The organism is Janthinobacterium lividum (genome assembly GCF_034424625.1).
GTDB classification, from domain to species: domain Bacteria; phylum Pseudomonadota; class Gammaproteobacteria; order Burkholderiales; family Burkholderiaceae_D; genus Janthinobacterium; species Janthinobacterium lividum.
In genome coordinates this window covers 3,594,379-4,517,124 of the sequence record NZ_CP139976.1, presented here as the reverse complement: position 1 = coordinate 4,517,124, position 922,746 = coordinate 3,594,379, and the positions used below count along the sequence as shown (strand labels likewise).

Here is a 922,746-nt window from a genome sequence, read left to right as displayed (position 1 = left end):
TGCAAAACCAACGGTGATATCGCTACACTGTGCAGCAAGGAATAACAATGGGGCAGGAAGATGGACCGATTTGATGCGATGCGCATTTTTACCCGCATCGTCGAACTGCGCAGTTTCACCCAGGCGGCGCATGACCTTGGCTACCCGAAGGCGACCGTCACGCATGCGATCAAGCAGCTTGAAGCGCGGCTGCGCGTGCGCCTGCTGCAGCGGACCACGCGGCAAGTGACGCCCACGCCCGATGGCGAGGCGTATTACCAGCGCTGCGTGCGCCTGCTGGCGGACCTGGAAGAAACGGAAGCCGTGTTCAGTTCGGCGGCCCAGCAGCCGGCCGGCAAGCTGCGCATCGACCTGCACGCGACCCTGGCCATGCATTTCGTCATGCCCGTGCTGGACCAGTTCTGCGCCCGCTATCCGCTGATCGAACTGGAAATCGGCATGGGCGACCGCCTCGTCGACCTGGTGCGCGAAGGCGTCGATTGCGTGCTGCGCGTGGGCGAGCTGGGCGATTCGTCCATGGTGGCGCGCCGCGTGGCGCTGCTGGAGCAGGTGACGTGCGCCAGCCCCGCCTACCTGGCCGCGCATGGCACGCCGGAGACTCTGGCGCAACTGGATGGCCACCGCGCCGTCAATTTCTTTTCCGCCCAGACGGGCAAGGTCTGGCCCTTCGATTTCAAGGCGGACGGCCAGCGGCACAGCGTGGCCTTGCCGGGCACGGTGTCCGTCAACAGTGCGGACGCATACCACGCCTGTTGCCGCGCGGGCATGGGCTTGATCCAGGCGCCCCGCTACCATCTGGAGCGGGCGCTGGCGGACGGCGACCTGGTGGAAGTGCTGCGGGACTTGCGTCCCGACCCGCTGCCCGTGTCCGTGCTGTATCCCCACCACCGGCAATTGTCGCCCCGTGTGCGTGTGTTTGCCGACTGGGTCGCCAGCCTGTTTGACGGCGTGCATTGATACGTATGCGTGCGCTGCGCTGCCGCATTTTCTTGACCTGGGCAAAGGAAAAAATCCCTCTGATGATGCCATCTAGCACTATTTGATGTGGATCAAAGTTTTTGTTGCACTGCACTCTTAGACTTCGCAGCGTTACTTAACGACATTAACGACAGAGGGAAATAAAATGAAAAAGTCCGCAACTGCAGCAGCAATCGTCCTGGCCGCCATCGGCGCATTCGCCGGCAACGCAATGGCACAGGAAAGCCCATGGCTGGTCCGTGCGCGCGCCGTGCATATCGATCCGGCCAACAAATCTGCTCCCGTTGGTGGCGTCGGCGCATCCGACCTGATTCACGTCAGCAGCAAGACGATTCCTGAAATCGATATTTCCTACTTCTTCACGCCAAATATCGCTGCCGAGCTGATCCTGACGTATCCGCAAAAGCATGACGTCACCTTGTCCGGCACGAAGATCGGCAGCTTCAAGCATTTGCCGCCGACCCTGTCGCTGCAATACCACTTCATGCCTGAAAAACAGTTCAGCCCATACGTGGGTGCGGGCGTGAACTACACGAATATCTCGGACGTGAAATTGCTGAACGGCGCCGGCCGCCTGGAACATGACAGCTGGGGCTTCTCGCTGCAAGCCGGTGTCGATTACAAACTGGACAAAAACTGGTCCTTGAACTTCGACATCAAGAAAGTGCAGATCCGCAGCGACGTATTGGCCGGTGGCGCCAAGATCAGCGAAGTCAAGGTGGATCCACTCCTGATCGGCGTCGGTGTGGGTTACCGTTTCTAAGCATGGCATGACGGCGTCCACGCGGCGCGCACAATAAAAAAACGGCCAGGTGTGAACCTGGCCGTTTTTTTGCGTGCAGCGCTTTGCTTTATTTTTTCAGCGTCTTTTCCAGCGCCAGCTGGTAGTCCGTCTTTTCGTAGCCGGCCAGGTATTTGTTCGTCGCGTCGAGGAAGGCGCGCGAGCGGTAGGCCGCTTCCAGGTCCTTGACCCATGGCTTGGCCTTGTCGGCCGTGCGGATGGCGACCAGGTTGATGTAGCTGTCCGAGATCTTTTCCACGGCGAGGGCCGACGTCAGCTTCATGCCGGCGGCCAGGGCGAAGTTACCGTTGACAAAAGCGTAGTCGGCGTCGGCCAGCGAACGTGGCAGCTGCGCCGCTTCCAGCGGCACCAGTTTCAGCTTCTTCGGGTTTTCCAGCACGTCGCGCTCGGAAGCGCGCAGCGGATCGACGTTCGGTTTGAGCTTGATCCAGCCCATCTTGGCCAGCATCACCAGCGCGCGCGCCTGGTTGGTCGGATCGTTCGGCATGGTGATGGTGGCGCCGTTCTTCACGTCGGCCAAGGACTTTTGCTTGCCGCCGTACAGGCCGATCGGCATGGTCGGCACGGTGATCAATGAGCTCAGGGGCAGCTTGTTATCGGTGGCGAACTTGGTCAGATAGACGATGTGCTGGAATACGTTGGCGTCCAGCGAACCTTCGGCCAGCGCGTAGTTCGGCTGCACGTAGTCGTTGAATTCCACGATCTTGACCTTGTAGCCCTGTTTTTCCAGGATAGGCTTGATGCCCAGCTTCAGCTGGTCCGAATACGGGCCGGAGCTGGTGCCGATGACGAGTTCTTTCGGATCCTTGGCGTGGGCGGCGGTGGCGAAGGCCAGGCTGGCGGCGGCCAGGAGCAGGTTGCGGCGAATGTGGTTCATGCTTTTCCTTGTACTGAAATACTGAATATGAATTAACGTTTGTCGAGGCGCTTGGCGATGCGCGTGCCGGCGAACTGGATGGTTTGCACCAGCACGATCAGGATGGCCACGGTGGCGACCATGATGTCCGTCTCGAAGCGGTAGTAGCCGTAGCGGATGGCCAGGTCGCCGATACCGCCGCCGCCCACCACGCCGGCCACGGCCGAATACGACAGGAAGCTGATCGACAGCACGGTCAGGGCCAGCACCAGGCCGGAGCGCGCTTCCACCAGCAGCACGCGGAAGATGATCTGCATTTCCGATGCGCCCATGGCGTGCGCCGCTTCGATCACGCCGCGCGGCACTTCGCGCAGGTTCTGTTCCACCAGGCGCGCCAGGTAGGGAATGGCGGCAAACGACAGCGGTACGCTGGCTGCCAGCGGGCCGATCGAGGTGCCGGCGATGATGCGCGTAAACGGCGTCAGGGCGACCAGCAGGATGATGAACGGGAAGCTGCGCACGGTGTTCACCAGCCAGCCGAGGATCGTCGACAGCGGACGGTTTTCCAGCGACTGGCCTTCCGAGACGAGAAACAGCAGGATGCCCAGCGGGCCGCCGATCAGGATGGCGGCGGTCAGTCCAATGCCCAGCATCGTCATGGTCTGGCCCAGCGCCACCCAGATTTCCGGCAGCAGGTTGATGACGTTATTGATCGATTCTTCAAACATGTGTTGCATCCTTCCATGCGGTGGCTTCAAACGCCTCGGTGCCGTAATAAGCCAGCTCGCGTCCCAGCGCCGTCTTGCGCGGGGTGGCCGTGTCGCTCAAATCGAATTGTTCGGCGATGGCGCCGTTTTCCACGACGGCCACGCGGTTGCAGATGGCGCCCAGCACCGATAGCTCATGGCTGACGATGACGATGGTCACTCCCAGGCGCGCATTGATGTCGCGCAGGGTGTCGAGCAGGGCGCGCGTGGTTTCCGCGTCCAGCGCGGACGTCGGCTCGTCGCACAGCAGCACGTCCGGGTGGCTGGCCAGGGCGCGGGCAATGGCCACGCGCTGCTTCTGCCCGCCGGACAATTGTGCCGGATAGCTGTGCAGCTTGTCAGACAGGCCCACCAGCGCCAGACATTCCTCGACGCGGGCGGCGATCTGCTCGCCCTTGGTCGTGCCATGGATTTTCAGTGGGAAGGCGACGTTGTCGAACACGCTGGCGTTTTGCAGCAGGTTGAATTGCTGGAAAATCATGCCGATGTTCTGGCGCGCGTCGCGCAATTCGCTCTTGCCCAGGCGTGTCAATTCGCGCCCGGCCACGGTAATGGTGCCGCTGTCGGGGCGCTCGAGCAAGTTAATCAGGCGCAGCAAGGTCGATTTGCCGGCGCCGCTCTTGCCGATCAGGCCGAAAATATCACCGGGATAGACTTCCAGCGTGACCGATTTGACCGCGTGGAATTGTTCGCCTTTGGGCAGCGCGAAGGTCTTGTTTGCGCCATCGATGCGAATCACCGGCGTACGGTGTGGTGTGGTCATGCAGTGTTTCCTTTTTTATTGGACCGTGACAGGCTTGCTTGCAGGGGCCAAATCGCCCAGCCTGCCACGTCGGTTGCGTAGTATACCTCCGATCGTGTTATTACTCCTACGACAGAATCTTGCTTTGAATATGCAAATAATGTCTATATGGGTGTTTGGCGAGAGTAAAAGCGGTTTTTGTGCGATCAGCCAATGGAAAATTCGACGGGAATCGATAATTCCAGCGGGTCCGGCCGTTCCTTGGGGATGCGCGGCAGTGGCGCGGCCCGTTGCAAAGTATCGAGCGCGGCCTGATCCAGCGCTGCGGAACCGGAGCTGCGCTCGATGGCGGCGGTCAGCACCTGGCCATCGCGGTCGATGCGGCAGCGCAGATACACCACGCCCTGTTCCTGCTTGGCGCGCGACGCCGTCGGGTAGCGGCGGAAGCGCTCCATGCGCGCCAAAACCTTGCCTTCCCAGCTCGATACGCCGCTGCGCAGCTCCTGCGGCGCGGGCGGCAGGGCGGGCGAGGGCGGCGCCGCCGCGATGGACGGCGCCGCCGCCGGTGCCGGTGTCACGGGCGCATGCCGCACCTCGGCAACGGCCGCGATGCTCTCGGCTTGCGGCGGCATGGGTGCGGCATCCGGCTGCGGCAGTACCAATTGTTGGATTGCCGGCGCTGCCTTTTTGGCAATGGCGGCGGATGGCGCGGCGGCGGCGCTGACCCGTTCAGCAAGATTCTGCTCCAAAGGGCGGGGCGGGGCGGCGGCCGGCAGGAACAGCAGCATGGCCGGTTGCGCGGCGTCGGGCACGATGGCCAGCACGGGCGCTGCCGGCGCGCGGTGGTACAGCGCCCATCCCAGCAGGGCGCCATGCATGGCGAAGACGGCGGCTATCGTCAGCGGACGGCGCCAGTCGGTCGGCGGCGTCTTGTCGGCGGCGGCCGCCGGCGCCGGCCCTTCCGGGCGGCGCAGCAGATAGATAAGGACGGCGATTTCCATCGCGCCCACCATGGCGATCACCCACCAGGGCGGATGGCCGAGGCACATGGCGACAAAGCCGATGGCCATGCCCAGGCAGGCCATGGCCTTGCCGCGCCGCGACACGGCGCGGTGTTCGCGCCACTGCCGCAGGGGCGCGCCAAAACGGGGGTGATGCAGCAGCCAGTGCTCCAGGCGCGGCGAGGCGCGGCTGAAGCAGGCCAGCGCCAGGATCAGGAAGATCGTCGTCGGCATGACGGGCAGCAGGGCGCCGATCACGCCCAGCGCCACCATCAGCATGCCGGCGGCCGTCCACGCCCAGCGGCGCAGGCGTGCCGTGTGCGCTTCCGCGCCGGCCTGGATGACTGGCTCTTCCATCAGGCGCAGGCCTCCACGTGGCCGTGCATGCGCAGGAAGGCGGCGCGCGCGCCGTCGATCATGCGCGCTTCACCCGCCTCATCGAGGATGGCCGTATCGAGCACGGAGGTAAATTCGCGCCAGTGCCGCGCGCGTCCGTCAGGATGGCCGGCCAGGTGGCGCGCGCCGTGATGCTCGTCCAGGCCGATCTTGCCGGCCAGTTTATACAGGATGGCCGCGCCCAGCTTCGAGCCTTCGCTCACATACAGCCAGCCCAGCGCCGTGGCCAGGTCCAGCTGCGCGTCGAACGGCGGCGTGGCCGCATCGGACGGCAGCGCGGTGTCCAGGTCGCGCAGGTCGGCGGCGATGCTGGCGTAGCGGCGGCGCTGTTGCAGGTCCGGCAGCAGGGCCGCCAGCTGCGCGTTGTCGTACAGCGCGTCGACGTCGCGCAGGAACGCGTATTGCGCCTGCAAAAAGCGCGCATAGTTCTCGCGGCTGGAAAACGGTGCGCTGGCCATGATGCGCTGGTCCAGCAATTCGTGGGTGGCCATGGTGTCGGCTTTCAGGCGCTGGCTGCGGGTTGGGGCCGCGTTAATCGGAACGGCGTTCAAGGTGCTGCTGGTGTCGCTTGCTGCATGCATGGAATATCTACTCTCTATTATAAGGATGAATCAAATCAGAAACGAAGGCCAAGCGTGACGCGCGCCGTACGGCCCGGTCCCGGCATCAGGCTCAGGGTCAGCGGATCGAGGTAGTAGCGGTCCGTCAGGTTGTCCACCGCCACGTCCAGGGTGGCGTTGGGCGTGATCTTGTAGCTGGCAAACAGGTCAGCCAGGGTGTAGGCCTGCGTCAGCACTTGCGGCGAGGTGCCTGTCCACGACTGCCAGACGGCCTTGTCGTCCTGGCGCGCCAGCGGATGGCCGACATGGGTCAGGCGCGTACCCACGGTGAGCTTTTCCTGCAGCCAGCGCGTACCCAGGGTCAGGTTGGCGCTCAGCTTGGGCTGGATATGGTTGCTGACATACGAGCTGGAAAAACCGATGGGCGAGCAGTCTGGCGTGTTCCAGATATCCGATTGCCACTTGCTGGCCTTGCGCAGATAGGCTGCGGTTGCCGCGTCGCAGATCAGGGTCTTGCGGTTCCAGGTGCCGGAAAAATCGGCAAACACGCTACCCCGGTCATATGACGATTGCAGTTCGATCCCCGAGACGCTGTATCTGTCCGTGTTCGCCATCGAGAAATTCTGCGCGTAGGCCGGCAGGTCCGGTATCGGGCGGCGCGTGATGTAGCCATGCGTGACGTTGTCGAAATACGCGACGCGCAGGCGCAGCTTGTCGGCGGCGCTCCATACGCCGTCCTTGACCAGGCTGACGCCAACTTCGCGGTTATGGCTGCGCTCCGGCTTGAGCGGCGACGAATACGTGGCGGAAAAGCCCATCGTCGATTCGTACAGGCTGGGCATGCGCAGGCCGCGCGCGTCGCGCAGGAACAGGCTGACGCTGTCGGACAGGCGCGCCGTCAGGGCGAAGGTGGGCGCGAAACCGTGGTCCTTGCGGCGGATCGGCGTGCTGTACTTGAACAGGCCGGGGATGGCGTCGCGGAAGACATAATCGTTGCCGCTCCACTGGTCCACCTGCGAGATGTCCAGCGGCGCCGGTTCCTCGCCATAGCGTTCCACCATGCCGCCCACCAGCGCGGGATTGGTGGCCGCCGTGAACTGGCCCTGCGCATCCTGGTACCATTTCGCGGCGCCGAGCTGGTCGCCGTCCTTGTCCCACATGGTGACCCATTGCCAGCCCTGCGGCTGGTACTGCTGTTCCGCGCGGCGGTTGCGGTCGCGTGTATCGAAGCGCTGGAAGCGTCCGCCCGCGTCAACGGTCAGCCAGTCGCGTGCCTGCCACTGCAGCGAGGCGAATACGCTTTGCTCGTGGCGCTTGCCGTTGCGCAGGGTGTGATTGGCGTTCAAGTCTTCATCGAGGATGCGCACGCTGTCGGCCGGTCCGATATCCTCGTTCTGCAGGGACAAGCCGTAATCGAGCTTGAGCGCGCCCATGCCGGTGGTGAAGCGGGAGGTGTTCGTCAGGTCGGCGCCGACGCGGCGCGCCTGGTTCTTCGCCAGGTACAGCACTTCCACGCACTCCTTGCATTCATGGTCGCCCGGATTGGCCTTGCCTTCCAGCGGATTGCTGAAGATGTCGCCGTTGCGCGACTTGCTCTGCATGTCCGTCAGCCACAGGTTGGCCTTCAGGTCGATGAGGTTCTGGCCTTCCGGCTTCCACTCGTAGCGCGCCGTCAGCGCGTTGGTGCGCACCTGGCTGGGGTCCCACTGGGGGATGCTGCCGGTGCTGTTGCGGTAGATTTGCGAGGGCATGATTTCGCCATAGCTGCTGTCGAAATAGCGGTAGCCCAGCTCCAGCTTCTGTTCGTGCGGCAGGCGCAGGTTGGCCTTCAGCAGGGCCGAGGTGGTGCGGTTGGCCGTGTTCAGCACCTCATCGCCGCGCTTGAAGAACTGCGTCACGCCATTGTCGTCGCCCCATTCGTTGAGCAGCTGATAGCGTTCGAAACCGCGCGTGCCGGAAAAATAATTGCCGATGCTGCGGTGGCTGATGGCCGCCACCAGGTCGTAGTCGTCCTGGCGCGTCGCCACGGCGATGCTGCCAAAGCCGCTGCGCGGGTCGCCCAGCTTGTTGCGGTGCGTGCGCGGCGCGCTGCCGAAATCGCCGGGTGCCGTGACGCTGTTGTCCTGGATGCCGCCGCGCAGGCGCACGCCCGTGCGCTGGCCTGCCAGCAGAATGTCTTCCGGGCGCAGGGTCTGCATGCTGACCATGCCGCCGATGGCGCCCGCGCCCTGCGCCGACAGGTTCGGGCCCTTGTCGATGCGGATGGCGCTGATCAGGTCCGGGTCGATGTAGCTGCGGTCGGCGATGCCCGCGTAGCCGCGGTAGACGGTCGACGATTGCAGGCTGCCGTCGATCAGCACGGGCACGCGGCCCTGGCCCTGCATGCCGCGCACATTGACGTCGACGGCGCCGCTGTTGCGGCTGTCGCCCACCTGCACGCCGGCCACGCCCTTGAAGATATCGGCCGGCGAAGTGCCGCGGAAGCGCTCGATCTGTTCGCGTCCGATGTACACGGAGGCGGCCGGCGTCAGGTAGGGCAGGTCGGCCGGATCCGTGTCGTCCGCCTCGAACGTGCCGCTGCCGCCCTGGCCATTCACGCGCAGGGTGCCGATCTGCACCGCGCCGGCGGCGACAGGCGCGGGTGCGCTGATGATGATGGTCGTGCCGCCCTGCAGCTGTGCTTGCAGGCCGCTGCCGGCCAGCAGCTGGCGCAGCGCCTCGGGCAGCGAATGCCGGCCTTGCAGCGGGGCGCTGTGCCGGCCTTCGGTCAGGCGCGCATCGGCCAGCAGCACCATGCCTGCCTGGCGCGCCAGTTCGTTCAGCGCGCGGTTCAACGGTTGCGCGGGAATCTGCCATTCCACCTGCGCTACCGGCGCGGTGGCGGCATGCGTGGCGGGTGTGGCGAAGGCCAGTCCGATGGCCAGGAACAGGGGAGACAGGCGGGCGTGCAAGGGATGGCGCGGTGGAGTCGTGTGCATGTTTTTCCTATGGTGATGTGGTGATCATTCATAGTTAAAACGAATGAGTATCATTTACCCTGACGTGCGGATTGATTTTATTTTGCTGCATGTTCCGGCAATCAGCGGGCGACGATATGCAGCTTGCCGTCCTGGCGCAGCAGGCGCACGGGTAGCGCCAACGGCAGGGCGGCGGCAAATTGCGCGGGCAGCCTGGCGTCGAAGCTGCCGTTCAGGCGCAGGCCGGCCAGGGCCGGATCGCCGAGCACGAGGTTTGTGTCGCCATAGCGCTCGAATTCGGCCAGCGCTTCGGCCAGGGTGGCGTCCTCGAAATCGAGGCGCCCGGCACGCCAGTTGCCCACCGCTTGCGCGCTGACCCGGGCCAGCGTTTTCACGCCCTGCCGCGTGACGGTGACAGCGTCGCCCGCCTGCAGCACTTCAGCGCGCGCGTCGCCTTTCCCTTCCACGCGCACCGTGCCTTGCGCCACGCTGACTTGCGTGGCGACCCCTACATGGCGCACGGAAAAATGCGTGCCCAGCACCGTGGCCGTGGCCGGCCCCGCCAGCACCTGGAATGGACGCGCCGGGTCGGCCTGCACATGGAACATGGCCTGGCCGCGCAGCAGGCGCACGGTGCGCCTGTCGCGGTACAGGGCCACGTCGACGGCGCTGCCGCTATCGAGTTCGATGCGGCTGCCGTCGGGCAGGACTTGCGTGGCGAACTGGCCGCGCAGCGTGCTGTAATCGTGCTGGAAGCCGGGCTGCTGCAGATGGCTGGCCAGCGGCCAGGCCAGCAGGCCGCACAGCAGCAGGCAGCCGCCGGCCAGCGCGCCGCGCGGCAGCCGGCTCGCCGCCAGCGGTAAATGCGCCAATCGCTGTAGCAGCGAAACAGGGGCCGCGGCGGATGAGGGCAGGGCGGGCTGGCTGAAGGCGGCCACGCGCTGGGCGGGCAGGCTGGCCAGCAGCGCGTCGGTGCGCGCCAGCGCATCCCAGGCATGCTGGTGGCGCGCGTCCGCTTCCAGCCATTGCCGCAGCGCCGCCAGTTCAGGCGCGGCCAGGCCGGCGTCGTGGCGCAGCAGCCACTGCGCGGCCTGGAAATCGATGTCGTCTGCCGGAGTCGGGTTGGGTGTCATGCGCGGTCTTTTCCAGTATCGCGTTCGGGCATGCCTTTTTTACAGGCGAGCATGCCATTGATGATATGTTTTTCCACCATGTTGACGGAGATGTCCATCTGGGCGGCGATCTCGATCTGGCTCATACCTTCGAATTTGTACAGCGCGAAAGCCTGTCGGCAGCGCGGCGGCAAGGCTTCGATGATGGCCAGCAGGCGTTCCATGGTTTGCCGGTCGTGCAGCCGTTGTTCGGGTTCGTCGGCGCGTGGCGCGCGCAGCTGGAAATGCGGTGTGTCGATGTCGTCGTGGGGGCGGCGCTGGCGCAAGCGCTGTTCGTCGATGGCGATGTTCTTTGCCGTCACGTAGAGCAGTGCGCGCTGGCCGCTATCGGGTGCCATGCCCCCTTGCAGGGGAGCTGCGCCGCCGAGCGGCTTGCGCGCCAGGATGCGGGCGTAGGCTTCCTGCACCACGTCCTGCGCCTTGTCGCGGCAGCCGGTGGAGCGCGAAATCAAGCGCAGCAATTCCTGGTAATAGCGTTCAAGCACCGCGCGTTTCCTCGTTATCAAAGCCGGCAATGATAGCAAGCCCATCAAATAATAACAAGAATCATTCTCATCTGTGTTGCTGGATAACGCTGGATATTTTTGGCAATGCAGACAATAATCGGCAACAGAAGGCGCTGTGGCGGACCTTATTGGCGGGTATTATCGATTTTATCGATGCTAACTAGGTATATTTTCCGTTTTACATCGATCTTCATGCCATGCATAATCTGTTGCAACTGAAGCCAGACAATCAGCCGCATGCGCCATTCGCCTGCAGCTGCTTGCGGTTTTGACATCCTCCACTTTCTATCAGGAACCTACAATGAAAAAACTGCTCGCTTTTATCGCCGCCGCCGGCTTCTCGCTGTCCGCGTTTGCCGCTCCTGAAGTCTATGTCATCGATGGCAGCCACACCTTCCCCCGTTTCGAGTACACCCACATGGGCTTCTCGACGCAGCAAAGCCGTTTCAATAACACCACCGGCAAGGTCACCCTGGACCGCGCCGCCAAGACGGGCGCCGTCGAAGTGCTGATCGACACCAAGTCCGTCGATACGGGTTCGACCCTGTTCAACTCGCACATCCAGGGCGAAGATTTCCTCGACACGGCCAAGTATCCGGTCGCCACCTACAAATCGACCAAGTTCAATTTTGACGGCGACAAGCTGGCGTCCGTCGACGGCAACCTGACCCTGAAAGGCGTGACCAAGCCAGTTACCCTGACCGTCACCTCGTTCACCTGCGCACCGCACCCGATGCTGAAAAAAGACGCTTGCGGCGCCAACGCCACGGCCAAGATCAAGCGCTCGGAATTCAACGCCGGTAAATATGCGCCAGCTGTCAGCGATGATGTGACCCTGACGTTTGCCATCGAAGCGATCAAACAGTAATTGTTGGCTGCATGATGCAAAATGGCGGCGGACTTCGGTCCGTCGCCATTTTTTTGTCATTGGTGGGTCGGATTACGCGCTTGCCGCGCTAATCCGACCTGCACGGGTTGCTGGTTACGATCACGCCAGGTGATGCACCTCCTGCTGCCCATACACGGGGGTAGTTAATCCTTCCATGCGCGCCTTCAGTTGCAGCGACAGGTATTGCGAGTAGTGGCGCGACTGGTGCAGGTTACCGCCGTGGAACCACAGGGCTTGCTGCTGCGTGGGTTTCCACATATTGCGCTGCTCGCCTTCCCACGGCCCCGGGTCCTTCGTCGTGGCGGAACCGAGGCCCCACACCTTGCCCACCTTGTTGGCCACTTCCGGCGAGATCAGGTCCGCCGCCCAGCCATTCATGGAACCGTAGCCGGTGGCGTACACCACCAGGTCGGCCGGCAGTTCCGTGCCGTCGGACAGCACGATGGAACGGGCTTTCAATTCCTGCACGCCGACGCCGCTTTTCAGCTTGATCTTGCCCTCGGCGACCAGCTCGGAGGCGCCCACGTCGATGTAGTAGCCGGAGCCACGGCGCAGGTATTTCATGAACAGGCCGGAATCGTCGTCGCCGAAATCGAGCATGAAGCCCCGTTCTTCCAGGCGCGCATAAAAGTCCGCGTCGCGCTCGCGGATGGCCTTGAAGACGGGCTTCTGGAAGTCGGCCAGTATCTTGTACGGGATTGAGGCGAACGTCAGGTCGGCCTTGGCCGTCGTCATGCCGGCGGCCAGTGCCCGTTCCGAATACAGGTCGCCCAGCGCCAGGTCCATCAGGGAATCGGACTTGACGATGTGCGTCGACGAGCGCTGCACCATGGTCACGTCCACCCCCGCTTCCCACAGGGCGGCGCAGATATCGTGCGCGGAATTGTTGGCGCCCACCACCACGACTTTCTTGCCCACGTACGCATCGGGTCCCGGATGCTGCGACGAGTGCTGCTGCTCGCCCTGGAACACGTCCATGCCCTTGAACTTCGGCATGTTCGCCTTGCCCGACATGCCGGTGGCCAGCACCAGCTGTTTGGGCTTGAGGGTAACGGGCTGGCCGTCGCGCAGGACCTGCACCGTCCACTCGCCGGCGGCTTCGTCGAAGCTGGCCGATTCGCATGAAGTCGAACCCCAGTAATTGAGCTCCATTACCTTGGTGTACATCTCGAGCCAGTCGCCAACCTTGTCCTTGGGCGTGAAGACGGGCCAGTTGTCGGGGAAGGGGATATACGGCATGTGGTCGTACCAGACGGGGTCGTGCAGGCACAGCGATTTGTAGCGCTTGCGCCAGCTGTCGCCGGGGCGCGCATTTTTCTCGATGATGATGGTGGGGACGTTCAGCTGGCGCAGCCGCGCGCCGAGCGCGATGCCCCCCTGGCCGCCGCCGATGATGACGCAATAGGGCTGGCGCGCGTAGCCCAGTTCCGCCGCTTCCTGCTCGCGGTGTTCCAGCCAGCTGCTGCGGTTCGTGCGCGCGCCGTGTTCCGCGCCCATGGGCCGCCGGCCGCCCTTGGCTTCCTCAAAACCCTTCAATTCGCTCATGGTGGTAAGCAGGGTCCAGATCTTGCCGTCGCGGATGCGGATGAAGCCCACGCCGCGCGCCACGTTCGTTTCCACCGTAATCCAGCTTTGCAGCACGCCGCCGGCTTGCACCGCATGTTCGCCGTCGGCGATGCGGATGGACACCGGCTGCACGGCGCCCAGCTGGGCGGCCAGCATGGCGGCGATCTGCTCGCGGCCTTCCAGGGTTTTCAGGTTCCAGGTAAACAGCACCAGGTCGCGCCAGTAGCCGTCCTGTTCGAACAGCTGTGCGGCGCCCGTGCCGTCGCTGGCGCGAAGGCTGCCTTCGAGCTGTTCCAGGATGCCGGCCACGGCCAGGTCGTGCGGGTTGATATCGGTTTGCATCGTGTCTCCTCCAAGTCTGCTGACTTTATGATGGGATGCGGCTGTGTTGCCGCTGACGATGTTGTAACACTGGCGTTCCGGCCCCGCATCCCGCAGCGCAGCATGGCTGAAGTTGAGACGGAAATCTCAGCTTTTCGATGGGTTACTGCCGGTGCGGCGGCACGATGTGCAGCTGCTTGAGGCGGCGGTACAGGGTGGCGCGCGAGATGCCCAGCATGGCGGCAGCCTGCAGCGGACGCCATTTGGCGGCGTTCATGGCGTGGGCGATGCGCGTGCGCTCGGCCAGCTCCGGCGGAGTGTAGGCCAGCACGCCCTCCGTCACAGGGGCCGTGTACTTGACGCGTGTTCGCGCGCTGGCCTGGCGCAGCGGCGCGCGCACGCGGGCGTGCAGCCAGGTGCTGCCGCCGGCCAGGCGCAGGGACAGCAGATTGTGTCCCGCGCGCGCATCGAACAGCCGCTCGGCGCGCACTTCGAGCACCTCGCCGACGGGACGCGGCAGGACGTCCAGGCCCCCGATGACATCGCGCGCGCAGCGGTTGGCGGCGACGATGTCGCCGTGCTCGTCGATGGCGAGCAGCATCTCCGGCTGCACTTCCACGAAGTGGCGGTTGCGGTGCGCCAGCAGGATGCAGCAATGGCTGTAGGACTTGAGAAAAAATCCGTCTTCGATCAGCGTCGCGCCTTGCCGCACCAGTTGTTTTACCAGGCGCTGGCTGTCGCGCGCGTCGGGCGAACTCAGGGCCGACGCATCGAGCACGCCGATCAAGTCGCCGTGCGGCGAAAAAATCGGCGCGGCGCTGCAGGTCAGGCCAGTGAACGCGGCGCGGAAATGGTCGGTCTTGTGCACGGTGATGGCTTCGTGGTCGAGCAGCACGGAGGCGATGCCGCACGTGCCTTCCTCTTCTTCCGACCAGCACGAACCGGGATACAGGCCCGCCTTCTTGAAATCCTTGCGCTGGTCCGTGTCGACCACGTAGTCGATGGTCACGCCGCGCGCATTGGCGAGGATGACGCAGTAGCCCGCTTCGCGCACCATGGCGTGCAGGCGCGGCAGGCACTGGCCCGTGGAGCGCAGAAAATTTTCCTCGGACTGCTGGATGGCGCGCAGTTCGGCGCTTGTCAGGATGCGCGGCCCTGTCGTCGAGGCGGGGTCGAGCCGGTAATCGTCCAGCGAGCGCCGGTACGACGAGGCCAGCCTGGCCGTATCGGCTCCCGGATTGACGATACGGCCGGCGATCAGGTCGCGCACGCGGTCGATATGGCTGGTCTGGCGGACGTAGGGCATGGCGCTCTCCAGTGTCTCGGTATCTGGTGTTTTGATGGTCTTTCCGTTTGTAGCACGAAGCGCCGGCACATGCATGCCGCATTGCAGCATGGGACTGCCGTGAGACGTTTGTCTCACCTCGGCCGCACCGCACGATAGGATACCTTACAACAAGAGCATCTCTGATAACATTCGCTCAAATATACAGTCAGCCAGCGCAAGGGATATCTATGGCAATGCAAACGATGTTCCTGGTACGCAGAACGATGGTGCTGGCGATGCTGGGCTGGAGCACCGCCTGCGCCGCCGCCGGCCAGCTCGATCCCGATGGCCAGAGCAGCATGGAAAAGGAAGTGGCCCGGCGCGCCGCCGTCGAGCCGGCCATCGGCGCGGACTGGCAAGTGACGCGTTCCGTCGAAGCGGGCGTGCAAGTGGCAGGCGAGAGCAATCTGTTCTGGAAGCTGTCGAATACGCCGGCGCGCAATCCCGGCTTCGATTTCCATCCCTACTGGTACGAGTTCTATGTCAAGCCGGCGCTCGGCTTCAAGCGCAATCTGGGCGACGGCAAGCAGCTGTATGCGCGCGTTTCCGCCGTCGGCTCGGGCACCTTGCGCCACGACCCTTTTGGCGCGGGCGATACGGGCCGCATCTCGATCGAGGAATTCGTCGCCGGCATCCGCATGCCGATCGGCGGTACGCGCGCCATGCTCGACCTGTCGGCCGGCGCGCAAAATTTCACGCTGGGCACGGGCATGCTGATTGCCAATGGCGGCTCGAACGGCTTTGACCGTGGCGCGCTGAAACTGGGGCCGCGCAAGGCATTCCAGAATTCCGTAGTGGCCAAAATAAGCCAGGATGCGCTCAGCGCCCAGGCGTTCTATCTCGACCCGAATGAAAACCCCGACAACGATTCGGGCACGCGCGTCGTCGGCGTTGACGTCAGCTACGCGCCCGCGAACGACCGCAAGGCGGGCATCGCGTATGGCAAGGCGCCCCGTTCGCATGCCGCGTATCCGCAGGCGGCGCCGGGCGGCATCGGCGCGCCGCTGGCGGTGTCTGACGGCCGCAAGGACCTGCAGTTCGTGTATGGCTATGCGCGCGTTCCCGTATTGCCCTCCGTGCTGCCGAAAGGCTGGTTCGGTGTCGACGCGGCGCGCGAATGGAATACGCGCGAGCCGATGCGGGCCTGGGGCTGGCGCACGGAAGGGGGCTTTTCCCTGCCCGACGTGGCGTGGACGCCGAAGTTCACGCTCGGCTACCAGAGCTTTTCCGGCGACGATCCCCGCACGTCGCGCAACGAGCGCTTCGATCCGCTGTTTTTCGAAGGCACGCCGGGCGCCTGGGCTTCTGGCAGCAAGGCGACCTGGGTCTTTGTCAATGCCAACGTGAATGCGCTGCAGGCCACCATCGAGCTTCACCCGACGCCGAAAGACACCGTGACCGCTTACCTGGCCCAGGTACGCGCCAACCGGATGGGCAGCCCGTTACAGTTCGGCCAGGCGACGCGCCTCGACGTGCCGGGCGACGCACCCGTGGTGATCTCCGGCGTGCTGCGCCCGATGCTGGCGAACGATGTCTTCGTCAAGTATGTGCGCGTCGTCAACCCGAATACCTACCTGACCCTGGGCTTCAGCGCCTCGTTCGCGCAGTCCGGCGTGAACCAGTTGGTGAACGGGCAGGCCCGGACCTGGACGGGCTGGCTGGCCAACGTCGTGTGGGTGTATTAAGTATTTTGTTTATCAAGGAGAGCATCGCATGAACGATTTCCCCAGCATGAAACGCCTGGCCCTGGCTGCCACCTGCCTGGCGCTGGCCGCCAGCGCCCATGCGGCAGAAGCGACGGCGCCGCTGTCGGCCGCCGCCAGCGACCCGGCTACACTGCAATGGATGGTGGGCGCGCCGCCGCCGGCCGATAAGATCATCCGCTTCGACGATGGCAGCTATTTCAATTTCCCCCAGCTGCGCTGGAGCGTGTCGCACTTCCGCCAGCTGATGCCGACGGTGGAAGTGGCGCGCGGCCTGAAAGCGCCCGTGCCTTTGCCGCGCGCGCTGCGCAGCGATATCGACAGCCTGCGCTTCACGCCCCTGGGCGCGCAGGACGCGATGACCTGGGAGCAGTCGCTGGGCGCCAACTACACGGACGGCATCGTCGTGCTGCACCGGGGTCGCATCGTGTATGAACGCTATTTCGGCGTATTGAAGGAGAGCGGCCAGCACGGTGCCATGTCCGTGACGAAGTCCGTCATGGGCACCATCGGCGCGGCCCTGGTAGCCGAAGGCAAGCTCGATCCAGGCAGGAAAGTGGCCGAGTATGTGCCGGAACTGGCGAAGTCCGCGTTTGGCGACGCCACCGTGCGCCAGGTGCTTGACATGACCACGGGCCTGAAATTCAGCGAAGATTACGCGGACCCGAAAGCGGAAGTCTGGCAGCACGCGGCGGCCGGCAGCCCGCTGCCCAAGCCGAAGGATTACACGGGGCCGCGCAGTTATTTCGAGTACCTGCAGACGGTGCAGCACGAGGGCAGGCATGGCGAGGGTTTCGGCTACCGCACGGTCAACTCCGACGTGCTGGGCTGGATCATCGCCCGCGTCACGGGGCAGAACGTCAACGAATACCTGTCCGAGCATATCTGGCAAAAGCTGGGGGCCGAGCAGGATGCCTACATGACGGTCGATTCGACGGGCACGCCGTTTGCCGGCGGCGGCTTGAATGCGGGCTTGCGCGACCTGGCCCGCTTCGGCGAGATGCTGCGCAACGATGGCCGCTACAACGGCCAGCAGATTTTGCCCAAGGCGGCCGTCGACGATATCCGCCGCGGCGGCGACAGGCAGCTGTTCGCCAAGGGCGGCTATGATTTGCTCAAGGGCTGGAGCTACCGCGACATGTGGTGGGTCACGCATAACGACCATGGCGCCTACATGGCGCGCGGCGTGTACGGCCAGCGTATCTACATCGACCCGAAGGCGGAAATGGTGATCGTGCGTTTCGCCTCCACGCCGACGGCGGCCAACGCGGCCAACGACCCGACCACCACGCCGGCCTTCGAGGCGCTGGGCAAGTTGTTGCTGGCCAAGCCGAAGTAATCTGCGGGCGGGCCCGTGCCAGCCGTGCGGCGGAACGGGCGCAACTGCAATACACTATCCTTTCGTCATTATTTGTTGCTTGAATGGTATTCATGCAGCGCACGCAAGGGGAAGCACCGTGGAAACCAGCCAGCAGGATCAACCGCGCCCGCCGCTCTGGCGGCGCCTGCTGTGGCCGGTCGCCCAGCTGGGCTCGGCCTTCAAGCTGACGGGCACGCATCTGCTGCACCACGTGATCGGCGCCAGCCTGATCGCCGCGCTGATGCTGGCGCTGGAAGGTTTTCACGTGCTCGAATGGCTCGATGCGGCCATGCTGCGCGCCAGCGCGGAACAGAAGCAACTGCTAAACCGGGGCAAGGACCCGGGCGCCGCCTACCGCCCCGGCATCATCGAAATCGACCAGCCCGCATTCGAGCAGGTCTTCGACGAGCGCGAACCACTGGAACGCACGCGCCTGGAACAATTGATCGCCAGCGCCGCCGCGCGCGGCAGCAAGGTGCTGGCCATCGACCTGGACCTGGCGCCAGCCGTGTACGAGCTGCACAAGGCGGGCGAGCGGCCGCTGGACCGCCTGCTCGACCGGCTGGCCGCCGATGGCCGGCAACTGGTGCTGATCCTGCCCGAGCAATCGGACCGCAATGCGAACCTGCCGTGGATACGTGCGCGCTGCGCGGCCGGCATCCACTTTGCCAGCCCGCGGATCCGCGAACGCATGGGCGCTGTCACGCGCATCGAGCTGAAAAGCCCCGTGCTGGCGGCCGTGGCCTTCGAGCTGGCGCATGGCGCCGACGAGCAGGAGCAGAAGCAACCCATGCCGGCCGCCCTGTCCGAGCAAAAGGAAGTGCTGGCGCTGGCTGGCCGCGTGTGCCAACTGGCGCGGCGTACGGGCAGCGAAAAGGAGTTGGCGCGCTGGGCGTTCGAGCCCGTCATCCGCGGCGACGCCAAGGCAGCGGCCGAACAGAACGCCGTCACCGCACCGTTTCACCCGGCCGCCGTGGCGCCGGCATTCCTGAATCCCACGCGCACGCGCGTCAAACTGATCGATGGCCAGGCCGGCGTGGAGGCCGTGGCATTGCGCAAGAACGTCGTGTATCTCGGCAGCACGTATGACGTGCGCGACCGCTACACGACGGCCGAAGGCGAGCAGGCCAGCCTGCACCTGCATGCGGCCGCCCATACGTCGCTGGGCATCGGCACGGCCGACGTCAATAAATATGCGGTGTTCGCGGCCGACATCGTCATCGGCGTGCTGCTGGGCTGCCTGTTCGGCGGCCTGTGGACCCTGTACGGCCGCGCCGAGCTGGCCATCGACCGGCGCATGGAAGACCACGATTTCAGCCGCCTGCACCGCATGGGCACTCTGGCGGAATTCTATGGCATCCGCCTGATGCTGGTGCTGGTGTGGGCCTCGCCGTTTGCCATCGGCGCACTGGCCATTTACCTGTCGCGCGGCTTGCTGGAGCAGGGTTGGTGGGTCAACCCCGGCCCCCTGATCGCCGGCATGTTCCTGCACGCGATGTCGCTGCGCGACGAAGCCCACCATCCGCACGAGGAAGTGCCGGGCCTGTCCGTATGGGCCCAGCTGCGCCGCACGCATCCGGGCATCGTGCTGGTGCAGGCGCCGCTGGCGGTGGTGCTGTTGGTGGTGGCGCTGGTGTAGCGAGATGGCAGTTGATTAATTGATCAGCTTCAAGCCCGGTGGCAGCGCCTCGCCCAGCATGCGCTTGGTATTCGCTTCATCCAGCTGCGTCACTTCGCTGACCATCGCCTGCCACAGGGGTGGCGCGCCCACGGCTTTCAGGCGGGCGAGGATGGTGGCCCGCAGTTCGTCGCCGATGTCGCGCGAGCGGTCGCCCGTCATGCGCGCCAGGTGGGTGGCGGCGAAGGCGGCCGGTTCCACTTTTTTCCAGTCCAGCGCCAGCAGCACGTGCAGCCAGTCGGCCACGCTGGCGCTGTCGACCACTTCGTGCGCGCTGCCGTGGAAGGGCTGGCGCGCGCCGACCCTGGCCAGCGCCCACAGGGTATTCGTATCGGCCGCTTCACCCTTCTTGCTGGCTTTCTCCAGCCGCTTGATCAGCCAGGCGCCCACTTCGGCCTTGTAGGCGCCGGGGATGCGCTCGAGCGACGCGCCCAGGCGCAGCATGTCGTCGTCGCTGCCGTTGACCAGGGTGACGGGGCGGCTGCCGCGCTGGGCCGCATCGGCTTGCAGGTTGAAGGCGAAGTCGTCCAGCAGGCGCAGTTGCTGCTCGGGATTCAAGCCGCCGGCCACCCGGCGCCACAGGGTCCACCATTCGGCGCACACCTGGTTGTCCTTGTGATGCTGCACGCCCGCGTCGAACAGGGCCCACAACTGCTCGATGCGCCACGGGTCCAGCGCGTCGCCATAGCCGGGCCGCAAACAGTAGCCCGCCAGGTTCAGCCAGACCCGCTCATGCTCGGCGGAGCGGCGCCGGCCACGGGCGCGCAGCAGCAGGGCGTCGAACAGCTGGCGCAGCAGGGCAGTCTCCCAGCTTTCGCGTCCGCCCAGCCCCCGTTCCAGGTGCTGGCGCAGCTGCCGCACTTCCTTGGCTTCGACCTTTTGCGCCTTGCCGCCGAAGATGCGCTCGATCTTCTCGACCGCTTCTTTCACGCGCGGCGGAACGGCTTGAGCCTCGCCATCTCCTTGCTCTTCCTTCCCAGCGCGCAACTGGAATTCCAGCAGCCAGCGCTGGCCGGCATCCGCAGCGGCCACGCAATGCACTTCCAAAGTCCCTACCTCGGTCATGACTGTCGCCAGCTGCACGGTGATTTCGCGCTTGTCACTGGCATCCTGTTTGTCGTGCAGCACGCTGGCCAGCGGCGGCAGGCGCAAGTATTCTCCGGCGTCCAGGTCGACGATCTCGCCCAGTTGCGGCGGCGTGCCCGCCTCAAAGAGGGACGTGGCCAGGTGGAAGCGCACGGGCCGGCCCAGGCGCAGCGCGAACAGCCGTTCGGTCAGGCGGATTTCCTCGCCGCTGGCGCTGCCACGGGGCAGGATGCAGACGGCGCGCTTGTCCTTGCCCGCTTCGCCCAGCACGAGGAAATAGCTGCGCGGCGAGCCGCCGCCGATGCGCGGCGCCTGGCCGCGCCGGGCCAGCGCGTAGGCGACGGCGCCACGGGCCACGGCCACGTCTGGATTGTCATTGTGCAGGATGGTCAAGGGCTGACCACGCCAGTGCGCCAGGGTCTCGGCCAGGCGGCGCGCCAGCGCGTCGGCGCGGAACACCCCGCCATTGAGCAGCAGGGTATCGGGCAGTGCGCCCTGATGTTGTTGTAAAAAGCCGGCCAGGTGACGCGTGATGGCCGCGTCCTGCGCATACGGCAGGCCGAATTCGACGATGCCGGCGCGGCCCTTTCTCGCCACCTCGCTCAGTTCCACCTTCGGGAAGAAGCCATCGACCACCATGGCCGCCACTTCCTCGCGCGTGACGTCGGCGGAACGGCTGCCGCCGATCAGACGAGATCCTGCGCCCAGCAGGGTGACGGTGGCGCTTTCCGGCGCATCGTTCGACAGCAGCAATTCCTTGGCGGCGCGGCAGCGTTCCATCAGCTGCGACAAGCGCGCGGCGGACAGCTTCATGCCGCCTTCGCTGCCTGCCGCCATGCGCGTTTCCACCAGGTGGGCCAGCGCCAGGTCCATATTGTCGCCGCCGAGGATCAAATGATTGCCCACGCTGCTGCGCGTGAGCTGCGGTTCGCCGTCGTCATCGAAGGCCACGTCGATCAGGCTGAAATCCGTGGTGCCGCCGCCCACGTCGCACACCAGAATGCGGCGCGTATCGGCCAGGTCCTCGCGCAGGGTGGCGCGCTGGCGCTGCAGGAAGTCATAAAAGGCCGCCTGCGGTTCTTCTACCAATCGTAGCGCAGGCAAGCCCGCCATGCGGGCCGCTTCCAGGGTGAGTGCGCGCGCACCCTCGTCGAACGAGGCGGGGATGGTCAGCACCAGTTCCTGTTCTTCCAGCGGAGAATCCGGGAAGCGGTGATTCCACGCGGCGCGTACATACGCGAGATAGCTGGCGCTGGCCGCCACGGGCGACACCTTGGCCACGTCGGCCTCGGCGCCCCACGGCAGGATGGGCGCCTGGCGGTCCACGTTCGCGTGCGACAGCCAGCTCTTCGCGCTGGAAACGAGGCGGCCCGGCACCTGGGCGCCGAGCTGGCGCGCCAGAGCGCCCAGCACGGCATGCTCCAGGTCTTGCTGCGGCCAGGGCAGCTGCAAGTCGCCCGCCGCCAGTTCGCCGGCGGCAGGGTGGTAGCGCAAGGACGGCAGCAGGGGGCGTGCGCCCACTTCGCCGGGAGCGACCAGCTGCTCGATGGCGAACAGCTGGATGCCCGCCTGCGCATCGGCGGCATTGGCATAGGCGACCACCGTGTTGGTGGTGCCCAGGTCGATGCCGACCAGGAAGGCCTGCTTGCCCACTGCGCTGCGCATGCCTATTGCTGCGGCGTGCCGCGCACGTCGAATTCCACCTTCCAGCGCTCGGCGCCATCAGGGGAGACGGCCAGCAGTTCCAGCGTGCCCGCTTCCGTCACGCGCGCGTGCAGCTTGACTTGCACCACGTCGCCGGCCTGACGGCCTTCGGCGGACAAGGTCGCCTGGATTTCGCTCAGCTCCTGCAATTCATCGGGGTCCCAGAAATCGAGCAAGTCGCCGATCTGGTCGTTGCGGCGCGTGGACGATGCAAAGAAGCGGAAGTGCACAGGCTCGCCCACGACCAGGCCGAATTGCTGGCCTGGCAGTTCCAGTTCGCTGCCTTCTTCCATGCCGAACGGCGCCACGCACAGGGCCTGGATAGGCGGCTCCATGCCGGGGATGGCCGGCATGGCCGACTCGATGGCGACATAAAAGGCGCTGGCCGTGCCGCCGCGGATGCGCACGCCATGGCCGCGCCGCACGTAGCTGTAGTAGGCCGCGCCGCGCGCCACGGCCAGGTCCAGGTCGGCCCCGGCCAGCATGCGCGCCGGTTCCGCGCCTTCCATGTACAGCCAGTCGTTGACGGTGGCCATGATGCGCTGCACCAGCAGGTCCGACTTGAAGACGCCGCCGTTGAACAGCACGGCCGTCGGGTGCAAAAAGCTGGCGCCGTCCGCCTGGCGGCCTGCAAAGCCTTCCAGTTCGGCCGTTGCCGCTACCTGGCGGCCCAGGAACGCGGCCAGGTGGCGCGTGATGGCCGCATCCTGCGCATACGGCAAGCCCAGTTGCGTCAGGCCGGCGCGCGTGCGTACGGCAGGACGGCTCGATGCTTCCACTTGCGGGAAGAAGCCGTCGAGGATGAAGGTGGACACTTCCGCGCGCGTCAGTTCAGTGCGGATGGAGCCGCCGATCAGTTTCGAACCGCGGCTCGGCACGACGATGGGCGACACATCGAGGCCGCTGTCGGCCAGCAGGCTTTCCTTGGCGCTGCGGCAGCCATAGGTCAGCGCGCGCATCTGCCAGGCGTCGAGCTGGGTGCCGTTGGCGGCCAGCTTGCGGGCCACCAGGTGGGCCAGCGCCAGGTCCATATTGTCGCCACCCAGCAGGATGTGTTCGCCGACGGCCACGCGGTGCGGTTCCAGCACGCCATCGCGCTCGAGCACGGCGATCAGCGAAAAGTCGCTGGTACCGCCGCCTACGTCGACCACCAGGATGATGTCGCCCGGCTTGACTTCCTTGCGCCAGCGGCCTTCGCTGGTCTGGATCCAGCTGTACAGGGCCGCTTGCGGCTCTTCCAGCAAGGTCAATGAGGAATAACCGGCCGCCTGCGCCGCTTCCATCGTCAACTCGCGCGCTGCCGGGTCGAACGAGGCGGGAATGGTGACGGTGATTTCCTGCTCGGCGAACGGCGCTTGCGGGTGGGCGTTGTCCCAGGCCTGGCGCAAGTGCGTCAGGTAGCGCGTGGCGGCCGTGATGGGCGAAATGCGCGCGACTTCGGCCGGCGCGTCGTTAGGCAAGATCGCCGCGCGGCGGTCCACGCCCGGGTGGCACAGCCAGCTTTTCGCGCTCGACACCAAGCGGATCGGCGTGGTGGCGCCACGGCTGCGGGCCATTTCGCCAACGACGAACGGCGCTTCGGCTTCCTCGGTGACCCAGGGCAGGGCCAGGTCGCCCGCCGCCACTTCATCGGCGTGCGGCAGGTAGACGAACGATGGCAGCAGCGACAGCTCTTCGACGGTGCCCGGCGCCGACAGTTGCGGCACTTTCAGCACGCCATGGCTGGACTTTTCGCCGTCGCTCTCGACCAGGTTGACATATGACAGGGCGCTGTGGGTGGTGCCCAGGTCGATGCCGATGGCGTAGCGCGGGGTAGGGTTGATCGTGTCGCTCACAGTTCCACCTCGGCCGGTGCCAGGATGGCGGCGTCGTGCTGCTCGCTCAGTTTCGGCAGGCGCACGCTGGAGGCGCGCCAACCGCGGTGGCTGAGGGTGCCCGTGAACGGCGCGGAGCCGACCACATTGCCTGTCAGGCGTACCTGGGCGGAGTCAAAACCTTCCTGCAGGACGATGCGGCTGCCCTCGGCTTCCTGGCGCACGGCTTCGATGGTGAAATACTCGCGCATGACCTTGGCGCAGCCTTCATGCACCACGCGGGCGGCCGCGCCGATATCGGCATCGGCATGGCTGCCCAGGTTTTCCTGGGTGAAGTCGATCAATCGCGCTTCGCGTTGCAGCAGGGCCAGCAATTGCAGGGCCGCGTCCGGCGTCGCTTCCTTCAAAATGACGGGCGCGGCGGCTGGCGCCGGGGCAGGGGCCACTGGCGCGACGGGAGCGGCGGGCGCCGCCTCGGGCAAGGCCAGCTTTTCCACGCGGGCCGCATAGGCGGCGTCCGACAGGGTGCTGAAGAAGGCGCCGAAAGCCAGCGGGACACGGCGCCAGAACGATGGGTGCGACGATGATGTGCTCATAGGGAACTCGTTTCTCTGATCTGTAGGGAGGCGTCGGCGGCGCGCCGGAGGGCAGGTCCGCTTCGCAGGGTAGTGCATGTGCCGCGCCAATATGGCCGGCTGCGTTTGCCCGCATGATACCAGCTACCGGGCCGCCGCCAAAGTCGCCGCCCCCCGCGCAGTAAGCCTGAGGCGTGGTTTTTCTTTGTTCCTGCGCAAGGAAACGCTCGATTTCGTGCCGTTTCGACTAGAATCGCGCATTATCTTTTTGCATGACCTTGACGCCATGTCTACCGACTTTTCCCCGTATCTAGCCAGCAGCACTTACATCGACAGCGACCATCCTGCCGTGCGCGCCAAGGCGGCTGCACTGGCGGCAGGCGCGGTGGGCGACGCCGCCATCGCGGCCCGCTGCTTTGCCTTCGTGCGCGACGAGATCGCGCATAGCTGGGACTACCAGCGCAATCCCGTCACCTGCCGCGCTTCCGATGTCTTGCAGCACGGCACTGGCTATTGCTATGCGAAGAGCCATTTGCTGGCCGCGCTGCTGCGCGCCAACGGCATTCCTGCCGGCCTGTGTTACCAGCGCCTGGCCGTGGGCGAGGTGGGGCCGCCGTTCTGCCTGCATGGTTTGAATGCCGTGCATCTGCAGGCGTTCGGCTGGTACCGCATCGATGCGCGCGGCAACAAGCCCGGCGTCGCTGCCGCCTTCACGCCGCCACGGGAACAGCTGGCCTTTCCCGTGCTGGCGCCCGAAGAGCGCGACTTGCCGGAAATCTGGCCGGAACCGTTGCCGCAGGTGGTGGCGTCCTTGACCTGCCATGCGACCGTGCAGGATGTGGCGGCGCACTTGCCCGATATCGAATTGTTGCCGCTGCAAAAATAATCCAAAGAAAGAAATCATGAAAAAAATATCCATATGCCTGTTTGGACTGTTGCTGCTGGCCGGCTGCGGCAGCAAGGGCGAGAGCGGCGGGCAGTCGAGCGCCGCGCGTCTCGAAGGCAAGGAAAAGGGCAGCGAGTTCCTTGCCTATGAACATAATGTCAGCGTCGATACGCGCGAGGCGCAAGTGCGGCCCCTGTATGAAAAAGTGGTCGCAGCCTGCAAGGCCGATACGGAAAACGGCTGCCTGCTGCTCGATTCCAGCGTCGACAGCGGCCGCTACGTGCATGCGCGCATCAGCATGCGCGCCAAGCCGGCCGGCATCAAGAAGCTCGTCGCGCTGGTCGCGGCCGAAGGCGACGTCACCAGCCAGGGCACCAAGGTGGAAGACCTGGGCCGTCCTGTGCTCGACAGCAAGAAACGCCTGGAAATGCTCAAGCAATACCAGGCGCAATTGCAAGACCTGGAAAAACGTTCGGGCACTAACGTCGATGCCCTCATCAAGGTGACCAAGGAACTGGCCACCGTGCAAGTGGAACTGGAGCAGGCGACGGCCGCCAATGCGCTGTTGATGCAGCGTATCGATACGGACTTGTTGAACGTGGCCATCAGCGCCGAAGGCAGGCAATCGTTCTGGCGGCCCGTCAAGCGCGCGCTGGGCAATTTCACGGAAAACCTGTCGGAAGGCGTGGCCAACGCCATCACTGCCATGGCCTACATCCTGCCGTGGCTGATCGCTTTCGTGCTGCTGTTCCCGCTGGGCCGCAAGGGCTGGCGCCGCCTGCGTGGAGCTCCGCGCAAGGATTGATGCCGGGATTGCTGCGTCCTGCGCACCGTTTTACGGCAATTTGAAACCTGGCTGCACAGTCCTTGTGCAGCCAGGTTTTTTTTCGTGCGGCGAGCGCCGCTTGCACCATGGCGGACGCCTCTTGGCGCTGGCATGCATTCTGCTTTAACAACATGGCAGACCCAGCTCGACCCCCACGAACCCATCACAGGAGTCCCCCATGACACGACGCATCATCCTGAAAGCGGCCGCCGCCGGCGCACTGGCCCTGGCCATGTCCACCACCATGCAGGCAGCCTTGGCCGCCGACACGATCAAGGTGGGCATCTTGCACTCCCTGTCGGGCACCATGGCCATTTCCGAAACGTCGCTCAAGGATGTGGCGCTGATGACGATCGCCGAGATCAATGCCAAGGGCGGCGTGCTGGGCAAGAAGCTGGAAGCCGTCGTCGTCGATCCCGCGTCGAACTGGCCCTTGTTCGCGGAAAAAGCGCGCCAGCTGGTGGCGCAGGATAAAGTGGCTGTCGTGTTTGGCTGCTGGACATCCGTGTCACGCAAATCCGTCTTGCCGGTGTTCAAGGAACTCAACAGCCTGCTGTTTTACCCGGTCCAGTACGAGGGCGAGGAGCTGGAAAAGAATGTGTTTTATACGGGCGCCGCGCCGAACCAGCAGGCGATTCCTGCCGTGGAATACCTGATGAGCAAGGATGGCGGTGGCGCCAAACGCTTCGTGCTGCTGGGCACGGATTATGTGTATCCGCGCACCACCAACAAGATCCTGCGCGCCTTCCTGAAAAGCAAAGGCGTCAAGGATAGCGATATCAGCGAGGTCTACACGCCGTTCGGCCATGCCGACTATCAAACCATCGTCGCCAACATCAAGAAATTTTCCACGGGCGGCAAGACGGCCGTCATTTCCACCATCAATGGCGATTCCAACGTGCCGTTCTACAAGGAACTGGGCAATGCGGGCTTGAAAGCCACGGACGTGCCCGTCGTCGCGTTTTCCGTGGGCGAGGAAGAATTGCGCGGCATCGATACCAAGCCCCTGCTGGGGCACTTGGCGGCGTGGAATTACTTTGAATCCGTCAAGAACCCCGTCAATACGCCCTTCATCAAGCAGTGGAAGGCGTATGCCGTGGCGCAAAAGCTGCCGAACGCGGGTTCGGTCGTGACGAACGACCCGATGGAAGCGACCTATGTGGGCATCCACATGTGGGCGCAAGCCGTGGAAAAAGCGAAATCGACGGACACGGACAAGGTGATCGCCGCCATGGCGGGCCAGAGCGTCAAGTCGCCGTCCGGTTTTACCCTGACCATGGACCCGACCAACCACCACCTGCACAAGCCCGTGATGATCGGCGAGATCAAGGCCGACGGGCAATTCAATGTCGTGTGGAAAACCAAGGAACCGATACGCGCCCAGCCGTGGAGCCCGTTCATCAAGGGGAATGAGGGCAAGCAGAAGTTGTAGGCGCTATCACCCACCAGCAAATGCCGGGGTCGGACCCTGAGGGTCCGACCCCAGTCCTCGCCTTTGGGGTAAGTGCTCGCCCCGTGCAGTTTTTCCATGGAACTTACAATGAGGTTCATCCCCAAACTGCTGGTCCTCGCCTGCCTGTTGCTATCCTCGCTGGCGCAGGCCGCCATCCCCCCCGACTTGCTCAAAGCGCTGTCCGGCGACGATCCCGACACCAGGATCGCGGCCGTCGCCCAGATCGCCGCCCTGGCTACGCCCGAGGCCGCCCGGGTGCTGCAAGCCTTGCAGGACGATCAGTTATATGCGGCCCCCGACGGCAAGGTGTATATCGTCGACGGCGAGCAGGCGCTTGACCCTGCGCTCGGCAAGAATGTGCCGCTGCCCGATGGCATCGACGGCGTGATGGTCAACAACCGCTTGCGCGCGGCCGTGGCGGGCGCCTTGTCGGGGTTGAAACTGCTGTCGCCCGAGCGGGCCACGCGCCTGGCCGCCGCGCAGGCGCTGCAGCAATCCGTCGATCCCGCGCAGGTTCCCCTGATACGCAAGGCGCTGGAGCAGGAAAACGATGCTGACATCAAACAGATATTGCAGGTGCTGATCGCCAGCGCCAACCTGCATGCGCCCGACGCCGCCACGCGCAAGGCCGCCGTGCAGGCGCTGGCGGGCAGCAGCGATGCGCGTCTGCTGCCCGTGCTGCAAGCCATGCTGGAGAAAGGACCAGATGGCAAGGCCGGCGAGCCGGACGAGGCCGTGCAGCTGGCCGCCATCGAGACCATGCGCCAGATCAAGGGACGGGTGGCGCGCATGGAGTTCGCCGGCAATGTGTTCTACGGCATTTCGCTGGGCAGCGTGCTGCTGCTGGCCGCGCTGGGGCTGGCCATCACGTTTGGCTTGATGGGCATCATCAACATGGCGCATGGCGAATTGCTGATGATAGGCGCTTACACGACCTACCTGTGCCAGCTGTTCTTCCGCAGCTACCTGCCTGGCTTGCAGGATGCGTATCTGCTGGCCGCCTTGCCGGCCGCCTTTTTTGTCGCGGGACTGGTGGGCGTGATGCTGGAGCGCACGGTGATCCGCTGGCTGTATGGCCGGCCGCTGGAAACCCTGCTGGCCACCTGGGGCATCAGCCTGATCCTCATGCAGGCCGTGCGCACGGTCTTCGGCGCGCAAAACGTGGAAGTGGCCAATCCCGCCTGGATGTCGGGCGGCGTCACCGTGCTGGGCGGCCTCGTGCTGCCGTACAACCGCCTGGCCATCATCGGCTTTGCCATCGTCGTCGTGGCGGCCGTGTGGCTGATCCTGAACAAGACGCGCCTGGGCCTGTTCGTGCGGGCCGTGACGCAGAACCGACGCATGGCCGATTGCGTGGGCGTGGCCACGGGCAAGGTCGACATGCTGACCTTTGGCCTCGGTTCCGGCATTGCGGGGCTCGGTGGCGTGGCCCTGTCGCAGCTGGGCAATGTGGGGCCGGACCTGGGCCAAAGCTACATCGTCGATTCCTTCATGGTGGTGGTGCTGGGCGGCGTGGGCCAGCTGGCCGGCACCGTGATCGCCGCGCTGGGGCTGGGTGAAGTCAACAAATTCCTCGAACCGGTGGCGGGCGCCGTGCTGGCGAAGATCGCCATTCTGGTGTTCATCATCATTTTCATCCAGCGCCGGCCGCAGGGCCTGTTTGCCATGAAGGGACGCAGCGTCGAATGACTACCTCCTATCAATCCAAGCCTGGCCTGTTCACGCGGCCCGTCTGGCTGGCCATCGCCGCATGCACGGTGCTGGCGGCGTTGTTGCCGGTTTTTAACCTGGCGTTTGCCGAAGGGCATGCGTTGCACGTGTCCGCCTACACGGTGGCGCTGGTGGGCAAGTTCATGTGCTACGCGCTGGCCGCGCTGGCGCTGGATCTCGTCTGGGGCTACACGGGCATATTGTCCCTGGGCCACGGCGTGTTCTTCGCCCTGGGGGCGTATGCGCACGGCATGTATCTGATGCGCGCCATCGGCGACCAGGGCCAGTACCACAGCAGCCTGCCCGACTTCATGGTCTTTCTCGACTGGAAAACCTACCCCTGGTACTGGGCGTTTACGGAACATTTCTGGTACTGCATGGCGCTCGTCGTGCTGGTGCCGGGCGTGCTCGCCTTTGTGTTTGGCTACTTTGCCTTTCGCTCGCGCATCAAGGGCGTGTATTTTTCTATTATCACGCAGGCGATGACATATGCCTTCATGCTGCTGTTCTTCCGCAATGACACTGGCTTTGGCGGCAACAACGGTTTCACGGATTTCAAGACTATTCTCGGCCATAGCATCACGGCGCCCGCCACGCGGGCCGTGCTGTTCCTGCTGACCCTGGCCTTCCTGCTGGCGGCCTTGATCGGCGCGCGCGCCATCGTCCGCTCGAAACTGGGCCGGGTGCTGCAGGGCGTGCGCGACAGCGAGGCGCGCTTGATGTTCCTCGGCTACAACCCGCTGTGGTTCAAGCTGTTTGTGTGGACCTTGTCGGCCGTGCTGTGCGGCATCGCCGGCGCCCTGTACGTGCCGCAGGTGGGCATCATCAACCCGTCCGAAATGTCGCCGGCGAACTCCATCGAGATGGTCGTGTGGGTAGCCGTGGGCGGACGTGGCACGCTGATCGGTCCCATCCTGGGCGCCTTCACCGTCAACGGCTTGAAAAGCTGGTTCACGGCTGCCTTGCCGGAACTGTGGCTGTTCGCGCTGGGCTTGCTGTTCATCGTCGTCACGCTGTTCATGCAGCAGGGCATGCTGGGCGTGCTGAACAAGCTCAAACGTAAAAAACCCGCCGCCATGGCAGAGGAGGCCGCATGAGTATCCGCATGTTGCCCGGCATGGCCAGCGCGGAAGCGGGGCCGACGTACTCGCGCGTGAAAGGCGAGGGCGTCGATACGACGCATGGCGCCATTTTGTACCTGGAAGACATCAGCGTGTCCTTCGACGGTTTCAAGGCCATCAACAAGCTCAGCCTCGATATTTCCGTGGGCGAATTGCGCTGCATCATCGGCCCGAACGGGGCGGGCAAGACGACGATGATGGATGTGATCACGGGCAAGACGCGGCCCACGTCCGGCACGGCCTGGTTTGGCCAGACCATGAACCTGGCCACCATGACGGAAGCGCAGATCGCCCACGCGGGTATAGGCCGCAAGTTTCAGCGCCCCACCGTGTTCGAGCAGCACACGGTGTTCGACAACCTGGAACTGGCGATGAAGATGGACAAGCGCGTGGCGCCCACCCTGTTTGCGCGCCTCACGTCCGAGCAGGAAGGCAGGATCGAAGCGATATTGCGCCTGATCCGCCTCAATGGCCAGGAGGCGCGGCCGGCGGGTTTGCTGTCGCACGGGCAAAAGCAGTGGCTGGAAATCGGCATGCTGCTGATGCAGGAGCCGCAGCTGATTTTGCTGGACGAACCCGTGGCCGGCATGTCGGATGCGGAAACGGCGCGCACGGCCGAGTTGCTCAATGAATTGCGCGGCAAGCATTCGATCATGGTGGTCGAACACGACATGGGTTTTGTGACGGAAATCGCCCGGCAAGGCATCGTCACCGTGCTGCATGAAGGCGCCGTGCTGGCGCAGGGGCGCATGGACGAGGTGCAAGCCGACGAGCGCGTGATCGAAGTCTATCTGGGAAGGTAAGCATGCTGGAAGTCGAACAATTGAATCAATACTATGGCTCCTCGCACACCTTGCGCGGCATCAATCTGTCGGCGCGCAAGGGCGAATGCCTGGCCTTGCTGGGCAGGAATGGCGTGGGCAAGACGACCTTGTTGAAATGCCTGATGGGCGTGCTGCCCGTGGCACAGGGCACGGTGGTGTTCCAGGGACGCGACATCACCAGGCTGGCGCCGCATGCGAGGGCAAAGCTGGGCATCGCTTACGTGCCGCAGGGCCGCGACATCTTTGCGCGCCTGACGGTCGAGGAAAACTTGCTGATGGGGATGGCGAGCAAGGGCGGCCGGCAAGCTGCGCGCATCGATCCCCACGTATATGAGCTGTTTCCGGTGCTCAAGGAGATGCTGCAGCGGCGCGGCGGAGATTTATCGGGCGGGCAACAGCAGCAACTGGCCATCGCCCGCGCCCTGCTGGCCGAGCCGCAGCTGATTATCTTCGACGAGCCGACGGAAGGTATCCAGCCCTCCGTCATCAAGGATATCGGCCGCGTGATCAGCCTGTTGAAACAGCGGGGCGACATGGCCATCGTGCTGTGCGAACAGTATTTCGATTTTGCCCGCGAACTGGCCGACGAATTCATCGTCCTGTCGCGCGGCAGTGTCGTCGCCAGCGGCAAGGCGGAACAGATGGATGGCGAGGACGTGAAGCGGCACCTGGCCGTGTAAGGTCAGACGAGCTGGAACCAGCCCAGCACGGCGCCGGCCGCCAGCAGCCACAATAAATGGATCTTCGTGCGCCAGATGATCAGGCCAGCCACGATGGACAGGCTCCACAGGGGCCAGTCCGTACGGATGTCATGGTTGGCGCCGCCCAGTATCATGCCCGTGGAAATCAGCAGGGCGACGACGATGGGCGCCATGCCTTGCTTGAAGGCGCGCACGGGGCGCAGGTCGCGGTTGCGGTAGCCCCACTGGGCCGCCACGTAGGTGAGAGTGGTGCTGGGCAGCATGATGCCCACCATGGTCACCAGCACGCCGAGGTAGGCCGCCGCGTAGCTGCCCGCGTTCATGCCCACGTTCCAGCCCATCAGGGCGACGAACAGCACGTTGGGGCCGGGCGCGGCCTGGGCGATGGCGATCGATTCGTTGAATTGCGCCTGTGTCAGCCAGCCATGCTGTTCGACGAGGAAGCGGTGCATTTCGGACGTGGTGGAAATGGCGCCGCCGATCGACATCAGCGATAGCATCAGGTAGTGGCCGAACAGGTTCAGCCAGTCGCCCGCGCTCAACACCAGTTGCAGGGGCGGATTCATGCGGACAGCTTTCGGTAGGTCAGCAGGCAGCCGATGCCGCCCAGGCCCAGCAGGATGTACAGCAGGGGCCAGCGGAAGATCGCCACCATCAGCACGCCGAGCACGGTGATGGACAAGGTCAGCCACAAGGGCAGCGGATGCTTGCCCAGCGCGGCAGCCAGTTTCACGCCCGTGGCGGCGATCATGCCGGCCGAGACGGCCGCCATGCCGCGCAAGGCGCCCGCCATCTGCGCATTGTCGCCAAAGCGCGTGTACAGCACGCCCAGCACGAGCACGATGAGGAGGGGCACGGCCAGCATGCCGGCCAGCGCCGTCAGCGCGCCTTTCAAACCGAAATAGCGCCCGCCCACCATCAGCGACAGGTTGACGACATTTGGCCCGGGCATGATTTGCGCCACGGCCCAGTCTTCCAGGAATTCTTCCTGTGTCAGCCAGCGCTTGCGCTCGACCATCTCGCGCTGGATCACGGCCAGCACGCCGCCGAACCCCTGCAGGGCCAGCCAGGTGAACGAGAAGAACAGGTCGGCAAGCGAGGCGGGTTGCGGGCGGGGCAGGTCGGGCTGGATGGAGGAGGGGGAGGGCATGGCTGATTATCGCCGTGGCCGATCGCGCTTGTCCATCGCTTTCGGCTGCGCTTGTGCCTGCAAGAAAAAAACCGTGGCTCATGTTTCCCTGCCATTGACATCGAGAGTTTATCGGCAATACTTTTAGCGGCAACATGACCGCTGTCCCTGTCCGCGCTGTCGCGGTTCGCACTGCTATGCCGTCTCCAGCCCTCCGTCCCCCTTCGCAGGAGTTGTTCATCATGCCTCATTCCACAGAAACGCTGCATATGCCCGTCAAAACCGCGGTGCTGCATGCCCGGGTCGACCAGAAGATGTGCGATATCGTCAATCTGGGCATCGCCGTGCAGGCGGCCTTCAGTACCTTGTGCGCACTGGAATACCTGAAGTCATACAATGTCGCCCCGGAACTGATCGAGCGCGTGCTGCTGCATCCTGAGCAGCGCCGCCAGACCGTGCATTGAGTATCCCCACGGCAACTGTGTTGCCGGCGGCCGCGATCCGCTGTTGTCGGATTGATCATTACGGCTCAGTTATGCACAAATGATGGGTTAGCGAAATTGGCGAAATAATTTTCTTGTGATTATGTGTGATTTTCTAAGTGCTTGATTTTAATGTGTTTTATTTTTGCTGTTTGATTGAGCAGTTTATTGAAAGCCGCACGGGCTGTGGCTTTGAGGCCTGTCAATAGGCCCTTATCCACAAAGATATCCACAGTCCGTGTGGATATCTGAAAAAGCGCTTAACAATCCGCCACTTAGGAAATGGAAGCCGGCCAGCCCATGCAATCGGCGGGAAAAAAGGGCCAAAACGGGGCATGCCACAAGCCTGTATGCCCATCCAGTGCTCTGGTTTTTATGACTGAAAGTAGCGGCCGATGGTCAGGGTGTGCCGCTGGCCGGCGCCGCCGGCGTGTCGCCGCACTGGGCCAGGGCGGCAGCCAGTTCGGTCACCTGTTGCTGCGCTTCGCGCAAGGTGGCATAGGTGCGCAGCGAGGCGATCACGGTGGTAAACAACTTGCGCGTGGTGAGGTCGGTCTTGCACCAGAAATCGTTGATGTCGTAATCGATGATGATGCGGTGTTCCAGGGCCTGGCCGGGCTGGCCCGTGCGCAGGATGATGCGCACGGCGCTGTTGTGCAGTTCTTCGCGGACCTGGCGCGCCACTTGCAGCCCGGCATCCTGGGTTTCCATGATGACATCGAGCAGCACCACGGCGATATCGGGAGTGCTGCGCAACAAGGCCAGCGCCTCGGCGCCCGAATACGCGTGTAAAAAGCTCAGCCTGCGTCCCTGGAAGCTGGCCTGGCTGAGGGCGAACTTGGTCACCACATGCACGTCGACATCGTCATCGACAATCAGCACGCGCCAAGGCACCGCAGTGGACGGTTCTGCCGCCGCGTCTGTCCGTCCCAGCGGTTCGTCGACCAGCCAGTCGGGTTCGTCCGCCTCCTTGGCGGCGCTATCGCTATCTATATTCATGCGTTTATCCACCGTTGATCGTACTCGCTACTCCACACTATGCCAGTCTGCGGGGTTTGTCAAAACAATGCTGTTCAAGCAAGACGGCCTCGCGCCACATCGGCTTATGCACAGCAAAAATATATTTTCATGGTGGCAGATTAAGTTTGCGCTAGCGCAAATTCATGATTGCAAGTCATTGATTTCATTGGGGTAAAAAATTGCCTGTGAAATCAGCAAATTATTGAAACCCGCATCAATACTGGCGTTGCGGCTTGTCAAGAGGGGCTTATCAACAACTTTATCCACAGTTGCTGTGGATATCTAAAAAAGCCGTGAAAAAACCGGGGCTTAGCGCCGATTCGTACGGCGGGGTGGAAGCATTCATGCGGCCAGCCCAAGCCCGCCCAGTTGGGCAAAGGCATGCAGGAAGCGCTGCTTGGCTTCGGCCGGACCCATGGCCTCGATTATACCGGGCAAGGGGGCGATGCCGTCAAGGTAAGCCCAGCGTTCGGCCGAGTGCGGCATCAGGTCGCGCTTTTCCGTGGCCAGCGCGATCAGGTCGGCCCGCTTGATGGGCGCGTAATCGGAAAAATCCAGCCCATACGTGGCGGCGATGATGGCGCTGACCTTGTCTTCCAGTACGGCAAATTCCGGCAGCAACACTTTCAAGGGTTTCACCATGTCGCCCAGGTAGGCTTCGGCCGCGTCGTGCAGCAGGGCGGCCAGGCGCAAATGGGGTGGCGCCAGTTCGGCGACGATCAGGCTGTGCTGGGCGACCGAGTAAAACACTTGCGTCTGTCCATTGAAGCGGCACTGGTAGGCGAGGCCGTGGGCGATGTCCTCGATGGCTACCTTGTCGATATGCGGGCGCAAGGGATAAAAACGGTTGCCTGAATAGGTGGAAACGTAGTCGGTGGTAATCATTGCCATGGCATGGTGCTCGGAATGCTCAAGATGCTTCATCGTACACCCGATGGCATGGGCTTGCCCCGGCTGCCGTGCGCAAGCGGCTTTCTGCCGGGATCGCCTCCAAGCCTATGCATCTTGGCAAATCCTTTAATTTATTTCATATCATTCATTGATATTTCTCAAATACACTGTAGAAATCTTGTTTGACTGAAACTTAAAGGGGACAGGGCAATGACGGCGACACCTTCGGCAAGACCTTCGTATATCTATCAGGGCGGTTCGGTGATGATGCACTCGCCGCTGCAATTGAAACAGTCGGAAATGTACGGTTATTTCGTCAGGGGCGACCTGGCGAAACTGCAAGCGACCGTGAATACCACCCTGAACCAGGTGGCGGGCAGCAAGATGACCCTGAAAGCCCTGTCGCCGTATGTCATGCTGACGTTTACGCGCGTTAACCATGCGGACTCCGCCAACCCCGTCGACCAGGCCAAGGGCTGGATCACGGAAGTCGACATCGTCACCTGGATCATGGTCGGCCAGATGGACGCCGCCGGCAAGCTCGCGCATATCTATTGGTACCCGTGCCATATCTTCGTCGATGACGCGATGGCCCTGATCAACGGGCGCGAGCTGTTCGGCTATCCGAAATACCTGTGCGACTACGAGATTCCCGCCGCCGGCAGCGAGCCGCTGCGCTGTTCCGTGGCTGCCAAGGGCTTCCAGCATTTTTCGCCGGAAACGAAACTGGCCCTGCATCCGTTGCTGGAAGTCAACGCCACCGTGCAGACAGGGCAGCACAAGAGCGTCAACAGTTTCCTGGAACTCATCGAGCAGGCGTTCCAGATTTTCCTCTCCATCCCCGATTTCTTCGACATGGACCAGGCCGGCTGGGCCGATATTTTGTCCTTGCTGCGCAACCCCCGCATCGACCAGATATTCCTCAAGCAATTCCCCGACAGCGCCGGCGTGAAAGCCGTGTACCAGGCCCTGGTGGCCGCTCCCGCCGAGATCAACCGCCTGCACAGCGCGCGCCTGCTCGGCTATGAGTATGAATGCACGCTGCACGCGTTCGACAGCTTCCCGCTGGACCAGACCCTGGGTCTCAAACTGGGGCCGCAGGCGGCGATATTGCCGTTCCAGGTGAATTTCGACTTCACGGCCATGCCGGGCGAGGAGCTGGTCGACAATTCCCGCATCGCGCCGGAAAAGATCGCCATCCTTGGTGGCGGCGTGGCGGCCATGACCACGGCGTATTATCTGACGAACCAGCCGGGCTGGCAAAACCGGCATGCCATCACCGTCTACCAGCTGGGCTGGCGCCTGGGCGGCAAGGGGGCCAGCGGGCGCAATGCACAGGTGGGCCAGCGCATCGAGGAGCACGGCCTGCACATCTGGTTCGGCTTCTACGCGAACGCCTTCAAGATGATCAAGGAAGCGTACGCGAGCCTGGAGCGTCCGCCTGGCGCGCCGCTGGCCACCTGGCGCGACGCTTTCAAACAGCACGATTACGTGGCCCTGTCGGAAGACGTCAAGGGCAAGTGGCGCAACTGGTCCATCGTCTTTCCCACCTTGCCGGGCGAACCGGGCGAGGGGGGCGAAGACATCACCCTGTGGCAGATGGCCATCGCCATGGTGGGCTGGATCGAGCAGTGGATCCGTCAGATCCGGCAAGTGGCGGACGCCGACGCGCGCATCGTGCGCGCCAGCGCGTCGCAAGGCGAAGGCGTGTGGCCGGGCTGGCTGCGCCGGCTGGCCGACGAAGTGGTGGGGCAGGCCGATGAACTGGGCCTGGACGTGGGCCTGTCCGTGGGCGCGCTGGTGGCGCTGGTAGCCGACCTGGCGCCCGATTCCACGCGCCACGACCAGGCGCGCCACCAGCTGCTGGCCAGTACCCTGAACGGCATCCGCGCGTGGCTGCGCCTGCGCTACCGCGCCCTGATCGACGGCGACGATGAATTGCGCCGCCTGTTCATTTGCCTGGACCTGGGCATCACGGTCATGAAGGGCATGTTCGAGGATGGCGTGTTCAAGAACGGCTTCGACGTCATCAACGATATCGACTTCCGCGCCTGGCTGAAAAAACATGGCGGCGACGAGCAGTTCAGCGTCAATTCGGCGCCCGTGCGCGGCTTCTATGACCTGGTGTTCGCCTACGAGGGCGGCGATTTTGCGAAGCCGAACATCGAGGCGGGAACGCTCTTGCGGGCGATGGCGCGCATCGGCCTGGCCTACAAGGGCGGCATCATGTTCAAGATGCAAGCCGGCATGGGCGACACGATTTTCACGCCGCTGTACGAAGTGCTGCGCAAGCGCGGCGTGGAATTCAAATTCTTCCAGCGCGTGGAAGAACTGGTGCCGGGCGCGGGCGACATCGACAGCATCCGCATCACGCAGCAGGTGCAATTGAAGGACCCCGCCGCCGGCTACGCGCCGCTGGTGGACGTCAAGGGACTGGCTTGCTGGCCCAGCGCGCCCGATTATGCGCAGCTTGAGCCAGCGCAAGCGGCCCTGCTGCAGGAGCAGGAAGTCAACCTGGAGTCGTACTGGAGCGACTGGCCGCAGCAGTACCAGCAAGCGTTCGGCCGGCAGTTGCCCGCCACGGTATTGAAGAAGGGCGTCGACTTCGACAAGGTGGTGTTCGGCATTTCCATCGGTTCGCTGCAGGCCCTGTGCCCGCAACTGCTGGCGCAAAGCCCGGCCCTGCAACTGGCGGCCGACAAGGTACAAACCGTGGCCACGCAGGCCTATCAGGTATGGCTCAACAAGAATCTGGGGCAGATGGGCTGGACCACGCAGCCGAAAGGCCAGCAGCCGGTGCTGTCGGCCTTCACGGAGCCGTACGACACATGGGCGCCGATGGATCAACTATTGGCGCACGAAGACTGGCCGGCGGGGCATGAACCGAAAAATGTCTCGTATTTTTGCAGCGCCTTCCCCGTCGACAGCTACCCGCCCGTCACCGACACGGATTTCCCGGCCCGCTGCGCGGCCAGGGCGAAGCAGGGCGCGCTGCACCAGCTGGAGCGGGAAATTGGCGCGCTGTGGCCCGAGGCGGGCGGGCCGGGCGCGTTTCCGTGGCAATGGCTGGTCGATGCGAAGGAGGGTGCGGGGCCGGCGCGCTTCGACAGCCAGTACTGGCGCGCGAATGTCGACCCGTCCGAACGCTACGTGATGTCGGTGGTGGGCAGCACGCAGTACCGGCTGGCCACCGACCAGTCGGGCTTCAGCAACCTGTTCCTCACGGGCGACTGGATCAAGACGGGCATCAATGCGGGCTGCGTGGAGGCGGCCGTGATGGCCGGCATGCAGACCTCGCGTGCCATGACGGGCTATCCGGCCGTGATCCAGGGGGAGACGGATTTTTAGTTATTTCGCTATGATGGCGTTTCATTGTTCCCTGCGCGAGCGAGCGATGCAACGCCTGATGCTGTTGTTTCTGATCTGTATCAATCTGCACGCTGTCGCCGCGCCGGCCGGCGCGATTGTGCTGTGGCCCGGCGCGCCGCCCGGCGGCGCGGCGCCGGGCCCGCAGCGCGACAGCGCCAAGGGCTCCATCACGCAGGTTGATCAGCCCTACCTGATCGCCCACCGCCCGGCGCAGCCGAACGGCATGGCCATCCTGCTGGTCAGCGGCGGCGGCTATGCGCATATCGAGGCGGGCAAGGAGAGCGGCCCGGCCGCCAACTGGCTGCAGGCGCAGGGCATCACGGCGTTTGAGCTTGTGTACCGCTTGCCACGCGAAGGCGGCGGGGGGGCCGCGCCATTCCAGGATGGCCAGCGCGCCATGCGCGTGATCCGCGCGCGGGCGGCCGAGTGGGGCATCGATCCGGCGCGCATCGGCATGCTCGGTTTTTCCGCCGGCGGGCACCTGGCCGGCATGACGGCCGTGCAGCCTGACGCTTCCCGCTATGCGCCCGTCGACGCCATGGATGGCGTCTCCGCGCGGCCCGACTTTGCCGTGCTGCTGTACCCCGTGCTGACCATGCAAGCGCCATTCGACACGACGCACGCGAAGAAGCAGTTGCTGGGCGCCCACCCCACGCAGGCGGCGCGCGACGCCTTGTCGGTGGAGCTGCACGTTGATGCGCGCACGCCGCCCGCTTTCATCGCACAGGCGCTGGACGATCCCATTTCCCCGCCCGAGAACAGCCGGCTGATGGCAGCAGCCCTGCGCCGCGCAGGCGTGCCCGTCGAGCTGCATTTGTTCCAGCACGGCGGCCATGGCTGGGGCCTGGGCAAGCCGGGCAGCGAGCCGGCCGCCTGGCCGCAGCTGCTGCTGGCATGGCTGCGGGCGCATGGCTGGATGGCTCAGCCGGCAGGCTGAGCTTCCAGGTCGCGCCGCGCCGCATCCAGCGCCGCCTGGAGCTGCGGCAGGAACTGCTCCACGTTATCGAGCTGGCCGTTCGATGCCAGGGTTTCCATCTGGTGGCACAGGCCGTGCAGGGTGGGGCGGCTCAGGTAGCCGGCGCTGCCCTTCAAGGCGTGGAAGGCGGCAGCGGCAGCGCTGGCGTTGCCGTCGCGCACGGCGTGGCAGGCCAGGTCCAGGCGCCGCGGCGCCTCCGTCAGGAACGCTTGCGCGATGCGCTGCAAGTGCTGCGGCGACAGGCCTGCCAGCGGCAGGATGTGCACGGGCGCCGTCATGGGATCGGCCGGCGCCGGTGGCTCGTCGGCGGCGCCTTCCAGACCGAACTGGCGCGCCAGGGCGTCGTCTTCGGTGGGCGTGGCAGGCGGCAACGCGTGGCCGCGCGCCAGCAGCAGGTCAATGATGGCGTCGATTTTCTCGAACAGCAGCGCTTCGTCGACCGGCTTGCTGAGGAAGTCGTCCATGCCGGCGGCCAGGTAGCGTTGCCGGTCATGTTCGCTGGCGTTGGCCGTCAGCGCGAGGATGGGGATGTGCGCGTCGGGAATGGGGAATTGGGCGTTGCCGCCGTCGCGGATCAGGCGCGCGGCCTGTTCGCCATCCATCAGTGGCATGCGGCCATCCATCAGCACGCAATCGTAGGCGCCGGATCCCAGCGCGCGCAGCGCCTGCTCGCCGTTTTCCACGATGGTCACGTCATGTCCCATGCCTTCCAGAAGGGTGCCGATGATGATCTGGTTGGTACGCACGTCTTCGGCGCACAGGATGCGCAGGCGGCAGGCGTGGCGCGCGTGGCGTGCGGGCCGGCGCGCGTCGGCCGCCGGCGCGCTGCCGTCTTGCAGCGGCAAGGTGAAATGGAAGCGCGAGCCGATGCCGACGCGGCTCTCCACGCCGATCGTGCCACCCATCAGTTCGACCAGTTCCTTGCAGATGGCCAGGCCCAGGCCCGTGCCGCCGTAGCGGCGCGTGGTGGAATGATCGGCCTGCTCGAATTTCTGGAACAAACGGGGCAAGGTGTCGGCGTCGATGCCGGGACCCGTATCGCTGATGATGAATTCGATGGCGCTGCGGCCATCGTGGCGCGGCGGCGTGCGGGCGCGCCGCACTTCCAGCAGCACTTCGCCATTGGCCGTGAATTTCAGCGCGTTCCCCAGCAGGTTGATGAGGATTTGCCGCAGGCGCGTGGGGTCCGCGCGCACGTAGCGCGGCAGGTCCAGCGCCAGTTCGCGGCGCAGCAGCAGGCTTTTCGCATCGGCCTGGCCCTGCACGATGCCGGCCGCGTCGCCGATCAGCGCCAGCAGGTCGAAGTCCACGGTTTCCAGGGTCAGCTTGCCCGCGTCGATCTTCGAGAAATCGAGGATGTCGTTGAGGATGGTCAGCAGCGACACGCCATTGTGCAGGCCGATGCGCAGATATTCCTGCGTACGGCCACGTACAGACTGGTCGCGCAGGGCGAATTTCAGCATGCCGATGACCCCGGCCAGCGGCGTGCGGATGTCGTGGCTCATGGCGGACAGAAAATCGATGCGGTGGCGGCTGACCACTTCCGCGTGTTCCTTGGCCTTCAGCAGGGCGTCGTTGCTGAGGGTGAGCGCCAGGGTGCGCTCCTGCACGCGCTGTTCCAGGTTGTTGCGCAGCAGGCGGATCTGGTCGGCCAGGGCAAAGGCCAGCAGCAAGCCGTCGAAGGTGCCGCCGAGCAGGGTCACCAGCTGGGCGTTGGCCACCATGGCGGGCATCAGGCCCAGGTTGGCCGGCAGGATCAGAAAGCCGGGCAGCATCAGGGCGACGAAGGCCAGCACGAAGAAGCGCGCCGGCTGGTAGCCGCGGCACCAGACGACGATGCCGCAGATGAGCGCCAGCAGCATCCAGATGCTGATGACGATGGTGGCCAGGGTATGGGCATACGACAGGGCGAAGAAGCAGCTGGGCAAGAGCAGCAAGGGCAGCACCAGGTTGACCTGGCTGATCCCGTAGAGCCGGGGCGAGTAGTCGCGCAGGCGCAGGAAATGCGTGTAGAACAGGGTGCTGAAGACGGGCAGCAGGAAAAACGGCACGTAATGCAGCTGCAGCATGTGCCAGTCGAACAGGTCGGCAAAGACGTGGAAGGTCATGGCCCAGGCCAGGCCATAGGTCAGCACGTACAGCGCGTAATAGGCCGAGGCTTTTTCCAGGGTGATGGAAAAGATGAAGAAATTGAACAGGCCCAGCGCCAGCAGGGCGCCGATCGATGCCACCATCAGGAAGTTTTCCTTGCCCACCAGCTTGCGGTAATCCTGCTGCGTCTTCACGCCGAACATGGGCGCGCGCGCATAGTAGGGGCTGGAAAAGCGGATCAGGATGTCATATGTGGCGCCCGGCGCCAGCTGCACGTTCCTGCCGTAGTGCAACAAATATTCGTGCGGCCGCTGGTAGCCCGTCAGCAGGGTCTGCGGCGCCGTGTGTGGCCCGGGGCCATATACGTGCAGATCGACCAGGTCGATCAGGGTATCGTTCGGGTCGATGACCCAGGCCGCTACGCCGCTGTCGTTGCGCACTTGCGCATGCAGCCAGTAGGCGCCGCCGAACAGGTCGACCTGTTCGGCCGGGCGCTGGCGCGCCAGCCAGGCGGGCAGGGCGGCCGCATCGGCAGGGGCGGCCTCACTTCCGGCGAGAAACAGTTGCCCACCGTTGCCCAGGTGCTGGATGCCTTGTTTGTTCAGGGGCAAAGGTGTCGCCTGCGCCGCACCCGCCAGGCCCAGCAGGCTGATCAGCAAGCTGAACAGAAGCGGCCAGCCGCATAGCCAGGCGCTGACGCGGGAGCTGGAAGCGCGGTGGCTGGATGGGGGCGGGTGGGCTGGCATCGATGGGTTTGGTGATGGTCGCGCGGGAAATGGCGGCAACGCCGTTTGCTGTGGAGTACCCATTTTAATCGACTCTCGGTGGCTCACGGGCAATTTCATGTCCTGCCGGCATGGCGAGCGCTCCGGTATCATGGCGCCTTTTGCTTGCGAGATATTCATGCTCAGTCCTGACCAGTTCCTGGCCTTCCTGGCCGCCGCCGTCGTTATTACCGCCAGTCCCGGCCCCGACAACCTGATGGTGCTGGGCGTGGGGATGTCGCGCGGGCGCCGCCAGGGCATGGCGTTCGGTCTCGGCTGCGCCCTTGGCTGCCTCACGCACACCGTGCTGGCGACCATCGGCGTGTCGGCCCTGCTGGCCGCTTCGCCCACGGCATTTACCCTGCTGAAAGTGGCTGGCGGCCTGTACCTGGTGTGGCTGGGCATTGGCGCCTTGCGCAGCCGTGGCGGCGCCAGGGTCGATGGTGCGGCGGCCTTGCCCGACGAGTCCTTGCTGCGCCTGTTCGGCAAGGGCTTGTTTGCCAACAGTATCAATCCGAAAGTCGTGCTGTTTTTCCTTTCGTTCTTGCCGCAGTTCATCGTTGCTGGCCAGGGCAATGCCAGTTGGCAGACGGCGCAGCTGGGCCTGGTCTTCACGGCGCAGGCTTGCGTGCTGTTCGGCCTGCTCGGCTATTTTTCCGGCGCCGTCGGCAAGTGGCTCAACCGCCGCCCGCGTGCCGGCCTGTGGCTGGACCGCGTGGCCGGCACCATCTTCATCGGTCTGGGCTTGCGCCTGATCCTGGCGCGCTGACGTCTTGCCGGGCGGTGATGCGGAACGCCAGTTCCATCTGATCCTGCACGGCCATGGCGCCGCCCAGGACGGCGAAGGGCACGATGCCGAAGTCGCTCTGTTTCAGCAGCAGGCTGCCGCTGGCCTGCAGGCCGCGTCCATCGGCCGCTTGTTCGATCCGCACCGGCAGCTGCACCGTGCGCGTCACGCCATGCAGGGTGATGTCGGCCTCGAGCACTTCCTTGTCGCCCGTGCGCCGGGCATCGATGCGCACCCACGGATAGCGTTCCGCCTCGAGCACGCGCACCAGCATGTTGTGGCGCGTGCCGGCGATGGCGTCGGCCGACGGCGTCGTCGTCAAGCCGGCCGCCTGGCGCAGGCTCTCTTCATCCACACTCATCTCGTCGAGCCGGAAGCGAAATTGTGCGCGTCCCGGCGCGGGCGCCACTATCCCCTGCAGGCTGCGGCTGGCGATCACGTGGTCATGTCCGAGCCGCGCCAGCGCGCCGCCGCGGCGCACGGTGATGGTCAGCAGGGATTCTTGCGGGACGATGTGCAGCACCTGCACGCCCTGCTGTTGCCACGCTGGCGCTTGCATGGCTGGTGCCGGAACTGGCGCGGCTGGCAGCGAGGCGGCGGGCGGCGGCGCGAACGGGGTGCAGGCCGCGAGCAAGGCGCAGGCGCAGGCCAGCAGCGTGCGGCGGTGGGCGTGTGGCGTCAATGAGGACTCCTGGCAGTGGATGGCAACGGTGTGGCGCAGGGCGCAATGGGGCGATAGTAAGCGATCCGGGCATCGGCGGGATAGTCGGTTCGCAAGCGCGTCCGTTTTTTGCAAGACCAATTCGGCCTGCCGGATGTCCTGTTTCGCAGGGCGGCATGCGTGAATAAAATGAAATTGGTATTAACGCAGGTGTTTGAGAATGAATGGGAGTCAGCGCAGGATCGAATTATGGGCGCTTGGCCGCGGAAGGAAAATACGCATTGAAATAATTGGTGATATTTGGCATTAATAATTTCTTTTGAAAAACAAACTATGCCTTTGATAGTTTCGCATGATTATGTAAATGATAATTTAAATATTATGTCGAGCTAATCAGTATGCGGTAGAAAATAAAATCCCAGTATCACTACATGATTAATTTTATGATTGTGTTGTGAAATATCAACGAGATAATTTAATTTCTTTGTTGGAAACAAAAAAGTCACTGTTGTCGTACGCTTGAACTGTTACTTGTTCATATAATCATGACAATTAAATGTCATTTTTATATGTATCTGTGCTTGCCGCAGTACACTTCTTAGCGAACAACATGATCAAAACACCACAGGAAACGGCAGGCCGTTCCGGCCGCCATGCAGCTTTTTCGTCCTCCGGGCGCTACACGGGGATGCTGGCCGCGATAGTCCGCCGCACCCGCTTGCCCCAGTTTTCCAAGTGTCATGTCGTTCCGCTGGCCCTGGCTTCCCTGCTGCTGGGCGCCGCCGCGCCCGCCAGTGCGCAAGTGCTGTGGGAGGATTACCGGGGCGTCGAGCGGGTGCCGGCCAATCCGCTCGCGCCCAATTACAACAATGGCTTCAACGCGGGCAGCGCTGGCCGGCTCGCCAGTTTGGCGGCGCTGGCCACCAATCCTCCCGCCAACGCGGCGCGCATGGGTACCTCGCCGCAGCTGGACTGGGCCAATGGCACGGCCGGCAATCCTGCGCAGTTATGCAACCTCGACACGCAGCAGACGTCGGCTGCCTGCCGGGCCTGGATCATGGGCCGGGTGATGTACACGCTGGTGGTCTTTCCACAGGCGGGAAATTACAAATTCAGCGTTGCGCATGATGATGACGTGAAAGTCGATTTCTCGACCCAGTATTCGACGAATTACCGCAATACCGTGTACAACGTGCCCGTGGGCAGCGTGGCCGAATATTCGAATAATGAAACGGATTTTCAGAATCTGGCCGGCAATTTCAATAGCGCCACGCCGGGCGGCTGTTATCTGGCTCGCGTCCTGTGGAATAACGTGGGCGGCATCAATTATTTGCACATGCGTTGGACGCGTCCTGACAATGTGACGGAAATTATTCCCGCAGCGCAATTGCGCGATCCCAGCCTGGCCAGTTCCTATGCCAATTGCACCAATAGCAAGACCGACCTGGCCGTCGGCAAGGTGGGCCCGGCGCAGTTCTCTGTCGGCAAGCCCTTGAGCTATACCGTGAAAATCTGGAACCGCGGCCCGGCCCTCAGCACGGGCGCTGCCTTCAACGATATATTGCCAGCCAGCTTGAGCAATGTCAGCTGGACTTGCGCCGCCAGCGGCAGCGCTTCCTGCGGCACGAAAACCTCGGGTTCGGGCAGCAACAGCGTCGGTATTACCTTGGGTAATTTGCCCGTGAACGCGGCCGTCAGCGACCCCACCACGGGTTCTTATCTGACCGTGACGATCACGGCCACGCCGGGTGACGCCGCCAGCATCGTGAATACGGCCAATGTGATCGTCTCGCCCAATGAAACGGATAGCGATCTCAGCAACAACAGCAGCAGCACCACGGCCACGGTCAGGACGAATACCTTGACGGTGCTGAAGGTGCTGGCGCCCGCCAGCGACAGCGGCCTGTTCATCATGAATGCCAACGGCACGGCTGGCGCGCAGGGCGGCAACGGCGCCACGACCAGCGCCGTAGTGCGAGTTGGCAACCTCGCGACGTTCGCGGAAAGCGCGGGCACGGCCACCATCCTGGCCCAGTACCAGAGCAGCTACAGCTGCGCGCGCACGGATACGGCCGCCGTCATTTCCAGCGGCGCGGCCAGCGCGGGCAACCTCACCATGCCGGAAGCCCCCGTCACGTGTACCATCAGCAATCGCCGCCTGCAGGCGGACATGCAGGCGGTCACCACCGTGCCGCCCGGCCCCTACAATGCGGGCAGCGCCATCACCGTCACGGGCGTGTGCACGAATAACGGCCCCGACAACGCGGCCGCGCCCACTTGCGTGATGAGCGGCTTGCCGGCCGGCGCCACGTCCAGCTGCAGCGCGCCCGTGTCGCCCTTCATTCCCGGCTCGCGCATCAATTGCAGTTCGACCTTCAACCTGCCCGCCAGCGGCAGCCTGACGATCACCACGACGGCCGGCTCGACTACGCTGGACCCGATCCCCGCGAATAACGTCGACAGCGAGCCGCTGGGCATCGTCAGCCCGCTCGTGCGCGTGCAGAAAACCGTCGACAAGGCGGCCGCCACGGTGGGCGACACCGTGCAGTGGACCTTGAGCGCCGCTAACACCGGCACGGGTGCCACCACGGCGGCCCTGACCCTCGCCGATACCCTGCCGGCCAACCTGGCCAGCATCGTTGTCACGCCCACGGCGCCCACCACCTGCGCGGCGCTGGCCGGCAACACGCTCACCTGCACGGTGCCGGCCGGCCTGGCGCCGGGCGCCAGCGCCCAGGTGATCGTCAGCACCAGCCCCACGGCGGCAGGCAATTTCATCAACAGCGTGCTGCCGTCGGGAGGCAACGGCGCCAGCTGCGTCACGCCGGCCGCCTGCCAGACGACGACCGTCGTCAGCAAGCCGCTGGTCGACGTGACCACGACACTGAACGGTTTCCCCGGCACCTCGAACGCGGGCGATGTCATCGCTGGCGTCGTGACCTATGCCAACCTGGGACCGGGCGCGGCCGAAGGCGTGACGTACAGGCTGCAACTGGCCACAGGCCTGGCCGGCGTGTCGGTCACTGGCGTGAGCGGAACGTATGACGCGGGCACCGGCCTGATCACGTTCACGGGCTTGCCCGCGACCCTGGCGCCGGGACAGAGCGTCAGTTTCAACCTGTCGTACACCCAGCCGGGCAGCAATATTTCCTCGGTGACCAGCATCATCGCCACCACTTCCACCGAGGTGGCGAACGATTATCCGAACACGGCCACGGTGACGGTGCCGGGACCGAACGTGCGCGTCACCAAGACGGCCGACAAGGCCACGGCCAACGTGGGTGAGAATATCGTCTGGACGATCACGGCCAGCAATACGGGCAATGTCGCCAACCAGGGCGTCGTCAGCCTCGCCGATTTGCTGCCGCCGAACCTGGTGGTGACCAGCGTGGTGGCCGCACCGGGCGTGACGTGCCCGCCGCTGGCCAGCTGGGTGGCGTCGAGCACGCAGACGTGTACGGTCGCTGCCGGCCAGCTGGCCGCCCTGAACGGCAGCCGCACGGTCATCATCACCGCACACGCCACGGCCGCTGGCAGCCTGTCGAACCGCATCATGCCCAGCGGTCCGGACAACCCGGCTTGCAGCTCGGCCAGCGTATGCCAGACGACGAGCACCATCACCAGCCCGAAAGTGGCGGTGAAGAAAACCGTCGACCATGCCAGCGTGAATATCGGCGCGTCCCTGAGCTGGAGCGTCGTGGTGACGAACAGCGGCGATGGGGTGAGTACCGCGCCCATCACCCTGACCGATACCTTGCCGGCCAATCTGGCGAGCCTGAACGTGGCGCTGGTCGGCAGCGCCACCTGCGCCGTGCCAGCGGGGAATATACTCACCTGCACGGTGCCAGCCGGCCTGGCCGCGAACGGCGGCATTGGCGGCTTTACCGTCACGGCCCAGCCCACGGCTGCCGGCACCTATGCCAATAGCGTCGTGCCGTCCGGTCCCGACAACCCGACGTGCGCCACGGCCGGCGATTGCGCCACCACCAGCACGGTGACCAGCCCCAGCGTGGCCGTGACGAAAAGCGTCGACAAGACCACCGTCAACCTGGGCGACACCATCACCTGGACCTTGAAAGCGCGCAATAACGGCAGCGGTCCGACGAACGCGGTCATTACCTTGACGGACAGCTTGCCCGCCAATGTGGGCGCGCTGCAAATATTGCCCGTTGCGCCAGCATCATGCGGCGTGCCGGTCGGCACCACGCTCACGTGCAGCGTGCCGGCTGGCCTGGCCGCCAATACGGAAGCGAGCGTCGTCGTGAAAGCCGTGGCCAATGCGCCGGGCACGGTGGCCAACAGCCTCGCGCCTTCCGGCCCCGACAATCCGGCCTGCGCCACGCCGGGTGTGTGCCAGACAACGACGACCGTCACCAGCCCGAACGTGAGCGTGAAGAAAACCGTCGACAAGGCCACGGTCAACGTGGGCGAAACGATCACCTGGACCTTGGCTGTCAGCAATAGCGGCACGGGCGCCAGCACGGGCGCGGTGACCTTGAACGATACCTTGCCGGCCGGCTTGACGAATGTCGTCGTCAGCCCGCAGTCGCCCGCCACCTGCACCCCGCTGGCCGGCGCTACCCTGGCGTGCAGCGTGCCGGCCGGCCTGGCCGCCGGCGCTTCCGCCAAGGTGTTCGTGAGCGCCACGGCCACCCTGGCCGGCGCCGCCGTCAACGGCGTGGTGCCGGGCGGTCCCGATAACCCGGCCTGCGTGCAGCCCGGCGATTGCGGCACCACCACCACGGTGGTCAAGCTGCTGGTCGACGTCACCACCACCCTGAATAATTTCCCGCCGAATACGCTGGCGGGCGACACGATTTCCGGCACCGTCACCTACGCCAACGTGGGGCCGGGCCCGGCCGAAGGCGTGACGTACCTCCTGCAGCTGACGCCGGGCCTGGCCAACGTCACCTTGACGGGCGCCGTGGGCAGCTACAATCCCGCCACGGGCGTCGTGACCCTCAGCGGCTTGCCTGCGATCCTGGCGAATGGCCAGAGCACTAGCTTCAATGTCGGCTATACGCAGCCGGCCGACAACCTGTCGACGGTGACGTCGACGATCGCCACCACCTCGGTGGAAGTGGCGAACGACTTGCCGAACACGGCCATGGCGACCGTGCCCGGTCCCATCATCCGCGTGACGAAACTGGCCGACAAGACGACGGCCAACGTGGGCGAGACGGTGACGTGGACCATCACGGCGACGAACACGGGCAGCCTGGGCAACCTGGGCGTGGTGACCCTGACGGATATCCTGCCGGCCAACGTGACGGTACTGGCCGTGACGCCGGGCGCTGGCGTGACGTGTCCGCCGCTGGCCAGCTGGCTGGCCAACAGCGCGCAAGCGTGCACCATCGCCCCCGGCCAATTGGCCGCCGTGAATGGCAGCCGCAGCATCACCATCAGCGCCACGGGAACGGCAGGCGGCAGCCTGGGCAATAAAGTGCTGCCGAGCGGACCGGACAATCCCGCCTGCGCGCAGGCCGCCTCGTGCCAGACCACGACTACCATCCTCAGTCCGCAAGTGGCCGTGCGCAAGACCGTCGACAAGAGCAGCATCAATGTCGGCGACGCGCTGACGTGGACCATTGCCGTGGCGAACACGGGCACGGGTGCGACGCGCGGCGTCATCACCCTGACCGATACCTTGCCCGCCAACCTGACCTTATGGCAGGTCTTGCCATCGGCGCCGGCCACCTGCGCCGTGCCGAATGGCAACCAGCTGGTGTGCGCGATTCCCGCCGGCATGGCCGCAGGTTCCACCTTGAATATCATCGTCAAGGGCCTGGCCACGGCGGCTGGGGCCTTCGTCAATACGGTGGTGCCGAGCGGCCCGGACAACCCGGCCTGTCTGCAGCCCGGCGATTGCAGCACCACCAGCACGGCCGTGAAACTGCTGGTCGACGTGACCACCACCCTGAACGGCTTCCCCGGCAGCACGCACGCCGGCGACACGATTGCCGGCACGGTGACCTTCAGCAATATCGGTCCCGGCGCGGCCGAAGGCGTGAGCTACAGCCTGCAGCTGGCGCCCGGCCTTGCCGGCGTCACCTTGAATGGCGTGACGGGCAACTATAATGCAGGATCGGGCCTGGTGACGTTCACCGGCGTACCCGCGACCCTGGCGCTGGGGCAGGGCTTCAGCTTCCAGCTTGGCTACACCCAGCCGGCCAGCAATCTGTCGACCGTGGTCAGCCGCATCGCCACGACATCGACGGAAGTGGCGAACGACCAGCCGAACGTGGCGACCGTCACCATGCCTGGTTCCATCATCCGCGTCAGCAAGACGGCCAACAAGGCCGTGGCGAACGTGAACGAGGAAATCATCTGGACGATTACGGCCAGCAACACGGGCAGCCTGGCCAACCAGGGCGCCGTGGTGCTGACGGACTTGCTGCCGCCAAATATTGTCATCACGGCAGTGACGCCTGACAGCGGCGTGACGTGTCCGCCGCTGGCCAGCTGGGTCGCCAACAGCAGCCAGAGTTGCAGCGTGGCTATCGGCCAGCTGGCGGCGGGCAATGGCCAACGCCAGATCGTGCTGACCGGCAAGGCCAGCGCGGGCGGCAGCCTGGCCAACCAGCTGATGCCGAGCGGTCCGGACAATCCGGCCTGCTTCCAGGCCAGCAGTTGCCAGACCAATACCACCATCACCAGCCCGGCTCTGGCGCTGAAGAAGACCGTCGACAAGATTGCGCTGAATGTCGGCGATAGCCTGAGCTGGAGCATCACCCTGGCCAACACGGGCACGGGCGCCAGCACGGCCGTTGCCACCGTAACGGACACCTTGCCGGCCGGCCTGGCGGATATCGTCGTCACGCCCGCCGCGCCCGTCACCTGCGCGCCGCTGGCCGGCAATATCCTGACGTGCAGCGTGCCGGCCGGCCTCGCCGCAGGCAGTGCCGCCACGCTGCAAGTGACGGCGCGCGCCGTCGCCGCCGGCAGTCTGGCCAATAGCGTCAGCGTCAGCGGTCCGGATACCCCCGTTTGCCTGCAGGCGGGCGATTGCGGCACCACCAGCACGGTCAGTTCGCCCCTGTTAACGGCGAGCAAAACCGTCGACAAGACGGTCGCCAACGTGGGCGACACCCTGATATGGAGCCTGAGCTTGCGCAATACCGGCACGGGCCCCAGCACGGCCATCGCTACCCTCAGCGATACCTTGCCTGCAGGCCTGGCGAACGTGCTGGTCACGCCGGTGGCGCCCGTCACTTGCGCCGTACCGGTGGGTAATGTCGTCACGTGCAGCGTGCCGGCCGGCCTGGCCGCAGGCAGCGCCGCCAGCGTCAAGCTGAGCGCTACGGCCACCGCATCGGGCAGCCTTGTCAACGCGCTGGTGCCCGGCGGGCCGGACAATCCCGCCTGCGCCGTTCCCGGCGATTGCCAGACCACCACGGTGGTGTCGAAACTGCTGGTCGACGTGACCACGACCTTGAACGGCTTCCCCGCCAGCAGCAATGCGGGCGACGCCATCCGTGGCGTGGTGACGTTTGCCAATACGGGGCCGGGCGTGGCGGAAAATGTCACTTACAGCCTGCAGCTGGAAACGGGCCTGGCCGGCGTGTCGCTCAGCGCCATCAGCGGCGCGCCCGGCATCAGCGGCGCCTACAACAGCAGCACGGGCCTGTTCGTGCTGAGCGGCTTGCCGGCCACCCTGATCGCGGGGCAGAGCGCCAGTTTCAACCTGTTCTACACCCAGCCGGCCAGCAACAGTTCGCGCATCAGCAGCGTGGTGGGCACCAGTTCCACGGAAATCGTCAATGACTTGCCGAACACGGCGACGACGAACTTGCCAGGCCCCGTGATCCGCGCCAGCAAGACGGTCGATAAAGCGAACGCAGCCGTGGGCGATATCCTGACCTGGACCATCACGGTGGTCAACACGGGCAACTTGCCGAATCAAAATCCGGTCGTCGTCAGCGACGTGCTGCCCGCCAACATCGTCATCGTCAGCGTGACGCCCGATGCGGGCGTCGCGTGTCCGCCGGCGGCCAGCTGGACGCCAGGCAGCGTGCAGGCATGCACGGTGGCGGCAGGTCAATTGGCCGCCAGCAATGGCAGCCGCAAGATCGTCGTCACGGGCCGGGGATCGGTGGGCGGCAACCTGTCGAACCGCGTCGTGCCCTCCGGCGGCGACAATCCCGCCTGCGACACTGCCAGCGCCTGCCAAGCCACGAGCACCCTGGTGGCGCCGCAAGTCGCGGTGCGCAAGAGCGTCGACAAGAGCAGCGCCAACGTGGGCGACTTGCTGACCTGGACCATTACCGCCAGCAATGGCGGTACGGGCGCGACCAAGTCCGCCATCGTGCTGACCGACAACTTGCCAGCCGGCGTCAGCGGCGTACAGGTGTTGTCGACGCAACTGGCCACCTGCGCGCCAGTGGCCGGCAATATCGTCACCTGCAACGTGACGGCTGGGCTGGCGCCCGGCGGACAGGCGCAAGTCGTGCTGCGCGCCACGGTAAGCGCCGCCGGCGTGCTGCAAAACACGGTGTTGCCTGCCGGTCCCGACAACCCCGTGTGTATCCAGGCAGCCGATTGCACTACCAGCACCACGGCCATCAAACTGCTGGTCGACGTGACGACCACCTTGAACGGTTTCCCCGGCACCACCAATGCGGGCGACCAGATCAACGGCATCGTGACCTTCAGCAATGCTGGCCCTGGCACCGCCGAGAACGTGACGTACAACCTGAAGCTGGCGCAGGGCCTGATGGGGGTGACCTTGAGCGGCGCCGTGGGGAACTATGACGCCGTCAGCGGCATGCTGACGGTACAGGGTTTGCCGTCCAGCCTGGCGCTGAACGACGTGCACAGCTTTGGCCTGTCCTATATCCAGCCGGCCAGCAATGTGTCGACCATCGTCAGCATCATCGCCACCAGTTCCACGGAAGTGGCGAACGACTTGCCGAATACGGCAACGGTGACCATGCCGGGTCCCGTGATCCGCGTCACGAAGAGCACCAGCACGGTCAACGCCAACGTGGGCGACAGCATCGTCTGGACCATCACGGCCGTCAACAGCGGCGGCGTGGCCAACGCGGGCATCGTGACCCTGGCCGATATCCTGCCGGCGAATATCTCCGTGCTGGCCGTCAATGCCGACGCCGGTGTGACGTGTCCGCCGCTGGCCAGCTGGGTCGCGAACAGCGTGCAAAGCTGCCGCATTGCGGCAGGTCAATTGGCAGCCGTGAATGGCGCGCGCAGCGTGCGCGTGACTGCCACTGGCACCCTGGAAGGCAATCTGTCGAACCGTGTCATGCCGAGCGGTCCGGACAATCCGGCCTGCGCGCAGGCCAGCAGCTGCGAATCGAGCGTGGTGCTGACGGGGCCGAAAGTGGCCGTCAAGAAAATCGCCAACCGCGCGGCCGTCAACGTGGGCGAGACCGTGGTGTGGACGATCAGCGCCACCAACTCGGGCAGTGGTCCCACGCGCGCCGCCATGATCCTGGTCGATACCTTGCCGGCCGGCTTGACGAATGTGGTGGTGACGCCGCTGCGCGCCACCTGTGCGCCCGTGGCCGGCAATGTGCTCACCTGCAGCGTGCCTGCCGGCCTGATCGGCAATGGCGGCGAAGCCAGCGTGGAAGTGTCGGCCACCGTCACCCAGGCAGGCAGCGCGCGCAACAGCGTCGTGCCATCGGGGCCCGATGCGCCGCTGTGCCTGACCCCAAGCGATTGCCAGACCAGCACCAATGTCACCAGCCCCAGCGTGATGGTGAAGAAAGTGGCGGACAAGGCCAACGCCAGCATCGGCGACACCGTCAGCTGGACGATCACGGCCGCCAACGGTGGCAGCGGCGCCACCACGGCGGCCATCGTCCTGACGGATGACCTGGCTACCAGCCTGACGGACATCGCCGTCACGCCGGCCGCCCCCACCGTGTGCGCACCGCTGGCGGCAAATAAACTGGTCTGCACGGTGCCGGCCGGCCTGGCGCCCAATGCCGTGGCCGCCGTCACCGTCAGCGCGAAAGTGGCCGCCAGCGGCAGCTTGAGCAATACCATCGTGCCGACCGGCACGGACTTGCCGCGTTGCGCGCAAGCATCCGATTGCACGGCCGTCACGGAAGTGGCGAATCCGGCCATCGGCGCGGCGCTGGGAGTGGGCAAGGTGACCCAGCTGTCGGCCAAGGTCTTCAATGTGCCGTACACGGTGGTCGTCAAGAATGTGGGCAAGGGCACGGCATCGAACGTGCAGGCGCTCGACAGCCTGCGAGCCGCCTTCCCCGAGCCGGTGGCGTGCCGCATCGTCACGCCGCCTGCCGCTCCGGCCATCGGCGGCAGCAGGCAGCTGGCCGTCAACCCGGGCTTCACGGGCGGTTGCGGCGGCAGCGATCTGCGTTTGCTCAGCGGTGATGCGTCCCTGGCCGAAGGCGAACTGAGCGTCATTACTTTCACTGTGGAAATCACCGTGCAAGACAGCAGTGCGCCGCAGTACAACAACAGCGTGTTTGCCAGCGCCCTGGGCGGCAACATCGCCAACGGCGGCGGCAGCATCAGCGTGCCGCCGGCGCCGGCGGCGGGCACCATCGCCGCCAACCCGGGCTACACGCCGCCGGCGGGCAGCCTGGTGTTTGACGCTTCCAACAATGGCGGCGGCCATGCGGGCGCCGTGGCCACGGCCGCCGAGGTGGCCGCACTGGCGGAAAAGGTCGACCCGAACCGCAACGGCAATGCGTCGGAAACCGTGGGCGGCGTGCCGTTCACGGGTGAAGACACGCCCACGCCCGTGGTCTTGCTGCGCCAGGTGGTCGATGTCATCAAGGCGGTTTCGGCCCAGCAGCAAGTCGATGCCAGCAAGTTCGAGATCAGCTACACGGTGCAGGCGGCCAACCGCTATCCTGCCGGTTATCCGACCTCGACCATGGTGCAGGTGGCGGAAAACCTGAGGGCCGTCTTCCCCACGGCCACCAGCGTCACCCTCAAGCCGGGCAGCCTGGCCGTCACGGCGCGGCCCGCCAGCGCCACGGCCTGCGTCGCCAATCCCGACTTCAACGGTGCCACCGTGTTTGGCTTGTTGAAGGGCAAGGGGGACTTGCAGCCGCAGGAAAGCTGCAGCATCGGCTTCACGGTGCTGGTCGACTTCGGCAGCGTGGCGGCGATTCCCACGGTGCCGCAATTGAACCAGGTGTATGCGAGCACCATGTTCGGCACGGACGGCGGTGGCATGAATATCGGCCACAGCTACAGCGGCACGGGTACGTCGACGACGCCGGTGGCCCCCGCCAGCGTGCTGGCCCTGGCCAGTTCGGCAGATACCTTGCTGCTGCCGGCCACGCCCGGCGCGACGCCGCCGAGCTTCACGCCCGTGGTGTTCAACACGACGGACAAGCCGATGTTGTTGATCAGCAAGAGCGTCAACAAGACGCAAGCCGAGATCGGCGACAGCCTGCAATACACGATCGAGGTGAAGAACACGGGCGTGGCGACGGCATTCGGCGTCAGCGTGCTCGATAAACTGCCGGCCGGTTTCCGCTACATCGATGGCACCACCACGCGCAACAACGTGGTGCAACCGGATCCGTCCGGCAAGCCGGGGCCGCAGCTGAGCTTCAAGCTGGAATCCCTGGCGCCGAACGCCAGCTCCAGCTTCCGCTACCGCCTGCGCGTGGGCGTCGGTTCGCTGCAGGGCGACGGCGTCAACCGCGCCCAGGCAACGACCACCAACGGCCCGCCGTCGAACGAAGCGCGCGCGAAAGTGAAAGTCACGGGCGGCGTGTTCACCACGGATGCCTGCCTCGCCGGCAAGGTGTTTGTGGACTGCAACAACAACCACGTGCAGGACGGCGAGGAACTGGGCATTCCGGGCGTGCGTCTGTACATGGAAGATGGCACGAACTTCACCACGGACGTGGAAGGCAAGTACAGCTATTGCGGCATCACGCCGAATAGCCATGTGATCAAGGTCGATGGCGCGACCCTGCCACGTCTGAGCCGCATGATGGAAGCGTCGAACCGCAACCTCGGCGACCCGCACAGCCTGTTCCTCGATACCAAGAACGGCGAACTGCTGCGCGCTGACTTCATCGAGGGCTCGTGCTCGAATCCCGTGCTCGAGCAAGTCAAGGCGCGCCGTGCCCAGGGCGAAGTGCGCAGCGTGGAAAGGGAGGGCAGGGGACCGGGGCTGAGTTTCAGCAGCCAGCCGGCCGCCGCACCGGCCCAGGCGACGGACAGCGCCAACCAGCCTGTCGTCGCGCCCCGCCTGGTCACGCCAGCCGATGGAGGCAGCCATGCGCAATAAGCCTCTTTTACCCTACTTGCCGCCTGCCAATGCCGCCAAAGAGAAACAAGCCATGAAGAGAACGCTCCCCGCGCCCCGGCGCATGGCCGCCGCGCTGGCCCTGCTGGCATTTCCGGCCGCCAGTCTGGCGCAACTGCCCTTGCCGGAGCATGCGGCAGGCTCCGTCGTGGCGGCGCCGTCCTTCCTCGCCGGCAAGGTCGGCGGCACCGATTACGCCATCAACCGGGGCGTGGCGCGCATCGCCGTCGAGACGGATCACGGCGAGGCACCGGCCGATGGCCAGAGCCCCGTCAAGGTGACGGTCAGGCTGTATGACGCGCAGGGCAAGCCCTTGATGGGCACGGCCTTGCTGACCATCGAGGCCAGCGGCGGGCGTATCCTGCTGCCCGGCGCGCGGACCGATGAACTGGGCCCGGAGCGGCGCGACGCCGACAAGGTCACGCCCGGCACCCAATTGACGGTGGAGGATGGTGTAGCGAGCTTCAGCCTGCTGGCTCCGGCCACGCCGCAGGATGTGCTGCTGCGCGTGTCGGCCGGTGCCGTGGCGGCGCAGGGCACGATCAGTTTCTTGCCGGAATTGCGCGACATGCTGGCCGTGGGCTTGATCGACGGCATCATCAGCAAGCGCAGCCTGTCGAGCAGCGACATTTCGCCGTCGCGCTTCAACGATGGTTTCGAACGCGACATCCAGCGCTGGAGCCGCGCCTTCAACAATGGCAAGGCCAACGTGGCGGGCCGCGCGGCGATGTTTTTAAAAGGGACGATCCGTGGCGACGCCTTGCTGACGGCCGCCTACGACTCGGACAAGGATACGCGCGCGCGTCTCATGCGCGACGTCAATCCGGAAGAGTTTTATCCCGTCTACGGCGACAGTTCCGTGCGCAATTTCGACGCCCGCTCCAGCGACCGCCTGTATGTGCGCATCGACCAGCAGAAAAGCTACGTGCTGTACGGCGACTTTGCCACCGGCGACGGCTTCAGCCAGATGACGGGCGGCGGCGCCGTGGCCAACTTGCAGCAGAGAAAACTGGGCCAGTACAACCGCACGGCCACGGGCGGGCGCGGCCATTACGAGCGGGATGGCATCGTCGCGAATGCCTTCGCCATCAACGATAGCCTCAAGCAGGTGGTCGAGGAATACCGTGCGAACGGCACGTCGGGACCATTTGCCGTGCGCAACAACAACGCCATCGAAAACTCGGAAAAGATCGAGATCGTGGTGCGCGACAAGAACCAGAACGGCAATATCGTGCAAGTGACGCAGCTGCGCCGTTTCGAGGATTACAGCTTCGAGCCGTTCAGCGGGCGCATCCTGTTCAAGCAGGCGATCCCCGCGCTGACGCCGAATGGCGACCCGCAGTCGATCCGCATCAGCTATGAGGTGGACCAGGGCGGCGAGAAATTCTGGACCCTGGGCGTGGATGGGCAAGTGCAACTGGGCAAGATGGTGTCGCTCGGCGGCTCGGCCGTGGAAGATAAAAATCCCTTGTCGCCGTATAAATTGCACAGCGTCAATGCGGGCTTGCGCTTCGGCGAGCACAGCCTGCTGGTGCTCGAAGTGGCGCGCACCACGTCCACCAGCTACAGCGCGGGCGGCAGTATCTACACGACGCCATCCGGCCAGGCGGGCGAGCTGCGCGATGAAGTCAGTGGCAATGCGGCCCGGGTCGAGTTGCAGCACAAGGATGACAAGCTGGAAGCGAAAGCCTACTGGCACCGTTCCGACAGGGATTTCAACAATACGGCGGCCGGCATCACGGGCGGACGGGGCGAGGCGGGCGTGAAGGCGGGCTACAAGCTCAGTCCCGCCGTCACCGTGTATGGCGAGGCCATCCGCAGCGACGAGCGCAGCACGGATGCGCGCCGCGATGCGCAGCGCCTGGGCGTGGCGTGGAACGCCAGCGAACGCTGGCTGCTCGACGTGTCCGTCCAGCACATGAAGGAGAGCGGCGGCATGCCGTCGACGGCCGGCATCGCGCCGAATACCTCGCCGCTGGGCACGGGCCTCAATCCCACGGGCGGCTTCTTCGGCAACGGCACGGCCAATACGGCCATCGATCCTGTCACGGGCGGCAGCATCACCACGTTTGCGCCGATCAATCCCGGCGCTGGCACGGGCACGACGGCGCCGCTGGACGCCACCACCGTGCGCCTGGGGGCGCAATACAAGGCCACGGAGCGCTGGACGCTGAATGGCGACGTGGAAAAAAGCGTCTCCGATGCGGACCAGCACCGCTATGGCCTGGGCGCGCAATACCAGCTGGCCGAACGCAGCCGCCTGTACGCGCGCTATGAAAACCAGACGGGGCTGGCATCCGCCTACTCGCTCAATCCGGCCGACCGCAGCACCAGTTTCATCGCCGGCGCGGATACGGGCTACATGCCGGGCGGCACCGTGTTTGGCGAGTACCGCATGCGCGACGCCATGGATTACAGCCTCAGCAACCAGCGCGACCTGCAGCTGGCGTCCGGCTTGCGCAACACGTGGAACCTGGGCGAGGGGCTGGCGGCGAACACGAATATCGAATACCTGAAAGTCATGAACGGCCAGCAACAGCAAGCCGTGGCCGTGGCGGCGGGATTCGACTATGCCGTCAATCCCCTGTGGCGCGGCTCCGTCAAGCTCGAGTACCGGCGATTGTTCGACAGCGAGATCGCGCCGGGCAACCAGCGCCAGGATCAATGGCTCAATACCATCGCCTGGGCGCGCAAGCTGAGCCGCGATTGGACCTTGCTTGCGCGTAATTACCTGCTGTACACGCGCAACAACGACGACGCCAGCGGCGCGCCCGTGGGCAACGTGCTGCAGGATAGGGCGCAGCTGGGCTTTGCCTGGCGCCCCGTGGACGACAACCGTTTCAACGGCCTGGCCCGCTACGAGTACAAGACCGTGCGCGACCAGTCGCAGATCGATGGCGACAATTACCGCGCGCACATCGTTTCCACGCACCTCGATTACCACCCCAGCCGTCCATGGTGGTTCACGGGCAGGGTCGCCGCCAAGCACAACAACGACAAGAACCTGCCTGCCGGGCAAGAGAAATACACGGCATGGCTGTTTTCCGGGCGCACCGTGTACGACATCAGCAAGCACTGGGATATCGGCGTGCTGGCGGCCGTGATGGGCAGCCCGCAAGGGGGCAGCCGCCAGTGGGCCAATGGCGTCGAAGTGGGCTATCTGCTGGCGCAAAACCTGTGGCTGTCGGCCGGACACAACTGGTCGGGCTTTTCCGACCGCGACCTGACGGGCGCCGACTACACGGCGCGCGGCCCCTACCTGCGCCTGCGCTTCAAGTTCGATGAAAACCTGTTCAAAGGCAAAGACGCCACCATCAACCGTACCCTGGCCCGGCCATGAAAACTACCATGACTCCGAAAATGACACCGACGATGACACCGACGAAGATACCAATGAACGCACTGATACCGCTCGCCAGCCTGCTGGCCATGGGACTGGCCCAGGCGGCCACGCCCGCCCTGCCGACGGCGCCGCTGGCCATGCCCCAGCTGCGCATCAGCGACCAGGCCGTCTCTGCGGACCAGCAGGCTTACCGCCTGCTGCAGGAACGCATCAAGAAGCTCAACGACGGCGGCGTGCGCGTGGGCGATTATTACCTGTCCAAGGCGCAATGCTGGCTCGACGTGTCCTTCCATGAGTACACGCGCAACGATCGCTCGGCCTTTCCCCTGCAAGCCTTGCAGGAATCGGCAAAGATCGTCGCCGCGCTGGAAGACGGCAGCACGCCCAATCCCGGCGACGCCACGCCGCTGGTGAACGATGCCACGCGCCTGCGCGACGATCTGTGGTCCGGCTTTGGAACGTTGCGCGAGTCGCCCGGCTTCGCCTGTGCGGCGCAAAAGGTGGCGTGCGGCGAAGTGGAACTGGTGCATGCGGGCAATGAGTACAAGCAGCAGGGCTGGCGCCACGCGAACCCTTACGTGCAGCTGGCCGAGGATGCGCAGGCGGCCGCCCAGTCCGCCGCCGCGGCTTGCCCTGCCGACAAGCCGAAGCCGCCGGAAATCCTGCCGCCGCGCATCGAGCATGAACGCATCACCCTGGACATGGATGCTTTGTTCCGTTTCGACAAGGCCGGTGCGGCCGACGTGCTGCCGCAGGGCGTCGAGAAAATCCGGGAACTGGCGGCGCGCCTGAAGCAGGGCTATGTGCAGATCGATACGCTTTCCGTAACGGGCCACACGGACCGCCTGGGTTCGGACAGCTACAACCAGGCCCTGTCCGAACGGCGCGCGCTGACGGTGAAACAGTTGCTGCGCGAGCAAGGCATCGCCAATGTCATCAGCGCGTACGGCAAGGGCAAGGCGGAACCCGTCGCCGCCTGCGACAAGGTGGCGCCGCGCGCCGCCCTGATCGCCTGTCTGCAGCCGAACCGCCGCGTGGAAATTGAGTTGACGGGTATCAAAAGTTCCGCGAAGGAAGGCGGCGCACCATAGCGCTACGTCATAAGGCGGTCATATGGCGCTGTTATGATGCTTTTGTTGGCACACAGCATGCAATGCGCAAATCACTACGCTCCGGGAGCGATAGGATGCAGGCATGACTCAACAGCTTAGCCGGTGAGCTCAACCATCGGCACCAGATATGTAAAACTTGTTTTATAGTAATGATTGCAGGGTGGGACAGGGGAAATGCGGGGATCGGGCGGGGATTTAATGAAGTCCTAAGCCTGTTTCCGGCAAGGGCTGGCATAGTGGATACATGGCGCACGGAAACCCCGGGCGCAAGGTTGCCGGACACCTCAATGACCGGCACGATTTCCACTTTTTCATGTGTTTTCCTGCTTTATCCCTGCGCTCTGAAACAGCGTTTCAACCGGCTACCGCACTTTGCGAAGCCGGTTTTTTTTGCCCGGATTTTCGTACAGGGCTGAAAAATGCCCGGCGCCGCCGTACTGCGGCGCCGGGCGCGGGCGCTTAGCCCGTTTGCTTGGCCAGCCACGCATCGACGGCCGGCAGGCGTTCGGCACGCACCTTGATGCGGTACTTGATGCCGGCCACGGAACTGTCGGCGTCGCCGCGCGCGCTGGCCGGCAGGTTGGCCTGCGCATACGCTTCCAGCTTGGCGATCATTTCCGGCTGCGCCGAACCGGCCGCCAGGCGCGGGAAGTAGCGGCTGCGCGAACTGGCGTCGATGCGCGCATTGACTTGCTCCAGGTGCGCCAGCGCGAAGTCGAAGGCCAGTTCAGGATGCCTGCGCGAAACGCGCGAGATCATGGCCGGGCTGTTGGTCACGCCAGGTTCATCCGTGAGCGCCAGCGCCAGCGCCCGCTGCGCCAGGGCCGCATCGTCGGTCGAGGCCAGCAAGTCGTACAGCTGGTTCTTGACCAGCGGCGTCTTTTCCTGCTGCGCCTTGGCGTGCAGCTGCTCCCAGGTGGCGGCGTCCGCATGCTGCGCCACCACGCCCAGGATGGTGCGGCGCAGCGGCGCAGGCATGGCGGCCGGATCCTGTTCGCTGGCCGCGTAGCGGCGGCGCGCTTCTGCGATCACCCCCGGCTCGCCCATGTCGCCGAGGATGGAAATCAGGCGTCCGCGCAGGGTCGCCACGCTCGACGCTTCGCCCGCGCGCGCTTCCCAGCCCGTCTGCGCCATCATCGGCGCCAGGCGCGCCATGGCAAAGCGGCCGAAAGCCTGCTGGCGCGCCTTGCTTTCCGCGCTATCGCCCGCATACTGCTCATACAGGCCGTTCAGCGAGCCGGCCACGCGGCCCAGCACTTGCGGATCGGCCGACAGCGGCGTGGCCTTCACCAGTTCCAGGAAAGCCGCCGGGTCTTGCAAGCCCGCCATGCCCAGCGACTGGCTGTCCGCCAGCAAGCCCAATTGATCGATCGGCGCCAGGCGTGCGAAGCTGCCCGCCAGCGCGTGCGTGCCGGCTGGCGCGTACAGGGTGCGGTAGTAGCCGCTCTGGCCCGCGTTCACCAGCAGGGCGCCGCAACCGGGCACGTTCAGGGTCGCCTTGCCATTCTTGATCACTACCTTGGCCAGCTTGCCGTTGCCGACCGTCGAAGCGATCACCGGCACTTTCCACGACAGCGGCTTCTTGTCCGGCTGATCCTTGGAAAATTCCGTCTGCGTCAAGGTCACGCGCGTACTGCCCTTCCTGCACACGGCTGCGCCGACGGTGATCATCGGCACGCCCGGCTGCAGGGTGAAGTCATGGGCGATGGCGCTGACGGGCTTGCCCGCGGCCGCATCGACTTCGCGCCACAGGTCGTCCGACACAGTATTGCCATACGCATGCTTGCGCATGTAGCTGCGCACGGCCGTGCGCCACGTGTCGGCGCCCACGTACGCTTCGAGCATGCGGATCACCGCTTCGCCCTTCTGGTAGGTGATGCCGTCGAAGGCCTGGCTGGCCTGTTCCACGGTGGCGATGCGCTGCACCACCGGGTGCGTGGTGCGCAGCGCATCCTGGCTCATCGCCGATTCGCGTCCGCCCACGTTGGACAGGGCCGTGTTCCATTCCGGGTGCAGACGCTCCGTGGTGCGGCTTTCCATCCACGATGCAAAACCTTCGTTGAGCCACAGGTCGTCCCACCAGCGCATGGTGACCAGGTCGCCGAACCACTGGTGCGCCATTTCATGCGACAGGGTGGTGTAGATGTTTTCCTTGTCGGTCTGCGTCGAGATGGTCGGGTCGAGCAGCAGGCCGTATTCGAAGGTGAAGACGGCGCCCCAGTTTTCCATGGCGCCGAAGAACTGGCTGCGGCCCGGCGCGGCGATGTTGTCGAGCTTGGGCAGCGGGTAGCGCACGCCGAAATAATCGTTGTATTCGCGCAGCAGGGCGCTTGACTCGTCGAGCGCGAAGCGGCTTTGCGCCAGCGCGCCCTTCTTCGTGATGACGCCTATTTCCGTGCCGTCGCTCATGGCCGTGGCGCGCTCGAAGTCGCCCAGGCCGAAGAACAGCAGATAGGTCGACATGCGCGGCGTGGTGGCGAAATACACGTGCTTCTTGCCATTGCCCAGCTCTTCGCTGCGGGCGATCGGCATGTTGCCGACGGCCATTTGGTTGCTCGGCACGACCACGTCCAGCGCGAAGGTGGCCTTGTAGTCCGGTTCATCCCACGATGGCAGCATGCTGCGCGCATCCGAATTCTCGAACTGCGTGTACAGGGCGCGCTGGCGTCCTTGCGGCGTATCGTAGTCGAGCGAGAACAGGCCCGTCGCCTGCGTGCCGATCTTGCCGGTGTAGTCGATGCGCAACAGGTACTCGCCCTTGGCCAGCGGCTCGGCAAAATGCACGGTGGCCGTCTGCTTGTCCGCATCGATATCGATCTTGCGCGTCACCTGCTTGCTGCCGCCCGCGCCTTCGATGGCGGCGGCGGCAAACGCCAGGTTCAGGGCATTGAAGGTGATGCTGGATGTTGGCGTGTCGACGGCCACCTTGATGGCGGCTTCGCCCTTGAAGGTCGAGGCGGCGGCATCCGGCGTGATCGACAGGATGTAGTGCAAAGGCGTGACGCCGCGCGGCAGCTGCGTGGTGGTGCCAAGGGCGTGGCTGGCCGACGCGTATTTGGCGGCGGGCGCGGCGTGGCCCGGGGTGAAGCCGGTGACGGCGGTCAGCGCCAGGACGGCGGCGGCCAGATGGCTGCGGCGGAAACGCGGAGTCGGTGTGCGATGCATGGTATGCCCTTCGTTCATGGGTAAAACGCCCGCCGGCCGGGTAGGCTGCGAGCGTTGATGGCGGTTGGGGGACATCGCTGGAACTGGAAGCCAGCGTTCCCGTACAGCAATCTAAGTGGAAACGGGGGCAAAGTCAACGCGCCAGGAGCGCCGCACCACGACGGTGCGCTGGTATGATGGGCGCCTGACTGCATTGCCACAGGCTGGTGCCGCACCTGATTGTCAACCACCATCCACCACTACAACGAGACGAGACCTGCACATGAAACTGACTATCAGCCCCCGCACGCCCAATCCACGCCGCGTCACCATGTTCATCGCCGAGAAGGGCATCACCGGCATCGAGGAAGTGGCGCTCGACCTGATGGCGGGGCAGCACCGCGATCCCGCCTTCCTGGCGAAAAACCCGCTGGGCCGCGTGCCCGTGCTGGAATTGGCGGACGGGCGTGTGCTGACCGAGACGCGCGCCATCTGCACCTACCTGGAAGGCTTGCAGCCGCAGCCGAACCTGATGGGCGAAGGCTTCGAGGAACGCGCCTTCATCGAAATGGCCGACCGCCGCGTGGAACTGCATTTGTTCAGCGCCACCGCCAACTGGGTGCGCCACGGCCATCCGGCCCTGGTGGCGCTGGAAAACCCGCAGTTTCCCGATTTCGCCGCGGCGCAGGCGGGCAAGCTGCGCGAAACGGCGCAATGGCTGGACCAGGTGCTGGGCAGCCAGCCGTACATCGCCGGCGAACGGTTCACGATTGCCGACATCACGGCCTTCTGCGCGCTGGAATTTGCGCGCGGCCTGATGAAGTACCGTCCCGGCGCGGAAGGCTTGTCCAACCTGCAGGCTTACCGCGACCGCATCGCCGAACGCCCCAGCGCGCAGGCGAAGTAGGCAATCCTGCAGCTGGGCAGGGTCGGGCAGGTCGGATTAGCGGGATGCGTAATCCGACACCACCCCATTACTTCAGCTGCTCCCGCAGGAAGGTGTAGGTCAGCGCCCACATCAGCGCCTGCTGGTCGTTGTTGGCGGCACCCGCGTGGCCGCCTTCCGTATTTTCCCAGTACAGCACGTCGTGGCCTTGCTCTTCCATCTTCGCCACCATCTTGCGCGCATGGCCAGGGTGGACCCGGTCGTCGCGCGTCGAAGTGGTAAACAGCACGCGCGGATATTTCTTGTCCTTGAAGACGTTCTGGTACGGCGAGTATTTGCTGATATAAGCCCATTGTTCCGGCACGTCCGGGTCGCCGTACTCTCCTATCCACGAGGCGCCCGCCAGCATCTTGTTATAGCGGCGCATGTCGAGCAGCGGCACCTGGCTGACGACGGCGTTGAACAGGTCGGGACGCTGCACCAGCACGGCGCCCGTCAGCAGGCCGCCATTGCTGCCGCCCATGATGCCCAGGTGGCGCGGGCTGGTGACCTTGCGCTTGATCAGATCCTGCGCCACCGAGATGAAGTCGTCATACGCGCGCTGGCGGTTTTCCTTCAATGCCGCCTGATGCCAGCGGGGGCCGAATTCGCCGCCGCCGCGGATATTCGCCAGCACGTACACGCCGCCCTTTTCCAGCCACGCTACGCCCGTGGTGCCGCTGTAGCTGGGTTTCAGCGACACTTCGAAGCCGCCATAGCCATACAGCACGGTGGGGTTGCTGCCGTCGAACTTCGTCTTCTTGGCCATGATGGCGAAATACGGCACCCTGGTGCCATCCTTCGACGTCGATTCGAACTGCTCCACCTTGTACGGCGCCGCGTCGTAGTAGGCGGGCAGCGACTTGATTTTCGTGCGCTTGTCGCTCTGCGCCGTGGCCAGGTACAGGGTGGTCGGATTGAGGAAGTCGGTCACCGTCAGGAAGTACTGGTCCGAGTCGACGGAATCGAGCGCGCTGACGGCCAGGGTGCCCAGTTTCGGCGCATCGACGGCGCGGCGCTGCCACTTGCCGTTCACATGGCGCAGTTCCGTCAGGCGGTTCTTGACCTTGTCCAGGGTCGTCACGAGGATGGCCGATTTCGTCGCCGTGACATTGTCCAGCGAAGACGTGGCCGTTGGCGCGTACAGCACTTCCAGTTCCTGCTTGCCCTGCATGAAGGCCTTGAAATCCGTCGCCAGCAATGAGCCTTGCGCATAGGTCTTGCCGTTGACTTTCCAGTCGGAGCGCAGGGTGATGACCAGCTGGTCGCGCACGGTGAATGCCGTCGCATCGTCCGGTTTCGGCACTTTCTTCAACTCGGCGCCGTCGCGCAGGAACATTTCGCCGCTGTAGAAATCGATTTGCCGCTCGATGAACTGGTGTTCGTGGCCGGGCGTGAAATCCTTGTAGGCGCCCGCACTCAGGTCGTCGGGCCTGGCTTCGTACAGCGTTTGCGCCTGCGCCAGCGGCGTGCCGCGCTGCCACTGCTTGATGATGCGCGGGTAGCCGGAGCTGGTCATCGAGCCGGGGCCGAAATCCGTGGAGACGAACAGGGTATCCTGGTCGATCCAGCTGGCGCTGCCTTTCGCTTCGGGCAGGGTAAAGCCGCCGTCGACAAAGGCGCGCCTGGCCACGTCGTATTCGCGCACCACCTTGGCGTCGCCGCCGCCGCGCGACAGGGAAATGAGGCAGCGTTCGCCCTTCGGATACAGGCAGGTGGCGCCGCCCCAGACCCAGTTTTCACTCTCGCCGGCGGCCAGCTGGTCGAGGTCGATCACGGTTTCCCAATTTGGCTCGGCCAGCTGGTATTGCGCCAGGGTGGTGCGGCGCCAGATGCCGCGCACGTGCTGGGCGTCGCGCCAGAAGTTGTAGTAATACTCGCCTTCCTTGCTGACGTAGGGAATGCGTTCCTTGGAATTGAGGATGGTTTTCAGGCGCGCCTGCAGGGCGGCGAAACCGGGCTGGCTTTCCAGTTCCTTGGTGCTCACGGCATTGTGCTGCCTGACCCAGGCCAGCGGCTTGTCGCCGAGGACTTCTTCCAGCCAAAGGTGGGGATCGGTAGGGGTGGAGGCGGGCGCCGGGGCTTGGGCATGGGCGACGCCCGCTGTGGCCAGGCCCAGCAGCATGCTGCCGGCAAACTTGCGATAAAAAGACATGGACAGGGTTCCTTGACGATGGTCGGTTGTGCCGTGTTGCTGTCAAAACGGCGCACCCATGGTGCCATGGATTGCTGCGGGGAACCAGTGTCTATAAACGACTATTTAAAAAATAACATGCTTTTCCAATATTGTTTGCTGGAATGGAAGCAGGCCGCAGAATCTGCGGCGTGATGCGCCCTTCAGAGGGCGCCAGGCCCGATCAGGGAGGTCACGGTGAGCCGTGTCTTGTCGACATCGCCGCCGTCGGGGTGATAAATCCACAATGCCTCGTTGTCGCGGCTGTCGATGAACAGGATGCGCGTATTTTCCTCGCCGATGGCCAGGCAAGCCGCCAGCTCCGCAGGACTGAACGGTGCTGCCTGCTTCGAGCCGGCTCCCGCCGCTTGCGCCAGGGCCTGGGCAAAGCCTGCCAGTTGCCTGACTGCCAGATAGCTTGTTCCATCCACATCGACCTTTTTGCACAGCTCGTCCAGGCTGTACAGCGTGAAAGGATCTTCATCGCTGCAAATCGCCACCTCGCGACGCGATTTTCCACTGTGGAGGTGATCGAGATAGGCCGGGGGCAGGGCCACTTTTTCCCTGGCCAGCAATTTGTCCAGCTGCTTGCCGCTTTTCTTCGCGACCCTGGCAGCCTTGGGCGCGGCAGCTTCGCAAGCCTGCGCTGTCCAGGCGACCGGATTGAACTGGAACATCCTTGTACATGCGGGGCAGTGCAGGAACATGAACGTCATCTTTTTGGCAACGGCCGTCGTTAAGAACGCGCCATCCGACGCTGCCATTGCGCTGGGGGCGAATGAGTGCCCGCAGTCGCCATCGTAGGGGCAAGTGATCGCTGTCATGGTTCAGATTGGTGTCGCATTGAAGTAGTGTTCCATACGCAAAACGATCTCCTCTTTTTCTTGCGGATAAGATGCCTTGGGGTTTCTTTCCCAGTAGGCAATGCCTTCGTGCAAGGCCCACAAGGCTTTTTCCTGCTTGCCGGCCATCAGATAAAAATCGCAGGCCCTGGCATGCGAGCCTTGCGCTTCGACCAGGGCCAGGGCCGCATTTTCCCAGTTGGACCGTTGGTCGAGCCAGGGAATGGCGAACTCCAGCAGATTGTCCCGCAGGCAGGCCATGACTGTTGTCCGATGGGAGGGATCGACGAGCTGGTGTTCCTTGTCCTCCTTGCCATCGATGACAGGGAATTGCCAGTTTCTGATATTCCAGTCGGCCACATCGCCAACGATATTGTTGGCAGGTTCGTGAGCGTAACGCGCCTTGTGCCACGATGTATAGGATCTGGACGAAACCTGATAGTGGCTCCAGAATGCCACGCAGAGATGCTCTTCGTTATGGCGGTTGGCCTGGAAATGGATGGCCTGGACGAATTCGTTCTGCGTGCGCTTGAAGGTCAGCTGGCTTGGCGAGAACTTGAAGCCTGCTGCGCTCAGCGGCTCCAGCAAGAACGCTTCGATATGGGCGATGATCAGCGCTTTTGGCTTCATTGCGTTTCCTGGCATGGGTTGCTTGCGCCGCCTTGCTGTCAACATGCTGTCCAAACGGCGCTGCCATGTTGCCACAGATCAGTGCCAGCGCACCTTGCGGCGGGCAATCGTGCGAGGGACAACCTGCCGCTATTTTTCCTGCACGCTTCCGGGGGCTGCGTGCTGGCCAGGCAGCCTGGCCACCACCTTGATCTCGAACTGGAAACCATACAGCCACGTCACGCCCACGGCCGTCACCGTCGGGTGCGGCGCCTGGCCCCAGTACCCGGCCTGCACGATATCCCAGATGCGCTGGAAGTTGGCCTGCGGGTCGACGATGAAGATGGTCACGTCCTGTACATCGTCGAAGGTACAGCCGGCCGCTTGCAAGATGGCGTTCAGGTTGTCGAACGCACGCCGGACCTGGGCGTCGAGTCCGGGTTCGGGCGTGCCGTCTTCGCGGCTGCCGACCTGGCCGGAGACGAACAGCAGGCCGTTGGCGCGCACGGCCGGGGAATAGCGGTTCTGTTCATACAGGGCTTGGCGGCCCGGAGGGAATACGACGTCGCGTTTCATCAGCTTTCCTTTGTTGATGCAGCGAAGTTGCTGCCTGGAGAACACTTTATCTGCTGCCAGTCAGCTGATAAAGCGGCCAGAATCGCCTGCACTGTTTGTATAATCCAAACAATCGAATGGCGGAGGTGTAGATGGACAGGTTTGATGCGATGAAGGCTTTCGTGCGGGTGGTCGAGACGGGCAGTTTTACGCGGGCGGCCGCGACCTTGCACATGAGCCGCACCACGGTGACGCAGCTGGTGCAGCAGCTCGAGGCGCGGCTGCGCCTGAAGCTGCTGAACCGCACCACGCGCAAGGTCAATGTAACGGCCGATGGCGCCGCCTATTACGAGCGCATCGTGCAGGTGCTCGACACCCTGGAAGAAATCGAAACGAGCTTGCCGCACGCCGCCGCCTTGCCGCGGGGCCAGTTGCGGGTGGACGTGCCCAGTCCGTTCGCCGCTTTGCTGCTGGTGCCGGCGCTGCCCGGGTTCCATGCGCGGTATCCCGATATCGTGCTCGACATGGGCGCCAGCGACCGCATGGTCGACGTGATCGGCGAGAATGTCGATTGCGTGATACGCGGCGGTGATATCACCGACCAGTCGCTGATGGCGCGCAAGCTCGCCGACTTGCCGCTGGGCGTGTATGCGGCGCCCGCCTATCTGCAGCGGGTGGGCACGCCCTTGCATCCGCTGGACTTGCAGGACGGCGCGCACCGCATCGTGCGCTTTCGCTGGGCCAGCAGCGGCAACGGCTTTCCGTACGTGATGCACCGCGAGGGCCAGAGCGTCAAGATCCATGGCCAGTACGTGCTGTCGATCGACGACGGCAACGCCTACCTGGCGGCCGGGGTGGCGGGGCTGGGCGTGCTGTGGCTGCCCGACTACATGGCGCGGCCGCACGTGGCCAGGGGCGAGCTGCTGCCGCTGTTCCCCGCATGGACGGTCGATGCCATGCCGCTCCATCTGGCCTATCCACCGAACCGCCATGTCAGCAAGAAACTGCGCGTCTTTATCGACTGGGTGGCCGAACTGATGGCCCGGCATCCCGCCCCCGCTGTCACTGTCACCGTCACGGCAACTGATTGACCCACACGGGCGCCGACCAGACGATGTTGCCATCGTGCTGCACCAGCCGCGCGTAATAGAAATGGGGGCCGGGCGCGGGCGTGAGGGTGAGCTCGGCCTGGTCAGACACTTGTGTGACGGACCCGTTGCCGCCCGGCACACCGTGGAAGATGGCGACAGCGGCCGCTTGCCGCCCCGCGCTGTTGCTGAAATGGGTGGCCAGGTGCAAGGGGCCATGGTTGTCGAAACGCTCGCCCATCAGCTTGCCGTTGGCCGTGAACAGCAGCTGCGCATGCTTGTCCATGGTGGCAAACACGCGGCGCGCGCGCAGCGCTTCGAGGAAGCTGTCGCGTGAAACAGGCATGCCGGCGGCCGGGCTGCTCACCAGCACGGCCGTGCGGTTGCCATACGACGCGCCCCAATTGGCGCAGTGGTTGTCCTGGTTGCTGCTGAAGGCCAGGTGGTAGCCGGCCGACAGGGCACGGTTGCAGGCGGCCTCGTAATTGCTGCGCCGCGTCTCCGTTTCCTGGTCGTTGGTGGAAAACGCGGACGTGTTCATGACTTCGCACAGCACCATGGCCGCGTCGCCATCCGGCGTGTAGCCCAGCGGCTGGCCATTGACGAGAAACTGGCCCGTTTGGGCCGGGTGGTTGAACTGGCCGACCCAGCCCCGTTCGCGCATCAGCGCGTACAGGCCAGCGTAATCGCCCTTCGGCGTTTCCACGTCGGCCAGCAGCTCGCCCAGGGCATTCCGTTCCCAGCCCAGCAGCTGCTCGCTATTGAGGATATTCACATGGCCGCCCTTGTTGATGACGCCCCATTCCATGCCGTACAGGGCCAGGAAGCCGGGGTGGGCGGCGGTATACGCGGCCGCTTCGGCCAGCCCCGTCTGGTACAAGGCTGTCGCTTCGGCAGCGGTGGCGGCTGGGTTGGTGCCGTCGGAACCGTCATACATATGGTTGTGCTCGGATGTCAGCAGGGCGTCGAGCCCATGTTGCTGCGCATACTTGTAGGCATCGATGGGGCCGAAGGGCGCCGTTTGCGGATCCTGCGCGCCATGGCAGGCGTCGAGCGCCGCGCCGCCGTCGCTGTGGCGCGTCTGGCTGTGCAGGTTGGCGTAGACGATGCGGTAGCCGGGCTGGCCTTCCAGGCTGGGCAGTTGTTGCAAGCCGGCCTGGAAGGCGGGCACCGTGGGCGCGGTGCCGCTGCGCCGCAGCACCTGGATCGGCCATTGCTGCTCCACCTTCGTTTCCTGCGGCGTGCCCGCATCGGCCACGGCAAGCAGGCGCAACTGATACAAGCCGTCTGGCGCCAGCCCCCGCCGTTTGGGCGCTTCGGCGTCGGCGCGGCCATCCCAGGGCAAGGTGACACTCTTGCCGCCGGCACCTACCTGTTGCGTGCCCGACCAGCGCCGCAGCACGGCGCCTTGCGGCCCCGGGCCGGACAAGGTCAATGTCCAGCGCACCGCATGGGTGCGGCCTTCGCCCGGATAGGCGAGGTGCACGACAAATGCACGCGCCTGCGTTGCCCGCTCGCCGCGCGCGGCGTGGAAGGGCGCGGCGACGGTGGCATCGAGTTCGCTGTGTTCCTTCGGCTCTTGCGCGGCGGCAGTGTTACTCCACGTAATGAGCAGCAGCCCTGCACCCACGCCAGCCAGCCATGGCGGCCGTAGCCAGCGCAATGTCTTGACCATCGTGGCCTCCCGTACTGCTTCAGATGGCAGTTAGACAAGATATGCCATCGCTGGTTCCCGCATGCACCAGCAAGTGGCATGCTTGCACCGTGATTGGCCATGATCTGGCGCAAAGCCGGTGTGAATGATGCTGCGTGCCCGTCAGGCAAGCTGGCACGGCACTTGCTAAACAGAAGGTACGGATCAACGGCGATCCCCTGAATAAACGCACAACGGTCCAACGACGGACCACATGGACAACGGCGTCCGCCCAGGCTGATTTTTCTCATCGGCGGGGGCGGACGCCGTTTTGTTTTATCAACGGGATATTTCGGGAACCTATCATGGCCAGCCAAAAAGCAACGAGCATCGCGCTCTTCTCCCTCGCCACGCCGCCCATGCGCGCATTCCACCTGACGTGGATGGCATTTTTCGTGTGTTTCTTCGCCTGGTTCGCCTGCGCCCCCTTGATGCCGGTCATCAAGGGCGAGTTCGGCCTTTCCTTGGCACAAGTGGCGAACATCAATATCGCGGCCGTCGCCATCACCATCCTCGTACGCCTGATCGTGGGACCCTTGTGCGACCGCTACGGCCCGCGCAAGACCTACACGGGCTTGCTGCTGCTGGGTGCCATTCCCGTGCTGGGCGTGGCCGCCTCGCAAAGCTATGAAAGCTTTCTGTTCTTCCGCCTGGGCATCGGCGCCGTCGGCGCCAGCTTTGTCATCACGCAATATCACACCTCCGTGATGTTTGCGCCCCGCGTGGTGGGCACGGCGAATGCGGCGGCAGCCGGCTGGGGCAATGCGGGCGGCGGCGCGGCGCAGGCGCTGATGCCCTTGCTGCTCGGTGCCGTGCTGATGCTGGGCGTGTCCGAATCGATGGGCTGGCGCGTGGCCCTGCTGGTGCCGGGCGTGCTGATGCTGGTGATGGCTGCCCTCTACTGGCGCTATACGCAGGATTGCCCGGAAGGTAATTACGCGGACTTGCGTAAGGCTGGCGTGGCTATTGAGGGTGGAAAGAAAGGTGGCTGGGACAGCTTCAAGGCCGCCAGCAGCAATTATCGCGTGTGGCTGCTGTTCGTCACCTACGGCGCCTGCTTCGGCATCGAAATCTTCATCCACAACATCGCCGCCGTGTACTACGTCGACCATTTCGGCCTGTCGCTGAAATCGGCCGGCCTGGCCGCCGGCAGCTTCGGCTTGCTGGCCCTGTTCGCCCGCGCCTTGGGCGGCTGGATGTCGGATAAATTGGCCCTGCGCGGCAACCTGAACAGCCGCGTCACCCTGCTGTTCATGCTGATGATCGGCGAAGGCGTGGGCCTGCTGTGGTTTGCCAAGGTCGACAGCGTCACGTACGCCGTCATCGCCATGCTGGTCTTCGGCCTGTTCACCCACATGGCGTGCGGCGCGACCTATGCGCTGGTGCCTTTCATCGACAGCCGTGCCCTGGGTGGCGTGGCCGGCATCATCGGCGCCGGCGGCAATGTGGGCGCCGTGGCGGCCGGTTTCCTGATGAAGGGCACGGGCGACATCCGCCAGACCCTGATCATCCTCAGCGCGCTGGTGGTGATCTCGGCCCTGTGCGCCATCGCCGTGCGCTTTACCCGCGAAGCGGCTGAACCAAACATGGCCGCGGCCTGAGGAGAGAACAATGAACCACCCCCTGAACATCGTCGTCCTTGGCCATGGCATGGTCGGACACAAATTCCTCGAACGCCTGGCGCTGGAGAACAACACGCGCCTGTCCGTGACGGTCTTGTGCGAAGAGCCGCGCCCCGCCTACGACAGGGTGCACCTGTCCGAATTTTTCAGCGGAAAATCGGCCGAGGACCTGTCGCTGGTGGCGCCCGGCTTCTTCGACAAGGGCAACGTCGTCCTGAAGCTCAATGCGCGCGCCGTGTCCATCGACCGCGCGGCGAAAACCGTCACCGCCAGCACGGGTGAAGTGCTGGGCTACGACAAGCTGGTGTTCGCCACCGGCTCCACGCCGTTCGTGCCGCCGCTGCCGGGCAAGGAGCGCGATGGCTGCTTCGTCTACCGCACCATCGAAGACCTGGAAGCCATGCTGGCCTGGGGCGGAAAGTCAAAAACGGGCGTGGTGATCGGCGGGGGATTGCTGGGTCTCGAATGCGCGAAGGCATTGAGGGATTTGAAGCTGGACACCCACGTGGTGGAATTCGCGCCGCGCCTGATGGCCGTGCAGGTCGATGAAGGCGGCGCGCGCGTCCTGCGCCGCAAGATCGAGGAACTGGGCGTGACCGTGCACACGCAAAAGAACACCCTGGCCATCGTCGACGGCGAAGCGGCCACGCACCGCATGCAGTTCGCCGACGGCAGCCACCTGGAAGCGGACATGATCGTCTTCTCGGCCGGCATCCGCCCGCGCGACGAACTGGCGCGCGCCTGCGGCCTGGACGTGGGACCACGGGGCGGCATCGCCATCGACGACAGCTGCGTCACGTCCGACCCGGACATCTACGCGATCGGCGAATGCGCGCTGTGGGGCGGCCTGGTGTTCGGCCTGGTGGCGCCCGGCTATGAAATGGCGCGCATCGCGGCGCGCCACGTGCTGCAGGAAGAGGGCGAAGCCTCGTTCAAGGGCGCCGACATGAGCACCAAGCTCAAACTGATGGGCGTGGACGTGGCCAGCCTGGGCGACCCGCACGGCAATGCGCCGGGCAGCCGCTCCTACCAGTTCATGGATGAACGCAAGCAGATCTACAAGAAGATCGTCGTTTCCGATTGCGGCAAATACCTGCTGGGCGGCGTGATGGTGGGCGACGCCAGCGAGTACGGCACCTTGCTGCAGATGATGCTCAATAAAATCGAGCTGCCGGCATCTCCCGAGTTCCTGATCCTGCCGCAGGCCGACGGCCAGCAAAAGGCGGGCCTGGGCGTGGATGCCTTGCCCGAGTCGGCGCAAATCTGCTCGTGCAATGACGTGTCGAAAGGCGCGCTGTGCACGGCCGTCGCCGATGGCGCCACCACCATCGGCGCCTTAAAATCCTGCACGAAAGCGGGCACCGCGTGCGGCGGCTGCGTGCCGCTGGTGACGCAGATCATGAAGGCGGAAATGCAGAAGCAGGGCCTGGCCGTCAACAACCACGTGTGCGAACACTTTGCGTACTCGCGCCAGGAATTGCACCACCTGGTGCGCGTGGGGAAAATCCGCAGCTTCGGCGCGCTGCTGTCCGCGCATGGCCAGGGTTTGGGTTGCGACGTGTGCAAGCCCGTGGCGGCGAACATCCTGGCATCGTGCTGGAACGATTTCGTGCTGTCTCCCGTGCACGCCAGCCTGCAGGACAGCAACGATTATTTTCTCGGCAATATCCAGAAGGATGGCACGTATTCCGTCGTGCCGCGCATGCCGGGCGGCGAAGTGACGGCCGACGGCCTGATCGCCGTGGGCATGGTGGCGAAAAAATACGGTCTCTACACGAAAATCACGGGCGGCCAGCGGGTCGACCTGTTCGGCGCGCGCGTCGACCAGTTGCCGGCCATCTGGGAAGAACTGATCGCGGCCGGCTTCGAGTCGGGCCACGCCTACGGCAAGTCGCTGCGCACGGTGAAATCGTGCGTCGGCTCCACCTGGTGCCGCTATGGCGTGGCCGACAGCTTGGGGTTTGCGATCCAGCTGGAAAACCGCTACAAGGGCCTGCGCACGCCGCACAAGATCAAGTTCGGCGTCTCCGGTTGCACGCGCGAATGCGCCGAGGCGCAGGGCAAGGACATCGGCCTGATCGCCACGGAAAAGGGCTGGAACCTGTACGTGTGCGGCAATGGCGGCATGAAGCCGCGCCATGCGGAGTTGCTGGCGTCCGACCTCGATGAAGCCACCCTGGTGCGCTATGTCGACCGCTTCCTGATGTTTTACGTGCGCACCGCCGACCGCCTGCAGCGCACCAGCGTGTGGCGCGACAATCTCGAAGGGGGCCTCGATTACCTGAAAGCCGTCGTCGTGGCCGACCGCCTGGGCATCGCCCACGAGCTGGAAGCGGACATGCAGCACGTGGTCGATACGTATGCCTGCGAGTGGAAGGAAGCCGTTTCCAACCCCGCCGTGCGCCAGCGCTTCCGCCATTTCGTCAACAGCGACAAAGGCGATGAAAACGTGGTGTTCGTCGAAGAGCGGGGCCAGATCCGGCCCGCTACCGAGATGGAACGCCGCAGCACCGTGATCCCCATCCTTGCCGTGGAGGCTTGAGCCATGAACGCGATGAATGAACTTTCCGGCGCCACCGCCGATAACTGGGTAGCCATCTGTCCCTTGACCGACATCGTGCCCGACACGGGCGTGTGCGCGCTGCTCGGTGGCCGCCACGTGGCCGTGTTCCGCGTCGGCGATGCCGCGCCGCGCGTGTACGCCATCGACAATGTCGACCCGAATGCGGGCGCCTCGGTGCTGTCGCGGGGCCTGGTGGGCAGCATCGGCGAGCGCGTCGTGGTGGCGTCGCCCATCTACAAGCAGCACTTCGACCTGGCCAGCGGCGAGTGCATCGAAGCGCCCGAGCATTCGGTGGCCACCTGGCCGGCGCGCGTGTTCGCGGACATGGTGTGGGTGGCTCTGTGAACCCGCCCCGGCGTCCCGCGCTGGTGGTGGTCGGTAACGGCATGGCCGGCATGCGCACGGTAGAGGAACTCTTGAAACTCGCGCCGGACCTGTACGACATCACCGTGTTCGGCGCCGAGCCGCACGGCAATTACAACCGCATCCTGCTGTCTCCCGTGCTGGCCGGCGAAAAAAGCGTGGACGACATCATGCTGCATACGCGCGACTGGTATGCGCAAAACGGCATCACCCTGCACGCGGGAGACCCCGTCGTGCGCATCGACCGCAAGGCGCGCACCGTGCAGTCGCTGTCCGGCATCACGGTTGCCTATGACCGCCTGCTGCTGGCCACCGGTTCCACGCCCTTCATCGTGCCCGTGCCGGGCCATGCGCTGCCCGGCGTGATCGGCTTTCGCGACATCAGCGACGTCGATACCATGCTGCAGGCGGCGCGCACGCACCGCCACGCGGTGGTCATCGGCGGCGGTTTGCTGGGGCTGGAAGCGGCCAACGGCTTGCAGCGCCAGGGCATGGACGTCACGGTCGTGCACATGAGCGGCGCCCTGATGAACCAGCAGCTCGATGCGCCCGCATCGATGCTGCTGAAATCGGCGCTGGAAGCGCGCGGCCTGCGTTTTCTGATGCACGCGCAAACGTCCGCCATCATGGGCAGCGCCCGCGTGGAAGGCGTGCAGTTTGCGGACGGCAGCAGCATCCCCGCCGACCTGGTGGTGATGACGGCCGGCGTGCGCCCCAACATCGCCCTGGCGCAAGCGGCCGGCCTGCACTGCGAACGGGCCATCGTCGTCGACGACTGCCTGCAAAGCTACGACCCGCGCGTGTACGCCGTGGGCGAATGCGTGCAGCACCGGCGCGCCACCTTCGGCCTGGTCGCGCCCATCTGGGAACAGGCGCGCGTGTGCGGCGCGCACCTGGCCGGCGCGGGACACCGCCGCTACGTGCAGCAGGCCAGCGCCACCAAACTGAAAGTGACGGGCATCGACCTGTACTCGGCCGGCGACATTATCGGCGGCGAGGGCAGCGAAGACCTGGTGCTGCGCGACCCGCGCCGCGGCGTCTACAAGCGGCTGGTGGTGCAGGGCAGCCGCCTGGCCGGCGCCGTGCTGTATGGCGACGTGCAGGACGGTCCCTGGTATTTCGACCTGATCCAGCAGCGCCGCGACATCAGCAAACTGCGCACCCATTTATTGTTTGGCCAGGCGCTGTGCGCCCAGGCCGCCTGACAGCGACCAACAGGATACTTTCATGACTAGCTGCATGCCCGTGAAAACCACTTGCCCGTATTGCGGCGTCGGCTGCGGCGTGGAAGCGACACGCCTTCCCGACGGCGCCATCCGCATCGCCGGCGATAGCGGCCACCCGGCCAACCTGGGCAAGCTGTGCGTGAAAGGCTCGGCCCTGGGCGACACCCTGGACCTCGACAAGCGCCTGCTGCATCCGCAGGTGCGTGTCGATGGCGTGCTGCAGCGCGCATCCTGGGATGCCGCGCTGGACCAGGTGGCCGGCGGCTTGCGCGCCATCATCGCCGAGCACGGCCCCGACGCCGTCGCCCTGTATGTCTCGGGCCAGCTGCTGACGGAAGACTATTACATCGCCAACAAATTCATGAAGGGCTATGTGGGCAGCGCGAATATCGACACCAATTCGCGCCTGTGCATGTCGTCGGCCGTGGCGGGCCACAAGCGCGCGTTCGGCGAGGATATCGTGCCGGGCTGCTATGAAGACCTGGAACTGGCCGACATGGTGGTGCTGGTGGGCTCGAACACGGCCTGGTGCCACCCGATCCTGTTCCAGCGCATCACACGTATCAAGGAAAGCCGGCCGCACATGAAACTGGTGGTGATCGACCCGCGCCGCACGGCCACCTGCGAGCTGGCCGATTTGCACCTGCCCGTGAAGCCGGGCACCGACGTGTGGCTGTTCAACGGCTTGCTGTGTTACCTGGCACGCGAAGGCGCGATCGATGACGCTTTCGTCACGCGGCACAGTGCGGGACTGGACGACGCGCTGGCGGCCGCCCACGTGGATTGCGGCGACCCCTTGCAGGTGGCGGCCATCTGCAAGGTCGACCCGCACGCCTTGCTGGCGTTTTACCAGGCATTTGCCGCCACGCGCAAGGTCGTCACGGCGTTTTCGCAGGGCGTGAACCAGTCGTCCTCCGGCACGGACAAGGTCAACAGCATCATCAACTGCCATCTGGCGACGGGGCGCATCGGCCAGCCCGGCATGGGGCCGTTCTCCCTCACGGGCCAGCCAAACGCCATGGGCGGGCGCGAAGTGGGCGGCCTGGCCAACATGCTGGCGGCGCACCTGGAGCTGGACAAGCCGCTGCACCGCGAAGCCGTGCAAACCTTCTGGGGCTCCCCGCGCATGGCAAGCAAGCCTGGCCTGAAGGCGGTGGAACTGTTCCACGCGATCGAATCCGGGAAGGTCAAGGCCGTGTGGGTCATCGCCACCAATCCGCTGGTCAGCATGCCGGACGCCGACCAGGTGCGCCGCGCGCTGGCCAAATGCGAACTGGTGGTGGTGTCGGACATCAGCGCCGGGTCGGACACGAATGCCCATGCCGACGTGCTGCTGCCGGCCCTGGGCTGGGGAGAGAAGGATGGCACGGTGACCAATTCCGAGCGCCGCATCTCGCGCCAGCGGGCGTTTTTGCCGGCGCCCGGCGAGGCGCGCGCCGACTGGGACGTGCTGTGCGACGTGGCACGGCGCATGGGCCATGCCGGCTTCGATTTCACGTCGCCGCAGGCCATCTTCGACGAACACGCGCGCCTGTCCGCCTTCCGCAACGCGGGAGACACGGCGCGCCTGTTCAACCTGGGCCACCTGGCTGGCCTGGATGCGGCGCGCTATGACGCCCTGGCGCCGCAGCAGTGGCCGCAGGGCCAGGCGAGGTTGTTCGGCGACGGCCGTTTCGCGCATGCGGACGGGCGCGCGCGCTTCATTCCCACGGCGCCGCGCGCGCCGCGCAACATGCCCGACGAGGACTATCCGCTGATCCTCAACACGGGCCGGGTGCGCGACCAGTGGCACACGATGACGCGCACGGGCAAGGCGGCGAAACTGTCGGGCCACATCGCCGAAGCCTTCATCGACATCCACCCGCAGGATGCGCTGCTGTACAGCGTGCGCGAAGGCGAGCTGGCGCGCATTTCCAGCGCCTGGGGCGCGATGGTGGCGCGGGTGGTGCATGGCGGCGGCATCGCGCGCGGCCAGGTCTTCGTGCCGATACACTGGAGCGACGCCAATGCGTCCGATGCGCGCGTGGGCGCCGTCGTCAACCCCGTCGTCGATCCTGTCTCGGGCGAGCCGGAATTCAAGCACACGCCCGTGCGCATCGAGCAGTTCCGCGTGCACTGGCATGCGTTTGTCCTGAGCCGCACGCCCTTGAACCTCGACGGCGTGGCGCACTGGACGCGCATCCAGGGCGAGCAGTTCCTGCGCTACGAACTGGCCGGCCGCCAGCGCATCGAAGACCTGGGCGCCTGGGCGCGCGCGCTGCTGGGCGTCACGGACGACAATGCCGACTGGCTCGATTATGCGGACGCCAGTGCCGGCGTGTACCGCGCCGTGCACCTGGACGAGGGGCGTATCGCGCAATGCGTGTATGTCTCGCCGCGTCCCGACCTGCCGTCGCGCAGCTGGCTGGCGGGCCTGTTTGCGCACGCGCAAATGGATGCGGCCGACCGCGCTGGCGTGCTGCTGGGGCAGCCCATCGGCAAGGGCGTGGACGCGGGGCCCACCGTGTGTTCGTGCTTTGGCGTGGGACGCAATACCATTTGCGCGGCCATCGTGGAACAGCAGTTGACGACGACGGCGCAGGTGACGGCCTGCGTCAAGGCGGGCGGCAATTGCGGCTCCTGCGTGCCGGAGATACGACAATTGCTGCTTGAGACGCGCAGCGCTGCCTGATAATCTGTCCTTTCCTGCGCGGCTTTGTTATATTGCCAGCTCTACAAGAGGAGAGGCAGTGTGATGACAGCAGGACAACACGACACGGTCTGGCTGACGGGCTTGAGCGGCGCCGGCAAGTCCAGCATCGCCGATGCGCTGGCGCGCCGGCTCAAGGCGCAGGGCCGCGCCGTGGCGCTGCTCGACGGCGACCAGCTGCGCCATGGCTTGAACCGCGACCTGGGGTTTACGCCCGAAGACCGGCATGAAAACATCCGCCGCACGGCCGAAGTGGCGCGCCTGATGAACGGAGGGGGGCTGACCGTCATCGCCGCCCTTATTTCGCCGTATCGCGCCGACCGGGCCATGGCCGCCGCCATCATCGGCACGGCGCATTTCATCGAAGTCCACGTCAGCACGCCGCTGGCCGTGTGCGAGGCGCGCGATCCGAAAGGCCTGTATGAAAAGGCGCGCGCGGGGCAGCTGGTGCAATTCACGGGCATTTCCGCCCCTTACGAAGCGCCGCTGGCGGCCGCGCTGACCCTGGATACGGGCACCCTGGCGCTGGACGAGTCGGTCGAGCGCCTGTACCGGTATTTGCAGCGGCGGACGTGACGGCATGACGGCGACAAGAGGGACATTGCGTCAGTGGCTGCGCCGGCGCCTGCCCGCCAGCCTGAAGGCGCGCATGAGCGTGGTCGTCTTCCTGCTCGTGCTGGGCGCGGTGGCTTCGCTGGCGCTGGCCACCCTGGCCGTGGCCGAACGCGGCATGCGCGACGTGATGGGACGCCAGCAGTACGTATCGCTGGCCAGCGCCGCCGTCTTCATCGACGAGGAACTCGACGCGAAGCGCAATGTGCTGCGCGCGATGGCAGACAGCCTGGCGGCCGGCGGCGCGCACGACGGCGCCAGCCTGCAGCGTTTCCTGACTGCGCAAACGGTGCTGGGCAAGGAGTTTTATTCGGCCGGCGTGGTCGGCATCGACGGCGTTGTCCTGGCCAGCGTGAGTCCCTTCAAGCCGCAGGCGGGGCTGAACGTGAAGGGCCGTCCGTACTTTGAACAGACGCTGGCGACGCGGCGCTCGGTGATTTCCGCGCCGCTGAACGGCAGTATTTCCGGCATGCCCATCGTGGTGGTGACGCAGCCCGTGTTCGACGCGCAGGGCGGCGTGCGCTATGTGCTGGCGGCCAGCGTCAACCTGCGCCAGCCCGATTTCCTGGGCCGTCTGGGCGCCCTCAAGCCGGGGCAGGGCGGCTATCTGTACATCATGACCAGCGAAGGCGTCATCGTCGAGCATCCCGACAAGTCGCGCATCATGCAGCATATCGAAGCCCATGGCCCCGTCAGCGTGCCCACGCGGCGCGCCATGCAGGGCTACGAGGGCTGGCTGACGGGCACCACCACGCAAGGCGTCGATGCCCTGTTCGCCTACCACCGCATCGCCTCGACGGGCTGGATACTGGCGTCCGTGTATCCCATGCGCGACGCGTTCGCGCCGCTGCATGCCATCCGCAGCAAGATCCTGCTGGCCGCCGTGCTGCTGGCGGCGCTGGCGGGCCTGGCCGGCTGGCGCGTGGTGCTGCGCCTGCTGCTGCCGCTTGAGCGCTTGCGCCGCCAGGTGCACCAGATCCGCCGCCAGCGCCTGGGCATCGAGGCGCTGCAAATCGAGCGGCGCGACGAGATCGGCGACTTGAGCCGCGACTTTTACTCGCTGGTGGCCGAGCGCGAAATCGCCGAGGCGCAGACGCGCGACAGCGAGCGGCGCCTGAAGCTGCTGACGGACCACGTGCCCGTGGTGATCGTCTATATCGACCGCGAGCACCGCTACCAGTTCATCAACGCGACGTTTGAAAAATGGTTCGGCAGGTCGCAGCAGGAAAGCCTGATGCAGTCGATCCGCGACGTGCTGGGCGAGGAAGCGTACCAGCTGCGCGAGCAATACCTGCGGCGCGCCTTCGCGGGCGAGGAGGTGGAATATGAATTCACCATCGGCGGCGAGGGGGACGCCGGCCGGCGCGCCTTCCAGACCAGCTACGTGCCCGACGTGGGCGAGAGCGGCACGGTGGAAGGCGTGTATGGCCTGATTCATGAAATCACCAAGACCAAGGCGATGCACACGGCGCTGCAGTTTGCCGCCGCCACCGACACCCTGACGGGCATCGCCAACCGCCGCCGCTTCGACGAGCAGCTAGCGCAAAGCATGCAGCGCACGCGGGCTGCGCGCGCGCCGATGGCGCTGGCCTATCTCGATATCGACCGTTTCAAGGCCATCAACGACAGCCTGGGCCACAAGGCGGGCGACGAGGTGCTGAAGGAATTCGCTTCGCGCCTGATGCGCAGCGTGCGCGCCAGCGACCTGGTGGCGCGCCTGGCCGGCGATGAATTCGTGATCATTCTCGAAGGCGTGAACGGCGCTGCCGAAGTGCGCCACGTGGGCGCCAAGATCATCGACGCCATCCGCCAGCCCTTCGAACTGGCCAGCGGCCCGCTGCCGGTGACGACCAGCATCGGCATCGCCATCTTCCGCGAGGGCGCGCTGACGGCGGCGCAGTTGCTGGACCTGGCCGACCAGGCCCTGTATGCCGCCAAGGGGCAGGGCCGCGATGGCGTGGCGCTGCTCGAGGCAGCGCCCTGAGTATTACAGGGAGGCAGTCCAGTGGTCGAGCTGCTGCGTGGTAGCCGTCACGCCGCCGCACACGATGACCAGCACATTGCGGTAGGGCGCCAGTTCCGGCGCCTTGCCGTAGACGGCCGCCAGCGCCGCGCCGCAGGCCGGCTCCACCACGAGGCGCTGGTCGGTGATGAAGCGCTGGCAGGCATCGACGGCGGCCTGGTCCGACACCACCACGCTGTGCAGCAGGCGCGTCTGGCTGATGGCGAATGCCTGCGCGCAGACCTGGCGCGCGGCCAGCGACGTGGCGATGCTGGTCACGGCCGGCAGGGTCACGTGTTCGCGCGCGGCCACGGCCGCCGCCAGCGAGGCCGCGCCTTGCGTTTCCACGGCCACCAGGGCCACGTCATCCCAGCCGTTGCGCTGCAAGCCTTCGGCCACGCCGGCCAGCAGGCCGCCGCCGCCCACCGACAGCACCACCGCGTCCGGCTTCAGGCCCGCGCGCGCCACTTCATCGACCATGCCGGCGTGGCCCTGCCACAGCAGCGGGTCGTCGAACGGATGCAAGAAGGCGTCCTGCGGCGTGAGCATCGACTGCGCCAGCGCGTTCGCTTCCTGCCATGCGGCGCCGTGCACGATGACTTCGGCGCCTTCCTGCGCGATCAGGGCCCTGGCCCGTTGGCTGGTCGTTTCCGGCACGACGACGATGACGGGAATGCCCAGCTGGCGTCCCGCATAGGCGACGGCGATGCCGGCATTGCCGCCGGAAGAGGAGATGAAACGGCTGGCGCCGCGCCGCGCGTATTCTTCGCAGGCGAGGCCGATGCCGCGGATCTTGAAGGAGCCTGGCGGCTGCAGGGCTTCGAGCTTGAGCCAGATGGCGCGTTCGCTGTGCAGGCTCAGGGCGCGTGAGTTGAGCAAGGGAGTTTCGATGTGCAGGGCCATGCGTGTTCCTGGTAGACAGTCAGGCCAGCATCATAGCCGAAGCGCCCGCGCCACCGTGTCACCCTTGCAGGGAGTGTTACTGCTGTTAATTCAGCGGGGCGCTCTTGAGCTGATGCGTGCGCGCCACTTCCTTCATCGCTTCGAGCAGGTCGTCGCGCAGCTGGCGCGGCAGCTTGCCGAAGAATTCCTCGTCGTTCTGGTCGGCCATCTCGGCCAGCACGGGCACCAGTGCCTCGCCTTCCGTGGTCAGTTCGATCGAGTGCTGGCGGCGGTCGGCCAGCAGGATGGACTTGCTGACCATGCCCTTGCTTTCCAGGCGGTCGATCAGTTTCGATACGGCGCCCTTGCTCATGCCGGACACTTGCGCCAGCACCGTGGGCGAGGTGCAGCCCAGGCGGAACATTTCGCGCAGCACCACCCATTCGGAGACCGTCACGCCATTGGCTTCGGCTTTTTTCTGGAAGCTGTGGGAAACGTGGTTGGAAACGAAACGCAGCCAGTAACCGAGGTGGGCTTCCAGCTCGCTGACGGGGACGCTGTTGGGATGGGCGGATTGCGGCATGGCGGCCGCTTCAAAATTATGGCTCATTTCTTTTCCTTCACTGGGCGGCGTTGCCGGCATGGTTAAGGCCTTCACGCTTGCTGTCGAGTGGTTTGTTTGGGAACAATCATCGTGCTTGAGATAGTTTTAACACTGTTTTCACAGGAAATCACTTACCGGCAAAGAGTTTTTCCTTTTTTCTTGCTCTGGAGAGATAAAAAAACAATATCAAGCAAATAATCGTATTGCCAGAGAGGAAGATTAAAAAAATAACTCATGTTGCATCAATGGTAACAGCATTTTTGCCGAATTGATAAATATTTCATATCATTCGGTGCGCTTGCCCACACACGGCGTATTGCCCACGCGACAGTGCGGGGTTTTCTTGCAGAAATGCGGCCCGCTCAGGCCAGCACCACCTTCACGCCCGCGTCGCGCAATACTTCGGCAAAGCGGGGCGGTGGCGGCGCATCTGTAAACAAGATGTCGATTTGCGCCAGGTCGGCCAGGCGCACCAGCGCCTTGCGGCCGAATTTATGCTGGTCGGCCACCAGCCACACTTCGCGCGACTGCTCGATGATGGCTTGCGCCACCTTCACTTCGCGCGCGTCGAAGTCGCGCAGGCTGCCGTCTTCGTCGATGCTGGAAATGCCGATGATGCCGATGTCGACCTTGAACTGGCGGATGAAGTCGATGGTGGCTTCGCCGACGATGCCGCGGTCGCGCCCGCGCACCACGCCGCCGGCCACGATGACTTCGCAGGCGGCGTTGTCGGCCAGGATGGCGGCCACGTTCAGGTTGTTCGTCACCACGTGCAAGCCCGTGTGCCGGCCCAGCGCGCGCGCCACTTCCTCGGTCGTCGTGCCGATATTGATCAGCAGCGAACAGCCGTGCGGCACCTGCGCGGCGACGGCGGTGGCGATGCGCCGCTTGGCGTCGCTGTTGAACACCTGCCGCTGGCTGTAATCGATATTTTCCACGGACGAGGGCAAGCCGACGCCGCCGTGGTAGCGGGCCAGCAGGCGCGCTTCTTCCATCTGCTTGACGTCGCGGCGCACGGTTTGCGGCGTCACGCCCAGCTGCTGGGCCAGCTCTTCGACGGACATGGTGACCTTCTGGCGCACCACTTCGAGCAGGCGGCGCTGGCGGGGATTCAAAATCATGGATTTGTCTCTTTAAAAATCATAAACGAACAGAAACGAACAAATAGTGATGAAAATATGTTGCTATGAGTTCGCATTCTGGCGTATCTTATTCATATTGCATGCGTATTACCAGATGGTGATCTTAACGACAGTCGCCGGCGATGCCTAGTCTTTCCTCGCCAGCGTGTCCCCGACATACACGGAGTCCCGATGACCGCAGCACAGCAAGGTGTGGAGACAGCGATGGCATGCGACGTGCTGGTGGTGGGCGGCGGCATCAATGGCGCCGGCATCGCGCGCGATGCGGCCGGGCGGGGCTTGTCCGTGGTGCTGTGCGAAAAGGACGACCTGGCCGCGCACACCTCATCCGCATCGACCAAGCTGATACACGGCGGCCTGCGCTACCTCGAATACTATGAATTCGGCCTCGTGCGCAAGGCGCTGATCGAGCGCGAAGTGCTGCTGCGCTCGGCGCCGCACATCATGTGGCCGCTGCGCTTCGTCATGCCGCATGCGCAGGGCCAGCGTCCCGCCTGGCTGATACGCGCCGGCCTGTTCCTCTACGACATGCTGGCGAAGCGGGAAATCCTGCCGGGCTCCAGCGGCATCGACCTGACGCGCCACGCGGCCGGCAAACCGTTAAAACCCGAGTTCAAGCGCGGCTTCGTGTATTCCGACGGCTGGGTCGACGATGCGCGCCTGGTGGTGCTGAACGCCATCGATGCGGCTGACAATGGTGCGCATGTGCTGACGCAGACGCGCTGCACGGCCCTGTGGCGCGACGGCGCGGGTGCGGACGCTTCTTGGCAGGCGACTCTGTTGCGGGGCGACGGGCGTGAGTTGTCCGTGTGCGCGCGCAGCGTCGTCAATGCGGCCGGGCCGTGGACGGCCGAATTCCTGCAGCAGGCGGCGCCCGGCGGACAGGGCCGGCATTTGCGCCTGATCAAGGGCAGCCATATCGTCGTCAAGCGCCTGTTTGAGCATGATCACGCGTATATCTTCCAGCATCCGGACGGGCGCATCGTGTTTGCCATTCCGTATGAACACGATTTCACCCTGATCGGCACCACCGACCTCGACTATCACGGCGACAGCGGCAAGGTGGAAATCAACGACGAGGAAATTCGTTACTTGTGCGAGCTTTCCAGTTACTATTTCAGCAAGCCCATTGTGCCTGCCGATGTGGTGTGGACGTATGCGGGCGTGCGCCCGCTGGTGGAAGACGCGGCGGCCGATGCCAAGGCCGTCACGCGCGATTACCGCTTCGAACTGGACCAGGAAGGTGCGCCGCTGCTCAGTGTTTTCGGCGGCAAGATCACCACCTTCCGCAAGCTGGCCGAGGAAGCGCTCGATGTGCTGGAGCCGTTACTGGTGCCCGAGCCGGGCAAGCGGCGGCGGGCCTGGACGGAGCAGGCTTGCCTGCCCGGCGGCGATGTGTTCGGCAGCACGCCGCAGAACCGCTCCGTGCGCGAGTTCGGCCAGTTCGTGCAAGGCTTGCAGCGCGAGTATGCGTGGCTGCCGGCGGCGCTGGTGGCGCGCTATGCGCGCGCCTACGGCACGCGCATCCACGTGCTGCTCGAGGGCAGGGCGGACGTGGCGGCCATGGGCGAGGAAATCGCCGCCGGCCTGTACGCGGCGGAAGTCGACTATTTGCGGCGCCATGAATGGGCCGTCAGCGCGGCCGACATCCTGTGGCGGCGCTCCAAGCTGGGTCTGCACCTGCCGCGCGAGACGGCGGACAGGCTCGATGCCTGGCTGTTGCAGCATCCGCTTTTGCCGTAAGCACAACACGTTGGCGACCGCGCCCCGCAGAGGGTGCGGCGAAGAATAAGAAACCATCACTGGAGGAGAAGCGCGTGCAACTGGTACTGGACAAGATCAGCAGGAAGCAGGGGGCTGACGACTTTTTATATCCGATGTCGCTGGCCTTGGTGCCGGGCGCCATCAACGTCTTGCTGGGCACCACGCGTGCCGGCAAGACGACCCTGATGCGCGTGATGGCGGGCCTGGACAAGCCCAGCGGGGGCACCGTGACGGCCGATGGCGTCGACGTGACGGGCGTGCCCGTCAGCCGCCGCAACCTGGCCATGGTGTACCAGCAATTCATCAATTATCCGGCCTTCACCGTCTACGACAATATCGCCTCGCCCTTGCGCCTGCGCAAGGTGCCCGAGGAGCAGATACGCACGAAAGTGCTGGCGCTGGCCGAGCGCCTGCATATCACGCCGTACCTGCAGCGCACGCCCGGGGAACTGTCGGGCGGGCAGCAGCAGCGCACGGCGCTGGGGCGCGCGCTGATCAAGGATGCATCCCTGCTGCTGCTCGACGAGCCATTGGTGAACCTTGACTACAAGCTGCGCGAGGAATTGCGCCGCGAATTGACGGAACTGTTTTCCAGCGGTAGCACGACGGTCGTGTACGCGACCACGGAGCCGCTGGAAGCGCTGCAGCTGGGCGGCCACGTTGCCGTGCTGCATGAGGGACGCCTGCTGCAGCAGGGGCCGACCCTGGACGTTTTCAATGCCCCCAATTCCATCGATGTAGCGCGCACCTTCAGCGACCCGCCCATCAACCTGATCCCCGCGCGCGTGGATGCGCACGGCGTGGCGCAGGCGGCGGATGGCCTGTCGATACACTTGAGCGGTGCGCAGCGCGCCCGCCTGGGCGACAGTACGGAGGTGATCCTCGGGGTGCGCGCGCACAGCCTGCATCTGTCTCCCCAGTCCGATGGCGACGTGCCCATTGCGGCGCAGGTGGACCTGGCGGAAATCAGCGGCTCGGAAACCTATGTGCATGCGCGCCGCGGCGAGCTGGCCCTGGTGGCGCAGCTGGGCGGCGTGCACAACCTGGAGATCGGCAGCGCCTGCACCGTGTATTGCCAGCCGCATGCCTTGCTGATCTTCGCGCAAGACGGCGGGTTGCTGTTTGCACCGGGAGGAGCTTGACATGGCGCGCATCGAACTGGTCGACCTGGCCCACGCCTACAAACCGAACCCGACGGCGCCAAGCGACTACGCGCTGCGGCCCATGAGCATGGAATGGCATGACGGCGGCGCGTACGCCTTGCTGGGACCGTCCGGCTGCGGCAAGACGACCTTGCTCAATATCATTTCCGGCCTGGTGAAACCGTCGCATGGCAAGGTGCTGTTCGACGGCAAGGACGTGACGCAGCTGCCCACTGAGGCGCGGAATATCGCGCAAGTGTTCCAGTTTCCCGTCATCTACGACACCATGACCGTGCACGACAACCTGGCGTTTCCGTTGCGCAATCGCGGCTGGAAAGAGATCGAAGTCAAAAAGCGCGTGCAGCAGGTGGCGCAGATGCTGGAATTGACGGGCGACCTGAAATTGCGCGCCAGCGGCTTGTCCGTGGACGCCAAGCAAAAGATTTCGCTGGGGCGGGGCCTCGTGCGTCCCGACGTGGCGGCCGTGCTGTTCGACGAACCGCTGACGGTGATCGACCCGCATTTGAAATGGCTGTTGCGTAGGAAACTCAAGGAAATCCACCACGAACTGAAATTGTCCTTGATCTACGTCACGCACGACCAGGTGGAAGCGCTGACCTTTGCCGACCAGGTGGTCGTCATGACGCAGGGCGAAGTGGTGCAGACGGGCAGCGCGCAAGCCCTGTTCGAGGAACCCGAGCACACCTTTGTCGGCTATTTCATCGGCAATCCGGGCATGAACTTGCTCGATTGCACCCTGGACGATGGCGGCGTGCGCGTGGCGGGGCAGCTACTGGCCGTGTCCGCCGCCGCGCGCGCGGCGCTGTCGGGTGCGCAAGGAAAAATCACGCTGGGCGTGCGGCCCGAATTCGTCGAGTGCGTCAAGGCGTACCCGGGAGAAGAGGGGGGCGACCACTGCCTGGACGCCACGGTCACGGCCGTGCGCAACATGGGTACGCATTACCTGGCGGAATTCCAGCTGGGTGGCGCGACGGTGGCGGCCAAGCTGCGGGCCATCGATGCCGTCGCGGGAGATGCCGTGCGGCTGCGCTTTCCGCCGCAACGCACCTTGTTCTATGTCAACGATAAGCGGGTGGCCTGATGATACATAACGGTAAAACCGATAACAACCGCCGCGCCTGGCTATTGATCCTGCCCGTGCTGCTGTGCGTGGCCTTTTCCGCCATCCTGCCGCTGATGACGGTGGTGAACTATTCCGTGCAGGATATTCTGAGCCCCACGCAAAAGGTCTTCGTGGGCACCGAGTGGTTCCGCATGGTCATGCTGGACGGCGACTTGCACAGCGCCTTGCTGCGCCAGCTGCTGTTTTCCGGCTCCGTGCTGGCGATCCAGATTCCGCTGGGCATTCTGATTGCCCTGTGCATGCCGGCCGATGGCTGGAAGGCGTCGCTGGCGCTGGTGCTGATCGCGCTGCCCTTGCTGATTCCCTGGAACGTGGTGGGCACCATCTGGCAAATCTTTGGCCGCGGCGACATCGGCCTGATGGGCTACACCCTGAACCAGCTGGGCTTAGCCTACAATTACAACGGCAATTCGCTCGACGCGTGGCTGACGGTGATGGTGATGGATATCTGGCACTGGACGCCCCTGGTCGTACTGCTGTGCTATGCGGGCTTGCGCGCCATTCCCGACGCGTATTACCAGGCCGCGCGCATCGACGGCGCCTCGCGCCTGGCCGTGTTCCGCTACATCCAGCTACCGAAACTGCGCAATGTGCTGATGATCGCCGTGTTGCTGCGCTTCATGGACAGTTTCATGATCTATACGGAACCGTTCGTGCTGACGGGCGGCGGGCCGGGCAATGCCACCACGTTCCTGTCGCAATACCTGACGCAAAAGGCCGTCGGCCAGTTCGACCTGGGGCCGGCCTCGGCCTTCTCACTGATCTATTTCCTCATCATCCTGCTGTTCTGCTTTGTGCTGTACACGTGGATGCAGAGAGTCGGCACGGGAGACCAGAAATGATGCACAAGAAAATGAGCAGCACCATCCTCGTGGTCTTTTTGCTGGGCTCCTTGCTGCCCATCTACTGGATGCTCAATATGTCGCTCAAGACCAACGAGGAAATCGTCGGCGTGTTGAGCCTGTGGCCCCAGCAATTGACGTTCGCCAACTACCACACGATTTTCACGGACCGATCCTGGTACAGCGGCTATATCAATTCCATGATTTACGTGGCCTTGAACATGGTGATGTCCGTCACGGTCGCCTTGCCGGCCGCGTATGCTTTTTCGCGTTATAACTTCGTGGGTGACAAGCATTTGTTCTTCTGGCTGCTGACCAACCGCATGACGCCGCCCGCTGTCTTCCTCGTGCCTTTCTTCCAGCTGTATTCGACGGTGGGCCTGATGGATACGCACCTGGCCGTGGCGCTCGCGCACATGGTCTTCAACGTGCCGCTGGCCGTGTGGATACTGGAAGGCTTCATGTCCGGCGTGCCGAAGGAAATCGACGAGACGGCGTATATCGACGGCTACAGCTTCCCGCGCTTCTTCATCCGCATTTTCTTGCCAATGATCAAGTCGGGCGTGGGCGTGACGGCCTTCTTCTGCTTCATGTTCAGCTGGGTGGAACTGTTATTGGCCCGCACCTTGACGTCTGTCAATGCCAAGCCGATTGCCGCCACCATGACGCGCACCGTCTCGGCGGCCGGCATGGACTGGGGCGTGCTGGCGGCGGCCGGCGTGCTGACCATCGTGCCCGGCGCGCTGGTGATCTGGTTCGTGCGGCATTACATTGCCAAGGGTTTCGCGATGGGGAGGGTGTGACATGGAAAATACCGATAGCACAGCCAGCCTGTTCGGCTGGATGGCGTGGACGCCGGAAGTGGCCATCTTCTTCATTTGCATCGGCTTTATGCTGGCCGGCATGACGGTGTGGCAAATCCGTTCGCCCAGCATCGAACGAAAAGGTTTCCTGCCCATGCCGACGACGCGCGGCGACCGCCTGTTCATCGGCTTGCTCACGGCGGCCTACGTGAACCTGGCGTGGGCGGGATTTACGGAAATGCAGCAGGCGATAGGTGCCGCCATCAGTTTTGTACTTTTATTAGTGGTAATGCGTTGGGGGTGAGCCGGCTTGCCGGTGTTGATGGAGGCCGGACCGTCAGCAGGCGGCCGGCAATAAAATAAAAGGAGATTCACGATGAAATTGAAGTTCACGGTCTTCGCGGCTGCGGCCATGCTCGTGTCGAATGCGGCCCTGGCAGACGCCAAGCAGGCGCAAACCTGGATCGACAAGGAATTCCAGCCATCCAGCCTGAGCAAGCAGCAACAGCTTGCTGAAATGAAATGGTTCATCGATGCGGCGGCCAAGCTGAAAGCCAAGGGCATCAAGGAAATTTCCGTGGTCTCGGAAACCATCGACACCCACGTCTACGAATCGAAGACCCTGGCCAAGGCCTTCGAGGAAATCACGGGCATCAAGGTGCGCCATGACATCATCCAGGAAGGCGACGTGGTGGAAAAGCTGCAAACGTCGATGCAGTCCGGCAAGAGCATCTATGACGGCTGGATTTCCGATTCCGACCTGATCGGCACGCACTACCGCTATGGCGCCGTCGAACCGCTGTCCGACTACATGGCTGCCAAGGGCAAGGAATTCACGAACCCGGGCCTGGACCTGAAGGATTTCATCGGCATCAGCTTTACGACGGCGCCCGATGGCAAGGTGTACCAGTTGCCCGACCAGCAGTTTGCCAACCTGTACTGGTTCCGCGCCGACTGGTTCGCGCGCAAGGATTTGCAAGCCAAGTTCAAAGCCAAGTATGGCTACGAGCTGGGCGTGCCGCAAAACTGGTCCGCGTATGAAGACATCGCCGACTTTTTTACCAATGACGTGAAGGAACTGGACGGCAAGAAAGTCTATGGCCACATGGATTACGGCAAGAAAGATCCATCCTTGGGATGGCGCTTCACGGATGCGTGGCTGTCGATGGCTGGCGCGGCCGACAAGGGCATTCCGAACGGCATGCCGGTCGACGAATGGGGCATCAAGGTGGCGGCCGACAAATGCACGCCCGTGGGCGCATCGATGTCGCGCGGCGGCGCCACCAATTCGCCGGCGGCCGTCTTTGCGCTGACGAAATACATCGACTGGATGAAGAAGTACGCGCCGCCGCAGGCGAACGGCATGAATTTCTCGGAATCGGGCCCCGTGCCGGCGCAGGGTGAAATCGCCCAGCAAATCTTCTGGTACACGGCGTTTACGGCCGGCATGACGAAACCGGGCTTGCCGGTGGTGAACAAGGACGGCACGCCGAAATGGCGCATGGCGCCGTCGCCGCACGGCCCGTACTGGAAAGAGGGCATGCAGAACGGCTACCAGGACGTCGGTTCCTGGTTCCTGTTCAAGTCCACGCCGGATGACCGCAAGGCCGCCGCCTGGCTGTATGCGCAATTCGTCACGTCGAAAACCGTGTCGCTGAAGAAATCCATCGTTGGCCTGACCTTCATCCGCGATTCCGACATCCGCCACGATTATTTTACAAAGCACGCGAACGAGTATGGCGGCTTGATCGAGTTCTACCGCAGCCCCGCCCGCGTGGCGTGGACGCCGACAGGCAACAACGTGCCCGACTATCCGAAGCTGGCGCAGCTGTGGTGGAAGAACGTGGCCACGGCCATCACGGCGGAAAAAACGCCGCAAGCCGCCATGGATAACCTGGCCGAGGAAATGGACCAGGTCATGGCGCGCCTGCAACGTGCCGGCATGAAGGCGTGCGCGCCCAAGCTCAATCCCAAGGTCGATCCGAACCAGTATCTGTCGGACCAGCACGCCCCATGGAAAAAGCTGGCGAATGAAAAGCCGAAGGGTGAAACGATTGCCTACGACAAGCTGCTGCAAGCCTGGAAAGAAGGCAAGGTAAGGTAAACTGCCTGCGCTGTCCTGAGGGCACGGAGTGAACACCCTCCGTGCCTGTTTTTACCCGTTTTTCGCACCACCAGACAATGACCAAATACATACTTGCTTTAGATCAGGGCACCACCAGTTCGCGCGCCATCCTGTTTGACCATGCGGGCCGGCCGCACGCCAGCGCGCAGCGCGAGTTTCGCCAGATTTTCCCCCAGCCGGGCTGGGTCGAGCATGATGCGGGCGAAATCTGGGCGTCGCAAGAGGGCGTGCTGCAGCAGGTCTTGCGCGACAGCGGCGTGGCCGCTTCCGACGTGGCCGCCATCGGCGTGACCAACCAGCGCGAAACGACGGTGCTGTGGGAGCGCACCACGGGCGAACCCGTCGCCAATGCCATCGTCTGGCAAGACCGCAGAAATGCGGCTTACTGCGAGCAACTGGTCGAGCAGGGCAAGGCGGACTTGATCCAGCAAAAAACGGGTCTCGTGCTGGACGCCTATTTTTCCGCCACCAAACTCAAATGGCTGCTCGACAACGTTCCCGGCGCCCGCGCGCGCGCCGAGCGGGGAGAGCTGGCTTTCGGCACCGTCGACAGCTGGCTGATCTACAAAATGAGCGGCGCCCATTTGACGGACACGAGCAACGCGGCGCGCACCATGCTGTTCAATATCCACACCCTGCAATGGGACACGGACCTGCTGGCGCTGCTGGACATTCCCGCCTCCCTGCTGCCCGATGTCGTGCCGTCGAGCGGCGTGGCGGCGCACACCTATACCGACTTGCTGGGCGTGCCCGTGCCGATCGCCGGCATCGCGGGCGACCAGCAGGCGGCGACTTTCGGCCAGGCCTGTCTGAAACCGGGCATGGCAAAGAATACCTACGGCACGGGCTGCTTCATGCTGATGAACGTGGGCAAGCGCCCCTTGCCATCGAAAAACCGGCTGCTGACGACGGTGGGCTGGAGCCTGGGCGCGGGCAGCGACAAGACCGATTATTTGCTGGAAGGCAGCGCCTTCATCGCCGGTGCGGCCGTGCAATGGATGCGCGATGGCATCGGTATCATCCGCGACTCGTCCGAAGTGGAAGCCTTGGCCACCAGCGTGCCCGATTCGGGCGGCCTGGTCTTCGTGCCCGCGTTCGCCGGCCTCGGCGCGCCGTACTGGGACCCGTATGCGCGCGGCACCCTGATCGGCATCACGCGCGGCACGGGCAAGGCGCACATCGCGCGCGCGGCGCTCGAGGGCGTGGCTTACCAGAACGTGGACGTGCTGTCGGCCATGCAGGATGACGCGGGCATCGCCTTGAGCGAGCTGCGCGTTGACGGCGGCGCGGCCCGCAACGACATGCTGATGCAGTTTCAGGCCGACATCCTGAATGTGCCCGTGGTGCGTCCCGTGGTGACGGAAACGACGGCCCTGGGCGCCGCCTACCTGGCGGGCCTGGCCGTGGGTTTCTGGGAATCGCAGGAAGAAATCGCCGCCCAGTGGCAGGTGGGACGCCGCTTCGAACCGGCCATGGCGGCCGACGAGCGCTTGAGCCGGCTGCACAAGTGGCAGCGCGCGGTGGAGCGCTCGCGCGACTGGAGCGAGTGACTGCTTACTGGCCTGGCCTTGCCATCAGCCTTGCCACCCGCTTCAGCAGGCCCGGCAGTAACAGGGCCGCGCTGGCGGCGCACAGGGCGCTGGCGGCATAGGCAAGGCTCGCCGTGATCGATTGCGTTGCAAATGCCAGCGCGAAACTGCCATATAGCACCGCGCCGCACAGCGCGCCCGCGCAGGCCGACAGCCAGTGTCCATGCGCCACGTCCACACGCCGCGCCAGCGCGCCAAAGGCGGCGATGCACAGCCCCAGCATCAGCACGCCAAACAGAGACAGGCTTGCAGCAGCGCCAATCGGCTCCGCATCGGCGGCGGCCATCGATGGCACTGCGCATACGGCCACCAGGCCAAAACCGGCGGCAAAGGCAAGTATCTTCATGTTCAGGATTTCACGTAATACACAAGGTAGCCCACGGTTTCCCTGGGTACGGAATACAGGTCGCGCAACTCGAAATAGGGCGCATGCACGTTGCCACTGACGGTGATGCCGGCCCGTTCCAAAGCCAGCCGGAAGCGGGGCACGTGAAAGTATTGCGTGGCGACCATGGCTGTCTTCCAGCCGTGTGCGCGCATCAATACCGCCGCATTGCGGGCCGTGGCGTCCGTGGTCCAGCCTTGATTATCCTCAAGGATGGCGCTGGCCGGCACCCCGCGCGATTGCAGGTAGCGGGCCATGGAAGCGGCCTCGTCAAAACCTTCCTTGCCCGTGGCCCCGCTGACGAGGATGCGCGGCGCCCGGTGTTCCTGGAATTGCTTGAGCGCCACGTCGAGTCGTGCCTGCAGGCGGGGGCTGGGCGTGCCGTCGGGCAGGATCGTGTTGCCCGGCACGACGATCACGTCGGCCGGGACCAGTTTGTCGTTGAGTCCTGCCAGCACCAGGGCGGCGGTGGCCAGCAGGAACAGACCGGCAACGCTTGAACCGAGCAGTATTATTTTTCGCATTGCGCATCATCAAGTAAGGAATGGACGCATGATACCCGTCCATTCCCGCCGGCGTCAGTTCGCCTGCGCCTTGCGCGCGCGCTGGTTCGACAGGTAAATATTGTCCTTTTCCAGCGGCTTGCCCTCGCGCACGGCAGCGAGCCAGTCCTGCGTGCTGGCGACGGCGGCGAAATTCGAGTGGAACACGGCGCTGAAGACGCGGTGGATTTCCTCGGCGCTGGCCGTGCCGCCCGCGTTGGCGTAGGGCAGGGTGCCAGTGGCGTCCTGCAGGAATTCGACTTGCAGGCCGTCGTGCGCGGCGTGGTAGATGGTGGCCGCGTCGCAATTGTGCGTCATGTAGCCGACCACCGTCAGGGTATCGATGCCGTGGCCCTCCAGCCAGGCGCGCAGGTCCGTGCCCGCAAACGCGCTGCCCATGCTCTTGTTGATGCGATGGTCGGCGGCAAACGCGGCCACTTGCGGGTGCAGCTGCCAGCCGTCGCTGCCTTTTGCAAAGATGGGAGAAGCTTCCGGCGCATCGTGCTGGACGACGATGACGGGCACGCCGGCGGCGCGGGCGGCGGCCATGGCGGTGACGATGTTGGGCAGAGAAATATCGACGGACGGATATTCGATGGGCATGTCGCCCGTGAAGTATTCATTTTGTACATCGATGACGAGCAGGGCGCGGCGCGGGGTGGTGGATGTTGTGGCAGACATGGATAACTCCTGGCATGGTTGAACGGGGAAGGGCTTCCCCGATACCGTCATTGTCTGCCCGCATGCTGTCAATAAAAAGTGGCCCGAAGGCCTGTATGCGATAAAATCGGGCCATGACTACTATTCCCGCTTCTGCCTCTCCCTTGAGCGTGGCCGTGATCGCCTTCGACGGCATGACGCCATTTCACTTGTCCGTGCCTTGCCTCGTGTTTGGCGCCCAGACGGACGAGGCCGATCTGCCGCCTTTCCACGTGCGCGTGTGCGCCGCCGATCCCGCGCCCTTGCGCACGGCGGCCGGTTTTGCCATTACACCCGAGTTCGGCCTGGAAGGATTGGACGGGGCCGATATCGTCATCATGCCGGCCTGGCACGACGATTGCCGCGCTGCGACGGCACCCCTGGTCGATGCGCTGCAGGCCGCCAGCCGGCGCGGGGCGCGCATGGTGGGCCTGTGCCTGGGCGCGTTTCCCCTGGCGCAGGCGGGCTTGTTGGATGGCAAGAGCGCAGCCACGCACTGGGGCATGGCGGACCGGCTGGCGGCCCGCTATCCCAGGGTCAGGGTGGACCGGGAAGTGCTGTACGTGGATGATGGCGGCGTGCTCACGTCGGCGGGCGTGGCGGCCGGCCTCGATTGCTGTTTGTACCTGCTGCGCCAGCTGGCCGGCGCCGAGGTGGCCAACCGCGTGGCGCGCCGGCTGCTGGTGGCACCGCACCGCCAGGGCGGGCAGGCGCAATTCATCGCACGTCCGTTGCCCGTGTCCGGCAGCGAAGGGCGCTTTGCCGACGTGCTCGCCTGCGTGACGGCCAGCCTGGGCCAGGCGCACAGCATCGACGCGCTGGCCGAACGGGCCGCCATGAGCCGGCGCAATTTCACGCGCCACTTCCGCCAGGCGACAGGAACGTCGTTCAAGCAGTGGTTGTTGAACCAGCGCCTGGCGCATGCGCAAGGCATGCTGGAGAAAAGCGCCGCCTCGATCGATGTCGTGGCGCAAGAGGCCGGCTTCGGCACGGCCCTGTCGCTGCGCCAGCATTTCCAGGCGAATTTGAAGACGTCGCCCTCGGCGTATCGCAAGTTGTTCCGGCAGCAGCTAGGCCAGCTCGCTTGACCATAGCGCCACCGGGTCGCGGCTGCCCTGCGGCAGCATCGCGCTGACGCCGATTTGCCGCGCAATGAAGGCGGCCGGCTCGAAGGCGTAGCGCTCCTGGAAGGACACGGTTTCCGCGCTCATCAGTTCGGCGTAGGTCTGCATCAGGGTCGAAGCGCAACGGTAGTTTTCCTGCTCCAGATAGGTGGCGATGGCGGCCAGCAGCACGGGGTAATCGGCATTTTCCTTGCTGCCGCCAAAGTTGAACGACAGCTGCCCGCAGGCGCGCCAGATGGGATCAAATTCCCCCTCCGGCACCGCCTGCGTGCGCAGCCATTGCAAAGCCTTGAATGGCGGGCCGCCAAACGATGGCGGCGAAATGATGGCCTGGATGGCCACCTTGACGGCTTCCCCGATTCTTCCCGCGCGCACGTACTGGCCATGCAGCAGCACCAGGGCGTCCGTGTATTCGGGCACGATGGCGAGCGCCGCTTCCAGCAGCGCGATGGCCGCGTTCGGGTTGCGCTGAGTAATCAATTCCTTGGCTGCCAGGAAGGCGGCGCGCGGCGAAGCGGGGTCGTCGGTCAGCGATGGCGTGCCGACATACTCGTCCTCCGCTGCTGCATGGGCTTGCAGAAACGCCGTCAGGCTGGAAAAATGCGGCTGGATGCGCCATTCGTCGTGCCACGTTTCGACCACGATCGGTTCGCACGCTTCGCGGCCGATGGGCCAGTACAGGCCGAAAGTGTCGCCGTTGCCCAGCGCCCCTTCGGCGAACGGGGTGAAGCCGAGCGGTGGATACGCAGTCGTGTGTTGCCAGTCTTGTTCGACGGAGATGTGGGCGAGGTTTGCGGGTCGTTGCATGGAGGTAGGGAAGGATAAAACGCCAGTGTAGGGCAAGCGGGCAGCGTCAGGCGCGCGTATCGCACGGCCTGCAAGCAATAACTGAACTGATAAAATAGGGGATTCTTTGCCCAGGCGGCCTCGCCATGTCCAGCACACTCCACTCTGCCATCGACCTCAGCTTTCGCAGCTACGCGGAAATTGGCGCGCCGAACCGGCATGATTTCGTGCAATTGGTGTTGCCCGTGCACGGCCAGCTGCTGCTGGAAATCGACGGCAGGGAGGGAAAAGTCGATACGCAGCTCGGCGTGGTGATACCGGCTTACACCTGGCATGCCCAGCATAGCAAGGTGGCCAACCATTCCATCATCCTCGACGTGGATGCGGCTGCCGTGGCCAGCGGTAGCTGGCAGCGCCTGCTGGAACGTCCCTATACGGCGATCGGACTAGGCGCCCGCAAGCTGATTGACTATCTGGGCGTCATGGCGCAGCAGCAGGCGCTGACGCCGGCCATCGTCACGGGCTGGACGCCGCTATTGCTCGATACCTTGCTGCTGGGAGAGCCGCAACCGCGCTCGCGCCTGGGCGCGCTGATTGCCCGCGTGCAAGCCGAGCCGGGATTGCCGTGGTCGACGGCGTCGATGGCGCGCTTTGCCAGCCTGAGCGTCAGCCGCCTGCACGCGCTGTTCCGCGAAGAGCAGGGCAGCAGTCCGCATGCCTGGTTGTTGCAGCAGCGCATAGTACGGGCTTGCGAATTGCTTGCCGCCAGCGACGCCAGCCTCGCCGAGATCGCGCTGGCGGCCGGATTTTCCGAGCAGAGCGCGCTGACGCGTGCCATGCGTGCCAGCATGGATGTCACGCCAGCGGCCTACCGGCGCGCATGTCGCGAGAAACGGTCAATAAGGCAGTAGCTGGCGCCAAGAATAGACGCGGCAGAGTTGCCACAATCTCCTTTTCAGGAGATTGACCATGCATCAAGAGAACAAGAGCGGGCTGGGCATGCTGGCCGGCATAGCCGCGGGCGCACTGTGGGGGCTGGTATTCCTGGCGCCGGCGCTGATCCCCGCCTTCCAGCCGCTGGAACTGTCCGTGGGCCGCTACCTGGCGTATGGGTTGATCGCGGCCGTGCTGGTCGCGCCGTCGTGGCGGCGCCTGCTGCACACCTTGACCTGGCGCGAATGGCGCGGGCTGATCTGGCTCAGCCTGACAGGCAATATCGTGTATTACGTGCTGCTGGCCAGCGCCGTGCAGACGGGCGGCGTGGCCATGACGTCGATGGTGATCGGCTTGCTGCCGCTGGTCGTCACGCTCGTGGGCAGCCGCGACCGGCATGCCGTGCCCCTGCGGCGCCTGATTCCTTCGCTGGTGCTGAGCGCGGGCGGGCTGGCCTGCATCAGCTGGCAGTCGCTGGCGCATCCGGGCCACTCGTCCCTGCTGGGGTTGCTATGTGCGCTGGCGGCGCTGCTGTCGTGGACGGTGTATGCGGTCGGCAACAGCCGCTGGCTGGGGCGGCTGCGCTCGGTCTCGGCGCAGGAATGGAATTCGCTGACGGGCGTGGTCACGGGCGCTGCCGCGCTGCTGCTGGCTATTCCCGTCGCGCTTGCCGCACCGGCCCAGCTTGGCACCACGGCCTGGCTGCAGTTTGCCGGCGTCGTCACGGGTGTCGCGCTGCTGTGTTCCGTCGTCGGCAATGGCTTGTGGAACCATGCCAGCCGCGTCCTGCCGCTGACCTTGATGGGACAGATGATCGTCTTTGAATTCCTGTTTGCCATGCTGTACGGCTACTTGTGGGAGCAGCGCTGGCCCACGCTGGCCGAGGCCGTGGCCACCATGCTGTTGCTGGCAGGCGTGGCGGCGTGCGCCGCGGCGCACCGGCCGCCTACTTGCGCGGCTCGTGTATCCTGAATTTCCGCACGATGCCTGCCTGGTCGAACATGACGGCCACCTCGCGCGTGCCCTTTTCGCCCAGCAGGGGGATCAGGCGCGTCATCTTGGGTGCTTGCAGCTGGTTCTTGTAGACCCAGACCTCATAGCCGGGATCGAAGCTGACGACGGTGGCGTTGCCCAGGGCAGCGTCGAGGTCGAGGCGGGTGGTCTTGCCCACCTTGATGTTTTGATAGATGGCGCCATTGTCCGGCGCGCGGTTGACCTTGTATTCACTGGCGGTGCACATGGCCACGGCCAGGCCCGCGAGGCAGGAAGCTGCCAGTTTTATCAATGTGTTCATATGGACTCCCAGTGTGCATCACTGCTTCCAATCTCAGAGGGGACGGGCGTGATGTCAGGACAGGAGTGTGCTTGTGTCGCCGCGAATGTGCTACAAGATTATACAAAGGTGCAAAATTTTATGCTGTCGGTACCGGTAGGCGGTACCTTCACCGATTTTGCAGCACGTCGGTCGACAGCGCCAGGGTTTCCTTGATTTCTTCCATCACCACATAGCTTTTCGATTGCGCGGCGCCGGGCAGCTGCAGCAGCATGTCGCCCAGTAGCTTGCGGTACTCGGCCATTTCATGGATGCGCGCCTTGATCAGGTAATCGAAGTCGCCCGACACCAGGTGGCATTCCTGTACCTCGGGAATTTGCAGCACTTCGCGGCGGAATTGCTCGAAGGCGGACGCGGATTTTTGATTCAGCGTAATCTCCACAAAGACGAGCAGCTTGGCGCCCAGCGCGGCCGGGTTCACCCTGGCATGGTAGCCCGTGATTACGCCGTCGCGCTCCATGCGCTTGACCCGCTCGATGCAGGGCGTGATGGACAATCCCACCTGTTCGCCCAGGTCTTTCATCGAGATGCGGCCATCCTGTTGCAGGATGCGCAGGATGTGGCGATCCAGCTTGTCGAGGCCACGTGCCGATTCTTTAAGGATTCTCATGATTTATTGCTGAATATCTCGATTTATACGTGAACAAATACTGGCTCTTTCCCAATATGATAGCGGTTAATCTGGCGTCAGCCTAAAAAATATAATGAGGAAACTATGCGTATCGTGATTCTGGGTAGCGGCGTCATCGGCGTCACCAGTGCTTACTATCTGGCCAAGGCTGGACATGAGGTGACCGTCATCGACCGCCAGCCGGGCCCGGCACTGGAAACCAGCTTCGCGAATGCGGGGCAAATCTCGCCCGGCTACGCTTCGCCATGGGCTGCGCCCGGCATTCCCCTGAAAGCCGTGAAGTGGATGATGCAGCGCCACGCACCGCTGGCCATCTCGCTCGACGGCAGCGTCGCCCAGCTCAAGTGGATGTGGCAGATGTTGCGTAATTGCACACCGGAAGCGTATGCGGTGAACAAGGAACGCATGGTGCGCCTGGCCGAATACAGCCGCGATTGCTTCAAGGTGCTGCGCGCCGAGGCCGGCATCACGTATGAAGGCCGCCAGCAAGGCACGATGCAATTGTTCCGCACCGAAAAGCAATACAACGACGCTGCCAAGGATATCGAAGTGTTGAAAGACGCGGGCGTGCCGTATGAAGTGCTGCAGCGCAACGAGCTGTCGCGCGCCGAACCGGCCCTGGAAGCGGTCAAGGATAAACTGTTCGGCGGCTTGCGCCTGCCCAACGATGAAACGGGCGATTGCCAGCTGTTTACCACGCGCCTGTCCGAAATGGCCGTGGCGCTGGGCGTGAAGTTCCGCTATGGCGTCGCCATCGATGCATTGCTGACGCAGGGCGATGAAATCGCTGGCGTGCAATGTGGCGCGGAAATCGTCAAGGCCGACTCCTACGTCGTGGCGCTCGGTTCCTATTCGACGGGCTTCATGAAGCCGCTGCTGGACATTCCCGTGTATCCGCTGAAGGGCTATTCGATCACCGTGCCTATCGTCAACGCGGCCAAAGCGCCCGTGTCGACCATCCTCGATGAAACCTACAAGATCGCCGTGACGCGTTTCGACGACCGCATCCGCGTGGGCGGCATGGCGGAAATCGCTGGCTACAACCTGAACCTGAACCCGCGCCGCCGCGAAACCCTGGAAATGGTCGTCAACGACCTGTTCCCCGGCGGCGGCAACACGGCCGAAGCCACCTTCTGGACGGGTTTGCGCCCGATGACGCCGGACGGCACGCCGATCGTCGGCCGCACGCCGCTGCGCAACCTGTTCCTCAATACGGGCCACGGCACCCTGGGCTGGACCATGTCCTGCGGCTCGGCGCAATTGCTGGCCGACCTGATGTCGTCGAAAAAGCCGGCCATCCTGGCCGACGACCTGTCCGTCAGCCGCTACAGCGGCGCACAGGGCAATGGCAAACTGCAACACGCGGTGGCTTGAGATGGGGGCCAGCATGCCTCCAAAGGAACGTAGCGGCGCCATCCTGACGGTGGACCTCGATGCCGTGCGCGCCAACTACCGCTTGTTGCGCGACAAGGCGCATCCTGCCGCCTGCTCGGCCGTCGTGAAGTCCGACGCGTATGGCCTCGGCGCCGCGCAAGTGGGCGCGGCCCTGTATGAAGAAGGTTGCCGCCATTTCTTCGTGGCCCACCTGGAAGAGGGGATCAGCCTGCGCCCGCACGTGGCGCCGGACGCCGCCATCTTCGTGCTGCACGGCCCGCCCGTCGGCACGGAAGGCGAATTCACGGCCCATGGCTTGACGCCAGTGCTCAACAGCGAGCCCCAGGTGGCGGGCTGGCGCGCGCATGCGAAGGCGCTGGGCAGCACACTGGACGCCATCGTGCAGGTCGATACGGGCATGTCGCGCATGGGCCTGTCGCCGCAGGAAATCGACGCCTGGCTGCTGGACCCGCACTTTCTTGACGGCATCAAGGTGCGCTACATCATGAGCCACCTGGCCTGCGCCGACGAGCGCAGCAACCCCATGAATGGCGAGCAGCTGGCCCGTTTCACCGCCATCCGCGCCCGTCTGCCGCAGTACCGCGCCAGCCTGGCCAATTCCTCGGGCACCTTTTTATCCCCCGATTTCCACTTTGACCTGGTGCGTCCCGGTGCGGCCCTGTATGGCATCGGGCCGCAGGGCGGCGAACCGAATCCCCTGCGCTCCGTGGTGCGCCTGCAAGGCAAGGTCATGCAGACGCGCACGATTGCCGCCGGCGACCACGTGGGCTACAGCCGCCGCTACACGGCCAGCGAGCCGCGCCAGGTGGCCACTGTTTCCGTCGGCTACGCCGATGGCTGGCTGCGCAGCATGAGCAACCAGGGCCTGGCCATCGTCGACGGCGTGAAAGTGCCGCAGATCGGCGCCATCTCGATGGATTCCATCACGCTCGACGTGAGTGCCATCGCCGGCGACCGCGTCGCGCCGGGCAGCCTGGTCGACCTGATCTGCGCCGAACATCCGGTCGACGCGGTGGCGGCCATGGCCAATACCATCGGCTATGAGGTGCTGACCAACCTGGGCGGACGCTATTACCGCGAGTATCGAGGCTTGGCGCAGTCTGCACGCTAGAAGCGCAAAACCGATGATTGTGTGGCAAGATAGCCCCGGTGTGAACTCCACTCCGGGGCTTCTTTTTAATCATCATCGGGGATTTATATGAGTCAATATAACGTTGCTATCATCGTCGGCAGCCTGCGCAAGGATTCCCTCAACCGCAAACTGGCTGATGCGCTCGTCAAGCTGGCGCCGCCCGAGTTTTCCTTCAAGCACATCGAAATTGGCGACTTGCCGTTGTACAACCAGGATGACGATGGCGCGCAGTCCGAGCAGGTGCTGCGTCTGAAGTCGGATATTTCTGCTTCGCAAGCTTTGCTCTTCCTCACCCCCGAATACAACCGCTCGATCCCCGGCGTGCTGAAAAACGCCCTCGACCAGGGCTCGCGTCCGTATGGCCAGAGCGTGTGGGGCGGCAAGCCGGGCGCAGTGCTCGGCGTTTCCGTGGGCGCCACGGGCACGGCGCTGGCGCAGCAGCATTTGCGCAATGTGCTCGCTTACCTGGACGTGCCGCTGCTGGGACAACCGGAAATGTTCATCCAGGCCAAGGAAGGCTTGTTCGACGAGCATGGCGGCATCGGCCCTGCCAGCCTCGGTTTCTTCCAGGGCTGGATGCAGCGCTACACGGACTGGGTCCGCAAGCACGCCATCCACGCTTGATGCATATCAAGGCGGCAGCGCTCTGCGTTGCCGCTTGTACACATTCTTTGACCATGGATGCCAACATTTCAATATTGGCACGGGTGTCTCGGTATAATGCGCCCTTTCTTTAGCGCAATACTTTCTCTTGTCGACCCCATGTGGACTAAACCTGTTCTGCGCATGAATTTGCGCCGTTTGATCGTGCTCGTGGCCTTCGCCAGCGCCCTGGTGTCCCTGGCCAATACCTTCTATGCCAGCTACAGCGTGCAGCGCCAGTTGCTGATCGATACCACGCTGGAAGCGAACCACGCTTACGCGAGCAAACTGGCCAGCACGGCCGAGGACTTCCTGCAGTCGGCGCGCCAGCAGCTGGCCTACAGCGCTGGCAGCCTGCCATCGCGCATGGGCGACGAGCACTGGCTGACGGACGAGGCGCAGCGCCTGCGCCTGCAAACGAACAGCTTCAATTCCGTACTCATCGTCGATGCCCAGGGCAAGGTGCTGGGCGTGTCGCCGGAAACCCTGGCCTTGAAGAACCGCACGCTCGATTCGGCCGGTGCCGTGCAGGCGCTGCGCGAACGGCGCCCGCTGGTGACGCAGCCGTACGTCTCCTCGGCCGGCAACCTGGTGGTCTTCATTTCGCATCCCATCCTGGGCAAGGATGGCCGCTACCTCGGTTATGTGGGCGGCAGCATCTACCTGAAACAGAAAAACATCCTGTACACCATGCTGGGCCAGCATTACTACCGCGACGGTTCCTACCTGTACGTGGTCGACCAGAGCCGGCGCCTGCTGTACCACCCGGACCCCGAGCGCCTGGGCGACGTGGCCGGCAGCAATGAAGTCATCGACGCCATCATCGCGCAGCAGGGCGGCGGCAACCGGCGCATGCACAACAGCCTGGGCGTGGACATGCTGGCCGGCTACGCCATCATGCCGTCGACGGGCTGGGGCATCGTGGCGCAGCGCCCCACGGCCATGACCCTGGCCCCGCTGAACCAGCTGATGGCCAACACGGTATGGCATTCCCTGCCGATTGCCTTGCTGAGCCTGCCATTCATCTGGTGGCTGGCCAGCCTGATTTCGCGGCCCCTGGTGCAGCTGGCCGAGGGCGCGCGGCGCATGGATGCGCCCGGCACTGCCGAGCACATCGCCGCCATCCGCTCCTGGTACGTGGAGGCGGCGCAGATCAAGAAAGCCCTGCTGAAGGGCCTGGCGCTGTTGCAGAACAAGATCGGCAAGTTGAAGACGGACGTGCAGACGGACCCGCTGACGGGGCTGTCGAACCGGCGCGGCATGGCGGCGGCGCTGGATGCGTGGCAGGCACAGGCGCGGCCGTTTTCCGTCATCGCCATCGATATCGACCATTTCAAGCAAGTCAACGACCAGTGGGGCCATGCCGTGGGCGACGACGTCATCCTGCGCCTGGCGCAGCTGATGCGCGCCTGTTCGCGCGATGCCGACGTGCTGTGCCGCAATGGCGGCGATGAATTCATCATGCTGCTGCCTGATGCCGACCTCGACGTGGCCATGCAGGTGGCCGAGCGCTTGCGCGCCAAGGTGGCCGCCGCCGTGATTCCCGGCGCGGGCTTTGTCACGGTATCGCTGGGCGTCGTATCGTCGGAACAGGAGGCGGGCAATACGGACGCCGTGCTGCGCGCCGCCGATGCGGCCCTGTACGTGGCCAAGGAAAATGGGCGCAATTGCGTGGGCATCACGGAGCCCGCCTGACAGGCGGGCCGTGCGGCATGAACTGATACGCTGTTTTCTGTTGCATCTGAGCCTGTTTCGTTTGCCTGCCAGCGCTTACCATATAGCCCTGATGAGGTACAACGAGGATAACGGACATGGCAGGGTTGGATGTTGATGACGTTTGAGCAAGAACTTGGTATCCGCTGCGACGTCAATGGGCGGCCACACCCGCTGGCCTTCCTCGGATGCCGCGGACTCAACTATGGCCAGCACAGCGTGCTGCCGCTGCACCCGTTTCGCCTGAGCGTGCCGGAAACGGCGCTGGCGGGCCTGCTCGACGAACCCTTCAACAGTTTCGTGCAGGATTGCCGCGCAGACGACCTGCAATATGAGGAAAGCGACTTGCCCGCGCTCAGGGACGCTGGCTACCCCGACATCACGGCCATGCTGGCGGGTCACCGGCCGCTGCTGGCTGAAATGCTGTACGACTTCATGATCAGCGATTTGATGGACGCGATCGGGCGAGCCAGCGGCTACCGGAGCCAGGTTCCACGCTACTGGGGCGATGTGGAGGCGGCGGACAACCGCGCGTATTTCATCGTCAATGAAGTGGAGACAGTCTCCTTCGCCGATGGCCAGGTCATCTTCGAAGGGCAGGGCTACTACGGCGTCTATGTCATCTGGCTGACGCACGGCTGCCGGCGCAAATAGGGGCTTGACCTTCCTCATGTGGGAAGGTTTATAGTGGCGCCATGAACCGTGCCTTTTTCCGCTTTCTCGCCCGCTCGCTGCTCTGGCTGCTGGCCGTCACGCTGCCCATGCAGGGCTTTGCGTCGGCCATGCGCAGCTGCTGCGTGGACGAGCTGGCGGTCGCCGTCACGGTTGCCGTCGAGGTCATGCAGGCACCCCAGTGCCATGACATGGGCGACATGGCCGGCATGCACATGCAGGACCAGCCGATGAAAATGGCCATGGACGATGGCGGCGCCACGCACCATGGCCACGATTGCAGCAACCATGGCGCGTGTACCGTGGGCGCCACGGCGCCGCCCGGCATGCCAGCCTTGCACGCCTTGACCCTGCGCGCGCCGCCTCCCGCGCTGGCGCCCGATTCCCTGTTCGCCGGGCATATCCCGCCTGGTCCCGAACGTCCCCCGAGAAGCACGCGCTCCGCCTGACCGCCCGTTGAACCTGGCGGTGCCGCCGTCGCACGTCCCTGCACGTTGCACCGGCCGCGCCAGCGTTCCAGTCGCGCGCCCGCCGCGCCACACCCTGTCATTCAAGGAATACCATGAAACACCTGTTCAGCCTCGCGCTGGCTGTACTGCCGCTGGCCGCCGCAGCGCAATCCCCGTCCGCCCCGCAAGAGGCGCAAGCATCCGTGCCGGCCACCACTTACCGCTCCGCCTTCGCCGGCTACCGTCCCGCCGCCGAGGACGACGCCACGTCCGACCAGGCCTGGCGCGCCCTCAACGAGAAAGTCGGCAAGGCCGGCGGCCACATGGGCATGATGAAGATGGAAGGCCACAAGATGGATGGCCACAAGATGGAAGGACACAAGATGCCGATGCAGCATGCCATGCCCAAGCCGGGTCCCAAGCCGGATGCCCAGCCGGCCCCGCAACACCAGCATGAAGGACACTGACATGGCCCGCTTCACAAAATCAACTTGCCTGACGCCGCTGGCGCTGGCGGCAATCTTGCTGCTGAGCGGCTGCGCCAGCTTCAGCCAGGATGGCGGCATGCAGGCGGTGTCCGCGCTGGCCGACGCCCGCACGGGCGCTCCCGCAGCGTTGGCCGACAAGGGCGGCGAGGAAAAATTGGCTGCCCTGCTGGCCCAGCCTCTGGATGCCGACAGCGCCGTGCGCATCGCCCTGATGAACAACCATGGCATGAAGGTGGCGCTGGCCGAACTGGGCGCGTCCGAAGCGGATCTGGTGCAGGCGGGGCGCTTGCGCAATCCCGGCCTGTCGTTCGGCCGCTCGCATGGCAGCCATGGCAATGAAATCGACCGCGGCGTCAGCTTCGACCTGGCCGGCCTGCTGACCATGCCGCTGCGCGTCAACATCGAGCGGGGCCGCTTCGAGCAAGCCAAGCTGCAGGCCGCCAATAGCGCCGTGCAACTGGCGTCGGACACGCGCCGCGCGTATTTTACTGCCGTGGCCGCCGTGCAGACGGAAGCTTTCATGCAGCGCGCGCTGCTGTCGGCCGAGGCGGGCGCTGAACTGGCCACGCGCTTGCAGCAGGCGGGCAACTGGAGCCGCCTCGACCAGGCGCGCCAGCAAGTGTTTTACGCGGACGCCGTCGGCGACCTGGCCCGCGCGCGCCACCAGGCCACGGCCACGCGCGAACACCTGACGCGCTTGCTGGGCCTGTGGGGCAAGCAAACGGCCTTCACCTTGCCGTCGCGCTTGCCCGATTTGCCAGCCAAGCCAGCCGAGGCGGGCAATATCGAGGCGCAGGCGATGGAGCAGCGCCTCGACGTGCAAAGAGCGAAACTCGACGCGCATGCGACGGCCGACGCGCTGGGCCTGTCCAAGGTGACGGGATTCGTCAACGTGCTCGACGTGGGCTATAGCAACAAGAGCAGCAGCGAGGCGCCGCGCGAAAATGGCTATGAAGTCTCGCTGGAATTGCCCCTGTTCGATTGGGGCTCGGCGCGCAATGCGAAGGCGCAAGCGTTGTACGAGCAGTCGCTGCAGCGCACGGCAGGCACGGCCGTACGGGCCCGCTCGGAAGTGCGCGAAGCTTATTCGAGCTACCGCACGGCCTATGACCTGGCGCGCCACTACCGCGATGAAGTTGTGCCGCTGCGCAAGACGATCTCGCATGAAGTATTGCTGCGTTACAACGGCATGCTGGCCAGCGTGTTCGAACTGCTGGCCGATGCGCGCGAACAGGTTGCCAGCGTCAACAGTGCCATCGAGACCCAGCGCGATTTCTGGATTGCGCAAACCGAACTGCAAGGCGCCATCAATGGCAGCGGCCCAGCCAACAAGGAATAATGATGATTACACGTAGAAACTTTTTCATGAACGCGGGCGCTGTCGCCCTGAGTGCCGCCGCTGTCAGCAGAGTCGGTGCGGCATCGTTGCCGGAAGCCGTCAGCATGGCTGGCGCCGACACCAAGGCGCCGCCACCGCCGCCGAACGGGCGTCCATACAACCCCGTCGTCACCCTGAATGGCTGGTCCTTGCCTTGGCGCATGAACAACAACGTCAAGGAATTCCATTTGGTGGCCGAACCCGTCGTGCGCGAACTGGCGCCCGGCATGATGGCCAACCTGTGGGGCTATAACGGCCAGTCGCCAGGGCCCACCATCGAAGTGGTGGAGGGCGACCGGGTGCGTATCTTTGTCACCAATAAATTGCCGGAGCACACCAGTGTGCACTGGCATGGCCAGCGCTTGCCCAACGGCATGGATGGCGTCACGGGCCTGACCCAGCCCGGCATTGCCCCGGGCAAGACCTTCGTCTATGAATTCGTCGCCAAGCGGCCCGGCACCTTCATGTACCACCCGCATGCCGATGAAATGACGCAGATGGCCATGGGCATGATGGGTTTTTGGGTGACGCACCCGAAAGACCCGAACTTCATGAAGGTGGACCGCGATTTCGTCTTCTTGCTCAGCAACTACGACATCGATCCTGGCAGCTACACGCCGAAGATCATGACCATGACGGATTTCAACCTGTTCACGTTCAACAGCCGCGTCTTCCCCGGCATCGACCCCATGGTCGTGCGCCAGGGCGACAAGGTGCGCGTGCGCGTGGGCAATCTGACCATGACGAACCACCCGATCCACATGCATGGCCATGAATTCGAGGTGACGGGCACGGATGGCGGCTGGACGCGCCCCGAATCGCGCTGGCCCGAAGTGACGACGGACGTGGCCGTGGGCCAGATGCGCGCCGTGGAATTCACGGCCACGGACCTGGGCGACTGGGCTTTCCACTGCCACAAGTCGCACCACACGATGAATGCCATGGGGCATGACGTGCCCACCATGATCGGCGTCGACCACCAGGGCGTGGCCGCGAAGATCAACCAGCTCGTGCCCGGCTACATGGTGATGGGCGAGCGGGGCATGGCCGACATGGGCGAGATGCAGATGCCGATCCCCGACAATACCTTGCCGATGATGGCCGGCGACGGCCCCTTCGGCGCCATCGGCATGGGCGGCATGTTTACCACGGTCAAGGTGCGTAAGGACCAGAAACCGGGCGACTATCGCGACCCGGGCTGGTACAAGCATCCGGCCGGCAGCGTGGCCTATGAATGGACGGGCGCCTTGCCGGAACCCGTGCGCGGCCAGGGTGCGGGCAAGCAAGTGGTGAAAGGTGGCGTCGAGATGACGGTGCGTAAACCTGGCGCTCACACGGGCCATTAACGCGGGCAAGCAGGTACAGTCCTGAACGGCTTGCCTAGCATGGCAAGCCGTTTTGTGTGTTGCTATAAATCAATGAATTGTTGTTTGGTGACAATCCGAGCATTTTTTTCCGTGTTTTTTCTTTATATTCAAGCCAGTACGCTCCAGTTACATCGAGTATCGGCCAGTCTTATGGGAGAAATCATGTTGAACCGGATGAAGGTGGGAACGCGCTTGCTGGCGGCTTTTTTTTGCGTTGCGCTGATGGGGGCCATCGTGGCCGGCATCGGTATCTTCAACATGGGCAAGATCGATACCATGGCGGGGCAGATGTACAACCATGAATTGTTGGGCTTGTCGTACATCAAGGAAGCCAATATCGCCTTGATCAAGGTGGGCCGCGCGCGCAGCAATTTCCTGCTGGCCACGACCGCCGAGGAGCGCGCCACGCGGCAGGCCGACATCGCCAAATTCCTCGAGTTAAATAAAAGCTACCTGGCCAAGGCGGAACCGCTGTTCGTCACGCCGGCCGCCAAGGAACTGTTTGCCCGCTTCGCCGCTGTCGAGGCGGAGTACATTGCCACCATGCAACAAGCGCTGACCCTGGCGGCGGCTGAACCGCTGGCTCAGCGCAGCGCGCAACTGGTCGAACTGCTCAACAAGACGCGCCTGCATGCCGATGAGCTCGACGGTGTGCTCGACAAATTATCATTGCAGAAAGAAGAGCGCGCCAAGGCTGCTTCCGAGCAAGCCTCGGGCGTGTACCAGGCCAGCCGCAGTTTCATGATCGCGCTGGTGCTGGGCAGTGTGGCCGCCGGCCTGGCGCTGGGTGCGCTGATCACGCGCGGACTGACGCGCCAGCTGGGCGGCGAACCGGCGTATGCCGTCAAGATCGCCGGCGCCATCGCCGAGGGCGACCTCACCGTCGATATCCGCACGGCCAGCCACGACAGCGCCAGCCTGTTGTTTGCCATGAAAACCATGCGCGACAAGCTGGTGGGCATCGTCAGCCAGGTGCGCTCGGGAACGGACACCATCAACACGGCCTCGGGCGAAATCGCCCAGGGCAACCTCGACCTGTCGTCGCGCACGGAAGAGCAGGCCAGTTCGCTGGAAGAAACGGCGTCATCGATGGAGCAGTTGACGTCGGCCGTGCGGCAGAACGCGGACAATGCGCGCCAGGCGAATGCTCTGGCCGGTGCCGCCTCGGAGGTGGCCGGCAAGGGCGGCGCCGTGGTGGGGCAGGTGGTGCAGACGATGGAATCGATCAATGCGTCCTCGCGCAAGATCGTCGACATCATCAGCGTCATCGACAGCATCGCCTTCCAGACGAATATCCTGGCCTTGAACGCGGCCGTGGAAGCGGCCAGGGCGGGCGAGGAGGGGCGCGGATTTGCCGTCGTGGCATCCGAAGTGCGCAACCTGGCGCAGCGCTCGGCCAGTGCCGCCAAGGAAATCAAGACCCTGATCGGCGACTCCGTCGAGCAGGTGGAGATCGGTTCCAAACTCGTGCATGACGCGGGCAAGACGATGGATGAAGTGGTCGCCAGCGTGCGCCAGGTGGCCGACATCATGCAGGAAATCACGGCCGCCAGCGCCGAGCAAAGTGCCGGCATCGAGCAAGTCAACGAGGCCGTGCTGCAGATGGACCAGGTGACGCAGCAAAACGCGGCCCTGGTGGAGGAGGCGGCGGCTGCCGCCGAATCGCTGCAAGACCAGGCGCAAACCCTGACGGAACTGGTGGGCGTGTTCCGCCTGCATGCCCAGGCGCAACAGATGGCCGTGCCTGCGTCCAGCAACGTCACGCCGCTGCGCCGGCCGGCGCCACCCGCCAGGCAGGGCGTGCGGCGCCTGGCCTGACGGCGGCGGGCTGGGCGCAATCGGCGCGGTGGTGGTAGGCTGTCGCTATTGCGCGTTTGCCACTTCCGGGTTTTCCATGCCGTCACCTTTCCTGCCGCAGTTATGTTTCTCCCTGCGTTTCTCTTTGCTGTTGCTCTCCCTGGCGCCGCTGGCGCAGGCGCAGCAGGGTGATCCCGTCCTGCCTTACCGTCCTTCGGTGGCCAGTCCCGCCCAGCTGCCCGTGCCGGGCCAGCTGGAATTCGAGGCTGGCGGCCTGCTGTCGAAAACGGACGACACGCGCCGCGCCAGCCTGCCGTACACGTTCAAACTGGCGTTTACGCCCGAATGGGGCGTGCTGCTGGAAGGCGAGGGCTTCGTGCGCGCGCGCGACGCAAGGGGCCGGCGCGAAACGGGCGTGGGCGACACGACGGTCGTGCTCAAGCGGGCCTTTTTGCTCGACAGCGCCACGGCACTGGGTCTGGAGCTGGGCTGGAAGTTGCCGACAGCCAAGGACAGCATCGGCAGCGGCAAGAGCGACGTGTCGCTGAACGGCATTCTCAGCCGCGACCTGGGCGCCGTGCACGTGGATGCCAACCTGAACGCCACGCGCCTGGGGGCATCCGACCCTGGCGCGGGCAGGGTGCAAACGGGCTGGGCGACCTCCTTTTCCACGCCCGTCAGCGACCGCTGGGGCGCCACGGCGGAAGTGTCGGGCACGCGCTTGCGCGGCGCGCCGGCCACGGCGCAGCTCTTGTTGGCCGCCACCTACAGTCCCACGCCGCGGCTGGCCATCGATATCGGCTTGGCGCGCGGTGTGACGGCGGCGTCGCCGGACTGGTCGCTGTTCAGCGGCCTGGTCGTGCCTTTGGGTAAGCTGTGGTGAGATTGCCACGGCTTTCCTTATGTGTCCTTGCGAACAAACAGTTGGTTGTACAAGGTCTACAATTGCGGCATAACTGATAAAAGGAGTGTCCCCATGAAAACCCTGATTCTCGCCGCCGTCTTGCTGTCGGCCGCTACCGCTGCCGTCGCCCAGGTTGGCGTCTCCGTCACCGTCGGCCAGCCGGGCTTTTACGGACGCATTGACATAGGCGACTATCCAGCGCCGCAATTGATCTATGCCCAGCCCGTCATCGTGCAGCGCCCGCAATACTATTCGGCGCGCCCCATTTATCTGCGCGTGCCGCCCGGCCATGCGAAAAACTGGTCGAAGCACTGCCGCAAGTATAATGCCTGTAACCAAGAGGTATATTTCGTCCAGGATAGTTGGTATAACAACCAATATGTGCCCCGTTACCGCCAGATGCATGGCGACCATGGCCGTCCCGATTACGGCGACCGCGGCCGTCATGACAACAAGCATGACAAGCACTTTGACAAGCATGATGACAAGCGCGACAAGCATGACAACAAGCCGGGCAAGGGCCATGGCAATGGTCACGGCAATGGCAACGGGCACAGGGATTAACACGCAGGAGGATCTTTGCACAGTAAAATCGTTATCGTAGGGGGAGGAGCAGGCGGCCTGGAGCTGGCCTGCAAACTCAGCCGCAAGCTCGGCGCCGGCCAGGTCACCCTGGTCGACAGCCGGCTGTACCATATCTGGAAGCCTTCGCTGCATGAAGTGGCGGCCGGCACCCTGGACATTCATCAAGAGGGCCTGTCGTACCAGATGCTGGCGCATGACAATGGTTTTACCTATGTCTATGGTCCTTTGATCGGGCTCGACGCCGCGTCGAACAGCCTCACCGTGGGCGCCATCGCCACCGACAAGGATGAGCAGCTGCTGCCGCAGCGCACTGTCAGCTACGACCAGCTGGTGCTGGCCGTGGGCAGCACGTCGAATTACTTCGGCGTGCCCGGCGCCCAGGAAAACACGATTTCCCTGAATGCCACGGAAGATGCCGAACGTTTCCGGTTGACCCTGCTGAAACTGCTGGCCATGGCCGAGCAGCGCCAGGGCGACGCGGGCCATCCCGGTGTCGACATCGTCATCATCGGCGGCGGCGCCACGGGCGTGGAACTGGCGGCCGAATTGCGCGAAGCGAGCGGCGTGTATGCCGCGTATGGCTTCCAGAATCTCAATGCCATCAAGGATGTGCGCATCACCCTGCTCGAAGGGGCGCCGCGCATCTTGGCGCCGCTGCCCGAGCGCGTGTCCATCGCCGCCTCGAAACTGCTGCATAAACATGGCATCACGGTGGTGACCGACACGCGCGTCACCACGATCGAAGCCGACAAGGTGACGGTGGCCAGCGGCACCAGCTATGCGGCCGACATCTGCGTGTGGGCCGCCGGCATCCGCGCGCCGGAATTCCTGTCCACCCTGGGACTGCCGACCAACCGCGCCGGCCAGCTGGAAGTGACGGGCATGCTCAATGTGCAGGGCCACGCGAATATTTTCGCGCTCGGCGACTGCGCCGCCTGCACGGGGCCCGATGGCAAGCTGGTTCCCCCGCGCGCCCAGGCGGCCCACCAGCAAGCCGATTACCTGCTGAAAACGTTCCTGCTGCAAGCCAAGGGCAAGCCGCCGCAAACGAAGCCGTACGAATACCTGGACTACGGTTCGCTCGTGTCGTTTGGCCGCACCACCTCGGTCGGCACCCTGATGGGTTCCCTGAAGGGCCTGAGCTGGTTCGTCGAGGGGTTTGTCGCGCGCATGATGTATGTCAGCCTGCACCTGATGCACCACAATGCCGTGCTGGGCAGCGTGCGCACGGCCGTCATGGCCATGGGCCGTTTCCTGATCAAGCGTAGCACGCCGCAGGTCAAGCTGCACTAAGCCGTTGCCATCCCATCAAAAAGGGGCCTTGCGGCCCCTTTTTATTTGCCGCGCGCGATGGGCGCCGCTTCGCAGCGGCCCCGCGTCATGGGAAAATCGATGGTGGTGAGCTTGCCCTTCAAGGTGCCGGTGATGCTGGCATGCAGGATGCGCTCGCTGTCGTGGCGGTAGATGATGCGGCTCGGGAAGTCATTGTCCAGGTTGGCGAAGATGAATTCATTCGGCTTGTCCTGGCGCAGCAGATTGAAGATCACGGGCGGCTGGCCCGACGGCTGCACGATGTAGGCCAGCTGGCCCGGCTCCGTGAGGCGGATCTGCACGAATTCAAAGGCTGTCGTCTTGCCGCCCTTGACGGTGCGGCTGGTGCCGAGGATGGTGCCGCCGGCGGCCGTGCTCCATTGTTCGCCGGAACCGGGCTCGGCGCCATCGACGTTCCAGCAGCCAGCCAGCCAGGCCAGCTTGTCCACGGTTTCCGGCGGCGGCACGGTGTTGTCGGCGGCCTGGGCGGCGCCCATGGCCAGCAGCGCTGCCAGCAAGGTCGTTGCGAGTCGTTGCATGCCATCTCCTGTCGTTGCGATGTTAGCGGTCACTAGGGCACGCCGGCGGCGCGCCTGACCAGTGTAGCCGATGCTGGGCTGCACACGGCAAACACTTTATACTCGGGAAAGATGTCGACCGTCACTATCATCACGCCAAGGACAATCATGCACGATACTTCCACGCAGCCGCGCGGCGCCGCAAGGCCGGGCCAGTTCGACGACCGCTACATCAGCCTGAAAAGCCTGGGCCTGGACCCGGAGCAGCTCGATTTTTACCAGCTGCTGCTGGCCTGCAGGGCGAAGGGGGAAGCCGGGGAAAGCCTGCGGCAGGTCGCGCGTTTCCGCACGGATGGCTATGGCAAGTCCCGCTTCATCAGCAGCCTGGATGCGTTGCCGGCGCCGTTGGCCACGTTTCCCCTGTGGCGCGCCGAGCTTGACGGCTGGCCCGGCGAACTGGCGCGCGAGGACTTGCTGGCGCGGGCCTGTGTAGCGCTGGAACAGCCGGCCGGTGTCTTCCTCGCCTCGACCGGCTGGCGCACGGCATTGCCCGACATTTGGCAAACCTTGCTGGCGCTGGGATGGCGGCAGGCGGGTTCTCCTGCCGATGCCGCCCTGGCGGCGCAATTGACGGATGTGTTGCGTGTTGGACATTTCTTGCAGGTGCTGGCAGGCGATCGCACCAGCCTGGCCGGGCATGGCGCGCGCCGCGATGTGCTGGGGGCGCAACTGCTGTTGCCGGAAGAGGGGATGCCGCTGCCCCGTTGAGGCGGGCAGGGCGCCCGCTGCGGGAAATTATTCTTTTGGCGTAATGCGCGGCAAGACGACGGTCAGGGCCGTGCCGCCTTGCGGATTGGCCGCCAGGCTCAGGCTGCCGCCCAGGTAATGCACGCGCTCGCGCACGGAGCGCAGGCCGTGCTTGCTCATTTCGACGGGCTCGCTCTTCGGCAGCCCCACGCCGTCATCCTTGACGGTCATCATCAGCGCGTCCTCATTGTCGTCGATGATGATATCCACTTGCGTGGCGTGGGCGTGCGCGGAGATGTTGCCGAGCGCTTCTTCCAGGGTGCGCAGCAGGGCCACGCCCACGTTGCGCGGGCAAATCAGTTCATCTTCGGGCAAGCTGCAGCGCACGGTGATCTTGTGCTGTTCGGCAAATTGCGCGGCCAGCTCGCCCAGCGCCACATTCACGCCGAGAAACTCGAGCTTGTCGTTCCACAACTTCATCTGCATCTGGCGGTTGGTTTCAATCACATTCAGCAGCAATTGCTTCATGGTCGCCGCGCGGTCGAGCAAGGCGGCTTCCTGCGGCATCTTTTGCGTCAGCAGCGACAGGTGCATGGTCAGCGCCGTCAGCGAGGAGCCGAGGCTGTCGTGCAACTGGCGCGACAGGGCGCGCCGTTCATTGTCCCAGCTTGTGTTGACATGACCCAGCAACTCGCTGAGATCGGCGGCGCGTTCCGCATCGGCCTGGGCCGCTTCCTTGTTCGGATCTGTTTGTGCGGACATAGCGCCCCGTGAATGGTGAAAGGTGAGGACCAAATTCAAGTTGTGGATCATACATGAGGATTTCATCGCGGGGCGCATGGATGGAAAATTTCTGTCTTTTCGGCAATTTTGATCTCCTTCCATCATTTTTGTATGATAGGCAATATTATCGCTTTCGCCAGTGGACAAAGTTCCCGTCGTTACGTACGGCTGCGCACATACCAAGACGCTGCGCGCTGCCATAGTGGGGCTGTCACTACCCCATGCAGCCTGGCGCCACCGCGGCGCGGGGGGCAGCACTGGCCCGCTTACCGAAACGAAAGGACATGCCATGAATATCGAAACCATCGTCGACAAGGAATATCTCGACAAAAGCTTCCGCGACATCGTCAATGCGCCCATCAGTGCCCTGCGCGGCGTCAGCGCGAAGGATGCCAAGGCCTTGCAGCAAGCGTTTGGCGTGAACACCGTGCGCGAACTGTCCAACCTCAATTTTGTCAAATGGGCCAGCGCGCTGGCCATCCTGGCCGATGAAGAGGGCATGAGCGGCGAAGAACGGGCCAAGGAAGAATTGCTCGATGACGCCGTGGAAATGACCTTCCCTGCCAGCGACCCGATCTCCGTCGATGCCGGCATCACGCGCATCGAAGTGTCGCCGGACACCGTCAATGCGCAAACGGATCACCAGCATGCGGGCCAGCATGAAGTGACGGCTGGCAAGAAATAAAGCCTCCCGGCCATAAAAAACCGGCAAGCCATCAACGTGGCTTGCCGGTTTTTTTCATGTGTCGTGCGGAAAGTAAATTCAAGCGATCGACGGAATGCTGCTTTTCTGCATGTTGACCTGCGAGGCGATCACTTCGTGCGGCGTGCAGCAAAAGCGGTTCTTGCCGGCGCGCTTGGCTTCATACAGGGCCGTGTCGGCCGCGCCCAGCAGGGATTCGACGGTGCTGGCATCGTCCGGGTAGATGGCGATGCCGATGCTGGTCGACAGGCGCAGGGTCAGGTCGTTGATGAAATACGGCTCGGAAATGACTTCGATCAGCTTGGCGGCCGGTTCGCGCGCGTCGCCCTTGCCGGCCAGGTTGCCCAGCACGATGACGAATTCATCGCCGCCGATGCGCGCCACCGTGTCTTCTTTGCGCGATGCGCCCACCAGGCGGCCCGCCACCATTTTCAGGATATCGTCGCCATAGCCGTGGCCGTAGCTGTCGTTGATGGCCTTGAAGCCGTCCAGGTCCAGGTACAGGATGGCGGACTTGCCGCGGTTGCGGGCCGATTGCTGCAAGGTATGCTCGATGCGGTCTTCCAGCAGGCGCCGGTTCGGCAAGCCCGTCAGCGGATCGTGCAGCGCCAGTTCCTGCTGCTGCTTGCTGTATTGCGCCAGTTCCTTGTACAGCAGGCGCACTTCCAGCATGTTGTGGATGCGTTTGTGCACTTCCATCAGGTCGAAGGGCTTGCTGATGAAGTCGCGCGCGCCCGCTTCCAGGGCGGCGATCTTGAAACTCGGCTGCGCCGTCAGGGCCAGCACGGGCAGGTAGCCGCCATGTTCGATTTCCTTCAAGCCTTTCATGACCTGGAAACCATTGAGTTCCGGCATTTGCAGATCCAGCAAGATCAGGTCGTAGCAATGCTCCTGGTGCAGGGGGCAGACCTGCGCCGGACGCATGGTGGCCGTGACATTGGTGTAGCCGGCATCGCGCAGGATTTCCAGCATCAGGTCGACATTGTCGGGTGAATCGTCAACGACCAAAATTTTGGCTTTCAAAATCTCATCTTGGCTGGGCATGTAGGGTCTCGGTTATACGGTCTATGCAACACTGGCTTCTACCGCAGCGAATAGGCTGGCGGCGCGGCTGACGGCGGTCGGATGATAGTAGCGCCTTGCAACAAGATAGGGCGCACAACAGCGCTTGAACTCGCTTCTGCCAATGACGGCAGCCAAGGTCGGCGGTCTCCAGCCTGCCATGCAGGTGTGCTTCTGCATTTCAGTGTAGCAAACTTCAGCTTAGTTGCTTGTAGGACAGTGCCGCGTCTGAAAGTAGGAAGGCTAAACCACAAAATAGTTATTTTGTTCTGCACTATGTATTTCTTTGCATCATCTTTTTGCCGACTATCTTGCCGCCCTGGCGGCGCTGTTCAAGGCGGCGAGCCGGCCACGCGCGCGGCGGCCAGTTGCGCCACTGCCGCCACCAGTTCGGCCGGGTCGAGCGGTTTCGACACCCAGTCCTGGAAGCCGCTGGCCAGCGCCCGCTGGCGATCCTGCGGTTGCGCAAACGCCGTCAGGGCCAGCGCGGGCAGCCGGGCCGCCTCAGGGGAGGCGTGCGCGCGGACTTGCGCCAGCAAGTCGAAACCGTCGGCATCGGGCATGCCGATGTCGCTGACCAGCACATCCGGGCGCACCTGGTCCAGCAGTTGCAGCGCTTGCGCCACGCTGCCGGCGCTGTGCACTTCGGCGTTGTTGTCGCGCAAGATACGCTCCGTCAGCTCGCGCGCATCGGCTTCGTCATCGACCAGCAGCACCGTGACGCCGCGCAAGTCATGGCTGGCGGACGGGGCGCTGCCCGCCAGGCGCGCGGCAACGGCCGGCGTCCCCAGGGGCAGGCGCACGGTAAAGCTGGCGCCCTGCATGTCGCCGGCGCTGCTGACGGTGACCGTGCCGCCGTGCTGCTCCACCAGGTGCTTGACGATGGCCAGCCCCAGCCCCAGTCCGCCATGCCGGCGCGTGGTCGAGGCGTCAGCCTGGCGGAAGCGGTCGAATACGTGGGGCAGGAAATCTTTCTTGATGCCGACGCCGTTGTCGGCCACCGTGATGGCCAGGCGGGTCGCTTCGCGGTGCACGCCGATATCGACCCGCCCTCCTTGTGGCGTGAACTTCAAGGCATTCGACAGCAGGTTCCAGATCACTTGCTGGATGCGGCTGGGGTCACCCGTGATGCGGCCCGCATCGCTGGCGATGTTGCTGTGGATGGCGATGTGCTTGGCGTCGGCCGCCGGGCGCAGGGTTTCGATGGCCGAGGCGATGATGCTGGCGGGCACGATGGTTTGCAGGTCGAGCAGCACCTTGTCGGAGGTGATGCGGCTCATGTCGAGCAAGTCTTCGATCAGCTGCGCCTGCGCGCGCGCATTGCGTTCGATGCTTTGCAAGCCGCGGTGCAGGTCGGCCTCGTCGCGCGTGCCGCGCCGCAGCACCTGGGCCCAGCCCAGGATGGCCGACAAGGGCGTGCGCAGTTCATGCGACAGGGTGGTGAGAAAATCGTCTTTCAGCTGGTTCGTGCGCTCGGCCTCGGCACGCGCCTCGCGTTCGCTGTCGAGCAGCACCTTGCGCTCTTCCGCGGCGCGCGTGGCGGCCGCGTACAAGCGCGTATTGTCGAGCGCGACGGCGGCCTGGGCTGCGATGGCCGAAACGATGCGTTCGCTGCGCGCACTGAACATGCCCGCCTGCGGATGACCGAGCAGCAAACGCCCCAGCAACAGGCCCGAGCGCGAGCTGACGGGCAGGCTGAGGCAGCTGCGCAGCGGCGGCGCGCCGCCGGCGCTGGCGTCGGGCGCGGCCAGCAAGTCGTTCTGGCGCATGGCTGGTCCCTGGCGCAGTTCCGTGGCAATGGCATCGGCCTCGCACAGGCTGATGCCGTTGACGGCGCGCGCCGCGGGCAGCGGGGCGGCGCTGTCGTGGAGCTCGCCCGCATCGTCATAATACAAGGCGCCGAAGTGCGCGCCGCTGATGCGCGTGGCCGCATCGACGGTTTCCTGCAGCAGGGCCGGCAAGTCCAGGGTGCCGGCCAGGGCCGCGCCCGTATTGTTGAGCAACTCCAGCACGCGCGTTTCATCGCGCAGGGCTTCCTGCGCGCGCTTGACCTGGTCGACATCGGTGCTCGTGCCAAACCAGCGCAGCAGCTGGCCGCCCCGGTCGCGCACGGGATTGGCGCGCGTCAGGAACCAGCGGAACTGGCCGTCGGCGCCGCGGATGGGGAACTCCATTTCGAAGGGCGTGCCATCGCGCAAGGCGGCCTTCCAGGCATGCAGCATGGGCGGCAGGTGCTGCGCGTGATAGGCGATGCTCCAGCCATCGCCCGCCATCTGTTCGGCGCTGGTGCCCGTATAGTCGTGCCAGCGCTGGTTGTACCACGCAATGGTGCCATCGAAGCCGGCGATCCAGGCCAGTTGCGGGATGGAATTGGCCAGCGCGCGCAAGTCTTCCTCGCTGTGGCGCAAGCTTTCTTCGCTGGCCTTGCGCTGGCTGATGTCCTGGATATACGTGGTCAAGCCATCGCTGGAAGGGAAGATGCGCACTTCCAGCCAGCGCCCCAGCGGCGTGTACAGCAGTTCGAAGCTGCCGCCGTGCTGTTGCGCCATGGCGCGCCGATACTGCGTTTCCAGTTCCGTGCCCAGCAGTTCCGGGCAGGCTTGCCACAGGCTGCTGCCGGCCAGGCTGGCGCCAGGCGGACGCTGCGGCGCCAGCATGTCGGTGCCGCGCGTATTGATGTAGCGGATGCGCCAGTCGCGGTCGAGCAGGCAAAAGCCATCGGTGATGCCCTCCAGCAGGTTGGCCAGGCGCTCGTCGGATAGGCTCAGCGGCGCTGATGGGGGAAGCAGATCTTGCTCGCGGTCATGCTTGGCCATCGGAAATCCTGCAACAGTGAGTCTGCCGCACGGGCGCTTGCCCCGCCGGGCCGCCGCCGCTAAGCTCAGTTAAATGGAGCATGATGGAATTACCCGCCGTCATGAATTAGGGGAGGCACAAGCGCCCCTGTCTGACTGGTATTGTAGCCCCAAGCGCCGCGCCGCCACCGCACGCTTGCGCGCCGCCTGCAGATAGCACTGGACAGGCTGGAAAGCAGTCCCTATAATCCCGCTTCTTTCGAGACAGCAACTTCTCGATTCGCTGGAAGCTCCTGTGAAAGCAGAAGTGTCCATCGATAAAAAGGCGTGAGCTTTTTGGCAGTGAAAAGGTAGTCGATCATGCGGGGCGGTATTCTGCAAAATCAGCTAAGCGATTGAAAAATCGAACTTTTCAAAGCGAAATGAATACGCTATAATGTTTGCCTGCGCGGCTGTAGCTCAGCTGGATAGAGTACTTGGCTACGAACCAAGGGGTCGTGGGTTCAATTCCTGCCAGCCGCACCAGAATACTGAAAATCAGACTTTGCCTGGTTTTGTTGTAACAAGTTTCACCTCCATGCTGTTGATGGAATGTTGTAGAAGTTTTGCGGCTGTAGCTCAGCTGGATAGAGTACTTGGCTACGAACCAAGGGGTCGTGGGTTCAATTCCTGCCAGCCGCACCAGTATTGCCAAGATGGAGTTCGCTTCATGTTGATGAAAGTTTCAAGCTTCGCGCCGTCAGGCGAAGTGTGTCAGAGTTTGCGGCTGTAGCTCAGCTGGATAGAGTACTTGGCTACGAACCAAGGGGTCGTGGGTTCAATTCCTGCCAGCCGCACCAGTATTTGCAGTAGTGAAAAAACCCGGAAAGTTCGCTTTCCGGGTTTTTTTTCGTCCTGGCGGGACGCGGGCAGGGTGCATGTTGGCGGCCTGGGCAATTGTGAAATATCCGCACGGCGCCCTTTGCCATTCTGCAAAGCCCTGCTATAATCTTGTCTTAGGCGGCTGTAGCTCAGCTGGATAGAGTACTTGGCTACGAACCAAGGGGTCGTGGGTTCAATTCCTGCCAGCCGCACCAGAATATTGGGGATCAGATTGTAAAATCTGATCCCCTTTTTCGTTTCTGAATGGATTTACGCTGCGCCAGTGGCGCCACGCCGGTATTGCAGGCGAAACGCGCGCGGCGTGACTTGCCTGGCGGCGCGGAACTGGCGGTTGAAATGCGCGAGGTTGCGGTAGCCAGCCTCTTGCGCGATGACGGCGATGGCAAGATTGCTTTCGATCAGCTGTTGGCAGGCGCGGCCGATACGCAGCCGCGCCAGGTATTCGCCCGGCGTGCAATGCGCGTGGCGCTTGAAACAGCGGTGAAAGGCGCCCAGCGACAGGGCCGCCCGCTGCGCCAGCGTTTCCAGTGCAATCTCTTCCCGGAAATGCGCGTGCATGAAGTCAAACACGATTTCCATGCGCTTTTGCTGCCCATCGGGCATCGGCGCCTGCGCCGTTGACGCCAGCGGCTGCGCACTGCCATCGCCCGCCAGATCCAGCAGCACGTCGAGCAGCAGCGGCAAGCGCTGCGGTACGGGCAGCGCATTCAATTGCAGCAGTCTGGATGCGTTGCGCGCGCTCGTTGCCGGCGAAAAATGCAGGGCAGGGCCGGCGCGGCGCGCCAGTTGCCGGACGCTGTGCAACTCCGGAAAACAGGCCGCCAGCTGCTCCACCCATTCGAGGGAAAACCACACGACGACGGCCAGCATGGGCTGCGTGCCGTCGATGCGCTCGCTGGCCGACCACGTGTGCGGCAAATTCGGCCCCAGCAGCACCAGGTCGCCCGGCTCGAAATCGCCCAGGTGGTCGCCGATGTAGCGTTGCCCCCGCGCATTGACCGTCAAGGTCAGCTCGAACTGCGGGTGGTAGTGCCAAATGAAGGGAATGGCATCGAGTTCGCGCCACAGCAAGCCCCAGGAGTGGCCTGTCGGGATCGTGACTTGTTCGAATAAAGGCGTCATCGTGACGTTTTGAGGTGGTCGATAGTCAGGATAGTATCAGTATTGGTTGCTGCGCACCCATTTTACGCGGCACTGCCGAAGCACAATCTGTCTCACACCAACACAGGAGACAGCGATGCAAGAAGACCGATATCAATACGGCGAAGACCGTCCCGGCAACCCGTCCGTGGCCTACACGGAACAAACCCAGTTGCGCGACATCCGGAAACAGCTGCCCCTGCGCGTGCTGTCCGACAGCGACTTTTTGCACTGGCAAACCTACGGTTACGTCATCGTCAAGGATGCCGTGCCGCCGGAACAGGTGCGCCGCACAACCGATTTCCTGTGGGAATTCCAGGGACTGGACCAGCATGACCCCGCCACCTGGAACCGGGACCAGTTGCGCGACCACGCCATGAAAGAGCTCAACGGTTCCGGCATGGTCGAGGCCTACCACAACCAGACCCTGTGGGATAACCGCCAGACCCAGCGCGTGTACGACGCCTTTGTCGACATCTGGGACCGCCAGGATTTGTGGGTGACCATCGACCGCGCCAACCTGAACACGCCGAACAACGGCAAGCGCAAGTTTGGCGGCTTCATCCATTGGGATGCCGACACCACGCTCGACCCGCTGCCCGTCAATGTGCAGGGTGTGCTGGCCCTGTCCGACACCTCGCCCGAAAGCGGCGGTTTCCAGTGTTATCCAGAATTGTTCAACAACTTGCTCGCGTGGCGCAAGACGGTGCCGCTTGATCGCAACCCGTGGCAGCCAGACCTGGCGACGGTGCCGTACCCGATGGAATTCATCGCCATGAAGAAAGGAGAGCTGCTGATCTTCAACAGCTTGCTGGCGCATGGCATCCGCCCGAACACGTCGGCGGACCAGGTGCGCCTGGCGCAATATATTTCCTTCACGCCAGCGCAGGAAGACAATCAAGCCTTGCGCGACTGGCGCGTGCAAAGCTGGCGCGAGCGCAGCGCGCCGCAGGGCTATGCGTTTCCCGGCGACCCCGAGGAAAAGGAAAAGCTGCGCTATCCGCAGGCGTGGTTGACGGCGCTGGGAGAGCAGATCCTCGGCGCGCGCGATTGGTAAGTGTGGCGCCACGTCCGATGGCATTGCCTGCCGGATAGACAATTGCAGGCAAATGCACGATCATGGTTCGACTTGCCATCGACCGAGGAAACGCATGAGTATCATCACCTGCATCGAAGACTTGCGCGTGCTGGCCCAGAAACGGGTGCCGCGCATGTTTTACGACTACGCCGATTCCGGCTCCTGGACGGAGTCGACGTACCGCGCCAACAACAGCGATTTCGCGAAGATCAAATTCCGCCAGCGCGTGGCCGTCAACCTGGAAAACCGCAGCCTGGCTTCGACCATGGTGGGGCAGCACGTATCGATGCCGGTAGCCCTGTCGCCCACGGGCTTGACGGGCATGCAGCATGCGGATGGCGAAATCCTCGCGGCCCAGGCGGCCGAGCGTTTCGGCGTGCCGTTCACGCTGTCGACCATGAGCATCTGCTCGATCGAAGACGTGGCGGCGAACACGACGAAACCGTTCTGGTTCCAGCTGTATGTGATGAAGGACCGCGAATTCATCAACCGCCTGATCGACCGCGCCAAGGCGGCCAAATGCGGCGCGCTGGTGCTGACCCTGGACTTGCAGGTGCTGGGGCAGCGCCACAAGGACTTGCGCAACGGCCTGTCGGCACCGCCGAAATTGACAATTCCCAACATCATCAACATGGCCACCAAGCCGCGCTGGGTGGCGGGCATGCTGGGCACGAAGCGGCGCGGCTTCGGCAATATCGTCGGCCATGCCACATCCGTGTCGGACATGTCGTCCCTGTCGGCCTGGACGCAGCAGCAGTTCGACCTGAGCCTGTCGTGGGCGGACGTGGAATGGATCAAGCAGCGCTGGGGCGGGAAATTGATCATCAAGGGCATTATGGACCCGGAAGACGCGCGCCTGGCCGTGGCAAGCGGCGCCGACGCGCTGATCGTCTCGAACCACGGCGGGCGCCAGCTCGATGGCGCGCAATCGTCGATCGAAGCCATGCCCGCCATCGTCGACGCCGTCGGCAGCCGGATCGAAGTGCACATGGATGGCGGCATCCGCTCGGGCCAGGACGTGCTCAAGGCCGTGGCCCTGGGCGCGAAAGGCGTGTACATCGGCCGCCCCTTCCTGTATGGCCTGGGCGCCATGGGCGGCCCGGGCGTCACCAAATGCCTGGACATCATCCGCAACGAACTCGATTTGACGATGGCCTTTTGCGGCTTGCGCGACCTGCAGCAGGTGGACAAGAAAATCCTGCTGCCTGGGACGTTTTAAGCGGCAATCCGCACGATTTCAAAGCCTTCCGACGCCTGTGGCGCCACGAAGTGGCGCGTGATGGCGTCAAACTCGGCGTCGCTGGTGGAGAACGGGTGCAGCCCGCTGGCATTGCGCTGGCGCAAGCGCGCCTTGCATTCCTCGTCCGGCACGTCCAGGTAATGCAGCATGTGCGGCGTGCCCGCCTGCTGGAACAGTTCGCGCATCCAGGCACGGCTGGCGGGCGTATTCGCGGGGAAATCGAGCACGACGGACACGCCCGCCTGCAGCATCTGCAGGGCCAAAGGGGCGATGGCCGCGCGCAGCCGCGTAGCGCAAGCCGCGTAGTCGGTCAGGCTGGCGATCTGGCCCGGATACAGCTGCGCCAGCAAGCTGTCTTCGCTGATGCGCACGGTGTGTGGCGCGCTGGCCAGCCGGGTGGTCAGGGTGGATTTGCCCGAGGCAATTTTGCCGCACACGAGGTGCAGAGTGGGGGCAGCGGTAGTGCTGGAGGTAGGGGACATGGTCGCTCGCTAAAAAGAAATAATGCCTGCGAGACGTCTTGATCTATTGCTGCAAATCAAAGCCGCCTCTCAGGCGGCTTTGGCAATCTCAGTCCTGCCAAGCCACCATCGGTCGAATGGCGGCAATAATCGATGGCAGGGGCGGGAATGGCGATTGCATGACTGAACGATGCCATGGAATGGCTGGCGCTGTCAATTGCCGATGCGCGTCCATGGCTCGCGGAACGTGGCCGCATCGAGCGGCCGCGCATGCGGGTCGTCGGGCTGGAACAGGCCGCCGATCAGCATATCCTGGATGGCGCCCGTGAAACCGCCGTACGCGGCGCGGCCCCACTGGCGTTGCGTGCAGGCGAAGAGGACGGGGTCTTGCTGCGCGGCCAGCTGCGTCAAGGAGTGCCGCAAGGTGGCGCTCGCTTCCGGCCCCATGTCCGTGGCGATGGCGCACACCAGGCGCTGGCTGAACTGCAAGGGCTTGCCTGCTCGTCCCAGCAGCGATTCGTTGGCCAGGGCGAGGAACACATCGGGCGCCTGGTCGTCCTTTTCGCAAATGGTCCAGGTGGGCGCCCATGCTTCCAGGCTCATGAAGCGGGCTTCCGTCGTGGCCGTCGTGTGCGTCCACTTGGCGTGTGACTTGTCGTCCCAGCCCAGGCGGCCATAGGGAATCGACTTGCCCTTGGGATTGTATTGATGACTGCGCACGCCGGGCTTGCCCCTCGCGCTTGCCTGCGCCATGAGTCCATCGAGGCTGGCGGCAAACGGCATCCATTGCGCCGCATCCCACAGCGGCGGCGCAGCGGGCGCGGCCAGCAGCAGGAATACTTCGTAATCACGTGAAAAAAACGCCATGCAGCTTCCTCGGCAAGTGGATGGAAAAATGTGTCGCAATATTATAGTTGCGCTTGCGACAGGACGGCGCGCTGGCTGGGACGCAGCAGGTAGACGCCGTACAGGCACAGGGGCAGCACGGCCAGCAGGGCGATATACGGCAGGATCGATGCGCCGTCTTCGGCCGGGTTGGGCAAGGTGGCCGTCACCAGCGCGTAATCCCACAAGCCATGCACGAGCACCATGGGCCAGATGGAGCGGGTGCGCAGGCGGATGGCCGCGTAGCCGACGCCCTGCAGGGTGGCGGCCACGGCTTGCCACAGGGCGCCGCTGACGTCGCCCGTGGCCAGGCCGTTAGCCGTGTGGGCCAGGCCGAACAGTGCCGATGACATCAGGACGGCCGGCCAGACGGCGTAGCGCTCCAGCATGCCTTGCAGCAAGATGGCGCGGAACATCAGTTCTTCCGAGACGGCCACCAGCGCCGCATTGCACGCCACGATCAGCAGCACGCGCGGCTGCGGCCAGCCGCCGGCCCAGGCCAGCAACAGCATCAGTAGCGCATACAGCAGGGGCGGGCAGACGAGCCACAGCGTTTTGAATGGCTGCGGCGCGCACAGGCCCGCCGCGCGGCGCCGGCTGGATGCCAGCAGCAGCGCCAGCGCGAACAGGGCGGCCAGCGCCCACGACAGGCCGATACGGCCGGTGACGGCGGCGCCCGGCAAGGCGTAGCCGGCCGCTTCCAGCCAGCGGCCGCCCAGGCTCAAGCCCAGCCAGATGGCCAGTGCGATGAGGGTGACGGGCATGGTGAGGGCGATTCTAGGTAAGGGCATGGTTGGCTTCGGTGTTGGCCGCGTCGGTTACTGCGTGCATAGGCGGCTCATGAAGTTGTATCAATGATATGGTGAAAAATATTGCCATAGTACATTAAAAGCAGGCGTACAAAATTGCCACATCGTTATAGTTGCATGGAATAATAAGCATTCGTCCGTTTGCCGCCAGACTGGAGCGCCATGACCTACAGCAAGACCATCACCACTGAACGATTGATCCTGCGCAAGCCGCAACCATCGGATGAGGCGGCGCAATTCGCCATGCATTCCGACCCCGAAGTGATGCGCTATTTCAGCGAACCACCATGGACCGATGCCAGCCGCGCCGCGCGCCAGATTGCTGAGGACATCGCCGCTTTCGAGAAAGAGGAATTCTTCCGCTTCGCCGTTGAGCTGAAGGCGACGGGCGAATACCTGGGCAGCTGCAGCCTGTTTTCCGAGCACCGCCAGAACCGCCGCGCCGAGATCGGCTACGCGCTGGGCCGTCCGTACTGGGGCAAGGGCTATATGCACGAAGCGCTGTCGGCGCTGCTGGAATTTGCCTTCATCGAGCGCGACCTGAACCGCCTGGAAGCCGATATCGACCCGCACAACGCCGGTTCGGCCAGCGCCCTGGAACGCCAGGGTTTCAACAAGGAAGGTTTTCTGCCCGAACGCTGGATCGTAGCCGGCCAGGTCAGCGATTCGGCCCTGTACGGCTTGCTGCGCCGCGAGTGGGAAGCGCGGCGCAAGGGCGCCGCGTGAGCGGGCAAGCTATCGACGCGTTCCAGCACTGGCTGGGCCACGCCTTGCCGGCGCACTACCTGCGCTTTCTGCAGGACGGGCAAGAAGGCTTGCGCGGCGAGCAGGTATTGCTGTACGGCGTGGAAAGCTTGCGAGAACGCAACGAAACTTATGACACGCAGCAATCCTGTCCTGGCTATATGACCATCGGCGACGACAGCGGCGGACGCGCCGTCATGCTGGCGCTCGATGGCGCTGAGCGCGCCGTCTACCTGGTGGGGCATGGCTCGATGCAGCGCGATGATTTCGAGCTGGCCGCCGATGATTTCGTGTCCTGGCTGGCCGCCGATTGCCCGCTTGACTAAAAAGGATGCAAGGCGATGAAAGCTGCTGATTTACCCGCTTCAGAGCATCCGCTGGTGACTTTGCGCCAACTGGAACGTAACGACGCGCCCGCCTGGTATGCCTACCTGGCCGACCCTGCCGTCGTTGAGCACACGAGCTGGAACTTGCATTGCGTCGACGATCTGCAGGCCAATTTCGATGACTACGCATCGGCAGAGGCGTCTTCGTCCATACGGCTGGCTGTCGTGCTGCGCGAGGGTGGCCAGCTGGTGGGCACGATTGGCTTCAACGCCATTTCTCCGCAGCATCGCACGGCGGAGATCGCCTACGACCTGGCCCCAGCTGTATGGGGGCAGGGCGTGGCCACGTCCATCGCCGCGTCGGTCGTGGACTGGGGCTTCCAGCGCCTTGGCTTTCTGCGCATCCAGGCCACTGTGCTGGAAAGCAATGAACGTTCGATCAGCGTGCTCGAACGCTGCGCTTTCGAGCGGGAGGGCTATCTGCGCTGTTACCGGCAAGTTCGCGGAAGATCCGGCAATTTCTGGCTGTATGCGCGCATTGCCGGCGTGCGATGAACAAGCTACCCTTGAGTATCTTGCTGGTGGAAGACCACCTGGCCATCGCGCGCCAGGTGCTCGACTTCCTCGACGGCTTGCGCTGGCAGACGGACCATGCGGGCACGGGCGCGCTGGCGGTGCAATTGGCCACGTGCAACAGCTATGACGTGGTGCTGCTGGACCTGAACTTGCCCGACATGGATGGCTTGCAAGTGTGCCGCGCCATCAAGGCAGCCGCTCCCAGCAATGTGCCGATTTTGATGCTGACGGCGCGCGACGCGTATGAAGACAAGGCGCGCGGTTTTCGCGACGGCGCCGACGATTACCTGACCAAGCCCTTCGACCTGCGCGAGGTGGCTTTGCGCTGCGAAGCGCTGGCGCGCCGGCAGCAACTGCACATGCATCAGGAGATGCGCGTGGGGCCATTCACCTTGCAGACGCGCGCAGGGCGCGCCCTGTATGGCGACGCACCCCTGCCGCTGACGCAGACGGGTTTCAAGATATTGCTGCTGCTGTGCCGCGAACATCCGCATGCCGTCTCGCGCTCGGCCTTGCTGCAGCAACTGTGGGGCAGCCAGCCGCCCGACAGCGACGCCCTCAAATCGCATATCTATGCGCTGCGCAAGCAGCTGGAGTTGCTTGGCGGGGCTGGCGTGCTGGTGACCATACCGCAACTGGGCTACCGCCTGGCCTTCGATGCTGCGGCGTCTGCATGAGCAAGTCGATCCGGCAGCGCCTGTTCGCCGCCCTGGCCGGCTTCGCCGTCCTGCTGTGCCTGTGCTACACGGGCCTGGCGCTGGTGATCGCCTACGTGACGGAAGACATGCTGGTGCAGCGCCTGCTCGAGCGCGAAGCGGCGGCCGTCAGCATGCGCTGGCAGCAGCACGGCAAGCTTACGCTTTCCGGCAGCGACCTCATCACGGTTTATGGCAGTTACCTTGACTTGCCTCAAGCGGTGCGCGCGCAAGTGCCGCCGTCCGCCCCGCGCGGGGAAGTGTTTACGAAGACGGGCCAGCATTATCATGTGCTGGCGCTTGATGTCGTTGCCGCCGGCAAGCCGGCCCGCTGCTATCTGCTGGCCGACGTGGCACCCGTGCTGGTGGTGTCGCGCCTGGCGCGGGAAGTGGGTGGTGTCGTGGCTGGCGTGGCGCTGGCGCTGATCGCGCTGGCCTTGCTGCTGGCATATTGGCTTGCGCGGCGCCTCGTGCTGCCCTTGCAGCGCCTGGCCCAGGAAGCGCGCCAGCTGGCGCCCGGCAGCACCGTCCATTTCAGCGAGCGCGACCGCCCCGACGAGATCGGTTTCCTGGCGCGCCGCCTGGAAACCACCTTTACCGAACTGCAGGCGGTCTTGCGGCGCGAACAGGCATTCACCCGCGACGTCAGCCATGAATTGCGCACGCCGCTCACCCTGATGCATAACACCCTGGCGCTGGCGAATGCGCAGCCGCTGGGCGGGCAGGAGCAGGCGCAGCTGCGGCAATCCACGGACGAGATGCGCGCCACCATCGACGTGCTGTTCGCGCTGGCGCGGGCGGAACAGCTATCGGGCGTAGTGGTGGAGTTGCGCGCCTGCATCGAGCAATGCCTGCTGCGCCTGCTCGACGAACATCGCTGGGATGCCAGCCTGCTGACCCTGGATTTGCCCGAGCGGCTGGAGGTGGTCGGCAACCCGCAACTGCTCATGTTGCTCATCAATAATTGCCTGGCGAATGCCCTGTTCCATGGCGGCCCCGACTGCCGCATCAGCATTGCGTTTGCGCAAGGCCGCCTGAACATCGTCAATACCGTGCAGGCGGGGCATCCACGGCGCATCCACGGTTTCGCGCATGGCCAGAACCTGCTGCTGCGCCTGGCACAAGCCATGCAATGGGACATTGTTTTCCACCCCGGCGCGACGCAGTACCGTGTCGCCATCCTTCCCGTCCAGGCGCCATAAAAGAAGTCGCCGGATTTCACCGCGATTTCACCTCGCCTTGCTTATGCTGGCTGCTCTTTTACTTGAAGGGAAGCCCATGAAAATCGCCATCAGCCTGTTCGTCCTGTCCTGCCTGTGTACGCCAGTGCTGGCGCAGGTGCAATCACTGCAGCACAAGGAAGACAAGCGCCGCTACATCGTCTATACGCCCCCCGCCTACGACAGTGCACCGCAGCAAGCCTTTCCCGTCGTCTTCAATTTCCATGGCGGCGGCATGAGCATGGCCGAGCAGATGCTGTACACGCAGATGAACAAGACGGCCGAACGGCACCAGTTCATCGTTGTGTACCCGCAAGGTATCAAGCAAGACTGGAACGTGGGATTCGGCATGGATTACCTGGCGGGCACGGATGATATCGGCTTTACGCAAGCCATGCTGGCCAAGCTCAAGCAGACTCACCGCATCGATGACAAGCGCGTGTATGCCACGGGCTTGTCGCGTGGCGGTTTCTTTGCCCTGCGCCTGGCGGCCGAGCTGCCGCAGCAGTTCGCCGCCGTCGCCTCGGTGGGGGCGCCGATGCCGGAACCGGTGCTGCAGCATCATAAAAAGACGGACAAGGTCGGCATGCTGTTGATACAGGGGACGGCCGACAAGGTCGTGCTGCATGAAGGCAAGGCTGCCAGCTACCTGTCGGCAGCAGGCACGTTCGATTACTGGCGCAGGCACAATGGCATCGTAGGCGCCACGCCACCGGCGCGCCTGCTACCCACCGTGGCAGGTGACGATACGCAAGTGACGCATGTGGTGCAGGGCAATGGCGCGCAGCAGGTGGCCTTGCTCACCATCAAGGACGGCGGCCACACCTGGCCGGGTGCCGATGCCTTCAATATCGGCCTGCCCATCGGCAAGACCACGCGCGCCATCGATGCGAATGAATTCATGTGGGACTTTTTCAGCCGCCATCACCGCTGACGCCATGCTAGGATGGCGGCCATCGCTGCAGTGCTATGCGGCAACTTGAGGGGAGCATGGTGGTAATGTCAGGAGCAGGTATCGCGGCCATGGCCGAGGCGATCTTCGCCAAGCCCGGCGCGGCCGTGGCGCAGGCGTATTCGGAGGCGGAACAGGAAACGTTGCACTTTCACTCGCCTGCCGAGCTGTGCGCGTATGCGGCCAGGCTGGAGGTCGAAGGCGCCAGCGAGGTGCTCCTGGCCGTGCATTACCCGGACATGGGCGGGCAGTTTGCCCCGCGCCGTATCGCGCTCGACCCGGCCAAGTGCGCTGGCCTCACCTACCGCTACGTGTGCGAAGGCTGGGGCCTCATCCGCGTGTACCTGCGCCTGTCCAGCGGCAAGGGACTGGCGTCGCATGTGGGCGCCAATTCGCAGAAGCGGGCGGAAAAATGGCAGCCGCATTACCCGGAATTCGGTCCGACCGATGCCTGGCACTGGGATGCCGTGGGCCGCCATGAACGCCGGCTGATCCGCGTGCTGAAGAAGGTCGCCGCGCAGGAGGGCGTGTCATGACGGGCGCGCTGCACATCAATCCCGCCACCATCTTTTGCCGCTCGCTGGTGCAGCTCTCCGCCATGCTCGGCAAGACCGGCACCGAGCCGCACATGCTGGCGGCGCGTTTGCACCCGGACATGCTGCCGTTCGCCCAGCAAGTACGCGCGGCCGTGAGCTTTTCCCTGCGCGGCTGTTGCCCGCTGGCGGGGCTGGAGGTGGCCGATTTCAGCGCCGCCGCCAGTCTGCAGGAGCAGATCGCGCACACCATGCGCTACCTCAAGGACATTCCCGTGGAGCGCTTTGACGGGCCGCCCGGGCGCATCTGCCGCGACCGCGCCGGCTTTGCCGATATCGCCTTGCCCGCCGACGAATATTTGAATTTGTACATCCTGCCGAATTTCTATTTTCACTTCAGCATGGCGTATGCGATCGCGCGCAGCGGCGGCGCGGCCATCGGCAAGGGCGATTTCGACGGTTATCACGCGTATGCGCCGGGTTTCAGTTTTGAGCGGCCTGCCGCGCCGTAGTTCCTACAAGCCCGCATCTTTCCACGATGCCAGTCCCAGTCGCTTCAGCAGCCGGCCCGACAGCCCGCAGCTCCAGCAGCTGATCTGGATTTGCCGGTGCCGGGCCGGCCCCTGCGCATGCCAGGCTTGCTCGGCGTAATCGAGCAGCGCTTCGCTGAGCGCAGAGGCGTCGGCCACGGGCGGCAGGCGCGTCATCAGTTCAAACACGCCGTGGGGCGTCTCCTTGATCTGCAGCAAACCTGCCAGCAGGGCGCGCAGCACGGCGGCGTCGATGCTGGTGCTCGCTTGCGTGTAGCGCTGCTGCCAGCACAGGCTGCGCTGCGGCCACAAGGTCAGCAGTGCCGGCACGTCGGCCGACCGCAGTTGCCCGATCAGCTCAGCCGCCTCCTGAAACAGGTCGAGGCGGTCATACTCGCCGCTGTCCAGGCCCAGCAGCTCATCGAGTTCGTGCAATACGCTCATGCCACCACGTTCGTGGGCGCGCCGCGCTCGAACGCTTCCACGTTGCCGATCAATATGTCGGCCAGCTTCTGCATGGCTTCCCCGCTGGCCCAGGCCGTGTGCGGCGTGAGGATGAAGTTGGGCAGGCGCAAATTGAGCAGCGGGTTGTCGGGCAGCGGCGGCTCCTTGGATAACACGTCGAAACCGGCGCCGGCGATCACGCCACGGGTCAACGCTTCGGCCAGTGCCGCCTCGTCGACGAGGCCGCCCCGCGCCGTGTTGATCAGGAGGGATGTGGGCTGCATGCGCGCCAGCTCTGCCGCACCGATGATGTTGCGCGTCTTGTCCGTCAACGGCAGGTGCAGACTCAGCACGTCGGAAGTAGCCAGCAATTCGTCGAACGTCACTTGCGTCACGCCGTCCTCATCGATAGGGGAGCGGTTGTGTACCTGCACCTGCATGCCGAAGGCGCGTCCCAGCTGCGCCACGGACTTGCCCAGCGCGCCATAACCGAGCAAACCCAGGCGGCTGCCGGCCAGGTCGCGGATCGGGTGGCCGAACAGGCAGAAGCGGTCCGATGCCTGCCACAGGCCCGCTTCCACATCGGCGCGGTAGGCAAACAACTGGCGGCGCAGGGCCAGCATCAGGGCCAGGGTATGCTCGGGCACGGTTGCGCGCGCATAGTCGCGGATATTCGCCACGACGATGCCCCGCTCGCGGCAGGCGGCCAGGTCGAGGATGTCCGTGCCGGTGGCGGCCACGGCGATCATCTTCAGGTCCGGCAGCTGCGCCAGCTCGGCCGCGCGCAGCGGCACCTTGTTCGTGATGGCGATGCTGGCGCCTTGCAGGCGAGACACCGTCTGTTCGCTGCCCTTGGTGTGCGGATACTCTTCCCAGCCGTGCGCAAAGGCGGGCGGGCGCACGGTGGCGATCAGGCTGTCGCGGTCGAGAAAGACGATGCGGTGCGGCTGCGGCGATGTGCTTGCTGTTGTCATGGCTGGACCTCGGTCAGGTTGGCGCGCGCGCTCGCAGGACTGCTCTTGCCCTTGAGCTGCGTGGCCGGGTGGTTGGTAAACATGTCGGCGACCCATTCGACAAACACGCGCACCTTGGCGGACAGATGGCGGTTGGGCGGATAGATCACGTGGATGGGCAACGGGTCGGATTCCCATTCGCCGAGCAATTCCACCATTTTGCCCTGTTCTATCAGCGGCGCAAGCATGAAATGCGTCATTTGCACGATGCCCAGGCCCGCCAGGCCGGCGGCCGTATAGGCGTTCGAATCGTTCAGGGCGATATGGCTGGGCATGGCGATCTGGATGCGTTCGCCGGCGCGCGTGAAATCCCAATCAAACGTTTTGCCCGTCTTGGCGGAGAAAAAATTTACGCCCCGGTGGCGGGGCAGGTCGTCAGGATGCAGCGGCGTGCCGTGCTGCGCCAGGTAGCCGGGAGAGGCGCAGGTCATGAAGTGCAGCACGCCGACCCGGCGCGCGATCAGGTTCAGGTCGCCCAATTCGCCGCCGCGCACGGCGCAATCGACGCCTTCCTCGATCAGGTCGACAGGACGGTCGCTGCAGCCCAGCTCCAGCGAGATGTCCGGGTAGCGGGCAAAGAAGTCGGGCAGGGCGGGAATGATCAGTTCGCTGGCCAGGGCCGTGGGCGCATCCACGCGCAGGCGTCCGCTGGGACTCAGGCGCGTGCGCGACAGCGATTCCTCGGCCTCGCGCACGTCCGACAGGATGCGCACGCAGCGTTCGTAATAGGCGGCGCCGTCGGACGTGATGCTGACATGGCGCGTAGTGCGGTTGAGCAACTTAACCGACAGGCTTGCTTCCAGCGACTGGATCAGGGTCGACACGGTGGCTTTCGGCAGCTGCATGTTTTCCGCCGCGCGCGTAAAGCCGCCCGCATCGACGACTTGGATGAAAACTTCCATGGCTTGCAGCTTGTTCACTTGAATTCCTATCACTTTATGCGTGATTATTCAGAATCCTGAACAATCAATTCGTCATTGCACTCTTTATCAGATTGTAGATCAAGTCTATAGTTGTTGTACTGCAGCATAAGATGATTGCCGCAGGAAGTTCACAGGAGAAAAATTATGGGTCATCGGAATGGAATCTTTGCAGTGCTTGCTCTCGCTATGAGCTCGCTCGCTCTGGCCGCGATGGTATCGACGGATGCATATTCGATGGCGGCGCAAAGCGAAGCCAGCGGTTATAGCGCCCTGACCCATGAAGTGGGCGGCGTTGCCCTGTTGTGCCTGAACGACACGGTGCTCGATGTTGCGGTGCAGCCGGTGGTGGCGCAATGAGCTTTGCCGACACCGCGGCCGAACTGGCGCCTGGCCAGGCGCTGAAGATACGCGATATCCAGGTGCAGGGCGCGCAGGATGCGCTCGGCGCGCGCGTCTACACGGCCGGCGTGCCGGGCGCCAGGCAGCCGAACCTGATGGTTTTCTTCCATGGCGGCGGCTTTGTCGACGGCGACCTGGACGATGCGGACGACTTCCTGCGCTGCCTCGTGCTGAGCAACCCCGACCACGTGGTGCTGGCCGCGAACTACACCCTGGCCCGTGTGCGGCCATTTCCCGCCGCCGTGGAAGACGCGCATGCCGTGCTGCTGTGGGCAAAAAAGAACAAGTCCAAGCTGGGCTGGACGGGCAAGCAGATGGTGGTGTCGGGCATCGAAGCGGGCGCCAACCTGGCTGCCGTATGCGCCATGATGTCGCGCGACCGGGGCGGACCGCCCCTCGCGGGCCAGGTGCTGATCATGCCCATGCTCGACCCCGGCCTGTCGACCTGCTCGATGCGCAACTTGCCGACCTGTCCTGACCTGGCGGAAGTGGCCGATCAATGCGCCGCCGCCTACCGCGGCTACTTGCCGAATGCCGCTGACCGTACCCATCCGTATGCGTCGCCGTTGCAGTCGAGCCGCCTGAAGAACCTGCCGCCGGCGCTCATCCTGTCCAGCGAAGACGACCCATTGCGCGACGAGGCTGAACAATACGGCAGCAAACTGATCGCCTGCGGCATCAAGACCACCGTGCGGCGCATGGCCGCCGCGCCGCTGCAGGACGCCACCGCCCGCAATGAGTGCGCCTGCAAGGTGCAGGTATTGAGCGAAATTAGCAGTTTCGTCGCCGGACTGGGGCAGGAGCCCGAGTCATGAAGCCGCCATCCGCGGCACCGCAAAAAAACTTACACTAATCAGTTTACTTTTTGAGTTTTGGTTGCTACACTACGCAGTGTAGTTCCCTTCATGCCTGAGTTGTGCGTTCGCACAGCCAGCTTCGTCGTCCCCGTCCGCTTTTAAGCAGCTGGCGGCCTGTTTACCTTTGATCGAGCGCCGTCGGGCGCCATGGCACCACCATTCACTTTTTCAGTTGGGTTGCTTCCTGCCGCCCATACCATTAGAAATTTTCATAAAACAGGGAAATAAAATGAAAAACGTTCAACAATTTTCCACTCTGCTCAAGCCCCTGGCTGCCTCGCTCGCGCTGGCAGGACTGGTGGCCGTGAGCCTGGCTGGCTGCGATTCGGCCAATAGCAAGGTGCCCGACGCGCCAGCGGCCGGCGGCCCGCCCATCTCGGCCGCCGCCGTCGTTGAAAAACAGATCACGGAAACACAGGAATTCTCGGGCCGCCTGGAAGCGATCGAGCGCGTGGAAATCCGCTCGCGAGTCGGCGGCTTCATCACGGCCGTCAATTTCAAGCCGGGCAGCGAAGTGAAAAAGGGCGACGTACTGTTCGTCATCGATCCGCGCCCATTCCAGGCTGAAGTCTCGCGCGCCGAAGGCACGGCCGCTTCGGCCCGCGCCAAGGCGGAACTGGCCAAGCTGGAACTGTCGCGCGCTGAAAAGCTGCTGGCCGAAAAAGCTATCGCCCAGCGCGAATTCGACGAAAAGGCGTCGGGCCTGAAAGAGCTGGACGCGAACGCCCGCTCGGCGCAAGCCGCGTATGAAGCGGCCAGGCTGAACCTGTCGTACACGCAGGTGCAGGCGCCGATCAGCGGCCGCGTCAGCAAGGCGGAAATCACCGTCGGCAACCTGATCGACGCTTCCGCCATCCTCACTTCCGTGGTGTCGACGGACCGCATCTACGCCAGCTTCGACGGCGATGAAGATACGTATCTGCGCGTGGCCGGCACGGCGCAAAAAGGCACGCCCGTCACCGTCAAGGTGGGCCTGGCCAACGAGACGGGCTTCCCGCACGAAGGCAAGCTGGAATTCGTCGACAACCAGCTCGATCCGGCCACGGGCAGCGTGCGCATGCGCGCCACCTTCGCCAACGCCGAGCGCCAGCTGGTGCCGGGCCTGTTCGCGCGCATCCAGCTCGACGGCGGCAACGGCCCGCAGGCGCAAAGCACGGCGCTGTTGATCTCCGACCGCGCCGTCGGCACGGACCAGAGCCGCAAATACGTGTACGTGGTGGGCGCCGACAACAAGGCCGAATACCGCGCCGTCAAGCTGGGCCCGGCCTCGGACGGCTTGCGCGTGGTGCGCGAAGGCTTGAAGGCGGGCGAAAAGATCGTCGTCAACGGCTTGCAGCGCGTGCGCCCCGGCGCCCCGGTGACGCCGCAGATGGTGGCGATGGATTTCGATCCGACCGCGCCTGTCGCTCCTGCAAAACCTGAAGTAAAAGACGCCAAGATCGCCGCGAAAGCAGCATCGACCTCCAAGGAATAAACATGAATTTTTCCCGCTTTTTCATCGACAAGCCGATTTTCGCGGCGGTGCTGTCGATCGTCATATTCGTGGCCGGGCTGCTGTCGATTTTCGGCCTGCCCATCTCCGAATATCCCGACGTCGTGCCGCCATCCGTGGTGGTGCGCGCGCAATACCCGGGCGCCAACCCGAAAGTGATCGCCGAAACCGTGGCCGCGCCGCTCGAAGAGCAGATCAACGGCGTCGAGAACATGCTCTACATGTCCTCGCAAAACACGTCCGATGGCGCGATGATGCTGACCGTGACCTTCAAGATCGGCACCAACGTCGAGCAGGCCGAGACGCAGGTGCAGAACCGCGTGCAGCGCGCCTTGCCGCGCCTGCCCGAGGAAGTGCGCCAGATCGGCGTGACGACCGTCAAATCGTCGCCCAATCTGACCATGGTGGTGCACCTGGTTTCGCCGAACAAGCGCTATGACGACATGTATCTGCGTAACTACGCGGTGCTGAACGTCAAGGACCAGCTGGCCCGCTTGCCCGGCATGGGCGACATCCAGATCTTCGGCGCCGGCGACTACGCCATGCGCATCTGGCTCGACCCGCAAAAGGTAGCGGCGCGCGGCATGACGGCGAACGATGTCGTCGACGCGATCCGCGAGCAGAACGTGCAGGTGGCTGCAGGTGTCATCGGCGCTTCGCCGGCGAAGAACTCGGACTTCCAGCTGACCGTCAATACCCAGGGCCGTCTGCAGACGCCCGAGGAATTCGGCGCCATCATCGTGCGCACCAATGCCGACGGCGCCGTGACGCACCTGAAGGACGTGGCGCGCGTGGAAATGGGCGCCAACAGCTACTCGCTGCGTTCGCTGCTGAACAATAATCCGGCCGTCGGCATGGGTATTTTCGAAGCGCCGAATGCCAACGCGCTGCAACTGTCTTCCGACGTGCGGGCCAAGATGGACGAACTGAAAAAAGACTTCCCGCAAGGCGTGGAATACCGTATCGAGTACGACCCGACGCAGTTCGTGCGCTCGTCCATCGAAGCCGTGATCCATACCCTGTTGGAAGCCATCGCCCTGGTGGTGCTGGTGGTGATCATCTTCCTGCAAACCTGGCGCGCATCGATCATTCCGCTGCTGGCCGTACCCGTCTCCATCGTCGGCACCTTTGCCGTGATGCTGGGCTTTGGCTTCTCGATCAACACGCTGTCGCTGTTCGGCCTCGTGCTGGCCATCGGTATCGTCGTCGATGATGCCATCGTGGTGGTGGAAAACGTCGAGCGCAACATCGAGGAAGGCTTGTCGCCGCGCGACGCCACCATCCAGGCCATGAAAGAGGTTAGCGGTCCTATCGTCGCCATCGCCCTGGTGCTGTGCGCCGTGTTCGTGCCGATCGCCTTCGTGCCTGGCCTGTCGGGTGAGTTCTATCGCCAGTTCGCGCTGACCATCGCCATTTCGACCGTGATCTCCGCTTTCAGCTCGCTGACCCTGGCGCCAGCCCTGTCTGCCGCGCTGCTGAAACCGCACGATGCGCCGAAAGACGCGCTGACGCGCGGCATGGACATGGTCTTCGGCCGTTTCTTCGCCTGGTTCAACCGCTTCTTCGGCCGCGCTTCGCACCGCTATGAGGCGGGCGTGAAAGGCGTGTTGGGCCGCAAGAGCGCGTCGCTGGGCGTGTATGCGCTGCTGGTCGTTGCCGCCATCTTCACCTTCAAGTCCGTGCCGGCAGGCTTCGTGCCAGCGCAGGACAAGCAATACCTGGTGGGCTTTGCACAATTGCCTGACGCCGCTTCGCTGGACCGCACGGAAGATGTCGTGCGCCGCATGTCCGACGTCATCAAGTCGGTACCTGGCGTCGAATCGACCATTGCCTTCCCCGGCCTGTCGATCAACGACTTCACCAATGCGCCGAACGCCGGTATCGTCTTCGCCACCCTGAAACCGTTCGACGAACGCAGCAGCAAGGAATTGTCGGGCGGCGCCATCGCGGCCGAGATCAACAAGCGCCTGGGCGGCATCCAGGACGCTTTCATCATGGTCTTCCCGCCACCGCCGGTCAACGGCCTTGGTACCATCGGCGGCTTCAAGATGATGATCGAAGACCGCGGCAACCTCGGTTACGACGCGCTGTACAACGCCACCCAGGCATTGGCCGCCAAGGCGTACCAGACGCCGGAACTGGCGGGCGTGTTCTCGGGCTACCAGATCAACGTGCCGCAGCTGTTCGCCGACGTCGACCGCGTGAAAGCCAAGCAGATGGGCGTGCAGCTGCAAACGATTTACCAGACCTTGCAGATCAACCTCGGTTCGCTGTACGTAAACGACTTCAACCAGTTTGGCCGCACCTACCAGGTGCGCGTGCAGGCCGATGCGGCGTTCCGTTCGCATGCGCAGGATATCGCGCAGCTGAAGGTACGCAATGACAAGGGCGAAATGATCCCGCTGTCGTCGTTGATGCGCGTGAAGGACAGCTATGGTCCGGACCGCGTGCAGCGCTACAACGCGTATGCCGCAGCCGACTTCAATGGCGGCGCAGCCCCTGGCGTATCGAGCGGCCAGGCGCAAGCCGCGCTGGAACGCATCGCCAAGGAAGTGCTGCCGCAGGGGATCGCGTATGAATGGACGGAGCTGACCTACCAGGACATCTTGTCCGGCAATACGATGATCTATGTCTTCCCGCTGTGCGTGCTGCTGGTATTCCTGGTGCTGGCCGCCCAGTACGAAAGCTGGACCTTGCCGCTGGCCGTGATTCTGATCGTGCCAATGTCGATCCTGTGTGCCTTGCTGGGCGTCAAACTGACCGGCGGCGACAACAATGTGTTCACCCAGATCGCGCTGTTCGTGCTGGTGGGGCTGGCGTCGAAGAATGCGATTCTGATCGTGGAATTTGCCCGCGAACTGGAAGAGCATGGCCGCACCGTCGTGCAAGCGGCGCTGGAAGCGTGCCGCCTGCGTCTGCGTCCGATCCTGATGACGTCGATCGCCTTCATCATGGGCGTGGTGCCCCTGGTGTTCTCGCACGGCGCCGGTTCGGAAATGCGCCATGCCATGGGCGTGGCGGTGTTCGCCGGCATGCTGGGCGTGACCTTCTTCGGCCTGTTCCTGACGCCCGTGTTCTATGTACTGCTGCGCACCCTGGCGCAGCGTTTTGAGAAAAAACCAGCCGATGCTGCCGCCAAGCCTGCCGCCGCGCCAGCATTGAACCTGGAAGGAGATATATATTGAAAACCAAGGAAATCATCTGGCGCGTCAAGCCCGTGCTGACCGCCATGGCAGCAGCCGTGTTGCTGGCGGCCTGCGCGGCGCCGGAGTTCAAGCAGCCGCAGATCGAGACGCCGACGGCGTTCAAGGAAGCGCAAACGCCTGCCGTGCAGACGGCGGCGGACGGCACGCGCTGGAAGCAGGGCGTGCCAGCCGAGCGCCAGGCGCGCGGCGAGTGGTGGCTGGCCTTCAATGATCCGGCCCTCACAAGCCTGATCAACGAAGCCACGCAGGCCAATGCCAACCTGGCCGTCGCCGCCGCCCGCGTCAAGCAGGCGAGGGCGATTGCCGGCATCGCCGAAGCGGACCGCATCCCGCAAGTGGGCGTGAACGTGGGCGGCCAGCGCAACCGCGCTTCCGCCGTGTCGCTCGGCTTGCCGAACGGCGCGCCGGTGGCTGCCACGAATGTCTACCAGGCGAATCTGACGGCCAGCTACGAAGTCGATCTGTTCGGCAGGGTCGCCTCGAACGTCAGCGCCTCGCGCAGCGATGCGCTGGCCGTGGAAGCGACATACCGTTCTGTGCTGCTGTCCTTGCAGGCCGACGTGGCGCAGACCTATTTCCAGCTGCGCGCCACGGATGCCGAACTGGCGACCCTGGAACAGACGGTGCGCCTGCGCGAGGAAAGCGTGCATGTGAACCAGCGCCGCTACGACCTGGGCGACATCGGCGAATTCGACCTGTCCCGTGCCCGCACGGAGCTGTCGACGACGCGCGCCGAAGCCATCGGCCTGCAGCGCCAGCGCGCCACCAGCGAACATGCGCTGGCCGTCCTGCTGGGTAAACCTGCCGCCAGTTTCACGGCGACCGTCAACCCGCTGCAGGACAGCGGCTTCCTGCCCGTGATCCCGGCCGGCATGCCGTCGTCCCTGCTGGAGCGCCGTCCCGACATCGCGTCGGCGCAGCGCACCATGGAAGCGTCGAATGCGCGCATCGGCGTGGCGAAATCGGCCATGTTCCCCGCCTTGACCCTGAACGCCTCCGGCGGCGGCGCGTCCGATACCTTCTCGGACATCTTCAAGTGGAGCAGCCGCTCCTGGCTGCTGGGCGCCCTGATGTCGATGCCGATCATCGACGGTGGCCGCAACAAGGCAGCCGTGAGCCGCAGCGAAGCGCAGCTGGAAGAGTCGGTGGCGACGTATCGCCAGAGCGTGCTGGTGGCGTTCGCCGAGGTGGAAGACAACCTGGCCGGCCTGCGCATCCTGTCGGGCCAGACGCAGCAGATCGACGAAGCCGTCGTTTCGGCACGCCGCTCGGCCGACCTGGCGCAAAAGCTGTACGACGCGGGCCGTTCCAGCTACCTCGATCTGCTGGACGCGCAGCGCAACCTTGCCACCATCGAGCGCAATGCCGTGCAGCTGCGCGGCAACCGCGCCGTCACCACGGTGGCGCTGATCCGCGCCCTGGGCGGCGGCTGGGGCGAAACGGAGCCGCAGGTCGCGGCCAACTAGTTTCCCGGCACCGCGGGCTGGATCAATCCGGCCCGCGACGCGGGAGCCTGCCAGGAACGGCGTCGTGCACTGCACGGCGCCGTTTTTCTGTTTTCAGCGAGTTGAATCCGTTTGCGGAACGGCGCCGTAAGTACTCCTGCAATCACGCAAACGCAGTCATCCAGGAGATACCATCATGCGCACCTTCGTTCCCGCAGCACTACTTGTCACTTCCCTCGCATCCATGCTGGCCGCCAGCGCCCCGTTTGCCGCCGACATGACGACCATGGTGGGTGGCCAGAGCATGTATCCGTCCAAGGACATCGTCGATAACGCCGTCAATTCGGCCGACCACACGACCCTGGTCGCTGCCGTCAAGGCGGCCGGCCTGGTCGACACGCTGAAAGGCAAGGGTCCATTTACCGTGTTCGCGCCGACGAATGCGGCCTTCGGCAAGCTGCCCGCAGGCACCGTCGAGACCCTGGTGAAGCCGGAAAACAAGGCGACCCTGACGAAGATCCTTACCTACCACGTGGTGCCCGGCAAATACGACTTCAAGGCGCTGGCGAAGGAAATCAAGATGCACGACGGTAAAGCCACCTTGCCCACGGCCAGCGGCGGCAAGCTGATGTTCGCCAAGAACGGCATGCACAACATCGTGGTGATGGACGAGGGCGGCAACAGCGCCAATATCAGCACCTATGACGTGTACCAGTCGAATGGCGTGATCAATGTGATCGACACGGTGCTGATGCCGAAATAAATACACGAAAAAGCGGACGAAAAAAAAGACAGGGAAACCCCTGTCTTTTTTGATGGCGCAGCCGCGATTACTTGGCTGGCGCTGCTGGCGTTGCCGGTACTGCTGGTTCCGCAGGCGCTGCCTTGTCGGCTGGCGCGGCTTTCTTTGCCTTGTGATGCTTGGCTTTCTTGTGCGCCGCTGGTTTGGCGGCGGCTGCCGGCGCTTCGGCCTTGACGACAGGGGCGACGACAGGAATCGGTGCCACTGGAGCGACTGGCGCGACGGCTGGCGTCTGGGCGAAAGCGGCGGTGGCGAACAGGCTGGCGATCAGGGTGGCGATAACTTTTTTCATTTTAAGATCCTTGGTAAGCGTGGTCAGTAAAGTGTGTCGGAATTACTTGGCTGGCGCCGCTTCGGCGGTAGCCGATGCCAGCTTTTCGTCAGCCTTGGCCTTGGTTTTCTTGGCTTTGTGGTGTGCCTTGGCTTTGGTGGTGGCCGCTTCCGCTTTGGCGCTGGCGACGTCCGTTTTTGCGGCGACAACGGCTTTCGCTTCCTTGGCATCCGCCTTCACGACGGCTTGCGCTTCCTTGGCGTCCGCTTTCACGACGGCCTTGGTGTGGGCCGCTTCCACTTTGGCGGGCGCTGCCGGAGCGGCCGCAGGTGCTGCCGGGGTTTGGGCGAAGGCTGCAGTTGCGAACAGGCCGGCGATCAGGGTAGCGATTACTTTTTTCATGGTGCAGTCCTCAGTGGTGGTTTGTCTGGTATGTCTGTTGGTGTCGGGATGATTCCCGTGTCACTGAGCATAAAACGCGCCCCCGGACGCTTGCGTTGACGGTCATTACAAACGCTTACATCTGCGTTGCATCCGCTTTCAGGATGGCCTTCAGGATGTCTTCCGAACGGCGCTGTCCATACCCCTTGCCATACGCGCTCGATGCGATGCTGACCACCATGCGACGGGCGGGTATCACATAGATCTTGTTGCCGCCATTGCCCGAGGCGAAATGCACGGCAATCTTCTGTCCTCCGACGTCCTGCGTCTTCGCGTACCAGAAATAGCCGTAGCTGTCGGCGTAGCGGTCCACGGCGCCGATGGCCACGCGCGGCGCCAGCGCCGCTTGCAGCCAGGCGGCATCGATTACCCTCTTGCCGTCAAATACGCCTTCGTCGAGCACCATCTGGCCGATCCTTGCCGTGTCGCGCGCGCGCAGCGACAGATTGCCCTGGCCTTTCGGGTGGCGTGCCACGTCGCGGCCCCAGCTCCAGCGGGTGATGCCCAGTGGCGCGAACAGCACCTTGGCGGCGTAGTCTTCCAGGTCGGCGCCGCTGGCGTTTTCCACCACTCTGCCCGCGACATATGACCCCAGCGAATTGTAGCGATACATGCTGCCCGGCGCCGTGGCAGCCGGTATCGCACGCACGAAGGCGGCCGGGTCGGGCGACGCATCGAGCTTGTCTTCATTGCCAGGCGACTGTTCGTCGTCATCGAAGGCGGCCAGGCCCGAACGCATGGTCAGCAAATCGTCGAGGGCGACCTTGCCCGCCCGGCTGCCAGCGACTTCGGGCCAGTAGTCTCCCACCGTTTTTGTTGTCGCCAGCTGGCCGCGCGCCACGGCCGCGCCCACCAGCAGGGCGGTGATGCTCTTGCCGGCCGAGCGGATGTCGTGCAGGGTATCGGCCGTCTCGCCGTTGTAATAGCGTTCGGCCACGACGGCGCCATCGCGCAGCACGACGACGGCGCGCAAATCGCCATGGCTGTCGCGGTCCTGGGCTTGCAGGACTTGCGCCAGGGTGGCGGGTGTCCTGTCCTGCGCCAGGACAGGGCCGGACAGGAAGAGGGCACTCAATAGTGAAAAGGACAGGTGGCGCATGGACAGCTTTCGTGGCGATGGGCGGATTGCCAGTGTCGCCCAATTACGCGGTCTTGTGGCATTTTCCCCTGCCTGTTTGATGAAGTTTGCATACAACGGGCACGCTGGTGTTTCCTCACAGCGCCTGCAAATCCTTGCCGCGCAAATTCACGAGAATGATTTTTCCGTTAGGCATGACGCGGAATTCACCGTAACGGGCTTGCCACCAGCGTTCGCCGTTGCCCTCCTTGAAAAACCATGCGTTGCTGGCCATGACCAAGCGTGAATTTTTGCGATGTATTTCGATCAGAAATTCATTGGATGCCAAAGTCTCGTCCTGGTGCAAGCGCAGCATCGTGCCGATGTTGCGGGCATCGCGTGTGGCGACTATTCTAAGGGGTGTCTGATAGGCGTAGTTAATGTCACTGGATGTGTCGTTGAAAAAATTCAAGCTCATGTAATCGCCTTGCATCAACGAGCGTGGATCGAGGATCCTCAATTCAAAGAAGACTGGCTGTCCATTTTTGATCAGCTGCTCGCGGTTCCAGATGGCTGCATTGCCGATAATCAGCACAGAGAGCAACGTTGCGGCAACAGCCATGCCGGACCGTGCCGGGTGTGTGGCAAGCGTTTGGCTTCCAATTACTGTCTTTGCCATGCTGCGCGCCGCCAGCAACGCGCATGCGCCCAGCAAGACGCCGATGGCGGCCAGCATTGCGGCTTTTTCCATCAGCAGCCAGTTCGGGTTGTAATAAACGCTGCCAAGGATCCAGGCAGCGGCAAGCCCGGCTACCATGGACAGCGAGCGCCTTCCGGTAGCCAGGCTGACGGCGAGTATCAGCAAGACCGGTCCCAATGCCGGCAAGTACCAGGCCAGGATGGCCAGCACCAGTGCCAGGATGGCGCTCAGAGTTCGGCGCAAGCCTGGCCAGGCGCACAGCAGCAACGCGGCAGCTACGAGGGCCAGGAGGCTTGACTCTCTGCCCCAGTAGTTACCCGGGAGGCCATTGTCACGAGCCTTGAACAGGTCTTGTGCGAGCACGCCTATCCAGCCCGTATTATCCATGATGGCACTTATCAGGAAGGCCATTCCTGACCACAGGCAGAAGCCAGCCAGCATGCACAGTGCCCAGCCCGACGATATGGCCGCGAGCGCGTCCGCGCTTCCCTGGTCGTCTGGTTTGTTAAACACGGCGTACTGTACATACGTTAGAAACAGCCAGATTGCCAGTACCGTGAGGCCGGCTTCGAACAACATGTCCGAGGTAAGACTGTGCTCATGCAGCCAGTCCACGCCATGCGGTAACTGTGCGAGCACCAGCAGGGCGCAGGTTGGTGCGGCAAGCAGGGTGCGCAGCCACGCGATCGGTAGCAGGATGGCCATGGCAAGCACGAACAGCGCCAAAAGGGCAGCGGCCACGTTCGTGTTCAGGTCGCGGAATAAGGAAAATCCCAGCAGTAGCAGGCCAGCAATGATCGCTGGCGCTGCGAATTGCTGGATGAAGAAGTAGCGTTTAAGGCTGCGAACCCCCAGCACGGTACAAGCAAGGAGCAGGGTGCCGGCGATATAGCCGGCCTGCCCTTCGATCAGTCGATCTTGCGCATACAAGGCGAACGCGAATGTCAGGGGGATTGCCGCCAGCCAGGCGCCGATAGCGATGAGCATCTGCAGCGGCCATGGCATGCCTGTTGAAGCTGAACGTGCCATGCCTGGAGTCGCCTGGTGCACGTCGAGGCGGGCGTTCATGCACTTACCTCGGTGTGATGCAGTTGATGCCGCCATAGCAGCCAGTAGCCCGTCGTTGCCAGCATGCCGGCCGCAGTGAGCCCCACAAAGATCAGTACTGCTGGCAGATCACCATCGGATAAAAGAACGGCCAACCATGTCGTCAGGATGGTATTGGCACCCAGGGCGATGATGCTGTGGCAGATCACATCATGAAAGCGTGGCAGGAGCAGGACGAGTATTGCTGTCAGCACGAGCAGCAGCGGCAGACCGTATGTCGGTTTCGAATCGAGCAGCAAGCCCAGGGCGATGGTGCCTGCCATCAGCGTGGTCAACGCGATGGCCATGCGTAGTGGCCAGGCGCCCGCGCCCGTCCAGCGTGCCATGAAGGGTGTCATCGCTCCGCATAGCGTTACCGAGATTAGTAAGCTGGCCGCATAGTGACCCATGTACATTGCATCGATGTCCCAGCGATAGGTTGCCATGTCGGACAGCCATAAGGTGGAGGCGCTGAAGCTGACCAGTATCCAGGGTATCCACAGCACATCGCTGCGCGTCGCCAGACACAAGGGCATGGCAGCGATGGCCCAGGCGGCGAATAATTGCCAGGGATCGCTACTCGTCTGGTAGGTCTGGCTGAAATACCCGAATAGGGCGCCCATGAACAGCATGGCCGTCAAGAGCATGGGTGTCCTGGCTGTCGTCGAACGAAAGCCGATTAGACCGCTGCCTGCAAACAGGGTTTGTAACAGCAGGAAATGGCTGGCGCGGCCAAAAAGATCCCAGTTGGCCGCTACCCACAAAATCAGACTCAAACCCAGCATGGCGGCGGCCAGCAGCGCTGTAATCCGCAGTAGCCAGTGGGCGACGTGTGGTGGTTCCCCAGCCAATCCATTTGGCCCCGGCGGAGATGCTCGCTGCCCTTTTTCGACTCTTGGATGGGATGAGAATCGGGATACGGCGCAGCGTAGGTTCATCGGCAGCTTTCAAGTTGGTACGGCGTCGCGGATGCACGCATTCGCGTGCCGCCTCAGCGGGGTGGGGCAGCGAATAAGCGGAGTTTGGAATAACAGTTCTGATGAAGGATAGCCTGAATGTGCATGATGCCGAACTTGGCCAGGCGATGAAGTTTTGCTGCCGCGCAAGAATTGTGTCAATAACATGCGCAGCAAAAAATATGGACAAAAAAAGGACAGCCGAAGCTGTCCCTGGATTTCGAAGTGGCAACGCTGGCGCAGACCTGGCGGACGCGCTTGCGTGACTACACCATCGCGCTTATTTTGCCGGCGTGGCAGCAACTGCTGCGTCTGCTTTGGCCGCATCCGCTTTCACTTTGGCTTTGCTGGCCTTGTGATGGGCCTTGGCCTTGGTGGCTTTTGCGTCGGCCTTGGCGCTGGCCACATCGGCTTTCGCATCGGCGGCGACGACCGCTTCCTTGGCATCGGCTTTCACGACGGCCTTGGTTTCCTTGGCTTCAGCCTTGGCCACGGCTTTCGTGTGGGCCGCTTCCGCCTTGGCGGGAACCGATGCTGCGGGAGCGGCAGGGGTTTGGGCGAAGGCTGCGGTAGCGAACAGGCCGGCGATCAGGGTAACAATTGCTTTTTTCATGGTGCAGTCCTCGGTGGTGGTTTGTCTGGTGTGCCGGGATGATTCCCGTGTCACTGAGCAGAAAACGCGGCCCGGAAGGTAATGGTTGACCTGGTTTACACTTTCTTACAATCAGGTGATTTGAGCGACGTTAATTGAAGAAGAAGGAGTGAAAATGCAAAAAGACAGCCGAAGCTGTCTTTTTGCATGGTGCCTCCCGCCATGGCGGGATGGCGATTACTTCGCTGCTGCGGTCGCTTCAGCCTTGTCTTCGGCGGCTTTTGCCTTGGCCTTGGTGGCTTTGTGATGGGCTTTGGCCTTGGTGGCTTTGGCGTCGGCCTTGGCGCTAGCCACATCGGCTTTCGCATCGGCGGCGACGGCGGCTTCTTTCGCATCGGCTTTCACGACGGCCTTGGTTTCCTTGGCTTCTGCTTTTGCCACTTCCTTGGTGTGCTTGGCTTCGGCCTTGGCAGGCACGGCTGGCGTTTGAGCAAAGGCTGCGGTAGCGAACAAGCCGGCGATCAGAGTAGCGATTACTTTTTTCATGGTGCAGTTCCTCGAGAAGTGGGGTTGTAGTTCAGGAGATGCATTTCCCCTGTCACTGAGGCAAAAACGCGCCGTACGGCAATAGCGTTGACAGCGATTCGGGCTAATTACAAACACTTACATTTGCCGGGGCAGGTACTCTGTTAGCTGGCGTACCGCGCCAGGGACGGCAGCGGCCTAGACTCGATGCCATCGTCACCGCATGGGTCCGCCATGAAAGCCGCCTTGAAAACCTATCAAGCCAAGCGCAATTTCGCCGCCACGCCCGAGCCTGCGGATGGCGGCGAGGAAGCGGGCGAGGCGCTCACCTTCGTTATCCAGAAGCACTGGGCCAGTCGTTTGCACTATGACTTTCGCCTGGAACTGGACGGCACGATGAAAAGCTGGGCCGTGCCGAAAGGGCCCAGCTACGACCCGCGCGACAAGCGCATGGCGGTGCAGGTGGAAGACCATCCGATTGCGTATGCCGGTTTTGAAGGCACGATCCCCGAAAAGCAGTATGGCGCGGGCAAGGTCATCATCTGGGACAAGGGGACGTGGCAAGCCCAGCCGGCCACGCCTGATGCGCGCAAGGCGCTGGCGGCCGGCGAGCTGAAATTGACCCTGCATGGCCACAAGATGCATGGCAACTGGGTGCTGGTGCGCATGAAAGGCAAGGGCGATAAACGCAGCGCGAAGCAGCCTGCCTGGCTGCTGATCAAGGAAAAGGACGCATTTGCCCGGCCGGCACTGGAATTTTCCGTCGTGGACGAGTTTCCCGACAGCGTCAAGAACAAGGCCATGCCCAAGCGCAAGAAGAGCGCGGACGGCTCCGCAGCGCCGGATGCCGATTTGCCCGCCACCCTGTCGCCGCAGCTGGCTACCCTGGTCGATGCGCCGCCGCCAGACGCGCAGCAGTGGCTTTTCGAAGTGAAATTCGACGGTTACCGCATCCTTGCGCGTTGCGATGGCGAACGGATCAATTTGATCACGCGCAATGGCAATGACTGGACGGAAAAACTGCCGAAGCTGCGGCAGGCGCTGGAACAGTTGAGTTTGCCGCCAGGCTGGTATGACGGTGAAATAGTCGTCAACGACGCCAGCGGCCACCCGGATTTTGGCGCCTTGCAGCGCGCGTTCGATGCGGAAACGACCAGCGAGATCGTGTATCACCTGTTCGACGTGGCGTTTTTCGATGGCCACGATCTGCGGGGCCAGCCTGTCGAGGCGCGCAGGGCGTTGCTGGAACAGTTACTGCAGAGCTTGCCAGCGTCGCCCCTGGTGCGCTTCAGCGCCGCGCTAGAGGCGACGCCGCAGCAGATACTGGCCCACGCCTGCCGGCTGGGGCTGGAAGGCGTGATCGGCAAGCGGCGCGGTTCGCCCTACGTCTCGCGGCGCTCGGGCGACTGGATCAAGCTCAAATGCGGGCTGCGCCAGGAATTCGTCATCGGCGGCTATACGGCGCCGCAGGGCGCGCGCGAAGGCATCGGTTCTTTGTTGCTGGGCGTGCATGATGACCAGGGCAGGCTGCTCTATGCGGGCAATGTGGGTAGCGGCTTCGACGATGCCAGCCTGCGCGAATTGCGGCGCCGGCTTGACGCCCTGGCAGCCGGGACGAGTCCGTTCGCAGGCAAGGCGGGCGGCGTGCGCCAGCCCATCTGGGTCAAGCCGCAACTGGTGGCCGAAGTGAGCTTTGCGCAATGGACCAGCGGTGGCGCCGTGCGCCATGCCGTGTTTCACGGCTTGCGCGAGGATAAACGGCCAGCCGCCATCGTGCGCGAGCGGGCGCAGCGAATCGACAGGGAGAAGACGATGCAGAGCAAATTCACGCCGGACGGCGCCTTGCCGGCCAGTTTCAAGGTCAGCCATGCGGACCGGGTGATCGACCGGGACAGTGGCGCGACGAAGATCGACCTGGTGCGCTACTACGCGCTGGTGGGCAAGCTGATGCTCGTGCACTTGCGCGGGCGGCCCGTGTCGCTGGTACGCGCGCCGGCCGGCGTGGGCGGCGAGCTGTTTTTCCAGAAGCATGCGGACACGTCCAGCATGCCCGGCGTCAAACAGCTCGATCCCGGCCTCGACCCGGAGCATGCCTGCATGCTGGAAGTGGCCAGCGCACAGGGCTTATTGTCTGCGGCGCAGTGGAATGTGGTGGAATTTCACACGCAAAACGCCCTGGCCAGCGCCTATGACACGCCGAACCGCCTGGTGTTCGACCTGGACCCGGGCAAGGGCGTGGCCTGGCCCGCCATCCGCGAGGCGGCCGTATTGCTGCGTGCCTTCCTGACGGAGCTGGGACTGCCCGCCTGGCTGAAAACCAGCGGCGGCAAGGGCTTGCATGTGGTCGTGCCGATCCGCCCGAAACACGATTGGGATACGGTCAAAGCGTTTTCGCAAGCCATCGTGGCGCACATGGCGCAGCTCATTCCGCAGCGCTTCGTCCTGAAAAGCGGCCCCGCCAACCGCGTCGGCAAGATTTTCATCGATTATTTGCGCAATGGCCGGGGCGCCACCACCGTATGCGCGTGGTCTGCCCGCACGCGGTCGGGGCTGGGCATTTCCGTGCCGCTGGCCTGGGACGAGCTCGACAAACTGAAGGCGGGCGATCAGTGGAACGTGGGCAATGTCCACAGCCGTCTCGACGTGGGCAACGCGCCATGGGACGGCTACGCGCGCAGCGCGAAGGGCATCGATGCGGCGATGAAAAAGCTGGCCTTTACTCCTCCGGCTTGAACGGCAGGACGGCGCGCGCCAGCTGCAGCGCTTCCTCGATGGCCGCGTTAAGCAGGGTGATCTCGACGGGCTTGGTCAGGTAGCGAAAAAAACCCGCGGCCAGGCCATGCCGGATATCGCCCTTCATGGCGTTGGCCGTCAAGGCGATGACGGGGATGTGCGCCGTGCGCGTATCGTTGCGCAGGATGCGCTGCGCCTGGTTGCCATTCATGCCGGGCAAGTTGATATCCATCAGGATCACGTCGGGGCGGCGTTCCAGCGCCAGCGCGATACCCTGGCGGGCGTCGGTGGCCGAGATCATGCGCAGATGGGGCAGGAAGCTGACGATATCTTCCACCAGCCGCAGGCTGGCCGGATTGTCTTCCACATACAGCAGCAGGGCCTGGCCGCCGGCATCGTCCCGGACGTCGCAGGCGGGTTCGGGCAGGTATTCCGGCTGCCGGTTGGCGGGCGGGGCGGTCATGGTGTCGAGTTCGATCCAGAACACGCTGCCCACGCCGATGCAGCTGTGCACGCCCATGCTGCCGCCCATCAGCTCAACCAGGCGCTTGGTGACGACCAGGCCGATGCCGGTGCCTTCCTCGCTGCCTGCCTCCTGTCCCAGGCGGTTGAATGGCTGGAACAGTTCCGCCATCTGCGTCTCATCCAGTCCCTTGCCCGTGTCGCGGATGGCGATGCGCACGCGCTGCGCCCCGGGCTGCGACACTTCCAGCTCTACCTTGCCGGCCGGACGGTTGTACTTGATGGCGTTTGACAGCAGGTTCAGCAGCACTTGCTTGAGGCGCGTATGGTCGGCCCTGAGCGTCAGCGCCTCGCAGGCTGGAAACACCAGGTGAATCTGGCGCTGCTGCGCCTGTTCTTCCACCATGACGCGCACTTCCTCGAGCAGCACGGGCAGCGCCACCGCTTCCATCGACAGGCTCAGGCTGCCTGATTCGATCTTCGCCAGGTCGAGGATTTCATTGATCAGGGTGAGCAGATGGCGGCCCGAGGTGACGATGTTTTGCACGAAAGCGCGTTTTTGCAGCACGGTCGCGGGCAGGGCTTCATTGGCCAGCAGCTGGGCGAAGCCGAGGATGGCGTTCAGCGGCGTGCGCAATTCATGCGACATGCTGGTAAGAAAGCGGTCCTTCGCCTGGCTGGCCCGTTCCAGTTCGATTTTCTGTTCGTTCAGCGTGCGCTCGATGCGCTTGCGCTCCGTGATGTCGCGGATAGCCGACGAGACCAGCACGCCTTCCTCCGTTTCCAGCGGCGACAGGCTGATTTCGACGGGAAATTCGGTGCCATCGCGGCGCAAGCCATACAGTTCCAGGCCCGCGCCCATGGAGCGGGCGCGCGGCGCCGCGGAAAAGGACTGGCGGTGATGCGGATGATCGTGTGCATAGCGGGCCGGGATCAGCACTTCCACATTGCGCCCGAGCAACTCCGCGCGCGAATAGCCGAACAGGCGTTCCGTTTGCGAGTTGACGAGCACGATCTCGCCATCGCCGTTGACGATGACGATGGCGTCCGGCGCCGATTCAAGCAAGCCGCGGAACTTTTGCTCGGCCCGGCGGCGGTCGCTGACGTCGCGGATGGCGCTGATGACGAAGGTGCCGATCTCCGTCTGGATCGGCGACAGGCTGATTTCCACAGGGAATTCGACGTTGTCCTTGCGCAAGCCCAGCAATTCCAGGTCGGCGCCCATGGTGCGCGTGCGCGGCTGGTCGAAATAGCGCGCGCGGTGCCCCACGTGCGCATGGCGCAGGCGTTGCGGCAGCAGGCTATCGATTTGCCTGCCGCTCAATTCGCCTTCCGCATAGCCGAACAGGCGCTGCGCCTGCTGGTTGGCCAGCACGATGGCGCCCGTGGCATTGACCATGATGACGCTGTCCGGCGTGGACTCGAACAGCACGCGGTAGCGCACGTCGACGAACTGGGCGTCGCGCGCGGCCTTCAGCAAGGTCGTGTCCTTCATGGTGGAAATCAGGTAGCGGTGGCCGTCCGGCGCCGCGTGGGCGGCCTGGCATGCCACGTCGACGTAGATGAGCTCATCGTCCTTGCGCCGCCGCAGCGATTCGCGGTCGTAGCTGCCGTGCAAGGCCAGCTGCTCGTCGATCAGGGCGGGCGCTTCTGCCTGTCCCGGCAAGGAGATCAGTTCCCACAGCGTGCGGCCCAGCGCTTCGTCGCTGGCATAGCCGAAGATGCGCTGCGCCCCGGCTGTCCAGCGCACGACGGCATGCTCTTCGTTCGTGATGACAACGCCGCCAGGGGCGTTGCTGAGGATAAGCTGATCGAACTCGGCATCCATTTTTTCCGCACGCATGACAGGGCTTGCCGGGTGGCAGGCCTGTGCATAACGTAGCGAGAAGCTGGATCAAAGTCAATGCATTTATATGATGGCAGAGTCTCGCTAAGCGGGTGGGGTGGTTCAGGCCGCCTTGCGCCTGGCGGGCGGCTTGCGGGCGGCGGACGAGGTCGCGCGCTTGCGGGCCGGCGCGGCGGACGCTTTCTTGCCCAGGCTTTGCTGCAGCAGGGCGACCAGGTCGATCACGTTGTTGCCGTGCTCTTCTGCTGGCTCGGGCGCGGGCGGCGTGATGGTCTTGGTCTGCCTGGCCTTGATTTTCTTCTTGACCAGCGCCAGCACGTCTTCGCGGTAGCTGTCGTGGTATTGCCCAGGTTCCCACGCTTCGCTCATGCCTTCCACCAGCGACAGGGCCATCTTGAGTTCCTTGTCGGAAATGCCGGCCGATTTCAGGGTGCTGCCGGGCAAGTCCAGGTCGTCTGTGGGGCGGATTTCATCGGCGTAGCGCAGGGTGTTGAGCACGATGGCGTCGCCCACGCACACGAGTGCGCACAAATGCTGCTTGGTGCGCATGACCACGCTGGCGATGCCCACTTTGTTCGCCTTGCGCAAGGTTTCGCGCAGCAGCGCATAGACTTTTTCGCCGCCCTTGGCGGGCAGCAAATAATACGGGTGCTCGTAAAAGGTCAGCGGCACCTCAAGCGCATCGACAAAGGTCAGTATGTCGATGGTTTGCGTGGCCTTGACGTTGGCCTGCCTTAAATCTTCCTCGGACAGCACCACATACTCGTCCGTCTTGTATTCATAGCCCTTGATGATGTCGTCCCACTCGACTTCCTTGCCCGTCTTCTTGTTGTAGCGCTTGTAGCCGATGGGTGAAAAGTCGCGCCGGTCCAGCATGGACAAGTCCAGTTCATGGTCGAGACTGGCTGAAATCAGCTCGACGGGGATGTGCACAAGGCCGAAGCTGATGGCGCCTTTCCACAGTGCGCGCGCCATCGTCTAGTCCCCCACCGTGCCGGTGATGGGCAGGACGATGCCCGTGATGTAGCTGGAACAGGCGGGCGAGGCCAGGAAGACGTAGGCGGGCGACAGTTCTTCCGGCTGGGCCGGGCGGCGCATGTCCGTGCCCTGGCCGAATTTCTGGATGTCCTCTGGCGACTTGTCGGCCGGGTTGAGGGGCGTCCAGACGGGCCCGGGCGCGATGGCGTTCACGCGTATGCCCTTGTCCAGCAGGTTGCCGGCCAGCGCCATGGTAAACGCATGGATGGCACCCTTGGTGGTGGAATAGTCGAGCAAGTGCTTCGAGCCTTGCAAACCCGTCACGGAGCCCGTGTTGATGATGGACGCGCCCCGCTGCAAGTGGGGCAGGACGGCCTTGGCCATATGAAAGTAGCCGTAGACATTGGTTTTCATGGTGAGGTCGAAGCGTTCCTCGCTCAGGTCCAGCAAGGATTCCGCATGTTCCTGGAAGGCTGCGTTGTTGACCAGCACGTCGATGTGCGTGAATTTGTCCAGCACCTGGCTGACGGCTTGCTGGCAAAAGCCCTGGTCGCGCACGTCGCCGGCAATCAGGAGGCAGCTCTGTCCTTCCGCTTCCACGTAGCGCTTGGTTTCGTGGGCGTCCGCGTGTTCGTTCAGGTAAATGATGGCGACATCCGCCCCTTCGCGCGCGTACAGCACGGCCACGGCGCGGCCGATGCCGGAATCGCCGCCCGTGATGATGGCGACCATGCCGGCCAGCTTGCCGCTGCCGCAGTAGTCGGGCGCCAGGAAGCGGGGTTTCAATGCCATCTGTGCTTCAAGGCCGGGCTTGTCCAGGTGCTGGGCGGGCAGGGGAGGCGTCGGCTGGTTGCGGTGGCCTGTCTGCACGGGAGGCTTGCTTGCCTTGCCTTGCTTGGCGGCATCGCGCTGCTTGTCTTCCTGATCCTGCTCCTGCTGTATGCTGCGCTGCAAGTTACCGGCGGACTGGTCCTTGTTCTCGTTCATGCTGGCCTCCCTGGAAACGAAGATCCAGTATCGGCGCGGCAACCGCATCCAACGGTGCGCTTGCTAACAGAGTGGCGCAAACAGGCGTAAAGTTATATGATGGTTGACATAAATGTGGGAGGGCAGCATGAAGGTAAGCAGGGAACAGGCGGCGCTGAACCGCGAGCGCATCGTGGACGTGGCGGCCAGGTTGTTCCGCGAAAAGGGCTATGACGGCATCGGCGTGGCCGATTTGATGAAGAACGCGGGCCTGACGCATGGCGGCTTCTATGGCCATTTCGCGTCCAAGGAAGACTTGATGATCGAGGCGTGCCAGCATGCCCTGGAGAAATCGCTGGCAGGCTGGCAGGCAAAGGTCGCCAGCGACCCGCAGCGGGCGTTGCCGGCCATTATCGACAATTATTTGACCACCCGGCACCGCGACCAGCCCGGCGGTGGTTGCCCTGCGGCGGCCATGGGCGTCGACGTGGCGCGCATGTCGCCCGGCGCGCGTCCCGCGTTTACGGCGGCCACGCAGCAGCAGTTCGCCTTGCTGCAGGGTTTGCTGCCCGACGGCGCCCCGGAAGAGCGGCGCCAGCAGGCGATCGCCACGTTTGCCGCCATGGTGGGGGCCATGGTGCTGGCCCGTTCCGTCGATGACGAAGCCCTGTCGGCGGAAATCCTCGATGCCGTGAAGGCGCAATTGCTGCAAGAGTGAACGCGTTCCCCCTGTCAGCCGGCCGCGTCGCATGATAGGCTTCGGTTTTCAGATTTCGGGATCATCCATGCTGCTCTGGCTCAGGCAATACCGGCGTCCTCTGTTGGCCGGAGACATCACTGCCGGTATCGTTGTCGCCATGATGATGGTGCCGCAAGGCATGGCTTATGCGCTGGTGGCCGGCTTGCCGCCCGTGGTGGGCATCTACGCCAGCATCTTGCCGCCCGTGCTGTACGCCGTGTTCGGCAGCAGCATGACGCAATCGGTGGGCCCCATGGCCATCGTATCCCTGATGACGGCCGCCGCCCTGGCGCCGCTGGCCGACCCCGGCTCCTCCCTGTATATCGTCCTGGCCGCCCAGCTGGCCTTCATCAGCGGCCTCGTCCTGTTGCTGTGCGGCGTGCTGCGCCTGGGCTTCATGGCCAGCTTTTTGTCGCGCCCCGTGATCAGCGGTTTCAGCAATGGCGCCGCGATCCTGATCATCTGGGGCCAGATCACGCCCTTGCTGGGTGCCACCTGGCCCCACTGGCATACGCCCAGCCTCGTGCTTGGACTGTCCGGCCTGTTGTTCCTGTGGCTGGCCAAGCGTTATCTGTCGCGCCTGTTGCAGCGTTGCGGCCTGAACAAGGTGGCGGCCGACGTGGGCGCGCGCCTGGCGCCGATGGCGCTGGTGCTGGCCGGCATCGCGCTGGTCGCCTATGGCGGCCTGGAAGCGATGGGCGTGCAGACGACCGGTCACGTGCCCAGCGGCTTGCCGGGCCTGAACCTGGCTACCTCGAGCGCCCATTGGCGCACCCTGCTGTCGCCGGCGCTCCTGATCGCCTTCATCATCTTTTTGATGAGCATGTCCGCCGCCCAGACCCTGGCGCAAAAACGCGGTGAAAAGCTGCAGACCAACCGCGAACTGCTGGGGCTGGGCGCGGCCAACGTGGCCAGCGCGCTGTCGGGCGGCTTCCCCGTCACGGGCTCGATTTCCCGCTCGGCCGTCAATTTCCAGGCGGGCGCCAACACGCCCCTGGCCAGCATCATCACGGCCGGCCTGCTGGCGCTGGCGCTGGTGGCGCCCACGGGCTGGCTGGCCCTGCTGCCGCTGCCCGTTCTGGCGGCCACCATCATCTTTGCCGTCAGCAGCCTGCTGGATTGGGACACCTTGAAACTGTCGTGGCGCTACGACCGCAGCGATGCGCTGGCCCTGCTGGCGACGACGGCCGGCGTGCTGGTGCTGGGCGTGGAAGCGGGCGTGGTGATCGGCGTGCTGTTGTCGATGGGCACCCTGATCTGGCGCGCCAGCCGCCCGCACATCGCCGTGCTGGGCCGCATCCCGAATAGCGAGCACTTCCGCAACGTGGAGCGCTATGAGGCGCAGACCTTGCCGGACGTTTTGCTGTTGCGCATCGATGCGGGCCTGTTCTTCGGCAACGTCGAAGCCGTGACGGAGCGCGTGGAAGACGAGTTGCGCGGCCACCCGACGGCGCGCCACCTGGTGTTGGTGTTGTCGGCAGTCAACCAGATCGACAGCACGGCCTTGCTGGGCTTGATCGAACTCAACAGCGCGCTGATCAAGCGCGGCATCAGCCTGAACCTGGCCGAAGTGAAAGGGCCCGTGATGGACCGCCTGCGCCAGAGCAGTTTATTGCAAGACCTGAGCGGCAAGCTGTACCTGAGCACGGCCCTGGCGACGGCCGATCTAAGTGGGGAAAAAGCATGACGATGGAACTGAATCTGCACGGCGAGCCGCGCGTGGTGGATAGCATCCTTGCGCTGGAGCAAGCGCTGCAAGAGGCGCGCGCGCAGGCGCAGTGCGAGCTGTGGCTGACCTTGGCCACGGACGCGGAGCAGGGCCCGGCCCTGTGCATGTTGCGCAATGGCGGCAATGCCTGGCTGATGTATCTGTCGGGCCAGGACGACCTGAGTTTTCACTCGCTGGGCGACGAGGAGGCAGACGGTGCCTGCAGCTATCTGCTGTCGAATGGCCAGGTGGACGAGTATCCCGAGGCATGGTGCGTGGAGGTGGAACAATGCCAGCGGGCATTTGCCGAGTTTTTCAGGACGGGCGGCGCGCGGCCGGCCGCCATCGCGTGGGAGGCGGATTGAGATGCCGCAAACCATCATCGCCGATATCGACCGGGACTTGCTGGCCGCGCTGGACGCGAGGGCAGGGTTGCTCACGCTGCGCGCCATCCTGCTGCGTTACAAGGCCAGCGGCGTGACGGCCGCGCAAGTGGCGGCCTTGCTGCAGGAACTGCGCCCGCCTATGGAGGACGGGCCGCTGGAAGACGTGATACTGGACGCCCTCGACATGGTGACGGGCTGGTGCACGCCGCAGCTGCGGGTATGGGACGGGGCAGGAGACGAGCATGCATCCTGAAAAGTTCAAGCAGGTGGCGGGGCTGCCGTCCGCCGAACGCCATGCCTACTTTGTGCGCAAGGCAGCCGATACGCAAGAAGTGTGGGGCTTGTACCGCGATGGCTGGGCCACGGCGCAAGTCGACGGCAAGGTTGCCATCCCGTTCTGGCCGGAAGCCGCGTTTGCGCAGGCGTGCGCCAGCGGCGAATGGGAACATTTTCAGCCGCGCGCCATCGCGCTCGGCGATTTCCTGGCCAAGTGGCTGCCCGGTATGAACCAGAATGGCCAGCTGGCTTTCGTCTTCCCTGTACCGCAAGGCAGCGCCAGCATCGCGGCGTCGGCTGATTTACTGAGGGATTTGCAACATGAATCAGAGCAATATGAATGAGGGCAAGGAACGCCTGGACGCCTGGTACGACGGCTCGGCGATTTGTCTGATCGCCGTCGGCGCGCAAGGCGACCCGCTGGACCTGGGCGGCGATGAAGTGCGCGCCCTGATCGCGAAGCTGCAGCACTGCCTGGCCGAGTCCGAGGCGGGCGCGGTGCCCGACTGACGGTTCAGGCGGGCGTTAACGCCTTTTCCATCGCCACGCTGGACAGGCTGATGCCGCTCGGGTGCGCATATGCTTGCTCGCGCAAGGCTGTAAAGCCGGCAGCCGCGTAAAACGGCACGGCATTGAGCGACGCGGACAGGTGCAGACGCGCAATGCCGCGCCCGCGCGCCAGTTGCTCCAGCGCCGCCAGCAGGCGCTTGCCGATGCCCAGGCCCGCAAGGGCCGGATCGACAAAGACGGCATCGACTTCCTGCTTGTCCGCATCGAGCATGGCGTAGCCGGCAATGATATCTCCCTGCATCGCCACGATGCCGCCGCCTGCTGCCAGCATGGCGGCATACGCAGGCGGCACGGGCGAGGCCGTCCACGCGGCGATTTGCTCCGGCGCATAGTGCGTGGCGCAACTGACGCGCACGGCCACCGTGCGCAGCGCCCACAGGGCGTCGATGTCAAAGGGCAGGGCGGGGCGCAGGGTGATGGTCATGGCGGCTTTCCAGGAAAAAGATCATGCTAGCGCAATGGCTTGCACGGCGCCAGCATGCCTTCTTGTCACTGCGTTGGCTTATCCGGATCGATATAGTAAGAACCGGGAGGCGCGCCCGGCACTTTCACCCTGAACTTCAAGCCGGACAGCAGTTTGTCCCACAAGGCGATGGCCTCTTCGTCGGTCAGCGACGCGGCTTCGGCGGCGCCGACCATGTTGTGGGCGACTTTGGTGTACATGGATGCTTCCAATACCGCTGGATAGGCGATATCTCCTGGCGTGCCCACCAGTGTCCATTCGAAATCGTGCACGCCATCGGTGCGCCGTATCAACGATTCCTCGCCATGCCAGTGCTGCACGTCACGCTTGCCCTCGCGTAGCAGTGTGCGAGCGGGATAATTCTTGCCTTGCTGGTCTTTCGCCTGCTGGATACGAGCAAGTAATGATAATTCTCCACGTACTTTTGCATCATATTCGGCAGGAGGATAGTCACCGTAGGCATCTTTATTCGCGGTGATGGAAAAAGTCACGTCTGGAAAGCTGGGGAAATACAAGCCTGCATCCGCCATTTCCTGACTATCATATTTGTTGTCGCTCATGAAGCCATTTTTGACGCAATAACCAGGTTCCTTGGGAACTTCATTTTCATCGCGCAGACGTAAATTATTAGCGCGGACCATTTGATTTCGTTTGGAATCTGCTATTGTTTCACCTTTTCGTGTTGATCCGTCAAGAATAAATATATGGCTTCCTTTTATAACGTAGGTCTTGAAGATTAAACGTCCACCTTCTTTGGAGAATTCTCCGTCATAGTATTGAAGTTGCCAGCTATTTTCTATTGGACCTTTTTCATTGTATATAATTTCAGAGGTTGGATCATTTTTTTTTATTTTTTCAATTTCTTCTGCTATGCGTTCGTTTTTTTCTGTTATTCCGCCTGGTATGCTCTTGATTTCCGAAAGAATTGTTGTTCCTCCTGATATGAGTTGTGCTTCTTGTGGAACCTCTAGGGCATAGCGCCCGAAGCATACAATTTTTGTTTTTAAAAATAGCGCATCCAGGCGTTTGCTGAGTTTGAAATTTTCAGGCATTATGGTCTCCTTGTCTGAATTTTGTTTCGCGTGGGCGGATAGGAAAGTCATCGCAATAACTGTGATCGTGAGGAAAATTGTTTTCTTTATTTTATTATTCATGGCTTAATCCCATTTTGCCGTCTTGGCAATTTGTACGATGGAATACAGCATGGATGCCATTACATTTGTATCGGCATAGCTGTTCTGGTGGTCATAACCGTTCGCTTCCGCCCTGCCATGTATGAACAGTGTGCCTGTGATGTGCCGTGCAGAACGGTCTGACGGTACCGTTCCATCACCGCGTGCACTGGCTGGCTGTAGCTTTAATTTTAAGTTTTTCCCTCCGGCTTGAACCAGGAGTTGCCCCTTGCTATCATCTTCAAGTAATTTCCATTTTTCAGGTAGCGGCTCAAATTTATTCCATGGATCATTTGAACCACCGTGAAGACCGTCAATTAATTTAAATACGACGTCGCCGTAACTTAAAAAATTTCGGGAAGCGCAATAGCTTGCATAAGTGTTTGGGTGGAAATTTTTCTCTATGGACGATAGAAATTTTGAGGCGTATGTTATTCTCTCCATTGTTCTTTCTATACCCCCACCTTTTTCATAAGGGAGGTCTGCGGGGTTTACCCATTTTGGGTTGATTAGCCTCCACCACGCATTGGCGGGTTGAAGGTAAATGCTTTCCAGTGCAGTGGCTTTATCGCGAGGCCAGCTCCATAAAACTTTATCCTGTGCATCTACAATTTTCAGCCAATCTTGGCCATATGCTGCACCTGGCAACATTTCCAGTGGCGCCGGTGCGTTTGCCAGAATGGCGGTAGCATGTACACCGTTGATGCCTAAAATGCTGGCTTCTATTTCTGCTATAGAACCTTCTCTTTCTTGAAAACCAAAACGCATGCGTTTATATGCCCCTGCGGCGCCAATGGTTGGCATCACGTTGTGATAAATGCCCAGAATTTTCACATCTTTATCATCAAGCATCTTTCCATAGCTGGGATGTATCAATGCACGGGCCAGCAAGCCCCCCATGCTATGTGTGACGATGATGACTTCGTTACATTTGAATCCGCGTTGCTGGTAGCCTTTGACAAGGCCGCGTAGTCGCTCTGCAATAGTGACGGCGGATACCCCATTGCTCTTGATAAAGTTATAACCCATCGCATGCACTGGATACCAGCAAGGAGAAATTTTCTTTAAATCGCTGACGGTAATGGCTTTCCCAGATGACGCGCCAAAATTTTCTGGATCTTGCAAAAGCAGTGCGCCAAGGCCATTTGTTTGACGCCAGACAGGATGTGGCTTACCGTCGGAAATCATGTTATTGAGATGCAATTCGGCAGCCCGCAACATTGTTCCGTACGCACCAGCAAATAACACTTCACTCCATCCTCGCCAACGGGCTATTTGTGCTGGGCTTTGATATGAGCAGGCTTTACCTTGATTCGGGCGTGATGTTGTCGCTATCCTGTTCGTTCCCATCAGAGGAGGAATGGGGGTAAAGCTGTCAGGCACATTTTGATGCCGCGCATCCGCGGCTTTGGTTTCCGCACCATCTGGATCGAAGCGGCTGTTGCTTTCGGTGTAATGGTAGTACTCGACTTCGGTTTCAGTGGGATCAAATACCAATTGACGCTGCCGTGGCGACGCATCTTTGAACCAGCCACCCAAGCCGTTGCCTGTGAGGACAGCTGTCTTGCCTCCAGCCCCCATCATATCGTCCGGCCGCCAAGCCCGATTGTCTGGACGGCGCAATTCTTCTTGGCGAACCTTGCTCATCCTTAGATTGCTGCCCATCACGCCTGGTAGGAAGATGACAGGAATGACTTTGCCTGGCGGGACGGTGACGTCATGTCGGGCGGTATCTTTTGTTTCAGTCATCGAAACAGCGAGTTCTGCCCACCCTCCCACGCCTTGACTAAACTTTGCAGGATGATTGCCGCGGTTATTCAGGTCATCACATTTGCTCATGGCAGTTCTCCCTTATAGCGAATGATGTAGCTGTCCATGCCCGTGGATTTTTGTAGTTGCGTGGAACCGTCTTCCGCGCTTTTGCCGGCCATGTTGCCGTCATCGCGCAGGATTTCAAAAGCAAGGCCAACGGCCGGCGTATCGTCGGCATTCACCAGCAAGACCTCCTGATCAAATCCGCTGTGTGGCCGTTCATTGAATTCCTGCGACACGCTTTTCGGCGCCAGGGTTTCCAGGTTGCCGTTGAAGAGCACAGGGGAGGAGGTGAAGAACTGCACCTTGTCGCTGATTTCCAGCATGTGGTTGGCGCCGTGCAGGCGTACGCCTTTTTTGCCCTTGATGTTGACCCAGTCCGCTTCGCTGATCAGAGACAAGACTTTCTGGGCGAGGATTTCCACCTCGTCGCTGTGGGCCTGGATGGACACTTTGCCGCTGGCGGCGATCAGTTTCATGCCGGCCTTGTGCACGAACAGGCTGAAGGTCCTGGCAATGCTGGCAAACATGCTGTCGCCGCTGGCGAGTGAAATATGCTTGCTGCTGGTGAGCGCCACATGCTCGCTGGCGGCGAGGTGGATGGACTGGGCCGTGCTCAGCTCGATGCCGGCCGGGCTGGCCAGCAGCAAATGCGGTTCGGACAGTTCCGGGAAATCGCCGCCGGCGCCCTTGATTGCGGCGTTTTGCCGCTGGATGGACTCGGCGACGGCGCCTTGTTGTGCTGCGCTGTCTTGCGCGCCCGCGTCGACCGCCATGCCGGCCAAGCCTTGCTGCAGTTGACGTGCTTGCGCCAGACGGGCCTGTGTTTCGTCGAGTTGCTTGACGGAGCCGCCACCTGCCGGTGTTTCGGTGGTAATCAGCATGCCTTTGGCCGCGCGCAGGGCGCCCCAGGCGCTGCTGGCCAGTTCAAAGCCCACACCGCGCGCTTCCTTGCGGCCGGCATTGTCGTCGATGCGGGTGATGTTGCCCAGTGAAAGCCGGCTGTCCTGGTGTTCGCTGCGCAGCTGCGCCTGGATCGCACCCTTGGTATCGTCGAGCACGAGATGGTTGGCGCTGCGGGCGCCCAGTTCACGGCTGCGCAAGCCGGACAGGGCACGCTGCTGCGGCAGTTGCCACGGCGGCGGATTGGCGCTGTTGTAGACCACGCCGATGACGATAGGGTGGTCGATATTGCCGTCCTGGAATTGCACAACGACTTCCTGGCCCACGCGCGGCAAGGCGATGTGTCCCATTTGCGGACCCGCCATCGGCATCATGACGCGTATCCATGGCGAGCTGCGCTCATCGAATTCACCCAGACGATCCCAGTGAAACTGCAGGCGGATGCGTCCCAGTGCATCGGTATGGATTTCCTCTCCGGCCGGTCCGACCACCAGCGCCGTCTGCACACCGGCAACCACGCACGGTGTGCTGTTGTAGCCACGACCCGGCCGCCAGCGGATGTCCCGACGCACGCACACCAACTTGTTGACATAGTGGGAAGGTGTGCCAGGGCCAAGCTGATAATTATTGCTGGCGCTATGCACGACTGACAGGATCAGGTACTCGCGTTCGGCGATATTGTCCGGGCGCTCCTGGCCAGGCTGGCAGCGTTTTTCCTCGGCGCTGAAATGTCCATCGAGCCGGAAGCAAAGGCCAGGCTGTGCGCCACGGTGATTGCCGGCCGCCTCGAAATACTGGCGCAGATGGTCGCTTTCTTCCATGCGGCGTTGCGCCAGGGATTCTCCCTCGTCGATATTCTTATAGCCATAGGCGCCCGTGTTTTCATATAGCTCATGGGCAAATACATCACCCTGGCGATTCAGGGAGTAGCCGCTGGCAAGGCGCGGCTGGGGATTTTTATAGTCGAAACTGGCCAGTGTCATCTGCCCGGAGCCGATGCGGCGCACGGCTTGCCACTGTTGCAGGCCATCGTCTTCCATGGCACCCGATTCGGCGTGAAAACGCATGGCTCCGTCTCCGGACGCCGTGGCGACCATGTCCGCCAGGGTGCTGTTGTCCGCGAGCCACAGCGTATGGCCATCGGCGCGGTGTTCGTACCAGTAATGCCAGCCCAGCGCCTCCCAGCGCCGGTGCAGGTGGTTATAGTCGGTCTCATTGTGCTGGTTGGCGCAGGTGATCTGCGGATCGTCCCCATGGATGCTGGTTTTCCAGTCGCGCTGCTCGTAGTGTGCGAACGTTGTTTCGGTCAGCTGCATCACGCTTTGGCCATGAAAGGACACATTGTCCTGGCGCAGGCGGGCGAAGGCCAGCCATGGTTGCAGCACCATGCGGTACCACGCAAAGCCGCCATCGGCGCGCAGCAGGCAAAACTCGCCCACATAACCATTGAAGTGGCGCAGCGTGCCATCGTCGCGCACCATGGAAATGCTCACCATGCGGCCCATCATGGCCTTGAGCGCAATATGCGCGTCATCGGACAGCAGTTCGGCCTCGAAACGGAAGTCGCGCGACACCTCCTCCCTGGCAGTCAGCGAATTGACCAGCAGGATGGCGCCGGCTGGCCCATCTTCATGGGGGAAATCGATCTTCAGCAGGCGCCGTTCTTGCGCGGCGAGGTCGAAGGCCGATAGTGCCGCCTGGATGCTTGCATGCATGGCCTGCCTCCGTTACAGGGATGTGATCAGGTGGGCGCCGCAGGCGGTGGCATCGCCGTCATAGGCGTACGGCTTGCCCATGTGTTTTGCGCCGGCGCCATCCGGCGTGATCGGAAAATTGCCCTTGCACTTGGGGCAGAACGTTGTGTCGTCGGCCAGCGCCGCAGTCTTCCCCATCACGGTGCTGCCGGACGATGCGCTGGTGACCTTGCCGCCGTGATCGGTTGCGTCTCCGAGCCGGATGACGCCGCGTCCCGCATGTTTCATGCTTGCCTCGCTTTCCAAGAGTGAAGTACTCAAGCCAGTTGCAGCAAATAACGCACTTCGGCGCCGCGTACTTTGCCTTGTGCTGTCTGCAAGAACGTCGTCCAGCCCAAGCGCCGTCTTTCTGAAGGGTTGGAGCTCAGGAGCAGGGGAGTAATGCATGACGGACTCAATATCAGCCGCACTTCATATTGCAAGTCTGGTACGCCGAACAGCGCCAGCATCTTTGCCAAAGCCGCCGCGCCTGTGCTGCGCGGCAGAAAGCGTTGCAGGCCAGCAGCATCCAGCGGACCGATATGCAGGCACACGCGCATATCCTGGCGCCACAGCCGCAGGCCAAGCGTTGCGCCGCGCGCCAGCGTAAAGTTGACACTGCCCAGCAGGCTGCGCCTATCTTTTTCAAGATAGTCCCAGCCGCCGACAAATTGTTGCAGGGTGACGGGTACGGCGCAGTACTCGGCCAGCACGGGGCCGATTGTTTGCGCGGAGACGGGGCGGCAGCGCAGCAGACCCGCGTACCAGGCCGCGACATCCTGCGTCACAGCATCAGTATCTCCGTTCGACGGCAGTGCAGTGCGCTGCACGCCGGCCAGTGCCATCAGCAAAGGTAGTTGCGCATCCGTTGCCTGGGTCTGGAGCGTGGATTCCAGTCGATACTTTTCCCACGCCTGGTAATACAGCGTGAGCATGCGGTGCGAAAAGATATCGAGGAAGGCCGGAACGCCGGCGTCTTTGCTCGACAAGCGGTGGCCGGCGATACGTTCCGAATGGTGCAAAGGCAAGGTACCGCCGATGCCCAGAAAGCGCATGAACGTCGGTATCAAGGTCAGCTGTTCATTGTCGTCGAGTGAAAGCTGTTCGATTTCACTGGCGGGAAAACTCAATGACAAGCTGTTCTTGAAACGCAACACATGGCCAAAGGCTTGCGCATGGGACACGTTCTGCTGACGTAGCCAGCACAGCAGAATACGTATTGCCTGCACGAATTGGTAGCGGTACGGCTCGGCCAGCAAGTGGTGCATTACACCAGATTCTGCAGTCCGCTTCTTGGTTTGCATCGGATCAGCTCCTCTCCGCTTTGCAGTGACAGCACCACCAGTTCGATGAAACTGTTGATTTGCACATATAGCCCAAGGAAGTGATCGATCACCTGCACAAACAGGTGCATGCTGCTGCCGACGAACGCCCCCTCGTCAAGCGTGATGCGCACCTCCACGCCATGCGTCAGCGAGGTGCCGCGCTTGTGCCGCAGCCATGTCGTGGTCGGCGAGTGCATCAGTGCGACGATGCCGTCGATCTGGCGTTGCGAGCTTGCCGATTGGGACAGGTCATACAGTGTCAGCATTTCGCGCAGCGCCGGCAAGCCCTCCTGGACCAGCGCGTGATGATTCAGCGTCAGGTGCGAAATCAGGCGCCAGTGCAGGCCCGCGCCCGCTGAAAAGCGTCGCGGCTGGCTGGGGCGTCGCAGCATGTGCAATGCGGGTCCGCCGCCGCACGGTTGCAAGTCTCCTTGCGGCTGGCCGTATTTGAGCGATAGCGGAAGATCGCGGTTACTGCATGTCAGCGACAGCGACAAGCTGGCCTTTTCATGGATCAAGGGATTGAAGTCGCCATCGACCAGCGTGATTTTCTTTTCATGGCCAGGACTTTTGATGGCCAAAGCCATGTCGTGGCGAACGATCCAGTAATGGCCTTGTTGCGCCGCGCTTTCGCCATGGCGCAGGCTGTACAGCGGGCGAAATTCGGTCAGCGTGCTTTCCCCTCCCCGCTGGCGCAACAAACGCACCGTATCGACAGTGACGACTTCGTAACCATGGGCATGGGTAGCATGGGCCAGCACGGCGTAGTCGGCTTTCTGCCGGGTGATGGCGATCGGCACGCCTTCCTGGCGGAAAAGATTGACCGCCGGACTGCAGCCCAGCCTTAAGTTTTCGCTGGAAATGCTGGACAACATGCGTGCCGCAGCGCAATCGGGTCGCAAACCTGCCATGCACAGATGCAGGGTAAAGCGCTGGCACCCAGGCGGCAGGGCCGCACTCAGCGTCGCGATATCGATGTCGAAGAAATTGAATTTTTCCGGATACGCAAAATACTCGCTCAGGATGCGGTAGGCCGGCTGGGAACGGGCACCGAAAGGTATCAAGGCATCCGCGTCGGCGAAGCCGACGGGCGTCAAGGGCACGGCGGGTAAAGCAAACCATTGCACTGCGTCGATGGACACAAAAGCGCAGACTGCATGCATGAACAAGGCATCGCGCAATGCGGCGGAAAAAGAAGCTTCGCCATCGATGAAAACGCGCAGTGATGCAGGTGCTGCGTCGAGATGCCGGATGCCGATGTTCAGCGAGGAACTGGCTTGTGCCGGCAGGCGCACGCCTGGCGGCGGCTTGATCATCGCTTCGAAAACCACGCTTTCCAGTATCGATGCTCCTGTCGTCATGCCGTAGGCAGTCTTGAAGCGGCAACGCACGCCGCGCACAGGCGTTGCGTCCATTTCGCTGCCGGCCGGCAAGTGCGATACGCCCACTCCATCCGCCGGGGCGGACTGGTGCACGATGGAGCACGATGGAAAGGGGCGCAGATAATGGGGGAACAGGGCTTCGAACAAGGCTTCGGTAAATTGCGGATAGTCGTCATCGAGCCGTTTCGAGATGCGCGCCGCCAGCATGGCCACCGATTCGATCAAGTGTTCGACGTGCGGATCTTCGCAAGACTCGCCGGACATGTGCAGTTTGCCGGCGATTCGCGGATAGCATTCGGAGAACTCACGGCAATGTCGCCGCAGCATCACCAGCTCGCGTTCGAAATACGGCAGCAAGTCCTCCATCTCTCTTTTCCTGTGTCTTTGCGGCTGAATGGCCAGTATCCGAGCGTTTGCCCAAAGGTAAATTGCGTTTGCGCAAATAATTGAATAGGGTTACTGCGCAACATCAAAGACGTCAACGCTGGCCACCTCAGACTGGCAAGGCAGCATGATTCCAACGGTCAACATGGAGAACGCGATGACATTGCCATCCAAATTACTTTGGTCCGAAGGACTGGCCATCGGTCCCCAGCAGTTCCAGCAGCTGGACCGCTACCATGAAGCGCGGCTGCAACGTCTGGCCTCACTCATTAATCCACATTTATGGGGCGTGCACAGCGTCAGCTGGAATGCGGATGCACTGGCCAGCAACAGCCTGCGGGCGGACGCCATGTCGCTCGTCTTTCAGGATGGAGAGCTCTTTGACGCGCCGCTTGGCGATGTATTGCCCAGTGCGGTTGACCTGTCCAAGCTACCTTCCAGCGAACATAGTTTTACGTTTTATGCCGCGCTGCCCGCGCTGCAGGCACATGGCGGCAATTCGAGTTCTGCCGGCGCGCGCTATGTTCAGGTGGATATCGAAACTCCGGATCTGTACAGCGAAGCAGTCAGCATTGACGTGGCTTACCTGAAGAAACGCGTGTATCTTCTGTCGCAACTGGAGCCCCTGAATGATTACCTTGCCATTCCGCTGATCCGTTTGTACCGCGCTGGCAATGGCGGCTTTGAAGTCGATACGTCCTTCATTCCACCTGGCCTGACCATCAGCGCCGAGTCTTCTCTGCAAAAAATGCTCGAGTCGCTGATCGACCGCATGGGCGCGAAAGTTGAGGCGCTGTACAGCCGCCACCGTCAGCCCGGTAAAAATACGGTTGAATTTCATGGCGGGGATGTTTCCTCATTCTGGATGCTCAATACATTGAGTACGGCCAGCGCCACGCTCAGCCATTGCGCCAGTTACCGGCGCCACCATCCCGTATATTTGTTTGAAAAATTGATGGCATTGGCCGGTGGCTTGATGACGTTTTCGAAAAAATACACACTGAGCGACTTGCCGGCGTATTGTCACGATGACGCGGCTCCCGGTTTCGGCAAGCTCGATGGCATCATTCGCGACCTGATCGATACTGTGCTGCTGTCGCGCTATTTCCCGATTGCGCTGTCCAACGACATGCAACAAAACACCCACTATCACGGCTTGCTCGATGCCAAGCGGATTGACCGGCAGACCGAACTCTGTCTTGCGGTAAACGCCGATATGCCGGCGCTGGAACTGGTCGCCACGGTGCCATTGCAGTTCAAAGTTTCCTCTCCGGACACTATCGAACTATTACTGGGGCGGGCGCTTCCGGGTGCCGAGTTGCGTCATATGGCCCAGGTCCCTGCCGAAGTGCCAGTGCGGCCCAATACGTATTACTTTTCGATCGATAACAAGGGCAGTATTTATGACAGCATGATCAAGGCCCAGGCGATTGCGATTTATGTGCCGTCTGGCATAAAAGGGTTGAAGCTGGAATTGTTCGGTATCAGCGGCACCGCCGCGTAACGATGGTGGGCGTGGCGAGCGGATGTCTTGTCAAAAGATTGCCCTAAGGAATAGACTTGCCCCTGCAGTTGACGTTATCATGTTTTTGTAAGTGTCGGTGGCTGAGCAGTCAGCGCATAGTTGAAACATGGTGACAGGCGGGAGTGAGCATGGGCATGGCGAATGATGCGTGATGTGCCGGGCGGCTGGCGGCCTGGCGGCGGGATGGGCAGGGCAGCGGTGCGTCGCTGTGGCCGCGCATTGCTGCTGGCGTTCTGTGTCGCCGCAGCCCCGGCCGCCGCGCCGGCTGCGCCGCCGCACCAGGGCCAGCGCGTGCTGTTTCTCAACGCCTACGATTACGGCCGCGCCGGCGTGGAGTCGTACACGCGGACCTATGTGGCCGCCATGGCCGCCGCGGGCCTGGCCAGCGAAGACATCATGGTCGAGCACCTGAACCTGAATACCCAGGGCGACCCGGCGCTGCGCAACGAGATGCGTGATTTGTTGCTTTTAAGATACACCCAGATGATGGGCCGCAAGGCCGACCTGATCATCGCCATGCAGCAGCCGGCGCTCGATTTTTTATTGTCCGACCTGGCGCCGCTGGCGCGCGGCGTACCCGTGCTGGCGATTAACACCTCGGGCAAGGCTTTGCCGGCCGGCAGCCCGGCATCCATCTGGCAGCAAAAGGCGAATGTCGATTTCCCCGGCACCCTGGCGCAAGCCATGGCGCTGTTCCCGGAGACCAAAACCATCGTCATGGCCGTCGGCGCCAGCGAGGCCGACCAGGCCTTGAAGCGCAACATGCAGCAGGCGGCGCAGGCGTGGCAGGGCAAGGTGGCCATGCGCTACCTCGATGACCTGACCCTGGAGCAGATGCGCGCGGCCGTGGCGCACCTGCCCGCCGATACCTTGCTGGTGGCGGGCAACGTCAACCGCGACGTGGACGGCGCCATCGCCACGCCCGTGCAGTTTGCAGGGGAACTGGCGCGGCTGGCGAACGTGCCCGCGTTCGGCATGTACAACACGAACGTGGGCAAGGGGATCCTCGGCGGCTCCATCCTGCATATCGAAGGGGCCGCGCAGCAGGTGGCGCAGATGTCGCTGGCCGTGTTGGCCGGCAAGGCGCCTGCCGCGCCGGGCGCCTTGCTGCCGCCGGTCCGCCCGGTGCCCATGTATGACTGGGAACAGCTGCAGCGCTGGGATGCGGACTTCAGCCGGCTGCCGCCGCATACCCTGTTCTTCAACCGCCCGCCACAGCTGTGGCACGAACACCGCGTCGCCGTGCTGTCGGCCGGCGCCGTGTTTCTTGCCATGGCGTGCATGCTGAGCGCCTTGCTGCTGCAGCGCCGCCGCCTGCGCCGCGCCGAGAGCGATGCGCGCGAAAGCGAGCAGCGCTTCCGCATCCTCGTCGAGCATGCGCCCGAAGCCATCGTCGTGTATGACCTGGACCTGGACCGCTTCATCGATGCCAACAGCAGCGCGCAGCGCATGCTGGGGATGTCGCGCGAAGCGCTGCTGGCGCGTGGGCCGTTCGACCTGTATACCGGCGAGCAGCCCGATGGCCTGCCGCTGGGACTGATGATGGAAGAGCATCTGCGCCGCGCCATGCTCGGTGAACCCATCCTGGTTGAGCGCAATGTGCGGCGTGCCGACGGCAGCATCTTTCCATGCGAAGTGCGGCTGGTGCGCTTGCCTATGGAAGGGCGGCGCCTGGTGCGCAGCGGCATCGTCGACATTTCCGAGCGCAAGCAAAGCGAGCAGGAGCTGCTCGGCTACCGCGACCATCTGGAAGAATTGGTGCAGCAGCGCACGGCGGCCCTGTCGGTGGCCGTCACGGAGGCCGAATCGGCGAACCGCGCGAAAAGCGTCTTCCTGGCCAACATGAGCCACGAATTGCGCACGCCCTTGAATTCCGTGATCGGCTTTTCGCAGATGATGGCCGATTCGAGCAGCATGTTCGAGGAAGAAAAGCATAACCTGGCCATCATCAACCGCGCCGGCCATCATTTGCTGACCTTGATCAACGATATCCTGGAATTGTCGAAGATCGAGGCGGGCCGCATGCAGCTGCAAGCGGGGCCCGTGGACTTGAATGGCTTGCTCGACGAGGTACTCGAGATGGTGCGCATGCGCTCCGGCGACCAGGGCATCGCGCTGCGGCTCGAACGTGCCGGCGTGCCGCCGCTGGTGCGTCTCGATGGCGCCAAGCTGCGCCAGGTGCTGTTGAATTTGCTGTCGAACGCGCTCAAGTTCATCGAGCAGGGAAGCGTGACCCTGTCGCTGGCCTGCCAGGCGGACGGCGATGGACAGGTGGCGCTGGCGTTTGCCGTGCGCGATACGGGCAGCGGCATTGCGGAAGAGGATCTGGAGCGCATCTTTGAACCGTTCGTGCAGGCCGACAGCGCCGTGGCGCAGGCTGGCACGGGACTGGGGCTGACCATTTCGCGCGAATTCGTGCGTCTGATGGGCGGCGAGCTGCGCGTCGAATCGACCCTGGGGGCCGGGTCCCGCTTCAGTTTCGAGCTGCGCGCGCCGGTGCTGCAGCAGCCGGCCATCGCGTCGCTGGCGCCGGGTCGCGTGGCGCGCCTGCCGCCGTCCCAGCGCGGGCGCATGGTGCTGCTGGTCGACGATGACGATAACTGCCGCAAGCTGCTGGCCGGCTTGCTGGCGCCGCTGGGCTTCCAGCTGCAGGAGGCGGCGGGCGGCGTGCAGGCGCAAGCCATGCTGGCGGCGCAGCGCTACGACATCGTGCTCAGCGACTGGCGCATGCCGGACATGGATGGCCTGGCGCTGACGCGCTGGCTGCGCGCGCAGCCGGCGCTGGTACAGCCGCGCCTGGTGATCATGACCGCCTCCGCCTTCGAGGAAGAAAAGCAGGAGGCGTTGGCGGCCGGCGCCGACGGTTTCCTGCGCAAGCCGATCGAGCAGGAACACCTGTTCGCCATGCTGGAGCAGCAGCTGGGCGTGCGCTTCCAGCGTACTGCCGCCGCGCCGCCGCGCGTGCCGGTGGCTGTCTTTGACTTGCAGCAGGCGCTGGGCCAGCTGGGCGCTGCCGAGCGGCAGGCGCTGCTCGAATCCGTGCAAGCCCTCGATCTGCGCCGCAGCGCCATCGTGCTGGCCGGCGTGGCGACCAGCCTGCCGCAGTTGGCCGCGCATATCGCCGCCATGCTGGAACAGCATCAGTACCAGCCGCTGTGCGCCTTGCTGGCGCAGCTGGCGAGCGAGCCGCAGGGCGAGGACGCATGACTTTTCACTTGCCCAAAGACGCGCGCCTGGGCGGCGTGTCCATCGTGCTGGCCGTCAGCGTGGCGCTGACCTTTGTCGTCACCGCGCTGCTGCTGGTGTTTGCCGTGCTGTTTTACCAGTCCGAACGCGAGCAGCGCTGGCAGCAGCTGCATCGCAGCCTGGCCGTGAGCGCGGACCAGCTGGCCGTGGCCATCGAATTGCCATTGTGGAATCTCGATGAAAAGCAGATGCAGGCCATCATGCGCAGCATGCTGGGCAAGCGCGACCTGGTGGCCAGTTCCCTGACGCCGGGCATCGGCAAGGAGGCGCTGGTCTTGCGCCGCACTGCGAGCGGCGCCATCGACAGCTTTTCCTCGTTGTCCGCGGAGCCCGACTGGCTGGTGCAGCGGCGCCCCGTGACGATGGGCGGACAGGTCATCGGCAGCGTGGCCGTGTATGCGACGCCGGCGCTGCTGCACGCGCAGCTGCAGCAGCGCGCGCTGGGCATCGGCGCCATGATCGTGGCGCTCGACGTGATCCTGGTGGCCAGCGTCTGGCTGCTCATGTGGTGCCTGATGCTCAAGCCCCTGAAGGCGATCGGCCAGTATGCGGCCGGCATCAAGGCGGGGCAGGGCGAAGCATTCGGCACGCCGCCGAAAGCCTGGTTCCTGGGCGAACTGCGCACGCTGTACCGCTCCATCCGCGACATGGTGGCACTGCTCGACAGCCGCTACCGCGCCCTGCAGCGCAGCGAGGAGCGCGTGCAGATGGCCACCGGCGCGGCCAGCATCGGCATCTGGGACTGGAACGTCATCAACGATGCCTTGCAGTGGGATGAGCAGATGTACGCGCAGTTCAAGGCCGATGCGGACAGCAGGATGGCACCCGCGGCGATCTGGCGCGCGGCGCTGATGCCCGACGACGTGCCTGCCGCCAAGGAAGCCCTGCGCGCCGCGCTGGGAGCCGGCCAGGCGTTCACGCACGAGTACCGCATCCTGTGGCCCGATGGCGCCATCCGCTACATCAAGGCCGATGCCGTGATCTTCCGCGACGGGCAGGGCCAGCCCATGCGCCTGGTGGGCTCGAACTACGACATCACGGCGCACCGCGAGGCCGAACTGGAACTGCTGCGCCACCGCCATCACCTGGAAGAGCTGGTGGCCGAGCGCACGAGCGCCCTGTCGGTGGCCGTCAGCCAGGCGCAGGCGGCGAACCGCGCCAAGAGTACCTTCCTGGCGAACATGAGCCATGAACTGCGCACGCCCTTGAATTCCGTGATCGGCTTTTCGCGCCTGATGGCCGCCTCGCCCAACATGCAGGACGATGAAAAGCGCAACCTGGCCATCATCCACCGCTCCGGCAATCATCTGCTTACCCTGATCAATGAAATCCTCGAACTGTCGAAGGGCGAGGCGGGACGCCTTCACGCGCAGACGGCCGTGGCTGCGCTGGCGCCCCTGTTGCAGGAAGTGATGGACATGTTGGGCATGCGCGCCGAGCAGCAGGGCCTGGCCCTGCGCCTCGATTGCGCGGACCTGCCGGCGGCCGTGGTGCTCGACGCGACGCGCTTGCGCCAGGTGCTGCTGAACCTGATGTCGAACGCCGTCAAATTTGCCGGCGGCGGTGAAGTCACCTTGCGCGTGCGCGCTGAGCGGCGCGATGGCGATCAATGGATGCTGTCGTTTGCCGTCAGCGACACGGGCATCGGCATCGCCCCGGAGGACCAGCAGCGCATTTTTGAACCCTTCGTGCAGGCCGACAGCGCGGGACCGAAGGATGGCACGGGCCTGGGCCTGGCCATTTCGCGCGAATTCGTGCAATTGATGAAAGGCGAATTGACGGTGGAATCGATGCCGGGGCAGGGCGCCACCTTCCGTTTCAGCATACCCGCGCAGGCGGCGGAAGCGCCCGTGCAGGTGCCCGTGCCGCTGCCGGCGGCGCCGGTGCCCGAGGCGCCGCCGGCGCTGCGGGCGCGAGACTTGCAGTTGCTGCCAGGTGAAGAGCGCGCGGCCTTGCTGGTGGCGCTGCGCGAATTGAACCTGGCCAGGGTGGCGCTGCTGCTGGGTGACTTGCCGCCGGCGGCTGCGCCCGTGCTGGCGCCGCTGCAAGCCATGCTCGACCAGCATCAGTACCGCCAGCTGTGCGACTTGCTGGAGAGTGAGGGCGCGCTGGCGCACGCTTGAAAAGTGTGGGCTGACAACATCGGATTCGATGAAAAGACGGGCTAAGTGCCACCGATGGATGGTGCTAAATTGCAATAAAGATTATGATGATAGTACGTAGTTCATCGCAAAGAAATGTCTTGTCCAGCGCGGCAATGGATCGCCGCGCCTCATCCAAAGCTGAGAGAACTGCTACATGCACCGCGATTTTTCGGAAGTGAATTCGAAGGGCGAAGTACTGATCGTTGAAGATACGCCGGCTTCGCTGAAGCTGTTGAGCGATTTGCTGGGCGGCGCCGGCTATGCGGTGCGCCAGGCGCCGAACGGTGAACTGGCCCTGTGGACGGCCCAGGCGCGCCCGCCCGAGCTGATCCTGCTCGACGTGCGCATGCCGGGCCTCGACGGCTTTGAAGTGTGCCGCCGCCTGAAGGAAATACCATCCCTGCGCCAGGTGCCGGTGATCTTCCTGTCGGCCCAGTACGATACGGACGACAAGGTGCGCGGCTTCGCGCTGGGCGCCGTCGATTTCATCGCCAAACCCTTCCAGGCCGAGGAAATCCTGGCCCGCACCGATGCCCACGTGCGCCTGGCGCGGGCGCAGCTGCAGCTGGCGCAGGAGCGCGCCAACCTGGAACGGCGCGTGGCCGAACGCACGGCCGAACTGGAGCAGGTGGCCAGCACCCTGGCGCGCGAAGTGCAGATCCGCCGCGCCAATGAAGAATTGCTGCGCCTGTCGGGCCAGGTCTTTGAAGCGACCCAGGACGCCATCCTGATCACGGATCCTGCCGGCGTCATTGTCACGGCCAATCCCGCCTTTACGCGCATCACCGGCTACGCGGCGCAGGAAGTGGTGGGCACGGACATCCTGCGCCTGCACGCCGAACACACGGGCGAAGCGGTGCTGCTGGCCCTGCGCCAGGGCTTGCGCAGCAGCGGCTGCTGGTCGGGCGAGGTGCAGACGCGGCGCAAGAGCGGCGACACCTATCCCTGCCTGCTCAGCGCCTCCACCGTGCACGGGCCCGATGGCGCCGTCGTCAACTACATCGGCGTCTTCCTCGACATCAGCGAGCGCAAGGCCGAGCAGCATCTGATCGATTTCCTTTCCTACCACGACGCGCTGACGGGCTTGCCGAACCGCGTGCTGCTGCGCGAGCGCTTCGAACAGGCGCGCGCGAACGCCCTGCGCGACAACCAGCAAGTGGTGCTGATGTGCCTGGACCTGGACCGCTTCAAGAATATCAACGATTCGCACGGCCAGGCCGTGGGCGACAAGGCGCTGCAAGTGGTGGCGCGTTTCCTGTCCGGCTGCGTGCGCGAGGGCGACACGGTGGTGCGCCAGGGCGGCGACGAATTCCAGATCCTGCTGCAGGACGATGCCCTGCTGGGGCGCACCCTGGGGCTGGCGCAAACCATCCTGGCCGGCTTGCGCGAAGAACTCAGCGTCGATGGCGAGCGCCTGGCGCTGACCACCAGCATCGGCATCGCCATGTGCCCGGCCGACGGCGACAGCCTCGACGACGTGCTGCGCCACGCCGATACGGCCCTGGTGCGCGCCAAGGAAATGGGACGCGACCATTACGCCTTCTTCACGGAGCGCATGGGCAGCGATATCCGCGCCCGCCTGGCGATGCAGCAGCAGCTGCGCGGCGCCATCGGCCGCGATGAATTCGAAGTGCACTACCAGCCGCAGATGTGTTTGCGCACGGGCGCCTTGCTGGGCGCGGAAGCCTTGCTGCGCTGGGATAATCCGGTGCTGGGCAAGGTGCCGCCCGGCCTGTTCATCGCGCTGGCAGAGGAATACGGCTCGATCACGGCCATCGGCGAATGGGTGCTCGAAAGCGTGTGCGCGCAGATCCGCGCCTGGCACGACGCGGGCCTGGGCAGCATCAAGGTGGCCGTCAACCTGTCCGGCAAGCAGTTCGCGCAAGACCGCACGGTGCCGTTCGTCGAGGCAGCCTTGCGCAAATACGCCATCGCGCCCGCCTGCCTGGGCATCGAGATCACGGAAAGCACGGTGATGGGCGATCCGGACAAGGCCGTGGCGGCCCTCACGCGCCTGAAGGATATCGGCGTGGGCATTTCGCTCGACGACTTCGGCACCGGCTATTCCAGCCTGGGCTACCTGAAGCGCTTTCCCATCGACGTGCTGAAGATCGACAAATCGTTCGTTGACGATGTCACCACCAGCAGCAGCGACGCGGCCATCGCCCGTTCCGTCATCTCGCTGGCGCACAACCTGGACATGCGCGTCATCGCCGAAGGCGTGGAAACGCGCGCACAGGTCGACTTCCTGACGGAACACGGCTGCGACGAAATGCAGGGCTATTACTTCAGCCGCCCCCTGGCCGCGGAAGCCTTCACGGCCTTGCTGCGCGAACGGCGCACCCTGGCCGTGGCGGCGGCCTAAGCGCCGCGGTGCGGCCGATGCACCATGCCGGTGCGTTCGCTGCAGCGCGGTGCACGATTCTCACTTTTATTTCCCCTGACGCTGGCACATATCCTGCTTAGGTAATCGCTTATTTACGCGATTGCCCCGCATGCCAGACAGTACCCCTCCAGCCATGCTTTTGCAGGCCAGCGCACACGGCGCCTGGCAGGCGCACTTGCGCCTGGGCTTTGCGCTGCACGATGGCGTCAGCCGCCTCGTCGAGCGTACGCACAGCGGCCCCCTGCGCGTGCAAAAGCCCCTGTATCCGGAAGGCGATCGCGTCTGCCACGCCATCATCATCCATCCGCCCGGCGGCGTGGTGGGCGGCGACCAGCTGGCCGTCGACGCCACGGTGGGCGAGGGCGCGCACGCCTTGCTCACGTCCCCGGGCGCCGCCAAGTGGTACCGCGCCAACGGCCATGTCTCGGGCCAGCACATCATGCTGCGCGCCACCAGCGGCGCGGCCATCGAGTGGCTGCCGCAGGAGAGCATTTTCTTCGACCAGGCTTGCGTGCGCCTGCGCCAGGAAGTGGAACTGGCGGCCGACGCCAGCTACATCGGCTGCGACATCGTCTGCCTGGGCCGCAGCGCCTCGGGCGAAATGTTCAACACGGGCAGCATCAGCCAGCAGGTGCGGATCCGCCGCGGCGGCACGCTGCTGTGGTGGGAGCAGGGCGTGCTGGCCGCCGGCGGCGCGCTGATGGCCAGCCCGCTGGGCCTGGGAGGCCACACCGTGTGTGCCACCCTGATCGCCATCGGCACGCCAGTTTCTCCCGCCGTGCTGGCGGCCGTGCGCGAGATCGCCGTGCCGGACGGCGCCGCGTTTGGCGCCACGCACATGAAATCGCTGGTGGCGGTGCGCCTGCTGTGCGGCGACAGCGAGGCGGCGCGCCGCATCATGCTGGCCGCCTGGCAGCTGCTGCGTCCCGCCATGCTGGGGCGCGACGCCGTCGTGCCCCGCATCTGGAACACTTAATCAGGAAAGAAGCGCAAGGAAAAACATGGACCTGACTCCCCGCGAAAAAGACAAGCTGCTCATTTTTACGGCCGCGCTGCTGGCCGAACGGCGCCTGGCGCGCGGCTTGAAGTTGAATTATCCGGAAGCGGTGGCCCTGATCAGCGCGGCCATCATGGAAGGGGCGCGCGATGGCAAGTCGGTGGCGCAGCTGATGTCGGACGGCACGAAGATACTTTCGCGTGCCGACGTCATGGACGGCATCGCCGAGATGATCCCCGATATCCAGGTGGAGGCGACCTTCCCCGACGGCAGCAAGCTGGTCACCGTGCACCACCCGATACCTTAACCAACCAAGCGACATTACAGGAGCCGGTCATGATCCCAGGCGAATACAAATTGGAAGAAGGCGAAATCAGCTTGAATGTCGGACGCGCCACGGCCACCGTGGTAGTGGCCAACCGGGGCGACCGGCCGATCCAGGTGGGCTCGCATTTCCACTTTTTCGAAGTCAACCCTGCGCTGTCCTTCGAGCGCTGGCGCGCCTACGGCATGCGCCTCAATATCACGGCCGGCACGGCCGTGCGCTTCGAGCCGGGCCAGCAGCGCACGGTGGAACTGGTGGCGCTGGCGGGCGAGCGCAAGGTCTACGGCTTCAATGGCGCAGTGATGGGCGAACTGCAAGACACTCCACCGGGAAAGGATTGAGATGGCCAGCATTCCCCGCAGCGCGTATGCCGAAATGTTCGGCCCCACCAAAGGGGACCGCATCCGCCTGGCCGACACGGAATTGTTCATCGAGGTCGAGCATGACTACGCGATCTACGGCGAAGAGGTGAAATTCGGCGGCGGCAAGGTGATCCGCGACGGCATGGGCCAGTCGCAGCGCTGCGCGGCCGAGGTGATGGATACCGTCATCACGAATGCCGTCATCCTCGACCACTGGGGCATCGTGAAGGCGGATATCGGCTTGAAAAACGGGCTGATCTTTGGCATCGGCAAGGCGGGCAATCCGGACATCCAGCCCGGCGTGACCCTGGCTATTGGCGGCGCCACCGAGATCATCGCCGGCGAAGGCATGATCGTCACGGCCGGCGGTGTCGACACGCACATCCACTTCATCTGCCCGCAGCAGATCGAGGAAGCGCTGATGAGCGGCGTGACCACCATGCTGGGCGGCGGCACGGGACCGGCCGTGGGCACGGCCGCCACCACCTGCACGCCGGGGCCGTGGCACTTGCACGCCATGCTGGCGGCGGCCGACGCCTTCCCGATGAACCTGGGCTTCATGGGTAAAGGTAACGTCAGCCTGCCGCTGCCGCTGGAAGAGCAGGTGCGCGCGGGCGCCATCGGCTTGAAACTGCACGAAGACTGGGGCAGCACGCCGGCCGCCATCGACAACTGCCTGTCCGTCGCGGACCGCATGGATATCCAGGTGGCGCTGCACAGCGACACCCTCAACGAAGGCGGTTTTCTCGAACACACCTTGGCCGCCTTCAAGGACCGCACCATCCACACCTTCCACACGGAAGGCGCGGGCGGCGGCCATGCGCCCGACATCATCGCCGCCGTGGGGCAGGCCAACGTGCTGCCTTCGTCGACCAATCCCACGCGGCCCTTCACCGTCAACACGCTCGACGAGCACCTGGACATGCTGATGGTGTGCCACCACCTGGACCCGGCCATTGCCGAAGACGTGGCCTTTGCCGAGTCGCGCATCCGCCGCGAAACCATCGCCGCGGAAGACATCCTGCACGACATCGGTGCCATCTCGATGATGTCGTCCGACTCGCAAGCCATGGGGCGAGTCGGCGAAGTGATCATGCGCACCTGGCAGACGGCGCACAAGATGAAGGTGCAGCGGGGGCCGCTGGCGCCCGATACGGCGCGCAGCGACAATTTCCGCGCCAAGCGCTACATCGCCAAGTACACGATCAACCCGGCCATCACGCATGGGATCTCGCATGTGGTGGGGTCCATCGAGGCGGGCAAGATCGCCGACATCGTGCTGTGGAAGCCGGCCTTCTTCGGCGTCAAGCCGTCGATGATTCTAAAAGGCGGCATGATCGCGGCCGCGCAGATGGGCGACCCGAACGCTTCGATCCCCACGCCGCAGCCCGTGCACTATCGCATGATGTTCGGCGCCTTCGGCGGCGGCCTGAAAAAGTCGTTTACCTTTGTCTCGCAGGCGGCCTACGACCTCGATATCGGCCGCCAGCTGAAACTGAATAAATCCGTCATCGCCGTGAAGAACATGCGCGGCTTGCGCAAGCACGACATGATCCACAACAGCGCCACGCCGCACATGGAAGTGGACCCGGAAACCTACGCCGTGCGCGCCGACGGCCAGCTGCTCGTGTGCGAGGCGGCCGCCGTGCTGCCGATGGCGCAGCGCTATTTTCTATTTTAAGCAGGAGACAATCATGCTCACATTGCATACCAAGCTGGCACCTGGCGATGAACGCGCGCCGTTTGCGCAACTGGTGCTGCCCTACGATCAGCGCGAAAAATGCCGGCTGCGCGCCGTGCTGTCGACTGGCGACGACGTGGCCGTGTTTACCGTGCGCGGCACGGTGCTGCGCGACGGCGAGCGCATGACGGGGCCGGATGGCCAGGTGGTGCAGATCGTCGCCGCGCGCGAGCCAACCTACCTGGTGCGCTGCGCGGATGCGCATACCCTGCTGCGCTGCGCTTTTCACTTGGGGAACCGCCACACGCAGGCGCAGGTGGGCGACGGCTTTTTGCGCATCCGCAAGGATGTCGTGCTGAAGGAGATGCTGGAAGGCTTGCAGGCGAGCGTGACGGAAGAGAGCGCGCCGTTCGAGCCGGAAGCGGGCGCGTATGGCGGCGGCCATGGCCACCACGACGGCCACGGCCAGCACTTGTTGGCGCCCGTGCCGCTGCGGCAGAAAATCCACCGCCCTGGTGACATTGCATGATGCAGGCGTCCGCCCTGCTGCATTTGCTGCAGTTCGCCAGCCCGGCCTTGCCGATCGGCGCCTACAGCTATTCGCAGGGGCTGGAGGCGGCGCTCGAATCCGGCCTGGTAGTGGATGCGGCCACGGCGCGCGAGTGGATCGCCCAGCATCTGACGCACGTGGTGGCGCGTTGGGAAGCCCCGCTGTGCTGGCGCTTGATGCAAGCGTTCGAAGCGCAGGATTTGTGCGCCGTGCAGCGCTGGAGCGAGCGTTTCATCGCTTCGCGCGACACGGCGGAATTTCGCGCCGAGACCATCCAGATGGGCTATTCGCTGACCAAGTTGCTGGCCGAGCTGGGCGTGGCCGACGGCGTGCTGATTGACATGCTGCAGGGTCAGCCGGAGGTGGCCTTGCCCACGGCCTATGCCTGCGCCGTGGCGGCGCTGGCGATTCCGCGCGAAGAGGCGCTGCTGGCCATGCTGTTTGCGTGGGCGGAAAACCAGGTGCTCGTCTGCGTGAAATCCGTGCCGCTGGGGCAGGTGGCGGGCCAGCGGCTATTGCTGTCGCTGCGGCCCGAGCTGGAAGCGGCGGCCCTCACGGCGCAGACGTTAGCAGACGACGAGATGGGCAACTGGGCGCCCGGCCTGTCGCTGCTGTCGATGCGGCACGAAGTGCAGTACAGCCGGCTGTACCGTTCCTGAAAATTTTATGAGAGAGCAAAAAATGACATCGATCACCTCCAATCCCCTGCGCGTGGGTATCGGCGGCCCCGTCGGATCGGGCAAGACGGCCCTGTGCGAAATGCTGTGCAAGGGCATGCGCGAGCGCTACGACATGGCCGTCATCACGAATGACATCTACACCAAGGAAGACATGGAAATCCTGCTGCGCGCGGATGCCTTGCCGGCCGAGCGCCTGATGGGCGTGGAGACGGGCGGCTGCCCGCACACGGCCATCCGCGAAGACGCGTCCATCAACCTGGAAGCGATCGCGCGCATGCAGGCAGATTTTCCGAATCTCGATTTGATCCTGGTCGAATCGGGCGGGGACAATCTGGCCGCCACCTTCAGCCCGGAATTGTCGGACCTCACCATTTATGTGATCGACGTGGCCGGCGGCGAAAAAATTCCGCGCAAGGGCGGGCCCGGCATCACGCGTTCCGATTTGCTCATTATTAACAAGACGGACCTGGCGCCGTATGTGGGGGCCAATCTGGACATCATGGCGCAGGATGCCAAACGCATGCGCGGCGAGCGCCCCTTCGTGTTCACCAACCTGCGCAGCGGCGACGGCGTGCAGATCGTTATCGACTTTATCCGTGAGCAAGGTTTGCTCGATCAACCAGGCAAGGAGCTGCAATGAGCGCAAGACTGATGAAGAATACGGCCGCCGTGGCGGCGCTGTGCCTGCTGGCCTTGCCCGCCATGGCCCACCCCGGCCATGGCGAGAGCGCCGGTTTCCTGGCCGGTTTCGCCCATCCGTTCACGGGCATCGACCATTTGCTGGCCATGCTGGGCGTGGGCATCTGGGGCGGCCAGCAGCGCCGCGGCCTGGCCCAGCCCGCCACTTTCCTCGGCATGATGCTGCTCGGTGCGCTGGCCGGCATGGCGGGCGTGGCGGTACCCGGGCTGGAAACAGGTATCGCCGCCACGGTGGCGCTGGTGGGACTGGCCATCGCGCTGGCGCTGGCCTTGCCGAACTGGCTGGGCATGGGATTGGTGGGCCTGTTTGCGCTGGCGCATGGCAATGCGCATGGCCAGGAATTGCCTGCCGCCTCGGCCGCGTGCGGCTTCCTGCTGGCTTCGGCCACCTTGCTGGGGGCGGGACGTTTCATCGGCCAGGTACTGGCCGAGCGCATGCTGCGTGTGGCCGGCGTGGCCTTGACGGCTGCCGGCGTGGTGCTGATGGGAATGAATTAAGCGCCGGGGCGACGTTCCGACAGCACGATGGGCGCCGCCTTTTCAGGATGCAAGCCCTGGTGGCCCGCATACACGGCGGCGATGGCGGCCATGTCGGCGTCCTTGTCGCCCGTCAGATAGATATGGTCGACGACGCCCAGCACCTTGTTCGGGTAGTCGATATACACCAGCAACAGCGGCACCTTGGCGGCCAGGGCCAGGTGATAAAAGCCGCTCTTCCAGTTCGGGCGGTAGCTGCGCGTCGCTTCCGGCGTGATGGCCAGCCAGTACCAGTCGGCGGCTAGCATGCGCTCGGCCTGGCGCTGGATCGTGCCGCTGGTGGTACTGCGGTCGACGGGTTCGCCGCCGAGGTAGCGCAGCACCTTGCCCATCGGGCCGCGGAACAGGGAATCCTTGGCCAGCCAGCGGAACGGCAGGGACAGCGCCCATTTGCCGAACAGGCCCACCATGAAATCCCAGTTGGACGTGTGCGGGTAGACGACGGCGATGCCGCGCGGTCCCGGCAGGGGACGGAAGCGCATGCGCCAGCCAAACAGGTGCAGCACGCGCAGCGCGCAGCGCTGGTGCCAGGTCGGCAAGTCGCCCGCTTTTACAAATAAATCGTCCATTGATACCCTTCAGTGACACTGTTCTTAATGGGATGGCGCTGGTGGCCATTTTCCTTGAAGCAAAAATTCTGCGCAGGCATTCTATACGGGGCTGGCGATGGCGACAAGCAGCCGAGGCCGCTATTCATGCGGTGTCGAGGCGGTTGCTGCCGCTATTTTAACGATGCTTGGCCACTGTGTCGGGCACTAAATGCGCACAATGTGGTCAAAACTTGACGCAGCGTTGATCCACCCGACATGGAGCCATGGCATGAAAAACAACATCGATGATGTAAATGGGGAGCATGTGCGAACGGACAAAGTGATGGCCGAGCTCGTCGAGCGGGGCGTCGCTTTTCATCACACCCTGGGACGGACGGTGGCGACAGCCTATTTGCGCGAACACGCGGTACCGGTCGAGGTGATACGCCGGGTCTTCAGCAGCGTGCAGGCGCGTCGTCCGGCCCGGCCGGCACGGCGCCGATGGCGCTGACGATGGGGAGCGGCGGTGTCATTAAAAAAAGCGGCGAAAACGGCGGGCGCCGCGATCGTCACGCAGTGAGTTGCGTTGGTATCGTTGCGTCCGCAGCCAGTGGGGGATGAGCAGCGTAGTGCCGCTCAGGGAGCTCTCAGGGTATTCTCAGGGAGTCTCAGGGAGCCGTTCAGGCTTGTACCGCCAGTGCCGGGTAGTCCGTGTAACCGGCAGCGGCCGCTGCGTACAGGGTATCCGGGTTCAGGGGATTCAATGGCGCGTCGCTGTGCAGGCGGATGGGCAGGTCGGGGTTGGCGATGAACCACAGGCCAAAGGCCACGGCATCGGCTTCACCGTTGGCCAGCAGGGCTTCGGCCGCCGCTTTGTCCATTTTCTCATTGGCAATGTACACGCCGCCAAATTCCTGCTTCAGGTACGGGCCCAGGCGGTCGTCACCCAGCGCTTCGCGGGCGCAGATGAAGGCGATGCCGCGCTTGCCCAGCTCGCGTGCCACATAGCCGAAAGTGGCGCGCGGTTCGGAATCGCCCATGTCGTGCGCATCGCGGCGCGGTGCCAGATGCATGCCGACCCGGTCGGCGCCCCACACGTCGATGCACGCGTCCGTCACTTCCAGCATCAAACGGGCGCGGTTTTTAACCGAGCCGCCATAGTTGTCGGTACGCAAGTTGGTGCTGTCTTGCAGGAACTGGTCGAGCAAATAACCATTGGCGCCATGGATTTCCACGCCGTCGAAACCGGCTTTTTTCGCATTCTCGGCGCCCAGGCGGTAGGCTGCCACGATGCCGGGGATCTCTTCCGTGTCCAGCGCGCGTGGCGTGACGAATTCCTGTTTCGGGCGCAGCAGGCTGACGTGGCCGGCCGGCTTGACGGCGCTGGGCGCCACGGGCAAGTCGCCATCGAGGAAGACGGGGGCGGAAATGCGGCCCACATGCCACAGTTGTAATACGATCAAGCCGCCTGCGTCATGCACGGCCTGGGTGATGTGTTTCCAGCCTTCCACCTGTTCTTCGGACCAGATGCCCGGCGTGTCGGCATAGCCCACGCCTTGGGGCGTGACTGCCGTCGCTTCCGAGATGATCATGCCGGCCGAAGCGCGCTGCGTGTAGTACTCGGTCATCAGGGCGTTGGGCACGCGGCCCGGGTTGCCGGCGCGCGAACGCGTCAGCGGCGCCATGATGATGCGGTTTTTCAGTTGCAAACTGCCAATGGTGATGGGGTCGAATAAAGTTGCCATGATTGTCATTTCCTTGTTGGGGCCGCTCGGGCGGCGTTGAGACGGGGTTGTCAAGATGAACTATGTGCTTACAAACCTTGCTGCATGTGTTCGAGGAAGGCTTCGATGGTGGTTTCATTGCGGCTGAAGAAACTCCATTGGCCCACCTTGGTGGCCGAAATCAGGCCTGCCTTCTGCAAGCTGGCCAGGTGCGCCGAGACCGTCGATTGCGACAGGTTCAGGCGGCGGTCGATCAGGCCGGCGCATACGCCCAGGTGCAGCGGGTGATCCTGCTCCTGGAAATACAGCTGCGGTTCTTTCAGCCATTGCAAAATCTGCCGGCGCACCGGATTGGCCAGCGCCTTGTGGATGGCGTCGATATCCATATTGTTTCTCCTGAACATACAATTCGCTTTTAAGCGATGTATATATCGTAGTTGTTCAATTCTAATATCGCTGTTTTACGATATATCTATCTTACGATATAAATGAAAAGCGTGCTGGCGGCGCGCGTTTTTGAACGGATTCAGGCGGGTAGGGGATTGCGCTGCAGCACGGCCGGGCCCGTCAGCACGATGCGCACCAGATCCACCTGGCGCTGGGCGCCGGCCTTGGCGGTGGCGCTCTTGATCTGCGTGCGCGCCGTGTGGATGGAAATGCGCTGGCGTTCGGCGTATTCCTGCAAGGAATAGCCGTTGACGAGCGCTTCCGTCAGGCGCGCCTCGGCCACCGTCATGCCATAGAAATTGCGCAGGGTGGCGGCCAGGGAGGTGATCAGGTCGCTGCTATCGCTGAGGAAAACGGCGATGGCGCTGGCCGAGCCGAACGGACTGTGCCAGGAAGGCAGGGGCGTGACGCGCAGGCGCAGCTGTTCGCCCGTCAATCCATTCAGGTTGAGCACGCCGCCGGGACCGCCTGCCGCCGTCGTGCCCGTTTGGGCCGCCTCGTGCAGCATGCGCCGCAGCGCGCCGTTGTCCGCTTCGCGCGGGCAATACAGGGGTGCGCCTTCGCGCAGCTGCAGCAGCCGCGTCGACGCCGTCATGGCCAGTGCTCGCTCGTTGGCGTACAGCAGTTGCGACGTGGCATCGAGCAGCAGCACGCCAAACGGCAGCAATTCCAGCACCTGCGTGGAACTCTGGGACAGCACTTCCAGCCGGCGCAGCTTGCGCTGCAGGGCAAAGGCCGTTTGCAAATGCGGCATCAGGCTGCGGACCAGCGCCAGTTCGCCCGCGTCATAGGCGCCCGCCTGTTCGCGGCGCACCACGGTGACATTGGTGGAGCGCTCGGCGCGCAGTTCGACGATGGCCGCCGCCGTATAAAAGATGTCTTGCGGGCGCAGCCAGTCGTTCCAGTATTCGGTTTTCTTCAGGCAATGGTCGGGAAACAGCATGGAGCCGGTGACGACGGCACCCTCGCGGTGCAGGGTGGCGTCTTCCAGCCAGACATTGCGCGCGCCGTAATAGCTGGCAAAGCTGGCCATGGCATCCGACTCGAAGCCATACGTGGCGGACAGGCCGCTGCCGGGCAGCTGGACGTCGACCGAGCGGTTGCTGAAATCATTGGCCCAGATCAAACCGGCGTGCGATTTCAGTTGTCGCGCAAAGGCGGCGAGGAATTGCGACCAGGCGCCATGCCGCGTGGCCGCTTCGTAGATCAGGGCAGTCAGTGCCTGGCTGGCGACGGCGAGCGATGGCGTCATTGGCGATCCTCATGGCGGCAAGCGGTGGACAAGACACATCTGGGGGCGGCCCTTGCTACGGCCGCCCGGCTTCCCTAGCGCGATTCCAGCCAGCTTTTGCCGCCGGATGTGCACGTGCTGAGGCTGGCATACTGGCTGACATAGTTATAGCCGCTGCCGCAGCCGCCTTCGCCCGATTTGACGGGACCGTAGCAAGCGCCTTCATAGCTGAGCTTACCACTGACGGTGGTGCTCTTGACACAGAAATTGTAGTTGCTTGCCGTCGTGTTGTTGGGCAAGGTTGGGCCATTGTTTTGCCCGCAGCCGAGCTCCTTGCTCACGGAGCGCGCGTAGTCGACCATTTTCTGGTACGTGCCGCTGTAATAGGTATCGGCAACGGTTTTTTGCCCCTGTTTGCAGGCGGCGACCACGCTGTCGTATCCCGAGTCCGCCTGGGCGTAGTTGCCCGATACCTGGACGCCGCAGGCGCTGGCCTGCTTGCGTTCCGTATCGCTGATCAGGTTGCTGTACTGGCAGTTTGCCGAGGTGCCGCTGGTGCCGCCGGCGCTGGTGGAACCGCTGCCGGAGCCGCTGCCGTCGCTGCCGCCGCCACCGCAGGCGGACAGCATGAGGCAGCCGAGCAATGTGACGGCAAAGGTGGTTGGATGTGCTTGCATGATTTCCCCTGTGGACTGTGACTTGCCACCATGTGTCTGGTGGTATTTTTGCTACAAGGAATTGTATCGGGCATGTTTTTTGGAAACATCACCCATTTGGGGTATGCGCAGGCAGTGCTGAGCGGGCCAGGGCGGCCGGCTGGCCGCCCTGGCAGGTATCAGGCGAAGTGGAACAGCAGCAAGGCGATGACGGCAGGCACGGTTTGCAGGTAGAGGATGCGCGTCATGACGGTCGCTGCGCCCCACACGCCGGCCACGGCGATGCACGCCAGGCCGAACACGGTGAACGCATAGGCGATGGCCGCGTCCGGGTGAAAAAAGCCCAGCGCCAGGGCGGCGACGAGAAAACCGTTGTAGCAACCCTGGTTCGACATGGCGGGACGCACGATCTCTGCCTTTTCCTTGGACAGGCCAAACACCTTGCGTCCGCGCGCATCGAACAGCACGGTTTCCAGCAGCACGATGTAGACGTGCAGCAGCAGGATGAGGGCGGTAAGGATTTGGGCCAGAAGTAGCATCATTGTTCCCGAAAGTGAATGGATGCAGCAATTATGCTGCCATCAGCATGTTTTTTGGCAACTTTCGATTGGAGCGACCGTACTAGAAAAAATGTGCTGGCGGCAAGAGTTTTCACCCAATGGTATACTTTTCCCTTTGCTCCAGTGGGGACGACCCTGCTCGATGACGGGGCTATATGGCGGGGACGACCCTGCCGCCTCGGGAGAAAGTATGGCGTGGATCATTCTGGTATTGGCGGGCTTGCTGGAAATTGGCTGGGCCATCGGCCTCAAATACAGCGCCGGCTTTACCCGCCTCGTGCCATCCGTATTGACCGCCATTTCCATGCTGGGCAGCGTAGTGATGCTGGGCCTGGCCTTGCGCACCTTGCCGCTGGGCACGGCCTACGCCATCTGGACGGGCATCGGCACCGTCGGCACGGCCATCTTCGGCATCATGGTGCTGGGCGAGCCGGCCAGCGCCGCGCGCATCGCCTGCATCGCCCTGATCGTGTCGGGCATCCTGGGCTTGAAACTGCTCAGCCCACAATAAAGGATGCCAGCATGAGTCTTGCCATGACGTATTTCTACCTGGTTATCGCCATCATCGCCGAAGTCATCGCCACCAGCGCCTTGAAGGCGTCCGAGGGCTTCAGCCGCTTGTGGCCCAGTGTCATCACCGTGATTGGCTACAGCATCGCCTTCTGGTGCCTGTCCCTGACCTTGAAGGTCATTCCTACCGGCATCGTGTACGCCATCTGGTCGGGCGTGGGTATCGTGCTCATTTCCGCCGTCGGCTGGTTCTGGTTCAAGCAAAGCCTCGACACGCCAGCCTTGATCGGCCTGGGGCTGATCATTGCCGGCGTGCTTGTCATTAACTTGTTTTCCAAGTCGGTCGGCCACTAAGAGCTTATCCCAGTAGCTGAATACATCCCCTGCTGGCGCCCCTCAGAAGCGGGGAACTGCGTTGATCGTCGTCGCGTGGCTCGCCACGCGTCCTCCTCACGCCTTGTCCGCGCTCCTGATGAACTACCAGCAGATGACGCTCCCTACTGGAATAGGCTCTAATCAAAAGCTGGCGGCGACCCTTGCCAGGTAATACCACTCGGCATTCGCCGCCGCATTGACGTCCGGGAATAGGATGTAGGCGTCGAATTCGGCCGTCACGGGCGTGCCGTCCGCGCGCACGCCGATCTGCTCGCCCTGTTTGACCTTGTCAAAGCTGGACCAGGTCTTGATGAAGCGGTCGCCCGCATCGAGCTTGTCGTGCACGACGACCATGTTCAGCGCTTCCATGTCGGCGTCGGCGATCGCTTCCGGCTGCGGCGCGTCGATGAAACCCAAAAAAGCCAAGGTGTTCATGATGGCGCGGTAAGCAACATCCGGCGCGGCCGGGTCCGCGTGCTGGCCGCATTCCAGGGTCAAGGCGTAGCCGCCCGTCGAGCGCATGTATTCCGTCGTGCCCACGCCGTAGCGCAAGACCAGGCCCACCTGGTCGCTATTGCCCAGGCGGCGCTGCACGCCCTGGCCGTACGCATGCAGCCAGCCGTCGACGAAGCGGCGCACGCCCAGGCGGCGCGCCAGCGCGCGTTCCTTTTCTTCATGTTTAAACGGTTGCAGCGGGCCATCGTTGTTGCGTGGACCCACCATGACGAATGGCTGGCTGTCGGCATTGAACGAGTGCAAGTCCAGCAGCACGTCGTGCTGGCCCAGCAGCGGGCACAGCCAATTGGCGATGCGGTCTTCGAAATCCTGCGGATTGTCGTTCGGGAAAAGATTACGGTTCAGGTTGCGGTCGCCGCTGCGCACGCCCTTGGCATAGGCCAGCGGATTGGTGATGGGCACGAAGGTGACGCTGCCGGCCACGATGGAGAGGGCGCCGCTGTCGAGTTCAGCCATCACGCGGTGAATGCCCTTGGTGCCGCAGGTTTCATTGCCGTGCACGGCGCCCGTGACGATCAGGCGCGGGCCGCTGCCCTGGCCCGTGTAGTTGATGGATTTGAAGTGGAGTGCGCTGCTCATGCTGGACATATCCTATGCTGTTGCGGGAAGGGAAAGCGGGGTCGGCATATTTTAGCGGGATTCGCCGTGGACGCCTGTAAAAAGTTGGCCATGGCGGCGTGCGGCGTGGCATGATCGGCGCCACCGTTGTTTTCCCTTGCCGATTCCATGTCCAGTACGTCCCATCCTTTCCGCCTGTACGGCCTCGATACCTTGCGCGCGCTGGCCATCGTGCTTGTCTTCATGAACCATTATTTGCTGTTCGTTAGCGAGGGTGGGGCGTTTGGTTTCTGGGGCGAAATCGGCTGGACGGGCGTGGACCTGTTCTTTGCCCTCAGCGGTTATCTGATCGGCAACCAGATTTTTGCGGCCTTGCGCAGCGAACATGGATTTTCCTTGCCGCGTTTCTATGCGCGGCGCTTCCTGCGCACCTTGCCCAGTTTTTATGCCGTGCTGGCCCTGTATTACTTGTGGCCCGCGTTCCGCGGCGATAGCGCGCTGCTGCCCCTGTGGAAATTCCTGACCTTTACGCAAAACATCAATCTGACGCCGGGTACGGCGTTTTCGCATGCGTGGTCCTTGTGCGTGGAGGAGCAGTTCTATGTGCTGCTGCCGGCCGTGGCCCTGGTGATCGCCGCCTGCCGCAAGTCGCTGCTGTGGGCCTGGCTGGCCGTGGCCGCCAGCTTTATCGTCGGCATGCTGGTGCGCGCCTATTTGTGGGATGAATACGTGCAAGTGCCGCGCGGCGGCCTCGGGTATTACAAGTATATTTATTACGCGTCGTGGTGCCGCTTTGACGAGCTGGTGGCGGGCGTGGCGCTGGCGCTGCTGAAAAATCACCATCCGGTCGCCTGGGCGCGCCTGACCTCTTACGGCAACCGCAGCTTGCTGGCGGGAATCGCGGGCACGGCGCTGATGTTTTATGTGTTTCTCACCGATCACTATGGCTATTGGGTGACGGTGTTCGGCTATCCGGCCCTGGCGGCCAGTTTTACCCTGCTGCTGATCGCGGCGCTGAGTCCCGCCAGCGCACTCTATACACTGCGCGTGCCGGGCGCCGCCAGCCTGGCCTTGTGGTCGTATGCGATCTATCTGCTGCACAAGCAGCTGTGCATTTTGCTGCGCCCCTTGTTGCAAGACTTTGGCTACGGGCCGGATGGCCTCACGGCGATACTGGTCAGTATCGCTGTGAGCATCATCACGGGCTGGCTCTTATATAGATTGGTGGAAACGCCGTTCATGCGCTTGCGGGCGCGCTATGTTCCCGCGAATCATGCGTGACGACTACATGTCGATTACATCGAGTCCCCGTGGCGTGCCCACCAGCAATTCCAGGATGGCATGCACGCGCAGATTCGTGTCTTCATGCTCCGTGTTGTAGATCAGGGCGCGCAGGCCAGGCACGGCTTCCGTGATGTGGTCGCTGGCGTAGGCATTGATCAATAACAAGACCAGGTCCGTGGCGCCCGCGCCGGGCTGGCGCCGCAGCCGGTCGTGGATCACGTTCAGCAGCGCGCGCTGCATGCGCGGCGTGGGATTGGTGATGTAGGCGAAGACGCTCGGCGTGTTGGCGATGGCCGCGCAAATGCGCCGTTCGATCTCGTCAGGTTTTACGTCGGAGGCGATATCGAAATACGCGGCTTCCCAGTGCGTGCGTGCATATGGGTGGCCGGGCGGAAAGGAGTCGGCCGTTTCAAAACCGCAGATGCGGCTCAGGGTTTTCAGCCAGGCTAATATGGTGGAGTTCATGCCGCGATTCTAGCGGCATTCCGCGTGCGCAGGGCCTACTCTATATAAAGGGGGCTGACGCCCGGAGAGTGATTAAAGTTTCCTGTAAAACAGCCCTTGTCATTCTGGGAAAGCCTCTCTATAATGCTGGTCTTCGGGGCGGTTAGTTCAGCTGGTTAGAATACTTGGTCGACATCCAAGGGGTCGGGGATTCGAATTCCTCACCGCCCACCAGAATTTGGCAGTAGATGGTTTTTAAGCTGGCGCAAGCCGCAAGCGGTCATTTGAAATACAATGATCAACAAAAGTTTTACGGGCGGTTAGTTCAGCTGGTTAGAATACTTGGTCGACATCCAAGGGGTCGGGGATTCGAATTCCTCACCGCCCACCAGAATGCAGTTAGAGAGAAAGGTAAAACCGGTTATGACACCGCGAACTACTACCAAGCTTTGGGAGTGACGCTAGTCGAACGGGTTTCCTTTGTCTCAAGAAAGTGAAAAACGCGGCTAGTCCGCGTTTTTTTGCGTCTGCGTTTTCCTTTCAGTATTTTACCCATCACATTGCAGTTTTACCTGGCGCCAGCGCCGATATGGAGATCAATATGCTTACAATCCGACTTCCCGATGGTTCCGCCCGTCAATTCGACGGCCCGGTCACCGTGGCCCAGGTTGCGGCCAATATTGGTACCGGTCTGGCCAAGGCTGCGCTGGCCGGCAAGGTCGACGGCAAACTGGTCGATACTTCCTATCTGATCGAGCAGGATGCGGAACTGGCGATTGTCACGGACAAGGACGCGGACGGCCTGGAAGTGATCCGCCACTCGACGGCCCACTTGCTGGCGTATGCCGTCAAGGAATTGTTCCCTGACGCGCAAGTGACCATCGGTCCCGTGATCGACAACGGCTTTTACTATGACTTCGCCTACAAGCGTCCGTTCACGCCCGAAGATTTGACGGCGATCGAAAAGAAAATGGCGGAACTGGCCAAGAAGGATGAGCAAGTCACGCGCAAGGTTGTCGCGCGCGACGAAGCCATCGAATACTTCAAGGGTATCGGCGAGGCGTACAAGGCGGAGCTGATCGGCTCGATTCCCGCCGACCAGGAAGTGTCGCTGTATTCCGAAGGCAAGTTCACGGACTTGTGCCGCGGCCCCCACGTGCCATCGACGGGCAAGCTGAAAGTCTTCAAGCTGATGAAGCTGGCCGGCGCCTACTGGCGCGGCGACTCGAAAAACGAGATGCTGCAGCGTATCTATGGCACGGCCTGGGCCAAGAAGGAAGACCAGGAACTGTACCTGCACAATCTGGAAGAGGCGGAAAAGCGCGATCACCGCAAATTGGGCAAGCAGCTCGATTTCTTCCATTTCCAGGAAGAAGCGCCAGGCCTGATCTTCTGGCATCCGAAAGGCTGGTCGATCTGGCAGCAAGTTGAGCAATACATGCGCAATGTGTATCAGGTCAACGGCTACCAGGAAGTCAAGGCGCCGCAAATTCTGGACCGTGGCCTGTGGGAAAAAACCGGTCACTGGGACAATTACCGTGAAAACATGTTCATCACGGAATCGGAAAACCGCGCCTATGCGCTGAAGCCGATGAATTGCCCTGGCCATATCCAGATTTTCAACAATGGCATGCGCAGCTACCGCGACTTGCCATTGCGCTACGGCGAATTCGGTCAATGCCACCGCAATGAACCGTCGGGCGCCTTGCACGGCATGATGCGCGTGCGCGGCTTTACGCAGGACGATGGTCACATCTTCTGCCTGGAAGAGCAGATCGCCGGCGAAGTGACGGCGTTCCACCAGCAGGCGATGGATGTGTATACGGCTTTCGGCTTCACGAATATCGACGTGAAACTGGCCTTGCGCCCGGATAACCGCATCGGTACGGAAGAGTCGTGGGATTTCGCCGAGGAATCGCTGCGTTCGGCCTTGCGCGCCTGCGGCGTGGAATGGACGGAATTGCCGGGCGAGGGCGCGTTCTACGGTCCGAAGATCGAGTACCACCTGAAAGACAGCCTGGGCCGCGCATGGCAAGTGGGTACCGTGCAGATCGATCCGTCGATGCCGGGCCGCCTGGGTGCGGAATACGTGGCCGTGGACAATACGCGCCAGGTGCCCATCATGCTGCACCGCGCGATCGTCGGTTCGCTGGAACGTTTCATCGGCATCCTGATCGAACACTATGCGGGCGCCATGCCGCTGTGGTTGTCGCCAGTGCAAGTGTCGGTGTTGAATATTTCCGACGCTCAAGCCGACTATGTACAGGAAGTTACAACAAAACTGCGCAAAGCGGGGCTGCGCGTACAGGCTGATTTGCGTAACGAGAAGATTACCTATAAAATACGTGAACATTCCGTACAAAAATTGCCTTACATCTTAGTGATTGGCGACAAAGAGCGGGATGCGAATACAGTGGCCGTGCGGGCGCGGGGCAATGTCGATCTGGGCGTCATGTCCGTCGATGCCCTGATTGAGCGACTCAAACAGGAAGTCGACACCAAGGCCTGACGAGGAAACTCGCTGCACGACCGTCTTACAAGATTTTTAAAGGAAATTACAATAGCTACTGACAAGTCACATCGCATCAATGGCGAAATCACTGCCCCTGAAATGCGTTTAAGCGGGGTCGATAACGAGCCACTCGGTATCGTAAGTTTGGCTGAAGCCTTCCGCCTGGCGGAAGAGGCAAACGTCGACCTGGTGGAAATTGCGCCTACCGCGCAGCCACCGGTGTGCCGTTTGATGGACTACGGCAAATTTAAGTATTCGGAGCAAAAGAAAGCTCACGAAGCCAAATTGAAGCAAAAGATCATCCTCGTGAAGGAAGTCAAATTCCGTCCGGGGACTGATGATGGTGACTACAATATCAAGTTGCGTAATCTCATCAAGTTCCTCGAAGATGGCGATAAAACCAAGATCACCCTGCGTTTCCGCGGTCGTGAGATGGCGCATCAGGATATTGGCTTCCGCATGCTGGAACGTCTGAAAGCCGACCTGGAGCCGTACGGCCAGGTCGAGCAGTTCCCGAAGATGGAAGGCCGCCAAATGATCATGGTTCTTTCGCCTAAGAAGAAGAAGTAAGCTACAATAGCGTTTTACTGTGGATCGACGTGGTTTGTGCCTGCATGGGCGCGACACCAGATTCCAGGCAGAATTTGCGCGGCCCGGTCAGCAATGCCCGGGCCGCGTGAACTGTAGTGGACTCGCATCCGCTGCACAACATGTGAAAGCAGGCATCTAAGCGCAGCGTCGTGTTGCCACCTGCAATCCTGTTATAAATGGAGCTGTCCGTAAGAGGACAGATTGCTATGCCTAAAATGAAGACCAAAAGCTCCGCGAAAAAACGTTTTCGCGTGCGTCCAGGTGGAACAGTCAAGTCGGGTCACGCGTTCAAACGCCACATCCTGACCAAGAAAACCACCAAAAACAAACGTCAGTTGCGCGGTACCCGTAACATCAACGCATCGGATGTCACATCCGTCATGCGCATGATGCCGACTGCTTAATCTCACACTCAATTTAAGGAGTTACTATGCCTAGAGTAAAACGTGGGGTTACAGCTCGTGCCCGTCATAAAAAGATTCTTGTTCAAGCTAAAGGCTACCGTGGTCGCCGCAGCCGTGTATACCGTGTTGCCAAGCAAGCAGTTATGCGCGCTGGCCAATACGCTTACCGCGATCGCCGCAACAAGAAACGCGTTTTCCGCCGCCTGTGGATCGCCCGTATCAACGCCGCTTCCCGTGAGCATGGCGTAACGTACAGCGTATTCATGAACGGCTTGAAAAAAGCAAATATCGAACTGGACCGTAAAGTCCTGGCCGATATGGCTGTGATGGACAAGCCAGCATTCGCTGCGATTGTCAACGCAGTTAAAGCAAAAATCGCTGCGTAAGCATCGGTCATTGCACAACGTCATCCGTAGGGTGACGTTAGAACGGCGACCGACAAAATCGTCGCGAGCGGAAGGGAGTTGCGGTCGAGAAGCGCAACCGTACGAAGGTACGGTGAGCATCGCACACCGTAAATCACGACGCGCAGCAGATTAGGTCGGTTGTCATAAAGAGCGGGGCAGGGGTGTGAACCTTATGCCCCGTTTCCGTTTTTGATTGTTGGACTTTAGATAAGCGAGTCCAGAATTGATGTCCAAAACAGGAAATGCCGCATGAACTCCCTAGAAGAACTCGTCGTCTCGGCCCAGGCTGACTTTATCGCCGCCGCAGACGCTGCCGCACTTGAAAACGCCAAAGCCCGCTACCTGGGCAAGACTGGCCAGATTACTGAAATGATGAAGGGCCTGGGCAAGTTGGACCCGGACGCGCGCAAGGCGCAAGGCGCCCTGATCAACGCCGTCAAAGTGCAGATCGAGGACGCGCTGACGGCGCGCCGTGACGCACTGGCCGATGCACAGATGCAAGGCCGTCTGAACGCCGAAGCGATCGACGTGACCTTGCCAGGCCGTGGCCGCATGCCCGGCGGCATCCATCCCGTGATGCGCACGTGGGAGCGGGTCGAGGAAATCTTCCGCTCGATCGGCTTCGACGTGGCCGACGGCCCCGAAATCGAGAACGACTGGACCAACTTCACGGCGCTCAACAGCCCGGAAAACCACCCGGCCCGTTCCATGCAAGACACGTTCTACATCGACGGCAACGATACCGATGGCAAGCCCTTGCTGCTGCGCACGCACACGAGCCCGATGCAGGTGCGCTATGCGCGCACGCACACGCCGCCGATCAAGGTCATTGCGCCAGGCCGCACCTACCGCGTCGACAGCGACGCCACCCATTCGCCGATGTTCCACCAGGTCGAAGGCCTGTGGATCGCCGAAGACATCAGCTTTGCCGACCTGAAGGGCGTGTACCTGAATTTCGTCAAGGCCTTCTTCGAGACGGACGATTTGCAGGTGCGCTTCCGTCCATCGTACTTCCCGTTCACGGAACCGTCGGCCGAGATCGATATCGCCTTTGGCTCCGGTCCATTGAAAGGCCGTTGGCTGGAAGTGTCGGGCGCCGGCCAGGTGCATCCGACCGTGGTGAAGAACTTTGGCCTCGATCCCGAGAAATTCATCGGTTTTGCTTTCGGCTCCGGCCTGGAACGCTTGACGATGCTGCGTTACGGCATCAACGACCTGCGCCTGTTCTATGAAGGCGATTTAAGGTTCCTGAAGCAATTCAACTAAGCGTTGTTCCGTTTGATTCATGGCGCTTGAGCGCCTGTGCGCTCGCGCTGTGAGCTTTGACCCTTTGAAGGCTTGATTATGCAATTTTCCGAAAACTGGCTCCGTACCATGGTCGATCCGAAGATGACTTCGGACGAACTGGCCCATCTGCTGACCATGTCCGGTCTCGAAGTCGAGGACGTCGATCCTGTCGCCCCGCCGTTCTCGAACGTGGTGGTAGGCCTGGTCCTGGAGATGGAAAAACATCCGAATGCGGACCGCCTGAATGTGTGCCAGGTCGATGTCGGCACGGGCACCATGCTCAACATCGTCTGCGGCGCGCCGAACGTGCGCCCGGGCTTGAAAGTCGTGTGCGCGATGGCGGGCGCCGTGCTGCCGCCTGGCGCCGATGGCAAGCCGTTTGAAATCAAGGTGGGCCAGCTGCGCGGCGTCGAGTCGCAAGGCATGCTGTGCTCCGCGCGCGAATTGAAATTGTCGGAAGAAAACGCCGGCTTGATGGAATTGCCGGACGACGCGCCGATCGGCCAGAATTTCCGCGATTACTTTGCGCTCAACGATTTGAAATTCACCATCAAGTTGACGCCGAACAAGGCGGACTGCCTGTCCGTGCTGGGCGTGGCGCGCGAAGTGTCGGCCTTGACGGGCGTGCCCCTGAATGCGCCGCAGTTCCGCACCGTGCCGGTTTCCAGCGACGAAATCCTGCCCGTGAAAGTCAGCGCGCCGGACCTGTGCGGCCGTTTCACGGGCCGCGTCATCCGCGGCTTGAACGCCAAGGCAGCCACGCCGGACTGGATGAAGCAGCGCCTCGAGCGCAGCGGCCAGCGTCCGCTGTCGGCCCTGGTCGACATTTCCAACTATGTCATGCTGGAACTGGGCCGTCCCAGCCACGTGTTTGACCTGGCAAAGATCCACGGCAGCCTCGACGTACGTTGGGGCAAGAAGGGCGAGTCCGTCAAGCTGTTGAATGGCAACACCATCGCCGTCGACGAGTGGATCGGCGTCATTGCCGATGAGCAGGAAATCGAATCGCTGGCCGGCATCATGGGCGGCGACGCCAGCTCGGTGTCGGACGATACGGACAGCATCTACCTGGAAGCGGCATTCTGGTGGCCGAACGCCATTCAAGGCCGCGCGCGCCGCTTGAATTTCTCGACCGATGCGGCACACCGCTTCGAGCGCGGCGTCGATTTCGCCACCACAGTCGAGCACATCGAGCGCATCACGGCCCTGATCGTGGAAATCTGCGGCACGCCGGCCACGACCGTCGGTCCTGTCGACGACCACGTGGTGAACCTGCCGCAGCGCCAGCCCGTGTCGATGCGCACGGCGCGCGCGCAAAAAGTCATCGGCGTGCCGCTCAACGATGAGCTGATCGCCGATATCTTCACGCGCCTGGCCCTGCCATACACCCTGGCGGACGGCGTGTTTTCCGTGACGTCGCCCAGCTACCGTTTCGACATCGAGATCGAGGAAGACCTGATCGAGGAAGTGGCGCGCGTGTACGGCTTTGAAAACATCCCGACCTTGCCGCCCGTGGCCGCGAACGTGATGCAGATTGCACCGGAAAATACCCGCTCGCTGTTTGCGGTACGTCATGAGCTGGCCGACCTGGGCTTCCAGGAAGTGGTTAACATGAGCTTTGTCGATACGGCATGGGAGCGCGATTTCTCGGGCAATACGAACCCGATCAAATTGCAGAACCCGATCGCCAGCCAGATGAGCGTGATGCGTTCCTCGCTGATCGGCAGCCTGATCGCCAATGTGCGCTACAACCTGAACCGCAAGACGAACCGCGTGCGCATCTTCGAAGTGGGCGCCATCTACCAGCGCGACGACAGCGTGGAAAACGGCCCCTTGTCGGTGGCTGGCTACGCCCAGCCGAAGCGCGTGGCGGCCATGGCCTACGGCGCGGTTGCCGACGAGCAGTGGGGCCAGGCTGCGCGCACGGTCGACTTCTTCGACGTGAAGGCGGACCTGGAAGCGCTGTTTGCACCGCTGGTCTTGCGTTTCACCAAGGCGGAACATCCGGCCCTGCATCCGGGCCGTTCGGCCAATGTGGAGCTCGATGGCAAGGTCATCGGTTTCATCGGCGAATTGCACCCGCGCTGGATGCAAAAGTACGACTTGCCGCTGGCGCCCGTGCTGTTCGAAGTCGACGCCGCTGCCTTGACGCAACGAGTCGTGCCGGCATACCAGGAAATCTCGAAATTCCCTGGCGCCAGCCGCGACTTGGCCGTGGTCGTCAAGCAATCGGTAGCCGTGCAGGATCTGCTCGACAGATTCCATGCCGCCGCCAAGTCGAGCCCGGCAGCGCGTATCGTGCAAGCCATTGTTTTATTTGATGAATATCGTGGAAAAGGGCTGGAAGTGGATGAAAAAAGCCTTGCTTTCCGGATTAGCTTGCAAGATACTCAAAACACCCTGCAAGACGACGTCGTCGACGGCCTGATGGCTGTCCTGATCGATGCGGCCAAGCAGGGCCACGACGCGAAACTGCGTTCGTAATTACCGGACGGCCGTCGCCTTGCGTGACGGCCTTTCCGTCGTCAACCGTAGACGAGCTTGCCATGTGGCAGGCTCGGGCGCACAGAAAAGGCAGGGCAGGAAAATTAATAACAGCGACGTTGATTCCGCCGTACTGCAATCCGCACTGGCCGCCGATTTGCATCGGGCCATGCTGGTTGCCAAAGTGCGCCAGGAAGCGGAAAAAGATTTACCCACCTTGACCAAGGCGGAACTGGCCGAATTGTTGTTCGAGCAAGTGGGCCTGAACAAGCGCGAAGCGAAGGATATGGTCGAGACCTTTTTCGACGAGATCCGCAATGCGCTCGAGCGTGGCGAGGCCGTCAAGCTGTCCGGTTTCGGCAATTTCCAGTTGCGCGACAAGCCGCAGCGGCCCGGCCGCAATCCGAAGACGGGCGAAGAGATTCCCATCACGGCGCGCCGTGTCGTGACCTTTCATGCGAGCCAGAAGCTGAAAAGCATGGTCGAAGAGACCAGTCCGCTGGCACGTGCTGCCTGAGTGAGTGGCGATGAACGAGCGCATCAGTAAAACCGAGTTGATCGCCTTGCCGCCCATTCCGGCGAAACGCTATTTCACGATCGGCGAAGTGAGCGAATTGTGCGGCGTCAAACCGCACGTGTTGCGCTACTGGGAGCAGGAGTTTTCCCAGCTCAAGCCGGTCAAACGACGTGGCAACCGCCGTTATTATCAGCACCATGAGGTGCTGCTGATACGCCGCATCCGCGAATTGCTGTACGAGCAGGGCTTTACCATCAGCGGCGCGCGAAACAAGCTCGACAGCCGTGGCGCATCGCATGCCATCCTTGACGAGTTGCCAGTGCTGCCGGCCATGCCCGTTGTGCCGCAGGAAGCGCCGCTGGACCGCGTGTGGATACGCAATGAATTAATTGCGATTTTAAACTTGCTAAAATAAGATTTGTACCAATATAGGTGGGGTTGTCCGGTAGCAGTTGACTAAGTTGACTATACTGCATGGGCGCTCCGTCTTGGCGTTGACGCTACCGTACGGCGCGCCATATTTTGAATATAATGTTAATGTTGCGTTTTTGTTAGTGACGCTAAGCCGGGGCAGCGTTCAGGTTCCGGTAGTCTTTCCCAGGCCAGGAAAATTTAAGGGGAAACAATGATACGCGTTGCCATTTGTGATGATCACCAAATAGTACGAGCTGGATTCAAACAGATTTTTTCGTCGTCAAGCGATTTCAGTGTGGTGGCGGAAGCCGGTACGGGGCGTGAAGCCCTCGATATCGCCCGCCGCGAAATTTGCGATGTATTGTTGCTCGATATAGCCATGCCCGATCAGAGCGGCATCGATACCTTGCGCACGATCCGCCAGGGCCAGCCGGAATTGCCCGTGCTGATCCTCAGCGGCTATCCCGCGCAGCAATACGCGCTGAACCTGTTCAAGATGGGCGCGAATGGCTATCTGAACAAGGAGTGCGAAGCCGACGAGCTGATGACGGCCGTGCGCACCGTTTTCCAGGGACGCCGCTACGTCAGCTCCACCGTCGGTGAATTGCTGGCGCAATCGTTCGACCGCGACACGAATGCCGCCCTGCATACGGAATTGTCGGACCGCGAGTTCCAGGTCTTCCTGCGCCTGGCGCGCGGCGCCACCGTGTCCGATATCGGTGTTGCCTTGTCGCTGAGCATCAAGACGGTGAGTACCTACCGTACGCGCATCATGGAAAAAATGGGCTTGCAATCGAACAGTGACTTGACCTATTACGCAATGAAAAACAATTTGCTTGACTAGCGCTGCGGTGCGATCATGGAAACATGATCGCTCAGCCAGCTGGCCAGCACGACTTGTGCAGTGCAGCAGTTTGTGGCGAGGACTATAATTGGCCGGCGCCGGCGCTCTCTCCCGCGCCGAACCTTGCTAAGGATGCACATCAGGATGTATTTCACCGCTGAACCGGCCCCGAATCACCGCCTGCCCCTGTACAAGACGATCCTGTGCGTGACGTGCGCCTTGTTGCTTGTACTTAATGGTTTCAGTCTCTTTCATAACCTGCAGTCGCTGAAGGGCACGAATGCCTTGCTCAGCCAGAGCGCCCGCGTGGCGGACCGCCTGCAGTATTTGAACGTGCTCGTGCTCGATGCGGAAAGCAGCTTGCGCGGCTATTTCATTTCCGGCTCCGAAACCTATCTGGGGCCGTCGAAGACGGCTACCACCGAAATTGAAAACGAATTCAACGAGCTGCAGACTTTGCTCGCGGGCAGTCCCACCCAGCTGAAAAACCTGGGCCAGCTGAAAAGCTTGATCCGCCGCAAGATGTCGATGCTGCAAGAGTCAATCGAGGTCTACAGGCAGGGCGGGTTGGCCGAGATCGTCAACATTTCCCGCGTGACCGATGATCGCGCCACCATGGACGAGATCCGCCTGCAGGTGGTGATCATGACGCGCGAGCAGAATGAAGCGCTGTCGTCCGGCAGCGCCGCGTTTTACCATGAGTACCAGAAAGCCGTGCTGCTCGGCATCGGCATCAATGCCCTGGCCATCCTCGTGCTGATCATGTTTTACCAGCTGGTGCGGCGCAGCTTCCAGAACCGCGCGGCCGTCGAGTATGCATTGCAAAATGCCAACGACAATCTGGAATCGACGGTCAGCAAGCGCACGGAGCAGCTATCCGTGCTGTCGCGCCATTTGATCAGCGTCAACGAAGTGGAAAAGGCGCGCCTGGCGCGCGAATTGCATGATGAGCTGGGCGCCAACTTGACCTCGATCAGCATGGACCTGGGCGCCGTTACGCAGCAACTGGCGCACGCGCAGCCGGAACTGGCCGCGCAATTACGGCGCGCCAAGGCAACCTTGCTGGAAACGGTGGAGCTGAAGCGCCGCATCGTCGAGGATTTGCGCCCGAGCCTGCTGGACAACCTGGGCCTGTGCGCCGCCATCGAAAGCTATTGCGAGGATTTTACGCGCATGAGTTCCGTGCGCTGCGAAACGGACGTGGCCATCAATATCGACAACCGCGAAGCCACCCTGACGATTGCCCTGTTCCGCATCGTGCAGGAATCGCTGACGAACATCCTGAAATATGCGCGCGCCGGCATGGTCAGCGTGACATTGAAACGCAACGAGCATGGCCTGGTGCTGCGCGTCATCGACGATGGCATCGGCATCACGGAAGATGCTTTGCAAAAACCCATGTCGCACGGCTTGCTGGGCATGCGCGAACGGGCTTTGTTGCTGGGCGGCACCCTCACCGTACGCCAGGGGCCGGAAGGCAAGGGGACCTGTGTGGAAGCCGTGATTCCCCTGCCGCTGACGCTGGAGCCGGAAGACATCGATGCGGATGCCGAAGCGTAGTTGAGGTTGAGGTTGCGGCAAAAAAATGGCCGGGCATGCAAGCCCGGCCATTTTTTTATCTTGCCTGATCAGCAGCGCGATACGTCGCGCAGCAAGCGGTCATATTCTGTCTTGGCCACTTTGTAGCACTCGCCCGCATAGCATTCCAGGCCGGCGCGGTCCAGCACCGTGATATTGCCGCGGCGATAGTGGATCAAGCCTTCTTCCTGCAGCTTGCCGGCGGCTGCCGTGATGCTTTCGCGGCGCACGCCCAGCATGATGGAGATCAGCTCTTGCGTGACTTTCAATTCATTCGATGGCGAACGGTCCAGGCGGTCCAGCAGCCAGCGGCACAGCTTTTGCTCGATCGAGCTGTGGCGGCCGCCGACGGCGTTCTGCGCCATTTGCGCAAACAGGGCGTTGGTGTAGCGCATCAGCAACTGGGGCAGGGCGCCGCCTTGATTGAAGGCATCGCGCAAGCTTTGCGTTTTCAGGCGGTAGCCGTAGCCGGCGCTTTGCACGACAGCCGTGCACATGGCGCGCTCGCCTGCCAGCAGCGAGGCACCGGCCACGCCTTCATGGCCGACAACGGCGATTTCCGTCGTGGCGCCGTCTTCCATTACATACAGTAGGGAAATGATGGCGGTGGTAGGGAAGTAGCTGTATTCCAGGTTGTTACCGTAGGCATACAGTTCCTTGCCGAAAGGCAGTTCGACCAGTTCCAGGTCTTCGAACAGCGATTCAAGCGCGGCGCGCGGCAGGGCGGCCAGCAATTCATTCTGTTGGGCACTGCTGAGGCTAACCCGCGACGCAAGCTTGATTTCCCGACCGGCCGCCGGCATGGCGCGCGGCAGCAACTGGTTCTTCTGGACCGGGGCGATAAGTTGAGTATGGCTCATAGTATTCCTCACAGGCTTTTTACATCGGAGTGCGACTGCCGCGTTGCTGGTCAAAAAAAACTGCCGTACTCATGTGGTAACGGCGTTTTTGTCGACCGCGCGGTGCAGATCGCGATGTAGCTACTTTAAAAGCTTATGTAAGTGGCGAACATAAGATTAGCAGTCGCCACTTTGTAGTCTCCATTGAGGCGAAATTGTAGTCCTTGTCCTACGCGCACACTTTTGACTAGCTAGCCTTGCGCCGTTCCGCGCGATTTTGTGATATGACGCGCGGCTTGTTGGCGCTCCACAGGCCGGCCGGCCGCACGCTGGGCAAGCCCTCGCGCACGGTTGCGGCAGGTGTCTGGCGCACGTTTGGCGTCTCGTGTTCCCCCAGGCGGAAGCGGCTGACGGCTTGCGTCAGCGCTTCGCCTTCCTGGTGCAGGCGCTGCGAACCGGCGCGCGCCTCGTCGACCAGGCCCGCGTTCTGGCGCGTCATGTCGTCGATTTGCGCCAGCGCGCCGTTGATGCGGGCGATCTCGCCATTCTGCTCGGCGCCGGCGCTGCTGATGCGCCCGATGACGACAGACACCTGCTGCACGGCATCGACGACCTGGCGCATGGTGCTGCCGGCCGCATTGACCAGGTCGCCGCCCGCATCCACGGTGGCGACGGAATCGCCGATCAGGCGCTTGATCTGCTGCGCCGCCTCGCTGGAGCGCTGCGCCAGGCTGCGCACCTCGGACGCGACGACGGCAAAGCCGCGTCCCTGCTCGCCCGCGCGGGCCGCTTCGACGGCCGCGTTCAGGGCCAGGATATTCGTCTGGAAGGCGATGCCGTTGATGACGCCGATGATGTCGACGATCTTGTGCGAGCTGGCCTTGATCGAGGCCATGGTCTCGACCACGGCGCTGACGGTCTCGCCGCCGCGCAGGGCCACTTCGGCGGCCGAGGCCACCAGGGTGCGCCCCTGTCCTACGTGGGCTTCGTTGCGGCCCACGGTGGCCGTCAGCTCGCGCATCGAATCCACGGTGGCGCCCAGCGCATCCGCTTGCGTGGCCGTATGGCCGGACAGGGCGGCGTTGCCCTGCGCGATATCGGCGCCGGCCGCGGCGATGACGGCCGCACCGCCGCGGATTTCCTGCACCAGGGTGGCCAGGCCGTGCGTCATGGCGCCGAAGTCGCGCACCAGGTCGCCGATCTCATCGTGCGCCTGCGAGGTAATGCGCTGCGACAGGTCGCCCGCCGCCGCCGCGCCGACGGCCACGCGCAATTGCGTCACGTCGCGCACGAAGGCGGCATAGAAGCCTGCACACAGGTAGGCGGCGGCCAGCAGCACCAGCAGCATGGCCGCCAGGATCAGGCCGCGGCGCGCCTCGTCGCGGGCGATGCGCTGCGCCAGCAAGCCGTCCAGGGCGGTGGCCGAGGCGCCGGACAGCGCCTGCAGGGCATCGATCGCTTGCATGCCGGCCGCATGAAATTGCGCGCCCGAGGTCTGATCGTAGGAATTCGTCACTTCATTCTTCGTGCGTTCGAGGAAGGCCAGCGCGGCCGGCACGGCTTTCAGGGCTGGCTGCAGGCTGGCGCGCAGTTCCGGCTTGGCGGCGATGATTTCGTCGAAGCGGGCCGGCAGGCGTTCGAGTTCGTGGCGCGCGATCAGGGCGTTGGCGTTGACGAGCTGATCTTCATTCGCCTCGAACAGGCCCGTGTCGATATAGGCGGCGCCGCGCCCGGCGATGTCCGACAGGCTTTCGGCCAGGTCGGGCAGGGTGGCGGTGAAAACGGCGCTCAGGTGGTTGGCGCCCGCGTCCGGATCCAGGCTCAGGTGCGAACGGTCGGCTACCAGCTGGCCCAGTTTGGCCGCCTGGCGCAGCAGCGCCGTGTGCGCCGCGTAGCTGTCGCGCGCCGCAAGGCCCGCCTGGCGGCCCAACAGGGCTTGCCACTGCTTCGTCAGTTCGGCCGCCTGGGGCAGGCCTGCGCCCGCCGGCAAGCGCGCCAGGGCGGCCAGCGTGGACGTGATGCGCGCATTCAGGGCCGTGTTGTCCATCCCCGCCTTGCCGCTCAGGCGCAAATGTTCGAGGCCGCGCCGCTGCTGCAGCAGCCGCGTGCCTTCCTGCAGCTGGCGCACATAGGCCACGCCCCGCTGCGCATCCTGCGCCTGGGCCAGCGATTTGCCCAGTTCCGAGATCAGCAGGGTGGTCGCCAGCGCCAGCGGCAGCAGGAAGACCAGGCAGACAAGCATGAATTTGGGCAGCAGGCGCAAGCGCTGCATGAGTCGGATGGCGGGGGTGAGGAGCATTTTCATCGGGTTTCCAGGAAAGAGTGGCAACATTTCTGCAGTGCAATGTTGCCTGCGGATTGTGACCCCTTGATGAAGTGGGCGATTTTGCCGTTCGCCAGAGTGAAGCAGTTCACACGGAAGGCCGATCCTTCTGTAAAATCGAGGGTTTTTTGCGAGGGCCATATTATGGTCACCAATATGGCCAACGAGAACGACATCAACACTCCCGATTCCAGCGACAATGCGGACATCGCCGCAGCGCCAGCGAGCAGCAAGGCGCCGGCCGTGATCGCGCGCGAAGTGCAGCGCCGCCGCACCTTCGGCATCATTTCCCACCCGGATGCGGGTAAAACCACCCTGACGGAAAAACTGCTGCTGTTCTCGGGCGCGATCCAGATGGCCGGTACCGTCAAGGCACGCAAATCGGGCCGCCACGCGACGTCGGACTGGATGGAGATCGAGAAGCAGCGCGGCATTTCCGTCGCTTCCTCGGTGATGCAGTTCGAATTCCGCGACCACGTCGTCAACCTGCTCGACACCCCGGGCCACCAGGACTTCTCGGAAGATACCTACCGCGTGCTGACGGCGGTCGACTCGGCGCTGATGGTGATCGATGCGGCCAAGGGCGTGGAAGCGCAGACGATCAAGCTGCTGGCAGTCTGCCGCATGCGCAATACGCCGATCGTCACCTTCATGAACAAGATGGACCGCGAGACGCGCGATCCGCTGGACCTGCTCGACGAACTCGAGTCGGTGCTGAAGATCCAGTGCGCGCCCGTCACCTGGCCTATCGGCATGGGCAAGAACTTCCGCGGCGTGTACCACCTGCTGAACGACGAGATCATGCTGTTCAAGGCCGGTGAAGAAAAGGCCGATGGCGCCTTTGAAATCATCAAGGGCATCGACAACCCGCGCCTGCAGGAGATGTTCCCGCTGGAGATGGACCAGTTGCGCATGGAAGTGGAACTGGTGCACGGCGCGTCGAATCCGTTCAACCTGGAGGAATTCCTCTCCGGCGTGCAGACGCCCGTGTTCTTCGGTTCGGCCATCAACAACTTCGGCGTGCGCGAGATTCTCTCCGCGCTGGTCGACTGGGCGCCGGCGCCGCGCGAGCGCGACGCCACCGTGCGGTCGGTGGCTCCGTCCGAGCAGCCATTTACCGGTTTCGTCTTCAAGATCCAGGCGAACATGGACCCGGCCCACCGCGATCGCATCGCCTTTTTGCGCGTGTGCTCGGGACGTTTCGAGCGCGGCATGAAGGTCAAGCATTTGCGCCTGGGGCGCGAGATCAAGGTGTCGAACGTGGTGACCTTCATGGCCTCCTCGCGCGAACAGGTGGAAGAAGCGTACGCGGGCGACATCATCGGCTTGCCGAACCATGGCAACATGCAGATCGGCGACAGTTTTTCCGAAGGCGAGATGCTGACCTTTACGGGCATCCCGTACTTCGCGCCGGACTTCTTCCGCTCCGTGCGCATCCGTAATCCGCTGAAGATCAAGCAGCTGCACAAGGGCTTGCAGCAGCTGGGCGAAGAGGGCGCGGTGCAGGTCTTCAAGCCGGTGCAGGGCGGCGAACTGGTACTGGGCGCCGTCGGCGTGCTGCAGTTCGAAGTGGTGGCCAGCCGTTTGCTCAACGAGTATGGCGTGGACGCCGTGTTCGAAGGCACCAGCATCAGCAGCGCCCGCTGGGTTAGCTGCGACGACAAGCGCATCCTGCAGGATTTCGAAAACGCGCTGGGCCACAACGTGGCCTACGATGCGGCCGGCAACATGGCCTACCTGGCCACGTCGGGCGTGAACCTGCGCCTGACGGAAGAGCGCTGGCCGAAATTGACATTCCACGCCACGCGCGAGCATTCGGCCAAGCTGGCCTGATGTAGCATTGGCGGCGTCGGGTTACGCGCTTTGCGCTAACCCGACCTACGTCTTGTAGCGCCGGATGACGCGCCATGCGCTAATCCGGCCTATCCGTTTATGGCGTAGGTCGGATTAGCGCGGCAACGCCGTGCGTAATCCGACACCCTTGTTGGCAGCAACTCAAGCCGGCAGGATCGTGCGCGTACTCCAGTCGCGCCGTTCCAGCAGCAGCGCCGTCAACTGCGCCGCCGTCATCGGACGCGCGAAGAAAAAGCCCTGCACGTTGTCGCAGCCGGCTTTTCTCAGAAACTCCACCTGCCGCAAGGTTTCCACCCCTTCTGCCACCACTTTCAGGTGCAGGCTGTGCGCCATGGCGATGATGGCCGTGACGATGGCTTCTCCCTCGCCGGGCAGGTCGTGCACGAAGCTGCGGTCGATTTTCAGCTGGTCGATGGGCAGGCGCTTCAGGTACGACATCGACGAATAGCCGGTGCCGAAATCGTCGATCGACAGGTGGATGCCCGTTTCCTGCAGGCGCCGCATCAGTTCCACGTTGGCGTGGACATTGTCCATCAGGACGCCTTCCGTGATTTCCAGTTCCAGCAAGCCATGCGGCAGCTGCGTTTCATCCAGGATGGCGCGGATATCGTCCATCAGGCCCGGGTCGCGCGCCTGGCAGGCCGACAGGTTGACGGCCACGTGCTCGAGCGAATCGAGCAGGCCTGCCTTGCACCACAGGGCCGCCTGGCGGCAGGCGCTTTGCAGCACCCAGCGTCCCAGGTCGACGATGATGCCGCTTTCCTCGGCCACGGGGATGAATTCGGCGGGGCTCAGCTGGCCCATGTCGCGGCAGTTCCAGCGTATCAGCGCTTCCACGCCGACGATGCGCCCGCTGCGCAAGTCGATCTGCGGCTGGTAGTGCAGATACAGTTCCTCGTTCTGCAGAGCCTTGCGCAGGTTCGCTTCCATGCGCAGGCGGCGCTGGGCGCGCAATTCCATTTCGGCCTTGAACACGGCGTAGCGGTTCTTGCCCTGGTGCTTGGCGTGGTACATGGCGGTATCGGCATTGCGCGTCAGGGTGGCCACGTCCTGCGCGTCGAATGGATACAGGCTCACGCCGATGCTGGCGCTGACATATAGCTGGTGGCCTTCGAGGTCGAACGGCGCGGCCAGCACGGCCAGGATCTTGCGCGCCACGCTGGCCATTTCCGAGGCGTCGTCGGCCGGTTCGACGATGACGACGAATTCATCGCCGCCGATGCGGCAGATGATGTCGGTGCCGCGCAGGATGGCTACCAGACGCTCGGACACGAGCTTGAGCAGCTGGTCGCCGCAGTGGTGGCCCAGCGTATCGTTGACGATCTTGAAGTTGTCCAGGTCCAGCAGCAGCAGGCCCACGCTACTGTCCTGGCGGTCGGCGCGCGCCAGCGCGTAGGCCAGGGCATCGTTGAATTCATGGCGGTTCGGCAGTTGCGTGACCGGGTCGACATGGGCCAGGTAGTGCAAATGGCTTTCCGCATGCTGGGCGGCCGTGCGCGTGCGGCGCACCATCAGGAACGTCAGGCCGAACGCGCACAGGCAGACGAGCAGGGTGAAGGCGGCAAATTGCGCCAGGCTGGCGTACAGCGGCGCCAGGCTGGCGCGCAGGTACAGCGCGCCGCCGCCGGGCAAGGTTTTCAGGATGGCGGCGCTGCCGTCCAGGTAATCGATGTGCAGGCCGTTGCGCGGCGCCGCGGGCGCGGCATCGCTGGCGCTGCGCGCGTAGCTGGCAAACGGCGCGCCATAGGGGCTGTAGAGCAGTGCTTGCCGGACATGCGGGGCGGCGGCGAGGGAGGCGAGGAGTTGTTGCGCTGCAAGTCGATTGTCCTGGCGCACGGCCTGGGTGGCGGCAGGCGCCAGCATGTCGGCCTGGATGCGCAGCGTGCGCTGGAAGGATGTTTGGAGGGAAAACAACTGGAAGAGGATCAGCAGCAGGCTGGCCATCGCCAGCATGGCCGCCGCGGCCAGCAAGTTCAAGCGGGCAATCCGGTCGCCGCGCAATTGCGCCGACGGCAGCATCAATGGCGCCATCATGACGCGCCCGCCTGCCGGCCCCGCTTGCCGCCGCCCCGTGTGATCCCGCCTCGCCCTGCCATACTTTACGTTCCAGTCTGATGAAAACCGAAGTGAGCCGGAACTCTCAACGTGTTGTTAAGGCCGACATATTGTCATTTTGCAGCGTGAAAGTACAGGGCGCGCGGCAATTTAGTGTCCATACCGCAGGCCGGTGGCAGCAGGCAAGGCGACAAGACGGACGGAAAAGGCGGGACGTGTCTTTCTAATAATAATTCCAGATGAATTTTAATCCTTTTTTTGCCCGCCGGTTTTTTTCTTTAAAAACATGCTGATGGTAAACAAAATACCATCAAGAATAACTTCAATACCTGCGACCATCCCGGCATGGATTAATTTCTTGTCCGTATGGACGATTGCAAGTCATTGATTTTAATAAATTTTAATGAAGAATGCGCGAACGCTATGGCCTTGCTCCGCGACTTCGTCCATAATCCGCTGATGATGGACGTTCTGATGCTGTTTGTTTTGTCTGCCGCGGCCAAGCAAGCTGCCGCCAGTAAAACCGGACGTCGCCCTAATGATCAATAGTGAGGATATCTTGGAAAAAAAACCAAAAATTATTTTGTCGTCACAAGACCTGGAACGACTGGAAGCGTTGTTGTATGCCTTGGGTAATAATCTGTCGCCGGACAAGGCCGCTTTGCTCGATGAGCTGGGCCGCGCCGAGGTGCTCGAGCCGCAAGAGATTCCGCCGACCGTCGTGACGATGAATTCCACCGTGCGCTTCACGGTGGAAAACAAGGAGGAATTCTGCCTGACGCTCGTGTATCCGAAGGATGTGGAAGGCCAGGCCGACCGCATTTCCGTGCTGGCACCCGTCGGCAGCGCGCTGCTGGGCTTGTCCGTCGGCGACAGCATCGCCTGGCCCATGCCGGGCGGCGTGGTGAAGGTCAAGATCGAGGAAATCGTCTATCAGCCTGAACGGGCTGGCGAATACCACCGTTAAGCGCAGCAAGCAGTAATGGCGGACGGCGCCTGCCGTTCGCCTGCCAGGCCGTGCCGGGACGGGAATTAACTGTTTCGCTGCACGCGCACCACCAGCCATCCAGCCACGACCGTAAACGTGACGATGATGGCAACGATGATCCAGAAGCCCTGCGGGTGCTGGGCCAGCGGAATTCCCCCCACATTCATGCCCAGCATGCCGGCGATGATATTGATCGGCAAGGCCAGCACGGTGACAATGGTCAGCACGAACAGGCTGCGGCTGTTTTCCTCGTTGACGCTGGCGGCGATCTCTTCCTGCAGCAGCTTGATGCGTTCCTGTAGCGAGGACATATCGCTGAGCACCACGGAAAATTCCTCCGTCGACTGGCGCAGTTCCAGGCTGTCCAGCTCCGACACCCACGCAGGTGGGCGTTGCAGCAGGCGGAACAGGGCGGCCGGTTCCGGCGCCAGCAGGCGCTGCAGCCGCACCAGCACGCGCCGCATGGCGCCCAGGTCTTCGCGTTTCGGCACCAGGCGTCCGGCCAGCAAGTGATCCTCGATATCGTCGACCCGCGCCACGGCGTCGCGCACGATGTTGACCAGCACGTCCGCCTGGTCGCGCAGCAAATGAATCAGCAGCTCCACCGACGAGCGGATCGGCTCGTGGTTCTTGATGACGGCCTGGCGCAGGCGCTCGATCGACTGCAGCGGCGCGCGGCGCGCCGTGATGACGAGGTTTTGCGCCACGCTGGCCCACATGGTGGAAATATCGGATGCTTCGAACGAGAAATTGTGCACCACATCGTTGACCACGGCGATCAGGGTGTTTTCCGCCTGTTCGATGCGCGTCGAGCGCGACCCCTGGTGCAGGGTTTCATAGAATTCGTCGGCCAGCTGCGTATGCGTCATCAGCCATTTTTCGCTGGCCGCATGCGACAAATTGAAATGTAGCCAGACGAATTCCTGCGCCGGACGCGCCGCGCCATCGGCCAGCCAGGCCAGTGCCGCCGTCGAGTCGAGCGCCAGCGGTGGCCCGTCGCGGCCAAACAGGAAGCCCCAGACCAGGCCCGAGGTGTCCGAGCCGTAGGTAAAACCGGCAGTTTCCATCGCCATCGTGAATCTTTCTCGCGCAGTGTGATTGATCGTCGCGCGATTCTAATACACGGATATGTCGGGAAAATGACAAGGCCACCGCGAACGGTGGCCTTGGTGCCAATTACAGCCGCATATCAGCTGCGGTTCGGGTTATCCGGACGCCGGTCGTCGCGGTTCGGCACGCCATCATGGTCGCGGTCATGGCGGTTGCCATTGTCGCGGTCATAGCGGTTGGGGATGCCGTCGCGGTCGCGGTCACCGTTCGGGCCGCGTGGCGACCAGCGGCCTTGCTCCATCTGCCAGCGGCCATCGCGCTGGTTCCAGGCGGGCGGCGCATACACGTAGCCGGGGCGTTCGGCGATCCATACGCCTGGCGTCCAGGCGTAGCGCTGGCCGCGCCATTCCCAGTGGCCTGGCGCCCAGGTATAGCCGTGGCGGGCGCGCGGGATGGCTTCGCGGCGCGGCGGCGGCGGGGCGATGCGGATGTCGTCATAGCGCACGGGCTGCACTTGCGCCGCGACCCAGCCACCACGGTCCAGGCGCCAGCGGTTGTTCTCTTGTATCCAGGTGGCGCGGCGGTACTGGTTGCCGCTGCGTTCGCGCAGCCATTCACCGTTGTTCCAGACATGGCGCTGGCCATCCCAGTTCCAGTAGCCGGGCGCCCAGACATAGCCGGCGCGCGGCGCGGGTGCGCTTTCAAACCGTGGCGGAGGCGGGGCGTTGCCGACGACAATGCTGACGCCGAGCTGATTCTGTGCCATGGCCTGCACGGGCAGGAACGCCGCGGTGCTGATGGCAAGCATGGCTGCTGCGTAGAGTGTGATGGGTTTCATGGTGTACTCCATTTCGGTGATTGCGTGAAATGGACTATAGGCGCTTGCTGGCGGTTTTTCGCCTTTGATTCAACTTATTACAATTGACACAATGCTGTGTGTCCGTGTATCCGTGGCGGATACATTTGCGATGCAAATGGCGGCCTGGCGCGGCGGTGATCAAGCGGGCGCCAGGCGGCGTGGTGTCAGCATCGGTGGCTCACAGGGTGCTGGCGGTGGCGTTGCCCAGCAAGGCTTGCCTTTCCTCGATCAGCGAGATTTTCTTTTCCTGTTCCGTCATGCGCTTGGCGCTGACCACCACGACGGGGATGGCGCTCGCTTGCGCCGCATCGGCAGCCTTGGCGGCCGATGGCTGCATGAAGCTGACATAGCTGGCACCGCAGGCGATGGCGACGGCGACGGTGAAGATGGCTTCCATGTTTTTCAAGGCTTTCATGATGTTTCCTTTCGGGTGGCGGGTGGGTATGCATGCACTGTAGCCATGCGCGCTCCTCTGCGCCACGTGGATGCGACCAGCCGTGGTTTTGGCGGGATGGCCTGCAAAAAAACGGCGCTGAAATGCCTGCGCGCGGGGCTGGCAAGCCGACCGCTTGAATTGAGGCCTAAATTGCCCTGTATCCGGGCATATGAATGTAATTGCCGCGTGGCATTATTTGACGCTGCACACTGCCGCGCGCGGCAAGTGCAGGGCCAGCTGTCCTGCTAGAATCGGCATGGCGGCCCCGTCGCATGGATAAAAATATCATCAGGAGTCACATATGTTCCAATTGTTTGGTTTTGGCGGCGCCCGCTGCCCGCGCTGCGAGCACAAGAACGGCGCTGCCGCCGGCTATTGCGCGCAATGCGGCTTGTCGCTTGGGGCACCCGACAGCGACGCGGTGCTGCATGCCAATCAATGGCATCTTGCTGATGGGCAACTGGCACTGTTCTTTGGCGTGCGCGAACTGTCTTCGCTGTTCGGCAGCGCCGCGCGCCGCCTGCAGGTACCGGCCGAGTCGCGCGCCTGGATCGTGCAATCGGACGCTTTCACCTTGATACCTGCCGGCGACTATGACAGCGCCGCCTTCTTTGCGCGCCTGCCCGCGCTGCTGCCGGCGCGTCCGGCCGAAGTGCTGATCGCGCGCGCCGACGCCGTCAGCCTGGAATTCGACTTGCCCGGCATGGCCAGCACGGAGCGGCTGAACGTCGCCGCATCCCTGCGCGTGGATATCGCCCTGGGCCAGCCCGATGCGTTCGCGCGCCAGTTCATGCGCGCACCGGGCGCCGTCACGCGCGCCCACCTGCACGCCCTGTTGCTGCCATCCGTGCGCCAGATTGCGCTGGAATTCATCGGCAGCCGCGCGCTGCGCGAGATGGAGGCGAATGCCGACCTGCGCCCGGAATTGAACGAGCGCCTGCAATCGGCGCTGACGCAGCGCCTGGCGTCCAGCGGCCTGGCCGTGGCGCGCGTGGAAACCCTGACGCTACGCCACGACAAGCGCGAAGGCGACGCCGGCGCCAGCATCGGCACCCTGTGGCTGGGCGGCTTGCCGGCGCAGGACCTGGAGCAGCACAGCCTGGAACGCATGAAGCAGCTCGACCAGCTGTATGACGAGGAAGAGTGGCAGCGTATCCGCCGCGAGGAACTGGCGGCGCGCCATGCGCACCGCCGCGCCGAGCTGCAGCAGGATGCGACGGTGGAAAAGGCGGAACTGAACCACCAGGAAGCGGAGCGCCTGCAAGCGCTGCGCGGACGCCAGATCGACCTGTATGGCCGCATCCTGGAAGCGAAATCGCGGCGCCAGGCGCTCGACCATGGCGCCGCGCTGGCGCTGGGCGAACTGGAACAGGAGCTGGCGCAGAAGGGCGCGCAGCGCGCCGATGAAGCGGCCAACTGGGAACACGTGCGGGCGCTGGCCGCCATCAAGATGCGCAGCGAGCTGGAACTGTCGCAGCTGCATGGGCGCGAACAGATCCAGCTGGCGCAGCAGCGTTTTACGCATCAAGTCCACTTGCAGTCGATCGCGCAGCAAGTGGAAAGCGCGCTGCTGATCGACGACGAGACGGGCCGCCGCACCCAGCTGGCGCGCCTGCGCCAGGCGGAAGCGGATGCGGCCCAGCGCGAGGCGCAGCTGGAAGCGGAACAGCACCAGGCCGCCTGGCAGGGCCTGATGCTGGCGAACGCGGCGCGCAAGCGCGAGGCCGAGCGGGTACAGGAGTGGGAAGACCAGATGCAGCTGGCGCGCCAGCGCGAACTGCTGCGCGCCGAGGCGCACAAGGATGAAGCGGCCCAGGTGCAGGCGGCGGAAATCGCGGAAAAGGTGGCGGCGCTGCGGCGCGGCGGCGCCCGCGAAGACGCCATCGCGCAGCAGGAAAAGCTGCTGCGCACCATCGAGGCCGATGGCGTGCACGCACGCCAGCTGCAGCAGCAAACGCAACTGGCGCAGCTCGATGCGCTGGCCATCGAGGAACAGCGCCAGCAGCTGCGCCAGCTGGAACAGGAAGCGCAATGGCAGCGCGATCTGCTGGCCATGGCGCAGCAGCGCGAAAGCGATTACGCGCGCTGGAAGGGCGAGTACGAAGCCCTGCTGGCGCAGCAGGCGCATGCGGCCGAACTGGCGCGCATCGATATCGACCGCATCGAGAAAATCGGTTCGCTGAGCGACACGGGCAAGGTGGCCATGGCCGCCGGGCAGAATGCGGCCGCGCTGGCGCAAGTGCTGAAGGTGCAGCTGCAGGCGGGCATGAGCGCCGAGCAGATCCACGCGCTGGCGGCGCTGGCGGCGGCCGAGAACAGCGTCGCGCCGCTGGACGCGCTGCGCATGGCGCAGGACAGCGTGGCGCAGGAGCGCAGCTATCTGGAAGGCCAGGCGGAACGCGAACGGCGCCAGCAGCTGGACCTGATCAACCTGCAGAATGCGGCGCATGCGCATGGCCTGTCGGCGCAGGCGCAGCTGGGCGTGGCCGTGGCGCAGGCGCTGCAGCCAAGTGTCGGGCTGGGCGCCGCTGCGTCGCTGCGCTGCAAGAACGGCCATGCGCAGCGCGCGGGCCATCCGGAAGATAAATTCTGCGCCGCCTGCGGCGTTGCCTTGCAGCCTTGATGGAAGCGTTTCACCCCAGATGATGCAAAAAGCACGAGACAAACTGCGGGAACTGCGCGCCCTCCACGATGACGGGCTGCTCAGCGAGCAGGAATTTGAAAGTCGCAAGAACGCCATCCTCGACGCCGAGTACGCGCCGCCCGGCGCCGCACCTGCGCCCGCGCCGCTACCGGTGCGCCAGGGCACGGAGCTGGGCTTCATGACGGGCCAGGAAATCGGCCCGCAAAACCGCCGTTACCGGCTCGAACGGCTGATCGGCACGGGCGGCATGGGGCAGGTGTGGCAAGCCACCGACCTGGCCACGCACGCGGAGCTGGGCAGCAGCGAAATGGTGGCGCTGAAGATCTTGCCGCCGCAGCTGACGCAAAGCGCCACGCATGCAAAACTGCTGATCGAGGAAGCCACGCAGGCGCGCAAACTCGCGCATGAAAACATCGTGCGCGTCTACGAGTGGGCGCAGGACCCGGCCACGGCCAGCTATTTCATCATCATGGAATGCCTCGATGGCGAAGACCTCGAGCACTATCTGGCGCGCGAGGGCGCGCTGCCGCTGTCGACGGTGCAGCAATTGCTGCAGCCGGTGGCCGACGCCCTGTCGTATGCGTGGGAAAAGCACAAGCTGGTGCACCGCGACATCAAGCCTGGCAATGTCTTCCTGACGGCGAAGGGCGACGTCAAGCTGCTCGACTACGGCATCGCGTCGCGCGTGCGCAATGCGGACAGCAGCCTGGCGCTGGACATGCCGAATGCGGGCACGCACGGCTACCGGGCGCCCGAGGCCGGCGCCAACCAGCGCCAGCCCAGCCCGCGCCTGGACGTATATGCGGTGGCTGTGATGATTTACCAGATGCTCGAAGGGCGCATGCCGTTCGACGACATGCGCAGCGCCAGCCACTTGCCGTCGGCGCCGCAAGCGCTCAACGCGCAACAGTGGCAAGTCTTGCAGAACGGTTTTTCCTTGACGGCGGAATTGCGGCCGCAATCCGTGCAAGCCTTGCTGGAAGGGCTGGAGCGGGCCGCAGGGCCGTCGCCCGAAGAACTGGCGGAACAGGCGCGCCAGCAGCAGGCGCGTGCGGCGCAGCAGGCGCAGCAACAACGGCAGGCCGCGCTGGCCGCCGAACAGGCCCGCGAGGAAGAGATCAAGCGGGCCCGGATACGCCAGGAAGAACTGGATCAGCGCCGCAAGGCGGAAATCCAGGCGGCCGCGCTGGAAAAGCAGCGGCAAGATAAACTGCGCCGCGAGCAGGAGGCGCAGCGCCATTTCGAAGCGGAAGAGGCGCGCAAGCTGCGCAAGGAAGCGCTGCGCGGCCAGCTGCGCGCGCGCCGCGAAGCCGATGCCGCCACTGCCTTGCAGGAACACCAGGAATTGCAGCGCAAGGCCATCGTCGCCAAGGCGGAGGCGGCCTACCGCGCCGAGCAGGAGCGCGCGCGCAAGGAAGAGGCCAGCCGCGCCGCGGCGGCGCAGGCGCAGCCCGCCGCCGCAGTGAGCGAGCCGGCGCCGGCGCCCGCACACGCGGAACCGGTGGCCAATGCAGAAGGCATCTTGCGTGATGATTTTCTCGATGGCGCGGGACAGGGGCCGGAACTGGTGCTCATTCCCAGCGGCCGCTTCCAGATGGGCGCGCACGAGACGGAGCACAAGGCGGCTATCCAGGCCGGTTCGCAGCAGGCCTGGCTCGAGCGCGAGATGCCGCAGCATTGGGTCGGCATCGAGCGCCCGTTCGCGCTGGCGCGCCACCCCGTCAGCGTGGGCGAATGGCGCGCCTTCGTCAAGGCGACCGATTGGGCGGGCGGTTCGGAAACGGACTGGGACAATCCCGGCTTCGTGCAGAACGACCAGCACCCGGTGGTGGGCGTGAGCTGGAATGACGCGCAGCTGTTCCTGGCGTGGATGAGCGAGCGCACGGGCCGCCAGTACCGTTTGCCCAGCGAAGCGGAATGGGAATACGCGTGCCGCGCCGGCACGCGCACGGCCTTCAACGTGGGCGACACGATCAGTACTGAACAAGCCAACTACGACGGCCTGTATGTGTACAACGGCGGCCCGCGCGGCGTGTACCGGGGCGGCACGACGCCGCTGGGCACATTCGCGCCGAATTCCTGGGGCCTGTTCGACATGCATGGCAATGTGTGGGAATGGGTGCAGGACGTGGTGCACGATAATTACGAAGGCGCGCCCGTCGACGGCAGCGCGTGGGAAGAGGGCAGCGACAGCAGCCGGCGCATCCTGCGCGGCGGCTCGTGGCTGTACCACCCGCGCTACCTGCGCTCGGCCTTGCGCAACGGCTTTTCCACCGTGCTGTCGAACGACATCGTGGGCTTTCGGGTGGCGCGCACGCTCGATTAGGGTGAGGACAATGAGGTTGTCATATCGGCCATCTTGGCGGATACTTCATGCACCTTAACCGTGCCGGAGGATCCGTGTTCAAACACCGCCTGCTGTCCATCGTGTTTGCCTGCCTGCCCCTCGCCGCCCTGGCCGGCGATCTGCCCTCCTATCCCTTCATCCACGCGACGGGCACGGCCTACAGTTTCGTCACGCCGGACCTGGGCGAGATCGATTTCGACGTCAGTGTCTTCGACCCGGTGCCGGACGTGGCCACCGCGCAGGTAGCGGCGCGCATCGGGGAAATCAAGGCGCTGCTGGTGGAGCAGGGTTTGCCCGATGCGGCGGCCGGCATCGAGGTGCGCGACGTGCGCAAGGAAATCCGCAAGGGCGCCGAGCAGGACCCGGCCAACCCGCAGTACCAGATCAAGGCGAGCGTGCATATCAACGTGGCGGATTTGTCGAAATGGCCCGCCATCATGCGTCCGCTGCTGGCCATGCCCAACCTCGATGCGTTTGCCGTCACCTTCGGCGCCACGGAGCGCATCCGCCTGGAAGAGGAACTGATGGGCGAAGCCGTCAAGGATGCGCAGCGCAAGGCCGATGCCATGGCGCGCGGCTTCGGCAAGCGCGCGGGCGCCGTGGCCGGCATCTCGTCGGACCAGCTGAAAAACCTGGGCAATGCGGTAGGCCTGGTGCCTTCGGACCGCTACAACCGCGCGAATAGCCGCCAGCGCCAGAACCCCGAAGACATGCTGATGGTCACCAGCCTCAAAATGGCGCAGACGGTCGACGCCGTGTTCCGTATCAAATGACCAGGTAGCAGGGCAGCAGGCTGCGCAAAGCGGGCAAACGGTGTAAATTGTGGCTTTCCAAACGCACCAAGGAACGCCATGACCATCAAAGCCATCCGCGATCAGTCGCAACCCATGCGCCACATCGTGCACGTGCGCGATCACATCATTTCCGCCGACGCCTCGGTGGCCGAAGGGGGCGGCGATTCTGGCCCCTCGCCGCACGACCTGTACGACGCGGCCCTGTCGGCCTGCAAGGCGCTCACCGTCGTCTGGTACGCCAAGCACAAGGGCATCCCCCTGGAACACGTGGAAGTGTCGACCGAGCGCGATGCCAGCGAAGAGCGCAAGGGCGTCTATCGCCTGGCCGCCACCCTGCACCTGACGGGCGAGCTGACGGATACGCAGCGCGAGGAATTGCTGGCCGCGGCAGGCAAATGCCCGCTGCATAAATTGATGACGGCCGTGACGACCGAAGTGACGACGGTGCTGGCATGAGCGCGGCCATCCTGAAAAGCCACGAAAAGGACCTCGGCGGCGGCTTCGTCGTGCGGCGCCTGCTGCCCTCCGCAGTAAAACAGGCCGTCGGTCCCTTCATCTTCTTTGACCATTTCGGCCCCATCGACGTGGCGCCCGACGCCAACCATGACGTGCGTCCCCATCCGCACATCGGCCTGGCCACCGTCACCTATCTGTTCGAGGGCGCGATCGACCACCGCGACAGCATCGGTTCCTGCCAGCGCATCGAACCGGGCGCCATCAACTGGATGACGGCCGGGCGCGGCATCGTGCATTCGGAGCGCACGCCGCCCGACCTGGCCGGCCAGCCGCACCGCACGCACGGCTTGCAGTTGTGGGCCGCGTTGCCGAAGGCGCATGAAGAGGACGAACCGAGTTTCACGCACACGCCGCAAGCCGACATTCCCGTCGTGCCGCTCGATGGCGCCGTGGTGAAAGTGTTGATCGGCACGGCCTTTGGCCAGACCTCGCCCGTGCGCACCTACATGCAGACGCTGTACCTGGATGTGGCGCTGCAGGCGGGGCGCGAGTTGCGGCTGGAAGGCTTGCCGGCGGAAGCGGCGATTTATCCGATCAGCGGGGAAGTGCTGGTCGATGGCGTGGCGCTGGTGCCGCACACCATGGCCTTGCTGGAAGCGGGAGCCGCGCCCGTGGTGACGGCAGGCGGCGGCCCGGTGCAGTTCGTCGTCATCGGCGGCGAGCCGCTGGATGGCCACCGCTTCCTGTTCTGGAACTTCGTCTCGTCGAGCAAGGAGCGCCTGTCGCAGGCGGCCGACGACTGGAGCGCCCAGCGCATGGGACAAGTGCCGGGCGAGACGGAATTCATCCCGTTGCCGAAAGCGCCGCTGCGCCCGGCAAGCTAGGCTTCGTTCAGAACCGCGCGCGCAAGGTCAGTTGCGCCTTGCGCGGCTCGCCATAGAAATTGCCCCACGCAGGCGCGCCCACCGTCTGGTAGTAGCGCTTGTCGAGCAGATTCGTCACGGACAGCGACGCCGTCCAGTTACGGTCGATTTGGTAGGCGGCGCGCGCGCTCCACAAGGCATACGCGCCTTGAGCCACCGTGATGTTCTGCGTGACGCGCGAGCTCTCCGTCTGGAAGTTCACGCCGCCGCCCACGCTCCACTTCTGCAGGGCGCCGGGCAGGCGGTAGTCGCTCCACGCGCGCAGCATGTGGCGCGGCGAGTAGGTGCTGGCGAACATCACACCCGCGCTCGACGTCTGGTCCAGGTACTTGAAGTTGTTCAGGGTATAGCCGGCGAACAGCTGCCAGCCCGGCGCCACTTCGCCGCTGATTTCCGCATCGAGGCCTTCGCTGCGTACCTTGCCGGCCGAGAAATAGCACTCCGTGCCGCTGGAGCAGGTGTTGACCAGGTCGAGCTCCGCGCGGTTGCGCTGTTCGATGCGGAACAGCGCCAGCGAGGTGTTCACCTTGCCATCGAACAGTTCACCTTTCACGCCCACTTCCAGGTTGCGGCCTTGCAGCGGGTCGAGCAGGGCGCCGTCGGCCGTGCGCTGGTTCTGCGGCTGGAAGATGTCGGAGACGCTGGCGTAGCCGGACCAGCGCGGGTCGAATGCGTAAATGACGCCGCCATACGGCGTGACGACGCCATTTTCGCGGTAGGGGTCGATATACACCTCGCCCGTGTCGCGGTACACGCTGCTCCATTTGTAGTTCGACACGCGCGCGCCGGCCACCACGGTGAGCGGATCGCTGACGCTGAAGCGGGCCACGCCGTAGGCGCCCGTCTGCGTCATGGTTGTTACGCTGGGATCGCCCCGGTAGCTGTTCTCGCGGAACCAGGCATCGCTCGGTTCGGCCACGCCGTGATTGGGCCGCAGCGGATTGTTCGCTTGCTGCAGCAGGGCAAGGCTGAAATCGCTGTCGCTTTCCAGCCGGTTCGTGTTGATGCCGGCGCTGAAGCCATGACGGCGGCCGAAGGCGTTGAATTTGCCATCGAGCGACAGGTCGATGCCCTTGTTGGTGCTGCCGTAGTCGAACACGCCGCCATACATCATCATGCCGGCCAGTGTGGCGGGGTTGAGCGCGCCCTGGCTGAACATGTATTTCACGTCATGCCGTTCGCGCGTGTAGTTGGCGCTGGCCTTGAGCGACCAGTCGGCGTCGAAGCGGTGCTCGAATTCGGCGAAGACGGCCGTCTGCCTGCTATTCCAGCGGTTCCAGTCGGCGCCCAGGAAGGTCTCGCGGGGCAGTTTCGGGTCGCTGCCATCGCGGTAGCGGGGCATGCCGGAAAAGAAGGGCGTCGAGTGCAGTTTTTCGTAGCTGGCGCCTGTCGTCAGTTTGCTGCCCGGCGCCAGGTCGAATTCCAGCACGCCGTACAGCACGTCGGTGCGGCTGTCGGCCACGTCATAGAAATAATCGCGCTGCTCAATGGAGGCCACGGCGCGGCCGCGGATGCTGCCCGATTCGGTCAAAGGACCGGTGACATCGACTTCGCCGCGCACGTCGTTCCAGCGGCCTGCGTTGAGCGCCAGCTGCACCTGCTTTTCCGCCAGCGGGCGCTTGCGCACCATGTTGATGGCGGCGCCCGGCGAGCCCGTGCCCTGCAGCAGTCCCGTGGCGCCGCGCACGATTTCCACGCGATCGAGCATGGCCGTATTGCTGGTAAAGCTGTTTGCCTGCGGGTAGTACATGGCGCGGTTCACGCCATCGAACTGGTAGGTCTCGACCATGAAGCCGCGCGAATACACATAGCGCCCGCCCATGGGACTGTCGTACATGGTGATGCCGGTGGTATTGGCCAGCACGGCGTCGATGGTGTTGAGGTTCTGGTCATCCATCTTCTGGCGCGTGACGACGCTGACGGATTGCGGGATCTCGCGCAGGGTCTGCACGCCCTTGCCGACGGTGACGGCGCGCGCCGCATACGAGTTGCTGTGCTCACTGACAGGGTCGCGCTCCATGCTGGCGCTGACCGTCACGGGCGCCATGGTCTTTTCCACGCCGGCCGCCGACGCGGAGGAGGGCACCGCCTGGCGCAGCACGTAGGCGCCGTTCGGCAGTTGCACGGCTTCCAGGCCGCTGCCGGCCAGCACCTGGGCGAAACCCTGCGCCACATTATGGCTGCCGCGCACGCCGGGCGAGCGCAGGCCCCGCGTCTGCGCGGGATCGGTCGACAGGCTGACGCCGGCGGCGACGGCAAAGTCGTTGAGGGCGGTGGCCAGCGGCCCGGCTGGCACAGCATAGGCTTGCGGCGCTGCGGTGGCGGCGACCTGGCCTTGCGCCAGCGCGGGCGCGGCGACAAAGGCGGCGGGGGCGGCGCAAGCCATGGCGATGACGGCCAGGCGGATGGCGCGCGCGGCGGGATGGAGGACGGGGGTGGTCAGCTGCATGCTCGGTCTTTCTGCTCAGAGGGATAAGAAAATGGCGTATGAATCGGCTTCTTACTTGTCAAGCCGAAGCAGCGCATCGAAACACCAACCCCTGGCGCAAAAAACTGAAAATAATTATGCCGGCCGTGCCGCCACCGTGGCCCAGTAGCGCGTGAAGTACGTCACTTGCAGCCCGTGCGAGGCGCACAGGCTTTCCAGCACGGCGTCGATATCGTCGAGGCGGTAAGTGCCCGTGACGGGGTGCTGCGCCACGCCGGCGTCGCATGCCAGGCGTCCGCGCCGGTAGCGCGCCAGTTCCGTGACCAGTTGTTGCAGCGGCCAGTCGGCCGCCACCAGCATGCCGCGCAGCCAGCTGTCCTGGTGCGCCGGCATGGCCTGCACGTCATCCGCGCCGGTGTCGCCAAAGCGCAGCTGCTGTCCCGCTTCCAGACGGCGCACGGCATCCGGGCGCGCCGCGCAACGTACTTCCACGGCGTGCTCGAAGACGCTGACGGTGCTGCCATCGTCGTCGCAGCGTATGCCGAAGCGCGTGCCCAGCGCGCGGATCACGCCGTGCGGGGTGTCGACCAGGAAGGGGCGCGGGTCGGGCGCCGTCGTGATCATGATTTCGCCATGGTGCAGGCGGATGCGGCGGTGGGTGGCGCCGTAAGCGACATCCAGGGCGCTATCCGTATTCACCTCCATGCCTCCGCCATCGGCCAAGGTCACGTGGCGGCGCTGGCCCGGTGCCGTGCGCAAGGACGCCGTCAGGGCTTGCCATGGGCCGGACTGCAAGCCCGCCTGGCCCAGCGCGATGCCGCCGCCGGCCGCCACCAGCAGGGCGAGTATCCTGGCGGCCGCGCGCCGGCGCTGCTGCGCCGCCTCCAGGGCGGGCATCGCCAGCGCTGCCGGTATCGTGCCCAGCTGGCCGTGCATGCGCCGCAGCAGATTCCAGGCCCGTTCATGTTCGGCGCTGGCGTCGCGCCATGCCTGCAGGGCGGCCGGGTCGGCGCTGCCGCACTGGAGCTCCACATGCCAGTGGGCGGCGGCGGCCAGCACCTTGCGGGCAATGGGTGCGGAAGGCGAGATCGCGGGGCCGAACATCAGCCGGCCGCCAGCATCAGGCATTCCGTGTAGGCGCGCACCAGGTGTTTTTTCACGGTGGGCAGGGAGATGCCGAGGCGCCGGCTGATGTCCACATAACTGAGCTCCTCGATCTGCGCCAGCAGGAAGATGGCCCGCGTGCGCGCGCCCAGGCGGTCGAGCAGGCGGTCGATGGCGAGCAGGGTTTCGATGATGATGGCATGCGTTTCGGCGCACATCGATGCCGGCTCGGCTTGCTGCGCCAGCGCTTCCAGGTAGGCCTGCTCCAGCGCTTGGCGCCGGTAGCGGTCGATCAGCAAGCCGCGCGCAATGGTCGCCAGGTAGCCGCGCGGTTCGCGCAGGGGCGTCAGCGGTGTCACCTCGCGCTTGCCCAGCAGGCGCACGAACGTATCCTGCGCCAGGTCGGCCGCCTCGGCGCGGTTGCCCAGCTTGCCGCGCAGCCAGCCATACAGCCAGCCGTGGTGCTCGCTGTACAGAGTGCTCAGGTGGCTGGTATGGACGGTACTGACGGTGCTCACTGCGTTCTCCAGGCAAGGGAAGAGCTGGGCTGACGGAACGCGCGGTGCCGGCTGGCTAGGCTGTTTGAGAATGATACTCATTATCACATTGCCACGCCGCCGGCGTCAATTGGCGTCGTCGCCCAGGCGCCAGCGCAGCTGCCACTGTTGCAGATTCGCCCAGGCCTGTTGCAGGGCGCTGGCGGACCAGTGTAGCAGGCTGTCGAACGCCAGCAGGGTACGGCGCAGGTGGATGCCGTCAAAAAATACGTGGTCGGCCACGACGGTGGCGGCCAGCCAGGCGGCGATGATGACGATGATGTCGTGGCGGCCGCTTTTCCACCAGCGCAACGAGTGGCGGCGGAAGATCCACGGCACGCCCAGCGGATTGGGCCAGTCGGCCAGCAAATGCATGATGCCGCCGGCCGCAAAGCCGAACAGGGGCGGCGCCCACAGGTGGTGCGGCAATTGCAGGTACGTGTAGACGAGCAGGGCGATCCACGCCAGGCCCCAGTGCGTCCACGTGCGGTGCGTGATCCACAGCCGGTGCGTGCGCGCCCACCAGGCCACTTCCAGCCAGTCCGGCGCCGTGCCGCCCAGCGCACCCATGACAAAGGCGAGCATGCTCAGCACTTGATACGGGCCACCGGCGCCAGCGTGCGCGACCAGGGCAGCGGCGATCACGCCAGCAGCCCAACCGGTCGCATGATGCGCTTTATTGGAAGCCATAGGAAATGTAAAACGCCATGCGGGCGCTGTGTGAAATACAGGGGAATATTAACTGGATGAATATACAGTACGGAAGGGTAGGTAAGGGGGCTATTTGCAGAATATCTGCCGATAATTTGTTAAATTATGTGTCGGCATGGCCCTGGCAGCGAACTCGGCAACTCATGCCGGGCGGTCAAGTGTGTTATACGGCTGATAATGCAATTGGCGCAGGGCGCGCTATGCTGAAGGCAGTCCCGTGTTTTGAAGAGGTGTCGCCATGAAAATCCCGCGCGAATTGCAGATTCCCGCCATCGTGTTTACGCTGGAAGCGGTGTTTATACTGGGCCTGTCGATGATTTTCCTCGTGCTGGTGCCACGCTAGCGTCCGAAAAAAGGGCATAGCTGTGTTGCACTGCCTTGCCGTACATTCGTACTGTCTTCGGCAGCGCGCCTTGCTCTGACCATTTTTCAGACGCTAGCGGTCAGGTGGCGGGAGGCGTTGTATCAGGCAGTTTGCATGGTGCTATCGCATAGCGCAGCACCTTCGGTGCGGATGATCCAGCATTCCGGATACGGTTCGCTGGCGAAGCGGTTGTGCCGCGCGAAGCCGCTGAGCTTGTCGAGCGCGGTAGCGGGGGCCAGCGCGGTTTCCTTGCCGCTGGCCGTGTCCAGGTGCCAGAATCCGCCATTGCGGTGGAAGAGTACGGGCAGGCAGCTGGCTTGCGGCGTGGCAAGGTGGCTTGCCGGCGTGGGCTGGGTGTCGGGCAGCAAGAGGTAAAAACATTCGGCGTGGGCGCCGTGGTCGATGCGGTGCAGGATCACGCCGTGTGCGAGCAGGGCCGTGACGCTGAGTACGACGATACCCTTGATGCTGGCAGTCAATTCGATGCGCATGCCCAGGCGCAGGGGCACGGGCTTGTGCTTGCCGGGCCACACGCCGTCGAGCAGCATGCCGTAGCGCGACACATCCTCGATTTCAAAGCCTTGCTGGCTGCGCCGGATGATGGCGTGGCGGCCCGACAGGCGGCGCGTCAAGCCATTGTTGTCCTGGCCGTCGGGGCTGAAATGGCTGAGCAGCACATCGGCTTCCGGGTCCACCAGTTCGAAGCGGCCCAGCATGCATTCTTCCAGCGCGAACAGGCGGATCTGGCGCTGTTCGCCCGCTTCCGGCGCCGCATTGACGAGGCAGGCGGCCTGGCTCGGGTGCGGATGGCAGTGGCTGGCGGCGGGCAGGTCGACTTCGATCAACTCCTCGTCCCAGGCGATGGTGGTAAAACCCATGTCGATCTTGCCTTGCGGCGCAGATAAATCCACGTGGGCGATGCCGGCATTGCGCGCCGTCACGTCGAGGTTGCAGCCGTCGCCCCCCGTCACGCGGGCGATCGAGGCGTCATCGGCCATCACGCGCACGTTCTTGTGCGTGCTGAGGAAGATCTGGTGGATTTCCGTCAGGGTGGCGTCGCGGCGCGGCACGAGGATGACGAAGGTGCACACCCATTTCTGCGCCACGGCGCCATTGACGTGGCTGTGCACTTCCACTTCGATCTGGTATTGCCCGTGTTCCTTGTTGCGCGAGGAAAACTCGACAAACACGGGACGCCAGTCACCGCGCGTGGTGCGCACGAAATCATGCTGCACGTGCCCGCGGGGGATCAGGTCCGAGCGCAGGCGCAAGGTCAGCTGCGGCGCGCAGGCGGCGCTCATGCCGCGCAATTCCATCTTCAGGGTTTGCCGTCCGCCTGCCGCGCGCGGATCGAAGCCGCTGATGTGCAGGTGGGCTTGCACCGGCTGGTAGGCCTGTGGGCCCGATGGCGGCGCAACCGGCGTTGGCGCGAATGCCGGAGGCGCGGCGGAAGCCGGCACGGGGCTCGTCAGCGTTTGCATGGCAGCATCGCGAATAACAGCATCACGGGCAGGGGCGTGCGAAGGCGCCGTTGCCGATGGCTCGGAACGGGCGCTGCGCAGTGCGGTCAACAGGTCGTAGCTGCTGGGGGCAGTCGTCGTTTGCGGGTGGTTGCCCGCGCAGACTGTTTCCCCAGGCAAGACCCAGAACGTACAGTGCGGGTGCTCCGGGTTGCTGCATTTTTTCATGACATTCTGACTCGAATCGAGCGGGGACATTTTGCCCTCTGTTATACATGAGAGCTTACGCGCTTTTGCGCCGGCTTGGCAACTTTCACGGCGCCGGAACGCGCTCTTTTTGCTCAAATTCATGTCCCTGGTCACATCTTCCCATGCAAGCCATGGAAACTATTGCTCAAAAACACATTTAATGTCTTTTTTGGCATGTTATTTTGATATTCCTTATCATTGCGTTGTTTGTTGGCGGTCACTTCCAGATACTCGCCGGCAGCGCCAGCGAGAGGATGCAGGCAGATTTCATGCGTTCGAGTAAGGCGGGCAGTTCGCGCACCTGAGCCATGGTGTATTTTCATGCGGCCTATTTGATCCTATGGCATCCATGGCGGCGTTTTGCATTATGCTGGCGTAACCGTTATCCCCCACACGCTGCCTGACGCCGAAAGATGACCATGCCTGTCCAACGTCCGCTCCAGCTTGCCATTGCCTATGGCGCCACCTTGTGCGTATTTTTGGCTATCGATGCCCTGTGGCTGGCCGTGCTGATGAAACCGATGTACGCCGCGGCGCTGGGGCCGTTGCTGGCGGACACGCCCCGCTGGGCGCCGGCCACGCTGTTTTACCTGCTGTACGTGGCGGGACTGCTGGTCTTTGCCATTTTGCCCGGCTTGCGCTTGCGCCGCGGGCGCACTGCGGCTGCGCTGGGCGCGTTGCTCGGGCTGCTTGCCTACGGCACCTATGATCTGAGCAACTACGCGACATTGCGCGACTGGCCGCTGGCCTTGACGGCGATCGACATGGCCTGGGGCGCCCTGCTGTCGGCCGTGTCGGCGACGGCCGGTTACCTGGCCGCTAGCCGCCTGGGGCGCTGAACTCCGCATCGAAGCGCAGCGCCAGCAAGGTAATGTTGTCGCTATGCAAGCCTGTTGGCGGGTGGGAGAGGAAGTCGTCGAACAGGGCGCTGATGGCCTGTGCCGCAGTCTTGCCGGCACACAAGGCGGGCCAGCGGGCCGTGAGGGCCAGCGGATCGTCGCAGGCCCAGAAACCGTCGCTGGCCAGCAGATAGTGGGCGCCGGGGCGCACGCGCAGCACGCGGCGGTCGCCCAGGTGCGCGAGGAAGGGCGGCAGGGTGGCCGCATCGAGGGCGCGCAATGGCTTGTCGAGCTGCAAGCTGTCGCTGATGGCATTGCCTAAAATGAATGCCTGCGAGATTTGCGGATGATGCTCGCCGTGCACGGCGGCACGCCAGCGCGTCTCGTCGAGCGCGCCGCGCATGGCGTACACGGTGGCCGGCACGTGGTCCACGGTGAGGATGCTGGCTGCCCCGTCGGCGATTTCATACAGGCGCGAATCGCCCACGTGATACAGCAGCGGCGCTTCGCCGGGCGGTACTTCCAGCAGGGTCAGGGTGGTGCCGGGCGGACGCGCCTGGGCTGGCGCGGCCATGGCGAAACTGTGCTGCAGCCGCGTGTGCAACTCGTCGAGCCTGGCGGCCAGGCTGGCCGTGTCGAGGCAGGCGGGCATGGCCAGCAAGCCTTGCACGGCCGCTTCCGCCGCTTCTCGCCCCTGGCCGTGACCGCCCATGCCGTCGAGCACGGCGGCGCGTACATGGCCGCGCGGCCAGCCCGGCACCTGGCAGTGGAACGGCGCTTGCTGCGACAGGCAGACGGCGTGGCCGCTGGCATCGATCAGCAGGAAGTTGTCCTGGTTCTCGCGGCGCGGCAGGGGACCGGCGCCCACGCTGGTGCCGGCGGCGGCATCGAGCCAGGGGCCGAAGTCAAGTCCGTCTTTGATTAAATGCATCGGTTGGTGCGGTCCAGGCGGCCAGCAATGTTGATCATAGGACACAGCTTAGCCGAAATTGCGCAGGGACGATACCTTGCTTATCTGTTAAATACGCAAGCGGCGCTACAACAGTGCCTGCCCGATTTTTGGCCCAGGCATGTCTGTCAGCCTGTCGGATCAAAGCCGTCAGTTGCATGACTGCTACGTGTCTTTTTTGCCAGCAGCGGTGCCAGTGGTCTTCTTTTTCCGCTTAGCTGCCACGATGGAAGTTGTTCCGAATCGCCAGCAGCAGGAGGGCGCCTATGCTCAGTGAACCAATGGACTGCAGCAGAGACATGAAAATCAGGGGGCCGCTGTATACCCGCATCGCCGATGTGCTGCTTAAAATCGAGGTGGGACTGGTGGCGTTCTGTACGGCCAGCATGGCGGCGCTACAAACCCGTAGCCGCTGTACGGGGGTGGTCTTGCCGCCTTGTATGACTTTGCACGATGTGCTGGCATTCGCGCAATCGGCAGTGGTCGAGCAATCGAGAGGCAAGAGTAACAGGAATAACAGAAAAAAAAGAGCATTCCAGCCCAGCAGCGCAAGGATTGCCCGCTTTATCGAGGTGCCATAGCCTGAGACAACATCATATAAATAGGAGAGGAGAAAATCTATTTTCAAAAAATTGAGGTAAGGCTTGCTACCGGCGGAGAACGCCATTCGCCGCATGCGCAGTTCCAGACCAAAAAATATCGCTTCTTCACGCACGGCGCCAGCATTCTTCATGAGAAGCCGCAGGGCACGGTAGCGCTGATAGATGTCGATGTCATCCTGGGTGGGATAGCGCTGGAATGCGGAAAGTAGACCAATGTGGGGGCCGAATTCACTGCCATGAAACGTGGTATCGCTGGGAAATGTCGCGCCATGCGTGCTCGGTGGCTGAAAAAATTTACACTGCAAGAACGCTGCGCGCTTGCTGGCTTTCAGCCGGTCAAAAAAGGCCTCTCTGATAGTGCAATTGCTGAGCACGATTTGCGTGTCAATCGTCGTATCGATCAGGCTCAAGGTATTAAATGACTTTACAGATGCATGCAGCTCGTCGACTTTGCAGCGCGTAAGCCTGAATGACATATCCGTTCGTGCGTACCCGATACAGGTATCGCTGGCGTCAAAGTAACACCGTGAAGTGTCCAAGTGGTCGATATGCCCGCCTTCGAAACTCAGACCCATGATGTTGTACGAATACATGTCGAATCCAGCAGTGAACGTATCAAAGCGCGAGGCATTGAATTTCAGTTCCATGCCGTAGTTCCGCACCAGGTGCAAGGGCGGCTCCGTGAGCTTGAACCAGCCATGTACGTCCAGGTTGCCGAAATTAATGCAAGAGAAATTCTCGTTTGCATTAAAACCATCAGGATAGGCCAGGATGCCTTCAAAATAGAGGGAAAAGTAGGCGTGGATGAAGCGTTCCAGCTCATATGCTTCAACTCTCCTGCGGAGCTGGCTCACGCGTTTTCCTTTGACGCGCACTTTCCTGCGGTAGCTCGCAAGGCTGGCAAAAAAATCCTCTCTAAGTGCGACAAGTTGTGCGTGGATAGAGGGGAGATCGCGCACGGCTGTGCTCCAGATGGCGGTTGCGGGCATCTTCGAGATTAGGCGCACTGGGATGCTGCCGCAATAGCCGCGCGCAGTGCCGTTTGCGTTTGGTCAGCGTTACTGCGAATGCCAGTATTGTCTTTGGCAAAAAACAGGCAAACGACCTGGCAGGGCGGCGGACGCACGGCGCGGCAGTTATTTGCCAAATAAGAATGGGGCGGACACGACCGAGGCCGATTTCCCTGCCGTGACGGCCAAAATGGCGTCAAAAAAACCTGCGGCAGCAGGCTGGCGCAGGTTTTTCATGGTGCAAGTGCAGGGCGGTGCTTAACGGCGATGGCCCCAGCCGTGGCCGTGACCGTGGCCGCGGTCATAATAGTCGCGGCGGCCATGGTCGCGGTAGTAGCCGCGGCCCGGTTGCACGTAGACGACAGCTGGCGGGCCGTAGTAGCGCGGTGGCGGCGCGTAATACACCGGCTGCGGGGCAGGGGCGTAGTACACGGGCTGCGGCGCAGGCGCGTAATAGGTTTCGCGGTAACCGCCGCGATAGCCGCCACGGTCATAATAACGGTCATTCGTGCTGATGCTGTTGCCGACGGCGGCGCCAAGCACGCCACCGACGATCGCGCCATTGCGCCCGCCGGTGCTGTTGCCAATGGCCGCTCCGACAACGGCGCCTGCAACGGTATTGAAGTCGCGGTCACCGGCGACTGCGGCCGAAGACACAGCCACTGCCGCTACCATTACCGCACCCAGGAGTTTCTTGTTCAACATGGCATTTCCTTCCATTCCGGCGAGATCACAATGATCTGCATGGAGTGGACTATATCCGCTGCCGCAAGCTTGTTCCACGTCTAATACAACTTATTACAATCAGGGCGGCGTGGTAACAGTTTCAGCCTGACACGATAGGCGCAAACGCTTGCCATTCCGGACGCAGCAGGCTATACATTTTCACGTCGCGCATGACGCCATTGATGAAAAAGGCCTGGCGCTTCACGCCTTCCTCGGTAAAGCCGCACCTTTGCGCGATCCGTTCGGAAGCCGTATTTTGTGGGTCCATCAGCAATTCCAGACGGTGGTAGGGATAGGCATTGAACAGGTAGTCGACCACCAGGCGCGTCGCTTCGCCGCCATAGCCGCGTCCGCCCCACTTGGGGTCGAACAGGCGGTAGCCGATTTCGCGGCAAGCCGGGGTGCGGCCCTTGAAGTGCGTGATCGAGCCGATGATGTGCTGGTGATGGTCTTCAATCAGGAACAGTTCACTATCTTCCGTGACCAGGCCCGTCTGCATGAATTCGCGCCGGATCGCTTCGGGCGATTTGAATTGCATGGAAAAGAACTCGCTGCGCGCGGGCAGGTCGTTGATCAGCGCGATATAGGTATTGAGGTCGGCGGCGGTCAAATGCCGGACGATACAGAGTCTTCCCTTGAGCATGGCGGTATCCGGTAGCGATCACGATCTGCATGGTAATCGACTCTGGGGGAAAGAGGCAATCGATCCCGTAAAAGTTGCTGCAATGACAGAATAAATACGCTATCGTAGAAAAATTCGCGCCTTGCCCATGGCTACGGCGTACCCGCTTCGACCTTGTTGACTGGAACTGAACACATGCATAGCATCCCGACTGGCGCGCCACTGCGCCGTTCCGCCGTATCCCTTGCCCTTGGCTGCATCGTCAGCGCCGGCGCCTTTGCCGCCGCGCCAGGCAATACGCCGCAAGCGCTGGCGCAGGTGCGCGACACCGCGCTGCAAAGCGACTGGGCCTACGCCCGCCTGGCCGACATGACGGATCTGATCGGCCCGCGCCTGTCCGGCTCCGCCGGCGCCGCCGCCGCCGTGCAGCAGGTGGCCGACACCATGCGCCAGCTGGGCGCCAAGGTCACCTTGCAGCCCGTGAAAGTGCCGCACTGGGTGCGCGGCGTGGAAACGGCGGAAATCGTCGACTATGCGGGCCGTCCGCAAGGCGTGTCGCAGCGCGTGGTGCTCACGGCACTGGGCGGCTCCGGCGCCACTGCGGCCGCGGGCCTGACGGCGCCCCTGATCATCGTCAAGAGCCTGGAAGAACTCAAGGCGCGCGCGGCGGAAGTGAAGGGCGCCATCGTGCTGATCGACACGCCGTTCGACCAGGAGATGGCCGAGCGGGGGCTGGCCGGCGTCACCTACGGCCAGGGTTCGCGCTCGCGCTTCCTCGGACCGAAGGCGGCGGCCGACCTGGGCGCGGCGGCCGCGCTGGTGCGCTCGGTGGGCGGCGCCGATTTCCGCATCCCGCATGCGGGCGCCACGGGCCTGGACGACAATAAACGCATTCCCGCCGCCGCCGTCACCGTGGAAGACGCCCTGCTGATCGGCCGCCTGGCCGCGCGCGGCCCGATGAAAATGCACCTGACCCTGACGCCGCAAAACCTGCCGGAAGCCGATAGCTACAACGTCATCGCCGACTGGCCGGGCACGGACAAGGCCGACGAAGTGGTGGTGGTCTCGGGTCACCTCGACTCCTGGGACCTGGCGACGGGCGCGCACGACGACGGCGCCGGCGTGGTGGCGGCCATGGGCGTGGTGGAAACCCTGAAAAAGCTCGACTACCGTCCGCGCCGCACCATCCGCGTGATCGCCTGGATGAACGAGGAAAACGGCGGCCGCGGCGGCCAGGCTTACTTCGAGGCCCACAAGCAGGCGCTCGGCAAGCAATATGCGGCCATCGAGATGGATAGCGGCGCCGGCCGCCCGTTCGGCATCAAGGCCAGCGTGGGACCGAAGGCTGAAAAACTGTTCACGCCTTTGCTGGCCGCCCTGCAGCCGATGGGCGCACACGCGTTCACGCGCCGCGATGCGCTGGGCACGGGCGATTTGCACCGTCTGGAAACGGGAGGCGTGCCCAGCTTCGAGCCGCTGGTCGACAGCCACAGTTACTTCCACTACCACCATACGCCGGCCGACACCCTGGACAAGGTCGACCCGAATAACCTGAAACGCAACGTGGCGCTGATGTCGTCGCTGGCCTGGTTCCTGGCCAATATCGACGGCGAGATCGGCCGCGCGCCGGAGCAGGGCGAGTAAGCGGCATGGCGCCGGGACAGCGCCAGCTGTGGCGCCTTGACAGGTCCGGCGCCTGGGCGAGGGGAGCCTGCCCCCGGCCCTCAGTTTTTCAGATACCAGCCCTCCGGAAAGACAATTTGCCTGGCCAGCGCGGCAACCATAAGATATGCAGCTGTAAATAATTCTCATTTAGTTGGGAATCCATTCTACGCAGCACACTTGCCCGGCCCATGGCGGCCGGGGTTTGCCTCTCTTCTGATCGTCAGGAACGCTGGTGCCCCGTCTTCGCTTGCTTTTTCCCCTTCTCCTTGCCGGCTGGCTGGCGTGTGCCGGCGCCAGCGCCAGTACGCAGCAGCCGTCGCCGGCACCGCGCATCGAGCGCTGTACCATTGCCGATGAACAGGGCGACTTCGGCTTGCCGACTCCCTACACCCATGCCAGCGGCGGCATGGGCTATACGCTGACGAGCCTGATTTTCGACACCCTCGTGTGGCGCGATGCCAGCGGCAAGCTGGTGCCGGGGCTGGCCAGCGCGTGGCGGGAAAGCGCCGACCACCGCACCATCGATTTCACCTTGCGCCCCGATGCGCGTTGGCATGACGGCAAGAGCGTCACGGCGGCGGACGTGGTGTTTACTTTTGCGTATTTGCGCCAGCACCCGCATCCCCTGTTCGACCTGGGGGCCATCGACGGCGTGGACGACCTGGGCAAGGGGCGTGTGCGCGTGCGCCTGAAGCGCGTATATGCGCCGTTCGTGGCGCAGCTGGCCGGTTCGGTGCCCATCCTGCCGCAGCATGTGTACGCGCGCCTGGACGACCCCCAGCACGTGAAACAGGCCGACATCGTCGGTAGCGGCCCCTATCGCCTGGGTGCGTATGACAAGGCGGCGGGCCGCTATCTTTTCACCGCGAACGAAGAGTACTACCTGGGCCCGCCCAGGGTGCGCAGCCTGCTGTTCCTGCGCATGCAGCCTTCGCTTGCCGTGGGCGCGCTCAAGCGGGGCCAGGTGGACATGATCCGCAGCCTGCCGGCGCCCCTGGCTGCCGAAGTGACGCGCTTTGCCACCGTGGTCAGCGCGCCTTCCGGCCATCCGGTGCGGCTGCGCTTCAATCATGCGCTCCCGCCGTTTGCCGACAAGCGCCTGCGCCAGGCCATCGCGCGCGGCATCGACCGGCAGGAACTGCTGCGGGTGGTCGAGAACGGGCAGGGCGAGGTGTCCGCCGGACGCTTCGTGCGGGGCAGCATCTGGCAGAGCGGGGCGCCGTTCGATGCGTATGCCTACGATCCGGTGGCAGCGCGCCGCATGCTGGCGGAGCTGGGCTACCGCGCCGCGCCGGACGGTCGCCTGCGCGACAGCGGCGGCAAGCCGTGGGTGCTTGAACTGGCGGCGACGCGCAGCCTGGCGCGGCCCGCCAGCCAGCTGGCTGGCCAGCTGGAAAAGCTGGGCATGGAAGTCAATGTGCGCATCATGGATGGCGGTATCCTGGGCGCGCGCATGGTCGCGGCCGATTTCGACCTGGCTCTCGTCAGCCAGGGCAGCAATGGGGACCCGGAAAGCATGCTGCGGCAAACGGCGGGCAACGGCGCCTTCAGCGATGCCTTCCGCCGCGCCGATCTGCTCGAGCTGCTGCAGCAGCAGGTCGGCACCGTCGATGTGGCCAAACGGCGCGCGCTGCTCGACCGCGCCCAGGCCATCTATGCCGAGGAGCTGCCGGCGTTTTTCCTGTATTCGCCGCAGTGGATCACGGCGGCCAATGCGCGCCTGCGGCCGTGGTTCACGCCGGGCGGCATCGCCGTCGGCATCTCGCTGCCGCTGAACAAACTGATGTTCGTGCAGTAGACGGGAGCCGACGCTGAGCGCTTCTACGTTCCCGGGCCGGCGCGCCGCGGGCTATGCGCTGGCCTTGCTGGCGCTCGTCAGCCTCGACTTCGCGCTGCCGCTGCTCATGCCTGGCGACCCCGTCACGGCCATCCTGGGGCAGGATGCGCTGATCGAACTCGATGCGGCCGAACGCGGTGCCCTGCTGGCGCGCCATGGCCTGGGCGGCGGCCAGCCGCTGTGGCAGCTGTACCTGGAACACCTGGCGCAGCTGCTGCGCCTCGATCTCGGCTATTCGGTGCGCCACGGCATGCCGGTGGCGCACTTGCTGGCGCAGCACCTGCCATGGACCCTGCTGCTGGTGGCTTGCGCGCTGGCGCTGGCCCTGCTGCTGGGCGTGGTGCTGGGCATCGAGGCCGCGTTCGCGCAGGGCAGGGCGCCGGACCGCGTGCTGACGGCCGCCACCCTGGCACTCGACAGCATCCCGCCTTTCGCCCTGGCGATGGGCCTGGTCATGCTGTTCGCCTATGGTTTGCAATGGCTTCCCAGCAATGGCGCCATGGCGCCGTTTTCCATGCAGACGGGTGCGGCAGCATGGCTGGAGCGCGCGCAGCACCTGGTGCTGCCCGTGTGCGCCATGGCGCTGCCAGCGGCCGCCGGCGTATTCCTCAGCGCGCGCGCCACGGCCGTCAGCGTACGGCAGCGTACCTTCATGGACCTGGCCCGCGCGCAGGGCGTGGGGCCGTTCGCCTTGCGCTACCGCCACCTGGCGCCCAACGTGCTTGCCGTCGTGCTGTCGCGCCTGGGCGGCGTGGCCGCGCGCCTGGTGTCGGGCGCCGTGTACGCGGAAACCGTCTTTGCCTATCCCGGCATCAACCTGGTGCTGACGGACGCCATCGTCAAGCACGACTACCCGCTGGTGCGCGGCGCCCTGCTGGCGACGGGGCTGCTGCTGTTCGCCATGAACTTGCTGGCCGATGCACTGGCCGCCCGCCTGGCGCGGCGCGCGCAGCGCGCGCCATGAACGCGTCCGTGCGCGCGGGGACCGGGCTGCTGCTGGTGCTGGCCCTGATGCTGGCCGGCGCCAGCTGGCTGCAGCCGGCGTCCGGCGGCGCCATGGATGCCGTGCTGGCGCCGCCCGGCGCCCTGCACTGGCTGGGCACCGATGACCTGGGACGCGACGTGCTGCGCCGCCTGGCCGTCGCCGCGCTGCCGACCCTGGGCATCGGCGTGGCCGTGAGCGCCGCCAGCATCGCGCTGGCCGTGCTGCTGGCGCTGTGCGGGCTGGCCTGGCCGGCGGCCGATATGCTGGTGCTGCGGCTGGCCGACCTGTTCAGCGCCTTGCCATCGACTCTGGTTTTCATCGTCATCGCCTCGGCCATGCAGCCGGGCGTGGCGGCCCTGGTGGCGATGCTGGCGGCATTCGGCTGGGATGTCGAATTTCGCGCGCTGCGGCTGCGCCTGCGCCAGGTGTGGCGCCAGGAGAGCCTGGACGCGGCACGCCTGGCGGCGGCGTCGGGCATCTACCTGCTGCGCCGCCATGTGTGGCCGGCCATGGCGGGATTGCTGGCCGTGCAAGCCGTGGCCCTGGTGCGCCGCGCCGTGTTTCACTACGCGGGCCTGGCCTTCCTCGGGCTGGCCGATCCGCGTACCCCGACCTGGGGCGGCATGCTCAATGAAACCATGCCCTATCTTGCCCACCCGGATGCGCGCGCCTGGATACTGGCGGCCTGGCTGTGCCTGGCCATGCTGCTGATTGCGCTGGCGCTGCTGGGCCAGGGCCTCGACGAGCGCGCGCGATGCTAGCGGCGGCCGCTTTCTGCATCGAGGCGGATGGCCGCCAGCTGCTGCGCCAGCTGCATTTTCAGGCGCGCCCCGGCGTGCCGCTGGTGATCATCGGCGAATCGGGCGCCGGCAAGAGCACGCTGGCGCGCGCCTTGCTCGGCATGGCGCCGGGGCGCGGCAGCGGCAGCTTGCGCGCCGGCGGCATGCAACTGGTGGATGCGGACGAAGCGGCGCTGCGGCGCTGGCGCGGCCGCCAGGCTGGCCTGGTGCCGCAAGACGTGCACGACGCCCTCAATCCCCAGCACACCTTGCTGGCGCAGGTGGCGGCGCCTTTGCGGCGGCATCTGGGCATGCGGCGGGGGCCAGCCGAACTGGCGGCCGGTGCCCTGCTGGTTTCGCTGGGCCTGGCCGAAAACCTGCACCGGCGCTATCCGGCCCAATGCAGCGGCGGCCAGCTGCAGCGCGTCCTGCTGGCGGCGGCGCTGGCGCCTGACCCGGCACTGCTGGTGCTGGACGAGCCGACGTCCGCGCTCGATCCCGCCGCCAGCGCGCTGGTGCTCGGGCGCCTGCGCGCCGAAGCGGCGCAGCGCCAGCTGGTGGTGGTGACGCACGACCTGGAACTGGCGCGCGCGCTCGATGGCGACGTGCTGGTGCTGTACGGCGGCTGCGCCGTGGAAACGGGGCCGGCCGCAGCGGTGCTGGCGGCGCCGCGCCATCCCTACACGCGCGGCCTGCTGCGCGCCTGGCCGCGCGAGAATGGCAAGGACTTGCAGGGCATCGCCGGCACCCATGAAGAGGGCGCGCGCGGCTGCGCCTTCGCCAGCCGCTGCAGCCAGCGTATCGCCCGCTGCGGCGAGAAAGCGCCGGCGCTCGATGCCACGGGCGTGGCCTGCCTGCGCGGCGGCATCGTCACCGTGCTGTCCGCGCGCGGCGTGCACAAGCGCCTGGGCGGGCAAGCCGTACTGGCGGGCGTCGACCTGGAGGTGCAGTCGGGCGAAACGGTGGTCATCGTCGGCGCGTCCGGCGCGGGCAAGTCGACTTTGGCGCGCATCCTCGTCGGCTTGCAGCAGGCCGATGCGGGCACAGTGACCACGCCGGAGCGCGAAGAGGGGGGCGCGGCGGCGGGCATCGCCTACGTGCCGCAGCATGCGGGCGCCTCGGTGGCCAGCCACTTCAGCGTATTCGAGGCGGTGGCCGAGCCGCTCGCCATCGCGGATCGCGTCAGCGTGGACGCGATCCGTGCGGCGGCGCTGCGGGCGCTGGCCGACGTGCGCCTGCCGGCCACAGAAGCCTTCCTGAAGCGCCAGGCGCGCAGCTTGAGCGGCGGGGAATTGCAGCGCCTGGCCATCGCGCGGGCGCTGATCGCCGATCCGGCCGTGCTGGTGGCCGATGAACCGACCGCCGCGCTCGATGCCTCGGTGCAGGCGAAGGTGCTGCGGCTGCTGCTCGACGTGCAGGAGGCGCGCGGCCTGGCCCTGCTGCTCATCACGCACAATCTGCCTGTCGCCCGCCACGTGGCGGACCGCATCGTGCGGCTGGAAGATGGCCGCTGCGCGGCGTTGCCCGGGCCGCAGGACGGCACGGAGGGCGCCGCGCCGGCGGCCTGGATGCGCCTGGCCTAAGTAACCCCCAATAAATTATTGTGATTTCTGACTTCCATAACCGGCGCTCTGCGGCGTTGCCCGCTGCTAGCAGTGCTCGCACTGCGTCGCAGCGGGCGCCTTGCATAGCATCCGGTTCTGTTCGTCATAAATTCACAATAATTTCCTGAGGATTACTTAGCCCAGGAAATCGCCTACATACACCAGGTGTTCGAACGGCGGCTTTTCGTTCTCCGTGCGGGCCAGCACCGTGGCCAGCGTGGCGCGCAGCACGGCCTGTTTTGCGTCGGCGCCCGCGTGGGCGACGATGGCGAGCGGCGTGTTGCCGGGCAGGTGGCGCGCCAGGCGTTCGACCAGTGAGGGCAGGTCGGCGCGCATGGTAAAGAAGACCAGGGTGGAACCCGTGGCGGCCAGCTTGTCCAGGGTGTCGCTGCCCGTGTAGTCGTCGCGCGTGTCGGCCGAGGCGGCGAGGATCACGGAACGGCTGTGCTTGCCTCCGGTGACATCGCGGGCCAGCGCCGCATTGGCCGCATTGAAGCAGGAGATGCCAGGGATGACGACCGGGTTCAGTTCGCTGAACTCGCTCAGGTAGCCCGATTGCGGCCCGAAGATCATGGCGTCGCCATAGTCGAGTACCGCGACGGTCTTGCCGGCCGCCGCCGCCGCGTGGATGATGTCGCGCGTCTGTTTTTCCATGGCGTCGACTTCCTCTTCCGGCGTGTCGCGCCGCGCCAGGGGGCTGAACAGGCCGTGGCCCGCCTTGTGCAGTTCCTTGCCGTCAAGCAGGTCGGCAAACGCTTCCAGCAGGCGCGGGATGCCGAACACGATATCGACGCCGCGCAGGGTTTTCTGCGCCTTCACGGTGATGCTGTCAGGGTCGCCGATGCCGGCGCTGACGAGGTACAGGCCGCAGCGCGCGCCCGCTTGGGTGGTATAGGTCATGGTTCTCTTCTCTTTACGGATGGGTGAGTGGGATGGTGGAGTCGCTTAAAAGTGGTAACTGGCGCTCACGCGCACGTCGCGTCCCGGCTCCGGCAGGATATTGCCGACGCCGCCGTCGAGCGAACTGTGGCTCGTGTAGCGCTTGTCGCCCAGGTTGCGCACGGCCAGCGCCAGGCTCAGCGCGCGCAGCGCGGCCGGCTGCCATTGCAGCTGGATGTCGTGCAGCACGTAGCCGGCCCGCTGTACTGCCGCTTTCGGCACGTCGTCCAGGCGCCGCACGGCGTTCAGGGTATAGCCGGCCGTGAGGCCGGGCAGCATCTGCCAGTGGCTGTCCCACGTGAGCCGGTCGCCCAGCGCCGTGCCCACGCGGCGCGCTGGGTTCAAGGGCTTGCCGCCCACCGTGGTATCGGCCAGCACCACGCCGACGGACGTGCCGTAGCCGCCCCGCTGCCAGCGCGCCTTCCATTCCCAGCCCTTCGAGCGCAGGGTCTCGGGCATGTTGCGGATATACGCGGGATACACGACGCCCTGGCCGGCCCATTCGATCAGGTTGGCAATGCGGGTGTCGAAGTAGCCGAGGCGTACGGTCAGGCTGTCGCCGTCCAGCAGCGCATTGGCGCCCTCGTACTTCAGGCCCGCTTCGCGCGTGGTCGAGGTTTCCGGCTTGAAGGGCTTGCCGTTGTTGAAATTGCTCTTTTTGTCCAGGCTGGTGAGGAAACCGATGGGGATGATGCCGCTGGCGCGCACGGCTTCGCCATAGCTGGCAAAGGCGCCCACGCCGCGGCCCAGCTCCAGCTCGGCGCCCGCGTTCGGCGATGTCCTGCCACCCTTGACGGTACGCGGTCCGAAGGCGGTATCGTAGCGGTCGTGGCGCAAGCCCAGCGACAGCTGCAGGGCTTGCCAGCGCATGCGCTCCTGCACGAACAGGCCCAGATTGCGCGCCTGCGTGGATTTGCGGCCCGGCCCCAGGATGGCGGCGCCCAGCACGCCGTTGGTGATGCCTTCCTCGTCCATGAAGTCGGCGCCGGCCGTCAGGCGGTGCTGCGTGCCGGCCAAGCCCAGGTTTGCCGTATTGCGCACGCTGCCGCCCCGTTCCGTCGTCCTCGCGCTGCGCGCCTGGCTGACGTCTTCCAGCTCGTTCTCGTTCAGGTACAGATTGAATTTCCAGTCCAGCAGCGCATTGCCGGCCGGCTGGTAGCGGTGTTCCAGGGTATAGGTATGGCGTTCGCTGCGCTGGTAGGTGGGCACGGCGTTCGCGGGCGCATAGCCGTTGTCGCTGCCGACCCGGCTGAACAGGTAGAGCCCCGCATTGCGGTTGCGCGCCGCGCCCAGGCGCAGGCTATGCCCGGCCAGGTCCAGCAAGCTCAATTTGAGCAGGTAGTCGCGGTCATGCCCGGCCGAATTGGGCACGTCGCCACCGCCGCCGATGCGGTAGTTGTCGCGGTTGACGGCGCTGACATGGGCCAGCAAGCCCAGCTTGTTTTCCAGCGTCTCGCCCAGCATGCCATACACGCTGACGGCGCCGCGCCGCGCTTCGTCGGCGCTGGCGTACGCCGCGCGTACGCTGGCGCCGGCGCGTTTGCCAGGCGCCAGCAAGTCCTGCGCATCGACGGTGTCAAAGCGGATGCTGCCGCCCAGCGCGCCCGGCCCCGCGTCGGCGCTGGGGCCGGGCTGGATATCGACCTGTTTCAGCAGGTCGGGATCGATGCCGCCCAGGTCGCCCCGGTGCTGGTGCAGGCTGCGGCCCTGGCGCGCGCCGTCGATGCTGATGTTCAGGTTGGCGCCGTCGACGCCGCGCAGGTAGATGCGCTGCGCATTGCTGGCGCCGCCGCCCACGCTGACGGCAGCTTCGCTGGCGAAGACGTCGGCCATGTCCATGGCTTGCTGGCGCTGCAGGGTCTCGCGGGAAATGCGCGTGATGCCCGGCAGGGGCGCGTCCGGCCCGGACTGGTCGATCAGCTTGACTTCGGGCAGGGTCGCCAGCGGCGCGGCCTGTTCAGCGCGCGTGTCGGACATTTGCTGGGCGAAAGAGAAGGGGGCGATGGGCAGCGCACTGGCGCCAAGCAGGAAAAGGGGAACGGCATGTCGCATGGGAAGGTCGTCTTTGTCAGAAGGGAAGCTACGGGAAGGGAGGGCGCAGGTGCTGGCCTGCGCAGCGTCAGTCGAATCTGCTACAGCAGCGCTGTCCCGGGACTGGAAGCGGCGCGCCGCACCGCTTCCGGTCCCTGAAATACCCGGTTGGCTTCATCTCGTCAGCCGCCATTCTGAAAGACGGGGGCAACGTTGGCTATTTGTATTTCTTGAGCGGCGCCATCAGGAAAACTGAGGGCTGCCGCTTACAGCCCTGCGCGCTTGGCGACCAGGGTCAGGATGTCGTAGCTGGCCACCAGTTCATCGTTCTGGTTGGTGACCTGCACGTCCCACGACACCACGCCCTGGCCGACGCCCTTGTCGTCGCGCCGCTGGCGGTCGACCTTGCGCTTGCACGTCAGGCGCGCGCGGATGGTGTCGCCGATGCCGACCGGCGCGACGAAGCGCAGGTCGTCGAGCCCGTAGTTGGCCAGCACGGGACCCGGCGCCGGGGACACGAACAGGCCGGCGGCGGCGGCCAGCACGAAATAGCCGTGCGCGATGCGCCGGCCGAACTGCGAATCGCGCGCGGCGATCTCGTCGAAATGCATGTAGAAATAATCGCCCGAGATGCCGCCGAAGGCCACGATATCCGCTTCGCAGACGGTGCGCCGGTGCGTCAGCAGCGATTCGCCCACTTCCAGCTCGTCGAAATGCTTGCGGAACGGATGCTGCACGCTTTCGCGCACGGCGGCGCCGCGCACGTATTCGCCCGTCACGGCCGTCAGCATGGTGGGCGAGCCTTGCAGCGCCGAGCGTTGCAGGTATTGCGAGATGGCGCGCAGGCCGCCCAGCTGCTCGCCGCAGCCGGCGCGGCCAGGGCCGCCGTACTTCAGGTGCGCCGACGCCAGCACGTCCGTCCCCGCCGCCGCCACTTCGCGTTCCAGCACCAGCACGCGCCCGTGCGAGGCGGCCAGGCGCGGCACCGCATACGCGGCCAGCTTCGGATCGCGCGTGGCCAGGGTGCTGGCCAGGCTGCCCCTGCCGCGTGCGGCCAGCGCCAGCGCTTCCTCCACGTCCGCATACGGCATCAGGGCGCAGACGGGGCCGAAGGCCTCGATTTCATGCACGGCGTCGCTGCGCGCGCCGCCGCGGCACAGCAGCAGTGTGGGTGCGGCAAAGGCGCCATCGCGCACGCCTGCGCCGGAAGGCGCGTAGCCGTCCGCCTGGCCGCAGACGATGTCGCTTTCCTCGGCCAGGGCGCGCACGCGGGCGCCAAGTTCGCTGCGCTGCTCCTGCGATGCCAGCGGTCCCATTTGCACGCCTGCCTGGGCCGGGTCGCCGATCACCACCGCCGCCAGGCGTTCGCGCAGGCGCGCCGTCAGCGCTTCGATCTGCCCGTGCGGCACCATCACGCGGCGGATGGCGGCGCCGTCCTGGCCCGCCTTGACCGTCATCGAACGCACGATGGCGTCGACCAGCAGCTCGAATTCCGGCTCGCCGCTGCGCACGTCCGGTCCCAGGATGGCGCAATTGAGCGACGCCGCGCCCAGGCTGACCTGGACCGAACGCGCCAGCAGGTTGGGGTGGTTGCGCAAGGTCGTGGCGGTGGCGTCCGAACCGGTGAAGCTGACGGCATCGTTGTCCTGCAGGCGGGCCAGCAAGGCATCGGCCGGGCCGATGGCCAGCTGCAGCGCGCCTTTCGGCAGCACGCCGGACGCGTCGATCAGGCGCACCAGCGCTTCGGCCAGGTAGCTGGTACAGGTGGCGGGCTTGACGATGCAGGGCATGGCGGCCAGGAAGCTGGCGGCGAATTTTTCCAGCAGCGACCAGACGGGCAGGTTGAACGGGTTGATGTGCAGGGCCACGCCGCCGCGCGGCACCATGATGTGCGTGCCGGCCGCTCCGCCGCGCCGGCACAGCGACATGGCGGGCGCTTCGTGCAGCACATTGCCCGAAGGCAGGCCGCTGGCGGCGATGCCGGCGTAGGAATTGAGCACGCCGATGCCGGCGCAGATATCCTGCTTGCTGTCGGCGCGCGTGGCGCCGCTCAGGTAGGCGATCGTGTACAGCTCCTCGCGATGCTGCTGGATGTGCGATGCCAGCGCCCGCAGGCAGGCCGCCCGCTGCTGGAAGTCGAGGGCCATCAGCGCCGGCACGCCGGTGCGGCGCGCATAGTCGAGCGCCTGCTGCGCGTCGACCGACTCGGCATGCGTGTGATAGATCAGCGAATTGTCGATGGCGCTGTGCAGCGACAGGCCCGCTTCGCTGCCCATCCAGCGTCCGCCTATCCAGCTTTGCAGTGTGCTTACCTTGCTCATGATTGTTCCTCGTTCGTGTGCGTGAGCGATGCCGCCGTTTCCAGCGCATCGATGAACATGCCTGCCACGTCGAAACCCGTCTGCTGCATGATTTCGCGGAAGCAGGTGGGACTGGTGACATTGACTTCGGTGAGATGCGCGCCGATCACGTCCAGCCCGACCAGCAGCAGGCCGCGCGCCGCCAGCACCGGCGCCAGGGTGTCGGCGATCTCGCGGTCGCGCGCCGTCAGCACGCGCGCTTCGCCGCGCCCGCCGGCAGCCAGGTTGCCGCGCACCTCGCCCGCCTGCGGTATGCGCGCCAGCGCATGCGGCACCGGCTTGCCGCCGATGAGCAAGATGCGCTTGTCGCCCTCGCTGATGGCGGGAATGTAGCGTTGCGCCATGATGGTGACGGCGCCGTCGCGCGTCAGCATTTCCACCGTGGCGCCCAGGTTCATGCCGTCCTCGCGTACGCGGAAGATGCCGGCGCCGCCCATGCCGTCGAGCGGCTTGAAGATCACGTCGCCGTGCTCGGCGTGGAAGGCGCGCAGGCGCGACGGCTCGCGGCTGACCAGGGTCGGCGCGCAGAACGGCGCAAATTCCAGGATCGCCAGTTTCTCGTTGTGGTTGCGCACGGCCGATGGCCGGTTGAAGACGCGCGCTCCCTGGCGCTGCGCCATTTCCAGCAGGTAGGTGCTGTACAGGTATTCCATGTCGAAAGGCGGATCCTTGCGTAGCAGGACGGCGTCGAACTGCGCCAGCGGCAGCGTCGCCGCCGCCTCCCGGTGGAACCACGTGCCGGCGTCGTCGACCAGCTGCACGCGCGCGGCATGGGCGCTGACCACGCCGCCCTCGCAGTGCAGATGCTGCTGTTCGAACACGTGCAGTGCGTGGCCGCGCGCGGCCGCTTCCTGCATCATCGCGTAGGTCGAATCTTTCTTGATGTTCAACAGCTCGAGGCGGTCAGCCAGGATCGCGATTTTCATCGATGCGCCTTTCATTCAATAGGGTGGGGTAGAGGAAACCGGTGGGCCGCGCCAGTGCGCGCGGCAGCCGTGGCGCCATGCGCCGGGTCCTTGTTGCTGGAATATTTCTGCAGCGATGGTAGCGCAACGGGCGCCATTCGGCTCCTCAGATATTTGGACGTCCGCCCTCAGATATTGCGTCTTGTGAGGTACCCGCTATCGGTCTTAGCATCATTGGCGAAATGTCACTACCCAAGCCGGCCTGACCGGATATAACCGCCACATGAGGACACAATGATGCGCCGCTCTTTCAAGACCAATCTCGACATCCGTTACCGCGACACCGACTCGATGGGCCACGTCAGCAGCCCCGTGTACTACGAGTACATGCAGACGGCCTACCTCGAATACATGCACCGCATCCTGGAAATTCCGAAGAGCGAAAAGCTGCCGCACATCATGGTGAAAACCGCGTGCGAATACATCGCCCAGGCCAAGTACGGCGACAAGGTGCTGGTGCTCAGCCATGTCTCCAAGTTTGGCGGCAAGAGCTTTGAAATGGAGCACATCATGCACATCGGCGACGAGCAGGGCGTGGTGATGGCCAAGGCCATTTCCGTGCACGTCATGTACGACTACGAAAAGCAGGCCACGCAGCCCGTGCCCGAGTCGTTCAAGCAGACCGTGCTGGCCTACCAGGGCAGCCTCTAAGATGGCGCGCCTGGCATTCCTGCAAGCGCTTGGCGCGCTGGGCCTGCTCGCGGGCGCCGCGGCGCCGCTGGCCGCCAGCGCCGGTGAACCGGTGCGGCGCGTGCTGACGCCGATCGACTGGCCCGCGGCCAGCTTGGCGCGCGCCGGCGCGGCGCAGGCCGACGCAGTGCTGCGGGCGCTGCGCGCCACGGCGCCCGCCGGACTGGCGCAAGTCAGCATCCCGGTACTGCTGCTGCCGGCCGAAGGCGATTGGGGCGCGCCGCGTTTCCATGGCCAGGGCACGGCCTATGCGGCCCTGTATGCGCCGGCGGGCGCGAAGCTGGGGCTGTTCGGCAGCGCCACGCACCTCGTCGCACCAAGTGACCTGAAGCTCGAACATGCGGGCGGCGCCTTCGAATCGATAGGCGACGGCGCCGACTACAGCTTCACGCGCTTTGGCGCCGCCTACACGCTGCGCATGAGCTGCGACGAGCCGCTCAAGGACAAGCGCTGCACCGATCCGCAATATCTGACCGACACGGCGCGTGCGCTGCTGCTCGTGGCGGGAGAAAAACCATGATGAAGACTTTGCTACTGGCTGGCGTGCTCGGTGCGCTGGCGCTGCCGGCACTGGCCGGCAATGATGACCGTTTCCTGCCGCCCGGAGCACTGCTGCCCGGCAGCGGCAGCGGCGTGGCCAGCGCCGCCGTGCTGTACCCGGACATGCGCTTTCCCATCGAGAAGGGCGCGGCTTATGCCAGTTCGCATTTCTACGGCGTGGGCGGCCAGCGCGGCAAGGCAGGCGATTCCTGCGACGACGCCAACTATGCCTATCCGTGGCGCGACAATTTTTGCGAGCTGCGCAAGGACAACCTGCCGTTCTGCCTGTCCGGCGGACATCAGGGGCAAGACTTGCGCCCGGCCACCTGCCGCGCCAACTTTCACTGGGCCGTAGCGGCCGACGATGGCGTCATCGTGCAGATCGCGCGTTTCAGCGTCACCCTGCAGACGGCCGCCGGCACCTTGTACCGCTATGTGCACCTCAATACCAGCGACCTGGCCGTGCGCGAACTGCAGCCGGTGGCGCGCGGCGCGCGCATCGGCAGGATTTCGAACAACTGGATCGACAAGCTGCCGATCCACCTGCATTTCGACGTCAAGGACACCATCAAGGTGGGCCAGCAGACCCTGGTGACCTTCGTGCCGCCGTATGCCAGCCTGGTCGAGTCCTACATCCAGCGCAACAAGATACAAGGAGAGCAGCATGAGTGAAACGATGCAAGGCCGGCGCGGGCGCAAGCGGCCGATCCTGGCGATACTGCGCCAGGAGGCGTCGACGCCGGGCCGCGCCGGCAAGCTGCTGCGCGACAAGGGCTTTGAACTCGATATCCGCCGTCCCGTGTGCGGCGACCCGCTGCCCGACACCCTCGATGGGCATGCGGGCGTGATCTCGTTCGGCGGCCCGATGAGCGCGAACGACAGCGATGCGCACATCCGCCGCGAGATCGAGTGGCTGTCCGTGCCGCTGGCGGAAAACCGGCCGTATCTGGGCATCTGCCTGGGTGCGCAGATGCTGGCCAAGAATCTCGGCTGCAAGGTGACGGCGGCCGAGGGCGACGTCACGGAGATCGGCTGGTATCCGCTGAAGCCGACGGCCGAAGGCCAGCGCATCATGCCCAAGTGGCCGGACATGGTGTACCACTTCCACATGGAGGGTTTCGAGCTGCCCAAGGGCGCCATCCTGTTGGCCGAGGGCGACGCCTACCGCAACCAGGCCTTCCGCTACGGCGAGAAAGCCTGGGGCATCCAGTACCATCCCGAGCTGACCCTGGCCATGCAGCGCCGCTGGGCGGTGAAGGGCGCGCACCGCTTCCACCTGCCGAACGCGCAGCAGGGCGAACAGCACCTGCAGGGACGCGTGCTGCACGACAAGGCGCTGCGGGCATGGTTCAACGGCTTCCTGAACCGCGTGTTTACCGAAGCATGAGCCGCCAGCTCGCTACCCTGCAGGACGGCCTGGCGCTGACCCTGGACCAGCTGCTGGCGCGCCAGAGTTTCAAGTGGCGCCAGTACCAGCCCGGCGTGCTTGCCGCCTGCGTGGCCGACATGGACCTGGGCACCGCGCCCGCCGTGCAGGCGGCGCTGGCGCAGGTGCTGCAGCGCGTCGATTTCACTTATCCCTTGCGTGACGGACGCAAGGCCGACCGCGCCGTGGCACACGCGTTCGCCGCGCGCATGCGCCGCCTGTATGGCTGGCAGGCCGAGGCCGACCAGGTGCTGGTCCTGCCCGACCTGGTGCAGGCGACGTTTGCCGCGGTGATGGCGTTTTCCGACCCGGGCGACGGCGTGATCGTGCAGGTGCCGCACTATGCGCCGTTCCGCGAAGCGGTCGAGGGCACGGGCCGGCGCCTGGTCGCGCTGGAAATGCGCACGGGTGCCGACGGCTTCCAGCTCGACCTGGAGAGCCTGGAGCAAGCTGTCGATGCCCGCACGCGCGTGCTGATCCTGTGCAATCCGCACAATCCGACGGGGCGCGTGCTGAGCCGCGCGGAGCTGGACGGCGTGCTGGCCTTTGCCGAACGCCATGCACTGATCGTGGTGTCCGACGAAATCCATGCCGACCTGGTCTACCCGGGCGCGCGCCATCTGCCATTCGCCTCCCTGTCGCAGGCGGCGGCAGCGCGCACCGTCACCCTGAACTCGGCCACGAAGAGCTTCAATATCGCCGGACTGCGCTGCGCCGTCGCCCATTTCGGCTCGCCAGAGCTGCAGCAGCGCTTCCACGCGCGCCTGCCGGCGCGCCTGACGGGCGCCGTCAACAACCTGGGCATCGACGCCACCGTGGCGGCCTGGAACGACGGGCAGCCCTGGCTGGACGCCGTGCTGGCGCACCTGATGGCCATGCGCGACTACGCGGCGCAGATCCTGCGCCGCGAGCTGCCGGCCATCCGCTTCCACGTGCCGCAGGGGACGTATCTGCTGTGGCTCGATTGCGGCGCGCTGGAGCTGGGCCAGCCGGCGGCGGATTTCTTCCTCCAGCATGCGCGCGTGGCGCTCAGCCCGGGCGAAGTCTTCGACGCGCGCGCCGCGCACTGCGCGCGCCTCAATTTCGCCACCTCGCAGCCGCTGCTGGCCGAGATCCTCGACCGCATGGTCATGGCGGTGCGCGCGCACCAGCGCCGCCGTCCGCCTGCACCCCATTAACCCGGCACAGCCGTGCCACCACCTGGATACAACACCATGGAAACGCCCATCAACAAACACAAGCCGCGCATCCTCATCGGCGTCACGGGATCGCTCGATTCGACCCTGCTGCCGAACTACCTGCGCATCATCAAGGACCATCTCGATTGCGAGCTGAGCGTGCTGATGACGCCGAATGCCACCAACTTCCTCAAGCCGGAATCGATCGCGCTGTATGTCGACCGCGTCATCAGCGGCGAGCGGCCGCAGGATTGGCCGACCGACAAGCCTGGCCGCCTGGCCGCCGAGCACGACCTGCTGCTGGTGCTGCCCGCCACCGCGAATACGCTGGCGGCCGTGGCAAACGGCTTTTCCGGCAACCGCCTGACCACCGTGATCCTGGCCGCCACCTTTCCCGTGCTGCTGTTCCCCGTGATGGGCGGGCCGATGCTGGCCAAGCCGGCCGTGCAGCGCAACCTGGCGCAGCTGCGCGAGGACGGCTACATCATCATCGACCCCGTATGGCGCGACCATTTCGATCCGCTGCTCGAGCGCATGCACGGCCATCACTCGCTGCCGAGTCCCGAGCAGGTGCTGGCGCTGCTGCGCGAACGCTTCCCCGCCAGCGGCGTGCAGCGCCTGGCGCTGACGGGCGCCGCGGCCTGACCTTCACAACCAGAGAGAACCGCATGTCCATCATCCTGTACAGCCTGTGCGCCGCCGACCGGCGCCGTCATTATTCGCCCCATGTATGGAAGATCATCATGGCACTCAAGCACAAGGAGCTGCAGGCCGAGGTGCGGCCCGTCTCCTTCGCGGAAATCGCCGGCATCGAGGACGGCAGCTATAAAAGCGTGCCGGTGCTGAACGACAACGGCCACATCGAGGGCGACAGCTTTGAAATCGCCGTGCACCTGGAGCGCGCCTATCCGGACCGGCCCAGCCTGTTCGGCGGCCCGGGCGGCCAGGCCATGGCCCGTTTCGTCGAAAGCTTCAGCCAGACGGTCATCCATCCGCCCGTCTCGGCCATCGCCGCCATGGACATGCATGCGCTGATGTCGCCGGCGGACCAGGCGTATTTCCGCGCGGCACGCGAGAAACGCTTCGGCAAGACCCTGGAAGAGGCCTCGGCCACCCGCCACATCGAGCTGGCGGCCCTGCCGGAAAAATTCGCGCCGCTGCGCAGCGTGCTGGCCAAGCAGCCCTGGCTGGGCGGCGCGCAGCCCCTGTTTGCCGACTACATCCTGTTCGGCGTGCTGCAATGGGCGCGCATCACCGTGCCGTATCCCTTGCTGCCGGCCGACGATCCCGTCAGTACCTGGTTCGAGCGCTGCCTCGACCTGCACGGCGCCATCGGGCGCTCCGTCGTCCTGTCGGACTGACGGCCGGCGTACCTGCCAGGGCCGCCCGCGCGGCCCTTTTTCTTTCATTGACCAACAAGGCTAACCATGATGTTTACACCGCAACAGGGCGAGATACGCCAGCGCTACGCCGGTATCGGCAGCGACATTGCCGCCGGCGCCGCCGCGCGCGCCGAAGGTTTCGATTTTGACGGCTGGCAGCGCCTGCGCGATGCCGGTCTGTGGCGCATGATCGTGCCCGGCAGCGATCACGCGACGGGCGACTGGTGGAGTTTTACCGCCGCCCTCGACGGCCTGTCGTCCACCATCGGCGCGCCGGAGCTGCTGCTGTCGGTCATCGCCCAGGCCGGCATGGTGCGGGGCCTGGAGCGGCACGGCACGGAAGGGCAGCGCGACCGCTATTTCGGCGCCATCCTGCGCGGCGACGTCAGCGCCACCGGTATCGCCGAGCCGGGCACGGGCACGGACGTGCGCAGCATCCAGAGCACCTTGCGCGCCACGGCCGACGGCTACGTGCTCAATGGCGGCAAGTACAATATCGCGCACGCGCCCATCATGGATTTCGCCCTGATCGTCTGCCGCCTGGCGGACAAGGAAGAGCACAATATCGCGCTGGCGCTGGTCGACCGCGGCACGCCCGGCCTGCGCGCCGGCCTGGTGGACGACAAGCTGGGCAACCGCAACCTGCCCACCGGTGCCCTGCATTTCGAGGATGTGGCCGTGCGCCCGTCGCAGCTGCTGGGCGCGCCCGGTCGCGGCCTGGCCACGCTGATCGACACCATTTCGCTGGGACGCCTGTATTACGGCCTGGCGGCGGCCAACCTGATCGCGCCCTACCTGGACGAGGCGATGCGCTACGCGGCCAGCCGCAGCAGCTTCAATAGCAGCATCGACAACCACCAGTACGTGCAGCGGCGTCTGGTCGATATCCGCATCGGCATGGAACGTTCGCGATGGCTGGCGTTTGGCGCGCTGTCGCAATTGCTGGCAGGCCAGCGGGAAGGGTTGATGAGCTGTTCCATCGCCAAGCTGGTGGGATCCGAAGACCTGATCAACAGCGCTACCAGCCTGGTCAAGCTGTACGGCAGTCTTGGCTATCACAACGGCCGCGTGGCCGAGCTGATGAAAAACGCCCTGGCTTTCGCCAGCGTGGGCGGCACCGAAGAAATGCACCGCAAAAATATCTTCAATCAGATGCAGCGCCTGGCTAGCTAGGTTTCCCGCGCTGGCTGTGGCACTCGCACGGCATATTGGCGGTTCAGGCCGCCAATATGCCCGATTCGCTTAGCGCATCATTGATCGCCTCGAACATCGGCTCTCTGGCGCGCGAGGCCAGATGCGCGAACAGATTGCGCACGGACGACTGTGCCACGCACAGGATGTCGATTTCACCGAGGCGCTGCGCTTCCAGCGCCGTGTCGCCATGCAGCAGGCCGACGCCGAGGCGCTCGGCCAGCATCGAGCGGGTGACGCTTTCGCGGTCGATGCTGATGATGCGGCGCGGACGGAAATTGCGCGTCTTGAACAGGTGCTCGGCGGCCCCGCCGCAGCACAGGCTCGATGGCGCGAAGATCCACGGCAGCTCGGCCAGCGCGTTCCAGTCGAGCGGCTGGGTGGTGTCGAGCATGCCGGCAGGCGCCGCCACGTAGACGGGGAAGCACGCCACTTCGATCGTCATCAGGTCATCGTCGGGCGAGCGGGCCTCGTTGTAGAAACCCGCGTCGAGCGTGCCGCTGCGGATGCCGTTCAGGGTGCCGGTGGAGCTGCCGTGCTCCAGCGAGACCTCGACTTCCGGATGGTGTTCGGAAAAGCGCCGCACCAGCCGGCCAATGGCTTCGTTGTTGGACTGGCCGCCGACGCCGATGCGCAGCTTGCCGGCCAGACGGCCCTTGATGTGGTTGGCTTCGTCGAGCAGTTCGCGGTGGATGTTGAGCGTGCGTTCGGCCTTGGCCAGGATGCGCTGGCCGCTGCTGGTCAGGCTCATGCCGCGCGCCGTGCGTTCAAACAGGGTCAGGCCGAGATAATCCTCCATCGCCTTGACATGGGCACTGACTGCGGGCTGGCTCAGGAAGAGCCGTTCGGATGCGCGCGTAATGCTGCCCTCGCGCGCCACCGTGGCGAAGGTTTTCAGGTGATGGATTTCCATGAGGGGCGGGTCCATTAAGTTAAAAGATGGGTGAAATTTCAGATATTCTTATTTGTTTTTCAACTATGCATTATATGTGATTTCATTAAGAAAACCGCATTAACAATGCCTGCAAGATGGGTAATTATTTGTGACTTTTCCCTTCTCCCTGTCACCGCCGCGATGCGCGTCAGCCCTTGAAATAGCGTAAATTGTTACTTTTCGTGAGAAAGTTCCTGCCTGCGGGCCAGCGCTACAGCAGGCCGACCACGTGCCACCAGACGAAGTCCAGCGGCGTGAGTATCAGCAGGCTGAGGATGAACAGGCTCAGGCACAGGCGGGTGACGGCCGCCACCGGCAGGCTGGCCGCCTGCATGGCGAAAATCAGGGGCGGCGCCTGGTAGGGCAGGCAGACATTGGAAAATGCCAGCACTTGCGTCATCAGCACCGTCATCAGCGGCAGGCCCGTGACCGCCGCCAGGTCCTGCGCCAGCGGCGTCATCGTCGCCGGCACGCCCGCCAGGTTGGTCACCAGCGACACCACCGTCGAGATCACCGTCAGCACGGCGGCGTTCCACAGCGGCGTGTCGGCCGCAAAGCGCGCATGCCGGCTCAGGCCGTGCACCACGGCTTCGCCCAGGCCGCTTTCCGAAATCACCGCGCCCAGGCCCATCACGCCGGCCACGAACAGCAGCGAGCCATAGTTGATTTCCTGGTTCAGGCATTTTTTCGACGTCAGGTCGGCGGCCGGCCACAGGCAGATCAGGGCGGCGGCCAGGCCGACCCAGGCCGGCGACACATGGTGCAGGCCGTCCGTCATCCACAGGGCCAGACAGCCTCCCAGCACCACGGCCAGTCCCGTCTCCTGCGCCGACATGGGACCTTGCCGCTGCGCCGGCGCGGCCGCGCGCACGGGATCGGCGGCGGGAAACATCCACAGGATCAGCAGCACCAGCAGGACGGACTTGAGGATGCCCAGCACGGGGAAGTGCAGCAGCAGGTAGTCGACATACGCAATCTGCACGCCATATAGATTGTCCGCCATGCCGGACAGGATCATGTTCGGCGCGTTCGACGGCAGGATGGCGAAGGTCGGCAGGAAGCTGGAAAAGCTGGCCGCCATCAGCATGCCCGTGCGGCCGTTATGGCCCGCGCCATAGCCGATATGCTCGGCCACGGCCATGGTGATGGGAATGAGCAGCACCACGCGGCCCATGCCTGAAGGCATGACGAAGGCCAGCGCCACGCTGAACAGCACGATGCCGGCGATGACGCCCGCGTAGCGCCGCCCCAGCATGCGCGACAGGATGGCCGCCGCGCGCTTGCCCAGGCCCGTGTGGCCGATCGCCGCCCCCATCACGGCACCGCTGAACAGCAGCCAGAAGGTGGTCGACTGCAGGCCGGAGAACACGGTTTGCGCGGGCGCCATATTGCACAGCATCGCCACCAGGAAGAAGGCCAGGGCCGGCCAATATTCGGGTACCAGGGCCGTGGCCCACATGCTGATGCAAAAGACCAGCAGCGCTACCACGCCGGCCATGGAGGGCGGCAGGTAGAGCGCGGCCGCCAGGCCGCTGGCGAGCGTCAGCGCGGCGATGGCGGCCAGCGCGCGCAGGCGCGCAACGGGCAGGGGAAGGGCGAGGGACAAGGACTTCAAGGCTGGGCTCCTGGGCGCGCCGGCGCGGCAAGGCGCCGCGCCGTGTGGTGGTCAATGGAAAACATGTTTACTGGTAGCGCCGGATGGCGATGGTGCGGAAAGGCTGCTGGGCGTGTGGCGCGGCAGGGGCAGCGGGAGCGGCCGGCTGTTCCAGCCTGGCCAGCAGCGCCTGCGCGCGCAGTTCGGCGGCATCGATGCTGGCCAGCTTCACGTGGCCGTAGCCGCGGATGGCCTGCGGCAGTTCGGCCAGCGCCACGATGGAATCGAGGTTCCCGGCGCTCAGGCGCGGCAGCAGGGCGTCGAGGCGTGCCGTGTAGTCGGTGATCAGCTGGCGCTCGCGGCGCCGTTCGGCGCTGTAGCCAAACACGTCGAACCGCGTACCGCGCAGCCCCCTGGCCCTGGCCAGCAGCGCCAGCAGCCTGCCCATCCAGGGGCCGAAGGCGCGCTTGCGCTTGCCCAGCAGCGGCGGCGCCATGTGGAAGGTGAGCGTCACGTCGCCCTCGAACTGCTGCTGCAGCTCGCGCTGGAACTGGCCGTCCGAGAACAGCCGCGCCACCTCGTATTCATCCTTGTAGGCCAGCAGCTTGCTGTAGCCGCGCGCCACGGCCAGGGTCAGCACGGGCGGCGCATCGGCGCCGAAGACGGCGCTTTCGCGCTCGCGCACGCGCGCGACGAACGCCTGGAAGCGTTCCGCCAGCGCCGCGTTCTGGTAGCGCGCCAGCATGGCGCTGCGCTGTTCCACCAGCGCGCCCAGGCTGGCGTCTTCCGCCAGCGGACCCGCGGCCACGCCTTGCAGCAGGGGCGCACCGCAGGCGGCCAGGCGGCCGGCGGCAAAGGCCGCCTTGTTGGCGTCGACGGCCACGCCATTCAATTCGATGGCCCGTTCCAGCGCCGCCAGGCCGACGGGGATCAGGCCGCGCTGCCACGCAAAGCCCATCAGCAGTATATTGGCCATGATGGTGTCGCCCATCAGCTGGCGCGCCAGCACCTGGCCGTTGCATTCGGCGATGTGTTCCACGCCGACGGCGTGGCGCAGCTTGTCCATCAGGGCGCCCGCATGCTGCGGCGCATCCGGATCGCGCACCATGGCGGCGGTGGGGAACTGATGCGTGTTGGCGACCACGCGCGTGTGGCCGTGGCGCAGGGTCTGCAGCGCGTCGGCGCTGGCGCCGACCACCATGTCGCAGGCCAGCATCGCATCGGTCTGGCCGATGTCGATGCGCGCCTGGTGCAGATCCTGGCCGGCCAGGGCCAGGCGCACGAAGGACAGCACGGCGCCGCCCTTTTGCGCAAAGCCCATGAAGTCGAGCACCGAGGCTTGCTTGCCCTCCAGGTGCGCGGCCATGGAAACGAGCGCGCCCACCGTCACCACGCCCGTGCCGCCCACCCCCGTCACCAGCAGGTTGAACGGGCCGTGCCAGGCATGCGGCGCGGGCAGGGGCAGGGCGGCCGCGGCGCGGCGCAGGGCTTGCGGATCGATGGCGGCGTCGGCTGCCTTGCGCAAGGCGCCGCCGCGCACGGAGACGAAGCTGGGGCAAAAGCCGTTGGCGCAGGAATAATCCTTGTTGCAGGACGACTGGTCGATGGCGCGCTTGCGCCCGTAGCCCGTTTCCAGGGGCACGATGGACAGGCAATTCGACTGGACACCGCAATCGCCGCATCCCTCGCACACGGCGCTGTTGATGACCATGCGGCGCGGCGGATCGGGCAATTCCTTTTTCTTGCGGCGCCGGCGCAGCTCGGCCGCGCAGGTCTGGTCGTAAATCAGCACGGTGACGCCCTTGACCTCGCGCAGGCGGCGCTGCACCTGGTCGAGCTCTTCGCGTCCGTGGAAGGTGGCGGGCGGCGGGAAGCGGCCGTGCAAGCCCGCGTATTTTTCCGGCGCGTCGCTGACCACGGCAATCGCCTTGGCGCCCTCGGCATGCACTTGCCAGGCGATGGCGTCGACCGTCAGGCTGCCGTCGATGGGCTGGCCGCCCGTCATGGCCACGGCGTCGTTGTATAAAATCTTGTAGGTGATATTGGCGCGCCCGGCGATGGCCTGGCGGATGGCCAGGAAGCCCGAGTGGAAATACGTGCCGTCGCCCAGGTTCTGGAACACGTGCGCGGTGGTGCTGAACATCGAGTGCGCCACCCAGTCAACGCCTTCGCCGCCCATCTGTATCAGCCCGGTGGTATCGCGCTCCATCCACGAGGCCATGAAATGGCAGCCGATGCCGGCTTGCGCGCGCGAACCCTGGGGCACCTTGGTCGAGCTGTTGTGCGGGCAGCCGGAACAAAAATAAGGCTGGCGCCGCACGCCGTCGGCCGCATTGGCCAGCAGCGCGGCGGGCGCGAAGCCGGGCAGCAGGGCGCGGCGGTCGAGCGCCGGCTTGTGCCGCGCCAGCCAGGCCGCCAGCACGCCGGCGATGCGCGACGGGCGCAGTTCGCCCTGCGCCGGCAGCAGCGGCGCGCCGCCGGCATCGAGCTTGCCCAGCACCAGCGGGCGGGCGCTGTCCGGCAAGTTGTAGAACAGGGTGCGGATCTGCTGCTCCACCAGAGGCCCCTTTTCCTCGATGACGAGGATTTCCCGCAAGCCCGCCTTGAACTGCGCCAGGCGTTCGGCTTCCAGCGGAAAACTCAGGCCCACCTTGTACAGGCGCACGCCGGCGCGTTCCAGCACATCGAGACTGAGGCCCAGGCGCCGCAGCACTTCGAGCACGTCGAGATGCGCCTTGCCGCAGGTGACGATGCCGATATCGGCTTGCGGGCTGGGACACAGCAGGCGGTCGATGCTGTTGGCGCGCGCGAACGCGTGCACGGCGGCCAGCTTGTGCGCGTGGCGCGTCTCGATGGGCAGGCCGGGCAGGTCGGGCCAGCGGTAATGCAGGCCGCTGGCAGGCACGCTGTAGTCGGCCGGCTGCTCGAAGCGCGTGCACAGGCCGTCCAGGTCGACCGTGGCGCCGCTTTCCACCGTTTCGGAAATGGCCTTGAAGCCCACCCACATGCCGGAAAAGCGCGACAGCGCCCAGCCGTACAGGCCAAATTCCAGGTATTCGGCGATGCTGGCCGGATTGACGATGGGCATGCTCCACGCCTGCATGGCGAAATCGCTCTGGTGCGGCATCGATGACGAGACGCAGCCGTGGTCGTCGCCGGCCACCACCAGCACGCCGCCGTGCGGCGAGGAACCGTACACATTGCCATGCTTGAGCGCATCGCCGGCCCGGTCGACGCCCGGCCCCTTGCCGTACCAGAGGGCGAACACGCCGTCGGCCGTGCGCTGGGGATCGGTCTCGACCTGCTGGCTGCCCAGCACGGCGGTGGCTGCCAGCTCTTCGTTAATGGCGGGCAGGAAACGGATCTGCTGCGCTTCCAGCACGCCGCGCGCGCGCCACAGCGCCTGGTCGTAGCCGCCCAGCGGCGAGCCCCGGTAGCCGCTGATGAAGCCGGCCGTGTTCAGGCCCCGCTCGCGGTCGAGCCAGCGCTGCATCAGCGGCAGGCGCACCAGTGCCTGGGTGCCGGTCAGGAAGACGCTGCCGCCGCGTGCCAGCAAGTTGTCCTCCAGCGCATAAGTGCTCAGGCGTACAACGCCCGGGTCGTCCGCGACCATCTTGTCCATCACTTCCACCTGTGTTCTCCCATCGCCTTGTCGGCTTCCTTGTTGGCTTGCATGCCGCATGCACGCATGCATGTGTCTTGAACACGCTGCCGTGTCGGCGCGCCGGATACGGAAGAGGGGCGCGCCGGCGCTGCGATGCGGGCGCAACCAAACTTTTCCGTCTATTGATATTCGTTTATCAAGATAAGGGGCCGCGCGGGACGGCGCAATTCGCAAATGCTGAGTGCAGCACTCAATAACACTGATGCGAACGCCGGTGCCGGGCGCAGGCCTCGCAAATCCGGGTGCCTGGCCCCTGGCATCAGTGTTTCTGATCCCCGCACTCAGGATTTGCGAGTTGTGTGGTGCGGGGCTTGGGGCTTATCGTCGGCGTCGAGATGGAAAGCCGAACGATGTTTTTTTGTAAAGGCAGCACAGCTATGAGTTCATTATTGACGCGCCGCATGGCGCTGCTGGCAGGCGCGGACGGACATACGCTGCTGGCCCAGGGATTGCGCGGCATCGAGCGCGAAGCACTGCGCGTGGATGGCCGCGGCCACCTGGCCGCCACGGCGCATCCGCTGGCGCTGGGCGCGGCCCTGACCCATCCCACCATCACGACCGACTATGCGGAGGCGCTGATCGAGCTGATCACGCCGCCCGAGCAGGATACGGCCGCCATGCTGGACGGTTACGACGCCTTGCACCGTTTCGTCTTCAGCGGACTGGGCGACGAAATGCTGTGGAGCCACTCGATGCCGTGCCGCCTGCCCGCCGACCCCGACATCCCGATCGCCTGGTACGGCAACTCGCACATCGGCATGCTCAAGCATGTCTACCGGCGCGGCCTGGCGCTGCGCTATGGCAAAAGCATGCAGTGCATCGCCGGCATCCACTACAACTACTCGCTGCCGCCCGCATTGTGGGAGCGCCTGCGCGCGGACGAGGGCGATGGCCGCACGGCGATGCAGTTTCAGTCGGAAAGCTATGTCGGGCTGATCCGTAACTTCCGCCGCTATGGCTGGCTGCTGATGTATCTGTTCGGCGCCGCGCCAGCCCTGTCGGCGCATTTCCCGGGGCGCGGCGACTTCCCGCTGGAGCAGCTGTCGGCCGATACCTTGTACCTGCCGTACGCCACCAGCCTGCGCATGAGCGACATGGGCTACCAGAACGATGCCCAGGCCGGCCTGACCCCCGACTACAACACGCTCGACAGCTATATCACCAGCCTGGCGGCGGCGATGAACCATCCGTACCTGCCGTATGTCGAACTGGGCACGCGGCGCGAGGGGCAGTGGGTGCAGATCAATACCAACCGCCTGCAGATCGAGAACGAGTACTACTCGGCGATCCGCCCCAAGCGCGTGGCGCACAGCGGCGAGCGCCCCTTGCATGCGCTGGCCCAGCGCGGCGTGCAGTACGTGGAGGTGCGCTGCCTCGATGTCGACCCGTTCGAGCCGCTGGGCATCGGCGCGTCAGCCTGCCACTTCCTCGACGCCTTTCTGCTGTTTTGCGCGCTGCAGGACAGCCCGCTCACCGGCCATGCGGAAAGCCGCGAGAACACCGAGAATTTCGCCCGCACCGTCAAGGAAGGACGCCGTCCGGGACTGCTGCTGGAGCGCCACGGCGAACAGCTCAGCCTGCAGGCCTGGGCTGGCGAGCTGCTCGAGCGCATTGCCCCCATGGCCGCGCTGCTGGACCAGGCGCGCGGCGGCGATGATTGCGCCACGGCGCTGGCGGCGCAGCGCGCCAAGCTGGCGGACGTGGCGCTGACGCCTTCGGCGCGCGTGCTGGCGGCGATCCGCGCCGAGCAAGGCAGTTTCGACGCCTTCGCCCTGCGCCAGAGCGCGGCGCACGCGGCGCATTTTCGCGGCCGTCCCCTGGCGCCTGCGGCGCTGGCGCGCTTCACGGCGCAGGCCGATGCCTCGCTGGCCGAGCAGGAGCGCGTGGAACGCGCCGACAGCGGCGACTTCGGCCAGTTCCTCCAGCGCTACCAGGCGGGCGCCCGCTACCTGCCGGTGCCGGACGAACCGGCCATGGAAACTGTCTTGCCACAGCAGCGCGTAGCCTGAAGTCCTTGTCCAAACCTGATCCGAGCCATCACACCATGCGCATACTTCATTGCATGCTGCGCGTCGCCGACCTCGACGCCGCGCTGCATTTCTACCGCGACGCCCTGGGCATGACCCTGCAGCGGCGCCACGACTATCCGGATGCGCGCTTTACGCGCGCCATTGTCGCCTATGGCGAAGCGCCGGCGCATGCCGCCATCGAACTGACGCATAACTGGGACCGGCAAGCCTACACCCACGGCGACGCCTACGGCTACCTGGCCCTGGCGGTCGACGATGCGGCCAGCGTCTGTGCCAGGGTGCGCGCGCATGGCGGCACGGTCACGCGCGAGGCGGGGCCGATGAAACACGGCAGCAATGTCATCGCCTTCGTGCAGGACCCCGACGGTTACCGCATCGAGCTGATCGAAGCGAGCGCGCACTATGACTGATGCATCGACTTAACAACGACTGACACGGCATGGCAGGCGCGCCGCTGGCGGCGCCTGCCGGCATTTTTGAAAAGGAAGCCACCGCATGGTGCAAGTATCAACGACAAGCAAGGCCGCCACGCCGCCAGCGCCAGTGCCGCAGCCGCAGAACCGGCAGGCGCTGGTACAGGCGGCCGTGGCCGCGGCCTGCGCCCTGGCCGTGGCGCTCCCCGCGCCGGCGCAGGCGCCGGAAAAAAAGGCCGCCGCCAAGAGCGAAATCTGCTACGGCGTGGCCAAGGCCGGCCAGAATGAATGCGCCAATACCACCTGCTTCCATTTGTGTTCGGGCATGGCGACCGTCGACCGCGATCCTGGCGAATGGATGACCGTCCCGGCCGGCACGTGCACGGCGCTGGGCGGCAAGGTGGAAGCGGCGCCGCTGGCCTGCCCGGGCGCGGCGCCCGCCAGGACCGGCCCACCGGCCGATGTGGCGGCGGGCGATGCGCTGTACCACGAGGGCGACGCGGCGCGCGCGCTGCCGGCGTGCGCCGCCTGCCATGGCCCCAAGGGCAATGCCGCCGTCGCCGATTATCCGAAGCTGGCCGGGCAGAACCTGGCCTACCTGGATAGCCAGCTGCGCGCCTTCCGTTCGCATGCGCGCGTCAGCCCCCTGATGAACACGGCTGTCGCGCCCCTGACGGATGGCGATATTGCCAACCTGTCCGCCTATTTGTCCAGGCAAAAGCCGGACGCCGTCGACCCCAGCCTGACCACTCCCGTGGCCGCCGGCAAGTCGTTCCGCGATTGCGACGGCGCGTGCCCGGAGATGGTGCCGCTGCCGGCCGGGCGCTTCCTCATGGGATCGCCGCCTGGCGAGAGCGGGCGCTTCGGCAATGAAGGCCAGCATCCGGTCGAGATCCTGCAGCCGTTTGCCATCGGCCGCTTCAGCCTGACGTTCGAGCAGTTCGACGCCTGCATCCAGGATGGCGGCTGCGACGGCTACCGGCCGTCAGACGAAGGCTGGGGACGCGGCACGCGCCCGGCCGTCAACGTCAGCTGGAACGATGCGCAAAGCTATCTGCGCTGGCTGTCGAAAAAGAGCGGGGCGCGCTACCGCCTGCCCACCGAGGCCGAGTGGGAATATGCGGCGCGCGCAGGCACCGTCACGGCGCGCTGGTGGGGCGAGGACATCACGCGCGGCGACGCCAAGTACGGCCCCGACGACTGCCCGCAGCAGAAGCATTGCGGCGGCGTCGTCTCCGGTTCGGGCAACTGGCCCACCACGGCGCCCGTGGGCAGCTACGCGCCCAATCCGGCAGGGCTGTACGACGTGCTGGGCAATGTGTGGCAGTGGACGGCCGATTGCTGGCACAGCGACTACGAAGGCGCGCCGAAAGATGGCCGCGTGTGGGATGACGCGGCTTGCAAGAAGCGCGTGGCGCGCGGCGCCTCCTGGACCGACACGCCGAACTTCGTGCGCGCGGCCACCCGCCTGGGCCTGGGCGCGGAAGGGCGGCGCGGCTGGATCGGCCTGCGCGTGGTGCGCGAGATGGACGCGGCGCCCGGCACGGCGGCCAAGGGCGGCGCGGCGCCGGCGGGCACGCGCGGCTTGCCCTGATGCGCGACGTGGCGCAGGCCGCGCCCCTGGTGGGCATCGGCCTGCGCGGCGCGCATTACCGCGACATGCTGGCGCGGCGCCAGCCCGTGGACTGGCTCGAGGTCCACAGCGAGAACTACCTGGCCGAAGGCGGCTGGGACCTGCACGTGCTCGAGACGCTGCGCGCCGATTATCCCGTCTCGCTGCATGGCGTCGGCATGGGCCTCGGCTCGGTGCACGGCTTTTCGCGCGCACACGTGGAGCGCATCGCCCGCCTGGCCGCGCGCATCGAGCCGATGCTGGTGTCCGAGCACCTGTGCTGGGGTGCCACTGGCGAGGCGATGCTCAACGACTTGCTGCCGCTGCCGCTGAACGGTGCCAGCCTGGAACTGGTTTGCCGGCGCGTCGACCTGGTGCAGGAGGTGCTAGGTCGTCGCATCCTGCTGGAGAACGTCTCTACCTATCTGCGCTTTCCCGGCGACAGCTGGGGCGAGACGGAGTTCCTCGCTTGCGTGGCGCGCCGTACCGGTTGCGGCGTGCTGCTGGACATCAATAACCTGTATGTCAATCAATGCAACCACGGCGAGGATGCCGTGGCCGCGATGGCGGCGCTGGCGCCGGGCCTGGTCGGCGAATTGCATCTGGCCGGCCACTGCGAAGATGGCGGCCTGCTGGTCGACCACCACGGCGCGCCCGTGGCCGCTGCCGTGTGGGAACTATACCGGGCCGCCTTGCGCCGCTACGGTCCGCTGCCCACCCTGGTCGAATGGGATACCAACTTGCCGCCTTTTGCCACCTTGCTCGACGAAGTGGCCCGCGCGCGGGCGCTTGCCGGCGAGGCGCTCGCGCCGGCGGGCCTGGCGGCGCGCCATGACGCTTGAGGAGCTGGCGCGCCTGCAGGCCGCGTTCGGCGCGCAGATCAGCGCGCACACGCCGGATGCCTGCGCGCTGGCGCCGTGGCTGGACATCGATGTGCGCAGCGCCAGCGCACTGGCGCGCTATGCCCAGGCGCTGCGCCAGCATCACGCGCGCTCGCTGGAGCTCGTGTATCCGGTGCTGCGCGCGCTGGGCGGCGCCTCCTGGTTCCTGGCCATGGCGCATGCCTACGGCGATGCGCATCCGTCACGCAGCGCCGACCTGGCCCGTTTCGGCGTCAGGCTGCCGGTGTTTCTTGCCGCCTGGCCGCCGTCCGCCGCGCATGGCTATTTTGCCGACGTGGCGCGCCTGGAGTGGCTGCTGCATGAAGCCCATGGGGCGCCCGATGCCGCTGCGCTGACCTTGCGCGACGTGCAGGCGGCCGGGGCGTGCCAGGTCGATGCCTGGCAGCTGGCGCTGCATCCGGCGGCCGTGCCGTACCGTTCGCCCTGGCGCGCGGCGGCGATCTGGCTGGCGCACGACGTCGCGGCGCGGCATGCCATGCCGCCTGATGCACGGGGCGAGACGCTGGCACTCGTGTACCGCCACGGCTGGACGGCGCAGGTGCGCGAGATCGACGCGGTGGAGGCGGCGGCGCTGGACGTGCTGGCTGGCGGGGCCACCCTGGGCGCTGCGCTGGCGGCGGCGCAGCAGGCGCACCTGAAGGGCAACGGCTGCACGCCGTTCGCGCCGGCGCCCTTGATGCTGCGCTGGCTGGCCGATGGCTTGCTGGTGCAGGCGAGTGATGGCGGGCGCGCGCTGAAGTAGAGGCGTGCCTACAATGGCCAGCCGCAGGTACCCCAGCCGGTGGCGTCCAGAGGATAGGCATCGGCCGGCGCGGCCGCAGCCTTGCCTTCGCTGCCGTCTTGCTCCTGCTCCTGGATCGGCGCTTCGCTGGCCGGCGCAAGGAAGCGCGCGGCCCAGGACAGCAGGCGGCTCACCGGGTGCTCCCTGGCATCGATGCCAGTGCGTGGTAAATGGTGCGGAAGGCTGGGGCGGATGAAGGAGCAAGAATGGCTGGCATGTCGTTGTCGATCAAAGTGGCGATGCAGCCATCGTAGCGCCGCGCCGGGCGCGCCGGAAGGCGTGTGGCGCGCAATGTATCCATGCGTCTGGCGCCATGGCGCCAGCAAATCATGCTAAGGTAAGAAACTATGTCGATACCCGATCTGAACCTGTTAATCACCCTCGATGTCCTGCTTGCCGAAGGCAGCGTCACGCGCGCCGCGCGGCGCTTGCGCCTGAGTCCATCGGCCATGAGCCGCGCCCTGGCGCGCCTGCGCGAGACGACCGGCGATCCGCTGCTGGTGCGCGCCGGGCGTGAACTGGTGCCCACGCCGCGCGCGCTGGAGCTGCGCGAACGGGTGGGCCAGCTGGTGGGCGAGGCGCTGGCCGTGCTGGGACCGGCGCAGCGGCTCGATCCGCGCCAGCTGGAGCAGACCTTCACGCTGCGTTCGAGCGACGGTTTCGTGGAAAATTTCGGTCCTGCGCTGCTTGCGCATATCGGCGCGCAGGCGCCCGGCGTGCGCCTGCGTTTCGTGCAAAAGGTCGACCGTGAAAGCGTGCAGCTGCGCGAGGGCAGCATCGACCTGGAGACGGGCGTGATCGGCAATTTCACCAGCCCGGAAGTGCGCACGCGCAGGCTGTTCGGCGACCGTTTCGTGGGCGTGGTGCGCAGCGGCCATGCGCTGGCCCAGGGCGAGATCAGCGCCGAGCGCTATGCGGCCGGCCAGCATGTGCTGGTGGCGCGGCGCGACCAGGATACGGGGCCGATGGACGACGCGCTGGCGGCGCTGGGACTGCAGCGCACGATCGCCAGCATCGTCGGCGGCTTCACGGCGGCGCTGGCGCTGGCCGCCGGTTCCGACCTGATCGCCACCGTGCCGGAACGGCATACGGGCAATCTGCGCGCCGGCATGTTCAGCTTTGCGCTGCCGCTGCGCATGCCGGATCTGACCGTCTCCCTGATGTGGCATCCACGCATGGACGCCGACCCCGCCCACCGCTGGCTGCGCGGCTGCGTGGTCGACGCCTGCGCCGGCCAGTCAGGCGCCGCCTGACGCCGCCAGCAGCGTCATCCTAGCGCGTCACAGGCCCGTCGAAGCCGCCCGCCATGGCCGTGTAGCCACGGGCCGTGGCGATGGCCACGTCGCGGTGGGCCGTCACCAGCTGCTCCTGCGTGGCCAGCGCAATACGTTCCGCTTCGAGCACGCCGAGCAGGCTTTCCGCGCCTTCCTGGTAGCGCACCCTTGCCAGGCGCGCGCTCTCCTGCGCCAGCTGGTGCGCCTCGCGCAGTTCCGCGTGGCGGCTGCGCAGCTGTACCCATTGCGCGATGGCGCTGTCGGTTTCCTCCAGTGCCAGCGCCAGCGCCTTGTCGAAGCCGGCCTGCGCGGCCAGCACTTCGGCGCCGGCTGCGCGCGCGCGGGCGCGGCGCGTGCCGCCATCGAACAGCGGCAGGGAAAAGGCGGCGCCCGCATGCCAGCGCGCCGCATCGCCGCCATTCCAGTCGCCGGCCACGCCGGAGGCGCCGAACAGCGCGCCCAGGCTGATGCGCGGGAAGCGCTCGGCGATGGCGGCGCCTTCGCGGGCGCTGGCCGCCGCCAGCGCGCGCTCGGCCGCGCGCACGTCGGGCCGGCGCAGCAGCAAATGGGCCGGTTCGTCCGTCAGCAAGGATTGCGGCAGCGCCAGCGGCATCGGCTGGTCGAGCGCCGCCAGTTCCGGCGCATCGAGGCGCTGTCCCGTGAGGGTGGCCAGCCGGTTGCGCGCCACGCGCTCATCAAAGTTCAGGCTGGGCAGGCGGGCACTGGCCAGGCGCATCTGCGCCTCGGCGCGCATGCGTTCGGCCGGCGCGGCGCGGCCCGCGTTCTCGCGCTCGCGCACCAGCCGCAAGGTGCCGGACTGGTTCGATAATTGCTCCTGCAGGCTGGCGCGCATCTGCTGCGCGCCGCGCAGCACCAGGTAGGCATCGACCACCTGCGCCAGGATCAGGCGCCGCACGTCGTCGCGCACGGCGGCGCGCTCGTCCGCCGAAGCCTCGGCCGCGGCGATGCTGTGGCGCACGCGGCCGAACAGGTCGAGCTCCCAGCTGAAGACGGCGTTCCACTGCACCGGCGAGGCGATGTGCGGCTGGCCGTCGCTGCTCTCGATCGCCGCCAGGCGCGCGCGCCCGGCCTGGGCATCAAGATCTACCGCCGGCAGGCGGGCGCCGCGCGCCGCTTGCGCGAATTCGTTGGCGCTGGCCAGGCGCGCGGTGGCGATGCGCACGTCGTAATTGTCTTGCCAGGCGCGCTGGACCAGCTGCTCCAGCCTGGCATCGCCCAGCTCTTGCCACCACCGCGCGGGCGGCGCGCCGGCCTGCAGCTCCGGTGCGCCGGCGGCCGAGGGCAGGACCGGCAGCTGCGCCGTGTCGAGCGCCCGCGTGGCAGTGGGCGTGCCGACGCTGCAGCCGGCCAGGGCCAGCATGGCGGCCGCCAGCAGCGGTGCGGCGTGGCGCGTGTTCAAGTGAATCATGCGGCTCATGCGGCTTCTCCCAGCGCGACCGTGCGCGCGGCAGGCGCCGCGCGGCGTCTGCTCAGCAAGGTGAAAAACAAGGGTGTAAACAACAGGCCCGACAAGGTCACGCCCAGCATGCCGGCGAAGACGGCCGTGCCCATCGACTGGCGCATTTCCGCACCCGCACCGGAAGACAGCATCAGCGGTATCGCGCCCAGCAAGAAAGCCAGTGAGGTCATCAGGATGGGCCGCAGACGCGTGCGGGCGGCGGCGATGGCCGCTTCGCGCGCATCGGCGCCGGCCGCCATCGCCTGGCGCGCGAATTCGACGATCAGGATGGCATTCTTGGCAGCCAGGCCGATCAGCACCACGATGCTGATCTGCGTCAGCACGTTATTGTCCAGGCCGCGCCACGATACCCCGATCAGCGTGGCCAGCACGCAGCTGGGCACGATCAGCACGACGGACAGGGGCAGCAGCCAGCTTTCAAACAGGGCCGCCAGCAGCAAGTACACCAGCAGCACGGCCAGGCCCAGCACCATGCCGGTGCTGCCGCCCGCGTGCTTTTCCTGCAGCGCCAGTTCCGTCCACTCGTAGTCGAAGCCGGCCGGCAGGCGCGCCTTGAGGAGCTCTTCCATCGCGGCGATGGTTTGCCCCGTCGAGTAGCCAGGCTTGGTGCTGCCCTGGATTTCGGCGGCAGGATACAGGTTGTAGCGCGGCACGCGGAACGGCGCCGTGCCTTCGCTGAAGGTGGCCACGCTGCCCAGCGGCACCATGTCGCCGTTGGCGGCGCGCGTCTTCAACGCGGCCAGGTCGGCCACGCTGCGCCGATAGGGCGCGTCCGCCTGCGCGGTGACCCGCCAGACCCGGCCCATCAGATTCATGTCGTTGACGAATACGGGCGCCATGTAGCTTTGCAGGGTCTCGTTGACGCGCAGCAGCGGCACGCCCAGGTACTCGGCCTTGGTGCGGTCCAGTTCAACCTTGATCTGCGGGCTCATGGCGTTGAACGGCGTGAAGGCGCCCATCACCGAGGGCAGTTTCCCCGCTTCCTCGGCGATGCCGCGCGCGGCCGCCTGCAAGGCTTGCGGTCCCAGGCCGCCCGTGTCGCGCAGCATCAGCTTGAAGCCGCCGCCGGTGCCGATGCCGGGCACGGAAGGCGGGGGTATCACCATCACGCGCGCCGCGCTGATGGGCGCCAGCCTGGCGCGCATGGCGCCCAGCATGGCCGGGCCGTCCAGGCCATCGCTGGCGCGCGCGCCGAAGTCCTTGAACATGGTGAAGATGACGGCCGTGTTGGGCGCCGAGGTAAACGTGGCGCCGTCGGTGCCGACGAAGGCGGCCGTGTGGGCCACGCCGGGGTGGCTCATCAGGCGGGCCGTGGCGTCCTGCACCACTTCGCTGGTGCGCGCCAGGGTCGAGCCGGCCGGCAGCTGGATCGAGACGATGGCATAGCCGCGGTCCAGCTGCGGCACGAAGCCGCGCGGCGTCACGTCCAGGCGCCACAGGGTCAGGCCCGCCAGCACCAGGTACACGGGCAGCATCAGCCAGCGCCGCGAGAGTATGCGCCCGGTCAGCTGCACATAGCCGCCTGTCAGGCGGGAAAAACCGCGGTTGAAGATGGTCATCCAGCGCGCGCCCAGGCTGTTGGCATCGTGCTGCGGCTTGAGCAGCAGCGCGGCCAGGGCCGGCGACAGCGTCAGCGAGACCAGCGCCGAGATCACGGTGGAGGCGGCGATGGTGACGGCGAACTGGCGGTAGAACATGCCGGAGATGCCATCGATGAAGGCCGTCGGCACGAACACCGCCACCAGCACCAGCGCGATGGCGATCAGGGCGAAGCCCACCTCGTTCATGCTGCGCTGCGCCGCGGCGACGGGGCTCATGCCTTCCTCCATGTGGCGCTCGACGTTTTCCACCACCACGATGGCGTCATCGACGACGATGCCGATCGCCAGCACCAGGCCGAACAGCGACAGGGTATTGAGCGTATAGCCCATCGCGGCAAGCACCGTGAAGGTGCCGACCAGGGACACGGGAATGGCCAGGATGGGAATGATGGCGGCGCGCCACGAGCCGAGGAACAGCAGCATGGCAAGGCACACCAGCAGTGCCGCCTCGAAGATGGTGTCGCGCACCTTGTCGATCGAGGAGCGGATGAATTCGGTCGGGTTGTAGTAGGCGTGGTAGGCGACGTCCTGCGGGAAATCGGCTTCCATCTTCGCCAGCTGGGCCAGCACGCGGTCGCCGGTGGCCAGCGCGTTCGAGCCGGGCAGCAGGCTGATGCCCAGCGCGATGGCCGTGCGGTTGTCGACAAAGCCGCTTTCCGTGTAATCCTGCGCGCCCATCTCGACGCGCGCCACGTCGCGCAGGCGCACCACGCCGCCATCGGCATGGGCGGCCACGACGATCGCTTCGAATTCGGCCACGTCGCGCAAGCGGCTTTGCGCCTGCACCTGCACCTGGTAGGCACCATCGCTGCCGCCCGGCGGCTGGTTCAATACCCCCGCGGCGACCTGCGAATTGGCTTGCCGCACGGCGGCGATCACTTCCGGCGCCGTCAGGCCCAGCGAGGCCACGCGCGCCGGGTCGAGCCAGATGCGCATAGAGAAGTCGCGCGCGCCGCGCGTGTAGATGTCGCCGACGCCTTCAACGCGGGCCAGCTTGTCCTTGATGGCGGTGCCGATGAAGTTGGAGATGTACTGCTGGTCGCGCGTGCCTTTCGGCGAATCGAACAGCACCACCATCAGCAGGTCGGGCGAGGCCTTCTTGACGGCCAGCCCCAGCCGGCGCACGGCTTCGGGCAGGCGCGCTTCGGCTACCGCCACGCGGTTCTGCACCAGCGACTGGGCCTGCTCGACGTTGGTGCCCGGCTTGAACACCACGCTGATGGTCAGCTTGCCGTCGCCCACCGATTGCGAGGACATGTAGAGCATGCCGTCGACGCCATTGATTTCCTGTTCGATCGGCGCGGCGACGGTATCGGCGATTTCCTGCGCCGAGGCGCCCGGGTAGTTGGCCTTCACCGTGACCGTGGGCGGCACGATCTCGGGAAACTCCGAGATCGGCAGGCGCATGGCCGACACCGCACCCACCAGCGTGATCAGGATAGACAGCACGATGGCAAACACGGGACGGCGGATGAAAAATTGGGAAAAGCGCATGGTCTCTCCTTATGCGCCGTTGGCGCGGGGAGTCGCCACCAGCACCTGGTCGCCCGGCCGCACCTTGGCCGCGCCGGAGACGATGACCCTGTCCTGCGGCGTGAGGCCGGAGAGCACGATCTGCTTGTCGCCCTGCAGGCCGCCCAGTTCCAGCTTGCGCGGCGCCACCTTGCCCGCCGCGTCCACGACGAACACCATCTTTTTGTTCTGGTCGCTGAGGATGGCGGCGTCGGGCACCAGCAGGCGTTCTTGCGCCGCGCCGACGGGAATGCGCACGCGCGCAAAGCTGCCCGGCATGACGGCGCGGTCGGCGTTGGCCAGGCTGGCGCGCAGGCGCACCGTGCCCGAACGGGCGCTGATCTCGTTGTCGACAAAGTCGACGGTGGCATCCTGGGCGGGGCCGCCGCCATCGAGCGCCAGCTGCACCTTGCCCGGCAGCTTGCTTTGCTGGCGCAGGCGCTGGAAATCCGCTTCGGACAGGTCGACCATGGCGCGCACGGGGCTGTGCGCAACGATGGTGGTCAGCACGCCGCTCTGCGCCGCGCCGCCGGCCACGTAGTTGCCGACATCGACACGGCGGTCCGACACCGTGCCGGCGATGGGAGCGCGCATGGTGGTGAAGGACAGCTCCAGTTCGGCGCTGCGCAATTCCGCCTTGCTCAGCATGACGGCCGCCTGCGCGCCTTCCAGCTCGCCGCGCGCCCGTTCCAGTTCCTCGGTGCTGGCCGCGCCCGTTTGCTGCAGCCGGCTGCTGCGCTCGAACTGGGCCGTGGCCAGCTTGCTGCGCGCATTGGCCTGGGCCAGGCTGGCCTGGGCGCGGTCGCGCGCCGCCGCAAAGGGACGCGGGTCGATGACGAACAGCGCATCGCCGGCCTTGACCTGCTGGCCATCGCGAAAGGCGATCTGCTGCAGATAGCCAGACACGCGCGAGCGCACTTCCACGCGCTGCGACGGCTCGATGCGGCCCGTGTAGTCGAGGGTCGCCTGCACCATCGACGTTTCCGGCAGCGCCACGGAAACGGTGGGCTTGGGCGGCGGGCCGCCAGGCGCGGCCTGGGAACGGCCGCAGCCGGACAAGGTGGCGCTGCAGGCCAGGGCCAGCAGCAGTAACAGCGGGACGGGCAGGGACGGGATCGGACGGGGGCGCATCATGCGGGGTCTCCAGAAGGCGTAGGGGGCTTGGCCAGGGCGCGGCCGAGCGCGAAAATGGCCAGCGCGGCGAGTATCAGCGCGCTGGCGACGGCAAAGGTGGCGTGCATGCCACGGATCATGGCGGCTGGCTGGGCGCTGGCGATATCGCTGGCGCTGGCAAAAAAAGCAAAGATGGCGCCCATCACGGAGGCGCCCGTGACGAGGCCCAGATTGCGCGACAGATTGAGCATGCCGGAGATGAGGCCGCGCTGGTCGGGAACGATGTCGCCCATCACGGCGGTATTGTTGGCTGCCTGGAACAGCGCGTAGCTGGCCGTGAGCAGCATGATCGGCGCGACGTAGCCGGGGATGCCCAGGCTGGCGGGCAGCAGGGACAGCGCCAGGCAGGCAGCGGTCGCGCCGCACAGGCCAGCGCCGCCCATGCGCTGCGCGCCGTAGCGGTCCACCAGCCAGCCGGACGGCACGCCGCAGAACGCCGCCACCAGCGGTCCGGCCGCCAGCACCATGCCGGTGACGGCCGTGCCCAGGCCCAGGCCGCGCGCCAGGTAGAAGGGGCCGACCACCAGGGTGGACATCATGACCGTCGACACCAGCATGCTGGTCGCCAGGCCGGCGCTGAGCACGGGCGCGCGCAGCATGGCCAGGCGTATCAGCGGCGCCGGCGCCTTCAGTTCCACATACACGAACAGGGCGCCGCCCACGCAGGCTGCCAGCAGCAGCGCCACGTTGCGCATGCCGAAATGGCCGCGGCCCAGGGTCATGGCCAGCGCATAGGCGGCCAGGGTCAGCGCCAGCAGCAGCGTGCCGCGGTGGTCGAAGACGGGACGCCTGGCGTGCGCGCCGCGCTGGTCGGCCGGCAGGAAGCGCCATGCCATCAGCAGCGCCACGCCTGCCAGCGGCACGTTGACGAGGAAAATGGCTTGCCAGCCGAACTGCGCGATCAGCAGGCCGCCCAGTGCGGGACCGAGCGTGGTGCCGACGGCCGACATGGTGCCGAGCAGGCCCATGGCGCTGCCCGTCTGCGCCTTGGGCACGGTGCTGCCGACAAAGGCCATGGTCAGGGCCATCATGACGGAAGCGCCGAGGCCCTGCAGGGCGCGCGCGGCGACCAGCAGCCACAGGGTGGGCGCCAGGGCGCACAGGATGGAGGCGACGGCAAACAGCGCGATGCCTGCCAGCAGCAGGCGGCGCCGGCCGATCATGTCGCCGAGGCGGCCCACGCTGACGATCAGCGCGGTGATGGCCAGCAGGTAGGCCAGCACGATCCATTGCACATCCTGGAACGGCGCATGCAGGGCCTTGGCCATGTCGGGCAGGCCCACGTTGGCGATGCTGGTGCCCAGCGCGGGCAGCAGCATCGACAGGGACAGGCTGGCAAGCGCGCCGCGCACGGGCATCGTGGCGGTACCGGCCGGGGCGGCCTGCTGGCTGGGTGAGGGTGGTACGGGTTTTGACGGCGAATTCATAAGGTGGTTGATCCATCCATTAACGGTCATTACATGGTACTGAGGGATTTGGTATGGCGGAAGACGCACAATTTGCACTTTGTTATTGCGTTTGACGCCATGTCTGGTGCGCCGGGCAGCGCTACAGCATCTGGTCCATCTCGAAGGCAGGCAGGCTGTCGGCCTGGTGGTAGCGGACGATGCGCCCGGGAATGCCGGCCACGGTGCAATGCGCGGGCACGTCGCGCAGGACCACGCTGCCGGCGGCCACCTTGCTCATGGCGCCGATCTCGATGTTGCCGAGGATTTTGGCGCCCGCGCCCAGCATCACGCCCGAACGGATCTTCGGGTGGCGGTCGCCATGCTCCTTGCCGGTGCCGCCGAGGGTGACGTTCTGCAGGATGGAAACGTTGTCGTCGACCACGGCCGTTTCGCCGATGACGATGCCGCTGCCGTGATCGAGCATGATGCCCGCGCCGATGCGCGCGGCCGGATGGATGTCGATGCCGAAGACGCTGGCCGCGTGGCTGGACAGGGCAAAGGCGGCCTCGCTGCGGCCCGCCGTCCACAGATGGTGCGCCATGCGGTAGGTCTGCAGCGCATGAAAGCCCTTCAGGTTCAGCAGCGCGTGCAGGCCGTCGGGACAGGCCGGATCGCGCTGCGCGATGGCCGCAAGGTCGGCCGTGATGCTGGCCAGGATGCGCGGCTGCGTGCTTAAAATGTCCTCGAACAGGGGGCGCAGCACGGCCGGGCGCATGTCGCGCGCGCCCAGGCGGTGCGCCAGGACGGCGGCGAGCAGTCCGGCGGGGCTGTCGTGCGGCAGAATCAGCTCGTCGAGCATGGGCCGCAGCAAGGGCTCGCGCGCGGCGAGCCGCAGCGCCAGTTCGCGTACCTGCTCCCAGGCGCAGTCCACGCTGGCGGGCTGGCAGGCTGCGGCGGCGTCGATGCGGCGCAGGGGCGGCGCGGGCGGCAGGGGGCTGGCGTATGTCAAGTAAGTCATCGTGGCGCCTGTCCAGGCAAAGGAAGGAAAAGTGGAGCGCCTGGCAACAACGCCGGCGCCGGCTGGCAAGTGCCCAGGGTCCCGGAAGGCCGGGCTGCGCGGATTGCGGGTACACGATAAGCCGCCGCAGGGGGCGAAGCAAATCGTAAATACTGAGCGCGCGGCTCACGATTCCTGATGCTTGGGGAGGGTGTGGCAGGGGCGCATGCCGCGCCGGCGCTCGGGCAGGCGGCGCCAGGGGGCGGTGCGATGCGGCGGGAAGGAGGGGGCGCAGCGTGGCCCCGCGAAATTACAGCGCGTTGAGCGGAATCTTCAGGTAGCGCACGCCGTTGTCTTCCGGCTCGGGCAGCTTGCCCGCATTGATGTTGACCTGGATGGCGGGCAGGATCAGTGTCGGCATGTCGAGGGTGGCGTCGCGGCTGGTGCGCATGGCCACGAACTGCTCTTCCGTGATGCCGTCGCGCAAGTGGATGTTGCCGGCGCGCTGCTCGGCCACCGTCACTTCCCAGCGCGCCTCGCGGCCGTTGGGCGGGTAGTCGTGGCACATGAACAGCCGCGTCTGCGGCGGCAGCGCCAGCAATCGCTGCGCGGAGCGGTACAGCAGGGCAGCGGAACCGCCGGGAAAGTCGCAGCGGGCCGAGCCCACGTCCGGCATGAACAGGGTGTCGCCGACAAACACGGCGTCGCCGATCTGGTACGCCAGGTCGGCCGGCGTATGGCCGGGCACGTGCAGGGCGCGTACTTCCAGCTTGCCGATATGAAACACCTGGTCGGGCGCGAACAGCTGGTCGAACTGCGAGCCGTCGGCCCTGGCGTCATCCTGGTGGTAGACGGCCGCGAACGCCTGCTGCACCGTCTGGATGGCGGCGCCGATGGCCACGTCGCCGCCCAGCTGCTGCTGCAGGTAGGGCGCGGCGGAAAGATGATCGGCGTGCGCGTGGGTTTCCAGCAGCCAGCGGCATTGCAAGCCGTGTTCGCGCACGAAGGCGATCACCTTGTCGGCCGAGGAGGTGGACGTGCGGCCCGCCTTGGGGTCGTAGTCGAGCACGGAATCGATGATGGCGCAGTCCCGGCCATCGGCCTCGTACACAACATAGGTGACGGTGGCGGTGGCGGGGTCGAAGAAGGCTTGGATTTGTGGAGTCATCACGGCGGCAAGGGGCGGGCAAGGGAGGGACAGGGAATGGCATTATATCGCCAGAGTTCGCCCAAAAAATGTTGAAAATTGACATTTAACATGCGAAAAACAGATAAGCGGGCGCGCATGCGACTGGCACAGTCGTGCGCACCCTGGCGCTTGCAGCATGGTAACCTCATTCTTACAAGGAGGAATTCATGAACGATATCACTGCACGCAGCGAACAATACCGCGGTTTTACGATTTCGGTGACCCCGCAAAAGGATAACGACGATTTATGGGATTTCACCTACCGCCTGCAGCGCGAAGGCGAACCCGAGGCGCAGGCGATCACGCGCAGCCGCACCCTGGGCGGCTACGCGGCCCCGGAAACGGCTTGCACGGCTGGCCTGGAAGTGGCCAGGACGGAAGTGGATAATCTGCTGCGCCCTTGAGCCGGCGTAAATCGTTTAGCCCGATTGCCCGCTGGCGCGTGAAACACGTCGCTGCCAGTCGCGCTTCATGCTACGATTTCCACTATTGAGTCAGTCACGAAGGAGGCACCCCATGGATAGCAGTTCTAAAATTCACTATAAAGGCTGGGAAATCGTTCCCCTGGCCGTGCCCACCACCGACGGCAAATGGTCGGCCAGTTGCGATATCGAGCGCGCCACCGCGGAAGGCCTGGAAGTGTTCGAAGGCTCGACCATGCAATTCGTGCGCGACGACGAGGAGGGCGCCATTGCCGCCGCCTGCGAAGAAGCCGTGCGCCAGATCGACAACATCATCGCCAATCCGCTGGTGCGGCTGGCCTAGTTTGCCCTCGCAGCATCTGTTGCAGTCCCTGTATTACTCAGCCGGCGCCCGCCGGCTGTTTTTATTGCGCGTCTTGCCAGCCTTGGCTTTCATCGCCGCTGTTCTCCTGTTTGTTGCATGTTTCATGATATGTTTCAAAATGGATGGGATGAAACATAAATGAAACATCCTTGACGCCAAACGTGACATCGCTGCTCCGCTGCGTGACAGCGCACGATGCGCGGCCCATGGCCGTCTTGCCCGCATTTTCACTCTGCGGCAGATGGTGTGTCCCCTGGCCGGCAGGTCCTGGCACGGCATTTGCAATACTGATGCTCATAGCCACTCCGTGAAACATTCGGGACCATCCGAAACCCATAAGGTGAACACATGACTCAATACTCCGCAGGTGCCGCATTCCGCAAGGCCGTCCAGGAAGAATCCCCGTTGCAAGTCGTCGGCGCCATCAACGCCAACCACGCCTTGCTGGCCAAGCGCGCCGGTTACAAGGCCATTTACCTGTCTGGCGGCGGTGTCGCGGCCGGCTCGCTGGGCTTGCCAGACCTGGGCATTTCCAGCCTGGATGACGTGCTGACCGATATCCGCCGCATCACCGACGTGTGCGATCTGCCGCTGCTGGTCGACGCCGACACGGGCTTCGGTTCGTCCGCCTTCAACGTGGCGCGCACCGTGAAATCGATGATCAAGTTTGGCGCGGCGGGCCTGCACATCGAAGACCAGGTGGGCGCCAAGCGCTGCGGCCACCGTCCGGGCAAGGAAATCGTCAGCAAGGAAGAAATGGTCGACCGCATCAAGGCGGCCGTCGATGCGCGCACGGACCCGAATTTCGTCATCATGGCGCGCACCGATGCGCTGGCCGTCGATGGCCTGGAAGCGGCGCTCGAGCGCGCTGTCGCCTGCGTCGAAGCGGGCGCCGACATGATCTTCCCGGAAGCCATCACGGACCTGGACATGTACGCCACGTTCGCCAAGGCCGTCAACGTACCGATCCTGGCCAACATCACGGAATTCGGATCCACGCCGCTGTTCACGCTGGACGAATTGCGCAGCGCCCACGTGGGCCTGGCCTTGTATCCGTTGTCGGCCTTCCGCGCCATGAACAAGGCGGCGGAAAACGTCTACCAGGCGCTGCGCCGCGATGGCACGCAAAAGAACGTGGTCGACACCATGCAGACGCGCATGGAGCTGTATGAATCGATCAATTACCATGACTTCGAGCAAAAGCTCGACGCGCTGTTCGCCGCGCAAAAGAAATAAACAGAAGCAGGGGCCGCATGCCGGCCCCGCAGTGACGCAACCGAGACTAGTCAATTTTTGGAGAAATCAATGAACGCACCGCAAGCCGCCACTTTCAAGCCTAAAAAATCCGTCGCCCTGTCCGGCGTCACCGCCGGCAACACGGCGCTGTGCTCGGTCGGCAAGACCGGCAACGATTTGCATTACCGCGGCTATGACATCCTGGACGTGGCCGACAGCTGCGAGTTCGAGGAAATCGCCTACCTGCTGGTGCATGGCAAGCTGCCGACGTCCGCGGAACTGAAAGGCTACAAGGCCAAACTGAAATCCTTGCGCGGCCTGCCGTCCGCCGTCAAAGCCGCGCTGGAAGCCTTGCCCGCCGCCGCCCACCCGATGGACGTGATGCGCACGGGCGTGTCCGTGCTGGGCTGCACCTTGCCGGAAAAAGACGACCATAACGCGCCAGGCGCGCGCGACATCGCCGACCGCCTGATGGCGTCGTTCGGCTCCATGCTGCTGTACTGGTACCACTATAGCCATAACGGCAAGCGCATCGAAGTGGAAACGGACGACGACTCGATCGGCGGCCACTTCCTGCACCTGCTGCATGGCGAAAAACCGTCGGCGTCGTGGGAAAAAGCCATGCATACGTCGCTGATCCTGTACGCGGAACACGAATTCAACGCTTCGACCTTTACCAGCCGCGTGATCGCCGGCACGGGTTCGGACATCCACTCGGCCATCACGGGCGCCATCGGCGCGCTGCGCGGCCCGAAACACGGCGGCGCGAACGAAGTGGCGCTGGAGATCCAGAAACGCTACGACAACGCCGACGAAGCGGAAGCGGATATCCGCGAGCGCGTGGCCAACAAGGAAGTGGTGATCGGCTTTGGCCACCCCGTCTACACGATCTCCGACCCGCGCAACGTCGTCATCAAGGAAGTGGCGCGCAATCTGTCGCTGGAAGCCGGTTCCACGAAAATGTTCGACATCGCCGAGCGCCTGGAATCGGTCATGTGGGAAATCAAGAACATGTTCCCCAACCTGGACTGGTTCTCGGCCGTGTCGTACCACATGATGGGCGTGCCGACGGCGATGTTTACGCCGCTGTTCGTCATCTCGCGCACTTCGGGCTGGGCCGCGCACATCATCGAGCAGCGCATCGACAACAAGATCATCCGCCCGAGCGCCAACTACGTGGGCCCGGAAGACCTGGAATTCGTGCCGATCAAGGACCGCAAATAATGAGCACCAACATGAATACCTTGCACCGCAAGCCCTTGCCGGGCACCCAGCTAGACTATTTCGACACGCGCGCCGCCGTCGATGCGATCCAGCCAGGCGCCTACGCCACCTTGCCCTATACCTCGCGCGTACTGGCCGAAAACCTCGTGCGCCGCTGCGACCCGGCCACCCTGGACGCTTCGCTGAGCCAGTTCATCGAACGCCGCCGCGACCTGGACTTCCCCTGGTTCCCCGCGCGCGTCGTCTGCCATGACATCCTGGGCCAGACGGCCCTGGTCGACCTGGCCGGCCTGCGCGACGCCATCGCGGCACAGGGCGGCGACCCGGCGCTGGTCAATCCGGTGGTCCCCACGCAGCTGGTGGTCGACCATTCGCTGGCCGTCGAATGCGGCGGTTTCGACCCGGACGCCTTCGCCAAGAACCGCGCCATCGAAGACCGCCGCAACGAAGACCGTTTCGACTTCATCGACTGGACGAAAAAAGCGTTCAAGAACGTCGACGTGATCCCTCCGGGCAACGGCATCCTGCACCAGATTAACCTCGAGCGCATGTCGCCCGTGATCCAGGTGCAGGACGGCGTGGCCTATCCCGACACCCTGGTGGGCACGGATTCGCACACGCCCATGGTCGATGCGCTGGGCGTGATCGCCATCGGCGTGGGCGGCCTGGAAGCGGAAAGCGTGATGCTGGGCCGCGCCTCGTGGATGCGCCTGCCCGACATTATCGGCGTCAAGCTGACGGGCAAGCCGCAGCCGGGCATCACGGCCACGGACACGGTGCTGGCGCTGACGGAATTTCTGCGCAAGCAGAAGGTCGTCTCGTCCTACCTGGAATTCTTTGGCGAAGGCGCTTCGCACCTGACCTTGGGCGACCGCGCCACGATTTCCAACATGGCGCCGGAATTCGGCGCCACGGCCGCCATGTTCTACATCGACGCGCAAACCATCAAGTATCTGAAACTGACGGGCCGCGACGACGAACTGGTGAAACTGGTGGAACTGTATGCGAAGGAAACGGGCTTGTGGGCCGACAGCCTGGCCGACGCGCAGTACGAGCGCGTGTTGACGTTCGACCTGTCGTCCGTCGTGCGCAATATCGCCGGCCCATCGAACCCGCACAACCGCGTGCCGACGTCGGAACTGGCCGCGCGCGGGATTTCCGGCGTGGTGGAAGACGAACCGGGCAAGATGCCGGACGGCGCCGTCATCATCGCGGCCATCACCAGCTGCACCAATACGAACAATCCGCGCAACATGATCGCGGCCGGCCTGATCGCGCGCAATGCGAACCGCCTCGGCTTGACGCGCAAGCCGTGGGTGAAATCGTCGCTGGCGCCCGGTTCGAAAACCGTGGAACTGTACCTGCAGGAAGCGGGCCTGATGCCGGAACTCGAAACACTGGGCTTCGGCGTGGTGGCTTTCGCCTGCACCTCGTGTAACGGCATGTCGGGCGCGCTCGACCCCGTGATCCAGGATGAAGTGGTGTCGCGCGACCTGTACGCCACGGCCGTCTTGTCGGGCAACCGCAACTTCGACGGCCGCATCCACCCATATGCGAAGCAGGCTTTCCTCGCTTCGCCGCCGCTGGTGGTGGCCTACGCAATCGCCGGCACCATCCGCTTCGATATCGAAAAGGATGTGCTGGGCCATGATGCGGACGGCAAGGCTATACTGCTGAAGGATATCTGGCCGTCCGATGAGGAAATCGACGCCATCGTCGCTTCCAGCGTCAAGCCGGAGCAGTTCCGCAAGGTGTATATCCCCATGTTCGCCAAGCAGGCGGACGACGGCATCAAGGTCAGCCCCCTGTACGACTGGCGTCCGCAGACGACGTATATCCGCCGTCCGCCATACTGGGAAGGCGCGCTGGCTGGCGCACGTCCATTGAAAGGCATGCGTCCCCTGGCTGTTTTGGGCGACAACATCACGACCGACCACTTGTCGCCATCGAACGCCATCATGCTCGATAGCGCGGCCGGCGAGTACCTGGCGAAGATGGGCTTGCCGGAGGAAGACTTCAATTCCTACGCCACGCACCGGGGCGACCATCTGACGGCGCAGCGCGCCACGTTTGCCAACCCGACCCTGAAGAACGAGATGGTCATCGAGGACGGTAAAGTCAAGGCCGGTTCGCTCACGCGCATCGAGCCGGAAGGCACGATTTCACGCATGTGGGAAGCCATCGAGGTGTACATGGAGCGCAAGCAGCCATTGATCATCATCGCCGGCGCCGACTACGGCCAGGGTTCCTCGCGCGACTGGGCCGCCAAGGGCGTGCGCCTGGCCGGCGTGGAAGCCATCGTGGCCGAAGGCTTCGAACGCATCCACCGCACCAACCTGGTGGGCATGGGCGTGCTGCCGCTGGAATTCCTCCCTGGCGTGAACCGCAAGACACTGGGCCTGGACGGCAGTGAAACCTACGACGTCATCGGCGAGCGCACGCCGCGCTCCACCTTGACCTTGTTGATCCATCGCAAGAACGGCGACACGGTGGAAGTGCCCGTCACCTGCCGCCTCGACACGGCGGAAGAGGTGTCGATCTACGAGGCCGGCGGCGTCTTGCAGCGCTTTGCGCAGGACTTTTTGGAGTCCTCAAAAGCCGCGTAAACGGGTAGGTCGGATTAGCGAAGCGTAATCCGACAATATTTGTGAAAAACCCGCCAACAATGTGTCGGATTAGCGTGGCGACGCCACGCTAATCCGGCCTACTTTCGGACAGACCATGACTCACATCCCCCAAATCAATATCCCCGCCACCTACATGCGCGGCGGCACCAGCAAGGGCGTGTTCTTCCGCCTGCAGGATCTGCCCGCCAGCGCGCAAGTGCCGGGCGCGGCGCGCGATGCGCTGCTGCTGCGCGTCATCGGCAGCCCCGACCCGTACGGCAAGCAGATCGACGGCATGGGCGGCGCCACGTCGAGCACCAGCAAGACGGTGATCCTGGCAAAAAGTAGCAAGCCGGGGCACGACGTCGACTACCTGTTCGGCCAGGTCTCCATCGACAAGCCTTTTGTCGACTGGAGCGGCAATTGCGGCAACCTGTCGGCCGCCGTCGGCTCGTTCGCCATCGCCAGCGGACTGGTGGACGCCGCCCGCGTGCCGCAAGATGGCATTGCCACGGTGCGCATCTGGCAAGCCAATATCGGCAAGACCATCATCGCCCATGTCCCCATGACGCATGGCGAAGTACAGGAAACGGGCGACTTCGAACTCGATGGCGTGACTTTTCCGGCCGCCGAAGTAAAACTGGAATTCCTCGATCCGGCCGCGGAGGAAGAGGGGGGCGGTGGCGCCATGTTCCCTACTGGCAACCTCGTCGATGACCTCGATGTGCCCGGCATCGGCAGCCTGAAAGTCACCATGATCAACGCCGGCATCCCGACGATCTTTGTCGACGCGGACGCCATCGGCTACACGGGCACGGAACTGCAGGACGCCATCAATGGCGACCCTGCCGCGCTGGCCCGTTTCGAGACCATCCGCGCGCATGGCGCGCTGCGCATGGGCCTTATCGCGCATCTCGACGAGGCGGCGAAACGCCAGCACACGCCGAAGGTCGCGTTTGTCGCCAAGCCGGCCGGCTATGTCTCGTCCAGCGGCAAGCAGGTGGACGCGGGCGATATCGACCTGCTGGTGCGCGCCATGTCCATGGGCAAGCTGCACCACGCCATGATGGGCACGGCCGCTGTCGCCATCGGCACGGCGGCAGCCATCCCCGGTACCCTGGTCAACCTGGCGGCGGGCGGCGGCGAAAAAACCAGCGTGCGCTTCGGCCATCCGTCCGGCACCCTGATGGTGGGCGCGGAAGCGGCGCTGGCCGATGGCGCATGGAGCGTCACCAAGGCCATCATGAGCCGCAGCGCGCGCGTGCTGATGGAAGGGTTCGTGCGCATTCCCGGCGACGCGTTTTAAGGCCAAGCAGGCGGATGCGCATGCAGATCAGTTGATATTTCTGCTAGTAAAGAAATTGAGCGACAAGGAAAATGGGGGAGCGCCGGCAGCGATGCGCATGCGGCGACCTTCCATGCTTCCCGACGGGTGAATTGATGCTATTTAACTCCTACGTCTTCCTGTTTGCGTATCTGCCCATCACGGTGGCGGGATTTTTCATCCTGGGACGGCGCAGCCAGTTGTGGGCCGCCGCCTGGCTGGCTTGCGCCTCGCTGTTTTTCTATGGCTGGTGGGATTACCGCTACCTGCCGCTGCTGCTCGGCTCCATCCTCTTCAATTACGGCAGCGCCGCCCTGCTTGGGCCAGGACGCATCCGCCACCGCAAGGGCCTGTTGATCGTGGCCATTGCCGCCAACCTGGGGCTGCTCGCCTATTACAAGTATGCGGGATTCTTTGTGGCCAGCCTGGCGCAATTGCTGGCGCAGCCGCTGCCCGCCCTGCACGTGGTGCTGCCTATCGGGATCTCGTTCTTTACGTTTACCCAGATCGCCTTCCTGGTCGATACCTACCAGGGCAAGGCGCAGGAAAGCCGCTTTGTTCATTATCTGCTGTTCGTGACCTATTTCCCTCACCTGATCGCCGGCCCTGTATTGCATCACAAGGAAATGATGCCGCAGTTTGCCGACAGGCGGATATTCAGGCTCTCGGCCCGGAACATCGCTATCGGCAGCACGATCTTTTTCATCGGCCTGGCAAAAAAAGTGTTAATTGCCGACAATGTCGGCCCGTATGCGGCGCCGCTGTTCGATGCCCCAGCCGAACCTTCGCTGCTGCTCGCCTGGGGCGGGGTGCTGGCGTACACCTTCCAGCTGTACTTTGATTTTTCCGGCTATTCCGACATGGCCATCGGTTTGTCGCGCCTGTTTGGCGTGCGCCTGCCGCTCAATTTCGATTCGCCCTATAAATCGCGCAATATCGCCCAATTCTGGCGCCGCTGGCACATGACGCTGTCGCGTTTCCTGCGCGATTACCTGTATATTCCGCTGGGTGGCAAGCGCTGCGGGCCGGTGCGGCGCTACCTGAACCTCATGATCACCATGGTGTTGGGCGGTTTGTGGCATGGCGCCGGATGGAATTTTCTTGTCTGGGGTGCGCTGCACGGCGCCTACCTGGCCATCCACAAGGCCTGGAGCGCGGCTGCGCGGCGGCTGCATCTGCCGCTCGATAGTCGCGCCTGGAAAACCGTGGCCACCCTCGTCACTTTTTCCGCCGTCTGCGTTGCGTGGGTCTTTTTCCGCGCCCCGGACATGGCGACGTCATGGACGATCCTGCAGGGTATGGCGGGCAGCTATGGCGTGGCCGTGCCCGATGTGCTGGCCAGCGGCGTGCCGTCGCTGCAGCATCTGCTGGAGACGATAGGCACGACGTTTTATCTGGGCGGTGGACGTCTGTTCGTCGAGACCTGGGCGTGGATAGCCGTCGCCGCGCTGCTGGCCTTTGCCTTTCCGAACACGCAGCAAATCATGCGCCGCTGCGAACCGGCGCTGGATTTCCGGCGTGCGCGCACTGCAGGAACGGCAAGCCGGGACATGGCGCGCCTGCTGACGTGGCGCGCCTCGCCTGCGTGGGCGGCCGCCATCGCGCTGCTGGCGCTGGCGGGCATCCTGGCCCTGAACCGGCCCGCCGATTTCCTGTATTTCCAGTTCTGACGGGGATCGATGAAATGACAAGACCATCGTACGGCCGATATCTGTCCATTCTGGTGCTGGTGCTGCTGTCCTGCGCATGCCTGATATGCGCCTTTGTGTACATTGTCGACCCCTACAATCTGTATGGCGTGGTCAGGCGCGTCAATTTCAACGCCGTCAAGCCTGGCCTGCAACGCTACCAGAGCCAGATCAAGCACGAACACGCGCTGCGCCTGCAGCCGCGCTTCATCATCCTGGGCAATTCGCGCGCGGAGATTGGCTTCGATCCACGTGCCGCTGCATTTGGTGCAATGCATGGTGCCGGCTACAATATGGGGATTCCCGGCACCGGAATGGCCACGGCCATCAGCCAGTTCGCGCAACTGTCGCAGGCAGGCATCAAGCCGGGGACGGTGATCGTGGGACTTGAATTCATCGACTTTCTGAAGCCGGCCATCGCGCCGCCGGCGCGTACAGAGGCGCCGTCCGGCCATGTTGCCGGATTCTGGCGTTTCGATACCTTGTTTTCTCTGGCCTCGGTGAAGGACGCCGTGAAGACTCCGCTCATACAGCATGACAGGGCGGCGTTCACCATGGCGCCGAGCGGCCTCAATCCCGCGCTGGACTATGGCGCGCAAGTGGTCCGCGATGGCTATTACAAGGTGTTCAAGCATCGGGCACAGAAAAGTGCCGCTCGATTTGTCAAAATGTCGACGACCGATTTTGCCGACGGCGATTTTCAATCGCTGCACGACTTCTTGCTGGCGATGGCGGCCACGCAGGCCGATGTCAAACTGGTGATCTATCCGTATCACGCACAGATGCTTACCCTGTTCGAAGGGGCAGGCCTGTGGCCCCTGTTCGACGAGTGGAAACGGCAGGTTGTGCTGGAAGTGGCGGCAGTGAAAAAAATGAACCCGTCGGCCAGCATCACGGTGACCGATTTCAGTGGCTTTGGCCCGTACAACTGCGAGCCGATTCCCACACAACAGCAGCGCCACGCCAGCACGCGGTGGTACTGGGAAGCAGGACACTTCAAGAAGGCGCTGGGCGACATCGTCATGCAGCGCATCATGACGCAAAAGGATAGCGCGCCGGACGACGGCCAGTTTGGCATGCCGCTGACCGGCGCCACCTTGGCGGCGAACCGCGACAGGATTGCGGCCGAGCGTCGCGCCTGCGTGGCTGCGCAGCCGGAGATGTTCGCGTTCTCGAAAAAACTGTTTGAAAAATTTTTGGAGGATGCCCCCATCCACAGATAAAAAAGAGCTGCGCAGGCAGACGATATACAGGTGATACACAGGTGGAACACAAAAGCGCGGCGGCCAGACCAGTTCGCCCAAGCCCGATACAAGGTTGCACGACTACCGGAGGAGACATGAATTTCGCAGCATTTTATCAACGCTCGATCGACACACCTGACGCTTTTTGGCGCGAGGAAGCGGACAAGATCGACTGGAACACCCCGTTTTCGCAAGTGCTCGATTATTCCCGCCCGCCATTTGCCAAGTGGTTCGTCGGCGGTACCACGAATTTGTGCCACAACGCCGTTGACCGCTGGGTGGAAAGCCAGGGCGATGCCGCCGCGCTGATCGCCATTTCCACCGAGACCAATACCGAGCGCAGCTACAGCTTTCGCGAGCTGCAGCGCGAAGTGGAGCGCTGCGCCGCCATCCTGCTGGCGCTGGGCGTGGGCAAGGGCGACCGCGTATTGATCTACATGCCGATGATCGCCGAGGCGGCGTTCGCCATGCTCGCTTGCGCGCGTATCGGCGCCGTGCATTCCGTGGTGTTCGGCGGCTTTGCCGCCAACAGCCTGGCCAGCCGCATCGACGATGCGCAGCCTAAGCTGGTGTTCTCCGTCGATGCCGGCTCGCGCAATGGCAAGGCGATAGCCTACAAGCCGCTGCTCGACGAAGCCATCCGCATCGCCGCGCACAAGCCGCGTCAGGTGCTGCTGGTCGACCGCCATCTCGTGCCGATGGAACTGACGCCCGGCCGCGACGTCGATTACGCGGCTCTGCGCGAGCAGCACATGGACGCGCAGGTGCCCGTCGCCTGGCTCGAATCGAACGAGCCGTCGTATGTGCTGTACACCTCGGGCACGACGGGCAAACCGAAGGGGGTGCAGCGCGACGTGGGCGGCTACGCGGTGGCGCTGGCATCGTCGATGCAGTACAACTTCTGCGGCAAGCCCGGTGAAACCTTCTTTGCCACCTCGGATATCGGCTGGGTGGTGGGCCATTCCTACATCGTGTATGGTCCGCTGATCGCCGGCATGGCCACCATCCTGTACGAAGGCTTGCCCATCTGTCCCGATGCCGGCATCTGGTGGAGCATCGTTGAAAAATACAGGGTCACGCGCATGTTCTCGGCGCCGACGGCCATCCGCGTGCTGCGCAAGCACCCGGTGGAACTGATGCGCAAATATGACCTGTCTTCCCTGAAGGCGCTGTACCTGGCGGGCGAGCCGCTCGACGAAACCACCTCGCAGTGGATCGCCGATGAACTGAAAGTGGACATCATCGACAACTACTGGCAGACGGAGACGGGCTGGCCGATTCTCTCGGTGGCGAAAGGCGTGGCCGATACCCCGACGCGCCTGGGTAGCCCCGGCCTGGCCATGTACGGCTACCAGGTCAAGCTGCTCAACGAAGCGACGGGCGAGGAGTGCGCCGCCAACGAGAAGGGCGTGCTGGTACTGGAAGGCCCGCTGCCGCCGGGCTGCATGCAAACGGTGTACGGCGACGATGCGCGTTTCGTCGACACCTACTGGTCCACCTTCAGCGGCCGGCAAGTGTATTCCACCTTCGACTGGGGCCTGCGCGATGCGGATGGCTATTATTTTATTCTGGGCCGCACCGATGACGTGATCAACGTGGCCGGCCATCGCCTGGGCACGCGCGAAATCGAGGAAAGCATCACCAGCCACCCGAACGTGTCGGAAGTGGCGGTGGTGGGCGTGGAAGACAAGCTCAAAGGCCAGGTGGCGATGGCTTTCGTGATCCTGAAGGATCCGCGCGGTTTCGACAGCGTCGAAGCGAAAGCGGTGCTGGAGCGCGAAGTGATGGCCGTCGTCGACCGCCAGCTGGGCGCCGTGGCGCGGCCTGCGCGCGTGCTGTTCGTGTCGCAGCTGCCGAAGACGCGCTCGGGCAAGCTGCTGCGCCGTTCGATCCAGGCCATCTGCGAAGGGCGCAGCCCGGGCGACCTGACGTCGATGGACGACCCGGCATCGCTGCAGCAGATCCAGGCGGCGCTGGCGTAAGCGCCAGGAAGCAAGCGAAGTTTATCAATCGATAAACTTCGCGTTCAAATCCGGTCGCTTTCCTTGCGCACGACCCTGCCGACGATCAGGCATTCATTGCCGCGGCACAGCTTGCGATGGTATTTGCGCTGGTCGGGGTTGTCCGACGTCAGCCACCATTCGCCGATATCGCGCGCCATGCGCTTGACCACCGGCTCGCCTTCATAATTGATGGCAAACACAATGCCGTCGGCTGGCCGGTTGTCGGCCGTGTTGATGATCACCACGTCATCCTCGTACAGGGCCGGCTCCATGCTCTCGCCCTTGACCTTGATCGCCACCAGTTTTTCAGGATGGTAGCCATTGCGCTCGACCCAGCTGCGCGGCACGCTGATGGTGCTGCCGTCGTGCGTTTCCGGTTCGATGGCAAAACCCGTGATGCCTGCCGACAGGCGCAGTTTCACCTTGCGGATCGGGTAGAAGCGTTCATCCTCGCCATCTTCCACCACCACGGCCTGCACGCCTGCCAGCGCGCGCGCGGCCATGGTCACCTGGTCCGGTGCCGCACCCTGGTCGAAGTACATGCTGTCCAACTGCAGGTCCGCTTCCAGCTTGCGCGCGATCTTTTCGCTGAAGGCGCGGCCCTCACGGTAGGTGGGCGAGAGGATTTGCGAGATGCGTGCCTCGCTCCAGCCGCTGACGTCGGAAATTTTCTTGCGCGTGTTGTCGTAGTGCTCGCGGATCAGGGCCAGCAGGCGGTCGCGTCTGTATTGATACATATTCATCTCCACATTAAACCTGAAATTTACCGTTTGATAAATTACCAAATGCTTGACTTTAACATTAGCGATTGATAAAGTCCACTCGTTGCCTGTCGCAAACGCACTACAGCGTCTGCCGGTTGGCGACACCACGGGAGGTCAGGCAGATGTTGAACAGCAGTCAGTTGGTTGAAAGCAGGGCGGCGCCGCGGCAGGGGCGCCAGTTACAGGGACGCAGCAAGAAGTCGCAGCTGCATATCGCCCGCATCGCGCAGTACATTCGCGAGCAGGGCCAGGCCAGCGCGGCGCAATTGTCCGCCTTGCTGGGACTCGATGCGGGCACCATGAGCCGCTATTTGCGCCACATGTGCGGCATGGGACAGATCCACCTGGCGCAGCGCCATTGCACGGAACCGGGACGCCAGCGGCCTGCCCTGTACGCGCTGGGCGAGCAGGATGACGAAGTCGATGGCTGGGCCGAACTGCCGCCGCAAGTGCGCCGCACGGCCAGCTGGGCACGCGGCACGGCGCACCGCGATCCGCTGGTGGCGGCGCTGTTTGGCCCGGCACAGAATAACGATTAGTATCAACGAGGAGAAATCATGGGGTTTGCAGAAAAATTCATCGCATCGCTGTCGTCGCAGAACTTGCGCGACGATGCCGTCCACCACGACCTGGATGTTATCGCGGCGGCCGCGCTGGCCGGCGACATGGGTGCCTTGCTGTGCCGCGTCAAGTATGCGGACGGCACCGTCAGCCGCCTGTTCGAAGGCAATGCGGGCAACCTGGCGCAGTTGCTGCGCGCCTGGACGGCTGCCGTGACGCAGAAGGGCCGTGCGCGGCGCTGGGTCAAGGCGCAGACGGCCTGGGATGCGCAGGCGGCCAATACCTTGTACCGCCGCGTTGCCGAAGCGTCGCTCGCGCATTGGCTCGACAGCAAATGCAAGGTCTGCCACGGCACGGGCGTCGTCGCTGCCATGCAGGCCGGCGCGCCTGTCGTCTGCAAGGCTTGCCACGGCGCCGGCGAAGCGGCCATCAGCTGCTCCGGCGGCTTCGAGCTCGAACGCATCAAGGATATGGTCAGCGAACTGGAAGGCATCTTCCAGTCGCACGGCGCCCGCGCCATGCGCCGCCTCGGCCACTGACAAATTTTCTGCAATATGCCTGGCACTGGAAAAAACGCCCCTACAATAGAGTCTCGATCACGCAGCAACAGCAACACCGGCAGCACCGCAGTACGCCACATGCTTCTCCACTCGTAATAGACGCGCCCAAGGCGCGACACCGATAGGGGAACTCAGCGCAGCGAACGGCCTTCATGGCCCCTTCGCCCACCTTTCGTCCGGCATGGCCCCGCGCCATCCGGACGCCAGCCCGCCGCCTCACCGCGCGCGGGTTTTTGTCTTCCTGATTATTCGCAGTTCCTGCCCCAAGACCGCCTCTGGCGGTCTTTTTTTATCTCACGAAAGGTTTTACAACTATGGCATCGACAGCAAACGGCATCGACAGCTTGATCGTTATCAGCAAACAAAGCGCCGAAGGCAGCAAGGCCGCCGCCGGCGGCGGCCAGATTTATCCCCGCGTCACAGCCACTTTCGACACGGAAGCGGACAAATACGCGAGCGCCGAAATCGACGCCAGCCAGCAGCAGGGCGATACCCGCCTGGGCAATTTCCGCACCACGGGCGCCATCAAGGCCGAAGCGGCGTGCGGCACGTATGCGCCGTTGATGGCGGCGCTGCTGCGCCGCGACTTCACGGCAGGCGGCGTGGCTGCCGCACAAACCACCATCGCCGCGGCAGCCTCCGGCCTGACGCGCAGTGCCGGTTCCTGGCTGAGCGAAGGCTTCCGCGCCGGCAGCGTGGTGCGCATCACCGGCATGACGGCGCCGGCGGCCGCCAACAACGCGAAGAATTTCTTCGTCACGTCGGTGACGGCCACCAACCTGAATGGCCAGTTCATGGACGGCTCGGCCATGATCGTCAAGGCGGCCGGCGACTCGGTCGGCGTGGCGGCCGTGGGCAAGCGCAGCTTCACCCCGTTGACAGGCCATACCACCGACTGGTTCACGGCCGAAGTGCAGGACCCGAAGATCGGCGTGCACCGCAGCTTCGTCGACCAGCTGGTCAGCAAGATGGATATCGCCGTGCAGCCGAACGGCATCACCAGCCTGGACTTCACCCTGATGGGCAAGGCGGAAGGCCCGACCACGGCCGTGCCGTACTTCCCCGCGCCGCTGGCCGCACCTGGCTCCGGCAAGTTTTCGGGCGCCACGGCCATGCTGTCGGTGAACGGCATCCCGTCGCAGATCTGCACCGGCATGTCCGTTTCGCTGGATGGCCAGGTCAAGGTCGACCCGGTGATCGGCTCGAAGTACGCCACGGCCGCCTCGCGCGGCAAGGTGATGGGCTCGGGCCAGTTCACGGTGCTGCTGCAGGACGCCACCTACCTCGACTACTTCAAGTCCGAGACGGAAATCCCGCTGGCCTACGCCATGGCGTCGGGCACGGCGCCGACCGCCGACGTGCTGGCGCTGGCCATGGGCCGCATCAAGATCACCTCGGCCAAGATCGACGACGGCGAGAAAAACAAGATCGTCACCTGCGCCTTCGACGTCCTGCGCTACAAGGGCGCGGACGCGCAGCACGAAGCGACCACCCTGACCATCCAGGACAGCGCGCTGTAAGCGGCTGACGCTTGACCCGGGGCCGCCTTGATGGCGGCCTTTTTACTTTTACCTCAATCAAGAAAGAAAATACATATGAACAACGCACAAATGATCGCCTCGGCTGGTTTTGATATTTCCCTGTTGAATGATGGCAACAAATCGGTGGATCAGGTGCACCTGGTGTCAGTGTTGTTTGACGAAGACGGCGCACACAAGGCGGGCTTTGAAATCGTCAGCAAAAATTCCGACCAGTACCGTGCCGTGATTCGCGAAACGTCGGTGGTGGCGATCAAGCGCTCGGTGCAAAAAAGCAAGCAAATCGACGCGAAGACCGACGAAGGCGCCGCGGAACTGTATGACCTGGCGGAAAACCGCAACATGAAGATCGCCATCGCGGTGGTGGTGGGCATGCCTGGTTTCGTCGACAAGGGCGTCCCGGTACAGCCTTCCCCGGCTTTGCTGAAGGCGATTTTTGAAAAAATGCCGTCCTGGCAGGAAAAAGTGCTGGCCGCACTCGAGGCGGACGGCAATTTTTTGACGGTCTAGCCGCCGCCTTGCTGCTCTTTGCCGAGGAACAGTTTGAGCGTTCGGCAAAGGCGGCTGATGGCAATGCGAAAGGCGAGCACCTGGATGCCGCCAAGCGCCATCCACTCTACCGGGAGCCGCAGGCTCCCGTTCGCGCGCAACTGCCGTTTGAACTGGCGCATGTGTGGCAGTTTTTCGTGCAGATGAGCCGCAAGCGGCAAAACGGCATGGCGGTCAATCCCTTGAGCAGCCTGGATATCCTGGCATGGCAACTGCGGCATCGTATCCGTCTGGCGGTTTGGGAAGAGGAGCTGGTCGATCAGCTCGACGCAGCCTATATCTCCCATCAAAACAGTTCGCCTTAGCCCTGGTTTTGCCCTGATTTTTACAGCAGAGGTGACACGGAAAACACAACAGCCGTCGTGAAGGTGGCCTCGATTGCACGGTCACCTTTGCGGTGGCTTTTTTTATGGGTAAATTATGACCGTTGAAATTGAAACATTGCAGATACGCATCGATACGCTCAATGTGCGCATCGCGGCAGATGACCTGGAACGCATGCGCGAGGCCAGCGAGCGGGCTGCCAAGTCGACTTTCAAACTCGAAGATGTCACGAAAAAATACACGGAGATACTCTCCAACCTGGGTATTTCCAACAATATTGGCCAGATCGTCAAACTGTCTGATGAATATACGAAACTGACAGCGCAACTGCGCATGTCGACCAGTTCGACGCAGGAATATGGCGAGGCGTACGACAATGTCAAGCGCATTGCCGCCTCGGGGCAGACAGACCTTGCCGCCACGGCAGGGTTGTATGCCCAAATGAACGATGCGACCAAGAAACTGGGCATCAGCCAGGCCGAAGTGGCCGGCATCACCGAGGCGCTCAATCTTGGCGTCAAGATCAGCGGCGCCTCGGCGGCAGATTCCGCCACCGCCTTCAAGGGGCTGTCCGACGCCTTCGCCGATGGCGCCCTGAGCAGCCAGCAATTTAACGATATCAGCCAGGCTGCGCCCGAAGTCATGGCGGCCATGGCCGCCGGCCTGGGCGTGTCGAAAGAAGCGCTCGCCGGGCTTGCCGGCGCAGGATTGATCACTGCCGACGTGATGGCCGTCGCGCTGCCAAATGCGCTGGGAGAGTTGCGCAAGGAAGCTGTGCAGTTCGAAACCATCGGTGGCAGCTTTACCGTCTTGAGCAACAACGTGATGGAGTTCACGGCGAGACAGGCGGAGTCGACCGGCGCCGTGCGCCTGATGACGAGCGGCCTCGAATTTCTGTCGAATAACCTGACCCTGGTCGTTGGCGTGCTCGAAACGCTGACCACCGCGAAATTTGGTTCCTGGGCTGCCGGCGTCGTCGTGGCTACGTATAGCAAGGTCACGGCCAACCGGGCCTTGCTGGCATCCACCCTGGCGGCGGCGAATGCCGACGTGACGGCGACCGCCGCCACCTCTGCACTGGCGACCGCACGTGTTGCTGAATTACAAGCGACGATACGCGCCAGCCAGGCCGACGTGGCGCTGGCGCTGACCACGAATGGCCTGATCCCGGCCCAGGCCCGTGCTGCAGTTGCCGCCGAAGCCCATGCCGCTGCATTGGTGGCGCAAACGACCGCAACGCGCGCCGCATCGGTGGCTGCAGGAGTGCTGAAGGGCGCCTTGGCATTCATGGGCGGTTATATCGGTTTGCTGGTGACTGTCGTAGGGTTAGGTGTTACTGCCTGGAATATGTGGGGGAGTTCGTCGAAAGACAATGCGGAGAAAGCCGTAGAGCCCATGCGCAAGAGTACCAAGGAAATCGTTGCTGAACTCGACAAGCAGATGGTCCAGCTCGCAAAGCGCAATGAGCTGGCAAAGCTGGGCGTGTCGGAGAAAGGACTGAATACCCCGGCTGGCGAACGCATGCTGGAGATTTCGACGGAAATGGATGCCGTGCGCAATCGCACGGGAAAATACCAGTCCCTGGACAAGGCCGGGGTGGACAGCAACCTGGCAAGGCTGCAGGGCGAACTGGATATGGTGCACGGCAAGCTCAAGCAGCTTGAGCAGCAAGAAGCGCCCGGCAAACCGAAGAACGGGCCCGCTACAGGCATGCCGGCGCTTCCCGCTCCGCCCACGCCTTTCGAATCCATGATGAAAGAGATGCACGGCAAGGCCCTCGACCTGAAGCGCGAAGCTGCCGGTTATGCTGAGATGAACGAGGCGCAAAAGTTCGATTTTCAGTTGAAGGAACTCCGTGAGAGTCAGACGAAAAAACTGACTGCGTCGGAGCAGGCGGGATTCGAGGTTGCGCGTAAGGTGCTTCAGGCCCGCGTCGATGAGATCGAGGTGGGCAAGCAAGCCAAGGCTGTGACCGAGCAGGCGCTGGCAGACGCGAAAGCGCTGTCCGATACACGGACGCAGGCCGTCGCCGATGCCGTCAAGGAAGCCGAGGCTGGCGAAAAGCTGGTGGCGGTGTATGGCATGAGCAAGACCGCCATCGCGCAGAATGAAATGGCGCTGCTGAAGGAGCAGCGCGCCGCGCTGGCGGTGGGCAAGGAAAATGCGGCCCAGATCGAGTATTTGAATGCATTGATCGATGCCAAGCAGCGCAGCATGACGGCGACGGAAGAACTGGCCGCCAAGGAGGCGTCTGCCGCTGCGGCCAAGAAGGCCTCCGATGACTGGGCTGCCAGCGCCAAGGATATCGAAAAGTCACTGACTGACGCGTTCATGAACGGCTTTGAAGGCGGCAAGAACCTGGCGACCATGTTCAGGGACAAGTTGAAGAGCATGTTCAACAACCTCGTGCTGCAACCGATCATGTCGCCCATCGCGGCCGGCTTTGCCTCGTTCCTGAATCCGGGCGCGGCGCAAGCGCAGGGCAGTCTGGCCAACGGCGGGGGCATCCAGTCGCTCCTGAGTTCGGCGAAGGGCATCTACGATTCGCTGTCCAGCGGACTTTCCGGTATTGGCAACTCGGTGGCCGATGGCGTGCAGCGCGGTATCAACATGCTGCAAGGTAATTCTTATTCTCCGTTTGTCAGTGCCAATGGGTCTCTCGCCACCGGTGTGGGCGCGGCGGCAAGCGTCGCCGCCGGCGTCATGGGCGGCGTGTATGGCGGCAAGATGATTTCGGGCGAATATGGCCGCAATGGTGTGGTCAATGCCGGTACGGCCGTTGGCGCAGCACTGGGAACCGTCGTCTTTCCCTTGGTGGGTACGGCTATGGGCGCGCTGGTGGGCGGCCTGCTGGGCGGCGCGGCGAACCGCTTGTTCGGCATGGGCGAGAAAAAGGTCAGCAGTGCCGGTATTTCGGGCAACCTCGGTGCCGATGGCTTTACGGGTGAGAGTTATTCGAACTGGACCCAGAAGGGCGGCCTTTTCCGCAAGAATAAGAAAGGTACCGACCGCTCTGAAGTCGATGCCGAGCTGGCGGCCTCGCTTGGCGATACGTATGCGCAGATGAAGGCGGTGACGGGCGCTTTCGCCAGCACCTTGGGCGTCAACACGGATAGCCTGGCCACGCGCACGCAGTCGCTCAATATCGTCATGACCAAGGATGACGCCGCGAACCAGAAAGCCATTGCCGATTTCTTTACCGGCGTCGGCGATGCGATGGCAAAGGAACTGGTGCCATCGCTGTCGCAACTGAGCCAGAAGGGCGAATCGGCCAGCGCTGCGCTGCAGCGCCTGGCGGGCAACTACGCGGTCGTCGATGCCATGCTGGCTACCCTGGGCAGCACCTCGCAGCAGGCATTCGGCGCCGTTGGCGTGGCGTCCCTGGCGGCACGCGAACAGTTGGTCAAGGCTGCCGGTGGCGTTGAAGCACTGGGCAATCGGACTGCATTCTTTGCCGAAAACTACCTGACCGAAGCCGAGCGCCTGGCGCCCGTGCAAAAACACGTGACGCAACAGATGGCGGCCCTGGGCTATGCGAGCGTGACCACGCGCGCGCAGTTCAAGGATACGGTATTGCAACTGGTCAATTCTGGCGCATTGGCCACCAAGACGGGGGCCGACCAGTATGCGGGCCTGATGGCATTGGCCGATGCGTTTGCGAAGACGCATGCGGCGACGGAAGACTTGACCAAATCGGAGCAGGGCATTGCCGACGAGCGCAAGGGCATCCAGGAAAAGCTCGACCAGATGACGATGACTTCGGCGCAATTGCGTGCCAAGGAGCGTACTGCGGTCGATGCCACCAACCTGGCCTTGTATGACCAGTTGCAGGCGCGGCAGGACATTGCCAGTGCCTATGAAACGGAGTCTTCGGCCCTCAAGTCCACCATCGATCGCCTGAAATCGTTTGGCGACGGCATCCGCACCTTCAAGGATTCTCTGTTGCTGGGCAACCTGTCGACCTTGACGCCGATGCAGAAGATGGCAGAGGCGCAGCGTCAGTATGAAGAGACGCTGGCCAAGGCGAAGACGGGCGATGCGGCGGCCCAGTCGGCGCTGACAGGAACTGCCACGGCATATCTGACGGCCAGTCAGGTCGTGAACGCTGCAAGCGCGAGCTATGCCGCCGATGCGGCCAGGGTCCAGTCCGAGCTGGCGGCACTGGCGGCGATCACGGGCACACAGTTGAACGATGCGCAGAAGCAGCTGACGGCACTCGATACGCAAGTGGGGCAGTTGATCAACCTGAACAAGACGGCGGTTGGTATCGAGCAGGCGGTCGATGCGCTGGGTGCTGCGTTGCGGGCAGGCGGGCAGACCGATATCACGGGTGGCATGCGCTTTGCGCCTGCTGCCGGCATGTCTGTCGCCGCCTCTTTCGGAGAGTCTGCGGTGGAAGCGCCGGCCGTCTTCGACCCCGTGCGCTATTCGTCGTCGTCGAACGTCGGCTCTGACGCCCTGGTGGCCGAAATCCGCGGCCTGCGCGAAGACAACCAGGCCATGCGCGTGGAGCTGGAAGGCTTGCGCGCCGACCAGCGGGCGCAAACAGGCGCCACGATCCAGGCCACCTTTGAATCGAATGCCAACGCCGCCAGGACGGTGGTCGATGGCGTGGATAAATCGTCCCGGGCATCCGCCTGGGCCAATGCAGTGAAAGGAGAATACGCATGACCGATGCGCAATTTCAGGAATGGCTGCAAAGCCCGTCGGCCATCCGCATGGTGCTGATCGAAGCGCAGGCTAACGTGGCCGGCAGCGAGGTGACGCGGTATATCGCTTCGCGGCCCTACATCACCGGGCCGCGCGAAGTGCCGGCGAATACCGCCTACCAGCCGCTGGCCAAGGGCGGCCTGGCCTTCACGGAACAGGTCAGCCTGTCCGGCGAGGCGGGGCTGTCGGGCGGCGATATCGAACTCGATAACGCCGATGGCGCGCTTGATGGCTGGCTGAATGATGTCTGGATGAACCGGCCGATCAAGGCCTGGGCCGGTGATCCGTCCTGGCCGCGCGCCGACTTCCAGCTGGTCTTCGACGGCATCATCGCCGACATGGCCAGTGCGGGGCGCGAGTCGGTCAACCTGGTACTGCGCGACAAGCTGCAGCGCCTGAATACGCCGATCTCCGAGGCCAAGCTGGGTGGCACGACGCCGAACAAGGACGCCATCCTGCCCATACCGTTTGGCGAGTGCCACAACGTGGCGCCCATGCTGACGAATCCCTCCACGCTGGAATACGGTTTTCTCGGCGCGGTCGAATCGACGTTTGAAGTGCGCACCAACGGCAAGCCGATCGCCGTGGCCTTGAATGAGCAGGCGGGCCGCTTCAACCTGACCACCGATCCGTTTTCCACCACGATCACGGCCAGCGTACAGGGCGACAAGGGCGGCGGCTATGCGCCGCGCATCGCGCCGCTGGTGCAGCGCATCGCCACGGCCTACGGCAAGGCGGCCGACCGTTTTACCCTGGCGGACCTGGACCTGGACAACCTGGCCGCCTTCGACGCGTCCCACCCGCAGCCGGTGGGGCTGTATGTTGCGGACCGCACGAACCAGGCGCAGGCCATCCAGCAACTGGCGGCCAGCGTGGGCGCCCAGGCGATCATGTCGCGCACGGGCCAGCTGCGCCTGGTGCAGATCGCGCTGCCGGCCGCCGGCGTGCCGGTGGCGATCGGTCCGGAGCAGATGCGCGAACGCTCGCTGCGTCCCGCGCAGCGCCTGCCGGTGACGGCCGCCGTGAAGATCGGTTTTGACCGGAACTGGACGCCGCAGGCTGGCCTGACGACCAGCATACCGCCCGCGCATGCAGATTTGTATGCCACCGAATGGCTGACGGAGACGGTGGTCGACGCGGCGGTGCGCACGCGTTACCGCTTGAGCGACGACCCGGTGCAGATCGATACGTGCCTGAAGACGCGGGCCGATGCCCGCGCGGAAGCGCAGCGGCGCCTGGCCTTGAGCAAGGTACCGCGCACCATTTACGAATTCGATGGAGAACCCGAGATGATGATGCTGGAACTGGGACAGCCCGTACAACTGCGCGCTGAGCGCTTTGGCTTGCAGGATGGCGTGCCGGGCGTGCCGGGCGTGGTGGTACTGCTGTCGCGTTTCTGGCTGACGGGCAGAGTGACGGTGGGGGTGCTCGTATGAGCGCGATTGTGGGAGAACGCGATTCGCTGCTGCAGGCGACGGCGGAGCGCTTCAGCACGACGGCCGATGGCAAGACGCTCCTGATGTCCGCCAGCACGCCCGTATTTCGCGTCAATAGTGCGGGTGAGGGCGCGCCCGGCTCGATAGCCATCACCGCCAAGCCGGTCAATGTGGTGGGCGATATCGTGTTTTCCGTATCCGCCGGCACGGCGTTGCGGGTGAACGGCAACGTGGCCACGGTCGATTTTGCCAGCATGACTACCGATACTGCCCTGGTGCAGGCACGCATCCGTGAATTTGGCGTCGATTACCTCGCCAACTACATGGTCAGCAAGGTCTTCGACGGCGCCGCCGGCGAGACGGGCCTGGCGGGATTGAACACGGGCCAGGCCTTCGCCTACAAGCGCGCCGCTGCGGCACCTGGTGATTCTCCGGGCGACGTGATCTACGCCTTTTCCACGGCGGCAATCACGACACCTGCCGGCAATGACCTGGCCAATGGCTGGTCGAAGAATATCCCGGCTGGCACGGCGCCGCTGTATGTGCGCGTGGCGGCCGCCAGCTCGCGCAATGCCACGGACAATATCGCCGCCAATGAATGGTCGGCTGCGGTGCAGCTGGCCAAGGACGGCACCGACGGCTTGAACGTGGCGCCCGTGCGTATCTACCAGCGGGGCGCAACCAACATAGCGCCCGCGCTGCCGACGGCCGCATGCACGTTTACGTTTGCCACGGGCAAACTGACGGGGTTGAACAACGGCTGGTCTACCCAGGTGCCGTCGGCGGGCGGCGCCTATCTGTTCATGTCCGGCGCCACGGCTGCGTCACGCGCGGCGACCGATGACATCGCCCCAGGCGAATGGGCGGCCGCTGCGCGCCTGGCCGCTGATGGCGCCACCGGCCAGCGCGGCACGGTGACGGTGACGGCGCCTGGTTACTCGGCCTGGTCGGATGCGTCGGCCGTGTATGAGCTGGGGCGAGCTGGCTACGGTGCACCGGTCAACCGCGACGTGGTGACCTTGTATGACGCGACGTATGTGATGACGAAATTCTTTGTCGATGGTGGATGGCTGGAACTGGGAACTGTGTTAAATGGAAACCTGCTTGTACCTGGAACAGTGGCAACAAAGGCGCTGGCAGCAGACTCCGTCACGGCTGAGAAAATCGATGCGCGCGGATTGGCAATAAAGGATCGCGACGGCAAGGTTATTCTCAGCGCCGGCATGCCCTTGACGGCGAACTACCTGGATGCGGGCATAGGCGCGGGTAACCTGATCAGCAACGCTGGTCCCTATCCAGGCACGGTAGGCGGCTTCGGTTTATTGTATTCGTACTCACCAGGCACGACCATTTTCGCACCGAGTTACGCACCCTACTTGCCGGGCGGCGCAGGCGGTATTTATATCTGCTGCATGGGGACCGTTTCAGCAGGTTCCAATGCTATTGCCTCACCAATGCAAGATGGGGAATTCCGGAAATTTCCAGTGATTCCAGGCACGCGTTATGAGCTTAGTGCCTATATGACTTCACATCGCTGCAAAGGTGCCGTCAACATCGCTTTCTACAAAATGGACGGTACTTATCTCTCGGAGATACCCGGAAATGCCATAGACAACGTCGGCGTAATAGGCGCCCTTGGCAGTTGGCCCAGATCAACACTATTCGCTACGGCCCCGACCGGAGCCGCTTATGCCTCGGTGCGTTGTGTTCTTGTGGGCGATGGCGGAGTCGAACCTTATCTCTTTATCTCCCTGTGGTATTTCGGCGTGGCACTTGCCGCGCAAACGGTTCCATCGGCCTGGGCGGACGGCCCAGGAGCCGGATTCGGGGACAATCTTTACGGCCAGATCACGCCGACCAATTCTTCGACCTACATCGCGAACGCTGCTATTTTAAACGCACAGATTGGCGGTGATATTTACAGCAGCAATTGGAATGGGAGTGGCAGCACGACGGGATGGTGCCTGGATCGAAATGGAAATTTGCACGCGAATAGTGGCACTTTCCGTGGTGAACTGCTTGGTGCTTCTGGTACTTTTTCCGGGAAGTTGACGGCAGACACCATTATTGCCGGACGTGGTCAAAACAAAAATAATACGACGTTTATCGATTTTAACGCTACGGGCAGTATGCCGTTTATCTATGCTGGCTCGGGAGCAGTGAGTATCACCGCCGATGGCGAAGGTACTTTTGCCCGCAGACTCCTGTCACCACCGAATTTGGTGCGTCGTGGAAAGACGTCCATTTCCCCAGGGCTAGTTGGATGGACTGGTGAAGAATATCGCCCCTTTACCGTTTACATCGATACTGGAAAGGCATTCGAGATTGCATGGCATGAGGCTCCGTCGGACACTTTTTTGGCCACCGCGACGATTTCAGAGGGTAAATCGAGCCCGAACGGTGGCTGCAATGGTTATTGCGAAGCGTCTGTTGTTGTTGGTGATGGCCTCAAAAGTGCTAGTGCCTCCCTCCTGCCAATTGATAATCAGATATACATTCGATTTACCTGGACCCCGGTCAGTGGCAATGGCTACATTATCCCAACTGAGATCACTTGGAAGCTGGTTAAAATCTAATGAAAAATCTACGCATTATTTATGACAACGCCGCCGACCGTGCAATGTTAACGGCATCGAGCCAGGCCGGCACCTTGGGTCCGACCAATCTGCAGCGCGAGGGAAAGTCTCTGGTCTTGCGCTCAATCGGCACAGCGCTGAGCATCACGGCAACCTGGCCGTCACCGGAAATTGTCGGTGGTTTGGCCCTGCCGTTTTGCAACTTGACCCCAGGGGCGACCATCCGCGTGCGCGGCTACATCGAGCCCGGCCACACTGCGTCTGCATTCGATACTGGCGTCATGCCAGCATGCGAGTATGCGCGGCTGGGCATGTGGGACTGGGGCGCATTGCCGCTGGGCTTGAATGCCTACAGTTACGGCGGCGGTACCTACGCCCGCTGCTGGTTCCAGATGCACAGCATCAGGAAGCTGGTGATCGACCTGGCCGACCCCGACAATCCTGCCGGCTATATCGAGGCCGCGCGTCTGGTGGCTGGCCCTTACTGGAGTCCCGAGCAGAACGCGTCGTATGGCGCCGGTATCACGCCAATCGATACCAGCAGCCAGTACCGTAACGGCGCTGGCGAACAGAAGGTGGAGCGCGGCGTGATGTACCGCAAGCTGTCGCTGGCGCTCGATCACATGACGCCGCTGGACCGTGCCGAACTGTGGCGCATCGTACGCGGCAACGGCCTGTCGCGCCCGCTTTTCATCAGCCTGTATCCCGACAGCGACGATGTTGAACTGGAGCAGGCGCACCAAGTGTATGGCCGTCTGGCCAATTTGGCCGCCATCACGACACCATCTTTCCAGGCTTATGCCACCAACATTGAAATAGAGGAGTTGTAATGAGCGATTTTTTTTATTATGGACAGAAGGACACGATCCAGCGCTTGAACGAGCTGGCTGGACGGGGCGCCGTGGTGGCTTCATATGCGCCGAAGGTTGGGATGTCGCCGGTGGGTGGGCCAAATGGCTACATAAACCCGGCGTGGCTTGATCCCGATAAGTCAGTGGCGTCCAATCTGCCCTTATCTAGTGGTGGAGCAGCTAAATTCGGATATAACTACCTTCAAACTCCGGGCGTCGGGCAGCGCCTTTTCAAGTTGGCTATGCTGCCCGCAAGCAGTCCGGTCACATACGCCTCTCTGCGGATTGATGCAGTTATCGGAGGATGGGGTTCAGCAAGTCTCACTCCTATGACTATCGTAATTGGCAGCAGAGACGGATTGACAGTCGAGTGGTCCAGCACACGAATTATTCCCACCTCAGTTAGATTCTTAACTTACACCGAAGTTGATGGCAGTATTTCGGTGTATTTATTTTTTCTTTCGGAAGTATTCGCCCAAGCGGCTTTTAATCTAATGGGTAATCAAGCCACTACATACACCTCACCAGTGCCAACGAGTTCAGTTACGGGCACCCTTTCATGGGATTCTTCGGCAGCAGAGGGCACATCTGTGTATATTGCACCTCGCGTAACGTCCCTTTCTGTGGGGGGCAGGAATACGGGTACGAGTTTTAATGAGGGAATCGCTATTCGAGGCCCAGTGAACTCGAATACTAGCCCGCCTTCTTATATCTATGGAAGTCTGATGCCAGATTCGCTGCCTGCTGGACAAGCGCATGAAATGATGCGTCTTGCAGTTTCTAGTATGGTAGGAACAAGCTATTCTGGTCACTGGTCTATCATGTCGTCTGAAGGAACTGGCTCTGCTTTCAAGGATGGGTTCAAACTTATTGTCCGTGCACGTGATACTGGATCTGGTACTTACACTGATGACCTGCTTAGGGTTTCTGGTAACGGCCAAGTGTACATGCCGTTGCTGAAAGCTGGCAGTTCGGACGCGACAGCTACCCGCCATGTAATTAATCGTGTCTCAGCGCAGGCAGAGGAACTCTTATTTATCGGTAGAGAAGGTATCTCGGTTCCGTGCGTAGCTATTCGTGCTTCTGATGGAAATGGTGGATGGAACGGTGCTGCCTCTGTGATGCACATCGGAAAAAACAGTACCACAAATCGTGCTATCGCTTCACCAGGTACATTCAATGCTCAAGGCACCGACTATGCGGAGTACATGGGTAAAAGTGCTCTTTGCCCTAATATTCTCGCCGGACAGATTGTGGGCATTACCAATAGGAATGAAATCACTGATAAGTGGGCAGATGCCGTCATGTTCGCTACCAAATCCACCGATCCATCATTTGTTGGCGGTGATAGCTGGGCAACAGATGTCGGCCACCGTCCTGATGCCCAAGCCGGCATGGAACCTGCAATGCCACTTCGCCGTGAAGACGTAATTGGTCAGGTTGTGGTTCCAGAAACTAACCCATCTGAATACACTGAAGGGGTGACTGAAGCGGGAGACACGGATGAAGAATGGGATACCAAGATGGCTGCGTATCTGCAGGCGCTGGCAGATTGGAACAACGCAGTGCTGAAAGACCGTACTGCAGTGGAAGCATTTGATGCCAAACTGGAAGCAGCTCGTCAGCGTGTCGACCGCATCGCCATCGCAGGCCGCGTACCGGTCAACGTGCTGGGCGCCCAGCCGGGCGATTACATCGTGCCCGTGCAGGACGGAGCGGGCATCCAGGGCATCGCTGTGCATAAGGACGATATCACCATGAAGCAGTACCTGCACGCCGTCGGCCGCGTGATCTCGATCGAGCCGGATGGCAGGGCCTACGTGATGGTCAAGGCCGTGTAGAAAAACAGTCGTCCACCTTAAACCCGCTTCGGCGGGTTTTTTCATTTCCACCATCTGAAAGGCAACCATGGCCCTCGAAACCACCGCCGCCGGCGGCGCATTGATCAAACTGTTTGGCGTGCCCGTGCTGGCCGGCGCCGCTGCTACGTCGCTGGGCTTCATGTTCATGTGGCCCCAGTCCACCAAGGAGGCATTTATTCGTTTTTGTTCCAGCATCATCATTTCCACCTTTCTCGGTCCCGTGCTCGTGGCCGCCGTGCTGTCTTGGTGGCCCAGCCTGTTCGACAGCGCGAAGACCGTGGCGGGCTTGTATGGCGGCGATCCGGCCACGGGTTTTTTATTCATCGCCGCGCCGCTGATGGTGGCGGCCGGCTTGCCTGCCTGGTGGGTGCTGGGCGCCTGCGTGCGCTGGTTCGACAAGCGGCGCGGCAAGGATATCGGCGAACTCGCGGCTGATGCGGCCGCTGCCGTCAAGGATGTGCGGGGCATGCTGTGACAGGCGCCCAATTGATGCAGATCATGCCATTGGCCGGCCGCCGCGCTACGCTGTTCCTGGCACCTCTGAATGCGGCGATGGCCGAGTTCAGCATTGATACGCCGCAGCGCCAGGCGTCGTTCCTGGCGCAGGTGGGCCACGAATCGGGACAGTTGCGCTATGTGCGCGAACTGGCCAGCGGCGCGGCCTATGAGGGGCGGGCGGACTTGGGCAATGTGATTGCTGGTGATGGCGTGCGCTTCAAGGGACGCGGTTTGCTGCAGGTGACGGGGCGCGCCAACTATGCCGCGTGCGGCGTGGCGCTGGGCCTGGACTTGCTGGCGGCGCCGCAGTTGCTGGAGCAAACGACTGCCGCTTGCCGCTCGGCGGGCTGGTTCTGGCAATCGCGCGGCTTGAACCGGCTGACCGACGCGGGCGACCAGGAGCGCGTTACGCGCCGCATCAACGGTGGCGTGAACGGCCTGGCCGAGCGCCTGGCTTTGTATGCAGCAGCACGCAAGGTGCTGGCATGAAGCCGCCCTTGCTTGTGCTGGCCATGCTGCTGTTGCTGGGGGCCGCCGTGTTTTGCGCCCAGCGCTGGGGGCATGAGGCTGGCCGTACCGCATGCGCGGCACAGGTGCTGGAGATGCAAGCTGTGTTGCGGCGCCAGACCCAGGCCCTGAATGCGATGCGGGAGGAGGGAGTACGACGGTCGACACGGGCCCGGCAGGCGTTGGACAATGCGCAGGCCGGGCAGGCAGACGCCCAGGCGGCAGCGGCGCGCATCCTGGCGCTGCAGCCGGATGATGACGCTTGCCAGGCGGCCGAGGTGCTGATCGCCAGTGAAATGGCTGGAAGACCCGCTGGCGGGACGCCATGAGGGTGGCAATGACGAGTGCGCCAGCGCTGCTGCGTGTCCGGGGCTACTTGCAGGCTGGTTTACGGGCTGGCGCACGGGCTTGCTCATCAGCCTGCTCACTGACCTGCTCACTATCCCATTCACTGACCTGTTCATGGGCCTGTGTATTGGTCTGCGTGCTTGCTGGTCTGCTGGGTGGCTGCGCGGCAGGTGGGGCAAGGCTGGAAGCCGCAGCGGAAAGGCTGCCCATCGGCGTGCCCTGTATTGCCGTTCGTCCTGCGGCACCCGTCTTGCCAGCCGTGCCGCAGCATGGAATTTTTGCACAAGTGCAAGCCTTGCTGGCGCGCGAACATTTGCGCGCAGCCTATGTGCGGCAGCTGGAAGCGCTGATGGATGGATGTACCGGCAGCTAGCGTCGACTGCTGCGTAACCGGGGCGGCGGCTGCGCTACGGCTGGTTGCAGCTGGTTTGCAGTTGGCTTGCGGCTCGCTTGCGCCGCGCGTGATCCCCTGCGGTCGTCGCCTGGTGCCGCTCGCCGGGCCGGAGTGCCAGATCACGATGCTGTTTCACCGTGCCAGGCCCCGATGCCGCCGCCGATGCTGCGTTCTGGTGCGTCCACCTGGTGGCGCGCCAGAAAACAGTGCACGGCGGCGCGTCCAGCCGCCGATTTTTAAGGCCGCGATGCTATTTCGGCACAATTTCTGTATACAATCCACCTGGCACGATGCATGCATGGCATTCCTTGGTCGTCCCATCCAAGGAGCTTCGCATGTTTCATCCACCGCCAGTGCGTTCCTGTCGTCCCGTTTCTCTCTTGCTTTTCCCTTTCATCTGCGTCCATCCGGGCCGCGGTAACCCTGGAAATGGAGCGTAAATGGCCACTCCCCGTCTGAAATCCATCCACCGCAGCGTGCCGGGCGTCACGCCTGCCGTGCCATCGCCCGTCGATGAAATCCTGCCAGCCGGCAAGCTGTTCACCCTGGGTTTGCAGCATGTGCTCGTCATGTATGCGGGCGCCATCGCCGTGCCGCTGATCGTCGGCCGCGCCCTCAAGCTGCCGCCCGAGCAGGTGGCGGCGCTGATCAGTGCCGATCTTTTCTGCTGCGGCCTGGTGACCCTGATCCAGTCCCTGGGGATAGGCAAGTACTTCGGCATTCGCCTGCCCGTGATGATGGGCGTGACCTTTGCCGCCGTCAGTCCCATGCTGGCCATGGCGAACAATCCGGCCCTGGGCATCACCGGCATCTTTGGCGCCGTGATCGGCGCCGGCGTCGTGTCCATGCTGATCGCTCCCTTCATCAGTCGCCTGCTGGCCCTGTTTCCGCCCGTGGTCACGGGCAGCATCATTGCCGTAATTGGCGTGTCGCTGATGCGCGTGGGCGTCAACTGGGCCATGGGCGGGCCGCCGGCCATGGCCCAGATTGCCGATCCTGCCTTCGTCAAGATGGCCGCTGCCGCCACGGCGGCCGGCTTACCCGCTCCAGCCGGTCCCGTACCCATGATTGCCAACCCCGGTTATGGCGCGCTCGATAACATGGGCATTGCCTTCTTCGTGTTGGCCGTCATCTTGTTGGTGGCCAAGTATGGCCGCGGTTTCCTGTCGAATATTGCGGTATTGATCGGCATCATCGCCGGTACGGCTCTGTCGTTTGCCCTGGGCAAGGCCGATTTCGCCAAGGTGGCCAGCGCCAAGGCCTTTGCCATCGTCACGCCATTCCAGTTCGGTATGCCGACCTTCGACGTGGTTGCCATCGTCACGATGAGCCTGGTGATGATCGTCGTTATGATCGAGTCGCTGGGCATGTTTCTGGCGTTGGGAGAAATGACGGACAAGCGCATCACGCAGGCCGATATCAGCCGCGGCTTGCGCGTCGATGGCCTGGGCACCTTGATTGGCGGCATCTTCAATACCTTCCCGTACACCTCGTTCTCGCAAAACGTGGGGCTGGTGGGCGTGACGGGCGTGCGCAGCCGCTGGGTCTGCGTCGCGGCCGGCATCATCCTGCTCGTCATGGGCGTGATTCCAACGATCGCGCAGACGGCCGAAGCCGTGCCGGCGTTCGTGCTGGGTGGGGCTGGGCTGGTGATGTTTGGCATGGTCGCCGCCACCGGCATCCGCATCCTGGCTGGTGTCGACTACAAGAGCAACCGCAACAACCTGTTCATCGTGGCCCTGTCGATCGGCTTCGGCATGCTGCCGCTGGTGGCCGATCAATACGCGCAGCACATGCCCAAGGCATTGTCGCCGTTGCTGCACAGCGGCATCTTGCTGGCCGCTATCGTCGCCGTGCTGCTGAACCTGTTCTTCAACGGGCTGGCATCAGCCGATGATGCGCAGCACCGGGCGCGGGAAAGTAGCCATGGGAGCGAGTAGCACCGAGAGTACGGCAATGAGGCAATTAATGGGCAAGATGGTGTAATCGGTATCACTTGTGCTAGAATCTTGCCGCGCTGCCCGGATGGTGAAACTGGTAGACACTGGAGACTTAAAATCTCCCGCCTGTAAGGGCGTGCCGGTTCGATTCCGGCTCCGGGCACCAGGAAAAAGTTAAAAGATCAAGAATTGTAGAAGACCCGCATTTTTCGTTGAAAAGTGCGGGTTTTTTTATTGCCGGAGCTTGCTAACACCGCTCAAAATTTTGTGGCATGCCGGTGTCTGCCGCTTGTAATACTTACTGTGCTTGAGCACGGCTACGCTATCTGCTTACGACTGCCGTCCATTCGTGAAGGTTGGTCAGGGGGCGGTTCGGCCGTTGACCAACAACTTGTGCAGGCCAGGATCCGATGCACCCATTTGCCTCTCATCGTGTTTGATCTTCATCTGTAAATTGGGGACAGGACGATCAAGCCGTTTCTAAAAACAGTCATCAATGCAGTTTGGCTTGCTTGGCAATACCTGTTGTGGGAGACCATGCTTTACGCAGTTGCTGAAAATCGTGGAAAAGCTGTTACTATATGACGATGCGGAATTTAATGTTCAGTCAGTAATTTTTTCCGTAACAAGTAACTCAGGAGATATTGAAATGAATGCATTTATACAAGGCTTTATTACTGGCGCACGGGAAACTCCTCGAGGCTTTTTCATGCCGCTGATCGCACTGTGGCGTTTGCTGGGGAAGATGATCAAGTTCGCAGGCTCGCTAATATCCTCCAAGAAAATGTAATTTCTACCCATCGGTCCAGGTCGGTGGACCACATGCTTCGGCACGCGCTGAAACTCTCTACTGCCTACGTCAATGTACGGGATCTGCAGAAGGCTCAAAATACCGGGATGGTGTTGTCGCAAGACTACTTTTCGTAGCCTCTGGACGTGCAAGCTTCCCTATTTTTTCCTGCCGGAAATTAAATCTCAGTGCTAATTTGCCATGGCGTGGTTGCTTCGGTGGTGCTGCCAATCTGCATCACAATCCATTTTCCCTGAATAAAAATAAACAAAGGCCAATTCTCTGATGTCAGAGAGTGGCCTTTTTGCGTATTAGCCTAAAATATGGCTATGCGTTCTGATGACTGGGACAGATATAATTCAAATAATGGGCTTCCACCAAATGGGGAACTCGGCACTTTTTGCAAAGAGCAACCTTGACATTGTCAGAGGAAAATTTCGATGAACCTCCTTTGAGAATGCCTCGCCAGCCGATGTTAAAGCCTGTACCTACCAGTAAATTCAAACGTTCCACACTGACAATTGGCTTGTTCAAAGTCAAGCGTATGTACATCTTATAAGTGATAACGACGGCTAAGCCATGCGCATCTGGAGAAGAGTCAAGAGCTGCGCGATAGGATGCATACATCGCCAGCAATAGCGCTCCGTGCTGCCGTCTTACTTGGTTAAAAAGAAACCATTCGTGGTCAGTTGGAGTCTGGCCCGGCTGGGACTGAACTCCGCGGACCAGCTTGTATTGCGCGCGAGAATCGGCTGGTTTCGTCTTTGCGATTGATGATATGGTTACTGCACGTGCACCCAGACTCGCTAATTCGCGGGCAATAGCGAGCTTCGCTGCGTAATTCCTGCTTATGTGTGTCAAGTTCGTCTCCCGATCTTAAGCGCTCATTGCGCTGAGGGACGCGAGTCCGAACGAATTGAGAAGCATCGAAACTGGCGCGGATATTCCATCGTTCTCCGCGAAGAGCAAGGCTTGTGGCCAATCCTGACGTACAGCGAAGATGGGGACCCCAGTGAGTACCAATTGCAATGTACGGGCTCGCGGTAACTGGGACAGAGCAAGAAGAACATCCTGTTCTGCTCCAAACAAATGAGATGCTAATGGATCGTCAAAAGTTTGCAGGCTTCGCACAGCATCTAACACACTATAGTTAGCCAGTTCGATCAGACGACGTGCGCCATCCTGAACTTCCAGCATTGCTTCAGAGGAATTTGGTGGCCGTTGCACACTAAACGGTTCTCCCAGGGACAGGAGCGGTGGAGCTTGATCGAAAGTGCCAAGGAGCATCGTCATTGCCGTATCCGTGCCTTGCGGTTCGTTAAGGACGTTCATGAACCCCATGGTGGCGATGCGTAGCGAGAAAATTGGCAAGCCTATTGTTAACGCCGTGGCAAGAGCAATTTTCGTTGCTCCAGTGATAAGTGCCAGATGCTCATTGGACAATCCGAATAGATTCGCAGCAATGGGTGCATCGAAGTCCATTGTGCCATTGATGGCGCTAATGATAGCGTAATTGGCCGCAATGATTTGTTTCTGGAACTTATCTTGTGCGTTGAGCACCAATTGCGACTCAGGTAGATCTAGGTGAAGACTGTTCATTAAAATTCCTTACGGGCTTTCCGGTCAAAAATGGCCGCGGCAAGAAACTAAGCTTGCTCTGTTGCTGTACAAAGTTGATTACCAAATTGAATCATGAGCTGCCCCATTGCCTCCAGCGCGGCTTTTGTTTCAGCGCTTTTGCTTGAGATTGCTCGCAACTTAGCCAGTGGGAACTTGAGAAGAATGGACTCGACAGCAGCTTTGATTTCAACCAGTTCATCTCGTTGAGCACGGAGAAGGCCCGCATTTTTTTCAATGGCCTGATGCTTTTCTTCTAACGTCTTCGCTTGTGCCTCAGCCAACTCAGCGCGGGCAGTGATTGCAGCCAAACGGATTTCTGCAGCCACAGTGGCTTCTTCGATACTTGCCAATCCAGCGGGAAGAACCTCGCGCACGATCTCGACCGGATGGGCGACAATCGTGGCCTGGCTGCGGGATTCGTTCAGCTCTTCCACAAGTGCCACGGTCTTTTCCTTTTCCCTGCGTAGCAACTCGTCTTGATTGGCCAAACGATCCTTAAGTCGGCCATTTTCCAAAGCGCGCTGCTGCTCTTTCTTTTGCAGATCGCTCTCCTGACTACGCAGCTTGGCCTCCGCTAACGCAATTTTTTCTTCATAGTCCACATTGCGTGAATCGATGATACGTCGAACTGTTGCTTCATCGATAGTCTGTCCATTTTTTGCAAGTGCACGTACCTCTTCGATCACATCGACATCGGTCACGGGTTCGAGCAGATATAAGGCGTTGCGACGATAGTTGCGTGCCTCATTCAAATCGATCTGTCCATTGGTGGAGATATGCTTGACCAGGCATGCGTTGATGGCGAGAAGACGCCGGGCAGTATGGCGCTTGAGGCCCAATTCCCGTTCAGAGAATTCATAGAACTTGTCTTTTAAGAGATCCTGAATCGCTTTAAGGCGAGATGAAAGGATCAGATACTCTCCTTCTACCCGTGTAAATGATGCCCTGTATTCCGCTACATAAATATGCAGAGAGAGCAATTGTTCGTTGTTCAGGTTTCCCAAATCGATATTGCTTATGTCTACCGAAGAACCAGCAGTAGTCGTTACGTCAAATGTTTGAAGCATTACGAACCTCTAAAATCAGCGTTGCTATTTGTGTAAAAAGTATGCGTTATTTGCCACATGGAAATTTTCCAAATTATTGATAAATTTCAATGGGTTTCAAATTCCTTTTCATTTCCTTCGGAGACAAACCAACTCTTAGCGCAGAAGGCGACTAACAAATCCTCGTTTCCGTCCGGTCTGACCACTTCGCCAGAGACCAGTAATCATTTGGTAGTTGCGACATATACTAATTTTTGGAAAGACGAAATAGACAAACTAAAAGTAGTCTCGAAGAAATTAATAAAATACACAAACTGAGATCAAAATAACAATTTTCATTGCATTTTAGGCACAACGATTGTTTTAGGAATGTAGTGTATTCAACGTGAATTAGTGCGATATTTGGATTTTATAATTAAAAAAATACATAATAATCATGTACTTATAAAAAAAGATCGCATCACAAATTGTCCAGAAAAGATGCCGGTTTGCCACTGGGCAACATTATTAAATGGTGCGAATATTTAGTCAATTATTGGTTCCGTGCTATGTAGCCCTAATCCGATAATGTATGGATGCAAAATTTTATGTTACCAGCGAGCTCGTCTGACTTAATTGCATCAGAAGCAACTCGAATAAGCGAAATTCACACTGCAGCTGGCGTTCCGGAAAAGGTTTTTTCACGGTTCTACCTTCCTGTGCTCTTGGCGTATATGGACCACGTGCAAAAAATGCCGCTATCCAACGCCGCTTTTTCCAGGCCTGGCGGTGCGATCGATTTCGGCTTGACGTCCGCTCTGATTAGGCACAACGATTGTTTTAGGAATGTAGTGTATTCAACGTGAATTAGTGCGATATTTGGATTTTATAATTAAAAAAATACATAATAATCATGTACTTATAAAAAAAGATCGCATCACAAATTGTCCAGAAAAGATGCCGGTTTGCCACTGGGCAACATTATTAAATGGTGCGAATATTTAGTCAATTATTGGTTCCGTGCTATGTAGCCCTAATCCGATAATGTATGGATGCAAAATTTTATGTTACCAGCGAGCTCGTCTGACTTAATTGCATCAGAAGCAACTCGAATAAGCGAAATTCACACTGCAGCTGGCGTTCCGGAAAAGGTTTTTTCACGGTTCTACCTTCCTGTGCTCTTGGCGTATATGGACCACGTGCAAAAAATGCCGCTATCCAACGCCGCTTTTTCCAGGCCTGGCGGTGCGATCGATTTCGGCTTGACGTCCGCTCTGATTTCTTTGCGTTTGGCCGGAACGCAAATGTTCAATCCAACACTGGCATCGGAAGAAAGGCGTGTGCTGGAACCACAATGCCGGTTTGCAGCTTTTGCCGCGACCATGGCCACTGGGGTTGTGTTGCTCTCAGAAAATACGCTGATTACTACGCGTGACAATGATGTTGAATATCATCCACTTGTGTCCCCTGTCCCTCTCTCGGTTTGGCTAGCGCAGCATCCGGTCTCGATGTTTACATGGCGAAAAGGAGCACAGGAACTTACCCAGAGTGAGGGTGCAGCTATTGCGGCACGGTTTATGCCAAATGGAATTCTTAACAATTTCGATTTACGTGTGTCATTGATGCTATACAACGCCATCAATCCCAAACCGCTTCAGAATGGTATCGAAAGTACAATCGCGCGCGTCGTCAGGCAAACGATAAGCAAGGTAATTACACATCATGTTCAGGTAGAAGAACGCCAGTATCAGGAACGCGGATCGGACGTTCACTATGATCCTGCGGCAGATCTGTGCATAAAAGCTGATGCATTTATGCAAGACGACATGATAGGGCCGGGAAGTACAATCGAATCGATTGAGTCCCCGCTCCAAACGGCACCCGCATCCCATCATAGTTCTGCGCTGCCGGGGGGGACCGTCCGCAATATCGAGAACAACGACAAGGGTGACGCACTACTTAATATGGCCCATCCGGTTCTGCGCGAATGGTTTCAGATGCTGTCGAAACATGAAAACTTTCCCAAACTAAAAGAGCTGCTCAAGGTCTCAGAAAGAGGGATTGCTGTTCCTATCACCATGTTAGGAGCTTTCGGCGTTGCAGGGACATCCATCCGAAAGATGATGGTAGATGCAGATTTGATCGTCGACCGTACTGAAGACGGAAGAGGTATTCTACTCAAATTGCAACTTCAGCCTTGGTTCATGGGAGGTAGCTAATGGCACGGACATACAATGATATGTTTCGGCCTGCATACGAGGCCACCGCTACTCTTTCCTGGGGCGCATCGGCGGTTTCAATGCTCGTGCTACAGCCGCCGATGTGGCCACTGCTAGCAGCGGGGACATTGGCGCTCTCTGGTTTGCGTGCCAGAGAGGCATTTCAATTATATCGATTCCGTGCGTCGATATCGGCGCTCCGCGTTCAAAAGATTCCCGTACTTGCCGCCGTCGAAAAATCAAAGCGGCAGTGGGAGCGAGGTGGTTTCTGGCTCGGCAGCGGGTTCAAATGGACGCAGCAACATGCCGAAATCGCTCGACAAATCATGTTCCGCAGCCCTGGTGAGATTCAAGGTCCGCCGGCTTGGTTACCTCCCTTTATCCGGGAAGCCGTCTACCCCAGAGACTCTGTAACGCTCAATGATGCCATGAAAGAGAACGTTGTCGGCGTACCGTGGATACATGGCATAAATCCGGAGGAAACGGAACTCAGATTACCGTTTGAAGGATTGTCGGGGCACACGTTAATAGTTGGCACAACGCGGGCGGGTAAAACTCGCCTGTACGAAGTACTGGCAACACAGATCATCCATAAAGGCGATAGCTTGATTGTGATGGATCCCAAGGGTGATAAAGATCTAAAAAATCGTATTGAAATGGAATGCAAGAGGACCGGACGGAAATTCTTATATTTCCATCCGGCGCATCCATCGAAGTCCATTCGCATCAATCCCTTGGCTAACTGGAACACCGTAGGCGAGCCAGCAACGCGCATCGGCCAGTTAATCAGTGCAGAGGGAACTTTCGCAGCGTTTGCCTGGAAAACATTGTTCAGGATTATGCGTGCACAGGTTGCAAATGGCTCGATGCCATCGATAAAATCAGCGAAAGAATTTGTCCAGCAAGGAGTGGAACCACTGTTGGAATCGCTTATCCAAAAGCAGCTATTCAATCTCGAAGGAACGAAGTGGGACGCAAACCTGCATACTTTCAAGATAGAGACTCCAAAGGGTAAAATGCCGACTATCAAAACGGATCGTCTGCAGTGCATGGTCGCAAAATTCGAGCATTCTGGATTAAAAGATGAAGCCATTGAATCGTTGATCGCGATGGTAAATCACTCAAAAGAGCACTACACTAAAATGATTCAGGTACTTGAGCCGATCCTGGAAATGCTCGGTTCGGATGAACTTGGATCCATGTTATCTCCAGATCCACTGGACCTGAATGACAAGAGGCCAATTTACGACACGACAAAAATTATAGAAGAGAATGCGGTTTTATATGTCGGGTTGGATTCGCTGTCCAACAAGACTATTGGGTCGGCGATCGGATCAATTATGCTTGCTGATTTTGCATCCGTGGCCGGCTCAATTTATAACTTCAAAAATCCAAAAGACATTCACCTAATTATCGATGAAGCAGCGGAAGTGATGAACGAACAAGGCATTCAACTCTTAAATAAAGGTGGTGGGGCCGGAATCAAGGCTTACATTGCGACTCAAACAATTGCCGACTTCGATGTTGTTTTTGGCGACAGCGCTCGTACAAAACAGGCACTCGGCAACCTTAACAACGTAATTTGTCTTCGTGTCAAAGACCCGGATATGGCTGAGTGGATTGCGAAGTCATTCGGAACAACAGCGGCAAGGGCGGTGACTACTTCGCATTCAAGTGGCTCTGGCTCGTCAAAGTCGTTCACCGAATTCAGTGGATCAACCTCCAGGACAATGAGTGAAGTGGAAATACCTTTTGTTGCCCCAGAACTATTAACTAGATTGCCCGGGTTGCAATACTTTGCTTTCTTGGCAGGCAGTACACTATACAAAGGGCGACTTCCTCTTTTATATTGAATGTATACTAAATTACTATTGCTCTCTTGTCTGGATGGAAGTGATGAGCCATGTGGTAGAAGCACAATGAAGAGTTAACCAAAAAAGACATAACCATGAATGAAAAAAAGATTCTATTAGATGCGATAAAGAATGCTGGGCTCTTGACGCAGACAAAATTTATATGGCTGGTCAATCCATTGTTGGAGGATATGGCGCTTAAATTTGCCAACTACGTTGGTCCATACTCATTGACGAAAAGCGGAAAATCTCTTCTTGGTTATTGTCTTAAACAGGCTGTTAGTCAGCACAAAAAAGAGAACGACCGAAGCGGGGATGTGCAAGCGGCTGCCGGGGCTTTTGCAAGGGTGTTGATAAATCACAGCCAGGATGTATTTTCTCAGCAACTGGTGGTGGAAACCTCTAGCGGTGATATTGTATGGTCGCCGTTCGTTTGTGGTGCCGATAAATTTATTAATAAATGGGCCGAATATCCCATGAGAAATTCAAGAATTGAATCTAATATTTCAGTTTCAATAGCCTCTGCATTTTTGATGATCCAGATTATGCCTCACTCTCTTCTGGATAATGAGTCATTGGCAGAATTTTTTCCAAAAAATGAAAAAAATTTCTAGTCATGGCTATTCATCCTGTTGAAGTAAAAAATACATTCTTGAGTCACTTCATCTTGTGGGCACTGTTTTTGCCTTTATTGACTATAATATCGGTTCCATTATTCAGTCCTGACCAGGGGGTGCAGAGCGAGGAAGTTGAGATGTTGAGAAGTTTTGGCGTGAATCTGGATAAGGTAAATGCTTCAGCCAACGATACATTTACTTCGGTATTTATTGCGACTGGCGTGATGCAATCAACGGAAGGTTTGGTTAATACAAAATTCCCGAGTTCTGCAGCTACAAGGTATGCAGTAAAATGGCTACGAGGAGTATATCTGATGATATATAAAAGCATATGGCGTCTATATGCACTGACGTCCATGTTTTTTATCCCTGTGCTCGCGCTGTGTATTCCATCCGCAGTAGATGGCTTCATGATTCGAGCAAGGAAAAGCTATAAATTTGAGACATCGAATCCTGTTTTCTTTTACTCCTCGATGCATGTATTTAGTTTGGTATTTGGTCTGTTTTTCTTTCTGCCGATAGCTCCTGTTACGCTATCGGCAAATATACTCGCGGTCATGCTCTGCAGCCTTGCGATTGCCGTGTGGGTAGCTAGCTCAAATTTTCAGTCGGGGAATTAAGCAACAATTTCTGGCGGTGGTGGGCACGCATAATCGCTGTCAGATACGACTCGTGCGGATTGAGAGTGCATTCTTCCGAGATCACTCTCAACATCCTTTGGGCGTCTCCACTGCACATGGCAAGCAGCTCAAGCATCAGCTTCGAGTGTATATCCGCTGATGCCTCTGCCATGCCGGGTGCTGGCGGCTGGCTTAACCCTGCCATGGGCTCCACTTGCCCATTTTTTTCGTCCGCCACGGTCGGCACATCAGCTTCCAGGACGAATAGCCGGTTATAAAGCGTTGGCCACGCGATAAACAAAACGGCCCCGCCTAATGTCCAGACTGTTGCAAAAACTCGTACTGGATCAGGCATGCCCAGTTTTAATGTGAGTTGACTCAGCATCACACCAGGTGCGATACAAACCAGAAATCTCAGCAGAGGTCTTGTGTTGACGATCCTTAGGGCCGTAGCTAATTTATCTTGTTTCATCTTCATTTCTATTTCCTTAAAAATTTAATCTCTTTGATGAGTTCCGCTTACACTCCGCGCAAGTTCAGGCTTGACAGGAGCCTGAGCCCTCGTTTTACCTCTGAAAAATTCGGATGCTTCGAGTCACGTACGAGTTGCAATAGGTCGACCTTGCCCCGCGCAACAACGAGCAGGAAAGAATTCAGTGCAAGTGAAACGGCAAGACTTGAAGAAAGGCCGGTAGATTTCATCATTGCATCGAGGACCATCTCCTCAGTAAGCGAGCCGAACGTGATTTTCCTAAAATTGCTTTTCTTGACTATCGCGTGGAGAGCACTTTCCTCACTTTCCTCGTGCTGGATCTGAGTTTCGCTTTGGGCCATTGTTCGTTTCCCCTTTGGCGATAACCATAACTCGGAGAAAGTCTTTATATGTGAATAAATTTTTCGTGTCGTAAAGTCGGAAGGCCGTGGGTATCCATAGGCCTCGACATGTCGCGCAACCTGACCCATGGTTGGATTCGGGGGAAGGGAGGTACGTAGCAAGCTGCATATGGTCTCAAAGTAGCGACACTTCTCAAGGCTAATCAGTGCAACCACCGCTGCACAGTAAGAAAAGCTCTTGCGTTCTCCAAGGCTCAGGTAAAAGTTCTGAATTTTCTGGCGCCCTGGGGAGTCGCCGATATTTTCCTTTATCTTGGCCAGGACACTCTGTCGTTTTGCTATTGGAATGAGATGGGCTTTTAGCTCAAGCACTACATTTTCACAAAAACGCATGTCTCTGGACTGGTTGGCTTGTCTGAAAAGGTCATATACAGCCGACGCGGATGGCGAAAATCCCAGTTTTTCCGATACTTGCGCCAACATTTTTTCTTTGTCGCATTCGGTTTGATCAAAATAGCCATCAACAATATCCATACGTAAGTCCTTTGTAATTCTCATAAAATGATCGTTCTTCATCTTTTCTCAGGAAATGAGGCCCATCCAGGCAAATCGCTTCCCAGGCTTTGTCGCCCGCCGTTCGTCTTTGTGTGAAATTTCAAGACGGATTGAAATTTCCATGTTGTTTCATATTCTAAAGTAATGTTCTTTGCCAACAATTCAATATAACTCTCAATTTTTTGAAGGAATCGAAAATATTTTATTTTAGGGTTGGCAAAATATGGAAAGTGCGGTAAAGTTGCTGTGTCGCAATTGCGGCATTGCGGTTTTTAAATTAATACTCCCACCTTGGTGCCCGCTTCAATCTGGCGTCAAAAAACAAAATCTCCAGTCTTTTCATTGGTCTTTCAACGAAAAGATATTCCAATCTCCAATTTTTACTTCGCCAGTTTTTGGCATAAATTATTGGAGGCTACATGTTAAAAATCCTTGTATAAAAACATTGCGCAAAAAAATATCAAAATCCATTTTTTTGGATTTTATATATATTTAATCAATGAAAATTTTTTAAAATATTCCGTCAGATCTGATTTCTGGCGGTACACATTGCAAATATGGAGTTCCATGAAACATCACTTGAAAATTCTCGGAGAATATGTAGGGCATTTGACAATAGGCGCACTGATGTTTGCTGCACTGCTATTTTTTGGCGGGGTACTGAATGTTCTGGTTCATTGGGCAACGCCAATCGTTGGTGACAATTCTTTTGCGAATTTGATGAAGATCGTAGAAAAAATTATTTTATATACAGATGCAACATTCATTATGTATTGGGCAATTTATTCAACGTATACGGCAATTAAGGAAATGATAAAATGAACATGTTTATGCAAGGTTTTATTGCCGGTGCACGTGAAACGCCCCAAGCCTTCTTCAAGCCTCTCGTCGCAGTATGGCGGTTGCTCAGAACGTTGATCAAGGTCATCAATTTAGCACTGTCTTCCAAAGCAGCTTAATATTCACCCAGCAGTCTACCTTCGGTAGACTGCTTCCTTACATCCAGGCTAAATCAGATAGGAGTGAATGGACCCGGCCCCTTCAGCGAGGAGCAATATACAGTGAGGCCATGAAATTGGCTAACGCATTGATCTCTTCTTTAGCGTCATGCGCATTGCGAACAAAGTAAAAATTCGAGTTACTCCGTACGTGCTTCAATACTTCGCAGAGCGAAGTATCCCGATGGGAGTTGAGGCCGGGTGTCCAGTGGCGTTTGGTCGTCGCTGCCCTTGATCGTAGCCGCTCGTTCCGGCTCTGCGCCGGTGCCCATACATAGGCGATCTTGGCAGCCGCCGGTAATAGCGGCAGATGTGCAGCTAGTACAGGAAAGCCATCGATCACGCAGCGATCATAAGACAAGGCATGCGCCAATAGCTTGCGCACAACATCGTCAGACAGCGGCTTGCTTGGTCTCATTGTTCGAATTGACAACATCAGGGTGATGGGGATATCGCCAGGGTAGGTGCCGGAGATCGCCAATCTTCGGAGCAGGCCTAGGTTCAGATGCGCATACCCGATTCTGGCGAGTGCCTGGCCTAACGTCGATTTCCCCACGCCATGGCGACCAATAAGACAGATAAGGTCGGCCATCAAAACATCCTGGTACGCTTCAAGATATCGGCCTCCAGCTGCAGGACCAGTTCGCGTGCGGAGCTGACATGCGATAGCGCTTGATCAATCAAGGGCGCATCGGCCGGCGATATTTTCTTTAGCCGCCGGAAGGCCTTCATTCCTTCCGATAGACAGTCGTTGCCATCGCGAAGATTCTCCGTGACTTTCCCATCTGCTGTATTCATCGTTTTCCAATCAATGTACATTAATACTATGGCGCTTCGGCGATCTCTGTTGATACGAGAATCGGCATCAGTTGCATAAGCGCCAAATTCAGTTTTTCTGCCGCAGCCCACAGCTCACTAAGGTCGCCCAGCCATCCAAGCACTGAAATAGCGAGAATAACTTTTGCCAGAACGAACCAGCGCCGATTCCACCAAGCTTCGCTTGGCTTGCGGTATCGCGAGTTGGTGCGCAGCAGAAATGACTCGATTTTTGATCGTCGCAAGTTATTTCTCGCTGAGCAGTCTGAAGCTCTTGCTGGCTGGTCTTGGCTCTTGAGATAAAAGAACAAATTTGCCAGCTTCGGGAATATCATCAACCTTCTTCATCGGGCTCTCCGCGATGTCTTCACCTTCCCGTGCAGCCTCCTTTGAAGTCAGCTTGCCTACGCTTACGGTGGCTACCTGACGGCTACTGGATTGCATCACGATTGGTAGTGGCGGCAGTGGCAAATCGACAGATCCGAACGCTTGCATTTGCATGTTCGCCTGGTCTGGTACGGTGACGGATACTGGCTTTACTGGCTGCATTGGACGCGACGTCGTTTCAATCGTTGCCAATCTGCTTTGCAGCTCGGAGATCGTACGGGTCGCCATTGTAAAATCGCGGTATAAATTTTCTGCCCGAGCGTAGAAATGATGGGCACTACCGGCAACGATGACGACGACTGCCGTGGCCAGCACTACGCGCCATGGCAATACTATGGACTTCTGGAAAAAAGGAGCAGCGCGGTATCGAAGTTGCTCGGCAATGAGCGTACCTGCGTGATAGCAGCACTGTCGGGACAGGGATGCCGCTGAATGCAAGAACTGCTGAGAGTACCGTGGCAACAGCGTTGAGAAAATGGCTGTATCGCCAAACCATTTTCCTGCCGGATTGCCTGAAGCACCATCCTGTATCCGCATGGCAGCATGCTGTTGATCAAAAAAGGGCATATACGCTGCAGGTCTTGGATGTTGGCGCTCCTGCGCCAGTCCCACATGATGATCATTTGCTGCGCAACCAAAGCGCGCGCTGAGTGACTCGGTTGCTGCCGGCGTATTGTCGGCTGTTGTCTTCGGCAAGCTTTGAATCGCTCTTGACAGATATTGTTCTTCGGCGAGGTTGGCCCATTCTGTGGAAAAGAGACGGCTATATGGCTTTGCTTCCGACCGGCGCCACATCGCAGCGACAGGCCGGTCCTCTCCAAAATGGAGCGGGCGTGATTCTATAGTTTCACTCATCAAGAAGACCTTCGCGACAACGCGCCATAGTTAGTTGAAACTTGGACTTTAGCAACGGCGCAATATTTTCTTAGAGCAATATCAAACCCAAAACAACTGGAATTCGGCATTTCCTGGATTGTCTGCCTGGGGACGGCAATACTGCTGAAAAAATACAGTTTTTCACTGTAAGCGTTGCCGGGAAGATTGGCAGCATGATGATTCTTAACCACAAACGGAATCGTCATGACAATCGAAAGTCCAACCGCACACACAGAATTGCACACAGCGATCTCGGAAATCGCTGCCGCGGATGATCAACTCACCCATATTCTCGACGGTGGCGCAGCTGGCGGCGCATCTTCCGGAGTCAGCATTATTTCGGAGAGCGAAGTTGTCGCATTGCGCGAGCGCGCACAGCGTCAACGGGCGCGCGGTGTAAAGCAGCTGTCCAACCGGCATGACGGTGTCGCCTCCATTCTTGTGACGGTAAGCTTGAACGAACGCAGCGTCGGCTCTGCATTCGAACGTTGGTTTTCCAGCATTGAGAATGGTATCTATGTCACGTGGAAGCGCGGTGAAATGTTTGTCGGCAAGGCCGGTGCTGAAGTATTGATGCAGATGATTACCGATAAGGTCTGTGAACTGGAAGCAGACGCGAGCGCCTCCGAAAAATCAGTTCAGCAATCCATGCAAATGATGCTAACTGACTCATCGGTTCTGCCCATGTATACCAGTCCGGCAGCAAAGCATGAGGTACAGCTGCGCACTCTCTTGAGCAAGCGCGTGCTTAGCGTCATCGAAAGAAACGATCGTACGCTGACTAACTTGGTTAAATTGCAATGGAATGGCGAAGTTGGACAAGATGAGATCGAAGCCCAGGAAGGCAAGGTCAAAAAGGGCCTGCGGGAACTTGCTGGCCTGCTTAACCGCACAGTCCGTGCCTTCCGTCAACGTGGCGATGCATTGGCGGAAGCGAATACCGGTCAGGAGGCAGGGCAGGGCCTGATACAAGCGACCGCTATTGATGCATCCGCTGCAGTTGCCAAGATAGCCTGATCGCGCCGTCGATTCCTCTTAACCCCTCGTCAGCCTGCACGGTAGTGACAGGTGGGCGTTGATTGGCATTGCTCAACCACGCTATGCCAGGTCTGAACCGGCGCTAACGCCGGCAGCATATCTTGTTCCTCACATCCAGCGTTTTGACATGTTGCTGGCGGACCTGTCTGAGGGCGCAGGGGCGCGGCCATGCCGTTCTCAAAGGCTACAGGCCGCCGCCTAACGCTGGCAGCAAACGCATGTCAACGTGGTTCGCCGGTCTCCTGCAGTGTCCGCACGTCCTGCAAAAATGGCATGCGGCATGCGGCATGAGAAGCATTCGCTGTTGTTGTCGAAGCAGAGGCCAAACGCCTTCTCATACGCCGCTCAATTTCCGACCTCCAACACAAGCAAGGTCCAATTTCCGAGGTGCATGAAGAATAGTCCCAGCAGATCAACGGGTTATGTGTGCGTCGGTAGAACTTTATGTTGCTCCAGGCACGCATTCTGAAACATGGGAAATTGAGTGTCGGATTTGACGGATTGCAAGCCGGCGCTACATGGATGATTCGTCCAGCTGTTGCTCCCATGATGATCGAAACAAATCAAAAAAAACCCGATGCTGAATCCGCAAATTGTAATTGATATCCTGAATAGCCAACTCGTTCCACTGGCTGCCTGGCTGAAAGACAAAACGGTCACAGAGATCATGGTCAATCCAGGTGGCCACGTCTTTGTCGAGGCAGCGGGAACAATTACTTATGTCGGCCAACTGCTCACCGAACACATGATCTCGACTGCCATCAAGGCAGTGGCAAAACATGTCCGGAAGGATGCCCGGGCCAATACTAACTCGGCAATTGTTAATGCAAGCATTGATGATTTGCGAATCTCGGGTGCACTTTCCCCCGTGAGTCCAGGCGGTTCATTCATCACGATCCGCAAACACCAGGATGCGGGAGATCGCCCCACCATGGAGGATCTGATCAATAAGAAGCAGGCGTTGACCGCAAAACAAGCGCAGACGATTGAACAGTTAGTTCTCCATGATCGGAACAACTTGATCATCGCCGGTGGCACGGGATCTGGCAAAACAACGCTGTTGAACGCCCTCCTGAACAAGATTCCTGGTCATGAGCGCATCATCACAATCGAAGATTCGCGCGAAATCCAGATATCTGTCCCGAATTTCATTCCCTTGCTGACAAATCCGGATGAAGGCATTTCGGCCCGGGACATGGTCAAGATGGCCATGCGGTCGCGGCCAGACCGCCTGATATTGGGAGAAACCCGCGGCGACGAAACCTACGACCTGATTCGTGCCTTCAACTCTGGCCACCCGGGTTCGATTTCTACCATCCATGCTGACTCTGCAGAAGAAGCCCTTGGCGCGCTGGAGATGTTGTTTCAGATGAGCTTGCCAGCAAATGCATCGATTTCCTCGGAACTTGCCAGGGGTTATATCGCAAAGTCGGTAAAGGTCGTTGTCTTTGTAAATCGCAGTATCGAATTCTCGGATGGACAGGCCCGGGTAATTCGCAAAATCCAAGAAATCTGTCTTGTTAAAGGAGTTATAAATGGAAATTATGTCCTCGAAAACGTCGCCTAAGAAGTTCACTTTTGCATACCTTAAGGCCGCGATCATCGCCAATACACCATCTCAGAAATCCTGCCTCCAAACCTTGGCGGCTATCCTTTGTGTGGCCATTCCAGAGATCGCGCTTGCGCAGGCTCAAGCTGGCGCCGGCGCAAATTTCTTCTGCTATATCGCACAGTATTTCAAGGCGATTGTCGGCACGGCGTGTTTGGTCACGATCGTACTTTGGGCTCTTGAGCACATCTTTGGCGTAGCCAAACTGCATGACGTTGTAATCAAGGTTGGTGTTACCGCTGCAGTCGTCATTGCCGGTTCGGCATTGATTACCAATTCCGGCTTGACCACTTCCTGCGTCGTATAACACATGCGCACTTCGCCAGTGACCCGGGCAATCAGCTTGCCCAGACTAAACTACGGAGTGTCCTCCAAGGCTCTTGGGTATTGTTGGGGACCGACCGCCCTAGTGGCAGTTCTCACCGGCTCCTCCCAAGGCTGGCTTTGGGCGGGAATCCCGATCAGCGTCGGGTTCACAGCGCACCTCATATTGCAATGGCTTTTCCAAAAGGATGCCAGGATCTTTGAGATGTATGTCAACTATGCGCGGCTGGCGGATTCCTATCACCCCCATGCCCGAGAAAGTTTACCCGCCACTTTTGAACGCCCACACAAAGTCGGGCGCGGAATCAGATTCTAGCGACACCAAATCATGTTGAAAATTAAATTCCGCGAGACGGACTTGGGGCATCCCCTGCAGGCGCTTTGTCCATGGATCGACTTCATCACACCCGAACTCGTGCTGAATAAAGATGGTTCCTTATTGGCCGCTTTTGACTACCGCGGCATCGATCCTGACAATGTCAGCGACTCAAAGGTCGACGGGACAGCTACGCGTATCGAAGCATCGAATGCGCTATTGGACAGCCGTATCACTGCCTGGTGGATCGTTGACAAGCGCAAGGATACATCCTATATCAGCGGGGAATTTACCAGCCAGGCGGCGAAGGATCTGGACACTATTTATTCCAGGAGCTTTACGGACGGAGAGCACTACACCCTTGATTACAAGTTCTATATGTTGTTCACCGGTGAAACTGGGGCGAACAAGTTCTTTGACCGAGTGGAACGCATCCAAACTGAGGAGGGCGCGGCCATCGGTAGTGCGGTGATTAAAGCAATCAAAGAGTCGTTGTCAGGTAGCCGCGCATTCGCCAAAGACATGGGTGTCCTGCGTAGCAATATTGGGGCCTTTGAAAGGATTATCTCGGCCTTTACCAGCGCATCGCCGCTGAATTTCACGCGCCTTTCCAAAAGCTCGGGTTTTGACAGGACCCTCGCTACGCTTCTGAATCGCGCCAGCCCGCCGGCCACGCATGCCAAGCCTGAGCGAATGATGCTTGACTCCTGGGCACCGGCAAACTACGTCGCCAGTGGGCCTGATGTGATTCAGTTCAAGGGCAACACGCGTACGGTTTATTGCGCGGCGATGGGCGTCATCAAATGGCCAGACCATACCTCTCCGATGTTATTTGAGACATTGTTGAAGATGGACGCCGAGCTGACCGTGTGTCAAATCACGCGCTTCCTCAATTCTCCTGAAAGTACCGCTGAGATTGACAAGGCTATCGAATATTACAACCTGACGCAGTATGGTCTTATTGCGCATTCGTTTGCTGCGGCGACCGGCAACGTAGCCGAGCCAAAGGCTGGCAAACGTGAGCTGTTCGACGAGTGCAAGGCCGCGAACGCGCGAATTGGCAGCGAGGGCATTACCTACGCCTACCACAATCTTACAGTCTTCCTGTACGGCGATAGCATTCCGGAACTGGAGGCGCGCGTTTCAGAGGCGGATCAAAAAATGAGCGCAGCCCGGTTTGGAATGATACGTGAACGGCTGAACACCTTGCCGGCCTTTGCGTCGATGCTGCCTGGCCAGTGGGCAATGCAAACGCGCTATGAATTGATGTCCGGGGAAAACGTTGCCGACTGTACGCCGATGTTTACGCTTGATGAAGGGTCACGTTCGCACAAGTACTTTTCCTCGATGATTTTTCAGCGCCCCGTGTCGAGTTTCGCCGTATTCGGCAATGCATACGGTACGCGATCCTATTTCTCCCCCCATGTGGGACAAATTGGTCATCTGCTCCTGATCGCTCCCACTGGCGGCGGCAAAACCACATTCGTCAACTTCTGTCTGTCGCAATTTCAGCGTTATCCGAAGAGAAATACATATATCTTCGACCGGAATTATTCGTGCAAGGTTCTGACAGCCTTGCACGATGGGCGTCATATTGACATCCGTACTGGCGTTGGGAAGTTCAATCCGCTGTTTGCCATGATGGACGGCTCGCCGGACGGCCAGCTTTGGGTGCGCGAATTTATTCTGCGGCGATTTGCCGAGGGAGACTTTGCCGCGACTACCGAAGACCGCGCCGACCTCGACACGGCCTTGACTGGCTTGGCGCAAGAATATGAACGGACGGGCAAGCCACTTCGCTTGAGCACGCTTGCAGCAATGCTGCCGAGGCGGCTTGAGGCCGAACTAGGTGAGTGGCTTGAGGGCCGGCCGTACGGGATGTTTGATACGGACGAAGACGACTTTTCACTGGCCGACTGGACCACTATCGAAATGAAGGATCTGATGGCTGTGGAGCGTTTGTCGCGCGCCTTCATGGACTATGCATTCCGAAAAATCTATGTCTCGCTGGATGGCACGCCGACGTTTATTTATATCGAAGAGGCCACTTTTCTGATCGCGAACCCCAAGTTCAAGGACATTCTTGATGACTGGCTGAAAACTTTCCGCAAAAAGAATGCATTCATCTGGATGACGATCCAATCGCCGGAAGCGATCAGCAATTCAGATATCGCGGCATCGATTCTGGATAATATTTTCAGTTTCCTGATGCTCTACAACGAAAAGGTGGAGCCACATCGCGCGGCGTACCAGAAGTATTTCGCTTTGGCAGATCATCATATCGACATGATTGCCCAGCTGATACCAAAACGTGACTATCTTCTGATCCAGTCTTCCGAGGGGGGCGGAGCATCGACAGCCCGCGTCTTACAGACCTCATTCAGCGCGGCTGAGTTGGCCTATCTCAGATCCGAGGAAACGATCTTGGGTATTTTCGATCGGCATTACGCCAGCGGCGCTGTCGACTGGAAGGCAAGATATCTGCAAGAAGTCAGTTCGATGTGAGTGCAATTCAATTAACCCGGGAAATCATATGAAATCCAAGTTCAAATTTTTCGTCGTGATCTCATCCTTTTTGTTGGCCTTTCTGACCGCGCCAGCGAACGCCATCTTTGGCGTAGGTGATATCGTGATTGATCCAACTAACCTCATCCAAAATACATCGACTGCCATCGCGGCTGTTAAAACAGAGGTTAGCACCGCTGCCTCGTATATTAAGCAGATTCAACAAACAATTGCTTTGGCCAGATCCTTGGCGTCTGTCGATGGGCTCGCGAAATTGGCAGGCGTCGAGAATGAATTGGCGTTGTACCGGGACCTCAAAAGAGCTGGCGACCAGTTGGTGGTGGTAATGAATCAAAGTAAACAACTCTCGCAGAATGTAAAGGCTGAGTTCGGTTCTTCGGATTTCAGCTGGAAAAGATTCTTGACCTCTCGTTCGACCATTCTGGGTAATCAAGCCCAATCATTGGCTGCACAATACGAATTGCTTAATAAATCATTGACTCAAATTGCGACACGGCGTCAAGTTATCGTGAAAGAGCTCGAGAAGTCGACGGGGCAGACTGCGGCCATCCAAAGCGTTGGTGCCGCAATTGACATGATGGTAGGACAAAATCAGCTGATGGTGGCGACATTGAAGATGCAGGGAGACTCTAAGCAAATCGACGTTCATCTTGATGATGCCGCCCGAAAAGCAGGGCAAAAGGTAATGAGTGAATATCAGCAAAAACTGCTGGATGAGGCTGCAAAATACGATCGCCCGTAGTGGACGATTTAACCTGCGTATAGAAATGTACGCAGGGCGAAGATGGTCATGGGGGTACAAGATTTTCGTGGAGTAGCTTATTTATTGGCAGGTGATAACGATACATGACAACATGAAATAGTCTGCCACTCCCGTCAGATAAGCACATGCATGGCTATGCCGCGTCAAGACTCTTTTTTTGACCGCCATGTTTTGCCTCTCTGGTTTTTCAAAGATATTCTAGTAAGAATTTCACATAATTGATTCAGGCGGTTGACTGGAAAATTATGTAAATCAACCTCTAAGATTTTCAAATATGTAAATGGAAATGAAAAAATACAACAAAATAAAATCCATCTTTCTCGCAATGCTTCTTGTTATGTGTGCAGTTGTTGCATCCTCGGCGGCTGCCGCATCGAGTGCGGAGGGTAATAAGGCGCCTGGTGCATTTTTTGATAAACTCGATAATGGCGTCAAAAATATCCAGGAAAATGCCCGCCGACCTATTGCCACAACGCTGTTTGACGCAGGTCTGACAATCGCGTTCAGGACCATCCCGTGGGCATTGGCGATCGCCGGATCGCTGGCTGTTCTTTACATGATCATTGAGGCAATGGGAGTCTTGAGCGGGAAAAATGGTTCAATGCTCACCGTAATATTCGATGTTGGATTGCCTGTGGTCCTTTGCTCCTACTTGTTGCTCAAGTATCCAACGGTCATAAAGGATTTCGCTGGGGCGGATGGACCGCTTCAATTCATACGAATGATCGGCGGGGATGCCATTACATCGGTCTTCAATATGTATTCCAGTATCCTAAAAATGATCGCTTCTGCGATTTCCAACAGCACGGCTACCGTCCTGAAAACTGCAAGCTTCTTCAATCTTGACAACACCATGGTCGCGATTTTTGATGCATTGATAACAGTTATTTTTGCTTTGGCAATTATTCTTTTATGCTTCGTCGGCCTGGCAGAGATCATGGGCCTGCTGCTGATGGGCCCATTTCTTACCGCTGTTGCTGTGGCGTTTGGCCCGATCTTCATTGCGGGGATTGTCACTCCGTGGACACGGGAATATTTCTCGAAATGGCTCGGTTTCCTGGTCGCGGCAGCCGTTTTGACTGGCGTGCTGGGTGTCAGTGTTTCCATCGCCGCGACGCTGTTTGAGCAATTTGGCTTTGCCGAAGTGGTCGCAAGTCCCACGCCTACAGCAATCGGAATGTTGATTGCCACCATAACCCTGATGAGCATTAATTCGCTTATCCAGCAAACGCCTGCAATTGCCAATGCACTGGTTCCTGGCTCATTTGGCGCGACTAAAACAGCGGGAGCGGCCGTCAAGGATGGCGCAAAAACGGCCAAGGATGCAGCCAAGTCAGTCTCCGGCGGGGCAGGAAAAATTCGCAAGGCTGCCATGGCAAAGATTTTGCCTGGCAAGAAAACTTCTTAGCCGCGCTACCGGCCGGAGCGTTCATCTGCTCAGGCCTTCAGAAACCCTGGAAGATCAGTATGACAAAAAAGACGATTTCTCGATTCGCCCTGGTTGCATGCTTGTCGGCATGCAGCACGGCGAATCCAATTCAGGATGCGATTGAGTTCGGGTACGTTGTGGACGGTGACGAAGCGCATGAAATAGTGCAGGTCTTCGAATTAAAAGGGGACACCGTCATACAACTCAGAAATTTTGAGGAAAGCGCACCCGTGTTCATGGGGGCGCAAGGTGCCATTACCTATTCGCGTGTTGGTCAAAGTGCCGTAGTAAAAGGAATTCATACGACACTCAGCCTGGACCGCAGCTGGGGAAAAATCGCGATAAGGCGAAATACCGTTCCAAAGCCGGTATTACCCAAGCCCGCATTGGCGATCGGCACAGCAGGCAGTCCAGATAGTGAAGAGTTCAAAGCCACGCGGCGCCTCAAGGCAGAAATCGCGGCAATGCGGGCGGAGCTCACGCGGTTGAAGAGCCAACTGGCGTCAGATCGTATCGTGCCATCAGCACCGATTTCTGCATCGGAGACGGCATTGGCCGAGCGGTTTGCGCCGATCTCAGCCGAAATCAAGATCACATCCTACAGTGTGAACTTCAAGAATAACAGCGTGTCTTTTTCCCCCAATCGACAAACTAAATCCCTGTTTCTTGCCAAGGCAAAAGGGGCGAGCAGAGTGTTAATTACCGGATACACGGATAGCGTTCAGGCCAATGCGGCAAGCTCCAGATTGGCAAAAGGGCGGGCGGCATCCACTCAGGCATTTTTGATACAAGGCGGCATCTCCCCGGAGAAGATCCAGTTGTCGTATAGGCCCGCCGGCGGATTCATCGCCGATAACTCAACGCTGGAGGGAAAACTGGCGAATAGAAGGGTAGAGGTCCAGTTTATCTGATTTTTATCCATCTTTATTGCCCCTGCACGACGCGTATCTTGCCTTTGAAATTCCGATCAGAAAAATGCGTCGTTTTGTCGTTCTTCCTTTGCCCTTCCTCTTCACAATCAACACATGAAACCACAACAAAAAAACCTCGCGGGCAAGGTTCCCGATTTCGCTCCAGGCCAGATTGCCGACGACACTGCCCGACAACATTTTGAGTCTGGCGCCCGCGCGACTATTGAGCGAAATCGCTGGTTTCTTGTGTCATGTGGCCTGACCGTCGCATTGGTAGTGCAGGGAGCGCTCTTCAACTATCTATTCCCGATGAAGTCTGTAGAAACCATCCAGGTGACCAAGGAAGCTGGCGGGCGTTTGGTGGCGGATGGTGTGGCAGTCGGCAATTGGACGCCGGACAAGGATTCCATCGGATTCTTCCTCAACCGTTGGGCCAACTCTGTATATGACGTCAATCGCGCCACTATCGATGGCACGACCCGCGAGGCGTCCGAACTGGTCGTTGGTACCGCACAGGCCCAGCTGAAGGAGCTTCGCATCAAGGACAACCCGTTTCTGGCGCTTAAAAACAATGCAAACTACTCTCGCACCTACGAATACAAGTCGATCAATTTCATTGAAAACGATGTTGCTTTCCTGCGGTTTAAGACCATCACGCGCAGCAATGACCAGGTTACTGAAATGACATATGCCATGAGTATTACCTTTACGCGCGTAAAGCCGACCACGCGGGAACAGCTCATGCGCAATCCGGCTGGCCTGTTCATTACCAGTTTTAACATCAGCGAAGAAGCGCTCTCGAAATGAAACTTTCCTCCCACATTGTGAGCGTCGCGCTCCTTTCCGCTATTTTCATGACGCCGCACGTGCAAAGTGCATCGGTTCAAAAATCCATCACAGCCCGAAAACCAGTGCTGATCGACGCCGCGGCAGAGGCCATTCCCGTACCGATGGAAAACCGAATCGTCCGCTATACCTATTCTCCCGATATCATTTTCCGGGTGTTTACGCAGCCCAACCGGCACACCTTTATTGAGCTGGGCGAGGATGAAGGCCTGACGGAGGAGCCAAAGACGGGAGATTCCATCCAGTGGCGCGTTTCGGGTGGGCCTCGGAACATCTATGTCAAGCCGAATCGGGAAGGCATCGAAACCTCGCTCACGATCGTCACGAACAAGCGTTCGTACATATTTCAGTTGATTTCCGGAAAGCGCGAATCAAAACTTTATCAAAAAGTGAGTTTTGACTACCCCGACCGGATTGCCGAAATTCGCCTTCGCCAAGACAACGCCGCAGCGGTGCGCGTCGCGGAAGACGACCGGCTGAGGGAGCAAGTTTTGGCTGCGAATGTAAGCCCAGCTGAACTCAGCTTCGAGTTCGATATCAGCGGCGATGCCACTTTCAAGCCGACCGCTGCCTACACGGATGGAAAGGCCACCTACCTCAGGATGCCGAACAGCCAGGATAGTCCGGCAGTCTTTTTGATTGAGGACGATGGGAGTCCTTCTTTGATCAATTACAAGGTGAAGGGCGAATTGATCGTCGTCGAAAGAGTCGCGCAACATTTGCTTCTGAAATTAGGCAAGGCAGAAGTGAAAATATCCAAGCGCAAACCGAATCACAGCACATTCTGGCGGTAATCATGGCGAAAGACCCATTTAGCAATATCCCCGAACTGGATGAAGGGGATGGTTTTCCACCATCCGGGGCTCCCAATCATGTTCTGGAGAACAATAAGCTCAATCAGGGAAAACCACCGAGGAATATGCTGAGCAGTATCAGCAAGATCCTGATGCCAGTCGCCATCATTGGCATCCTGGTATGGATGTTTGCGCCAGGCGAGCATGCGACAGCAAAAAAAGTAGCCGCCCAGCCTGATGTGGTCGTCAATCAGGCGACTCAAGCCAACAATACAAATACTTTGCTCGATAGCCTGAAGGATCAGGCATCCAAGGCGCCTGGGCCACAGATGCCAGCGCAAGCTGCAGCTCAAAACAATCCGTCCGGACAAAGTCGGGGAGCGGCTCAAGCCAGCGTGAACACGCGTGTTTCCCGCGACTATGCCGAACCTGCCAATATGGCATATCCCTTGCCGGCGGCATTTAATTCGACTTCCGGAATGAGTCCACAGGAGGCGGCGCAAGCCGCTGCCCTTGGGCGTCAACAGCGGGAACAGGAGATACGCTCGGCACCAATCGAAGTGTCCGGGCAATTCAAGCTCGCCACTGATGTTGCAAACGCGGGTCAGCCTGTAAGTCAGCTACAGCAACTGGAAGCCGAAATTGCCGCGACCAATAGTAAACGCGACAGTGCTGCGCAGGCGCAAGCCGATGCGACTTTACGCGCATTAGCCGGAAACCCGGCGCCGGTTGCCAGCAGGGCCAAGGGCCGGAATGAGGAGTTTCTATCGGCCGCCGCAGGAACTGGTCCCACGCCACTGCTCCACCAGCAGTCCGCACCGACGCACACGCTGATTCAGGAAGGAACGGCCATTCGTGCCGTTTTATTGACCGGCGTGAATAGCGATTTGCCTGGCAAAATTGTCGCCCGAGTCACATCAGATGTCTACGACAGTATTCATCAACGCTTTGTCCTCATTCCGAAAGGAAGCAAGCTAATTGGCGTCTACAGCAGCGAAGTAGTGATCGGGCAAGAAAGCTTGTTATTCGCCATGACGCGATTAATCTTGCCCAATGGTAGTTACATTTCCCTTGCCGGCGCGCCGGCGACGAACATGATCGGGCAAAGTGGAATTAAGGCCGACGTGAACAATCATTTCATGAAAATGTTTTCGACCAGTTTCATTCTGGGGGCCACCTCGCTCATGCTTCCTAGTAGCCAGAATACCGTGTCGACAACCTCAAACGGCGGGGGCAATGTGACGACTGGCTCCGTAGCAGGGCTGGCTCTGAACGATGCCTTGAATACGATGATGGCGAGAAACAAGAGCCTGTCGCCAACGCTTAGCACTTCTTTTGGCAGCCCATTCATGTTCATGGTCGCGCAAGACATGGCGGTCATGCCTTATCACGATTAAAAATCGCACAGTCTGCCACAAGGCGACTTTTCCTAAGTTGCTGATCAGGCGTGCAATTTGCGCCGGTCAGCACTTCATTCGGCGCTGACTTCTGTTGTGATCACGCGCGTTCGCTTGGGCCAAAAACTGCCAATAAAGATGGGCATCTCGGCAAGGAAAATGATGCGCTCTGGCTCAAAATCGAATATAGGCATCGACTATCCACCAGGACATTACTACCCCCATGAACTCTTTTAAAACTATTTCCCTCGTTGCGTTAATGCTTGCCGCGAGCTCGGCGGCGGCCATCGACAGTCAATATTACCTGGCGGACGCGATGATGAGCCAACAAGTTCGGACATACAGTGATGGAAAGAATACGTACATCGACGCCATTCCCGGCTTGATTGTGCGTGGCGCAACGGCCGATGGCGATTCCTACGTGATGCCAGGGGTGCCGCGAGAAATCAAAATTCAGCTGAATGGACGGCAGACATCGTTGATCCATGGCCAACGCCAGGCCATGCCTGCTGGCCCGTCAGCGCGCAATGCTGCCACTGCTGACATTGTGAACAAGATCGAGCGCCTGGAATTAAAACTTAAGCAAGCTGAAGGTGCCAGAAGCAGCAATGACGGCGTCGCTTATCTCAGCGATGACGAGACGGTTCAAGGGCGAGGCGATCCCGTCCAGCAATGGGATGTTCGACCGGAAGACATTCGTTTGGCAAATACCTTCGAACGGTGGGCCAAAATCGCAGGGTGGCGCATCCAGTGGGATGCGAACAAGCATTTGCTTATCGAGAGTACGTCAACGTTCACTGGTTCTTTTGAGGATGCCGTGAAGGCGGCATTGATGACCCCAGGTATCCGCTATGGGGCGTATCCGCTCGAGGCTTGCGTGTACGCGAATTCTCCGCCACTGGTGCGCATTACGCGCCAAGGCGAGCAGTCGCAAGAGTGCCCCGACTAACTCCTTAAATTTGAAATCATGAAGAAAATTATACCGCTGGGTCTATTCCTGCTTTCCGCCTGCACGTCGCCTCAACTGCAGCGCGCCGCCAGCGATGATGTCAGCAACGCGCTTAACAAAGCCTCGATGGGAACGGGAGGCATTGCGCCCAAAGGCGGCGGCGCCACGCGAGGATCATCCGATTACGCGGACAAGCTGGCCGCAGAGCAGTCAAACATGCCCGTTCTGCGCCGCTCCAAAAAGGCTTGGCTGGGTTCCCAAATGGTTCCTGTTACAAACGATGACAAATTGCCGTCGGTTTTTAAAACCAAGTACTGGCTCGAATTCAATGACAAGAAGGAGAATCGTTTTGTATCGCTGACCACGGTGGCCACACGATTGACCGAGTTGACCGGCGTTGCCGTGCGCGTACAACCGGATGCACTGGAAGGGTGGGCCCGCAACGGCGAGGCGGGCGTGCAACGTGGCGCCGCGCCTGCGCCATTTAATCCACAAGCTCTTGGACAGCTGTCGCCAAGCCCTTTGCCGCTCATTCAAAATACCTTTGCACCTCAGTCAGCGGCACCGCAGGTGCTTGTTGATTCGCTGGAGATGAAGTGGAACGGCACCTTGGTGGGCTTTCTGAATCACTTGACTGATCGCCTTGGCCTGGCCTGGGAATTTCGCGACAACACGGTGGTGATCATGAAGTACGTCACTGAATTCCATGAGGTTGCGGCTTTTTCTGGCCAGACCAATTATTCGATGTCAACCGGGGGGGCGTCGAATGGTTCCAGTGGAACTGCTGGCGCTGGCGCATCTCAAACTGCATCGACACAGCTGGAAGTGAAGGAAAGTGAAAAAGAGGCCGATGCCGTCAATTCAATCATGGTGGCTGTCAAGCAAATGATTTCCTCGGTGCCTGGCTCAACGGTGACCCGCTCTGAAGGTTCTGGACGCATGGTCGTGAAAACGTCGCGTGAAATGCAGAGTCAGGTCCGTGATTTCCTCAAATCGGAAAATACTTCCATGCTCCGGCAGGCGCAGATCCAATTCGATATCTATTCCGTGCGAACGGCAGACAACGACGAGCGTGGCTTGAACTGGTCCGCTGTGTTTAATACCCTCTCCGGTATTTACGGTGCCAATATCACCTCGCCATCCACCCTGACTGGCGCCACAAGCGGCAGCATTGGTCTGAACATCCTGAATACTGGTGATGGAAACAACTCGAACACCAGTGCGCGTTTCGGCAATTCGTCCGTGATCGTGAACCTGCTGAAGCAATACGGCACAAGCGTGCAATATCGCCCGGTTTCTCTATTGGCCCTGAATCGGACCTGGGCGAAGAAATCCCGCTTGTCCACGGAAGGCTACTTGGCTGAGACGACTCCGGGACCGGCAAGCTCGACTGGAGTGGGCGCCCCTGGCTTGAAAACCGACAAGATCACGACAGGCGACCAGTATGTCGCTCTTCCGCAAATCCTGGACAACAACACCGTGCTGTTGAAATTCGGTGTTTCCTTGTCGGATCTGCTCGGCCTGTTTGACGTTACCGTTGGCAGCGGTTTGACTATTCAGAAGGTACAGACACCCCGGGTCAGCAGTGTCAACGACCAATACACCGTGGCATTGAAACCAGGTGAGGTGATTGCGATTTCCGGCCTGTCGCGCCTGGTTACGACCACGGATCAGCGGTCACTGGCGGAAGGTGCATCGATCGGTTGGGGTGGGAGCCGCAAGATAGAAATGCAGCGGGAGAACTTTGTCATTTTCGTTCGCCCAGTCATTCTTTAAAGTTCAAAATGATATGACTCAGCTTATCTTTAAAGAAAAGAAGCGCGTAATGATTGCTGGCCTGGACTGGAGTGTTCTTCAGCATTACCGGTCCGGCAACACGATCACAAGGGAAGTGCGAACCATTGCGGGCGATCACGGTGCTGACCGTATTATTATCCATGCGGCGAACGTCGCGGGGATGGTGTCGGCCACCATCGGCACGGCCAACCTGGCCGAAATTGAGGAGCCTACCGGGCGGGAACAGCACTCATTGGCCGCCGTGTTTGCGCGCGCGTATCCCGAGAACGCCAATATGGTTCTGGCATGGCGTCTTGACTCGGCCGTGGCAATTGTCGTGGTACAAGACGGCTTACCCGTTGTCGACATGCTCAAGGCCGACACGGACGCGCTGGCCTTTCTTGAGGCGGTCATCAATGGCAGTTTTGGTTGCCTTGGGCATACCATTTATAGCAATGAAACAGAGATACACCCATTCGCCGAGCTGATAAGCGAAAGCCAGCTTTGGACTTGTGCAAGCAAATCCACGCGCTTGGCAAAAATTCCGCTTAAAAGGTCGGTTGCCATGCTGGGTACGCTGGCCGCAGTCCTCATAGCAGCCAGCGTTTATTACTATGATCAGGAACAGTCCAGCAGGAGGCTGGCCGCGGCCCAGGCTGCATTGGATGCGGAAAACCCCATGCCTTCCTATCAAGCCGCATTGACTGACAATATCGGTGCGTTGGGCTTTGAGCGTGCCTCGATCAAGGCGACGTTAGCCCAACTGCAAAATTACCCCGTATGGTCTCAGGGCTGGATGCTTCGGAAAATTGAGTGCGACCGTTCGCGCTGCGTCTCATTCTGGGACCGCATGGGCGGAACGACTAATACGCTAATTGCTGCACGTCAGCAGGAAACCTATCTGGCAGAAAGCAACGAAGAGGTCTCGCTGTTTGCCTGGAAGTCGAAGCTCAAATCGTCTGGTCTTTCTTCATTGAGCCAATTTGAAACAGAGTCTCAAGCAACGATAGGCAACATCAATACGTTCCAGCTGTGGCGCAATGCGGGCATTGCGATCGACGAACCGGTGAAAGATTTTGTGACATGGCCCAAGCCCCCAATTGGCGATGGGAGCCGTCTTCCAAGGGGTAGCGCGGTAATCGCTCGGCCGATCTCGGTAACAGCGCCATTCCCATTTGCCGAAGACATCATTAATGGAACTCCCGCATCCGTGTGGTGGCAAAGCATTGCCATTACCTTTTCTCCTGGCGGGAAATCCGAGCAACTCAAAATTACCCTAAAAGGCACCACATATGTTCGCTAAACTGCTACCTACATTGGCGGCTGTTGCTCTGGCAACTTCCGCGATCGCACAACAGATGCCAGTACCAGAGGGCAGTGGCAAAACGAATTCGCCCCTCGTCGCCAGCCCGCCATCAACCGTACGGGCCCCCATATTGCCGGCGAAGGCCGAGCCGTCCAAAACGGATCAGGCAAAGGCCGGCCAGGCGGCGCCATCCGTTTCTGCATCCGCAAAAACTGCGCATGTTCCAGCCGCGCCGGCAATTGCGCAGGCAATACAAACGCCGCCCACTGGCGTTCTATCCATCCAGCAGGTGGCCGATGCGCAGCGCCAACAACTCACTGCCGAAGCGTTTCAAAAGTTAGGATTGATGAGCACAGCGCCATCTGCCGCTGCGCCTCCGGCTGAATTTCCTAAACTGTATCGTGCTCCAAAAATCTACCCGAAAATCGAATACGTTGCTGGTGCCGCCGGTGACGAAAAGGCTGGATTCCGCATGCCCGACGGCGAACTTCTGCAACTGGAAGCCGGTGACACCATCAAGCAATGGCAAATCAAGAATATTGCCAATGGCAAGGTATATCTTGAAATGCCGGCCAACGCTTCATCGTTGAAAGGTGCACAAAAAAAGAAAGTCAAAGCGCCTGCCTCCAGGTTGATGGCTGTTGGCCAATCGTTGAAGTAGGCGGTAGGCATGCTCACACTTTTCCGAGGAAATAACCATCCCGAGCACCCCATTGGCCCTGGCACGATGGTCACCGTGAGGCCTGCGGGACAGCGCCTTGAACATGCTTCAGGCGGCGCTGATTCAGCGGGCCAGCTGCATACTGGGCGCACCTTAAAGGTTGAGCATCTTGACCAATTGGGTGATGGCAAGATTCTGCTGGTTAGTGGTGGCGATCAACTGGGACAGTACAAGATTCCCAAAGGTCAGGAGTATGCCGTTGCAGCAATCACGCAGAGCAAGGGAAGGGCAACGATAATTGTTGATCCAGAGTATGCCGGCAACCTCAGCGCGACGTTGACCAACCTGCGTACCAAGCTGGTTAGTCATGGCTACCATGTCGAGAGTGGACAGATTCCGTGCTCGCCGGCGGTCATCAAGTCTCTGGTTGATGATTATCAACATCGCATTTCTCAATTCGGTGGCGAGGAAGCCTCGTCTTCCTCAGAGTGGAAGACGCTTTTCGAGTCGATCGGCGACATCGCTGTGCGTGCCGGCGCCTCCGACATTCATTGTGTTTGCGAGAATGAACGCGGAACGGTACAGATCCGCATCGATGGAGAGCTTGAGCCGCTTCCAGGCAAAGATAAAGGTATTTTTACTGCCACCCAATTGCGCGGCGCCGTGAGCTGGGCCTATACCAACAATGTACAAACCGGATCCAATACCGAATCGCAGTTTCAAGACGACGTCAACGCGAGCGCGATGATTAAAAGCCGAGTGATTGACGGTAAAAAAATAGCGATGCGCTATCAATCCTTTCGAAGCCCAACGGGACCGAAGATCGTTTGCCGGCTGCTTAATACGGATAGCGATGCGCCATCACGAACGTTCGAGGAGTTGGGATATGCATCCGAACACATCGATTTGTTCCAGGAGGTTCCCTATGGGCCGCCGAAAATAAATATCCTCGCGGGCATCACGGGCTCAGGAAAGACGACCACCGCGCAATCATTTTGGGAAAGCCACCCGGGCAACGGAAGGCAGGCATTTTTTTCCATTGAAGACCCGATCGAATTGCGGCTGAAGGGTGTGCATCAGATCAGCTTTCAACGCAATCTGCAAGATCGTGCCGGAAGCGAGCGGGAATTCAATGGAATCGTGATGGATCTTCTGCGTGGCGACCTGGATGCCGCATTTATTGGCGAAATACGAGACCGGTCGAGCGGGGCAGCTGCGCAAGAAATTGTCTTTACTGGCCACATGGCGATGGGAACGCTTCACGCCCAGTTTATCTCCGGTATCGTCCCGCGCCTAACCGATCAAAGCATAGGCCTGAACCGGAGCGTCCTGACAGCACCCAATGTACTCGGCCTTCTGTCCTACCAGGCGTTGGTGCCGCTGTTATGTCCGACTTGCAAGATCGCAATACAGGATGTGGGAGAAACCAGATTCGCCCATGGTATCGCGGGAACGCGTTACGGCGCCGACATGGAACTGCATCGGATTCACCATGATATGGCGATTTTCGAAACACGCTTTGATCTCCCGCGAGACAACTTCTTCTTGCGAAGAGATGGCGGCTGCAATTGCTGCCGTGGCCGTGGCATCAAGGGTCAAACGGTTGTGGCCGAAATGATGATTCCAGACGAGCGCTGGCTTCAACTGACACGGGAAGGCCGAGACATTGAAGCGTATTGGCATTTCCGCTCAGATTCGGACAAGCGATTTGATACATCGGACATGCGTGGGAAAACGGTATTTGAACATACGTTGTTCAAGGCGATATGCGGTCTCACGGATCCACGGAATGTGGCGCCGTTTGGATCATTCGCCCGCTTTGCAATACCTGGGAAATAAATATGCTGCGACGTTTAAAAACAATCAAAAATACATTCCAACTCTTTGACTTTCGTGTCGGACGAAGTGACTTCTACCGTGAGTTGGCAAAATCCGTGGAAAAGACCGAGCCGCTGCGCGACTTCGTGGAAGCGGAGTTGAAACTCGCCAGAAATCCCATAACACGCTCCCGTTCCAAGGCATATGCCATGCGGCATGTACTGCGCTTGCTCACGTCCGGCAGCAACCACTCGATCAGGGCGACCATTGGGGAAATCATGCCGACAGAGGATAGGCTGATGCTTAGTGCAGTTGACCGTTCGAAGGACCAGCCAACAACCCTGAGGGTTCTGGCAAATGCGATCGACGATCAAATGGAGGCCAAGAAAGCCATCGCCATGGCAGCGGTGAAGCCGATGCTGATACTGCCGGGTGCCGCAGCCCTGGGCTACATGATCAGTTCCAAAGCGATTCCCGCTATCGAGAAGACCGCTCCGCAAGAGGTTTGGACCCCATTTAACAATGCTGTTCGCATCACTGCAAACGTCATCAATAACCACGGGCTTTCAATCTGTCTGATCACGCTGGTCCTTGTATTGTTCTTTCTGTCCCGCCTTCCCACATGGCGCGGCCCGCTGCGGCTGAAAATGGAAAAATGCAATCCTACCCTGGCGATGTGGCTGACGCCAGTCGCACCCTGGTTAATACCGTTGTCGATGTATCGGGACTTCCAGGCTGGACTGGTTTTCTCCGCCTTGGCTGTCTGGTTAGGAACCGGACGCAACTTGAAGGAGTCGCTTGAAGCGATCCATAAAGATGCATCGCCCTGGCTGCGGCTGCACATACGGCGCATTTTGAATCATTTGAACGCCAGGCCGACCGAGTATGTCGAGGCTTTTTCCAAAGGTCTTGTTTCCCAAAAACTGCTGGCCAGACTCGGCAGCTCCATACGAAATACGCCAAGTTTTAGTGACGTCATTATTGAAGTCGGCACGAAAGGTAATACAGAGGCGAGGGAGCAGGTTACGAAAAATGCTGCGGTCCTGAACTTCACTTACATCGCAATCGTTGTCGGGCTGGTCATGTTCCTATACCTCGGACTGATGAACATAAGCAACTCCATGGAGCAGGAAATGGATCCGATCCGCCAAATACAAAGGGAGATGGAGAAGAAAGCATCTAAGCAACCAGGCAACACTCTTGCAACTCAAAACCAAAACTGAAAGGTATCTATGCAGTTCGAACATGAAAACAATCTCGTCAAGACTTCCCTCTACAAGCATCGCCAGCAGGCGGGCGACTTTATGCTCACATTGGTGATCGCATTAATCGTGGTTGCCGTCATCGTCGGCAAGGCTTTTCTGAACTATCGCGATACGTCACGCAAGGAAGAGAATAACGCTGTTGCCAGCGCGATTACCATCATCGCGGGCGACCTTCGCAAGAACTTTGGCATGAACAATGAGTATGGCTCCCTGACGACCGCGATCGCCGTCAAGTCCGGCGCGATCCCGCGCAACTTTCGTGACGGCACAGCCGATACCGCATCGAATATGTGGGGCGGGACGGTGACCGTGGCGCCAGCTACCATCACTGTCGATAATGACGTGGCGAACCTGGCCTTCACGAAGGTGCCGTCCGCTCAATGCTACGACATTGTCAGCGCGACACAATCGCTCGCGCGTCGGATTACCGTGGGCAGCTCGACCGCCAAAGCCGCCGATGCCACGTTGAACGCCGCAACTTTGGCGACCGCATGCGAATCGGCTACCGATGTCACCATCACCTGGGCAATTGGCCGTTCCGGCACCTAAACCGCTGGAGCGCAGGCTATCTGACGAACGCCTGCTCCAGTATCAAATGTTTTTCATATGACACAAACCAATCCCCATCAACGAGAATCGCAGGCTGGTTTCGCCATGATCGAAGTAACGCTTGCGTTGCTCGTATCCGCAGTCGTGGCGCTTGGCGCGATGCAGGCATCCGCGCTGGCACGCAAGCTGAATTTCGCTTCCGCGCAGGGGGGCGCATTGGCTATTGCGCGCACCGCAGGCGAGACATACGCGCAGGAAAATTATCTCGCGCTTCAGCGAGGCGCGGCGGTCACAAAAAACGGATACACGCTCAGTGCGGGTAATGCCGAAGGTCAAACCATGCGGCCGACTATTAGCAACCTGATCCAGCTGGGTTACCTGCAAAGCGGCTTCTCGGCCGTATCCTTTTTCAGCAACGGACAGGCGCCCGGCAAGTTCCGGTTCGAAGTTGAGCGGACACCTGACCGGTGCTGGGAAACTGGCGCTGGCGAGCAGTGCGATGTTAGCGGCCGGGTCTATATCGATAAGCCGATCCAGAGCGCCGGAACGAACGAAGCGGATGGGCCTGCCATATCCGCAATGGCCGAGAAAGTCGGGGTGAACGCCGGGTTTTCCATCTTGCCCGACCCATCCCGAGTGATGTATCTGGGCGGCGCCGGATCAACGCCAAATCCTGTCGCCGGCAATCCGGCCGGTGTTGTCGTGGCGCGTTTCGGCTATGGGGCTTCGGGCCTGAGCCAGTTTGTCCGCATCAACGATAACCGTGATCCGAGCTTGCGCGGAGACCTCAGCGTGGCCGGAAAAGGGGCGTTTGGCAAGGAAGTTTCTTCAAGCGAGTCGATCAGTGCCTCGGATATCGAGGCCTGCCTCAGGGCAGCGCTGTACAAGAACGGCGAGATCGTCTCCCGCGCAACCAACTGCCTGGTGCGGGCCTACCTCGATCCCAATACGGCCAGTATCGGCGTGACAGACAATGGGGGAAGCCCGAGTGCGACACTGGATGGCAACTCGGGACGCGTCTCTGGCGCACTGCTGAATGCCGCAACGCAGGCCTTTCCAGGGGGCGGCTGCGCCAAAGAAAATGACATTGCCAATACCCAGTCATCGAATGCCGCTGCCGGTATCCTGGTTTGCCGAGGCGGAAGCTGGCGGAATCCAGCGCTCGTCACGAGCAGCTCCGGTGCACCTTGTTCCGTGGAGGGGGGGATAGCCGTCAACAGCGGCAATCAAGAAACGCTGGTGTGCCAGTCCGGCGTGTTCGTACCGCTAAGAAACTTCACAAGAACGTCAATCGTCGGGTCTGCATGTAGCCCGGAAACCGCCATCTCCCAAACCTCTGGTGGCTCGTCATTGATTTGCCAGGGAGGCGTGTGGGTTGATCTGGTGGGGCGCATGGGCAAATTCGCTTTTCAAGCGGCGACGATGGTTACGGTCTCTACCACCACTCAGGGGGCATTCGTTCCTGCGCCAAGCTGTTTGGCCAATGGCGTTCCAAAAATTTATCTGGTGCCGCGCAGCGAAGAGCAAATTGGTTATATCAACCACTTTGCTACGGGATCCGGGCCTTGGAATGTTTATGTCCAGGATGGCGAAGGTAATCCGGTTAAGGGAATTATGATCGCACAGACTTATTGTTATTACTTATGATTATAAAAGGAGTATGAAATTGAAAAAAATTATTAATTTTTCCTTGATGTCTGCATTGTTGCTTTCATCGTTGGCAGCCTACGCTCAAGCGGTAGATTCCACTGGCCAAGATAAATTAACTGGGATCAGTCTACGCGTGGAGAATTTTATTCCTCCCGCGATTCCTGGCCCGGCAGGTGCTACTGGCGCTACTGGCGCAACCGGTGCTACTGGCGCTGCAGGCACATCCGGGGGCGACCGTCAGGGCGCCATGTGCGGCATTGCCACGGGTACTTATAACGCAAACTCAGTCAATGCAAAATTTGCCGTTACTTCCACTTGTCAGGGATATCGAGTGAAATATGTTGTCGGGAAGAATGTTTACGACGAATGCCCGCCCGGTTATATTGTTGGGGAGGTGTCAAATTGGTTGTCGAATAATTCTTCTGGTGAGGGTAATAGCTGGGTTAATTTCACCATTTATACTTATTCGTGTTTTAAAACATAAATTTATAAAGAAAAACACCCAAAGCAAATGCTTTGGGTGAAATTTAATGCCTAATTGAAAATCTATTTTATGTTATTTCATTTGGCGATTGTGTTTTAGTAATTTCCTGTTGTGAAGGTTAGTGAAATTGATATTGAAGCTCCGGAATTTTTTCCTGTTGAGGTGAATGCATATAATGAATTTCGCTCAAGAGGAACTAAAGGCATCAGAATTGCAACCGATGAATCCGTAATAAGTCCGTTCGCATCATTCTCCTTGTTGAGTAATTGCAGTGGAATGTCAGTATTGGTTCCATCTTTTCTTAAAACGTACCCGCTCAACACCAAGGAATTCCCATCGCGTACTTTGACATAGATTGGATGGCCAATTGGATTGTCCAGCAAATCACGGCCAGCGATCGGTGATGGAATTTCGTTGGTATATGTCTTCGAAAGAATTCCACTTGTGCCAGCACATGGAAATGTCACTACCTGATCAGCTGCAAGTTGTTGACGTGGACGTTCTGACGTGGATCCCATATTGATGACAACGCGTCTCCAATATGTATCCGTAACGCCATAGCCGACGCCTACATCACGCTCACCTTGCAGCATGCCATTGCCATGATACGGACTTGCAAGCAGATCCATTACTGCGGATTGACCATAGGAAAATCCATAAGACTGGTAATAAGTTTCTGCATATGGTGCTGTCAGCACTTCCGCGCCAGAGACTGCGGCATAACTTGCTGCAGCAAAACGATCAGCAAGTGTTTTACCAGTAAAACCATTTGGATAGGCTATTTTGTCTTGGTAGTGGCTCATCAAATGATTTGCCGACAAATAGCTTGCGTGACCTTGTGCAACAACATCAAGCTTTGCATCCTGCTGCAGTTGTCCAAATCCGCACGCCAGACGCTGCGCGTTCAGATAATTATAGGCATTTCTTTGCTCCGTATTGGCAGCATAGGTAGCGGCAAGCACTTCTTTTTGAATTGTTGATTCCAGGACAGGAGGTTTTATGGGAGGATTGACAGGTGGAAGAATAGGTGGAGTTACAGGTGGCGTTATTGGAGGCGATACTGGTGGAATTACAGGTGGCGTTACACCGATGCCGGTGTTATTACCACTGTCGCTACCACCGCCACCGCACGCAACCAACAGAGTTGCAAGGGCCGTCACGTACACGCTAGTTTTAATTGATTTCATTTTGTTTCCTATTGGTTTGAAGGTTTATTGAATTGCTGTGGATGCAACTGTTGAAAAATGTCGAAACAAGTTTTTGTGCAGAAAGTTAAGGTCGTGGCGGAAAATTAAGTCATGCGAAGTTCTTTTATGGAGTTTTTAAGGCTTCCATGAAAGATGCGATGACGTCAGAAACAGTTTTTGAAAAGCGGATTGCTGAAGGTGAAAAGAGTAAATGGATGAAGTGTGTGGAGGGAGATGTGCTATTTCCTTGCCGCGGTGCGGCTGTGAGAAATAGGAGAGACTTGAGGATGCCTCATCAATAATTGAATATTGATGAAATATGGGAGATTGGAGTATGCAAGGGTGGTGTTGCCGTGCCGCAGTTGCGACAGTGAAACTTTAACGCATTTTCTTTATTTTGCCAAGGTGGAATTGCACTAATTTGATTCAATCCATAAATAAGGGGCTTATGCCAGAAAAAGGAGCAGCCAGTGGCCATAGAATTGATGTGCCGTGGAAGCCTCCAGGCCCTTTCGGATTGGTGAGATACATGGAAAGCATTCTGATTGGCAGGCCTGGCCTGAAAAGAATTTCATGGCCGGTACGAGATCCATCGAGAACGGCCTATTTTTCTGACGATTTTGATGGCGTTGAGTTAGGCTGGCCATCTTTATTCACTGCCCGTGTGTTTTTCTGTGAAAGATTTAATTTTTTTGGAATTAACTGGAATGCTCAAAAAGTTAGCATTTGCCGTGCTGTTGGCCGGCTCCATTCAAGCTGCAAGAGCGGACTGTTTTGATGACGCGGCTCTTTTTCACCAGGTCAATCCTTGGATACTGCGTGGCATTGCGTCGGTCGAATCCGATTTCAGGCCGAGAACGATTGTGTCGAACAACAATGGATCGGTCGACCGCGGCATGACAGGCATCAATAGCGTTCACCTGCCTGAGCTTGCCAAGTACGGCATCGGCGCGACCGACATGTTTGATGCGTGCAAGTCAATTTACGTGGCTGCCTGGCTGCTGAAGAAGAAAATGAGCAAGCATGGGAACAACTACACGGCCGTTGGCGCCTATCACAGCGAAACACCGGCTAAGCGCGATCTCTATGCCGCCAAAGTCCGCAGGCGTATAGAAGAGTGGAGCGCTCGCGGCTGGATTCGGGGACAGTGAGCAAGCGAGGAGGTTTTGTATTGCACTTGCCTGTGCTTGCTCACTGGTCTGCAAAGACCGTGCGGCGGCATGCGCAGGAGGGGGGCAATTGAAGTTGTTCAACCCAGGGGCACGCGTGCGGTAATATCGTTTGTTGCGCCTTGCTTCAGCGAGCATTCAGAACGCTATCTATGTCCACGATGGTGGCCACAGGCTTGGCAGCTGGATCGGGGGATGCATCGTATCGACATGCCATCCTTGCACCCGTTCAACCCCGATCAAGGTCGCAAACGCCAGCAGTTCAGCCGTTTCCACGCATTCGGCGATGATGGCAATGCCATTCTGCTTCCATTGCGCGATCAACGCGCACAGCACCCGGGCTGCATCCGGCCGCCGGATGCTCCGCGCCAGGAATGCACCGTCGATTTTTACCGATTCGACTCGATCCAATGAGTACAGGCGTAATAAACCATCTTGTCCGCTACCGAAATCATCCACCGAAAAGCGCACACCACGTTGTGCCAGTAAATTCACCTTGTCAGCCACGAGGCCAAAATCAGTGGCGCTACCGAGGGTTTCGCTCACTTCGAAGACGACTGAATTCAATTGCGTGGCCCGGGAAAAAACCTCGGAGGATACCTCCAGCAGGGTTTCATTTGTCAGGTTGACATAGATGTCGATGGAAGTAAAACACTGGCTTGAAAGATGCAGCAGGACGGCTCTGTCCACGTCGACCCATGGCATTTTGCGGTCCCCGCGAAAGAGAAGTTCGTACGCGACGATGCGATTTTCAGCAATGCTCACAATCGGCTGAAGTTCGAAGGGGATCTGCGCACCACCGGTAAATGAAGATACTGGAGAAATTTCGAATGCTTGACGGTGGCTTGACATGAGATTGCGGCATCGGGCATGCCGCCTGGAGGCAGTTAAGGCACACACTGTATCAAGCGCCGTCTGGCTGAACGTACGGAAATGCACGAGGATTTAAAGACGATTCTTAACGGAATTGCACGCCTTTTCTGCTGTGGCCTGGAATTGATCATTGTTATCCTGAAGCAATACTTAGGGGGTGATGTGGTCGAGCTTCAAAACAGATTTGGTCATGTATTCGTGAATCAGGATTTACTTCAGCAGGCGCTGAGTCACCGCAGTTGCGGCCCCATGAACAATGAACGCCTGGAGTTTATCGGCGACGCTTTGCTTAATTGCGAAACCGCACTTTGGCTATTCGAACAATTTCCCCGTATGACTGAAGGAAATATGTCGCGCATCCGGGCTGCCCTGGTGCGTCAGGACAGCCTGGCGCAGATCGCCAAGCGCATTGACGTGGCCACCTATCTTCGTGTGGAACATAGCGACAGCCGCACGCAAACTGGCCCGTCGATGCTTGCTGACGCGGTAGAGGCGCTCATTGGCGCCGCTTATATAGACCAGGGTTTTAATGCGACAAGAAAAGTGATCCGGCACCACCTGCAGGCGCTGCTTGTCAGCGGTGCGATCAATCTAGACAAGGATCCTAAAACCGCGCTGCAGGAACACCTGCAGGGAAATGGGATCGCACTTCCAAAATACGCTATTTTGCGCGAGTCGAAGGACTCCGTTGAGCAAAGAATTGAGGTCACCTGCACAATCCAGAAACTCGGCATTACCACCTCCGGCGTCGGAGCAAGCCGTAAAATGGCTGAAGGTAAAGCCGCCGCGGAAGCGCTGCAAAAATGCCGGATACGATAATCCTTCCACCCCCGGACGGGATCGATTGCATCGTGCAGCCTGGCCGGCGCAGATTGCTGCTTGCCGCAGCCGGCGCCGTTGCATCGATAGCAACGCCGGCATTAGCCCAGCAGGCTGGCTTTTGGGACCTGCCGCGGGAATTGTGGCTGCGGCGTCCGGATTCCGGGGAAGAGGTGCGCGCTGTGTATTGGGCAGACGGAAAAATTGTGCCTGAAGGGTATATCGCAATATGCCAGCTGTTGCGGGACATCCACGTCAACAGAGCTGTGCAGTTTGATTTGGTCACGCTGGATATTGCGCGGGGCGTCTACGGATGGATTCGTAGTTTCGGTGTGGACCGGCCATTAATTATCACGTCCGGCTACCGGGACCCTCGCACCAATGCCTCGGAAGGAGGAGTACGCAATAGCCTGCATACCAGAGCGCAGGCACTCGACTTGCGGATACAGGGAGTCAGTCCCGAAGCGATCGCCCGCTTTGGGCTATATTTGGCGGGCGGAGGAGTTGGCTTTTATCCAGGAAAGCGGTTTACACATCTGGACCGCGGCCGTATAAGATATTGGCGAGGTTAGTTTGTCAGCGCAATATTCGGAACCTGGAAATGTCGGAGAGCGCATTATTCACTAGTAAAATCAACAATGTGGCGTAATTACAGTACACACACGGTGTGCCATGCATGCGGCCGTTGTCGCCATGTGCCGATCCTTTAGGAGATACCCGCCTGCTCGCCCAAGGCCTGGGCAGTCTCCTTTGAGGTATTAATGCCTAGCAAGAACATTTTCAAGTTACGATAAGCCGCCAGGAAAGGAAAGGCCATGTCATTGGCCGCTATTCTGTCAAGCTTGCCTGAACTGGCAGCCAGGTTTAGATAAGCGATTGGCTTGTCGGCATCCTGGAACGCACGTAATAACAAGCCTGCTTCAGGGCAAACGATACGTAATGGGAAGTGCATTGGCTCGGGAAGGGCGCCATCAAAAAATGGCAAGGCATCTGCTTTCAGAAACTCTCCTTCAGTGACCATCTCAAGCAGCAGTTCCCGTACCTGCGCCAGAAAGCGCTTATCCTGGCCGCGGGTAAATATTTTGCAGCTTAATAAATTAAAGTCACGCCTGATTTCACGGCTTGCCTGCCAGGAGTACAGGCTCACGGTCATGCGGCTATCCATCCGGGTTCGAATGCGTTCAATCCTGTCAACATTTTTCAAGACAAAACCATCTTCCGTGATTGAGGTGTTGACAAGCACAGATACGGATATTTCCAAGGAGTCATCAGCAAATTCAGGAGAAGTCATGTTGGTATTGGATATAAATTGAACAGTTGGCAGAATACTCACTGTGGCAGGCACAAGGATATTGTGTACACATTCCAGTCTCGGCGCAAGACGAAGGGCATAATGAATAATATTTGCACAGAGAATTTCTTTTGAGAAACGTTTTATGTCACTTTATGTTATTATCCGAATGCCGTCAAACGGCATTGATCATATTATTTCGACATCAAATCAATTCCTTGAGCTTGCTACTGGCATATTCAAGTGATCAGTTTATTTAATCGCCTACGCGGAAAAAATTTCATTCTTATCGTGACGGAAACCTGGTGCAATGGTTAGTTATCCTTGGATGCTATCTGATTGTCTGTGGCTGAAAGAATTGAAGATTGCTTGCTACGAACGTATTTTCTAAGGCGAGCATGAAATAAAATTGACCGCAAGATTTTTTTGCCGGCAATACCTGTTGTATATTCAAGAATTCTAGATTTGGACAGGGCTGTCTCCCATGCGGATGTTGATAGCGTATTCATGGGGGACAGTCTTGTCCGTTACCTTTTCAGGAGATCTAGATGACCGTAACTGCTCAACCTACAAAATTAAATTCCTTGCAATGGATGAGAAACGTGGGTATTACAGAAAAAGACATCGCATGGCTTGAAAGCGTCAGAGAGAGTGAAGAAATTTACAATCCCACCGTTTTGGAGCAATTCGAAGCCTTGTACCAAAAAGCTGTGACCGGTTTGTTGAACAGCCCATCACCGGTCCAGACCTTTTTGACCCTCTAGCCCTCAGCCACATAGAGCGGCCAAGCTAAGCCCTTGGCCGCTTTTCTTTATATGCAGAGACCAGATGGCAGCCCGCTTGTACAGGCCATCGAGGAGAGCGCCTGTGGTTCATCTCATGCGCACAGGCTTTCTACGGACGCATGCGCGTAAATGCAGGCGCACGCGAGAGCGCATAAAAAAACCGCCCGGTTTTCACCGGACGGCTGCTCCCACCGACATGCTTTGGCGTTGCCGCCAGCAATAAAAATCAGAACGTCGCCTTGAACTGCACCCCATATGTGCGTGGTTCGTTGATGATACCCGTCAGGTTGTCGAAATCGATGGCGCCCAGCGACTGGATCTGGTTGGTGATGTTGCGCCCGTACGCGGACAGTTCATAGCGATCCCATTTGTAGCCGACGCGCAAGCCGCCTTCGAGCAGTTCCTTGGCCTTGTATTCCTTCGCTTCATACAGGAAGAAATTGTAGCTGGTGCGGTAGGCCCAGTCCGTGTAGGCGTAGAACTCGCCATTGGCGAGGGGAATGCTGTATTTCAGGGTGAAGTTGGTTTGCCATTCCGGCGCGCGCGGCAGCGGGTTGCCGTCGATGTAGGCCGTGCCTTTGAACGGGCCCAGCGGGTCGGTGACGGTACAGCCGCTGGCCGGGTTGTTTTGCGCGTTGCCGCAGCTTTGCACGAACAGCTTCTTGTCCTGGATTTCGGTGTGGTTATAGCTGCCGCCCAGGGTCATGCTGAGCGAGTCGCTGAGGTTCGCCTGGAAATCGAGTTCCACGCCACTGCCCGTGGCCTTGTCGGCATTGATCAGCTGGTTCATGTTGACGGCGCCACTGCCGGCCGTCAGCTGCTTGTCTTTTACACGATACTGGAACACGGCCACGCTCAGGCGCGCGCGCTTGTCGAACAGGTCCTGCTTGATGCCGGCCTCGACGGACAGCGCTTTCTCGGCGCCGGCAAACGAGGGGCGGTCGGCCAGGCCGTTCAGGCGTCCCTGCATTGACGGCGCGCGGTAGCCGGTGGCGATGCGCGCGTAGGCATTGGTTTCCGGCGTCAGCACATAGGTGCCGCTCACGTCCCAGCTGATGTTGTGCGAGGTGTCGTTCAGGTTGAAGGGGCCGGCCGTGGTCGCTTCCACCCGCTTGGCGGAGAAATCCTTCTTGTCGGTCGTGTAGCGCAGGCCGGCGCGCAGTTTCAGGGCGTCCGAGACCGTGTAGTTGAGCGAGCCGAAGGCCGCGTACGACTTCGAACTCTGGTTTTGCGTGGCGTAGGCACTGTTTTGCGGATTGCCGGGCGCCAGGCTGTCAAAGCTGATGCTGTCGATCTGGATATCTTCCTTGAAGTAGAACAAGCCGGCTATCCATTGCAGCGGGCCGCGGGCAGACGATTCGGCGCGGAATTCCTGCGAAATCTGCTTGTGGTTGGGGATCACGTCGGCCGTTTCCACGACGAAGGGGATGAAGCCCGGGCCCATCGGCGGGGCATACACGGCGCCATAGCCGCCGTCGACGTCGGCGCGGCTGAAGAAATCGAGTTTTTCGTAGCCGGTGATCGAATGCAGGGTGACGCCGGGCAAGTCCCATTTCAGGCGCATGCTGCCGCCCTTGGTTTTCAGGTGCTGGCGGTTGATGCCGTCGGTCGGGTAGTTATCGTAATCAAAGCCGTCGACCAGGTCATTGGTGCCTTGCTTGAGGATATTGGCGCGGAACAGCGTGGCCGTGCCGTCGAGGTTGCGCGCGTGCACGTTGAACAGGGCGCTGAAGTCGCGCGTGGGCTTGACCAGTACCTGCAGGCGGCCTGCGCTGTCTTCATAGCCTTCGAAGTCGCGCGTGCCGGTCGGGCGCGGGTTGTGCACGCGATCGTCGCGGCGCTGCGTCTGGCCGGAAAAGCGCAGGGCCACCGTGTCGCTGACCGGCACGTTGAAGGCGCCTTCCAGGTTCTTCATGCCATCTTTGCCGAAGCCGCCGCTCAGGTAGCCCTCGGTCTTGAAGACGGGCTTGGCGGAATCGAACTTGATCACGCCGGCCGGCGAGTTGCGGCCGAACAAGGTGCCTTGCGGGCCGCGCAACACTTCGACCTGGTCGACGTCAAACACGGGAAAACCTTTCAGCATGGCGTTTTCCTGCACCACGTCATCCATCACCAGGCCCACGGGCTGCGAGGCATTCAGGTCGAAGTCGGTATTGCCCAGGCCGCGAATGTAGAAGCGGGGAAAGGTGCGGCCGTAATCCGATTCGACGGACACGCTGGGCGATCGGCTGTTGAGGAAGCGGATGTCGGCGCCGCCGGCTGTCAGGGTGTCGAGCTTGTCGCCTTTCAGGGTGGCGATGGACATGGGCACGTCCTTGATGTTTTCCGCGCGCCGCTGCGCCGTCACGATCACCGTTTCCAGCTGGCCAGGGCCGGCCTGTGCCGCCGGAGCCGCAGGCGCGTCGGCGGCTGGCGCCGGGATGCTGTCCTGTGCCTGCGCCATCGCCTGCAGGGGGAAGGCGGCAGTGATAGCTAGGGCAATCAGGGTGTGGCGTATTGTGCTGGCGCGTGTGCTGGCATGCGGTGTCATCATGAAACGGCTCCTGTCGGTGAAGGTTGTTGGGGCGCTGCAAGCTGGCGCTGGCCAGCTGGACGAAAAATCATGCTAGCACGGAAAGTTTTGGTATTCATGCCATTTTCCAGCGATGGCTATTCATATCCGTTTCGACTGAATACACGAATAAAATCGTATTTGTCGTCAATATCTGGCGGGTGCATAGTGGAGTGCCGCCAGGCTTGCGCGAGCGCAAAAGTGGCCTGGCATGGGGATGGGGTTTCCTGCGGGAGCGCAAAAAGAGGGATGGCTTTTGCCGTGCTGCCCATGTCCGGACAGTGGAAATACAACAACTGCCGCGGATTTTTTCGGCAAGGGCGTGTTGTTGCTGCGCGACAGGGGACGGTGCCGGTGGCGGCTATCTCCTGCGCGCGTCACGGGGGCATGCGTGGCGGCATGCCCCTATCTGTTTAACGCTTAAAACTCTTCCCAATCGCCGGCCGTCACGGTTTCCGCTTGCGCCGCACGATGTTTTGCCGGCGCTGCCTGGCGCTTGATGGTGCTGCCGGCCGGGGCCGGGACCAGGCGCAGCGGCTTGCGGCTGGCGCGCGCCGGTGCTGGCGTGGGCGCCGCCACATGGCCTTCGTGCGTCTTGAAGATGCTCACCGTCTGCACCAGGTGGCTGGCCTGGTCGCGCAGGGATTCGGCCGCCGCCGCCGCTTCTTCCACCAGCGACGCGTTTTGTTGCGTGACGTTATCCATCTGGGCCACCGCCTGATTGATCTGCTCGATGCCGTTGGACTGTTCCTGGCTGGCCATCGTGATGTCAGCGATGATGTTGCTGACGCGGGCGACACTGGCGACCACCTCGGACATCGTCGTACCCGCTTGCGCCGCCAGCCTGGCGCCCGCATCGACGCGGCTCACGGAATCGTCGATCAGCGTCTTGATTTCCTTGGCCGCGCTGGCGCTGCGCTGGGCCAGGCCCCGCACTTCGGTGGCCACGACGGCGAAGCCGCGGCCCTGTTCGCCGGCACGCGCCGCTTCCACGGCGGCATTCAGGGCCAGGATATTGGTCTGGAAGGCGATGCCGTCAATGACGCTGATGATGTCGACAATCTTGCGCGACGATTCGCTGATCAGGTCCATGGTGCCCATCACTTGCCCCACCACGGCGCCGCCCTTGCTGGCGACGTCCGATGCGGTCGTGGCCAGCACATTGGCTTCGCGGGCATTTTCTGCATTCTTGCGCACGGTGCTGGTGAGTTCTTCCATCGAGGAAGCGGTTTCTTCCAGTGAACTGGCTTGCTGTTCCGTGCGCAGCGACAGGTCGCTATTGCCAGTGGAAATTTCCGCGGCGGCAAGGGCTACCGTATCGGAATCCTGGCGCACGGACGAGACTACCGAAGTCAGCGACACCTGCATGCGCTGCAGCGCCGACAGCACGCTGACGCTATCGTTCGGAGCGACGCTGAGTTTTCCTGTCAGGTCGCCGGCGGCAAGCAGGCTGACGGCGTCGCACAGCTGTTTCGGTTCGGCGCCCAGCGCCTTGAGCAGGTGACGCGTGATGAGCCAACCCGCCAGGGCCGCCAGCACGATGGAGAGCAAGCTGGCGCCGATCAGGATATTCCTGTTGAGAATGTAGCGTTCGTTGTCTTCCTGCAGGATGACGGCGGAGCGCTGGTCCGTCAGGGCGAAATATTCATTGCTGGCGGCGACGAGGGCGGCCAGCAGCGGGCGGCATTCCTCGTTCATCTTGACGATGGCTTGTTCGGTTTTCTTTTGCAGCGCCAGGTCCACGATGCCTAGGGCCACGGGAGCATAGCGTTTTTCGATGCTGTCGATCTTGTTGATGATGGCGCGCACCTCGTCCGATACCTCCGGCTGCTGTGCCAGCTGCAGCAGCAGCTGCATGTTCTTGACGACATCGGCGTGCGCTTGCAAGACCTGTCTGCGTTCGATTTCCAGGTCTTCCGGCTTGGTGACGAGTACCAGGTTCCTGGCCGCCACGGCACGCATGTCGATCGCGTCACGCACGCGGTGCGCCGTATTGGCGCGGGCCGTGATGCCGTTGACATACTGGTCAAAGCCGGTGTTGAAGGTGGAAAAACTGCGCACGGACAAGACCGAGATGCCGATGAGGAAAAAGACCAGCAGGCCGAAAGCCAGAGTGAGCTGGGTGCGTACGGTGAATTTATCCATGATGTCTCTCCCAAAAATACGTGCTGATGATTAGAAAGGGGCTTGCGCGGGACGGGGGGCAGGCGATTGCCTGGCAACGGGTCGTGGCCTGCGCAGTGCTTCTCTATCCAGAACACGGATTCGTGGTGTGAGGATCGCGTTACTTGAAAACCGATTTAAATAATTTATTTGTTTTATTTATTAAAATCATTTTTGCATAAAAAATTCAGTAAATCAATGAGATTTTACAGGCCAAAAAACAAATTTCGACATGTGCGGCTTGTTCCCGCGCCAGTGGATGGGGCGTGGGAAAGCGTCCGAGGGGAGGCGGATCAGCCGGGAATCGGCGTGCCCTGGTGAAAGGCCATTTGCCAGCGGCCATCGCGCCACTTCCACAGCGAACTGCGCAAGCTGGCGCTGGCGGGCAGGGCGCTGCTGGCGTGCCGCTGCGAGCGGTAGGTAACGAAGGCAACATCCTCGGCCAGCAAGCGGGCCTGGAAATCGCTGATGCTGCGCAGGCAAAAATCTTCTGCCGGCAGATCTGCCAAGGTCGCCGCGCGCGTCCAGAGATTGCCCGAGCTGCCGAATTCGACGAACTCGTCGGCCAACAGAGCTGCCAGCCTGGCGCTGTCAGCCCGCACCGTCTGGCTTTGCAGCGCCGCTTCCAGCGCCTGTAACTGCGCCGCCAGGTGTGCGTTGCCTTGCGTACTATCCCGCGTGCGGTCCATAGCCAAGGTCTTCAGATGGGAAACGCGCCGGCGCCCGATACATTCAGGCAGGCGACCTTGTCGCTGGAGAAATACTTGATTTGTCCCAGGCCGATGGCGTAGCAGCCGTCACTGAGCGGGGAAATGGGGCCGGTGAGTTTCTCACCGCTGGTCAGGGTCACCACCCACGGCGTGGTGGCCGGTTTGCCCGCGTGGATCAATGCGTGTTGTACCAAGTCTGACATGTTGCCTCCGTTGGAAATCAAAACCCGATGATAGCAGTGTCGCACCGCCGCTGGTTTGCCGCTACGCGGGCCTGGTGCCTTACGCGTCGGCCAGCAAGTTTTTCGGCAGGGCCACCGACACCAGCTTCCAGTGCCACAGGCCGTCGCGCGCCAGGGTCAGCTCGCCGATATGGCTTTTGCTGTGCGCGCGCTGCACCACGACGCTGTCCCAGGAGGTGTAGCGCAGTTTGTAGTCGGGTTTGGTTGTACGCTTGCGGCCGCTGATATCGCTGACCTTGGCGATCGGGTGTTCGTAGCGGTCATTGAGCTTCATCAAGGCGACGATGCCCTCGGGCATCAGCATGGTATCGAGTAAAGGGTCGATGACGTCGGGGCTGATGTCGTCGGCCACTTCCGGCGCCGAGAACAGGGCATGCAGTTGCTGCCCCAGGCTGCCGCGCAGCTGGGGCAGGTCGATATGCGCGGCCAGGGCCTGCGTATCCTCGTCCATCGTGGCCGCGCGTATCTTGTTCATGGTGAAATACGGGCTGCCATAGAAGACGCCGGCCAGCGCGACCAGTGCCACTACAGCAAGAAGCATCATTCTTTTCATTGTGCAATCTTTTGGATGCCTGGCGACCCGGTGCGCCTGAAGTGTTGGCATTCTACATAATATTTCCCAAAATCAATATGGTGGTTTAGGTAAGTGTTGTTTTAGATCAAGTTTCGTCAGAGTAATTCCGGCGGCAAGGTGATGTCCGTCAGTTTCCAATCCCAGATGCCATGGCGGCGCAGCAAAAATTGGCTGGCGGCGGGGCCAGCGCCGCTGCGCCGCAGCACCACTTCGTTCCACGAGCGGTATGCCATGCCGAAGTCGTGGCGCTTGCCGTCCGCCCCCTGCTTGCCGTGCAGGATCAATACCGTAATGCCGGGCGGCGAGACGATGGTGTCGAGCATTTCCTTGAAATCGTCCTCGTTGGCCGTTTCGCCGGCCGCCCGCAACTGGCGTGCCACGCTGGCGCGCACGGCGGGCAGGTCGGTCTGCTGCGCCAGGGTTTCCAGGCGCACGGATTTCGCCGCGATGCTGATGCGGTACATGGCGATATAGGGGCTGACCCAGGTGAAGCCGATGGCGGCAACGGTAAAAATGATCGCGGTGGCGTACTTTCTTTTCATGGTCCGTGTTTTTGTATGAGCTGTGCCGCCGTGATTTTACCCGGCCAGGGGTGGCGGATGGTGTAGCATTCGTGCCGGCGCGGACCATCGCGCCGCAATATTGAGGACAACCATGAATATCACTATCAATCAGGTGCTGCAGTCGTATATCGATCCGCTTACCGCCAGCGAATACGCGGCGCTCGAACGCAGCCTGCTGGCCGAAGGCTGCCGCGACGCGCTGGTGCTGTGGAACGACGTGCTGATCGACGGGCATAACCGCTACGCCATCTGCCGCCAGCACGGCATCGAATTCAAGACCATCCAGAACACCAGCTTTACCTCGCTCGACGATGTCATGCTGTGGATGATCGACAATCACCTGGCGCGCCGCAGCGTGTCGGACTTCCAGCGCGGCGTGCTGGCCTTGCGCAAGAAGGAAATCGTCGCTGCGCGCAGCCCGGCGCCCGTCAGTGCCCAGGATGCGCCGGATGGCGAAAACGCGCCGAAGCCGGCCATGAGCACGCGCGAAGAAGTGGCCAAGGCGGCCCGCTTGAGCAGCAACCAGATCAGCCAGATCGAGAAGATCCAGAAGGCGGCGTCGCCGGAACTGGTGGAAGCCGTCCGCTCGGGCACGATCTCCATCAATGCGGCGGCCACCGTGGCGTCCCTGCCGCCGGAAGAGCAGGTGGCGGCCGTCGCCGGCGGCAAGAAATTATTACGCCAGGCGGCCAAGGAAATCCGCGAACAGCGCGCCGCCACGCGCACGCCGCGCGAGCCGAAGGTGCATGTATCGCAGGACACGCCGGAAACGGGCAACGAGCCGTGGGCGGAGAACGCGGCGCAGGCGCCGTCCGAAGCGGAACGCCTGCGCGGCGAGATCGCCAGCCTGAAACAGAAGGTGGCGCAGCTGCAGGCGGAAAATACCGAATTGAACCAGCGCATCGCCGCGCTGATCGATGCATCCTGATTGCCGACTTGATTCTGGAGTAGTGCATGCTGCATAGCCGTACCCTGTTCGCCGCCATCGCCTGCGGCATCGTTGCCGCTACGCCCGCGCTGGCCGCCGCCGCTACCAGTGCCGTTTCTGTCGCGGACATGGCCCGCTGGCAGGCGCAAGCCGCCAATGTCAGCATCGCGCGCGACACGTGGGGCGTGCCCCATGTGACGGGCAAGAGCGATGCGGATGCCGTCTTTGGCCTGATGTATGCGCAGGCCGAGGACGATTTCCCCCGCGTGGAACTCAATTACATCAACGCCATGGGGCGCATGGCGGAAGTGGAGGGCGAGCGGGAACTGTACCGCGACCTGCGCATGAAGCTCTTCATCGATCCGGCCGACTTGCAGGCGCAGTACCGCGCCAGCCCGCCGTGGCTGCGCAAGCTGATGGACGCCTTTGCCGATGGCCTGAATTTTTACCTGGCCACGCATCCGCAGGTGAAACCGCGGCTGATCGCGCATTTCGAGCCGTGGATGGCCTTGAGCTTCAGCGAAGGCAGCATCGGCGGCGATATCGAATCGGTCAACCTGGCGCAGCTCGAAGCGTTCTATGGCCAGCAAGCCAGGCCTGCCGCCGTGGCGCTGGCCAGCGTGGAGACGGGCTTGGACCCGGAGCCGAGCGGCTCGAACGGCTTCGCCATCGCGCCCGCCATCACGAAAAACGGCCATGCGCTGCTGATGATCAATCCGCACACCTCGTTCTACTTCCGCCCCGAAGTGCAAGTCACCAGCGGCGAAGGCTTGAACGCGTATGGCGCCGTCACCTGGGGCCAGTTCTTTGTCTACCAGGGTTTTAACGACCGTCTCGGCTGGATGCATACCTCGGGCGGCGGCGATGTCATCGACGAATACCTGGAAAGCATCGTCGACCGGGATGGCGCATGGTTCTACCGCTATGACGGCGGGCTGCGCCCCTTGAAGGCCGTGCCCATCACCTTGCCATATAGACTGGCCGATGGCGGCATGGGCTCGAAAACCATCACCGTCTACTACAGCCACCACGGCCCCATCGTGCGCGCGCTGGACGGTAAATGGGTGGCCGTGCGCCTGATGAACGAGCCATTGAAAGCGCTGACACAATCGTACACGCGCACCAAGGCGCGCGATTACGCGGCGTTCTACAAGACGATGGAATTGCGCACGAATTCGTCGAACAACACGGTGTATGCGGATGCGGATGGCAATATCGCCTACTTTCACGGCAATTTCATCCCCGTGCGCGACCCGCGCTTCAACTGGAAGCAGCCCGTCGATGGCAGCGACCCGGCCACGGAATGGAAAGGGCTGCACACGGTGGCGCAAACCATCACCTTGTTCAATCCGAAGAATGGCTGGATCCAGAACACGAACAATTGGCCGTATTCGGCGGCCGGCAGCAACAGCCCGCGCCAGCAGGACTATCCCGCCTACATGTCCGTGTATGGCGAAAACGCGCGCGGCCTGCATGCCGTCAAAGTCTTCCAGAATAAAAAAGGTTTTACCCTGGACAGCCTGATCGCTGCTTCCTACGACAGCGAGCTGACGGCGTTCGAAGCGCTGCTGCCGCCGCTGTTCGCGGCATACGATGCGTTGCCGGCTGGCGACGCGCAACAGCTGGCGCTGGCCGACAAGATCGCGCTGCTGCGGGCCTGGGACTGGCGCTATTCGCTGACGTCCACGGCCACCTCGCTGGCCGTGTTCTGGGGCCAGGAACTGGCGGAACTGACGGGTAAACAGGCGCGCGAGCAGGGCGTTCCCGTGGTCGACTTCATGGCGACGGACACGGTGCATGGGGAACAGCGGCTGGCGGCGCTGGCCAGCGCCGCCGATAAGCTGCGGCGCGATTTCGGCAACTGGCAAACGCCGTGGGGCGAGATCAACCGCTACCAGCGCCTGACGAGCGACGTGGTGCAGCCGTTTGACGATGCGCAAGCCAGCCTGCCCGTGCCTTACGCGTCGGGCAACTGGGGCGCGCTGGCCGCATATGGGCAGAGCAGCAAGAGTACGACGCGACGTATCTACGGCGAGCGCGGCAACAGCTTTGTGGCGGCCGTGGAATTCGGCCCCCGCATCAAGGCGAAAAGCATCCTCGCCGGCGGCCAGAGCGGCGACCCGAAGTCGCCCCACTTCCGGGACCAGGCGGCCATGTATGCGCGCGGCGAATTCAAGGAGGTGCTGTTTTATCCCGAGGACGTGGCCCGGCACCTGGAGCGCAGGTACCGGCCGGGGGAGTAAGGTTTGTGGTGTGTCGGATTACGCCCTTGCGGGCTAATCCGACCTACCGCCCTTGGCATACCGTAGGTCGGATTAGCGCAGCGTAATCCGACACCTCTTCCCTCAAATCGCGTCGAGCGCCGTGCGCAGGTCGTGGCGCAAATCCTCGATATCCTCGATGCCCACCGACAGCCGGATCAAGCCGTCGCCTATGCCCAGTTTTGCCCGCTGCTCGGCCGGGATGCTGGCATGCGTCATCAGGGCCGGGTGTTCGATCAGGCTTTCCACGCCGCCCAGGCTTTCGGCCAGGGCGAACACCTCGCAGCGTTCGAGGAAGCGCCGCGCGCCGGCCAGATCCGTGTCCAAGTCGATGGAAATGATGCCGCCGAAACCATCCATCTGGCGCCGCGCCAGCGCATGCTGCGGGTGCGATTCCAGCCCCGGATAAAACACCTTGCGCACTTCCTTTTGCTGCTCCAGCCACTGCGCCAGCGCCAGGGCGCTTTCGCAATGGCGCTGCATGCGGATGGCCAGGGTTTTCACGCCACGCAGGGCGAGGAAGCTGTCGAACGGTCCCGCAATCGCGCCCACCGAGTTTTGCAAAAAGCCCAGCTGCTCGCGCCACTCCGCCTGGCGCTCTTCCGCGCCGACGATGGCGATGCCGCCGATGATGTCCGAGTGGCCGTTCAAATACTTGGTGGTCGAGTGCACGACGATGTCGAAGCCGTGTTCCAGCGGGCGCTGCACCAGCGGGCTGGCGAAGGTGTTATCCGCCACGGCGATGATGCCCCGTGCGCGGCAGATGTCGGCAATCGCCCGCAAATCCGCCAGTTTCAACATCGGGTTGGTGGGCGTCTCCACCCATACCATCTTCGTTTCCGGGCGCAGCGCGGCCAGCAGGTTTTCCGGATTCGTCAAATCGACATACGTGAACTCATGGCCGGCCGAGCGGCGGCGCACCCGTTCGAACAATCGATACGTGCCGCCGTACATGTCGTCGCCGGCGACGATATGGCTGCCCGCATCCAGCAATTCCAGCACGGACGAGATGGCGGCCAGGCCCGAGGCAAACGCGAAGGCCGCGCTGCCGCCTTCCAGGTCGGCCACGCAGCGCTCGAGCGCCCAGCGCGTGGGGTTGTGCGAGCGGCCGTAATCGAGGCCCTTGTGTACGCCGGGGCTGTCCTGCACGAAGGTGGAGGTGGCGTAAATGGGCGGCATGATGGCGCCCGTCGACGGGTCGGGCGACTGGCCTGCGTGGATGACACGCGTGGCGAGGCGGCTCTTGCGGGGAATGTGCTGGCTCAAGATAGTGTCCTGCGTAAGTGGTTGAGAAGGTCGAAGCGGGTGATCAGGCCATAGAAGGCCGTATCGTCGGCGACGACGGCCGTCAAGCCCCGATCCAGGGTGGCGCGCAGGGCGGGCAAGCCGCTTGAGGGCGCCAGGGTTTCGATCTGCGTCGTCATGGTGGCGCCCACCAGTCCCGCGAAATGGGCGGCGTCGCCCGAGACGTGCAGCAGCAAGTCCGATTCGTCGATAATGCCGACCAGCTGGCCACCATCGATGACGGGCAACTGTGCCAGGTCGCTGGCACGCATGCGGTTGAAGGCCGTCAGCAGGGTGTCGGCCGGCGCCACGCTGACGACATCGCCCTCGTCGTAGCGGCGCCCGATCAGGTCGCGCAAGTCGCCCGACACGGCCCGCTGCAACAAGCCCTGATCGCGCATCCAGCCATCGTTATAGACTTTGGATAGATAGCGCGTTCCCGTGTCGCAGACAAAGGTGACGACGCGCTTCGGCGTGGTCTGTTCGCGGCAGTATTTGAGGGCGGCGGCCAGCAGCGTGCCGGTGGACGAGCCGCCGAGGATGCCTTCGGCGCGCAAGAGGGCGCGCGCGGAATCAAAACTTTCCTGGTCGCTGATGGTATAGGCCTTGGTGACGCTGGCCATGTCGGCGATCGAGGGGATGAAGTCTTCGCCGATGCCTTCGACGGCCCACGAGCCGCTCGTGTCCGATACCTTGCCCGTGTCGATGTATTCGGTGAGGATGGAGCCTTGCGGGTCGGCCAGCACGAATTCCAGCTTCGGCTGCGCCTTGCGGAAGTAGCGCGTCAGGCCCGTCAGGGTGCCGGACGAACCGACGCCGACGACGATGGCGTCCACGTCATGGCCGCTTTGCTCCCAGATTTCGGGCGCCGTCGTCGTTTCGTGGGCCAGCGGATTGGCGGGATTGTTGAATTGGTCGGCAAAGAAGGCGCCCGGCAGTTCGCGCGCCAGGCGCGCCGCGTAATCCTGGTAGTACTCGGGATGGCCCTTGCCCACGTCCGAGCGCGTGGTGTGCACTTCCGCGCCCAGGGCTTTCAGGTGCAGCACTTTTTCCGTCGACATCTTGTCGGGCACGACGAGAATCACGCGGTAGCCCTTGATGCGGCCGACCAGCGCCAGGCCGATGCCCGTGTTGCCGGCCGTTGCCTCGACGATGGTGCCGCCCGGCTGCAAGCGGCCGTCGGCTTCGGCCGCTTCGATGATGGACAGGCCGATGCGGTCCTTGATGGAACCGCCGGGATTTTGCGATTCCAGTTTCAGGAACAGCTGGCACAGGCCCGTGTCGAGCCTGGTCACTTCGACCAGCGGGGTATTGCCGATCAGCTTGTATAGCGCTGGCGGCTGGGGTGGGGATGGCATTCGATCATTCATGGTGGCTCCTGTCAGAGAAACAGCCGCCCGGGATTGTGTCCCGAGCCGCCTTCCGTGCCGCGCAGTGTAGGCGGGTGGACGAGTGCGGCGAACGAATGTTTGCATGCTTGCATATGCGCTTTTCGCATATCGGCTGCAGCGCGGCAACAGCGTGCGCGCTTCGAGTATGCGCCGTTTTTTTCCCGCTTGCCGCACCAATGACACGACTATTAAGCTGCCGCAAGCCCGCCATTGCGATTTATAATCACGCCTCGAAAAGGAACTAAACAGTATCCTGAAAACCAGACAAACAGGGCAGGCGGCAGTGGCAAAACTTTATTTCCGGTATTCCGCAATGAACGCGGGCAAGTCGACGGCCTTGTTGCAAGTCGCGCACAACTATGAAGAGCAGGGCCAGCAGGTACGCCTGTACACGGCCGCCATCGACAGCCGCTACGGCGTGGGTAGAGTGACTTCGCGCCTGGGCCCGCAGCGCCAGGTCGATATCTTCCATGCCGACACGAATTTCCTCAACGATATCCCCCAGGTCGCCTGTTTGCTGGTGGATGAGGCGCAATTTCTCAGCACGGCCCAGGTGCAGCAGCTGCACCAGCTGGCGCAAGTGAAGGGCGTGCCCGTCATCTGCTACGGCTTGCGCACGGATTTCAAGGGCGAACCGTTCCCCGGCTCGGCCTATCTGCTGGCGCTGGCCGACGATATCGAGGAATTGAAGAATATTTGTACGTGCGGCAAGAAGGCCACGATGAACATCCGCGTGGATGAGCAGGGCCGCCGCATCAAGGAAGGCGAACAGATCAGCATTGGCGGCAACGAGAGTTACCGCCAGGCATGCGGGCGCTGTTTCTACTCGTAAATTATTCGGCGACGGGCGCGCCTACATCGGCATCGTCCGCCAGCGCCAGATCGCCCCGCTCGAAGGCGGCGAGGATGTCATTGGCGCGCGCCACGTCGTGTTCGCGCACCAGCACGCGGGCGCCGCCGATGGCGGCTGCCAGCAGCATGTCGGCCTGCATGTGCTGGTCGTCCGTCAGCAGCACGTCGATGCCGGCCGCTGCCAGGCAGCCGCGGATGACGTGCGCATCCGTGGGGATCATCAGCCGGGCAATTAAAACGTAGTCGTCGTGCATGGTCTCTCCTGGGGCGGTGGATTCTGCCCCATCTTAGCACCCGGATTGCACTTACAGCTTGAACACGCCCACCACCTGGTTCAGCTCCTGCGCCTGCTCCTGCAAGGCGTCGGCCGCCGCGGCCGCTTCTTCCACCAGGGCCGCATTCTGCTGGGTTACCTGGTCCATCTGGGCGATGGCCTGGTTGACTTGCTCGATGCCGCTGCGCTGCTCTTCGCTTGCCTGCGCGATTTCGGCCATGATGGTGCTCACTTGCTGCACGCTGGCCACCACCGTGTCCATGGTGGCGCTGGCCTGGCTCACTTGCGCGTGGCCCAGGTCCACCGTGCTGGCGGATGCCTGGATCAGGTCCTTGATGTCTTTCGCCGCTGCCGTCGAGCGCTGCGCCAGGGTGCGCACTTCCGTGGCGACGACGGCAAAGCCGCGTCCCTGCTCACCGGCGCGCGCCGCTTCCACGGCCGCGTTCAAGGCCAGGATATTCGTCTGGAAGGCGATGCCGTCGATGACGCCGATGATGTCGGCGATCTTGCCCGAGGAGCTGCGGATGGCATCCATGGTGCTGGCCACTTGCGCCACGGCGGCGCCGCCTTCTGCTGCCAGGCTGGAGGAGTCGTGCGCGAGCCGGCTTGCCTGCTGGGCATGGTCGACGTTCTGGCGCACGGTGGAACTGAGTTCTTCCATTGAGGCGGCTGTTTCTTCCAGCGAACTGGCTTGCTGCTCCGTGCGGCTCGACAAGTCCAGGTTGCCGCTGGCGATTTCACCGGACGCCGTGGCGATCTGCCCGGCGCTGCCGCGCACATTGCTGACCACTTGCGACAAGTTGTCGCTGATGCGGTTCATGGCGAGCAGCAGGCGGCCGATTTCGTCCAGGCTGCTGGTATCGAGGTGCACCGTCAGGTCGCCGGCGGCAATCTGCGCGGCGGCCGTTTCGGCGGCGGCCAGCGGGCGCGACACGAGCGTGCGCACCAGCCAGTACAGCAGCAGGGCGAAGACGAGCAGGGCGATGAAGCCGGAAATGGCCAGCTGGTTGCGCATCTGGCGCGCTTCCAGCGTGATCTCGTCCGTGAACGTGCCGCCCGCGATGATCCATTGCCAATCCTTGAATTGACGGTAAAACAGCTGCTTTTCGCGCGCGAGGGCCGCCGTTTCGCCGGGCGCCGTCCACGTGTAGCGCATGGCGCCGTCCTTTTGCGCCAGCATTTCCTGGATGAACAGGCGGCCGTCGCTGGCCTTGAACTCGAGCGCGCTCTTGCCTTCGCTGTTCGGGTGCAGCACCAGGTGGCCGTAGTTGGCGCCGGGCGCCGTGTCGACGATATAGATGTAGCCCGTCTGGCCGATCTTGACCTGGCGAATCTTCTCTTTCAGCATGGCCAGATTCTTGCTGATGTCCAGGCCGATGAACAGCACGCCGACTACCTTGCCAGCCGCATCGCGCACGGGATCATATTGCGTGATGTATTGCTTGCCAAATAAGGTGGCCATGCCAACGAAGCGCTGGCCGGCGCGCAGCGGTGCATAGCTGGGGTGGTTGTGGTCGAGCTGCGTGCCGATGGCCCGTTCGCCATCCTGCTTTTTCAGCGAGGTGCTGATGCGCACGAATTCATCGCCATTGGCGGCAAAAATGGTGGCGATCACGCCCGTTTGCGCCGTGTAGCGGTCGACCACGGCCGTGTCGAGGTTGAGCACCTTGCCCCCGTTGGCCAGGGCGGGCGTGGCTTTGCCTGCCACGGCCACCATGGCACCCGCGTCGACCGTGAACGGGCCGGGAAATTCGGCCGCGAACAGGCGCGCGAAGCTGGCCGCCTCGTTGACCATGGCCGTGTGAAACACTTCCGTGGTGGTCATGACGCTATTGAGTTCGCTGGTGACGGCCGCTTCGGCGCGCTGTTCCAGTGCAGCCGAGGTGCGGATGCTGATCAAGGTCGTCAGGCTGGCGAGGATCAGGCTGACCAGGGCAAAGGTAAAAATGGTGATCTTGCCGCCGACACTCCAGTGGCGGGGGGAGAATGATTTTGTAGGCATAGTGTGAGTCTGGCAAAGGGTAATCAGCTCGGCCATTCCTGGTCATGACATGACACGCGGGGAGGGGATCTGGTGGGGAATACTGTTGAAACTGAGGCGCGCCGGCGTTGGGAGCCGCGCGCAGGCAAGCTGGATTTCAGGGCGCGATGATAGCATGTTGCTTGCGTTTTGTTACTAAGTGTTTCCCGCAGGAATCAATTTTTCGCGTAAAAACATCATCCGTATCAAGGATTATAAAAACGGCCTATTGACTTTTTCGATCTCAATGGCGCGTTTGATCTTTGGCGCCGAGGGGCGATGTAATTTTTCTCACGAATGTTTCACTTTGTAATGAATGAGACGCCGCCTTTAATTCGCGTTTAAGCTTCCAGGAAGAAACTGATATTCCATGGGAGCCTGCCAGGCCGTATCCTGTAGAATAATATGCAGACCAGTCGTGTATTCCCCTTACTGTCTTGCTGGCTGGCGCATGAATGGCTGCGCCGCCTGGAATTGATTCAACTAATTTTCGGAGAAGCCGATGAAGAAGCAAATGATGCTGGTCACCCTGGTGCTTGCCCTGTCAGCCCACGCTGGCGCAGCCCAGACGGACAAGAGCGCCGCTCCTCCGCTACCCATGAAGCCGCTGGCCCAGCAAACGCAGGCCGCCTTGTGGGCATCGCGCGTATTGACGCGCGTCCATTACAAGGCCATGCCGCTCGACGACGCCATGTCGGAGAAGATCTTCGACCGCTATTTCAAGTCCCTGGACGCGGAAAAGCTGTTTTTCGTGCAGGCCGACATCGACCGTTTCGCGCCCTTGCGCACCAAGCTCGATGACGCCATCATCAATGAAGACCTGACGGCGCCGTTTGCCATCTATAACCTGTACCAGCAGCGTTTCGACGAGCGCATGGCGTATGCGCGTGAATTGCTGAAAACCAAGTTCGACTTTACGGCCGATGAGAGCTACCAGCTCGACCGCGAAAAGGCCGCCTGGCCGAAGAACGACGAGGAAGTGCGGGACCTGTGGCGCAAGCGCGTCAAGAACGACTGGCTGCGCCTGAAACTGGCGGGCAAGGAAGACAAGGCCATCCGCGAGACGCTGGACAAGCGCTATGAGAGCTACACGACCCGTGCGCGCAAGCTCAACAGCGAAGATGTGTTCCAGATCTTCATGAACTCCTACGCCATGTCGATCGAACCGCATACCAATTACCTGGGTCCGCGCGCTTCGGACAACTTCGACATCGCCATGCGGCTGTCGCTCGAAGGCATCGGCGCCGTGCTGCAGACGCGCGATGAATACACGGTGGTGCGCGAAGTCGTGCCAGGCAGCCCGGCCGGCTTGTCGGGCAAGCTGAAAGTGGGCGACCGCATCGTCGGCGTGGGGCAGGGCGAAAGCGGCCCCATTACCGAAGTGCTGGGCATGCGCATCGACGATGTGGTGCAACTGATCCGCGGCGCCAAGGATTCCGTGGTGCGCCTCGACATCTTGCCGGCCGACGCCGGCCCGGACGCCAAGCACGTGGTCTTGCCGCTGGTGCGCAAGAAAATCAGCATGGAAGAGCAGGCGGCGAAGAAATCGATCATCGAAGTGCGCGACAACGGCGTCAAGCGCCGCATCGGCGTCATTTCCTTGCCGACGTTCTACCAGGACTTCGAAGCGCGCCGCCGCGGCGACAAGGACTTCAAAAGCGCCACGCGCGACGTCAGCCGCTTGCTGGCCGAGTTGAAGAAGGACAAGGTCGACAACGTCCTGATCGACTTGCGCAACAATGGCGGCGGATCGCTGAATGAAGCCGTCGAACTGACGGGCCTGTTCATCGACAAGGGCCCTGTCGTGATGCAGCGCAATGCCGAAGGCAAGGTCGAGGTGGAAAGCGATACGAATGCCGGCCTGGCCTGGGATGGCCCGATGGGCGTGCTGATCAACCGCGGCTCGGCTTCCGCTTCCGAAATTTTCGCCGCCGCCGTGCAGGACTACGGCCGTGGCGTGATCATCGGCGAAGGCAGCTTTGGCAAGGGCACGGTGCAGACCTTGTTCAACCTCGACCGTTTCGGCGGCAGCGAGAAAGCCCGTTTCGGCGAGCTGAAAATGACCATCGCCCAGTTCTTCCGCATCAATGGCGGCACCACGCAGTTGCGCGGCGTCACGCCTGACATCAAGCTGCCGGCCATGTCGGACGCGGAAAACTTCGGCGAATCGAGCTATGACAATGCCCTGCCATGGGTGGCCATCAAGCCGGCGCCCTACATGCCGACGGGCGACTTGAAGGACATCGTGCCCCTGCTGGACAAGAAGCATGATGCGCGCGTGGCCAAGGACAAGGATTTCCAGTATTTGCTCGATGACATCGCCCTCGTCGTCAAGCAGCGCAAGGAAAACCAGATTTCGCTCAATGAAACCGTGCGCCGCAAGGAGCGCGATGCCCAGGAAGCGCGCGCCAAGGCCCGTGAAAAACGCCTGATCGCGCAGATTTCGAATCCTGCCGACGACCTGGTGGTGATTCCCGATCCGAAAGACGTGCTGAAGGGCGCGAAAGCGGCCAACAAGACGGCCAAGCAGATTGCCGCCGTGAAAGGCGCCTTGCGCACCGACGACGGCTTGCAGGGCGACGAGCGGGCCCTGAGTGCCGAACTGGACGCTGAAACGGCCGCGAAGAGCGCCAAGGACGTGCTGCTCAACGAAGCGGCGCGCATCCTGGCAGACGAAGTGGCGCTGATCAAGGCCGATACCCGCCTGGCGTCCAAGGTCTTGCCGTATGGCGCGGACACCAAGGCAACACCGGTGACGGCGGCGAAGTAAGGTTTTTCACGCAGTAAAAAACCGGCTCCTTGCGGAGCCGGTTTTTTTCGCCCTGTCAGTTATCTGCCTGGTGTATTTCTATCATTCCAACAATCAATTGGATTGATATGCCGCGATGCAGCATAATTCACTTGTCTCCTCTATTCTCCTCCAAGAAAATAGATTCAGCCCGCTCTTTGTAGCGGGCTTTTTTTTTGCCTCAGATTTTGTGCGTGGGCAGTTGCACGTCGGGCTGGGCAGCCAGCAGGGCCGTGATCCAGCCGGCAAACGCTTGCAGCTTGGGCGTGGCCAATCGGCCTTGCGGCGTCAGCAGGGACATGGGCATCGGCGTCGGCGAACAGCCGGGCAGCACGGCCACCAGGGCGCCGTTGTCGAGATGCTGGCGCACCTGGTACATGGCCACCTGTGCCAGGCCCAACCCTTGCAGCGCGCAATCGACGCTGGCGTCCGCGTCGTTGACGGCGATGGGGCCGGCCATCTGTACGCGTACGACCTCCTTGCCTTGAAGAAAATCCCAATCGAAGGCGCGCCCCGTGCGGCCCGAGTAATGCATGATGCCCCGGTGCGCGGCCAGGTCGGCCAGGGTGTGCGGCGTGCCGTGCCGCGCCAGGTAAGCAGGGGACGCGCAGGTGACGAAGCGCATCAGGCCGACCTGCTTGCCGATGAAGGCGGAATCTTGCAAGGTGCCCACGCGCAAGGCGCAATCGATGCCTTCCTGCGTCAGGTCGACCAGGCGGTCTGTCAGACTCAGCTGCAATTGCACGTCTGGCCAGGCGGCGTGGAATTGTGCGATATGGGGAATGATCAGGCGCCGGCCCACCGTATTGGGCAGGTTGATGCGCAGCAAACCGCGGGGTTTTTTCGCGTCAGGGCCACGGAAGGCCAATTCCGCCGTGTCGACGGCTTTCAGGATATCGAGGCAATGGTGAAAGTACTCGGCCCCTTCCGGCGTGAGGGACAGACGGCGCGTAGTGCGCTGCAGCAATTGCGTGCCCAGGTAGGCTTCCAGCTTTTGCAGGGTGGCTGTCAGCGCGGCGCGCGGCAAATTCAGTGTCTCGGCTGCCTTGGAAAAGCTGTTGGCTTCGACGATGCGCACGAAGGTCTGCATGGCCTTGATCTTGTCCATGGGATAGCTTTCATTGTTCATTTTATGTGAAAAGTATAAGTGGATTATGCCCTAATTATCTTTGCCTCAGTTTTGCCTAGAATGGCCACATCCCTATCGAACCGAGGAAACAACATGAACAAGGCCTCACCGTCTGCTCCCCACGACATTGCGCCCGCCATGGTGCTGCTGCTGGCCATCGCTTCCGGCCTGATCGTCGCCAATCTGTATTACGCACAAACCCTCGTCGGGCCGATCAGCGCTTCGACTGGCCTGTCGGCCAAGGCGGCCGGGCTGATCGTCACCCTGACGCAAGTGGGCTATACCCTGGGCCTGCTGTTTGTCGTGCCCCTGGGCGACTTGCTGGAAAACCGCCGCCTGATCATCACGGCCCTGCTGGTGACGGCCACGGCCCTCGTCGTGGCGGCCCTTTCCACGGGCGCCATCGTGTTTCTGGCTGCCGCGCTGGCCATCGGCCTCGGTTCCGTGGCGGCGCAAGTGATCGTGCCGTTTGCCGCCCACCTGTCGCAGGAAGCGACGCGTGGGCAGACGGTGGGCAAGGTGGTCAGCGGCTTGTTGCTGGGCATTATGCTGGCCCGTCCCGTCGCCTCGCTGGTGGCGGCCCATGCCAGCTGGCATGTGGTGTTTGGCGGTGCCGCCGTGCTGATGGTGTTGCTGGCGCTGGTGCTGCGCCGCGCCTTGCCCGTGCGCCAGCCCGTGTCGAACATGCGCTATCCGGCCTTGATGGCGTCCTTGTGGCATTTGCTGCTCGGCACGCCCGTGCTGCGCCGCCGCGCCGCCTATCACGCTGGCCTGTTTGGCGCCTTCAGCCTGTTCTGGACCGTCACGCCGCTGGTGCTGTCCAGCCCCGCGTTCGGCCTGTCGCAAACGGGTATCGCCATCTTTGCCCTGGTGGGCATGGCAGGTGCCGTTGCCTCGCCCATCGCCGGCCGTCTGGCCGATGCGGGCCACACCTTGCCGGCCACGGCCGCTGCGCTGGCGCTGGGCATCGTCGCCTTTGCCTTGCCGATGCTGGCGCCGGAGTCAAAACATGTGGCGCTGGGGCTGCTGGTGGTCGCTTCCATCGTGCTCGACATGGGCGTGGCCGCGAATCTGGTGCTGGGACAGCGCGCCATCTTCAGCCTGGGCGCGGAAGTGCGGGGCCGCCTGAACGGCCTGTATTTCGCCCTGTTCTTTGCCGGCGGCGCGGCCGGCTCGGCCATTGGCGCCTGGGTGTACGCCAGCTATGGCTGGCAAGCGACCTTGTTGACAGGCATGGCGTTTCCGGGCCTGGCCCTGCTGGTGTGGCTGGGAGAATTTCTGCCGCAAGCCACGCGCCGTACGGCGTGAAACCCTGATGTCCGCTCATTATCACTGACGGCTATTTCTATCATCATGAAGATAAAGTGGCGTGATATGCCGCGATGCCGCAAGATGCACTTGTCTCCTCTATCTCCTCCAAGGAAATAGATTCAGCCCGCTCCCGCAGCGGGCTTTTTTTTGCCTGTTTAAGTTAAATCAATACCAATTAGATTACTACGAGATCGAGCGTGCGCATGAAGTTGGCCGCCTGCGCATGCGTGATGACGGCGCCCTTCAGCAGCGCCGCGTCGCTCAATTTGAAACCGTCGATATCAGCGCCGCGCAAGTCCGCGCCCTGGAACTTCGCCAGCTTGATCGTGGCGTTGCGCAGGCTGCCGCCTTCGAAGACGGCGTCGCGGAAGTCGCAGCCGGCCAGGTAGGCATCGGAAAAATCCAGCTGTTTCAATATGGCCTTGCGGAACGAGAAGCCGCGCAGGTCGGCGCCCACCAGCAGGCTGTCTTCGAAGGTGAGGCCCAGGTGGGCCACTTCCTCGAACGAGGCGCCCGTCAGCTTGCAGCCGCGGTAGGTGGCCGAAGCCAGCTTGGCGCGCCGCCATTTCGTGTTGTTCAGGTCGCAGCCTTCGAAGCTGGCGTCGACGGCATCGACGGATTCGAAATCGGCGCTGCCTGCGCGGCAGCGGCGCCACGTGCTGCGCGCCAGCTTGCTGGCGAATAAGTTGGTGTCGGCAAAGGTGCAGCGCTCGAAGGTGCAGCCCTGCAAATCGAGGCGCGACAAGTCTTCGCCGTCGAACGCGCAATCGATGAAGTGGCGCACGGGCAGGGCCAGCTGCTGCTCGATGCCGGTCCGGTCCAGGGTCATGCCAGTTACTGCGGTGTCGTGTGTTGCCATCCGTCTCATTCCTAAAATAGAAAGCAGGGGAGGGATGGCGCGGCGGAAAGATGCACGAACCAGAACACCTCCCCGGCTGGTGTAACAGCCAAGGGTCAGCGCCGTGGGTCCGCGTGGGCGGGAGCATGCCGGACGGTGCCGGGCACTTACCGGGTTACCAACCGGTGCGCTCATTTTCGATCAGCGCGTATTGTAGCTTGTCCGAATCGGCCTTGCCAGTTCTTGCGAAGCCGGGTTAGTATCGTTGCAGGCGCAGCCACTGCGCCAACGTCGCTCGGACGGATCCGGGCGCTTACGTACAGAGATAACCATGACCGACAGCCAAGCTCCGCGCAGCTTTTCGCGCATCAATCGTCTTCCCCCCTACGTTTTCAATATCACCGCCGAACTCAAGATGGCCGCGCGCCGCCGTGGCGAGGACATCATCGACATGTCGATGGGCAATCCCGATGGCGCCACGCCGGCCCACATCGTGGACAAGCTGGTCGAGACGGTGAAACGCCCGGACACGCACGGCTATTCCGCATCAAAAGGCATTCCCCGGCTGCGCCGCGCGATTGCCCACTGGTACAAGAAGCGCTACGAGGTCGACATCGACCCGGACAGCGAAGCCATCGTCACCATCGGCTCGAAAGAGGGCCTGGCGCACCTGATGCTGGCGACGCTCGACCGTGGCGACACGGTGCTGGTGCCCAATCCCAGCTATCCCATCCACATCTGGGGCGCCGTCATCGCGGGCGCCGACATCCGCTCCGTGCGCATGGGGCCGGGCGTGGATTTCTTTGCCGAACTGGAACGGGCGATCCGCGAAAGCTACCCGAAACCGAAGATGATGGTGCTGGGCTTTCCGTCCAACCCCACGGCGCAATGCGTGGAGCTGGAATTCTTCGAGCGCGTCGTCGCGCTGGCGAAGCAGCACAATATCCTGGTGGTGCACGACCTGGCGTATGCCGACATCACCTTCGATGGCTGGAAGGCGCCGTCCATCATGCAGGTGCCCGGTGCGCGCGACGTGGCCGTGGAATTTTTCACCATGTCGAAAAGCTACAACATGGCGGGCTGGCGCATCGGCTTCATGGTAGGCAATGCGGAACTGGTGGCGGCCCTGGCGCGTATCAAGAGCTACCACGACTACGGCAGTTTCACGCCCGTGCAGGTGGCGGCCATCGCCGCGCTGGAAGGCGACCAGAGCTGCGTGACGGAAATCTGCGCCCAATACCAGCGCCGCCGCGACGTGCTGGTGAAAGGCTTGCATGAAGCGGGCTGGATGGTGGAAAAACCGAAGGCTTCGATGTATATCTGGGCGCATATCCCGCAAGCGTACCGCCACCTGGGATCGCTGGAGTTCGCCAAGCTGCTGCTGCAAAAAGCCAGGGTAAGCGTGTCGCCCGGCATCGGCTTCGGCGAGTACGGCGACGAATACGTGCGCTTCGCCCTGATCGAAAACGAGGCGAGGGTACGGCAAGCGTTGCGAGGCATCAAGAATATGTTGCGTTCTGGCGACGGGAAAACGGAAGCGGCAGCATAAAAATTGCCGCATGGAATTCTTCGTTGCCCTTAATATCACCGTTACGTATTTCTGACATCACGAATATAAAGTGGTTTTATATGCTGCAACGCGGCATCATTCATCTGTCTCCTCTATCTTCCTCCAAGGAAATAGATTCAGCCCGCTCCCGCAGCGGGCTTTTTTTTGCCTGTCGTTCCGCACGGCTATCCCTCCCCATTTCCCGCAAACCGCCGCACCGCCACTTCCCATTGCTGCATCAGGCTGCCCGCCTGGTCGCGGCCGATGGTGGGTGAAAACGTCCTGTCGGCGCGCCAGTGCGACGCCAGCTCTTCCACGCCACGGTACTGGCCGATGGCCAGGCCCGCCAGATAGGCCGCGCCCAGGGCTGTCGTTTCAATCACTTGCGGGCGTACCACGGGGATGCCCAGCAGGTCGGCCTGGAACTGCAGCAGCAGGTTGTTGGCGCAGGCGCCGCCGTCGACGCGCAGTTCCGTGATGGGCGCTTGCGCGTCGCGCGTCATGGCATCCAGCAGGGCGGCGCTCTGGAAGGCGATCGCTTCGAGCGCCGCGCGGGCGATGTGGCCCACCGTGCTGCCCCGGCTCAGGCCCAGGATGGCGCCCTTGGCCGATGGCACCCAGTACGGCGCACCCAGGCCTGTAAACGAGGGCACGAAGACCACGCCGCCCGAATCGGGCACGGAGGCGGCCAGGCCTTCCGCTTCGCCCGCGTGGCCGATGGCGCCCAGGCCGTCACGCAGCCACTGCACCACGGCGCCGCCGATGAAGACGCTGCCTTCGAGCGCATACGCGGGCTGCGTGCCCACCTGGCAGGCGGCCGTGCTGATCAAGCCATGCTGCGATTGCGCGCACTGCTCGCCCGTGTTGAGCAGCAAGAAGCAGCCCGTGCCATAGGTATTCTTGGCCATGCCCGGCGTGAAACAGGTCTGGCCGAACAGCGCCGCCTGCTGGTCGCCGGCGATGCCGCCGATGATCACGGGGCTGCCCAGCACCTCTGTATCCGTTTCGCCGTACACGTGGCTCGAGGGGTGGACGGTCGGCAGCAGGCTGGCGGGGATGCCCAGCCAGTCGAGCAATTGCGCATCCCAGCAGCCTTCATGCAGGTTCCACAGCATGGTGCGCGAAGCGTTGGTGACGTCGCTCACGTGCAGGCGGCCGCCCGTCATCTGCCATGCCAGCCACGTGTCGATGGTGCCGAAGGCCAGTTCGCCGCGCATGGCCCGCGCGCGGGCACCGGGCACGGCGTCGAGTATCCAGCGCAGCTTGGTACCGGAAAAATACGGGTCGAGCACCAGGCCCGTCTTTGCGTGGATGGCGCCGGCCAGGCCCCGCGCGCGCAAGTCCTCGCACAGCGCTTCCGTGCGGCGGTCTTGCCAGACGATGGCGTTGTAGACGGGTTCGCCCGTGGCGCGGTCCCACAGCACCGTCGTCTCGCGCTGGTTGGTGATGCCCAGCGCGCCGAGTGCATCTGCCTTCAGGCCTGTCTTGGCCAGCACTTCGCGGCAGGTCGCCAGCTGGCTGTGCCAGATTTCCATCGGGTCGTGTTCGATCCAGCCCGGTTGCGGGAAGAGCTGGCGAAACTCGCGCTGCGCCACGGCGACGATGGCGCCCGTTTCATCGAAGACCATGCTGCGCGAACTGGACGTGCCCTGGTCGAGGGCCAGCAAATACGTCATGCCGCCACCTCTTGCGCCAGATGGACCGTCAGCCACTGCTGCAGGCGTGCCACGTCGGCCGGCGCGCAGCGCAAACCCAGTTTACTGCGCCGCCACAGGATGTCGTCGCTGCTCCTGGCCCATTCCACTTCGATCAGATAGCACGCCTCGGCCTCGTACAGGCCGGGCGCCAGCTGCTCGCCCAGGTCGGCCATTGAAGCGGCGCCCGTCAGCAGGCGCGTGGCGCGGCTGCCGTACGCGCGCGCATAGCGGCGCGCCAGCGCGGGCGGCAGCCAGGCGTGATCGCGCTGGAAGCGGGCGAGGAAAGCGTCGAAATCATGGCTGTCCACCAGTCGATTCTCCTGCTGCAGGTCGCCGCCGGGCAGGGGCGCTTGCGCCGTCCACGCCGGGGCGCCATTCTCCAGCAGGGGCGCCAGCAAGCCCAATGCTTCCTCGGCCAGCTTGCGGTAGGTGGTGATCTTGCCGCCCCAGATATTGAGCAGGGGCGCTCCCGTCGGCGCGTCGCCGCGCGCCACTTCCAGCAGGTAGTCGCGCGTGACGGCCGACGCGTTCTGCGCGCTGTCGTCGAGCAGGGGGCGCACGCCCGAATACGTCCACACGACGTCGGAGGGGCCGATCTCGCGCTTGAAATAACGGTTCGCCGCCTGGCACAGGTAATCGATCTCCGCCTGGCTGATCTTCACCTGGCTCACTTCCCCCTTGTATTCCTCGTCCGTGGTGCCGATCAGGGTAAAGTCGTCCTGGTAGGGGATGGCGAAGATGATGCGCTGGTCCGGGTTCTGGAAGATGTAGGCGTTCGGATGCTCGAACAGGCGCGGCACGATGATGTGGCTGCCCTTGATCAGGCGCAGTCCCTGCGTCTTGCCGCCGCCGGCCGCACCGGCAAATTGCGCCGTCCACGGTCCCGCCGCGTTGACGATGGCGCGTGCACGCAGTGTCTTGCGCTGGCCATCCTCGGCTTGCAGGGTGACATGCCAGGCGCCGCCATCGCGGCGCGCATCGATGCAGGCCGTGCGCGTGAGGATGTGCGCGCCGTGCTCCTGCGCATCGAGCGCGTTGAGCACCACCAGGCGCGCATCGTCGACCCAGCCGTCGGAATACACGAAGCCCTTGCGGTAGCCGGCCTTCAGCGGTGCGCCCGCCGCGTGCTTGTCCAGCGCGATGCCTTGCGAGGCGGGCAGGAAGGCCCGCTTGGCCAGGTGGTCGTACAGGAACAGACCCGCGCGTATCATCCAGGCGGGGCGCTGGGCGGCGTCGTGCGGCATGACGAAGCGCATCGGCCACATGATGTGGGGCGCGGCGCGCAGCAGCACTTCGCGTTCCTGCAGCGCCTTGCGCACCAGCTTGAATTCATAGTATTCGAGGTAGCGCAGGCCGCCGTGTATCAGCTTGGTGGATGCGGACGAGGTGTGCTGCGCCAGGTCGTGCTGTTCGCACAGCACCACGCGCAAGCCGCGGCCGGCCGCGTCGCGCGCGATGCCGGCGCCATTGATGCCGCCGCCGACGACCAGCAGGTCGCAGTCGGCGGGCAGGGAGGAAAAGCGGGAAGCGGACATGGAAGGTTCGTCTTGTAAAAGTAAAAGGAAAAAAGGCGCCGCCTCAGGCAAGCAGCGACAGCACGGGCGGCAGCACCAGGGCCAGGCCGGCGACCAGCAGCAGCACGAAGACGGCGCGGCGCACGTGCTCGATGGGCAGGCGCGAAGGGTGGCGGCGCGCCAGCCAGGTCAGCCCCGTCACCAGCGGCAAGGCCTCGAGGGTCAGCCACAGGGCCGTCATGCTGAACTGGCCATGCGCCAGCACGAGGGCCAGGCGCAGCACGGCATTCGCGGCGAACAGCACGATCAGCGAATGGCGGATCATGTCGGCCGGCCATGGCTGGCGGTACAGGTGGTACACCATGGGCGGGCCGGCGCTGGCGAACAGGCCGCCCATCACGCCGGACACGCCGCCGAAGAACAGGAAGGCGGGCAGGCCGGATTGCCGCGCACGCGCGCTGGCGCGCAGCACCAGCATGCACGCGCAGACGACGATGGCGCAACCGAGCAGGAATCGCAGCAGGGTCACTTGCTGCGCGCTGAACCAGCCCAGCAGGGCCACGCCCGCGCCCACGCCCAGCTGGCTGACGGCCAGTGCAGGGCCGAATACGGGCCAGGCCAGCTGCGGGCGCGTGCGGCCAAACGTGATGGCCGCATTCACCAGCACCAGCACGCTCACCACGTTGGCGACATCGCCCAGGCTGGCCAGGTGCAGCACGGCCGTCAGGCCCAGCAGGATCAGGCCGAAGGCAAAGCCCGTCAGGTTCTGCGCGTAACTGGCCAGCGCCACGCAGGCCAGGAACAGCAGATGCGACGCCACGCTCATGCCAGGCTCATTTCGCCAGCGACAGGAAGAAATCCTGCTGTGCGCAGCCGCGCCGCACGAACACGGGCGGCTGGCCCAACGGCGCATCGACTTCCACACGCTGGCCGCCTTCGAAGGCGGCGCCGCTCCACAGGTGGATCCAGGCGTCGCCCTGCGGCAGGTAGGCGCTCCAGCGCGCAGCACCCGCCGCATGCACGGGCGCCACCAGCAGGTCGGGACCGAACAGGTATTGGTCCTGGATGGCGTAGGTGGCGCGGTCGTGCTCATAGTGCAGGAACAGGGGGCGTTGCAGCGGCAGGCCGCGCGCCACGGCATCCTCGGCCAGGGCGCGGATGGTCGGCGCCAGCGCCACGTGCAGCTGCGTCATGCGAGCGAAGTGGCGGAATACCTGTTCATCCTGGTAGAACTGGAAGTTTTCGTCGGGGCGGTTGCCTTCGTGTGTGCGCATCATCGACGTGAATACGGCCATCTCCGTCCAGCGCTGGAACAGTTCGGCCGTGCGCAGGTTGCCGAACAAGCTAGTGTAGCCGCCGATATCGCTGTGGTGGTAGGCGTTGCCCAGGAGGCCGGACGACAGGGCGCCGCAAATCACCGTCTGCAAGCCATCGTGGCGGCTGAAGTCGACCGACTGGTCGCCCGCCCACAGCAGCGGACAGTGCGCCTGCACGCCCGTGTAGCCGGCGCGCATGAAGAAGGTGGCGTCGCCCGTCTTGCCGGCTGCTTCGATGGCGCGCGCATTGACTTCGGCCCACAGGGTCGGCCAGGCGTTGTGCATCAGGCGCGCATCGACGCCATTGTGCAGGCGCAGGTCGATCGGCAGGTATTCGCCGAAATCGGCCATCCAGCCGGACAGGCCGAAGTCGAGCATTTCCTGGCGCAGGATGCGTTCCTCGAACCACAGCGCGGCGGCCGGGTTGGTGAAGTCGACGACGCCGCAATCGAATTCGCCGAAGTCGACCAGGTAGGCGCCGCCATCCATGGCCGTGGCCAGAAAGCCCTGCTGCAGCGCTTCCTGGTACAGGGTGCCGTCGTTGCACAGGTAGGGATTGACGTAGCCGAGGAAGCGGATGTCCTGCCTGGCCAGGTCGGCGATCCAGTTTTTCAGGTCCGGATAGCGCTGCGGCTGCCAGCGCCAGTCCCAGAACAGGCGCTTGCCGAACGAGGTCTGGCGCAAGCCCACCCAGTCCTCGCACCACAGGGCGCTGATGGGCAAGCCGTGCTCCTGCGCCTGCGCGAGGATGGCGCGCGCGTGATCTTCGCCGCCTTTCAGGCCCAGCATGGCGCCATTTTGCAGCCAGGCGGGCAGCTGTGGCTGGCGGCCGAAGCGCTGCGAGACGACGCCGACCAGGTCGACGAAGGTCTCGGCCAGCATGAATTCCAGGCGCTCGGGCATGGCCCAGAATTGCAGCTCGTGGAAATCCGGCTGGCGGAAATCGAAGTCCGCATACGCCGTCGTCTCCGCATGCAGGCAGTAGCGCTGCGAGGAGATGAAGCTCGGCTGCGGATAATTCGTGTGATAGTAGTCGCCGCCCGATTTGGACGTCACGTCCGCCTGCCACGTCAGGTGCGTCGACTTGTCACGGCCCACGCCCGGCTCGGACGTCCACAGGGGGAAGTGGCGGCCGCGCAGGTCGAAGTACGACATCTGCTCGCCGCAGCCCCAGACATGCTCGTCCTGTTCCGCGGGCAGGCGCAGCCACAGACGGTTCCAGCCCGGCGCCGCATAGCGCACCACCAGGTGCACGCCATGCGGCTGTGGTTGGATGGCCAGCACCAGTTGCGGAGAATCGCCCGCATGGCGCGCAAAGCTCAGGGTGGCGCCGTCGCCGTCCTGCGTGACGGCCAGCGCGCGCAGGGCGCTGCGCTCCTCGACGTAATCTTCGATGGCGAAGTTACCGCGGTACATTTCCATGCTTTCGCGGCCCTGGCCGACGAACACGCATGGGGCAGCGGCGCCGTGGCGCAGCAGCAAGCGGCCGGCGCAGCGCAGGGCGACGCTGTCATTTTCCTGGTGTAGTGTGTACTGCATGACGATCAACTCCTGTGAAAACCGGCCGCCCGCATGGTGGCGTGGGGCGGGCCGGCGGTGCATCAACAAATAAGCACTAAATTAAAAGACGAGGAACATGCCGGCGGTCAGCTCGACGGGGCTGTAGCCGAAGTAGTTATTGTCCCCCCGGAACTGCAATACGCCCAGCTTGGCATGGCTGTTGTTGGCGATGCGCGTGGCATACGCGTAGAACGACAGGGTCGGCTGGAAGTTGTACAGGTAGCCCAGCGAGTAGGCTGTCGACGTGGGCTTGCCTACGCCATCGCCCGTGTTCGTGCCGAACGCGCCTTTGGCATTGGCGCCGTCATAGCTGATGTGCGCCAGGCTGCCCTCGATGCGGTGCTTGCCGAGGTCGTAGGCGCCCGAGACGCCGAAGGCGTCGGCCGCATAGCCGCCCGCGTTCGACACGCGGTAGGAGGTGTAGGAGCCGCCCAAGGTAAAATCGTGCCACTTGTAGCGCGCGCCGATGATGTCCGTGACCTGGTTGCGCTTGAGGAAGTTCGGCGTGCCCCCCGTGCTGATGTCGTTGCTCTGCTGGTAATCCATGTGCGCATAGCCGAGGAACAGGTCGCCCTTTTTGTACAGCACGTTGGCGGCCCAGCTGCGGCCATCGTTTTCCAGGTCGGTGGCGGAAGACGCCTGCTGGCCGGCCGAATACGACACTTCCGCCGAGATGTTGTTCCAGGTGGGGCTGCGGTAGCGCAGCGCATTGCCGTAGAACAAGGCCGTGCCCGAGTTGTTGCCGGCCAAACTCGTCGTCTTGCTGGCGTTGCCCGTGACGGGATCCTTCAGGTAGCGGCCCAGGGATTCGGGACGCGTGAGCGAGAACAGGGCGCTGAAGTCGTTGGCGCCGTAATTGTGCGCCGAGGCCAGGTCGGCGCCCAGAGAGACCCAGAACGGCGCCATGTACATGGTGCCGCCTTCGATCGAACCCCAGGTGGTCGAGGCAAAGCCGACGGTGGAACCGCGGTTGAACAGCACGGACGAGGTGGTGTTGTTTTGCGTGCCGCCGCCCGCATTGCCGTTGAACAGGTTCAAGCCTGTCTCGACGCCGAAGATGGCCTTGTATTCATCGCTGAAGACCCAGGCGCCCGTGAGGCCCAGGCGGCTGGCCATCTCGCCCTGGTTCAGGCGGTGGTTGGTCAGCTGGCGCCCGCTGGCATCCTTGCCGCGCGAAACTGTATAGCCGATGTCGCCACGGCCGTACAGTTTCCAGTTGAAGCCGGTGACCGGTTTCACGGGCGCCGCTGCCGGTGCGGCAGCCATCGCTGCTGCTGGCGCTGCTGGTGCTGGCTGGGCCGCTTTCGCTTCCATCTGCGCCACCCGGTCCTGCAACTGGGCCAGCATGGCTTTCATGTCGCTCAGTTCGTCGGCGCGCGCGTTAGCGCTAACAAATGGTGCCGAGAGAAGCACGCCGGTGATGGCCGCGGCCAATGTGGTTTTGCGTAAAGTCGTTTGCATGATCCTGTCTCCTGTGTTTTTTATGAGTATGGTTGCTGATCCCTGCCTTGCCTACCTTGAAATAATCAAATCCCTCCCATGCACAAATATTTGATATCGAGGAAGTCGTCCATGCCGTAATGCGAGCCTTCGCGGCCCATGCCCGAATGCTTGACGCCGCCGAACGGCGCCATTTCATTGGCGATCATGCCCGTGTTGATGCCGACCATGCCCACTTCCAGTTCTTCCGCCACGCGCCAGACTCTGCCTAGGTCGCGGCTGTAGAAATAGCCGGCCAGGCCGAACTGCGTGGCATTGGCCATGGCGACGACTTCCTCTTCGCTGCCGAAGCGGAACAGGGGCGCCAGCGGGGCGAAGGTTTCCTCGGTGGCGACCAGCATGTCGCTGTTCGCTTCCAGTACCACGCTGGGCTCGAAGAAGCTGCCGCCCAGCGCGTGGCGCTTGCCGCCGATGGCCAGCTTGCCGCCCTTGGCCAGCGCGTCGGCGATATGCTGTTCGATCTTGCGCACGGCGTTTTCATCGATCAGCGGGCCTTGCGTGACGCCTGCTTCGGTGCCGGCCCCCAGTTTCAGCTCGGCCACCTTGGCCACCAGGCGGGCGGCGAAGTCGTCGTAGATGCCGTCCTGCACGTAGATGCGGTTGGCGCAGACGCAGGTCTGGCCGCTGTTGCGGTATTTCGACATCAGCACGCCGTCGACGGCCGCGTCGATGTCGGCATCCTCGAAAACGATGAAGGGCGCGTTGCCACCCAGTTCCAGCGACAGCTTCTTGATCGTGCCGGCCGCCTCGCGCGACAGCCAGGCGCCCACTTCCGTCGATCCCGTAAACGTGATCTTGCGCACCAGGTCGTTGTGGCACAGTTCCATGCCGATGGCCTGCGCCGCGCCCGTCACCACATTGAACACGCCGGGCGGCACGCCGGCGCGCAGCGCCAGTTCGGCCAGCGCCAGGGCCGACAGCGGCGTTTGCGACGCCGGTTTCAGGACCATGCTGCAGCCGGCCGCCAGGGCAGGGCCGGCCTTGCGCGTGATCATGCCGTTCGGGAAATTCCACGGCGTGATGGCCGCGCACACGCCGATCGGTTGCTTGATGACGACGATGCGCTTGTCGTTCGACGGCGGCGCGATGACGTCGCCATATGCGCGCTTGCCTTCCTCGGCAAACCATTCCAGGTAGGCCGCGTTCGAGACGATCTCGCCCTTGGCTTCCGCCAGCGACTTGCCTTGCTCGCTGGTGAGTATCAGCGCCAGGTCGTCCGCGTGCTGCAGGATCAGCGCATGCCAGGCGCGCAGCACCGTGGCGCGCGCCTTGACGGTCTGCTTGCGCCACAGCCGGAAGGCCGCGTGCGCGCTGGCGATGGCGCGCCGCGTCTCGGCCGCACCCATGCGCGGCACGGTGGCGATGACGGCGCCGGTAGCCGGGTTGGTGACATCGATGGTGGCGCCGTCATCGGCGTCGCACCAGGCGCCGTCGATCAGGCATTGCTGTTTCAACAGGCTTGCGTCTTGCAGGTTCAACATGAGGGTTCTCCTTGAATGGGGGCTTAGCCAGCTACAGATACTTGCGCGAGGCCGGCATCGACGATGATGTTCTGGCCCGTGATGCCGTCCGAATCGTCGGCCGCCAGGAACAGGGCCGTGCGCGCCACGTGGCCCGCGTCAAGCCGGTATTTCAGGCATTGCAGTTCGATGAAGCGGCGGTCTTCTTCCGGATCGCGCCACAGCGCGGCCTGGCGGTCCGTGGCGATGGCGCCCGGGGCGATGGCGTTGACGCGGATATTCTGCTCGCCCAGTTCGCGCGCCAGGGTGCGCGACAGGCCCGCGATGCCCGCCTTGGAGGTGGTGTAGCCGACCAGGTTGGGACGCCCGCGCATCCACGAGATCGAGCCCAGGTTGATGATGGAACCGCCGCCGGCGGCCGCCATGCCGGGCGCCACCTGCTGGATGGCGAACACGTGGTGTTTCAAGTTCAGCGCCAGGCAGTTGTCCCAGTATTCGGGCGTCAGTTCGGCCAGCGAATGACGGTCGTCGCGGCCCGCGTTATTGAGCAGCACGCGGATGGCGCCAAAGCGCGCCTCGACGCCGGCCAGGCTGGCCTGGTAGGCGGCGATGTCGCGGATGTCGCTGTAGACAAAATAGGGCGCGTGCCGGCACAGGGGCGCCAGGCGCGCGGCCAGGGCGTCGCTGGCGTCGCGGTCGATGTCGCAAAAAGCCACTTGCGCGCCTTGCAGGGCGAAGTGTTCGACCAGCGCAGCGCCGATGCCGGAGCCGCCGCCGGAAACGAAGACCACGCGGTCCTGCAGGCTGGGGTAGAGAGTGATGTTGGCGTTCATGCTGTCCTCAGGGTGAAGATCCGGATATCAATCCCGGTAAAGGGGTTCGGGGCGGCCGGCCACGTCCAGGCGCACGGCAAAGAGGCCGCCGGCCTGCGGCTGGCGCGCCAGTTCGTCGTCGCTTGCGCCTTCGCGCGCGCTGGTGATGTACAGGGTGCGCAGGTCGGCGCCGCCAAAGGCGATCATGGTGGGGCGCGTGACGGGCACGCGCACGATGCCGATGATCTCTCCCTGCGGCGAAAAGCGCAGCACCCGGCCGCCTTCGTATTGCGCGCTCCAGTAGCAGCCTTCGGCATCGAGCGCCGCGCCATCGGGGCGGCCGCCGTACACGGCGTCCTCGCCCTTGGCGGGCAGGCGGGCAAACACCTTGCGTTCGCCCACCTGGCCGCTGGCCGCGTCAAAGGCGAAACGGTAGATCACGTGGTTCGGCGTGTCGGACTGGAACAGCGATTGGCCATCGGCCGCGAAGGCGAGGCCATTGCTGACTTTCACGCCAAGATCCTGTTGCGGCCCCCAGCCCAGGCACGTGGCGCCCCGTTCCAGGCAAAACATGGCAGCCAGTTCCGCCGTGCGCGGCTCGTACATGGCGCCGGCCCAGAATCGCCCGGCGCCGTCGCAGCGGCCATCGTTGAAACGCATGTCGGCGCTGTCGTAGGGCGCATCGGCCAGCTTGTCGAGCAAGCCTTCCTGCGGATAGAAACGGTAGAAACCGTCGCGCAAGGCCGCCACCAGGCCGCCTTTTTCAGCCAGGGCGATGCAGCCCGGCTCGCACGGCACCCACCAGACGCGGTCGAGGCCGGTCGCCGGATCGTAGCGGTGCAGGCGGCGTCCGGCGATATCGATCCAGTACAAACACTGTTCGGCCACGCTCCACAGCGGGCATTCGCCCAGCTGGGCGCGCGCATCGAGCACGAGTTCGGCTTGCCATTCACGCATGCTGGCTCTCCTCGATGGCCAGGCGCATGGCGATGTGCAGACTCTCGCCGGGCGCCAGCAAGCGCATGCCCGTGTCACGCGCGCCGCGCGCGGCCAGCGCAAACGCGTTATTCGCGTGCGTGACGGGTTCGATGGCGATGAAGCTGCGCTCGTCATTGGGCGCGAAGCACACGAGGTGGCGGCAATTCTCGCTGGCTGACAGCTGCACGCTGTAGTCGCCGTAATCGAGGCTGGCGCGGCCCGTCCAGCCGCTGTAGCAATGGTCGCTGCGCCAGCCGGCCACCGGCTGTGGCGTGGCGAATGGCGACGCTTGCGCCACGGGCGCCAGGCCGGCCGGCAAGTGGTCATCGCCCATGCTCCACACGCCATCCCATTGCGCCTGCAGGCGCAGGCCGGGCGCCAGCGGAAAGTAGGGGTGAAAACCCAGGCCGGCGGGCATGGCGCGCGTATCTTCATTGCGCACGGATAAAGTCAGGCGCAGGCCGGCAGCGTCGAGCAGCACGGTTTGCCGTGCTTCGCAGGCGAACGGCCAGTCGGCGTCGCTGCCGTGCACCAGCAGCAGTTCGGCGCTGTCGTCCGCACGCGCCGCCACGTGCCAGGCGCGCTGCCAGCCGAAGCCGTGGATGCTGTGCGGCTCGGGCGGGAAGTTGGCGCGCAGTGCATGCGCCTGTTCCTGCGCCTGCAGCACGGCGTTGCCGATGCGGTTCGAATACGGCACCAAAGGGTAGCAGGCCATCTGTCGCACGTCGGCAGCGGCTGGCGCGGCGCGCAGGATGTCGCGCCCGCGCCAGCGGAAAGCCGCCAGCGCGCCACCCGTGGCCGGGTGGACGTCGGCGCGGCAGTCGCCGTGCGCCAGGGTGAAGGGAGACTGGTGGTCCATTCTCAGCCCTTCAAGCCGCCCGAGGTCAGGCCGCTGACGACCTTTTCCTGGAAGATCACGATCAGCACGACGATGGGCACGATGGCCACCACCAGTGCCGCCGAAATGATCGGCCACGGGAAGGCGAACTCGCCTTGGTACAGCTGGATGCCGACGGGCAGGGTGCGGTAGGCCACGGCCGAATTCATCGACAGCGCCAGCAGGAACTCGTCCCAGGAATTTACAAACGCGAGGATGGCGGCCGTCGCCACGCCAGGGGCGGCCAGCGGCAGCACGATGCGCCACAGGGCGCTCAACCGGGTGCAGCCGTCGAGCATGGCCGCGTTCTCGATGTCGCGCGGGATATCCTGGAAAAAGCTCACCATCATCAGGGTGCAGATGGGCAGGTTCAGCACCGTGTACGGCAGCACCAGCGCCCAGTAGGAATTGAGCAAGCCCAGGCTGCGCATGATTTCGAACAATGGCACCATCAGCGTCACCAGCGGGAACATCGACACGCCGATGATGGCAGTGAGGATCAGGCCGCGGAAGCGCAGGCGCAAGCGGGCAATCGCATACGCGGCCAGCGCGCTGATGAACAGGCTGAGCAGGGTCGACAGGCCGGCCACGATCAGGCTGTTGGTCAGGAACGTCAGCAGCGGCTGGTCCTGGAAGGCGGAGATGAAATTGCCGATGGTCGGTTCGTGCGGCCAGTAGGTGATCGGCTTTTGCGTCAGTTCGCTCTCGGTCTTGAGCGAGGTAAACAGGATCCACAGGGCGGGGAAGACGCCGTTGAGGATGACGATCGCGGCGGCGAACCAGCGCAGGCGCTTCGATGAAAACAGGCCGCTCATTCTTTGTCTCCTCTTACATATTTCAGATACACAAACGTGGTGGCCATCGACAGCAGGAACATGAAGACCGCCAGGGTCGAGCCGTAGCCCACGTCGAGGTAGTCGACGGTATTGGATTGGATGTACATGGCCAGGGTCTTGGTTTCGTCGCCAGGGCCAGGCATGTTGTACGGAATATCGAAGGACTGGATGGCCGTCAGGGTGCGGAAGATCAGCGCCACCAGCATCGATGGCACCAGCAGGGGCAGGGTCACTTCCGTGAATTGCTTCCACTTGCTGGCGCCGTCCACTTCGGCCGCTTCATACAGCGAGGCGGGGATGGTTTGCAGGCCGGCCAATAAAATCAGGGCCATGAACGACGAGGTTTTCCAGATGGTCGTGATGCAGATGGCGGCCATGGTCAGCGCGGGCGAATTGAACCAGATCTGCGGTTCCCAGCCCAGGCCGGGGATCAAGAGGTCGATGCGGCGGATGATGTCGTTCACCAGGCCGTATTCGCTGTGGAAGAACCAGGCGAAGATCAGGCCGACGAAGGCCAGCGGCAAGGCCCACGGCAGCAGCAGCGCCAGGCGCACGGGCCAGCGGTACTTGAACGGCATGTTGGCCAGCATGGCCAGGCCCAGGCCCGCCACCAGCGCGCCCGGCACGGTGACGACGGTGATGATGACGGTGTTTTTCAAGGACTTCCAGAACAGGCTGTCTTCCAGCGCCATCTTGTAGTTGTCCATGCCCACGAAACTGGGCAGGCTGCCGCCGGACAGGCGGATGTCGAAAAAGCTGTTGTAGATCAGTTTGCTGACCGGGTAGGCCACGATCAGCAGTAAAAAGAGAATCGCCGGCGTCAGCAGGACCCAGGCCAGCGTTGTTTCGCTGGGGTCCGTGATGCGGCTTTTCAGGGTGCGTTGCCTCATGATTTCCTCGTCTGTTGCGGTGTGCGTATGCGTGTGCCGCCCGCGCCGCCGTCGTGGCGGCACGGGTTCGGTCTCCTTAGCGCAGGATGCGCTTGACCCGGTTTTCGATCTCGGCCACGCCCGCCGCCGGCGTTTTCACGCCCGCCATCACGGCATTCGTGTTGACGCGCACGGCTTCGGACACTTCGCTGTAGCGCGGCGTGACGGGGCGTGAACGGGCGCTTTGCACCACCGGCAAGGCATCGGCGAACCAGCCATTGGCGGCCAGCACTTCCTTGTCCTGGTAGACGGACGGGTAGACGGGCAGGTTGGATGCCTTGATGGCCAGCTGCTTCGACACTTCCGGGCTCGACAGCCAACGCACCAGCTTGGCCGATGCTTCCTTGTTTTTCGAGAATGAAGACACGGCCCACTGCCAGCCGCCGATGCACGAGGCAGGTTTGCCGCCCGCCATGGCCGGCAGGCTGACGACGCCAACCTTATCTTTCACGCTGCTGTCGGCGCCATCCTGGAAGTGATTCCAGGCATAGCCCCAGTTGACGGCAAACAACACATTGCCGGCCTGGAATTCCTTGCGCGTATCGTCGGTGGCCACTTCGGCGATATTCTTTTTCGCCACGCCCTGGTCGACCAGCTTGCGCCACATGGCCAGGCCCGCTTCCGCCTTGGGCTTGTCCAGGGTCAGCTTGCCATTGGTGACCAGTTCGCCGCCCTGGCTCCAGTACGGCAACAGGAAGGTGCAGACGGCGCCTTCGATGGCTTTGCCCTGGAAGCTGATGCCTTGCAATTCCGGATTCTTTTCGCCGGCCTGGATGGTGCGCGCCACGCTGGCCAGTTCATCCCAGGTTTTCGGCGCCGCCAGCTTGTACTTGGCCAGCAAGTCCTTGCGGTAGTAGAGGAACATGGCGTCGGCAAAGGCGGGCAGGGCCACGACCTTGTTGTCGACCATATTCGCTTGCTTGTAGGCGGGCAAATACTGGCCCATGATCTTGTCGCGGTCGGCGCCCAGGTATTTGTCCAGGCTTTCGATCCAGCCGGCCGACGCGTACTGGGCCGGGCGGATGATATCGATCAGGAATACGTCCAGGGTGGTGTCGCCCGCCGACAGCACCGTGTTCAGGTATTTTTGCTGCAGTTCGGACGTGGCGCCGCCCGTTTCCAGGTCGATCTTGACGCCGGGATTGGCGGCCATGAATTTGGCGAACAGTTCGCGCATGACTTCGGGGCGCTCCTGGCCGCCGACGAACACCTTGACGGTTTGCGCGTGCGCGCCGGTAGCGAGGATGAAGGTGGCGCCGAGCGCCAGGACGAGGGATTTGATACGCATGATGTTGTCTCCTGTTTTTGGAATGGGTATGCCGGTCGTTCGCGGCTTATCGGGAGGGCAGTACCGCGCCCCCTTGCGGATCGAACAGATGGAATTTCTCCATGTCCAGCTGTACCGTGACTTGCTGTCCCGGCGCCAGGGCAAACGTGGGCGGCAGGCGCGCCGTCAATTCGCCGCCTTCGCACTGGAAGATGACCAGGGTTTCCGCGCCCAGCGGTTCGACCACCACGACTGTCGCGGCCAGTGCGGCGCTGGCGGGACTGGCCGCTTCCAGCGTGATGTCTTCCGGGCGGATGCCGAATTCCACTGCGCGGCCGTCGAGCTTGCCGCATGCGGCCTGGCGCTCGAGCGGCAGGGCCAGGCGGGCCGCGCCCAGCACGATCTCGGCCTGGCCGGCGCCGTTGCGCGCCACCTTGGCGCCGAGGAAGTTCATCGGCGGCGAGCCCGTGAAACCGGCAACGAATTTCGACACAGGCTCGTTGTAGATCTGGTCTGGCGTGCCGACCTGCATGATGTTGCCGCCGGACAGTACGACGATGCGCTCGGCCAGGGTCATCGCCTCGACCTGGTCATGCGTGACGTAAATGGTGGTGGCGCCGATGCGCTGGTGCAGCTTCTTGATTTCCGTGCGCATTTCCGAGCGCAGCAGGGCGTCCAGGTTCGACAGCGGCTCATCGAACAGGAACAGCTTGGCCTGGCGCACGATGGCGCGGCCCATGGCCACGCGCTGGCGCTGGCCGCCGGACAGGGCGCGCGGCTTGCGGTCGAGCAAGTGGTCGATTTTCAGGATGGTGGCGGCGGCGCGCACGCGCTGTTCGATTTCCGCCTTGGGGAACTTGCGCAGTTTCAAGCCAAAGCCCAGGTTGTCGAACACGGACTTGTGCGGATACAGCGCATAGTCCTGGAACACCATGGCGATGTCGCGTTCGCGCGGCGGCAAGTCGTTGACGACCTGTCCCTCGATGGAGATGGTGCCGCCCGTGATCGATTCCAGGCCCGCCACCATGCGCATCAGTGTTGATTTTCCGCAACCCGAAGGGCCCACGAAGACGACGAACTCGCCTTGCTTGATTTCCAGGTCGATGCCATGAATGACTTCGACGCCGTTGTCGTACTTCTTGACGACCTTTTCCAGTTTTACACCTGACATGCTTGTCTCCAAAAGATGCGAATGACGCGTCTGAGCGCGCTACGTGCGTTGCAACAGTGCGTTACAACAGAACGATTAGTAGGCTCCCGTGTCGAGGGCTTTCGCCAGCGACGGTTTCAGGGCCGTGATAAAGGCATTGGCCTGGCGCATCATCATGCCCATGTCCGAAGCGATGGCCACGTAGTCATAGCCGTAACTGATGAAAGTGTGCACCATTTCCGGCGAGGGGCCGACAATGCCGATCGGTTTGCCGATGGCGCGGGCGCGGCGGGCCGCGTCGGCAATGGCCGCCTGCACGTCCGGGTGGCCGATATTGCCGATGTGGCCCATGGCGGCCGACAGGTCGCCCGGTCCCACGAACAGGGCGTCGACGCCATCGACGGCGGCGATTTCTTCCAGCTGCGCCAGGGCGGCCGGGGTTTCCAGCTGGATAATCGAGAAGACGGCGCCGTTGGCGCGCGTGGCGTAGTCGGGCACGGTGCCATAGCGGCTGGCGCGGTGCATGGCGGCAAAACCGCGCGTGCCGGGAATGGCCTGGCCCGGTTGTGGATAGCGGGTGGCTGCCACGGCGCTGCGCGCCTCGCCGGCATTTTCCACGAACGGGAACATCAGCGTTTGCGCGCCGATGTCGAGCGCGCGTTTGATCTGCACCAGGTCGTTCCAGGCCAGGCGCACGACGGGGCAGGCCGGCGTGCCGCCGACTGCCTGCAGGATCTGGTAGGCGTCCTGGTAGTCGATGGGCACGTGTTCCATGTCCAGCACCAGCCAGTCGAAGCCGGCGCAGCCCATGGCTTCGGCCGTCACGGGCGTGCCGGCCATCAGCCAGCTGCCCAGCGGTACTGCTTTGTCCGCCAGCAAGGCGCGGAAACGGTTGTCCAGGATATCCATAGTTGTGCTCTCTAATATAGGTAGGGAAGGCGGCGGCGTCAGAAAATCGGCGGCTCCGGCGTGGCGGCGTTGCCCAGCAAGAAGTCCAGGTCGCAGCCCTGGTCCGCCTGCGTCACGTGCTCCATGTACAGCTTGGTATAGCCGCGCGCATATTTTTGCGCTGGCGCCTGCCACTCGGCGCGGCGGAGCGCCAGTTCCTCGTCCGTTACCTCCATGTTCAGGGTGCGCGCGGCGATGTCGAGCACTATCATGTCGCCGTTGCGTACCAACGCCAGCGGACCGCCGACGGCCGCTTCGGGCGTCACGTGCAGCACGCAGGTGCCGTAGTGGGTGCCGCTCATGCGCGCGTCGGAGATGCGCACCATGTCGCGGATGCCCTGCTGCAGCAGCTTTTTCGGCACCGGCAGATTGCCCCATTCCGGCATGCCTGGCGCGCCGATGGGGCCGCCATTGCGCAGGATCAGTACCGTGTTTTCATCGATATCGAGGTCGGGTGCGTGGATTTGCGCCAGCATTTCCGCGTTCGAGTCGAATACGAGGGCACGTCCGCGGTGTTTGGCGAACTTCGGGTTGGCGGCCGATGGTTTGATGACGGCGCCGCCAGGACACAGGTTGCCGCGCAGCACTGCCAGCGCCGCGCCATCGGCCACCGGCTGCGACACCTTGCGGATCACGCTGTCGTCCAGGCAGACGGCGTCGGCGATATTCTCGCCCAAGGTACGGCCCGTCACCGTCAAGGCCGTCAAGTCCAGCTGCGGCATGATTTCCTTGAGCAGGGCCGGCATGCCGCCCGCATAGAAGAAATCTTCCATCAGCTTGTCGCCGGAAGGGAACAGGTTGGCGATGACCGGTACTTTTTGTGCCATCGCATCCATTTCATCGAGCGACAGGGCCAGGCCGGCGCGCCCGGCAATGGCCACCAGGTGGATGGCCGCGTTGGTCGAGCCGCCGAGCGCCATGTAGGCCGCCACGCCGTTCGACAGCGCGGCGCGGGTGAAGAAGCGCGACGGCTTCAAGTCTTCCCACACCATGCCGACGATGCGCTCGCCGCATTGCGAGGCCATGCGCACGTGGTTGGCATCCATGGCGGGGATGCTGGTGGCGCCCGGCAAGGTAAAGCCCATCGCTTCGACGATGGACGTCATGGTGGACGCCGTGCCCATGGTGTTGCAGGTGCCGGGCGAGCGCGTCATCTTCGCTTCCAGCTTGATCCACTCGGGCTTGGCGATGTCGCCGGCCACGTAATCGTCCCAGAATTTCTTGGTATGCGTGCCCGCGCCCACGCTCTGGCCGCGGTAGCGGTCGTTGAGCATGGGGCCGGCAGGACAGAAGATGGCGGGGATGTCCATGCTGATGGCGCCCATCAGCATGCCTGGCGTCGTCTTGTCGCAGCCGCCGAGCAGCACGGCGCCGTCGATGGGCAGCGAGCGCAGCAGTTCCTCCGTTTCCATGGCGAGGAAGTTGCGGTAGATCATGGTGGTGGGCTTGACCATCACTTCGCCCAGCGACAGGGCCGGCAGCTCGACGGGGAAGCCGCCGGCCAGCAGGATGCCCCGTTTGACGGCTTCGGCCCGCTCGCGCAGGTGCGAGTGGCACGGCGACAGGTCGCTCCAGGTATTGATGATGGCGATGACTGGGCGGTCGAGGAATTCCTCGCGGCGCAGGCCCATCTGCTGCAGGCGCTGGCGGTGGGCGAACGAGCGCATGTCGTCTGGGGCCAGCCAGCGCTGGCTGCGCAGGGATTCCAGCGTGCGGCGGGAGGTAGCGGAGCTCAATGTGTGTCCTTTTTGGTTGCCTGGCGCGCTGCGTATGGCGTTCCAGTGCGGCTGTCTCGGGTCTTGCTGTCAGTCTTTGTTAGCGCTAACATTGCAAGTACAGCGAAATATAATTTGAATCGCCGGGGGCTGTCAACAGATTTAATGCAGAGGGAATGCGCGTAGCCATTACACTATCGGCATGATTTCATTGGCGCCAATTTCCAGGGTGGAATTTCTGCGGCCCGGCCTGCCAGTATCGCGGTGAGCCATGGCACACCGGCGCCACTCTGGCATCCCCTGTGCAGCCGGCCATGGCATGATGCGTGGTGATCACCGATTTTTGAGAAGGCAGTACCCATGAACGACCCAGTACGCAAGCGGCGCGGCCTCGGCCGCAGCACCGTGTTCGATGTGGCCAAATTGGCACAGACCTCGGCCATTTCCGTGTCGCGCTATTTCAAGGAGCCGGACCGCGTGTCGCAGGAAACGCGCGAGCGCATCAAGAACGCCATCGACCAGCTCGGCTATATCCGCAACGAGGCGGCCGGCGGCCTCGCGTCGACCCAGGGTCGCATCGTGGGCGCCATCGTTCCCAGCGTGTCAAATTCCATCTTTGCGGAAACCATCCAGGGCTTGTCGACTACCTTGTCGCAGCACAATTACCAGTTGCTGCTGGCCACCCACGATTATTCGATCGAGACGGAAGAGAAGGTGGTGCGCGCCTTTCTCGGCTGGTCGCCGCGCGCGCTGGTGCTGACGGGCGCCGACCACAGCGCCGCCACGGAAACCTTGCTGGCGGGCTTGCAGATTCCCGTCATCGAAACGTGGGATATCCGCCCCGAGCGTCCGTATCCGCAAATCGGCTTTTCGCATATCGCCACGGGGCGCGACATGACCTTGTACCTGCACGCGCAAGGCTACCGGCGCATCGTGTATGTGGACAGCGGCATCGGCAGCGATTTCCGCGCGCGCAAGCGGGCCCAGGGGTATGAGGAAACCATGCGGCAGCTGGGTTTGCGTCCTGAAATCGTGCAAGCGTCGGTGACGGCGCCGCTCGACGCGGGCGGGCAAGTGTTCAGCGAGCAAATGGCGCGCGCCGAGCGTCCTGACGCCCTGTTTTTTGCCAACGACAACATGGCGGCAGGCGCCATCTACGAAGCGGCGCGCCTCGGCATCCGCATTCCCGAGCAATGCGCGGTGGCGGGCTTCGGCGACTTCCCGTTCTCGGAAAAACTCATGCCCGCGCTGACGACGATCCGCGTACCGCGCTATGACATCGGCCGCCTGGCTGCACAGGCCATCCTGCAGCGCCTGGGCGAAGTGGACGAGGGCGCCGCGCCGCCAGCCTTGGCGCCGCTGGCCTACCAGCTGATCGCGCGGGCCAGCGCCTGATGGCCACGGTTGACGGCAGATATTGACGAATCATATTTCCATCATCACAACATACAATTGGATAGCTATGCTGCGATGCGGCATCATGCACTTGTCTCCTCTACTTCCTCACAGGAATTAGATTCAGCCCGCTCCCGCAGCGGGCTTTTTTTTGCCTGCGCCCCGCCGCATTCGAGCCGAGGTTCACATGAATATTAATAATGGATGCATGAAGTTTTACCATTATTTTTCATGGATGAAAGCCTCTATGATGTTTCCATACTTCACCAGGAGGCACTACCGCCATGACCGTCACGACACATAATTTGGGCTACCCGCGCATCGGCGCCAAACGCGAACTGAAGTTCGCACTGGAAGACTACTGGAAGGGCCAAAGCAGCCTGGACGCGCTGGAAGGCCATGGCGCGCAATTGCGCCAGCGCCACTGGCAAGACCAGAACGGGCTGGACCTGGCGCCCGTGGGCGACTTTTCCTTCTATGACCAGGTGCTGGACCTGAGCTTTACCCTGGGTAATTTGCCGCAGCGCGTGCGAGGCCTGAGCGGCGCAGCGCTCGACAACTATTTCCGCGTGGCCCGTGGCCGCTCGGCCAGCGACAGCGATTGCAGCTGTATCCACGCCGGTGAAATGACGAAATGGTTCGACACCAATTATCACTACATCGTGCCGGAATTTGCGGCCGACACGCAGTTCAAGCTCGACAGCAGCCGCCTGTTGCAGCAACTGGCGCAGGCGCGCCAGCTCGGTGTAAAAGCCAAGCCAGTGCTGATCGGCCCTGTCACCTATTTGTGGCTGGGTAAGGCCAAGGACGACTCCGACAAGCTGGCGCTGCTGCAAGGCTTGCTGCCCGTCTATGTGCAACTGTTGCAGGAACTGGCCGCCCAGGGCGTGGAGTGGGTGCAGATCGACGAACCGGTACTCGTCACGGAACTGGGCAGCGCCTGGCAACAGGCGCTGGTCACGGCCTACGCTGCCTTGAGCAAGGTCAACAACGTCAAACTGCTGCTGGCCACGTATTTCGGCAAGCTGCAAGATAACCTGGCACTGGCGTGCAAGCTGCCCGTGCAAGGCTTGCACCTGGATGCCGTCAACGCCCGCGAGGAAGTGGCGCAAGTGATCGCGCAATTGCCAAGTTCCAGCGTGCTGTCGCTGGGCGTGGTGAATGGCCGCAATATCTGGAAGACGGATTTGACGGAAGTGCTGGCATGGCTGGAACCCGTGCACGCCAGCCTGCAGTCGCGCCTGTGGATCGCGCCGTCGTGCTCCCTGCTGCACGTGCCAGTCGACCTGGACAGTGAGCAACAGCTGGATACGGATATCCGGTCGTGGCTGGCCTTTGCCCGTCAAAAGCTCGATGAAGTGCGCACCCTGGCCGGTGCGCTGAATAATGGCCGTGCTTCCGTGCAAGCGGCGCTGGACGTCAATCATGCGGCCGTGCAAGCGCGCCGCCAGTCGCCGCGCGTGCACAATCCCGCAGTGAAGGCGGCCGTGGCCCGCAGCAACGCAAGCCTGGGCCAGCGCGCCGGCAGCTATGCCGTGCGTGCCGCCAAGCAAGCCGCACTGCTGCAACTGCCGCTGTACCCGACGACGACCATAGGCTCGTTTCCGCAGACGGCGCAAATCCGCCAGGCCCGCAGCCAGTTTCGCAGCGGCCAGCTGGATGCAGCCAGCTACAAGAAACTGATGCAGGCGGAAATCGCGCATTGCGTCAAGGAACAGGAAACCCTGGGCCTGGATGTCTTCGTGCACGGCGAAGCGGAACGCAACGACATGGTGGAGTATTTCGGCGAACAGCTCGACGGCTACGCCTTCAGCCAGTTCGGCTGGGTGCAATCGTACGGTTCGCGCTGCGTCAAGCCGCCCATCCTGTTCGGCGACATCAGCCGCCCGCGCGCCATGACGGTCGAGTGGAGCACCTACGCCCAGTCGCTGACGGACAAGCCGATGAAGGGCATGCTGACGGGGCCCGTCACCATCCTGAACTGGTCTTTCGTGCGCGACGACCAGCCCCGTTCCGTGTCGTGCCACCAGCTGGCGCTGGCCATGCGCGCCGAAGTGCAGGACCTGGAACAGGCCGGCATCCGCGTGATCCAGATCGACGAAGCGGCATTGCGCGAAGGCTTGCCACTGCGTAAAGCCCAGTGGGCCGAGTACCTGCGCTGGGCCGTGGAATCGTTCCGTATCACGGCCAATGGCGTGGCCGACGAGACGCAGATCCACACTCACATGTGCTATTCGGAATTCAACGACATCATCGCGCAGATCGCCGACATGGATGCGGACGTCATCACCATTGAAACGTCGCGCTCCGACATGGAATTGCTGGATGCCTTCGATGACTTTAACTATCCGAACGCAATCGGCCCTGGCGTCTACGACATCCACTCGCCAAATATTCCTGGCCAGGAACAGATGGTCAAACTGATGCGCAAGGCGGCCGAGCGCATTCCCGCCCAGCGCCTGTGGGTCAACCCCGATTGCGGCCTGAAGACGCGCGGCTGGAAAGAAGTGATCCCCGCGCTGGCCAACATGGTGGCGGCAGCGAAAACCTTGCGCGGCGACAACGTGGCATAAGGATCGCAGGGGTAGGGGAGGCCGTTATGCCTGAGATATAGAACAATCGTATTTCTGTCATCACAACATGCAATTGGATAATGATGCTGCGATGCGGCATCATGCATCTGTCTCCTCTACTTCCTCACAGGAATTAGATTCAGCCCGCTTCCATAGCGGGCTTTTTTTTGCCCGCGTCATGCGTCATGCGTGATGGGCTACAGCACATTCGCCGCCACGGCGGAACTGTAGTTGCGCGCCAGCGCCGCGATGATGGCGGCCATCGCCTGCGGGTTGTCCGTGGCGCCGAAATGCGCGGCATACAGGCGCTTGGCCGCTTCGACTTGCGCATTCGTCAGTTTCACGGCGTAGGCCATGCGCACGGTTTCAGAATTGTTCAGCGTCATTTTTCACCTTGAAGGCAGGAACTCCGGTTGGCTCTCGTGTCCCTTGCTCGCGCAAAGGATTGCAACTACAATAATTGCATTTGCAATCGTATAGGCAATGTCTGCCTTGCGCAAGCGATACCGAGACAGGAGCCGCCATGCAGTCACCCGATTTATTTCCCCATTCTCCACTGCCAGGCGGCGAAACGGGCCGTGCCTTTCAAGCCTGCCTGGCCGCGCTGGCGCCAGCGTCGGACTTGCCACTGGTACATGCTTCGCCGCGCCGCGCGCTGGGCGCCATGGCGGGCAGCCTGAAGCAGGGCGGCGCCGTGGTGGCGCGGATGCGCAAGGTGGGCACGCACGCGCCGCCGTTCTCGGACGGCGACGCCTGGGAAGTGGGAGCGTCCGCGGGTGCCTGGGCTGTGCGCTACCGGCATGGCGCGACGCAGGCGGAAAAGCCGCTGCTCTACCTGTGCAGCCCCGCCTCGCTGCCGGCCTTGCGCGCGGTGCTGGCCGAGTCGGGTGAGCGTGGCATCGTCTGTAATGATGCGGAAACGCAAGCCTCGCACTGGCCGAAAGGCGTGCCCCCCGCGCTGCCCGCCTGGCTGGCCGCGCAGCACAATTGCATGCCGTTCGACCCGGCGACGGGCGAGGAAGTGCGCGCCATCCTGCGCTCGGCACTGGCAACGCTGTACCTGGAACAGCAGCCTGGCTATTACTATCTGGCCATACATGATGAAGATGCGGATGAAGATGCGGATGTGGTAGCGCCCCTGTCGGCCGCCGATGCGGCAGCGGCCAGCCTGGGCATGTACCGCGTGTCGCCGCCGGGTCCGGCGCCATGCCGGGTGCGCCTGTGCGGGGCGGGCAGGATGCTGGCCGTCGTTGCCGCTGCCGCCCGCCTGTTGAAGGAGGACTGGGATATCGCCACGCAAGTGTGGAGTTGTCCCAGCTATACACGCCTGGCGCGCGATGCGCAGGCGGCGGAACAGTGGAACCTGCTCCACCCGCGCGCCACGCCAAGGTTGGCCCATGTGCGGCGCTGTCTCGATGACAGCACCGCACCCGTCATCGCCGTCACCGGCTACGGGCAGCACATCGCGGGGCAGATCGGCGGCTGTGTGCGCGGGCGTTTTATCGCCGTCGGCGCCGATACCCGGATGGAAACGAGTGCGCCATGGCTGGTCGTCACCGCCTTGAAAGCCCTGGCCGACGACGGCGCGCTGCCCCTGCAGTTCGTCGAATACGCGCTGCGGCGCTACGCCTTGCTCTGAACCTTGCTCTGGCCTGCGCCGCGGGCCGCCTCGGCGGCGCGCGCCAGGGCGGCGCTGAAGTCCTGCTGCTCGTCGCTGTCAAATTGCGCCAGGAACAGGTCGGCCACCGTGGCCTGGTACACGGCCCACATTTGCTTGCGCAGGATCTTTCCGTCTTCCGTGATGGAGACAAAGGCGGCGCGCCCGTCTTCCATCGAGCGCGTGCGCGTCACCAGCCGGTCCGTTTCCAGCTTGTCCACCAGGCGCGTGAGGTTGTAGCGCTCGATGGCCAGAGAGTCGGCCAGTTCGTGCATGCGGCGCGAACCGTCCGGGCCGCTTTCGAGTCCCCACAGCACGTCATACCACGCATACACGGGCAGCTTGGCCGCCGCCAGACGGCGTTCGATTTCGCGGATCATCAAGCGGTGCGTGCGCACGAATGAAAACCACAGGTCGGGCGCGGTTGCGGACTTGCTTGCAGGCTCAGTTGCAGACATCGGTATTCCTCCAGAACGATCACAGTTGCAAATGCAATTATAGCGCTATACAATGGCCCGCATAACGATTGCAAATGCAATGATTGCAATGGCAATCGATCATGACGATGAATGCCCACCCCCAGGAGACTGCCATGACCCCATCCCTCGCTGTACCCGATATCGATCCGCAGGAAACCAAAGAATGGCTGGAGGCGATGCAGGCCGTCGTCGCCGTGGAAGGGCGTCCGCGCGCCCACTATCTGCTCGACCAGCTCGTCGATCTGGATAGCACCCAGCACGGCGGCATGCACGGCCGCGTCACCACCGCCTACACCAACAGCATCGCCACGGCGCGCCAGCCCGCTTATCCGGGCGACCTGGCCATCGAGCGCCGCCTGAATGCCTACATCCGCTGGAACGCCATGGTGATGGTGCTGCGCGCTGCCAGGCACTCGAACGTGGGCGGCCACATCGCCACCTACCAGTCGGCGGCCGTGCTGTACGACGTCGGCTTCAGCCATTTCTTCCGTGGTCATACGGACCAGTTTGCCGGTGACCTGGTCTACATCCAGGGCCATTCCGCGCCTGGCATCTATGGCCGCGCCTATCTGGAAGGCCGCGTCACGGAAGCGCAGCTGGACAACTACCGCCGCGAAGCGGGCCGCGAGGGCCTGTCGTCGTATCCGCATCCCCGTCTGATGCCCGATTTCTGGCAATTCCCGACGGTATCGATGGGCCTGGGGCCGCTGACGGCCGCTTACCAGGCCCGTTTCATGCGTTACCTCGAGTATCGCGACCTGAAGCCGCACCAGGGCCGCAAGGTGTGGGCTTTCCTCGGCGATGGCGAGATGGACCAGCCGGAATCGCTGGCCGCCATTTCCCTGGGCGGCCGCGAGCGCCTCGATAACCTGATCTTTGTCGTCAACTGCAACCTGCAGCGCCTGGACGGCCCCGTGCGCGGCAACAGCAAGGTCATCCAGGAACTGGAAGGCACCTTCCGCGCGGCGGGCTGGCATGTCATCAAGGTCATCTGGGGCAGCGGCTGGGATGCGTTATTGCAGAGCGACACGAGCGGTTTGTTGCGTCAGCGCATGATGGAATGCGTGGACGGCGATTACCAGACCTTCAAATCGCAGAATGGCGCGTATGTGCGCGAGCATTTCTTTGGCAAGTATCCGGAACTGCTGGCGCTGGTGGCGCACATGACGGATGACGAAATCTGGCAGCTGACGCGCGGCGGACACGATCCCGAAAAAGTCCACGCGGCCTACGCGGAAGCCATGCGCACGACTGGCCGGCCCACCGTGATCCTGGCCAAGACCGTCAAGGGCTTCGGCATGGGCGAGGCGGGCGAAGGACAGAATATCAACCATCAGCTGAAAAAGATGAGCGCCGACGCCGTGCGCGCGTTCCGCGACCGCTTCGCGCTGCCCGTCAGCGATGCCCAGCTGGAAGACATGCCCTATCTGAAACCGGCGCCGGACAGCGAGGAAGCGCGTTACTTCGCCGCGCGCCGGACGCAGCTGGGCGGCTACATTCCCGCCCGCATCAGCAAGGTGGCTCCCTTGCCCATACCGCCGCTGTCCGCGTTCGCCACCCAGCTCAAGGATAGCGGCGAGCGGGGCGCGTCCACCACCATGGCCTTCGTGCGCATCCTCGGCACCCTGCTGAAAGACCCCGCCTTGGGCAAGGTCATCGTGCCCATCGTGCCCGACGAATCGCGCACCTTCGGCATGGAAGGCCTGTTCCGCCAGATCGGCATCCATTCCTATCTGGGCCAGCTGTACACGCCGCAGGATGCGGGCCAGCTCAGCTATTACAAGGAAACCAAGGATGGGCAGATATTGCAGGAAGGCATCAACGAATCGGGTGCCATTTCCTCCTGGATCGCCGCCGGCACGTCCTACAGCAACCATGGCCTGGCCACCATCCCGTTCTACATCTTCTATTCGATGTTCGGCTTGCAGCGCGTGGGCGACCTGGCCTGGGCGGCTGCCGATGCCCGCACGCGCGGCTTCTTGCTGGGCGCCACCTCGGGACGCACGACACTGATGGGAGAGGGACTCCAGCACGACGATGGCCACAGCCACGTGCTGTCGTCCGTGATTCCCAACTGTATTTCCTACGATCCCACCTATGCCTACGAGCTGGCCGTGATCATCCACGACGGCATGCGCCGCATGTTTGCCGAGCAAGAAGATATTTTCTATTACATCACCTTGCTCAACGAAAACTATCCGCATCCGGCCATGCCGGAAGGCGCCGAGGCGGGCATCTTGCAGGGCCTGTATCTGCTGCAGGAAAGTCCGGCAGCACCCACGGCAGCCGCGCCGCGCGTACAGCTGATGGGCAGCGGTTCCATCCTGCGCGAAGTGCTGGCCGCCAGCGTTCTGCTGCAGCAGGATTTCGGCGTGGCGGCCGACGTGTGGAGCGCCACCAGCCTGACGCAAGTGCGGCGCGACGGCCTGGCCGTGCAGCGCTGGAACATGCTGCACCCGGACAGCGCGCCTCGCGTGCCGTACATCGCGCAATGCCTGGCCGGCCGGCAAGGCCCGGTGGTGATCGCCACCGATTACATGAAGATCGTGGCCGACCAGGTGCGCCCCTTCGTGCACGACCGGCGCTTCGTTGCCCTGGGCACGGATGGCTTCGGCCGTTCCGATACGCGCGAATCCCTGCGCACCTTCTTTGAAGTGGACCGCCATTTCATCGTGCTGGCCGCCCTGACGGCGCTGGCTGACGGGGGCCAGCTGCCGCGCAACAAGATTGGCGTAGCCATCGCCAAGTACGGCATCGACGTGGAAAAACTTGATCCCGCGTCCGTGTAACTTTTCGAGGAGTAATCATGAAACTGTATTACGCAACGGGCACGTGTTCCCTGTCGCCGCACATCGTGGCCATCGAGGCGGGCATCGCGCTGGAACTGGAAAGAGTCGATATTCGCAAGATTCCACGCGTCACGGAAACGGGCGCCGACTATGCGCAAGTGAATCCGAACCTGTATGTGCCGGCGCTGGTGCTGGACGATGGCACCGTCTTGCTGGAGGGCACGGCCATCGTGCAATATCTGGCTGATCTGTCGCCGGACAGCGGCCTGGCGCCGCCGCCGGGTTCCCTGGCGCGCGTGCGGCTGCAATCGTGGCTGGGGTTTATTGCCACCGAGCTGCACAAGGTGTTCAGCCCCTGGCTGTTCCACCCGGAATACGGCACGCAGGCGCAGGACGTGGCCCGCTCGCGCCTGGCTGCACGCCTCGATTATGTCGAGCGGCAATTGGCGGCCGGCGGGCCGTATCTGCTGGGCGAGCGCTATTCCATCGCGGATGCCTATCTGTACACCATCCTCAGCTGGTCGGCGCATACGCAGGTGGATCTGTCGGCCTTCCCGCAAGTGAGGCGCTTGATCGAGCGCGTCGGCGAGCGTCCCGCCGTGCGCCAGGCGTTGCGCGAGGAGGCGAGCAGATATTGATAAATCATATTTCCATCATCACAACATGCAATTGGAATGATATGCTGCGATGCGGCATCATTCACCTGTCTCCTCTACTTCCTCACAGGAATTAGATTCAGCCCGCTTCCATAGCGGGCTTTTTTTTGCCCGTTTTTCAGGTACAAACCTGCGCACGCTTGCTTGTCATCATCGCCATCGTGTTGCTTTTGTGCATGCTAAACTGGGCCTTCCCCAGACCAAGGTTGCCTGATGCTTCAATTATTTCGCCACACGCTGGAGTCCACGCCCATTCTCGCCCTGTTTCTCGTCATCGGCGCCGGTTATGCGCTGGGGCGCATCAGCGTGTTCGGCTTTTCTCTGGGCGTGGGCGGCGTGCTGTTCGCGGGGCTGGCGCTGGGCGCGTTTGCCCCCGGCGCCGTGCCGCCGCCGATGGTCGGCTCCATCGGCCTGCTGCTGTTCCTGTATGGCATAGGCGTGCAGTACGGCGTGCAGTTTTTCGCCGGTTTGCGCGGTGCGGGGCAGAAACACAATCTGATCGCTTTTATTGCCGTCATGGGCGGCCTGGCCGTGTCTGTCTGGGGCGGGCAGTGGATTGACATTTCTCTGCGCATGGCCAGCGGCGTGTTTGCCGGCGCCATGACCAGCACGGCTGCCTTGCAGGCGGCGCTGGAAGCGTCGCACGGCAATGGCGACGCGGCCGTCGGCTATGCCGTCGCGTATCCGTTCGGCGTTGTCGGTCCCATGCTGGGCCTGTACCTGGCCGGGCGCATCTTGAAACCCGTGCTGACGCCGCCGCCGGCGCCCATCGTCGTGTCCGAAATTACCATCGATGCAGCAACATTGGCGGGCGCGGCCCTGTCCGAACTGGCCGACGGCCCCCTGGCCGGCGTGCAAGTGATCGGCGTGCGCCAGGGGCACCAGAACCGCTTGCCCGACCCTGGCCTCGTGCTCGGCGTCGGGGACGCGCTGATGGTGTCGGGCACGGTGGCGGGGGTGGAAGCGGCGCGCACGGCGCTGGGCCACCTGGACCCGGGCCGGCTGATGAAGGACCGCAGCGCGTTCGACGGCACGGAAGTGTTCGTGTCGGACGCGGAAATCGTCGGCGTGCCCCTGGGCGAATTGAACTTGGCGAAAGACTTCCCCCTGCAGATCGCCTTCATACGCCGCGGCGACGCTATGATCCTGCCGCATCCGTTCCTGACCCTGGAATTCGGCGACAGGGTGATGGCCATTGCGCCGGCGAAACATGCGGCCGATGTGCGCAAGCTGTTCGGCAATTCCATCACGGCCACGGCCGAGTTCAGCTATGTCTCGCTGGGCATGGGCATGGTGCTGGGCGTGCTGCTGGGCCTGGTGCCTATCCCCTTGCCGTGGATAGGCTCGTTCAGCCTGGGTCTGGCCGGCGGGCCGCTGGTAATGGCGCTGATTTTGGGACGCCTGGGCAGGGTGGGCAGGATCAGCTGGCGCCTGCCGCTGTCGGCCAACCTGGTCATGCGCAACTATGGCTTGACGATTTTCCTCGCTTCCGTCGGCATGGCCTCCGGCTTGCCCTTCGTGCAGCAGGTGGGTGCCAATGGCTTGCCCATGCTGGCGCTCGGCGCCGTGACGGTGCTGGTGGTGGTGGCCCTCGTCGTGATCCTGGGCAAGATATTCCTGCGCCTGCCGTTTCCCGAGTTGCTCGGTATCGCCGCCGGCGCCACGGGCAACCCGGCCGTGCTGGTGTTCGCCAACCGCCTGGCCAAGTCGGACCGCCCGAACCTCGGTTACGCGATGATTTTCCCCAGCATGACCATCGTCAAGATTGTGGCCGTGCAGGTGCTGCTGCATCTGTACGGCTGATTGCGGCCACAGTCAGTCTCTTGCAGGGCCAGGCTGCTTGTCGGCGTCAACCAAGCGGATGCCAAAAGACAGCAGCAAGGCGGCAGCGGCGCATCCTGCGGCAAGCCACAGGTTGGCTGAGAGGCCCAGCCTGTCCACGGCCTGGCCACCGGTCCACGCCCCGAGCGCAATGCCGATATTGAAGACACCGACATACAGCGCGGCGACGATCTCCACGGCCCCGGGCGCCGCCTTCATCATCAAGGTCATCAGGCCGACCGATACGCCACCGTAGGCCAGTCCCCAAGCCAGCAACACCACGCCGCCGCCGATGCCGGAGTCGCCGACAGCCAGGAACAGCAGCGGCGTGAGCAGCAGGCCGCCCGAGATGGCGACGATGGTAGTCGCCGTGCGCCGCGCCGCCACGACACCGGCCAGGAAGTTTCCAATGATGCCCGCGCAGCCATAGGCAAACAGCAGTGCGCCCAGCCATTGCGTATCAAACCCCGACATGGACAGCAGTAGCGGGCGCACGAAGGTAAAGGCCATGAAATGGCTGGTCACCAGCAACAGGGTCAGAAGCAGCCCCGCTTGCAACTGCCTGTTGCGCAGCTGTTTGCCGAATTGGCGCAAGGTCGCCGCACCGGCAGCGGGCAGTGCGGGAATGACGGCCAGATGCAGCGCCAGTACCAGGCTGCTGAACAGCGCCATGGCGCCGAAGGCCCAGCGCCATCCTGCAACGTCGCCGATTTGTGCGCCTAGCGGCACGCCCAGCACGGAAGCGGCCGCCACGCCACCGAAGATGATCGACGTTGCCAGGCCGGTCGAGCGCGCAGGAACCAGGCGGGAAGCGAGGCCGCCGGCGATGGCCCAGATGCCGCCCATGCAAAACCCGACGAGAACACGGGCAGCCAGCATCCACGCCATGTTCTGCGCCAGGGCCGAGGCAATGTTCGCGAGCACCAATAGTGTCAGCAAACCACAGAGAATCTTGCGCCTGTCCAGGCTGCCCGATGCGACCACGACCAGCGGCGCAAACATGGCCGCCAGCAATGCTGGCAGCGAGATCATCAGGCCGGCGGTTCCCGTGGAGGTGCCCAGGGTGTCAGCAATCGGCGTCAGCAGGCCGACCGGGAGCATTTCTGTCGTCACGACCGAAAAGGTGGCCATGCCGACGGCGCAGACCGCCAGCCAAGGGTGGCGGACACGGGGTTGTGCGGCAGCGCAGGCAGACGTACTCATGGTTCATATCCTTCATGTGATCATTCGATAAACGGCGCATGCCCTGCTTGCAATGGAGATACGTCGCAGTGATAATACATACATCGCGTATGAATAGTATATATTCATACGCACTGTATGTAAACAATCATGCACTACGTATGCAAGGAGGAAGCAATGGTTCGCCGCACCCGTGTGGAAATGGAAGAAACCCGAGCATCGTTGCTGGCCACGGCCCGCAAAGTGTTCAGCGAGCGCGGTTATGCCGACACGTCAATGGATGACCTTACCGCGCAGGCTGGCCTGACGCGTGGCGCCCTGTATCATCACTTCGGCGACAAGAAGGGCTTGCTGCTGGCGGTGGTCGAACAGATCGATGCGGAAATGGATGGCCGCCTGCAAGCCATCTCCGACAGCGCCGAAGACTTGTGGGAAGGCTTTCGCAGCCGCTGCCGTGCCTATCTGGAGATGGCCCTGGAACCGGAAATTCAGCGTATCGTCTTACGCGATGCGAGGGCGGTCCTCGGTGGCGTTTCACCGGACTCGCAGCGCCATTGCCTCGAGTCGATGCAAAAGCTTATCCAGCAGCTGATTCACCGAGGCATCGTGGCCGACGCTTGCCCAGAAGCACTGGCTTCGATGATCTACGGCAGTCTGGCAGAAGCGGCGTTCTGGATCGCAGAAGGTGAGGAAGGCAATGCGCGTCTGATAAAAGGAGTGGCGGCATTGGAATTGCTGTTACGGGGGATGTTGCTTGACAAGTAATCGCGTCAAGTGGCCATCATGCCAGAGTCGGACACGTCTGGAGACGTGGAGGGCGATATTGAGCAGGGTTGGACTTATATAGACATGGAGGAAAAATATGCAAGTCAAGCGTATCGTTGCAAATTTCCCGGCGTCGGATCCGGGCCTGGCGCGGACGTTTTACCAGGACGTGCTGGGTCTGAGCCTGTTGATGGACCACGGCTGGATCATGACGTATGGTTCGCAAAGCGAGATGAGCGTGCAAGTGAGCTTCGCGACGGAAGGCGGCTCGAATACCGCTGTGCCCGACCTTTCCATTGAAGTCGATGACGTGGATGCCGCATTGGCACGCATGCGTGGAGCAGGGTTTCCCATTGAATATGGTCCTGCCGATGAACCTTGGGGTGTCAGGCGGTTTTTCGTGCGCGACCCTTTCGGCAAGCTCATTAATATCCTGTCGCACACCTAGACGCGGTCCCAAGGCCAGCAGTCAGCCAATTCCACCCGCTTCCCTTGCGCGCCAGCCTGTGTAAAAGGCCTGGCGCGCCTCCCAATCTGTTGTACAATCCTTGAGAACGGTCGTGCTTTTTTGTGCGCTGAGCTTCCTTGCGTGCAGTCATCACGGCAACCGATAAGAACAAGGAGACAGACATGGACCTGCATTACACGGCCGAGGAGAGCGCCTTCCGCGACACGGTGCGCGCCTTCCTCGACACCCATCTGCCGGCGGACTTGCAGCGCAAGGTGCGCCAGCATCTGCGCCTGAACCGCGACGATTACGTGCGCTGGCACAAGATTGTCGCGCAACAAGGCTGGGCCGCGCCGGCCTGGCCCGTCGAACATGGCGGCACGGGCTGGACGTCCGTGCAGCGCCACATCTGGGAAGACGAGTGCGCGCGCGCCGCCACGCCGCCGATTTTGCCTTTCGGCATCAACATGGTGGCGCCCGTCATCATGGCCTTCGCCAACGCCGAACAAAAAGCATATTATTTGCCGCGCATCCTGAACTGCGACGACTGGTGGTGCCAGGGCTATTCCGAGCCGGGCGCCGGTTCGGACCTCGCCTCGCTGAAAACCACGGCCCAGCGCGACGGCGACCATTACATCGTGAATGGCCAGAAAACCTGGACCACGCTGGGCCAGCACGCGGACATGATCTTTTGCCTGGTGCGCACGGATAGCACGGTGCGCAAGCAGGAAGGCATCAGTTTCCTGCTGATCGACATGAAAACGCCGGGCATCACCGTGCGCCCCATCATCATGCTCGATGAAGAACACGAAGTAAACGAAGTCTTTTTCGACAACGTGCGCGTGCCCGTCAGCAATCTGGTCGGGCAGGAAAACAAGGGCTGGACCTACGCCAAGTATCTGCTGGGGCACGAACGCACGGGCATCGCCGCCGTGGGCCGCTCGAAGCGCGAGTTGACTTTCCTCAAGCAGCTGGCCATGCAGCAAACCAAGCGCGGCGCGCCGCTGCTGCACGATGCCGCTTTTGCCGCCAAGGTGGCTACCCTGGAAATCGAATTGATGGCGCTGGAAATGACGGTCTTGCGCGTCATCAGCGAAGAAGGCAAGGGGCCGGGGCCGCAGGCATCGATGCTGAAGGTGCGCGGTTCGGAACTGCAGCAGCAGTTGACGGAACTGATGGTCGAAGCCATCGGCCCGCAAGCCTTGCCGTTCGATCCCGCTTTCCTCGATGGCAGCGCGCAGCACAGTGCCGCCGGCGACGACCTGGCCGCGCCGCTGGCCGCGTACTACTTCAATTACCGCAAGACATCGATCTATGGCGGCTCGAATGAAATCCAGAAAAACATCATCACGCAGATGATCCTGGGCCTGTAAGCCAGAAGGAGACGACATGGACTTCCATTTTAATCAGGAACAGCAGCAATTCGCCGACGCGCTCAAGCGCTGGGTCGACAAGGATTACCCGTTTGAAACGCGGCAAAAGATCATCCATTCCGCCACGGGCACGTCCGATGCCGCCTGGGCCACCCTGGCCGAGCTGGGCATGACGGCCTTGCCGCTGCCGGCCGGCGCGGGCGGCTTCGACGGCACGGCCGTCGACATGCTGCTGGTGATGCAGGAACTGGGCCGCGGCCTGGTGGTCGAGCCGTACCTGGCCACCGTGCTGGGCGCGCGCTTTTTGACCCTGGCCGGTGGCCACGATGCTGTGCTGGAGCAGGTCGCCAGCGGCAGCCTGAAACTGGCTTGTGCGCTGGGCGAGCGGCAGTCGCGCCACGATATGCATGATATCGCCACCACGGCGACCGCCAGCGGCGACGGTTTCGTGCTGGACGGCGAAAAAACCGTCGTCATCCACGGCGCGCAGGCGGATTCCCTGATCGTTTCGGCGCGCAGCGGTGGCAGCCAGATGGACACGGATGGCATTTCGCTGTTCCTCGTGCCCGCCGACGCGCCGGGCGTTTCCGTGCGCGACTACCGCACCATCGACGGCCAGCGCGCCGCCACCGTGACCCTCGTGCAAGTGGTGCTGGGCCACGCGGCCCTGATCGGCCAGGCGGGGCAGGGCTGGGCCGTGCTGGACGCGGCGCTCGACTATGGCGCCGCCCTGCTGTGCGCGGAAGCCGTGGGCGCCATGGACGCCATCTTCGCCGCCACCCTGGACTACCTGAAGACGCGCCAGCAGTTCGGCGCGCCGATCGGCAAGTTCCAGGCCTTGCAGCACCGCATGGCCGACATGTTCATCCATCTGGAGCAGGCCCGTTCGATGGCCATGCTGGCTGCCGCCAAGGTCGACAGCGAGGATGCGGCCGAGCGGCGACGCACGGTCTCGGCCGCCAAGGCGCGGATAGGGCTGGCCGCCACCTTTGTCGGCCAGCAAGCCGTGCAATTGCATGGCGGCATGGGCGTCACGGACGAATTGCCCGCCGCCCACCATTTCAAGCGCCTCTCCATGATCGCCCTGACCCTGGGCGACGTGGAGCACCATATCGAGCGCTTTATCGCCCAGCCGGGCTTCTTGCCGACGGAGACCGCATGACCGCATCGACTGCTATCGCACCGAAACACTGGTATTTCGAAGACTTTACGCAAGGCATGGAAATCGACCTGGGCCAGCGCCATGTGACGGAAAAAGAAATCATCGCCTTCGCCACGGATTTCGATCCGCAGCCGTTTCACGTCGACCATGCGGCCGCCGAAAAGACCATCTTCAAGGGCGTCATTGCTAGCGGCTGGCACACCTGCGGCATGATGATGCGCCTGGTGGTGGATAACCTGCTCAAGCATTCGTCCAGCATGGGTTCGCCCGGCCTGGACAGCATCCGCTGGCTCAAACCCGTGCGTGCTGGCGACACCCTGCAGCTGACCTACCAGGTCAAGGAAGTGCGCCCGTCCACGTCGAAGCCGGACCGCGGCATCGTCATTTCCGTGTGGAGCGTGCGCAACCAGCATGGCGAAGTGGTGACCACCGTCGAAGGCATGGGCATGTTCGGCCGCCGTCCAGCAGGAGAAAATCATGCGTGATATCGCCGGCATCGCCGGTTTCCAGGCCCTGGCGGGGCAGCACGTGGCCGTTTCCGACTGGCTCACCATCACCCAGCAGCGCATCGACACCTTTGCCGACGCCACGGACGACCACCAGTGGATCCACGTCGATGTGGAGCGCTGCGCGCGCGAGTCGCCCTACGGCTGCACCGTGGCGCACGGCTTCCTGACCTTATCCCTGCTGCCCGCCATGTTGCAGGGCGCCTTGCACATGGCCGGCATCCGCATGGCCATCAACTATGGCCTGAATAAAGTGCGCTTTCCCGCTCCCGTGCCTGTCGGCAGCCGTTTGCGCGCGCGGCTCGACATCCTCTCCGTCGACGACTTGCCGGAAGGGGCGCAGGTGAACTGGGCCGTCACCATGGAGCGGGAAGGCGACACGAAACCCGTGTGCGTGGCGGAGTTTTTGATGCGCTGCTATCCCTGATCACTCCCCCTCCGACGCGCAATACCTGTCCCGTCCCGTATGCTTGGCGCGGTACAGCAGGGCGTCGGCGGCGCGGATCAGGGCGCTGGGGTCCATGCCTTCCGTGGGCATGACGCTGGCCATGCCCAGGCTGACGGTGACGTGCGGGCCGACGCCTGATCTGGCGTGGGGAATTTGCAGCGCGCGCACCTCGTCGAGGATGCGCTGTGCCACCACTTCGGCCCCGTCGCGCGTTTCCTGCGGCAGCAGGATGATGAATTCCTCGCCGCCGTAGCGCGCCAGCAGGTCGGGCGGGCGCACGGCGCAGCGGCGCAGGGCGGCGCTTACCTGTTGCAGGCACAGGTCGCCCGCCTGGTGGCCATAAGTATCGTTGTAATCCTTGAAGTGGTCGATATCGGCCATGATGATGGCCATCGGCACGCCGTCGCGCGCGCAGCGCCGCCATTCGCTGTCCATCGTGTCGTTGAAGCTGCGCCGGTTGGCCACGCCTGTCAGCGAGTCCGTCAGCGACAGTTCGCGCATGGCGTCGGCCTGCCGCTTGATGGTCAGCTGGCTGCGCACGCGGGCACGCACGACGGCCGCGTTGAACGGTTTCGTGATGAAATCGACGGCGCCCGCTTCCAGCGCCCGCGTCTCGTCTTCTGGCTGGTTCAGGGCCGTGACGAAGATGACGGGAATGGCGCTCAGGAGCGCCGATTCGCGCAGCGCGCTGCAGACGGCATAACCGTCCATGCCGGGCATGACGGCGTCGAGCAGGATCAGGTCCGGCTGTTGATTATGCGCAATTTCCAGCGCCTTTTCACCGCTCAGGGCGAACAGCACGTCGTGTTCCTCGCGCAGCAGCTGGTGCAGGATCTGGATGTTTTCCATGGCGTCATCGACGATGAGGATGCGCCCGTTCATGGCAAGGTTGGTCCAGCTCACTTGTTTTCCTCTCGTTTCAGCTGATCGAGCACGAGTTTTTCCGCCTCGGCAAAATTCAGCGTTTCAATCGCATGTGCCATCGCCAGTGCCGCTTCCCGGTCTGACTGTTGTATGGCGGGGTGCAGGGCGTGGAATTGCGCCAGCGCTTTCAGGTTGTTGTTGTGGATCAAGACGAGCAGCTCGGACAGGCCGGCGTGCAGGTCGAGCGGCCCGCTGCCGGGCGCGGCCGCTGCCGGCTGGCTGCGCCGCAGGGGCGAGGGCAGGGTGCGTGCCGCTTCGATGACTTCGGCCATCGCCTGTTCCAGGCGGCCCAGCAAGGCGGCCGTGGCGTGCGATCGCCCCGTTTTCAGCGTTTTTTCCGTCTCGGCGGCCAGGCTGGCGATCTGCGTGGCGCCCAGGTTGGCCGCCACGCCGCAGACGCGGTGCAGCAGTTGCGCCGCCTGCGGCGCCTGGCCGGCGGCCAGCAGGCGCCGGGTTTCCTCGACGGCGTCGCCTTGCGAATTTTCAAAGCGCTTGAGCAGGGCCAGGAAGGCGCCGTAGTCGCCGCCGAAGCGGTGCAGGGCCGCTGCCAGGTCGATGCCGGGTACCGCGGCCGGCAGGTCCAGCGTCTGCGTGGCGGCATTGCCTGCCTGGGCAGCGCCGTCGCCGCTGGCGAGGGGCGCGCGCACCAGCCGGGTCAGGGTCTGGATCATTTCGTCGACATCGATGGGCTTGGCCACATGCGCGTTCATGCCGCTGGCGATGGCGCGCAGACGGTCTTCGTCCATGGCATTGGCCGTCATGGCGATGATGGGCAAGTCCGGCAAGCCCAGGGCCCGGATGGCCAGGGTGGCGTCGTAGCCATTCATGACGGGCATCTGCAAATCCATCAGCACCACGTCCCAGGCGTCCGGCGTGCTGGTGAGCAAGTCGACGGCCAGCCGGCCGTTGGCGGCCACGGCCACGCGCGCGCCCGAGTGCAGCAAAATGTACTGCGCCACTTCCTGGTTGATTTCATTGTCTTCCACCAGCAGCACGCGCATGCCTGTGAGCAAACCCGACAAGGGCGTGGACACGGGCAGCGCGGAAGGGGAGCTGCGGCCTTCGCGCACGGCCGTCACGGCCGCCAGCAGGCGAGCCGGGGTGGCCGGCTTCGAGACGATGCCGGCCAGCATCAGGCTGTCGGCCAGGCGTTCGAGGTTTTCGCTATCCTGGTCGGCCACCAGCATGATCACGGGCGGCAGCGCCAGGAGCGCATCGGCGCGCGCCTCGGTGAGCATGGAAATGCCATCCATGCCGGGCATGGCCGCGTCGAGCAACACAAGATCGTGCGCCGGCCCGCCGCTGGCATGGGCGCGCAGCAGCGCCAGGCCGGCCGCGCCGCTGTCGGCGCTGCGGCTGTGCCAGCCCTGCGCCGCGCACCAGTCTTCCAGCATGGCGCGCACGCTGGCGTTGTCGTCGATGATCAGCAGCGACAGGGCCTTGGGCACGCCCTTGCCGGGCGGCTCGGGCGGCGGCGCCACCTTGTCGAAGCGGCAGCTGAAGCGGAAGTCGGAGCCCTTGCCCAGCGCGCTTGTCACGCTGAGGGTGCCTCCCATCAATTCCACCATGCGCCGGCAGATGGCCAGCCCCAGTCCCGTGCCGCCGTATTTGCGGCTGGTGCCGCTGTCGCCCTGGGAAAACGCGTCGAAGATGCGTTCCTGTTCGGCCGCGCCGATGCCGATGCCCGTGTCGCGCACGGAAAACTCGAGGGTGGCGCTGGCAGCATCCTCGGCCACCTTGCCGATGGCCAGCACCACTTCGCCATGCGAGGTGAACTTGACGGCATTGCCCACCAGGTTGATGAGTATCTGTTCCACGCGCAGGGCGTCGCCGATCAGTTCGTCCGGCACGCCGGGGGCGAGCACGAAGACGGGTTCCACGCCGCGCGCCCAGGCGCTGCTGGCCAGCAACACGCCTACGCTGTCGAGCATGCGTTCGAGCTGGAAACGGCGCTGTTCCAGCACCATCTGCCCCGCCTCGATCTTGGAAAAATCGAGCACGTCGTTGACGATATTGAGCAGTGATTGCGTGGCCATCTGGATCTTGCCGACATAGCTGCGCTCGCGCCGTTCCAGCGGCGACTCTTCCAGCAGCCGCGCCAGGCCGATGATGGCGTTCATCGGCGTGCGGATTTCATGGCTCATGTTGGCGACGAATTCGCTCTTCGCGATGCTGGCCGCCTCGGCCTTGTCGCGCGCGCGCACCATCTGTTCATTGAGTTCGTGCAGGCGCAATTCCGTGCGCTTGAGTTCGGAGACGTCCGAGGCCAGCACGAAGAAGCCCCGCACGCGGCCGCTGTCGTCGAAATCGGGGATGTAATTGGTCCACGTGTGGCACACCTGGCCGCCGGGATCGAGCAGGTCGCGCTCGAAGCTTTGCGGCCGGCCCGCCAGCACGCCCTCGACGTGGGGCGCATACACGTCGAACAGTTCCTGCCCCAGCAATTCGCTCATGTGGATGCCGGCCAGCTCGGCGCTGCTGCGGCCAAACCATTCGTTGTAGAATTTATTTGCAAATAGGCAACGCAAATCGGCGCCCCAGTACGACACCATGCCGGGCAGGTTGTCGGTGACGGTGCGGATGAAGCGCTCATTCTGTTCCAGGCGCCAGGTGGCGGCGTGCAGCACCTCGGTGGCGCGCTTGCGTTCCGTGATATCGATCGACACCCCCAGCACATGGCTGGCGCGCCCGGCATCGTCGCGCAAGACTACCTTGCGCGTGGTGAAGTGGCGCGTCGTGCCATCGGCCGTATTGATCGCTTCCTGTTCGATTTCCACCATCTGCCCCGTGGCCAGCAGCTTGCGGTCGGCGCTGACGAAGGCGGACGCCTGCTGCGGCGGGAAGAAATCGTGGTCCGTCTTGCCCAGCAATTGCTCGCGCGAGCGTCCCAGCGTCAGCTCCGCGTGGCGGTTGATCATTTCAAAGCTCAGCTTGTCGGCGCGCTTGACGAAGACCATGGCCGGGATGTTTTCGATGATGGTGCCAAACAGGTGTTTTGAACGGCGAAATTCCGCTTCGCTGCGCTTGCGCTCGGTAATGTCCAGCCACAGGCCCGATACGCCCAGCAACTGCTGTTCCGGGCCGAAAATCGGGTGATACGAGACGATCCAGTGACTCAGCTGCTCGCGCTGCTGGCCGCTATGGCCTTTCAATTCGATGTCGACAATGGGCTGTCCCGTCTCCAGCACCTGGCGCACGCAACGTTCCACCTCCGCGCGCACGGCGTCGTCGAACAGCATGGCGCCCACGGGGCGGCCCAGGTGCTGCGCCACGCTGGCGCCGTTGATGGCGGCCAGGTAGTGGTTGATCATGACGATGCGCAAGTCCAGGTCCACGAACAGCATGCCGATCGGCGCCGTCGCGTACACGGTTTCCAGCAGCCGCGTGGATTTTTCCAGGGCCAGCGTGCGTTCGGCCACCAGGCTTTCCAGTTGCGTGCGGTGGCGCCGCAGGTCGCGCTCCAGCGTGCCCAGGGCGCTGGCCATGTCGGCCGATTCGCGGTCCGTGTGCTTGTTCGAAAGCAAGGGTTTGCCTTGCGCCAGCGCGTGGATCTGCTGCGTCAGTTCCTGCAGGGTGCGGGCCAGGCGGCCGCCCACGCGCCAGGCCAGGGCAAAGCCGGCGGCCAGCAGCAGCGCCAGGATGACGGATCCCGTGACTACCGAGCGCAGCAGCGCTTCTGCCACCGTGCTGGTGCGCATGGTGACGGCCACCGTCCAGGCGGCGTCCGGGGCGCGGCGAAAGCCCGTATACACATCGATGCCTTCCAGGGTGGCATGGCGCAGCACGCCTTCGCGCGCCTGGCTTATCTGTTCCAGCAGGGGCGCCGCAGTGCGCTGGCCCACATAGCGCTGCGGCGCCAGGGTGCGCGCCACGTTGATGCCATCGGCATTGATGATGGCCGCGCCCAGGTAGGCTGGCAGGTGCAGCTCGCGCAGCAGCACGGACAGGTAGTCGGGCGGGTACAGGGCTGTCAGCACGTAGGCGCTTCCCTGCTTGCGTGGCAGCGGCAGATTCAGGGCCAGCTGCGGCATGCTGTCCGGCGTCTTGGCCAGGCTGGTCAGCCGCGGCTTGCCGTAGTCGCGCGTGCGCTCCATGCTGGCGGCCCATTTTTGCGGCAAGGGCGACGGCGCCTGGCTGGCGGGCAGGGCTGTATTGATCAGCTGGCGGCCCTTGGCGTCGGAGACGATGAAGCCGCTGACGGCCATGCCCGGCTGCAGCAGGCTGGCGGCCATGGCCCGCAGGGCGCCGATGTCGCCGGCTTGCAGGGCGGGCGAATCGGCCAGGATGCGCGCGGCCATCTGGGCGCCGTTCAGGTCGCGTTCGACGGCTGCCGCGACAGCCCGCGCCGCCTGCGCCGTTTCGCTGACGACATGGTCGCGTTCACGCGTGTAGCTTTGCGCCACGAGCAGCAGAAATACCAGCGCCGTCGGAATGACCCAGGCGAGCACCAGCCATGAAATTCTTGAGCGTATCGAAGGCAAATCTTGCACCCGGAAAGCTCCCAGAATGGATGAATCGACAGGCAGGCTCACGCTGGCGCTGGCTGACGTTGAATGAAAAGATGCTAGACGAAATTGATTGTTCTGACAAGCCTAGTTTCCGGCATGGAAAAAAGGTTGCGCAAGGCATACAGAAGAGGGGTAATGCCCATCCCGCCGTGGCGGCGGGATGGCAAGGTGGCTTACTGGACCAGGGTCAGCACGTCGACATCGATTTCCGGGCTTTCCATGAAGTCTTTTTCCACTTCACCGCGGATTTCCACCCGGGTCTTGGCATCGATCTTGCGGTTCATGAAGACCTTGTCGTCGATGTCCACGCGGATTTCCGCCGTACCATCGGAGAAGGTGTATTTCTCGTTGCCCACTTTGCGCAGCAAATGGCCGCGCAGCACGACGGCCTGGTCGTCGACGGGATTTTTCAGGATGGCCGCCACATTGCCGGGCGCGGCCGGGCCGGTCGTCGGTCCCACGTATTGGGCTTGCGCGCTACCGGCCAGCAAGGCGCAGGCGGCGGCCAGGGAAACGATGAGTTTGCGGTGCAGTGGCATGGTATTCCTTTGATAGTGACTGGAGGCTCAGAAAAAGACGGCGGTGCGGGGAATGATAGCACCGGCATTGCCGTAGGGCATGTTCGCCCGGACGCTGCCCGTGCTGGCCACACCATCGTCGAGTTTGCTGTCGATCTGCTCCGCGTAGCTCTCCGGCAGGTTGTCGAAGCGGATGCCGTTGCCGGCGCGGCCGCCCACTTCATCGTTGTACAGGTAGACGGCGCCGCCCTGGGCGCTGGTCATGAATTGCGAAGTGCCGTTGAACGAGCCGATAATGAAGCCGCCCAGCGCCAGGTGCTGCGGCGCGAGGGTAAATTCGCGCGGCTGGCCATCGCCGATCTGGCCGTCGCCATTGCCATTGCCGGCCGAATTGGGCACGTGCACGGTGCCCTGGATATCGTCGCCGGGCAGGGCGCGGAACTTGTCCTGGTAGGCGTTGACGGCGGCCGTCAGCGCATTCGATTGCTGGATGATGTTTTTCACCTTGGCGCTGTCGATCAAGCCTTGCCCCTTGAGCACGCCACCGAGCAGCAAGCCGATGATGACCAGGACGATGGCGATTTCTACGAGCGTAAAGCCGTGCTGGCGGCGTGGGTGCATGGGGTTTCCTTGAAAAAAAAGTACGACAGCTTGAGATGGCAGTTTACTGCAATTGATGCCGGATGCGCATGGCCTTTCGGACAGCGGCTCATGGCGCCGCCCTTGCTTTCTTCTTGGCAAGCTCGTCGAGCCGGCGCGCGAGGAACGCCAGTTCGTGCGGGTCGCTGATCTGGCCGCTGGCGATCAGGCCGCCGATCACCAGGCGGGCGCTGTCGAGCTGGTCCATGTCTTCCAGGATGAACGCTTCCATTTCGCGTACCCACGCCGGCACATGCGGTCCTGTCGCCTGCTGGCGCAGCGCGCGCGCATAGCCGAGCGCCAGCGGCAAATCGTGTAACTGGTGTTTTGCCACCAGCACCGCCTGCGCCATGGCGGGCCAGCGGCGCTGCGGGTCGGCCGCAAAGCTGGCGGCGACAAAATTGAGCATGCGCCGCGCGCGTTGCGGGTCGGCTACGCCGGCATACACTTCGCTGGCGGCCACCAGCGCATACCGGCTGCGCGGATCGAGCGTTTGCGCCGTCTCCAGCCAGCCGGCCAGGCGGTCATAGTCGAGTTCGCGCCACGGCAGGCTGACGCCGGCCTGGTCTTCGAACGACTGCAGGTATAGCAACATGGCCTTAGCCATGGCCAGCGGTTCGCCGAGGCTGGCCAGGCGCGCCACGCCAGCCGGCGGCGCGGCGGGCAGCGGACGCGCCTGGGCGGGAGCATGCTGCTGCGCCAGGCGCCAGCCCAGCTGCAGCAGCAGGCATGCCGCCAGCAGCCAGCACAGGGGGCGCGGCACCTTGGACCAGGGACGCTGGGTGGTCGCCGCCATCAGATGTTCCTGCGGTAAAAGTCGCACAGCGCGCAGCTGGCCAGCAAGGCCACATAAATGCAGGTTTGCGCCGCTACATTGGCCAGGGCTTGCCAGTCGCCCGTCGCGTACAGCAGCCACTCCGTGCGTGTAAAGGCGTCGAGGCGGGGCAGCAACAGGGCCAGCACATCGATGGCGCCGGTCATGGCGCGCTGCGGCCAGGAGTCGCCCGCTTGCGGGCCGTGGGCCAGCAGTTGCAGGCTGCCCAGCATGCGCGCCAGCAGATAAAAGCCGCCGGTGGCGGCCAGCGCAGGCAGGGCCTGCTGCAGGCTGGCCGCGCACAGCAGGCTGAAGGCGGCGACGATCCACAGTTCGCCCAGCAGCGACAGCGCCCACAGCGCGCATTGCGCGGGCGCAGCGAACAGCGCCATCAACAGGCCGAAGAGTATGGCGGGCATGGCCGCCAGCGCTCCGTAGCCCAGCAGCTTGCCCAGCAGGTAGGCGGCGCGCGGCATGGGTAGCGCGAGCAGCAATTCCAGGCCCCGGTCGGCCGCTTCGCGCGCCATGCTGGTAATAATGAAAGTGGCCAGCAGGAAAATGCTGGCCAGGCGCAGGGTGGCCGCCAGCAGGGCCGCCTGCACGGCGCCGCTTTCCGTCAGCGCCAGTTGCTGCAGGAAGCCGGCCAGGGCGGCGGCGCCGCAGGCGGCCAGCAGGAACAGCCACGGCAGGCGGCTGCGCAGCGCTTCGAGCAGCGTGTAGCGGGCGATGGTGAGGGCGGGCAAGAGCATCGGCATCAGCGGGGCAGCCTTTGCGCTGCCACCATGCGGTTGAACAGGATGTTCGGCGACACCCAGGCGACGAGATCGTCGAACTCGCCGCCCGGCTGCTGCGGGCCGCTGGCGGCGCGGCTGATGAAGGTGGTGGCGTTCGATGCATTGTTGCGCTCGTCGACATTGTTGCCGAAAGGCACAGCCTGGCGCTGACCCTGCACGCCCGTGGCGCCAAAACCGTTCTTGCCATGCGACATGATCATGGCGGGGATGTCGTTCAAGGCCGTCGCCTGCAGCAGGGCGCCGCCATTGCGCGTGATGATGCTGATGTCGCGCGGTGTGGTCAGGTTGAAAAGCTGGCCGCTGTCGCTGAAGGCCGGCGTCACGCTGTAGCGGAACAGATGGTTCCAGCTGTCGCCCTGGCGCAGCCCCAGGGTGGCCCATGGCAGGAACCCGGCGCGTTTTTCGCCCGTGCAGCGCGTGCCGCGCCGGTCTTCCAGGCCACTCATGGCGGAGGCGGCGGGGCACGGCAGGTGGCCGTAGCGCAGCGCGTAGCCCGTCAGCGCTTCCTTCGCCTCATTCAGTGCCAGTTGCGTCTCGGCCACCTTGCGCTGCTCCAGCTGCACCGTCAATGGCGTGACCAGGCCGCCTATCATCAGGCCGACGATGACGAGCACGATGGCGATCTCGATCAGGGAAAAGCCGCTTTGGCGGCGCGCATGGAGGACGCTCATGGCAGGTTGCGCGCGGCGCGCATGCGTTGGTACAGGGCGGGCAAGGTAATCCAGGTCAGCATGTCGTCGAAGGCGCCGCCGGGCAGCGCGGCATTGCCGGTGGCGGGGCGGGCAATGAAACTGCGGCTGTCGCTGTCGTTGGCCGCTTCGTCGATATTGCCGCGCGCCGTATTGATCTGCGTCACGCCGCTGGCGGACGTGCCGTGATGCTCCTTGCCTTGCGAGAACAGCACGACGGGCAGGCATTGGGCGCTGACGTTGCATTGTGCCTGGCCCGCCACGAAGGCGAATTCGCCGCGCGCGTCGCGTTCGAGCACGACCCTGTTGGCGACAGCGGAAAACGAGACGATGGGCGCGCGCGCCATTTCCGGCGTGACGCTGTAGCGCAGCAGCTTGCCCCAGGCATCAACACCGTTCACGCCCAGCGCGACCCACGGCAAAAAGCCGCTGCATGCGGCATCGTCGGCACAGTCGGCTGCCCGTTCGCGCCCGTCGAGGGCGGAGGCGGCAGGACGTGGCAGCCGGCCTTGCGTAGCGGCAAAACCCAACAAGGCTTCGCGCGCTTGTGCCAGGGTGGCCAGGGTGCGCTGCTGGCGTTCGGCCTCGCCCGTGCCGCGGCCGAAGGCGCTGATCAGCAGGCTGGCCGCGCCCAGGCCCAGCACGGCCACCAGCAGCAACAGGGCGGCGCCGCGCTGGCGACGAGGGTGGCAATGAGGGTGGCGTGGCGTCATGGCGGCGTCTCCTGCACCTCGGTGACCGTGCCGCTGGCCGGATCGTAGCGCTGGCCGGGTTTGAGCAGCACCACCTGGCCGTTCGACAGGCGCAGGGTCAATGTGCCGGGCTTGCCGTGGGCAAGGCGATTGTGCGGTTCGTTCTGCACTTCCTGGTTCAGCCAGACGGTGGAGTGGCCGCTGCTGCGCTGCACCACGCCATTCAATTCCACGGGCGGGGCGGGCGGTGGCGGCGGTGGTGGTGGCGGCGCCGCAGCCAGGGCGGGATCGGCTGGCGGCGGCCCGTAGCGCTGCGCGTCGAGCTGGGTGCGTTGCTCGGGCGACAGGAACAAGCGCCCCAGCTGCTGTGCCTGTGCATCGACAGAGAGCGCGGCGCCGGCCAGCAGCGCGCCAAGGATCAGGGTGCGCTTCATGGCCGCTCCTGTACGGGCACGCTGTTGACGGTCAGCCACAGCAGCTCGCATTCGGCGCCCAGGGCGGGCGCTGCCTGGCTGCCGGCCGCTCCGTGGCGCTTGAGCGTGCAATCCTGTACGGCGAAATAGCCGGCCTGGCGCAAATCGTCAAACAGGTTCAGCAAATCCATCTCGTGCAGCAAATCCATCTGCAGGCGCATGCGGCTGCCGTGCAAATGATATTGCCCCATCTCCATGGGCAGCGGCACCTTCAGCGCTTGCTGCGGACTGATGTCATAGCTGATCGGCAGCAGTTTGCGCTGTTCCTGGCTGCGCCGGATGGCATCGATCCAGGCCAGGCGGTTTTCTTCGCCGATCAGGCCGCGCTGGCGCAGGGCCAGGAATTGCGGTTCGTAGGCACGGATTTCCTGTTTTTCCGCTTCCACGTGGTTGAACAGGGTCGCCGCCGCCGCGCGTGTGTGCTGGGCCAGGTACAGCCGTTGCGCTTCGCGCGTGCGGTAGGCGGCGCTCAGGCTGAGCAGCACTACGCTGGCCAGCAAGGTCAGGGCAAAGCACAGCAGGGCGCGGCGCACCAGGCGCAGTTCGCCCAGCCACGCGGGCAGGGTGCGCGTGGGCGTGGCAGCGCGCTGCATGCCGGGCAGGGGCGGCTGCTTGACGGGGCCGCTCATGGCTGCCACTCCAGCAAGAGGGTAAACCGCGCCTGGCTGTCCGTCGCCGGCGCGGCGCTCTTGCCGGACAGGGCCGCGCTGGGACGCAGGTCGAGCGGCGTTTCCTCGATCGTCACCTGCATGCGCGGCTGGCGCGCCAGGGTTTGCGCGAAGGCCGTGATGGCGGCCAGCGCGGCGCGGTAGTCATTGTTCGGCATGGCCACGTCCGCTTCCAGGCGCAGCGCCTGCGGCGGCGCGACCGGAATGCCGGCCATGGCGCTGCCGGGCGGCGAACTCGCAGCCTGCTGCTGTGGTGGCTGGCCGCCGGCCGCGCGCGCGGGCGCCCCGCCCGCATGCCAGTGCAGCTGGCCGAGCGCAACCTGCGGCGCCTGGTCCAGCGCGGCGCTCAGCATGCCCAGCAGGCGGCCCGGTTCCGGCGCCTGGCTGGCGATCATCTGGCCCAGGGTCACGGCCACTTTCATGTTCTGTGTCTTGGCCGGCGCCGGCGGCTGCGTCGACATGACGCTGCGGTAGCGTTCCTGGTAGGACGCCGTTTCCTGCGCCAGGCGCTGCGTGCCGGCCCCGTCGGCTATGCCGCCAAGCAGATTGATCACGCACCACAGGGCAGCTGACGCACCGATCAGCGCGCTGGCGCCATACAGCGTCTTGCGCGAGCGCTGGAAGTGGTAGTAGCGGGCCAGCGCGCCGGGCGGATAGTGGCTGGATGGCGGATGCTTGCCCAGCAAGGTCAGCAGCAATTCGTCGGCCAGCGTCGGCGTCTGGCGCAAGCCGACCCGCCCGGCGGCCAGTTGCAGGTCGATGAAGTGGTAAGCCACTTCCACGCCGTTGTCGCACAATAATTCGAGCTTGGCGATTTGCGCGGCCGGCGCCAGGATGACGGTATTCAAGACGTCGCCGCGCGCCAGCATGCGTGTGCTGGTGAGAAATTGCCGCGTTTTTTCCGTTTCCAGCGCGATATTCACGGCCACGCCGTCGAGCGCGATGGTGGCCGTCTGGCGCGAAAAGCGCAGCTGGCCTTTTTCATAATAACTTTGCCGCAAGCCGCCCGACTGCTGCGTCACCAGCAGCAGGTGTTCGTGCGCGATCGACAGCTTTTTTACCAGCGCGATACTGAGCAGGCTGGTCGAATAGATGCCGGCCACGGGCACGCGCAAGTGCTCGAGCGCCTCCGTCCACGGCTGCAGCAAGCTTGGATTGGTCAGGGCGAAAAACAGTACCTGGTCATCGTGGCGGCCCGTGCTTTCGCGGCCCAGCAGGGTGCTGCCCCGGTAGGGCGTGTCGCGGTGCAATTGCTGCTTGCGCCGCTCGAGCAGGGCACGGCCGGCCTTGCCACGCACGTGGGGCAGCAGATGGCGCTGGAAATCTTCCTCGATCAAGTCCGTCAGCAGGTAGGCGGGCACGTCCTGCCGCTGTGCCTGCGGATCTTCCAGCCACGCGGCGAAACCGTCCAGCCCGGCCGCGCTGGCGGGGAAGGCCTGGCCCGGGCCCAGCACGCCGTGGTTCCAGTCGTAGGCGTACAGGGTGTCGCTGGTGATGTAAAGTAATTGTTTGCGGAACACGGCGGCCTCAGGTCTCGAATCTCAAGTTTTGATCGTGCTGATGGTGTCGTAGATCGGCCCCAGTACCGACAGCATGATCCAGCCCAGCAGCAAGCCCAGGATGACCGTCATGGCAGGCTCGATCATGGCTTGCACTTTTTCAATCAATTCCTTCACCTCGCGGTTGTAAAAGTAGCTGACATTGCGCAAGGCCGTGTCCAGCGAACCCGTTGCCTCGCCCACCTTCAGCATGCGGATCACCAGCGGCGGGAAGATGCCCGTATGCTGGAAGGCGGCGGTCACGCCGTAACCCTCGCCGATCAGCTGTGCGGCGCGGCGCAGGCCGGCCGCCACCACCTGGTTGCCGGCGATGCCTTCGGACAGGCGGATGCATTCGAGTATCGTGATGCCGGAGGCATACATCAGGGCAAAAAATGTGGCGAAGCGGGCCAGGATGATCTTGTGCAGCACGGGGCCGACCAGCCACAGCCGTAGCTTCAAGCCATCCCACGCATAACGGGCCGCCTCGCTGCGGCGGATGAGCGCGCGCAGGCCGAAAAACAGCAGCACGGGCAAGGCCAGCAGCAGATACCAGTAATCGATGAACACATTCGAGACAAAGATCAGCACGCGCGTATGCAGCGGCAGCTCGCCGCCCATGTTGCGGATGAATGCCGTCAGCTGGGGCACCAGATAGATCATCAGGAAAAACGTCACGGCCGCCACGACGATGGCCACGATGACGGGGTACATGACGATCTTGCGCGTCTGCGAGGCCAGCTCGTCCTGCCATTTCAAACTTTCCGACAGGTTCTTGAACACGTCGGCGATCCTGCCGCTCTGTTCGCCCGCCAGGATCAGGCTGGTGAATGTGGCGTCGAAGATGTCGCCATGCTGGGCCAGTGCGCCCGACAGGGGCAAGCCGCCCTCGATGCTTTCGATCAGATCCGTGACGACTTCGCGCAGGCGCGGGTGGTCCGTGCTTTCGCGCAAGTCGTTCAAGCCTTCCAGGATGGGCACGCCCGCGCCCGTCAATTGCTCCATGTGGAAGCAGAAATTGATCAGGTCGCGGCGGTGGATGATCCGCTTGCCCAGCAACACCAGGTACTGGCCCGTGATCTTGCAGTCGATCAAGTCGAGCTGCATGCGGTGCAGGCGCGCTTCCAGGTCCGGCACGTTGGCCGCCTCCATGCTGCCGGGAATCAATGCGCCGCTGGCATCCATGGCGCGGTAGACATATTGCGCCATCAGGCCAGCCTTTCCGTCAGGTCGACCACGCGGCCCACTTCTTCCAGTGTGGTGACGCCTTCGAGCACGCGGCGCATGCCGTCGTCGACGATGCCCTTGAAGCCGGCCGCGCGCGCCGCGTTCTTCAGTTCGCGGCTGCTGGCGCGGCGCGCCGTCATCTCATCGAGTTCGGCCGTCATCTTGAGGATTTCCATGATCGCCAGGCGGCCCTTGTAGCCCTGATGCGCGCAGCGCTCGCAGCCCACGGCGCGGCAGATGGAGACGGGCGCCTCATCCGTGGCCAGGCCCAGCAGGCGGCGCTCGACGTCGTCGGCAATGACGGTTTCCTTGCAATGCGGACACAAACGCCGCACCAGGCGCTGCGCCACGATGCCGATGATGTTGCCGGCCATGATGTCGGGCAGGATGCCGATGTCGAGCAGGCGCGCGACGGAACCGATGGCCGAGCTCGTATGAAGGGTGGAATACACCTGGTGGCCCGTCATGGCGGCCGCAAAGGCCATTTCCGCCGTTTCGCGGTCGCGGATCTCGCCCACCAGGATGATGTCCGGGTCTTGCCGCATCATCGAGCGGATGCCGTCGGCAAAGCCCAGCTTGACGGATTCGTTGACGGAGGTCTGGCGTATCATGTTCATCGGATACTCGACCGGGTCCTCCAGGGTCATGATGTTGACGCTTTCCGTATTGATATGGTTGAGTATCGAATACAGGGTGGTGGTCTTGCCGCTGCCCGTCGGGCCCGTCACGAGGATCACGCCGTCGGGGCGCGCAATCATGAGTTTCAACAAGTTCAGTTCCGCGTCGGCAAGGCCCAGGGCGTCCAGCGGGACGATGCCTTTTTGCCGGTCCAGCACGCGCAGCACGACGTTTTCGCCATGCGTGGTGGGCTGCGCCGACGCGCGGAAGTCGATTTGCCGCCCGGAAAACTTGATGCTGATGCGGCCATCCTGCGGCGCGCGCGCCTCGGCGATATTCATGTTCGACATCACCTTCAGGCGCACGGCCATGGCCGGCCAGTACGATTTGTGCAGGCTGCGGATTTGCCGCAGGATGCCGTCGATGCGGTAGCGGATGCGCAGGAACGACTGTTCCGGCTCGAAATGGATGTCCGAGGCGCCGTTCTGCACGGCATCGGCCAGCAGCGCATCGATCAGGCGCACCATGGGCTGGCTGTACTCGTCCGATGGCGAGGCCATGCTTTGATAGCTGACTTCGCCCGTTTCGATTTCGTGCAGGATGCCGTCGATCGACAGCTCGAAACCATAGTACTGGTCGATGGCGCGCGAAATGTCCGATTCGTTGACGAGCACGGTGGAAATCGTGATGCCCTTGACCAGCATGGCGCTGATCTGGTCGAGCGCCACGATGTTGCTCGTGTCGGCCATGGCCAGGATCAGGTTGTCCGCCTGCCGTTCATACACGATGGGAAACACGCGGTAGCGCTTGGCCACATCCTTCGGGATCAGTTTCAGGGCGATGGCGTCGACCACCAGGCTGGACAGATCCGCGCTGACCTGTTTCAGGTTTTCGCTGAGGGCCTCGCGCACGGTGGCTTCCGTCACAAAACCCAGGGTGATCAGCAGCTTGCCCAGCGGTTCGCTGCTGCGCCGCTGCTCGATCAGGGCGATGCGCAGCTGGTCTTCGCTGATCACGCCTTTCTGGATCAGCAGCTTGCCGAGGGGAAGTTTTGCCTGTTCTGCCATGTGGTGCTTATTCCTGACGGGGTGTGATGATGGCCGGCTCGGCCACTGCCGCAGGGGACGCCAGTTCGCGCAAACGCGTTTGCACGACGGCCTGGTCGAAGGCGGCGGGCGTCGTTTGCGCCAGGGTCAGGGCGCGCTGGTAATACGTGGCGGCCAGCCGGGGCTGGTTCAACCGGTCCAGGCCCACGGCCAGGTTGAACGCATAGTCGGGATTGCCGGGCGCGGCGCCGTAGGCGCGGAAAAATTGCTGTTGCGCTTCGTTCCAGCGGCGCTGCTTGGCATACACATTGCCCAGTGCAAACAGCACGGGCGCGCTGTCGGGGCTGCGCGCCAGGATGGCTTTCAATTTTGCCTCGCTGAGCGCCACGTCGCCCTGGCGCAGCCCGATCAGGCCGGCCAGCGCCTCGCCATCGTCGGGGTTGATTTCCAGCAAACGCACGTACAGCGCCGCCGCCTGCGCGCCCTGGTGCTCGCGCAAGGCCACGGCAGCCAGGCCCAGCAGCGCGTCGCGGTTGGTGGCATCCTGCTGTAACACGGTTTCATATTGCTGACGAGCAGAACCCAGCTGGCCCCCGTTGAAGGCTTGGTAGGCTTGCTGCACGCCGGGGTTGATTTGCGGCGCGGCGACACTGCGCTGCACCTGGATCTGGCTATTGTCGGGCGCCGCCACGGGCGGCAGGCTGGGCGGTGCGGGCGGCGCCATCTGCGCCAGCTGCGCCGCCACGGCGGCCTGGGCCGCCGCCTGTATCATCGCCTGCTGCTCCGCAGCACCTGTTTGCTGGCGCGTGTCGCGCGGATAGTCGGGCGGCAGTGCGGCGGGCGTCATGGCGTCGGGCGGCGCGGCACCCGTTGCCGGCAGCACCAGCACCGGACCGGCAACGCCGGTTGTGCCCGGAGCGTCCGTCAGCGGCATGGGCACGCCGGGCAGGTTGGCGCCCGCGCCGGGGCTGGTGCTGGCGCGCCAGTACCAATATCCCATGGAACCTGCCACCACCAGCAATATCGCCAGCAGCACGGCCAGGCGCACGGTGGCCGGATCGACGCTGATGGGGCCCGTGGGGCCTTTCGGCGGCGGATTGCTGCGGCTGGCGCGTGGCCGCGCGGGCGGTTCCGGGCGCGCGCGTGGCGGCTCGGGAGGCGGGCCAGGCTGCGCGCCTTGCTGCGCAGCTGGCTGTGGATCTGGCTGGGCCGCATTCTGCGCCGGCTGCGGCGCGGGCGCGTCCGCCAGCGGTTCCAGGCGCAAGGTGCTTGGCGGCTGCACGGTCGCTGGCGCTGGCGCGGGACGGGGCGGCAGGGCGTCGGCCGGCGCCAGTTCCAGTACCTGGTCGTAGGCTTCGGACGGCTTTTCCAGTTCCTCGTCGGAAAGGCTGTTCTGTTTGGCGCGCTCGGCCTTCTTGAGCGCCTGCATCAGCAAACTCATGGGAAGTCTCCCTGCAGGCGCGCCTGCGGCCGGACGGCCGGCGCCGGCGGGCCATCCGTGTATGGCTGGCTGTTGAGCGGCGCCTGGCCGGGCAGCAAGTAGCGGTAGTCGCGGTAATCGCCCTCGACGCTGGCATCCTTGACCACGACGGGGCGCATGAAGATCACCAGCTCCGTCTTGCTGCTTGCCTCATTGCGGTAGGTAAACAGATTGCCCACGATTGGCAGGCTGGACAGGCCAGGCACGCCATCCTTGGCGTTGTCGACGGAATCCTGCATCAGGCCGCCCATCACGGCGATCTGGCCATTGCCCACTTTCATGATCGATTCCAGCTCGCGCGCCTGGATCACGGGCACGCGGCTGATCACGCTGGCGAGGGCCGGATTCGGGTCTTGCACATAGCCCACGATGCGCGTGATGGTGGGACGCACGTTCAGGGTGACTTCATCGCTGTCGGAAATCTGCGGCGTGACGCTCATGACGAAGCCGACGGGCACCGTTTCCAGTTTCGACTCATAGGTGGCCGGCGTGGTGATGGTGCCTGTCGAGCTGATCACGGCAGGCGTCACCTTGATGGTAAAGAAGACATTGTTGTCGACCACTTTCAGCATGGCCGTTTGATTGTTCAGCACGCTGATCTTCGGACTGGACAGCACTTTCACCTTGCCGAACGATTCGAGCAGCTGGATGGTGGTGGAAAAACTGTCTTTCAGATAATTGAGCAGGAAGATGCCGGGCGTGGCGTTCGGCGTGACGCCGCTGGACAGGGCCGCCGTGCCCACTTGTCCCTGGCGCAGCTGCAGGCTGCCCGTCAGGCGCGCCCAGTTGATGCCTTGCTGGTATTCATTGCTCAGGCGCACTTCAATGATGGTTGCCTCGATCAGCACTTGCCGCTTGGCGCTGTGTAACACGGCGTCGAGGAATTCCGCGATCTTTTCATGCTGGCGCCCCGTGGCCCGCACGGCGATCAAGCCGCCTTCCACATTCACGACGACGGACGAGGGGCTGCCCTTGTTGGCCAGTTTTAACAGCGGCATGCCGTTCGCGTCCAGCGGCTGGCCAGGCGTGGCGTTCTGGCTGGCCCCCTGCTGGCCCGGCGCAGATTGACCTCCATTCGGATTGCCATTCTGGTTGCCATACTGCATCGGCGGCTGGGCGCCGTACTGGCCAGTCGCACCGGCGGCAGGGACGTTGCCGGCCTGGTTCTGCTGCTGTCCTTGCTGCCCCTGCTGGCCGGGCATGGTCGTCAATTGCTGGTTCAGCTGGGCCAGCGGGTCCACCTGCACGTCGTTGAGCGTGGTTTCGCGCAGCAGGTCGCGGATATTCTTTTCCAGGCTGTACCAGAAATTATTTTCTGAACGATTCACGACCAGGGTGGTCGAATTGTTATTGCCGCTGCTGCCACTGCCCTGCGTGTTGCCAACGGGGTTGCTGGCATTGTTCGACCCGCCGCCTGCCGTGGAAATTTGCGTGGCGATATTCACGCTGCTGTTGGTGCTGCGCGCCATGTTGACGTAATCGACCTTGTAATTGCGCCATACGGGCGCGTCGGGCAACACCGTCAGGTTCTTGCCATCGATTTCGTAGCGCATGTCGACTTGCTTGCCGATGCGCGCCAGCAGTTGCGGCAGGGTCTGATTCAGCGCATTCAGGGTGACGCTGCCTTCGATCTGCGGGTGGATATCGATATTCATGCCCGCGTCGCGCGCCAGGGCAAACAGCAGCGATTGCACGGGCACCTTGTGCACGGTGACGCTGTAGGTTTCCATTTTGGGTGCCGGCAGGGGCGCGGCCAGTGCGCTGCTTTGCTGCACAGGTTCGGGAATGACGCCGGCCGGGAGGGGCGCGGCATTGATGTGGACAGGCGACAACGGCGTTTGATGCGTGGCGCAGCCTGACAGCATGGTGCTGCAGGCGAGGGCGACCCAGGAGGCCAGCACAGGAATAGGGTGTTGATTCATGAAAAGTTCGCCCTTGAAGTCGTGTTGTGCTTTTGTAATTTTACCCAGCATGATCGCCTAAAAGCAATCGCTGTGCGTGCCCGGGAGGCAATATACCGAAATAAAGTCAGGGGGCGCCACGCCTTGTTTGTGGCGGCGCTGGGGCTTTCATTTCCGTGCGGATACTATCTATGTCGCTCAGCAATATTTTCTGCGGCGCCGTGGGCGCCAGCCTGGCCCACACGGCTTCGGCGCTGGCCCGGTCGGCGAAGCTGCCATAGACGATGACCAGGCGCGCGGCGGCGCTTGAGGGGGCTGCGTCAGACAGGCGAAACACGTGGAGGTCGTGCAGGCCGATGGCTTGCTGCGCCTGCTGCAGGAAGCTTTCCGCCGCGGCCTTTTCGGTGGCGGGCAGGCTGGCAATTTGCAGCACCAGTTGCTGCGGCCTTTGCTTTGCCAGCCAGTCGCGCGATTCGGCCAGCTTGCTGTCGAGCAGCGTGGGCTGCAATGGCGGCGGCGTGCGCGCAACGGTTGCCTGGAGCGCGCTTGCGGCTGCGTCGGCGGGCGCGGCGCGGCGCATCTGGGCCTGGTTGCTCGTCAGCCATTGCCACAGCAGAGCAAAGGCCAGCAACAGCATCAGTGCGCTCAAGACGCCCGCCAGCAGCTTGCCCGCATGCCAGGGCGGACGGTGGAAGGGGCTGTCGGCAATGGCCAGGCGCACGTGGCGGGCGCTGATGTCCTGCGCATCGTCCGCAAACGCGGCCAGCAAGGACTTGTCGGCCAGGATATTGACCCTGCGCACGATGCCCTGTGCGGCGCGCGCCAGCTGGCGCAGCGCGGCTGGCGTGAAGAGCAGCGGCGCCGTGCGGCCGGCGGCGGCCAGACGGCATGCCAGGTAGTCGTCCAGCAAGGACTTCGGCAGGCGCGGTACGGTGAAACTGTGGGTGATGCGTTCCTTCAATTGGCGGTACTGGGGCAAGTCCAGCGTCTGCTGCAATTCCGGCTGGCCAAACAGGACGATCTGCAGCAGCTTGTGGCTGGCCGTCTCCAGATTCGTCAGCAGGCGCAGCGCTTCCAGGGTGGCGCCCGGCATGGCTTGCGCTTCCTCTGCCAGCAGCACCACCTGGCGTCCCGCCGCATGCCGGGCGATCAGCTCGCCGTGCAGGGCGTGCAGCACGGCATCGGCGCGGCATCCGTCCAGCGCCAGGCCCAGTTCGGCGGCGATGGCGTGCAGGACGTCGTCCGGTTCCAGGCGGGGATTGAGCAAATACAGCACGTCGACCTGGGGCGGCAGGCGTTCGGCCAGCATGCGGCACAGCATGGTCTTGCCGCTGCCCACTTCGCCCGTCAGCTTGATGATGCCTTCGCCTTGCGTGACGGCATACAGCAGTGCATCGAGCAGTTCGCCCCGGGTATTGCCCGCATAAAAGAAGGCCGGGTCCGGCGTGATGCCGAACGGCGCCGTGCGCAAGCCGAAATGGCGCAGATACATGCCGTGCGGGGAGGGGGCGTAAGGCCGTCCGGGCGGCGCGGAGAGCGGGGCGTTCATGCCGCGATGCAATTGAGGAAAGCCTGTTCCAGGCTGGCGTCGGTCGCGCCGCCATGGCGCGCGCGGCATTCGGCTGGCGTGCCCGTAAATACGATGCGGCCCGCATGCAGGATGGCCATGCGGTCGCACAATTCTTCCACGTCGGCCAGCGCATGCGAGGTGAGCAGCGCGCCGCGGCCCTGCGCGCGCGCTTGCCGCAGCACTTGCTTGAACTGTGCACGCGCCTTTGGATCGAGTCCGCTCATCGGTTCGTCCAGCACCAGTTGCGGCTTGCCCGACAGCAAGCAGGCGGCCAGCCCCAGTTTCTGCATCATGCCTTTCGAATAGTCGCGCGCGGGGCGCAGCAAGGCGTCCGGCGCCAGATCCAGCGCGTCCAGGGCTTGCTGCTCGGCGTGCGCATCGGGGCGCACATGGTGCAGGCGCGCCAGGTAGCGCAGGAAGTCGCCACCCGTCAGGTAATACGGCGCCTGGAAACGTTCCGGCAGAAAACACAGGGGCTGGCGCGCCGCGCCGTGGCGGTGCGCCTGGCCGAAAATGGCGATCTCGCCCCGCTCCGGCATGCAAAAGTCGAGCAGGCATTTCAGCAGGGAAGTCTTGCCCGCGCCATTCACGCCGACCAGGCCGAACAGTTCCCCCGCGCGCACCTGCAGATCGACGCCGCGCAGCACGGCGTCGCCCGCCAGCTGCAGATGCACGTTGTGGAACTCGATGGCGCAGGCGTTCATAGGGGTAATAGTCGGCAGCAAGACGGGGAATGACCCCCATTATTGCCATGGGCGCAGGTGGGCGGCAAGTGTTTCCTTGCAGAGTGTTGAAATGCGCAAAAATCAAACGATGGAATATATTTTCTTTAAGAAACAACAGGTTCTGGAATAAAATACTCCCGCGCGCCGCTGGCGTGCAGCGTCTGAAGAATTTGTCGAGGAGCAAGCATGGCAAGGCCAGAGAAAGTCCGGCTCGGTGAAATTTTGGTGCAGCAGAAATTGCTGACGGAAGAACAGTTGGGCCAAGCCTTGACGGAACAGAAGCGTTCGGGACGCAAGCTGGGCCGCGTTTTTGTCGAGCACGGCTTCGTCACGGAAGAGCAGATTTCTGGCGCGCTGGCGCGCCAGCTCGACATTCCCTACATCAATCTGAAGTTTTTCAACATCAATCCCGAACTGGTGCGGCTGCTGCCGGAAACCCAGGCGCGGCGCTTCCGCGCGCTGGTGCTGGAAGACCGCCGCGAGGGCTTGCTGGTCGGCATGTCCGATCCGACCGACCTGTTTGCGTACGATGAAATCTCGCGCCTGGTCAAGCGCCATATCGAGCTCGCTGTCGTCAATGAAACGGAAGTGCTGGCCGCCATCGACCGCATCTATCGCCGTACGGAAGATATCTCCACCCTGACGCGCGAGCTGGAGCAGGACCTGGGCGACGTTTCCGTCGACTTCGGCGCGCTGGCCGCCAATCCGGGCCTGGAAGAGGCGCCCATCGTCAAGCTGCTGCAATCCGTGTTCGAGGATGCCACGCAGGTGCGCGCCTCGGACATCCACATCGAGCCGCAGGAAGGCCGGCTGCAGATCCGCTTCCGCATCGACGGCGTGCTGCACCTGCAGACGGAAGCGGACAGCAAGATCGCCAGTTCGCTGGCGCTGCGCCTGAAACTGATGTCGGACCTCGACATTTCCGAGAAACGCCTGCCGCAGGATGGCCGCTTCGCCATCCGCGTGAAAAACCAGCGCATCGACGTGCGTATTTCCACCATGCCGACGCAGTACGGCGAATCGGTGGTGATGCGCTTGCTGAACCAGGGCGGCACGACCTTGCGCCTGGACGCCATCGGCATGCCGCCTGCGCTGGTGGCACAGTTCCGCGCCATCGTCAGCCGTCCGAACGGCCTCGTGCTGGTGACGGGGCCGACCGGCAGCGGCAAGACGACGACTTTGTACTGCGCCTTGTCCGAGCTCAACTCCGTGGAAAAAAAGCTCATCACGGTGGAAGACCCCGTCGAGTACCGCTTGCCCGGCATTAACCAGGTGCAAGTCAACGAGAAGATCGAGCTGAACTTTGCCAGGGTGCTGCGCTCGGCCTTGCGGCAGGATCCCGACATCGTGCTCGTCGGCGAGATGCGCGACCAGGAGACGGCGCAAATCGGCCTGCGCGCCGCCATGACAGGTCACTTGGTGCTGTCGACCCTGCATACGAACGACGCCATCAGCACGCCGCTGCGCCTGATGGACATGGGCGTGCCGCGCTACATGGTGGGCAGCTCGCTGCAAGCCGTGCTGGCGCAGCGCCTGGTGCGCGTGATCTGCGAAAGCTGCAGTACGCCGTACGCGCCCACGCCGAACGAATACGAATGGTTGCGCCTGGAACTGGGCGAGCTGGTCGAGCGCAACCAGTATTTCCACGGCAAGGGCTGCTCGCATTGCAATGGCATGGGTTACCGGGGCCGCACGGGCGTGTACGAATTGCTGGAAATCACGCGCGCCGTGGCCGACGCCGCCAACCATGCCGATCCTTCCCACTTCATGAAGGTGGCGACGGCGCAGATGGCGGGCGAAACCCTGCGCCGCCACGCCGTGCAGCTGGTGGTGCAAGGCCGTACGACGGTGATGGAAGCGATGCGCATCAGCAACCAGAGCGAGGATTGAGGTGCCGTTTTTCTCCTACAAGGCGCGCAGCGCCAGTGGCGAACTGCTGACCGGCGTGATGGAAGGCGCCGACAGCGGCGCCGTGGCCGACCAGTTGATGGCGGGCGGCAGCACGCCCGTCGACATCAGCGCCACCAGGCAGACGGTGACGAAGGCCGGTGCCAACCAGCTGGGCTGGTGGGCCAGGCTGACCGAGAAAAAAGTCACGCCCATGGATGTGCAGCTGTTCAGCCGCCAGCTGTACACCCTGCTCAAGGCGGGAGTGCCCATCATGCGCGGCCTGGCCGGCTTGCAGGAGTCCGCCATCAGTCCCGCGTTCGGGCGCATCATCAAGGATGTGCGCGAGTCGCTCGACGCGGGCCGCGAACTGTCGGCCGCCATGGCGCGCCATCCCGCCATCTTCACGCCGTTTTATCTGTCGATGGTGCGCGTGGGTGAAATGACGGGGCGCCTCGACGAAGTATTCCTGCGCCTGTTCGACCACCTGGAATTCGACCGCGACATGCGTGCACGCGTGAAAACGGCGACGCGCTACCCGACCTTCGTCGTCTTCGCCATGCTCGCTGCCATGGTGGTGGTGAATATCTTCGTCATTCCCCAGTTCGAAAAGGTGTTCGCCAGTTTCCATGCGGAACTGCCCTTGATGACGCGCATCCTGATCGGCACTTCGCGCTTTACGGTGGCGTACTGGCCCATCCTGCTGATGCTGGGCGTGGGCGGCTTTTTCGGCTGGCGCGCCTGGCTGCGCACGAAAGAGGGTCTCTATAAATGGGACCGCGCCAAGCTGCGCCTGCCGATCGCCGGCAAGATCATCCTGAAGGGCACGATGGCCCGCTTTGCGCGCAGTTTTGCCCTGTCGAGCACCAGCGGCGTGCCCATCGTGCAGGCCCTGACGGTGGTGTCGCAAACGGTCGACAACACGTATCTGAGCACGCGCGTGGAGCAGATGCGCGACGGCGTCGAGCGGGGCGAAAGCATCTTGCGCACCTCGGTGGCGGCCGGCGTGTTTACGCCCGTGGTGCTGCAGATGATCGCCGTGGGCGAGGAATCCGGTTCGCTGGACGACCTGATGGACGAGATCGCAGACATGTACGAGCGCGAAGTCGATTACGAGCTGAAGACCCTGTCGGCGCAGATCGAGCCGATACTGATCGTCTTCCTCGGCGCCATGGTGCTGGCGCTGGGCATCTTCCTGCCGATCTGGGACCTGGGCCGGGCGGCCCTGCACTGATGAGAAAACCGCTCCGCCAGCGCGGTTTTACGCTGTTCGAGCTGGCGGTGGTGGCGGGCGTGTTCGCCATCCTGATGGCGGTATTCCTGAACCGGGTCAGCTATTACCAGCAACAGGCGCAGCAGGTGGCCGTGGCGCAGATGCTCGGCGTCTTGCGTACCAGTTTGCGGGTGCAGGTGCTGCAGCTGTATCTGGCGGACCGGCGCGACAGGATGCCGGCGCTGGCGCGGCAAAACCCGTTCGACTGGCTGGCCGACAAGCCGACCAACTACCTGGGCGAGTTCGCGCAGGCGGACCTTGAAAAATTGCCGGCAGGGAATTGGTTATACGACAAAAAAGAACAAAAAATCATCTATTTGTTTAGTAAAGGCAATATTTTTCCCACTACAGGGGTTGATGCAGTGAAATTTAAGGTAACCTTGCCGGGTGCAGACGCCGATCTTGACAAGCTCGCCCAGGAGCCCGATATCGTGGTGTGGAAAGCGCCGGAATCGGCAGCAAACTGACGCGCTTCCTGGTCCGGTGCAGCGACAGTTTCATGGCGTTGGTTTTGAAGTTTTTTTATTTGATTTTGGAGAAAGCAAGAATGAACAAGTCTTTACGTAGTATGAAAAGTGGCGCCCAGGCAGGTTTTACCCTGATCGAATTGATCGTCGTCATCGTCATCCTCGGCATCCTGGCCGCCACGGCGATTCCTAAATTTATCGACATGTCGACCGATGCGCGCGTGGCCAAGATGCAGGCGGCCGCTGGCGCGATCAAGGCAGGTGCGGCGCTGTACCATGCCCAGTATCTGGTGAGTGGCGGTGCCGCTGATGATATCGCCATGGAAGGCGTTACTGTCGCCGGGAAGTTTGGCTATCCGACTGCGGAAGGTATCAAGGCCGCTGCAGGCCTTTCAGACAAGGATTATGGTCTGGCTATCGCTGGTACGGCGTTGACCGTGACTGTTGATGTGACCGCGAATGCGGCGCGCAAGGACTGCTCGGTGGTCTATACGGCCCCTGCCGCTGCAGGCGGTGCCCTGAATGTCGATCTCAAGGCAAGTGCCACGACCTGCAAGTAAGCCATTCGCCATCAGCAAGAAGGTTCAGGCCAGAACCTGGCTCTTCTTGCGCACCACCAGCCCAACCCCAGGCGCCAGCCCGTTGGGCTTTTTTACGGGTCATCCATTGCAGCAGCCACCGACAGACTTTCCGCATCCGCATCGCCAAGCAGGGCCGCCACGCTCCCTGCGGCGTACGGCTGCGCGCGGCTTTACCTTGATCGAGCTGGTGGCCGTGCTGGTGCTGGCGGGCTTGCTGGCGACGTTTGCCGTCAACCGGTTTTTCCAGCGCGACACTTTTGACGCGCGCAGTTTTGCCGACCAGGTGACGAATATCGTGCGCTACGGGCAAAAGCTGGCGGTGGCGCAAAACCGTGCCGTATTTGTGCACATCGATGCCAACAGCGTGGCGCTGTGCTTCGATGCCGGTTGCAGCGATGAGCAGAAGGTGGTGCCGCCCACGGGAAAGAACAGCGGCAGCAAGGAGACGCAGCAGTATTGCCTGGGGAGCAATTGGCTGTGCGAAGGCCGTCCGTCCGGCGTTACCCTGTCCACCGATGTGACAGGCGAGCCCAGCTTTTATTTCGATGCGCTGGGCCAGCCATATGCGCAGGGCGATGTGTTCCCGGCGCCATCGGCTTTCCCGGCGCGGCTGAAAATCAGCATCCGGGGCGAGGGCACGCCGCGCGTCGTCACGGTCGAGGGGGAGACGGGCTATGTCCATTAGCCAGCGGCGCCGGCGTGGACGCGGCGTGACCCTGATCGAACTGGTGCTGTTCATCGTCATCGTCGGTCTGGCCTCGGCCGCCATCCTCGGCGTGATGAGCCTGACGACAAAGCACAGCGCCGACCCGCAGCTGCGCAAGCAGGCGCTGGCGATTGCCGAAGGCATGCTGGAAGAAATCCAGCTGGCGCGTTTCACGTATTGCGATCCGCAAGACCCTGCCGCGCAAACGGCCACCAGCCCGGCCGGCTGCGCCATCCCGGAAGTGGCCGGACAAGAGGCGGGCGGCGTGACGCGGCCTTTCGACAACGTCAACGATTACGTGAGCGCGTATGGCACGGCCACGAATTACAAGACGGATGCGCAGGGCGCCGTCTGGGCTGCAGGTTCCCCCCAGGAATACGTTGCCTCTGTGGTGATCACCCAGGCAGCCCTGAACGGCTTGCCCGCCACGGAAGGCCTGCGTATCCAGGTGACGGTGCCGTATGCCGACCAGAAGATCGTGCTCGACGGCTATCGCGTGCGCTATGCGCCGAACAGTATCCCATGAAAAATTTTCTTGACGCCAGGCGCCATCCGCGCGGCTTTACCCTCGTCGAGATGGTCATCGTGATCGTCATCACGGGCATCATCGGCACCATGGTCGCCGTCTTTATCCGCGTGCCCGTGCAGGGCTATATGGATGTCGCGGCGCGCGCGGCATTGGCCGACACGGCCGATACGGCGGCGCGCCGCCTGACGCGCGACGTGCGCCTGGCCCTGCCCAACAGCGTGCGCGTCTCGAACAACGGCCTGTTCCTGGAATTGCTGCTGACCAAGACGGGCGGACGCTACCTGAGCGACAGCGACCCGTCGGGACTGGGCAGTGTGCTGAGCTTTGAGACCACCCCCGCCTCACCAGCTTTTAGCATCGTCGGCGCCATGCCCGCCAATGCGCTGGGCGCGCGCCAGGCGATCAGCGTGGGCGACCAGATCGTCGTCTACAATCTGGGGGGAGCTTACACGCCGAACGACGCCTATTCCTGCAGCGCGGCGACCGGCTGCAACCGCGCGGCAGTGACGGGCGTGGCCGGCAATGTCGTCACGCTTGGCAGCTATCCTTTCGCGACGGCGCCGGCGCCGCTGCCGTCGCCGTCGAACCGTTTCCAGGTGGTGTCGACGCCCGTGACCTATGCGTGCGATCTGGCGACCGGCACCTTGACCCGTTACGCGGGCTATGCCATCCAGGCCACCCAGCCGGTTGCGGCGGACTTGAAGGATGGCGCACTGCTGGCGCGCCAGGTAACGGGGTGCGCCTTCAGCTACACCGTGCTGGCCAATGTGCAGCGGGGCCTGGTGAATATCAGCCTGAGCCTGGGCGCGGCGAACAGCAATACGGGCGTGCTGCGCCTGGTGCAACAGGTGCAGGCGAGGAATACGCCATGACGCATTTGCTGCGCCACCGCGCGCGCCGCATGCGCGGTTTCAGCCTCGTCACGGCCATTTTCCTGCTGGTGGTGCTGGCCGCGCTGGCGGCCGTGATGGTGAATATCTCCACCTTCCAGCAGACGGAGTCGGCCATGGACGTGCAGGGCGTGCGCGCCGAACAGGCCGCCCGCGCCGGTCTCGAATGGGGTTTGCAGAAACAGATCAGCGCGGGCCTGACCACTGGCGCGGCATGTCTCGGCGCCACCACGTTCAGCTTGCCGGCCGGCACGACGCTGTCGGCGTTCAGCGTCACCGTGCAATGCAGCACGGCCACGGGGCCCGGCACCTTGACCAGCTGGACCATCACGGCCACGGCTTGCAACCAGCCAGGAGCCGCCGGCTGTCCGAATGCGGGCAATAACGCCGATTATGTCCAGCGCCGCCTGCAAGCCGTGTTGTCGCAGTAAGGTCAACTAGGTGAAAAAAAGATCGCTAATTTATTGTTTTTACACAATAAAGTTGGCTTCATGAATTAAAATTGGCTGGATGCATTATCTGCGCGACAAGATCGGGCAGGCACTTACACTGGATAGTTCGCATGGGTTTATTCGCAAGAGCAAAGAAGTACGATGGCTGGCTGGCCACGGCGTTTGGCCGCGAAGGCGTCAGCGCTGTCGTTGTCGAACGTCCCGCCGGCGGCATGCCGCGCGTGCGGGGCGCCAGTTACCAGGCGGCCGCGCGGCCTGCGCCGGCCGAGGTGCTGGAAAAACTGGGCAAGGAGCTGCAGGCAGCAGCGCGCCACTGCACCAGCGTGCTGGCTGGCGGCGAATACCAGCTGCTGTCGCTGGAAGCGCCGGCCGTGCCGCGCGAGGAGCTGAAGACGGCCGTGGGCTGGCGTTTGAAAGACATGCTGGACTTTCCCCTGGCCGAGGCCACCATCGACGTGTTCGACATCCCCGGCGACCCGAACGGCACCCAGCGGGGCAGCAGCGTGTTTGCCGTCGCCGCGCGCAACAGCGCCGTGTCGCGCCGCCAGGCGCTATACGCGGAATGCAAGATCGGCCTGTCCGTGATCGATATCCCCGAGATGGCGCAGCGTAATATCGCCACCTTGCTGGAAACGCCGGGACGCGGCATCGCCGTGCTGTCTTTCGATGGCGACGGCGGCTTGCTGACCATGAGTTTCAATGGCGAACTGTACCAGGCGCGCCGCATCGACGTGACTGTGACGCAATTGCAATCGCCCGACGCCAGCCAGTACTACGACCGCGTCACCCTGGAACTGCAGCGCTCGTTCGACCACTTCGACCGCCAGTTCCATTTCATTTCGCTGTCCCGATTGATGCTGATGACGGGTGCGGCCGACGGCTTGCACGCATACCTGGCCGACAATCTCTACATGCCGGTCGAGCAGCTGGACCTGGCCACGGTGCTGGACTTGTCGCAGGCCCCCGAGCTGCGCGACCCTGCCATGCAGGCGCGCTACTTCCTGGCCATCGGCGCAGGCTTACGCGAGGTTGGCTTGCACCCGGGCAAGCACGAAGGGAAGGGCGCATGAGCCAGCAGATCAATCTGTTCAATCCCCAGTTTGAACTGAAAAAACACCATATGTCGGCGCGCACGGCCAGCCTGGGCCTGGGCGGCCTGGCGCTGGCGCTGCTGGCCGTGGGCGTGCTGGCCCAGCAAGCTTTGACCGGCCTGGAACAGCGCGAAGCGGGCGTCAAGGCGGCGCTGGCGCAAGGCGAGGCGAAGCGCGACCAGATTCTGCGCGATTATCCTCCACGCAAGAAAGACCCGGCCCTGGCGCAGGAACTGGCGGCCGTCGAGGCGCAGCGCCAGTTGCTGCAGGATGCGTCAAACGTACTGGAAAGCGGCAAGCTGGGCAATACCCGCGGCTATGCCGGCTATTTCCGCGCGCTGGCACAGGCCAGGGTCGAGGGCGTATGGCTGACGGGCGTGGATATCGCCGGCGCCGGCAATGATTTCGGCTTGCAGGGCCGCGCCTTGCATGCGTCGCTGCTGCCCGCCTACATCACGCGCCTGGGCCAGCAGGAGGTACTGAAAGGCAAGACCTTCGCCAGCCTCGACATCGGCCAGCCCGAGCAGCCGGCCGTGGCCGAGGGCAAGACGCCTGGTCTGCCTTATATCGCGTTCAGCCTGCAATCTGCGGATCGTGCCGCCACGCCGGCAAAACCTGTTGCTGGAGGAACACGCTGATGTTGCCCTTGCTGAAGAAATGGGCCACCGCCTTCGACGCCCTCAGCCTGCGCGAGCGGCTGATGGTGTTTGGCGCCGCCGCGGCCGCCGTCCTGTTCGTGTTTTATTTCATGAGCTTCAATCCCCTGTTGGCGAAACGCGCCGCGCTGGAAGCGAGCATTGCGCAAAAACAAAGCCTGTTGACCGCGACGAACAAGGAAATCGAGCTGACCATGCTCGCCCACGCCACCGATCCCGACCAGGAAGCGCGCACGCGCCTGTTGGCTTTGCAGGCGGAAACGGCGTCGCTGGCGCAGGCGCTGCGCGAGCAGCAGCATGGCCTGGTGGCGCCCGAGCGCATGGTCACCTTGCTCGAGCACTTGCTGCGCCGGCATGCCGGATTGCGCGTGGTGTCGCTGAAAACCTTGCCCGCCAGCGCCGTGGGCGTGCGCCAGGCCGATGCCGCGAACGGCGATGCCGCTGCCAAGGCACCGAGCCCGGCACCCTTGCTGCACCAGCATGGCGTGGAAGTGGTGCTGCAAGGCAGCTATGCCGACATGGTGCAATACATGCAGGCGCTGCAAGCGATGCCGACGCGCGTCTTCTGGGGCGCCGCCCACCTCGACTCCGCCAGCTACCCGGGCGCCACCCTGACCCTGACCTTACATACCCTCAGCATGGACGATACATGGATCGCACTTTGACCTTCGGTCCCGCGCTGCTGGCGCCTTTCCTGGCACTGAGCCTGGCATGGCCGGGCGCGCAGGCACAGGCGCTGGACGACCCGACGCGCCCGCCGGCGGCCCTGTGGGCGCCCGCCAACGCCGCGCCCGTCGTCGCGGCCCGGCCGCAGCTGCAATCGGTGCTCATCTCCACCCAGCCGGGCGGACGCCGCCTGGCCGTCATCGATGGCCAGACAGTCAAGGTCGGCGGCAAGGTGGGCGATGCCGTGGTGACGGAAATCCACGACACGGCCGTCGTGTTGCGGCGTGGAAAATCACTGGAAACCTTCAAGCTGTACCCGAGCAGCAAGACCGACAATAAGACCGATCGCAAGACCGACCGCAAGCAGGAGTAGAAGAAGTGGCCAAGCAACTCAATCAACACAAGGCGAGCATGTTCAAGATCAGTACGATGGCGGCTGTCATCAGCGTCAGCCTGGGCCTGGGCGGCTGCAATGTCGCGCCCGTCAAGCGCGATACCTATAATGCGATCACCGATGCCGTCAAGGGCGCGGCGGCCACGACGGCGCCAACGGCCCAGCCGGAGGCCGTGGAAGCGGCGCTGCTGCCGCCCGTGGCGGCCCTGGCCCAGCAATTGCCGAAGGCCCGCGCGGCGCTCGACGAGCGCTTCAACGTGGCGTTCAACAATGTGCCGGCACGCCAGTTCTTCACCTCCATCGTGGCCGGCACGCGCTACAACATGCTGGTCCATCCCGACATCGGCGGCACGATTTCCGCCAATCTGAAGGACGTGACCCTGTTCCAGGCGCTCGACGCCGTGCGCGAACTGTATGGCTACGATTACAAGGTCGAGGGCACGCAGATCTACATCAAGCCCCTGACCATGCAGACGCGTTTGTTCCATGTCAATTATCTGACGGGCGCGCGCCGCGGCAGTTCTAACCTGCGCGTCTCGTCGACGTCGGTGGGTTCCGTGGGCTCGACCAACTCGGGCGGCTCGGGCAACAGCGGAAATGGCGGCAATAACAATCAGGGCAACAACAACGAGCAGAACCAGCAAACGAACGGCGGCCAGGGCGGCCGTACCTTGGACAGCAGCAACCTGACGACTTCGTCCACGGCGGATTTTTGGCCGGAGTTGAAGGCGGCGCTGGAAGCCATCGTCGGCAGCGCCGAAGGCGGGCGGCAAGTGGTGCTTAGCCCGCAGTCGGGCGTGATCGTCATCCGCGCCATGCCGGAAGAGTTGCGCAATGTCGATATGTATTTGAAGGCCACGCAGCTGTCCGTCGACCGCCAGGTGATCCTGGAAGCGAAAATCCTCGAAGTCGAACTCAACGACAACACGCAGACGGGCATCAACTGGGCCTCGTTTGCCTCGATCAAGAGCGGCCACACGAACCGCATTTCGACGGGCTTCATCCAGCCGGGCGGCACCCTGGCGCCGCTGCCGTTCAATGGCGGCCAGCCGCCCAACATGACGAATGGCAGCGGCTTGACGGCCAGCAGCGGCTTTGGTCTCAGTTCGGCGGCGAATTCGGCCGGTTCCATGTTCGGCCTGGCTTTCCAGACGGCCAATTTCGCGGCCATGATTTCCTTCCTGGAATCGCAAGGCTCCGTGCACGTGCTGTCGAGCCCGCGCATCGCCACCATGAATAACCAGAAGGCCGTGCTGAAGATCGGCACGGACGAGTTTTACGTGACGGGCGTGTCGACCACCACGAATACGACGGCCAGCGGCGCGACGACCAGCCCCAATGTGACCTTGCAACCGTTCTTTTCCGGCGTGGTGCTGGACGTGACGCCGCAGATCGATGCGGATGGCAACATCATCCTGCACGTGCACCCATCCGTCAGCCAGGTGTCGACCATCAGCAAGGAAATCGACCTGGGCAGCGCCGGTTCGCTGAAACTGCCGCTGGCCGCTTCCAGTACGTCCGAGATGGACAGCATGGTGCGCAGCCAGGATGGCCGCATCGTCGCCATCGGCGGCCTGATGCGCCAGGCCACCACGGCGGACCGCTCGCAAGTGCCGGGCGCGGGCGATATTCCCGTGCTGGGCGCGCTGTTCCGCAACACGGGACAGGTGATCCAGAAGCGCGAACTGGTGGTGCTGATCAAGCCGACCATCGTCGATGGCGCCAATAGCTGGAACGAAGACTTGCTCGATTCGGGCAAGCGCATCGAGGCGCTCGACCCGCGCCGTCCGTCGGAGCGGCGCTAAATGTACCAGGCCCATTTCGGCTTGCGCGAGGCGCCGTTCGGCCTCACGCCCGATACCAGTTTCTTTTTCAACGGCCCGCAGTCGCAAAAGGCGCTCAACACCTTGCTGGTGGCGGCGCGCAATGGCGAGGGCTTCATCAAGATCACTGGCGAAGTGGGGACTGGTAAAACCTTTTTGTGTCGCAAGTTCATGCAATCGCTGGGGCCGGACTTCGTCACGGCCTACATCCCGAATCCGAACTTGCCGCCCCGTTCGCTGATCCTGGCGCTGGCCGACGATCTCGATGTATTGCTGGAAAAAGATGCTGATCAGCATCAATTGCTCAAATCCCTCAACTTGCGCTTGCTCAACCTGGCGGCGCAAGGCAAGCGCGTGCTGCTGTGCCTGGACGAAGCGCAGGCGATACCCGTCGACAGCCTCGAAGCGCTGCGATTGCTGACGAACCTGGAAACGGAAAAGCGCAAGCTGCTGCAGATCGTGCTGTTCGGCCAGCCGGAACTGGACGTCAAGCTGGCCCTGCCGGAAATCCGCCAGCTGGCGCAGCGCATCACCTTTCACTACCACCTGGGTCCGCTGTCGCGCGACGATGTGGATTTCTATGTGGCGCACCGCCTGCGCGTGGCCGGTTTCGATGGTGCTCGCCTGTTCAGCCGTGGCGGCGTGGGCAAGCTGTACCAGGCGTCCGGCGGCATCCCGCGCCTGATCAACATCATGGCGCACAAGGCGCTGATGGTGGCGTATGGCGAAGGGCGGCAACAGGTGAGCGGGCGCCACGTGGCGCTGGCCGCCAGCGATACCCTGGCCAGCAAGCCGCGTCGCCTTTGGCGGAAGCCGTGGCCATGGCTGGCCGGCGCCGGCGTGCTGGCCGCCGCCTGCGGCGTGAGCTGGACTTTATTGAACCGATGACGAAGATGAGCCTGTAGATGAGCCTGATTAACAAGATGTTGCAAGACCTCGATGCCCGCGGCACTCCCGATGGACGCGGCGACGCGGCCGGCATCCGCTCCGTGCCCGAACGCGAGCGGGGCGTTTCGCGCGCGCTGGTCTTCGGCGGCGCTGCCGGCCTGACGGCCGCCGCCATCGCCCTGGGCTGGGTTTACCTGAAGCGTCCGGCCGTGCCGCCCGTGCTGGTCAGCGTGGCCAGCACGCCTGTTTTGGCTCCTGTGTCGGCTCCCGTGCCGGCCCCGGCGCCTGCCGCCGTTGTTCCCGCGCCCGCTCCCGTCGCAGCGGCGGAACCGGAACCCGTATTCCAGGCCGAGGAAGCCGCCCCCGCGCCGAGCAAGGCGAGGCCCGCCGAATTGCGCCGCGTCGTGGAAAAAGCCGCCAAGCCCGCCGCCGCACCCATGGTGAAGACGGCATTGCCCGCTGCCAGCGAACGCATCATCGACGGCAAGCAAGTCACCGCGCAGCAGCGCGTGGAAAATGAATACCGGCGCGCGCTGGCCCAGTTGCAGGATGGCCGCGTTTCCGACGCCATGCTGGCCTTGCAGCAGACCCTGCAGATGGACCCGCGCCACCAGGGCGCGCGCGAAACCCTGGTGCGCCTGCTGCTCGAAGCGCAGCGCCCGGACGAGGCGGCCCGCCAGCTGCAGCTGAGCCTGGCGCTCGACCCGAAACAGCCGGCGCAAGCGATGATGCTGTCCCGTTTGCAGCTGGACAAGACCAACGGCGGCGCGGCGGCCCTCGACACCCTGATGCGCAGCCTGCCGTACGCCAGCGACAGCGGCGAATACCATGCCTTCCTGGCCGGCGTGCTGCAGCGCGAACAGCGTTACCGCGAAGCGTCCGAGCACTACCAGCAGGCCCTGCAGACGGCGCCCGACAACAGCGTCTGGTGGATGGGGCTCGGCATCGCCTTGCAAGCCGATAACCACCCGGCCCAGGCGCGCCAAGCGTTCGAGCGCGCCAAGGGCTTGCAAACTTTATCTCCCCAGTTGCAGGCGTTTGTCGAGCGCAAGCTGGTGCAGCTGACGGCGGTTGGCACCAAGTAAGCGCTAGCCGAGCGCACCACTTACATCTCCCCCGCAAGCGACATCGCAGGCTGGGGGGATGGATCTGTAGCACATGACTGAGGCGGATGATCCCGCAAACAAGATGACCACTGCCTGGAAATTCTCCGATGCCCCCAATACTGCCTGCTTCACGACCACGGAGGTATTGAATGGTGCTCCCGTCGTGCATGTGTCCCATGATTACGAAGGGGATTGGCAATTTCACGGCGCGCCAGGCGCAACAGTATCGAGCTCCGTCAAAATCGTCAGTCTGGCATACATGATAGGTCGCGATGATGTGCTGCCGCGCCTGCATGACTTGCCCTATGGCTGGAGCGCGCAATGGAATGCAGGCGCAGGAAGCTGGGAGCGTTTCAAGGACAATCCGTTTCCCTCGTTTTCGGAGCATGGCTATTACCTGGAAGACGCCATCTGGCTTGCCCAGTATTTGACAGATATCAAGCCTCCGCCTGTGGAAGTGCGCGAGCAACTGGCTATCGGTTCGTGCGTGAGACTGGTTTTTCGCTTCGCCGCCGAAGATGGTGCGCGCGAAGATGGCCAGTGCGAAAGAATGTGGGTGCTAGTGACGGGTATCGATGAAGGGGAAGGCTGGTACACCGGCACCATCGAGAATGATCCGCAGCATCCGGCGGCCAGATACGGCGACCTTATCTCGTTTCATCCCCTGCATGTCGCAGATATTGCTCATGAACAGGCATGAAAGGAAACGCCGTGCGAAATGAACGCGAAGGTGCGAAAGACGCCCGTCAGGAAATCAAGCGATACCAGGAGCATATCAATTCGCCGCGCCTTTGCCCGGATCAGTGTTATCGCATGGCCAGTCCGACTTATGCCTTGGTGGGCTACGTCAATCAGGTAACGGGACTTTTCTTGAGCAAGAACTATTACATGATCCCAATCTTCCTTCAGCGCGCATACGGGGTGCTGCTGGCATTGAAGCCGGAACGTGTCAGTGAACCGTATCGTCATCTGATCGAGCAGTATCTGAGCCATGTCGCGCATTTCATCGTCAACTATCAATGCCTGGCGGAAGATGAGCGGCAAGCCGCACAATGTATCCCACCGGCGTTGCTGGCGACCGTGCCTGTTTCGTTACCGCAAGACCTGGTCATGCCGGGCGAGTTTTGACGGTATTGTTGCCGACCTCGCCTGCGAAATTCCCTGCGACATTCATGTGGCTGTCGCATGCTTACTGTGATAAGGAAGGAAGCCCATTTGAAATCTTTTAGCCTGCTCTTTGCGTTCTGCTGCCTGTGCAACAGCGCACTTGCCGCGCCCGCCAGCGCGCCTGCCAGCTACGTTCTGGACAATACGGAAGTGCGCGATATCCGTGCGCAAGCTCTGAAGCGCGATTATCAGCTGTATGTCGCCTTGCCCGATTCCTATCGGCAGGGGAATAAACGCTATCCGGTGCTGTTTGTCGTCGATGCCAATTATTCGTTTGCCATCGTGCGCAATATCGCGCAGCGCCTGAACAAGCATGCGGGGATGGAAGAAGTCATCGTGGTCGGCTTGTCGTACGCCAACGGCGATGGCGGGGTGTACAGCCGCCGCCGCGATTACACGCCCACCACGCCGCGCAAGCATGATTACCGCTCGGACATGCCGGGGCGGCAACCGGCGTTCGGCGAAGCGAAGGCGTATGGCCAGTTCATCTCGGGCGAAGTGTTTCCGTTTATTGCGCAACAGTATCGCGTCAACATGCAGCGCAAGGTGTTTATCGGCCATTCCTACGGCAGCCTGCTGGGCCTGCAATTCCTGCTGACGGAACCGCGCACTTTCGAGCACTACATTCTCGGCAGTCCGTCGCTGTGGTACGACGCCGGCGTCATGTTCGACCGCGAACAGGCGTATGCCGCCAGCCACAAGGACTTGCCCGCGTCCGTGTTCTTTGGCATCGGCGGCCTGGAAAAACTGGCGGCGGGCAAGAAGCGTTCGCGTTCGGAAGAGGACGCTGACATGGTGGCCGACTTGCGCGAGTTCGACGGGAAGTTGACATCGCGCAAGTTCCCCGGCCTGAAGACGCGCTTGCGCGTCTTCGCGGATGAAGATCACGCGAGCGTGTTTCCTTTCGTGCTCACGCATGGATTGCGGGCGTATTTGACGTCCGCAAAATGAAGGGTGCAGGGCGCCGCCCGCCAGACAGTGCCAGCGTCGCCATGCATACTCCGACCGCCGGAAGCGGTCATCGATAAGGTCAGCTGACATGCGTACATTGAATGAATTATTGGATAGTGAAGACCCGGCGTTTCCGCTGATCAGGCAATGGGCCAGCGAGGCCGACATCCCGGTGGAATTGCTGCCTCCCTCGGCCGGCAGGGAAGATGTGCTGCTGAGCCTGCAAGTCACCACGCGTTCACCCCTCGGCGCGATCGCCTATGAAACCGGCGGCATCCTGGTGGATGACGGCTGGCTACGGATATTGGGGTCCGGCCATGACAAGCTGGGCCGGAACATTGTTACGTGGAACGAAGGAAAGGCCGAGGGCTTTCTGTTGGTGGCCGATGACGTGCTCGGCGGCTTTTTTGCCATCAACGGCGGCGCGCTCGGGGCCGACCAGGGCAAGCTGTATTACCTCGCCCCCGAGACCCTGGCGTGGGAAGCGCTGGAGATCGGCTACACGGCGTTCGTCGAATGGGCTTTTACTCGCCAGTTGCGGCAGTTTTACGGCCGGCAGACCGGCGATGCGCAGGAATTTGACGAATTGCCCTTGCCCGGCGACCTTTGCCTGAATTTTTATCCGTTTCTGTGGACGCAAGAAGGTTCCCTCAAGACCAGCTCGCGGCGCGCCATTCCGGTGGAAGAGCAGTGGGCGCTTAACCTTGATCTGCAACAGAAGTTGCTGGACGCTCCTGCGGGCGCGAACTGAGGCATGGTTTGCGGGCGTATCTGAAGGCATCGCCATGCGCATCCCGGGCCGGCGAAATGGCGTTTCAACCCCCTATTCAAGCGCTTTGTCGCAATGGCCGGCGCGAGAAAAGGGCAAGGGGATAGCATACGGTGGGCTTTCTCGCGATGCGCCGCCCGCCAGCGAGTGTCCGATATTGCCGCGGCAGGCAACGGATGCTTCTCAATGACCTCGATCAGGATGAATACGCATGAAATTGACCCTTCCACATGTCCTCTCCACTTGTTTGCTGGGCGCCTTGGGCGTGATCGGCAGCGCGCACGCGGCTCCCGCCGATGCCGAACTGGTCGCCTTGGTGCAGCGCCATGCGCAGGCGCAGAGTAACTTTGATCAAGTGGCCTTGAACGCCATCACGGCGGAGAATTATGTGGAAATATCGCCGGTAGGCGAGGTGGACGGGCGTGAAAAAATGCTCGCCTTCTATGCGCCGGAGCAGAAGCGGCCGAGTCCCCAGCTCCAGGTCGATGAACCGGTGGTGCGCCTGTTTGGCGATACGGCACTCATCTCGGCGCGCCTGTCCTACCGTCTCAACCAGGATGGGGCCGCCCGCAGCTTCGCCCTGCGCGCCGGTTATGTCGCTCGGCTTGTCGACAAGCAATGGCTGCTGGTCAGCGCACAGTACACGGGCATCCGCCCGCCGAAACCGTGAAGTGCCCCGTGCCTGGCGCCCGGCGTTGCCCGGCCAGCCTATAACCTCGCCTCGTCCCCCCACACATGCCGCATGCTGAAATGCAGGCCGGCATCGTCCTCGTGCAGTGATGACACGATGGCGTAGCGGCTGTCGGCCGTGTCGCGGGGAGACAGTTGTGCCAGCTCGGCGGGGGCCAGCGGCGCGCCCAGCGGGTCGCTGAGCGGATGCACGTGGCCGGCGCCCCGTTGCGTCACCACTCCCAGCTCGCCGCTGCGCAGCCGCACCAGGGTTCCGGGCGGATATTTGCCCAGCAGGTTGACGAACTGTTCGCCCAGCAGCGCGTCGATGGGCACGCCCTGGTCGAGGAAGATATGCTGCAGCGCTTGGTCGGGCACGATGGAGCGGCGGTAGTTGCGCGCCGAGACGCGGGCGCAATAGCGGTCGGCCAGGCCGATCAGCTTGGCATTTTGCAGGATTTCATCGGCCGTGCGCCCTTGCGGGTAGCCGCTGCCATCGTCGTTTTCGTGGTGCAGGAGCACGCAGCTCAGCCATTCCTCGTCATCGACGCCCGCGCAGCGCAGCAATTCCGCGCTTTCCTGCGGGTGCTGGCGCACGATGCGCATTTCGTCGTCATTCAGGGGGCCGCGCCGGTCCTGGAAACTGTCGTGGTGGCGCAGCATGCCCACGTTCATCGTCAGCGCGGCCGCGCCGATCAACAGCAGTTCATCGTGGGACTTGTGCATGCTGCGGCCCACCAGCATGGCCAGCAAGGCCGTTTCGATGCAGTGGCGCACGGCGTAGCTGCCGGCGATCTGGTTGAGCAGGATGCTGGCCAGGGCGATATCGGCATCGTGTTCCAGCGCGCGCAGCAGTTCGCGGGCGATGTCGCGCACGTCGCGCTCGGCATTGTTTTCGCTGCGTAAGGCCAACAGCAAGCGTTCCAGGCGCTGCGCCGCCTCGTTGAGCAGCCGCAAGACGGAAGGCTGATCCGGCGTGCCCACATACAGACCCAGCTGCATTAGCCGCCCCAGCTGTGCGCCATCCGTGATGATTTGCCCCTTGCGCAGTTGCGGGCCGGCACTATGGTCCGCGAGAAACAGATCCCAGGGCAGGGGTTCGCCGGGAACCAGGTCGGCCGGGCCGATGCGACGCTGTACCATGTTGTTGTTCCTCAGTCATTCTCTGCGCCGCAGCGCAGCAGTGCCGTATTTACATTAAATGCTGCGCAGGCGCTCCAGCGCCAGGCGCAAGGTCTCGTCTTTCTTGGCAAAGCAGAAGCGCACGATGCCCGATTCCTTGCCCTGCGCATAAAACGCGGACACGGGAATGGCGGCCACCTTGATTTCCGCCGTCAGCCATTCGGCGAACTGCGCTTCGGTCTCTTGCGAAATAGCATCGTAGCGCACGCACTGGAAATACGTGCCGTCGGCCGGCAGCAGGGTAAAGCGGCTGCCCGCCAGGCCGTCGCGGAACAGGTCGCGCTTGTGCTGGTAAAACGCGGGCAAGTCCAGGTACGGTTGCGGGTCCGCCATGTAGGCGGCCAGGCCGTGCTGCATCGGCGTGTTGACGGTAAAGACGTTGTACTGGTGCACCTTGCGAAATTCCGCCGTCAAGGCGGCCGGGGCCGCCACATAGCCGACCTTCCAGCCCGTCACGTGATACGTCTTGCCAAAGCTGGAAACGATGAAGCTGCGCGCCGCCAGTTCCGGGTTGCGCGAGAGCGACGCATGCGGCACGCCGTCGTACACCATGTGCTCATACACTTCGTCGGACAGGATCAAAATTTGCGTGCCGCGCACGATGTCGGCCAGCGCGGCCACATCGGCAGGGCGCAGGATGGTGCCCGTCGGGTTATGCGGCGTATTGATGATGATCAAGCGCGTCTTGCTGCTGACGGCGGCGGCCAGCTTGTCCCACGGCACGCTGTAGCCGGACTCTCCCACTTCCATGGACACCAGCACGGGCACGCCGCCGGCCAGTGCGATGGCGGGCAGATAGCTGTCGTAGGCCGGTTCGATGACGATGACTTCGTCGCCCGGGTGCACGCAGCACAGGATGGCCGTGGTGAGCGCCTGCGTGGCGCCGGCCGTGACGGTGATTTCCGTGCCTGCGTCATAGCTGTGGCCGTACAGGCTGGCGATCTTCGCGGCAATGGCTTCGCGCAGGGGGGCGGCGCCCGTCATCATCGGATACTGGTTGTGGCCGGCGCGCATGGCGTCGCTGACGAGATCGACCAGTTCTGGGGCGCAATCGAAATCGGGAAAGCCCTGGCCCAGGTTGACGGCGCCATGCTGGGCCGCCAGGCTGGACATGCGGGTAAACACGGTGGTGCCCACGAGAGGCAGGCGGGTGGTCAGGGCGGGAGTCGGGTAGGGCAGGGACGGGCTGTTCATGAACGGTAGGGTCGCGGTGCGGAAAGTGGAATCGTTTCCCATTCTAGCGCAGCGCGCCCCGTTGCGTGTGGGGCTTTGGCGCCTCAGCCTGGCAATTCCCAGCCTTCCGGCACCATGATCTTGAACATGCCGGCCTTGGCCGTCTTGCGGGCCAGTTTCAGCAGGGCCTTGTCCTTGGTGATGAGGATGTCGGCGTTGGCGTCGCGCGCCAGTTCGAGGAATTTCTGGTCATCCTTGTCCGTGCAGACGGGCAGGCGCACGCCGGAGACGGGCGGCGCCACCACGCTGATATGCGCGTCGAAGCGGGCGGCGGCGACGGCGCGGCTGGCTTCGTCGAGCGGCAGATGTTTGTAATGCAACACGACCAGATATTCCGCGCGGCAATCTTCGCGCGTGATGGCGTGCACGGCGCCGCTTTCCATGGCCGCCAGCAGGGGCGCCCAGCGCGGGTCGTTGAAGACGAACAGGTCGAGGCAAACGTTGGTGTCGAGGACGAGTTTTTGTGGAGCAGGTATCATGTCGGCAATTCTATTCTGTAGTGATAATTTATGTTGATCGTGCTTTCGCCCGCCAAGAGTCTCGACCTGGAGACGCCGCCAACAACCTCGTTGCACAGCACCCCCGATTTTCTCGACCATTCCGCCCAGCTGATCGAGCGCATGCGCCAGTTCTCGCCTGCCGAAGTGGGCAGCCTGATGGGCATTTCCGACGCCTTGTCCGCCTTGAATGTGGCCCGCTACGCTTCCTGGACGCCCAAGCTGGCGGAAGCGCGCCAGGCCATCATGGCTTTCAATGGCGACGTGTATGCCGGTTTCGAGGCCCGCAGCCTGCAGCCGGCCCAGCTCGACTATGCCCAGTCGCGCGTGCGCATTTTATCGGGCCTGTACGGCTTGCTGCGCCCGCTCGACCTGATTCACCCGCACCGCCTGGAAATGGGCACGCGTTTGTCGACCACGCGCGGCAAGGATTTGTATGCGTTCTGGGGCGACACCATCACCAACGGCCTGAACCGCACGGCAAAAGAGCAGGGCGCCAAGGTGCTGGTAAATCTTGCTTCTGAAGAATATTTCAAATCCGTCAAGCCGCGCCAGCTGGACGTGCCCGTCATCGCGCCCGTGTTCGAGGACTGGAAGAACGGCAAGTATAAAATCATCTCGTTCTACGCCAAGCGCGCGCGCGGCATGTTGGCCCGCTATGCGGCAGTCAACCAGATCCGCGACCCGCAGCAGCTGAAGCAATTCGATGTCGATGGCTATGGTTTCGTGCCGGAAGCGTCGAACGATACGAGCTGGGTGTTCCGGCGCAAGGTTGGCGAATAAGTAAAAAAACCGGGCTAGCCCGGTTTTTTATTGCAGCTTACTGCCAGAATTTCCACCACTTGCGTTCCTTGTTCACCCCTTCCGGGCTGAGGAATGCCGTGTTCGGGTAGTTCTTGGTCAGCACGCGCAAGGCATCGTCGCGCAAGTCGGTCAAGCCCAGCTTGTCATACGAGCGGTACATGATGAACAGCGCTTCTTCGATGGCCGGCGAGGCACGGAAGTCGCTGACCGTCGTTTGCGCGCGGTTGGCGGCGGCCAGGTAGGCGCCGCGGCGGAAATAATAGCGCGCCACGTGCACTTCGTATTTCGCCATCGCATCGATCAAATAGTTCATGCGCGCCAGCGAATCGGGCGCATATTTGCTATTTGGGAACTTGTCGACCAGTTGCTTGAAGGCCGCAAACGCTTCGCGCGTAGCTTTCGGGTCGCGCTCGGTCGGATCTTGCTCGTACAGGAAGTTCAGGAAGCTGATCTGGTCGTTAAAGCTGATCAGACCACGCAAGTAGTACATATAGTCTACATTGGCGTGGTTCGGATGCAACTTGATGAAGCGTTCGACGGCAGCCAGCGCCTGCGCCTGGTCTCCCGACTTATAATACGCGTAAGCGATCTCCATCTGCGCTTGCAGAGCATAGTTGCCGAAAGGATAGTTAGCCTCCAGCTTCTGGAACAGGCCGATTGCAGCTTCATAGTGCTGCCCGGCCATTTCTTCACGCGCCTCCGAGTATAATTTCGTAACGGACCAGTTTTTGGTCTCATCCACTTTTTCAGGCAACAAGCTGCAAGCGGACATGCCGAGCAGAACGACTGAAGCGACTACCAACGATAATTTTTTTTGCATGACGTTTTGCAAGAAGGTTTTAACCAAGATTTTACAATAGGCTGATTATAGCCGATGGGAATGCTGTGATATTAACTCCGAAGCCTAATTTGGCTGACCCCGCGTTTGACTCCCTTTCTGACCATGCTGCCGAAGAGGCGTTTGACGGCGATTTTGCCGCCGACGACGTCTTCGAGGAAATGGCCCCGATTACATTGGAACTGACGCCGGACGCCTGCGGCCACCGCCTCGATAAAGTCATCGCCCAGCTGGTGCCGCAATACTCGCGCAGCCGCTTGCAATTGTGGCTGGAAGCCGGTTTCGTGACCGTCGATGGAAAAGTTGCCAAACGCAACATGACCGCCTATGGCGACGAGAAGATCGTCATTCTGCCGCAAAGCGCGCCGGAAGACGAGGCTTTTAAGCCGGAAGCGATGGAATTGAACATCGTGCACGAAGATGAGCATATCATCGTCATCAACAAACCGGCCGGACTGGTCGTCCATCCGGGTCCCGGCAACTGGTCGGGCACCTTGCTCAACGGCTTGCTGCACCACTGTCCGCAGCTGGCGGGCGTGCCGCGCGCCGGCATCGTGCACCGTCTGGACAAGGATACGAGCGGCCTGATGGTCGTCGGCAAGACCCTCGCTTCGCAAACGGACCTGGTGCGCCAGTTGCAGGCGCGCACCGTCAAGCGCGAGTATTTCGCGCTCGTGTGGGGCACGCCGAAAATGGCGGGCACCATCGATGCCTCCATCGCGCGCCACCCGCGCGACCGCGTCAAGATGGCCGTCTCGGAGAATTTCACCGCCAAGCCTGCCATCACGCACTATGAATTGATCGGCAGCGGCGAACTCGATCGCCGTCCCGTGAGCCTGATGCAATGCCGCCTGGAAACAGGCCGCACGCACCAGATCCGCGTGCACATGCAGCACCTGGGTTTTGCGCTGGTCGGTGACTACGTGTACGGCAAGCAGCACCTGGTGTCCGTCTTCTCGCGCCAGGCACTGCAGGCGCGTCGCCTGGGCCTCGTGCATCCGGGCACCCTGGAAGCGTGCGAGTGGATCGTGCCGCTGGCCGATGATTTCGCTCAGCTGATCGCCACCGCCGGCATTCCCGAGCCGGAACAGGTCTGATGACGGCTGCCTTGCCTTATATCACTCCCCATTGGCCAGGCTTGCCCGCGAACGTGGGCGCGCTGGCGACCGTGCGCGCGGGCGGCGTCAGCCAGGGTCCGTATGGTGACGGGCAGGGCGGTGGCGGCTTGAACCTGGGCACGCACGTGGGCGATGATCCTGCGCACGTGCTGGCCAACCGCGCGCGGTTGGCGACCGTCTTGCCAGCGCAGCCGGCCTGGCTGTCGCAGGTGCATGGCGTGGCCGTGGCCGATGCCGGGAAGCTGGACGGTTGCGTGCCCGATGCCGACGCCAGCGTAGCAGCGCAGCTTGGCGCCGTGTGCGTCGTGATGACGGCCGATTGCCTGCCGGTGCTGTTCTGCTCGACGGATGGTATGGTGGTCGGCGCGGCCCATGCGGGCTGGCGCGGCTTGGCCAACGGCGTCTTGCAGCGCACGGTGGACAGCATGCGCGCGCAGGGCGCGACGGATATCCTTGCCTGGCTGGGGCCGGCGATTGGTCCACAGCAATTCGAGGTGGGACACGACGTGTTGCAAGCGTTCCGCGACGGCGCGCGAGATGATGTCGAGCGGCAAGTATTGAGCTCCGCCTTCGTCGTCATCGCTGGCAAGCCGAACAAGTACCTGGCCGACATCTATGCGCTGGCGCGCACCATGCTGCTGCGCGATGGCGTGGCGCAAGTGGCGGGCGGGGAATATTGCACCGTCAGCGATGCGGCGCAGTTTTACTCGTACCGGCGCGATGGCGTCACGGGACGACAGGCCAGCTTGATCTGGCGCAAATAATCTGCACGGCAGACACTTATGTGTCTGCCGTTTTTGTTTTATCGTCTGCTGAGGCCCGCGCGCGGGCATGCAGTTCCGCGATGCGCGCCGCCTTGCGTTTGCGTCTCCTTGAGCCCGTCAGATAGAATAGGATGGACAGCGGGATGACGCAGTACAGCACGAAGGTCATCACCCCGGCGACGATGGACGGTTCCGTCAGCGCCATGAGGCCGACGACATAGATCCAGGCAACAGCGGTCATGAGCATCATTGGTATTGGCAGTCAGTAAGAGTTTGCATGCAGGTGGCCCGGAAGTAATTATTTATCAATTCTTGAATGGATTTATATAGCTATGAACATGCCCGATCCTCAAATGATGACCAAGGAATGGATGGCGCAGATCAGCAATCCTGAACAGTGGAAGACGTGGTTCAACATGGTACCGCAGCCCCAGGGCAATCCGATTGCCGGCATTTTGCAGGATGCGGGCGCCAGCATCAAGCCGGAAGCGATCGAGCAACTGAAAAATGCCTACGTGGCCAAGCTGACGGGCTTGTGGGCTGACTTTATGGCCGGCAAGGCGCCGGAGCTGAAAGACCGCCGTTTCTCAGCACCTGCCTGGCACGCCAGTCCCCTGTCGGCCTTCAATGCGGCCGCCTATTTGCTGAACGCGGAGTTTCTCAGCGCCATGGCCGATGCCGTGGAAGCGACGCCGCACCAGAAGCAAAAGATTGCGTTTGCCGTGCAGCAAATCGTCGACGCCATGTCGCCCGCCAATTTTCTTGCCACCAACCCCGACGCCCAGCAAACCCTGATCGAGACCAAGGGTGAAAGCCTGGCCAAGGGCTTGAGCAATATGCTGGCCGATATGGGCAAGGGCCGCATCTCGCAGTCTGACGAATCGGCCTTCGAAGTGGGCCGCAACGTGGCCACCACGCCGGGCACGGTGGTGTTTGAAAATGCCTTGTTCCAGCTGATCCAGTACACGCCAAGCACCCCCACGGTACACCAGCGGCCGCTGCTGATGGTGCCGCCATGCATCAATAAATTCTATATCCTTGACTTGCAGCCGGAAAACTCGCTCGTGCGCTATGCGGTGGAGCAGGGCAATACCGTGTTCCTGATGTCCTGGCGCAATCCGGACATGAGCATGCAGCACCTGACGTGGGACGATTACGTCGAGCAAGGCGTGATCGAAGCCATCCAGGTCGCGCAGGAAATCAGCGGCCAGGACAAGCTCAATATGTTCGGCTTTTGCGTGGGCGGCACCATTGTCTCGACGGCGCTGGCCGTGCTCAAGGCGCGGGGCGAGAATCCGGCCGCCAGCCTGACCCTGTTGACCACCTTCCTCGATTTCTGCGACGCGGGCGCGCTCGACGTCTTTATTGATGAGCCGCAAGTGGCGCTGCGCGAGCAAACCCTGGCCAAGGGCGGCCTGATGTCGGGTCGCGACCTGGGCAGCACTTTCTCCAGCCTGCGACCGAACGACCTCGTGTGGAACTACGTGCAGTCGAATTACCTGAAGGGCAAGGAGCCGCCCGCGTTTGACTTGCTGTACTGGAATGGCGATGGCACGGGCTTGCCAGGCCCCATGTTCTGCTGGTATCTGCGCAACACTTACCTGGAAAACAGCCTGAAAGTGCCGGGCAAGCTGACGGTTGCGGGGGAAAAGGTCGACTTGAGCAGCATCGACGCGCCCGCTTTCATCTACGGTTCGCGCGAAGACCATATCGTGCCGTGGGGCGCGGCGTATGCCAGTACGGCCGTGCTGAACCCGAAAAAACCGAAAGCCAACCGCTTCATCCTCGGCGCTTCGGGCCACATCGCCGGCGTGATCAATCCTGCCTCGAAGAAAAAACGCAGTTACTGGAGCAATGACCAGCCACGCACGGCGAAAGCCAAGCCCTTGACTGCCGAGCAGTGGATGGAAGGCGCGACCGAGCACGTGGGCAGCTGGTGGCCTGAATGGGCGGCCTTCCTGGCCGAACACGGCGGCACGCAGGTGAAAGCGCCTGGCAAGCCGGGCAACAAACGCCACTCGGCAATCGAGCCGGCGCCGGGGCGGTATGTTAAAGTCAGGGCGGACTAGTTTACAAAAGCTTCTGGCCTGGCAAGACCGGCGTAATCTCCGGTCTTGTCAAGAATCTACTTTTAGTTGCGTTGCAATAAATGCGGGAATCTACTACCCTGATGTGCAATGGAGCCGTTTTCCACTCTATAATGGAAAACGTAGGCAGGTGCGAAAGCGGACCCACGTTCGCTTTTTTTTCGGATTAACTCAGTATGCGCTGCGGCGCAATAAGTGGAACTTGTGATGAGTAGTGCAAAAAAAAGTATAGACCGCCTGATTAAAAAATATCCCAACCGCCGTCTGTATGACACGCAAACCAGTTCCTACATCACCTTGACGGACGTCAAGCAGCTGGTGTTGGACAATGAGGTGTTTACCGTCGTCGATGCCAAGTCCAATGAAGATTTGACGCGCAGCATCTTGTTGCAAATCATTTTGGAAGAGGAAGCAAACGGCGCGCCCATGTTCTCGAGCAGCGTGCTGTCGCAGATCATCCGCTACTATGGCCACGCCATGCAGGGCATGATGGGATCCTACCTGGAAAAGAACGTGCAAGCGTTCACCGATATCCAGCACAAATTCACGGGCACGTCGGCCGGCAGTTTCGAAGGCAAGCCATTCAGCCCGGAAATGTGGACCCAGTTCATGAATGTCCAGGGCCCGATGATGCAAGGCATGATGAACAACTACATCGACCAGAGCAAGAGCCTGTTCGTGCAGATGCAGGAACAGATGCAGAGCCAGAGCAAGAATCTGTTCGGCACCTTCCCGTTCGTGCCGCCGGTTCCTCCAACCGACAAAAAGTAATCGATCCGATACACTCACCGGGCGATTCGATCGCCTGGTAGTTGTATTGGCGTCATCAAAACAGCATAGTTCTGCCAGCAAGGGGCGGCTCGGGGTACAATAGCCGATTCGCCTCACCATTTTCTAGCTGCCAACTATGTCTGAAATTCACCGTATTCCCGTTCCTTCCGCCCAGCCCGAGGCCATGCAGGCCATGCCAGGTGCGGCGCCGAAAGTGGGCTTTGTCTCGCTCGGCTGCCCGAAAGCGCTGGTCGACTCCGAACAAATCCTGACCCAACTGCGCGCCGAAGGCTACGAAACGGCGAAATCCTACGCTGGCGCCGATCTGGTGATCGTCAACACCTGCGGTTTTATCGATGCTGCCGTGCAAGAGTCGCTCGACGCCATCGGCGAAGCGCTGGCTGAAAACGGCAAAGTGATCGTGACCGGTTGCCTGGGCGCCAAGAAAGATGCTGCCGGCGACGACATCATCATGAAGGTGCACCCGAAAGTGCTGTCCGTCACGGGCCCGCACGCGCTGGCCGAAGTGATGGATTCCGTCCACTTTCACCTGCCGAAACCGCATGCGCCATTCCTCGACCTGGTGCCGCCGCAAGGCGTCAAGCTGACGCCGAAGCACTATGCCTACCTGAAAATTTCCGAAGGCTGCAACCACCGCTGCAGCTTCTGCATCATCCCGTCGATGCGTGGCGACCTCGTCTCGCGTCCGATCGGCGAACTGATGATCGAAGCGGAAAACCTGTTCAAGGCCGGCGTCAAGGAATTGCTGGTCATTTCGCAAGACACCTCGGCGTATGGCGTGGATGTGAAATTCCGTTCCGGCTTCTGGAATGGCCGTCCCGTGAAAACCCACATGACGCAGCTGACGGAAGCGCTGGGCGAACTGGCCAAGACCTACGGCGCCTGGGTGCGCCTGCACTATGTGTATCCATACCCGCATGTGGACCAGATCATTCCGATGATGAGCGGCGGCCACATCCTGCCTTACCTCGACATTCCGATGCAGCATGCGCATCCTGACGTACTGAAGCGCATGAAGCGCCCGGCCAGCGGCGAGAAAAACCTCGACCGCATCCAGGCCTGGCGCGCCATCAATCCGGACCTGACGATCCGCTCGACCTTCATCGCCGGTTTCCCAGGCGAAACGGAAGCGGAATTCGAGTACTTGCTGGACTTCCTCAAGGAAGCGCAGATCGACCGCCTCGGCTGTTTCGCCTATTCGCCTGTCGAAGGCGCGACCGCCAACGCCATCGACAACCCCGTGCCGGAAGAGCTGCGCGAAGAGCGCCGCGGCCGTGTGATGCTGCTGCAGGAAGAAATCTCGAAAAAACGCCTGCAAGCCAAGGTCGGCAAGACCGTGCGCGTGCTGATCGATGAAGTCACCCGTTCCGGCGGCGTGGGCCGTTCGTCCGCCGACGCGCCGGAAATCGACGGCGTCGTGTATGTGAAGCCGCCTTTCGAGCCGCACCGCAAGCTGGCGGTGGGCCAGTTCGTCGACGTGACCATCACGTCGGCCGACGCGCATGACTTGTGGGGTGCGGCCGAGTAACGCTGTCCTGGTCTGACATACAGCGTTGACGCCGTTCTGAATAGGAGGGATCGCCAGTTGGAGGTCCCTTTTTTTTCGTGCTTTAAATGGCGCGGCGCCGGCGCTGCATCCAGCCGATACCGGTCAGACCCAGCAGCAGCATGGCATAGGCTTCAGGCTCTGGTACGGGGAGCAGTACAGGACCGATCGTCAGCTTGGTGTCTGGCGACCAGCGTACTCTAGTATGCTGCCCGTTAGGTAGAAAATAAGGATGCTGGTAGGTGTAGCTGAAGGAGTCACCCGTCTTCAGGGTTGAAAAAAAGGTTTCGTCGGGATAGCTGCCGACGAAATAGGCTGAAATCTTCAATCCGCCCTCCAGCGAGTATTCCAGTATATCGACGCCACAGCGCAGATAAATATTGCCATTATTGCAATCACCTAGATATAATGTGCCGGCAAACGCCAGGTAGGATATTTCGTTTTTGGTGAGGACATTGTCGCCATTGGCATTGTCGGCAAAAAAGCTCCCCGCCAGCCGCAAGTTCGGGTTCCACGCACCGCCGTTCAAGTCATCATAAAAACCGGTATAGGAAAAATTGACTAGGTAAGGCGTGGCTGGAGCGGCCAGCGCCGTCGTCGTGGCCGCAGCCAGGGCGCAAGCCAGCACTGCATTTTTCAACATGGGATATCCCTTCAGATTGAAATGTATAATATTAAAAATAAAGCATGTCAATAATACATGATAAATGTTGAGACATTATCGGATTTCTTCTTCCGTTCGCCATGCGCCTGGCCTCAGTTGTACGGCGGTTTTTGAGTAAAGCCCTTACAATCCAGGTGGCGCCGCACTGCGCGGTCCACTTTTTTACCTGCCCACGTTTTTGCCGACGACGCCATGACCACAATCAAATCTCCGCAAACCGCGCTGATCCACAGCGATTACCAGGCGCCGCAAGGCTTTGCTGCGTTTCCCAACGCCATCCACCATGCCTCGACCGTGCTGTTCAAGGATGTGGCGGCCATGCGCTCGGGCGACTGGAAAGAGAAGAACGCCTACACCTACGGCTTGCACGGCACGCCCACCACGTTCACCCTGGAAGCGCGGCTGGCCGAGATCGAAGGGGGTAAATATTGCCTGCTGGCGCCGTCGGGTCTGGCGGCCATCGCCATGGCGGACTTTGCCCTGCTGAAAATGGGCGACGACGTCTTGTTGCCGGAAAATATCTACAACCCGAACCGCGAACTGGGACGCTGGCTGTCGCAGGACTTCGGCATCACGGCCCGCTATTACGATCCGCTCATCGGCGCCGGCATCGCCGCCTTGATCCAGGAGAATACCAAGCTCATCTGGACGGAAGCGCCCGGTTCCGTGACGATGGAAGTGCCGGACTTGCCTGCCATCTGCGCGGCCGCCCACGCGCGCGGCGTGCTGGTAGCGTTGGACAACACCTGGTCGGCCGGCCTGGCCCTGCGCGGCTTTGAGCTGGGCGTGGACATCATCATGCAGGCGCTGACGAAATACCAGTCGGGCGGCTCGGATGTGCTGATGGGCGCGCTCATTACGCGCGAGCGGGCGCTGCACGACCGCCTGGCGCAGGCGCACATGCGTCTGGGCATGGGCGTGGGGGCGGATGACGCCTACCTGCTGCTGCGCGGCCTGCCCACCATGAAACTGCGCTTCGACGCCCACGATGCGGGCGCGCGCACGGTGGCCGCCTGGCTCAAGGGACGCAGCGAGATCGCCACGGTGCTGCATCCGGCTTTCGAGGATTGCCCCGGCCACGCCATCTGGCAGCGCGACTTCACGGGCGCGGGCGGCCTGTTTTCCGTGCTGTTCGATGCCCGCTACACGGAGGCGCAGACGGACCGCTTCGTCGATGCATTGCAGTTGTTCAAGATTGGCTACAGCTGGGGCGGCGCAAACAGCCTGGTGATGCCGTACCGCATCGCGGCCATGCGCAAGGGCTGGCAGTTGCCGGGCCAGCTGGTGCGCCTGAACGTGGGACTGGAAGATCCGCAGGATCTGATCGCCGATATCGAACGGGCGTTCGCGGCGATGTAGGCAGCGGCAAGCCGTTGGCTTGCCGCGAAGCACCTTTTACATGGGCACGGGCTTGTTGTTGTTCAGGTCGAGGAAGCCGCGCAGCAAGCGGTAGGCTTTCCACAGCCAGGCCACGCCCCATACGATGAGTGCCAGCGGAATGCCGATCAGCGTGATCCACAGGATGGCGCCGACGACGATCCAGGCCGCGTACCACCAGAAGGAACGGATCATCCAGCTGTGATGGCTGTGCACGAAGGTCCCGGCCGCCTCGTCCCGCTTCACATAATTGATGATGAGCGGAATGAAGGAAAACGCGCCCAGCGAAAACACAAAGCTGGCGCCATGTATCAGGTACAACCACCAGGCCAGGTTCTTGGTCTGCTGGAGTTGGGTATCCAAAATAATATCTTGTGACATGAAAGCTCCCGTCGTTGCTCAATTTTTAATTGTAACAAGCAAAGCGGCACGGGAGCGCAGTCCATGCAAAAAGGCAGAATACATTGTTGAAACGAGATCGATATCCCACCCTGGCCGCGCGCGCCAGGTCATGGCTGCGCCAGGCCTTGCCGGCCTTGCTGCTGTGCGCCAGCGTGGCCCACGCCGCCGCCCCCCTGGAAGCGGAGTTTGCCGCCGGCTTGAAGGAAGAGGGCCTGGCGGGCGCTGTCTGGAGTGAAGTCTTGCCCGACGGAACAGTCAAAGTTGGCGCGTCCGGCTTGCGCGATGCTGCCAAGCAAATACCCATGCAGGCGGACACGCGCATGCAGGTGGGCTCCGTGGGCAAGGTGGCGCTGGCGCTGGGCATCTTGCGCCTGGTCAGCGAAGACCGGCTCACGCTCGACACGCCCCTGCAGCAGGTGCTGCCGGAACTGGCGCTGAAAAACCCGTGGCAAGCCAGCGATCCCGTGCGCATCCGCCACCTGCTGGCGCACACGTCCGGCCTCGATAACGTGCGCTTCTGGCAGGCGTTCAGCCTGAACCCGGTGCCGGACATGCCGCTGGCCGAGGCGTTTGACGGCGGCCGCAATCTGCTGCGCGTGCGCGCGCGGCCCGGCAGCCGCTACGCGTATTCGAACATGGGCTATGGCTTGCTGGGCATGGTGATCGAGAAAGTCACGGGCCAGCCGTACGAGCGTTACCTCGATGCGCAGCTGCTGCAGCCGCTGGGCATGGCGGACAGCACGTTTGCCTTCGTCACGCAAATGAGCACGCAGGCGGGAGCGCATGCCGACCCGCGCCTGGCCATGGGCCACTTCGAGCATGGCGTGGCGCAGCCGGCCGTGCCCCAATACCTGCGTCCGGCCGCGCAATTTACCACCACGGCGGCCGACATGGGCAAGCTGGCGCAATTCCTCATGGGCGACGGCAAGTTGCAGGACAAGCAATTCATCGACATGGCGCTGATGGGCGCCATGTCCGAACCGGCCGGCACGGACGCGGCGCAGGCGGGCCTGGCAACGGGCCACGGCCTGGCGCTTGCCGTGCGCGACCGTCACAATGTGGTGGGGGCCTGCCATCCTGGCACGGCCGTGGGTTTCCGCGCCATGCTGTGCATCTATCCGGAGCAGGACAGCGCCTTCTTCGTGGCCTTCAATACGGATGCGGAGCAGGCCGACTATGAACGCTTCAACCGCCTGCTGTTGCGCGACCTGGAGCTGCCGCTGCGCGCGCCGGCCCCGCGCGGCACGCCCGCGCCCACGGTGGAAAACTGGCAGGGCGTGTACGTGCCGTCGCCCAGCCCCATGGCCAGCATGGCCTGGGTCGATGCCGTCTTTGGCTTTACGCGCCTGAAATGGGATGGCGAGTCGCTGTTCCTGATCCCGTTCCAGGGCGAGCCGAAGGAACTGGAACCGGTGGGCGGCTTGCTGTTCCGCGCCAGCGACCGCAGCACGCCGTCGCACGTGCTGATGCAAGAGGATGGCAAGCATGTGCTCAGCGACGGCTTGCGCAGCTATGAGCGCGCATCGATGCTGCGCATGCTGGTGCTGTGGGGCAGCCTGGCCCTGGGGGCAGCCGGCTTGCTGTATGTGCTGGTGGTGGGCGTGTGGCGCGCTGCGCGGCGCAGCCTGGGACGGGGCGACCATCTGTTCGCGCCCTTGCTGTCGCTGCTGGCGCTGCTCTTGCCGCTGCCGTTTTTCTATTTCCAGTCCTACCTGCGCCTGGGCGACGTCACCATCGCCAGCGTGCTGCTGGCACTGGCGACAGGCGCGCTGCCGCTGGCGACGGCATTCGGCCTGGCGCGCTGCTGGCGCAGCCGCGGCACGGCGGCCGAGGCGGGCTCGTGGGCGAAATGGGATTGGGTGGCCTTGCTGGCGGCCTTGCAGCTGCTGCTGGTGCTGGCCTGGTGGGGGTTGCTGCCGCTGCGGCTGTGGCACTTGTAGGTCAGGTCCAGGCAGCCAGCAGCCGGCGCCACCAGCGCTGCGCCGGCCTGGGCTGGCCGCCCTGTTCGGCGCGTCCGGCCCGCTTGGCACGATAGCTGGCCGCCGCCAGTTGCAGGCCGATGCGGTCCATCGATGCCATGGCATCGACTTCCTGCGGCGACAAGCCCTGCAGCAAGGCTTGCGCACGGGGCTCGCGCAGGAAGGCTGCACGCAGGGCGTCGTCCGTGTACAGCCTTGCCAAATAGGTTTCCAGTGCGGGGGAACTCATGCGTTTCGACCCGCGCGCAAGGCCGCGCGCGCCAGTTCCAGCTGGTCCAGCACATGCTCGAACGATGGATAATTACCGTCGCGTTCGACGATCACCGTCAGGGGCTGGGGCGCCTGGCGCGCCAGCACGGTCAACAGGGCGAAGACGGCGGGCGGCACGTCGTGCAGATGGTCGTCCAGCAAGCGCTGGCCGCCGCCCGGCGCGTCGATCCAGTGGCCGCCGCTCAGGTGCACGGCGCCAACCCTGTCCAGCGGCAAGCGCAGCAGCAGTTCCTCCGGCGCCTCGCCAAAATTGACGGCATTCGCATACAGGTTGTGCAGGTCGAGCAGCAGCGGCACTTGCGCGCCGTGGATGATCTGCGCCAGCCATGCGGCTTCGTCCAGGGTGCTGGCGGGCGGCTGGACCAGGGTGGCGATATTTTCCATCAGCGGCGCACTGCCGACGATGCGCGTGGCCAGCGCGATATTGGCGATGGCGCCGGCGGCGCTGTGCGGCGTGCGCGGCGGCGCCGCCAGGTGGCCGATTTCCACGCCGCCGGCGCGCACAAAACTCAGGTGCTCTGACCACGACTCGGCTTGCACCTCGTGCATCAGGCGCGCCATCGCATGCAGGCGGCGCGGGTCGGCCGGTAGCGTCGACGCCAGCCCCATTCCCACGCCGTGCAGGCTGACCGGCACTTGGCGCGCCAGGCTGCGCAAGGCGGCGATATCGGCGCGCGCGGCGCGGTAATAGTCGTCGGCGATCACTTCCAGCACGTCGATGTGCGCCAGGTTGGACAGGATGCCGGAAGCCAGTTCGCCGCGCCAGCCCAGGCCGACGCGGTCGCGTGCCGGCCCCTTGTCAGCTGCCACAGCCACCGCCGCAACCGCCACAGCCGCCGGAAGAGCCGCCCCCGTCGCCGCCGCCGTCGCCACCGCCCGATGACGAGTCGTCCGAGCTGCTGGACGAGGAGTCGCCGCCCGTGTTTTGCCGGGGTACCGGGAACAGCTCGGCGACATAGGCGTACACGGACAAGGGCAGGGCGCCGAGGCCGAAGATGGCGGCCAGCAGTGCCATGTCGGCGCTGCTGCTGCCTGGGTTCAGGCGCGACGAGCGCATGTTCAGGCGGCCAAACAACATGCGCAAGTCGGTCAGCAGCCGCTGTGCGCTCCAGCTGGTCGCCTGGGTACGCAAGCCGCGCAGCATGAGCAGGAATATCACCAGCAGCAGGGCCAGGAACAGCAGGTTGTAGTGCTGGCGGCTGATGGCGATGACGGCCTTGACGGCGGCCACCGTCAGCAGCAGGTAGCGCGCGGCCCCGGTGATGCGTTGGCGCCGGCGCAGCAGCCGCGGGCCGACCAGCAATTCCTGCCATTTCAAGGAGTCCAGGTAGGCGCGGCATGATGGCAGCATGTCTGCCTGCTCGGCGAGTTCCCTGCTGTGGCCCTGGCGGCCGAGGTACAGCCGCAGCACGTCGCGTTCGATGTCGTGATTGGCGAAGCGCAGGCTGTCGGCGCTGGCCGTTTCCAGCAGCGGGCCATCGGCGCGCAGCAAGCCGCGGTCGACCAGCACGATGGCGGCAATTTTCACGGCTTCGAGGGCGCCGCCGCGCAAGAAGGCGATGCGGTAGGGATCATCGGCCAGCGACAGCTTGGCATGCGGATTGCGCAGCTCCTGGCGTATCAGCAGCTCGCGCGCGAGGTAGTACACGAGCACGCCGAAGATCAGGTAGGCCAGCAGGAACCATGGCCCGCTCCAGTCAAAGGGATTGAAGCCGTTCACCGCATGTGCTCCGCGTGTTCGCGCAAGTGTCCGGTAATCGTCATCAAGCCCGTAAATGCGGGCAGGGCTTGCCCCGGCGCCAGGCGCGCCGTTTCGCGCGCCGCCGACATGGCTTGCAAGGCGGAGTGCAGGGCAGGGTCGCCCAGTTGGTCGACAAACGCTTCGAGCGCCTGCTTGCCGGACAGCGCAGACTTGCCCTCCAGCTGCGCCAGCGAGGCCGCCGCCGCGCGCAGCGGACCGGCTGCGTCGGCGATGGCGCCGGCCAGCTGTTCCTCATTCAGGCTCAATAGCATATACCGTTCGCGCATGCGCACCTGCTGGTTGAGCAGCACTTGCCGCAACCGGCGCAGCACGGCGTCGCGGCTGGTGTGCAGGCTGGCGAAAGGGTCTAGGCCGTGCAGCACCTTGTGGCGTGCGATGATGTCGGCGAACTTGACGGCGAAGGCGTCGGCGGCCTGCGTCAATTCGCTGTCGAGCAGGAACATCACCTGCAAATCGATGGCGGCGTGCGCCAGGCGCAAGGGCCCGCGCAATGTATCGGCCGCCTGCGGCGTAAAACGCTTGAGCAGCAACAGCAGGTTGACGTCGGAGGTGGCGCGCACCTGGCCATCGGCAGCCGAGCCAAACAGCACGGCGGCGGCAAGGTCGTCACCAAACGCGCTGTGCGCGGCGGCGACAAACACATCCAGGTGGCGTTGTATCTCTTCTGGCAGCGGTGGCGGCATGCGGTGTACTTTCACGATGGGTTGGCGGGATGAACATAAGTTTGCAATATAGCAAACTTATGCCATCGTGCGCGCACCGTCCGCCAGATACGCCAACTCAGGTCAATACGTTGAGCAAGCCATCGAGTCCCACGAAGTTCAGCGCCACGTCGGCCTGCGAGCGCACCACGGGCTTGGCGCGGAAGGCCACGGACAGGCCGGCGATGCCCATCATTTTCAAGTCGTTGGCGCCGTCGCCCATGACGATGGCTTCAGACGGCGAAATGCCCATCTCCTTGCACACGCGCTCCACCGTGCGCTGCTTTTCTTCCGCGTCGACGATCCCGCCGAGGACTTTGCCCGTCAGCTTGCCGTCGACGATTTCCAGTTCGTTCGCGTGCGTGTAGTCGAGGCCCAGGCGCTCTTTCAGGCGTTCGGTGAAGAAGGTAAAGCCGCCCGACACCAGCAGGGTTTTCAGGCCGGCTTTCTGCACGGCCGCCAGCATGGCTTGCGCGCCCGGCGACAGTTTCAGGCGCTCGTCGTAGACGCGCTGCAGGGCCGATGCATCGAGGCCTTCGAGCAGGGCCACGCGCTGCTTCAGGCTGGCGCTAAAATCGAGTTCGCCGCGCATGGCCGCTTCCGTGATGGCCGCCACTTGCGGTTTCAATCCCTGCATGTCGGCGATTTCATCGATGCACTCGATGGTGATCAGGGTCGAATCCATGTCCATTGCCACCAGCTTGAATTCACTCAGTTCGCGCTGGCCCATCATGTAGGTGGCGTCCAGCTGCGCCGCCTGGGCCGCCACTTCGATGGTGGGGCGCAGCGCCGGTGAATAGGCGATCTGCTCGCAGCGCACGGCGTTCGGTCCCAGGCGCGTGATGGACGTGGGCGCGGCCAGCGCGGCGATGCGCTCGAGGCGGGCGCTATCGCCGTCCAGGCCCTGCAGGATCAGATTCATGGTGATGGTCTTGGTATTGGTCATGGGGCAGTCCTGCATAGATTGTCGAAATGGTCTACACCGTCAATTGCTTGATGGTGGTCTTGATCTGCGTCACGCGCGCGGCCAGGTCCGGCATGGCGGCCGTGATTTTCAGCTTGTCCTGGCCATGCAGCTTGATATGGCGGTTCTTCTGGATCAAGTCGATGATGCGCATCGGGTCGATGGGCGGCTTGGCCATGAATTGCAGGGTGGCCGCCTCGCCATGCACGTCGATCTTGACGATGCCCACGGTTTTCGCCGCGATGCGCAGGCGGTGCGTCTCGACCAGGGCCTTGACGGCGTCGGGCAGCTTGCCGAAGCGGTCGATCAGCTCTTCCTGGATATCGTCGATCTTGTCCTGCGTGGCGCAGTTGGCCAGGCGCTTGTAGATCGACAGGCGCTCGTGCACGTCGCCGCAGAAATCGGCCGGCAGCAGGGCCGGCACGTGCAGGTTGATCTCCGTCGTCGAGGCCAGCGGCGCCGCCAGGTCCGGCTCCTTGCCCGCTTTCAGCGAGCGCACGGCTTCGTTGAGCATGTCCGAATACAGCTGGAAGCCGATTTCCGTCATCTCGCCCGACTGGCTCTCGCCCAGCACCTCGCCGGCGCCGCGGATTTCCAGGTCGTGCATGGCCAGGTAAAAGCCGCTGCCCAGTTCTTCCATCTGCTGGATGGCGTCCAGGCGGCGCTGCGCCAGTTTGGTGAGGCCTTGCACGTCGTGCACCAGCAGGTAGGCGTAGGCCTGGTGATGCGAGCGTCCCACCCGGCCGCGCAGCTGGTGCAGCTGCGCCAGGCCGAACTTGTCGGCGCGGTGCATGATGATGGTGTTCGCCGTCGGCACGTCGATGCCGGTTTCAATGATGGTCGTGCACAGCAGGATGTTGAAACGCTGGGCGACGAAGTCGCGCATGACCTTTTCCAGGTCGCGTTCATGCATCTGGCCGTGCGCCACGGCGATGCGCGCCTCGGGCAGCAATTCCGTCAGCATGGCCAGGCGGTTCTGGATGGTTTCCACCTCGTTGTGCAGGAAGTAGATCTGGCCGCCCCGTTTGAGTTCGCGCAAGCAGGCTTCGCGGATGATGGCTTCGCCCTCGCTGCGGACAAAAGTCTTGATGGCCAGGCGCTTTTGCGGCGCCGTGGCGATGATGGAAAAGTCGCGCAAGCCTTCCAGCGCCATGCCCAGGGTGCGGGGGATCGGCGTGGCCGTCAGGGTCAGCACGTCCACTTCCGCGCGCAGCGCCTTCAAGGCTTCCTTCTGGCGCACTCCGAACCGGTGTTCCTCGTCGATGATGACCAGGCCCAGGCGCGTAAACTTCACGTCGTCGGACAGCAGCTTGTGCGTGCCGATGACGATGTCGATGGTGCCGTCGGCCATGCCCTTGAACGCCTGCGTGATCTCCTTGCCGCTGCGGAAACGCGACAATTCCGCGATGCGCACGGGCCAGTCGGCAAAGCGGTCGGCGAAGGTTTGCGCATGCTGTTCCGCCAGCAGGGTGGTGGGCGCCAGGATGGCTACCTGCTTGCCGCCCATGACGGCGATGAAGGCGGCGCGCAGCGCCACTTCCGTCTTGCCGAAGCCGACGTCGCCGCACACGAGGCGGTCCATCGGTTTGCCGGAAGTCATGTCCTTGATGACGTTGTGGATGGCCTCGGCCTGGTCCGGCGTTTCGTCGAAGCCGAAGCTGTCAGCGAAGCGCTGGTAGTCGTGCGACGAGAATTCGAACGAGTGGCCCTGGCGCAGCGCGCGGCGGGCATACAGGTTGAGCAGCTCGGCGGCCGTGTCGCGCACCTGTTCGGCGGCGCGCTTTTTCGCCTTTTCCCACTGTCCCGAGCCGAGCGAATGCAGCGGCGCGTCTTCCGGCGACGCGCCCGAATAGCGGGAAATGACATGCAGCTGCGACACGGGCACGTACAGCTTGGTGTCCTTGGCGTATTCCAGGTGCAAAAATTCCGTCTCGCCTTCGCCCAGGTCCATGCTGGTCAGGCCCATGTAGCGTCCGATGCCGTGGTTGATGTGCACGACGGGGTCGCCGATCTTCAGCTCCGACAGGTCGCGCACCATCGATTCGACCTGCGTCACGCCTTCCTGCTTCTTGGTGCCGACGCGGCGGCCGGAACCGGCATACAGCTCCGTCTCGGTGATGAAGGATAAATTTCCTTCCGGCGTAAACAGCTCGAAGCCCGCATGCAGCGGCGCCACGCCCAGCATCAGCTTGGCGCTTGATTGCAAAAAGCCGTCGCTGCCTTCCACGGGCGTCAGGTGCAGGTCGTATTCGGTGAAGTACTGCTGCAGGGTTTCTCGGCGGCCGTTCGATTCGGCGCAGATCATCACGCGGCGGCCCGATTGCAGCAGGTAGCTGCGCAGGTTGGCCAGCGGGTCGTCGGCGCGGCGGTTGACGGCGATGTTCGGCACGGGGGCAGACAGTTCGGACGCCAGCGCATCGTTCGATTTGGCGATCGCCAGGCGCGGATACGGCTTGGCCAGACCGAAGAACTGCTCGTCGGACAGGAACAGCGATTCGGGCGGCAGGATCGGGCGTTCGCGGTCCGCCTTCAAAAAGCGGTAGCGCGACTGGGTATCGGTCCAGAAGCGGCCAATGGCCGCGTCGATCTCGCCCACCAGGGCCAGCGAGGCGTCGGGCGGCAGGTAGTCGAACAGGGTGGCCGTCTGCTCGAAGAACAGGGGCAGATAATATTCGATGCCGGCCGAGGCGATGCCGCTGCTGATGTCCTTGTAGACGACCGAGCGCGATGGGTCGCCCTCGAACTGCTCGCGCCAGCGGTTGCGAAAGGTGGTGCGCGCCGCTTCATCCATGGGGAATTCGCGCCCCGGCAGCAGCCGCACTTCATGCACGGGATACAGTGAGCGCTGGGTGTCCGCGTCAAACGTGCGGATGGTCTCGATGGTGTCGCCGAACAGGTCGAGCCGGTAGGGCAGGCTTGACCCCATGGGGAACAGGTCGAGCAGGCCGCCGCGCACCGAGTATTCGCCGGGCGACATCACTTGCGAGACATGGCTGTAGCCGGCCAGGGTCAGCTGCGACTTCAGGCGCGCTTCGTCGAGCTTTTCGCCCTTCTTGAAGAAGAAGGTGTAGGCGGCCAAAAAGGACGGCGGCGCCAGGCGCACGAGGGCCGTGGTGGCCGGCACGATCAGCACGTCGCACTGGCGCGTCTGGATTTCATGCAGGGTGGCCAGGCGCTCGGAGACCAGGTCCTGGTGCGGCGAAAACGCGTCGTAGGGCAGGGTTTCCCAGTCCGGCAGCAAATGGCAGCGCAGGTCCTTGCCGCCAAACCACGGGATTTCATCGAGCAGGCGCTGGCCATCGCTGGCCTGCGCCACCACCACGGCCAGCATCTGGCCCCGCGCTTTCAATTCCAGCGCGGCCAGCGCCAGGGCATAGGCGTCGGATGAACCATACAGGGCGGGCAGCGCATAGCGGTTGCCGGGCTTGGGGAGGGCTTTTGTTAAGTCTAAGGACATGCAGGCGATGACACTAGTGGCAGAGGCAGTTGAATGGGACAGCTGTGGTGCGCGCAGCGCCGCCAGTGACGGCGCCGACAGGCGAGATTATAGACCATCACTTATATCTCCGCGCTTGAGAAAACCGTCGTGAGCGGCAGTGATTTGTGGCTAAGAAGCGCAACCGTACTTTAGTACGGTGAGCATCGCAGGCCGCAAAGCACGACGCGCAGCAGGTTTTATCCTGCGCGGACATTCGCAATGCCGAACGGGACATGCACCATCGGGATGGTGCCGCCCGCCGATTTGAGGTGGCTCAACTGGTCATCGAAGAAGATATGCGGCTTGAACACGGCCAGCACGCGCGACTTGTCCATGCCGCCGAGGAAAAACGTTTCGTCGGCCGCCACGCCCCAGCTTTTCAGGGTCGTCACGACCCGCTCGTGCGAGGGCGCGTTGCGCGCCGTGATGATGGCGATGCGCAGGATCTTTTTATAGCCGGGATCGCGCCGCTGGGCCCTTTCCTCCAGGCGCTGCATGGTGGCCAGCTTCTGGAACAGGCCGGCCAGCGGGCCGGGGCGGTGCGGCGTGCCCACGTTCAGGGTTTCATGGGCGTGGAATTCATCGACGTCGTTATTGCGCTTGAAGACGGTTTCCGCTTCGTCGTCAGCGATCACGCCGTCGAAATCGAAGGCCACGCGCAATTCCTCGTCGTTTTCGTCGTCTTCCGTGCGCGACGGCAGCACCAGGCCGGCCGGATAGTCGCAGGCCAGGGCGCTGCGCACGTCGTCTTCATTCGCGCTGAGGAACAGCGACGCGTTGAAGGCGGGCAGGTAGGGGTAGGGCGACTTGCCCGTCATGAAGGCGGCGCGCGAAATGTCCAGGCCGTAGTGGGCGATGCTGTGCATGACGCGCAAGCCCGTTTCCGGCGAATTGCGCGAAAACAGCACCACTTCCACGGGCGACTGGCGCGGATAGTGCTTGTTGATGTTCAGGAAGCGGCGGATGAAGGGAAAGGCTACGCCGCGCGGCAAGACCGTGTCGATATGCGTTTCCTGGTATTTGCGGTATTCCTCCGGGCCGTTGTCGAGGTAGACCTGGTGCGATTCGGCCAGGTCGAACAGGGCGCTGGAAGCGACCCCGATCACCAGTTTGTGTTCGATAGGATAAGCCATGGTCTGCCTGTTGTTTGCTTGTTGCTCATCTTATACGACTATCAACTGCGTAGCCAATAGCGACGCGCGGAGATTTTTTGCACCAAAGCAGGGCATTGGACGGCTTTTCGATGCCACTGTGCAAGGCGCACCACAGTAAGGAAAGAAATATTGATTTGTATCAAGTATGTAGCTGTCAGCGCGTCCGTTTTCCACTATGCTTCCACTTATAAAATCTCGCCAATTGTAACGAAGCGTACGCCCCATCCCCGCCGCCTTTATACAAGTGTCAGCTGTTTTACTCGAACATGCCAGCCCCGACTTCGCCAGCAGTCTTCGTGACTTTATAAAGGACCTCGCCATGTTTAAGAATTTACTGATCAAATGGAAGTTGGCGACGCTTGTCGCCGTGATGATGGTGGCCTTGCTGGTGGTGGGCATCAGCGGCTACACGGGCATCGCCACCGTGGGGCGCGCCGTCAATGAAATCGGTGTGGTGCGCCTGCCGTCGATCCAGGGCTTGATGATGATCAGCGAAGGCCAGACGGCCGTTGCCGCCGCCACCCTGACGGCCGCCATCTATGAAAACAATTACCAGGCACAGGACAAGTTCGCGGAAGCGCTGCAGCTGCGCACCAAGGCCTGGAACAATATCGAGGCGGGCCGCAAGCTGTACGAACCGCTGCCGCAGACCACCGAGGAAGCCGCGCTGTGGCAGCGCTTCCAGGGCGAGTGGACGGCCTGGAAGGCGGACGACGACAAGGTGCGCGCCATCTTGCGCCAACTGGCCGACAACCGCGACGAAGCGCGGCAGAAAGAGCTGTTCGTGGGCTTTTACAAGCAGTACCAGGATTCGCGCGCGCTGTTCGGCAAGGCCGAAGGCACGCTCAACGACATCATCAAGCTCAATAACGGCGTGGCCGATGCCAGCGTCAAGGACGGCAGCGCGGCCGTCATCCGCTCGGAAAGCCTGATGGTCATCCTCGGCTTGCTGGCCTCCGCGCTGGGCATCGGTTGCGCCGCCTACATCACGCGCGCCATCACGCAGCCGATCAACTCGGCCGTGAAAGTGGCGCAGACGGTGGCCTCGGGCGACCTGACCAGCCACATCGAGGTGCACACGACGGAAGAAACGGGCCAGCTGCTGCAGGCGCTCAAGGACATGAATTCCAGCCTGGTCAGCATTGTCGGCCAGGTGCGCAGCGGCACGGAGACCATCGCCACGGCCTCGTCGGAAATTGCCAGCGGCAACCTGGACCTGTCCTCGCGCACGGAAGAGCAAGCCAGTTCGCTGGAAGAGACGGCGTCGTCGATGGAAGAGCTGACGTCCACCGTGCGGCAGAACGCCGACAATGCCCAGCAGGCCAACCAGCTGGCGCTGAGCGCCTCGGGCGTGGCCGTGAAAGGCGGTGAAGTGGTAGGCAAGGTGGTACAGACCATGGACGCCATCAACGACTCGTCGCGCAAGATCGTCGACATCATTTCCGTCATCGACGGCATCGCCTTCCAGACGAATATCCTGGCCTTGAATGCCGCCGTGGAAGCGGCGCGTGCGGGCGAGCAGGGACGCGGTTTCGCCGTCGTGGCGACGGAAGTGCGTAATCTTGCCCAAAGATCCGCTGGCGCAGCGAAAGAGATCAAGACCCTGATCGGCGACTCCGTGGTGGCGGTCGACGCGGGCAGCAAGCTGGTGGCCGAGGCGGGCAGCACGATGGCCGAAATCGTCTCCAGCGTGCAGCGCGTGACGGACATCATGGCGGAAATCAGCCTGGCCACGCAGGAGCAAAGCTCGGGCATCGACCAGATCAACCAGGCCATCGGCCAGATGGACCAGGTGACGCAGCAGAACGCGGCCCTGGTGGAAGAGGCGGCCGCCGCGGCCGAATCGCTGCAGGAGCAATCGGGCCAGCTGGCCGACGTGGTCAGCGTGTTCAAGCTCGATGGCGCCCAGGCGCCTGCCGCGCGCGCAAACGCGAACGCAAGGCCGGCCGCGCCGCGCGCCGCGCTGGCCAGCGCCGCGCCGAAGCGTCCGGCAGCGGGTCCTGCATCGCGTCCCGCATCACGCCCCACCGCAGGCCGCCCGGCCTTGCACGCCGTGCCATCCCAGCGCCAGAGCGCGCCGCGCGACGACGAGTGGGAAGTGTTCTGACGGATTGACGGCGCCAGCATGCGCTTCCGGACGGCCGCCTTGCGCGGCCGTTTCCACATGCGCGCACAGGTTCGCACTGCGGTTACTACTTACTAAAAAAACAGCGTTATAAGAATAGCTGTTTTGCCATCTAAGCAAATCTTTTCAAAACTTAACGCGACATTGCTTGTGAGATAACTCACACTGCCTGCCGTACCACCCTTGTTCCCGCCTCGGCCACATCCCGGCTGACCCCTCCGCCTGCTGCGTCCAGCCATTCGTGGCAGGCGGCAGCCATTGCCGTCAGCCTTGCATGCGAGCCCGGCGCGATGACCGATGCACCACACTGAAGGATGCGAATAAAGATGGCAAATATGAAAATCGGCACGCGCCTGCGCTGCTCCTTTGCGTTGTTGACCTTGCTGCTGCTGGCGACCGCCGTGCTGGGCATGCTGCGCCTGTCCAGCCTGGAACTGCGCATGCGCGACGTGATCGATGACAAATATCCGAAAACCGTGCTGGCCAACGACATCATCAAGAATGTCAACATCATCGCGCGCTCCTCGCGCAACCTGCTGCTGATGACGGAGCCGCAGCAGCTGGCGCAGGAACGCGCCACCATCGCCAGGGCGGGCGGCGAAACGGAAAAGGGCCTGGCGCAGCTGGACAAGGTGGTGCTGTCGCCGCAGGGACGCCAGCAGATGGCGGCCGTGGCGCAGGCGCGCGCCACGTTCAACGGCGGGCGCGACAAGGTACTGGCCCTGCTGGAAGAAGGGGCGCGCGATGAAGCGACCAGTTTGCTGCTCGGCACCGTGCGCGGCGACCAGCTGCGCTACATGGCGGCGCTGGAAAGCCTCATCGCGCACCAGCATGACCTGATGGAGGAGGCGGGCGCCCAGGTGCGCCACGAATACGCCACGGCGCGCAACATGATGCTGGCACTGAGCGCGCTGGCCGTGCTCTTTTCGCTCGTCACGGCCTGGCTGGTCACGCGCAGCATCGTCAATCCGCTGCGCCATGCCCTGGCCGTGGCGCAGACCGTGGCCGCCGGCGACCTGACATCGACCTTCGGCCGCCACGGCGGCGATGAAACGGGCAAGCTGCTCGACGCGCTGTGCATCATGAACGGCAACCTGCTCGACATCGTGCAGCAGGTGCGCAGCGGCACCGACACCATCGCCACGGCGTCGTCGCAGATCGCGGCCGGCAATATCGACCTGTCGTCGCGCACCGAGGAGCAGGCCAGCTCGCTCGAACAGACGGCGTCGGCCATGGAGGAACTCAGCTCCACCGTGCAGCAGAACGCGGACAATGCCCGTCACGCCAGCGTGCTGGCCGTCGAGGCGGCGAATATCGCCGGCGCTGGCGGGCAAGCCGTGGGGCAGGTGATCCATACCATGGACGCCATCAGCGCTTCCTCGGCGCAGATCGCCGACATCATCGGCGTGATCGACATGCTGGCCTTCCAGACGAATATCCTGGCCCTGAACGCGGCCGTGGAAGCGGCGCGCGCGGGCGAGCAGGGGCGCGGCTTTGCCGTCGTGGCGACGGAAGTGCGCAACCTGGCGCAGCGCAGCGCGGCGGCGGCGCGCGATATCCGCGCCCTGATCGCCAATTCCACGCAGCAGGTGGACGCGGGCGCGGCCCTCGTGGCGCAGGCTGGCGCCACGATGCAGGAAGTGGTGGCGGCCGTGGGCCGTGTCTGCCAGATGGTGGCCGACATCACGGCTGCCAGCGCCGAGCAAAGCACGGGCATCGGCCAGGTCAGCCAGGCGGTGCTGCAGATGGATGAAGTGACGCAGCAGAACGCCGCCCTGGTGGAAGAGGCGGCAGCCGCCTCGCAATCGCTGGAGAGCGAAGCGGCGAAGCTGCTGCAGGTGGTCAGCGTGTTTCGCCTGCAGCAGGGGCCGGCGCACACCTTGCCGCGCCGTAGTGTGCCGGCCGCGCCGCGCCTGCTGGCCTAGTGGCGCGCCTGGCAAGGTTTTGGCTCGGCTGCGTCATGCTGTGGCGGGCGCGGCGCCAGGCGCGGGTTGGGCCGGCAGGCACACCGGTGGCGTCGGCGCGCAGCCGGGAGCTGCAGGCGCGCCTGGACAGCGCCATCGTCGATGGTGAGTTCCGCTTTCACTATCAGGGCAAGTTCGATACGGCGCAACTGCGCCTGGTCGGCCTGGAAGCACTGCTGCGCTGGGAGCATCCGCGCCATGGCCTGATCTACCCGCACGAATTCATCGGCCTGGCCGAGCAGACGCAGGCCATCGCGGCGCTGGGCAACTGGGGCATCGATGCGGCTTGCCGCCAACTGGCGCAGTGGCGCGCGGCTGGCCTGCCTTTGGTGCCGGTCGCGGTGAATGTCTCGGCGCGCCAGCTGTGCCAGCCGCACTTGCCTGACTTTGTGCTGGGCTGCCTGCGGCGCCACGCCATTCCTCCCGGCCTGCTGGAGCTGGAAGTGACGGAAAGCTGCTGCATCGACGACATGGCGCAGGCGGCGCAGGGATTGCGCCAGCTGCGCGCGCTGGGCCTGGCCATTTCGCTTGACGATTACGGCACCGGCCATTCGGGCTTGAGCCATGTCAGGATGCTGCCGATTCACACCATCAAGATCGACCGCTGCTTCATCCGCGACCTCGATGGCAGCGCAGGCAGTGATGCCGTGATCGTCGCCTCGACCATTGCGCTGGCGCATGGCCTGGGCTTGCAGGCGCTGGCCGAGGGCGTGGAAAACGGGGAACAGCTGGCGCAGCTGCGGCGGCTGGGTTGCCCGCAGGTGCAGGGTTTTTATCTGCACCGCCCGGCGCCTGCGGCCGAGGTGGCCGCGCTGCTGTCCGCTGGCGCGCCGGCCGGCCTTGTAACAGTGCCGAAACATGGCGCCATGCGGCATGGCGCGGATGCTCAGTAGAATATGGCCACTGCAAGCCGCGTGCTTTAACACCTTCTCCTCCACGCAAGAATGATAAACAGTCCTGTCCCGGCCTATGTCTTTGGCCCGTTTCGCCTTTTGCCGCTAGAACGCCTGCTGTTCGAGGGCGATCGCGCGCTGCGCCTGGGCAGCAGGGCCATGGACTTGCTGCTGGCCCTGCTGGAGCGCGCCGGCGACATCGTCGACAAGCATGAACTGGTGGCCATTGTCTGGCCCAATGCCGTGGTCGACGACGCGACCTTGCGCGTGCACCTGGCGGCGCTGCGCAAGGCGCTTGGCGATGGCCGCGATGGCCAGCGCTACATCACCACCATCCCCGGGCGCGGCTACGGCTTCCTGGCGCCGCTGGCGCACACGGGCGGGCCGGCGTCCGGTGCGGCGGGCGCCGAGCCGCGGCATAACCTGCCCGTCATGCTGACGCGCATGCTGGGCCGCGCCGAGGTGCTGCAAACGATGGCCAACCAGCTGCTGCAATTGCGCCTGCTGTGCATTGCCGGTCCGGGCGGCATCGGCAAGACCACCCTGGCAGTCGTCCTGGCCACGCGCGTGCTGCGCCGCTATGCCGACGGCGTATGTTTCGTCGACCTGTCGCCGCTGGACGAGGGCCGCCTGGTGCCGCTGGCGCTGGCCACGGCGCTCGGGGTGGCGGTGCCGGCCGGCGACGCCATGCCGGTCCTGCTGGCCTACCTGCGCCCGCGCCACATGCTGCTCGTGCTCGATAACTGCGAACACGTGATCGGCGCGGCCGCCACCCTGGCCGACGCCTTGCTCAAGGGCGCGCCGCTGCTGCACGTACTGGCCACCAGCCGCGAGCCGCTGCGCCTCACCAGCGAACAGCTGCAGCGCCTGCCCGCACTGGAATTGCCGCCGGCCGATGCCGTGCCCGATGCGGCGGCGGTCCGGCACTTCGCCGCGGTGCAGCTGTTTTGCGAACGCTGCGCGGCCGTCGACGATACTTTCGTGCTGGCCGACGCCGACGTGCCCGTGGTGGTGGATATCTGCCGGCGCCTCGATGGCATTCCGCTGGCGCTGGAGCTGGCGGCCGGGCGCATCGGCCATTTCGGCTTGCACGAATTGCGCCGCCAGCTCGACGACCGCTTTCGCCTGCTCACGCGCGGCGCGCGCAACATGCCCTTGCGCCACCAGACCTTGCGCGCCACCCTGGACTGGAGCTACGGCCTGCTCGACGCGCAAGAGCGCCAGGTGCTGCAGGCGCTGAGCGTGTTCAGGAGCCGCTTCCGGCTGGAGTCGGCCAGCGCCGTGGCGGGATGCGACGTGTTCGACACGCTGGCCGACCTGGCCGCCAAGTCCCTCGTCAGCATCGAGTTTTGCTGCCAGCATGTGTATTACCGGCTGCTCGACACCACGCGCGCCTATGCTGGCGCGCAGCTGTCGGCGGGCGGGGGCGAGGATGCCGTGCTGCTGCGCCATGCGCGCCATTGCCTGGGACTGGCCGGACGCATCGCCGCCGACTGGGCAAGCATGCCGCCGGCACGCTGGAGCGCGTGCTATGGCCGCCATGTCGATGACCTGCGCGCCGCCATCGACTGGGCTTTCGGCGAGGAGGGCGACGTGGCGCTGGGCGTGGCGCTGACCTTGGCCGCGCAAACCCTGTTCTATCAGCTGTCGCTGATGGATGAATACCGCGTACGCGTCGAGCGGGCGCTCGAGCGCATGGCCGCGCACGCGGTGGACGATCCCGACAGCGAGATGCAGCTGCATGCCTCGCAGGCGCACCTGCTACTGCATACGCAGGGCATCACCGGCACCATGCTGCGTTCGTTCCAGCGCGGCTATGCGCTGGCCATGCGCACGGACGATGGCAGCCGCCGCGCCGAAGCCATTTGCGGCATGTGGATCTGCAGCCTGAAGCTGGCCGATTTCCAGCGCGCCGACAACTACGTCACCGAACTGGCCGTCCTGTGCGCAACGCGCGACGACATGGCGATGCGCCTGGTGCTGGCGCGCATGCGCTCCGTGGGCGAATATGTGCAGGGACGCTACGCGCAGTCGGCGGCGCTGGCGCGCATGGTGCTGGCGCATCCCGAGGGCGCGGCGCAGCTCGGTTTCAACAATGCCTTGCTGGCCGATCACCAGGTTTGCCTGCGCGGCACGCTGGCGCGCTGCCTGTGGATGCAGGGCCGCCCCGACGACGCCCTGATCCTGGCGCGCGAGGCGGTGGCGGTGGGCTTCGAGCACAATGGCGTCACGCTGTGCGTGGCGCTGGCCATCAATGCCATTCCCGTCGCCCTGTGGTGCGGGCAGCGGGAACTGGCGCATGCGTGGATTTGCCTGCTGTGCGAACACGCGGCCCGCTATGGCTTGCTGTACTGGAGCGCCTGGGGCGCCGCCTACCAGCGCCTGCTCGACGGGGGCGAGGCGATGGCGCCATTTCCCTGGCCGTCGGTGCGCAGCTGGCCGATACAGGTCGATTTGATGGCCACCCTGCACGACGCGGCCGCCGATAGCCAGGCGCTGCGGCGCGCGCGCATGGGCCTGGCGCCGTGGAGCGCACCGGAGGTACTGCGCCGCGACGCCCACCACCGCTGGCGGGCGCTGGCGCAAGACGATGCGGCCGGCCTGGAAGCGGTGCGGGCGCAGCTGGAAGAAGCGCTGCTGCTGGCCAGGGGCCAGCAGGCGCCGGGCTGGGAACTGCGCTGCGCCACCAGCCTGGCGGCCGTGCTGCAGGCGCAAGGCCGTGGCGCCGCCGCGCATGCCGTGCTGGCTCCTGTCCATGCGGGCTACCGGCAGGGGCGCGAGAGCACGGACGTGATGGCGGCAGCAGCCTTGCTGGCGCAGCTGGCCTGATGGCTATTCGTAGGCGCCCAGCCGGCGCTGTTCCTCCGGCGAGAAACTGGCGTCGCGCAGCCGCTGCAGGGCTGCCGCATCCTGCGCGCCGCCGGGCAGGCCGGCCTGTTGTGCCTTGGCCGCCTGATACGCGATGATGCGCTGCTGCCACTGCGATTCCTCGCGGTCCAGTTCCGCCAGGCGCGCCGCCGCTGCCGGCGTGAACGTGCTGGCGCGCAGGCGGTAGACTTCATTGTCGCCGCCGCCCTGTGCCCGCAAGGTCTTGACGGAGGCGTCCAGCTGCGCCACCTGCAGCGGCGCGTCGCGCGCGGCGCGCTGGGCCGGCGACATTTTCTGGTCCAGCGCGGCCAGTTGCGCCTGGCGCTGTGCTTCGTCGAGCGAGGCGTCGCCGAGTATGGCCATGCGCGCCACGGCGTCGTCGTCATACGCGTCGCTGGCGCCGAACAGGCCGGCGCTTTCCTCGGCTGTAAAATAGTTGCCGCGCAAGGCGCGCATGGCTTGCAGGCGCGCGCGCGCCGCCAGGGCCGCATCGGCTTGCGCCGGCAAGGCCTGTTCCGCGCCGGCCAGCGCCTGCTTGTAGGCCAGGTACGCGCCCAGCAGGCGCTTGGCTTCGCGGGCGGGGACGGGCGCCAGGCGCCGGTCCAGTTCCGCCTCGATCTGGCTGCGGATGGCGGCCAGCGGCTTTTCGCCGAGGCCCGCCAAGTAGTAGTCGAACAGGTGGCCCAGTTCCGCATCGACCACCAGCTTGTCGCCGGCGGCCACCGCCACGTTGCCGTCGGGCCGCGTGCCTTCCATCGAGCGCACGAACGCGAACAGGTCCGGTTCCGCCTTTTCCGGCGGCGGGGCGGGCGGCTCCCCGGGGCGCAGCACCAGATACAGGGCCAGGGCCGCCAGGCTGCCGCCGATGATCCATTTCGCGTTCGTGCGCATCGTAGGCCCCTTACAGTCCCAGGCCTTGCAGGCGGTTGGCTTGCTGGCGGAAGACCGTGACGGGGTTCGTCTCGAACAGGTTGACGATGCCGACGAACTGGTTGACTTCATCGAGATGGTTCATGGCGTAGTCGTCGCGGATCACCTTGCCCAGGTGGCTGGAGCAGCTGCTGACCAGGCCATCGTTCTTGACGCCGCCGAAGGCCAGGCTGATGGCGGCCAGCAGCGGGTCGCCCACGTCGAGCACATTCGTGTACGGTTGCGCGCCGCTCCACGAAAAGTAGTGCACGCCTTGCACCTGGTAGGCGCCTTCGCCGCAGGCGGAGCTGGGCACGCCTTGCGGGTGGCGGCTGTTGAAAGCCAGCGAGCCGGCCGTCGACAGCGACGCCAGCGAGGCGCCCGCGTTTTGCGGCAAACCCTTGTTGCCCGACAAAATGCCGATCAGGGAGGCGAGCGCGTTGCCCAGCGCGCCGCTGGTGTTGGGAATGGCGCCGCTGAGGATATCGGCTACCTTGGAGCCCTTGTTGACGCCGGCCACGCTGGTGACGGACGCCACCAGATCGGGGCGCACGGAGGCGACATAGCGGGCCGTGGGGCCGCCGTGGCTATGGCCGATCAAATTAACCTTGGCCGCGCCGGTGGCGGCGAGGATTTGCCGCACCTGCGACAGCAGCTGTTCGCCGCGCACTTCCGTGCTGTTGGCGGCCGACACGGTGGTCACATACACTTGCGCGCCGCCGCTGCGCAGGGCGGCGGGGACGCCATAAAAATATTCGACGGGACCGAGCTTGTCGAAGCCGAACAGGCCGTGCACCAGCACGATCGGGTACTTCGTCTGCGTGTAGCCGGCGGCGCTGGCGCTGCCGGGCAGGATGGCGAGGGAAAGCAGAAGGGTGGATAGCAGTTGCCAAAAGCGAGTCTTCATTTTGTCTCCGTTATGTATTATTAATAGTGGAAATGAGTGGAAATGTCGATGCTGTAGCGATGAACCGCGCGCTCCTGTACATTCTCGATGCATTAAAAATAGCGAGCGCTCGGTTTTTTGAATGTAGCACTGCTGGATTTAAATTGCATTTGAATTGCATGATGCAGCGCAATAACTGTGGGAATTTGACGTTGCTTATATGCCCATTGCATAGTTGAAAAGTCAAATAGTTGTTTTCCTGAGCTATAATCGGCCCGGCATCAGCCGTCCCGCCGTCTTGCCATGCCGCGTCCAGGCATGGCATGGATATCGCTCCTACACCGTTACTTGGGAATGCACTTGTCGACCCATTTTAATTTTGAACAGTTTCAGCAGATGACGCCTTTGAATGGCGAAAACATCTGGGAATATATTCTTGACCGCCACGCGGAACGTATCGGCGTCAAGCGCCGCAAGCCGGCGCTGGAAAATCTTGAACGCATCTTCGTCGCCACCTTCCGCCTGGCCAATGACGTGGGTTTCCGCGCCATGAGCTTGCGTGACCTGTGCCGCGAGACGGGACTGTCGATGGGCGGCCTGTATGGCTACATCACCAGCAAGGACCAACTGGCTGAAATGATCGAGGACGTGGTGCGCCACGCCACGCAAGCCTTGCCCTTGTTGTTTGCCGACGTGAAGTCGCCGCTGGACCGCCTGGAGGCGATGATACGCTCGTCGATCTACCTGTCCGAAGTGCTGCAGCCGTGGTTTTATTTTGTCTTCATGGATTCGCGCGTGCTGCAGGTGGAGCAGCGCAGCATGGCGAAGAATTCGGAACTGTATGTGCAGACCCTGATCGCCGCCACCATCGGGGAAATCGAACCGAAGCCGCAGGGCGATCCCACCTTGCTGGCCGCGCACTGCCTGGCACTGTTCCAGGACTGGTACGTGAAACGCTGGAAATACCGCGCGGCGAAGGTCAATGTCGACGATTTCGCCGATAGCGTGGTCAGTACGGTGCGCGGGTATTTGAACATGACCGGTAGGTCGGATTAGCGGGGCCGCCGAGGCGCAGCGTAATCCGACACGCGCGGACGGCGGCTCATGTCGGGTTACGCCGTTCCGGCTAACCCGACCTACGCGAACTGCCCTTTACCATCAGTTCGTGGTTTCTGGCGGCACCGTCTCCGGCACTGCCGCCGGATCCGTTGGCGTCTCCACATCCATATCCAGCGTTTTCACGCCGTTCATGTCGATGAATTCGTCGTACAGCCATTCGCCATCGACCTGGCTCAGGCCCGCCGGCACGGCGCGCGTGATTTGCGGGCGCGTCGACAGGGCCGTGCGCATGTAGTCGATCCAGATCGGCATGGCCAGGGTCGAACCGAATTCGCGTCCGCCCAGGGACTTGGGCTCGTCATAGCCCATCCACGCCACGGCCACGATGCCGCCGCCATAGCCGGCGAACCAGCCGTCGACGGCGTCGCTGGTGGTGCCCGTCTTGCCGGCGATGTCGCTGCGTCCCAGTTTTTTCGTCGCCGCCGCGCCCGTGCCGGTGCGCGCCACTTCGCGCAGCATGCTGTCCATCACGAAGGCGTTGCGCGGGTCCAGCGCCAGGGTCTTGTCGTCGTTCGGCGCGGGCGGCTTGGTCTGCATCAGCACCGCGCCCTTGGCGTCGACGATGCGGTCGATCAAATACGGTTCCACCTGGTGGCCGCCATTGGCGAACAGGGCGTAGGCGCCCGCCATCTGCACGGGCGTGACGGAACCCGTGCCCAGCGCCATGGTCAGATTGCTGGGCTGGCGGGCCGGGTCGAAGCCGAATTTTTCCATGAAGTCGTGCGTGTACGACACGCCCAGCGCGCGCAGGATGCGTACCGAGGCCACGTTCTTCGACTGCGCCAGCGCGTAGCGCATGGTGATGGGACCGTCGAACTTGAAGTCGTCATTCTGCGGCGCCCAGACCTTGCCGCCCGCCTGCATTTCCAGCGGCGCGTCGTTGATCAGGGTGGCCGGCGAAAAGCCTTTTTCCAGCGCCGCCGAATACACAAACGGTTTCATGGCCGAACCGGGCTGGCGCCAAGCCTGCGTCACGTGGTTGAATTTTTGCAGGTTGTAGTCGAAGCCGCCCACCATGGCGTGGTAGGCGCCTGTCTCCGCGTCCAGCGAGACGAAGGCGGCGGCCACCAGCGGCACTTGCGTGATGGCCCAGTTGCCCTTGGCGTCCTGGGTGATGCGGATTACGGCGCCCGGGCGCAGTTTGATGCCGGCGCTCGCCTTGGCGGACAGCGCCGGGGCGGCAAAGCGCAAGCCGTCGCCCGTGATGGCCTTGGCGTCGCCATCGCCCGTGTCGGCGATCACTTTGCCGTTCACCACTTCCGTGACGACGGCGGCGATCAGGCCATCGCTGTCCGGGCGTTTTTGCAGCGCCGCGTCGATGGCGTCGTCGCGCTGCTCGGGGTCGGCCGGCATGTCGATGAAGGTTTCCGGGCCGCGGTAGCCGTGGCGCTGGTCGTAGGCGATGACGTTGCGGCGCGTCGAGGCGTAGGCCGCGTCCTGGTCGGCTTTCAATATCGTCGTGTAGACGCTGATGCCCTTGGTGTAGCTGTCTTCCTTGTATTGGGCATACACGGCCTGGCGCGCCAGTTCGGCCACGTATTCGGCGTGCGTGTCGAAACCCTGCTTGCCGCGGGTATTGATATGCAGCGGCTGGGCCAGCGCCTGCCGGTACTGGCCTTCGCTGATGTAATCGAGTTCGCGCATGCGTTTCAATACCAGCTGCTGGCGTGCGTGCGCCTTTTTCGGATTGCTGATCGGGTTGTGGCGCGAGGGGTTTTGCGGCAAGCCGGCCAGCATGGCCATTTCCGCGATCGACAGTTCGGACAGGGGCTTGCCGAAATACGTCTGCGCCGCGCTGCCGAAGCCGAACGAGCGCTGGCCCAGGTACATCTGGTTCATGTACAGCTCGAGAATCTGGTCTTTCGACAGGGCAGCCTCGATTTTCAGGGCCAGCATGATTTCATTGAGCTTGCGCGAGGCGACTTTTTCACGCGTCAGGAAGAAGTTGCGCGCCACCTGCATGGTGATGGTGGAGCCGCCGCCGTGGCCGAAGCCGTGGCGCAGGTTCGACAGCACGGCGCCGCCGGCGCGCACGAAGTCGATGCCGTGGTGTTCGTAGAAGCGGCCATCCTCGATGGCCAGCAGGGCCTTTTTCATCATTTCCGGCACTTGCGCGATCGGCACGAAGTCGCGGTGTTCCTCGCCGAATTCGCCGATCAGCACATTGTCGGCCGTGTACACGCGCAGCGGTATCTTCGGCTGGTAGTCCGTGATGACGTCCAGTTCGGGCAGGCGGGGGCGCACGTACAGGAACAGCCAGGCGGCCAGCAGCACGGCTGCGGCCAGCGCGGCGCAGCCGGCGATGATGAAGCCGCGCACGGTGGCGCGGCGGGAAGGCCAGGGGAATCCGGTTCGTTTGGCAGTCAAGGCAGTCTCACGTGAGCGTGCAAGGCACGGTGGCAGCGATTATAGACCAATGCGCCGGCGCTTCCCGTGCGGGCAGGGCGGCGGGCGGGCATCGGGGACCGGGAGCAAAAAACCTTTTCATCGAAACGCGGCTGTGCGATAGTCTCGGCTTCAAGAAAATAGCCCGGACGTCGATCCGGGCTGTTTATTTTTAAAAATTAAGGAAATATCCATGGCAAAAGATGCAACACCGAGCGTCGTGAAGCCCTACATCCCGGCCGATGCGAAGCTGCCCGAGATGACCTTCCGAGCGCTGTTCATGGGCGTCATCCTGGGGATGGTCTTTGGCGCCTCCTCGCTGTACCTGGTGCTGAAAGTGGGCCTGACCGTCAGCGCCTCGATTCCCGTCGCCGTGATCGCCATCACCCTGTTCGGCCTGGCCAAGAAGGTGGGCGGCAAGGATTCGTCGATCCTGGAAAACAGCATCACGCAAACGGCCGGTTCTGCCGGCGAATCGCTGGCCTTCGGCCTGGGCGTGACCATGCCCGCCATCCTGATCCTCGGCTTCGACCTGGAAATCTCGCGCGTCATGCTGGTCGGTATCCTCGGCGGCCTGCTGGGCATCCTGATGATGATCCCCATGCGCCGCACCATGATCGTCGACCAGCACAAGGAACTCAAATTCCCCGAAGGCACGGCGTGCGCCGAGGTGCTGAAGGCGGCCGCCACGGAAGAATCGCGCATCGCCGCCGGCGAAAGCATCGAGAAGGATTCGGCTGCTGCGCTGGACGCCAAGCGCCGCGCCAAGATCATCTTCGGCGGTTTTGCCGTCGGCTTGCTGTACAAGGTGTTCAATATCTCGTTCAAGGGCTGGCGGGATACGCCGGGCGTGGAATTTGCCGCGCCGCTGAAGGGCGGCTCCATCGGCGCCGAGATTTCCCCCGAATTGCTGGGCGTGGGCTACATCATCGGCCCGCGCATCGCCGCCACCATGGCGGCCGGCGGCGTGCTGTCGTACCTGCTCCTGATCCCGATGATCAAGTTCTTCGGCGACAGCCTGACCACCGTGCTCTCGCCAGGCACCAAGTTGATCAGCGAAATGGGCGCGGACGACGTGCGCAGCGCCTACGTGCTGTACATCGGCGCGGGCGCCGTGGCCGCCGGCGGCCTGATTTCGCTGGTGCGCGCCATGCCCATGATCTGGCGCAGCCTGTCGGCCGGCCTGAAGGGCATCGGCAAGGGCGTCAAGACCAATTCCACCTTGCGCACGGACCAGGATATCCCCCTGAAATGGGTCATCATCGGCTGCTTGTCCATCATCGCCGTGATCACTTTCGCCACGCCGCTGCACATGAATTTCCTCGGCGCGCTGCTGATCCTCGTCTTCGGCTTCCTGTTCGCCACCGTGTCGTCGCGCCTGACGGGCGAAATCGGCTCGTCGTCGAACCCGATCTCCGGCATGGCCGTGGCCACCTTGCTGTTCACCTGTCTGATCTTCCTGATCATGGGCTGGACGGGCGGGCGTTACTATGTGACGGCCCTGTCGGTGGGCGCCATCGTCTGTATCGCCGCCAGCAATGCGGGCACCACCTCGCAAGACTTGAAAACCGGCTACCTGGTGGGCGCCACGCCGCGCCTGCAGCAGTACGCGATTCTGGCGGGCGCGCTGTCGTCGGCCCTGATCCTGGGCCCGATTTTGCTGAAACTGAACGAAGCGAGCACCGTCTACGTGCCGGCGGCGCAAGTGGCGCCTGGCCTGACGGTCGATGCGTCGAAGCTGACGGTGACGGGCGAACTGCATGGCCCGCAAGCCGAGACGGACCACAACACGTATAAAGTCTGGCAAAAGACGGACACCGTGGGCGGCCCGGCCGGCAAGTATTTTGTCAAGGAAGACGGCCAGCTGGCGTACCTGGTCGATCCGGGCATCAATGGCCATTACAGCAAGCGCCCTGACGGTTCGGAAGTGAAGAAATATGATGCGCCTAAGGCCGTGCTGATGTCCTACATCATCAAGGGCATCCTCGACCAGCAACTGCCGTGGACCCTGGTGCTGTTCGGCGTGATGATCGCCGTGGTGCTGGAAATGGCCGGCATCCCGTCGCTGGCGTTTTCCGTCGGCGTGTACCTGCCGCTGTCGTCCACCCTGCCGATCTTCGTCGGCGGCCTGGTGCGCTGGCTGGCGGACCGCCGCAACAACAAGCTGGAACACAACGCGAAACTGAACGAGGAAGAGCGCCAGCTGGCGGGCGACCGCAGTTCGGGCGTGCTGCTCGCTTCCGGCTACATCGCTGGCGGTGCGCTGGCTGGCATCATCATCGCGATCACGGCCGGCGTGCTGACGCACTTCGACCAGATGATGGCCGACTGGGCCGAGCACGGCAACCCGTTCTACGCGGGCCTGCACTCGGACGCGCTGTCCCTGCTGCCGTATGCGGCCATCATCGTGCTGCTGTATATCGTGGCGCGCGAGAAGAAAGCGGGCAGTTCGCAGGCTTGATGTTGTAGCCAACCCAAGGAAAACCGCCCGGCGTCATGACGATCCGGGCGGTTTTTTTATGCGCGCCCGATGGGCCGCGCCGCCAGTTGCGCCGCGCTCGCGTAGATCGTCACGTGCTCAATGGCCAGCCGGTGCAGGTGCGCATAGAACGCCTGCGCCGGAATGCACCACGACGCCGCATCGCCCACTTGCCCGTTGACGCGCAGCCCGGCGGCATCAAATTCCCGGTGAAAGTAATCGCGCAGGTCGCCGCGGCCGGGCTGGTCGATGCGGCGCTGCGCGACTGCCGGCTCGAAAGGGCGCACGGGCACTTCCCAGCGACGGCCCGCGTGGTCCAGGCAAGCCAGCAGCTTTGTATCGTCTTCCCATACGGGCACGGGAAAGGTGTCGCCCATGGCGTCTTCCAGCGCGTGATAGAACGTCACCGGTCCCATGGAAATGCCGAGGCCCAGGACTTTTGCGTGGTCGCAGCCGATGAAACGCTGCCAGGGAGAACCCATGCCGAAGATCGAGGGCGCGCGGTGATGCGCCTCGGTGAGCTCGGAGGCATGGCGGCCCCACGCGGACACGGAGTGGGTCGGGTGGATGCTGCGATGGATTGCGCCACTGGCCAGGAAGGCTTCCGGCAGGCGCCCCATGTGCGTGCCATGGCGGCGCGGGTCGAACACATAGCCTGGCATGGCGCAGGTGGCGCGCAGCGTGCCGCCCGGCAGATAGTAGGTGGGCAGCAGCAGGGTGCCTTGCGGGCCGACGGCGTCCTGCAGGGCGCCTATCACGGCCAGCGCGCCGCCTTCCACGTAGCCGAGGCTTTTCAGCGATGAATGCACGAACAGCGTATCGCCTGGCGCCACGCCGAGCCGCGCCAGGCCGGCGGCCAACCCCGGGCGCGTCACGTGGGGCGCGCTGTGGCGCACATGCCGGGCGCTGGCGGCGCGGCGCCATGCTTCCAGCGCGGCGTGGATGGCGTTTCTTGCATGTTCAAGCATCGCCGATGTCCATTTCCAGCAGGTTGGCATCGATGCAGAATTTGGCGGCCCAGTTCAGGTAAGCCCAGGTACCGTAATCGCCATCGACGGGAAACGAGCCCTTGACGCCGCCGCGCGCGTGCGCGGGACCGTCGATGCTGACCGAGCGCCGCACGAAACTATTCAGGCGTCGCGCCGCATCGAGGTAGCGCCGTTCGCCCGTGATCTGGTACAGCAGGAACAGACAATGCGCGTTTTGCGCGGAACCCGTGAGGCAGGCGTAGCTAGCCCCTGGCTGGAAGTCGGGACCGAGGCGGCCGGCCAGGTGGCCGTCGGCCGCCACGGCCCTGGCGACGCTCGTTCCGGTGCGCGCGGCGGCGTCCAGCAGGTCGGCGCGCGCCGAAAAGCGGTGCGCTTCGAGCAGGCCGCGCAAGGCGTAGCCGATGGTATGGGTCAGGGGCAGCAGCGGGTTGTCCAGGCAATTCGAGGCGAACCAGCCGTTGGGACGCTGTTTGGTCAGCGCCCAGTCGACCTGGCGCAGGCCGGCCGCGCCATAGCCGTGGCCCGGTGCGACACGGTCCGCTTCGAACAGGCCCCACGCCACGTGCGTTTCATAGGCCTTGTCGCCGGCGCTGGCGAACGGGGTCGGATGCCTGCGCCAGCAGCCATCGGCATCCTGGCTGTCGCGCAGCCACCTTGCCGCGCGGTGCATGGCGTCCTGGTATGCCGCGCCGTACGCTTGCACGCCGGCGGCCAGGCCAAGCAGGATCTGGCCCGTGTTGAAGGTGACGGGCACGCGCGGCGTGGAATCGATCTTCCCGCCCTGGTAACCGCCTTCCGGGAACTGGATGGCCACGCACCAGTCGAGCATGCGCCGCGCGCGTCCGTGCAGCGCATCATCCCCACCCTCGTCGCCCGTGCGCTGCGCCAGGGCGATGAGGGTGGGGATGATGTAGCCGGTGGTTTCCGGGTAGGAGCTCGACCAGCCTGTCAGCAGGCTGTAGTCGCGCGCGACGCCGCCGTCGTTTGATCTGGAATTGTCCTGCGCTGCGCATAGCCAGGCCGTGCAGGCCTTGACGACGGCTTGCGGGCCGGGGTCGAAGGCAGGCAAGCCGCGCCAGTCCGACAGGCGCTCCATGCGCGCCGCTGCCGGCAGGCTCGCCTGCGGCGCCAGTGTATTCCGGATCTTCGTGAGCAAGGTGCGCATGGCAGCGATGGCGTGGTGGTTGGCTCCGGCTACTGTAGCGCCGGCAGCTGGTTTGCCGATTGACTTGCCGCAAGGTTTTGTCGTCGCATCGCTGCGGCCGGAATTGACGCATAATGGATGCCTCACCACCGTTGACGAGGCCCGCCATGAACAATGTCACGCTTGAGTACTCGGTCGTCACCAATCCCGACTCCTTTGTCGGCTTCAAGTACTACGTCAAGGCGGGACAGGCATTCGATGCCGACGATTTCGCCTATTCCTACAAGCTGAAACGCTCCGACCTGGACCCGGACAGCGTGCTGGCCACGCGCGAGGCGGCGGCGAATCTGCAGCCGGGCGAGTGGCTGACGGTGTCGCATTCGATTGCGGCGTAGCCGTCAGTCCTACGCTGGCGCAAACCAGGCCCGCAATTCATCTTCGGCGCGCTGCGCCGTCTCCCGCGTCAAGGTCAGCACGATGATCTTTTCCTGCGCCGGGCGGTGCCCATCGCTGCCGGCCAGCTCGATGGCTTGCTCGAAGCTCGTGTAGCCGTGGCCGCATTCATGCGGGCATTGCTGCACGATGCGCGCCGCCTTGCCGGCGTTCCTGTCCGCCAGGTTGACGATGGGATTGCCGTCATGGAACGGCTGGCCATTGGCAAACGCGGTGCGCAGATAAGCCGTGCACTGCCCGTCGAGGAAGGCCAGGCGTGCCTGCCACCAGGCCTCTGCCGCCGCATACGCGGCCTGGTCCTCGAGAAAATCGGCAAACAGGAAGTCGTTCATATGGTTTCCTCGGCTAGATGCCGAACACTTTCAATATGGCGTCCGTAAAACCCTCGAACCAGCTGCCCACCTTGCCCGGCTGCTTGCCGTGGCGCGGGGTTTCTTCGTACAGGTAGACGCCGTTGTCGCCGTCGAAGCGGTCGTTGAGCAACGCTTGCTGGCCGCGCAGGTAGGGGATGAAGGTTTCGCTGCGCAGGGTCGAATACAGCACGTCGGTGGTAAAACCCAGGGTGGCGGACTGGCTGATGGAGCGGCCCTGGCCGGCCCGTTCCAGGCGCACGCCGCGGCAGCCGCGCACGATCAGGGTGACGGGGCCGCGAAAGACGATGAAGCGCAGCTGCAGGGTGAGCCAGGCGTGCAGACTGCCCAGGCGCCAGTGGCTGCTGATCGCCAAAGGCTGGCCCGCATCGGTGATCAAACCGACCAGTCCCCGTGGCTGGAACACGAGAGCGCTGCCGGCAGGCAGGTGGACGACGGCCACTTCCAGCAGCGGGTCGTCGCTGGCGGAAATCGTCACGGATGCCGTCGTTTCGCTTTCCAGCCGCGTCAGCGCCACCATGCCGGCGGCCAGGCTGGTGAACGGGAAGCGCCAGTCCAGCAGCCACTGTGTGCGCTTGGTGCTGCTGACGGGCGACGATTGCAGGTATTCGGGATGGATCAGCATCTGCTGCCCAGGTTTTAGCTGTAATGCCTGCGACACGGCGGAGATGCGCGATTCGCCATGCGGCGGCAGGGGCAGGGAGCTGCCATTCAGCTGCAGTTCGCGCGCGATCGACAGCGGCGGCAAACGGGAAGCGACAGGCGCCAGCACGAAGTAAAAGAAAGCCTTGATGGCGACGGGCAGCAGGATGGCCGACAGCACCAGCAGGGCGGCCGTGGGCGCCACGTCCAAGACGGGGGCGCGCCAGCGGGCGATCCAGTTGCGCGCCAGTTGTCCTTCGCCCGCCGCGATGGCCTTTTGCACGGGCGCCAGCGCGCCGGCCAGCGCTGGCTCGTCGATGGCAAATGGGGCGGGGCGGGCGGCGGTCGTGGCGTTGCCGGTGCGCGCGCCCTGCGCTGCCCAGGCCTGGTAGGCTTGCAGATTGATCTCGCGCAGGCGCTGGCCTTGCGCTTCAAGCAGCGACAGCTGCGCGTAAGCGTCGCTGCCGGGCAGGCGGGCCGCCACGGGGTGCCGCGCTTCCAGTTCCCGGCGCTGGCGCAGGTTGTGCTGCAGCGCCGCATACGCGCTCACGTGTTCCGCGTGCAGACGCGCCAGCGTGTGCCGCGCATCTTCGCCGCTCAGGGCCGCTTGCAGGGCGGTCAGATAACGGGCTTCCTGTACCAGCACTTCGATTTCCACGCGGCGCGCGGCTTCCTCCTGCGCGTGCAGGGCCAGGGTGTTCGTATCGGGCAGGGGAAGGGTAAATAGCGATGGCTGCTGCCGCGCGCGCAAGGCCGCCAATTGCGCCTGGACTTGCGCCAGGCGGGCCGTGATGGCCGTGTGTGAGGTTTTTTGCAGGGCGTTGACGCGCGCCGTGGCCGCAGCGGCCAGGCCAGCGCCATGCTTGTCGGCGCCGTCGGCGGCCAGCCTGAGCGCGGCGATGGTCTCGCTGCTGGCGCTGTAGGCGCGCCATTCGGCCAGCAGCAAGCGTCCGGCCAGCAGGATGACGATGAACAGGGCGAACTGCAGCGCGTGGCGCAGCAGGAAGCGCAGGATGGCCGTCAGCAGCTGGCGCAAGCTGGCGTCGCCTTAGCCTTGGCTGGCCGCGCTATCGGCGTCGGCGCAGCATTTTTTGTATTTCTTGCCGCTGCCGCAGTGGCACGGGTCGTTGCGGCCCGTCTTCGGCACTTCGCGCAGCACGGTGGCGCCGGGCTGGCTTTGGGCCTGGCTTTTCAGGTGGCGCTGGCGCGCCCAGGCCGCGTTGATGGCGATCACGGAAGGAATCACGCCATCCATGGCCGTTTCGGCCGCATCGTCATCGAGTTCGCCGGCCGTGGCCAGGTGCTGGAACGGCGCCAGGTATTGCGGGTGGCTGACGGCCAGGGCCGCCCACTGGGGCTTGTCCAGGCTGCTGCCTAGGACAAAACCGGCGCACCAGGCGGGCACGCTCCATTCGGGGCCGCATACGTAGATGGGCTCGAAACTGTCCGGGTCTTTCGCCAGCCATTCGACCATGTAGGCATGGTGGCGCTGCGCCAGGCTGGCCGCCCGTTCGCTGGCTTCGTCCTGTGCCGGCAAGGCGCTGCCGGCAGCCTTGTCCCAGACCCAGGGCAGCCATTGTTCCGGCGTGATCTGTTTCGGGCTCAGGGCGACGGCCGTGAGAAAACCTTCCAGCATCGACACGTCCATGGCACGACCGGCCAGCGCAGGCGCGGCCAGCAGGGTGTCGAGTTCGGCGTATTCGTCGTCGGAGAGGGGCGAGGTGGTGGAGATGCTGGACATGGGATTTTTCAGTAATGTGGGTGGATGGCCGCTGGCCCTGGCGGTATTGTACCGCCAGGCAATGGGAAAAACGGCGCCGGAATGAAAAACGGCGGCCCGCAGGCCGCCGTTGTCAGCTATGGCAGAAAACTTACTTCACGCCGTGCATCAGTTTGTTGATCAGCGGTGCGATCAGGAACAGCACGACGCCGGCGCCCAGCAGGGACCAGAAGCCGAAGGTGTAGCCGGACAGTGCCGATTGCACCGACATGCCGCTTTCGCCGCTGACGTGGCTGGCGAAGATGCCCGACAGGTTGTTGCCGATACCGGTCGACAGGAACCAGCCGCCCATGCCCAGGCCGACCAGGCGCACTGGCGCCAGCTTGGTGACCATCGACAGGCCGATAGGCGACAGGCACAGCTCGCCGATCGATTGCAGCACGTACACGGTGGCCAGCGTCCAGAACGGGATCTTGTTATCGGCGCCAACCAGGCTCGACAGAGCGAAGATCAGCAAACCGAAGGCCAGGGCATTGCCCAGCAAGCCCAGGCCGAATTTGCGCGGGATCGAAGGATTGACGTTGTGGCGCGCCAGGAAGACCCAGACGGCGGCGATGATCGGCGCGAAGACGATGATGGCGACCGAGTTGACGGTCTGGAAGTAGGCGGTCGGGAAGATCCAGAAGCCCAGGTCGCGGTTGACGATCTTGTCAGCCAGGAAGGTAAACGAGCTGCCTGCCTGTTCGAAGAACATCCAGAACAGGATGTTGAAGACAAAGATCAGCAGCATGGCGATAACGCGGTCACGCGCAACTTTACCGTTGCGTATGCCTTCGATCATCAGCATCACGGCCAGGCCGATGAACAGCGCGGTCAGGACGATTTGCAGCTTTTCAGCGCCGACGGTCAGCAGGAAGTACACGAGCGGGATCACGCACAGGGAGCCGACGGCCACCCAGATGACGCGCATCGGGTTGCCTGCGCCGGCTTCCGGAGCGCCGATGCCCTTCAGGGCGCGGCGGCCGATGGCGAACCATACCAGGCTGATCAGCATGCCGAAACCGGACGCCATGAAGACCATCTTGTACGAAGGCATGGCGCTGGTGCCGAAGATCGACTCGGCCAGCCACTGGGTGAAGACAGGGGCAACCATGGCGCCCATGTTGATACCCATGTAGAAGATCGTGAAGCCACTGTCGCGGCGCGGATCGGCTGTCGTGTACAGCTTGCCGACCATGGTCGAGATGTTTGGCTTGAACATGCCGTTACCGACGATCATGGTGGCCAGGCCCAGGTTGAAGATGTCCTGGTTCGGTACCGAGATGCAGAACAGGCCGGCAGCCATGAAGACGGCGCCCAGCAGGATGGAGCGCTGGTAACCGATGACCCGGTCGGCGATGTAGCCGCCGAACAGGGCGCCGGCGTACACCAGCGCGAGGAAGGAACCATAGGTAAGGTTGGCCGCAGCCTGTCCCGAACCGTCGCCGCCGTGGAACTGGGCAACGATGTACAGTACCAGCGCCCAGCGAACTCCGTAGAACGCGAAGCGTTCCCAGAATTCAGTCATGAACAACATCCACAATGGGCTTGGATGGCCCATAATCTGCTTGAACTCGGGAATAACGGCTTCCTTGTTGGGCGTAGTCGCACCGCTCATGCGGTTCCTCCTGAAAAATTATTATAGTCAATCGATACAACGAACTTATGGAAGCCTGCGGGCGGCGGGGACTCTCATGAAGAACCTCACGCACGGGAATTCCAATAGGCTGGCATTCTAATCTACAAATTGCGCTGAGCGAAGATTTCGATTCGCATTAGCAAGAATGACTGTTTCATATTAGTCAAACCGGTTTGCAGGCAAGGGCGGCCCGGGCGATTTTGCGGCGGCACAGCACAACTTGCCTGACTTGTCGTATATTAAGGCTGCAAGACCTTCGAGCATCGATTTTTAAAGGGATTTTTCGCATTATGGAACACGACGTTATCGATACTCTGGTTTCACCGGAAGGCCGCCTGGACGTGCTCTCCAAGACTGAAGTCAACAAACTGCTCGACACCAGCCAGGGCGGCCTGTACAACACTTTCCGCCGCTGCGCGCTGGCAGTGCTCAATTGCGGCAGCACCATCGACGATGGCCGCGCCCTGCTGGAGCGCTACCAGTCGTTTGAAATCTCCATCATCCAGCGCGAGCGCGGCATCAAGCTCGACATCAAGGGCGCGCCGGCCATCGCCTTTGTCGACGGCAAGATGATCAAGGGCATCCACGAGCACCTGTTTGCCGTGCTGCGCGACATCATCTTCGTCAGCGATGAAGTGACGGGCAACCCGAAATTCGACTTGCAGAGCACAGAAGGCGTGACGGACGCCGTCTTCCACATCCTGCGCAATGCCAACGTGCTGCAAACCCAGCTCAACCCAAACCTGGTCGTGTGCTGGGGCGGCCACTCGATCAACCGCGCCGAATACAATTATTCGAAGGAAGTGGGCTACCAGCTGGGCTTGCGCGGCCTCGATATCTGCACCGGTTGCGGCCCCGGCGCCATGAAGGGCCCCATGAAGGGCGCCACCATCGGCCACGCCAAGCAGCGCCTGCACAATGGCCGTTACCTTGGCATCACCGAGCCGGGCATCATCGCGGCCGAATCGCCGAACCCCATCGTCAATGACCTCGTCATCATGCCGGACATCGAGAAGCGCCTGGAAGCGTTCGTGCGCGCGGGCCACGGCATCGTCGTGTTCCCCGGCGGCGCCGGCACGGCCGAAGAGATTTTGTATATCCTCGGCATCCTGCTGCACCCGGACAATGCCGAGATTCCTTTCCCGCTGATCTTCACGGGCCCGGAAACCTCGCGCGAGTACTTCGTGCAGATCAACCAGTTCATCAGCGACACCCTGGGCCCGGAAGCGCAGCAGCGCTACAAGATCATCATCGACGACCCGGAACTGGTGGCGCGCGAAATGCTCGAAGGCATACGCCAGGTGCGCGAATTCCGCAAGGCGCACAGCGACGCGTATTACTTCAATTGGCTGCTGAAGATCGACCACGAATTCCAGAAGCCGTTCCAGCCCACGCATGAAAACATGCGCAACCTGAGCCTGCACAAGAACCAGCCCACGCACTTGCTGGCGGCCCAGCTGCGACGCGCGTTCTCGGGCGTGGTGGCGGGCAACGTCAAGGATGACGGCATCCGCTCGATCGAAAAGCACGGCAATTTCGAGATCCACGGCGACAAATCCATCGCCGGCCCGATGGACGCGCTGCTCGCTTCCTTCGTGGCGCAGCACCGCATGAAACTGGCGGGCACGGCATACGTGCCTTGCTATACCGTGGTCCAGTAAGTCGTTTTTCAAGCAGCGCCGCCCGCCCCCTGCGTGTGCAAGGGGAGGGCGGGGCCTTTCATCCGCGTTCCCAGCCATGCCCCCATCGTGTTCCTTCGCCGCCACAGGCAATCAAATCGCTTGCGTCATCGATTCGTGGGTGCTATCTTTGGAACCGGTTCCAAAATAAAAATATGCATATCAACAGGCAGTGGAGAGCAACCTTGGATTCAGTACGCGGCAGCAAAAAAACAGTCTCCGGCGAGCCGGCCCGGCCCGTGACCATCGCCCAGGTGGCGCGCGAGGCGGGCGTGTCGAAGACGAGCGTGTCGCGCTTTCTCGGCGGCGAACTCGATGCCCTGTCCGAGAACATCCGCCAGCAGATCACCAGCACCATCGCGCGCCTCGGCTACCAGCCGAACCAGATGGCGCGCGGCCTCAAGCGCGGACGCACGCGCCTGATCGGCATGGTCGTGGCGGACATGCTCAATCCCTACACGGTGGCCGTGCTGCAAGGCGTGGAGGCGGCTTGCCAGCAGCATGGCTATACCTTGATTCTGTGTAATACCGGCAATGACGAACTGCGCGAGCGCCAGTCGCTTGCCGCGCTGCGCTCGTACAGCGTGGAAGGGCTGATCGTCAACACGCAGGGGCGCAATATCGAGTCGTCCGACTTGCAGCAGGCGGGCATGCCCATCGTGCTGGTTGACCGCCGCATCGAGGGCGTCGATTTCGACCTGGTGGGCCTGGACAATGTGCAGGCGGGCCGGCTGGCCACGGCGCATCTGATCGGGCAGGGTTTCGACGCCATCGCCTTTGTCGCGCCGCCCTTGACGGGCGTCAGTTCGCGCCTGATGCGCGCCGACGGTTTCCAGTCCGTGATGGCCGAGCATCCGGGCTGCGTGGGCGAAGTGCTGGCGGTGGACCTGGACGACCGGCCTTCCATCGACGCGCAGGTGCGGCAATGCCTGGCGCGGTGGCGCGGCCGCCGCGTGGCGCTCCTGGCATCGAACGGCATGGTCGCGCTGGAACTGGCGTTGATGCTGCAACGCCTTGCATTGCGCATGCCGCAAGACGTGGGTTTGCTGGGCTTTGACGAATTGCCATGGTCGCCGCTGGCTGGCCTGAGCACGATCGAACAGCAGACCTATGAAATCGGCTTTTCGGCGATGACGTGCATGCTGTCGCGCCTGCAGGGCGATCGGTGCCCGCCGCGCGAGGTGCTGTTGCCAGGCAAGTTGATTGTGCGCAATTCTACCCAGGGTAGCGAAGTGCGTAAGGACGGCGATTGACGGGAAGAGGGCGCTTGCCCTTTTTTTTGAGTAAGCAATGGAACCGGTTTCATAAAAGATGTTCTCACTGGAAAGGGGCATGAATCGGCAAGGCAGGGCAATGGCAGGAGGTTGGTACAACACGGCAAGAGACGATCTGAATCGTCCATTTGACAATATTCCCGGAAGCGCCTCGACGAGGCCGGTACCGGGATCACAGGAGACGGAAACATGAAGATGACCACACTGTTCTATTCGAAAATACTGGCTTGCGCACTGGCAGCCACGTGCGCCCTGGGCGCGGCCGCCGACGCCGGCGCCCAGACGCTTGGCGACCTGATCAAAAAAGGCAAGCTGACCATCGGCGTGGTCAGCGGCACGCCGCCGTTTGGCAGCATCGACGCCAAGGGCGTGCCCGTCGGCTATGACGTCGACGTCGCCAACCTGATCGGCAAATACCTGAACCTGCCCGTGGAAGTGGTGCCCCTGACGGCGCCGTCGCGCGTGCCGTCGCTGGAATCTGGCAAGGTCGATTTTCTCGTGGCGACCCTGGCGCCCACGCCGGAGCGGGCCAAGACACTGATGTTTACCATGCCCTACAGCGCGTTTGAGTTGGCGATCGTCGCGCCGGTCGGCGGTAAACTCAAGGCCCTGGCTGACCTGAAAGGCAAGAAGGTGGGCGTGACGCGCGGCACCACGAATGACACGGCGCTGAGCCGCATGGCGCCGCCCGGCACCAGCATCGTGCGTTTCGAGGATGATGCCACCGTTACCCAGGCCTTGCTCAGCAAGCAGGTCGATGCCGTCTCGATCCCCAGCACGATGGCGCTCGACATCATCAAGACGCGCGGCGCGGGCAAGATCGAGGTCCGCTTCGCCTACTCGCTGCAGCCGAACTCGATGGCGGTGCGCCGCGGCGACTTCGAGCTGCACCAGTGGCTCAACAACTTCATCTACTACGTCAAGCTGAACGGCGAACTCGACGCCATCGCGCGCAAGTGGAGCGGCGCGCCGCTGCCAGCGTTGCCGACCTTCTGATACCGCCAGCCGCATAGGAAAGTGCCCGTCCGCACGGCGCGCCGCCATGGTGGCGTCGCCGGGGATGCGCACGTAGAAAAGGAGTTGAGTATGCCGTATGAATTTCATTTCGAACTCGTCATGCAATCGCTGGATCGCCTGTTGTGGGGTGCGGCGCTGACGATACGCCTGAGCGCCTTGGCTATGGTGCTGGGGCTGGCGGTGGGCGTCTGCGCCGCCGTCATCCTGAAGAATGGTCCCACCTATGCCCGCGCGGCCGTACGCGCCTATGTCGAGATCATCCGCAGCACGCCGTTCCTGGTGCAGCTGTTTATCATTTACTTCGGCTTGCCGTCGCTGGGCCTGCAGCTCGACGCGAACGGCGCCGCGCTGGTCGCCATGACGGTCAACCTGGGCGCGTATGCGGCGGAAATCGTGCGCGCCGGTATCGGCGCCGTGCATCCGTCGCAGCTGGAGGCGGCGCAGGCGCTGGGCATGACGCGCTGGCAGGTGATGCGCCACGTAGTGCTGCTGCCAGCGCTGGAAAAAGTGTATCCGGCGCTGGCTAGCCAGTTCACGCTGATGATGCTTGCCTCGAGCGTCGTGTCGGCCATTTCCGCCGAAGAGCTGACCGCCGCGGCCCACCTGCTCGACGCGGAAACCTTCCGCAGCTTCGAGATCTACATCGTCGTGATGGTGCTGTACATCCTGCTGGCCCTGCTGTTCCGCTTCGGTTTCTGGGTGCTGGGCCAGATCGTCTTCAAACGCCGCCGTCGTCTGGGCGCGGTGCGCATGGGAGCATGACATGATCAGTGACTTTTCCTGGGATAACCTGCAATTCCTGCTCGAGGCCACGCGCTGGACCATCGGCCTGTCGCTGATCGTCTTCATCACGGGCGGCATCGCCGGCTTCGCCGTGGCGCTGCTGCGCACGGCGCGCAGTCCCGTCCTGCGCTGCATCAGCGCCCTGTACATCCAGCTGATCCAGGGCACGCCCGTGCTGATCGTGCTGTTTCTCACCTATTACGGCCTGGCCCTGTTCGGCTACAAGCTGTCGCCAATCATCGCGGCTGGGGCGGCGATGACGATCTTTGCCAGCGCCTACCTGGGCGAGATCTGGCGCGGCTGTATCGAAGGCGTGCAGCGGCAGCAGTGGGAAGCATCGGCCGCGTTGGCGCTGAACCGCTACCAGCAGCTGCGCTACGTCATCCTGCCGCAGGCGCTGCGCCATTCGCTGCCGCCGACGGTGGGCTTCATGGTGCAGATCATCAAGAACACTTCGATCACCTCGATCATCGGCGTGGTGGAACTGACGCGGGCAGGGCAACTGGTCAGCAACGCGACCTTCCTGCCTTTCATCGTCTTCCCCGTCGTCGCCCTGATCTACTTCGCGCTGTGCTATCCGCTGTCGCGCTACAGCCATTCACTGGAAAGGAAATTCCATGCCCATCGTTGAAATCGACCATATCAGCAAGAGCTTCGGCGCCAACCATGTGCTCAAGGGCGTGTCATTCGCCGTCGAGCGGGGCCAGGTGATCGCCGTGATCGGCCGCAGCGGCTCCGGCAAGAGCACCATGCTGCGCTGTATCAACGGCCTGGAAACCATCGACAGCGGCAGCATCGTCGTGGCGGGCCATACGCTGACGGCGCGCCAGGAGCATCTGCTCGACTTGCGCAAGGATGTCGGCATGGTCTTCCAGAGCTACAACCTGTTCCCCCACCTGACCGTGGAAGAAAACGTCATGCTGGCGCCGCGCATCGTCAAGAAAGTGCCTGACGCCCAGGGCCGCGCCACGGCGCTGCGCGTGCTCAAGCAGGTGGGCTTGGACCACAAGCGCGAAGCCTATCCCGAGCAGCTGTCGGGCGGCCAGCAGCAGCGCGTGGCGATCGCCCGTTCGCTGGCGATGGAGCCGCAAGTGATGCTGTTCGACGAAGTGACGTCGGCGCTCGACCCCGAGCTGACGCAGGAAGTGCTCAAGGTGATGGAGGAGCTGGCGCAGGCTGGCATGACGATGCTGCTGGTGACGCACGAGATGGAGTTCGCGCGGCGCATGGCCGACGTCACCGTCTTCATGCACCAGGGAACGGTGTGGGAGAGCGGGCCTTCGGAGGCCTTCTTCAGCAACCCGCAAACGCCCGAAGCGCGCCAGTTCGTCGGCGCGGGAGCGATCAAGTGAGCCCCGTCCTGGTGGCGGCGTCGGCCTATGGCGCAAGCAGGGTACGGCAATTGGGGCAAAGCCATTTCATCGACGTGGTGGCCGATGCGGGCGGCGCCGGCATCGAGATCCGCCGCGAATTGTTTACGTCCGACTTGCCGGACCTGGCGCGCATGGGCGCGGCGGTGGCCGCGCGGGGCCTGTACTGCGTGTATTCCACGCCCATCGAATTGTGGGGCGCGGACGGATTGCTGCAGCATGAGCTGCTGCAGCAGATGCTGGACGAGGCGGCGCGCCTGGGTGCACGCTACCTGAAGGTGTCGCTCGGTCATTACCCGGCCGCGCCGGACCTGGCGGCCTTGCACGCCCGGCTGGCGGCCGCGCCCGTGGCGCTGCTGGTGGAAAACGACCAGACGGCCCACGGCGGCAAGCTGGCGACGATGGCGCGCTTCCTGGCGGCGGCGCGCGAAGGCGGGCTGCCGGTGGGGCTGACCTTCGACATCGGCAACTGGCGCTGGGTGGGCGAGGATGCGCAGCAGGCGGCGCGCCTGCTGGCGCCGTACGTGCGCTATGTGCACTGCAAGGCTGTCATCGATGACGGGGGAAGGTTGTCCGCCTGCGCCGTTTCCGAGGCCGATCCGGCCTGGCGCGCCGTCTTCGCGCACTTTGCGCCGGGCGTGCAGCGGGCCATCGAATTCCCGCTCGAGGGCGCCGACCTGGTGGCCGAAACGGGTCGCTACATTCAAATCCTGGAGGCCGCATGATCAAACACGAAATGCTGCAAGGGGAGCACGCGCTCGATGTCGTCACCTACGGCGAGGCGATGGCGATGTTCGTTGCCGAGGAAACGGGCGATCTGGCAGCCGTGGCGCATTTCACGCGCCGCCTGGCCGGCGCCGAGACGAATGTCGCCATCGGCCTGGCGCGCCTGGGCTTGCGCGTCGGCTGGCTGAGCCGGGTGGGCGACGACTCGTTCGGCCGCTTCATCCGCGCCAGCGTGCAGGCCGAAGGCGTCGATTGCAGCCGGGTCGTCACCGTCGCCGGCCAGTCCAGCGCCTTCCTGCTCAAGGAGAAGGCCGAGAACGGCGCCGATCCGCTGGTCGAATACTTCCGCAAGGGTTCCGCCGCCAGCCGGCTGGCGCCCGAGCACTTCGACCCCGCCTATTTCTTGTCCGCGCGCCACCTGCACGCCACGGGCGTGGCCGCGGCGCTGTCCGGGACCAGCCTGGCGTTCGCCGGCCAGGCCCTCGACTTCATGCGCGCCAACGGCCGTAGCGTATCGTTCGACCCGAATCTGCGGCCCTCGCTGTGGCCGTCGCAAGCCGTGATGGTCGAACAGATCAACCGCCTCGCCGCCAAGGCGGACTGGGTGCTGCCTGGCCTGGGGGAGGGGAAAATCCTCACCGGCCACGACCTGCCGCACGATGTCGCCGGCTTTTACCTGCAGCAGGGCGCGCGGCTGGTGGTCATCAAGCTGGGCGCCGAGGGTGCCTATTACCGCACGGCCGATGGCGACAGCGGCATGGTGCCGGGCGAGCGCGTGGCCAACGTGGTCGACACGGTGGGCGCCGGCGACGGCTTCGCGGCCGGCCTGGTCAGCGCCTTGCTGGAAGGCTTGCCGCTGGCGCAGGCGGTAGGGCGCGGCAACCGGGTCGGCGCCTTCGCCATCCAGGTGGCCGGCGACATGGAAGGCTTGCCGACCCGCGCCCAGCTCGACGCGCTGGTCCCATCTTGAACCGTACAGGGGAAATAATCGTGAAAAAACATGTGGTTGTGTATAAAAAGCTGGCCGAGCCGCTGCTGGCGCGCCTGCGTGCCGAATGCGAGGTGACGTATTTTGAGGCGATCGATGCGGGCAACCGCGCCGCGTTCGCGGCCGCCATCCGCGGCGCGCACGGCTTGCTGGGCGCCAGCGTGCGCCTGGACCGTGAACTGCTGGACCCGGCCTTTGACCTGCGCATCATTTCCACCATTTCCGTGGGTGTCGACCAGTTCGACGTGGATTACCTGCGCGAGCGGGGCATCTTGCTGGCCAATACGCCGGATGTGCTGACGGAGACGACGGCGGACACGATCTTCGCGCTGATCCTCGCCAGCGCGCGGCGTGTCGTCGAACTGGCCGAATTCGTCAAGGCCGGACGCTGGACGCGCAGCGTGGGCGAAAGCCAGTACGGCGTCAATGTGCATGGCAAGACCATCGGCATGCTGGGCATGGGCCGCATCGGCCGAGCCGTCGCCCGCCGCGCCGCGCTGGGCTTCGGCATGCAGGTGCTGTACGTGAACGGTGAAGCGGTGCCCGAGGTGGAGGCAGCGCTGGGCGCGCGCCAGGTGGCGCTCGACGACTTGCTGGCCGGGTCGGACTTCGTCTGCGTGGTGCTGCCGCTGACGGCGCAGACGGAACGCATGATGGGCCGGCGCGAGTTCGCGCTGATGCGCCCCGGCGCCATCTTCATCAACGGTTCGCGCGGGCGCATCGTCGACGAGGCGGCGCTGATCGAGGCGCTGCAGCAGGGCACCATCCACGGCGCCGGTCTCGACGTGTTCGAGCGCGAACCGCTGGCGCCGGACAATCCGCTGCCGGGCATGGCCAACGTGGTGGCGCTGCCGCACATCGGCTCGGCCACGCACGAAACGCGCTACGCCATGGCGCAGCAGGCAGTGGACAACCTGCTGGCAGGCTTGCGCGGCGAGCATCCGCGCCATCTGGTGAGCTAAGCGCAGTATCCACAGACAGGGAAAGAGATGAAGAAGAAGGTAGTAGGGGCAATGATCATCGGCGCCGGCAGCGGCCTGTGTTGCGCGCAGTCGAACGTGGCCGTGTACGGCATCATGGACATGGGCGTGGTGTCCGAGAGCGGTGGCCCCGGGGGCAGGGTGCTCAAGCTGACGAGCGGCATCGCCAACGGCTCGCGGCTCGGTTTCAAGGGCAGCGAAGACCTGGGCGGCGGCATGACGGCGCTGTTTACGATGGATGCGGGCATCCTGGCCGACACGGGCGCTTCGGCCCAGGGCGGCCTGCTGTTCGGGCGCCAGGCCTTCGTCGGCCTGGGCGGCGCGGCTGGCACGCTGCGGCTGGGCCGCCAGTACACCTTCATCGATAGCAGCCTGGGGGCGCTGGACCCGTTTTACCTGGGTTTTGCTGGCAGGATGAGCAATGTCTTCACGGCCGGCTACATCAGCCGGGTCGACAACAGCATCACCTACAGCTCGCCCGTGCGCGGCGGCCTTTCAGGAGAACTGGCGTACGGCTTCGGCGAAGTGCCCGGTGACGCGGCGGCCAGGCGCTACACGGGCGCTGCGGCCACCTATGCCAGCGGGCCGCTGTACGTGCGCCTGGCGCACCAGGATGCCAACACCGTATCCAGCGTGCAGGTGGCGGGCAGGGCGCGCAACACGGTGCTGGGCGCCACCTGGGACTTTGGCGTGCTCAAGGCGCATGGCGCCGTCGCCTTCAGCAAGAGCACGGCGGGCGCCGCCACCACGGTCGACAGCGCGGACCTGATGCTGGGCGCCACCTTGCCGGTGGGCCCGCACCGCGTCCTGTTCTCGTACGTACGGCGCGACGACCGGCGCGCCGCCAACGGCGACGCTTCCCAGGTCGGCATCGGCTACACCTATGCGCTGTCGAAGCGCAGCACCTTGTATGCCGCCTACGCGCATATCGACAACCGCAACGGCGCCGCCTATGTGGTGGGCAACGCCACCGACAACGGCACCGGCAACCAGGCCTGGAACCTCGGCCTGCGCCACACTTTTTAACGGGAGAATCGAATGAAGAAGATCGGATGGATTTTGGTTGGCGCCAGCACCGTGGCGCGCGAATGGATGGTCGACGCGATCCGCCAGCAGGACGATGCCGAAGTGCTGGCCGTGGTCAGCCGGGACGCCGCGCGCGGCGCCGCCTTTGCCGCGCGGTTCGGCATCGGCGCCAGCTACACGGACCTGGATGCGGCGCTGGCCCATCCGGGCGCGGACGCCGTGTACATCAGCACCACCAACGAGTTGCACATGGCGCAAACCTTGCAAGCAGCGCGCGCCGGCAAGCACGTGCTGTGCGAGAAGCCGCTGGCGCTGAACCTGGACGACGCCCGCCGCATGGTGGACGGCTGCGTTGAGGCGGGCGTGGTGCTGGGGATTAACCACCACCTGCGCAACGCCGCCAGCCACGGCAAGGTGCGCGAGCTGATACGCGCGGGCGAGATCGGCCAGCCCCTGTATTGCCGCGTGCTGCACGCGAACAACCTGCCGCAGCACCTGCGTGGCTGGCGCCTGGACGCGCCGGAGTCGGGCGGCGTCACGCTCGACATGTTCGTGCACGATGTCGACACCCTGCGCTTCCTGCTGGACTCGGAGCCGCGCCACGTGACGGCCTGCGCCACCAGCGGCGGCATGACGGTGGCCGGGCTGGAAGAGGGCCTGATGGCCGTCATCGAGTTCGACAACGGCACCCTGGTGCAGGTGCACGACGCGTTCAACGCGCCGCATTCGCTGTCCGGCGTGGAAATCATCGGCAGCAAGGGCACCATCTTCGCCACCGGCGTGATGACGCAGCGCCCCGTCGGCAGCATTACCCTGACGCGCGACGGCGGCAGCGTCGACATCCCCGTCGAGCATGAAAACCTGTACGTGCGCTCGGTGCGCGCCTTCCAGCGCGCCATGCGCGGCGAAGGGCAGCCTGCCGCCACCGGCGACGACGGCATGCGCGCGCTGGCCACGGCATTGGCGGCGCAGCAGGCCAGCCGCAGCCACCAGCGCGTGACCCTGGCCGGCTGACGGCCTGCGGCAGATGTAAAAAAGCCGCCTGATCGCGAGACCAGGCGGCTTTTTTTTGCCTTGAAGCATCGAACGCCTGAAAAATCGTAGCGAGCGGATGGGAGTTGCGGCTAAGAAGCGCAACTGTGCTAGGCACGGGGCCGCCGAGGCAGTGAGCATCGCAGGCCGCAAATCGCGACGCGCAGTAGATTTTTCAGGTGTTCATCACTCTTCGCGGCGGAGGTGCGGGAACAGCAGGACGTCGCGGATGTTCGGCGAATCCGTGATGATCATCATCAGGCGGTCGATGCCGATGCCGCAGCCGCCGGCTGGCGGCATGCCGTATTCCAGCGCGCGGATGTAGTCGGCGTCGTAGAACATCGCCTCTTCATCGCCGGCGTCCTTGGCGGCTACTTGCGCCAGGAAGCGGGCCGACTGGTCTTCCGCGTCGTTCAACTCGGAGAAGCCGTTGGCGATTTCGCGGCCCACCATGAACAGCTCGAAGCGCTCGGTGATGCCGGCCACCGTGTCGGAAGCGCGCGCCAGTGGCGACACTTCGACCGGGTAGTCGATGATGTAGGTCGGTTCCCACAGCTGCGCTTCAGCCGTTTCTTCGAACAGCGCCAGTTGCAGCGCGCCCAGGCCGGCCGTGGCGAACGGCTTGACGCCGAATTTTTTCAGCTCTTCCTTGATGAATTCCGCATCGTTCAACTGCTCCGGCGTGTAGCCCGGCGCGTACTTGTTGATCGCTTCGACGATGGTCAGGCGGTGGAACGGCTTGGCCAGGTCCAGCTCGCGGCCGCCGTAGGTCAGGGTGGCGGTGCCGTGCGCGTCAATGGCTGCCTGGCGGATGACGGCTTCCGTGAAGTCCATCAGCCATTTGTAGTCGGTGTAGGCCGCGTAGAATTCCATCATCGTGAATTCAGGGTTGTGACGGATCGACACGCCTTCGTTGCGGAAGTTGCGGTTGATCTCGAACACGCGGTCGAAGCCGCCCACGACCAGGCGCTTCAGGTACAGCTCGGGCGCGATGCGCAGGAACATTTGCATGTCCAGCGCATTGTGGTGCGTGATGAACGGCTTTGCCGCCGCGCCGCCCGGGATCGTGTGCAGCATCGGCGTTTCCACTTCCATGAACTCGTTCTTTTCCATGAAGCGGCGGATCGACGAGATGGCGGCGGTGCGCGCCTTGAAGGTGCGGCGCGTCTCTTCGTTCATGATCAGGTCGACATAGCGCTGGCGGTACTTCGTTTCCTGGTCGGCCAGGCCGTGGAATTTGTCCGGCAGCGGGCGCAGCGACTTGGTGATCAGACGCAGTTCCGTGACCTTGATGGTCAGTTCGTCCGTCTTGGTCTTGAACAGCGTGCCCGTCACGCCCAGGATATCGCCCAGGTCATAGTGGTGCAGGGCGGCCATGGCCGCTTCGCCGGTGAGATCCAGCGTGGCGTAGATCTGGATGCGGCCGTCGGCTTTCGGGCCGGAGGCGTCCTGCAGGGTGGCGAAAGCGGCTTTCTTGCCCGCTTCGCGCTTGAGCATCATGCGGCCGGCCAGCACCACGGTGACAGGTTCGGCTTCCAGCTCTTCGCGCGTCTTGCTGCCGTATTGTGCATGCAGATCTGCCGCCTTGTGCTCGGGGCGGAAATCGTTCGGGAAGGCGACGCCTTGTTCGCGCAGTGCTGCCAGCTTGACGCGGCGCTCGGCGATGATCTTGTTTTCATCGGGGGCGGCGGCTTGTTCTTGGATATCCGTAGTCATGGTGTTCTTCGTTGGTGATTATTGATGATGTGGTGCCAGCGCTGGCGCCACGCTGGCAAACAGTGCGTCGACGTCGAGCGAGGAGAAATCCGGCACGATGGCAATGACGTTGTCGAAGGCGGCAAACGCTTCGGCCGGCAGGGTGGTGGTGAGCACCACAACCCGCATGCCGGCACGGCGCGCCGCTTCCACGCCCAGGGGCGCGTCCTCAAAAACGATGCAGTTGTGCGGCAGCGCGCCGGCCAGCAGCGCGCCTTTCAGGAAAACGTCCGGGTGAGGCTTGCCCCGTTCCACGTCGGCGGCGCCGACGATGGCGTCGAAGCGGTGGCGCAGGTCCAGGCCGTCGAGCGTGAACGCGATGTTCTCGTCCGGCGCGGCCGTGCCCACCACCAGTCCCACGCCAGCCTGGCGCGCGCTGGCGATCAGCCGGTCGAAGCCAAGCACCGTGGCCAGGTGCGGGCCATACAGTTCGCGGTAGACGACTTCCTTTTCAGCCAGCAGGGTGACGTGGTCGGCTTCCTCGCCCAGGTACTTGGCGATGATTTCGTGTCCCTGCCGTCCTGCCGTGTCGCGGAAAAAAACGTCCGCGTCCAGCGCATGGCCGTGGCGTTCAAAGAACGCCAGCCACGATTTCGTGTGGAAGGCCATGTTGTCGACAATCGTGCCATCCATGTCGAACAGGAAGGCGCGCTGCGCCGGAGCGGATGCGTTCATCCTTATACGCCTTGCTTGAGCGAGGCGGAAATGAAGTCGTCGATGTCGCCATCGAGCACGCCCTTGGTATTGCCCGTCTCGAAACCGGTGCGCAAGTCCTTGATGCGGGACTGGTCCAGCACGTAGGAGCGGATCTGGTGACCCCAGCCCACGTCCGTCTTCGAGTCTTCCAGCTTTTGCTGCTCGCTCATGCGCTTGCGCAGTTCATGCTCGTACAGTTTCGCTTTCAGCATTTCCATCGCTTCGGCGCGGTTGCGGTGCTGCGAACGGTCGTTCTGGCACTGCACCACGATGCCGGTCGGCGCATGGGTCATGCGGACGGCGGAGTCGGTCTTGTTGATGTGCTGACCGCCGGCACCCGACGCGCGGTAGGTATCGACGCGGATATCGGCCGGGTTGACGTCGATCTCGATCGAATCGTCGACTTCCGGATACACGAACAGCGACGTAAACGAGGTGTGGCGTCCGTTGGCCGAGTCGAATGGCGACTTGCGCACCAGGCGGTGTACACCCGTTTCCGTGCGCAGGAAACCATAGGCGTGATCGCCCTCGACCTTCAGGGTGGCCGTCTTGATGCCGGCGACCTCGCCGTCGGACTGCTCCAGGATTTCGACCTTGAAGCCCTTGCGTTCGCAATAGCGCAGGTACTGGCGCAGCAGCATCGAGGCCCAGTCCTGGGCTTCCGTGCCGCCGGCACCGGCCTGGATGTCGATGAAGCAGTTGTTCGGGTCCATCGGATTGTTGAACATCCGGCGGAATTCCATGCTTTCGATGACCTTGCGGATTTCCTGCACGTCCTGCTCGATCGCTTCGAGCGTGTCGTCGTCGCCTTCTTCGCGGGCCATGTCGAACAGGTCGCGGGTGTCGCGCAGGTCGGCATCGGCCTTGGCCAGGGTGAAGACGATGGCTTCCAGCGCCTTCTTTTCTTTACCGAGGTCCTGGGCGCGCTTCGGATCGTTCCAGACGGTTGGATCTTCCAGTTCTTCGTTGACTTGCTCTAGTTTCTCCGACTTGACAGTGAAGTCAAAGATACCTCCGAAGTTCGGCTTCGCGGACCGTCAGGTCGTTGAGCAGGGCGGAGATGATATTGATGCGTTCGGCTTCCATAATGTTCTGGTCTTCTATGGTGAAATCAAACCTTGAATTATACGCGAGCGCGGCGCGTTTCCGCTGCCGCCGCGGCGCAATTGCTGCCGCACGGGGCAATAAAATGACGATTTTGCTGCATTTGCGACAATATTTTTGCCTTGATGATGGCTACCGTGCTGCGTATGATGCTGGCGATATTGTCTTTCCACAGGAATACATCATGCTTCAATCTCCCCGTCTCGCCCTGTTACCGCTGCTGCTGGCCGGCTGTGGCGCCTTGCCGCCAGCCGCCCACGGACCCGCCCAGCCGCCGGCCGCCGCGCCTGTGGGCAGCAGCGCCACCCTGGCCCTGCTGGAGACGACGGACTTGCACGCGAATGTGCTCAGTTATGATTACTACAAGCTGCAGGCGGAACCCTCGATCGGCCTGGAACGCACGGCGGCACTGATCGCGCAGGCGCGCGCGCAGTTCCCGAACAATCTTCTGCTCGACAACGGCGACACCATCCAGGGCACGGCCCTGGCCGACTACCAGGCCCTCGTGAAACCGCTGGCCTGCGACCAGACCCTGGCGATCTACAAGGCCATGAATCTGCTGAAGGTCGATGGCGGCGGCATCGGCAACCACGAATTCAACTACGGCCTGGCGTTTTTGAGCCAGGTGACGGGCAATCAATTCGACGTCGACAGCGTCGACGCCGGCAAGCCGCGCTGTGCCGGTCCCGCGTTCCCGCAAGTGCTGGCCAACGTCTACAGCGTCAAGACGGGCAAGCCCCTGTTTGCGCCATACCACATCATCGCCAAGCAGATCACGGCCACCGGCCCCGATGGGCAGCCAATCACGAGCAGCGTGAAGGTCGGCATCATCAGCTTTGCGCCGCCCACCATCATGGCCTGGGACAAGCGCTGGCTCGAAGGCCGCGTCTATACGCAGGGCGTGCGCGAGACGGCGGAAAAATTCATTCCCGAGATGCGCGCCAAGGGCGCCGAGCTGGTGGTGGCCATTTCGCACGGCGGCTTGGATAGCAGCCCGTATTCGCCGACCATGGAAAACGGCAATTACTACCTGTCGCAAGTGCCGGGCGTGGACGCCATGCTGATCGGCCACTCGCACCAGCTGTTCCCGAACGCGGCCAGCACGGTGCCGCAGTTCAATCTGCCCGGCGTCGACAAGGTCAAGGGCCTGGTCAATGGCGTGCCCACCGTGATGGCCAATTTGTGGGGCAAGCATCTGGGCGTGATCGGTTTGCGCCTGCGCCACGACGGCAAGCAGTGGGTCGTCGACAAGAGCGCCACCACGGTGGAAGCGCGCGGCATCCAGAACGCGGACAAGAGCTACGTCCAGCCTGACCCGGCCATCGCCAGGCTGGTGGCGGAAGAACACGCAGCGACGATTGCCTACGTGCAGACGCCCGTCGGCGCCACGGACTTCCGCATGTCGACGTATTTTGCCGACGTGGGCGACGTCAGCGCCATCGAAGTGGTGAACCAGGCGCAGGCGGGCTATCTGGCCGCCTACGTCAAGGCGAACTTGCCGCAGTATGCCGACCTGCCGGTGCTGTCGATGTCGTCCCCGTTCAAGAGCGGCTCGGCCGGCGTGTCCGACTACACGGACGTCAAGACGGGCAATGTGGCGCTGAACAACGCGGCCGACCTGTATTTGTATCCGAACGCGCTGTACGGCGTGAAGATGAATGGCGCGGAGCTGAAAGCCTGGCTGGAACAGTCGGCGCAGCGCTTCAACACCATCGATCCGAACAAGCTGGAAGCGCAGGAACTGGTCAACACGGCCCATCCGAGCTACAACTTCGACGCCATCACCAGCGCTGACGTGCGCTACCAGATCGACGTCACGCAGCCGCCGGGCCAGCGCATCCAGGGCCTGACGTACCAGGGAAAACCGGTGGAAGCCAGCCAGGAATTTTTGATTGCGACGAATAACTACCGCGCCAGCGGTGGCGGCAATTTCCCTGGCCTCGATGGCAGCAAGACGGTGGTGGCCTCGCCCGACAACAACCGCGAACTGCTGATCGCCTATGTCACGCAGCAGAAAAACCTGACGCGCGCGAAAAACGGCTCGGCGCGCAGCTGGCGCTTTGCCAAGATTGCCACGCAAGGCCCGGTGGTCTTCCATTCGGCGCCGAACGTGATCGAGCTGGCGAAAGCGGCCGGCATCGATAACGTCACGCAGCTGAAGCCTGATGATGGTGCGGGCAAGGGCTTTGCGCTGTACCAGCTCGATTTGTCGAAATGACGCTGGTAAATTTGCTGCTGGCCGCCGCGCTGGCGTCCCCCGTGGCAGCCGCGGCGCCCGATGCCACGGCCCAGGCCAAGGTCTTGATGCGCGCGGGCGAGGCGACCCAGCCGCAGGCGCGCGCCCTGTTCGAACAGGCGGCGGTGCAGGGCAGCGGGCCTGCCGCATACTACCTGGGCTTGATGCACAAGAACGGTATGGGCGGCCCGCAGGACAGTGCCGCCGCGTTGCGCTGGCTGGAACTGGCCGCGCAACGCGGCGTGGCGCCGGCCATGTTCATCGTGGCGAACCTGCTGCAGGACAGCGACGAAGCCAGGGCGCGCTACTGGCTCGACGCTGCCTGCGACCTCGAATACCCGGAAGCGCTGCAGCAGAAGTCCGTCGCCCTGGCGGAGGGCCGCATGGGCTATGCGCACAATGAGGAGCAGTCCTTCCTGTACCTGAAGATGGCGATGCACGCGATGGGGCACAGGGCGGAAGAGCCGTGATTGTCCGCCAGGTCAGGCCCGCAGGCTATTCGCAGCCTCGGCAATGGCCAGCGGGTTGCGCGACAGCAGGGCGGCAGCCAAGTCCAGCAGGCCTGCCGCTGCCTTGATGGCCGCGTGCGTGTGCCCGATGTCGGCCACGGTTTTCCTGCCTTGGTCGATGGCTGTGTTCACATTGGCCAATGCCTGCTGCGCACCCTGGTTGATCAGGTAGATGCCGTGGGCGCGGAAAAAAGACACCATCTGATCCAGGTGGCTTTCATATTGCTTGAGATCATGCAGCACGGCTGACGGCGTTGGCGGCGTGCGGTCGGTCAGCGCGATGCGCAGCTCCAGTACCTGGTTCGAGGCCTGTGCCAGCTTGTCGGCGATTTCCGTGGTTTGTTTTTCATCGAGTGCGATAGCGTTGCCCATGTCCGGCTCCTACCAAGGGGATGGTGAATAATTGGCGGCCTGCTTTTGCAGGGTATCGACTTGCCTGGCAAAAGTGTCCAGTTGACGCTCCACTGCCGGGTCTTGCATGGGCTTGGCGCGCAAGGTGCTGAGACTGTTTTGCAATTCGGTCATGGCGGCAAGATAGGCCTCGATGACCTTGCCACGCTCCTGCAATTGCCGCCCATCCAGGTAGAGCTTGGCCTTCAGATAGTTGCTGGTCACGGGTTCCCTGCCGGCGGCGTTGTCGAGCGAGCGATTCAGGGATGCCAGCGTCAGGCTCTCGTCGTGCAGATTGGCCTGGTAGTTTTGCTGCGCATATTTTTTCAGCGCATTGCTGATGATATAAATATCGTCCTCGCGCGCCAGCAGTTCGTTGATTCCCGACTGCTGTCTTTGCTGCGTGACGATCTGGCTGATCAGTACGCTCAGGCGCGTGACTTTGTCCAGCTGGTCGGCGTCGAGCACCGGCGCCATGCCGCCCGACTGCTGCAAGGCGCCCAGCGAACCGCCAAGGGCGCCGATCTCATCCTTGTAGTTCGCCAGCTTGTCGTTGGCCAGCGCGGCAAGTACTTCCGCGTAGCGCTTCAATACATCGTTCAGTTCGGCTGTACCCGCCAATTGCGCCGCATAGTCCTTGCAGCGCCGGAGCATGTCCTGTTCCGTTTCCTGCGCAACGTAGGGGCGGTCGGTGATGATGCTGTTGCGCCGTACATTATTGGTGCAACTGCTCATGGAGTGCGTCAGCATGGGTTTGAATACTTCCGTTATCGCCACCGTCTGTCCCGCGAACTTGTCGACCGGCGTGAAGTTCTTGCAGGCGCTACTCATGCCGGCGATCAGCAGGCAGGCGCAGATGCTTGTCATGGGCTGGCGCATAGGGTCTCCATGGTAGGGAAGGGATTGCCGCCATGGCCGGTTGACCCTGGTTCAATGACCATATCACCATTGCATCGCCATACTTTTGACGCAGGTCAGACATATGCACCGTGTGTCAACGTGTAGCACCTGTGTCAATTTGCGTCATATTTTCCTTACAAAAGACTGACAACTGGCCTGCAATTGCGGCTTTTCCGCATGTTGCGACGCGTCATATGTAGTTGTTGCTGGTGCATGTTTACTCACCTACAATGATTTATCGATGGGGCGGTTATCCAGCGTACGACTATAAAAATAAGTGGCATTAAAAACGTTGTATCAGAGGAGATGACAATGAATTTGAAACAGAAATTGCTCGTGGCAAGTTTGGTTTTGGGTTTCTCGCAGGCGGCAGTCGCAGCCGACCCCATCAAGATCGGTGTGTCCGGTCCGTTTACGGGCGGTTCCGCGCCAATGGGCGTGTCGATGCGCGACGGCGTCAAGCTGGCTGTTGCTGAGATCAATGCCAAGGGCGGCGTACTGGGCCGTTCCCTGCTGCTGATCGAGCGCGATGATGAAGCGAAGAATGAACGCGGCGTGCAGATCGCGCAGGAGCTCATCAACAAGGAAAAGGTTGCCGCCACCGTCGGCTACATCAACACGGGCGTGGCCCTGGCTTCGCAGCGCTTCTATCAGGAAGCGAAAATTCCCGTCATGAACAATGTGGCGACGGGCTCCATCGTCACCAAGCAGTTCGCCGACCAGCCGGAAAACTACATTTTCCGCAATGCGGCCAATGACACCATCCAGTCCGGCATGATCGTGCATGAGGCGGTCGAGAACCGCAAGTTCAAGAAAGTGGCGATCCTGGCCGACTCCACCAACTACGGACAGCTGGGCCGCGAAGACCTGGAAAAGGCACTCGACAAGAAGGGTATCAAGCCCGTCGTTGTGGAAAAATACAACATCAAGGACGTCGACATGACGGCCCAGCTGCTGAAAGCCAAGCAGGCGGGCGCGGAAGTCGTGCTGACCTACGGCATCGGTCCGGAACTGGCGCAGATCGCCAACGGCATGGAGAAACTGGGCTGGAAAGTGCCGCTGATCGGCAGCTGGACCCTGGCCATGGGTAACTTCATCGACAACGCGGGCAAGAACGGCAATGGCACGCGCATGCCGCAAACCTTCATCCAGGATGCCAGCACGCCGAAGCGCAAGGCCTTCATCGATGCCTACGTGGCCGCCTACAAGCCATCGGGCGGACGCATGCCGTCGGCTGTCTCGGCCGCGCAAGGCTACGATTCCATCTACCTGCTGGCCGCGGCCTTCAAGCAGGCAGGCGGCACGGATGGTCCGAAAGTACGCGCCGCGCTGGAAAACCTGAATGAAAAAGTGGAAGGCGCCGTCACCACCTACAACAAGCCGTTCAGCAAAACCAACCATGAGGCGATCACGGCCGACCTGACAGTCTTCGGTGAAGTCAAGGACGGCAAAGTCGTCCTCGCGAAATAAGCCTGGCAGACATTCGCCGCGCAGTGGCCAGCCTTGAGGAATCAGGACTGGCCATTTTTTCATCTTTCGTCTTCCGGGGAATATCATGGAAATCTTCCTGCAGCTCGTCTTCAGCGGCATCGCGCTGGGCATGATCTATGCCGTCATCGCCTTCGGCTACCAGCTGACCTTTGCCACTTCCGGCACCCTCAATTTCGGCCAGGGCGAATCCCTGATGCTGGGCGCGCTCGTGGGCCTCTCCCTGGTGGGCACCATCCACGGCGGGCCGTACATGAGCTATCTGCTGATGATCCCCATCGTCATCGTCTTCGGCGCCTTGCAGGGCGTGTTCGTCGAATGGATAGGCGTGCGGCCCGCCATCAAGATCAAGTCCGAATTCGGCTGGATCATGTCGACCATCGCGCTGGCCATCATCTTCAAGAATGTGGCGGAAAATATCTGGGGCAAGGATGACCTGATGTTCCCGTCGCCGCTATCGGCCGCGCCGTTCCAGGTGTTTGGCGCCAACGTGCAGCAGATGCAGGTGGCCGTCATCGTCGGCGCGCTGGCGATCATGCTGGCCGTCGAAGTGTTCAACCGCAAATCGATCTACGGCAAGGCCGTCGTGGCGACAGCCAACGACCGCGATGCGGCCGGCCTGATGGGCATCAACACGGGCATGGTCATCACGTTTTCCTACGCACTGTCGTCGGCCACGGCCGCCTTTGCCGGCGTGCTGGTGGCGCCGCTGACACTGACGGGGGCCACCATGGGCGCGTCGCTGGGCTTGAAAGCCTTTGCCGTGGCCATCATCGGCGGCTTGACGTCGGGCGTGGGCGCCATCGTCGGAGGGCTGATACTGGGCATCGCCGAGACCACCACCGGCTATTACATCTCCACCGGCTACAAGGAAGTGCCCGGCCTGCTGCTCCTGCTGCTGGTACTGGCCATCAAGCCGTCCGGCCTGTTCGGCAAAGCCGCGATCAAGAAAGTCTGAGGACGACATGAACAAGAAAATCACCATGCTGGCATTGAGCGCGGCGGGCCTGGCCGTGCTCGCGCTGTTCCCCATCGTCATTCCGAACCCATATTACATCCACCTGGCCGAGACCATATTGATCTATGCCATCCTGCTGTTCGGTCTCGATATCGTCGTCGGCTACACGGGGCAGGTGTCGCTGGGCCACGCGGGCCTGTTCGGCATCGGCTCGTACGCCACGGGCGTGCTGGTGTTCAAGCTGGGCGCGCCGTTCTGGCTGGCCATCCCCGCCAGCATCCTGGGCGCGGCCGTCTTCGGCGCCATCCTGGCCTTGCCGGCCCTGCGCGTGACGGGGCCCTACCTGGCCATGGTGACCCTGGCCTTCGGCACCATCGTGCAAATCCTGATCAATGAAATGAGCTTCCTGACGGAAGGGCCGATGGGCATCAAGATCCACAAGCCCGTCCTGTTCGGCCACAAACTGACAGAAGTGGAGTACTACTACATGGTCGCCGCGCTGCTGGTGATCTCGCTGGTGGTGGTGCACCGCATCCTGAAATCAAACCTGGGCCGCGCGTTCGAAGCCTTGCGCGACAGCCCCATCGCCTCGGACTGCATGGGCGTCTCCGTGTACCGCTACAAGGTATATGCCTTCGTCATCAGCGCCGGTTTCGCGGGCCTGGCCGGCAGCCTGTACGCGTATTCGGAAGAATACATCTCGCCCAATACCTACAACTTCGAGCTGACGATATTGTTCCTGCTGGCCGTCATCATGGGCGGGCGCAAGACGCGTTCCGGCGCCCTGATCGGCGCCCTGATCGTCGTCATGCTGCCCAGCCTGCTGTCGGACATCGAATTGTTCCGCAAGATCGCCGTGGCCGCCGCCGTGCTGGGCGTGATCGGTTCCGCCTTCATGCTGGCAAAGAAGCGCTCCACCGTGCGCGGCGTGCTCGTACCCCTGTTGGCCACCATCGGCCTGGCTGCGTATTCGTACAAGCTGGAAAACATGGTCGACTGGCGTTTGACCATCTTCGGCCTGATGACCTTATTTGTCGTGTACTACCTGCAGGACGGCATCGTCGGCTTCCTGATGAGCTTTATCGGCAAGGGCCGGCGCCATGTGCAAGCCGTCGCTTCGCACGGCGTGGCACCGTTTGACCACGCCCAGGGCGGCCAACAGGGCGCGACCCTGCTGCGCGTGGACCAGGCCCTGATGCAGTTCGGCGGCCTGAAAGCCCTGAACCAGGTGGACTTGAACGTCACGCAAGGTTCCGTGCACGGCTTGATCGGGCCGAACGGCTCGGGCAAGAGCACGATGATGAACGTGCTGACGGGGATCTACAAGCCGACGGCGGGCAAGGTGGAATTTGCCGGCGCCGTGATCTCCGGCCGCACGCCGTCCGAGATCGCCCTGGGCGGCGTGGCGCGCACCTTCCAGAACGTGCAGCTGTTTGGCGAGATGACGGCCACGGAGAACGTGCTGGTGGGCTTGCACAACACGTTCAAGTCGAATGTGCTGGACGTGATGCTGCATACGCCCCGCTACAAGCGCGAAGAGACGGCTGCGCGCGAGCGGGCCGCCAGCATCCTCGAGTTCGTGGGCCTGGCGGACCTGGCCAACGAGGAGGCGCGCAATCTGCCGTATGGCAAGCAGCGGCTGCTGGAAATCGGCCGCGCGCTGGGCCTCAACCCGCGTTTGCTGCTGCTCGACGAGCCGGCGGCGGGCCTGACGGCGCCCGACATCAAGGAGCTGATGGCCATCATCCGCAAGATCCGCGAGCACGGCATCACCATCATCCTGATCGAGCACCACATGGATGTGGTGATGGCCCTGTCGGACGTGGTGACGGTGCTGGACTTCGGTCAGAAGATCGCCGAAGGCGCACCCGCGCTTGTCCAGAGCGATCCGAAAGTGATCGAAGCCTATTTGGGCGGCAGCGCCGAAACCCTGGCGCCAGCGGCGCACTGAGAGGAAGACCATGCTGACCATTAACAATCTGCACGCCGCCTACGGCAAAGTCGAAGTCCTGCACGGCATTTCGCTCGACGTCCCGAAAGGCAAGCTGGTGACCCTGATCGGCTCGAACGGGGCCGGCAAGACCACCACCATGCGCGCCATTTCCGGCATGCTCAAACCCAAATCCGGCACCGTCACCCTGGGCGGCAAGGATGTCACGGGCCTCGATTCGCACCGCATCGCCCGTGCCGGACTGGCCCATTCGCCGGAAGGCCGGCGCGTGTTCGCCTCGATGTCGGTGACGGACAACCTGCTGCTGGGCGCCTTCCCCCGCTTTACGCGCTCGCGCCCGAAAGGCGACATCAAGGGCGACCTGGACAAGGCGCTGGAATTGTTCCCCCGCCTGAAGGAGCGGCGCGACCAGCTGGCCGGCACCTTGTCGGGCGGCGAACAGCAGATGCTGGCCATGGCCCGCGCCGTGATGCTGAACCCGGAAGTGATCCTGCTGGACGAGCCGTCGATGGGCCTGGCGCCGATTTTGGTGGAAGAAGTCTTCCGCATCATCACGCGCCTGAAGGCGGAAGGCGTGACCATGCTGCTGGTCGAGCAATTCGCCGCCGCCGCGCTGAACGTGGCCGATTACGGCTATGTGCTGGAAAACGGCAGCATTTCCGTGCATGGGCCGGCCGAGAGTCTCAAAACCGATCCGAAGGTGATCGCGGCGTATCTGGGAGGAGGGCACTGAGGCAAGTTGAGAGTGCGCTGACAATGCGCTTGCTGCGCATTGTCACATCCTCCGCATTACGCAGTGAGCAGGCGACGGCGTATCAATGCTTCCAGGTCACGGCTGGCATGGGCAATCATATGAACATAAACGATATCGTTATGTCCATACTCGATGATGATGCGATTCTGGCCGGCCAACAGTTGGCGGTGAGTCGTCAAATGAAGGTCTTCAAGTTCAGGAACAAAGGTACCTTTCATGTTCCAGTCTTTGAGAGAATTGACTTCAGCCAGAATCTCCTGCGTCACCTTCCTGGTAAAAGCAAGGGATTCGTTCTGCTTCAGATAGGAGCGAATATCTTGCAAATCGTTTAAGGCGTACTGCGTCCAAATGATTTTCATTTGTGTAATCAGTTGTCGCCGTCTTCAGCTTCCAGAAGGGCCACAACGTCATCATGGTCAATGATTTTACCTTCCTCAATCTGCTTACGGCCGAGAGCAAGGATGCGGAGCATGGTAAGCTGATCTTGAGTCTTTTGATAGCTGACAGGGTCTTGAACAATGGCCTGAACTCTGCCGTTCACCGTGATGGCTACCGGGTCATGCGTCTCAAGCACCTGTTTGACCACGTCGCTGGTGTTCGTCTTCAAGTAGCTAATTGGTTGAATATTGATAAAGTTCATGCCGCCCTCCATAAGTAGGCAAACTGATGATAGCATCGGATGACTAAATTAAGTACCAAATTTAGTTGGCTGCACATTTTCCTTACGTCGAGCGCAGCGTGCACGCATCAATGTCTGGTGGGCTTTTCCTGCTGCACCAGAATGAAGGGGCTGACGACGACGGCCCACAGCGCGGCGTCGGCCGCCTGCCAGTCCAGCGCCTGCTGGTCCGACACCTTGGCAACCTTGCCGTCGGCCATCCATTGCGTGATGGTGGCCTTGTCGTCGTGCGAGATGCGCACGGCCACTTCGACCAGATCCAGCTCATTGGCGACCCAGACGACATTGCCCTGGGCGAAGTGCTTTTCCAGTTCGCTCCAGGCCAGGCGGGCCGTTTCGCTGTTCACTTTGAGGCGCAGTTCGGTGTCTTTTTCAGGATTGGTTTGCATGCGAGATATCAGGTTGCGGTGAGTCGGGTGCCGTTGCGCGCTTGCGTTGCCTTACAGGGCTTCCACCTGCGGCGTCGGCGTACCCCGCCATGTTAACCGATAGGCGGCGCCTTTGCGAACATTGCCCACGAGGGCAGGGCGGAAGCAGGCCAGGTTGGTGCCGCCCGCCAGCCGGGTGCTGGGGAAGATGACGCCCATGGAGCCGGCTTCGAGCAGGATGGCGGCCAGGTCTTGCGAAGCGATGTAGCTGGCCGGATCGAGGCAGGCCGCATAGTGCTGCTGGCCGCGCAAGTCGTGGAAGCTGGCGGAAAAATCGGCCAGCAGCGACTGGTAATTGACGCTGTCGTCGAAATAGTCGATTTCCTGGTATTCCACGGTCTTGTGGAAAATGATCTCGGCCAGCGCCGTTTTCATGTCGAAGGCACAATACCAGGCGCCCCGTTCGCCATCGTTGAAACGCGCCCCTTCCGGCCGGGCATAGGTGTAGGCGGCGTTGATGATGCGAAAGTGCGGCACGCCAAAAACCAGCTCGTCCACGCCAATTCCTGGCGCGCCGCCGTATTCCGCCACCAGGCGCGCATTCGTCGCGTTATCGAGTTCGAACAGCTCGCGCAGGTGCGCGTCGTCCTCGGCCAGGGGCGCCAGCACGGAGTCTTCCATGTCGGCGAAGCGCGAGGGGATCAAACGGCAAGTGTCGATCTGGCGCAAGGCGGCCAGCGGCGGCAGCTGTGTATGCGGGACGGTCGCCACCATTACAACCCTCCGCGGCGCGCATCGAGCAGCTTGCGCACCGTCTGCATGGCCAGCAAGCCGCCGGCCAGCATCTGCGACAGGGGCGTGCGGCCGCCAAACACGGGATTCTTGTTGGGCAAACTCACCCATTCGTCGGCCAGCTTGTCGCCATACAGGATGTGCAAGGCCTTGTAGATGCCCAACAAGTAGGAAATGCGTGTGATGCGGTCCACTTCCAGCACGCGGTCCGGGTGCTTCTTCCACTCGTACCAGGCGCTGCTGGACAGGCCGCCCAGCAATTCGCGCGCATCGTCATCGCGCAGTTTCCAGGCGGCGGCCAGCTTGAAAAAACCCTTCAATGCCGCCTGCGACAATCGCTCGCGCTCGGCTTTGGCATTCAGGTCGACGAGTACGGCCGGTTCGAAGCGGCTCTTGGGGTAGGCGTAGGCGAGATTCATGGCATGTCCTTCGTTAAAACTCTGTATATGGACTATTTATACTCCTTTTCCGGATTTTTCGCAACGGCCGCGCGCATGCAAAACGGGGCGCGCCTGGACAGGTGTCCCGGTGCGCCCCGTTGGCAGGCCGCGTTCGCTTATCTGGCCGTGACGGTGATGGGTACGTTGAGCTGCGCCGTCAAGCCGTTACTGTCCAGCGCCACGACCCTCAGTGCATAGCTGCCGGTCACCGGCAGGGGCCAGCGGGCCGTGATGGTCATGCCGCTCATGGAAAACTGCATGCCCAGCGGCGCACCGAGGATGGAGATCCACAGGGCGTTCGCGCCGGGCGCCGTCAGCACGATGCTGCCGCTCATGGCCTTGCCGGCCACGCCCGTCATGGCGGCGGCGCTGATCGTGGGACCGGCGGCGGCGATTTTCACTGCGGCCACGGCCTGGCCCGTCAAGCCCGTCCTGGTATCTTTGGCGATGATGGCCACGCTGTAGCTGCCCAGCACGGGGCTGGCCCAGCTGACGACGCCGGCGGCGCTGACGGCCATGCCGGATGGCGCGCCCGACAGGCTGTAGGTGACGGGGTTGGGCGCCACCGTCGTGGCGGCGAACGACAGGGCCACGCCCGGCTTGCCGCTCACGCTGGCCACGGTCACGACGGGGGGCAGCGGGGCGGCGATGGCCACCGTATAGATGCCTTTGCCGCTCAGGCCAGTCTTGCCGTCCGTGGCGGTCACGGTGACGGCGTAGGTGCCGGCCGTCGGGGCGGCCCAGCTCACCAGTCCGGCGCTGCTGATCGTCATGCCGGCCGGCGCGCCGCCCAGCGTGTAGCTGACGGGATTGGGGGCGGAGACGCTGACATTGAACGCCAGGGCCGTGCCAACCTTGCCCGTGATGGCGCCGGCGCCCACGACGGGCGGCGCGACGGGGGTAATGACGATGGCGTACACGCCCTGGCCACTGAGGCCGCTGACGGTATCCTTGGCCACCATGGTCACGGCATACGTGCCCGCGGTGGGGGCGGCCCAGCTGACCACGCCCGTGGCGGCGATGCTCATGCCGGCCGGCGCGCCCAGCATGGTATAGCTGAGTGGATTCGAAGCGCTGGCCGAGACGGTGAACGACAGCGGCTTGCCGGCCGCGCCGCTGATGCTGGCCGGCGCCACCACGGGCGCGGCCGGTGCCGTCTGCATGCCCGACAGGCCGGCCAGCAGGCTTTTCACGTTCGGCGTGCCCAGGCCGCCCAGCGGGTCATAGCCGACCCTGGCCGTGCACACGCTGCACGTGCCGTTGCTGCCGCGCGTGATGTCGGCAAAGCTGCTGGCGAAAGTGCCGGGCACGCTGGCGATCTGGCCGTACAAGATGCTGTGCGGCAAGCCGAGCGCCGTCTTCGCTTGCAGCGCGCGGCTGGCGTTGGTGATGGCGACCAGGCCGGCCCATTGCGGCGTGGACAGGCTGGTGCCGCCGATGCTGAGCCAGCTGGCGGTGCTGCTGCCGGGTGTCATCACGGCCGTGTACTGGCCCGTGGCGGGGTCGGCATTGAAGGCCACGTCGGCCACGTTGCGGCGCAGCAAGTTGGTCAGGCCGGGCACGCTGGCCGTCTGGTAGGTGGGCAGTGCCGTATAGGCGCTGATGCCGCCGCCCGTGCCGGACCAGGCCGTTTCGCTGCGCACGCCGCTGCCGCTGTAGCTGAGCGTGGTGCCGCCCACGGCCAGCACGTTGGACGACACGGACGGCCAGGACACGCCGCTGCCCGAATCGCCCGTGGCGGCCAGGTAGCTCATGTTCTTGCCCGTGAAGGCGCTGTCGACGGAAGCTGTCCAGTTGCCTTCGGCGGCGCCAAAGCTCATCGACACGACGCCAGGCCCCATCTGGTTGGCCAGGCGCACGGCGCCCAGCAGGCTGTTGATGGAAGCGTCGGGCGCCTCGATCAGCACGATGCGCGCCAGCGGCGCCGTGGCATGCGCCCACTGCACGTCGAGCGCGATTTCCATGGCCCAGCCCGAGTTATAGGCGGGCGCAGTGGCCGTCATGGTGCTCGATGGCGTGTTGTAGACAACAGAAAATTCACAGCCGCTGGCCGGGGCGGGCGGCAGGGGCAGGGTGGCATTCGTGGCGATAGCCTTGGTGGTGCAGCCGGGCAAGCCGAACTTCTGGTTGAAGATGGCCAGTTCGGCCGCCGCGTTCGGGTTGTGCATGGCGTCGACGATGTAGATCGTCTGTCCCGCGCCCAGCTGGGCCGCCTGGGCTGGCGTCAGCGCCGTGCCGGCCGCCGGCAGGGCGGGCAAGTCGTAGGCGGCGCGGATTTGCGCGGGAGAATAGGTCGCCACCACGCTGCTGCCGGCCATGGGCGCGGCGATGTCGCTGGCGCCGCCGTCCAGCAAGGGGGCGATATCCTGTGCCGCCTGTTCCGAGGCGGCGATTTTTTGTGCCGTCAGGCGGCGCGTGGTCATTTCCCGCATGGCGCCGGGCACGTTTTGCAAGTGCGGCCGCCAGTGGGCCGAGCCGCTGCTGTTGGCACTGTCGCGCCCGTCAGGCGCATCGAGCAGGGCCGGGGCCGCATGGAACATCGGTTGCACCACCAGCGCGCCGACGGCGGGAGGGATGACGGGCACCTCGACAGTGAACTGTGTCGCGGCCGTGGCGATGGCGGCAGGCGGTGTCGATGTTTCCTGGCCGGGACCGCAAGCGGCCAGCAGGAGGGCGGCTGTGGCGCCCAGCAGCAGGCGCCCGTGACGGTGATGCGGGGGAATGTTTTTTTTCATGGCGAAACTCTCCGAGTTGGGCGAGGGCCACATCTCGACAATGCTTCCAAGCTGGCGCCGCGCGCTGGCGGTCCCGGCCCTGCATTGGCAGCCCCGCTGCCGTGGCGCTTGCGCGCGGTAGGCCGGTGGCTTTGCGTCCCCGCCTTTCGACGGGTTTGCCCTCAAAACTGATCATGCATCATTGGGAATTTCCTGATGCGTCATCGATTTTAGTGAATTTGCCAAATAAATGTTAACTATTTTCAATCAATATTTTTATTTATGCAATAAAATGTGGCAAATTTGCCTATGGATGGATGGAACCTTGTCAGCCTGATTAAGTCTTAAAAGCAAGGTTATCAGAGGTGTATCGAGGCGTGACGGTGTTTTTTACAGCAACGGCGCTTGCATTTTTTGTTTTATAACGAATTTAACGAATTTACTGAATGTGCGATCTTGCCGGTCTCAATCCTCGAACACCATGCCCTGATACGGCGCTGCGCGGCAGGCCGCCAGCCGCTGCGCAAGGCTGCCAGCATGGGCTTCCAGCCGGTGGCCGTCCGGGTCGAGAAAATACAGGGAATCGCCGGCGCTGCGGTTTTGCTGCCATTCGGGCACGCCGGCGGCGCGCAGGCGGGCGGCAAACGGAGCGAAGTCGGTGGGCTCGATGGAAAACGCGTAGTGCGTATAGGCCGGGCTGGCCAGCGCGGCCGTATCCTGTCCATCCAGCGACAGGCACAGCCACAAATCCCCGGCCGACAGATACGCGCCCCTGTCCCAGCGCGCATGCAGGCGCAGACCCAAGGTGTCGCGGTAAAAGGCCACGCTGCGCGCCAGGTCGCGCACGGACAGGGTGAGGTGGTTCAGGCCGGTCAACATGGGACTGTATAGCTTTCCGATGGGGAAGGCATGTGTCGGTTATCGCCGTGATTTGATATCACTTTGTTCCACAGAAGTTTGAGATACAGCAATAAGGCCACAAACGTCGCAACACCTGACACAACCGTAGCGAGCGGAAGGAAGAGGTGGTCGAGAAGCGCAACCGTACTTCCAGTACGGTGAGCATCGCAGGCGACCTATGCCGACGCGCAGCAGGTTGTGTCAGGTGTCACTACACAGGCTCGGCGTGCTCCACCATAAGTTGTACTTTGGTCGTGCCATTGTATTCATTCGCATCGAGCCTGAACGCGACCCGCGTGCGTTCGCCCAGTGCGTCCGTATGCCCGAACCAGATGGCATCGAAGCGCACGCCGTTCTTTTCCAGCAGCAGTTTCAAATGGCGCTCTTTTAAGATGCGCTGGCTGACGACGCGGAATTCATCGCAGAAGACGGGCGGGGCGAAGCCCTGGCCCCACACCTGGCCATCCATCAGCTCGATGAAGGCTGTCGTGTAGTAGGCGTCTTCCAGCGGACCGTCCGTTTCCACCACTCTTTCCAGTTGTTGCTGGCTGAGCCAGGCTTGCCCCACGGCTTCGAAGGCCTGGGAAAATGCGTCGAAGGCGTCGGCGCGGATGGTCAAGCCCGCCGCCATGGCGTGGCCGCCGAACTTGTCGATCAGGCTGGGTGCCCGTTTCGACACGAGGTCGAGCGCGTCGCGCAAGTGGAAGCCGGGAATCGAGCGGCCCGAACCCTTGATCCAGCCGTCCGCGCCGGGCGCAAACGTGATGGTCGGGCGATAAAACTTTTCCTTCAGGCGCGAGGCGACGATGCCGATCACGCCCTGGTGCCAGGATTCATCGAACACGCTGATGGTGCTGCTGTTGGCCGGTTCGAAATCATCGAGGTGCAGCAGGGCCGTATCCTGCATTTCCGCCTCGATTTCGCGGCGCTTCAGGTTAATCTCGTTCAACTGCTGCGCCAGCGCCCAGGCGCGGCCTTCGTCGTCCGTGATCAGGCATTCGATACCCAGTGACATGTCTTGCAGGCGCCCGGCCGCATTCAGGCGCGGTCCCAGCGCAAATCCCAGGTCGAAGGGCGTGGCGCTGCGCGCTTCGCGGCCCGCCACGCGAAAGAGCGCCGCCACGCCTGCGTGCATATTGCCTTTGCGCATGCGTTTCAAGCCTTGCGCGACGAGGATGCGGTTGTTCGTATCGAGGCGCACGACATCGGCCACCGTGCCCAGGGCCACCAGGTCGAGCAGGTTATCGAGCTTGGGTTGCGTTTGCGCATCAAAGATGCCGCGCCGGCGCAGCTCCGCGCGCAGGGCCAGCAGCACGTAGAACACGACGCCCACGCCGGCCAGATGTTTGCTGGGGAAACCGCAGGCGGGCTGGTTCGGGTTGACGATGACGGCCGCGTCGGGCAGGGTGTCGGCTGGCAAATGGTGGTCGGTGACAACCACCTGGATGCCGCGCCGGTTTGCCTCGGCCACGCCGTCGATGCTGGCGATGCCGTTGTCGACGGTGATGATGATGTCGGGCGACTTTTCGCGGGCAGTGAGCTCGACGATTTCCGGCGTCAGGCCATAGCCGTACTCAAAACGGTTGGGCACGATGAAATCGACGTCGGCGCCCATGGCGCGCAAGCCGCGGATGGCCACGGCGCAGGCGGTGGCGCCGTCGCAGTCATAGTCGGCGACGATGACCATGCGTTTCTTGGCAGCAATCGCGTCGGCCAGGAAGACGCCGGCCGCGCCGATGTGCAGCAAGCCGGACGGCGGAATCAGGGCCGCCAGTTCGCTCGACAGTTCTGCCGCGTCGGACAGGCCGCGCGACGCGTACAGGCGGGCCAGCACGGGATGGATGCCGCCCTGGCGCAGCAGTTCGGATTCGCGGTAAGGGCAGGGGCGGGTGGCGATGCGGGTACGGGTCATGATGCTTTCAACTTGCTCAGGGTAATCGCGCGCCAGAATTTGCGCTGCGCATGCTTGCTGGTGTTGCTGGCTAGCCAGGCGTCGCGGTGGCTCAGCACCAGGCGCAGCTGGTCCAGGCGGCCATCTTTCAGGGCGGCCAGCAGGGGCGCAAACCAGTCGGCTTCCAGCGCTTGCAACTGCTGCAGCCACATGCCCCATTCCTGGGCCTGCGCCGCTTCGATCAGGCCGCCGAGCACGACGATCGCGTCCTGTTTGCTTGCCAATACACTGCTTGGACTGGCATCGCGCTGCGCCGGTTCCGCCAGCGCAGCCAGCCAGCCGGGCGCGTCCTTCGTATGCAGGCTGGCCGCGCAGCGCGCCGATGCAGTTGCAGATGCGGCCGTGGCCAGGCTCCCGCCCCAGATCCAGAACGAGTTGATGGCTTTCAAGCCCCGTTCTTCGCGCGCCGCATTGACGGGATGTTCATGCCACAGCATCTGCACTTCGTTCTGCAGGCGGCGCGCGGCGCGCGCATGCTCGCCTTCCGGCATCCACACGGACAGGTCTTGCGTGGTGGCGGCATCCGGCGTGGCGCACTGCAAGTCGCTCCAGCCATCGGCGCGCATGAACCAGGTGCCCGCGTCGCCATATGACAGGGGCTGGCCGATCTCGTCGAAATACGGACGCGCCGTGTCGAACAGCGTGCGGCCATCGGCCTCGCTCAGCTTGAGCTGGCGCAAGTCTTCCAGGCTGATATGGCTGCGGGCGATGGCCAGGTGGGCCGGATGCAGCAGGAAGTAACGCGCGCCAGGTTCCGGCGTCAGACCATAGCCGCGCATGGCCTGGGCGGCAAAGGCCGCCTGCGCTGCTTCGCCGTTGGGCGCGGACGCCAGGCCCAAGGCGTGCGCCAGCCACGCTTCATGCGGCAGCAGGCGGTTGGCGTTGTCAAAGGTTTCCAAATTGCAAGTAGAGGTGCGCGACAGCAGGGCCGCCAGGGCGGGTGCCTGCAGTACCTTGAGCAGGTCGGCAGCCAGTTCGGCATTGGGCAAGGCGAAGGGCAGGACGAGGATAAGTTGATTCATCCCGAGATTGTAGGCGATTGTGGCGTGGGCCGAAAAGGCGCATGTATTTTCAGGCCCGCGATGGCAACACCGGCGGTGCTGGGAATGCAAAAAAATTATAAAAATTTTATTGATACTGGTAGAAATCAATTTGCTTTTGAAAATATATTGGATATAATTGCGACAACTTAAATATCAGAAATACAATCACCCCCCTGCTGCGTGGTTGCGTCGTCTGGCTCCTGTGTCCCTCGAAACTGTATACAAGATCTGCCGGCTTCATTTTTTAAACAAGTCCTTTCTTGGAAGCCCACCTATGTATACATTCGCCGCTTTGCGCGGCCAGGCTGATCGCGCCCTGGCCCCTCGTATTTCCGCTCCTGCCGCCGCCGTGGCATGCCGTCAGGAGGCCGCATGACTACGTACAACCTGTCGACCACGGTCCACGTCTGCGAAGACATCAACAAGAATTTCGATATCCGCGACCTGCTGATCCAGGCCGGCTACTCGGTGCAAGGCGAACTGAATATCAAGAATTTTACGGTTTTGTTGCCGGACGATACGGAATCGACGGAGAACACGCCGCTGTTCGGCATGCTCGACGCGGACACCGTGTACGTGCGCCCCGGCGACTGGGCCGCCAACTACAACGGCAACTTCTCGACCATCCAGGTAACGATCGACAAGGGCAATGGCGACATCGTCCAGCTGAGCCTGCAAGTCATCATCGATCCCGTCAATGACGCGCCCGATGCGGCCGACAAGACCTTCACCCTGGTCGACGGCGCCAGCGTCGTGCTGAGCGAAAGCGATTTCGGCTTCCACGACGATGTCGAGAACAACGGTTTCAAGTCCGTCGTCATCACCAATACCACCACGGCGGGCCAGGTCTTGCTGAATGGCGTGGCCGTCGCGGTGGGCACGGAAATTTCCATCGACGATATCCGCGCGGGCCACCTGGTCTTCGTGCCGAGCCAGACCGTCGCCGGCGACTTCGACCTCGGTTTCAAGGTGCGCGATGATGGCGGCACGGAAGGCTGCAATGCGCAAGACCTGAGCCTGGCGCCCCATTACCTGACCTTCAAGGTGCCGATGGCGCACCTGGGCGATTTCGTGTGGGAAGACAAGAATGCCAACGGCGTGCAGGATGCGGGCGAGGCGGGCATCGCCAATGTAGTCGTGCAACTCAAGGATACGGCCGGCAATGTGGTGGCCTCCACCACGACGGACGCGACCGGCGGCTACCACTTCGACGTCAATCCGGGCACCTATTCGGTGACCGTGGTGGCGCCCGCCGGCTATGTGCCGACGGCAGCGAACCAGGGCGGCGATACGGGCAAGGACAGCAATATCGATGCCAGCGGCAAGATGGCGCCCGTCACCCTGGCGCCGGGCGAGACCAACCTGACCCTCGATGCGGGCCTGTACCGCGCGGCCGAGTTGGGCGACCGGGTCTGGTTCGATACCAACAAGAATGGCGTGCAGGATGCGGGTGAAGCGGGCGCCGCAGGTGTGAAAGTAACCTTGCTCGATGCGTCGGGCAACGCCGTCGGCAGCCCGCTGGTGACGGATGCGAATGGCAACTATTTGTTCACGAATCTGAAGCCGGGCGCCTACAGCGTGCAGTTCGATAAAACCACCTTGCCAGCCGGCTACGCTTTTACGGGCCAGGACCAGGGCGGCGACGACCAGCGCGATTCCGATGCCAGCGCCATCGATGGCAAGACGGCGCAAGTGCTGCTTGCTTCCGGTGACAGCAACCATAGCCTGGATGCGGGCATCGTTGCGCTGCCGGCCTCCCTGGGCGATCGCGTCTGGCATGATGCCAACTTGAACGGCGTGCAGGATGCGGGCGAAGCCGGCATCGGCGGCGTCACGGTGCAGCTGAAAAACGCGGCCGGCAGCGTGATCGGCTCGACCTTGACGGACGCCACCGGCTATTACAACTTCAATGTCGATCCGGGTACGTATTCGATCGCCGTCGTCGCGCCGCCAGGTTATTTGACCACGGTCAAGGATGCGGGCGGCAATGATGCGCTCGACAGCGACATCAATGCCGCAGGCCAGAGCGGCCTGGTGACGGTTGCCGCCGGCCAGAACTACAAGGACCTGGATGCGGGCTTGTACAAAACGGCTGCCATTGGCGACCGCGTGTGGTTTGACGCCAACGGCAACGGCACGCAGGATGCGGGCGAAGCGGGTGTCGGCGGCGTGAAAGTCAACCTGTACAACGCGCAAGGCGCCGTGGTGGCCAGCGCCACCACGGATGCCAGCGGCAACTACCTGTTCAGCAACCTGGTCCCCGGCAATTACTATCTGGGCTTCGTGCCACCGGCCGGCTATACCTTCACCAAGGCGGATGTGGGCGGCTACGCCACCGATTCGGATGTCAATCCGGCCACCGGCCTCACGACTACCTGGATCGCGCTGAAATCGGGCGATGTCCAGCTGGAATGGGATGCCGGCCTGGTCAAATGCGCGCCTGTCACCGGCAGCATCGGCGACCGCGTGTGGGAAGACAATAACTACAACGGCGTGCAGGATGCGGGCGAACTGGGCGTGGCGGGCGTGAAGGTCAACCTGCTCAATGCCAGTAACCAGATCATCGCCACGACAACGACGAATGCCAGTGGCAATTATCTGTTCGACAAGCTGGTCGCCGGCGGCTACAAGGTGGAAGTCGTCCGTCCATCGGGTTTCTATTACACCAAGGCCAATGTGGGCAGCGACACGGCCGATTCCGACGTCGATACGAGCACGGGGCGTTCCGGCCTGATCAACCTGGCCGCCGGCCAGAACGACATGAGCTGGGATGCGGGCATCTACCGCAAGGCCAGCCTGGGCGACAAGGTATGGCGCGACGCCGACCATGATGGCGTGCAGGACTACAACGAGGCGGGCATCGCCAACATCAAGGTGCAGCTGTACTCCGGCAGCGGCGCTTTGCTGGCTACCACCTACACGAATGCCAGCGGCAACTATCTGTTCAGCAACCTCGATCCGGGCAGCTATTCGCTCAAGTTCGACAAGTCGGGCGTGTATCACGCCGGCTACGCCATGGATACGTGGCGCTGGGGCGCAAAGAACGTGGGCACGAACGACAACATCGATTCGGACGTCAACAGCAACGGCACCCTGGCCAACGTGGTCTACACGGACATCCTGAAACTGGCCTCGGGCCAGAACGACATGAGCTGGGATGCGGCCATCACGCCCATCGTGATCGACCTCAACGGTGACGGCGTGCACACGATCGCCCGCGCCGACTTCCACGGCAGCTTCGACTTGCTGGGCACGGGCAGTGCCATCCAGACGGGCTGGGTCTCGGCCCAGGACGGCTTGCTGGCCATCGACAGCAATGGCAATGGCAAGATCGACAATATCTCGGAACTGTTCGGCGGCAACGAGAAGGGCACGGGCTTTGCCAAGCTGTCCAGCTATGACTCGAACGGCGACGGCGTGGTCGATGCGCACGATGACAAGTTTGCCGAATTGCGCATCTGGCGCGACGCCAACAGCAATGGCGTGACGGACGATGGCGAGCTGATGTCGCTGCACGACGCCGGCGTGGCCAGCCTGACGGTGAGCTACACGGAACTGCCGTTCCTCGACGCCAACAGTAATCTGCACCTCGAGCGCAGCAGCGCCACCCTGGCCGACGGCAAGACGGTCGACATGACGGACGTGTATTTCAACGTCGATGCCAAGGATGCGGCCAAGGCCGGCATCACCTTGCCGAGCATGGCCGACCTGCTGCGCGACGACAGCACGCTCGACGTGGTGCTGGGCCAGGACGGCACGGTCAACACGGTCGCTGCCGCCCCGGCGGCTCCGGCCGCCGAAGCCCAGGCCCAGTGCGAGATGGCCGAAGCCTTGCGCCGCGCCATGGCCCATGCGAATGCCCAGCCCCAGGAAATGGCTGCCTGATGTCCCTTGCCGGGCCGTAATCCTGCCCGGCAATGCCGTACCGGCGCACCCGTCACGGGGCGCCGGCGCTTTCCACACTTACATCTTACATAACAGAAATAGGGAAACCACCATGAAACAATCCATGCACCTGCTCGTTCGCGGCGCCATCGCCGCAGCCACGTTCGCCCTCGCCAGCGGCAGCGCCCTGGCTGCCTCCAACCTGCAAGTCGTCGATTCGCACAGCGTCAGCCTGTTTACGGCTGCCGGCGGCGCCTTCGGCTCGGGCAACGCCATCTCGCCGACCTTGTGGGAAGTCAAATACGACAGCAACACTTTCCTGGCGTTTTGCCTCGATCCCCATGTCGCACTGAGCAATAGTTCGAACAGCTACAGCAGCGGCGCCTTTGCCGCCAGCGATTCCGTCAAGCGCCTGTATGAAGGGTATTACGCCTCGTCCATCGCGAATGTGTCGACCAGCGCCAACAGCGCCGCCGCCTTCCAGCTGGCCCTGTGGGAATTGAATAACGACAACACGAACCTGCTGACGGGCGACCTGCGCTTCAAAAACCTGAGCAATGCCGTCGTCAGCCAGGCCAACGCCATGCTGGGCGTGGCCACGGGCAATGGCGCCATCCAGAACCTGTACAGCTACACGAGCTTGACGAGCGTCAACCCGGCTTCGCAAACCTTGCTCAGCGTGTCGCCGGTGCCGGAAGCGCAAACCTGGGCCATGCTGGTCGCGGGCCTGGGCCTGCTGGGCTTCATGGCGCGCCGTCGCAAGGCTGGCGCAGTATAAATCGGCAGCAGTGGTATTGACTTGGTAGTTTCTGCTGCGGTGCGTCCGTCAAGACGCACCGCAGTTTTTATTTTTTCACAACATCATTCTGAATAGCTGTTATTACTATGGCACAATGTTTCTGCAAACCACCACTGCGCGACCTTGACAATAGTTCCTCACTGTTCATTGCAACTGTCTGAGATCGGATTTGAGCTCATCATGACGCCACCTTCTGCCGCGCACGCCGCCGTCGACGCTTCCCCATCCACCGCCTGCGCTGACACGCTTGCCGACGCCATCGTCTTCCTGGCCTGCCTTCTTGGCACCGGCGTGCAAGCCGAGCGTCTGCGCGCCAGCGTGACCGCGCATGGCGACCCGGCCGCCGCCGATTTTCTCGACCAGGTGCTCAGCCATGCCAGCCTGGCCGGCACCGCGCTACCCATGGACAAGCCGCGCCGTCCGACGGAAATGCCGGCCTTGCTGCTCAATGGGGAAGGGCAGGCGCTGGTGGTGCTGAGCATTGCCGATGGTAAATATGAATGCCACGTGCCCGGCATCGCCGGCACCTCCTGGCTCGATGCGGCCGCGCTGGCCCGGGAAGTGCCCGCCGGGCGCTGGGTGGCCGTGCGGCCCGTGATGTTTTTCGACCAGCGCAGCTTGCTCTACAGCATGCCCGTGGCGGGACGCTGGTTCTGGGATGTCTTCAACCGCAACCGCTGGGTATTTCGCTGGGCCCTGCTGGGCACGCTGGTGCTGAACGTCATCGGCGCGCTGGTGCCATTCTATGCGATGGCCGTGTATGACCGCGTGATCCCGAACAATGCCACGTCCAGCCTGTGGGTGCTGACCATTGCCGTGGTGGTGCTGACGGGCTTCGAACTGGCTCTGCGCCTGCTGCGCGGCGAACTGGTGGAAACGGCGTCGCGCCGCATGGACGTGGCGCTCTCGTCGAACATCTTCGCCCAGTGTCTGCGCCTGCGCGCGGCCAGCCGTCCCGCCTCCGGGGGGACGTTGGCCAATACCGTGCGCGATTTCGAATCCGTGCGCGAATTCTTTGCCTCGACCACCCTGACGACCCTGGGCGACTTGCCGTTCCTGTTGCTGTTCCTGCTGGTCATCGCCTTTGTCGGCGGCTGGCTGGTGCTCGTCCCGCTGGCCGTCATTCCGATCCTGCTGCTGGTGGCCTTTGCCTCGCGCGCGGCCCTGGCGCGCCACGTGGCCGCCTCGATGCAGGAAAGCGCGCAGCGCACGGCACACCTGTTTGAAACCATGAATGGCCTCGACACCATCAAGGCGCTGGGCGCCGAAGCGTGGAGCCGGCGCAAATGGGAAAGCCTGACGGTGGCCATCGCCGCCAACAGCGTCGAGACGCGCGAAATCGTCAGTCGCGTCAACTACATCAACACGGCCGTGCTGGCCCTGTCCGGCGTGGCCGTGGTGGCCACGGGCGCCTTGCTGATGGGAGAACACCTGCTGACCCTGGGCCAGATCATCGCCGTGAGCATGCTGACGGGACGCGCCCTGGCGCCCGTGAGCCAGATCGCGGGCCTGATCATCCGCTGGGAACAGACCAAGCTGTCCTACCACGCACTGAACAAGATCATGGAAGCGCCGACCGATGATGACTTGGCCAGCCTGCAGGCGCCCCCGCTGTCGGGGCGCATCGAGTTCCGCGACGTGGGCTTTGCCTACCCGAATTCGCCGCCGCTGCTGGATAAACTGAATCTGCACATCCGTCCCGGCGAACGGGTCGGCGTGATCGGCAAGCTCGGTTCCGGCAAGAGCACCTTGCTGCGCTTGCTGCTGAACCAGTATGGTCCGCAAAGCGGCAGCGTACTGTTCGACGACCTGTCCAGCACCCAGCTGGAGCCTTTGAGCCTGCGCCGCCAGATCGGCTACGTGCCGCAGGACGTGACCCTGTTCCACGGCACCCTGCGCGAAAACATCGAACTGGGACGCAGCCAGCCCGACGATGCGGCCCTGCTCGATGCCATCCGCCTGGCCTGCCTCGATGACATCATCACCCAGCTGCCCAACGGCGTGGCGACGGAAGTGGGCGAACGGGGCGAACGCCTGTCCGGCGGCCAGCGCCAAGCCGTGGCCATGGCCCGCGCCTTGCTCGTGAAACCGCCCATGCTGCTGCTCGATGAGCCGAGCAGCATGTTCGACCCGGCCACCGAGCAGCGCCTGATCGCCCGCCTGCGTACATTAAAGGATACGACCATCGTGCTCGTCACGCACCGCATGGCCATGCTGGCGCTGGTGGACCGCCTGATCGTCTTCGACAAGGGGCGCATCGTGGCCGACGGCCCGCGCGATGAGGTCATGCGCGTGCTCAATAGCCAGGCAGCCAAGCCTGTGGTGGAACAGGGAGCCACGGCATGAGCGCCCTGAACGCCCGTCCGCTGCCGGCGGCCCACCCGGACCCGGAACGCGAACCGCAGCGCATCGTCATGCGCATGCTGGCGCTGATCGCCGTATTGCTGGTGCTGGTGCTGGCCTGGGCCACCTTCGCCCAGCTCGACGTGTCCGTGAATGGACGCGGCGCCATCACGCCGCCGTCGCACCTGCAGGAAGTGCAAAGCCTGGAAGGGGGCATCGTGCGCGAAATGCTGGTGAAGCCGGGCCAGCGGGTGCGCCGCGGCGACTTGCTGCTGCGCCTGGACACGGCCCAGTACGAGGCCAACCTGGGCGCCAGCGTGCAGAATCGCCTGGCCGCGCTGGCGGGCAGGGCGCGCCTCGATGCGCTGCTGTCCGGTGGTACTCCCCGGTTTGCGCCGGAATGGCAGAAAGAGGCGCCCGAGCTGATCGCCAAGGAAACGCAGTTGTGGCGCGATGGCCAGCGCGAGTTCGCGTCGGCCACGGCGGCCGCGCGCGAAGGCGTGACGCGGCGGCGCGGCGAGCTGGCCGAGGCGCACAGCCGCATCGCGCAACTTGATACGGGCCTGAAGATCGCGCTGGAAAGCCTGTCGATCGAGGAACGCCTGTTCAAGGAGGGCGCCGGTTCGCGCGGCGACTACCTGAATGCGCAGCAGCGCGTGCAGCAGCAGCGCACGGAACTCGACAGCCTGCGCGCTTCCGTGCCGCGCCTGGCGGCCACCCTGGCCGAGGCGCAGGCGCAGGCCGGCGAAGTGGAAGCGCGCATGCGCGGCCAGTGGGGCGCCCAGCGCAGCGAATATGAAACCAAGGCGGGAGCCCTGGCCAGCACCGTGAAAGGTCAGCAGGACCAGGTGAGCCGGCGCGATGTGACGGCGCCCGTCGACGGCGTCGTCAACCGCGTGCTGGTGGCGACGGTCGGCGGCGTGGCGCAGCCGGGCAAACCTATCCTGGAAATCGTGCCCGCCGATTCGGAAATGCTGATTTCCGTGCGCGTGAAACCGTCGGACATCGGTTTTATCCACGTGGGGCAGCGCGCTTCGGCGAATGTGCTGGCGTATGACGCCACCACCTATGGACGCATGCAGGCGCAGGTGGTGCGCGTGGGCGCCGATGCGATTCCCGATGAACGCAACGAGCCGTATTTCGAGGTGCAGCTGAGTACCGACCGCAGCCAGTTGACGGCGCACGGCAAGGTGCTGCCGATTACGCCTGGCATGCCCGTCGACGTGGGCATCCTGACGGGGCGCCGCTCGGTGCTGCAATATGTGTTCAAGCCCGTGCTGCGCGGCTTGCAGTCTTCCCTGCAGGAGCGCTGATGCGTGCTTTTTTACTTTGCATGGCATTCGCCTGCGCAAACGCGGTGGCCCAGCCGGCACCGCCGGCCACTTTCCAGGCGCAGTCCACGCGCGGCTTGCCCGCCTTGCTGGCGCGCGCCGTGCCGCGCGACCCGCAGGTGATCGCGGCGCAGGCGGCGCTGGCCACCACCGAAGCGCGCTACAAGCAGGCCCGCTCGCGGCTGTTCCCGACTGCGGCGCTGCAGGCGACGCGGGGGCGCAGCAATGACCTCGATGGCGCGCTGGACGTGGAACGGCGCACGCACCAGGTGGAAGCGAGCGTGCGCTGGAATGTGTACAACGGCGGCGCCGACCGCGCCGAACTCGATGCGGCCGAGCGCGAAATGGCGGGCGCCGCCTTCGACGTGGAGCGGGCACGCGCGGAAAGCGCGGAAAAACTGGCCGAAGCGTATTTCGACATGCAGCGCCTGGAACGCAGCCTGATGCAATCGCAGGAACGCCTGCGCGATGTGACGCAGCTGGTGCGGCAGGTGACGCGCCAGGCGGAACTGGGCAAATCATCGGAAGTGGACCGCGAACTGGCGCAAAGTTCGCAGCTGGACGCGGAACTGGTGCACGACGGCTTGCTGACGGACCAGCAGGCGGCGCGCATCAAGCTCGAGGCGCTGGCCTTCGAGCCGGTGGCGCAGTTTGCCGATTTCGCCTTTGCGCCGCTGCCGGCGCAAGCCCTGGAAAACGCCGATACGCAGCAGGCGCAGTTGCGCGCCGCGCGCGAGCGGGCGGCGGCGGCCCAGCTGCGCGTGCGCGGCGTGGCGGCCACCCTGGCGCCGAAAGTGGACCTGAACGTCAGCCATCTGCTCAATAACAAGACCACGCCGCCGCCCTCGACCATCCAGCAGCGGGGCTGGTCGGTCGGCGTGAGCTGGGAATTCCCGCTCGGCGGCGGCAGCCTGGCGCAGCGCGACGAGAGCATCAGCCGCGCCCAGGCGGCCGATGCGGACGTGGCGCGCGCCGAGCAGGGCACGCGCGCCGACCTGGCCAGCATGCTGCCGCGCATCGCCAATGCGCAGCGCACCCTGGCCCTGCTCGACGAGCAGGAAAGGAAGTTGGCCTTCGTCGTGCGCGGCGGCACCATCCAGTATGAGGCGGGACGGCGCAACCTGCAGCAGGTCATCCAGACGCGCGACAGCTATTTCACGGTGCAGCAGCGGCGCATCGACCAGCTGCACCGTCTGACCCTGGCGCAGATGCGCCAATATGCGCTGGCGGGGCAGCTGCTGGCCGTGTTCGGCCTGGCGCAGGAGGAAAAATAGGGCCGGCGTGCGCTGTTTCACGCAGACTTGATGCATGAAATGCCCATTGTGTGGCACACTGCGCGCTCGCATATCATCGTTGTCGCGGGAGCGCATGAGCATCATCAAACAATTTCCCTTCGAGTGGCAGGTCGGCGTGCGCTATACGCGCGCCGGGAAACGCAGTGGCCGCAACAGCTTCATTTCCTTCATCTCCCTCATTTCCGTGGCCGGCATCGGCCTGGGCGTGGCCGCCCTGATCGTCGTCCTGTCCGTCATGAACGGCTTCCAGAAGGAAGTCACGGACCGCCTGATGTCGGTGCTGGCCCATGTCGAGGTGTTCGATACCAGCGGCTCCATGCCGAACTGGCAGGCGCAGGAGCGCGCCGCCTACGCCAACCCGCAAGTGAAGGCCGTGTCGCCGTTCGTGGAAACCCAGGGCATGCTGCTCAACGACGAAACCATGCGCCCGTCCGTCGTGCGCGGCGTGCTGCCGCAGCAGGAAGCCACCGTCTCAAGCGTGGCCTCCCAGATGAAGCAGGGCAGTTTCAAGGATCTCACGCCAGGTTCCTATAACATCGTGCTGGGCATCGACCTGGCCAAGGCCCTCGACGTAAAAGTGGGGCAGAACGTCACGCTGATGCTGGAGCGCGAGCCGAGGGCGGGCGACCCGGCCAATGGCATCGTCATGCCGCGCATGCGCGCGCTCAAGGTCGCCGGCATCTTCGAGGCCGGTCACAATGAACTCGATGGCAGCCTGGCCTTCGTCAACATGCAGGACGCCGAGCAGCTGCTGCAGCTCGATGGCCCGTCCGGCCTGCGCCTGCGTCTGCATGACATGAACCAGGCGCCGCAGGTGGCGCGCGAACTGAAAGCCTCGATGCCGGGCCAGCTGTGGATGCGCGACTGGTCGCGCGCCAGCGCCAGCTGGTATGCGCTGGTGCAAAGCCAGAAGAACATGATGTTCATCATCCTCAGCATGATCATCGCCGTGGCCGCGTTCAACCTCGTCTCGACCCTGGTGATGTCGGTCACCGACAAGCAGGCCGACATCGCCATTCTGCGCACCCTGGGCGCCTCGCCATTCTCCATCATGAAGATCTTCATGATCCAGGGCGCGCTGGTGGGCTTGCTGGGAAGTGCTTTGGGCGTGATCGGCGGCGTCGTGCTGGCGCTGAACGTGGGCGTCATCGTGCCCTTCATCGAAGGCATCTTCGGCCTGCACTTCATCTCGAAGGAAATCTACCAGATCAGCGCCGTGCCGTCCGACGTGCATTGGCTGGACGTGGCGCAGATCGGCCTGATCGCCTTTGGCCTGGCGCTGGTGGCGACCATCTACCCGAGCTGGCGCGCCGCGCGGGTCAAGCCGGCCGAGGCATTGCGCTACGAATAACACATCAAGAAACGATAAAGACCGCCTGAACAATGAGTATTTTCAAGAATCTGCCCTTCGAATGGCTGGTCGGCTTGCGCTACACGCGGGCCGGCAAGCGCAGTGGCCGCAACAGTTTTATCTCCTTCATCTCCCTCATTTCCATGGCCGGCATCGGCCTGGGCGTGGCGGCGCTGATCGTCGTGCTGTCCGTGATGAATGGTTTCCAGAAGGAGGTGACGGACCGCATGCTGTCCGTGCTGGCCCACGTGGAAGTGTTCGACAATAGCGGCAGCATGCCGGACTGGCGCGCGGAAGCGGCGCAAGCTTTTAAAAACCCGGCCGTGAAGGGCGCCGCGCCGTTCGTGGAAACGCAGGGCATGCTGCTGCGCGACGATGCGCTGCGCCCCGCCATCGTGCGCGGCGTGCTGCCCGAGGAAGAGCCGAACGTTTCCGACGTGGCCGGCCAGACGCGCATGGGCAGCTTCAAGGCCCTGCAGCCTGGCACCTTCAATATCGTGCTGGGCATCGAGCTGGCGCGCGCCCTGCGCGTCAACCTCGGCGAAAAAGTGACGCTGATGCTGGCGCAAGGCCAGGTCACGCCGGCCGGCGTGCTGCCGCGCATGCGCAGCTTTACCGTCAGCGGCATCTTCCAGGCGGGCCACAATGAATTCGACGCCGGTCTGGCTTTCATCAATATCGAAGACGGCCAGCGCCTGCTGCGTCTCGATGGCCCGTCCGGCCTGCGTTTGCGCCTGGCCGACATGAACCAGGCGCCGCAAGTGGCGGCGGAACTGAAAAAAACCATGCCGGGCGACCTGTGGCTGCGCGACTGGTCCAAGCTCAATGCCAACTGGTTCGCTGCCGTGCAGACGGAAAAGCGCATGATGTTCATCATCCTGACCCTGATCATCGCGGTGGCCGCCTTCAACCTGGTCTCGACCCTGGTGATGACGGTGACGGACAAGCAGGCCGATATCGCGATTTTGCGCACCCTGGGCGCTTCTCCCCGTTCCATCATGAAGATCTTCATGATCCAGGGCGCGCTGGTGGGCATCCTGGGCACAATTCTGGGCGTGTGCGGCGGCGTGCTGGTGGCCATGAACATCGACGTCATCGTGCCCTTCATCGAGCATCTGCTGGGGGTGCAGTTCCTCTCCAAGGACATCTATTTCATCAGCACCGTGCCGTCCGACCTGCGCTGGCCCGACGTCACCAAGATCGGCGTGCTGGCCGTGATCCTCGCCTTTTTGGCGACCCTGTACCCAAGCTGGTGGGCTGCCCGCGTCAAACCTGCGGAAGCCCTGCGCTATGAATAAACCACTGACTACGACCATGACCGATCTGAACAAACCTGCCTCCAATGGCGCTTCCGCCGATTCTGCCGTGCTTTCCTGCCGCGGCCTGGGCAAGACTTTTACGCAGGGCAGCTACAAGGTGCAGGTGCTGGCCGGCATCGACATCGACGTCCACCGCGGCGAGCGGGTCGCCATCGTCGGCGCCTCGGGTTCCGGCAAATCGACCCTGCTGCACCTGCTGGGCGGCCTCGATACGCCCACCAGCGGCAAGGTGACCCTGCTGGGCAAGGACTTCGCTAACCTCAGCGAAAAGGCACGCGGCGACTTGCGCAACGCCTCGCTGGGTTTCGTCTACCAGTTCCACCACCTGCTGCCCGAGTTTTCCGCGCTGGACAACGTCGCCATGCCTTTGATGATACGGCGCATGAAGCGCGCGCCGGCCACCGAGCTGGCGCAGCAGATCCTCACGCGCGTGAACCTGGCCAAGCGCGTCACGCACACGCCGGGCGAGTTGTCGGGCGGCGAGCGCCAGCGCGTGGCCCTGGCCCGCGCCCTTGTCACGCAGCCGGCCTGCGTGCTGGCTGACGAACCGACGGGCAACCTCGATCACGCCACGGCCGAACAGATTTTCGACCTGATGCTGGAATTGTCGCGCACCCTGGGCACGGCCTTCGTCATTGTCACGCACGATATCGAGCTGGCCAAGCGCTGCGACCGCGTGCTGCGCCTGACGGACGAAGGGCTGCAGCCTTATCAATATTAAGGAGCCGCCATGCTGTGGATCGACACGCACTGCCACCTCGACGCGCATGAATTCGGCAGCGAATCGCTGCAGGTGGCGGCGCGCGCGCAGCAGCAGGACGTGGCGATGATCGTCATTCCCGCCGTCGAACGGGCCAATTTCGCCATCGTGCGCGACCTGGCGGCTGCGGCGCCCAACGCCTGCTATGCGCTGGGCATCCACCCGATCTACGTGCCGCACGCCACGGAAGATGATTTGATCGCCCTGCGCGAGGCCGTGGCCCTGGCGATGAACGACCCGCGCTTTGTCGCCATCGGCGAAATCGGCCTCGACTTCTTCATCCCCATGCTGTGCGAGCCGGCCATGCGCGCCAAGCAGGAGCATTTCCTGCGCGAGCAGCTGAAGATCGCCCGCGACTTCGATTTGCCTGTCTTGACGCACGTGCGCCGCTCGCAGGACATCGTCCTCAAACACGCGCGCCAGATCCGCCCGAACGGCGGCATCGCGCACGCGTTCAACGGCAGCTTCCAGCAGGCGCAGGGCTATATCGACCTCGGTTTCAAGCTCGGATTCGGCGGCGCCATGACGTTTACCCGCGCCTTGCAGATACGCCGCATGGCCGCCGACTTGCCTTTGGCGTCCATCGTGCTGGAGACGGATGCACCCGACATTTCCCCCAGCTGGGTCCACCCGGGCCGCAACAGCCCCGAAGAATTGCCGCGCATTGGCGCCGTGCTGGCCGAGCTGCGCGGCCTGGCATTGGCCGACGTGGCCGTTGCCACCAGCGCCAATGCGCGCGCCGTGATGCCCCGACTACCCCTGATGGAGTGAGACCATGAACAAGAAAATGCTTGCGGGCGCCCTGGCAGCCTGTATGTCCACCGTGTTGGCGCCCGCCATGGCGGCGACGGCCAGCGCCCAGTGCGACGGCATGCCGCGCCTCGACGTCACCACGCCGGCCGGCTTTTGCGTGGCCGTGCTGGCCGACGGCCTGAAATTTCCCCGTGGCGTGCTGCCGCTGACGAATGGCGACATCCTCGTCACGGATATGACGGGATGGGCGCCGAAGCAGGGTAAATTGTGGCTGTTGCAGCCCAAGGCGGCCGGTGGCGGCTACGAGCGCAAGCTGCTGCTCGACAAGCTCGATCGGCCGAACGGCATCGTGCAGGGGCCGGACGGCATGGTCTACGTGGGCGAGGTGGGGCGTATCTTCCGCTTCGACCTGCGCGACACCACGCGCACCCTCACCGACGTGATCGGCGGCAAGGCCAAGACGCCGCGCCTGCCGGGCCTCGGTTTGCACCTCCTGACGAACATGCGCTTCAGCCCCAAGGGCGACCTGTATGTGAACGTGGGTTCCAGCACCGACCATTGCGAGAATGATGGCAAGGCGCCCGACCCGGCCAAGGCTTGTCCTTCGGCGGAAGGCCTGGAAGCGCTGGGAGCCATCCGCGAATACACGATGGCCTGGCCGGCCGGCACGGTGACGAGCTGGCGCACGCATGCGCGCGGCTTGCGCAATTCGATGGCGCTGGCTTTTCACCCTGCGACGGGCGAGCTGTGGCAGGCGGAAAACTCGCGCGACGCCATCCAGGCCGCCATGCCGCAACTGAAAAGCGACGAGAACCTGCCGCACGAAGAACTGAATTTGATCAAGGCAGACCGGCACTACGGCTGGCCGTACTGCTACGACGACAATGTGGCCAGTCCCGAATATCCGAAGACGGCTTGCGACGCCCAATATGCGGCGCCGGAGCGTTTGCTGCCCGGCCATGCCGCCCCGCTGGGCATGACTTTTTACACGGCCAGCCGCTTCCCTGCGTTGTACAAAAATAGCCTGATCATCGGTTACCACGGCTACCGCAGCAACGGCCACCGCCTGGTGGCCCTGCTGCCCGACAAGGCCGGTGCGCCTATGGGCAAGTCCGTCGACTTGATCAGCAACTGGGAACGCAAGGGCAAACAGGGCAGGGGCGCGCCCGTCGACGTGAAGCAGGGCCAGGATGGCGATATCTATATGGCCGACGACCATAATGGGCTGGTGCTGAAACTGCATTACGAGGTGGCCAAGCCGTAATGCAGATCGCTTGACTTCGCTCAGTGCGGGGCTGCGGCATCCTCCTACAATCTGCCTGATGTCCCCTGGCACCAGGGGCAACGGGAGGTCGGCGTGAAACCTGCATTCATCAATCTGCGTGAAAATTACTCGAGCGTGGCGGCCGTCGACCAGGCAGCCCTGTTCCGCGAAATCGGCTGGGAAGACTTGATCGGCAAGGACAGCTTTGCCAACACCTGCGCCATCCGCGTCAGCCTGGCCCTGATCAAGGCCGGCGTCCAGGTCAGAGGCCGCATGGCCATCCGCAAGGGACCGTTCAGGGGCGCGCTGATCGAACCGGGACAGGCCAAGCTGGCGCACATGCTGGCCAGCCCCTCGATGTTCGGCGCGCCCGAAAAATTCAGCCGGGATGCCGCCATGGCCGGCATCGGCCAGCGCCAGGGCCTGGTCGCCTTCTTCCGCATTCCCGGCTACCTGGGCGGCGCGGGCGGCCATATCGACATCCTGCTGCCGTCCATCGGCGTGAAGGTGTGCGGCACCGAATGCTACTGGGATTGTGGCGAGGTCTGGTTCTGGCCGCTCGGTTGAGGCTTATTTGAACTTCTTCGACCGTCCGCGCGAAGCCGCATTGTGCGCGCGCAGGATGGAGTCGACCCGTTCCGACGCATCGCGCGACAGGTTTTGCGCGACGGCGATATCGGGGAAGAACTCGGGCAGGCGGTAGCTGAGCCAGGCATACGCGGAATAGTAGCGGCAGGTGTCTTCCACCTGCTGCAGATTCTGCGTGCCGCCGCCGTACGCGTGCTGGCGCAAGGTGCTCGTTTTTCCCTGCGACAGATTCTTCGCCCAGTGCTCCCACGCCGTTTGCAGGGACGGCACCTTGCTCGATATCGGCACCAGCGACAGGGTGAACTTGTCGGCCACGGACAGGGGCAGGGTGTCGAGCCAGACGGCCCGTTCCTTCTGGTCTTCCGTGATGCGGGGGAAGAAAAAGCCGTCCGGCACGTCGATATTGTGGATGAAGCGGCGCAGCAGTTTTGACAGCGACAGTTCGCCCGTCACCGATGAAATGCGGTGCAGATGTTCGAGCGAGGGCGCCACGGCAAAGCCGCTGGTGTTCAGCGGATGCAGCTTTTCCTTCAGCAGGGCGCGCATCACTTCATGCGTTTCGTTGTCGTAGCCGGCCACGAGGCCCTCTTCATGCACGCCGTAGCGGCCCGCGCGCCCGGCGATCTGGCGCGCCAGCGCGGCTGAAATCTCTTCCTCTTCGCGGCCATTGTATTTGACGCAGGTGGTCATGACGATGCGCGCGATCGGCATGTTCAAGCCCATCGCCAGCGCATCCGTGCCGACGACGATATCGGCCGTGCCGTCGCGGAAGCGCTGCGCCTGCGCGCGCCGCACTTCCGGCGACAGGTTGCCGTAGACGGTGGCCACTGACAGCCCCGTTTCCGTGATCATGTCGCGCCACATCAGCACTTCTCGGCGCGAAAAGGCGATGACGGCGTCGCCGCGGCGCAGGTTGCGCACCTTGCGCACGGCCGTCGGCTCCATCGACAGGGGCGCCATGCGTTTGAGTACGTGCACTTCCAGCGGGCAGTCCAGGCGCTCCGCCAGCGCCTCGATGGCGCGCCGCGCTTCGGGTGCCCCCACCAGGTAGACCGTGTGGGCGGGCGCGCCGCAGACGGCGGCCGTCCACGCGGCGCCCCGGTCCGGGTCGGCCAGCATCTGGATTTCATCGATGACGGCCACTTCCACGACGGTTTTCGTGTCCAGCATTTCCACTGTGCTGGCCACGTGCGTGGCGCCGTCGACGACCCTGCGCTCCTCGCCCGTGATCAGGCTCACGGCCAGCGGCTTGCCATGCGGCGCGGCTTCCTGCAGGCGTTCGTAGTTTTCCAGGGCCAGCAGGCGCAATGGCGCCAGATAGATGCCGCTCTTTGCCTTCACCAGCGCTTCCATGGCGCGGTGCGTCTTGCCGGAATTGGTGGGGCCCAGCAGGGCGATGAAGCGGCGCGGCAGGCGGCGCGCCATCTCGAACGAGGCTGGATACTCGGCCAGGTTGATGCTCTGGCGCGTGCGCGCCGCGTGCTGTTCTTCCTGCTGGCGCTCGATGGCGTGATTGAAACGCTGGCGGATGCGGTCGAACACCATGCCGGCCGGCTCCGACGTCTGCATGTCGGCCAGGGTATGCAGGAAAACCATCGGGTCCGTGTCGACGTCTTCGCTCAGGCCCGCGATATCAGCGACGAAATCGATCACGTGCTGGCGCAGCTCTTCGAAGACGGCCGCGCTGGCCCGTTCGCGCACCAATGCCAGCTTGGTTTCGCGGTCCATCTTGCGCCACTTGGCAGGCCGCGCCAGCACGCCCTGGCTTGGTACCAGCGCATACGGCACCACCAGATGGCCAGCCTTGACCACGCCGGAAAAGCGCACGAAGACGCGGCCTTCCATCTTCACGAGGCGGATATGCTCGGCCACTTCCCCCAGTTCCGCGACCAGGGTGGCATCGTTATTGTCTTCGCTGCTGTCGGAAATGTCGGTGGAAGTATCGGGAGGAAGTGCGGAGGAAGTCATGTCGTGCCTGGGTGTTGAAGTAAGCGAGGCCGATTATACCGTCGATGGGGGCGACCGGTGGTGGCCGGGCCTGGTGCTTGCATGTTCAGGCGGCACGCGCGCGCACCAGGCGCAGGCCCCAGCCCGTGGCGATCTTGCCATCGCTGTCTTGCAGATGCGCTGCCGCATCCAGGAACGCCTCGCGCAGGCGCTGCCTGGCGCCATCGTCCAGGCGGTCGATATCGTAGGTGTCCAGCAGGGCCGTCCACAGTTCGCCCGGCGTGGGCGTCCATGGGACGTCGATGTCGTCGAATTCAACGTCTGCGAAACCGGCATCGAGCAGTTCCCGCCAGCCCGCTTCTGAGCCCGTGCGGCGATCGCCGAAGCGCAGCGGCGGCAGCTCGGTGCTGGCGACCGGCTTGAACACGCGCATGAAAACGTCGTTCACTTCGCCCAGCAAGAACGTCCGGCCGACGATGGCCGCGAACTGGCCGCCGGGGCGCAGCACGCGGCGGATTTCACGCATGACTTGTTCGATGTCGTCCATCAGCATCAGCGCCATGTGCGAGACGAGATAATCGACGCTGGCCGATGGCAGGTCGAGAGCCTGGCCCCGGCCTTGCAGCAGATGCACGGACGGCGGCAGGGCGGCGCGCGCGGCGGCCAGTTCAGCCTGGCTCATGTCGACGCCGAGCAGTTGCAGCCGGGGCTGCCGCCTGGCTGCCAGCAAGCCCAGCAGATGGCCGTCGCCGCAGGCCAGGTCGAGCACGCTTGATGGCGTGTCCACGGCCGGTACCAGACTGGTCAGCACGTAGTAGGACGAGGCCCAGCTGCCGGCGGGGGAACTGGCCGGCAGGTGGCCAAACGCGGTGCTGGTCACGCCGACTTGCCTTTGATGAAAGTCCTGTAAATAGGTTTCGGCCGCTGTCAGTAGGGTCATGCAAGATCCGCAAAGTCGTGGCGCCTTTGCGCCGGATGGCCATCTTAGCATGCGGAAAGTTCCGCCAGCGGTGGTGCCGGATGGCGTGACTGAACCTTCTTATTCAGGGCTCCATTGCGCCAGATCAGACGGTAAAGAGGAGAAAGGGGGCACAGTTGTTGAGCCCTTTTCGCAGCGAGCTCCCATGCGCACCCTGATACTCGGCTTTGCCGCTGGCGCCGCCTGGTTGCAGACGCAGGCAAGCTTGCCGCCGTATGGGGGCGTGTTGCTGTGGGTGACCGCTGGCGTGTCGCTGCTGGCGGCACTGCTGCTGTGCCGCCATGCGCGCTGGCATTCCTGGTGGCGTTCCACTGTTGCGCTTGCCGCTGGCGTGGGACTGGGCTTTTACTGGGCCGCCTGGCTGGCCCAGGCCGCCATGGCGCCGCAACTGGCGCTGGCTGATGAAGGCCAGGACATTGTTGTCACGGGTACGGTAGCCAGCCTGCCGTACCGCTTCGAGCAGGGCGTGCGCTTCAATTTTTCCGTGGAGAAGGCTGTTGGGGCGAAGGTGCCGCCCCTGATCGCCCTGTCCTGGTACGCAGGTTTTCGTGATGAAGTGACGAACGAGGTGGGCGACGTGCAGCCTGGCGAACGCTGGCGCCTGACGGTGCGCTTGCAGCGTCCGCACGGCAATGCGAACCCGATGGGTTTTGACTACGAGGCGTGGCTGCTGGAGCAGGGCGTGCGCGCCACGGGCTATGTGCGGCCGCAGCCGCGCGCCGATACGCCGAACGTGCGCCTGACCGCTTTCGTGCCCGGCTTCGGCAACGTGGTGGAGGCCAGCCGCGCGGCATTGCGCGCGCGCATCGTGCGCAGCCTGGAAGGCAAGCAGTATGCGGGCGTGATCGTGGCGCTGGTGGTGGGCGACCAGCGGGCGATTCCCCAGTCGGACTGGCAAGTGTTCAACCGCACTGGCGTGAGCCATCTGATTTCGATATCCGGTCTGCACATTACCATGATCGCGGGACTCTTTGCGCTTGGTGCCGGCACGTTGTGGCGGCGCTCGTTTTTTACCGGCTGGCAGTTGCCACTGCGGCTGCCGGCGCAAAAGGTGGCGGCGCTGGCCGGCGCGCTGGCGGCATTTTTGTATGTGCTGCTGGCCGGCTTTGGCGTGCCCGCGCAGCGCACCTTGTATATGTTGCTGGTGGTGGCGCTGGCCCTGTGGCTGGGACGCATCGCCAGCATCGTCCATATCCTGTGCCTGGCGCTGGGCGTGGTCGTGCTGCTCGATCCGTGGGCCGTGCTGTGGCCCGGCTTCTGGCTGTCGTTCGGCGCCGTCGCCACCATGCTGTACGCAACGGCAGGGCGCACCACGGCGTCCATGCCGCCGCAGGCCGGACGCTGGCGCCGTTTGCTTGCTGCCGTGGCGCTGGGCGCACACACGCAGTATGTGGTGACGGTGGGGCTGGTGCCGTTGACGATGCTGCTGTTCTCGCAAGTGTCGCTCGTGTCGCCTGTCGCCAATGCGCTGGCCATTCCTGTCATCAGCCTGGTCGTCACGCCCTTGTCGCTGGCTGGCAGCCTGCTGCCAGCGCCCCTGTCTGACGGATTGCTGCTGCTGGCGCACACCATCGTGCAGATGCTGGCGCAGGTGCTCGAATGGCTGGGCGCGCGCCGCTTTGCCGTGTGGACGGCGCCCGCGCCGCCAATGTGGAGTTTTTGCTGGGCATTGTTTGGCACGGCCTGGCTGCTGGCGCCACGCGGCTGGCCGCACCGCTGGGCGGGCATGCTGGGCTGGCTGCCGCTGCTGACGGCCTTGCCGTCCAGTCCGCCGCAAGGTGGCATGTGGGTGACGGCCTTTGACGTGGGGCAGGGCATGGCCGTGCTGGTGGAAACGCCTGGCCACCGCCTGCTGTATGACACGGGCCCTGCCTACAGCCTCGATTCCGATGGCTCCAGCCGGGTCATCGTGCCTTATCTGCGCGCACGCGGCATAGCCAAGCTGGACGGCGTGATCATTTCCCACAGCGACCTCGATCACGCAGGCGGCGCCATGTCTCTGTTGGAGAACGTGCAAGTGGGCTGGCTGGCCTCGTCGCTGTTCGATGGCCATCCCGCCGTCGAGGCGCGACGGGCGTTGCACAACCCCTATCTGCACTGCATGGCGGGCCAGAGCTGGACGTGGGAAGGCGTGCACTTCGCCATGCTGCACCCGCTGCCCGCCAGCCATACGGACATCAGCTTGACGCCGAACGCCCGCAGTTGCACCGTGAAAATCACGGCAGGCAAGCACTCGATCCTGCTGGCTGGCGACATCGAAGCGGCGCAAGAGGCGCAATTGCTGGCGCGCTCGGCGGAGGGCGACCTGGCCGCCGACGTAGTGCTGGCGCCCCATCATGGCAGCGGCACCTCGTCGACGCCGGCGTTCCTGAACGCCGTCCATCCGACCTTGGCGATTTTCCAGGTGGGACACAGGAACCGTTATAAGCATCCGAAGGCGCAAGTGTATGCGCGCTATGGGGACATGGGTATTGCGCGGCTGCGCACGGATGTGGAAGGAGCGGTGGTGCTGGCGTTTGGCGACGGTATCGGCGTGACCTTGTATCGGGCCAGCCGGCCGCGTTACTGGCATGGGCGCTAGCGCTTTCATGCTACGCTCCCGCAACATCGTTCCAGGAGTCCAGATTGCGCCATTCCAGCCACCCTTATCTTGTCAGCACGGCCCAGGCCGCCGACATCGACTCCATCACAGCCTTGCTGCAAGCCAATTCCCCCTCGCAGGGCGGCAGCCTGACGGGCGAGTTTTCACGCGACAAGGTGGCCAGCATGGCGGATGGCGCGTCGCCCGTCATCGTGGCGCGGCGCGCAGCGGACGGACCTGTCGTTGGCGTGTTGTTCAGCGCGGCGCCAGCCGCTGCGCAGGCGCCCGTGGTATTGGCCATGCTGGCCGCGTATGCGGGCAGTGGCAACGCCTATGTGTACGGCCCCGTCTGCATTGCGGACTCGGAGCGGGGGCAGGGTTTGCTGGCGCTGCTGTACTCTGCCATGCGCGAGCAGCATGCGGGCAAGGAAGCGGTGCTATTCATCCGGCGCGACAATCCAGGCTCGCTGCGCGCGCATGAACGGCTGGGCATGTATGAGGTGGCCGCTTTTGACTTCGATGGCGCGCAGTTCGCCGTGTATAGCGATGCTATCGTCGGGAAATAGTCCTTAAATTACACGTTCATCCGGTATTTCCAGCCCCCGCTGCCGCACATACTCCAGAAACAGCCGCGCCCCCTTGGCCATGCGCGAGGTGCCATACACGGCGTGGATGCTGGGGTCCAGCTCCTTCGACGACGTGAGACGGTATGCCGTGCAGACCCGCCGCAAGGTGCCCGCTGCCACGGCCGGTTCCGCCAGCCAGCTGGCCAGACGCACGATGCCGGCGCCTTCCAGGGCCGCCTGGAAGGTGGCGATGCCGGAGGTGAAGCGGAAACGCGGTTGCACCTGGTAGCGCACGTTGCGCTCGCTGGAAACGAAATGCCAGTCGCGCAGAATGCGGGGGGCCGAGTGCATGATGATGTCGTGGCCGGCCAGTTCCTCCGGTTCCCCGGGCGCGCCCATGCGCTCGATATAGTCGGGCGAGGCATACATGTAGCGGCGGTAATTCCACAGGGGATAGCCGATCAGCTCGCTGGATTGGGGAAACGCGCCGCGGATGGCAAAGTCCAGCTTTTCCTGGATGGGGTCGATCGATTTGTCCGAGAAATGGATGTCCACCGACACATTCGGGTAGTCGCGCGAAAATTGCGCCACCACTTTCGGCAAGAACCCCAGCGACAGGATTTCCGGTGCCGAGAGGCGCACCCAGCCTTGCGGCGAATTGCTCAATTCCGCCAATTGGTCTTCCGCCTCGGCTTGCGTTTCCAGCAAGTGCTTGGCCGACGCGTAATACGTTTCGCCGGCCGTCGTCAGGGTGAACTGCTTTTGCGTGCGCAGGATCAGCTCGGCGCCGATGGCGTCTTCGAGGAACTGGATGGCGCGCGTGACGGCCGACGGCGAGCGTCCCAGCATGCGCGCCGCGTGGATGAAGCTGCGCTTTTCCACGACGGTGCAAAAGGCGCGGATCTCCCACATCAGTTTCATCGACATCGCGCGGCTCCTGGCAAAAGAGGCCAGTAAACCGCATGGGGCGCATTCCGTCAAGCGTTACGCCTGATTGCGTTTTCCGCAATATGAAGTTGCATCCGGAAAAATCCACGGCGCCTATACTGCCGCTGTCGCCCATTCCTTACTGCCTATCATGCTGACCATCTCGCTGCTGTGTTTATTTGCCTTCTTTGCCGGCCTGATCGATGCCGCCGTGGGCGGGGGCGGGCTGATACAGCTGCCGGCCCTGTTCAACCTGATGCCGAACATGGCCTCGACCTCCTTGCTGGGCACGAACAAGCTGGCGTCCGCCTGCGGCACCACGTTTGCCGCCCGCTCGTTTGTCGGCAAGGTGCACATCCCGTGGCTGCTGGTGTTGCCGGCCGTGGCCAGCGCCTTCGTCATGTCCTTCATCGGCGCGGCCGCCGTGTCCTACGTGCCGCAACAGGTGGTGCGCCCCATGGTGCTGGTATTGATCATCATCATGGCCATCTACACCTTCATCAAGAAGGATTTCGGCACGACGCGCGAAGCGCGCCCCATCGGATCGCGCGAACGTATCCTCGCCATCGTCATCGGCGGCGCCATCGGCTTTTATGACGGCCTGTTCGGGCCGGGCACGGGCAGCTTCCTGATTTTCCTGTTTATCCGCGTCTTCGGCTTCGATTTCATCCTCGCCTCGGCCTGCTCGAAACTGGTGAATATCGCCACCAACGTGGCCGCGCTGGCCTTCTTCATCCCTGCCGGCCACGTGGTGTACGCCGTGGCCGCACCGATGGCTGTGTGCAATATCCTGGGCGCGCTGACGGGCACCTGGATCGCCGTGCGCCGCGGCGCCGCCTTCGTGCGCATCCTCTTCCTCGTGTTGCTGGTGCTGCTGATCGTCAAGTTGTCTTACGACATTTTCTTCAAGTAAGTTTTTGAACGACAATAAGCCATGAAAACCATCCAGGGCGTGCTGTGGGACAACGATGGCGTGCTGGTCAACACCGAGCAGCTGTTTTACGAAAGCAACCGCGACTTGCTTTTGCCTTATGGCATAGACCTGACGCCGAAGCAATTCTTTGACTGGTTCCTGGATAATAACTACGGCGCCTGGCATGTGCTGCTGGGGCAGGGCCACGCCATCGAGCTGGTTGAGCGCCTGCGGGCCGAGCGCACCGTGCTGTTCGCGCAACGCCTGCGCCAGGCGCGCCAGCTGGCCATGCCCGGCATCGGGCCAGTGCTGGCGGCGCTGCGCCCGCACGTGGCGATGGGCGTCGTCACCAGCGCGTATGCGCAGCACTTTGACATCAGCCATGCTGCCACGGGCTTGCTCGGCCACTTCGACTTCGTGCTGACGCGGGAAATGTATGGCGAAAGCAAACCGGCGCCCGACGGCTACCAGCTGGGCTTGCAGCGCCTGGGCCTGGCCGCCGCCGACTGCGTGGCCGTCGAAGACTCGCCGCGCGGCTTGCGCGCCGCCAACGCGGCCGGACTGGAATGCATCATCGTGCGCAATCCCATGAACCGTCATCACGCGTTCGACGATGCTTTTTGCGTCGTGGATTCAAACGCGGAGCTGGGCGAAGTGCTGGCGGCGTTCGTGCCCGGCATGGCCCATGCGCCCCGGCAATTAGAGTCCTTCCTCTGATACGTCTTGCCGGCATGCCATTACAATTGTCTATCGCATTCACCGGCACCGACCCACGATGACCCTCCCGCAACTGCACTTTGCCCACGCCAACAGTTATCCTGCCGGCACCTACCGCAAGCTGTTCGGCTTGCTGGGCCAGCACTACACCGTGCAGGCGCTCGACATGCATGCGCACGACCCAGCTTACCCCGTGAGCACGGGCTGGCCCGAGCTGGTGCGCGAGTATATCGATGAGCTGGAGCGCCGCTACAGCGCGCCCGTGATCCTCGTCGGCCATTCGCTGGGCGGCATGCTCAGTGTGATGGTGGCCAAGCAGCGGCCCGACCTGGTGCGCTGCGTGGTCTTGCTCGATTCGCCCGTGGTGGCGGGCTGGCGCGCCTTGCTGGTGCGGCTGGCGCGCAACACGGCGCTGGGCGAGCGGTTCTCGCCGTCACGTTTTTCCGCCCGGCGGCGCAAGCTGTGGCCGGATGCGCAAGCCGCGTATGAACACTTCGCGGCCAAGGACATGTTCGCCATCTGGGCGCCGCACGTGTTGCGCGACTACATCGACAGCGGCCTGGTTCCCCATCCGGAAGGGGTGCAGCTGCGCTTTACGCGCGAAGTGGAAACGCAGGTCTACCGCAGCCTGCCGCACCACATCGGCGGTCTCGTCAAGGACGGTTTTCCTGTTCCCATCGGTTTTATCGGTGGCACGGAATCGGTGGAATGCCGGCAAGCGGGCTTGAAGGCCACGCGCAAGCTGGTCGGCAAGTTTTTCCGCCAGGTGCCGGGCGGGCATCTGTTTCCCATGGAAAACCCGGAACTGACGGCGCAAGTGGTGCGCGAGATGATCACGGCATTGCTGGCGAAGCAATAGAATATCGCCAAGGATTTTCAGGGGATGGGGGCCAACAACGGCGGATTTTCGCGTAAAATCCTGCCATCCGGGCCGCGCCTGCAGCAAGCGTGCGGCCCCAGCCATTCCGATATTCTAGAAAGATACCCCTGCGATGACGATTAAAAGCGATAAATGGATACGCCGCATGGCGGAAACAACGGGCATGATCGAGCCGTTCGAACCAGGCCAGGTCAAGGAGCGCGACGGCAACCGCATCGTCTCTTACGGCACGTCCAGCTATGGCTATGACATCCGCTGCGCCGACGAGTTCAAGTTATTTACCAACATCAACACGACCATTGTCGACCCGAAGGATTTCGACGCGAATAACTTCGTCGATGTGTCGGGCAAGGGCTATTGCATCATTCCGCCGAATTCGTTCGCGCTGGCCCGTACGGTTGAGTATTTCCGCATTCCCCGCAATGTGCTGACGATTTGCCTGGGCAAGAGCACCTATGCGCGCTGCGGCATCATCGTCAACGTCACCCCGTTCGAACCGGAATGGGAAGGCTATGTGACGCTGGAATTTTCGAATACGACACCATTGCCGGCGAAAATCTACGCCAACGAAGGCGTGGCGCAAGTGCTGTTCTTCGAGTCCGATGAAGTGTGCGAAACGTCGTACAAGGACCGCGGCGGCAAGTACCAGGGCCAGGTTGGCGTGACATTGCCGAAGACCTGATCGCCGTGCAGGGAGGGGCGCCAGCCGTCTTTACCTGCCTTTACCTGCCTTTACACCTGCGGCACTACATCCGCGCCCATGCTTGCCGTTAACCTTGGTATTGAAACACTGAGGAGGCAGTATGGTAGCGGCAATCGGTTCAGGCGGCGCGGTCAGCGCAGCCAGTAGCGCCAGTGCGGGCAGCGGTTCGCAGATCGCGGCGCTGCAAAAGCAGATCACGGCGGCGCAAAAGCAGTTGACGGAGTCGCAGAAGGGCGAGCAGACGGAGGCGTCGCAAAAGCTGCAGCAGCAGCTGGCGCAGCAAATCCAGGCCTTGCAGGCGCAAATTGCCCAGTTACAGGCGGCCGCCGCGCAAAAGGCGGCGCAGCAAGATGCTCAGCCGGCCAGCAGCGCCGATACGGCGACGAGCCCGGCCAAATCGACCTCGTCCACCCTGGGCACACTCATCGATACGCAGGCGTAACAGCATTCTCCGCGCATAAAAGACGCCAGGCTCGCCGACAGGTCAGCCTGGCGTTTTGACGGGCAGCAGCATTTCCACGCACAGGCCACCACCGCTGCGCAAGCTGGCCCCGATGCTGCCGCCATGGACGTTGATGACGTGCCGGGCGATGGCCAGGCCCAGGCCATGGCCGTCCGTACTGTGCTGGGTATTGCTGGCGCGGAAGAACGGTTCAAAAATGCGGGCCAGGTCGGCGCTGGCCACGCCGGGTCCCCGGTCCAGCACGGCGATGCGCAGCCAATCCTGCTTGCCATCATGCAGGCGCGACAGCTCCACGTCCACCGTGCCACCATCGGGGCTATGCTTGACGGCATTGCGCACCACGTTTTCCACGGCACGGGCCAGCAGTTCCGGCTGGCCCGTGACGCTGGCGTCGGCCATGGCCGCGTCGACCGCCAGGTCGATGCCCATCAGGCGCGCCCTGGCTTCATAGCGGGCATCGTCCACGATGTCGTGCACGAGGTCAGCGATGCCGACATCTTCGCTGTGCGCGTGCCCGGCGCCCGCTTGCACGGCGCCCGCTTCCAGCCGTGACAGGGTCAGCAGTTCACCGATCAGTTTATCCATGCGTTCGCTTTCGCGTTCGATGCGCTGCATCGAGGCGGCCATCTTTTCCGGCTGCTGGTGCGCCAGGCCGATGGCGGCCTGCAAGCGCGCCAGCGGCGAGCGCAACTCGTGCGAGACGTCATGCAGCAAACGCGTCTGGCTATCCATGAGGCTGCGCAAACGGCCCGTCATGCGGTCGAAATCGCGTCCCAGGTCCGTCAATTCATCGCCGCGCTTGCCGCTGGCGTGAAAGCGCGGTGCCAGGTTGCCGTGCGAAGCGGCTTCGAACGCTTGCCGCAAGTCGCGGATGGGGCGCGCAAAATACCAGGCCAGCAAAAAGGCGAACAGCAGGCTGGCGGCGATGGCGGCGGCCAGGGGAATGAAGGTGCGGTAGGGGCTGTCCATGCGCGGCGGCATGCCGCGGCCGAACTCGCCGCGTGGCGGCGGGGCGCCCGCGTCGTTGGGCCGCGGACCGGGTCCCATGGCGCGCGGGCCGCTCATGGCGACGGCGATGAGCGTGTCGCGCGCGGCGCCCGCCTCGGCATTGCGGAAGCGTTCGGACGAGGGCAGGAACAGCAGGTAGCGCTGGCCATCGCTGCCGGCCGCTTCGCGCACGACGGGATGGGCCTGGCCCTGTTTCAGCATGGCGCGCGCCTTGTCCAGCATGGCGGGATGCACGGCGCGGCCCATCAATTCTTGCCCTTTGGCATCGACGGCAAACACGCGCATGCGTTCGAGCTTGCCCAGGAATTGCCGCAATGCCTGGCTGCCGCCCGCTTCCAGGGTGGCGCTGGCGGCCTCGATGATCATTTGCGCGGGCGGGCTGGTATCGATGTCGAGGGCCCGTTCCTGCTGCGCGGCCCGGTTTTTCAGCCAGAAGGTGCCGCCGATGCCGATGGTGGCCGTCACTTGCGCCAGCATGATGCACAAAAAAAACTTCCAGAACAGGCGGCCCACGCTTACTCCTTGATCAGCTGATAGCCGAGACGGTACACGGTTTGCAGGCAGGAGCGGCCGTCGGCCAGGCTGCCGAGTTTGCGGCGCAGGCTGCTCAGGTGCACGTCGATATTGCGGTCGAAGCGGGCCATGGGCCGGCCCAGGCCCAGTTCGGACAATTGATTCTTGCTGACGGGCTTGCCCGCATGGCGCACCAGCACTTCCAGCAGGTTGAATTCCGTGCTCGTCAGCTCCAGGTGCATGCCGGCCCAGGCGGCGCGGCGCTGTTCGGGCCACATCGTCAACTGGCCCACGGTCAGCGGCGCCAGGCCCGACGTATCGGGCGGCGCCGCTTGCGCACGGCGCAGGATGGCGCGGATGCGCGCCGTCAGCTCGCGCGGCGTGCACGGTTTGGTCACATAATCGTCGGCGCCCAGCTCCAGCCCCACGATGCGGTCCGTATCGTCGCCGCGCGCCGTCAGCATCAAGATGGGCAGGTTGCTGCCTGCGCGGATGCGGCGCAGGGTTTCCAGGCCATTCATGCGCGGCATCATGACGTCGAGGATGGCGATGGCGTACAGGCCCGTCAGTGCTTCGGCCGCGCCGCTTTCGCCGTCATGCACGGCGCGGGCGTCAAAACCTTCCTGCGTCAGGTATTCCTGGAACATGCCAACCAGTTCCACATCGTCATCGATTAACAAAACCTTGCTCATGCCTGTGCTTTTTCGGGTGAATATCGCCCGATGATAGCAGTCAAAGGGGGCTGTTCACGGTGGTTTTACCCGCTTTTACATACGTCTGCTTACATTTCGCCCCTTTCCTTTACACGCTTTTACGCGACCCTAACGTTGCTTTACACGCCAGGCGCCGACAATCAGGGCTGACCGTCACGAAAGGAAAGCCCGATGAAATACCTGAGTATTGCCGTATCCCTGTTGCTGCTGTCCGCCTGCAGCATGCCGCTGCTGGCGCTGGCCCAGCAAGAAGCTGCACCGGACGGCCCGCCAGCGCGCACCGTGGAAGGGCCGCCGCCCGGCTTTGGCCATGGCCCGGGCGCGCCAGGCTTGCCGCCGTTCCTGCACGGCATCGATTTGAGCGAAGCGCAGCAGGACAAGGTCTTCGCCGCCACCTATGCCCAGGCGCCCTTGCTGCGGGAACAGGAAAAGATCGCCTACAAGGCCCATGCGCAGCTGCGCGCGCTGGCCGCATCCAGCGCCTACGACGATGCCAAGGCCAGCGCGCTGGCGAATACGGCAGCGCAAGCCATGGCAAAGATCAGCTTGCAGCAGGCGCGGCTGGAGCAGCAATTGCTGGCCGTGCTGACGCCGGAACAGCGCCAGCAGGCTCAGCAGTGGCACGACAGCCGCCAAGTTCCGCGCGGCCCCCGGCGCCTCCCGTAAAACGCACGCGCGATCACAGGGAGAGTCAGCATGCGCATCCATGCCTTGCGTCCGGGCAGCAGCTTGCAGGCGCTCTCGCGACATGCGACACAGGCGCTGTTCCTGTGCGCCAGCCTGAGCCCCGCCTTGGCGGGCTTGCCTCACTTAGAGCCTATCCCGGTAGGGAGCGTCTTCTGCTGGCAGCGTATCAGGAGCGCGGACAAGGCGTGAGGAGGACGCGTGGCGAGCCACGCAACGACGAACAACGCAGTCCCCGCTTTTGAGGGGCGCCAGCAGGGGATGTATTCATCTACTGGGATAGGCTCTTAATGGAGTATGTATGGAATTACATGATCACGGCCTGGCATCCGACCTCGAAATGATGCGGCAACAGGCAGCTGAGCGGCGGCAAGTGTTGCGCTGGCTGCTGGCCGGCGCCGCCACCTTGCCTTTGATGAGCTGCGGCGGCGGGTCGGACGCCAGCAGCACGGGAAGCAGCAGCGCTGCCGCTGGCAGCGCCGGCACCGTCACGATACCGACCACGGGCGCCTGCACGGTGATTCCCGAAGAAACGGGCGGGCCGTATCCGGCCGATGGCACGAACACGAGTGGCGGCAGCATCATCAACGTGCTGAACCAGTCGGGCGTCGTGCGCAGCGATATCCGCGCCAGTTTCAATGGCGCAACGGGCATGGCGGCGGGCGTGCCATTGACCATCAATTTGCAGTTGCTTAACGCCAGCGGCAATTGCGCCAGCCTGGCCGGCTACGCCGTCTATCTGTGGCATTGCGACCGCGAAGGCTTGTATTCGCTGTATTCGAGCGGCGTGACGGCGCAGAATTACTTGCGCGGCGTGCAGGAAACGGACAGCGCCGGCAACCTCAGCTTCACGACCATCTTTCCCGGTTGCTACGCGGGACGCATGCCGCACGTGCATTTCGAGGTCTATCCCAGCCTGGCCAAGGCGGCCTCTGCCGCGAACCGCATCAAGACGTCGCAGTTTACTTTTCCGATGGCAACGTTGAGCGAGGCTTACACGGCCAGCGGCTACACGGCCAGCGTGCGCAATCTGTCGCAGATCAGCTATGCCACCGACAATGTCTTCAGCGACGGCACCAGCTTGCAGATGGCCACGGTGACGGGCAATGCCACGCAGGGCTATGTCGTCACCCTGATTGTCGCGGTGAACGGTTAAATTGTCGTCATGAAACCCAGGTCGCGCCGGCTGAAGTTGCCGATGTTCGGGAAGACCCCGGCCAGCTGGCTGTCGGCCACGCCGAACCACTTGGCCAGCGTGGCGCCGTACTGGTCGACGGAGGTGGTCGGCAGCAGGGCGCCGGAACCGACGTCCAGCTCATGGCCCAGGCCCGTGACGGGGAAGGCGCCGTAGATGTCGCGGCCCTTCACGGCGCCGCCCACGACAAAGTGGTGCGCGCCCCAGCCGTGATCCGTGCCGTCGCCGTTGCTGCTGAAGGTGCGGCCGAAGTCCGACGCTGTAAACGTCGTCACCTGGCGCCGCAGGTCCGCGCCCTGCAGGGCCGCCAGGGTCGTGTCGAAGTACGCCAGCGCATGGGCCAGGCGGGCCATCAGGTCGGCATGCAGCACTTTTTGCCGGTCATGCGTGTCGAAGCTGCTCAGTGTCACATAAAACACTTGCCGTTTCGCCCCCAGGGCGCCGCGCCCGCCGATGATGCGCGCCACGGTCTGCAATTGCACGGCCAGCGGATTGACGCCGGACACGCCCGTGTTCGGATTGATGTAGGGCGGGGGATTGGGCACGCCGCCCGCGCCGGCTGCCAGCATGGCGCCGCTGAGGATGCTCTGGCTGGAAATGGCGCGCTGCACGACGGCCACGTGCTCCTGTTCGATCAGGTCGCTTCCCGCATCGTTGATGATGGCTTGCAATGCGCCCGCACCGCCCGTGCTGCCAAACAGGTTGCCGCTCAAGCCGCGGATGGGCACGGCGCCCGCCTGGCCCACTTGGAACTGGCGCACCTGGCGCCCGCTGAGAAAGACAGTGTTGCCCGCAGCGGAAATGGCCGTGAACATGGCATTCGTATTGAGCGAGCCGGCCACGTCGGCCGCCCGGCCGCCCCAGCCCGTGCTGGCCCCTTCGGGTGAGCCGGATTGCCACGTCGATTGCTGGTCGTTGTGCGAGAACAGCTTGGGTGGCAAGGCCACGCTGCCCGCCTTGTACTGCGCCAGGGTGGCCGGCTGGATCAGGGTGCCCACATTGGCCACGATGGCGGCGCGGCCATTGTCGAACAGGTCTTTCAGGGGCGCCAGCTGGGGATGCAGGGCGAAGGCGCGGCCCGTTTGCGCGGTGGCGGGCACGATGGGCAGCACGCCACCCGTCTCGCCCACGCCGGGCAGATGGATGGAATCGACGCCGCCCGTGTTGCGCAGGCGCGCGTATTCATTCCATGACGTAGGATCGGTGGCCAGCACCGTGTTGAAGGCGTCGTTGCCGCCTGCCATGAACAGGCACACCATGGCCTTGTAATCGCCGGCCGTTTGCGCGGCGGCGTTGCCCATGGCGGCCAGGTTCAGGGCGAAGGGGGCGGCCGTGGTGCCGGCCAGGCTCAGCATGGAACCGAGGAAACGGCGGCGGGAAAAGGGGAGATTTTGCATGTGATCGCTCTTACTTTTGTACCAGGTAGGCCGGCGAGGCCATGGTCAGGAAAATGGCCAGCTTGACGCGGTTGGCCTGGGCCGTGGCTACCTGCGCGGCATTGCTGGCCGTGGCCGCGGGGATGCTGACGCCATTGATGGCGGTCAGGATTTGTCCGCGCAGGCTGGCGGGCATGCTGCCATGCATCAGGAGCAGGTTGATGCGGTCGAGCAGCGCGCCCGTGTCGCTGACAAGTGCCAGTTCGCGCGTGTAGTCCGGCTTGATTTCGCGGGCTTCGCCCACGCCCCTGTCGAGCACATCCTGCATGTAATTCAGGTAGCCGGTGACGGACGGCTCCGATGTGATCTGCAGTTCCGGCGCCACCAGGCCCGCGCCGGCCAGCGCGGAGTTGGGCGGTATGTAGGAAGGGCGGAAGAAGCTGAACACGGATGCGGGATTCAAGGGGCCCTGGCCCAGCCCGGTCAAGGGATCATCGAGATAGTAGATGCGGTAGCGTGCGTTGGACGCCTTGGCGTCGAAGGCGCGGATCCAGCTGGCGAGGCGCATTATCGGTTCGCGCAGCTTGCCGGTGCGCAAACTTGTCCCGCTGGCCGCCAGCGCTTCCTGATCGAGCAGCACGGCGCGGACGATAGCTTGCATGTCGCCGCGCACGCCATTGCCGTTGTTGGCAAAGGCGGCCGCTACCCGGCCCACATAAGCGGGGCTGGGATTGCTGCTGACGAGGCGCTGGATCAGTTGGCGGGCAAAGAATGGTCCCGCGTTCGGATGGTTGAACAGGGTATCGAGCGCCAGTTTCAAGTCCGCCTCGCCGCTGGTGACGCCGGATATGCTTTGTCCCAGGAAACGCTTCTCTCCGCTGGAATGAAACGCAGGGTAGTTCTGCATCGGTTTCCAGTCGCGGTCGGGATCGGCCACGTTGCCGATGAAGCGGTTGTTGCTCAAATCGGGACCGGCCCAGCTCCAGCCGGTAAACACGCGGGCAAGCCCGACTACGTCGTCGCGCGTATAGGTGGCGATGGGTTTGCCTGCAGCCAGTTTCAGGCTGCCATCAGCATTGAGCTGGTACAGGCCGATGGTAAACAGCTGCATCACTTCGCGCGCGAAATTTTCGTCCGGTGCACGGGTTGCCGTTTCTTTCTGATTGCGCATGTGCGACAGGTACAGCCCCATCATCGGATGCAGGGCCACGTCATTGAGCAGATTGCGGAAGTTGCCGAAAGCGTGGTGGCCCAGCATGTCGTAGTAGGCGGCCACGCCACGCACTCGTGGCTGGATGGCATCGTTTTGCATGGAAATGACGAAGATTTCCGACAGGGCAAAGGCGATGCGTTGACGCAACTGGTCCTCGCCGCGCATGCTTTGCTGCCAGAACGATTCGTCAAAGCCTCGCGACGTCAGCTTTTCACCTCCGGCCGCTTCGGCCGCCAGCAGTTTGTCGATATACGCGCGGTGCAAGGTTTGCGGCTTGGAAAACTGCGCGCGTAACCAGGCGTCGCTGTCGCTGGCCGCCAGCGCATCGATGGCTGCCATGTTGGGGCCGAACGTGGCGCGGCCCAGGAAGCGCGACGCTTCCTGGCGCGTGAAGGTGGTGGCCGCCTGGCCGGCCGGAGGCGTGGTCAGCGGCGGCGGAGGAATGGTATCGCCTGGCGTGGTGCCGGGGGCTGCCGGATCGCCGGGGGCGGTGGTCCCTGGAGGAACCACCGAGATGTCCGGGTTCTGGATGGCGCCGGTGTTGCTGTCGCCGCCACCGCCGCATGCGGCAAGCAGGCTGAGCAATGTGATGGCCAGCAAACGGCGCAAAGTTGGGTCAGTCATTTAGTTTCTCTCTGGCAATCAAATTTTAGCCCATTAATTGTAGGCCCTAGCTACCACAATCCTGTTTTCAATTAACTATTTACGTGTTGGCCACGTTTTCATTTGCCTGACGTTGGCATGGTGTTGATGCTGTTTTCGGCGCTGTAGGGCGAACTTTATTCTTTGAAAATGAAAAATATTTTTTGCCGATGACGCGCACTGTGGCGGATAGGCGACGTAATCATTCCCGCCAATTAAGCTTGTTTGAAAGCTCATCTTGGCAACGAAACTCGCTTCGCCGGAAACCATGGTTTTTACGTCATCGGCGAAATGCCGTTCGCCACCCGCTCCGTTTTTTCCCCGCGTCCTTTCCCTGCGCATGGCTGGCATGGCCCTTGCGTCAGGGAGGCATGGGTCACCCGCCCGCCTTTCACCGGAGCCTGCCATGACCAGCCGTCTGCTCGCCTATCGTCCCGAAATGGAATTGCCTGAAGCGCCGGGCCTGCTGCCACTGCAGCAGGAAGACGAGCTGGCACTGGCGGCGCAGTTGCTGGAATTGCAGGCGCCGGCCCAGTTCGACGCTTTCCTGGCGCGCCAGCTGGGCGCCACTGCGGCGGGCCGGCAAGTGCGCGGTACGCCGCTGGAAGGACCGCTGCACCAGCTGCTGGGCAAGGTGGTGGCGCCCCTGTTGCCGTTGCATGGTGGTTCGCCGCAGGCGCTCAAGCGGCGCGCTGCCGGCATCTTCGGCATGGAACTGGAAGGTTTGAGCCCGGAAGACAAGGAATTCGAACTGGCGCGCCAGGTCGTGCATCTGATCGATGCCGTCAATACGGAGCTGGCGCAGGACGGCGCCACCGGCGCGCGCGCTCCCAGGGCGCGGGTGGAAACGGCCCTGCTGCAAGTGGCACGCAGCGTGGCGCCAGGCTTGCTCAGGCAGGCGGCGCAAACGCCAGGACGGGACGCTGGCCGCTGGCGCCGCGAGGGCGGGCACATCGTCGTGCTCGATTGTTAGCCGGACGGCCAGTCTGTCCGGCAAGGTAGTCCCAACCGAGGTTATAACTTTGAGGAGCTCATCATGCATGACTTGGATCGTACGACCCTGGAATACGGACAGGAGATGTCCGGTTTTGAAGCGGAGCAGTTCGAGTTTGGCCAGGGCGAGTGGAGCGGCGAGGGGGGCGCGAACGCCATGTTTTCCGAGACCGAGGAGATGGAGCTGGCGAATGAATTGTTGTCGGTCAGCAATGAAGCCGAACTCGAGCAGTTTCTCGGCAATTTCCTGCGCAAGGCTGCTTCCGTCGCGGGCGGCATCATCAAGTCGCCCGTGGGGCAAGCCATCGGCGGCGTGCTCAAGGGCGTGGCGAAGAAGGCCATTCCCCTGGCCGGCGGTGCCATCGGCGGCTATTTCGGCGGCCCGCTGGGGGCCAAGATAGGCAGCGGCCTGGCCTCGGCCGCTGGCGGCGCACTGGGTCTGGAAGCGGAAGCGTCGTCGAACGAGGACCGCGAATTCGAGGGCGCCAAGCAGTTCGTGCGCCTGGCCGCCGATACCGTCAACCGCGCCGCGCAAGCGCGCGGTGCGGGCGATCCGCGCGCCATCGCCCAGTCGGCGGTCAGCGCGGCGGCGCGCCAGTTCGCGCCAGGCTTGCTGGGCCGCCCCGGCAGCCAGGTCTCCACGCAGAACGGCAGCGGCGCTGGTGCGGGTGGCACCATGGCGCCGGGCGGTGCGCGCAGCGGCGCCGGCATGCGTCCGTCCAGTGGCCGCTGGGCGCGCCAGGGTCACAAAATCGTCCTGTACGGGGTCTGACATCATGGCCATCGGCGCTTATGCTGCCTGGATGCTGGAGCAGGAGGCGCGCTCGCTGCTGACGCGGCTGGCACGGCTGGAGCCGTTCGCGCTGATCGAGCCGACGGTGCTGGCGGCGGCCCTGATGCCCAGCGCCCAGTCGGCCATCGAAAGCCAGCTGGTACAGGGCCGGCGCGCATTGCGGCGCATGGTGGCCCAGTTCCAGTGGTGGCTGCGGCGCGAGCACGCCGATGGCGCCAGCGTGGCCACGGCCGCCGAGGCGCAGCGCCGTTTTACCTTCCTGCGCCTGAAGTTCAATGCCGCGCTGACCCAGTTCGATCTGTTCAACGAAGTCATCACCCAGCGCAGCGAGCACAAGACGGGCGTGTGGCTGGCCGGCCTGGACATCGTTGCCGCCGACGCGCTGGCGCTGCCCGGCAATGTGTATCAGGCGCCGCCCGTGATCTGCTACCTGGACCGGGGGCCGGGCGCGGCCATCCGCCGTGCGCGCACGCGCCTGCCCGGCGGCGGCGACAATCCCGTCGCCATCATCCGCCTGCCGCGCGAACGCATGATCGGCAGCAGCATCGCCTCGTCGCTGGTGCACGAAATAGGCCACCAGGGGGCTGCGCTACTGGACCTGGTGGCGTCCTTGCGGCCCGTGCTGCAAGCGATGCAGCATGGCGGCAGCGGCTTTGTTCACGTGTGGCAGCTGTGGGAGCGGTGGATTTCCGAGATCGTGGCCGATTTCTGGTCGCTGGCGCGGGTCGGCGTGGCCGCCACCCTGGGCCTGATCGGCGTGGTCAGCCTGCCGCGCGTGTTTGTCTTCCGCCTCAATATCGACGATCCCCATCCAGTGCCATGGCTGCGGGTGCGCCTGAGCTGCGCCATGGGACGGGCCTTGTATCCGCATCCGCAGTGGGACCGCCTGGAGCAACTGTGGCTGTCGTACTACCCGCTGGCCGGCCTGCCGCCTGCCCGGCAGCGGCTGCTGGAACAGTTGCAGGCCAGCATGGCTGCCCTGGTGGGCTTGCTGGTGCAGCACCGGCCGCCGGCCTTGCGCGGCGGCTCGCTGGCCGAAGCCATGGCCGTGCACACGCGCCAGCCTGCCATGCTGGCGCAGCTGTTTCGCAGCTGGAACCTGGCGCCGGGGCAGATGTACCGGGCGACGCCGACCCTGGTGTTCGCCGTGCTGGGCCAGGCGCGCGCCAGCGGTGCCTTGAGCCCGGAAGACGAAAGTGAGCTGCTGGGGCGTTTGCTGACCCACTGGGCCCTGCGCAGCACCCTGGACACGTCGGAGCTGTGCGCAGATGTCGTGCGGCATGGCCGCCAGCCCGGCAGGCCGCTGCCGCCCCTGGCATCGCGTTTGATTATCCATTGAGGAGAATGACATGAGCAGCAAGATGAGCAGCAATATGGGTGGCAAGATGAGCCGCAGGAGCGGGGCGGCGGGCCAGGCGGGGCCGAAGCACCACGGCGGCAGCATCGCTGTCACCGTGCACGAGCAGGACAGCGGGGCCATGGTCGTCAATGCCGCCATCAGCCTGTACCGGGGAGCCGAGGCGGATTGCCATGATTTCAATGCCGCCACCTGGGTAGCCGATCCCGCCATGCTGGTGGGCGTGCGCTGGACGGATGGCCGTGGCAGTACCGTGTTTGCCGACCTGGCCACGGGCAGCTACGTGGGGGTGTATGGCAATTTCCCCGCCACGGCGCCGCAGTGCGTGACGGTGCAGTCCGGCTGCAGCGCCGTGCTGTGTTTCAAGCCGCAGCTCAATCCGCAGGTGGGGCTGGTTTTTGAAACGGCGGACTGCCATCCCAGCGACTGCAATTTTGGCAGGGTGGGTGACCGTGCCGTGGCCACCGTCTCGTTTGACGGCGATCAAAGCGCAGACGGACGCGACCAGGTGCAGGTGCTGGCCGCCGCCCCGTGGGTACCCATGCGTGGTGCGCCGAATGCCTTTTCCACCCCCGTGCGGCGCGCCGGCATGCACCGTTTCATGGGGCAGATGATGCTGTCGCAGCGTCCCGAGCTGCGCAATGCCTTGCCCGTGCCGGAAGGGTTGAGCCCGAACGCCATGCTGGCCGTGGACGCGGAATACGAGGCGGAGGAGCGCCAGCCTCAGCCCATCTCGGGCAATGTGGGCGTGTCGCTGACGCGCACGGAAACGGAGCCGACGGAAGACTTGCCGCTGTGGACCCTGATACGCAACAGCACCGAAGCGATGTCGTTTACGAATTACCTGCATTTCATGGACAGCCTGTTTTGCGGCGACCTGGCCAATGTGCGCGGCTTCGAGCAGGAGCGCTTCGTCAAAAAGGCCGACATGTTCCAGCAGCTCAAGCAGCGCCGCGCGCTGCCGTTCTCGGATGCCGATTCCTACCGCGTGCTGAAAGTGGCGACGGAGGCGTTCGTGATGGTCAATTGCGGCGTGCTGAACCAGCCGCTGGCCTTCAATCCCGCGGAAGACAACGCCTACCTGGACCGGCGCGACATCCCCCAGGGGCGCGACCTGGAAACCGTGCTGCGCAACGATTACCTGGAAAACATCGATGGTTTCCAGACCTTGCCCTACCTGGCCGTGATCCGCCGCAAGCTGCCCGACATCCCCATCAGCATCCCGCGCGGCCAGGAAGGCGAAGTGGACCTGTGCTTTGGCATCATCCAGGAAAAGCTGGCCAATCCCTGCCTGCTGGAACTGATCTGGTCGTACTGGCACGAAGAGGGCATGCTGGTACAAACCATGAATGCCATCGCGCAACGCTTCCAGAATCTGCGCGCGCCGGGCAAGCAACTCGATCCTCTGTCGAACACGGAAATCGACATGTTGCGTCCGTTGAATAATTTACTGTGGGGATACACGCAGGATGAGCAGCATCGGCTGACCGTGATGCGCCGGAACTATGAGTATGACCATCACTACGGTGTGCGCCTGGATGGCAAGGCAGTGCAGCACTTCCGGCCAGCCGATAGCCGCTCCAAATTCCTGGAAGCGTTCCACCACTTGCTGCGCCTGCTCACTTCGTTCTACAAGCAGGATGACGACACCACCGTGAAGGCGGACGCCTTCCCCGTGCTCAACGCGCTCAAGGAAATTCATTTGATCCTGTCGCAGGGCGCGCACAACCAGTTCGGCGATTTGCCGTCGACGGCGCGCATCGAAATGCTGATGCAGCAATGGATGCTGGCGCGCCCCGAATTCCGTGAATTTTTGCCTACGCGCGTGATGGTGGCGTATCCGGAACCGTGGATGGACAGGGTCGATGCCATGAAGAAATTGCAAGGCTGGACGGATACGAGCGTAATGCACTTCCGCAACCTCGCCATCTTCGGCGAACAATTGCTGCTGTCCGTGCGCTATGGCAACTGGAGCGACATCTATGAACCGACGCAGGCATTCAACTGGGCGCGCTTCTGGCGCCCGCAAGTGCAAGGCTACATCCACGGCTACCGCGCCGCCACCGGAGTCGACCTGTCCGTCGACAGCAGCGACCCGGCGATCGAATCGACGATGCCCTCGGTATTGCTGCGCCAGCGCCTGAGCCAGCAGCTGCGCAGTGTCTAGGGCGGGGGCGGGGCGCGTGCATGCTCGACTTTACCAGCGCCCTCTACCTGGGCATGCGCCATCCGGCGGCCGCGCTGGCGCCGTGGAGCAGCTTGAGCCTGGGCCAGCCGGCCGCGCTGCAGGAGCCGCCCGGCGCGCAGGCCCTGGCAGCAAGCCTGGCTGCGCTGCAAGGCTGCGAGGCGGCCTGTGTGCTGCCGTCGACCTTGCACCTGTTCTGGGACCTGTTCGGCATGCTGGCTGGCGAGCGCCTGGTGATCCTCGTCGATGGCGGCAGCTACGCCATCGCGCGCTGGGGCGCCGAGCGGGCGCAGGCGCTGGGCTTGCCGCAGCAAGTGTTTCCCAGCGGCGAGATGGCGGCATTGCGGCAACTGGCGGCGGCCTGGGGCAGGCAAGGGCGGCGCCCCCTGATCCTGGCCGATGGCTATGTGCCGGGCAGCGAACAGGTCTTGCCGCTGGCCGGCTATGCGGCCCTCGCATGCCAGGGAGGCGGTTACCTGCTGCTGGACGATACGCAGGTGCTGGGCGTGGCGGGCACGGACGGTGGCGGCTCGGCGCGGCTGCATGGCTTGCCGGGCGGCTACGACAAGGGCGGCGGCCACGTGATCGTCGGCGCCTCGCTGGCCAAGGGATTTGGCGTGCCGCTGGCCGTGCTGGCCGGCAGCCGCAAGCTGCTGCGGCGCTTCGCGGCGCACAGCCAGACGCGCGTGCATGCCAGCCCGCCTTCGGCAGCCGTGCTGGCGGCGGCGCGGCGCGCGCTGGCGCTCAATGCCCGCCATGGCGACGCCCTGCGCGCCAGGCTGGCGGACAGGGTGGCGCAATGGAGTGCGGGGATGGCGGCGGCCGGCATTGCCTGCCGCGGTGGCAGCTTTCCCGTGCAGCGTTTGCCCGGCCGCGCCCATTTGCGGCAAGCCTTGCGCGCAGCGGGCGTGCTGGCGCTGGCGCAAGCGGGAGACGGTCCCGGCGCGCTGACTTTCTTGCTGCGGGCCGACCAGACGCCGCAGCAACTGGAGCAGGCGATGGGCTTGCTTGAACATCACATCAGGAGGCGATATGAACGAAGCGTTTGAAATACTGCCCTTTGCGGGGCAGCCAGGGGCGGCCGGCGAACAGGAATGGTCGCAAGAGTGGTCGCAAGAGTGGTCGCAGGAGTGGCAAGGGGAGGAAGAGGGGGAATGGGAGGAAGAGCGCATGCGTCCTGGCGGCGGGCGAGGCGGCCTGCGTGCAAGGCCGCCGCTGCGAGGCGCGCGCCGTCCCGCGCCGCCGCGCTACCAGGGGCAGGGCCGCCGTCTGCCCCGCTTTGCTCCCCAGCCCATGCCCTACCTGCCGCCGCGCTACCGGGGCTGGGGCGGCTATGCGCCCATCTACCCGACCATTTATCCGGCGGCTTATCCTGTGGCGGAGCCGGCCTTTGGCGACCAGCAGGGGCCGGACCAGGGAATGGATACGGACCAGGGCCAGGATCAGGGGCAGGACGATGACCAGCAGCAGGGCGAAGTCCCGCCCACCCTGGCTGGCACCATGGGCCGGGTGCCGGAAGCGGCCGCCCTGCGCTACCAGGCGCTGGGGACGCTCGCCGACGCCTTGCGCGACGCGAATGGCCGGGGGCCGGGCCTGTACGTCATCGAGTTCGATGCGGGTGGAAGGCGCCGTGCCTACAGCGGCCAGACGGACGATCTGCACCGGCGTTTGCTGCAGCACCGGCTGTGCGGCCAGATGTTGGCCGTCGACGTGAGCGCGCACCAGGTGTATGTGGCGCCCCTGTCCTCGGCGGTGCAGCGGCGCCGGATCGAACAGCGCATCCACGACGACATGTTTGCCAACCAGCGCGGCGTGCTGACGAACCAGCGGCGCGAACTGGAACTGGCCGTACTGGGTGAAATGTGGGGCTGACGACAGCGCTTTGACGACTGCGAAGGAGAACATCATGCACCAACTCGAATGCGAATGCGCGCAATGCCGGCAGCGGGCCGGCGCTGCGTTTGAAGTGCTGGAGTTCGGCCAGGACTGGTCCGGCAAGGGCCGCGCGCCGGCCGTCTTCAGCGAAGAGGAAGAACTGCAGCTGGCCATGGAATTGCTGGAAGTGTCCAGCGAAGCGGAACTGGAACAGTTTCTCGGCAATGTCTTCAAGAGCGTGTGGAAGGGTGTCAAGAAGGTGGGCTCGACCATTGCCAAGGTGGCCAAGCCTTTGGGTGGCGCCTTGAAGGCCGTGGCCAAGACGGCCTTGCCCTTTGTCGGCGGCGCGCTGGGCTCGATGATCCCGATACCGGGCGTGGGCACGGCGCTCGGCTCGGCCCTGGGGCGCGCCGCCAGCAACGCGCTGGAACTGGAAATGGAAGCCGAGGCGCCGGCCGACCGCGAACTGGAGCTGGCGCGCCGCTTCGTGCGCATCGCGGGGCAGGCGGCACGCCTGGCTGCCGACGGCGACGGCAGCGCGCGTGCCGTGGAAAGCGCGCTGACGCGGGCCCTGCATCAGCAACTGCCGCATTTTCGTTCGGCCGCGCCGCAGGGCGAGGAGGAGAGCGGGCGCTGGCGCCGGCGCGGCAACCGCATCGTCGTCATGGGCGACTGGCAATAGCGCGACAAGATGATCATCGATTGCCACTGCCATGCGGGACCGGGCGACGGCTTGAGCGGGCCGTGGGACAGCGATGCGCCGCTGCAAGCCTACCTGCGCCGCGCGCAGGCGGCCGGCATCGCCCGCAGCGTGCTGTTCGCCACCTTCCATTCCGATTACGCCATCGCCAACCATGGCGTGGCGCGCCTGGTGTCGTCCGATCCACAGCGTTTCTACGGCTTTGCCTTCGTGCATGCGCGGCGCGACCGGGGCCGCATCATGGACCTGGTGCGCACGGCCGTCGAGCGGTACGGCTTTGTCGGCGTCAAGGCGCACCGCTTGGACGCGCGCATCAGCGGCGAAGTGTGCGAGGCGGCCCGTTTCTTCGGCTTGCCCGTGCTGTACGACCCGGCCGGCGAGGTGGCTGTGGCCGAGCTGCTGGCGCAGCAGTATCCCGACGTCGATTTCATCCTGCCGCACCTGGGAAGCTTCGGCGACGACTGGGCCGCGCAGCTGGCGCTGATCGACCATCTGGTGCGCCACCGCAACATCCATACGGATAGCTCGGGCGTGCGGCGTTTCGACTTGCTGCAGCAGGCCGTGCGCCGCGCGGGACCGCACAAGGTCTTATTCGGTTCCGATGGTCCCTGGCTGCATCCGGGGCTGGAATTGCACAAGATTCAGTTGCTGGGCTTGCCGCCGCGGGATATGGCGCTGATCACGGGCGGCAATTTTTTGCGGCTGGCGCGGCTGGCTTGAGGCAGATCAAGGCGCGGCCGGCGGAATCGCAATCGTAGCGGCAGTTTCGGCTTGCGTCGCGCAAGCGGCCGCCTTGCGGCGTAGCTGCAGGGCGCGGTCGGTCACCCCAAGGCGGGCGGCGGCGCGCTGGTTGTTGCCGCGCTCATCGGCCAGCACGAGGCGGATGGCCGTGTCGGTGGCGCAGCGCGTGATGTGCGACAGCGTGCAGCCCTGGGCCAGTGCCCGCCGCACGGCCGCTTCGAAGTGCTGGTCGGGCCAGTGCGGCGCCAGCAGCCGTTCTTCCGGGGGCAGGGCGCCGATGGTGATGGGGCCGGGGCCGCAATGGCGGTGCCAGATGTGCGTGACGGTCTGGCGCAGTTCGCGCACATTGCCCGGATAGTCGCGCAGCAGCAGGTATTCGCGCACGGCGGCGTCCAGCGGGGGCGGCGGCTGCTGGGCCAGTTCAGCGAGGAAATGGCGGGCCAGCGGCAGGATGTCGTCCTGGCGTTCGCGCAAGGGCGGTATCTGGCAGCGCCAGCCGGCGATGCGGTAATACAGGTCGGCGCGGAATGCGCCGCGCGCCACCTCGCCTTCCAGTTCGCGGTTGGTGGCGCAGACGAGCCTGAATTGCGTCGGCTGCCAGGTATTGCCGCCCACGCGCTTGTATTTGCGCTCCTGGATGGCGCGCAGCAGCTGCGCTTGCAGGAGCAGCGGCAGTTCGCCCACCTCATCGAGGAAGAGCACGCCGCCGTCGGCCAGGGCAAAAGCGCCGTCGCGCGCAGCCGCCGCGCCCGTAAAAGCGCCCCGTTCATGGCCGAACAGTTCGCTGCCGGCCAGTTCCGGCGACAGGGTGGTGCAGTCGAGGATGGTGAAGTCGCCTCTGCAGTTGCCGAGGCGGTGGATCAGTTGCGCCAGTAAATCCTTGCCCGTGCCCGTCTCGCCCGTGATCAGCATCGACGCCTGGCTGAAGGCGGCCATTTCCACTACCTGGTGCAGCAAGGCGGTCCAGGCCGCGCTGTCGCCCACCAGATGCTGGCGCACGGCGCTGGATGCCAGTATCTGCGCCACGGCCTGCCAGCGCTGCAGGCGCGCCAGCACCTGGCCCGCATCGACGGTGCAGCCAGGCCACAGCAGCACATCGAGCGCGCCTGCCGCCATCAGGGCCCGCTGTTGCGCGCAGCTGGGAGGGCGGCCGCAGGCGGCAATGGCCAGCACGCGGGCATGGCCGCACAGCGCCGGCAGCGCTTGCAGCAGCGCCTTATCGGTCTCGGCAAACAGCACGATGCCCGCGCCGTCTTCCTCGCCATCGTGCCGCCGGGCTACAGTTACCTGAGCCTGCTTCAAGGCCGTCATCAGCAAGGCGCCACTGCCAGCCGCCGCCTGCTGCATGATTTCCAGCCACACCTTGAGCGTCATATGCCAGCCATCACGAGGGCACGAGTCGCCCATCTTAGAAGCCCGATACCCCAACCGTTTGATCTGGCGCAAGCGTGCGCGCTGGCCTGAAATGAAAAACGCCACCTGAAAGGTGGCGTGAATGAATGGCGTTCAACAAACGTCAGAATTAACCGTTTTTAACGAACGTCACGACGGTTCATCCAATCGTCGCGAGCGGCAGTGATTTGTGGCCGAGAAGCGCAACCGTACTCCAGTACGGTGAGCATCGCCGGCCGCAAAGCGCGCCGCGCAGTAGATTGGATGTGCCGTCATTAATCATCCAGTTTGACGCAATCGACGAAGTAGCCGCGCTTGCCATCGACTTCGCGTTTCACGAGACCATGCACATCCGTCTCGAAGCCGGGGAAGCGCTCGTTGAAGTCGCGTGCGAAGCGCAGGTAGTCGACGATGGTCTTGTTGAAGCGCTCGCCCGGGATCAACAGCGGAATACCCGGTGGATACGGCGTCAGCAGGATGGACGTGATGCGGCCTTCCAGTTCGTCGATGGCCACGCGCTCGATTTCGCGGTGCGCCATCTTGGCGAAGGCGTCCGACGGCTTCATGGCCGGGATCATGTCCGACAGATACATTTCCGTCGTCAAACGGGCCACGTCGTAGGCCTTGTAGAAATCATGGATCTGCTGGCACAGGTCGCGCAAGCCCATTTTTTCGTAGCGTGGGTTGGCCGCCGCAAATTCCGGCAGGATGCGCCACATCGGCTGGTTCTTGTCGTAGTCATCCTTGAACTGTTGCAAGGCGGTCAGCAGGGTATTCCAGCGGCCCTTGGTAATGCCGATGGTAAACATGATGAAGAACGAGTACAGGCCGCATTTTTCAATGATGACGCCGTGCTCGGCCAGGTATTTGGTGACGATGGACGCGGGGATGCCCGTGTCGCCGAACTGGCCGTCCAGCGACAGGCCCGGGTTGACGATGGTCGCCTTGATCGGGTCGAGCATGTTGAAGCCGGGAGCGAGGTCGCCGAAGCCGTGCCAGTCATCCTCGGCGCGTATCATCCAGTCTTCCTGCTGGCCCATGCCTTCGTCGTTGAAGCTGGCCGGACCCCATACCTGGAACCACCAGTCCTGGCCCCACTCCTGGTCGATCTTCTTCATGGCGCGGCGGAAATCGAGCGCTTCCATGATCGACTCTTCCACCAGGGCCGTGCCGCCCGGCGCTTCCATCATGGCCGCGGCCACGTCGCACGAGGCGATGATGGAATACTGCGGCGAGGTCGATGTGTGCATCAGGTAAGCCTCGTTGAAGGCGTCCTGGTCCAGCTTGACCGTGTCCGATTCGCGCACGAGGATTTGCGAGGCCTGCGACAGGCCGGCCAGCAATTTGTGCGTGGACTGGGTCGAGAAGATCATCGATTCCTTGGCGCGCGGACGATCCTTGCCGATGGCGTGCATATTCTTGTAGAAATCGTGGAAGGTGGCGTGCGGCAGCCACGCTTCATCGAAGTGCAGGGTGTCGATCTTGCCGTCCAGCATTTCGCGCAGGGTTTCCACGTTGTAGATCACGCCATCGTAAGTCGATTGCGTGATGGTCAGGATGCGCGGTTTCTTGTTCTTCGCTTCGCGCGCGAACGGATTGGCCTCGATCTTGCGGGCAATGCTTTCCGGCGTGAACTCATGCAGCGGGATAGGGCCGATGATGCCCAGGTGGTTGCGCGTCGGCATCAGGAATACGGGAATCGCGCCGCACATGATGATCGAGTGCAAGATCGACTTGTGGCAGTTGCGGTCGACGACGACGATGTCGCCTGGCGCCACGGTCGAATGCCACACCATCTTGTTCGAGGTCGAGGTACCGTTGGTGACGAAATAGCAATGGTCGGCATTGAAGATGCGCGCGGCATTGCGTTCGGACGCGGCGACAGGGCCCGTATGGTCGAGCAGCTGGCCCAGTTCCTCGACGGCGTTGCAGACGTCGGCGCGCAGCATGTTTTCACCGAAGAACTGGTGGAACATCTGGCCGATCGGCGACTTCAGGAAGGCCACGCCGCCCGAGTGGCCGGGGCAGTGCCATGAGTAGGAACCGTCGTTGGCGTAGTGCACCAGTGCGCGGAAGAATGGCGGCGACAGGCCGTCCAGGTAGGATTTCGCTTCGCGGATGATGTGGCGCGCGACGAATTCCGGCGTATCTTCGAACATGTGGATGAAACCATGCAGTTCGCGCAGGATATCGTTGGGGATATGGCGCGAGGTGCGCGTTTCGCCATACAGATAAATAGGGATATCGGCGTTCTTGTAGCGGATTTCCTCGACAAAGGCGCGCAGCGATTTCAAGGCGTGATCGGTTTCCTCAATGGAACCGGCGCCGAATTCTTCATCGTCGATCGACAGCACGAAGGCTGACGCGCGCGATTGTTGCTGGGCAAATTGCGACAAATCGCCGTAGCTGGTCACGCCCAGCACTTCCATGCCTTCTTTTTCCATTGCGGCGGCAAGGGCGCGAATGCCCAGGCCGGACGTATTTTCAGAACGGAAATCCTCGTCAATGATGACGATAGGGAAACGAAATTTCATGCATGTCTCCAAAAAAGCAAGCCGCCCCTGACATATGTGAAGGGGCGGACTAGGGCGCGACGGTCAGGCGGTAGTGCAACCCGGCAGCCGCAGAAAAAAAATAAGAACGGGATTCTCGCAGAAATGCGGCGTCTGCGGGAAAAAAATATCGTAGCAAAGCGTCACAAGCGTGCGCTAGCGTGACGCATGGGTGTGACAGGGGTATTACAGCAACATTCTGCTAGTCAATATAACCTTATCAGGCTTTGCGTTGCAGCGTGACAAAGGCGTAAGGCAGGCCGGATTTCTCCGAAACATGCGCTTCGCGCGCGGTTTCTTGCCACACGGCATGATCAACGGTGGGGAAAAAGGCATCGCAATCAAACGTCTGGCCGATTTCCGTGATGATCAAACGCTGTGCCAGTGCCAGCGACTGCTGGTAGATTTCCGCGCCGCCGATGACATAGCCTTCGGCGCCGTCCAGCAGCGCGATAGCCGCTTCCAGCGACGACACCGCTTCCACGCCCTCATGGCGCCAGTCCGGATTGCGCGTGATGACGATGTTGCGGCGGTTCGGCAGCGGACGGCCGATGGAATCGAAGGTTTTGCGGCCCATGAGGATGGGATGGCCCGTCGTCAGACGCTTGAAATGCGCGAGGTCTTCCGGCAGTTTCCACGGCAGGGTGTTGTCGATGCCGATGCCGCCTTGCTGGTCGGTGGCGACGATGATGGTCAGTAAGCTCATTGGTTCTGTGAAAAAGGTGGGGGCGATGCCCGATGCCCGCCATTATCGTTGAAATTGCCGGCGGTCTCCAGATGCGCACGCATGGCGTCGGCCAGCGCGCCTGGTGCTTCCAGCGGAATCATGTGACCGGTGTTGTCTTTCAGCAGGTGCAGGGTGGCTTGCGGCAGGCGGGCCGCCATGGCGCGCAGGTCGTCGGGATCGACGAGCTTGTCGTCTTCGGCGCCCACAATCAGCACGGGAAAACCGAGTTCCGGCAAGCGCGCCATCAGGTCGGGGCGGGCGATGGTGGTGATGAATTGCGCCAGCAGCACGTCCTTGCCCAGGTCCAGCCCCATCTGCTGGATCAGGCCCGTGATGCCGGTGTCCTCCAAGTGCGACGGGTGCAGCAGTTCGCGCAGGCGCTGGCGCGTGATGCCCGCATAGGCATTGCGCTCGAGCATGGCGACGATGCGCTGGCGCGCTTCGACCTCCGCCGGCAGCAAACCTTTGGCGGAATTGGCGATCAAAGTAAGGGACTGGACGCGCTGCGGGTGCGCCAGCGCGTGTTCGAGCGCCAGGTAGGCGCCCAGCGAAAAGCCCACCAGATGGGCTTGAGCAGCGCTGTGGCTGGCGATCATCTGCTGCATCTGCGGGCGCGTGCGCGCCTGGTGCAGGGGCACGTGCTGCAGATCAAAGGCGTCGCCCAGGGCAGGCGCCAGGCGCGACCACAGGCGCTCGTCGCACAGGGTGCCGGGAATACAGTCGAGTCGTATCTTGGTATTGTTCAAGGACAAGCCTGGGGTCAGGATGGTAAAAATTTTTGTCGAGCGGCATTATCCGTCATTTTGCGCATTGGGGCAGCGGCATGGTATTTTCCGCATGGCATTATTTTCAATAGTGCGCGGCTGGCAAGCAGTAACTTTATGGTAGGCTCATGGCTCATCAAGCCGGTACGCTGGCGACGTGACCTGAAACACCGAATGCAACCCCCACATTAAAGAGGAATTACCATGGCGATCAGTTTGCAAAAAGGCGGCAATGTCAACCTGAGCAAGGAAGCTCCTGGCTTGAAGAAAATCGTGATTGGCCTGGGCTGGGACCCGCGCGCCACCGATGGCGCCGCATTTGACCTGGACGGCAGCGCCTTCCTGCTGAAAACGGATGGCAAGGCCCGTTCCGATGCCGATTTCATTTTCTACAACAACCTGAAGTCGGCTGACGGCTCCATCGTCCACGCGGGCGATAACACCACGGGCGGCGGCGATGGCGATGACGAGAAAGTTGCCGTCGACCTGGCCAACGTGCCTGCCGATATCGACAAGATCGCCGTGGCCGTCACTATCCACGACGCGGAAAACCGCAAGCAGAACTTCGGCATGGTCGGCAAGGCCTACATCCGCTGCCTGAATGGCGACAACGGCGCGGAAATCGCCCGCTACGACCTGTCGGAAGACGGCTCGACGGAAGCGGCCATGATCTTCGGCGAAATCTACCGCGCCGGCAGCGAATGGAAATTCAAGGCCATCGGCCAGGGTTTCAAAGGCGGCCTGGGTCCTCTGGCACGCTCGTTCGGCATTAATGCATAAAAAGTAATTGTTTGCGTAACTGTACCGGGTGGCATCGCTGCCCGGTTCTGTCCCTCCTTTCTTTCTCCCTGACTCCATGGAAAACCTGATCAAGGGGCAGCGCCTGGCGCTGTCCGGCCTCGTCACGGGCAATGTCGTGCAACTGGGCCTCGCCAGCGCTGGCGTGCCGCTGGACTTTGCCTGTTTCGGCCTCGATGCCAACGGCAAGCTGTCCGACGACCGCTACATGACTTTCTTCAACCAGCCGCGCACGCCGTGTGGCGGCGTGGAAACCGTGGCGCCGTCCGGCGATGCGGCCGGTTTCAGCTACCAGCTGGAGCGTTTGCCATCCTCCATCGAGCGCCTGGTCGTCACGGCCGCCATCGATGGCGCTGCCACCATGGCGCAGCTGGGCAGCAGTTACCTGCGCCTGCTCGACGGCGGGCGCGAACTGGCCCGCTACACCTATGCGGGCGCTGATTTTGCGCAGGAAAAAGCCGTCATGCTGGGCGAGTTCTACCGCAGGGACGGCGGCTGGCGCTTCATGGCCGTGGGCCAGGGTTTCAATGGCGGGCTGGACGCGCTGGTCGCGCATTTTGGCGGTGAAGTGGCGCAGGCGGCAGCGGAAACGGTGCCATCACCCAAGATTTTCCTGTCGAAAATCTCGCTGACCAAGGCAGGCCAGACGCACAAGGTGTCGCTGGAAAAGGGCGCCGGCGCGCCGGGCAAACTCACCGTCAAGGCTACCTGGGTCGATAACGGCGATGGCGACGACGACAACGACGACCTTGATTTGCGGGTCGGCATCCTCTTGCCGAATGGCCAGATGCGCTTCATCCAGGCGCCCGATACGCCCGGCAACTTTGGCGCCATGCCCTTCGTGCTCCACCTGGGCGACGTGGCGGGCGCATCGGGCAAGGAGCCCGCCACGGAGACCGTGGAAGTCAATCCCGCCCTGGCGCAGCATTACGGCGGCACGGTGGGGCTTGTCTTCAGCGTGTATTCGGCGCTGGCCAATGGCGCCGTCTCCGTTGCTTCCATGCGGCCGAAGATGGTCATGCAATATGGCGAGCAGATCGTCGAGTGCGCGTTCGATTTCCGCCTGTCCAAGGCGGCCGACGATGATTCCGTCTACACCTATGTGATCGGCATGGCGCGCATCACGCCCGACAGCATCATTCTGGAACCGTCGGGCAAGACGTCGGAACCGGGCAGCGAAGCGACGCCGTGGCTGAGCTGGCAGGGCGAGAACCTGCAGCTGGCCTTCAATGGTCCCGTCGTCTTCAAGGGCGAGGACAAGGAAGACGAAGATGATTTCAATGCGGACAATCCGCGCCGCTACATCGCCTAGGAGACACTGATGGAAACCTTGTCCAAAGGACAGCGCTTGCCGCTGGCCAATCTCGTTCCCGACGGCGTGCTGCAGGTCGGCGTGGCCGCGCAGGGGCTGGCGCTTGACGTGGCCTGTTTCGGTCTCGATGCGGCCGGCAAACTGTCCGACGAGCGCTACATGACCTTTTTCAACCAGCCGCGCACGCCATGCGGCGGCGTGGAAGCGCGTTCGGGCAGCGCTGGCGACATGACCGAGTTTGCCATGCAACTGGCGCGCTTGCCCGCCAGCATAGACCGCCTTGTCGTGACGGCATCCATCGATGGCGGCGGCGTGATGTCGCAGCTGCAATCTGGCCACGTGCGCCTGCTGGCGGACGGACGCGAACTGGCCCGCTTCGCCTTCGCGGGCGGTGATTTCGCACAGGAAAAAGCCGTCATGCTGGCGGAAATTTACCGCAAGGATGGCGGCTGGCGCTGCATGGCCGTGGGGCAAGGTTTCAATGGGGGGCTCGACTCCCTGGTGCGCCACTTCGGCGGGGAAGTCGACCAGGCCGCGCCTGCCGCTCCTGCTACGCCTGCGGCGGCGCCGGCATCTGCCGTCATGCAGGCGAAGATCAACCTGGAAAAGCGCGTGGAACGCGAAGCGCCGCAGCTGGTCAGCCTGGTCAAGCAGGCGGGCGTGTCGCTGCAAAAAGTGGGCTTGCTTGACCACCGCGCCAAGGTCTGCCTGTGCCTGGATATTTCCGGTTCCATGGGGCGGCTGTATATAGAGGGGCTGGTGCAGCGCTTTGCCGAACGCATCCTGGCCCTGGGCTGCAAGTTCGACGACGATGGCGAGATCGATGTTTTCCTGTTCGGCAAGAACGTCCATCATCCGGCACCCATGGACTTGAGCAACTGCAACACCTATGTGGGGCGGGCGATCATCCGCCACCCGCTGGAAGGCGACACGCGCTATGGCGCCGCCATGCAGGCGATCCGCGCGTTTTACTTCCCTGACGCGGCCGGCGGCGAGCGCACGCGCCCCGTCGCGGCGGAATTGCCCGTGTACGTCATGTTCGTTACCGATGGCGGCACCAGCGACCAGGCGACGACGGAAAAGCAATTGCGCTGGGCCAGCAATGAACCGATCTTCTGGCAATTCATGGGCATCGGCAAGGGGCGCAAATCGAAAAGCAAGTTCCTCGCCGCCTTTGCCGATTCCGACTTCCCCTTCCTGGAAAAGCTCGACGAATTGCAGGGACGCCTGGTCGATAATGCCAATTACTTTTCCGTCAGCTCGCCCGACGAGCACAGCGATGAGGAACTGTATGACTTGCTGATGACGGAGTATCCGGGCTGGCTGAAACTGGCACGTAGCAATGGCTTGCTGACCTAGCTGCTCCCCAAGGTGTGAGGCTGTAATGCCACAAGCGCAAGAGATTTGTAAATTGAAGTAAATTGCAATTGTTTGCCTATGCGTTGGCCCCTAGAATCATGGCATTCGATTCCCGGTTGCCACGCGTTTGCGTTGCGCCTCACAGTTCCTGGGCTATTTATTTCATGCATAAAATTGTTCTCTGCTGCCTGGCTGGCGGCAGCCTGCTGTCTGCCAATGTTTCCGCTCAGGCACAGGCCGCGGCCACCGGCGACACCGTCGTCAAGCCGGCACCGGCCAAGACGCCCGCCATTGATACACCGCCTTCCGTCAGCGTGACGGCCGAGCGTCCCACGGGCCGCATTGACCGGCAAGTCTACGACGTCAAGTCCGACGTGGGCAGCAGCAACGGCACGGCGGCCGATGCCTTGAACAATGTGCCGTCGGTGGCCGTCGACCCCGATGGCAGCGTTTCCCTGCGCGGCAGCAGCAATGTGCAGATATTGATTGATGGCAAGCCGTCAGCCATGTTGCAGGGCGATTCGCGCGGCGCCACCCTGAACGCCATGGCGGCCGACGATATCGAGTCCGTGGAAGTGATCAACAATCCCGGTGCCCAGTTCGGCAACGAAGCCGGTGGCGGCCCGATCCTGAACCTGGTGATGCGGCGCAACCGCAAGCCGGGCGGCTTTGCCACCGTCAACGCAAATGCGGGCATCGCGGGGCGCTACAACAGTGCCGTGTCCGGCACCTACAACGAAGGGCCGTGGGGCTACCAGGGCGGCATCAATGTGCGCCACGACGGCCGCAATTCCGTGGGCGAGGTCAGCCGCGAGCGCCTGGAACGCGACACGGGGGCATTCGCCCCCAGCAGCCAGCAGTCCAACAACAATGGCTTGAATGATTCGCTGGGCTTGCACGGCACTGTGAATTACAACCTGAACGCCAACGATACCCTGGCCGCCAGCGTGTCGTATAACGGCCGCAGCAACGACCAGCGTTCGCTCGACCGCTACATCAATGGCGACAGCACGGGCAGCACCATCGGCGACTATGTGCGCAGCACCGTGCGCAACGGCGACAGCCGCAACTACAGCTGGGGCGCGCGCTACGACCACAAGGGAGAGTTGCCGGGAGAGTCGCTGAAGATCGACTTGCGCGTTTCGTCGTCGACCAACGAGAGCGACAGCGATTACGCCAATACCTACGCGGTGACGCCCGTGAATGCCTTCGACAGCCGCGCGCGCCAACACAGCGAGACGGGCAACCGCATCGTCGACTTCAGCGGCGACTACGAGCGTCCGCTGGCGGGCGGCACTGCCAAGCTGGGCTACAAGGTAGCCGACAACAAGAGCAGTTTCGATACCTTATATACGGACATCAACCCGGGCAGCCTGCTGGAGACCGTCAATCCCATGCGCAGCAACCGTTTCGAGCTGGACGAGCGCACCATCGCGCTGTACGGCTCCTACCAGATGCGCCTGAGCGAGCGCTGGGGCGCGCTGGCCGGCTTGCGCGCCGAATACACGGACTTGAACGTGCGCCAGATCACCAGCGGCGTCGAGGCCAGCAACAACTACGTCAACTATATTCCCAGCCTGTTCGCTACCTATAAGGTCAGCGACGAGAGCAACCTGCGCTTCAGCTATGCGCACCGCATCCGCCGCCCGAATGCGGGCGACCTGAATCCTTACGTGGTTTACCGCGACGAGTTCAATGTGTCGGCCGGCAATCCCAAGCTGAAACCCACGCAGACGGACTCGTTCGAGATCGGTTATGAAACGAAGATCGCGGGCCTGGAAAGCAGCTTGCGCGCCTACCACCGGCGCGACACGGACGCCATCGTCGATTACCGTTACTTTATCAGCGACAATGTGCTCTTGACCACGCGCGAAAACGGCGAAGGCAGCCATTCGAGCGGCCTGGAATTCAGCGTCAGCGGCAAGCTGACGCCATCGCTGACCCTGAACACGAGCGGCAACCTGGCGCGCAGCCAGCAGACGAGTTCGGACGACCTGGGCAACCGCAGCACGCGCACGGCGAATGCCCTGAGCGGCCGCGCGCGCCTCAATTACCAGCTCAATACGGCGAACCAACTGCAGCTGGCCCTGCAAATGCAAGGCAAGATGCTGTCGGGGCAGGGCTACCGCTCGCCGAACAACACCTTGAATGTAAGCTGGCGCCACACGGTGACGCCGCAGCTGAGCCTGGTCATGAATGTGACCGATGTGTTTAGCAGCAACAAGATGGAAACCGTCATCAACAGCGCTTCCCTGCGCGAGACGAGCACGCGGCGCTTCGATGGACGCATGATTTATGTGGGGCTGTCGTACCGCCTGGGCGGCGCCACGTCGGCGGCGAAAGAGGGCGAGCGCGAACCGCGCTTCGGCCCGCCGGGCGGACGCGGGCCAGGCGGCCCCGGCCCTGGCCCGGGCGGTCCGGGAGGCGAGGCCGGCTAGGCCGCTGTCGCGATCTCGTTCAGGAAGTCGATGAAACTGTCCGCATGGCGCTCGAAGCGCCATGTGCCCATGCCATGTTCGGCGCGATACACGGGGGCATCGCCATCGGCGACGGCGCCCAGGTCCAGGCAATATGGATCGGCGCCCGCGTCGGCGATCACCAGATACTGTTCCGGCCAGCCGGCGATGGCTTCACCGCTGACGGGATTCCAGGCGTAACCGTGCTGGGCCTTGACCAGTCCGGCCGCGCCATACAGGCTCAAACCCTGGAAATACTGCCGGCTGTCGATAAACACCCGCAGCGGCGAATGGCAAGCCAGGAAGCGCCGGTAGTGCTCCGGCAAGGCCCAGCGCTGCGCGATGCCGGCCATGTCGGCGGCGCTGGCGATGGTCAGCCAGTTCGATGGCTGCGCCAGGTCCTGCTCCTTCTTGCGACTGGCGGCCAGCTTTTTCTCCAGCCTGGCCGCGGCTTTTTCCAGCGGTGTGCGGGGATCCTCGAGCGACGCGTGGGTGACGGGCACGGCATGGCCTGCGCCATCCGGATAAGCGTCGCGCTGCCAGACCAGCACGTCGGCCAGTCGTAGCTGTTCTGCCTTCCAGTGGCCGGGATCGTAAGGCAACCCCGCATCGAAAGGCTGGCGGCTGAACACGGCCAGGCTTTTGACGGCCTTGGCGCGTACGCTCAGCTTGGCATTTTCCGCAGTGGCCAGGGCCACGAGCGGAGCATACGCCGCCTTGCCCATGCTTTTGAGCATGCCATCCACGCCCCAGTAGGCGAGGCCGTCCATATCGAGGCTCCAGCTGAAAAAATCGCCGTATTCGCCCGGCTCGGCCAGGGCGACGATATCCGTCATCAGGAAGGCGCGCCAGTGCAGCAGCTGGCCGTCCCTGGCGTAAGCGATCAGGATGGCGAGCACGGCTTGCCGCTCGTCGGCAGCATACTTTTTCAGCAGCCTGTCCTTCAGGCGGGCGAACTTGTTTCCGTCGGTTTCATCAAACAGCTTGCGGTGCAGGGCTGCCAGCGGTGCGACCGCCATCAGACGGCCATCGCGGCCTTGATGGGCGCGTGATGTTCGTAGCCTTCCAGCGAAAAATCGGACGGCTCGATTTTTTCCAGCCATTCCGGCTCGTATTTGCCGGTTTTGGCAAAGTCGGGCACGCGGTCGGAAATGACGAAACGCGGCGCCGGGAACGGTGTGCGCTTGAGCTGTTCTTCCACCATGTCGAGGTGGTTTTCATAGATGTGCGCGTCGCCGATGAAATACGTGAACCAGCGCGGCGTGTAGCCCGTCAGGCGCGCCACCAGGTGCAGCAGGGCGGCGCCTTCGGCGATGTTGAACGGCGTGCCCAGGCCGATGTCGTTGCTGCGCACATATAAGCACAGCGAGATTTCGCGCGTGCTGGCGTTCGGGATGAACTGGTACAGCAAATGGCAGGCGGGCAGGGCGACTGCGTCCAGCACGGCCGGGTTCCAGCCGTGGAACAGGATGCGGCGGCTGCCGGGGTTGTGCATGATGGTGTCCAGGCATTCGCGCAACTGGTCGACGGCCTTGTACAGCAGCACTTTCTGCACGCCGTTTTCGGCGATGGGGGCGATCAGGGTGAAACCGTTCGCTTGCGCATCGGCGATCTGTGCCGGCTGGTCGGCGTCCAGCAGTTTATACGCGGGCCATTGGCGCCATTGCACGCCGTACACGGGACCCAGGTCATCTTCGCCTTCGCGGTAGGGGTTGGCCAGCCATTGCGCATTTTCATTGGCGTTCTGGTCCCATACCTTGCAGCCCAGCGCGCGGAACTCGGCCGCGTTGCGCGAGGCGCGCAGGAAGGCGCACAATTCGCCGATCACGGATTTGAAAGCCAGTTTCTTGGTCGTCACGGCAGGGAAATTGCCGTTGGCCAAGTCGAAACGCATCATGGCGCCCGGCACGCTCAGGGTGCGGATGCCTGTGCGGTTGTCTTGCCAGCTGCCCGTTTCGAGCACGGTCTTGATCAAATCTTGATATTGCTGCATGTATTTCTCCAACGGTAAGGATGGTGATTGTAACGCAGGCGCGACAGGCGGGCTGCGGCCCGCACACATAATTACGCTGCTGTCTTACCTGCAAACATGACTCTGTGGTAATTTGTGTGTCCTTGAAGAAATACACAGAAACGGCAGATGCTGCACCATGTTCTTGCGACAATTTGTAAATAATAATAACGCCGCCGTGGTGGAGATGAGCAGGGCCGATTTTCTCAAGGCCAACCTGCGCCTGATCCTGGCCTGGCCCTTGCTGGGACTGATCCTGTGCGCCGTGCTGTGGACGGCCACCTTGCTGCAGCTGGAGGCGGAAAAGAAGGTGGCGCAGCAGCAGGCGCTCGACAGCGTGTCTTCCTTGTCGAAAGCGTATGGCCAGTATCTGCTGCGCACCCTGGAGCAGATGGACCAGCTGACCTTGCAGCTCAAATACGAGTGGGAAAATTCGCGCGGCCAGCTGCGTCTCGACCAATTGAAGACGCAGGGCATGTATGCCTTGCCGCAATTTGCCATCGTCGCCATCCTCGACCGCAAGGGCCACGCCGTGACGGCCACGGCGCCGCTGCAGCGCCTGCGGGTCAACGAGCGCAGCGATTTCCTGCTGCGCCACTGGCGCAGCAATTCCAGTGCGCTGCGCATCGCGCTGGGGAGGGCCAATGCGGCCAGCGAGGCGGCGGTGCCGGGCGCCGATGAAAGCCTCGTGCATTTCACGCGCCGGCTGGAAGACGAGGATGGCAATTTTGACGGCGTGCTGCTGATCTCCATCCATTCCAGCTATTTTTCCGAATTCTACAACAGCGTCAGTTTTGGCAAGTTCGGCATGTCGGCCATGGTGGGCGAGGAGGGTGAACTGTTCAGCACGCGCCTTGGCTCGCGCGTGTTGCCGACCCCGAGCGGCGAGGGCGCGCCGTTTCTCGACACGAGTTTCCTGGAAACGGAGAGCGGCGCCCTGCATTCGGGCGGCAGGATCGCTTTTTCCGACCAGCAAAGCCGCTACGTGGGCTGGCAGGCGCTGAAAGCCTATCCGTTTACGGCCGTGGTCGGACTGTCGGACGGTGAAATGCTGCATCCCTACGAGGAAACGCGCACGATATATATCGGCATCGCCTTTGCCGTCACCTTGCTGCTGCTGGCCTTTGCCGCCGTCGCCACCGTGCTGTCGCTGCGCCTGGCGTGGCGCCACCACCAGTCCGAAGGCGTGCGCAATGCCTACCGCATGGCCACCGAAGGCACGAGCGACGGCTTCTATATCATTGCCGCCCTGCGCGGCGCGGATGGCAGCATCCTCGATTTCGAGATCGTCGACTGCAACGAGCCGGGCGCCGGCTACTTTGGCGTGCGCCGCGAACAGTTGCTGGGCATGCGCCTGCAATCGCGCGCCCACGAGCCGTATTTCCGCGACCTGATCCATAATTACCGGGCCGCCATGGTGTCCGGCTTTTCCGAGGAAGAGATCGAGTTGCCGGAAGGCAACCCCTTCAAGCTGCGCTGGATACGCCGGCGCCTGGTGCGCAGTGGCGACCGCCTGGCCGTCACGCTGCAAGACATCAGCACGGCCAAGGAGCACGAGCGCGACCTGCGCCGCCTGGCCAATGAAGATGGCTTGACGGGCTTGCCCAACCGCTACTGGCTGCAGCAATTTCTGCCCGGGGCCCTGGGCCGCGCCGCCATCGCGCGGCACATGCTGGCGCTGCTGTTCATCGACCTGGACGGCTTCAAGGATATCAACGACACGCAGGGCCACGCCGAGGGCGACAAGGTGCTGCGCGCCGCCTCGCTGCGCCTGAAGGCCGTGCTGCGGCCCGGCGATCACGTGGTGCGCCTGGGCGGCGACGAATTCGTCGTCGTGCTCGACCCGGTGGAGGACGACAGCCGCGCCGAGCAGGTGGCGCAGCGCATCGCCATCGCCTTCGATGAACCGTTTTACCTGGGCAGCGAGCGCCACAAGATGGGTGCGTCGATCGGCATCAGCCTGTATCCGCGCGATGGCGCCGAGACGGAAGTGCTGCTGAAGAACGCCGATATCGCCATGTATGCCGTCAAGGTGGCGGGCAAGGGCCATCACCGTTTCTTCCAGCCGGAACTGTTTGAAACCATCCGCAACCGCCGCGAACTGGAGCAAAGCCTGGTGGCGGCGCTGGAGCAGGACCAGTTCCTCGTCGTCTACCAGCCGCGAGTCGACGCCATGAGCGGGCAGCTGTGCAGCATGGAGGCGCTGGTGCGCTGGCACCATCCGCAGCATGGCATGGTGCCGCCGCTGGAATTCATTCCCGTGGCCGAGAGCAGCGGCCTGATTTCGCAGCTGGGCGAAGTCGTCATCGAAAAGGTGTGCCTGCAGATGGCGCGCTGGCAAGCCAGCGGACTGGAACTGGTGCCCGTGTCCATCAACGTCTCGGCGCGCCAGTTCGGCCGCGGCGACGTGCACCAGGTGCTGGCCTCGGCCCTGACGCGCCACCGCATCGATGCGCGGCTGATCGAGGTGGAAATCACGGAATCGGCCATGATGGATGAACAGAACCGCGCCGTGGAGCAGCTGTCCGCCATCCGCGCGCTGGGCGTGCGCCTGCTGGTCGACGATTTCGGCACGGGATATTCCTCGCTGTCGCAGCTGCAGAAGTTCGCCATGGATGGCTTGAAGATCGACCGCGCCTTCACCATGGAGCTGGGCCGCTCGGAGCAGGGCGAAGTGTTCGTGCGCGCCATCCTGTCGATGGCGCATGCGCTGGGCATGAGCGTGGTGGCTGAAGGGGTGGAGACGCGCGAGCAGCTCGACATCCTGCGCACCCTGCAATGCAACGAGGTGCAGGGCTATTTCATCTCGCGCCCCGTGCCCGCGGAACAGATGCTGTCGCTGATGCACCAGCGCTTTCTGATCCCGCTTCCAGCCCCTGCGCTGGCACTGTAGAAGGTCGTATGCGCAGGAAAAACAACGCCGTTTCATAAAAAGAGCGAACGTTCGCTTTTTTCTAAAAAATATTATATGCTTCGCTCATGCCGTCAGTGAATTGGAGTTCACGGCGGCAAGAAAAGTGCAAGACGGGGCAGCTGGATATGCCCGCGATAGTGTGCCGAAGACAATTTCATATAATAAAGAGAGACTAACTTGAAACATAAATATCTGCCCCTCCTGATCGTTGCCGCATTTGCCGGCATTTCCTCCACCGCACAAGCATCGGGCTACCGTTTCGGTTCGCAAAGCGTTTCCGCCCAGGGCACGGCCGATGCCAGCGGCGCCGAAGCGGCCGATGCATCGACCATTTTCTACAACCCGGCCGGCCTGTCGCGCCTGGAAGGCACGCAGTTCATGGGCGGCGGCACCCTGGTGGTACCGCATTCTACCTATGAAGACACGGGTTCGAGGACGTTCACCGGCCGCACGCCGGGCGGCACGACCAAGGACTATGCGCCGGACGCCGTCTTTGCGCCAGCCCTGTATGCCAGCAAGAAGGTCAATGATCAATGGACGGTCGGCATGGGCCTGTTCGTGCCATACGGCGCCAAGCTCGATTACGGCAATGACTGGAGCGGCCGCTATGCGATCACCAACATCAAGCTCGAAGCCATCGCCCTGAATCCTTCCGTTTCCTTCAAGGTCAATGAACACCACTCCTTCGGCTTCGGCGTCACCGCTGAACACATGAAGGCGGAACTGGGCCAGGCAGTCGACGTACCGGGTTCCGTGGCCTTCCTGGCCCAGCACGCGCCAGCCGCGTCGCAAGCCTTCCTGGCCAATATCGCCAAGACGCAGGGCCTGGCCGCCGCGCAGGCAGCCGGCGCCGCACTGAAGGGCGCCAAGGATGGCCATGCCTCGATGGATGGCGATGACTGGGGCTTCGGCTTCAACCTGGGCTATCTGTACCAGATGAATGAAGGCACGCGTTTCGGCATTTCCTACCGTTCGTCGATTTCGCACAAGCTGAAAGGCGACACGATCTGGGACTTCTCGCAAGTGTCGGACAACGCCGCCGTGAATGCCTTCATCGCCAAGGCATCGAACAAGGTCAATTCCAAGGCGCTGGTCGAAGTGCGCACGCCGGAAACCCTGTCGGTCAACGCCTTCCATCAGATGGATGATCGTTGGGCCCTGATGGGCGACGTTACCTGGACGCGCACTTCGCGCCTGCAGAACCTGGACATCCAGTTCCCGCCGACGGCCGAAGGCCCGGAGCGCATCCGCCAGCAGTGGAAGAACACCTACCGCGTGTCGCTGGGCACCAACTACAAGTACAGCGAAAACCTGCTGCTGCGCGCCGGTATCGCGCATGACCAGGCGCCAGTGCGCAGCGCCGAGCTGCGTCATCCAGCGCTGCCGGACAGCGACCGCATGCAGTACTCGATCGGCGCGAACTGGAAGCTGAACGCCAATTCCTCGCTCGACCTGGCTTACAGCTTCATCGACTTCAAGGATGCCACTGTCAACTACAAGAATGACTGCTCGCCGGTGACCCCTGGCTGCACCGGCAACGGTGAAACCACCAAGGGCCTGTTCAAGACCCGCATGCAGTTGATCGGTCTCGCTTACAACTACAAGTTCTAAGCAGGTAGTGGCGGCCAACCCGGCCGCCATGAAATGAAAAAAGCGCCTTCGGGCGCTTTTTTTTGTGCCATGCAGAATTAAACTTGCTTTTCGAAAATGTTAATTCATCATTATAATAAAGCGTGATGTACGCCATTATTGACACGAAAACCACAAGGGCAAGCCATGCGATTTGATACCGATCAAAGTGACAGTAAAGAAGCGGAACACTTGGCCGTTCCCGCAGAGTCTGCCAATCCATTGCCGTGGCCCCGCGCCCCACGCGGCGGGATGCTGGCGTCATGAGCGCTCCATTTCATGCGCCGCCGCAATTTCCCCTGCGGCCTGGCTTTGGTGATACGCCCGTCGGCACGGTGATCGCCTTTGCGGGCGCTACCGCCGGCGCTACCATCGAAGCCTGGGGCTGGATGCTGTGCGACGGACGCATGCTCGACAGCGCGTCGTATCCAGAGCTGTATGCGGCGCTCGGGTATCTGTATGGCGGTTCTGGAGGGCAATTTCAGCTGCCCGACTACCGGGGCTGTTTCCTGCGTGGCCACGATGGCGGCGTCGGTGCGCGCGCGGAGCCGGGCCAGGGCGCGGGACCCTTGCCGTCCGATGCGCAGCCGAAAAGCGCCGACGTCAGCTATCTGATCAAGTTCACCTACGGTATGGGCGCGCGGCTCCCATTTCCGGCGTAGCCACGGCAAGGTCATTCATTTTCACTGGCAGGAGCACGGCATGGCAGACTTTTTGCAAGGCATCGATGTATCGCACTACAACGGCGCCATCGACTGGCCCACAGTGGCTTACGGCGGCGCTGCGCCAGCTTTCATCTATCTGAAAGCCACGGAAGGGGGCACGGTGGTCGATAGCGACTACCTCCGCAACCGGGCGGGCGCCACGGCGGCGGGCCTGTTATGCGGCGCGTATCACTTTTTCTCGCCCACCGAACCGGTAGCGGTCCAGGTTGCCAACTTTTGCAATGCGGTGGGCAGCGTCAAGGGCGAATTGCCGCCCATGCTGGACGTGGAACAGCCGGGGCTGGACCAGCCCGCTTATGCGGCCGCCGTCGCACAGTGGCTGCAGCAGGTCGGCGACAGGCTGGGCTGCACGCCCGGCATCTACACGGTCGCCGGTTTCTGGAACAGCTGCGTGGGTTCGTTTGCGCCGTTTCTCGCCCATCCACTGTGGATCGCCCATTACACGTCCGGGCCCAGCCCCACCGTTCCTGCCGGCAGCAGCAGCTATACCTTCTGGCAGTACGCGAGTACGGGGGCCGTGCGCGGCATCAGCGGGCCCGTCGACATGAGCCGCTACCCCGGCCAGGCCAGCCAGTTGCAGGCGCTGCTGTGCAGCTAGCGCGTCTGCGGCCCGTTCAGCGGGCGTCGGGCGCCTTGCGCATGGCCTGATCCAGCAAGGTCAGGGCCAGCCGCACGGTGTCGTCCGGCAGTTCCAGCAACTGATCTCCCACATACCATTCCACCACGCTGTGCCCGGGAAGCGCTGCGTGGCTGGCGCGGCCGAACAGCCAGATGCCGTGGTCTTCGGCCAGCTGATTGCGGATGGCGATGGCCCGCTCGCGCGAGACGGGCAGGTGCAGGTGCAGCATATTGGCTTGCGGCTGGGCGGGATTGACGGCAATCGACGGGAAGTCGCGCAGCAGCGCGTACAGCCACTGTGTGCGTGCAAAATACTGCGGCATGGCGGCCAGGCGCGCGTCGAACTGCATGGCGGCGGCCACCACGTACGGCGTGCGGTGCACGATATTGCCGCCCTGGCGGCGGAACCACTCGCGCGCCCGCTCGACGAACGGGCGGCTGCCGGCCAGCATGGCGCCACCGAGGCCGCCGATGCCCTTGTACAGCGACACGTACACGGAATCAAAGCCATCGCAGATGGCGGGCAGGGATTGGCCGAAACCGGCTTGTGCTTCCCACAGGCGCGCGCCATCCATGTGCAAATGGATGTTGTGCTCGCGGCAGTGCCGCTTGATGTCATTCAATTCATCCCACGATGGACACTGGCCGCCGATTTCCCGCATCGGCAGCTCGACCTGCGCGGCGCCCAGCGCATCGGGCACGGCGCGCAAGTCGTCCACCGTCCACGGGCGGTGCGGGTCGCCGAGCATCAAGCCCTTGAAGTGCTCGAGCAGTTCATGGTTGCCCCGTTCGTGGCGCAGGATGTGCGAAGTGGGATGCAGCGCCACCAGGGGCGAACCCCGGTCCTGGCAGGCCAGGCGCAGGGCCGTCACTTGCGTCATGGTGCCCGTGATGCAGAACACGGCCGCCTCGAAGCCTAGCAGGCTGGCGATCTTGTTCTCGAACTGTTCGATCAGCGCGCCTTCGCCATAGGTGTCGTGCGCAACATGGTTGGCGTCGCACCAGGCGGCCATGGCGGCGAAGGTGGCGCTTGGGGCGGGCTGGCGATGGCCAGGCAGGACGGTATGGCAGCGCTGGCGCAGCTCAAGTTCGTTCACAGTCATTCCTTACAGTGTGGCCGTGGCGAGCTTCGCGCCGAAGCCGATGAACATGGCGCCCACGCCGCCGCCCATGCCGGCCGAGAGGCGGCGACGGCGGCGGAAGGTCTCGGCGAGGCGCGCGCCGACAAAGATGATGGCTGTCAAGTAGGTAAAGCTGATCACCTGGCAGATCAGGCCCAGGCCGATGAAGGACAGCACGGGGTTCGGGAAGGCCGGGTCGACGAACTGGATGAAAAACGAGATGAAGAACAGGATCGCCTTCGGGTTCATCAGGCTGATGATCAGCGCCTTGCGGAATGGATCGCTTTCCTTGACGGGGCTTGGCGCCGCTGCCGCTTCGCCGTCGACGGAGCTTGGCGCGCGCAGCTTGCGCCAGCATCCGATCAGCATCTGCAGGCCGATCCAGCCCAGGTAGGCCGCGCCGATGTATTTCACCACGTAGAACAGGGCCGGGCTGGCTTTCAGCAGCGAGGCCACGCCGCAGGCCGACAGCACCATCAATATCAGATCGCCGGCGAAGATGCCGAAGGCGCCCTGATAGGCAGGCCGCACGCCGCGCTGGGCGGCGACCGACAGCACATACATGGAATTGGGACCGGGCAGAATGACGATGAAGATCGTTCCCAATAAAAAGGTCCAGAAATCGGTGATGCCGAGGTTGGCGTGGAAAAGTGCGTTCATGATGGTTCTGTTTAATTGATTTGTGCGTGATGAAATTGCAGTGCCGCGAGGTTGGCATAGATGCCTTTCATTGCCACCAGCGACGCGTGCGTGCCCGTCTCGACGATCTTGCCGTCTTCCATGACGATGATGCGGTCGGCCCGCTGCACGGTGGCCAGGCGGTGGGCGATGATGACCGTGGTGCGGCCCACCATGGCCGCTTCCAGCGCCTTTTGCACCAGGCGTTCCGATTCCGCGTCCAGCGCGCTGGTCGCTTCGTCGAGCAGCAGCAGCGGCGGGTTTTTCAGCAGGGCGCGGGCGATGGCGATGCGCTGGCGCTGGCCGCCGGACAGGCGCACGCCCCGTTCGCCGAGGAAGGATTTGTAGCCGTTCGGCAGGCGTTCGATGAATTCGTGGGCGGCCGCCATCTTCGCGGCGGCGATGACCTCCTGATCGCTGGCGCCGGCGCGGCCATAGCGGATATTTTCCATGGCGTCGGCCGAGAAGATCACCGTATCTTGCGGCACGATGCCGATGGCGTCGCGCAAGGTGTGCAGGTCCAGCTGCTTGATGTCCACGCCATCGAGGCGGATGCTGCCGCTTTGCGGATCATAAAAACGCAGGAACAGCTGGAACAGGGTGGTCTTGCCGGCGCCCGACGGACCCACGACGGCCACGGTTTCGCCGGCGCGGATGTCGAGGCTGACGTGGTCCAGCGCGTGGGTGTCCGGACGCGACGGGTACGAGAACATGACATCGTCCAGCGACAGGGCGGCGCCAGTCGCGGCGCGCGCGGGCAGTGGCAGCGGCGTGGCCGGCGATAAGATTTCCGATTTCACGGCCATCAGTTCCAGCAGGCGCTCGGTGGCGCCGGCGGCGCGCTGCGCTTCGCCCATCACTTCGGACAGGGCGCCGATGGCGCCGGCCACGATGGACGCGTACAGGATGAACTGGCCCAGGTCGCCGCCCGTCATCGAGCCTTCCAGCACGGCGCGCGCGCCCAGCCACAAGACAAATACGATGGTGCCGAAGACCAGCAGGATGGCGATCATGGTGAGCAGAGCGCGGGCGCGGATGCGGCGCATGGCCGTCATGAAGGCGCCTTCGACGGAGTCGCCGAAGCGTTTCGATTCGATCTTCTCGTGCGTAAACGCCTGCACGGTGGGCATGGCGTTGAGGATTTCGCCGGCCATGGCCGACGCGTCGGCGATGCGGTCCTGCGAATCGCGCGACAGCTTGCGCACGCGGCGGCCAAACACGATGATGGGCACGACGACAAGGATCAAGAGGCCGATGATGATGCCCGCCAGCTTGGCGCTGGTGACGAACAGCATTACCAGGCCGCCCAGGAACAGCAGCACATTGCGCAGCGCCATGGAAATGCTGGTGCCGACCACGGCCTGGATCAGGGTCGTGTCGGTGGTGATGCGCGACAGGACTTCGCCCGTCTGCGTCGTCTCAAAGAATGCGGGGCTTTGCGTGACGACGTGGCGGTACACGGCGCTGCGGATGTCGGCCGTGACGCGCTCGCCCAGCCATGACACCGTATAGAAGCGCGCCGCCGTGGCCAGCGCCAGGATGGACGCCACGCCAAACAGGGCGAGGAACACCAGGTCGACGTGCTGGATGCTTTTTGAACCGGCCGCGCCGCCGAAGCCGAGGTCGATCATCTGCTTGAAGGCGGCGGGAATGGCGAGGGTCGAGGCGGCGGCCACCACCAGCGCGATACCGGCCAGGAAGAACTGCTTACGGTACGGCGTCAGAAAGGGCATCAAGCCCTTGAAGGCGGCCAGGCTGCCTTTTTTCAGTTCGCGGCTGGTGCCGGTGTCGGGAGTCGGTGCGGTGCTTGCGGCGGTTGCTGTACTCGTACTGCCTGTTTCTGTGCTGGTTGTCATTGTTTTTCGCTTAGTATTTACTGTATTTTGTACTGCTTATAACTTCATCGGCTGCACGTAGCCCGTCATTTCCAGGTAGGCGCGGCCCACCGGCTGGCCGCCGCGCTCCACCGTCACGGCGCCTTCCCAGTACACTGCCCCCGTCGAGCGACGCGAATCGAGTTCCTGGTCTGCCTGCAGCGGCTTGATCTGCCAGCGCGTAGCACCCGTGCGGATCTCGGTGGCGACCGGATATTCGGCTTGCGTGCGGGGCGACCGCCACAGCTGCGTGGGCGTGAAATCGACGTCGCCGGGCGCGAACTGCGTCATCTTACCGGACGCGTCGCGCCATGTCGCGTGTGCCCATAGTTTAGCACCTGTCTTGCTGCGGATCTGGAAGGCCATCAGGGCGCCGCCATCATCGAGGTTGGCGCCTATCCAGTTCCAGCCGCTGGCGTCCGCGTCAAGCACCTGGCTGGACCACTCGTGATCGAGCCAGGTGGTGCCCGTCACGGCTTCCGGCTTGCCGCCCGCGCGGGCAATCGTGCCACGGGTAGCAAGCTGCGGTTCGCTGTAGTAGTAGCTCGATTGCGCGGGCCGGGCGCCCTTGCGCGAGTAGCCGCCTTCTCCCTGCAGCAGCACGGGCTGGGTGGGGGCCAGGGTCAGCTGCAAGTTGAATTCGCGCGCCGCCAGGCTGACCCGGTAGCTGCCGTCCGCTTGCCGCTGCATGCGCCAGTCGTCGAGTTTGACGTCCGTGTCGCCCACCTTGGCGTAGGCCAGGCCGAAACCTTCGCGCGCGCTTTTCTCGTCGTGCAGCAGCTTGCCTACTTTCGGGTCGGACAGGGCCGCGTGGCCGATGATCAGCTGTTTCGGCGCAAATGCGCTGGGGTTGTCCGCATCGGTGGCCGTGGCGCTGCGAAAGAAGGTCACCTGGTAGCCCAGTTGTTCGCCGCCGCTGGTTTTTACCCAGCCCGTGGCGTACCACCATTCCGTCTTGTACGCGGGATGGGCGCCGAAGTCGTGCGGCATGCGCAGGGTCTGGCCGGCCGGCAGCGGCGTGACGGGGGCAAAGGCGGGCGGCGCGGCCAGCACAGGTAGCGCCAGCGCTAATGACAACATGAAAACAAGGCGCATTACCAGTCCTCCCTGACGGCGCGGATGGGTCCTGCGGACAGCGCCTGACGACCCGCGATCAGCGCCGTGGCGGCGGCTGCCGTCAGCAGGGCGCCGGCCACGGTGGCGATCAAGGGCCACGGCAGGTGCAGCTGCATGGTCCAGTGGAACGATTGCGGATTGACGATGAAGACCAGCACAAAGCTGATCAACAGTCCGAGGATGAAACCGGTGGCGATGCCCAGCGCCGTCAGCGCGCCGCCTTCCAGCGCCAGGATGGACAAGATTTGCCCGCGCGTCACGCCCACGTGGCGCAGCATGCCGAATTCGCGCGCGCGCGCCAGGGTCTGCGCGGAAAACGTGGCGGCCACGCCAAACAGGCCGATGACGATGGCGATGGCTTCCAATAAATACGTGACGGCGAAGCTGCGGTCGAAGATCTGCAGGCTCAGGGCGCGGATGGCCGAAGGATTCGACACTTCCAGGCTGGCGCCAAAGGGCAGGTTTTTCAGGCGCTGTTGCAGCGCGTCGCCGGTGGCGTCCTTGGCCAGCCACAGGGCCGCATCGCTGACATCGAGGTCGCCCGTCAGCGCGCGGTAGTCGTCCAGCGGCATCTGGATGGCGCCGGAAGAGCGCGCATAGTCGCGCCAGATGCCGGCGACAAAGAAGGTGTGCAAGCCGCCCGCCAGCGGCAGGGCTATGTGCTGGCCAGGCTTGACGTTATACAGGTCGGCCGCCGCTTCGGACAGCCAGACTGGTTTCGCGCCTGCCGGTACGGGCAAGGTGTCGCCCACCAGCACCATGCTCTTGCCCGGATCGGCCAGATTGACGGGACGCGCCAGCAGCGCCACATTCGGGCGGTCGGGCGCCAGCGACAGCGAGCGCACGCGCTGGAAGTCCACCCTGGCCACCTCGGGCAGGGCGGTGATGCTGGCCTGCTCGCGCGGATTCAGGCCGGCCGTTCCGCCGCTGGCGGCCGTGCGCGCATACACGTCGGCCGGCAAGATCTGCAGCAGCCAGTCGTCGACGGAAACGCGGAAACTCGACACCATGATGGCCATCGCCACCATCAGGCTAAAACTCGACAGCACGCCGCCGAGGGCGATGCCGGCCTGGCCCGAGGCGTTCGCCAGGCGGGCCAGGGTCAGGCTGCGCACGGGCGCATGCAGGCTGGTCTCCGTGCGCAGCCAGACGCGCTGCAGGAAGCGGAAGACGACGGCCGCCAGCTGCGGCATCAGGGCGATGGCGCCGATCAGCAGCAGCGCGATGGACAGATAACCGAACAGGGGCAGCTCGAACACGGGCGGCAAGAACGTCAAGGCGCCGGCCAGCAACAGGCATGCCAGCGCGGGCCAGGTTTTCGCCAGGCGCGTCGTCACGACTTCCTCGCTGCCCGATTTCAGGGCGATGGCGGGGGCCGCGCGCGCCGCTTCCAGCGCGGGCGCGGCGCAGCCCAGCAAGGCGACACCGAGACCCAGGGCGAAATAGACGAAGGCGGCGACGGGCGTGAACTGCACCTGCGGCTGCACGCCCGCGAAATAGCCGGCGCCCAGGTCGCCGCCGAAGAAGCGCAGGGCCACGGCCGCCATGGCATAGCCGCCGGCGATGCCCAGCGCAGCACCGACGATACCGAGGCTGGCGCCCTCCAGCAGCACCTGGCGCAGCAGCTGGCCCCGTTCCATGCCCAGCACGCGCAGCAGCGCAAACTGGCCGCGGCGGCGGATGACGGACAGGGCCTGCGTGGAAAACACGAGAAACGCACCCGTAAACAGGGCGACGAGGGCCAGCACCGTCAGGTTGACCCGGTAGGCGCGGCTGAGGTTATTGTTGCGGCTATTCTGGTTTTCGTCATTGGGCTGGCCTACCTGGAAACGCCCCGGGTATTGCGCTTCCAGCGCGCGGGAAAGAGCCGCCTGGAAGGCGTCGCGGTTCACGCCCTGGCGCAGTTTCAAATCGATGCGCGACAGCTTGCCAGTTTTTTCGAAGCGCCACTGCGCCGCGCCGATATCCATCACGGCGATGCGCTGGCCGGCGCGCGCCCGCTGCAGCGAACCGGCCACGCGCAGGGATACCGTGCCCGTGCCCGATTGCAGGGCGACCTGTCCGCCTTCGGCCACATTGAGCCAGCGCAGGGCGGCCGGCGATAAGAACAGGGCGTCGTCGGCCAGGGTGTCGAATGGCTGGCCTTCGGCCGGCGCGCCGATCAGGTCGGGCGAGATGAAGCCGGCGCGGAAGACGTCGAGCGCCAGGACATGCAGCGGGCCGCCGTCCTTCTTGCCGGCCACCGTAGCCTGCAGCTCCAGCACGGGCGAAGCCACGGCCACGCCGTCGCGCTGCGCCAGCCACGGGTAGATGGCTTCGTCGAACAGCGCTTCGCGCCCGGCCACCTGCACGTCGGCCTGGCCGGACAGGCTTTTGACGGCCGTGGAAAATTCATTGAAGGCGGCCGCATTGATCAGATGGATGGCAAAGCCCAGTGACACGCCGATGGCGATGGCGAGGATGGCGACGAGGGCGCGCACGGGATGCGCGCGCCATTCGCCCAGCAGCAGCCAGCGCGACAGCAGGCGCGTCGTCGCCGGGCTGGCCAGCGGCGCAATCAATGCAGGCATTCGACGGCCAGGCGTTCGCCGGCGCGCCGTGCTTTCAGTTGCGCCGCATCGCGGTTCTTGTCGCCGGCGCCGACGGCGTCCTGCGCCGCCCATTTCTGATCCAGTCGCAGCTGGGCGCAATGCTTCTCGTGCATGTCCTTCTGTTTGGCGGCCCGCTCACGGGCCTGGTCTTCCAGCTTCTCGCGCTGCTTGCGCGCCGCTTCCATCTGGCTGGCCACCCGCTCCTGACGCGTGGCCGCGCCCTTGTCGACGGCAGGCGGGGGCGAGGGGACTTCCAGTATCTGCAGCTGGCCGGCCGTGCACGGCGTGGCGCTGTAGCTGGTCTGGCCATCCTGCACGCATTTGTAGACGTCCTGCGCGCTGGCGGAACCGGCCAGCAAGGCTACCAGCAGGATGCGCGACGGCTTCACAATATCTTCCCGGGGTTCATGATGTTCTGCGGGTCCAGCGCCTGCTTCACGGCGCGCATCAGCTGCAGTTCCAGCGGCGACTTGTAGCGGGCCAGGTCGTCCTTTTTCAGGGCGCCGATGCCGTGTTCGGCCGAAATCGAGCCGCCAAAGCCGTGCACCTGGTCGTGCACGATGCGGTTGATGGCATCCTGGTTGGACAGGAAATCCTGGTCCGTCATGCCGGCTGGCGGCGCCACGTTGTAATGCAGGTTGCCGTCGCCCAGGTGGCCGAAGCACACGAGCTGGCAGCCGGGGAAAGCGCTTTGCAGCGCTGCATCCGTGATGCCGATGAAATCGGCGATGCGGGAAATCGGCAGCGAGATATCGTGCTTGATGTTCTTGCCTGCCTGCGCCTGCGCCAGCGGGATGTGTTCGCGCAGCTGCCACAGTCCTTCGGACTGCGCCACGGAACTGGCGACGACGGCGTCGGCGATCAACTCGTTTTCCAGGGCTGCGCCGATGCTCGCTTCCAGCAATTCCACGGCGTGCGCCTCGGACTGGCTGCTGGACAGTTCGAGCAGCACATACTGGCCGTGGGCCTCGGCGAATGGGCGCGGCAGCTGCGGGAACTGCTCCGCCACCAGCTGCAAACAATACTGCGACATCAATTCAAAACCCGTCAGGCTGGCGCCGCAATGGTCCTGCATCAGCGAGAGCAGGCGCAGCGCATGGGCGGGCGAGGGCATGGCGGCCAGCGCCGTGATGCAGGCTTTCGGCTGCGGATACAACTTCATGACCGCGCCGGTGATCACGCCCAAAGTACCCTCGGCGCCGATGTACAGGTCGCGCAAATCGTAGCCGGTATTGTCCTTGCGCAAACCGCGCAAGCCGCTCCAGACTTCGCCCTGCGGCGTGACCACTTCCAGACCCAGGCACAGCTCGCGCGTATTGCCGTAACGCAGCACGGCCGTGCCGCCCGCATTCGTCGCCAGGTTGCCGCCGATGGTGCAACTGCCCTCGGCCGCCAGCGACAGGGGGAACAGGCAGCCGGCGGCGCTGGCCGCTTCCTGGATGGTTTGCAAAATGCAGCCCGCGTCCACCGTAATGGTGCGGTTGACGGGATCGAGCGCGCGGATGCTGTTCAGGCGCGCCAGCGACAGCACGACGGCCGTGCCGGCCGCATCGGGTATGCTGCCCAGTACCAGGCCCGTGTTGCCGCCTTGCGGCACGACGGGAACCTGCCATTGCGCGCAGGCGCGCAGCACGCCGGCCACTTGCTCCACCGTGGCGGGGCGCAGCACGGCCAGGGCCTTGCCGGTAAACCTGTCGCGCCAGTCGGTGAGGAAGGGCGCCGTGTCGGCGTCCTGGGTGAGGACGTAGGTGTCGCCCAGCAGGTTGCGGCAGGCGGCGAGGAAGTCGGCTTGGTCAGTCATGGGCTTGTCGCTCATTTCTTGATGCTCACTTTAGTCACTTTTTCCAGAAGCTCTTTGGCCATGCGCTTGGCCGCCTTTTTATACGGGCGCAGATACAGCACGGCGCAGACAAAATAGATGCAGACGATGGCCGCCTCGCCCCAGGCCATCAGGGCCGAGGTGGCGTTCGTGTCGCTGTAGCCGCGCACCACGCCTTCCGTGAAGTACAGCAGGATCACCATCGAGGACCATTGCAGGGTGTAGACGTCGCGCTTGATGACGCCGTACAGGGGGATGAGCAGGGGCGCCGCCTTCAGGACGACCCAGGAGCCGCCCGGCTGCAGCGGCGCGATCACGGTTTCCCACAGCACGCACCAGACGATCAGGGTGACGAGGCTGGCGATGGCGCCCCAGTGGAAATACTTGTGCAGTACGCCGTGCATCATGCGCCTGCCAGTTTCGCGGCATTTTCCGCCAGGCGCCGGCCCAGGGCGATGGCCAGGCGTTTTTCATCTTCGCTCAAGGCCTTGTCGCCGTCTATGCCCGACCAGTGCGTGGCGCCGTAGGGCGAGCCGCCGGTGGACGTCGTCATCAGCTCGGGATGCGTGTAGGGCAGGCCCATGACCAGCATGCCATGGTGGAAGAGGGGGATCATCATCGACAGCAGGGTCGATTCCTGGCCGCCGTGCAGGCTGCCCGTGGACGTGAACACGCAGGCGGGCTTGCCGGACAGGCTGCCGGCCAGCCAGTCGCTGGCCGTGCCATCCCAGAAATACTTCATGGCGGCGGCCATGTTGCCGAAGCGCGTGGGCGACCCCAGGGCCAGGCCCGCGCATTCCTGCAAGTCTTCCAGTTCCACATAAGGAGCGCCATCAGGCGGCACTTCCGGCGCCGTCGCTTCGGCCACCGTGGAGACGGCGGGCACGGTGCGCAGGCGCGCATCGCAGCCAGGCACGCTTTCCACTCCCTGGGCTATCAACTCGGCCAGCTGGCGCGTGGCGCCATGGCGTGAATAAAACAATACGAGAATAATCAGATTGGTTGGCTTCATCATTGGTATTATAGGGCGCTTTACAGCCTGATACGACTGCTGTCATGGCGCCGTTCTGATTTAGCACATGTTTTCAAAATATATATTCCCCATCTTCCAATACCTGTGGCGCACCTTGAGCATGGGGCTCGCCGTCGTGCGCGGCCTGACGTGGTCCGAAACGCGCGACCTGCTGCAGTTCGCGCGCCGCCGCGTGCGCGAAGAAAGCCTGCCGCAAGTGGCTGGCAGCCTGACGTTTGCCACCGTGTTCGCGCTGGTGCCGCTGCTCACCCTGGCCCTGGCGATCTTCACCACTTTCCCCCTGTTCAATACCTTCCGCCACGCGCTGGAAGATTATTTCGTGCAAAGCGTGATGCCCAAGGGCATATCGAACACCATCCTCGGCTACCTGACGACGTTCGCCTCGAAGGCCACGCGCCTGTCGGCCATCGGCGCCGGTGCCCTGATTGTCACGTCGGTGGGCATGATGGGCTTGATCGAGCGCGTCTTCAACCGCATCTGGCGCGTGCGCCAGGAGCGCCGCTGGACCAAGCGCCTGCTGGTCTACTGGGCCATCGTTACCCTGGGGCCTTTGCTGGTGGGCGTGTCGCTGACGGTGACCTCGCGCGTCTTCATCGCCACCAGCGGCGTGGTGGGCGCCGTGCCGTTCCTCGGCACCGTGTTCTATACCCTGGTGTCGATCGGCCTGACCATGCTGGCGTTTACCCTGCTCTACATCGCCGTGCCGAACCGCGACGTGGACTGGCGCGACGCGGCCTGGGGCGGCCTGCTGGCGGCGCTGGCGTTCGAGGTGGCCAAGCGGGGCTTCGGCGAATTCATCCAGGAATTCCCCACCTATTCACGCATCTACGGCGCACTGGCCGCCTTGCCGCTGTTCCTCGTGTGGATATACCTGAGCTGGATGATCACCCTCGTGGGAGCCTTGCTGGTGGCTGCCTTGCCCGTCGTGAAATATGAGCGCTGGTGGTACGAAGCGGTGCCGGGCAGCGAATTCGTCGATGCTGTCGCCATTTTGAAAGTGCTGCACCAGGCTTGCCACTGCGCCGATTCGGCCCTGGTGGGCGCGGCCGAGATCCGCCGCAGCACGCGCCTGGGCTTCGAGGAAATGGAAACCCTGCTCGACAAGATGGTGCAGCAGGGCTGGGTGGGAAGAGTCAACGTGGAAGGCGCCGTGCGGGTACAGTGGGGCAAGCGCGTGGCCGACAGTTCCGACCACTGGGTCTTGCTGGGCAATGTCAACCGCATCAGCCTGGCCGACGTCTACCGGCTGTTCGTCTTCGGCGGCATGCGCGTGAACTCCGGCTATCCGGCCGGTTCCACCAATGAACGCGATATCCAGGCGGCCATCGATGCAGCCGCCCTGGCGGCGCAGGTGGAAAACGCCGTGGAGCAGGGGCTGGGCCTGACCCTGGCGCAGCATTTCGGCGAAGTGCGCTGCGCCTGACGGGCGATCAGGTGCCCAGCCGGTCGTACAGCAGCGCATCGAGCGCGCCTGTCAGCGTATTGCCCTCTTCGTCGAGCAGCGTGTAATCCTGCTGGCTGTCGCCGAGTGAGGCGCTGCCCTCGATGCCGCACACCAGCTGGTACGTGGCGTCATCGAGCGCCAGCTTGATCAAGGCCAGGATTTGTTCGCGCTGGCCATCTGCCAATGCCAGTTCGTCGAGCATGGCGCCAAGACTGGTCTGTCCCAGTCGCCCCTGCGCATACAGCGCCAGCAGCGACGCATTGGATGCGACGATATTATCGATGAATTTTTTCGCGTGCATGGATTCCTTGTATTGATGTGGCGTGGCGCAGCGGGGGCCGAAAACTCACAGCAGCACGGGCCGCAAGGCCGCCTGCAGCGCCAGCTTGCTGAACGCCTCCGCATCCTCCGTGCGCACCACGCCCAGGTAATACGTGTCTTCGCCGCCGTGCACGTTCACCAGGCGCAGCTGATGCGGCGCCAGGTGGGCGGCGATGGCGGCCAGGCCTTCGGCCATGGCGTCGCCATCTTCCCGCTCCGTCCAGCGGAAGTCCCGTAGCGCGGGCAGTTCGATATGCTGGCCGATGCGCGGCACTTCGTCGACGGCTTTCCAGTCCAGGGTGGTGCCGTGGCCCAGCGCATCGGCGGCCGTGGACCAGAGCAGGAAGAAGCACGCCGCTTCGGGCGTGTCGCCTTCGTATGCTTCTTCGGGGTCGTCCTCCGCCAGCTCTTCCAAAGTGATGTCCACGCAGCGTGCGGCCAGTTCCGCATCGCCCAGCAAGAGCAGGGCGGCCATGGCGCGCAACTGCTCGCGGTCGGCCTTGGCCAGGATCTGTGCCGGCGTAAAGCTGCGTCGCCTGACGGGTTTCTTTTTGCTCAGTCCCATGGCTTCGCTCAGTTGCGCCGTGATGGCTGCCTTGAAGTTCTCCACGGTGTCGAACTGCTCCAGCAACTGGCCCGTGAAATCCATGCTCCAGGCCATGCCATCCTTGACGACATATAAAAAATCGCTTTGCACGGCCACGCCGCGCAAATGGTGGGCGGGCGGATACAGGGGCGTGAAAACCTGTTTTCCATCCAGTGTCAGCATGCAGGCCAGGCCTTGCGCATCGATGGCGAAGATCAGGTTCTTGCGCAGCTTGGGCGGCGACGAGGTGGTGGCGCAGTCGATGGCCTCATACTGGCATGGCGCCAGCAGCTCGCCCTGGCTATTGACCAGGCCAAACAGGAAGCGCCCGGCGATGCGCTGGCTGACGATGGCGATCTTCTTTTTCGTGCCAAAATCCTGCACGGAGCTATAGGCAGTCGGCACCACGACCTTGCCTGTCTTGTCGACCACGCCGTGCACATTGCGCTTCTCGTCATCGTCTGTCTGGTCTGTCTGGCGTTCGATGTCGATCAAGCCGTCTTCACGCAAGCACATGTTGTCGACCCTGTCGATGAGCAGCGCGCCATCGGGCAGGCGCAGCAGGCGGCTGGCGCCGTCTGCATCGATCTGCTGCAACAGATGGGGGGTAATCACATACAGGGCGCCGGGGGCGGGCGGCAGCAGCACCATGCCGTTGAGGTCCAGCACGCCGTGCGCATCGGGGGCATCCGCCGTGGCAAAGGTGATCCAGCCATCGTCCGCGTAGTAAACGCCCAGGTCGACATAGCGCTGCGACAGCGGCACGATCCAGCGGCCATAGGGCGTGACCAGGCCGGTGACGTCCGGTTCGCCGGCGGCGCTCACTTCATGGCACAGCACGTCTTCCTCCCATCCCACCACTTCCAGTCCTTGCAGGAAAGGCAGTTCGTCCGCGGCGAGTTCCTCGACATCGGCCAGCTGCGCGACGGCCGTGGCCGACCAGTAGCCGGTGGCGGGCGATGCGGCGCCGGCGGCCAGCAGGGGCGCCAGCGCTTCCCGCTCGCCACGCTGCAGGGCAAGGTGCAGGGCTTGCGCCTCGGCGCGCAGGCCCTCGAGCCCGGCCGCGTATTCCGGCGTGCCGATATCGTGCGGGATCAGCTGCACGCAATCGAGGATCAGCCACGGCTGGCCGCCCGCCAGCAGGGCGCTGATGGCGCCGCGCGCGACGATGGCGGCCGCGTCGCGCGGCCTGTCCATCAGGGCGGACAAGGCTTGCCAGCTGGCTTGCGCCTGGACCATTGGCGCGGCCAGCACGCAGGGGCAGTCCTCGCCATCGTCGTAGATGGGCCAGGCGGTGGCTTGCGCGCCGGCGCCGACGAGCAGCTTGAACAGCATCGGCGTGTCCAGCCGCCATTCGGCCAGGCCCGTGATGGCGTCGGTGTCGAAACCGGCCTGGCCGGGCAAAAAGGCGGTGCTGAACAGGGCTGCGGTATTGATCATGTCTCTTCGTTAAAAATGTTGGATGGTCAGGGCGCCGGCGGCATGACCCAGTGCGCCAGCGCGCCGCGATCGAGCCCCAGCTGCTTTGCCGCGGCGGCGGCCTCGAAGGCCCACAGGCCGTAATAGCCGCCCAGGCCCTGCGCGCGCAAATGGCCGTTGAACCAGTCTTCGCGCACCAGCGCGCCATGCCAGGTAGCCAGGTAATGCCGCAGGTGCTCGAGCTGCTGCGCGGGATCGTCCGCGTCCAGGCACTCGTACAGGGCCGAATAGGGCTCGGCGAAATACCATTCGTCGACGGCGGGACGCTGCGGATCGATGGCGGACAACAGCGCTTCGTACACGCCATCTTCGCCATCGAAGGCCGTTTGCAGGGCGGTCAGGCGCGCGGCCAGGTCGTGGCGGCCGAACAGCAGGGTCGCGCCCAGCAGCTGCAGCGTGCGCGCATAGTCCGTCAATTGTTCGAAATCAAAGGCGGGCAAGGCGTCGTCATCGTAGGCCTCGGCCAGGGCCGCGCGCGCCGTTTCGCAGGCGGCAACGGCCGCTTCCAGCGCCGTTTCCACGTCAGGCAAAGGCAAGCCTGCCGTGTAGCGCAGCGAGAAGACCTGGTAAGCCGTGCTGGCGGCCGCGCACGCCCAGTAGGCCGCGTCGCCACCGTCGTTTTCCGCCTGCGCCTGCGCGCGGACATAGGCGGCCAGCAGGGCGTCGAGGTAAGCCAGGTTGCGGTTAAAGTCGAACGGGGAGGGTGGCACCTGGCGCGGTGTGTGGGGCCAGGGCGTGGACGAAGCCGGGCAGGTGGCGGCGCAATCGCGCTGGATGGCCCAGTCGGCGAAGATTTGCTGCATATGCTGCGCCGTTTCGTCGTCGTGGATGATGGCGCCGACGCCCACCATGGTCGTGCCCAGCAGGGTGTAGCCAGGGAAGCGGCTGCTCTCGTAGGCGATGGTCGTCACGCTCTGGATGGTCCTGCCGTCGCTCAGGTCGCGCACGCGGAAGTACACGTCGTCCCAGCCGGCCAGCGGTGGCGTTGGCGGTTCATTCGGCAGGGTGTTCCAGCTGCCGTCCGCCTGCTCTTCATAGGCGTCGAGCAGCTCGTCGAGGCCACCGGGGCGGTCGATGCGGTTGTTGGCGTCGTATTGCAGGCCCAGTTCGGCCGCGAAGGCTGCCGCGTGGCGGCCCTCGAAGACCAGGTACAGGGCGCTCGTGGTGCCGACCAGCAGATCCGTGCGCTGGCCCGCCACGACCAGCGCCTGCGGCAGCCGGCACCATTGGTAGTACGGAATGCCGGCCATGGGGCCGCCTTCGTCCGCCAGCGGGTTGGTGAAACGCAGCTGTTCCAGCCATTTATAGCGTTCGTAGCGTTCATCTTCCGTGCCGCTGCCTCGGCCAGTCAATTCATCGAGCAGGGTATTCAACAACATCATTCATCGATCCTAAAAAGTGTGCGTGGCATGGCGTCATGCCGGGGTGCTTTGCGCAAACGCAAACAGCGCGTCGAGCACGGCGTCGGGCTGCTCGGCCATCAATTCGTGCCCGCTGTCGACCTGCACCACCGTGCCATGCGCGATTGCCGCTGTCAGCAGCCGGGTCGATTTGGGCGGCGTCATCATGTCGCGCGCGCCGAAAATGAATAAAGTCGGGCAGTGTACCGAAGCGGCGGCGATTTCGCCGTTCGCGTAGGCATTGCAGGCAAAAAAATCCGTGTGAAACACGTGATCGGGATTGAGGGCGGCGATGCGCTGTTTCAAGCGCCGCGCGCCGCCCATCGCATAGAAGCCGGGGCCGGGAAACGACGGCTTTTGCGCGATCGACGAATGCGACCAGATATTGACCATGTCGATGGCCGCCTGTTCATCGCTCAATGACGTTTCCAGCAGCGCCGGCGAGACCTTCATCGGGTAGGTGGAACCCAGCATGGCCAGGTGGCTGACGCGCTCCGGCGCCAGGTGCGCCGCTTCCAGCGCGATCAATGAACCCATGCTGTGGCCGATCAGCATGGCCTTGGCCGCGCCGGCAGCGTCCAGCACGGCCAGTATCCAGCGCGCCAGGTCGGCGACATTATCCTTGGCCGTACCCAGGCTGCGCCCGTGGCCGGGCAAGTCGACGGCCAGCACGTTCCAGCCGTGGTGGGCAAAATAGCGCGTTTGCAGGGCCCACACGGAATGGTCGTTCTGCGCGCCGTGGATGAAGACGGCCGTCGGCTGGCCCGGGTTGTATGGTTTGCCGCCCGTGTAGCAGTAGGCGACGGTATGGTCGATGGTGAACAGCATCTCAGGCGCCTTTCTGCGACAGTTTCAGGCCACGGGCCAGGTCTTCGATCAAATCATCGGCGTCTTCCAGGCCTACCGACAGGCGCATGGTGCCCTGCGTGATGCCGGCCTGTTCCAGTTGATCGTCCGGCACGCGGAAATGCGTGGTGGAGGCGGGGTGGATGACGAGCGACTTGGCGTCGCCCACATTGGCCAGGTGCGAGAAGATCTTCAGGCTGTCGACAAAGCGCTGGCCCGCCGCGCGGTCGCCGCGCAGGCGGAAGGTGAACACGCCGCCCGCGCCTTTCGGCAGCAGGGTTTTTGCCAGTTCGTAGTCGGGATGCGACGGCAGCTCGGGGTAGGACACGGATTCCACGGCTGGATTGGCCAGCAGGAAGTCAATCACCTTGCGCGTGTTGGCCACGTGGCGGTCCATGCGCAGGCCCAGGGTTTCGATGCCCTGCAGGATGGCGAAGGCGTTGTGCGGGCTCATGACGGCGCCGAAATCGCGCAAGCCTTCGCGCCGCGCGCGCAGGGCGAACGGCGCCACCGTCGATTCCTCGGCAAAGACCATGCCGTGGAAGCCTTCATACGGTTCGCACAATTCGGCGAAACGGCCCGTCCTGTCGTACGCCGCTTGCCAGTCGAAGGTGCCGCCATCGACGAGCAGGCCGCCGATGGCCGTGCCGTGGCCGCATAAAAACTTGGTGGCCGAGTGGAACACCAGGTCGGCGCCATGCTCGAAGGGGCGCAGCAGATACGGCGTGGTAAACGTCGAATCGAGCATCAGCGGCAACTGGTGTTCATGCGCCAGGGCGGCGATGGTCGGGATGTCCAGCACGTCGAGGCCGGGATTGCCCAGGGTTTCCGCAAACAGCACTTTTGTATCTGGGCGGATGGCGGCGCGCCAGGCGTCCACGTCGCGCGGATCGACAAAGGTGGTGGCTATGCCGAAGCGTTTCAGGGTATAGGCCAGCAGGTTGTGCGAGCCGCCGTACAGGGCGCGCGAAGCGACGATGTGCGATCCCGCGCCGGCGATGGTACATAAACCAAGGTGCATGGCAGCCTGGCCGCTGGCCGTGGCGATGCCGGCCACACCCCCTTCGAGCGCGGCGATGCGCTCTTCCAGCACGGCGTTGGTGGGATTCGAGATGCGCGAATACACGTGGCCGGCCCGCTCCATATTGAACAGCGAGGCCGCATGCTCCGAGCTCTTGAAGGCAAACGAGGACGTGAAATGGATGGGCGTGGCGCGCGCGCCCGTGGCCGGGTCGGGCGCGGCGCCCGCGTGCAGGGATAAAGTATCGAAACCGGGGTATTTCGGGCCGCTCATGGTGTCTCCGCCAAGTTTTATAGTGGCAAGATCGTAACCTGATTTGCAGCCGAGCAAAAGAGCTCCTGTGCAGGGCGCATGGCGCCGTGCTGGCGGGCTGCGCGTGTAACCTGAAGTGTAAAAAAAGTGACCGGCGCGGCACGGCGGTGGTAGGATACCGGATCAGCGATATTCGGGCTGTTTTACCTGCGCGCGTGCGCCGCGCCGCAGGAGAGGCTGCTGCGTGCAAGCGAAATCCTGGGCTTCAGGCGAACTCTCATCGCATGTCCACCAGGAAAGATTTTATGCCCGCAATATCGTTCGACGGCTCCCTTGCCGTTCCCGGACCATCTATCGTCGACGGCCTGTGCCAGGCAGGCTGGCTCATGCAAGAGCATTTCATCTCCCCCGAACTGAGCCGCCAGCTGGCCGCCGAATGCGTGCAATCCATGCTCAGCGGCAAGATGAAGGGCGCCGGCGTAGGCAGCGGCCATGCGCCGCTGCTGCAGCCGGACATCCGCGGCGACCATATCGAATGGCTGGAAACGGGCCGCTCAGCCGCTTGCGACCGCTACCTGGAACAGATGGAAGCGCTGCGTTGCATGCTCAACCGTGAGCTGTTCCTGGGACTGGAAGAGTACGAAAGCCATTTTGCCCTCTACGCGCCGGGCGCCTTTTACCGGGCCCATCTGGACCGTTTCCGCGACGACGACAAGCGCACGGTGTCCGTCGTGCTGTACCTGAACGACGACTGGCTGCCCGAGCACGGCGGCGCGCTGCGCCTGCATCCGCAGGGCCGGCCCGTGGTGGACGTCTTGCCGCAAGCGGGCCGCATGGCGATGTTCATGTCGGGCGAGATGCTGCACGAAGTATTGCCGACGGCGCGCGAGCGCCTGTCCATCGCCGGCTGGTTCCGCCGCAGAACGTGATGCAAAGGGCGCGCAATCCCCCTCGATTTGATTGCGCGCAAGGCTGGATTTTTCCGCAGGCATAGGCTACAGTCGCAGTAAGGGCTAGAATAACTAAAATACCAATCACGCGGACAGGACGGCCAATATGAAAGTATCTGAAATTCTCCAAGTCAAGGGCAATATCCTCTACACGGTCACGCCTGACCAGCCCCTGCTTGACGCGGCCAATACCATGGCTGAAAAAGACATCGGTTCGCTGGTGGTCATGGAATTTGGCGACCTGGTCGGCATGCTGACCTTCCGCGAAGTGTTGAACGCGCTGCATGAAAACGCGGGCCAGATCGGCGGCGGCACCGTGCGCAAGCACATGGACGACCACCCGATCACCGTGACCCCCGATACGGAAGTCAACGAAGTGCGCCGCATCATGCTGGAAAAACACGCGCGCTACCTGCCCGTCATGAATGCCAAGACCTTGCTGGGCGTCATTTCCTTCTACGACGTGGCGCGCGCCGTGCTGGAAGCGCAAAGCTTTGAGAACCAGATGCTCAAGGCATATATACGCGACTGGCCGGCTGAAACCACCGACTAAGCTTCACTCCTGCAGTAAAAACAACGCCGGCACCGCCGGCGTTTTGCATTGTCTATCCAGGCTGACGCCTATGCTGCGCCCTGCAGCGCTTCATTGTTCAGCCAGGTGCCCAGCGCCGTGGCCGTCATGGGGCGGGCGAAGAGGAAACCTTGCGCCATGGGGCAGCCCAGCGCCTGCAGGATTTGCGCTTGCCGCTCGTCTTCCACGCCTTCGGCGATCACGGCCAGGCCCAGGTTGCGGCCCAGCTGGATGACCATTTCGGCGATGCTGCTGCCGCGCGCGGAACCCGTGATTTCCGTCACGAAGGCGCGGTCGATCTTCAGGCGGTCGACTTGCAGGCGCTGCAAATAGGACAGGGACGAGAAGCCCGTGCCGAAGTCGTCGATGGCGATGCTCACGCCCGTCTGCTTGATCTGCCACAACATCTTGATCAGCAGGTCCGGCTCTTCCATGGCCATCGATTCCGTGATTTCCAGCTCGATGAATTCGGGCGGGGCCTGCGTCTCTTCCAGCGCCGCGCGCAGCATTTCCAGGAACAGCGGGTGGCGGAACTGCACTTGCGACACGTTGACGGACATGACGAAATTGCGGTGGCCCTGCTCGCGCAGCAGCACCAGTTCGCGGCAAGCCGTGCGCAGCACCCATTCGCCGAGGTCGATGATGATGCCCGAATACTCGGCAATCGGGATGAAACGGTCGGGCGAGATGAACTTGCCGTCCGGCGTCTGCCAGCGCAGCAGCGCTTCGGCGCCCACGGGGCGGCGCGTGGTCAGGTCGATCTGCGGTTGATACACGACAAACAGCTGGTCCTGGCTGAAGGCCGTGCGTAGCGCATGCATCATGCGCACCCGTTCGCGGATTTCGATGCCCATGCTGCGCGAGAAATAGAAGTGCCCGGCGCGTTGCTGGCTTTTCGCCCGTTTCAGGGCGATATCGGCATCCTTCAGCGCGTCGGCGCCCGTGCCCGCATGTTCGCCCAGCCGTACCAGGCCCAGGGTGGCGGACAGCTGCACGTCCTGGCCATCGATGCAGAACGGCGCCTGGAACAGGGCCAGGATCTTGCTTGGGTTGACTTGCGAAGAGTCGCCCAGCACGCAAAAGATGTCGCCGCCCAGGCGCGCCACCGTCAGGTGAGGGCCCAGCTGGGTTTGCAGGCGTCCGGCCACGGCCACCAGCAGCATGTCGCCGAACTGGTGTCCCAGCGCGTCGTTGGTCTCGGCAAAATGGTCGAGGTCCACCAGCGACAGGGTGGCGTCGTCGCGCGCGGGGCCGGCCAGGGTGGCGTCGAGGATCTCCACCAGGCGCGTGCGGTTGGGCAGCTTCGACAATTGATCGTAGAAGGCGGCATTGTGCAGGTGCGACACCAGCTCGACGTTGTCGAGGCCCACGGCGACGTTGCTGCAGAAGACTTCCAGCAGGCTTTCATCGATGGCCGAGAGGGGGCGCGGCAGCACCAGGTAGGCGGCCGCGTCGCGGCTGGCCTTGCCCGCGAAGTACAGGGTGGCGTAGTCATGCGCGTACACATTGCGCCGTTGCGCCAGCGTGTGTTCGATGGCGGCCATCACGCGGGGATTTTGCAGGCCGCACAGGGCGCTGTGCGGCAAGCTGGAAAAGCTGCCCGTGCAGGCCGAGACGAGCAGTTCGCGGGAGCCGTTGTCCTGCAAGTCCTGCACGCACAGCACGCCGTCGGCGCGGATGCCCAGCAGGTCGGCGATCTGCGCCAGCACGCCGGCCGAGAAATTCTGCACGCCATGCAGCGCCATCAGCTGCGTGCTGGCGTGGACGATACGGTCCAGGCCGCGCCGGCTGCTGCTGATCGAACGGATCTGCTCGTACGAGCGGATGGCGGCCGTCACCGTGGTAAACAGCTTGATGCGCGTCAATTCGGACTTGGTCTTGTAGTCGTTGATGTCGAAATCGCGGATGGCGTCGATTTCCGGCGCATAGCCGGGCTGGCCCGTGCGCAGGATGATGCGCACATCCGTCATCTTGAGGGTTTCGCGGATATAGCGCACCAGGTGCAGGCCCGCGTCATCCTGCTCCATCACCACGTCGAGCAGGATGACGGCGATGTCGTCTTCATGCTTGAGCAGTTCACGCGCCTGGCCGGCCGAATACGCATGCACGAATTCCAGCGGGCGGTGCTGCATTTCCAGGTTGCCCAGGGCGAAAGTGGTGGTGGAGTGGACGTCTTCATCGTCGTCGATGATCATCACCCGCCAGACGCTGCGCGGTGCGACGGCCAGCGGCGGCGCTGGTTGCTCATCGAGGAATACCAGGTCGTCGTGATCGTCCTTGTTGGCGTCAAGGGGGATGATCGGTGCGGGCATGTATAGCTTCTCCAGGATGACTCAGTACGGGATGTGAGCACATCAGAAATGTCCATGGCGTTGTTGCACCGCCTCGCCGTACTCGCGTACTGTCTTCGGCGGCGCGCCTAGCCCTGGCCATTTCTGATGCACTCAGGGCACATCGAAAAAGCAGCACTCAAGTGTTGCCGAGACTCGCCCATTTTCTGATCGCCCATCATCCAAGTATATAGCTATTTAATAAGCAAAATGTTTTTTTAAGTATCCTGTGGAGTGCAATATTTCTTGTATTGCATGATTGCAACTCTTATTTGGTATTTTTTATATGAAAAAATACGCGGGATTTTAAAATGGCGAGATCGGTGGGGAATATCCGGCCTTGCTGCGGCATTAGCGGCATGGCATGTCCCGCAGGCTGGTAGAATTGAGTTTTCCAGTCCTTACACTTCCTACTATGTCCGGCAATTCTTTTGGCAAGCTGTTTACTGTTACCACTTTCGGCGAATCGCATGGTCCGGCCATCGGCTGCGTGATCGATGGCTGTCCTCCAGGATTGATCCTGTCGGAAGCCGATATCCAGCCCGAACTGGACCGCCGCAAGCCGGGCACCTCGCGCCACGTGACGCAGCGCCAGGAATCCGATACGGTGGAAATCCTCTCCGGCGTGTACCAGGGCGTGACGACGGGCACGCCCATCGCGCTGCTGATCCGCAATGAAGACCAGCGCAGCAAGGATTACGGCAATATCGCGGAAAGCTTCCGCCCCGGCCACGCCGACTACACCTACTGGCATAAATACGGCGTGCGCGACCCGCGCGGTGGCGGGCGCTCCTCGGCGCGCCTGACGGCGCCCGTCGTGGGGGCGGCGGCGATCGCCAAGAAATGGTTGCTGCAGCAATACGGCACCACCTTCAAGGGCTGCATGAGTCAGCTGGGCGACATTCCCGTGCCGTTCCAGTCCTGGGAGCACGTGCATGCGAATCCATTCTTTGCCGCCAGCGGCGACGCGGACCTGATCGCGCACATGGAAGCGGCGATGGACCAGTTGCGCCGCGATGGCGATTCCATCGGCGCGCGCATCGATGTGATCGCGCAAAACGTGCCTGTTGGCCTGGGCCAGCCCATCTATGACAAGCTCGATGCCGACATCGCCTACGCCATGATGGGCATTAATGCCGTCAAGGGCGTGGAAATCGGCGCCGGTTTCGATTCGGTGGCGCAAAAGGGTTCCGAGCACGGCGACGAACTGACGCCGGAAGGTTTTATCGGCAATAACGCCGGCGGCGTACTGGGCGGTATTTCGACGGGGCAGGATATCAGCGTCTCGATCGCCATCAAGCCGACCTCGTCGATCCGCACGCCGCGCCGCTCGATCGATAAAGAAGGCAATCCCGTGATGGTGGAAACGTTCGGCCGCCACGACCCGTGCGTGGGCATCCGCGCCACGCCGATCGCCGAAGCCATGCTGGCGCTGGTCCTGATCGACCACGCCCTGATGCACCGCGCGCAATGCGGCGATGTGTCGGTTTCGACGCCAAAGTTGAAATAAGCTGAATGTTGTCGGATTACGGGCCTGCGGCCCTAATCCGACCTACGACCCATGCCATGTAGGTCGGATTAGCGCTTGCGCGTAATCCGACATCATTTGTATCACGCCACCTTGTTCGCCACCAGCTCGAGCTGATGGCGCATCTCCACCGACTGCACCAGCAACGCCCGGATATCGTTGATCAGGTTGAATTCCGTCTGATTCAACTGGATCGGCGGGAAGCTGTCGTCCCAGTCGCCGTACAGGAATCCCGTGGGGTGGCCGTTGGCCGACAGGGGCAGCACGACGAAGCTGCGCGCTTCCGACAGCGTGGCTTTCCACCATTGCGGTAGCTTGGCGGCAAATTTCGGGTCGCGCGCATTGTCGATGAAGATCACGCGGTCGCTGTTGAGGGCCGCGTGGAAGACGTTCGGTTCATACGCGTCGCCAAACACCATCAGGTCCTGCAGGTCGGCCATGCCTTCGCCCATGCTGATGCGCGCCGAATACAGATGATCCCTGTGGTTGCGCACGAATGCCACCGAGCGTGAAAAATCGAAGCCCTGGTGCAGCGTTTCGAGCGCCATCGAGACCATCTGTCCCGGACTGGCGCTGCCGATGGCGCCGCGCAGGTCGGCCAGGCCGCCTATTAATACGCGGTTGCCTTCGGCGCGCATGCGCGTCGACGCCAGCTGGCGCGCGCGCCGCTCGGCCGGTTTCGACAGGGGCGCGATCGACAGGTCGGCCGCCGCCATCGCCTTGGCCTTGTCCACGGCGGCCACCAGATCGGTCGATGTGATGCCCAGGGTGCCCGCATAATCGTCGATCAGTGCGTGCACCTGCGCCGCACCGGCCGCATCGTCATGCCACAGCGAGTCGGCGCAGCGCGCCGCCATCGTCGACAGTCCGGCCATCCAGTCGGCGCCGCTGACGGGGGAGTTGTCCGGCGACGGGTCCATCGGACGCATGCCGTTGATCAGATGCTGCGGCAAGCCCCAGTGGGCGGCCGTGGCATAGCCCACTTCCGGCAGCGACAGGCCGAGGATTTCGCGCGCGGCGGCCGCCTCGTTGCCGGGACCCGCATGCGCCTGCATGCGCGCCCAGAAGTCCGTCATGTAGAACGTCACCATCATGCGGCCCAGGGTGTGCAGCATCGAGCAGACGACAGCCTGTTCCGCCTGCAGGCTGCCGGCGCTGGTGGCCACCTGCTGCGCCACCATCCCGGCCAGCACGGCCTTTTCCATTTCCACGTGGGCGCTGACGGAGTCGGGCGACGCCTGCGACAGCTCCTCGATCAGTTTCAGACCCAGCGCCAGGTGGCCGATGGCGTCGATGCCCAGCACCAGCACGGCCTTCGAGACCGTATTGACGCGCTGGCCGAAGGCCGAATACATGCCGCTGTTGGCCAGGCGCAGTACCTTGTGCGTCAGGACAGGGTCGGACAGCACCGTTTGCGTGATGTCGAATTCGTGGTCATCCTCGCCGCGCATGGCGCCCAGGATGGCGCTGATGGCTTTCGCGAAGCCGGGCATGTCGCCCTGCTGGCGCGTGCGCGCCCACAGCAGGTCCAGGGTGTTTTTGCCGAGCTGTGTCGGCGCCGTGAAATGGCCTGGATTCATTGCACCCCTCCGCGCGGTTCATTGGCAGACGGCGCAGGCACCAGCGCCGCATAGGTTTTGTCGCTCAAGGCCGATAGCGCGGCGTGGGCCGGCATCGGCTTGCCCGTCAGGTAGCCTTGCACATACTGGCAGCCGCGCGACTCCATGAAGTGCATCTGTTCCTCGGTCTCCACGCCTTCGGCCACCACGGACAGGTTCAAGTGCTTGGCCAGGTCGAGAATGGTGTTGCAGATGGCCGCATCCTTGCTCGATTCGGGCAAGTCCTTGATGAAGGTACGGTCGATCTTCAGCACGGAAATGGGGAAGCGCTTCAGATACGCGAGCGAGGAATAGCCGGTGCCGAAATCGTCGATGGCGATGCGCGCGCGGCGCTCCGTCATCTTGACGAGGATGGTTTCCGCATGCACGGGGTCGATCATCAGGGTGCCTTCCGTAATTTCCAGCACCAGGTGTTCGCCCGAGAGTCCCGAAAACGCGATGGCGTCATCGAGTACGTCGAGGAATTTGTCGTTGCGGAACTGGCGCGGGCTGATGTTGACGGAGATGTACAGCGGCCGCCTGGCCACTTCCTGGAACTGCTTGAGCTGTACGCAGGCCGCTTTCAGCGCCCAGGCGCCCAGCAGGTTGATCAGGCCATTGGCTTCGGCAATCGGGATGAAGCGCACGGGCGGCACCAGGCCCAGGGTCGGGTGCTTCCAGCGCATCAGGGTTTCGAAACCCTGGATTTGCCGCGTGTGCGCATCGACGATGGGCTGGTAAAAGAGCAGGAACTCGCCTTCGCGCACGGCGTGGAACATCGCCGCTTCCAGCGAAATATCGTGTTCCGACGGGCCATTCAGGCGCGGACTGTAGACCAGGCAGCGGGCCTTGCCCGTTTCCTTGGCGCGCGACATGGCCGCATCGGCCAGCGCCACCAGGCGCACTTCATCTTCCGCGTGCAGCGGATAGATCGAGACGCCGACGGAGGCGCCCACGTAGATCGTGTGGCCGTCCACTTCGAACGGCGCCTGCAGGGTGGCCAGCAGACGGCCCGTCACCAGCTTGATCTGCGCGTCCGTGGCGCTGCCGGGCAGCACGGCGACGAATTCATCGCCGCCCACGCGCGCCAGGGTGTCGCTGTCGCGCAGCGTCTTGCGCAATCGCGCGGCGGCCAGGCGCAGCACGGCGTCGCCGACGGGGTGGCCCAGGCCATCGTTGACCTTTTTGAAGCCATCGAGGCCGATGGTGGCGACGGAAAAGCCCTGGCCCGAACGGGCGGCCTGGGCGATCACCATGCGGATGCGGTCCGACAGCAGCAAGCGGTTCGGCAAGCCCGTGAGCGCGTCGTGCGTGGCCATGTGGCGCAGCCGTTCTTCCGTATTGTGCTGGGCCGAGGTGTCGCGCCCGACCACCAGCAATTCGGCCACGCCGGCCGCATTCATATAAGAAGACAGGCGCAGCTCGAACCAGATTTCCTGGTCCGGCGTTTGCAGGCGCACTTCCAGGCGGCCCGGTTCGGCCAGGGCGTCTTCCAGCGCCGCTTGCAGCGCAGCGCGCGACGCTTCGGCGGCCAGCGGCAGTAGCAAGTGGCCGGACAGGCCCGATGGCGCGCCAAACAGGGTGGCCGCACGCTTGCTGGCAAACAGGATCAGGCCGTCCGTATCGAGCCGGAACACGACGTCGCCTGCCTCTTCCATGAGGTTGTCCAACTCGTGGCGAGCCTCGCGGTGGGCGGCGGATGGGGTACTGGAAAACATCGTGCTGGCTTTTACCTTTTTATTATCAGTGCCGGCGCTCGCTGCAGGGCAGGGCGCCAACGGAAAGAGTGCATCGTGCGTGAGGCGTGCCATAGGGGCCGAAAGGGCGGCTATCGGAACGCGATCCACACGAAATGTATCATTGAAAAGCACCCGATTACATGAAATAGAGCAACATTGCTTCAGGTTTTGTAAATATTCCTGCCTTCCATGAAAAAAATCATGCCGCGCGACATACGCAGGCATTTTCATTCCACATAGAAACATTTATCTGCGCCTGCATCCACTGGCGCGCTTGCCCCGCCATGCGCTTTGCGCTAGTCTGGCTGGCAGACGGTGTTGACGGTGCGCCAGCGACGGCAAGGGCGCCATGATAACAAATCGCGGGAGACTCCCATGAATGCCTTTGACACGCATGAAGTTTTCAACCAGGCCACGCCTTTTGAAAATGTCAATCTGTTCGCCTGCGATCCGGCGCTGATCGAAGCGCTGCTGCGCGAGGGCGGCGGCGCGGCGTTGCAGGAGATCGATGCGCTCGGCGAAAAGCTGGGCCGCGCCGAGACCTATGCGCTGGCGCGCCAGGCGAATATCCACACGCCCGAGTTGCAGCAGTTCGACCGCGCCGGGCGCCGCGTCGACGAGGTGCTGTTCCATCCGGCCTGGCATGAACTGATGGCCATCCTCGTGGGCGCGGGCGCGCACGCTTCGCCGTGGGCCTCGCCCGGCCCAGGCGCCCAGGTGGCGCGCGCGGCGGCCTATCTATTAGTGGGGCAGGTGGAAAACGGCACGCAGTGTCCCGTGACGATGACGTATGCCTCGGTGCCGGCCTTGCGCCAGGCGCTGGACCTGCCGCACATCGCGCAGCGCTGGCTGCCGAAAATCCTCTCGCGCGAATACGATCCCCGCTCCTTGCCCGTGGAGCAGAAGCGCGGCGCCCTGGTGGGCATGGGCATGACGGAAAAGCAGGGCGGCTCCGATGTGCGCAGCAACACCACGCGCGCCGTGCCCGTGCCGCCGGCCGAGGCGCAAGCCCTGTTCGGCAGCGAGGCCGGCGGCGCCTGGCGCATCGTCGGCCACAAATGGTTTTTCTCGGCGCCGCAATGCGACGCGCATCTGATCCTGGCGCAGGCGGACGAGGGCGGATTGTCCTGTTTCTTTTTGCCCCGCTACCTGCCCGACGGCAGCCGCAACGCCATCCGCGTGCAGCGCCTGAAGGATAAACTGGGCAACCGCTCGAACGCCTCTTCCGAAGTGGAATTTACCAATGCCTACGGCTGGCTGGTGGGGCAGCCGGGGCGGGGCATACCCACCATCCTGGAAATGGCCAGCCACACGCGCCTCGATTGCGTGCTGGGCAGCGCCGGCATCATGCGCGCCGCCTTGAGCCAGGCGCTGCACCATGCGCGCCAGCGGGCCGTGTTCGGCAAGCCGCTGGCCGAGCAGCCGCTGATGCAGAACGTGCTGGCCGACCTGGCGCTGGAATCGGAAGCCGCCACGGCGTTTGCGCTGCGCCTGGCCCGCTGTTTCGATGAAAAGGATGATCCGCAGCAAGCGATGCTGGCGCGCGTGCTCACGCCGGCCGGCAAGTACTGGATCTGCAAGCGCGGTCCCGGTTTCGGCTTTGAGGCGATGGAAGTGCTGGGCGGCACCGGCTATGTGGAAGATGCGCCGCTGGCGCGCCTGTACCGCGAACTGCCCGTCAATTCGATATGGGAAGGTTCGGGCAACGTCATGTGCCTCGACGTTTTGCGCGCCTTCGGCAAGTCGCCGGCCGCGCGCGACGCTCTGGCGGCCGAGCTGGCGCTGGCCGGCGATGACGATGCCATTTTGGTCGACTACCGCGCGCGCCTGCTGGCCGACCTGGACGGGCCGCAGACGGACGAATTTGGCGCGAGGCAATTATCCGAGCGCATCGTGCTGGCCGTGCAGGGGGCCTTGCTGCTGCGCCATGCGCCACCGTTTGTTGCGCAAGCGTTCCTGCAGTCGCGGCTGGCGCAGGCACCGGGCGGGGCGTATGGACGCTTGCCGGCCGGCACCGATTGCGCGGCCATCCTGGCGCGCGCGCTGCGCGAGTACTGAGTTTGCCTCGGCCCGGGTACGCAATTATTTCGAAAATTCCGGCCACAGGCGGGCTGGGGGCTGGGATAATGCTGCAATCCATCATTTTATCGATACACAGCGCGCCTGCGGCCCAGGCTTGCCGCCGCGCCAGATAGCAGAGAAAGAAAAATAACATGAAACAAGATCCACGCTTCCCGAATTTGTTCATTACCGATCACCCTTTGATCCAGCACAAGCTGAGCCACATGCGCGAGCACGATACGTCGACGCGCACCTTCCGCGAATTGCTCAAGGAAATCACCTTGCTGATGGGCTATGAAATCACGCGCGACCTGCCGCTGACCACGCGCGAAATCAAGACCCCGCTGGTCACCATCGACGCGCCCGTCATCGCTGGCAAGAAACTGGCCATCGTGCCGATCCTGCGTGCCGGCATCGGTATGAGCGATGGCTTGCTGAACCTGGTCCCATCGGCGCGCGTCGGCCACATCGGCGTGTACCGCGACCCTGCTACCCACATGCCGGTGGAATACCTGGTGCGCCTGCCTGACTTGAACGAGCGCACCTTTATCTTGTGCGACCCGATGGTCGCGACCGGCAATTCGGCCGTGTATGCCGTCGACGTGCTGAAGAAGCGCGGCGTCACGGACGAACAGATCATCTTCCTGGCCCTGGTGGCCGCACCGGAAGGCGTGACCGTGTTCCAGAACGCGCATCCGAACGTCAAGATGTTCTGCGCCTCGCTCGATTCGCACCTCGACGACCACGCCTACATCGTGCCTGGCCTGGGCGATGCCGGCGACCGTATCTTTGGCACCAAGTAAGCCAACTCAGGCGAGTATTGCGATGGCAACCTTGATCGATCCGGATTTTCGCGCGCGTTTGCGTGCCCTGAATGAGAAATATGCGGCTGGCGTGCCGGCCCTGTTGCAGGCGATCACGCAGGCAAGCGGCCGCTGCGACAGCGAAGGCCCCCGCCTGGAACCCTTGACGGAGCTGCACCGCGCGCTGCACGCGGTGGCCGGCTCTGCCGCTACCTTTGGCTTTGCCGCGCTGGGCCAGGAATGCCGGCGCATCGAACAGCTGGTGCGTGCCATGCTCAATGCCCCTGCGCAAGCGGTGGCGGAATGGCCCGCCGTGCGGGCGCAAGTGGTGGCGCTATTGGACTGGGCAGGGCGCGATGCGGCTGCCACCCACTTTATCGCGTGAGTGACCGCGCCATAGTAATGTGGTTGCAATGATTCATTTGATGCAACGCAAAGCACCCGCGTCGCAGATTAGGATATAGTGTGTCCATGCCGCTGGTACAGGGCGCCGCAAGACGGGGATTTGGCTATTAAAGTAGTGTTCGCAAGTTTATTTTGCGAAAGAATGGTTTTTCTCAGTTTTGTTGGTATAATTGGGCATCGTTGGATTCGAGGTAGTAGTGCAGTTTGTCTGTCATTTCTTTCTTGCTTCAAACGATATAACGGGCGCAAGCCCAACTTAACTGAAATAGGAAATTGTAATGGCAACTGGCATCGTAAAATGGTTCAATGATTCGAAGGGTTTCGGCTTTATTACCCCTGACGAAGGCGGCGAAGATCTGTTCGCTCACTTCTCGGCTATCCAGTCGAACGGCTTCAAGTCCCTGCAAGAGAACCAACGCGTTTCTTTTGAAGTGACCGCTGGCCCTAAAGGCAAGCAAGCTTCGAACATTCAGCCAATCTAATACGCTGGATCAAACGAAATAAAGAAATCCTCGGTCTCCGAGGATTTTTTTTCGCCTGAATTTCCGTGAGGCACCGGTTTTGCGTGGGCTGCGCGTTCTTTTTGGCATGTTTGCATCGCCGCGTAAACCGACAATGGGGATGTGTCGGCTTACGCTACGCTAAGCCGACCTACGCCGACCTACGCCGACCTACGCCGACCTATGCCGACCTACGCCGACCTATGCCAACTAATGCTGATCCGGCTGCCAAGGTTGTTTCCACATACGTCGCGACGCCGGACAAAACCGTCGCGAGCGGGTAAAGTACGGGGGGGCGAGGCAGTGAGCATCACAGGCCGCCTATGCCGACGCGCAGCAGGTTTGGTCCCGCGTCCTCAGATAGCCCGTTCGCGCCAGTAATCTGGCTGGGCATACGAATGCCTTAAAAAATCCACGAACGCCCGTATGCGCAGCGGCAAGTGGCGGCGCTGGGCGAACACGGCGTAGATGTCATTGCCCGGCGCGGCGAACTGATCGAGCACCGTTACCAGTTGTCCCGAGGCGATTTCGGCACCCACTTCCCACATCGAGCGCCAGGCCAGACCCTTGCCGGCCAGTGCCCAGTCGTGCAGCACTTCGCCATCGTTGCAGACCATATTGCCCGCCACCTTCAGAATCACGTTCTTGCCGTTTTCGCGGAAGGTCCAGCCCCGCTGGCTGCCTTCGCTGCTGATCGCCAGGCAATTGTGTTTCGCCAGATCGGCCGGGATGCGCGGCGTGCCCGCCCGTTTCAGGTAGGCGGGCGAGCCGACCAGCACGCGCTGGTTGTCGGCCAGCTTGGTGCTCACCAGCGAAGAATCGGACAGGCTGGCGATGCGGATGGCCACATCGATACCTTCGCCGATCAGGTCGACGAGGCGGTCGTTCAGGTTCAGCGACACCGTCACGTCGCGGTGCTCGGCGACAAACGAGGGGATCAGGGGCGCCACGTGCTGGCGGCCGAAGCCGGCCGGCGCGGAAATGAGCAAATGGCCGCTGGCCTTCACGCTGCGCTCGGCCACGGCCGCTTCCGCCTCTTCCAGTTCGCCGAGGATGCGCTGGCAATCCTCCAGGAAGGCGGCGCCTTCATTCGTCAAGGCCAGCTTGCGCGTCGTACGCTGCAGCAATTTGACTCCCAGGCGCTGCTCCAGCGCATCGAGGCGCCGGCCTATCATGGCCGGGGCGATCCCTTCCGCACGGGCGGCAGCCGACAGGCTGCCTTTGGCGACCACCTCCACGAACGTTGATATTTGTCTGAACTGGCCCATGTTGTGCTCCTGCAATGCCATCACTTGTGATAAAAACGCATAGATGAAGTGATTTTTAATCTCGTTTCCATGCCTTATAGTGCAATACTATAGAACAAACGCGCCGCCCGGCAGAGTGTTTTTGCGGCTCTGTCCAGCTTGTCCGCGCAGTCGTTCAGCATATACTTGGATCACCAGATTACCTTTGCCTATATTTATTAAAAACCGGAGAACTTCATGACCCAAAATACGATCGCACTTCCAGAAGGCATGCAAATCACGGGGGAAATCGCCCCCGGCTATGAACAGATTTTGACGCCGGCGGCGCTGGCACTGGTGGCCAAGCTGACGCGCGCGTTCGAGCCGCGCCGCCAGGAATTGCTCGCCGTGCGCGTGGAACGGGTCAAGCGCCTCGATGCGGGCGAGCGTCCTGATTTCTTGCCAGAAACCGCGCACATCCGCGACGGCGACTGGAAGATCGCGCCGATCCCGAAGGCGCTCGAATGCCGCCGCGTGGAAATCACCGGTCCCGTCGAGCGCAAGATGGTCATCAACGCCTTCAATTCCGGCGCCGACAGCTACATGACGGACTTCGAGGATTCGAACACGCCGAACTGGGATAACCAGCTGACGGGCCAGATCAATATGTTCGACGCCGTGCGCAAGACGATTTCGCTGGAGCAAAATGGCAAGTCGTACAAGCTGAACGACAAGATCGCCACCCTCGTCGTGCGTCCGCGCGGCTGGCACCTCGATGAAAAGCATGTGCTGGTCGATGGCAAGCGCATTTCCGGCGGCATTTTCGATTTCGCTCTGTTCATGTTCCATAACGCCAAGGAGCAACTGGCGCGCGGCGCCGGTCCGTATTTCTACCTGCCGAAGATGGAATCGCACCTGGAAGCGCGCCTGTGGAATGATATTTTCGTCATGACGCAAAATGAACTGGGCTTGCCACAAGGCACGATCAAGGCGACCGTGCTGATCGAAACCATTTTGGCGGCGTTCGAGATGGATGAAATCCTGTACGAGCTGAAAGAACACAGCTCGGGCCTGAACGCGGGCCGCTGGGATTACATCTTCTCGTGCATCAAGAAATTCAAGCTGGACAAGGATTTCTGCCTGGCCGACCGCGCCAAGGTCACCATGACGGCGCCGTTCATGCGCGCCTACGCCTTGCTGCTGCTGAAAACCTGCCACAAACGGGGCGCGCCAGCGATTGGCGGCATGGCAGCCCTGATCCCGATCAAGAACGATCCGGAAAAGAACGACATCGCCATGGGCGGCGTGCGCAACGACAAGGCGCGCGATGCCACTGACGGCTACGACGGCGGCTGGGTTGCCCACCCGGGCCTGGTCGAACTGGCCATGGGCGAGTTCACGAAAGTGCTGGGCGACAAGCCGAACCAGATCGAGAAACAGCGTCCCGACATCGATGTGAAAGCGTCGGATCTGCTGAACTTCCAGCCGGAAGCGCCGATCACGGAAGCGGGCTTGCGCTACAACATCAACGTGGGCATCCATTACCTGGGTAGCTGGCTGGCCGGCAATGGTTGCGTGCCTATCCACAACCTGATGGAAGACGCGGCCACGGCCGAGATCAGCCGCTCGCAAGTGTGGCAGTGGATCCGTTCCAGCAAAGGCGTGCTGGAAGATGGCCGCAAGGTCACGGCCGAGATGGTGCGCGCCATGATTCCGGAAGAGCTGGCCAAGGTGCAGCGCGATGCGCCGGGCGGCAACGGTCCGACCTATGTGCGCGCCGGCCAGATTTTCGAGGAAATGTCGACGTCGGAATCGTTCGCCGAATTCCTGACCTTGCCGCTGTACGAGGAAATCTGATCCTGATCAAATAGATATATAAAAAAATCCCGGCGATGCCATAAAGCATCTGCCGGGATTTTTTATTGCAGAGGGATCCGCTTAAAAATTATTCTTCCACATCCGCAAGGCCGCGAATGCTTCCACGGGCGAAGCGTCGCTGGCCAGCTTGCCTTCCACCTTCAGGCTGGTCAAGATCGCCGGTTCACGGTAGCGCAGGAAGGGATTCGTGGCCTTCTCGAGGGCGATGGTCGATGGCACGGTCGATAAACCTTGCTGGCGCTTTTCCGTGTCGATGGCGATGCGTTCCTGCAAGGCCACATTGCCCGGCTCGACGGCGTTGGCGAAGCGCAGATTGGACAAGGTGTACTCATGCGCGCAAAATACCTCGGTATCGTCGGGCAGGGCGGCCAGCTTGCCCAGCGAATCGGCCATCTGGCCCGGTGTGCCTTCGAACAGGCGGCCGCAGCCGCCGGCAAACAGGGTGTCGCCGGAAAACAGCCACGGCGCGCCACTGCGCTCGTCGCGCTGGCGCACGTAGGCGATATGCCCCTTGGTGTGGCCGGGCACGTCGATGACGGTCATCTGCAAACCCAGTTCGGGCACGTAGGCGACATCGCCTTCGGCAAGCGGTTCCGTGATGGCTGTGATAGCCTCATTGCGCGGGCCGAAGACGGGGACGGCGAAATGCTGCAACAATTCAGGCACGCCACCCGTGTGGTCGGCGTGGTGATGCGTGAGTAAAATGGCGGTCAAGGTCAACTGATGGGCTTGCAGCGCATCGAGAATGGCCATCGCGTCGCCAGGGTCGACGACGGCGGCATGGCGGCCGTCATGGATCAGCCACAGGTAATTGTCGGCAAAGGCGGGCACGGCAAGTACCGATAAAGCGTGTTCAGGGGAATTGGTCATGAGCAAAAGAGAAAACTGAATGGACAGTGTGGCATCCGAAAAATCCATTATAGCGCTTGACGGCTGGCTGCAGACGCCGGCCGGTCTGTACGTGCGTGCCTGGGAGCAGCAATGTCTCGACAGCCTGACTGTCGATATCTTCGGTTTTAATGCCGTGCAGATCGGCTTGCCCCAGCTCGACGCGCTGGCGGCCAACCGCATGCCCAACAAATGGCTGCTCGATGCGCGCCTGCCTTCGCTTCCGCCGCAGGAGCGCCGCCTGACGCTGGTGTCGGCATTCGATGAGCTGCCGTTCGATTCGCAAAGCCTGGACCTAGTGGTCTTGCCGCACGTACTCGAATTTGCTGCCGAGCCGCACCAGGTCTTGCGCGAAGTCGAACGCGTGCTGATACCGGAGGGGAGGGTGATCGTCTGCGGCTTCAACCCGGCCAGCCTGTGGGGCGCGCGCCAGGGGCTGGGGCGGGTCACGGGACGCCACTACCTGCCGCAGGCGGGCGAGCTGATCTCTATGCCGCGCATGAAAGACTGGTTAAAATTGCTGAACATGGGCGTCAGCCAAAGCCACTTCGGCTGCTACGCACCAGCTTGCAAGACAGAAAAATGGCTGCGCCGCAACGCCTTCATGGACAAGGCCGGTGCGCGCTGGTGGCCATATCTGGGCGCAGTGTATATAGTGCAGGCGATCAAGCGCGTCAAAGGGATGCGTTTGATCGGTCCGGCGTGGACCAAGAAACCGGCGACGGCGCCCGCAGGCGCACCGGTCACGAATAAAAGGCGGGAACAGCAAGATGGATAAGGTTGAGATTTATGCCGATGGCGCATGCAAGGGCAATCCGGGCACGGGCGGCTGGGGCGCACTGATGGTTGCCGATGGCGCCAAGAAAGAAATTTACGGCGGGGAATTGAATACGACGAATAACCGCATGGAATTGAAGGCCGTGATCGAAGCCTTGACGGCGCTCAAACGTCCGTGCCAGGTAGTGCTGTATACCGATAGCCAGTACGTGCAGAAGGGCATCAGCGAATGGATCCACGGCTGGAAGGCGCGCGGCTGGAAAACGGCGGCCAAGGCGCCCGTGAAGAACGTCGACCTGTGGCAGGCACTCGATACGGCCCAGGCCGTGCATGAAGTGGAGTGGCGCTGGGTGCGCGGCCATAATGGCCATCCCGGTAACGAGCGGGCCGATCAGCTGGCCAACCTTGGCGTGGAAACGGTACGTGCCTGATAACTAAATTTCTGCCCTGTAGCAGCGGGCAGGCCGTAACCGGAGGGCACAGGTTTGCTATACTGTGCCCTTCGCTTTTTGCTTTTACGACTGAATCTGCCATGCGTCAAATTGTTCTCGATACTGAAACCACCGGCCTGAACCCGCGCACGGGCGACCGCATCCTGGAGATCGGCGGGGTCGAACTGAACAACCGTATGTTGACGGGGAATAATTTCCATCAATACATCAATCCCGAGCGCGATTCGGAAGAGGGGGCGCTGGCCGTCCACGGATTGACGACGGAGTTCCTCAGCGACAAGCCAAAATTCGCGGAAATCGCGGAAGAGTTCCGCGCGTTTATCGCCGGCGCCGAGCTGATCATCCACAACGCCCCGTTCGATATCGGCTTCCTGAATGCGGAATTCAAGCGCCTGAACCTGCCGCCAGTCCACGAGCAAGTGCATGGCGTGATCGACACCCTGGTGCAGGCGAAGGAAATGCATCCAGGCAAGCGCAACTCGCTCGATGCCCTGTGCGACCGCTACGGCGTCTCGAACGCCCACCGCAAGCTGCACGGCGCGCTGCTCGACTCCGAATTGCTGGCCGATGTCTACCTGGCCATGACGCGCGGCCAGAATAGTCTCAGCATGGAAGAAGAGGTGGAAGTGGCCGCCGATGGCGCCGCCCTGGAAATCGTGCCCTTGGCCGAAGTCATCTTCCAGAGCGCCACGGCCGACGAGCTCGCCGCCCACGAAGCATCCATCGCCGGCCTCGACAAGGCCGCCAAAGGCCAGTGCATCTGGACCGCCGTCACGGCGCCGCCAGCGGCTGCCTGAGAAAGAAGCGGGGCACGATAAATTTCCTCTCGCCAGCCCTTGCAGATGCCGCAACACCTATGCGATAATTCGCCTCGCTTCGGGAGGTTAGCTCAGGGGTAGAGCACTGCATTCACACTGCAGGGGTCGCAAGTTCGAAACTTGCACTTCCCACCAAATTTTTAGTTTGTATTCAATGAGTTAGGATTTTTCATCCTGCCAAAATACGAACTTGGGGCAAACTTGGGGCAATGGGATTTTTATTCCACCGCCTAGCCTCAACGATACGGCCGCTTTCTGCGGCCGTTTTCACATCACGCTGGCGTAGGCCGCGCCTGACATTTTTCTCATTTGCTTTCTCAGCAACGGCCTCGTACACTGCGCTATTCTGATCTTCAGTTTTTCAGCGCAACTATGACGGCGACCGCTGCGTTCGCAACGAGGTGGTGCAAGGATCGGAATGGGTAATGGAAGGACATGGTGTAGCTACGCGCAAATGGGACGGGATGGCCGTCCTGGTAGAATCGGGTAAGGTATTTAAACGTTACGATGCCAAAGCTGGGCGCACACCACCTCCTGAATTTGTTCCAGCTCAGCCCGAATCCGACCCTGTCAGCGGACATTGGCCGGGGTGGGTTCCAGCTATCGGCCCTGATTCTGCCAGAATCATGGAGGGAATTGCATGGGGTAGCAAAAACCTGTTTCACAACCTGCCGGTTCCCGATGGTACCTATGAGGTATGCGGCCCGAAGATTGGCACACGGCATGGCCCTAATCCTGAAAACTTAACCGAACACATTCTTGCGCCTCATGGGCGCGACATACTCGAAGATTGCCCGCGTACCTTCGAGGGAATCCGCGATTATCTGGTGACCAGGCGCATTGAGGGCGTTGTTTGGCACCATCCTGACGGGCGAATGGCAAAGATCAAAACCGCCGACTTTGGCATTAAAGGATAACGTTACAGCGAATAACTTGGGTTTGCCAAGCTATCCGATATCCAACTCAAGGAACGGATGGCGCGCTCCAACTCAAGCCATCGCAGCGCTGAGCCGCAGCAATCAAACCTCGCGACAGAGCCTGAAACCGTCGAAGCTTAACCAGCTTTTGTTCGTGCCGGGCAGAATTCTCTGCAGGGGAGGGGGGGGCGACTGGCCAGACCTAATCTCGTCGTTGAATCAGGCAATTACCCCTGCGGTCTTGTGTGCCGGCAAACCACACGGCAGGTGGCTTAGTTTAACCGGTCGTCAGGCCGTTGCTTGATTGCTGAACACCATTTGTGTCAGCAGTCATTGGCATTCGGCGCGGGAAGGTTGTCCAGTGCGTCGCCAGAAGCGTCCGTACTATGCGTGAGGACGACAATCGTCTTTACTTTAGCCCTCCGAAGGCGGTTGGGACAGGGGCGCTGAGTTCCTCGGGCGCGGCGATGTGAGCCGCCAAACCAGTCTGAGTTGGTGCGATGTAGTCGGCCAACACGTGCTGGTCTGGATAGTCGCCACTGCTCTGTTGACGGAAAGCAATCGGTACGTCCTCGAACAGTCGCTTCACTCGGATGCGCCAGGCCATAGTTGCTTCAGCAATGCCGTTGCCATCGATTCGAGCAGTCTCATATACCGCGAATGTGGGTAGCACCTGCATGCCGGGAAAGAACAAAGTGCCGTGTGTGATAGGAAAGAGCAGCTGCTCCAACGGCCCATTGATGCCACGGGAAGAATAGTCGTCCGCAGGTCCACCAACTGATACCGCCAGCAGTGCGCGCTTTCCGGCAAAGCCACCCTCACCGTAGCGATAGGCATTGCCAGCCCCTTTGTAGCCGTAGGCCAAACCAAAGGCCCACACGCGATCTATCCACCCCTTCATGATTGCGGGCATGCTGAACCACCATAGTGGGAACAGCAGGATCACCGCATCCGCCGCCAGGATCTTTCGCTGCTCTTCTTCGACGTCGGGAGTCTGGCAACCGTTGGAAAAGGCATATCCAGATTCGTCAATGAAAGACAGGCGCTTCTGGTTAACTCGTTTGGGAAAGTCCTGGCTGTCAAACGCTGCCTTCCATCCCATGGCGTATAGGTCCGATTGCATTACCTCGTGGCCTTGAGCCTTCAGTACCTCGGCAGCTATCTCGGTAAGTTGACACGTTACGGATGTCTGTTCGGGATGAGCATGGACGATAAGAATTTTTCTATTGGTTGACTGCATGGCGTGGCTTTCACAGAGTATTGAGAGTGGAGACAGTTTGCATTGCCTCAAGGTATCTGTGAAATCAAAAAAATTTTCTGCTACTATTCATTTCATGGATAGCAAAAAGCGTTTGGACCTCAATCTCCTGGTCACACTGGAAACCCTTTTGGTGGAACAAAACGTGACCCGCGCGGCTGAGCGCCTGTACCTTAGCCAGCCAGCAGTTAGCGCACAATTGAGCCGCCTGCGCGAACTGTTCGATGACCCTTTACTGATACCAGTGCAACGTGGCATGCTGCCAACTGCCAAGGCTCTCGAACTGCTTGATCCGCTTCGCCACGCGTTAGATCAGGTGCGCGCCACATTGACTGGACACCGCCACTTCGATCCGATAAAGGCTCGACTTACCGTTACCATCGCCTGTACAGACTACCTGCAGAAGACGGTGATCCAGCCATTGGTAGTTGCGCTACGGAAGCGTGGTCCCGGTGTGCGATTTGCTTTGCGCCATCTTGATCCGTTACAGTTGGAAGCGCAGATGGCTAGCGGCGAAGTGGACCTGGCGCTGATGACACCCGAGCATGCTCCGGTCAGTTTACGCAGCCGGCATCTGTTTGACGAGCACTATGTGCTTATCGGCAGACATAGGCATCCCGGACTGCGACGAGGACTTTCTGTTGAACAGTTCGCACGACTGGACCACGTTATCGTCTCGCTGCGTGGAGGCGACTTCACGACGCCTGTGGACGATGGACTCGCAGCGCTAGGCTATAAGCGTAATGTTGTGCTTTCAGCGGCGTCGTTCCTGCTCGTACCTGAAATTGTCGCGCACTCTGACTTTGTCGCCCTGGTGCCGGAACGGCTGGTGCGTAATTGCGGCGAAGTGCTCAAGGTGGTCGGATGTCCTTTCCCTGTGCAGGGCTTCGCCGTGAGCATGCTGTGGCATGAGCGCAACCATGACCACAGCGGACAACGCTGGGTACGCGAAGCTGTCATTGATATGGTAGGCAAACTGTAACCTAAAAAGGGTTATAGTTTTTCAGATGATTTTTCGCCCTCGCGTGGATCGCAGTTCACACGATATTTGAATCGCTACGAGTTTGCCAGACGCTCTTCAGACGCTCAAAATACTGCTTTTCGCAATTGGGCGGGCTGGGAGGCTCACGATGACCAGTCCACCATCAGAGCGTGACCGAGCGCACGAAGCAGATGACGGGCTAGTTTATCTTAGCCAACTGTGCCGCTATCGCGCGCGAAAGCAGGCGCTCTGCTGTTGCACCCGTCAGCTATGCCATCCTTCGCCGGCAGTTATGGCTAGGGACGGCCGGCTTTTGCTAGCGCGCGGGAGGAGTCTGTGCAGGGTAGGGGCGATAGACAGGCCAGCCCCGATCTCGTCGTTTGAGCAGCCAGCTACTAGATCGCACACCAGGTGCTTCAGAGGACACCCAGGCTCCTAACACAATGCATCGGTTCTTCATCTTTCAAGAACTATGGATCAGAAGAGTCTAAGCGACTGGTGGCAATTCAGTGGCGATTCAAAAACACTGCATTACCGATCCAAACAAATAATAAAATTTCCATAATTTCCTTTCAGCAAAACATCATGATGCTACATCAGACGCGATGCGAAGAAAATAACTCATCTAGTGACCAGTGCAGACGTCTGCACTGGCCGTTTGCTGCAAAGTAGATTATTAGAATAAGCCTGCAGGACATGCTGCATATGTATGCGGACAAAAAGCAGGCAACATGGGGGCGATGGGTGAACAGTTGGCGACCATCCTAAGCTTACCTAGTCAGATCTGAGCAGGTTAGATATCACTGCGGGCCGATAATATTATAAAATATGTACTCACTTTGATAGCAAAGAATAATCTATGACCAAGCTTCGCATCACCCTAACAATTGCAGCCTTATTAATTTTTTCAAGTGCTCAGGCCGAAATTTTTCAAGGTATAAACCATGGTTACTCTCTTGCAAAAATCAAAGATATTTTCCCATTGGCTGAAATAAAACCAGTTGCTGCAGCTTGGGTGACAAAGGACGATGGCTTTTATAAGCTGTCTGGGAACGGATTTCCGGGAGTTCTCTATATGGCGTTCAGCGACTCTCGTCCCACATTTAAAAAGCTCCAAACAGAGGCAGAGGCCGAAGAGGCCACCAACGTATCGCCCGCCAACGACAATCCCAGGTCGAAAACTTGGAAGATCCTTGCTGAGCAAGACACGGACAATGCTCTCGCTATCAGTTGGATACGCTGGGTACCAGATTCCCCAATTCCACTGCAGCGCTACATAAGTAAATATGGCAAACCTGAGAAGACTGGATTTGCAGACAGTGATATGCGGCCATATGCCTCTTGGCCCAAGAAAAATATTCATGCAAACTTATCTGATGACGAAAAATTTGTCAATAACGTTGAATTTGGATTTACAAAACAGGAAAAAATTGCTGCCTGTCATGAGCGAACGGCCAAGAAATTTTGGCCAACTAGTTGCAATTATAGCGACTGAATGAACGATAAAAATTTCGATTCATATGTCTAAGAACGCTTAACAAAACCGCTGAATGTATCTCCAGCAGATGAATATGCAGGCAAGCGAGAGAAACGCCTGGTGGATATTGGCACGGCGTTCGTAGCGGATGCGTAATCGGCGGAAGCGGTGCAGCCAGCCCAGCGTGCGCTTAACCACCCATCACCATTTTTCCAGGCGTTCGCGCGACTCGACGTGATTGCACAACAACGCTTTACCCGCGCTCCGCCTCACACTCGTACGCGATAGCAAACGATTCGTATGGCTGCAGGCTGAGGTGGTCGGTCCAGCTGTCACGCTGGGCATAGTTGCTGATCAAGCCTTGCCCGACTATGCCGTGCAGCATTGCCGGCAGATCCAGTTCGACGTGTTCGCCGGAGAAGTTGTTGACGACAACCAACTGCTGGCTACCCAGGCTGCGCCGGTAGGCGAATACCTGCGGGTGCTGCTCCAGCAACGGCAGGTATTTTCCGTAAACCATGACGTCCCAGTGCTTGCGCAGTTCGATCAGCTTCTGGTAGTGGAAGAAGACCGAATCGGGTTGTTCCAGCGCGGCCGCGACGTTGATCTCGGGGTAGTTTGGATTCAGCTTTAGCCAGGGCGTGCCAGTACTGAAGCCGGCGTTGTGTGTGCTGTTCCACTGCATGGGGGTGCGTGCATTGTCCCGCCCGTTGGCGTGGATGCCGGCCATCATCGTCTCCGGCGACACGCCGGCGGCCGTGCGTTCGTGGTAGAGGTTGAGCGATTCGATGTCGCGATAGTCGTCGATGGAATCGAAACGTACATTGGTCATGCCTATTTCCTCGCCTTGATAGACATAGGGCGTACCCTTGAGAAAATGTAGCGCGGTGGCCAGCATCTTGGCCGACTCGACCCGGTAACGGCCTGGGTCGCCGTATTTGGATACGGCGCGCGGCAGGTCGTGGTTATTCCAGAACAGCGAGTTCCAGCCGGTATCGGCCAGCTCGGTCTGCCACTTGCTGATGATTTGCTTGAATTCGATCAGATCGAACGGCTGCGGCTTCCACTTCCCCTCCTTGGTATCGTGGGTCATGGTGATGTGCTCAAACTGGAAGACCATCGACAGCTCATGACGCGCCGGGTCGGAATACAGCTTGGCGGTCTCCGGGGTGGCGCTCCACGTCTCGCCCACCGACAATACATCACGTGCCGCCAAGGTCGCTTGGTGCATTTGCTGCAGCAGCGGGTGCAGTTGTGCGCCGTTGGCGATAATCTGCTGGTCGACCTGTTTGCCGATGAGATCGATCACATCCATGCGGAAGCCGCCGATGCCCTTGTCCAACCACCAGTTCATCATGTGATGCACCTCTGCCTGCACCTGGGGATTTTCCCAGTTCAGGTCCGGCTGTCGTTTCGAGAACAGATGGAAGTAATATTCACCGCTGGCGGCGTCGTATTCCCATGCACTCCCGCCAAAATACGAACGTTGCTGGTCCGGCGGGGAGCCATCGGCGCCTGCATTGCGCCAGATGTAGTAGTCACGGTAGGGGCTATCCTTGGATTTCTTCGCCTCGACGAACCAAGCATGCTCGTCAGAGGTGTGGTTGACCACAAGATCCATCAAAATACGGATGTCGCGCTTGGCCGCCTCTGCGATCAACAGCTCCATCTCGGCCAATGTGCCGAATTCAGCGGCGATATCCTGATAGTCGGAGATGTCATAACCGTTATCGTCCATCGGCGACCGGTACACTGGCGACAGCCAGATCAGGTTGATTCCCAGATGTTGCAGGTAGTCCAGTCTGCCGATGATGCCGGCCAGATCACCGACCCCATCGTGATTGCTGTCTTGAAAACTACGTGGGTAGATCTGATACACGACGGCGTTATGCCACCATTTCTTATCCAACATGATTATCTTTCTCGCTTATTGATTGGCGGGGTAATCTCCCCATTTTTAGAGCGCTCTAAAAGTAGAGGTTAAGCGGCCATGGCAAGCTTCCGTTTTGGCGTGATACCATCAGGTGCCATATCGCGTTAGCCGTGATGGTAATTCCAACGCCAGCATGCAAAATCGTCGATCCCATTTCGCGCCTCAAGTAGATGAGGGGTAGGCTGTCGAAGCCAATTGTGTCGTTATACCGCTCAGTAGCAGGCATTCTGCCGTGGTTGCTCGATCGAAAATAATACCATTTACCATCCGTTATGCTGGGGAAGGTCCAAGTCAACCTTTTACATCGGCATCAGAGTCCCAATTCGCATTTAGAACAAAGAAAAGTTCATTGCGCTCCGATCCAACCGCATTATTATTCATTTTGAATCGTGCTTAGCTGACGTATCTGAAAAATATGCTATAAATGCAACTTATTGCGTTGCAGCACCCATTCAGGAGCATCATTTGAGCAGACCTTTCATTGTCATGGGCGACAAGACCAGTCATGGCGGCACGGTCATCAGCGCCGATTTCACCTGTGACATCAATGGCAAGAATATAGCGCGCGTCGGCGACATGACGGTGTGCCCCAAATGCAAGGGCACGTTCCCCATCACATCTGGAACGGCCGACGTCGTGGACGGCACTGGCAATGGCTATGCGCGTCACATGGATTCGACCGCTTGCGGTGCAAAACTGATTTCCGGCCAAATCACGACGATCTGGTTGGACCAGTCCAGCGTGGGCGACCCGGCTGATGTCGACGACAATGACGTGATGGAAACCGCCGGCAGCATCGCCGCAAATACCGACTCCGGCATTTGCCTCGAATGCTTGCTTTCCGCTGCCGCCGCTGGCACGACCACCGTTATCAGGGAGTGACAATGTTGATTGACGTCCTGGAACGCCTGAAGCAACTTCAGCAACATCACTCGGCGCTGTGCTTATACGCACTGGTCGACGGTGTTCAATATGAGACACACCGCCAAACGCGCATGACGCAGGATGGGACGCGCTACCCGCTATTTACCGGCACACCCGACGCTGCGCTCGCGCATGCAGGCCCCTGGTTGGTCGACGTGGCGGGAGCAGCGCCTTCGTTTCTTGAAGACGTGGCCGCACTGGAGCAAGAAACACCTTCCGTTACCTGGCTGTTCGCCGTGCACGACCTTGGTGGCCTGGCGCAGTTGCTGCAACTACACTTGGAAATACGGCTACCAGATGGCCGCGCAGCGCTGCTGCGCTTTTGGGATCCACGCGTGTTGGTGAAGCTGGCACAAATACTTGAGCCGGCACAGCGGGAGGCGATGTTTGGCCACATTCATGAATGGCACTTGCTGCTCGACGGCAAGCGGGCAATCATAGGGAGGCACGATGCTGACGTTCAGTGAGGAGCAATGGCGTGCAGTGCAAACCGGCGACATGAGCGATTTCGTCATCGCAGTGGCGGACCAATTTTTGGCCAAGCGTGCCGACATGGCAATCCAGCCAGGCCGGGCGGCCGTGATCGAGCGCATGCTGGCGGCGTACACCTACGCCATTCGAATCGGTTTCAGGTCCACGCCGCATATCGTACATCTGATGTATCTGGCGGCCGACGCGCCTGGGATTCATGACGACCCGCTGGTTGATGCCTACCTGCGCAAGCCTGGCGCCACGCCGGAACAGAGGTTCGACGAACTGATCGCGGTGATGGATAAAAAACTGGAAGGAGAGCACTAATGGGTGCGCTACCGATATTGGTAATACCAGCAGTCGTGGAAAAAATTTTGTTAGCCTTGGGTATCGCTGCGGGAGCAGTGCTCACGGACGAAGCCTTGCGCAAACGAAAAAAAGAGGCAGAAGACGCAAAAGACGCCCGCGTCACCCCCCTCGCGCGTGCCGAGACGCGAAGCGATACCAAAGAAAGATGCCGGTGCCCGCCAGACAAGGGTACGCTTATGGCTGTTCCACACAGCATGTCGCCAGCAGCACGCGATTACCAAGCCCGGATTACTGGCTTCCTGATTGGGATGGAATGGGTGTTTGAAGGAAAGGACTTTGACGGCTTCCAATCCCGCTTGTGCCTGTTGCAGGAAGCAAAAGCGGATTATGACCAGTTTTTTAAGTCAAACGGTGAGTTTAAATACGATTTTCAAGAACAAATATTCGAGAATATGGCATTGAAGCAGGCCGCGGCTCAGTCCAACATTGTCAAGAATAACCCGCCAGCTTCGCTGTCATGGTACTTCCAAACGCCACTCGCTTATAAGCACATGCGCCCCCAGTTAACTGAGCTGGGTATTGCCACTTTTTACATTCCATAACATGATAATAAAATCTTTATTTAAACGTGATACTGTGAACCCATCCATTGCGTTCCGACCTGCCGTCAAAAAAATCGCAATGGTAGCCCGTTTCTTGCAGAAAACCGAGGCGCTTGGAAAGAACTGGTTTTTGTCGCAGGATACTAAAGAGAAGTCGTTTCTGTATCCGGTTTTCGACGCTTCGGGAGAGCTCACCACAGCGGCCGAAGCCGTACTTGAGACGCAGTTCAAGGGTGAGAAATTCCGATTTCTCAGCGCCTGGAATGGCGAACTCGGAGAGGGTGAGGGCGCGACTATGGCGCTTGGGTTTAGCGACAGTGACTGGCCCGCTTGGTCGTTTAAGATCAGCTACAAAGGCGTCGGGGCGAAACGGCTTGGCATACATGGAGTGAAAGAGCTACTGTCCATTATCGCGGGTTCTCTGCGGCCGGTATTGATCACAGTTGCACGTAACGATTATTTTGAAAAACAAGTCTTCAAAGATCGTCCAGGTGTTGGCTGGATGTTGTACCTGCCGCGTGTACTGACGACCCAGCAAGTGCCAGAAGCCCGTGCCTTGGTACCCGTCATGGCGACGGGCGAGCAAGGTAAAGACAAGCAGATCGGCACCATCATCGTAAGTGTCAACGACGAGCCTTTCAATGATGAGAATCCTGAGCACGTCAAGATCGCCAATGCCATTGAAATTCGTCTGGTCGATCAGGACTTGCTGCCTCGCTATGTCGATATTTGACGAAGGATAACTCACTTCGATGGTACGAAAATATCCTGCCATGCAGGGGATAATCACTGTTCGACAACAAGGTCAAGTCAAGTGGCCTTTGGTACATCGTCCTAATCTGCAGTAACTGCACGCTGACCGGATTTGATACGGCCTTAGTAAGAGACGGGCACGCCGCCTACTTCGACGCTTCGACCGTCCCCTCTCTGGAACTATGGGTGCGACCAGCTTTACGCTGGTCACTCCCCGCCGACCGATCACATCGTCACGCATTAACACGGGTACGCCGAGGCGCCCTTGCTCGTAAAGACGGCGTCAGCTGAACACCTGGTTGGCATTGAAACCGTGTTCGCGGGCGGTGCGAGCTACCGAGGCGCACGGTAGCAGCGGCAGCGCCACCAATGCGCGTTTGAACTCCAAGGGATGCTGGCGATAGTGGGCGATGCCACCGGTTCAACTCCGCTGGTACTTCATGCAATCTAAAAGTTATCGGTTTTTCTCAAAAGCACTCATGACCATGCGGCTTCCAATCGAAACGGTATTCAATCCATGAAACGTCCCTACGAATTTACCACCATATTCCGTCATGCCAGCGCGCTTGAGATCAAGACGATGCTGGATGAACTGCATGGGCTCGTGCCTGAGCTTCTTGCTTGTTCACCGATATTGGATGGATGGCTTCTCAAAGGCAACACAAAAGCAGAAGCGCTCCTTTACAAAGTCTTTGGGCCTGCTGGCCCGACCACAGCAGCAATTGCAGTGCTGGCTGAGTCCTTGAAGCACGATGTGGACCCGCGTATCGTCAGCATGTGGAATGGCCGCGACGGCAGCGAAGGTGCGTCTGTTCAGTACGTTGGCCGACCGATACCGGAAACAAGTATGGTGGTACTGCGTGCAAAGCCTGGCGCCTTCGCAAAAGATTGGCAACTCGTCACAAGCCTAATTCACAAGTCCATAGTACTCTGGCATCCCACCCTCGTGACGATTGAATCGGCCGGCTACTTTGACAAAAAGGTTTTCAAAGACCGCCCAGGAATCGGCTGGATGTTGTACCTGCCTCGGGTACTCACTGTTCAGCAAGTACCCGAGGCTCGCGCGCTAGTGCCGGTTCTGGGAGCCGACAAGAAGCAGATGGGCACAATCATCGTCAGTGTCACCGACGCGCCATTCTCGGACGAGAATCCCGAGCACGTCAAGATCGCCAACTCCATCGAAATCCGATTAGTCGATCAAGACTTGCTGCCCCGATATGCGGACTTTTGAACGACATCAACCTTCTTGCGGTATCGCGGAAGGTTCTAATGAGATGACTACTGCAGGCATTGACCTGGCAAAGAACGTTTTTCAGGTGCATGGCGTAGATGCTCAGGGTAAAGCCGTGCTGCGCAAAATTTGGATCGATCGGAGATGACGGAATACTTTGTCGATCTACCGCCAACGCATCAAGTCAAAGTCGGCGCCCCGCAAAACCTCAGCTATAACGTTGCAAGGTGTTGAGCCATGGAAGAGATCCTACCGGAGCCCGCCAAAGCCGGATTGGCTTTTGCTAGCGCGCGGTAGGAGTCTCTGCGGGGCAGGGGAGATAGACCCAACCCCGATCACATCGGTGGATCAGGTAGCCACGCGATTGCACACCAGGAATCTGGCAGAACACCCAGGACCTAACACGATCCATCGGTTTCTCATCTTTCAAGGACTATGGGGCAGGAGAATCTAAGCTACTGGTGCAATTCAAGCGCGACGGCGTGATGCAGTCGGACAACGCGATGCGCAACTGGCCGTGGAAGCCGTTTGCCGCCGCTTTCACGCTATCGCGTGCCTGCTGCAAGGCGGCGAAGACGCGCGGTACATGATCGAGGAACAGTTTGCCCGCGCGAGTCAGCCGTGTGCTACGCGTGGCGCGGGCGAGCAGCACAACACGCAGTTCTTCTCCCAGCTCCTGTATGGCGCGCGACAGCGGCGATTGCTCGATGTGCAGCCGCTCGGCGGCGCGGGCGAAGTGTAGTTCTTCAGCGACGGCCAGGAAGTAACGTAAATGTCTTAATTCCATTGCGATCAGTCATGCCGTCTTACCCTGCCCAACAGCAGGAGCACCAGGATCGCCGTCGCTGCCGCAGCGCCCGTTAAGACAAGAAGCTGAAAACGGAATGCGTCTTCGTATATCCGTGCGTAGCTGATTGAATCTTCCGCAAGAGCATTATTTTATCTTCCATTTTTTCTTGCTCGCACGAGTGACCGCTTATGGCCTATTGTGTTGAAAAACGCGGGTACGTTGACGTTACGATAGAAATCCTGCCAACCCAGACTGGCCAGAACTGCCGCTGTTGAACGATCAGCGACTGCCTGAAGGTCTGAGACCTCCAGAAATTGTTGCCGTTTGACTTCTTCAACACAATAGCTCCAAAGCAGACCTTTTTGCCATTGATTACCACGTAGGAAACAGCATGTACGTCATACCTTCACGTCATGCTACGCAGCCCCTGGCCAGCTGGCCATCGCTGAAGGTGTTCAGGATATCTGACGGCATAAAGCGCATTTTATTGAGGCGCTCGCGCAAGAGAGCAAGCGGATGCCGGCCCAGTGTCAGGCCGACATGCCGGTAGTCCGCCAAGATGTCATCGGCTTCCGTGGGCGGCGCCAGCTCCAGCACAGGTTCAGCAATGGTCGTCGCGAGTATCCAATCCCGCTCCGGCACGCTCGCCGCGGCATCCCACATGGCCATGCGCCGGTTGCCCGTCAGCGTTACCAGGGCATTGGCCGACGCCAGGGCCTTCATATCCCCGCATCGCGTGTATTCTTGAATGGCGCTGCAGCGCGGGCTTCTTCGATGCGCCAGGCCGCCTCTTTCACCATCCCGTTGATATTATTCAAACCAAGGCGTACCGCCAGTCTGCCGTCCGCCATCGGCTCCAGGCATGCTTCCCATCCTCTCGTACAGACATCGACGGACCTTACCTCGACGTCATGCCGGCGCGCCATCTTGCACCAGAGAGTAGCGGCTATGAAAAACCATGGGCTGGCTGTTGAGCAGGGCGGCCAAGAACTCGGCGGGATGATGGCGTATGGGAAAAGATGACTGTTCAGGGGGCGGCCTGCATCGTCAGGATGCGCCTCCCGGCATCAATTCACACTGCGGCAATTTCTTGCGTATGCTAAATAGGGCGTAATAAATTATTGTCATTTCTGACTTCCATAACCGGCGCTCTGCGGTGTTGCCCGCTGCTAGCAGTGCTTGCACTGCGTCGCAGCGGGCGCCTTGCTGAGCATCCGGTTCTGTTCGTCATAACTTCACAATAATTTCCCACGACCTACTTAGTTCCCCACCGCCCGATCCGGGATGATCCATTGGAAATCCGTGAGGGTGAACGGTGCCAGACAGGAGCTCCTGGGGTTGAGCGAGGCGCGCAGGTTCGGGCATTGTGGATTTTGATAGCTGGCCACGCCCGGTGTCATGGCTTTAAAGCTGCTGGGCCAGCCCGCGTTGGCGTGGCAGGTGTAGCAGCTGGTGCCGACGGGGTGCGTCACCAGTTCGATGTACGGGTTGGTGGCGACGGGGAGCAGTGCCGGATTGCCTTTTTCCGGGATGCCGTAGGCTTCCGTCAGCAGATAGTGTTTCCATGGCCCCGTAGCCTGGATGTCGGCCGGGCGGTCGGCGGCGTACGGCATGCTGTCGGGGCGGTCCGACCACCACACGCTTTGCAGGCCCCAGCTGGGAATTTCCTTGGTATTGATGTGCATGGCGACGGTGACCAGGTAGTCGCCTGCGCCGAATGACTGGCCGTTCAGCCAGTAGCTGGCGGCGTTGATGATGGCCTTGTCGGCATCGTCGAAACTGGCCCAGTCGGCGTCGCTTACCTTGTGGTGGTAGAAGTCCTGCAAGCCGTACACCTTGGCCAGTTTGGTGATGCTTGGCCATGGCGTCGTGCCGCCGTGCTTGTACACGCCATGCAGGTAGCTGACCTTCGCCATCTGGCCGACTTGCTTGCCGTCCGGGTCGATGGCAACGGCGGTATGCCACTGTTCGTAGCCCGCATAACCGGTATATTTGGCGTTGAAGTCGTCGTGCCACACGGGCAAGGCGGTCAGGCCCTTGGCTTTCACTGGCCAATACATGTGTTTGGTCACGACATAGCTGGCTGGCGCATTCAGGTTATGCACGCGCTTGGCAGGGTCGTCCTTGCTGTACAGTGCGTCCAGGGTGCTTTTCTTGTAGACGGGCTGTTTGGGATCGCGGATGAAATCGAGCGCTTCTTTGCTCAGCGATTCCGTCGCGATCATGATATCGCCGTTGAACGCGAAGTGGATGCCATCGAGGATGCCGCTGACTTTGCCATCCTTTGCGTACGTGATGGCGCGCGGATAGGCCTTGATGACCTGTTCCGGAATCGGGTAGCTTGGCGTGTTTTTCAGGTTGACGGGAGTCAAGGTGCTTGCGCCCAGGCGGCCCATGTGGCGCTTGGATGGCTTCGCGCCCGCCGTGTCGGTTGCCGCAGTGGCGGTCAATGCCGCGGTGTCGGCAAACGCGTCAGTGCCGTTGGGCCAGGTGTACCAGACTGGCCAGTCCAGGCCAGCGGCCGGTTGCATGATACCCGCCCACAAACGCCAGCCGTGCGCGCGCACGACGGCGTTGTCTCCAGTCTTTACGGCCGTCTGCAGCGCGCGGGTTTCCGCCGGTTCCAGATAGCCATAGCCCTTGGGGAAGGGCTGGTAGGCTGGCGTGCCGGCGGCTGCGGTGGCGCAGAACAACACGGCGAGGCTGGCGGACACTAACTTGGGAACGGACATGAATGCACCTGTTTAAGTTTAGTTATTGAAAGACATAGTATCCGCAAATAATTGATGGAATCTCAACAATTGTCACCGCGGATTGCCCTCGCGAACGACACCGGGCATTTGATTGCATCACCTGAATGACATGAACATGAAAAATACCAACAAGGCCACCCTGACCGGGCTGGGCGCCATTCTGCTGTGGAGCTCGATTATCGGGCTGATCCGCAGCGTCACCGACCTGCTGGGACCCACGGGCGGGGCGGCGATGATGTACAGCGTGGCCTCGGTGTTTCTGCTGCTGTCCGTGGGCTACACGCGGCCGGGCGAATTTCCACGCCGCTATCTGGTCTGGGGCAGCCTGCTGTTCGTCACCTATGAACTGTGCCTGGCGCTGTCGATAGGTTATGCGGGCACGGCGCGCCAGGCCATCGAGGTTGGCATGGTGAACTATTTGTGGCCAACCTTCACCATCGTCGCGGCCATCGTGTTCAATGGACAGAAGAGCAATTTCCTCATCGTGCCGGGTTTCCTGCTGTCCGTCGCCGGCATCTGCTGGGTACTGGGCGGCGAACAGGGCTTCGACCTGGCCGGCACCGTGGCCAACGTGCGCGGCAACCCGCTCAGCTATGGCCTGGCCTTTGCCGGCGCGCTGATATGGGCCGCATATTGCACCGTGACGGCGCGCATCGCGCAGGGCAAGAATGGCGTGACGCTGTTCTTTATCCTCGTTTCCATCAGCTTGTGGATCAAATACCTGCTGCAAGGTGGCGGCCCCATGGCGTTTACTTCCGAGGCCGTCATCTACCTGCTGCTGGCCGCCGGCGCCATGGGCTTTGGCTACGGCGCCTGGAACGTGGGCATTTTGCACGGCAATGTCACGATCCTGGCCGGCGCCTCGTATTTCATCCCTGTGCTGTCCGCCGCGCTGTCGTCGCTCCTGCTGCGCACGCCGCTGTCACTGGCCTTCTGGCAAGGCTCGGCGATGGTGTGCAGCGGCGCCATCCTGTGCTGGCTGGCGACGCGGGCGGGGCGCATCAGACCAGTCAGCAACTAGAACGGCGCAATACACGCAGCCAGGTTGCCCGCCAGGCAGGGCAGGCTCAGGCATCGTCGTCAGAAAGTCCTGCAGCCGGGACCGGGAGCGGGTCCCCACGACTTGCCGAAGCTGCCCCGCCTGCATGCTTCAATCGTGAAATTGGGCCTGGATTTGCCGCTGCATTGCCGCGCGGACCAGCAAGGGGCGTGGCCTACCTGGTCCGCGGCGGCATCCTTCTCTGCCTTGGCGGTGGCCGGGCCGGCCGCCGCATTTTCCTTGGGTGTTTCCTTGTCCTGCCTGGCGGCACCCGCCATCGATACGGCCGAAATCAAGGCGACAAGGCAAAACAGACGTTGCAGTTTCATATGAACCTCCTGGTTGGATGAGAAATGTCAAACACACTGTTGTACTGCTGGGAAAGAAAGGCGATTCAATTTTTCATGGCTTCCGGCGGGCTCGCCTTGTCCGGTGGGGGAATGTTGGTCCGGTCCTGATTCCGGTAGGCGATCGGCCTGATCTGTGTCCCATCCGAGCGCGTCACCACCAGGTCGGTCAGCAATTGCCATTGCCATACACGCGCTGTCTCCTTGAAGATCAGCTGTTCCGAGTATTCGACGCTGGTCTCTTCCGTGCGGCCGCTCAGCTGCGTCAATGAAAACGTGTTGGTCATGGAGAGGGATGCCGAGGCGCTGGGACCTTCGAACACGGCACCGACCTCGACATTCGTGGTGATCGACGTCGACCGCTCGAAGGTCGTGGATTCTTCTTTCGTCACGCCCACGCGGTAGGTTGTCGTCGTGGTGCCGCCCCCGGTCGGCGATAAAACGTTGTAGCAAAAATAGTAAGGCTGGGCGGCGATGAAGTAGAAGGGCGACGTGTAAGGCTGGTCGGGTACGTTGCTGGCATCACCGGGGATGGCGGTAAACGGCACGATCACGACAGGGCTCAAGCCGGCCTTCAGCTTGTGGTTGACCACAATTGCCGGGTCCAGCTCCGGCTTTTGCGGGGCGGGAAAATCAAATGGCTCCACGTCGAGGCAGGCCATGGGCAGGCGCAGGTAAAATGCCGGCAAGCTGCCATAGGTATACGCCAGCGGCGACAACAGGACGTATCCATCCTGAACATCCTTCCATTTGTCCGGCCGTGCCTTCGGCGCTTCCACGCTGCCGCTGCCTTGCCATCCGTGTTCCTGCCATACCCGGATCTTGTCGACGGACATACACAGGTCTTTTCTTACGCACCAATACTTGCTTATGTCCGGCTCCCTGGGGTTAAAGCAGATGCCAAGCGCGTAATAGCCATCCGGCGCAATGGGTTGCCAGTAGCAGATGTCCCTGGGGTTTTTGGAGCCCCTGTCATTGACCAGAAAACGGAACCCCGTCGGATGCGCCAATGCGGGACCGAGGGCGGACGGCGTTGCTTCCGGGCACGGTGACAGGTAAAACATGGGAGACGCCCGGGGCGGCTGATACGGCGGAGCCAGTCTGGTGGATACCGCAATATCGCCGACAGGCAGGCAATTCGCATCGCGCTGCCCGCTGCCCGTGAACTGGTAAAGGCCGATCCACGGCATGTTATTCAGATCGGGGGGGAACTTGCTCAGGTCCAGTTGGCTCCAGACTTCGGTGAACTCCTCCGGCTTGCCTAAAGTCAAGCAAATTTCACCGTAGCGCACCGCCGTCCTTGTCCAGTCACTGGCGCGTACCGCCTTGACGATGGCGGCGTTCGCCTTTTCATTGTATGGCGCCAGAGCGAGGGTGGCGTCGCTGGCATCGTTGTTGTCGTTAAGCATGGGTGCTGAACTCCGTCGAGAGTAGGAACCGGCCCCGCAACTGTCGCGGGCGTGTAGGGAGTTTGATTCTCCCTCCCTGGTTCACGCCGACTTGACACCCTGTTTCACTTTTTCAAAATATTATTTTGAGGAAATATCATTCCGAACTGTTCACGGTAGTCGCGCGGCGACATGCCATACGCGCGGCTGAATGCGCGTGAGAAATCGGAGGCGCTGTTGAATCCCAGTCCCAGTCCGATCTGCGTCACGGCAAGATGGCGCATGCTGGTCAGTTCATGTGCCGCGTCGCGCAGGCGGCAATGGCGGATGTAGGCGGCCAGGCCTCCCTGGGATTCAAACAGGCGGTAGATGGTCGAGCGGGCGACGGGGAATGCCCGCATCACGCCGTCCGGCGTCAGGTGTTCCTCGTGCAGGTTCGCCTGGATATAGTGTTCGATCTGTCCCTGCAGCGCGGCGCGGGCGGCAGCGCGCCCATGCTCTTCCAGGCGCTGCTGCTTGGCAAATGCGGCAATGATCAGGCGGGCGCAGGTGCGTATCGTCTGCTCTTGCTCGTCTGCCGGCAGCGCTGGCAGGCGCTGGCACAGGATCTTCAGGTAACCCGGCAGCATGCGCGTCAGCGGCGTGGTATAGCCGACGATGCGGCCGTGGATGGCTTCGGCATCGGGCAGGTGCGCGCTGACCGCGGCACGGGGCAGGAAGAAGGCCAGTACATGGGCCCGCGTCGGCCGCGCCATGCTCATGGGCTGGTTCATGTCCAGGGCCAGTATGCCTGGCGTGTATTGCTGCGCCTTAGCGCTGGGGCGTGCCGTGCTGGTCTCGATAATGCCCTGCACGGCGATGTGAAAGACGAAATCGCGCATGCTGTCGGTGGAGATGCGCTGATTGCTGCGTAGCTGGGTCACCGCATCCGTACGGCTATCCAGATATGCCATGTCCGGCAGCAGGTAAGTGTCGAGTTCTGCGTGAAATCCATTGTCCAACTGCTGGCGCCGTACCTGCAAGTCAAGAAACCGGCCCAGATAATCGCGCCAGGCCAGCAACTGCAGTTCCTTGTGCTCGCTGGCGACGCTGAAATGCTGCCGCGTCAGCCCGCTGACGGGGGGCGTGCGGGCATGCCTGATGTCACGCGCGGCAAGCAGGTCGCGCATCGCCGTGGAATATTCCTGGCCCAATGGTGGTCGCTCCAGTCCTAGAGGGTAGCTGTTGCCGGCAGCTTGTCCGCCAGCGGCATGATCTTGCCGGGATTGGGCGTGGCCGTCAAGACAGGTTGCCGTCCGCTCAGGAACGAAACGATGACGCAGCAGCATCCCGCGATGGAAACAAGGCGTTCCGCATCGGGGCTGGGCTGACGGGCGGTTGGCAATGCCAGCCGCCCGTCAGCCGCTAATGCGACAACACCGAATCGCGCGACCTGTGCCCGAGGTAAGGCAGCAAGCTGATGAGGCCAAGCACGGCCAGTGCGACACCGACCCACAGCGGGGAGCGCAAGCCGTAGCCGGCGGCGATGCCGAGGCCGCCGAGCCAGGAACCGGCGCCCAGGCCGATGTTGATGACGGACGTGTGCACCGTGTTGACCAGCGGCCCCGGATGGGCCGTTTTCATCACGCGGGCGATGATGGCGGGATTCATCGACATGCCGACCAGGCCCGTGACGACCAGCAAGGCGACGCTGATGGTTTTGTCATGCGCAAAGACGGCGAACAGCGCCAGGCTGATGCTCAGGATGACCATGCCCCACACCATGATGACGGTGGTGTAGCGGTCCGCATAACGGCCGACCACGCCATTGCCCACCACGTTGGCGACGCCGTAGATGCCCAGCAGCCAGGGGATTGAAGATGCTGGAAAACCGGTAATTTCCGTCAGGATGGTCGCGAAATAGCTGAACGCCGCGAAAATCGCGCCGATGATGAGGCCGCTGCTGGCGTACGCTGCCCACAGGTGGCGGTTGCGGAACTCCCCCAGTTCATTGCCGAGGCTGACGACTTCGGATGGTTTGGCGCGCGGCACCAGCACGGTGATGAGCGCCAGGCACAATAGCGCCAGCAGCACCACCAGCCAGAAGCTGGCGCGCCACCCCAGGTGCTGGTCGATGAGCGTGGCGACCGGCACGCCCACCACCGAAGCGAGCATGAGGCCGCCGATCACGACGGCGGCGGCGCGTCCGCGCGCGTTGGGAGCGACGATTTCGGCACAGATCGCCAGGGACAGGCCAAAGCAGGTGGCGGCGGCCACGCCTGTGACCACCCGCGCGATGGCCAGGATGTCATAGCTGGTGGCGGACGCGGCAACGGATTGGGCAAGGACATAAAAGCCCAGCAGCCACAGCAGTCCCTTCTTGTTCGGTACGCGCAGCTTGAGCAGGATAATGGTGCTCAGCGGTCCGCCGATGACCATGCCTATGGCGTAGAGCGAGATCAGATAGCCGATCCGTGTCACCGGTTCGTCCATGGCCAGGGCCAGCGACGGCATCATGCCCGCCACCATGAATTCGGATGTCGTTAACGAAAAGATCGTTAACCCCAAAATGTAAACAACCAGCGGCATATCAATATCCTTCGAGAGTAATAACAAAAACACTTGCCAGGCGTGGCGCGCGCTCCGGCCGCATGCGGCCCTTGCGCGCGCCACGGCCCGGTCAGGTGTTGCAAGACGTAAAGACGCTGTCCGGAATGTCGCTGACAAACAGGTTGGGAAAGTCGCGTACCGACAGGTGCTGCGGGTCATTGCCGGTGACCATGCGCAGCAGGCGGTTGCCACCGGCCTCCAGGTAAAAGACCGATGGCGGCTTGCCCGCCCGCTCGACTACCCAGGCGTCCGCCTCCCGGCCCAGCACGGTGTGGCGGCCGTCGTGACGGGCACCGCCGTCCAGCAGCACCGCCTGCGGCAGGAACAGCTCATGGAACGGGGTCACCTCATCGGCCAGCGCCGTGCCCTGCAGCTGCTCGCCAGCCGCCTCCGCTTGCCTTGCGTAGGCCACTTTCTGCTTGCGGCTTTGTTCGCGCCTGGCGTCGCCGATTTCCGACATCCACAGCAGGTGTCCATGTTCCTTTTCCGACCAGGGGTTGAACAGGCCGTCGATGCGGCAGATATTGCGCGCATAGTCGAACCAGCAATAGCCGGAGGTGACCTGGTCATCCGCCTGCATCGGCGTCCAGTAGGAAACATAGGCGCTGCTCCATTGCATCGGCAGCAGCGGCGGGGAGACGTGTGTCGGCATGGTATCTCCCTTAGCGGCCCAGCGCGTAGCCGAGGCTGGCCATCAGCGCTTCTTGTAGCGACGGCAAGTCCTTGCGGCGGGCGTCGAAGCTGGCGGTCAGCTCTTCATTGCTCAGTTCGATACGTTCGCCCACGCTTTCAAACCACAGGCGGCTGTTGTTGGCGTGCTCCTTGAACAATTGCACCAGGGGCACGGCACGCGCATTGAAACTGTCCAGTGCGGCGGCCTTGCCGTCTTCGGTATTGAGGATTTTGACCAACAGCAGGGCGACCACCACCGCCATGGTGGTGCCATGGCCGATGGAAAAATGCCCCGATTGCAGCGCATCGCCGAGCAGGACGAACTTGCCGTCGCAGGCCTGGTCGTGGCTGAGGGTCATGAAGTTGCGCCAGCCCTGGCCCGGTTGGCTCTGCAGTCCATGCTCACCGAGTTCGGCCTTGAACGTTTTGGCGATGTACGCGGCGGCATCGCGCTCGGACAGCGCCTCCAGCCCGGCCCTGGCGTACGTCTCTTCGCTGCATTCGACGATAAAGGTGCTCATCGTGTCCGAGTATTTGTAGGCATGGCCGATGAATATGCCGTGCTCATTGCTGCGGAACACCAGGTTCATCTGGTCGAACAGCTGGGTGGTGCCGTACCAGATGTATTTGTTGCGGCCGAAATCGATGTGTGGCGCCAGTGCTGGCGGCAACTCCAGCGATTTGTAATTGACGCCATTCGATACCACCACCAGGTCGTACTCGGCTTCCAGCTGCGCCTTGTCCGCCGGCGGCGTTTCGTAACGGATGGCGATGCCGGCCGCCACGCACTTGGCGCGCAGTGCCTGCACCAGGGCCTGGCGTCCGACGCCGCACAGGGTAACGCCGGTGCTCATCAGGTTGGGCTGGTCGTGATGCACGAGCTTGAATTCTTCCAGGAACTGCGGATTGAGCCGTTCAGACTGCTCCAGGTAGGAGAGCGGATTGGCGGGATGGCGCGGCGGCCGCCCCGGCAGCACCACGCCCCAGCCCAGCACTTCTTCCGGGGTGTTTTTTTCCGTAATGCTGATATCCCAGCCGGGCTGGGCCTGTTTCATTTGACTGGCAAAGAGCAGTCCTGCGGGGCCTGCGCCGATGACGAGAATTTTCATTAATTTACCCTTCCAAGTTTGTACCAAACGTTTTGTTTCTTCTGGATTTGCTGCAATTCATCGTAAGGAACCGATGTGAAGTACAGTTTCTCCGCCATGTCTGGCGGATAAACACGGGGGAATTTCTTGTGCATGTAGCGCGTGTAGCGCGTCTGCAGGAAGAAAATCAGGTTCGGATTGCTCAGCGCCTCATAGTTGGCGATCGCCATGTCCTGCATGGCGTCCGCCTGCACCTTGCGCTGCTGCGTGAATTCGGACAGGGCAGGGCCCAGGGCATTGCCGTGCTTTTCCAGCAGGGACACGAAGACGTGGACGTCTTCCAGCGCCATGTTCATGCCTTGCCCGAGGAACGGGGCGGTGGCATGCGCCGCATCGCCGATCAGCAGGATATTGGCCTTGTAGTGGAAGGTGCTGGAACGGACATTGATGAGGTCGTTGCTGGGCAGCGCCATGAACTGGTCCAGCATTTCCTTGCGACGGTCCGGCGGCAGGGTGCCGAAGTAGCGGCTGAAGAAATCGGCCATGGCTTCGCGGTTGAGCGTGCCCAGGCTGGGCGTGCCGGTGTAGGGCAGGCACAGGGCAAAGCTGATGCTGCCGTCCGGGATGGTGGCCGCGCGGCCGGCAAACAGGCCCTTGGAATCCATGCCGAAGAAGTACAGCAAATCCTTCCTGAAACCCAGATCCGCCGCGTTCGGCAACACCAGCGTCTTGTAGCCGTGGCGGAAGTAACTTTGCCTGAACTCGAAACGGCGCATGCCGCTTTGCATGGCGCGCCGCACGGCAGAGTGGGCGCCGTCGGCGCCAATGACCAGGTCGCCATGCAGCTTCTGCAAGGCGCCGTCCGGGCCCTGGATCAGCACGATCTTTCTTTCCAGGTCGACATCCAGGCATTTATGCTCAAAGTAATACTTCACCTCGTGCAGGGCGGCATGCCGGTTCAGCAGGCGCTGGAAGGCGGTGCGGTCCAGCGACAGGGGGAACAGGCCTTCGAGCGGGGTCAGCTCGCGTATCCGGTGCCGGCCGCCCACGCTGAATGCCATGCCGACGATGGGTTCGCCGCACTGGTCGAGCTCCTGCTTGCTGATGCCGGCGGCCAGGACGGCCTTGATGCCGCGTACCGTCATGCTCACGCCGATGGCGCGCGAGTTGACGGGGTCGGCGTTTGCGGCATTCTCCAGCAGCGGATCGCCGCGCTTTTCGACAACGTGGACATCGTGCCCCCGTTGCGCCAGATAAATGGCGCTGAGGCTGCCTGCCAGGCCTCCGCCGACGATAATGATTTTATGCATTTCAAGCCTCTCTTGACATCTTTCCCCGAGATAAATCGGTAAGTTGCTGATTAAAAAACTCCAACATTTCTATCGGCGCCATGCCGATGGCATCGCTCTCCAGGCTGCGCGCGTACTGCGCCAGCGCCAGGCATCTCTGCGCCAGCATGTCGCAGCCCAGGCTGTAGTCGCTGCTGACCCGGCTGCTGACCGGCTCGGGCACGGGCGGTCCAGCATGGCGGCCAGGCAGGCCGGACGGCATGTTCATCAGGGCCGCCGACAGGGGGCGCAACAGGCCTGTCATGATGTCGATGGACGCGTTCATCAGGCGCGAGCGGCGCAGGCTGCCCAGCGGCTGCTGCGCAAAATGGTGCGCCATCATCAGGAAGGTCAGTTCATAGCAGCCCTGATACAGCTGCATCAGCGCGCGCGCCTTCTGATCGGTCACCACGCTGCAGTCCGCGCGCGCTTCCAGCACGGGATTCTTCAGCGCCGGCAGCGCCGGTTCGAACGGCTTGTCGCAGGCCGAAAACCTGCCGGCGATGGCGCGCAGCCGCTGGAAGTGCGAGGAGGCGAAATGCGGCGAATCGACGGCCACGCCTTCGCCCTGTTCCGTGACGAAATCGATGGCGAACAACGCGCTGTCGCGGTCGGATACTTCCAGCTGGTAGCCGGGATAGGCGCGGTTGGTCAGTTCTTTCAGGAACAGGTGGTGCTCGCCGCCGCGCTTGCCGCCGCCGCTTTCGAACAGGCCGGGCAGCTCGGCCAGGGCCTGGCGGATCGCGATATAGAAGGTGGCGATGGATTTGCCCGGCGTGGGAATGTAGTCGGGCCATTCAAAACGCACGAAGCGGGCCAGCACGTGTTCGGAAAATGGTTCGAACGCAAATTCCGTGTCCAGGCCGAAACGCTGGCGCGCCTGCTGGCCCAGCAGCGGGGTACCGCTGTAAAACGGTTCGCCAAGCGCCATCAATACATTGTTCACCAATAAGTAGTGAATCATTTCTTCATGGGCGATTTCCAGCAGCGCGCCGCGCGTGCCGCTGTTGCGGCGCCGGTCTTCGGCGCCGCAGGCCAGCTCCAGCTCGGCCGGCAGCCAACGGCCGGACTGCACCAGCGCCGCCCCCTGCGCATAATTGGGAATCGAATACGCGGCATACAGGTATTGCAGCATCAGCGACAGTTCCAGATCGATGGCTTTTTTCAGCTCGTCGATCAACTCCGCCTTGCCGCCGATGGCATGCGGCGCGGCCGGTTCCGGTGCCGCCGCCTTGGCCGCGGCTGCCGCCTCGACCTGCGTCAGGTATTTCAGGAACAGGCGCGACTTTGGCAGCGACAGTTCGCGGGTGCTGGGCATGTAGTAGCTCTTGTCGCGGTTCTGCGGATCGCACATCTGCCACATCAGGCGCGAATACGTTTCGCACTTGCACTGGTCCGCCAGGCTGAAGACCTTGTCCGACATGAAGGGATACACGAGCTCGTAGTAGCTCATCACATGCCGGTAGAGGAAGGCGTAGTCGACCTGTTCGGCCGGCACGTCGTCGAGGTCCCAGTCGTCGGGCAGCACGCGCACGCCGAGGTATTGCTTTGCCTTGCCTGTGCCCAGCACGATGCGGGTCGCGCCCGGCTTGCGCCCCGTCAGCGTCAGCGTCGTGTAGCCGTGCCCGAGCGGCGACGGTTGCTGCTCCACGGCCAGCAGCACGCCGTCTTCCGCCTCCGCCAAGGACGGGGGCGCCGCCAGCTCGCCGCGAAAGCGGCTTTGCACGGTGATGGTCTGCGGAAATTGCTCGTGCTTGTTCCGGTTCGGCGCTTCCAGGTACAGCTGGTTGCTGTCCGATTGCAGCACCCAGTCGGCTTCGTCCCACTGCGCCTGCGCGCTGCCCAGGCTGAGCGAGCCTGGCGCCGCGCCAGCGTGCTGCAGCGGCACGTCGAAGACGCCGTGATGGCGCCAGTAGTCGCGGTACAGCTGCTCGGGAATCCGCGCCAGAACGGTGCCGGCGCCGTCATGCAGCAGCAGGTCGCCCAGCGCCTGCTTGCCGCCCAAGGCATGCGTGGGATGCTGTTCCGAGACGGCGCCCGCGTCGCGCGTGGTGAAGGGGATGGCGGTCGGCATGTTGAACGAGACGCGGTCCGCATGCACTTTCACCAGCACCGGCCCCAGGCTGCCCTGGCGCGGCTGCAGCAGGCGGCCGGCCGGATAGGTGGCCAGCTCGCCGCGCCGCCACAGGCCGATGCTGCCGGCCAGGTCGTAGAACACGGGCGAATCGGGTTTTTGCGGCGTCGACATATTGAACAGGCAGTATTGCACCGTCAGGCCCAGCACCTCGTCGTCGGCCAGGGCTTGCTGCAAGGCATGCATACTGGCCGGCAGCGGCAGGTCCGGATTGAACAGGAAATGCGGGTCCTGCTTGGCCACGGAAAACTGGAACAGCCTGGAGCGGCCGAATTCCTCGTCCAGGAAATGCCCGCTGCGTTCCGTGATGTGGCCGCTGCCGAGCCAGCGCACCGAGTGCGCCTGCGCGATGTCGGCCGTGAACAGCGTGGGCGTATTGGGCGTGGCCAGCTTGTCGCTCAAGGTGAACTGGCCCGCGTAGATCAGCGTGGTGTCGGGCTGCGCCGGGTTGTTGTCGATCCACCTTGCGCGGTTGAACGTCGTGCGCAGGTACTCGTTGTAGTGGCCCCACAGGCCCAGCTTGGCGCCCACCAGCGCGTCCTGGGTATCGACCTCGCCATCACGCAACTGGACGCCCGTGATCCGCGCGTTTTCCCACGAGAAATGGTTGTTCCCGCAAAAATTATAGCCTGTCGCCTGGCTGAAGATGCCGTCCGGATCGGGCTTGCCCTGTGCGTTGAAGCGGGGGGCGAGCTGTTTCAGGTGCGCATGGAATTCGGCTGGCGGCCGGCTCAGGTCGACAGCCTCGCCCGCCATCGATACCGCATTCGTGGCGATATCGATGTTGCCGTGCGTATTGCGATTCCCCGTCGGCACATTGGCGCGGGCAAAACCCCGAAAATGCAGGCGGGGGAAGTCAAGTAGGCTCATGCGCGCTCGGTCGAGGAAGTGATGAAGGTATCGTTGGCAGCTTCTTCTTCCGTCCGTTGATCGAGGCGCTGCAGCAACAGGCCGCTGGCGTGCTGGGCGCTGATCAGGCTGCCTTCCATCCAGCCGCAATGCGCGGTATAGGCATCCGAGCAGGAGATGATGCCGTCCCGGTGCAGCAGGATGGCCGGGTGGTCGGCTTCCGGCTCCACGCAAAACTCGACGCCATGCGGCCAGAACTTGTGGAAGTGCGCCTTGATCTGCGGCAGAGGCTGGCCATCGAGCGGCAGGACTTCTTCCAGGTGGCTGCGGACACGCTCCAGGTATACGTCTTCACCAAGCTCCAGGCTGTCCCGCCAGTAGGTGGCGCTTTTGCTGTCGGTGTAGAACAGCACGTATTTGTCGCTCTTGAAGTAGATCTTGCGCAGGGGATTTGCCGCCATCAGCACCTTGTCGGTCAGCCCCAGCGCATCCCACCAGGCTGTGTCGAACGTGAAGAATCCCTTGAACAGGGGCAGCGAGTCGTATTGGAACGGACTCCAGGCGTTCGGGAAATCCAGGTTCAGGCGCGGCATGGCGGACGGCGGGATGGCCATCACCAGATGGCGCGTGCGGTGCATCTGCGTGTCGCCATGGTGGCTGAAGGCGAGCACATGGTCGGCGCCCGATTTTTCAACGGACAGCAAGCGGTGTTCGAGCCTGAATTCCACCCCGGCGACCTGGGCCTGGTGCTGCAACTGGCACAGCAATTCGTGGTAGCCGTCGGTGGCGTAGTGCCACTGGTTGGCGGCGTTTTCCGTAAAGTGCTGCGTTTCCGGGTGCTTCTTGATGATGTCGTAGGCCATGGCCGCCGACACCATCGGCAGCAGCAGGGCGTCATAGCCGGTCGCCTTGATGATGTGGCTGGCCTTGGCGGCGCCCAGGTAATGGCTGACGAACTCGAGGAAGGAGTCGTTCGGATGCATTTTCAGCATCGGGCTCAGCTCATCCAGCGTTGCCTTCAGCTCTTCCAGCACGCTATCGTGGGAGATGACCTCGGTGAACGGGTAGACCGCATGCGGCAAGCCGCTGCCCTGCATGAGTTGCTGGAAATGCGGATGCAGCTGCGGCGAGTAGCGGGCGGCGCCGAGTTCGGCGATTTCCTCGCCATCTATTTTCCGCGACTGGATGCGGCCGCCTACGGTGGCATTCAGGTCGAATACGCGGATGCGCAGGTTCCTGCCGGCGGCGGCGTCGATCAGGTTGTTGGCGCAAGTCAAGCCTCCTATGCCGGCGCCAACGATGCAAATGTCAGAATACGTGCTCATACGAAATTCCTTTTTAACGTTCATTAATCAAAAAGCCGCAAAATCGCTAGCAAAAGTTTCCCCAGCACGTGTAGGCAAGGGAGGGGGAACGCAGGGTGTTACCGCACTTGGCGAGCGTTATCGGCTGGGGAGTGAAAAGCCTGGCGAGAACTGGCGTTGTGTCTGGTACGGTCGATTCTTGGCAGCAGAGTTTCTGTTTCAAATCAAAGATGGCACCGACAGTAGCCCAGGCATCGGGCACTCAATTTGATAAATATCAATGTAGTTGTCGTTCGATGTTGCGATTGTGTTCACGCAGCGCTGCATGCGCGATGGCGGCGGCCGTGTGCCGGGCGGTGGCAGGGAGGACTGGAATGCGGTGCGGTGCGGCGTATCGAGCCGCTGCGGGAGTGTCGCCGTTTGCCGATGATGCCAGGATCAGTAGTAGGTCCTGGCGCCTTCGGCGGTGGCTTGGTCTGCTTCTTGCTGTTTTTATTGTTTCTGACTTTGCGGCTGGCGCGCAGTGCACGCGCCAGCCGGGCGATGCCGGATGCCGGCGCCCGTCAAAAATCCACGGCAGCCGACAGTTGCACGGTGCGGGGCGCCGATTGCGAAACGGTGCCATACGAGGCCACGCCGGCCCAGTAATGGCGGTCAAACGCGTTCATCACGCCGCCGCGCAAGGTCGTCGCCTTGCCGGCGATGGCCGTGCGGTAGCGCAGGCCCAGGTCGACCTTGGTCCATGAAGGCACGGATTGCAGATTCGCCTGGTCTACAAACTGCTTGCTGGTGTAGCTGGCGGCGCCCGTGGCCGTCAAGCCGGGCCAGTACGGCAAGTCCCATTCGCCGCCCAGGTTGGCCATGGACGTGGGCACGCCCACGGGGCGCTTGCCGATGGTGGCGGCGTTGTTGGTCCTTGTCAGGCGCCCGTCGAGCAGGGTGATGCCGGCGAGCAGGCGCACGGCCTTGCTGGCGGCGCCCGACAGGTTCAGCTCCAGGCCCCGGTTGCGCTGCTCGCTGTCCATGCTGTAGACCTTGCCATACAGCTGGCCGCTGGGTTTAGTCACCTGGAACACGGCCAGGGTCGCCAGCACCACGCCGAAATCGGCCTTCGTGCCCACTTCGTACTGCTTGCTCTTGTAGGGCGCGAAGACCTGGCCCGCGTTGTCGGCGATGTTCGGCGCGATATCGCCCTTGCTCAAGCCTTCGATATAGTTCGCGTACAGCGACACGTGGCGCAATGGCTTGACGACGATGCCGGCCAGCGGCGTCAGGGCGCCCTGCTTGTAGTGCGTGGCAAGGGCGCCGCTGGTGGCGTGGTAGTTCTTCGCTTCGACCAGCTGGCGGCGCACGCCCAGCGTCAGCTGCACGCGCTGGTCCAGCATGTCCAGGGTATCGGCCACGGCCAGGCTGGAGAGGGTGGAGGCGGACAGCTTCGGCGCGCGGGCCGGGGCGGGAATGCCGGGGTCGGGCACGGCGACAGGGTGGTAGATATTCGAGGTGATGAGCTTGCCGGAATTGCTGACGCTGCCAAATTCGTCGCGGTAGACATTGCCCATCACGACCAGCGCATGTTCGATGCCGCCCGTGCGAAAGCGCGTGCGCACGCCCGTGTCGCCGCTGGCGCGCCGCACGCGGAATTTCCAGTTCATGGGCGTGACCGTCATGTCGCCGGCCGCGCTGGTGATGGTCGGCGTCTGGTCCGAATAGCGCGATACGTCGGAGCGCGTGCCGCCCACATCGGCAAAGACGGTGACTTTGTCGTTCAGGTCGTATTCGAGCTTGCCCAGCGTGGCCAGGTCGTTGGACTTCCACCAGCCCCAGGATTGGGCGATATTGCGGCGGCCATCGGGCGCTGCCGGCACGGGCAGGCGCGCGGCCACGAGGAAGGGGCGCGTGGGCGCGTCGATCCATTGGTATTGCTCGATCAGGTCAAGCGAGGCGCGCAGCCGTTGTCCCTGGTAATCGAGGGCGACAGCGGCCACTTCCGCGCGCGACGTCTGGTGGTCGAGCGGTGTGTGGCCCTGGCGGTGCAAGCCATTGAAGCGGATGCCGAAACGCCGCTCCTCGCCGAAGCGGCGGCTGACGTCGATGGCCGCGCCAGCCTGCGAACCCGAGCCGTAATCGACGGTCAGGCGCGTCAGGTCGCGCGGCAGCGAGCGTTTCGGCACGGCGTTGACGACGCCGCCCACGCCGCCGTTTGGCGACATGCCGTACAGCAGGGCGGCCGGTCCCTTGAGCACTTCCACGCTTTGCAGGTATTCCGTAAACAGGTGGTAATTGGGCGAGACGCCATACACGCCGTCAAACGCCACTTCGCTCAGATTACCCTCGTTGAGGGGAAAGCCGCGGATGAAAAAGGAATCCGTGACGCCGCCGATCTGGCCCGTGAAGCGGGTGGACGGGTCGCCGCCCAGCACCTCGGCCAGGGTCAGCGCCTGCTGGTCGAGCATGCGCTGGCTGGTGTAGCTGTTGACGCTGAACGGCGTATCGAGCAAGTCTTTTTCGCCCAGCAGGCCGGCGCGCGCGCTTTTGGCGATCTGTCCGCCGGCATCCGCTTCGGCCTGGCCATTCACCAGCACGGTGGCGAGCGGGGCGGATGCATCGGCCGCCGCCTGGGCGATCGCCTGCGGCGTCACGCTGGCAACGAGCAGGCCGGCGAGGATCAGCCGGGTGGTGAGGCGGGGATGGGGGAGTGGGGACTGTGGAATGGGCATCGAGGGCGAGTGTATGAAGTTAGTAGGGAGGAATTGCATGCACGACATTATAAATGAGAATCATTACGATTTATAATGATTAGCATAGTCATTGCTGCCACGCTCATGACCATGCCGCGCGCGTGCCTGGAGGGCATTTCCGCACGGAAAATGGCCGTCCTGGGCCTTCAGATCCGGATATTTGCTGTCTTATATAAGATTCGTCGCCATCGGATACACAAACAGCGGCAGGACAGTCTAAAATACGTGGTGGGCAAGCACGGCGTCACCGCCGGCACACTAGCCGTCCAAAGCAAGGCTAACCGTCCTGTGTTTGGAATGAAGAAAGTTAACCACCAGGCATCACCGCATACAAGGGAATGAACATGGCAACACAAAAATCCAAAATCATCTACACGCTGACTGACGAGGCGCCGCTGCTCGCGACGTATTCCCTGCTGCCAATTATCAAAAAATTCACCGCGCCGGCTGGCGTGGACGTCGTTTCCAGCGATATTTCGGTGGCGGCACGTGTACTGGCTGAATTTCCAGAATTCCTGACGGACGCGCAAAAAGTCCCGAACACCCTGGCTGAACTGGGCAAATTGACCCAGAATCCGGACACCAACATCATCAAACTGCCGAACATCAGCGCCTCGCAAGGCCAGCTGATCGCCTGCGTGCGCGAATTGCAAGGCCGCGGCTACAAGCTGCCGGACTATCCGGAAGATGCGAAGACGGACGAAGACAAGGCCCTGAAAGCCCGCTACGGCAAGTGCATCGGCAGCTCGGTCAACCCGGTCCTGCGCGAAGGCAATTCCGACCGCCGCGCACCGAAGGCCGTCAAAGAATATGCGCGCAAGCACCCGCACTCGATGGGCGAGTGGAGCCAATCGTCGCAAACGCACGTCTCGCACATGCACCATGGCGATTTCTACCATGGCGAAAAATCGCTGACCCTGGAAAAGGCCCGCGATGTCAAGATGGAACTGGTCACGGCCTCGGGCAAGACCATCGTGCTGAAACCGAAGGTTTCCCTGCAAGCAGGCGAAATCATCGACAGCATGTTCATGAGCAAGAAAGCGCTGCTGGAGTTCTACGAGAAAGAAATCGACGACGCCTTCAAGACGGGCGTGATGTTCTCGCTGCACGTCAAGGCCACCATGATGAAGGTCTCGCACCCGATCGTTTTCGGCCACTGCGTGCGCATCTTCTACAAGGACGCGTTCGCCAAGCACGCCGCCCTGTTCGACAAGCTGGGCGTGAATGTCAACAATGGCATGAGCAACCTGTACGACAAGATCGAAACCCTGCCAGCGTCGCAAAAAGATGAAGTGCTGAAAGATCTGCACGCCTGCCACGCCAACCGTCCGGAACTGGCCATGGTCGATTCGGCCAAGGGCATCACCAACTTCCATTCGCCGAACGACATCATCGTCGACGCGTCGATGCCAGCCATGATCCGTATCGGCGGCAAGATGTGGGGCGCCGATGGCCGTCCGAAAGACGTCAAGGCAGTCATGCCGGAATCGACTTTCGCGCGCATCTACCAGGAAATGATCGGCTTCTGCAAATGGCATGGCAACTTCGATCCGAAGACCATGGGCACCGTGCCGAACGTGGGCCTGATGGCGCAGCAAGCGGAAGAATACGGTTCGCACGACAAGACCTTTGAAGTGCCGGAAGGCGGCATCGCCAACATCACCGACCTGGAAACAGGCGAAGTGCTGCTGACGCAAACGGTGGAAGAGGGCGATATCTGGCGCATGTGCCAGGTCAAGGACGCGCCGATCCGCGACTGGGTCAAGCTGGCCGTCACGCGCGCGCGCAACTCGGGCATGCCTGCCGTGTTCTGGCTCGATTCCTACCGTCCGCACGAGAACGAAGTCATCAAGAAGGTACAGGTTTACCTGAAGGATCACGACACCAAGGGACTGGACATCCAGATCATGTCGCAGACGCGCGCCATGCGCTACACGCTGGAACGCGCCTTCCGCGGCCTGGACACCATCTCGGTGACCGGCAACATCCTGCGCGACTACCTGACCGACCTGTTCCCGATCCTGGAACTGGGCACCTCCGCCAAGATGCTGTCGATCGTGCCGCTGATGGCCGGTGGCGGCATGTACGAAACGGGCGCTGGCGGTTCGGCACCGAAACACGTCAAGCAACTGGTGGAAGAAAACCATCTGCGCTGGGATTCGCTGGGCGAGTTCCTGGCCCTGGCCGTGTCGCTGGAAGACATGGGCATCAAGACGGGCAATGCGAAGGCCAAAATCCTCGCGAAAACCCTGGACGAAGCCACCGGCAAGCTGCTGGACAACAACAAGTCGCCATCGCCACGTACCGGCGAGCTGGACAACCGCGGCAGCCATTTCTACCTGGCCATGTACTGGGCGCAAGCCCTGGCAGCGCAGAAGGACGATGCGGAACTGGCAGCGCATTTTGCGCCGGTAGCCAAAGCCCTGGCGGACAACGAAGAAAAGATCGTTGCCGAGCTGAAAGCAGTACAAGGCAAGGAAACGGATATCGGCGGCTACTACCTGCCAGATCCGGCGAAGACGGAAGCGGTCATGCGTCCTAGCGCCAGCCTGAATGCCGTGCTGGACAGCATCTGATGCAGTCATGAAGGCAGTCAGTTCCTGACTGCTGCCTGATAAGAAAACGCCGCCGGAAGCGATTCCGGCGGCGTTTTTCATTTCCCCTCAGGGTTATTGGTAGTGCTTGTAGACCTCGGTGCTGCCATTGCTCTTGACCAGCAAGACGTCATACGCATCCTTGCGCGGTCCTTCCATGCCTGGCGAACCCATCGGCATTGCCGGCACGGCCAGGCCTTTCGCCTTGGGTTTCTCGCGCAGCAACTGCTTGATCTCGCTGGCCGGCACATGGCCTTCGATGGCGTAGCCGTTGACGAGGCCCGTGTGGCAGGAACCGAGCGCGTCGGGAATGCCGGCCAGCTTGCGGTATTGCGCCGGCATCTCGACATTTTTCGCGCGTACCGTAAAACCGTTCGCTTCCAGGTGCTTGATCCATGCGGAACAGCAGCCGCAGGAGGCGCTCTTGTAGACTTCAATGACGGGCAGGGCTGCCATGGCGAACGTGGGCAGGCCCAGCATGGCGGCGAAAGCGCCGCGCACCAAGAAATGTTTGATCATGTATTGCTTTCAGACGCAGTAAGGTTATCGTGGCCACCTTGGTGGCCTGCTTGGGACGAGCTTGGAATTTATGCGGAAAGCGGTCGCGGCGGCCGGCGCGGGCCGTCGGGAATGAAGCCCGCCAGCAAGGTGGCCGTGGCGATGGTGACTTGTTGCGCGCCGGTGCAGGCGGCGGCAGGCAGGGCGAGGGAGGGCGGCATCAGCGCGCCCAGGCAAAAGCCGGCGCAGGCGCCGCACGCGGGGTGCTGGGCAGGGGTCTTGTTGTCTTCTGGCGTGCTGGCGCTGTCCGGCATGGCGGATGACTGCGCAGCATGCTGCTGGCAGGCCGCTGTCATCGCGGTGGCAGGCTCGTCAGCGAGCGGCGCGCATAGCAACATGGCGCCCGCGGCGGCCGCTTGCAGCGGCACCGTCATGATCAGCAGCAGGATCAGCCATGTTTTGAAGAGTCTTAGCATCGCCGAAAAGTATAGCATAGGGCCACTATCGCCAGGAGCTGGCGACCGCTAGCGCGAGGCGGCCGCCAGCACCTTCGAGGCATACATGGCCCGGTCCGCGTGGCGCAGCAGCAGTTGCATGGTGTCGCCATCTTCCGGATAGTGGGCCACGCCGATGCTGACGGCGATCTGCAATTGCTGTCCGTTGCCCAAGTGCAGCGGCGTGGCCAGGGCCGCATGGATCTTTTGCTCGATCAGGCTGACATCCACCGGCGCGGTATTGCTTTCCAGAAGCACGACGAATTCATCGCCGCCCATCCTGGCCAGGGTGTCGGTTTCGCGCATGCAATCGCGCAGGCGGCTTGCCACCGTTTGCAGCAGCAGGTCGCCACAGGCATGGCCGTGGTCGTCATTGACGCGCTTGAAGTTGTCGAGGTCCAGGAACAGCAGCGACAGCCGGCCTTCCTGGCGGTGCGCGCGCGCGAACGCCGTGTGCAGCCGGTCGTGGAACAGGCGGCGGTTCGGCAGGCGGGTCAGTTCGTCGTGCATGGCCATGAACTGCATTTGCGTCTGCAACTGGCGGCGCTCGATGGCGGTGGCAAGTTGCTTGGCGACAAATTGCAGCAAATCCTGGTCTTGCTCCGTGCCAATGACGGCATCCTGGCCGCCTTGCAAGGCCAGCGCGCCGATGCTGCCCAGGGAGGAATAGAGCGGCACGGCAAGCCAGCACGAGGACAGGGCGCAGGCCGCCGTTTGCAGCGCCGCCGGCAGGCCGGCCAGTTGTCCCGCCTGCAGCAGCAGGGGACGGCCGCTGCGCAAGACTTCGTCGCACAGCAGGCTGGCCAGGGACGACGTTGGCTGGGGCGCGCTGTCGTCGGCATGGGAAGTCATGGGAGGCTGCATGCCGTGTTCGTCATGCAGCAGCAAGGTCAGGCTGCGGGCGGGCAAGTGTTCGCCGATGATGAGCTGGATGCGGTGCAGCAGGGCGGGCAAGTCTTGCGTCGCCTGCATGGCTTCGGAGATGGCGTACAGCGCCGCCTGCTTGGCCTGCGCTTGTTTCAGCAAGGTGATGTCGCGCGCCACCGCCACGCGCAACTGGTCGGCGGCGGACCAGCGGGCCGACCACATGATGTGCGCCAGGCTGCCATCCTTGCGCAGGTAGCGGTTTTCAAAGTGCGTCTGCGCATGGCCATCCATGATGGCTTGCGCGGCGGCAAGAGTACGGGCGCGGTCGGCGGGAGCGACCATGTCGAGCATGCGCTTGCCGATCATTTCCTGCTGCGTGTAGCCGAAGATGCGTTCGCAGGCGGCGCTGACGAAGACAAAGCGCCCCTCCACGTCGACCATGCACACGGCATCGAGCAACAAGTCGGTAAAGCTGGCCAGCGGCGCGCGCAGAATCTTGTGTTCCATAGTGGCATTTTAATGGACATTCCCTGCTGTGATTGAACTTGTTGGGAGCAGACGAGGCCAGCGGCATGAAAATGTTTCATTTCCCCGACGCTCATGCTTTGCCGTTTCTTGCCGTTAAAACAGTATTGCCATGCAATTGCTCGCCAACACGTTCAATCCGTGGCGGTGCTGGATTGCGGGCGCATGTAGGGTTGCCAGAAAATTAAAATGGGCAATATTTTATCCATGTATCTGTTTTTGTTTTACAAGGTTACATCACCATGACTTCCGTCTCCCCGATCCCGAGCTGGAATGCGTCCCCGTCCCGTGTGTCTGGCGTCACGGCCAGCCGGGCGGACGCACCGGCCGTGCCGGCGTCCACGCCATCGACCATCGTTGCCTTTGGGGCGGAAGGAGGGGAGATGCCGGCCATCTCCTACCTGCTGCCATCGCCCAAGGTGTGGGAAAGCCCGTCGCGCGACGACGTCAGCGACCAGATGACGAAAAATTTTGCCCCGTACGCATCGTTTGGCGGGCGTTTCAGTGGCTTGGGCGCGGCCTTGCTGGACCAGCTCAAGGGCGGCGTGCGCAATGTGTCGCAAGCGCTGCTGCAGCCGCCGGCGCGCACGCAGCCCGCCGCTTACGCCGAGGTGGGCGGCATTGCGCCGGCCAGCCTGCATGGCAATGGCCAGGACAAGGTCAGCCTCAGCATCACCACCAAAAGCGGCGTCGAGGTCAAGCTTTCGCTCGACAGCCAGGATGACGGCCTGGCCGTGCGCATGACGACCAGCGGCGAACTCGGCGACGCAGAGGTCAAGGCTCTGGGCGACCTGTCGGAAGCGTTCCAGCAAGCCATCGACGGCATGGCGCAGGGCACGCCGAAGGTCAGGCTGGCCGGCTTGATGCAATTCGACCAGGAAGTGCTGGGATCGGTGAACCTGCACGCGGAAGTGCTGGTGCGCGGCGAGCCGCAAAGCACGCAAACCCTGGATTTTCAGGCCGACAGCACGCAGCGCAAGGTCAGCTTCACGGGCGTGGCGGGCTCGCTGGACGTGAAAGTCGACGCCAGCCAGCTGAACGCCCTGGGCAGCAAGGAGCGGCAGGCGAAGGCCATGAGCAGCTACATCAAGCAGATCGATCAGGCTTCCTGGCGCGGCCACGGCGACGCCGCGCTGATGTCCATGTTCAAGGATGCGTTTACGGCCGTCCACAGCAATGCGCCCGTGTCGCCAGCCAGCACGGGCCTGCCGGAACAGGGAAAATGGCAGCTGGCCGCCGCAGACCGCGCCATGGTCACGGGCTTGCCGGACTTTAGCGCATCGGTCACGCAAACGGCGGCATTCAGCAATCCCATGCGTTCGTCGGAAAAAGATGGATTCCAGTACGAACTGTCGCAAAAGACCAGTATTACCGGCGCCAGCCAGAATGACCGCTCGATCCGCCAGCAGCAGCAATCTAAGCTGAGCGCCAGTTTCCACGAAACGCTGGTCCCGGGCGTGGCCCTGCGCCTGACGGACAGGGTGGAGTCGCAAAACTACACGTATCACCAGATCGAGGATACGGCCAGCAGCGATGCGCAAATAGGCTACAAGGATGGCAAGCTGGTCAAGGCCAGCCTGCAACAGGCGGCCAGCCAGTCGACCCACATCACGAAATTTATGCTGGGCAAGGTGGAGTCGGATGTCACCACGCCGACCGACCATTCGCTGATGCGCGACCTGGTCTCCGTGCTGGGGCCATACAAGACGGGCGAGCAGGGCATGACGCCCGAGAAAAAGGCGGAGCAGCGCGAGAAATTGCTGCAGACCTTGGGCGATGACGTGCTGCTGCAGTCGTATGCGGGCCATGCCATCAGCCTGTGGCAAGCCGATGTGCTGCCGAAAGAAGGGACGGCCGCTTCCGCTTAGCGGCAGACCGTGCCACATAAAACAAAAGCCCGTCTTCCTGCGAAGACGGGCTTTTTTGCTTCAGCTTGATACGGCGCAAGCAGCCTATGCCTTGGCCTTGCTTTGCTTGATCCAGTAACCGACGCCCAGCGCGGCGAGCCACACGGGTATCAGGTAGACGGAGATGCGCAGGCCCGGCGTCAGATACATGATCACCAGGATGCCGGCCAGGAAGACCAGGCACAGGTAGTTGGTGAACGGGTAGCCCAGGCTCTGGAACAAGGTCGTCTTGCCTTCGATTTTTTTCTGCGCGCGGAAGCGCAAATGGATCCAGCTGATCATGGCCCAGTTGATGATCAGCGCCGACACCACGAGTCCCATCAGCACTTCAAACGCTTCGCCCGGCATGAAGTAATTCACCACCACGCAGGCGCCCGTTGCCAGGGCCGATACGCCCAGCGCGACGAGCGGCACGCCGCGGCGGTTCAGGTGCAGCAGCGCGCGCGGCGCATTGCCTTGCTTGGCCAGGCCGAACAGCATGCGCGTGTTGCAATACACGCCGCTGTTATACACGGACAGGGCGGCCGTCAGCACCACCACGTTCAGGGCCGTGGCCACCAGGTTGCTGTCGAGCGCATGGAAGATCAGCACGAACGGGCTGCCGCCGGTGACGACGTTTTGCCACGGGTACAGCGACAGCAAAATCCCCAGCGCGCCGATGTAGAAAATCAGGATGCGGTAGATGGCCTGGTTGGTGGCGCGTGGAATCGTCGTGCTCGGATCGTCCGCCTCGGCCGCCGTGATACCCACCAGTTCCAGGCCGCCGAACGAAAACATGATGACGGCCATGGCCATCACCAGGCCTTGCCAGCCATTCGGGAAGAATCCGCCGTGCTGCCACAGGTTGGCCACCGACGCCTGCGGGCCCGCGTCGCCGGAGGCCAGCAGGTACGCGCCGAAGACGATCATGCCGATGATGGCGACCACCTTGACGAGGGCGAACCAGAATTCCATCTCGCCAAACGCCTTGACGTTCAACAGACTGATGGCGTTGATGACGCAAAAGAAGATGAGCGCCGAGACCCAGGTGGGCACGCCCGGCCACCAGTACTGCACGTAGATGCCGACGGCCGTCAGTTCGGCCATGCTGACGAGCACATACAACACCCAGTAATTCCAGCCCGACAAAAAGCCGGGCAGGTGGCCGCAGTATTTGTCGGCAAAATAGCTGAAGGAGCCGGCGACGGGTTCGTCGACCACCATCTCGCCCAGCTGGCGCATGATCAGGAAGGCGATGACGCCGGCGATGCCATAGCCCAGCAGGACAGAGGGGCCGGCCATCTTGATGGTTTGCGCGATACCCAGAAACAGGCCGGTGCCGATGGCGCCGCCCAGGGCGATGAGCTGGATGTGGCGGCTTTTCAGGCCGCGCTTGAGCTCTTGTGGTTCGGTAATCCCGACTGCCGTCATATGTTTTATCCTGTTTTTACGGGGCTGAGGTCGCTGATTCTAAAGCATGAACGGGCAAATCAGGAGCGAAATGCATGTTGCACTGCGGAGGCGCAAGAAAAGCCCCGCATCTTCGCTGAACGGCGCGCAAAACGGCGGTCCGGGCGTCCGCGTTCATGCGCCGGCCGCGACGATGGCCGGTTCGTACGTGGCCAGGAACTCGGGCGGCAGGCGGCGCGCGCGGCCGCTGCTCAATTCGATGCAGATCAATTCCCAGCGTCCGCGCACGACGGTGGCGCCGTCGCTGTCGCGGATCAGCTGGAAGCGCCGTTCCATGCTGGAGCGGCCATCGCTGGCGCACAGCCAGGTAGCCAGCGTCAGCGCTTCGCCGGCCCGCGTCGGCAGCAGGTAATCGTATTCGCCGCGGCGTATCGCCATGGCCCGGTCCAGGCGCCGGTAATCGTCCAGGTCCAGTCCCAGGGTGGCCGAATGGTGCCAGGCGATATGCTCGCACCAGCGCACGTAGACGGCGTTATTCGTGTGCTGCAAACCGTCGATGTCGCCCGGTTCGGGCGTGACGGGCAGGGTATGGGCGTGCGGATAATCCCAGTTCAAGTGCATTCCTTTCGATACGGTGGCGGCTGATTGTACGGTCTGGCGGCGCTTCCTGTCTCTGGCGCACGCATGGAAAAACACTGTTTTTCACATTGATGTATGATGCATCATAATTTTTTAAAGATCAAAAAACGCATGAACCATCCATTGGACAGTCTGGTGCACGTCAACCTGGGCAAGTCCGTGTACGCCATGCTGCGCGAAGCGCTGGCGGCCGGGCGCTTCCAGCCGAATGACCGGCTGCGCATCCGCGAGCTGGCGCTGCAGCTGGGCACCAGCGTCACGCCCGTGCGCGACGCCATGCTGCAGCTGGTGCAGGAAGAGGCGCTGGTGCTGCGCTCGCCGCGCGACTTCCGCGTGCCCGTGCTGAGCGTGGCGCGCTACCTGGAAATCCGTGCGCTGCGCCTGGAACTGGAAGGCTTGGGCGCGGCCGAGGCGGCGCAGCGTATCGACGGCGCCACCCTGGCCGACCTGGAACGCCTGCTGCAGGCGAATGAAGAGGCCATCGCGCGGCACGACCTGGCGGCGGCCCTGCAATGCAACCAGGCGTTTCACCTGGGCCTGGCGCAGGCGGCCGGCATGCCGACCTTAAAACGCTTCGTCGACCACCTGTGGATGCAGACGGCGCCCCTGATCGCCGCCGGCTACGCCAGTTTTTCGCCCGACATGCGGGTGGGCCACCACCACGCCATCATCAGCGCGCTGCGCCAGCGCGACAGCGCGGCCGCGCGGCGCGCCATCGAACAGGACATTCTCGACGGCGGGACGCAGATGCTGGCCTATGTCATGCGCCAGGAGCGCATCCACGCCGGCGCAACCGGACAAGAACAGGACGAGGAAGAACATGACGAACATCCAGCACAAGATTGAACAGAAAACCGCCATCGTCACGGGCGCCAGCCGCGGCATCGGCCACGCCGTCGCGGAGCGCTTCCGCAGCCTGGGGTGGAGGGTCATCACCGTCTCGCGCAGCCCGATTCCCGGAGGCTGCCCGCGCAGCCAGGAGCACAACACGCATGTATGCATGGATTTGTCGGACCTGAGCCAGATCGGGCAGATGGTCGAGACGCTGCGCCCCATGCTGGGCGACTCGAAACTGCACGCCCTGGTCAACAATGCGGGCGTGTCGCCGAAGGGACCGGGTGGCTCGCGCGTCAATTCGCTGACGACCGACATGCAGACGTGGCAGGAAATGTACAACACGAATTTCTTTGCGCCGCTGGCCCTGACGCGCGGCTTCGCGCAGGAATTGTCGAATGCGCATGGCGCCGTCGTGAACCTGTGCTCGATCGCCGGCTACCGCGTGCACCCGTTTGCCGGCTCGGCCTATGCCAGTTCGAAGGCGGCGCTGGCGTCGCTGACGCGTGAAATGGCCAACGACATGGCGCCGCTGAACGTGCGCGTCAATGCCATCGCGCCCGGCGAGATCGATACGGCCATCCTGTCGCCCGGCACCTCGCACATCGTCGACACGCAGATTCCCCTGCGCCGCCTGGGCACGACGGCCGAAGTGGCCGACCTGGTGGAGTTCCTGTGCAGCGAGCGCGCCTCATACATCACGGGCGCGGAAATTCCCATCGACGGCGGCCAGCGTATTTAATTGAAAAGGAAGATCGCATGACACAGCATATCGGCATCGTCGGCTGCTCGGCCGAAGGCGCAGCCCTGTGCTACCGCACGATCTGCGAAGAGGGCGCGCATGCGCTGGGGGCATATGAACACCCGGAAGTATCGATGCACACGCCGTCGCTGGCGCGTTACGTGGATTGCCTGAACGGGGGCGACCTGGCAGGCGTGGCCGAACTGATGCTGGCATCGGCGCGCAAGCTGGCCGCCGCCGGCGCCGATTTCCTGATCTGCCCCGACAACACCATCCACCAGGCATTCGAGCTGATGGCGCCCCGTTCGCCGCTGCCATGGCTGCATATCGCGGACGTCGTGGCCAGCGAAGCGGCGGCGCGCGGTGTCCGGCGGGTGGGCCTGACGGGAACGCGCTGGCTGGTCGACAGCGCCGTGTATCCGGACAGGCTGGCCGCGCGCGGCATCGCCTGCGTGCGGCCCGGCGAGGACGAGCGCAGCGAAATCAACCGCATCATCATGGAAGAACTGGTGCCGGGCGTGGTCAAGGGGGACAGCGTGGCGCGCTTCCAGGCCGTCATTGCCAGCTTGCGGGAGCAGGGCTGCGACGCCGTCATCCTCGGCTGCACGGAAATCCCGCTGATCATCAGCGACGCCAATTCGCCGCTGCCGACGCTCGATTCCACGCGCTTGCTGGCGCGCGCCGCCTTGCGCCGGGCGCTGGAAACCTAGCGTTCCAGCTGCGCCTGCAGCGCGGCCACCACCAGCGCGTGGTCGTCGGCTTGCGCCAGGCCGGAAACGGTCACCGTGCCCACCAGACCCACGCCGCGTATCAGCAGGGGGAAGGCGCCGCCGTGGCCCGCGTACTCGATGTCATCGAGGTATTTCACGTCTTCGAAGGTGCTGCCGCGGCTTTTATACGAGATGCCCATGTAGTAGGAGCTGCGGCAAAAGCGCTGCACCGTATTGTTCTTGCAGCGTATCCAGTCCGCCTGGTCCGCCGTGGCGCCCGTCATGGCGTGGTGGAACAGGATTTGACCGTTGCGCGTGATGTTGACGGTGACGGCCTTGCCCCGCTTGCGCACTTCCTCGACGATCCACAGGCCCACGGCCAGCGCGGCATCGTTGTCGAAGCGTTCGAATTGCAGGGATTCTTCCTGTTGCGCCAGGGTTTGCAGCAAATCGGCGTAATGATCCATCGTGGAGGCGGGTAGTAGTGGCTGGAAGCGCTACTGTAGCGCACCACGGGGCAGCCGCGCGCGCTTTTTCCGTGGCGCGGCTAAAATAGGCGGCATGAACCTGTCCCTGTTTGCCGATGAAGACCAGGCCCCGGCCGGGCCGGCGCCGCTGGTGCCTGGCTCTTCCGCCTCGGTGCTGCTGCGCGGTTTTGCGCTGCCGTATCTGGACGATGTGCTGCCGGCGCTGGACGCCATCGTGCTGGCGGCGGCCCCGCGCCACATGGCCACGCCGGGCGGCTTGCGCATGTCCGTTGCCATGAGCAATTGCGGCCCTCTCGGCTGGGTCACGGATGGACGCGGTTACCGTTATGCGCGGCTCGATCCGGCCAGCGGCCTGCCTTGGCCGCCGATGCCGCCCGTGTTCCTGCGCCTGGCGCGGCAGGCGGCGCTGGCGGCCGGCTACCCGGGCTTTGCTCCCGACGCCTGCCTGGTCAACCGTTATGCGCCCGGTGCGCGCATGGCCCTGCACCAGGACCGCGATGAATGCGATTTCACCGCGCCCATCGTCTCCGTCTCGCTGGGCTTGCCCGCCACCTTCCTGTTCGGCGGGGCGGAGCGGGCCGACAAGGCTGCGCGCATCGGCTTGCTGCATGGCGACGTGGTGGTGTGGGGCGGCACCGACCGCCTGCGCTTCCACGGCGTGGCGCCCCTGAAGGAGGGCGAACACGCGGTGCTGGGTCCGCAGCGCATCAATTTGACGTTTCGCAAGGCTAGCTGATCTGCCCATTTGCCCTATTAATGCAAGTTGCTTGCAAATGTGATTGTTTTTCTCCATGATATGCAACTTGTTTGCATATGGAGCCACCAACATGAAGCGCGATCCGATTTCCTCGCCCCTGCCCGACGTGGCGGCCGGCCCCCATCTGGGCAGTCCCTTGCCGCTGGAGTGGGTCGGCATGCAGGGCATCGCCTTGCCGCTGTGGCTGGAGGAGGGCGGGCAGGCGCAGCAAGTGCATGCCTGGGCCGACGTGCACGTGGATTTACCCGACCCGCGCGTGAAGGGCATCCACATGTCGCGCCTGTACCTGCTGCTCGATGCGTTTGCCGCCGCGCAGCCGCTCGATGCCGGGGGGCTGGCCGCCGTGCTGCGGCGCATGGTGGACAGTCACGCCGATTGCGGCAGCACGCAGGCACGCATGGCACTGGCCTTTCCATTGCTGCGGCGCCAGCCGGCGCTGCTGACGGCGGGACTGTCGGGCTGGAAATCGTATCCCGTGCGCCTGCAGGCCAGCTGCTCGCCACAGGGCTTTGCGCTATCCCTGACGGTGGAGATCGGCTACTCGTCGACCTGTCCGTGTTCGGCGGCGCTGTCGCGGCAATTGCTGGCCGACGCCTTTGCGGCGCAGTTCGGCGCGGGCGGCATCGACGGCGCGGCCGCGCGCGCCTGGTTGCAGGAACACGCCAGCCTGGCCACGCCGCACAGCCAGCGCAGCACGGCAACGGTCACCGTGCCATTGACGCAGCAGGCGGAGCTGGACCTGTTCCCCCTGATCAACCTGGTGGAAGCGGCGCTGGCAACACCGCTGCAGACAGCCGTGAAACGGGCGGACGAACAGGCGTTCGCGCGCCTGAATGGTGCTAATCTGATGTATGTGGAAGACGCGGCCCGCCGCGTGCAGGCGGCGCTGGCGCCCAGGTACGCGCAGGCCAGCGTTAGCGTGCGGCATATGGAAAGCCTGCATCCGCACGATGCAGTGGCGCAGGCTGGCAACGCTGCCTGAGGCGGCACGCTGGCGTGCGGCAACATTTGTCCGAAACACCTACACTTTTCAGTCACCCACCGAGAAGGAGTGCAGCATGCCTGAGAAAATCGAGCGGGACGCCATCGATGGCACCGTGGAGGAGGAACTGCAGCGCGAACGGCGAGAACATGCGCTGATCGACGAGGAAAAGCTCGGCATGGATGAGCTGGAAGAGGAGCGGCTGAGACGCGAGCGCGAGCCCTTGAACAAGCTCAAGGGGTAGCCATGCTGGCCTGTTGAAGTGGCGCAAGGGCTGCCTTCTTTCGAAGATGATGGCATATTAATAATTTCCCATGTACTTAAAAAAATGATATCGTCATTGCAAGTGGATGATATCTGGTTATTTAATGGTGTTTAATATGGGGAAGTATATGCTGGGAATCTTGAATGGTACGCAAGGCAGGGCTGGGTTGCCCGGTCAAAAAAAGAATGCAAAAAGGAAATTATTATTGCTTTCTTCTTTATGTCTGGCCAGTTTGAATGTCGGCGCAACGCCATTGTCAATTTCTTCGCAACATCCGCGCATATTAACGACGCAACTGGCAATAGATAATTTGAAGAGCCGACTGCCTTTGGGTCCAGCGGTTTTTCCTGGCGCGGCAGGCACCATCGCATTTGATTTTACCGCATCGAAAAAAGATCCGGCGGATGCGGCCGAGCAGTTCATTTTTGGCGAAATGAATGTCAATAATGGTAAAAATGGCATATTCATGCGGCATATTGATGGCGATACGCCGGGGATTTCCCGAATTCAGATTGGTATGCTGCAAAAAGCAATCGGTACCAAGCCTGCGCGTTACATTGCCTACAAGACGATCGACATGCCAATCGGCGTGGTGACGCGGATCGAGTTCAGCTGGAATAGCAGCCTGAAAACCACCAGCCTGAAAATCGGTGGCGCCAACGTCGCGATGGGATTGGAATGGCTGAATGAGACATCCACGGGCAAGGTTGATTTTTCACCTGACCAGACCGCTTTTCAATTTCCTGGCAGGGTCAATGAGCCTATCAGTAATTTCGTGTTGAAGGATGGTCAGGGAAATATCCTTGTCAATTATCCGGGTAACCTCGATATGGCATTGGCCACCGCCTGGTTTGATTTCACACGCCTGGTCAAATCGGATGTGGTATCGTTGAATATGTGCCCAACCGCTGCCTCACCCTGGACGCAGCCGAAAGTGTGCAATACGGCCAATGGACATCGCAATGGGATTGTCGAGTCTGCGCAGCAATTGGCGCTGGCCTATAAAATAACGCAAGATCCGGCCTATTATTCGGCGATATTAAATTATATTGACAAGTTACGTATCGTTCCCTTGAATGCTGGCGGCGACATGTCCATGGGCGGGCGTGTCATTGCGCTGGGCATCCTGTATGACTGGCTATACACGGAACTGGGCACCAGCGCCGTGTCTGACGATAATACGCAGGCAAGTTATCGGACGGCCATGGCTGCCACTATCCGCAATACCATTGCGGCGCAGGCGGCACCGGGTGGCACCAATCTGTTAAGTGAAATCTGTGGCCAGCAAGGCATGGCGGTCTCCTCGTTCGACTGCGCTGTCAAGCCCGTCTTCAGTAACTGGAACCGCCATGCTTCGCCGCCCCAGCCATCCATCGCAACCGCTTATATGGCGGGCATGAATTTCAGCAGCGTATATGGTGCTGCTGTCGGCTTGCTGGCCATCGCCGGACCGGAGAATGGCGACGTATTACCGATGATAGAAACAGCGTATAGCCATTTTGACGAGGGTTTTCTCGCGGTACGGCGTGATATTTCCAATGATGGCGGATACCACTCAGGATTTTCCTATAGCTTGGCTGACTTGCCATCCCGCCTGCTGCTGTGGAATACCGCTGTGCAAAATGCAGGCGACATGGGACAAGCCTCGCAGTGGCTGCCGAAAACCATCTATCCGTATATCTATGGACAGCGTGACGATAAAAGTTATCCAGCCAGTGGCGATAACTTCGTGACATTGTCAAGTTTTCCACTGGTGGGCAGCATTGCCTTATGGGCCGCTGCCCATGCGGGGGATGGCAATGCCTGGGATTATTACCAGAAACAGGTACATGGCCAGCGCTATGCGCCAAATCGCTACCCGTATATCCTGGAACAATTGTTTTGGCCCGTCGATCAGGCAAGCTTGAATCAGCCTTCCGATTGGGATTTGTCGCGCCACTTCCACCGTTCGGGTCAAGTACTGATGCGCGACCGTTGGACTTACCCGGACGCGACCTTGCTGGAGTTCAAGTCCACATCATTTATCACTGATAATCACCATCATCTGGATCAGAACAGCATTTCTCTCAATTACAAGGGGCCGTTGCTGGTCGATTCAGGCAGGTATGACAGCTATGGCAGCGCCCATTGGGCCAATTACTATACGCGCAGCATTGCCCATAATACAGTCGTTGCGTTTGATGCCAATGAGCGCTTCCAGCGGGCTGGCAGCGGGACGAGCAAGGTGGACTTCAGTAATGATGGCGGGCAATGGGTGGGCAGCGCGCGCGCGGCATACCCGACGCTGGAAGAAATCCAGCCTGGCGCGATGAACGCCCTGGATGGCATTGTCAATTATGAATATGCTCCTGGCTACACTTATGCCCGCGGCAACGCGAGCAAGGCCTATGCTTCATCCAAACTGGATCAGGCGAATGGTTTCCTGCGCAGCGTCGTCTACCTGCCGGCGCCGGCGACCGGTTCCCTGCCCATCGTCCTGACTTTCGACAGTGTGCGTACAAATGCCGCACCCGCCACCTTCTTGCTGCATACGGTCAACGAACCCGCTGCCGCAGTGGCGGCCACCGCACTTGGTAATGGGCAGTACCGTTTTACTTATGCGGCCACCGATGCACGCAGCATTACCATTCGCAATGGCGGCGGCATGCTGATCGCGCAAACCTTGCTGCCCGAGAAAGCCGTGATTACCAAGGTAGGGGGGCTGAACACGGGTGGGCAATGCGACCAGATCAGTGCCGATTCCGTCTTCGGCCCGGGGACCTTGCTGCCCGGCGGGCCCACCGGCGATTGCCGATTCACAGTGCGTGTTCTGCAAGCTGACAATAGCTATAAATGGCGCAATTACCCGCCCAGGGCCACTGATGCCACCGACACCAGCGTCACGGGCGATATCGGCGCCTGGCGTCTGGAAGTACAGGCGGACGGGAGTGTACCCGCTGGCGGCACCCAGTACTTCCTGCATGTCCTGCACGTGGCGGACAACGACCTGGGCAGCGGCAGCGCAGGCACTGGTTCGGCACGCCGCCTGGTGGCGGACAGCCATACGGAGGCCGTGCTGATCGGCACGCAGACGGTGGTGGCGTTCAACCGCGATGCGACGCCGTCGGCACGCATGAGCTGGAATGGACCGGCCTCGGCAAGCACCATCCTGGCGACCGGGCTGATGCCCAACGCGGACTTCCTGTTGACCCGGCTTGCGACGCCGGATGGCGAACAGCTGGTTTTGGCGCAGGCGGCAGCGGGCAGTGCAACTTACCGCAGTTCCGCCGAGGGTGTGGTCAATATCGGCATGTAGAATAGCGGTGGGCGGCGTGTGCCGCCTACCGGCTCCCGGCCATTCATCTGGCCGGGCACTGACGACCACCTTTTACTTAAATAAACGCATGAATCTTTCTTTGCAAAGCGCGTTCCTGGCCGCCTTGTCGGCCCTTTCCATCACGGCGGCCCAGGCCGCCACCATCTGCACCGCCATGGCCGACGCCAAAACGGGCGCCGTCCTGCTGCAAGAGGGCAATTGCCTCGACCGCGTCACCCCCGCATCCACGTTCAAGATCGCGCTCAGCCTGATGGGCTATGACGCCGGCTTCCTCAAGGACGAGCACAAGCCCAGCTTGCCATACCGCCAGGGCTATGTGGACTGGGGCGGCGAAGCCTGGCGCCAGGATACGGACCCGTCGCGCTGGATGCAGTATTCCGTCGTCTGGTATTCGCAGCAGATCACGCAGGCGCTGGGCGCCGAACGCTTCCAGAAATATGCCAAGGCTTTGCGCTATGGCAATGCAGACGTCTCGGGCGACCCGGGCAAGGACAACAGCCTGGAACGCTCGTGGATCAGCTCTTCGCTGAAAATCTCTCCGCTGGAACAGCTGGGTTTCTTGCGCAAGCTGGTCAATTACCAGCTGCCCGTGACGAAGCAGGCGATGGAAGCAACCCAGCGCCTCACCCGCCTGGCAGACGTGGACGGCTGGCAAGTGCATGGCAAGACGGGCGCCGCTTTCCCGCGCAAGGCAGATGGCAGCTTCGACGAAGCACATGGCTACGGCTGGTTCGTGGGCTGGGCCAGCAAGGGCGAGCGCAGCATCGTCTTTGCGCGCCTGGTGCAGGACGAGCAGAAAGGCCAGCAGTCTGCGGGCTTGCGCACGCGCGAAGCCATGCTGAAAGAATTGCCGGCCCTGCTGGAGCAGGCGCAGAAGTGACGGCCAGCATCGTCGCCGCCACCTTCATCGCGACCGAGGGCGAGTACCTGGAAGCCGTCATCGAGGTGGGCGGCCAGCGTCTGCATGTGATGGACGAGTTCGGTGGCGGGCAGATGGCCGCCGGCGCGCACGTCCAGCTCGAACTGTGGCCCATGCCCGGCGAGATGGATGACTGGGACGCCATCTTCCGCGCCAACCCGGGTGAAGAAAAACGCCTGCAGCGCCTCGATGGCTGGCGCTACCTGGCGTTGGGCGTCGTGACCCAGGTCGATCCCGTCATCTGCGACTGCGGCCTGTTGCAGCTGGAAAACCCGTTTACGACGCATGACGCACGCTGCATTGGCGCCTATGTCGGCGTTACCCTGGCCCGCCTGGATGCTTGCCTGCCGTAAATTCCGGCCCGCTTTGTTGCCCGCCCTATATACTTGCTGAAACGGATTTTCCGGCATCAGACAAGGTACAGGCATGGCATCAGGCATGGAGCAGTTTCAGGAAAAAGCACGGCAGGCATTCATACGGGCGCGCGCGCAGGCATGGCGCGTGGCGCGTGCGGGGTGGGTGAGGGCGGTGGCGCTGTACCGGCGCGGCCGCGCGCATTTGATGACCTTGCCGCCCGTGCGGCGCGCGCTGGTGCTGGCCTTATGGTCTTTCCTGGCCGTGCTGGCGCTGCTGACTGCATACATGCTGCTGCTGATTCCCCTGACACCGAGCATCCACGACTTGCGCCAGGCGCGCGCGGCCGCGCCGAGCACCATGGTCAGCGCGGATGGACAGGAACTGGCCCGCTTCGACCAGGGCTTGCAGGAACGGGTCACCTTGAAACAGATTTCGCCGAACGTGATCAGCGCGCTGATCTCGACGGAAGACCACCGCTTCTACGACCACCACGGCATCGACTTTACGCGCACGGCGGGCGCCATCTTGCACACTGCGGGAGGTAATCCCCAGGGCGGTTCCACCATCACGCAGCAGCTGGCGCGCAATATGTTCCCCGAAGAAATCGGCCGTTCGCGCAACCTGAACCGCAAGCTGAAGGAACTGATCACGGCCCTCAAGATCGAGGCCACCTACAGCAAGACGGAAATCCTGGAAGCGTACCTGAACACCGTACCCTTCCTGTACAACACCTACGGCATCGAGATGGCGGCCCGCACCTACTTCGACAAGCCCGCCTCGCGCCTCGATATCCTGGAAAGCGCCACCCTGGTCGGCATGCTCAAGGGGACGAATTACTATAATCCGGTCGGCAATCCCGAACGCTCGCTGCAACGCCGCAACGTGGTGCTGGGGCAGATGCGCAAGCATGACGTCATCGACGAGGCGCGCTACAAACAGTTGATCAAGCGGCCGCTGCGCCTGCATTTCGAGCGCCAGAGCGAACGGGCGCAATCGGACAGCCATTTCACGGCCTATGTGCGCAAGTGGCTGATCCAGTGGGCTGACGAGAACGACTACAACCTGGAACTCGACGCCCTCGTGGTGCACACCACGCTCGACTACGACTTGCAGCAGGCGGCCGAGCGCGCCGTCGAACGCCAGGCGAATGCCTTGCAGGCGATTGCCGACGTGGAATGGAGCCGCGCGGGCGTGCCGTCATCCACCTCGACGGGCATGTACGCGGGCATGCAGGGCGGCAGCGTGCCGTTCGATTATTTCTGGAAATCGCATCCGGCCCTGCTGGACGCCTTCGTGCGCGAGTCGGGCGACTACCGCAAGCTGACGGCCGCCGGCGCCACGCCGGACGACGCGCTGGCGCAACTGAAAGGCGACCGCGCCTTCATGGCGGCCCTGCGCAAGTCGAAGACGCGCCTGGAAGCGGGCTTTACGGCCATGGATCCGGCCACGGGCGCCGTGCGTGCCTGGGTGGGCAGCCGCGACTTTGCGCGCGAACAGTTCGACCATGTGTCGCAGGCGGCGCGCCAGCCCGGCTCCACCTTCAAGCCCATCGTGTATGGCGCCGCGCTGGAAAAGGGCTTGAGTCCCGAGCACGTCTACCGCGACGCCGTGATGGATATCAAGGCGGCCGACGGCACGATATGGCGCCCGACGGACATGAGCGGCACCACGGGGCGCGACATGACCATGCGCGACGGCCTCGTCTACTCGAAAAACACCATCACGGCGCAGGTGATGCAGGACGTCGGCTTGCCGCCCATCATCAAATTGGCGCGCGCGCTCGGTATCCGCGACAGCAAGCTGGAAAAAGTGCCGTCGCTGGCGCTGGGCACCAGTCCAGTCACCTTGCTGGAAATGGTCAACGCCTACGCCAGCATCGCGGCCCAGGGCGAAGCCCGCCTGCCGTTTGTCGTCACGCACATCACCGACCGCGAAGGCAAGGTCATCGCCCGCTTCGGCGAAGACAAGCCCAAGCGCGCCATGAAAGAAGAATCGGCGGCCACCCTGACGGACATGATGCGCGGCGTCATCGACCGTGGCACGGGCACGGCCATCCGCAGCCGCTTCGGTATCCGCTCCGACGTGGCCGGCAAGAGCGGCACCACGCAAAACAATGCGGATGGCTGGTTTATCCTGATGCACCCGGAACTGGTGGGCGGCGCCTGGGTCGGTTTCAATGACGCGCGCGTTACCATGCGCAGCAATTACTGGGGCCAGGGCGGCCACAACGCCGTGCTGGTGGTGGGCGACTTCTTCAAGACGGCGCTCGACACGGGCAAGCTGTCGCGCGACGCCATCTTCCCCGGCGGCAAGCCGCCACCGCCGCTGCGCCATGTGGAGCCGGTCGAGGAGCCCGAGGATGAACCGGTGGAAGAGCCCGGCGATTTGCTGCAAGAGGGCGCGCCGCCGACACCGCTGGCCATGCCGGCCGAAGGCGACGGCGGACAGGAGTCGCATGGCAAGGCGGTGCCGGAGCCGACGCCAGCCCCGGCACCGCAGCCCGCTCCAGTGCCGGCGCCGCAGGGCTGAGCACCGGGGTGTTGTGGCGTTTTATTGATAGCGACTGATAGCGGGAGCCATGCGGATGATTGCATTCAAACACGGCAGTGCCATCACTGAGATTGGCTTCGAGAATGCGTTTTACTCCCTGTTTTCCACGGTGGCTGTCCACCTGGAAGACGGCCGCTGGGGTTCACGGTTTCCGCATATCATGGAAAAACTCTACCAGGGCAGGCTGGATGCCGCCGATGCGCCAGCTGCCTGCCTGCAAATGCAGGCCATCAAGAGAGGCCTTGCCGCGCTGGCGCCGACGGAAGTCGTCTGGGATATGCATGACCGTGCGAAGGAACCGCCCTGGGGGAGCGCCATCGGCCCCAACGTGACGTCCATGGCAAATTACCATGCGACGACGGCCGGCCGGAATCTGCTCGACGAGATGGCCGGCTGCGTAGCGGCGCTGGCCGCACTTGGCGGGATGCTGGAGATTATCCCGTTTGACGGCATTCCTCCATTTTACTATCCCGACTAGCCAGCCTCAGGCCGGGAGATGCTGACTCCCGGACGGCCGCCGCGGCATGACCATGCGTGAGTGTCATGGCGGGAATGGCCGGTCTACAGCGTATTGCGCCTCAAGCCCGCTTCCCGCACGAACACTTGCAGCGCAGGCATGGTCTGCTGGTGCAGCGCTTCCAGTTCCGCTTGCAGCGCGGGCCGGATGACGAGGCTGCCGTCGGCCTGGCGGTGCACGGGCAGGCCCAGTGCCTGCGCCATTTCCACCGGGTAATTCGTGAAGTCTCCGTACGGGCGCTTGCCGTCGACGGACGGGGTGGGCCAACAGCCTTCGGCCAGGTAGTCTTCCGCCGCCATGCCCAGCATTTCCAGCGGCAGCCACGACTGCTGGCGCAGCAGTTGCAGGTGCCGGGTGGTAAACGTGAACGGCGCCTTGCCGTTGGCATAGCTGCCCGGCTTCAGCCTGGCCATCTGCACGAAGTGGGGCAGCAGCAGTGCCGCTTCCATCAGGCGCTGCGCGGCCAGCGCCGCATCCTTGCTGGCGATGGCTTGCATGGCCAGTTCCAGGGCGTCTCCTTTTCCCAGCGGGTACGCCGGGTTGAGCATGGGCGCGCCGCTTTCCACGGGCGACCAGCCGATATTGAAACGCCGTATCAACGCCAGGTGGTGCACATTGAGCACCTTGGGCAGCGGAGCGTCGAGGGTGGCCAGGATGCGCTGGCGCACGGCGCGGGGCAGGCCGCCGCCGTCGGCTGCGCGCGCGAGCACGGGCGAACATAGCAGGGCGCCGGCGAGGCGCAGCAGCTGGCGCCGCAGGGGCTGGATCAGGCGCGACATCACGGCGTCGTCAAGTCCTGGCGCTGGAATTCGATGCGGTTTTCCTGATAGTCCCACTTGGTGTAGGGTCCGAACACGCGCCGGTTTTCCTTGCTGTCGGCATTCGACAGCTCGCGTTTCATGCGCCGTACCAAAGCGGGGTCCGTGAGGGGCGCCGTGGTGGTGGCGAAGACGTCATGCCGCACGCTTTGCTTGGCATCGGCGCCGCGTGAAATGATGGTGAGCTTGCGCGAGGCCGGGTCGAAGTACAGGCGCATGGCGAAGGTATTCATGTCTTGCAGGTACAGGCCGTCGTCGCGCTGCTGGGCATAAAAATAGTCGCCGCAGACGGCCTTCGGCTCGCGTTTCCATTCGCAGGACAGGGCGATCAGCAGATGCCGGTCATCGAGTTGCTTGACCGAAATGCGTCCTTTGGAATAGCCCCAGGTGCTGGCCGGCACGGTCGCCGACGAGGCAAGATTGTATTCGCCCACCAGCTTGGCCAGGGGAAGGGGAGATTGCGCCGAGGCGCTGATGCAGAGCGTCAAGGCGGCTGCCGCTGCGGCGCCGCGTATCTTGGTAAATGGTGTCATGATGGCCATAAAGAAAAGTTGCCATATTATAGATGGCAACTTTTCAATCTGGCCACGCGCTAGCGCAGCGCGCCGGCCTTACTTCAGCTTGCTCAATTCCGCCACGTCGATCTTGACGGCCTTGCCCTCGGTGGCGGCCACCAGGGTCAGAAAGTGGGGTGTCGCATAGTGCGCCGTCAGGGCCGCCTTGTCGGCCCATTCTTCCAGCATGATGAAGCGCGTGGGAATCTTGTTGTCGAGGTGCAGTTCGTAGCGCAGGCAGCCGCTTTCCGCGCGGCTGGGCGGCACGACGGCTTCCAGGGCGGCGCGCACGGCGTCGATATGGTCGGCTTGGGCATCGATGGTGGCGACGACGATCAGGGTCATGGTGGTCCTTGTGGTTGGGGTTCCAGCAGCTTAGCGCATCTGGCGCTTCCTTGCCGGCCGGCCACCATGGGGCTGCGCCGCAACGGCTTGCGGCGCAGCTGGCACTCCTTAGGCCGCTTGCAGTGCGCCGATCTGCTCGAAGGCGCCCGTCAACGCCTGCGCCCGGGCTGCGTCGCTGACCTTGACGCCTTCGGCGCGCACGATCTCGATCTGCGTGACGCCGAGGAAGCCGAGGAAGGCGCGCAGATGGCTTTCCTGGTGTTCCAGGGCCGCCATCGGCGTGTCGGCGCCGTAATAGCCGCCGCGCGTCGAGGCGATGATCACGCGCTTGCTGCCCAACAAACCTTCGGGGCCGTTGGCGCCGTACTGGAACGTCTTGCCGGGCACGGCCAGCGCATCGAGCCACGACTTGAGCTGGCTGGGGATGGCAAAGTTGTACATGGGCGCGCCGATGACGATGACGTCGGCGGCCAGCACCTGCTCCAGCGCGCCGGCCAGCACTGCGCCGTCGGCGGCGCTGGGGGCTGCCGTAAATTGCGGCAAGGGTTGCGCGGCCAGGTCGCGGTACTGGGCGGTGGCGCCAGGCGCGGCCGCTTGCAGGCGGGCGACGATGGCGGCGGACAATTGGCGGCTGATGGAATGCTCGCCGAGGATGCTCGAATCGATGTGCAGGATGTTCATGTGAGCCTTCTTGGGTGGTATGATCGGGTGGTATGTTTTTGTAACCGAGTTAAATATAGTGACTATCAAATGAACGCACAAGAAGGCACTTTTTCCACACTGGGGCACACGGATGTGACTATTGGCGACGCCGCCGCGCAAGGGGCGGAGCTGGAACGGCGCATGCGCGACGAAGGCGGCCATGCGGGCGTGGCTGCTTCCTGCCGCCCGATCACGGACATCCTCACGCGCGTGGGCGACAAATGGAGCGTGATGGTGGTGATATTGCTCGGCAATGGCACCAAGCGCTTCAACGAGATGCGCCGCCTGATCGGCGGCATCTCCCAGCGCATGCTGACCCTGACCCTGCGCGGGCTCGAGCGCGACGTCCTGGTGACGCGCACCGTGTTCCCCACCGTGCCGCCGCGCGTCGACTACGCCTTGACGGACCTGGGCCGCTCGCTGCTGATCCCCATCAGCGCACTGGGCGCCTGGGCCCATGGCCACCGCGACGCCATCGATGCGGCGCGGCTGGCGTTTGATGCCAAGGCAGCGAAGCAGTTGCCAGCCGACGATTAAGCCAGCTCGATGAGTTACCTGGCTGCCATCGCTTCTGTTTCGGCCTGTGGTGCCTGCCAGCCGCCGCCCAGCGCCCGGTAAGTGGCGACAGCAGCGCGCGCCGATGCCGTTTGCGCCTGCGCGCGCGCGTCCGCTGCGCGCAGCAGCCTGGTGTCGGCTTGCAACACATCGAGCCGGCTGACCACGCCTTTTTCGTAGGCAGCCAGCGCGGCGGCGCGGGCGCGCTCAAACGCTTGCACGCTTTGCGCCAGCAGTGCGGCCTGTTCTTCGTGGCGCAGCAGGGCCGAGCAGGCGTTTTCCACGTCTTCGGCGGCATGCAGCGCAGCGAGCCGGTAGGCCGCCAGCAGCTCGGCTTCCCGGCCACGGGAAGCCTCGATCTGCGCATCGATGCGGCCGAAATCGAACAGGCGCCAGCGCAGGCCCAGCATGCCAGCGGCCTGGCCGGAGCCGCTGCCGAACAGGGCGCCGCCGGACGTGGCGCTGCCAAACAGGGCACCCAGGCTCAGTTTCGGGTAATACTCGGCGACGGCCGCGCCGGTACGTGCGCTGGCCGCGGCCAGTCGCCGTTCGGCGGCGATCAGGTCGGGCCGGCGCCGCAGCAGTTCGCCCGGCGCACCATCGGCCGTGATGCGCGGCGCGCGGGCCATTACCCCTGCCGCGGCCATTTCATCGCCGTAGGTGCCGGGTGCGGCGCCCAGCATCACATCGAGCGCATGCAGCGCCACCTCGCGCGCCGTGTCCAGGCCGGGCACGACGGCGCGCGCTTGCGCCAGCGACGCTTCGGCCTGCCGCAGCGCCGGCTCGTTCAGCAATCCCTTGTCATATAGCAGCGTGGCGAGCTCCAGCAGCGCCGCCTCCGTGTCGACCTGCCGGCGCGCCAGGTCGAGCCGCGCCTGCAATCCCTGGATGGACAGGTACAGGTCGGCCGTTTGCGCCGCCACGGCCAGCCGTGTGGCAGCCCATCCCGCCTCGCTGGCTTCGTAATCGGCACGCGCCGCTTCGCGTTCGCGGCGCAGGCCGCCGAACAGGTCGAGCTCCCACGACGCCTGCAGGTTCAATTCGCGCGCGCTGCCGGCGCGATCATGGCCTGGCGTCGCGTCCAGGACCTGGCCCAGCGGCGTCTGCACCGATTGGTAGGCGCGCGCCGCCTGGCCGCCAAGGCTGGCCGACGGCAGCAGCGCTGCGTCGGCCGCACCGGTGGCGGCGCGCGCTTGCCTGACCCTGGCCTGCGCTTGCGCCAGGTCGAGGTTTTGTGCCAGCGCCACCGTCACCAGATGGGTCAGGCGCGGATCGCCGAAGGCCGTCCACCACTGCCGCAATTCGGCGGCGTCGGCAGTGTTGGCACCCGCGCGCGCGCCGAGCGCCGCCCGGTGCGGATACTGCGCCGCATGCGGTAGCTCGGGCCGGCGGTAATCGGCACCGGCGGTGCAGCCAGCGGCCAGGCTGGCGGCGAACAGCAGAAAGGGGAGGCGCAGGCGCAGGCGCGGCAGTGACATGGGGTCTTCCAGTTCAAAAGAGAATAATGTGTGACTATAATACACATTGGTCACTTATTGTGCATTCCGGCGCGGCGCGTTAAGCTGTCGCCATGAATTCCACTACACCCGATACACCAAGCCCTGCGCGCGGCCCCGCCGGCCACGATGTGCGCGACCAGATCGTTGCCGCTGCCACTGACTACTTCAGCCGCTACGGCTATGAAAAGACGACTGTCTCCGACCTGGCCAGGGCGATCGGCTTTTCCAAGGCCTATATCTATAAGTTTTTCGAATCCAAGCAGGCCATCGGCGAGCATATCTGCGCCAGCTGCCTGCGCCAGATCGAAACCGAGGTAAGAAGCGCGGTCGCGGCGGCCGAGCGGCCGCCAGAGCAGCTGCGGCGCATGTTCAGGGCCAGCGTAGAGGCCAGCTTGCGGCTGTTTTTCCAGGACCGCAAGCTGTACGATATCGCCGCCTCGGCCGCCACCGAGCGCTGGCCAGCCGTGCAGGCCTACGAGCTGGCGATGGGCGCCTTGCTGCAGGATATCTTGCAGCAAGGGCGCCAGACAGGCGACTTCGAACGCAAGACGCCGCTCGACGAGACGGCCAGCGCGATCTATCTGGTGATGCGCCCCTACGTCAATCCCTTGCTGTTGCAACACAGCGTAGACAGCAGCGAAACGGCGGTGGTGCAACTGTCCAGCCTGGTGTTGCGCAGCCTATCGCCATAACCTCTCAGTCAGATTGTGACCATTGACTTATTTGGTCACTGGTACCAGAATGAGAACCCTGATCACTCGTTCATGGGATTCTTATGCGCTGGCGCCGCCTCGCTTCATCTGTAGTCATCTCCACCTTGCCCCTGGCTTTGAGCGCCTGTGCCGACAAGGCGCAGGCCGATCCGCGCACCGCCACGCCGCTGGTGCGCGCTGTCGCGGTGCAGGGCGCCGAACCGGGCGCGCGCAGCTTTACGGGCGTGGTCGCGCCGCGCGTGCAGAGCGATCTCGGTTTTCGCGTTTCCGGCAAGGTGCGCGAACGGCTGGTCGACGCCGGCCAGTCCGTGCGCCGCGGCCAGCCGTTGATGCGCCTCGACGCTGACGACTTGCAGCTGCTGGCGCAGGCGCGGCAGGAGTCCGTCATGGCCGACCGCGCCCGCGCGCGCCAGGCGGCGGACGAAGAAGCGCGCTATCGCGACTTGCGCGGTACCGGCGCCATTTCGGCATCAAACTACGACCAGGTGAGGGCGGCGGCTGACGCGGCCGGCGCCCAGCTCAAGGCGTCCGAAGCCCAGGCCGGGGTGGCGCGCAATGCGCTGCATTATGCGGTGCTGCTGGCCGACGCCGACGGCGTCGTGATGGATACCCTGGCCGAACCGGGCCAGGTGGTGGCGGCCGGGCAGGTGGTGGTGCGCCTGGCCCATGACGGCCGGCGCGAAGCGGCGATCCAGCTGCCGGAAACCGTGCGCCCCGCGCTCGGCTCCACCGGCCAGGCTACCTTGTTCGGCCGGCCGGGCGCCAGCGTGCCGGCCACCTTGCGCCAGCTGTCGCAGACGGCGGACCGGCAAACGCGGACCTTCGAGGCGCGCTATGTGCTCGACGCGGCGCTGTCAAGCGCGCCGCTGGGTGCCACCGTCACCTTGCGCCTGCCCGGTGCGCAAACGGCCGGCGGCACCGTGCAAGTGCCGCTGGCGGCCCTGTACGATGGGGGCAAGGGGCAGGGCGTGTGGGTCATCGGCGGTGTGCCGGCCCAAGTCACCTGGCGGCCCGTGAAGGTGCAGGGGCTGCACGATGACGGCGCCGACGTCAGTGGCCTGAAGGCGGGCGAGCGCATCGTCGCGCTGGGCGCCCATCTGCTGCATCAGGGCGAACCGGTCAGGGTCGAGCAGGCGCCAATGGCCGCTGGCGCCGGAGCGCGTCCATGAGCGCGGCCGGCTTCAACCTGTCGTCGCTGGCCGTGCGCGAGCGTTCCGTCACCCTGTTCCTGATTTGCCTCATTTCGCTGGCCGGCCTGCTGTCGTTCTTCAAGCTGGGGCGCGCGGAAGACCCGGCCTTCACGGTCAAGGTGATGACCATCGTCACCGCCTGGCCAGGCGCCAGCGCGCGCGAAATGCAGGACCAGGTGGCCGACAAGATCGAAAAGCGCCTGCAGGAGCTGCGCTGGTATGACCGGGCCGAGACCTACACCACGCCAGGCCTGGCCTTCACGACACTGACCCTGCTCGACGGCACGCCGCCAGAGCAGGTGCAGGCCGAGTTTTACCAGGCGCGCAAGAAGGCCGGCGACGAGGCGGCCAATTTGCCGGCCGGCGTGATCGGTCCCATGATCAATGACGAATACGCCGACGTCACCTTTGCCCTGTATGCACTGAAAGCCAAAGGCGAGCCGCAGCGCCTGCTGGTGCGCGAGGCGGAAACCTTGCGCCAGCGGCTGCTGCATGTGCCTGGCGTCAAAAAGGTCAATATCATCGGCGAACAGGCCGAACGCATCTACGTGGAGTTTTCCCAGGAGCGCCTGGCCACCCTGGGCGTGCGGGCGCAAGACGTGTTCGCCGCGCTGAACGGCCAGAATGCCTTGAGCCCGGCCGGCTCGGTGGAAACGCGCGGGCCGCAGGTATTCATCCGCCTCGAGGGCGCGCTCGATGCGCTGCAAAAGATCCGCGATACGCCCGTGGTGGCGCAGGGGCGCACCTTGACCCTGTCCGATATCGCCACCGTGCGCCGTGGCCAGGAAGATCCGGCCAGCTTCATGGTGCGCAATGGCGGCGAGCCGGCGCTGCTGCTGGGCGTGGTCATGCGCGATGGCTGGAATGGGCTGGACCTGGGCAAGGCGCTGGAAGGAGAAGTGACGGCCATCGGCGCCGCCATGCCGCTGGGCATGAGCCTGGCCAAGGTCACCGACCAGGCCGTCAATATCGGCGCGGCGGTCGACGAATTCATGCTCAAGTTCCTCGCCGCGCTGCTGGTGGTGATGCTGGTGTGCTTTATCAGCATGGGCTGGCGGGTCGGCATCGTGGTGGCCGCCGCCGTGCCGCTGACCCTGGCGGTGGTATTCATCGTGATGGCGGCGACCGGCAAGAACTTTGACCGCATCACCCTCGGTTCCCTGATCCTGGGCCTCGGCCTGCTGGTGGACGACGCCATCATCGCCATCGAAATGATGGTCGTGAAAATGGAAGAGGGCTACAGCCGCATCGCCGCCTCCGCCTACGCCTGGAGCCACACGGCCGCGCCCATGCTGGCGGGTACCCTGGTCACGGCCGTGGGCTTCATGCCCAACGGCTTTGCCCGCTCCAGCGCCGGTGAATACACCAGCAATATGTTCTGGATCGTCGGCATCGCCCTGATCGCCTCGTGGGTGGTGGCGGTGGTGTTCACTCCCTACCTGGGCGTGAAGCTGCTGCCCGAGCTCAAACAGGTCGCCGGCGGCCACGAAGGCCTGTATGACACGCCGCGCTACCACCGTTTTCGCCGGCTGCTGGGGCGCGTGATCGCCCGCAAATGGCTGGTGTTCGGCACAGTGATCGGGCTGTTCGTGCTGGTCGTGCTGGGCATGGCCATCGTCAAGAAGCAGTTTTTTCCGATCTCGGACCGTCCTGAAGTACTGATCGAAGTACAACTGCCGTACGGCAGCGCAATCGGGCAGACCAGCGGCGCGGCGGCCAGGGTCGAAGCGTGGCTGGCGGGCCAGCCCGAGGCGAAGATCGTCACGGCCTATGTCGGCCAGGGCGCGCCGCGCTTTTACCTGGCGATGGGCCCGGAATTGCCCGACCCGTCGTTTGCCAAGATCGTCGTGCGCACCGACAGCCAGCAGGCGCGCGACGCCCTGAAGCAGCGCCTGCGCGTGGCCGTGGCCGCCGGGCTGGCGCCCGAGGCCAGGGTACGCGTCACGCAACTGGTGTTCGGCCCGTATTCGCCATTTCCCGTCGCCTACCGGGTCAGTGGCCCCGATCCCGCGGTGTTGCGCGGCATTGCCGGCGAGGTGCAGCGCGTGATGCAGGCCAGTCCCATGATGCGCACCGTCAATACCGACTGGGGCACGCGCACGCCGACCCTGTATTTCAGCCTGCAGCAGGAGCGCTTGCAGGCGATGGGCCTGACGTCCGGCGCCGTGGCGCAGCAACTGCAGTTCTTGCTCAGCGGCATGCCCGTCACCGCCGTGCGCGAAGATATCCGCACGGTGCAGGTGGTGGCGCGCGCGGCGGGCGACGTGCGGCTGGACCCGGCGCGCATCGCCGACCTGACCCTGGCCGGCGCGAATGGCGAACGCATCGCGCTGTCGCAGGTGGGGACGGTGGAGGTGCGCTCGGAAGAACCCGTGATGCGCCGGCGCGACCGCCAGCCGACCATCACCGTGCGCGGCGACATCGCCGACGGCCTGCAGCCGCCGGACGTTTCGGGCGCCATTTCGACCCGGCTGCAAGCCGTCATCGACAAGCTGCCAGCCGGCTACCGCATCGAGCAGGCTGGCTCCATCGAGGAATCGGCCAAGGCAATGCAAGCCATGCTGCCGCTGTTTCCCATCATGCTGGCGCTGACCCTGCTGATGATTATCCTGCAGGTGCGTTCGATCTCGGCGATGGTCATGGTGCTCCTCACCAGTCCCCTGGGCCTGATCGGCGTGGTGCCCACCTTGCTGCTGTTCCAGCAGCCGTTCGGCATCAATGCGCTGGTCGGCCTGATCGCGCTGTCGGGCATTTTGATGCGCAATACCCTGATCCTGATCGGCCAGATCCACCAGAACGAAGTGGCCGGCCTGGCGCCGTTCGATGCCGTGGTTGAAGCGACCGTGCAGCGCGCGCGTCCCGTGATCCTCACGGCACTGGCGGCCATCCTGGCGTTTATCCCGCTGACCCATTCGGTTTTCTGGGGTACCTTGGCCTACACCCTGATCGGCGGTACGTTTGCCGGCACGGTATTGACCCTGGTGTTCCTGCCCGCCATGTATGCGATCTGGTTCCGGATACGGCCGCAGGTAAAGGTGGTGGCGCAGCCCTAATGGTGTAAAGCTTGAAACAGCGGGCCGGAGACGCGGGCCTGAGAAAATGCCGATGGCGGCGTTGCAGCTTCCTTGCCGTACGTGCGTACTGTCTGCGTCGCTGCGCCTTGCCCTCGACATTTTTCAGGCCCGCTTGGCCCGGGGAGCCTGTCTCCCTGACTGGGCCGCTTCGTGGTTTGCAGGTTTGCTTGTTTCTTGTTTCTTATTTCTTGTTGCTTGCCACTTGTCTCTTTCTCTAGGCTCCGGCGGCATCCTGCCGGTAGCGCGCCGGCGGCAATTCGAACTGGTTCTTGAAGAAGCGGGTGAACGCGCTTTGCGAGGAAAAGCCCAGGCGCTCGCCGATTTCCACCACGCTCAGGCTCGTTTCGCGCAGCAGTCGGCGCGATTCGCGGCTCTTGGCGCGCAGTTCCAGCGCGCGGAACGACGTCTGCTCCTGCTGCAGCTGGCGCTGCAAGGTCCAGCGGTTCATCGCCAGGCCGTCGCACAGGGCCGGCAGCAGCGAGGCGCCGTCGGCATCGCCTGCGCCTTGCCGGCCCAGCAAATCGATGATGGCTTGCTCCACGCGGGCAGAAAACAGCTGCGCCCCCTGCAACTGCTGCAATTGCCCCTGCGCGTGCCGCAGCGCGTGCGGCGCCAGCATGGCGTTGAACTGGGCGAAAGGCCGGTCCAGCAGCGGCGCGTCAAACGTCAGCGTGTTGCGTGCCTGGCCGAAGGTGGCGGCGGCGCCAAAACACTCGGAAATGGCCGGCGCGAACCACGGCGCCTTGCCCTGGAAGCCGGCATGGAAGGCGGTGGGCGCGCCATCGTCGTAGGCGCGCGCCACCAGCGACAGCATGCGGAAATTGGCCAGCGCCTGCATGGCGCCGCCTGCCGGGCAGAACTCGGACAGGTATTCGATCTCGATGCGCGTGCCATTCTCGCTCATCAGCATGAAGTCGAATTCGCCGATCAGGCCCCGCAAGTGCAGCAGCTCGTGCAGCGCGCTGCGCAGGGTGGGGCGGTTGAAGCAGACGTGGGCGATGCCGGAGTAATGCGCGAACCAGTGCGTCACGTCGAGGTCGAGAAGCGCCCGGTGCTGCGGCAGTTGCTGGGCGTAGGCCGTCATGCGGCGGTGCCGCTCGGCGTTGATGCGCCCGCCAGGTTCCGTAAGCTGCGCCGGCGTGATGCCCGTTTGCTGAAAAAAGTCGGCGGGATCGTGTCCATCGGCCTGCATGGCGCGCGCGCATTGCTGCGCGATCCGGTTCGAAACCGTGCGCGTATCGGGTTTGTGCAAGGGTGTCTCCTGCTTGTTGTAGTAATTTTTCACAAATATTAGCACTTTGTAGGAGATTGTTGGTTGTCGTGCCGTCTAACCAAAAATTGTTCTCGCGGGTATAAAACGCGTGCTGCGCGGTCAAGAAACTCACGCATTCTCACGTTATATTGTTTTCGGCCGGCCTTGCTGCCGCGCCTTGATACCTACAAAAACAGTCTTGGAGATAATGATGAATTGCACTTTGAAACCGATGGCCCGCATGGTCGCCGGCTGCGTCGCCACGCTTGCCCTGGCCGCCTGCGGCAACGACACCGTCAGCGAGGAATACAAGCAGCCCGTGTTCGGCGCCACCACCTACGCCCAGCTCAAGGTCGACGGCTATGCCTTCAAGGACATGAACCGCAACGGCAAGATCGACCCGTACGAAGACTGGCGCCTGTCGGCCGAGGCGCGCGCCGACGACCTGCTGTCTCGCATGAGCCTTGATGAAAAAGCGGGCCTGATGATGCACGGCACGGCGCCCACCGTGGCCGACCCCACCGGCATCGGCCAGGGCGGCGCGTACGACTTGACGGCCCTGCAGGACCTGATCGTCCAGCAGTACGTCAACACCTTCATCACGCGCATGGCGGGCGACGCGGCCAACATGGCGACCCAGTACAACAAGGTGCAGGCCCTGAGCGAAACGTCGCGCCACGGCATTCCCGTCTCCATCAGCACGGATCCGCGCCACCATTTCCAGTACACGGTGGGCGCCAGCTCCGGCACCAAGGGGTTCTCGCAGTGGCCGGAAACCCTGGGCCTGGCCGCCATCGGCGACGATGCGCTGGTGCGCCGTTTCGGCGATATCGCGCGCCAGGAATACCTGGCCGTCGGCATCACGCAGGCGCTGTCGCCGCAGGCCGACCTGGCCACCGAGCCGCGCTGGTCGCGCATCAACGGCACCTTTGGCGAAGACGCGGACCTGGCCAAGCGCATGGTGCAGCACTATATCGAAGGCTTCCAGGATGGGAACACGGGCTTGCACGATGGCAGTGTGGTGGCCGTCGTCAAGCACTGGGTCGGCTACGGCGCCACGAAAGAGGGCTTCGACGGCCACAATTACTATGGCCGCTACATGACCTACCCGGGCAACAACTTCGCCTACCACGTGAAACCGTTCGAGGGCGCCTTCACGGCCAAGGCGGCCTCCGTCATGCCGACCTACGCTCTGCCTGATGGGAACATCACCATCGACGGCATCACCCTGGAACAGGTGGCGGCCGGTTTCAGCAAGACCATGCTGACGGATCTGCTGCGCGGCAAATACGGTTTTGAAGGCGTGATCCTGTCCGACTGGGGCATCACGTCCGACTGCGACGCCAATTGCCGCAACGGCACGGCGCCTGGCGTGGCGCCGTCCTTCATCGGCTTCGGCACGCCGTGGGGCATGGAGGACGCCACCAAGGCCGAGCGCTATGTCAAGGCTGTGACGGCGGGGATGGACCAGTTTGGCGGCGTGACGGAAGCGCCGTACCTGACGCAAGCCGTGCAGCGGGGCCAGTTGACGGAAGCGCGCATCAACGCCTCGGCGCGCCGCATCCTGGTGCAGAAATTCAAACAGGGCCTGTTCGAGCATCCGTTCGTCGATGCGGCTGCGGCGGCCACCACCGTGGGCAAGGCGGACTTCATCGAGGCGGGCCTGGATGCCCAGCGCCGCTCGCTGGTCCTGCTGGAAAACAAGGACAAGGTCTTGCCGCTGGCGGCCACCGTCAAGAAGGTCTACCTGTACGGCATCGATGCGGCCGTGGCGAAGCAGTATGGCTACACGGTGGTCGCCACGCCCCAGGAAGCGGACGTGGCCCTGCTGCGCGTGGCCGCGCCATTCGAGATACTGCACCCGAACTACATCTTCGGCAGCATGCAGCACGAGGGGCGCCTGAACTACGCCGATGGCGATGCCGACTACGAGGCGATCAAGAACGCGGCGAAGTACGCGCCGAAGACGGTGGTCACCGTGTATCTGGACCGCCCGGCCATCCTCGGCAACGTGCAGGACAAGGCCAGCGCCATCCTCGCCAACTTTGGCGTGAGCGACGGCGCGCTGTTCGACGTCCTGACGGGCAAGGCCAAGCCGCAAGGCAAGCTGCCGTTCGAACTGCCATCGTCGATGGCCGAAGTGCAGGTGCAGAAATCGGATATGCCGTATGACACGGCCCATCCGCTGTACAAGTTCGGCTACGGGCTGGCTTACTAACAACGCCTAACAAAACCGTAGCGAGCGGAAGGGAGTTGCGGTCGAGAAGCGCAACTGTACGAAGGTACAGTGAGCATCGGAGGCCGTAAATCACGACGCGCAGTAGGTTTTGATAGGTGTTCAGCGCAGGGTAATCCAGCTGCGCTCTTGCACGGAGCGCAGCGCCGCGTCGATCAGCCGGTCTACCTCGTAGCCGTCGCGGAAGGTGGGCCAGACCGGCTGGCCGCTGGCGATCGCCTGCAGAAAATCGCGCGCTTCGATGACGATCTGCTCGTTGTAACCGGTGCCGTGCCCGGCGCCCTGGCTGAATGCCAGGTAGTCGGGGTGGGCCGGTCCCATCAGCAGGCGCTGGAAACCCTGGCGCTGCGCGGGGCGGCTGGCGTCGTACAGCCATAGTTCATTCTGGTTTTCCTGGTCGAAGGCGATCGCGCCTTTCGTCCCCGTGATGCGATAGGTGTAACCCATCTTGCGCCCGGCCGCCACGCGGCTGAAGGTCAGGGCGCCCAGCGCGCCGCTGGCAAAGCGCAGCATCACATTCCCCTGGTCGTCATTTTCCACCGCCTCCATGCCATCGGGCCCTTGCCGTTGCGCGTGCACGGTGTTCATGTCCGCCACCAGCGAGTCGACGGGGCCGCCCAGGCGCAGGGCCAGGTTGAGCAGGTGCGAGCCCACGTCGGCCAGCGCGCCGGCCCTGGTCGCCGTAGCTTCGCGCGTGCGCCACGAGGCGGGGGCGCGCGGATCATGCAGGTAGTCTTCCACGTGTTCGGCGGCGACGTGGATGATCTCGCCGATTTCGCCCGACTCGATGATCTGCCGCGCCAGCTGGCTGGCCGGTGTGCGGATGTAGTTATAGCCGACCATGTTGGCCACGCCCGCTGCTTCCGCCGCCTGCGCCAGTAACAGGGATTCGGCGGCCGTCATGCCCAGCGGCTTTTCGCAAAATACGGATTTGCCCAGGGCCAGCGCCGCCAGCACGATCTCCTTGTGCGTGGCCGGCGGCGTGGCGACGACGATGGCGCCGATGGCGGGATCGGCCACCAGCGTGCGCCAGTCGCCCGTGGAACGCTGCCAGCCCAGTTCCTGCGCGCTGCGGGCAGCGCCTGCTTCGCTGCTGGTGCTGATGCAGGCGCACACGGGGTTCAGTGATGTGTGAAAAATGCTGCGCACGGCTTTATAGGCGATGGTGTGGGCCTTGCCCATGTAGCCGGCGCCGATCAGGCCGATGTTGAGGTCTTGCATATGAGCTTGCTCCGGAAGTGACGGGGGATGGGATCAGGCTTGCTGGCGCCAGGCATGGCTGTCCAGGGCATCGAGGAAGCGGGCAGCGGGCCAGTGTTGTTCCAGCGCTTCGTGCATGAGCTGCTGCTGCGTGGGCGGCGTCATGCCGCCGATGGGCTGGTCGCGGTCCAGGTTGCTAGGGAAGGCATAGCCCTCGGCGCAGGCGGCGATCGCGTGGCTGGCGCCAAGCTCATCCAAGTCGCCCTGCGCGCGCAGCGCCTGCAGCGCCGGATATAGCGCTGCGCTCATGGCGCGGCGGTCCAGCGCTTCCATGGCGCGCCCGAATGGCGACGATACCTGCAGCAGGTTGGCCATGCGCCGGATATCGGACGAGCGGTTGTGGCCTGCCGCATGGAACAGGGCCGGGTTGAAGAAGACGGCGTCGCCTTGGGATAGCGGCAGCTGCACGCAATGCTGCGCAAAATAGTCGCGGAAAGGCTGCTGCTGCCAGGCGAGAAAGCCGGCCGGGTAGCGCTGCGAATAGGGCAGGTACAGGGTGGGCCCCGATTCGAGCGGCATGTCGCAGTGGGCAACGGCGCCCTGCAAGGTCAAGAGGGCCGACATCTGGTGCACGGGCGCGGGATAGGCGGCGCAGCTGGCCGCGCTCTGGAAGCCCAGGTGGTAGTCGCGGTGCGGCGCCTGGGCCGCTCCGCCGGGATTGACGACGTTCACTTGCGCCGTCACCTGGTAGGCAGGCCCCAACCAGGCCTCGGATATCCAGGCGAAGACGGGATTGGCGTAGTAGCGCGCGAACGCCTCGGGCGCGCGCAGACACAGTTTTTGCTGGGCGTTCCAGATGCGGTCATTCGCGCCCGGTTTGGCGAAGTGGTCGCCGCCCGCCTGGCCGCTGGCATGCTGTTCGGCGATCAGCGCGCGAAACACGCCGCTGACCTGTTCCAGAGTCGCCGTGTCGTCGACGGCGCGCTGGAGCACGATGACGCCGGGACCATCCATCAGCGCCTTGCCCCATTCTGCCTGCAGCGCGCGCAGCGACGCCGCATTGGCGGCCAGCGCACGCACGGCGTTGCAGTCGTAGACGAGGATATTTGCGTCGACCGACGCGGCGTGGGGATAGTCGGCCAGCGCCGTGCGTTGGCTGACGGTACGGATGAAATCATCGAGCCGGCAGTCTTGCTGCGACAGCCAGAAGGGGCTGGGCGGCGCGGCGCCGGCGTTTGTGGTGGGCATGCGGTGTCTCCTGATGTTGTATGTTGTAGTATCAGTATAGGGATGAAAATCCGCATTTTTCATCAAGAAATCCATCAAAAAACCATCAATTAGATCGGACATGGCATGACGCATCCGTTTCCCGTCAAGGTCGTGGCGTTGCAGGCCGGCGTCAGCGTGGCTACGGTCGACCGCGTGATCAAGCAGCGCGGCGGCGTGCACGCCAATACCGTGCGCCGCGTGATGCAGGCGCTCGATGAGCTGGCGCGGCAAAGCACGCAGGTGGGGCTGGCCGGCAGAAAATTCATGCTCGACGTGCTGATGGTGGCGCCGCAGCGCTTTACGCACGCCGTGCGCGTGGCGCTGGAAACGGAACTGCCATCCTTGCATCCGGCCGTGCTGCGCTCCCGCTTTCACCTGCATGAAACGCTGGACGTGGATAGCATCGTCGAACTGCTGGAACGCATCCGCAAGAACGGCAGCCACGGCGTACTGCTGAAAGCGCCGGACTTGCCGCCGGTGGCCGAGGCGGTGAGCCGGCTGGCGGCGGCCGGCATTCCCGTGGTAACCCTGGTGACGGACTTGCCAGCTTCCGCGCGCCGCAGCTATGTGGGCATGGATAACCGCGCGGCGGGCGAAACGGCCGCCTGCCTGATCGGCCAGTGGCTGGGCGCGGGCAAGCGGCAGCAGCAAGTGCTGGTGACCCTGAGCAGCAACCGCTTTCATGGCGAGGAAGAGCGCGAGATCGGCTTTCGCCGCGCGCTGCGCGAACGGCACCGCCATTTGAGCATCGTCGAAGTGAGCGAAGGCCATGGCATCGATGGCGCCACGGGCGCGCTGGTGCGGCAAGCCCTGGCAGATCATCCGGATATCGCCGCCGTGTATTCCATCGGCGGCGGCAATGCCGCCATCGTGCAGGCATTCGCGCAGGCGGACCGGCCTTGCCAGGTCTTCATCGGTCATGACCTGGACGCGGACAACGTAGCGCTGCTCAAGTCGGGCGCCATCCAGGCCGTGCTGCACCATGACCTGGGCCAGGACATGCGCCGCGCCTGCCAGGAAATCCTGCGGGCGCAAGGCGCGCTGCCGGCATTGGCGCAGGCGCCGCCATTGTCCGCGATCCAGATCGTCACGCCGTGGAACCTGCCCGCGCTGAACGGCCTGAATTGACAGGCATGCGAGGCTGGCCGATACTCGCCGCTTCGCTCATCGCTCACCTCAGGAAGGAATCCCCCGATGTCCGTCACTCCGCAATTGTCCAAGACCGTGCTGGTAGCCGCACTTTCCATCTCGTTTGCCATGCCCGCCATGGCCGCCGCCCCTGCAACTGCCAGCGCTTCATCGGCCTGGGTGGAAGCGAGCAACCGCAACGCGGCCATCGTGCTGGCGGCCCAGGCGCAGTTCTCGCCCGAAGACGCCTCCGACACGGGCCTGGCGCAGTACGACGGCCTGGCCGCCGACCTGGGACCGAACATCACCGAGCGCCATGTGGCGGCCATGCAGAAGGCGCGCGCGCAATTGCAGCAAAAGCTGGAACTGGAACGCGACGAGCGCATCCGCCAGGATCTGGAAATCTTGATCGGCGCTGTTGACCAGGAAATCACGGACACCCAGCTGGAAGCCAAGTACACATTGCCGTGGGTCGATGTGCCGCAAATGGTCTTTGGCAGCATGCAAAGCCTGCTGCAGGAACAGCGCCCGACCGCGCGCCGCGCCAAGGCGCTCGAACGCCTGCAGCGCTATGTGGGCCAGTTCCCGGGCAGCACGCCGATCACGCAGCAGGCCAAGGCGCGCTTCACGGAGCAAATCGGCCAGCCTGGCCTGGCGGGACCCGTGCGGCTGCAGGTGGAGCAGTCGCTGGAAAACGTGCCGACGTATATCGCCGGCATCCGCAAGCTGTTCGCCGACATGAAAATCACTGGCGCCGGGCCAGCGCTGGCGGCCATGGAACTGCAGTTGAACGAGTACGCGGCGTGGGAAAAGCAAGTGGTGCTGCCCCTGTCGCGCACGGATTTCCGCATGGCGCCCGAGCTGTACGCATTCCGCCTGAAGCAGGTGGGCATCGATATCGAACCGCGCGCGCTGGTCGAACGGGCGCAGGTGGCTTACCTGGAAACGCGCGCCGCCATGCAGGCGCTGGCGCCCGTGGTGGCGGCCAAGCTGGCCTTGAAGGGCGTCGACGGCAGTGATTACCGCCAGGTGCTGCGCGCGCTGAAGGCCGATTCCATACCCAATGAGCAGCTCGAGGCGCACTACAAGGGCGTCAATACGCAGCTGGAGCAGCGCATCGCCCGGCAGCGCGTGGTCGATATTCCTGCGCGCGCCATGACCATGCGCCTGGCATCCGCGGCCGAATCGGCGGCCCAGCCGGCGCCGCATATGCGTCCGCCTCCGCTGATCGGCAATATGGGCGAGCACGGCCAGTTCGTCCTCCCCGTCAGCAATCCGGCTGCCAGCGGCAAGGGCGAAGCCTATGACGATTTCAATTTCGCCGGCGCCGCCTGGACCCTGAGCGCGCACGAAGGCCGCCCTGGCCACGAGCTGCAGTTCAGCGCCATGGTGGAGCGGGGCGTGTCGCAGGCGCGCAGCCTGTACGCGTTCAACAGCGTCAACGTGGAAGGCTGGGCGCTGTACGCGGAGGCTGAGATGATTCCCTACGAACCGGCCGAAGGCCAGTTCATCGCGCTGCAGTTCCGCATGTTGCGCGCGGCGCGCGCCATGCTCGACCCGATGCTGAACCTGGGACAAGTCACGCGCGAAGAAGCGGGCCGTATCCTGACGGAAGAAGTGATGCTGTCGAAACCGATGGCGCGCCAGGAGCTGGACCGCTACACCTTCAATGCGCCGGGCCAGGCGGGCAGCTATTTCTATGGCTACACGCGCATCCTGCAGCTGCGCGCGGAAACGGAGCTGGCGCTGGGGGACAGATTCGACCGCCTGGCATTCAATAATTTCCTGCTGGGGCAGGGCTTGCTGCCGCCGGACTTGCTGGCCAAGGCCGTGCGCGAACACTTCATCCCGGAGCAGAGAAAAGCCAGGGGCTGACGCGATGGCAGGGGATGGCGCGCCGCATGCCAGCGGCGAACGGCGTGCGCCATCCGGAGCGGCATGGAGGGGGAATTTTGCCGCTATTGTCCCCGGGCGAGTCGTATAATGACGCTCATTGTGCCGGCCACCCAGGAGTTCCACTTGCAGCTACCGATCCGTTATCCGAACATGCCGCAACTGCTGCTGAAGGCCCGCGACAGCCTGCTGCAGCATTTCCGCCCCATCCTCAATCACTTCGGCGTGACGGAGCAGCAGTGGCGCATCATGCGCGCGCTGAATGAAAGCCCGACCCTGGAACCGCGCGAGCTGTGCGAGATCTGCCAGATTTCCAGCCCCAGCATGAGCGGCATCCTGGCGCGGATGGAAGAAATCGGCCTGATCGGGCGCAGCAAGTTCGAAGGCGACCAGCGCCGCCGCAAGGTGCACCTGTCGGAAGCGGGCGCCAGTTTGCTGATGCAGATGGGTAAACTCATCGACCTGCAATATGCCCACCTGGAAGCGGCCTATGGCAAGCAAGTGTTCGAAGACATGCGCCGCACCCTGGAAGCCTTCATTGCCCTCGAAACCCTGCCGGTGGCGCCCGCCATCCTGCGCTGACCTTCCCGGTTTCCCCGTTTTTCTGCCCGCCTGACTATCCACCGGGCGCGTGTTTTCCGACACGCGCCGCCGCTGCTTTCCCCATATCTGTTCCCCGCATTTCCGCACGTTGCGGGGCATGCGGCCGTGCTCCTGCCGATTTTGCTATAAGACACAAGAAAGTTTTGCTATAAGACTATGCCTTACAGTCAATCACTTACATGTGAGTAAATAAGCGTATAATTTGCCGCACTTGATCCAAATCAAGAAGAACAGCGGACGCCCGTATCGATGGATGGGGCGGTAACGGGCGCCACGCCCGTATTTCGCCAGATAAAACAGGAAAGTCAGGAAAAAAATGAACACTACATGCATGCGCGCTGCGGCGCTGGCCGTCTCCACGCTCATCGGCGCAAACGTTTGCGCCCAAAGCAACGTCACTATTTATGGCGTGGTCGACGCGGCCACCGCGTACGCGAGCAACCAGGGCGGCAATTCGAATACCTACATGCGCAGCGGCAGCTTGTCTGCCAGCAAAATCGGTTTCCAGGGCGTGGAAGACCTGGGCGGCGACCTGAAGGCGCTGTTCCTGCTGGAAAACGGCTTTGAAAGCGACACGGGCGCGCAAAGTTCGGCCAGCTCCCTGTTCAATCGCCAGGCTTACGTGGGCTTGCAATCGGCAGCCTACGGCACCGTGACGGCCGGACGCCAGTACACGCCGTACTACCTGCTGGTGGGTTCCCTGGCGTCGAGCAATGTCTTGACGGGCGCGACCGGCGCCCACCCGGGCGATATCGACGGCCTCGATACGACCGTGCGCATCAGCAATTCCGTCACCTACAGCATGCCCGCATGGCGCGGCCTGCAGGCGAGCGCGCAATACGGCTTTGGCGAGGCGGCCGACGGCAATGCCGCGGGCAGCAGCTTCAGCGCCGCCGTCAAGTACAGCGCGTCGCCAGCCGAATTCGCGCTCGGCTACCTGAAACTGAAAAATGGACAGAATGGCGCCGGCTGGAGCGACAACGCATCGGGCAGCTTCGGCATCTCCGCCATCAACCAGGGCTACGCCTCGGCGGAAAGCATAGCGTTCATCGCCGCCAGCGCGCGCTACACCAAGGGCAAGTGGATGGTGGGCGCGAATGCCAGCAACGTGCAGTACCAGGCGGGCAGCCGCTCGGCCTTCCGCGACACGGCCATCTTCAACACGGCCGGCCTGATCTCCAGCTACCAGCTGACGCCGCAGTGGTTCCTGTCCGCCGGCTACAGCGACACCTTCGCCAGCCACGCCAACGGCGTGTCGGACCGCGCGCGCTACCGCCAGCTGTCGTTCGAACAGAATTACGCGCTGTCCAAGCGCACGGCGATCTACCTGATCGAAGCGCGCCAGCTGGCGCGCGGCCAGACCCTGGGCCAGGACGGCGGCATCGTCAACGCCGTCGCCTCGGTCGGTGATTCGCAAAACGGCACGCCATCGTCAAACGGCGGCCAGACGGTGGTGATGGTCGGTCTCAAGCATTCTTTCTGAACGGTTGCTGAACTCACGGGAGCTTCAATTGGACGCTACACACAATAAGGAGGGCCGCGGCCCCCTGAATCCCGGCCGCCGCATGGTGCTGGCCGGTTTGCTGTCGGCTTCGGCCGCGGCGCTGATCCCCTGGGCGCTGGCCGAACCGGTCGCCAGTGCGGAGCAGGGCGCCTTCCTGGGCGTGTCGGCCATGCTGGTGGGGCGCCAGGTGCTCGACCCCGTGCTGGCCAGGCGCCTGTATGACGCGCTGGTGGCGCAGGACGCGGCTTTCCCCGTGAATGTGCGCGCGCTGCTGGCCCTGATCAATGCGCAGGGTTTGCAGGCGGCCGGCCTGCAGGAAGCGCTCGACGGGCTCGACCCGGCCCAGTCGCCGCTGGCGGCCTTGCCGCGCCAGATCGCCAGCGCCTGGTACCTGGGTATCGTCGGCACGGGCGAGGCGGCCGTCTGCGTCGCCTACGAGCAGGCATTGAATGCGGCCGTCGTGGCCGACGTGCTCAAGCCTCCCACGTATTCCTACGGCGCCTATGGCAGCTGGGCCAGAAAACCAATTTAAGGAGCCATCATGGCTGAAGAACTCTCCGCCGATTACCTCGTGATCGGCTCCGGCATCATCGGCTCGCTGGCCGCGCGCAAGCTGGCGCTGGCCGGCGCCTCGGTGCTGATCCTGGAAGCGGGGCCGCGCGTGTCGCGCGGCGAAATCGTCGCCCGCTTCCGCAATACGACGCGCCGCAGCGACTGGATGTCGCCGTATCCATCGGTGGCCACGGCGCCGCACCCGATCTACCAGCCGAAGGATAACGGCTACCTGGTGCAGGCCGGCCCGTATCCGTACCCGGCCGAATACATCCGCCAGTTCGGCGGCACCTCGTGGCACTGGGCCGCGCAGGCGTGGCGCAATGTGCCGAACGACTTCCGCATCCATACCCTGTACGGCGTGGGCGTCGACTGGCCCATCAGCTACGCAGACCTGGAGCCGTTCTACCAGGAAGCGGAAGAGATCATGGGCGTCTCGGGTGCGGACAATACGGGTTCGCCGCGCAAGCAGGCCTTCCCGATGGATCCCGTGACGGAGCCGTATGCCATGCGCCGCATCCGCGAACGCCTCGACCCGTCGTTCAAGGTGGTCGGCAACACGGTGGCGCGCAACAGCGTCAGCTACGATGGCCGCCCGGCCTGCTGCGGCAACAACAGCTGCCAGCCGATCTGCCCCATCGACGCGCAATACCACGGCGGCATCGCCGCGCAGCAGGCTGAAGACGCGGGCGTGAAGATCGTCTGCAACGCCAACGTGTACAAGCTGGAGCACGACGCGCAGGGCCGCATCACGGCCGCCCTGTACTACGACGTCGACAAGAAAAGCCACCGCGTCACGGCCAAGACCTTCATCCTGGCGGCCAACGGCATCGAAAGCCCCCGTTTACTGCTCGTTTCCGCCTCGGACAAGTACCCGAACGGCCTGGCCAACAGCAGCGATATGGTGGGCCGCAACCTGATGGACCACCCGAGCACCTCGATCACCTTCGACGCCGATGAAGACCTGTGGCTGGGCCGGGGCCCGCAAAGCCCCAACTCCATCAACACCATGCGCGATGGCGATTTCCGCAGCCAGCATTCGCCGTACCGCCTGGATTTCACGAACATCTCGCGCGTCGACGGGGCCACCAAGGAACTGATCGGCAAGGGCGTGTTTGGCGAAGCATTCGAACAGCAGCTGCGTTTCCGCTCGGCGCGCGAAATGAGTTTGAAAAACGTGCTGGAAGTGCTGCCGAACCCGGAAAACCGCATCGCCCTCAGCAGCGAAAAGGATGCCATGGGCATTCCCAAGCCGCAGGCGCACTATGCGATCGACGAGTACACCAAGCGGGGCCACGAGCGCTCTAAGCAGGATTTCGAGCAGATCGCCAAGCTGATGGGCGGCACCAATCTGCGCCACAGTAAGGAAGGCGTGTTTGCCAACAACCAGCACATCTGCGGTACCCTGTCGATGGGTTCCGACCCTGCCAAGGCCGTGTGCGACCAGTGGGGCCGCACCTTCGATCACGCCAACCTGTTCCTGTGCAGCACCGGCGTGCTGCCCACGTCCGGCACCTGCAATTCGACGGAAAACGGCCTGGCCGTGGCACTGCGCACCGTCAAGCATATCCTCGACGAACAACAGGGAGGCACAGCATGATGGCGGCCTTCCGACTGGCGGCCGGTGCCGCCTTGCTGTCCCTCGCGGCCATGCCGGTGCTGGCGGCGCAAGCCCCTGGCGCGGACGTGCAGGCGATCGAACGTGGCCGCTACCTGGCCACGGCCGGCGACTGCATCGCCTGCCACAGCGTACCTGGCGGCAAGCCGATGGCGGGCGGCCTGGCGCTGGCGACGCCGCTGGGCGCCATCGTTGCCACCAATATCACACCGTCGACAACGCATGGCATCGGCAACTACACGCTGGCGCAGTTTTCCGCCGCCGTGCGCCATGGCGTGCGGGCCGATGGCGCGCTCCTGTACCCGGCCATGCCCTACACGGCCTACGCCAGGGTGACGGATGACGACACGGCCGCCCTGTACGCCTACTTCATGCATGGCGTGGCGGCGGTGGACACGGCGCCGGCGCAAAAGACGGACTTGCCGTTCCCGTTCAACATCCGCCTGTCGATGGCGGGCTGGAATCTGCTCTTCCTCGACAAGAAACCGTTTGTGGCAGATACATCGAAAAGCATGGAGTGGAACCGCGGCGCCTACCTGGCGCAGGGGCTGGCCCACTGCAGCACTTGCCACACGCCGCGCAATGCGCTGATGGCGGAACAGCTGTCGAAGGAACTGGGCGGCGCTGACCTGGGCACCTGGCATGCGCCGAACATCACGTCGGACGTCAACAGCGGTGTCGGCAGCTGGAGCCAGCAGGAACTGGCCGGCTACCTGCGCACGGGCCGCGCGGCCAACAAGGCGCAGGCGGCCGGACCGATGGCCGAAGCCATCGACCATAGCCTGAAGCATCTGAGCGACGCGGACTTGAACGCCATCGCGCATTACATCAAGAGCGTACCCGCCATCCGCGACAAGGCGGACGTGAAACCGGTGACGCAATGGGGCCAGGCGGGCGACGAGCTGAACGCCATCCGTGGCGTGCCGCTGCCGCAAAACCTGAACCAGATGTCGGGCGCGCAGCTGTACGATGCGCAGTGCGCCAGCTGCCACCAGGCCAGGGGCGAGGGCAGTTTCGACGGCAGCTTGCCGCCGCTGTTCCATAACTCGGTGACGGGCCGCAGCAACAGCAACAACCTGGTGATGGCGATACTCGATGGCGTGGAGCGGCAGGATGGCAGGGGTGCCCATGCGGGTCATTCGATGCCTGCCTTCCGCCAGACCCTGTCGGACGAGCAGATCGTCACCCTCGGCAATTACGTGCAGAAGATGTACGGCAATCCCGCCATCAAGGTGACGGCGGAACAGGTGACGACCTTGCGCAATGGCGGCGCGCCGTCAAACCTGATCGGCCTAGCCCGCGCGGCCATCATCGTCGGCGTGCTGGTGCTGCTGGCCTTGCTGGTATGGTGGCAGGGACGGCGGCGCAAGCCGGTGTAAGCGTGAATTGATCGCATAAGCTGGGGCCAGGCCGCAAGGTCTGGCCCTTTTTTTATGCCGCAAAAAATCGCAACTCAATTGCATCTGCGCAGATTATGTACTATCATTAGTTACATGAGACGCGACAGCAAACTATCATCGATCCTCCACGTGCTGCTGCACATGGCCCATGCGGGACGCCCGATGACGTCCGAGGAACTCTCCGGCTACCTGGACACCAACCCCGTGCTGGTGCGGCGCGTGATGGCAGGCTTGCGCGAGCGCGGCTACGTGGCGTCGGGCAAGGGCCATGGCGGTGGCTGGCGCATCGTTTGCGACCTGCACCGCGTGACCCTGCAAGACATCTACGTGGCCGTGGGTTCGCCCACCATCTTCGCCATGGGCAACCGCGTCGACCAGCCGGGCTGCCTGGTCGAGCAAGTGGTCAACCAGTCGCTGGCCGGCGCCTTCGACGAAGCCGAGGCGCTGCTGATCCAGCGTTTTGGCGCCGTCACCCTGGCCGACCTTGCCGACCGTTTCAGCCAACAATACGCCCACCACAGAGGAGCACCGCATGCACATTCCTGAACTCCAAGGCGCGGGCAGCGCCACGCCTGCCGCCCCGTTCGACGCCATCATCGTCGGCGGCAGCTACGCCGGCCTGTCCGCCGCCACGCAACTGGCGCGCGCCCGCCGCCGCGTGCTGGTGATCGACGGCGGCCAGCGCCGCAACCGCTACGCCAGCCATTCGCACGGTTTCCTGACCCAGGACGGCAGCGGGACGGCCGCTATCGCGGCCGAGGGCAAGACGCAGCTGCTGGCGTATGCCACCGTCACCTGGCTGGACGGCACGGCCACGCAGGCAGCCGCCAGCAGCGATGGCGATGGCTTCGGCGTGACCCTGGCGGACGGCAGTGTCGTTCACGGCCGCCGTCTGGTGCTGGCCACCGGCGTGATCGATGAACTGCCGCCCGTGATTGGCCTGGCCGAACGCTGGGGCGGCAGCGTCTTTCACTGCCCGTATTGCCACGGCTATGAACTGGAGCAGGGCGCCATCGGCGTGCTGGCCACCGGCCCCCTGTCCATGCACCATGCCCTGATGCTGCCCGACTGGGGCACGGTCACTTTTTTCCTGAATGGCGCATTCGAGCCCGATGCGGCGCAGCTGGCGCAATTGGCCGCGCGGGGCGTGACGGTGGTGCGCGCGCCCGTGGCGCGGATCGACGGCGTGGCCGACGTGGTCATGGCCGACGGCAGCCGCCACGTCATGGCCGGCCTGTTCGTGGCGACCCGCACCCGCCTGGCCAGTTCCCTGGCCGGCGAATTGGGCTGCTTGCTGGAAGACGGTGCCATGGGACCGTTCGTGCGTACCGACGAGCAAAAGGCCAGCAGCGTGCCCGGCGTCTTTTGCTGCGGCGACGCGGGCCGCATGGCTGGCAGCGTGGCGTTCGCGGTGGCCGATGGCGCCATGGCAGGCGTGGCAACACACCGCTCGCTGATGTTCGGACTGGATCAGGCGGCAAAACCGCCATCGATCTTCAGCCCGGCACCCGTGACGAACGCCGCTTCCGCGCTGGCCAGGTAGGCCACCATGCCGGCGATTTCATCGGCCGTGCCGTGGCGGGGCAGGGCCATCAGGCCGTGCATCAGGTCGGCGAAGTCGCCCGTGGGCGGATTCATGTCCGTGGCGACGGGGCCCGGTTCCACATTGTTGATGGTGATGCCGCGCGGGCCCAGGTCGCGCGACAGGCCTTGCGTCAGGCCGCTCAGCGCCGATTTGCTCATGGCGTAGGCAGCCGCGCCGCCGAACGGCATGCGGTGCGCATTCGTGCTGCCGATATTGATGATGCGCCCGCCCGTCTGCATGTGCGCCACGGCTGCCTTGATGGCGACGAAGACGGCGCGCACGTTGACGTTCAAGGTCTTGTCGAAGTCTTCCAGCGAAAAATCATCGATGGCGCCGGGCAGGAACACGCCTGCGTTGTTGACGAGGATGTCGATGCTGCCAAACTGCGCCGCCACCTTGTCGATGGCCGCCGTCAGGGCGCTGGCGTCGGCCGCATCGGCTTGCACGCCCAGGGCCTTGCCGCCTGCGGCTTCCACCTTGCCGGCCAGCGCCTGCGCTTCGGCGGCGGAGCTTTGATAGGTGAAGACGACGTTGGCGCCCTGGCTGGCCAGGCGGCGCACGATGGCGGCGCCGATGCCGCGCGAGCCGCCCGTCACAAATGCGATCTTGTCTTGCAGTGGCAAAGAGGTGCTGGTGGTGGTTTGGGTTTGCATGATGTGCTTTCTAAGTGAGGAGTCGAGGAGTTCAGTATCTGCCTTTCATTCCTGCCGCGCTAGCCATGAATCGCTACAATTACTTTCAACCATTGGTATCAGCTGAGCGGGTAGAATAGGCGCATGGACGCTCTCAATCACTTGCAATCCTTCGTGCTGTCTGCCGAGCTGGGCAGTTTTTCGGCCGCCGCGCGCCGCCTGGGGCTGACGCCGGCGGCCGTCAGCAAGAACGTGGCGCGGCTGGAAGCGAGCCTGGGATTGCGGCTGTTCCAGCGCAGCACGCGCCGCCTGACCCTGACGGAAGGGGGCGAGCGCTTCCTGCAGCAGATCGGCGGCGCCCTGACCACCTTGCGCGAGGCGATCGCCGGCGTGGCCGAAGAAGGCGGCCAGCCGGCCGGCATACTGAAGATCAGCATGGCGCCGTCGTTCGGACGCAGCTACGTGGTGCCGCTGCTGGGCGACTTCATCGCGCGTTACCCGGGCGTCATTCCCGACTGCCATTTCGATAACCGGCAAGTGGACCTGATCGGCGAAGGGTTTGACGTGGCCATCGGCGGCGGCATCGAGCTGACACCCGGCGTGGTGGCGCGCGAACTGGGCCACGCCCACATCGTCGCCACGGCGTCGCCCGCCTTCATGCAGGGGAAAATCCTGCCCGTGCACCCGTCGGACCTGGCGCACTTCGACGGCGTGGCGCGCCGCTCGGCCGGCAGCGGCAGATTGCGCAGCTGGATACTGCGCGATGGTTCCGGCGGCGAAGGCGTGGCCGAATGCCGGCCGCGCGCCATCTTCGACGATCCGGAAGCGATGGCGCAGGCGGCCATCCTCGGCGTCGGCGTGGCGCTGCTGCCCATGCCGCACGCGCTGGCCCATCTGCGCAGCGGCGCCCTGGTCCGGCTGCTGCCTGGCTGGCATGCCGATTCCGGTCCCCTGTCCGTGTACTATCCCAGCAAGAAGCTCTTGCCCGCGAAGACGCGCGTGTTCGTCGATTTCCTGCTGGAGCAGTTCCGCCAGCGCGATTTCGCCGCGCAGATACGGCCCGATTAAACGATGAACAATTCCCATGCATAGTAACTACAGCCTGTTTTACACCTTTGACGGCGATCAACCCCTGCATTTCCGCGAAGCGCGCGTCTTCGGCACGAGCGTCTGGACGGCCGGCGGCGCGGCCATGACCTGGGGCGCGGAGACGCGCCACGACTACGCCAGCGAGGCGCAGGCGCACGCAGCCTACCTGGCCCACTGCCATGCAGCGCTGGCCGACGGTTATGCCCTGGCGCGCGCCATGCCGATCGACCCGGCCGTCTTCGATTTCGCGCTGCTGCAAACCCTGGTGGCGCACGCCGCGCGCCAGGCTGTCGATGCCGTGCGCCGTGCGCATCCGGACCAGCACATCGACGCCTTCGCCCTCGTGAGCGACGACAGTGCCATGACCATCGGCCCCATGGCGAATAGCCGCGAAGCGCTGGCCGCCTCGGAATACGGCGAAGAGATGCTGTGGAACCCGGCCGAATGGGCATTTGACGAAGGGGGCGCCTACTTCGACAGCGCCTACCGCTTGCTGCTGCAGGCGCACCGCGAGCTGCCGTTCGACGTGGATTTCGCCACCTTTCGCACTGGGGTGTTCGACGCCTGCATCGCGGCGCTGGCGCAGCTGGACGCCGAAGGCATATTCGGTGCGGGTGCCCGGCGCGACGGGAGCGTGCTGCTGTTCGAGGTCAGCGACAGCGAAGCAGTGGACGGCGCCATGGCGCGCCTGAATCCGCCGGCGGTGGTGGCGCGTTTCGAGGCGTGGATGGCCAGTTGGGCCGACTAGGTGCTACGCCGCCACCAGCCTGAGTAGCGTAATCTCCGCCGGCGCGCCGATGCGTTTCGGCGGACCCCAGTAACCGGTGCCGCGGCTGACATAAATCCACAGCCGGCCTTGCCGGTGCAAGCCCGCCACGTAGGGCTGCTGCAGCGGCACGAACAGATTCCATGGCCAGAACTGGCCGCCGTGCGTATGGCCCGACAGTTGCAGGTCGTAGCCGGCCGCTTCCGCCTCGGGCGCGCTGCGCGGCTGGTGCGCCAGCAGGATGCGGGGGATGTCGGCCGGCGCCCCGGCGATGGCGGCCTGCGGGTCGCTTTTCTGGGCAGGGTCGAAGGCGGCGGCATTGAAATCGGTCACGCCGGCCAGCGCCAGGCGCGCGCCGTCGTGCTCGAGCACCGCATGTTCGTTCATCAGCACGCGCAAGCCCAGGCGACGAAATTCCGCCACCCACGGCGCGGCGCCCGAATAGTACTCGTGGTTGCCCGTGACGAGGAAGACGCCATGGCGCGCGCGCAGCTCGCCCAACGGCGCCGTATGGCTGCCCAGTTGCGCCACCGTGCCGTCGACCACGTCGCCCGTGATGGCGATGATGTCGGGCTGCAGGCCATTGGTGCGCGCGACGATGGCCTGCACGTAGGCGCGCTTGATGGTGGCGCCCACGTGGATGTCGCTCAGCTGCACGATGGTCAAGCCCTGCAAGGCGGCCGGCAGGCCCGCGATGGGCACTGTCACTTCGCGTACGCGCGCCACGCGGCGGGCGTTGATGAAGCCGACGACGGTGGCCAGCAGGGCCAGGACGAGGACGGCGATGGCGGACGCCTGCGCGTGCTGGCGGGCGGCGGGAATCAGCAAGGTGAGTTCGCGCAGCACGGCGAGCACGAACAGCGAGGAAAAAAAGCCCATGCACAGGGAACCGGCCCAGCTCAAACGGTCGGCCAGGCGCGCATCGTTGGTGACGGCGCGGGCAAAGATCGTCATCGGCATGAGCATGGTCGACGCCAGCAAGACCAGGCCGCCCAGCAGCCAGCCGGCCAGGCCGACGGGCAGCGAAGGCAACAGCAGCCAGCCCAGCAGGGCGTGCAGGGCGCCCAGTATCATGGTGATGCGCAGCAGCGGCGTGCGGGTGGTCATGTCATGGTTCCAGAGGTGAGGCGGCCGCCGATTATAGCCGACGCCCTGGCCGCAGGCAGCCGCCGCCCCGCTCAGGGGGCGATATGCAATCCCAGCATGGCCAGCTTGCCGAAATCGACAGGCTTGGCGAAGTGCTCGTTGAAACCGGCCTGCAGGGCCGCCTGGCGGTCGTGTTCCTGGCCGTAGCCGGTCAGCGCGACGAGCAGGAATTGCTGCGGTATCGGCAGCTGGCGCAGTTTGACGGCCACGTCGTAGCCGCTCATATCGGGCAGGCCGATGTCGAGAAAGACGATGTCGGGCTTGAATTCCAGGGTCCGCTCGGTGGCTTGTATTCCCGTGTAGGCCGTGCGCACCGTGTGGCCGTACATTTCCAGCAATTCGGCCAGGGTGTCGGCCGCATCGCAATTGTCGTCGACGACGAGGATGCGCTGGCTGCCGCCGGTGGCCGCCTCCGGCACTGGCGCGGCTGGCAGCGGCACGTTGGCGTCGAGCGGCAGGATGACTTCGAAGGTGCTGCCCAGTCCCACGCCGGGGCTGTGCACGCTGACCTGGCCGCCGTGCAAGGTCACCAGGTTGCGCACCAGCGACAGGCCGATGCCCAGGCCATCCTGCACCCGGTCGGGCGAATGGCCGCTCTGCTCGAACAGGCCGAAGATGCTGTCGATGCTGGCGGCGGCGATGCCGATGCCGTTGTCGCTCAGGCGGATGCGCACGTTGTCGCCTTCGCGCCCGGCGCTAATGGCGATGCGCCCGCCCGGCGCCGTGAACTTGGCCGCGTTGAGCAGCAGGTTGGCGACGATCTGCGACAGGCGCACGGCGTCGCCGCAGACCCACAGTTCTTCCTGGGGCAGGTTCACGTCCAGCGCATGGCCGCGCGCCTCGACGCTGTGCGAACTCGTTTCCAGCGCGCTGCGGATGACGCTGGCCAGGCTCACGCTTTCCCATTGCAGCGAGATTTTGCCCTGCGAAATGCGCGACACGTCGAGCAGGTCGTCCACCAGGCGCACCAGGTGGTCCGTGTGGCGGCCAATGGTGCGGCGCGCATTGTCCTGGATGGCCGGCACGACGGGATCGAGCTTGCACAGCAGGGCCAGCGCCGTGCGGATGGGACCCAGCGGGTTGCGCAATTCGTGCGCGAGAGTGGCCAGGAATTCATCCTTGCGGCGGTCCACGTCGCGCAGCGCGCGCTCGACGCGGCCCAGGCGCAGCAGCGCCTTGACGTTGGCGATCAGTTCATCGGCCTCGATCGGCTCGACCAGGTAATTGTCGGCGCCGCCGTCGAGGGCGCGGATCTTGTCGGCGGAGCCGATGCAGGAAGCGGACGTCTGCAGCACCAGGATGGTGTTCGTCTCGGTGCCGCCCTTCAATTGGCGGCACACTTCCAGGCCGTTGATATCGGGCAGCTTGACGTCGAGGAGGATCAGGTTGGGGCGGTCCTGGCGGGCGCGCAGCAGTGCGTCTCCCCCGTTCGAGGCTTCGATGACCTTGAAGCCGGCGCGTTTGAGGATGCGCGACTTGGCGTAGCGTGCGCCGTCGCTGTCATCGACGTTCAGGATCAGAGCATCGCTGTTGTTATCCGGTAGCATGCGCATTGTCCCAGGTGGTTGTGCCTTGCGGCGGAACCGGCTCTTGCCGGTGGTGTTGGTTGCCGATCAGCGCGCGCAGGGTTGCCAGCAATTGCTGGCGCGACAGCGGCTTGACGTAGTAGGCGTCGGCGCCCAGGGCCAGGCCCTTGCGCACGTCGTCGATCTCGGTGGCGACGATGACGGGCACCTGGCGCCGCAGCGGGTCGTTTTTCAGTTCGGCCAGCCAGTGCCAGGCCGTTTCGCCGTGCAGCATGATGTCGAGGATGACGGCGGCCGGGCGCTGCTGCTCCCAGCGCTCCTGCGCTTCGCGCACGCTGCGCGCGGGGACCACGCGAAATTCGCTGCCGGCCAAAAATTTTTCATACAGCAGGCGCACGGGTGGATTGTCTTCTACCACCAGCACGCCTATGCGCTGGTCGTTGCCATTGTCGTTGGCTGGCGCGCTCGGCGGCAGGCTGCCTTCGGGCGCATGGTAGCTGGCGGGCAGGACGACGGAAAACAGCGAGCCCTCGCCGGGCGTGCTTTCCACGCTCACCGTGCCATTGAGCAGGGTGGCCAGGTTGCGGCACAGGGGCAGGCCCAGGCCCGTGCCCTTGACCTTGCGCTGCATGTGGTTTTCCACCTGACTGAATTCCTCGAAGATCAGCTGCACGTCTTCGGCGGCGATGCCCAGGCCCGTGTCGGAGACGGAAAAGCGGATGGCATCCTGCTCCGGCAAGGGCGTGGCGCTGACGATGATGGCGCCCGCTTCCGTGAACTTCAGGGCGTTGGCGATGAAGTTGCGCAGGATTTGCGACAGTTTGCCTTCATCCGTGTGAATGTGCAGCGCCGGGTCGGGGTCGATGAAGGTCAAGATCAGCGACTCGGACACCAGCAGCGGGCGCAGCATGCCGCGCAGGGCGCTGAACAGGTCGGCCACCTGGAAGCTGTTGGCATGCACGTCGACCTTGCCCGCCTCGATCTTGGCCAGGTCCAGCAGGTCGTTGACCAGCTCGCTCAGGCTGACGGCGCTTTGCAGGATGAACAGCACCTGCTTTTCCTGTTCCTCGGACAGCTCGCCGTCGATACGGTCGAGCAGCAGCTTGGACAGGGCGCGGATGGAGCTGAGCGGGGTGCGGAATTCATGGCTCATGTTGGACAGGAAGCGCGATTTCATCTGGTCGGCGCGGCGCAGGTGGTCGGCTTTCTCGTCCAGCTCCGCGAATAGCGCCACCACGCCCCGGTTGGTGTCTTCCAGTTCGCGCGTCAGCTGCAGCAGATCGTCCTGGCGCGTCTTCAGTTCGGCCAGGGTGCTCAGGAGTTCGCGGTTCTGCTGCTGCACTTCGGACAGCGTGATATCCGGCGGCAGCGCCTGCAGGCTGCCGGACAGCACGCCGATCGTGGCGCCGTCGAGCAGGGGCGCGTCGCGGGGGAACAGCTTGTGCAAGGTGATCTGCGTGCCGTCGCCCGGCGTGCTGTGGATATGGCAGCGGTCCATCAGGCGCTGGGCGCCCAGGATGCCCAGGCCCATGCCTGTCGGCGAGCGATAGGTGCCGGCCAGTATCTTGTCGAGCTGCGCGATGCCGGGGCCTTGGTCCTCGATGCGGATGCTGAGCACCTGCGGCGCCGTCTGGCCATCGATGGCGAAATGCACCTTGCCGCTGCCGGCATAGTTGTAGACGTTGCGCGCCAGTTCCGATACTGCCGTGGCGATGCGCACCTGGTCCTGCACGCCGAAGCCGCACAGGGCGGCGATCTGCCGCGCGCGCTGGCGTGCGCCCACCACATCGAGTTCGCTGCCGATATGGGCTGTCAATATGCGTTGTGTCATGCCGCACCTGTCCCTTCCGCTGTTTCTGCTGTCATAGCCTGGTGTTCCTCATGTTCGCGCAGCACCACCACCGTGACGTCGTCGCGCCCGCGCGCAAAATCGCGGTACAGCACGGCGGCGACGAGGCTGGGGTGGCATTGCGCCAGGCCCGGATAGCGCTCCAGGTCCCAGCGCGTGTGCAAGCCGTCCGAATGCATGATCAGTGTCGTGGCCTGCTGCCATGGAAAGCAAAACTCCTGCACCTTGCGCAGATTGCTGCCGACGATGCCGTTATGCGACAGCAGATGCCGGCGCTGCTGCGCATCGAAGGCGCAGGCGGCGATATTGCCCACGCCCGCATAGCGCAATTCGCGGCGAGCACTGTCGATATGCGCCACCGCCAGGGCCGCGCCGCGCGTGGCACGCAGGGCACCGTGGGCCAGTTCGATGAAGGGGGCGGGCAGGGGCGGCAAGCCGGGCGTGCTGTGTTCCAGCAGGGCGCTGGCGCATTCTGACGCGCGTGCCGCCAGGGGGCCGTGGCCCAGGCCATCGGCCACCATCAGGCTCAGTTCATGGCCTTCGCAAACCACGTTCCAGGCGTCGCCGCACACCTGTTCCGAGGCCAGCGGCAGGCAGACGGCGCCGATCTGCCAGTTCGGACTGGCCGGGATGGCGCTGCTGGCGTTCGGTCCCCAGACCACCACCATCAGCACCGTGCCCTTGCCAGGCGCCGTGTACAGGTCGAATTCCTGGCTCAGGCGGCGTATCGCGCCCAGTCCCACGCCGTAGGTGCCCGTGGTGGAATGGCCGTCCTGCATGTGCTGGCGCACGTTGGCCATGCCGGGGCCGTTGTCGATGGCCAGCACTTCGATGCCGCTGGTACCGCCGCGCAGCACCTTGCGCAGCAGGATTTCGCCGCGCTGCGCGTGCTTGACGATGTTGGTCGCCGCCTCGCTGATGATGATGGCCAGCTGGCCCGTGCGCACGTCATCGAAGCCGATGCGGCGCGCCAGTTCGTTGCCGGCGCGGCGGGCCGCGGCGATCTCGCTCGGTTCGCCGATGGGAAAACTGCGTTGCCTGACGATGTCAGGGGCTTGCTCGAGGTGGTTCAAAACAGCTTCCATTTCGCGATGGTGACGGTGGTGCCCGCGCCAGGCGCCGTGTCGATGTGAAATGCGTCGGCCAGGCGCTTGGCGCCGCCCAGCCCCAGTCCCAGCCCGCCGCCGCTGGTATAGCCATCGGTCAGCGCCAGGGGAATATCTTCGATGCCCGGTCCCGCATCGACAAAGCGCAGCTCCAGTCCCTGGCGCGCGCCATCGCTGACGCGCGCGATGCGCGCTTCGCCCCCGCCGCCGTAGCGCAGGGTATTGCGCGCCAGCTCGCTGGCCGCCGTGATGATCTTGGTCTGTTCGATCAGGCCAAAACCCATGGCGACCATGCTGTCGCGTACCTGCTTGCGCAACCGTACGACGTCTTCGTCGCTGTGCAGGGGCAGAATCTGCTGCGCCTGCTGCACTCCAGCCTGCTCCTGCGCGCCTAGCACGGCGCCCCCGTCATGCGCATGCGCCGCCCCGTTCCAGCAGCTTGATGCCCAGCTCCACGTTGAGCGCCGTGCTCACGCCTTCCAGCGTCAGCCCCAGTTCCACGAGGGTGATGGCGACGGCTGGCTGCATGCCGACGACGACGGTGCGCGCGTCGAGGATTTTCGCCATCGCCGCCGTATTGCTGATCATGCGGCCGATGAAGGAGTCGACGATGTCGAGCGCGGAAATGTCGATCAGCACGCCCGTGGCGCGGTCCGTCACGATGCGGGTGGTCAGGTCATCCTGCAAGGTCATCGCCAGGCGGTCATGCATGTCCACCTGGATCGTCACCAGCAGCAGCCGGCCCATGCGTAAAATGGGGATTCTTTCCATAGGCGCCTCAGTGTTGTTGCTGCTGGTAGGTGATGCTGGACCCCGTGCGTTTCAGGGCCACGACGAATGCGTCGGCCAGCGTGGCCTTGGTCATCACGTCTTCCAGGTTGACGCCCAGGTGCACGATGGTTTGCGCGATCTGCGGGCGGATGCCGCTGATGATGCAGTCGGCGCCCATCAGGCGCGCGGCGGCGATGGTTTTCAGCAGATGCTGCGCCACCAGGGTGTCGACGGTAGGCACGCCCGTGATATCGATGATGGCGATCAGGGCGCCCGTGTCGACGATCTTTTGCAGCAGGCTTTCCATCACCACCTGCGTGCGCGCGCTGTCGAGGGTGCCGATCAGGGGCAGGGCCAGCACGTTTTGCCACAGCTGCACCACGGGCGTTGAGAGCTCCAGCAATTCCTGCTGCTGGCGCAAAATCACCTGTTCGCGCGCTTTCTGGTAGATGGCGATGGTCAGCAGGCCCAGTTCATCGAACAGCTTGCTGGTGCTGACGATGGCGTCGCCCAGTTGCTCCGGATGCGCCGTGATTGCCTTGCGCAGGTAGGCGAACAGCGGCTCCTTGAGGGCAAACATGAAGCTGGCCGTGTCGATCGGCGAATAGCCCTGGCGCACGCGCGACTGCGATATCTCCGCGATCAGCTGGCGCGTATCGTCCCAGGCGCCGCCTTCGATGTCGAACGAGTCGCCGCTTTCCAGCGCGCCCGCCAGCAGCGGCAGGAATTGCGATGCCTGCTGGCGCAGCTCGTTCTCGGCGATCTTGTCGCGGCGCACCAGGCGGGCGATCAGGCCGGCCATCCAGCCGTCCAGCAGGTCCGTGTGGTGCTCGTTGATGATGCCTGCCAGTTGCTGCGCCTGGCCCGTGCCCGTCTTGTTTTTCATGCTCATCCTTGGCTGGAGTGGAGGGTGCGGCACGGCCGCAAACGGGCCTGTGCTGTGATAAATAAATTATAGGCAGACATGGCCGTAGCTTGTGTTCTCTGGCGCACATAGTGGCGCATGTCGTTCCAGATTCCTTCAGGAAACACTTATACATTTAAAGATGCATGTAATTTGCATGTTTAAGCGAATTCCGCTACACTGGGGACACTCAACAAGAGAAACACGCCATGAATATCGACAAATTCAAACAGCAGCACCTGGACATCCTGGCCGCCATTGACGACTTGCGCCGGCTGGCGCGCGGCGGTGTGGCTGCGCAGGCGCAAGCCATTGCCGAACAGATCATTGCCATGAGCGGCTTGATCAAGCTGCACCTGGCCGTCGAACAGCGCTACCTGTATCCGGCTGCGCAAGCGTCCGGCGTGGCCAAGGTGGCACAACTGGGACGCCGGTACGAAAACGAAATGCAAGGCATCGCCGGCGCCTATCTGGATTTCGCCGGCCGCTGGAATACGCCCGTGCGCCTGGAAGCCGAACCGGAAGCCTTCCGCAGCGAAGCCAATACCGTGCTGCACGCGCTGTTCCAGCGCATGCGGCGCGAAGACCACGAGTTATATCCAGCCGTTGAAACGCTGGCCTGAGACCGCTTACACATATACATAGGAGTTTTACATGCTGACCCAAGAACAACGCGCCATCATCACGGCCACCGTCCCCATCCTCGAGCAGGGCGGCGAAGCGCTGACGCGCCACTTCTACAAGAATCTGTTCCGCGACCATCCCGAAGTGCTGCCGTACTTTAACCAGGCGCACCAGCACAGCGGCGACCAGCAGCGCGCGCTGGCCAATGGCGTGCTGATGTATGCCAAAAATATCGACAAGCTTGCGGCGCTGGGCGACCTGGTGGCCACCATCGTCAACAAGCACGTGGCCCTGCAGATCCGCGCCGAGCACTATCCGCTGGTGGGCGCCAGCCTGCTGCAAGCGATACGCGAAGTGCTGGGCGAAGAGGTCGCCAGCGACGCCGTCATCGATGCCTGGGGTGTGGCCTACGGCCAGCTGGCCGACATCCTGGCCGGCGAAGAAGGGCGCATCTACAAGGCGCAGGCCGCCGCACCGGGCGGCTGGAGCGGCGCGCGCGATTTTTTAGTGCGCAGCAAGACGGTGGAAAGCGGCGAGATCACTTCCTTCCTGATGGCGCCCGCCGATGGCCAGCCAGTGCTCGACTTTGCGCCAGGCCAGTATATCGGCGTGCTGGCCACCGTCGATGGCGTGCCCATGCGCCGCCAGTATTCCTTGTCGGCCGCCAGCAATGGCCAGACCTACCGCATCAGCGTCAAGCGCGAAGAGGGCGGCAAGGTCTCGAATTTCTTCCACGATCACGTGCAGGCGGGCGACACCGTGCAGCTGACGCCGCCCTCGGGCGACTTCGTGCTGACGGATAGCGACAAGCCGCTGGTGCTGATCAGCGGCGGCGTGGGCATCACGCCGACCCTGGCCATGCTGACGGCGGCCCTGCGCGGCAAGCGTCCAGTGCATTTCATCCACGCGGCGCGCAACCAGGGCGTGCATGCGTTCCGCGCGCAGATCGACGCACTGGCCGCGCAGCACCCGCAGCTGCAGCGGTATTACTGCTACGCGGAACATGGCGGAGAACAGGACGCACCGGACGCCGTCGGCTTGCTGAATAAGGAGCAGCTCGGTCACTGGCTGCCGGTTTCGCGCGACATCGACGCCTACTTCCTGGGACCGCAGCCATTCATGCGCGCTATCAAGCAGTACCTGCGCGAGCTGGGCGTGCCGGAACAGCAGACGCACCACGAGTTCTTCGGACCGGCTGCCGCACTGAATTGATTTTTTTCTGCATTGTGTTGTCCCCGCGAGAAAAAACGCTGCCGTAAGGGGCGGGTAAGCCTCGCACTGTACTGTGAATCTAAGCTCGAAAACAAAAGAGCAGCTTTTACATAACAGGAGGCAACACAATGCATGACGATCTGGTTCAAAAAATCAAGAGCGACCCCAGTTATCATCAGCTGGTCAAGGTGCGTTCCCGCTTCGGCTGGGCGCTGACGGGCCTGATGATGCTGGTGTACTACGGCTACATCCTGCTCATCGCCTTCAACAAGGAATTTCTGGCCACTAAGACGGGCGCCGGCGTGATGACCTGGGGCATGCCGATCGGCCTGTTCGTCATCGTGTTTACCGTGCTGGTCACCGGCATCTATGTGCGCCGCGCCAACAAGCAATTCGACGATCTGAGCAACGCCATCCAGGCACGGGTGCAAGCATGAGCGCCGCCAAGCATGCGCTGCGCGGCGTGTCTTGCCTGAGTGCCCTGGCGCTGCTGGGCGCCAGCAATGCCGCGTTCGCGGCCGGCGCCGACCTGGGCCAGGCAGTCAAGCAGCCGACCAACTGGACGGCGATCATCATGTTCGCCGCCTTCGTCATCTTCACCCTGTTCGTCACCAAGTGGGCGGCCAAGAAGACCAAGTCGGCCTCCGATTTCTACACGGCCGGCGGCGGTATCACAGGCTTCCAGAATGGCCTGGCCATTGCGGGCGACTATATGTCGGCCGCCTCCTTCCTCGGCATTTCCGCGGCCGTCTTTTTGAACGGCTATGATGGCCTGATCTACGCCATCGGCTTTCTCGTCGGCTGGCCCATCATCACCTTTTTGATGGCCGAGCGCTTGCGCAACCTGGGACGCTTTACCTTTGCCGACGTGGCCGCCTACCGCTTCAAGCAGGCGCCGATCCGCATCTTTTCGGCTTCCGGCACCCTGGTCGTCGTGGCCTTTTATCTGATCGCGCAGATGGTGGGCGCGGGCCAGCTGATCAAGCTGCTGTTCGGCCTCGAATACTGGATCGCCGTCGTCCTGGTCGGTACATTGATGATGATCTATGTGCTGTTTGGCGGCATGACGGCCACCACCTGGGTGCAGATCATCAAGGCGGTGATGCTGCTGGGTGGCGCCACCTTCATGGCCGTGGCCGTGCTGGCGCAATTCAACTTCAGCCCGGAAGCGCTGTTCGCCAAGTCGGTGGACGTGCACGCGACCAAGGAAGCCATCATGGGGCCCGGTTCCTTCATCAAGGACCCGATCTCGGCCATCTCGTTCGGCATGGCGCTGATGTTCGGTACGGCCGGCTTGCCGCACATCCTGATGCGTTTCTTCACGGTACCGAGCGCCAAGGAAGCGCGCAAATCCGTGTTCTGGGCCACCACCTGGATCGCTTACTTCTATGTGTTGACTTTCATCATCGGCTTTGGCGCGATCGTGCTGGTGAGCACCAATCCCGAGTTCAAGGATGCTGCCGGCAAGCTGCTGGGTGGTAACAACATGGCGGCCGTGCACCTGGCCAAGGCCGTGGGCGGCAACGTCTTCCTCGGCTTCATGTCGGCGGTCGCGTTTGCCACCATCCTGGCCGTCGTGGCGGGCTTGACCCTGTCGGGCGCGTCGGCCGTGTCGCACGATCTGTATGCCACCGTCATCAAGAAGGGCAAGGCCACGGGCGCCAACGAATTGAAAGTGTCGCGCGTGACGACGGTCGTGCTGGGCATCATCGCCGTGGTGCTGGGCATCGCCTTTGAAAAGCAGAACATCGCCTTCATGGTCTCGCTGGCATTCGCCATCGCCGCCTCGGCCAACTTCCCCGTGCTGTTCATGTCGGTGCTGTGGAAGGATTGCACCACGCGGGGCGCCACCATCGGCGGCTTCCTGGGCTTGACCACGGCTGTCGCGCTGACGGTGGTGTCGAAGTCCGTGTGGGTCGACGTGCTCGGTCATGGCGAAGCGCTGTTCCCGTATGCCTCACCGGCGCTGTTTTCGATGACGGCCGGCTTCGTTGGCATCTGGCTGTTCTCTGTGCTCGACAAGAGCCCCCGCGCGCGCATCGACCGCGCCGGCTACGAAGCGCAGCAAATGCGTTCGGAAACGGGTATCGGCGCGGCTGGAGCCAGCGCGCATTGAGCATTTGAATCGCTCTACACCTTGAACACCCCTTTCGCAGGGGTGTTTTTTTGTCTGCGATTTGCACGATCTGGCCGGCCGGTGTACTCTCGCGCAGAGAAGGTCCGCTTGTTGTTACTTATAGTAAGTGCAACTTGAAAGAGCCAATGAAGCACACTTACGCGGTAAAAAAACAGGAACGCCAGGATCGTTTCGTCGCGCCCGGCGCTGGCAGCGGGGCAGGGCAGCTGGCCGCGGCATTCCATTCCGGCAGTGAGCGGCCGCAAGCCACAGGCTCGCGTAAATGGCCGGGCATGGTGGATGGGGCTGGCGGTGCGGGCAGCCATGCCATGCATGGCACGGCCGATCCATCCCGCGTGCAGGATATGCTGGCCAGGGCCCGGCAAGGCAGGCTGCGCGATGGCGAGGTGGAAATGACGCGGCGGCCCGACGTCGGTGCCATGCACCTGCGCGATCTCGCGCAATCGCTGGAAGCGACGGCCACTGCGCCTGGCAGGCCGGTGGCGGACGCCTTGCAATCGGGCTCGGCCAGCATCGGCAATGGACGGGTGCGGATGCCGGGCATCGGCGGCGCAGGCAATCCGGCGGCGATCGCCCATCAGCTGGGCGTGCTGCGTCCGCAGGCAACGCGCATCGTGCCTGTGCCGAACGGGCGCTTCGAGGTCCAGGCAAAACTCAACCCGTGGGTGTCCGTGGCGACGGGACGCGCATTGCCGGAATTGGACGAAAACCCCAATATGATCGGCCCGCAGATGCAGTACAAGGATGGCGATCAACATCCGATCGAGCTGGGCGTGGAATGGCGTAGCGTGGCTCCCCAGCACCAGCCGTTGCAACCGTACCATTCCGAAAACACGTATGGTGAATTCATGCGGGCGCTTGCCGCCGTCGATGGGTCGAACATGGAGGCAGAGCAAAAACAGGCGGAGAAAGTGCGCCTGCTGTCTGATTTTTATCATCAATTGAAAAGCTTGTCAGCAGCGCAATTGGAGGAACTTGGAAGCCTGCTTGAAAAAGATATCGATAAGCATGAGGCTAGCGATACGCTTGACAAGGCATTTGAAGAAACCCGGCTTGTCTACAGAACCTGGCATGCGCCAAAACATATTTCCGTCTCAACCGGCCTCGGGGTGTCACAGGCCGACGGGAGGGAACTTGTTGGCGCCGATAATCTCAACACCGTGCTCGACCCCGAGAAATTCAGGCATTACAAGGAGCAAAGCAAATTGCCAGGGTCGGTACTGCCGTCGCTTGGCGCTTCTCCTTCGTCATTGCTTTACCCTGATGCTGATCAACCTAATATTGTATTTTTAAAGGAACGCGGTACAGCAGCAGCCCTTTTGCCCGAGAATCTGAATGCCGGCTTCGCCGCTTACAATGAGGCATCCAAATCCTTGCTTCGCGGGAAGACAAGCGAAGAATTGGCAGGTGAATTCAGCAAACTTCATTATCATGCCAAGAAAATGCGGTCCAGCGTAACGCGGCCGCTATTTTTTAATAGCGACGATCTTCAATCGAATACGGATGCTTTCATACACCCGGACAAACCCGGTGACCGCCCCCACGTACGTAAAATCCATAATGGGCTGCATGAGGAGCATAACCCATTAAGGCAAAGCTTCGATCGTAAGCTGGCAGACCCGTTCCGCACCAACGCCATTTTCTACCAGACATTCTCTCAGCATTCAAAACCAGACACTTATGCCGAGGAATGGAATGAGATGGTGGTCAAATACCGGCAAAAAGGGCATATGGCAGGCCTTTTCAAAGAGATCAGGGATTGGGTGCCCGAGTTGAAGGATTATCCAGGGATTGTGGATGAGCTAATAGATAGCGGGAAATTTAATGCGGATTTTGCGAAGGCGATTGCCGGGAAGAAGGAATCCGCCACCAGTGCCAAGAGCAGCGGTTCAAAAACAAAGTCGAAAAAGCAGACAAAACAGGCAAAGCAGAAAAGTAAAAAATAGCAGGCATGCTCTGATGCGCAGCCCCCTCACCACGATGCAACGTGGCGCACATGAGCCTATCGCCCATCCGGACTGCCTGCCTGATCCTGACAATTATCAGATATTTTCCACGTGGAGGCGGATCACGCCTGCCATCGACGCTGGCGCGCCCGGCGTCGCTTCGAGTATCGATGCGAGGGTCACCGTATCGAGCACGGCCAGGAAGGCGGCCGTGGCCTGGCCCAGCTTGGCCTTCAGCAGGCAATCAGGCGTCAGCGGGCAAGTGTTGTTTTCCTTGTTAAAACATTCCGCCATAAAGAAATCGCTTTCCGTCTCGCGCACGACGGTGCCGATATTGATCTCGGCCGGGTCGCGCGCCAGGCGCAGGCCGCCATTTCTCCCACGTACCGTTTCCACGATGCCTGACAGGCCCAGCTGGTGCACCACCTTCATCAGGTGATTCTTCGAGATGGAATGTAGGTCGGCGATGTCCTGGATGGTCACGAGGCGGTCGCGGTGCACGCCCAGGTACATCAGGGTGCGCAGAGTGTAGTCGGTATAGGCAGTCAGTCGCATGGGTATCATTCATAAGATGTGGATTACATCCTTGTTTGAACCGCAGCATACAGGAGAGCGCCGGCCCTGTGTGTTGCGCCGTCACTTTTCAGCCTCGAAAGACAAAAGTTGATTGCCTTTCGCTCAAATGCGTAGTAAATTTTCATATTGTTGCCGTGGCAAACAGCTCGTTAGCCCTTGCCTACCCTTTGGGTGGGATTTTTGTTGATGGAAATCAAGAGGATGGTGAAGCAATAAGGTAAATTTACTACAAATTGGACGATGGGCGTTTCCCGGGCCGGGAAGCGCGTACTACGCAATCTGTGCGGTGCCGCCGTGGCCGCCCCAGGAAATGAATACCATGCAAATGAATGAAGTGAAAGACGAGCTGCTGAGCAGCGATATCCGCCAGCTGGGCCGTCTGCTGGGCGACGCCATCCGCAACCACCTGGGCGACCCCGCCTTCGAACGCATCGAACATGTGCGCCAGCTGGCTATCCGTTTCCGCCGCGACAATGATGAAGCGGCACGCGCGCAGCTGTCGGACGCGCTGCAAGCGCTGTCGCAGGAAGAAACCACGCAGTTGACGCGCGCTTTCAGCTATTTCTCGCTGCTGGCCAATATTGCAGAAGACCAACATCACATCCGCCGCACGCGCGCCCATCTGATCGCCGGCTCGCCGCCGCGCCAGGGTAGCCTCAGCCATGCCGTCGGCAACGTGTTTGACGCCGGCAAGGCCGATGCGCTGGAAACGTTCTTTGAAGATGCGTTTGTCAGCCCCGTCTTCACGGCGCATCCGACGGAAGTGCAGCGCAAGAGTATCCAGAATTGCCAGATGGCCATCGCCCGCCTGTTGAGCGAGCGCGACCGCGTGCAAATGACGCCGGAAGAGGCCGAGCAAAACGAAGAAGCGCTGGGCCGCGGCATCGTCACCCTGTGGCAGACGCGTCTGCTGCGCACCAGCAAGCTGTCCGTCATGGATGAAGTGGCCAATGGCCTGTCGTTCTACGACCATACGATCCTGCGTGAACTGCCGAAATTGTATTCCTCGCTGGAAACCATGCTGGCCCAGCGCGATGCCCGCTGGGAAGATGCGGAATTACCCAATTTCATGAAAGTCGGCAGCTGGATCGGCGGCGACCGCGACGGCAACCCGTTTGTCACGGCCGAGATCCTGCGCAGTACCCTGCAAACGCAGGCTGACAAGGTACTCGATTTTTACCTCGGTGAATTGCGCAAGCTCGCTTCGCAACTGTCGCTGGCGCAAATACTGAACGCGTGCAGCGAACCGCTGCGCGCGCTGGCCGAGCGTTCGGCCGATGCGTCGCCGCACCGGGTCGACGAACCGTACCGCCGCGCCCTGCACGGCATCCATGCACGCCTGGACGCCACGCGCGTGGTGCTATCCGGCAAGGGCAAGCAGGCAGACGGCGTGCAGCCCTACGCCGCCGCTGTTGAACTGCTGGCTGACCTGGACGTGGTCCAGCATTCGCTGGTCAGCAATGGTTTGCGTGCGCTGGCGCGCGGCCGGCTGCGCCAGCTGCGCCGCGCCGTCAAGGTGTTCGGCTTTTCGCTGGCGCCGCTCGACTTGCGCCAGAATTCCGACGTGCACGAGCGCGTCGTGGGCGAACTGTTCGCGGGTGCCCAGCCGGGCCTCGTCTACCTGGACCTCGATGAAGAGCAGCGCATCAGCTTGCTGCTGGCCGAGCTGGAGTCGCCACGCCTGCTGACGTCGCCGTATGCGCACTACTCGGAAGAAACGACGTCCGAACTCGACATCTTCCGCGCCGTGCGCGAGGCCCATGTCAAATATGGCAAGGAATCGGTACCGAACTGCATCATCTCGAAGGCGGCCAGCGTCTCGGACCTGCTGGAAGTGGCCTTGCTGCTCAAGGAAGTAGGCTTGCTGCGCCAGGATAGCCGCGAAGTCGATGTCAACATCATTCCCCTGTTCGAAACCATCGACGACTTGCGCGCCGGCCCCGCCATCATGGCGCGCGCCTTCGGCTTGCCGTTCTACCGCGGCTTGCTCGCGTCGCGCGCCGACCAGCAGGAAGTCATGCTTGGTTACTCGGACAGCAACAAGGACGGTGGCTTTTTGACCTCCGGCTGGGAACTCTACAAGGCCGAGATCGAGCTGGTGACGGTGTTCAAGCAAGAACAGATCAAGCTGCGATTGTTCCACGGCCGCGGCGGTTCCGTCGGCCGTGGCGGCGGACCCAGCTACGAAGCCATCCTGGCCCAGCCGGCCGGCGCCGTGCAGGGACAGATCCGTTTGACGGAGCAAGGCGAAGTCATCACGGCCAAGTATGCGAACCCGGAAGTAGGGCGCCGCAACCTGGAAGTGCTGGTGGCGGCCACCATCCAGTCGACCCTTCTGCCGCAGGCGCAGCTGCAGCCGAAGGCCTCGGCTGGCGCGGGCCATCTGGCCGCGATGGAAGAGCTTTCGGGCACGGCCCTGAACGCCTACCGCGACCTCGTGTATGGCACGGAGGGCTTTGAACAGTATTTCTGGGAATCGACGGTGATCGCGGAGATTGCCGCCCTGAATATCGGCAGCCGTCCCGCCTCGCGCAAGAAATCCACGTCCATCGAGGATTTGCGCGCCATTCCCTGGGTCCTGAGCTGGGCGCAATGCCGTTTGATGCTGCCGGGCTGGTTTGGTTTCGGTTCTGCCGTGCAAGCCTACCTGGCGGCCCATCCTGCCGATGGCGCGGACGTACTGCGCGGCATGTACACGGACTGGCCATTCTTCACGTCCTTGCTGTCGAACATGGATATGGTCCTGGCCAAGAGCGATATCGCCATTGCCGGCAAGTATGCGGAACTGGTCAAGGACAAGGCCTTGCGCGACGCCATTTTCACGCGCATCCGCGCCGAATATGCGGCCACCCTCGACGCCCTGAAGCTGATCACGGGCCAGGAAGAGTTGCAGCAAGCCAATCCGCTGATGCAGCGTTCGATACGCAACCGCTTCCCGTATATCGATCCGCTCAATCACGTGCAGGTGGAGCTGTTGAAACGTTTCCGCGAAGGTAAGCAGGACGCGGCGGCGCGCACGGGCATCCACTTGTCGATCAATGGCATTGCGGCGGGGTTGCGCAACAGCGGTTAGATGGCACCGAACCAAACCTACTGCGCGTCGTGATTTGCGGCCTGCGATGCTCACTGTGCTCAAGCACAGTTCCGCTTCTCAGCCACAACTCCCTTCCGCTCGCTACGGTTTTGTTCGGCGCTGTACGTATCAGGTGAATCATTTAAATAATATCAAGGAGACAGCATGACCATCAAAGTTGCCATCAATGGCTATGGCCGCATCGGCCGCAATGTCTTGCGCGCGTTTTATGAAGGCGGCAAGCAGCAGGATATCGAAATCGTCGCCATCAATGACCTGGGCGACGCCAAGTCGAATGCACATCTGACGCGCTACGACACGGTACACGGCAAGTTTCCCGGCGTCGTCACCATCGACGGCGACAACATGATCGTCAATGGCGACCGCATCCGCGTCTTCGCGCAGCGCGACCCGGCCCTGATACCGTGGGGCGAACTCGGCGTGGACGTGGTGCTCGAATGCACGGGCTTCTTCACGACCAAGGAAAAAGCTTCGGCCCACCTGAAGGGCGGGGCGAAAAAGGTCATCATTTCCGCGCCGGGCGGCAAGGACGTGGACGCCACCATCGTGTTCGGCGTCAACCAGCATGTGCTGAAAGCCACGGATACCGTGATTTCCAACGCTTCGTGTACGACGAATTGCCTCGCGCCATTGGTGAAACCCCTCAACGACGCCATCGGCATCGAATCGGGCCTGATGACCACCGTGCACGCCTACACGAACGACCAGGTATTGAGCGACGTGATGCATGAAGACTTGCGCCGCGCCCGTTCGGCCACGCATTCGATGATCCCCACCAAGACGGGCGCGGCTGCCGCCGTCGGCCTGGTCTTGCCGGAACTGAATGGCAAGCTGGACGGTTTTGCCGTGCGCGTGCCGACGATCAACGTTTCGCTGGTCGACCTGTCCTTCATTGCCAAGCGCGACACCAGCGTCGAGGAAGTCAATGCCTTGCTGAAAACGGCGTCGGAAGGCGCCCTGAAAGGCATCTTGACGTACCAGACGGAACCGCTCGTCTCCATCGATTTCAACCATAACCCCGCTTCGTCGAACTTCGATGCCACCCTGACCAAGGTCTCGGGCCGCCTCGTGAAAGTGTCGTCGTGGTATGACAACGAGTGGGGCTTCTCGAACCGCATGCTCGACACGACGGTCGCCCTGATGGCGGCCAAGTAAGAACGTAGTACCGCTGATCCAGCGCACCAGGACGGCCGGCCCACAAGGCCGGCCCTTGTAGCAGCACGAACTTTATAGAAAGCAGCACACCATGACCATGCAAGTACAGCAACGCGCCACCAAGATCGTTTCCACCATCGGCCCCGCTTCCAACGATATCGATACTCTGGTCCGCATGTTCAAGGCCGGCGTCGACGTCGTGCGCCTGAACTTTTCGCATGGCAAGGCGCAAGACCATATCGACCGCGCCCGCATGGTGCGCGAAGCGGCTGCCCTGTGCGGCCGCGAAGTGGCCATCATGGCCGACTTGCAAGGCCCGAAGATTCGCGTCGGCAAGTTTGAAGAAGGTAAGATTTTCCTGGAAAACGGCGCCAAGTTCATCCTCGACGCGAAATGGGGAGAAAACGGCGAATTGGGCAATATCGAGCGCTGCGGCCTCGACTACAAGGAATTGCCGCGCGACTTGCGCACGGCCGACGTATTGTTGCTGAATGACGGCCTGATCGTCTTGACTGTGGACAAGGTCGTCGGCAGCGAAATCCACACCACCGTCAAGATCGGCGGCGAATTGTCGAACAACAAGGGCATCAACCGCCAGGGCGGCGGCCTGTCCGCTCCGGCCCTGACGGCGAAAGACATGGAAGACGTGAAAACGGCGATGAGCTTCCAGGCCGATTACGTGGCTGTGTCCTTCCCGAAAAATGCCACCGACATGGTCATGGCGCGCCAGCTGGCCAATATCGCCGGCGAAGCGTGGGACCACAAGCCGATGATGATCGCCAAGATCGAGCGCGCGGAAGCTATTCCTGCGCTGCAAGAAATTCTCGACGCGTCCGACGGCATCATGGTGGCCCGTGGCGACCTGGCCGTGGAAGTGGGCAACGCGGCCGTGCCGGCCTTGCAAAAGCGCATGATCAAGATGGCGCGCGCCTCGAACAAGCTGGCCATCACGGCCACGCAGATGATGGAATCGATGATCGTCAACGCCGTGCCGACCCGCGCGGAAGTGTCGGACGTGGCGAATGCCGTGCTCGATGGCACGGATGCCGTCATGACGTCGGCGGAAACGGCCTCGGGCCGTTATCCGATCGAAACGGTGGAAGCGATGGCCGCCATCTGCCTGGACGCGGAGAAATGGGATACCTGCAAGCTGGACGCCGATTTCCTCAACGCCACGTTCTCGCGCATCGACCAGTCGATCGCGTATGGCGCGCTGTTTACGGCCCATCACCTGCGCGTGAAGGCGATTGCCACCCTGACGGAATCAGGTTCCACGGCACTGTGGATGAGCCGTTGCAATATCGACATCCCGATCGTGGCCCTGACCCCGAGCGTGGGCACGCGCCGCAAGCTGGCCCTGTACCGCAACGTCAGCACCCTGGAGCTGACATCCGGTACCGACCGCGACAAGGTCTTGCAACAGGCGGAAGACTTGCTGCTGGAACATAAAGTCGTGGCCAAGGGCGACACCGTCGTGCTGACCTGGGGCGAGCCGATGGGCAAGGTCGGCGGCACGAACGCGCTGAAAATCATGAAGATCGGCCAGCACTGACCGTGTATTATTGACCATATCGCTGGCCGGCAGCCGTCTGCAGTCTTAAGAGTGGCTGAAAGAGGGGCGCTTGGCCGCCCACTGCAATGGCAGATGCGCAATCTGCCATTGCAGTGGCCACATTTCCGTGTCAGCATGGTTTTCCTTCCTTCCAAGGCGCATCCGGAGTTCATGATGACTGCATACTTGCCTGCCTTGATCTGGTCTTTGTCGGCCTTTGCCTGCATGTGCATTGCCAAGCGCCGGCAAGTCAAGACAACGGCCGTCCGGGCCGTCCTGGTGACCTTTTTTGGGCCGTTTGCCATCCCCTTCGTGCTGGCCGCAAAGCCCGGGAAACCCTATCCGGCGTAAATCCACGCGGCCGTCATGCACGGCTAAGCGTGTGGCCTGCGGGCAATCCTCTTTGCTATATTCAAGTTTTTAGCCGAAAGAGCATGCCCATGAAGCGCCGCGCGACCTTGTTTCTGATGACCATCCTTCCCCTGTGCGCGGCCACGTTCGCCTCGGCGGCCGAGCCGGTGCAGCGCTTGCAGCGCGCCACGGGGCTGTGGAAGGTGACGCCCGCCACCTCGCCATTTTCCTGGGAAATCTGCGTCGACCATCCGCGCGACCGCCTGATCGACGACGATCTGTGGTCCGGTTTCGAGCAGGAATGCAAGATCGAGTCGCAAAGCCGCCAGGGTGACAGTTATCAATTCGAGGCCGGCTGCCCGGACGCCAGGCTGGCTGGTGCCTTCAAGGGCGACCTGGCCAAGGCATATACCCTGAGCGCTGACACCACCGTGCAAGTCAATGTCAAGAACGAAGTGCAGCACACGGAACTGGCAGCCGTGTTCCAGGGCGCTTGTCCGGCAGGGCTGGCGCCGGGCGCGAAGAAAATGCGCGGCGGCATGGTGATGAAGAGCCTGTACATCAAGCGCTAGAGGATTGCGACCGCGTTGAAACAACAGTTTGCACGGATAGGCAGGCGCCGGCATTGACGGCGGAGGCAATGATTTGTGATAATGAGAATTATTATCAATTGGCCGCGCCTTGCCTTGTGCGCATCGGAGTCCCTAGTGAACATTGCGCAGTCCAGCGAGTCGATAGCCGGCATCTACAGCAGCCACCACGGCTGGCTGATGCGCTGGCTGCGCGCCAAGCTGCAGTGCGCCGACCATGCGGCCGACCTGGCGCAGGATACCTTCGTGCGCCTGCTGACGGCGCCGCCTGAGGGCCGGCAAACCTTGCACGAGCCGCGCGCCTACCTGACGACCGTGGCGCAGCGCCTGTTGATCGACCATTACCGGCGCCTGTCGCTGGAACAAGCCTGGCTGGAAACCCTGGCGCAGCAGCCCGATCTGCTGATGCAGTCGCCGGAAGAGCGTTTGCTGGTGCGCGAAGCCCTGCAGCGCATCGATGCCATGCTCGACGGCTTGCCGCCGCCGGTGCGCAGCGCCTTCCTGCTGGCGCATGTCGATGGTCTCGCGTATGGGGAAATCGCGCGGCGCCTGGCCGTGAGCGAGCGCAGCATCAAGCGCTACATGGTGCAGGCGTTTGAGCGCTGCATCCTGCTGATCCTGTGAGCGCCAGCACGGCTGCCATCGATCCCCGCGCCGCGCGGGCGGCGGCGCAATGGCTGGTGCGCCTGCACGGGGGCGCCTTGACTCCAGGCGAGCAGCAAGCGTTCCAGGCCTGGCGCGCCAGCGATCCCGCGCACGAAGCGGCCTGGCAGCGTGCCGAACTCGTGTGCAGTACCCTGGCCAGCGTGCCGCCCGCGCTGCGCCAGACGGCGGACGCGGCGCCGCAGTCGCCGCACCGGCGTGCCGTGCTCTACGGCCTGGCCGGGCTGATCGCGGCCGGGCCGGCGCTGTGGCTGGCCAGCCAGTCGGCGCCGTGGCAGGCGTGGCGCGCCGCCATCCGCACGGCGAGGGGGGAAATCCGCCACATGACCTTACCTGACGGCACGCGACTGGTGCTTAACACGGACACGGCCATCGATGTGCATTTTGACGGCGCGGCGCGGCTGCTCGTGCTGCATGCAGGGGAAATCCATGTCGGCACGGCGCACGACGGGGCCGTGCCGGCGCGCCCCTTCCTCGTGCGCAGCAGCAATGGCGCCGTGCGCGCGCTGGGCACGCATTTCAGCGTGCGCCACGCTGGCAGCGTGCTGGCGCCGCGCACCGAGGTGAGCGTCAGCGAAGGCGCCGTCGAGATACAGCCACGGGACGCTCCCGACGCCTTGCGCAGGATCGATGCGGGCCGGCAGTGCAGTTTCGACGACCGTGCCGTTTCTGCCTTGACGCCGCTGGCGCCGCGCGCTGCCGGCTGGCTGCAGGGCGTGCTGATCGCCGAGCGCATGCCGCTGGGCGAGGTGCTCGAACAGGTGGCGCGCTACCGCTATGGCGTGCTGCGCTGCGATCCCGCGCTGGCGGCCATGCCCGTGGACGGCATCTTCCAGTTGAACGACCCGGACAACATCCTGCTCTTGCTGCAGCGTTCCTTGCCGATCCGGCTGGCGCGCCGCACGCGCTACTGGATCAGTGTCGAATCGGCTTGAGATTGTCAGCTTAGCGTGGCCTTGCCACGCTAAGCTGACCTACGACTGTCGGGTATGGTAAGTCGGCTTAGCCCGCAGGGCGTAAGCCGACATGCCCCAATTTACTTTTTGCCTGTCCCTTTTTCCGGATTGCTTCGTCATACAAGGTAGAGAACGAACAATCCGAACCATCGAAAGGGTCCACATGGCTTTGCAGCACCGCATTACCGCAGCACGAATGACGCTCCATCCCACCACCGGCGCCGTGCGCGCCGCGCTGGTCCTGCTTCTCGCCGTGGGCGCCGCCGGCACCGGTTTGCCGCAAGCGGCGCTGGCCGCCGAGTCCAGTCCGGCCGCCAGCGTGCGCGACTACAGCATTCCCGCCGGCAGCTTGCGCAGCGCGCTGGCATCGTTTGCCATCGCCGCCGGCGTCAACCTGTCCACCCAGGGCGTGGCGCTCGACGGCCTGGTGACGCCAGGCTTGCAAGGGCGCCATGGCATTTCTGCCGGCCTGCAAAAACTGCTGCAAGGCAGCGGCCTCGAAGTGACGGACGGTGGCAATGGCAATTACCTCTTGCGTAAAATCAATACCAGCACGGCCGATGGCGGCCTGGCCAGCATGCCCGCCGTGGTCGTCAGCGCCGAGGCGGACCGCGCCACGGAAGGCACGGGCTTATATACGGCGCGCAATATGTCGACGGCCACGGGCCTGAATCTGTCGCAGCGCCACACGCCGCAAACGGTCAGCGTCATTTCGCGCCAGCAAATGGAAGATTTCGACCTGACCACCTTGCAGGACGTGGCGCGCGCCACGCCCGGCCTGTATGGCAAGACGCAGGGCGTGTCCGACCAGGAAACCACGTATTTCGCCCGGGGCTTTGCCTTGAGCCACGTCAACGTCGATGGCTTGCCGCTCGATGTGACGGGTTTCAATGAGCGCAACGTTTCCGCCGACATGCTGATGTACGACAGGGTGGAGGTGGTGCGCGGCGCCACGGGCCTGATGGAAGGGGCGGGCGCACCGTCGGGCAGCATCAACATGGTGCGCAAGCGTCCCACGGCCACGCCCTTGCTGAACGCCTCGGCCCACCTGGGAAGCTGGAAGGACCGGCAATTGACGGTGGACGCCAGCAATGCCCTGAACGCTGCGGGCAGCGTGCGGGGGCGTGTCGCGGCCAGCTGGCGCGACAGCGACAGTTTTGTTGACGTCGTCAACAATACCAACGGCACCGTGTATGCGATCGTCGAGGCGGATCTGACGCCGTCGACCACGGCCGGCATCGGTTTTTCGCGCCAGCACAGCCGCACCGACGGCGTGTTCGTCGGCTTGCCGACCTTGCCCGATGGCCGTCACATGGACTTGCCCCGCTCGACCTTCCTGAATAATGCCGATTCCTTCCAGAAGCGCGACAACAACGTCGTCTTCGCCGACCTGGAAACGAAGCTGGACAAGGGCTGGCGCAGCCGCTTCGCCATCACGCGCATCGATGCCTCGTCAAGCACGCGCAACACCACCAACAGCCGCGTCGACGGCGAAACGTATCTGCTGGAACAGTCGGAAACGGGCTGGAAGTACAACACGGAACAAGTGGTGGCGGACTGGCGCCTGAGCGGCCCCGTCACCTGGTTCGGCCGCCAGCATGACCTGATCGTGGGCGCCAGCTACCGCCATGACGATTCGGACGCGGGCCAGAGCTGGGAAGGCGCCGGGAAGCGCGTGATCGATATCCGCCACTGGAATCCGCGCGCCTACCGCATGAACGGCGCGCCGTTCGAGCCATATAACTGGGGCCGCAAGACGGACGAAAAGGGCCTGTATGCGGCCGGTAACTTCAGCCTGGCCGATCCGCTGCGCCTGGTGCTGGGCGGGCGCTTCGGCTGGTATGCGCAGGATGTCACGGGCTGGTATGCCACCAACCCGGCCTGGCGCCGCAGCCTGACGGAAAACGCGAAATTCACGCCATACGCGGGCCTCGTCTACGACCTGGACCAGCACCATTCCGTATATGCGAGCGCCACGCAGATATTCCAGCCGCAAAGCGAGCTCGATGTGCGCGGCAATACCTTGCCGCCTTTGAGCGGCACCAACCTGGAAGTGGGCGTCAAGGGAGAATATTTTGGCGGCAGGCTCAACGCCAGCGGCGCCTTGTTCCGCATCCGGCAGAATAACCGCGCCATGGCCGACGAGGTCAATTGCCCCACGGGCGGCGCCATCTATTGCGCCCGCGCGGCCGGGCAGGTGCAGAGCGAAGGCATCGACTTGCAATTGTCGGGCTCGCCATTGCCGGGCTGGCAGATCGCGGGTGGCTACACCTATGTACTGGCCAAGTACACCAAGGACAGCGTAGCGGCCAACATCGGCCAGCGCATCGCCACGGATGAGCCGAAGCAATTGTTCAAGCTGTACACGAATGTGCAGCTGAGCGGCAGCCTGGCGAAATGGAACCTGGGCGCCTCCGTCTACGCGCAGGACAAGATCTACCGCCGCGAAACGGGCTTCGATACGCGGCAGGGCGCTTACGCCATCGTCGGGCTGACGGCCGGCTACCGGATCAGTGAGCAGCTGCAGCTGCGCGTGAATGTCGACAACGTGCTCGACCGCCGCTACTACCAGGGACTCGGCTATTCATGGTCGGGCGGGCTGGAACGCTACGGTGCGCCGCGCAGCGTGCTGCTGTCCTTGAACTACAAGATGTAGCCGTTGCGCCAGCAGAGCGCGTCCCGGGCGGGCGCCTCTGCTACACTGCCGCCGTCCCCATTTTTGACTGTTTCCATGTCCACCACACCTGTCCTCACGCCCCTGAAAAGCGCTTTCCAGCAATCGCGCGCCGAGAATAATATCGAGCTGATCCTGCCCGAACTGCTGACCGCGCAATTGCACGTCGTCATCGGCGGACAAGGCGAACAGATCGACCTGTTCCTCGTGCCATCGCCCAATCCCGAGCGCCAGTGCGTGACGGTGGCGGAAGACCTGGCCTTCCTGGCTGGCATCAACTTTCCCAAGATTCCCGTGACGGGCGCGCAACTGATCGCCTCGATTCCGCCCGAGATCGAGATCGTCCTCCTGCATGGCGATGGCGCCAATTACCTGACGCGCGAGCAACTGGCGTGGTTCCGCGGCATGCTGGCACCCAACGCTTGAGCGGGGAGCTGAGACCCACGCTCAAGCCGGCGCGCGCCGAATGGATCCGTTTTTCGCCGGCCGACGATGCAAGCTCGCATGCGGCGATGATGGCCAATCTGCGTCCCGTGCTGTGGCGCAGCGTGCTGCTGGGCGGCTGCGCGCTGATCCTCGCCTTTGTCCTGCAAGCCGTCTGGCGCGACGTGCCGTACGCGGGCGAGGCAGTGTTGTTCTCTCCGCTGGCGCTGGCCGCCTGGATCGCGGGCCTGGTGCTGTTTCCGGGACGCGCTTTGCTCTTTCATGTGGAACTTGACGATGCGGGCCTGTTGCTGCGGCGCCATGCGCGGCGCCTGCCCGGCTGGGATAAAAGCGTGCAGCTGGACTTGTCGCAGCTGCAGCGGCTGGACGTGGTCACGTATGGGGGCGCATTGCAGGTCTATCGGACCCCGGCACCGTTGGCGCGCGTCGAGCTGCTGCTCTACACGACACTCGCGGACTATCCGCTGATCCGCGTGGTGGGCCTGAACTTGCCCGTGCCGCAGCGCTGGACGCTGTGCCAGATCAAGGAGGAGCTGAGCTACCGCTGTAGACTGGCCGGTATCCCTGTCAGCGAGACGGCCGGGCCGATCAGCCAGGAATCCGCGGCCATCCGCGCGCGCTGGCCGCAGGCGTAGGCGCAGACAGGCCAGTGTCGCATCGCCGCCGCAATAACTATCATTTTTGATAACTGTATTGCTGAAGTCCTATGAATATGTTCGCAAAGCAACTATACTCATGGCTCTTTAAAAAATCATCGTCACGCTGGCGGCCAGCCATCCGCGCCAGAGTTCGTACGCATTCCGCTTTTTCACTCTGTAAAAAGCACCTTTCCCCCGCGCGGCAGGCGCGGGCGTGATGACCGAGCCTTGCCCTGGTCGACTGCTACCGTTGTCATTTCCGCTGTGTTGCCGCTTTAGTAAAAAGCGTGGCGCCGGCGCGCGGTGCGCCGTCATGTTTTGCGACGTCACGTTTCACTCTATTTAGTTCACGACAGTATGCTGAGTTCCATCTTTGCCGTATCGACCGATACCATGCAGTACATCTATGGCACGCACAATGCGTGGCTGGTGCTGTTTTCCATCGGCATCGCCATCTTTGCCTCGTTCATGGCCTTGCAGATCGCCGGCATGGCGCGCAGCAGCGAGCGCGGCTTCCAGCGCCAGACGGCCATCATCACGGGTGCCATCGCGCTCGGCGGCGGTATCTGGTCGATGCACTTCATCGGCATGCTGGCCTTCGATATCTGCACGCGCGTCTCCTTCGACCCCAGCCTGACCTTGCTGTCGATGCTGCCCGGCGTGGCCGCTTCATGGGTGGCGCTGCACCTGCTGGCGCGCCCGAGCATCAACTGGCGCCAGTTGGTGGTGGGCGGCGTGCTCGTCGGCGTGGGCATCGGTTCCATGCATTACAGCGGCATGGCCGCCATGCAGACTTCGCTGACCCTGCATTACCAGCCGTGGCTGTTCGCCTTGTCGCTGGTGGTGGCTGTCGTCATGGCCATGCTGGCGCTGTGGATACGCTTTGGCCTGAGCGCCATGCGTTTGCGCCTCACTCCGCTGGCGTCGTTGCTGGTCAGCAGTGTTGTCATGGGGCTAGCCATTTCCGGCATGCATTACACGGGCATGCTGGCGGCGCGCTTTTCCGGCACGCCCACGGCAGGCGAGAATACGATTACGGTACAGGCCTCGTTCGTGGCCCTGGCCGTGGCCCTGATCACCGTCACCCTGACCGTCTTCGTGGCCGCCGCGAACGGCTTGCTGCGCTACCGCCAGCTGCTGCGCCACGCCAGCGCCAGCGAATCGCGCCTGCGTGCCATCGTCGATACGGCGGCCGACGGCCTGATCACCATCGATGGCCAGGGCAAGGTGCGCTCCTTCAATCCCGCCGCGGAAAGCCTGTTCGGCTGGCGCGAAGCGGAGATCGTGGGGCGCGACGCCAGCGTGCTGCTGCAGCCGTCCGACGCGGCCGAGTACGAGGGCTATCTGCGCGACTACCTGGAAACGGGCGCCTCGCGCATCCTCGACAGCGGACGCGAACTCGATGGCTGCCACAAGGATGGCGCCGTGCTACCCATGCGCGTGGCGATCGGCAAGATCGACACGCCGGGCCAGCCCCTGTTCGTGGCGTTTGTCACGGACATGCGCTCGTCGCGCAGCATGGAGCAGGCGCTGAAGGACAGCGAGCGCCAGTACCGTACCCTGATCCGCAACATCCCCGGCGTGTCCTTCCACTGCAGCTTCGCGCCTGAATGGAAGATGATCTTCATCAGCGATGCCGTTTTCAACCTGACAGGCTGGATGCCGCAGGACTTCGCGGAAGGGCGCGTCAGGCTGTTCGACCTCGTGCACCCGGACGACCGCCAGCGCGTCAACGACACCTGCGTGCAGGCGGCCGGAGAAAAGCGCGACTTCGAGAACGTCTACCGCATGATCCACCGCGACGGGCGCGAGCGCTGGGTGCGCGAAAGCAGCGGCCCCGTGCTCGATAATGACGGCGTGGTGCGCTGGATCGATGGCGTCATCCTCGACATCACGGAAAGCGAATTGCGCAACGCCGAATACGAAGGCAAGGTGACGGCCATCTCGCGCGCGACTGCCGTCGCGGAGTTCGACCTGCAGGGACGCATCCTGGCGGCCAACGAGAACTTCCTCGACCTGGTCGGCTACCAGCTCGACGATGTGCTGGGCCTGCACCACAGCATCTTCTGCGAACCGGGTTATGTGACCTCGCCAGACTACATCGCATTCTGGCGGCAGCTGGCCAGTGGCCAGTTCAATACGGGCGAGTACAAGCGCATCGGCAAGGATGGCAAGGAAGTGTGGATACAGGCTTCGTACAATCCGATCTTCAATACGGACGGCAAGCCGTTCAAGGTGGTCAAGCTGGCCACCGACGTCAGCGAGCGGCGCGCCATGCAGGAAAACCTGCGCGCGGCAAAAGACCGCGCCGAGCTGGCCGCCGAATCGAAGACCAGCTTCCTGGCCAACATGAGCCATGAAATCCGCACGCCGATGAACGCCATCATCGGCTTTACGGAAGTGCTGCTGGGGACCGCCCTGGACAGCCTGCAGCGCCGCCATCTGGGCACGGTGCGCCAGTCCGCCCGTTCCCTGCTCGAGCTGCTCAACGACATCCTCGACATGGCCAAGCTGGAAAAAGGCGCCACCGAACTGGAACTGGTGGACTTTTCGCTGCCCGACCTGGTCGACCATGTGGCCGCGTCGCTGCGCATCACGGCGCATGCGCGCGACCTGGTGCTGCATGTCGATGTCGATCCGGGCATGGGCCAGTTCTTCCTGGGCGACGCGCGCCGGGTACAGCAGGTGCTGACGAATCTGATCGGCAACGCCGTCAAGTTCACGGAAGTGGGCCATGTGCGCGTGGCCGTCGGCATGCAGGGCGAGCAGGTGCATATCGCCGTGCACGACACGGGCATCGGCATCCCCGCCGACCGCCTGGACAAGATATTCGCCCCCTTTACGCAAGCCGATTCTTCGATGAGCCGCCGCTTTGGCGGCACGGGCCTGGGCACGACGATTTCGCTGCAATTGGTCGAACTGATGAAAGGCACCATCACGGTGGAGAGTACCCTGGGCGTGGGCAGCGTGTTCCACGTGCTGTTGCCGCTGGCGCCGGGCAAGGCCGTGGCGCGCCGCAGCGAGCAGCCTGTGGTGGCCTTGCCGCCGCTGCGCATCCTGGCGGCCGACGACGTGCCGCAGAATGTGGAGCTGCTCCTGATCAGCCTGGGCGCGGCCGGCCACCAGGTGATCTCCGCCAGCGATGGCGAGAGCGCCGTGCGCGAGTTCAGCAAGGGCAGCTTCGACATCGTCCTGATGGACGTGCAGATGCCGCGCATGGATGGCCTGGAAGCGACGCGCCTGATCCGCGTGCACGAGCGCGAGCAGGGCTTGAAGGCGACGCCCATCATCGCCCTGACGGCCAGCGTGCTGGAACAGGACCGGCGCGCCGCGCAGACGGCCGGCATGAACGGCTTTGCTTCGAAGCCGCTGGAAATGCACAAGCTGACGGCGGAAATCGCCCGTCTGCTCGATATCGCCGTGGCCATGCCGCCGCCGGCGGCCGGCGCGGCGGCGCGTGCCGCCGCCGGCCAGGTCGACTGGCAGCGCGGCATCGCCCTGTGGGGCGGACGCGCGGCCTTGCAGCGCGCCATTGCGCGCTTCGTGCAAGCCAATGGCGACTGCGCCGCGATGCTGGCGGCGGAACTGGAACGCGGCGGCAGCAGCGTGGCGGGCCACCTGCTGCACCGTATCAAGGGCGCGGCGGGCAACCTGTGCCTGGTGCAGGTCGAAAGCCTGCTGGGACGCATCGAGCAAGCCATCGCGCGCCAGTTGCCGGTGACCGAATTGCTGGTGCAGCTGGCGGCCGCCTTCATGGCGCTGGCCGGCGAGCTGGAAGAGGTGGATATGCCGGCCGTCGCCATGGAAGCGCCGGCCGCCAGCGCGCCCCTCGATGTTTCCGCCGCGGGCGCCTTGCTGCGGCAAGCCATCGCCAGCCTGGAAGGCGGGCAGCTGGACGACGCCTTGATGGCGCAGATTGCCGCCATGCTGGCGCCGCACGGCCAGCAGCCGCGCCTGCAGGCGCTGGCCAGCGCCATCGACGACTTTGAATTTGCGCGCGCCGCGGGCGTGCTGCGCCAGCTGCTGGCATGGCTGGAAGCACCAGCGCCTGCCGACCTTTCCTGACCTTGGGCTAACGATGACCTTACACGAAGACAAACCGATCCTGCTGCTGGTTGACGATGAAGCGACGAATCTGCAGGTGCTGCGCCAGATTTTGCAGGACGACTACCGCCTGCTGTATGCCAAGGATGGCGAGAAGGCGCTGGAACTGGCGCAACACAATCCCGTCGAACTGATCCTGCTCGACATCATGATGCCCGCCATGACGGGCTATGAAGTGTGCCGGCAGCTCAAGGCCATGCCGGCCACCGCGTCCATTCCCGTCATTTTCGTCACCGCCCTGTGCGACGTGAAGGACGAGGCGGATGGCTTTGACGCGGGCGCCGTCGACTACATCACGAAACCCGTCAGCCCGCCCATCGTGCGCGCCCGCGTGCGCACGCATCTGTCGCTGGTCGACGCCGAAGAGTTGCGCCGCTCGCGCCTGCAGGTGATCCAGACCCTGGGCCAGGCGGCCGAATACAAGGATAACGAGACGGGCATGCACGTCATCCGCATGAGCTATTACGCGCGCCAGCTGGCGCTGGCGGCCGGCTACAGCGCGGCCAGGGCGGAAGACTTGCTCAACGCGGCGCCCATGCACGACGTGGGCAAGATCGGCATCCCCGACGCCATCCTGCAAAAACCGGGCAAGCTCGATGCGGACGAATGGCAAGTCATGCGCAGCCACGCGGAAATCGGCGCCGCCATCATCGGCGAGCATGCGGGCGGCCTGCTGAAAATGGCGCGCACCATCGCCCTGACGCACCACGAAAAATGGGACGGCAGCGGCTATCCGCAAGGCTTGAAAGGCGAGGAAATCCCCCACGAAGGCCGCATCGTCGCCATCGCCGACGTCTTTGATGCGCTTACCAGCGAACGCCCGTACAAGCGCGCCTGGACGGTCGACGAAGCCATCGCCACCATGCAGCGCGACAGCGGCACGCACTTCGACCCGGGCCTGCTGGCGCTGTTCATCGAACAGCTGCCGGCCATGCTGGAAATCAAGGACCAGTGGCGCGAGCCGGCGTGAACGGGCTACCCGCCGGCCTGTCTCTTATAGTAGCGTCCTGACCTTCATCCCAGGATTGCCCATGGATTACCGGAACCGCATTGCCGACCATCTCCGGCAATGGTCATTGCAAGCCGATGGCATGCCCGTGCACACGCATGGCGCATGCCTGTTGCCGGTGCTGCACGGTGGCCAGCCGGCCATGCTGAAGCTGTCGACCGGCGACGATGAGCGGCGCGCTGGCGCCGTGCTGCGCTGGTGGGATGGCGACGGCGCCGTGCGCGTGCTGGCCACCTCCACGGAGGAGGATGTCCTGCTGCTTGAGCGGGCGATGGGTTCCCGTTCGCTGGCCGCGCTGGCGCGCGCGGGGGAGGCGGGCGATGCGGCCGCCACCGGTATCCTGTGCGCCGTGGCGGCACGCCTGCATGCGCCGCGGCCATCCGCTCCACTTTTGCCTCCCTTGTCCGGCTGCTTTGCCGCGCTGGCCGCTGCCTCGGCTTACGGCGGCGTGTTGTCAGAATGCCATGCCGTGGCACAGGATTTGCTGGCGGCGCCGCAGGACAGCGTGGTGCTGCATGGCGACCTGCATCACGCGAACGTGCTCGATGGCGGTGCGCGCGGCTGGCTGGCCATCGATCCGAAAGGCTATGTGGGCGAGCGGGGTTTTGATTTCGCCAATATCCTGTGCAACCCGGATGCCGCGCTGGCCACTTTTCCGCGCCGGCTGGAGCGGCAGGTGGCGCTGATCGCCGATGCGGCACGCCTCGATCCGGCGCGGCTGCTGGCGTGGGGCGCCGCGTGGGCGGGTCTGTCGGCGGCATGGCATCTGGAAGACGGCACGCCGCCGGAGACGGCGCTGGCCGTGGCCGCCGCCGCGCTGGCGGCCTTGCGGGCGTGATGGCGCCTAAGAACCTATCCCAGCAGAAGACGCTCACTACTGGGATAGGCTCTAAGGCAGGCTGTCGGGCATGCGCAAGATGCGCCGTATCTCCAGGATCGCCTGCGGGCTTTCCTGCACGCTGTGCCAGGACGGGATGACTTTTTCCGACAGGGCGCCATCGAGGTGGGCGCTGGCGTAGGGGACCACGCCGTCGCTCGATTCGGCCAATGGCAGGTCCGGCGTGTCGTTGCCCATGATGGAGTAGTAGCGCACTTTCGGGCTGATGGGCAGGTCTGCCACCAGGCGCACGAACGGGTCCTTGTCGCTGAGGTTATCGATGCTGTTGGGGATGCGCAGCGGTTCGCTGCTGCCCGTGTCGAGCTGCGCCAGGCTGCCGGCCGCGTCGGACAACTGGTCGAGCATGTTGATGGGCAGTGTGATCAGGTTGGCGATCCAGCGCGCCACCTTGTGGTTGGCGAACGAGGTGCCGCGGTGCGGCGCCGCGATGAAGATGGCGCGGTTCACCTGCGGCATGGCCGTGAAATTCAGGTAGGGCGCCAGGCCGGCGCGCACTTTTTCCGCCTTCTTGCCCTTCAAATTGTATTCTTCCGTGATGGCGTCGAGCAGGGTATTGCTGGCATCGGAGACCATCAGGCGCGCCAGCACGCCGCCCATGCTGTGGCCGATCAAGACCATGTCGTTCGCGGCATCGGCCCTGGCCGAAGGGTCGAACTGTGCCAGCGTCGCGTTCAGCGCCTGGCGGATGGCGGCGTTGTTGGCCGCCAGCGGCGCATTGCTCGGGTAGTACACTTGCCAGATCTGATAGCGGCGGCGCAGCTGTTCGTCGCCCATCAGTTCATTCGCCACGTTGATCCACGCTTCCGGACTGCTGGCCAGGCCGTGCAGCATGACGATGGTGCGCTTGTTCGGGTCGTAGGGCTGCATCAGGTGCACCTGCGGGCGCGAAATGCCGTCGGCACGGCCGAACAGGGTGCGCAGCGCCTGCACGCCGAAGCCGGAGCGGGCCAGCCACAAACCATAGCCGGCCGTGAAATTGGCTGCCACGGGCAGTTCCTGTCCCGCCATGCGCGTCGATTCGCTGCGCGTCGGGTCGACCAGCCTCACCAGCAGCTGTTGCGTGGCCAGGACTTCCTGCAGGCTGTTGCCGTCGAAGCGGATCAGCGCCGTGACGACGGGGAAACGGGTTTCCTGATAAGGGACATACTCGCCTTTCGACGCCCGGGGCTTGGGCATGACGGCCACCAGGTCGGCGCCGAAGCCGTCGCGCCGGTACACATTGCGCAGGCCGGAAAACGACAGCGAGGTGGCCGGCAGCAGTTCATCGGGCAGGGTGCCGTCTTCGGGCAGACGCAGGGCCGACAATTCGCTGTCGATTTCCCAGCCGGCGACGCGGATCACATGGCCGTCGGGGCGGTATTCGCCGCGGTGGCGGAACAGGTTGCCCACAGCCTTTTGCACGGCATAATTATAGTAGTCGCGGATTTGCGTCTGGCGCTCCTCGAAGGCGCGCTGGCCCGGCGTGCGCGTCGTGTAGAACAGGTAGGCATACGCATAGCGGGCCGATTCGAGCCAGGCGGCCAGCCGCTCGGCACTCGGGTGGCCGCCCTGTTTTTCTTCCGCCAGGGCGCTTTCCAGCCACAATTCGGACAGGGTGGCCAGGCGCTGCTCGTCGCTGAGCAGTTCGGAGCGGGCCAGATCGGCACGGCAGCTGCCCGTATTGGCTTCGCAGGCGGCGATGTCGCTGCCGATGATGCGCAGCACTTCGCTGGCCGAAGCACTGAGTTTGCCCGTGGTGAGGATGTCGCCGCGCCGCTGCTGCAGGTAGTCGGCCGGCGAGATCGCGCTGACGGTGACGGCGGCGCAGCCGCTCAGCAGCGCTGCGGCGCACAGGAGGGCGCATACGCGCAGACGTCGCATCAGCATGGCCGGTCCGCGTCTAGAACGAGTAGACCAGCGTCAGCGAGGTTTGCGTATCCGTGTTCTTCTTGTCGTCCGGCACGCGCGTGTCGTTGCGGGCGCTGAAGGCGGCCTTCATCTGCATGGTGCCGTTGATCTTGGTGCTGAGGGCTGTTTCGGCGATCGAGTGGGTGTTCGAGGTGCCCCGCTCCACGCTGACCGTTTGCGTAAACATGGCCGACTGGCTGATTTTCCACTTCATGGCGGCCGCGCCGCGCACCGTCAGGCCGTGTTCCGATTCGCCCGCATCATTGGTGCCGCTGAAATAGCCTGGACCGACTTCCACGTCGATGCTCTTGTCGCTCGACTGGTACCAGCGCGAGCCATGACCGATGGCCAGGGTCGAGTACTTGGTGTAGGCGCCGAACTTGTCGTTCACGTGCGAGGCCAGCACGAACAGTTTTTCATGGTCGGCCATCAGCTTGTAGGCGGCCTTGGCGGAGGCGGAAAAGCGCTCGGCCGAGCGTTCGCGCACTTTCTCGCCGTCGTCGTTGGTCGTTTCGTCTTCCTTGAAGTAGCCGCTGAAGATGTACTGGTTGCTCCAGTCATCGAGTTCCTGGCGCGCGTCGATCTTGCCCGTGACGGAGGTGCCGACCGTATTGCCGGAGGTGGTGATGGCGCCCAGTTCGGCGGACGTGCTCCAGCTGCCGATGGGGATTTCATCGAACAACAGGCTTTGCTTGGTGTCTTTGGCGGCGGCGCTGCCGCAGGTGATGGCCATGGCCAGCGCCAGTGCGAGAGAGTGGGTCGATTTCATGGCTGTATTGGTCTGTGGCGCGCGCCTGGCGCGCCTGATATTCGTTAATGGCAGTGGTGGCTATGCAGGCCGCGGCAAGCCGTGAGGCGCCGATAAAACCTGCGCACATGCGCGCGCGGGCGCGGCCAAAAATTGTCGAGGCTGTATTGTACCCGACCCTGTCATCGCGCGCCGCACGCCGGCGGGGCTGGCAAGTGGCGCGCGCCTGGCGTATGCTGCGCCTATCTGCTGCCCTGATTTTTACAAGGAACTCCCGTGCGCTGCCTGGTCATCGAAGACGAAGCTGAAACTTCCCGCTATATCTGTGCCGGCCTGCGCGAGGCGGGCCACGACGTCACCGCCTGCGACAATGGCATCGATGGCATGCGCCTGGCCTGCGGCGAAGACTGGGATGCGCTGGTGCTCGACCGCCTGCTGCCTGGCGAGATCGATGGCCTGGCCATCGTCGCCCGCCTGCGCGGCATGGGCCGCAACACGCCCGTGCTGGTCCTGTCGGCCCTGTCCAGCGTCGACGAGCGCGTGCGCGGCCTGCGCAGCGGCGGCGACGATTATTTGTCGAAACCGTTCGCCATCGCCGAACTGCTGGCGCGCATCGAAGCGCTGCTGCGCCGCGCCGCGCCCGTACCCGAATCGACGCAGCTGCAGGTGGCCGACCTGGTGCTCGACATGCGCACCATGCGCGTGACGCGCGCCAACCGGCAGATCGCCTTGCAGCCGCGCGAATTTCGCCTGCTGGAATACCTGATGCGCCACCAGGGCCAGTCCGTCACGCGCGCCATGCTGCTCGAAGCCGTGTGGGACTACCATTTCGACCCGCAGACGAACGTCATCGACGTGCAGGTGAGCCGTTTGCGCACCAAGGTGGACAAGGAATTTTCGCCGCCGCTGATCCACACGGTGCGCGGCGTCGGCTACACCCTGGGCGTGATCGACAGTGCGTAACTGGCACCGCTCGATCGCGGCCCGCCTGGCGCTCGGCTATGGCGTGCTGGTGGTCGTCTCGATCAGCATCGTCTGCGCCGTGTTCTATTTCGGCACCATCGGCGTGCTCGATCGCAGCGTGGACCGCAAGCTGACCCTGCTCTCGGAGCGCCTCGCCGCCCTGTACCAGCAGGACGATGCCAGCCGCACGACGGCGGAAATCGCCCATTTGCTGACCGACCGCACCGACAGCGACACGGAAATCTTCCTGCTGGTGGGCGCCGATGGCAGCCGCGTGGCGGGCAATCTGTCGTCCTGGCCCGACGTGGGCAGCCCCGTGGGCCGCTTGCTGCACCGCGACGTCACGCGCGAAGGGCGCAGGGTGCCCGCGCGCATGCTGATCCGCGAGCTGGAGGGCGGCGCGCGCCTGTTCGTCGGGCGCGACATGGAAGAGGGCAAGTCGATCCGTTCGCTGGTGCTGCGCTCGCTGGCCTACGGCGGCGGGGTCGCCATCCTGCTGGTGGTGGCGGGCGCCTGGCTGTTCCGCCGCCAGCTCGAGGCGCGCATCGGGCAGATCCGCCGCACGGCGGGGGAAATCGAGGCGGGAGACCTGAGCCGTCGCATTCCCGTCTCCAGCGAAGACGAATTCGGCTTGCTGAGCCGCGACATCAACCGCATGCTCGACCGCATCGAGCACCTGATGGAAGGCGTGCGCCACGTGTCGAACGCCATCGCGCACGACTTGCGCACGCCGCTGGGCCGCATCCGCAACAAGCTCGATGGCGCCCTGCGCCAGCAGCAGGGCGTGGCCGGCTACGAGAGCGCGGCGCAGGCGGCCATCGACGACATCGACGACCTGACGCGCGTGTTCGACAAGCTGCTGCAGATCGCGGCAGCCGAATCGGGCATGCGTCCCGAGAATTTCAACGACATCGACCTGCAGCAGATCGGCGCCGACATCGTGGAAATGTACGAGGCCACGGCCGACGAGCAGGGCGTGCTGCTGGTGCAGATGTATGGCGAAGGCGTGCCGGCGCGCGGCGACCGCAACCTGCTGGGCAGCGCGCTGGCCAGCCTGGTCGACAACGCCATCAAGTATGCGGGGCCGGGCGCCACGGTGGAAGTGTCGGCCGGCAGCGATGAGCAGGGCAGCTGGCTGGCCGTGCGCGACAACGGCCCCGGCGTGCCAAAGGAAGAACTGCCGAAGCTGACGCAGCGTTTTTACCGGCTCGATAAGAGCCGCCACTTGCCCGGCAATGGCCTGGGACTGTCCATCGTCGCAGCCATCGCCGCCCTGCATGGTGGCAGCCTGGAGATCGAGGATGCGGCGCCGGGCTTGCGCCTGCGTTTCAGGCTGGCCGATTTTATTGTCCGCTAAGCCCAGCCTTGCTGGTCGCCGTGTTTTTTTGCTATAAGTGTTGTCATATTTACTTTTTAATAAAGCATCATGATACAATTTTGACACTTTTGTGGCGTCGCCATTGGACGGTGCATCCTGCCCGTCGTCGTGCGGCCGCATCGAGTGATCGCCATATCTGCCTGGTTCTCTTTGCTGGCGCGGTGCGCCAGTTCGACAGGTGGATATCGGGAGTAAGCATGATTGGTGCCGGCATGAAGAGTGGCCATTTCAGCGGCCGCATCGTTTCTCTCGATGGCTTGCGTGGCCTGGCCGCGATGCTGGTCGCCGTGTATCACCTGCCAGTCATATTCGGCTTCAAGATCACGCACGCCTACCTGGCGGTCGACTTCTTTTTCATCCTGTCCGGCTGGGTCATGGCACACAGCTATGAAGAGCGCATCCGCCTTGGCATGCCGTTCAGCGACTTTCTGTATAACCGCTTTGCCAGGCTGTATCCGCTGTACGCCGTCGCGCTACTGGCGGCCCTTGCCGTGACCCTGGTCAAGATCCGCATCGGCGCCACGTCAGCGAACATCGCATGCTTTGTGCCCAATGCGCTGATGCTGCCCTGCCTGCAGGATGACGGGCCTACCTTCCCCTTGAACGGACCCAGCTGGTCAATTTTCGTCGAAGTGTCCATCAATTTGATCTGGTTCTTTGTCGTCCGCATGGGCATGCATGGTTTGCGTTGGAAGTTCGCGCTGCACCTGTGCTCGGCGCTGCTGCTATGGGGGTTCGCCGTCTGGATGAACCGCTACCTGACTGGCTATGAGTCGGATGATGTACACGAAGGCTTGCTGCGTGGCCTGCTGGGCTTTACCGGTGGCTTGCTGTTGTTCCAGTGCCGCATGCATGCCTGGATACTGGCCTATTTTGCGGCGCTGGCGCTAGGCGTGTTTGCCGCTTTTTATGCGGCAGGCGATGCCGGCGATGTCATACCGCTGGGCCTCGTCGTGATGGGCGTCCTGCCCGCGACGGTGTGGCTTGTCGCCAGGCTGCGGCCGGCGATACTCGAGGGTCAGGCAGCCGCCTTCCTGGGCGACTGCTCGTATGCCATCTACTTGCTGCATGTGCCGCTGGCCATGCTGCTGCAAAAGCCGCTACGCCTGATGTTGCCTGGCACGGGCATAGCGGACTACATGATGAAGGCGGCGATCTTCACCGCCATCCTGCTCGTTGTCAGCGGCATCAGCTACCGCTTGCTGGAAGTGCCAGCGCGGCGTTGGCTGCTGCGGCGCCTCAAGCGCGACCTTAGGGAACCTGCCGTCGGCTCCCTGCCGTAATGTGCTTGTGCGCCATACTCCAAGTCGACATTACCAACTTGTAACCCCCTTCATTTTCGCCTCCCCCTATCATCCGTTCTACCCGGCGTAGAGCGGCTGCGTGCGCGCAGCCGCCTGTTCCGGGCTGCCCGCGGCCTGCCGCGGCTTGCCAGTCCCGACCCGTCGCAGAGCTGTTTTCATGCATACTTTTACCGCCACCGGCGACAACGCCGCGCCGCAACAGGCGCCACTGCGCCAGCATGGCCACCGTATCAAGGCCGCGCTGGGCGCCATCGTCTTTCCCCTGCAGCGCGCGCGCTGGCAAGCGTTCATCGCCGGCACGCCTGGCCTGGCGGCGCTGGCGCAAGCCCATCCCAGCCTGCTGTACAAGATTTATCGTCCCTACGCCAGCCGCCAGTTGTGCTGCGCGGCGAGGGTGGAGCTGCTGTGCGGGCATTACCGCTTCCTGTGGCAGGCGGGCGCGCGGCCGCTGGTGGAATACGCGGCGCGCCGCGCGCTGGTGCTGGCCGCCATCGAGGGCAAGGATGGCGCCAGCTACCGCTTGCAGCTGACGGCCATCCACGACAGCCACCGCGAAGGGGAGCTGTGCCTGCGCCTGACGCGCGATGGCGTTCCGCTGTACCTGGCCAGTTTCCTGTTCCGGCCCCAGCCTGGCGGCGCCGTCATCCAGCTGGGCGCCTTGCAGGGCTTGCGCTCGCCCGCCGGCGCGCAGGCGGTAAAAGAGGCCACGCGGGCGCTGCACGGCTGCCGGCCGAAAAACCTGATGGTGGCCGCCTTGCGCGACCTGGGCGACTTTTTCGGCTGCGGCCACCTGGACCTGGTCAGCAACGCCAACCGCATCGCGCTGAACTGGCGCCGGCGCCGCCATATCTCGTGCGACTACGACCAGGCGTGGCGGGAACTGCACGCGCTGCCCACCGGCGATGGCAATTACCGCCTGCCATGCGGCCCATGCCGGATGCCGGAGCTGGAGCTGGTGCCGTCGAAAAAGCGCGCGGACGCGCGCCGCCGCGGCGCCATGCTGGTGCAGCTGGCGGCCGACATGCGCTGGCAAGTGGCGGCCCTGCTGCACGCGCAATGACGGCGCAGGGCGGGGTTTCTTGACCTGCGCGGCTTTTTTGCCGGGCAGCCCGGCGCAATCGGCGTGATCGGCGTATACTGATCGGCGTTGTTAACCTGAAGCCAGTCACCCCATGCCAGCACAATTCCCCACTTCGCGCATGCGCCGCCTGCGCGCGACCCCGCAACTGCGCGAGCTGTTCCGCGAAACCGAGATCAATCCGCGCGACCTGGTCCTGCCGATCTTCGTCGACGAAGGCAGCAGCGATTTCATCGACATCAAGTCCATGCCCGGCGTGCGCCGCATTCCCGAAGCGAAGCTGGCGCAGGAAGTGGAGCGCTACGCGCGCGCCGGCCTGCGCTCGGTCATGACCTTCGGCATTTCGCACCACAAGGATAGCCACGGCACGGACACCCTGAATCCGGACGGCCTGGTGGCCCGCATGTCGCGCATCATCAAGGATGCCGTGCCGGAAATGGTGGTCATGTCCGACACCTGCTTCTGCGAATACACGGACCATGGCCATTGCGGCATCCTGCATGGCGACACGGTCGACAATGACAGCACGGTACTGAATTTGGGCAAGCAGGCCGTCATCGCGGCCCAGGCGGGCGCCGACATCATCGCCCCATCGGCTGCCATGGATGGCCAGGTGGCGGCGATCCGCAGCGCGCTTGACGCGGCCGGTTTCCACGACACGCCCGTGATGGCGTATTCGACCAAGTTCGCCTCCGGCCTGTACGGCCCGTTCCGCGATGCGGCCGGCAGCACCCTCAAGGGCGACCGCAAGACGTACCAGATGGACCCGATGAACCGCCGCGAAGCGGTGCGCGAGTCCTTGATCGACGAAGCCGAAGGCGCCGACGCGCTGATGGTGAAACCGGCCGGGGCGTATCTGGACATCATCCGCGACTTGCGCGAAGTGACGCGTTTGCCGATCGGCGCCTACCAGGTCAGCGGCGAGTACGCGATGATCAAGTTCGCCGCCGAGGCGGGTGCCATCGACGAGCGCCGCGTGGTGCAGGAAACCCTGGGCGCCATCAAGCGCGCGGGCGCGGACATGATCTTTACGTATTTCGCGATGGATGTGCTGAATAATCCGTATTAAACATTTCCCATCAAGTTAGTGCTTGTTTTCCCCCAAAAAGCAAGAGCTGGGGTCAGACCCGGCGGGTCTGACCCCGGAATTTGCCGTTGGGTTTATTTAGCTTATCCATGCCCCTGAAAATCTCCCGCATCCTGCACGCCGGCTATGTCTTCGAATGCGAAGGCACGGCCATCGCCTTCGATCCCATCGTCGAAAACCCGTTCAGCCGCAACTGCCACGCGTTTCCGCCCGTGCGCTTCGACCTTGACGCCGTGTGCCGGCTGCGCTGGGATGCCGTCTTCATCTCGCACTTCCACGACGACCACTGTTCGCTCGACAGCCTCGATGTGCTGGACCGCGCCACGCCCATCTACCTGTACTGCGTCTTCGATGAACTGTTCGCGATGCTGCGCGCGCTGGGTTTTACCCACGTGCAGCGGCTGCACGTCGACGTGCCGGTGCGGGTGGGCACGATCGAAGTGATCCCGCGCCGCGCGCTGGACGACGATGTCGATTCACTGTTCCAGGTGCGCGCGGCCGGGCTGAATGTGCTCAATGTCGTCGATTCCTGGATCGGCCCGGAGACGCTGGCGCAGTTGGCCGCCTTTGCGCCATGGGACATGGTGCTATGGCCATTCCAGACCATGCGCGAGATCGCCGTCATCGCGCCGTCGCAGGCGCAGCCTGGCCCGGTCGACCTGCCGGACGACTGGGTGCCGCAGCTGCGCGCGCTGGCGCCCCGTTACATCGTGCCCAGCTCCTGCCAGTTCGTGCAGGAAGACTGGTCCTGGTACAACCACGCGATGTTCCCGATTACCTACCGCCAGTTTGCGCAGGAAATCGGCGCCGCGCTGCCCCAGGCGCACATCTTCCGCCTCGACCCGTCGACGGCCGTGCTGCTCGACGCGCACGGCATGGCGCCGGCCGCGCCGCTGCCCTGGGTCATTCCCGTGGGCCCGCAGGACGTGGATTTCGACTACCGCCCCGAGGCGCTTGCGCCCGCCACGGCGGACATCGCGCGCCACTTCGCGCCCTTGACCGATGCCGATGCGGTGCTGGTGCTCGATTTTTGCCGGAACGGCTTGCTTGAGCGCTACCGCGATATGGAGCTGCCCGACGACAGCTATTTCCAGGCCCCGCGCGTGTGGCGGCTGTCGCTGTACGGCCACGACGGCGCGGCCACGGTCCTGCATTACCGCACGCACGGCGATTTGATCGACCTCGTGCCGGACACGGGCGAGGCGCCCGGCTGGACCACCGAGGTGCCGCTGGTGAAATGCCATGCGGCGCTGGTGCTGGGCGAATCGCTGACGTCGATGTACATGCGCATCAACGACGGGCCATTCGATGCGGCCACGCGGGAAGAACTGATGGAAGCGGACATCGTCGACGACCCCTTGATCCGCTGCCTGTTCAACGACGCCATCGGCGCCTACCAGGCGGCGCAGCTCAAGCGCTTGCTGGCCCGCTGAAGAAAGTTGCGCGACAGAGTAAGATAGCTGCTTCTGACTAGAACGGGAAAGACACCATGGCACAAGACAATGAAACCGCGATCCTGGCCGGCGGCTGCTTCTGGGGCGTACAAGACTTGCTGCGTCGTTATCCGGGCGTGATCGCCACGCGCGTGGGCTACAGCGGCGGCGACGTGGCCAACGCCACCTACCGCAACCACGGCACGCATGCGGAAGCCATCGAGGTCATTTTCGACCCGACCGCCATCAGCTACCGCAAGATCCTGGAATTCTTCTTCCAGATCCACGACCCCAGCACGCCGGACCGCCAGGGCAATGACCGCGGCAGCAGCTACCGCTCGGCCATCTATTACACCAGCGATGAGCAAAAACGGGTGGCCGAAGACACCATCCGCGACGTCGACGCTTCCGGCCTGTGGCCCGGCAAGGTGGTGACGGAAGTGGCGCCGGCCGGCCCGTTCTGGGAAGCGGAACCCGAGCATCAGGATTATCTGCAGCGCTTGCCGCACGGCTATACCTGCCATTACATCCGGCCGGACTGGGTCTTGCCGCAGCGGCAGCAATAAGCCCGGCGGGCAGGGGAGACGGCCATGCGCTATTGGCAGGTGGAACGGCGGCAGGCGGAGGGACAGCTGGATCTGGGGCGCGCCCTCGACCTGGTGGCGGCCATCGGCCATGCCGACGTCAATGCCATGGCGGGCGCCATCCTGAAAACCGCCGGCGCGGCCGCTTCCATCGCCCAGTGCACGATCTTTGCTTATGAGTTCGGCAACCGGCCCCGCACGGTGGCCGTGGCCGACCGGCGCGGCGGACGCTTTTTGCAGGATATCGCCGACAGCTACGCTCGCCATTACTATGCGCTCGATGGCAACCAGAGCGTCATCGCGCCCGCGCGCCAGCCGAAGCTCGATCCCGCCATCGTGCTGCACCAGCAAGCCAGCGCCGAAATCCGCCATCCCGGCTACCGCGCCGCGTGTTACCAGAAGCCGAATGTGTCGGACCGTTCCCGTCCTTCCCCATGACGGACGAGCCGTGGGCGATTTCTGCGCTGCTGGCGCGCGAGACGCGCACCTTCCGCTTCATGATCCCGTTCCAGCCCGGCTTCTTGAACCCCGTGGTGGCCGCGCGCATGACGGCCAGCCTGCAGCGGGCCACGGGCGGGCGCGCCCTGTACAACGTGATCACGGGCGGCGGCGGTCCGGCGCAGCTGTGGTGGGGCGATTCGGCCGGCCACGACGACCGCTACACGCGCACGACGGAATTTCTCGACGTGGTGCGCGGCGTGTGGCGCGGCGGGCCGTTTTCCTACCAGGGCAAGTTCTACCAGGTGGAAGATGCGGGACTGGCCACGCCGCTGTCGGAGCAGGATTTCCCCGAGATCTATTTTTCCGGCTCGTCCGATGCGGCCCTCGGCTCGGCGTCCAAGCATGCCGACTACTACCTGACGTGGCTGGAACCGTTTGTCGCTGCTGGTGCAGCCGGCCAGCGATATCTGGCTGTCCGTCAATTTCTACCGCGACAGCAGCCAGGGGCAGTTCCAGCCCGGCGAAATCGCCGCCATCGAAACCCTGTCGCCGCTGTTCGCCTATGCGGCCAGACACCACTACAGCCTGAGCGGCCAGCCCGCGCAAGGCGTCTCGCCCATGATGCTGGCCCGGCTGCGCCAGCATGGCCCGCAATTGAGCAAGCGCGAACTCGACGCGCTGCGCGGCGTGCTCGAAGGCTTGACGGCCGCGGAGATCGCCGACACCATGGGCGTGCAGCCATCGAGCGTGATCACGTATCAAAAGCGCGCCTACAAGCGCCTGGGCATTGCCAGTCAGCGCCAATTGTTTGCGCTATGCCTAGGGGTATAGGCCGGATAAATGCTAGCGGTAGGCGCATGCCTGGGGCTGCATAAAATTGCCGAAATTCAAGGCAATAATGTGAGCATATTGCTACGAAAATACTGGCTATGCTATCTGCAGAGTGCTGATGCGCTGAAGCATAACGGCCATCGGCAAGGCTGATAGCCAGTGCCTGTCGCGCCCGCGATCTCCGGTATTCATGGCTCAGGAATCATTCCCCGAAGGAGTCCATTGTGTCCTCAACTGAATTGAATGCGGTAGAACACGTCTATCTGATCGCCGGCAATCTGGGCCTGCCTGGCGCCCCCATCCTGAATCTGGCCCTGTTTTACAATCCCGACGACGGCACCGTCAGCGGCGAAGCCCTCATCACGCAATCGGTCACGCCACCGCATGGCCGCGTGGTGATCCGCCCCGTCAGCGGCCCCGTGCATGGCCTGGGCCTGGGCAACGCCACGCGCGTCTTTAGCCTGAGCGGCGAATATGTCGTGTCCGTGCCGCCACCGGCCATCGGCAGCTACCTGGCCAAATTCGAAGCCACCTTTGTTACCGACAACAACTGGAGCGGCCACGGCTCCTTCAGCTATGACCAGCAGAAGGTCAAGAACGTGCCCATCAAGAAACGCGGCTAGTCCTTTTGGCCGATGGTTGTCCCCAAAATGGGGACAACCATCGGCGTAGTCGTCTGCATACTGTGTCGCACGCCGGAGCATCCGGCCGCTCTCACCCAATAACAATAGCAAGGGGAGGGCGACACCTTATGGAGACCAGCATGACCATCGCCCACGCGGCCACCCCCGCCACCCCGGCGCCCGTCCTCGACGCGGCCACCGTTCAACTGGAACAGCAAGTGATGCGCAAGGTATCGCGCCATCTGCTGGGATTTCTGTTCCTGCTGTTCGTGTTTTCCTTTCTGGACCGCATCAACATCGGCTTCGCCGGCCTGACCATGATGCAAGACCTGGGCCTGTCCGGCACCCAGTTCGGCTTTGCCACCACCCTGTTCTACATCGCCTACATCGCGTGCAGCATTCCCAGTAACATCGTGCTGGCCCGCATCGGCGCCCGTAAATGGATAGGCAGCATGATGATCGCCTGGGGCCTGGCCTCGACGGCGACCTTGTTTGCCAGCGGCCCGGCCAGCCTGTACGCACTGCGCTTTCTCGTCGGCGTGACGGAAGCGGGCTTCCTGCCCGGCATGTTGCTTTATCTGACCTATTGGTTTCCCAGCGCCTACCGCGCGCGCGCCAATGCCCTGTTCATGATTGCCATGCCCGTCACGGCGGCCATCGGCTCGGCCCTGTCGGGCCTGATCCTGGGGCTGGACGGGCACTGGGGCTTGAAGGGCTGGCAATGGCTGTTCCTGCTGGAGGGCATGCCATCCGTGCTGCTGGGCCTGGCCGTGTATGGCTACCTCGACGACTCTCCCAGCAAGGCAAACTGGCTGGGCAAGCTGGAACAGCAGGTGCTGGCGCGCATGCTGGCGGCCGAGCACAAGCCGGTGGCAGCGAAGGAAAAAGGCTCGGTACTGGCGGAAATGTGCTCGCCTACGGTATTGAAATTCGGCATCGCCTATTTTTGCCTGGTGAATACTTTGGCCATGGTGGCCGTGTGGACGCCGCTGATCGTGAAAAGTTTCAGCGGCGACGCCAGCAACACGCAGATCGGCCTGCTGGCGGCCATTCCGCAGGTGTGTACCGTCATCGGCATGATCTTGTGGGGGCGCCGCTCGGACCGCTTACAGGAGCGCCGCTGGCATATCGTCTGGCCCATGCTGCTGTCGGCCTTTGGCTGGCTGTTCACCGCGTATTCAGCCAACCCCATCGTGCAATTGCTGGGCGTGTGCATGGCCTCGACGGGCGCATACACGGCCATGTCCGTCTTCTGGACGACGCCGGACCGGGCCCTGAGCCTGGGGGCGCGCGCCATCGGCATCGCCGTCATCAATGCCACGGGCAATATCGGCTCGGCCCTGAACCCCGTCGTCGTGGGCTGGCTGAAGGATCTGACGCACAGCTTTGCCACGGGCTTGCTGTACGCCAGCGTGCTGCTGGTGGCGGGCGCGGCCATCGTGCTGACCCTGCCGATTGCGCGCGGCGGCAAAGACCATACTTGATCGAAGAGGACCCATCATGAGCGACACGTTTCACCCTTACCCCCATGTGCCGAAGGTGTATCCACCCGGCAAACCGGCCGGCGCCGCCACGCAGCATGTCCCGGTGCTGATCGTCGGCGGCGGGCCCGTGGGCCTGGCCACGGCCCTGGGCCTGGCCCGCCACGGCGTGCGCTCCGTGCTGATCGAAGCGGACGATGGCGTCTGCACGGGCAGCCGTGCCATCTGCATCTCGCGGCGCAGCCTGGAGATCATCGAACGTCTGGGGGCGCTTGACGGATTTCTGGCCAAGGGCTTGCCGTGGGCGGGCGGACGCAGCTTTTACCGCGACGAGGAAGTGCTGCACTTCACGATGCCGCAAGACGCGAACCAGAAGTTGCCGCCCATGGTCAACCTGGCGCAATACCATATCGAGCAATTCCTGCTCGATGCTGCCGAGCGCCAGCCGGAGCTGATCGATATCCGCTGGCAAACGCGGGTCACTGGCGTGGACCAGCGCGCCGACGGTGCCACCGTCACCGTGGCCACGCCCGATGCGACCTACCAGATCGAGGCGGACTGGCTGGTGGCGGCCGACGGCGGGCGCAGCGCCGTGCGCGAGGCGCTGGGCTTGAAACTGCAGGGCACCAGCTATGAAGGGCGCTATGTGATCGTCGATATCCACCTGAAGAGCGACCGCCCGACGGAGCGCCTCGCATATTTCGACCCGCCGTCGAATCCCGGCTCGACCGTGCTGGTGCACAAGCAGCCCGACGATATCTGGCGCATCGATTACCAGTTGCGCGACGACGAGGATGCGCAGGCGGCCGTGCTGCTGGAAAACGTGGCACCGCGCGTGGACAGCCTGCTGGCCATGATGGGAGAAACAGCGCCGTGGCATCCCGTGTGGATCACCATCTATAAGGCCAATGCGCTGACCCTGGAAAAATACCGGCATGGCCCCGTGCTGTTCGCGGGCGATGCGGCCCACCTCGTGCCCATCTTCGGCGTGCGCGGAGCGAACTCGGGCATCGACGATGCGGACAACCTGGCCTGGAAGCTCGCCTACGTGGTCAAGGGCCAGGCGCCGCATGCCTTGCTGGACAGCTATTCGGACGAGCGCGTGTACGCCGCCCATGAAAACCTGCGCCACGGCACGAAAAGCACGGAATTCATGGCGCCGCCCACGTTTGCCTTCGACCTCATGCGCACGGCCGTGCTGGGCCTGGCGGGCAAGCATGCGCATGTGCGCTCGCTGATCAACCCGCGCCAGACCAGCGCCATCGCGTATGCGCAGTCGGCCCTGAATGCGCCGGACCTCGCCACGTTTGCCGCCGGCCCCGCGCCGGGCACGGTCTTGCCCGAGTGTCCGCTGGTGCTGCTGCAAGACGGCGCGCAGCAAGCGGGGTATATTACCGATCTGGTGCAGCGTGCAGCCGGCCATTTCACGGGACTGTACTTCAGCGAGGATGGGTCTGTACCATCCGCACTGGCGGCGCTGCGCGACACCTTGCCGCTGACGACCGTGGCGATTTCCCGCGGCGGCGCGCAAGGGTGCGCCTGGGACCACACGGCGCAGGTATTCTCGTTATTCGACGCGCGGCCAGGCAGTTTTTACCTCGTGCGCCCGGACGGCCACGTGCTGGGGCGTTGGCGGCAGGTGCAGGCGGGGCAGGTGGCGGCTGCGTTGGCGAGGGCAGGCATCGCCCGATCAAAGTAACAAGGAGATAACATGACCGACATCGAACTGGATAATCTTTACACCGAGTTGTGCCACACCATGGGTGGCCTGGGCGAACAGCGTTCGCCCTTGTTCCTCGCCCGCTTCGCCTTGCTGGCCATGGGCGCCATCGGCAAGGCCGACGTGGTGCAAGGCTTGCTGCGCGACGCGGCCGACGGACTGGGGGAGCGCGCATGGTAGGCGCCGGCTACCAAAGCGGCTTCGGCAACGAGTTTGCCACGGAAGCCGTGCCTGGCGCCTTGCCGCAGGGGCAGAATTCGCCGCAGCAGGCGCCGCTGGGCCTGTACGCGGAACAACTTTCGGGCACGGCCTTCACGGCGCCGCGCGCGCAGAACCGCCGTTCCTGGCTGTACCGCATCCGTCCCGCCAGCCAGCATCCGCCATTCACCCTGGCTGAAAATGCCCGCATCGTCAGCGATTTCCACTCCATGCCGCCGACGCCGCCGAACCAGCTGCGCTGGGACCCGCTGCCGCTGCCCGACAGCGGCACGCCGGTGGACTTCATCGATGGCTGGCAGACGATGGCCGGCAACGGCAGCGCCGAAGCGATGAGCGGCTGCGCCATCCACGTGTATGCGGCCAATCGGTCCATGCAGCGCTTCTTTTATTCGGCCGATGGCGAACTGCTGGTCGTGCCGCAGGAAGGCCGGCTGGCGATTGCCACGGAGCTGGGCTTGATCGAGCTGGAGCCGCAGGAAATCGCCGTGATTCCCCGCGGCGTGCGCTTTCGCGTGACCCTGCCGGACGGCAAGGCGCGCGGCTATGTGTGCGAAAACTTCGGCACGGCCTTCCGCCTGCCGGACATGGGCCCCATCGGTTCGAACGGCCTGGCCAACAGCCGCGATTTCCTCACGCCGCACGCGTCGTATGAAGATATCGACGGCGACTGCGAACTGCTGGCCAAGTTCGGCGGCCACTTGTGGCGCACCACGCTCGACCATTCGCCGCTGGACGTGGTGGCCTGGCACGGCAATTACGCGCCGTACAAATATGACCTGCGGCGCTTCAACACCATCGGCTCGATCAGCTACGACCATCCGGACCCGTCGATCTTCCTCGTGCTGCAGGCGCCCAGCGAAAACCCGTTATTCGGCGCCATCGACTTTGCCATCTTCCCGCCGCGCTGGCTGGCGGCCGAGCATACCTTCCGCCCGCCGTGGTTCCACCGCAACGTGGCCAGCGAATTCATGGGGCTGATCCACGGCGTGTACGACGCCAAGGCGGCCGGTTTCGTGCCGGGCGGCGCCAGCCTGCACAACTGCATGTCCGGCCACGGCCCCGATGCGCAGACGTTCGAACGCGCCTCGCACAGCGACACGTCCGCGCCCGTGAAGGTGGCCGACACCATGGCCTTCATGTTCGAGACGCGCACCATCCTCAAGCCCACGCCATTCGCCTTGAACAGCGAACTGCTGCAAAACGACTATTTCGCGTGCTGGCAAGGCTTGCGCAAGCATTTCGACCCGGACCAGGCTTAGTCACAGCGCAGTCAGGCGGCCCGCGCCCGCGCCACCGTATGCGGGTTGGCGGGCCGCGCCAGTCCGAGATTGCCGCGCAGGGTGCTGGCCGCGTATTCCATGCGGAACAGGCCGCGCCGCTGCAGTTCCGGCACCACCAGGCGTGTAAAATCCTCGAAGCCTTGCGGCAGCAGCGGCGGCACGACGTTGAAACCGTCCGCGCCCCGTTCCACGAACCACTGCTCCATCAAGTCGGCCACCGTCTTGACGGAGCCGATCGCTTGCAGGTGACCGCGCGCGACCCTGAAGCGCAGCACCAGCTGGCGCAGGGTCAGATTCTCGCGGCGGGCCAGCTCCAGCTGCTGCAGGAAGCGTCCCTTGCCATTTTCTGGCGCCTGGTAGGGTAGATCGGGCAGGGGGCCGTCGAGCGGATAGCCGGACAGGTCAAAACCGCCAAATTCCAGGTGGCTGAAATCGACCAGTGCCTGCAGTTCGCCGAACTGGTCTTGCGCCTGCTGGTCCGATTCGGCCACCACCACGGACAGCCCGGGTGTGACCTTCAACTGGTCTTGCGCGCGGCCGTATGTCGCCATGCGTCCTTTCACGTCCGCGTAATACGCCTGCGCCACGGGCAGCGAGGTGGCGGAGCAGTACACCATTTCGGCCAGGCGCGCGGCAAATTCGCGCCCTGTCTCGGAATTGCCCGCCTGGACCAGCACGGGGTGGCCCTGCACGGGACGGGGCAAGTCCAGCAAGCCTTGCGAGGCGAAATACTCGCCCTGGAAGTCCAGCGGGTGGCCCGCTGCCGGCTGGTAGAACTGGCCGGCGGCGCGGTCTGGCCGGTCGAAGGCGTCGTCATCCCAGCTATCCCACAGGGCCCTGGACAGGGCGACGAATTCGTCGGCCCGCGCATAGCGCTCCGCATGGCTGCGCGGTGCATCGATGCCGAAATTGCGGGCCGTATGCTCGCCAAACGATGACACGACGTTCCAGCCCGCGCGCCCGCCGCTCAGGTGGTCGAGCGAACTGAATTTGCGCGCCACGTGGTACGGGTGCTCGTAATTGGTGTTGACCGTGGCGATCAGGCCGATATGGCTGGTGACGGCGGCAATGGCCGACAGCAGGGTGAAGGGCTCGAACGGCAGGCCGATGGCGGCGCGGCCAGTCTCGGGCGTGACGTCGCCGGCGCGGCCGATGAAGTCGGCTATGAAGAAGCTGTCGAACTTGGCCGCCTCGGCCAGCCTGGCGGCGCGCAGCCACCAGGCCAGGTCGGGCCGGCCGCTGGCGCTGGCCGATGGATGGCGCCAGGCGGCCGGATGGTGGCCGTGGCGTTGTAAAAAGACGTTCAGGACAAGCTGGCGTGCTGGCATGGGGAAGTGCTCCGTGGTGCGCAGGCGACATTGCCTGCCCCCCAGCCTGAGCAAACTCCGGGCCAGCATGGGAGCAGCGCCTGCATATGCAAAATCCGGATAAGCTAGCGCGGCACCATTCGTTCCCGCCTGGAGATGGTGCGCGGTATAGTCGGCTCATGGAACTCTTAGCCCACAACTTCAGCAGCGATTTCGCGCGCAGCGCCCACCTTGCCCGTGGCGCCGGCGCTGATGGCGACAGCGAGGCGCTGGTCGCCTTCCGCGACCCGCAGCAGATGAGCTTGCTGGTGCGCGCCACGGCCTTTGTCTTTGCCGACCCCCGTTCGCGTCAGTTGCACGAGCTGATCGAACGCATCGCCCCCAGCGAGGCGACGGTGCTGATCACGGGTGAAACGGGGACTGGCAAAGAACTGATCGCGCGCCACGTGCACGGCTTGAGCGGGCGCGCCGAACAGACCTTTGTGGCGATCAACTGCGGCGCGTTTTCCGAAACCCTCGTCGAGAGCGAACTGTTTGGCTATGAAAAAGGCGCGTTTACGGGCGCGCAACAGGGCAAGCCTGGCTGGTTCGAGACGGCCAGCGGCGGCACCCTGTTCCTCGATGAAATCGGCGACTTGCCGCTGGCGATGCAGGTCAAGCTGCTGCGCGTGCTGCAGGAGCGTGAAGTGGTGCGCCTGGGCGCGCGGCGCGCCATTCCCATCGACGTGCGCCTGATCGCCGCCACCAACGTGGACCTGGCCGAAGCCGTGCGGGCCGGGCGCTTCCGCGAAGACCTGTATTACCGGCTGCAGGTGATCGGCCTGCCGCTGCGCCCCTTGCGCGAGCGCCCGGGCGATATCATGCCGCTGACGCGCCACTTCATGGCCATCTATGCGCAGCGATTGCACCTGGGCGAGGTCGAGCTGGGCCCCGACGCGCAGCAAGCCTTGCTCGCTTATCCATGGCCCGGCAATATCCGCGAACTGGAAAACGTCATCCATCGCGCGCTGCTCGTGTGCCGCAGCGGCGTCGTGCGCGCCGAGGACTTGAGTTTGTCAGGCTGGCACAGGGCGCCTGCTGCAGCACCGGCCGCAATACCTGTTCCAGACGCCTGGGCCGGCGGTGCCGATATCGCCTATGCGGCCCACGGCGCGTCCGGCCAGGACGATTTATTGGCGGCCGAGCGCTTCGCCCGCGCCTGGCAAGCCTTGCTCGACTCGGGCGAGGCAGTGGAATTCGAAGCCATGCAGCAGGAACTGGTGCGCGCTGCGTGGGAGCGCAATGAGCGCAACCAGGTGCGCACGGCCAGGCACCTGAACCTGAGCCGCAATATCCTGCGCACCTTTTTGAAAAAGGCGGGCGCCATCGACTAGGCGCATGATGCCCTTCCTGGAGCCGGACCCGCAGCGATGCGGCTCCGGCTTTTTTCATGGCTGCTGCGCGCGCAGCATGCTGCTGCCCTGGCTGCAGCCGGTTGCTGCCAAATCAACAGCGAATGGGGCTGGCCGGCGTATGCGGCATGGCATGTTTTCTGCGAGGAGGGAAGGGCAGGCCGCTGCGCGCAGATATCCAAAGCGCATAGCGGTGTTTTCTTCGACCCACGACAGGAGTCCATGCATGACCATAGAATTCATCTGGCAATTGCCCACCAGCGGCGATGGCCGTTACGCGGCACCCGGCATCACGCGCAGGGGCGAACGGGCCGCCGGCGCGCCCAGTCCCCTGCAGGCGGGCGTGAGCGACCCGCGCGGCGCGCGTCCGCCCTTCAATTATTTCGATTACCTGCACCAGATCGCCCGCGCAGCCGATCTTTCCGGCTTCGACGGCATCCAGATACGCCACGATACGCAGGGCGACGAAAGCTGGATCGTCGCGGGCTACCTGGCCCGCAGCACGCGCCATTTGAAACTGATCGCCGAATTCGACGCCGCCTGGGGTTCGGCCGTGTATGCGGCAAAGAACGCCGTCAGCTTCCAGCGCTTCACGGGCGGGCGCTTCGCCTGGCAGATCGGCCATGGCGGCGATGCGGCCGCGCGCCGGCGCCAGGGCGATGCGGCGCCGGAGGCCGACATCCTGCCGCGCATCGATGAATTCATTACGGTGGCGCGCGGCGTGCAGAATACGTCGCCGTTCAGCTTCAAGGGCAAGTTCTTCGAAGTGCAGGACGGCGGCTTCAAGGGGCCGCTGGCGAACCATCCCGTCAACGGCATCTATCTGACCGGCGAGTCGCCCGAAGCGCTGGCCCTGTCGGCACGCCAGGCTGACGTGCACGTGTTCGATGCGGCGCCGCAGGCGGATTTGCAGCCTGCCATCGACAGCCTGCAAGCGCAGGCGCGCCAGCTGGGCCGCGCCGTGACAGCGGGCTTGCGCATCGACGTGCTGGCGCGCGAAACCTTCGACGAAGCCTTGCGCGATGCGCGCCGCTACCGCAGCGGGGCAGGGCTGCCCGACGATGCGCCATTCGACGGCAGTGCCGCAGCCTTCTGGCCCGGCTTTGCGCAAGCGCAAACGGGCGCCCACGGCGCCCTGGTCGGCAGCTATGCACAGGTGAGCGCCGCGCTGGAGGCGTACGCGCAGGCCGGCGTGTCCAGCTTCGTGCTGGCGGCCATTCCCCATTTCGAGGAAGCCTACCGCATCGGCGAGCACGTGCTGCCCCGCGTGCGGGCAGCGTTGAGCGCGCAGCTGCAAGCGGCTTGAGTTCCTGTATCCAACTTACTGAAGGAGTACCTGCATGGCTATCGATTTCTTCTGGCGCATCCCCACGCATGGCGAACCGAGTTCGCATCGCGCCCGCACGCCGTTTCGCGGCGACTGGTTTCCCGGCAATGACAACTTGCGCCAGTCCGGCCTCGGTGGCGGCGGCGCCGACGGCTTTACCTACATCGACTACCTGGCCGAGATCGCCCGCGCCGCTGAAATATCGGGCTTCCAGGGCGGTTTGATCGAGCAGCTGCGCGAGAAATTCGCCCGCGTGCATGAAAAGACGGCGCTGTTGGGCCGCAAGATCAAGTGCGCCGTGCGCGTCGACATCGTGGCCCGCGCCACGGAAGAAGAGGCATGGGACGAGGTGCGCAAGGGCTTTGACGCCGTCGATCCCGCCACACTGCGCCAGTTCCTTGGCGCCGATGGCGGCGATTCCGTGGGCGCGGCGCGCCAGCGCGGCAACCGCCCGACGACCTTGAACAGCTACAAGGACTTGATCACGGCGCCGAACATCTGGTCCGGCTTCAATCTGCTGCGCGGCGGCCAGACGCAGGGCATTGTCGGCAGCTACCAGCAGGTGGCCGAGCGCCTCGACGAGCTGGTGCAGCTGGGCGCCGACGCCTTCATCCTGGCCAGCACGCCGCACCTGGAGGAAGCCTATCGCGTGGGCGAGGAAGTGCTGCCCCTCGTGCGCGGGCATACGGCGGCACTCTTGCGCGCCGCCTGAGGCATTCCCCTGTTGCCGCGACAGCAGCGCCACCGCCTGCTGTCGCACAGGCAGCACGCGGCAGCGCCGCTGCTGCCAAATCAACAGCACTATCATCACGATAGTCTTCCTTTGAAATCAATCACTTGACTCCCATTTTGCTGCGCTGCGGCAGCGGGCATGACCCTTGCAATACCAGTCATCACCATCTCGCGTTTTGACTTTACTCAAGGATAATCACCCATGCGCCGTTCGACTGCCCCCGCCGCCTTCTCCCCATCTCCTCTTCATTTGACGCCAGTGCGCCGCGCGCTGCGCTCGGCCTTCGCCATCGGCGGGCTGATGCTCGTCCACGGCATGGCGCATGCGGAAACGCCTGGCGCCGATGTCATTGCCGCGGCCGACGCGAACGGTGGGGGCGAGGGCGCCTCCCTGCAATCGGTGACGGTGACGGCGCAAAAGCGCGAGGAATCGGCGCAAAAGGTGCCGAGCGCGATCACTGTATTGGGCGGCAAGGAGCTGCTCGATACGGGCATCGGCCGTTCGGCCAGCGAAATCCTCAACTACGTGCCAAACGCCTCGGCCGGCACGCAGCAGCATGGCCGCCCGCGCTGGTGGATACGCGGCGTCGGTGCGGGCCAGCAGCAAATCGATTTTCCGAACCCCGTCGGCTTTTACCTCGATGACGTCTACATCAGCAATTCCAGCGCCACGGGCTTTCCCCTGTTCGACCTGGACCGGGTGGAAGTGCTGCGCGGGCCGCAAGGCACCTTGTGGGGCAAGAACACGACGGGCGGCGCTATCAACGTCATTTCGCGCAAGCCCTCGTTCAAGTCCAGCGGCTACGCCAAGCTGGACTACGGCAGCTACGACACCAAGCTGGCCGAAGGCGCCATCGGCGGCGCGCTGGTCGACGAAGTGCTGGCGGGGCGCCTGTCCTTCCACACGGAGCAGCAGGACAAGGGCCGCTTCCACAACCAGTTTACGGGCGAGCGCGATGGAAAGCTCAAGGACGGCGCCATCCGCGGCCAGCTCAAGGCCCTGATCGGGCGCGACCTGACGGCGAACCTGAACCTGCATTACCGCGACTACACGACCAAGGGCGCCACCACCACGGTGGCCAGCTATGGCGCGAATGGCGTCTACCGCAACGGCTACATCCCCAGCACCAATCCCGATGACGTGAGCACGAATGCGCCGGCCGACAGCGACGTGACGCAGGGCGGCGCGCAGCTGAACCTGGAATACGCGCTGGGCGAGCTGACCCTGACGTCGATCACGGGCTATGAAAACTTCCGCAACGAAGCCACGGGCGACAGCGACAATACGCCGCTGGAAGTAGGCCGCAGCCGCTCGAAGGCCAGCAGCCGGCAAGTGTCGCAGGAGCTGCGCCTCACATCGCCGCAAAACGGCGCCGTGAGCTGGGTCGCGGGCCTGTTCTACTTCAATGAAAAGATCGATTCCGATTCGGCCGGCGCGCGCCTGCCCAACGGCACCGTGCCGGCGCTGGCCGGCAGCACGCAGCCCGTCGGCTACAACCGCACGATCTACCAGCACAAGGCGCGCAGCGCGGCCATCTTCGGCAGCACGACCGTCAACTTCAGCGAGCAGTTCCTGTCCACGTTTGGCCTGCGCTGGACGACGGAAACCAAGGATCTCGATTTGCGGCGCGTGCAGGCCGCATCGAACACGGTGACGTTTGGCGATGCGGCCAACTGGTGGAACACGGTCAAGGGCGGCAATTACGCGGCCGCCTCGGTCGCCAACAACAATTTCACGTCGAATCCGTCGACCACGTGGAATGCGCTGACGTACGACGTGACGCCTGAATACCGCTTCAGCCGCACCCTGCGCGGCTACCTGAAATACGCGCACGGCATTAAGTCCGGCGGCTACAACACGAGCGCCACGGACGTGCGAGCATTGAATACGGTGAAGCCGGAAACCCTGAACTCGTTCGAGGCGGGCATCAAGTCGGAATGGCTGGACGGGCGCCTGAATTTCAACGCCAACGTCTTCCACTATGATTACAAGAACGTGCAGGTCAATATCACGGGCGTGTACAACGGCGACCCCACGCAAAGCGTCAATTACCTGCAAAACGTGCGCAAGGCCCACGTGAATGGCGCGGAATTCGAGATCGAGGCGCAGCCGACGGACAACCTGCACATCAACGCCAATATCGGCCTGCTGCGCACGGAATTCGACGATTTCGCCATCCAGAACAATGGCGGCGACCGCTCCGGCAATGAATTCGTGCGCTCGCCCCACGTGACGGCCCTGCTGGCGGCCGATTACCGCTACCCGCTGGGCAATGGCGCGCAGCTGGTCTTCAGCGGCGACGTGCGCTACACGTCCAAGCAGTACTACTATGTCGACCCGCAAAATGCCGCGCGCGGCTTGCTGAACCAGGGCGGCTTCGCGCTGGCCAATGCGCGCCTGTCGTATGTGCTCCCGGGCGGCAAGCACCGCATCACGGCGTATGCAAACAACCTGGCCGACAAGGTCTACCGCAACCATACGCTCACCAGCTTCGTGCCGGGCGCCGTCAATGGCGACACCGTCATCATCGGCCAGGGCCGCACGGTGGGGGCGTCGTACACGATCCAGTTCTGAGCGTGGCTGCCTGATGTAAAAAGGCCGGCGAATTCGCCGGCCTTGTGCTTTTATGCCGCCACTTGCAGCAGCGCTTCCAGCCGCCGCTGCGCTTCCGCCAAAGGCCGGCGGTCGATCCAGCGCTCGATATCCACGTCGCGGTCCAGGAAGCCGTGCTGCAATTGAAAATCCTTTTGCTGGCGGAATAGCGCCACCTTCTCGTCGGACAGGTCGGGCGCCAGGGTCAGGTGAAAGCCGTCGCGGTACGCTTCGGCCACGGCATCGGCGCCGGCCCGCGTCTCGCCCTGCAGGATGGCCAGCACGTCGGCCTGGTGGCTGCGCGCCCAGTGCGCGGCGCGCAGGGTTTGCGTCAGGAAGCGCACGACCAGCTCGAAATGCTGTTCCAGCATCGTTTCATGCACGGTGATCGGGCGTGGCGTGCCGTTGTTCACGCGGAAGCGCCGGTCGGGCAGGGCGTCGATGTCGATGCCCACTTCCAGCCCCGCCGCGCGGGCCGCTTCGGCCGCCGCCGCGCCTTTCACATAGACGGCGTCGACCTCGCCGCGCAGCAGTGGGGCGATGCCTTGCCACAGTCCCGCACCCAGATTGGCTTGCGCTGGCGCGTCGGCGCCCACCTCCACCAGTTGCACATCGTCGAGCGTGAGGCCGGCCGACGCCAGAACACCCTTGTAGCCGGCCAGGCTCATGCCGCGCGCGATGCTGCGCCCGCGCCGGTTCTCGCGCAAGTCCTCTGCGCGGAACACGGGCAGCGCCAGGCGCTTGCCCTGCAGCTGCGCGGGCTTCGTGATGCCGGAACCGGGGCGCACGAGGATGGCTTGCCATTCATCGATCCACGTCAGGCCGATCAGGCGCGTGGGCGCCCCTTGCGCGCGCGCCGGCAGGGCCAGCAGGTTGCCGCCTTCGCGCACGAGCGTGGACAGGCCGTGGTCGTAATGGTGGCGCGCCAGTTCGCCGCCCACTTCCTGCAGGGTTTTCAGGGCGATGCCGTCGCGCGCGAATTCCTCGTCCAGCCAGCCCAGTTTATAGGCCAGGCCCGTGGCCGTGGGCACGGGGCAGCGGGTGAACCAGACGGTATCGACAGCAGGGGATGGTGCGGTAGTCATGGAATTCCTTGGTGGTGGGTGGAGCCTTGAACCGTGCAGGAAACGTGCCCGCGCCGCTTGCTGGCTTGCCGACAGCGCGTGCGCACGCGGCTGCTGCCACGCCAGCAGCCGCTGTTGCGCAGGCAGCAGACTTCCACCATTTGACTGGCCGCGGCGCTGGCACGCGTCTTGCGAAAGTAGAGGCATGACTGACCCGTATCCCAACCCCAAAGAATGGAGCATGACATGACGGACGTGGCACAAGCGGAAGCACAACAAGTACAGGCGCAGGAATTGACGGCGGCCGAACTGGCCTTCGTGGAGCAGGTGCGCCGCGATGCGCAGATCGCCTTCGACGGCTTGCGCGAAACGGGCAGCCTGACCGCCAATGGCACGGTGGGCTTCGTCGAGCGCACGCCCGGCGGCGACAAGGTGGTGGTGGTCAACGATCCGGGCCCGTTCCGCCGCGGCCAGGCCCTGAAGGCGGCCGTGCTGGCGCTCGATGGCACGGTGCTCGTGGGCGACGCGAACAACGGCGGCGCGCGCTACTTAAAACTGTTCCGCGAGCGGCCTGAGGTCACGTCGATCTCGCACGTGCATTCGCCGTCGCTGGGCGCGTGGGCGCAGACGCACCGCACCCTGCCGATCCGCTACGTGCCCGTGCAGCGCTACCAGCTGGTGCGCGAAATCCCTATCTACATCGACCGCCGCCAGCCCGAAGTCGATTTCATCCTCGGCGAAATCGCCCGCAACACGCATGCGACGGCCATCCTGGAAGCGAACGGTGGCGCCACCGTGTGGGGCAAGCAGGGCTTGCTGAAGCTGGCGGAATTCATCCTGCTGCTGGAAGAGGGCGCGAAGATCCAGATCGCGGCCGAAGCCATCGGCGGTTCGCGCGATTTCGGCCCCGGCGTGCTGCTGCAGCAATGGAAGATGAGCAAGCTGATCGACACGGCGCGCGCGCTGTCGCTGCTGCCCGCCACCGACCTGGTGTAACCCTTTCACGAACAGGCCCGCAATGTCATTGAAATTCTTACGTTTGATCTGGCGCAAAGCATTCGCCGCCACCCTGGCGGCCAGCCTGCTGGCGCCAGCGATGGCGGCCGCCGCCGAAGCACTGCCGGCCGCCGTGCGCATCGCCGTCGTGGCCCGCACGGCGCCGTCCGGCAAGACCGTGTTTGCCGGTTCGGCCGCCCAGGTGGCGTCAACGGGCTGGCTGGCGGCCGAGCTGGGCAAGCTGGGCGTGAAGCTGGAGTGGGTGCCCGTCACCACCAATTCCGTGGCCACGCAAGTCAACGAGGCGTTTGCCAACCGTTCGATCGACCTGGCCCAGTATGGCGACTTGCCGTCGATTATCGCCAATGCCTCGGGCTTGCAGACGCGGCTGATCTTGCCCGGCGGCAGCGCCAACAACACCTATCTGGTGGTGCCGAACGGTTCCACGGCCAAATCGATCAAGGATTTGAAGGGCAAGAAGATCGCCCTGCACCGGGGCCGGCCGTGGGAATATCCGTTTGCCCGACTGCTGGAAGCGAACGGCATGACCTTGCGCGACGTCAAGATCCTCAACCTGAATCCGCAGGCGGGTGCGGCGGCCGTGGCGACGGGCGGCGCCGACGCTTTCTTCACGCTCAGCGATGCCTTCCTGCTGGAAGATAAAAAGGTGGGCAAGATCATCTGGGCCAGCAAGGCGCCGCCGCAGGACTGGAAGATGCGCGCCGAGCTGTGGGCCGACAGCGGTTTCCTGCAACGCTGGCCGCAACTGGCCCAGCTGGTGGTAACGGCGTATGTGCGCGAGCACCACCGGGCCGCCGGCGCCGGCGGCGAAGACGAATACGTGCGCACCGAGGCGGCGGCGGGCCAGGTGGAAAGCGTCGTGCGGCGCGAACTGGCGGGCGACCATACGCCGTGGCAGGCGCGCTGGTCGCCCCTGTTTACGGCCAGCCTGCGCCAGCATTACGTGGGCGAGGCGGCGTATGCGAAGAGCGCGGGCCTGATCGGGCGGCCCCTGCAAGTCGACAGCCTGTTCGCGCCCCAGTTCGTCAACCAGGCACTGGCGCAGCTGAAGCTGCAAACGTACTGGGCGCCATGACTTCCCTCGCCATCGCCTTGCCCCGCGCCCCTGCGCCAGCGCGTGCGGCCTCCATCCCCTGGCTGCGACGCTTCGTGCGCTCGCCGTGGTCCGTGTGGGCCTCGCCGCTCGCCTTGCTGCTGTTGTGGACGGCGGCCACCACGTTCGAATGGATGCCTGCGCACATCTTGATGTCGCCCTGGCAAGTGCTGCTGACGGCGCGCGATCTGGCCGAGAGCGGCGAACTGGGCCAGCACCTGGGCATCAGCCTGTTTCGCTTGCTGGCCGGTTTCGGCCTGGGCGCCAGCTGCGGCCTGGCGTTTGGCGTCGTGCTGGGCCTGTCGCCTGGCTTGCGCAGCTATGTCGACCCCACCTTCAATGTCTTGCGCCAGCTGCCGACGGTGGCCCTGATCCCCCTGTTTATCTTGCTGTTCGGCATAGGCGAGAGTTTTAAAGTGTTTATCGTGGCCAAGGCCAGCTTCTTCATCGTCGCGCTGGCCGTGCATGACGCCATCCGCAACTTGTCGCAGCGTTACTTTGAGGTGGCGCAAGTGTATTGCTTCTCGCGCAGGCAGCGCATCCGCCTGATCGTCTTGCCGGCCATCGTGCCGGCCGCGCTGACGGGCATGCGCATTGCCCTGTCGCGTTCGTGGATGGTGCTGGTGGGCGCGGAATTGCTGGCTGCCGACAGCGGCCTGGGTCAGATGATGGAAATGGGCCGCCAAATGTTCCGCCTCGACGTGGTGATGGTGGGCGTGGTGCTGACGGGCGTGATCGGCTTTGGCCTGGACCGGGCCTGCCACGCGCTGGAGGCAAGATTGATGCGCTGGAAGCGTAATGGGGAGTCCGCATGAGGCGGCGTTTAGTGTTAGTTATCAAGGGCGCGCTGCTGCCGCTGGCCTTGCTGGGCGCCTGGCAATGGGCGTCCGGGCAAGGCGCTGCCGCGGCCTACATCTTTGTGTCCTTGGGCGACCTGGCGCACAGCCTGCGCGACCTGGTCTTGACGGGCGAGCTGTGGGTGCATTTGCAGGCTAGCCTGGGCCGCACCCTGGCCGGACTGCTGCTGGGCGGCAGCGCCGGCATCGTCACGGGCGCGCTGATGGCGCAGTCGCCGCTGGCGGACCGGCTGATCGGCCCGCTGTTCCACAGCATCCGCCAAGTCCCCCTGCTGGGCCTGATTCCCTTGCTGGGCCTGTGGGTGGGCAATGGCGACGGCGCCAAGCTGCTGGTGATCGCCATCGCCGCCTTTTACCCAACCGTGCTCAACACGTATGCGGGCATGCGCCAGGTGGAAGGACGCTTGCGCGAAGTGGGGCAGGTGCTGACCCTGACGCGCTGGCAGACCCTGCGCCAGATTTTGTTGCCGGGCGCCATGCCGGCCATCGTTACCGGTGTCACGCATGCGCTGGCCTTTGCCTGGCTCGCTTGCCTGGGCGGCGAGCTGCTGTTTTCAGCCGGCCCCGGCATGGGGTCCCTGCTGCTCAATGGCGAAGTGTCGGGCCGCATAGATGTCGTCCTGCTGGCCGTGCTCGTGATCGCCCTGCTGGCGCAAGCGATGAATGTGGCGTTTGCGCGTCTTGCGCGCCTGCTGGTGAAGGGGCGCAGCAGTGAGTGAATCCCTGCCATTCCAGCCGGACGAGGCTGTCAGCGCCCGCGAAGGCGAGCTGCGCGCCTTCTTGCTGCGCTTTATCGGCCTGACCCTGCTGTCGGGCGTGACCATCGGCATGAACAAGGTGCTGGCCACCCTGCTGGGGTTACATTTGCACGTGAGCAATTTCCAGCTGGCCGCGATCAGCAGCGCGGAAACCCTGGCCATGGCGCTGGGCACCATTCCGGCCGGCTACATCTTGTCGCGCGGCAATCCGAAGCATCTGTATGCGGGCGTCAGCCTGAGCCTGGCGCTGGCGTTCTGCGTGCTGCCGTGGCTGCCCGGCTGGCAGTGGGTGGCTTTGCTGATGTTTCTCGTGGGCCTGTGTATCTCGCTGCGCATCGTGGCCATGAGTACCGTGTTTCTCGTGCGCCTGCCGGAAATGGGGCAGGGCAAGGCGGGCTGGTACAAGGGGACCTTGATCCTCGGCATGCAATTCCTCGGACCCTTGTGCGGCAACTACCTGATCGCTCAGCTGGGGCTGAAGGCGGGCTTTTTGATTTCCGCCCTGATGTTCGCCATCCTGGCCGTGCTGGGCTGGCAAGTACTGCCCGATAACACGGCGCCGCGCAAGCTGGAAGGCCAAGCCTTGCTGCCCGGCGCGGCCAGCTTGCGCGAACTGCTGCGCCTGCCCGTCGTGCGCGTGACTTACCTGTTCGAGATCCTCGCCAGCTTCACGGCGTCCAGCGTGGGCGTGTTTTCCATCCTGCTGGCCATTCGCGTGCTGCACTGGCCTGCGCATCATTCCGTCTGGCTGATGGCCGTGCAGGGACTCAGCTGCGTGCTGGTGCTGCTGTTCCTCGGGCGCTTCGTGCTGGCCAGCCGCTACCGCGAGCAATTGTATGGCGGCGCCCACCTGGCCATCATGGCCGCCTTGCTGATCCTGGGCCTGTGGCCGGACAGCATCGCCTACCTGGTCGCGTCCGTGCTGCTGGGACTGGGCCTGGGCGTGAATAACCTCGTCAATACGGACAATGTCGCCCGCGCCCCCGTCGACAAGGCCAGGGTCTCGGCCCACTTGACCCTGTTCGGCATGGTGGGCGGCACGGCTGGCGCGCTGGCGGCGGGCCGCCTGGCCGACCTGACGGGCTTGCGCAATGTATTCCTGATCTGGCTGGCTCCGTGGCTGGCCGCCTGGCTGGTTTTCCACGGCAGCCGCTGGTTGCGCCGGGCGCCGCCCGCCGCCATTCCTTCCCTAGCCCCCACCGCAGAGAGTGCGCCATGAATGATTTCGTTTCCCCTTCGGCCTTGTCGCCGCAACAGCAGCACCTGAGCGGCGGCTTGCAAGTGCAGCACGTGAGCAAGTCGTTTTCGCTGAAAGGCGCGCCGCTGCTGGTGCTCGATGATATTTCGCTGGCGATTGCCCCCGGTGAATTCGTTGCCATCGTCGGTGCGTCCGGCTGCGGCAAGTCTACCTTGCTGCGCCTGCTGGCTGGCCTGGACACGGACTACACGGGCTTGCTGCTGCACGATGGCGTGCCCATCCGTGGCACGGACTTGCACCGTGGCCTCGTGTTCCAGGATCACCGCCTGTTTCCCTGGCTGACGGTGCAGCAGAACGTGGCCGTGGCGTTCAGCAATACCCGCGTGCCGCTGGCCGAGCGCGCATCGCGCGTCGCGTCGGAAATTGCGCGCGTGGGCCTCGACGGCTATGCGGATGCGTATCCGCATCAATTATCGGGCGGCATGTCGCAGCGGGCGGCCATTGCCCGCGCCCTCGTGGGGCGGCCCGACGTGCTGCTGCTGGACGAGCCGCTGGGCGCGCTTGACGCGCTGACCCGTTTGCGCCTGCAGCAGGAACTGCGCCGCCTGTGGCAGGACGAGGGCATCACCATGGTCATGGTCACGCATGACATCGATGAAGCCGTCTACCTGGCCGACCGCATCGTCGTGCTCGATGCGCGTCCGGGCAAGGTGCGCCGCGTGCAGGACGTGCCGCTGGCCCACCCGCGCCAGCGGGGATCTCCGGGCTTTGTCGCCATCCGCGATGGCTTGCATGCGGATTTCAGCGACCTGGACGACACGCATGCGCCCGTGGCGCAGGATGTAGATCCCAGCAGCTCATGGGATGGCAATGAATGGGCGCGCAGGATGGCGCTGTAGTTTCCTTTTTGACCGGTCCACCCACTCTGGAGATACAAGATGAGCAATAACAACGCACTCGACACCCTGTGGTACACGCGCTGCCCCGTCCCCACGGGCCTGGGAATTTCTCTGCAGCAGGGCTGGCTGGAAGAGGCCTTGCGCGCTGACGGCACCAGCTTGCGCTCCTTGCGCGAGTCGGAGCAGGAAGCCGTGCGCGAATCGCATTTCGACCACACCCTGCAGAACTCCGTGCGTCACGGCGGCAATATCCCGGCACTGTGGGCGCGCGCGGCGGGACGCGAGACGCGCGTGATCGGCTTGTCGTGGTCGGATGAGACGCAGCTGATATTGACCTTGCCCGGCAGCGGCATCCAGACGGTGCGCGACTTGAAGGGCCGGCGTTTCGGCTTGCCATTATGGAGCAAGGCGCAGATCGACTTTGCGCGCGCGCAAGCCTTGCGCGGCCTGGAAAACGCGCTGAGCCTGGAAGGGCTGGCCGTGGCGGACGTGGAACTGGTCGATTATGTGGTCAACACGGGCCAGAGCGAGGCGGCGCCGGAGAAGGGCGCGGCAACAAACCTGTTCAGCGGCGCGCGGCGCGGCGGGCAAAGCCCGGAACTGCTGGGGCTGCTGCGGGGCGAAGTGGACGCCATCTTCCTGAAAGGCGCCTCGGCCGCCCAGCTGGCGCAGCAGTTCGGCTTGCACACGGTAATCGACACGGGCATCCATCCGGAACCCTTGATCCGCGCCAACAACGGCACGCCGCGCACCCTGAGCGTCGATGCGCACCTGCTGGACAACCATTTTGCTTCCGCGGTGACCCTGGTCGACCAGGTGCTGCGGGCAGAAGCGTGGGCGCGCGGCCATGCGGACGAGACGCGGCGTTTCCTCGCGCGCGAATCGAATGCCAGCGAGCACTGGGTGCAAGTGGCTTACGGCAAGGATGCGCATCTGCGCCTGGACACGGACCTGGCGGAAACGTCGGTCGCGGGTTTGCAGGATTTCAGCGATTTCTTGTTCCGCTGGAACTTCCTGCCCAGCAAGGTCGACGTGCGCGCCTGGATCGATCCCCGTCCCTTCGAAGCGGCGCTGGCGCAGACGCGCCGGGCGGCTTGAGCGGGAAGCACGTCGACAGTGGCCATGCATGATGATGATGAGGAGAATGCGATGCGGCGACGCACGGTGATGGGCGGGCTGGCTTTGCTGCCCCTGGCGGGACAGGCTGTGTCGGCGAAGGCGGGGGCGCCGCCGGCGGCCCTGCGCATCGCCTCGACGGGTTTTGCGGAAAACGGCAAGGCGGAACTGGGCGGCATCGCTTACCGGGTGCAGCAGGAAGGCTGGCTGGCGCGCGAACTCAAGCAGAGGGGCGTACGGCTGGAATGGCTGCCCGTCACGGGCGACACGGGCGCCACCATGAATGAAGCGTTCGCCAGCGGGCGCATTGACATGGCCGCGTATGGCGACTTGCCGTCCGTTATCCTGAACGCGGGCGGCGTGCGCACGCAGGTGATCGTGCCGGCGGGGCGGGGCACGGACCAGTTCCTGCTGGTGCCCACCAGTTCGCGCGCCACGTCATTGGCCGAACTGAAGGGCAAGCGCATCAGCGTGCACCGGGGCCGGCCGTGGGAACTGGGCTTGCGCCAGTTGATCGCCGACCAGCGCATGTCGCCCACGGATTTCCGCCTGATTAATATGGACCTCAAGCCGGGCACGGCCGCGCTGGCCACGGGCGCCGTCGACGCCTTGTTCATGATCAATGGCTATCCGCTGGAAGACAAGGGCATCGGCCGCATCATCTGGTCCAGCAAGGGCTTGCCCGAGCGTAAAATGCGCGCGGAACTGTGGGCGCGGCGCGACTTTACGCAAGCCCATCCCGATATCGCCGAGCTGGTGGCCACGGCCTGGCTGCGGGCCCAGCACTGGGCGGCGCTGGACGGCAACCGCGAGGCGGTCATCAAGGACGGCACGCGCAACGGCACGCCCGACAGCGTGGTGCGGCGCAGCTACGACGATCCGGGCTTGCAGTGGAAGGAGCGCTGGTCGCCCCTGTACGACGACGCCGTGTACCGCCATTACCGGCGGGTGCTGGCGTTTGCGCAGGAACAAAAATTGATCCGCCTGCCGTTGACGGCGGAAGAATTGCTGGAACCGCGCTTCGTGGCGGCGGGCTTGAAAAAGCTGGGCCTGGCCAATTACTGGGAGCCGGCCAAGGTATAGCGTCAGCGGGAGGCGTGGTTCAGTGCGGCAGGCACACGCGCCCGGCCACAACGTTGTCCGTGCCATCGCCCGCATGCGCGCGCAGTTGCAGCAGCATCAGGGCCACGCCCAGCATCAGCGCGGCTGCGCAGAGTTTCTTGTGCATCGTCTTTTCCGTTTTCACTATCTATGAAGGTGTTCAGCGATATTATTGCCCAAATTCAGCGTGCGGGCTGAGCTTGTGCCTAGCGTGCTTTACAATTATGCATCGGGCGCATCCGCGCCATCTGAATTCTATGCATAGTATGTGAAGGGAATGACAAGCCTGTGACTTCCAAGCCGATCAAGATCGCCGCCACCGTCGTCGTGGCACTCGCCGCTGGGGCCGGCATTTATAGCTATACCCGTCCCGCTGCCACCGCCACGCCGGGCGCCCCCGCCTCTGGCAGCCCGGCCGCCGCGACCCAATCCACCGTCGATACGGCCGCCGTGGCCGCCCAATTCCGCGACTTGCTGGGCAATTTCCGCAAGATTATCGTGCTGCTGGCCGACGAGCAAAGCTTGCCGGAAGGCGCGCGCGATGAAGCCCGCAAGGTGGGGCAGGCGCTGTTCCATGAAAACCAGGAGCGCATCGCCAAGCTCGATCTTGTGCTGGATCAATTGACTGCGCCCACCAATCCGGGCCGCTTCGAGGCGCTCGACAGCCTGTTGACGTATATCGAATCCGATCCCGGCCTGTATGACGCGGACCGCCTGGCGTTCCGCGAACTGCTGCAAAGCATGCTGGCCGACGTGGCCAAGGATTCCTCCTTGCCGGCGATCAAACTGCACAAGCGCATCTCCGAAGACCTCGATGCGCTGGGCGAGATCGAGCGCAATTACGAGAAGGAAATCCGGCAAATCTTCGGCAATCTGGGCCAGCGCGCGATCGAACTCAAGCGCGAACGGTGGGACGATTACGTGGCGCAGCTGAAAAAACTCTACAGCCGCGAACAGATCCTCAAGGAAAACGGCATCGTCGTACCGTATGCAGTACCGCCGGCCGGTTCCGTGCCCGAAGCCAAGCCGGTACCAAAAAAAGATGAGGCGGAAATCTTCGGCCTGGGCTTGCCGAAGAAAACCATCGTGCTGACCTTCGACGACGGCCCGCACCGCCGCTACACGGAAGAAATCAGCGCCATCCTGAAACAGTATGGCGTGCCGGCCGTGTTCTTCAACGTGGGCCGCAACCTGGGCAGCCTGGACGCGGAAGGCCACGCCAAGCTGAACGCGGGCGCGGAAGTGAGCCGCAAGCTGATGAAGGAAGGCTATGCCGTGGGCAACCACAGTTTCAGCCACGCACAGTTGTCGAAACAGACGGGCGACAAGCTGAAGGGCGAAATCCTCGGCACCGACACCCTGTTGAAGGCGATCAGCCCCGAGCGGGCCGCGCTGTTCCGCTTTCCATATGGCGCGCGCAACAGCGAAGGCATGGCCGCGCTGGCCGATGCGCATTTGAAGTCCGTGATGTGGAATATCGATTCGCTGGACTGGGCCGACCCCGTGCCCAGCTCGATCACTAACCGCGTGCTGGCCTCCGTCGACAAGGCGGGGCGCGGCATCATTCTGTTCCACGACATCCACGAACGCACGGTGAAAGCCTTGCCGGCCGTGCTGGACAAGCTGATCGCGGAAGGCTATCAATTCGCGGGCTGGGATGGCACAAGCTTCCAGGTGGCGAAAAGCACGGCGCCCACGCCGGAAAAAGTGCCCGTCACCACCGGTTATGCCAATTCCTGGGCCGTGGTGATCGGCATCGATGACTACGCCAAGTGGCCGAAACTGCAATATGCGGTGCGCGACGCGCAGGGCATCCGCGAAACGCTGATTGAAAAGTTTGCGTTTGCGCCCGAGCGTGTCGTCACCCTGAAAAATGGCGAAGCGACGCGCAACAATATCCTGGCCGCCTTCCACGACAAGCTGGCGCATGGCGGCGTGCAAAAGAATGACCGCATCTTCGTGTTTTTCGCCGGCCATGGCGCTACGCGCAAGCTCAGTTCCGGGCGCGACCTCGGCTACATCGTGCCCGTCGATTCCGATCCGGCGCAGTTCGCCACGGATGCGATCCCGATGACGGAAATCCAGAATATCGCGGAAAGCCTGACGGCCAAGCACGCGTTCTTCGTCATGGATGCCTGCTACAGCGGCCTGGGCCTGACCCGTGGCGCCGGTTCCAGCTCCTTCCTGCGCGACAATGCCAAGCGCATCGGCCGGCAAATGCTGACGGCTGGCGGCGGCGACCAGCTGGTGGCCGATGGCGGGCCGAACGGCCATTCCGTGTTCACGTGGACCTTGCTGCAAGGCTTGGCGGGCAAGGGCGACCTGAACGGCGACGGTCTCATTACGGCGACGGAACTGGCGGCCTACGTGGCGCCGGCCGTGTCCAGCGTATCGAACCAGACGCCAGCGTTTGGCAGCTTGCCGGGCTCGGAAGGGGGCGATTTCGTGTTTGAATTGCCGGGCGAGACGGAGTTCCTCAGCCCGAACACGACGCAGCTTTCGACGGAAGCCATTGCCCTGAACAGCAAGCTCGACGCGAAGCCGCAAGCGGCCAGCGTGACGGTGAAGGATTTGCAGGGCGGCGAACAGAAGATCGTCACGCCGGGCGCCGTGCCGACCTCCACGCGCCAGCTGGCACAGCGGGCCAACGACCGTGGCTTGCAGCTGTACAAGGAGAAACAATATGCGGCGGCGGAAGCGCAATTTACGGAAGCGCTGAAACTGCGGCCCGATTTCGCGCTCGCGGCGAATAACCTGGGCTTTGTCTTCTACAAGCAGGAAAAATACCGCGAAGCGGCGCGCTGGTTTGAAAACACGGTCAAGATGGATCCGTCGCGCGCCATCGCCTATCTGAATCTGGGCGACGCGTATGCCAAGGCCGGCGATGGCGCCAAGGCGAAAGCGGCCTATAAAACCTATCTGGAATTGGCGCCGACGGCTGCGACGGCACCGGCCGTGCGGCAAAAGATGGAGAAGCTGTAAGCGTGCCCGGCAGCGCACCGACCGTCCACGTGTTTGCCTGCAACGGGCGCTTTCCCGGCTGGGAAGCGCTGCAGGCCTACCTGGCGCCCACATACACGGAGGATGGTGAGACCGTGCCGTCGCCATTCTTCCTGGAAACGGGACTCACGGGCTATGAGCCGGCCTGTGTTGAAAGCGCGCTGCTGGCGGCGCCAGTGCCGCTGGCGCAGTTGTTCGATGGCGTGTCGTATGGCGACAGCTGGCTGGCGCAGGCCTGCGCGGACGCGGTGGCGCAGGGCGTGCTGGCCGACACGAGCGTGTGCGTGTTTGCGCCGAATCAGCTGGCACACCCGCAGCGCAGTTCGCTCCATTACGTGGGCAGCTACCGTTACAGGGTGGATTGATCGCCGTCCTGGCGTTCTTCATGCAATAGCTTGTTGACGGCCGCCAGCAGGCTGGTGCCCGACGTGGTGATGAAACGGGCGCCGGCCGCTTCCGCTTCCGTGCCGTAGCTGGCGACCGTATCCTTGCTGCAATACACGATGATGGGCAACGCGGGCTGGGCCTGCCGCACTTCGCGCACCGTGTGCACGCCCGCATCCTTGATGCGCTGGCGGTTCTCCACCCGTGCCATGTCCGTGATGAGCAGCGCATAGTGCTTCTGTTGCAGCATGGCCAGCGCCTGCCGCGTCGAGACCGCCTGGTCTACCTTGATGTTTTCCCGTTCCAGCTGTTCCACCAGCAAGGTATTGTTGCGCGGATGGTCGTCCAGCCACAGCACCAGGCCTGCCTGCTTTTTCTCCGCCGGCATGCCGGCCAGGGCCGTGACGGCCGCGCCCCCGTCCGGCGGATGGGCCAGCAGCAGCTGCGTCACGGCTTCCTGCATGTCTTCGAGCGATTTTTGCTGCAGGCGGCTCAGTTCCGTCACTTCGATTTCCTTGCCGCTCTCCAGGCGCACGGAGTCGTTCTTGACCATGCTGTCGGCCCGCTTGATCATGATGGACAGGTAAATGCGCGTGAGCAGGTAGCCGATCAAAAAACCATGCACGGAAAAGAACAGCATGATGCCGCCCACCACGGCCATGGCGGTCGGCGTGTCGGTGGCCAGGCTGGGCGCGATGAAGGCAGCCATGCTGCGCGCGCTGCCGGGCAGGCTTTTGAGCTCGATCAAGCCCACGCCGACGATGATTTTCGTCAGCCAGTCCGACACTTCCACCAGGTTCGAATTGACTTCCATGGGCGTGGGCGTGCCCAGGAACAGGGTGTTGCCGGCGTTGCCCGCTGCCGCATCGGCTCCGGCGGCGGGCGCTTCGTCCGTGGGGCGGCCCTTGCCATTGGCCCGCTCGTCGGGCGGCGCCGCGTTGACGGTGCCCGATGGCAGGCTGCGCGGTATGCCGAACAGGAATCCCAGCAGCATGCCGCTGACGCAAAAGCCCAGGCTCCACAGCAGAGCCGGCACGGCATGGTAGTAGGGCGGCAGCAGGGCGCCGGCCAGCACGGCCAGCAAGCCCGCCAGCAGGATGTATAGCAGGATGAATGGCAGCGCATCTTTCTTGCGCACCGCTGCCGGCATACTGGCGCCGGCGTTGCTGGTATCCGATTTGCCCACGGCCCCTCCCAATGGATGCGGCATTGCACAAGCTGCATATGCTCATCATAGGAAGCAGGGCGGCCGTGGCATTGAGATGGCGCAAAGCGGCGGCATCCTGGCAGTGTCAGTCTTTGTCAGCCGCCTCCTTGCGCCAGCGCCGCTTCGCGCGCCACCCGCGTATAGGCATTGGCCAGGTCATGCCATTGCTGTTTCGCCGCATTCAGGTGCAGCCGCTCGAGGAAGCTGCCCAGCTTGTCGTTCTGCGCCGCCTTGAGCAGGTCGAGGATGGATTGCATGTCGGTCTGCGAGGTGACGACAGCGCCCAGCAGTGCGGCCAGGCCGGTCTCGGCGCCGCGGCTGCTGCTGTCGAGCTGCTGGAAAGCTGCCGAGATGCTCTGGATCGAACGCTTGAAGTCGTCGCGGATGGCATTGAACTTTTGCGGCAAGCCATCCTGGCAGTGATGCGACTGGGCTGCCTGTTCAATCTGCCGCAGCGCTTCCTGGGCCGAGCGGTCGGCACCCTCGATGGCCAGGCGGATCTGTTCGCGATAGGCGCTTTGCTGCTGCAGCGACACCGCCAGCGCCTGCGTACCCGCCTTCAGCTGGGCCGAACTGCGCTCCATGTCGCTGCTCAGCTGTTGCAGCGCCTGCGTCGCCGTTTGCCGCTGCTGGTCGTTGGGCCCGATTCCCTGGCGGATCTGCTCCTGCACCGCCAGCACGCGGTCGGCGTTCGCGTCAAAGGCGCGGCTAAAGGCCGGCAAGCTGTCTATCCACGCCTGGGTGGGAGCATATGCCGCGCCCAAGTTGCCCGCATCGCGTTCGGCGCGGGCCAGCACTTGATCGAGCTGGTTGCGCGTCCATGTGAAATCGACATTCTGCGACCATGTTTCCGTGGTCGTCTTGGTGCACATGCCCAGGCCCCACCACGCATGCTCGCTGCACCAGCTGCACTGCGTGTACAGCGGGTACGGCCCCAGAGGCTGGCGCACGGCATTGCGCATATTCGCCACTTCGCGCTGGAATTGCGCCAGCTGGCGCAGCGCGTCTTCCAGCGCGGCGGTATTGCTGTTTTGCGCCATGGCGGGCGCATGCAGCAGTCCCAGCGCCAGGGTGGCCATGGCCAGCAGATGCAGCAGGCGTGCGGCGGCGCGCTTCATGGCTGCCGTCCCGTCGCGTCGGGCGGCGCGGGGAAGTCGACCAGCGCGTTGCTGGCGTAGCGTTGCGCGGCGGTGATGAGCGCCTGCCACAGGGGAAATGCCATGGCGCTGGCCAGTGTTTGCGCCAGCCAGCTGTCGTTGCCCAGTTCCGCGTCGCTGGCGTCGGCCGCCAGCTGGGTCGTACCGGAGCCGAGAGCGCTCCACGCGGTGCGCAAGCCGTCCAGCCAATGGATCAGCTCATCGATGGCCGCTTCCAGCCAGCCGCCATTTGCCAGCAGCAGGTTGACGCCTTCCAGTTGCAGCCGCAGCTGCTCGGACAGCGCCGTGTCGCGCGTCAGCTGCTCGCGCAAGGCGTGCAACTGCGCCTCCAGTTCCTTTTTCTTGTGCCCGCTGAACAGGCCCAGGTGCGCCAATTGTTCCTCTAGCGATGCGATGGCGGCCAGCAAGCGCCCCAGCGCTTCTTGCTGTGCCTGCAGATCGGTACCCGTCTGTGCTGCCAGCCGGGCCAGCGCCGCATTCGCCGGCAAGACGCCATCCTTCCATTTGTTCAAGCCTTGCAGCAGGGGGGCAATGGACGCGCGCGCTTCCTCCACCATCGGACCCAGCGCATGCAGTACTTCGCGCCTGTCGCTGGCGCCAACACCCGCCTCCAGCAGTGATTGCTGATACGACAGCATGCTGGCAGCGGAATTTTTCAGGCGCAAGACAAACCACACCAGGCACGCGTACAGCATGGCCGGCGGCGTATTCTGCGCCAGGGCGTCAGGCGATGTGGCCAGCAGGGCGCGCAAGCTTTGTGGCGTGCCAAAGCGGGCCGCCTCGTCCGCTACGGCTTGCGCCGCCGCTGCCAGCGGCAGGTCCGGGCCGGGCTGCAGCTTGTCCGCCTGGACCAGGTAGTACGTGAGGTGATCCCAGGCGCTGCCGCCTTCAAACGCCAGATGGGGATTGCCATCATCAACAGCTTGCCGCAGCGCCGCCTGTTGCACTGCCAGCGGATATCCGAATTGTCTCGACATGATGTTTGCCTTTCTAGAAGCCAACGATCGGTATGTTTGCCCCCCGGTGCCTGCGCCGGAGGGCAACTGTCATCAAGCGGCGCGCTGGTTTTCCGACAGGTGCTGGCCGAATGCGAGGTTGTCGTAGTCGACCAGCGATTGCACGGTGAACTGCTTGGCGCTGTCATCGATGGCTTGCCAGGAATCGATGGCCAGCTTGGCTTTCGCCTTGACGAGGAAAGGCATGCTGCCCACGTTCGATTCCGTGATGCTGTTGCCCAGCGTGATCATGTCCGTATTCATCTGCACCCACACGCCTTCCACCGTTTGCAGGTTGCCGAGGAATTTGGACATGGCCGGTCCCACGCGCGCCATCTGCGTGTTGAAGTCGCCCAGGTCGCTGCGCAGCCGCTGTTTCTTTTGCAATTCCTGCGTCTGGCTGCTGATCTGCGTGCAATATTCGTTGTAGGCGGCGCGGTTCTGCGCCGCCTTGATGCCCAGCCCGACGCCGGCGGCGATGGCGGCTGCGCCGCCCACCAGCAGCGAGACGCCGCCCGTGAACGGCGCCAGCAGGCCGCCGATCAGCGCGCAGCCGACGGAGGCCGTGACGGCGGCGATGGTGAAGTCGCGCCAGGCCTTGTAGGCGGCATCGCGCAGTTTCTCCAGCTCCACGATCTTCGTTTCCAGGCCGCCGATGGTGCGGTTGACATTAGCGATCATCGTCGACGAACTGCTGGTAAATGCCTGCAGCTTGCTGTTGTATTCATTCATTTTCTGTTCGAACAGACCCAGCTTCTTGATCAGTGCCGCCACTTCGGCCGACATTTTTTGCGCCAGCGGTATCGGCCCCATGGTCTGGTCGAACAGATAGGCTTTCAGGTTCTCCACCTGTTCCTTGGGCGGCAGGCCCGGCAGTTCATCCAGCACGCTTTGATAGCCGCTCACCAGCTTGGTCGAGGTGTCATGCACGCGCTGGCCCAGCCATACTGTGTGCGTGTAGATTTCCGTCGGCGGCGTCGGCGTGGCCAGCAGGCCGGGATTCTTGATCAGGGCCGCGCGCAGGCTTTTCGGGTTGCCGAATTCGGTGGAGGCGTTTTGCACGCTTTTCATTGCGCCGATGCAATCGAGTACCGTCTGCGAGCCATCGACGGCGCCGTACTTGCTTTCGAAATCGCCTTTGGTGATGGGCAATTCGGTGGCCGAGCCCACATAGGCTTGCAATTCGATCCAGCTATCGCTGAACAGGGCAAACTGGCTCTTTTGTCCGGATTGGGGATTGGCCGGCGTGGTCAAGCCTGGCGGCGGGTCGATCGATGGCGTGGCGGCGGTATTAATAGCGGTAACACTCATGGTAGTTCCCTTCAGTGATCAGGTCAGACTGCGTGGAAGTACGGAAAACAGCTACTGAAAACGCTGGCGTCAGGCGGCAAGCCTGGCCGTCAGTTGCTGCTGCCAGTCGGGCTGGTCTGGCGGCAAGCTGGCGCCAAAGCCGATCAGGTTGGCATCGACAAAGGACCCGGTAACAAACGCCTTCAAGGCGTTGTCGAGCGTGCGCCAGCCATCGGCAGCCTTGACCATCTCGGCTTCGCGCAGCCATGGTCCGGTGTGCAGGTTGTCCACGCTCAAATCGCTGGCGCGCGCGCCCAGTTCCCGCGCCGATGCGCTCCAGGCCGCTTGCACGCTGCGCAACTGGCCCAGGATGCCGTTGGATGCCGGCAGCGAGAATTTCATCAGTTCATCGAGCGCGCCCAGGTCGCTGCGGTAGCACGCGCGCTTGGCGAGGAAGGCGCTCTGCTCGTGCACTTCCTGTACCAGGCCATCGTATTTGCCGCGCGCCACGCCGGCCGCCGCGCCCAGCGCCGCTGCGGAGAGGGCCACGCCGCCGCCCGTGACGGCCGAACCGATGGCAAAGCTGCCGCCGCCCGTGGGCACGGCCAGGATCACCATGATGGCAATGCCGATGATGCCGATGACGGCGGGCACGATGCAGGCGGAAATAGTCAATGCCAGCCATTTCGAATAGGCGGCGTCGCGCGCGCGCTCCAGTTCGCCGATTTTCTGTCCCAGGGCGCCGATTTCCTTGTCGAGTTCAGTACGCGTCTTGGATGAGCGTTCGGTGAAGGTGCGCATCAGCAACTGGGCGTCGTCCAGCGCTGTTTCGATGTGTTCGAACTCCGCGATCAACTCGCCGATTTTCGCGATGGTGTTCTGCATATTGTCGAGTATCTGGCCATTGTCGAGGAACAGGCTCCTGATGCCGGCCGTGGCGTCGGCCGCCGATTCGTGGCGCGCCATCTCCGGGATGCTGCGCAAGGTCGACGACAGCGTAAAGGCATCGCGGTGCGCCCGCTCCACGGTCCAGACGGTGGCGGAAAAGGCATCGTTTTTCGGGCGCGTGCCGTTGGCCAGGAAATTCGGGTCGTGCAGGATCTTTGCCCGCAGGCTGCTGGGACTGCCGTAACGCTCGGCCGTCTGGCGCAGCTTGCGCATGGCGTCGAAGCATTCCTTCATTTGCGAACCGGACGAAGCGTCGCCGTAGCGCTGTTCGTATTCGCCGATATCCGACGGCAGGGCCAGCACGGCCTGTATGCGCGTCTGCAGGTCGATCCATTGCTGCGAGGCCAGCACGAAGCGCTGGCCATCCGGATTGTCGCCCGGTGTCAGCAGAGTGGAAGAGGGCAGGAACAATGTCATGTAGTTCTCCAGTTCAAAGTGGTCGCCAGGCCGCGCCGTGCAGGCGTGCCGGTGTCTGACAATATGGAAAAAACCAAAGACTTTGCCGCGGCTGCGCCAGCCTGCGTGGTCGACATGGCAGGGCGTCGCGTAGACGGCGAAATCACAGCGACAGCCCTGATGCGCGCGGCGGAGCGGCGCGGGCGAAAGAGCGGCAGGCATGGCAGGAGATGCTGGCGGGCCGGTCTTGTGCGCGGATTCTGACAGGTAGTATGCACTTTTTATATGGCGACATTCTCTCTAAAGATAACTCGCCTCGATTTATTTCATTGTTTGAAAACATGTGTTTTGCAGCTTGATTTTGCGCAAATGTTTGAATCCGAACGCCGGTGTTTTGCGTATCTTCAGGGGCGAGCCACCAGCAGTTGTTTTCAGGATGAACGGGAGAAGAGATGCAATCAAGGAAAATCCCTTTGGCATTGGCCTGGCTGGCCATCCAGGCCAGCGCATGGGCGCAGCCGCCTGCCGCCGCGGTGCCCGATGCCGTTGCCAATGAGGCGCGCACCGTACGCGTGACGGGCCACTACGACAACGCCGTCGGCACGTCGGACGCGGCCAGCCAGGGCGTCATCACCAGCGAACTGATCGTCAACCGGCCCGCCTTGCGCACGGGAGAGCTGCTGGAATTCGTGCCGGGATTGATCGTTACCCAGCACAGCGGCGACGGCAAGGCCAACCAGTATTTCCTGCGCGGTTTTAACCTCGACCACGGGACGGATTTCGCCACGCATGTCGATGGCATGCCCGTCAACATGCGCACGCATGCCCATGGACAGGGTTATTCCGACCTCAATTTCCTCATTCCCGAGCTGGTGCAGCGCATCGACTACAAGAAGGGGCCGTATTTCGCCAGCGAAGGTGATTTTTCCTCGGCAGGCAGCGCGCGCATCCGCCTGGCCGACAAATTGCCGGAGGGCCAGGCCAGCGTGTCCGTCGGCCAGCATGGCTATGTGCGCGGCGTCGTGGCCGATTCCTTTGCAGCAGGACAAGGCACCTTGCTGTACGGCCTGGAAGTCAACCGTAACAACGGCCCCTGGGATGTGCCGGAAAGGGTGCGCAAATATAGCGGCGTGCTGCGCTACAGCCAGGGCACGCCGGACAACGGTTTCAGTGTGACGGCGATGGCGTACAAGAATGGCTGGAACGCCACCGACCAGGTGCCGCTGCGCGCCGTGGCATCGGGCCGGATCGGCCGTTTCGGCTCGCTGGCGCCCAGCGACGGCGGCGACACCTCGCGCACCAGCCTGTCCTACGCCATGCGCCAGCGCACGCAGAACCGCTTGTTCGAGCTGGACGCTTACCTGATCCGTTCACAGCTGGAACTCAACAGCGATTTCACCTACTTCCTGGCCAATCCGGACGCCGGCGACCAGTTCCAGCAAAGCGAGCGGCGCACGGTGGCCGGCGTGAATGCCGGCGAAAGCTGGACCACGGAGCTGTTCGGCCTTTCCCTGCGCAACAAGCTCGGCGTGCAGGCGCGCTACGACAGGCTGTCGCCCGTGGGCTTGTACAACACGGTGGAGCGCATGCGGCAAGGCACGCTGCGCGAAGACCGCGTGCGCGAGGCCAGCATCGGCCTGTATGGCGAAAACACGGTGCAGTGGCTGCCCTGGCTGCGTTCGGTGGCGGGCTTGCGCTACGACGCCTACCGTTTCAAAGTCGACAGCAGCATAGCCGGCAACAGCGGCACGGCGAACGACCATGTGGTGTCGCCCAAGCTGTCCCTGATCCTGGGGCCATGGAGCAAGACGGAATTTTTCGTGAACTATGGAAAAGGTTTTCATAGCAACGATGCACGCGGCACGACGCAGACGCGCCTGGCCGATGGCGCAGCGTCCACGCCCGTCACGCCCCTGGTGCCGAGCAAAGGCATGGAACTGGGCGCGCGCACGGAATGGCTGCCGGGCCTGCAAAGCTCGCTGGCCCTGTGGCGCCTCGATATCGCGTCGGAACTGCTGTTCGTGGGCGATGCGGGCGAAACGGAGCCGAGCCGCGCCAGCCGCCGCCACGGCATCGAGTGGAACAACCATTATATTGCCGCGCCGTGGCTGCTGTTCGACCTGGACCTGGCCGCCTCGCGCTCGCGCTATACGGAAAATGATCCGGCTGGCAATTTCATTCCGGGCTCAATCGACAAGGTGGCCTCGTTTGGCGTGACGGTGACGGACCAGGGGCCGTGGTCGGGCGCCTTCCAGCTGCGCTATTTTGGCCCCCGTCCCTTGATCGAGGACAATAGCGTGCGCTCCGCCTCGACCACCTTGGCGTATGCGCGCGTGGCATACCAGCTCAACCGCAAGACGCGGCTGTCGCTCGACGTGTTCAACCTGTTCAACAAGCGCGCCAGCGACATCGATTACTACTATGCGTCGCGCCTGCCCGGCGAGGGGGCGGACGAGGTGAATGACCGGCATTTTCATCCGGTCGAGCCCCGATCCGCGCGCCTGACCTTGTCATATGCGTTCTGATAACGGTAGACTGCGGCATGACAGATCATTTGGTAAATACCAGCAAATTCCTTTCCCTCATACTGCGCCACGCTCCTGAAAAAATCGGCCTTGCGCTCGATCCCCAAGGCTGGGCCGACATCGGCCAGCTGCTGGCGCTGGCGGCCCAACATGGCCGCCGGATTTCCCTTGAACAATTGGATGACGTGGTGGTGCACGACAGCAAGACGCGCTACGCCATCAGCGATGACGGCTTGCGCATCCGCGCCAACCAGGGCCACTCGCTGGCGGCCGTCGATATCGCCTTGCCGCCCACTACGCCGCCCGCCATGCTGTATCACGGCACGGCCAGCCGCTTTGTCGAGGCGATCCGCGCCGGCGGCCTGCTGCCGGGATCGCGCAACCATGTGCACCTGTCCAGCAACCACGAAACGGTCGTGGCCGTGGGCGGGCGCCATGGCAAGCCCGTCGTGCTGACGGTGGATGCGGCCGCCATGCAGGCGCAGGGCCATGTGTTCTATGTGTCCGACAACGGCGTGTGGCTGACTGACGCCGTGCCGCAGACCTTCATCACTTTTCCCTGAGGGGCGCTTCCACGCCCGAATAGGCCAGCACGGCGTCGGGCAGGCGCGCGCCCCGGATAGCAATGGCCGCGACGGCCTGGTTCAGCTCGGCCACTTCTCCCGACGTCAACCGCACGTGCGCCGCGCCGATATTGTCCAGCATGTGCGCCATCTGCGTGGTGCCGGGAATCGGCACGATCCACGGCCGCTGCGCCATCAGCCAGGCCAGGGCGATCTGCGCCGGTGTCACCTGCTTGCGCGTGGCCCAGCTATTCACCAGGGCCGCCAGCGCCAGGTTGTGCGGCAGGTTTTCCGGTGAAAAGCGCGATTCGATCTTGCGGATGTCGCCATCGGCAAAGCGCGTCCTGGCGTCGATGGCGCCTGCCAGGAAGCCCACGCCCAGCGGGCTCCACGGCACGAAGCCAATGCCGAGTTCCTGGCACAGGGCCAGCACGCCGTCTTCCGGCCCCCGCCACAGCATCGAGTATTCGCTTTGCACGGCACTGACGGGCAGGGCCGCATGGGCGCGGCGCAAGGTGTTCAAGCCCATTTCCGACAAGCCCCAGTGCAGCACCTTGCCTTCTTTCATGAGGTTCTGCACGGCGCCGGCCACGTCCTCGATCGGCACTTGCGGGTCGACCCGGTGCTGGTACAGCAAGTCGATGCGGTCCGTGCGCAGGCGTTTGAGCATGCCTTCCACGGCCAGCTTGATGTGCGCCGGACGGCTGTTGCGGCCCGGACGCCGCTCGCCCGTTTCCAGGTCGATATCCCAGCCGAATTTGGAAGCGATGACGATCTGGTCGCGGAACGGCGCCATGCCTTCGCCGAGGATGCGTTCTACCTCGTGCGGGCCATACGCCTCGGCCGCGTCATAGAAGGTGACGCCGCGCTCGAATGCCGTGCGGATAATCTTGTGCATCTCTGGACGGCTGGGCACGGTTGTCTGGTAGGTACGGCTCATGTTTTGCACGCCCAGGCCCACGCTCGATACTTCCAGCGTGCCCAGCTTGCGGCGCCCGTCCACTGTCGTTTGCACCGACTGGCCTTGCGCCGAGCTGATCAATGGCGTGGCGGCCAGGCTGCCGGCCGCCAGCAGGAAGCCGCGGCGGCCCGTGCTTGTATCTTCTGTTGGCATATGTGCTTTCCCTTAAATATCAAGCGTGCGTTCGGCCATCCACTGGACAATGGCCGGGTCGCGGTGCGAAAAGAAGCTGCTGGTAGCCGTTTCCAGGGTGGCGATGGCGACCATGTCCGCTTCGTCGAGGTCGAAATCGTCGATGGCCAGGTTTTCCGCCATGCGCTCGCGGCGCACGGTCTTGGCCAGCACGGCGATGCCCCGGTGCGTGAGCCAGCGCAGGACGACCTGGCCCACGGACCTGCCGTGTCTGGCGGCGATGCCCAGCAGCAACTCATTGTGGAAAAGCTTGTTGCGGCCCTCGGCGAATGGCGCCCACGCCTGCGGCTGCACGCCGTGCTCGAGCATGAAAGCCACGCTGTCCGCTTGCTGGTGGAAAGGGTTGATCTCGATCTGGTTGACGGCGGGCGCGATGTCGTTGAAGGCGATGAGGTCCATCAAGCGGTCCGCATGGAAGTTGCTGACGCCAATGGCGCGCAGCTTGCCGCCGCGATAAGCGTCCTGCATGGCGCGCCAGGAACCGTGCACGTCGCCAAACGGCTGATGGATCAGGAATAAGTCGAGATAATCGAGCCGCAAGCGTCGCAGCGACTGCTCGATGGCGTCGCGCGTACGTTCATAGCCCGTGTCCTGCACCCACAGCTTGCTGGTGACGAACAGCTCTTCGCGCGCCACGCCGCTGTGGGCGATGCCCTTGCCGACGGCCGCCTCGTTCATATAGGACGCGGCTGTGTCGATCAGGCGGTAGCCGGCGGCGATGGCGTCGATCACGCTGCGTTCGCATTCTGCGGGGTCGGGAATCTGGAAGACGCCATAGCCGGCGACGGGCATGCTGATGCCGTTATTCAGGGTGACGCGGTTCATGGCTGGCTCCTTCAATCATTGACAGGAGCTACTTTACGGCGTCAGCCACTCGTTGATAAGCCGTTGGAATCGGCATGGTCTTATTAGTCAGGCTAATGAATGAGGGCCCTGGCCCTGGCTTGCCCCTGGCGCTTGCGGCGCCAGATCAGCACGCCCGTCACGCTCAGGCCCGCCACCAGCAGGCCCATGGCGCAGATGAACATTTTAAAAGGCCAGCCCCACATCGAGGCCATGTGCAGGGCGCTGATCCAGCTGCGGATGGTGTCGCCGCTGGCCGCGCCCGTGGGCAGCCAGGCGGCCAGCTGCCGGCCGCTGGCCGCGTCGAAAAAGACGGTGGTGAGGCCCTTGTGGGCGCGCACGTCGCGGCTGCTGCGCACGTGATAGCTGTACACGCCCAGCTCGCGCTCGCAGGCCAGCGCGTTTTCTTCGAGGATGGTGAACGCGTGCCGGCGCGCCAATTCGCCCATCAACAGGCGGCCCTGCGCGCGCGCGGCTGGCCAGTCCATCGGCGTCCCTGGTGACGGCGCATGCCGCGCGACGATGTCCTCGGCTCCCTGGTGCGGGAACAGCGGCTGCATCACGGCCGCATACACGCCGTACAGGTTGAAGGCGACGCCGCTCCAGGCAAACACCAGCAGCATGGCCCACAGCCACAGGCCGCCCGCGCGGTGCAGGTCGAATACCAGCTTATAGCTGCCGCCGTGGCGGCGCAGTAGCCAGGACGGACGCCAGCGCAGCAGCCACGGTTTCGTGCCCGGCGAGCGTTTCTTCAGGCGCGCGGGGAAGGTCAGGGCGGCACCGATGAAGCAGTCGACCGTCCAGACGATGGCGATCAGGCCGAACACCAGCAAGCCCGTGTCGCCCAGCGCCAGCGCGTAATGCAGGCGCTCGATGAAGGGCAGCAGATTGATGGCGCCCTGGCCGATCTCGCCCCAGCGGCGCTGGCCAAGCAGCGCGCCCGTGTAGGGATCGACAAACACTTCATTGCTGGCCAGCGGTGATGCATCGCCCGGGCGCAGGTAAAACACCATGCTGTGGCCGGGCGGCGCCGACAGGGGCGCGTAGCTGACCTGCGCTTGCGGGAAGCGCGCGGCGACCGACTCGCGCAGCTGCAAGGCGTCGAGCGGCACGGTGCCCGGCGTTGGCGGCGCCACGCGGAAGACGGCGGGCAGCATGGCCGCCTCCAGTTCATCCTTCCACGCGAGCAGGCTGCCCGTCACGCCGGCGACGATGAGGAAGCCGGCCATCAGCAAGCCTGCGTAGCGGTGCAGCGCCGCCAGGACGGGGCGCATGTGCAGCGATGGCATCAGAAACGGTACATGGCGCTGACGTTGGCCGTGCGTTCGGCATTGCGGTAGCACAGGTTCGGCAGGTAGCCGCAGTCATACAGGGTCTGCTTGTTGAGCACATTGTTGACGTTGAGGGCAAACTGCCACGGTCCGCGCGACACGCCCAGCGCCGCGTCCCACTGCGTCAGGCCGCCGTTGCGGATATTCAGGTTCTCGCCATCGGAGTTCGAGCGCATGGCGCCGAGAAAGCGCATGCCCAGCGCCGCATATGCGGGCAGTGCCGTGCCCAGGTTGAACGACTGGCGCGCCCACGCCGAGGCGCTGTGGCGCGGCGCGCCCGCTTGCTGCAAGCCCAGGTCGCCGTTATTGCTCGCCCTGACTTCCGTATCGAGGTAGGTGTATTGCGCGATCAGGCTCAGGCGGCTGGCGAACTCCGTGCGCGCTTCCAGTTCCACGCCGCGCGAGCCTACCTGGCCCGTTTGCTGCAAACGGCCCGGGTTGCCGATGTCGGAGGTGGTGACGTTGTCGCGCACCAGGTCGAAGACGGCGGCCGTATAGCTGGCGCGCTGGCCCACGGGTTCGTAGCGTACGCCCGCTTCGAACTGCTTGCCGCGCGACGGCTTCAAGGCGTCGCCGTTGGCCGTGATGCCCAGTTCGGGCGAGAACGAGGTGGCGTAGCAGACGTACGGCGCCCAGCCGCCATCGAACAGGTAGACGGCGCCTACGCGGCCCGTGGTGGCCGATGGCGACTGGTGGAAGTCCGGTTTGACGGCGCCGCTATGGAGGTCGGTGACGTCGCGCGACTGCGTGGCCTTGTCGCGGCGCAGGCCAGCCGTGACGACCCAGCGGTCCCATTTCAATTGATCCTGCGCATACAGGCCCAGCTGGCGCGACGGCGCATCGGCGCGCGTGGGCGCTTGGGCCGGGACCAGTGGCTGCTTGTCATACACGGGCTGGTACAGGTCGATCGGCTCGATAAAACCCTTCTGGTGGCGGTAGTCGTCCGTGTTGCGGATATTCGCATAATCGACGCCCAGCAGCACCTGGTGCGCCAGGCCGCCCGTGGCAAACCGCGCCTGCAGCTGGGTGTCGGCGAACAGGCTTTTCGACGCCGTATCGACGGGCATGAAATAGCGCTCCACCGTGCCATCGTCATTCAGGCCCAGGGGAAACATGTCCGTGCGGTCGTTCTTCAGGCGCGTGTAGCGCAGGTTCTGGCGCAGCGACCAGGTGTCGTTGAATCTGTGCTCGAACTCGTAGCCCAGCATGGTGTTGCGGCGCTTGAAGCGGTTATCGTCGCCCATCAGGTTGAGACGCGGGTCGACCTGGCCGCGCGGGCCTGGCTGCAGCAGCTGATTGGGAAACGCGTACTGCTGGTTGTCCTGCTCGTAGCGGGCCAGCACGGTCAAACGCGTGGCGGGTCCCGCCTGCCAGGTGAGCGAGGGGGCGAAGTACAGGCGGTTGTCGCGGTCGCGGTCCAGCCGCGTGTCCGCTTCGCGGCCCAGCATGACGACCCTGTATGTCCAGGCGCCTGGCGCGTCGAGCGCGCCGCCCACGTCGGCTTTCAGCTGGCGGCGCTGGTAGCTGCCGTACTCAATCCCCACCTCGCGCACGGCATCCATGCTGGGACGCTTGCTGACGGCGTTGATCATGCCGCCCGGCGGAATCTGCCCGTACAGCACGGACGCGGGGCCGCGCAGCACTTCCAGGCGTTCCAGGCCATACGGTTCGATCGAGGCGCCAAAGGTGCGGCCCGAATTGCGCAAGCCATCCTGCAGGATGCCGTTCGTTTCGATGGTGAAGCCGCGCAGCAGCGAGGAATCGTCGCTGCCCAGCGGGCGCTGGTTCGGCGTCACGCCGGCCGTGTAGCGCAGGGTCTCGTCGAGCGATTCGGCGTTGCGGTCGCTGATTTCATCGGCCGTGACGAGGGACACGGATTGCGGGTTTTCATTCAGGGCCGTATCCGTCTTGGTGGCCGAGCCGGCGCGCCGCGCCACATAGCCGCGCACGGGACCTGTCGCCGTTTCGCGTTCGGCCGTGGCATTGATGGTGATGGCGGGCAGGGTGGCGCTGGCCTGGGCCGGCGTGCGTGCCGGTGCCGTCTCCGCCCGCAGCGCATACGCGCCATTCGCCCCAACGACCACACGCACGCCCTGGCCGCGCAGCAGTTCCTCGAAACCCTGGCGCACGTTGTAGCTGCCCGCCAGGCCGCCGCTGCGCTTGCCCTGCAACAGGGCCGCGTCGGCCGACAGTTCCACGCCGGCCGCGCTGGCGAACGTGGTCAGGGCCCTCTCCAGCGGACCGGCGGGGATCGCGTAGGGGCGCTTGGCTTGCGCAGTCTCCAGCATCTGGGCGCGGGCGGCTGGCGCCGTGACGGCCAGGGTACCCACGGCGGCGCCCGCCAGGAACAGGGCCTGGATGGCGGCGGCGAGGGGAAACGGACGCAGCTTGTGCGCGGGTGCGGTCAGGCGAGGGGGCATGGAGCAAATCCTTGGAAAGTGGCAGGAAAAAATCGGTTCTTCCCGTATTCCGAACGAAAAGCCAAAACCCTCAACTTTTTTTCATTTATTTTTTCAGGAGGCGGGACGCGGCCCCACGCTGACCCAGTAGCGCGTGCGGTAGCGTGCTTGCACGGGCAGGCTCAGGGCCAGGTTGGCCAGCGAGCGGTCCGTGTCGCGCAGCGAGTACACGCCTGTCACGCGCAAGCCGGCGATGGAATCTTCGCACCGCAGCACGCCGTGGCGGTAGCGTCCCAGCTCGGCCAGCAGCTGATCCAGACGCATGCGCTCGGCCACCAGGCTGCCATCGGTCCAGGCGGCGGCGCTGTCTTCCACCTTGCCGATGTCTTGCACGGCATGGCGCGTGTAGACGGCCTGCTGGCCCGTCTGCAGGTGCCGGGAGGGCGCACCTTCCTTCACCGGTTGCAGCGCCACGGCGCCCTGGAACACGGCGACACGGCTTTCGCCGTCATCGAGGCGCACGCCAAAGCGCGTGCCCAGCGCCGTGGCTGTGCCTTGCGGCGTCGCCACCAGCAGCGGACGATACACAGGCGACGTTTCATGCGCGCTGGTGACGAGGATGGCGCCGGCGCGCAGCACGATGCGCCGTTCGCCGGCGCTGTATGCCACGTCGATGGCGCTGGCCGTGTCGAGCACCACTTGCGTGCCGTCCGCCAGCACGATGGCGCGCGTCTCGCCCACGGCAGTGCGGTAGTCGCTGGCGGCGCGCTGCCACAGGCTGGACTCGTGCGCCAGCAGGGCCGTGCCGCCGCCCGCCGCGATCAGGCCCAGCAGCTGCAAGGCGCGCCGGCGGCCGGTGGCACGGCGCTGAGCAGGCGCGAGGGCGCCATGCGCCACGTCGCGCGGCAAGGCCTCGAATTGCCGGGCAAAGCGCTGCAGCCGGGCCCAGGCCCGTTCGTGCTCGGGGTGGGCGGCGCGCCAGGCGGCGCAGGCGTCGGCATCGGCCGTGCTGGCGTCTTCCGCCCACAGCCGCGCCATCCACTCGGCGGCGCGCTGCAGCACGGCGGGGGCGATGGGGGTGCTATCGGGCTGGGAGCTCATGCGAATTGCGCCGCGCAGCAGGCCAGCAAGGCGCGGGCGATGTATTTTTCCACCGACGAGACGGAAACGTCGAGGCGCGCGGCGATGTCGGCGTAGGCCATGCCTTCCAGTTTGCACAGCAAAAAGGCGTCGCGCACTTTAGGCGGCAGGCTGGCGAGGATGGCGTCGATTTCCATCAATGCCTCGACGATCAGCGCGCGCATTTCCGGCGTGGGCACCAGCGCTTCCGGCTGCGCGGCGATGGCGTCCGCGTAGGCTGACTCGATATGCCGGCGGCGGAACAGGTCCACCACCAGGCCGTTGGCGATCTGCGCCAGGTGCTGGCGCGATTCGTCCGGCTCGGGTGCGCGGCCGCGCGAGATGATGCGCAGATACGTGTCGTGCGCCAGGTCGGCCGCATCGAAGGCGTTGCCCAGCTTGCGGCGCAGCCAGCCCTGCAGCCAGCCGTGGTGGTCGCTATAGAGCACTTCGATTTGCCGGTGCAGTTCCAGTTCGGGGCGTAGCATGCAACCTTTCCATGCCATGGTCCGCGGGACAGAGTGGCCTTGATGCGATTGAGAATTGTTCGTATTGTAGCCCGGTTGCGCACCGTTGTGGTTGGCTAGTGGCGGAGCAGCAACGCCATCAGGCTGAAATCAGCTTGATGTCGGCTACCCGCTCCACCAGCCACACGCAAGCGACCAGCGCGATGGCCAGCGAGCCGACGGTCAGCACTTGCCGGTACAGCCACGTCTTGCGCAGCAGCCAGGCAATGGGCAGGAAGGCGGCGACGATGGCCAGCTGGCCCAGTTCCACGCCCACGTTGAAACCCAGCAGGCTGGTCAGCAGGGAACCCTGCGGCAAGCCCAGGTCGCGCAGCACGCTGGCAAAGCCGAAACCGTGGATCAGGCCAAAGGCGAAGGCGGCCACGGGGCGTTTGCCGCGGAACAGCGGCAGCAGGTTGTTCAGCGCGGCCAGGATCACCGAGGCGGCAATCGCCGATTCCACCCAGCGCGACGGCAGCGAGACGAGCGACAGGCTGGCCAGGCTCAGGGTGATGGAATGGGCGAGCGTAAACGCCGTGACGACTTTAAAAACGTCAATAAACGCTGCGTTCAAACCCAGATGCAAAGTCTGGGGTCGGACCCTCAGGGTCCGACCCCGGCTCTCCGCCATTGGGTTTAAACGGTCCGTGTCATTTGGACTTTTTAGCAGCACGGCCGGCAGCAGCAGCGACAGCAAAAACAGAATATGGTCGTAGCCGATCCAGATATGCCAGATGCCGTGTTTCACATAGGCGCCGAACTGCGCCAGGCGATTGGGCGTGGTCAGGGAAATGCTCTGGCGCGGGTTGTCCGGGTCGAAGATGGCCGTTTGCGTGGCGCCGCCGGCATTGATCTTGAACAGGCCCTTGTGCTGCGGATCGAGGTCGGCAAACAGCGTGTAGCCGATGCTTAATGCCGCTGGCGCTTTGGCGCCGGGGCAGGCGGCCGCAAAGCGCAGCACGCTGTAGGCGCCGTCCGTGTGGCTGTCGATCAGCTGTTCGACGGCTTTCAAGGGGCAGACGCCCTGGTCGCTGGCCAGCTGCAGGCGCTGCAAGGCGTAGGCGGCGATGGCGTCGTGGCGCGCGCGGATTTCATCCCAGGTCAGCGCGCCGTCGCCATTGCCGTCGAGGCCGATGGCGAAATCGAGGTCGCGCAGGGCGATATCCCATTGCCCTTCGATCTGCTGGCCGTGCACGGCCAGGCTCAAATAACTGTCGCTGGGCTTGTGCGCCTGCGCGGGGGCGAGCCAGGCGCACAGGGTGAGCAGCAACGCGAGCATGCGGGCGTTCACAGCGCACCTGCTTTCTTTGCGGCGCTAAGCTTCTGCGCATCCTGCGGCCCCAGCTGCCTGACGAGCCGCTGCAGGGCCACGTCCTCCACGCCATTGGCCGCCACCCAGGCCAGCACCGGTTGCGCCGCCGCGTAGTTGCGCGCGGCCAGGGCCGCTTCCAGCAGGATGCGCATGTCGGGCACTTCCTTCTGGATGGTCCAGTTCTTCTGCGCCAGTTGCAGGGCGGCCGGCACGTCCTGTTGCAAAAACAGGGCGAAGCGGGCCTGTTCGCGCTGGTGCACGGTGTCGCCCCGTTGCATGGCGGCGTTGAAGCGGGCTGCGAGTTCCGCCTTGGCCGCCTGGAAGGCCGTCTGCTGGCCGGGCAGCGCCTGCAGGGCCAGTGCGTAACGTAACAGCAGGGCGTCGATGCGCTGCTGCTCTTTCAATAACCGGGCGACTTCCTGCGGGCGCTGGCGGTCGAGCAGGAAATCCGCGTAGGCGCCCAGCAGATAGCTGTCGCGCGGCTGCTGCGCCAGCGCGCTGGTGTAGCGCGCTTCGGCCAGCGTGGACTCTCCGCGCCGCGTGGCCATTTCCGCCAGCAGGGTCAAGGCCCAGCTATCGAGCTCGGGTGCCGCGCCGGCGCTACGTTGCAAGGTCAGTTCCAGCAGGCGCTCGCTGCTGGCGGCCCGGCCCGTGACGCTGGCGATATTGGCAAGGCAGGTGACGGTGACCAGTTGCGTTGTCAAGGCCGACAGCCGGGCGCAGCTGGCTGTCGCCTGGGTGTAGTCGCCCTGCACGGTGAGGACGGTGGCGCGCGTCAGCCAGGCCTGGGCGTTTTGCGGCTGCTGCGCGACGACGGCGTCGAGGTCTTGCAGGGCGGGAGCAAAATGGTGGGTGCTTTGCAAAATGGTGGCGCGCAGCAGGCGCACGGGGACGGGCGGCGCCGCCTGCCGCCACCAGGGCGCCAGCGCCGCTTGCGCATAGCCCAGGTAGCGCGGGTCCGTTTCGCTGCGCGCCAGGGCAATGTAGCGTTGGGCCAGGCTGGTGGCCAGGGGGAGGTCTCGCGGCGTGTCGTTCAGTTGCTGGCGCAGGCCGCGCAAGGCCAGCTGCGCGGCATCGGCGCGGCGCGGCAGCTGCTCGATGACGGCGCTGCCGTCTTTCGGCGTGTAAGGCGCGGCCCATGCCAGCACGGGCAGACAGGCGCACAGCAGGGCAATCGGTGTTTTCATCGTGGACGCCATCGACGGTGGAGCGGGGCAGCAAGGGCGGGGCGCCGGAGAACGTGGTCTCCGGCGCCCGCGCTTGCTTACTGCGCGTTACAGCGGTACCGGCTCCGTATTTTCCGGAGAGGTCGCCATGATGGCGTCGATGGCGACGCCGTCCTTGTCATCGCTGGTGGTCAGAATGACGTTGCTGACGGCCACATAGAAGGCGTCGAGCAAGACCACGGGTGGAGGGGTGACGCCGCCGTCACCGTTGTCGCCGCCGTGGCTGCTACTGCCGCCACCGCAGCCGGCCAGCATGGCCGTAAGCGCCAGGGCGCTGATTGCATGGAGCTTTTTCATCGCATTCTCCTCGTTACAGCTGCGGCGAACCGGCCACGGGATTTTTCAGGTAGGGGAAACCTGCCGTGAACGCGGTTTCGTCGAGGAAGGCGCCATCCGTGAAGTGCAGGCCGCCAGCCGGTGCGTCGGCCGGGGCGCAGCCGATGTTCAGGGTGCACAGCTTGCCCATGGCCACGCGCAGCACCACGTCGACCACGTCGTCGCCGGGGCGGCGGCCGTTCGGAAAGCCCGCGTTATCGCCGCCGATGACGCCGAGGCGGTTTTGTGCGCCGACATTGGTGGCCGCGATCGAGGTGTTCAGGCGCAGCATTTCGGACGCCGTCACGGTGACGGGCTGGTTCACGCCCTTGATGCCCGTCAAAAAGGTGGCCACCAGGTCGTTGCGGGGGAAGTTGGTGGGTGCCTTGGCGCCTGCCGAGCCGAACAGCACTTCCACCAGGGCCGGCGCCGTGGGGTTGGTCACATAATCGGCAAACTGCGCGTCGCCCGATGGCTTGCTGGCGTTGAAGCGGTCCTTGTCCTTCAGGCCGATGACCAGTTCATTTACCAGAGGCATGCCCAGGCGCGACACTTGCACCCACGCGCCGCCTTCCTTCGACGCCGTGGTGGCCGTGCCCGGCGCCGGGTTCAGCAGGCGGCCCTGGCGCAGGCTGGCCGTGGTCCAGCCGCCGATGACAGGATCGCTGCCGGCCGTCAGGCAGGTGGTCGGTACTTCCATCTCGATGGCCGTGACGTTCTTGCGCGCCAGGTCATCCTTGGCGGCCGACTCCGCATTCGCGGCAAACTCCGTGGCGGGCGCCTTGATGTTGATCAAGTCGAACGTTTCGCCCAAATTCACGACGAAAGGGTCCTTGCGCTGGCCGACGAACAGGCGCGCCGGCGTGGCGCAGCCGGGAATGTTGACGGCGTACACATGCTGCGCGGCATACGCGGCGTAGTTGGGGATGGCCTTGTTGCCGATATTGTCGACGGGCTTGTCGAAGGTCGTGCCGCCGCCGCTGGCGTTGGTGACTGCGCTCCTCGTGCCCGTGCGGCGGTCGCCCCGCACCACCGTCACGCTGTAGGTTTCGCGCACGTTCAGGCCGGCCGGGTTGACGGAATCGATGGCGCCGCCGTTGATGACGAGCGGAATCGAGACTTTCTTGCCGCCCACGGTGAACTGGCCATCCTTGATGGTGTTGGTAAAGCGGAACTGGAAGGTGAGGTCTTCCTTGCCGTCGCCATTGTTGTCGATATGGATTTCGTACAGGGCGGCGGGGTCCATGGCGAAGTAGTTCGGGCCGCCGTACGCGTCTTGCAGGGGGATATAGTCGGCCACCAGCGTGGTGTAGGCCCCGCGGCCCGCTTCATAGCTGCGGAACATATAGAAGTCGGTGGCGTCGACTTTCGGGTTTTGCGTGATGAACGGCGCTTCGCGGTGGCTGGAGGCATAGGCCGCTGGCGCGATCGCCAAGGCCAGCAGGTTGCCCAGGAGTGCGGCGCCCAGTGCGGTTTTCGAGTGTGACAAAGACATTTCGATTCTCCCGATTTTTGTTAGCGTTGACAGACAGGTCCAAGAAACTGCAGGCTGCCTCACTTGTACGCACGGAAGAAGAAAACGGATTCACTCCTGGGAAAAGGATGTCATTGGCTTACCAGGCCAGCACTTTCGGCCCTATGGCCGCGCCGATGGCGGTCGGCACCAGCATGCCCAGCACATACCAGAAGCCGACGAAGCTGGCCGCCAGCTCCGGGCAGTGCAGGCAATACACGAGCGCGGCCATGCCGCCGGCGGCAAAGCCGGCAGCGGCGCCCGCCAAGCGCAGGCGCGTGGGCGCCAGCTGGCGCATCAGGCGCAGCACGGCGGCCAGGATGGGCAGCGAGAGCAGCGCGATCAGCAAGGGACAGCTGCGCCAGGTGGCGCCCCAGAACAGCTCGGCGCGTTGCTCGGGCGGGGCTTCCTGCAGGATGATGGCACCCAGCGCCCACATCAGCAGCAGGGGCATGGCGATGAGCAAGGGCAGGGCGCGGGTGGCGGCGCCCGGCACGCACAGGCGGCGGCTGACGTGCCAGGCCGCCAGGCAGAGGCAGACGACAAAGCCCACCTTGATCCAGAAATCGGGCAGCTGGGCCAGTTGTTCCAGGTTGGGCCGCACGCCCAGCAGCATGGCCATCAGCGCCACGCTGGCCAGCACGCCGGCGCCCAAAGTGCCTGCGGCACGCCAGCGGGCCCCCGGTGGCGGCGCGGCAGCCACGTCGGGGCCGCTGGCCAGCATGGCGATCAAGTCATCGGTTTTCATGATGCAATCCCTTCATTGCCTGTTCTTAAATTGGCCGCCAGTGCCTTCAAGCCGCGATGCACGGCCACTTTGACGCTGGCTTCCGAAATCTGCATGGCCGCCGCCGTGTCGCGCACGGACCAGCCGTCGAGCTTGGTATGCACGATGGCGTCGCGCTGCTGTGCCGGCAAGCTGGCCAGCAGCTTGCCCAGGTCGCGGCTCGCTTCGGCCGCTTCGGCGTCGGCGCTGGAAAACAGTTCCTGCGTGCCATCTTCTTCGTCATACGGCAAGTGCTGCGCCTCGCGCCGCGCATGCCGGCGCAGCCAGTCGATCAATTTGTAGCGCGCGATCGCATGGATCCACGACGTCAGCGGCACGCCCGTATCGTACGTCAGACGCTGGTTGTGGATGGCCAGCAGACACTCCTGCACCAGGTCTTCCACCTCGTCCGGCCAGCGCTGCAGGCGGCGCCGCAGGAACGCGCGCAAATGGCCGCTGGTGGCTTGCAAGAAACTGCGATAGGCCGCCGCATCGCCATCGAGCCCGCGCAGCATCAAGCCATGCAGCCGCAATTCCGTGCCATGCAGGTGTTCGCTTACAGGTATTCGTTGCATGCAGGCCTTTGGTGACAGGCATTGAAGAAAATAAATCCCGGATTATTTTGCTGGCGGCTGTAACCAATCGGCCTGCGGCGGCGAATTGACTGGCAAGCACGCTTCTTAATTCAATATACCGGTGAAAGACCATGGACATCAAGCACCGCCTTGCATCACTGCTTTTTCCCGTGCTGGGCACGGTCGCGGCATCCCCGGCCATGGCGCAGCTGGCCGCCGGCCAGCGCTGCGCCGTGCAAAGCGGGCCGCAGACGGCGGCGCTGGTGGAACTGTACAGCAGCGAAGGCTGCTCCAGCTGCCCGCCCGCCGACCAGCGCCTGAGCGCCTTGCGCAAGGAAGCGGGCCCGGCCAGCCTGATCGTGCCGCTGGCCCTGCACGTCACCTACTGGGACCAGATCGGCTGGACGGACCCGCTGGCGCAGGCGCAATTCGATGCGCGCCAGGCCGAGTTGCTGCGCCACCAGCCGCGCCACGTGGCCTACACGCCGCAGTTTTTCGTGGGCGGCACGGAATTGCGCGGCTGGGATACGCAGCTGCCGGCCGCCATCCGCCGCATCAACGCGACTGCCGCGCCCGTCAATATCAGCCTGTCCGCCACGCCGGGGCCCAGTGGAAAATTATTGCTTGAAGCGAATGCCAGCGCGCCGGACGCGCAGACGGGCGGCCAGCTGTACGTGGCCATCAGTGAAAGCGCCATCGTCTCGAAAGTGCTGCGCGGCGAAAACCGCGGCGCCACCCTGCATCACGATGCAGCCGTACGCCTGTGGCTGGGGCCGGTGTCTCTGGCGCAAGGCCGCGCCCAGCTGCGCCGCGCAGTCAACCTGCCCGCCACTTGGCGACCCGAGCAGCTGCAAGTGGTCGCCTTCGTGCAGCGGGCCGGCAGCAGCGCCATCCTGCAAGCCGTCAGCACGGCATCCTGCGCGAAGGGAGCGATGTGATGAACGGACAAGCGAGCGTGATCCACCCCGCCTGGCTGCGCCTGACGCACTGGCTCAATGCCGTGGCCGTCGTGGTGCTGGCCACCAGCGGCTGGCGCATCTATAACGCGGCGCCATTTTTCCCCTTCGAGCTGCCGCGCGCGCTGACCCTGGGCGGCTGGCTGGGTGGCGCCCTGCAATGGCATTTCGCCGCCATGTGGTTGCTGGTGGCCAATGGCTTGCTGTATCTGGCGATTAACATCGCCTCTGGACGGCTGCGGCGCCAGTTCTTTCCCCTGACGCCGCGCTTGCTGCTGGCCGATTTCATGGCGGCCCTGAAAGGCAAGCTGGCCCACGCGGACCCCCGTCATTACAACATGGTGCAGCGCGCCGCCTACCTGTTCGTCATGCTCGACTGCATCGTGCTGGTGCTGTCCGGCCTGGTGCTGTGGAAGTCCGTGCAATTTCCCCTGCTGCGCGAGCTCATCGGCGGCTACGAGAGTGCGCGCAGGGTCCACTTCATCGCCATGGCGCTGCTGACGGGCTTTGTCGGCGTGCACTTGCTGATGGTGGCGCTGGTGCCGCGCACGCTGGTCGCCATGCTGCGCGGCCGCTGAAGGAGACGATCATGAAAAAAACCATCCTCGTGCAAGAAGAGGGCCAGGCCATGCTGGACGACGCCTTGCGCCAGATCAAGCAGCCGTCGCGCCGTTTGTTTTTGCAGCGCAGCCTGACCCTGGGCGGCCTGTCCTTGTTGACTGGTTGCAACGTCAGCGGCCCGTCCGGCATCGAGACAGCCCTGACGGCCGTGTCGCGCTTCAACGACAGGGTACAGGGCTGGCTGTTCGACCCGACCAAACTGGCGCCGACCTACCCGGACTCCATGATCACGCGGCCGTTTCCCTTCAACGCGTATTACGGCGAGGACGAGGTGGAAGAAGTCGATGGCGACGCCTGGCGCCTGGAATTGAGCGGCTTGATCGCCGACAGGAAGCCATGGAGCTTGCCGCAATTGCGCGCCTTGCCGCAGGAAACGCAGATCACGCGCCACATCTGCGTGGAAGGCTGGAGCGCCATCGGCAAGTGGGGCGGCGTGCCGTTTGCCCATTTCCTGAAGCGGGTCGGCGCCGACACGACGGCGAAATACATCGGCTTCAAGTGCGCCGACGATTATTTCACCAGCATCGACATGGCCACGGCCTTGCATCCGCAAACCATCATGGCCCTGACCTACGACGGCCAGGAGTTGCCGCCCAAGTACGGCTACCCGATGAAACTGCGCATGCCGACCAAGCTGGGCTACAAGAATCCCAAGCACATCCAGGCCATTTTCGTCACGAATACGTATCCGGGAGGGTATTGGGAGAATCAGGGCTACAACTGGTTCGGCGGCTCTTGAACATTTTTAGCAGCAGCCGTAGCAAAGCAACAGTTTTACCACAGGGCACTTGCCCAACTAACCTAGAGACAAGGACATATCATGAAAACCACGATCACCACCTTCACCGCCATCCTCGCTTCCGCCATCCTCATGTCGGGCGCCGCGTTCGCCCAGGATGCCATGAAGAAAGACGCCATGGCCAAGGACGGCATGCACAAGCCGATGGCGAAGAAGCACATGAAGAAGGACCACATGGCCAAGGATGGCATGGCGAAAGATGCCATGGCAAAAGACGGCATGAAGAAGGATGAGATGAAAAAGGATGGCATGGCCAAGGATGCGATGGCCAAATAAGACAGCAATCCGACGCCGTCAACGTGACGGCGCCGGGCCTGGCTTGCGCTTCCCCTGCGTTTGCGCCAGATCAATCTTGCAATACTATTATTCTTGCCGCGCTTCAAGATGCGAAGCAGCCAATTGGTGTAAGCTGGTCGCCTCCTGATTTCTTGCATGCACAGTCATGACCGAACCGTCCGCCACTACGCTGTCCGCCACCTCGTCCCCCTCCGACAAATCGATCCGCCGCCGCTCGCTGTTCGCCGCTTGCAGCGCGCATGCCGTGCATGACGGCTTGACGGACGTGATCTATGTGCTGCTGCCCATCTGGCAGGCGCAGTTTGCCATCAGCTATGCCATGGTGGGCCTGTTGCGCGGTTCGTACTCGGGCATGATGGCCGGTTTCCAGTTGCTGGCCAGCCGCCTGGCCAGGCGCTGGGGGCGCGAACGCCTGCTGGTGGGCGGCACGGCATTGGCCGGGGTCGCCTACCTGATCGCGGGGCAGGCAGGCGGACTGGCCGTGCTGCTGTTCGCCTTGCTGCTGGGCGGTCTGGGCGCCAGCACGCAGCATCCGCTGGCCTCGTCCATCGTCACCGACACGCACGAGGCGGGCGGGGGCGTGAAGGAAGCGCTTTCGCACTATAACTTTGCCGGCGATATCGGCAAGACCCTGATTCCCGCGCTGGTGGGCTTGCTGTTATTGGTGTGCAGCTGGCAAGCCAGCGTCTCCTTGCTGGGTTTGCTGGGCCTGGCGGCGGCCGGCTTGCTGTGGTGGCTGCTGCCGAAACCGGGCGAGCTGCAGGCTGGTGCGAAGAAGGCGGGCAAGAGCATCGCCGGCAGCGGCTCGAAGGGAAGTTTTCGCGCCTTGCTGGCCACGGGCACCCTGGACAGCGCCGTGCGCATGGGTTTTCTGACCTTTTTGCCATTCCTGCTGAAAAGCAAGGGCGCGGGCACGGCCGGCATTGGCGTGGCCTTATCGCTGCTGTTCGTGGGCGGCGCCTTCGGCAAGCTGCTGTGCGGCTACCTGGGCGCGCGCATCGGCATGATGAAAACCGTGTGGCTGACGGAATCGATGACCTCGCTGCTGATCGTGGCGGGCCTGTGGCTGCCGCTGGCCGGCATCATGGTCATGCTGCCTTTGCTGGGGCTGGCGCTCAATGGCACCTCGTCCGTGCTGTACGGCGTGGTGCCGGAACTGGCAGAGCCCGGCAAGCGAGAGCATGCGTTCGCCCTGTTTTACACGGGCAGCATCGGCGGCGGGGCGCTGTCGCCCGTACTGTTCGGCGCGCTGGGCGACCATACGAGCGTGCACACGGCCTTGCTGGCGCTGGCAGCCGTATTGCTGCTGACCTTGCCGCTGGCGTGGAAGGTGCAGCGAGGCCTGGCGCACGGTGGCCCCGCATGACACGGATCAACCATACAGGAACGCCTTGCATGCACCTGCCATTGCCGCGCGATAAACACGATACGGAGAATGCGCAAGCCCTCATCGCCCTGAGCTGGGAGGAGCTGCGTCCGGCCATGCCGCAGATACTGGAATGGGTGCAAGATGTGAACTGGCCCGTGGCCGGCATCCTCCTGCCGTATCTGGCCGGCATCGGCCCACGTCTTGCCCCCTATGTGAAAACGGTGCTGGCCAGCAACGACGAACAATGGAAGTACTTTGTTTTGCAGGGCATCGTGCGCCATTCACGGGAGCTGGCATTCGAATTGGACGGGGAATTGCAACGCTTCGCCCATGCACCGACAATGGGAGAACTGGAAGAAGGCGTGGCCGAGGTGGCCCGGGAAATTCTGCAATGCCAGATAATAACTGTGGTCGGCCAGTAATCAGGGTCATTATTGTAAGAAATCAGTATTGCGTGTGCGTGCGTGTGGCCATTCCTGTAATAGATAGGAGACAATCCGGGCCGAATAAATTTCGACCTCCGGGTTTTAAAACCCTCCCTATCATTTAACAGGAAGATTACATGGGCAATTTTAGTATCCCGCAAACTAATAAAGCACTCGCCGTGTATTTTCATGGCAAGACGGTGCCTATGCTGTTTGCGGTATTTGCAGCGATCCTGGCGGCAGTGGCAGGTTTTGTCTTGTACCTGAGCACGACCATACCTCAGAAAACACTGACCGATACGCAGGCCATGACCTTGCGTAACGGCGCCAAGCTGGGTACGCACAGCAATTTGACTATTTTGTATGGCACGGCGGCTTTTCTATTGCTGCTCGCCGTGCTGGTGCTGGTCATGCGCGCGGTAATGCTCAAGCGGCGGAAAAGCCGTTTTGAATTGCATGAAGACGGTGTGGTGCATGAATTGAACGGCATTCGCAGCTACGCCGCCTTTGCCGATATCGAAGACCTGTATCTGTTTGCCGGCGGTTCCACCGCCATGACCGGCATGATCAATAACCTTGCCTACCGCACGGGCGCCGACCAGCCCTGGATATGGGCTACCGGGGAACTCAAGCGCTTTGACGAGTTCATGGACGAATTTCGCTCCCGTTACCTGGAATACCGCATGCCCGTCTTGCAGCAGAAGCTGGCGGACGGCGAGCGCGTGACTTTCCGCTATATCAGCAGCGGCGAGGTATACAAGAAGCGCTTGTTCGGTAATTTCCTGAATGTCAAGACACAGGAACTGGCCTTGTCGGCGCAGGGCTTGCATGTGGACGGCGTCACCTGGCCTGGCGCCAGCCTCAAGTGCATGAATCAGAATGACTGGACCGAGAGATTGACGATCAAGGATGCGGCGGGTACGACAGTGTTTTCATGCATCGGCACGGGTATCCTGAGTTTCGACCTGTTTGCCAATATGATAGACGACGAGATTAATCAAGCGTAGTAATTCCGGTGAAAATATGCCTCCCGATACGGGGAGGCTTGCGACCGGCTTATCCCGGTCGGCGGCCGAATTCAGGTAAAGAATGAAAACACATTTACTGTCGAATGACGAATATTAAAAAAACATTTTATGCGCCTATGGCATGACTTGCCCGCCAGCACTCCCATCGTCTACACTCGCCGCATGAAAAATTTTGAAAAGCGGCGCGACCGCTATGACTTGTTCCGGGCGTTTGACAATCCCCTCGTCAACATCAACTTCCAGCTCGATGTGCCGGACTTTCGGCCCTGGTGCAGGGAACGGAAAATTCCCGTGTTTCACTTTTTCCTGTTTTGCCTGCTCAATACGGTCAGGGACATCGACAACTTCATGTACCGCATCTATCAGGGTGAAGTGATCAGGATCGACGATTTCCCCGCTTCGTACACCGTCATCAACGGCGATGAAAACCTCAATTACACGCGCTTCGCGATGACGGACCAGCTCGACCTGTTCATCTCGCGCAGCCTGGAAGCCAAGCGCATTGCCGAAGCCAGTTCCGCGCTGATCAATACGGGCGAGGGCGAAAGCGAGCGCGAGCAGCGCAACAATATCTTCATCACTTGCCTGCCGTGGCTGGAACTGGCGGCCATCGAACACCCGATCCACCGCCACCGCGATGCCGACATACCGACCTTTACCTGGGGCAAGTTCGGCCCCGCGCAGGAGGACGGCCGCATGCGGGTGCCGTTTTCCGCACAAGCCCACCATGGTTTTGTCGATGGTTACCATGTGCAGATACTGGCGCAGGCGTTGGCGCATCGCATCGCCGCCATCATTTCCTAGGCTAAATAATCGCTGGGTGCCTGGCCCAGCACGCGGCGGAAGGCGGCCGTGAAGGCGCTGGGGCTGGCGTAGCCGAGGTCGAGCGCCACGCGGGTGACGGCTTGCCCGTCCGCCAGCCGCGTGATGGCCGCCAGCAGGCACGCTTGCTGGCGCCACTGGGCAAAGGCCAGCCCCGTCTGGGCGCGGAACTGGCGCGTAAAGGTGCGCCGGCTCATGCCGGCTTGCGCCGCCATCGCATCCAGGCTGCTGTCCAGGCTCGGTTGCCGCAGCAATTCCATGCACAGGTGCGCCAGCCGGGGCTGCTGCGGCAGGGGCGCGCTCAAGGGCAGGGGGCGGGCGGCGGCAATTTCATCGAGCAGCAAGGCCATCAGTCGTCCGGCCCGCGATTGTTCCGCATACAAGCCATCCACCGTCACGGCCTCGGCCAGCAGCTGGTGCAGCAGCGGCGAAGCGTCCAGTACCTGGCAGTGGGACGGCAAGCCCATCCCTGCGATGGCGGGTGCGTCGATAAACACGTTGTGCATGGTCACGGCGCCATGCATGCGCATGCCGTGGGATAGCTGGGCAGGTACCCAGCAAGCGCATTGCGGCGGCACCAGCCAGTTGCCTTGCGGCGTGTGCACGCTGATGACACCGCGCGCCGCATACGCAAATTGCCCACGCGCATGGCTGTGGCTGGGAAACATTGCGCCAGAAGCATAGTCGCGTGCCGTGGCGATCAATGGGCGTGGTACTTCCGTATAAAAATCATCCATGGCCCATACTCTACAGTATTTGACCTGGCATCGAAAGCGGGCCGCTTGCCGGCCGCTTACCATCACACTCTTTTTCCGGAGTGAACATGCACAATACCTGTCATCGCGTGGGCCATGGCCCGCACGCCGTCATCGTCCTGCACGGCTGGTTTGGCGACGCCAACGCTTTTTCCCCGATAGAAGCGGGTCTCGACGGCGGCGCTTTCAGCTATGTCTTCATGGACAATCGCGGCTATGGCGGCATGCGTGGCGCAGAGGGTGAGTATTCGATGGAAGAGGTCGCCCGCGACGCGCTGGCGCTGGCCGATGCGCTCGGCTTTGCCACCTTCAGCGTGGTAGGCCACTCCATGGGGGGCATGGCGCTGGAACGGCTGGCCTTGCTAGCCCCCTTGCGCCTGCGCAAACTGGTGGCCCTGGCGCCCGTGCCCTGCTGCGGCGTGGCCTTCGATGCGGCCGCCCGCGCGACGTTTCTCGCGGCCGCCGATAGCGTGGCGGCGCGGCGCGCCATCATCGACCGCAGCACGGGCGGGCGCTTGCCAGCCACCTGGCTGGACTGGAAGGCACAGTATTCGTGGGAAAGTTCGGATCCAGCCGCGTTTGCCGCGTATTTCCTCGCGTGGAGCGAGACGGATTTCAGTGAAGAAATCAAGGCGGCGCGCGTGGAATTGCCATTGCTGGCGCTGGTGGGGGAGCATGACCCCCGTTTCGATGCGGCCCTGATGCGCCGCACGTATCTGTCGTGGTACCCGCAAGCCCGGCTGGAGGTGCTGGGCAATGCGGGACACTATCCGATGAATGAAACACCGCTGGCCCTGGCGGCCAGCATCGAGGCGTTTTTGAAGGAAAAAAACTAGTTACGCCGCCTTGGCGCGCAGGCGCAGCAGGCTCAGGCCCAGCAAGACGAAGGCGCCGCCTGTGATGCGGTTGAACAGCTTGGCGCGGCCCGGTGTGGCCAGCTGGGTTTTCAGCAGGCGCGCCAGGTTGGCGTAGAACAGGTGGGCCAGCATGGCGCAGGCGACAAACGAGGTCGTCAGCACGGTGAACTGGATGGCCACCGGTTCGCCCGGGGTAATGAATTGCGGGAACAGCGCCGAGAAGAACAGGATCGCTTTCGGATTGGTCAGCGCGACCGTCAAGCCCTGGCGGAAGAGTTTCCAGAACGAATTAGGATTCGCCGTGCCGGCCACCACGGGCGCATCGGCCACGATGCTGGTCTTGCTGCGCCATTGCTTGATGCCCAAGTACACCAGATACAGGGCGCCAGCCAGTTTCAGCAGCATGAAGGCCGTGGCCGAGGTGGCCAGCACGACGCCCATGCCGGCCATGGCTACGCCGGAAATGATAAACAAGCCAAAACCATTGCCCATGCTGCTGATCATTGCGCGGCGCGGGCCGACGGCGATGGCGTTCGAGATGGCCAGCAAAACGGCCGGGCCGGGAGAAAACGTGACGAGCAGGGCGACGCTGCAGAAAAGCAGCCAGTTCGAGAGATGCATGGATGTTCCTGGGTGGGGCCGAAGCCGGATTGAGAGTCAAAACACGTATATTGTACGAAGTTTTCGACTCCCGCGTCAGCGGCCCCGGCTTGTATCAAGCTGCGCCTTAAGCAAACAGGCTGGCGACCACATGGTTGATGGCGGCACCACCGGCGATCAGCCAGCAGAACAGCAGGCCGGCCAGTAGCAGGGGCTTGATGCCGGCGCGGCGGATGGCCGACATGTGCGTCGTCAAGCCCAGGGCAGCCATGGCCATGGCCAGCAAGACTGTGTCGAGCTCGGTAATGGTGGCGACTGTTCCCGCTGGCAGCAGGCCCAGCGAATTGAATGCCACCACGCCGATAAAGATGAAGGCGAACCAGGGAATGGCCAGCTTGGCCGCCTTGTCGTGGCCGCTGTTGCCACCTTTGGCCTTGCCGCGCGCCAGCACCGCGGACAGGATGACGAGGAACGGTGCCAGCATCATCACGCGCACCATCTTGGCAATCACGGCCGCATTCGCCGCTTCCTGCCCGATCGACTTGCCGGCCGCCACCACCTGCGCCACTTCATGCACGGTCGAGCCGATGTACACGCCAAAGGCGGTGGGCGTGGTGCCCAGCACATGCCAGCCCAGGTTCAATTGGTACAGCAAGGGATACAAAAAGATGGCGATGGTACCGAAGACCACGACGGTCGAGACGGCCACGGTGACATCTGCGCTGCGACCCTTGACGACGGGCTCGGTCGCCATCACGGCCGCCGCGCCGCAGATCGAGCTGCCCGCGCCGATCAGGATGGCGCTGTTGCGTTCCAGCTTGAATACTCTGGTGCCAAGGAACATGGCCAGGCCAAACGTGGACGCCAGCACCAGTGCATCGATGGCGATGCCGGCCAGGCCCACCTGACCGATATCCTGGAAGGTCAAACGAAAGCCATACAGGATGATGCCGAGCCGTAATAATGTCTGTTTGGAAAAGGTCACGCCCGCGCCGCAGGTGGGCGCCAGGCGGCCATACACGCTATTGCCGAGCACAATGCCCAGCATGATGGCCAGGGTCAGGGCGCTCATGCCGTGGCTTTGCATCCATTCCAGCTTGCCCAGTTGAATGGCGCCCCAGGCGATCACGCCGCTGAGCAGCAGGCCGGGGAGAAGGCGGCCATAGCGGTCGCTGAAACTTGTTGTGTTGCTTGTTGAGAGGGATGACATGCCGTACTCCGTGGTTCCTGGTTCGTATGACATGACTGTACAGTTCGTCGATTAAATGGTAAAACGGATTGTTTTTGTATATTTAACCGATTAAATAGGTAGATAAAATGGCGTTGACCTTGCGGCAACTGCAGATTTTCCTCGCCGTGGCGGATACGGGCAGCACCAGTGCGGCCGGCGAGTTGATTGCGCTGTCTCAATCGGCCACCAGCGCGGCCCTGAATGAACTGGAAGCCTTGTTGGGAGCGCAACTGTTCGACCGTGTGGGCAAGCGTTTGCTGCTCAACGACAATGGCCGCCTGCTGTTGCCACAGGCGCGGCAGATGCGCGACGGGGCGGCCAGCATCGAGCGCCAGTTCGCGGGTGCCGACCCGTCCGTGCCCGTCAGCCTGCAGATCGGCGCCAGCACCACCATCGGCATCTATTTGCTGCCGCAGATACTGGCGCTGGCGGCGCAGCAATACGGGCGCAGCATTCCGCAAGTGACGATTGCCAACACGGCCGACATCGCCGCCGCCGTGGCGGAATTCCGTGTCGATATCGGCCTGATCGAAGGGCCGTGCCACGAAGCGGGCTTGCTGGTGGAGCCGTGGCTGACGGACCAGATGCTGATCGTGGCCGCGCCCACGCATCCGCTGGCGCAATTGCGCCATCTGCTCAGCTTTACGGAGCTGAACCAGGCGGGCTGGCTGCTGCGCGAAGCGGGCTCGGGCACGCGCGAAGCCGTCGAGCAAGCCTTGGTGCCGTATCTGCACTATCTGCGCGCCGCGGGCGAGTTCAGCAATTCGGAAGCCATCAAATATGGCGCGGCGGCGGGGCTGGGCATCGCCTGCCTGTCGCGCGTCGTCGTGGCCGATTTGCTGGCCAGCGGGCAACTGGTGGAACTGGAAACCATGCTGCCGCCGCTGGAGCGCAATTTCTATCTGATCCGCCAGTCCAGGAAAATCCTTTCCCCGCGCCTGGCCGGCTTCCTGGAGCTGTGCCGCCACGCCACACGCATGGCAGGCTAGCAGGATCAGGCAAACAGCTTGACTGTTTTCCGTATTGGGAATAAATTCCCATATATGGAAAACTCAACATTCGTAGAAAGCGATACGGAACAGCGGCTGGCGGCGCGTTTAAAGCAGTTGCGCGTGGAGCGGGGCTGGTCGCTGGACCAGCTGGCCACTGCCAGCCATGTCAGCCGCGCCACTCTGTCGCGCCTGGAAAATGGCGAGGTCAGCCCGACTACAAGCGTGCTGGGCAAGCTGTGCGCCGCGTATGGCTTGGCCATGTCGCGCCTGCTGCGCATGGTGGAAGACGACTTTCCACCCCTGCTGCGGCGGGCCGAGCAAAGCGTGTGGAGCGACCCGGACACGGGCTTTATCCGCCGCTCCGTTTCGCCCCCGTCGCGCGCGCTGGCTGGCGAAGCGCTCGAATGCGAGCTGGGCGCTGGCGTGACGATCGCCTACGCGGCCTCGCCCCGGCCCGGCATGGAACACCATTTGTTGCTGCAGCAAGGCAAGCTGAACGTGACCGTCGACGGCCGCTCCCATGATTTACTGGCCGGCGACTGCCTGCGCTACCAGCTGCATGGCCCCAGCGCGTTCACGACGCCGCCGGACAGCGGCGCCCGCTATTTTCTCTTTCTTGTCTGAGGTCACCATGCCCGTATCGCTACGCCATTTTTCAACCACCGATATACGTGACCGCTTGCCGGAACTGGGGCCTTGCTGCAAAACTGCGTGCACGACGGCGCCAGCATCGGTTTTATCTTGCCCTTCGGCATGGCGGCCAGCCAGGCGTTCTGGACGGATAACGTCTTGCCGGCCGTCACGCGGGGCGTGCGCCTGTTGCTGGTGGCCGAGGTGGACGGGAAGGTGGCGGGCGCCGTGCAGCTGGACTGGGATACCAATCCCAACCAGGCACACCGGGCCGAAGTGCGCAAGCTGCTGGTCGCGCCCGCTTTCCGCCGGCGCGGCCTTGCGCGCCAGCTGATGCAAGCGCTGGAAGAACAGGCGCGCCTCTTGCCGCGTAGCCTGCTGACCCTGGACACGCGCAGCAGCGACCACGCGGAACCGCTGTACTTGTCGCTCGGCTATGTGGTGGCCGGCAGCATCCCCGGCTATGCGCTGGCGCCGGCCGGCGACCGGCTGGACCCCACTACGGTCATGTACAAGCAGCTATAGCATATCTGGAGCGGCGTAGCGATGACGGGGGAACTCAGGCTTTCAGCCGCGCTCTAACGCTTGTGGCAGACAGGTTTGCCGGCGCGGAAATGGCGTGCGGAGCCTGTCCGGCTACCAAGCTGATGCCGTGCCCGGCTTGGGCTGACACCTGGTCACGGCTCAGCTTGAAGATGCCCACCGTGCCTGACAGTAGCGTGGCGCGCTGCTGCATGCTGGCCGCCGCCGTCGATGCCTGCTCCACCAGGGCCGCATTTTGCTGCGTCACCTGTTCCATTTGCACGATGGCGGCATTGACTTGTTCGATGCCGGACAATTGCTCGCCGCTGGCCATGCTGATCTCGCCCATGATGTCCGTGACGCGGTGCACGCTGGCCACGATTTCGCGCATGGTGGCGCCGGCCGTATCGACCAGGCGGGCGCCTGCGTCGACCCGCTCCACGGAGTCGCCGATCAGCTGCTTGATTTCTTTTGCCGCGCCGGCCGAGCGTTGTGCCAGGGTGCGCACTTCAGCGGCCACGACGGCAAAACCGCGCCCCTGTTCCCCGGCCCGCGCCGCTTCCACGGCGGCATTCAGAGCCAGGATATTCGTCTGGAAGGCGATGGCATCGATGACCCCGATGATGTCAACGATCTTTTTCGAGGAAGCGTTGATCGAGCTCATGGTATCGACCACTTGCGCCACCACCGTCCCCCCTTTGCCTGCCACGGCGGCGGCCGATTGCGCCAGTTGATTGGCTTGTCGTGCGTTATCGGCATTTTGCTTGACGGTGCCCGTCAGTTCTTCCATCGAGGCGGCCGTGCGCTCCAGCGAACTGGCTTGCGCCTGCGTGCGCTGCGACAAGTCCAGGTTGCCGGCGGCAATCTCTCCCGAGGCGCCCGTGATCTCGTGCGTGCCGCCGCGCACCTCGCCCACGATCGTGATCAAGCTGGCATTCATGTCTTTCAGGGCCAGCAGCAGTTGCCCCACTTCATCACGGGAATCGACGCGGATATGTTCGCTCAAGTCGCCGCCGGCCACCTTGCGCGCCACTTTGACTGCATGCCGCAGGGGACGCACGATGCCGCTGCTGATGAACCAGGCCGTCGCCAGGCTCAACACGCCGCCGACCAGGCCCAGCGCAATGATCAGCACGCTGGTATCGTGCGCGCGGGCCATGGCCGCCTCGGCCGCCGCGCGCATCTGCGCCGATTGCGTGGCGATCTGCTGGTCGAGCTCGCGCAGAACCGGCTGTTCTTGCGTGCTGTTGCGCGTGGCCTGCAATTGCGCGATGCGCGCATAGCGCTGGTTCACGCTGCTGTCGATTTCCCCGCTTACCGCCGACAGCTGCCACGTGCTGATGACCACCACCACGGCCAGTAACAGCGAAGTGAGCAAAAAGCCTGTGGTCAGGCGCACACCGATACGTATGTTTGAAATATTCATGTCCCCTCAGCTGTTTTCCCATGGTGGCCGTTTCCCATGCCTGCGGCATGATGCGGCACTTGACCCCTGAAGTTGCTGGGGTGAAATGAGTGTAGCAGCGCGGTACTAGGTAATCTACAAATATTTCCATATTGGAATTAGTCACTGCCTGTTTAGCAACAGCGGCATGGCTGTTGCCAGATAAAATCACTCGCCGCATTACAGACGCGTCCTACCTCGATACCCGGCATCGTCCGACTGGCGCATGGCGGTGCCGCGCCTACACTGTTCCTTGCACAGACCCGGCGGCGGGTCTTTCTTCTTATCTTCACAGGAGGCTGACATGGCGAATATCCAGGCAGGATCGGACGGTGCGGCAAATGAGGAAATGACGGCCAAGCGCCTGAACGTGGTCGACTGGATCTCCATGATCCTGCTGATCGTGGGCGGCTTGAACTGGGCGCTGGTGGGCTTGTTCGATATCGATATCGTGGCCCGCATCCTGGGCGCCATGTCGACGGCGTCGCGCGGCGTGTACGTGCTGGTGGGACTGGCGGCGCTGTATTCCATCTATCTGTGCGTGCGCAAGCTGCCAGCCAAGCCCTAGAGTCGTCTGCGCGACTATGAGGCGGCGCACAAGAAGCGCAAGGGCGTGCTGCAAGCGCCGGGAATTTGATCTGGCGTCACGGGCCTGATGCCGCCTTGTGCGCGTGCATGTGCCAGCCTGCGTACAGGCTGGCGCTCGGCCAGCTTGGACGCTGACGTTATTGCATGTGCTTATTGTATGCGCTTACTGCGTGCGCAGATAGGCCAGCAAGTCGGCCACTTGCTGGGCGTTGCCGATGCCCCAGAAGCGCATGTTGTTGCCAGGAATGAAATCGCTCGGTGCTTTCAGGAAGCCGGCCAGGTTTTGCTCGGTCCAGACGATATTCGTGTTTTTCATGGCCGCCGAGTATTTATAGTCGGTGGTGGAGCCGGCCTTGCGGCCGATCACGCCCGTCAGCTTGGGGCCGAAGCCGCCGCGTGCCGATGGCCCCACCTGGTGGCAAGAGGCGCACTTGCGAAACGCGGCCTTGCCCGCTTCGGCATTGCCCGTGAGGCCGGCAGGAGCGGCCGCCTGTGCGGTGACGACTGGCGCCAGCAGCAAGGCTGCAGCGGCGAGAGGGGAGAACCAGCGAAAAAGAAATGGATAGGTCATCGGTGAGGCGGAAGTGCGCGATATGGCAAGCAATGACGTATTTTACAGGCGGGCATCAAAACCTGTTCGTCAGCGGCGTAGCGATGCCAGGCCGCAGCGCAGGAATAGCTGCAGGAAGCGCGCAGGAATCGATACGGGATGGTCTGAATGCCGCTAGCGCTTGCCGCCCTGTGCTCCCAGCGCCGCCATGGCCGACGCAAACACGATGCAGGCGATGGCCAGCCACTGGGTCAGGCTCAGCAGTTCTCCCAGCACGGCCATGGCAGCCAGCGCGCTGACGGCGGGTGCCGCGCTGCTGAACATGCCGAACACGCCTTGCGGCAAGCGGCGAAGGGCAAAGATTTCCAGTGAATACGGCAGAGCGCTGGACAGCATGGCAATGGCCAGGCCCATCAGCGCAATAGATGGCGCCAACAGGGCCGTGCCCGAATACGCGACGCCGATGGGCACGGTCACCATGGCCGCCACCGTCATGCCCCAGGCTACGGCTTGTCCGCCCTGCAAGGTGGAGGCGCGCTTGCCGAAGATGATATACAGCGCCCAGCACAGCGCCGCTCCCAGCGCATACGCCACGCCGACGGGGTCCAGGCTGCCCGGACTGCCTTGCAGGGGCAGCAGCAGATACAAGCCAAACACGGCGCACGCCACCGCCAGCAAATCGCGCGGCCGCCGCGACGACAGCATGGCCACGGCCAGCGGCCCCGTCACTTCGATGGCCACGGCAATACCGATCGGTATCAGCGCAAACGCCCGGTAAATCAGCAAGTTCATCAACCCCAGCACCGAACCATAGACCAGCAAGTTCAGCACATCCTTGCGCGTCAGCCGGTAGCGCCAGGGGCGGAAGATGGCCAGCAGGATCAGCGCAGAAAACCCCACCCGGTACGCCGTAATTCCTTCCACGCCAATGACCGGAAACAGATTCTTCGCAATCGCCGCCCCCAGATTGACGGAAATCTGCCCTCCCAGTACGGCCAGGGACGGGAGCAGGATGCTGTCGGGGAGAGCGGAGGTCGAGGCGGGCGAGGTCATGGGACGGTATTCTAATATGCCTGAGGCTGGCAGTCGCTGGCGGATTGGTAAGCCGAGGAGATTTAACAAGGTAGTTGCTGACATGACTGGTGCATCGCGGCTTCTTTTTCTATATCATGTTGCAAAATACGCTACAGTTGTAAAATTGTTTACTAATGATCGGGAACAACCGCTCCTAATCGAACAGTCTTTACCATTAGCACATTGAAGACTGATACTAATGCTAATCGGCATTTCGACTAAAAGAGTCGGCAATCGGCCAGAAGCAGACAAAAAACCACAGGAAGACCCATGAAGATCAAACCCTTCCCTATGAAATCCTTGTTTTTGGCGCCGCTGTCGAGTATCCCGGCAGTCACATTGGCAGGTATCGGAAGCTCCGATGCAGGTATCGCGTCTGATGTCGGGGTCGGACTTCTTTTTTCCGTACTACTCGCTGTTCCGATGTCATTTGCGGGTTTGGCACTGGTGGGCCTGCCATTGCTCATACTCCTGCGCAAATATGATTCTCTGCTGCTGCTGGCCACCTGTATTGCCGGGTGCTGTGTGCCCTACATAATGTTTCTGGATGCACCGACTCGCACAGCGCTAGGTGCAATCGCTGCTGGTCTTACCGTCGGCATTACAGCCTATCTCCTTCGTCCAGTTGTACGGAACAATGAACTGGATGACCGTTCGAACACTCATCAAATTTAAGCATCAATGTCCGCAATGGGGCGTAACCTGCCAACGACGGCATCCGGCCAAAAGCGGACGTAGTGAGAATGAGGACAGATGGTTATGCTTCCAGTTATACAGATCATCACAGCTATCATAAGTGCAGCGTGCGTCGTTATGATCGCCTTGTATGCAACGTGGTTGTTGATGCATCGGCTGAGGCAACGCGAGTCCAAACGCCTCGCGTTTAGCAAATGGGTTCGTCATCTCTTCGAGGCTGTTATGGGCCTTTAAGATTTATAGTGCCTGCAGCAGGACGAATGTCCGCAGGCGGAAGGTGGCAACGACGGCAACCGGCCAAAAGCTGACATTGAGAAAGTCATACCGAGCGACTGCTTCTGCTCCGAAGAACTCCACTTTGAGTCCAGTGCACTACCTCGATCCTAGACCGTTCCACAAGTTATGGGGTCCACGGGAGGGTTAACCGACCCAGCCAACCGCATTTGTATCAAATCCAGCAGCGCCCGCACACGCGCGGTCAGGGAATGGCGATGGCTGTATGCCCCCAGTAATTTCAGGGGCGCGGGGCACAGGTCCAGTGGTACCTCCTGCAATCGGCCCGTAGCAAGATCTTCCTGGCAGGGATAGGCCGCCACAATCGCGAAGCCGATGCCTTGCCGTGCGCCTGCCACTGCCAGTTCTCCGCTGTTGACGCGGTAACGGCTGCGGACCGGCACCTTGACGATTTCTCCCGCAGCGTTCTGAAACTGCCAGGGCTGACCTTTCAGCGCACTGAGGGTGGTGATGCAGGGTAGAGACTTCAGTTCGCGCACATAGTGTGGCATGCCGGTCTTGGCTAGCAAGGTGGGGGCGGCAACCACGATGCTGGGCAGGGTGGCGAGTTCGCGGGTGATGAAAGTACTGTCCTCCTGATGGCCCCGGTGGAAGACGATTGAAAGATCGACGTCCTCTCGAAGTACCTCCAGCCCGGTCATCCGAGTATCGCATTCAAGCTCGATGCCTGGATGGAGGCTACAGAATTCGGCCAGGATAGGAGCTAGCAGCCTTGGCGCTTCGCCTGGCATGCACATCCTTAGGGGGCCACGCAGCTCACGCTGTACTGCGCCAAGCTCTTCCTCGGTGGAGAGCAAGGCGTCGAGCAAGGGTTTAGCGCGTTCGTAGAGTAGCCTGCCAGCTTCCGTCATGCGCAGGTGGCGGGTGCTACGTTCCAGCAGGCGGACGCCCAGCATGCGTTCCAGCGAGGCGACGTGGCGGCTAACGTTAGAAGATGGCAGGGTCAGCAGGCGTGCTGCGCCGGCAAAGCTTTGTTCATCGACGACCGCCACGTAGACACGGACTGTATTCAGGTCGAGGGCATTGCGCATTATTATCCCGATTAAGGTATGAAAGCCACCCATTTTTACATACTAGTACTCCACAGTGGCGGAATTTAATATGCCATCTCGTCCGATGAATCGCCGTCGGCGGCACGTCGGGACGGATTGAATAGGAGAGCTTTAGCATGGAAATCGGAATACTTGGCGGCGGCATTGCAGGGTTGAGCGTGGCGCTTGCCTTGAGCAAGCGGGGGTACAGTCCCCGCGTATATGAGCGCCGGGCGGGGCCGGCAACCATGGGGGCTGGCGTGACGCTCTGGCCCAATGCCAGCTTTGTGCTGGAAGAACTGGGACTGCTGCAAGATATTGAGGCCATTGGCGGTAGACCGCTGACAATGCGTCGCCAGGATGCTGCGGGAAATGCACTGGGTGGCCTCGATATTGGTTTGCTGGACCGGACGATGGGATACCCGACCTACACGGTGCTGCGCAGGCACCTGCAGGAGGTGTTGCTGGATCATGCGGCACGGGCAGGGATTCCGGTGGAGTTCGGGCACCGGGCGGTGGCTATTGAGCTTGATACTAATGGCAGAGCCGTGGCCCATTTCGAAAATGGCGCAAGCATCCGCCCGGATCTGCTCATTGGGGCCGACGGCCGCATGGAATCAGTGGCGCGCAGGTTTGTCGCGGGTGACAACACACCAATCTATCAAGGCTTTGTGAACTGGATTGGCGTAGCGCAGGGGCCGCATGCGCTGGTGAACGATGTTTCGATTCAAGACTTCTGGGGGGCGGGCAAGCGCTTCGGTTGCGTGCCGGTCCGGCCGGATCTGGTCTACTGGGCGGCGGCGCAGGCACGGCCATTGCCGATGGCGGCGCCTGCAGCGGATATGCGTAAGGAAATTGAGGACCTGTTCGCGGAATGGCCTGAGCCTGTCACACGTCTCATCCAGGCGACACCGGCGGATGCCATCCGACTGATTGCCGTGCACGACTTGGAGCCGCTGCACACGTGGAGCCGGGCAAATGTGCTGCTCGTGGGAGATGCGGCGCACGCGCCGTTGCCGACGTCGGGGCAAGGAGCCTGCCAGGCGCTTGAGGATGCGTGGCATTTGGCCCGGTGTTTGGATGGTGCAAGTGGAGGCTTGGAAGACATCTTCCAGGCGTTTGCGAGAATTCGCGCTCCCAAAACCGCAAGGCTGGCGGAACAGGGCCGGGTCTTCGCACGTGGGTTGTTCGCCACAGATCCCGAAACCTGTCGCATCCGCAACGAGAGGGCCAAGGCGTCCGATCCTGTGCGTGACGTGCAGGTCTTGGCAGCCGGATGGAGCCAGGGTCTACCGATGCTTGGTGGCGCAGACAGCACGTCAGTGGAGGTAGGCGGCTTTGACAGCCTGTACCGCATTGAATGATGTGTACCGGATTCCACGCGGATAGAAAGTCATGTCCCCAGTGACGAAAGCCGAGCGGCCGGCTGAGCTTGACAGGCGCTGGATGCGATTTTTCAGGTTTTATGCAAGCGCCTCTTCCCACGCATCCGGTCAGCTTGCATGTGGGCATCAGCCGGTAAGCGTTACATAGCAGACCGTGGCCATCGAAACTCGAACGGCGGCTATGGAGTGAATCCATCCTGTCTTGAGGGGGCGCTATATTTTCCATCTGACAACCTGCTATGCTGGGCAGAACGGCTGGGTTCGGCCAACAACAGACGGTAAAATTGAAGCAAGTTGACGCAAAATTCGGAGTGGAGCGATGCAATGTAGCTGCGGTGATAGAAGCACCCTTGTAGAGATTAGTCGGAACTACGCGGAGTTTGTCGCAGAAATGCGCTGCCTTGAAACGGGCGACTGGTTCAAACAGTTGCAATGCCCAGCGTGCGGCCAGCTTTGGCGAACCGACGAATGGGATAAATATCAAGCACTGTACGCCTGCAAATTGAACTCACCTGAAGGCTGGGAATCGACTGATATAGAAGCCTTGATAAAGGAACGTATCATTGAAAATCATGGCGGACTGGATACATCTTCTTGCTTGGCAAAGGACTGCCAGCAGCGTGCGCTTAAAGGAAGAGCATATTGCGTCGACCATTTCTATGAAACCGGTGCAAGAGCTTGAACCGCTGAAACAGGTCAGAAGCAGGCAATCACGTTGACGTGACAATTCGTGACTTTTCTCACTTGATAATTCGTTATGCTCATGGGCCGCTGGCGGCCAGAAACGGCCCTCTATTTCATGTTTAAAACATACAATGTCACCTGAAAAATGGACATGCTCACTGTAGTTTTGGTCGACCCACCTGATGAAGAAGCCGCATCAGTTACTTTGCGCAGCGAGAAAGGTGAGCTTGTTGTGTTTTGTCATCCCTGCAGCGTAACAGCAGGCGACGTTATTGAGAATCGCCTTTCTGTCTTGGAAGCTGATGTCGAAGCCACATACTTGAGTGACTGGCCGGAAGATGAAAAAGCGGCATTGTCTACGGAATGGATCGAACATATCGGACATTACGCCTATCGTGGGCGTGGGAGGGTGATCGATCAAGGGGAAGGCCTGGTCGAGGTACAAGGATTTATTATCGAAATGGGTGCAATATGCGGCGGGCATGTAGATTTCAAAATCAGTCGCCTTGATTTAAGCACCTAAATATCTTTAGTGGCGAGCTTTGATGTTTTGCATTGAACGAGTCTGATTTTGCCCGGGGCATGTCTAAGGCAGCAGCCGGCCAAAAGGAGACGCTCAAATTGAATTCTAATTTGTAAGATGCCATGGAAAAACGACGGAAGCATAACCACAGATGGACACTGAAGTATCGGAAGTATCCGGACTTCGATTCATCGTATCGCTTGTTGAAGCGCCAAACATATTCGATTTCCTTGCTTCAGCGATGGAGGCTTATGCGGTCAATTGCCGGTAGGGAGCATCTGCATCTGATTCGCTATTTCGAGCGTCGTGAAATAGCAATGCAGCGTCCAAAATACGGTCCGATCCTCCGGCAGCGACGGCTACAAATTGCGAGATCGTTCTCCAAGATGGGTTATGAAGTAAATCCGGTATTGCTCGGCTATACCCTCCCAAAGGGGCCATCTGGTTTTTGGCTAGAACAGGTATGTCCGTGGGAAGGTCCCCGCTCTCTCGCCGCGCCCTTAGTGGCCGGAGTTTGAATATCAAAACACTTTGCCGATGACCGCTATGGGGTGCGGATTCAATCGGTGGTCGCAACACTCTAACCTAAACATCTAGGTTATAGGAGTGTTGAAGATGAAACAGAAACCACGAATTTATTACACTGAGACCCAGAAGGCCTTGATGTGGGAACGCTGGAAGCAAGGCGACTCCCTGCAGATGATAGCCCAGCTATTTGATCGGAATCACTCGTCGATACAGCGGATTCTGGCTGAGTCTGGTGGCATACGGCCAGCGCCGCGATGCCGTTCCCGACTGGCGCTGACGCTGGCCGAGCGCGAGGAGGTATCGCGCGCCATCGTTACCGGCATATCCATCCGCGCACTTGCCAGGCGCCTTGGACGCGCACCATCGACCATCAGCAGGGAACTCAGGCGCAACGGTGGCCGCGAAGCATATCGCGCAACTCAGGCCGATCAGTATGCGTGGGATCAGGCGCGCCGCCCCAAACCTTGTAAGCTGACGGAGAGCCGCATGCTGGCCAACATGGTTGCCAGCAAGCTCCAATTGCAGTGGTCGCCGGAACAGATTGCTGGCTGGCTCAAGCAGCTGTTCACGCGCCACGAGGAGTATCACGTGTCGCACGAAACCATTTACCGCAGCCTCTATATCCAGGCCCGAGGCGCCTTAAAGAAGGAGCTGCTGGAGCACTTGCGCCGTACGCGCGCCATGCGCCGCTCTCGTCATCACACCCAAAAGACGGACAACCACGGCAGAATTGTCGATGCCGTGTCGATCAGCGAGCGTCCAGCGACGGCGGCGGATCGAGCGGTGCCCGGGCATTGGGAGGGGGACCTGCTATGCGGCAGCCACAACAGCCAGATCGTGACCTTGGTCGAGCGCCAGACGCGCTATGTCATGCTGATAAAAGTCGCCGCCAAAAATACCGAAACGGTGGTCAACGCATTGATCGACAATGCCCGCAGGCTGCCCCAGGAACTGTATAAGTCACTGACGTGGGATCGTGGCAGCGAACTGGCCGGGCATAAACGCTTTACGTTGGCCACCGACATCCAGGTCTATTTCTGCGATCCACAGAATCCATGGCAGCGCGGTTCAAATGAAAATACCAACGGCCTGTTGCGCCAGTATTTCCCCAAGGGGCTGGATATTTCCACCTATTCGCAAGAGCAACTCGATGCGGTAGCCAGACGACTCAACGAGCGCCCCAGGAAGACGCTACACTACCAAACACCGGCTCAACGATTTGAACAATGTGTTGCGTTGACCGATTGAATCCGCAGGCGCAAGCGGACATTACAAGTTTTATCTGTTTTGCGGATAAACGGACCTTTCTTGCATTCATTGACATTATTAAAGATGGTAAAGTTTAATGTCATTGCTGTGCGCATTGATAATAATTAAATTAATATGGTGAAGACACGGCAATCCTGCATTCCTTGCTGTTTATCGTGCCGTCTATTTACTTGTAACTCAGGAGTAGTATTGAATGATTGTTTTTAGTATCGGCAACACCAATTTTGAAGTGAATGTAGCGAAATCAAACATTAGTCTGGAAGCTCATGGTAGCGGCATGCTGGAGCTGAATATCGATATCGATGGCGACGATGAGGTGTTTATGCGCTTGACCGAGCCGGAGGATGCGGAATGGTCGTGGGCGTTGTATCCGCCGGCTTTTTTCCTGCATGGCTTGCGCATACCGGAAGGGCAGGGAGGAGCGCTGGCGATCGGGATGCTGGATATGCATCCCGAGGCGGAGGAATCGGGTATCTATATGATGGAATATGGTGACGTGTCGGCCGTCAACATCATTGAATTGTCGGCGGATCGACTAGCCGTGTCTGGCATGGTGGACTTGTGCGGCAAGCGCCTGCCATTTCATATCGATATGCCGCGCAGATAGTATCGGGGCTGGGCTCCTCGGAATCAGGATGCGCCCCAGTAGGGCGCATTCCCCCGGCCGGGCCGGCCCCGCCTGATTATTCCAGCTTCAAGGCCTTCGCCACATCCCCCCACGCCACATACTTGAAGTTCTGCGGTCCGTCCGGCAAGCGCTTGTAGCCGTCCTGGATCACCAGCATGCCTTGCGCGTACGCGCCGCCCAGGTTGGCGGAGGTGACGTCGAGGCCGTCCGTTTCGGAGGTGCCGTCGATGCCGGCGGGCAGGTTGAAGCCGACTTTGAAGCGACCGCGCACCTTGTAGGGCGCTTGCGCGTCGAGCACCACGTAGCTGCTGTCGCCTTGGCTGGAGACGATCAGGTAGCCCGTATTGGCCTTGGCGCCAGGCTGGCGGTAGATGGCCATGCCTTCCACGTCGGCCGTCAGGTGCACGCCCACCGGCAAGACCATGGCCAGGGCGTCCGGCTTGGCGGCGTCGGCCGAGGTGGTCCAGATGCCGCGCGTTTCCTCGCCCAGGAACAAGCGGGCGTTGGCATCGTCGGCCACGCAGCCTTCCGGTTGGGTGGCGACCTTGAAGCTGCGCAAGAGGGTGGCGCTGAACTTGTTGCCATTCAAGCCGATGCTGTATTGCTGGAAAGTGCCGTCCTTGTCGTTGATGAACGCTTGCACGCCGCCGCTGGCCGGCTGGTACAAACACATGCCGTAGATGCTTTTCAGGCCGGTAGGAAAACGGCCCGCTTCCGCCACGACACCTTCGGCATTGATGGTGAACAGCATCATGCTGTTGTCGTCGCGCTGGGTGGCCACGGCCAGGTCGACCTTGCTGCCGCCAAGACTGATGTTCTGCCGCACGTCGACGTTGTTCAGGCGACCCACTTCCAGCAGCTGGGTCTGCTTGCCTTGCAGGTCGTAGACCAATAAACCCTGTTTCTTGTTGGTGCCGAGGATGCGCGCGTCGGCGGGGTTGCTGGACAGCCAGATGGCCGGATCGTCGGCCGCGTCGCCCTGGCGCGCCATCGGTTCCGTCTGCGCTTGCGGGGCGATGATGGCCACGGCAGGCTGTGTTTCCGCCTGGCCAGCCCATTTCAAGGGCCGCGCCTGCCAACCATTCTTGCCGCGTAACATCAACGAATTTCCATTGAGTGCCAGCTGGCTGTCGCCCTTGCGCACGTTCAAGGCCACGGCTTGCGGCGGCATGGCCGTCCATTGACTCCCCTGATGGGCGAACAGGTGCAGCTTTTCCGCCTTGCCGTCGAGTACTGCCACGCCGCCCGGCAGCACGGCCAGCGCCCCGGCGCCGCCGTCCAGCTGGCCGTACGGCTTGCGCAGGGCGACCACTTCGCGCTTGCCCATGCCTTCGGACTCGGCGTCATACGCCCAGACGCCCATGTTGGCTTCGCTCACCAGCAGGCGCTGGGCGCCATCGTCGACCCGGCAATGTTTCGCATGGGGCGGCAAGGCCAGCTTGCGTACTAGCTGACGCTGTTCTCCCTGCATCACCCACTGTTCCGCTTGCCCATCCTTGCCGATCAAGAACAGATGGGCTAGCTGCTGGGCGTCGCGGTACAGGCACGATGCTTCCACGGAAAATGTGGGCACGGGAAATGGCGCCAGGCGGTTCAGCTTGCCGGCCTGCACGTCGACGGAGACGGGCAGGGGGCGCTGCGTGTCCGCTTCCAGGAAGACGGCCAGCACCTTGCCGCCATCGCTGCGCGTGTCGAGCTGCTTGGCGCGCACGGCGATGCGGTCCTGCTCCTGGCCGGCTGCGTTGAACAGGCGCAAGCCGTGCTTGTCGAGCAGCAGCCAGCCGCCGCCGGGCAGGCGCGCCAGTTCTTCCGCTTCCTGCGTGAAGGAGGGAACGGCTTGGGCAGGCGCGGCTTGCGCCGTGCCCGCGAGGCAGAAGGCAGCCAGCAAGGCGCTGCAGAGTACGGTTTTTTTCATGTTATTGGAGATCATCATCAGAAGGCGCTGGCTTTCAGGCTCACTTTAAAGGTGCGGCCATATTGTTCGTTCTGCACGTTGTATTGCTTCGTGCCCTGGTAGACATAGTATTTCTCGTTGTTCAGGTTGGCCGCCTCAAACATCAGCTGGAACTGTTTATTGATCTGGTACGACAGCGAGAAATCGAGCTGCTTCTGGCTGGCGACGATATGGTCCTGGCTTTGGTCGAGGATGTCGCCGCCCATTTCCAGCAGATACGGCGACTTGTAGTTGAGGGCCAGGCGGGCGCTGACCGGGCCCGTTTCATAGCCCAGCATCAAGTTCATCACCTGGTTCGACTGGCCCGGCAGGCGGATGTCGCGGTTCAGCTGCTTGTTGCTGGCCTTGTCGAAGCGGCCGATTTGCGCGCTCGAGGTGCTCAGGGTGCCGTTGACGCCGACGAGGAATTTATTGAATGGCGCCGGCAGCATGCGCAGCGGCTGCATGTAGGCCAGTTCGATGCCTTTCACCTTGGCCGCGTCGCCGTTCGCATACGAGGTGGCCGTCGTGTAGCCTGCCCACTGGCCCGTGCCGGCCAGATTCGTCGTGTACGTAAAATTCTTGATGTCCTTGTAGAAGCCGTAGGCCGACATCACGCCGTCGTTGCCCAGCACGCGCTCGATACCGAGGTCCAGGTTGTTTGCCTTCAAGGGTTTCAAGTCCGGGTTGCCGATCACGGCTTCCGTGTTGCTGGCCAGGCTGATGCCGGGCGCCAGCTGGCTGAAGTTGGCGCGCACGACGGCTTGCGTCCAGGCGGCCCGCACGCTGGTCTTTTGATCCAGGTCATAACGGGTTTGCAGGTTTGGCAGCCAGTTGGTGTACGAGCGTTCGCGCGTCAAGGCCGTGGCGACGCCGGCGCTGTCCACTTGCGAGCCGGCCGCCTCGAAACTGGTGCGCTCGGCGCGCACGCCGCCGAGGATGTGCCAGGCGTCGAAGTCATAGCTGTTCTGCACATACATGGCGTTGATGTCTTCATGCATGCGATAGTCGTTGATGATGGATTCCGTGGCCAGGCGCGCCTTGGCGCGGTCCAGCCCCGCCACGCGGGCGCGTATCAGGGCTGGGTCCAGCGCCACGCCGATGTTGCCCAGGTCGTAGTCGAGATTATGGCCTTGCACGAAGTTGCTCATCGAAGTCGAGCCTGCGCCCCAGTAATTGCCGCTGGAAGCCTTGCTGCTGTTGTACGCCCATTGATCCGTGTCATTGGATTTTTCGCGGCGGCTGACTTTCGCGCCGAACTTCAGGGTGGCGGTGTCGAACTTGCGCGCCAGGTCGATGCGCGCGTGGTGCTCATTGTCCTTCGAGTAGCGCTTTTGCAGGGTGATGGCGTTGAGCGCGTAGCTGGCCGGGTCGTACAGCGAGGCGGGGCCGCTCAATTTCGGTTCCTGCGTGTCCGTGAAGCTGATGCCGGCGAAATTGCTGGTGCCGCGGAAACGGCCATCGTTCAGCGACTCCGGCGTGTCTTCCGTGGCGCGGCTCAGGCCGCCTTTCACGTCCAGCGTCCAGTCGCCCGATTTTTGCTGCGTGCCCAGGACTAAGGAGCGCACTTGCTGCGTGTACTTGCGCTGGCGGATGCGGCGCTCGGCGCGCGCGCTGGCCGTCTGGCCTTCGGCCAGGCTGCCGCCCGCGATATTGCTGATGGTCAGGCGGTCGCGCACCTCATCGTCGGAAAACTCGCTGACGAAGGAGCGCAGGAACCAGCTGTTGCCCGCTTCGGGACGGTAATCGAGGTTGACGGCCAGCGCGCCGCGCTTGCGCACGGGCAGGTAGTCGCGCAATTCCAGGCCCGACAACTTACCCTTGCTCCAGGCGCCGCCCGTTTCCACGTCGTCCGAGCCGAACGAGCGCTTTTCCGCGCTCAGGCCGGCGGCTACGCCCAGCTTGCCGTCGAGGAAGCGCTGGGCCCACAGGGCGCCGCCGCTGGGGCTGGTCTTGCCCGTCTTTTCATCGTAGCTGGCGCCCACGTTGGCCGACAGCAGCTTGCCCGGCAAGTCGAAGGCGGACAGCGATTTCACCTCGACGGTGGCGCCCAGCGAGTTGGCGTCCATTTCCGGCAGCAAGGTCTTCGATACTTCCAAGGTGCGGATCAGGCCGGCTGGCAGGATGTCCAGCGCCACGGCGCGGCGGCCCGCTTCCGGCGACGGCACCAGCGCGCCGTTGATGGTGACGGCGTTCAAGTCAGGACCCAGGCCGCGCACCGTGATGTAGCGGCCTTCGCCCTGGTCGCGCTGCACGGACACGCCCGGCACGCGGGCCAGCGCCTCGGCCGCGTTTTTGTCGGGCAAGCCGCCGATATCGTCGCTGCTGATGACGCTGATGATGTTGTCGGCTTTCTCTTGCGCGGCGATGGCGTTGCGCAGGCTGGCGCGCTGGCCGCTGACGACCACGGTGGCGGCCGGCTGGCCGTCCGCATCTTGCGCTTGCGCATGGCTTTGGCCGCTGAAGACGGCCATGATGCCGAGGGCCAGGGCCGTCAGGCGCAGCGGGGAGGGGAACGATGTGTGCATGGTTTTCATGAAGAGCTCGGTTAGGGGGAAGGAACCGGGCGGATTCTAGGCAGCAAATATGACGGTTGCGTGACAGGCAAGGGCTTGCCACCCTGAAAACAACGGCATGCGAACGCTTTCCGGCTGGAATGGCGCTGCCATGAGCTGAAATGACCTGCCAGCGCGGGGCGCATGGGATGCGGCTTGCCGGATTTGCATCGGCTGCGCTACTAATGATGAGCCGTTTGCACCTGCCGCACGGGCGCAGGGCATGTCATCGTGCCGTCATGGGCGGGCGCTATCGTGGCGACAGCACCACTTTTAAAGGTTTCCCACATGCTGCCGTTGCACCGTAACAGCCTGATTGCCGCCGCGCTCGCGTTGCCCCTGTTCTTGTTCCTGTATGCCACACTGGGGCACCTTAAACCGTTTGCCATCTGGAAGTGGATGGATATCGTCTGCGAAGGCGGCACGGCCGTCATGGCGGGCATCTGGTTCTTGTTTACCCTCAGTAGCCGTCCCCGCGGGCTGGTGACGAGTTTGATCGCGGGCGGCCTGTGCGCCATCATGCTGGGGTCCTGGGCCGATTGTCTCGATGAATTCTTTGCCGTCGATAAGAGCGCCGTGTGGGATAACTGGCTGGAAGCCTTGATTCCGTTTGGCATGCTGGTGCTGACGATCGGCATGTATTACTGGCGCCAGGAACAGTTTCGGTTAAATGAACACCTGCAAAAGCGCGAACGCCTGTTCCGCGACCACCGCGCCTTCGACCGCATCACGCAACTGGCCGACGCCAGCTACCTGCGCACGCAGATGCGCCTGGAGCAGGAGCGCCGGCCCGGCCTCGATTGCGCGCTGGTCTTGCTCGATATCGACAGCTTTCACCTGATTAACCGCGAATACGGCCACCGCGAAGGCGACCGCGTGCTGCAAGCCGTGGGCCACATGCTGCTGCTGAACTTGCGCAATGACGATTTGCTGTGCCGCTATGCGGGCGACCGCTTTGCCGTGCTGATGCCGGGCGTGTCGCGCGAAGATGCGGCCGTGAAGGCGCGCCACCTGTGCGCCATGGTGGGGCAGATGCGCCACCACGCCAACGATAACCGCGAAATCCGCCTGAGCCTGCGGCATGCCTGCTCGCTGACCGATGGCGTGCCGGAAGTGGTCTTGGCCGAGCTGAGCCGGGCCGTGGAAACGCCGCGCTCCGGTGCCGGAATCAGTTCCGCCGCGCCTGCCTGATGCCACTGAACCAGCAAGGCGACCCCAGCATCGCGGCCCATCACCAGCCGGCGCTGGTGCTCGACTACGCGCGCAGCCGGGAACTGGCTGTGGCCCCGCTGCTCAAGGGCACGGGGCTCGATGGCGGCGCGCTGCCGTCCGAGGAAAGCCAGGTCAGCGCCGCGCAATACCTGCAATTGCTGGCCAACGTGGCGCGCGGCCTGGACAGTGCCGACACCAGCTTCATGCTGGGCCAGCAAATGCTGCCCGGCCATTACGGCGCCGCCAGCCATGCCTTGCTGCAGGCCCAGAATCTGCGCCAGGCGCTGGGCATCCTGTGCGGTTTTCATACCTTGCTGTGTCCGCTGCTGCAGCCGCGCTTGCGCGAAGCGGGCGACATGCATGTGCTGTATTGGGTCGATGCATTCGGCGCGCCGAGCCAGCTGCCTTTTTTGGTGGAAATGCACATGACGGCACTGGCGGCCATGTGCCGCTGGCTGGCCGGGCAGTCCCTGCCGTGGCGCTTCTGCTTCAACCGCGCGCGGCCCCGCCACGTCGAGCAGCATGAGGTGCACCTGGGCCAGGCGCTGCGCTTCGATTGCCAGGTCGACGCCATGCTCATCGATTCCAGCTGGCTCGACAAACCCTGGCCGCGCGGCAATGCCACGGCGGCCGCGCTGGCCTTGCGGGCGGCCGCCCTGGCGCCCGTGCCGGCAGCGAGCCTGCTCGGCGCGCTGTACGATTACCTGCTTGCCAATATCCGCTGCGCGCCGACCCTGGAGCGCACGGCGCAGGAATTCGGCGTCAGTCCCGCCACCCTGAAACGCCACCTGGCGCGCCATGGCACGCATTTCCAGGCCGAGCTGGACCAGGTGCGCGCGCACAAGGCCATCTACCTGTTCCAGGCCCATGGCTACGATAACGATGCCGTGGCCGCCTACCTTGGCTTTCATGATGCCACCAACTTCCGCCGCTCGTTCAAGCGCTGGACGGGGCAAACGCCGCAACTATTGCGTCACGCGCTGGCACTGTTCGTGGCTGGTTGATCGCCAGCGTTGCGCGCCAGCGCCACGGACAGTCGTTCCTGAGGGAACAATTGCCCGTTCTGCTACATCCATAGTACACTCGATCAGAGAGCGAACAGACGCGCTTTGAGGCGCTCCGGCACGGCGTCAAACGACGCCGCAATACCGTCATCTTGATGGCGGGGCCGGCGGCAGACGACCGGTGTGCCGTGCCTTAACCCAGCCTGGAAACTGGCGTCACCCGTGTGGTGTGCCGGAAACCGGGCAACTTGATAATGCTCAATCGTGTATTCACAATCGCAGATCGATCCAGTCGTCAGTTTCCGCAACACCCAGGGTGAGGCGGTGCGTGGCACGATTTTCAACTTGCAGCGCAATTCGCTGGTCATGGAAATCTATAATCCATACTCGATTGTGCAGGTCAGCGAGGTGCTCAATGACGTGACGGTGCGCATGGGGGCGAAAAACGCCTACGTGGGCAAGGCCGTCGTCATCAGCAGCGTCAACACGGGCCTGACCGCCATCGTTTCCGTGACCCTGATCGACGAGTGGCGCGAGCTGAGCGACGTGGTCGTCGTCAAGGGCGCCGTACTGAAAGAGTCCAGCGCTTTTGTCGCCGGCTGGGGCGAGCGCTTCCGCATCCGCCGCGATTACCAGATCGTCGTCAACGAAATGCGCGCCTTTTTGTCGGAAGTGTCGCGCTGGGTCGAGCAGGTCGACCTGTCCGACTCGCTGCCCAAGGAAAACGGCCGGCTGCGCCCCGATATCTTCGATGAACTGGCCTTGCCCTTGATGGAGCAGACCCAGCTGTACCTGCGCCAGCTCGAGGTGGAAGCCTCGCTCGTCGAGGAAGAGCGGGCGCCGGCCCACCGCGCCTTCGCCCAGGCGGCGCTGCACCCGTTGATCCTGCGCGCGCCCTTCGTCTTCCGCACGTTTACCAAACCGCTCGGCTATGCGGGCGATTACCAGATGGTCAACCAGCTGCTGGACGATCCGCGCCAGGGCCCGAGCACCTATTTTCAGATCGTCAATGCGGCCTTCCTGCAGGCGGCTGTCGCCACGGCGCACCGCAACCGCATCGATATCCTGACGGAATTTTTGGCGCAAAAGGCGGCCGCGGCCCGCGTTGCCGGGCGCGTCTACAAGGTGCTCAACGTGGGCTGCGGCCCGGCCATCGAAGTGCAGCGTTTCCTGGAAACCTGTCCCGATGCGCAGTGGCTGGCCTTCGAGCTGGTCGACTTCAGCAGCGAGACGCTGGACTGGACGCGCGCGCGCCTGACCACCATCATGCAGCGCACGGGGCGCGTGGTCGAGATCGACTATGTGCACGATTCCGTGCATAACCTGCTCAAGCGCCGCCATGGCTCGGGCATTACGGGCTTGCCGGGCAGTTTCGACGCCGTGTATTGCGCCGGCCTGTTCGACTACCTGTCCGACAAGGTGTGTGCGCGCCTGCTGATGCACTTCGCCTCGCGCGTGGGGCCGGGCGGACGTTTGCTCGTCACCAATGTGCACGCGAACAATCCGGGCAAGTTCGGCATGGAGCATTTGCTGGAGTGGCATTTGATCTATCGCAATGAAGAAGGCCTGTCGGCCTTGCTGCCCGAACATGCAACGGATCCGCTGATCTATGTCGACGCCACGGGCGTGAATGTGTTCGCGGAAGTGAGCATTCCTTGATGGATACTCCAGGCCTGCACGCCGGCTACACGGCCGTTTTGCGCGACTTCCGCCTGGAATTCAGCCGCGGCGGGGCGTACACGGGCATCGTGCTGATCCTGCTGGGCATGGGCCTCGATTCGGCCCTGTACCCGGACAAGCAATCGGCGTTTACCAGCGCGCGCATCGTCGTGTCCGTGCTGATCTTTTGCGTCGTGCTGGCCATGCGCACGCGCTGGGCGCAAGACCGCATCCAGGGCCTGACGTTTGTCTGGCTGATCCTGCCGCAAATCATGATCGCCTGGATGATCGCCGTCACGGAAGGCGCCACCTCGATCTATTATGTGGGCATGACCCTGGCCATCTATTCGTCGGGCATCGTGCTGGCGTTCGGCCTGTGGCAAAACATGGTCTTCGGCGCCATCTCCTGCCTGCTGTATGTGGCCGCCTGCGCCTGGCATGCGGGCGGCTTCGACTTGCCGGGCACGTTTGTCGTCAACTGCCTGTTCCTCATCATGTCGGCCAGCATCAGCGCCGTATTTACCTATTTTAATGAGCGCGCCCGCTTCATGCTGTTCCAGCTGAAGGCGGAAGTGGCGCAAAAGAACACGCAGCTGGAAGAAACCAACAAGAGCCTGGCCGATATCAAGGGGCAGATGCTGCAGCAGGAGAAAATGGCCGCCATCGGCACCCTGGCCGCCGGCATGCTGCATGAAGTCAATAACCCCGTGAATTTCTGCATGATGGCCATCGAGGTGGCCATCGAAGACCCGGCCGCCCAGCAAAGCGCGCTGGTCAGCGAATGCCTGGCCGACGCCAAGCAGGGCATGCTGCGCGTGCAGCACATCGTGTCCGACTTGAAGACCTTTGCCTACCGCAAGAGCGGCAACCAGCTGGAAACGGGGCATTTCCAGTTCCGCAGCGCGCTCGACGCGGCCATCCGCCTGGTGGGGCATGAAACGAAAAATGTCAGCATCAGCCACGACTTGCCCGTCGACACCCTGGTGCGCGGCGACGAGGCGGCCATCGTGGGCGTGCTGATCAACTTGCTGGGCAATGCCGTGCTGTCCATGCGCAAGGGCAATGCGCCGCCGTTCGAGATCCGCATCACGGCCCACTGGGACGAGAACCGCCTGCGCATCAGCGTGCGCGACAACGGCCCCGGCATCGCGCCGGAAAACCTGGCGCGCGTGTTCGAACCGTTCTTTACCACGCGCGAAGTGGGGCAGGGCCTGGGCCTGGGGCTGAGCATCAGCTATGGCGTGATCGAGCGCCACGGCGGCACCCTCAGCGCCGAAAGCGAGCTGGGCGTGTGGGCCAGCATGAATTTCGACTTGCAGCGCTCCGATTGGGAGGGCCGCTAGCATGGATAACGATAGCCGCGCCAGCGTGCTGTACGTGGACGATGAAGCGCTCGCCTGCAAGTATTTCGAGCGCGCCGTCGGGCCACGCTACCGCGTGCTGACGGCGCAGAGCGTCGATGCGGCGCTCGCTCTGCTGCAAGACGACGCCGGCCAGATCGACGTGCTCGTCACCGATTACCGCATGCCGGATCGCCTGGGCAGCGAATTGCTGCAGGAAGTGGCGCAGCGCTATCCGCACATCGTCTGCATGCTGGTGACCGCGTATGCGGACAAGGACGTGCTGCTCGAACTGATCAACGGCGGCGCGGTGTTCCGCCTTCTGGAAAAGCCGCTCGACCTGCCCGCCATGCAAACGGCGCTGCAACTGGCCGTGCAGACGGGACGCGAGCGCGCCGCGCGCCGCCAGGGCCTGGTGGCGATGGAAGAATCGCTGGCTTTCCTCGCGCATGAATTGAACACGCCGCTGGCGGCCATCGCCAATTTTGCGCGCGGCATCGCGCGGCGCGCGCAGGCGGACGCCGCCCCGCAGGCCGAGATCGGCGAAGCGGCCGCCTTGATGCACGACAATGCGCGTTATTGCCTGTCCGTCCTGGCCAGCTTTATCGACACGGTGCGCCTGGCCAGTGCAGGGCCGGGCATGCAGGGCGGACGCCGCGCCGGCAGCGCGCGCCAGCTGCTGGCCGCCTTGCTCGACAGCTATCCCTTGAGCACGGCCCAGCGCGCCGCCATCACGGTTGAAGTGGGCGACGATTTCTCCATTGCCGAGTCGCCCAATTGCGTTGCGCTGATTTTATCGTCCGTGCTGGCGAATGCCTTGCGCTCGGCCGGCGAGCAAGCCCATCCGGCGATCGGCATCCGCATCGACGCCGGCCGCATCATGGTGCGCGACAATGGCGCCGGCATTGCCCCCGAGATCGTCGAACAGCTGTTGATCGACCCCGTCAGTGCCGGCGGCGGCGAAGGCAAGGGCTGGGGCATGGTGTTTTGTCACCGCATGATGCAGTCGTTCGGCGGCAACCTCGATATCGCCACCGAGTTTGGCACTTCCACCACGGTAACCCTGAATTTTCCAGTACATATAAGGAACGAGCATGATTGACGCCAATCTGCGTTTACCGGCTCAGCGTGAGCCGGCGCAAGGCTTGCCGACGATACTCTATGTCGATGACGAGGCCAACGCCCTCAAATATTTCCAGCGCGCTATCGCACCGCTGGCCGTGGTGCTGACGGCCACCTCGGTCGAGGAGGGCAAGCGCATCCTCGACGAGCAGGCCGACCGCATCGCCGTGCTGGTGTCGGATCAGCGCATGCCCGGCGCTTATGGCAACGAGCTGTTGTCATATGCCTGGGACCGCCATCCGCACATCGTGCGCATTTTGACCACCGCGTATTCCGAACTGGAGCACACGGTGGAAGCCGTCAACCAGGGGCAGATCCACCGCTACATCCAGAAGCCGTGGGATATCGCGGCCCTGCGCATGGAACTCAAGCAGGCGCTGGAACTGGCGCGCTTGCGCAACGAGCACGCCCAGTTGCTGCGCGAAAAGCTGATGGTGCGCCAGCGGCAAGCCGTCGCCAACCGCATCGGCACCCTCTACGCCCTGTGCGCCAGCCTCGCTGGTCCGGAGCAGCAGTTGCCCGTGGAAGCGTATTTGTCGGCTGCCCTGACGGCCGGCGTCACGCCGCCCGAGCCGGACTGGCTGCTGATGGATTATGCCGACCTGGTCAGCTCGGAAGCCTTCCGCGGTACGGCCTTTGCCGCCGCCGTGCGCCAGCAGCTCGACACGCTCGAACGCGACTATCCGGGGCGCGGCGTGGAACAGACGATCGACATGCTGCTGCCCGTGTTTGGCGCGGCGCTGCAAAACCAGGGCGGCACGGCGCTGTTTCTCGATGGCCGGCTGCTGACGGAATTCCTGGAAACGCCGACCACCACGCCCGTCTCGCCCATCCACTCATTCTGGCTGGCCAGCTTGCTGTGGCTGGCGCGGCGCGGCTGGTCCTTGCAGCTCAGCAAGACGGAGCAAGGCTTGCAAGGCAAGGTGGTGCAGGCTGAACCGGCGCTCACGCCAGACCACCTGGCGGCCTGGATCGAGCAGTTCTGAGCTAAGCATGCCCCCCGCAAGGGGCGGCGCCAACTAAAACAGGGCCGCGCGGGCCCTGTGTCTGGTGGCGGTGAGCGGGCTTAGCGTTCCGCCGCCGCCTTCAGGTTGTTCAAGCCTTTTTCAAAATCCTTGCCTATCATGGTATCCATGCTGACGAACACCGTCATGACCTTGCTCACGTAAGGGCTGGGGCCCGTCATGGTCCAGTTCACCTTGGTGCCATCGCCTTCGGGCGCCATGGTAAAGGTGGTGGTGTTATGGCTTTCAAACGGCTTGAGGAAGTCCAGCTTGATGACGGTGCGTTCGGGCTGGGCCGCTTCCGTGATTTCCATGCGGCCGGCACCCACCTTGTCATTTCCCGTCCACGCATATTGCGCGCCCAGGCCATTGGCCGGCCCCGTAAACGTGCGGCGCATGGCCGGATCGAGCTTTTCCCACGGCGACCAGGCGGCCCAGTAGTGGAAGTCCGTGATCAGGGCGGCGATTTTCTCGGGCGGGGCCTTGATGGTGATTTCGCGCTGGACACTGAAGGTGTCGGGCTTGGTGGTGGCATAGCCGAGGATGGCGGCGACGACGACAACGATCAGCAGCAGGGTTTTTTTGATCATATGCTCTCCAAATCTTGAATGGTCGATGCGAACAAATCAAGGCAATCTTAGCAGATATGAATGGCTGTGCGCGGCCTGTTGGCCTTTATTTGCGCCAGCTCTGCGCAGGACCGCCTGTACGCCCGTTTTTCGCCGCGCACGCCAGGTTTGTGCAGCTTGGTGCTGAGGGCCGGCGTCCGCTAGAATGCTGGCCTGCAAGATTTCAGAGGGAAATATGATTCAACGATCGATCGCCAGGCTGACCCTGGCGTGCGGCCTGCTGGCTTCCGCCTTTGCCGCGAACCTGGCGCATGCCGATGCCTGTCCTGCCCATTACGTCGATGGCCGCAAGCCGGAAATCACCAACCCCAAGCTGGACGTGGCCACCAAGGAGCTGTGCTACAACGTGTTTGGCGTGATGCACTCGGGTATCACGCGCACGCCGCTGTGGTCGGCTGAACACTTGACGGCGAACAACCTGGAAGCGGCACAGGATTTGTCGCGCGAAAACTCTTTTCATGCCGAACGCAAGCTGCCCGCCGCCCAGCGCGCGGAACTGGCCGATTATGCGCGCAGCGGCTTCGACCGTGGCCACATGGCGCCCAACGGCGACATGCCGGACCGCCAGAGCCAGCGCGACAGCTTCACCCTGGCCAACATGGTGCCGCAAGACTCGCGCAACAACCGCTATGTGTGGGCCGGCATCGAGGGCGCCGTGCGCAAGATGGCGAAGAAGGAAGGCGACCTGTACGTGATCACGGGCCCGGCTTTTATTGGCGGCAACCTGCGCAAGGTGGGAAGAGTCATTGTGCCCAGCCATCTGTACAAGGCCGTCTACAGCCCGCGCCAGCGCGCCGGTGCCGCCTACTTCATTGAAAACGTCGATACCAAGACGTATGAAGTGTTGAGCATTGCGCAACTGGAAGACAGGATAGGCATCGATCTGTTACCGTCGCTGACGCGCCAGCAAAAGTTGCGCATGCTGAGTTTGCCCAAGGTAAAGAGCAAGTCCAAGAAATAAGACCGTCAAAAAGGAAATCCCATGTGCGCAAAGAAATTCGTCCCATATGCCAATGAAAGCGATGTGCTGGACATTGGCAGCCTGACTATCGAAAACCGCATCGACCGCATCAGCATCAGCGGCGACATCGACCTGACCCTGGACAAGCCGGGCCTGGCCCTGGCGAAACAGTTACAAAAACTGCTGGGCGACGTGGTGGCGCAGCTGGAAAAGCAGGAACTGCCCGACCAGCTGCCGCCGCCCGAAGTGACGTCGGTAGCCAATCCCTTCGAGTGACGCTGGCGGGAAAGATTATGGTGCCGCCTTGACGGCGCGATAGTAGCCCTTCCGACTGAGCTCCTCCGGCGCATTCGCCACTTCATACGCGCTCAAGGCGATGGCGATGGCCGAGTATTGCTGCGCTGCGCTGAAAGGCCGCACGCTGTCGTAGGTATCGAGCACCGTGTGATGCACGCGCGCATAGTCGAAATCGCCGAGCACGGTAAACTTCGGCGTCGGCACGCCATGCAGGCTGAAGACGGCGTCATCGCTGCCGGCGCGCGCATTCATCGCCTTGCCGGCATCGCGCGGCACGTCGTTGATGGTCGTGGCGAAGCCGAACACGGGGTGGATGTCTTGCAGGGCCTGTTCAACCCGGCCAAACACGGGTTTCCAGGCCGAAGGAATCGCAATGCCGTCGATGGCGCCAGGCCGGCCGTCGCGGTTCAGCATCATGACGATATTGTGCAATTCCCCCGCATGCCGCTCGGCGAATGCGAACGAACCCTTGCGGCCGATTTCCTCCGCGCCGAAGGCCGCCAGCATGATGGTGCGGCGCGGCCTGGCATCGGACTTGGCCAGCAGGCGCATCGCCTCCAGCATGGTGGCCACGCCGCCGCCATTGTCGGCCGCGCCCGTGCCGCCATCGTAGCTGTCGAGGTGGGCGCCGATCAGCACGATTTCCTCCGGCTTTTCCGTGCCCGGAATGCGGGCGACGACGTTGTGATACGCCACCGGCCCCGGATAGAACCAGTTGCGGATGTCAAACTCCAGGGTCACGGCTTCACCGCGCGCCACGCGCTGGCGGATGTCGGCATATTGTGGCGCGGCCAGCTTGATGTCTGGCAAGGTCGGCAGGGCCGCCCAGGTGGCGGGCGCGGCGCTGGCGGCATACAGCGGTTCTTCGCCGGACTGGATGGTGCCGAGGGCGCCGGCCTGCATCAGCACCCGGGTGATGGCCCTGGGCTGGTGGACGGTCTTGCCATCGCGCCCGCCACCGCTGTTTTCGCCGCCGGTCAGCACCCATTTTCCCTTGAATTGCGCGGCGCGCTCCAGCGCCTCTTCCAGGGTGGCCGGCCCCACGATTGCCAGGCCTTGCTGCACGCCACGGGTGCCGGCCGTATAGGCGGGCGTCGCCAGGCGCAGGGGCTGCTCCCGGGGCGCCAGCATCTTGCCCGACCAGGGACCGCGGTTGAAGCCGACGGGCATCTGGCCCGCTTCTTCCAGCTCGGCTTGCACACCCCATTGCTGCAGCTGCATGCGCGCCCATTGTGCCGCATGCGTGTAGGCATCGCTGCCGGCCATGCGGCCGCCGAAGCGGTTGTTCAGGATGTCGAGCCAGTCCATTGCGCGCGGTTCGCTGGTGCCCAGCGCCACAATCCGGCGCGCCGTGGCGTCGCTGGATGGCGATGTCGTCGCTTCAATGCCAGCATCCCTGCCGGACAGCGTGGCGAGGAAGGCGGGCAGCCTGTCTTGCCGGCGCGCCGCCAGCGCCGCGTCCAGCTTGGCGGAACGGTGCAGCTTATCCTGTCGCAGCAGGGTTTCGTAGGCGCACAGCACGCCTTGCATCCCCGCCAGGTCGCTGGCGCTTTGCTGCCCGGCCTGGTCCGGGTGTTCGATCTGGAAAGCCATCGCGCTGGCCAGGTATTGAAAGACTGTCGCCTCGCGGATGGCGGCCTGGCTGGCGATGGACAGCCAGCTTTCCAGCGCACTGGCCGGTAAGGTGAAGTCGGGAATCGCCTCGATCCATGCGCCCAGCCAGGTGCCGTCGCGCTGTTGCACGGCCAGGGGATCGCGCTGCGCCTCTTGCGCCATCTGCACCACGCGCGCGCGTTCGGGCGGCGTGGAAGGGCCGCGCGCGGCGCCGCTTGCCACTGGCGGCGCGGCCGGCAGTGCCGGCGGCACATAGCGTTCCTTCAGCCGCGTGCCGCTCACGGGCTTGGGTTCGTTCTCATCGGTTTCGACCAGGCGTTCGCCGCTCAGCACGTCGCCCTTGGCTTGCAAGGTCCAGCGGATCGTCACCTCGGTACTGATGTCCTGGCCGTTGCGCCCCGTGCTGACGCGCTTGCCGCCGTGCCTGAAAATGGTGCCGGCGGGGCCTGGCGTACCCTTGACCGTGCGCGGCGGCGTGAGCTGGCCCCGTTCGTCGAGCCACGCGATCGTCGCGCGCCAGCCGGCTTGCTCTTCGGTAATGTCGAGGATGCCCGTGTCGATCAGGTCGACCTCGACGCCATTTGTCGTGGTCGTGCCTGTCGCCGTCTGGAATTGCCACTGTCCGGAGAGGGCCGGCGCCTGCGCGTACAGGGCGCCCGGCAGGGCGGCAGCGGCGAGGATGCACGTGGCGTAAAGGTGGGGATGGGGCAGGTACATGGCTATCCTTGTCATGGTTTTCACTCGGGAAGAGTCGAAAAACAGTATGCGGATAAGCCGATTGCCAAGATGCTACTTTGCGACCAAGGCCGGGATTTAAGGCTTGAAGGCGGGTTTGGCCGCGCCGAATGCCAGATCAACCTCGTCCAATGCAGCTTGCCGGACGAGCTTGATCTGGCAAAACGCTTACTTCGCGAACGCCTGCGCCGCCGGCGTGACGGTGACGGCGGCCGGCTTGATGTTCAGCTTCATCGCGCCGATGACCTTGTCTTCATCGAGCAGCGCCTGCGGCTTGTTGCCGTCGTACTTGATGGGCGAAAACGCGTCGCTGACGAGCTTTTCCTTCAAGCCGGCCGCATCCTTGGCGACGATCACCACGGACAGGTTCTGCGCCGACAGGTGCTGCTTGATGGCGCGGTTGACGTCCGCCACCGTCAGTTTCGACAAGCCCTCACGCATCAGCTTGGTGAACTCCGGCGTGCCATACCATTGCGAATCGAGCGCATAGCCCAGCTGCTGGTCCTGTGTCGACGTCATGACGAAGACGTTCTTCATCAGGTAATCACGGGTGGTGGCGAAATCGTCCTGCGTCAGGCCGTTGTCGACCAGCTTGCCCAATTCCGTCAGCGCCACGCGCAGGGCGAAGTGGGCGTTGTCCGGCGCCACGGGGCGGATCCAGATTTCAAACAACTGCGCCTTGCGGCCCAGGTTCGGGTTCGGGAAGAACTGGTACATGCCGCGCGGGAACGCTTCAATGTATGCGTAGTCGCCATAGTTCATGCCGCGGATTTCACGGATGCGCTGGTACAGGTAGGAATTCGAGGCGCGGTGCTCGCCCAGCCACGTCTTCGCCAGCCACAGGGCGGGGAAGTCCGGGTGCGTGCGCGTCACCTCCAAAGGCAAGCCGAAGGAAATCGCCGTGGCGCGCGTGTTCTTCTCGATGATTTCCACTTCCAGGCCCTGCGCCTTGCGGCCGACGGGTTTCACGGTGGCGGGCAAGCCGGGGCCGGCCGGCAAGCTTGCCAGCGCCTGCGTCAGCGAGGCCGTCATGACGTCGGACACATCGCCGGAAATGCCCACCTTGACGGCGCCTTGCGCATACGCGCTCTTCCAGAACTGTTTCACATCGTCGAGGGTGATGGCGTCGATGCCGGCGACCGTGCCCAGCACGGGGTGGCCGTACGGCGTGCCCGCGTAGACATTGGTTTGCAGGCGTTCCTTGGCGAATTCCTCTTCGTTATTGTCCTTCAGGTCCAGCAGCAGCGCATTCTTTTGCGCATCCTTCAGGCGGCGGAAGTCGTCTTCGCGGAAACCGGGCGAGAGCAGCAGCGGCAGGGCGATGGCGTTGAACTGCGCCCAGTTATCCTTGTGGATGGAGCCCGTAAACGTCGTCATTTCCTTGTCCGTCTGCTGGCTGAAACTGCCGGCCAGCGGGAACAGGGCCTGGTTGACTTCGTCGATCTTGCGCTCGGACGAACCAGCGGACGCCACCATGGCTGCCGTCAGCGCGGCCAGGCCTTCCTTGCCTTGCGGATCTTGCGCGGAACCGGCCGTAAACAGCAGCTTGTAGCGGATTTGCGGCAGCGCGGACTTTTGCACCAGCACGTCGAACTTCGCGTTCGAGGCGGCTGGCAGCAGGCTGGCCAGTGTCGGCGTGGTGGCGATGGCGGCCGCCATCGGCTGGTGCGACAGGGTCGTCACTACCAGCCCGTCGTCCGTCAGGTATTTGCGCGCGGCCGCCTGCAGGTCGGCCGGCGTCAGCGTATCGATCAGCCGGTAGTACTGGTTGATGGTGGCGTACGAGCGGTCGAAATGCACGAAGGAAGCCAGGGTGCCGGCGATCTGCTCCGTGTTGTCCAGCGAGCGGATCAAGCCGTATTTTTCCGCCGACTTGGCATCCGCCAGGTCTTTTTCGCTCACTGGCGTATCGCGCAGCTGCGCCACGGTAGCCAGGATGGCGTCGCGCACGTAGACGGCATCATCGATGTTTTTCACGCGCGCGCCGAGCACGGCCAGGGTCGGGTCGACCCGCTCCGGCGTCATGTCGAACAATTGGTCGACCTTTTGCTCGTTCTGCACCAGGCGCTTGTACAGCGGCGAGGTGCGGCCGAACGACAGCGACAGCAGGGTCGCCAATGCGGCCTGGTCTTTGTCCTTCACGGAAAACGCGGGCGCGTGGAAGCCCACGGCGACCCACGGCAGGGTCGGCGTGGGCCAGGCCACGTGCTTGTAGACGGGGCCGCGCGGGGCCGGTTCCACGGGCACGGCCGCCTGCTGCTTGCCGCGCTGCCAGGCGCTCCAGTATTTTTCCACCAGCGCGATGGCTTGCTGCGGTTCCACGTCGCCGGCGATGATGATGGTGGTGCGCTCGGGACGGTACCAGCGGTCGAAGAAGACCTTCGAATACGCGTACTGGTTCGGCATGTCTTCGATGTCCTGGATAAAACCCATCGTCGTATGCTTGTAGGTATGTGTCGTGTAGGCGCTGTCGCGCATCACTTCGAACAGTTTCGAGACGGGATTGGCGCTGTTCTTGTTGTATTCGCCCAGCACGGCCCGCGATTCCGTCTTGAACGCGTCTTCCGCATAGTCGAGATGCTGGAAGCGGTCCGCCTCCACCTTCAGCACGGTTTCCAGGTCCTGCTTGGCAAACGTCGTGTGGTAATTCGTCAGGTCGTCGCTCGTATACGCATTCTGGCGCGCGCCGGCGCGGGTGATGACTTCCTGGTATTTTTCGGGCGGATAAGCCTTGGTGCCGCGGAACATCATGTGTTCGAAAAAGTGGGCAAAGCCGGACTTGCCCGGCTCGACTTCATTGCGCGAACCCGTCTGCACGGGAATCTGCAGCGAAACCAGGTTGGGGAAGCCGGTCGGCACGATGATGATCTTCAAACCGTTGGCCAGGGTCTTTTCCGTTGCCTTGAACGGCAGCAAATCGGCCTTGCTGGCGGCAGCGCCGTGGGCGGCGGCCGGTTTGACGGGCGCGGCACCCAGGTTCGACGAAGCCATGGCCGACAGGGCCAGGGCGAAAGCGGGTAATAAAACGGGCATGATTCTTGACACGGGGGCTCCTTCTTTTCTTGGAATGTGGAAAGTGCAACGCCGCAGCATAGAATATTCGTGCCGCCCTGCATAGGGGCTAACAGTCGGGCCGCAGTATGCGCGCCGTCAAGTGGGCGAGGAAGTCGCGTTTGGTGGGCAGGAACATACGGATGTACACGATGCCGTGCGCGCGGTCATGGTGATACACGACGCGGATTTCTTCGCACAGGCGTTGCCGTACATCCATGCCAACTTCGCGGGCGGCTTCGATGGGCGTGCCGCTGTCGGGGAAGGTCTTGAGATCGGCAAATAATTGCCGGAAAGCCGCGATGAACTGGGCATGGGCGGCCGCCGTGTGGCGCGCCTTGAAGTCGCTGCGCAGTTCATTGAAATCGGCTTGCGCGCTTTTCAGCACGACGATGCGCGCCATGTCAGTCCTGATCGAGGCTGGCCAGGAAGTCTTCTTCGGACACCACGTCGCCACGCGCGATGTCCTGGTTGCCCATGGCGATCAGTTTCATGAATGCATGCTGCTCCTGCATGTGCCGCGCTTGCCGCTTGCCTTCCTGATACGCGTGCATGGACAGCACGACCATCTTCGCTTCGCCATTTTGCGTGATGATGATGGGCTCGTCCTGGCCCGCGTCAAAGCTGTTGACGATCTCGGTGGTATTGGCCTTGAGATAGGAAATCGGCTTGATGCGTTCCTTGAGGTCCATGGCGGCTCCGAATGCGAAAAAAATACGATAGGACCAAATATACACCAAATTTGGTCGTGCTTCCGTGTTGCCTACGTGAGCGTCGTTTCCGGCAGGCTGATGCGGTTGCGGCCCAGGTGCTTGGCGCGGTACAGGGCGCAGTCGGCCGTGTGGATCAGCTGCCCCAGTTCCGTGCCGGGGCCGGGCAGGGCCGTGGCGGCGCCGATGCTGACGGTGACGCAGGCACTGGCACCATCGGCGCGCTTGCGCGGCAGTTGCAGCCGCTCCACGCGCTGGCGGATGCGTTCGGCCACGATGGCCGCGCCCTTGAGCGACTGGTTCGGCAGGATGACGGCAAATTCCTCGCCGCCATAGCGGGCCACCAGATCGTTCGTGCGCATTTCGCTGGCCACGGCGCCGGCCACCTTGCGCAGGCACAGGTCGCCGCCCTGGTGGCCGTGGCTGTCGTTGTATTCCTTGAAATTGTCGACATCGACCATCAGCAGCGACAGGGGCTGGCCTTGCCGCTGGGCGCGCTGCCATTCGGCAAGGATGGTGTCGTCGAAGCAGCGCCGGTTGGCCAGGCCCGTCAGGCCGTCGCGCGTGGCCAGGCGTTCCAGCTCCACATGCGCGCGTTTTTCATCCGTCATGTCGCGCAGGGTTTCGACGACGGCGATCAGTTCGCCGTGATTACCATAGATGGGGCTGGCATCGACGGCCAGGTAGCGGCGCCGTCCCGTGCGGGGCATGTCGCACCAGTTTTCCGCGCACAGATTGCTGCCCGTGCTGCTGCGGTATTGCTGTTGCGCGTGCAGGGCGCGCATGTCGCCGCCGCGCCCGGCCAGCAGCAGGTCGGCCAGGGTGGGGCGCTCGTCGTTGTAGAAGCAGCGGCCCGGTTCGCGCGTGCGCAGCACTTCGGCCGCCGGCACGCCCGTCAATTGCTCGCAGGCGCGGTTCCAGATCATCACCTGGCCATGCGCGTCGAGGACAAAGGTGGGCACCACCAGCAATTCCATCATCTTGACGGCGAAACCCTGGGCTGCATCGCAGGGCGATGCGCTGGCATGTGCATGGCTATCCGGCATGTAAGCGTCCTTCTCGGGGTGAATGGGGCTGGCTCGCTGGCCATGATGCAATGTGGAGAGTCGATGGTGTTGATATTGAGCAATATTTTCACCGATGGAGCGTCGCCTCATCGTGGCAGCCTGGCAGGGGCAGCGACACGCGCAAGGTGGTGCCGGCGCCGCTGTGGCTTTCGATGTGCAGGCTGCCGCCGGCGGCGGCCACGCGCTCATGCATGCCGGACAGGCCGCAACCGAGGCGCGGTGGCGAGCCCGACAGCCCGACGCCGTCATCGCTGATGCGGCATGCCAGGGTGGCACCCGTTTGCTGCAGGCATAGCTGGACATGCGTGGCGCGCGCATGGCGGGCGATGTTCGCCAGCGCTTCCTGCAGCGCGTGGTAGAGCAGGGCGCCATGCGCGCTGCCGGCGGCGGCGTCGAGCCGGTAATCGCAGCTGCAATCGATGCCCGTGGTGCGCTTGAAATCCGCCAGCAAGCCGTCGCACGCCGCTTGCAGGCCCGCGTCGAGGGCAGGCGGGCGCAGGTCGTGGATGACGCAGCGCAGCGCCGCGATGCTCAGGTCGACATTGCGCGCCATCATGGCCAGTTGCCGCGCCAGCAAGGGCGCCGCGTCATGCGTGCTGGTCTGCAGCATGGCCAGGTCGATTTTCAGGGTCAGCAGATGCTGGCCCAGGTCGTCGTGGATGTCGCGCCCGATGCGCAGGCGCTCCTGTTCGCGCGCCTTGTTCTGCTCGCCCGCCAGGCGCGCCTGTTCGGCTTCCGCGCGCAGCTGTTCCAGCGCCTGCAGGCGCAGCGCCAGGCGGCGCAGGCGCCACAGCAGCAGCGCCAGCGCACCGAGCAGGACGGCGCAGGCCAGCATCGAAGGGGACGCTGCACCAGTCTGCAGCATCGGCCCGGCGGCATGGCCCGCGTGCAGGGAAGCGAGTGCAGCGGCCGCCAGGCAGGCCAGAATGCTCAGGCGGTAAGGCGGACGTATCCAGCGTTGCAGCATGTCCATGCTCCCCAAAAATGTTTTCCATCAGGCAATGCTCTTACAGAAAATATATTAACTTGGGGCTATTTATATTGTCTAAACGCAAAAGCTGCGTCGTTATGCCTGCCTGTGTGGCTTTCTTGCCCCCTGGATGCCGCGGCGGCAGGTGGCAGGCACGGCATTTGCACGGGAAGTGTCGTGGCGGCATATAATAGAGGGTTGTCAATCGGCTTTTGCGGTGACGGCGCAGTGCGCCGGCCTCGATGCGTTCGCCCTGCGCGATGACGCCAGCCAGCTCTTAGGAAATACAGTGACTTATAGCATCAAAGAGATTTTTTACACCCTGCAGGGCGAAGGCGCGCATGCGGGCCGTCCAGCCGTGTTTTGCCGCTTTTCCGGCTGCAACCTGTGGACGGGCCGCGAAAGCGACCGCGCCACGGCCGTGTGCCAGTTCTGCGACACGGACTTCGTCGGCACCGATGGCGAACTGGGCGGCAAGTTCAAGACGCCGCAGGAACTGGCCGCGCTGATCGACAGCCTGTGGCCGGCCAGCTACGCGCCGAGCAAATACGTGGTGTTTACGGGCGGCGAACCGCTGCTGCAACTGGACACGGCCCTGATCGACGCCATGCATGCGGTGGGCTTTACCATCGCCATCGAAACCAACGGCACCTTGCCCGTGCCGGCCGGCGTGGACTGGATCTGCGTCAGCCCGAAGATGGGCTCCACCCTGGTGGTGCACAAGGGTAATGAAATCAAGGTGGTCATTCCCCAGTTCCAGCAAGACCTGGCCGCCTACGAACAACTGGACTTCGAGAACTTCTTCGTGCAAGCGATGGACGGCCCCCTGGCCGCGCACAACATGAAGCTGGCCATCGAGACGTGCAAAAGCAACCCGAAGTGGAAGCTGAGCCTGCAAACCCATAAACTCCTGCAAATACCTTAATCAAATAATATGCTGACTATCACACGCAAGCTCGAATTCGACGCGGGCCACCGCATTCCCGACCACAAAAGCCAGTGCCGCAACCTGCACGGTCACCGCTACACGGTGGAAATCACCCTGGTCGGCAAGGTCATCGAAGCGGAAGGCAATTCCGACAATGGCATGATCATGGATTTTTCCGACGTGAAAACCCTGGCCAAGCAGCACCTGGTCGACGTCTGGGACCACGCCTTCCTCGTCTATGAAAAGGACACGGCCGTGCGCGACTTCCTGGCCAGCCTGCCCGACCATAAAACCGTCGTCATCGACCGCATTCCCACCGTGGAAAACCTGGCGCGCCTCGCCTTCGAGATCCTGAAGGCGGCGTTTACCGACCATTTCGGCACGGGCTTGCACCTGCATAAACTGGTGCTGCATGAAACGCCGAATTGCTGGGCAGAAGTGACCGATGACTGAAACGCACGCTAGCGCGCAGGATGCGCGCTATATGCGGCTGGCCCTCGAGCAGGCCCAGAACGCGTGGGACCTGGGCGAAGTGCCCGTCGGCGCCGTCGTCGTCAAGGATGGGGTAGTCATCGCCGTGGGCTACAACCAGCCCATCGGCCGCCACGACCCGACGGCGCACGCGGAAGTCATGGCCTTGCGCGCGGCCGCCGACAAGCTGGGCAACTACCGCTTGCCCGGCTGCGAACTGTACGTGACCCTGGAGCCGTGCGTGATGTGCTCGGGCGCCATGCTGCATGCGCGCCTGGCGCGCGTGGTGTATGGCGCGGGCGATCCGAAGACGGGCGCCTGCGGTTCCGTGCTGAACCTGTTCGAGCAGCCTGCGTTGAACCACCAGACGGCCATCGAAGGCGGCGTGCTGGCCGACGAGTGCGGCGCTTTCCTCAAGCGCTTCTTTGCCGAGCGCCGCCGTGCGCAGGCGGAAGCGCGCAAGCTGGCCAATCCGCAGGCCTGACACCAGTCCTGACAGGGCAGGGCCGCCACGGCCTTGCCCAGCATGCCCTCCCTGCCAGCCACCGAGGCTGGCATTTTTATAACTGTTGCGAAATAACATCTGTCTAGACCACTTCGCCATTCTCAAATGAGAATGATTCGTGTTACAGTATTGTTTTCGCCAGCAAACTTCCCTTGCGCATCGTTATCGATCCGGGTTCAAGAGCCAGCCTTTACTCTTAGACCGGATCATCATGACTACTGTGCCTCTGCAGCGCTTCGCTGCGCCCGTTGTATCCCCAGTCCACCCGCCTGCCCGCCGCCACAACCTGGTGCTGCGCGCCGCCTTGCTGGGCCTGTTTGCAGCGCCGCTGCTGCCTGCCGTGGCCCAAACGGCCGCCATCAACGCGGGCACGGCCGCCCAGGAACCGGCCAAGCTGCCTGTCTTCCCGGAAATCGTCGTCAATGCCAAACAGGATTACGAGCGCCGCGCCGGCACCAAGACGGTCATCACGAGCGAAGATCTGGAACGCCGCGGCGTGACGGACATGGGCGGCATCGTGCGCTATCAGCCGCTGATCAGCACGCCAATGGCGGCATCGGGCGCCGGCAGCGTGTGGGATGGTTCGGGCAACACGGGCTACAACATCCGCGGCATGGAAGGCAACCGGGTCAGCCTGGACGTGGATGGCATTTCCCTGCCGGATGCGGCACCGAAGCCGGACGGCACCACCTTGAACGCCTTCGGCACGGGGCGTGACTATTTCGATCCTGAAACTTTCCGCGAGGTGCGCATCGATTCGGGTACGACGGCCGCCAGCGGCGCCAATCCTGGCCTGGGTGGCAGCGTGGCGTTCATCACCAAGTCGCCCGAGGATTACCTGGGCGCAGGCGTGGACCATTATGTGGCGTATAAATACGGCCGCGCCACGGCCGACCGCAGCAATGCGCATACCTTGACGGGTGCCGCCAAGATCGGCGCCAATCTGCAAGGCCTGGCCGTGTATGTGCACCGCGATGGCGAGCAGACGGACAGCCGCGGCAGCGCCCCCGTCAATCCGGACGACTGGCATTCGAACGCCTTGCTGTCCAAGCTGGTGTGGGCCTTGCCGGGCGAACAAAAGCTGGACTTGACGGTCGACATGTTCGAGCGCAAGAACAAGCGCGATCTGCGCAACAAGGTCAGCACGTATTATCCGACGGGCGTGCAGCAGGATTCCACCACCAAGCGCACGCGCGTCAGCCTGGGCCACGATGTGGCACTGAAAGACTTCGCCCTGTTCGACCGCCTGACGTCGAAGGTGTATCTGCAGAATGCGAAAATCGATGACCAGACGCAAGGCCGCTACACCTTCGGCAGCCCGTCGCAGCGTACCATCGACACCAGCTTCAAAAATGACAGCATCGGCCTGACGTCGGAAGCGTTCAAGCAAGTCAATGCCGACAATGCGCTGCTGTACGGGGTGCAGCTGGAGCAGAGCAAATCGCGCCGTCCATGGGTGGAAGACCGCACCATCATCGCCACGGGCGTGCACCAGATCACGCACAAGAACCGCATGGCCGACATGGATGCCACCAAGCTGGCCCTGTACGTGCGCGACGACCTCAGTTTTCACCTGGGCGGCAAGAAAGCCGTGCTGACGCCGGGCCTGCGCGCCGACTACCGCAAGCTGGAACCGAAAAACCTGCAAAACTATGTGATCGCCGTGCCCAATGCCGCCAAGGAAGTGCGCAAGGAAAGCGATACCTATTTCACGCCGAGCCTGAGCCTGTCAGTGGAAGTGCTGCCGCAAATGAATGCCTATGCCACCGTGACGCGCGGCACGCGCCTGCCGACGGCGGCCGAGCGCACGGGCACCTATGATTCCTTCAGCTATACGGGCACGGGCACCGGTTATGCCGTGCTGGGCAATGCGAATCTGCGCAAGGAAACCAGCCAGGCCTACGAGCTGGGCTTGAAGGGCGACATCGTCAAGGGCTTGAGCATGCACGCCTCCGTCTACCAGACGGAATACAAAAACATGATCGAGTATGTGGCGCAGGAAGACGATCCGGTCAATTTCCCCACCATCGTGCAGGGTCTGTTCCGTCCGGAAAACATCGGCGATGCCCGCACCTGGGGCGGCGAGCTGAGCTTGCGCGCGGAGCTGGGTGCCTGGTCGCCTGCCATGCAGGGCTACCGCGTCGACCTGGCCACGGGCGGGGCCAAGGGACGCTCCTTCAATACCCAGACGGGCCAGAGCGGCGGCCTGGCCTCGGTGGCGCCGCCCAAGACGGCGCTGACCTTCGGCTACGACCATGCGAACCAGCTGTTCGGCCTGGAACTGACGGCCCTGCATGCAGGCGAGAAACAGGCGCCGAACGACCTGTTGATGGGCACGACCGCGCCGCGTTTCAAGGTGCCGTCGTACACCATCTTCGACCTGTCGACCTACTGGAACGTGCACAAGAACGCCAAGATCATCGTCGGCGTGTACAACTTGACGGACCGCAAGTACTGGGATTACGCCGCTGCGCGCAGCCTGTCCGCCGGCACCACGGTGGCCAGCCGCGCGGAGATCGAGCGCTACGCCAAGCCGGGCCGCAACGTCGCCGCCAGCCTCAGCATCAACTATTGATTTTTACCGGGGAGGGGTACTTGCCCCTCTTTTTTTCCATGTTTGATTGAATGGTCTCTCTATGAAGTTATCCAAACTCGTTCTATCCCTGCTAGGCAGCCTGCTGATTGCAAACGCATATGCGGCCCCAGCCACTTTGGCGGAACGCTGGTCCACCTTGCGCACGGAGCAGCCGAAGCTGCAGATCCGCGACGCGGCGCGCGCGCTGGGCGTGTCCGAAGCGCAATTGCTGGCAACCAATATCGGCAAGGGCGTGACGCGCCTGCAGGCCGACGGCAACCAGCCGCGCGAAATCATGCGCGCCGCGCTGGACCTGGGCATCGTGCAAGCCATCACGCGCAATGAAAATGGCGTGATCGAAACGACGGGCGTTGCCAGCAAATTCAAGCAGGCGGGCGACAAGTCGGAACAGGCTGACGCCAAGCAGGATCCGGAAACGGAAGCGCGCCAGCGCAATATCGCTGGCGGCTACCTGGGCGGCCAGATCGATCTGCGTTTCCACTTTGAAAACTGGAAATACGCATTTGCCGTGGAACAGGCCGGCCGCGATGGCAAGCCGACGCGCAGCCTGCAGTTTTTTGACGCCAACGGCACGGCCGTGCACAAGATTTACCTGCGCAACGAGCCGGGCGTGGCCGTGTACGACAAGCTGGTGGCAAACTTCCGCCTGCCGCAGCAAAGCGCGGAATTGAACGTGCTGGCCGTGGCGCCGAAGGCGGCGGAAAAGCCGGATGCCGAGATCGATGTCAAGGAATTCCAGCTGGCCTGGAAAGACATGACGGACGTGCACCAGTTTGCGCAAATCATGCGTGAATTCCACCTGTCGCGCGAACAGGCCCTGCGCCTGGCACCGGCCGGCGTGGTCGAGCGCGTGACGCCCGAAGCGCTGCGCACTCTGCTGGAAAACGCGGCAAAGGACAAGGTCGCCATCATGGTGTTCCTGGGCAATGAAGGCTTGACGCAGATCTACAGCGGCAAGATCGAGAAAACCATGGCCGCCGGCGGCTTCTTCAACGTGCTGGACCCGGACTTCAACCTGCACATCCGCGACACGGCCCTGCGCAGCGGCTGGGTCGTCAAGCGCGGCGGCGTCACTTCCGTCGAGTTCTTCGACAAGGACGGCACGCAAGTGGTCTCCTTCTTCGGCGTGCGCGAACGGGGCAAACCGCAGCCGCAAAGCTGGGTCGACCTGGCCGATTCCTTGCCTAAAGCCAAGTAAGCAGCACCGTTGATTCGTCACCGTTGCCGCGCACCGTACCGGCGCGGCAACACTTCAGCTGAGTGCCGCGTGCCGGTCTCATGTCTGAAGCACAATAGTGGTATGCTGATTACAAGGCCGCAGCGATCGTGCCTGCGTGCTGGTTCCTGGAAGAGAGGCAATCATGGCAACCATCATGGCGAACGGCCTGAACATAGCTTATGAGAGCCACGGCGACCCCAACGATCCGTGCGTGCTGCTGGTCATGGGCCTGGGCATGCAATTGATTGCCTGGCCGGCGGACTTCGTCGAAGGCATCGTCGAGCAAGGGTTTCGCGTCTTGCGTTTCGACAACCGCGACAGCGGCCTGTCTAGCAAGATGGCGCTGGCGGGCAAACCCTATCTGCCGCTGGCCTATGTGAAAAACCTGGTCGGCTGGCCCCTGAAAACTTCCTACACCTTGAATGACATGGCCGAAGACGCGCTGGGCTTGCTGGCGGCCCTGCGCATTGCCCAGGCGCATGTGATCGGCGTGTCGATGGGCGGCATGATCGCGCAAGTGATGGCGGCGCGCGCGCCGCAGCAGGTGCTCAGTTTGACGTCCATCATGTCGAGCAGCGGTCGGCGCGGCTTGCCCGGCCCCACGCGGGCCGCGCGCAACGCTCTATTGCAACGCCCGAAACGCAACGCCAGCCGCGCCGAACTGATGGCGCACATGGCCGCCACCGTGCGCGTCATCGGCAGTCCCGCCTATCCCGTCTCGGAAAAACTGCTGTACCAGCGCATCGAGGCGGCGCTGCAGCGGGGCAGTTGCCCGGAAGGCGTGGCGCGGCAAATGGTGGCCATCGCCGCATCGGGCGAGCGCACGGCCTTGTTGCCGAGCATCAGCTGTCCGGCGCTGGTGATCCATGGCGCGGCCGACCCCCTGATTCCCGTCGCCTGCGGCATCGATACGGCGGCGCTGATCCCGGGCGCCCGGCTGGAAGTCATCGAAGGCATGGGGCACGACATGCCGCCCCAGCTGATCGAGCGCCTGCTTGCCTTGATCGATGTGCATCTGCAAGGTAAGATGGCGCCCCAGATGCGCTCCCAGCCAGCTTGAGCCAGGCGCGCCCACCCCTTGACTAGCCGGGCATATTTTGAAGACACCTGAGATTGGCATCGCCATCGTCGCGCCGGGCGGTTATGCGCCCGACGAGGCGGCCTTGGCACGCGGTATCGCCCGCTTGCAGGCGCAAGGCGCCACCGTCCACAATTACTACGATCACGAACATAGATTCCAGCGCTTCGGCGGCACGGATGCGGGCCGCCTGGCGCAGCTCCATGCCGCCGCGGCCGACCCTGCCGTGCAGGTGGTGATCGCCTTGCGCGGCAGCTACGGCATCAGCCGCATCCTGCCCGACATCGATTTCGGCCTCATGGCGGACAGCCGCAAGCTGTTTGTCGGCTACAGCGATTTTACGGCCTTCCACATGGGCTTGATGGCGAGAACGGGCCGCGCCAGCTTTGCCGGCCCCATGATCTGCGACGATTTCATCCGCGACGAGCCCGAGCAATTTACGCTCGATCAGCTGTGGTCGTGCCTGGCCGGCCCCACGCACACGGTCACGGGTACGGCAACGGGCAATCCGCAGGTCGAGCTGAAAGGCAAGCTGTGGGGCGGCAACCTGGCCATGCTCGTGCATCTGCTCGGTACGCCATATTTCCCGGAAATCGACGGCGGCATCCTGTTCCTGGAAGACGTCAACGAACACCCGTACCGGGTCGAACGCATGCTGCTGCAACTGCTGCACGCGGGCGTGATTGGCCGCCAGCAAGCCGTGGTGCTCGGCGATTTTTCCGCGTATAAACTCAGTCCCATGGATAACGGCTACGATTTCGACGCCATGCTGGCCTACGTGCGCCAGCGCCTGCCCGTGCCCGTGCTGACGGGGCTCGAGTTTGGCCACATCCGCCGCCGGGTCACCTTGCCGTTCGGCGGCCAGGCGAGCCTGCAATCGGATGCGTCCGGCTTCAGCCTGCGGGTGACCGATTACCCCACCCTGGCGCGCCCCTGAACTCCATGTCCGCCAGGCCCGGCAGGTTGCTGCAGCTCGATGTGCTGCGCGGCCTTGCCGTGTTCGGCATCTTGCTGGTGAATATATGGGGCTTTGCCTGGGGCACGATTTCCTTGCGCTATGGCACCTTGCCGGCGCAGCCGCCCGTGCTGGACCAGCTCGTCATTTTTTTGGTGGCGGCGCTGGCGCAATTCAAGTTCTATCCCATCTTCGCGTTTCTGTTTGGCGCCGGCTTTGCCTTGCAGACACGTTCCTTGCAACGCCAACTGGGCAGCTGGGAGCAGGCGCGAGCGGCTTATCGGCGCCGGCTGCGCTGGCTGCTGGCCTTCGGCCTGCTGCACGGTTTCCTCATCTGGAGCGGCGACGTGCTGACCTCGTATGCCATCGCCGGCATGCTGATCCTGCCCCTGGCATCAGCCCGGCTCAGCCGCGTGCGCAACCGCGCCTGGCTGGTGGCGGCCGGTTTTTTGCTGTTCATGTGCCTGCTCATTCCCGTGGGCCAGCAGGGCGGCGCACCGGACATCGCGCGCGACCTGCACAGTTTTGCGCAGCGTTACGCCATCTACACGCAAGGCGGTGCGTGGGCCGTCGCCAAGCTGCGCGCCAACGATTTCCTCGTCTCCTTGCTGTACGCCGCCGTCATGCTGCCGCATATCATCGTGTTGTTCTTGCTGGGCATCTTGTCCGTGCGTTGTGGCTGGCTGACGCAGCCGCAGCGCCACCAGCGCCTGTGGCGCCGGGTGCGCGCCGTGGGGCTGGGCCTGGGCTTGCCGTTCAACCTGCTGGCGGCGGGCGCCGTCGCGTGGCAAGTGGCCGATCCGTATCAAACCGTGTTTGACACGGCCCTGTTCGAAGTGGGCCTGTTTGCCGGCGGCCCCGTGCTGGCGGCCGGCTATGTGGCCGCGCTGATGCTGTCCGGTCCTTTCATGCTGCGCTGGCTGGGCGCATGGCTGGCGCCCGTGGGCCGCATGGCGCTGAGCAATTATCTGCTGCAATCCTTGATCGGCACCTGGCTGCTGCAGGGGCCGGGTCTGGGCTGGGGTGCGACACTGCGTCCGGCCGAGATGCTGGGCCTGGCGGTAGTCATCATGGCGGGGCAGGTGCTGCTGAGCCGCTACTGGCTGCGGACGTTCCGCCAGGGACCGATGGAAGCGCTGTGGCGACGGCTGGCGCGATTGCCTTAATCCGTTCCCCAGTCAAACGCGCTCTGCGCCGCAGCCGGTGGTGGCGGCTTGGGCTTGGCAGACGGCACCAGCGGATTATCGACGGCATGCCATTCGAACAGTTCTACATCCAGCATGCAGGTGCGCGCCAAATGCAGCGCCTGCTCGGGCGTCAGGGCGGGGTCGAGCCAGCGGTGCGCGTCTTCCAGGCTGACGACGACAGGGCGGCGGTCGTGGATATCGACCATGCCGCCCATGCTGTCGGCCGTCACCAGCACGAAGCCCGCTTCCTCGCGGTTATGCTTGTACGGCCCGAACTGGGCCAGCGCCAGCAGGAACAGGGGCGCGCGGTCCTTGCGGTGGATGTGCCACGGTTGCTTGCTGCCTTTCTCTCCCGTCCATTCATACCAGCCGGAAACGCTGACGATACCGCGTCCCGCGCGCAGCAAGGGCTTCCAGTAGGCGCCAGCGAGTTTTTCCAGGCGGGCATTGATGGCGATGGGGATTTTTTTCTTGCCGGGGGCGGGCACGGCTTGCGCGGCCCAGGCGGGGCGGTAGCCCCAGAAGACGTCATCGACCCTGTGGACGCCATCCTGGATATGCAGCACGGGCCGGTAAGTGCCGGGCGACACGTTCAGGTGCGGCTCGGCCTCGCTGTCGAACACCGCGTCGGTCCAGCCGAAGGATGACGCCAGCACGGGCGCCGTGTCATTTTGATCGAGTCGTCCACACATGCTGAAATCATACCCGATTGCCCGGCGCCGCGAGGCAGGCGCGCGCGTGCTTTCTGTGTGTGGTCAAACGTACAGACTGCGGGCGGCAGGTGGCGCACAGTGGAGACCAGTCAGCTTCCTGACGCTTCTTGCACCGGAGGAATTATGTCGTTTGAAAATCCCACTACCCACAAAGGTTTTATTATCAGCGCCACGGCCAGCCAGCGCCGCGATGGGCGCTGGGTCGGCTCGTACGTCAGCCAGAACCAGGCATGCGGTGCGTATGCGGACACCTGCGATTACGACGATTGCAGCAACGAAAAAGAGGCGCAGCAACTGGCCCTGTCGATAGGCTGGCGTCTGGCCGATGGGCTGCCGGCACGCTGAAACGGCCTTAGCGCTTGCCCCGCAGGGCCAGCAGCAGGCCAGCGAGCGGGAGCAGCAGGGCGGCGCCCAGCCGTACGGAGGTCAGGGAAGCGGTCTCCACGCCCAGTACATGTGGCAAGGCCAGCAGCAACAGGGGCGCGGGCACGGCAATCGCGAAGAAAAACAGGTACCACGAATAGCCATTTTTCTTGGCCAGCAAAGCGATCAGCGCGCAGCCGACCAGGAAGACCAGCGGTAAATTCACAAATTCCATGGTGTTGAGTTTTCATCCGGGAAAGCGCGTCATTATACGCGTCCTCAAGGTGCCCGGATCGGCTTGCCAGCGTCAATTGCCGACGAAATCCGGCGGCTGCGGCGCCTCTTTTCCTGCGAGCGGCGCATCGGCCGGCAGCAGTGCCTTGATGGCGCCGTTATAGATGAGTTCCTGGGCATACGCCGATGCCTCGATCAAGGCCGCATGCACGGACTTGAAACTGCTTGGCGTTTCAATCAGCACGGGCTTGGCGTACACCTGCTGCGTATCGCCACGCTTGCTAATCAAAATCATGCCCCGGTAACGCCCATCCTTCTCCAGCGCCCCCGCAACATGAAATTCATAGCCCCTGATCTGGTGTTTTTGTTCCTGATCCATGTCTCCCGCCTCCAGACCTGATTGTCCCGGCTTTGGGCTCTCAATTCGATTGGAACAGCTGAGTGTTTGATCTAAGTCAATACGTTCACTGCATAGCTTAACGACCGTATCGACGTTTGCCGCAAGCGTCATCATCCAGCGCGAATGGCGCGGATCTGCTGGGCTGTTTCCTCGATCTCCCGATACGCTTCCTGGATATAGCCATTGATCGGATGCCCATCCATCCACTCGAAATAGGCGCGCTCGTCGTGTTTGATGGCAAAAGGAACGTGGTGGTCGCGTATCGATTCGGCCGTTTCGCGCACCAGCGAGGCAAAAAGCAGCTCAAGAGTTTCCATGATGGTCACCTTGCTAGACAGGAATGCAGAACATTGAATGTAGCACAAAGCGGGGCGCCGGCTGCGCCGCTTGCCGTCAGGCGTCGCGGAGGATGTCGAGCGCACACTCGGGATAGGCTTGCTCGAACAGGAACTGTTCTTTTTCGTACACGCAAAAGACAGCCGTACGGTTTTCTTCGTCCGTGAAGTAATCGCCATCGACGCACAGTACCGTCATTGCCGGACCGCCACATTTGACGCGTACGGTATCGCCTTCCTTGAATTGCTTAGTCGATTGCATCATCGCTGCTTTCAGGGTGCAGGAGCCAAGTTGATTCCCGTCATCATACGCCAGCAACGGTGCGCGGCGCGCCCGCCTGGCAGGCCGTCCGCGGCTATCGAGAAGGAAGGCGGGGCCGGCGTGCCGGGGCTCAGGCTGCCGGATGGCCGATATGCTCGTACAGGATCACGCAGCCGATGACGATCAGCACCAGGCCGCCCACCAGTTCGGCGCGCCGGCCCGCTACCGTGCCCAGCACGCGGCCCAGCATCACGCCCAGCGTCACCATGACGAAGGTGGAAAAACCGATGGCGGCGGCCGTCACGACGATGTTGGCACCCAGCAAGGCCAAGCCCGCACCCACCACCATGGCGTCGATGCTGGTGGCCAGGCCGGTGACGGCCAGCACCCAGAACGAGTGCGACTGGGCTGGCGCTTCTTCCTCATCGCTATCGCTGAGGGCATTGCGTATCATCAGCAAGCCGATGATACCCAGCAGGCTGAAGGCGATCCAGTGGTCCCATGCTTCCACGTACGGCGCGGCCACGCTGCCCAGGGCCCAGCCGATGATGGGCGTGATGGCTTCGATGACGCCAAAGATCAGGCCCGTGCGCAGCGCCTCGCGCCATTGCGGCTTGTGCAGGGCGGCGCCCTTGCCCACGGCCGCCGCGAAGGCATCGGTGGACATGGCAAGCGAGAGGGCGGCGGTGGCGGCGAAATTCATCGTTGGCTTTCAGTAAAACTGGCTGGGATGTGTATAGCTGTAAACCCGGCGATTTTACCCTACGTACAACACGACCATGGAGGCGGCCAGGCAATACGCGCCAAAGAAATGCCAGCGGCCCTGTTCCAGCCAGCGCGACAGCCAGCGCAAGGCCAGCAAGCCTGCCAGGAACGACAGCAGCATGCCCAGCAGGCTGGGGCCGAGCAGGTGCAGCAGGCTGTTGCCGTGTTGCAGATGATCGAGGCTGCCATTTGCCACGGCCTGGTAGAAGCGCCAGCCTTCCTTGGCCAGCACGGCCGGCGTCAGCACGACGGCCAGGGCAAAGCTGAATTCCTCGGCGCGGCGCTGCGGCACGCCCATGGCGATGCCGGCGGAAATGGTGGCGCCCGAGCGGGAAAAGCCCCGGAAAGGCAGGCACAGGCCCTGCACGGCGCCGATCGCCATCGCCTTGCCGATGGACAAGGTGCCATGCTGGCGCGCTTGCTGGCGCGACGACACAATGATCAGCACGCCGGCGGCGGCCAGCGCGGCGGCCATCAGCTTCGCGTTGCCGAACAGGTGCTCGATTTCAAAACCGGGCGCATCCTTGCTCATGACGTGTGTAATGCCTTTCAGCAAGCCAAATCCGACGATGCCCGTCAGGGCCGTGGCGGCCGCCAGCAGCAGGACATTGCGGCGGAAGGCGGTGGCGGAGCTGAAGTACGTGGCGCGCCAGGATTGCCAGAAATACACGATGACGGCGAACATGGTGCCCGTATGCAGCATCACCAGCAGCATGGTCAGCTCCGGCGACGTCGGGTCCAGCCCCATCCATTTTTCCGCCATGATGACGTGGGCGGAGCTGGAGACGGGCAGCAGCTCGGCGAAGCCCTGGACGATGGAAAGGATTAATAATTGCAAGAAGCTCATGGGTATCTGACTCAGGCGGGAAAAGCAGGGCCGCCGATTTTACCCGCCAGATGTGGCGGGCACGTCCCGCGCCAGATTACAGTTTGTCCATGTTGGCGCAGGCGAGCGCGACGCCCAGCGCCATCAGGACCGCGCCGATCAGCCGGTCGATTGTCCGCTGGTGGCTGACCATGCGCATGCGAAAGCGCGCTTGCGAGAAAAAGACGGCCACCAGCGCGAACCATGCCAGGTGGATGCCGGACATGCACAGCCCGTAGCCGAACTGGACTGTCAATGACGTGCCGGGCTGCACCACCTGGGTATAGGTGCTGATGACAAACAGGGTCGTTTTCGGGTTCAGGGCATTGGTCAGAAAGCCGTTGAGCAAGATTTGACGCCGTGGCACGCTGGCGCCGCCATGCAGGTCGATGACGAGTCCGGCGCGGTTGGCCCAGGTTTTCCAGCCGATCACGGCCAGGTAGAGGGCGCCAGCCAGCTTGATCGCCGTAAATAGCGCAGGCGAACCGGCGATGAGCAGCGCTACGCCAAACATCGTATAGAACACGTGCACTTGCACGCCCAGCGCGATGCCAAGCGCGGCCAGCAGGCCGGCACGGCGGCCATGCAGATAGCTGTTGCGTGTGACCATCGCGAAATCGGGGCCGGGGACGATGGATGCGAGCAGGGTAATCAGGGCAACGGCAAGCAATGCAATCATGTGTCTTCCTTGGACAGTGGTGGCGCCCGCACGGCCATCGGTGACTATTTCTCGCCTGTGCGGCAAGGGAGCGGCGCGCATGCGGGCTGCCGGAAGACAAATTATCCCTATAATGGCCTTCCATGAAAAACGATGATATCTTGCGGATATGTGTGAGAAAAAGTGACAGATCATGACTAGGCAGGCGGCGCTCGGCACCTTGCGGTTCTTCGAGGCTGCGGCGAGGCTGGGCAGTTTCGTCCAGGCGGCCGCGGAGCTGCACGTCACGCACGGGGCCGTCAGCCGGCAAATCCGCCTGCTGGAAACGTCGCTGGGCACGCCCCTGTTCGAACGCCGCAACCGCGGCGTGTTCCTCCTGCCTGCGGGCGCGCAGCTGCGCGATGCCGTCCAGCAAGCATTCGAGCGGCTCGACGCTGCCCTCGAAGCCGTGCGCCAGCCGGTGCGCCAGGGGCCGCTGGTGGTGTCGTGCGAGCCGACGATCGCGATGAAGTGGCTGATACCGCGCCTCGGCGACTTTTACCAGCGGCATCCCGAGGTGCCGCTGCACCTGTTCGCCTCGGGCGGGCCGGTGGCGTTCCAGCGCGACGCGGTGGACGTGGCGCTGCGCCGCAACGATTTTCTGTGGGATGCGGGCTTGCATGCGGAAAAGGTGTGCGATGAATGGATTGCGCCCGTGTGCGCGCCGGCCCTGCTGGGGCAAGGCCGGCGGGACCTGTCCGCGCAGCGCCTGCTGCACACGGCGTCGCGCCCGGCTGCCTGGGCCCACTGGCGCGCCGCCGCCAAGGACGCCGACGCTGACGGCGGCGGCCAGGGCGATAGCCAGACTTACGAGCACTTCTATCTGAGCCTGCAAGCGGCTTGCGCCGGCCTCGGCGTGGCCATCGGCTCTGTCTTCATGGCGCGCGAAGACCTCGACAGCGGACGCCTGGTCGCGCCCTTCGGGTTCCGGCGCGACGGCAGCGCATATTTCCTGCTGTCGCCGCTGCCATTCGATGGCGATGCGCGCCGCACCACCTTGCTGCGCTGGCTGCGCGAGCAGATGGGGCAGGCGCTGCCGGCGCCGTAGCCGTCCCCCTTATTGCGGCGGCGTGGCCGGCTTGAAGACGCTGCGAAATGCTTTCAGGGCTGCCGGGTGATAGATCGTGCCATGTGTTTCTTCCGGCATCTTTTCCAGGTGCCATTGCAAGCCGGGCGGCGCCTGTTTTTGCAGCACGTCGACCAGGCGCTGCACTTCGATGGCGATGCCCGCTTCGCTGCTGGACGCCAGGTACAGGCTGTGCTTGCCTGGCGCGCCTTTCGCCAGCAGGGCTGCCGCCTGGCGCGGCAGGGCGCCATGATTCCACCACAGGCTGGGGTCGAAGGCCAGGTAATGGTCGAACAGCTGCGGTTCCAGCAGATACGTTTCCACCACGAACAGGCCCCCCAGCGATTCGCCGACGATGGCCGTTTCGCCCGTCGTGCGGTAGCGGCGCTTGATTTCCGGCATCAGCTCATCGCGGATGAAGGTCCGGTAGGCGGACGCGCCGCCCACCACGGGGGCGATCTTGCGGTCTTCCGCATTCCCGGTCGGGCCCGTCAAATCGCGCCGGCGCTGCGTGTTTTGCATGCCGACCAGCATGAAGGGGCGCATGGTGCCATTCGCTACTGACACTTGCAGCAAGCCGGCCACGTGCAAAAAGTCTTCGGCCACGCCGCCGTCCGGCATGTACAGCACGGGCAGCGGTGCGTCGGGCGGCGTATCCCAGGCGCGCGCCATGTACACATTGATGTGGCGTTTTTCCTGCAGCGCCGTCGAATCGATGCTGAAACTTTCGCCGATGACGAGCGGCGCGGCCGCGCTGGAGGTAGCGGTAGCGGCGGGCGCGGCAGTGGCGAGGTGGAAGGGGCTGGACAGCAGCAGGGCGGCGGTGAGGTGTAGTGCAAGGCAAGAGCGGCGCATGTTTTCCTGTAATAAGTAAGTTTGGATCGATGGCATGTACTCGTATAGACATGCCATCAAGCAATTCTATCTTATCTTTGGTGCAGCATTACTTGATCGTCAATAGCTTGCGCTCGCGCACGATTCCCGCCTTGTCGATCGTGTAGGCAACCAGCAGGGCGCCATCCTCGGCGCAGGCGTGGCAGGTGATCAGCGGCGTGGAAAACAGCACGCTCTGGCCGCCATCGCTGGTGGCCGTGCTGCCGACGAAGTCGGCGGGCGCAAACGGCACAGAGTCTGGATGGGCGGCGGCAAACGCGCGCCAGGCCGGCGTGGCGCGGTCTTCCTCGCGCATGGAGTTCTCGTCGACATCGATGGCCGCGCCATCGCTGCCGATCAGCAAGGTGCCTTCATTCGTGTTGGCGCGAAACGGATAGGTGACGGTGGCCAGGGCCGCCTTGCCCAGCGGACGCCAGGCGGAAATGAAGCCGGCATTGTTCGCTTTCACCAGCATCCTGGCGGCGGCGATGGCTTGCGGGCGGGCACCGGAGCGCTGCATGGTGCGCAGCAGGCACACGTCGGGCGCGGTGGTCGATTGTTCGCTGCGGCAAGCCGACAGCGAGCGTTCCTGCCACACGGCGCGCGCGTCGATGGGGCCTGTCGGCTGAGGTTGGGCTTGGGCCGCCTGCATGGCGGCCAAGCCTGAGAAAGCAAGAATAGCGCAGTTCAATACGTGGCGGGAAAATCGTGTGGGCATGGGCGTCTTTCAATAGCGGAAACAAGAGAGCTTCCCATTATAGAAGGGCGCCGGCATGCCAGCGCGCACGGGATGGCAGTGCTGGCGGCCGGCTTGCGCCTCGATTAACGCTTTTTTGCCGCCGCCTGGCGCAAGGCCTTCGCTTCCAGCTTGTTGGGGATGTGCGGGCGCGTGGCCAGCTCCGTCTTGACGGCGGCGATGGCGGCGCCAAACAGCTGTTCGGCTTGCTCGACGCTGGCGCCAGCATAATCCTGCTGGTTGGATTGCGCGGCACGCAGCCGGCGCAGCAGCGCCAGCAATTGCTTGCCGTGCAGGGCGGGTAGATCCAGCGCCAGCACTTGCGCGCCCAGCGTGACCTCCACATGCTCAGGGGCGAGCAGGTGCAGCAATGCCCGGCCTGCGGGCTGGGCGACTGGTGTCAGTTTGGGCTTATCCATCGGCAGTTTATCAATCCGTGAAGGATTACAAGTATTCCCAGATTTCATCGAAGGTTTCGCGCGCGAAATCGTTGCGCCAGGCTTCCGAGTTCTTTTCGCGGCTGACGGCAAATACGGCGCGCCACGCCTGTTTCGACGAGCTGGTGTAGGTCGCAGCGATCTTTTGCAGGCCAGCCTTGCATTGCTCGACCTTGCAGCCGCTCTTCGCCAGTTGCTGGGCGGCAGGTGCCCATGCCAGCGGTACCTTGACGACCTGGCATTCGAAGCTGACGGCCGCCGTCTGTATGCCGTTTTCCACCGTCACCGGGTCCGCCTTGGTGGCCTGGCAGGCGGCGCCCTTCTTGGCGGCGATGACATTGGCGGCCAGCAGTTCGGCTGCCGGGGTCACGGCCGCGCGCATGGTTGCGGGGAACAGGTCGGCGATCAGCTTGCCCGTTTCCGTTGGAAACTTGGCGTCCGCTTCCTTCATGTCGCTGTACGACGCGTATTCGGCGCTCTGGTGGCCGGCCAGGCGCGTGGGGCGCAGGTAGGCGTTGAGCTTGGCGACGCTGGCTTCATCCTGGTTGATGATGGTCTTGATGTACAGGTTGGCCGCATCGAGCGGGGCCAGTTCCACGGCGTCGGCGGCGATGGCGGGCTGGGCCAGCGCCATGGTGGCGGCAAAGGCGGTCGCGAGCACGGCGATGCGCGATGTTTGTTGTGTTTGGTGCATGTATTTTCTCCACGATTCAATGTCAGGCGCCAAAAGATGCCTTGTGGCAATTTCGGCGCCCGCATTATATATGGTGAAAGTCATAACGTTGCGCACGCAACGTTGTCCACCTCAGGCGGCCGTCTTGCTGGCCGCTTCAAGCAAGGCCAGCAGCAGCTCCTTGCGCCGGCCTTGCGCCTTGCGCGCCAGGGCCGCCAGTTTTTCCAGCTTGCCCCAGACGGGATACAGCATGTGTTCCACCAGATAGCCTTCCAGCCCTTGCAGTTGCTGGCAGAACAGCTCCAGTTTCTCCACATCCTCCAGTTCCGCCTGGATTTTCACCTTTGCGTTATCCGTGCACGCGCGCAGGCACGCCGCCAGCACGGGAACGGACTCCGTCGTCACGCCATGCTGTTCGGCGAAGGCCGTCGTGAACTGATCCTGCACGGACTGGTGCTCCTCGTCGACATTGGCCATGTAGTGCTGCACCAGGGGGAAATAGCGAGAGTCGAGCAAGCCCAGCCCAAACACGGCATAGCTGCCGGGCATGCAATTCTTTTCGCCTTCCGTGTCGGCATAGAATTCGAATTGCTCGATGGCTGCGCGCGCATACGCTTCCAGCTGCGGCTGCAGGGCGGGCCAGGCGAGGGTATTGGCAAAGAAGCGGTGCGTATCGGATTTCGCCAGTCCCTTGACCGGCAGGTAGGCCTTGACCTTGGATTTGAGCTTGATCTGGTAGCTTTTCGGAAAACCGTTTTGCAGCAAATGCGTGATGAAGGCCAGCGCCTGCCCATACGCGCCTTCTTCTTCCCGGGCGATGGTGATGTTGATCGTGGCAAACACATCGTTGGCGCGGCATTCCAGCAGCGCATTTTTTACGTGGATATCGCCGTCGGGGAAGGTGCCGCTGCCTTCCTTGAGCATGCGCACGGCCCGTTCGCTGCCCAGTTCGCGCGCGCTTTCCAGGAATTCGAGGCCCCTGGATTTGGCGTAGCTCGGTTCGTGGCGCAATATCATCACGGCGCCATACAGCAGCAGGTCGATCGCTTGCCGCGCCTGCGCATCGGGCGCCGCGCCCGGCTTCAGGGTGTATTCCGTGCTGCGGTAGGCTGATTGCTGCACATCATAGAACTGCGGCAGGAACTGCTTTTCCGCCCAGGCCGACACGGCCTGGATGATATCGCTGCGATGTTCTGCCAGCGCTTGCGGGCGTGATTTGTTGAGCTGCTCGATGCGCTCGAATTGTGCGAGGGTCCAGGCGATATCGGGCTGTGGAAACAGGCGCGGATCGAGCAGGTGGCGCGCCAGGAAGAAAGTTTCCAGCTTTTTCGTCGGCCGGCTGCCGCGCTCGAGTTTTTGCGTGACGTAGCCGTGTATGTGCTCGAGCAAGACTAGGCGCTTGCCTGCGTTGACGTAGTCGAGCAGGTCCAGGTGCAGCATGCCTTGTGCCGTCTGGAATTTGCCGCGAAAGCTGAAGCGGTAGTCGATCAGGGCCGTGTCGGCCAGTGTTTCCAGCTTCGCTTGCACCATGGCAACCAGCTGGGGCGCGATGCTGTCGCGCACGACGGCTTCATCGAGGCCCGATCGTGTCCTCGGTGCGAACTCATCGGCATTAGTCAGCTGGAAATCGTCGGCCGTGGTGCGTCCGGGTTTGTAGTCGAGCAATAATTCACTGAAGATGCCCATCTGCAAGGTGGTCCGATTCACGGCACTTTCCAGGTCGGTGCGCTTCAGGCGCTCGACAAACCACGCCTCTACGGTCGCCATCATTTCCGTCGTTGCCTGTTCTTCTACAAGTGTGCTCATTGACTTCCTTGTGCGTGACATTAGTGCTTGTTGCCGTCACGATCATGTTTAATATAAAGCACTATTTTAGGTGGTCAGGCCTGCCCGGAACAAGGGGCGCACGGCTATCAGGAGGGGGCGCTGAGAAAACGTTCGTCAATTTCGTCGGACTGCGGTCCCACGGTGATCGTGGTGTGCCAGCCGGAAGGCTTTTCGTTGCCATCAAATAAGGCAATGCGTGTGTGGACAAACAGCACAGAATAGACGCCGGATTTCATGTCGCGGTTCAAGTCCCAGTGCATCAGTTCGATCGCCTCGCCCATGCGGGGCAGATGGGCGCCCGGCGGCAGCAGGATGTTCTGATTGATGAATTCCCTGCTCGGGCCCGGTTCTTTGTGGCGCGGATCAATGTAGCGGAACGAGACGCTGGTAACGATGTTGTGCATACATGGCTCCTGCCTGGTGAGGTATCCGATGACAATAGCACATGGGGGTGCCGGACGCGTCCCGCGTGCAAGGATATGCGGGCAGGCACCTGTGTTCGGTAACAGACGGTGGCTTGCGTGTGCTACCGGTAGTCTTGCTTGCTTGTCCCTCATTCCAGATAGCAGGAAACGTCATGATGCATTTATTCCTAGTGGAAAATCGCGCCGAGCTTGAGCGCCGTTGCCGTGAAAAGGTCGCCATGAGGTCCATGCGCTTGCCGTCCGAGCATCAGTTGCAACACGGCGTACCCATCTTTCTGGATCAGCTGATCCGTACCTTGAAGGCGGAAGATGCAGGCAAGATGGCGCTAAGCCTGGCCATTTCCGGCCCCGCTGATGGCAGTGCGCATGGCACATCGGAACTGGCCGACAGTGCCACCACGCACGGCGGGCAATTGCTGGCGCTCGGTTATTCCATCAGCCAGGTAGTGCACGGTTATGGCGACCTGTGCCAGGCTGTCAGCGATCTCGCCGTGGTCATGGACGAGCAGTTCGCCGTCGAGGAATTCAGGACGCTGAACCGTTGCCTCGACAACGGCATCGCCGAAGCCGTGTCGGAATTTACCCAGCGGCGCGACGTGCTGATTGCCAATGAACAGGCATTGGCACTGAGTCAGCGCATCGGCTACTTTGCCCATGAACTGCGCAATCAACTGGGAACGGCCAGCCTGGCTGTCTCTGCGCTCAAGCAGGGTGGCATGGGTGTGACGGGCGCGACCGGGGCCGTACTCGAGCGCAGCCTCGTGGGTTTGCGTACCCTGATCGACCGCTCCCTGGCGGAGGTGCGGGTGGAGGCGGGCCTGACCTTGCAGCGTTCGGTTTTTTCCTTGAATAACTTCATCACAGAAGTGAGCTATTCGGCAAGCCTGGAAGCGGACTTGCTGCGCTGCACCCTGGTCGTGGAAGAGGTCGCTCCCTTGCTGCAGCTCCATGCGGACCAGGATTTGCTGCTCTCCGCCGTGGGAAACCTGCTGCAGAATGCCTTCAAGTTTGGCGCGCCAAATGGCACCGTGGTGCTGCGCGCGTATGCGAATGGCGAACGGATCAGGATCGAGGTGGAAGACAACGGCGCCGGCCTGCCGCCGGAGGCCGCGGATGACATGTTTTTGCCATTTACGCAAGCCGGCGCCAACAAGACTGGCCTGGGACTGGGCCTGTCGATTGCCCGGCGCAGCGTGGAGGCGAATGGCGGCAACTTGAGCGTGGAGAGCGTGGTTGGCCATGGCTGCGTCTTCATCATCGACTTGCCACGGCATGTCGATTCTGCCGCCACGTTCGCCGCATGAACGGGCGCCCCCTGCCAGCGCATTCGGCCCACCGCAGGGAGAACTGCCATGCCCTATGAAATCCTGCGCGACAGCATCGCGATCGAGCAGGCGGGTGATGCCATCCGTTTCCATTTGACCGTTTTCGGGGCGGAAAAGACGTGCCGTATCACCATCACGGCATTGCACAGCCTGGACCAGGGGCAGGGTGGCGACTTGCTGGCCATCTTCGACACCCACCGCCTGCGCATCGGCCAGCGTGCCTTCGCCTACCTGAGCCGCGATCTGCTGGTCAGCGGCGTGGTCTTGCGCGCCCTTGATTTTTAGTTACTATTTCCTGTGCTGACGCCAGTGCCAAGGCCGGATATGGTATTTCTGCACAGATCATCAAGTAAATGCAGGTATGGCTGGACGGAAATGTTACATCTGGGTATTCTGCGCATCTGATACTTATTTCTATACGGAAAAAGGTAAGAGGGCGGTTCGTGCCGGCGGCAACGCGGCGCGCGCTGCCACGCAAGGTCAGACATGCAAAGGTGAAGTCGTCCGCTTGCTGAGCGAAACTGTCGTGTTTCGGCTCGCGGCGGACAGGGAACAGTGCTGTCATCTTTAAAATAGTAGGAGAGGTTGCTCATGGATGCAGAAAAGGATGTTGTGTACGGTACAGAAGATTTGTTGATGAGTTTGTGCAACTCGGTGGTTCGGGTGCTCAACGTTGCAACACAAAGCAAGGTCAATTATTCGGGCATGGTGCAGCGCATCACCAAGACGGGCCTGAAGCCGGACATCGGCTGCTTCGTGATGTTCGATGGCGGTTTCACTGGCCTGGTCGTGCTCAATTTTGCCGCCGATACGGCGATGGAAATCTACGAGCGCTACATGTTGCACATGGGTATGCCGAAGTCGGAGCTGGCCAGTTTCTACACGTCGGACGAAGTGTCGAACATCATGGGCGAGCTGATGAACCAGATCGTGGGCGACTTCACGGGCAAGGTGCGGCGCGAACTGCAAACGAATATCACCCAGAGCCAGCCGAAGATGCTGGTGCTGAACAAGCAGGTGATGCTCAGCGTCGACACGCCGCTGGACCGTCCGGAAATGCGCCGCGTCACTTTCTATACGGAAAAGAACAATATTTTCTACCTGGAACTGGCGATCGACCGTACCGAGTTCATCAAGTTGCATGATTTCGATTCGCGCGAAGTCGACGCCGACTCGCTGATGGATGGCGAATTCGCGAACCGCGAACGGGACGCCGCCCCGGCGCCTGCAGCGGAGCCGGAAGACGACGACAACGCCGACCTGCTCAAGTCCCTGGGCATGTAAGCAACGGTCGTTGATCGTGGCTGGCGGCAGGTTTGCCGCCGGCCACTGTCGCATGCGGCCTACAAGGCCTTGCTCATGAATACCCGGCTCGTGCCTTCCGGGCTGCAGGCGATGTCGCCGAAGCGGCGCCAGCCGCGGCGCTCGTAAAACTCGGGTGCCTGGAAACTGATGGTGTACAGCACCGCCGAAGCGCAGCCGCGCCGACGTCCTTCCTCTTCGAATTGCGCCAGTATCTGGCTGCCCAGACCCAGCCCGCGCAAGGCGGCGGGCAAATAGAACAGATCGAGAAACAGCAGGCCCAGCGAGGTCCGGCCCATGGCGCCGCCCAGCACCCGCTGGCTGTCGCGGTCGCGCACGATCACGCTCAACGCCTGCCTGTCACTATAGCCGGTGATGGCATCGTTGTAGGCATTCAAGCCGTCGAGGATGGTTTGCTCGACCTCCGCATCGATCGTGGCGCTGATGCAGATAGTGTAGGGTAAGTCCTTGTGCGGGTGTGCAGGCATGCTCGAAAGGGGGGATAGTCAATAACTGTATGAATATACAGTATTTCACCTGTTCGCACCTATTTTATTGCGGCAACGTCAATGTTTCCATCCTGCGCTTGCCGACCATGCCCCTTTGCTGGCTGTCATCGAGCGACCAATATTCGAGCGCATACACATAACTGCCATCGGCGATGGTCAGCGATTCCTTCTGGCGCCCGTTGGGCGCCTTGTAATACAGCCGCCGCGCGGGCTTGCCATCCACGGTCTGCTGGAACGATTGCGGCGAAATGCTGACGCGCTTGCCCGTCTTGCCCGCCATCGACATCGCCGTGATCGCCACGTAAGCCCTGTCCGGGCAGCGAGCCAGCAGGTGTGCACCACTCAGGACGGTGGGCTGCGTTTGATCGAGCGGGAAGCCGAACGGCTGTACGCCGATGATGTCCAGGCAATCCATCTGCTGTGCCAGGCCGTTCAGAATGGCCGGGTCGAGTGCGCTGGTATACTGTTTTTCAGCGGCCTGCGCCTGGCCCAGTGCCAGGCGGCGCTCCAGCTCGGCCAGAGAAATGTCGCTGGGAACGGGCAGCAGGGCCGGGGCGCCAGGATCGGCAGCGTTGGACGTTTCCGCCTGCATGCGCGCGGCGACGGAGTGGCTGCGCTCGGCGCCAGCAATCCCATCCGTGGCATGGGCGGATGGCGCGGCGCAGGCCATGGTCAGCGCCAAGGCGGTGTGTTTCAGCATGAAGTTTCCTGCAATCTGATGTAAATGACCCGCATTGTGTCTCAGATTGCTGGCGCATGCGCGCGCTTTGCTAATGTGCGGCCATCGCCGAGGCAATCTCGATCGAGCTTAGTTTCCAGCCCCACACGCCATGGCGCAGCAGGACCAGCGCGCCTTCCTGCGCATTGCCACCCTTGGCGCGCACGACGAAAGTGTTCACGCCGGCATAGCCCGCCGTATAGTCGGCCTTCTTCCGTGCACCATCGGCGGGCGCATCCGGATTCGCATTCACCTCTGCTTGCGGGCTGACGGCGCTCTTGTTGACCAGCGCGACCACGCCGGCGGGCGAGACCATGGTGTCGACCATCTTGCCCAGCATGGCGCTGGCGATCGACTGTCCCAGGGCGGCCAGAGGGTTGCCGCTGCCAGCTGTCGCCTCGATGCTGCGGGCCATGCTGGCTTCCAGCTGCGTCTTGACGCTGGCGCGCAGGGCGGGGAAGTCCACGTGTGCGGCCAGCGCTTCGGCATTGCGCTCGGCCAGCGCAGTCTTAATTTGGTGCAAGGTGTAGTACGGCGAAGCGTAGACGGTGGCGGCGATGGCAATGATGGCCGCAGCGGCGGCAATGGTAGTTTTTTTCAAGTGATGCCTGTGAGTCCGGTAGGGTTGGGATGCGCCCGCACAATCCCAATGTCTGGTGGCGGGCGAGCACGCAGCCTAACTGCTAACGACGGACAAGGCAATCATGATGCATGGATAATTTTCCATAGCATTGCCCTAGTTTATCGATTGCATGGTTTCTGTATTCAGGTCCTTCTCTAACGAAACGGCGCTTTTGCCTGATTGGTTCGCCAGATCCAGGACCGCCAGGAAGAGGCTGGCGCGGCTTTGATACCGCTGAACATCGGAGATCGCTTCGCTAATAGGATAGACACTCGTGGACTTGTTCATTTTTGAAATAATGACGGTCTTATCCGAAGATCTGCTTGCCTCCATGGAGTTGATAATGGCCCGCATGGTTTGTTGCGCGAAGAAATTCTTGTCTACGGTTGCCCGCGATCCTTTTAACAGGGTTGATGCCGCACCCAAGTTGGTCTTGGTCATCAGGCCACCGGTGAGCGTGGTCGCTGTGGATAACAGAAGTTCAGTGATGTCCGCAATCGTATCGGTACGCACCCGTCCAGCCAGCAATTCGTTCTTGAATTGCATGTAATTATGGTCGGCGATGGCCATGAAGTCGCGAACTATCCCGTTTCGTATGCGCATTCGGTCTTTTTCCGATGTCTGGTAAACCTTCCCATCGATCGTTTTTACTATTGATTTTTTTTCCTCGATGAGCAAGATTTGCGATGACTTATCTGCTTCAAATTTTCTCAACGTTGATGCAATCTCGGATAGTTTTGTTTTTCTTTCATCAATTTTATCTTGCAGCGCAGCTATCGCGACGTCAGACGGCGGTGTTTTTTTGTTGAGTGCCGAAAATTCCTTCTCCAGGGCTTTCAGACGATTTTCTTCGATAGCCTTATATGTCAAGTGCCGCGAAATATCGGCCTCAATACTGTGCAAGCCATTTGTCAATGAATGAATGTCGACAAGGGCAAGTGATTTGATTCCAACGTCAGCCTTCCTGGCTTCCTCATCTAGATCCTTGCCTTCGAGGCTATCGTAGTTTATGAGTTGCTGATGGAAGTTCGAGCTGGTTAGCTTATCGTTGGGTTTATATTTTTCTGACAGGGAATTCATGTAGCTCGCACTGAAATCAATTTGAGTTGCCTGATCTTGTGGAGTACGTATCATGCCTGCGCAGCCAGCCAGGGAGAGCAACATTGGAAGCGTCAAGAACATATGAAATTTCATATTTCCTCCCAAAAAGTTGAATCAAATATAGAGAATTTACTTCATCGTGTAGGATGATTCCTACTAATTGTAGTTGGTTGAATATCAATAATTCTAATCAATTGTCACTGATTTGTTGTAATTCTGAGTAGGGTTTATGCGGCGGCTGGGCGCCCTGGCAGTCGACGTCTTGCGGAGGCGATGGTTGCATCAATGCCGGCGGACGGCTTGTTGATTTCAAATGGGCAATAATTCAACTGCATTGTTTGATTTGGCCAACTGGCCGCGACGCTATGTCCCTGCGCAAAAAAGTGCCCTGCTTGTCGCTGGCCTGCTCCACGGTCATGGCGCAAGCGCCGCGTGGATGCCGGGGCAGGACACGTTCGGCGGATATCGCTCGCTGGACTGGATCAATCGGGCCCGCAGCAAAAAGATAATGCTGATCGTGCAAGCGACGGCAAGCAGGCCTGGAATGATTGCCGCGCCGACGCAACGACCCAGGCGCAAACGAACGACGTCGCTTTTCTGTCCGCCCTCATCGATCGTGCGATTGCTGAAAGCAAGCTGCTCGGTGAAATGAACGATGACGTTGATACGCCGGCAGCCGCGTGGCAGTTTTTTGAGTCCAGGATGCGCAAGCATCCGGGTGGTAACGATTGAACGCATGCCTGGATCGTGGAGATGCCGGGCATGAGCCGCGGCATGCGCAGCAGTGCCGCGCTGCAGCTGAGGGCCGATGGCGATATTGTCACAGATCCGACGTTGCGTTTCCCTCTGGAATGACCAGTACGAAATCGTAGCCCTGAATCATGCCTTGGACACTGCTGTCTCCATTCGCCAGAGTTTTCGCCGATCCCAGCAAGGGGCGCACGTCGAACAATGACCATTCCTTATGCTCTTTCGCCGCGGCAAAGAAGGGCAATACGCCAGCCATGGAAGACTTGCTATCGACTTTTTCAATTTCTGTGGAGGCCGACGCGCGCCCAATGCCCGCAAATTGCGCCTGCTGGCCTTTGAGCGCCAGCACCAGCACATGCAGCGATTTTTGTCCGCGGCCTTCCGCATATTCCGCCAAATAATTGCCGATCTCCCGGCTACCGGCACCAAGCGGGTTATAGCCTCGGAAGACATGCACTGCACCGGCTTTCAGCAACATGCGCTGTGCAGGCGCATGCGTCAAATGGCTGGCCACATACTGCTTCATCAGCCTGGCACGTTGTGTATTCGACCCATATCCTTGTCCCGGAGTCATGTTTTTAGTATAAATGCTGCGGCTTTCAATCAATGAATTTAGCATCGCCAAGGCGGGCATTTCCTCAGGTGCCGTGAGCAGCTTCTGCAGCGCGAATAATTCTTCCTCTTGGATTTTTACCATGAAGAGCTCTCTCGGGTCTCCGCTCTCCGACGCTCGGCGATAGTTGTCGCTTTCACGCTTGCGGAAGGCCTCGATTTTTGCTTTCGCCAAAGGATTAAGCGGTTGCTCAGCCATTTGGTCGAGCAAATATTTCGAAGCGCCCATGAGCTCCTGATCCATTCCCACCAATTGGAACGATGGTCCGGCAGCTTTGGCGATACGGGCCAGGAATTGCGCCTCAGCTTGCCACTTGTAAAAAGCAGTGGCGACCGGATATGCCTGATTAAATGCGGCTATGCCAGCGACGCCAGTATTGGACTTCAACGCTTTTTCCAAGGCACCGGCAACCGCCGGCCCATTTTCGACAATCAGCGTCGTAAATCCTTGATCTGCCAATGCTTCAAAATACGCCGCCGAAAAATTCGCAATTTCTGTAATCCCATGGTCCTCACCGATGAGTACGAATTGGCTTTCCAGGCCCGCATTTATTAATGGTGCCGCGCCGGAACCAAGCATCTTTCCATGGTCGATCGCAATAGTCGTGCGAAGGGCAGCCAGGCGGTCCGGCAAAGAGAGCGGCTTATCCGCCGACAATACAGGCATGGCCAAACTGGCCAGCATGGTAAAAATAATCGTGGAACGAAGTTTTCGCATTATTTTTCTCAAAAGGGTGTTCTGGGCGGCGATTTCAGATTGGCGGCAAGGAGAAACTCGGCAATGCTACGGTAAATCAGGGGACGCGACAACTATCCTGATATAACAGGGAGTGAATGCAGGGAGTGAATGATTTTTTGTCGGCGGTCATTTGGCGAGAGGCTGCCGCCATCAAGGCGGCAGCGTGGCCGTAATAAAGCGTAACAAGCGGGCCAGGTTCGAGCCAGAACGGCGTAAACCGGCTGACAGCCCGCTGGCCAGCTGCCGGAAACCCGAGGATCTGAGCGGTGAAAGGGGCCGGCTCAGGCAGCCCACCAAGATAGTGGTTCATGGTGGTTGCTGTATAATGGGAGAAAAGTACCTAACTACCTGTTTTCACTGGATAAAGACCTCACTAATGCTTTCAACCGCAAATATTACGATGCAGTTTGGCGCCAAGCCATTGTTTGAGAATATCTCCGTCAAGTTCGGCGACGGCAACCGCTATGGTTTGATCGGCGCGAACGGCTGCGGCAAGTCGACGTTCATGAAGATCCTGGGCGGCGACCTGGATCCGTCGGGCGGCAACGTCATGCTCGATACCAACGAACGCCTGGGCAAGCTGCGCCAGGACCAGTTTGCCTTTGAAGACATGCGCGTCCTCGACGTCGTCATGATGGGCCACACGGAAATGTGGGCTGCCATCCAGCAGCGCGACGCGATCTACGCGAACCCGGAAGCGACCGACGACGACTACATGCAGGCCGCCGACCTGGAAGGCAAAGTCTCCGAATACGACGGCTACACGGCCGAATCGCGCGCCGGCGAACTGCTGCTGGGCGCCGGTGTCGCCATCGACCTGCATCAGGGCCCGATGAGCAATGTGTCGCCAGGCTGGAAGCTGCGCGTGCTGCTGGCGCAGGCGCTGTTCTCGAACCCGGACATCCTGCTGCTCGACGAGCCGACGAATAACCTGGACATCAACACGATTCGCTGGCTGGAAGACGTGCTCAACGAGCGCAATTCCACCATGATCATCATTTCCCATGATCGCCACTTCCTGAACCAGGTGTGCACCCACGTGGCCGACATGGACTACGGCACCCTGAAGATTTATCCAGGCAACTACGACGAATACATGTTCGCTTCGACCCAGGCGCGCAACCAGCAGTTGGCCAATAACGCGAAAGCGAAAGACAAGGTTGCCGAGCTGCAGGAATTCGTGCGCCGCTTCGCGGCGAACAAGTCGAAGGCCCGCCAGGCCACGTCGCGCGCCAAGCAGATCGAAAAGATCAAGGTCGACGACATCAAGCCATCGTCGCGCGCCTATCCGTTCGTGCGTTTCGACGGCGAAAAGAAATTGCACCGCCTGGCCGTGGAAGTCGAGAATATCTCGAAAGGTTTCGACCGCCAGCTGTTCAAGAATTTCAGCATCATGGTCGAGGCGGGCGAGCGCATCGCCATCATCGGCGCCAACGGTGCCGGCAAGACCACCATGCTGCGTTGCATCGCTGGCGACATCGCCGGCCTGCAGCCTGACCAGGGCCGCGTGAAGTGGGCGGAAAACGCCAACGTCGGCTACATGCCGCAGGATCCGACGGAAGATTTCGCCAAAGACACGAACCTGACCGACTGGATCGGCCAGTGGACGAAAGAGGGCGACGACGACCAGGCCGTGCGTTCCATCCTGGGCCGCTTGCTGTTCGGCGGCGACGATGTGAAAAAGGCTGTCAAGGTACTGTCCGGTGGTGAAAAAGGCCGCATGATGTACGGCAAGCTGATGCTGGGCCGCCACAACGTGCTGATGCTCGATGAGCCGACCAACCACATGGACATGGAATCGATCGAATCGCTGAACATCGCGCTGGAAAAATACGCGGGTACCCTGATCTTCGTGTCGCATGACCGCGAATTCGTCTCTTCGCTGGCCAACCGCATCATCGAGATCAAGGAAGATGAAGTGGTCGATTACCGCGGCAACTATGAGGATTACCTCAAGAGCCAAGGTATTGATTAATTGCTGGAGTAACGTTGCGTCGGATTACGCGCTGTGCGCTAATCCGACCTACGCCAGATGCAAACGGTTGGCACAGGCCGGTAGGTCGGATTAGCGGGGCCGCCGAGGCGTAGCGTAATCCGACATTACAATGCCAGCTGCATCGCCAACCGCCAGCACCACACCGACGCGCCGCGGTCCTTTCGTTCCGGCGCACCTGCTTTATTGCAATCGTGCCGGTCTATCCCGTTTTTGTTTGACACAGCCATGCAAACTTTAGCCATCAAATCCGTCGAGTATGAACATCCACAAGACGGAGCCAGCTGCACTGCCCACGCCTGGGCACGCACGCCAGCGACGCCTTCCCCGGCTGAAAAAGCCGAACTGATCACGCGCATCAAGCGCCTGCTGATCGAGCGCGAAGCCGTGCTCGTTGCCCACTACTACGTTGATGCTGACCTGCAAGACCTGGCGGAAGCCACGGGCGGCTGCGTCTCCGATTCCCTGGAAATGGCCCGCTTCGGGCGCGACCATCCGGCCAAGACCCTGGTCGTGGCCGGCGTGCGCTTCATGGGCGAAACGGCGAAAATACTCAGTCCCGAGAAAACGGTATTGATGCCCGACCTCGACGCGACCTGTTCGCTCGATCTCGGCTGCCCGGTGGATGAATTCACGGCCTTCTGCGACGCCCATCCGGACCGCACCGTCGTCGTCTACGCCAACACCAGCGCAGCAGTCAAAGCGCGCGCGGACTGGATGGTGACATCGTCCATCGGCCTCGACATCGTTGCCCATTTACATGCGCAGGGCAAGAAAATCCTGTGGGCACCCGACAAGCACCTGGGCTCGTATATCCAGAAGCAAACGGGCGCCGACATGCTGCTGTGGCAGGGGTCATGCCTGGTGCACGACGAATTCAAGGGCATCGAACTCGATTTGCTCAAGGAAGAGTATCCGCAAGCCAAAGTCCTCGTGCATCCGGAGTCGCCCGCGAATGTGGTGGCGCTGGCCGACATGGTGGGTTCCACGTCGCAAATGATTGCGGCAGCGCAAACTATGGACACGGACACGTTTATTGTCGCCACCGACAACGGCATCCTGCACAAGATGCGCGCGGCCGCGCCGGGCAAGCGTTTCATCGAAGCGCCCACGGCCGGCAACAGCGCCACCTGCAAAAGCTGCGCGCATTGCCCGTGGATGGCCATGAATGGCTTGCTGAACCTGGCGCAGACGCTGGAAAACATGCACAACGAAATCCACGTCGATCCTGCCGTCGGCCAACTGGCCGTGCGCTCGATCAACCGCATGCTCGATTTTGCCGCCGCCAAGAAGGCGGGCCTCAAGCCGGGCGCGGACCTGGCAAAAGAAACCACATTGTTCCAAGGAATCGGTCCAGCATGAGTACCCTCGTTAATTCTTTCGCCCCTTTCGATCCCGCCCTGGCGCGCGCATTCGAAGGCAATTTGCTGGCCGCCTTGCTGGAAGACGTGGGCCAGTGCGACCTGACGGGTGAGCTGGTGCCGCCTGACCACATCGTCACGGCCCGTGTCATCGTGCGCGAAGCAGCCGTGCTGTGCGGCGCGCCTTGGTTCGAAGGCATCATGAAAAGCCTGGACCGCAGCATCGACATCGTTTGGCATTACGCCGAAGGCGACATGATGGCGGCCGACAGCGTCGTCTGCACCATCGAAGCGCCGGCGCGCGCCTTGCTTACGGCCGAGCGCAGCGCCCTCAATTTCCTGCAATTGCTGTCGGCCGTGGCCACGGCCACGCGCCAGTATGTCGACGTGATCGCCGGCACCAAGGCGTCCATTTTAGATACGCGCAAGACCTTGCCTGGCCTGCGCCTGGCGCAAAAGTATGCGGTGCGCGTCGGTGGCGGCAAGAACCAGCGCCTGGCCCTGTACGACGGCATCCTGATCAAGGAAAACCATATCGCGGCCGCGGGCGGCGTCAGCCAGGCCCTGGAAAACGCGCGCAATCTCGACGCGGGCGTGCCCGTGCAGATCGAGGTGGAAACCCTGGCGCAATTGCAGGAAGCGCTGGATGCGGGCGCCGTCTCCGTCTTGCTCGATAACTTCAGCAACGACATGATGCGCGAGGCCGTGGCCATCACCAAAGGCCGTGCCTTGCTGGAAGCGTCCGGCGGCATCAATTTCGATACCGTGCGCGCCATTGCCGAAACGGGCGTGGACCGCATCTCGATCGGCAGCCTGACCAAGGATGTGCGGGCCACCGATTACTCCTTGCGCATCGTCGGCTGATGAACGGAGCAGGGCGGCGCCTGCTGGCCCTGGCGCTGCTGGCGCCTGCGCTGGCTGTGCCATCGCAGGCGCCAGCCCGGGAACTGCTGGCCGTGGGCGCGCAGTTCGAGCGCGTGTTCGAGTACCAGGACAGCGGTGAATATGGCGGCCTGGGCGCGGAATTGCTGCGCCTGATGGCGGCGCGCACGGGTAACACCGTGCGTTTTCGCATGGTGCCGTGGGCGCGCGCGCAAGCCATGCTGGTGCAAGGCCAGGCCGATATCCTGATCGGCCCCTACAAGACGCCCGAGCGAATCGCCAGCATGGCGTTTTCCGACAAGCCGTTCTACCAGGACCAGATGGTCTTTTATACGCGCCAGGACGCCAGCTTCGGCTGGGATGGCGACTACGCGGTGCTGAAGAACCGCCGGGTGGTGCTGCTCAATGGCTGGGCCTATGGCGCGGACTGGGAGCGCGTGCGGCCCGGCTTGCAGGTCAGCGTGGCCAACAATGTGGAAAACGGCTTGAAGATGCTGGTGCACAACCACGTCGACGTGTTTGTCAGCAACCGCCGCAACACCGATCCCGTGATTGCCCGCCTCGGCTATGGACGCCAGGTGAAACCATTGCCCAAAGTCATAGAACTGCAAAACGGCTATTTCGCCTTCCCCCGCTCGCCCACTTTCGACAAGCTGCGCTTGCAGTTCGACCAGGAGCTGAATAACCTGATCGAGACGGGCGAGCTGAAAAGACTGGGCAAGCGCTACGACGTCACCGTGCCCTGATGGATACGCATGCCGGCCCCCAGGGCGGCATGCGTGGTGGCACTACAACTGGCGTGCCTCGAACGTATTGCACTGGGAAATCTGGCCGCTTTCGATGCCCTTGGTAAACCAGCGCACGCGCTGCTCCGAGGTGCCGTGCGTAAACGAATCCGGCACGACATGGCCTTGCGACTGGCGCTGCAGCGCATCGTCGCCAATGGCCGTGGCCGCTTTCAGGGCCGCTTCCACGTCGCCCTGTTCCAGGATCTTGCGGTCGGCGTTCGCGTGATACGCCCACACGCCGGCAAAGCAGTCGGCCTGCAATTCCAGGCGCACGGACATGGCGTTGGCCTGGCGTTCCGACTGCGTGCGGCGCGCCTTGTCGACCTTCTCGGACAAGCCCAGCAGGTTTTGCACGTGGTGGCCCACTTCATGGGCGATCACATACGCTTCGGCGAATTCACCCGAGACCTTGAAGCGCTGCTGCATCAGATTGAAGAAATCGAGATCCAGGTAGACTTTCTGGTCGCCGGGGCAGTAGAAGGGGCCGCTGGCGCTCTGGCCCGTGCCACAAGCGGTCGGGGTGCTGCCGGAAAACAGCACCAGCTTGGGTTTCACATAGCTGCCGCCCTCGGCCTTGAACAGGGCGCCCCACGTGTCTTCCGTATCGGCCAGCACGGTTTTCACGAAGCGGGCCATCTCGTCCGATTCGGGCGGCTGGCGCGCCGGTGCCTGGCTTTGCTGGGTGCTGACCTGGCCGCCACCGCCGCTGAGCAGATTCAGCAAGGTCAAGGGATTGACGCCCAGCACATACGAGCCGACGAGGGCGATGACGATGGTGCCGATGCCGATCGAGCGCCCGCCAAAACCAAAGCCGCCACCGCCGCCCCCGCCGCCGTCTTCGCCACGGCGATCTTCCACATTGTCGCTTTCGCGATTGCCTTCCCATTTCATGATATCTACTCCTGCTGCGATTTGCGATTGATTGGTGACGCCGCAAGATGTCTCTTGCGGTGAATCTGATAACGAATCTTACAATTATCGCAGCAAACCGCGCCGCGACAGGAGCGACAGTGTTACGCTTTGCAACTTTCCAACCACATCACAACAGGTGCATGCATGGCGCTTGCCAACGATACACTCATTTCGGCCACGGCGGTGGTCCAGGCACAACTGGATGCCTATAACGCACACGACGTGCCGGCCTTACTGGCCATCTATGCCGATGACGCGCAGCAATTCCAGCATCCCGATACCTTGCTGGCTCAGGGCAGCGCGCAGATCGGTCCCCGTTTCACGGCCCGCTTCGCCGCCAGCCGGCCGCGGGCGCAGTTGCTGAACCGCATCGCCTGCGGCAAGCTGGTGATCGACCATGAAATCGTCCATGGCGACACGGATGATGGCGTATCGGCGCAGGAACTGGTGGCGACGTATGAAGTGACGCACGGTCGCATCAGCCGTGCCTGGTTCAGCTTTGGCGCGTTGACGCGCCTGCGCGTGGCGCAGCCGGCCGATGTGCCGCAAATGAATGCGCTGATCGCCCGTTCCGGCGTGGAACTGAGCGCGGGGTTTTATACGCAGGAACAGGCCGAGTCCGTGACGTGCCACGTGTTCGGCGTCGATACGCAACTCGTTGCTGACCGGACGTATTTCGTGATCGAACGCGATGGCGCCATGCTCGCCTGCGGCGGCTGGAGCCAGCGCGCCACCCTGTATGGCGCCGACCGCGCCAAGAGCGGGCCGGACCCGCTGCTCGATCCGGCCAGCCAGCCGGGCCGCATCCGCGCCTTTTTTGTGGAACCAGTGGCCGCGCGCCAGGGCCTGGGCAGCATGCTGATGCGCCATTGCGAGCGCCAGGCGGTGGCCGCCGGCTTTACTGCCCTGGAACTGGCCGCCACCTTGCCCGGCGTGCCGCTGTACCTGGCCAGCGGCTTTGCCGTCACGGAAGAGTTTCACTTGGACTTGCCCGACGACATCAAGCTGCCGCTGGCGCGCATGCACAAGCGGCTGTGATGCGGCGCTTTACCACGGCAGCGGCGCTTGCTCTCCGTTGGCGTGTTCGCCGTAGTACAGCGACGGCAGGAAACGCGACAGATAGGTAAATTCGCTGTAGCAATGGCGCAGCAAGTTCAGGCCCAGCACGTCGGGCACGTCGCGCACGGGGTTCAGGCTGTTGCGCCCCAGCAGGAAGCGGCTGCGCAGCACGCAGCCCGTGGGCGTATCACGCGCCAGGTGCAGCATTTCGCCATCGAGCGGATCGCCGTACGGGTCAAGCACGACGTAATCGCCAAAGCCGATGCGCGCGCAGACGGCGGCCGACAGGGCGCCGCTGTCCTGTGCGTGGCGCAGTTGCTCCGCATCGAACACGTCTTTCGGATCATGGAACTTCAGCTTGGCTTTCACGGGCGGAATGTCGCCCAGGGATTCCACTGCCTCGATCGAGGCGCCGTAGTAACGCTCTCCCTTTTTCCACGCGCCGTTCCAGCCGTGATGGGCCACGTGATCGTGCGGGTGCCACCACTTGATGTGCTGTGTCGTCTCGAAAAACGTAAACCACCAGTCCAGCATGCGCCCGCTGCAGCCGTGCAGTTCCGTGCGCGCCGCCACCAGCAGGCAACCGTCTTGCAGGCGCGTGATGCCCGTTTCCAGGGGCAGGGGGAACGGGTCGAGCAAGTCGCCCGTGTCGGTGATGTTCCATGGGAATTGAATATGCTGCGTCATGTCATTCTCCGTTGTTTGGGTAAAACAATTATATATTAAAGAAACGTATAACGTTTCCTAAATTGGATTCAGTGTAAAATCGTCTATCGATCAAGCTTGGAGCGGGCATGCGGGAAGAAGAGAGCAAGGCTGTGCGTGGACGGGGCCGTCCGGCGCGCCCGCCGGAGGAAGCGCGCGAGGCGGCCGTGCAGGCGGCCACCTGGCTGCTGCTGCACGAAGGCTATGCGGCCACGACCATGGAAGCGGTGGCGCGCCACGCGGGCATGGCAAAGAAGTCGCTGTATCAATATGCGGCCAACCGCGAGGAACTGGTCGCCCTGGTGGTGCGCGGCTGGACAGATGCCTTCCTGCCGGCCATGGCGCAGGATGCGGCCGCGCCTGGCGAAGTGCTGCCCTTATTGAAAGAGATCTTGCAGGCGATGGCGGCGCGCGTGCTGACGGCGGACGCCGTGGGCCTGTTCCGTTTGCTGTGCACGGAGTTTCCTGCCCGCGCCGATCTGCTGGCCGTGTATCAGCGCAACGGCATCGAGCGGGGCACGGCCCTGCTGGCCGAGTGGCTGCGGCGCCAGGCTGCGCGCGGCCATCTGGTGCTGCACGATGGGCAGGAACTGGCCGGCTTGCTGCTGGCCATGGTGATCGCCGAGCCGCTGCGGCAGATGGCGCTGGACTTGCTGGCGCCCGTGCCGTCCTGGGATGCCGCGCCGCGCATCGACGCCGCGCTGCGCCTGCTGGGCGGCTCGGCCTTCAGCGTGGCTGGTGCTTCAGCGCTTCGCGGCGGCTGAGGGGAGAGAGCAGCTGGCGGTGCGCGTTGGCAAATGTAGTCACCGCCTCGGGCGCGTGGCGCGCGTAATCGCGCAAGGCCCAGCCGATGGCCTTGCGGATGAAAAACTCGTTTTCGTGGGCCAGCGCCAGCGCCGCGTCAAATAGCCAGGCCGCATCCGTGTTGGCGCGCCAGCCCAGCTGGTGCAGCATGGCGATGCGGCGCAGCCAGAAATCGTCATGGCGCAAGGCCGCGTCCATGTGCGCATGGCCATCGCCGCCGCGCAGGTGCTCCGCCTGCAGCACGTCGCCGACAATGCCCGCCATGCCGTCCACGCTGTCCCACCATGCGCGCTGGCGCGCCAGGCCGAGCAGGGCGGGGATGTGCTCGATGCCCAGCTGGCGCCAGTGCAGGGCCAGCATGTCGAGCGCCACGTGCTGGTATTCGCGTTCCGGCTGCTGCCACAGCCGTTGCGCGTGTTCCAGCAGCGTTGCGGGATCGATGCCCTTCAAACCTGCCAGCAAGCCCTTGGCGGCCATCCGCCGCTGCGGCGCGGCCACGCCCAGGAAGATGAACTGGCCGCGCATGTAGGCCTGCATGGGTGCCGCACGGCCCGGTTCGGCCGCCGCTTCCAGCGCGGCCTTCAGTTCTGCATGTAAATCCATCGCATCTCGCTTTTTTCAGACGTAAAAAAAGCGCCCCGAAGAGCGCTCTTGTTCAGCCATCCAAACGGCTGATAGAACCGTAGCGAGCGGCAGCGATTTGTGGCCGAGACGCGCAACCGTGCTGGAGCACGGTGAGCATCGCAGGCCGCAAAGCGCGACGCGCAGTAGCTTATATCAGGCGTTTTTATTGGATTTTGGCTTTCTTCATCAGTTCGTCGCGGTAGGCGGCGAGTTTCTTCTGTTGCAGCGACTCGGCCACTTGACCCTTGACTTCTTCCAGTGCCGGCAACTTCGTCGGACGGGTTTCTTCCAGCTTGATCACGTGGAAGCCGAATTGCGATTGCACTGGCGTTTGCGTGACCTGGCCTGGTTTCAGGGCAACCATGGCGTCGGAGAATGGCTTCACGTACGAAGCTGGGCTAGCCCAGTCCAGGTCGCCGCCATTGGCTGCGGAACCGTCTTTCGATACTTTGGCCAGTTCTTCGAACTTGGCGCCGCCTTTCAGCTTGGCGATGATGTCTTTCGCTTCCGCCTCGGTGGCGACCAGGATGTGGCGTGCATGGTATTCCTTGTCGCCCGCTTGTGCCTTGAACTTGTCGTACTCGGCCTTGATTTCAGCGTCCTTGACGGGGTTTTTCTTGACGTAGTCGGCCAGCAGGGCGTTGATGATGATGCTTTGACGGGCATTGTCGATCTGCGACTTGACTTCCGGACGCGTGCCGTAGCCTTGCTTGTCGGCTTCCTGGATCAGCACTTCGCGGCCGATCAGGTCTTTCTTGATGGCTTCGCGCAATTGCGGCGAATCAGCTTGCTTGCCTTGGGCGACGACTTGTTTGACGACCTGGTCAACGCGCGACGATGGGATGGCCTTGCCATTCACGGTGGCCACGTTTTGCGCGAACGCAGGGATCGCTACAACGGCGACCAGGGCTAAGATCAGGCGGGCTGGCTTCAAAATCATGTTCATTCCTAATAAATTTACAAAAACTGATACAAGAGATCGCGACTGCCGTGCAGTTCGCGTTCAGGCGCAGAATACACGACCGGCGCCGAAAAGGGCGCCGGGGAGGTCAGTTCTTATTGAACTTTCGCTTTTTTGATCATTTCTTCCTGATACGCTTGCAATTTCTTTTGCTGCAGCGCTTCGGCGATCTGTGGCTTGACTTCTTCCAGGGTTGGCAGTTTTGCCGCGCGGGTGTCGTCCAGCTTGATCACGTGGAAACCGTTAGGCGTTTGCACCGGGGTGTCGGTAACCTGGCCTTTTTGCAGTTTCACGAAGGCGTCGGAGAACACTTTCGGGAAGGACGATGGCGCTGCCCAGTCCAGGTCGCCGCCGTTGTCGGCCGAACCGCTATCTTTCGATTGCTTGGCCAGGTCTTCGAACTTGGCGCCGCCTTTCAGCTTGGCGATGATGTCTTTCGCTTCAGCTTCGGTGCCCACCAGGATGTGGCGCACGTGGTATTCCTTGTCGCCGGTCTGGGCCACGAAGCGGTCGTATTCCGCCTTGATTTCAGCGTCGTTGACGGGATTCTTTTTCAGGTAGTCGCCGACCAGGGCGTTGATGACGATGGCCTGGCGTGCGTTCTCGATTTGCTGCTTGACGGCTGCATCTTTACCGAAACCTTTGTTTTCCGCTTCTTGCATCAGCACTTCACGGCCGATCAAGTCCTTCTTGATCATTTCGCGCAGTTGCGGCGAATCCGGTTGCTGGCCTTGGGCGACGACTTGCTTGACGACTGCATCAACGCGCGACGATGGGATAGGCTTGCCATTAACAACGGCAACATTTTGCGCAAAAACAGGTACCGCGACAACGGCGAGTAGTGCGATCAGCAAGCGGGCTGGCTTAAAAGTCATTATTAAATCCTGTTAGGGAAAGTTTCGTAAAAAACGCATGGAAAGAAAACGCGTGCATGGCGCTTGCAGCAAACGGCATACCAGGTTGCCCCGGTACGCCAAAAACGCCATCCTTACACTACTTCGGATGGCGCCAGTGCCACAATCGCCAATGCATGTATCTCATTATGCATCATATCGTGCACGGAATCATACACCAGTCGATGGCGCATGACGAGCCTGAGCCCCTCAAATTGACTAGAAATAATCCGCAGATTGTAATGGCCTCCGCCGGAGGCGGCGCCCGCATGGCCCCGGTGGCGTGCCGAGTCGTCTTCCAGCACGCATTCCAGAGGAGAAAGTGCCGTTTCCAGGCGGGTACGAATGCGCTGCATGCGCGTTTCCGGCGCGGTGTTTTCGGTGGTGGGGCTCATCATGCATCTTCCTTGATATGTTTGGCCAGGAACAGGGTTTGCGCCACGATGAAGGCAAAGAAGATGCCCGTCGCGCCAAACGCCTTGAAGCTGACCCAGGCGGCCATGTCGCCCTTGTACAGCACGAAGGCGACGAACAGGTTCAGTGCGCCGATGGCGCCAAAGAAAATGATCCATGCGGCCAGCAACTGGTTCCAGACGGCATCAGGCAACTGCACTTGCGCTTCCATGGTCTTGCGGATCAGGTTTTTCTTGAAACCCACGTAGGCGATCAGGAGTGCCAGGCCGGACAGCCAGTAGATCAGGGTCGGCTTCCATTTCAGGAAGAAATCGTCATGCAGGTAAATGCTGGCGCCGCCGAACACGACAAAGATGAACAGCGACAGCCACAGCATGCCGTCCACCTTGCGCCCGCGCAGCAGCAGATAGCTGACCTGGCAAGCCGTGGCGACGATGCCGACGAGGGTGGCAAGTATCCACGGCGCCTGGTCGGCCTTGATCAGGCCGCCAGACACGAAGCCGGACAAATATTGCTGCACGAAATCGTGCGTGGCCGTTTCATACATGCCGCCCAGTTTAAAAGCGGCAAAGAAGGCGATCAGGGGGAATAGGTCGAATAGAAATTTCATGGCGAGACTTTACACTGGTCTTATTGGAATCATCTTAGGAATGGCTTAGGAGCAACGCCCAAGCCATTGCCAGATCAAGGCTGCGGATCGAAGCGCAAGGAGGCCGAATTGATGCAATAGCGCAAGCCGGTCGGCGGCGGCCCGTCCGGGAAGACGTGGCCCAGGTGGGCGTCGCAGACGGCGCAGACGATTTCCGTGCGCAGCATGCCGTGGCTGCGGTCGACGATTTCCGTCACATTCGCCGGGTCGAGCGCCTGGAAATAGCTGGGCCAGCCGCAGCCCGAGTCGAACTTCGTGTCCGAGGCAAACAAGGGCGTGTTGCAGCAGACGCAGGTGTAGACGCCGTGTTCATGGTGGTCCCAGAACTTGCCCGTGAAGGCCCGTTCCGTGGCCGCGTGGCGCGTGACTTCGTATTGCATCGAGTCGAGCAGGGCGCGCCATTCGGCGTCGGTTTTTTTGACTTTATTGGTGGTCATAATGACTCCTCAGGATGAGCAACTGACTTCAAGGTGGCTGGCCCAGTCGGGCGGCAGGGCCGCATAGTGCTGGTGTTCGGGCTGTTCGTCAAATGGCTTTTGCAAAACTTCCAGCAATTTTGCCACTTCCGTGTAATCGTGCTGCTGGGCTTTCTCGATGGCCACTTGCGCCAGGTAGTTGCGCAGCACGTATTTCGGGTTAAGCTGGTTCATTGCCGCTTGCCGTTCGGCATCAACGCTGTGCTCCTGCTGCAGGCGCGCGCGGTACGCCGCTGCCCACGTATCGAAGGCGGGGCGGTCGATGAACATGTCGCGCAGCACGGTGTCGTGCTCGGGGGCGGCTATTTCCAGTGTCGCCAGCGCGCGGAAAAAGTTGGTGAAATCCACGTGGTTGGCTTGCATCAGCGCAAACATGCCATCGAACAGTTGCGTATCGTCGTCGTGTTGCGTGCGCAAGCCCAGCTTGGCGCGCAGCAAGGCATTCATCTTCTCCGCAAACGCGGGCTGGTAGCTGTCCAGCGCCGCCTGCGCCTCGGCCACTTCACCGATCAGCGGCAGCAGGGCCTGGCCCAGCGCATAGCAGTTCCAGTGGCCCACCTGTGGCTGGTTGGCGTAGGAATAGCGGCCCTGCTGGTCCGTATGGTTGCAGATGTGCTCGGCATCGAATGCTTCCATGAAGCCGAAGGGGCCGTAATCGAGCGTCAAGCCCAGGATCGACATATTGTCCGTGTTCATGACGCCATGCATGAAGCCCACGGCTTGCCATTGCGCAATCATGTGCGCCGTGCGCACGCAGACTTCGGCCAGCAAGGCTTGATATGGATTTGATGCAGCGCGCAAATGGGGATAAAAACCGTCGATGATGTAATCGGCAAGGATTTTCAGCTCGTCCGGCTTCTTGCGGTAAAACCAGTGTTCGAACGAGCCGAAGCGCACAAAACTGGGTGCCATGCGCGTCACGACGGCTGCAGTCTCGACGGTTTCGCGCATGATGCCTTGCTGCGAACCCATGATGGAGAGCGCGCGCGAGGTGGGAATGCCCAGCGCCGCCATGGCTTCCGAGCACAGGAATTCGCGGATGGACGAGCGCAGCACGGCGCGGCCGTCACCCATGCGCGAATACGGCGTGGCGCCGGCGCCTTTCAGCTGCAGTTCCATCGGACCGTGTTCGGTGGCGATGTCGCCCAGCAGGATGGCGCGGCCATCGCCCAGCTGGCCAGCCCAGACGCCGAACTGGTGGCCCGAATACACGGCCGACAGGGGCAGTGAACGCTCGGCAACCGTATTGCCGCTCAGCAGCGCCACATAGTCGGGCTCGGCCAGACGCGCGGCATCGAGGCCGATGAGGGCTGCGGCCGGTGCGCTGGCGGCCACGAAATACGGGGCGGGCAGGGGCGTGGGCATCAAGCGCGTATAGAACGCGGGCGGCAAGGCCGCAAAGGCATTATCCAGTGGTAAGGTATGAGCGGTGATGGCAATTCCAGTCAGTAAGATGGACCGGCAAGGTGCGCCAGCCTGGAATGCGATTTTACCGCACAGCGCCAGGGCGCGTGGCGGGCGCTGTCGTGGGGAGCAATGGGGCAAAAAACGGAATCAAAAATTCCATGCTGCAATGCAATATCGAAATGCGTTGACGATTTCCGCACGACCGTACGAAACTAAGGAAAATCTTTAACTTCCAACAATAACCGAGTATCCAAACCAGGAGACACGATGTCGGCATTTCCCTTGAGCCCAGTGATGGGCCAGATGATGAATCAGCCCCTGCTGATTTCCAGCATTATCGAGTTTGCAGCGCGTCATTATGGCTGCGGCGAAATCGTGTCGCGCCGGGTGGAAGGCGATCTGCACCGTTATACCTACCGCGATTGCCACCAGCGCACGCGGCGCCTGGCGAATGCCTTGCACGGCCTGGGCGTAGGCATGGGCGACCGGGTCGCCACCCTGGCCTGGAATGGCTACCGTCATCTGGAAGCGTACTATGCCGTGTCCGGCTCGGGCGCCGTGCTGCACACCATCAATCCGCGTTTGTTTCCCGAGCAGATCGCCTACATCTCGAACCACGCGGAAGACCAGGTGCTGCTGTTCGACCTGACCTTCCTGCCCGTGGTGGAAAAGATCGCCGCCGACTGCACCTTCGTGCGCCATTTCGTGCTGATGTGCGACCGCGACCGCATGCCCGCCAGCAGCAGCATTCCCGACCTGCTGTGCTATGAAGACCTGATCGACACGCATTCCGACGAGTATACATGGCCCGTGTTCGATGAAAACTCGGCCGCCGCCCTGTGCTATACCTCGGGCACGACGGGCAACCCCAAGGGCGCCCTGTATTCGCACCGCTCGACCGTGCTGCACGCGTATGCTTCGGCCATGCCCAGCGCACTGAACGTGCGCGCCACCGACACGGTCCTGCCCGTCGTGCCCATGTTCCACGTGAACGCCTGGGGCTTGCCGTATTCCGTGCTGCTGTCTGGCGCGCGCATGGTGTTTCCCGGCGCGGCGCTGGACGGCAAGTCGCTATACGAACTGTTCGAATCGGAAAAAGTGACCTTCTCGGCCGGCGTGCCCACGGTCTGGCTGGGCCTGCTGAACTATGCCTTGCAGAATGACCTGAAATTTTCCACCTTCCGCCGCACGGTGATCGGCGGCGCCGCGTGCCCGCCAGCCATGATGGATACCCTGATCGACAAGTTCGACGTGGAAGTCATCCATGGCTGGGGCATGACGGAAATGTCGCCGTTGGGCACCACGGGCGGCTTGCAGACCAAGCACCTGGCCATGGACAAGGAAGCGCAGCGCGATATCCTGCACAAGCAGGGCCATGCCATTTACGGCGTGGACATGAAGATCGTCGATGACGATGGCAAGGAATTGCCGTGGGATGGCGTGGCCTACGGCCATTTGCTGGTGAAAGGGCCGTGGATCATTTCCGCGTACTACAAGAACGAGGGCGGCGAGGTGCTGCAGGATGGCTGGTTCCCCACGGGCGACGTGGCCACCATCGATGCGGACGGCTACATGCAGATCACGGACCGCAGCAAGGACGTGATCAAGTCGGGCGGCGAGTGGATCGGCACCATCGACCTGGAAAACCTGGCCATGGCGCACCCGGCCGTGCTGCAGGCGGCCTGCATCGGCGTGTTCCACCCGAAATGGGACGAGCGCCCCGTGCTCGTCGTGGTGCTGCGCCCCGGCATGACGGTCACGCGCGAAGCGCTGTTGCAATTTTTTGAAGGCAAGATCGCCAAGTGGTGGACGCCCGACGACGTGCTGTTCATCGACGCCTTGCCCATGGGCGCCACGGGCAAGATCCAGAAGAACAAGCTGCGCGAGCAATTCAAGGGGCACAAGTTGCCGGGCTTGTAAAAAAACTTACGCCGCCTGCGGCAGCGCCGAGCCCAGCTTTTCCAGCAGATGGTCGCACTGGAAGACGGACAGGGTCTGGCGCTGCGCCTCCGTGCCGATATCGATCATTTCATCCATTTCGCTGCGCAAGTCGTCATGCTCTCCCGTGCGGATGATTTGCGGCGCCGCAAAGCGCTGGCTGTCGGAGATGGTCATGATGTTGTCGACATGGTCGACGAGAAAGCCGTAGCGCTCGGCACCCCGTTCCACGATCAAAATCTTGCCCGCGCCCGTGTCCGCCAGCGGCGGCATGGCGTACAGCTGGCGCAGGTCGATGATGCTGATCATTTGCTGGCGCAGGTTGAGCATGCCGCGCATGCAGGCCGGCATGCCCGGTGGCGTGGTGATGGTGCCGCTGAAGTCGATGATTTCGCGCACTTGCCCGATTTCCACGGCGAAGCGGGTTTCCACCGTAAACGTGATGTAGACGCGGCGCTGCGCCTTGCGCGTGGCGGCGCTGCCCGTTTCCGTGTCGGCCGGGTACAGGCGCGCGTGGCCGTCGCGCATTTCGACGATCTCCGCCTGCGACAAGATGCCCTTGTGGTCGAGGAAAATGATGTCGCCCAGACCCTCTTTCGTGATGCAGCCGGCAAACATGGCGGCGCGTGCTTTGCTCAGCAGGGGAATCGGCAGCACCTCGTCGCCAAAGAAATGCACGATGCTGTCGACGGAGTCGACGAGGAAGCCCACGGTCGTATCATCGAGGCGCACGACGATGATGCGCTGGTCGCTGGTCGCCGCCGTGCCGGACCCGGCCGCCTGCAGCAGGGCGCCGAAGTCGACGACGGCCACCTGGCTGCCGCGAAAATGCATGCGCCCGAGGCACAGTTCGCTGTTCAGCAGGGAGCTGTGCAGTTCCGGCACCCGGATGATTTCCTGGATGGCCAGCATTTCGAAGGCAAACGTGGCGCCGGCCGCATGGAAGCTGACGCACTGCCGGCGTTCGCTTTGCGCATGGTAGCGGGCCGAACTCAGCTTGGCGCCCGTCGCCTGCAGGGCCAGCACATGGGGTACGTTTTCGATGCGCAGCAGGGCATGCGGATCGAGTACCTGCAGCAGGCGCGCGCCGCCATCGAGCAGGATCGTGCCGGCGATGACGGCGTGGCTGTCGCCGGCCGCATATTGCAGGGCGCTGCGGGCGCTGGCGGGCACGCGCAGGATTTCGCCCGTATCCTGGAAGACGATACCGACCAGCACTTGCTGGAAGTCGAGGATGGCGATCTTGTCCGTGGCCACGGCGCGCGGCGCATCGGCGCGGAACAAGCGCCCCAGGTTGACCACCGGAATGACGCTGCCGCGCAAGGTGAACATGCCTTCCAGGTAGGCGGGCGACAGGGGCAGGGCCGTGACTTTCGCGGGGTAATTGACGACTTCGCGGATGCAACTGGCGGGCAGGGCGAATTCATCGTCGCCCAGGTGGAAGGAGCCGAACAGCTCGGCGGCCGTTTCTCCATGGGCCTGCGCTTGCAAGCCCGTCGCTTCATGCATATCCATATGCGCCTTCCTTGCGTGGAATTAATTCGGGTTGCGCCACCACATCGGTGACGGCATAGCTGTGGTTGGCGCAATCGATCAGCAACTGACGCCCGTGGCGTCCGCCCAGCGCGCAAAAACTCACCGACAAGCCGCACTGGTCCAGGTATTTTTGCGCCGCTTCCGCGTTTTGCCGGCCCACTTGCAATCTCCCATTGCGCGGGCCAAACATGCTGGCGCCGCCCGCCAGCACCACTTCGATATCGGCGTGATCGGCCTGGCGCACACCCATCATCCGCAGCAGCGAAGGCACGGCCTGGCTCACATAGCGTGCCCCCAGGCTGCTGTCGGTGCCCGGCGCTTCCGGCAGCAGGCAATGGGCCAGGCCGCAGCAGGGTCCATTCTTCCAGATGAAACCGATGCCGATGCAGGAGCCGAGCAAGGCTTGCAGCTGCTCGCCATGCGTGCCCACGCTGAGTTGCCCCATGCCAACATGGTGCAGCGGCAAGCTAGGGTCGATGATGATGTTCATGCGCTACCCGCCTTATAAATCATGGGAAACTCGAATTGGTAGCCGGTACCGAGGCGGGCGATGGTTTCCGACTCGCCCAGGATCAGCCGGCCCTCGTCCTTGAGGCTGAGCCGTGCCTGGCGCAGCACGGTTTCCTGGTGCTCGGCATCGAAATAGATCAGCACATTGCGCAGGAACACCAGGTCGAACTGCCGCGCCGGGCGCAATGCTTCCAGCAGATTATGCTGGGCAAAGCTGACGTGTTGCCGCAATTCCTCGTTGACCCTGACGCCATGCGGCGAGGGCGTGAAATATTTGCGCAGCAAGTCCGGATGCGACAGGCGGATGCGCTCGACGGAGCGGCCGCTGTACTGGCCGGCCCGTGCCGCGCCGAGGATTTGCTGCGAAATGTCGCTGGCCAGGATCTGGTAGCGGAAAGCGGGCGCTTGCAGCTTGAATTGCTCGCACAGCATGGCGATTGAATACAGCTCCTCGCCGCTGGCGGCCGCTGCCGACCAGATGGACAGGCAGCCGTCCGGATGCGCGCGGGCCCAGGCGGGCAGGTAGCGGTCGCGGAAGTAATCCCAGATGGACGGCGTGCGGAAGAACAGGGTGTCGTTGGTGGTCACCAGGTCGATGAAATGGGCCACCTCGTCGCGGTCGCTGCTGACGCGCTCCAGGTACGCCTGGTAGCTGTGCAGGGACAGCGCCCGCAGCCGAGGCTGCAAGCGCCGTTCCAGCAAGACGCTCTTGCGCGCCGTCATGGCGATGCCCGTATGCTGGCGCACCAGCGCGATCAGGGTCGTCAGCACCTCGGGCGTCAAGGTGGCCGCGTGGCTCATGGCCTACACCACGAAGCCGGAGACAGTCTGGTTCAGGCTGCCAGCGCGCTCGTTCAAGCCATCCGTCGAGCGGGCGATGCTGTCGCAGTTGGCGGCCGACTTTTCCGTTTCCTCGGCGATGTACTGGATCGCAGTCGACACTTCGCGCGCCGTCAGCAGCTGTTCATTGGCCGCCTTCGAGATATCGGAAATGGCCAGGGTGGTCTTCGCCACGCCCGAGACGATCTTGTCGAAGGCATCGCTGGCCTGGCGCGAAATCTCGCTGCCGGTGGAAACGCGCTTGACGGACTCGTTGATCAGCTTGGAGATTTCCTTGGTCGCTTGCGAGGAACGCTCGGCCAGCTTGCGCACCTCGTCGGCGACGACGGAAAAGCCCAGGCCGTGTTCGCCTGCACGCGCCGCCTCGATGGCCGCATTGAAGGCCAGCATATTCGTCTGGTTGGCGATTTCGCTGATCACCTTGACGATTTCGCCGATGTCTTCCGACGAGCGGTTGATCAAGTCCATCGCCTCGATCGACTTGGCGACGGCGCGCGCGCCCGCTTCCGCTTCCTGCTGCGTGGCTTTCGCCAGGGAATCGGCATTCGAGGTGTTTTCCGCGATGGAATTGATGGAGAACGTCAAACCGTCGATGGACGCGTTCATTTCTTCCACCGTGGCGCCCAGCGCCTGCGTGCCTACGGCCACGCCCGTGGCCCGTTCGGCGATCGCGTGCGAGGCGTCGGCAAAGCCGTTCGCGGCCGACACCACGTTGCCGATCACGCCGCGCAAGTCGACGATCATCTTGCTGATGCCGCCGGCCAGCAGGTCGATCGGCTCGTCGCCCTCGGGCACGATATTGCAGGTCAGGTCGCCTTGCGCCGCGCGCGCCACCGACTCGAGCAGGGCATTGACCTTGCGGCTGTCGTTGGCGGCCTTGGACTGGATGCTGTTTTCCAGGTTCACCTGTTCCGTGATGTCGATGGCGAACTTGACCACTTTATACGGCTTGCCGTTCAGGTCCAGGATGGGATTGTAGGTGGCCTGTATCCACACTACCTTGCCATGGCTGCCCAGGCGCTTGTAGCGGCCCGCGTCGAATTCGCCGCGGTTGAGCTTTTGCCAGAATTTCTTGTACTCGGGGCTGCTCGCGTACTCGGGCTCGCAAAACATGCGGTGGTGTTCGCCCTGGATATCGCTCAAGTCGTAGTCCATGACGGCGAGGAAATTGTCGTTTGCGTCCAGCACATTGCCGTGCATGTCGAATTCGATCACGGCCTGCGCCTTGCCGATGGCGCTGACCTTGCCTTCGTATTCGGCATTGCGCATTTTCAGGGCCGTGATGTCGCTGGCGAACTTGACCACCTTGAAGGGCCGGCCTTCCGCATCGAAAATGGGGTTATACGAGGCATTGAGCCAGATTTCGCGGCCGTCCTTGGTGACGCGCTTGTATTCGCCCGCGTCGAACTGGCCTTGCCCCAGCTTCTGCCAGAACTGCGCATAGTCGTCGCTCCTGGCGTAGTCGGGCAGGCAAAACATGCGGTGGTGCTTGCCCTTGATCTCGTCGAGCGTGTAGCCGACGGATTTGAGGAAATTGTCGTTGGCGTCGAGGATGGTGCCGTCGAGCCGGAACTCGATCACGGCCTGCGCCTTGCTGATGGCGTCGATCTTGCCTTCATAATCGGCGTTGCGGCGCTTGCTGGCCGTGATGTCGGTGGCAAACTTGATGACTTTATACGGCTTGCCGTCCGCATCGAGGATGGGATTGTAGGACGCATTGATCCACACTTCGCGCCCATCCTTGGCGCGGCGCTTGTATTCGCCATGGTCGAACTCGCCACGTCCCAGTTTGGCCCAGAAGGTGGCGTATTCGGCCGTTTTCACATAGTCGGGGTCGCAGAAGATGGCATGGTGCTTGCCTTGCACTTCGTCCAGGGTATAGCCGAGGACGCGCAGGAAATTGTCATTCGCATGCAGGATGGTGCCGTCGAGTTCGAATTCGATGACGGCCTGGACACGGTTCAATGCAGTATTTATCGCTTGTAAGTCCAGATCCTGGGAGTGGCTGACATGGCTGGCTGCGTCCATAGTATTTCCTTCGGGGTGAGAAGAGGAATGGGAACGATAAGGCTGCTGTTATTATTTTTTCTGCTATCCATATAAGGCAGCGATGTTATTGCATGGATCGACACCTGGTGATAATCGGTGAGAATGTGCGCGATCAATGGCCGCCAGTGTTTGCCCTGCGGTTTGCCCTATAGTGGATAAATTGTAGAGTATTGATTTGAATCAACAATTTGATTATTCCCCAGCATCTGGCGAAAAACAAGGGGCGGAAATAAATAATGTCAAAACTGTCGTAATTGACCCATGCCGGCATATAACCAACCCATTATTTTGCATAATAAAACGCCGTTATTATTATTGTGCTTTTATTATTTAAATGAATATCCAAGTGATAGCTTCTACGGGAGCTTGCTGCTTGCAGCAGAATCTTTCCGCAAACGATGTTGTACCATGGCGTACCATGCTGGCGCCGGGCACGCGACGACAAAAATAATACGAGCGTTCTTTTATGCGGTATAGTGAAGCTTCATCCCTTGCAACCACCTCATCGCTGAGCAAAATCAATAAGGAAGAGACATGAGTGCTGAATATCAAGTGAACGGCGCCGTTGCCGTCATTACCCTCGCCAATCCGCCCGTCAATGGACTGGGCCTGGCCACGCGCACGGCCGCCGTGGCCGGCATCCGCCAGGCGCTGGCGGACGAGGCCGTCAAAGCCATCGTCATCACGGGCGCCGGCAAGGCCTTTTCGGGCGGCGCCGATATCAAGGAATTCAATTCGCCCAAGGCGCTCACGGAACCGACCCTGCACACCCTGATCAACGTCGTCGAGCAATCGACCAAGCCGGTGGTGGCGGCCATCCACAGCGTCTGCATGGGTGGCGGCCTGGAGTTGGCGCTGGGCTGCAACTATCGCGTGGCCGCGCCGGGCGCGCAGATGGCCTTGCCGGAAGTTAAACTCGGCATCTTGCCGGGCGCGGGCGGCACGCAGCGCCTGCCGCGCGTGCTGGGCCTGGAAATGGCCCTGAACATGATCGTTTCCGGCACGCCCGTCGCGTCTGAAAAACTGGCTGGCACGGCCCTGTTCGACGAAGTCATCGCCCCTGGCGCCGATTTGCTGGCCGCCGCCGTGGTCTTCGCCACCAAAGTGGCGGATGTGCGCCCGCTGCCGAAAGTGCGCGAGCGCAAGGTCGATTACCCGAACCACGAAGCGTTTTTGCAGTTTTCGCGCAATACGGTCAAAGCCATGTCCGGCCCGTTCCCCGCACCGCTGAAATGCGTCGATGCCGTGGCGGCCGCCGTGACGATGAAATTCGACGATGGCTTGAAATACGAGCGTGAACTGTTCATGCAGCTGGTGCAGTCGCCCGAATCGAAAGCCCTGCGCCACGCCTTCTTTGCCGAACGCGTTGCCAGCAAGGTGCCGGACGTGCCGTCCGACACGCCCGTGCGCACCATCGCCAGCGCGGCCATCGTCGGCGCCGGCACCATGGGCGGCGGCATCGCCATGAACTTCGCCAACGCGGGCATTCCCGTCATCTTGCTGGAAACGAGACAGGAAGCGCTGGACAAGGGCCTGGCCACCATCCGCAAGAATTACGAGAACACGGTGAAGAAGGGCAAGCTGACGCAAGAGAAGGCCGAGCAGCGCATCGCGCTCGTTAGCGGCACGCTGGCCTACGCCGACATTGCGCAAGCCGACATCGTCATCGAAGCCGTCTTCGAGGAACTGGGCGTGAAGGAAACCGTCTTCAAGCAGCTGGACGCCGTCATGAAGCCGGGCGCCATCCTCGCCTCGAACACGTCGACCCTGGACCTGGACAAGATCGCCGCGTTCACCCAGCGCCCGCAAGACGTGATCGGCACGCATTTCTTCAGTCCCGCGAACGTCATGAAGCTGCTGGAAATCGTCCGTGGCAAGGAAACCGGCAAGGACGTGCTGGCCACGGCGCTGGCGCTGTCGAAAAAGCTGAAAAAGACTGGCGTCGTCTCGGGCGTGTGCGACGGTTTCATCGGCAACCGCATGATCGAGCAGTACAGCCGCCAGGCCGGTTTCCTGCTGGAAGAAGGCTGTCTGCCGGAACAGGTCGACAAGGCGGTCGAGAAATTCGGCTTCGCCATGGGCCCGTTCCGCATGGGCGACCTGGCCGGCAACGACATCGGCTGGGCCATCCGCAAGCGCCGCTATGTGGAAAAACCGGAAGTGACGTATTCGAAGACGGCCGACCTGCTGTGCGAACTGGGGCGCTACGGCCAGAAGACGGGCGCCGGCTGGTATGACTACAAGCCGGGCGACCGCAAGGCGTATCCCTCGGAACAGGTCAACGCCATGATAGTCCAGCATTCCGCCGACATCGGCGTGGCACGGCGCAAGATCAGCGACCAGGAAATCGTCGAACGCCTCGTGTATGCGCTCGTCAATGAAGGCGCGCGCATCCTGGAAGAGGGCATCGCCCTGCGCGCCTCGGATATCGACATGGTGTATCTGACGGGCTACGGCTTCCCGCTGTTCCGCGGCGGCCCGATGTTCTACGCGGATACGGTCGGCTTGCCGAACGTGCTCGACACGATTGCCGGCTATGCGAAAGGCCGCCACGGCGAAGCGTGGACGCCGGCGCCGCTGCTGGTGAAACTGGCGGGCGAGGGCAAGGGTTTCAACAGCTGATGAGGCACGGTTGAAAAGATGTAGGTCGGATTAGCGAGGCTCCGCCTCGCGTAATCCGACAACATTGTTGGCCATAGCGGTGTCGGATTACGCGGCATGCCGCTAATCCGACCTACGCTTTTTACTTCTTCTTCGCCACCATCTTGACCGCCTCGTTGACGATGACGGGGTTGTCCTTCTGGATGTAGTAGCTGGCACCCGTGATGCGCTCGATGGCTGGCGCGCCGGACAGGCGCTGCCAATCCTTTTCCTGGGCCCGCACGACGTTTTCAAACGAGCCCATTTCCTCGATGCCGAACTTGTCGCGCACCAGCAGCATGGCGGGCACGCGCAGCGGGCTGCTCATGTCGACATGTTGCAGGCACTGCGTCTGGGCATCGAATTCGGCCGATTCCGTACTGTTGAACATCAGCTTGCGCCGCGTCTTCACGAGCATGGCGTAGGTGGACGCGTCCGTCTGCAGGCGGTTCCATTGCTGCGGGTGCGTGGGATCGAGCAAGACCAGGCCGGCCACGTCCTGCGGGTACAGCCTCGCATATACGTACTGGTACAGCCCGCCCAAGCCATGGCCGACCAGCACATACGGCGGTTTCAAGCCCGCTTGCGTCAGCAGGGCACGCTGCTGGGCAGCAATGGTGCAGGGATCGCGCGGCGTGGTGGTCTTTTTGCTGTCGCCGTAGCCGGGACGGTCGTACACGAGCACGCGGTGCTGCCTGGCCACTTCGGGCACCACCTTGGCCCACACGTCCTTGCCGTCGCCCATGGCCGACTGGAAGACCACGGGCAAGCCGCCCTGGCCGCTCAGGGTGTAGGCGATGCTGGCGTCGGGCAGGGCGGCGGTGGCCGGCACGCCTGGCATGACCGGGGTGGATGGCAACAGGGAGCAGCCGGAAAAACAGCCTGCCAGCAGCAAGCCGGCGCTGGAGAGGAGCATGGTGCGCGCGGGGCGGCCGACGAATAGATGATGCATGAATCTCCTTCTTGGTGCACGGACCGGGGACCGGTATGGCTTGCCAGCCATTATAGGCAAATCGTGCCGAAGTGGAAATGCCGAACAGAGGCGGATTTACCGTCCTGTCAGCCGGCGTCGGCGCGATGGCAGACGGCTTCGATGCGGTTGCCGTCCGGATCGAACAAAAAGGCCGCGTAATAGCTGGCGTGATAGTGGCGCAAGCCGGGCGCGCCCAGGTCGATGCCGCCATGCGCCAGGCCCGCGTGCCAGAACGCTTCCACGGCCGCGCGCGAGGAGGCCTTGAAGCAGCAATGGCGGCGCGGCGCGTCGTCGGGCTTGGGACCCAGGCGCACGGAAAAATAGCTGCGCTCGGGATACTCCGCATCGCTGCGCTCGCCGTAGCCTATCCAGGCGTTGGCATGGTCGCTGCCCACCTTGGGCACGTTCAGCGCGGCGAATATGGCGTCGTAGAAGCGCTCGGCGCGCTTCAGGTCGCTGACGGTGAGGGAAACGTGATCGAGCATGGGCACTCCGCTGTAAAAACAAGGACGGCCATAGCATAGCCCGGATCAGGGCGGCCGTGGGCGGGAGTGACCGAGTGATACTGTTGCTGGCTGACTGCCGGTTAAGGGCGGCTGGCGCACGCACATGGCGCATCGGCCGGGCAGGCGGGGCAGCGTGGCGCCGGGCGCGCCAGGCGGGCCACGATATTGCGGCTGATGACTTGCACGCGGGGCGCGAACAGCATCACGGCGCAGAAGGCCACGGGCCAGGCGGCAAAGAACGCGTGGCGCCAGCGGGGCAGGAAGTCGGCCTTCAGGCCGATATTCAGCCAGGTGACCCAGGCGCTCATCAGCAGGGTCATGACCAGCGACATCAGGAAGGCAAATACACAGCGCAAACGCAGGGCTTCGGACATGGCGCACTTTCAAGATATGAGGATATGGCAGCGTAACGACTTGCAGCAATCTATACTAGAGCCATATTTTTAATTTCAAATTCCGAAAATGCAATCATGCTTGATGACTTAGCCCTGTTTGTCGCCATTGTCGAGGCGGGTAGCCTGCATGCGGCGGCCGTGAAGGAAGACTTGCCCGCCGCGACGGTCACGCGCCGACTGCAAAAGCTGGAAAGCCAGCTCGGCTACCGCTTGCTCAACCGCAGCGCGCGCCGTCTGCAGCCGACGGCGGAAGGCTGGCAATACTACGAGCAGTGCCGCCCCCTCGTGCATGCCTTGCGGCAGGCGACGCAGCAGCTCGACGCCAGCCTGTCGGCCGTTTCGGGCAGCATCCGCGTGCTGGCGCCCGTCAACTTCGCCAGCGGCTTGCTGACGCCGGCCTGGGTCAGTTTCATGCAGAAGTATCCGGATATCCGCCTCGAGCTGGAACTGTCGAACCTGCTGCAAGACCTGGTGGGCAGCGGCGCCGACCTGGCCATCCGCGTGGGCGCGCTCGACGATTCCTCGCTGATGCAGCGCCGGCTGGGCAGTGCCGCGCTGGTGATGGTGGCCGCGCCCGGCTATCTGGCGCGCGCCGGTGTGCCGCGCGACTTGCAGGAATTGGAAAAGCACGAGCTGATCGTGGCCGAGCCGCTGCGCAGCTGGCGGCTGCGGCGGCCCGGCGACGGCGCCGAAATGGTGATCGAACCGCAGGCGCGCCTGCGCGTCAACGAGATGCGTCTGGCCGTGGAGATGGCCGACGCGGGCATCGGCATCCTGCTGTGCCCGCTTTTGCAATGCCGCGAGGAAGTGGCCCGGGGCAGCCTCGTGCGCGTCTTGCCCGACTGGATGCCGCAGCCGCGCCACGTGTATGCCGTGTGGACGCAGCGGCGCTACCTGCCGGCCCGCGTGCGCGTGCTGCTCGAGCACCTGGCGGCGTTTGCGGCGGATAATCCCTTGTTGAACGAGGAGCCGGGCGTTTAGCTTGCCTGTTGCTGCGCCAGCCACAGCGTGAACTGGCGCAGCGCTGGCGTAAAACCGCTGGCTGGCGCGGCACCGGGCCTGGCCTGGGCCAGGAAATACGCGATGGGCGCCTGCATGGCGGGAGAGTGCCGCAGCAACAGCGCGACATGCTCGTCCAGGCTGGCGGGCCAGCCTGGATCGCCAGCCTGGCGCAGGGTGTTGCAGGAACGGATCAGCTTGCGCGACGCTTCGCGCTGCAGGCGGGCGATGGCGGCAGGGTCGCGCTCGTCATCAAGGCGCTGCGCATACTCGTCCAGCACGCGGGCAAAGTCGCCATTCACGGCCAGGGCAATGGCGCGCGAGGGCGCGAACGGCGCAAAGTGCCGTGCCAGGTCTTCGCCCCACAGGCAGCGGCACTCGTGCTTGAGCCAGTAGCCCCAGCTGTACAGGTGTTCGGGCGCCAGTACCTGGGCCCGGTGGCCGATATCGAAATCGATCTTCATGACTTCCCGGTGGCGCGCCTGCAAGGCCAGGCGCAGCGCCTCCAGCGCGCCGGCCTGCTGCTGCGTGGGCGGATGGCGCAGCACCAGGGTCAGGTCGAGGTCGGATACGTCCGGCGTGGCGTCGCCGCGGGCGATGCTGCCATACAGGTATATGCCGTCCAGCAAGTTACCGGCGTGCGCAGCCAGGCTGGCGCAAACGTCTTGCAGCAAGGCGTCGAAATGCTGCTGCAGCGGGCCGCAGGGGGCGGGAGGAATGGTCGGCATGCCTGGTACGAATCCGCTGGGAGAAACTGCCACCATAGCATGCAGTGGCGGGCGAGCAGGCAATCCTTTCCATTAAGTAATACCGAGCGCTTGTACTTTTCGTCAAGATCGCGTTAAGATAAAGCTGCCCGCTTATCCAGTGGGCAATCTGGTGTTTTTTCGCGCAATCCCGTCCCTATCCATGAGAGTAGCAATGAAATATCTGATCATTCCCTTCTTGCTGGCCATCACTGGCTGCGAAGTACTGTATGACGCAAACCGGGACAAGATCGGCGAGTATTGCAACAGCCTTAATAATTTTGACGACCGAAATGCCTGCCGCAAGCGCAACCAGACCAGCTACCAGGAATACGTGCAGCAGCGCGACCAGCTGAAAAAGGGCAAGAGCGACAAGTAAGTTCGGCAAGTTTGCCGCCGCAGACGCCGCAGACGCTGCATAAAAAAACAAACGCCGCTGACGAGTCAGCGGCGTTTTGCTTTGCGAACCCCGGCCTTGCGACCGGGTCATGCATCAGATCAATCGTCGGCGTAGATATTGTTGTCCTTGGTTTCCTTGACGAACAGGGTGCCGATCACGACAGTCGCCAGGGCGACGACGATCGGATACCACAGGCCGTAATAGATATCGCCCTTGAATGCCACCAGCGCGAAGGCCGTGGTCGGCAGCAGGCCGCCGAACCAGCCGTTACCGATATGGTAGGGCAGGGACATCGAGGTGTAGCGGATACGGGTCGGAAACATTTCCACCAGCATGGCGGCGATCGGGCCATACACCATGGTCACGTACAGCACCAGGATGAACAGCAGCAAGACGACCATCGGCTTGTTGATCTGGTCCGGATCGGCTTTCGCAGGGTAGCCCGCTTCCTTGATGCCGGCGCCCAGTTCTTTCTTCAGCGCCGCTTCGTGGGCCTTGCTTTCCGCATCGAAGTTCAAGCCATCGGCCGTCATGACGGCGTTAAACGACGTGAATTCCTTCGTGCCGATGCGTACCTTGGCGATGCTGCCTGCCGGTGCGTCTTCCTTCGTGTAGTTCACCGAGCTGTTCGACAGGAAGCCCGTGGCGATGTCGCACGACGATGGGAATTTCTTCGTGCCCGTCATGTTGAACTGGAAGTGGCAGGAAGCAGGATCGGCGACCACCACCACTGGCGAGTTCTTCAGTGCCGCTTCCAGCTGCGGATTGGCGAAGTGGGTCAGGCCGTTGAAGATCGGGAAATAGGTCGCAGCGGCGATCAGGCAGCCGCCGAGGATGATGTACTTGCGGCCGATGCGGTCGGACAGGCTGCCGAAGAACAGGAAGAATGGCGTGGCCAGCAGCAGGGCGATGGCGACGAGCACGTTGGCCGTTGCCAGGTCCACTTTCAGCGTCTGGATCATGAAGAACAGGGCGTAGAACTGGCCCGTGTACCACACGACAGCCTGGCCGGCCGTCAGGCCGATCAGGGCCAGGATGACGATCTTCAGGTTTTTCCACTGGCCGAACGCTTCCGTCAGCGGGGCTTTCGAGGTCTTGCCCTCGGCCTTCATCTTGGCAAACGCCGGCGATTCATTCATGGCCAGGCGGATCCACACGGAAATACCCAGCAGGATGACGGAGACCAGGAAGGGAATGCGCCAGCCCCATGCCTCGAAATCCTTCTCGCCGGTCGCCAGGCGGGTACCCAGGATGACCATCAGCGACAGGAAGAAGCCCAGGGTTGCCGTCGTTTGTATCCACGCCGTGAACGCGCCGCGCTTGCCTTCAGGCGCGTGCTCGGCCACATAGGTGGCTGCGCCGCCGTATTCGCCGCCCAGCGCCAGGCCTTGCAGGATGCGCAGGAAAACGAGGATGATCGGTGCCGCGATGCCGATGGAAGCGTGGCCCGGCAGCAAGCCGACGATGAAGGTGGAGCCGCCCATGATCAGGATGGTGATCAGGAAGGTGTACTTGCGGCCGATCATGTCGCCCAGGCGGCCGAAGACGAGCGCGCCGAACGGACGCACGATGAAGCCGGCGGCAAAGGCCAGCAGCGCGAAGATGAAGGTGGTAGTAGGGTCGCCGATGAAGAATTGCTTGGCGATGATGGAAGCGAGCGAACCGTACAGGTAAAAATCGTACCATTCAAAGACGGTGCCCAAGGATGATGCAAAGATGACCTTGCGTTCCTCAGGCGTGATCGGAGTGCCTTTGGTGGAAAATTTCCGTACGTCGGCCGAGCCGGATGGTGATGCCATGTTTTGTCTCCCTATGTTTTATAGTGAACTGGTGCCGCGGTCTTTTTGACCATTCTTGCAACAGCTGGAGGCGAGTGTGTTCTCCGAACCTTACGTCATGCTTGCTTGAAACTTACACCAAGCTTACTAGTGATGCGCGCCAGAACTTTGCGAACGATCGTACTTAAATGTGCTATTCTGATTCCGCAGATATCCCACCCCATAATATTCCCCAAAGGAGACACAGCATGAATGAAGCCGTCATCGTATCGACCGCCCGCACGGGCCTGGCCAAGTCCTGGAAGGGCGCGTTCAACATGACGCATGGCGCCACCCTGGGCGGCCACGTGCTGGCGGCCGCCGTCGAGCGCGCGCGCATCGAGGCGGAGGAAGTGGAAGACGTGCTGGTCGGCTGCGCCTTCCCTGAAGGCGCCACGGGCGGCAACATCGCGCGCCAGGTGGCCTTGCGCGGCGGCTGCCCCGTCACGACGGCCGGCATGACCGTCAACCGTTTCTGCTCGTCTGGCTTGCAGGCGATCGCCCTGGCGGCGCAGCGCATCATCGCCGGCGAAGGCGATATCTATGCGGCCGGCGGCGTGGAATCGATTTCCTGCGTGCAAAATGAAATGAATACGCATATGTACCGCGACGTCTGGCTGCAGCAGCACAAGCCGGAAGTGTACTGGCCCATGCTGCAGACGGCCGAAACCGTGGCCAAGCGCTACCAGATCTCGCGCGAACGCCAGGATGTGTATGGTGCGCAAAGCCAGCAGCGCGCCGCCGCGGCCCAGGCGGCCGGCCTGTTCGATGCGGAAATCGTGCCGATGACCACCATCATGGGCGTGGCCGACAAGGCTAGCGGCATGCTGGTGTCGCGCGAAGTGACGATCTGCGCCGATGAAGGCATCCGTGCCGACACGACCTACGACGGCGTGGCGAAGATCCGGCCGGCCATCCCGGGCGGCGTCATCAGCGCCGGCAATGCCAGCCAGTTTTCCGATGGCGCGGCGATGGCCATCGTCATGAATGCGAAAGTGGCCGAAGCGAAAGGGCTGCAGCCGCTGGGCATCTTCCGCGGTTTTGCCGTGGCCGGCTGCGAACCCGATGAAATGGGCATCGGCCCCGTGTTTGCCATCCCGAAACTGCTGAAAAAGGCGGGCTTGACTGTCGCCGACATCGGCCTGTGGGAACTCAACGAAGCGTTCGCCGTGCAAGTGCTGTATTGCGCCGACACCCTGGGCATCCCCATGGAGCGCCTGAACGTCAACGGCGGCGCGATTGCCGTCGGCCACCCGTATGGCGTGTCGGGCGCCCGCCTGACGGGCCATGCCCTGATCGAAGGCAAGCGCCGTGGCGTCAAATACGTGGTGGTGACCATGTGCATCGGCGGCGGGCAGGGCGCGGCCGGCCTGTTCGAAGTGCTGTAAGGCAGGTGTTATCCAGTCTGCGGGCGGCTTACCAGGCCGCCCGTTTGCATTGCGCGCCCGTTTCCTGCAAGGCGCGCCGATAGCGGGTACAGTAATGCTTCATTAATAAACAACCAGCCTGCCACCATGATCAAGCACATCGTTTTCTGGAAACTGTTAGACCACGCCGAAGGCGCCGACCGCGCCACGAACGCCTTGAAACTGAAAGCCCTGCTCGATTCCTGCTCCAACCTGGTGCCCGGCATCCTGGCATTCGAAGCAGCCGTGGCCCAGCCGGGCCTGGAAGCCACCTACGACATCGTCCTGTACAGCGAGTTCGCCAGCCGCGAAGCGCTCGACGCCTACCAGAACCATCCCGAGCACGTGAAAATCAAGCCGTTTTTTGGGGCTGTGCGGGAAGCGCGGCAGTGCATGGATTACGAAGTGTAGTGACACCGAACCAAACCTACTGCGCGTCGGTATAGGTGGCCTGCGATGCTCACCGCCTCGGCGGCCCCGTACTTCGGTACGGTTGCGCTTCTCGGCCACCTCTCCCTTCCGCTCGCTACGGTTTTGTTCGGTGTCGTGAATATCAATGTTAGCCATCAACTTTATTGACAGGAGCCTTCATGACAACCTACCAACGCATCGTCCTCGCCTCGCGCCCCACGGCTGAAGTGCAGCCGGATAACTTCCGTCTGGAAACTGTCGAGATTCCCGCCATCCAGGATGGTCAATTGCTGGTGCGTAACCAGTATCTGTCGCTCGACCCCTATATGCGCGGACGCATGAGCGCCAATAAAAGCTATGCGGCGCCGCAGGCGCTTGATGAAACCATGATCGGCGGCACGGTGGGCGTGGTGCTGGAATCGAAGCATCCGAAGTTTGCCGTGGGCGACATGGTGGTGGGGACGTTGGGTTGGACGGAAGTGGCCGTGTCGGACGGCACGATGCTGCGCAAGGTCGACACGACGCACATCCCTGCCTCGGCCTACCTGGGTTCCGTCGGCATGCCCGGCATGACGGCCTGGTATGGCTTGAACCAGATCATGGCGCCGAAAGCGGGCGAAACGGTGGTCGTGTCGGCCGCCAGCGGCGCCGTGGGCAGCGTCGTGGGCCAGTTGGCGAAATTGAAAGGCTGCCGCGTCGTCGGCATCGCCGGTGGTGCCGACAAGTGCGCGTATGTCGTCAAGGAACTGGGTTTCGATGCCTGCGTCGACTACAAGGCGGGCAAGCTGGAGGCCGACCTGGCGACGGCCACGCCGGACGGCATCGACGCCATCTTTGAAAACGTGGGCGGCGCCATCTTCGATGCGGCCCTGGCGCGCACCAACGCGTTTGGCCGGATCGCCGTGTGCGGCTGGATCGCCGGCTACAACGGCGAGCCGACGCCGCTCGACAATGCGCGCCTGATCCTCACCAACCGCCTCACCGTGCGCGGCTTCATCGTGTCGGAACAGCCGGAATTCTGGCCGCAAGGGTTGGCGGAACTGGGTACATTGGTGGCGACCGGCAAGTTGAAATTCCGCGAATCCGTGGCCGATGGCCTGGCCAGCGCGCCGGAAGCGTTCATCGGCCTGTTAAAAGGGCGCAACTTCGGCAAGCAGTTGGTCAAGCTCAGCTGATCTCTCTGTGGAAAGGCAGGCCGTGCGACAATAACGGCCTGTCTCTTTCTACATTACACCATGACCAATCACACCATCCGCCTCGGCGACTGGGCCACCCTGGGCCCCGACGCCACCGCCATCCGTTTCGAAGTCTTTGTCGATGAACAGAAAGTGCCGGCCGAGATCGAACTCGACGACATGGATGCCGTCTGCCTGCACGCCGTCGCCTACGACGACGCCGGCAACGCCATCGGCACGGGACGTTTATTGCCAGACGGCCACATCGGCCGCATGGCCGTGCGCCAGCCGGGCCGCGGCACGGGCGTGGGCGGCGCCATTTTGACCTTGCTGATGGACAAAGCCCGCGAACGTGGCGATGCAGCGGTGGTGCTGAACGCGCAAACCGTGGCCGCGCCATTCTATGCGCACCACGGTTTCGTGCAGCAGGGGGAACAATTTGAAGAGGCGGGGATTGCGCATGTGGAGATGCGGCTGGTGTTCTAGGGTGTTGTCGGATTACGCGCTGCGCGCTAATCCGACCTACGACGTCAACGGTAGGTCGGGTTAGCGCGCAGCGCGTAACCCGACACCACCAGCACAATCAGTTCTGCGCGTGGCTCTGGCGCCATTTATCCAGAATCACGGCCAGCACGATCACGACACCTTTCGCCACATACTGCCAGAACGACGACAGTCCCAGAATCGTCAAGCCATTGTTCATCACGCCGATGATCAGGGCGCCGATGACGGTGCCCCAGACGGAGCCCACGCCGCCCATCAGGCTGGTGCCGCCCAGCACGACGGCCGCGATGGCGTCCAGCTCATATCCCGTGCCCCAGTTGCCGTTGGCCGCATACAGACGGCTGGCCGACATGGCGCCGCCCAGACCCGCGAACAGGCCGCTGATCGTGTAGACAAACATCAGCACGAGGCCGACCTTGATGCCCGTCAAGCGTGCCGCCTGGATATTGCCGCCGACAGCATAGATATGCAGGCCCAGGGTGGTCTTGCGCAGGATGAACCACGTCAGCACGACGACGGCCGCGGCCAGCCAGATCAGCCAGGGCACGGCCAGGAAGCTGCCGTTACCCATCCATTCGAAGCTGGGGATTTCCGTGTTCAGCACGCTGGTGCCGTCGGCGAACAGGTAGGCCGCGCCGCGCAGGGCCGTCATGGTGCCCAAAGTCACCACGAACGGGTTCAGGCCGACGAGGGCCACCAGCACGCCATTGAGCGCGCCCAGCAGCAGGCCGACGATGAGGAAGGCGGGAATCGAGAAACCGGCGAACTGGGCTGACAGCGACATCAGCATGCCTGCCACGGCCGAGACGGCCAGCACGGAGCCGACGGACAAATCGATGCCGCTCGTCAGAATGACGAAGGTCATGCCCGACGCCAGCACGATATTGATCGACACCTGGCGGAAGATGTTCATGGTGTTATTGCTGGTCATGAACGTCGACGTGCCATCGGCCGAGAAGTACACGGTCAGGCCATACATGGCCAGGTAGAGCACCACCAGCACGGGCAGCATGCCCAGGCGGCGCATCAGGTTCGAGGCATTGAAGGGTTCGCCGGCGCGCGCGGCGCCGCGGGTGGTAGTCGTTGTCATGTTGAATCTCCTGAATGATTATTTAAGACGTATTCTTAAAACGCCTGACAAAACCGTAGCGAGCGGATGTGGGTTGTGGTTGAGACGCGGAACTGTGCGGATGCACAGTGAGCATCGGAAACCGCAACCCGCGACGCGCAGTAGGTTTTGACAGGTGTTTTTATGCCGCTTCCAGCTGCGTGGCATAGGCAAGGATGTTTTCCTGCGTAATGTCGTCGCCCGTCACTTCGCCCGTCAGGCGTCCTTCGCACATCACCATCACGCGGTCGCAGATGCCGACCAGTTCGGCCAGTTCGCTGGAAATGCACAGCACGGCCGTGCCCGCATCGGCCAGCTGGTGGATGATCTTGTAGATTTCGCTCTTCGCGCCCACGTCCACGCCCCGCGTCGGTTCGTCGAGGATGAGGACCTTGGGCGCGATGGCCAGCCAGCGCGCCAGCAAGACTTTTTGCTGGTTGCCGCCGGAGAGTCCGCCGACGATGCCTTCCGGTCCCGACACTTTCACGTTGAGGTTGGCAATTGCCTCGCGCGTCAGCTGGGTCAGGGCGCCACGGTTGACGACGCCCGCCGTGGAGTGCTTGGAGAGAATGTTCATCGACATGTTTTCCATGGCCGACAATTGCATGAACAGGCCCAGGCTCTTGCGGTCTTCCGGCAGGTAGCCGATGCCGTGGCGGATGGCTGCCAGCGGCCGGTGGATGTGCACCTCCTGGCCGTCGAGCCATACTTGCCCCGATTGCTTCTTGTCGGCGCCAAAGATCAGGCGCGCCAGTTCCGTGCGGCCTGCGCCGACCAGGCCGGCAAGTCCCGTCACTTCACCCGCATGCAGCGCGAACGAGGCGGGTTTGACCTTGCCGCCGCCCACGTTTTCCACGCGCAGGCGCTCGGCGCCCCGCGTGGTGCGCCGCTGGTGCGCATAAAAGTCGTCGGCGGGGCGGCCCACCATCATTTGCACGACTTTCTTTTGATCCAGCTCATCCTTGCCCAGTTCGCCCACATAGGCGCCGTCGCGCAGCACGGTGATGCGGCGCGCCAGGCGTTCCACCTCGGCCATGCGGTGGCTGATGTAGAGCACGGCCAGGCCCTTGTCGCGCTGTTCTTCGATGATGCGGAACAATTGTTCGGTTTCCCGGTCGGACAGCGCGGCAGTGGGCTCGTCCATGATCAGGATGCGGCTTTCGTGCACGAGGGCGCGGGCGATTTCCACCTGCTGCTGCTCGGCGATCGACAGGGTCGAGACCATGGTGTCCGCGTCGAAGCGGGAACCGAGGTCGGCCAGGATGGCATTCGTGCGCGCGCGCATTTCTCCACCCTTGACGGTCCAGAACGGTCCTTGCGGTTCGCTGCCCATGAAGACGTTCTGCGCCACCGTCATGTTCCTGGCTACGCTCAATTCCTGGTAGATCAGGTTGATGCCCAGCGCGCGCGCCTCGCCCGGGTTGCGGATACGAATCGGCTTGCCGTCGAGGATGATCTCGCCCGCGTCCGGCGTGTACACGCCGGATAAAATCTTCATCAGGGTGCTCTTGCCGGCGCCGTTCTCGCCCATCACGGCATGGATTTCGCCGCTGCGCACCGTCAGGTGCACGCCGCGCAGCGCGCGCGTGGCGCCAAAGCGCTTCTCGATGCCGCGCATTTCAAAAATAATATCGTCGCTCATGACTGTCCTTCCTTGCTGGTGAAACTGGCGCCGCCTGCCAACTGGCTGGCGGCGCCACGTGGTTCAGGTCAGGCAGATCAGTTCTTTACCCAGCCCGTGTAGGTGGCGACGTTTTCCTTGGTGATGGCCGGGGTCGGCAACAGCACCATGGTCTGTTTCGGCGTGCGACCGTTCATGATGTCGTAGCCCATCTGCACGGCGTCGGTGGCCATGCGGTACGGGTTTTGCGCCGAGGTGGCGGCAAACAGGCCGGCCTTGTTTTTCAGGGCGTTCTGGCCATCGGGCGCGCCGTCGACTGCCGTGATCAGTTTCACGTCCGTGCGCTTCGATTGCTTGATCGCCAGTTCGGCGCCGATGCCGGTCGGGTCGTTGATGGCGAACACGCCGTCGATCTTCGGATGGGCCGTCAGCAGGTTCGACATCACGGTCATGCCGCCGTCGCGGCTGCCGCCGGCGTTCTGGTTGTCGGACAGGATCTTGATATCCTTGAACGCGGCCAGAGTTTTCTTGCAACCGTTGACGCGGTCGATCACGGAGGTGACGGGCGGGCCGTTCAGGATCACCACATTGCCCTTGCCGCCGATCTGCTTGGCCAGGTAGGCGCACGACACGTCGCCGGCCATGGTGTTATCGGACATCACGGTGGCCGAGGCGCCCACGGCGCCCACGTCGACGGCGATCACGACCACGCCCGCATTGCGCGCTTTCTTGATGGCTGGCGCGATGCCCTTGGAATCGACGGCGTTCAGGATGATGATGTCGGTTTTATTGGCGATGAAGTTCTCGATCTGGTCCACCTGGGTGTTCAGGTCATACTTGCTGGACACCGTGGTGACTTTCACGCCAGGGCCGCCGAGCTTTTTCGCGCTTTCTTCCGCGCCGCGGCCAATCGCCACGAAGAACGGGTTGGCCAGGTCGCCCACGCTCACGCCGATCGATTTCAGCGGTTTGTCAGCAGCGAAAGCGCCGCAGGCGGCGGACAGCAGCAGGGAGGCGGTAATGACTTTTTTCATGAGGATCTCCAAGGGTTTTTATTGTAAAAAACAAACGGTGCTACGGTAAAAACTGGGTGCAAACTTATTGATTGCGTAATTTCTCGATCATGGCGTCCAGCTTGCCCGCATCGACGGCAAAGCCGCGGATGCCTTCGGCCAGTTTTTCGGTGGCCATCGCGTCGTCGTTCAAGGCGTAGCGGAAAGCGGCTTCGTCATACGTGAAGGCAGGTTGTGCCGCGCCCAGGTCGCCGCCCAGGGCGCGCTCGAATGGCGCATCTGTCGCTTCCAGCTTGGCCAGCAGATCCGGGCTGATGGTCAGCAAGTCGCAGCCGGACAGGGCCGTGATCTGCCCCACGTTGCGGAAGCTGGCGCCCATCACTTGCGTGGCGATGCCATGTTGTTTGTAGTAATTGAAGATGCGCGTGACCGACTGTACTCCTGGATCATTGGACAGGCTGCGCGCCGCTTCGTCCCATGCCGCGCCCAGCGATTTTTTATGCCAGTCGTAGATGCGGCCCACAAACGGCGAAATCAGGCGCACTTTCGCGTCGGCGCAGGCGACGGCCTGGCAAAACGCGAATAGCAGGGTCAGGTTGCAAAAGATGCCGTCCTTTTCCAGCTCGCGCGCCGCCTGGATGCCCTCCCAGGTGGCGGCAACCTTGATCAGCACGCGCTCGCGGCTGATGCCGGCTTGCTCGTACAGGGCGATCAGGCGGCGTCCGCGGGCGACGGTGGCGTCGCGGTCAAAGCTCAAACGGGCATCAACTTCCGTCGATACGCGGCCCGGCACGACCTTTAAAATTTCCAGGCCGAAGCGCACCAGCACCTGGTCGACGATATCGTCCAGCGAAGCGGATTGATGCGCGGCGACCGTGCTTTCCAGCAAGGGTGCGTAATCGGGCTGCAGCACGGCCTTCAAGATCAGCGAGGGATTGGTGGTGGCGTCTTGCGGCGCGAAGCGCGCCAGTTGCAAAAAGTCGCCCGTGTCGGCGACGACGGTGCTGTATTGCTTCAATTGTTGCAGCTGATTCATTACTATTCCTTATCACTGAGTTGGTGCAAGGCTTGCACGGCGGGAAACAGGCTACGGTAGCGACCGTAACGGATGCTCAAGGCTGCGTTGTGCGCGGCATCGGGCAGGAAAATGTTTTTGATGGGCAAGCCCTGCGTCAGCAGGCTGGTGTCGCCGATGGCGGCAAAGCCCAGCTTGGCCGCGCCCAGGCTGGCGGACAATTCGCTGTTGTGCAGGGTGCGCATTTCGCGTCCCAGCACATTGGCCAGCAATTGCGCCCAGTACTGGCTGCGCGCGCCGCCGCCCACCAGCATGCAGTGGGGAACGACGGCGCCCGTCGACGTGACGGCGGCCATGGCGTCGCGCAAGGCAAAGGCCACGCCTTCGAGCACGGCGTAGCCGAGCTGCGCCGGCGTGCTGTCGTGGCCCAGTTGCAAAAAGGCGCCGCGCACTTGCGGGTCGTTATGCGGCGTGCGCTCGCCCGACAGATACGGCAGGAACAGGGGCGCGGACGGCGCGATGGGGGCATCGAGCGGCAAGCCCGCTTCCACCAGCGCCAGCAGGGCTGCCTCGTCGGGCTGGCCCAGCACGCCCGTCGCCCAGCGCAGACAGCTGGCGCCCGACAGGATCGCGCCCATCGCATACCAGCGGCCGGGCAGGGCGTGGCAAAAGCTGTGCACGCCACCGGCCGGGTTGCCCAAAGGCGCTTCGGTGACGGACACGATGGCGGCGCTGGTGCCCAGCGAGATAAAACTGTCGCCGCCATTGACGGCGCCGATGCCCACGGCCGAGACGGGATTGTCGCCGCCGCCGCCCGCCACCACCACACCCGCCGGCAAGCCCAGCTGGTCGGCGATGGACGCCAGCACGGTGCCCGTGGCGGCGTCGCCTTCGGCCAGCGCCGGCATCTGTTCTGGGTGCAAGCCGCAGGCGGCCAGCATGGGCGCGAACCAGGCACGGTTGGCCTCGTCCAGCCACAGGGTGCCGGCCGCGTCGGACATGTCCGTCAGCTTGATCCCCGTTAATTGCAGGCGCAAATAGTCTTTCGGCGACAGCAAACAGGCGATGGCGGCAAAGGCGACCGGCTCATGCGTTTGCAGCCACAGCAGTTTTGGCGCCGTCAGGCCCGCCATGGGCAGGCTGCCCGTCACATCCGCATATGCGGGATAGTCGCGCGCCAGGCTGGCCGCTTCGGCCTCGGCGCGCGCATCGTTCCACAGGATGGCGGGACGGATCACGGTATCGTTGGCGTCGAGCAGCACGGCGCCGTGCATCTGGCCCGACAGGCCGATGCAGGCGATGCGGGCATAGTCCTGCGGCCAGCCCGCGCGCAGCTGGCCCAGCGCGTTGACGCAGGCGGCCCACCAGTTTTGCGGCGCCTGTTCGGACCAGCCTGCTTGCGGGCGGCTGGTGTCGATGCGCACGGACGCCTGGCCGCGCACGCTGCCAGAGCTGTCCATCAGCACGGTTTTCAGTTCGGAGGTACCGAGGTCGATACCGAGGGAAATCGCTGGATGCATGGTGTGTCTATATGTAAAGGTCAGGGGCAGCCGCAGGAATTGCGTACGCGCAAGGTTGGCGACAAGCGCTGCACGTGCTGGGCGATGCCCGGATTGGCGATACGGTCGATCAGGAGGTCGACGGCCATGGCGCCCAGCTCTTCGAGCGGCTGTGCCATCACGGTGAGGCGGGGGCTGAAGTAATCGGCCCAGTCGAAATCATCGAAGCCGGCCAGCGCGACGTCTTGCGGTACCGCAATGTGCGCATCGCGCAAGGCATGCATGGTGCCGATGGTCATCAGGTTATTGCCGGCAACGATGGCCGTGGGACGCTGTGCGGCGGGCAGGGCCAGCAATTCGCGCGTGGCTGCGCCGCTGCGCTCGAGGTTCGAATCGCCCGAGCGCAGCAGTTCCGGGTCAAAGGCGATATTGGCGCGTTGCAAGGCCAGGCGGTAGCCTTCGATACGCTCGTCCGTCGTGGACAGGCCGGGCGCGCCCGCGATGAAGCCGATGCGGCGGTGGCCATGGGCCGCGATCAGATGGCTGACGAGCTGGGCCGTCGCCTCGATGTTTTCCACGCCCACCTGGTCGAACGGTTGCGGCGACATGCGGTCGACCAGCACGGAAGCGATCTTGTTGCTGGTCAAATAGTCGAGGGCGCGGTTGTGCGGATCGCCGGATGGCGCCAGCACGATGCCGTCGACCCGGCGCTGGTGCAAGTTCTGCACCACTTTCAACTCCTGCTCGGGGTCGTCATGCGTATCCGAAAACAGCATCATCAAGCCGTGGCGCGTGCAGGCAGCCTCGATGGCGCGCACGGTTTCGCTGAAATAATGATTGGTGAAGGCGGAAATGGCCACGCCGATGGTGCCCGACGAGGAGCCGGCCAGCGCGCGCGCCAGCATGTTCGGCACATAGCCGATCTGCTGCATGGCCGCGTTGACGGCGGCGACGGTTTTCGGGCTGACCTTGCGGGTGCCGTTGACTACGTGAGAGACGGTCGACAGCGATACGTCCGCCGCCCGCGCTACATCTTCCATGGTGGCCATGGTGTCTCCTGAGGTTTTTTTATTATTGTGTACTGCGATTGGGTGCGGCTGTGTCGCCGCGATTGAAGCTATCGTAAACAAAAGAAAGCGCTTGCGCAAGCGCTTTCTTTTTTCTGCGGATGGATGGCGGGTGGCTTGTCGATGAGGACAGGGGAAGCTTGCGCAGGTCGGATTAGCGCGCCGGAGGCGCGCGTAATCCGACATCGGGGACGGCGGTGATGCCGCTTGAGTGTGGTGGTGGTGTCGGGTTACGCGCTGTGCGCTAACCCGACCTACTGTATCACCAGCTCATGCAATTCGCCGGGAGAATCCGGGAACAGTTTCACGACGGTGGAAGTGCGCGTGCCGTAGCCCGGCGTTTCGATGCAGACGGCGGACAGTACGCGTTCGAGGTCGAGCGGCACGCCTGTGTCCGGCAAGCGGAAATCGGGCGCGCGCGTGGTGTCGGCCAGCATGTCGAAATACGCTTCATCGGGCGCACCCTGGCATAGCAGGCTGGCGAACTGGGCCTTGGTCTTCAGGACCTTCGGCCACGGCGCGTCCAGCAGGGCGTTCGACAGGCCGTAGATGCCCGGCTCCAATGGCTGGCCATTGCGCGCATCGCCGTCGCCCCGGTTGGAAAACCAGATCAGGGTGTCCGCGTCGCCCAGCACCAGGTTAAAACCGTTGTAGGCTGTGCAGCCGGGACGGATTTGCGCGATGTAATCCTGTGGCGACATGTCGCCGGCCAGATAATCGGCTACCAGGGCGCCGCGCGAGGGGGCGTCCGGGTTGCGGTCTTGCGGGCTGCGGATATTCGTGATGGCGGCAAAGCGCGAGCTGCCGCTGCCGGCCTGGGTGATGCCCATCCAGCTGCCGCCCGCCTGCAGGTCGCGGCCCGCATACACTTGCGGGTGCTCGGGCCATGCGCCGGCGGGGGCGCTGGCGCGTTCATAGAATTCGTCGCGGTTGGCGGCGGCAATCAGCGGGATGTGCGGATTGACTTTCCAGGCAAAAACGATCAGGCACATGGAGGCAAATCCATGAACACTTCCGTATGGCGCGCGCCAGCCGTCAAGGACAGCAAGCCCGCTTCGTCGGACGCGCTGGCCAGCAGTTCCGCAAAGCCTTCGCCGACGACGGGGTAGATTTCCATCCACGTCTGCAAGCCATCCTTGGCGTCAGGGCGGCGCTTCAATTGCGGCGCCACGCCGGACGCGGCAGCCAGTTTTGCCTGCAAGGCACGGACCCTGGCTTCCAGTGCCTGGGCGTGCTCTTCCTTGACCTGGTAATAAATGTACAAATCTTTCATGGCATTCTCACAAGTCGAGTGCGTCTAGCACGTAAGGCATGGACAGGAACTGCACGTGAGCGCCCAGGGCCGAACGGTAGCGCACGGCGCCGGCGGCGCTTGCACCTTCTTCGATCGCCCCCAGCTTCATTTCAACGAGGGCGTCGATGCCGCCATCACCGTTGGGTGCGGCGTTGACGACCATGCCGCAAGGCTGCTCGGGGTCGCTGACGGCAAACAGTTCACCGCCGGCCACTACCGAGGGATCGGCAATGCTGACGAGGGTGGTGCGGCGCTTGAGCTTGCCCAGGTACTGGCTGCGCGCGACGATTTCCTGGCCCGGGTAGCAGCCTTTCTTGAAATTGACGCCGCCCAGCAGCTCGAAGTTGACCATTTGCGGCACGAACTGCTCTTGCGTGGCGGCCGTGATCTGCGGGATGCCCGCGTGGATCTCCGACAAGCGCCAGGCGTCAATCCCGCCCTTGGCGAGCGTTTGCGCCAGCTGCGACCACACGTCGCGCGCCGTGGCGGCCGACGTCAGCCATTCATAGCGGGCGCTGCCGAACGCATCGGCCACTCGCAGCAGGGTGCCCAGTTCATGCTCGACCTTGCTGAACGGCGTGGCGGGCAGGGCCGGGAACCAGGCGGACAGGGCCGCGCTGGCTTGCTTGCCGCCCAGGCCGAGGACAACTTGATTGGCTGCATCAAGGGATGCATCGTGCAGCTTGGCCTTGGCGCGCAGCACGAACATCTGCAGACGCTTCTGGATGGTCGGCTGTATGGCGCGCGGCAATTGCAGATAAATGGTGGTGGCGTTGCGCCACATCAGGAAACTGGCCAGCAGCCGGCCTTTCGGCGTGCAGTAGCCGGCCAGGCGCACTTGCTCCTGGTTCAGGTGTTCCACATCGTTGGTCAGCTGGCCGTGCAGGAAACTGGCCGCATCGTCGCCGCTCAAGCCGATCAAGCCCTGGTCCGTGATGGCCGCGACAAAACCTTCTTGCAGCTGGGGCACTGTCAGGGACTGGCCGAAATCATGGATAGGGACGGCGGTGATGGGGGCGGTGCCGTCAGGCGCGCCATCGATGGCAACGGGGCGGGCGCCTTGGGCTGTTAAAAATTGATTCCAGTTATTCATAATTTCCATTAGATCAGCGATTAAGCATTATCATTACGGGTTCATTATAGTGATGTCGCGCAGATTGCGTCGGCAACGGCAAGATTGCCAGTGTTGGCGCCGCTTTGCGCGCACTTGCTTCACAAATGAACGATCATAACAAGCGGACGTTGGCCATCAGCGCCCGCATCACAAGAATCGGAACAATGGCTTTCTTTAAAAAACTTGTAGTCAGTTCAGTCATCGCCGCTATCGGTGTGGGCGGTACTTTTGTGTACTGGGCGCAGCAGCCCATCACCACGGATGGAGAAGCGATTCCGTTTACGATCAGCCCGGGCAGCGGCGCGCATGCGGCCGGCCAGCAGATCGCGGACGCGGGCGTGCCCATCGTGCCTATCCTGTTCAACATGCTGGCGCGCATCGAAGGCAAGACCTCGAAGATCAAGGCCGGTTCCTATGAGCTGAAACCGGGCACCACGCCGCAGCGTTTGATCACGCAGCTGGCGCGCGGCGAATTCGCGCAAGAGTCGCTGACCATCATCGAAGGCTGGACCTTCAAACAGATGCGCCTGGCGATGGCCAACCATCCCGGCCTCAAGCACGATACTGCAGGCCTGTCCGACAAGGAACTGATGGCGAAAATCAGCCCGGAATATGTGCACCCGGAAGGTTTGTTCTTCCCGGATACGTATCTGTTTGCCAAGGGCGCCAGCGAAATGCAGATTTTCAGGCAGGCACACACGGCCATGATCGGCCGCCTGTCCGAAGCGTGGGACAAGCGCGATCCCGCCTTGCCGTATAAAAACCCGTATGAAGCGCTGATCATGGCTTCCATCGTGGAAAAGGAAACGGGGCAAAAGTCCGAGCGCGCCATGATTGCCGGCGTGTTCGTCAACCGCCTCAAGACGGGCATGCTGCTGCAGACGGACCCGACTGTGATCTATGGCATGGGCGACAACTACCAGGGCAAGATCCGCAAACGCGACCTGGAAGCGGACACCCCGTACAATACGTACACGCGCGGCGGCTTGCCGCCCACGCCGATCGCCCTGGCTGGCGCGCAATCGCTGACGGCGGCGCTGGCGCCGGCCCGCACGCAAGCGCTGTATTTCGTGGCGCGCGGCGACGGCACCAGCCAGTTCTCGGCCAACTTGCCCGACCATAACCGCGCCGTGAATCAATACCAGCGTTAATTATTTCAAACTAGAAGCTTCATGACACCACAATATCAACCCCGCTTCATCACCTTCGAAGGCATCGATGGCGCGGGCAAGTCGACGCATATCGGCTTTGTCACCGACTACCTGCAGCAGCGGGGCGTGCGCCTCGTTTCATCGCGCGAACCGGGCGGTACCAGCCTGGGCGAAAAGCTGCGCGAACTGCTGCTGCATGAAAAGATGCACCTGGAAACGGAAGCCTTGCTGATGTTCGCCAGCCGCCGCGAACATATCGCGCAAGTGATCGCGCCAGCCCTCGATCGGGGCGAGTGGGTCATTTCCGACCGCTTCAGCGATGCCAGCTTCGCCTACCAGGGCGGCGGCCGGGGCATGGACTTGCGCAAGATGGAAGCGCTGGAAGCGTGGGTGCACCCGCACTTGCAGCCGGACCTGACGTTCCTGTTCGACGTGCCGCTGGCCGTGGCCCGTGCCCGCCTGGACGCCACGCGTGCGCTCGACAAATTCGAGCAGGAGCAGGCCGATTTCTTTGCCGCCACGCGCAACGAGTATCTGCGCCGCGCGGCCCAGTTCCCGGAACGCTTCCGCATCATCGATTCCACGCAAAGCATTGCCGATATTCAAGTACAGCTGGCAAAACTGCTTGATGTATTGCTTGAGCAAAGTATTGCAAGCCACTGATTGACAAGGAATAAAATGAACAGTCCTCTCTATCCGTGGCAACAGGACGCCTGGCAGCAATTGCAAGCCCTGCGACCGCGCATGCCGCACGCCATTTTGTTCCATGGCGCGCAGGGCATTGGCAAGGCCGACTTCATCGAGCATTTCGCGCAGGCATTGCTGTGCGAAGACGTGCGAGCCGACGGCCATGCCTGCGGCGCGTGCGCCTCATGCGGCTGGTTTAGCCAGGGCAACCATCCCGATTACCGCCGGGTCCGTCCGGAAGCGCTGGAAGACGACGTGGCCGACGACGGCGAAGAGGGTGAGGGCGCGAAGAAAAGCGCCAAGACCAAGACGCCGTCAAAAGACATCAAGATCGAGCAGATCCGCAACCTGGCCGACTTCATGAACATCTCCACGCACCGCCAGGGCTTGCGCGTGGTGGTGCTGTACCCGGCCGAAGCGCTCAACACGCCCGCGTCCAACGCCTTGCTGAAAACCCTGGAAGAGCCGCCGCCGGGCACTTTGTTCTTGCTGGCATCGAACAGCCTGGACCGCTTGCTGCCGACCATCTTGTCGCGCTGCAGGAAATTCGCCTTGCCGATGCCCAGCCACGAGCAGGCCTTGACGTGGCTCAAGCAGCAAGGCTTGAACGATGCGGACAGCTGGCTGCGCGAGCAGGGCGGCGCGCCGCTGGCCGCGCTGGCCCAGTCCGAGTCGGGCGGCCGCGAAGAAACGGAACAATTGCTGCAGGTGCTAGCCAACCCGGGCGTGGAAGCGGCCCTGAAAGCGGCGGACAAATTACAGAAGTCTCCGCTGGCACCGCTCGTGGCATCGCTCCAGCGCTGGCTGTACGACGTGTTTTCCGTCAAATTGTCCGGCACCATCCGCTACTACCCGCGCCACCGGCGCGAACTGGAAGCGCTGGCAGGACGCATCAACGTGAGCCGGTTGATGGCCGCGATCAAAGCTGCCAATGAGCGCCGGGCGATTGCCGAACACCCCTTGTCGCCCAAGCTGTTTTTGGAAGACATGCTGCTCGACTACGCATCCAGTTGTCAATAAAATCAAGTGCTTGCGAAGTAAAGTTAAAGTAAATCATCTCTTTCTTGACGGAGGGGCAGACTCGCCGCATCGTTTGCCACACCTGGCCCCCGGTGTTACAGTCAAGGCACTGGACAGCAACGGAGGCGTGCATGAAACGAGTCACTGGCATCGGCGGCATCTTTTTCCACGCGCAAGACCCGGCCGCGCTGCGCGCCTGGTACCAGCGCCACCTGGGCCTGGACGTGCAGCCGTGGGGCGGCGCCGCCTTCACCTGGGCGGACGCCGATGGCAAGCCCACTGGCGGCACCACTATCTGGTCCGTCGCGGCCAATGACAACGAACAATTCGCGCCCGGTAAGGCGTCCTTCATGATCAACTACCGCGTCGACGACCTCGACGCGTTGCTGCAAGCCCTGCGCGACGAGGGCTGCAACGTGCTGGAAAAGGCGCCCGATTCCGAATATGGCCAGTTCGGCTGGGTCATCGATCCTGAGGGCAACAAGGTGGAGCTGTGGCAGCCGCCGCAGGGGCAGTAGGCGAACTGCGCGGGAGTCGTCAGCGGCAGGACGGATTTGCGCCTTCCCCCTGCCAGATTCCGCCCGCTCCGGTACAATCCCGCCTTATGTATATCGATTCCCATTGCCATATCAATTTCCCCGAGCTGGCTGCTCGCATGCCCGAGATCCTCGCCAAGATGGCCGAGAACAAGGTGACACACGCCTTGTGCGTGTCCGTCGACTTGCCGGACTTTCCGCAGGTGCTGGCCCTGGCCGAGCAGTATCCGCATATCTTTGCTTCCGTCGGCGTGCATCCCGACTACGAGGACACGCCTGAGCCGTCCGTGGAAGACCTGGTCCGCTTGGCCGACCATCCGAAGATCATCGCCATCGGCGAGACGGGCCTCGACTATTTCCGCCTGACGGGCGACCTGGAGTGGCAGCGCGAGCGTTTCCGCACTCACATCAAAGCTTCAAGAATCACGCGCAAGCCCTTGATTATTCACACAAGAGCGGCCAGTGAAGACACCATACGCATCATGCGCGAAGAGGGCGCGGGCGTGTCCGACGGCGGCGTGGCCGGCGTCATGCATTGCTTTACGGAATCCCTGGAAGTGGCGCGCGCCGCCATCGCCATGGGTTTCTATATTTCCTTTTCCGGCATCGTCACGTTCAAGAGCGCGAAAGACTTGCAGGCCGTGGCCCTGGAAGTGCCGCTCGAGCGCATCCTCATCGAAACGGATTCGCCATACCTGGCGCCCGTGCCGTTCCGCGGCCGCATGAACGAACCGGGCTATGTGGCCCACGTGGCGGAATACCTGTCGACCCTGAAAGGCATCCCGCTGGACCAGGTGGCGAAGCAGACGACGGATAATTTCTTCAAGTTATTCAATCAGTTGCCATAACTTCTTAAGGTCAGTCATGATGAAAAAACTCGCCCTGGCGATGCTGCTGTGCTGCGCCACCGCCAGCCAGGCGGCGCCGGAACCGGACGCCTTCTTCCGCGCCGTCTCCGTGAATAATGCCAGCGGCGTGCGCAGCATGCTGGCGGAAGGCATGAATCCGAACCAGCCTGACGCGCAGCGGGGCGACATTCCCCTCGTGCTGGCCTTGCGCGACGATGCGGACCGGGTATTCCAAGTGTTGCTCGATGCTCCCGGCATCGACCTGGAAGCCCGTTCAGCCAATGGCAATACGGCACTGATGATGGCCGCCTACAAGCACAAGCAGGACGCCGTGAACGCCTTGCTGGCCAAGGGCGCCAAGGTCAACCAGGGCGGCTGGACGGCGCTCCACTATGCGGCCTCGGCAGGCGACCTGCCCATCATGAAGATACTGCTCGACCGCGACGCCGTGGTCGATGCGCTTGCGCCCGCCAACGTCACGCCGCTGATGTTCGCCGCCCGCGAAGGACAGGAGGGCGCCGTCAAGCTGCTGTTGTCCTGGGGCGCGGACGCCAGCCTGAAAAGCGGCCATGGCTGGACAGCCGTGCAGTTTGCCCAGGCGGGCGACAAGCCCGGCGTGGTCGCCATCATCGAAGCGGCACAGAAGGCGCGCGCAGCCCGCAAGTGATGTTTTAACTTCAATATTTTCCATGCCAGCGCTGAAACTGGCATGGAATTGCCTCTCACCTCAGCCCTTTGTTCTCCCTGCCGATTAACGATAATGATCGTGTCGCATTAATCAGGAGATACGTCGCATGGGTCATCACATCACCGTCAGGCGCCGGCTGTATTGTCGCCGCCCCTCGCGCAGCCCGTGCGATATCACTGCTTTCTGGAATGACAAAACCGATCGGCCATCGGAGCCAGACTCCAAGAGGACAGACATGCTGAATGAACGAGAAATCGAGAGTTGTTACCTGGGGCAATTTATCCCCGTCCATTACCACCACAATATGTTGATGGACCAGAACCGCATGCACGGGTTCAAGTCGGCGATCGATTACGCGGTAAAACCCGGCATGAAGGTGCTGGAGCTGGGCGGCGGCACGGGCGTGCTGTCGTGGTTTGCGGCCGCGCGCGCCGACAAGGTGTGGTGCGTGGAGTTCAATCCGGACATGGTCAAGGAAGCGCGCAAGATGCTGGCGCTCAATCCCAATGGTGAAAAAGTCGAAGTCGTCCACGCGGACGCCTTTGAATACCTGCCGCCCGAGCCCGTCGATGTGGTCATCTGCGAAATGATCCATGTCGGCATGCTGCGCGAAAAGCAGGTGGAAGTGATCGAATCGTTCAAGCGCCGCTACCTGGCCCGCTTTGGCGGTCCGCTGCCCATCTTCCTGCCCGAAGCCGTCATCATGGCCGTGCAGCCGATGCAGCAGGAATACGATTTCGAGGGTTTTTATGCGCCTATCGTGCAATTCCAGGAAACCACGGCCATCCATCCTGGCGTGCAGGAGCTGGCGCCGCCTTCCGTCTACAGCATCATCGACTTCAGCCAGCCGACGGACAATGTGTTCGGCTTTGACGGCAAGTTTGTCGTCGAGCGCAGCGGCACCCTGAACGCCTTGCGTTTCGTCACCAAGAACATCCTGGCCGTGGTGCCCGAGCGCTCGACCACCATCGACTGGCTGAACCATTACATGTGCTTGCCGCTGGCCACGCCGGTGGCCGTGAAGGCGGGCGACGTGCTGCAAGTGAGCTTCCAGTACCGCGCCGGCGGCTCGATTCCCTCGCTGGAAGCGTCGATCCGCGCGCAGGTGATCTACGACGTGAATCTTCAGCCTGTGGTGCAGAACGCCGTGTATGCATAAGCATCGTTAATTCCAAGGCAACGCCGCAGCGATTTCATCCTGCGGCGTTTGTCCATTCAGGGTATATTTCGTCTTTTACCCACTGGACAGCTTTACTATCATGGAACAGATCGATCAGCGTTACCTCGTGCAACAGAACAAAATCAGCGATGGCGAGACCAGGCCGCCCGTGTTTGCCAAGGTAATGCGCAGCAAGGAAGGCGTGTTTGAAGGCGTGTCCTTCATCAAGTCGAAGGACAAGGCCACCGTCATGACCATCGAAGATGCCAACCAGGCCATCAAATGGGCCACCAGCAAGAAGCCGAATGCGCATGAATACATCACGAAAGTGATTTGCGTCGGCCAGTAAGTCCCCGTTCATTCCCGTTTTTGCACCGTTCATCCCTGCAGCGCGCAGTTCATCGCATGGCCGTTGCCGCCGCGGCGGCGCTTTCATATAGTGCTGTCACGGTAGCGGGGCAAGCACGGCTTGCTCCGCACATTTCATTCTAGGGGGAACGCGATGCTGGGATTCGTGCTGTGGCTGCTGCTCTTGCTGGTGTGCTGGCCCCTGGCCTTGCTGGCCCTCGTGCTGTATCCGCTGGCCTGGCTGCTGTTGCTGCCATTCCGCCTGATCGGCATCGGCGTGGAAGGCGTGTTCGAATTACTGCGCGCCATCGTCATGCTGCCGGCGCGCGTGCTGGGCGGCGGCCGGCGATAAACCCGATATTTCCCATAAAAAATGGCGCCATTGGCGCCATTTTTGTTTGCGGTACTGCCTGGCTTACAGGTCGACCATGAAACCGGCGCCGATCGATTTCTGCGAATAGTTGTAGTCGATCAGGCTCTGGCCATAGCCGGAGAACAGTTGCAGATAGCCTTTCAGGTTGGCCTTCAATGGGAAAGCCCAGCTAGCCTGCATGGAGCCATGCTTCTTGCTGAAATTGCGGCGGGCCGTCACGGCGTACTCGTGGCCCTTGTTGCGGTAGCTCACGCGCAAGTCGCCATGCCCCATGTAATCGGTGATGTCGATATTGTCATTGTCGGTCTTGCCATTGTCGAGGCGGTGCCAGACGCGCGTCGTGACGGCCAGGTTGTCCTTCTCCATGCCCAGCTCGGCATATACACGGTTCCAGCTGCGCGACAGGGTCGATGTCTGTCCGTTGGACTGGTGCACGAGGCCGAAGTTCAGGTAATTGAATTCCACGCCAGCGAAATTCTTGTTAATCGGCAAGATCAGCATCAGCTCAGGCTGGTAATTGGTTTCGCGGAAAGGACTCGATGCCTTGCGGTTATACGCCTGCCAGAAACTTTGTTGCGTGTAGCCGAACCACATGTCGATGGGCGTGCCGGCGATGTCTTCCAGCAGCTTCATCTTGAAGCTGAGCTGGAATGTCAATTCAACATGCTGGCTCTTGATGCCGGCCGGCGTAAAATCCTGGAACGGTTCGTCGTTCGAGGCGTCGCTGTAATTGGCCAGCAGCAGATAGGTGTCGCGGTGCGGGCGGAAGTTGAACAGGCCGCGCTTGGACGCTTCATTCAGTTCCCACGATTGCTGCGTGCGCGAAATCGGCGCTTCCGGTGGCGCCGCGCCAGCCTGCGCGATGGCGGGAATGGCGGCGTTGACGGCGTCCGGCGTGGCCACGCCCGGCGGACTGACTGGCGTGAGGGGCGCGACCTCGGCAGCGGCAGCCAGGGTCACTGCCGCGGTGACGGGATCGCCGCCGGCCGCGATGGTGGCCTTTTCCGCCGCCTTGGCCAGGGTGTCGAAGCAGCCCAGGCGGGCACTGGCGTCACCGAGGACGGCGCAACGCTGCATTTGCTGTTCCAGTTCGCCGGCCATGGCCAGCGCCGGCGATGCCAGCAGGGAGGAAAGGATTATTTTTCTTAGTTGGATAGTCATAAGCTGAGTAGGGCATGTCGTTCGGTGCGCACCTGGGCTGCATGCCGGCGGCGTCGCCTTGCATGGCAGGATGCCATGCGTATTGATTTTTATTAATCTTTGTTGAATTAAAGTTCAAAAATTAATGTCTGGGAAGTATAGCCGAATCCGCAATTAGCCTCCGCGTCGCAGACGTGCGCGGGCCTGCTGGTGTTGTGCGCTTGGTAAACGGTACGCTGCCGTGCCGCCCAAATCGATGTCTGCTACACTGGAAAACCGGCGCAAACCCAGTGATGCCGGGGCTAGCCATGGAGATTGTGATGACCCGCAAAACACCTATCGAGCGCTACCGCAACATCGGCATCAGCGCCCATATCGACGCCGGCAAGACCACCACCACCGAGCGCATCCTGTTTTATACGGGGGTCAATCACAAGATCGGCGAAGTGCACAATGGCGCCGCCACCATGGACTGGATGGAACAGGAACAGGAACGGGGCATCACCATCACCTCGGCCGCCACCACGGCCTTCTGGAAAGGCATGGCAGGCAATTTTCCCGAACACAGGATCAATATCATCGATACGCCGGGCCACGTGGATTTCACGATCGAGGTCGAGCGCTCGATGCGCGTGCTCGACGGCGCCGTGATGGTCTACGATGCTGTCGGCGGCGTGCAGCCGCAATCGGAAACCGTCTGGCGGCAAGCGAATAAATACCATGTGCCGCGCATCGCCTTCATCAACAAGATGGACCGGGTGGGTGCCGACTTTTTGCGCGTGCGCAAGCAGATCGCCGAGCGCCTGAAGGGCGTGGCCGTGCCCATCCAGCTGCCCATCGGCGCCGAAGACCATTTCACGGGCGTGATCGACCTGCTGAAAATGCGCGCCATCACCTGGGACGACGCCAGCCAGGGCGTGCAGTTCAGCTATGGCGAGATTCCCGCGGAACTACAGGCGCAGGCGCAGGAGTGGCATGACCACATGGTCGAGAACGCGGCCGAAGCCACGCTGGAGATGACGGAACGCTACCTGAATGGCGACACGTTTACGGAAGCCGAGCTCAAGCAAGCTTTGCGCGCGCGCACCATCCGCAACGAGATCGTGCCCATGCTGTGCGGCAGCGCCTTCAAGAACAAGGGCGTGCAGGCGATGCTCGATGCCGTCATCGAATACCTGCCGTCACCGATGGAAGTGCCGCCCATCATGGGCCATGACGAGCACGACAACGAGGTGGAGCGCCATCCGACGGACGACGAGCACTTTGCCGCGCTCGCCTTCAAGATCATGACGGACCCGTTCGTGGGGCAACTGACCTTCTTCCGCGTGTATTCGGGCGTGGTGAATTCGGGCGACATGGTATACAACCCCACCAAGAGCGCGCGCGAACGGCTGGGGCGCATCCTGCAGATGCACGCGAACGAGCGCAAGGAAATCAAGGAAGTGTATGCGGGCGACATCGCCGCCGCCGTGGGCCTGAAAGCCGTCACCACGGGCGACACCCTGTGCGCCATCGATCACATCATCGTGCTGGAAAAGATGATCTTCCCGGAACCCGTGATTTCCCAGGCTGTCGAACCCAAGACCAAGCCTGACCAGGAAAAGATGGGCATCGCCCTGAACCGCCTGGCGCAGGAAGATCCGTCGTTCAGGGTCCATACGGACGAGGAATCGGGCCAGACCATCATGTCGGGCATGGGCGAATTGCACCTGGAAATCCTGGTCGACCGCATGCGCCGCGAATTCGGCGTGGAAGCCAATGTCGGCAAGCCGCAGGTGGCGTACCGGGAAACCATCACGCGCGCGGTGGAAGACGTGGAGGGCAAGTTCGTCAAGCAATCGGGCGGACGGGGCCAGTACGGCCACGTGGTGCTCAAACTGGAACCCTTGCCGCCAGGCACCGGCTACCAGTTCGTCGACGCCATCAAGGGCGGCGTGGTGCCGCGCGAATTCATCCCCGCCGTCGACAAGGGCATCGCCGAAACCCTCAAGTCGGGCGTGCTGGCCGGCTACCCGGTCGTCGACGTCAAGGCCACGTTGACGTTCGGCTCCTACCACGACGTCGATTCGAACGAAAACGCGTTTCGCATGGCCGGTTCCATCGCCTTCAAGGATGGCATGCGCAAAGCGTCGCCCGTGCTGCTGGAACCGATGATGCAGGTGGAGGCGGAAACGCCGGAAGAATTCATGGGCAACGTCATGGGCGACCTGACGGCCCGCCGCGGCATGGTGCAGGGCGTCGACGACATCCCCGGCGGCGCGGGGCGCATCGTCAAGGCCCTGGTGCCGCTGGCCGAGATGTTCGGCTATTCCACCACCTTGCGGTCGCTGACCCAGGGCCGCGCCACCTACACGATGGAATTCAAGCACTATGCGGCCGTGCCCAAGCATATACTCGACCAGGTGGCGGCGGCTGGCAAAGCCAAGTAGGTCGGATTAGCGGGGCAAAGCCTCGCGTAATCCGACAACATTGTTGGCTAAGGCTGTTGGTGGTGTCGGCTTACGCGCGTTGCGCTAACCCGACCTACGCATCAATTCAGAAGATTCTGCGCAATGATCGCATCGGCCATCTTCTCCGCCTCGTCCACGGGCTGTTCCAGCGCCTTGGTCGTGTAGACGGTGGAGGCCACCATAGGCTGGTCCAACGTCGCGCCTTCGCCATGGCTGGTATCGACCGTCACCGTGGTCGACAGGCCGATGCGCAGCTGGTGGGCGGCCAGTTCCCTGGCGTCGAGCGTGACGCGCACGGGCACGCGCTGCACCACCTTGATCCAGTTGCCCGTGGCGTTTTGCGCCGGCAACAGGGAAAACGCGCTGCCCGTGCCGGCCGACATGCCCAGTACCTTGCCGTGGTACACCACCTTGCTGCCATATAAGTCCGTTTCGATGGTGGCCGCCTGGCCCACGCGAATATTGCGCAATTCGGATTCCTTGAAGTTGGCATCGACCCATAACTGGTCCAGCGGCACGATGGACATCAAGGGCGTGCCCGGCGTCACGTGCGTGCCCAGCTGTACGCTGCGCTTGGCGACGTAGCCCGAGACGGGCGCGACCACGGCATTGCGGCGCACGGCCAGCCACGCCTGCAGCACGTCGCTCCGGGCCGACAGGACGGCCGGATGGCTGGCCAGGTTCACGCCGGCCACGCCCGATTTGGCGGATTCGGCCTGGCGCTGGGCCACCGTCAAGGCCGCTTTCGCGTCGTCGACGGCCTGTTTCGCATGGGCCAGGTCTTCGCCGGAAATCGTCTGGTCCGCCGCCAGCGGCGCGCGGCGCGCCAGGTTGCCCTGCGCCGTGGCCAGCGCCAGGCGGCGCTGCCCGATGACGGCGTCGTATTGCGCCACATTGGCATAGCGCTCGCGCTCCTGGCGCACGACATTGCCCAGCCGTGCCTCGGCCTGGCTCAGGGCCAGCTCCGCATCGATGGCGTTCAGGGTGATCAGGGGCGCGCCCGCTTTCACCATTTGCGTCTCGTCGGCGCGGATGGCGTCGACATTGCCCGTCACTTGCGCGGACAGGGTGACGAGGTTGCCGCCTACATAGGCGTTGTCCGTGACTTCTTCCTTGGCCAGCACCAGCTGGTAATACGCGCCCCAGGCCGCGCCAGCCGCGAGAAAGGCGGCCGTGATGGCGATGAGGACGGCCTTGCGCTTGCCGGGCTGTTCGGTTGGAGTGGTCGTTGCTGTGGTATCGCTGCTCATGATGTATTCCGTAATCGATGGTTATTGTTTGGCCGTGGCGTTGGCGGAAAAGTCGCTGCTGCCCCGGTAGCCGCCGCCCAGGGCCACGGTCAAGTTGATTTCCGCGTTCTGGCGCTGGTTTTGCAGCTGCATGCCCAGGTCGACCTGGCCGCGCACGGTCATTTCCGCATTCAGCTGGGTGGCGCGGTCGGCCAGACCTTGTTTCAGGCGGGCATTCGCATTGCGCAACTGCGCTTCGCTGGCGCGCAGGTTTTCCTGCTGCAGGCGCAGCTGGTTTTCCACGCCCTGCACCCTGGCGCCGGCCTGCGCCACGTCGCGCACGACATTGAAGACGCTCTGGTTGTAGTCGGCGATCAGTTCATTGCGCTGGCTGCGTGCGCCGCCGAGCTGCGCCTGCAAGCGGCCGCTGTCGAACAGCGGCAAGGACAGCGCCGGGCCGATGAACAGGGTGCGGCTGCCGGACTGCAGCAACTTGCCCAGTGTTATCGCATCCAGGCCAAACGAGGCGCTCAGGTCGATATCGGGGTAGAACGATGCCTGCGCCGCTTCGATATTGTTCATGGCTGCCTGCACCCGCCAGCGCGCCGCCTGCAAGTCGGGCCGGCGCGCCAGCAATTCCATGCCCAGCTTGCCGGGCAGGGCGTGCGGCAGCGCCTGTGCTTCTTTCGGCTGCAGGCTGGTCAGGGCCGAGGCATCCGCACCCAAGGATGTTCCCAACAGCGCGCGCAAGGCTTCCCGTTCCGTGACGACCTGCGTTTCCAGCAGCGCGATCTGCTGCTGCAGCAAGCTCAGACGCGTTTGCGCGGACAAATGGTCGTCGCTGACACCGAGGCCGTTGGCGATGCGCTTTTCCTTGTCCAGCACCAGTTGCTGCTGCAATTTGACCAGCGCATGCAGGTTATCCATGCGGGCCCAGCCATTTTGCATGCTGAAGTAGTGGCGGGCGATCTCGGCGGCCAGCATCTGTTCCGCCATCGCGTATTCGGCACGGCGGGCGTTGACTTCGCCCAGGCTGGCCGCGATCTGCGCCTTGTGCTTGCCCCACCAGTCGAGGTCGTAATGGGCTTGCATGCCCACGGTCACCTCATTGTAGTAATTGCCGCCGATGGGGGCTGGCATCAGGCCGTTGGCGGAATAGCGCTGGCGGCTGGCATTTGCGCCCAGGTCGATCCTGGGGCCGCGCTGCGCATGCTGCGCGTCAAACGCGGACAGGGCCGAGCCGATGCGGGCATTCGCCACGTCCAGGTTCGGGCTGCTGGACAGGGCGCTTTCAATCAACTGGTCCAGCTGCTCGTCCTGGAACTGGCGCCACCATTGCGCGGCTGGCCAGCCTTCGCTGGCCAGGTGGATGTCGGCCGCCAGCTGTATCGTGGCCAGGTCTTGCTGCGGCAACTGTTGCGTGTCGGGCGGGATGCTGGCGCAGCCGGCCAGGGCCAAACTGAGCGCCAATATGCGCAGGGAGAGTTTCATAGATGTGTGCATGAGGGTTATTCCATGGCCGCGTGGTCGACCACGACGGGCGCATTCTTCTTCGGGGGTTTGATCAGGAGCAAGAGCGGCAGCACGAGGATGGTCAGCCACATCATCAGCCAGAAGTCGTCGAGGTAGGCGATCATCGACGCCTGCCGCGTGATTTCGCCATTCAAGGCCGCCATGCCGGAAGCCGTACCCAAGTTGTAGACGCTGGCAATGGCGGGGTCATGCAGGGCCGGGTTGGCGATATTGATGTGTTCCGTCAAGGACGCATGGGCGATCTGCGTATTGCGCACCAACAAGGTCTGCACGAGGGCGATGCCGATGCTGCTGCCGATATTGCGCACCAGGCTGTAAATGGCCGTGCCTTCCGCCCGCATCTGCGGCGACAGGGTGGCAAACGTGGCCGCGCTCAGCGGCACGAAGACGAGGCCCAGGCCGATGCCCTGGATGATGCCGTTCCACACGACGGTCTTCGGCACCAGGTCCAGGGTGAAATTGGCCATCTGCCACAGCGAGAACGCGGTGATCGAAAAGCCCACGCCCAGCAGGATGCGCGTGTCGATCCTGCCCGTCAGCTTGCCGACGATCAGCATGGCCAGCATCGTGCCCAGCCCGCTGGGCGCCGTCACCAGGCCGGCAATCGCCGCCGGGTAGTTCATCAAGCCTTGCAGCATCGACGGCGTCAGCGCGCGGGTGGCGAACAGCACCATGCCGACGATGAAGATGAACAGCAAGCCGCTCACATAGTTCGAGTTTTTCAGCAATCGATAGTCGAGGAAGGACTTGCCGGCCGGGCGCAAGGCCGTATGGGCGATAAAGTAGCACAAGCTCATGGCCAGCACGATGGCTTCGATCCACGTTTCCGTGGAAGAAAACCAGTCGTTCTGCTCGCCCCGGTCCAGCAGCATCTGCAGCGCGCCGATCGACAGGCTCAAGGTGGCAAAACCGAACATGTCAAAGTTCATGCGGCGGTTCGGCGGGTCCTTGCGGATGTAGCGCCAGATGCCATAGAAGGCCATGGCGCCGATGGGGATATTGATGAAAAAGACCCAGCGCCAGCTGTAGCTGTCCGTCAGCCAGCCGCCCAAGGTCGGTCCAAGGATGGGGCCGATCATCACGCCCATGCCCCAGATGGCCATGGCCGAGCCGTGTTTCTCGCGCGGATTGATGTCGAGCAGCACCGCCTGCGACAGCGGCACCAGCGCCGCGCCGAATACGCCTTGCAGCAGACGGGCGGCGACGATCTCGGACAGGGTGGCGGACAAGCCGCACAGCACGGAAGCGAGCGTGAAGCCGGCCACGGAAACGAGAAAGGTGTTCTTCTGGCCGAAACGGTCGCACAGCCAGCCCGTCAGGGGCGTGGCGATGGCGGCGGCAACGATGAAGGAGGTGAGTACCCAGGTGATCTGGTCTTGCGAGGCGGACAGGCTGCCTTGCATGTGGGGCAGGGCGACGTTGGCGATGGTGCCGTCAAGCGCCTGGATGATGGTGGCGAGCATGATCGAAATCGTGATCATGCGCCGGTTCAGGGTGGGGTCTTGTGAAGCGGGCAGCGCCGGTGTGGTGCTGGCTGTGGCCGAACTCATGCGGATTTCTCCGTGGCCGCCTGTAACGCTTCCAGCAGTTCGGTGGCGGCCCGCAGTTGATCGGGATCAA

815 protein-coding genes, 8 tRNA genes, 6 pseudogenes and 1 riboswitch (1 of these 830 only partly in view) are annotated in these 922,746 nt (G+C 63.1%); of the genes and pseudogenes, 465 read left to right on the top strand and 364 right to left on the bottom strand.

Annotated elements, in window-relative coordinates:
* The first annotated feature begins 60 nt into the window (after positions 1–60).
* A complete protein-coding gene (locus tag U0004_RS20380) occupies positions 61–957 on the top strand; it encodes a LysR family transcriptional regulator (RefSeq protein ID WP_070254533.1) in 897 nt (298 codons plus the stop codon).
* Positions 958–1,123: 166 nt separating this feature from the next.
* Positions 1,124–1,741, top strand: coding sequence for an OmpW/AlkL family protein (locus U0004_RS20375; RefSeq protein ID WP_034779183.1), 618 nt, complete (start codon positions 1,124–1,126; stop codon positions 1,739–1,741).
* An 88-nt stretch (positions 1,742–1,829) separates the two neighbouring features.
* On the opposite strand, the gene U0004_RS20370 is transcribed toward U0004_RS20375, so the two are convergent.
* From U0004_RS20370 to U0004_RS20330, 8 genes are all read right to left on the bottom strand, one after another.
* Complete coding sequence (locus U0004_RS20370) at positions 1,830–2,657, bottom strand: MetQ/NlpA family ABC transporter substrate-binding protein (RefSeq protein WP_034779181.1); 828 nt, start codon at positions 2,655–2,657, stop codon at positions 1,830–1,832.
* Positions 2,658–2,689: 32 nt separating this feature from the next.
* On the bottom strand, positions 2,690–3,364 hold the full coding sequence (locus tag U0004_RS20365; protein ID WP_046683994.1) for a methionine ABC transporter permease: 675 nt from the start codon (positions 3,362–3,364) through the stop codon (positions 2,690–2,692).
* Positions 3,357–4,166 carry a methionine ABC transporter ATP-binding protein gene (locus tag U0004_RS20360; protein WP_070222288.1) on the bottom strand — a complete coding sequence of 270 codons (810 nt, stop codon included), beginning with the start codon at positions 4,164–4,166 and terminating at the stop codon, positions 3,357–3,359. The genes U0004_RS20365 and U0004_RS20360 overlap by 8 nt, the downstream gene beginning before the upstream one ends.
* A gap of 185 nt (positions 4,167–4,351) precedes the next feature.
* Positions 4,352–5,503: a TonB family protein gene (locus U0004_RS30110; protein WP_167468685.1), complete on the bottom strand. Its 1,152-nt coding sequence runs from the start codon at positions 5,501–5,503 to the stop codon at positions 4,352–4,354.
* A complete protein-coding gene (locus U0004_RS20345) occupies positions 5,503–6,123 on the bottom strand; it encodes a biliverdin-producing heme oxygenase (protein ID WP_115057546.1) in 621 nt (206 codons plus the stop codon). Before U0004_RS20345 ends, U0004_RS30110 begins: the two co-directional genes overlap by 1 nt.
* A gap of 35 nt (positions 6,124–6,158) precedes the next feature.
* Positions 6,159–9,080 (bottom strand): TonB-dependent receptor, encoded by a 2,922-nt coding sequence (locus U0004_RS20340; RefSeq protein WP_070254535.1) that lies wholly within the window; start codon positions 9,078–9,080, stop codon positions 6,159–6,161.
* A 101-nt stretch (positions 9,081–9,181) separates the two neighbouring features.
* On the bottom strand, positions 9,182–10,192 hold the full coding sequence (locus U0004_RS20335; protein WP_070254536.1) for a FecR family protein: 1,011 nt from the start codon (positions 10,190–10,192) through the stop codon (positions 9,182–9,184).
* Complete coding sequence (locus U0004_RS20330; protein WP_081345513.1) at positions 10,189–10,716, bottom strand: RNA polymerase sigma factor; 528 nt, start codon at positions 10,714–10,716, stop codon at positions 10,189–10,191. The genes U0004_RS20335 and U0004_RS20330 overlap by 4 nt, the downstream gene beginning before the upstream one ends.
* Positions 10,717–11,038: 322 nt before the next feature.
* Between U0004_RS20330 and U0004_RS20325 the strand changes: the two genes are divergently transcribed.
* On the top strand, positions 11,039–11,605 hold the full coding sequence (locus U0004_RS20325; RefSeq protein ID WP_070254538.1) for a YceI family protein: 567 nt from the start codon (positions 11,039–11,041) through the stop codon (positions 11,603–11,605).
* A gap of 120 nt (positions 11,606–11,725) precedes the next feature.
* On the opposite strand, the gene U0004_RS20320 is transcribed toward U0004_RS20325, so the two are convergent.
* Positions 11,726–13,534, bottom strand: coding sequence for an NAD(P)/FAD-dependent oxidoreductase (locus U0004_RS20320; protein WP_070254539.1), 1,809 nt, complete (start codon positions 13,532–13,534; stop codon positions 11,726–11,728).
* Positions 13,535–13,676: 142 nt separating this feature from the next.
* Positions 13,677–14,819, bottom strand: a complete 1,143-nt coding sequence (locus tag U0004_RS20315; RefSeq protein WP_070254540.1) for a sigma-54-dependent Fis family transcriptional regulator — start codon at positions 14,817–14,819, stop codon at positions 13,677–13,679.
* A 209-nt stretch (positions 14,820–15,028) separates the two neighbouring features.
* On the opposite strand from U0004_RS20315, the gene U0004_RS20310 reads away from it, so the two are divergent.
* The 3 genes from U0004_RS20310 (at position 15,029) to U0004_RS20300 (ending at position 19,542) form a co-directional block, all read left to right on the top strand.
* Positions 15,029–16,525: an alginate export family protein gene (locus U0004_RS20310; RefSeq protein WP_081345514.1), complete on the top strand. Its 1,497-nt coding sequence runs from the start codon at positions 15,029–15,031 to the stop codon at positions 16,523–16,525.
* A gap of 28 nt (positions 16,526–16,553) precedes the next feature.
* Complete coding sequence (locus U0004_RS20305; protein WP_174718106.1) at positions 16,554–17,882, top strand: serine hydrolase domain-containing protein; 1,329 nt, start codon at positions 16,554–16,556, stop codon at positions 17,880–17,882.
* 118 nt (positions 17,883–18,000) lie between these two features.
* Positions 18,001–19,542 (top strand): CHASE2 domain-containing protein, encoded by a 1,542-nt coding sequence (locus U0004_RS20300; RefSeq protein ID WP_070254541.1) that lies wholly within the window; start codon positions 18,001–18,003, stop codon positions 19,540–19,542.
* A gap of 15 nt (positions 19,543–19,557) precedes the next feature.
* Here U0004_RS20300 and U0004_RS20295 read toward each other — a convergent pair whose 3' ends face one another.
* The 3 genes from U0004_RS20295 to U0004_RS20285 are packed head-to-tail and all read right to left on the bottom strand — an operon-like array spanning position 19,558 to position 24,781.
* Entirely contained in the window at positions 19,558–22,332 is a 2,775-nt protein-coding gene (locus tag U0004_RS20295; RefSeq protein ID WP_070254542.1) for an Hsp70 family protein, read from the bottom strand.
* Positions 22,333–22,334: 2 nt separating this feature from the next.
* Positions 22,335–24,206, bottom strand: coding sequence for an Hsp70 family protein (locus tag U0004_RS20290; RefSeq protein WP_231958038.1), 1,872 nt, complete (start codon positions 24,204–24,206; stop codon positions 22,335–22,337).
* On the bottom strand, positions 24,203–24,781 hold the full coding sequence (locus tag U0004_RS20285; protein WP_070254543.1) for a DUF2760 domain-containing protein: 579 nt from the start codon (positions 24,779–24,781) through the stop codon (positions 24,203–24,205). The genes U0004_RS20290 and U0004_RS20285 overlap by 4 nt, the downstream gene beginning before the upstream one ends.
* Before the next feature lie 265 nt (positions 24,782–25,046).
* On the opposite strand from U0004_RS20285, the gene U0004_RS20280 reads away from it, so the two are divergent.
* The 7 genes from U0004_RS20280 (at position 25,047) to urtE (ending at position 32,260) form a co-directional block, all read left to right on the top strand.
* Complete coding sequence (locus tag U0004_RS20280) at positions 25,047–25,646, top strand: transglutaminase-like domain-containing protein (protein WP_070254558.1); 600 nt, start codon at positions 25,047–25,049, stop codon at positions 25,644–25,646.
* A 16-nt stretch (positions 25,647–25,662) separates the two neighbouring features.
* Complete coding sequence (locus U0004_RS20275; protein ID WP_070254544.1) at positions 25,663–26,451, top strand: DUF4349 domain-containing protein; 789 nt, start codon at positions 25,663–25,665, stop codon at positions 26,449–26,451.
* A 199-nt stretch (positions 26,452–26,650) separates the two neighbouring features.
* Positions 26,651–27,904, top strand: coding sequence for an urea ABC transporter substrate-binding protein (gene urtA / locus U0004_RS20270; protein ID WP_070254545.1), 1,254 nt, complete (start codon positions 26,651–26,653; stop codon positions 27,902–27,904).
* Positions 27,905–28,012: 108 nt separating this feature from the next.
* The gene (gene urtB / locus U0004_RS20265; protein WP_070254546.1) at positions 28,013–29,614 is read left to right on the top strand and encodes an urea ABC transporter permease subunit UrtB; all 1,602 of its coding nucleotides are present in this window, start codon (positions 28,013–28,015) and stop codon (positions 29,612–29,614) included.
* Positions 29,611–30,732 (top strand): urea ABC transporter permease subunit UrtC, encoded by a 1,122-nt coding sequence (gene urtC / locus U0004_RS20260; protein WP_070254547.1) that lies wholly within the window; start codon positions 29,611–29,613, stop codon positions 30,730–30,732. Before urtB ends, urtC begins: the two co-directional genes overlap by 4 nt.
* Positions 30,729–31,559 (top strand): urea ABC transporter ATP-binding protein UrtD, encoded by an 831-nt coding sequence (gene urtD, locus U0004_RS20255; RefSeq protein ID WP_070254548.1) that lies wholly within the window; start codon positions 30,729–30,731, stop codon positions 31,557–31,559. The genes urtC and urtD overlap by 4 nt, the downstream gene beginning before the upstream one ends.
* A 2-nt stretch (positions 31,560–31,561) precedes the next feature.
* Entirely contained in the window at positions 31,562–32,260 is a 699-nt protein-coding gene (gene urtE, locus U0004_RS20250) for an urea ABC transporter ATP-binding subunit UrtE (RefSeq protein ID WP_070254549.1), read from the top strand.
* Between the two features lie 2 nt (positions 32,261–32,262).
* Here the strand turns inward: urtE and U0004_RS20245 are convergent, their stop codons facing one another.
* Complete coding sequence (locus tag U0004_RS20245; protein ID WP_034779146.1) at positions 32,263–32,847, bottom strand: chromate transporter; 585 nt, start codon at positions 32,845–32,847, stop codon at positions 32,263–32,265.
* Entirely contained in the window at positions 32,844–33,431 is a 588-nt protein-coding gene (locus U0004_RS20240) for a chromate transporter (RefSeq protein WP_052139945.1), read from the bottom strand. Before U0004_RS20240 ends, U0004_RS20245 begins: the two co-directional genes overlap by 4 nt.
* A gap of 248 nt (positions 33,432–33,679) precedes the next feature.
* On the opposite strand from U0004_RS20240, the gene U0004_RS20235 reads away from it, so the two are divergent.
* Entirely contained in the window at positions 33,680–33,874 is a 195-nt protein-coding gene (locus U0004_RS20235) for a hypothetical protein (RefSeq protein WP_231958039.1), read from the top strand.
* Positions 33,875–34,291: 417 nt separating this feature from the next.
* Here U0004_RS20235 and U0004_RS20230 read toward each other — a convergent pair whose 3' ends face one another.
* Positions 34,292–34,891, bottom strand: coding sequence for a response regulator (locus U0004_RS20230; protein ID WP_080753230.1), 600 nt, complete (start codon positions 34,889–34,891; stop codon positions 34,292–34,294).
* 363 nt (positions 34,892–35,254) lie between these two features.
* Positions 35,255–35,803 carry a phosphohydrolase gene (locus U0004_RS20225; protein ID WP_081345515.1) on the bottom strand — a complete coding sequence of 183 codons (549 nt, stop codon included), beginning with the start codon at positions 35,801–35,803 and terminating at the stop codon, positions 35,255–35,257.
* 210 nt (positions 35,804–36,013) lie between these two features.
* Between U0004_RS20225 and U0004_RS20220 the strand changes: the two genes are divergently transcribed.
* Both U0004_RS20220 and U0004_RS20215 read left to right on the top strand, forming a co-directional pair.
* Positions 36,014–39,151 (top strand): NAD(P)-binding protein, encoded by a 3,138-nt coding sequence (locus U0004_RS20220; RefSeq protein ID WP_070254551.1) that lies wholly within the window; start codon positions 36,014–36,016, stop codon positions 39,149–39,151.
* 58 nt (positions 39,152–39,209) lie between these two features.
* The gene (locus tag U0004_RS20215) at positions 39,210–40,109 is read left to right on the top strand and encodes an alpha/beta hydrolase (RefSeq protein ID WP_231958045.1); all 900 of its coding nucleotides are present in this window, start codon (positions 39,210–39,212) and stop codon (positions 40,107–40,109) included.
* Here U0004_RS20215 and U0004_RS20210 read toward each other — a convergent pair.
* Positions 40,094–43,144 (bottom strand): hybrid sensor histidine kinase/response regulator, encoded by a 3,051-nt coding sequence (locus tag U0004_RS20210; protein ID WP_231958048.1) that lies wholly within the window; start codon positions 43,142–43,144, stop codon positions 40,094–40,096. The two genes, U0004_RS20215 and U0004_RS20210, sit on opposite strands and share 16 nt — an antisense overlap.
* Here U0004_RS20210 and U0004_RS20205 point away from each other — a divergent pair.
* Positions 43,143–43,772, top strand: a complete 630-nt coding sequence (locus tag U0004_RS20205; RefSeq protein ID WP_034779141.1) for a LysE family translocator — start codon at positions 43,143–43,145, stop codon at positions 43,770–43,772. The genes U0004_RS20210 and U0004_RS20205 overlap by 2 nt on opposite strands.
* On the opposite strand, the gene U0004_RS20200 is transcribed toward U0004_RS20205, so the two are convergent.
* A complete protein-coding gene (locus U0004_RS20200) occupies positions 43,735–44,472 on the bottom strand; it encodes a YceI family protein (protein ID WP_070256581.1) in 738 nt (245 codons plus the stop codon). The two genes, U0004_RS20205 and U0004_RS20200, sit on opposite strands and share 38 nt — an antisense overlap.
* Before the next feature lie 589 nt (positions 44,473–45,061).
* On the opposite strand from U0004_RS20200, the gene U0004_RS20195 reads away from it, so the two are divergent.
* Genes U0004_RS20195 through U0004_RS20185 form a run of 3 tightly spaced genes read left to right on the top strand, consistent with a single transcriptional unit; the run spans position 45,062 to position 61,147 of the window.
* The gene (locus U0004_RS20195; RefSeq protein WP_167468684.1) at positions 45,062–56,695 is read left to right on the top strand and encodes a DUF11 domain-containing protein; all 11,634 of its coding nucleotides are present in this window, start codon (positions 45,062–45,064) and stop codon (positions 56,693–56,695) included.
* Between the two features lie 52 nt (positions 56,696–56,747).
* Positions 56,748–60,053: a hypothetical protein gene (locus U0004_RS20190; RefSeq protein WP_139144150.1), complete on the top strand. Its 3,306-nt coding sequence runs from the start codon at positions 56,748–56,750 to the stop codon at positions 60,051–60,053.
* 53 nt (positions 60,054–60,106) lie between these two features.
* Positions 60,107–61,147 carry an OmpA family protein gene (locus U0004_RS20185; protein WP_070256584.1) on the top strand — a complete coding sequence of 347 codons (1,041 nt, stop codon included), beginning with the start codon at positions 60,107–60,109 and terminating at the stop codon, positions 61,145–61,147.
* Between the two features lie 480 nt (positions 61,148–61,627).
* Here U0004_RS20185 and U0004_RS20180 read toward each other — a convergent pair whose 3' ends face one another.
* Positions 61,628–64,333 (bottom strand): M1 family metallopeptidase, encoded by a 2,706-nt coding sequence (locus U0004_RS20180; protein ID WP_070256585.1) that lies wholly within the window; start codon positions 64,331–64,333, stop codon positions 61,628–61,630.
* A 262-nt stretch (positions 64,334–64,595) separates the two neighbouring features.
* On the opposite strand from U0004_RS20180, the gene U0004_RS20175 reads away from it, so the two are divergent.
* Entirely contained in the window at positions 64,596–65,219 is a 624-nt protein-coding gene (locus tag U0004_RS20175; protein WP_034779137.1) for a glutathione S-transferase family protein, read from the top strand.
* A gap of 67 nt (positions 65,220–65,286) precedes the next feature.
* Here U0004_RS20175 and U0004_RS20170 read toward each other — a convergent pair whose 3' ends face one another.
* The 4 genes from U0004_RS20170 to U0004_RS20155 form a co-directional block, all read right to left on the bottom strand.
* On the bottom strand, positions 65,287–67,392 hold the full coding sequence (locus U0004_RS20170) for a prolyl oligopeptidase family serine peptidase (protein ID WP_070256586.1): 2,106 nt from the start codon (positions 67,390–67,392) through the stop codon (positions 65,287–65,289).
* A 182-nt stretch (positions 67,393–67,574) separates the two neighbouring features.
* Complete coding sequence (locus U0004_RS20165; protein ID WP_147284983.1) at positions 67,575–68,234, bottom strand: hypothetical protein; 660 nt, start codon at positions 68,232–68,234, stop codon at positions 67,575–67,577.
* 3 nt (positions 68,235–68,237) lie between these two features.
* Positions 68,238–68,882 (bottom strand): DUF4304 domain-containing protein, encoded by a 645-nt coding sequence (locus U0004_RS20160; protein WP_070256588.1) that lies wholly within the window; start codon positions 68,880–68,882, stop codon positions 68,238–68,240.
* Positions 68,883–69,011: 129 nt separating this feature from the next.
* Positions 69,012–69,440: a RidA family protein gene (locus U0004_RS20155; protein WP_070256643.1), complete on the bottom strand. Its 429-nt coding sequence runs from the start codon at positions 69,438–69,440 to the stop codon at positions 69,012–69,014.
* A 128-nt stretch (positions 69,441–69,568) separates the two neighbouring features.
* On the opposite strand from U0004_RS20155, the gene U0004_RS20150 reads away from it, so the two are divergent.
* Positions 69,569–70,507, top strand: coding sequence for a LysR family transcriptional regulator (locus U0004_RS20150; RefSeq protein WP_070256589.1), 939 nt, complete (start codon positions 69,569–69,571; stop codon positions 70,505–70,507).
* Here U0004_RS20150 and U0004_RS20145 read toward each other — a convergent pair.
* Complete coding sequence (locus U0004_RS20145; protein WP_070256590.1) at positions 70,491–72,179, bottom strand: CehA/McbA family metallohydrolase; 1,689 nt, start codon at positions 72,177–72,179, stop codon at positions 70,491–70,493. The two genes, U0004_RS20150 and U0004_RS20145, sit on opposite strands and share 17 nt — an antisense overlap.
* Positions 72,180–72,502: 323 nt before the next feature.
* Here U0004_RS20145 and U0004_RS20140 point away from each other — a divergent pair, with 323 nt between their 5' ends.
* From U0004_RS20140 to U0004_RS20110, 7 genes and pseudogenes are all read left to right on the top strand, one after another.
* Positions 72,503–73,798, top strand: coding sequence for an MFS transporter (locus tag U0004_RS20140; protein ID WP_070256591.1), 1,296 nt, complete (start codon positions 72,503–72,505; stop codon positions 73,796–73,798).
* 10 nt (positions 73,799–73,808) lie between these two features.
* Entirely contained in the window at positions 73,809–76,361 is a 2,553-nt protein-coding gene (gene nirB / locus U0004_RS20135) for a nitrite reductase large subunit NirB (protein WP_070256592.1), read from the top strand.
* A gap of 12 nt (positions 76,362–76,373) precedes the next feature.
* The gene (gene nirD / locus U0004_RS20130; RefSeq protein WP_070256593.1) at positions 76,374–76,727 is read left to right on the top strand and encodes a nitrite reductase small subunit NirD; all 354 of its coding nucleotides are present in this window, start codon (positions 76,374–76,376) and stop codon (positions 76,725–76,727) included.
* A complete protein-coding gene (locus U0004_RS20125) occupies positions 76,724–77,950 on the top strand; it encodes an NAD(P)/FAD-dependent oxidoreductase (RefSeq protein WP_071653678.1) in 1,227 nt (408 codons plus the stop codon). Before nirD ends, U0004_RS20125 begins: the two co-directional genes overlap by 4 nt.
* Positions 77,951–77,972: 22 nt before the next feature.
* The gene (locus U0004_RS20120) at positions 77,973–80,642 is read left to right on the top strand and encodes a nitrate reductase (protein WP_070256595.1); all 2,670 of its coding nucleotides are present in this window, start codon (positions 77,973–77,975) and stop codon (positions 80,640–80,642) included.
* A gap of 84 nt (positions 80,643–80,726) precedes the next feature.
* Positions 80,727–81,236: pseudogene (cysC, locus tag U0004_RS20115) on the top strand (adenylyl-sulfate kinase); the annotation flags it as partial.
* A gap of 4 nt (positions 81,237–81,240) precedes the next feature.
* Positions 81,241–83,256: a diguanylate cyclase domain-containing protein gene (locus tag U0004_RS20110; RefSeq protein ID WP_081345630.1), complete on the top strand. Its 2,016-nt coding sequence runs from the start codon at positions 81,241–81,243 to the stop codon at positions 83,254–83,256.
* Between the two features lie 3 nt (positions 83,257–83,259).
* On the opposite strand, the gene U0004_RS20105 is transcribed toward U0004_RS20110, so the two are convergent.
* The 3 genes from U0004_RS20105 to U0004_RS20095 all read right to left on the bottom strand — a co-directional run bounded on the left by U0004_RS20105 (position 83,260) and on the right by U0004_RS20095 (position 85,881).
* The gene (locus U0004_RS20105; protein ID WP_070256597.1) at positions 83,260–84,177 is read right to left on the bottom strand and encodes a pyridoxal-phosphate dependent enzyme; all 918 of its coding nucleotides are present in this window, start codon (positions 84,175–84,177) and stop codon (positions 83,260–83,262) included.
* 85 nt (positions 84,178–84,262) lie between these two features.
* Entirely contained in the window at positions 84,263–84,766 is a 504-nt protein-coding gene (locus tag U0004_RS20100) for a MarR family winged helix-turn-helix transcriptional regulator (protein WP_052139937.1), read from the bottom strand.
* 356 nt (positions 84,767–85,122) lie between these two features.
* Positions 85,123–85,881, bottom strand: a complete 759-nt coding sequence (locus tag U0004_RS20095; RefSeq protein WP_174718104.1) for a DeoR/GlpR family DNA-binding transcription regulator — start codon at positions 85,879–85,881, stop codon at positions 85,123–85,125.
* Between the two features lie 192 nt (positions 85,882–86,073).
* On the opposite strand from U0004_RS20095, the gene glpD (U0004_RS20090) reads away from it, so the two are divergent.
* The 8 genes from glpD (U0004_RS20090) (at position 86,074) to glpK (U0004_RS20055) (ending at position 95,272) form a co-directional block, all read left to right on the top strand.
* Complete coding sequence (gene glpD / locus U0004_RS20090) at positions 86,074–87,645, top strand: glycerol-3-phosphate dehydrogenase (protein WP_070256598.1); 1,572 nt, start codon at positions 86,074–86,076, stop codon at positions 87,643–87,645.
* Positions 87,646–87,719: 74 nt separating this feature from the next.
* Positions 87,720–88,808 carry an ABC transporter ATP-binding protein gene (locus U0004_RS20085; RefSeq protein ID WP_070256599.1) on the top strand — a complete coding sequence of 363 codons (1,089 nt, stop codon included), beginning with the start codon at positions 87,720–87,722 and terminating at the stop codon, positions 88,806–88,808.
* Position 88,809: 1 nt separating this feature from the next.
* Positions 88,810–89,910, top strand: coding sequence for an ABC transporter ATP-binding protein (locus U0004_RS20080; protein WP_070256600.1), 1,101 nt, complete (start codon positions 88,810–88,812; stop codon positions 89,908–89,910).
* Positions 89,910–90,794: a carbohydrate ABC transporter permease gene (locus U0004_RS20075; RefSeq protein ID WP_070256601.1), complete on the top strand. Its 885-nt coding sequence runs from the start codon at positions 89,910–89,912 to the stop codon at positions 90,792–90,794. The genes U0004_RS20080 and U0004_RS20075 overlap by 1 nt, the downstream gene beginning before the upstream one ends.
* The gene (locus U0004_RS20070; protein ID WP_070256602.1) at positions 90,791–91,597 is read left to right on the top strand and encodes a carbohydrate ABC transporter permease; all 807 of its coding nucleotides are present in this window, start codon (positions 90,791–90,793) and stop codon (positions 91,595–91,597) included. Before U0004_RS20075 ends, U0004_RS20070 begins: the two co-directional genes overlap by 4 nt.
* Positions 91,598–91,625: 28 nt before the next feature.
* A complete protein-coding gene (locus U0004_RS20065; protein WP_070256648.1) occupies positions 91,626–91,901 on the top strand; it encodes a DUF2160 domain-containing protein in 276 nt (91 codons plus the stop codon).
* 72 nt (positions 91,902–91,973) lie between these two features.
* Positions 91,974–93,701: an ABC transporter substrate-binding protein gene (locus U0004_RS20060; protein WP_034779106.1), complete on the top strand. Its 1,728-nt coding sequence runs from the start codon at positions 91,974–91,976 to the stop codon at positions 93,699–93,701.
* Positions 93,702–93,778: 77 nt separating this feature from the next.
* The gene (gene glpK / locus U0004_RS20055) at positions 93,779–95,272 is read left to right on the top strand and encodes a glycerol kinase GlpK (RefSeq protein ID WP_070256603.1); all 1,494 of its coding nucleotides are present in this window, start codon (positions 93,779–93,781) and stop codon (positions 95,270–95,272) included.
* Positions 95,273–95,276: 4 nt separating this feature from the next.
* On the opposite strand, the gene U0004_RS20050 is transcribed toward glpK (U0004_RS20055), so the two are convergent.
* From U0004_RS20050 to U0004_RS20040, 3 genes are read right to left on the bottom strand one after another with little or no spacing between them, the layout of a single operon-like run.
* Positions 95,277–95,657, bottom strand: a complete 381-nt coding sequence (locus tag U0004_RS20050) for a hypothetical protein (RefSeq protein WP_070256604.1) — start codon at positions 95,655–95,657, stop codon at positions 95,277–95,279.
* A gap of 2 nt (positions 95,658–95,659) precedes the next feature.
* Complete coding sequence (locus U0004_RS20045) at positions 95,660–96,220, bottom strand: YdcF family protein (RefSeq protein ID WP_070256605.1); 561 nt, start codon at positions 96,218–96,220, stop codon at positions 95,660–95,662.
* Positions 96,221–96,274: 54 nt separating this feature from the next.
* The gene (locus U0004_RS20040; RefSeq protein WP_070256606.1) at positions 96,275–96,919 is read right to left on the bottom strand and encodes a cysteine hydrolase family protein; all 645 of its coding nucleotides are present in this window, start codon (positions 96,917–96,919) and stop codon (positions 96,275–96,277) included.
* A 143-nt stretch (positions 96,920–97,062) separates the two neighbouring features.
* Here U0004_RS20040 and U0004_RS20035 point away from each other — a divergent pair, with 143 nt between their 5' ends.
* Complete coding sequence (locus U0004_RS20035) at positions 97,063–98,025, top strand: GlxA family transcriptional regulator (protein ID WP_081345631.1); 963 nt, start codon at positions 97,063–97,065, stop codon at positions 98,023–98,025.
* Here the strand turns inward: U0004_RS20035 and U0004_RS20030 are convergent.
* Entirely contained in the window at positions 98,008–98,868 is an 861-nt protein-coding gene (locus tag U0004_RS20030; RefSeq protein ID WP_070256608.1) for a tetratricopeptide repeat protein, read from the bottom strand. The two genes, U0004_RS20035 and U0004_RS20030, sit on opposite strands and share 18 nt — an antisense overlap.
* A gap of 125 nt (positions 98,869–98,993) precedes the next feature.
* Between U0004_RS20030 and U0004_RS20025 the strand changes: the two genes are divergently transcribed.
* Positions 98,994–99,758: an AraC family transcriptional regulator gene (locus tag U0004_RS20025; RefSeq protein WP_070256609.1), complete on the top strand. Its 765-nt coding sequence runs from the start codon at positions 98,994–98,996 to the stop codon at positions 99,756–99,758.
* Between the two features lie 58 nt (positions 99,759–99,816).
* Positions 99,817–100,752 (top strand): DMT family transporter, encoded by a 936-nt coding sequence (locus U0004_RS20020; RefSeq protein WP_070256610.1) that lies wholly within the window; start codon positions 99,817–99,819, stop codon positions 100,750–100,752.
* Here U0004_RS20020 and U0004_RS20015 read toward each other — a convergent pair.
* Together U0004_RS20015 and U0004_RS20010 are read right to left on the bottom strand one after the other, a co-directional pair.
* Positions 100,727–101,074 (bottom strand): hypothetical protein, encoded by a 348-nt coding sequence (locus U0004_RS20015; protein WP_099378671.1) that lies wholly within the window; start codon positions 101,072–101,074, stop codon positions 100,727–100,729. The genes U0004_RS20020 and U0004_RS20015 overlap by 26 nt on opposite strands.
* 148 nt (positions 101,075–101,222) lie before the next feature.
* Positions 101,223–101,723: an Lrp/AsnC ligand binding domain-containing protein gene (locus tag U0004_RS20010; protein ID WP_070256612.1), complete on the bottom strand. Its 501-nt coding sequence runs from the start codon at positions 101,721–101,723 to the stop codon at positions 101,223–101,225.
* Between the two features lie 105 nt (positions 101,724–101,828).
* On the opposite strand from U0004_RS20010, the gene U0004_RS20005 reads away from it, so the two are divergent.
* From U0004_RS20005 to U0004_RS19945, 13 genes are all read left to right on the top strand, one after another.
* A complete protein-coding gene (locus U0004_RS20005) occupies positions 101,829–103,118 on the top strand; it encodes a D-amino acid dehydrogenase (protein ID WP_070256613.1) in 1,290 nt (429 codons plus the stop codon).
* 13 nt (positions 103,119–103,131) lie between these two features.
* Entirely contained in the window at positions 103,132–104,250 is a 1,119-nt protein-coding gene (alr, locus tag U0004_RS20000) for an alanine racemase (RefSeq protein WP_231958061.1), read from the top strand.
* Between the two features lie 87 nt (positions 104,251–104,337).
* A complete protein-coding gene (locus U0004_RS19995; protein ID WP_070256615.1) occupies positions 104,338–104,895 on the top strand; it encodes an NADPH-dependent FMN reductase in 558 nt (185 codons plus the stop codon).
* 162 nt (positions 104,896–105,057) lie between these two features.
* Entirely contained in the window at positions 105,058–106,608 is a 1,551-nt protein-coding gene (locus U0004_RS19990) for a sensor domain-containing diguanylate cyclase (protein WP_230521087.1), read from the top strand.
* Between the two features lie 135 nt (positions 106,609–106,743).
* The gene (locus U0004_RS19985) at positions 106,744–107,280 is read left to right on the top strand and encodes a hypothetical protein (RefSeq protein ID WP_139144152.1); all 537 of its coding nucleotides are present in this window, start codon (positions 106,744–106,746) and stop codon (positions 107,278–107,280) included.
* A gap of 41 nt (positions 107,281–107,321) precedes the next feature.
* Positions 107,322–107,747: a hypothetical protein gene (locus U0004_RS19980; RefSeq protein WP_070256620.1), complete on the top strand. Its 426-nt coding sequence runs from the start codon at positions 107,322–107,324 to the stop codon at positions 107,745–107,747.
* A gap of 113 nt (positions 107,748–107,860) precedes the next feature.
* Positions 107,861–108,214 carry a hypothetical protein gene (locus U0004_RS19975; RefSeq protein ID WP_070256622.1) on the top strand — a complete coding sequence of 118 codons (354 nt, stop codon included), beginning with the start codon at positions 107,861–107,863 and terminating at the stop codon, positions 108,212–108,214.
* Position 108,215: 1 nt separating this feature from the next.
* The gene (locus tag U0004_RS19970; protein WP_070256626.1) at positions 108,216–109,574 is read left to right on the top strand and encodes a TolC family protein; all 1,359 of its coding nucleotides are present in this window, start codon (positions 108,216–108,218) and stop codon (positions 109,572–109,574) included.
* A 2-nt stretch (positions 109,575–109,576) separates the two neighbouring features.
* On the top strand, positions 109,577–110,959 hold the full coding sequence (locus U0004_RS19965) for a multicopper oxidase family protein (protein ID WP_034783083.1): 1,383 nt from the start codon (positions 109,577–109,579) through the stop codon (positions 110,957–110,959).
* Positions 110,960–111,142: 183 nt separating this feature from the next.
* Positions 111,143–112,798 carry a methyl-accepting chemotaxis protein gene (locus tag U0004_RS19960; protein WP_115057632.1) on the top strand — a complete coding sequence of 552 codons (1,656 nt, stop codon included), beginning with the start codon at positions 111,143–111,145 and terminating at the stop codon, positions 112,796–112,798.
* Between the two features lie 76 nt (positions 112,799–112,874).
* A complete protein-coding gene (locus tag U0004_RS19955; protein ID WP_230521092.1) occupies positions 112,875–113,660 on the top strand; it encodes a transporter in 786 nt (261 codons plus the stop codon).
* 93 nt (positions 113,661–113,753) lie between these two features.
* Positions 113,754–114,245, top strand: coding sequence for a hypothetical protein (locus U0004_RS19950; RefSeq protein ID WP_070256628.1), 492 nt, complete (start codon positions 113,754–113,756; stop codon positions 114,243–114,245).
* Between the two features lie 15 nt (positions 114,246–114,260).
* Positions 114,261–115,559: an NAD(P)/FAD-dependent oxidoreductase gene (locus U0004_RS19945; protein ID WP_034783085.1), complete on the top strand. Its 1,299-nt coding sequence runs from the start codon at positions 114,261–114,263 to the stop codon at positions 115,557–115,559.
* Positions 115,560–115,600: 41 nt separating this feature from the next.
* Here U0004_RS19945 and U0004_RS19940 read toward each other — a convergent pair whose 3' ends face one another.
* Positions 115,601–116,116 carry a DUF6265 family protein gene (locus U0004_RS19940; RefSeq protein ID WP_071653355.1) on the bottom strand — a complete coding sequence of 172 codons (516 nt, stop codon included), beginning with the start codon at positions 116,114–116,116 and terminating at the stop codon, positions 115,601–115,603.
* A gap of 147 nt (positions 116,117–116,263) precedes the next feature.
* On the opposite strand from U0004_RS19940, the gene U0004_RS19935 reads away from it, so the two are divergent.
* Positions 116,264–116,863, top strand: coding sequence for a hypothetical protein (locus U0004_RS19935; RefSeq protein WP_070256631.1), 600 nt, complete (start codon positions 116,264–116,266; stop codon positions 116,861–116,863).
* A gap of 27 nt (positions 116,864–116,890) precedes the next feature.
* Here the strand turns inward: U0004_RS19935 and U0004_RS19930 are convergent, their stop codons facing one another.
* Positions 116,891–117,604 (bottom strand): sensor histidine kinase, encoded by a 714-nt coding sequence (locus tag U0004_RS19930; RefSeq protein ID WP_070256633.1) that lies wholly within the window; start codon positions 117,602–117,604, stop codon positions 116,891–116,893.
* A gap of 310 nt (positions 117,605–117,914) precedes the next feature.
* Between U0004_RS19930 and U0004_RS19925 the strand changes: the two genes are divergently transcribed.
* Positions 117,915–118,310, top strand: a complete 396-nt coding sequence (locus U0004_RS19925) for a hypothetical protein (RefSeq protein WP_070256635.1) — start codon at positions 117,915–117,917, stop codon at positions 118,308–118,310.
* Between the two features lie 78 nt (positions 118,311–118,388).
* On the opposite strand, the gene U0004_RS19920 is transcribed toward U0004_RS19925, so the two are convergent.
* Positions 118,389–119,372: a GGDEF domain-containing response regulator gene (locus tag U0004_RS19920; protein WP_070256637.1), complete on the bottom strand. Its 984-nt coding sequence runs from the start codon at positions 119,370–119,372 to the stop codon at positions 118,389–118,391.
* A gap of 350 nt (positions 119,373–119,722) precedes the next feature.
* On the bottom strand, positions 119,723–122,206 hold the full coding sequence (locus U0004_RS19915; RefSeq protein WP_115057543.1) for a hybrid sensor histidine kinase/response regulator: 2,484 nt from the start codon (positions 122,204–122,206) through the stop codon (positions 119,723–119,725).
* A 427-nt stretch (positions 122,207–122,633) separates the two neighbouring features.
* Between U0004_RS19915 and U0004_RS19910 the strand changes: the two genes are divergently transcribed.
* The 4 genes from U0004_RS19910 (at position 122,634) to U0004_RS19895 (ending at position 123,261) form a co-directional block, all read left to right on the top strand.
* Positions 122,634–122,710 (top strand) — tRNA-Arg (locus U0004_RS19910).
* Between the two features lie 82 nt (positions 122,711–122,792).
* Positions 122,793–122,869, top strand: a tRNA-Arg gene (locus tag U0004_RS19905).
* A 78-nt stretch (positions 122,870–122,947) separates the two neighbouring features.
* Positions 122,948–123,024, top strand: a tRNA-Arg gene (locus U0004_RS19900).
* A gap of 160 nt (positions 123,025–123,184) precedes the next feature.
* Positions 123,185–123,261: transfer RNA gene (locus U0004_RS19895), tRNA-Arg, on the top strand.
* Positions 123,262–123,316: 55 nt separating this feature from the next.
* Here U0004_RS19895 and U0004_RS19890 read toward each other — a convergent pair.
* Entirely contained in the window at positions 123,317–124,189 is an 873-nt protein-coding gene (locus U0004_RS19890; RefSeq protein WP_070257999.1) for a helix-turn-helix domain-containing protein, read from the bottom strand.
* 115 nt (positions 124,190–124,304) lie between these two features.
* Between U0004_RS19890 and U0004_RS19885 the strand changes: the two genes are divergently transcribed.
* Positions 124,305–125,264, top strand: coding sequence for a phytanoyl-CoA dioxygenase family protein (locus U0004_RS19885; protein WP_070258000.1), 960 nt, complete (start codon positions 124,305–124,307; stop codon positions 125,262–125,264).
* A gap of 94 nt (positions 125,265–125,358) precedes the next feature.
* Positions 125,359–126,504 (top strand): alpha-hydroxy acid oxidase, encoded by a 1,146-nt coding sequence (locus U0004_RS19880; protein WP_070258001.1) that lies wholly within the window; start codon positions 125,359–125,361, stop codon positions 126,502–126,504.
* Here the strand turns inward: U0004_RS19880 and U0004_RS19875 are convergent.
* From U0004_RS19875 to U0004_RS19865, 3 genes are all read right to left on the bottom strand, one after another.
* Positions 126,501–127,007, bottom strand: coding sequence for an AAA family ATPase (locus U0004_RS19875; protein WP_070258003.1), 507 nt, complete (start codon positions 127,005–127,007; stop codon positions 126,501–126,503). The genes U0004_RS19880 and U0004_RS19875 overlap by 4 nt on opposite strands.
* A gap of 192 nt (positions 127,008–127,199) precedes the next feature.
* Positions 127,200–127,853, bottom strand: coding sequence for a hypothetical protein (locus U0004_RS19870; RefSeq protein WP_081345765.1), 654 nt, complete (start codon positions 127,851–127,853; stop codon positions 127,200–127,202).
* 41 nt (positions 127,854–127,894) lie between these two features.
* Positions 127,895–128,662, bottom strand: coding sequence for a CPBP family intramembrane glutamic endopeptidase (locus U0004_RS19865; RefSeq protein ID WP_081345766.1), 768 nt, complete (start codon positions 128,660–128,662; stop codon positions 127,895–127,897).
* A 180-nt stretch (positions 128,663–128,842) separates the two neighbouring features.
* Between U0004_RS19865 and U0004_RS19860 the strand changes: the two genes are divergently transcribed.
* From U0004_RS19860 to U0004_RS19825, 8 genes are all read left to right on the top strand, one after another.
* Positions 128,843–129,406 carry a GNAT family N-acetyltransferase gene (locus U0004_RS19860; RefSeq protein WP_070258006.1) on the top strand — a complete coding sequence of 188 codons (564 nt, stop codon included), beginning with the start codon at positions 128,843–128,845 and terminating at the stop codon, positions 129,404–129,406.
* A complete protein-coding gene (locus U0004_RS19855) occupies positions 129,403–129,750 on the top strand; it encodes an SMI1/KNR4 family protein (protein ID WP_167468683.1) in 348 nt (115 codons plus the stop codon). The genes U0004_RS19860 and U0004_RS19855 overlap by 4 nt, the downstream gene beginning before the upstream one ends.
* Before the next feature lie 15 nt (positions 129,751–129,765).
* Positions 129,766–130,305, top strand: coding sequence for a GNAT family N-acetyltransferase (locus tag U0004_RS19850; RefSeq protein WP_070258007.1), 540 nt, complete (start codon positions 129,766–129,768; stop codon positions 130,303–130,305).
* Complete coding sequence (locus U0004_RS19845) at positions 130,302–131,003, top strand: response regulator transcription factor (RefSeq protein ID WP_070258009.1); 702 nt, start codon at positions 130,302–130,304, stop codon at positions 131,001–131,003. The genes U0004_RS19850 and U0004_RS19845 overlap by 4 nt, the downstream gene beginning before the upstream one ends.
* Positions 131,000–132,223, top strand: a complete 1,224-nt coding sequence (locus U0004_RS19840; protein ID WP_070258011.1) for a sensor histidine kinase — start codon at positions 131,000–131,002, stop codon at positions 132,221–132,223. The genes U0004_RS19845 and U0004_RS19840 overlap by 4 nt, the downstream gene beginning before the upstream one ends.
* Positions 132,224–132,299: 76 nt before the next feature.
* Positions 132,300–133,175, top strand: coding sequence for a CE1 family esterase (locus U0004_RS19835; protein ID WP_070258013.1), 876 nt, complete (start codon positions 132,300–132,302; stop codon positions 133,173–133,175).
* Positions 133,176–133,240: 65 nt separating this feature from the next.
* Positions 133,241–133,729: a hypothetical protein gene (locus U0004_RS19830; protein WP_139144225.1), complete on the top strand. Its 489-nt coding sequence runs from the start codon at positions 133,241–133,243 to the stop codon at positions 133,727–133,729.
* Positions 133,726–134,238: a DUF1993 family protein gene (locus U0004_RS19825; protein ID WP_231958064.1), complete on the top strand. Its 513-nt coding sequence runs from the start codon at positions 133,726–133,728 to the stop codon at positions 134,236–134,238. Before U0004_RS19830 ends, U0004_RS19825 begins: the two co-directional genes overlap by 4 nt.
* Positions 134,239–134,241: 3 nt before the next feature.
* Here the strand turns inward: U0004_RS19825 and U0004_RS19820 are convergent, their stop codons facing one another.
* Genes U0004_RS19820 through U0004_RS19810 form a run of 3 tightly spaced genes read right to left on the bottom strand, consistent with a single transcriptional unit; the run spans position 134,242 to position 136,633 of the window.
* The gene (locus U0004_RS19820; protein ID WP_139144226.1) at positions 134,242–134,700 is read right to left on the bottom strand and encodes a hypothetical protein; all 459 of its coding nucleotides are present in this window, start codon (positions 134,698–134,700) and stop codon (positions 134,242–134,244) included.
* A complete protein-coding gene (locus U0004_RS19815) occupies positions 134,697–135,674 on the bottom strand; it encodes a D-2-hydroxyacid dehydrogenase (RefSeq protein WP_070258019.1) in 978 nt (325 codons plus the stop codon). Before U0004_RS19815 ends, U0004_RS19820 begins: the two co-directional genes overlap by 4 nt.
* Entirely contained in the window at positions 135,671–136,633 is a 963-nt protein-coding gene (locus U0004_RS19810) for a LysR family transcriptional regulator (protein WP_070258020.1), read from the bottom strand. The genes U0004_RS19815 and U0004_RS19810 overlap by 4 nt, the downstream gene beginning before the upstream one ends.
* 189 nt (positions 136,634–136,822) lie before the next feature.
* Here U0004_RS19810 and U0004_RS19805 point away from each other — a divergent pair, with 189 nt between their 5' ends.
* From U0004_RS19805 to U0004_RS19780, 6 genes are all read left to right on the top strand, one after another.
* Positions 136,823–136,993 carry a hypothetical protein gene (locus U0004_RS19805; RefSeq protein ID WP_161789575.1) on the top strand — a complete coding sequence of 57 codons (171 nt, stop codon included), beginning with the start codon at positions 136,823–136,825 and terminating at the stop codon, positions 136,991–136,993.
* Positions 136,990–137,850: an alpha/beta hydrolase gene (locus tag U0004_RS19800; RefSeq protein ID WP_052140188.1), complete on the top strand. Its 861-nt coding sequence runs from the start codon at positions 136,990–136,992 to the stop codon at positions 137,848–137,850. The genes U0004_RS19805 and U0004_RS19800 overlap by 4 nt, the downstream gene beginning before the upstream one ends.
* A 271-nt stretch (positions 137,851–138,121) precedes the next feature.
* A complete protein-coding gene (locus U0004_RS19795; RefSeq protein ID WP_070258022.1) occupies positions 138,122–139,366 on the top strand; it encodes an efflux RND transporter periplasmic adaptor subunit in 1,245 nt (414 codons plus the stop codon).
* Between the two features lie 2 nt (positions 139,367–139,368).
* Positions 139,369–142,569 carry an efflux RND transporter permease subunit gene (locus U0004_RS19790; protein WP_034783119.1) on the top strand — a complete coding sequence of 1,067 codons (3,201 nt, stop codon included), beginning with the start codon at positions 139,369–139,371 and terminating at the stop codon, positions 142,567–142,569.
* 44 nt (positions 142,570–142,613) lie between these two features.
* Positions 142,614–144,056, top strand: a complete 1,443-nt coding sequence (locus U0004_RS19785) for an efflux transporter outer membrane subunit (protein ID WP_070258148.1) — start codon at positions 142,614–142,616, stop codon at positions 144,054–144,056.
* A gap of 175 nt (positions 144,057–144,231) precedes the next feature.
* Positions 144,232–144,798: a fasciclin domain-containing protein gene (locus U0004_RS19780; RefSeq protein ID WP_070258024.1), complete on the top strand. Its 567-nt coding sequence runs from the start codon at positions 144,232–144,234 to the stop codon at positions 144,796–144,798.
* Between the two features lie 67 nt (positions 144,799–144,865).
* On the opposite strand, the gene U0004_RS19775 is transcribed toward U0004_RS19780, so the two are convergent.
* The 7 genes from U0004_RS19775 to U0004_RS19745 all read right to left on the bottom strand — a co-directional run bounded on the left by U0004_RS19775 (position 144,866) and on the right by U0004_RS19745 (position 150,486).
* On the bottom strand, positions 144,866–145,129 hold the full coding sequence (locus U0004_RS19775) for a hypothetical protein (RefSeq protein WP_070258026.1): 264 nt from the start codon (positions 145,127–145,129) through the stop codon (positions 144,866–144,868).
* 42 nt (positions 145,130–145,171) lie between these two features.
* The gene (locus U0004_RS19770) at positions 145,172–145,510 is read right to left on the bottom strand and encodes a hypothetical protein (protein WP_070258028.1); all 339 of its coding nucleotides are present in this window, start codon (positions 145,508–145,510) and stop codon (positions 145,172–145,174) included.
* 115 nt (positions 145,511–145,625) lie between these two features.
* Positions 145,626–146,648 carry a serine hydrolase domain-containing protein gene (locus tag U0004_RS19765; RefSeq protein ID WP_070258030.1) on the bottom strand — a complete coding sequence of 341 codons (1,023 nt, stop codon included), beginning with the start codon at positions 146,646–146,648 and terminating at the stop codon, positions 145,626–145,628.
* Positions 146,649–146,763: 115 nt separating this feature from the next.
* On the bottom strand, positions 146,764–148,374 hold the full coding sequence (locus U0004_RS19760; protein WP_167468682.1) for a GDYXXLXY domain-containing protein: 1,611 nt from the start codon (positions 148,372–148,374) through the stop codon (positions 146,764–146,766).
* The gene (locus U0004_RS19755) at positions 148,371–149,330 is read right to left on the bottom strand and encodes a DUF2157 domain-containing protein (RefSeq protein WP_070258033.1); all 960 of its coding nucleotides are present in this window, start codon (positions 149,328–149,330) and stop codon (positions 148,371–148,373) included. The genes U0004_RS19760 and U0004_RS19755 overlap by 4 nt, the downstream gene beginning before the upstream one ends.
* A gap of 298 nt (positions 149,331–149,628) precedes the next feature.
* Positions 149,629–149,961 (bottom strand): hypothetical protein, encoded by a 333-nt coding sequence (locus U0004_RS19750; protein ID WP_070258035.1) that lies wholly within the window; start codon positions 149,959–149,961, stop codon positions 149,629–149,631.
* 216 nt (positions 149,962–150,177) lie between these two features.
* Entirely contained in the window at positions 150,178–150,486 is a 309-nt protein-coding gene (locus U0004_RS19745; RefSeq protein WP_034783132.1) for a hypothetical protein, read from the bottom strand.
* Positions 150,487–150,699: 213 nt separating this feature from the next.
* On the opposite strand from U0004_RS19745, the gene ligD reads away from it, so the two are divergent.
* Positions 150,700–153,198: a DNA ligase D gene (gene ligD, locus U0004_RS19740; protein ID WP_070258037.1), complete on the top strand. Its 2,499-nt coding sequence runs from the start codon at positions 150,700–150,702 to the stop codon at positions 153,196–153,198.
* Here ligD and U0004_RS19735 read toward each other — a convergent pair.
* The 3 genes from U0004_RS19735 to U0004_RS19725 form a co-directional block, all read right to left on the bottom strand.
* Complete coding sequence (locus tag U0004_RS19735) at positions 153,182–155,503, bottom strand: PAS domain S-box protein (protein ID WP_070258039.1); 2,322 nt, start codon at positions 155,501–155,503, stop codon at positions 153,182–153,184. The genes ligD and U0004_RS19735 overlap by 17 nt on opposite strands.
* Positions 155,504–155,608: 105 nt before the next feature.
* Entirely contained in the window at positions 155,609–156,481 is an 873-nt protein-coding gene (gene ku, locus U0004_RS19730) for a non-homologous end joining protein Ku (RefSeq protein WP_070258041.1), read from the bottom strand.
* Positions 156,482–156,484: 3 nt separating this feature from the next.
* Complete coding sequence (locus U0004_RS19725; protein ID WP_070258043.1) at positions 156,485–157,471, bottom strand: SDR family oxidoreductase; 987 nt, start codon at positions 157,469–157,471, stop codon at positions 156,485–156,487.
* A gap of 127 nt (positions 157,472–157,598) precedes the next feature.
* On the opposite strand from U0004_RS19725, the gene U0004_RS19720 reads away from it, so the two are divergent.
* The 6 genes from U0004_RS19720 (at position 157,599) to U0004_RS19695 (ending at position 161,069) form a co-directional block, all read left to right on the top strand.
* A complete protein-coding gene (locus U0004_RS19720; protein WP_070258152.1) occupies positions 157,599–158,168 on the top strand; it encodes a TetR/AcrR family transcriptional regulator in 570 nt (189 codons plus the stop codon).
* 67 nt (positions 158,169–158,235) lie between these two features.
* A complete protein-coding gene (locus tag U0004_RS19715) occupies positions 158,236–159,876 on the top strand; it encodes a SulP family inorganic anion transporter (RefSeq protein ID WP_070258045.1) in 1,641 nt (546 codons plus the stop codon).
* The gene (locus tag U0004_RS19710) at positions 159,873–160,262 is read left to right on the top strand and encodes an Imm1 family immunity protein (RefSeq protein WP_081345769.1); all 390 of its coding nucleotides are present in this window, start codon (positions 159,873–159,875) and stop codon (positions 160,260–160,262) included. The genes U0004_RS19715 and U0004_RS19710 overlap by 4 nt, the downstream gene beginning before the upstream one ends.
* A 1-nt stretch (position 160,263) precedes the next feature.
* Complete coding sequence (locus tag U0004_RS19705) at positions 160,264–160,536, top strand: hypothetical protein (RefSeq protein ID WP_070258047.1); 273 nt, start codon at positions 160,264–160,266, stop codon at positions 160,534–160,536.
* Positions 160,526–160,903 (top strand): DUF2750 domain-containing protein, encoded by a 378-nt coding sequence (locus tag U0004_RS19700; protein ID WP_070258048.1) that lies wholly within the window; start codon positions 160,526–160,528, stop codon positions 160,901–160,903. Before U0004_RS19705 ends, U0004_RS19700 begins: the two co-directional genes overlap by 11 nt.
* Positions 160,881–161,069 carry a hypothetical protein gene (locus U0004_RS19695; protein ID WP_139144227.1) on the top strand — a complete coding sequence of 63 codons (189 nt, stop codon included), beginning with the start codon at positions 160,881–160,883 and terminating at the stop codon, positions 161,067–161,069. Before U0004_RS19700 ends, U0004_RS19695 begins: the two co-directional genes overlap by 23 nt.
* Before the next feature lie 4 nt (positions 161,070–161,073).
* Here U0004_RS19695 and U0004_RS19690 read toward each other — a convergent pair whose 3' ends face one another.
* The 7 genes from U0004_RS19690 to tssF all read right to left on the bottom strand — a co-directional run bounded on the left by U0004_RS19690 (position 161,074) and on the right by tssF (position 170,285).
* Complete coding sequence (locus U0004_RS19690) at positions 161,074–161,553, bottom strand: GNAT family N-acetyltransferase (protein WP_070258051.1); 480 nt, start codon at positions 161,551–161,553, stop codon at positions 161,074–161,076.
* A gap of 65 nt (positions 161,554–161,618) precedes the next feature.
* Complete coding sequence (locus U0004_RS19685; protein ID WP_231958066.1) at positions 161,619–162,746, bottom strand: T6SS immunity protein Tli4 family protein; 1,128 nt, start codon at positions 162,744–162,746, stop codon at positions 161,619–161,621.
* A 3-nt stretch (positions 162,747–162,749) separates the two neighbouring features.
* A complete protein-coding gene (locus tag U0004_RS19680) occupies positions 162,750–164,603 on the bottom strand; it encodes an esterase/lipase family protein (RefSeq protein WP_071653717.1) in 1,854 nt (617 codons plus the stop codon).
* Positions 164,600–167,194 (bottom strand): type VI secretion system Vgr family protein, encoded by a 2,595-nt coding sequence (locus U0004_RS19675; protein ID WP_070258053.1) that lies wholly within the window; start codon positions 167,192–167,194, stop codon positions 164,600–164,602. Before U0004_RS19675 ends, U0004_RS19680 begins: the two co-directional genes overlap by 4 nt.
* 12 nt (positions 167,195–167,206) lie before the next feature.
* The gene (locus tag U0004_RS19670; RefSeq protein ID WP_070258054.1) at positions 167,207–167,461 is read right to left on the bottom strand and encodes a PAAR domain-containing protein; all 255 of its coding nucleotides are present in this window, start codon (positions 167,459–167,461) and stop codon (positions 167,207–167,209) included.
* A 29-nt stretch (positions 167,462–167,490) separates the two neighbouring features.
* Positions 167,491–168,516, bottom strand: a complete 1,026-nt coding sequence (gene tssG / locus U0004_RS19665) for a type VI secretion system baseplate subunit TssG (RefSeq protein WP_070258056.1) — start codon at positions 168,514–168,516, stop codon at positions 167,491–167,493.
* Positions 168,480–170,285: a type VI secretion system baseplate subunit TssF gene (gene tssF / locus U0004_RS19660; protein ID WP_070258058.1), complete on the bottom strand. Its 1,806-nt coding sequence runs from the start codon at positions 170,283–170,285 to the stop codon at positions 168,480–168,482. The genes tssG and tssF overlap by 37 nt, the downstream gene beginning before the upstream one ends.
* Positions 170,286–170,430: 145 nt before the next feature.
* On the opposite strand from tssF, the gene tssK reads away from it, so the two are divergent.
* The 12 genes from tssK (at position 170,431) to U0004_RS19600 (ending at position 185,396) form a co-directional block, all read left to right on the top strand.
* The gene (gene tssK / locus U0004_RS19655) at positions 170,431–171,807 is read left to right on the top strand and encodes a type VI secretion system baseplate subunit TssK (protein WP_327076243.1); all 1,377 of its coding nucleotides are present in this window, start codon (positions 170,431–170,433) and stop codon (positions 171,805–171,807) included.
* A gap of 162 nt (positions 171,808–171,969) precedes the next feature.
* A complete protein-coding gene (locus tag U0004_RS19650; RefSeq protein ID WP_070258060.1) occupies positions 171,970–175,035 on the top strand; it encodes a sensor histidine kinase in 3,066 nt (1,021 codons plus the stop codon).
* Positions 175,032–177,197 (top strand): sensor histidine kinase, encoded by a 2,166-nt coding sequence (locus tag U0004_RS19645; RefSeq protein ID WP_070258062.1) that lies wholly within the window; start codon positions 175,032–175,034, stop codon positions 177,195–177,197. The genes U0004_RS19650 and U0004_RS19645 overlap by 4 nt, the downstream gene beginning before the upstream one ends.
* A gap of 175 nt (positions 177,198–177,372) precedes the next feature.
* Positions 177,373–179,583 carry an EAL domain-containing response regulator gene (locus U0004_RS19640; protein ID WP_070258064.1) on the top strand — a complete coding sequence of 737 codons (2,211 nt, stop codon included), beginning with the start codon at positions 177,373–177,375 and terminating at the stop codon, positions 179,581–179,583.
* 130 nt (positions 179,584–179,713) lie between these two features.
* The gene (locus U0004_RS19635; protein WP_070258065.1) at positions 179,714–180,580 is read left to right on the top strand and encodes an urease accessory protein UreD; all 867 of its coding nucleotides are present in this window, start codon (positions 179,714–179,716) and stop codon (positions 180,578–180,580) included.
* A 25-nt stretch (positions 180,581–180,605) separates the two neighbouring features.
* Positions 180,606–180,908 (top strand): urease subunit gamma, encoded by a 303-nt coding sequence (locus tag U0004_RS19630; RefSeq protein WP_034751936.1) that lies wholly within the window; start codon positions 180,606–180,608, stop codon positions 180,906–180,908.
* 29 nt (positions 180,909–180,937) lie between these two features.
* A complete protein-coding gene (locus U0004_RS19625; protein ID WP_070258066.1) occupies positions 180,938–181,267 on the top strand; it encodes an urease subunit beta in 330 nt (109 codons plus the stop codon).
* Between the two features lies 1 nt (position 181,268).
* Positions 181,269–182,969 (top strand): urease subunit alpha, encoded by a 1,701-nt coding sequence (ureC, locus tag U0004_RS19620; protein ID WP_070258067.1) that lies wholly within the window; start codon positions 181,269–181,271, stop codon positions 182,967–182,969.
* Between the two features lie 13 nt (positions 182,970–182,982).
* Positions 182,983–183,498, top strand: coding sequence for an urease accessory protein UreE (gene ureE / locus U0004_RS19615; protein ID WP_070258068.1), 516 nt, complete (start codon positions 182,983–182,985; stop codon positions 183,496–183,498).
* Positions 183,498–184,178, top strand: coding sequence for an urease accessory protein UreF (locus U0004_RS19610; protein WP_070258072.1), 681 nt, complete (start codon positions 183,498–183,500; stop codon positions 184,176–184,178). The genes ureE and U0004_RS19610 overlap by 1 nt, the downstream gene beginning before the upstream one ends.
* Before the next feature lie 22 nt (positions 184,179–184,200).
* A complete protein-coding gene (gene ureG / locus U0004_RS19605) occupies positions 184,201–184,839 on the top strand; it encodes an urease accessory protein UreG (protein WP_070258073.1) in 639 nt (212 codons plus the stop codon).
* On the top strand, positions 184,836–185,396 hold the full coding sequence (locus U0004_RS19600; protein ID WP_231958068.1) for a HupE/UreJ family protein: 561 nt from the start codon (positions 184,836–184,838) through the stop codon (positions 185,394–185,396). Before ureG ends, U0004_RS19600 begins: the two co-directional genes overlap by 4 nt.
* Here U0004_RS19600 and U0004_RS19595 read toward each other — a convergent pair.
* Positions 185,393–186,004 carry a 1-acyl-sn-glycerol-3-phosphate acyltransferase gene (locus U0004_RS19595; protein WP_034783164.1) on the bottom strand — a complete coding sequence of 204 codons (612 nt, stop codon included), beginning with the start codon at positions 186,002–186,004 and terminating at the stop codon, positions 185,393–185,395. The genes U0004_RS19600 and U0004_RS19595 overlap by 4 nt on opposite strands.
* A gap of 250 nt (positions 186,005–186,254) precedes the next feature.
* On the opposite strand from U0004_RS19595, the gene U0004_RS19590 reads away from it, so the two are divergent.
* On the top strand, positions 186,255–186,476 hold the full coding sequence (locus tag U0004_RS19590; RefSeq protein ID WP_070258079.1) for a hypothetical protein: 222 nt from the start codon (positions 186,255–186,257) through the stop codon (positions 186,474–186,476).
* 169 nt (positions 186,477–186,645) lie between these two features.
* Here the strand turns inward: U0004_RS19590 and U0004_RS19585 are convergent, their stop codons facing one another.
* From U0004_RS19585 to U0004_RS19565, 5 genes are all read right to left on the bottom strand, one after another.
* Positions 186,646–187,710, bottom strand: coding sequence for an alkene reductase (locus tag U0004_RS19585; protein WP_070258080.1), 1,065 nt, complete (start codon positions 187,708–187,710; stop codon positions 186,646–186,648).
* 68 nt (positions 187,711–187,778) lie between these two features.
* The gene (locus U0004_RS19580) at positions 187,779–188,075 is read right to left on the bottom strand and encodes an ArsR/SmtB family transcription factor (protein ID WP_070258082.1); all 297 of its coding nucleotides are present in this window, start codon (positions 188,073–188,075) and stop codon (positions 187,779–187,781) included.
* Between the two features lie 140 nt (positions 188,076–188,215).
* Positions 188,216–189,388 (bottom strand): helix-turn-helix transcriptional regulator, encoded by a 1,173-nt coding sequence (locus U0004_RS19575; protein WP_070258084.1) that lies wholly within the window; start codon positions 189,386–189,388, stop codon positions 188,216–188,218.
* A 74-nt stretch (positions 189,389–189,462) separates the two neighbouring features.
* Positions 189,463–190,044 carry a hypothetical protein gene (locus U0004_RS19570; protein WP_099388206.1) on the bottom strand — a complete coding sequence of 194 codons (582 nt, stop codon included), beginning with the start codon at positions 190,042–190,044 and terminating at the stop codon, positions 189,463–189,465.
* Positions 190,045–190,202: 158 nt separating this feature from the next.
* On the bottom strand, positions 190,203–190,565 hold the full coding sequence (locus U0004_RS19565) for a DUF1304 domain-containing protein (RefSeq protein WP_070258088.1): 363 nt from the start codon (positions 190,563–190,565) through the stop codon (positions 190,203–190,205).
* A gap of 208 nt (positions 190,566–190,773) precedes the next feature.
* Here U0004_RS19565 and sugE point away from each other — a divergent pair, with 208 nt between their 5' ends.
* Together sugE and U0004_RS19555 are read left to right on the top strand one after the other, a co-directional pair.
* Positions 190,774–191,094 carry a quaternary ammonium compound efflux SMR transporter SugE gene (sugE, locus tag U0004_RS19560; protein ID WP_034783172.1) on the top strand — a complete coding sequence of 107 codons (321 nt, stop codon included), beginning with the start codon at positions 190,774–190,776 and terminating at the stop codon, positions 191,092–191,094.
* A 23-nt stretch (positions 191,095–191,117) separates the two neighbouring features.
* A complete protein-coding gene (locus U0004_RS19555) occupies positions 191,118–191,447 on the top strand; it encodes an SMR family transporter (RefSeq protein WP_070258090.1) in 330 nt (109 codons plus the stop codon).
* Between the two features lie 162 nt (positions 191,448–191,609).
* On the opposite strand, the gene U0004_RS19550 is transcribed toward U0004_RS19555, so the two are convergent.
* Positions 191,610–192,572 (bottom strand): M14 family metallopeptidase, encoded by a 963-nt coding sequence (locus tag U0004_RS19550; RefSeq protein WP_080753417.1) that lies wholly within the window; start codon positions 192,570–192,572, stop codon positions 191,610–191,612.
* Between the two features lie 138 nt (positions 192,573–192,710).
* Between U0004_RS19550 and U0004_RS19545 the strand changes: the two genes are divergently transcribed.
* Positions 192,711–193,823, top strand: a complete 1,113-nt coding sequence (locus U0004_RS19545) for an acyltransferase family protein (RefSeq protein WP_070258158.1) — start codon at positions 192,711–192,713, stop codon at positions 193,821–193,823.
* A gap of 3 nt (positions 193,824–193,826) precedes the next feature.
* Here U0004_RS19545 and U0004_RS19540 read toward each other — a convergent pair whose 3' ends face one another.
* Positions 193,827–194,291 carry a hypothetical protein gene (locus tag U0004_RS19540; RefSeq protein WP_070258093.1) on the bottom strand — a complete coding sequence of 155 codons (465 nt, stop codon included), beginning with the start codon at positions 194,289–194,291 and terminating at the stop codon, positions 193,827–193,829.
* 136 nt (positions 194,292–194,427) lie between these two features.
* On the opposite strand from U0004_RS19540, the gene U0004_RS19535 reads away from it, so the two are divergent.
* The 12 genes from U0004_RS19535 (at position 194,428) to U0004_RS19480 (ending at position 205,290) form a co-directional block, all read left to right on the top strand.
* A tRNA-Val gene (locus U0004_RS19535) sits at positions 194,428–194,504 on the top strand.
* A gap of 80 nt (positions 194,505–194,584) precedes the next feature.
* A tRNA-Val gene (locus tag U0004_RS19530) sits at positions 194,585–194,661 on the top strand.
* A gap of 210 nt (positions 194,662–194,871) precedes the next feature.
* Positions 194,872–196,779 (top strand): threonine--tRNA ligase, encoded by a 1,908-nt coding sequence (gene thrS, locus U0004_RS19525; protein ID WP_070258160.1) that lies wholly within the window; start codon positions 194,872–194,874, stop codon positions 196,777–196,779.
* 12 nt (positions 196,780–196,791) lie between these two features.
* Positions 196,792–197,352, top strand: coding sequence for a translation initiation factor IF-3 (gene infC, locus U0004_RS19520; RefSeq protein ID WP_205711303.1), 561 nt, complete (start codon positions 196,792–196,794; stop codon positions 197,350–197,352).
* A gap of 227 nt (positions 197,353–197,579) precedes the next feature.
* A complete protein-coding gene (gene rpmI / locus U0004_RS19515; RefSeq protein ID WP_038493025.1) occupies positions 197,580–197,777 on the top strand; it encodes a 50S ribosomal protein L35 in 198 nt (65 codons plus the stop codon).
* A gap of 26 nt (positions 197,778–197,803) precedes the next feature.
* A complete protein-coding gene (rplT, locus tag U0004_RS19510) occupies positions 197,804–198,163 on the top strand; it encodes a 50S ribosomal protein L20 (protein WP_010399214.1) in 360 nt (119 codons plus the stop codon).
* A gap of 270 nt (positions 198,164–198,433) precedes the next feature.
* Positions 198,434–199,450, top strand: a complete 1,017-nt coding sequence (pheS, locus tag U0004_RS19505) for a phenylalanine--tRNA ligase subunit alpha (protein WP_034751917.1) — start codon at positions 198,434–198,436, stop codon at positions 199,448–199,450.
* Between the two features lie 78 nt (positions 199,451–199,528).
* Positions 199,529–201,955 carry a phenylalanine--tRNA ligase subunit beta gene (gene pheT, locus U0004_RS19500; protein WP_070258095.1) on the top strand — a complete coding sequence of 809 codons (2,427 nt, stop codon included), beginning with the start codon at positions 199,529–199,531 and terminating at the stop codon, positions 201,953–201,955.
* A gap of 169 nt (positions 201,956–202,124) precedes the next feature.
* A complete protein-coding gene (locus U0004_RS19495; RefSeq protein ID WP_010399205.1) occupies positions 202,125–202,472 on the top strand; it encodes an integration host factor subunit alpha in 348 nt (115 codons plus the stop codon).
* A gap of 10 nt (positions 202,473–202,482) precedes the next feature.
* A complete protein-coding gene (locus U0004_RS19490; RefSeq protein WP_034783182.1) occupies positions 202,483–202,887 on the top strand; it encodes a MerR family transcriptional regulator in 405 nt (134 codons plus the stop codon).
* Positions 202,888–203,097: 210 nt separating this feature from the next.
* On the top strand, positions 203,098–203,730 hold the full coding sequence (locus U0004_RS19485; protein WP_034783185.1) for a response regulator: 633 nt from the start codon (positions 203,098–203,100) through the stop codon (positions 203,728–203,730).
* A gap of 144 nt (positions 203,731–203,874) precedes the next feature.
* Positions 203,875–205,290: a sensor histidine kinase gene (locus U0004_RS19480; RefSeq protein ID WP_070258097.1), complete on the top strand. Its 1,416-nt coding sequence runs from the start codon at positions 203,875–203,877 to the stop codon at positions 205,288–205,290.
* Positions 205,291–205,358: 68 nt separating this feature from the next.
* On the opposite strand, the gene U0004_RS19475 is transcribed toward U0004_RS19480, so the two are convergent.
* A complete protein-coding gene (locus U0004_RS19475) occupies positions 205,359–206,168 on the bottom strand; it encodes a Crp/Fnr family transcriptional regulator (protein WP_034783188.1) in 810 nt (269 codons plus the stop codon).
* 226 nt (positions 206,169–206,394) lie between these two features.
* On the bottom strand, positions 206,395–208,452 hold the full coding sequence (locus tag U0004_RS19470; protein ID WP_070258099.1) for a methyl-accepting chemotaxis protein: 2,058 nt from the start codon (positions 208,450–208,452) through the stop codon (positions 206,395–206,397).
* 174 nt (positions 208,453–208,626) lie between these two features.
* Here U0004_RS19470 and U0004_RS19465 point away from each other — a divergent pair, with 174 nt between their 5' ends.
* Positions 208,627–210,303 (top strand): peptide chain release factor 3, encoded by a 1,677-nt coding sequence (locus U0004_RS19465; protein WP_070258162.1) that lies wholly within the window; start codon positions 208,627–208,629, stop codon positions 210,301–210,303.
* 162 nt (positions 210,304–210,465) lie between these two features.
* On the opposite strand, the gene U0004_RS19460 is transcribed toward U0004_RS19465, so the two are convergent.
* The gene (locus U0004_RS19460) at positions 210,466–212,358 is read right to left on the bottom strand and encodes a putative bifunctional diguanylate cyclase/phosphodiesterase (RefSeq protein ID WP_070258101.1); all 1,893 of its coding nucleotides are present in this window, start codon (positions 212,356–212,358) and stop codon (positions 210,466–210,468) included.
* A gap of 580 nt (positions 212,359–212,938) precedes the next feature.
* Between U0004_RS19460 and rnk the strand changes: the two genes are divergently transcribed.
* Complete coding sequence (gene rnk, locus U0004_RS19455) at positions 212,939–213,346, top strand: nucleoside diphosphate kinase regulator (protein ID WP_162835757.1); 408 nt, start codon at positions 212,939–212,941, stop codon at positions 213,344–213,346.
* Positions 213,347–213,411: 65 nt separating this feature from the next.
* Here rnk and U0004_RS19450 read toward each other — a convergent pair whose 3' ends face one another.
* The 3 genes from U0004_RS19450 to U0004_RS19440 form a co-directional block, all read right to left on the bottom strand.
* Entirely contained in the window at positions 213,412–214,440 is a 1,029-nt protein-coding gene (locus U0004_RS19450) for a transporter (RefSeq protein ID WP_170846295.1), read from the bottom strand.
* A 116-nt stretch (positions 214,441–214,556) separates the two neighbouring features.
* Positions 214,557–215,255: a YXWGXW repeat-containing protein gene (locus U0004_RS19445; protein WP_231958070.1), complete on the bottom strand. Its 699-nt coding sequence runs from the start codon at positions 215,253–215,255 to the stop codon at positions 214,557–214,559.
* 199 nt (positions 215,256–215,454) lie between these two features.
* Positions 215,455–215,691: a hypothetical protein gene (locus U0004_RS19440; protein WP_070258104.1), complete on the bottom strand. Its 237-nt coding sequence runs from the start codon at positions 215,689–215,691 to the stop codon at positions 215,455–215,457.
* Positions 215,692–216,013: 322 nt separating this feature from the next.
* On the opposite strand from U0004_RS19440, the gene U0004_RS19435 reads away from it, so the two are divergent.
* The 5 genes from U0004_RS19435 (at position 216,014) to U0004_RS19415 (ending at position 222,837) form a co-directional block, all read left to right on the top strand.
* Complete coding sequence (locus U0004_RS19435; RefSeq protein ID WP_070258106.1) at positions 216,014–218,335, top strand: coiled-coil domain-containing protein; 2,322 nt, start codon at positions 216,014–216,016, stop codon at positions 218,333–218,335.
* A 19-nt stretch (positions 218,336–218,354) separates the two neighbouring features.
* Positions 218,355–220,682, top strand: a complete 2,328-nt coding sequence (locus U0004_RS19430) for an SUMF1/EgtB/PvdO family nonheme iron enzyme (protein WP_070258108.1) — start codon at positions 218,355–218,357, stop codon at positions 220,680–220,682.
* 74 nt (positions 220,683–220,756) lie between these two features.
* Positions 220,757–221,476: an SIMPL domain-containing protein gene (locus U0004_RS19425; RefSeq protein ID WP_231958072.1), complete on the top strand. Its 720-nt coding sequence runs from the start codon at positions 220,757–220,759 to the stop codon at positions 221,474–221,476.
* Positions 221,477–221,554: 78 nt separating this feature from the next.
* Entirely contained in the window at positions 221,555–221,953 is a 399-nt protein-coding gene (locus tag U0004_RS19420; protein ID WP_070258112.1) for an OsmC family protein, read from the top strand.
* Positions 221,950–222,837, top strand: coding sequence for a pirin family protein (locus U0004_RS19415; RefSeq protein ID WP_070258114.1), 888 nt, complete (start codon positions 221,950–221,952; stop codon positions 222,835–222,837). The genes U0004_RS19420 and U0004_RS19415 overlap by 4 nt, the downstream gene beginning before the upstream one ends.
* Positions 222,838–222,844: 7 nt before the next feature.
* Here the strand turns inward: U0004_RS19415 and U0004_RS19410 are convergent, their stop codons facing one another.
* The 6 genes from U0004_RS19410 to U0004_RS19385 all read right to left on the bottom strand — a co-directional run bounded on the left by U0004_RS19410 (position 222,845) and on the right by U0004_RS19385 (position 230,051).
* Positions 222,845–225,325, bottom strand: coding sequence for a TonB-dependent siderophore receptor (locus U0004_RS19410; protein WP_070258116.1), 2,481 nt, complete (start codon positions 225,323–225,325; stop codon positions 222,845–222,847).
* 114 nt (positions 225,326–225,439) lie between these two features.
* A complete protein-coding gene (locus U0004_RS19405; protein WP_070258118.1) occupies positions 225,440–226,408 on the bottom strand; it encodes a FecR domain-containing protein in 969 nt (322 codons plus the stop codon).
* Positions 226,408–226,926, bottom strand: a complete 519-nt coding sequence (locus U0004_RS19400) for a sigma-70 family RNA polymerase sigma factor (RefSeq protein ID WP_231958073.1) — start codon at positions 226,924–226,926, stop codon at positions 226,408–226,410. Before U0004_RS19400 ends, U0004_RS19405 begins: the two co-directional genes overlap by 1 nt.
* Before the next feature lie 105 nt (positions 226,927–227,031).
* A complete protein-coding gene (locus U0004_RS19395; protein ID WP_070258120.1) occupies positions 227,032–227,634 on the bottom strand; it encodes a metal-dependent hydrolase in 603 nt (200 codons plus the stop codon).
* A gap of 486 nt (positions 227,635–228,120) precedes the next feature.
* Positions 228,121–229,707, bottom strand: a complete 1,587-nt coding sequence (locus U0004_RS19390; RefSeq protein WP_231958075.1) for an FHA domain-containing protein — start codon at positions 229,705–229,707, stop codon at positions 228,121–228,123.
* A gap of 131 nt (positions 229,708–229,838) precedes the next feature.
* Positions 229,839–230,051, bottom strand: a complete 213-nt coding sequence (locus tag U0004_RS19385; protein WP_139144228.1) for a hypothetical protein — start codon at positions 230,049–230,051, stop codon at positions 229,839–229,841.
* Between the two features lie 96 nt (positions 230,052–230,147).
* Between U0004_RS19385 and U0004_RS19380 the strand changes: the two genes are divergently transcribed.
* On the top strand, positions 230,148–230,567 hold the full coding sequence (locus U0004_RS19380; protein ID WP_070258166.1) for a DUF2177 family protein: 420 nt from the start codon (positions 230,148–230,150) through the stop codon (positions 230,565–230,567).
* Here the strand turns inward: U0004_RS19380 and U0004_RS19375 are convergent.
* From U0004_RS19375 to U0004_RS19360, 4 genes are all read right to left on the bottom strand, one after another.
* Complete coding sequence (locus U0004_RS19375; protein ID WP_070258124.1) at positions 230,548–231,498, bottom strand: PP2C family protein-serine/threonine phosphatase; 951 nt, start codon at positions 231,496–231,498, stop codon at positions 230,548–230,550. The two genes, U0004_RS19380 and U0004_RS19375, sit on opposite strands and share 20 nt — an antisense overlap.
* A 232-nt stretch (positions 231,499–231,730) precedes the next feature.
* A complete protein-coding gene (locus U0004_RS19370; RefSeq protein WP_139144229.1) occupies positions 231,731–233,077 on the bottom strand; it encodes a hypothetical protein in 1,347 nt (448 codons plus the stop codon).
* A 309-nt stretch (positions 233,078–233,386) separates the two neighbouring features.
* On the bottom strand, positions 233,387–233,833 hold the full coding sequence (locus U0004_RS19365) for a glycine zipper 2TM domain-containing protein (RefSeq protein ID WP_034751896.1): 447 nt from the start codon (positions 233,831–233,833) through the stop codon (positions 233,387–233,389).
* Between the two features lie 121 nt (positions 233,834–233,954).
* Positions 233,955–234,497: a GNAT family N-acetyltransferase gene (locus U0004_RS19360; protein ID WP_070258128.1), complete on the bottom strand. Its 543-nt coding sequence runs from the start codon at positions 234,495–234,497 to the stop codon at positions 233,955–233,957.
* A gap of 174 nt (positions 234,498–234,671) precedes the next feature.
* Between U0004_RS19360 and U0004_RS19355 the strand changes: the two genes are divergently transcribed.
* From U0004_RS19355 to U0004_RS19335, 5 genes are all read left to right on the top strand, one after another.
* The gene (locus U0004_RS19355; RefSeq protein ID WP_070258130.1) at positions 234,672–236,120 is read left to right on the top strand and encodes a M20/M25/M40 family metallo-hydrolase; all 1,449 of its coding nucleotides are present in this window, start codon (positions 234,672–234,674) and stop codon (positions 236,118–236,120) included.
* Between the two features lie 253 nt (positions 236,121–236,373).
* Positions 236,374–237,939 carry an ABC transporter substrate-binding protein gene (locus U0004_RS19350; protein WP_139144230.1) on the top strand — a complete coding sequence of 522 codons (1,566 nt, stop codon included), beginning with the start codon at positions 236,374–236,376 and terminating at the stop codon, positions 237,937–237,939.
* Between the two features lie 64 nt (positions 237,940–238,003).
* Complete coding sequence (locus U0004_RS19345) at positions 238,004–238,942, top strand: ABC transporter permease (protein WP_081345775.1); 939 nt, start codon at positions 238,004–238,006, stop codon at positions 238,940–238,942.
* Entirely contained in the window at positions 238,939–239,724 is a 786-nt protein-coding gene (locus U0004_RS19340; protein WP_081345776.1) for an ABC transporter permease, read from the top strand. Before U0004_RS19345 ends, U0004_RS19340 begins: the two co-directional genes overlap by 4 nt.
* Complete coding sequence (locus U0004_RS19335) at positions 239,718–241,325, top strand: ABC transporter ATP-binding protein (protein WP_070258136.1); 1,608 nt, start codon at positions 239,718–239,720, stop codon at positions 241,323–241,325. Before U0004_RS19340 ends, U0004_RS19335 begins: the two co-directional genes overlap by 7 nt.
* 156 nt (positions 241,326–241,481) lie before the next feature.
* Here U0004_RS19335 and U0004_RS19330 read toward each other — a convergent pair whose 3' ends face one another.
* The 4 genes from U0004_RS19330 to gshB all read right to left on the bottom strand — a co-directional run bounded on the left by U0004_RS19330 (position 241,482) and on the right by gshB (position 247,602).
* Complete coding sequence (locus U0004_RS19330; RefSeq protein WP_070258138.1) at positions 241,482–242,246, bottom strand: SAM-dependent methyltransferase; 765 nt, start codon at positions 242,244–242,246, stop codon at positions 241,482–241,484.
* A 45-nt stretch (positions 242,247–242,291) separates the two neighbouring features.
* A complete protein-coding gene (locus tag U0004_RS19325) occupies positions 242,292–244,337 on the bottom strand; it encodes a TonB-dependent receptor domain-containing protein (protein ID WP_081345777.1) in 2,046 nt (681 codons plus the stop codon).
* A 245-nt stretch (positions 244,338–244,582) separates the two neighbouring features.
* Entirely contained in the window at positions 244,583–246,637 is a 2,055-nt protein-coding gene (gene paaZ, locus U0004_RS19320) for a phenylacetic acid degradation bifunctional protein PaaZ (RefSeq protein WP_034783922.1), read from the bottom strand.
* Positions 246,634–247,602 carry a glutathione synthase gene (gene gshB, locus U0004_RS19315; RefSeq protein ID WP_070257684.1) on the bottom strand — a complete coding sequence of 323 codons (969 nt, stop codon included), beginning with the start codon at positions 247,600–247,602 and terminating at the stop codon, positions 246,634–246,636. The genes paaZ and gshB overlap by 4 nt, the downstream gene beginning before the upstream one ends.
* A gap of 273 nt (positions 247,603–247,875) precedes the next feature.
* Here gshB and U0004_RS19310 point away from each other — a divergent pair, with 273 nt between their 5' ends.
* The 8 genes from U0004_RS19310 (at position 247,876) to U0004_RS19275 (ending at position 254,030) form a co-directional block, all read left to right on the top strand.
* Complete coding sequence (locus U0004_RS19310; protein WP_034783925.1) at positions 247,876–248,292, top strand: acyl-CoA thioesterase; 417 nt, start codon at positions 247,876–247,878, stop codon at positions 248,290–248,292.
* 1 nt (position 248,293) lies between these two features.
* Positions 248,294–248,851, top strand: a complete 558-nt coding sequence (locus U0004_RS19305; protein ID WP_070257683.1) for a hypothetical protein — start codon at positions 248,294–248,296, stop codon at positions 248,849–248,851.
* Positions 248,848–249,543 carry a peptidoglycan DD-metalloendopeptidase family protein gene (locus U0004_RS19300; protein WP_034783928.1) on the top strand — a complete coding sequence of 232 codons (696 nt, stop codon included), beginning with the start codon at positions 248,848–248,850 and terminating at the stop codon, positions 249,541–249,543. The genes U0004_RS19305 and U0004_RS19300 overlap by 4 nt, the downstream gene beginning before the upstream one ends.
* Positions 249,536–250,258 carry a glutamine amidotransferase gene (locus tag U0004_RS19295; RefSeq protein ID WP_034783929.1) on the top strand — a complete coding sequence of 241 codons (723 nt, stop codon included), beginning with the start codon at positions 249,536–249,538 and terminating at the stop codon, positions 250,256–250,258. Before U0004_RS19300 ends, U0004_RS19295 begins: the two co-directional genes overlap by 8 nt.
* Complete coding sequence (locus U0004_RS19290; protein ID WP_231958077.1) at positions 250,255–251,475, top strand: MalY/PatB family protein; 1,221 nt, start codon at positions 250,255–250,257, stop codon at positions 251,473–251,475. Before U0004_RS19295 ends, U0004_RS19290 begins: the two co-directional genes overlap by 4 nt.
* Before the next feature lie 36 nt (positions 251,476–251,511).
* Positions 251,512–252,120 (top strand): flavoprotein, encoded by a 609-nt coding sequence (locus tag U0004_RS19285; protein WP_070257682.1) that lies wholly within the window; start codon positions 251,512–251,514, stop codon positions 252,118–252,120.
* Between the two features lie 23 nt (positions 252,121–252,143).
* The gene (locus tag U0004_RS19280; protein ID WP_034783932.1) at positions 252,144–252,836 is read left to right on the top strand and encodes a glutathione S-transferase family protein; all 693 of its coding nucleotides are present in this window, start codon (positions 252,144–252,146) and stop codon (positions 252,834–252,836) included.
* 66 nt (positions 252,837–252,902) lie between these two features.
* Positions 252,903–254,030 carry an acyl-CoA dehydrogenase family protein gene (locus U0004_RS19275; protein WP_070257681.1) on the top strand — a complete coding sequence of 376 codons (1,128 nt, stop codon included), beginning with the start codon at positions 252,903–252,905 and terminating at the stop codon, positions 254,028–254,030.
* Positions 254,031–254,073: 43 nt separating this feature from the next.
* Here the strand turns inward: U0004_RS19275 and U0004_RS19270 are convergent, their stop codons facing one another.
* The 3 genes from U0004_RS19270 to U0004_RS19260 all read right to left on the bottom strand — a co-directional run bounded on the left by U0004_RS19270 (position 254,074) and on the right by U0004_RS19260 (position 260,189).
* Positions 254,074–254,961: a LysR family transcriptional regulator gene (locus U0004_RS19270; RefSeq protein ID WP_034783934.1), complete on the bottom strand. Its 888-nt coding sequence runs from the start codon at positions 254,959–254,961 to the stop codon at positions 254,074–254,076.
* 232 nt (positions 254,962–255,193) lie between these two features.
* Entirely contained in the window at positions 255,194–256,597 is a 1,404-nt protein-coding gene (locus U0004_RS19265) for an SLC13 family permease (RefSeq protein ID WP_071653702.1), read from the bottom strand.
* Positions 256,598–256,664: 67 nt separating this feature from the next.
* Positions 256,665–260,189, bottom strand: a complete 3,525-nt coding sequence (locus U0004_RS19260; protein WP_070257690.1) for an indolepyruvate ferredoxin oxidoreductase family protein — start codon at positions 260,187–260,189, stop codon at positions 256,665–256,667.
* Positions 260,190–260,617: 428 nt separating this feature from the next.
* Between U0004_RS19260 and gshA the strand changes: the two genes are divergently transcribed.
* From gshA to U0004_RS19235, 5 genes are all read left to right on the top strand, one after another.
* A complete protein-coding gene (gshA, locus tag U0004_RS19255) occupies positions 260,618–262,249 on the top strand; it encodes a glutamate--cysteine ligase (RefSeq protein WP_081345716.1) in 1,632 nt (543 codons plus the stop codon).
* Positions 262,250–262,284: 35 nt separating this feature from the next.
* Positions 262,285–262,680: a lactoylglutathione lyase gene (gene gloA, locus U0004_RS19250; RefSeq protein ID WP_034783936.1), complete on the top strand. Its 396-nt coding sequence runs from the start codon at positions 262,285–262,287 to the stop codon at positions 262,678–262,680.
* Positions 262,681–262,765: 85 nt separating this feature from the next.
* Entirely contained in the window at positions 262,766–264,277 is a 1,512-nt protein-coding gene (gene bufA1 / locus U0004_RS19245; RefSeq protein WP_070257679.1) for a BufA1 family periplasmic bufferin-type metallophore, read from the top strand.
* A complete protein-coding gene (gene bufB, locus U0004_RS19240) occupies positions 264,277–265,137 on the top strand; it encodes an MNIO family bufferin maturase (protein ID WP_070257678.1) in 861 nt (286 codons plus the stop codon). Before bufA1 ends, bufB begins: the two co-directional genes overlap by 1 nt.
* Positions 265,127–265,939, top strand: coding sequence for an HvfC/BufC N-terminal domain-containing protein (locus U0004_RS19235; protein ID WP_070257677.1), 813 nt, complete (start codon positions 265,127–265,129; stop codon positions 265,937–265,939). The genes bufB and U0004_RS19235 overlap by 11 nt, the downstream gene beginning before the upstream one ends.
* Before the next feature lie 8 nt (positions 265,940–265,947).
* On the opposite strand, the gene U0004_RS19230 is transcribed toward U0004_RS19235, so the two are convergent.
* Positions 265,948–266,112, bottom strand: a complete 165-nt coding sequence (locus tag U0004_RS19230) for a hypothetical protein (RefSeq protein ID WP_167468680.1) — start codon at positions 266,110–266,112, stop codon at positions 265,948–265,950.
* Positions 266,113–266,325: 213 nt separating this feature from the next.
* On the opposite strand from U0004_RS19230, the gene U0004_RS19225 reads away from it, so the two are divergent.
* Entirely contained in the window at positions 266,326–267,231 is a 906-nt protein-coding gene (locus U0004_RS19225) for a LysR family transcriptional regulator (protein WP_034783938.1), read from the top strand.
* A 19-nt stretch (positions 267,232–267,250) separates the two neighbouring features.
* Here U0004_RS19225 and U0004_RS19220 read toward each other — a convergent pair whose 3' ends face one another.
* From U0004_RS19220 to U0004_RS19195, 6 genes are all read right to left on the bottom strand, one after another.
* Positions 267,251–268,690, bottom strand: a complete 1,440-nt coding sequence (locus U0004_RS19220) for an efflux transporter outer membrane subunit (RefSeq protein ID WP_115057539.1) — start codon at positions 268,688–268,690, stop codon at positions 267,251–267,253.
* Complete coding sequence (locus U0004_RS19215) at positions 268,687–271,827, bottom strand: efflux RND transporter permease subunit (protein ID WP_070257675.1); 3,141 nt, start codon at positions 271,825–271,827, stop codon at positions 268,687–268,689. Before U0004_RS19215 ends, U0004_RS19220 begins: the two co-directional genes overlap by 4 nt.
* 9 nt (positions 271,828–271,836) lie before the next feature.
* Positions 271,837–272,979: an efflux RND transporter periplasmic adaptor subunit gene (locus U0004_RS19210; protein WP_052140251.1), complete on the bottom strand. Its 1,143-nt coding sequence runs from the start codon at positions 272,977–272,979 to the stop codon at positions 271,837–271,839.
* Positions 272,976–274,445: an MFS transporter gene (locus tag U0004_RS19205; RefSeq protein ID WP_081345714.1), complete on the bottom strand. Its 1,470-nt coding sequence runs from the start codon at positions 274,443–274,445 to the stop codon at positions 272,976–272,978. Before U0004_RS19205 ends, U0004_RS19210 begins: the two co-directional genes overlap by 4 nt.
* A 121-nt stretch (positions 274,446–274,566) precedes the next feature.
* Positions 274,567–275,424 carry a serine O-acetyltransferase gene (cysE, locus tag U0004_RS19200; protein ID WP_080753494.1) on the bottom strand — a complete coding sequence of 286 codons (858 nt, stop codon included), beginning with the start codon at positions 275,422–275,424 and terminating at the stop codon, positions 274,567–274,569.
* A 289-nt stretch (positions 275,425–275,713) separates the two neighbouring features.
* Positions 275,714–276,571, bottom strand: coding sequence for an MBL fold metallo-hydrolase (locus U0004_RS19195; protein ID WP_034783945.1), 858 nt, complete (start codon positions 276,569–276,571; stop codon positions 275,714–275,716).
* A 188-nt stretch (positions 276,572–276,759) separates the two neighbouring features.
* On the opposite strand from U0004_RS19195, the gene U0004_RS19190 reads away from it, so the two are divergent.
* Together U0004_RS19190 and U0004_RS19185 are read left to right on the top strand one after the other, a co-directional pair.
* On the top strand, positions 276,760–276,996 hold the full coding sequence (locus U0004_RS19190; protein ID WP_070257673.1) for a hypothetical protein: 237 nt from the start codon (positions 276,760–276,762) through the stop codon (positions 276,994–276,996).
* A 112-nt stretch (positions 276,997–277,108) separates the two neighbouring features.
* Positions 277,109–277,357: a hypothetical protein gene (locus U0004_RS19185; RefSeq protein WP_034783948.1), complete on the top strand. Its 249-nt coding sequence runs from the start codon at positions 277,109–277,111 to the stop codon at positions 277,355–277,357.
* A gap of 61 nt (positions 277,358–277,418) precedes the next feature.
* On the opposite strand, the gene U0004_RS19180 is transcribed toward U0004_RS19185, so the two are convergent.
* Positions 277,419–277,676 (bottom strand): hypothetical protein, encoded by a 258-nt coding sequence (locus U0004_RS19180; protein WP_070257672.1) that lies wholly within the window; start codon positions 277,674–277,676, stop codon positions 277,419–277,421.
* A 50-nt stretch (positions 277,677–277,726) separates the two neighbouring features.
* On the opposite strand from U0004_RS19180, the gene prpB reads away from it, so the two are divergent.
* The 7 genes from prpB to U0004_RS19145 all read left to right on the top strand — a co-directional run bounded on the left by prpB (position 277,727) and on the right by U0004_RS19145 (position 288,682).
* The gene (gene prpB, locus U0004_RS19175; RefSeq protein ID WP_034783951.1) at positions 277,727–278,614 is read left to right on the top strand and encodes a methylisocitrate lyase; all 888 of its coding nucleotides are present in this window, start codon (positions 277,727–277,729) and stop codon (positions 278,612–278,614) included.
* A 69-nt stretch (positions 278,615–278,683) separates the two neighbouring features.
* On the top strand, positions 278,684–279,838 hold the full coding sequence (gene prpC, locus U0004_RS19170) for a bifunctional 2-methylcitrate synthase/citrate synthase (protein ID WP_034783952.1): 1,155 nt from the start codon (positions 278,684–278,686) through the stop codon (positions 279,836–279,838).
* A gap of 11 nt (positions 279,839–279,849) precedes the next feature.
* Positions 279,850–282,444, top strand: coding sequence for a Fe/S-dependent 2-methylisocitrate dehydratase AcnD (gene acnD / locus U0004_RS19165; protein WP_070257688.1), 2,595 nt, complete (start codon positions 279,850–279,852; stop codon positions 282,442–282,444).
* Positions 282,445–282,559: 115 nt separating this feature from the next.
* Positions 282,560–283,750 carry a 2-methylaconitate cis-trans isomerase PrpF gene (prpF, locus tag U0004_RS19160; protein ID WP_070257671.1) on the top strand — a complete coding sequence of 397 codons (1,191 nt, stop codon included), beginning with the start codon at positions 282,560–282,562 and terminating at the stop codon, positions 283,748–283,750.
* A 134-nt stretch (positions 283,751–283,884) separates the two neighbouring features.
* Positions 283,885–285,438: an MBOAT family O-acyltransferase gene (locus tag U0004_RS19155; RefSeq protein WP_115057538.1), complete on the top strand. Its 1,554-nt coding sequence runs from the start codon at positions 283,885–283,887 to the stop codon at positions 285,436–285,438.
* Positions 285,336–286,679: a hypothetical protein gene (locus U0004_RS19150; protein WP_147284982.1), complete on the top strand. Its 1,344-nt coding sequence runs from the start codon at positions 285,336–285,338 to the stop codon at positions 286,677–286,679. The genes U0004_RS19155 and U0004_RS19150 overlap by 103 nt, the downstream gene beginning before the upstream one ends.
* A 116-nt stretch (positions 286,680–286,795) precedes the next feature.
* The gene (locus U0004_RS19145; protein ID WP_070257668.1) at positions 286,796–288,682 is read left to right on the top strand and encodes a propionate--CoA ligase; all 1,887 of its coding nucleotides are present in this window, start codon (positions 286,796–286,798) and stop codon (positions 288,680–288,682) included.
* A gap of 44 nt (positions 288,683–288,726) precedes the next feature.
* Here U0004_RS19145 and U0004_RS19140 read toward each other — a convergent pair whose 3' ends face one another.
* Positions 288,727–289,440: a S24 family peptidase gene (locus tag U0004_RS19140; RefSeq protein WP_052140253.1), complete on the bottom strand. Its 714-nt coding sequence runs from the start codon at positions 289,438–289,440 to the stop codon at positions 288,727–288,729.
* A 149-nt stretch (positions 289,441–289,589) separates the two neighbouring features.
* On the opposite strand from U0004_RS19140, the gene U0004_RS19135 reads away from it, so the two are divergent.
* From U0004_RS19135 to U0004_RS19055, 17 genes are all read left to right on the top strand, one after another.
* Positions 289,590–290,006 (top strand): FeoC-like transcriptional regulator, encoded by a 417-nt coding sequence (locus tag U0004_RS19135; protein WP_034783960.1) that lies wholly within the window; start codon positions 289,590–289,592, stop codon positions 290,004–290,006.
* A gap of 18 nt (positions 290,007–290,024) precedes the next feature.
* Complete coding sequence (locus tag U0004_RS19130) at positions 290,025–290,567, top strand: DnaJ-like cysteine-rich domain-containing protein (RefSeq protein WP_034783962.1); 543 nt, start codon at positions 290,025–290,027, stop codon at positions 290,565–290,567.
* A 335-nt stretch (positions 290,568–290,902) separates the two neighbouring features.
* Positions 290,903–292,108 carry a phage tail tube protein gene (locus tag U0004_RS19125; RefSeq protein ID WP_070257667.1) on the top strand — a complete coding sequence of 402 codons (1,206 nt, stop codon included), beginning with the start codon at positions 290,903–290,905 and terminating at the stop codon, positions 292,106–292,108.
* Positions 292,109–292,135: 27 nt separating this feature from the next.
* On the top strand, positions 292,136–292,636 hold the full coding sequence (locus U0004_RS19120) for a hypothetical protein (protein WP_139144201.1): 501 nt from the start codon (positions 292,136–292,138) through the stop codon (positions 292,634–292,636).
* 8 nt (positions 292,637–292,644) lie between these two features.
* Positions 292,645–292,980 (top strand): phage tail assembly chaperone, encoded by a 336-nt coding sequence (locus tag U0004_RS19115; protein ID WP_070257666.1) that lies wholly within the window; start codon positions 292,645–292,647, stop codon positions 292,978–292,980.
* 115 nt (positions 292,981–293,095) lie between these two features.
* Entirely contained in the window at positions 293,096–297,670 is a 4,575-nt protein-coding gene (locus U0004_RS19110) for a tape measure protein (protein ID WP_081345713.1), read from the top strand.
* Complete coding sequence (locus U0004_RS19105) at positions 297,667–299,145, top strand: hypothetical protein (protein WP_070257664.1); 1,479 nt, start codon at positions 297,667–297,669, stop codon at positions 299,143–299,145. The genes U0004_RS19110 and U0004_RS19105 overlap by 4 nt, the downstream gene beginning before the upstream one ends.
* A complete protein-coding gene (locus tag U0004_RS19100) occupies positions 299,142–301,721 on the top strand; it encodes a hypothetical protein (RefSeq protein ID WP_070257663.1) in 2,580 nt (859 codons plus the stop codon). The genes U0004_RS19105 and U0004_RS19100 overlap by 4 nt, the downstream gene beginning before the upstream one ends.
* Positions 301,721–302,551: a hypothetical protein gene (locus U0004_RS19095; RefSeq protein WP_070257662.1), complete on the top strand. Its 831-nt coding sequence runs from the start codon at positions 301,721–301,723 to the stop codon at positions 302,549–302,551. Before U0004_RS19100 ends, U0004_RS19095 begins: the two co-directional genes overlap by 1 nt.
* On the top strand, positions 302,551–304,413 hold the full coding sequence (locus tag U0004_RS19090; RefSeq protein ID WP_139144200.1) for a hypothetical protein: 1,863 nt from the start codon (positions 302,551–302,553) through the stop codon (positions 304,411–304,413). Before U0004_RS19095 ends, U0004_RS19090 begins: the two co-directional genes overlap by 1 nt.
* 67 nt (positions 304,414–304,480) lie before the next feature.
* Complete coding sequence (locus tag U0004_RS19085) at positions 304,481–304,909, top strand: hypothetical protein (RefSeq protein WP_034785835.1); 429 nt, start codon at positions 304,481–304,483, stop codon at positions 304,907–304,909.
* A 14-nt stretch (positions 304,910–304,923) separates the two neighbouring features.
* A complete protein-coding gene (locus U0004_RS19080) occupies positions 304,924–305,421 on the top strand; it encodes a glycoside hydrolase family 19 protein (RefSeq protein WP_070257660.1) in 498 nt (165 codons plus the stop codon).
* On the top strand, positions 305,418–305,768 hold the full coding sequence (locus tag U0004_RS19075) for a hypothetical protein (RefSeq protein WP_070257659.1): 351 nt from the start codon (positions 305,418–305,420) through the stop codon (positions 305,766–305,768). The genes U0004_RS19080 and U0004_RS19075 overlap by 4 nt, the downstream gene beginning before the upstream one ends.
* Before the next feature lie 233 nt (positions 305,769–306,001).
* Complete coding sequence (locus U0004_RS19070; RefSeq protein ID WP_167468679.1) at positions 306,002–306,160, top strand: hypothetical protein; 159 nt, start codon at positions 306,002–306,004, stop codon at positions 306,158–306,160.
* 461 nt (positions 306,161–306,621) lie between these two features.
* Positions 306,622–308,121: a nucleobase:cation symporter-2 family protein gene (locus tag U0004_RS19065; protein ID WP_070257658.1), complete on the top strand. Its 1,500-nt coding sequence runs from the start codon at positions 306,622–306,624 to the stop codon at positions 308,119–308,121.
* A gap of 79 nt (positions 308,122–308,200) precedes the next feature.
* Positions 308,201–308,287, top strand: a tRNA-Leu gene (locus tag U0004_RS19060).
* Positions 308,288–308,683: 396 nt separating this feature from the next.
* Positions 308,684–308,911 (top strand): hypothetical protein, encoded by a 228-nt coding sequence (locus U0004_RS19055; protein ID WP_139144199.1) that lies wholly within the window; start codon positions 308,684–308,686, stop codon positions 308,909–308,911.
* Positions 308,912–309,238: 327 nt separating this feature from the next.
* On the opposite strand, the gene U0004_RS19050 is transcribed toward U0004_RS19055, so the two are convergent.
* The 3 genes from U0004_RS19050 to U0004_RS19040 are packed head-to-tail and all read right to left on the bottom strand — an operon-like array spanning position 309,239 to position 311,598.
* The gene (locus U0004_RS19050; RefSeq protein ID WP_071653700.1) at positions 309,239–309,772 is read right to left on the bottom strand and encodes a FlhC family transcriptional regulator; all 534 of its coding nucleotides are present in this window, start codon (positions 309,770–309,772) and stop codon (positions 309,239–309,241) included.
* A 15-nt stretch (positions 309,773–309,787) separates the two neighbouring features.
* A complete protein-coding gene (locus tag U0004_RS19045; protein WP_070257657.1) occupies positions 309,788–310,510 on the bottom strand; it encodes a hypothetical protein in 723 nt (240 codons plus the stop codon).
* A gap of 47 nt (positions 310,511–310,557) precedes the next feature.
* Positions 310,558–311,598 (bottom strand): hypothetical protein, encoded by a 1,041-nt coding sequence (locus tag U0004_RS19040; protein ID WP_092605621.1) that lies wholly within the window; start codon positions 311,596–311,598, stop codon positions 310,558–310,560.
* Positions 311,599–312,608: 1,010 nt separating this feature from the next.
* On the opposite strand from U0004_RS19040, the gene U0004_RS19035 reads away from it, so the two are divergent.
* The 4 genes from U0004_RS19035 (at position 312,609) to U0004_RS19020 (ending at position 316,865) form a co-directional block, all read left to right on the top strand.
* Entirely contained in the window at positions 312,609–313,775 is a 1,167-nt protein-coding gene (locus U0004_RS19035) for a TraI domain-containing protein (protein ID WP_081345712.1), read from the top strand.
* On the top strand, positions 313,775–315,628 hold the full coding sequence (gene traD / locus U0004_RS19030; protein ID WP_070257654.1) for a conjugative transfer system coupling protein TraD: 1,854 nt from the start codon (positions 313,775–313,777) through the stop codon (positions 315,626–315,628). Before U0004_RS19035 ends, traD begins: the two co-directional genes overlap by 1 nt.
* Positions 315,629–315,723: 95 nt before the next feature.
* Positions 315,724–316,242, top strand: coding sequence for a hypothetical protein (locus tag U0004_RS19025; protein ID WP_070257653.1), 519 nt, complete (start codon positions 315,724–315,726; stop codon positions 316,240–316,242).
* A 2-nt stretch (positions 316,243–316,244) separates the two neighbouring features.
* Entirely contained in the window at positions 316,245–316,865 is a 621-nt protein-coding gene (locus tag U0004_RS19020; RefSeq protein WP_071653697.1) for a DUF4400 domain-containing protein, read from the top strand.
* Here the strand turns inward: U0004_RS19020 and U0004_RS19015 are convergent.
* On the bottom strand, positions 316,837–317,343 hold the full coding sequence (locus tag U0004_RS19015) for a hypothetical protein (protein WP_070257652.1): 507 nt from the start codon (positions 317,341–317,343) through the stop codon (positions 316,837–316,839). The two genes, U0004_RS19020 and U0004_RS19015, sit on opposite strands and share 29 nt — an antisense overlap.
* 41 nt (positions 317,344–317,384) lie before the next feature.
* The gene (locus U0004_RS19010) at positions 317,385–318,275 is read right to left on the bottom strand and encodes a hypothetical protein (RefSeq protein ID WP_070257651.1); all 891 of its coding nucleotides are present in this window, start codon (positions 318,273–318,275) and stop codon (positions 317,385–317,387) included.
* A gap of 546 nt (positions 318,276–318,821) precedes the next feature.
* On the opposite strand from U0004_RS19010, the gene U0004_RS19005 reads away from it, so the two are divergent.
* Both U0004_RS19005 and U0004_RS19000 read left to right on the top strand, forming a co-directional pair.
* Positions 318,822–319,076 carry a hypothetical protein gene (locus U0004_RS19005; protein ID WP_070257650.1) on the top strand — a complete coding sequence of 85 codons (255 nt, stop codon included), beginning with the start codon at positions 318,822–318,824 and terminating at the stop codon, positions 319,074–319,076.
* Positions 319,073–319,213: a hypothetical protein gene (locus tag U0004_RS19000; RefSeq protein ID WP_167468678.1), complete on the top strand. Its 141-nt coding sequence runs from the start codon at positions 319,073–319,075 to the stop codon at positions 319,211–319,213. The genes U0004_RS19005 and U0004_RS19000 overlap by 4 nt, the downstream gene beginning before the upstream one ends.
* Before the next feature lie 82 nt (positions 319,214–319,295).
* On the opposite strand, the gene U0004_RS18995 is transcribed toward U0004_RS19000, so the two are convergent.
* Genes U0004_RS18995 through U0004_RS18975 form a run of 5 tightly spaced genes read right to left on the bottom strand, consistent with a single transcriptional unit; the run spans position 319,296 to position 321,537 of the window.
* A complete protein-coding gene (locus U0004_RS18995; protein WP_070257649.1) occupies positions 319,296–319,844 on the bottom strand; it encodes an AAA family ATPase in 549 nt (182 codons plus the stop codon).
* Positions 319,844–320,050: a hypothetical protein gene (locus tag U0004_RS18990; protein ID WP_092605609.1), complete on the bottom strand. Its 207-nt coding sequence runs from the start codon at positions 320,048–320,050 to the stop codon at positions 319,844–319,846. Before U0004_RS18990 ends, U0004_RS18995 begins: the two co-directional genes overlap by 1 nt.
* 26 nt (positions 320,051–320,076) lie before the next feature.
* Positions 320,077–320,313 (bottom strand): hypothetical protein, encoded by a 237-nt coding sequence (locus tag U0004_RS18985; RefSeq protein WP_139144198.1) that lies wholly within the window; start codon positions 320,311–320,313, stop codon positions 320,077–320,079.
* Between the two features lies 1 nt (position 320,314).
* The gene (locus U0004_RS18980; protein WP_139144197.1) at positions 320,315–321,310 is read right to left on the bottom strand and encodes a hypothetical protein; all 996 of its coding nucleotides are present in this window, start codon (positions 321,308–321,310) and stop codon (positions 320,315–320,317) included.
* Positions 321,310–321,537: a hypothetical protein gene (locus tag U0004_RS18975; RefSeq protein WP_139144196.1), complete on the bottom strand. Its 228-nt coding sequence runs from the start codon at positions 321,535–321,537 to the stop codon at positions 321,310–321,312. The genes U0004_RS18980 and U0004_RS18975 overlap by 1 nt, the downstream gene beginning before the upstream one ends.
* Here U0004_RS18975 and U0004_RS18970 point away from each other — a divergent pair.
* From U0004_RS18970 to U0004_RS18880, 19 genes are all read left to right on the top strand, one after another.
* Positions 321,536–322,348 carry a hypothetical protein gene (locus tag U0004_RS18970; protein WP_070257646.1) on the top strand — a complete coding sequence of 271 codons (813 nt, stop codon included), beginning with the start codon at positions 321,536–321,538 and terminating at the stop codon, positions 322,346–322,348. The genes U0004_RS18975 and U0004_RS18970 overlap by 2 nt on opposite strands.
* Positions 322,349–322,946: 598 nt before the next feature.
* Positions 322,947–323,936, top strand: coding sequence for a CpaF family protein (locus U0004_RS18965; protein ID WP_070257645.1), 990 nt, complete (start codon positions 322,947–322,949; stop codon positions 323,934–323,936).
* Entirely contained in the window at positions 323,905–324,285 is a 381-nt protein-coding gene (locus U0004_RS18960) for a hypothetical protein (protein WP_139144195.1), read from the top strand. Before U0004_RS18965 ends, U0004_RS18960 begins: the two co-directional genes overlap by 32 nt.
* A 345-nt stretch (positions 324,286–324,630) precedes the next feature.
* Positions 324,631–327,123: a VirB4 family type IV secretion system protein gene (locus U0004_RS18955; RefSeq protein WP_070257643.1), complete on the top strand. Its 2,493-nt coding sequence runs from the start codon at positions 324,631–324,633 to the stop codon at positions 327,121–327,123.
* A 28-nt stretch (positions 327,124–327,151) separates the two neighbouring features.
* Positions 327,152–327,886 carry a hypothetical protein gene (locus tag U0004_RS18950; protein ID WP_070257642.1) on the top strand — a complete coding sequence of 245 codons (735 nt, stop codon included), beginning with the start codon at positions 327,152–327,154 and terminating at the stop codon, positions 327,884–327,886.
* A gap of 301 nt (positions 327,887–328,187) precedes the next feature.
* Positions 328,188–329,315, top strand: a complete 1,128-nt coding sequence (locus U0004_RS18945) for a type IV secretion system protein (protein WP_070257641.1) — start codon at positions 328,188–328,190, stop codon at positions 329,313–329,315.
* 59 nt (positions 329,316–329,374) lie between these two features.
* On the top strand, positions 329,375–330,247 hold the full coding sequence (locus U0004_RS18940; RefSeq protein WP_070257640.1) for an OmpA family protein: 873 nt from the start codon (positions 329,375–329,377) through the stop codon (positions 330,245–330,247).
* A 114-nt stretch (positions 330,248–330,361) separates the two neighbouring features.
* Positions 330,362–331,054: a VirB8 family type IV secretion system protein gene (locus U0004_RS18935; RefSeq protein WP_070257639.1), complete on the top strand. Its 693-nt coding sequence runs from the start codon at positions 330,362–330,364 to the stop codon at positions 331,052–331,054.
* Entirely contained in the window at positions 331,051–331,887 is an 837-nt protein-coding gene (locus U0004_RS18930; protein ID WP_070257638.1) for a TrbG/VirB9 family P-type conjugative transfer protein, read from the top strand. The genes U0004_RS18935 and U0004_RS18930 overlap by 4 nt, the downstream gene beginning before the upstream one ends.
* A gap of 2 nt (positions 331,888–331,889) precedes the next feature.
* Positions 331,890–333,284: a TraB/TrbI/VirB10 family type IV secretion system protein gene (locus tag U0004_RS18925; protein WP_070257637.1), complete on the top strand. Its 1,395-nt coding sequence runs from the start codon at positions 331,890–331,892 to the stop codon at positions 333,282–333,284.
* A 223-nt stretch (positions 333,285–333,507) separates the two neighbouring features.
* A complete protein-coding gene (locus U0004_RS18920) occupies positions 333,508–334,233 on the top strand; it encodes a TcpQ domain-containing protein (RefSeq protein ID WP_081345711.1) in 726 nt (241 codons plus the stop codon).
* Positions 334,234–334,251: 18 nt separating this feature from the next.
* A complete protein-coding gene (locus U0004_RS18915; protein WP_070257635.1) occupies positions 334,252–336,009 on the top strand; it encodes a type II secretion system protein GspD in 1,758 nt (585 codons plus the stop codon).
* A complete protein-coding gene (locus U0004_RS18910) occupies positions 335,978–337,312 on the top strand; it encodes a type 4b pilus protein PilO2 (RefSeq protein WP_139144194.1) in 1,335 nt (444 codons plus the stop codon). Before U0004_RS18915 ends, U0004_RS18910 begins: the two co-directional genes overlap by 32 nt.
* A complete protein-coding gene (locus U0004_RS18905) occupies positions 337,302–337,976 on the top strand; it encodes a hypothetical protein (protein WP_070257633.1) in 675 nt (224 codons plus the stop codon). Before U0004_RS18910 ends, U0004_RS18905 begins: the two co-directional genes overlap by 11 nt.
* A gap of 9 nt (positions 337,977–337,985) precedes the next feature.
* On the top strand, positions 337,986–339,815 hold the full coding sequence (locus U0004_RS18900) for an ATPase, T2SS/T4P/T4SS family (RefSeq protein ID WP_081345710.1): 1,830 nt from the start codon (positions 337,986–337,988) through the stop codon (positions 339,813–339,815).
* A gap of 2 nt (positions 339,816–339,817) precedes the next feature.
* A complete protein-coding gene (locus U0004_RS18895; protein ID WP_070257631.1) occupies positions 339,818–341,017 on the top strand; it encodes a hypothetical protein in 1,200 nt (399 codons plus the stop codon).
* Positions 341,018–341,026: 9 nt separating this feature from the next.
* Complete coding sequence (locus U0004_RS18890) at positions 341,027–341,608, top strand: type 4 pilus major pilin (protein ID WP_070257630.1); 582 nt, start codon at positions 341,027–341,029, stop codon at positions 341,606–341,608.
* Positions 341,609–341,665: 57 nt separating this feature from the next.
* Positions 341,666–343,255: a type IV pilus modification PilV family protein gene (locus U0004_RS18885; protein ID WP_139144193.1), complete on the top strand. Its 1,590-nt coding sequence runs from the start codon at positions 341,666–341,668 to the stop codon at positions 343,253–343,255.
* 13 nt (positions 343,256–343,268) lie between these two features.
* Positions 343,269–343,742 (top strand): hypothetical protein, encoded by a 474-nt coding sequence (locus U0004_RS18880; protein ID WP_139144192.1) that lies wholly within the window; start codon positions 343,269–343,271, stop codon positions 343,740–343,742.
* A 95-nt stretch (positions 343,743–343,837) separates the two neighbouring features.
* Here the strand turns inward: U0004_RS18880 and U0004_RS18875 are convergent, their stop codons facing one another.
* Entirely contained in the window at positions 343,838–344,929 is a 1,092-nt protein-coding gene (locus tag U0004_RS18875; protein ID WP_167468677.1) for a CAP domain-containing protein, read from the bottom strand.
* A gap of 674 nt (positions 344,930–345,603) precedes the next feature.
* Here U0004_RS18875 and U0004_RS18870 point away from each other — a divergent pair.
* Entirely contained in the window at positions 345,604–346,080 is a 477-nt protein-coding gene (locus U0004_RS18870) for a lytic transglycosylase domain-containing protein (RefSeq protein ID WP_231958086.1), read from the top strand.
* Between the two features lie 168 nt (positions 346,081–346,248).
* On the opposite strand, the gene U0004_RS18865 is transcribed toward U0004_RS18870, so the two are convergent.
* Positions 346,249–346,950 (bottom strand): EAL domain-containing protein, encoded by a 702-nt coding sequence (locus tag U0004_RS18865; RefSeq protein ID WP_070257627.1) that lies wholly within the window; start codon positions 346,948–346,950, stop codon positions 346,249–346,251.
* 81 nt (positions 346,951–347,031) lie between these two features.
* On the opposite strand from U0004_RS18865, the gene rnc reads away from it, so the two are divergent.
* Both rnc and U0004_RS18855 read left to right on the top strand, forming a co-directional pair.
* A complete protein-coding gene (gene rnc / locus U0004_RS18860) occupies positions 347,032–347,790 on the top strand; it encodes a ribonuclease III (RefSeq protein ID WP_081345709.1) in 759 nt (252 codons plus the stop codon).
* A complete protein-coding gene (locus U0004_RS18855; protein ID WP_081345708.1) occupies positions 347,775–348,362 on the top strand; it encodes a YcbK family protein in 588 nt (195 codons plus the stop codon). Before rnc ends, U0004_RS18855 begins: the two co-directional genes overlap by 16 nt.
* Positions 348,363–348,496: 134 nt before the next feature.
* Here the strand turns inward: U0004_RS18855 and U0004_RS18850 are convergent, their stop codons facing one another.
* Entirely contained in the window at positions 348,497–349,081 is a 585-nt protein-coding gene (locus U0004_RS18850; RefSeq protein ID WP_139144190.1) for a hypothetical protein, read from the bottom strand.
* 548 nt (positions 349,082–349,629) lie between these two features.
* On the opposite strand from U0004_RS18850, the gene U0004_RS18845 reads away from it, so the two are divergent.
* Entirely contained in the window at positions 349,630–349,845 is a 216-nt protein-coding gene (locus U0004_RS18845) for a hypothetical protein (protein ID WP_139144189.1), read from the top strand.
* Between the two features lie 247 nt (positions 349,846–350,092).
* On the opposite strand, the gene U0004_RS18840 is transcribed toward U0004_RS18845, so the two are convergent.
* The 6 genes from U0004_RS18840 to U0004_RS18815 all read right to left on the bottom strand — a co-directional run bounded on the left by U0004_RS18840 (position 350,093) and on the right by U0004_RS18815 (position 356,648).
* Positions 350,093–352,396 carry a TonB-dependent receptor gene (locus U0004_RS18840; protein WP_034778992.1) on the bottom strand — a complete coding sequence of 768 codons (2,304 nt, stop codon included), beginning with the start codon at positions 352,394–352,396 and terminating at the stop codon, positions 350,093–350,095.
* 441 nt (positions 352,397–352,837) lie between these two features.
* On the bottom strand, positions 352,838–354,562 hold the full coding sequence (locus U0004_RS18835; protein WP_070257625.1) for a methyl-accepting chemotaxis protein: 1,725 nt from the start codon (positions 354,560–354,562) through the stop codon (positions 352,838–352,840).
* Positions 354,563–354,873: 311 nt separating this feature from the next.
* Positions 354,874–355,269, bottom strand: coding sequence for a nuclear transport factor 2 family protein (locus U0004_RS18830; protein WP_070257624.1), 396 nt, complete (start codon positions 355,267–355,269; stop codon positions 354,874–354,876).
* An 11-nt stretch (positions 355,270–355,280) separates the two neighbouring features.
* Complete coding sequence (locus U0004_RS18825; protein ID WP_139144188.1) at positions 355,281–355,493, bottom strand: hypothetical protein; 213 nt, start codon at positions 355,491–355,493, stop codon at positions 355,281–355,283.
* A gap of 79 nt (positions 355,494–355,572) precedes the next feature.
* On the bottom strand, positions 355,573–356,073 hold the full coding sequence (locus tag U0004_RS18820) for a DUF2939 domain-containing protein (protein ID WP_167468676.1): 501 nt from the start codon (positions 356,071–356,073) through the stop codon (positions 355,573–355,575).
* Positions 356,074–356,201: 128 nt separating this feature from the next.
* Entirely contained in the window at positions 356,202–356,648 is a 447-nt protein-coding gene (locus U0004_RS18815) for a DUF2939 domain-containing protein (RefSeq protein ID WP_070257621.1), read from the bottom strand.
* Between the two features lie 112 nt (positions 356,649–356,760).
* Here U0004_RS18815 and U0004_RS18810 point away from each other — a divergent pair, with 112 nt between their 5' ends.
* Together U0004_RS18810 and U0004_RS18805 are read left to right on the top strand one after the other, a co-directional pair.
* Positions 356,761–357,597 carry a hypothetical protein gene (locus U0004_RS18810; protein WP_070257620.1) on the top strand — a complete coding sequence of 279 codons (837 nt, stop codon included), beginning with the start codon at positions 356,761–356,763 and terminating at the stop codon, positions 357,595–357,597.
* Between the two features lie 26 nt (positions 357,598–357,623).
* Entirely contained in the window at positions 357,624–359,840 is a 2,217-nt protein-coding gene (locus tag U0004_RS18805; protein WP_115057530.1) for an acylase, read from the top strand.
* Positions 359,841–359,942: 102 nt separating this feature from the next.
* Here U0004_RS18805 and U0004_RS18800 read toward each other — a convergent pair whose 3' ends face one another.
* The gene (locus U0004_RS18800; protein WP_070256711.1) at positions 359,943–361,124 is read right to left on the bottom strand and encodes a trans-sulfuration enzyme family protein; all 1,182 of its coding nucleotides are present in this window, start codon (positions 361,122–361,124) and stop codon (positions 359,943–359,945) included.
* Complete coding sequence (locus U0004_RS18795; RefSeq protein WP_370452822.1) at positions 361,121–362,512, bottom strand: pyridoxal-phosphate dependent enzyme; 1,392 nt, start codon at positions 362,510–362,512, stop codon at positions 361,121–361,123. Before U0004_RS18795 ends, U0004_RS18800 begins: the two co-directional genes overlap by 4 nt.
* 304 nt (positions 362,513–362,816) lie before the next feature.
* On the opposite strand from U0004_RS18795, the gene U0004_RS18790 reads away from it, so the two are divergent.
* Complete coding sequence (locus tag U0004_RS18790; protein ID WP_034778598.1) at positions 362,817–363,365, top strand: thymidine kinase; 549 nt, start codon at positions 362,817–362,819, stop codon at positions 363,363–363,365.
* A gap of 1 nt (position 363,366) precedes the next feature.
* On the opposite strand, the gene U0004_RS18785 is transcribed toward U0004_RS18790, so the two are convergent.
* Together U0004_RS18785 and U0004_RS18780 are read right to left on the bottom strand one after the other, a co-directional pair.
* Complete coding sequence (locus tag U0004_RS18785; protein WP_070256715.1) at positions 363,367–363,639, bottom strand: putative signal transducing protein; 273 nt, start codon at positions 363,637–363,639, stop codon at positions 363,367–363,369.
* 51 nt (positions 363,640–363,690) lie between these two features.
* Positions 363,691–365,661 (bottom strand): methyl-accepting chemotaxis protein, encoded by a 1,971-nt coding sequence (locus U0004_RS18780; RefSeq protein ID WP_167468675.1) that lies wholly within the window; start codon positions 365,659–365,661, stop codon positions 363,691–363,693.
* Positions 365,662–366,181: 520 nt separating this feature from the next.
* Between U0004_RS18780 and U0004_RS18775 the strand changes: the two genes are divergently transcribed.
* The gene (locus U0004_RS18775) at positions 366,182–368,449 is read left to right on the top strand and encodes a carboxy terminal-processing peptidase (RefSeq protein WP_070256719.1); all 2,268 of its coding nucleotides are present in this window, start codon (positions 366,182–366,184) and stop codon (positions 368,447–368,449) included.
* A 199-nt stretch (positions 368,450–368,648) separates the two neighbouring features.
* Here the strand turns inward: U0004_RS18775 and U0004_RS18770 are convergent, their stop codons facing one another.
* Positions 368,649–369,575: a LysR family transcriptional regulator gene (locus U0004_RS18770; RefSeq protein ID WP_070256858.1), complete on the bottom strand. Its 927-nt coding sequence runs from the start codon at positions 369,573–369,575 to the stop codon at positions 368,649–368,651.
* 114 nt (positions 369,576–369,689) lie between these two features.
* Between U0004_RS18770 and U0004_RS18765 the strand changes: the two genes are divergently transcribed.
* On the top strand, positions 369,690–370,904 hold the full coding sequence (locus tag U0004_RS18765) for an MFS transporter (RefSeq protein WP_070256721.1): 1,215 nt from the start codon (positions 369,690–369,692) through the stop codon (positions 370,902–370,904).
* A 178-nt stretch (positions 370,905–371,082) separates the two neighbouring features.
* On the opposite strand, the gene U0004_RS18760 is transcribed toward U0004_RS18765, so the two are convergent.
* Complete coding sequence (locus U0004_RS18760; RefSeq protein WP_370452821.1) at positions 371,083–371,766, bottom strand: pentapeptide repeat-containing protein; 684 nt, start codon at positions 371,764–371,766, stop codon at positions 371,083–371,085.
* 310 nt (positions 371,767–372,076) lie between these two features.
* On the opposite strand from U0004_RS18760, the gene alaC reads away from it, so the two are divergent.
* Entirely contained in the window at positions 372,077–373,294 is a 1,218-nt protein-coding gene (alaC, locus tag U0004_RS18755; RefSeq protein ID WP_081345639.1) for an alanine transaminase, read from the top strand.
* Between the two features lie 185 nt (positions 373,295–373,479).
* Here the strand turns inward: alaC and glpK (U0004_RS18750) are convergent, their stop codons facing one another.
* The 15 genes from glpK (U0004_RS18750) to araD all read right to left on the bottom strand — a co-directional run bounded on the left by glpK (U0004_RS18750) (position 373,480) and on the right by araD (position 391,805).
* Entirely contained in the window at positions 373,480–374,970 is a 1,491-nt protein-coding gene (gene glpK, locus U0004_RS18750) for a glycerol kinase GlpK (protein ID WP_070256725.1), read from the bottom strand.
* Complete coding sequence (glpD, locus tag U0004_RS18745) at positions 374,967–376,526, bottom strand: glycerol-3-phosphate dehydrogenase (RefSeq protein WP_070256727.1); 1,560 nt, start codon at positions 376,524–376,526, stop codon at positions 374,967–374,969. The genes glpK (U0004_RS18750) and glpD (U0004_RS18745) overlap by 4 nt, the downstream gene beginning before the upstream one ends.
* Positions 376,527–376,569: 43 nt before the next feature.
* Positions 376,570–377,331: a TSUP family transporter gene (locus tag U0004_RS18740; RefSeq protein WP_034778569.1), complete on the bottom strand. Its 762-nt coding sequence runs from the start codon at positions 377,329–377,331 to the stop codon at positions 376,570–376,572.
* A 7-nt stretch (positions 377,332–377,338) separates the two neighbouring features.
* Positions 377,339–379,360: an alpha-glucosidase gene (locus tag U0004_RS18735; protein WP_070256861.1), complete on the bottom strand. Its 2,022-nt coding sequence runs from the start codon at positions 379,358–379,360 to the stop codon at positions 377,339–377,341.
* 81 nt (positions 379,361–379,441) lie between these two features.
* The gene (locus U0004_RS18730) at positions 379,442–380,842 is read right to left on the bottom strand and encodes a porin (protein WP_070256729.1); all 1,401 of its coding nucleotides are present in this window, start codon (positions 380,840–380,842) and stop codon (positions 379,442–379,444) included.
* A gap of 65 nt (positions 380,843–380,907) precedes the next feature.
* On the bottom strand, positions 380,908–382,362 hold the full coding sequence (locus U0004_RS18725; protein ID WP_070256731.1) for an NAD-dependent succinate-semialdehyde dehydrogenase: 1,455 nt from the start codon (positions 382,360–382,362) through the stop codon (positions 380,908–380,910).
* Positions 382,363–382,385: 23 nt separating this feature from the next.
* On the bottom strand, positions 382,386–383,174 hold the full coding sequence (locus U0004_RS18720; RefSeq protein ID WP_070256732.1) for an SDR family NAD(P)-dependent oxidoreductase: 789 nt from the start codon (positions 383,172–383,174) through the stop codon (positions 382,386–382,388).
* A gap of 27 nt (positions 383,175–383,201) precedes the next feature.
* Complete coding sequence (locus U0004_RS18715) at positions 383,202–384,110, bottom strand: SMP-30/gluconolactonase/LRE family protein (RefSeq protein WP_070256734.1); 909 nt, start codon at positions 384,108–384,110, stop codon at positions 383,202–383,204.
* Positions 384,103–384,990, bottom strand: coding sequence for an aldose 1-epimerase (locus tag U0004_RS18710; protein ID WP_081345640.1), 888 nt, complete (start codon positions 384,988–384,990; stop codon positions 384,103–384,105). The genes U0004_RS18715 and U0004_RS18710 overlap by 8 nt, the downstream gene beginning before the upstream one ends.
* Before the next feature lie 2 nt (positions 384,991–384,992).
* On the bottom strand, positions 384,993–385,823 hold the full coding sequence (locus U0004_RS18705; RefSeq protein ID WP_034755232.1) for a carbohydrate ABC transporter permease: 831 nt from the start codon (positions 385,821–385,823) through the stop codon (positions 384,993–384,995).
* Complete coding sequence (locus U0004_RS18700; protein ID WP_070256736.1) at positions 385,820–386,734, bottom strand: carbohydrate ABC transporter permease; 915 nt, start codon at positions 386,732–386,734, stop codon at positions 385,820–385,822. The genes U0004_RS18705 and U0004_RS18700 overlap by 4 nt, the downstream gene beginning before the upstream one ends.
* 76 nt (positions 386,735–386,810) lie before the next feature.
* On the bottom strand, positions 386,811–388,061 hold the full coding sequence (locus U0004_RS18695) for an ABC transporter substrate-binding protein (RefSeq protein WP_070256738.1): 1,251 nt from the start codon (positions 388,059–388,061) through the stop codon (positions 386,811–386,813).
* A 46-nt stretch (positions 388,062–388,107) separates the two neighbouring features.
* A complete protein-coding gene (locus U0004_RS18690; protein WP_070256740.1) occupies positions 388,108–389,211 on the bottom strand; it encodes an ABC transporter ATP-binding protein in 1,104 nt (367 codons plus the stop codon).
* A 75-nt stretch (positions 389,212–389,286) separates the two neighbouring features.
* Positions 389,287–390,099 (bottom strand): HpcH/HpaI aldolase family protein, encoded by an 813-nt coding sequence (locus U0004_RS18685; RefSeq protein WP_034778555.1) that lies wholly within the window; start codon positions 390,097–390,099, stop codon positions 389,287–389,289.
* A 38-nt stretch (positions 390,100–390,137) separates the two neighbouring features.
* Complete coding sequence (araD, locus tag U0004_RS18680; RefSeq protein ID WP_231958172.1) at positions 390,138–391,805, bottom strand: L-arabinonate dehydratase; 1,668 nt, start codon at positions 391,803–391,805, stop codon at positions 390,138–390,140.
* Positions 391,806–392,213: 408 nt separating this feature from the next.
* On the opposite strand from araD, the gene U0004_RS18675 reads away from it, so the two are divergent.
* Positions 392,214–393,248, top strand: coding sequence for a LacI family DNA-binding transcriptional regulator (locus tag U0004_RS18675; RefSeq protein ID WP_070256744.1), 1,035 nt, complete (start codon positions 392,214–392,216; stop codon positions 393,246–393,248).
* A gap of 284 nt (positions 393,249–393,532) precedes the next feature.
* Positions 393,533–395,821 carry a 5-methyltetrahydropteroyltriglutamate--homocysteine S-methyltransferase gene (gene metE, locus U0004_RS18670; RefSeq protein WP_070256746.1) on the top strand — a complete coding sequence of 763 codons (2,289 nt, stop codon included), beginning with the start codon at positions 393,533–393,535 and terminating at the stop codon, positions 395,819–395,821.
* Between the two features lie 197 nt (positions 395,822–396,018).
* On the opposite strand, the gene U0004_RS18665 is transcribed toward metE, so the two are convergent.
* Entirely contained in the window at positions 396,019–396,207 is a 189-nt protein-coding gene (locus U0004_RS18665) for a hypothetical protein (protein WP_034781057.1), read from the bottom strand.
* Positions 396,208–396,344: 137 nt separating this feature from the next.
* Between U0004_RS18665 and U0004_RS18660 the strand changes: the two genes are divergently transcribed.
* Positions 396,345–397,460, top strand: a complete 1,116-nt coding sequence (locus U0004_RS18660) for a transketolase-like TK C-terminal-containing protein (RefSeq protein WP_070256748.1) — start codon at positions 396,345–396,347, stop codon at positions 397,458–397,460.
* On the opposite strand, the gene U0004_RS18655 is transcribed toward U0004_RS18660, so the two are convergent.
* On the bottom strand, positions 397,445–397,936 hold the full coding sequence (locus tag U0004_RS18655) for a MarR family winged helix-turn-helix transcriptional regulator (RefSeq protein ID WP_070256750.1): 492 nt from the start codon (positions 397,934–397,936) through the stop codon (positions 397,445–397,447). The genes U0004_RS18660 and U0004_RS18655 overlap by 16 nt on opposite strands.
* Positions 397,937–398,070: 134 nt before the next feature.
* On the opposite strand from U0004_RS18655, the gene aceE reads away from it, so the two are divergent.
* The 3 genes from aceE to U0004_RS18640 all read left to right on the top strand — a co-directional run bounded on the left by aceE (position 398,071) and on the right by U0004_RS18640 (position 403,205).
* The gene (gene aceE / locus U0004_RS18650; RefSeq protein WP_070256865.1) at positions 398,071–400,746 is read left to right on the top strand and encodes a pyruvate dehydrogenase (acetyl-transferring), homodimeric type; all 2,676 of its coding nucleotides are present in this window, start codon (positions 398,071–398,073) and stop codon (positions 400,744–400,746) included.
* A gap of 17 nt (positions 400,747–400,763) precedes the next feature.
* Positions 400,764–401,384 (top strand): glutathione transferase GstA, encoded by a 621-nt coding sequence (gene gstA / locus U0004_RS18645; RefSeq protein ID WP_070256752.1) that lies wholly within the window; start codon positions 400,764–400,766, stop codon positions 401,382–401,384.
* Positions 401,385–401,615: 231 nt separating this feature from the next.
* On the top strand, positions 401,616–403,205 hold the full coding sequence (locus U0004_RS18640; protein ID WP_070256754.1) for an aspartate:alanine exchanger family transporter: 1,590 nt from the start codon (positions 401,616–401,618) through the stop codon (positions 403,203–403,205).
* A gap of 12 nt (positions 403,206–403,217) precedes the next feature.
* Here the strand turns inward: U0004_RS18640 and U0004_RS18635 are convergent, their stop codons facing one another.
* Complete coding sequence (locus tag U0004_RS18635) at positions 403,218–404,426, bottom strand: MFS transporter (protein WP_070256756.1); 1,209 nt, start codon at positions 404,424–404,426, stop codon at positions 403,218–403,220.
* A gap of 156 nt (positions 404,427–404,582) precedes the next feature.
* On the opposite strand from U0004_RS18635, the gene U0004_RS18630 reads away from it, so the two are divergent.
* The 6 genes from U0004_RS18630 to U0004_RS18605 all read left to right on the top strand — a co-directional run bounded on the left by U0004_RS18630 (position 404,583) and on the right by U0004_RS18605 (position 409,086).
* The gene (locus tag U0004_RS18630) at positions 404,583–405,170 is read left to right on the top strand and encodes a TetR/AcrR family transcriptional regulator (RefSeq protein WP_070256758.1); all 588 of its coding nucleotides are present in this window, start codon (positions 404,583–404,585) and stop codon (positions 405,168–405,170) included.
* Positions 405,171–405,267: 97 nt separating this feature from the next.
* Positions 405,268–405,618, top strand: coding sequence for a VOC family protein (locus tag U0004_RS18625; RefSeq protein ID WP_034781067.1), 351 nt, complete (start codon positions 405,268–405,270; stop codon positions 405,616–405,618).
* Positions 405,619–405,800: 182 nt separating this feature from the next.
* Positions 405,801–406,991: an acyl-CoA dehydrogenase family protein gene (locus U0004_RS18620; protein WP_070256760.1), complete on the top strand. Its 1,191-nt coding sequence runs from the start codon at positions 405,801–405,803 to the stop codon at positions 406,989–406,991.
* A gap of 16 nt (positions 406,992–407,007) precedes the next feature.
* Positions 407,008–408,153 (top strand): acyl-CoA dehydrogenase family protein, encoded by a 1,146-nt coding sequence (locus U0004_RS18615; protein ID WP_070256762.1) that lies wholly within the window; start codon positions 407,008–407,010, stop codon positions 408,151–408,153.
* Entirely contained in the window at positions 408,150–408,638 is a 489-nt protein-coding gene (locus U0004_RS18610) for a MaoC family dehydratase (RefSeq protein ID WP_070256764.1), read from the top strand. The genes U0004_RS18615 and U0004_RS18610 overlap by 4 nt, the downstream gene beginning before the upstream one ends.
* Positions 408,631–409,086: a MaoC family dehydratase gene (locus U0004_RS18605; RefSeq protein ID WP_070256766.1), complete on the top strand. Its 456-nt coding sequence runs from the start codon at positions 408,631–408,633 to the stop codon at positions 409,084–409,086. The genes U0004_RS18610 and U0004_RS18605 overlap by 8 nt, the downstream gene beginning before the upstream one ends.
* Here the strand turns inward: U0004_RS18605 and U0004_RS18600 are convergent, their stop codons facing one another.
* The 17 genes from U0004_RS18600 to U0004_RS18520 all read right to left on the bottom strand — a co-directional run bounded on the left by U0004_RS18600 (position 409,087) and on the right by U0004_RS18520 (position 429,910).
* Positions 409,087–410,010, bottom strand: a complete 924-nt coding sequence (locus tag U0004_RS18600; protein ID WP_034781074.1) for a diguanylate cyclase domain-containing protein — start codon at positions 410,008–410,010, stop codon at positions 409,087–409,089.
* Positions 410,007–414,479 carry a PAS domain-containing protein gene (locus U0004_RS18595; protein ID WP_115057529.1) on the bottom strand — a complete coding sequence of 1,491 codons (4,473 nt, stop codon included), beginning with the start codon at positions 414,477–414,479 and terminating at the stop codon, positions 410,007–410,009. The genes U0004_RS18600 and U0004_RS18595 overlap by 4 nt, the downstream gene beginning before the upstream one ends.
* Positions 414,480–414,712: 233 nt before the next feature.
* A complete protein-coding gene (locus tag U0004_RS18590; RefSeq protein ID WP_070256769.1) occupies positions 414,713–415,078 on the bottom strand; it encodes a YgiW/YdeI family stress tolerance OB fold protein in 366 nt (121 codons plus the stop codon).
* Between the two features lie 27 nt (positions 415,079–415,105).
* Positions 415,106–415,678, bottom strand: coding sequence for a prepilin-type N-terminal cleavage/methylation domain-containing protein (locus U0004_RS18585; RefSeq protein WP_070256771.1), 573 nt, complete (start codon positions 415,676–415,678; stop codon positions 415,106–415,108).
* A gap of 88 nt (positions 415,679–415,766) precedes the next feature.
* Positions 415,767–416,492: a hypothetical protein gene (locus tag U0004_RS18580; protein ID WP_070256773.1), complete on the bottom strand. Its 726-nt coding sequence runs from the start codon at positions 416,490–416,492 to the stop codon at positions 415,767–415,769.
* Entirely contained in the window at positions 416,492–417,265 is a 774-nt protein-coding gene (locus U0004_RS18575) for an ABC transporter permease subunit (protein WP_070256774.1), read from the bottom strand. The genes U0004_RS18580 and U0004_RS18575 overlap by 1 nt, the downstream gene beginning before the upstream one ends.
* A complete protein-coding gene (locus tag U0004_RS18570; RefSeq protein WP_070256776.1) occupies positions 417,265–417,975 on the bottom strand; it encodes a prepilin-type N-terminal cleavage/methylation domain-containing protein in 711 nt (236 codons plus the stop codon). The genes U0004_RS18575 and U0004_RS18570 overlap by 1 nt, the downstream gene beginning before the upstream one ends.
* Positions 417,972–418,706: a hypothetical protein gene (locus U0004_RS18565; RefSeq protein ID WP_070256778.1), complete on the bottom strand. Its 735-nt coding sequence runs from the start codon at positions 418,704–418,706 to the stop codon at positions 417,972–417,974. The genes U0004_RS18570 and U0004_RS18565 overlap by 4 nt, the downstream gene beginning before the upstream one ends.
* Positions 418,703–419,119 (bottom strand): hypothetical protein, encoded by a 417-nt coding sequence (locus U0004_RS18560; protein ID WP_115057528.1) that lies wholly within the window; start codon positions 419,117–419,119, stop codon positions 418,703–418,705. Before U0004_RS18560 ends, U0004_RS18565 begins: the two co-directional genes overlap by 4 nt.
* Entirely contained in the window at positions 419,116–419,787 is a 672-nt protein-coding gene (locus U0004_RS18555) for a hypothetical protein (RefSeq protein ID WP_225317353.1), read from the bottom strand. Before U0004_RS18555 ends, U0004_RS18560 begins: the two co-directional genes overlap by 4 nt.
* Complete coding sequence (locus U0004_RS18550) at positions 419,784–421,346, bottom strand: hypothetical protein (protein ID WP_070256781.1); 1,563 nt, start codon at positions 421,344–421,346, stop codon at positions 419,784–419,786. Before U0004_RS18550 ends, U0004_RS18555 begins: the two co-directional genes overlap by 4 nt.
* A 21-nt stretch (positions 421,347–421,367) precedes the next feature.
* Positions 421,368–422,573 (bottom strand): type II secretion system F family protein, encoded by a 1,206-nt coding sequence (locus U0004_RS18545; RefSeq protein WP_070256783.1) that lies wholly within the window; start codon positions 422,571–422,573, stop codon positions 421,368–421,370.
* On the bottom strand, positions 422,573–424,276 hold the full coding sequence (locus tag U0004_RS18540; RefSeq protein ID WP_070256785.1) for a GspE/PulE family protein: 1,704 nt from the start codon (positions 424,274–424,276) through the stop codon (positions 422,573–422,575). The genes U0004_RS18545 and U0004_RS18540 overlap by 1 nt, the downstream gene beginning before the upstream one ends.
* Before the next feature lie 7 nt (positions 424,277–424,283).
* Positions 424,284–425,696, bottom strand: a complete 1,413-nt coding sequence (locus U0004_RS18535) for a tetratricopeptide repeat protein (RefSeq protein WP_070256787.1) — start codon at positions 425,694–425,696, stop codon at positions 424,284–424,286.
* The gene (locus tag U0004_RS18530) at positions 425,693–427,657 is read right to left on the bottom strand and encodes a secretin N-terminal domain-containing protein (RefSeq protein ID WP_081345649.1); all 1,965 of its coding nucleotides are present in this window, start codon (positions 427,655–427,657) and stop codon (positions 425,693–425,695) included. Before U0004_RS18530 ends, U0004_RS18535 begins: the two co-directional genes overlap by 4 nt.
* Positions 427,658–427,763: 106 nt before the next feature.
* Positions 427,764–429,185 carry an ExeA family protein gene (locus U0004_RS18525; RefSeq protein ID WP_231958098.1) on the bottom strand — a complete coding sequence of 474 codons (1,422 nt, stop codon included), beginning with the start codon at positions 429,183–429,185 and terminating at the stop codon, positions 427,764–427,766.
* A complete protein-coding gene (locus U0004_RS18520) occupies positions 429,182–429,910 on the bottom strand; it encodes an ABC transporter ATP-binding protein (RefSeq protein ID WP_070256791.1) in 729 nt (242 codons plus the stop codon). The genes U0004_RS18525 and U0004_RS18520 overlap by 4 nt, the downstream gene beginning before the upstream one ends.
* Positions 429,911–430,117: 207 nt before the next feature.
* On the opposite strand from U0004_RS18520, the gene U0004_RS18515 reads away from it, so the two are divergent.
* From U0004_RS18515 to U0004_RS18420, 20 genes are all read left to right on the top strand, one after another.
* Entirely contained in the window at positions 430,118–431,821 is a 1,704-nt protein-coding gene (locus U0004_RS18515; protein WP_070256793.1) for a GspE/PulE family protein, read from the top strand.
* Between the two features lies 1 nt (position 431,822).
* Complete coding sequence (locus tag U0004_RS18510; protein ID WP_070256795.1) at positions 431,823–433,052, top strand: type II secretion system F family protein; 1,230 nt, start codon at positions 431,823–431,825, stop codon at positions 433,050–433,052.
* Positions 433,052–433,558, top strand: a complete 507-nt coding sequence (locus U0004_RS18505; RefSeq protein ID WP_070256797.1) for a type II secretion system protein — start codon at positions 433,052–433,054, stop codon at positions 433,556–433,558. Before U0004_RS18510 ends, U0004_RS18505 begins: the two co-directional genes overlap by 1 nt.
* Positions 433,528–434,118 (top strand): type IV pilin protein, encoded by a 591-nt coding sequence (locus U0004_RS18500; protein WP_275527817.1) that lies wholly within the window; start codon positions 433,528–433,530, stop codon positions 434,116–434,118. Before U0004_RS18505 ends, U0004_RS18500 begins: the two co-directional genes overlap by 31 nt.
* Before the next feature lie 106 nt (positions 434,119–434,224).
* Complete coding sequence (locus U0004_RS18495) at positions 434,225–434,824, top strand: type II secretion system protein (RefSeq protein ID WP_269462237.1); 600 nt, start codon at positions 434,225–434,227, stop codon at positions 434,822–434,824.
* Positions 434,814–435,371: a type IV pilus modification PilV family protein gene (locus U0004_RS18490; protein WP_070256802.1), complete on the top strand. Its 558-nt coding sequence runs from the start codon at positions 434,814–434,816 to the stop codon at positions 435,369–435,371. Before U0004_RS18495 ends, U0004_RS18490 begins: the two co-directional genes overlap by 11 nt.
* On the top strand, positions 435,368–436,246 hold the full coding sequence (locus U0004_RS18485; RefSeq protein ID WP_070256804.1) for a prepilin-type N-terminal cleavage/methylation domain-containing protein: 879 nt from the start codon (positions 435,368–435,370) through the stop codon (positions 436,244–436,246). The genes U0004_RS18490 and U0004_RS18485 overlap by 4 nt, the downstream gene beginning before the upstream one ends.
* Complete coding sequence (locus U0004_RS18480) at positions 436,243–436,695, top strand: hypothetical protein (protein WP_070256806.1); 453 nt, start codon at positions 436,243–436,245, stop codon at positions 436,693–436,695. Before U0004_RS18485 ends, U0004_RS18480 begins: the two co-directional genes overlap by 4 nt.
* Positions 436,696–436,826: 131 nt before the next feature.
* Positions 436,827–437,786 (top strand): type IV pilus biogenesis protein PilM, encoded by a 960-nt coding sequence (locus tag U0004_RS18475; protein WP_070256807.1) that lies wholly within the window; start codon positions 436,827–436,829, stop codon positions 437,784–437,786.
* Positions 437,783–438,445: a hypothetical protein gene (locus tag U0004_RS18470; RefSeq protein WP_070256808.1), complete on the top strand. Its 663-nt coding sequence runs from the start codon at positions 437,783–437,785 to the stop codon at positions 438,443–438,445. The genes U0004_RS18475 and U0004_RS18470 overlap by 4 nt, the downstream gene beginning before the upstream one ends.
* Positions 438,445–439,128 (top strand): type II secretion system protein GspM, encoded by a 684-nt coding sequence (gene gspM, locus U0004_RS18465; RefSeq protein WP_070256809.1) that lies wholly within the window; start codon positions 438,445–438,447, stop codon positions 439,126–439,128. The genes U0004_RS18470 and gspM overlap by 1 nt, the downstream gene beginning before the upstream one ends.
* Positions 439,113–439,502, top strand: coding sequence for a hypothetical protein (locus U0004_RS18460; RefSeq protein ID WP_070256810.1), 390 nt, complete (start codon positions 439,113–439,115; stop codon positions 439,500–439,502). Before gspM ends, U0004_RS18460 begins: the two co-directional genes overlap by 16 nt.
* 38 nt (positions 439,503–439,540) lie before the next feature.
* Entirely contained in the window at positions 439,541–441,328 is a 1,788-nt protein-coding gene (mshL, locus tag U0004_RS18455; protein ID WP_070256881.1) for a pilus (MSHA type) biogenesis protein MshL, read from the top strand.
* Entirely contained in the window at positions 441,329–442,234 is a 906-nt protein-coding gene (locus U0004_RS18450; protein ID WP_070256811.1) for an ExeA family protein, read from the top strand.
* A 17-nt stretch (positions 442,235–442,251) separates the two neighbouring features.
* On the top strand, positions 442,252–443,319 hold the full coding sequence (locus U0004_RS18445; protein WP_070256813.1) for a tetratricopeptide repeat protein: 1,068 nt from the start codon (positions 442,252–442,254) through the stop codon (positions 443,317–443,319).
* Positions 443,320–443,392: 73 nt separating this feature from the next.
* Positions 443,393–444,040, top strand: a complete 648-nt coding sequence (locus U0004_RS18440) for a hypothetical protein (protein ID WP_070256815.1) — start codon at positions 443,393–443,395, stop codon at positions 444,038–444,040.
* Positions 444,037–444,468, top strand: coding sequence for a hypothetical protein (locus tag U0004_RS18435; protein WP_070256816.1), 432 nt, complete (start codon positions 444,037–444,039; stop codon positions 444,466–444,468). Before U0004_RS18440 ends, U0004_RS18435 begins: the two co-directional genes overlap by 4 nt.
* A gap of 87 nt (positions 444,469–444,555) precedes the next feature.
* A complete protein-coding gene (locus U0004_RS18430) occupies positions 444,556–445,458 on the top strand; it encodes an alpha/beta hydrolase (RefSeq protein ID WP_231958108.1) in 903 nt (300 codons plus the stop codon).
* A gap of 88 nt (positions 445,459–445,546) precedes the next feature.
* Positions 445,547–446,209: a DUF2625 family protein gene (locus tag U0004_RS18425; protein ID WP_070256821.1), complete on the top strand. Its 663-nt coding sequence runs from the start codon at positions 445,547–445,549 to the stop codon at positions 446,207–446,209.
* 229 nt (positions 446,210–446,438) lie between these two features.
* Positions 446,439–446,897, top strand: a complete 459-nt coding sequence (locus U0004_RS18420) for a nuclear transport factor 2 family protein (protein ID WP_081345643.1) — start codon at positions 446,439–446,441, stop codon at positions 446,895–446,897.
* 38 nt (positions 446,898–446,935) lie between these two features.
* Here the strand turns inward: U0004_RS18420 and U0004_RS18415 are convergent, their stop codons facing one another.
* The 3 genes from U0004_RS18415 to U0004_RS18405 form a co-directional block, all read right to left on the bottom strand.
* Positions 446,936–448,039: an HD-GYP domain-containing protein gene (locus U0004_RS18415; RefSeq protein ID WP_034781130.1), complete on the bottom strand. Its 1,104-nt coding sequence runs from the start codon at positions 448,037–448,039 to the stop codon at positions 446,936–446,938.
* Positions 448,040–448,093: 54 nt separating this feature from the next.
* Positions 448,094–449,272, bottom strand: a complete 1,179-nt coding sequence (locus tag U0004_RS18410) for a pyridoxal phosphate-dependent aminotransferase (protein WP_070256826.1) — start codon at positions 449,270–449,272, stop codon at positions 448,094–448,096.
* Positions 449,273–449,355: 83 nt separating this feature from the next.
* The gene (locus tag U0004_RS18405) at positions 449,356–449,790 is read right to left on the bottom strand and encodes a putative toxin-antitoxin system toxin component, PIN family (protein ID WP_070256829.1); all 435 of its coding nucleotides are present in this window, start codon (positions 449,788–449,790) and stop codon (positions 449,356–449,358) included.
* A gap of 30 nt (positions 449,791–449,820) precedes the next feature.
* Here U0004_RS18405 and yaaA point away from each other — a divergent pair, with 30 nt between their 5' ends.
* Positions 449,821–450,591, top strand: a complete 771-nt coding sequence (yaaA, locus tag U0004_RS18400) for a peroxide stress protein YaaA (RefSeq protein WP_070256831.1) — start codon at positions 449,821–449,823, stop codon at positions 450,589–450,591.
* A 37-nt stretch (positions 450,592–450,628) separates the two neighbouring features.
* Here yaaA and U0004_RS18395 read toward each other — a convergent pair whose 3' ends face one another.
* Positions 450,629–451,432, bottom strand: coding sequence for an outer membrane protein assembly factor BamD (locus U0004_RS18395; protein ID WP_034781139.1), 804 nt, complete (start codon positions 451,430–451,432; stop codon positions 450,629–450,631).
* A gap of 89 nt (positions 451,433–451,521) precedes the next feature.
* Between U0004_RS18395 and U0004_RS18390 the strand changes: the two genes are divergently transcribed.
* Together U0004_RS18390 and pgeF are read left to right on the top strand one after the other, a co-directional pair.
* Positions 451,522–452,547, top strand: a complete 1,026-nt coding sequence (locus tag U0004_RS18390; protein ID WP_034781141.1) for an RluA family pseudouridine synthase — start codon at positions 451,522–451,524, stop codon at positions 452,545–452,547.
* Positions 452,547–453,332: a peptidoglycan editing factor PgeF gene (pgeF, locus tag U0004_RS18385; RefSeq protein ID WP_070256833.1), complete on the top strand. Its 786-nt coding sequence runs from the start codon at positions 452,547–452,549 to the stop codon at positions 453,330–453,332. The genes U0004_RS18390 and pgeF overlap by 1 nt, the downstream gene beginning before the upstream one ends.
* Positions 453,333–453,348: 16 nt before the next feature.
* On the opposite strand, the gene U0004_RS18380 is transcribed toward pgeF, so the two are convergent.
* The gene (locus U0004_RS18380) at positions 453,349–453,573 is read right to left on the bottom strand and encodes a hypothetical protein (RefSeq protein ID WP_231958111.1); all 225 of its coding nucleotides are present in this window, start codon (positions 453,571–453,573) and stop codon (positions 453,349–453,351) included.
* A 91-nt stretch (positions 453,574–453,664) separates the two neighbouring features.
* Between U0004_RS18380 and phaC the strand changes: the two genes are divergently transcribed.
* From phaC to rimO, 3 genes are all read left to right on the top strand, one after another.
* Complete coding sequence (phaC, locus tag U0004_RS18375) at positions 453,665–455,401, top strand: class I poly(R)-hydroxyalkanoic acid synthase (RefSeq protein WP_070256835.1); 1,737 nt, start codon at positions 453,665–453,667, stop codon at positions 455,399–455,401.
* A 225-nt stretch (positions 455,402–455,626) separates the two neighbouring features.
* The gene (gene phaR / locus U0004_RS18370) at positions 455,627–456,190 is read left to right on the top strand and encodes a polyhydroxyalkanoate synthesis repressor PhaR (protein WP_010399000.1); all 564 of its coding nucleotides are present in this window, start codon (positions 455,627–455,629) and stop codon (positions 456,188–456,190) included.
* Between the two features lie 193 nt (positions 456,191–456,383).
* Positions 456,384–457,739, top strand: coding sequence for a 30S ribosomal protein S12 methylthiotransferase RimO (rimO, locus tag U0004_RS18365; protein WP_115057526.1), 1,356 nt, complete (start codon positions 456,384–456,386; stop codon positions 457,737–457,739).
* Positions 457,740–457,821: 82 nt separating this feature from the next.
* Here the strand turns inward: rimO and U0004_RS18360 are convergent, their stop codons facing one another.
* Positions 457,822–458,400 carry a PEP-CTERM sorting domain-containing protein gene (locus U0004_RS18360; protein WP_070256840.1) on the bottom strand — a complete coding sequence of 193 codons (579 nt, stop codon included), beginning with the start codon at positions 458,398–458,400 and terminating at the stop codon, positions 457,822–457,824.
* Between the two features lie 213 nt (positions 458,401–458,613).
* Between U0004_RS18360 and U0004_RS18355 the strand changes: the two genes are divergently transcribed.
* The gene (locus U0004_RS18355; protein WP_070256842.1) at positions 458,614–459,780 is read left to right on the top strand and encodes a cystathionine beta-lyase; all 1,167 of its coding nucleotides are present in this window, start codon (positions 458,614–458,616) and stop codon (positions 459,778–459,780) included.
* A 36-nt stretch (positions 459,781–459,816) separates the two neighbouring features.
* Here U0004_RS18355 and U0004_RS18350 read toward each other — a convergent pair whose 3' ends face one another.
* Positions 459,817–460,179 carry a DUF4870 family protein gene (locus U0004_RS18350; RefSeq protein WP_070256844.1) on the bottom strand — a complete coding sequence of 121 codons (363 nt, stop codon included), beginning with the start codon at positions 460,177–460,179 and terminating at the stop codon, positions 459,817–459,819.
* 86 nt (positions 460,180–460,265) lie between these two features.
* On the opposite strand from U0004_RS18350, the gene U0004_RS18345 reads away from it, so the two are divergent.
* Complete coding sequence (locus U0004_RS18345) at positions 460,266–462,140, top strand: serine hydrolase domain-containing protein (RefSeq protein ID WP_167468673.1); 1,875 nt, start codon at positions 460,266–460,268, stop codon at positions 462,138–462,140.
* Between the two features lies 1 nt (position 462,141).
* On the opposite strand, the gene U0004_RS18340 is transcribed toward U0004_RS18345, so the two are convergent.
* The 7 genes from U0004_RS18340 to U0004_RS18310 all read right to left on the bottom strand — a co-directional run bounded on the left by U0004_RS18340 (position 462,142) and on the right by U0004_RS18310 (position 470,487).
* The gene (locus U0004_RS18340; RefSeq protein ID WP_070256846.1) at positions 462,142–462,408 is read right to left on the bottom strand and encodes a hypothetical protein; all 267 of its coding nucleotides are present in this window, start codon (positions 462,406–462,408) and stop codon (positions 462,142–462,144) included.
* Entirely contained in the window at positions 462,405–463,259 is an 855-nt protein-coding gene (locus tag U0004_RS18335) for an MbnB/TglH/ChrH family RiPP precursor modification enzyme (protein WP_071653681.1), read from the bottom strand. Before U0004_RS18335 ends, U0004_RS18340 begins: the two co-directional genes overlap by 4 nt.
* The gene (locus U0004_RS18330; RefSeq protein WP_070256850.1) at positions 463,249–464,169 is read right to left on the bottom strand and encodes a TIGR04222 domain-containing membrane protein; all 921 of its coding nucleotides are present in this window, start codon (positions 464,167–464,169) and stop codon (positions 463,249–463,251) included. The genes U0004_RS18335 and U0004_RS18330 overlap by 11 nt, the downstream gene beginning before the upstream one ends.
* Entirely contained in the window at positions 464,166–464,894 is a 729-nt protein-coding gene (locus tag U0004_RS18325) for a nucleotidyltransferase domain-containing protein (RefSeq protein WP_139144156.1), read from the bottom strand. Before U0004_RS18325 ends, U0004_RS18330 begins: the two co-directional genes overlap by 4 nt.
* 97 nt (positions 464,895–464,991) lie before the next feature.
* Entirely contained in the window at positions 464,992–465,834 is an 843-nt protein-coding gene (gene serB, locus U0004_RS18320; RefSeq protein WP_070256887.1) for a phosphoserine phosphatase SerB, read from the bottom strand.
* Between the two features lie 55 nt (positions 465,835–465,889).
* Positions 465,890–469,333: a transcription-repair coupling factor gene (gene mfd, locus U0004_RS18315; RefSeq protein ID WP_070256854.1), complete on the bottom strand. Its 3,444-nt coding sequence runs from the start codon at positions 469,331–469,333 to the stop codon at positions 465,890–465,892.
* A gap of 218 nt (positions 469,334–469,551) precedes the next feature.
* Entirely contained in the window at positions 469,552–470,487 is a 936-nt protein-coding gene (locus U0004_RS18310; protein WP_034782963.1) for a 5'-nucleotidase, read from the bottom strand.
* A gap of 340 nt (positions 470,488–470,827) precedes the next feature.
* On the opposite strand from U0004_RS18310, the gene U0004_RS18305 reads away from it, so the two are divergent.
* The 4 genes from U0004_RS18305 (at position 470,828) to U0004_RS18290 (ending at position 478,319) form a co-directional block, all read left to right on the top strand.
* Positions 470,828–472,615, top strand: a complete 1,788-nt coding sequence (locus U0004_RS18305; RefSeq protein WP_115057525.1) for a methyl-accepting chemotaxis protein — start codon at positions 470,828–470,830, stop codon at positions 472,613–472,615.
* Between the two features lie 344 nt (positions 472,616–472,959).
* Complete coding sequence (locus U0004_RS18300; RefSeq protein ID WP_269462224.1) at positions 472,960–474,558, top strand: methyl-accepting chemotaxis protein; 1,599 nt, start codon at positions 472,960–472,962, stop codon at positions 474,556–474,558.
* Between the two features lie 35 nt (positions 474,559–474,593).
* Positions 474,594–475,490 carry a putative bifunctional diguanylate cyclase/phosphodiesterase gene (locus U0004_RS18295; protein WP_081345465.1) on the top strand — a complete coding sequence of 299 codons (897 nt, stop codon included), beginning with the start codon at positions 474,594–474,596 and terminating at the stop codon, positions 475,488–475,490.
* Positions 475,491–475,589: 99 nt separating this feature from the next.
* A complete protein-coding gene (locus U0004_RS18290; RefSeq protein ID WP_167468672.1) occupies positions 475,590–478,319 on the top strand; it encodes an ATP-binding protein in 2,730 nt (909 codons plus the stop codon).
* A gap of 3 nt (positions 478,320–478,322) precedes the next feature.
* Here U0004_RS18290 and U0004_RS18285 read toward each other — a convergent pair whose 3' ends face one another.
* Positions 478,323–479,249 carry a lipase secretion chaperone gene (locus U0004_RS18285; RefSeq protein ID WP_070254165.1) on the bottom strand — a complete coding sequence of 309 codons (927 nt, stop codon included), beginning with the start codon at positions 479,247–479,249 and terminating at the stop codon, positions 478,323–478,325.
* 10 nt (positions 479,250–479,259) lie between these two features.
* Complete coding sequence (locus U0004_RS18280) at positions 479,260–480,174, bottom strand: lipase family alpha/beta hydrolase (RefSeq protein ID WP_070254166.1); 915 nt, start codon at positions 480,172–480,174, stop codon at positions 479,260–479,262.
* A 375-nt stretch (positions 480,175–480,549) separates the two neighbouring features.
* Between U0004_RS18280 and U0004_RS18275 the strand changes: the two genes are divergently transcribed.
* Positions 480,550–481,209, top strand: a complete 660-nt coding sequence (locus U0004_RS18275; protein ID WP_070254233.1) for a TetR/AcrR family transcriptional regulator — start codon at positions 480,550–480,552, stop codon at positions 481,207–481,209.
* A gap of 102 nt (positions 481,210–481,311) precedes the next feature.
* Here U0004_RS18275 and U0004_RS18270 read toward each other — a convergent pair whose 3' ends face one another.
* Complete coding sequence (locus tag U0004_RS18270) at positions 481,312–483,639, bottom strand: penicillin-binding protein 1A (RefSeq protein WP_070254167.1); 2,328 nt, start codon at positions 483,637–483,639, stop codon at positions 481,312–481,314.
* Between the two features lie 211 nt (positions 483,640–483,850).
* Between U0004_RS18270 and U0004_RS18265 the strand changes: the two genes are divergently transcribed.
* A complete protein-coding gene (locus U0004_RS18265) occupies positions 483,851–486,118 on the top strand; it encodes an OPT family oligopeptide transporter (RefSeq protein ID WP_070254168.1) in 2,268 nt (755 codons plus the stop codon).
* A 56-nt stretch (positions 486,119–486,174) separates the two neighbouring features.
* On the opposite strand, the gene U0004_RS18260 is transcribed toward U0004_RS18265, so the two are convergent.
* Complete coding sequence (locus U0004_RS18260; protein WP_070254169.1) at positions 486,175–487,104, bottom strand: AAC(3) family N-acetyltransferase; 930 nt, start codon at positions 487,102–487,104, stop codon at positions 486,175–486,177.
* On the bottom strand, positions 487,097–488,290 hold the full coding sequence (locus U0004_RS18255) for a prenyltransferase/squalene oxidase repeat-containing protein (protein ID WP_081345469.1): 1,194 nt from the start codon (positions 488,288–488,290) through the stop codon (positions 487,097–487,099). The genes U0004_RS18260 and U0004_RS18255 overlap by 8 nt, the downstream gene beginning before the upstream one ends.
* 146 nt (positions 488,291–488,436) lie before the next feature.
* Here U0004_RS18255 and U0004_RS18250 point away from each other — a divergent pair, with 146 nt between their 5' ends.
* Positions 488,437–488,664, top strand: coding sequence for a hypothetical protein (locus tag U0004_RS18250; RefSeq protein ID WP_034755374.1), 228 nt, complete (start codon positions 488,437–488,439; stop codon positions 488,662–488,664).
* Between the two features lie 9 nt (positions 488,665–488,673).
* Here U0004_RS18250 and U0004_RS18245 read toward each other — a convergent pair whose 3' ends face one another.
* The 4 genes from U0004_RS18245 to U0004_RS18230 form a co-directional block, all read right to left on the bottom strand.
* Positions 488,674–489,054: a hypothetical protein gene (locus tag U0004_RS18245; protein ID WP_070254170.1), complete on the bottom strand. Its 381-nt coding sequence runs from the start codon at positions 489,052–489,054 to the stop codon at positions 488,674–488,676.
* 13 nt (positions 489,055–489,067) lie between these two features.
* Positions 489,068–490,771 (bottom strand): hypothetical protein, encoded by a 1,704-nt coding sequence (locus U0004_RS18240; protein WP_070254171.1) that lies wholly within the window; start codon positions 490,769–490,771, stop codon positions 489,068–489,070.
* A gap of 12 nt (positions 490,772–490,783) precedes the next feature.
* On the bottom strand, positions 490,784–491,476 hold the full coding sequence (locus tag U0004_RS18235) for a UPF0149 family protein (RefSeq protein WP_070254172.1): 693 nt from the start codon (positions 491,474–491,476) through the stop codon (positions 490,784–490,786).
* 130 nt (positions 491,477–491,606) lie between these two features.
* Complete coding sequence (locus U0004_RS18230) at positions 491,607–493,055, bottom strand: peptide MFS transporter (RefSeq protein WP_440589170.1); 1,449 nt, start codon at positions 493,053–493,055, stop codon at positions 491,607–491,609.
* Positions 493,056–493,423: 368 nt separating this feature from the next.
* Between U0004_RS18230 and ppnN the strand changes: the two genes are divergently transcribed.
* The 11 genes from ppnN (at position 493,424) to U0004_RS18175 (ending at position 503,990) form a co-directional block, all read left to right on the top strand.
* Positions 493,424–494,794 carry a nucleotide 5'-monophosphate nucleosidase PpnN gene (ppnN, locus tag U0004_RS18225; RefSeq protein ID WP_070254173.1) on the top strand — a complete coding sequence of 457 codons (1,371 nt, stop codon included), beginning with the start codon at positions 493,424–493,426 and terminating at the stop codon, positions 494,792–494,794.
* A gap of 203 nt (positions 494,795–494,997) precedes the next feature.
* Positions 494,998–496,065 (top strand): LacI family DNA-binding transcriptional regulator, encoded by a 1,068-nt coding sequence (locus U0004_RS18220; protein ID WP_070254174.1) that lies wholly within the window; start codon positions 494,998–495,000, stop codon positions 496,063–496,065.
* Between the two features lie 210 nt (positions 496,066–496,275).
* On the top strand, positions 496,276–497,082 hold the full coding sequence (locus U0004_RS18215) for a transporter substrate-binding domain-containing protein (RefSeq protein ID WP_070254175.1): 807 nt from the start codon (positions 496,276–496,278) through the stop codon (positions 497,080–497,082).
* 90 nt (positions 497,083–497,172) lie between these two features.
* Entirely contained in the window at positions 497,173–497,865 is a 693-nt protein-coding gene (locus U0004_RS18210; RefSeq protein WP_070254176.1) for an amino acid ABC transporter permease, read from the top strand.
* 1 nt (position 497,866) lies between these two features.
* Positions 497,867–498,517 carry an amino acid ABC transporter permease gene (locus U0004_RS18205; RefSeq protein WP_034782946.1) on the top strand — a complete coding sequence of 217 codons (651 nt, stop codon included), beginning with the start codon at positions 497,867–497,869 and terminating at the stop codon, positions 498,515–498,517.
* The gene (locus U0004_RS18200; protein ID WP_034782945.1) at positions 498,504–499,238 is read left to right on the top strand and encodes an amino acid ABC transporter ATP-binding protein; all 735 of its coding nucleotides are present in this window, start codon (positions 498,504–498,506) and stop codon (positions 499,236–499,238) included. The genes U0004_RS18205 and U0004_RS18200 overlap by 14 nt, the downstream gene beginning before the upstream one ends.
* Complete coding sequence (locus tag U0004_RS18195) at positions 499,235–499,981, top strand: sugar phosphate isomerase/epimerase family protein (protein WP_070254177.1); 747 nt, start codon at positions 499,235–499,237, stop codon at positions 499,979–499,981. Before U0004_RS18200 ends, U0004_RS18195 begins: the two co-directional genes overlap by 4 nt.
* Entirely contained in the window at positions 499,978–500,952 is a 975-nt protein-coding gene (locus U0004_RS18190) for a sugar kinase (protein WP_231958114.1), read from the top strand. The genes U0004_RS18195 and U0004_RS18190 overlap by 4 nt, the downstream gene beginning before the upstream one ends.
* A gap of 20 nt (positions 500,953–500,972) precedes the next feature.
* Positions 500,973–501,932: a 2-hydroxyacid dehydrogenase gene (locus U0004_RS18185; RefSeq protein WP_070254178.1), complete on the top strand. Its 960-nt coding sequence runs from the start codon at positions 500,973–500,975 to the stop codon at positions 501,930–501,932.
* Between the two features lie 27 nt (positions 501,933–501,959).
* Positions 501,960–502,976 carry a porin gene (locus U0004_RS18180; RefSeq protein WP_070254179.1) on the top strand — a complete coding sequence of 339 codons (1,017 nt, stop codon included), beginning with the start codon at positions 501,960–501,962 and terminating at the stop codon, positions 502,974–502,976.
* A 12-nt stretch (positions 502,977–502,988) separates the two neighbouring features.
* Positions 502,989–503,990 carry a Gfo/Idh/MocA family protein gene (locus tag U0004_RS18175; protein ID WP_070254180.1) on the top strand — a complete coding sequence of 334 codons (1,002 nt, stop codon included), beginning with the start codon at positions 502,989–502,991 and terminating at the stop codon, positions 503,988–503,990.
* Between the two features lie 204 nt (positions 503,991–504,194).
* Here the strand turns inward: U0004_RS18175 and lysS are convergent, their stop codons facing one another.
* The 3 genes from lysS to prfB all read right to left on the bottom strand — a co-directional run bounded on the left by lysS (position 504,195) and on the right by prfB (position 507,545).
* Entirely contained in the window at positions 504,195–505,724 is a 1,530-nt protein-coding gene (gene lysS / locus U0004_RS18170) for a lysine--tRNA ligase (RefSeq protein WP_070254181.1), read from the bottom strand.
* 18 nt (positions 505,725–505,742) lie between these two features.
* On the bottom strand, positions 505,743–506,438 hold the full coding sequence (locus U0004_RS18165) for an HAD family hydrolase (RefSeq protein ID WP_070254182.1): 696 nt from the start codon (positions 506,436–506,438) through the stop codon (positions 505,743–505,745).
* Between the two features lie 2 nt (positions 506,439–506,440).
* Positions 506,441–507,545, bottom strand: a protein-coding gene (gene prfB / locus U0004_RS18160) for a peptide chain release factor 2 (protein ID WP_115057524.1) whose coding sequence is annotated in 2 segments (ribosomal slippage) — positions 506,441–507,463 and positions 507,465–507,545 — 1,104 coding nt in all. Because the reading frame shifts where the segments join, the coding sequence is not laid out codon by codon here.
* Between the two features lie 202 nt (positions 507,546–507,747).
* Here prfB and U0004_RS18155 point away from each other — a divergent pair.
* Positions 507,748–509,781, top strand: coding sequence for a bifunctional 2',3'-cyclic-nucleotide 2'-phosphodiesterase/3'-nucleotidase (locus U0004_RS18155; RefSeq protein ID WP_070254236.1), 2,034 nt, complete (start codon positions 507,748–507,750; stop codon positions 509,779–509,781).
* Positions 509,778–510,269, top strand: a complete 492-nt coding sequence (locus tag U0004_RS18150; RefSeq protein ID WP_070254184.1) for a tetratricopeptide repeat protein — start codon at positions 509,778–509,780, stop codon at positions 510,267–510,269. Before U0004_RS18155 ends, U0004_RS18150 begins: the two co-directional genes overlap by 4 nt.
* Positions 510,270–510,281: 12 nt before the next feature.
* On the opposite strand, the gene U0004_RS18145 is transcribed toward U0004_RS18150, so the two are convergent.
* Positions 510,282–510,680, bottom strand: coding sequence for a hypothetical protein (locus tag U0004_RS18145; RefSeq protein WP_070254185.1), 399 nt, complete (start codon positions 510,678–510,680; stop codon positions 510,282–510,284).
* Between the two features lie 9 nt (positions 510,681–510,689).
* On the bottom strand, positions 510,690–511,565 hold the full coding sequence (locus U0004_RS18140) for a hypothetical protein (protein ID WP_139144076.1): 876 nt from the start codon (positions 511,563–511,565) through the stop codon (positions 510,690–510,692).
* A gap of 345 nt (positions 511,566–511,910) precedes the next feature.
* Between U0004_RS18140 and U0004_RS18135 the strand changes: the two genes are divergently transcribed.
* The 4 genes from U0004_RS18135 (at position 511,911) to U0004_RS18120 (ending at position 516,728) form a co-directional block, all read left to right on the top strand.
* A complete protein-coding gene (locus U0004_RS18135) occupies positions 511,911–513,068 on the top strand; it encodes an ABC transporter substrate-binding protein (RefSeq protein WP_070254187.1) in 1,158 nt (385 codons plus the stop codon).
* A gap of 85 nt (positions 513,069–513,153) precedes the next feature.
* On the top strand, positions 513,154–514,044 hold the full coding sequence (locus tag U0004_RS18130) for a branched-chain amino acid ABC transporter permease (protein ID WP_034782923.1): 891 nt from the start codon (positions 513,154–513,156) through the stop codon (positions 514,042–514,044).
* Between the two features lie 7 nt (positions 514,045–514,051).
* Positions 514,052–515,995 (top strand): branched-chain amino acid ABC transporter ATP-binding protein/permease, encoded by a 1,944-nt coding sequence (locus U0004_RS18125; RefSeq protein ID WP_070254188.1) that lies wholly within the window; start codon positions 514,052–514,054, stop codon positions 515,993–515,995.
* 10 nt (positions 515,996–516,005) lie between these two features.
* The gene (locus tag U0004_RS18120; RefSeq protein ID WP_070254189.1) at positions 516,006–516,728 is read left to right on the top strand and encodes an ABC transporter ATP-binding protein; all 723 of its coding nucleotides are present in this window, start codon (positions 516,006–516,008) and stop codon (positions 516,726–516,728) included.
* 56 nt (positions 516,729–516,784) lie between these two features.
* Here the strand turns inward: U0004_RS18120 and U0004_RS18115 are convergent, their stop codons facing one another.
* From U0004_RS18115 to U0004_RS18075, 9 genes are all read right to left on the bottom strand, one after another.
* The gene (locus U0004_RS18115) at positions 516,785–517,108 is read right to left on the bottom strand and encodes a type II toxin-antitoxin system RelE/ParE family toxin (protein ID WP_070254190.1); all 324 of its coding nucleotides are present in this window, start codon (positions 517,106–517,108) and stop codon (positions 516,785–516,787) included.
* 8 nt (positions 517,109–517,116) lie between these two features.
* Positions 517,117–517,389: a type II toxin-antitoxin system Phd/YefM family antitoxin gene (locus tag U0004_RS18110; protein WP_070254237.1), complete on the bottom strand. Its 273-nt coding sequence runs from the start codon at positions 517,387–517,389 to the stop codon at positions 517,117–517,119.
* Positions 517,390–517,496: 107 nt separating this feature from the next.
* Complete coding sequence (locus U0004_RS18105; RefSeq protein WP_070254191.1) at positions 517,497–517,817, bottom strand: DUF2288 domain-containing protein; 321 nt, start codon at positions 517,815–517,817, stop codon at positions 517,497–517,499.
* Between the two features lie 51 nt (positions 517,818–517,868).
* Positions 517,869–518,570 (bottom strand): RES family NAD+ phosphorylase, encoded by a 702-nt coding sequence (locus U0004_RS18100; RefSeq protein WP_070254192.1) that lies wholly within the window; start codon positions 518,568–518,570, stop codon positions 517,869–517,871.
* The gene (locus tag U0004_RS18095) at positions 518,570–519,007 is read right to left on the bottom strand and encodes an MbcA/ParS/Xre antitoxin family protein (RefSeq protein WP_070254193.1); all 438 of its coding nucleotides are present in this window, start codon (positions 519,005–519,007) and stop codon (positions 518,570–518,572) included. Before U0004_RS18095 ends, U0004_RS18100 begins: the two co-directional genes overlap by 1 nt.
* A gap of 137 nt (positions 519,008–519,144) precedes the next feature.
* A complete protein-coding gene (locus U0004_RS18090; protein WP_070254238.1) occupies positions 519,145–521,763 on the bottom strand; it encodes a S53 family peptidase in 2,619 nt (872 codons plus the stop codon).
* Positions 521,764–521,846: 83 nt separating this feature from the next.
* Positions 521,847–521,933, bottom strand: a riboswitch (cyclic di-GMP riboswitch).
* 274 nt (positions 521,934–522,207) lie between these two features.
* Complete coding sequence (gene fos / locus U0004_RS18085) at positions 522,208–522,621, bottom strand: fosfomycin resistance glutathione transferase (RefSeq protein WP_070254194.1); 414 nt, start codon at positions 522,619–522,621, stop codon at positions 522,208–522,210.
* A 232-nt stretch (positions 522,622–522,853) separates the two neighbouring features.
* Entirely contained in the window at positions 522,854–524,554 is a 1,701-nt protein-coding gene (gene recJ / locus U0004_RS18080) for a single-stranded-DNA-specific exonuclease RecJ (RefSeq protein ID WP_070254195.1), read from the bottom strand.
* The gene (locus U0004_RS18075) at positions 524,551–525,615 is read right to left on the bottom strand and encodes a hypothetical protein (RefSeq protein ID WP_070254196.1); all 1,065 of its coding nucleotides are present in this window, start codon (positions 525,613–525,615) and stop codon (positions 524,551–524,553) included. Before U0004_RS18075 ends, recJ begins: the two co-directional genes overlap by 4 nt.
* On the opposite strand from U0004_RS18075, the gene U0004_RS18070 reads away from it, so the two are divergent.
* The 12 genes from U0004_RS18070 to U0004_RS18015 all read left to right on the top strand — a co-directional run bounded on the left by U0004_RS18070 (position 525,607) and on the right by U0004_RS18015 (position 541,303).
* Positions 525,607–525,786 carry a hypothetical protein gene (locus U0004_RS18070; protein ID WP_139144077.1) on the top strand — a complete coding sequence of 60 codons (180 nt, stop codon included), beginning with the start codon at positions 525,607–525,609 and terminating at the stop codon, positions 525,784–525,786. The two genes, U0004_RS18075 and U0004_RS18070, sit on opposite strands and share 9 nt — an antisense overlap.
* A 222-nt stretch (positions 525,787–526,008) precedes the next feature.
* Positions 526,009–529,521 carry an SdrD B-like domain-containing protein gene (locus U0004_RS18065; RefSeq protein WP_070254197.1) on the top strand — a complete coding sequence of 1,171 codons (3,513 nt, stop codon included), beginning with the start codon at positions 526,009–526,011 and terminating at the stop codon, positions 529,519–529,521.
* 112 nt (positions 529,522–529,633) lie between these two features.
* Entirely contained in the window at positions 529,634–530,299 is a 666-nt protein-coding gene (locus U0004_RS18060) for a PEP-CTERM sorting domain-containing protein (RefSeq protein WP_070254198.1), read from the top strand.
* A 201-nt stretch (positions 530,300–530,500) separates the two neighbouring features.
* Positions 530,501–532,666 carry a type I secretion system permease/ATPase gene (locus U0004_RS18055; RefSeq protein WP_231958116.1) on the top strand — a complete coding sequence of 722 codons (2,166 nt, stop codon included), beginning with the start codon at positions 530,501–530,503 and terminating at the stop codon, positions 532,664–532,666.
* On the top strand, positions 532,663–533,976 hold the full coding sequence (locus U0004_RS18050) for an HlyD family type I secretion periplasmic adaptor subunit (RefSeq protein ID WP_034788545.1): 1,314 nt from the start codon (positions 532,663–532,665) through the stop codon (positions 533,974–533,976). The genes U0004_RS18055 and U0004_RS18050 overlap by 4 nt, the downstream gene beginning before the upstream one ends.
* Positions 533,976–535,268, top strand: coding sequence for a TolC family protein (locus U0004_RS18045; protein WP_230521295.1), 1,293 nt, complete (start codon positions 533,976–533,978; stop codon positions 535,266–535,268). The genes U0004_RS18050 and U0004_RS18045 overlap by 1 nt, the downstream gene beginning before the upstream one ends.
* A 94-nt stretch (positions 535,269–535,362) precedes the next feature.
* Positions 535,363–536,640, top strand: a complete 1,278-nt coding sequence (locus U0004_RS18040) for a lipoprotein-releasing ABC transporter permease subunit (protein ID WP_034788543.1) — start codon at positions 535,363–535,365, stop codon at positions 536,638–536,640.
* A gap of 32 nt (positions 536,641–536,672) precedes the next feature.
* Positions 536,673–537,938 carry a lipoprotein-releasing ABC transporter permease subunit gene (locus U0004_RS18035; RefSeq protein ID WP_070254201.1) on the top strand — a complete coding sequence of 422 codons (1,266 nt, stop codon included), beginning with the start codon at positions 536,673–536,675 and terminating at the stop codon, positions 537,936–537,938.
* Positions 537,939–537,954: 16 nt separating this feature from the next.
* Positions 537,955–538,680 carry a lipoprotein-releasing ABC transporter ATP-binding protein LolD gene (gene lolD, locus U0004_RS18030; protein ID WP_034788536.1) on the top strand — a complete coding sequence of 242 codons (726 nt, stop codon included), beginning with the start codon at positions 537,955–537,957 and terminating at the stop codon, positions 538,678–538,680.
* Between the two features lie 12 nt (positions 538,681–538,692).
* Positions 538,693–539,490, top strand: coding sequence for a TatD family hydrolase (locus U0004_RS18025; RefSeq protein WP_070254240.1), 798 nt, complete (start codon positions 538,693–538,695; stop codon positions 539,488–539,490).
* A gap of 4 nt (positions 539,491–539,494) precedes the next feature.
* A complete protein-coding gene (locus U0004_RS18020; RefSeq protein WP_034788533.1) occupies positions 539,495–540,736 on the top strand; it encodes a PQQ-dependent sugar dehydrogenase in 1,242 nt (413 codons plus the stop codon).
* A 93-nt stretch (positions 540,737–540,829) separates the two neighbouring features.
* Entirely contained in the window at positions 540,830–541,303 is a 474-nt protein-coding gene (locus tag U0004_RS18015; protein ID WP_070254202.1) for a T6SS effector amidase Tae4 family protein, read from the top strand.
* 3 nt (positions 541,304–541,306) lie between these two features.
* On the opposite strand, the gene U0004_RS18010 is transcribed toward U0004_RS18015, so the two are convergent.
* Together U0004_RS18010 and U0004_RS18005 are read right to left on the bottom strand one after the other, a co-directional pair.
* On the bottom strand, positions 541,307–543,292 hold the full coding sequence (locus tag U0004_RS18010) for a helicase-related protein (protein WP_115057523.1): 1,986 nt from the start codon (positions 543,290–543,292) through the stop codon (positions 541,307–541,309).
* Between the two features lie 85 nt (positions 543,293–543,377).
* Entirely contained in the window at positions 543,378–544,211 is an 834-nt protein-coding gene (locus U0004_RS18005; RefSeq protein WP_070254204.1) for a class I SAM-dependent methyltransferase, read from the bottom strand.
* Between the two features lie 184 nt (positions 544,212–544,395).
* Between U0004_RS18005 and U0004_RS18000 the strand changes: the two genes are divergently transcribed.
* On the top strand, positions 544,396–546,831 hold the full coding sequence (locus U0004_RS18000) for a DNA internalization-related competence protein ComEC/Rec2 (protein ID WP_070254205.1): 2,436 nt from the start codon (positions 544,396–544,398) through the stop codon (positions 546,829–546,831).
* A 44-nt stretch (positions 546,832–546,875) separates the two neighbouring features.
* Positions 546,876–547,397, top strand: a complete 522-nt coding sequence (locus U0004_RS17995; RefSeq protein ID WP_070254206.1) for a GNAT family N-acetyltransferase — start codon at positions 546,876–546,878, stop codon at positions 547,395–547,397.
* Between the two features lie 3 nt (positions 547,398–547,400).
* On the opposite strand, the gene U0004_RS17990 is transcribed toward U0004_RS17995, so the two are convergent.
* Complete coding sequence (locus tag U0004_RS17990) at positions 547,401–548,324, bottom strand: LysR family transcriptional regulator (protein WP_034784406.1); 924 nt, start codon at positions 548,322–548,324, stop codon at positions 547,401–547,403.
* 151 nt (positions 548,325–548,475) lie between these two features.
* On the opposite strand from U0004_RS17990, the gene U0004_RS17985 reads away from it, so the two are divergent.
* The 5 genes from U0004_RS17985 (at position 548,476) to U0004_RS17965 (ending at position 551,979) form a co-directional block, all read left to right on the top strand.
* The gene (locus U0004_RS17985; protein WP_034784407.1) at positions 548,476–549,237 is read left to right on the top strand and encodes a sulfite exporter TauE/SafE family protein; all 762 of its coding nucleotides are present in this window, start codon (positions 548,476–548,478) and stop codon (positions 549,235–549,237) included.
* Positions 549,238–549,258: 21 nt separating this feature from the next.
* Positions 549,259–549,954, top strand: a complete 696-nt coding sequence (locus tag U0004_RS17980; RefSeq protein WP_070254207.1) for an HAD family hydrolase — start codon at positions 549,259–549,261, stop codon at positions 549,952–549,954.
* Positions 549,955–550,012: 58 nt separating this feature from the next.
* Positions 550,013–550,813, top strand: coding sequence for an alpha/beta fold hydrolase (locus tag U0004_RS17975; RefSeq protein WP_034784409.1), 801 nt, complete (start codon positions 550,013–550,015; stop codon positions 550,811–550,813).
* A 133-nt stretch (positions 550,814–550,946) separates the two neighbouring features.
* Positions 550,947–551,516 (top strand): dCTP deaminase, encoded by a 570-nt coding sequence (gene dcd, locus U0004_RS17970; RefSeq protein WP_034755486.1) that lies wholly within the window; start codon positions 550,947–550,949, stop codon positions 551,514–551,516.
* Between the two features lie 121 nt (positions 551,517–551,637).
* Positions 551,638–551,979, top strand: coding sequence for a FlxA-like family protein (locus U0004_RS17965; protein ID WP_070254208.1), 342 nt, complete (start codon positions 551,638–551,640; stop codon positions 551,977–551,979).
* Positions 551,980–552,021: 42 nt separating this feature from the next.
* On the opposite strand, the gene U0004_RS17960 is transcribed toward U0004_RS17965, so the two are convergent.
* The gene (locus U0004_RS17960) at positions 552,022–553,521 is read right to left on the bottom strand and encodes a HAMP domain-containing sensor histidine kinase (protein ID WP_070254209.1); all 1,500 of its coding nucleotides are present in this window, start codon (positions 553,519–553,521) and stop codon (positions 552,022–552,024) included.
* A 2-nt stretch (positions 553,522–553,523) separates the two neighbouring features.
* Positions 553,524–554,213 carry a response regulator transcription factor gene (locus U0004_RS17955; RefSeq protein ID WP_034784412.1) on the bottom strand — a complete coding sequence of 230 codons (690 nt, stop codon included), beginning with the start codon at positions 554,211–554,213 and terminating at the stop codon, positions 553,524–553,526.
* Positions 554,214–554,405: 192 nt separating this feature from the next.
* Between U0004_RS17955 and U0004_RS17950 the strand changes: the two genes are divergently transcribed.
* Both U0004_RS17950 and U0004_RS17945 read left to right on the top strand, forming a co-directional pair.
* Positions 554,406–554,900 carry a Spy/CpxP family protein refolding chaperone gene (locus U0004_RS17950; protein WP_070254210.1) on the top strand — a complete coding sequence of 165 codons (495 nt, stop codon included), beginning with the start codon at positions 554,406–554,408 and terminating at the stop codon, positions 554,898–554,900.
* A 319-nt stretch (positions 554,901–555,219) separates the two neighbouring features.
* A complete protein-coding gene (locus tag U0004_RS17945; protein ID WP_070254211.1) occupies positions 555,220–556,074 on the top strand; it encodes a dioxygenase family protein in 855 nt (284 codons plus the stop codon).
* Here U0004_RS17945 and U0004_RS17940 read toward each other — a convergent pair.
* The 3 genes from U0004_RS17940 to U0004_RS17930 all read right to left on the bottom strand — a co-directional run bounded on the left by U0004_RS17940 (position 556,071) and on the right by U0004_RS17930 (position 559,695).
* On the bottom strand, positions 556,071–557,510 hold the full coding sequence (locus U0004_RS17940) for a DUF1501 domain-containing protein (protein WP_070254212.1): 1,440 nt from the start codon (positions 557,508–557,510) through the stop codon (positions 556,071–556,073). The two genes, U0004_RS17945 and U0004_RS17940, sit on opposite strands and share 4 nt — an antisense overlap.
* Positions 557,511–557,520: 10 nt before the next feature.
* Positions 557,521–559,326: a DUF1800 domain-containing protein gene (locus tag U0004_RS17935; protein ID WP_070254213.1), complete on the bottom strand. Its 1,806-nt coding sequence runs from the start codon at positions 559,324–559,326 to the stop codon at positions 557,521–557,523.
* A 75-nt stretch (positions 559,327–559,401) separates the two neighbouring features.
* The gene (locus U0004_RS17930) at positions 559,402–559,695 is read right to left on the bottom strand and encodes a hypothetical protein (protein ID WP_139144078.1); all 294 of its coding nucleotides are present in this window, start codon (positions 559,693–559,695) and stop codon (positions 559,402–559,404) included.
* A 55-nt stretch (positions 559,696–559,750) separates the two neighbouring features.
* On the opposite strand from U0004_RS17930, the gene U0004_RS17925 reads away from it, so the two are divergent.
* The 8 genes from U0004_RS17925 (at position 559,751) to U0004_RS17890 (ending at position 567,967) form a co-directional block, all read left to right on the top strand.
* Complete coding sequence (locus U0004_RS17925; protein WP_099393913.1) at positions 559,751–560,317, top strand: hypothetical protein; 567 nt, start codon at positions 559,751–559,753, stop codon at positions 560,315–560,317.
* A gap of 63 nt (positions 560,318–560,380) precedes the next feature.
* Positions 560,381–561,109, top strand: a complete 729-nt coding sequence (locus U0004_RS17920) for a hypothetical protein (protein ID WP_071653624.1) — start codon at positions 560,381–560,383, stop codon at positions 561,107–561,109.
* A 4-nt stretch (positions 561,110–561,113) separates the two neighbouring features.
* Positions 561,114–562,469, top strand: a complete 1,356-nt coding sequence (locus U0004_RS17915; protein WP_070254216.1) for a hypothetical protein — start codon at positions 561,114–561,116, stop codon at positions 562,467–562,469.
* Positions 562,470–562,479: 10 nt separating this feature from the next.
* Complete coding sequence (locus U0004_RS17910; protein WP_070254217.1) at positions 562,480–564,654, top strand: hypothetical protein; 2,175 nt, start codon at positions 562,480–562,482, stop codon at positions 564,652–564,654.
* Positions 564,655–564,674: 20 nt separating this feature from the next.
* The gene (locus tag U0004_RS17905; protein WP_070254218.1) at positions 564,675–565,721 is read left to right on the top strand and encodes an aminotransferase class I/II-fold pyridoxal phosphate-dependent enzyme; all 1,047 of its coding nucleotides are present in this window, start codon (positions 564,675–564,677) and stop codon (positions 565,719–565,721) included.
* Entirely contained in the window at positions 565,705–566,544 is an 840-nt protein-coding gene (locus U0004_RS17900; protein WP_070254219.1) for a GIY-YIG nuclease family protein, read from the top strand. The genes U0004_RS17905 and U0004_RS17900 overlap by 17 nt, the downstream gene beginning before the upstream one ends.
* Positions 566,545–566,578: 34 nt before the next feature.
* Positions 566,579–567,229 carry a hypothetical protein gene (locus U0004_RS17895; RefSeq protein ID WP_070254220.1) on the top strand — a complete coding sequence of 217 codons (651 nt, stop codon included), beginning with the start codon at positions 566,579–566,581 and terminating at the stop codon, positions 567,227–567,229.
* 9 nt (positions 567,230–567,238) lie between these two features.
* Positions 567,239–567,967: an amidohydrolase family protein gene (locus tag U0004_RS17890; RefSeq protein ID WP_070254221.1), complete on the top strand. Its 729-nt coding sequence runs from the start codon at positions 567,239–567,241 to the stop codon at positions 567,965–567,967.
* 6 nt (positions 567,968–567,973) lie between these two features.
* On the opposite strand, the gene U0004_RS17885 is transcribed toward U0004_RS17890, so the two are convergent.
* From U0004_RS17885 to U0004_RS17870, 4 genes are all read right to left on the bottom strand, one after another.
* Positions 567,974–569,362: a sigma-54-dependent transcriptional regulator gene (locus U0004_RS17885; protein WP_115057522.1), complete on the bottom strand. Its 1,389-nt coding sequence runs from the start codon at positions 569,360–569,362 to the stop codon at positions 567,974–567,976.
* Between the two features lie 293 nt (positions 569,363–569,655).
* The gene (locus U0004_RS17880; RefSeq protein WP_034784421.1) at positions 569,656–571,914 is read right to left on the bottom strand and encodes an arginine/lysine/ornithine decarboxylase; all 2,259 of its coding nucleotides are present in this window, start codon (positions 571,912–571,914) and stop codon (positions 569,656–569,658) included.
* A 238-nt stretch (positions 571,915–572,152) separates the two neighbouring features.
* The gene (locus U0004_RS17875) at positions 572,153–572,638 is read right to left on the bottom strand and encodes a dihydrofolate reductase (RefSeq protein ID WP_070254223.1); all 486 of its coding nucleotides are present in this window, start codon (positions 572,636–572,638) and stop codon (positions 572,153–572,155) included.
* A complete protein-coding gene (locus U0004_RS17870; RefSeq protein ID WP_081345474.1) occupies positions 572,635–573,405 on the bottom strand; it encodes an alpha/beta fold hydrolase in 771 nt (256 codons plus the stop codon). The genes U0004_RS17875 and U0004_RS17870 overlap by 4 nt, the downstream gene beginning before the upstream one ends.
* Positions 573,406–573,627: 222 nt before the next feature.
* Between U0004_RS17870 and U0004_RS17865 the strand changes: the two genes are divergently transcribed.
* The 4 genes from U0004_RS17865 (at position 573,628) to U0004_RS17850 (ending at position 579,330) form a co-directional block, all read left to right on the top strand.
* A complete protein-coding gene (locus U0004_RS17865; RefSeq protein ID WP_034784423.1) occupies positions 573,628–574,203 on the top strand; it encodes a TerD family protein in 576 nt (191 codons plus the stop codon).
* A gap of 76 nt (positions 574,204–574,279) precedes the next feature.
* Positions 574,280–575,533 carry a TerD family protein gene (locus tag U0004_RS17860; protein WP_070254225.1) on the top strand — a complete coding sequence of 418 codons (1,254 nt, stop codon included), beginning with the start codon at positions 574,280–574,282 and terminating at the stop codon, positions 575,531–575,533.
* Between the two features lie 9 nt (positions 575,534–575,542).
* Entirely contained in the window at positions 575,543–576,892 is a 1,350-nt protein-coding gene (locus tag U0004_RS17855) for a VWA domain-containing protein (RefSeq protein WP_070254226.1), read from the top strand.
* Between the two features lie 164 nt (positions 576,893–577,056).
* Entirely contained in the window at positions 577,057–579,330 is a 2,274-nt protein-coding gene (locus tag U0004_RS17850; RefSeq protein ID WP_070254227.1) for an outer membrane beta-barrel family protein, read from the top strand.
* On the opposite strand, the gene U0004_RS17845 is transcribed toward U0004_RS17850, so the two are convergent.
* Positions 579,327–580,367 carry an SMI1/KNR4 family protein gene (locus tag U0004_RS17845; RefSeq protein WP_070254228.1) on the bottom strand — a complete coding sequence of 347 codons (1,041 nt, stop codon included), beginning with the start codon at positions 580,365–580,367 and terminating at the stop codon, positions 579,327–579,329. The two genes, U0004_RS17850 and U0004_RS17845, sit on opposite strands and share 4 nt — an antisense overlap.
* Positions 580,367–581,341, bottom strand: a complete 975-nt coding sequence (locus tag U0004_RS17840) for a thymidylate synthase (protein ID WP_034784426.1) — start codon at positions 581,339–581,341, stop codon at positions 580,367–580,369. Before U0004_RS17840 ends, U0004_RS17845 begins: the two co-directional genes overlap by 1 nt.
* A gap of 157 nt (positions 581,342–581,498) precedes the next feature.
* Here U0004_RS17840 and U0004_RS17835 point away from each other — a divergent pair, with 157 nt between their 5' ends.
* The 4 genes from U0004_RS17835 (at position 581,499) to U0004_RS17820 (ending at position 587,225) form a co-directional block, all read left to right on the top strand.
* Complete coding sequence (locus U0004_RS17835) at positions 581,499–584,252, top strand: bifunctional diguanylate cyclase/phosphodiesterase (protein ID WP_081345475.1); 2,754 nt, start codon at positions 581,499–581,501, stop codon at positions 584,250–584,252.
* Positions 584,253–584,450: 198 nt separating this feature from the next.
* A complete protein-coding gene (locus U0004_RS17830) occupies positions 584,451–585,884 on the top strand; it encodes an OmpP1/FadL family transporter (protein ID WP_034784427.1) in 1,434 nt (477 codons plus the stop codon).
* A gap of 281 nt (positions 585,885–586,165) precedes the next feature.
* Positions 586,166–586,564 carry a phage tail protein gene (locus U0004_RS17825; RefSeq protein ID WP_070254229.1) on the top strand — a complete coding sequence of 133 codons (399 nt, stop codon included), beginning with the start codon at positions 586,166–586,168 and terminating at the stop codon, positions 586,562–586,564.
* A gap of 40 nt (positions 586,565–586,604) precedes the next feature.
* Positions 586,605–587,225 (top strand): glycoside hydrolase family 25 protein, encoded by a 621-nt coding sequence (locus U0004_RS17820; RefSeq protein ID WP_070254230.1) that lies wholly within the window; start codon positions 586,605–586,607, stop codon positions 587,223–587,225.
* A gap of 16 nt (positions 587,226–587,241) precedes the next feature.
* Here the strand turns inward: U0004_RS17820 and U0004_RS17815 are convergent, their stop codons facing one another.
* Genes U0004_RS17815 through wrbA form a run of 9 tightly spaced genes read right to left on the bottom strand, consistent with a single transcriptional unit; the run spans position 587,242 to position 597,456 of the window.
* Complete coding sequence (locus tag U0004_RS17815; protein WP_070254231.1) at positions 587,242–588,342, bottom strand: threonine aldolase family protein; 1,101 nt, start codon at positions 588,340–588,342, stop codon at positions 587,242–587,244.
* A 9-nt stretch (positions 588,343–588,351) separates the two neighbouring features.
* Positions 588,352–589,026 carry a leucine efflux protein LeuE gene (gene leuE / locus U0004_RS17810; protein WP_070280722.1) on the bottom strand — a complete coding sequence of 225 codons (675 nt, stop codon included), beginning with the start codon at positions 589,024–589,026 and terminating at the stop codon, positions 588,352–588,354.
* An 11-nt stretch (positions 589,027–589,037) separates the two neighbouring features.
* On the bottom strand, positions 589,038–590,900 hold the full coding sequence (locus U0004_RS17805; protein WP_070255828.1) for an ABC transporter transmembrane domain-containing protein: 1,863 nt from the start codon (positions 590,898–590,900) through the stop codon (positions 589,038–589,040).
* A 36-nt stretch (positions 590,901–590,936) separates the two neighbouring features.
* On the bottom strand, positions 590,937–592,013 hold the full coding sequence (locus U0004_RS17800) for a lipocalin-like domain-containing protein (RefSeq protein ID WP_070255830.1): 1,077 nt from the start codon (positions 592,011–592,013) through the stop codon (positions 590,937–590,939).
* Positions 592,013–594,604, bottom strand: a complete 2,592-nt coding sequence (locus U0004_RS17795) for an FtsX-like permease family protein (RefSeq protein ID WP_070255832.1) — start codon at positions 594,602–594,604, stop codon at positions 592,013–592,015. The genes U0004_RS17800 and U0004_RS17795 overlap by 1 nt, the downstream gene beginning before the upstream one ends.
* Positions 594,592–595,014 carry a DUF4124 domain-containing protein gene (locus U0004_RS17790; protein WP_167468671.1) on the bottom strand — a complete coding sequence of 141 codons (423 nt, stop codon included), beginning with the start codon at positions 595,012–595,014 and terminating at the stop codon, positions 594,592–594,594. Before U0004_RS17790 ends, U0004_RS17795 begins: the two co-directional genes overlap by 13 nt.
* Complete coding sequence (locus U0004_RS17785) at positions 595,011–596,426, bottom strand: FAD-binding oxidoreductase (RefSeq protein WP_070255888.1); 1,416 nt, start codon at positions 596,424–596,426, stop codon at positions 595,011–595,013. Before U0004_RS17785 ends, U0004_RS17790 begins: the two co-directional genes overlap by 4 nt.
* Before the next feature lie 11 nt (positions 596,427–596,437).
* The gene (locus tag U0004_RS17780; protein ID WP_070255885.1) at positions 596,438–596,848 is read right to left on the bottom strand and encodes a DUF2069 domain-containing protein; all 411 of its coding nucleotides are present in this window, start codon (positions 596,846–596,848) and stop codon (positions 596,438–596,440) included.
* A complete protein-coding gene (gene wrbA, locus U0004_RS17775; protein WP_070255883.1) occupies positions 596,848–597,456 on the bottom strand; it encodes an NAD(P)H:quinone oxidoreductase in 609 nt (202 codons plus the stop codon). The genes U0004_RS17780 and wrbA overlap by 1 nt, the downstream gene beginning before the upstream one ends.
* 67 nt (positions 597,457–597,523) lie before the next feature.
* On the opposite strand from wrbA, the gene U0004_RS17770 reads away from it, so the two are divergent.
* Positions 597,524–598,900 (top strand): YihY family inner membrane protein, encoded by a 1,377-nt coding sequence (locus U0004_RS17770; RefSeq protein ID WP_230521325.1) that lies wholly within the window; start codon positions 597,524–597,526, stop codon positions 598,898–598,900.
* A gap of 7 nt (positions 598,901–598,907) precedes the next feature.
* Here U0004_RS17770 and U0004_RS17765 read toward each other — a convergent pair whose 3' ends face one another.
* Genes U0004_RS17765 through U0004_RS17745 form a run of 5 tightly spaced genes read right to left on the bottom strand, consistent with a single transcriptional unit; the run spans position 598,908 to position 604,847 of the window.
* Positions 598,908–599,222, bottom strand: a complete 315-nt coding sequence (locus tag U0004_RS17765) for a hypothetical protein (protein ID WP_070255834.1) — start codon at positions 599,220–599,222, stop codon at positions 598,908–598,910.
* A 45-nt stretch (positions 599,223–599,267) separates the two neighbouring features.
* On the bottom strand, positions 599,268–601,268 hold the full coding sequence (locus tag U0004_RS17760; protein WP_070255836.1) for a DUF6630 family protein: 2,001 nt from the start codon (positions 601,266–601,268) through the stop codon (positions 599,268–599,270).
* Positions 601,269–601,294: 26 nt separating this feature from the next.
* The gene (locus U0004_RS17755) at positions 601,295–602,689 is read right to left on the bottom strand and encodes a PoNe immunity protein domain-containing protein (RefSeq protein WP_070255839.1); all 1,395 of its coding nucleotides are present in this window, start codon (positions 602,687–602,689) and stop codon (positions 601,295–601,297) included.
* A 33-nt stretch (positions 602,690–602,722) separates the two neighbouring features.
* Positions 602,723–603,535 carry an alpha/beta fold hydrolase gene (locus U0004_RS17750; RefSeq protein ID WP_070255842.1) on the bottom strand — a complete coding sequence of 271 codons (813 nt, stop codon included), beginning with the start codon at positions 603,533–603,535 and terminating at the stop codon, positions 602,723–602,725.
* A gap of 1 nt (position 603,536) precedes the next feature.
* Complete coding sequence (locus U0004_RS17745; RefSeq protein ID WP_070255847.1) at positions 603,537–604,847, bottom strand: O-acetylhomoserine aminocarboxypropyltransferase; 1,311 nt, start codon at positions 604,845–604,847, stop codon at positions 603,537–603,539.
* Positions 604,848–605,131: 284 nt separating this feature from the next.
* On the opposite strand from U0004_RS17745, the gene U0004_RS17740 reads away from it, so the two are divergent.
* Both U0004_RS17740 and U0004_RS17735 read left to right on the top strand, forming a co-directional pair.
* Complete coding sequence (locus tag U0004_RS17740; protein ID WP_070255850.1) at positions 605,132–605,755, top strand: 2OG-Fe(II) oxygenase; 624 nt, start codon at positions 605,132–605,134, stop codon at positions 605,753–605,755.
* Positions 605,756–605,882: 127 nt separating this feature from the next.
* Entirely contained in the window at positions 605,883–606,329 is a 447-nt protein-coding gene (locus tag U0004_RS17735; protein WP_010398828.1) for a CBS domain-containing protein, read from the top strand.
* Positions 606,330–606,397: 68 nt separating this feature from the next.
* On the opposite strand, the gene U0004_RS17730 is transcribed toward U0004_RS17735, so the two are convergent.
* On the bottom strand, positions 606,398–608,659 hold the full coding sequence (locus U0004_RS17730) for a putative bifunctional diguanylate cyclase/phosphodiesterase (RefSeq protein WP_070255853.1): 2,262 nt from the start codon (positions 608,657–608,659) through the stop codon (positions 606,398–606,400).
* Between the two features lie 433 nt (positions 608,660–609,092).
* Here U0004_RS17730 and aroC point away from each other — a divergent pair, with 433 nt between their 5' ends.
* Positions 609,093–610,187 (top strand): chorismate synthase, encoded by a 1,095-nt coding sequence (aroC, locus tag U0004_RS17725; RefSeq protein ID WP_070255856.1) that lies wholly within the window; start codon positions 609,093–609,095, stop codon positions 610,185–610,187.
* A 101-nt stretch (positions 610,188–610,288) separates the two neighbouring features.
* On the opposite strand, the gene U0004_RS17720 is transcribed toward aroC, so the two are convergent.
* Positions 610,289–611,785, bottom strand: coding sequence for an HDOD domain-containing protein (locus tag U0004_RS17720; protein ID WP_070255859.1), 1,497 nt, complete (start codon positions 611,783–611,785; stop codon positions 610,289–610,291).
* Positions 611,782–613,521, bottom strand: a complete 1,740-nt coding sequence (locus U0004_RS17715) for a putative bifunctional diguanylate cyclase/phosphodiesterase (RefSeq protein ID WP_034784441.1) — start codon at positions 613,519–613,521, stop codon at positions 611,782–611,784. The genes U0004_RS17720 and U0004_RS17715 overlap by 4 nt, the downstream gene beginning before the upstream one ends.
* A gap of 396 nt (positions 613,522–613,917) precedes the next feature.
* Between U0004_RS17715 and U0004_RS17710 the strand changes: the two genes are divergently transcribed.
* The 4 genes from U0004_RS17710 (at position 613,918) to U0004_RS17695 (ending at position 617,293) form a co-directional block, all read left to right on the top strand.
* Positions 613,918–615,600 (top strand): isovaleryl-CoA dehydrogenase, encoded by a 1,683-nt coding sequence (locus tag U0004_RS17710; RefSeq protein WP_070255862.1) that lies wholly within the window; start codon positions 613,918–613,920, stop codon positions 615,598–615,600.
* Positions 615,601–615,755: 155 nt separating this feature from the next.
* Positions 615,756–616,406 (top strand): uracil phosphoribosyltransferase, encoded by a 651-nt coding sequence (gene upp, locus U0004_RS17705; RefSeq protein ID WP_010398816.1) that lies wholly within the window; start codon positions 615,756–615,758, stop codon positions 616,404–616,406.
* A 22-nt stretch (positions 616,407–616,428) separates the two neighbouring features.
* Positions 616,429–616,791, top strand: coding sequence for an Hpt domain-containing protein (locus U0004_RS17700; protein WP_070255864.1), 363 nt, complete (start codon positions 616,429–616,431; stop codon positions 616,789–616,791).
* A 298-nt stretch (positions 616,792–617,089) separates the two neighbouring features.
* On the top strand, positions 617,090–617,293 hold the full coding sequence (locus U0004_RS17695; RefSeq protein WP_010398811.1) for a cold-shock protein: 204 nt from the start codon (positions 617,090–617,092) through the stop codon (positions 617,291–617,293).
* A 374-nt stretch (positions 617,294–617,667) separates the two neighbouring features.
* Here the strand turns inward: U0004_RS17695 and U0004_RS17690 are convergent, their stop codons facing one another.
* Positions 617,668–618,579, bottom strand: coding sequence for a LysR family transcriptional regulator (locus U0004_RS17690; protein ID WP_034784477.1), 912 nt, complete (start codon positions 618,577–618,579; stop codon positions 617,668–617,670).
* A gap of 216 nt (positions 618,580–618,795) precedes the next feature.
* Here U0004_RS17690 and aceB point away from each other — a divergent pair, with 216 nt between their 5' ends.
* Entirely contained in the window at positions 618,796–620,394 is a 1,599-nt protein-coding gene (gene aceB / locus U0004_RS17685) for a malate synthase A (RefSeq protein WP_070255867.1), read from the top strand.
* 81 nt (positions 620,395–620,475) lie between these two features.
* Here the strand turns inward: aceB and gloB are convergent, their stop codons facing one another.
* Positions 620,476–621,285: a hydroxyacylglutathione hydrolase gene (gene gloB / locus U0004_RS17680; RefSeq protein WP_070255869.1), complete on the bottom strand. Its 810-nt coding sequence runs from the start codon at positions 621,283–621,285 to the stop codon at positions 620,476–620,478.
* 19 nt (positions 621,286–621,304) lie between these two features.
* Between gloB and U0004_RS17675 the strand changes: the two genes are divergently transcribed.
* The 5 genes from U0004_RS17675 to U0004_RS17655 all read left to right on the top strand — a co-directional run bounded on the left by U0004_RS17675 (position 621,305) and on the right by U0004_RS17655 (position 624,267).
* Complete coding sequence (locus tag U0004_RS17675; RefSeq protein WP_070255872.1) at positions 621,305–622,081, top strand: class I SAM-dependent methyltransferase; 777 nt, start codon at positions 621,305–621,307, stop codon at positions 622,079–622,081.
* Positions 622,074–622,511: a ribonuclease HI gene (gene rnhA / locus U0004_RS17670; RefSeq protein ID WP_034784447.1), complete on the top strand. Its 438-nt coding sequence runs from the start codon at positions 622,074–622,076 to the stop codon at positions 622,509–622,511. The genes U0004_RS17675 and rnhA overlap by 8 nt, the downstream gene beginning before the upstream one ends.
* 101 nt (positions 622,512–622,612) lie before the next feature.
* Positions 622,613–623,329, top strand: a complete 717-nt coding sequence (dnaQ, locus tag U0004_RS17665) for a DNA polymerase III subunit epsilon (RefSeq protein ID WP_070255875.1) — start codon at positions 622,613–622,615, stop codon at positions 623,327–623,329.
* 81 nt (positions 623,330–623,410) lie between these two features.
* Positions 623,411–623,485, top strand: a tRNA-Val gene (locus tag U0004_RS17660).
* A 290-nt stretch (positions 623,486–623,775) separates the two neighbouring features.
* On the top strand, positions 623,776–624,267 hold the full coding sequence (locus U0004_RS17655; RefSeq protein ID WP_174718103.1) for a hypothetical protein: 492 nt from the start codon (positions 623,776–623,778) through the stop codon (positions 624,265–624,267).
* A 409-nt stretch (positions 624,268–624,676) separates the two neighbouring features.
* On the opposite strand, the gene U0004_RS17650 is transcribed toward U0004_RS17655, so the two are convergent.
* Positions 624,677–625,507, bottom strand: coding sequence for an NAD(P)H-dependent oxidoreductase (locus tag U0004_RS17650; protein ID WP_115057519.1), 831 nt, complete (start codon positions 625,505–625,507; stop codon positions 624,677–624,679).
* Positions 625,508–625,544: 37 nt separating this feature from the next.
* On the opposite strand from U0004_RS17650, the gene U0004_RS17645 reads away from it, so the two are divergent.
* Together U0004_RS17645 and U0004_RS17640 are read left to right on the top strand one after the other, a co-directional pair.
* Positions 625,545–626,507, top strand: coding sequence for a LysR family transcriptional regulator (locus U0004_RS17645; protein ID WP_256608826.1), 963 nt, complete (start codon positions 625,545–625,547; stop codon positions 626,505–626,507).
* Between the two features lie 859 nt (positions 626,508–627,366).
* Positions 627,367–628,002: a hypothetical protein gene (locus U0004_RS17640; RefSeq protein ID WP_139144074.1), complete on the top strand. Its 636-nt coding sequence runs from the start codon at positions 627,367–627,369 to the stop codon at positions 628,000–628,002.
* Between the two features lie 39 nt (positions 628,003–628,041).
* Here the strand turns inward: U0004_RS17640 and U0004_RS17635 are convergent.
* Together U0004_RS17635 and U0004_RS17630 are read right to left on the bottom strand one after the other, a co-directional pair.
* Positions 628,042–628,185 (bottom strand): annotated as a pseudogene (locus tag U0004_RS17635) (IS5/IS1182 family transposase); the annotation flags it as partial.
* A gap of 52 nt (positions 628,186–628,237) precedes the next feature.
* Positions 628,238–629,896: a glycoside hydrolase family 13 protein gene (locus U0004_RS17630; protein ID WP_167468670.1), complete on the bottom strand. Its 1,659-nt coding sequence runs from the start codon at positions 629,894–629,896 to the stop codon at positions 628,238–628,240.
* Between the two features lie 486 nt (positions 629,897–630,382).
* On the opposite strand from U0004_RS17630, the gene U0004_RS17625 reads away from it, so the two are divergent.
* From U0004_RS17625 to U0004_RS30105, 7 genes and pseudogenes are all read left to right on the top strand, one after another.
* Entirely contained in the window at positions 630,383–630,799 is a 417-nt protein-coding gene (locus U0004_RS17625; RefSeq protein ID WP_070256890.1) for a PAAR domain-containing protein, read from the top strand.
* A gap of 2 nt (positions 630,800–630,801) precedes the next feature.
* Positions 630,802–631,308 (top strand): DUF4123 domain-containing protein, encoded by a 507-nt coding sequence (locus U0004_RS17620; RefSeq protein ID WP_070256893.1) that lies wholly within the window; start codon positions 630,802–630,804, stop codon positions 631,306–631,308.
* On the top strand, positions 631,292–631,639 hold the full coding sequence (locus tag U0004_RS17615; protein ID WP_070256895.1) for a hypothetical protein: 348 nt from the start codon (positions 631,292–631,294) through the stop codon (positions 631,637–631,639). Before U0004_RS17620 ends, U0004_RS17615 begins: the two co-directional genes overlap by 17 nt.
* Positions 631,639–632,223 (top strand): Tox-REase-5 domain-containing protein, encoded by a 585-nt coding sequence (locus U0004_RS17610; protein WP_070256897.1) that lies wholly within the window; start codon positions 631,639–631,641, stop codon positions 632,221–632,223. The genes U0004_RS17615 and U0004_RS17610 overlap by 1 nt, the downstream gene beginning before the upstream one ends.
* A gap of 34 nt (positions 632,224–632,257) precedes the next feature.
* Positions 632,258–632,956 carry an immunity 52 family protein gene (locus U0004_RS17605; protein ID WP_167468669.1) on the top strand — a complete coding sequence of 233 codons (699 nt, stop codon included), beginning with the start codon at positions 632,258–632,260 and terminating at the stop codon, positions 632,954–632,956.
* 537 nt (positions 632,957–633,493) lie between these two features.
* On the top strand, positions 633,494–634,207 hold the full coding sequence (locus tag U0004_RS17600) for an immunity 52 family protein (protein WP_070256902.1): 714 nt from the start codon (positions 633,494–633,496) through the stop codon (positions 634,205–634,207).
* Positions 634,194–634,378 (top strand): annotated as a pseudogene (locus U0004_RS30105) (hypothetical protein); the annotation flags it as partial. The gene U0004_RS17600 and the pseudogene U0004_RS30105, both read left to right, overlap by 14 nt.
* Before the next feature lie 298 nt (positions 634,379–634,676).
* On the opposite strand, the pseudogene U0004_RS17595 reads toward U0004_RS30105, so the two are convergent.
* The 4 genes and pseudogenes from U0004_RS17595 to U0004_RS17580 all read right to left on the bottom strand — a co-directional run.
* Positions 634,677–634,994, bottom strand: a pseudogene (locus U0004_RS17595) (LysR family transcriptional regulator); the annotation flags it as partial.
* Between the two features lie 414 nt (positions 634,995–635,408).
* Entirely contained in the window at positions 635,409–635,720 is a 312-nt protein-coding gene (locus tag U0004_RS17590) for a hypothetical protein (protein ID WP_070256905.1), read from the bottom strand.
* Positions 635,717–635,848: a hypothetical protein gene (locus tag U0004_RS17585; protein WP_231958142.1), complete on the bottom strand. Its 132-nt coding sequence runs from the start codon at positions 635,846–635,848 to the stop codon at positions 635,717–635,719. Before U0004_RS17585 ends, U0004_RS17590 begins: the two co-directional genes overlap by 4 nt.
* A gap of 408 nt (positions 635,849–636,256) precedes the next feature.
* Entirely contained in the window at positions 636,257–637,729 is a 1,473-nt protein-coding gene (locus U0004_RS17580) for a hypothetical protein (protein WP_070256909.1), read from the bottom strand.
* 136 nt (positions 637,730–637,865) lie between these two features.
* Between U0004_RS17580 and yddG the strand changes: the two genes are divergently transcribed.
* A complete protein-coding gene (gene yddG / locus U0004_RS17575; RefSeq protein WP_070257078.1) occupies positions 637,866–638,771 on the top strand; it encodes an aromatic amino acid DMT transporter YddG in 906 nt (301 codons plus the stop codon).
* A gap of 59 nt (positions 638,772–638,830) precedes the next feature.
* Here yddG and U0004_RS17570 read toward each other — a convergent pair whose 3' ends face one another.
* From U0004_RS17570 to U0004_RS17520, 11 genes are all read right to left on the bottom strand, one after another.
* The gene (locus tag U0004_RS17570) at positions 638,831–639,118 is read right to left on the bottom strand and encodes a hypothetical protein (RefSeq protein ID WP_070256911.1); all 288 of its coding nucleotides are present in this window, start codon (positions 639,116–639,118) and stop codon (positions 638,831–638,833) included.
* A gap of 65 nt (positions 639,119–639,183) precedes the next feature.
* Entirely contained in the window at positions 639,184–640,545 is a 1,362-nt protein-coding gene (locus U0004_RS17565) for a Vps62-related protein (protein ID WP_071653683.1), read from the bottom strand.
* Between the two features lie 104 nt (positions 640,546–640,649).
* Positions 640,650–641,693: a helix-turn-helix domain-containing protein gene (locus U0004_RS17560; RefSeq protein WP_081345668.1), complete on the bottom strand. Its 1,044-nt coding sequence runs from the start codon at positions 641,691–641,693 to the stop codon at positions 640,650–640,652.
* Between the two features lie 41 nt (positions 641,694–641,734).
* Positions 641,735–641,908: a hypothetical protein gene (locus U0004_RS17555; protein ID WP_167468667.1), complete on the bottom strand. Its 174-nt coding sequence runs from the start codon at positions 641,906–641,908 to the stop codon at positions 641,735–641,737.
* Positions 641,909–641,928: 20 nt separating this feature from the next.
* The gene (locus U0004_RS17550; RefSeq protein ID WP_070256915.1) at positions 641,929–643,092 is read right to left on the bottom strand and encodes an MFS transporter; all 1,164 of its coding nucleotides are present in this window, start codon (positions 643,090–643,092) and stop codon (positions 641,929–641,931) included.
* A gap of 91 nt (positions 643,093–643,183) precedes the next feature.
* The gene (vioE, locus tag U0004_RS17545; protein ID WP_070256918.1) at positions 643,184–643,765 is read right to left on the bottom strand and encodes a violacein biosynthesis enzyme VioE; all 582 of its coding nucleotides are present in this window, start codon (positions 643,763–643,765) and stop codon (positions 643,184–643,186) included.
* Between the two features lie 10 nt (positions 643,766–643,775).
* Entirely contained in the window at positions 643,776–644,894 is a 1,119-nt protein-coding gene (locus U0004_RS17540; RefSeq protein WP_070256919.1) for an FAD-dependent monooxygenase, read from the bottom strand.
* Complete coding sequence (locus U0004_RS17535) at positions 644,894–646,183, bottom strand: FAD-dependent oxidoreductase (RefSeq protein ID WP_070256920.1); 1,290 nt, start codon at positions 646,181–646,183, stop codon at positions 644,894–644,896. Before U0004_RS17535 ends, U0004_RS17540 begins: the two co-directional genes overlap by 1 nt.
* Before the next feature lies 1 nt (position 646,184).
* Entirely contained in the window at positions 646,185–649,205 is a 3,021-nt protein-coding gene (vioB, locus tag U0004_RS17530) for an iminophenyl-pyruvate dimer synthase VioB (protein WP_115057515.1), read from the bottom strand.
* A complete protein-coding gene (locus U0004_RS17525) occupies positions 649,202–650,509 on the bottom strand; it encodes an FAD-dependent oxidoreductase (protein ID WP_052140498.1) in 1,308 nt (435 codons plus the stop codon). Before U0004_RS17525 ends, vioB begins: the two co-directional genes overlap by 4 nt.
* 542 nt (positions 650,510–651,051) lie before the next feature.
* A complete protein-coding gene (locus U0004_RS17520; protein WP_115057514.1) occupies positions 651,052–653,205 on the bottom strand; it encodes a TonB-dependent receptor in 2,154 nt (717 codons plus the stop codon).
* 365 nt (positions 653,206–653,570) lie between these two features.
* Between U0004_RS17520 and U0004_RS17515 the strand changes: the two genes are divergently transcribed.
* Entirely contained in the window at positions 653,571–655,802 is a 2,232-nt protein-coding gene (locus U0004_RS17515) for an NADP-dependent isocitrate dehydrogenase (protein WP_034786464.1), read from the top strand.
* A gap of 93 nt (positions 655,803–655,895) precedes the next feature.
* On the opposite strand, the gene U0004_RS17510 is transcribed toward U0004_RS17515, so the two are convergent.
* The 3 genes from U0004_RS17510 to U0004_RS17500 all read right to left on the bottom strand — a co-directional run bounded on the left by U0004_RS17510 (position 655,896) and on the right by U0004_RS17500 (position 658,186).
* Complete coding sequence (locus tag U0004_RS17510) at positions 655,896–656,339, bottom strand: DUF411 domain-containing protein (RefSeq protein WP_034786439.1); 444 nt, start codon at positions 656,337–656,339, stop codon at positions 655,896–655,898.
* Positions 656,340–656,407: 68 nt separating this feature from the next.
* A complete protein-coding gene (locus U0004_RS17505) occupies positions 656,408–656,794 on the bottom strand; it encodes a hypothetical protein (protein WP_139144157.1) in 387 nt (128 codons plus the stop codon).
* Between the two features lie 48 nt (positions 656,795–656,842).
* Positions 656,843–658,186, bottom strand: a complete 1,344-nt coding sequence (locus U0004_RS17500; protein ID WP_070256927.1) for a sensor domain-containing protein — start codon at positions 658,184–658,186, stop codon at positions 656,843–656,845.
* A 260-nt stretch (positions 658,187–658,446) separates the two neighbouring features.
* Between U0004_RS17500 and U0004_RS17495 the strand changes: the two genes are divergently transcribed.
* Positions 658,447–660,072, top strand: coding sequence for a hypothetical protein (locus U0004_RS17495; protein WP_174718102.1), 1,626 nt, complete (start codon positions 658,447–658,449; stop codon positions 660,070–660,072).
* Between the two features lie 84 nt (positions 660,073–660,156).
* Here the strand turns inward: U0004_RS17495 and U0004_RS17490 are convergent, their stop codons facing one another.
* Entirely contained in the window at positions 660,157–661,521 is a 1,365-nt protein-coding gene (locus tag U0004_RS17490) for an amino acid permease (protein WP_070256931.1), read from the bottom strand.
* 153 nt (positions 661,522–661,674) lie between these two features.
* Positions 661,675–662,115, bottom strand: a complete 441-nt coding sequence (locus U0004_RS17485) for an acyl-CoA thioesterase (RefSeq protein WP_205412592.1) — start codon at positions 662,113–662,115, stop codon at positions 661,675–661,677.
* Between the two features lie 135 nt (positions 662,116–662,250).
* Between U0004_RS17485 and U0004_RS17480 the strand changes: the two genes are divergently transcribed.
* From U0004_RS17480 to U0004_RS17470, 3 genes are read left to right on the top strand one after another with little or no spacing between them, the layout of a single operon-like run.
* Positions 662,251–662,985, top strand: a complete 735-nt coding sequence (locus tag U0004_RS17480; RefSeq protein WP_081345669.1) for a GntR family transcriptional regulator — start codon at positions 662,251–662,253, stop codon at positions 662,983–662,985.
* Positions 662,960–663,715: an SDR family NAD(P)-dependent oxidoreductase gene (locus tag U0004_RS17475; protein ID WP_070256933.1), complete on the top strand. Its 756-nt coding sequence runs from the start codon at positions 662,960–662,962 to the stop codon at positions 663,713–663,715. Before U0004_RS17480 ends, U0004_RS17475 begins: the two co-directional genes overlap by 26 nt.
* A gap of 17 nt (positions 663,716–663,732) precedes the next feature.
* A complete protein-coding gene (locus U0004_RS17470; protein ID WP_070256934.1) occupies positions 663,733–664,425 on the top strand; it encodes an aspartate/glutamate racemase family protein in 693 nt (230 codons plus the stop codon).
* Here U0004_RS17470 and U0004_RS17465 read toward each other — a convergent pair.
* A complete protein-coding gene (locus tag U0004_RS17465) occupies positions 664,422–664,892 on the bottom strand; it encodes a heme-degrading domain-containing protein (RefSeq protein ID WP_070256936.1) in 471 nt (156 codons plus the stop codon). The genes U0004_RS17470 and U0004_RS17465 overlap by 4 nt on opposite strands.
* 94 nt (positions 664,893–664,986) lie before the next feature.
* On the opposite strand from U0004_RS17465, the gene alkB reads away from it, so the two are divergent.
* From alkB to U0004_RS17425, 8 genes are all read left to right on the top strand, one after another.
* A complete protein-coding gene (gene alkB / locus U0004_RS17460; RefSeq protein WP_070256938.1) occupies positions 664,987–665,649 on the top strand; it encodes a DNA oxidative demethylase AlkB in 663 nt (220 codons plus the stop codon).
* A 91-nt stretch (positions 665,650–665,740) separates the two neighbouring features.
* Entirely contained in the window at positions 665,741–666,652 is a 912-nt protein-coding gene (gene folE2 / locus U0004_RS17455) for a GTP cyclohydrolase FolE2 (protein WP_115057625.1), read from the top strand.
* 76 nt (positions 666,653–666,728) lie between these two features.
* Complete coding sequence (locus tag U0004_RS17450) at positions 666,729–666,896, top strand: hypothetical protein (protein WP_167468666.1); 168 nt, start codon at positions 666,729–666,731, stop codon at positions 666,894–666,896.
* Positions 666,897–667,044: 148 nt separating this feature from the next.
* Positions 667,045–670,212, top strand: a complete 3,168-nt coding sequence (locus U0004_RS17445; protein WP_167468665.1) for a heparinase II/III domain-containing protein — start codon at positions 667,045–667,047, stop codon at positions 670,210–670,212.
* An 88-nt stretch (positions 670,213–670,300) separates the two neighbouring features.
* Positions 670,301–671,113: a class D beta-lactamase gene (blaOXA, locus tag U0004_RS17440; protein WP_070256944.1), complete on the top strand. Its 813-nt coding sequence runs from the start codon at positions 670,301–670,303 to the stop codon at positions 671,111–671,113.
* Positions 671,110–671,505 (top strand): hypothetical protein, encoded by a 396-nt coding sequence (locus U0004_RS17435; protein ID WP_081345654.1) that lies wholly within the window; start codon positions 671,110–671,112, stop codon positions 671,503–671,505. The genes blaOXA and U0004_RS17435 overlap by 4 nt, the downstream gene beginning before the upstream one ends.
* Positions 671,506–671,578: 73 nt before the next feature.
* Positions 671,579–674,038 carry a penicillin-binding protein 1A gene (locus U0004_RS17430; RefSeq protein WP_070256946.1) on the top strand — a complete coding sequence of 820 codons (2,460 nt, stop codon included), beginning with the start codon at positions 671,579–671,581 and terminating at the stop codon, positions 674,036–674,038.
* Between the two features lie 55 nt (positions 674,039–674,093).
* The gene (locus tag U0004_RS17425) at positions 674,094–674,537 is read left to right on the top strand and encodes an Imm70 family immunity protein (RefSeq protein ID WP_070256948.1); all 444 of its coding nucleotides are present in this window, start codon (positions 674,094–674,096) and stop codon (positions 674,535–674,537) included.
* Positions 674,538–674,620: 83 nt separating this feature from the next.
* Here U0004_RS17425 and U0004_RS17420 read toward each other — a convergent pair whose 3' ends face one another.
* The 4 genes from U0004_RS17420 to U0004_RS17405 all read right to left on the bottom strand — a co-directional run bounded on the left by U0004_RS17420 (position 674,621) and on the right by U0004_RS17405 (position 676,974).
* The gene (locus U0004_RS17420; RefSeq protein ID WP_070256950.1) at positions 674,621–675,355 is read right to left on the bottom strand and encodes a hypothetical protein; all 735 of its coding nucleotides are present in this window, start codon (positions 675,353–675,355) and stop codon (positions 674,621–674,623) included.
* Positions 675,355–675,927, bottom strand: coding sequence for a hypothetical protein (locus U0004_RS17415; protein WP_070257089.1), 573 nt, complete (start codon positions 675,925–675,927; stop codon positions 675,355–675,357). Before U0004_RS17415 ends, U0004_RS17420 begins: the two co-directional genes overlap by 1 nt.
* A 78-nt stretch (positions 675,928–676,005) precedes the next feature.
* Positions 676,006–676,293 (bottom strand): putative quinol monooxygenase, encoded by a 288-nt coding sequence (locus U0004_RS17410; protein ID WP_070256952.1) that lies wholly within the window; start codon positions 676,291–676,293, stop codon positions 676,006–676,008.
* Positions 676,294–676,401: 108 nt separating this feature from the next.
* Positions 676,402–676,974 carry an FMN-dependent NADH-azoreductase gene (locus U0004_RS17405; protein ID WP_070256953.1) on the bottom strand — a complete coding sequence of 191 codons (573 nt, stop codon included), beginning with the start codon at positions 676,972–676,974 and terminating at the stop codon, positions 676,402–676,404.
* A gap of 162 nt (positions 676,975–677,136) precedes the next feature.
* On the opposite strand from U0004_RS17405, the gene U0004_RS17400 reads away from it, so the two are divergent.
* Entirely contained in the window at positions 677,137–677,532 is a 396-nt protein-coding gene (locus tag U0004_RS17400; protein WP_070257091.1) for a winged helix-turn-helix transcriptional regulator, read from the top strand.
* 14 nt (positions 677,533–677,546) lie between these two features.
* Here U0004_RS17400 and U0004_RS17395 read toward each other — a convergent pair whose 3' ends face one another.
* On the bottom strand, positions 677,547–679,028 hold the full coding sequence (locus U0004_RS17395) for an efflux transporter outer membrane subunit (protein WP_070256954.1): 1,482 nt from the start codon (positions 679,026–679,028) through the stop codon (positions 677,547–677,549).
* Between the two features lie 92 nt (positions 679,029–679,120).
* On the opposite strand from U0004_RS17395, the gene U0004_RS17390 reads away from it, so the two are divergent.
* The 3 genes from U0004_RS17390 to U0004_RS17380 all read left to right on the top strand — a co-directional run bounded on the left by U0004_RS17390 (position 679,121) and on the right by U0004_RS17380 (position 684,005).
* Positions 679,121–679,741 carry a TetR/AcrR family transcriptional regulator gene (locus U0004_RS17390; protein WP_070256955.1) on the top strand — a complete coding sequence of 207 codons (621 nt, stop codon included), beginning with the start codon at positions 679,121–679,123 and terminating at the stop codon, positions 679,739–679,741.
* Positions 679,742–679,824: 83 nt separating this feature from the next.
* A complete protein-coding gene (locus tag U0004_RS17385; protein ID WP_070256956.1) occupies positions 679,825–680,931 on the top strand; it encodes an efflux RND transporter periplasmic adaptor subunit in 1,107 nt (368 codons plus the stop codon).
* Positions 680,928–684,005, top strand: a complete 3,078-nt coding sequence (locus U0004_RS17380) for an efflux RND transporter permease subunit (RefSeq protein WP_070256958.1) — start codon at positions 680,928–680,930, stop codon at positions 684,003–684,005. The genes U0004_RS17385 and U0004_RS17380 overlap by 4 nt, the downstream gene beginning before the upstream one ends.
* Positions 684,006–684,240: 235 nt before the next feature.
* On the opposite strand, the gene U0004_RS17375 is transcribed toward U0004_RS17380, so the two are convergent.
* A complete protein-coding gene (locus U0004_RS17375) occupies positions 684,241–685,278 on the bottom strand; it encodes a helix-turn-helix transcriptional regulator (RefSeq protein WP_070256960.1) in 1,038 nt (345 codons plus the stop codon).
* 211 nt (positions 685,279–685,489) lie between these two features.
* On the opposite strand from U0004_RS17375, the gene U0004_RS17370 reads away from it, so the two are divergent.
* A complete protein-coding gene (locus tag U0004_RS17370) occupies positions 685,490–687,496 on the top strand; it encodes a glycoside hydrolase family 3 protein (RefSeq protein ID WP_254676113.1) in 2,007 nt (668 codons plus the stop codon).
* A 120-nt stretch (positions 687,497–687,616) separates the two neighbouring features.
* On the opposite strand, the gene U0004_RS17365 is transcribed toward U0004_RS17370, so the two are convergent.
* Positions 687,617–688,735 carry a Gfo/Idh/MocA family protein gene (locus tag U0004_RS17365; RefSeq protein ID WP_070256964.1) on the bottom strand — a complete coding sequence of 373 codons (1,119 nt, stop codon included), beginning with the start codon at positions 688,733–688,735 and terminating at the stop codon, positions 687,617–687,619.
* A 33-nt stretch (positions 688,736–688,768) separates the two neighbouring features.
* Positions 688,769–689,962, bottom strand: a complete 1,194-nt coding sequence (locus U0004_RS17360; protein WP_070256967.1) for a phytanoyl-CoA dioxygenase family protein — start codon at positions 689,960–689,962, stop codon at positions 688,769–688,771.
* A gap of 105 nt (positions 689,963–690,067) precedes the next feature.
* Between U0004_RS17360 and U0004_RS17355 the strand changes: the two genes are divergently transcribed.
* The 9 genes from U0004_RS17355 to U0004_RS17315 all read left to right on the top strand — a co-directional run bounded on the left by U0004_RS17355 (position 690,068) and on the right by U0004_RS17315 (position 700,224).
* Positions 690,068–691,111, top strand: coding sequence for a LacI family DNA-binding transcriptional regulator (locus U0004_RS17355; RefSeq protein ID WP_070256969.1), 1,044 nt, complete (start codon positions 690,068–690,070; stop codon positions 691,109–691,111).
* A 66-nt stretch (positions 691,112–691,177) separates the two neighbouring features.
* A complete protein-coding gene (locus U0004_RS17350; protein WP_070256971.1) occupies positions 691,178–692,986 on the top strand; it encodes a DUF885 domain-containing protein in 1,809 nt (602 codons plus the stop codon).
* A gap of 108 nt (positions 692,987–693,094) precedes the next feature.
* Complete coding sequence (hpaR, locus tag U0004_RS17345; RefSeq protein WP_231958146.1) at positions 693,095–693,586, top strand: homoprotocatechuate degradation operon regulator HpaR; 492 nt, start codon at positions 693,095–693,097, stop codon at positions 693,584–693,586.
* 337 nt (positions 693,587–693,923) lie between these two features.
* The gene (locus tag U0004_RS17340; protein ID WP_327076241.1) at positions 693,924–695,090 is read left to right on the top strand and encodes a porin; all 1,167 of its coding nucleotides are present in this window, start codon (positions 693,924–693,926) and stop codon (positions 695,088–695,090) included.
* Positions 695,091–695,118: 28 nt separating this feature from the next.
* A complete protein-coding gene (locus tag U0004_RS17335; RefSeq protein ID WP_231958148.1) occupies positions 695,119–695,643 on the top strand; it encodes a sorbitol dehydrogenase family protein in 525 nt (174 codons plus the stop codon).
* A 9-nt stretch (positions 695,644–695,652) separates the two neighbouring features.
* A complete protein-coding gene (locus U0004_RS17330; protein WP_070256976.1) occupies positions 695,653–697,263 on the top strand; it encodes a GMC family oxidoreductase in 1,611 nt (536 codons plus the stop codon).
* On the top strand, positions 697,260–698,660 hold the full coding sequence (locus U0004_RS17325; RefSeq protein ID WP_070256978.1) for a cytochrome c: 1,401 nt from the start codon (positions 697,260–697,262) through the stop codon (positions 698,658–698,660). The genes U0004_RS17330 and U0004_RS17325 overlap by 4 nt, the downstream gene beginning before the upstream one ends.
* Before the next feature lie 114 nt (positions 698,661–698,774).
* A complete protein-coding gene (locus U0004_RS17320; RefSeq protein ID WP_070256980.1) occupies positions 698,775–699,227 on the top strand; it encodes an RrF2 family transcriptional regulator in 453 nt (150 codons plus the stop codon).
* Positions 699,214–700,224, top strand: coding sequence for an NAD(P)/FAD-dependent oxidoreductase (locus U0004_RS17315; RefSeq protein WP_081345656.1), 1,011 nt, complete (start codon positions 699,214–699,216; stop codon positions 700,222–700,224). Before U0004_RS17320 ends, U0004_RS17315 begins: the two co-directional genes overlap by 14 nt.
* Here U0004_RS17315 and U0004_RS17310 read toward each other — a convergent pair.
* On the bottom strand, positions 700,152–700,919 hold the full coding sequence (locus tag U0004_RS17310; protein WP_070256982.1) for an SDR family oxidoreductase: 768 nt from the start codon (positions 700,917–700,919) through the stop codon (positions 700,152–700,154). The genes U0004_RS17315 and U0004_RS17310 overlap by 73 nt on opposite strands.
* 123 nt (positions 700,920–701,042) lie before the next feature.
* Between U0004_RS17310 and U0004_RS17305 the strand changes: the two genes are divergently transcribed.
* Both U0004_RS17305 and U0004_RS17300 read left to right on the top strand, forming a co-directional pair.
* On the top strand, positions 701,043–701,966 hold the full coding sequence (locus U0004_RS17305) for a LysR family transcriptional regulator (RefSeq protein ID WP_070256984.1): 924 nt from the start codon (positions 701,043–701,045) through the stop codon (positions 701,964–701,966).
* A gap of 16 nt (positions 701,967–701,982) precedes the next feature.
* Complete coding sequence (locus U0004_RS17300) at positions 701,983–702,735, top strand: DUF4303 domain-containing protein (RefSeq protein ID WP_081345657.1); 753 nt, start codon at positions 701,983–701,985, stop codon at positions 702,733–702,735.
* 3 nt (positions 702,736–702,738) lie between these two features.
* On the opposite strand, the gene U0004_RS17295 is transcribed toward U0004_RS17300, so the two are convergent.
* The 7 genes from U0004_RS17295 to U0004_RS17265 all read right to left on the bottom strand — a co-directional run bounded on the left by U0004_RS17295 (position 702,739) and on the right by U0004_RS17265 (position 710,037).
* Positions 702,739–703,860, bottom strand: a complete 1,122-nt coding sequence (locus U0004_RS17295; RefSeq protein ID WP_070256986.1) for a metallophosphoesterase — start codon at positions 703,858–703,860, stop codon at positions 702,739–702,741.
* A 71-nt stretch (positions 703,861–703,931) separates the two neighbouring features.
* Complete coding sequence (locus tag U0004_RS17290; RefSeq protein WP_081345671.1) at positions 703,932–705,446, bottom strand: ATP-binding response regulator; 1,515 nt, start codon at positions 705,444–705,446, stop codon at positions 703,932–703,934.
* Entirely contained in the window at positions 705,433–707,256 is a 1,824-nt protein-coding gene (locus U0004_RS17285; protein ID WP_081345658.1) for an ATP-binding protein, read from the bottom strand. Before U0004_RS17285 ends, U0004_RS17290 begins: the two co-directional genes overlap by 14 nt.
* Entirely contained in the window at positions 707,253–708,347 is a 1,095-nt protein-coding gene (locus U0004_RS17280; RefSeq protein WP_230521427.1) for an ATP-binding SpoIIE family protein phosphatase, read from the bottom strand. Before U0004_RS17280 ends, U0004_RS17285 begins: the two co-directional genes overlap by 4 nt.
* Complete coding sequence (locus U0004_RS17275; RefSeq protein ID WP_230521428.1) at positions 708,344–708,778, bottom strand: ATP-binding protein; 435 nt, start codon at positions 708,776–708,778, stop codon at positions 708,344–708,346. Before U0004_RS17275 ends, U0004_RS17280 begins: the two co-directional genes overlap by 4 nt.
* A gap of 10 nt (positions 708,779–708,788) precedes the next feature.
* On the bottom strand, positions 708,789–709,151 hold the full coding sequence (locus tag U0004_RS17270) for an STAS domain-containing protein (RefSeq protein WP_034785745.1): 363 nt from the start codon (positions 709,149–709,151) through the stop codon (positions 708,789–708,791).
* 7 nt (positions 709,152–709,158) lie between these two features.
* Positions 709,159–710,037, bottom strand: coding sequence for an STAS domain-containing protein (locus U0004_RS17265; protein WP_070257095.1), 879 nt, complete (start codon positions 710,035–710,037; stop codon positions 709,159–709,161).
* A gap of 227 nt (positions 710,038–710,264) precedes the next feature.
* On the opposite strand from U0004_RS17265, the gene U0004_RS17260 reads away from it, so the two are divergent.
* From U0004_RS17260 to U0004_RS17240, 5 genes are all read left to right on the top strand, one after another.
* Complete coding sequence (locus U0004_RS17260; protein ID WP_034785752.1) at positions 710,265–710,678, top strand: hemerythrin domain-containing protein; 414 nt, start codon at positions 710,265–710,267, stop codon at positions 710,676–710,678.
* A 31-nt stretch (positions 710,679–710,709) separates the two neighbouring features.
* The gene (gene hmpA, locus U0004_RS17255; protein ID WP_070256992.1) at positions 710,710–711,891 is read left to right on the top strand and encodes an NO-inducible flavohemoprotein; all 1,182 of its coding nucleotides are present in this window, start codon (positions 710,710–710,712) and stop codon (positions 711,889–711,891) included.
* 128 nt (positions 711,892–712,019) lie between these two features.
* On the top strand, positions 712,020–712,328 hold the full coding sequence (locus tag U0004_RS17250) for a DUF485 domain-containing protein (protein WP_034755744.1): 309 nt from the start codon (positions 712,020–712,022) through the stop codon (positions 712,326–712,328).
* Positions 712,325–714,007, top strand: coding sequence for a cation acetate symporter (locus U0004_RS17245; RefSeq protein WP_070256995.1), 1,683 nt, complete (start codon positions 712,325–712,327; stop codon positions 714,005–714,007). Before U0004_RS17250 ends, U0004_RS17245 begins: the two co-directional genes overlap by 4 nt.
* Positions 714,008–714,153: 146 nt before the next feature.
* Positions 714,154–715,974: a hypothetical protein gene (locus U0004_RS17240; RefSeq protein ID WP_070256997.1), complete on the top strand. Its 1,821-nt coding sequence runs from the start codon at positions 714,154–714,156 to the stop codon at positions 715,972–715,974.
* Positions 715,975–716,070: 96 nt separating this feature from the next.
* Here the strand turns inward: U0004_RS17240 and U0004_RS17235 are convergent, their stop codons facing one another.
* Positions 716,071–716,529, bottom strand: a complete 459-nt coding sequence (locus U0004_RS17235) for an RrF2 family transcriptional regulator (RefSeq protein WP_070256999.1) — start codon at positions 716,527–716,529, stop codon at positions 716,071–716,073.
* 340 nt (positions 716,530–716,869) lie between these two features.
* Between U0004_RS17235 and ppc the strand changes: the two genes are divergently transcribed.
* From ppc to U0004_RS17170, 13 genes are all read left to right on the top strand, one after another.
* Positions 716,870–719,623 carry a phosphoenolpyruvate carboxylase gene (gene ppc / locus U0004_RS17230; protein WP_217495244.1) on the top strand — a complete coding sequence of 918 codons (2,754 nt, stop codon included), beginning with the start codon at positions 716,870–716,872 and terminating at the stop codon, positions 719,621–719,623.
* A gap of 165 nt (positions 719,624–719,788) precedes the next feature.
* Positions 719,789–720,799, top strand: a complete 1,011-nt coding sequence (gene gap, locus U0004_RS17225) for a type I glyceraldehyde-3-phosphate dehydrogenase (RefSeq protein WP_070257001.1) — start codon at positions 719,789–719,791, stop codon at positions 720,797–720,799.
* A 91-nt stretch (positions 720,800–720,890) separates the two neighbouring features.
* Entirely contained in the window at positions 720,891–722,351 is a 1,461-nt protein-coding gene (pyk, locus tag U0004_RS17220; protein ID WP_081345659.1) for a pyruvate kinase, read from the top strand.
* 93 nt (positions 722,352–722,444) lie between these two features.
* Complete coding sequence (locus U0004_RS17215) at positions 722,445–722,702, top strand: hypothetical protein (protein WP_070257003.1); 258 nt, start codon at positions 722,445–722,447, stop codon at positions 722,700–722,702.
* A gap of 89 nt (positions 722,703–722,791) precedes the next feature.
* Positions 722,792–723,274, top strand: coding sequence for a DUF3617 family protein (locus U0004_RS17210; RefSeq protein ID WP_070257005.1), 483 nt, complete (start codon positions 722,792–722,794; stop codon positions 723,272–723,274).
* Between the two features lie 135 nt (positions 723,275–723,409).
* Positions 723,410–723,916, top strand: coding sequence for a sigma-70 family RNA polymerase sigma factor (locus tag U0004_RS17205; RefSeq protein ID WP_034788871.1), 507 nt, complete (start codon positions 723,410–723,412; stop codon positions 723,914–723,916).
* Positions 723,913–724,890 (top strand): FecR domain-containing protein, encoded by a 978-nt coding sequence (locus U0004_RS17200; protein ID WP_070257008.1) that lies wholly within the window; start codon positions 723,913–723,915, stop codon positions 724,888–724,890. The genes U0004_RS17205 and U0004_RS17200 overlap by 4 nt, the downstream gene beginning before the upstream one ends.
* Before the next feature lie 217 nt (positions 724,891–725,107).
* The gene (locus U0004_RS17195; protein ID WP_081345660.1) at positions 725,108–727,567 is read left to right on the top strand and encodes a TonB-dependent siderophore receptor; all 2,460 of its coding nucleotides are present in this window, start codon (positions 725,108–725,110) and stop codon (positions 727,565–727,567) included.
* Between the two features lie 75 nt (positions 727,568–727,642).
* Positions 727,643–728,011, top strand: a complete 369-nt coding sequence (locus tag U0004_RS17190; protein ID WP_070257010.1) for a hypothetical protein — start codon at positions 727,643–727,645, stop codon at positions 728,009–728,011.
* Positions 728,008–728,664 (top strand): hypothetical protein, encoded by a 657-nt coding sequence (locus U0004_RS17185; RefSeq protein ID WP_070257011.1) that lies wholly within the window; start codon positions 728,008–728,010, stop codon positions 728,662–728,664. The genes U0004_RS17190 and U0004_RS17185 overlap by 4 nt, the downstream gene beginning before the upstream one ends.
* A gap of 360 nt (positions 728,665–729,024) precedes the next feature.
* Complete coding sequence (locus U0004_RS17180; RefSeq protein ID WP_070257013.1) at positions 729,025–732,732, top strand: PAS domain S-box protein; 3,708 nt, start codon at positions 729,025–729,027, stop codon at positions 732,730–732,732.
* 13 nt (positions 732,733–732,745) lie between these two features.
* Entirely contained in the window at positions 732,746–733,741 is a 996-nt protein-coding gene (locus U0004_RS17175; RefSeq protein ID WP_070257015.1) for a response regulator, read from the top strand.
* Between the two features lie 61 nt (positions 733,742–733,802).
* On the top strand, positions 733,803–734,618 hold the full coding sequence (locus U0004_RS17170; RefSeq protein ID WP_115057512.1) for an aminoglycoside phosphotransferase family protein: 816 nt from the start codon (positions 733,803–733,805) through the stop codon (positions 734,616–734,618).
* Between the two features lie 51 nt (positions 734,619–734,669).
* Here the strand turns inward: U0004_RS17170 and U0004_RS17165 are convergent, their stop codons facing one another.
* On the bottom strand, positions 734,670–736,544 hold the full coding sequence (locus tag U0004_RS17165; RefSeq protein ID WP_081345661.1) for an esterase/lipase family protein: 1,875 nt from the start codon (positions 736,542–736,544) through the stop codon (positions 734,670–734,672).
* A gap of 13 nt (positions 736,545–736,557) precedes the next feature.
* Positions 736,558–737,334, bottom strand: a complete 777-nt coding sequence (locus tag U0004_RS17160) for a DUF481 domain-containing protein (protein ID WP_034785793.1) — start codon at positions 737,332–737,334, stop codon at positions 736,558–736,560.
* A gap of 255 nt (positions 737,335–737,589) precedes the next feature.
* On the opposite strand from U0004_RS17160, the gene U0004_RS17155 reads away from it, so the two are divergent.
* The 15 genes and pseudogenes from U0004_RS17155 to hmgA all read left to right on the top strand — a co-directional run bounded on the left by U0004_RS17155 (position 737,590) and on the right by hmgA (position 751,714).
* Positions 737,590–738,276: a winged helix-turn-helix domain-containing protein gene (locus tag U0004_RS17155; protein ID WP_034785794.1), complete on the top strand. Its 687-nt coding sequence runs from the start codon at positions 737,590–737,592 to the stop codon at positions 738,274–738,276.
* Entirely contained in the window at positions 738,269–739,633 is a 1,365-nt protein-coding gene (locus U0004_RS17150) for a sensor histidine kinase (protein WP_081345662.1), read from the top strand. The genes U0004_RS17155 and U0004_RS17150 overlap by 8 nt, the downstream gene beginning before the upstream one ends.
* Positions 739,634–739,851: 218 nt before the next feature.
* The gene (locus U0004_RS17145) at positions 739,852–740,937 is read left to right on the top strand and encodes an acyltransferase family protein (RefSeq protein WP_115057511.1); all 1,086 of its coding nucleotides are present in this window, start codon (positions 739,852–739,854) and stop codon (positions 740,935–740,937) included.
* Positions 740,938–741,115: 178 nt separating this feature from the next.
* A complete protein-coding gene (locus U0004_RS17140) occupies positions 741,116–742,018 on the top strand; it encodes a VirK/YbjX family protein (RefSeq protein WP_070257021.1) in 903 nt (300 codons plus the stop codon).
* 112 nt (positions 742,019–742,130) lie between these two features.
* Positions 742,131–743,105, top strand: a complete 975-nt coding sequence (hemB, locus tag U0004_RS17135; RefSeq protein ID WP_034785799.1) for a porphobilinogen synthase — start codon at positions 742,131–742,133, stop codon at positions 743,103–743,105.
* Positions 743,106–743,212: 107 nt separating this feature from the next.
* Positions 743,213–744,556: an MBL fold metallo-hydrolase gene (locus U0004_RS17130; protein ID WP_070257023.1), complete on the top strand. Its 1,344-nt coding sequence runs from the start codon at positions 743,213–743,215 to the stop codon at positions 744,554–744,556.
* Between the two features lie 56 nt (positions 744,557–744,612).
* Entirely contained in the window at positions 744,613–745,122 is a 510-nt protein-coding gene (gene msrA, locus U0004_RS17125; RefSeq protein WP_070257025.1) for a peptide-methionine (S)-S-oxide reductase MsrA, read from the top strand.
* Between the two features lie 24 nt (positions 745,123–745,146).
* Entirely contained in the window at positions 745,147–745,578 is a 432-nt protein-coding gene (locus U0004_RS17120; RefSeq protein WP_327076240.1) for a hypothetical protein, read from the top strand.
* Positions 745,575–746,006: pseudogene (locus U0004_RS17115) on the top strand (LLM class flavin-dependent oxidoreductase); the annotation flags it as partial. The gene U0004_RS17120 and the pseudogene U0004_RS17115, both read left to right, overlap by 4 nt.
* A gap of 4 nt (positions 746,007–746,010) precedes the next feature.
* Positions 746,011–746,412 (top strand): annotated as a pseudogene (locus U0004_RS30100) (helix-turn-helix transcriptional regulator); the annotation flags it as partial.
* Between the two features lie 224 nt (positions 746,413–746,636).
* The gene (locus tag U0004_RS17105) at positions 746,637–747,035 is read left to right on the top strand and encodes a DUF1842 domain-containing protein (RefSeq protein ID WP_034785805.1); all 399 of its coding nucleotides are present in this window, start codon (positions 746,637–746,639) and stop codon (positions 747,033–747,035) included.
* Positions 747,036–747,175: 140 nt separating this feature from the next.
* Positions 747,176–748,519 (top strand): MFS transporter, encoded by a 1,344-nt coding sequence (locus U0004_RS17100; protein WP_231958154.1) that lies wholly within the window; start codon positions 747,176–747,178, stop codon positions 748,517–748,519.
* Positions 748,520–748,535: 16 nt separating this feature from the next.
* Positions 748,536–750,215 (top strand): FAD-dependent oxidoreductase, encoded by a 1,680-nt coding sequence (locus tag U0004_RS17095; protein ID WP_070257033.1) that lies wholly within the window; start codon positions 748,536–748,538, stop codon positions 750,213–750,215.
* A 12-nt stretch (positions 750,216–750,227) separates the two neighbouring features.
* On the top strand, positions 750,228–750,416 hold the full coding sequence (locus U0004_RS17090) for a DUF2783 domain-containing protein (RefSeq protein ID WP_070257043.1): 189 nt from the start codon (positions 750,228–750,230) through the stop codon (positions 750,414–750,416).
* Positions 750,410–751,714 carry a homogentisate 1,2-dioxygenase gene (gene hmgA / locus U0004_RS17085; protein ID WP_070257045.1) on the top strand — a complete coding sequence of 435 codons (1,305 nt, stop codon included), beginning with the start codon at positions 750,410–750,412 and terminating at the stop codon, positions 751,712–751,714. The genes U0004_RS17090 and hmgA overlap by 7 nt, the downstream gene beginning before the upstream one ends.
* Before the next feature lie 11 nt (positions 751,715–751,725).
* On the opposite strand, the gene U0004_RS17080 is transcribed toward hmgA, so the two are convergent.
* Positions 751,726–753,063, bottom strand: coding sequence for an LLM class flavin-dependent oxidoreductase (locus U0004_RS17080; RefSeq protein ID WP_115057510.1), 1,338 nt, complete (start codon positions 753,061–753,063; stop codon positions 751,726–751,728).
* 158 nt (positions 753,064–753,221) lie between these two features.
* On the opposite strand from U0004_RS17080, the gene U0004_RS17075 reads away from it, so the two are divergent.
* The 4 genes from U0004_RS17075 to U0004_RS17060 all read left to right on the top strand — a co-directional run bounded on the left by U0004_RS17075 (position 753,222) and on the right by U0004_RS17060 (position 759,067).
* The gene (locus tag U0004_RS17075; protein WP_080753612.1) at positions 753,222–754,415 is read left to right on the top strand and encodes a sigma-54 interaction domain-containing protein; all 1,194 of its coding nucleotides are present in this window, start codon (positions 753,222–753,224) and stop codon (positions 754,413–754,415) included.
* Positions 754,416–754,659: 244 nt separating this feature from the next.
* Complete coding sequence (locus U0004_RS17070; RefSeq protein WP_070257049.1) at positions 754,660–755,739, top strand: LLM class flavin-dependent oxidoreductase; 1,080 nt, start codon at positions 754,660–754,662, stop codon at positions 755,737–755,739.
* Positions 755,740–755,773: 34 nt separating this feature from the next.
* Complete coding sequence (locus tag U0004_RS17065; protein WP_327076239.1) at positions 755,774–756,472, top strand: LLM class flavin-dependent oxidoreductase; 699 nt, start codon at positions 755,774–755,776, stop codon at positions 756,470–756,472.
* A 222-nt stretch (positions 756,473–756,694) separates the two neighbouring features.
* The gene (locus U0004_RS17060; RefSeq protein ID WP_070257053.1) at positions 756,695–759,067 is read left to right on the top strand and encodes a TonB-dependent receptor; all 2,373 of its coding nucleotides are present in this window, start codon (positions 756,695–756,697) and stop codon (positions 759,065–759,067) included.
* Between the two features lie 50 nt (positions 759,068–759,117).
* Here U0004_RS17060 and U0004_RS17055 read toward each other — a convergent pair whose 3' ends face one another.
* Positions 759,118–760,170 carry an ABC transporter substrate-binding protein gene (locus tag U0004_RS17055; protein ID WP_070257055.1) on the bottom strand — a complete coding sequence of 351 codons (1,053 nt, stop codon included), beginning with the start codon at positions 760,168–760,170 and terminating at the stop codon, positions 759,118–759,120.
* 225 nt (positions 760,171–760,395) lie between these two features.
* Here U0004_RS17055 and U0004_RS17050 point away from each other — a divergent pair, with 225 nt between their 5' ends.
* The 8 genes from U0004_RS17050 to U0004_RS17015 are packed head-to-tail and all read left to right on the top strand — an operon-like array spanning position 760,396 to position 768,170.
* Positions 760,396–761,145, top strand: coding sequence for a class II aldolase/adducin family protein (locus U0004_RS17050; RefSeq protein ID WP_070257057.1), 750 nt, complete (start codon positions 760,396–760,398; stop codon positions 761,143–761,145).
* Between the two features lie 22 nt (positions 761,146–761,167).
* Positions 761,168–762,241, top strand: coding sequence for an ABC transporter substrate-binding protein (locus U0004_RS17045; RefSeq protein ID WP_070257059.1), 1,074 nt, complete (start codon positions 761,168–761,170; stop codon positions 762,239–762,241).
* On the top strand, positions 762,238–763,074 hold the full coding sequence (locus tag U0004_RS17040; RefSeq protein WP_081345664.1) for an ABC transporter permease: 837 nt from the start codon (positions 762,238–762,240) through the stop codon (positions 763,072–763,074). The genes U0004_RS17045 and U0004_RS17040 overlap by 4 nt, the downstream gene beginning before the upstream one ends.
* Before the next feature lie 11 nt (positions 763,075–763,085).
* Positions 763,086–763,835, top strand: coding sequence for an ABC transporter permease (locus U0004_RS17035; protein WP_231958156.1), 750 nt, complete (start codon positions 763,086–763,088; stop codon positions 763,833–763,835).
* Positions 763,828–765,093: an MFS transporter gene (locus U0004_RS17030; protein WP_070257064.1), complete on the top strand. Its 1,266-nt coding sequence runs from the start codon at positions 763,828–763,830 to the stop codon at positions 765,091–765,093. Before U0004_RS17035 ends, U0004_RS17030 begins: the two co-directional genes overlap by 8 nt.
* A complete protein-coding gene (locus U0004_RS17025) occupies positions 765,090–765,971 on the top strand; it encodes an ABC transporter ATP-binding protein (protein ID WP_070257066.1) in 882 nt (293 codons plus the stop codon). The genes U0004_RS17030 and U0004_RS17025 overlap by 4 nt, the downstream gene beginning before the upstream one ends.
* 39 nt (positions 765,972–766,010) lie before the next feature.
* The gene (locus U0004_RS17020) at positions 766,011–767,069 is read left to right on the top strand and encodes an ABC transporter substrate-binding protein (protein ID WP_070257067.1); all 1,059 of its coding nucleotides are present in this window, start codon (positions 766,011–766,013) and stop codon (positions 767,067–767,069) included.
* A 51-nt stretch (positions 767,070–767,120) separates the two neighbouring features.
* Positions 767,121–768,170: an ABC transporter substrate-binding protein gene (locus U0004_RS17015; protein WP_070257108.1), complete on the top strand. Its 1,050-nt coding sequence runs from the start codon at positions 767,121–767,123 to the stop codon at positions 768,168–768,170.
* A gap of 19 nt (positions 768,171–768,189) precedes the next feature.
* Here the strand turns inward: U0004_RS17015 and U0004_RS17010 are convergent, their stop codons facing one another.
* A complete protein-coding gene (locus U0004_RS17010; RefSeq protein WP_256608825.1) occupies positions 768,190–768,315 on the bottom strand; it encodes a hypothetical protein in 126 nt (41 codons plus the stop codon).
* Positions 768,316–768,476: 161 nt separating this feature from the next.
* Between U0004_RS17010 and U0004_RS17005 the strand changes: the two genes are divergently transcribed.
* Positions 768,477–771,170 (top strand): polysaccharide deacetylase family protein, encoded by a 2,694-nt coding sequence (locus U0004_RS17005; protein WP_070257069.1) that lies wholly within the window; start codon positions 768,477–768,479, stop codon positions 771,168–771,170.
* Positions 771,171–771,172: 2 nt separating this feature from the next.
* A complete protein-coding gene (locus U0004_RS17000; RefSeq protein ID WP_070257070.1) occupies positions 771,173–771,553 on the top strand; it encodes an immunity 22 family protein in 381 nt (126 codons plus the stop codon).
* Here the strand turns inward: U0004_RS17000 and U0004_RS16995 are convergent.
* The 6 genes from U0004_RS16995 to U0004_RS16970 all read right to left on the bottom strand — a co-directional run bounded on the left by U0004_RS16995 (position 771,538) and on the right by U0004_RS16970 (position 778,061).
* The gene (locus U0004_RS16995; protein WP_167468663.1) at positions 771,538–772,758 is read right to left on the bottom strand and encodes a response regulator; all 1,221 of its coding nucleotides are present in this window, start codon (positions 772,756–772,758) and stop codon (positions 771,538–771,540) included. The genes U0004_RS17000 and U0004_RS16995 overlap by 16 nt on opposite strands.
* Positions 772,759–772,874: 116 nt before the next feature.
* The gene (locus U0004_RS16990; protein WP_070257074.1) at positions 772,875–773,897 is read right to left on the bottom strand and encodes a hypothetical protein; all 1,023 of its coding nucleotides are present in this window, start codon (positions 773,895–773,897) and stop codon (positions 772,875–772,877) included.
* Positions 773,894–774,913, bottom strand: a complete 1,020-nt coding sequence (locus tag U0004_RS16985; protein ID WP_115057509.1) for a hypothetical protein — start codon at positions 774,911–774,913, stop codon at positions 773,894–773,896. The genes U0004_RS16990 and U0004_RS16985 overlap by 4 nt, the downstream gene beginning before the upstream one ends.
* Positions 774,914–774,985: 72 nt before the next feature.
* Entirely contained in the window at positions 774,986–776,242 is a 1,257-nt protein-coding gene (locus U0004_RS16980; protein WP_070253880.1) for an alpha-xenorhabdolysin family binary toxin subunit A, read from the bottom strand.
* Between the two features lie 69 nt (positions 776,243–776,311).
* Positions 776,312–777,586 carry an alpha-xenorhabdolysin family binary toxin subunit A gene (locus U0004_RS16975; protein WP_070253881.1) on the bottom strand — a complete coding sequence of 425 codons (1,275 nt, stop codon included), beginning with the start codon at positions 777,584–777,586 and terminating at the stop codon, positions 776,312–776,314.
* Positions 777,587–777,728: 142 nt separating this feature from the next.
* The gene (locus U0004_RS16970) at positions 777,729–778,061 is read right to left on the bottom strand and encodes a hypothetical protein (RefSeq protein ID WP_167468613.1); all 333 of its coding nucleotides are present in this window, start codon (positions 778,059–778,061) and stop codon (positions 777,729–777,731) included.
* Here U0004_RS16970 and U0004_RS16965 point away from each other — a divergent pair.
* Complete coding sequence (locus tag U0004_RS16965; RefSeq protein WP_081345436.1) at positions 778,018–780,090, top strand: TonB-dependent receptor; 2,073 nt, start codon at positions 778,018–778,020, stop codon at positions 780,088–780,090. The genes U0004_RS16970 and U0004_RS16965 overlap by 44 nt on opposite strands.
* A 17-nt stretch (positions 780,091–780,107) precedes the next feature.
* Positions 780,108–780,653 carry an RNA 2'-phosphotransferase gene (locus U0004_RS16960; RefSeq protein WP_070253882.1) on the top strand — a complete coding sequence of 182 codons (546 nt, stop codon included), beginning with the start codon at positions 780,108–780,110 and terminating at the stop codon, positions 780,651–780,653.
* Here the strand turns inward: U0004_RS16960 and U0004_RS16955 are convergent.
* The 12 genes from U0004_RS16955 to U0004_RS16900 form a co-directional block, all read right to left on the bottom strand.
* Positions 780,640–781,767: an aldo/keto reductase gene (locus U0004_RS16955; protein ID WP_070253883.1), complete on the bottom strand. Its 1,128-nt coding sequence runs from the start codon at positions 781,765–781,767 to the stop codon at positions 780,640–780,642. The two genes, U0004_RS16960 and U0004_RS16955, sit on opposite strands and share 14 nt — an antisense overlap.
* A 12-nt stretch (positions 781,768–781,779) precedes the next feature.
* Positions 781,780–782,631 (bottom strand): aldo/keto reductase, encoded by an 852-nt coding sequence (locus tag U0004_RS16950; RefSeq protein WP_070253884.1) that lies wholly within the window; start codon positions 782,629–782,631, stop codon positions 781,780–781,782.
* 92 nt (positions 782,632–782,723) lie between these two features.
* Positions 782,724–783,938 (bottom strand): PepSY-associated TM helix domain-containing protein, encoded by a 1,215-nt coding sequence (locus U0004_RS16945; protein WP_217495215.1) that lies wholly within the window; start codon positions 783,936–783,938, stop codon positions 782,724–782,726.
* Complete coding sequence (locus U0004_RS16940; RefSeq protein WP_070253885.1) at positions 783,938–786,400, bottom strand: TonB-dependent siderophore receptor; 2,463 nt, start codon at positions 786,398–786,400, stop codon at positions 783,938–783,940. The genes U0004_RS16945 and U0004_RS16940 overlap by 1 nt, the downstream gene beginning before the upstream one ends.
* A 93-nt stretch (positions 786,401–786,493) precedes the next feature.
* Positions 786,494–787,480: a FecR domain-containing protein gene (locus U0004_RS16935; RefSeq protein ID WP_115057508.1), complete on the bottom strand. Its 987-nt coding sequence runs from the start codon at positions 787,478–787,480 to the stop codon at positions 786,494–786,496.
* Positions 787,477–787,986: a sigma-70 family RNA polymerase sigma factor gene (locus tag U0004_RS16930; protein WP_070260652.1), complete on the bottom strand. Its 510-nt coding sequence runs from the start codon at positions 787,984–787,986 to the stop codon at positions 787,477–787,479. The genes U0004_RS16935 and U0004_RS16930 overlap by 4 nt, the downstream gene beginning before the upstream one ends.
* Positions 787,987–788,104: 118 nt before the next feature.
* On the bottom strand, positions 788,105–789,283 hold the full coding sequence (locus tag U0004_RS16925; RefSeq protein WP_070260695.1) for a HupE/UreJ family protein: 1,179 nt from the start codon (positions 789,281–789,283) through the stop codon (positions 788,105–788,107).
* Positions 789,284–789,291: 8 nt separating this feature from the next.
* Positions 789,292–790,503, bottom strand: a complete 1,212-nt coding sequence (locus U0004_RS16920; protein ID WP_070260654.1) for a tetratricopeptide repeat protein — start codon at positions 790,501–790,503, stop codon at positions 789,292–789,294.
* Between the two features lie 87 nt (positions 790,504–790,590).
* Positions 790,591–790,839, bottom strand: a complete 249-nt coding sequence (locus U0004_RS16915; RefSeq protein WP_070260656.1) for a hypothetical protein — start codon at positions 790,837–790,839, stop codon at positions 790,591–790,593.
* 13 nt (positions 790,840–790,852) lie between these two features.
* Positions 790,853–792,352 (bottom strand): DUF4331 domain-containing protein, encoded by a 1,500-nt coding sequence (locus tag U0004_RS16910; protein ID WP_070260658.1) that lies wholly within the window; start codon positions 792,350–792,352, stop codon positions 790,853–790,855.
* Between the two features lie 118 nt (positions 792,353–792,470).
* Positions 792,471–793,118: an NrsF family protein gene (locus U0004_RS16905; protein WP_070260660.1), complete on the bottom strand. Its 648-nt coding sequence runs from the start codon at positions 793,116–793,118 to the stop codon at positions 792,471–792,473.
* The gene (locus U0004_RS16900; RefSeq protein ID WP_070260662.1) at positions 793,115–793,711 is read right to left on the bottom strand and encodes a sigma-70 family RNA polymerase sigma factor; all 597 of its coding nucleotides are present in this window, start codon (positions 793,709–793,711) and stop codon (positions 793,115–793,117) included. Before U0004_RS16900 ends, U0004_RS16905 begins: the two co-directional genes overlap by 4 nt.
* Before the next feature lie 131 nt (positions 793,712–793,842).
* On the opposite strand from U0004_RS16900, the gene U0004_RS16895 reads away from it, so the two are divergent.
* The 8 genes from U0004_RS16895 to U0004_RS16860 all read left to right on the top strand — a co-directional run bounded on the left by U0004_RS16895 (position 793,843) and on the right by U0004_RS16860 (position 800,010).
* Entirely contained in the window at positions 793,843–794,649 is an 807-nt protein-coding gene (locus tag U0004_RS16895; protein ID WP_070260664.1) for a DUF1223 domain-containing protein, read from the top strand.
* Entirely contained in the window at positions 794,649–795,245 is a 597-nt protein-coding gene (locus tag U0004_RS16890; protein WP_070260666.1) for a cytochrome b/b6 domain-containing protein, read from the top strand. Before U0004_RS16895 ends, U0004_RS16890 begins: the two co-directional genes overlap by 1 nt.
* An 11-nt stretch (positions 795,246–795,256) precedes the next feature.
* A complete protein-coding gene (locus tag U0004_RS16885) occupies positions 795,257–796,027 on the top strand; it encodes a molybdopterin-dependent oxidoreductase (protein ID WP_070260668.1) in 771 nt (256 codons plus the stop codon).
* A gap of 81 nt (positions 796,028–796,108) precedes the next feature.
* The gene (locus U0004_RS16880; protein WP_070260670.1) at positions 796,109–796,363 is read left to right on the top strand and encodes a pentapeptide MXKDX repeat protein; all 255 of its coding nucleotides are present in this window, start codon (positions 796,109–796,111) and stop codon (positions 796,361–796,363) included.
* Between the two features lie 166 nt (positions 796,364–796,529).
* Positions 796,530–797,750, top strand: a complete 1,221-nt coding sequence (locus U0004_RS16875) for an MFS transporter (protein ID WP_070260672.1) — start codon at positions 796,530–796,532, stop codon at positions 797,748–797,750.
* A 29-nt stretch (positions 797,751–797,779) separates the two neighbouring features.
* On the top strand, positions 797,780–798,175 hold the full coding sequence (locus U0004_RS16870; protein WP_070260674.1) for a DUF5071 domain-containing protein: 396 nt from the start codon (positions 797,780–797,782) through the stop codon (positions 798,173–798,175).
* Positions 798,176–798,315: 140 nt separating this feature from the next.
* Positions 798,316–799,185 carry a hypothetical protein gene (locus tag U0004_RS16865; RefSeq protein ID WP_070260676.1) on the top strand — a complete coding sequence of 290 codons (870 nt, stop codon included), beginning with the start codon at positions 798,316–798,318 and terminating at the stop codon, positions 799,183–799,185.
* Positions 799,186–799,314: 129 nt separating this feature from the next.
* On the top strand, positions 799,315–800,010 hold the full coding sequence (locus U0004_RS16860; RefSeq protein WP_231958163.1) for a CatA-like O-acetyltransferase: 696 nt from the start codon (positions 799,315–799,317) through the stop codon (positions 800,008–800,010).
* Here the strand turns inward: U0004_RS16860 and U0004_RS16855 are convergent.
* Positions 800,007–800,765, bottom strand: a complete 759-nt coding sequence (locus U0004_RS16855; protein WP_070260680.1) for an AraC family transcriptional regulator — start codon at positions 800,763–800,765, stop codon at positions 800,007–800,009. The two genes, U0004_RS16860 and U0004_RS16855, sit on opposite strands and share 4 nt — an antisense overlap.
* Positions 800,766–800,851: 86 nt before the next feature.
* Here U0004_RS16855 and U0004_RS16850 point away from each other — a divergent pair, with 86 nt between their 5' ends.
* Positions 800,852–801,619 (top strand): alpha/beta fold hydrolase, encoded by a 768-nt coding sequence (locus tag U0004_RS16850; RefSeq protein WP_070260682.1) that lies wholly within the window; start codon positions 800,852–800,854, stop codon positions 801,617–801,619.
* Here U0004_RS16850 and U0004_RS16845 read toward each other — a convergent pair whose 3' ends face one another.
* Both U0004_RS16845 and U0004_RS16840 read right to left on the bottom strand, forming a co-directional pair.
* A complete protein-coding gene (locus tag U0004_RS16845) occupies positions 801,620–802,261 on the bottom strand; it encodes a LysE family translocator (protein ID WP_070260683.1) in 642 nt (213 codons plus the stop codon).
* A 106-nt stretch (positions 802,262–802,367) separates the two neighbouring features.
* Positions 802,368–803,450 (bottom strand): YeiH family protein, encoded by a 1,083-nt coding sequence (locus U0004_RS16840; protein WP_070260685.1) that lies wholly within the window; start codon positions 803,448–803,450, stop codon positions 802,368–802,370.
* A 107-nt stretch (positions 803,451–803,557) separates the two neighbouring features.
* Between U0004_RS16840 and U0004_RS16835 the strand changes: the two genes are divergently transcribed.
* The 3 genes from U0004_RS16835 (at position 803,558) to U0004_RS16825 (ending at position 805,618) form a co-directional block, all read left to right on the top strand.
* On the top strand, positions 803,558–804,460 hold the full coding sequence (locus tag U0004_RS16835) for a LysR family transcriptional regulator (RefSeq protein ID WP_034786119.1): 903 nt from the start codon (positions 803,558–803,560) through the stop codon (positions 804,458–804,460).
* Between the two features lie 54 nt (positions 804,461–804,514).
* Positions 804,515–805,087 carry a helix-turn-helix domain-containing protein gene (locus tag U0004_RS16830; protein WP_070260687.1) on the top strand — a complete coding sequence of 191 codons (573 nt, stop codon included), beginning with the start codon at positions 804,515–804,517 and terminating at the stop codon, positions 805,085–805,087.
* Between the two features lie 72 nt (positions 805,088–805,159).
* Positions 805,160–805,618, top strand: a complete 459-nt coding sequence (locus U0004_RS16825; RefSeq protein WP_231958164.1) for a GNAT family N-acetyltransferase — start codon at positions 805,160–805,162, stop codon at positions 805,616–805,618.
* 34 nt (positions 805,619–805,652) lie between these two features.
* On the opposite strand, the gene U0004_RS16820 is transcribed toward U0004_RS16825, so the two are convergent.
* The gene (locus U0004_RS16820; RefSeq protein WP_081345939.1) at positions 805,653–807,041 is read right to left on the bottom strand and encodes a methyl-accepting chemotaxis protein; all 1,389 of its coding nucleotides are present in this window, start codon (positions 807,039–807,041) and stop codon (positions 805,653–805,655) included.
* Positions 807,042–807,363: 322 nt separating this feature from the next.
* Here U0004_RS16820 and U0004_RS16815 point away from each other — a divergent pair, with 322 nt between their 5' ends.
* Positions 807,364–807,627: a DUF378 domain-containing protein gene (locus U0004_RS16815; protein ID WP_199534280.1), complete on the top strand. Its 264-nt coding sequence runs from the start codon at positions 807,364–807,366 to the stop codon at positions 807,625–807,627.
* Between the two features lie 183 nt (positions 807,628–807,810).
* Here U0004_RS16815 and U0004_RS16810 read toward each other — a convergent pair whose 3' ends face one another.
* Positions 807,811–808,218, bottom strand: coding sequence for a c-type cytochrome (locus U0004_RS16810; RefSeq protein WP_081345940.1), 408 nt, complete (start codon positions 808,216–808,218; stop codon positions 807,811–807,813).
* A 153-nt stretch (positions 808,219–808,371) separates the two neighbouring features.
* Positions 808,372–809,250, bottom strand: a complete 879-nt coding sequence (locus tag U0004_RS16805; RefSeq protein ID WP_070260689.1) for an EamA family transporter — start codon at positions 809,248–809,250, stop codon at positions 808,372–808,374.
* A 291-nt stretch (positions 809,251–809,541) separates the two neighbouring features.
* On the opposite strand from U0004_RS16805, the gene U0004_RS16800 reads away from it, so the two are divergent.
* Positions 809,542–809,946 carry a hypothetical protein gene (locus tag U0004_RS16800; protein ID WP_070260691.1) on the top strand — a complete coding sequence of 135 codons (405 nt, stop codon included), beginning with the start codon at positions 809,542–809,544 and terminating at the stop codon, positions 809,944–809,946.
* Between the two features lie 404 nt (positions 809,947–810,350).
* On the opposite strand, the gene U0004_RS16795 is transcribed toward U0004_RS16800, so the two are convergent.
* Positions 810,351–811,292 carry a LysR family transcriptional regulator gene (locus U0004_RS16795; protein WP_070260699.1) on the bottom strand — a complete coding sequence of 314 codons (942 nt, stop codon included), beginning with the start codon at positions 811,290–811,292 and terminating at the stop codon, positions 810,351–810,353.
* 137 nt (positions 811,293–811,429) lie between these two features.
* Here U0004_RS16795 and U0004_RS16790 point away from each other — a divergent pair, with 137 nt between their 5' ends.
* The 5 genes from U0004_RS16790 to U0004_RS16770 all read left to right on the top strand — a co-directional run bounded on the left by U0004_RS16790 (position 811,430) and on the right by U0004_RS16770 (position 816,288).
* Positions 811,430–812,656 carry an FAD-dependent monooxygenase gene (locus U0004_RS16790; RefSeq protein WP_070260692.1) on the top strand — a complete coding sequence of 409 codons (1,227 nt, stop codon included), beginning with the start codon at positions 811,430–811,432 and terminating at the stop codon, positions 812,654–812,656.
* A 340-nt stretch (positions 812,657–812,996) separates the two neighbouring features.
* Positions 812,997–813,359 carry a hypothetical protein gene (locus tag U0004_RS16785; RefSeq protein WP_071653759.1) on the top strand — a complete coding sequence of 121 codons (363 nt, stop codon included), beginning with the start codon at positions 812,997–812,999 and terminating at the stop codon, positions 813,357–813,359.
* A gap of 153 nt (positions 813,360–813,512) precedes the next feature.
* On the top strand, positions 813,513–813,884 hold the full coding sequence (locus U0004_RS16780; RefSeq protein WP_139144305.1) for a hypothetical protein: 372 nt from the start codon (positions 813,513–813,515) through the stop codon (positions 813,882–813,884).
* Positions 813,885–814,499: 615 nt separating this feature from the next.
* Positions 814,500–815,660: an IS30 family transposase gene (locus tag U0004_RS16775; protein WP_070257963.1), complete on the top strand. Its 1,161-nt coding sequence runs from the start codon at positions 814,500–814,502 to the stop codon at positions 815,658–815,660.
* Between the two features lie 214 nt (positions 815,661–815,874).
* Entirely contained in the window at positions 815,875–816,288 is a 414-nt protein-coding gene (locus tag U0004_RS16770) for a hypothetical protein (protein ID WP_139144262.1), read from the top strand.
* A gap of 76 nt (positions 816,289–816,364) precedes the next feature.
* Here U0004_RS16770 and U0004_RS16765 read toward each other — a convergent pair whose 3' ends face one another.
* Positions 816,365–818,242, bottom strand: a complete 1,878-nt coding sequence (locus U0004_RS16765; protein ID WP_231958280.1) for a phytase — start codon at positions 818,240–818,242, stop codon at positions 816,365–816,367.
* Positions 818,242–820,779: a TonB-dependent receptor gene (locus U0004_RS16760; protein WP_081345849.1), complete on the bottom strand. Its 2,538-nt coding sequence runs from the start codon at positions 820,777–820,779 to the stop codon at positions 818,242–818,244. Before U0004_RS16760 ends, U0004_RS16765 begins: the two co-directional genes overlap by 1 nt.
* A gap of 306 nt (positions 820,780–821,085) precedes the next feature.
* Here U0004_RS16760 and U0004_RS16755 point away from each other — a divergent pair, with 306 nt between their 5' ends.
* From U0004_RS16755 to U0004_RS16730, 6 genes are all read left to right on the top strand, one after another.
* Entirely contained in the window at positions 821,086–821,988 is a 903-nt protein-coding gene (locus U0004_RS16755; protein WP_070259375.1) for a GGDEF domain-containing protein, read from the top strand.
* The gene (locus U0004_RS16750; RefSeq protein ID WP_034785941.1) at positions 821,988–823,013 is read left to right on the top strand and encodes an AraC family transcriptional regulator; all 1,026 of its coding nucleotides are present in this window, start codon (positions 821,988–821,990) and stop codon (positions 823,011–823,013) included. The genes U0004_RS16755 and U0004_RS16750 overlap by 1 nt, the downstream gene beginning before the upstream one ends.
* A 264-nt stretch (positions 823,014–823,277) precedes the next feature.
* The gene (locus tag U0004_RS16745) at positions 823,278–824,672 is read left to right on the top strand and encodes a class I SAM-dependent methyltransferase (protein WP_070259378.1); all 1,395 of its coding nucleotides are present in this window, start codon (positions 823,278–823,280) and stop codon (positions 824,670–824,672) included.
* Positions 824,672–826,015, top strand: coding sequence for a sensor histidine kinase (locus U0004_RS16740; protein ID WP_034785939.1), 1,344 nt, complete (start codon positions 824,672–824,674; stop codon positions 826,013–826,015). Before U0004_RS16745 ends, U0004_RS16740 begins: the two co-directional genes overlap by 1 nt.
* Before the next feature lies 1 nt (position 826,016).
* Complete coding sequence (locus U0004_RS16735; RefSeq protein WP_034785936.1) at positions 826,017–827,114, top strand: hybrid sensor histidine kinase/response regulator; 1,098 nt, start codon at positions 826,017–826,019, stop codon at positions 827,112–827,114.
* On the top strand, positions 827,107–828,120 hold the full coding sequence (locus tag U0004_RS16730; RefSeq protein WP_052140444.1) for a response regulator: 1,014 nt from the start codon (positions 827,107–827,109) through the stop codon (positions 828,118–828,120). Before U0004_RS16735 ends, U0004_RS16730 begins: the two co-directional genes overlap by 8 nt.
* Before the next feature lie 80 nt (positions 828,121–828,200).
* Here U0004_RS16730 and U0004_RS16725 read toward each other — a convergent pair whose 3' ends face one another.
* On the bottom strand, positions 828,201–828,728 hold the full coding sequence (locus tag U0004_RS16725; RefSeq protein WP_034785934.1) for an SRPBCC family protein: 528 nt from the start codon (positions 828,726–828,728) through the stop codon (positions 828,201–828,203).
* A gap of 214 nt (positions 828,729–828,942) precedes the next feature.
* On the opposite strand from U0004_RS16725, the gene U0004_RS16720 reads away from it, so the two are divergent.
* On the top strand, positions 828,943–829,728 hold the full coding sequence (locus tag U0004_RS16720; protein WP_034755976.1) for a DNA/RNA non-specific endonuclease: 786 nt from the start codon (positions 828,943–828,945) through the stop codon (positions 829,726–829,728).
* Positions 829,729–829,749: 21 nt separating this feature from the next.
* Positions 829,750–830,004: a nucleotidyltransferase family protein gene (locus U0004_RS16715; RefSeq protein WP_034785932.1), complete on the top strand. Its 255-nt coding sequence runs from the start codon at positions 829,750–829,752 to the stop codon at positions 830,002–830,004.
* Between the two features lie 15 nt (positions 830,005–830,019).
* Here U0004_RS16715 and U0004_RS16710 read toward each other — a convergent pair whose 3' ends face one another.
* The 6 genes from U0004_RS16710 to U0004_RS16685 form a co-directional block, all read right to left on the bottom strand.
* A complete protein-coding gene (locus U0004_RS16710; RefSeq protein ID WP_070259380.1) occupies positions 830,020–832,356 on the bottom strand; it encodes a M28 family metallopeptidase in 2,337 nt (778 codons plus the stop codon).
* Positions 832,357–832,542: 186 nt separating this feature from the next.
* Positions 832,543–835,419, bottom strand: a complete 2,877-nt coding sequence (locus U0004_RS16705; RefSeq protein ID WP_115057507.1) for a M16 family metallopeptidase — start codon at positions 835,417–835,419, stop codon at positions 832,543–832,545.
* 76 nt (positions 835,420–835,495) lie between these two features.
* On the bottom strand, positions 835,496–835,828 hold the full coding sequence (locus tag U0004_RS16700; protein WP_070259384.1) for a type II toxin-antitoxin system RelE/ParE family toxin: 333 nt from the start codon (positions 835,826–835,828) through the stop codon (positions 835,496–835,498).
* 1 nt (position 835,829) lies between these two features.
* On the bottom strand, positions 835,830–836,117 hold the full coding sequence (locus tag U0004_RS16695) for a type II toxin-antitoxin system Phd/YefM family antitoxin (protein WP_070259495.1): 288 nt from the start codon (positions 836,115–836,117) through the stop codon (positions 835,830–835,832).
* 71 nt (positions 836,118–836,188) lie between these two features.
* Positions 836,189–837,181, bottom strand: coding sequence for a sensor domain-containing diguanylate cyclase (locus U0004_RS16690; protein WP_070259386.1), 993 nt, complete (start codon positions 837,179–837,181; stop codon positions 836,189–836,191).
* A gap of 88 nt (positions 837,182–837,269) precedes the next feature.
* Positions 837,270–838,175, bottom strand: coding sequence for a sensor histidine kinase (locus U0004_RS16685; RefSeq protein WP_070259388.1), 906 nt, complete (start codon positions 838,173–838,175; stop codon positions 837,270–837,272).
* A 286-nt stretch (positions 838,176–838,461) separates the two neighbouring features.
* Between U0004_RS16685 and queE the strand changes: the two genes are divergently transcribed.
* The 8 genes from queE to U0004_RS16645 all read left to right on the top strand — a co-directional run bounded on the left by queE (position 838,462) and on the right by U0004_RS16645 (position 847,090).
* Positions 838,462–839,097, top strand: a complete 636-nt coding sequence (gene queE / locus U0004_RS16680; protein ID WP_034785949.1) for a 7-carboxy-7-deazaguanine synthase — start codon at positions 838,462–838,464, stop codon at positions 839,095–839,097.
* Between the two features lie 9 nt (positions 839,098–839,106).
* Positions 839,107–839,553, top strand: a complete 447-nt coding sequence (queD, locus tag U0004_RS16675) for a 6-carboxytetrahydropterin synthase QueD (protein ID WP_070259390.1) — start codon at positions 839,107–839,109, stop codon at positions 839,551–839,553.
* The gene (tadA, locus tag U0004_RS16670; protein ID WP_070259392.1) at positions 839,546–840,055 is read left to right on the top strand and encodes a tRNA adenosine(34) deaminase TadA; all 510 of its coding nucleotides are present in this window, start codon (positions 839,546–839,548) and stop codon (positions 840,053–840,055) included. The genes queD and tadA overlap by 8 nt, the downstream gene beginning before the upstream one ends.
* A 232-nt stretch (positions 840,056–840,287) precedes the next feature.
* Positions 840,288–842,651, top strand: a complete 2,364-nt coding sequence (locus tag U0004_RS16665; RefSeq protein ID WP_070259394.1) for a TonB-dependent hemoglobin/transferrin/lactoferrin family receptor — start codon at positions 840,288–840,290, stop codon at positions 842,649–842,651.
* 61 nt (positions 842,652–842,712) lie between these two features.
* Positions 842,713–843,870: a hemin-degrading factor gene (locus tag U0004_RS16660; protein ID WP_070259395.1), complete on the top strand. Its 1,158-nt coding sequence runs from the start codon at positions 842,713–842,715 to the stop codon at positions 843,868–843,870.
* A 163-nt stretch (positions 843,871–844,033) separates the two neighbouring features.
* A complete protein-coding gene (locus U0004_RS16655; protein ID WP_070259397.1) occupies positions 844,034–844,951 on the top strand; it encodes an alpha/beta fold hydrolase in 918 nt (305 codons plus the stop codon).
* Positions 844,952–844,988: 37 nt separating this feature from the next.
* A complete protein-coding gene (ldcA, locus tag U0004_RS16650; RefSeq protein WP_115057506.1) occupies positions 844,989–845,906 on the top strand; it encodes a muramoyltetrapeptide carboxypeptidase in 918 nt (305 codons plus the stop codon).
* A 5-nt stretch (positions 845,907–845,911) separates the two neighbouring features.
* A complete protein-coding gene (locus U0004_RS16645) occupies positions 845,912–847,090 on the top strand; it encodes a DUF418 domain-containing protein (RefSeq protein WP_070259400.1) in 1,179 nt (392 codons plus the stop codon).
* On the opposite strand, the gene U0004_RS16640 is transcribed toward U0004_RS16645, so the two are convergent.
* Positions 847,087–847,803: an SOS response-associated peptidase gene (locus U0004_RS16640; protein WP_071653737.1), complete on the bottom strand. Its 717-nt coding sequence runs from the start codon at positions 847,801–847,803 to the stop codon at positions 847,087–847,089. The genes U0004_RS16645 and U0004_RS16640 overlap by 4 nt on opposite strands.
* Before the next feature lie 144 nt (positions 847,804–847,947).
* Between U0004_RS16640 and U0004_RS16635 the strand changes: the two genes are divergently transcribed.
* Positions 847,948–848,169 (top strand): hypothetical protein, encoded by a 222-nt coding sequence (locus U0004_RS16635; protein WP_070259404.1) that lies wholly within the window; start codon positions 847,948–847,950, stop codon positions 848,167–848,169.
* Between the two features lie 7 nt (positions 848,170–848,176).
* Here the strand turns inward: U0004_RS16635 and U0004_RS16630 are convergent, their stop codons facing one another.
* The 7 genes from U0004_RS16630 to U0004_RS16600 form a co-directional block, all read right to left on the bottom strand.
* Positions 848,177–848,422 (bottom strand): hypothetical protein, encoded by a 246-nt coding sequence (locus U0004_RS16630; protein WP_070259405.1) that lies wholly within the window; start codon positions 848,420–848,422, stop codon positions 848,177–848,179.
* A gap of 72 nt (positions 848,423–848,494) precedes the next feature.
* Positions 848,495–848,935, bottom strand: coding sequence for a hypothetical protein (locus U0004_RS16625; protein ID WP_139144263.1), 441 nt, complete (start codon positions 848,933–848,935; stop codon positions 848,495–848,497).
* Positions 848,932–849,138 (bottom strand): hypothetical protein, encoded by a 207-nt coding sequence (locus U0004_RS16620; RefSeq protein WP_070259409.1) that lies wholly within the window; start codon positions 849,136–849,138, stop codon positions 848,932–848,934. Before U0004_RS16620 ends, U0004_RS16625 begins: the two co-directional genes overlap by 4 nt.
* A 76-nt stretch (positions 849,139–849,214) precedes the next feature.
* Entirely contained in the window at positions 849,215–849,421 is a 207-nt protein-coding gene (locus U0004_RS16615; RefSeq protein WP_070259411.1) for a DUF2158 domain-containing protein, read from the bottom strand.
* Between the two features lie 127 nt (positions 849,422–849,548).
* Complete coding sequence (gene mntP, locus U0004_RS16610; RefSeq protein WP_034785905.1) at positions 849,549–850,121, bottom strand: manganese efflux pump MntP; 573 nt, start codon at positions 850,119–850,121, stop codon at positions 849,549–849,551.
* 54 nt (positions 850,122–850,175) lie between these two features.
* The gene (locus U0004_RS16605; protein WP_070259418.1) at positions 850,176–851,030 is read right to left on the bottom strand and encodes an undecaprenyl-diphosphate phosphatase; all 855 of its coding nucleotides are present in this window, start codon (positions 851,028–851,030) and stop codon (positions 850,176–850,178) included.
* 76 nt (positions 851,031–851,106) lie between these two features.
* Complete coding sequence (locus tag U0004_RS16600) at positions 851,107–851,727, bottom strand: LysE family translocator (protein ID WP_070259420.1); 621 nt, start codon at positions 851,725–851,727, stop codon at positions 851,107–851,109.
* A 172-nt stretch (positions 851,728–851,899) separates the two neighbouring features.
* Between U0004_RS16600 and U0004_RS16595 the strand changes: the two genes are divergently transcribed.
* Complete coding sequence (locus U0004_RS16595) at positions 851,900–852,793, top strand: LysR substrate-binding domain-containing protein (RefSeq protein ID WP_070259422.1); 894 nt, start codon at positions 851,900–851,902, stop codon at positions 852,791–852,793.
* Between the two features lie 9 nt (positions 852,794–852,802).
* Here U0004_RS16595 and U0004_RS16590 read toward each other — a convergent pair whose 3' ends face one another.
* The 6 genes from U0004_RS16590 to U0004_RS16565 all read right to left on the bottom strand — a co-directional run bounded on the left by U0004_RS16590 (position 852,803) and on the right by U0004_RS16565 (position 857,761).
* A complete protein-coding gene (locus tag U0004_RS16590) occupies positions 852,803–853,666 on the bottom strand; it encodes an alpha/beta hydrolase (RefSeq protein ID WP_081345852.1) in 864 nt (287 codons plus the stop codon).
* A gap of 88 nt (positions 853,667–853,754) precedes the next feature.
* Positions 853,755–854,336, bottom strand: coding sequence for a hypothetical protein (locus U0004_RS16585; RefSeq protein ID WP_139144264.1), 582 nt, complete (start codon positions 854,334–854,336; stop codon positions 853,755–853,757).
* Between the two features lie 170 nt (positions 854,337–854,506).
* A complete protein-coding gene (locus U0004_RS16580) occupies positions 854,507–854,839 on the bottom strand; it encodes a hypothetical protein (RefSeq protein WP_070259426.1) in 333 nt (110 codons plus the stop codon).
* A 25-nt stretch (positions 854,840–854,864) separates the two neighbouring features.
* Positions 854,865–855,551, bottom strand: coding sequence for a hypothetical protein (locus U0004_RS16575; protein ID WP_070259428.1), 687 nt, complete (start codon positions 855,549–855,551; stop codon positions 854,865–854,867).
* Between the two features lie 111 nt (positions 855,552–855,662).
* Complete coding sequence (locus tag U0004_RS16570) at positions 855,663–857,336, bottom strand: DUF6138 family protein (protein WP_070259434.1); 1,674 nt, start codon at positions 857,334–857,336, stop codon at positions 855,663–855,665.
* 107 nt (positions 857,337–857,443) lie between these two features.
* Complete coding sequence (locus tag U0004_RS16565) at positions 857,444–857,761, bottom strand: hypothetical protein (protein WP_070259436.1); 318 nt, start codon at positions 857,759–857,761, stop codon at positions 857,444–857,446.
* A gap of 173 nt (positions 857,762–857,934) precedes the next feature.
* On the opposite strand from U0004_RS16565, the gene U0004_RS16560 reads away from it, so the two are divergent.
* The 3 genes from U0004_RS16560 to U0004_RS16550 all read left to right on the top strand — a co-directional run bounded on the left by U0004_RS16560 (position 857,935) and on the right by U0004_RS16550 (position 860,391).
* Positions 857,935–859,086, top strand: coding sequence for a sensor histidine kinase (locus U0004_RS16560; protein WP_174718101.1), 1,152 nt, complete (start codon positions 857,935–857,937; stop codon positions 859,084–859,086).
* A 48-nt stretch (positions 859,087–859,134) separates the two neighbouring features.
* Positions 859,135–859,392, top strand: coding sequence for a DUF1488 family protein (locus U0004_RS16555; RefSeq protein WP_070259439.1), 258 nt, complete (start codon positions 859,135–859,137; stop codon positions 859,390–859,392).
* A 306-nt stretch (positions 859,393–859,698) separates the two neighbouring features.
* Complete coding sequence (locus tag U0004_RS16550) at positions 859,699–860,391, top strand: DUF3334 family protein (protein WP_034784631.1); 693 nt, start codon at positions 859,699–859,701, stop codon at positions 860,389–860,391.
* 59 nt (positions 860,392–860,450) lie between these two features.
* On the opposite strand, the gene U0004_RS16545 is transcribed toward U0004_RS16550, so the two are convergent.
* From U0004_RS16545 to U0004_RS16520, 6 genes are all read right to left on the bottom strand, one after another.
* A complete protein-coding gene (locus U0004_RS16545; RefSeq protein WP_070259441.1) occupies positions 860,451–860,897 on the bottom strand; it encodes a GNAT family N-acetyltransferase in 447 nt (148 codons plus the stop codon).
* Between the two features lie 64 nt (positions 860,898–860,961).
* Positions 860,962–861,618, bottom strand: coding sequence for a hypothetical protein (locus U0004_RS16540; protein WP_070259443.1), 657 nt, complete (start codon positions 861,616–861,618; stop codon positions 860,962–860,964).
* Positions 861,619–861,688: 70 nt separating this feature from the next.
* Positions 861,689–862,237, bottom strand: coding sequence for a DUF2939 domain-containing protein (locus U0004_RS16535; RefSeq protein WP_070259445.1), 549 nt, complete (start codon positions 862,235–862,237; stop codon positions 861,689–861,691).
* Positions 862,238–862,372: 135 nt separating this feature from the next.
* Positions 862,373–863,452: a hypothetical protein gene (locus U0004_RS16530; RefSeq protein ID WP_139144265.1), complete on the bottom strand. Its 1,080-nt coding sequence runs from the start codon at positions 863,450–863,452 to the stop codon at positions 862,373–862,375.
* Positions 863,453–863,773: 321 nt separating this feature from the next.
* A complete protein-coding gene (locus U0004_RS16525; RefSeq protein WP_139144266.1) occupies positions 863,774–864,097 on the bottom strand; it encodes a hypothetical protein in 324 nt (107 codons plus the stop codon).
* Positions 864,098–864,179: 82 nt separating this feature from the next.
* Positions 864,180–865,439: an erythromycin esterase family protein gene (locus tag U0004_RS16520; RefSeq protein ID WP_139144267.1), complete on the bottom strand. Its 1,260-nt coding sequence runs from the start codon at positions 865,437–865,439 to the stop codon at positions 864,180–864,182.
* A 397-nt stretch (positions 865,440–865,836) separates the two neighbouring features.
* Here U0004_RS16520 and U0004_RS16515 point away from each other — a divergent pair, with 397 nt between their 5' ends.
* From U0004_RS16515 to U0004_RS16500, 4 genes are all read left to right on the top strand, one after another.
* On the top strand, positions 865,837–867,435 hold the full coding sequence (locus U0004_RS16515) for an ABC-F family ATPase (protein ID WP_034784627.1): 1,599 nt from the start codon (positions 865,837–865,839) through the stop codon (positions 867,433–867,435).
* Positions 867,436–867,681: 246 nt separating this feature from the next.
* On the top strand, positions 867,682–868,815 hold the full coding sequence (nadA, locus tag U0004_RS16510) for a quinolinate synthase NadA (RefSeq protein ID WP_034756048.1): 1,134 nt from the start codon (positions 867,682–867,684) through the stop codon (positions 868,813–868,815).
* Entirely contained in the window at positions 868,812–869,678 is an 867-nt protein-coding gene (gene nadC, locus U0004_RS16505; RefSeq protein WP_070259452.1) for a carboxylating nicotinate-nucleotide diphosphorylase, read from the top strand. The genes nadA and nadC overlap by 4 nt, the downstream gene beginning before the upstream one ends.
* Complete coding sequence (locus tag U0004_RS16500; RefSeq protein ID WP_115057505.1) at positions 869,678–870,442, top strand: substrate-binding periplasmic protein; 765 nt, start codon at positions 869,678–869,680, stop codon at positions 870,440–870,442. Before nadC ends, U0004_RS16500 begins: the two co-directional genes overlap by 1 nt.
* A gap of 42 nt (positions 870,443–870,484) precedes the next feature.
* Here the strand turns inward: U0004_RS16500 and ypfJ are convergent, their stop codons facing one another.
* Entirely contained in the window at positions 870,485–871,375 is an 891-nt protein-coding gene (ypfJ, locus tag U0004_RS16495) for a KPN_02809 family neutral zinc metallopeptidase (RefSeq protein WP_034784624.1), read from the bottom strand.
* A 165-nt stretch (positions 871,376–871,540) separates the two neighbouring features.
* Here ypfJ and U0004_RS16490 point away from each other — a divergent pair, with 165 nt between their 5' ends.
* Entirely contained in the window at positions 871,541–872,434 is an 894-nt protein-coding gene (locus tag U0004_RS16490) for a GNAT family N-acetyltransferase (protein WP_081345853.1), read from the top strand.
* Positions 872,435–872,443: 9 nt separating this feature from the next.
* Here the strand turns inward: U0004_RS16490 and U0004_RS16485 are convergent, their stop codons facing one another.
* A complete protein-coding gene (locus U0004_RS16485) occupies positions 872,444–873,142 on the bottom strand; it encodes a DAPG hydrolase family protein (protein ID WP_070259456.1) in 699 nt (232 codons plus the stop codon).
* Positions 873,143–873,249: 107 nt separating this feature from the next.
* Between U0004_RS16485 and U0004_RS16480 the strand changes: the two genes are divergently transcribed.
* A complete protein-coding gene (locus U0004_RS16480) occupies positions 873,250–873,924 on the top strand; it encodes a TetR/AcrR family transcriptional regulator (RefSeq protein ID WP_070259458.1) in 675 nt (224 codons plus the stop codon).
* Here U0004_RS16480 and U0004_RS16475 read toward each other — a convergent pair.
* The 7 genes from U0004_RS16475 to U0004_RS16445 form a co-directional block, all read right to left on the bottom strand.
* Positions 873,887–874,567, bottom strand: a complete 681-nt coding sequence (locus U0004_RS16475) for a DNA alkylation repair protein (protein ID WP_070259460.1) — start codon at positions 874,565–874,567, stop codon at positions 873,887–873,889. The two genes, U0004_RS16480 and U0004_RS16475, sit on opposite strands and share 38 nt — an antisense overlap.
* 184 nt (positions 874,568–874,751) lie before the next feature.
* Entirely contained in the window at positions 874,752–875,528 is a 777-nt protein-coding gene (locus tag U0004_RS16470) for a peptidylprolyl isomerase (RefSeq protein WP_034756072.1), read from the bottom strand.
* Positions 875,529–875,644: 116 nt separating this feature from the next.
* A complete protein-coding gene (locus tag U0004_RS16465) occupies positions 875,645–876,424 on the bottom strand; it encodes a peptidylprolyl isomerase (protein WP_034784620.1) in 780 nt (259 codons plus the stop codon).
* 113 nt (positions 876,425–876,537) lie between these two features.
* Positions 876,538–876,840: a BolA family protein gene (locus tag U0004_RS16460; protein ID WP_231958277.1), complete on the bottom strand. Its 303-nt coding sequence runs from the start codon at positions 876,838–876,840 to the stop codon at positions 876,538–876,540.
* Positions 876,837–877,466 carry a septation protein A gene (locus tag U0004_RS16455; protein WP_070259462.1) on the bottom strand — a complete coding sequence of 210 codons (630 nt, stop codon included), beginning with the start codon at positions 877,464–877,466 and terminating at the stop codon, positions 876,837–876,839. The genes U0004_RS16460 and U0004_RS16455 overlap by 4 nt, the downstream gene beginning before the upstream one ends.
* Positions 877,467–877,540: 74 nt before the next feature.
* Positions 877,541–877,942 carry a peptide-methionine (R)-S-oxide reductase MsrB gene (gene msrB / locus U0004_RS16450; protein ID WP_070259464.1) on the bottom strand — a complete coding sequence of 134 codons (402 nt, stop codon included), beginning with the start codon at positions 877,940–877,942 and terminating at the stop codon, positions 877,541–877,543.
* Between the two features lie 9 nt (positions 877,943–877,951).
* Entirely contained in the window at positions 877,952–879,430 is a 1,479-nt protein-coding gene (locus U0004_RS16445; RefSeq protein WP_174718129.1) for a protein adenylyltransferase SelO, read from the bottom strand.
* 225 nt (positions 879,431–879,655) lie between these two features.
* Here U0004_RS16445 and U0004_RS16440 point away from each other — a divergent pair, with 225 nt between their 5' ends.
* The gene (locus tag U0004_RS16440) at positions 879,656–881,308 is read left to right on the top strand and encodes a 3-(methylthio)propionyl-CoA ligase (protein WP_070259466.1); all 1,653 of its coding nucleotides are present in this window, start codon (positions 879,656–879,658) and stop codon (positions 881,306–881,308) included.
* A gap of 6 nt (positions 881,309–881,314) precedes the next feature.
* On the opposite strand, the gene U0004_RS16435 is transcribed toward U0004_RS16440, so the two are convergent.
* From U0004_RS16435 to U0004_RS16420, 4 genes are read right to left on the bottom strand one after another with little or no spacing between them, the layout of a single operon-like run.
* Positions 881,315–882,841 carry a chemotaxis protein CheW gene (locus U0004_RS16435; protein WP_231958275.1) on the bottom strand — a complete coding sequence of 509 codons (1,527 nt, stop codon included), beginning with the start codon at positions 882,839–882,841 and terminating at the stop codon, positions 881,315–881,317.
* Positions 882,828–883,352, bottom strand: a complete 525-nt coding sequence (locus U0004_RS16430; protein ID WP_070259468.1) for a chemotaxis protein CheD — start codon at positions 883,350–883,352, stop codon at positions 882,828–882,830. The genes U0004_RS16435 and U0004_RS16430 overlap by 14 nt, the downstream gene beginning before the upstream one ends.
* Positions 883,349–884,173 carry a CheR family methyltransferase gene (locus tag U0004_RS16425; protein WP_070259470.1) on the bottom strand — a complete coding sequence of 275 codons (825 nt, stop codon included), beginning with the start codon at positions 884,171–884,173 and terminating at the stop codon, positions 883,349–883,351. Before U0004_RS16425 ends, U0004_RS16430 begins: the two co-directional genes overlap by 4 nt.
* A 3-nt stretch (positions 884,174–884,176) precedes the next feature.
* Entirely contained in the window at positions 884,177–886,240 is a 2,064-nt protein-coding gene (locus U0004_RS16420) for a methyl-accepting chemotaxis protein (RefSeq protein WP_081345854.1), read from the bottom strand.
* 555 nt (positions 886,241–886,795) lie between these two features.
* Between U0004_RS16420 and U0004_RS16415 the strand changes: the two genes are divergently transcribed.
* Complete coding sequence (locus U0004_RS16415) at positions 886,796–888,883, top strand: 3-hydroxyacyl-CoA dehydrogenase NAD-binding domain-containing protein (protein WP_070259473.1); 2,088 nt, start codon at positions 886,796–886,798, stop codon at positions 888,881–888,883.
* A gap of 121 nt (positions 888,884–889,004) precedes the next feature.
* On the opposite strand, the gene U0004_RS16410 is transcribed toward U0004_RS16415, so the two are convergent.
* The 3 genes from U0004_RS16410 to U0004_RS16400 all read right to left on the bottom strand — a co-directional run bounded on the left by U0004_RS16410 (position 889,005) and on the right by U0004_RS16400 (position 890,754).
* Entirely contained in the window at positions 889,005–889,853 is an 849-nt protein-coding gene (locus U0004_RS16410; protein ID WP_070259475.1) for an alpha/beta fold hydrolase, read from the bottom strand.
* Between the two features lie 107 nt (positions 889,854–889,960).
* A complete protein-coding gene (locus U0004_RS16405; RefSeq protein ID WP_070259477.1) occupies positions 889,961–890,359 on the bottom strand; it encodes a VOC family protein in 399 nt (132 codons plus the stop codon).
* Between the two features lie 101 nt (positions 890,360–890,460).
* A complete protein-coding gene (locus tag U0004_RS16400) occupies positions 890,461–890,754 on the bottom strand; it encodes a DUF2798 domain-containing protein (protein WP_070259479.1) in 294 nt (97 codons plus the stop codon).
* A 96-nt stretch (positions 890,755–890,850) separates the two neighbouring features.
* On the opposite strand from U0004_RS16400, the gene U0004_RS16395 reads away from it, so the two are divergent.
* On the top strand, positions 890,851–891,756 hold the full coding sequence (locus U0004_RS16395) for a LysR family transcriptional regulator (protein WP_034784612.1): 906 nt from the start codon (positions 890,851–890,853) through the stop codon (positions 891,754–891,756).
* On the opposite strand, the gene U0004_RS16390 is transcribed toward U0004_RS16395, so the two are convergent.
* Entirely contained in the window at positions 891,753–892,502 is a 750-nt protein-coding gene (locus U0004_RS16390) for a nucleotidyltransferase domain-containing protein (RefSeq protein WP_115057504.1), read from the bottom strand. The genes U0004_RS16395 and U0004_RS16390 overlap by 4 nt on opposite strands.
* Before the next feature lie 193 nt (positions 892,503–892,695).
* On the opposite strand from U0004_RS16390, the gene U0004_RS16385 reads away from it, so the two are divergent.
* Positions 892,696–892,899, top strand: a complete 204-nt coding sequence (locus U0004_RS16385; protein ID WP_034784610.1) for a hypothetical protein — start codon at positions 892,696–892,698, stop codon at positions 892,897–892,899.
* Between the two features lie 119 nt (positions 892,900–893,018).
* Here the strand turns inward: U0004_RS16385 and U0004_RS16380 are convergent, their stop codons facing one another.
* Complete coding sequence (locus U0004_RS16380; protein ID WP_070259483.1) at positions 893,019–894,719, bottom strand: MFS transporter; 1,701 nt, start codon at positions 894,717–894,719, stop codon at positions 893,019–893,021.
* A gap of 227 nt (positions 894,720–894,946) precedes the next feature.
* Between U0004_RS16380 and U0004_RS16375 the strand changes: the two genes are divergently transcribed.
* The 4 genes from U0004_RS16375 (at position 894,947) to U0004_RS16360 (ending at position 898,215) form a co-directional block, all read left to right on the top strand.
* The gene (locus U0004_RS16375) at positions 894,947–896,125 is read left to right on the top strand and encodes an acetyl-CoA C-acyltransferase (RefSeq protein ID WP_070259485.1); all 1,179 of its coding nucleotides are present in this window, start codon (positions 894,947–894,949) and stop codon (positions 896,123–896,125) included.
* Between the two features lie 126 nt (positions 896,126–896,251).
* Complete coding sequence (locus U0004_RS16370; RefSeq protein ID WP_070259487.1) at positions 896,252–896,554, top strand: Dabb family protein; 303 nt, start codon at positions 896,252–896,254, stop codon at positions 896,552–896,554.
* Between the two features lie 179 nt (positions 896,555–896,733).
* Positions 896,734–897,729, top strand: coding sequence for an NADP-dependent oxidoreductase (locus U0004_RS16365; RefSeq protein ID WP_070259489.1), 996 nt, complete (start codon positions 896,734–896,736; stop codon positions 897,727–897,729).
* 60 nt (positions 897,730–897,789) lie between these two features.
* Positions 897,790–898,215 carry a GNAT family N-acetyltransferase gene (locus U0004_RS16360; RefSeq protein WP_070259491.1) on the top strand — a complete coding sequence of 142 codons (426 nt, stop codon included), beginning with the start codon at positions 897,790–897,792 and terminating at the stop codon, positions 898,213–898,215.
* 97 nt (positions 898,216–898,312) lie between these two features.
* Here the strand turns inward: U0004_RS16360 and U0004_RS16355 are convergent, their stop codons facing one another.
* The 9 genes from U0004_RS16355 to ygfZ form a co-directional block, all read right to left on the bottom strand.
* The gene (locus tag U0004_RS16355) at positions 898,313–899,323 is read right to left on the bottom strand and encodes an ABC transporter permease subunit (RefSeq protein WP_070260493.1); all 1,011 of its coding nucleotides are present in this window, start codon (positions 899,321–899,323) and stop codon (positions 898,313–898,315) included.
* A 160-nt stretch (positions 899,324–899,483) separates the two neighbouring features.
* Positions 899,484–900,983, bottom strand: coding sequence for a sugar ABC transporter ATP-binding protein (locus U0004_RS16350; RefSeq protein WP_034784605.1), 1,500 nt, complete (start codon positions 900,981–900,983; stop codon positions 899,484–899,486).
* Positions 900,984–901,060: 77 nt separating this feature from the next.
* A complete protein-coding gene (locus U0004_RS16345; protein WP_077404737.1) occupies positions 901,061–901,996 on the bottom strand; it encodes an ABC transporter substrate-binding protein in 936 nt (311 codons plus the stop codon).
* Between the two features lie 64 nt (positions 901,997–902,060).
* Complete coding sequence (tal, locus tag U0004_RS16340; protein WP_070260491.1) at positions 902,061–903,011, bottom strand: transaldolase; 951 nt, start codon at positions 903,009–903,011, stop codon at positions 902,061–902,063.
* 2 nt (positions 903,012–903,013) lie between these two features.
* Positions 903,014–904,498, bottom strand: coding sequence for a xylulokinase (gene xylB / locus U0004_RS16335; RefSeq protein WP_218566053.1), 1,485 nt, complete (start codon positions 904,496–904,498; stop codon positions 903,014–903,016).
* Positions 904,499–904,530: 32 nt separating this feature from the next.
* The gene (locus U0004_RS16330) at positions 904,531–905,538 is read right to left on the bottom strand and encodes a LacI family DNA-binding transcriptional regulator (protein WP_070253758.1); all 1,008 of its coding nucleotides are present in this window, start codon (positions 905,536–905,538) and stop codon (positions 904,531–904,533) included.
* A 272-nt stretch (positions 905,539–905,810) separates the two neighbouring features.
* On the bottom strand, positions 905,811–906,548 hold the full coding sequence (locus U0004_RS16325) for an NRDE family protein (protein WP_070253757.1): 738 nt from the start codon (positions 906,546–906,548) through the stop codon (positions 905,811–905,813).
* Positions 906,539–906,829, bottom strand: a complete 291-nt coding sequence (locus U0004_RS16320; protein ID WP_070253756.1) for a DUF4936 family protein — start codon at positions 906,827–906,829, stop codon at positions 906,539–906,541. The genes U0004_RS16325 and U0004_RS16320 overlap by 10 nt, the downstream gene beginning before the upstream one ends.
* A 7-nt stretch (positions 906,830–906,836) precedes the next feature.
* Positions 906,837–907,952: a CAF17-like 4Fe-4S cluster assembly/insertion protein YgfZ gene (gene ygfZ / locus U0004_RS16315; protein WP_070253755.1), complete on the bottom strand. Its 1,116-nt coding sequence runs from the start codon at positions 907,950–907,952 to the stop codon at positions 906,837–906,839.
* Between the two features lie 176 nt (positions 907,953–908,128).
* Between ygfZ and mltG the strand changes: the two genes are divergently transcribed.
* From mltG to U0004_RS16270, 9 genes are all read left to right on the top strand, one after another.
* Positions 908,129–909,115, top strand: coding sequence for an endolytic transglycosylase MltG (gene mltG / locus U0004_RS16310; protein ID WP_034784598.1), 987 nt, complete (start codon positions 908,129–908,131; stop codon positions 909,113–909,115).
* 21 nt (positions 909,116–909,136) lie between these two features.
* A complete protein-coding gene (tmk, locus tag U0004_RS16305; protein WP_070253754.1) occupies positions 909,137–909,778 on the top strand; it encodes a dTMP kinase in 642 nt (213 codons plus the stop codon).
* Positions 909,779–909,793: 15 nt separating this feature from the next.
* Positions 909,794–910,822 carry a DNA polymerase III subunit delta' gene (locus U0004_RS16300; RefSeq protein ID WP_034784596.1) on the top strand — a complete coding sequence of 343 codons (1,029 nt, stop codon included), beginning with the start codon at positions 909,794–909,796 and terminating at the stop codon, positions 910,820–910,822.
* Between the two features lie 131 nt (positions 910,823–910,953).
* Positions 910,954–911,340, top strand: coding sequence for a VOC family protein (locus U0004_RS16295; RefSeq protein ID WP_070253753.1), 387 nt, complete (start codon positions 910,954–910,956; stop codon positions 911,338–911,340).
* An 86-nt stretch (positions 911,341–911,426) separates the two neighbouring features.
* Entirely contained in the window at positions 911,427–912,206 is a 780-nt protein-coding gene (locus U0004_RS16290; RefSeq protein WP_034784594.1) for a TatD family hydrolase, read from the top strand.
* 16 nt (positions 912,207–912,222) lie between these two features.
* Entirely contained in the window at positions 912,223–912,873 is a 651-nt protein-coding gene (locus tag U0004_RS16285) for an ankyrin repeat domain-containing protein (RefSeq protein WP_081345422.1), read from the top strand.
* Positions 912,874–913,129: 256 nt separating this feature from the next.
* Entirely contained in the window at positions 913,130–914,053 is a 924-nt protein-coding gene (locus U0004_RS16280) for a methyltransferase domain-containing protein (protein WP_070253752.1), read from the top strand.
* Between the two features lie 100 nt (positions 914,054–914,153).
* Positions 914,154–914,402 (top strand): hypothetical protein, encoded by a 249-nt coding sequence (locus U0004_RS16275; protein WP_034784592.1) that lies wholly within the window; start codon positions 914,154–914,156, stop codon positions 914,400–914,402.
* Positions 914,403–914,555: 153 nt separating this feature from the next.
* The gene (locus U0004_RS16270; protein WP_034784591.1) at positions 914,556–914,753 is read left to right on the top strand and encodes a hypothetical protein; all 198 of its coding nucleotides are present in this window, start codon (positions 914,556–914,558) and stop codon (positions 914,751–914,753) included.
* A 63-nt stretch (positions 914,754–914,816) separates the two neighbouring features.
* Here the strand turns inward: U0004_RS16270 and U0004_RS16265 are convergent, their stop codons facing one another.
* Positions 914,817–915,875 (bottom strand): phospholipase A, encoded by a 1,059-nt coding sequence (locus U0004_RS16265; protein ID WP_034784590.1) that lies wholly within the window; start codon positions 915,873–915,875, stop codon positions 914,817–914,819.
* A 359-nt stretch (positions 915,876–916,234) separates the two neighbouring features.
* On the opposite strand from U0004_RS16265, the gene fusA reads away from it, so the two are divergent.
* Complete coding sequence (gene fusA / locus U0004_RS16260) at positions 916,235–918,343, top strand: elongation factor G (protein ID WP_070253760.1); 2,109 nt, start codon at positions 916,235–916,237, stop codon at positions 918,341–918,343.
* A 101-nt stretch (positions 918,344–918,444) separates the two neighbouring features.
* On the opposite strand, the gene U0004_RS16255 is transcribed toward fusA, so the two are convergent.
* The 4 genes in view from U0004_RS16255 to U0004_RS16240 are tightly spaced (at most 21 nt apart) and all read right to left on the bottom strand, a layout consistent with a single transcriptional unit that may run on beyond the window.
* Complete coding sequence (locus U0004_RS16255) at positions 918,445–919,614, bottom strand: HlyD family secretion protein (RefSeq protein WP_070253750.1); 1,170 nt, start codon at positions 919,612–919,614, stop codon at positions 918,445–918,447.
* 21 nt (positions 919,615–919,635) lie between these two features.
* The gene (locus U0004_RS16250) at positions 919,636–921,084 is read right to left on the bottom strand and encodes an efflux transporter outer membrane subunit (protein WP_115057502.1); all 1,449 of its coding nucleotides are present in this window, start codon (positions 921,082–921,084) and stop codon (positions 919,636–919,638) included.
* 17 nt (positions 921,085–921,101) lie between these two features.
* Positions 921,102–922,676, bottom strand: coding sequence for a DHA2 family efflux MFS transporter permease subunit (locus tag U0004_RS16245; protein WP_070253748.1), 1,575 nt, complete (start codon positions 922,674–922,676; stop codon positions 921,102–921,104).
* Positions 922,673–922,746: the 3' portion of a MarR family winged helix-turn-helix transcriptional regulator gene (locus U0004_RS16240; RefSeq protein ID WP_070253747.1), read on the bottom strand. 361 nt of this gene lie beyond the right edge of the window; 74 of the gene's 435 nt are visible here — the last part of the coding sequence; its start codon lies off the right edge, out of view — the gene reads right to left on this strand; the stop codon is at positions 922,673–922,675. The genes U0004_RS16245 and U0004_RS16240 overlap by 4 nt, the downstream gene beginning before the upstream one ends.

Bases quoted from the DNA above. Each gene is read 5' to 3' on its own strand.
- U0004_RS20380 (WP_070254533.1), top strand. From the start codon at position 61: ATGGACCGATTTGATGCGATGCGCATTTTTACCCGCATCGTCGAACTG.
- U0004_RS20375 (WP_034779183.1), top strand. From the start codon at position 1,124: ATGAAAAAGTCCGCAACTGCAGCAGCAATCGTCCTGGCCGCCATCGGC.
- U0004_RS20370 (WP_034779181.1), bottom strand. From the start codon at position 2,657: ATGAACCACATTCGCCGCAACCTGCTCCTGGCCGCCGCCAGCCTGGCC.
- U0004_RS20365 (WP_046683994.1), bottom strand. From the start codon at position 3,364: ATGTTTGAAGAATCGATCAATAACGTCATCAACCTGCTGCCGGAAATC.
- U0004_RS20360 (WP_070222288.1), bottom strand. From the start codon at position 4,166: ATGACCACACCACACCGTACGCCGGTGATTCGCATCGATGGCGCAAAC.
- U0004_RS30110 (WP_167468685.1), bottom strand. From the start codon at position 5,503: ATGGAAGAGCCAGTCATCCAGGCCGGCGCGGAAGCGCACACGGCACGC.
- U0004_RS20345 (WP_115057546.1), bottom strand. From the start codon at position 6,123: ATGCATGCAGCAAGCGACACCAGCAGCACCTTGAACGCCGTTCCGATT.
- U0004_RS20340 (WP_070254535.1), bottom strand. From the start codon at position 9,080: ATGCACACGACTCCACCGCGCCATCCCTTGCACGCCCGCCTGTCTCCC.
- U0004_RS20335 (WP_070254536.1), bottom strand. From the start codon at position 10,192: ATGACACCCAACCCGACTCCGGCAGACGACATCGATTTCCAGGCCGCG.
- U0004_RS20325 (WP_070254538.1), top strand. From the start codon at position 11,039: ATGAAAAAACTGCTCGCTTTTATCGCCGCCGCCGGCTTCTCGCTGTCC.
- U0004_RS20320 (WP_070254539.1), bottom strand. From the start codon at position 13,534: ATGCAAACCGATATCAACCCGCACGACCTGGCCGTGGCCGGCATCCTG.
- U0004_RS20315 (WP_070254540.1), bottom strand. From the start codon at position 14,819: ATGCCCTACGTCCGCCAGACCAGCCATATCGACCGCGTGCGCGACCTG.
- U0004_RS20310 (WP_081345514.1), top strand. From the start codon at position 15,029: ATGGCAATGCAAACGATGTTCCTGGTACGCAGAACGATGGTGCTGGCG.
- U0004_RS20305 (WP_174718106.1), top strand. From the start codon at position 16,554: ATGAACGATTTCCCCAGCATGAAACGCCTGGCCCTGGCTGCCACCTGC.
- U0004_RS20295 (WP_070254542.1), bottom strand. From the start codon at position 22,332: ATGCGCAGCGCAGTGGGCAAGCAGGCCTTCCTGGTCGGCATCGACCTG.
- U0004_RS20285 (WP_070254543.1), bottom strand. From the start codon at position 24,781: ATGAGCACATCATCGTCGCACCCATCGTTCTGGCGCCGTGTCCCGCTG.
- U0004_RS20280 (WP_070254558.1), top strand. From the start codon at position 25,047: ATGTCTACCGACTTTTCCCCGTATCTAGCCAGCAGCACTTACATCGAC.
- U0004_RS20275 (WP_070254544.1), top strand. From the start codon at position 25,663: ATGAAAAAAATATCCATATGCCTGTTTGGACTGTTGCTGCTGGCCGGC.
- urtA (WP_070254545.1), top strand. From the start codon at position 26,651: ATGACACGACGCATCATCCTGAAAGCGGCCGCCGCCGGCGCACTGGCC.
- urtB (WP_070254546.1), top strand. From the start codon at position 28,013: ATGAGGTTCATCCCCAAACTGCTGGTCCTCGCCTGCCTGTTGCTATCC.
- urtC (WP_070254547.1), top strand. From the start codon at position 29,611: ATGACTACCTCCTATCAATCCAAGCCTGGCCTGTTCACGCGGCCCGTC.
- urtD (WP_070254548.1), top strand. From the start codon at position 30,729: ATGAGTATCCGCATGTTGCCCGGCATGGCCAGCGCGGAAGCGGGGCCG.
- urtE (WP_070254549.1), top strand. From the start codon at position 31,562: ATGCTGGAAGTCGAACAATTGAATCAATACTATGGCTCCTCGCACACC.
- U0004_RS20245 (WP_034779146.1), bottom strand. From the start codon at position 32,847: ATGAATCCGCCCCTGCAACTGGTGTTGAGCGCGGGCGACTGGCTGAAC.
- U0004_RS20240 (WP_052139945.1), bottom strand. From the start codon at position 33,431: ATGCCCTCCCCCTCCTCCATCCAGCCCGACCTGCCCCGCCCGCAACCC.
- U0004_RS20235 (WP_231958039.1), top strand. From the start codon at position 33,680: ATGCCCGTCAAAACCGCGGTGCTGCATGCCCGGGTCGACCAGAAGATG.
- U0004_RS20230 (WP_080753230.1), bottom strand. From the start codon at position 34,891: ATGAATATAGATAGCGATAGCGCCGCCAAGGAGGCGGACGAACCCGAC.
- U0004_RS20225 (WP_081345515.1), bottom strand. From the start codon at position 35,803: ATGGCAATGATTACCACCGACTACGTTTCCACCTATTCAGGCAACCGT.
- U0004_RS20220 (WP_070254551.1), top strand. From the start codon at position 36,014: ATGACGGCGACACCTTCGGCAAGACCTTCGTATATCTATCAGGGCGGT.
- U0004_RS20215 (WP_231958045.1), top strand. From the start codon at position 39,210: ATGCTGTTGTTTCTGATCTGTATCAATCTGCACGCTGTCGCCGCGCCG.
- U0004_RS20205 (WP_034779141.1), top strand. From the start codon at position 43,143: ATGCTCAGTCCTGACCAGTTCCTGGCCTTCCTGGCCGCCGCCGTCGTT.
- U0004_RS20210 (WP_231958048.1), bottom strand. From the start codon at position 43,144: ATGAATATCTCGCAAGCAAAAGGCGCCATGATACCGGAGCGCTCGCCA.
- U0004_RS20195 (WP_167468684.1), top strand. From the start codon at position 45,062: ATGATCAAAACACCACAGGAAACGGCAGGCCGTTCCGGCCGCCATGCA.
- U0004_RS20190 (WP_139144150.1), top strand. From the start codon at position 56,748: ATGAAGAGAACGCTCCCCGCGCCCCGGCGCATGGCCGCCGCGCTGGCC.
- U0004_RS20185 (WP_070256584.1), top strand. From the start codon at position 60,107: ATGAACGCACTGATACCGCTCGCCAGCCTGCTGGCCATGGGACTGGCC.
- U0004_RS20180 (WP_070256585.1), bottom strand. From the start codon at position 64,333: ATGCATCGCACACCGACTCCGCGTTTCCGCCGCAGCCATCTGGCCGCC.
- U0004_RS20175 (WP_034779137.1), top strand. From the start codon at position 64,596: ATGAAACTGACTATCAGCCCCCGCACGCCCAATCCACGCCGCGTCACC.
- U0004_RS20170 (WP_070256586.1), bottom strand. From the start codon at position 67,392: ATGTCTTTTTATCGCAAGTTTGCCGGCAGCATGCTGCTGGGCCTGGCC.
- U0004_RS20165 (WP_147284983.1), bottom strand. From the start codon at position 68,234: ATGACAGCGATCACTTGCCCCTACGATGGCGACTGCGGGCACTCATTC.
- U0004_RS20160 (WP_070256588.1), bottom strand. From the start codon at position 68,882: ATGAAGCCAAAAGCGCTGATCATCGCCCATATCGAAGCGTTCTTGCTG.
- U0004_RS20150 (WP_070256589.1), top strand. From the start codon at position 69,569: ATGGACAGGTTTGATGCGATGAAGGCTTTCGTGCGGGTGGTCGAGACG.
- U0004_RS20145 (WP_070256590.1), bottom strand. From the start codon at position 72,179: ATGGTCAAGACATTGCGCTGGCTACGGCCGCCATGGCTGGCTGGCGTG.
- U0004_RS20140 (WP_070256591.1), top strand. From the start codon at position 72,503: ATGGCCAGCCAAAAAGCAACGAGCATCGCGCTCTTCTCCCTCGCCACG.
- nirB (WP_070256592.1), top strand. From the start codon at position 73,809: ATGAACCACCCCCTGAACATCGTCGTCCTTGGCCATGGCATGGTCGGA.
- nirD (WP_070256593.1), top strand. From the start codon at position 76,374: ATGAATGAACTTTCCGGCGCCACCGCCGATAACTGGGTAGCCATCTGT.
- U0004_RS20120 (WP_070256595.1), top strand. From the start codon at position 77,973: ATGACTAGCTGCATGCCCGTGAAAACCACTTGCCCGTATTGCGGCGTC.
- U0004_RS20110 (WP_081345630.1), top strand. From the start codon at position 81,241: ATGACGGCGACAAGAGGGACATTGCGTCAGTGGCTGCGCCGGCGCCTG.
- U0004_RS20105 (WP_070256597.1), bottom strand. From the start codon at position 84,177: ATGGCCCTGCACATCGAAACTCCCTTGCTCAACTCACGCGCCCTGAGC.
- U0004_RS20100 (WP_052139937.1), bottom strand. From the start codon at position 84,766: ATGAGCCATAATTTTGAAGCGGCCGCCATGCCGCAATCCGCCCATCCC.
- U0004_RS20095 (WP_174718104.1), bottom strand. From the start codon at position 85,881: ATGATTTTGAATCCCCGCCAGCGCCGCCTGCTCGAAGTGGTGCGCCAG.
- glpD (WP_070256598.1), top strand. From the start codon at position 86,074: ATGACCGCAGCACAGCAAGGTGTGGAGACAGCGATGGCATGCGACGTG.
- U0004_RS20080 (WP_070256600.1), top strand. From the start codon at position 88,810: ATGGCGCGCATCGAACTGGTCGACCTGGCCCACGCCTACAAACCGAAC.
- U0004_RS20075 (WP_070256601.1), top strand. From the start codon at position 89,910: ATGATACATAACGGTAAAACCGATAACAACCGCCGCGCCTGGCTATTG.
- U0004_RS20070 (WP_070256602.1), top strand. From the start codon at position 90,791: ATGATGCACAAGAAAATGAGCAGCACCATCCTCGTGGTCTTTTTGCTG.
- U0004_RS20060 (WP_034779106.1), top strand. From the start codon at position 91,974: ATGAAATTGAAGTTCACGGTCTTCGCGGCTGCGGCCATGCTCGTGTCG.
- glpK (WP_070256603.1), top strand. From the start codon at position 93,779: ATGACCAAATACATACTTGCTTTAGATCAGGGCACCACCAGTTCGCGC.
- U0004_RS20050 (WP_070256604.1), bottom strand. From the start codon at position 95,657: ATGAAGATACTTGCCTTTGCCGCCGGTTTTGGCCTGGTGGCCGTATGC.
- U0004_RS20045 (WP_070256605.1), bottom strand. From the start codon at position 96,220: ATGCGAAAAATAATACTGCTCGGTTCAAGCGTTGCCGGTCTGTTCCTG.
- U0004_RS20040 (WP_070256606.1), bottom strand. From the start codon at position 96,919: ATGTCTGCCACAACATCCACCACCCCGCGCCGCGCCCTGCTCGTCATC.
- U0004_RS20030 (WP_070256608.1), bottom strand. From the start codon at position 98,868: ATGCAACGACCCGCAAACCTCGCCCACATCTCCGTCGAACAAGACTGG.
- U0004_RS20025 (WP_070256609.1), top strand. From the start codon at position 98,994: ATGTCCAGCACACTCCACTCTGCCATCGACCTCAGCTTTCGCAGCTAC.
- U0004_RS20020 (WP_070256610.1), top strand. From the start codon at position 99,817: ATGCATCAAGAGAACAAGAGCGGGCTGGGCATGCTGGCCGGCATAGCC.
- U0004_RS20015 (WP_099378671.1), bottom strand. From the start codon at position 101,074: ATGAACACATTGATAAAACTGGCAGCTTCCTGCCTCGCGGGCCTGGCC.
- U0004_RS20010 (WP_070256612.1), bottom strand. From the start codon at position 101,723: ATGAGAATCCTTAAAGAATCGGCACGTGGCCTCGACAAGCTGGATCGC.
- U0004_RS20005 (WP_070256613.1), top strand. From the start codon at position 101,829: ATGCGTATCGTGATTCTGGGTAGCGGCGTCATCGGCGTCACCAGTGCT.
- alr (WP_231958061.1), top strand. From the start codon at position 103,132: ATGCCTCCAAAGGAACGTAGCGGCGCCATCCTGACGGTGGACCTCGAT.
- U0004_RS19995 (WP_070256615.1), top strand. From the start codon at position 104,338: ATGAGTCAATATAACGTTGCTATCATCGTCGGCAGCCTGCGCAAGGAT.
- U0004_RS19990 (WP_230521087.1), top strand. From the start codon at position 105,058: ATGAATTTGCGCCGTTTGATCGTGCTCGTGGCCTTCGCCAGCGCCCTG.
- U0004_RS19985 (WP_139144152.1), top strand. From the start codon at position 106,744: ATGACGTTTGAGCAAGAACTTGGTATCCGCTGCGACGTCAATGGGCGG.
- U0004_RS19980 (WP_070256620.1), top strand. From the start codon at position 107,322: ATGAACCGTGCCTTTTTCCGCTTTCTCGCCCGCTCGCTGCTCTGGCTG.
- U0004_RS19975 (WP_070256622.1), top strand. From the start codon at position 107,861: ATGAAACACCTGTTCAGCCTCGCGCTGGCTGTACTGCCGCTGGCCGCC.
- U0004_RS19970 (WP_070256626.1), top strand. From the start codon at position 108,216: ATGGCCCGCTTCACAAAATCAACTTGCCTGACGCCGCTGGCGCTGGCG.
- U0004_RS19965 (WP_034783083.1), top strand. From the start codon at position 109,577: ATGATTACACGTAGAAACTTTTTCATGAACGCGGGCGCTGTCGCCCTG.
- U0004_RS19960 (WP_115057632.1), top strand. From the start codon at position 111,143: ATGTTGAACCGGATGAAGGTGGGAACGCGCTTGCTGGCGGCTTTTTTT.
- U0004_RS19955 (WP_230521092.1), top strand. From the start codon at position 112,875: ATGCCGTCACCTTTCCTGCCGCAGTTATGTTTCTCCCTGCGTTTCTCT.
- U0004_RS19950 (WP_070256628.1), top strand. From the start codon at position 113,754: ATGAAAACCCTGATTCTCGCCGCCGTCTTGCTGTCGGCCGCTACCGCT.
- U0004_RS19940 (WP_071653355.1), bottom strand. From the start codon at position 116,116: ATGCAACGACTCGCAACGACCTTGCTGGCAGCGCTGCTGGCCATGGGC.
- U0004_RS19935 (WP_070256631.1), top strand. From the start codon at position 116,264: ATGCACGATACTTCCACGCAGCCGCGCGGCGCCGCAAGGCCGGGCCAG.
- U0004_RS19930 (WP_070256633.1), bottom strand. From the start codon at position 117,604: ATGTCCGCACAAACAGATCCGAACAAGGAAGCGGCCCAGGCCGATGCG.
- U0004_RS19925 (WP_070256635.1), top strand. From the start codon at position 117,915: ATGAATATCGAAACCATCGTCGACAAGGAATATCTCGACAAAAGCTTC.
- U0004_RS19920 (WP_070256637.1), bottom strand. From the start codon at position 119,372: ATGCCCAGCCAAGATGAGATTTTGAAAGCCAAAATTTTGGTCGTTGAC.
- U0004_RS19915 (WP_115057543.1), bottom strand. From the start codon at position 122,206: ATGGCCAAGCATGACCGCGAGCAAGATCTGCTTCCCCCATCAGCGCCG.
- U0004_RS19890 (WP_070257999.1), bottom strand. From the start codon at position 124,189: ATGACGCCTTTATTCGAACAAGTCACGATCCCGACAGGCCACTCCTGG.
- U0004_RS19885 (WP_070258000.1), top strand. From the start codon at position 124,305: ATGCAAGAAGACCGATATCAATACGGCGAAGACCGTCCCGGCAACCCG.
- U0004_RS19880 (WP_070258001.1), top strand. From the start codon at position 125,359: ATGAGTATCATCACCTGCATCGAAGACTTGCGCGTGCTGGCCCAGAAA.
- U0004_RS19875 (WP_070258003.1), bottom strand. From the start codon at position 127,007: ATGTCCCCTACCTCCAGCACTACCGCTGCCCCCACTCTGCACCTCGTG.
- U0004_RS19870 (WP_081345765.1), bottom strand. From the start codon at position 127,853: ATGGCGTTTTTTTCACGTGATTACGAAGTATTCCTGCTGCTGGCCGCG.
- U0004_RS19865 (WP_081345766.1), bottom strand. From the start codon at position 128,662: ATGCCCTTACCTAGAATCGCCCTCACCATGCCCGTCACCCTCATCGCA.
- U0004_RS19860 (WP_070258006.1), top strand. From the start codon at position 128,843: ATGACCTACAGCAAGACCATCACCACTGAACGATTGATCCTGCGCAAG.
- U0004_RS19850 (WP_070258007.1), top strand. From the start codon at position 129,766: ATGAAAGCTGCTGATTTACCCGCTTCAGAGCATCCGCTGGTGACTTTG.
- U0004_RS19845 (WP_070258009.1), top strand. From the start codon at position 130,302: ATGAACAAGCTACCCTTGAGTATCTTGCTGGTGGAAGACCACCTGGCC.
- U0004_RS19840 (WP_070258011.1), top strand. From the start codon at position 131,000: ATGAGCAAGTCGATCCGGCAGCGCCTGTTCGCCGCCCTGGCCGGCTTC.
- U0004_RS19835 (WP_070258013.1), top strand. From the start codon at position 132,300: ATGAAAATCGCCATCAGCCTGTTCGTCCTGTCCTGCCTGTGTACGCCA.
- U0004_RS19830 (WP_139144225.1), top strand. From the start codon at position 133,241: ATGTCAGGAGCAGGTATCGCGGCCATGGCCGAGGCGATCTTCGCCAAG.
- U0004_RS19825 (WP_231958064.1), top strand. From the start codon at position 133,726: ATGACGGGCGCGCTGCACATCAATCCCGCCACCATCTTTTGCCGCTCG.
- U0004_RS19820 (WP_139144226.1), bottom strand. From the start codon at position 134,700: ATGAGCGTATTGCACGAACTCGATGAGCTGCTGGGCCTGGACAGCGGC.
- U0004_RS19815 (WP_070258019.1), bottom strand. From the start codon at position 135,674: ATGACAACAGCAAGCACATCGCCGCAGCCGCACCGCATCGTCTTTCTC.
- U0004_RS19805 (WP_161789575.1), top strand. From the start codon at position 136,823: ATGAGCTCGCTCGCTCTGGCCGCGATGGTATCGACGGATGCATATTCG.
- U0004_RS19800 (WP_052140188.1), top strand. From the start codon at position 136,990: ATGAGCTTTGCCGACACCGCGGCCGAACTGGCGCCTGGCCAGGCGCTG.
- U0004_RS19795 (WP_070258022.1), top strand. From the start codon at position 138,122: ATGAAAAACGTTCAACAATTTTCCACTCTGCTCAAGCCCCTGGCTGCC.
- U0004_RS19790 (WP_034783119.1), top strand. From the start codon at position 139,369: ATGAATTTTTCCCGCTTTTTCATCGACAAGCCGATTTTCGCGGCGGTG.
- U0004_RS19785 (WP_070258148.1), top strand. From the start codon at position 142,614: ATGGCAGCAGCCGTGTTGCTGGCGGCCTGCGCGGCGCCGGAGTTCAAG.
- U0004_RS19780 (WP_070258024.1), top strand. From the start codon at position 144,232: ATGCGCACCTTCGTTCCCGCAGCACTACTTGTCACTTCCCTCGCATCC.
- U0004_RS19775 (WP_070258026.1), bottom strand. From the start codon at position 145,129: ATGAAAAAAGTTATCGCCACCCTGATCGCCAGCCTGTTCGCCACCGCC.
- U0004_RS19770 (WP_070258028.1), bottom strand. From the start codon at position 145,510: ATGAAAAAAGTAATCGCTACCCTGATCGCCGGCCTGTTCGCAACTGCA.
- U0004_RS19765 (WP_070258030.1), bottom strand. From the start codon at position 146,648: ATGCGCCACCTGTCCTTTTCACTATTGAGTGCCCTCTTCCTGTCCGGC.
- U0004_RS19760 (WP_167468682.1), bottom strand. From the start codon at position 148,374: ATGAACGCCCGCCTCGACGTGCACCAGGCGACTCCAGGCATGGCACGT.
- U0004_RS19755 (WP_070258033.1), bottom strand. From the start codon at position 149,330: ATGAACCTACGCTGCGCCGTATCCCGATTCTCATCCCATCCAAGAGTC.
- U0004_RS19750 (WP_070258035.1), bottom strand. From the start codon at position 149,961: ATGAAAAAAGCAATTGTTACCCTGATCGCCGGCCTGTTCGCTACCGCA.
- U0004_RS19745 (WP_034783132.1), bottom strand. From the start codon at position 150,486: ATGAAAAAAGTAATCGCTACTCTGATCGCCGGCTTGTTCGCTACCGCA.
- ligD (WP_070258037.1), top strand. From the start codon at position 150,700: ATGAAAGCCGCCTTGAAAACCTATCAAGCCAAGCGCAATTTCGCCGCC.
- U0004_RS19735 (WP_070258039.1), bottom strand. From the start codon at position 155,503: ATGCGTGCGGAAAAAATGGATGCCGAGTTCGATCAGCTTATCCTCAGC.
- ku (WP_070258041.1), bottom strand. From the start codon at position 156,481: ATGGCGCGCGCACTGTGGAAAGGCGCCATCAGCTTCGGCCTTGTGCAC.
- U0004_RS19725 (WP_070258043.1), bottom strand. From the start codon at position 157,471: ATGAACGAGAACAAGGACCAGTCCGCCGGTAACTTGCAGCGCAGCATA.
- U0004_RS19720 (WP_070258152.1), top strand. From the start codon at position 157,599: ATGAAGGTAAGCAGGGAACAGGCGGCGCTGAACCGCGAGCGCATCGTG.
- U0004_RS19715 (WP_070258045.1), top strand. From the start codon at position 158,236: ATGCTGCTCTGGCTCAGGCAATACCGGCGTCCTCTGTTGGCCGGAGAC.
- U0004_RS19710 (WP_081345769.1), top strand. From the start codon at position 159,873: ATGACGATGGAACTGAATCTGCACGGCGAGCCGCGCGTGGTGGATAGC.
- U0004_RS19705 (WP_070258047.1), top strand. From the start codon at position 160,264: ATGCCGCAAACCATCATCGCCGATATCGACCGGGACTTGCTGGCCGCG.
- U0004_RS19700 (WP_070258048.1), top strand. From the start codon at position 160,526: ATGCATCCTGAAAAGTTCAAGCAGGTGGCGGGGCTGCCGTCCGCCGAA.
- U0004_RS19695 (WP_139144227.1), top strand. From the start codon at position 160,881: ATGAATCAGAGCAATATGAATGAGGGCAAGGAACGCCTGGACGCCTGG.
- U0004_RS19690 (WP_070258051.1), bottom strand. From the start codon at position 161,553: ATGACCATCACCCTGCGCCCCGCCCTGCCCTTTGACATCGACGCCCTG.
- U0004_RS19685 (WP_231958066.1), bottom strand. From the start codon at position 162,746: ATGAATAATAAAATAAAGAAAACAATTTTCCTCACGATCACAGTTATT.
- U0004_RS19680 (WP_071653717.1), bottom strand. From the start codon at position 164,603: ATGAGCAAATGTGATGACCTGAATAACCGCGGCAATCATCCTGCAAAG.
- U0004_RS19675 (WP_070258053.1), bottom strand. From the start codon at position 167,194: ATGCATGCAAGCATCCAGGCGGCACTATCGGCCTTCGACCTCGCCGCG.
- U0004_RS19670 (WP_070258054.1), bottom strand. From the start codon at position 167,461: ATGAAACATGCGGGACGCGGCGTCATCCGGCTCGGAGACGCAACCGAT.
- tssG (WP_070258056.1), bottom strand. From the start codon at position 168,516: ATGCAAACCAAGAAGCGGACTGCAGAATCTGGTGTAATGCACCACTTG.
- tssF (WP_070258058.1), bottom strand. From the start codon at position 170,285: ATGGAGGACTTGCTGCCGTATTTCGAACGCGAGCTGGTGATGCTGCGG.
- tssK (WP_327076243.1), top strand. From the start codon at position 170,431: ATGATTCCAACGGTCAACATGGAGAACGCGATGACATTGCCATCCAAA.
- U0004_RS19650 (WP_070258060.1), top strand. From the start codon at position 171,970: ATGATGCGTGATGTGCCGGGCGGCTGGCGGCCTGGCGGCGGGATGGGC.
- U0004_RS19645 (WP_070258062.1), top strand. From the start codon at position 175,032: ATGACTTTTCACTTGCCCAAAGACGCGCGCCTGGGCGGCGTGTCCATC.
- U0004_RS19640 (WP_070258064.1), top strand. From the start codon at position 177,373: ATGCACCGCGATTTTTCGGAAGTGAATTCGAAGGGCGAAGTACTGATC.
- U0004_RS19635 (WP_070258065.1), top strand. From the start codon at position 179,714: ATGCCAGACAGTACCCCTCCAGCCATGCTTTTGCAGGCCAGCGCACAC.
- U0004_RS19630 (WP_034751936.1), top strand. From the start codon at position 180,606: ATGGACCTGACTCCCCGCGAAAAAGACAAGCTGCTCATTTTTACGGCC.
- U0004_RS19625 (WP_070258066.1), top strand. From the start codon at position 180,938: ATGATCCCAGGCGAATACAAATTGGAAGAAGGCGAAATCAGCTTGAAT.
- ureC (WP_070258067.1), top strand. From the start codon at position 181,269: ATGGCCAGCATTCCCCGCAGCGCGTATGCCGAAATGTTCGGCCCCACC.
- ureE (WP_070258068.1), top strand. From the start codon at position 182,983: ATGCTCACATTGCATACCAAGCTGGCACCTGGCGATGAACGCGCGCCG.
- U0004_RS19610 (WP_070258072.1), top strand. From the start codon at position 183,498: ATGCAGGCGTCCGCCCTGCTGCATTTGCTGCAGTTCGCCAGCCCGGCC.
- ureG (WP_070258073.1), top strand. From the start codon at position 184,201: ATGACATCGATCACCTCCAATCCCCTGCGCGTGGGTATCGGCGGCCCC.
- U0004_RS19600 (WP_231958068.1), top strand. From the start codon at position 184,836: ATGAGCGCAAGACTGATGAAGAATACGGCCGCCGTGGCGGCGCTGTGC.
- U0004_RS19595 (WP_034783164.1), bottom strand. From the start codon at position 186,004: ATGGACGATTTATTTGTAAAAGCGGGCGACTTGCCGACCTGGCACCAG.
- U0004_RS19590 (WP_070258079.1), top strand. From the start codon at position 186,255: ATGAAAAACAACATCGATGATGTAAATGGGGAGCATGTGCGAACGGAC.
- U0004_RS19585 (WP_070258080.1), bottom strand. From the start codon at position 187,710: ATGGCAACTTTATTCGACCCCATCACCATTGGCAGTTTGCAACTGAAA.
- U0004_RS19580 (WP_070258082.1), bottom strand. From the start codon at position 188,075: ATGGATATCGACGCCATCCACAAGGCGCTGGCCAATCCGGTGCGCCGG.
- U0004_RS19575 (WP_070258084.1), bottom strand. From the start codon at position 189,388: ATGACGCCATCGCTCGCCGTCGCCAGCCAGGCACTGACTGCCCTGATC.
- U0004_RS19570 (WP_099388206.1), bottom strand. From the start codon at position 190,044: ATGCAAGCACATCCAACCACCTTTGCCGTCACATTGCTCGGCTGCCTC.
- U0004_RS19565 (WP_070258088.1), bottom strand. From the start codon at position 190,565: ATGATGCTACTTCTGGCCCAAATCCTTACCGCCCTCATCCTGCTGCTG.
- sugE (WP_034783172.1), top strand. From the start codon at position 190,774: ATGGCGTGGATCATTCTGGTATTGGCGGGCTTGCTGGAAATTGGCTGG.
- U0004_RS19555 (WP_070258090.1), top strand. From the start codon at position 191,118: ATGACGTATTTCTACCTGGTTATCGCCATCATCGCCGAAGTCATCGCC.
- U0004_RS19550 (WP_080753417.1), bottom strand. From the start codon at position 192,572: ATGTCCAGCATGAGCAGCGCACTCCACTTCAAATCCATCAACTACACG.
- U0004_RS19545 (WP_070258158.1), top strand. From the start codon at position 192,711: ATGTCCAGTACGTCCCATCCTTTCCGCCTGTACGGCCTCGATACCTTG.
- U0004_RS19540 (WP_070258093.1), bottom strand. From the start codon at position 194,291: ATGAACTCCACCATATTAGCCTGGCTGAAAACCCTGAGCCGCATCTGC.
- thrS (WP_070258160.1), top strand. From the start codon at position 194,872: ATGCTTACAATCCGACTTCCCGATGGTTCCGCCCGTCAATTCGACGGC.
- rpmI (WP_038493025.1), top strand. From the start codon at position 197,580: ATGCCTAAAATGAAGACCAAAAGCTCCGCGAAAAAACGTTTTCGCGTG.
- rplT (WP_010399214.1), top strand. From the start codon at position 197,804: ATGCCTAGAGTAAAACGTGGGGTTACAGCTCGTGCCCGTCATAAAAAG.
- pheS (WP_034751917.1), top strand. From the start codon at position 198,434: ATGAACTCCCTAGAAGAACTCGTCGTCTCGGCCCAGGCTGACTTTATC.
- pheT (WP_070258095.1), top strand. From the start codon at position 199,529: ATGCAATTTTCCGAAAACTGGCTCCGTACCATGGTCGATCCGAAGATG.
- U0004_RS19495 (WP_010399205.1), top strand. From the start codon at position 202,125: ATGCTGGTTGCCAAAGTGCGCCAGGAAGCGGAAAAAGATTTACCCACC.
- U0004_RS19490 (WP_034783182.1), top strand. From the start codon at position 202,483: ATGAACGAGCGCATCAGTAAAACCGAGTTGATCGCCTTGCCGCCCATT.
- U0004_RS19485 (WP_034783185.1), top strand. From the start codon at position 203,098: ATGATACGCGTTGCCATTTGTGATGATCACCAAATAGTACGAGCTGGA.
- U0004_RS19480 (WP_070258097.1), top strand. From the start codon at position 203,875: ATGTATTTCACCGCTGAACCGGCCCCGAATCACCGCCTGCCCCTGTAC.
- U0004_RS19475 (WP_034783188.1), bottom strand. From the start codon at position 206,168: ATGAGCCATACTCAACTTATCGCCCCGGTCCAGAAGAACCAGTTGCTG.
- U0004_RS19470 (WP_070258099.1), bottom strand. From the start codon at position 208,452: ATGAAAATGCTCCTCACCCCCGCCATCCGACTCATGCAGCGCTTGCGC.
- U0004_RS19465 (WP_070258162.1), top strand. From the start codon at position 208,627: ATGGCCAACGAGAACGACATCAACACTCCCGATTCCAGCGACAATGCG.
- U0004_RS19460 (WP_070258101.1), bottom strand. From the start codon at position 212,358: ATGATGGCGCCATTGATGCTGCCGTCGGCGCAATTGCGCGGCGACCGG.
- U0004_RS19450 (WP_170846295.1), bottom strand. From the start codon at position 214,440: ATGGCGATGGAAACTGCCGGTTTTACCTACGGCTCGGACACCTCGGGC.
- U0004_RS19445 (WP_231958070.1), bottom strand. From the start codon at position 215,255: ATGAAACCCATCACACTCTACGCAGCAGCCATGCTTGCCATCAGCACC.
- U0004_RS19440 (WP_070258104.1), bottom strand. From the start codon at position 215,691: ATGAAAGCCTTGAAAAACATGGAAGCCATCTTCACCGTCGCCGTCGCC.
- U0004_RS19435 (WP_070258106.1), top strand. From the start codon at position 216,014: ATGTTCCAATTGTTTGGTTTTGGCGGCGCCCGCTGCCCGCGCTGCGAG.
- U0004_RS19430 (WP_070258108.1), top strand. From the start codon at position 218,355: ATGATGCAAAAAGCACGAGACAAACTGCGGGAACTGCGCGCCCTCCAC.
- U0004_RS19420 (WP_070258112.1), top strand. From the start codon at position 221,555: ATGACCATCAAAGCCATCCGCGATCAGTCGCAACCCATGCGCCACATC.
- U0004_RS19415 (WP_070258114.1), top strand. From the start codon at position 221,950: ATGAGCGCGGCCATCCTGAAAAGCCACGAAAAGGACCTCGGCGGCGGC.
- U0004_RS19410 (WP_070258116.1), bottom strand. From the start codon at position 225,325: ATGCAGCTGACCACCCCCGTCCTCCATCCCGCCGCGCGCGCCATCCGC.
- U0004_RS19405 (WP_070258118.1), bottom strand. From the start codon at position 226,408: ATGTTCGGCCCCGCGATCTCGCCTTCCGCACCCATTGCCCGCAAGGTG.
- U0004_RS19395 (WP_070258120.1), bottom strand. From the start codon at position 227,634: ATGGCTTCCAATAAAGCGCATCATGCGACCGGTTGGGCTGCTGGCGTG.
- U0004_RS19390 (WP_231958075.1), bottom strand. From the start codon at position 229,707: ATGAAAAAATGCAGCAACCCGGAGCACCCGCACTGTACGTTCTGGGTC.
- U0004_RS19385 (WP_139144228.1), bottom strand. From the start codon at position 230,051: ATGAAAATACACCATGGCTCAGGTGCGCGAACTGCCCGCCTTACTCGA.
- U0004_RS19380 (WP_070258166.1), top strand. From the start codon at position 230,148: ATGCCTGTCCAACGTCCGCTCCAGCTTGCCATTGCCTATGGCGCCACC.
- U0004_RS19375 (WP_070258124.1), bottom strand. From the start codon at position 231,498: ATGCATTTAATCAAAGACGGACTTGACTTCGGCCCCTGGCTCGATGCC.
- U0004_RS19365 (WP_034751896.1), bottom strand. From the start codon at position 233,833: ATGTTGAACAAGAAACTCCTGGGTGCGGTAATGGTAGCGGCAGTGGCT.
- U0004_RS19360 (WP_070258128.1), bottom strand. From the start codon at position 234,497: ATGCTCAAGGGAAGACTCTGTATCGTCCGGCATTTGACCGCCGCCGAC.
- U0004_RS19355 (WP_070258130.1), top strand. From the start codon at position 234,672: ATGCATAGCATCCCGACTGGCGCGCCACTGCGCCGTTCCGCCGTATCC.
- U0004_RS19340 (WP_081345776.1), top strand. From the start codon at position 238,939: ATGAACGCGTCCGTGCGCGCGGGGACCGGGCTGCTGCTGGTGCTGGCC.
- U0004_RS19335 (WP_070258136.1), top strand. From the start codon at position 239,718: ATGCTAGCGGCGGCCGCTTTCTGCATCGAGGCGGATGGCCGCCAGCTG.
- U0004_RS19330 (WP_070258138.1), bottom strand. From the start codon at position 242,246: ATGACCTATACCACCCAAGCGGGCGCGCGCTGCGGCCTGTACCTCGTC.
- U0004_RS19325 (WP_081345777.1), bottom strand. From the start codon at position 244,337: ATGCGACATGCCGTTCCCCTTTTCCTGCTTGGCGCCAGTGCGCTGCCC.
- paaZ (WP_034783922.1), bottom strand. From the start codon at position 246,637: ATGAGCAAGGTAAGCACACTGCAAAGCTGGATAGGCGGACGCTGGATG.
- gshB (WP_070257684.1), bottom strand. From the start codon at position 247,602: ATGAAAATCGCGATCCTGGCTGACCGCCTCGAGCTGTTGAACATCAAG.
- U0004_RS19310 (WP_034783925.1), top strand. From the start codon at position 247,876: ATGATGCGCCGCTCTTTCAAGACCAATCTCGACATCCGTTACCGCGAC.
- U0004_RS19305 (WP_070257683.1), top strand. From the start codon at position 248,294: ATGGCGCGCCTGGCATTCCTGCAAGCGCTTGGCGCGCTGGGCCTGCTC.
- U0004_RS19300 (WP_034783928.1), top strand. From the start codon at position 248,848: ATGATGAAGACTTTGCTACTGGCTGGCGTGCTCGGTGCGCTGGCGCTG.
- U0004_RS19295 (WP_034783929.1), top strand. From the start codon at position 249,536: ATGAGTGAAACGATGCAAGGCCGGCGCGGGCGCAAGCGGCCGATCCTG.
- U0004_RS19290 (WP_231958077.1), top strand. From the start codon at position 250,255: ATGAGCCGCCAGCTCGCTACCCTGCAGGACGGCCTGGCGCTGACCCTG.
- U0004_RS19285 (WP_070257682.1), top strand. From the start codon at position 251,512: ATGGAAACGCCCATCAACAAACACAAGCCGCGCATCCTCATCGGCGTC.
- U0004_RS19280 (WP_034783932.1), top strand. From the start codon at position 252,144: ATGTCCATCATCCTGTACAGCCTGTGCGCCGCCGACCGGCGCCGTCAT.
- U0004_RS19275 (WP_070257681.1), top strand. From the start codon at position 252,903: ATGATGTTTACACCGCAACAGGGCGAGATACGCCAGCGCTACGCCGGT.
- U0004_RS19270 (WP_034783934.1), bottom strand. From the start codon at position 254,961: ATGGAAATCCATCACCTGAAAACCTTCGCCACGGTGGCGCGCGAGGGC.
- U0004_RS19260 (WP_070257690.1), bottom strand. From the start codon at position 260,189: ATGGTCGCGGACGACCCGGGCGTTGTACGCCTGAGCACTTATGCGCTG.
- gshA (WP_081345716.1), top strand. From the start codon at position 260,618: ATGAGTTCATTATTGACGCGCCGCATGGCGCTGCTGGCAGGCGCGGAC.
- gloA (WP_034783936.1), top strand. From the start codon at position 262,285: ATGCGCATACTTCATTGCATGCTGCGCGTCGCCGACCTCGACGCCGCG.
- bufA1 (WP_070257679.1), top strand. From the start codon at position 262,766: ATGGTGCAAGTATCAACGACAAGCAAGGCCGCCACGCCGCCAGCGCCA.
- bufB (WP_070257678.1), top strand. From the start codon at position 264,277: ATGCGCGACGTGGCGCAGGCCGCGCCCCTGGTGGGCATCGGCCTGCGC.
- U0004_RS19235 (WP_070257677.1), top strand. From the start codon at position 265,127: ATGACGCTTGAGGAGCTGGCGCGCCTGCAGGCCGCGTTCGGCGCGCAG.
- U0004_RS19225 (WP_034783938.1), top strand. From the start codon at position 266,326: ATGTCGATACCCGATCTGAACCTGTTAATCACCCTCGATGTCCTGCTT.
- U0004_RS19220 (WP_115057539.1), bottom strand. From the start codon at position 268,690: ATGAGCCGCATGATTCACTTGAACACGCGCCACGCCGCACCGCTGCTG.
- U0004_RS19215 (WP_070257675.1), bottom strand. From the start codon at position 271,827: ATGCGCTTTTCCCAATTTTTCATCCGCCGTCCCGTGTTTGCCATCGTG.
- U0004_RS19210 (WP_052140251.1), bottom strand. From the start codon at position 272,979: ATGATGCGCCCCCGTCCGATCCCGTCCCTGCCCGTCCCGCTGTTACTG.
- U0004_RS19205 (WP_081345714.1), bottom strand. From the start codon at position 274,445: ATGAATTCGCCGTCAAAACCCGTACCACCCTCACCCAGCCAGCAGGCC.
- cysE (WP_080753494.1), bottom strand. From the start codon at position 275,424: ATGACTTACTTGACATACGCCAGCCCCCTGCCGCCCGCGCCGCCCCTG.
- U0004_RS19195 (WP_034783945.1), bottom strand. From the start codon at position 276,571: ATGACTCCACAAATCCAAGCCTTCTTCGACCCCGCCACCGCCACCGTC.
- U0004_RS19190 (WP_070257673.1), top strand. From the start codon at position 276,760: ATGAACGATATCACTGCACGCAGCGAACAATACCGCGGTTTTACGATT.
- U0004_RS19185 (WP_034783948.1), top strand. From the start codon at position 277,109: ATGGATAGCAGTTCTAAAATTCACTATAAAGGCTGGGAAATCGTTCCC.
- U0004_RS19180 (WP_070257672.1), bottom strand. From the start codon at position 277,676: ATGAGCATCAGTATTGCAAATGCCGTGCCAGGACCTGCCGGCCAGGGG.
- prpB (WP_034783951.1), top strand. From the start codon at position 277,727: ATGACTCAATACTCCGCAGGTGCCGCATTCCGCAAGGCCGTCCAGGAA.
- prpC (WP_034783952.1), top strand. From the start codon at position 278,684: ATGAACGCACCGCAAGCCGCCACTTTCAAGCCTAAAAAATCCGTCGCC.
- acnD (WP_070257688.1), top strand. From the start codon at position 279,850: ATGAATACCTTGCACCGCAAGCCCTTGCCGGGCACCCAGCTAGACTAT.
- prpF (WP_070257671.1), top strand. From the start codon at position 282,560: ATGACTCACATCCCCCAAATCAATATCCCCGCCACCTACATGCGCGGC.
- U0004_RS19155 (WP_115057538.1), top strand. From the start codon at position 283,885: ATGCTATTTAACTCCTACGTCTTCCTGTTTGCGTATCTGCCCATCACG.
- U0004_RS19145 (WP_070257668.1), top strand. From the start codon at position 286,796: ATGAATTTCGCAGCATTTTATCAACGCTCGATCGACACACCTGACGCT.
- U0004_RS19140 (WP_052140253.1), bottom strand. From the start codon at position 289,440: ATGTATCAATACAGACGCGACCGCCTGCTGGCCCTGATCCGCGAGCAC.
- U0004_RS19135 (WP_034783960.1), top strand. From the start codon at position 289,590: ATGTTGAACAGCAGTCAGTTGGTTGAAAGCAGGGCGGCGCCGCGGCAG.
- U0004_RS19130 (WP_034783962.1), top strand. From the start codon at position 290,025: ATGGGGTTTGCAGAAAAATTCATCGCATCGCTGTCGTCGCAGAACTTG.
- U0004_RS19125 (WP_070257667.1), top strand. From the start codon at position 290,903: ATGGCATCGACAGCAAACGGCATCGACAGCTTGATCGTTATCAGCAAA.
- U0004_RS19110 (WP_081345713.1), top strand. From the start codon at position 293,096: ATGACCGTTGAAATTGAAACATTGCAGATACGCATCGATACGCTCAAT.
- U0004_RS19105 (WP_070257664.1), top strand. From the start codon at position 297,667: ATGACCGATGCGCAATTTCAGGAATGGCTGCAAAGCCCGTCGGCCATC.
- U0004_RS19100 (WP_070257663.1), top strand. From the start codon at position 299,142: ATGAGCGCGATTGTGGGAGAACGCGATTCGCTGCTGCAGGCGACGGCG.
- U0004_RS19095 (WP_070257662.1), top strand. From the start codon at position 301,721: ATGAAAAATCTACGCATTATTTATGACAACGCCGCCGACCGTGCAATG.
- U0004_RS19090 (WP_139144200.1), top strand. From the start codon at position 302,551: ATGAGCGATTTTTTTTATTATGGACAGAAGGACACGATCCAGCGCTTG.
- U0004_RS19085 (WP_034785835.1), top strand. From the start codon at position 304,481: ATGGCCCTCGAAACCACCGCCGCCGGCGGCGCATTGATCAAACTGTTT.
- U0004_RS19080 (WP_070257660.1), top strand. From the start codon at position 304,924: ATGCAGATCATGCCATTGGCCGGCCGCCGCGCTACGCTGTTCCTGGCA.
- U0004_RS19075 (WP_070257659.1), top strand. From the start codon at position 305,418: ATGAAGCCGCCCTTGCTTGTGCTGGCCATGCTGCTGTTGCTGGGGGCC.
- U0004_RS19065 (WP_070257658.1), top strand. From the start codon at position 306,622: ATGGCCACTCCCCGTCTGAAATCCATCCACCGCAGCGTGCCGGGCGTC.
- U0004_RS19045 (WP_070257657.1), bottom strand. From the start codon at position 310,510: ATGAACAGTCTTCACCTAGATCTACCTGAGTCGCAATTGGTGCTCAAC.
- U0004_RS19040 (WP_092605621.1), bottom strand. From the start codon at position 311,598: ATGCTTCAAACATTTGACGTAACGACTACTGCTGGTTCTTCGGTAGAC.
- U0004_RS19035 (WP_081345712.1), top strand. From the start codon at position 312,609: ATGCAAAATTTTATGTTACCAGCGAGCTCGTCTGACTTAATTGCATCA.
- traD (WP_070257654.1), top strand. From the start codon at position 313,775: ATGGCACGGACATACAATGATATGTTTCGGCCTGCATACGAGGCCACC.
- U0004_RS19025 (WP_070257653.1), top strand. From the start codon at position 315,724: ATGAATGAAAAAAAGATTCTATTAGATGCGATAAAGAATGCTGGGCTC.
- U0004_RS19020 (WP_071653697.1), top strand. From the start codon at position 316,245: ATGGCTATTCATCCTGTTGAAGTAAAAAATACATTCTTGAGTCACTTC.
- U0004_RS19015 (WP_070257652.1), bottom strand. From the start codon at position 317,343: ATGAAGATGAAACAAGATAAATTAGCTACGGCCCTAAGGATCGTCAAC.
- U0004_RS19010 (WP_070257651.1), bottom strand. From the start codon at position 318,275: ATGAAGAACGATCATTTTATGAGAATTACAAAGGACTTACGTATGGAT.
- U0004_RS19005 (WP_070257650.1), top strand. From the start codon at position 318,822: ATGAAACATCACTTGAAAATTCTCGGAGAATATGTAGGGCATTTGACA.
- U0004_RS19000 (WP_167468678.1), top strand. From the start codon at position 319,073: ATGAACATGTTTATGCAAGGTTTTATTGCCGGTGCACGTGAAACGCCC.
- U0004_RS18995 (WP_070257649.1), bottom strand. From the start codon at position 319,844: ATGGCCGACCTTATCTGTCTTATTGGTCGCCATGGCGTGGGGAAATCG.
- U0004_RS18990 (WP_092605609.1), bottom strand. From the start codon at position 320,050: ATGAATACAGCAGATGGGAAAGTCACGGAGAATCTTCGCGATGGCAAC.
- U0004_RS18980 (WP_139144197.1), bottom strand. From the start codon at position 321,310: ATGAGTGAAACTATAGAATCACGCCCGCTCCATTTTGGAGAGGACCGG.
- U0004_RS18970 (WP_070257646.1), top strand. From the start codon at position 321,536: ATGACAATCGAAAGTCCAACCGCACACACAGAATTGCACACAGCGATC.
- U0004_RS18975 (WP_139144196.1), bottom strand. From the start codon at position 321,537: ATGACGATTCCGTTTGTGGTTAAGAATCATCATGCTGCCAATCTTCCC.
- U0004_RS18965 (WP_070257645.1), top strand. From the start codon at position 322,947: ATGCTGAATCCGCAAATTGTAATTGATATCCTGAATAGCCAACTCGTT.
- U0004_RS18960 (WP_139144195.1), top strand. From the start codon at position 323,905: ATGGAAATTATGTCCTCGAAAACGTCGCCTAAGAAGTTCACTTTTGCA.
- U0004_RS18955 (WP_070257643.1), top strand. From the start codon at position 324,631: ATGTTGAAAATTAAATTCCGCGAGACGGACTTGGGGCATCCCCTGCAG.
- U0004_RS18950 (WP_070257642.1), top strand. From the start codon at position 327,152: ATGAAATCCAAGTTCAAATTTTTCGTCGTGATCTCATCCTTTTTGTTG.
- U0004_RS18945 (WP_070257641.1), top strand. From the start codon at position 328,188: ATGGAAATGAAAAAATACAACAAAATAAAATCCATCTTTCTCGCAATG.
- U0004_RS18940 (WP_070257640.1), top strand. From the start codon at position 329,375: ATGACAAAAAAGACGATTTCTCGATTCGCCCTGGTTGCATGCTTGTCG.
- U0004_RS18935 (WP_070257639.1), top strand. From the start codon at position 330,362: ATGAAACCACAACAAAAAAACCTCGCGGGCAAGGTTCCCGATTTCGCT.
- U0004_RS18930 (WP_070257638.1), top strand. From the start codon at position 331,051: ATGAAACTTTCCTCCCACATTGTGAGCGTCGCGCTCCTTTCCGCTATT.
- U0004_RS18925 (WP_070257637.1), top strand. From the start codon at position 331,890: ATGGCGAAAGACCCATTTAGCAATATCCCCGAACTGGATGAAGGGGAT.
- U0004_RS18920 (WP_081345711.1), top strand. From the start codon at position 333,508: ATGAACTCTTTTAAAACTATTTCCCTCGTTGCGTTAATGCTTGCCGCG.
- U0004_RS18915 (WP_070257635.1), top strand. From the start codon at position 334,252: ATGAAGAAAATTATACCGCTGGGTCTATTCCTGCTTTCCGCCTGCACG.
- U0004_RS18905 (WP_070257633.1), top strand. From the start codon at position 337,302: ATGTTCGCTAAACTGCTACCTACATTGGCGGCTGTTGCTCTGGCAACT.
- U0004_RS18900 (WP_081345710.1), top strand. From the start codon at position 337,986: ATGCTCACACTTTTCCGAGGAAATAACCATCCCGAGCACCCCATTGGC.
- U0004_RS18895 (WP_070257631.1), top strand. From the start codon at position 339,818: ATGCTGCGACGTTTAAAAACAATCAAAAATACATTCCAACTCTTTGAC.
- U0004_RS18890 (WP_070257630.1), top strand. From the start codon at position 341,027: ATGCAGTTCGAACATGAAAACAATCTCGTCAAGACTTCCCTCTACAAG.
- U0004_RS18885 (WP_139144193.1), top strand. From the start codon at position 341,666: ATGACACAAACCAATCCCCATCAACGAGAATCGCAGGCTGGTTTCGCC.
- U0004_RS18880 (WP_139144192.1), top strand. From the start codon at position 343,269: ATGAAATTGAAAAAAATTATTAATTTTTCCTTGATGTCTGCATTGTTG.
- U0004_RS18875 (WP_167468677.1), bottom strand. From the start codon at position 344,929: ATGAAATCAATTAAAACTAGCGTGTACGTGACGGCCCTTGCAACTCTG.
- U0004_RS18865 (WP_070257627.1), bottom strand. From the start codon at position 346,950: ATGTCAAGCCACCGTCAAGCATTCGAAATTTCTCCAGTATCTTCATTT.
- rnc (WP_081345709.1), top strand. From the start codon at position 347,032: ATGCACGAGGATTTAAAGACGATTCTTAACGGAATTGCACGCCTTTTC.
- U0004_RS18855 (WP_081345708.1), top strand. From the start codon at position 347,775: ATGCCGGATACGATAATCCTTCCACCCCCGGACGGGATCGATTGCATC.
- U0004_RS18850 (WP_139144190.1), bottom strand. From the start codon at position 349,081: ATGACTTCTCCTGAATTTGCTGATGACTCCTTGGAAATATCCGTATCT.
- U0004_RS18845 (WP_139144189.1), top strand. From the start codon at position 349,630: ATGACCGTAACTGCTCAACCTACAAAATTAAATTCCTTGCAATGGATG.
- U0004_RS18840 (WP_034778992.1), bottom strand. From the start codon at position 352,396: ATGACACCGCATGCCAGCACACGCGCCAGCACAATACGCCACACCCTG.
- U0004_RS18835 (WP_070257625.1), bottom strand. From the start codon at position 354,562: ATGGATAAATTCACCGTACGCACCCAGCTCACTCTGGCTTTCGGCCTG.
- U0004_RS18830 (WP_070257624.1), bottom strand. From the start codon at position 355,269: ATGGACCGCACGCGGGATAGTACGCAAGGCAACGCACACCTGGCGGCG.
- U0004_RS18825 (WP_139144188.1), bottom strand. From the start codon at position 355,493: ATGTCAGACTTGGTACAACACGCATTGATCCACGCGGGCAAACCGGCC.
- U0004_RS18820 (WP_167468676.1), bottom strand. From the start codon at position 356,073: ATGCTTCTTGCTGTAGTGGCACTGGTCGCGCTGGCCGGCGTCTTCTAT.
- U0004_RS18815 (WP_070257621.1), bottom strand. From the start codon at position 356,648: ATGAAAAGAAAGTACGCCACCGCGATCATTTTTACCGTTGCCGCCATC.
- U0004_RS18810 (WP_070257620.1), top strand. From the start codon at position 356,761: ATGAATATCACTATCAATCAGGTGCTGCAGTCGTATATCGATCCGCTT.
- U0004_RS18805 (WP_115057530.1), top strand. From the start codon at position 357,624: ATGCTGCATAGCCGTACCCTGTTCGCCGCCATCGCCTGCGGCATCGTT.
- U0004_RS18795 (WP_370452822.1), bottom strand. From the start codon at position 362,512: ATGAATGATCGAATGCCATCCCCACCCCAGCCGCCAGCGCTATACAAG.
- U0004_RS18785 (WP_070256715.1), bottom strand. From the start codon at position 363,639: ATGCACGACGACTACGTTTTAATTGCCCGGCTGATGATCCCCACGGAT.
- U0004_RS18780 (WP_167468675.1), bottom strand. From the start codon at position 365,661: ATGCCTACAAAATCATTCTCCCCCCGCCACTGGAGTGTCGGCGGCAAG.
- U0004_RS18775 (WP_070256719.1), top strand. From the start codon at position 366,182: ATGAAGAAGCAAATGATGCTGGTCACCCTGGTGCTTGCCCTGTCAGCC.
- U0004_RS18770 (WP_070256858.1), bottom strand. From the start codon at position 369,575: ATGGACAAGATCAAGGCCATGCAGACCTTCGTGCGCATCGTCGAAGCC.
- U0004_RS18765 (WP_070256721.1), top strand. From the start codon at position 369,690: ATGAACAAGGCCTCACCGTCTGCTCCCCACGACATTGCGCCCGCCATG.
- U0004_RS18760 (WP_370452821.1), bottom strand. From the start codon at position 371,766: ATGGCAACACACGACACCGCAGTAACTGGCATGACCCTGGACCGGACC.
- alaC (WP_081345639.1), top strand. From the start codon at position 372,077: ATGACCGACAGCCAAGCTCCGCGCAGCTTTTCGCGCATCAATCGTCTT.
- glpK (WP_070256725.1), bottom strand. From the start codon at position 374,970: ATGACGTATTTGCTGGCCCTCGACCAGGGCACGTCCAGTTCGCGCAGC.
- glpD (WP_070256727.1), bottom strand. From the start codon at position 376,526: ATGTCCGCTTCCCGCTTTTCCTCCCTGCCCGCCGACTGCGACCTGCTG.
- U0004_RS18740 (WP_034778569.1), bottom strand. From the start codon at position 377,331: ATGAGCGTGGCGTCGCATCTGCTGTTCCTGGCCTGCGTGGCGCTGGCC.
- U0004_RS18735 (WP_070256861.1), bottom strand. From the start codon at position 379,360: ATGCAGTACACACTACACCAGGAAAATGACAGCGTCGCCCTGCGCTGC.
- U0004_RS18730 (WP_070256729.1), bottom strand. From the start codon at position 380,842: ATGCAAACGACTTTACGCAAAACCACATTGGCCGCGGCCATCACCGGC.
- U0004_RS18725 (WP_070256731.1), bottom strand. From the start codon at position 382,362: ATGTTGAACCTGCAAGACGCAAGCCTGTTGAAACAGCAATGCCTGATC.
- U0004_RS18720 (WP_070256732.1), bottom strand. From the start codon at position 383,174: ATGAACGCCAACATCACTCTCTACCCCAGCCTGCAGGACCGCGTGGTC.
- U0004_RS18715 (WP_070256734.1), bottom strand. From the start codon at position 384,110: ATGCGTGAATGGCAAGCCGAACTCGTGCTCGATGCGCGCGCCCAGCTG.
- U0004_RS18710 (WP_081345640.1), bottom strand. From the start codon at position 384,990: ATGGACCACCAGTCTCCCTTCACCCTGGCGCACGGCGACTGCCGCGCC.
- U0004_RS18705 (WP_034755232.1), bottom strand. From the start codon at position 385,823: ATGAGCGGCCTGTTTTCATCGAAGCGCCTGCGCTGGTTCGCCGCCGCG.
- U0004_RS18700 (WP_070256736.1), bottom strand. From the start codon at position 386,734: ATGAGGCAACGCACCCTGAAAAGCCGCATCACGGACCCCAGCGAAACA.
- U0004_RS18695 (WP_070256738.1), bottom strand. From the start codon at position 388,061: ATGCGTATCAAATCCCTCGTCCTGGCGCTCGGCGCCACCTTCATCCTC.
- U0004_RS18690 (WP_070256740.1), bottom strand. From the start codon at position 389,211: ATGTCAGGTGTAAAACTGGAAAAGGTCGTCAAGAAGTACGACAACGGC.
- U0004_RS18685 (WP_034778555.1), bottom strand. From the start codon at position 390,099: ATGGATATCCTGGACAACCGTTTCCGCGCCTTGCTGGCGGACAAAGCA.
- araD (WP_231958172.1), bottom strand. From the start codon at position 391,805: ATGCGCTCGTTCGCCCACCGCCAGCGCCTGCAGCAGATGGGCCTGCGC.
- U0004_RS18675 (WP_070256744.1), top strand. From the start codon at position 392,214: ATGAACGACCCAGTACGCAAGCGGCGCGGCCTCGGCCGCAGCACCGTG.
- metE (WP_070256746.1), top strand. From the start codon at position 393,533: ATGACCGTCACGACACATAATTTGGGCTACCCGCGCATCGGCGCCAAA.
- U0004_RS18665 (WP_034781057.1), bottom strand. From the start codon at position 396,207: ATGACGCTGAACAATTCTGAAACCGTGCGCATGGCCTACGCCGTGAAA.
- U0004_RS18660 (WP_070256748.1), top strand. From the start codon at position 396,345: ATGCAGTCACCCGATTTATTTCCCCATTCTCCACTGCCAGGCGGCGAA.
- U0004_RS18655 (WP_070256750.1), bottom strand. From the start codon at position 397,936: ATGTCTGCAACTGAGCCTGCAAGCAAGTCCGCAACCGCGCCCGACCTG.
- aceE (WP_070256865.1), top strand. From the start codon at position 398,071: ATGACCCCATCCCTCGCTGTACCCGATATCGATCCGCAGGAAACCAAA.
- gstA (WP_070256752.1), top strand. From the start codon at position 400,764: ATGAAACTGTATTACGCAACGGGCACGTGTTCCCTGTCGCCGCACATC.
- U0004_RS18640 (WP_070256754.1), top strand. From the start codon at position 401,616: ATGCTTCAATTATTTCGCCACACGCTGGAGTCCACGCCCATTCTCGCC.
- U0004_RS18635 (WP_070256756.1), bottom strand. From the start codon at position 404,426: ATGAGTACGTCTGCCTGCGCTGCCGCACAACCCCGTGTCCGCCACCCT.
- U0004_RS18630 (WP_070256758.1), top strand. From the start codon at position 404,583: ATGGTTCGCCGCACCCGTGTGGAAATGGAAGAAACCCGAGCATCGTTG.
- U0004_RS18625 (WP_034781067.1), top strand. From the start codon at position 405,268: ATGCAAGTCAAGCGTATCGTTGCAAATTTCCCGGCGTCGGATCCGGGC.
- U0004_RS18620 (WP_070256760.1), top strand. From the start codon at position 405,801: ATGGACCTGCATTACACGGCCGAGGAGAGCGCCTTCCGCGACACGGTG.
- U0004_RS18615 (WP_070256762.1), top strand. From the start codon at position 407,008: ATGGACTTCCATTTTAATCAGGAACAGCAGCAATTCGCCGACGCGCTC.
- U0004_RS18610 (WP_070256764.1), top strand. From the start codon at position 408,150: ATGACCGCATCGACTGCTATCGCACCGAAACACTGGTATTTCGAAGAC.
- U0004_RS18605 (WP_070256766.1), top strand. From the start codon at position 408,631: ATGCGTGATATCGCCGGCATCGCCGGTTTCCAGGCCCTGGCGGGGCAG.
- U0004_RS18590 (WP_070256769.1), bottom strand. From the start codon at position 415,078: ATGCCACTGCACCGCAAACTCATCGTTTCCCTGGCCGCCGCCTGCGCC.
- U0004_RS18585 (WP_070256771.1), bottom strand. From the start codon at position 415,678: ATGCACCCACGCCGCCAGCACGGCTTTACGCTCGTAGAAATCGCCATC.
- U0004_RS18580 (WP_070256773.1), bottom strand. From the start codon at position 416,492: ATGGCGGCGACCACCCAGCGTCCCTGGTCCAAGGTGCCGCGCCCCCTG.
- U0004_RS18575 (WP_070256774.1), bottom strand. From the start codon at position 417,265: ATGCCGATGCTCTTGCCCGCCCTCACCATCGCCCGCTACACGCTGCTC.
- U0004_RS18570 (WP_070256776.1), bottom strand. From the start codon at position 417,975: ATGAGCGTCCTCCATGCGCGCCGCCAAAGCGGCTTTTCCCTGATCGAG.
- U0004_RS18565 (WP_070256778.1), bottom strand. From the start codon at position 418,706: ATGACGCCACGCCACCCTCATTGCCACCCTCGTCGCCAGCGCGGCGCC.
- U0004_RS18560 (WP_115057528.1), bottom strand. From the start codon at position 419,119: ATGAAGCGCACCCTGATCCTTGGCGCGCTGCTGGCCGGCGCCGCGCTC.
- U0004_RS18555 (WP_225317353.1), bottom strand. From the start codon at position 419,787: ATGAGCGGCCCCGTCAAGCAGCCGCCCCTGCCCGGCATGCAGCGCGCT.
- U0004_RS18545 (WP_070256783.1), bottom strand. From the start codon at position 422,573: ATGGCGCAATATGTCTACCGCGCCATGGATGCCAGCGGCGCATTGATT.
- U0004_RS18540 (WP_070256785.1), bottom strand. From the start codon at position 424,276: ATGGCAGAACAGGCAAAACTTCCCCTCGGCAAGCTGCTGATCCAGAAA.
- U0004_RS18535 (WP_070256787.1), bottom strand. From the start codon at position 425,696: ATGAGTTTGCTGATGCAGGCGCTCAAGAAGGCCGAGCGCGCCAAACAG.
- U0004_RS18530 (WP_081345649.1), bottom strand. From the start codon at position 427,657: ATGAATCAACACCCTATTCCTGTGCTGGCCTCCTGGGTCGCCCTCGCC.
- U0004_RS18525 (WP_231958098.1), bottom strand. From the start codon at position 429,185: ATGAACGCCCCGCTCTCCGCGCCGCCCGGACGGCCTTACGCCCCCTCC.
- U0004_RS18520 (WP_070256791.1), bottom strand. From the start codon at position 429,910: ATGAACGCCTGCGCCATCGAGTTCCACAACGTGCATCTGCAGCTGGCG.
- U0004_RS18515 (WP_070256793.1), top strand. From the start codon at position 430,118: ATGGCAAGGCCAGAGAAAGTCCGGCTCGGTGAAATTTTGGTGCAGCAG.
- U0004_RS18505 (WP_070256797.1), top strand. From the start codon at position 433,052: ATGAGAAAACCGCTCCGCCAGCGCGGTTTTACGCTGTTCGAGCTGGCG.
- U0004_RS18490 (WP_070256802.1), top strand. From the start codon at position 434,814: ATGTCCATTAGCCAGCGGCGCCGGCGTGGACGCGGCGTGACCCTGATC.
- U0004_RS18485 (WP_070256804.1), top strand. From the start codon at position 435,368: ATGAAAAATTTTCTTGACGCCAGGCGCCATCCGCGCGGCTTTACCCTC.
- U0004_RS18480 (WP_070256806.1), top strand. From the start codon at position 436,243: ATGACGCATTTGCTGCGCCACCGCGCGCGCCGCATGCGCGGTTTCAGC.
- U0004_RS18475 (WP_070256807.1), top strand. From the start codon at position 436,827: ATGGGTTTATTCGCAAGAGCAAAGAAGTACGATGGCTGGCTGGCCACG.
- U0004_RS18470 (WP_070256808.1), top strand. From the start codon at position 437,783: ATGAGCCAGCAGATCAATCTGTTCAATCCCCAGTTTGAACTGAAAAAA.
- gspM (WP_070256809.1), top strand. From the start codon at position 438,445: ATGTTGCCCTTGCTGAAGAAATGGGCCACCGCCTTCGACGCCCTCAGC.
- U0004_RS18460 (WP_070256810.1), top strand. From the start codon at position 439,113: ATGGATCGCACTTTGACCTTCGGTCCCGCGCTGCTGGCGCCTTTCCTG.
- mshL (WP_070256881.1), top strand. From the start codon at position 439,541: ATGTTCAAGATCAGTACGATGGCGGCTGTCATCAGCGTCAGCCTGGGC.
- U0004_RS18450 (WP_070256811.1), top strand. From the start codon at position 441,329: ATGTACCAGGCCCATTTCGGCTTGCGCGAGGCGCCGTTCGGCCTCACG.
- U0004_RS18445 (WP_070256813.1), top strand. From the start codon at position 442,252: ATGAGCCTGATTAACAAGATGTTGCAAGACCTCGATGCCCGCGGCACT.
- U0004_RS18440 (WP_070256815.1), top strand. From the start codon at position 443,393: ATGACTGAGGCGGATGATCCCGCAAACAAGATGACCACTGCCTGGAAA.
- U0004_RS18435 (WP_070256816.1), top strand. From the start codon at position 444,037: ATGAAAGGAAACGCCGTGCGAAATGAACGCGAAGGTGCGAAAGACGCC.
- U0004_RS18425 (WP_070256821.1), top strand. From the start codon at position 445,547: ATGCGTACATTGAATGAATTATTGGATAGTGAAGACCCGGCGTTTCCG.
- U0004_RS18420 (WP_081345643.1), top strand. From the start codon at position 446,439: ATGAAATTGACCCTTCCACATGTCCTCTCCACTTGTTTGCTGGGCGCC.
- U0004_RS18415 (WP_034781130.1), bottom strand. From the start codon at position 448,039: ATGGTACAGCGTCGCATCGGCCCGGCCGACCTGGTTCCCGGCGAACCC.
- U0004_RS18410 (WP_070256826.1), bottom strand. From the start codon at position 449,272: ATGAACAGCCCGTCCCTGCCCTACCCGACTCCCGCCCTGACCACCCGC.
- U0004_RS18405 (WP_070256829.1), bottom strand. From the start codon at position 449,790: ATGATACCTGCTCCACAAAAACTCGTCCTCGACACCAACGTTTGCCTC.
- yaaA (WP_070256831.1), top strand. From the start codon at position 449,821: ATGTTGATCGTGCTTTCGCCCGCCAAGAGTCTCGACCTGGAGACGCCG.
- U0004_RS18395 (WP_034781139.1), bottom strand. From the start codon at position 451,432: ATGCAAAAAAAATTATCGTTGGTAGTCGCTTCAGTCGTTCTGCTCGGC.
- pgeF (WP_070256833.1), top strand. From the start codon at position 452,547: ATGACGGCTGCCTTGCCTTATATCACTCCCCATTGGCCAGGCTTGCCC.
- U0004_RS18380 (WP_231958111.1), bottom strand. From the start codon at position 453,573: ATGACCGCTGTTGCCTGGATCTATGTCGTCGGCCTCATGGCGCTGACG.
- phaC (WP_070256835.1), top strand. From the start codon at position 453,665: ATGAACATGCCCGATCCTCAAATGATGACCAAGGAATGGATGGCGCAG.
- phaR (WP_010399000.1), top strand. From the start codon at position 455,627: ATGAGTAGTGCAAAAAAAAGTATAGACCGCCTGATTAAAAAATATCCC.
- rimO (WP_115057526.1), top strand. From the start codon at position 456,384: ATGCCAGGTGCGGCGCCGAAAGTGGGCTTTGTCTCGCTCGGCTGCCCG.
- U0004_RS18360 (WP_070256840.1), bottom strand. From the start codon at position 458,400: ATGTTGAAAAATGCAGTGCTGGCTTGCGCCCTGGCTGCGGCCACGACG.
- U0004_RS18355 (WP_070256842.1), top strand. From the start codon at position 458,614: ATGACCACAATCAAATCTCCGCAAACCGCGCTGATCCACAGCGATTAC.
- U0004_RS18350 (WP_070256844.1), bottom strand. From the start codon at position 460,179: ATGTCACAAGATATTATTTTGGATACCCAACTCCAGCAGACCAAGAAC.
- U0004_RS18340 (WP_070256846.1), bottom strand. From the start codon at position 462,408: ATGAGTTCCCCCGCACTGGAAACCTATTTGGCAAGGCTGTACACGGAC.
- U0004_RS18325 (WP_139144156.1), bottom strand. From the start codon at position 464,894: ATGCCGCCACCGCTGCCAGAAGAGATACAACGCCACCTGGATGTGTTT.
- serB (WP_070256887.1), bottom strand. From the start codon at position 465,834: ATGAATCTGATCCTGCAGGGCCTGGACGGCGATAGCGCCCGCCTCGAG.
- mfd (WP_070256854.1), bottom strand. From the start codon at position 469,333: ATGTCCTTAGACTTAACAAAAGCCCTCCCCAAGCCCGGCAACCGCTAT.
- U0004_RS18310 (WP_034782963.1), bottom strand. From the start codon at position 470,487: ATGGCTTATCCTATCGAACACAAACTGGTGATCGGGGTCGCTTCCAGC.
- U0004_RS18305 (WP_115057525.1), top strand. From the start codon at position 470,828: ATGTTTAAGAATTTACTGATCAAATGGAAGTTGGCGACGCTTGTCGCC.
- U0004_RS18300 (WP_269462224.1), top strand. From the start codon at position 472,960: ATGGCAAATATGAAAATCGGCACGCGCCTGCGCTGCTCCTTTGCGTTG.
- U0004_RS18295 (WP_081345465.1), top strand. From the start codon at position 474,594: ATGCTGTGGCGGGCGCGGCGCCAGGCGCGGGTTGGGCCGGCAGGCACA.
- U0004_RS18285 (WP_070254165.1), bottom strand. From the start codon at position 479,249: ATGCGCACGAACGCGAAATGGATCATCGGCGGCAGCCTGGCGGCCCTG.
- U0004_RS18280 (WP_070254166.1), bottom strand. From the start codon at position 480,174: ATGAAGACTCGCTTTTGGCAACTGCTATCCACCCTTCTGCTTTCCCTC.
- U0004_RS18275 (WP_070254233.1), top strand. From the start codon at position 480,550: ATGACGCCTTTGAATGGCGAAAACATCTGGGAATATATTCTTGACCGC.
- U0004_RS18265 (WP_070254168.1), top strand. From the start codon at position 483,851: ATGGCAAAAGATGCAACACCGAGCGTCGTGAAGCCCTACATCCCGGCC.
- U0004_RS18260 (WP_070254169.1), bottom strand. From the start codon at position 487,104: ATGCTTGAACATGCAAGAAACGCCATCCACGCCGCGCTGGAAGCATGG.
- U0004_RS18255 (WP_081345469.1), bottom strand. From the start codon at position 488,290: ATGCGCACCTTGCTCACGAAGATCCGGAATACACTGGCGCCGCAGGCG.
- U0004_RS18250 (WP_034755374.1), top strand. From the start codon at position 488,437: ATGAACAATGTCACGCTTGAGTACTCGGTCGTCACCAATCCCGACTCC.
- U0004_RS18245 (WP_070254170.1), bottom strand. From the start codon at position 489,054: ATGAACGACTTCCTGTTTGCCGATTTTCTCGAGGACCAGGCCGCGTAT.
- U0004_RS18235 (WP_070254172.1), bottom strand. From the start codon at position 491,476: ATGTCCAGCATCTCCACCACCTCGCCCCTCTCCGACGACGAATACGCC.
- U0004_RS18230 (WP_440589170.1), bottom strand. From the start codon at position 493,055: ATGGGCCATCCAAGCCCATTGTGGATGTTGTTCATGACTGAATTCTGG.
- ppnN (WP_070254173.1), top strand. From the start codon at position 493,424: ATGGAACACGACGTTATCGATACTCTGGTTTCACCGGAAGGCCGCCTG.
- U0004_RS18215 (WP_070254175.1), top strand. From the start codon at position 496,276: ATGAAGATGACCACACTGTTCTATTCGAAAATACTGGCTTGCGCACTG.
- U0004_RS18210 (WP_070254176.1), top strand. From the start codon at position 497,173: ATGCCGTATGAATTTCATTTCGAACTCGTCATGCAATCGCTGGATCGC.
- U0004_RS18205 (WP_034782946.1), top strand. From the start codon at position 497,867: ATGATCAGTGACTTTTCCTGGGATAACCTGCAATTCCTGCTCGAGGCC.
- U0004_RS18200 (WP_034782945.1), top strand. From the start codon at position 498,504: ATGCCCATCGTTGAAATCGACCATATCAGCAAGAGCTTCGGCGCCAAC.
- U0004_RS18190 (WP_231958114.1), top strand. From the start codon at position 499,978: ATGATCAAACACGAAATGCTGCAAGGGGAGCACGCGCTCGATGTCGTC.
- U0004_RS18180 (WP_070254179.1), top strand. From the start codon at position 501,960: ATGAAGAAGAAGGTAGTAGGGGCAATGATCATCGGCGCCGGCAGCGGC.
- U0004_RS18175 (WP_070254180.1), top strand. From the start codon at position 502,989: ATGAAGAAGATCGGATGGATTTTGGTTGGCGCCAGCACCGTGGCGCGC.
- lysS (WP_070254181.1), bottom strand. From the start codon at position 505,724: ATGACTACGGATATCCAAGAACAAGCCGCCGCCCCCGATGAAAACAAG.
- U0004_RS18165 (WP_070254182.1), bottom strand. From the start codon at position 506,438: ATGAACGCATCCGCTCCGGCGCAGCGCGCCTTCCTGTTCGACATGGAT.
- U0004_RS18155 (WP_070254236.1), top strand. From the start codon at position 507,748: ATGCTTCAATCTCCCCGTCTCGCCCTGTTACCGCTGCTGCTGGCCGGC.
- U0004_RS18150 (WP_070254184.1), top strand. From the start codon at position 509,778: ATGACGCTGGTAAATTTGCTGCTGGCCGCCGCGCTGGCGTCCCCCGTG.
- U0004_RS18145 (WP_070254185.1), bottom strand. From the start codon at position 510,680: ATGGGCAACGCTATCGCACTCGATGAAAAACAAACCACGGAAATCGCC.
- U0004_RS18140 (WP_139144076.1), bottom strand. From the start codon at position 511,565: ATGACAAGCATCTGCGCCTGCCTGCTGATCGCCGGCATGAGTAGCGCC.
- U0004_RS18135 (WP_070254187.1), top strand. From the start codon at position 511,911: ATGAATTTGAAACAGAAATTGCTCGTGGCAAGTTTGGTTTTGGGTTTC.
- U0004_RS18130 (WP_034782923.1), top strand. From the start codon at position 513,154: ATGGAAATCTTCCTGCAGCTCGTCTTCAGCGGCATCGCGCTGGGCATG.
- U0004_RS18125 (WP_070254188.1), top strand. From the start codon at position 514,052: ATGAACAAGAAAATCACCATGCTGGCATTGAGCGCGGCGGGCCTGGCC.
- U0004_RS18120 (WP_070254189.1), top strand. From the start codon at position 516,006: ATGCTGACCATTAACAATCTGCACGCCGCCTACGGCAAAGTCGAAGTC.
- U0004_RS18115 (WP_070254190.1), bottom strand. From the start codon at position 517,108: ATGAAAATCATTTGGACGCAGTACGCCTTAAACGATTTGCAAGATATT.
- U0004_RS18110 (WP_070254237.1), bottom strand. From the start codon at position 517,389: ATGAACTTTATCAATATTCAACCAATTAGCTACTTGAAGACGAACACC.
- U0004_RS18105 (WP_070254191.1), bottom strand. From the start codon at position 517,817: ATGCAAACCAATCCTGAAAAAGACACCGAACTGCGCCTCAAAGTGAAC.
- U0004_RS18100 (WP_070254192.1), bottom strand. From the start codon at position 518,570: ATGGTGGCGACCGTCCCGCATACACAGCTGCCGCCGCTGGCCGCCTTG.
- U0004_RS18095 (WP_070254193.1), bottom strand. From the start codon at position 519,007: ATGAATCTCGCCTACGCCTACCCCAAGAGCCGCTTCGAACCGGCCGTA.
- U0004_RS18090 (WP_070254238.1), bottom strand. From the start codon at position 521,763: ATGAAAAAAAACATTCCCCCGCATCACCGTCACGGGCGCCTGCTGCTG.
- fos (WP_070254194.1), bottom strand. From the start codon at position 522,621: ATGTTGACCGGCCTGAACCACCTCACCCTGTCCGTGCGCGACCTGGCG.
- recJ (WP_070254195.1), bottom strand. From the start codon at position 524,554: ATGACCCGTACCCGCATCGCCACCCGCCCCTGCCCTTACCGCGAATCC.
- U0004_RS18075 (WP_070254196.1), bottom strand. From the start codon at position 525,615: ATGAATCAACTTATCCTCGTCCTGCCCTTCGCCTTGCCCAATGCCGAA.
- U0004_RS18065 (WP_070254197.1), top strand. From the start codon at position 526,009: ATGACTACGTACAACCTGTCGACCACGGTCCACGTCTGCGAAGACATC.
- U0004_RS18060 (WP_070254198.1), top strand. From the start codon at position 529,634: ATGAAACAATCCATGCACCTGCTCGTTCGCGGCGCCATCGCCGCAGCC.
- U0004_RS18055 (WP_231958116.1), top strand. From the start codon at position 530,501: ATGACGCCACCTTCTGCCGCGCACGCCGCCGTCGACGCTTCCCCATCC.
- U0004_RS18050 (WP_034788545.1), top strand. From the start codon at position 532,663: ATGAGCGCCCTGAACGCCCGTCCGCTGCCGGCGGCCCACCCGGACCCG.
- U0004_RS18045 (WP_230521295.1), top strand. From the start codon at position 533,976: ATGCGTGCTTTTTTACTTTGCATGGCATTCGCCTGCGCAAACGCGGTG.
- U0004_RS18040 (WP_034788543.1), top strand. From the start codon at position 535,363: ATGAGCATCATCAAACAATTTCCCTTCGAGTGGCAGGTCGGCGTGCGC.
- U0004_RS18035 (WP_070254201.1), top strand. From the start codon at position 536,673: ATGAGTATTTTCAAGAATCTGCCCTTCGAATGGCTGGTCGGCTTGCGC.
- lolD (WP_034788536.1), top strand. From the start codon at position 537,955: ATGACCGATCTGAACAAACCTGCCTCCAATGGCGCTTCCGCCGATTCT.
- U0004_RS18020 (WP_034788533.1), top strand. From the start codon at position 539,495: ATGAACAAGAAAATGCTTGCGGGCGCCCTGGCAGCCTGTATGTCCACC.
- U0004_RS18010 (WP_115057523.1), bottom strand. From the start codon at position 543,292: ATGACTTCCTCCGCACTTCCTCCCGATACTTCCACCGACATTTCCGAC.
- U0004_RS18005 (WP_070254204.1), bottom strand. From the start codon at position 544,211: ATGACCCTACTGACAGCGGCCGAAACCTATTTACAGGACTTTCATCAA.
- U0004_RS18000 (WP_070254205.1), top strand. From the start codon at position 544,396: ATGCGCACCCTGATACTCGGCTTTGCCGCTGGCGCCGCCTGGTTGCAG.
- U0004_RS17990 (WP_034784406.1), bottom strand. From the start codon at position 548,324: ATGTCGATGAAACTGATGTGGGAGATCCGCGCCTTTTGCACCGTCGTG.
- U0004_RS17985 (WP_034784407.1), top strand. From the start codon at position 548,476: ATGCTGACCATCTCGCTGCTGTGTTTATTTGCCTTCTTTGCCGGCCTG.
- U0004_RS17980 (WP_070254207.1), top strand. From the start codon at position 549,259: ATGAAAACCATCCAGGGCGTGCTGTGGGACAACGATGGCGTGCTGGTC.
- U0004_RS17975 (WP_034784409.1), top strand. From the start codon at position 550,013: ATGACCCTCCCGCAACTGCACTTTGCCCACGCCAACAGTTATCCTGCC.
- dcd (WP_034755486.1), top strand. From the start codon at position 550,947: ATGACGATTAAAAGCGATAAATGGATACGCCGCATGGCGGAAACAACG.
- U0004_RS17965 (WP_070254208.1), top strand. From the start codon at position 551,638: ATGGTAGCGGCAATCGGTTCAGGCGGCGCGGTCAGCGCAGCCAGTAGC.
- U0004_RS17955 (WP_034784412.1), bottom strand. From the start codon at position 554,213: ATGAGCAAGGTTTTGTTAATCGATGACGATGTGGAACTGGTTGGCATG.
- U0004_RS17950 (WP_070254210.1), top strand. From the start codon at position 554,406: ATGAAATACCTGAGTATTGCCGTATCCCTGTTGCTGCTGTCCGCCTGC.
- U0004_RS17945 (WP_070254211.1), top strand. From the start codon at position 555,220: ATGGAATTACATGATCACGGCCTGGCATCCGACCTCGAAATGATGCGG.
- U0004_RS17940 (WP_070254212.1), bottom strand. From the start codon at position 557,510: ATGCAAAATCTCCCCTTTTCCCGCCGCCGTTTCCTCGGTTCCATGCTG.
- U0004_RS17935 (WP_070254213.1), bottom strand. From the start codon at position 559,326: ATGACTGACCCAACTTTGCGCCGTTTGCTGGCCATCACATTGCTCAGC.
- U0004_RS17930 (WP_139144078.1), bottom strand. From the start codon at position 559,695: ATGCCAGCCATGCGCAGGGAAAGGACGCGGGGAAAAAACGGAGCGGGT.
- U0004_RS17925 (WP_099393913.1), top strand. From the start codon at position 559,751: ATGACCAGCCGTCTGCTCGCCTATCGTCCCGAAATGGAATTGCCTGAA.
- U0004_RS17920 (WP_071653624.1), top strand. From the start codon at position 560,381: ATGCATGACTTGGATCGTACGACCCTGGAATACGGACAGGAGATGTCC.
- U0004_RS17915 (WP_070254216.1), top strand. From the start codon at position 561,114: ATGGCCATCGGCGCTTATGCTGCCTGGATGCTGGAGCAGGAGGCGCGC.
- U0004_RS17910 (WP_070254217.1), top strand. From the start codon at position 562,480: ATGAGCAGCAAGATGAGCAGCAATATGGGTGGCAAGATGAGCCGCAGG.
- U0004_RS17905 (WP_070254218.1), top strand. From the start codon at position 564,675: ATGCTCGACTTTACCAGCGCCCTCTACCTGGGCATGCGCCATCCGGCG.
- U0004_RS17900 (WP_070254219.1), top strand. From the start codon at position 565,705: ATGAACGAAGCGTTTGAAATACTGCCCTTTGCGGGGCAGCCAGGGGCG.
- U0004_RS17895 (WP_070254220.1), top strand. From the start codon at position 566,579: ATGCACCAACTCGAATGCGAATGCGCGCAATGCCGGCAGCGGGCCGGC.
- U0004_RS17890 (WP_070254221.1), top strand. From the start codon at position 567,239: ATGATCATCGATTGCCACTGCCATGCGGGACCGGGCGACGGCTTGAGC.
- U0004_RS17885 (WP_115057522.1), bottom strand. From the start codon at position 569,362: ATGACGCTCAAGGTGTGGCTGGAAATCATGCAGCAGGCGGCGGCTGGC.
- U0004_RS17880 (WP_034784421.1), bottom strand. From the start codon at position 571,914: ATGAAATTTCGTTTCCCTATCGTCATCATTGACGAGGATTTCCGTTCT.
- U0004_RS17875 (WP_070254223.1), bottom strand. From the start codon at position 572,638: ATGAGCTTACTGACCATCATCGTCGCCACCGACCAGCAAGGCGGCATC.
- U0004_RS17865 (WP_034784423.1), top strand. From the start codon at position 573,628: ATGGCGATCAGTTTGCAAAAAGGCGGCAATGTCAACCTGAGCAAGGAA.
- U0004_RS17860 (WP_070254225.1), top strand. From the start codon at position 574,280: ATGGAAAACCTGATCAAGGGGCAGCGCCTGGCGCTGTCCGGCCTCGTC.
- U0004_RS17855 (WP_070254226.1), top strand. From the start codon at position 575,543: ATGGAAACCTTGTCCAAAGGACAGCGCTTGCCGCTGGCCAATCTCGTT.
- U0004_RS17850 (WP_070254227.1), top strand. From the start codon at position 577,057: ATGCATAAAATTGTTCTCTGCTGCCTGGCTGGCGGCAGCCTGCTGTCT.
- U0004_RS17845 (WP_070254228.1), bottom strand. From the start codon at position 580,367: ATGGCGGTCGCACCGCTGGCAGCCCTGCACCGCAAGCTGTTTGATGAA.
- U0004_RS17840 (WP_034784426.1), bottom strand. From the start codon at position 581,341: ATGCAGCAATATCAAGATTTGATCAAGACCGTGCTCGAAACGGGCAGC.
- U0004_RS17835 (WP_081345475.1), top strand. From the start codon at position 581,499: ATGTTCTTGCGACAATTTGTAAATAATAATAACGCCGCCGTGGTGGAG.
- U0004_RS17825 (WP_070254229.1), top strand. From the start codon at position 586,166: ATGAGCGCTCCATTTCATGCGCCGCCGCAATTTCCCCTGCGGCCTGGC.
- U0004_RS17820 (WP_070254230.1), top strand. From the start codon at position 586,605: ATGGCAGACTTTTTGCAAGGCATCGATGTATCGCACTACAACGGCGCC.
- leuE (WP_070280722.1), bottom strand. From the start codon at position 589,026: ATGAACGCACTTTTCCACGCCAACCTCGGCATCACCGATTTCTGGACC.
- U0004_RS17805 (WP_070255828.1), bottom strand. From the start codon at position 590,900: ATGACAACCAGCACAGAAACAGGCAGTACGAGTACAGCAACCGCCGCA.
- U0004_RS17800 (WP_070255830.1), bottom strand. From the start codon at position 592,013: ATGCGCCTTGTTTTCATGTTGTCATTAGCGCTGGCGCTACCTGTGCTG.
- U0004_RS17795 (WP_070255832.1), bottom strand. From the start codon at position 594,604: ATGCCTGCATTGATTGCGCCGCTGGCCAGCCCGGCGACGACGCGCCTG.
- U0004_RS17785 (WP_070255888.1), bottom strand. From the start codon at position 596,426: ATGACTGACCAAGCCGACTTCCTCGCCGCCTGCCGCAACCTGCTGGGC.
- U0004_RS17780 (WP_070255885.1), bottom strand. From the start codon at position 596,848: ATGCACGGCGTACTGCACAAGTATTTCCACTGGGGCGCCATCGCCAGC.
- wrbA (WP_070255883.1), bottom strand. From the start codon at position 597,456: ATGAAGCCAACCAATCTGATTATTCTCGTATTGTTTTATTCACGCCAT.
- U0004_RS17770 (WP_230521325.1), top strand. From the start codon at position 597,524: ATGTTTTCAAAATATATATTCCCCATCTTCCAATACCTGTGGCGCACC.
- U0004_RS17765 (WP_070255834.1), bottom strand. From the start codon at position 599,222: ATGCACGCGAAAAAATTCATCGATAATATCGTCGCATCCAATGCGTCG.
- U0004_RS17760 (WP_070255836.1), bottom strand. From the start codon at position 601,268: ATGATCAATACCGCAGCCCTGTTCAGCACCGCCTTTTTGCCCGGCCAG.
- U0004_RS17755 (WP_070255839.1), bottom strand. From the start codon at position 602,689: ATGATGTTGTTGAATACCCTGCTCGATGAATTGACTGGCCGAGGCAGC.
- U0004_RS17750 (WP_070255842.1), bottom strand. From the start codon at position 603,535: ATGCTGTTCACCATCGACCATACCGTCGCCTACTGCTACACGGGCGGC.
- U0004_RS17745 (WP_070255847.1), bottom strand. From the start codon at position 604,847: ATGAGCGGCCCGAAATACCCCGGTTTCGATACTTTATCCCTGCACGCG.
- U0004_RS17740 (WP_070255850.1), top strand. From the start codon at position 605,132: ATGCCCGCAATATCGTTCGACGGCTCCCTTGCCGTTCCCGGACCATCT.
- U0004_RS17735 (WP_010398828.1), top strand. From the start codon at position 605,883: ATGAAAGTATCTGAAATTCTCCAAGTCAAGGGCAATATCCTCTACACG.
- U0004_RS17730 (WP_070255853.1), bottom strand. From the start codon at position 608,659: ATGCCCGCACCGATCATCCCCCTTGACGCCAACAAGGACGATCACGAC.
- aroC (WP_070255856.1), top strand. From the start codon at position 609,093: ATGTCCGGCAATTCTTTTGGCAAGCTGTTTACTGTTACCACTTTCGGC.
- U0004_RS17720 (WP_070255859.1), bottom strand. From the start codon at position 611,785: ATGAATCCAGGCCATTTCACGGCGCCGACACAGCTCGGCAAAAACACC.
- U0004_RS17715 (WP_034784441.1), bottom strand. From the start codon at position 613,521: ATGTTTTCCAGTACCCCATCCGCCGCCCACCGCGAGGCTCGCCACGAG.
- U0004_RS17710 (WP_070255862.1), top strand. From the start codon at position 613,918: ATGAATGCCTTTGACACGCATGAAGTTTTCAACCAGGCCACGCCTTTT.
- upp (WP_010398816.1), top strand. From the start codon at position 615,756: ATGAAACAAGATCCACGCTTCCCGAATTTGTTCATTACCGATCACCCT.
- U0004_RS17700 (WP_070255864.1), top strand. From the start codon at position 616,429: ATGGCAACCTTGATCGATCCGGATTTTCGCGCGCGTTTGCGTGCCCTG.
- U0004_RS17695 (WP_010398811.1), top strand. From the start codon at position 617,090: ATGGCAACTGGCATCGTAAAATGGTTCAATGATTCGAAGGGTTTCGGC.
- U0004_RS17690 (WP_034784477.1), bottom strand. From the start codon at position 618,579: ATGGGCCAGTTCAGACAAATATCAACGTTCGTGGAGGTGGTCGCCAAA.
- aceB (WP_070255867.1), top strand. From the start codon at position 618,796: ATGACCCAAAATACGATCGCACTTCCAGAAGGCATGCAAATCACGGGG.
- gloB (WP_070255869.1), bottom strand. From the start codon at position 621,285: ATGACCAATTCCCCTGAACACGCTTTATCGGTACTTGCCGTGCCCGCC.
- U0004_RS17675 (WP_070255872.1), top strand. From the start codon at position 621,305: ATGGACAGTGTGGCATCCGAAAAATCCATTATAGCGCTTGACGGCTGG.
- rnhA (WP_034784447.1), top strand. From the start codon at position 622,074: ATGGATAAGGTTGAGATTTATGCCGATGGCGCATGCAAGGGCAATCCG.
- dnaQ (WP_070255875.1), top strand. From the start codon at position 622,613: ATGCGTCAAATTGTTCTCGATACTGAAACCACCGGCCTGAACCCGCGC.
- U0004_RS17655 (WP_174718103.1), top strand. From the start codon at position 623,776: ATGGAAGGACATGGTGTAGCTACGCGCAAATGGGACGGGATGGCCGTC.
- U0004_RS17650 (WP_115057519.1), bottom strand. From the start codon at position 625,507: ATGCAGTCAACCAATAGAAAAATTCTTATCGTCCATGCTCATCCCGAA.
- U0004_RS17640 (WP_139144074.1), top strand. From the start codon at position 627,367: ATGACCAAGCTTCGCATCACCCTAACAATTGCAGCCTTATTAATTTTT.
- U0004_RS17630 (WP_167468670.1), bottom strand. From the start codon at position 629,896: ATGTTGGATAAGAAATGGTGGCATAACGCCGTCGTGTATCAGATCTAC.
- U0004_RS17620 (WP_070256893.1), top strand. From the start codon at position 630,802: ATGTTGATTGACGTCCTGGAACGCCTGAAGCAACTTCAGCAACATCAC.
- U0004_RS17615 (WP_070256895.1), top strand. From the start codon at position 631,292: ATGCTGACGTTCAGTGAGGAGCAATGGCGTGCAGTGCAAACCGGCGAC.
- U0004_RS17610 (WP_070256897.1), top strand. From the start codon at position 631,639: ATGGGTGCGCTACCGATATTGGTAATACCAGCAGTCGTGGAAAAAATT.
- U0004_RS17600 (WP_070256902.1), top strand. From the start codon at position 633,494: ATGAAACGTCCCTACGAATTTACCACCATATTCCGTCATGCCAGCGCG.
- U0004_RS17590 (WP_070256905.1), bottom strand. From the start codon at position 635,720: ATGAAGGCCCTGGCGTCGGCCAATGCCCTGGTAACGCTGACGGGCAAC.
- U0004_RS17585 (WP_231958142.1), bottom strand. From the start codon at position 635,848: ATGGCGGACGGCAGACTGGCGGTACGCCTTGGTTTGAATAATATCAAC.
- U0004_RS17580 (WP_070256909.1), bottom strand. From the start codon at position 637,729: ATGTCCGTTCCCAAGTTAGTGTCCGCCAGCCTCGCCGTGTTGTTCTGC.
- yddG (WP_070257078.1), top strand. From the start codon at position 637,866: ATGAAAAATACCAACAAGGCCACCCTGACCGGGCTGGGCGCCATTCTG.
- U0004_RS17570 (WP_070256911.1), bottom strand. From the start codon at position 639,118: ATGAAACTGCAACGTCTGTTTTGCCTTGTCGCCTTGATTTCGGCCGTA.
- U0004_RS17565 (WP_071653683.1), bottom strand. From the start codon at position 640,545: ATGCTTAACGACAACAACGATGCCAGCGACGCCACCCTCGCTCTGGCG.
- U0004_RS17560 (WP_081345668.1), bottom strand. From the start codon at position 641,693: ATGCGCGACCTGCTTGCCGCGCGTGACATCAGGCATGCCCGCACGCCC.
- U0004_RS17550 (WP_070256915.1), bottom strand. From the start codon at position 643,092: ATGCCGCTGGTTGTTTACATTTTGGGGTTAACGATCTTTTCGTTAACG.
- vioE (WP_070256918.1), bottom strand. From the start codon at position 643,765: ATGCCGACACACGTCTCCCCGCCGCTGCTGCCGATGCAATGGAGCAGC.
- U0004_RS17540 (WP_070256919.1), bottom strand. From the start codon at position 644,894: ATGAAAATTCTCGTCATCGGCGCAGGCCCCGCAGGACTGCTCTTTGCC.
- U0004_RS17535 (WP_070256920.1), bottom strand. From the start codon at position 646,183: ATGCATAAAATCATTATCGTCGGCGGAGGCCTGGCAGGCAGCCTCAGC.
- vioB (WP_115057515.1), bottom strand. From the start codon at position 649,205: ATGAGCCTACTTGACTTCCCCCGCCTGCATTTTCGGGGTTTTGCCCGC.
- U0004_RS17525 (WP_052140498.1), bottom strand. From the start codon at position 650,509: ATGAGCACGTATTCTGACATTTGCATCGTTGGCGCCGGCATAGGAGGC.
- U0004_RS17520 (WP_115057514.1), bottom strand. From the start codon at position 653,205: ATGCCCATTCCACAGTCCCCACTCCCCCATCCCCGCCTCACCACCCGG.
- U0004_RS17515 (WP_034786464.1), top strand. From the start codon at position 653,571: ATGGCAACACAAAAATCCAAAATCATCTACACGCTGACTGACGAGGCG.
- U0004_RS17510 (WP_034786439.1), bottom strand. From the start codon at position 656,339: ATGATCAAACATTTCTTGGTGCGCGGCGCTTTCGCCGCCATGCTGGGC.
- U0004_RS17505 (WP_139144157.1), bottom strand. From the start codon at position 656,794: ATGCTAAGACTCTTCAAAACATGGCTGATCCTGCTGCTGATCATGACG.
- U0004_RS17500 (WP_070256927.1), bottom strand. From the start codon at position 658,186: ATGGAACACAAGATTCTGCGCGCGCCGCTGGCCAGCTTTACCGACTTG.
- U0004_RS17495 (WP_174718102.1), top strand. From the start codon at position 658,447: ATGACTTCCGTCTCCCCGATCCCGAGCTGGAATGCGTCCCCGTCCCGT.
- U0004_RS17490 (WP_070256931.1), bottom strand. From the start codon at position 661,521: ATGACGGCAGTCGGGATTACCGAACCACAAGAGCTCAAGCGCGGCCTG.
- U0004_RS17480 (WP_081345669.1), top strand. From the start codon at position 662,251: ATGAACCATCCATTGGACAGTCTGGTGCACGTCAACCTGGGCAAGTCC.
- U0004_RS17475 (WP_070256933.1), top strand. From the start codon at position 662,960: ATGACGAACATCCAGCACAAGATTGAACAGAAAACCGCCATCGTCACG.
- U0004_RS17470 (WP_070256934.1), top strand. From the start codon at position 663,733: ATGACACAGCATATCGGCATCGTCGGCTGCTCGGCCGAAGGCGCAGCC.
- U0004_RS17465 (WP_070256936.1), bottom strand. From the start codon at position 664,892: ATGGATCATTACGCCGATTTGCTGCAAACCCTGGCGCAACAGGAAGAA.
- alkB (WP_070256938.1), top strand. From the start codon at position 664,987: ATGAACCTGTCCCTGTTTGCCGATGAAGACCAGGCCCCGGCCGGGCCG.
- folE2 (WP_115057625.1), top strand. From the start codon at position 665,741: ATGAAGCGCGATCCGATTTCCTCGCCCCTGCCCGACGTGGCGGCCGGC.
- U0004_RS17450 (WP_167468666.1), top strand. From the start codon at position 666,729: ATGCCTGAGAAAATCGAGCGGGACGCCATCGATGGCACCGTGGAGGAG.
- U0004_RS17445 (WP_167468665.1), top strand. From the start codon at position 667,045: ATGCTGGGAATCTTGAATGGTACGCAAGGCAGGGCTGGGTTGCCCGGT.
- blaOXA (WP_070256944.1), top strand. From the start codon at position 670,301: ATGAATCTTTCTTTGCAAAGCGCGTTCCTGGCCGCCTTGTCGGCCCTT.
- U0004_RS17430 (WP_070256946.1), top strand. From the start codon at position 671,579: ATGGCATCAGGCATGGAGCAGTTTCAGGAAAAAGCACGGCAGGCATTC.
- U0004_RS17425 (WP_070256948.1), top strand. From the start codon at position 674,094: ATGATTGCATTCAAACACGGCAGTGCCATCACTGAGATTGGCTTCGAG.
- U0004_RS17420 (WP_070256950.1), bottom strand. From the start codon at position 675,355: ATGTCGCGCCTGATCCAGCCCCTGCGGCGCCAGCTGCTGCGCCTCGCC.
- U0004_RS17415 (WP_070257089.1), bottom strand. From the start codon at position 675,927: ATGACACCATTTACCAAGATACGCGGCGCCGCAGCGGCAGCCGCCTTG.
- U0004_RS17410 (WP_070256952.1), bottom strand. From the start codon at position 676,293: ATGACCCTGATCGTCGTCGCCACCATCGATGCCCAAGCCGACCATATC.
- U0004_RS17405 (WP_070256953.1), bottom strand. From the start codon at position 676,974: ATGAACATCCTGCACATCGATTCGAGCATCCTCGGCGAGCATTCCATC.
- U0004_RS17400 (WP_070257091.1), top strand. From the start codon at position 677,137: ATGCGCGACGAAGGCGGCCATGCGGGCGTGGCTGCTTCCTGCCGCCCG.
- U0004_RS17395 (WP_070256954.1), bottom strand. From the start codon at position 679,028: ATGTCACTGCCGCGCCTGCGCCTGCGCCTCCCCTTTCTGCTGTTCGCC.
- U0004_RS17390 (WP_070256955.1), top strand. From the start codon at position 679,121: ATGAATTCCACTACACCCGATACACCAAGCCCTGCGCGCGGCCCCGCC.
- U0004_RS17385 (WP_070256956.1), top strand. From the start codon at position 679,825: ATGCGCTGGCGCCGCCTCGCTTCATCTGTAGTCATCTCCACCTTGCCC.
- U0004_RS17380 (WP_070256958.1), top strand. From the start codon at position 680,928: ATGAGCGCGGCCGGCTTCAACCTGTCGTCGCTGGCCGTGCGCGAGCGT.
- U0004_RS17370 (WP_254676113.1), top strand. From the start codon at position 685,490: ATGAATTGCACTTTGAAACCGATGGCCCGCATGGTCGCCGGCTGCGTC.
- U0004_RS17365 (WP_070256964.1), bottom strand. From the start codon at position 688,735: ATGCAAGACCTCAACATCGGCCTGATCGGCGCCGGCTACATGGGCAAG.
- U0004_RS17360 (WP_070256967.1), bottom strand. From the start codon at position 689,962: ATGCCCACCACAAACGCCGGCGCCGCGCCGCCCAGCCCCTTCTGGCTG.
- U0004_RS17355 (WP_070256969.1), top strand. From the start codon at position 690,068: ATGACGCATCCGTTTCCCGTCAAGGTCGTGGCGTTGCAGGCCGGCGTC.
- U0004_RS17350 (WP_070256971.1), top strand. From the start codon at position 691,178: ATGTCCGTCACTCCGCAATTGTCCAAGACCGTGCTGGTAGCCGCACTT.
- hpaR (WP_231958146.1), top strand. From the start codon at position 693,095: ATGACGCTCATTGTGCCGGCCACCCAGGAGTTCCACTTGCAGCTACCG.
- U0004_RS17340 (WP_327076241.1), top strand. From the start codon at position 693,924: ATGAACACTACATGCATGCGCGCTGCGGCGCTGGCCGTCTCCACGCTC.
- U0004_RS17330 (WP_070256976.1), top strand. From the start codon at position 695,653: ATGGCTGAAGAACTCTCCGCCGATTACCTCGTGATCGGCTCCGGCATC.
- U0004_RS17325 (WP_070256978.1), top strand. From the start codon at position 697,260: ATGATGGCGGCCTTCCGACTGGCGGCCGGTGCCGCCTTGCTGTCCCTC.
- U0004_RS17320 (WP_070256980.1), top strand. From the start codon at position 698,775: ATGAGACGCGACAGCAAACTATCATCGATCCTCCACGTGCTGCTGCAC.
- U0004_RS17315 (WP_081345656.1), top strand. From the start codon at position 699,214: ATGCACATTCCTGAACTCCAAGGCGCGGGCAGCGCCACGCCTGCCGCC.
- U0004_RS17310 (WP_070256982.1), bottom strand. From the start codon at position 700,919: ATGCAAACCCAAACCACCACCAGCACCTCTTTGCCACTGCAAGACAAG.
- U0004_RS17305 (WP_070256984.1), top strand. From the start codon at position 701,043: ATGGACGCTCTCAATCACTTGCAATCCTTCGTGCTGTCTGCCGAGCTG.
- U0004_RS17300 (WP_081345657.1), top strand. From the start codon at position 701,983: ATGCATAGTAACTACAGCCTGTTTTACACCTTTGACGGCGATCAACCC.
- U0004_RS17295 (WP_070256986.1), bottom strand. From the start codon at position 703,860: ATGACCACCCGCACGCCGCTGCTGCGCATCACCATGATACTGGGCGCC.
- U0004_RS17290 (WP_081345671.1), bottom strand. From the start codon at position 705,446: ATGCTACCGGATAACAACAGCGATGCTCTGATCCTGAACGTCGATGAC.
- U0004_RS17285 (WP_081345658.1), bottom strand. From the start codon at position 707,256: ATGACACAACGCATATTGACAGCCCATATCGGCAGCGAACTCGATGTG.
- U0004_RS17270 (WP_034785745.1), bottom strand. From the start codon at position 709,151: ATGGAAAGAATCCCCATTTTACGCATGGGCCGGCTGCTGCTGGTGACG.
- U0004_RS17265 (WP_070257095.1), bottom strand. From the start codon at position 710,037: ATGAAAAACAAGACGGGCACGGGCCAGGCGCAGCAACTGGCAGGCATC.
- U0004_RS17260 (WP_034785752.1), top strand. From the start codon at position 710,265: ATGAATATCGACAAATTCAAACAGCAGCACCTGGACATCCTGGCCGCC.
- hmpA (WP_070256992.1), top strand. From the start codon at position 710,710: ATGCTGACCCAAGAACAACGCGCCATCATCACGGCCACCGTCCCCATC.
- U0004_RS17250 (WP_034755744.1), top strand. From the start codon at position 712,020: ATGCATGACGATCTGGTTCAAAAAATCAAGAGCGACCCCAGTTATCAT.
- U0004_RS17245 (WP_070256995.1), top strand. From the start codon at position 712,325: ATGAGCGCCGCCAAGCATGCGCTGCGCGGCGTGTCTTGCCTGAGTGCC.
- U0004_RS17240 (WP_070256997.1), top strand. From the start codon at position 714,154: ATGAAGCACACTTACGCGGTAAAAAAACAGGAACGCCAGGATCGTTTC.
- U0004_RS17235 (WP_070256999.1), bottom strand. From the start codon at position 716,529: ATGCGACTGACTGCCTATACCGACTACACTCTGCGCACCCTGATGTAC.
- ppc (WP_217495244.1), top strand. From the start codon at position 716,870: ATGCAAATGAATGAAGTGAAAGACGAGCTGCTGAGCAGCGATATCCGC.
- gap (WP_070257001.1), top strand. From the start codon at position 719,789: ATGACCATCAAAGTTGCCATCAATGGCTATGGCCGCATCGGCCGCAAT.
- pyk (WP_081345659.1), top strand. From the start codon at position 720,891: ATGACCATGCAAGTACAGCAACGCGCCACCAAGATCGTTTCCACCATC.
- U0004_RS17215 (WP_070257003.1), top strand. From the start codon at position 722,445: ATGCGCAATCTGCCATTGCAGTGGCCACATTTCCGTGTCAGCATGGTT.
- U0004_RS17210 (WP_070257005.1), top strand. From the start codon at position 722,792: ATGAAGCGCCGCGCGACCTTGTTTCTGATGACCATCCTTCCCCTGTGC.
- U0004_RS17195 (WP_081345660.1), top strand. From the start codon at position 725,108: ATGACGCTCCATCCCACCACCGGCGCCGTGCGCGCCGCGCTGGTCCTG.
- U0004_RS17190 (WP_070257010.1), top strand. From the start codon at position 727,643: ATGTCCACCACACCTGTCCTCACGCCCCTGAAAAGCGCTTTCCAGCAA.
- U0004_RS17180 (WP_070257013.1), top strand. From the start codon at position 729,025: ATGCTGAGTTCCATCTTTGCCGTATCGACCGATACCATGCAGTACATC.
- U0004_RS17175 (WP_070257015.1), top strand. From the start codon at position 732,746: ATGACCTTACACGAAGACAAACCGATCCTGCTGCTGGTTGACGATGAA.
- U0004_RS17170 (WP_115057512.1), top strand. From the start codon at position 733,803: ATGGATTACCGGAACCGCATTGCCGACCATCTCCGGCAATGGTCATTG.
- U0004_RS17165 (WP_081345661.1), bottom strand. From the start codon at position 736,544: ATGCTGATGCGACGTCTGCGCGTATGCGCCCTCCTGTGCGCCGCAGCG.
- U0004_RS17160 (WP_034785793.1), bottom strand. From the start codon at position 737,334: ATGAAATCGACCCACTCTCTCGCACTGGCGCTGGCCATGGCCATCACC.
- U0004_RS17145 (WP_115057511.1), top strand. From the start codon at position 739,852: ATGATTGGTGCCGGCATGAAGAGTGGCCATTTCAGCGGCCGCATCGTT.
- U0004_RS17140 (WP_070257021.1), top strand. From the start codon at position 741,116: ATGCATACTTTTACCGCCACCGGCGACAACGCCGCGCCGCAACAGGCG.
- hemB (WP_034785799.1), top strand. From the start codon at position 742,131: ATGCCAGCACAATTCCCCACTTCGCGCATGCGCCGCCTGCGCGCGACC.
- U0004_RS17130 (WP_070257023.1), top strand. From the start codon at position 743,213: ATGCCCCTGAAAATCTCCCGCATCCTGCACGCCGGCTATGTCTTCGAA.
- msrA (WP_070257025.1), top strand. From the start codon at position 744,613: ATGGCACAAGACAATGAAACCGCGATCCTGGCCGGCGGCTGCTTCTGG.
- U0004_RS17120 (WP_327076240.1), top strand. From the start codon at position 745,147: ATGCGCTATTGGCAGGTGGAACGGCGGCAGGCGGAGGGACAGCTGGAT.
- U0004_RS17100 (WP_231958154.1), top strand. From the start codon at position 747,176: ATGACCATCGCCCACGCGGCCACCCCCGCCACCCCGGCGCCCGTCCTC.
- U0004_RS17095 (WP_070257033.1), top strand. From the start codon at position 748,536: ATGAGCGACACGTTTCACCCTTACCCCCATGTGCCGAAGGTGTATCCA.
- U0004_RS17090 (WP_070257043.1), top strand. From the start codon at position 750,228: ATGACCGACATCGAACTGGATAATCTTTACACCGAGTTGTGCCACACC.
- hmgA (WP_070257045.1), top strand. From the start codon at position 750,410: ATGGTAGGCGCCGGCTACCAAAGCGGCTTCGGCAACGAGTTTGCCACG.
- U0004_RS17080 (WP_115057510.1), bottom strand. From the start codon at position 753,063: ATGCCAGCACGCCAGCTTGTCCTGAACGTCTTTTTACAACGCCACGGC.
- U0004_RS17075 (WP_080753612.1), top strand. From the start codon at position 753,222: ATGGAACTCTTAGCCCACAACTTCAGCAGCGATTTCGCGCGCAGCGCC.
- U0004_RS17070 (WP_070257049.1), top strand. From the start codon at position 754,660: ATGACCATAGAATTCATCTGGCAATTGCCCACCAGCGGCGATGGCCGT.
- U0004_RS17065 (WP_327076239.1), top strand. From the start codon at position 755,774: ATGGCTATCGATTTCTTCTGGCGCATCCCCACGCATGGCGAACCGAGT.
- U0004_RS17060 (WP_070257053.1), top strand. From the start codon at position 756,695: ATGCGCCGTTCGACTGCCCCCGCCGCCTTCTCCCCATCTCCTCTTCAT.
- U0004_RS17055 (WP_070257055.1), bottom strand. From the start codon at position 760,170: ATGACTACCGCACCATCCCCTGCTGTCGATACCGTCTGGTTCACCCGC.
- U0004_RS17050 (WP_070257057.1), top strand. From the start codon at position 760,396: ATGACGGACGTGGCACAAGCGGAAGCACAACAAGTACAGGCGCAGGAA.
- U0004_RS17045 (WP_070257059.1), top strand. From the start codon at position 761,168: ATGTCATTGAAATTCTTACGTTTGATCTGGCGCAAAGCATTCGCCGCC.
- U0004_RS17040 (WP_081345664.1), top strand. From the start codon at position 762,238: ATGACTTCCCTCGCCATCGCCTTGCCCCGCGCCCCTGCGCCAGCGCGT.
- U0004_RS17025 (WP_070257066.1), top strand. From the start codon at position 765,090: ATGAATGATTTCGTTTCCCCTTCGGCCTTGTCGCCGCAACAGCAGCAC.
- U0004_RS17020 (WP_070257067.1), top strand. From the start codon at position 766,011: ATGAGCAATAACAACGCACTCGACACCCTGTGGTACACGCGCTGCCCC.
- U0004_RS17015 (WP_070257108.1), top strand. From the start codon at position 767,121: ATGCGGCGACGCACGGTGATGGGCGGGCTGGCTTTGCTGCCCCTGGCG.
- U0004_RS17010 (WP_256608825.1), bottom strand. From the start codon at position 768,315: ATGCACAAGAAACTCTGCGCAGCCGCGCTGATGCTGGGCGTGGCCCTG.
- U0004_RS16990 (WP_070257074.1), bottom strand. From the start codon at position 773,897: ATGAAGCGCGCCGCCGCACGCCTGCTGCATCTGCTGGCCATGGCCACC.
- U0004_RS16985 (WP_115057509.1), bottom strand. From the start codon at position 774,913: ATGTCGAGACAATTCGGATATCCGCTGGCAGTGCAACAGGCGGCGCTG.
- U0004_RS16980 (WP_070253880.1), bottom strand. From the start codon at position 776,242: ATGAGTGTTACCGCTATTAATACCGCCGCCACGCCATCGATCGACCCG.
- U0004_RS16975 (WP_070253881.1), bottom strand. From the start codon at position 777,586: ATGACATTGTTCCTGCCCTCTTCCACTCTGCTGACACCGGGCGACAAT.
- U0004_RS16965 (WP_081345436.1), top strand. From the start codon at position 778,018: ATGCAATCAAGGAAAATCCCTTTGGCATTGGCCTGGCTGGCCATCCAG.
- U0004_RS16970 (WP_167468613.1), bottom strand. From the start codon at position 778,061: ATGGCCAGCCAGGCCAATGCCAAAGGGATTTTCCTTGATTGCATCTCT.
- U0004_RS16960 (WP_070253882.1), top strand. From the start codon at position 780,108: ATGACAGATCATTTGGTAAATACCAGCAAATTCCTTTCCCTCATACTG.
- U0004_RS16955 (WP_070253883.1), bottom strand. From the start codon at position 781,767: ATGCCAACAGAAGATACAAGCACGGGCCGCCGCGGCTTCCTGCTGGCG.
- U0004_RS16950 (WP_070253884.1), bottom strand. From the start codon at position 782,631: ATGAACCGCGTCACCCTGAATAACGGCATCAGCATGCCCGTCGCCGGC.
- U0004_RS16945 (WP_217495215.1), bottom strand. From the start codon at position 783,938: ATGCCATCGCTGCACATGCGCCCCGTCCTGGCGGCGCTGCACCGCTAC.
- U0004_RS16940 (WP_070253885.1), bottom strand. From the start codon at position 786,400: ATGCCCCCTCGCCTGACCGCACCCGCGCACAAGCTGCGTCCGTTTCCC.
- U0004_RS16935 (WP_115057508.1), bottom strand. From the start codon at position 787,480: ATGAGCTCCCAGCCCGATAGCACCCCCATCGCCCCCGCCGTGCTGCAG.
- U0004_RS16930 (WP_070260652.1), bottom strand. From the start codon at position 787,986: ATGCTACGCCCCGAACTGGAACTGCACCGGCAAATCGAAGTGCTCTAT.
- U0004_RS16925 (WP_070260695.1), bottom strand. From the start codon at position 789,283: ATGCTCGCGTTGCTGCTCACCCTGTGCGCCTGGCTCGCCCCCGCGCAG.
- U0004_RS16920 (WP_070260654.1), bottom strand. From the start codon at position 790,503: ATGAAAACACCGATTGCCCTGCTGTGCGCCTGTCTGCCCGTGCTGGCA.
- U0004_RS16915 (WP_070260656.1), bottom strand. From the start codon at position 790,839: ATGAAAAAGCTCCATGCAATCAGCGCCCTGGCGCTTACGGCCATGCTG.
- U0004_RS16910 (WP_070260658.1), bottom strand. From the start codon at position 792,352: ATGTCTTTGTCACACTCGAAAACCGCACTGGGCGCCGCACTCCTGGGC.
- U0004_RS16905 (WP_070260660.1), bottom strand. From the start codon at position 793,118: ATGAAAACCGATGACTTGATCGCCATGCTGGCCAGCGGCCCCGACGTG.
- U0004_RS16900 (WP_070260662.1), bottom strand. From the start codon at position 793,711: ATGCAACGAATACCTGTAAGCGAACACCTGCATGGCACGGAATTGCGG.
- U0004_RS16895 (WP_070260664.1), top strand. From the start codon at position 793,843: ATGGACATCAAGCACCGCCTTGCATCACTGCTTTTTCCCGTGCTGGGC.
- U0004_RS16890 (WP_070260666.1), top strand. From the start codon at position 794,649: ATGAACGGACAAGCGAGCGTGATCCACCCCGCCTGGCTGCGCCTGACG.
- U0004_RS16885 (WP_070260668.1), top strand. From the start codon at position 795,257: ATGAAAAAAACCATCCTCGTGCAAGAAGAGGGCCAGGCCATGCTGGAC.
- U0004_RS16880 (WP_070260670.1), top strand. From the start codon at position 796,109: ATGAAAACCACGATCACCACCTTCACCGCCATCCTCGCTTCCGCCATC.
- U0004_RS16875 (WP_070260672.1), top strand. From the start codon at position 796,530: ATGACCGAACCGTCCGCCACTACGCTGTCCGCCACCTCGTCCCCCTCC.
- U0004_RS16870 (WP_070260674.1), top strand. From the start codon at position 797,780: ATGCACCTGCCATTGCCGCGCGATAAACACGATACGGAGAATGCGCAA.
- U0004_RS16865 (WP_070260676.1), top strand. From the start codon at position 798,316: ATGGGCAATTTTAGTATCCCGCAAACTAATAAAGCACTCGCCGTGTAT.
- U0004_RS16860 (WP_231958163.1), top strand. From the start codon at position 799,315: ATGCGCCTATGGCATGACTTGCCCGCCAGCACTCCCATCGTCTACACT.
- U0004_RS16855 (WP_070260680.1), bottom strand. From the start codon at position 800,765: ATGGATGATTTTTATACGGAAGTACCACGCCCATTGATCGCCACGGCA.
- U0004_RS16850 (WP_070260682.1), top strand. From the start codon at position 800,852: ATGCACAATACCTGTCATCGCGTGGGCCATGGCCCGCACGCCGTCATC.
- U0004_RS16845 (WP_070260683.1), bottom strand. From the start codon at position 802,261: ATGCATCTCTCGAACTGGCTGCTTTTCTGCAGCGTCGCCCTGCTCGTC.
- U0004_RS16840 (WP_070260685.1), bottom strand. From the start codon at position 803,450: ATGTCATCCCTCTCAACAAGCAACACAACAAGTTTCAGCGACCGCTAT.
- U0004_RS16835 (WP_034786119.1), top strand. From the start codon at position 803,558: ATGGCGTTGACCTTGCGGCAACTGCAGATTTTCCTCGCCGTGGCGGAT.
- U0004_RS16830 (WP_070260687.1), top strand. From the start codon at position 804,515: ATGGAAAACTCAACATTCGTAGAAAGCGATACGGAACAGCGGCTGGCG.
- U0004_RS16820 (WP_081345939.1), bottom strand. From the start codon at position 807,041: ATGAATATTTCAAACATACGTATCGGTGTGCGCCTGACCACAGGCTTT.
- U0004_RS16815 (WP_199534280.1), top strand. From the start codon at position 807,364: ATGGCGAATATCCAGGCAGGATCGGACGGTGCGGCAAATGAGGAAATG.
- U0004_RS16810 (WP_081345940.1), bottom strand. From the start codon at position 808,218: ATGACCTATCCATTTCTTTTTCGCTGGTTCTCCCCTCTCGCCGCTGCA.
- U0004_RS16805 (WP_070260689.1), bottom strand. From the start codon at position 809,250: ATGACCTCGCCCGCCTCGACCTCCGCTCTCCCCGACAGCATCCTGCTC.
- U0004_RS16800 (WP_070260691.1), top strand. From the start codon at position 809,542: ATGAAGATCAAACCCTTCCCTATGAAATCCTTGTTTTTGGCGCCGCTG.
- U0004_RS16795 (WP_070260699.1), bottom strand. From the start codon at position 811,292: ATGCGCAATGCCCTCGACCTGAATACAGTCCGTGTCTACGTGGCGGTC.
- U0004_RS16790 (WP_070260692.1), top strand. From the start codon at position 811,430: ATGGAAATCGGAATACTTGGCGGCGGCATTGCAGGGTTGAGCGTGGCG.
- U0004_RS16785 (WP_071653759.1), top strand. From the start codon at position 812,997: ATGCAATGTAGCTGCGGTGATAGAAGCACCCTTGTAGAGATTAGTCGG.
- U0004_RS16780 (WP_139144305.1), top strand. From the start codon at position 813,513: ATGCTCACTGTAGTTTTGGTCGACCCACCTGATGAAGAAGCCGCATCA.
- U0004_RS16775 (WP_070257963.1), top strand. From the start codon at position 814,500: ATGAAACAGAAACCACGAATTTATTACACTGAGACCCAGAAGGCCTTG.
- U0004_RS16770 (WP_139144262.1), top strand. From the start codon at position 815,875: ATGATTGTTTTTAGTATCGGCAACACCAATTTTGAAGTGAATGTAGCG.
- U0004_RS16765 (WP_231958280.1), bottom strand. From the start codon at position 818,242: ATGATGATCTCCAATAACATGAAAAAAACCGTACTCTGCAGCGCCTTG.
- U0004_RS16760 (WP_081345849.1), bottom strand. From the start codon at position 820,779: ATGAAAACCATGCACACATCGTTCCCCTCCCCGCTGCGCCTGACGGCC.
- U0004_RS16755 (WP_070259375.1), top strand. From the start codon at position 821,086: ATGCTGCCGTTGCACCGTAACAGCCTGATTGCCGCCGCGCTCGCGTTG.
- U0004_RS16750 (WP_034785941.1), top strand. From the start codon at position 821,988: ATGCCACTGAACCAGCAAGGCGACCCCAGCATCGCGGCCCATCACCAG.
- U0004_RS16740 (WP_034785939.1), top strand. From the start codon at position 824,672: ATGGATACTCCAGGCCTGCACGCCGGCTACACGGCCGTTTTGCGCGAC.
- U0004_RS16735 (WP_034785936.1), top strand. From the start codon at position 826,017: ATGGATAACGATAGCCGCGCCAGCGTGCTGTACGTGGACGATGAAGCG.
- U0004_RS16730 (WP_052140444.1), top strand. From the start codon at position 827,107: ATGATTGACGCCAATCTGCGTTTACCGGCTCAGCGTGAGCCGGCGCAA.
- U0004_RS16725 (WP_034785934.1), bottom strand. From the start codon at position 828,728: ATGATCAAAAAAACCCTGCTGCTGATCGTTGTCGTCGTCGCCGCCATC.
- U0004_RS16720 (WP_034755976.1), top strand. From the start codon at position 828,943: ATGATTCAACGATCGATCGCCAGGCTGACCCTGGCGTGCGGCCTGCTG.
- U0004_RS16715 (WP_034785932.1), top strand. From the start codon at position 829,750: ATGTGCGCAAAGAAATTCGTCCCATATGCCAATGAAAGCGATGTGCTG.
- U0004_RS16710 (WP_070259380.1), bottom strand. From the start codon at position 832,356: ATGTACCTGCCCCATCCCCACCTTTACGCCACGTGCATCCTCGCCGCT.
- U0004_RS16700 (WP_070259384.1), bottom strand. From the start codon at position 835,828: ATGGCGCGCATCGTCGTGCTGAAAAGCGCGCAAGCCGATTTCAATGAA.
- U0004_RS16695 (WP_070259495.1), bottom strand. From the start codon at position 836,117: ATGGACCTCAAGGAACGCATCAAGCCGATTTCCTATCTCAAGGCCAAT.
- U0004_RS16690 (WP_070259386.1), bottom strand. From the start codon at position 837,181: ATGCCGGATAGCCATGCACATGCCAGCGCATCGCCCTGCGATGCAGCC.
- U0004_RS16685 (WP_070259388.1), bottom strand. From the start codon at position 838,175: ATGGACATGCTGCAACGCTGGATACGTCCGCCTTACCGCCTGAGCATT.
- queD (WP_070259390.1), top strand. From the start codon at position 839,107: ATGCTGACTATCACACGCAAGCTCGAATTCGACGCGGGCCACCGCATT.
- tadA (WP_070259392.1), top strand. From the start codon at position 839,546: ATGACTGAAACGCACGCTAGCGCGCAGGATGCGCGCTATATGCGGCTG.
- U0004_RS16665 (WP_070259394.1), top strand. From the start codon at position 840,288: ATGACTACTGTGCCTCTGCAGCGCTTCGCTGCGCCCGTTGTATCCCCA.
- U0004_RS16660 (WP_070259395.1), top strand. From the start codon at position 842,713: ATGAAGTTATCCAAACTCGTTCTATCCCTGCTAGGCAGCCTGCTGATT.
- U0004_RS16655 (WP_070259397.1), top strand. From the start codon at position 844,034: ATGGCAACCATCATGGCGAACGGCCTGAACATAGCTTATGAGAGCCAC.
- U0004_RS16645 (WP_070259400.1), top strand. From the start codon at position 845,912: ATGTCCGCCAGGCCCGGCAGGTTGCTGCAGCTCGATGTGCTGCGCGGC.
- U0004_RS16640 (WP_071653737.1), bottom strand. From the start codon at position 847,803: ATGTGTGGACGACTCGATCAAAATGACACGGCGCCCGTGCTGGCGTCA.
- U0004_RS16635 (WP_070259404.1), top strand. From the start codon at position 847,948: ATGTCGTTTGAAAATCCCACTACCCACAAAGGTTTTATTATCAGCGCC.
- U0004_RS16630 (WP_070259405.1), bottom strand. From the start codon at position 848,422: ATGGAATTTGTGAATTTACCGCTGGTCTTCCTGGTCGGCTGCGCGCTG.
- U0004_RS16625 (WP_139144263.1), bottom strand. From the start codon at position 848,935: ATGATGACGCTTGCGGCAAACGTCGATACGGTCGTTAAGCTATGCAGT.
- U0004_RS16620 (WP_070259409.1), bottom strand. From the start codon at position 849,138: ATGGAAACTCTTGAGCTGCTTTTTGCCTCGCTGGTGCGCGAAACGGCC.
- U0004_RS16615 (WP_070259411.1), bottom strand. From the start codon at position 849,421: ATGATGCAATCGACTAAGCAATTCAAGGAAGGCGATACCGTACGCGTC.
- mntP (WP_034785905.1), bottom strand. From the start codon at position 850,121: ATGAATTTCGCCGCCACCGCCGCCCTCTCGCTTGCCATGTCCACCGAT.
- U0004_RS16605 (WP_070259418.1), bottom strand. From the start codon at position 851,030: ATGAGCTTCTTGCAATTATTAATCCTTTCCATCGTCCAGGGCTTCGCC.
- U0004_RS16600 (WP_070259420.1), bottom strand. From the start codon at position 851,727: ATGATTGCATTGCTTGCCGTTGCCCTGATTACCCTGCTCGCATCCATC.
- U0004_RS16595 (WP_070259422.1), top strand. From the start codon at position 851,900: ATGACTAGGCAGGCGGCGCTCGGCACCTTGCGGTTCTTCGAGGCTGCG.
- U0004_RS16590 (WP_081345852.1), bottom strand. From the start codon at position 853,666: ATGCGCCGCTCTTGCCTTGCACTACACCTCACCGCCGCCCTGCTGCTG.
- U0004_RS16585 (WP_139144264.1), bottom strand. From the start codon at position 854,336: ATGCAGGCGGCCCAAGCCCAACCTCAGCCGACAGGCCCCATCGACGCG.
- U0004_RS16580 (WP_070259426.1), bottom strand. From the start codon at position 854,839: ATGGATAAGCCCAAACTGACACCAGTCGCCCAGCCCGCAGGCCGGGCA.
- U0004_RS16575 (WP_070259428.1), bottom strand. From the start codon at position 855,551: ATGCACCAAACACAACAAACATCGCGCATCGCCGTGCTCGCGACCGCC.
- U0004_RS16570 (WP_070259434.1), bottom strand. From the start codon at position 857,336: ATGAGCACACTTGTAGAAGAACAGGCAACGACGGAAATGATGGCGACC.
- U0004_RS16565 (WP_070259436.1), bottom strand. From the start codon at position 857,761: ATGCACAACATCGTTACCAGCGTCTCGTTCCGCTACATTGATCCGCGC.
- U0004_RS16560 (WP_174718101.1), top strand. From the start codon at position 857,935: ATGATGCATTTATTCCTAGTGGAAAATCGCGCCGAGCTTGAGCGCCGT.
- U0004_RS16555 (WP_070259439.1), top strand. From the start codon at position 859,135: ATGCCCTATGAAATCCTGCGCGACAGCATCGCGATCGAGCAGGCGGGT.
- U0004_RS16550 (WP_034784631.1), top strand. From the start codon at position 859,699: ATGGATGCAGAAAAGGATGTTGTGTACGGTACAGAAGATTTGTTGATG.
- U0004_RS16545 (WP_070259441.1), bottom strand. From the start codon at position 860,897: ATGCCTGCACACCCGCACAAGGACTTACCCTACACTATCTGCATCAGC.
- U0004_RS16540 (WP_070259443.1), bottom strand. From the start codon at position 861,618: ATGCTGAAACACACCGCCTTGGCGCTGACCATGGCCTGCGCCGCGCCA.
- U0004_RS16530 (WP_139144265.1), bottom strand. From the start codon at position 863,452: ATGAAATTTCATATGTTCTTGACGCTTCCAATGTTGCTCTCCCTGGCT.
- U0004_RS16525 (WP_139144266.1), bottom strand. From the start codon at position 864,097: ATGCGTTCAATCGTTACCACCCGGATGCTTGCGCATCCTGGACTCAAA.
- U0004_RS16520 (WP_139144267.1), bottom strand. From the start codon at position 865,439: ATGCGAAAACTTCGTTCCACGATTATTTTTACCATGCTGGCCAGTTTG.
- U0004_RS16515 (WP_034784627.1), top strand. From the start codon at position 865,837: ATGCTTTCAACCGCAAATATTACGATGCAGTTTGGCGCCAAGCCATTG.
- nadA (WP_034756048.1), top strand. From the start codon at position 867,682: ATGCAAACTTTAGCCATCAAATCCGTCGAGTATGAACATCCACAAGAC.
- nadC (WP_070259452.1), top strand. From the start codon at position 868,812: ATGAGTACCCTCGTTAATTCTTTCGCCCCTTTCGATCCCGCCCTGGCG.
- U0004_RS16500 (WP_115057505.1), top strand. From the start codon at position 869,678: ATGAACGGAGCAGGGCGGCGCCTGCTGGCCCTGGCGCTGCTGGCGCCT.
- ypfJ (WP_034784624.1), bottom strand. From the start codon at position 871,375: ATGAAATGGGAAGGCAATCGCGAAAGCGACAATGTGGAAGATCGCCGT.
- U0004_RS16490 (WP_081345853.1), top strand. From the start codon at position 871,541: ATGGCGCTTGCCAACGATACACTCATTTCGGCCACGGCGGTGGTCCAG.
- U0004_RS16485 (WP_070259456.1), bottom strand. From the start codon at position 873,142: ATGACGCAGCATATTCAATTCCCATGGAACATCACCGACACGGGCGAC.
- U0004_RS16480 (WP_070259458.1), top strand. From the start codon at position 873,250: ATGCGGGAAGAAGAGAGCAAGGCTGTGCGTGGACGGGGCCGTCCGGCG.
- U0004_RS16475 (WP_070259460.1), bottom strand. From the start codon at position 874,567: ATGGATTTACATGCAGAACTGAAGGCCGCGCTGGAAGCGGCGGCCGAA.
- U0004_RS16470 (WP_034756072.1), bottom strand. From the start codon at position 875,528: ATGATTTTGAAGCCAGCCCGCCTGATCTTAGCCCTGGTCGCCGTTGTA.
- U0004_RS16465 (WP_034784620.1), bottom strand. From the start codon at position 876,424: ATGACTTTTAAGCCAGCCCGCTTGCTGATCGCACTACTCGCCGTTGTC.
- U0004_RS16460 (WP_231958277.1), bottom strand. From the start codon at position 876,840: ATGATGAGCCCCACCACCGAAAACACCGCGCCGGAAACGCGCATGCAG.
- U0004_RS16455 (WP_070259462.1), bottom strand. From the start codon at position 877,466: ATGAAATTTCTATTCGACCTATTCCCCCTGATCGCCTTCTTTGCCGCT.
- msrB (WP_070259464.1), bottom strand. From the start codon at position 877,942: ATGACCACCAATAAAGTCAAAAAAACCGACGCCGAATGGCGCGCCCTG.
- U0004_RS16440 (WP_070259466.1), top strand. From the start codon at position 879,656: ATGTCGGCATTTCCCTTGAGCCCAGTGATGGGCCAGATGATGAATCAG.
- U0004_RS16435 (WP_231958275.1), bottom strand. From the start codon at position 882,841: ATGGATATGCATGAAGCGACGGGCTTGCAAGCGCAGGCCCATGGAGAA.
- U0004_RS16430 (WP_070259468.1), bottom strand. From the start codon at position 883,352: ATGAACATCATCATCGACCCTAGCTTGCCGCTGCACCATGTTGGCATG.
- U0004_RS16425 (WP_070259470.1), bottom strand. From the start codon at position 884,173: ATGAGCCACGCGGCCACCTTGACGCCCGAGGTGCTGACGACCCTGATC.
- U0004_RS16420 (WP_081345854.1), bottom strand. From the start codon at position 886,240: ATGGACGCAGCCAGCCATGTCAGCCACTCCCAGGATCTGGACTTACAA.
- U0004_RS16415 (WP_070259473.1), top strand. From the start codon at position 886,796: ATGAGTGCTGAATATCAAGTGAACGGCGCCGTTGCCGTCATTACCCTC.
- U0004_RS16410 (WP_070259475.1), bottom strand. From the start codon at position 889,853: ATGCATCATCTATTCGTCGGCCGCCCCGCGCGCACCATGCTCCTCTCC.
- U0004_RS16405 (WP_070259477.1), bottom strand. From the start codon at position 890,359: ATGCTCGATCACGTTTCCCTCACCGTCAGCGACCTGAAGCGCGCCGAG.
- U0004_RS16400 (WP_070259479.1), bottom strand. From the start codon at position 890,754: ATGTCCGAAGCCCTGCGTTTGCGCTGTGTATTTGCCTTCCTGATGTCG.
- U0004_RS16395 (WP_034784612.1), top strand. From the start codon at position 890,851: ATGCTTGATGACTTAGCCCTGTTTGTCGCCATTGTCGAGGCGGGTAGC.
- U0004_RS16390 (WP_115057504.1), bottom strand. From the start codon at position 892,502: ATGCCGACCATTCCTCCCGCCCCCTGCGGCCCGCTGCAGCAGCATTTC.
- U0004_RS16385 (WP_034784610.1), top strand. From the start codon at position 892,696: ATGAAATATCTGATCATTCCCTTCTTGCTGGCCATCACTGGCTGCGAA.
- U0004_RS16380 (WP_070259483.1), bottom strand. From the start codon at position 894,719: ATGGCATCACCATCCGGCTCGGCCGACGTACGGAAATTTTCCACCAAA.
- U0004_RS16375 (WP_070259485.1), top strand. From the start codon at position 894,947: ATGAATGAAGCCGTCATCGTATCGACCGCCCGCACGGGCCTGGCCAAG.
- U0004_RS16370 (WP_070259487.1), top strand. From the start codon at position 896,252: ATGATCAAGCACATCGTTTTCTGGAAACTGTTAGACCACGCCGAAGGC.
- U0004_RS16365 (WP_070259489.1), top strand. From the start codon at position 896,734: ATGACAACCTACCAACGCATCGTCCTCGCCTCGCGCCCCACGGCTGAA.
- U0004_RS16360 (WP_070259491.1), top strand. From the start codon at position 897,790: ATGACCAATCACACCATCCGCCTCGGCGACTGGGCCACCCTGGGCCCC.
- U0004_RS16355 (WP_070260493.1), bottom strand. From the start codon at position 899,323: ATGACAACGACTACCACCCGCGGCGCCGCGCGCGCCGGCGAACCCTTC.
- U0004_RS16350 (WP_034784605.1), bottom strand. From the start codon at position 900,983: ATGAGCGACGATATTATTTTTGAAATGCGCGGCATCGAGAAGCGCTTT.
- U0004_RS16345 (WP_077404737.1), bottom strand. From the start codon at position 901,996: ATGAAAAAAGTCATTACCGCCTCCCTGCTGCTGTCCGCCGCCTGCGGC.
- tal (WP_070260491.1), bottom strand. From the start codon at position 903,011: ATGAATCAGCTGCAACAATTGAAGCAATACAGCACCGTCGTCGCCGAC.
- U0004_RS16330 (WP_070253758.1), bottom strand. From the start codon at position 905,538: ATGGCCACCATGGAAGATGTAGCGCGGGCGGCGGACGTATCGCTGTCG.
- U0004_RS16325 (WP_070253757.1), bottom strand. From the start codon at position 906,548: ATGTGCCTGATCGTTTTTGCCTGGAAAGTCAATCCGCACATCCCGCTG.
- U0004_RS16320 (WP_070253756.1), bottom strand. From the start codon at position 906,829: ATGAAAGATTTGTACATTTATTACCAGGTCAAGGAAGAGCACGCCCAG.
- ygfZ (WP_070253755.1), bottom strand. From the start codon at position 907,952: ATGGAAATTATGAATAACTGGAATCAATTTTTAACAGCCCAAGGCGCC.
- mltG (WP_034784598.1), top strand. From the start codon at position 908,129: ATGGCTTTCTTTAAAAAACTTGTAGTCAGTTCAGTCATCGCCGCTATC.
- tmk (WP_070253754.1), top strand. From the start codon at position 909,137: ATGACACCACAATATCAACCCCGCTTCATCACCTTCGAAGGCATCGAT.
- U0004_RS16300 (WP_034784596.1), top strand. From the start codon at position 909,794: ATGAACAGTCCTCTCTATCCGTGGCAACAGGACGCCTGGCAGCAATTG.
- U0004_RS16295 (WP_070253753.1), top strand. From the start codon at position 910,954: ATGAAACGAGTCACTGGCATCGGCGGCATCTTTTTCCACGCGCAAGAC.
- U0004_RS16290 (WP_034784594.1), top strand. From the start codon at position 911,427: ATGTATATCGATTCCCATTGCCATATCAATTTCCCCGAGCTGGCTGCT.
- U0004_RS16285 (WP_081345422.1), top strand. From the start codon at position 912,223: ATGATGAAAAAACTCGCCCTGGCGATGCTGCTGTGCTGCGCCACCGCC.
- U0004_RS16280 (WP_070253752.1), top strand. From the start codon at position 913,130: ATGCTGAATGAACGAGAAATCGAGAGTTGTTACCTGGGGCAATTTATC.
- U0004_RS16275 (WP_034784592.1), top strand. From the start codon at position 914,154: ATGGAACAGATCGATCAGCGTTACCTCGTGCAACAGAACAAAATCAGC.
- U0004_RS16270 (WP_034784591.1), top strand. From the start codon at position 914,556: ATGCTGGGATTCGTGCTGTGGCTGCTGCTCTTGCTGGTGTGCTGGCCC.
- U0004_RS16265 (WP_034784590.1), bottom strand. From the start codon at position 915,875: ATGGCCGGCGAACTGGAACAGCAAATGCAGCGTTGCGCCGTCCTCGGT.
- fusA (WP_070253760.1), top strand. From the start codon at position 916,235: ATGACCCGCAAAACACCTATCGAGCGCTACCGCAACATCGGCATCAGC.
- U0004_RS16255 (WP_070253750.1), bottom strand. From the start codon at position 919,614: ATGAGCAGCGATACCACAGCAACGACCACTCCAACCGAACAGCCCGGC.
- U0004_RS16250 (WP_115057502.1), bottom strand. From the start codon at position 921,084: ATGAAACTCTCCCTGCGCATATTGGCGCTCAGTTTGGCCCTGGCCGGC.
- U0004_RS16245 (WP_070253748.1), bottom strand. From the start codon at position 922,676: ATGAGTTCGGCCACAGCCAGCACCACACCGGCGCTGCCCGCTTCACAA.